At 71.7% G+C, this 922,746-nt stretch carries 696 protein-coding genes, 2 tRNA genes, 12 pseudogenes and 1 riboswitch (2 of these 711 running past the window's edge); of the genes and pseudogenes, 366 read left to right on the forward strand and 344 right to left on the reverse strand.

Features of this window, described 5'->3' with window-relative positions; all coding sequences use genetic code 11:
- On the reverse strand, nt 1-980 hold the beginning of the coding sequence (locus tag WMF43_RS05820) for an AAA family ATPase (RefSeq protein ID WP_437678071.1). Its footprint begins 3,991 nt before the window's first position; the window shows 980 of its 4,971 coding nt (coding positions 1-980); its start codon is at nt 978-980; its stop codon lies off the left edge, out of view.
- Between the two features lie 611 nt (nt 981-1,591).
- Complete coding sequence (locus WMF43_RS05825) at nt 1,592-2,503, reverse strand: LysR family transcriptional regulator (protein ID WP_437678072.1); 912 nt, start codon at nt 2,501-2,503, stop codon at nt 1,592-1,594.
- 132 nt (nt 2,504-2,635) lie between these two features.
- Here WMF43_RS05825 and WMF43_RS05830 point away from each other — a divergent pair, with 132 nt between their 5' ends.
- Entirely contained in the window at nt 2,636-3,331 is a 696-nt protein-coding gene (locus WMF43_RS05830) for an O-methyltransferase (protein WP_437678074.1), read from the forward strand.
- Nucleotides 3,332-3,337: 6 nt separating this feature from the next.
- On the opposite strand, the gene WMF43_RS05835 is transcribed toward WMF43_RS05830, so the two are convergent.
- Nucleotides 3,338-4,537 (reverse strand): kelch repeat-containing protein, encoded by a 1,200-nt coding sequence (locus WMF43_RS05835; RefSeq protein WP_437678075.1) that lies wholly within the window; start codon nt 4,535-4,537, stop codon nt 3,338-3,340.
- Nucleotides 4,530-5,087, reverse strand: coding sequence for a cupin domain-containing protein (locus WMF43_RS05840; RefSeq protein ID WP_437678077.1), 558 nt, complete (start codon nt 5,085-5,087; stop codon nt 4,530-4,532). The genes WMF43_RS05835 and WMF43_RS05840 overlap by 8 nt, the downstream gene beginning before the upstream one ends.
- A gap of 59 nt (nt 5,088-5,146) precedes the next feature.
- On the opposite strand from WMF43_RS05840, the gene WMF43_RS05845 reads away from it, so the two are divergent.
- The 3 genes from WMF43_RS05845 (at nt 5,147) to WMF43_RS05855 (ending at nt 7,575) form a co-directional block, all read left to right on the forward strand.
- Nucleotides 5,147-5,389: a DUF4267 domain-containing protein gene (locus WMF43_RS05845; RefSeq protein WP_437683951.1), complete on the forward strand. Its 243-nt coding sequence runs from the start codon at nt 5,147-5,149 to the stop codon at nt 5,387-5,389.
- A gap of 308 nt (nt 5,390-5,697) precedes the next feature.
- Nucleotides 5,698-6,690 (forward strand): hypothetical protein, encoded by a 993-nt coding sequence (locus WMF43_RS05850; RefSeq protein ID WP_437678079.1) that lies wholly within the window; start codon nt 5,698-5,700, stop codon nt 6,688-6,690.
- A gap of 282 nt (nt 6,691-6,972) precedes the next feature.
- Nucleotides 6,973-7,575, forward strand: coding sequence for a hypothetical protein (locus WMF43_RS05855; protein WP_437678081.1), 603 nt, complete (start codon nt 6,973-6,975; stop codon nt 7,573-7,575).
- A gap of 161 nt (nt 7,576-7,736) precedes the next feature.
- Here WMF43_RS05855 and WMF43_RS05860 read toward each other — a convergent pair whose 3' ends face one another.
- From WMF43_RS05860 to WMF43_RS05875, 4 genes are all read right to left on the reverse strand, one after another.
- Nucleotides 7,737-8,294 carry a hypothetical protein gene (locus tag WMF43_RS05860; protein ID WP_437678083.1) on the reverse strand — a complete coding sequence of 186 codons (558 nt, stop codon included), beginning with the start codon at nt 8,292-8,294 and terminating at the stop codon, nt 7,737-7,739.
- A gap of 190 nt (nt 8,295-8,484) precedes the next feature.
- Complete coding sequence (locus tag WMF43_RS05865; RefSeq protein WP_437678084.1) at nt 8,485-9,660, reverse strand: WD40/YVTN/BNR-like repeat-containing protein; 1,176 nt, start codon at nt 9,658-9,660, stop codon at nt 8,485-8,487.
- Between the two features lies 1 nt (nt 9,661).
- Nucleotides 9,662-9,988 (reverse strand): MoaD/ThiS family protein, encoded by a 327-nt coding sequence (locus WMF43_RS05870; protein WP_437678086.1) that lies wholly within the window; start codon nt 9,986-9,988, stop codon nt 9,662-9,664.
- 176 nt (nt 9,989-10,164) lie between these two features.
- Nucleotides 10,165-11,283 carry a hypothetical protein gene (locus tag WMF43_RS05875; RefSeq protein WP_437678087.1) on the reverse strand — a complete coding sequence of 373 codons (1,119 nt, stop codon included), beginning with the start codon at nt 11,281-11,283 and terminating at the stop codon, nt 10,165-10,167.
- 260 nt (nt 11,284-11,543) lie between these two features.
- Here WMF43_RS05875 and WMF43_RS05880 point away from each other — a divergent pair.
- Nucleotides 11,544-11,768: pseudogene (locus WMF43_RS05880) on the forward strand (RCC1-like domain-containing protein); the annotation flags it as partial.
- Nucleotides 11,769-12,056: 288 nt separating this feature from the next.
- Entirely contained in the window at nt 12,057-13,730 is a 1,674-nt protein-coding gene (locus WMF43_RS05885) for a hypothetical protein (protein WP_437683953.1), read from the forward strand.
- An 18-nt stretch (nt 13,731-13,748) separates the two neighbouring features.
- Here the strand turns inward: WMF43_RS05885 and WMF43_RS05890 are convergent, their stop codons facing one another.
- Complete coding sequence (locus tag WMF43_RS05890) at nt 13,749-14,378, reverse strand: DUF7674 family protein (protein WP_437678089.1); 630 nt, start codon at nt 14,376-14,378, stop codon at nt 13,749-13,751.
- A 584-nt stretch (nt 14,379-14,962) separates the two neighbouring features.
- Nucleotides 14,963-15,877 carry a LysR family transcriptional regulator gene (locus WMF43_RS05895; RefSeq protein WP_437678090.1) on the reverse strand — a complete coding sequence of 305 codons (915 nt, stop codon included), beginning with the start codon at nt 15,875-15,877 and terminating at the stop codon, nt 14,963-14,965.
- A gap of 209 nt (nt 15,878-16,086) precedes the next feature.
- Between WMF43_RS05895 and WMF43_RS05900 the strand changes: the two genes are divergently transcribed.
- From WMF43_RS05900 to WMF43_RS05910, 3 genes are all read left to right on the forward strand, one after another.
- Nucleotides 16,087-16,446, forward strand: a complete 360-nt coding sequence (locus WMF43_RS05900; protein WP_437683954.1) for a DUF1330 domain-containing protein — start codon at nt 16,087-16,089, stop codon at nt 16,444-16,446.
- Between the two features lie 612 nt (nt 16,447-17,058).
- Nucleotides 17,059-17,283, forward strand: a complete 225-nt coding sequence (locus tag WMF43_RS05905; RefSeq protein WP_437678092.1) for a hypothetical protein — start codon at nt 17,059-17,061, stop codon at nt 17,281-17,283.
- A complete protein-coding gene (locus tag WMF43_RS05910; protein WP_437678094.1) occupies nt 17,280-19,598 on the forward strand; it encodes a beta-L-arabinofuranosidase domain-containing protein in 2,319 nt (772 codons plus the stop codon). Before WMF43_RS05905 ends, WMF43_RS05910 begins: the two co-directional genes overlap by 4 nt.
- A 228-nt stretch (nt 19,599-19,826) precedes the next feature.
- Here WMF43_RS05910 and WMF43_RS05915 read toward each other — a convergent pair whose 3' ends face one another.
- Nucleotides 19,827-20,873, reverse strand: a complete 1,047-nt coding sequence (locus tag WMF43_RS05915; RefSeq protein WP_437678095.1) for an MBL fold metallo-hydrolase — start codon at nt 20,871-20,873, stop codon at nt 19,827-19,829.
- Between the two features lie 109 nt (nt 20,874-20,982).
- Between WMF43_RS05915 and WMF43_RS05920 the strand changes: the two genes are divergently transcribed.
- Together WMF43_RS05920 and WMF43_RS05925 are read left to right on the forward strand one after the other, a co-directional pair.
- Nucleotides 20,983-22,206, forward strand: coding sequence for an MFS transporter (locus WMF43_RS05920; RefSeq protein ID WP_437678097.1), 1,224 nt, complete (start codon nt 20,983-20,985; stop codon nt 22,204-22,206).
- Between the two features lie 111 nt (nt 22,207-22,317).
- Nucleotides 22,318-23,226: an N-acetylmuramoyl-L-alanine amidase family protein gene (locus WMF43_RS05925; RefSeq protein ID WP_437678098.1), complete on the forward strand. Its 909-nt coding sequence runs from the start codon at nt 22,318-22,320 to the stop codon at nt 23,224-23,226.
- A gap of 94 nt (nt 23,227-23,320) precedes the next feature.
- Here the strand turns inward: WMF43_RS05925 and lon are convergent, their stop codons facing one another.
- On the reverse strand, nt 23,321-25,732 hold the full coding sequence (gene lon, locus WMF43_RS05930) for an endopeptidase La (protein WP_437678100.1): 2,412 nt from the start codon (nt 25,730-25,732) through the stop codon (nt 23,321-23,323).
- A gap of 121 nt (nt 25,733-25,853) precedes the next feature.
- Here lon and WMF43_RS05935 point away from each other — a divergent pair, with 121 nt between their 5' ends.
- Together WMF43_RS05935 and WMF43_RS05940 are read left to right on the forward strand one after the other, a co-directional pair.
- Nucleotides 25,854-26,843, forward strand: coding sequence for an alpha/beta fold hydrolase (locus WMF43_RS05935; RefSeq protein WP_437678102.1), 990 nt, complete (start codon nt 25,854-25,856; stop codon nt 26,841-26,843).
- A gap of 15 nt (nt 26,844-26,858) precedes the next feature.
- Entirely contained in the window at nt 26,859-27,245 is a 387-nt protein-coding gene (locus tag WMF43_RS05940; RefSeq protein WP_437678104.1) for an NFACT RNA binding domain-containing protein, read from the forward strand.
- A gap of 19 nt (nt 27,246-27,264) precedes the next feature.
- Here WMF43_RS05940 and WMF43_RS05945 read toward each other — a convergent pair whose 3' ends face one another.
- Together WMF43_RS05945 and WMF43_RS05950 are read right to left on the reverse strand one after the other, a co-directional pair.
- The gene (locus WMF43_RS05945; protein ID WP_437678105.1) at nt 27,265-27,708 is read right to left on the reverse strand and encodes a hypothetical protein; all 444 of its coding nucleotides are present in this window, start codon (nt 27,706-27,708) and stop codon (nt 27,265-27,267) included.
- A 377-nt stretch (nt 27,709-28,085) separates the two neighbouring features.
- Nucleotides 28,086-28,475, reverse strand: coding sequence for a hypothetical protein (locus tag WMF43_RS05950; protein WP_437678107.1), 390 nt, complete (start codon nt 28,473-28,475; stop codon nt 28,086-28,088).
- 350 nt (nt 28,476-28,825) lie between these two features.
- On the opposite strand from WMF43_RS05950, the gene WMF43_RS05955 reads away from it, so the two are divergent.
- Entirely contained in the window at nt 28,826-30,388 is a 1,563-nt protein-coding gene (locus tag WMF43_RS05955; protein ID WP_437678109.1) for a CotH kinase family protein, read from the forward strand.
- Nucleotides 30,389-30,412: 24 nt separating this feature from the next.
- Here WMF43_RS05955 and WMF43_RS05960 read toward each other — a convergent pair whose 3' ends face one another.
- Nucleotides 30,413-31,015, reverse strand: coding sequence for a glutathione S-transferase N-terminal domain-containing protein (locus WMF43_RS05960; protein WP_437678111.1), 603 nt, complete (start codon nt 31,013-31,015; stop codon nt 30,413-30,415).
- 494 nt (nt 31,016-31,509) lie between these two features.
- On the opposite strand from WMF43_RS05960, the gene WMF43_RS05965 reads away from it, so the two are divergent.
- Nucleotides 31,510-32,547, forward strand: coding sequence for a pectate lyase (locus WMF43_RS05965; RefSeq protein ID WP_437678113.1), 1,038 nt, complete (start codon nt 31,510-31,512; stop codon nt 32,545-32,547).
- A 169-nt stretch (nt 32,548-32,716) separates the two neighbouring features.
- On the opposite strand, the gene WMF43_RS05970 is transcribed toward WMF43_RS05965, so the two are convergent.
- Nucleotides 32,717-33,310 (reverse strand): hypothetical protein, encoded by a 594-nt coding sequence (locus WMF43_RS05970; RefSeq protein WP_437678115.1) that lies wholly within the window; start codon nt 33,308-33,310, stop codon nt 32,717-32,719.
- Nucleotides 33,311-33,594: 284 nt separating this feature from the next.
- The gene (locus WMF43_RS05975) at nt 33,595-35,139 is read right to left on the reverse strand and encodes a ricin-type beta-trefoil lectin domain protein (protein WP_437678116.1); all 1,545 of its coding nucleotides are present in this window, start codon (nt 35,137-35,139) and stop codon (nt 33,595-33,597) included.
- 254 nt (nt 35,140-35,393) lie between these two features.
- Here WMF43_RS05975 and WMF43_RS05980 point away from each other — a divergent pair, with 254 nt between their 5' ends.
- Nucleotides 35,394-35,750: a hypothetical protein gene (locus WMF43_RS05980; RefSeq protein ID WP_437678117.1), complete on the forward strand. Its 357-nt coding sequence runs from the start codon at nt 35,394-35,396 to the stop codon at nt 35,748-35,750.
- Nucleotides 35,751-35,759: 9 nt separating this feature from the next.
- Here the strand turns inward: WMF43_RS05980 and WMF43_RS05985 are convergent, their stop codons facing one another.
- Nucleotides 35,760-36,374, reverse strand: a complete 615-nt coding sequence (locus tag WMF43_RS05985; protein WP_437678118.1) for a hypothetical protein — start codon at nt 36,372-36,374, stop codon at nt 35,760-35,762.
- 639 nt (nt 36,375-37,013) lie between these two features.
- The gene (locus WMF43_RS05990) at nt 37,014-38,816 is read right to left on the reverse strand and encodes a sigma 54-interacting transcriptional regulator (protein WP_437678119.1); all 1,803 of its coding nucleotides are present in this window, start codon (nt 38,814-38,816) and stop codon (nt 37,014-37,016) included.
- Between the two features lie 129 nt (nt 38,817-38,945).
- Between WMF43_RS05990 and WMF43_RS05995 the strand changes: the two genes are divergently transcribed.
- Nucleotides 38,946-42,884, forward strand: coding sequence for a serine/threonine-protein kinase (locus WMF43_RS05995; RefSeq protein ID WP_437678120.1), 3,939 nt, complete (start codon nt 38,946-38,948; stop codon nt 42,882-42,884).
- Here the strand turns inward: WMF43_RS05995 and WMF43_RS06000 are convergent.
- Nucleotides 42,835-44,514 (reverse strand): protein kinase domain-containing protein, encoded by a 1,680-nt coding sequence (locus WMF43_RS06000; protein ID WP_437678122.1) that lies wholly within the window; start codon nt 44,512-44,514, stop codon nt 42,835-42,837. The genes WMF43_RS05995 and WMF43_RS06000 overlap by 50 nt on opposite strands.
- Nucleotides 44,515-44,870: 356 nt before the next feature.
- On the opposite strand from WMF43_RS06000, the gene WMF43_RS06005 reads away from it, so the two are divergent.
- On the forward strand, nt 44,871-46,667 hold the full coding sequence (locus tag WMF43_RS06005; RefSeq protein WP_437678124.1) for an AMP-dependent synthetase/ligase: 1,797 nt from the start codon (nt 44,871-44,873) through the stop codon (nt 46,665-46,667).
- A gap of 111 nt (nt 46,668-46,778) precedes the next feature.
- Here the strand turns inward: WMF43_RS06005 and WMF43_RS06010 are convergent, their stop codons facing one another.
- Both WMF43_RS06010 and WMF43_RS06015 read right to left on the reverse strand, forming a co-directional pair.
- Entirely contained in the window at nt 46,779-47,501 is a 723-nt protein-coding gene (locus tag WMF43_RS06010; RefSeq protein WP_437678126.1) for a glutathione peroxidase, read from the reverse strand.
- Nucleotides 47,502-47,737: 236 nt separating this feature from the next.
- Nucleotides 47,738-47,974, reverse strand: coding sequence for a hypothetical protein (locus tag WMF43_RS06015; RefSeq protein ID WP_437678128.1), 237 nt, complete (start codon nt 47,972-47,974; stop codon nt 47,738-47,740).
- A gap of 521 nt (nt 47,975-48,495) precedes the next feature.
- Between WMF43_RS06015 and WMF43_RS06020 the strand changes: the two genes are divergently transcribed.
- Nucleotides 48,496-49,653 carry a hypothetical protein gene (locus WMF43_RS06020; RefSeq protein WP_437678130.1) on the forward strand — a complete coding sequence of 386 codons (1,158 nt, stop codon included), beginning with the start codon at nt 48,496-48,498 and terminating at the stop codon, nt 49,651-49,653.
- Nucleotides 49,654-49,673: 20 nt separating this feature from the next.
- Here WMF43_RS06020 and WMF43_RS06025 read toward each other — a convergent pair whose 3' ends face one another.
- The 4 genes from WMF43_RS06025 to WMF43_RS06040 form a co-directional block, all read right to left on the reverse strand.
- Nucleotides 49,674-50,510 (reverse strand): nucleotide-binding enzyme, encoded by an 837-nt coding sequence (locus WMF43_RS06025; protein WP_437678132.1) that lies wholly within the window; start codon nt 50,508-50,510, stop codon nt 49,674-49,676.
- Nucleotides 50,507-50,911: a sigma factor-like helix-turn-helix DNA-binding protein gene (locus tag WMF43_RS06030; RefSeq protein WP_437678134.1), complete on the reverse strand. Its 405-nt coding sequence runs from the start codon at nt 50,909-50,911 to the stop codon at nt 50,507-50,509. Before WMF43_RS06030 ends, WMF43_RS06025 begins: the two co-directional genes overlap by 4 nt.
- Nucleotides 50,883-51,380: an HD domain-containing protein gene (locus tag WMF43_RS06035; RefSeq protein WP_437678135.1), complete on the reverse strand. Its 498-nt coding sequence runs from the start codon at nt 51,378-51,380 to the stop codon at nt 50,883-50,885. The genes WMF43_RS06030 and WMF43_RS06035 overlap by 29 nt, the downstream gene beginning before the upstream one ends.
- A gap of 106 nt (nt 51,381-51,486) precedes the next feature.
- Nucleotides 51,487-51,654: a hypothetical protein gene (locus WMF43_RS06040; protein ID WP_437678137.1), complete on the reverse strand. Its 168-nt coding sequence runs from the start codon at nt 51,652-51,654 to the stop codon at nt 51,487-51,489.
- A gap of 6 nt (nt 51,655-51,660) precedes the next feature.
- Between WMF43_RS06040 and WMF43_RS06045 the strand changes: the two genes are divergently transcribed.
- On the forward strand, nt 51,661-52,263 hold the full coding sequence (locus tag WMF43_RS06045; protein WP_437678139.1) for a hypothetical protein: 603 nt from the start codon (nt 51,661-51,663) through the stop codon (nt 52,261-52,263).
- 250 nt (nt 52,264-52,513) lie between these two features.
- Here the strand turns inward: WMF43_RS06045 and WMF43_RS06050 are convergent, their stop codons facing one another.
- Both WMF43_RS06050 and WMF43_RS06055 read right to left on the reverse strand, forming a co-directional pair.
- Nucleotides 52,514-53,596: a sigma-54 interaction domain-containing protein gene (locus tag WMF43_RS06050; protein WP_437678140.1), complete on the reverse strand. Its 1,083-nt coding sequence runs from the start codon at nt 53,594-53,596 to the stop codon at nt 52,514-52,516.
- Complete coding sequence (locus WMF43_RS06055; RefSeq protein WP_437678142.1) at nt 53,593-54,300, reverse strand: FadR/GntR family transcriptional regulator; 708 nt, start codon at nt 54,298-54,300, stop codon at nt 53,593-53,595. Before WMF43_RS06055 ends, WMF43_RS06050 begins: the two co-directional genes overlap by 4 nt.
- A gap of 728 nt (nt 54,301-55,028) precedes the next feature.
- Here WMF43_RS06055 and WMF43_RS06060 point away from each other — a divergent pair.
- Entirely contained in the window at nt 55,029-56,930 is a 1,902-nt protein-coding gene (locus tag WMF43_RS06060; protein WP_437678144.1) for a protein kinase domain-containing protein, read from the forward strand.
- Between the two features lies 1 nt (nt 56,931).
- Here the strand turns inward: WMF43_RS06060 and WMF43_RS06065 are convergent, their stop codons facing one another.
- From WMF43_RS06065 to WMF43_RS06075, 3 genes are all read right to left on the reverse strand, one after another.
- Nucleotides 56,932-58,287 carry a hypothetical protein gene (locus WMF43_RS06065; RefSeq protein ID WP_437678146.1) on the reverse strand — a complete coding sequence of 452 codons (1,356 nt, stop codon included), beginning with the start codon at nt 58,285-58,287 and terminating at the stop codon, nt 56,932-56,934.
- 230 nt (nt 58,288-58,517) lie between these two features.
- Entirely contained in the window at nt 58,518-59,711 is a 1,194-nt protein-coding gene (locus WMF43_RS06070) for a PAS domain S-box protein (protein WP_437678148.1), read from the reverse strand.
- Between the two features lie 164 nt (nt 59,712-59,875).
- Nucleotides 59,876-61,432, reverse strand: a complete 1,557-nt coding sequence (locus tag WMF43_RS06075; protein WP_437678150.1) for a flavin-containing monooxygenase — start codon at nt 61,430-61,432, stop codon at nt 59,876-59,878.
- Between the two features lie 132 nt (nt 61,433-61,564).
- Between WMF43_RS06075 and WMF43_RS06080 the strand changes: the two genes are divergently transcribed.
- Nucleotides 61,565-62,569: an alpha/beta hydrolase family esterase gene (locus tag WMF43_RS06080; protein ID WP_437678151.1), complete on the forward strand. Its 1,005-nt coding sequence runs from the start codon at nt 61,565-61,567 to the stop codon at nt 62,567-62,569.
- Nucleotides 62,570-62,599: 30 nt separating this feature from the next.
- Here WMF43_RS06080 and WMF43_RS06085 read toward each other — a convergent pair whose 3' ends face one another.
- The 3 genes from WMF43_RS06085 to WMF43_RS06095 form a co-directional block, all read right to left on the reverse strand.
- On the reverse strand, nt 62,600-63,703 hold the full coding sequence (locus WMF43_RS06085; RefSeq protein WP_437678153.1) for a metallophosphoesterase family protein: 1,104 nt from the start codon (nt 63,701-63,703) through the stop codon (nt 62,600-62,602).
- A complete protein-coding gene (locus WMF43_RS06090) occupies nt 63,700-64,719 on the reverse strand; it encodes a hypothetical protein (RefSeq protein WP_437678155.1) in 1,020 nt (339 codons plus the stop codon). The genes WMF43_RS06085 and WMF43_RS06090 overlap by 4 nt, the downstream gene beginning before the upstream one ends.
- A 319-nt stretch (nt 64,720-65,038) precedes the next feature.
- On the reverse strand, nt 65,039-65,878 hold the full coding sequence (locus WMF43_RS06095; protein ID WP_437678157.1) for a haloacid dehalogenase type II: 840 nt from the start codon (nt 65,876-65,878) through the stop codon (nt 65,039-65,041).
- A 312-nt stretch (nt 65,879-66,190) separates the two neighbouring features.
- Here WMF43_RS06095 and WMF43_RS06100 point away from each other — a divergent pair, with 312 nt between their 5' ends.
- Nucleotides 66,191-66,379 carry a hypothetical protein gene (locus tag WMF43_RS06100; RefSeq protein ID WP_437678159.1) on the forward strand — a complete coding sequence of 63 codons (189 nt, stop codon included), beginning with the start codon at nt 66,191-66,193 and terminating at the stop codon, nt 66,377-66,379.
- A gap of 9 nt (nt 66,380-66,388) precedes the next feature.
- Here WMF43_RS06100 and WMF43_RS06105 read toward each other — a convergent pair whose 3' ends face one another.
- Nucleotides 66,389-66,958: a hypothetical protein gene (locus tag WMF43_RS06105; RefSeq protein ID WP_437678161.1), complete on the reverse strand. Its 570-nt coding sequence runs from the start codon at nt 66,956-66,958 to the stop codon at nt 66,389-66,391.
- Nucleotides 66,959-67,012: 54 nt separating this feature from the next.
- Complete coding sequence (typA, locus tag WMF43_RS06110) at nt 67,013-68,851, reverse strand: translational GTPase TypA (protein WP_437678163.1); 1,839 nt, start codon at nt 68,849-68,851, stop codon at nt 67,013-67,015.
- Nucleotides 68,852-69,069: 218 nt separating this feature from the next.
- Here typA and WMF43_RS06115 point away from each other — a divergent pair, with 218 nt between their 5' ends.
- From WMF43_RS06115 to WMF43_RS06130, 4 genes are read left to right on the forward strand one after another with little or no spacing between them, the layout of a single operon-like run.
- The gene (locus WMF43_RS06115; RefSeq protein ID WP_437678164.1) at nt 69,070-70,524 is read left to right on the forward strand and encodes a serine/threonine-protein kinase; all 1,455 of its coding nucleotides are present in this window, start codon (nt 69,070-69,072) and stop codon (nt 70,522-70,524) included.
- A complete protein-coding gene (locus tag WMF43_RS06120; RefSeq protein ID WP_437678166.1) occupies nt 70,505-71,536 on the forward strand; it encodes a hypothetical protein in 1,032 nt (343 codons plus the stop codon). The genes WMF43_RS06115 and WMF43_RS06120 overlap by 20 nt, the downstream gene beginning before the upstream one ends.
- 13 nt (nt 71,537-71,549) lie before the next feature.
- Nucleotides 71,550-71,807 carry a hypothetical protein gene (locus WMF43_RS06125; RefSeq protein WP_437678168.1) on the forward strand — a complete coding sequence of 86 codons (258 nt, stop codon included), beginning with the start codon at nt 71,550-71,552 and terminating at the stop codon, nt 71,805-71,807.
- The gene (locus tag WMF43_RS06130) at nt 71,804-72,964 is read left to right on the forward strand and encodes a hypothetical protein (RefSeq protein WP_437678170.1); all 1,161 of its coding nucleotides are present in this window, start codon (nt 71,804-71,806) and stop codon (nt 72,962-72,964) included. The genes WMF43_RS06125 and WMF43_RS06130 overlap by 4 nt, the downstream gene beginning before the upstream one ends.
- A gap of 116 nt (nt 72,965-73,080) precedes the next feature.
- Here WMF43_RS06130 and WMF43_RS06135 read toward each other — a convergent pair whose 3' ends face one another.
- The 3 genes from WMF43_RS06135 to WMF43_RS06145 all read right to left on the reverse strand — a co-directional run bounded on the left by WMF43_RS06135 (nt 73,081) and on the right by WMF43_RS06145 (nt 79,033).
- Nucleotides 73,081-73,968: a TolB family protein gene (locus WMF43_RS06135; protein WP_437678171.1), complete on the reverse strand. Its 888-nt coding sequence runs from the start codon at nt 73,966-73,968 to the stop codon at nt 73,081-73,083.
- A gap of 263 nt (nt 73,969-74,231) precedes the next feature.
- Nucleotides 74,232-76,409, reverse strand: a complete 2,178-nt coding sequence (locus WMF43_RS06140) for a TonB-dependent receptor (RefSeq protein WP_437678173.1) — start codon at nt 76,407-76,409, stop codon at nt 74,232-74,234.
- A 378-nt stretch (nt 76,410-76,787) separates the two neighbouring features.
- A riboswitch (cobalamin riboswitch) is annotated at nt 76,788-76,996 on the reverse strand.
- 150 nt (nt 76,997-77,146) lie between these two features.
- Nucleotides 77,147-79,033 (reverse strand): hypothetical protein, encoded by a 1,887-nt coding sequence (locus WMF43_RS06145; protein ID WP_437678175.1) that lies wholly within the window; start codon nt 79,031-79,033, stop codon nt 77,147-77,149.
- 517 nt (nt 79,034-79,550) lie between these two features.
- On the opposite strand from WMF43_RS06145, the gene WMF43_RS06150 reads away from it, so the two are divergent.
- The 8 genes from WMF43_RS06150 (at nt 79,551) to WMF43_RS06185 (ending at nt 94,214) form a co-directional block, all read left to right on the forward strand.
- Complete coding sequence (locus tag WMF43_RS06150) at nt 79,551-80,243, forward strand: DNA-directed RNA polymerase (protein WP_437678177.1); 693 nt, start codon at nt 79,551-79,553, stop codon at nt 80,241-80,243.
- A gap of 98 nt (nt 80,244-80,341) precedes the next feature.
- Nucleotides 80,342-82,804, forward strand: a complete 2,463-nt coding sequence (locus WMF43_RS06155; protein WP_437678178.1) for a sensor histidine kinase — start codon at nt 80,342-80,344, stop codon at nt 82,802-82,804.
- 413 nt (nt 82,805-83,217) lie between these two features.
- Complete coding sequence (locus WMF43_RS06160) at nt 83,218-84,957, forward strand: serine/threonine-protein kinase (RefSeq protein WP_159396702.1); 1,740 nt, start codon at nt 83,218-83,220, stop codon at nt 84,955-84,957.
- A gap of 516 nt (nt 84,958-85,473) precedes the next feature.
- Complete coding sequence (locus WMF43_RS06165) at nt 85,474-87,936, forward strand: sodium-translocating pyrophosphatase (RefSeq protein WP_437678180.1); 2,463 nt, start codon at nt 85,474-85,476, stop codon at nt 87,934-87,936.
- Between the two features lie 150 nt (nt 87,937-88,086).
- On the forward strand, nt 88,087-88,287 hold the full coding sequence (locus WMF43_RS06170; RefSeq protein WP_437678182.1) for a hypothetical protein: 201 nt from the start codon (nt 88,087-88,089) through the stop codon (nt 88,285-88,287).
- A gap of 213 nt (nt 88,288-88,500) precedes the next feature.
- Complete coding sequence (locus WMF43_RS06175; protein ID WP_437678184.1) at nt 88,501-90,849, forward strand: alkaline phosphatase PhoX; 2,349 nt, start codon at nt 88,501-88,503, stop codon at nt 90,847-90,849.
- Nucleotides 90,850-90,854: 5 nt separating this feature from the next.
- Nucleotides 90,855-92,522, forward strand: a complete 1,668-nt coding sequence (locus WMF43_RS06180) for a hypothetical protein (RefSeq protein ID WP_437678186.1) — start codon at nt 90,855-90,857, stop codon at nt 92,520-92,522.
- A gap of 231 nt (nt 92,523-92,753) precedes the next feature.
- Complete coding sequence (locus WMF43_RS06185; RefSeq protein ID WP_437678188.1) at nt 92,754-94,214, forward strand: MATE family efflux transporter; 1,461 nt, start codon at nt 92,754-92,756, stop codon at nt 94,212-94,214.
- A gap of 14 nt (nt 94,215-94,228) precedes the next feature.
- Here the strand turns inward: WMF43_RS06185 and panD are convergent, their stop codons facing one another.
- The 5 genes from panD to WMF43_RS06210 form a co-directional block, all read right to left on the reverse strand.
- Nucleotides 94,229-94,618, reverse strand: a complete 390-nt coding sequence (gene panD / locus WMF43_RS06190; protein WP_437678190.1) for an aspartate 1-decarboxylase — start codon at nt 94,616-94,618, stop codon at nt 94,229-94,231.
- A gap of 156 nt (nt 94,619-94,774) precedes the next feature.
- Nucleotides 94,775-95,947 carry a hypothetical protein gene (locus tag WMF43_RS06195; RefSeq protein ID WP_437678191.1) on the reverse strand — a complete coding sequence of 391 codons (1,173 nt, stop codon included), beginning with the start codon at nt 95,945-95,947 and terminating at the stop codon, nt 94,775-94,777.
- Complete coding sequence (locus WMF43_RS06200; protein ID WP_437678193.1) at nt 95,947-96,162, reverse strand: hypothetical protein; 216 nt, start codon at nt 96,160-96,162, stop codon at nt 95,947-95,949. The genes WMF43_RS06195 and WMF43_RS06200 overlap by 1 nt, the downstream gene beginning before the upstream one ends.
- Before the next feature lie 264 nt (nt 96,163-96,426).
- Nucleotides 96,427-97,566 (reverse strand): metallophosphoesterase, encoded by a 1,140-nt coding sequence (locus WMF43_RS06205; protein ID WP_437678194.1) that lies wholly within the window; start codon nt 97,564-97,566, stop codon nt 96,427-96,429.
- A gap of 79 nt (nt 97,567-97,645) precedes the next feature.
- Nucleotides 97,646-98,191, reverse strand: coding sequence for a YkvA family protein (locus tag WMF43_RS06210; RefSeq protein WP_437678196.1), 546 nt, complete (start codon nt 98,189-98,191; stop codon nt 97,646-97,648).
- A 376-nt stretch (nt 98,192-98,567) separates the two neighbouring features.
- Between WMF43_RS06210 and WMF43_RS06215 the strand changes: the two genes are divergently transcribed.
- Nucleotides 98,568-99,251 (forward strand): chaplin, encoded by a 684-nt coding sequence (locus WMF43_RS06215; RefSeq protein WP_437678197.1) that lies wholly within the window; start codon nt 98,568-98,570, stop codon nt 99,249-99,251.
- Nucleotides 99,252-99,287: 36 nt separating this feature from the next.
- Here WMF43_RS06215 and WMF43_RS06220 read toward each other — a convergent pair whose 3' ends face one another.
- From WMF43_RS06220 to WMF43_RS06265, 10 genes are all read right to left on the reverse strand, one after another.
- Entirely contained in the window at nt 99,288-99,974 is a 687-nt protein-coding gene (locus WMF43_RS06220) for a DUF4276 family protein (RefSeq protein ID WP_437678199.1), read from the reverse strand.
- On the reverse strand, nt 99,971-101,074 hold the full coding sequence (locus WMF43_RS06225) for an AAA family ATPase (RefSeq protein ID WP_437678200.1): 1,104 nt from the start codon (nt 101,072-101,074) through the stop codon (nt 99,971-99,973). The genes WMF43_RS06220 and WMF43_RS06225 overlap by 4 nt, the downstream gene beginning before the upstream one ends.
- 340 nt (nt 101,075-101,414) lie before the next feature.
- Entirely contained in the window at nt 101,415-102,512 is a 1,098-nt protein-coding gene (locus tag WMF43_RS06230; protein WP_437678202.1) for a hypothetical protein, read from the reverse strand.
- A 386-nt stretch (nt 102,513-102,898) separates the two neighbouring features.
- Nucleotides 102,899-103,954, reverse strand: coding sequence for a dipeptidase (locus WMF43_RS06235; protein ID WP_437678203.1), 1,056 nt, complete (start codon nt 103,952-103,954; stop codon nt 102,899-102,901).
- A complete protein-coding gene (locus WMF43_RS06240) occupies nt 103,951-105,345 on the reverse strand; it encodes a serine/threonine-protein kinase (RefSeq protein WP_437678205.1) in 1,395 nt (464 codons plus the stop codon). Before WMF43_RS06240 ends, WMF43_RS06235 begins: the two co-directional genes overlap by 4 nt.
- Nucleotides 105,346-105,525: 180 nt before the next feature.
- Nucleotides 105,526-108,249 (reverse strand): transglycosylase SLT domain-containing protein, encoded by a 2,724-nt coding sequence (locus WMF43_RS06245; RefSeq protein WP_437678207.1) that lies wholly within the window; start codon nt 108,247-108,249, stop codon nt 105,526-105,528.
- A gap of 186 nt (nt 108,250-108,435) precedes the next feature.
- The gene (locus WMF43_RS06250) at nt 108,436-108,936 is read right to left on the reverse strand and encodes a hypothetical protein (protein ID WP_437678209.1); all 501 of its coding nucleotides are present in this window, start codon (nt 108,934-108,936) and stop codon (nt 108,436-108,438) included.
- Between the two features lie 314 nt (nt 108,937-109,250).
- A complete protein-coding gene (locus tag WMF43_RS06255; protein ID WP_437678211.1) occupies nt 109,251-109,595 on the reverse strand; it encodes a c-type cytochrome in 345 nt (114 codons plus the stop codon).
- Between the two features lie 568 nt (nt 109,596-110,163).
- On the reverse strand, nt 110,164-110,628 hold the full coding sequence (locus tag WMF43_RS06260) for an SRPBCC family protein (RefSeq protein WP_437678213.1): 465 nt from the start codon (nt 110,626-110,628) through the stop codon (nt 110,164-110,166).
- A 185-nt stretch (nt 110,629-110,813) separates the two neighbouring features.
- On the reverse strand, nt 110,814-112,061 hold the full coding sequence (locus tag WMF43_RS06265; RefSeq protein WP_437678214.1) for a SprT-like domain-containing protein: 1,248 nt from the start codon (nt 112,059-112,061) through the stop codon (nt 110,814-110,816).
- A 155-nt stretch (nt 112,062-112,216) separates the two neighbouring features.
- Between WMF43_RS06265 and WMF43_RS06270 the strand changes: the two genes are divergently transcribed.
- Both WMF43_RS06270 and WMF43_RS06275 read left to right on the forward strand, forming a co-directional pair.
- Nucleotides 112,217-114,277, forward strand: a complete 2,061-nt coding sequence (locus WMF43_RS06270) for a sulfatase-like hydrolase/transferase (RefSeq protein ID WP_437678216.1) — start codon at nt 112,217-112,219, stop codon at nt 114,275-114,277.
- Nucleotides 114,278-114,283: 6 nt separating this feature from the next.
- Nucleotides 114,284-116,299, forward strand: a complete 2,016-nt coding sequence (locus tag WMF43_RS06275) for a sulfatase-like hydrolase/transferase (RefSeq protein WP_437678218.1) — start codon at nt 114,284-114,286, stop codon at nt 116,297-116,299.
- Nucleotides 116,300-116,355: 56 nt separating this feature from the next.
- Here the strand turns inward: WMF43_RS06275 and WMF43_RS06280 are convergent, their stop codons facing one another.
- Nucleotides 116,356-117,234, reverse strand: coding sequence for an SGNH/GDSL hydrolase family protein (locus WMF43_RS06280; protein ID WP_437678219.1), 879 nt, complete (start codon nt 117,232-117,234; stop codon nt 116,356-116,358).
- A 398-nt stretch (nt 117,235-117,632) separates the two neighbouring features.
- Here WMF43_RS06280 and WMF43_RS06285 point away from each other — a divergent pair, with 398 nt between their 5' ends.
- Nucleotides 117,633-118,508, forward strand: coding sequence for a helix-turn-helix domain-containing protein (locus WMF43_RS06285; protein ID WP_437678221.1), 876 nt, complete (start codon nt 117,633-117,635; stop codon nt 118,506-118,508).
- 96 nt (nt 118,509-118,604) lie between these two features.
- Here WMF43_RS06285 and WMF43_RS06290 read toward each other — a convergent pair whose 3' ends face one another.
- Nucleotides 118,605-120,671, reverse strand: coding sequence for a toxin-antitoxin system YwqK family antitoxin (locus tag WMF43_RS06290; protein WP_437678223.1), 2,067 nt, complete (start codon nt 120,669-120,671; stop codon nt 118,605-118,607).
- A 499-nt stretch (nt 120,672-121,170) separates the two neighbouring features.
- Here WMF43_RS06290 and xylA point away from each other — a divergent pair, with 499 nt between their 5' ends.
- The 3 genes from xylA to WMF43_RS06305 all read left to right on the forward strand — a co-directional run bounded on the left by xylA (nt 121,171) and on the right by WMF43_RS06305 (nt 123,842).
- Complete coding sequence (gene xylA / locus WMF43_RS06295) at nt 121,171-122,502, forward strand: xylose isomerase (protein WP_437678225.1); 1,332 nt, start codon at nt 121,171-121,173, stop codon at nt 122,500-122,502.
- Nucleotides 122,503-122,654: 152 nt separating this feature from the next.
- On the forward strand, nt 122,655-123,650 hold the full coding sequence (locus tag WMF43_RS06300; protein WP_437678227.1) for an aldo/keto reductase family protein: 996 nt from the start codon (nt 122,655-122,657) through the stop codon (nt 123,648-123,650).
- Nucleotides 123,651-123,653: 3 nt separating this feature from the next.
- A complete protein-coding gene (locus tag WMF43_RS06305; RefSeq protein ID WP_437678228.1) occupies nt 123,654-123,842 on the forward strand; it encodes a hypothetical protein in 189 nt (62 codons plus the stop codon).
- A gap of 10 nt (nt 123,843-123,852) precedes the next feature.
- On the opposite strand, the gene WMF43_RS06310 is transcribed toward WMF43_RS06305, so the two are convergent.
- Together WMF43_RS06310 and WMF43_RS06315 are read right to left on the reverse strand one after the other, a co-directional pair.
- Nucleotides 123,853-124,365 carry a DUF1993 domain-containing protein gene (locus tag WMF43_RS06310; RefSeq protein WP_437678230.1) on the reverse strand — a complete coding sequence of 171 codons (513 nt, stop codon included), beginning with the start codon at nt 124,363-124,365 and terminating at the stop codon, nt 123,853-123,855.
- Between the two features lie 215 nt (nt 124,366-124,580).
- The gene (locus tag WMF43_RS06315) at nt 124,581-127,709 is read right to left on the reverse strand and encodes a PEP/pyruvate-binding domain-containing protein (protein ID WP_437678232.1); all 3,129 of its coding nucleotides are present in this window, start codon (nt 127,707-127,709) and stop codon (nt 124,581-124,583) included.
- Nucleotides 127,710-127,910: 201 nt separating this feature from the next.
- On the opposite strand from WMF43_RS06315, the gene WMF43_RS06320 reads away from it, so the two are divergent.
- The 8 genes from WMF43_RS06320 (at nt 127,911) to WMF43_RS06355 (ending at nt 144,292) form a co-directional block, all read left to right on the forward strand.
- A complete protein-coding gene (locus WMF43_RS06320; protein ID WP_437683956.1) occupies nt 127,911-129,116 on the forward strand; it encodes a formimidoylglutamate deiminase in 1,206 nt (401 codons plus the stop codon).
- Between the two features lie 91 nt (nt 129,117-129,207).
- Nucleotides 129,208-130,713, forward strand: a complete 1,506-nt coding sequence (locus tag WMF43_RS06325) for a serine/threonine-protein kinase (protein ID WP_437678233.1) — start codon at nt 129,208-129,210, stop codon at nt 130,711-130,713.
- A 33-nt stretch (nt 130,714-130,746) separates the two neighbouring features.
- Nucleotides 130,747-131,772 (forward strand): PEGA domain-containing protein, encoded by a 1,026-nt coding sequence (locus WMF43_RS06330; RefSeq protein WP_437678235.1) that lies wholly within the window; start codon nt 130,747-130,749, stop codon nt 131,770-131,772.
- The gene (locus tag WMF43_RS06335; RefSeq protein ID WP_437678237.1) at nt 131,769-133,640 is read left to right on the forward strand and encodes a hypothetical protein; all 1,872 of its coding nucleotides are present in this window, start codon (nt 131,769-131,771) and stop codon (nt 133,638-133,640) included. The genes WMF43_RS06330 and WMF43_RS06335 overlap by 4 nt, the downstream gene beginning before the upstream one ends.
- Before the next feature lie 68 nt (nt 133,641-133,708).
- Nucleotides 133,709-136,267, forward strand: coding sequence for a kelch repeat-containing protein (locus tag WMF43_RS06340; protein WP_437678239.1), 2,559 nt, complete (start codon nt 133,709-133,711; stop codon nt 136,265-136,267).
- Nucleotides 136,264-141,261, forward strand: coding sequence for a Kelch repeat-containing protein (locus WMF43_RS06345; RefSeq protein ID WP_437678241.1), 4,998 nt, complete (start codon nt 136,264-136,266; stop codon nt 141,259-141,261). The genes WMF43_RS06340 and WMF43_RS06345 overlap by 4 nt, the downstream gene beginning before the upstream one ends.
- 49 nt (nt 141,262-141,310) lie before the next feature.
- Nucleotides 141,311-144,046: a kelch repeat-containing protein gene (locus WMF43_RS06350; protein WP_437678242.1), complete on the forward strand. Its 2,736-nt coding sequence runs from the start codon at nt 141,311-141,313 to the stop codon at nt 144,044-144,046.
- A 15-nt stretch (nt 144,047-144,061) separates the two neighbouring features.
- Nucleotides 144,062-144,292 (forward strand): hypothetical protein, encoded by a 231-nt coding sequence (locus tag WMF43_RS06355; protein WP_437678243.1) that lies wholly within the window; start codon nt 144,062-144,064, stop codon nt 144,290-144,292.
- Nucleotides 144,293-144,353: 61 nt separating this feature from the next.
- Here WMF43_RS06355 and WMF43_RS06360 read toward each other — a convergent pair whose 3' ends face one another.
- The gene (locus tag WMF43_RS06360) at nt 144,354-144,701 is read right to left on the reverse strand and encodes a hypothetical protein (RefSeq protein WP_437678245.1); all 348 of its coding nucleotides are present in this window, start codon (nt 144,699-144,701) and stop codon (nt 144,354-144,356) included.
- A 423-nt stretch (nt 144,702-145,124) separates the two neighbouring features.
- Between WMF43_RS06360 and WMF43_RS06365 the strand changes: the two genes are divergently transcribed.
- The 6 genes from WMF43_RS06365 (at nt 145,125) to WMF43_RS06390 (ending at nt 153,115) form a co-directional block, all read left to right on the forward strand.
- A complete protein-coding gene (locus WMF43_RS06365; protein ID WP_437678246.1) occupies nt 145,125-146,165 on the forward strand; it encodes a MerR family transcriptional regulator in 1,041 nt (346 codons plus the stop codon).
- Nucleotides 146,166-146,190: 25 nt separating this feature from the next.
- Nucleotides 146,191-147,618 carry a carotenoid oxygenase family protein gene (locus tag WMF43_RS06370; RefSeq protein WP_437678248.1) on the forward strand — a complete coding sequence of 476 codons (1,428 nt, stop codon included), beginning with the start codon at nt 146,191-146,193 and terminating at the stop codon, nt 147,616-147,618.
- Nucleotides 147,619-147,751: 133 nt separating this feature from the next.
- A complete protein-coding gene (locus tag WMF43_RS06375) occupies nt 147,752-148,897 on the forward strand; it encodes a hypothetical protein (protein WP_437678250.1) in 1,146 nt (381 codons plus the stop codon).
- An 825-nt stretch (nt 148,898-149,722) separates the two neighbouring features.
- Nucleotides 149,723-150,628 carry a vanadium-dependent haloperoxidase gene (locus WMF43_RS06380; RefSeq protein ID WP_437678252.1) on the forward strand — a complete coding sequence of 302 codons (906 nt, stop codon included), beginning with the start codon at nt 149,723-149,725 and terminating at the stop codon, nt 150,626-150,628.
- A gap of 228 nt (nt 150,629-150,856) precedes the next feature.
- A complete protein-coding gene (locus tag WMF43_RS06385; RefSeq protein WP_437678254.1) occupies nt 150,857-152,161 on the forward strand; it encodes a selenium-binding protein SBP56-related protein in 1,305 nt (434 codons plus the stop codon).
- 39 nt (nt 152,162-152,200) lie between these two features.
- Nucleotides 152,201-153,115 (forward strand): SMP-30/gluconolactonase/LRE family protein, encoded by a 915-nt coding sequence (locus WMF43_RS06390; protein WP_437678256.1) that lies wholly within the window; start codon nt 152,201-152,203, stop codon nt 153,113-153,115.
- Nucleotides 153,116-153,173: 58 nt separating this feature from the next.
- Here the strand turns inward: WMF43_RS06390 and WMF43_RS06395 are convergent, their stop codons facing one another.
- Complete coding sequence (locus WMF43_RS06395; RefSeq protein ID WP_437678257.1) at nt 153,174-153,566, reverse strand: hypothetical protein; 393 nt, start codon at nt 153,564-153,566, stop codon at nt 153,174-153,176.
- Nucleotides 153,567-153,916: 350 nt separating this feature from the next.
- Nucleotides 153,917-154,717: pseudogene (locus tag WMF43_RS06400) on the reverse strand (DUF1552 domain-containing protein); the annotation flags it as partial.
- Between the two features lie 954 nt (nt 154,718-155,671).
- Here WMF43_RS06400 and WMF43_RS06405 point away from each other — a divergent pair.
- Nucleotides 155,672-155,875 (forward strand): annotated as a pseudogene (locus WMF43_RS06405) (transposase domain-containing protein); the annotation flags it as partial.
- A gap of 324 nt (nt 155,876-156,199) precedes the next feature.
- On the opposite strand, the gene WMF43_RS06410 reads toward WMF43_RS06405, so the two are convergent.
- A complete protein-coding gene (locus tag WMF43_RS06410) occupies nt 156,200-157,177 on the reverse strand; it encodes an SGNH/GDSL hydrolase family protein (protein ID WP_437678259.1) in 978 nt (325 codons plus the stop codon).
- Nucleotides 157,178-157,199: 22 nt separating this feature from the next.
- On the opposite strand from WMF43_RS06410, the gene WMF43_RS06415 reads away from it, so the two are divergent.
- On the forward strand, nt 157,200-157,604 hold the full coding sequence (locus WMF43_RS06415) for a hypothetical protein (RefSeq protein WP_437678261.1): 405 nt from the start codon (nt 157,200-157,202) through the stop codon (nt 157,602-157,604).
- 1,089 nt (nt 157,605-158,693) lie between these two features.
- On the opposite strand, the gene WMF43_RS06420 is transcribed toward WMF43_RS06415, so the two are convergent.
- The gene (locus WMF43_RS06420; protein WP_437678263.1) at nt 158,694-159,593 is read right to left on the reverse strand and encodes a hypothetical protein; all 900 of its coding nucleotides are present in this window, start codon (nt 159,591-159,593) and stop codon (nt 158,694-158,696) included.
- A 248-nt stretch (nt 159,594-159,841) separates the two neighbouring features.
- Between WMF43_RS06420 and WMF43_RS06425 the strand changes: the two are divergent.
- The 3 genes and pseudogenes from WMF43_RS06425 to WMF43_RS06435 all read left to right on the forward strand — a co-directional run.
- Nucleotides 159,842-160,057, forward strand: a pseudogene (locus WMF43_RS06425) (sigma factor); the annotation flags it as partial.
- A 93-nt stretch (nt 160,058-160,150) separates the two neighbouring features.
- Nucleotides 160,151-161,056, forward strand: a complete 906-nt coding sequence (locus tag WMF43_RS06430) for an FHA domain-containing protein (RefSeq protein ID WP_437683958.1) — start codon at nt 160,151-160,153, stop codon at nt 161,054-161,056.
- Between the two features lie 222 nt (nt 161,057-161,278).
- Entirely contained in the window at nt 161,279-162,076 is a 798-nt protein-coding gene (locus WMF43_RS06435; RefSeq protein WP_437678265.1) for a hypothetical protein, read from the forward strand.
- Between the two features lie 46 nt (nt 162,077-162,122).
- Here the strand turns inward: WMF43_RS06435 and WMF43_RS06440 are convergent, their stop codons facing one another.
- A complete protein-coding gene (locus WMF43_RS06440) occupies nt 162,123-164,615 on the reverse strand; it encodes a protein kinase domain-containing protein (RefSeq protein ID WP_437678267.1) in 2,493 nt (830 codons plus the stop codon).
- A gap of 133 nt (nt 164,616-164,748) precedes the next feature.
- On the opposite strand from WMF43_RS06440, the gene WMF43_RS06445 reads away from it, so the two are divergent.
- The 5 genes from WMF43_RS06445 (at nt 164,749) to WMF43_RS06465 (ending at nt 169,545) form a co-directional block, all read left to right on the forward strand.
- Entirely contained in the window at nt 164,749-164,886 is a 138-nt protein-coding gene (locus WMF43_RS06445; protein ID WP_437678269.1) for a hypothetical protein, read from the forward strand.
- Nucleotides 164,887-165,065: 179 nt separating this feature from the next.
- Complete coding sequence (locus WMF43_RS06450; RefSeq protein ID WP_437678270.1) at nt 165,066-166,187, forward strand: DUF642 domain-containing protein; 1,122 nt, start codon at nt 165,066-165,068, stop codon at nt 166,185-166,187.
- 1,504 nt (nt 166,188-167,691) lie between these two features.
- The gene (locus WMF43_RS06455) at nt 167,692-168,273 is read left to right on the forward strand and encodes a hypothetical protein (RefSeq protein ID WP_437678271.1); all 582 of its coding nucleotides are present in this window, start codon (nt 167,692-167,694) and stop codon (nt 168,271-168,273) included.
- Between the two features lie 249 nt (nt 168,274-168,522).
- On the forward strand, nt 168,523-168,906 hold the full coding sequence (locus WMF43_RS06460; protein WP_437678272.1) for a DUF1842 domain-containing protein: 384 nt from the start codon (nt 168,523-168,525) through the stop codon (nt 168,904-168,906).
- A 477-nt stretch (nt 168,907-169,383) separates the two neighbouring features.
- Nucleotides 169,384-169,545: a hypothetical protein gene (locus WMF43_RS06465; RefSeq protein ID WP_437684282.1), complete on the forward strand. Its 162-nt coding sequence runs from the start codon at nt 169,384-169,386 to the stop codon at nt 169,543-169,545.
- A gap of 121 nt (nt 169,546-169,666) precedes the next feature.
- Here WMF43_RS06465 and WMF43_RS06470 read toward each other — a convergent pair whose 3' ends face one another.
- The gene (locus WMF43_RS06470) at nt 169,667-169,846 is read right to left on the reverse strand and encodes a hypothetical protein (RefSeq protein WP_437684283.1); all 180 of its coding nucleotides are present in this window, start codon (nt 169,844-169,846) and stop codon (nt 169,667-169,669) included.
- A gap of 217 nt (nt 169,847-170,063) precedes the next feature.
- A pseudogene (locus tag WMF43_RS06475) lies at nt 170,064-170,951 on the reverse strand (serine/threonine-protein kinase); the annotation flags it as partial.
- A gap of 66 nt (nt 170,952-171,017) precedes the next feature.
- On the opposite strand from WMF43_RS06475, the gene WMF43_RS06480 reads away from it, so the two are divergent.
- The 5 genes from WMF43_RS06480 to WMF43_RS06500 all read left to right on the forward strand — a co-directional run bounded on the left by WMF43_RS06480 (nt 171,018) and on the right by WMF43_RS06500 (nt 175,679).
- Nucleotides 171,018-171,158, forward strand: a complete 141-nt coding sequence (locus WMF43_RS06480) for a hypothetical protein (protein WP_437678273.1) — start codon at nt 171,018-171,020, stop codon at nt 171,156-171,158.
- Between the two features lie 125 nt (nt 171,159-171,283).
- Nucleotides 171,284-172,702 carry a hypothetical protein gene (locus tag WMF43_RS06485; protein WP_437678275.1) on the forward strand — a complete coding sequence of 473 codons (1,419 nt, stop codon included), beginning with the start codon at nt 171,284-171,286 and terminating at the stop codon, nt 172,700-172,702.
- Nucleotides 172,703-172,810: 108 nt separating this feature from the next.
- Nucleotides 172,811-173,329: a hypothetical protein gene (locus tag WMF43_RS06490; protein WP_437678277.1), complete on the forward strand. Its 519-nt coding sequence runs from the start codon at nt 172,811-172,813 to the stop codon at nt 173,327-173,329.
- Nucleotides 173,330-173,353: 24 nt separating this feature from the next.
- A complete protein-coding gene (locus WMF43_RS06495) occupies nt 173,354-173,716 on the forward strand; it encodes a hypothetical protein (RefSeq protein ID WP_437678278.1) in 363 nt (120 codons plus the stop codon).
- 85 nt (nt 173,717-173,801) lie between these two features.
- Nucleotides 173,802-175,679, forward strand: coding sequence for a hypothetical protein (locus WMF43_RS06500; protein ID WP_437678280.1), 1,878 nt, complete (start codon nt 173,802-173,804; stop codon nt 175,677-175,679).
- Nucleotides 175,680-176,126: 447 nt separating this feature from the next.
- On the opposite strand, the gene WMF43_RS06505 is transcribed toward WMF43_RS06500, so the two are convergent.
- Both WMF43_RS06505 and WMF43_RS06510 read right to left on the reverse strand, forming a co-directional pair.
- Nucleotides 176,127-176,870, reverse strand: a complete 744-nt coding sequence (locus WMF43_RS06505) for a reverse transcriptase domain-containing protein (protein ID WP_437678281.1) — start codon at nt 176,868-176,870, stop codon at nt 176,127-176,129.
- A pseudogene (locus WMF43_RS06510) lies at nt 176,840-177,985 on the reverse strand (transposase); the annotation flags it as partial. The pseudogene WMF43_RS06510 and the gene WMF43_RS06505, both read right to left, overlap by 31 nt.
- Here WMF43_RS06510 and WMF43_RS06515 point away from each other — a divergent pair.
- Nucleotides 177,949-178,170, forward strand: a complete 222-nt coding sequence (locus WMF43_RS06515) for a hypothetical protein (protein ID WP_437678283.1) — start codon at nt 177,949-177,951, stop codon at nt 178,168-178,170. The pseudogene WMF43_RS06510 and the gene WMF43_RS06515 overlap by 37 nt on opposite strands.
- Before the next feature lie 167 nt (nt 178,171-178,337).
- Here the strand turns inward: WMF43_RS06515 and WMF43_RS06520 are convergent, their stop codons facing one another.
- From WMF43_RS06520 to WMF43_RS06560, 9 genes are all read right to left on the reverse strand, one after another.
- The gene (locus tag WMF43_RS06520; protein ID WP_437678284.1) at nt 178,338-179,153 is read right to left on the reverse strand and encodes a hypothetical protein; all 816 of its coding nucleotides are present in this window, start codon (nt 179,151-179,153) and stop codon (nt 178,338-178,340) included.
- The gene (locus tag WMF43_RS06525) at nt 179,150-180,586 is read right to left on the reverse strand and encodes a DUF5924 family protein (protein ID WP_437678285.1); all 1,437 of its coding nucleotides are present in this window, start codon (nt 180,584-180,586) and stop codon (nt 179,150-179,152) included. The genes WMF43_RS06520 and WMF43_RS06525 overlap by 4 nt, the downstream gene beginning before the upstream one ends.
- Before the next feature lie 366 nt (nt 180,587-180,952).
- On the reverse strand, nt 180,953-182,674 hold the full coding sequence (locus WMF43_RS06530; protein ID WP_437678287.1) for a DNRLRE domain-containing protein: 1,722 nt from the start codon (nt 182,672-182,674) through the stop codon (nt 180,953-180,955).
- Between the two features lie 137 nt (nt 182,675-182,811).
- Entirely contained in the window at nt 182,812-183,495 is a 684-nt protein-coding gene (locus WMF43_RS06535; RefSeq protein ID WP_437678289.1) for a hypothetical protein, read from the reverse strand.
- Between the two features lie 163 nt (nt 183,496-183,658).
- Entirely contained in the window at nt 183,659-185,596 is a 1,938-nt protein-coding gene (locus WMF43_RS06540; protein ID WP_437678290.1) for a leucine-rich repeat domain-containing protein, read from the reverse strand.
- Nucleotides 185,597-185,758: 162 nt separating this feature from the next.
- Complete coding sequence (locus tag WMF43_RS06545) at nt 185,759-187,234, reverse strand: prenyltransferase/squalene oxidase repeat-containing protein (protein ID WP_437678292.1); 1,476 nt, start codon at nt 187,232-187,234, stop codon at nt 185,759-185,761.
- Between the two features lie 144 nt (nt 187,235-187,378).
- Complete coding sequence (locus tag WMF43_RS06550; RefSeq protein ID WP_437678294.1) at nt 187,379-188,131, reverse strand: HAD family hydrolase; 753 nt, start codon at nt 188,129-188,131, stop codon at nt 187,379-187,381.
- A gap of 389 nt (nt 188,132-188,520) precedes the next feature.
- On the reverse strand, nt 188,521-189,468 hold the full coding sequence (locus tag WMF43_RS06555; protein ID WP_437678295.1) for a hypothetical protein: 948 nt from the start codon (nt 189,466-189,468) through the stop codon (nt 188,521-188,523).
- Complete coding sequence (locus WMF43_RS06560; RefSeq protein WP_437678296.1) at nt 189,441-190,352, reverse strand: ferritin-like domain-containing protein; 912 nt, start codon at nt 190,350-190,352, stop codon at nt 189,441-189,443. The genes WMF43_RS06555 and WMF43_RS06560 overlap by 28 nt, the downstream gene beginning before the upstream one ends.
- Before the next feature lie 306 nt (nt 190,353-190,658).
- Here WMF43_RS06560 and WMF43_RS06565 point away from each other — a divergent pair, with 306 nt between their 5' ends.
- The 3 genes from WMF43_RS06565 to WMF43_RS06575 all read left to right on the forward strand — a co-directional run bounded on the left by WMF43_RS06565 (nt 190,659) and on the right by WMF43_RS06575 (nt 193,762).
- On the forward strand, nt 190,659-191,000 hold the full coding sequence (locus WMF43_RS06565; RefSeq protein ID WP_437678298.1) for a DUF2325 domain-containing protein: 342 nt from the start codon (nt 190,659-190,661) through the stop codon (nt 190,998-191,000).
- 298 nt (nt 191,001-191,298) lie between these two features.
- Nucleotides 191,299-192,822 carry a hypothetical protein gene (locus WMF43_RS06570; protein WP_437678300.1) on the forward strand — a complete coding sequence of 508 codons (1,524 nt, stop codon included), beginning with the start codon at nt 191,299-191,301 and terminating at the stop codon, nt 192,820-192,822.
- An 88-nt stretch (nt 192,823-192,910) separates the two neighbouring features.
- Nucleotides 192,911-193,762, forward strand: coding sequence for a ketopantoate reductase family protein (locus WMF43_RS06575; protein ID WP_437678302.1), 852 nt, complete (start codon nt 192,911-192,913; stop codon nt 193,760-193,762).
- Nucleotides 193,763-193,809: 47 nt separating this feature from the next.
- Here WMF43_RS06575 and WMF43_RS06580 read toward each other — a convergent pair whose 3' ends face one another.
- Nucleotides 193,810-194,820, reverse strand: coding sequence for a LysR family transcriptional regulator (locus WMF43_RS06580; RefSeq protein ID WP_437678304.1), 1,011 nt, complete (start codon nt 194,818-194,820; stop codon nt 193,810-193,812).
- A gap of 259 nt (nt 194,821-195,079) precedes the next feature.
- Between WMF43_RS06580 and WMF43_RS06585 the strand changes: the two genes are divergently transcribed.
- Complete coding sequence (locus tag WMF43_RS06585) at nt 195,080-196,093, forward strand: zinc-dependent alcohol dehydrogenase family protein (RefSeq protein ID WP_437678306.1); 1,014 nt, start codon at nt 195,080-195,082, stop codon at nt 196,091-196,093.
- A gap of 37 nt (nt 196,094-196,130) precedes the next feature.
- Here the strand turns inward: WMF43_RS06585 and WMF43_RS06590 are convergent, their stop codons facing one another.
- The 3 genes from WMF43_RS06590 to WMF43_RS06600 form a co-directional block, all read right to left on the reverse strand.
- Nucleotides 196,131-197,303, reverse strand: coding sequence for an aminotransferase class V-fold PLP-dependent enzyme (locus WMF43_RS06590; RefSeq protein WP_437678308.1), 1,173 nt, complete (start codon nt 197,301-197,303; stop codon nt 196,131-196,133).
- A 23-nt stretch (nt 197,304-197,326) separates the two neighbouring features.
- On the reverse strand, nt 197,327-197,545 hold the full coding sequence (locus WMF43_RS06595; RefSeq protein WP_437678310.1) for a hypothetical protein: 219 nt from the start codon (nt 197,543-197,545) through the stop codon (nt 197,327-197,329).
- Nucleotides 197,546-197,676: 131 nt separating this feature from the next.
- The gene (locus tag WMF43_RS06600; protein WP_437678312.1) at nt 197,677-199,152 is read right to left on the reverse strand and encodes a phytoene desaturase family protein; all 1,476 of its coding nucleotides are present in this window, start codon (nt 199,150-199,152) and stop codon (nt 197,677-197,679) included.
- 313 nt (nt 199,153-199,465) lie between these two features.
- Between WMF43_RS06600 and WMF43_RS06605 the strand changes: the two genes are divergently transcribed.
- Genes WMF43_RS06605 through WMF43_RS06615 form a run of 3 tightly spaced genes read left to right on the forward strand, consistent with a single transcriptional unit; the run spans nt 199,466 to nt 203,342 of the window.
- Nucleotides 199,466-201,268, forward strand: coding sequence for a sensor histidine kinase (locus tag WMF43_RS06605; protein WP_437678313.1), 1,803 nt, complete (start codon nt 199,466-199,468; stop codon nt 201,266-201,268).
- The gene (locus WMF43_RS06610) at nt 201,265-201,690 is read left to right on the forward strand and encodes a response regulator (protein ID WP_437678315.1); all 426 of its coding nucleotides are present in this window, start codon (nt 201,265-201,267) and stop codon (nt 201,688-201,690) included. The genes WMF43_RS06605 and WMF43_RS06610 overlap by 4 nt, the downstream gene beginning before the upstream one ends.
- Entirely contained in the window at nt 201,687-203,342 is a 1,656-nt protein-coding gene (locus WMF43_RS06615) for a response regulator (RefSeq protein ID WP_437678317.1), read from the forward strand. Before WMF43_RS06610 ends, WMF43_RS06615 begins: the two co-directional genes overlap by 4 nt.
- 57 nt (nt 203,343-203,399) lie before the next feature.
- Here WMF43_RS06615 and WMF43_RS06620 read toward each other — a convergent pair whose 3' ends face one another.
- The 6 genes from WMF43_RS06620 to WMF43_RS06645 form a co-directional block, all read right to left on the reverse strand.
- A complete protein-coding gene (locus WMF43_RS06620) occupies nt 203,400-203,675 on the reverse strand; it encodes a GIY-YIG nuclease family protein (protein WP_437678319.1) in 276 nt (91 codons plus the stop codon).
- Nucleotides 203,672-206,113, reverse strand: coding sequence for a tetratricopeptide repeat protein (locus WMF43_RS06625; RefSeq protein WP_437678321.1), 2,442 nt, complete (start codon nt 206,111-206,113; stop codon nt 203,672-203,674). Before WMF43_RS06625 ends, WMF43_RS06620 begins: the two co-directional genes overlap by 4 nt.
- An 11-nt stretch (nt 206,114-206,124) precedes the next feature.
- Nucleotides 206,125-206,973 (reverse strand): SDR family oxidoreductase, encoded by an 849-nt coding sequence (locus tag WMF43_RS06630; RefSeq protein ID WP_437678322.1) that lies wholly within the window; start codon nt 206,971-206,973, stop codon nt 206,125-206,127.
- A 271-nt stretch (nt 206,974-207,244) separates the two neighbouring features.
- A complete protein-coding gene (locus tag WMF43_RS06635) occupies nt 207,245-208,189 on the reverse strand; it encodes a hypothetical protein (protein WP_437678324.1) in 945 nt (314 codons plus the stop codon).
- Nucleotides 208,190-208,406: 217 nt separating this feature from the next.
- Nucleotides 208,407-211,343 carry a protein kinase domain-containing protein gene (locus WMF43_RS06640; protein WP_437678326.1) on the reverse strand — a complete coding sequence of 979 codons (2,937 nt, stop codon included), beginning with the start codon at nt 211,341-211,343 and terminating at the stop codon, nt 208,407-208,409.
- Nucleotides 211,344-211,438: 95 nt separating this feature from the next.
- The gene (locus tag WMF43_RS06645; protein WP_437678327.1) at nt 211,439-212,257 is read right to left on the reverse strand and encodes an SDR family NAD(P)-dependent oxidoreductase; all 819 of its coding nucleotides are present in this window, start codon (nt 212,255-212,257) and stop codon (nt 211,439-211,441) included.
- An 83-nt stretch (nt 212,258-212,340) separates the two neighbouring features.
- On the opposite strand from WMF43_RS06645, the gene WMF43_RS06650 reads away from it, so the two are divergent.
- Nucleotides 212,341-213,921 (forward strand): ATP-binding protein, encoded by a 1,581-nt coding sequence (locus WMF43_RS06650; protein ID WP_437678329.1) that lies wholly within the window; start codon nt 212,341-212,343, stop codon nt 213,919-213,921.
- A 192-nt stretch (nt 213,922-214,113) separates the two neighbouring features.
- On the opposite strand, the gene WMF43_RS06655 is transcribed toward WMF43_RS06650, so the two are convergent.
- A complete protein-coding gene (locus WMF43_RS06655; RefSeq protein WP_437678331.1) occupies nt 214,114-214,419 on the reverse strand; it encodes a hypothetical protein in 306 nt (101 codons plus the stop codon).
- A 400-nt stretch (nt 214,420-214,819) separates the two neighbouring features.
- Between WMF43_RS06655 and WMF43_RS06660 the strand changes: the two genes are divergently transcribed.
- The 6 genes from WMF43_RS06660 (at nt 214,820) to WMF43_RS06685 (ending at nt 222,984) form a co-directional block, all read left to right on the forward strand.
- Entirely contained in the window at nt 214,820-217,081 is a 2,262-nt protein-coding gene (locus tag WMF43_RS06660; RefSeq protein WP_437678332.1) for a heparinase II/III domain-containing protein, read from the forward strand.
- 2 nt (nt 217,082-217,083) lie between these two features.
- Entirely contained in the window at nt 217,084-218,313 is a 1,230-nt protein-coding gene (locus tag WMF43_RS06665; RefSeq protein ID WP_437678334.1) for a glycoside hydrolase family 88/105 protein, read from the forward strand.
- A 246-nt stretch (nt 218,314-218,559) separates the two neighbouring features.
- On the forward strand, nt 218,560-219,399 hold the full coding sequence (locus WMF43_RS06670) for an ABC transporter ATP-binding protein (protein ID WP_437678336.1): 840 nt from the start codon (nt 218,560-218,562) through the stop codon (nt 219,397-219,399).
- Complete coding sequence (locus tag WMF43_RS06675) at nt 219,396-220,517, forward strand: efflux RND transporter periplasmic adaptor subunit (protein ID WP_437678337.1); 1,122 nt, start codon at nt 219,396-219,398, stop codon at nt 220,515-220,517. The genes WMF43_RS06670 and WMF43_RS06675 overlap by 4 nt, the downstream gene beginning before the upstream one ends.
- On the forward strand, nt 220,514-221,740 hold the full coding sequence (locus WMF43_RS06680) for an ABC transporter permease (protein WP_437678339.1): 1,227 nt from the start codon (nt 220,514-220,516) through the stop codon (nt 221,738-221,740). Before WMF43_RS06675 ends, WMF43_RS06680 begins: the two co-directional genes overlap by 4 nt.
- The gene (locus tag WMF43_RS06685) at nt 221,737-222,984 is read left to right on the forward strand and encodes an ABC transporter permease (protein ID WP_437678341.1); all 1,248 of its coding nucleotides are present in this window, start codon (nt 221,737-221,739) and stop codon (nt 222,982-222,984) included. Before WMF43_RS06680 ends, WMF43_RS06685 begins: the two co-directional genes overlap by 4 nt.
- 298 nt (nt 222,985-223,282) lie before the next feature.
- On the opposite strand, the gene WMF43_RS06690 is transcribed toward WMF43_RS06685, so the two are convergent.
- From WMF43_RS06690 to WMF43_RS06700, 3 genes are all read right to left on the reverse strand, one after another.
- Nucleotides 223,283-223,678 (reverse strand): PAS domain-containing protein, encoded by a 396-nt coding sequence (locus WMF43_RS06690; RefSeq protein WP_437678343.1) that lies wholly within the window; start codon nt 223,676-223,678, stop codon nt 223,283-223,285.
- 258 nt (nt 223,679-223,936) lie between these two features.
- The gene (locus WMF43_RS06695; protein WP_437678345.1) at nt 223,937-225,172 is read right to left on the reverse strand and encodes a PAS domain S-box protein; all 1,236 of its coding nucleotides are present in this window, start codon (nt 225,170-225,172) and stop codon (nt 223,937-223,939) included.
- Between the two features lie 310 nt (nt 225,173-225,482).
- Nucleotides 225,483-225,953: an N-acetyltransferase family protein gene (locus WMF43_RS06700; protein WP_437678346.1), complete on the reverse strand. Its 471-nt coding sequence runs from the start codon at nt 225,951-225,953 to the stop codon at nt 225,483-225,485.
- A gap of 201 nt (nt 225,954-226,154) precedes the next feature.
- Here WMF43_RS06700 and WMF43_RS06705 point away from each other — a divergent pair, with 201 nt between their 5' ends.
- From WMF43_RS06705 to WMF43_RS06715, 3 genes are all read left to right on the forward strand, one after another.
- Nucleotides 226,155-226,835 (forward strand): YqiA/YcfP family alpha/beta fold hydrolase, encoded by a 681-nt coding sequence (locus WMF43_RS06705; protein ID WP_437678348.1) that lies wholly within the window; start codon nt 226,155-226,157, stop codon nt 226,833-226,835.
- Nucleotides 226,836-227,199: 364 nt separating this feature from the next.
- Complete coding sequence (locus tag WMF43_RS06710; RefSeq protein ID WP_437678350.1) at nt 227,200-230,634, forward strand: hypothetical protein; 3,435 nt, start codon at nt 227,200-227,202, stop codon at nt 230,632-230,634.
- Between the two features lie 87 nt (nt 230,635-230,721).
- Nucleotides 230,722-231,501, forward strand: a complete 780-nt coding sequence (locus tag WMF43_RS06715; RefSeq protein WP_437678351.1) for an alpha/beta fold hydrolase — start codon at nt 230,722-230,724, stop codon at nt 231,499-231,501.
- A gap of 30 nt (nt 231,502-231,531) precedes the next feature.
- On the opposite strand, the gene WMF43_RS06720 is transcribed toward WMF43_RS06715, so the two are convergent.
- Complete coding sequence (locus WMF43_RS06720; RefSeq protein WP_437678353.1) at nt 231,532-232,461, reverse strand: hypothetical protein; 930 nt, start codon at nt 232,459-232,461, stop codon at nt 231,532-231,534.
- The gene (locus WMF43_RS06725) at nt 232,458-233,918 is read right to left on the reverse strand and encodes a vWA domain-containing protein (RefSeq protein WP_437678355.1); all 1,461 of its coding nucleotides are present in this window, start codon (nt 233,916-233,918) and stop codon (nt 232,458-232,460) included. Before WMF43_RS06725 ends, WMF43_RS06720 begins: the two co-directional genes overlap by 4 nt.
- Nucleotides 233,919-234,218: 300 nt before the next feature.
- Here WMF43_RS06725 and WMF43_RS06730 point away from each other — a divergent pair, with 300 nt between their 5' ends.
- A complete protein-coding gene (locus tag WMF43_RS06730) occupies nt 234,219-235,679 on the forward strand; it encodes a serine/threonine-protein kinase (protein ID WP_437678356.1) in 1,461 nt (486 codons plus the stop codon).
- On the opposite strand, the gene WMF43_RS06735 is transcribed toward WMF43_RS06730, so the two are convergent.
- Complete coding sequence (locus WMF43_RS06735; RefSeq protein ID WP_437678357.1) at nt 235,643-237,028, reverse strand: DUF1552 domain-containing protein; 1,386 nt, start codon at nt 237,026-237,028, stop codon at nt 235,643-235,645. The genes WMF43_RS06730 and WMF43_RS06735 overlap by 37 nt on opposite strands.
- Nucleotides 237,028-238,734, reverse strand: coding sequence for a DUF1592 domain-containing protein (locus tag WMF43_RS06740; protein ID WP_437678359.1), 1,707 nt, complete (start codon nt 238,732-238,734; stop codon nt 237,028-237,030). Before WMF43_RS06740 ends, WMF43_RS06735 begins: the two co-directional genes overlap by 1 nt.
- Nucleotides 238,735-239,039: 305 nt before the next feature.
- On the opposite strand from WMF43_RS06740, the gene WMF43_RS06745 reads away from it, so the two are divergent.
- From WMF43_RS06745 to WMF43_RS06755, 3 genes are all read left to right on the forward strand, one after another.
- Complete coding sequence (locus WMF43_RS06745; protein WP_437678361.1) at nt 239,040-239,972, forward strand: hypothetical protein; 933 nt, start codon at nt 239,040-239,042, stop codon at nt 239,970-239,972.
- A complete protein-coding gene (locus WMF43_RS06750; protein ID WP_437678363.1) occupies nt 239,962-241,980 on the forward strand; it encodes a nucleotide-binding protein in 2,019 nt (672 codons plus the stop codon). Before WMF43_RS06745 ends, WMF43_RS06750 begins: the two co-directional genes overlap by 11 nt.
- A gap of 324 nt (nt 241,981-242,304) precedes the next feature.
- Nucleotides 242,305-243,624: a glycosyltransferase family 4 protein gene (locus WMF43_RS06755; RefSeq protein ID WP_437678364.1), complete on the forward strand. Its 1,320-nt coding sequence runs from the start codon at nt 242,305-242,307 to the stop codon at nt 243,622-243,624.
- Between the two features lie 84 nt (nt 243,625-243,708).
- Here the strand turns inward: WMF43_RS06755 and WMF43_RS06760 are convergent, their stop codons facing one another.
- Nucleotides 243,709-245,337, reverse strand: a complete 1,629-nt coding sequence (locus WMF43_RS06760; RefSeq protein ID WP_437678366.1) for a serine/threonine-protein kinase — start codon at nt 245,335-245,337, stop codon at nt 243,709-243,711.
- 87 nt (nt 245,338-245,424) lie between these two features.
- Here WMF43_RS06760 and WMF43_RS06765 point away from each other — a divergent pair, with 87 nt between their 5' ends.
- From WMF43_RS06765 to WMF43_RS06790, 6 genes are all read left to right on the forward strand, one after another.
- Nucleotides 245,425-246,432 (forward strand): glycosyltransferase family protein, encoded by a 1,008-nt coding sequence (locus WMF43_RS06765; protein WP_437678368.1) that lies wholly within the window; start codon nt 245,425-245,427, stop codon nt 246,430-246,432.
- 239 nt (nt 246,433-246,671) lie between these two features.
- Nucleotides 246,672-248,267 (forward strand): glycosyltransferase, encoded by a 1,596-nt coding sequence (locus tag WMF43_RS06770; protein ID WP_437678370.1) that lies wholly within the window; start codon nt 246,672-246,674, stop codon nt 248,265-248,267.
- A 92-nt stretch (nt 248,268-248,359) separates the two neighbouring features.
- On the forward strand, nt 248,360-250,999 hold the full coding sequence (locus tag WMF43_RS06775) for an MMPL family transporter (RefSeq protein WP_437678371.1): 2,640 nt from the start codon (nt 248,360-248,362) through the stop codon (nt 250,997-250,999).
- Entirely contained in the window at nt 250,996-252,207 is a 1,212-nt protein-coding gene (locus WMF43_RS06780) for a glycosyltransferase (protein ID WP_437678373.1), read from the forward strand. The genes WMF43_RS06775 and WMF43_RS06780 overlap by 4 nt, the downstream gene beginning before the upstream one ends.
- Before the next feature lie 8 nt (nt 252,208-252,215).
- Entirely contained in the window at nt 252,216-253,529 is a 1,314-nt protein-coding gene (locus tag WMF43_RS06785; RefSeq protein WP_437678374.1) for a glycosyltransferase, read from the forward strand.
- Nucleotides 253,530-253,590: 61 nt separating this feature from the next.
- Nucleotides 253,591-255,039 carry a GuaB1 family IMP dehydrogenase-related protein gene (locus tag WMF43_RS06790; protein WP_437678376.1) on the forward strand — a complete coding sequence of 483 codons (1,449 nt, stop codon included), beginning with the start codon at nt 253,591-253,593 and terminating at the stop codon, nt 255,037-255,039.
- Nucleotides 255,040-255,183: 144 nt separating this feature from the next.
- Here WMF43_RS06790 and WMF43_RS06795 read toward each other — a convergent pair whose 3' ends face one another.
- Entirely contained in the window at nt 255,184-255,651 is a 468-nt protein-coding gene (locus WMF43_RS06795) for a hypothetical protein (RefSeq protein WP_437678377.1), read from the reverse strand.
- A gap of 487 nt (nt 255,652-256,138) precedes the next feature.
- Here WMF43_RS06795 and WMF43_RS06800 point away from each other — a divergent pair, with 487 nt between their 5' ends.
- The 3 genes from WMF43_RS06800 (at nt 256,139) to WMF43_RS06810 (ending at nt 259,749) form a co-directional block, all read left to right on the forward strand.
- Nucleotides 256,139-256,573 (forward strand): hypothetical protein, encoded by a 435-nt coding sequence (locus WMF43_RS06800; RefSeq protein ID WP_437678379.1) that lies wholly within the window; start codon nt 256,139-256,141, stop codon nt 256,571-256,573.
- Between the two features lie 260 nt (nt 256,574-256,833).
- Nucleotides 256,834-258,891, forward strand: a complete 2,058-nt coding sequence (locus WMF43_RS06805) for a DUF4215 domain-containing protein (RefSeq protein WP_437678381.1) — start codon at nt 256,834-256,836, stop codon at nt 258,889-258,891.
- A gap of 78 nt (nt 258,892-258,969) precedes the next feature.
- Complete coding sequence (locus WMF43_RS06810; RefSeq protein WP_437678382.1) at nt 258,970-259,749, forward strand: ribonuclease HI; 780 nt, start codon at nt 258,970-258,972, stop codon at nt 259,747-259,749.
- Nucleotides 259,750-259,824: 75 nt separating this feature from the next.
- Here WMF43_RS06810 and WMF43_RS06815 read toward each other — a convergent pair whose 3' ends face one another.
- Nucleotides 259,825-262,053, reverse strand: a complete 2,229-nt coding sequence (locus WMF43_RS06815; protein WP_437678384.1) for an NADP-dependent isocitrate dehydrogenase — start codon at nt 262,051-262,053, stop codon at nt 259,825-259,827.
- Nucleotides 262,054-262,405: 352 nt separating this feature from the next.
- Here WMF43_RS06815 and WMF43_RS06820 point away from each other — a divergent pair, with 352 nt between their 5' ends.
- The 7 genes from WMF43_RS06820 (at nt 262,406) to WMF43_RS06850 (ending at nt 268,378) form a co-directional block, all read left to right on the forward strand.
- Nucleotides 262,406-263,422, forward strand: a complete 1,017-nt coding sequence (locus tag WMF43_RS06820) for a SurA N-terminal domain-containing protein (protein ID WP_437678386.1) — start codon at nt 262,406-262,408, stop codon at nt 263,420-263,422.
- Nucleotides 263,374-263,847, forward strand: coding sequence for a YkgJ family cysteine cluster protein (locus WMF43_RS06825; protein ID WP_437678388.1), 474 nt, complete (start codon nt 263,374-263,376; stop codon nt 263,845-263,847). Before WMF43_RS06820 ends, WMF43_RS06825 begins: the two co-directional genes overlap by 49 nt.
- Before the next feature lie 140 nt (nt 263,848-263,987).
- Nucleotides 263,988-264,548 (forward strand): alpha/beta hydrolase, encoded by a 561-nt coding sequence (locus WMF43_RS06830; RefSeq protein ID WP_437678390.1) that lies wholly within the window; start codon nt 263,988-263,990, stop codon nt 264,546-264,548.
- A 233-nt stretch (nt 264,549-264,781) separates the two neighbouring features.
- Entirely contained in the window at nt 264,782-266,065 is a 1,284-nt protein-coding gene (locus tag WMF43_RS06835; protein WP_437678392.1) for a serine hydrolase domain-containing protein, read from the forward strand.
- A 188-nt stretch (nt 266,066-266,253) separates the two neighbouring features.
- Nucleotides 266,254-266,706, forward strand: coding sequence for a hypothetical protein (locus WMF43_RS06840; protein WP_437678394.1), 453 nt, complete (start codon nt 266,254-266,256; stop codon nt 266,704-266,706).
- Nucleotides 266,707-266,846: 140 nt separating this feature from the next.
- Complete coding sequence (locus tag WMF43_RS06845) at nt 266,847-267,362, forward strand: hypothetical protein (protein ID WP_437678395.1); 516 nt, start codon at nt 266,847-266,849, stop codon at nt 267,360-267,362.
- Nucleotides 267,359-268,378, forward strand: coding sequence for an HTTM domain-containing protein (locus WMF43_RS06850; protein WP_437678397.1), 1,020 nt, complete (start codon nt 267,359-267,361; stop codon nt 268,376-268,378). Before WMF43_RS06845 ends, WMF43_RS06850 begins: the two co-directional genes overlap by 4 nt.
- A gap of 110 nt (nt 268,379-268,488) precedes the next feature.
- Here the strand turns inward: WMF43_RS06850 and WMF43_RS06855 are convergent, their stop codons facing one another.
- Complete coding sequence (locus WMF43_RS06855) at nt 268,489-269,919, reverse strand: RICIN domain-containing protein (RefSeq protein WP_437678399.1); 1,431 nt, start codon at nt 269,917-269,919, stop codon at nt 268,489-268,491.
- A gap of 240 nt (nt 269,920-270,159) precedes the next feature.
- Nucleotides 270,160-271,701 (reverse strand): RICIN domain-containing protein, encoded by a 1,542-nt coding sequence (locus tag WMF43_RS06860; protein WP_437678401.1) that lies wholly within the window; start codon nt 271,699-271,701, stop codon nt 270,160-270,162.
- Between the two features lie 1,176 nt (nt 271,702-272,877).
- Between WMF43_RS06860 and WMF43_RS06865 the strand changes: the two genes are divergently transcribed.
- Nucleotides 272,878-274,107, forward strand: a complete 1,230-nt coding sequence (locus WMF43_RS06865; protein ID WP_437683959.1) for a flavin-dependent oxidoreductase — start codon at nt 272,878-272,880, stop codon at nt 274,105-274,107.
- Nucleotides 274,108-274,198: 91 nt separating this feature from the next.
- Here WMF43_RS06865 and WMF43_RS06870 read toward each other — a convergent pair whose 3' ends face one another.
- Nucleotides 274,199-274,507 (reverse strand): GMC oxidoreductase, encoded by a 309-nt coding sequence (locus WMF43_RS06870; RefSeq protein WP_437678402.1) that lies wholly within the window; start codon nt 274,505-274,507, stop codon nt 274,199-274,201.
- An 86-nt stretch (nt 274,508-274,593) separates the two neighbouring features.
- Here WMF43_RS06870 and WMF43_RS06875 point away from each other — a divergent pair, with 86 nt between their 5' ends.
- Entirely contained in the window at nt 274,594-276,024 is a 1,431-nt protein-coding gene (locus WMF43_RS06875) for an RCC1 domain-containing protein (protein WP_437678404.1), read from the forward strand.
- Nucleotides 276,025-276,282: 258 nt separating this feature from the next.
- Here WMF43_RS06875 and WMF43_RS06880 read toward each other — a convergent pair whose 3' ends face one another.
- The gene (locus tag WMF43_RS06880) at nt 276,283-278,154 is read right to left on the reverse strand and encodes a hypothetical protein (RefSeq protein WP_437678406.1); all 1,872 of its coding nucleotides are present in this window, start codon (nt 278,152-278,154) and stop codon (nt 276,283-276,285) included.
- A 364-nt stretch (nt 278,155-278,518) separates the two neighbouring features.
- On the opposite strand from WMF43_RS06880, the gene WMF43_RS06885 reads away from it, so the two are divergent.
- Complete coding sequence (locus WMF43_RS06885) at nt 278,519-279,754, forward strand: alpha/beta hydrolase family protein (RefSeq protein WP_437678408.1); 1,236 nt, start codon at nt 278,519-278,521, stop codon at nt 279,752-279,754.
- An 89-nt stretch (nt 279,755-279,843) separates the two neighbouring features.
- Here the strand turns inward: WMF43_RS06885 and WMF43_RS06890 are convergent, their stop codons facing one another.
- The 3 genes from WMF43_RS06890 to gpmI form a co-directional block, all read right to left on the reverse strand.
- Nucleotides 279,844-280,683, reverse strand: coding sequence for a hypothetical protein (locus tag WMF43_RS06890; RefSeq protein ID WP_437678409.1), 840 nt, complete (start codon nt 280,681-280,683; stop codon nt 279,844-279,846).
- Between the two features lie 179 nt (nt 280,684-280,862).
- Nucleotides 280,863-282,335 (reverse strand): serine/threonine protein kinase, encoded by a 1,473-nt coding sequence (locus tag WMF43_RS06895; protein ID WP_437678411.1) that lies wholly within the window; start codon nt 282,333-282,335, stop codon nt 280,863-280,865.
- Nucleotides 282,336-282,348: 13 nt separating this feature from the next.
- Nucleotides 282,349-283,977 carry a 2,3-bisphosphoglycerate-independent phosphoglycerate mutase gene (gene gpmI, locus WMF43_RS06900; RefSeq protein WP_437678413.1) on the reverse strand — a complete coding sequence of 543 codons (1,629 nt, stop codon included), beginning with the start codon at nt 283,975-283,977 and terminating at the stop codon, nt 282,349-282,351.
- Between the two features lie 207 nt (nt 283,978-284,184).
- Here gpmI and WMF43_RS06905 point away from each other — a divergent pair, with 207 nt between their 5' ends.
- The 4 genes from WMF43_RS06905 (at nt 284,185) to WMF43_RS06920 (ending at nt 290,089) form a co-directional block, all read left to right on the forward strand.
- Nucleotides 284,185-284,751 (forward strand): Uma2 family endonuclease, encoded by a 567-nt coding sequence (locus WMF43_RS06905; RefSeq protein WP_437678415.1) that lies wholly within the window; start codon nt 284,185-284,187, stop codon nt 284,749-284,751.
- 243 nt (nt 284,752-284,994) lie between these two features.
- Complete coding sequence (locus WMF43_RS06910) at nt 284,995-287,346, forward strand: ATP-binding protein (RefSeq protein ID WP_437678417.1); 2,352 nt, start codon at nt 284,995-284,997, stop codon at nt 287,344-287,346.
- Nucleotides 287,339-287,701 (forward strand): response regulator, encoded by a 363-nt coding sequence (locus WMF43_RS06915; protein ID WP_437678419.1) that lies wholly within the window; start codon nt 287,339-287,341, stop codon nt 287,699-287,701. Before WMF43_RS06910 ends, WMF43_RS06915 begins: the two co-directional genes overlap by 8 nt.
- Before the next feature lie 123 nt (nt 287,702-287,824).
- Nucleotides 287,825-290,089, forward strand: a complete 2,265-nt coding sequence (locus tag WMF43_RS06920; RefSeq protein WP_437678421.1) for a DUF2169 domain-containing protein — start codon at nt 287,825-287,827, stop codon at nt 290,087-290,089.
- 9 nt (nt 290,090-290,098) lie between these two features.
- Here the strand turns inward: WMF43_RS06920 and WMF43_RS06925 are convergent, their stop codons facing one another.
- Nucleotides 290,099-290,764 (reverse strand): hypothetical protein, encoded by a 666-nt coding sequence (locus WMF43_RS06925; RefSeq protein ID WP_437678423.1) that lies wholly within the window; start codon nt 290,762-290,764, stop codon nt 290,099-290,101.
- A gap of 137 nt (nt 290,765-290,901) precedes the next feature.
- Here WMF43_RS06925 and WMF43_RS06930 point away from each other — a divergent pair, with 137 nt between their 5' ends.
- Nucleotides 290,902-292,068: a DUF2169 domain-containing protein gene (locus tag WMF43_RS06930; RefSeq protein WP_437678424.1), complete on the forward strand. Its 1,167-nt coding sequence runs from the start codon at nt 290,902-290,904 to the stop codon at nt 292,066-292,068.
- Nucleotides 292,069-292,078: 10 nt separating this feature from the next.
- Here WMF43_RS06930 and WMF43_RS06935 read toward each other — a convergent pair whose 3' ends face one another.
- From WMF43_RS06935 to WMF43_RS06955, 5 genes are all read right to left on the reverse strand, one after another.
- Nucleotides 292,079-292,504: a hypothetical protein gene (locus WMF43_RS06935; RefSeq protein ID WP_437678425.1), complete on the reverse strand. Its 426-nt coding sequence runs from the start codon at nt 292,502-292,504 to the stop codon at nt 292,079-292,081.
- 6 nt (nt 292,505-292,510) lie between these two features.
- On the reverse strand, nt 292,511-296,707 hold the full coding sequence (locus WMF43_RS06940) for a DUF6531 domain-containing protein (RefSeq protein WP_437678427.1): 4,197 nt from the start codon (nt 296,705-296,707) through the stop codon (nt 292,511-292,513).
- Nucleotides 296,708-296,729: 22 nt separating this feature from the next.
- Nucleotides 296,730-297,740, reverse strand: a complete 1,011-nt coding sequence (locus tag WMF43_RS06945) for a DUF2169 domain-containing protein (protein WP_437678429.1) — start codon at nt 297,738-297,740, stop codon at nt 296,730-296,732.
- Nucleotides 297,741-297,759: 19 nt separating this feature from the next.
- Nucleotides 297,760-300,207 carry a type VI secretion system Vgr family protein gene (locus tag WMF43_RS06950; protein ID WP_437678430.1) on the reverse strand — a complete coding sequence of 816 codons (2,448 nt, stop codon included), beginning with the start codon at nt 300,205-300,207 and terminating at the stop codon, nt 297,760-297,762.
- A 236-nt stretch (nt 300,208-300,443) separates the two neighbouring features.
- Complete coding sequence (locus WMF43_RS06955) at nt 300,444-302,798, reverse strand: trypsin-like serine peptidase (protein ID WP_437678432.1); 2,355 nt, start codon at nt 302,796-302,798, stop codon at nt 300,444-300,446.
- 557 nt (nt 302,799-303,355) lie between these two features.
- Between WMF43_RS06955 and WMF43_RS06960 the strand changes: the two genes are divergently transcribed.
- The 3 genes from WMF43_RS06960 (at nt 303,356) to WMF43_RS06970 (ending at nt 304,297) form a co-directional block, all read left to right on the forward strand.
- A complete protein-coding gene (locus WMF43_RS06960) occupies nt 303,356-303,706 on the forward strand; it encodes a nuclear transport factor 2 family protein (RefSeq protein ID WP_437678433.1) in 351 nt (116 codons plus the stop codon).
- A 101-nt stretch (nt 303,707-303,807) separates the two neighbouring features.
- Nucleotides 303,808-303,984: a hypothetical protein gene (locus WMF43_RS06965; protein ID WP_437678435.1), complete on the forward strand. Its 177-nt coding sequence runs from the start codon at nt 303,808-303,810 to the stop codon at nt 303,982-303,984.
- A gap of 49 nt (nt 303,985-304,033) precedes the next feature.
- Nucleotides 304,034-304,297 carry a DUF805 domain-containing protein gene (locus tag WMF43_RS06970; RefSeq protein ID WP_437678437.1) on the forward strand — a complete coding sequence of 88 codons (264 nt, stop codon included), beginning with the start codon at nt 304,034-304,036 and terminating at the stop codon, nt 304,295-304,297.
- Between the two features lie 103 nt (nt 304,298-304,400).
- On the opposite strand, the gene WMF43_RS06975 is transcribed toward WMF43_RS06970, so the two are convergent.
- Nucleotides 304,401-307,355 carry a CHAT domain-containing tetratricopeptide repeat protein gene (locus tag WMF43_RS06975; RefSeq protein WP_437678438.1) on the reverse strand — a complete coding sequence of 985 codons (2,955 nt, stop codon included), beginning with the start codon at nt 307,353-307,355 and terminating at the stop codon, nt 304,401-304,403.
- A 283-nt stretch (nt 307,356-307,638) separates the two neighbouring features.
- On the opposite strand from WMF43_RS06975, the gene WMF43_RS06980 reads away from it, so the two are divergent.
- Complete coding sequence (locus tag WMF43_RS06980) at nt 307,639-308,079, forward strand: hypothetical protein (RefSeq protein ID WP_437678440.1); 441 nt, start codon at nt 307,639-307,641, stop codon at nt 308,077-308,079.
- An 88-nt stretch (nt 308,080-308,167) separates the two neighbouring features.
- Nucleotides 308,168-309,550, forward strand: coding sequence for a sigma 54-interacting transcriptional regulator (locus WMF43_RS06985; RefSeq protein WP_437678442.1), 1,383 nt, complete (start codon nt 308,168-308,170; stop codon nt 309,548-309,550).
- Nucleotides 309,551-309,708: 158 nt separating this feature from the next.
- Here WMF43_RS06985 and WMF43_RS06990 read toward each other — a convergent pair whose 3' ends face one another.
- The gene (locus tag WMF43_RS06990; protein ID WP_437678444.1) at nt 309,709-310,248 is read right to left on the reverse strand and encodes a MarR family winged helix-turn-helix transcriptional regulator; all 540 of its coding nucleotides are present in this window, start codon (nt 310,246-310,248) and stop codon (nt 309,709-309,711) included.
- Nucleotides 310,249-310,344: 96 nt separating this feature from the next.
- Between WMF43_RS06990 and WMF43_RS06995 the strand changes: the two genes are divergently transcribed.
- The gene (locus tag WMF43_RS06995) at nt 310,345-310,740 is read left to right on the forward strand and encodes a nuclear transport factor 2 family protein (RefSeq protein WP_437678446.1); all 396 of its coding nucleotides are present in this window, start codon (nt 310,345-310,347) and stop codon (nt 310,738-310,740) included.
- Between the two features lie 217 nt (nt 310,741-310,957).
- Here the strand turns inward: WMF43_RS06995 and WMF43_RS07000 are convergent, their stop codons facing one another.
- Nucleotides 310,958-311,887, reverse strand: coding sequence for a LysR substrate-binding domain-containing protein (locus tag WMF43_RS07000; RefSeq protein ID WP_437678447.1), 930 nt, complete (start codon nt 311,885-311,887; stop codon nt 310,958-310,960).
- A gap of 242 nt (nt 311,888-312,129) precedes the next feature.
- Here WMF43_RS07000 and WMF43_RS07005 point away from each other — a divergent pair, with 242 nt between their 5' ends.
- From WMF43_RS07005 to WMF43_RS07040, 8 genes are all read left to right on the forward strand, one after another.
- The gene (locus WMF43_RS07005) at nt 312,130-312,504 is read left to right on the forward strand and encodes a VOC family protein (protein ID WP_437678449.1); all 375 of its coding nucleotides are present in this window, start codon (nt 312,130-312,132) and stop codon (nt 312,502-312,504) included.
- A gap of 404 nt (nt 312,505-312,908) precedes the next feature.
- Nucleotides 312,909-313,652, forward strand: a complete 744-nt coding sequence (locus WMF43_RS07010) for a hypothetical protein (RefSeq protein WP_437678451.1) — start codon at nt 312,909-312,911, stop codon at nt 313,650-313,652.
- A gap of 120 nt (nt 313,653-313,772) precedes the next feature.
- Nucleotides 313,773-314,600, forward strand: coding sequence for a ferritin-like domain-containing protein (locus WMF43_RS07015; protein ID WP_437678453.1), 828 nt, complete (start codon nt 313,773-313,775; stop codon nt 314,598-314,600).
- A gap of 112 nt (nt 314,601-314,712) precedes the next feature.
- Nucleotides 314,713-316,170 carry a DNA glycosylase AlkZ-like family protein gene (locus WMF43_RS07020; protein ID WP_437678455.1) on the forward strand — a complete coding sequence of 486 codons (1,458 nt, stop codon included), beginning with the start codon at nt 314,713-314,715 and terminating at the stop codon, nt 316,168-316,170.
- A gap of 59 nt (nt 316,171-316,229) precedes the next feature.
- Complete coding sequence (locus tag WMF43_RS07025) at nt 316,230-317,222, forward strand: sigma-70 family RNA polymerase sigma factor (RefSeq protein WP_437678457.1); 993 nt, start codon at nt 316,230-316,232, stop codon at nt 317,220-317,222.
- A gap of 439 nt (nt 317,223-317,661) precedes the next feature.
- Nucleotides 317,662-318,129 (forward strand): hypothetical protein, encoded by a 468-nt coding sequence (locus WMF43_RS07030; RefSeq protein ID WP_437678459.1) that lies wholly within the window; start codon nt 317,662-317,664, stop codon nt 318,127-318,129.
- Nucleotides 318,126-319,505, forward strand: coding sequence for a hypothetical protein (locus WMF43_RS07035; protein ID WP_437678461.1), 1,380 nt, complete (start codon nt 318,126-318,128; stop codon nt 319,503-319,505). The genes WMF43_RS07030 and WMF43_RS07035 overlap by 4 nt, the downstream gene beginning before the upstream one ends.
- Nucleotides 319,506-319,871: 366 nt before the next feature.
- A complete protein-coding gene (locus WMF43_RS07040; protein ID WP_437678463.1) occupies nt 319,872-323,729 on the forward strand; it encodes a serine/threonine-protein kinase in 3,858 nt (1,285 codons plus the stop codon).
- Here WMF43_RS07040 and WMF43_RS07045 read toward each other — a convergent pair.
- The gene (locus tag WMF43_RS07045; RefSeq protein WP_437678465.1) at nt 323,647-324,042 is read right to left on the reverse strand and encodes a hypothetical protein; all 396 of its coding nucleotides are present in this window, start codon (nt 324,040-324,042) and stop codon (nt 323,647-323,649) included. The genes WMF43_RS07040 and WMF43_RS07045 overlap by 83 nt on opposite strands.
- 210 nt (nt 324,043-324,252) lie before the next feature.
- Here WMF43_RS07045 and WMF43_RS07050 point away from each other — a divergent pair, with 210 nt between their 5' ends.
- Nucleotides 324,253-324,714, forward strand: a complete 462-nt coding sequence (locus WMF43_RS07050; protein ID WP_437678467.1) for an NUDIX hydrolase — start codon at nt 324,253-324,255, stop codon at nt 324,712-324,714.
- A gap of 60 nt (nt 324,715-324,774) precedes the next feature.
- Here the strand turns inward: WMF43_RS07050 and WMF43_RS07055 are convergent, their stop codons facing one another.
- The 3 genes from WMF43_RS07055 to WMF43_RS07065 are packed head-to-tail and all read right to left on the reverse strand — an operon-like array spanning nt 324,775 to nt 326,766.
- A complete protein-coding gene (locus tag WMF43_RS07055; protein WP_437678469.1) occupies nt 324,775-325,290 on the reverse strand; it encodes a hypothetical protein in 516 nt (171 codons plus the stop codon).
- Between the two features lie 57 nt (nt 325,291-325,347).
- Nucleotides 325,348-325,821, reverse strand: coding sequence for a GNAT family N-acetyltransferase (locus WMF43_RS07060; protein WP_437678470.1), 474 nt, complete (start codon nt 325,819-325,821; stop codon nt 325,348-325,350).
- A gap of 33 nt (nt 325,822-325,854) precedes the next feature.
- Nucleotides 325,855-326,766, reverse strand: a complete 912-nt coding sequence (locus tag WMF43_RS07065; protein WP_437678472.1) for a M20/M25/M40 family metallo-hydrolase — start codon at nt 326,764-326,766, stop codon at nt 325,855-325,857.
- 68 nt (nt 326,767-326,834) lie between these two features.
- Here WMF43_RS07065 and WMF43_RS07070 point away from each other — a divergent pair, with 68 nt between their 5' ends.
- Both WMF43_RS07070 and WMF43_RS07075 read left to right on the forward strand, forming a co-directional pair.
- Complete coding sequence (locus WMF43_RS07070; RefSeq protein ID WP_437678474.1) at nt 326,835-327,521, forward strand: TetR/AcrR family transcriptional regulator C-terminal domain-containing protein; 687 nt, start codon at nt 326,835-326,837, stop codon at nt 327,519-327,521.
- A gap of 128 nt (nt 327,522-327,649) precedes the next feature.
- Nucleotides 327,650-328,738 carry a cupin domain-containing protein gene (locus WMF43_RS07075; protein WP_437678476.1) on the forward strand — a complete coding sequence of 363 codons (1,089 nt, stop codon included), beginning with the start codon at nt 327,650-327,652 and terminating at the stop codon, nt 328,736-328,738.
- Nucleotides 328,739-329,053: 315 nt separating this feature from the next.
- Here the strand turns inward: WMF43_RS07075 and mdh are convergent, their stop codons facing one another.
- Nucleotides 329,054-329,995 (reverse strand): malate dehydrogenase, encoded by a 942-nt coding sequence (gene mdh, locus WMF43_RS07080; protein WP_437678478.1) that lies wholly within the window; start codon nt 329,993-329,995, stop codon nt 329,054-329,056.
- A gap of 178 nt (nt 329,996-330,173) precedes the next feature.
- Here mdh and WMF43_RS07085 point away from each other — a divergent pair, with 178 nt between their 5' ends.
- Both WMF43_RS07085 and purS read left to right on the forward strand, forming a co-directional pair.
- Nucleotides 330,174-331,136, forward strand: coding sequence for a phosphoribosylaminoimidazolesuccinocarboxamide synthase (locus tag WMF43_RS07085; RefSeq protein ID WP_437678480.1), 963 nt, complete (start codon nt 330,174-330,176; stop codon nt 331,134-331,136).
- A 53-nt stretch (nt 331,137-331,189) separates the two neighbouring features.
- The gene (gene purS / locus WMF43_RS07090; RefSeq protein ID WP_437678482.1) at nt 331,190-331,438 is read left to right on the forward strand and encodes a phosphoribosylformylglycinamidine synthase subunit PurS; all 249 of its coding nucleotides are present in this window, start codon (nt 331,190-331,192) and stop codon (nt 331,436-331,438) included.
- Between the two features lie 81 nt (nt 331,439-331,519).
- On the opposite strand, the gene WMF43_RS07095 is transcribed toward purS, so the two are convergent.
- Both WMF43_RS07095 and WMF43_RS07100 read right to left on the reverse strand, forming a co-directional pair.
- On the reverse strand, nt 331,520-332,434 hold the full coding sequence (locus WMF43_RS07095; protein ID WP_437678484.1) for a hypothetical protein: 915 nt from the start codon (nt 332,432-332,434) through the stop codon (nt 331,520-331,522).
- A 235-nt stretch (nt 332,435-332,669) separates the two neighbouring features.
- Entirely contained in the window at nt 332,670-333,584 is a 915-nt protein-coding gene (locus tag WMF43_RS07100) for a hypothetical protein (RefSeq protein WP_437678485.1), read from the reverse strand.
- Nucleotides 333,585-333,902: 318 nt separating this feature from the next.
- Here WMF43_RS07100 and WMF43_RS07105 point away from each other — a divergent pair, with 318 nt between their 5' ends.
- The 3 genes from WMF43_RS07105 (at nt 333,903) to WMF43_RS07115 (ending at nt 338,785) form a co-directional block, all read left to right on the forward strand.
- The gene (locus WMF43_RS07105) at nt 333,903-334,967 is read left to right on the forward strand and encodes a hypothetical protein (RefSeq protein WP_437678487.1); all 1,065 of its coding nucleotides are present in this window, start codon (nt 333,903-333,905) and stop codon (nt 334,965-334,967) included.
- Nucleotides 334,968-335,033: 66 nt separating this feature from the next.
- The gene (locus WMF43_RS07110) at nt 335,034-337,637 is read left to right on the forward strand and encodes a HEAT repeat domain-containing protein (protein WP_437678489.1); all 2,604 of its coding nucleotides are present in this window, start codon (nt 335,034-335,036) and stop codon (nt 337,635-337,637) included.
- Between the two features lie 35 nt (nt 337,638-337,672).
- The gene (locus WMF43_RS07115) at nt 337,673-338,785 is read left to right on the forward strand and encodes a lysylphosphatidylglycerol synthase transmembrane domain-containing protein (RefSeq protein WP_437678491.1); all 1,113 of its coding nucleotides are present in this window, start codon (nt 337,673-337,675) and stop codon (nt 338,783-338,785) included.
- Nucleotides 338,786-338,840: 55 nt separating this feature from the next.
- Here the strand turns inward: WMF43_RS07115 and WMF43_RS07120 are convergent, their stop codons facing one another.
- Nucleotides 338,841-339,476 carry a hypothetical protein gene (locus WMF43_RS07120; protein WP_437678492.1) on the reverse strand — a complete coding sequence of 212 codons (636 nt, stop codon included), beginning with the start codon at nt 339,474-339,476 and terminating at the stop codon, nt 338,841-338,843.
- Nucleotides 339,473-340,549, reverse strand: coding sequence for an AAA family ATPase (locus WMF43_RS07125; RefSeq protein WP_437678493.1), 1,077 nt, complete (start codon nt 340,547-340,549; stop codon nt 339,473-339,475). The genes WMF43_RS07120 and WMF43_RS07125 overlap by 4 nt, the downstream gene beginning before the upstream one ends.
- 80 nt (nt 340,550-340,629) lie before the next feature.
- Between WMF43_RS07125 and WMF43_RS07130 the strand changes: the two genes are divergently transcribed.
- Nucleotides 340,630-341,082: a hypothetical protein gene (locus WMF43_RS07130; protein ID WP_437678494.1), complete on the forward strand. Its 453-nt coding sequence runs from the start codon at nt 340,630-340,632 to the stop codon at nt 341,080-341,082.
- A gap of 35 nt (nt 341,083-341,117) precedes the next feature.
- Here the strand turns inward: WMF43_RS07130 and boxB are convergent, their stop codons facing one another.
- Both boxB and boxC read right to left on the reverse strand, forming a co-directional pair.
- Entirely contained in the window at nt 341,118-342,566 is a 1,449-nt protein-coding gene (boxB, locus tag WMF43_RS07135; protein ID WP_437678496.1) for a benzoyl-CoA 2,3-epoxidase subunit BoxB, read from the reverse strand.
- On the reverse strand, nt 342,563-344,305 hold the full coding sequence (boxC, locus tag WMF43_RS07140; RefSeq protein ID WP_437678498.1) for a 2,3-epoxybenzoyl-CoA dihydrolase: 1,743 nt from the start codon (nt 344,303-344,305) through the stop codon (nt 342,563-342,565). The genes boxB and boxC overlap by 4 nt, the downstream gene beginning before the upstream one ends.
- 88 nt (nt 344,306-344,393) lie before the next feature.
- On the opposite strand from boxC, the gene WMF43_RS07145 reads away from it, so the two are divergent.
- Together WMF43_RS07145 and WMF43_RS07150 are read left to right on the forward strand one after the other, a co-directional pair.
- A complete protein-coding gene (locus WMF43_RS07145) occupies nt 344,394-345,389 on the forward strand; it encodes a shikimate kinase (protein ID WP_437678500.1) in 996 nt (331 codons plus the stop codon).
- 29 nt (nt 345,390-345,418) lie between these two features.
- Nucleotides 345,419-347,245, forward strand: a complete 1,827-nt coding sequence (locus tag WMF43_RS07150) for a glycogen synthase (RefSeq protein ID WP_437678501.1) — start codon at nt 345,419-345,421, stop codon at nt 347,243-347,245.
- Between the two features lie 293 nt (nt 347,246-347,538).
- Here WMF43_RS07150 and WMF43_RS07155 read toward each other — a convergent pair whose 3' ends face one another.
- The gene (locus WMF43_RS07155) at nt 347,539-348,807 is read right to left on the reverse strand and encodes a DUF3829 domain-containing protein (protein WP_437678502.1); all 1,269 of its coding nucleotides are present in this window, start codon (nt 348,805-348,807) and stop codon (nt 347,539-347,541) included.
- Nucleotides 348,808-349,003: 196 nt separating this feature from the next.
- Here WMF43_RS07155 and WMF43_RS07160 point away from each other — a divergent pair, with 196 nt between their 5' ends.
- From WMF43_RS07160 to recN, 3 genes are all read left to right on the forward strand, one after another.
- Nucleotides 349,004-349,831, forward strand: coding sequence for a hypothetical protein (locus tag WMF43_RS07160; RefSeq protein WP_437678504.1), 828 nt, complete (start codon nt 349,004-349,006; stop codon nt 349,829-349,831).
- A 183-nt stretch (nt 349,832-350,014) separates the two neighbouring features.
- The gene (locus tag WMF43_RS07165) at nt 350,015-352,624 is read left to right on the forward strand and encodes a hypothetical protein (RefSeq protein ID WP_437678506.1); all 2,610 of its coding nucleotides are present in this window, start codon (nt 350,015-350,017) and stop codon (nt 352,622-352,624) included.
- 34 nt (nt 352,625-352,658) lie between these two features.
- Nucleotides 352,659-354,353, forward strand: coding sequence for a DNA repair protein RecN (recN, locus tag WMF43_RS07170; RefSeq protein WP_437678508.1), 1,695 nt, complete (start codon nt 352,659-352,661; stop codon nt 354,351-354,353).
- Between the two features lie 37 nt (nt 354,354-354,390).
- Here recN and WMF43_RS07175 read toward each other — a convergent pair whose 3' ends face one another.
- The 3 genes from WMF43_RS07175 to WMF43_RS07185 form a co-directional block, all read right to left on the reverse strand.
- Entirely contained in the window at nt 354,391-355,923 is a 1,533-nt protein-coding gene (locus tag WMF43_RS07175) for an FAD-dependent thymidylate synthase (RefSeq protein ID WP_437678510.1), read from the reverse strand.
- 343 nt (nt 355,924-356,266) lie between these two features.
- Complete coding sequence (gene map, locus WMF43_RS07180; RefSeq protein ID WP_437678513.1) at nt 356,267-357,085, reverse strand: type I methionyl aminopeptidase; 819 nt, start codon at nt 357,083-357,085, stop codon at nt 356,267-356,269.
- Nucleotides 357,082-357,675 carry a cobalamin ABC transporter substrate-binding protein gene (locus tag WMF43_RS07185; protein ID WP_437678515.1) on the reverse strand — a complete coding sequence of 198 codons (594 nt, stop codon included), beginning with the start codon at nt 357,673-357,675 and terminating at the stop codon, nt 357,082-357,084. Before WMF43_RS07185 ends, map begins: the two co-directional genes overlap by 4 nt.
- Before the next feature lie 383 nt (nt 357,676-358,058).
- Here WMF43_RS07185 and WMF43_RS07190 point away from each other — a divergent pair, with 383 nt between their 5' ends.
- Nucleotides 358,059-358,916 carry a hypothetical protein gene (locus WMF43_RS07190; RefSeq protein WP_437678517.1) on the forward strand — a complete coding sequence of 286 codons (858 nt, stop codon included), beginning with the start codon at nt 358,059-358,061 and terminating at the stop codon, nt 358,914-358,916.
- A gap of 189 nt (nt 358,917-359,105) precedes the next feature.
- Here the strand turns inward: WMF43_RS07190 and WMF43_RS07195 are convergent, their stop codons facing one another.
- The 6 genes from WMF43_RS07195 to WMF43_RS07220 form a co-directional block, all read right to left on the reverse strand.
- Nucleotides 359,106-359,372, reverse strand: coding sequence for a NifU family protein (locus tag WMF43_RS07195; protein ID WP_104977981.1), 267 nt, complete (start codon nt 359,370-359,372; stop codon nt 359,106-359,108).
- 133 nt (nt 359,373-359,505) lie between these two features.
- Nucleotides 359,506-360,351 (reverse strand): hypothetical protein, encoded by an 846-nt coding sequence (locus tag WMF43_RS07200; RefSeq protein WP_437678519.1) that lies wholly within the window; start codon nt 360,349-360,351, stop codon nt 359,506-359,508.
- 89 nt (nt 360,352-360,440) lie between these two features.
- Nucleotides 360,441-361,748, reverse strand: coding sequence for a hypothetical protein (locus WMF43_RS07205; RefSeq protein WP_437678521.1), 1,308 nt, complete (start codon nt 361,746-361,748; stop codon nt 360,441-360,443).
- On the reverse strand, nt 361,745-362,605 hold the full coding sequence (locus WMF43_RS07210) for a hypothetical protein (protein ID WP_437678523.1): 861 nt from the start codon (nt 362,603-362,605) through the stop codon (nt 361,745-361,747). The genes WMF43_RS07205 and WMF43_RS07210 overlap by 4 nt, the downstream gene beginning before the upstream one ends.
- Before the next feature lie 99 nt (nt 362,606-362,704).
- Nucleotides 362,705-363,187 (reverse strand): serine/threonine protein kinase, encoded by a 483-nt coding sequence (locus WMF43_RS07215; protein ID WP_437678524.1) that lies wholly within the window; start codon nt 363,185-363,187, stop codon nt 362,705-362,707.
- A gap of 14 nt (nt 363,188-363,201) precedes the next feature.
- Complete coding sequence (locus tag WMF43_RS07220) at nt 363,202-363,984, reverse strand: DUF4349 domain-containing protein (protein WP_437678526.1); 783 nt, start codon at nt 363,982-363,984, stop codon at nt 363,202-363,204.
- On the opposite strand from WMF43_RS07220, the gene WMF43_RS07225 reads away from it, so the two are divergent.
- Complete coding sequence (locus WMF43_RS07225) at nt 363,983-364,105, forward strand: hypothetical protein (RefSeq protein ID WP_437678528.1); 123 nt, start codon at nt 363,983-363,985, stop codon at nt 364,103-364,105. The genes WMF43_RS07220 and WMF43_RS07225 overlap by 2 nt on opposite strands.
- A 711-nt stretch (nt 364,106-364,816) precedes the next feature.
- On the opposite strand, the gene WMF43_RS07230 is transcribed toward WMF43_RS07225, so the two are convergent.
- The 8 genes from WMF43_RS07230 to WMF43_RS07265 form a co-directional block, all read right to left on the reverse strand.
- Entirely contained in the window at nt 364,817-365,641 is an 825-nt protein-coding gene (locus WMF43_RS07230) for a hypothetical protein (protein WP_437678529.1), read from the reverse strand.
- Nucleotides 365,642-365,722: 81 nt separating this feature from the next.
- Entirely contained in the window at nt 365,723-365,911 is a 189-nt protein-coding gene (locus WMF43_RS07235) for a hypothetical protein (protein WP_437678531.1), read from the reverse strand.
- 108 nt (nt 365,912-366,019) lie between these two features.
- Nucleotides 366,020-368,470 (reverse strand): S8 family peptidase, encoded by a 2,451-nt coding sequence (locus tag WMF43_RS07240; RefSeq protein WP_437678533.1) that lies wholly within the window; start codon nt 368,468-368,470, stop codon nt 366,020-366,022.
- A 23-nt stretch (nt 368,471-368,493) separates the two neighbouring features.
- The gene (locus WMF43_RS07245) at nt 368,494-369,474 is read right to left on the reverse strand and encodes an AAA family ATPase (protein WP_437678534.1); all 981 of its coding nucleotides are present in this window, start codon (nt 369,472-369,474) and stop codon (nt 368,494-368,496) included.
- A gap of 258 nt (nt 369,475-369,732) precedes the next feature.
- On the reverse strand, nt 369,733-370,308 hold the full coding sequence (locus tag WMF43_RS07250; RefSeq protein ID WP_437678536.1) for a CDP-alcohol phosphatidyltransferase family protein: 576 nt from the start codon (nt 370,306-370,308) through the stop codon (nt 369,733-369,735).
- 121 nt (nt 370,309-370,429) lie between these two features.
- Nucleotides 370,430-370,873 (reverse strand): universal stress protein, encoded by a 444-nt coding sequence (locus WMF43_RS07255; protein WP_437678538.1) that lies wholly within the window; start codon nt 370,871-370,873, stop codon nt 370,430-370,432.
- A 241-nt stretch (nt 370,874-371,114) separates the two neighbouring features.
- Nucleotides 371,115-371,492 carry a DUF4398 domain-containing protein gene (locus WMF43_RS07260; RefSeq protein ID WP_437678540.1) on the reverse strand — a complete coding sequence of 126 codons (378 nt, stop codon included), beginning with the start codon at nt 371,490-371,492 and terminating at the stop codon, nt 371,115-371,117.
- Between the two features lie 8 nt (nt 371,493-371,500).
- Nucleotides 371,501-371,893, reverse strand: coding sequence for a DUF4398 domain-containing protein (locus tag WMF43_RS07265; protein ID WP_437678542.1), 393 nt, complete (start codon nt 371,891-371,893; stop codon nt 371,501-371,503).
- A 221-nt stretch (nt 371,894-372,114) separates the two neighbouring features.
- Here WMF43_RS07265 and WMF43_RS07270 point away from each other — a divergent pair, with 221 nt between their 5' ends.
- From WMF43_RS07270 to WMF43_RS07290, 5 genes are all read left to right on the forward strand, one after another.
- Nucleotides 372,115-372,351 (forward strand): hypothetical protein, encoded by a 237-nt coding sequence (locus tag WMF43_RS07270; RefSeq protein WP_437678544.1) that lies wholly within the window; start codon nt 372,115-372,117, stop codon nt 372,349-372,351.
- A 280-nt stretch (nt 372,352-372,631) separates the two neighbouring features.
- Nucleotides 372,632-374,404, forward strand: coding sequence for a protein kinase domain-containing protein (locus WMF43_RS07275; protein ID WP_437678546.1), 1,773 nt, complete (start codon nt 372,632-372,634; stop codon nt 374,402-374,404).
- A 95-nt stretch (nt 374,405-374,499) separates the two neighbouring features.
- Nucleotides 374,500-375,492, forward strand: a complete 993-nt coding sequence (locus WMF43_RS07280) for a DUF362 domain-containing protein (protein WP_437678548.1) — start codon at nt 374,500-374,502, stop codon at nt 375,490-375,492.
- 5 nt (nt 375,493-375,497) lie between these two features.
- Entirely contained in the window at nt 375,498-377,354 is a 1,857-nt protein-coding gene (locus WMF43_RS07285) for a 4Fe-4S binding protein (RefSeq protein WP_437678550.1), read from the forward strand.
- A gap of 86 nt (nt 377,355-377,440) precedes the next feature.
- Entirely contained in the window at nt 377,441-378,580 is a 1,140-nt protein-coding gene (locus WMF43_RS07290) for a hypothetical protein (RefSeq protein ID WP_437678552.1), read from the forward strand.
- A 267-nt stretch (nt 378,581-378,847) separates the two neighbouring features.
- Here the strand turns inward: WMF43_RS07290 and WMF43_RS07295 are convergent, their stop codons facing one another.
- On the reverse strand, nt 378,848-380,491 hold the full coding sequence (locus tag WMF43_RS07295; protein ID WP_437678554.1) for an ABC transporter permease: 1,644 nt from the start codon (nt 380,489-380,491) through the stop codon (nt 378,848-378,850).
- 204 nt (nt 380,492-380,695) lie between these two features.
- On the opposite strand from WMF43_RS07295, the gene WMF43_RS07300 reads away from it, so the two are divergent.
- From WMF43_RS07300 to WMF43_RS07315, 4 genes are all read left to right on the forward strand, one after another.
- Complete coding sequence (locus WMF43_RS07300) at nt 380,696-382,582, forward strand: serine/threonine-protein kinase (RefSeq protein ID WP_437678556.1); 1,887 nt, start codon at nt 380,696-380,698, stop codon at nt 382,580-382,582.
- An 81-nt stretch (nt 382,583-382,663) separates the two neighbouring features.
- The gene (locus tag WMF43_RS07305) at nt 382,664-384,046 is read left to right on the forward strand and encodes a CCA tRNA nucleotidyltransferase (RefSeq protein WP_437678558.1); all 1,383 of its coding nucleotides are present in this window, start codon (nt 382,664-382,666) and stop codon (nt 384,044-384,046) included.
- 338 nt (nt 384,047-384,384) lie between these two features.
- Nucleotides 384,385-385,722 carry a hypothetical protein gene (locus WMF43_RS07310; RefSeq protein WP_437678560.1) on the forward strand — a complete coding sequence of 446 codons (1,338 nt, stop codon included), beginning with the start codon at nt 384,385-384,387 and terminating at the stop codon, nt 385,720-385,722.
- A gap of 110 nt (nt 385,723-385,832) precedes the next feature.
- Nucleotides 385,833-386,081 (forward strand): hypothetical protein, encoded by a 249-nt coding sequence (locus tag WMF43_RS07315; RefSeq protein WP_437678562.1) that lies wholly within the window; start codon nt 385,833-385,835, stop codon nt 386,079-386,081.
- 103 nt (nt 386,082-386,184) lie between these two features.
- On the opposite strand, the gene WMF43_RS07320 is transcribed toward WMF43_RS07315, so the two are convergent.
- From WMF43_RS07320 to WMF43_RS07335, 4 genes are all read right to left on the reverse strand, one after another.
- Entirely contained in the window at nt 386,185-387,456 is a 1,272-nt protein-coding gene (locus WMF43_RS07320; RefSeq protein WP_437678563.1) for a guanine deaminase, read from the reverse strand.
- Nucleotides 387,453-388,091, reverse strand: coding sequence for an SH3 domain-containing protein (locus tag WMF43_RS07325; protein ID WP_437678565.1), 639 nt, complete (start codon nt 388,089-388,091; stop codon nt 387,453-387,455). The genes WMF43_RS07320 and WMF43_RS07325 overlap by 4 nt, the downstream gene beginning before the upstream one ends.
- A 118-nt stretch (nt 388,092-388,209) precedes the next feature.
- Nucleotides 388,210-389,310 carry a formylglycine-generating enzyme family protein gene (locus WMF43_RS07330; RefSeq protein WP_437678567.1) on the reverse strand — a complete coding sequence of 367 codons (1,101 nt, stop codon included), beginning with the start codon at nt 389,308-389,310 and terminating at the stop codon, nt 388,210-388,212.
- 13 nt (nt 389,311-389,323) lie between these two features.
- Complete coding sequence (locus WMF43_RS07335) at nt 389,324-391,720, reverse strand: sulfatase (protein ID WP_437678569.1); 2,397 nt, start codon at nt 391,718-391,720, stop codon at nt 389,324-389,326.
- A 272-nt stretch (nt 391,721-391,992) separates the two neighbouring features.
- On the opposite strand from WMF43_RS07335, the gene WMF43_RS07340 reads away from it, so the two are divergent.
- Nucleotides 391,993-392,580: a Uma2 family endonuclease gene (locus WMF43_RS07340; RefSeq protein WP_437678571.1), complete on the forward strand. Its 588-nt coding sequence runs from the start codon at nt 391,993-391,995 to the stop codon at nt 392,578-392,580.
- 144 nt (nt 392,581-392,724) lie between these two features.
- Here the strand turns inward: WMF43_RS07340 and WMF43_RS07345 are convergent, their stop codons facing one another.
- A complete protein-coding gene (locus WMF43_RS07345) occupies nt 392,725-392,922 on the reverse strand; it encodes a hypothetical protein (RefSeq protein WP_437678573.1) in 198 nt (65 codons plus the stop codon).
- Nucleotides 392,919-393,890: a GAF domain-containing protein gene (locus WMF43_RS07350; RefSeq protein WP_437678575.1), complete on the reverse strand. Its 972-nt coding sequence runs from the start codon at nt 393,888-393,890 to the stop codon at nt 392,919-392,921. Before WMF43_RS07350 ends, WMF43_RS07345 begins: the two co-directional genes overlap by 4 nt.
- Nucleotides 393,891-394,219: 329 nt before the next feature.
- On the opposite strand from WMF43_RS07350, the gene WMF43_RS07355 reads away from it, so the two are divergent.
- The 6 genes from WMF43_RS07355 (at nt 394,220) to WMF43_RS07380 (ending at nt 401,160) form a co-directional block, all read left to right on the forward strand.
- The gene (locus WMF43_RS07355) at nt 394,220-395,401 is read left to right on the forward strand and encodes a zinc-binding metallopeptidase family protein (RefSeq protein ID WP_437678577.1); all 1,182 of its coding nucleotides are present in this window, start codon (nt 394,220-394,222) and stop codon (nt 395,399-395,401) included.
- A 590-nt stretch (nt 395,402-395,991) separates the two neighbouring features.
- Complete coding sequence (trpD, locus tag WMF43_RS07360) at nt 395,992-397,035, forward strand: anthranilate phosphoribosyltransferase (protein WP_437683961.1); 1,044 nt, start codon at nt 395,992-395,994, stop codon at nt 397,033-397,035.
- Nucleotides 397,028-398,527: a bifunctional indole-3-glycerol-phosphate synthase TrpC/phosphoribosylanthranilate isomerase TrpF gene (gene trpCF / locus WMF43_RS07365; protein ID WP_437678579.1), complete on the forward strand. Its 1,500-nt coding sequence runs from the start codon at nt 397,028-397,030 to the stop codon at nt 398,525-398,527. The genes trpD and trpCF overlap by 8 nt, the downstream gene beginning before the upstream one ends.
- Nucleotides 398,528-398,580: 53 nt before the next feature.
- Nucleotides 398,581-399,774, forward strand: a complete 1,194-nt coding sequence (gene trpB / locus WMF43_RS07370; RefSeq protein WP_437683962.1) for a tryptophan synthase subunit beta — start codon at nt 398,581-398,583, stop codon at nt 399,772-399,774.
- On the forward strand, nt 399,771-400,595 hold the full coding sequence (trpA, locus tag WMF43_RS07375) for a tryptophan synthase subunit alpha (protein WP_437678581.1): 825 nt from the start codon (nt 399,771-399,773) through the stop codon (nt 400,593-400,595). Before trpB ends, trpA begins: the two co-directional genes overlap by 4 nt.
- A 169-nt stretch (nt 400,596-400,764) precedes the next feature.
- Nucleotides 400,765-401,160, forward strand: coding sequence for a hypothetical protein (locus WMF43_RS07380; protein ID WP_437678583.1), 396 nt, complete (start codon nt 400,765-400,767; stop codon nt 401,158-401,160).
- A 108-nt stretch (nt 401,161-401,268) separates the two neighbouring features.
- Here the strand turns inward: WMF43_RS07380 and WMF43_RS07385 are convergent, their stop codons facing one another.
- Nucleotides 401,269-404,673 (reverse strand): POTRA domain-containing protein, encoded by a 3,405-nt coding sequence (locus WMF43_RS07385; protein ID WP_437678584.1) that lies wholly within the window; start codon nt 404,671-404,673, stop codon nt 401,269-401,271.
- A gap of 311 nt (nt 404,674-404,984) precedes the next feature.
- Between WMF43_RS07385 and WMF43_RS07390 the strand changes: the two genes are divergently transcribed.
- On the forward strand, nt 404,985-405,794 hold the full coding sequence (locus WMF43_RS07390) for a phosphate/phosphite/phosphonate ABC transporter substrate-binding protein (protein WP_437678585.1): 810 nt from the start codon (nt 404,985-404,987) through the stop codon (nt 405,792-405,794).
- Between the two features lie 177 nt (nt 405,795-405,971).
- On the opposite strand, the gene WMF43_RS07395 is transcribed toward WMF43_RS07390, so the two are convergent.
- From WMF43_RS07395 to WMF43_RS07420, 6 genes are all read right to left on the reverse strand, one after another.
- Nucleotides 405,972-410,450: a translocation/assembly module TamB domain-containing protein gene (locus WMF43_RS07395; protein WP_437678587.1), complete on the reverse strand. Its 4,479-nt coding sequence runs from the start codon at nt 410,448-410,450 to the stop codon at nt 405,972-405,974.
- A 34-nt stretch (nt 410,451-410,484) separates the two neighbouring features.
- Nucleotides 410,485-411,573: an endonuclease/exonuclease/phosphatase family protein gene (locus WMF43_RS07400; RefSeq protein WP_437678589.1), complete on the reverse strand. Its 1,089-nt coding sequence runs from the start codon at nt 411,571-411,573 to the stop codon at nt 410,485-410,487.
- A gap of 210 nt (nt 411,574-411,783) precedes the next feature.
- A complete protein-coding gene (ettA, locus tag WMF43_RS07405) occupies nt 411,784-413,457 on the reverse strand; it encodes an energy-dependent translational throttle protein EttA (protein WP_437678591.1) in 1,674 nt (557 codons plus the stop codon).
- Between the two features lie 264 nt (nt 413,458-413,721).
- A complete protein-coding gene (locus WMF43_RS07410; protein ID WP_437678593.1) occupies nt 413,722-414,336 on the reverse strand; it encodes a hypothetical protein in 615 nt (204 codons plus the stop codon).
- On the reverse strand, nt 414,333-415,679 hold the full coding sequence (locus tag WMF43_RS07415; protein WP_437678594.1) for an AAA family ATPase: 1,347 nt from the start codon (nt 415,677-415,679) through the stop codon (nt 414,333-414,335). Before WMF43_RS07415 ends, WMF43_RS07410 begins: the two co-directional genes overlap by 4 nt.
- Before the next feature lie 95 nt (nt 415,680-415,774).
- A complete protein-coding gene (locus tag WMF43_RS07420) occupies nt 415,775-417,424 on the reverse strand; it encodes a lipopolysaccharide biosynthesis protein (RefSeq protein ID WP_437678596.1) in 1,650 nt (549 codons plus the stop codon).
- 195 nt (nt 417,425-417,619) lie between these two features.
- On the opposite strand from WMF43_RS07420, the gene WMF43_RS07425 reads away from it, so the two are divergent.
- Nucleotides 417,620-417,695: transfer RNA gene (locus tag WMF43_RS07425), tRNA-Asn, on the forward strand.
- 150 nt (nt 417,696-417,845) lie between these two features.
- Here WMF43_RS07425 and WMF43_RS07430 read toward each other — a convergent pair.
- The 4 genes from WMF43_RS07430 to WMF43_RS07445 all read right to left on the reverse strand — a co-directional run bounded on the left by WMF43_RS07430 (nt 417,846) and on the right by WMF43_RS07445 (nt 420,073).
- Entirely contained in the window at nt 417,846-418,094 is a 249-nt protein-coding gene (locus tag WMF43_RS07430) for a hypothetical protein (RefSeq protein ID WP_437678598.1), read from the reverse strand.
- Nucleotides 418,091-418,708 carry a hypothetical protein gene (locus WMF43_RS07435; protein ID WP_437678599.1) on the reverse strand — a complete coding sequence of 206 codons (618 nt, stop codon included), beginning with the start codon at nt 418,706-418,708 and terminating at the stop codon, nt 418,091-418,093. Before WMF43_RS07435 ends, WMF43_RS07430 begins: the two co-directional genes overlap by 4 nt.
- Complete coding sequence (locus WMF43_RS07440) at nt 418,638-419,540, reverse strand: hypothetical protein (protein WP_437678601.1); 903 nt, start codon at nt 419,538-419,540, stop codon at nt 418,638-418,640. Before WMF43_RS07440 ends, WMF43_RS07435 begins: the two co-directional genes overlap by 71 nt.
- A 263-nt stretch (nt 419,541-419,803) precedes the next feature.
- Nucleotides 419,804-420,073, reverse strand: a complete 270-nt coding sequence (locus WMF43_RS07445; protein ID WP_437678603.1) for a helix-turn-helix domain-containing protein — start codon at nt 420,071-420,073, stop codon at nt 419,804-419,806.
- A gap of 696 nt (nt 420,074-420,769) precedes the next feature.
- On the opposite strand from WMF43_RS07445, the gene WMF43_RS07450 reads away from it, so the two are divergent.
- Both WMF43_RS07450 and WMF43_RS07455 read left to right on the forward strand, forming a co-directional pair.
- On the forward strand, nt 420,770-420,982 hold the full coding sequence (locus WMF43_RS07450; RefSeq protein ID WP_437678605.1) for a hypothetical protein: 213 nt from the start codon (nt 420,770-420,772) through the stop codon (nt 420,980-420,982).
- A 2,370-nt stretch (nt 420,983-423,352) separates the two neighbouring features.
- A complete protein-coding gene (locus WMF43_RS07455) occupies nt 423,353-423,832 on the forward strand; it encodes an SRPBCC domain-containing protein (protein ID WP_437678607.1) in 480 nt (159 codons plus the stop codon).
- An 11-nt stretch (nt 423,833-423,843) separates the two neighbouring features.
- Here the strand turns inward: WMF43_RS07455 and WMF43_RS07460 are convergent, their stop codons facing one another.
- On the reverse strand, nt 423,844-425,043 hold the full coding sequence (locus WMF43_RS07460; RefSeq protein WP_437678609.1) for an FAD-dependent monooxygenase: 1,200 nt from the start codon (nt 425,041-425,043) through the stop codon (nt 423,844-423,846).
- A gap of 84 nt (nt 425,044-425,127) precedes the next feature.
- Here WMF43_RS07460 and WMF43_RS07465 point away from each other — a divergent pair, with 84 nt between their 5' ends.
- The gene (locus WMF43_RS07465) at nt 425,128-426,096 is read left to right on the forward strand and encodes a LysR family transcriptional regulator (protein ID WP_437678611.1); all 969 of its coding nucleotides are present in this window, start codon (nt 425,128-425,130) and stop codon (nt 426,094-426,096) included.
- Nucleotides 426,097-426,159: 63 nt separating this feature from the next.
- On the opposite strand, the gene WMF43_RS07470 is transcribed toward WMF43_RS07465, so the two are convergent.
- A complete protein-coding gene (locus tag WMF43_RS07470) occupies nt 426,160-426,639 on the reverse strand; it encodes a nucleoside deaminase (protein WP_437678613.1) in 480 nt (159 codons plus the stop codon).
- 88 nt (nt 426,640-426,727) lie between these two features.
- Nucleotides 426,728-427,573 (reverse strand): AraC family transcriptional regulator, encoded by an 846-nt coding sequence (locus tag WMF43_RS07475; RefSeq protein WP_437678615.1) that lies wholly within the window; start codon nt 427,571-427,573, stop codon nt 426,728-426,730.
- A gap of 150 nt (nt 427,574-427,723) precedes the next feature.
- Between WMF43_RS07475 and WMF43_RS07480 the strand changes: the two genes are divergently transcribed.
- Nucleotides 427,724-428,422: an O-methyltransferase gene (locus WMF43_RS07480; RefSeq protein WP_437678617.1), complete on the forward strand. Its 699-nt coding sequence runs from the start codon at nt 427,724-427,726 to the stop codon at nt 428,420-428,422.
- A gap of 63 nt (nt 428,423-428,485) precedes the next feature.
- On the opposite strand, the gene WMF43_RS07485 is transcribed toward WMF43_RS07480, so the two are convergent.
- Complete coding sequence (locus tag WMF43_RS07485; RefSeq protein ID WP_437678619.1) at nt 428,486-429,106, reverse strand: TetR/AcrR family transcriptional regulator; 621 nt, start codon at nt 429,104-429,106, stop codon at nt 428,486-428,488.
- 66 nt (nt 429,107-429,172) lie between these two features.
- Between WMF43_RS07485 and WMF43_RS07490 the strand changes: the two genes are divergently transcribed.
- The 3 genes from WMF43_RS07490 to WMF43_RS07500 all read left to right on the forward strand — a co-directional run bounded on the left by WMF43_RS07490 (nt 429,173) and on the right by WMF43_RS07500 (nt 430,505).
- Nucleotides 429,173-429,631 (forward strand): VOC family protein, encoded by a 459-nt coding sequence (locus WMF43_RS07490; protein ID WP_437678621.1) that lies wholly within the window; start codon nt 429,173-429,175, stop codon nt 429,629-429,631.
- 129 nt (nt 429,632-429,760) lie between these two features.
- Entirely contained in the window at nt 429,761-430,015 is a 255-nt protein-coding gene (locus WMF43_RS07495) for a UPF0175 family protein (protein ID WP_437678623.1), read from the forward strand.
- A gap of 331 nt (nt 430,016-430,346) precedes the next feature.
- A complete protein-coding gene (locus WMF43_RS07500; RefSeq protein WP_437678624.1) occupies nt 430,347-430,505 on the forward strand; it encodes a DUF3368 domain-containing protein in 159 nt (52 codons plus the stop codon).
- Between the two features lie 119 nt (nt 430,506-430,624).
- Here WMF43_RS07500 and WMF43_RS07505 read toward each other — a convergent pair whose 3' ends face one another.
- Nucleotides 430,625-431,185 carry a GNAT family N-acetyltransferase gene (locus WMF43_RS07505; RefSeq protein WP_437678626.1) on the reverse strand — a complete coding sequence of 187 codons (561 nt, stop codon included), beginning with the start codon at nt 431,183-431,185 and terminating at the stop codon, nt 430,625-430,627.
- The gene (locus WMF43_RS07510; RefSeq protein ID WP_437678628.1) at nt 431,182-432,495 is read right to left on the reverse strand and encodes a hypothetical protein; all 1,314 of its coding nucleotides are present in this window, start codon (nt 432,493-432,495) and stop codon (nt 431,182-431,184) included. The genes WMF43_RS07505 and WMF43_RS07510 overlap by 4 nt, the downstream gene beginning before the upstream one ends.
- Between WMF43_RS07510 and WMF43_RS07515 the strand changes: the two genes are divergently transcribed.
- Nucleotides 432,494-434,086 carry a PLP-dependent aminotransferase family protein gene (locus WMF43_RS07515; protein ID WP_437678630.1) on the forward strand — a complete coding sequence of 531 codons (1,593 nt, stop codon included), beginning with the start codon at nt 432,494-432,496 and terminating at the stop codon, nt 434,084-434,086. The genes WMF43_RS07510 and WMF43_RS07515 overlap by 2 nt on opposite strands.
- A gap of 205 nt (nt 434,087-434,291) precedes the next feature.
- Here WMF43_RS07515 and WMF43_RS07520 read toward each other — a convergent pair whose 3' ends face one another.
- Nucleotides 434,292-434,957: a glutathione S-transferase family protein gene (locus tag WMF43_RS07520; RefSeq protein ID WP_437678631.1), complete on the reverse strand. Its 666-nt coding sequence runs from the start codon at nt 434,955-434,957 to the stop codon at nt 434,292-434,294.
- Between the two features lie 87 nt (nt 434,958-435,044).
- Entirely contained in the window at nt 435,045-435,791 is a 747-nt protein-coding gene (locus WMF43_RS07525; RefSeq protein ID WP_437678633.1) for an SDR family oxidoreductase, read from the reverse strand.
- Between the two features lie 155 nt (nt 435,792-435,946).
- Between WMF43_RS07525 and WMF43_RS07530 the strand changes: the two genes are divergently transcribed.
- Both WMF43_RS07530 and WMF43_RS07535 read left to right on the forward strand, forming a co-directional pair.
- A complete protein-coding gene (locus tag WMF43_RS07530; RefSeq protein ID WP_437678634.1) occupies nt 435,947-436,723 on the forward strand; it encodes a DUF3943 domain-containing protein in 777 nt (258 codons plus the stop codon).
- 10 nt (nt 436,724-436,733) lie between these two features.
- Complete coding sequence (locus tag WMF43_RS07535; RefSeq protein WP_437678635.1) at nt 436,734-437,276, forward strand: YkgJ family cysteine cluster protein; 543 nt, start codon at nt 436,734-436,736, stop codon at nt 437,274-437,276.
- A gap of 70 nt (nt 437,277-437,346) precedes the next feature.
- Here the strand turns inward: WMF43_RS07535 and WMF43_RS07540 are convergent, their stop codons facing one another.
- Nucleotides 437,347-438,453, reverse strand: coding sequence for an LLM class flavin-dependent oxidoreductase (locus WMF43_RS07540; protein WP_437678637.1), 1,107 nt, complete (start codon nt 438,451-438,453; stop codon nt 437,347-437,349).
- Between the two features lie 316 nt (nt 438,454-438,769).
- The gene (locus tag WMF43_RS07545) at nt 438,770-440,698 is read right to left on the reverse strand and encodes a hypothetical protein (protein WP_437678639.1); all 1,929 of its coding nucleotides are present in this window, start codon (nt 440,696-440,698) and stop codon (nt 438,770-438,772) included.
- Between the two features lie 317 nt (nt 440,699-441,015).
- Between WMF43_RS07545 and WMF43_RS07550 the strand changes: the two genes are divergently transcribed.
- The 4 genes from WMF43_RS07550 (at nt 441,016) to WMF43_RS07565 (ending at nt 444,553) form a co-directional block, all read left to right on the forward strand.
- Entirely contained in the window at nt 441,016-441,363 is a 348-nt protein-coding gene (locus WMF43_RS07550; protein WP_437678641.1) for a polyhydroxyalkanoic acid system family protein, read from the forward strand.
- Between the two features lie 12 nt (nt 441,364-441,375).
- Complete coding sequence (locus tag WMF43_RS07555) at nt 441,376-442,764, forward strand: DNA topoisomerase IB (RefSeq protein WP_437678642.1); 1,389 nt, start codon at nt 441,376-441,378, stop codon at nt 442,762-442,764.
- 232 nt (nt 442,765-442,996) lie between these two features.
- A complete protein-coding gene (locus WMF43_RS07560) occupies nt 442,997-443,521 on the forward strand; it encodes a hypothetical protein (RefSeq protein ID WP_437678644.1) in 525 nt (174 codons plus the stop codon).
- Between the two features lie 417 nt (nt 443,522-443,938).
- Nucleotides 443,939-444,553, forward strand: a complete 615-nt coding sequence (locus WMF43_RS07565) for a DUF2383 domain-containing protein (protein ID WP_437678646.1) — start codon at nt 443,939-443,941, stop codon at nt 444,551-444,553.
- A gap of 42 nt (nt 444,554-444,595) precedes the next feature.
- Here WMF43_RS07565 and WMF43_RS07570 read toward each other — a convergent pair whose 3' ends face one another.
- From WMF43_RS07570 to WMF43_RS07590, 5 genes are all read right to left on the reverse strand, one after another.
- Complete coding sequence (locus WMF43_RS07570; RefSeq protein ID WP_437678647.1) at nt 444,596-445,762, reverse strand: acyl-CoA dehydrogenase; 1,167 nt, start codon at nt 445,760-445,762, stop codon at nt 444,596-444,598.
- 249 nt (nt 445,763-446,011) lie between these two features.
- The gene (locus WMF43_RS07575; RefSeq protein WP_437678649.1) at nt 446,012-447,109 is read right to left on the reverse strand and encodes a class I SAM-dependent methyltransferase; all 1,098 of its coding nucleotides are present in this window, start codon (nt 447,107-447,109) and stop codon (nt 446,012-446,014) included.
- Between the two features lie 88 nt (nt 447,110-447,197).
- The gene (locus WMF43_RS07580; RefSeq protein WP_437678651.1) at nt 447,198-447,401 is read right to left on the reverse strand and encodes a hypothetical protein; all 204 of its coding nucleotides are present in this window, start codon (nt 447,399-447,401) and stop codon (nt 447,198-447,200) included.
- Nucleotides 447,402-447,428: 27 nt separating this feature from the next.
- The gene (locus tag WMF43_RS07585) at nt 447,429-448,607 is read right to left on the reverse strand and encodes an iron-containing alcohol dehydrogenase (RefSeq protein WP_437678653.1); all 1,179 of its coding nucleotides are present in this window, start codon (nt 448,605-448,607) and stop codon (nt 447,429-447,431) included.
- Between the two features lies 1 nt (nt 448,608).
- Entirely contained in the window at nt 448,609-448,926 is a 318-nt protein-coding gene (locus WMF43_RS07590) for a putative quinol monooxygenase (protein ID WP_437678655.1), read from the reverse strand.
- Between the two features lie 283 nt (nt 448,927-449,209).
- Here WMF43_RS07590 and WMF43_RS07595 point away from each other — a divergent pair, with 283 nt between their 5' ends.
- Both WMF43_RS07595 and WMF43_RS07600 read left to right on the forward strand, forming a co-directional pair.
- Nucleotides 449,210-450,409: a hypothetical protein gene (locus WMF43_RS07595; RefSeq protein ID WP_437678657.1), complete on the forward strand. Its 1,200-nt coding sequence runs from the start codon at nt 449,210-449,212 to the stop codon at nt 450,407-450,409.
- Entirely contained in the window at nt 450,406-451,071 is a 666-nt protein-coding gene (locus WMF43_RS07600; RefSeq protein ID WP_437678658.1) for a hypothetical protein, read from the forward strand. The genes WMF43_RS07595 and WMF43_RS07600 overlap by 4 nt, the downstream gene beginning before the upstream one ends.
- Nucleotides 451,072-451,160: 89 nt before the next feature.
- On the opposite strand, the gene WMF43_RS07605 is transcribed toward WMF43_RS07600, so the two are convergent.
- Complete coding sequence (locus WMF43_RS07605; RefSeq protein ID WP_437678659.1) at nt 451,161-454,262, reverse strand: Kelch repeat-containing protein; 3,102 nt, start codon at nt 454,260-454,262, stop codon at nt 451,161-451,163.
- A 305-nt stretch (nt 454,263-454,567) separates the two neighbouring features.
- Between WMF43_RS07605 and WMF43_RS07610 the strand changes: the two genes are divergently transcribed.
- The 6 genes from WMF43_RS07610 (at nt 454,568) to WMF43_RS07635 (ending at nt 462,894) form a co-directional block, all read left to right on the forward strand.
- Nucleotides 454,568-456,700 (forward strand): ATP-binding protein, encoded by a 2,133-nt coding sequence (locus tag WMF43_RS07610; RefSeq protein WP_437678661.1) that lies wholly within the window; start codon nt 454,568-454,570, stop codon nt 456,698-456,700.
- 220 nt (nt 456,701-456,920) lie between these two features.
- On the forward strand, nt 456,921-457,316 hold the full coding sequence (locus WMF43_RS07615; protein WP_437678663.1) for a response regulator: 396 nt from the start codon (nt 456,921-456,923) through the stop codon (nt 457,314-457,316).
- Between the two features lie 306 nt (nt 457,317-457,622).
- Complete coding sequence (locus tag WMF43_RS07620) at nt 457,623-458,903, forward strand: ABC transporter substrate-binding protein (RefSeq protein WP_437678665.1); 1,281 nt, start codon at nt 457,623-457,625, stop codon at nt 458,901-458,903.
- A gap of 136 nt (nt 458,904-459,039) precedes the next feature.
- Nucleotides 459,040-460,170, forward strand: a complete 1,131-nt coding sequence (locus WMF43_RS07625) for a substrate-binding domain-containing protein (RefSeq protein ID WP_437678667.1) — start codon at nt 459,040-459,042, stop codon at nt 460,168-460,170.
- 313 nt (nt 460,171-460,483) lie between these two features.
- Nucleotides 460,484-461,692 (forward strand): ABC transporter substrate-binding protein, encoded by a 1,209-nt coding sequence (locus WMF43_RS07630; RefSeq protein ID WP_437678668.1) that lies wholly within the window; start codon nt 460,484-460,486, stop codon nt 461,690-461,692.
- Nucleotides 461,693-461,763: 71 nt separating this feature from the next.
- On the forward strand, nt 461,764-462,894 hold the full coding sequence (locus tag WMF43_RS07635) for a sugar ABC transporter substrate-binding protein (protein ID WP_437678670.1): 1,131 nt from the start codon (nt 461,764-461,766) through the stop codon (nt 462,892-462,894).
- Here WMF43_RS07635 and WMF43_RS07640 read toward each other — a convergent pair.
- From WMF43_RS07640 to WMF43_RS07675, 8 genes are all read right to left on the reverse strand, one after another.
- Entirely contained in the window at nt 462,888-465,077 is a 2,190-nt protein-coding gene (locus tag WMF43_RS07640) for a TonB-dependent receptor plug domain-containing protein (protein WP_437678672.1), read from the reverse strand. The two genes, WMF43_RS07635 and WMF43_RS07640, sit on opposite strands and share 7 nt — an antisense overlap.
- Nucleotides 465,078-465,127: 50 nt before the next feature.
- On the reverse strand, nt 465,128-467,959 hold the full coding sequence (locus tag WMF43_RS07645) for an ATP-binding protein (protein ID WP_437678674.1): 2,832 nt from the start codon (nt 467,957-467,959) through the stop codon (nt 465,128-465,130).
- 3 nt (nt 467,960-467,962) lie between these two features.
- Nucleotides 467,963-468,406, reverse strand: coding sequence for a response regulator (locus WMF43_RS07650; protein WP_437678676.1), 444 nt, complete (start codon nt 468,404-468,406; stop codon nt 467,963-467,965).
- Between the two features lie 39 nt (nt 468,407-468,445).
- Nucleotides 468,446-469,480 carry a hypothetical protein gene (locus tag WMF43_RS07655; protein ID WP_437678678.1) on the reverse strand — a complete coding sequence of 345 codons (1,035 nt, stop codon included), beginning with the start codon at nt 469,478-469,480 and terminating at the stop codon, nt 468,446-468,448.
- On the reverse strand, nt 469,477-470,199 hold the full coding sequence (locus tag WMF43_RS07660) for a hypothetical protein (protein WP_437678680.1): 723 nt from the start codon (nt 470,197-470,199) through the stop codon (nt 469,477-469,479). Before WMF43_RS07660 ends, WMF43_RS07655 begins: the two co-directional genes overlap by 4 nt.
- Before the next feature lie 649 nt (nt 470,200-470,848).
- Nucleotides 470,849-472,498: a glycerol-3-phosphate dehydrogenase/oxidase gene (locus WMF43_RS07665; protein ID WP_437683964.1), complete on the reverse strand. Its 1,650-nt coding sequence runs from the start codon at nt 472,496-472,498 to the stop codon at nt 470,849-470,851.
- A 157-nt stretch (nt 472,499-472,655) separates the two neighbouring features.
- Nucleotides 472,656-474,716 carry an ABC transporter ATP-binding protein gene (locus tag WMF43_RS07670; protein WP_437678682.1) on the reverse strand — a complete coding sequence of 687 codons (2,061 nt, stop codon included), beginning with the start codon at nt 474,714-474,716 and terminating at the stop codon, nt 472,656-472,658.
- Nucleotides 474,717-474,970: 254 nt separating this feature from the next.
- Complete coding sequence (locus WMF43_RS07675) at nt 474,971-475,555, reverse strand: NAD(P)H-dependent oxidoreductase (protein WP_437678684.1); 585 nt, start codon at nt 475,553-475,555, stop codon at nt 474,971-474,973.
- A 100-nt stretch (nt 475,556-475,655) separates the two neighbouring features.
- On the opposite strand from WMF43_RS07675, the gene WMF43_RS07680 reads away from it, so the two are divergent.
- Complete coding sequence (locus WMF43_RS07680) at nt 475,656-478,118, forward strand: PAS domain-containing sensor histidine kinase (protein ID WP_437678685.1); 2,463 nt, start codon at nt 475,656-475,658, stop codon at nt 478,116-478,118.
- A 46-nt stretch (nt 478,119-478,164) separates the two neighbouring features.
- Here the strand turns inward: WMF43_RS07680 and WMF43_RS07685 are convergent, their stop codons facing one another.
- Together WMF43_RS07685 and tssC are read right to left on the reverse strand one after the other, a co-directional pair.
- Complete coding sequence (locus WMF43_RS07685) at nt 478,165-480,279, reverse strand: M13 family metallopeptidase (protein ID WP_437678686.1); 2,115 nt, start codon at nt 480,277-480,279, stop codon at nt 478,165-478,167.
- Nucleotides 480,280-480,377: 98 nt separating this feature from the next.
- On the reverse strand, nt 480,378-481,853 hold the full coding sequence (tssC, locus tag WMF43_RS07690; protein WP_437678688.1) for a type VI secretion system contractile sheath large subunit: 1,476 nt from the start codon (nt 481,851-481,853) through the stop codon (nt 480,378-480,380).
- A 409-nt stretch (nt 481,854-482,262) separates the two neighbouring features.
- Here tssC and WMF43_RS07695 point away from each other — a divergent pair, with 409 nt between their 5' ends.
- The 4 genes from WMF43_RS07695 (at nt 482,263) to WMF43_RS07710 (ending at nt 486,103) form a co-directional block, all read left to right on the forward strand.
- On the forward strand, nt 482,263-482,481 hold the full coding sequence (locus tag WMF43_RS07695) for a hypothetical protein (RefSeq protein WP_437678689.1): 219 nt from the start codon (nt 482,263-482,265) through the stop codon (nt 482,479-482,481).
- Between the two features lie 82 nt (nt 482,482-482,563).
- Nucleotides 482,564-483,247 carry a hypothetical protein gene (locus WMF43_RS07700; RefSeq protein ID WP_437678690.1) on the forward strand — a complete coding sequence of 228 codons (684 nt, stop codon included), beginning with the start codon at nt 482,564-482,566 and terminating at the stop codon, nt 483,245-483,247.
- A complete protein-coding gene (locus WMF43_RS07705) occupies nt 483,244-485,397 on the forward strand; it encodes a heavy metal translocating P-type ATPase (protein ID WP_437678691.1) in 2,154 nt (717 codons plus the stop codon). The genes WMF43_RS07700 and WMF43_RS07705 overlap by 4 nt, the downstream gene beginning before the upstream one ends.
- Before the next feature lie 133 nt (nt 485,398-485,530).
- On the forward strand, nt 485,531-486,103 hold the full coding sequence (locus WMF43_RS07710; protein ID WP_437678693.1) for a cytochrome C: 573 nt from the start codon (nt 485,531-485,533) through the stop codon (nt 486,101-486,103).
- Nucleotides 486,104-486,136: 33 nt separating this feature from the next.
- Here WMF43_RS07710 and WMF43_RS07715 read toward each other — a convergent pair whose 3' ends face one another.
- Nucleotides 486,137-491,239, reverse strand: coding sequence for a sensor histidine kinase (locus WMF43_RS07715; protein ID WP_437678695.1), 5,103 nt, complete (start codon nt 491,237-491,239; stop codon nt 486,137-486,139).
- 381 nt (nt 491,240-491,620) lie between these two features.
- On the opposite strand from WMF43_RS07715, the gene WMF43_RS07720 reads away from it, so the two are divergent.
- The 4 genes from WMF43_RS07720 (at nt 491,621) to WMF43_RS07735 (ending at nt 498,143) form a co-directional block, all read left to right on the forward strand.
- On the forward strand, nt 491,621-492,964 hold the full coding sequence (locus WMF43_RS07720; protein WP_437678697.1) for a protein kinase domain-containing protein: 1,344 nt from the start codon (nt 491,621-491,623) through the stop codon (nt 492,962-492,964).
- 54 nt (nt 492,965-493,018) lie between these two features.
- The gene (locus WMF43_RS07725; protein ID WP_437678699.1) at nt 493,019-494,128 is read left to right on the forward strand and encodes a prephenate dehydrogenase/arogenate dehydrogenase family protein; all 1,110 of its coding nucleotides are present in this window, start codon (nt 493,019-493,021) and stop codon (nt 494,126-494,128) included.
- Nucleotides 494,129-494,669: 541 nt separating this feature from the next.
- A complete protein-coding gene (locus tag WMF43_RS07730) occupies nt 494,670-496,811 on the forward strand; it encodes a response regulator (protein ID WP_437678701.1) in 2,142 nt (713 codons plus the stop codon).
- A gap of 1,035 nt (nt 496,812-497,846) precedes the next feature.
- Nucleotides 497,847-498,143 carry a hypothetical protein gene (locus WMF43_RS07735; RefSeq protein ID WP_437678703.1) on the forward strand — a complete coding sequence of 99 codons (297 nt, stop codon included), beginning with the start codon at nt 497,847-497,849 and terminating at the stop codon, nt 498,141-498,143.
- A gap of 317 nt (nt 498,144-498,460) precedes the next feature.
- Here the strand turns inward: WMF43_RS07735 and WMF43_RS07740 are convergent, their stop codons facing one another.
- Both WMF43_RS07740 and WMF43_RS07745 read right to left on the reverse strand, forming a co-directional pair.
- On the reverse strand, nt 498,461-501,040 hold the full coding sequence (locus WMF43_RS07740; RefSeq protein ID WP_437678705.1) for an STAS domain-containing protein: 2,580 nt from the start codon (nt 501,038-501,040) through the stop codon (nt 498,461-498,463).
- Between the two features lie 220 nt (nt 501,041-501,260).
- Nucleotides 501,261-502,466 (reverse strand): NAD-dependent epimerase/dehydratase family protein, encoded by a 1,206-nt coding sequence (locus WMF43_RS07745; protein WP_437678707.1) that lies wholly within the window; start codon nt 502,464-502,466, stop codon nt 501,261-501,263.
- Between the two features lie 197 nt (nt 502,467-502,663).
- Between WMF43_RS07745 and WMF43_RS07750 the strand changes: the two genes are divergently transcribed.
- Nucleotides 502,664-504,058: a hypothetical protein gene (locus WMF43_RS07750; protein ID WP_437678708.1), complete on the forward strand. Its 1,395-nt coding sequence runs from the start codon at nt 502,664-502,666 to the stop codon at nt 504,056-504,058.
- Nucleotides 504,059-504,121: 63 nt separating this feature from the next.
- Here the strand turns inward: WMF43_RS07750 and WMF43_RS07755 are convergent, their stop codons facing one another.
- The gene (locus tag WMF43_RS07755; RefSeq protein ID WP_437678710.1) at nt 504,122-504,607 is read right to left on the reverse strand and encodes a gluconokinase; all 486 of its coding nucleotides are present in this window, start codon (nt 504,605-504,607) and stop codon (nt 504,122-504,124) included.
- Between the two features lie 357 nt (nt 504,608-504,964).
- Between WMF43_RS07755 and WMF43_RS07760 the strand changes: the two genes are divergently transcribed.
- Complete coding sequence (locus WMF43_RS07760) at nt 504,965-506,302, forward strand: serpin family protein (RefSeq protein ID WP_437678712.1); 1,338 nt, start codon at nt 504,965-504,967, stop codon at nt 506,300-506,302.
- Between the two features lie 126 nt (nt 506,303-506,428).
- Here WMF43_RS07760 and WMF43_RS07765 read toward each other — a convergent pair whose 3' ends face one another.
- The 4 genes from WMF43_RS07765 to WMF43_RS07780 all read right to left on the reverse strand — a co-directional run bounded on the left by WMF43_RS07765 (nt 506,429) and on the right by WMF43_RS07780 (nt 510,655).
- Complete coding sequence (locus WMF43_RS07765) at nt 506,429-507,091, reverse strand: methyltransferase family protein (RefSeq protein ID WP_437678714.1); 663 nt, start codon at nt 507,089-507,091, stop codon at nt 506,429-506,431.
- 725 nt (nt 507,092-507,816) lie between these two features.
- Nucleotides 507,817-508,329, reverse strand: coding sequence for a hypothetical protein (locus WMF43_RS07770; protein WP_437678716.1), 513 nt, complete (start codon nt 508,327-508,329; stop codon nt 507,817-507,819).
- 303 nt (nt 508,330-508,632) lie between these two features.
- Nucleotides 508,633-508,893 (reverse strand): SemiSWEET transporter, encoded by a 261-nt coding sequence (locus WMF43_RS07775; protein ID WP_437678718.1) that lies wholly within the window; start codon nt 508,891-508,893, stop codon nt 508,633-508,635.
- A 301-nt stretch (nt 508,894-509,194) separates the two neighbouring features.
- Nucleotides 509,195-510,655, reverse strand: coding sequence for a PLP-dependent aminotransferase family protein (locus tag WMF43_RS07780; RefSeq protein ID WP_437678720.1), 1,461 nt, complete (start codon nt 510,653-510,655; stop codon nt 509,195-509,197).
- Between the two features lie 70 nt (nt 510,656-510,725).
- Between WMF43_RS07780 and WMF43_RS07785 the strand changes: the two genes are divergently transcribed.
- Nucleotides 510,726-511,781 carry a GNAT family N-acetyltransferase gene (locus WMF43_RS07785; RefSeq protein WP_437678721.1) on the forward strand — a complete coding sequence of 352 codons (1,056 nt, stop codon included), beginning with the start codon at nt 510,726-510,728 and terminating at the stop codon, nt 511,779-511,781.
- 84 nt (nt 511,782-511,865) lie between these two features.
- Here the strand turns inward: WMF43_RS07785 and WMF43_RS07790 are convergent, their stop codons facing one another.
- The 3 genes from WMF43_RS07790 to WMF43_RS07800 form a co-directional block, all read right to left on the reverse strand.
- Nucleotides 511,866-512,330, reverse strand: a complete 465-nt coding sequence (locus WMF43_RS07790) for a hypothetical protein (protein WP_437678723.1) — start codon at nt 512,328-512,330, stop codon at nt 511,866-511,868.
- A 23-nt stretch (nt 512,331-512,353) separates the two neighbouring features.
- Complete coding sequence (locus tag WMF43_RS07795; RefSeq protein ID WP_437678724.1) at nt 512,354-522,775, reverse strand: SpvB/TcaC N-terminal domain-containing protein; 10,422 nt, start codon at nt 522,773-522,775, stop codon at nt 512,354-512,356.
- Between the two features lie 721 nt (nt 522,776-523,496).
- Nucleotides 523,497-523,570 (reverse strand) — tRNA-Arg (locus WMF43_RS07800).
- A gap of 381 nt (nt 523,571-523,951) precedes the next feature.
- Here WMF43_RS07800 and WMF43_RS07805 point away from each other — a divergent pair.
- The gene (locus tag WMF43_RS07805) at nt 523,952-525,535 is read left to right on the forward strand and encodes a L,D-transpeptidase (RefSeq protein ID WP_437678726.1); all 1,584 of its coding nucleotides are present in this window, start codon (nt 523,952-523,954) and stop codon (nt 525,533-525,535) included.
- 386 nt (nt 525,536-525,921) lie between these two features.
- Here WMF43_RS07805 and fusA read toward each other — a convergent pair whose 3' ends face one another.
- Complete coding sequence (gene fusA / locus WMF43_RS07810; RefSeq protein ID WP_437678727.1) at nt 525,922-528,033, reverse strand: elongation factor G; 2,112 nt, start codon at nt 528,031-528,033, stop codon at nt 525,922-525,924.
- 210 nt (nt 528,034-528,243) lie between these two features.
- Here fusA and WMF43_RS07815 point away from each other — a divergent pair, with 210 nt between their 5' ends.
- The 3 genes from WMF43_RS07815 (at nt 528,244) to WMF43_RS07825 (ending at nt 532,188) form a co-directional block, all read left to right on the forward strand.
- Nucleotides 528,244-528,603 (forward strand): transcriptional regulator, encoded by a 360-nt coding sequence (locus WMF43_RS07815; protein WP_437678729.1) that lies wholly within the window; start codon nt 528,244-528,246, stop codon nt 528,601-528,603.
- 326 nt (nt 528,604-528,929) lie between these two features.
- Nucleotides 528,930-530,906 (forward strand): serine/threonine-protein kinase, encoded by a 1,977-nt coding sequence (locus tag WMF43_RS07820; protein WP_437678731.1) that lies wholly within the window; start codon nt 528,930-528,932, stop codon nt 530,904-530,906.
- Nucleotides 530,907-530,958: 52 nt separating this feature from the next.
- A complete protein-coding gene (locus WMF43_RS07825; RefSeq protein WP_437678732.1) occupies nt 530,959-532,188 on the forward strand; it encodes a glycoside hydrolase family 113 in 1,230 nt (409 codons plus the stop codon).
- A gap of 29 nt (nt 532,189-532,217) precedes the next feature.
- On the opposite strand, the gene WMF43_RS07830 is transcribed toward WMF43_RS07825, so the two are convergent.
- The 5 genes from WMF43_RS07830 to WMF43_RS07850 form a co-directional block, all read right to left on the reverse strand.
- Entirely contained in the window at nt 532,218-533,648 is a 1,431-nt protein-coding gene (locus tag WMF43_RS07830; protein ID WP_437678734.1) for an ATP-binding protein, read from the reverse strand.
- A gap of 212 nt (nt 533,649-533,860) precedes the next feature.
- Entirely contained in the window at nt 533,861-534,613 is a 753-nt protein-coding gene (locus tag WMF43_RS07835; protein WP_437678735.1) for a hypothetical protein, read from the reverse strand.
- Nucleotides 534,613-535,689, reverse strand: a complete 1,077-nt coding sequence (locus WMF43_RS07840) for a nucleotidyltransferase domain-containing protein (protein WP_437678737.1) — start codon at nt 535,687-535,689, stop codon at nt 534,613-534,615. The genes WMF43_RS07835 and WMF43_RS07840 overlap by 1 nt, the downstream gene beginning before the upstream one ends.
- A 48-nt stretch (nt 535,690-535,737) precedes the next feature.
- A complete protein-coding gene (locus WMF43_RS07845; RefSeq protein ID WP_437678738.1) occupies nt 535,738-536,634 on the reverse strand; it encodes a hypothetical protein in 897 nt (298 codons plus the stop codon).
- A 93-nt stretch (nt 536,635-536,727) separates the two neighbouring features.
- Nucleotides 536,728-537,861 carry a hypothetical protein gene (locus WMF43_RS07850; RefSeq protein WP_437678740.1) on the reverse strand — a complete coding sequence of 378 codons (1,134 nt, stop codon included), beginning with the start codon at nt 537,859-537,861 and terminating at the stop codon, nt 536,728-536,730.
- Between the two features lie 500 nt (nt 537,862-538,361).
- Between WMF43_RS07850 and WMF43_RS07855 the strand changes: the two genes are divergently transcribed.
- Together WMF43_RS07855 and glgX are read left to right on the forward strand one after the other, a co-directional pair.
- Nucleotides 538,362-538,616 carry a hypothetical protein gene (locus WMF43_RS07855; RefSeq protein ID WP_437678742.1) on the forward strand — a complete coding sequence of 85 codons (255 nt, stop codon included), beginning with the start codon at nt 538,362-538,364 and terminating at the stop codon, nt 538,614-538,616.
- 84 nt (nt 538,617-538,700) lie between these two features.
- On the forward strand, nt 538,701-540,833 hold the full coding sequence (gene glgX, locus WMF43_RS07860) for a glycogen debranching protein GlgX (RefSeq protein WP_437678744.1): 2,133 nt from the start codon (nt 538,701-538,703) through the stop codon (nt 540,831-540,833).
- 79 nt (nt 540,834-540,912) lie between these two features.
- On the opposite strand, the gene WMF43_RS07865 is transcribed toward glgX, so the two are convergent.
- The 4 genes from WMF43_RS07865 to WMF43_RS07880 form a co-directional block, all read right to left on the reverse strand.
- Nucleotides 540,913-542,232: a GNAT family N-acetyltransferase gene (locus WMF43_RS07865; RefSeq protein ID WP_437678746.1), complete on the reverse strand. Its 1,320-nt coding sequence runs from the start codon at nt 542,230-542,232 to the stop codon at nt 540,913-540,915.
- 5 nt (nt 542,233-542,237) lie between these two features.
- Nucleotides 542,238-543,131: a serine/threonine-protein kinase gene (locus tag WMF43_RS07870; RefSeq protein ID WP_437678748.1), complete on the reverse strand. Its 894-nt coding sequence runs from the start codon at nt 543,129-543,131 to the stop codon at nt 542,238-542,240.
- A gap of 216 nt (nt 543,132-543,347) precedes the next feature.
- Entirely contained in the window at nt 543,348-545,117 is a 1,770-nt protein-coding gene (locus WMF43_RS07875) for a Rieske (2Fe-2S) protein (RefSeq protein WP_437678750.1), read from the reverse strand.
- Between the two features lie 172 nt (nt 545,118-545,289).
- Nucleotides 545,290-546,456: an RtcB family protein gene (locus WMF43_RS07880; RefSeq protein ID WP_437678752.1), complete on the reverse strand. Its 1,167-nt coding sequence runs from the start codon at nt 546,454-546,456 to the stop codon at nt 545,290-545,292.
- A 194-nt stretch (nt 546,457-546,650) separates the two neighbouring features.
- Between WMF43_RS07880 and WMF43_RS07885 the strand changes: the two genes are divergently transcribed.
- The 11 genes from WMF43_RS07885 (at nt 546,651) to WMF43_RS07935 (ending at nt 559,841) form a co-directional block, all read left to right on the forward strand.
- Complete coding sequence (locus WMF43_RS07885) at nt 546,651-548,624, forward strand: beta-L-arabinofuranosidase domain-containing protein (protein ID WP_437678754.1); 1,974 nt, start codon at nt 546,651-546,653, stop codon at nt 548,622-548,624.
- 237 nt (nt 548,625-548,861) lie between these two features.
- Nucleotides 548,862-550,148: an FIST signal transduction protein gene (locus WMF43_RS07890; RefSeq protein ID WP_437678756.1), complete on the forward strand. Its 1,287-nt coding sequence runs from the start codon at nt 548,862-548,864 to the stop codon at nt 550,146-550,148.
- 35 nt (nt 550,149-550,183) lie between these two features.
- Nucleotides 550,184-550,573, forward strand: coding sequence for a tautomerase family protein (locus tag WMF43_RS07895; RefSeq protein ID WP_437678758.1), 390 nt, complete (start codon nt 550,184-550,186; stop codon nt 550,571-550,573).
- A gap of 513 nt (nt 550,574-551,086) precedes the next feature.
- On the forward strand, nt 551,087-551,332 hold the full coding sequence (locus tag WMF43_RS07900) for a hypothetical protein (RefSeq protein WP_437678760.1): 246 nt from the start codon (nt 551,087-551,089) through the stop codon (nt 551,330-551,332).
- Between the two features lie 126 nt (nt 551,333-551,458).
- Complete coding sequence (locus WMF43_RS07905) at nt 551,459-552,988, forward strand: amidohydrolase family protein (protein WP_437678762.1); 1,530 nt, start codon at nt 551,459-551,461, stop codon at nt 552,986-552,988.
- A 428-nt stretch (nt 552,989-553,416) separates the two neighbouring features.
- Nucleotides 553,417-554,721 carry a hypothetical protein gene (locus tag WMF43_RS07910; RefSeq protein ID WP_437678763.1) on the forward strand — a complete coding sequence of 435 codons (1,305 nt, stop codon included), beginning with the start codon at nt 553,417-553,419 and terminating at the stop codon, nt 554,719-554,721.
- 160 nt (nt 554,722-554,881) lie between these two features.
- Nucleotides 554,882-555,961 carry an ABC transporter substrate-binding protein gene (locus tag WMF43_RS07915; RefSeq protein WP_437678765.1) on the forward strand — a complete coding sequence of 360 codons (1,080 nt, stop codon included), beginning with the start codon at nt 554,882-554,884 and terminating at the stop codon, nt 555,959-555,961.
- Between the two features lie 77 nt (nt 555,962-556,038).
- Nucleotides 556,039-556,899: an ABC transporter permease gene (locus WMF43_RS07920; protein ID WP_437678767.1), complete on the forward strand. Its 861-nt coding sequence runs from the start codon at nt 556,039-556,041 to the stop codon at nt 556,897-556,899.
- Between the two features lie 21 nt (nt 556,900-556,920).
- Nucleotides 556,921-557,703, forward strand: coding sequence for an ABC transporter permease (locus WMF43_RS07925; protein WP_437678769.1), 783 nt, complete (start codon nt 556,921-556,923; stop codon nt 557,701-557,703).
- 19 nt (nt 557,704-557,722) lie between these two features.
- The gene (locus tag WMF43_RS07930; RefSeq protein ID WP_437678772.1) at nt 557,723-558,478 is read left to right on the forward strand and encodes an ABC transporter ATP-binding protein; all 756 of its coding nucleotides are present in this window, start codon (nt 557,723-557,725) and stop codon (nt 558,476-558,478) included.
- A 220-nt stretch (nt 558,479-558,698) separates the two neighbouring features.
- Nucleotides 558,699-559,841, forward strand: a complete 1,143-nt coding sequence (locus WMF43_RS07935) for a sigma-54 interaction domain-containing protein (RefSeq protein ID WP_437683965.1) — start codon at nt 558,699-558,701, stop codon at nt 559,839-559,841.
- A 45-nt stretch (nt 559,842-559,886) separates the two neighbouring features.
- Here WMF43_RS07935 and WMF43_RS07940 read toward each other — a convergent pair whose 3' ends face one another.
- On the reverse strand, nt 559,887-560,915 hold the full coding sequence (locus WMF43_RS07940; RefSeq protein WP_437678773.1) for a hypothetical protein: 1,029 nt from the start codon (nt 560,913-560,915) through the stop codon (nt 559,887-559,889).
- A 222-nt stretch (nt 560,916-561,137) separates the two neighbouring features.
- Nucleotides 561,138-561,608 carry a thioredoxin family protein gene (locus WMF43_RS07945; protein WP_437678775.1) on the reverse strand — a complete coding sequence of 157 codons (471 nt, stop codon included), beginning with the start codon at nt 561,606-561,608 and terminating at the stop codon, nt 561,138-561,140.
- A gap of 132 nt (nt 561,609-561,740) precedes the next feature.
- On the opposite strand from WMF43_RS07945, the gene WMF43_RS07950 reads away from it, so the two are divergent.
- The gene (locus WMF43_RS07950) at nt 561,741-561,998 is read left to right on the forward strand and encodes a hypothetical protein (protein ID WP_437678777.1); all 258 of its coding nucleotides are present in this window, start codon (nt 561,741-561,743) and stop codon (nt 561,996-561,998) included.
- A gap of 76 nt (nt 561,999-562,074) precedes the next feature.
- Here WMF43_RS07950 and WMF43_RS07955 read toward each other — a convergent pair whose 3' ends face one another.
- Nucleotides 562,075-562,536, reverse strand: coding sequence for an SRPBCC family protein (locus WMF43_RS07955; RefSeq protein ID WP_437678778.1), 462 nt, complete (start codon nt 562,534-562,536; stop codon nt 562,075-562,077).
- 251 nt (nt 562,537-562,787) lie between these two features.
- On the opposite strand from WMF43_RS07955, the gene WMF43_RS07960 reads away from it, so the two are divergent.
- From WMF43_RS07960 to WMF43_RS07970, 3 genes are all read left to right on the forward strand, one after another.
- Nucleotides 562,788-564,761: a protein kinase domain-containing protein gene (locus WMF43_RS07960; RefSeq protein WP_437678780.1), complete on the forward strand. Its 1,974-nt coding sequence runs from the start codon at nt 562,788-562,790 to the stop codon at nt 564,759-564,761.
- Nucleotides 564,762-564,890: 129 nt separating this feature from the next.
- Nucleotides 564,891-568,973 (forward strand): TOMM system kinase/cyclase fusion protein, encoded by a 4,083-nt coding sequence (locus WMF43_RS07965; protein WP_437678781.1) that lies wholly within the window; start codon nt 564,891-564,893, stop codon nt 568,971-568,973.
- A gap of 43 nt (nt 568,974-569,016) precedes the next feature.
- On the forward strand, nt 569,017-569,454 hold the full coding sequence (locus tag WMF43_RS07970; RefSeq protein WP_437678783.1) for a BMA_0021/BMA_0022 family TOMM bacteriocin: 438 nt from the start codon (nt 569,017-569,019) through the stop codon (nt 569,452-569,454).
- A gap of 8 nt (nt 569,455-569,462) precedes the next feature.
- Here WMF43_RS07970 and WMF43_RS07975 read toward each other — a convergent pair whose 3' ends face one another.
- Complete coding sequence (locus WMF43_RS07975; protein WP_437678784.1) at nt 569,463-571,433, reverse strand: RiPP maturation radical SAM C-methyltransferase; 1,971 nt, start codon at nt 571,431-571,433, stop codon at nt 569,463-569,465.
- 80 nt (nt 571,434-571,513) lie between these two features.
- Here WMF43_RS07975 and WMF43_RS07980 point away from each other — a divergent pair, with 80 nt between their 5' ends.
- Both WMF43_RS07980 and WMF43_RS07985 read left to right on the forward strand, forming a co-directional pair.
- Nucleotides 571,514-573,712, forward strand: a complete 2,199-nt coding sequence (locus tag WMF43_RS07980) for a TOMM precursor leader peptide-binding protein (RefSeq protein ID WP_437678785.1) — start codon at nt 571,514-571,516, stop codon at nt 573,710-573,712.
- Between the two features lie 20 nt (nt 573,713-573,732).
- On the forward strand, nt 573,733-574,911 hold the full coding sequence (locus tag WMF43_RS07985) for an amidohydrolase family protein (RefSeq protein ID WP_437678787.1): 1,179 nt from the start codon (nt 573,733-573,735) through the stop codon (nt 574,909-574,911).
- Between the two features lie 33 nt (nt 574,912-574,944).
- On the opposite strand, the gene WMF43_RS07990 is transcribed toward WMF43_RS07985, so the two are convergent.
- A complete protein-coding gene (locus WMF43_RS07990; RefSeq protein WP_437678789.1) occupies nt 574,945-576,675 on the reverse strand; it encodes an ATP-binding protein in 1,731 nt (576 codons plus the stop codon).
- A gap of 417 nt (nt 576,676-577,092) precedes the next feature.
- Here WMF43_RS07990 and WMF43_RS07995 point away from each other — a divergent pair, with 417 nt between their 5' ends.
- Nucleotides 577,093-578,325, forward strand: coding sequence for a pectate lyase family protein (locus tag WMF43_RS07995; protein WP_437678791.1), 1,233 nt, complete (start codon nt 577,093-577,095; stop codon nt 578,323-578,325).
- Between the two features lie 109 nt (nt 578,326-578,434).
- On the opposite strand, the gene WMF43_RS08000 is transcribed toward WMF43_RS07995, so the two are convergent.
- Nucleotides 578,435-580,813, reverse strand: coding sequence for a hypothetical protein (locus WMF43_RS08000; RefSeq protein WP_437678793.1), 2,379 nt, complete (start codon nt 580,811-580,813; stop codon nt 578,435-578,437).
- Nucleotides 580,814-581,157: 344 nt separating this feature from the next.
- Here WMF43_RS08000 and WMF43_RS08005 point away from each other — a divergent pair, with 344 nt between their 5' ends.
- The 8 genes from WMF43_RS08005 (at nt 581,158) to WMF43_RS08040 (ending at nt 592,518) form a co-directional block, all read left to right on the forward strand.
- Nucleotides 581,158-582,459 carry a glycerophosphodiester phosphodiesterase family protein gene (locus WMF43_RS08005; RefSeq protein WP_437683966.1) on the forward strand — a complete coding sequence of 434 codons (1,302 nt, stop codon included), beginning with the start codon at nt 581,158-581,160 and terminating at the stop codon, nt 582,457-582,459.
- A gap of 313 nt (nt 582,460-582,772) precedes the next feature.
- On the forward strand, nt 582,773-583,633 hold the full coding sequence (locus tag WMF43_RS08010; protein ID WP_437678795.1) for a fumarylacetoacetate hydrolase family protein: 861 nt from the start codon (nt 582,773-582,775) through the stop codon (nt 583,631-583,633).
- Between the two features lie 157 nt (nt 583,634-583,790).
- Nucleotides 583,791-585,296, forward strand: a complete 1,506-nt coding sequence (locus WMF43_RS08015; protein WP_437678796.1) for an aldehyde dehydrogenase (NADP(+)) — start codon at nt 583,791-583,793, stop codon at nt 585,294-585,296.
- On the forward strand, nt 585,293-587,242 hold the full coding sequence (locus WMF43_RS08020; RefSeq protein WP_437678798.1) for a YjhG/YagF family D-xylonate dehydratase: 1,950 nt from the start codon (nt 585,293-585,295) through the stop codon (nt 587,240-587,242). The genes WMF43_RS08015 and WMF43_RS08020 overlap by 4 nt, the downstream gene beginning before the upstream one ends.
- Before the next feature lie 401 nt (nt 587,243-587,643).
- Nucleotides 587,644-588,867, forward strand: a complete 1,224-nt coding sequence (locus tag WMF43_RS08025) for a sugar ABC transporter substrate-binding protein (protein ID WP_437678800.1) — start codon at nt 587,644-587,646, stop codon at nt 588,865-588,867.
- Between the two features lie 56 nt (nt 588,868-588,923).
- Nucleotides 588,924-590,492 carry a sugar ABC transporter ATP-binding protein gene (locus WMF43_RS08030; protein ID WP_437678802.1) on the forward strand — a complete coding sequence of 523 codons (1,569 nt, stop codon included), beginning with the start codon at nt 588,924-588,926 and terminating at the stop codon, nt 590,490-590,492.
- On the forward strand, nt 590,489-591,544 hold the full coding sequence (locus WMF43_RS08035) for an ABC transporter permease (protein ID WP_437678803.1): 1,056 nt from the start codon (nt 590,489-590,491) through the stop codon (nt 591,542-591,544). Before WMF43_RS08030 ends, WMF43_RS08035 begins: the two co-directional genes overlap by 4 nt.
- A 5-nt stretch (nt 591,545-591,549) precedes the next feature.
- Entirely contained in the window at nt 591,550-592,518 is a 969-nt protein-coding gene (locus WMF43_RS08040) for an ABC transporter permease (RefSeq protein WP_437678804.1), read from the forward strand.
- Nucleotides 592,519-592,585: 67 nt separating this feature from the next.
- Here the strand turns inward: WMF43_RS08040 and WMF43_RS08045 are convergent, their stop codons facing one another.
- The 4 genes from WMF43_RS08045 to WMF43_RS08060 form a co-directional block, all read right to left on the reverse strand.
- Nucleotides 592,586-594,016, reverse strand: coding sequence for a DUF1552 domain-containing protein (locus tag WMF43_RS08045; protein ID WP_437678806.1), 1,431 nt, complete (start codon nt 594,014-594,016; stop codon nt 592,586-592,588).
- On the reverse strand, nt 594,013-595,644 hold the full coding sequence (locus WMF43_RS08050) for a DUF1592 domain-containing protein (RefSeq protein ID WP_437678808.1): 1,632 nt from the start codon (nt 595,642-595,644) through the stop codon (nt 594,013-594,015). The genes WMF43_RS08045 and WMF43_RS08050 overlap by 4 nt, the downstream gene beginning before the upstream one ends.
- A 735-nt stretch (nt 595,645-596,379) precedes the next feature.
- Complete coding sequence (locus tag WMF43_RS08055) at nt 596,380-597,300, reverse strand: SMP-30/gluconolactonase/LRE family protein (RefSeq protein ID WP_437678810.1); 921 nt, start codon at nt 597,298-597,300, stop codon at nt 596,380-596,382.
- Nucleotides 597,285-597,449, reverse strand: coding sequence for a hypothetical protein (locus tag WMF43_RS08060; protein WP_437678812.1), 165 nt, complete (start codon nt 597,447-597,449; stop codon nt 597,285-597,287). Before WMF43_RS08060 ends, WMF43_RS08055 begins: the two co-directional genes overlap by 16 nt.
- A gap of 548 nt (nt 597,450-597,997) precedes the next feature.
- Between WMF43_RS08060 and WMF43_RS08065 the strand changes: the two genes are divergently transcribed.
- Together WMF43_RS08065 and WMF43_RS08070 are read left to right on the forward strand one after the other, a co-directional pair.
- Nucleotides 597,998-598,174 (forward strand): hypothetical protein, encoded by a 177-nt coding sequence (locus WMF43_RS08065; protein WP_437678813.1) that lies wholly within the window; start codon nt 597,998-598,000, stop codon nt 598,172-598,174.
- 23 nt (nt 598,175-598,197) lie between these two features.
- Complete coding sequence (locus tag WMF43_RS08070; RefSeq protein ID WP_437678815.1) at nt 598,198-598,908, forward strand: hypothetical protein; 711 nt, start codon at nt 598,198-598,200, stop codon at nt 598,906-598,908.
- A 134-nt stretch (nt 598,909-599,042) separates the two neighbouring features.
- Here WMF43_RS08070 and WMF43_RS08075 read toward each other — a convergent pair whose 3' ends face one another.
- From WMF43_RS08075 to WMF43_RS08095, 5 genes are all read right to left on the reverse strand, one after another.
- Nucleotides 599,043-601,271, reverse strand: a complete 2,229-nt coding sequence (locus tag WMF43_RS08075; protein WP_437683968.1) for an FUSC family protein — start codon at nt 601,269-601,271, stop codon at nt 599,043-599,045.
- Nucleotides 601,272-601,320: 49 nt separating this feature from the next.
- The gene (locus WMF43_RS08080; protein WP_437678817.1) at nt 601,321-602,127 is read right to left on the reverse strand and encodes a phosphatase PAP2 family protein; all 807 of its coding nucleotides are present in this window, start codon (nt 602,125-602,127) and stop codon (nt 601,321-601,323) included.
- Nucleotides 602,124-603,887: a M16 family metallopeptidase gene (locus WMF43_RS08085; RefSeq protein ID WP_437678818.1), complete on the reverse strand. Its 1,764-nt coding sequence runs from the start codon at nt 603,885-603,887 to the stop codon at nt 602,124-602,126. The genes WMF43_RS08080 and WMF43_RS08085 overlap by 4 nt, the downstream gene beginning before the upstream one ends.
- A gap of 3 nt (nt 603,888-603,890) precedes the next feature.
- Nucleotides 603,891-605,753: a M16 family metallopeptidase gene (locus WMF43_RS08090; RefSeq protein ID WP_437678819.1), complete on the reverse strand. Its 1,863-nt coding sequence runs from the start codon at nt 605,751-605,753 to the stop codon at nt 603,891-603,893.
- Nucleotides 605,754-605,861: 108 nt separating this feature from the next.
- Nucleotides 605,862-608,306, reverse strand: coding sequence for a lysyl oxidase family protein (locus WMF43_RS08095; RefSeq protein WP_437678821.1), 2,445 nt, complete (start codon nt 608,304-608,306; stop codon nt 605,862-605,864).
- A gap of 200 nt (nt 608,307-608,506) precedes the next feature.
- Between WMF43_RS08095 and WMF43_RS08100 the strand changes: the two genes are divergently transcribed.
- Nucleotides 608,507-609,292 carry an SDR family NAD(P)-dependent oxidoreductase gene (locus tag WMF43_RS08100; protein WP_437678822.1) on the forward strand — a complete coding sequence of 262 codons (786 nt, stop codon included), beginning with the start codon at nt 608,507-608,509 and terminating at the stop codon, nt 609,290-609,292.
- Nucleotides 609,293-609,407: 115 nt separating this feature from the next.
- On the opposite strand, the gene WMF43_RS08105 is transcribed toward WMF43_RS08100, so the two are convergent.
- The gene (locus WMF43_RS08105; RefSeq protein WP_437678823.1) at nt 609,408-610,976 is read right to left on the reverse strand and encodes a DUF1552 domain-containing protein; all 1,569 of its coding nucleotides are present in this window, start codon (nt 610,974-610,976) and stop codon (nt 609,408-609,410) included.
- A gap of 76 nt (nt 610,977-611,052) precedes the next feature.
- Nucleotides 611,053-612,636 (reverse strand): DUF1592 domain-containing protein, encoded by a 1,584-nt coding sequence (locus tag WMF43_RS08110; RefSeq protein WP_437678825.1) that lies wholly within the window; start codon nt 612,634-612,636, stop codon nt 611,053-611,055.
- A gap of 120 nt (nt 612,637-612,756) precedes the next feature.
- Here WMF43_RS08110 and WMF43_RS08115 point away from each other — a divergent pair, with 120 nt between their 5' ends.
- Entirely contained in the window at nt 612,757-613,608 is an 852-nt protein-coding gene (locus tag WMF43_RS08115) for a LamG domain-containing protein (protein WP_437678826.1), read from the forward strand.
- Nucleotides 613,609-613,611: 3 nt separating this feature from the next.
- On the opposite strand, the gene WMF43_RS08120 is transcribed toward WMF43_RS08115, so the two are convergent.
- From WMF43_RS08120 to WMF43_RS08135, 4 genes are read right to left on the reverse strand one after another with little or no spacing between them, the layout of a single operon-like run.
- On the reverse strand, nt 613,612-614,691 hold the full coding sequence (locus WMF43_RS08120) for a hypothetical protein (protein WP_437678828.1): 1,080 nt from the start codon (nt 614,689-614,691) through the stop codon (nt 613,612-613,614).
- 9 nt (nt 614,692-614,700) lie between these two features.
- Entirely contained in the window at nt 614,701-615,627 is a 927-nt protein-coding gene (locus WMF43_RS08125) for a hypothetical protein (protein WP_437678830.1), read from the reverse strand.
- Complete coding sequence (locus tag WMF43_RS08130) at nt 615,620-616,246, reverse strand: RNA polymerase sigma factor (RefSeq protein ID WP_437678832.1); 627 nt, start codon at nt 616,244-616,246, stop codon at nt 615,620-615,622. The genes WMF43_RS08125 and WMF43_RS08130 overlap by 8 nt, the downstream gene beginning before the upstream one ends.
- Nucleotides 616,243-617,304 carry a glycoside hydrolase family protein gene (locus WMF43_RS08135; RefSeq protein WP_437678834.1) on the reverse strand — a complete coding sequence of 354 codons (1,062 nt, stop codon included), beginning with the start codon at nt 617,302-617,304 and terminating at the stop codon, nt 616,243-616,245. The genes WMF43_RS08130 and WMF43_RS08135 overlap by 4 nt, the downstream gene beginning before the upstream one ends.
- Before the next feature lie 199 nt (nt 617,305-617,503).
- Between WMF43_RS08135 and WMF43_RS08140 the strand changes: the two genes are divergently transcribed.
- On the forward strand, nt 617,504-618,703 hold the full coding sequence (locus WMF43_RS08140) for a hypothetical protein (RefSeq protein ID WP_437678836.1): 1,200 nt from the start codon (nt 617,504-617,506) through the stop codon (nt 618,701-618,703).
- A 64-nt stretch (nt 618,704-618,767) separates the two neighbouring features.
- On the opposite strand, the gene WMF43_RS08145 is transcribed toward WMF43_RS08140, so the two are convergent.
- Nucleotides 618,768-619,379 (reverse strand): Uma2 family endonuclease, encoded by a 612-nt coding sequence (locus tag WMF43_RS08145; protein ID WP_437678838.1) that lies wholly within the window; start codon nt 619,377-619,379, stop codon nt 618,768-618,770.
- A gap of 826 nt (nt 619,380-620,205) precedes the next feature.
- On the opposite strand from WMF43_RS08145, the gene WMF43_RS08150 reads away from it, so the two are divergent.
- From WMF43_RS08150 to WMF43_RS08165, 4 genes are all read left to right on the forward strand, one after another.
- Nucleotides 620,206-620,823, forward strand: a complete 618-nt coding sequence (locus tag WMF43_RS08150) for a helix-turn-helix domain-containing protein (protein WP_437678839.1) — start codon at nt 620,206-620,208, stop codon at nt 620,821-620,823.
- Nucleotides 620,824-621,310: 487 nt separating this feature from the next.
- A complete protein-coding gene (locus WMF43_RS08155; RefSeq protein ID WP_437678840.1) occupies nt 621,311-622,039 on the forward strand; it encodes a hypothetical protein in 729 nt (242 codons plus the stop codon).
- 95 nt (nt 622,040-622,134) lie between these two features.
- Nucleotides 622,135-622,689, forward strand: a complete 555-nt coding sequence (locus WMF43_RS08160) for an HdeD family acid-resistance protein (RefSeq protein WP_437678842.1) — start codon at nt 622,135-622,137, stop codon at nt 622,687-622,689.
- A gap of 479 nt (nt 622,690-623,168) precedes the next feature.
- The gene (locus WMF43_RS08165) at nt 623,169-623,564 is read left to right on the forward strand and encodes a GFA family protein (RefSeq protein WP_437678844.1); all 396 of its coding nucleotides are present in this window, start codon (nt 623,169-623,171) and stop codon (nt 623,562-623,564) included.
- Between the two features lie 206 nt (nt 623,565-623,770).
- Here WMF43_RS08165 and WMF43_RS08170 read toward each other — a convergent pair whose 3' ends face one another.
- Nucleotides 623,771-624,679, reverse strand: coding sequence for a LysR family transcriptional regulator (locus WMF43_RS08170; RefSeq protein ID WP_437678846.1), 909 nt, complete (start codon nt 624,677-624,679; stop codon nt 623,771-623,773).
- Nucleotides 624,680-624,801: 122 nt separating this feature from the next.
- Between WMF43_RS08170 and WMF43_RS08175 the strand changes: the two genes are divergently transcribed.
- Nucleotides 624,802-625,698, forward strand: coding sequence for an SDR family oxidoreductase (locus tag WMF43_RS08175; RefSeq protein ID WP_437678848.1), 897 nt, complete (start codon nt 624,802-624,804; stop codon nt 625,696-625,698).
- 16 nt (nt 625,699-625,714) lie between these two features.
- Nucleotides 625,715-626,722, forward strand: coding sequence for an aldo/keto reductase (locus tag WMF43_RS08180; RefSeq protein WP_437678850.1), 1,008 nt, complete (start codon nt 625,715-625,717; stop codon nt 626,720-626,722).
- A gap of 83 nt (nt 626,723-626,805) precedes the next feature.
- On the opposite strand, the gene WMF43_RS08185 is transcribed toward WMF43_RS08180, so the two are convergent.
- Nucleotides 626,806-628,077, reverse strand: a complete 1,272-nt coding sequence (locus WMF43_RS08185; protein ID WP_437678852.1) for an acyl-CoA dehydrogenase — start codon at nt 628,075-628,077, stop codon at nt 626,806-626,808.
- 372 nt (nt 628,078-628,449) lie between these two features.
- On the opposite strand from WMF43_RS08185, the pseudogene WMF43_RS08190 reads away from it, so the two are divergent.
- Both WMF43_RS08190 and WMF43_RS08195 read left to right on the forward strand, forming a co-directional pair.
- Nucleotides 628,450-628,659: pseudogene (locus WMF43_RS08190) on the forward strand (hypothetical protein); the annotation flags it as partial.
- A gap of 31 nt (nt 628,660-628,690) precedes the next feature.
- Nucleotides 628,691-630,115: an LLM class flavin-dependent oxidoreductase gene (locus WMF43_RS08195; RefSeq protein ID WP_437678854.1), complete on the forward strand. Its 1,425-nt coding sequence runs from the start codon at nt 628,691-628,693 to the stop codon at nt 630,113-630,115.
- Between the two features lie 45 nt (nt 630,116-630,160).
- Here the strand turns inward: WMF43_RS08195 and WMF43_RS08200 are convergent, their stop codons facing one another.
- Nucleotides 630,161-630,994, reverse strand: coding sequence for an RtcB family protein (locus WMF43_RS08200; protein WP_437678855.1), 834 nt, complete (start codon nt 630,992-630,994; stop codon nt 630,161-630,163).
- Between the two features lie 310 nt (nt 630,995-631,304).
- Nucleotides 631,305-631,643 carry a hypothetical protein gene (locus WMF43_RS08205; protein WP_437678857.1) on the reverse strand — a complete coding sequence of 113 codons (339 nt, stop codon included), beginning with the start codon at nt 631,641-631,643 and terminating at the stop codon, nt 631,305-631,307.
- On the opposite strand from WMF43_RS08205, the gene WMF43_RS08210 reads away from it, so the two are divergent.
- Entirely contained in the window at nt 631,636-634,041 is a 2,406-nt protein-coding gene (locus WMF43_RS08210; RefSeq protein WP_437678859.1) for an FG-GAP-like repeat-containing protein, read from the forward strand. The genes WMF43_RS08205 and WMF43_RS08210 overlap by 8 nt on opposite strands.
- Before the next feature lie 399 nt (nt 634,042-634,440).
- Here WMF43_RS08210 and WMF43_RS08215 read toward each other — a convergent pair whose 3' ends face one another.
- Nucleotides 634,441-634,929: a hypothetical protein gene (locus WMF43_RS08215; protein ID WP_437678861.1), complete on the reverse strand. Its 489-nt coding sequence runs from the start codon at nt 634,927-634,929 to the stop codon at nt 634,441-634,443.
- A 56-nt stretch (nt 634,930-634,985) separates the two neighbouring features.
- Here WMF43_RS08215 and WMF43_RS08220 point away from each other — a divergent pair, with 56 nt between their 5' ends.
- Nucleotides 634,986-635,141 (forward strand): hypothetical protein, encoded by a 156-nt coding sequence (locus WMF43_RS08220; protein ID WP_437678862.1) that lies wholly within the window; start codon nt 634,986-634,988, stop codon nt 635,139-635,141.
- Between the two features lie 163 nt (nt 635,142-635,304).
- Here WMF43_RS08220 and WMF43_RS08225 read toward each other — a convergent pair whose 3' ends face one another.
- Nucleotides 635,305-635,922 (reverse strand): hypothetical protein, encoded by a 618-nt coding sequence (locus WMF43_RS08225; protein WP_437678864.1) that lies wholly within the window; start codon nt 635,920-635,922, stop codon nt 635,305-635,307.
- A gap of 1,240 nt (nt 635,923-637,162) precedes the next feature.
- Complete coding sequence (locus WMF43_RS08230; protein WP_437678866.1) at nt 637,163-638,149, reverse strand: LysR family transcriptional regulator; 987 nt, start codon at nt 638,147-638,149, stop codon at nt 637,163-637,165.
- Nucleotides 638,150-638,267: 118 nt separating this feature from the next.
- On the opposite strand from WMF43_RS08230, the gene WMF43_RS08235 reads away from it, so the two are divergent.
- The 5 genes from WMF43_RS08235 (at nt 638,268) to WMF43_RS08255 (ending at nt 643,451) form a co-directional block, all read left to right on the forward strand.
- Nucleotides 638,268-639,056, forward strand: coding sequence for an SDR family oxidoreductase (locus WMF43_RS08235; protein ID WP_437678868.1), 789 nt, complete (start codon nt 638,268-638,270; stop codon nt 639,054-639,056).
- A 185-nt stretch (nt 639,057-639,241) separates the two neighbouring features.
- A complete protein-coding gene (locus WMF43_RS08240) occupies nt 639,242-640,087 on the forward strand; it encodes an alpha/beta fold hydrolase (RefSeq protein WP_437678870.1) in 846 nt (281 codons plus the stop codon).
- 500 nt (nt 640,088-640,587) lie between these two features.
- Nucleotides 640,588-642,279 (forward strand): hypothetical protein, encoded by a 1,692-nt coding sequence (locus tag WMF43_RS08245; protein WP_437678871.1) that lies wholly within the window; start codon nt 640,588-640,590, stop codon nt 642,277-642,279.
- A gap of 431 nt (nt 642,280-642,710) precedes the next feature.
- Nucleotides 642,711-642,926 (forward strand): hypothetical protein, encoded by a 216-nt coding sequence (locus tag WMF43_RS08250; protein WP_437678872.1) that lies wholly within the window; start codon nt 642,711-642,713, stop codon nt 642,924-642,926.
- A gap of 24 nt (nt 642,927-642,950) precedes the next feature.
- Complete coding sequence (locus tag WMF43_RS08255; RefSeq protein ID WP_437678874.1) at nt 642,951-643,451, forward strand: hypothetical protein; 501 nt, start codon at nt 642,951-642,953, stop codon at nt 643,449-643,451.
- 90 nt (nt 643,452-643,541) lie between these two features.
- Here the strand turns inward: WMF43_RS08255 and WMF43_RS08260 are convergent, their stop codons facing one another.
- On the reverse strand, nt 643,542-644,825 hold the full coding sequence (locus WMF43_RS08260) for a hypothetical protein (RefSeq protein ID WP_437678875.1): 1,284 nt from the start codon (nt 644,823-644,825) through the stop codon (nt 643,542-643,544).
- A gap of 416 nt (nt 644,826-645,241) precedes the next feature.
- Here WMF43_RS08260 and WMF43_RS08265 point away from each other — a divergent pair, with 416 nt between their 5' ends.
- The 12 genes from WMF43_RS08265 to WMF43_RS08320 all read left to right on the forward strand — a co-directional run bounded on the left by WMF43_RS08265 (nt 645,242) and on the right by WMF43_RS08320 (nt 656,741).
- Nucleotides 645,242-646,324 carry an FG-GAP repeat domain-containing protein gene (locus tag WMF43_RS08265; RefSeq protein WP_437678877.1) on the forward strand — a complete coding sequence of 361 codons (1,083 nt, stop codon included), beginning with the start codon at nt 645,242-645,244 and terminating at the stop codon, nt 646,322-646,324.
- 70 nt (nt 646,325-646,394) lie between these two features.
- On the forward strand, nt 646,395-647,447 hold the full coding sequence (locus WMF43_RS08270; protein ID WP_437683970.1) for an FG-GAP repeat domain-containing protein: 1,053 nt from the start codon (nt 646,395-646,397) through the stop codon (nt 647,445-647,447).
- Nucleotides 647,448-647,831: 384 nt separating this feature from the next.
- Entirely contained in the window at nt 647,832-648,212 is a 381-nt protein-coding gene (locus tag WMF43_RS08275; RefSeq protein WP_437678878.1) for a sensor histidine kinase, read from the forward strand.
- Between the two features lie 15 nt (nt 648,213-648,227).
- Nucleotides 648,228-648,932, forward strand: a complete 705-nt coding sequence (locus WMF43_RS08280) for a response regulator (protein WP_437683971.1) — start codon at nt 648,228-648,230, stop codon at nt 648,930-648,932.
- Between the two features lie 634 nt (nt 648,933-649,566).
- The gene (locus WMF43_RS08285; RefSeq protein WP_437678880.1) at nt 649,567-650,286 is read left to right on the forward strand and encodes a YcnI family copper-binding membrane protein; all 720 of its coding nucleotides are present in this window, start codon (nt 649,567-649,569) and stop codon (nt 650,284-650,286) included.
- A 537-nt stretch (nt 650,287-650,823) separates the two neighbouring features.
- Entirely contained in the window at nt 650,824-651,882 is a 1,059-nt protein-coding gene (locus WMF43_RS08290) for a hypothetical protein (protein ID WP_437678882.1), read from the forward strand.
- Nucleotides 651,879-652,745: a hypothetical protein gene (locus WMF43_RS08295; RefSeq protein WP_437678883.1), complete on the forward strand. Its 867-nt coding sequence runs from the start codon at nt 651,879-651,881 to the stop codon at nt 652,743-652,745. Before WMF43_RS08290 ends, WMF43_RS08295 begins: the two co-directional genes overlap by 4 nt.
- Nucleotides 652,746-652,782: 37 nt before the next feature.
- Nucleotides 652,783-654,015 (forward strand): DNA polymerase IV, encoded by a 1,233-nt coding sequence (locus WMF43_RS08300; RefSeq protein WP_437678885.1) that lies wholly within the window; start codon nt 652,783-652,785, stop codon nt 654,013-654,015.
- Between the two features lie 358 nt (nt 654,016-654,373).
- Nucleotides 654,374-654,781: a hypothetical protein gene (locus WMF43_RS08305; protein ID WP_437678886.1), complete on the forward strand. Its 408-nt coding sequence runs from the start codon at nt 654,374-654,376 to the stop codon at nt 654,779-654,781.
- A 199-nt stretch (nt 654,782-654,980) separates the two neighbouring features.
- Entirely contained in the window at nt 654,981-655,841 is an 861-nt protein-coding gene (locus WMF43_RS08310) for a HipA family kinase (protein WP_437678887.1), read from the forward strand.
- Nucleotides 655,822-656,295 (forward strand): DUF3037 domain-containing protein, encoded by a 474-nt coding sequence (locus WMF43_RS08315; protein WP_437678889.1) that lies wholly within the window; start codon nt 655,822-655,824, stop codon nt 656,293-656,295. The genes WMF43_RS08310 and WMF43_RS08315 overlap by 20 nt, the downstream gene beginning before the upstream one ends.
- Before the next feature lie 29 nt (nt 656,296-656,324).
- A complete protein-coding gene (locus WMF43_RS08320) occupies nt 656,325-656,741 on the forward strand; it encodes a GFA family protein (protein WP_437678891.1) in 417 nt (138 codons plus the stop codon).
- A 73-nt stretch (nt 656,742-656,814) separates the two neighbouring features.
- On the opposite strand, the gene WMF43_RS08325 is transcribed toward WMF43_RS08320, so the two are convergent.
- The gene (locus WMF43_RS08325; RefSeq protein ID WP_437678893.1) at nt 656,815-657,939 is read right to left on the reverse strand and encodes a glycosyl hydrolase family 18 protein; all 1,125 of its coding nucleotides are present in this window, start codon (nt 657,937-657,939) and stop codon (nt 656,815-656,817) included.
- An 879-nt stretch (nt 657,940-658,818) separates the two neighbouring features.
- On the opposite strand from WMF43_RS08325, the gene WMF43_RS08330 reads away from it, so the two are divergent.
- Both WMF43_RS08330 and WMF43_RS08335 read left to right on the forward strand, forming a co-directional pair.
- Nucleotides 658,819-660,672: a cellulose binding domain-containing protein gene (locus tag WMF43_RS08330; protein WP_437678895.1), complete on the forward strand. Its 1,854-nt coding sequence runs from the start codon at nt 658,819-658,821 to the stop codon at nt 660,670-660,672.
- A gap of 135 nt (nt 660,673-660,807) precedes the next feature.
- Complete coding sequence (locus WMF43_RS08335) at nt 660,808-661,740, forward strand: hypothetical protein (RefSeq protein ID WP_437678897.1); 933 nt, start codon at nt 660,808-660,810, stop codon at nt 661,738-661,740.
- A gap of 60 nt (nt 661,741-661,800) precedes the next feature.
- Here WMF43_RS08335 and ylqF read toward each other — a convergent pair whose 3' ends face one another.
- From ylqF to WMF43_RS08350, 3 genes are all read right to left on the reverse strand, one after another.
- Nucleotides 661,801-662,712 (reverse strand): ribosome biogenesis GTPase YlqF, encoded by a 912-nt coding sequence (ylqF, locus tag WMF43_RS08340; RefSeq protein ID WP_437678898.1) that lies wholly within the window; start codon nt 662,710-662,712, stop codon nt 661,801-661,803.
- A 30-nt stretch (nt 662,713-662,742) separates the two neighbouring features.
- Complete coding sequence (locus tag WMF43_RS08345) at nt 662,743-663,453, reverse strand: DsbA family oxidoreductase (protein ID WP_437678900.1); 711 nt, start codon at nt 663,451-663,453, stop codon at nt 662,743-662,745.
- 84 nt (nt 663,454-663,537) lie between these two features.
- On the reverse strand, nt 663,538-664,356 hold the full coding sequence (locus WMF43_RS08350; protein WP_437678902.1) for an endonuclease/exonuclease/phosphatase family protein: 819 nt from the start codon (nt 664,354-664,356) through the stop codon (nt 663,538-663,540).
- Nucleotides 664,357-664,501: 145 nt separating this feature from the next.
- Between WMF43_RS08350 and WMF43_RS08355 the strand changes: the two genes are divergently transcribed.
- The 3 genes from WMF43_RS08355 (at nt 664,502) to WMF43_RS08365 (ending at nt 666,088) form a co-directional block, all read left to right on the forward strand.
- Nucleotides 664,502-664,630, forward strand: coding sequence for a hypothetical protein (locus WMF43_RS08355; RefSeq protein WP_437678904.1), 129 nt, complete (start codon nt 664,502-664,504; stop codon nt 664,628-664,630).
- Nucleotides 664,630-665,064: a GNAT family N-acetyltransferase gene (locus WMF43_RS08360; protein ID WP_437678906.1), complete on the forward strand. Its 435-nt coding sequence runs from the start codon at nt 664,630-664,632 to the stop codon at nt 665,062-665,064. The genes WMF43_RS08355 and WMF43_RS08360 overlap by 1 nt, the downstream gene beginning before the upstream one ends.
- Nucleotides 665,065-665,191: 127 nt before the next feature.
- Nucleotides 665,192-666,088, forward strand: coding sequence for an SDR family oxidoreductase (locus WMF43_RS08365; protein WP_437678908.1), 897 nt, complete (start codon nt 665,192-665,194; stop codon nt 666,086-666,088).
- A 47-nt stretch (nt 666,089-666,135) separates the two neighbouring features.
- Here WMF43_RS08365 and WMF43_RS08370 read toward each other — a convergent pair whose 3' ends face one another.
- The gene (locus tag WMF43_RS08370; RefSeq protein WP_437678910.1) at nt 666,136-667,410 is read right to left on the reverse strand and encodes a YncE family protein; all 1,275 of its coding nucleotides are present in this window, start codon (nt 667,408-667,410) and stop codon (nt 666,136-666,138) included.
- 295 nt (nt 667,411-667,705) lie between these two features.
- On the opposite strand from WMF43_RS08370, the gene WMF43_RS08375 reads away from it, so the two are divergent.
- Complete coding sequence (locus WMF43_RS08375; protein ID WP_437678912.1) at nt 667,706-667,834, forward strand: hypothetical protein; 129 nt, start codon at nt 667,706-667,708, stop codon at nt 667,832-667,834.
- Nucleotides 667,835-667,894: 60 nt separating this feature from the next.
- Here the strand turns inward: WMF43_RS08375 and WMF43_RS08380 are convergent, their stop codons facing one another.
- The 3 genes from WMF43_RS08380 to WMF43_RS08390 form a co-directional block, all read right to left on the reverse strand.
- Entirely contained in the window at nt 667,895-668,743 is an 849-nt protein-coding gene (locus WMF43_RS08380) for a PPK2 family polyphosphate kinase (RefSeq protein ID WP_437678914.1), read from the reverse strand.
- Nucleotides 668,744-668,838: 95 nt separating this feature from the next.
- Entirely contained in the window at nt 668,839-669,645 is an 807-nt protein-coding gene (otsB, locus tag WMF43_RS08385; RefSeq protein ID WP_437678916.1) for a trehalose-phosphatase, read from the reverse strand.
- A gap of 116 nt (nt 669,646-669,761) precedes the next feature.
- Nucleotides 669,762-670,247: a hypothetical protein gene (locus WMF43_RS08390; RefSeq protein WP_437678918.1), complete on the reverse strand. Its 486-nt coding sequence runs from the start codon at nt 670,245-670,247 to the stop codon at nt 669,762-669,764.
- A gap of 257 nt (nt 670,248-670,504) precedes the next feature.
- Here WMF43_RS08390 and WMF43_RS08395 point away from each other — a divergent pair, with 257 nt between their 5' ends.
- The 3 genes from WMF43_RS08395 (at nt 670,505) to WMF43_RS08405 (ending at nt 674,650) form a co-directional block, all read left to right on the forward strand.
- Entirely contained in the window at nt 670,505-672,034 is a 1,530-nt protein-coding gene (locus WMF43_RS08395; RefSeq protein ID WP_437678919.1) for an MFS transporter, read from the forward strand.
- Between the two features lie 101 nt (nt 672,035-672,135).
- Nucleotides 672,136-673,542, forward strand: a complete 1,407-nt coding sequence (locus tag WMF43_RS08400; RefSeq protein ID WP_437678920.1) for an LLM class flavin-dependent oxidoreductase — start codon at nt 672,136-672,138, stop codon at nt 673,540-673,542.
- 40 nt (nt 673,543-673,582) lie between these two features.
- Entirely contained in the window at nt 673,583-674,650 is a 1,068-nt protein-coding gene (locus WMF43_RS08405; protein ID WP_437678922.1) for an ABC transporter substrate-binding protein, read from the forward strand.
- Nucleotides 674,651-674,705: 55 nt separating this feature from the next.
- Here WMF43_RS08405 and WMF43_RS08410 read toward each other — a convergent pair whose 3' ends face one another.
- The gene (locus WMF43_RS08410; protein WP_437678923.1) at nt 674,706-675,344 is read right to left on the reverse strand and encodes a zinc-binding dehydrogenase; all 639 of its coding nucleotides are present in this window, start codon (nt 675,342-675,344) and stop codon (nt 674,706-674,708) included.
- A gap of 219 nt (nt 675,345-675,563) precedes the next feature.
- Here WMF43_RS08410 and WMF43_RS08415 point away from each other — a divergent pair, with 219 nt between their 5' ends.
- The 5 genes from WMF43_RS08415 (at nt 675,564) to WMF43_RS08435 (ending at nt 683,605) form a co-directional block, all read left to right on the forward strand.
- A complete protein-coding gene (locus WMF43_RS08415; RefSeq protein ID WP_437678924.1) occupies nt 675,564-676,943 on the forward strand; it encodes a hypothetical protein in 1,380 nt (459 codons plus the stop codon).
- A 171-nt stretch (nt 676,944-677,114) separates the two neighbouring features.
- Nucleotides 677,115-678,689, forward strand: coding sequence for a Dyp-type peroxidase (locus tag WMF43_RS08420; protein ID WP_437678926.1), 1,575 nt, complete (start codon nt 677,115-677,117; stop codon nt 678,687-678,689).
- Nucleotides 678,690-678,700: 11 nt separating this feature from the next.
- Nucleotides 678,701-679,750 (forward strand): catalase family protein, encoded by a 1,050-nt coding sequence (locus WMF43_RS08425; RefSeq protein ID WP_437678927.1) that lies wholly within the window; start codon nt 678,701-678,703, stop codon nt 679,748-679,750.
- Nucleotides 679,751-679,975: 225 nt separating this feature from the next.
- Nucleotides 679,976-681,478, forward strand: a complete 1,503-nt coding sequence (locus WMF43_RS08430; RefSeq protein ID WP_437678929.1) for a hypothetical protein — start codon at nt 679,976-679,978, stop codon at nt 681,476-681,478.
- A gap of 210 nt (nt 681,479-681,688) precedes the next feature.
- Nucleotides 681,689-683,605, forward strand: a complete 1,917-nt coding sequence (locus tag WMF43_RS08435; RefSeq protein ID WP_437678931.1) for an adenylate/guanylate cyclase domain-containing protein — start codon at nt 681,689-681,691, stop codon at nt 683,603-683,605.
- A gap of 67 nt (nt 683,606-683,672) precedes the next feature.
- Here the strand turns inward: WMF43_RS08435 and WMF43_RS08440 are convergent, their stop codons facing one another.
- Both WMF43_RS08440 and WMF43_RS08445 read right to left on the reverse strand, forming a co-directional pair.
- Nucleotides 683,673-684,941, reverse strand: coding sequence for a hypothetical protein (locus tag WMF43_RS08440; RefSeq protein WP_437678933.1), 1,269 nt, complete (start codon nt 684,939-684,941; stop codon nt 683,673-683,675).
- Nucleotides 684,942-685,117: 176 nt separating this feature from the next.
- A complete protein-coding gene (locus WMF43_RS08445; protein ID WP_437678935.1) occupies nt 685,118-685,753 on the reverse strand; it encodes a hypothetical protein in 636 nt (211 codons plus the stop codon).
- Between the two features lie 171 nt (nt 685,754-685,924).
- Here WMF43_RS08445 and WMF43_RS08450 point away from each other — a divergent pair, with 171 nt between their 5' ends.
- A complete protein-coding gene (locus WMF43_RS08450) occupies nt 685,925-687,274 on the forward strand; it encodes a hypothetical protein (RefSeq protein ID WP_437678937.1) in 1,350 nt (449 codons plus the stop codon).
- Here WMF43_RS08450 and WMF43_RS08455 read toward each other — a convergent pair.
- The 5 genes from WMF43_RS08455 to WMF43_RS08475 all read right to left on the reverse strand — a co-directional run bounded on the left by WMF43_RS08455 (nt 687,259) and on the right by WMF43_RS08475 (nt 693,274).
- Complete coding sequence (locus tag WMF43_RS08455; RefSeq protein ID WP_437678939.1) at nt 687,259-688,146, reverse strand: phosphotransferase family protein; 888 nt, start codon at nt 688,144-688,146, stop codon at nt 687,259-687,261. The two genes, WMF43_RS08450 and WMF43_RS08455, sit on opposite strands and share 16 nt — an antisense overlap.
- Nucleotides 688,147-688,180: 34 nt before the next feature.
- A complete protein-coding gene (locus tag WMF43_RS08460) occupies nt 688,181-690,067 on the reverse strand; it encodes a chloride channel protein (protein ID WP_437678940.1) in 1,887 nt (628 codons plus the stop codon).
- Nucleotide 690,068: 1 nt separating this feature from the next.
- Nucleotides 690,069-690,650, reverse strand: coding sequence for a MarR family winged helix-turn-helix transcriptional regulator (locus tag WMF43_RS08465; protein WP_437678942.1), 582 nt, complete (start codon nt 690,648-690,650; stop codon nt 690,069-690,071).
- Between the two features lie 118 nt (nt 690,651-690,768).
- Nucleotides 690,769-692,391 (reverse strand): carboxylesterase/lipase family protein, encoded by a 1,623-nt coding sequence (locus tag WMF43_RS08470; RefSeq protein WP_437678944.1) that lies wholly within the window; start codon nt 692,389-692,391, stop codon nt 690,769-690,771.
- 208 nt (nt 692,392-692,599) lie between these two features.
- On the reverse strand, nt 692,600-693,274 hold the full coding sequence (locus WMF43_RS08475; RefSeq protein ID WP_437678946.1) for an O-methyltransferase: 675 nt from the start codon (nt 693,272-693,274) through the stop codon (nt 692,600-692,602).
- Nucleotides 693,275-693,500: 226 nt separating this feature from the next.
- Here WMF43_RS08475 and WMF43_RS08480 point away from each other — a divergent pair, with 226 nt between their 5' ends.
- The gene (locus WMF43_RS08480) at nt 693,501-694,112 is read left to right on the forward strand and encodes a TetR family transcriptional regulator (RefSeq protein WP_437678948.1); all 612 of its coding nucleotides are present in this window, start codon (nt 693,501-693,503) and stop codon (nt 694,110-694,112) included.
- Between the two features lie 87 nt (nt 694,113-694,199).
- Nucleotides 694,200-695,207 (forward strand): Rieske 2Fe-2S domain-containing protein, encoded by a 1,008-nt coding sequence (locus WMF43_RS08485; protein ID WP_437678950.1) that lies wholly within the window; start codon nt 694,200-694,202, stop codon nt 695,205-695,207.
- Nucleotides 695,208-695,335: 128 nt separating this feature from the next.
- Here the strand turns inward: WMF43_RS08485 and WMF43_RS08490 are convergent, their stop codons facing one another.
- The 3 genes from WMF43_RS08490 to WMF43_RS08500 form a co-directional block, all read right to left on the reverse strand.
- Nucleotides 695,336-696,490, reverse strand: coding sequence for an endo-1,4-beta-xylanase (locus tag WMF43_RS08490; protein WP_437678952.1), 1,155 nt, complete (start codon nt 696,488-696,490; stop codon nt 695,336-695,338).
- Between the two features lie 458 nt (nt 696,491-696,948).
- Nucleotides 696,949-699,267 (reverse strand): multiheme c-type cytochrome, encoded by a 2,319-nt coding sequence (locus tag WMF43_RS08495; RefSeq protein ID WP_437678954.1) that lies wholly within the window; start codon nt 699,265-699,267, stop codon nt 696,949-696,951.
- A gap of 83 nt (nt 699,268-699,350) precedes the next feature.
- Nucleotides 699,351-701,261 carry an arylsulfatase gene (locus tag WMF43_RS08500; protein WP_437678956.1) on the reverse strand — a complete coding sequence of 637 codons (1,911 nt, stop codon included), beginning with the start codon at nt 701,259-701,261 and terminating at the stop codon, nt 699,351-699,353.
- Nucleotides 701,262-702,013: 752 nt separating this feature from the next.
- On the opposite strand from WMF43_RS08500, the gene WMF43_RS08505 reads away from it, so the two are divergent.
- Both WMF43_RS08505 and WMF43_RS08510 read left to right on the forward strand, forming a co-directional pair.
- On the forward strand, nt 702,014-702,967 hold the full coding sequence (locus tag WMF43_RS08505; RefSeq protein ID WP_437683972.1) for a pseudouridine-5'-phosphate glycosidase: 954 nt from the start codon (nt 702,014-702,016) through the stop codon (nt 702,965-702,967).
- Nucleotides 702,964-703,854 (forward strand): carbohydrate kinase family protein, encoded by an 891-nt coding sequence (locus tag WMF43_RS08510; protein ID WP_437678958.1) that lies wholly within the window; start codon nt 702,964-702,966, stop codon nt 703,852-703,854. Before WMF43_RS08505 ends, WMF43_RS08510 begins: the two co-directional genes overlap by 4 nt.
- A 224-nt stretch (nt 703,855-704,078) precedes the next feature.
- On the opposite strand, the pseudogene WMF43_RS08515 reads toward WMF43_RS08510, so the two are convergent.
- The 3 genes and pseudogenes from WMF43_RS08515 to WMF43_RS08525 form a co-directional block, all read right to left on the reverse strand.
- Nucleotides 704,079-704,621: pseudogene (locus WMF43_RS08515) on the reverse strand (glycoside hydrolase family 11 protein); the annotation flags it as partial.
- 237 nt (nt 704,622-704,858) lie between these two features.
- A pseudogene (locus tag WMF43_RS08520) lies at nt 704,859-705,269 on the reverse strand (cellulose binding domain-containing protein); the annotation flags it as partial.
- Nucleotides 705,270-705,999: 730 nt separating this feature from the next.
- Nucleotides 706,000-706,170 (reverse strand): DUF1971 domain-containing protein, encoded by a 171-nt coding sequence (locus tag WMF43_RS08525; RefSeq protein WP_437678960.1) that lies wholly within the window; start codon nt 706,168-706,170, stop codon nt 706,000-706,002.
- A 274-nt stretch (nt 706,171-706,444) separates the two neighbouring features.
- Between WMF43_RS08525 and WMF43_RS08530 the strand changes: the two genes are divergently transcribed.
- The 3 genes from WMF43_RS08530 to WMF43_RS08540 all read left to right on the forward strand — a co-directional run bounded on the left by WMF43_RS08530 (nt 706,445) and on the right by WMF43_RS08540 (nt 710,891).
- On the forward strand, nt 706,445-707,323 hold the full coding sequence (locus WMF43_RS08530) for a glycoside hydrolase family 11 protein (protein ID WP_437678962.1): 879 nt from the start codon (nt 706,445-706,447) through the stop codon (nt 707,321-707,323).
- A 512-nt stretch (nt 707,324-707,835) separates the two neighbouring features.
- The gene (locus tag WMF43_RS08535; RefSeq protein WP_437678963.1) at nt 707,836-709,380 is read left to right on the forward strand and encodes a hypothetical protein; all 1,545 of its coding nucleotides are present in this window, start codon (nt 707,836-707,838) and stop codon (nt 709,378-709,380) included.
- Between the two features lie 83 nt (nt 709,381-709,463).
- Entirely contained in the window at nt 709,464-710,891 is a 1,428-nt protein-coding gene (locus tag WMF43_RS08540; RefSeq protein ID WP_437678965.1) for an amidase, read from the forward strand.
- A gap of 164 nt (nt 710,892-711,055) precedes the next feature.
- Here the strand turns inward: WMF43_RS08540 and WMF43_RS08545 are convergent, their stop codons facing one another.
- The 4 genes from WMF43_RS08545 to WMF43_RS08560 all read right to left on the reverse strand — a co-directional run bounded on the left by WMF43_RS08545 (nt 711,056) and on the right by WMF43_RS08560 (nt 715,251).
- A complete protein-coding gene (locus tag WMF43_RS08545) occupies nt 711,056-711,298 on the reverse strand; it encodes an anti-sigma factor family protein (RefSeq protein WP_437678967.1) in 243 nt (80 codons plus the stop codon).
- Between the two features lie 6 nt (nt 711,299-711,304).
- A complete protein-coding gene (locus tag WMF43_RS08550; protein WP_437678968.1) occupies nt 711,305-712,150 on the reverse strand; it encodes an RNA polymerase sigma factor in 846 nt (281 codons plus the stop codon).
- A 110-nt stretch (nt 712,151-712,260) separates the two neighbouring features.
- The gene (locus tag WMF43_RS08555; protein ID WP_437678970.1) at nt 712,261-713,091 is read right to left on the reverse strand and encodes an alpha/beta fold hydrolase; all 831 of its coding nucleotides are present in this window, start codon (nt 713,089-713,091) and stop codon (nt 712,261-712,263) included.
- Nucleotides 713,092-713,304: 213 nt separating this feature from the next.
- The gene (locus tag WMF43_RS08560; RefSeq protein ID WP_437678971.1) at nt 713,305-715,251 is read right to left on the reverse strand and encodes a hypothetical protein; all 1,947 of its coding nucleotides are present in this window, start codon (nt 715,249-715,251) and stop codon (nt 713,305-713,307) included.
- A gap of 260 nt (nt 715,252-715,511) precedes the next feature.
- Here WMF43_RS08560 and WMF43_RS08565 point away from each other — a divergent pair, with 260 nt between their 5' ends.
- Nucleotides 715,512-715,781 (forward strand): hypothetical protein, encoded by a 270-nt coding sequence (locus tag WMF43_RS08565; RefSeq protein WP_437678973.1) that lies wholly within the window; start codon nt 715,512-715,514, stop codon nt 715,779-715,781.
- Between the two features lie 163 nt (nt 715,782-715,944).
- Here WMF43_RS08565 and WMF43_RS08570 read toward each other — a convergent pair whose 3' ends face one another.
- A complete protein-coding gene (locus WMF43_RS08570; RefSeq protein ID WP_104986955.1) occupies nt 715,945-716,175 on the reverse strand; it encodes a VF530 family DNA-binding protein in 231 nt (76 codons plus the stop codon).
- Between the two features lie 475 nt (nt 716,176-716,650).
- Nucleotides 716,651-718,051 carry a hypothetical protein gene (locus WMF43_RS08575; protein ID WP_437678975.1) on the reverse strand — a complete coding sequence of 467 codons (1,401 nt, stop codon included), beginning with the start codon at nt 718,049-718,051 and terminating at the stop codon, nt 716,651-716,653.
- A gap of 813 nt (nt 718,052-718,864) precedes the next feature.
- Here WMF43_RS08575 and WMF43_RS08580 point away from each other — a divergent pair.
- Nucleotides 718,865-720,265 (forward strand): DUF7453 family protein, encoded by a 1,401-nt coding sequence (locus tag WMF43_RS08580; protein WP_437678976.1) that lies wholly within the window; start codon nt 718,865-718,867, stop codon nt 720,263-720,265.
- Between the two features lie 32 nt (nt 720,266-720,297).
- Here WMF43_RS08580 and WMF43_RS08585 read toward each other — a convergent pair whose 3' ends face one another.
- The gene (locus tag WMF43_RS08585) at nt 720,298-720,936 is read right to left on the reverse strand and encodes a transposase (RefSeq protein WP_437678979.1); all 639 of its coding nucleotides are present in this window, start codon (nt 720,934-720,936) and stop codon (nt 720,298-720,300) included.
- Between the two features lie 20 nt (nt 720,937-720,956).
- Complete coding sequence (locus WMF43_RS08590) at nt 720,957-721,883, reverse strand: AraC family transcriptional regulator (RefSeq protein ID WP_437678981.1); 927 nt, start codon at nt 721,881-721,883, stop codon at nt 720,957-720,959.
- A gap of 92 nt (nt 721,884-721,975) precedes the next feature.
- Between WMF43_RS08590 and WMF43_RS08595 the strand changes: the two genes are divergently transcribed.
- The gene (locus WMF43_RS08595; RefSeq protein WP_437678983.1) at nt 721,976-722,857 is read left to right on the forward strand and encodes an NAD-dependent epimerase/dehydratase family protein; all 882 of its coding nucleotides are present in this window, start codon (nt 721,976-721,978) and stop codon (nt 722,855-722,857) included.
- Between the two features lie 139 nt (nt 722,858-722,996).
- Here the strand turns inward: WMF43_RS08595 and WMF43_RS08600 are convergent, their stop codons facing one another.
- The 4 genes from WMF43_RS08600 to WMF43_RS08615 form a co-directional block, all read right to left on the reverse strand.
- Nucleotides 722,997-724,160: a hypothetical protein gene (locus tag WMF43_RS08600; protein ID WP_437678985.1), complete on the reverse strand. Its 1,164-nt coding sequence runs from the start codon at nt 724,158-724,160 to the stop codon at nt 722,997-722,999.
- A 174-nt stretch (nt 724,161-724,334) separates the two neighbouring features.
- The gene (locus WMF43_RS08605; protein ID WP_437678987.1) at nt 724,335-725,594 is read right to left on the reverse strand and encodes a FecR domain-containing protein; all 1,260 of its coding nucleotides are present in this window, start codon (nt 725,592-725,594) and stop codon (nt 724,335-724,337) included.
- Entirely contained in the window at nt 725,591-726,361 is a 771-nt protein-coding gene (locus tag WMF43_RS08610; protein ID WP_437678989.1) for an RNA polymerase sigma factor, read from the reverse strand. Before WMF43_RS08610 ends, WMF43_RS08605 begins: the two co-directional genes overlap by 4 nt.
- Before the next feature lie 48 nt (nt 726,362-726,409).
- Nucleotides 726,410-726,595 carry a hypothetical protein gene (locus tag WMF43_RS08615; RefSeq protein ID WP_437678991.1) on the reverse strand — a complete coding sequence of 62 codons (186 nt, stop codon included), beginning with the start codon at nt 726,593-726,595 and terminating at the stop codon, nt 726,410-726,412.
- Nucleotides 726,596-726,599: 4 nt separating this feature from the next.
- Here WMF43_RS08615 and WMF43_RS08620 point away from each other — a divergent pair, with 4 nt between their 5' ends.
- A complete protein-coding gene (locus WMF43_RS08620; RefSeq protein WP_437678992.1) occupies nt 726,600-727,238 on the forward strand; it encodes a hypothetical protein in 639 nt (212 codons plus the stop codon).
- A 335-nt stretch (nt 727,239-727,573) separates the two neighbouring features.
- Here the strand turns inward: WMF43_RS08620 and WMF43_RS08625 are convergent, their stop codons facing one another.
- On the reverse strand, nt 727,574-727,669 hold the full coding sequence (locus tag WMF43_RS08625) for a serpin family protein (RefSeq protein ID WP_437683974.1): 96 nt from the start codon (nt 727,667-727,669) through the stop codon (nt 727,574-727,576).
- A gap of 669 nt (nt 727,670-728,338) precedes the next feature.
- Between WMF43_RS08625 and WMF43_RS08630 the strand changes: the two genes are divergently transcribed.
- Nucleotides 728,339-728,512, forward strand: a complete 174-nt coding sequence (locus WMF43_RS08630; protein ID WP_437678994.1) for a hypothetical protein — start codon at nt 728,339-728,341, stop codon at nt 728,510-728,512.
- 39 nt (nt 728,513-728,551) lie between these two features.
- On the opposite strand, the gene WMF43_RS08635 is transcribed toward WMF43_RS08630, so the two are convergent.
- Nucleotides 728,552-729,784 carry an Acg family FMN-binding oxidoreductase gene (locus WMF43_RS08635; RefSeq protein WP_437678996.1) on the reverse strand — a complete coding sequence of 411 codons (1,233 nt, stop codon included), beginning with the start codon at nt 729,782-729,784 and terminating at the stop codon, nt 728,552-728,554.
- A gap of 107 nt (nt 729,785-729,891) precedes the next feature.
- Between WMF43_RS08635 and WMF43_RS08640 the strand changes: the two genes are divergently transcribed.
- The 3 genes from WMF43_RS08640 to WMF43_RS08650 all read left to right on the forward strand — a co-directional run bounded on the left by WMF43_RS08640 (nt 729,892) and on the right by WMF43_RS08650 (nt 734,962).
- Nucleotides 729,892-730,851: a LysR family transcriptional regulator gene (locus WMF43_RS08640; RefSeq protein WP_437678998.1), complete on the forward strand. Its 960-nt coding sequence runs from the start codon at nt 729,892-729,894 to the stop codon at nt 730,849-730,851.
- 354 nt (nt 730,852-731,205) lie between these two features.
- Nucleotides 731,206-733,581: an FG-GAP-like repeat-containing protein gene (locus WMF43_RS08645; protein WP_437679000.1), complete on the forward strand. Its 2,376-nt coding sequence runs from the start codon at nt 731,206-731,208 to the stop codon at nt 733,579-733,581.
- 112 nt (nt 733,582-733,693) lie between these two features.
- Nucleotides 733,694-734,962, forward strand: a complete 1,269-nt coding sequence (locus tag WMF43_RS08650; RefSeq protein WP_437679002.1) for a tetratricopeptide repeat protein — start codon at nt 733,694-733,696, stop codon at nt 734,960-734,962.
- Nucleotides 734,963-735,008: 46 nt separating this feature from the next.
- On the opposite strand, the gene WMF43_RS08655 is transcribed toward WMF43_RS08650, so the two are convergent.
- A complete protein-coding gene (locus WMF43_RS08655) occupies nt 735,009-735,458 on the reverse strand; it encodes a DUF4267 domain-containing protein (RefSeq protein ID WP_437679004.1) in 450 nt (149 codons plus the stop codon).
- A 169-nt stretch (nt 735,459-735,627) separates the two neighbouring features.
- Here WMF43_RS08655 and WMF43_RS08660 point away from each other — a divergent pair, with 169 nt between their 5' ends.
- Entirely contained in the window at nt 735,628-736,623 is a 996-nt protein-coding gene (locus tag WMF43_RS08660) for a cupin domain-containing protein (protein WP_437679005.1), read from the forward strand.
- 126 nt (nt 736,624-736,749) lie between these two features.
- Here the strand turns inward: WMF43_RS08660 and WMF43_RS08665 are convergent, their stop codons facing one another.
- Nucleotides 736,750-737,208 carry a YciI family protein gene (locus tag WMF43_RS08665; protein WP_437679006.1) on the reverse strand — a complete coding sequence of 153 codons (459 nt, stop codon included), beginning with the start codon at nt 737,206-737,208 and terminating at the stop codon, nt 736,750-736,752.
- A 479-nt stretch (nt 737,209-737,687) separates the two neighbouring features.
- Between WMF43_RS08665 and WMF43_RS08670 the strand changes: the two genes are divergently transcribed.
- Complete coding sequence (locus WMF43_RS08670) at nt 737,688-738,377, forward strand: hypothetical protein (protein WP_437679007.1); 690 nt, start codon at nt 737,688-737,690, stop codon at nt 738,375-738,377.
- A gap of 333 nt (nt 738,378-738,710) precedes the next feature.
- Nucleotides 738,711-739,244 carry a hypothetical protein gene (locus WMF43_RS08675; protein WP_437679008.1) on the forward strand — a complete coding sequence of 178 codons (534 nt, stop codon included), beginning with the start codon at nt 738,711-738,713 and terminating at the stop codon, nt 739,242-739,244.
- A 251-nt stretch (nt 739,245-739,495) separates the two neighbouring features.
- Here the strand turns inward: WMF43_RS08675 and WMF43_RS08680 are convergent, their stop codons facing one another.
- The 4 genes from WMF43_RS08680 to WMF43_RS08695 form a co-directional block, all read right to left on the reverse strand.
- On the reverse strand, nt 739,496-739,924 hold the full coding sequence (locus WMF43_RS08680; protein ID WP_437679009.1) for a hypothetical protein: 429 nt from the start codon (nt 739,922-739,924) through the stop codon (nt 739,496-739,498).
- A gap of 514 nt (nt 739,925-740,438) precedes the next feature.
- Nucleotides 740,439-740,960, reverse strand: a complete 522-nt coding sequence (locus WMF43_RS08685) for a hypothetical protein (protein WP_437679010.1) — start codon at nt 740,958-740,960, stop codon at nt 740,439-740,441.
- Between the two features lie 13 nt (nt 740,961-740,973).
- On the reverse strand, nt 740,974-741,309 hold the full coding sequence (locus tag WMF43_RS08690) for a hypothetical protein (RefSeq protein ID WP_433926599.1): 336 nt from the start codon (nt 741,307-741,309) through the stop codon (nt 740,974-740,976).
- 215 nt (nt 741,310-741,524) lie between these two features.
- Nucleotides 741,525-741,965: a hypothetical protein gene (locus WMF43_RS08695; protein ID WP_437679011.1), complete on the reverse strand. Its 441-nt coding sequence runs from the start codon at nt 741,963-741,965 to the stop codon at nt 741,525-741,527.
- A 100-nt stretch (nt 741,966-742,065) separates the two neighbouring features.
- On the opposite strand from WMF43_RS08695, the gene WMF43_RS08700 reads away from it, so the two are divergent.
- The gene (locus WMF43_RS08700) at nt 742,066-742,479 is read left to right on the forward strand and encodes an LIC_13387 family protein (RefSeq protein WP_437679012.1); all 414 of its coding nucleotides are present in this window, start codon (nt 742,066-742,068) and stop codon (nt 742,477-742,479) included.
- A gap of 135 nt (nt 742,480-742,614) precedes the next feature.
- Nucleotides 742,615-742,770 carry a hypothetical protein gene (locus tag WMF43_RS08705; protein ID WP_437679013.1) on the forward strand — a complete coding sequence of 52 codons (156 nt, stop codon included), beginning with the start codon at nt 742,615-742,617 and terminating at the stop codon, nt 742,768-742,770.
- Here the strand turns inward: WMF43_RS08705 and WMF43_RS08710 are convergent.
- From WMF43_RS08710 to WMF43_RS08720, 3 genes are all read right to left on the reverse strand, one after another.
- Entirely contained in the window at nt 742,752-743,057 is a 306-nt protein-coding gene (locus WMF43_RS08710) for a type II toxin-antitoxin system RelE/ParE family toxin (protein ID WP_437683975.1), read from the reverse strand. The genes WMF43_RS08705 and WMF43_RS08710 overlap by 19 nt on opposite strands.
- Entirely contained in the window at nt 743,029-743,280 is a 252-nt protein-coding gene (locus WMF43_RS08715) for an addiction module protein (protein ID WP_437679014.1), read from the reverse strand. Before WMF43_RS08715 ends, WMF43_RS08710 begins: the two co-directional genes overlap by 29 nt.
- A 624-nt stretch (nt 743,281-743,904) precedes the next feature.
- Nucleotides 743,905-744,033, reverse strand: coding sequence for a hypothetical protein (locus WMF43_RS08720; RefSeq protein WP_437679015.1), 129 nt, complete (start codon nt 744,031-744,033; stop codon nt 743,905-743,907).
- A 260-nt stretch (nt 744,034-744,293) separates the two neighbouring features.
- Between WMF43_RS08720 and WMF43_RS08725 the strand changes: the two genes are divergently transcribed.
- Together WMF43_RS08725 and WMF43_RS08730 are read left to right on the forward strand one after the other, a co-directional pair.
- Nucleotides 744,294-744,701: a cupin domain-containing protein gene (locus WMF43_RS08725; RefSeq protein ID WP_437679016.1), complete on the forward strand. Its 408-nt coding sequence runs from the start codon at nt 744,294-744,296 to the stop codon at nt 744,699-744,701.
- A gap of 279 nt (nt 744,702-744,980) precedes the next feature.
- The gene (locus WMF43_RS08730) at nt 744,981-745,469 is read left to right on the forward strand and encodes a DinB family protein (protein WP_437679017.1); all 489 of its coding nucleotides are present in this window, start codon (nt 744,981-744,983) and stop codon (nt 745,467-745,469) included.
- On the opposite strand, the gene WMF43_RS08735 is transcribed toward WMF43_RS08730, so the two are convergent.
- The 7 genes from WMF43_RS08735 to WMF43_RS08765 all read right to left on the reverse strand — a co-directional run bounded on the left by WMF43_RS08735 (nt 745,447) and on the right by WMF43_RS08765 (nt 749,695).
- The gene (locus tag WMF43_RS08735) at nt 745,447-746,127 is read right to left on the reverse strand and encodes a helix-turn-helix domain-containing protein (RefSeq protein ID WP_437679018.1); all 681 of its coding nucleotides are present in this window, start codon (nt 746,125-746,127) and stop codon (nt 745,447-745,449) included. The two genes, WMF43_RS08730 and WMF43_RS08735, sit on opposite strands and share 23 nt — an antisense overlap.
- Before the next feature lie 136 nt (nt 746,128-746,263).
- Nucleotides 746,264-747,154, reverse strand: coding sequence for an alpha/beta hydrolase (locus WMF43_RS08740; RefSeq protein ID WP_437679019.1), 891 nt, complete (start codon nt 747,152-747,154; stop codon nt 746,264-746,266).
- Nucleotides 747,155-747,448: 294 nt separating this feature from the next.
- Nucleotides 747,449-747,745, reverse strand: a complete 297-nt coding sequence (locus WMF43_RS08745) for a type II toxin-antitoxin system RelE/ParE family toxin (RefSeq protein ID WP_437679020.1) — start codon at nt 747,743-747,745, stop codon at nt 747,449-747,451.
- Entirely contained in the window at nt 747,732-747,983 is a 252-nt protein-coding gene (locus WMF43_RS08750) for an addiction module protein (RefSeq protein WP_437679021.1), read from the reverse strand. The genes WMF43_RS08745 and WMF43_RS08750 overlap by 14 nt, the downstream gene beginning before the upstream one ends.
- A 211-nt stretch (nt 747,984-748,194) precedes the next feature.
- The gene (locus WMF43_RS08755) at nt 748,195-748,623 is read right to left on the reverse strand and encodes an HNH endonuclease (RefSeq protein ID WP_437679022.1); all 429 of its coding nucleotides are present in this window, start codon (nt 748,621-748,623) and stop codon (nt 748,195-748,197) included.
- Nucleotides 748,599-748,832, reverse strand: coding sequence for a hypothetical protein (locus WMF43_RS08760; protein ID WP_437679023.1), 234 nt, complete (start codon nt 748,830-748,832; stop codon nt 748,599-748,601). The genes WMF43_RS08755 and WMF43_RS08760 overlap by 25 nt, the downstream gene beginning before the upstream one ends.
- A gap of 290 nt (nt 748,833-749,122) precedes the next feature.
- Entirely contained in the window at nt 749,123-749,695 is a 573-nt protein-coding gene (locus WMF43_RS08765; protein WP_437679024.1) for a TetR/AcrR family transcriptional regulator, read from the reverse strand.
- A gap of 210 nt (nt 749,696-749,905) precedes the next feature.
- Here WMF43_RS08765 and WMF43_RS08770 point away from each other — a divergent pair, with 210 nt between their 5' ends.
- The gene (locus tag WMF43_RS08770; RefSeq protein ID WP_437679025.1) at nt 749,906-750,265 is read left to right on the forward strand and encodes an EthD domain-containing protein; all 360 of its coding nucleotides are present in this window, start codon (nt 749,906-749,908) and stop codon (nt 750,263-750,265) included.
- Between the two features lie 458 nt (nt 750,266-750,723).
- On the opposite strand, the gene WMF43_RS08775 is transcribed toward WMF43_RS08770, so the two are convergent.
- The 3 genes from WMF43_RS08775 to WMF43_RS08785 form a co-directional block, all read right to left on the reverse strand.
- Complete coding sequence (locus WMF43_RS08775; protein ID WP_437679026.1) at nt 750,724-750,882, reverse strand: hypothetical protein; 159 nt, start codon at nt 750,880-750,882, stop codon at nt 750,724-750,726.
- A 10-nt stretch (nt 750,883-750,892) separates the two neighbouring features.
- Complete coding sequence (locus WMF43_RS08780; RefSeq protein WP_437679027.1) at nt 750,893-751,555, reverse strand: hypothetical protein; 663 nt, start codon at nt 751,553-751,555, stop codon at nt 750,893-750,895.
- Between the two features lie 473 nt (nt 751,556-752,028).
- The gene (locus tag WMF43_RS08785) at nt 752,029-752,976 is read right to left on the reverse strand and encodes an AraC family transcriptional regulator (RefSeq protein WP_437679028.1); all 948 of its coding nucleotides are present in this window, start codon (nt 752,974-752,976) and stop codon (nt 752,029-752,031) included.
- Nucleotides 752,977-753,070: 94 nt separating this feature from the next.
- On the opposite strand from WMF43_RS08785, the gene WMF43_RS08790 reads away from it, so the two are divergent.
- Entirely contained in the window at nt 753,071-753,442 is a 372-nt protein-coding gene (locus WMF43_RS08790; protein WP_437679029.1) for a hypothetical protein, read from the forward strand.
- 225 nt (nt 753,443-753,667) lie between these two features.
- Here WMF43_RS08790 and WMF43_RS08795 read toward each other — a convergent pair whose 3' ends face one another.
- From WMF43_RS08795 to WMF43_RS08830, 8 genes are all read right to left on the reverse strand, one after another.
- Nucleotides 753,668-754,726 (reverse strand): hypothetical protein, encoded by a 1,059-nt coding sequence (locus WMF43_RS08795; RefSeq protein ID WP_436616892.1) that lies wholly within the window; start codon nt 754,724-754,726, stop codon nt 753,668-753,670.
- 199 nt (nt 754,727-754,925) lie between these two features.
- Nucleotides 754,926-755,381 (reverse strand): HNH endonuclease, encoded by a 456-nt coding sequence (locus WMF43_RS08800; RefSeq protein WP_437679030.1) that lies wholly within the window; start codon nt 755,379-755,381, stop codon nt 754,926-754,928.
- Nucleotides 755,344-755,766: a hypothetical protein gene (locus WMF43_RS08805; RefSeq protein ID WP_129344495.1), complete on the reverse strand. Its 423-nt coding sequence runs from the start codon at nt 755,764-755,766 to the stop codon at nt 755,344-755,346. The genes WMF43_RS08800 and WMF43_RS08805 overlap by 38 nt, the downstream gene beginning before the upstream one ends.
- Nucleotides 755,767-755,946: 180 nt before the next feature.
- Entirely contained in the window at nt 755,947-756,342 is a 396-nt protein-coding gene (locus tag WMF43_RS08810) for a PIN domain-containing protein (RefSeq protein WP_437679031.1), read from the reverse strand.
- Complete coding sequence (locus WMF43_RS08815; protein WP_437679032.1) at nt 756,342-756,827, reverse strand: antitoxin; 486 nt, start codon at nt 756,825-756,827, stop codon at nt 756,342-756,344. The genes WMF43_RS08810 and WMF43_RS08815 overlap by 1 nt, the downstream gene beginning before the upstream one ends.
- Nucleotides 756,828-757,007: 180 nt before the next feature.
- Entirely contained in the window at nt 757,008-757,400 is a 393-nt protein-coding gene (locus WMF43_RS08820; protein ID WP_437679033.1) for a hypothetical protein, read from the reverse strand.
- Between the two features lie 103 nt (nt 757,401-757,503).
- Nucleotides 757,504-757,893, reverse strand: coding sequence for a hypothetical protein (locus tag WMF43_RS08825; protein WP_437679034.1), 390 nt, complete (start codon nt 757,891-757,893; stop codon nt 757,504-757,506).
- 34 nt (nt 757,894-757,927) lie between these two features.
- Nucleotides 757,928-758,323 (reverse strand): hypothetical protein, encoded by a 396-nt coding sequence (locus WMF43_RS08830; RefSeq protein WP_437679035.1) that lies wholly within the window; start codon nt 758,321-758,323, stop codon nt 757,928-757,930.
- Between the two features lie 442 nt (nt 758,324-758,765).
- On the opposite strand from WMF43_RS08830, the gene WMF43_RS08835 reads away from it, so the two are divergent.
- The gene (locus WMF43_RS08835; protein ID WP_437679036.1) at nt 758,766-759,716 is read left to right on the forward strand and encodes an integron integrase; all 951 of its coding nucleotides are present in this window, start codon (nt 758,766-758,768) and stop codon (nt 759,714-759,716) included.
- 360 nt (nt 759,717-760,076) lie between these two features.
- Here WMF43_RS08835 and WMF43_RS08840 read toward each other — a convergent pair whose 3' ends face one another.
- Nucleotides 760,077-760,355 (reverse strand): helix-turn-helix domain-containing protein, encoded by a 279-nt coding sequence (locus WMF43_RS08840; RefSeq protein ID WP_437679037.1) that lies wholly within the window; start codon nt 760,353-760,355, stop codon nt 760,077-760,079.
- A 168-nt stretch (nt 760,356-760,523) separates the two neighbouring features.
- Here WMF43_RS08840 and WMF43_RS08845 point away from each other — a divergent pair, with 168 nt between their 5' ends.
- The 7 genes and pseudogenes from WMF43_RS08845 to WMF43_RS08875 all read left to right on the forward strand — a co-directional run.
- A complete protein-coding gene (locus WMF43_RS08845; RefSeq protein WP_437679038.1) occupies nt 760,524-761,177 on the forward strand; it encodes an RNA polymerase sigma factor in 654 nt (217 codons plus the stop codon).
- A gap of 5 nt (nt 761,178-761,182) precedes the next feature.
- Nucleotides 761,183-761,809, forward strand: a complete 627-nt coding sequence (locus tag WMF43_RS08850) for a JAB domain-containing protein (protein ID WP_437683977.1) — start codon at nt 761,183-761,185, stop codon at nt 761,807-761,809.
- 949 nt (nt 761,810-762,758) lie between these two features.
- Entirely contained in the window at nt 762,759-763,010 is a 252-nt protein-coding gene (locus WMF43_RS08855) for a hypothetical protein (protein WP_437679039.1), read from the forward strand.
- Nucleotides 763,011-763,014: 4 nt separating this feature from the next.
- On the forward strand, nt 763,015-763,620 hold the full coding sequence (locus tag WMF43_RS08860) for a hypothetical protein (RefSeq protein ID WP_437679040.1): 606 nt from the start codon (nt 763,015-763,017) through the stop codon (nt 763,618-763,620).
- 19 nt (nt 763,621-763,639) lie between these two features.
- Nucleotides 763,640-764,095: pseudogene (locus WMF43_RS08865) on the forward strand (JAB domain-containing protein); the annotation flags it as partial.
- Between the two features lie 331 nt (nt 764,096-764,426).
- Nucleotides 764,427-764,735 carry a hypothetical protein gene (locus WMF43_RS08870; RefSeq protein WP_437679041.1) on the forward strand — a complete coding sequence of 103 codons (309 nt, stop codon included), beginning with the start codon at nt 764,427-764,429 and terminating at the stop codon, nt 764,733-764,735.
- 32 nt (nt 764,736-764,767) lie between these two features.
- Nucleotides 764,768-765,025, forward strand: a pseudogene (locus WMF43_RS08875) (HNH endonuclease); the annotation flags it as partial.
- 98 nt (nt 765,026-765,123) lie between these two features.
- Here WMF43_RS08875 and WMF43_RS08880 read toward each other — a convergent pair.
- A complete protein-coding gene (locus tag WMF43_RS08880; RefSeq protein ID WP_437679042.1) occupies nt 765,124-765,699 on the reverse strand; it encodes an exonuclease domain-containing protein in 576 nt (191 codons plus the stop codon).
- A gap of 47 nt (nt 765,700-765,746) precedes the next feature.
- Here WMF43_RS08880 and WMF43_RS08885 point away from each other — a divergent pair, with 47 nt between their 5' ends.
- From WMF43_RS08885 to WMF43_RS08900, 4 genes are all read left to right on the forward strand, one after another.
- On the forward strand, nt 765,747-766,760 hold the full coding sequence (locus tag WMF43_RS08885; protein ID WP_437679043.1) for a hypothetical protein: 1,014 nt from the start codon (nt 765,747-765,749) through the stop codon (nt 766,758-766,760).
- A gap of 126 nt (nt 766,761-766,886) precedes the next feature.
- Nucleotides 766,887-768,938, forward strand: a complete 2,052-nt coding sequence (locus tag WMF43_RS08890; protein ID WP_437679044.1) for a serine hydrolase domain-containing protein — start codon at nt 766,887-766,889, stop codon at nt 768,936-768,938.
- Nucleotides 768,939-769,027: 89 nt separating this feature from the next.
- Nucleotides 769,028-769,297: a hypothetical protein gene (locus WMF43_RS08895; protein WP_437679045.1), complete on the forward strand. Its 270-nt coding sequence runs from the start codon at nt 769,028-769,030 to the stop codon at nt 769,295-769,297.
- A 402-nt stretch (nt 769,298-769,699) separates the two neighbouring features.
- Nucleotides 769,700-771,193, forward strand: coding sequence for a PA4780 family RIO1-like protein kinase (locus WMF43_RS08900; protein ID WP_437679046.1), 1,494 nt, complete (start codon nt 769,700-769,702; stop codon nt 771,191-771,193).
- 98 nt (nt 771,194-771,291) lie between these two features.
- On the opposite strand, the pseudogene WMF43_RS08905 reads toward WMF43_RS08900, so the two are convergent.
- The 3 genes and pseudogenes from WMF43_RS08905 to WMF43_RS08915 all read right to left on the reverse strand — a co-directional run.
- Nucleotides 771,292-772,086 (reverse strand): annotated as a pseudogene (locus tag WMF43_RS08905) (aldo/keto reductase); the annotation flags it as partial.
- 18 nt (nt 772,087-772,104) lie between these two features.
- Nucleotides 772,105-773,079, reverse strand: coding sequence for a hypothetical protein (locus WMF43_RS08910; RefSeq protein WP_437679047.1), 975 nt, complete (start codon nt 773,077-773,079; stop codon nt 772,105-772,107).
- 108 nt (nt 773,080-773,187) lie between these two features.
- Entirely contained in the window at nt 773,188-773,943 is a 756-nt protein-coding gene (locus WMF43_RS08915; protein WP_437679048.1) for a class I SAM-dependent methyltransferase, read from the reverse strand.
- 490 nt (nt 773,944-774,433) lie between these two features.
- On the opposite strand from WMF43_RS08915, the gene WMF43_RS08920 reads away from it, so the two are divergent.
- Nucleotides 774,434-775,714, forward strand: coding sequence for a lipase family protein (locus WMF43_RS08920; RefSeq protein ID WP_437679049.1), 1,281 nt, complete (start codon nt 774,434-774,436; stop codon nt 775,712-775,714).
- On the opposite strand, the gene WMF43_RS08925 is transcribed toward WMF43_RS08920, so the two are convergent.
- From WMF43_RS08925 to WMF43_RS08945, 5 genes are all read right to left on the reverse strand, one after another.
- Nucleotides 775,679-776,920: an FxsB family cyclophane-forming radical SAM/SPASM peptide maturase gene (locus WMF43_RS08925; protein ID WP_437679050.1), complete on the reverse strand. Its 1,242-nt coding sequence runs from the start codon at nt 776,918-776,920 to the stop codon at nt 775,679-775,681. The two genes, WMF43_RS08920 and WMF43_RS08925, sit on opposite strands and share 36 nt — an antisense overlap.
- Nucleotides 776,921-777,001: 81 nt before the next feature.
- A complete protein-coding gene (locus WMF43_RS08930; protein WP_437679051.1) occupies nt 777,002-777,247 on the reverse strand; it encodes a hypothetical protein in 246 nt (81 codons plus the stop codon).
- A gap of 346 nt (nt 777,248-777,593) precedes the next feature.
- Nucleotides 777,594-779,009 carry a hypothetical protein gene (locus WMF43_RS08935; protein WP_437679052.1) on the reverse strand — a complete coding sequence of 472 codons (1,416 nt, stop codon included), beginning with the start codon at nt 779,007-779,009 and terminating at the stop codon, nt 777,594-777,596.
- A 136-nt stretch (nt 779,010-779,145) separates the two neighbouring features.
- Nucleotides 779,146-779,955 (reverse strand): isocitrate lyase/PEP mutase family protein, encoded by an 810-nt coding sequence (locus tag WMF43_RS08940; protein ID WP_437679053.1) that lies wholly within the window; start codon nt 779,953-779,955, stop codon nt 779,146-779,148.
- Nucleotides 779,952-780,428, reverse strand: coding sequence for a carboxymuconolactone decarboxylase family protein (locus WMF43_RS08945; protein WP_437679054.1), 477 nt, complete (start codon nt 780,426-780,428; stop codon nt 779,952-779,954). The genes WMF43_RS08940 and WMF43_RS08945 overlap by 4 nt, the downstream gene beginning before the upstream one ends.
- Nucleotides 780,429-780,496: 68 nt before the next feature.
- Between WMF43_RS08945 and WMF43_RS08950 the strand changes: the two genes are divergently transcribed.
- The 5 genes from WMF43_RS08950 (at nt 780,497) to WMF43_RS08970 (ending at nt 787,434) form a co-directional block, all read left to right on the forward strand.
- A complete protein-coding gene (locus tag WMF43_RS08950; RefSeq protein ID WP_437679055.1) occupies nt 780,497-781,936 on the forward strand; it encodes a PLP-dependent aminotransferase family protein in 1,440 nt (479 codons plus the stop codon).
- A gap of 180 nt (nt 781,937-782,116) precedes the next feature.
- A complete protein-coding gene (locus WMF43_RS08955) occupies nt 782,117-785,143 on the forward strand; it encodes a PEP/pyruvate-binding domain-containing protein (RefSeq protein WP_437679056.1) in 3,027 nt (1,008 codons plus the stop codon).
- Nucleotides 785,144-785,545: 402 nt separating this feature from the next.
- Entirely contained in the window at nt 785,546-785,992 is a 447-nt protein-coding gene (locus WMF43_RS08960; protein WP_437679057.1) for a DUF2147 domain-containing protein, read from the forward strand.
- Between the two features lie 135 nt (nt 785,993-786,127).
- Nucleotides 786,128-786,790, forward strand: coding sequence for a glutathione S-transferase family protein (locus WMF43_RS08965; RefSeq protein WP_437679058.1), 663 nt, complete (start codon nt 786,128-786,130; stop codon nt 786,788-786,790).
- A 200-nt stretch (nt 786,791-786,990) separates the two neighbouring features.
- A complete protein-coding gene (locus WMF43_RS08970) occupies nt 786,991-787,434 on the forward strand; it encodes a hypothetical protein (RefSeq protein ID WP_437679059.1) in 444 nt (147 codons plus the stop codon).
- Between the two features lie 192 nt (nt 787,435-787,626).
- Here the strand turns inward: WMF43_RS08970 and WMF43_RS08975 are convergent, their stop codons facing one another.
- Complete coding sequence (locus tag WMF43_RS08975; protein ID WP_437679060.1) at nt 787,627-788,940, reverse strand: GNAT family N-acetyltransferase; 1,314 nt, start codon at nt 788,938-788,940, stop codon at nt 787,627-787,629.
- Nucleotides 788,941-789,319: 379 nt separating this feature from the next.
- Nucleotides 789,320-789,535 (reverse strand): hypothetical protein, encoded by a 216-nt coding sequence (locus tag WMF43_RS08980; RefSeq protein ID WP_437679061.1) that lies wholly within the window; start codon nt 789,533-789,535, stop codon nt 789,320-789,322.
- Nucleotides 789,536-789,774: 239 nt separating this feature from the next.
- On the opposite strand from WMF43_RS08980, the gene WMF43_RS08985 reads away from it, so the two are divergent.
- From WMF43_RS08985 to WMF43_RS09000, 4 genes are all read left to right on the forward strand, one after another.
- Nucleotides 789,775-793,500 (forward strand): response regulator, encoded by a 3,726-nt coding sequence (locus WMF43_RS08985; RefSeq protein WP_437679062.1) that lies wholly within the window; start codon nt 789,775-789,777, stop codon nt 793,498-793,500.
- Between the two features lie 19 nt (nt 793,501-793,519).
- Nucleotides 793,520-793,894 (forward strand): response regulator, encoded by a 375-nt coding sequence (locus WMF43_RS08990; RefSeq protein WP_437679063.1) that lies wholly within the window; start codon nt 793,520-793,522, stop codon nt 793,892-793,894.
- Between the two features lie 81 nt (nt 793,895-793,975).
- A complete protein-coding gene (locus WMF43_RS08995; protein WP_437679064.1) occupies nt 793,976-794,362 on the forward strand; it encodes a response regulator in 387 nt (128 codons plus the stop codon).
- 985 nt (nt 794,363-795,347) lie between these two features.
- Nucleotides 795,348-796,676 carry a cellulose binding domain-containing protein gene (locus tag WMF43_RS09000; RefSeq protein ID WP_437679065.1) on the forward strand — a complete coding sequence of 443 codons (1,329 nt, stop codon included), beginning with the start codon at nt 795,348-795,350 and terminating at the stop codon, nt 796,674-796,676.
- 366 nt (nt 796,677-797,042) lie between these two features.
- Here WMF43_RS09000 and WMF43_RS09005 read toward each other — a convergent pair whose 3' ends face one another.
- The 6 genes from WMF43_RS09005 to WMF43_RS09030 all read right to left on the reverse strand — a co-directional run bounded on the left by WMF43_RS09005 (nt 797,043) and on the right by WMF43_RS09030 (nt 806,008).
- Nucleotides 797,043-798,407, reverse strand: a complete 1,365-nt coding sequence (locus tag WMF43_RS09005) for a DUF7305 domain-containing protein (RefSeq protein WP_437679066.1) — start codon at nt 798,405-798,407, stop codon at nt 797,043-797,045.
- 84 nt (nt 798,408-798,491) lie between these two features.
- The gene (locus tag WMF43_RS09010; protein WP_437679067.1) at nt 798,492-799,760 is read right to left on the reverse strand and encodes a DUF7305 domain-containing protein; all 1,269 of its coding nucleotides are present in this window, start codon (nt 799,758-799,760) and stop codon (nt 798,492-798,494) included.
- 20 nt (nt 799,761-799,780) lie between these two features.
- On the reverse strand, nt 799,781-801,247 hold the full coding sequence (locus WMF43_RS09015; protein ID WP_437679068.1) for a FecR domain-containing protein: 1,467 nt from the start codon (nt 801,245-801,247) through the stop codon (nt 799,781-799,783).
- Nucleotides 801,244-801,807 (reverse strand): RNA polymerase sigma factor, encoded by a 564-nt coding sequence (locus WMF43_RS09020; protein WP_437679069.1) that lies wholly within the window; start codon nt 801,805-801,807, stop codon nt 801,244-801,246. The genes WMF43_RS09015 and WMF43_RS09020 overlap by 4 nt, the downstream gene beginning before the upstream one ends.
- 59 nt (nt 801,808-801,866) lie before the next feature.
- The gene (locus tag WMF43_RS09025) at nt 801,867-802,946 is read right to left on the reverse strand and encodes a hypothetical protein (protein ID WP_437679070.1); all 1,080 of its coding nucleotides are present in this window, start codon (nt 802,944-802,946) and stop codon (nt 801,867-801,869) included.
- Nucleotides 802,947-803,047: 101 nt separating this feature from the next.
- Nucleotides 803,048-806,008, reverse strand: coding sequence for a UPF0182 family protein (locus WMF43_RS09030; RefSeq protein WP_437679071.1), 2,961 nt, complete (start codon nt 806,006-806,008; stop codon nt 803,048-803,050).
- 222 nt (nt 806,009-806,230) lie between these two features.
- Here WMF43_RS09030 and WMF43_RS09035 point away from each other — a divergent pair, with 222 nt between their 5' ends.
- The 7 genes from WMF43_RS09035 to mnhG are packed head-to-tail and all read left to right on the forward strand — an operon-like array spanning nt 806,231 to nt 812,159.
- Nucleotides 806,231-808,519, forward strand: a complete 2,289-nt coding sequence (locus tag WMF43_RS09035) for a putative monovalent cation/H+ antiporter subunit A (protein ID WP_437679072.1) — start codon at nt 806,231-806,233, stop codon at nt 808,517-808,519.
- Nucleotides 808,520-808,522: 3 nt separating this feature from the next.
- A complete protein-coding gene (locus WMF43_RS09040) occupies nt 808,523-808,942 on the forward strand; it encodes an MnhB domain-containing protein (RefSeq protein WP_437679073.1) in 420 nt (139 codons plus the stop codon).
- A complete protein-coding gene (locus WMF43_RS09045) occupies nt 808,939-809,286 on the forward strand; it encodes a Na+/H+ antiporter subunit C (RefSeq protein ID WP_437679074.1) in 348 nt (115 codons plus the stop codon). The genes WMF43_RS09040 and WMF43_RS09045 overlap by 4 nt, the downstream gene beginning before the upstream one ends.
- A complete protein-coding gene (locus tag WMF43_RS09050; protein ID WP_437679075.1) occupies nt 809,283-810,809 on the forward strand; it encodes a Na+/H+ antiporter subunit D in 1,527 nt (508 codons plus the stop codon). The genes WMF43_RS09045 and WMF43_RS09050 overlap by 4 nt, the downstream gene beginning before the upstream one ends.
- Nucleotides 810,806-811,279 carry a Na+/H+ antiporter subunit E gene (locus WMF43_RS09055; RefSeq protein WP_437679076.1) on the forward strand — a complete coding sequence of 158 codons (474 nt, stop codon included), beginning with the start codon at nt 810,806-810,808 and terminating at the stop codon, nt 811,277-811,279. The genes WMF43_RS09050 and WMF43_RS09055 overlap by 4 nt, the downstream gene beginning before the upstream one ends.
- Nucleotides 811,276-811,542, forward strand: coding sequence for a monovalent cation/H+ antiporter complex subunit F (locus WMF43_RS09060; RefSeq protein ID WP_437679077.1), 267 nt, complete (start codon nt 811,276-811,278; stop codon nt 811,540-811,542). The genes WMF43_RS09055 and WMF43_RS09060 overlap by 4 nt, the downstream gene beginning before the upstream one ends.
- Nucleotides 811,539-812,159, forward strand: a complete 621-nt coding sequence (mnhG, locus tag WMF43_RS09065) for a monovalent cation/H(+) antiporter subunit G (RefSeq protein WP_437679078.1) — start codon at nt 811,539-811,541, stop codon at nt 812,157-812,159. Before WMF43_RS09060 ends, mnhG begins: the two co-directional genes overlap by 4 nt.
- Nucleotides 812,160-812,333: 174 nt before the next feature.
- Here the strand turns inward: mnhG and WMF43_RS09070 are convergent, their stop codons facing one another.
- Complete coding sequence (locus WMF43_RS09070) at nt 812,334-813,215, reverse strand: aldo/keto reductase family oxidoreductase (RefSeq protein ID WP_437679079.1); 882 nt, start codon at nt 813,213-813,215, stop codon at nt 812,334-812,336.
- 95 nt (nt 813,216-813,310) lie between these two features.
- On the opposite strand from WMF43_RS09070, the gene WMF43_RS09075 reads away from it, so the two are divergent.
- From WMF43_RS09075 to WMF43_RS09090, 4 genes are all read left to right on the forward strand, one after another.
- Complete coding sequence (locus WMF43_RS09075) at nt 813,311-814,216, forward strand: LysR family transcriptional regulator (protein WP_437679080.1); 906 nt, start codon at nt 813,311-813,313, stop codon at nt 814,214-814,216.
- Between the two features lie 275 nt (nt 814,217-814,491).
- Nucleotides 814,492-814,986, forward strand: a complete 495-nt coding sequence (locus tag WMF43_RS09080) for a hypothetical protein (protein WP_437679081.1) — start codon at nt 814,492-814,494, stop codon at nt 814,984-814,986.
- Nucleotides 814,987-814,991: 5 nt separating this feature from the next.
- The gene (locus tag WMF43_RS09085; RefSeq protein WP_437679082.1) at nt 814,992-815,624 is read left to right on the forward strand and encodes a hypothetical protein; all 633 of its coding nucleotides are present in this window, start codon (nt 814,992-814,994) and stop codon (nt 815,622-815,624) included.
- Nucleotides 815,625-815,859: 235 nt separating this feature from the next.
- A complete protein-coding gene (locus WMF43_RS09090; RefSeq protein ID WP_437679083.1) occupies nt 815,860-817,020 on the forward strand; it encodes a Kelch repeat-containing protein in 1,161 nt (386 codons plus the stop codon).
- Between the two features lie 76 nt (nt 817,021-817,096).
- On the opposite strand, the gene WMF43_RS09095 is transcribed toward WMF43_RS09090, so the two are convergent.
- The 4 genes from WMF43_RS09095 to WMF43_RS09110 all read right to left on the reverse strand — a co-directional run bounded on the left by WMF43_RS09095 (nt 817,097) and on the right by WMF43_RS09110 (nt 822,455).
- Nucleotides 817,097-820,156 (reverse strand): hypothetical protein, encoded by a 3,060-nt coding sequence (locus WMF43_RS09095; protein WP_437679084.1) that lies wholly within the window; start codon nt 820,154-820,156, stop codon nt 817,097-817,099.
- 543 nt (nt 820,157-820,699) lie between these two features.
- Nucleotides 820,700-821,575, reverse strand: a complete 876-nt coding sequence (locus WMF43_RS09100; RefSeq protein WP_437679085.1) for an alpha/beta fold hydrolase — start codon at nt 821,573-821,575, stop codon at nt 820,700-820,702.
- Between the two features lie 197 nt (nt 821,576-821,772).
- A complete protein-coding gene (locus tag WMF43_RS09105) occupies nt 821,773-822,204 on the reverse strand; it encodes a class I SAM-dependent methyltransferase (protein WP_437679086.1) in 432 nt (143 codons plus the stop codon).
- Between the two features lie 77 nt (nt 822,205-822,281).
- Nucleotides 822,282-822,455: a hypothetical protein gene (locus WMF43_RS09110; RefSeq protein WP_437679087.1), complete on the reverse strand. Its 174-nt coding sequence runs from the start codon at nt 822,453-822,455 to the stop codon at nt 822,282-822,284.
- Nucleotides 822,456-822,646: 191 nt separating this feature from the next.
- Here WMF43_RS09110 and WMF43_RS09115 point away from each other — a divergent pair, with 191 nt between their 5' ends.
- Complete coding sequence (locus tag WMF43_RS09115; RefSeq protein WP_437679088.1) at nt 822,647-824,176, forward strand: non-reducing end alpha-L-arabinofuranosidase family hydrolase; 1,530 nt, start codon at nt 822,647-822,649, stop codon at nt 824,174-824,176.
- Between the two features lie 280 nt (nt 824,177-824,456).
- On the opposite strand, the gene WMF43_RS09120 is transcribed toward WMF43_RS09115, so the two are convergent.
- Together WMF43_RS09120 and WMF43_RS09125 are read right to left on the reverse strand one after the other, a co-directional pair.
- Nucleotides 824,457-827,897, reverse strand: coding sequence for an AgmX/PglI C-terminal domain-containing protein (locus tag WMF43_RS09120; protein ID WP_437679089.1), 3,441 nt, complete (start codon nt 827,895-827,897; stop codon nt 824,457-824,459).
- A gap of 132 nt (nt 827,898-828,029) precedes the next feature.
- The gene (locus tag WMF43_RS09125) at nt 828,030-829,211 is read right to left on the reverse strand and encodes a hypothetical protein (protein WP_437679090.1); all 1,182 of its coding nucleotides are present in this window, start codon (nt 829,209-829,211) and stop codon (nt 828,030-828,032) included.
- A 282-nt stretch (nt 829,212-829,493) separates the two neighbouring features.
- Here WMF43_RS09125 and WMF43_RS09130 point away from each other — a divergent pair, with 282 nt between their 5' ends.
- Together WMF43_RS09130 and WMF43_RS09135 are read left to right on the forward strand one after the other, a co-directional pair.
- Nucleotides 829,494-830,540: a protein-glutamine glutaminase family protein gene (locus WMF43_RS09130; RefSeq protein ID WP_437679091.1), complete on the forward strand. Its 1,047-nt coding sequence runs from the start codon at nt 829,494-829,496 to the stop codon at nt 830,538-830,540.
- A 155-nt stretch (nt 830,541-830,695) separates the two neighbouring features.
- Nucleotides 830,696-831,526: an EI24 domain-containing protein gene (locus tag WMF43_RS09135; RefSeq protein ID WP_437679092.1), complete on the forward strand. Its 831-nt coding sequence runs from the start codon at nt 830,696-830,698 to the stop codon at nt 831,524-831,526.
- A 156-nt stretch (nt 831,527-831,682) separates the two neighbouring features.
- Here WMF43_RS09135 and WMF43_RS09140 read toward each other — a convergent pair whose 3' ends face one another.
- On the reverse strand, nt 831,683-834,403 hold the full coding sequence (locus WMF43_RS09140; RefSeq protein ID WP_437679093.1) for an RICIN domain-containing protein: 2,721 nt from the start codon (nt 834,401-834,403) through the stop codon (nt 831,683-831,685).
- A gap of 1,011 nt (nt 834,404-835,414) precedes the next feature.
- Here WMF43_RS09140 and WMF43_RS09145 point away from each other — a divergent pair.
- The 5 genes from WMF43_RS09145 to WMF43_RS09165 all read left to right on the forward strand — a co-directional run bounded on the left by WMF43_RS09145 (nt 835,415) and on the right by WMF43_RS09165 (nt 864,726).
- Complete coding sequence (locus tag WMF43_RS09145; RefSeq protein WP_437679094.1) at nt 835,415-841,213, forward strand: nSTAND1 domain-containing NTPase; 5,799 nt, start codon at nt 835,415-835,417, stop codon at nt 841,211-841,213.
- Between the two features lie 208 nt (nt 841,214-841,421).
- Nucleotides 841,422-847,199: an nSTAND1 domain-containing NTPase gene (locus WMF43_RS09150; RefSeq protein WP_437679095.1), complete on the forward strand. Its 5,778-nt coding sequence runs from the start codon at nt 841,422-841,424 to the stop codon at nt 847,197-847,199.
- Nucleotides 847,200-847,574: 375 nt separating this feature from the next.
- On the forward strand, nt 847,575-853,259 hold the full coding sequence (locus WMF43_RS09155; RefSeq protein WP_437679096.1) for an nSTAND1 domain-containing NTPase: 5,685 nt from the start codon (nt 847,575-847,577) through the stop codon (nt 853,257-853,259).
- Nucleotides 853,256-858,976 (forward strand): nSTAND1 domain-containing NTPase, encoded by a 5,721-nt coding sequence (locus WMF43_RS09160; protein ID WP_437679097.1) that lies wholly within the window; start codon nt 853,256-853,258, stop codon nt 858,974-858,976. The genes WMF43_RS09155 and WMF43_RS09160 overlap by 4 nt, the downstream gene beginning before the upstream one ends.
- Entirely contained in the window at nt 858,973-864,726 is a 5,754-nt protein-coding gene (locus tag WMF43_RS09165) for an nSTAND1 domain-containing NTPase (protein WP_437679098.1), read from the forward strand. The genes WMF43_RS09160 and WMF43_RS09165 overlap by 4 nt, the downstream gene beginning before the upstream one ends.
- Nucleotides 864,727-864,870: 144 nt before the next feature.
- Here WMF43_RS09165 and WMF43_RS09170 read toward each other — a convergent pair whose 3' ends face one another.
- Nucleotides 864,871-866,154 carry an efflux RND transporter periplasmic adaptor subunit gene (locus WMF43_RS09170; RefSeq protein ID WP_437679099.1) on the reverse strand — a complete coding sequence of 428 codons (1,284 nt, stop codon included), beginning with the start codon at nt 866,152-866,154 and terminating at the stop codon, nt 864,871-864,873.
- Entirely contained in the window at nt 866,151-869,318 is a 3,168-nt protein-coding gene (locus WMF43_RS09175) for an efflux RND transporter permease subunit (protein ID WP_437679100.1), read from the reverse strand. The genes WMF43_RS09170 and WMF43_RS09175 overlap by 4 nt, the downstream gene beginning before the upstream one ends.
- A gap of 132 nt (nt 869,319-869,450) precedes the next feature.
- Between WMF43_RS09175 and WMF43_RS09180 the strand changes: the two genes are divergently transcribed.
- Nucleotides 869,451-870,497, forward strand: a complete 1,047-nt coding sequence (locus WMF43_RS09180; protein WP_437679101.1) for a LysR family transcriptional regulator — start codon at nt 869,451-869,453, stop codon at nt 870,495-870,497.
- Nucleotides 870,498-870,522: 25 nt separating this feature from the next.
- Here the strand turns inward: WMF43_RS09180 and WMF43_RS09185 are convergent, their stop codons facing one another.
- A complete protein-coding gene (locus WMF43_RS09185; RefSeq protein ID WP_437679102.1) occupies nt 870,523-872,964 on the reverse strand; it encodes a PAS domain-containing protein in 2,442 nt (813 codons plus the stop codon).
- A gap of 353 nt (nt 872,965-873,317) precedes the next feature.
- On the opposite strand from WMF43_RS09185, the gene WMF43_RS09190 reads away from it, so the two are divergent.
- From WMF43_RS09190 to WMF43_RS09200, 3 genes are all read left to right on the forward strand, one after another.
- Nucleotides 873,318-874,658 carry a sigma-70 family RNA polymerase sigma factor gene (locus WMF43_RS09190; RefSeq protein ID WP_437679103.1) on the forward strand — a complete coding sequence of 447 codons (1,341 nt, stop codon included), beginning with the start codon at nt 873,318-873,320 and terminating at the stop codon, nt 874,656-874,658.
- 148 nt (nt 874,659-874,806) lie between these two features.
- Nucleotides 874,807-875,199: a hypothetical protein gene (locus tag WMF43_RS09195; protein ID WP_437679104.1), complete on the forward strand. Its 393-nt coding sequence runs from the start codon at nt 874,807-874,809 to the stop codon at nt 875,197-875,199.
- Nucleotides 875,200-875,654: 455 nt separating this feature from the next.
- Nucleotides 875,655-876,575: a transposase gene (locus WMF43_RS09200; protein WP_437679105.1), complete on the forward strand. Its 921-nt coding sequence runs from the start codon at nt 875,655-875,657 to the stop codon at nt 876,573-876,575.
- 371 nt (nt 876,576-876,946) lie between these two features.
- Here the strand turns inward: WMF43_RS09200 and WMF43_RS09205 are convergent, their stop codons facing one another.
- Together WMF43_RS09205 and WMF43_RS09210 are read right to left on the reverse strand one after the other, a co-directional pair.
- Complete coding sequence (locus tag WMF43_RS09205; protein WP_437679106.1) at nt 876,947-879,124, reverse strand: substrate-binding domain-containing protein; 2,178 nt, start codon at nt 879,122-879,124, stop codon at nt 876,947-876,949.
- Between the two features lie 343 nt (nt 879,125-879,467).
- Nucleotides 879,468-880,079, reverse strand: a complete 612-nt coding sequence (locus WMF43_RS09210; RefSeq protein ID WP_437679107.1) for a hypothetical protein — start codon at nt 880,077-880,079, stop codon at nt 879,468-879,470.
- A 523-nt stretch (nt 880,080-880,602) separates the two neighbouring features.
- Between WMF43_RS09210 and WMF43_RS09215 the strand changes: the two genes are divergently transcribed.
- The 4 genes from WMF43_RS09215 to WMF43_RS09230 all read left to right on the forward strand — a co-directional run bounded on the left by WMF43_RS09215 (nt 880,603) and on the right by WMF43_RS09230 (nt 885,228).
- A complete protein-coding gene (locus WMF43_RS09215; RefSeq protein ID WP_437679108.1) occupies nt 880,603-881,304 on the forward strand; it encodes a CBM21 domain-containing protein in 702 nt (233 codons plus the stop codon).
- Between the two features lie 240 nt (nt 881,305-881,544).
- Complete coding sequence (locus WMF43_RS09220) at nt 881,545-882,561, forward strand: sugar-binding protein (protein WP_437679109.1); 1,017 nt, start codon at nt 881,545-881,547, stop codon at nt 882,559-882,561.
- A gap of 61 nt (nt 882,562-882,622) precedes the next feature.
- Complete coding sequence (locus WMF43_RS09225; RefSeq protein WP_437679110.1) at nt 882,623-884,158, forward strand: sugar ABC transporter ATP-binding protein; 1,536 nt, start codon at nt 882,623-882,625, stop codon at nt 884,156-884,158.
- Nucleotides 884,155-885,228, forward strand: coding sequence for an ABC transporter permease (locus WMF43_RS09230; RefSeq protein WP_437679111.1), 1,074 nt, complete (start codon nt 884,155-884,157; stop codon nt 885,226-885,228). The genes WMF43_RS09225 and WMF43_RS09230 overlap by 4 nt, the downstream gene beginning before the upstream one ends.
- Before the next feature lie 7 nt (nt 885,229-885,235).
- Here WMF43_RS09230 and WMF43_RS09235 read toward each other — a convergent pair whose 3' ends face one another.
- Entirely contained in the window at nt 885,236-887,668 is a 2,433-nt protein-coding gene (locus tag WMF43_RS09235) for a substrate-binding domain-containing protein (protein ID WP_437679112.1), read from the reverse strand.
- Nucleotides 887,669-888,153: 485 nt separating this feature from the next.
- On the opposite strand from WMF43_RS09235, the gene WMF43_RS09240 reads away from it, so the two are divergent.
- The 5 genes from WMF43_RS09240 to WMF43_RS09260 all read left to right on the forward strand — a co-directional run bounded on the left by WMF43_RS09240 (nt 888,154) and on the right by WMF43_RS09260 (nt 894,735).
- On the forward strand, nt 888,154-890,265 hold the full coding sequence (locus WMF43_RS09240; RefSeq protein ID WP_437679113.1) for a substrate-binding domain-containing protein: 2,112 nt from the start codon (nt 888,154-888,156) through the stop codon (nt 890,263-890,265).
- Nucleotides 890,266-890,509: 244 nt separating this feature from the next.
- Nucleotides 890,510-891,754 carry an arabinan endo-1,5-alpha-L-arabinosidase gene (locus WMF43_RS09245; RefSeq protein ID WP_437679114.1) on the forward strand — a complete coding sequence of 415 codons (1,245 nt, stop codon included), beginning with the start codon at nt 890,510-890,512 and terminating at the stop codon, nt 891,752-891,754.
- Nucleotides 891,755-891,830: 76 nt separating this feature from the next.
- On the forward strand, nt 891,831-892,469 hold the full coding sequence (locus tag WMF43_RS09250) for an RNA polymerase sigma factor (protein ID WP_437679115.1): 639 nt from the start codon (nt 891,831-891,833) through the stop codon (nt 892,467-892,469).
- Entirely contained in the window at nt 892,466-893,563 is a 1,098-nt protein-coding gene (locus WMF43_RS09255) for a tetratricopeptide repeat protein (RefSeq protein ID WP_437679116.1), read from the forward strand. The genes WMF43_RS09250 and WMF43_RS09255 overlap by 4 nt, the downstream gene beginning before the upstream one ends.
- Nucleotides 893,564-893,760: 197 nt before the next feature.
- Nucleotides 893,761-894,735, forward strand: a complete 975-nt coding sequence (locus tag WMF43_RS09260) for a hypothetical protein (RefSeq protein ID WP_437679117.1) — start codon at nt 893,761-893,763, stop codon at nt 894,733-894,735.
- A 27-nt stretch (nt 894,736-894,762) separates the two neighbouring features.
- Here the strand turns inward: WMF43_RS09260 and WMF43_RS09265 are convergent, their stop codons facing one another.
- Nucleotides 894,763-897,219 carry a cellulose binding domain-containing protein gene (locus WMF43_RS09265; RefSeq protein WP_437679118.1) on the reverse strand — a complete coding sequence of 819 codons (2,457 nt, stop codon included), beginning with the start codon at nt 897,217-897,219 and terminating at the stop codon, nt 894,763-894,765.
- Nucleotides 897,220-897,711: 492 nt separating this feature from the next.
- Between WMF43_RS09265 and WMF43_RS09270 the strand changes: the two genes are divergently transcribed.
- The 4 genes from WMF43_RS09270 (at nt 897,712) to WMF43_RS09285 (ending at nt 903,675) form a co-directional block, all read left to right on the forward strand.
- Complete coding sequence (locus WMF43_RS09270) at nt 897,712-898,845, forward strand: UTP--glucose-1-phosphate uridylyltransferase (protein ID WP_437679119.1); 1,134 nt, start codon at nt 897,712-897,714, stop codon at nt 898,843-898,845.
- 650 nt (nt 898,846-899,495) lie between these two features.
- The gene (locus WMF43_RS09275) at nt 899,496-901,022 is read left to right on the forward strand and encodes a serine/threonine-protein kinase (RefSeq protein ID WP_437679120.1); all 1,527 of its coding nucleotides are present in this window, start codon (nt 899,496-899,498) and stop codon (nt 901,020-901,022) included.
- Between the two features lie 8 nt (nt 901,023-901,030).
- The gene (locus WMF43_RS09280; protein WP_437679121.1) at nt 901,031-902,038 is read left to right on the forward strand and encodes a tetratricopeptide repeat protein; all 1,008 of its coding nucleotides are present in this window, start codon (nt 901,031-901,033) and stop codon (nt 902,036-902,038) included.
- A complete protein-coding gene (locus tag WMF43_RS09285; RefSeq protein WP_437679122.1) occupies nt 902,038-903,675 on the forward strand; it encodes an SBBP repeat-containing protein in 1,638 nt (545 codons plus the stop codon). The genes WMF43_RS09280 and WMF43_RS09285 overlap by 1 nt, the downstream gene beginning before the upstream one ends.
- A 3-nt stretch (nt 903,676-903,678) precedes the next feature.
- Here the strand turns inward: WMF43_RS09285 and WMF43_RS09290 are convergent, their stop codons facing one another.
- The 5 genes from WMF43_RS09290 to WMF43_RS09310 all read right to left on the reverse strand — a co-directional run bounded on the left by WMF43_RS09290 (nt 903,679) and on the right by WMF43_RS09310 (nt 907,361).
- Complete coding sequence (locus tag WMF43_RS09290; protein ID WP_437679123.1) at nt 903,679-904,398, reverse strand: hypothetical protein; 720 nt, start codon at nt 904,396-904,398, stop codon at nt 903,679-903,681.
- Between the two features lie 16 nt (nt 904,399-904,414).
- Nucleotides 904,415-904,891, reverse strand: coding sequence for a MarR family winged helix-turn-helix transcriptional regulator (locus WMF43_RS09295; RefSeq protein ID WP_437679124.1), 477 nt, complete (start codon nt 904,889-904,891; stop codon nt 904,415-904,417).
- 380 nt (nt 904,892-905,271) lie between these two features.
- Nucleotides 905,272-905,577 (reverse strand): hypothetical protein, encoded by a 306-nt coding sequence (locus tag WMF43_RS09300; protein WP_437679125.1) that lies wholly within the window; start codon nt 905,575-905,577, stop codon nt 905,272-905,274.
- 356 nt (nt 905,578-905,933) lie between these two features.
- Nucleotides 905,934-906,620: a uracil-DNA glycosylase family protein gene (locus WMF43_RS09305; RefSeq protein WP_437679126.1), complete on the reverse strand. Its 687-nt coding sequence runs from the start codon at nt 906,618-906,620 to the stop codon at nt 905,934-905,936.
- Between the two features lie 84 nt (nt 906,621-906,704).
- Nucleotides 906,705-907,361, reverse strand: coding sequence for a rhomboid family intramembrane serine protease (locus tag WMF43_RS09310; protein ID WP_437679127.1), 657 nt, complete (start codon nt 907,359-907,361; stop codon nt 906,705-906,707).
- 324 nt (nt 907,362-907,685) lie between these two features.
- On the opposite strand from WMF43_RS09310, the gene WMF43_RS09315 reads away from it, so the two are divergent.
- The 3 genes from WMF43_RS09315 (at nt 907,686) to WMF43_RS09325 (ending at nt 910,773) form a co-directional block, all read left to right on the forward strand.
- Nucleotides 907,686-908,612: a hypothetical protein gene (locus WMF43_RS09315; protein ID WP_437679128.1), complete on the forward strand. Its 927-nt coding sequence runs from the start codon at nt 907,686-907,688 to the stop codon at nt 908,610-908,612.
- Between the two features lie 57 nt (nt 908,613-908,669).
- Nucleotides 908,670-909,566, forward strand: coding sequence for an MBL fold metallo-hydrolase (locus WMF43_RS09320; RefSeq protein ID WP_437679129.1), 897 nt, complete (start codon nt 908,670-908,672; stop codon nt 909,564-909,566).
- Between the two features lie 223 nt (nt 909,567-909,789).
- A complete protein-coding gene (locus WMF43_RS09325; RefSeq protein ID WP_437683979.1) occupies nt 909,790-910,773 on the forward strand; it encodes an AraC family transcriptional regulator ligand-binding domain-containing protein in 984 nt (327 codons plus the stop codon).
- A gap of 107 nt (nt 910,774-910,880) precedes the next feature.
- On the opposite strand, the gene WMF43_RS09330 is transcribed toward WMF43_RS09325, so the two are convergent.
- Both WMF43_RS09330 and WMF43_RS09335 read right to left on the reverse strand, forming a co-directional pair.
- The gene (locus WMF43_RS09330; protein ID WP_437679130.1) at nt 910,881-912,554 is read right to left on the reverse strand and encodes a VWA domain-containing protein; all 1,674 of its coding nucleotides are present in this window, start codon (nt 912,552-912,554) and stop codon (nt 910,881-910,883) included.
- A gap of 117 nt (nt 912,555-912,671) precedes the next feature.
- Nucleotides 912,672-918,377 (reverse strand): DNRLRE domain-containing protein, encoded by a 5,706-nt coding sequence (locus WMF43_RS09335; RefSeq protein ID WP_437679131.1) that lies wholly within the window; start codon nt 918,375-918,377, stop codon nt 912,672-912,674.
- 110 nt (nt 918,378-918,487) lie between these two features.
- Here WMF43_RS09335 and WMF43_RS09340 point away from each other — a divergent pair, with 110 nt between their 5' ends.
- Nucleotides 918,488-918,736, forward strand: coding sequence for a hypothetical protein (locus WMF43_RS09340; RefSeq protein ID WP_437679132.1), 249 nt, complete (start codon nt 918,488-918,490; stop codon nt 918,734-918,736).
- Nucleotides 918,737-918,781: 45 nt separating this feature from the next.
- Here the strand turns inward: WMF43_RS09340 and WMF43_RS09345 are convergent, their stop codons facing one another.
- Complete coding sequence (locus WMF43_RS09345) at nt 918,782-918,979, reverse strand: hypothetical protein (protein ID WP_437679133.1); 198 nt, start codon at nt 918,977-918,979, stop codon at nt 918,782-918,784.
- A gap of 69 nt (nt 918,980-919,048) precedes the next feature.
- Nucleotides 919,049-919,942 (reverse strand): LysR substrate-binding domain-containing protein, encoded by an 894-nt coding sequence (locus WMF43_RS09350; protein ID WP_437679134.1) that lies wholly within the window; start codon nt 919,940-919,942, stop codon nt 919,049-919,051.
- Between the two features lie 285 nt (nt 919,943-920,227).
- On the opposite strand from WMF43_RS09350, the gene WMF43_RS09355 reads away from it, so the two are divergent.
- Both WMF43_RS09355 and WMF43_RS09360 read left to right on the forward strand, forming a co-directional pair.
- Nucleotides 920,228-921,529 (forward strand): MFS transporter, encoded by a 1,302-nt coding sequence (locus tag WMF43_RS09355; protein ID WP_437679135.1) that lies wholly within the window; start codon nt 920,228-920,230, stop codon nt 921,527-921,529.
- A gap of 311 nt (nt 921,530-921,840) precedes the next feature.
- Nucleotides 921,841-922,059 (forward strand): hypothetical protein, encoded by a 219-nt coding sequence (locus tag WMF43_RS09360; RefSeq protein WP_437679136.1) that lies wholly within the window; start codon nt 921,841-921,843, stop codon nt 922,057-922,059.
- Nucleotides 922,060-922,093: 34 nt separating this feature from the next.
- Here the strand turns inward: WMF43_RS09360 and WMF43_RS09365 are convergent, their stop codons facing one another.
- On the reverse strand, nt 922,094-922,746 hold the 3' end of the coding sequence (locus WMF43_RS09365; protein WP_437679137.1) for a GMC oxidoreductase. Its footprint extends 949 nt past the window's final position; 653 of the gene's 1,602 nt are visible here — the last part of the coding sequence; its start codon lies off the right edge, out of view; it ends in the stop codon at nt 922,094-922,096.

The following is a 922,746-nucleotide window of genomic DNA, read 5'->3' on the forward strand; positions in this document are numbered from 1 at the left end:
GACGCCCCCTCCGGCCCGGAGCCGCTGATGTCCCTGAAGGCCCTCATCAGCGCGTCGACCTCCTCCTGCCGTCCATACAGCTTCTGCGAGATCTGCAGCCTGCTCGGCCTGTCCTGCCGCCCCGGCACGAAGCCCGAGGCCGGCGCGCGGCCCTCCAGCAGATCGAGGCAGGTGAGGAGGTCTGCCTTCAGGCCGGACGGGCTCTGGTACCGCTCCTCGGCCGTCTTCGCGAGCAGCTTCATGATGACCCTGGAGAGGGCCTCCGGGACCTCTGGCCTTACCTGATGCGGCGGGAGAGGCGTCTTCGCGATGTGACAGTGCACGAGCTGCACCGGGTCCGTCGTCTCGAAGGGGAGACGCCTCGTCACGAGCTCGTAGAGCGTGACGCCGAGCGAGTAGTAATCCGAGCGGAAGTCGATCGAGCGGTTCATGCGGCCTGTCTGCTCGGGAGACATGTACTGCAGCGTGCCCTCGCCGGCTGACCAGGGGTCGCAGGCCGCCGCCCGCTCCCCCGGCAGCAGAGAGGCGACGGAGAAGTCCGTGATCTTCGATGTGCTCATGCCAGCATCGACGATGATGTGGCCGGGTTTGATGTCCCTGTGAACGATGTTCCGCTCATGGATGGCGCCGAGGGCGTCTGCGAGCCCCACCCCGATCCTGACCGCCGGCACGAGCCCGACGTCGCGCCCATCGTCGAGGATCGCCCGAAGCGAGCGGCCCGCGAAATGCTCCATGATGAGGGCGGCGTAGTCGAGCCGGACCTCGATGTCGTAGACCTTGACGGTCCCGTCAAGGTCGAGCTTCTTCGTGATCTCGTACTGACGTCTGAGCACCGCGACATTGCGGATGCCGTTGACGCCTCTTCGCGCCACCTTGATGACACGCAGCTCCCCCGAGCTCTTGCTTCGACCTAGATAAACGCTGCTCCGAGCTCCGTCGTGCAACGTGTCGATCAGTTCATTATGGATGAGCTCGACCATTCCGATCACCCCTGTAAGGCGATGCTGCTCCAGCAGCGCGACATCGGGCTCGCACGAAGGTGCGTGGTCCTCGGCAAGCGGCTGCCGCTCGGCCGGCGCCGGCAGATATCAGCCCTGCGCGTGAGCGCGTGTATGCGTGCGTGGTCAATTCGACTCACGAAGACGCAAGGGGCCGGTGAGGAGATGTCGCAGATCGCCTCCTCGCGAGTCCTCGCGCGAATCCATGAGGGGACATGGTTCGACCATGTCCTACGGCAGTGAGCGATTGTGCGCTTCTTCGGCTCTGACGAAGGATCCAGAGGTTCGAGACGCTATCACATAGTCCAGCGAGAGCAGAAGAGCGTGTCGCGCATTTTTTTGCCGGCTCGCCTCTCTAACGCGCGCCCTCGCAGGTCACGATGCCCGCGTCAGGAGCGCCGGTGCGGCGAGGGCCTCATAAGGCGGAGCCTACGCGACACTGCCAAAAATGGCACGGCCTGCCAGCGACGTAGGCCACGCCCGTGGGCTTCGCGTGACGCCGGCAGCTCGGGTTCAGGGAGGCTCGTACTCAATAAATACTTCCGGCATGCCCACGCGGGCCAGGAAGTCTCTAATCGCCGGACCGGGCGCGACTACGCCCCGAGCGCCACGATCGACCGGCAGACACGGCGGAGCCGGTCGCGCAGCCACCGGTGCGCGGGGTCGGCGTCGAAGCGGGGGTGCCACGCGTGCGCGATGGTGACGGCCGGCGTGGTCACGGGCAGCGGGAACGTGACGAGATCGAACCGCGGCGCCGCATGCGCGAGCCACGTCGACGGGAACGCGCCGACGAGGTCGGAGCTTTCGAGCATGCACAGCGCCGCGTAATGGCCCGACGCCACGGCCGCGGTGGTCCGGGCGAGCCCCTTCTTCTTGAGGGCGTCATCGATGGGGCCCCACGTCTTCCCCTGCCTGGAGACGCCGAGGTGCGCGTGCTCGACGAACCGCTGCAGCGTCACCTTGCCGGACGCGAGCGGGCTGCCGCGGCGCACCACACCCACGAAGCGGTCTCTGGCGAGCGCCTGCACGCGGATCTCCGGGCCCATGTCGCCGATGACGCCGACGTCGAGATCGATGCGGCCCTCCCGGAGCGCGGCCACGTCCTCGTCGCCCTCGGGCAGGAAGCGGACGGTGACGCGCGGGGCCTCGGCCCTCAGCGCGTCGAGCAGCGGGGCGCCGAGGATCCCGAGCATGCCGTCGCTGATCCGGACCACGAAGCTGCGGGTGAGCGAGGCGACGTCCAGCACGCCCCGCTCGCGGAGGACCGCGCTGGCCGAGGCGACCACCGCGCGCACGCGCGGGCGCAGCTCCGCGGCGCGCGGCGTGGGCACGAGCCGCCGGCCGGCGCGCACGAGGATCGGGTCGCCCACGGCCTCGCGGACGCGCGCGAGCGCGCGGCTCATGGCCGAGGGGCTGAGGTGCATCCGCTTCGCGGCCAGGAGGACGCTCTCCTCCTCGAGGAGCACGTCCAGCGCGACGAGCAGGTTCAGATCCATGGAGTGCATGGGACGCAACGATACCTTACCGTACATGCACTGGAAGTCATGTCTGCTCGGGCGCAGGTTCCGTGTCGAACAGGGCAGCAGCGACGGCAGCAGCGCCGTCGCCGTCGGCCTGCCCGGAGGAGACACGCCATCATGAGCACCACGCTCGATTCGCCGCGCCTTCAAAGGACCCTCGACCGCCTCTTCCAGGACGCCGACAGCGGCGATCCGCGCATCATGGCCCGCGTCCGCGGGGACTGGGAGCGCCGCGGGGCGGACCCCGACCCCGAGAGCCTCGCCGAGCTCTTCGCGGACGCCTACCTGCCGGTCTCCCGCGAGGTCGGGCGGCTGCTCCACCTCCTCGCCTTCGCGGCGAGGGCGCGCACGGTGGTGGAGTTCGGGACGTCGTTCGGGATCTCGACGGTGTTCCTGGCCGCGGCCGTCCGCGATGTCGGCGACGGCGGGCGGGTGATCGGCAGCGAGATGCACCCGGAGAAGGTGCGGCGGGCGCGGCACAACCTCGAGGAGAGCGGGCTCGGTGAGCTCGTCGAGATCCGGGAGGGAGACGCGCTGGTGACGCTGCGGGACGTGGAGGGGCCGATCGATTTCGTGCTGCTCGACGGCTGGAAGAACCTCTATTTGCCGGTGCTCCGGATGCTCGAGCCCCGGCTGCGGAGGGGCGCGCTCGTCGTCGCCGATGACCTCGACATCGCGCCGGATGACCTGCGGCCCTACCTCGACCACGTGCGCGGCGCGGGCAGCGGGTACACGTCGGTGGAGATCCCGCTGGGGGACAAGCTGGAGGTGTCCTGCTGGCACGGCAGAGACGGCCGCGAGGGCGAGGCGTGAGAGAGCTCAGAGCGGGCCGAACAGGTGCGTGTCCGCGGTGGGCTTATCGACGAAATTCTTGCCGCCGAACTGCACGATCCCGTTCGTGCCCGGGTCATGCGCGGCGGCCTGGTCGCTGCGGAACGCGTCTTTCGAGAACCAGTCCGCCCGGTTGTGCCAGGTGTCACCGTCCCACGTCCAGACGGACAAGGCTTCCGGTACGCGGAGCGGGGCCACCAGCTGCGTGGCGGGATAGCTGAATCCGCCGAACAGGACGGCCTGCTGGATCTCGGCGTGCCAGGCGAAGATGGCCTGACGTCGACCCCAGGGCAGCGTGTCGCCTGGCGTGCCGCCCGCATTCGCCTGGTGCCAGCCGCTGTCGTCGAGCATCCATACGTCGTTGGGATACCCGTCGAAACTGGCGGAATACTCGGACGAACCACCGAAGAGCCACATGACGTCGCGAACGGGGTCGTAGACGAGCTGCGAGCCCACGCGGCCGCCGGGGTGCTCCTCGGTGGGGATGTGGTGCCAGAAGTCGTCGATCAGCTCGTAGGAGTCGGCCCGCACGGAGGTGGAGACGTCGTTGAGGGCGGAGCCGATCCCGGAGAACGCAACGAGGTGGCCTCGACCTTTGTGGAAGGCGAGCGCGTGATCGCTCCGGCCAAGGGGGCAACCGAAATTGCAGTAGCCCCTGATCTCCTCCCAGGTGGAGCCGTCCCAGCCCATCATGGGGCCGCCGCCGTTGATGACCACCTGTCCTCGCAGGGGATCGTACGCCATGGCGTGGTGGCTGCGGGGACCAGGCCATACGTCGGCCTTGGCGATCTGCGTCCACGTGGAGCCATTCCACTCCCAGAGATCCTCGAGGTCGTTCTCGATCGTGCAATCGGGGAAGTCCGCGCACTCGTGGCCTCCGAAGAGGACGACCACCTTGCGCTTCTCGTCGTACGCCATCGCGGAGGCGGTCCGGGCGGACGGCCCGACCGTGTCTATCTTCTTCCAGGTGAGATTCTCCGCCGGAGGGGCGCCGCCAGTGCCGTCGCTGCCGCCGCCGGTGTCGCCGGTGTCGCCGGTGCCGCCAGTGCCGCCGGTGCCGCCGGTGCCGCCGGTGCCGCCGGCGCTGGCAGCGCCGCCGCTGGCCTCGGATGGCGTATCCGCCGGGGAGCTACCGCACGCGGCGAGGAGAACCGAGAATACGAGCCAGCGGGAGCGAGCGTTAACCATGAACGCTCGACGGCGCGCGGCGCGCCAGCATGCACGAGCGCACCGTCGGAAACATGCTGGTATTCCCGAACGGCTGGCAAGCGCTGCGGAAGACGCAGCGCTCCCTCCCGCGCCCTGCCCTGGTTCCGCCGGCATGACCTGGAAGGTGCAGCAGCAGCAGCGCAAGCTCGACGCCTTCCAGGAGAAGATCGGGAGTTCGCGCGTGCTCCCGCCCCCCGCAGAGCACCTGCGTCTCCGCGCCCTCTCCGTCGCCGAGGCGCATGCGGCGGTCGACGGTCCCGCGCGCCGCGAGCCACGCCGCGAGCGGTATCCGCCGGCTCCGCGCGTGATCGGCGAGCGCGTGCGCGCTGCCGCGCGGCAGGAGCACCACGTCGCCCCGCCCGAGCGCGACCCGCTGCTCGCCGAGGAAGAGCCAGCACGTGCCGGCCGTGACCAGGTGGAAGCCCGCGTCCGCGGACGCGTCGACGCAGAGCCCCCACGGCGCCCGCGCCGACGTGTGGCAGTAGACCCGGCCGCGCAGGTGCGTCAGCTCCAGCACCCTTCCCAGCACATCGTGCGCCCGCCGGAGACGCCGTCTTTCTCCACATCAAGGCGGGCCGCGATCTCGGGATCGGCCTCATGTTCGTGGGTCTGCTCGCGCTGCGGATGCGCACGGCGCTCGGCGTCGTCACCCTCGCCTCCAGCGTGATGCCGCTCGTCGACTGCCTGGTGACGAGCACGAGCGGTCGTTGCAGCATCCCCTACGCGCTGATGGTCCACGGCTCCGCGGTCGTCTACTGCGTGGTCGCCGCCGTGGTCATGCTGTGGACGCCGCGCCCCGCGCTGGAGCCGCACGCGGCGCTGGAGCGTTGAGCGGCGCGGCGGGCAGCTGCCGCGCCGCGCTCGCAACCTTCATCCGGAGATCCAGCTTCTGGGGCGCGAACCCCTCGGGGTCGATGAAGACCGGGCCGGTCCATGCCGTTGCTCCGCCCGGCGCCGGAAGCTGCGGAGAGGTGGGGCGAAGCGAGCGCGCTCGACCGCCGCTACGCCCGACGCCCACCTCGGCGCGTCGCGATCCTGCCGTGACCACCGCCTCGCGCCTCGCCCGGGCCGACCGGGACCTCGCGGCCGGCGAAGCGGCGGCGGTTTCGAGGTAAGTTTCCGCGATCGGCAGCGTAGCCATGAAGCAGACGCTTTCTTCCTCGCTGAACCTCATGCACACCACGCCTTCTCGTCGGCGCCTCCGCGCCAGGCTCTTCGCTGCCGCCGCCCTGGCGGCGCTCTTCGCGGCTGCGCCCGAGGCGAGCGCGCAGCTCTGCTGGGGCACCAACTGCCCTCCACCCAGGCCCGCGCAGGGCAGCGCCGGGGGCAACGCGGGTGGCAACGCCGGCGCCGGCGCTCAGGGCGGCACGCGGGGCACGGTGGTGTGGGATCCCTGGACGGGCAAATGGATCCCCCAGGTGGTCATCCAGGGCCAGGGCCAGGCCGGCGCCGGCGCCCAGGGCCAGGCCAGCGGCCACGCCCAGGGCCAGATCCCGCCACCGCCCCCCCCGCCGCCGCCGCCCCCGCCCGCGCCGCCTCCCATCCTGACCGCGCCGACCCCGGCCCCGACTCCGCATTACTCCGGCGGCGGCGGCGAAAGCTGGACTTACCGGTTCCGCCCGTACCTCGGCGTGGGCGGGTGCATCGGCTTCCAGCAGGGCATTGCCGATGCGGAGGTCCGCTTCCTCCAGTGCGCGCGTGTGCGCCTCCAGCCCTGGGCCTACGTCGGCTTCGGCGTGGATGGCACCTATACCCTCGGCGCCGACGACGCAAAGAACTCCGGGCAGCCGTTACCGCCGGAGCTCGAGGCGTACCGCCACGAGTTTTACGCGTGGCCCTACCTCTCGATCCACCCGTTCGACTCGCAGATGTCGCCCTACCTGCGCCTCGGCGCGAACATCGGCACCGCGATCATGCTCGGCGAGGGCTGGAGCGAAGACCGCTCGTACCTCGGCGGCCACGCGGGGCTCGGCTTCGACGCGCACATGACGAAGCACGGGATCGTCACCGTGGACATCCTGGGTTTCCGCGTGACGCGCCTCGACGACCTGCCCCGCCCGGACGGCCGCGAGGGCCGCGGCGGCTGGGGGATGCAGATGCGCCTGACGGTCAGCTACGCGCTTCTGCTGTGATCGGCGCTCCCGGTCGCGGGAGCACGAAGGCGCCACGCTTCACGACGTCATCGACCGCCGAACGTGTGCGCGCCGCCGCGCGGCATGACCGCGGGCGGCGGAACGGCGCCTCGGCATGGGTCGACAATAGCGGCCGCCAGCTGCGCATCGACGTGCAGCATCCCGGCTCCGAGTTGTGGCACATCCAGGCTCGCACCACGGTCAACTTGCCGCAGGCGGGGCGCTGCTTGCTGACAATCCGCGCCAAGGCGGACGACCGATCCCCCGGACGAATGCACCACCATGGTCGGCGACGGCGGCAGCGGCGGGAGCGGCAGCACCACCAGGGTCGGCGATCGCCGCAGCGGCGGGAGCGGCAGCACCACCAGGGTCGGCGACGGCGGGAGCGGCGGCGGAGAAGCGGGAGGTCCGAGCGGTCATCAGGCGTGCTTGGATATCTGTGAGGCGCACAAGATGTACGGCTGCGATCCGCCGGATCTGGACTGCGAGCAGAGCTGTGGCGTGATCCTAGAGCTGTCCCGCCCCGCGTGCGAAGACGAGATCGTCGCGTACTATTCGTGCTGGCTGCCCGAAGCCTCCAGCTGTCAGGAGGGGCTGCCCGCCGAATGCCAGGACGAGGAGGACGCGTACCTCGCGTGCCTCGACACCGACGGGTGCCGCGGGCTGGCGTGCGACTACCCGAACGGCCTGGAGGGGAACGAGTGCGCGCGTTCGTCCACGTGCCTCGGCAAGAAGCACGAGGTCGAGTGCGGGCCCTCCGAGGACGGCACGACGATGTGCACGTGCTTCGTCGAGGGCGTCGAGGTCGGGACGTGTGAGGGCGCGCCCAGGGAGGTGTGTCACCTCACGCAGGGCTGTTGCCAGGAGTTCTTCAACATCCCCTGACCGCTCGTCTCCGCTCACCGCTCCTCCCCGCCGCCCGCCTCCGCGTCGTGCCGCGCCCCCGGCGTCCCGTCCCAAGGCGAAGACTCGCGCTGCCAGGCGCAAGGCGTAGCTGCGCTTGGCCATCATCAGCCCATCCGTGAGCAGGTGGTCGATAACCGCCGCTACCGCCGCCGAAACAGGGTCCACCAGCTTCGCTTGGGCTTCGCGGCGGCGCGTGAACCGCCGCCATCACCGCCGCTCCCGGCGCCCTCCCCGTGGAGCGAATAGCCCCGCTCCACGATGGCGCCGCTCACCATCGTCATGAAGAGCATCCGCAGGGACTCCTCCTGTTCGAGCGGCGCGACGAAGCCGAAGCCGAACAGGAGCAGGTCGCCGTAGGCGTCGCAGAGGAGCAGCTCGTACACCGCCCCGGGGGCGAGCTTCGTGCACTCCTCCAATCGGTGCTGCTCGAACGTGATGCCCTGCCAGCTCGTGCTCTCGCGGAGGTGACGCAGCGGTGCCTTGCCCTTCACGAAGCCGTCGACGTGCCGCCGTCGTTCCTCCTCGTCCCGCCCCCGCCCGACGATGACGTAGAAGTCGAAGCTCACCCCCGCGACGGCGACGGCGTTGTACCCAAAGAAGCCGGGCTTCTCGCGGACGTCACCCTCCTCGTACCAGAGCTCGGGCAGCCGAAGGGGGTAGGGTCCGACGTGAACGATCTTCGGCTCAATCATGGTCATGCGCTCCAAGCGGAGCTCGACCGATACCACGGCGGCCGAGCAGGCCACGACGAAGGATCCAGCACGGGCGGCACCGGGGCGCGAGGCCCTGCGAACAGATCACGGCGAGGCGCCAGAGCAGGAAGCCTGGGATGGAGTCATGGACGTGGATGCAGGGACTGCGTGCCGCTTCTCCTGAGCAACCAACCTATCACGCGAAGCGTACTGAATAGATGGGCGGCAGGTTGTTGGCGACCGCCGTCCAACCCTCTCCGCCGTCGTCGCTCACGTAGAGGTTGCCCGTGGTGGTGCCGAAAGCCACGGCGCCGTCCTTGTTGGCGAGCGCGTGGCGGTAGATGACGTCGTAGGCTTGTTCTTGGGGCAAGCCGCGGCGGAGCTGCGCCCATGTCTCACCGCCGTCCGTCGTGCGAGCCACGAAGAGCGCGCCGTCGACGGTCATTCGCTGCATGTCCGACTTGCCGGGCACGACCCACGCCGTGCGTCCGTCCTTCGCGTCTGCGGTGATGGGGAAGCCGAAATGCACGCCTTGCTCCGGGCGGCTCACCTTGCGCCAGCTCTTTGCGCCGTCGCTGCTGTAGTAGATACCAACGTGGTTCTGCTGCCAGATATGGTCGGGATCGCCCTCGCATTGCTCGATGTAATGCGTATCGTGGCCCCACTCGGCGTCTGGCTCGGGCGTGTGATCGAGCCGCATGCCCCTGTTGCGCGGCTGCCAGGTCTCTCCGCCGTCCTCTGTTTCGATGACGCCGGCCGTGGACACGGCCACGAGCACTCGCTTCGGGTCGCGCGGGTCCACCACGATGGAGTGGATGCCCGGGGCGAACTCGCCGCCCTCGGAGGCCGGCGTACCAAACCACTTCGTCTCGCCTTTGACCTCGCCGGTGAAGAGGTCGCCGCCGCGTGATTCGTGGTTCCAGAGCGGCCGGTTGAGCTCGAAGGAGCCGCCGCCGTCGCGGCTGACGAACAAGCCACCAGGGATGGTGCCCACGTAGACCGCGCCGCCGGGGCCGAAGCCGATGATCCAGAGCTTTTGCACCGTGGCCGGGCGCGTGACGATCTTGATGCCGACACCGAAGTCGCTGCCTGCGTCTTCGTACATGTCCTGGCCGATGTAGCGAGCGCCCTCGGGGTACTTGATCTGGGCGGGGTTGTCGTTCCAGGTCTCGCCTTCGTCCGTGGAGACGGACAGCTTGGCTCCCCAGTGGCCGAAGCCGAGCAGCGCCCAGAGCTTGCCCGTGTAGGGATCGCGCGCGACATAGTTGACGCCGCCGCCGGCATGGCCCGCGAGGCGCGGCTTCCACGAGCCGTTCTGTTTCTCGACGATAAACGTGCCTTTGCGCGTGCCCAGCAGGATACGGCTTGCCATCTCAACCTCCGCTCAACGCTTGCAGAATGTGGACCTCGTCGTCGGCAGCGACTGCGTCTGTGAGCCCCTTACGGTCGCGGATCATCTGCTTGCCGACGAAGATGTTGACGTGCGTCCGCAAGCGGCCGCGCTCGTCGCAGATGTAGAAGCCGATGCCGGGCGCGAGCCTCTCCAGGGCCGCTACGACCTCACCTGCCGTCGACGCCTCGACCATGATGGTTTGACCTTCGAGGTGCGGGAAGAAGGTGTAGAGGTGGCGCGTCAGGTGGACAGACGGCATGGTGGGCTTGCCGTACTCCCGACGTCGCCGGGTGTCAACCTCGAGCATCTCGGGCTCCCGAGCGAGGCGCCTGCCATCGCGCGTGCGCGGAGCCCGAGCTGCGAAGCGGCGTGAGCGCCGCAGGCGCAGCCCCCTTTCGCTCGCGACGCCGGCGTCCACGCCGACGTGCGCCCGCGGCGCTGCCCGCGTTGCGGGTTCGGCGCGGCGCCGCCGAGCGCGCGGCCTTACGGCTGGGGGACGACCTCGTTCGTGGGGTTGCCGTCGATGTCGCCGACCACGTTGTTGGACCAATCGGCGTACGTACACGTCGCGCACGACGCCGTGTAACCCCAGTGGCTCGGGCCGAAGACGTTGTTGCGCAGGATCATGTCCTTGCCGTCCTCGGGGTAGAAGTCGTAGGCGCCGAGCGAGATGAAGTTGTCGTGGACATCGTAGTTCTGCAGCGTCGAGCCGTCGACGCTCTGGGTGAAGAGCACGGCGGTGATGGCTTGCCAGTAGTTCGGCACTTCGGCGCCCGCAGCGGCGTCGACGCCCGGCTCGAGTCGGTTGTGGCTGATCTCGAGCGGCCCGCTGCCCCCGTACGGGAAGACACCGCCCGTATGCGCGAGAGAGGGGTCCGCCAGGTGCGCGATGTAGTTGTCGTGCAGCCAGCTCTGCTCGATGATGGTGTTCTGGCTGCAAAGGCACATGCCGCCGGTGTTGGCCACGTCCACCCGGGTCAGGCGGATGGTGCACGTCGCACAGGCGTTCACGGCGTGCTCGGTGAGGGCGGCGTTCGTACCTCCGGGGCTGACCGGCTCGGGGCGAATGGTGGTATCGCTGATGTTCAACGCGAGCGGCGCGGACTCGTCGGCGTTGACCAGAATGGCGCGGTTCGTGGAGCCGGGCGGCGGCGCGATGATCGAGTTGGTGATGTTGACCGTGCCGTGGCAGCCGGTGCCGATGTAGATGAACGCGTGGAAATACATGTGATCCAGGTTGACGGTGCCGTCGCAATCGTACAGATCCCACTCCTTGCTTTCATCGTCGCTGGGCCACACTTCCGTGTACCCGGGCGGCACCGGGAGCTGGGGATCGGATTGGGCGTAGGTGCCCACGCCGGGGGCGCCGACGGTGAAGCGATCGGGGTAGCCCCTGGTGCCTGGCGCGTCGCCGCCTCCTGCTCCACCACCACTTCCGCCGCTCGCGCCTCCGCCGCCGCTGCCGCCGGTGCCTGAAGACATGGATGAGGAGCCGGGCTGCACCTCGCCGTCACCGCACCCTGCGAGGAGGGCGCTCAGCAAGATCACCACCGGCAAGCTCGGTCCGAGGCCTGCTGCAGGACGATTGGCCGCTCTCTTCATGAGATCTCCTTTGCTTTCGGGGACGTCGCGTCGCTCGTGATCGGAGTTGCAGCCCGAGCAGTCCGGGGCCTGTCGCACGCCGTCTTCACCCTCATGGGCCGCTCGTTTTTCAGGGTCGTGGGGGCCGGAGGGCGGACCGAAACGACCGCCGGTGAACGCCCTCCCGGAGAGCCTCTACCATGGGCCGAGGTCGAGGGACCAGGCGCGCGCCTCCTCGGCGCGCTTGACGCCGATCGCGCCCCAACGTTCCATCCGCCGGAATGAGGGCGAACCTCGCGAATCCCGGGCGCTTTTGGGTCACCTTGCTGCTCCTCACGGGCGCCTGGGCGTGCTCTCGGGCGCCGTCCCCCGCAGGCGCGCGCCTGCCACAGGGCAACGAGAGCTCGGCCTCTCCCGCGCCCTCGACCATCGCCGAGGTCACGCTCGGGGACACGCACGGCTGCGTGCTCATGACGGACGGCCGCGTCCGCTGCTGGGGTCGGAACACGCTCGGCCAGCTCGGCACCGGCGATCGGGAGCCTTCCAGCGCGCTCCGCGACGTCGAGGGCCTGCGGGACGTGCGCGAGCTCCGCGCCTTCGGCGACAGCACCTGCGCGGTCAAACGAGACGGCACCGTGTGGTGCTGGGGCCACTGGCCGAACACCCTCTCGTCGGTGCAAGCAGCCCTCGAGACCTGCGGCGAAGAGCCGGCGCGCCCCTGTCACCTCAGGCCCATCGCGCTGTATGGGCTCACGGGCGTCGCATCCCTCGAGATCGAGACGACACGCGCGTGCGTGCGCACCGAGCAGGGGCTCGCCGAGTGCTGGGGTCAGGAGGGTTGGAGCAAGGTGCGAATCCATCGGGAGCGCGAGCAGCCCGGCGCCGCGTCCAAGATCCGTGTCGGAGGCCTCACGCGTTGCCTTCTCACCGAGAGTGGCGCGGCCGACTGCGCCACCTGGGCCCGGGACCGCTCCGACGACCGCTCCGAGCCCTGGCGTTTGCCGCAGGACTGGGGCGCGGTGGACGACATTCGCATGAATTCCGACGGCACCCGGCTCTGCGCGAAGCTCCGGCAAGGCGGCGACTGGCGTTGCGCTATCGTCCGCTACGACGCGCGTCTGGAGTCCGCCGAGTGGCACGAGGGCGCCCTTCGAGGGTCCAAGCTGCTCGCGCTGGTGCACCAGGGCGGGTGCGCGCTCGGCGAGGACGGGCGCGTGCGCTGCTGGGGCCTGAACAGCTGCAACCAGCTCGGTCAACCCTCCCCGCTGGACAGCGGGGTGCGAACGTCCGAGCGAGCGCTCGAGGTTCCTGGGCTCCGCGACGTGGTCTCGCTTTCGGCCGGCCCCCAGCGAGCCTGCGCCGTCACCCGCGATGGCCGGCTCGTCTGCTGGGGCGCTCGGCCGGAGCTGCGCAACTACATGTTGGGCACGATGTCTTCGCCGTGGCGTGGCCAGAGCGCCCAGCCGGTGAAAGGGCTCACGAACATCCGGCAGCTCACGATCAGCGACGATACGAACTGCGCCCTCCGCGACGACGGGGCCGCCTTCTGCTGGGGCGAAAATGTGCTCGGCCAGCTGGGCGACGGGACGGTGGTGGATCGTGCGGTTCCCGTACGGGTGCGTGGCCTCTCGAACGCGCAGGATCTCGCGTGCTCAGCATCGATCTGCTGCGCTGGGCTGGCCGACAAGACGGTCTCCTGCTGGGGACTGCTCGACGGCAGGTCCTATTCGAACGTCATGCCGGAGCCGCGCCCGGTGCCATCCCTCACGAACGTCGTGGATGTCGTGGGTGGCTCCGTGCCGATGTGTTTTCGTCACGGAGACGGCGCGGTTTCTTGCTTTCACGCCTCCAATCTTGCTCCCGTCTCGCCGGATGACCACGTAGTACCCCCACGGACGGCCGCGCGTGACGCGGAGCAACTCGCCGTGGGGACGAGCCACGCGTGTTTGCGTGACCGCGCCGGGCGGGTGCGTTGCTGGGGCTGGAACTACGACGGGGTGATAGGTTTGCCGACCATGGGAGCGTCCTCGTACACGCCGGTCACGATCCCGAACCTCGGCCCACGCGGCACCCTCTTCGCCGGATCGTTTTCGATGTACGACGTGACCCCGGAGGGGACGGTCTTCGGCTGGGGCTCCGCGATATACGACAAAAAGCGCCCGTTCGTTCCCGCCAAGCTCACGAACCTCGGCTCGGATGTCGTCGCCGTCGCGCACGGCAATGGTCGGGTGTGTGTGCTCCGCCGAGACGGCACCGTGGCTTGCGAAGAGCAGTTGAGGGGCGTGGGCGCCGGCAAGGCGATGGAGAATGTTCAAGGGATGACCGACATCGTCGAGATCGAGGTGGGGCAATTCCACCTTTGTGGTCGCACCCGTGCAGGCGGCGTCGTTTGCGCCGGCGGCAACGAGCACGGGCAGAGGGGCGACGGCGCCATGGTGTGCGCGGCGGAGCCGTTCGAAGTCCGCTGACGCGTCATGGGCGCCGGACTACGGCGCCTTGTTCCGCCATGCATCGAGCGTGCGGATCCCCTCTCCCGTCCACCCTTCGATGAGGTCGGCCCACGCCTTGGCGGCGCGTGGGCCGAGCTTGGCTTCGTACTGGTCGCCCGCTCGTCCGGCGCGGTAGGCCTCTCCCTGGACGGCCTCCATCAGGCCCACCAGGACGAGGTCCTGGGCTGCATCGTCTCCGTGGACGAGCACGTGCTCGATCACGTCGAACACCGCTCGCACCCAGGGCGCTTTGCAGCCGCTCGCGAAGGCGTGGAAGTGCCGCTGTCCCATCTCGGCGATGCCTGTGTAATCGAACCACGATCCGTGTTTGCGTTCGGCGTGGAGCCTCTGGCGAAAGCGCGGCCAGGCGGCCGCGAAACACGCGATCGCGGCTGCGGCGCCTTCGGGCTGGGGATCGAGCGCGGGCTTCTCCGGCGGGCGTGGGGGCGCTGCGCGCTCCGCGAGAGGCGCCGGCAAGAGCGCGCGATCGACGTGACCGTTCGCGGCTGCCCAGCGGAGGATCGCGAAGCTCTTGCGCCGCGAGCGCCACCCACGATCGGGGGCGTTGTCTCCGATCGTCGCTTCCACGAGCTCCGCCCGCACCTTCGGATCGAGGCCTGGATGCACGAGCGCACAAGCGAATGCGTCGTGGGCATCGTAGGAGCGTCTCGCGCGTGGACCACGAGGGTCGTCCGCTCGGTAAGCGTGCTGCGCGGCGGCGAGGACCGAGGGAGCCGGGAAGTACCCGCGCGACGACAACAAGAGCCGCGCGAGCTTGGCGGGAGGTCGCGGGAAGAGCCCCGGCCAGACGAGATCACCGGGCGCCCCCTGGGCGGTTCGCGCGAGGAGGGGCAGGTCCCGAGCGCCGTGCGGCGGGAGGGGCGCGCGGGGAGGGAAGGGCGTGGTCGCCAGGAAGGAAGCCAGGGTCATGTGGGCACGGCGGCGAAGACTAGCGGCCGCGAGGGAGAAAGGGCGCCGCGTTCCTCTCGCTCGATCGCCGCGAGCGGCGCGTCGCCTATCGCTCGACCACCGCGCGCGGCGCGTGGCCACGGCGGGCGACGCGGGCGAAGGCGCCGGGCGTGATCCCGAAGGCGCGCCGGAACGTCGCCGTGTTCCTCTGCAGGGGCTCCCGTTTCCGCGAGGGCAAGACTGCCCTTCCCCGCCCGCGTCTACAGCGCGCCGCCGCCGCCTGCCAGAGTCCGGGCGTGGGCTCAGAGCAAGTCGGAGAGGTCCGGGGCGTGCGTGTTCAGGAACGCGAGCAGCTTCGTCAGCCGGCCGGGGGTCAGGCGCCGCTCGCGGCGGAGCAGCGAAATCGGGACGGGCTCGGCGCGGAGCGGCGCGAGCACCTCGACCGCGGCGCCGCTCCGGAGGGAGGCCGCGGCGAGGTAGAGCGGCGTGCAGGTGATGCCGGCGCCGGCGAGCATCGCGCTGAAGCCCGCGTCGCCGTCGTCGAAGGTGAAGCGGGCCTTCGGCTCGTAGCTGCCGTCCCGGTGCGGCCAGGGCAAGACGCGCCCGCTGCCGTTCCGGAAGGCGACGAGGTCGTGCCCGTCGAGATCGCGCAGGGACGCGGGGCGCGCGCGGCCAGCGAGGTAACCCGGCGTCGCGCAGAGCACCCACGGCGCGGCGAACCAGGTCTGGGCGACGTGCCCGGGCAGACCGTCGAACGGGCCGGAGCGGATCGCGAGGTCGATCCCGCCCTCGGCGAGGTCGAGCACCCGGTTCGTGACGCGGATGTCGACCCGGATGTCCGGGTGCGCGCGCGCGAGCTCGCCCACGAGCGGCGCGAGGACGTGCCGGACCATGCCGGTCGCCGCCGTGAGCCGCACGATCCCGCCGTCGCCGCGATCGGACGCGTGCGCGGCCGTCTCGGCGAAGGCCTCCGCCGCGCGCACGGCCTCGCGCGCGGGCTCGAGCAGCGCCTCGCCGGCGTCGGTGAGGGAGAGCGCGTGCGTCGAGCGATGGAGGAGCCTCACGCCGGCGCCGTCCTCGAGCCGCGTGATCGCCTTCGACACGCTCGCGGCGGACATCCCGAGCCGGCGCCCGGCCTCGGCGACCGAGCCCGCGTCCGCGACCGCGAGGAAGCACCGCAGCTGCGGGACGGACACCTCGAAGTCGATCGCGGCCATGCCGCGCGACGATGCGCGCGTTCGCGGCGCGCCGCAATGGCGGGCCTGCTCGCCGCGCTCGCGATCGGCTGCGCCCCGGCGCCCCGTCCGGCGGCGCCGACCGCCTCCGCCGATCCCCGCGTCGCCAACTACGAGACGTACCCGCGGCGTGGCCGCATCAAGAGCACCGTCATGTTCACGACATCCCGAAGGAAAGGCTGAAGAAGATGATCGCGATCACCCCCTCCGACCTCGAGCGCTTTGTCCGCGAGGACGACGGCAAGCCCGTCGTCATGCTGAACCTCCTCCGCTTCCGCCCCGAAGGCGGCCGCGAGCGTTACTTCGAGTACATCGCGCTCGCGCGCCCCGTCCTCGCCCGTCACGGCGGCGAGATCCTCTACGCGGGCGACGGCAAGACGGCGCTCTGCGCCGAGTCCGGCCAGTCCTGGGACTGCGTCGCCCTCGTCCGGTATCCCTCGCGAAGGGCGTTCACGGACATGATCGCCGACCCGGAGTACCACCGCGCCGACCCCGTGCGCCTCTCCGCGCTCAGCGAAGCCGTCCTCCAGCCGACACACCCGCTCGGCTGAAGCGCTCCGCGCTCTCGAAGCGCCTCAGCGCTCCTCGTACTCGCGCCGCTCCTGGATGCGGGACCAGGAGCGCTCGGTGAGACCCTCGGGCATGTAATCGACCGTCCTCGGCTGGAAGTCACCCGCTCGAGGCGGGCGTGGGGCGTCGGAACACGGTGTTCCACGCGGCGCCGCGATGACGACCCCAGTCCTGGGCAGCGCCGAAGGGGGGCCTAAGAGCCGTAATGTGAACGTTCACAAAAGCGATGTCAATTCGAAACGGCCGCCGTCGGCCGCCGTCGCGCCCCGATGGCAGACAGGTCTCCTCCCGGAGCGCCGCGTCAAGAGGGGCGGGCATCGGGCCGGCGATGATCGATCGCGGAAGGCGCCCGCCCCTCTCGCCGCGGCGCTCCGGAGGAGCCCCGCCAGCCTCGTGCTCCCTCGGGATCGAGATACTCACGGGCCTGTCGATTGGAATTGACGGTGGCCATGTGATCGTTCACATTCGGGCCGAGGGCTGTCCTTGGTGCTGCGCCTTGCTCGGGTCGCCGCGCGTACCGAGGCCTTCGTCGTCTGATCGATTTTTTGCATCAACTCTGTTCGCTCGGTCGTCGCGGGAGCGATCGCCGAACGATGGGGATTGACCTCTCGGTCGGCTCCGTCGTCGCGCTCACGACGGTCCTCGTGGGCACGCTGGTAGCCGGTGGTCGCCGCCCGCTGCTGGCGTTCTGTATCGGCCTCGCGATGTCGGTCTCGTTCGGCGCGATGACGGAGGCCTCGTCGCTGCTTGGCGCGGCGTGGTCTCGCTTTGGATTTCCTAGGTGCGACGCGTTCGATGTCTGGAAGGAGCTATCATGAGCAAGAGAATCCTGCAGTACCGGCGCTCGCTCTCGGGCGCCGCCGCGTTGACTGCTTCGCTTCTGTTTGGGGCCCTCACTCCAGGGGTGGCGTCCGCCACGGACTCCGTCGAGAAGCTGCAGGAGTTCGAGCTGGACGAGGTGAGCGTGACCGACGCGTACTACCAGAACGTCTCCTCGAAAGAGCTCGCGTACATCATGAGCCTCGACCCCAACCGACTTCTGGCGGGCTTCAAGGCGGTGTCGGAGGGGAGGGACCCTGGGAACTCGCCGGGCATCAGCCTCTACGGCGGGTGGGAGGGCGGCTGGAGCCTCCTGCGCGGGCACACGATAGGCCACTACATGTCCGCCATGGCGCGGGCGTACAAGCAGCTCAAGAGCTCCGACGCGGAGCAAAGCGCCGCCATCGCGCAGAAGATCGACTACACGATCAGCCAGCTGAAATCGTTCCAGGACGCGAGTCCCAGGGGGTACCTGTTCGCGTCGCCGGAGACGCATTTTGACGTCATCGAGGGGAAGGCCAGCGGCTCCAGCTGGGCGCCGTGGTACACGATGCACAAGATCATCGCAGGCCTCATCGACGTCTACGAGTTCGAAGGAAATCCAACCGCCCTAGCAATCGCGAGCAGGTTGGGGGACTGGACTTACAATCGCAGCTCAACCTGGAATGCGGACCTTCGAAGGAAGGTCCTGGGCGTTGAGTACGGCGGTATGAACGACTGCCTGTACGATCTGTACAGGTTGACGAACAACGCCAATCACCTGGCGGCAGCCCACGTTTTCGACGAGGACTCGCTCTTCACTCCGATTTCCCAAGGCAACAACATCCTGCCAGGCAAGCATGCCAATACGCAAATCCCCAAGTTCATCGGCGCCCTGAACCGCTATCGGACGCTGGGCCAGACGGAGAACTTCTACTACACCGCGGCAGAGCAGTTCTGGACCATCGTGTTGAGGGATCACACCTATGTCACCGGTGGGAACAGCCAGCTCGAACATTTTCACGAGCCCAGGCAGCTGGACGCGCAAAGGGACAACGTGAACAATGAGACGTGCAATGCGTACAACATGCTGAAGCTCACGAGAGGGCTCTTCAAAGCCACGGGGGACGTCAAGTACGCCGACTACTACGAGCAGACCCACATCAACGAAATCATGTCTGCCGTCAATCCGACGAACGGGATGACGACCTACTTCAAGCCGATGGGGACGGGGTATTTCAAGGTGTTCGGCAAGCCGGAGGACACGTTCTGGTGCTGCAACGGCACCGGCATGGAGAACTATACCAAGCTCAATGACAGCTTGTATTTCCACAGCGATACGGATCTGTACGTCAACATGTTTCTCAGCTCGACGTTGACTTGGTCCGCGCGGGGACTGTCGTTGAAGCAGACCTCCAATTTCCCTCTCTCCGACAAGGCGGTTTTCGAGATCGCCGCTGCCCCGGCCGATGCGGTCACGATCAACTTCAGAAAGCCCTCCTGGGTTGCTTCGTGTCAGCCCGTGACGGTTACGGTCAACGGTCAGGCATGTGACGCAACGGAAGCGAACGGCTATCTCACGGTAGCCCGCACCTGGCAGCCCGGAGACAAGGTGGAGCTCACGCTGCCGATGGAGGTGAAGGTGTCGAGGCTTCCCGACAACCCCAATGCGGTGGCGTTCGTCTACGGACCGGTCGTCTTGAGCGCCGGTCTCGGGACGGAGAGGATGCTGTCGGAGCCCCAGTGGGCATCTGAGAAGGCTACCATCCCTCCTGGTGTTGTCATCAAAGACACCATCGGTATCAATAGCGGCATCACGATCAACGAGTGGATCGCCGACATCGAGAACAACTTGGTCCGGACCCCGGATACGGCGGAGTTCACGCTGCGGAACACAGACTCCGATAGCACGTTGACGTTCACTCCGCACTATCAGCGATACGCAGACAGGTACGGCATCTACTTCCGTCTCACTGGGACGGCGGGTGAAAACATCCCGGATGTCGACGAGTGCTCGCCCCCTCCTGGAACTGGCAAGCTGTGCGATGACGTCTCGCCTTCGGAAAGCGGCGGAACGGCTGGCAGCGGAACGGCTGGCAGCGGATCGACTGGCAGCGGATCGGCTGGCGGGGCGTCCGAGGGCAGCTCCGGTGGATCGGGGGGCGCGGATGGTGGCACCACGGACCAGGGCAGCTCGGGTTGTTCCTGCAGCCTCAATCGTGCTTCGTCGGGACGCTGGCAAGTCGCCGCGCTGTTCGGCCTTGGCCTGGTCGCGTGGCGCCGGGGGAGACGTCGTGCGGCGCCGCAGGGGTCGCGGATCTCTGGTGCGCTATGAGCCTCCACATCGGCCTGCCTCTTGCCGCCGGAGGGCCAGCCCCTCCCGACCGGCGCGTCGCGCAGAGCACCCACGGCGCGGCGAACCAGGTCTGGGCGACGTGCCCGGGCAGACGGCTCGGCTGAAGCGCTCCGCGCTCTCGAAGCGCCTCAGCGCTTCTCGTACTCGCGCCGCTCCTGGATGCGCGACCAGAAGCGCGCCGTGAACTTCTCGATCTCGTCCGCCGCCCTAGATCCACACCTCGCCCAGGATCGGCACCACGCCGACCTTCGTGTCGCGCGACGCGCGGCCGAGCCGCTCGGCCAGCCGGGCGCCCTGCATCGCGGGGAGCGCCACGGCGGGTCGATCCAGCGGCAGGAAGAAGTTGTCCCAGTGCGACAGGAGCACCGCGCGGGGCGACATCGCGCGCGCGACGCGCTCGGGGAAGTCGCGCGAGGTGGTCCAGCCGGCCACGCAGAGCAGGAGCAGGTCGGGCTCCTTCCGGTCGAAGCTCGCCTCGACGAGCTCCGCGCTGCCGAGGTGCACGAGGCGGCGGCCGGCGACCCGGATCTCCACGGCGAAGACGGCGCCGCACCGGTAACGCTCGGCCCGGAGCGGGATCTGATCGCAGTCGGCGATGTCGCCGGGGAAGGGGACGCGGCCGAGCATCAGGGGCGAATGGGCGCTCGGGAGGAAACGGAGCTGGAACGGGCCGACCTCGGCGATCACGGGCTCGCCGCCCGGCGCGCGCTCGACGTCGCGGACGCGCTCCGCGGGGACGCCGGAGGCGCGGCAGAGCGCCACCGCGGAGCGGGAGCCGAAGACCGTGGCCCCCGTGCGGAGCGCGATCGCGGGGATGTCGAGCGCGTGATCGAAATGGGTGTGGCCGGCGATGATCGCGTCGGCGCGCGGCGCGTGGCGCGCCACCGCGGCGGCGTCGGGGACGAGCCGCTCGAGCAGGCAACGGCGGAGCGAGGCGCGCGTGACGTAGGGATCGATCAGGACGACCACGCCGGCGTGCTCGATCGCGAACCCCGCGGTGCCCAGCCACCGCACCCGGACGGCGCCGCCCGAGGCGAGCGAGCGCGGAGAGAAGGCGTCGGCGATCATCGGCGTCCGCCCGGCCGGTCGGACGAGGCGGGGATCCCGCGCGGCCTGCTCATCGCTGTCGTCATCACCTCCACCCTCGCCATCGCCCTCGCCGCCACCCTCGCCATCGCCCGCGCCGCCACCCTCGCCATCGCCCTCGCCGCCATCCTCGCCATCGCCCGCGCCGCCATCGTCGAGCGCGAGCACGAGATCGCGCTCGCCTCCTCCGTCGCGCTCGCCATCGCTGTCGCCCTCGCGCGCGAGTCTCCCTGTTTCGGGCGACCGCCGATCGTCCGCTCGGTTACGATTCCGCCTCGTGGTCGATCCCTCGCGCCCCCGCAAGCTGGCCGTCCTTTCGGCGCTGTATTTCTCGCAGGGCCTCCCGTTCGGCTTCCAGGCGACGGCGCTCCCGGTCCTCCTGCGCGAGAGCGGCGCGTCCCTCACCGCCGTGGGCTTCGCGGGCGCGCTCTCGCTTCCCTGGGTGGCGAAGGCGCTCTGGGCGCCGCTCGTCGATCGGTTCGGGTGGGAGCGGTTCGGCCGGCGCCGCTCGTGGATCGTGCCGCTCGGGGTGCTGCTCGCGCTCACGTGCCTCGCGGCCGCGCTCGTGTCGCCGTCGGGTCAGCTCGGCCCCTTGCTCGGGCTGGTGTTCCTGATGAACCTGCTCGCGGCCACCCAGGACATCGCGGTCGACGGGCTCGCGATCGATCTGCTCGGGCGCGGCGAGCTCGGCCTGGCGAACGCCGCGCAGGTGGTCGGCTACAAGGCCGGGATGCTGACGGCCGGCGGGCTGCTCGTCTGGGCGAGCGCCCGGATCGGCTGGAGCGGCCAGTTCGCCGCGATGGCGGCGCTCGTCCTCCTCGCGGTGCTGGCGGCGCTCGCGCTCCGCGAGCCCCCGGCGAGCGCGGCCCTGGCGCGCGAGCGCCGCTCGCTGGCCGAGGTGCTCAAGGCCGTGCTCGGCGCGCTGCGGGAGCCGGGCGCGCTCTGGCTCGTGGCGTTCCTCGGCACCTACAAGCTCGGCGAGGCGATGGTGGACATGATGTTCAAGCCGTTCCTCGTCGACGCGGGCTTCTCGCGGGCCCAGATCGGGCTGTGGGTGGGCACGTACGGCATGGCCGCGTCGCTCGCCGGATCGCTCGCGGGAGGCCTCCTGGCGCAGCGGATCCCGCTGCTCGCCGCCGTGGGGATCACCTCGGCGCTGCGATCGGCCGCGATGGCGGGGGAGTGGTACCTCGCCGCGGCGGGCCACCCCACGGCCGAGGCGGTCATCGCGGTCACCGTGGCCGAGCACCTCTTCGGCGGCGCCCTCACGACCGCGATCTTCGCGTTCATGATGTCGCGGGTGCGGCGATCGGTCGGCGCGACGCACTACACCGTGCTGGCCAGCGTCGAGGTGCTCGGCAAATCCCCCGCGACGTGGGTCTCGGGCGCGCTCGCCCAGCGGCTCGGGTATGCAGGGCTGTTCGCGCTGGGAACGGCGCTCTCGGTCGCCTTTCTCGCGCTGCTCGTTCCGCTGAGGGAGAGGAAGATGGCGGCGACGTAGCGAGAGGGGTGTTCGGCTCGAGCCGGGAGACGAAGAAGGGGAGAGGGCTTACGTGCGCATTTGCCAAGAACCTGACGCGGCACCGCCGCTTTGCTACCACCCCTCCCCGCGGTGATCTCACGCAGGCAGCACGTCCTCGGCCTCCTCGCGCTCCTCGGCGCCAGCGCCGCCGGCGCCGCCGCCCTGTCCCGGACGTTCCCCGCCGTGCGCCCGCGCCGCGCCGCGCCCCGCCGCGCCCTCAAGCTCCCGATCGCGCCGAGCGGCTGGCCCTTTCCCGGCGCCCGCCTCACCGCCCCGGTGGCCGTGTTTCCGCCCGACTTCGGCCTTCGCCGCATCTACCTCGACGCCGGCCACGGCGCGCCGGGCAACACCGGCAACACCTCCTGCTACTGCCTCGAAGAGCAGGACTTCACGCTCGCCGCAGCGCACGCCCTCGCCGTCCGGCTCAACGCGACGGGCCGCTTCGAGGCGCGCGTGGGCAGGACCGGCGAGCGGCCGCTCCCGTACCCGGAGCGCGTCGAGGACGCCGCCCGGTGGGGCGCCGACGCCTTCGTGAGCCTGCACTCGGACGTGCGCGGCAAGCCCGAGGCGTGGGCGCCCGTGCCCGACCTCCAGTGCCCGCTCAGCCTCGCCGCCCCCGGCTTCGCCGTGCTCTGGTCCGACGAGGGCTCTCCCTCCCTCTGCGCCCTCCGGCTCGCGCTCGCGCGCGCCTTCGCCCGGCGCATGGAGGAAGCTGGGCTCCTGGCCTACCGCGGCGCCGCGTACACCGGCCTCTACGAGCCCGACGCCGCGCAGCCGGGCGTGTTCGTCGACCGGCGCCCCCAGGGGCAGCGCATCTTCGTGCTGCGCCGCCCCACCATGCCGTCCATCCTCATCGAGACCCACCACGCGCTCGACGCCCGCGAGGCCACGCGCTGGACCGAGCCCGCCACCCTCGACGCCTTCGCCGCCGCGTCCGCCGCCGCGCTGGCCGACGCGCTCGGCGGCGCCCCCGCGCCGGCCTCGCGGCGGCCGACCTGAGGCCCGCGCCGGCCCCTCCGCCGCCGACCTGAGCCCCGCGCCCCGCACCCCCGCGCCGGCCCCTCCGCCGCCGCGCCCCCCGCCGCCACGCCCCTCAGGACGCCCGCGCGTGTGGCATCGGCCCCGGCTCCTCCAGGCGCAGCGGGCGGTGCCGCAGGCAGAGCGCGATCGCCTCGTCGAGCGTGCTCACCAGGTAGAACTCCAGCGACCGCCGCACGTCGTCCGGCAGATCGTCGAGATCCGCCTCGTTGTCCGCCGGGAGCAAGATCTCGAGGATCCCCGCCCGGTGCGCCCCCAGCACCTTCTCCTTGATGCCCCCGATCGGCAGCACCGTCCCCCGCAGCGTGATCTCCCCGGTCATCGCGATGTCGCTCCGCACCGGCCTGCCCGACAGCGCGCTCACCAGCGCCACCGCCATCGTCACGCCCGCGCTCGGCCCGTCCTTCGGCACCGCGCCCGCCGGCACGTGGATGTGCACGTCACGCCGCTGCAGCCGCTCGGCCGGAACCCCGAGCTCCGCCGCGTGCGCGCGCGCATAACTCAGCGCCGCCCGGCCGCTCTCCTTCATCACGTCGCCGAGCTGCCCCGTCAGGACGAAGTCGCCCTTCCCGGGCATCACGCTCGCCTCGACGTGCATGATGTCGCCGCCCGTCTGCGTGTAATACATGCCGGTCGCCACGCCCGGCTGATCCTGCTGCAGCTTTCGCTCGGGGCGCACCCTCGCGCGACCGAGCAATTCCTTCACGTCGCCTCCGGTGCTCACCACCGCGCGTGCGATCTCCCCGCCCGCGATCCTCCGCGCCGCCTTTCGCGCCAGGGCGCCCAGGGTCCGTTCCAGCTGACGGACACCCGCCTCGCGCGTGTAGCCGCCGATGATCTCGCCGAGCGCCTCCGCGCTCACGCGCAGCTGATCCTCGCGCAGCCCGCACTCCTTTCGCTGCCGCGGGAGCAGGTACGTCCGGGCGATCTCGTGCTTCTCCTGCTCGGTGTAGCCGGCGAACAGCGCCGTCTCCATCCGGTCGAACAGCGGCGCCGGGATCGTCTCCCGGAAGTTCGCCGTGCAGATGAACAGCACCTCGGACAGGTCGAACGGCAGCCCGAGGTAGTGATCGACGAAGCCGTCGTTCTGCGCGGGATCGAGCACCTCGAGCAGCGCCGCGCCCGGATCGCCCTGGAAGGAGGCGCCGAGCTTGTCGACCTCGTCGAGGACGATCACCGGGTTCTTCGTCCCCACCCGCTTGAGCCCCTGGAGGATGCGGCCCGGCATCGCGCCCACGTAGGTGCGCCGGTGGCCGCGGATGTCCGCCTCGTCGCGCGCCCCGCCCAGCGAGACGCGGATCACCTTGCGCCCGAGCGCCCGCGCGATCGACTCCGCGATGGACGTCTTGCCGGTCCCGGGGGGGCCGAGGAAGAGCAGGATCGGGCCGCGCGAGATCGCGCGGCCCCGCTCGCCCTCGCCCCGCGCCTGCTCCATGCGCAGCTTCCGGACCGCGAGGAACTCGAGCATCCGGTCCTTCACGTCGTCGAGGCCGTGGTGATCCTCGTCGAGGATCGCCCGCCCGAGCTCGAGATCGACGTGGTCCTCGGTCCGCTGGGTCCAGGGCAGATCCGCCACCCACTCGAGCCAGGTCATCAGGACCTGCGCCTCGGGCGATGTCTCCCGTCCCATGCGCCGGAGCCGCGCGAGCTCGCGCCGGGTCTCCTGCTGGACCTCCGGCGGGAGGCTCAGCCGCTCCAGCCGGTGCGCGAGGCGCGCCGCGGCGTTCTCCTCGTCCTCCTCGCCGAGCTCCTTCTGGATCGCGCGCAGCTGCTCGCGCAGGTAGAGCTCCCGCTGCCGCTCGCCGAGCTCCTCCTCGACGGTCGTCCGGATCTTCTCCTGCGTCTCTACGATGCCGATCTGCCGGTGGAGGTGCGCGGCGAGCGTGCGCATCCGCTCTTCCGTCGAGAGGGTCTCGAGCAGCGCCTGCTTCTCCGGGGTCGGGAGGTCCAGGTAGAAGGCGATGTGGTTCACGAGCTCGGCCGGGCCGTACGTGCTGCTCACGAACTGCTTGAGCACGTCCTCCAGCGCGCCGCGGTGTCGGCCGTACTCGACGGCACGCTCGCGCACCTCGCGCGACAAGGCCTCCAGGGTGTCGTCCGCGCCGGGACGGAGCGGCAGATCGCCGAGCTCGATCACGGGGGCGAGGATCACGCCGTCCAGCTCGGTGTACCGGGGCGCGGCGGCCCGGCGCTCGCAGTAGAGCACGAGCTGGAGGCCCGAGCCGAACCGCTGCACCTGGGCGATGCGCGCGATGACGCCGACCGAGAAGAGGCCGGCCGGCGTGGGCTCCTCGGCCGCGTCGCGCTGGGCGACCGCAAAGATGCGCTTGTCCTCTCCCTCCATCCGGAGGGCGGCCTCCACCGCGCGGAGCGTCTTGAGCCGTCCGACCGTGATGGGCGTCGCGATCCCAGGGAAGAGGACGGTGTCGCGCAACGACAGCACGGGCATGGATCGGCGCTCGGGCATGGCCGGAGCGTCGTGCGAACCTCATGCCACCGAGGACCGTACCGGAAACTCCTTTCGGCACGGAAGCGCCGAGAAATCATGGTCACGCGCGCGGCGCGATCGATGGTAGGGTCCGCTCCCGATGCCTGCGGACACCTTCACGTTTCAGGCGGACGACGGCCGTGAGCTCTTCGTGTACCGCTGGCTCCCCGACGGGGCGGCGCGCGGCATCTTCCACATCGCGCACGGCATGTCCGAGCACGCGGGCCGCTACGCGCGCGTCGCGCACGCGCTCTGCGGGGCGGGGTGGGCCGTCTACGCGAACGACCACCGCGGCCACGGGAGGACGGCGCGCGACCGCAGTGAGCTCGGCTTCTTCGCGAGCGCGGGGGGCTTCGCGCGCGTGGTCCGCGACCTCGCGCTGCTCGTCGCGCGCGAGCGCGAGGAGCACCCGGGGCTGCCGGTCGTGCTCTTCGGCCACAGCATGGGCTCGTACCTCGTGCAGGAGTTCCTGATCGAGCGCGGCGGCTCGATCGAGGGCGCCGTGCTCTCGGGCAGCTCGGGCAAGCCGAGCGCGCTCGTGGACGCGGGCCGGCTCCTCGCGCGGGCGGAGCGGCGGCGGGTCGGCGAGCGCGGCCAGAGCCAGGTCCTCCAGTCGATGAGCTTCGGCAGCTTCAACAAGGCGTTCGCGCCGGCGCGCACCGCCTTCGACTGGCTCTCGCGCGACGGCGCCGAGGTCGATCGGTACCTGACCGATGCCCAGTGCGGCTTCGCCGCGACGACGTCGCTCTGGATCGACGTGCTCGACGCGATGGTGGAGATCGCGCGGCCCGAGCGGCAGGCGCGGGTCCCGAAGGATCTGCCGCTCTACATCTTCTCCGGCTCGCGCGATCCGCTCGGCGGGCCGCTCAAGGGCGTGAGCCAGCTCGTCGAGGCGTACCGCGCCGCCGGCCTCCGCAACGTGACGCACCGGTTCTACCCGGGCGGGCGCCACGAGATGCTGAACGAGATCAACCGCGAGGAGGTCACGCGGGACCTGCTCGCGTGGCTCGACGCCGAGGTGAAGGCCGTGGCCGTGGCGGGCGAGCGCGCGAGGCCCGCGCCGGCGAGCGCGGGCGCCGCGTCCGGCTGACGGCGGGGGGCGGGCATGGGCAGCAAGGGGCGGCCGTACCGCACGCTGAGGGTGGAGGGGTTCGAGGTGCTCGTCGGCCGCGGCGACGAGGACAACGACGCGCTCACCTTCGATGTCGCGGCGCCGCACGACCTCTGGCTGCACGTCGCCGGCGGCACGCCGGGCAGCCACGTGATCGTGCGCAACCCGGACCGCGTGGAGGTCCCGCGCGAGGTGGTCGAGCGCGCGGCCGCGGCCGCGGCGTGGTACTCGAAGGCGAGGAGCGCCGCCAAGGTGGAGGTCCACGTCTGCCGCGTCGCCGACGTGAGCAAGCCGCGCGGTGCGCCGGCGGGCCTCGTCGAGCTCGCGCGGTGGAAGAGCGTGCGCGTGCGCCCGGAGAACCCCGGGGGCGCGGGCGGTTGACCCCGCGCCGAGCGGCGGATCAGATCTCGTCCGCGATCACGCACCTGCCGGCCTGGCAGGAGGCCGCGAGGCCTTGACACGGCCAGACCAGACAGGCCACCTCGCCCTCGGTACACTTGGGCGCGGGCTCGCCCGAGGGGACAGCATCGCAGTTGCAGCCCCCGCAGTAGTTCGCGACGAGGCTGCAATCGGCGTCGGTCTCGCAGACGGGCGGCGGCGGGGCGGGCACACACGCCGGGATCCCGTTCTGCGCCTCGCACACGAATCCATCGCGGCAGCGGACGGCGGAGCAGGCGTCGCGCTGCTTCACGATTCCGCCCAGCGCCTGTGTCTCCTCGGTGACATACCCCTCCTCGGCCTGTCCGAGGTCCTCCGCGGGCGAGCCGACACACGCGGGCAGGAGCGCCGCGAGCGTCGAGAGCATACCCATCGTCGTCGAGCGCAGCATGGTCTTGTGAAGCATGATGTGTTCTCCCTTTTTCGTGGTGACGTGGCGCGCTGCCGTTCCCGCCCCGCGGGCCTCGGGCACCGCCACGTGTCGATGAGGGTTTACGCGCGGCGCCCGCCGCGGCTGACATCGCGGCGCGCGTGGGCAAGACTCCGTCGGCGCGCAGGGGCGGCGCGCAGGGGCGGCGCGCGGGGGCGGCGCGCGGGGGCGGCGCGCGGGGGCGGCGCGCGGGGGCGGCGCGCGGGGGCGGCGCGCGGGGGCGGCGAGCCGGAGCAGCGCGGTGACGGCCGCGACGGCGCCTTCCGCGCCGGACGGCGCGGCCGGCGGTGCGGCGAGCGCATGGTCCCGGACGGCGCGCGCGGGTCAGCCGCGGAGGCGAATGCGTGCGGCGCTCAATCGCGGATGTACACGCTGAGCCCCTCGAACTTCGCCGAGCCGCTCCTGTCCGCGAGCCTCGCCACCGCCCGGATGGCGTCGCTCCCGCCGGCGGGGACTTCCATCGAGCAGCCGCTGTTCAGGTGCGTGGCGCTCGACCCGCACCCGGCGCTCCCCTCGAGATCGAACCCCTCGCACGTGATGTTCCCGACCGGCGCGCCGCCGCGGAGCAGGGTGATCTCGATCAGCACCTGGTTCACGCCGCTGTACTCGTAGCGCTCGGTGTGCACCGGGAACTCGAGCTGCTTGCCCGCCGGAAACGAGAGCTGCTTCTCGACGGGGGTATCGAGGCCCGGCAGATCGACCTGGCCCGCCGTCGGGCCGAGGCAGCTCAGGAGCAGTCCCACGCCCATCGCCGCGACGGCGGCGCGAGCCCGGCCCCGGTGTCTCGCATTCCTCATGGCCCGAGTAGACACGAGGAGCGCGGAGCTCGCCAGCGGCGCAGCGGCCCGAGCTCTCCACCTCGCGTCGAAGGCGCTGCCCTCCTGCGCCGCGCGAGAAACGGGTGGCGCGGCAGCCCTGTGTGTCCGTAGAATGACGGGATCTTGAACTTTGGATGAGGTTGACAGTGGAAAATACGAACATGGTCAAACGTGTGCGCCGCGCCGGGCCTCACCGTCTCATCTCGCTCGCCGTCTTCGCGCTGTGTGTTGGCTGCGGCCAAGCACCGGACGCAGGTTCGTCGACGACTCCGACCTTGATCGGGGATGTCGCGCTGTCGACGCCGAGCCAGACGTTCAAGGATCAGATCCAGGTCGGGATGAGCACGAGCATCGAGGGGGCGGAGATCCGCTACACGCTGGACGGGCGGCTGCCGACCGCGGAGTCCCCGCTGTACACGGGCGAGCCCGTGACCCTCACGGCCACGACGCAGGTCCGCGCGCAGGCGTTCGCGGGGGGCGTCGCGCGCGGCGCGGTGAGCACGGGCCTTTACATCGCGCGCACGATCGACGCGACCTCCGACATTCCCATCCTGGTCGTGGACGGTTACGGCCAGGGCCAGCCGACCGAGAATGACGTCTACTTCGACGCGGCGGTGATGATCTGGGAGCCGGTCGACGGAGTGGCCTCCATCGCCTCGCTGCCCACGCTGGCGATGCGCGCGGGGTACCACGTGCGGGGGCAGTCGTCGCGGAACTTTCCGCAGACGCCGTACAGGCTCGAGTTGTGGGACAACGAGGACGAGGATCTCGACTATGCGGTGCTGGGCATGCCCGCCGACTCGGACTGGGCGCTGATCCCGACCTACTACGACCGCACGTTGATCCGCAATCCGTTCACCTACACCCTCGGCCGGGACATGGGCCTCGAGGCGCCGCGCGTCGAGTTCGCCGAGGTCTACCTGAACTACGACGCGCGCTCCATCGGCGAGGCGGATTACCAGGGCATCTACTGGGTCTCGGAGACGATCAAGAACAACAAGGCCCGCACCGATCTCGCGCAGCTCGAGGAGTCGGACCGGGAGCTGCCCGCGATCAGCGGCGGCTACATCTTCAAGTTCGACCAGGCGGCCGCCGAGGAGCCGCAGCTCACCTGCACCGGCTCGGATCCCCTCCCGTCGTTCGGCGGGTTCGGCGGCGGCGGGCGCCCCGACGAGGGCGGCACGTGCTGGATCGATCTCGAGGTGGTGGATCCCGACCCCCTGAACGACGAGCAGGAGGCCTGGCTGACGCAGTATATCCAGGAGTTCCACGACAGCCTCCATCAGACGCCCATCGGCGACTACGCGGCGTACATCGACCTGCCGTCGTTCATCGACTACCTGATCATCAGCGAGCTGACGCTCAACGTCGACGCTTACGTGCGGAGCGCCTATTATTTCAAGGAACGCGACGAGAAGCTCAAGGCCGGCCCGCTGTGGGACTACAACTTCGCGCTCGGCGGCGTGGGCGCCCAGAGCGCGACGCCGGAGTCGGGGGGCGACACGGGCTGGCGCTTCGGCGGCCAGAGGAACGTCAACAACTGGTACCAGAAGCTCACCGCAGACCCGAGCTTCATGGCGCAGGTGAGGGCGCGCTACACGGAGCTCCGCGGGACGCTGCTGTCCGAGGCGGCGATCGAGGAGCGCATGAGCAGCCTGAGCGCGCCGCTCTCGCAGGCCGTGGTGCGCGATTACGCCAAGTGGCCGGTGTCCGACGTCATCGAGTCGAGCGAGGGCTTCCTCGGCGGCCCCACCGCGCCCACGTGGGAGGGCCAGCTGGAGGTCATGCGCGACTTCATTCGGGCCCGGCTCGCCTGGATGGACGCCAACTTGCCGTGACGCGGCGCGAGCCGACCGGGGGCATCACGGCGAGTGATGCTGGGTGGCGATCATGGAGGGGCGCTGGCCGGCGACGTCGAACCAGCGCGAAAGGCGGCTCCGGCCGTCCCGCCACGCTCGGTCGGGCCAGCGGAAGTCGAGGTAGCCGAGCGCGCAGGCGACCGAGATCGCGCCGATGTCCGCGAGTCCCGTCGACAACGTCCCGGCGTCGCGCTCCAGCCTGTCGAGGCCGGCGTCGATGGCGGCCGCCTGGCGCTGCATGACGCTGCTCGAGCGCTCGCTCGCGGGGCGGTGTTCGTCGGCGAAGAGGCGCCCGGCGGCCGCGCTGATGCCGTCCGCGACGCCCTGCAGGAGCAGGGCGCTCCACCGCGCCTCTCCTGGCGCCGGATAAAGTCCGCCGGCCGCGAGGTGGTCCAGGTATTCGCAGATGAGCGCGGACTCGAAGAGCACCTGTCCATCCTCCCGGACCAGCGTCGGGACCTTGGCCAGCGGGTTCAGGGATCGCAGCTCCGTGTCCGACCAGGGGTTGACCAGCACGAGGTCGATCCGGTCTCCGAGCTGCAGCTCGTGGGCGGTGACCCGCACCTTGCGGGCAAAGGGGGACGTGGGAGCGTAGAAGAGCTTCATGGAGATCCTGCGCGCCAGGTGATGGGCGGCGCGCTCCTGCCCGGCCGTGCTCGCTGCGTGAGCGTGCTCGCAGCTTGCTTCATCACGCCGCGACGTCAACCCGCGGTTGACGTGGTTGACGACACCGGTGTTGATCACACGGCGGCCAGCTGCTTTCTCCGCGGGAGCTCCGCCGGTGCCTCCACCCGCTCACGCCGGCGCCGGCGCGACACCAGGCCTATCACGCGGTCTATCGCGATCACCTCCGCGGACGGCGTCCCCGCAGCGGCGCGGCCGGGCCCGCATGGCGCCGAGCGGCACACCCGTTGCACGGGTGAGCGGCGGCGGTCTGTTCCGGATGAGGAGGAGAACCTCTCCTCATCCGGAACATGACGCTTCATGCCGCGGGCGAGGACACCACCGGGATCACGAACGTCTGGGTTGATCACCGCCCGTTCATGAGCGGAGCCGACAGCCTGGTTGTACCCGGTCGCATGACAAAGGAGCGAGGTTCCATGTCGACGAGAGCGTTGAATGCTTCTGCCCGGCTCCGCGCCGGTCTCCTGATCCCCGCGTTGTCAGTCCTCTGGGCGTGTTCGGCGCAGTCCGCCGACGTGCCCTCCGATACCGGCGGGAACACCAGCACCGGCAGCCCCGGAGCCACGAGCTCGAGCTCTGCGGGCGCGAGCAGCGGCGGCACCGACTCCGGAAGCACCGGAGCGAGCTCCGGCGGCGTCGGCGGCGAGGGCGGCGCCGGGAGCGGCGTCGGCAGCGGGAGCGGAAGCGGGAGCGGCGGCGGAGGCGTCATCCCCACCGGCGACCCGCTGGACATCCTCAGGGAGTTCACGCCGGCCGACGAAGAGCTGGCCGAGGCCTACGAGGGCTACATCGCCGAGGAGGTCGGCCCGCTGACCTACGCCACCGAAGGGACCGGGACCGCCCGGACGATCTCCCAGACCATCTTCGTTCCTCCTCACGCCGTGTACGACGGCAAGGGCGAGACGCTGACCGCCGACGTCGCCGCCATGAAGTGCGACACCTCGAGCGGGGAGCAGGCCGAGAGCCAGAGGCCGTTCTTTCTGCTAGCGCCGGGCGCCAGCGTCAAGAACGTGACCATCACCTTCCCCGGCTGCGAGGGGATCCACATGATGGGCGACAACGTGCTCGAGAACATCACCTGGGAGGACGTCGGAGAGGACGCGGCCTCGGTCCGCAGCTACTTCCCCGGCGGGGCCATCACGATCAAGGACAGCGAGGGGTTCAAGGCCGCCGACAAGATGTTTCAGTTCAACGCGCCCTGCGACGTCCGGATCGAGAACTTCACCGGCGCCGAGATGGGCAAGCTCTTGCGCCAGAACGGCGGGACGGAGTTCGAGCTGCACGTGGACCTCAACACCGTCACGGTGACGGGCGTCGTCTCCGCGGTGGTGCAGAGCGACAGCCCGCTCTGCTTCGTCCGCCATCACAACCTCACGTACGAGTTCACCGGCTCGGGCGACAAGAGCGACCGCGTGTTCCGCGACGTCCCCCCGGAGAACGTCACCGAGTACTGAGCCCGGCGGCGCGGTGCGGGGGCGAGGAAGACAGCCGGACGGCTGCCCCGCGGCGGATCGCGCCTTCGCAATGCACGGTCGCTTTCTCCTCGCCGAGGTCCGGGCGGCGCTCCCGCGCACACGGCGGTCGAGCCGGCGTGTGGCAGGGAGCGCCCTGAGCCTTCGCGGCTCAGATGCCGCCGGAGGCCGACGCGATGCAGGCGTCGAGCTCGGGGGTGTCCCGCCAGCCGCACTGGCCGGACGCGTCGCGCTCGCAGATGCCGTGATCGCCATAACACGCGTACTCGTCGCGCCACTCGCACGTGGTGAGCACGTGGCTGCTGGCGCAGACCTGCCCGCTGCAGCCGGTCACGACGCACCCCGCGGGCCCGCCGCCCCCCGGCGCGGCGCGCACGGCGGCGGCGGCGCCGCCGCCGGCGTCGAGGCACGCCTCGAGCTCCGGCGTCTGTCGCCAGCCGCACCGGCCGGACGCGTCGCGCTCGCAGATGCCGTGATCGCCATAACACGCGTACTCCTCGCGCCACTCGCACGTGGTGATCACGTGGCTGCTGGCGCAGACCTGCCCGCTACAGCCGGTGACGACGCACCGGCCGGGAAGGACGCGGCCGGCAGCCTCCTCGACGCTGGGCGCCAGGCTCTCGTCGATGGCGGACGCGGGGACAGGGCGGCTACAGCCGTTGTCGTCGGCGCCGGTCAGCGCGGGGACGCAGAGGAGGAGAACCGAGAAAGCGAACCGATGACGTTTGACGAATGAGCTCATCATGAGATCTCCTTGAAAGAGGGCGGCAGTGCCCCGAGAGGGGCGCGTCGCCGCTGTGTACCACACGCGGCCCTTCTGCTCATGCGCTCTGCTCGTCGAGCGATTCGAGCGTCCGGGGGTCGGCAGAGGCACGCCATCTGCGCTGGCCGCCTGATCGCGCGAAGGCGCCAGGCCCTGCTGCTCCGTGTCGAATTCGTGCTCTGATGTCCGATAAGGGGTGAAAAATCGGCGGGTGCTGTAAGCCCGCGGCGCGTCGGCCTCCGCACGTCCAGCGCCGGCTCGCCTCCTCAAGGCCAGTGGAAGTCCCATTCCTGGTTTGCGCCGCCGCGGCACGGGTACACGCCGACCTGCGCGCCGGGGAACGACGCGCCGCCGAGGATGTCGACGCACTGCCCGAGCGAGGAGATCGGGCCGTTCAGGTAGAAGTACTCGTTGTCCAGGCCGTGCTCGCAGCCGTCCCACAGGATGATGGGAGAGCCCGGCACGGGCATGCCGCCGGACACGTTCAAGCAGCGGCCCGCGGTGAAGGTCGGGTGAATCCCGCCGCCTCGGAAGCTGAACCGCTGGTTCGACGCCGACCCGCTGCACGCCTGCAGCGTGGGCGAGAGACCGAGGGTGGTGCCGCTCGGGGTGGTGAGACAGAGGCTCGTGCCGGTCAGCTGCAGCCTGTTTCCCGTCACCATCGTCCAGCGCTCGCGCGCCGGCGGCGCCTCGCCGCAGCGGCGCACCTCGAGCGTCGATCCGGCCGTCGTGCCCGTGGCGGCGACGCACAGGGTGCCCATCGCCCGCAGGCGCATGCCCTCGAGCGAGAACATCTCGTTGGCCGCCCCCTCGACCAGGCCCCACGAGATGAGCGGCGTCGAGGACGTCGGCGAGACCGCGCCACCACCGACGTTCAAGGCGAGCTGCTGCCCATCGATGATGGTCTGGAGGTAGTGCCCGCCGGACGGGAGCCACAGGTGTCCCCAGGTGTCGTGGGGTTGGTTCATGCACTGCCAGGCGATGATGTCGTGGCCCCACTCGCTCGTGCCGTTCGCGATGTTCAAGCATCGTCCGCCGAGCCCCACGATCGATCCGCCGTGCTTGCGGCCATAGACGCTCTGCGCGCCCATGACGTCCCACGGCGAGAGCGCCCGCGTCGTGTCGGCCAGGTTGCCGCAGTACGTGGCCGCCATGATCGAGTCGGTGTCGGCCACCGGCGACACCTCGATGCCCCCCGGCCGGTCGACGCCGCAGTAGCCGCTCGACAAGCAGACCTTGCCGTCGGTGCTCGAGCAGTCGTTGTTGGACGAGCACTTCATGCACTGGCCCGTCCAGTCGTCGCGGTCGAACTCGTGCGAGAACCCGAGCGCGTGCCCGAACTCGTGCATGGCCACGACCTCGACGCGGCTGTCGGTCGTGTTGAGCGTCATGGACCGCTGGTGCGATGCCCCCGGATAACCGAGCTCGCTGAAGCTGCCGCCCGTCGCGGTGAGATTGACGACGAGCCTGCCGCGGGTATCCGAGCCGCAGGGGCCCCAGTCCTCGAACTTGATGTCTGCCACGCGCTGCCACGAGTTGTCGACCGCGTCTCGGACCCGCGCGAAGTAGTCGATGCGCCGCTGCCGCTCGACGCTGGAGACCGGGTCGGAGATGCGGTAGCAGACCGGCACCCAGCCGCCGGGCCAGGGGGTGGCGGCCAGGTAGAGCGCCTCGCGGCTCGACGCGATCGCCGCCTCGTCGGCCGCCGTGTCGGAGCTCGGCTCGATCGGCCCGCAGCCCGCGAGGGCGGCGGAGGCGGCAGCGGAGAGGATGGCCCGGCGAGCGACGCGCGACGTGAATCTGTGGTTCATTGAGTGTCCTACCTCGGCTTGACAGGTGGTGAGGAGGCGCTCTGTCGATCCCGCCCCGCGGGCCTCGGCCGCTCCTCCTGTTGTCGAAGGAGGCTTATGCGCGGCGCCCGCCGCGGCCGACACGGCACGTCGTCCGTTTCCTGCTCGCTCCCCCGGCGCCGCGCGGGATCTACCCTGGAGGACCGCCGCCCGAGGGCGGTAATCCCGGGGCGTTTTTCTGTCGCCGGGCACGCGCGCCGAGCTAGATTGCCGGGATGCAGCTGAGGATCGAAGGGGATCGACTGGCGCTCACCCTCCAGGGCGTCGAGCGGATCTTGGCCCTGAAGCTCGCGCCCATCGTGGTGCCGCGCGAGCACGTCGTGCGGGCGGAGGCGGCGCTGCCGCCGGCCACGTGGAAGCAGCTCCGCTGGCCGGGTACGTCCGTTCCGGGCCTGATCAAGGCGGGGACGTACTATACCGATCGCGGCAAGGAGTTCTGGTACACGGGGCGGGTCCGGAGCGACAATCGGCTGACCATCGAGCTCGAGGGGGAGCCGTACCGGCGGCTCGTCGTCACGGTCGATGACGCTGTCGGCTGGGCAGAGCGGATCAACACCTGGGTGAAAGGCTGAGGGCGCCTCTCAACGGTCGCGCCGGCCGCGCTCGCCGCCGAGCTCCGCGAGCCGCCGCCTGAGCCGGCTGCTCCACGCCTGCACCGCGGAGGTGCTCATGCCTGTCCGCGCGCAGACGGAGGCGATCGGCTCCTCCTCGAGGACGAGCGCCTCCAGCAGCGAGAGCCCGAGCGGGCTGAGCTCGGCGCGGAGCTGGCCGAGGTGGCGCTCCAGCTGGTCGCGGGCGAGCACGGCGGCCTCTGGATCATCCCCCGATCGAGCGCCTTCCTCCGGCGCGTCGTCGAGCGGCAGCGCCGCGGCGTCGAGGTTCCGCCGTCGGCACCGGAAGGCGGCCGCGACCCGCTGGTCGGCGATGAGGCCGACCCAGTTGGCGAGGCTGAGGCCGCGGGCGGGGTCCCAGGCGCGAAGGGCGCGGCTGCCGTCGCGGAAGAGCTCGACGAAGACGTCCTGTACGAGATCGTCCTTGCGGTCGGCGGGGGCGGAGCGGGCGCGGCGGCGGTGGAGCGCGCGGCCGACTCGGGCGTGGATCACGGGGGTTAGGGCGGCGATCATGGTGCGGAGGGACTGGACCTCTCCGGAGAGAGCGGAGGTGAGGAGGGAGGTGGTGAGGGTGATCTCGAACACGCGATTATCCTTGAGGCGTCGGCTCTCGGTGAGCATTTAGAGGGGTGAAGTGAGCTGACCCTGCGGAAGAGGGCCGCCGAGAAATGGATGATGACCGTCAGCAAGCCCGTGGCGCCCGCCATCACCCGTCGTCCGTCTCACGTCTCTCGTCTCACGTCTTTCGTCTTTCGTCTTTCGTGCTCGTCTTCGTGATCGTGATCGTGATCGATTGCTTGCTCGGACTGAAACTCGTGCACGTCTACAAACCGAAAGCGTGCTCCTGAACGTGCACGGGCACGTGGACGACGGAAGCGATCACGATCACGATCACGAGGACGAGCACGAAGACGAGAGACGAGAGACGAAAGACGAGAGACGAAAGACGTGAGACGAGAGACGAAAGACGAAAGACGAGAGACGAAAGACGAGAGACGGCAGACCGACGGCTTCCCTGTCTCTTCCGTCCCTCAATCCACATCCGCGCTCCAAGCCGCAGCCCGGCCCGCAGGACTTGCATCCCCTGTGCCTTCCTCGCCTCCGCGCGCGGAGGCGCCTTTCACGGCCGCGACGCGGCCTCTCGCCGCGGTCGTGCAACTCTTGCACGACCGACCTAGGTAACTCTTACCTAAACCCCGGCAGCTCCTGCGCCCGCCGGCGACCTCACCGCCTGCGCTTCGCCAGCCCGTAGCGGTTCATCTTCAGCACAAAAGTCCGCAGCGGCATGCTCAGCGCCTCCGCCGCCCTCGTCTGAACCCCTCCCACCGCGGCCAGCGCCTCGGCGATGCGCGTGCGCTCGAGCTCCCGCACCTCCTCGGCCAGCGCTCGGAACGTGCGGCCAGGAGCCCCCGCAGGAGGCGCCGAGAGCTCCGCCGGCGCCGGGGCGGACGGCGCGCTCTCGGGGCGAGGAGGAGCCTGCGGCGCGAGCGCCGGGGGCAAATGCCGCCGCTCGATGATGCGCGCGCCGACCGTCGCCGCGACGTACTCGACGACGTTCTTCAGCTCGCGCACGTTGCCCGGCCAACCGTAGCTCGTGAACAGCTCCGTCGCCTCCGTCGACAACGCCATCTCCTCGCGGCCCGCACGCGCGCACGCGTCGGCCAGGAACACCCGCGAGAGCGCGAGGATCTCGCGGGGACGCTCCCGGAGAGGGGGCAAGATCACCGTCGCGGCGCCGAGGCGATAATAGAGATCCTGCCGGAAACGGCCCGCCTTGACCTCCGCCTGGAGATCCTTGTGCGTCGCGGCGACCAGGCGAATGTCGACCTCCCGCTCGCGCACGTCGCCCAGCCGGACGATCCTCTTGACCTCGATCGCGCGCAGGATCTTCGCCTGCGCGCTCGCCGAGAGATCGCCGATCTCGTCGAGGAAGACCGTCCCGCCGCTCCCGTGCTCCAGGAGGCCCGGCTTCGAGGCCACCGCGCCGGAGAACGCGCCGCGCTCGTAGCCGAACAGCTCGCTCTCGACCAGGCTCTCGGGAACCGCGGCGCAGTTGAGCGTCACGAGCGGGCGCTTCGCCCTCGGTGACCACTCGTGCAGCGCGCGCGCCGCGCTCTCCTTGCCGGAGCCCGTCTCGCCGGTCACGAGCACCGGGAGATCCGTCGCCGCGAGGCGCCGGATCAGATCGAAGACGCGCGCCATCGCCGCGTCGGCGAGCACGGTGCGCTGCCCACCGATCTCCAGCGTGGTCACCGCCTCCGCGGCGGTCGCCGCCCGGCCGGGCTGGGCGACCTCCGCCGCGGCGCGGGCCGAGGCGACCAGCGTGTCCGCGTCGCACCCGTCCGCCGGGGCCGTGGCCACGCCGGCCTTCGGCGCCGGGGCGGCGGCGTGCAGCGCATCCATCAGCCGCTGCACGGCGTGCTCCGCCGCCGCGGCGTCCGCCTCGGGCAAGAGCACGAGCAGCCGATCGTCGGCCTCAAACCCGGCGAAATCGGTCACCGCGAGCTCCCGCTCCAGCACGCCGGCGACCGCCTCGCGCGCGGCCGCCGACCCGAGCTGGACGGCGAGCACCGTCGCCGGACGATCGTGGCGCAGCGACCGATCGATCTCCCCCTCGATCCTCCGCCGCAGCTCCGCGAGCTCCAGGACCTGCCGGCTCCTCGCGGGGCGGGCGCACCGCATCACCACGACCGCATCGCCGATGGACACCACGTCGCCCGAGCCGAGCGGCCTCGCGCCGTCCACGCGGACGCCGTTCAGGAGGGTGCCGTTCCGGCTGCCGAGATCCACGAGCTGCGCGCGCCCGTCGAGCACCACGATCTTGGCGTGCTCCCGCGACGCCGAGGTGTTGCGCAGGCGCACGTCGGCCCCGGGCCCGCGGCCGAGGAGCACCACGCCGCTGCGCGGAAGGTGCAGCATCGAGGAGGAGCTGCCCTGCACGACGAGCAGGTACGACCCGCCCTCGTCGACCCCGCGTGGCGCGTCGTCTGTTCGGGTCGGACCGTAGGACGCCGTTGCCTCGCTCATCCCCTCGCGGCCGACTGTCTCATCCGGCCCGAGCGCGCGCAAGGCTCGCGCTCGGCGCGGAAACGCGCCCGCCCAAAGGCAAGGACCTCGACCCACGGCATGGTACGCTCGCCGCACGCAGGCCGCGCAATGCAGGGTGAACGGACGCAGAGGACGCTCTCCAGCACGGCGCGATTCGCGATCGGCCGCCGCCTCGGCGAGGGATCGTTCGGCGCCGTCTATGAGGCCCAGGATGGCGAGCGAGGCGCGCGCGTCGCGCTGAAATCGCTCCACCGCCTCGATCCCATCGCGCTTTACCGGTTCAAGCGCGAGTTCCGGGCCCTGTCCGAGGTCGTCCACCCGAACCTGGTCGCGCTCCACGAGCTGTTCTCCGAGGGCGATCAATGGTTCTTCACGATGGACCTCATCGAGGGCACCGATTTCCTCGCCGCCGTGCGCGGCGCGCCCGGCGCGCGCGGCCCCTCCACGCACGGCCCCGCCCGCGACGGTCCGGATCTCGCGGATCCGGGCGCCTCGTCGACGTTGTCCGCCCCGGATCCGGCCCCCCCGTCGACGTCTCCCCCGGCGGCCGCTCCCCCTGAGGCCGACCGGGGCGCGGCCGCCGCGCCGCCGCCGCCGTCCTGGGGCCCGCTGAGGAGCGCGCTCCTCCAGCTCGCCCAGGGGCTCGACGCGCTCCACGAGGCCGGCAAGCTCCACCGCGATCTGAAGCCGTCGAACGTGCTGGTGACGCGCGAAGGCCGGGTCGTCATCCTCGACTTCGGCCTGGTCACGGAGCTCTCGGCGGGATCGCTCGACCAGAGCGGCAACCACATCGCGGGGACGCCCGCGTACATGGCCCCGGAGCAGGCGACGGGCGAACCGCTGTCGCCCGCCTGCGACTGGTACGCGGTGGGCGTCATGCTGCACGAGGCGCTCACCGGTCGGAGGCCGTTCGAGGGAGGGGCGCTCGAGGTCCTCCTGCAAAAGCAGCGGGAGCAGCCGCCTCCGCCGAGCGCCCTCGCGCGGGGGGTCCCGCCGGACCTCGACGCGCTCTGCGCGGAGCTCCTGCGGCGCGACCCCCGCGAGCGGCCCCCGGCGCCCGAGGTGCTCCGACGCCTGGAGCCGCCGCGCGGCGAGGCCGGCGGCGACGCCGGCGCGCCGCAGCGCCCGGCGGCGCGCAGCGGCGGCAGCAGCGCGTCGACGGGCGGGGCGCCGTTCGTCGGGCGGGAGCTGCACCTCGAGGCGCTGCGCGCCGCCTACGAGCGGGCCAGGGGCGGCAGGGCGACCACCGTGCACCTCCACGGCACCTCGGGCATGGGCAAGACCGCCCTCGTCCGGCGCTTCCTCGACGAGCTCGCGCGCGCGGAGCAGGCGGTGGTCCTCGAGGGGCGGTGTTACGAGCGGGAGTCCGTCCCCTACAAGGCCGTCGACAGCCTGATCGACGCGCTCAGCCGCCACCTCGCGCGCCTCCCCAGGGCGGAGGCCGCCGAGCTCATGCCGCGCGACGTGCACGCGGTCGTGCGCCTCTTCCCCGTGCTCGGCCGGGTCGACGCGATCGCCCGGGCGCCGCGGCGCGAGGTCGAGCCGCCGGACGCCCGGGAGCTCCGCCGGCGCGGGTTCGCCGCGCTCCGCGAGATGCTCGCGCGGATCGCGGATCGACGGCCGCTCGTGCTGTTCATCGACGACCTCCAGTGGGGGGACGCCGACAGCGCCGCGCTGCTCGCCGACCTCCTCCGCGAGCCCGACGCCCCCGCGCTGCTCCTGCTCCTCTGCTACCGGAGCGAGGACGCCGAGCGCAGCGAGCTCGTGGCGCGGCTGCTCCCGCCCGCCCCGCTCGGCGCGGGCGCGGAAGCGGGCGACGTGCGCACGCTCGCGGTCGGCGCGCTCACGCCCGAGGAGGGGCGCGCCCTCGCGCTGGACCTCCTCGGCGGCGGCGCCTCCGCCGCGGCGCAGGCCGGCGCGATCGCGGCGGAGGCGGAGGGGAACCCGTTCTTCGTGCTCGAGCTGTCGCGCGACGTGCAGGGGCGCGCCGGGCCGGACCCGTCGCGCCGCGGCGCGGGCGGCGGCGAGGCAGTCGGCGACGGCGGCGATGGCGGCGACGGCGGCGGCGTCCGGCTGGCGACGGTGCTCGCGAACCGCCTCCTGCGCCTGCCCGAAGGCGCGCGGCGCCTGCTCGAGGTCGTCGCGGTGTCGGGCAAGCCGCTCGACCGCCGCGCGGCCCAGCAGGCCGCCGCGCTCACCCCCGAGGAAGAGCAGGCCGCGATCGCGGCGCTCCGGGCCGGCAACGTGATCCGCTCCCGGGGCCAGCGCGACGAGCAGGAGCTCGAGACGTTCCACGACCGCATCCGCGAGACGGTCCTCGCGCAGCTCGGCGCCGCGGCGCTCGAGGGGTTGCACCTCGGGCTCGCCGCGGTCCTGGAGGCGTCGGGGCGGGTCGAGCCGGACGTGCTCGCCATGCACTTCCGCCGCGGCGGGCGCGTCGACAAGGCGGCCCACTACGCGATCCAGGCGGGCGACCGCGCGGCCGAGGCGCTCGCGTTCGATCGCGCCGCCGAGCACTACGCCGCCGCGCTCGAGGCGGCGCCGGGCGGCGCGGAGGGGGCGCGCATGCTGCGGGTCAAGCTCGGCCACGCCCTGCGCAACGCCGGCCGCGGGGCGGAGGCGGCCCGGGAGTACGCCGCCGCGGCCGAGGGCGCGCCGCCGCACGAGGGCCTCGACCTCCGGCGGTGCGCCGCCGAGCAGCTGCTCCTCAGCGGGCACATGGAGGAGGGCAGGCGCGCGCTCCGGGGCGTGCTCGCCACGGTGGGCATGCGGCTGCTCGAGCGCCAGTGGGTGGTGCTGCTCTCGCTCCTGTTCTGGCGCCTCCTCCTCCGCCTCCGCGGGCTCCGCTTCCGGGAGCGCGACGCGCGCGATCTGCCGGCCGAGACCCTGACGCGCCTCGACATCTGCCGGTCGGCGGCGGTCGGGCTCTCGATGGCCGACGTCCTCCAGGGCGCCGCGTTCCAGGCGAGGTACCTCTTCCTGGCGCTCCGCGCGGGCGAGCCCTACCGCCTCGCCCGCGCCCTCGCGGCCGAGGTCGGGCAGTTCGGCACCGACCAGCGCGCGGGGCGCCGCGCGGCGCACCGGATCCACGGCATGGCGGCGGCGCTCGCGGAGAAGGTCGGCGATCCGTACCTCGTCGCCGTCAACAAGGGCATGCTCGGGGTCGTCGAGAGCCTCTCCGGGCGCTGGGCCGAGGGCCTCGCGCTCTGCCGGGAGGCCGAGGACCTGCTGCGCGCGCGGTGCGCGGGCGTCGCGTGGGAGCTCGGCACGGTCAGCCGGTTCATGATGGTGGCCCACTACCACCGCGGGGAGCTCGACGCGCTGGCCCGCCTGGCGGCGCCGCGCTGCGCCGACGCGGACGCCCGCGGGGACCTCTACGCGGCCAGCTTCTTCCGGGTGGGGCTCACGTACATCGTGCCGCTCGCCGCGGACCGGCCGGACGCCGCGCGCGACGAGGTGCTCGGCGCCATGGCGCGGTGGCCGCGCCGCGCGTTCGACCACCTCGACTGCCTGGAGACCATGGCGCTCGGGCGCATCGACGTCTACGCGGGGGCGCCGCTCGCGGCGTGGCGGCGGATCAACGACCGCTGGCGCAAGATCGCCTGGTCCTTCCTGCCCCGGTTCCAGTACTACCGCGCCCTCATCCACCACCTGCGCGCGTCCGCGGCGCTGGAGGCGGCCGCGCGCGAGGGCGCTGGCGACGCCCGCCTCGCGGAGGCCCTCCGCCGCGCGGCGGAGCGGGACGCGCGGCGGCTCGCGCGCGAGGGCGCGCCGTGGATCGATCCGATGGCGACGTCCCTGCGCGCCGCCATCGCGGCGCAGCGGGGTCAGACCGCCGCGGCGCTCTCGCTGCTCGCCGCGGCCGCGGCCGCGTTCGACGCGCGCGAGATGGCCCTGTTCGCCGCCTGCGTCCGCCGCCGCCGCGGCCAGCTGCTCGGCGGGGAGGAGGGCCGCGCCCTGATCCAGGCCGCGGACGCCTGGATGGCGGGCGAGGGCATCAGGAATCCTGCCCGGATGGCGGCGATCTTCGCGCCGGGGTTCCGGTGAGGTCGAGCTCCACGGCGCGCACCGCGGCCATCGCGGGGGAGGCCCGGAGCGCCGAGAGCAGCGGGCTCGTCCCGGCGTCCTCGGCGCGGCAGGCGACGATCAGCAGGATCGCGGCCGGGTCCGGGGGGGCCATGACCTCCGCGAGCAGCGCCGCGCTGTCCGCGTCGCCCCACTGGGCGTCGTCGATGGCGACGATCACGGGCCGCCGGTCGGAGATCCGCCCGAGCAGGTCGCGCAGCGCGGCCGACGCGCGGGCCCGGAGCCGCGCCTCACCTTCGTCGGCAGCGCCGCGCGCGACTGCGCCGCGCGGCGCCCCGTTCACGGCCGAGACGCGCGCGAGCACGGGGAAGACGCGGGCGAGCGCGGCGGCGCCGCGGGGCATGAGCGCGGCGGCCTCCGGCCGCGGGAGCCGCACGAGGTGGCGGCTGAGCGCGTCGATCGCGCCGTCGAGCGCCTTGAACGGCACCTGCTCGCGCTCGTGGCACCTGCCCGAGAGGACGAGCGCGTCCTCCGCGGCCTTGCTGTCGAGGAACGCGCGCACGAGCGCGCTCTTCCCCGCGCCCGCGGCGCCCTGGACGAGGACCAGGCCGGGCCGCCCCTCCCGCACCAGCGCGAGCGCGCCTGCGAGCGCCGCCCATGGCGCGCCGCGGTCGCCCAGGGCCGCTGCCGGCGGGGCGGACGCCGGCGCGAGGCCGCCCGCCCCGCCGAGCCGCCGGATCACCTCGGGCCCGGCGGGGCGCCGCTCGGGCGACGCGCGCAGGAGGTCTTCGGCCAGGCTGGCGAGGTCGTCAGGCACCCACGGCGCGACGTCGCCCAGCCGCGGGGGCTCGGCGCGCTGCTTCTCGGCAAGGATCTGGAGGGGTGTCCCCGTATAGGGCGGCTTGCCCGCCAGCGCCTCGAAGAGCATCACGCCGAGCGCGTACCAGTCGGCGCTCGGCGCGACGGCGCTCGATCTCACCTGCTCCGGCGCCATGTAGCGCGGCGTCCCGACGATCTGCTCGGCGTCGGTCGCGTGTTGCCCGCTGTGGGAGAGGCGCGAGGCGAGGCCGAAATCGAGCACGACGGCGCGCCCCTCGGGCGTGACGAGCACGTTGGAGGGCTTGAGGTCGCGGTGGATGAGCCGCGCCTCGTGCACCGCCTGGAGCGCCCGGGCGACCTGGACGAGCGAGGACCGCACCCGCTCGAGATCGGCGCGCGCCTCCGGGTCGGCGGCGCGGACATGGATGGCGGCAGGCCAGCGCGCGATCGGCTCTTCGAGCGTTGCGTCGACGTCGACTCCCTCGTCCGGCGGGGCGGTGCTCGTCAGGCTGGGCGGCGTGGCGGCGCCCTCGGCGGTGTCCTGCCGGCGCACGTACGTGAGCCAGTCGACCCCGCGCACGAGCTCCATGGTGAAGAACCACTCGCCTCCGCTGCCGACGAGGTCGTGGAGCCGGACGAGGCTCGGGTGCGCGATGTCCGCGAGCGCCCGGAACTCCTTCTTGAAGCGGTAGAGCGCCGAGGCGTCGACGCGCGCGAGCGTCTTCAGGGCGACCCGCTCGCCGCGCTCGCGGTCGAGCGCCTCGTACACGATCCCGAAGCCGCCTGCCCCGAGCCGCCGGATGATCTGAAAGCGCTCGGGGAATTGCGGCATGACGGGGCTGCGCGGCGGGAGATCCCGTATCGGTATCTTACGGGCCGTCGCACACGCCGGCCACTGCGAACCGGGGCCCAGGGCCGGCATACCAGCCCACGATCCCCCCGGGTCTTACGTGGTTCCGGCGCGCGGGCGCGGACGTCGAGAGCGGAGCGCGGGCCGCTCTCCGCGGCAGCGGGCCGCTCTCCGCGGCAGCGGGCCGCCCCGCGGACTGACCCCCGGGAGCAACAGCGCTGCGCCCCGCGGGGCGGGGCATCCCGGGCTCTTCGAGGTCGATTGACAATGCCCCGGCCGCTCCCGCATCCTGACCCTCCCGCAGCGATCCCCGAGACCCTCGCCCGCAGGAAGATGCCATGAGCACCGTTCTCCACCGTCTGGATCAGTGGGCCCGCGAGTCCCCCGACGCGCCGGCCCAGCGTTACAAGTCGCAGGGCGAATGGAAGACGCTGACCGCGCGCGACCTCCGCGACCGCGTCCACCACCTCGCGCTTTTCCTCGAGTCGAAGGGCTTCGACGCGAGCCAGATCGGGGCGATTCTCTCGTACAACTGTCCGCAGTGGGCGCACGTCGATCTGGCGGCGCTGCTCGTCGGCGGCAAATCGGCGGGGCTTTACCCGAACTCCACCGCGAAAGACATCCAGTACATCCTGACGCACACCGAGGCGACGCTGCTGTCGGTGCAGAACAAGGATTACTTTCAGAAGATCTCCGGGGAGAAGGGCGAGTCTGCGGTCCCTGACAGCGTGCGGTGGATCCTCGTCTTCGACGGCGATACGTCGATCTCGCCGAAGGCGATCGCGTACGAGCAGGCGCTCGCGGAGGGCCGGGCGCTCGCGCAGCAGCCGGGCGCGAAGACCTACGCCGACTACCTCTCGAAGGTCGACCCCAAGGCCGGCGCGTTCCTGATCTACACCTCGGGGACGACCGGCAATCCCAAGGGGGCGATGCTGTCGCACGACAACCTGGCCTACACGTCCGACATGGTCGTGAAGTACTGGGGCCTGCCGTTCGCGCGCGGCTCGATGTTCTCGTTCCTCCCGCTCTGCCACATCGCCGAGAAGCTGCAGAGCGTGGGGGTCGGCATCACCCAGCGTTACACCGTCAATTTCTGCTCGAAGTTCGAGAACGTCTCGATCGAGCTCCCCGAGGTGCAGCCCACGTTGCTGCTCTGCGTGCCGCGGCTCTGGGAGAAGATGATGGAAGGCGTGATGGCGAAGGTGCGCGCCGGCAAGGGAGCCAAGAAGAAGCTCGCCGAGTGGGCGCTCGCGGTCGGCGCGCGCGTGGCGGAGGCGAAGGTTGCGGGGCGCGCGCCGAGCCCGCTCGACGTGCTGCAGCTGAAGCTCGCCGACAAGCTCGTGCTGAACAAGGTGCGCGGGGCGCTCGGCCTGGGCAAGGCCGAGCTGCTCGCCTCGGGCGCGGCGGCGCTCGCGCCGCACATCTCGACGTGGTTCCGCGCGCTCGGCCTGGAGATCCTCGAGGATTTCGGCCAGACCGAGTCGACCGGCGTCATCTGCATGACCGAGCCCGGCGTCGAGAGCGCGGGCACGGTGGGCAAGCCCGTGCCAGGCGTCGAGTTCAAGCTGGCCGAGGACGGCGAGATCCTGACGCGCGGCCGGCACGTGTTCGTGGGCTACTACAGGGACGACGCGGCGACGCAGGCCGTGCTCGAGGACGGCTGGCTGCGCACGGGCGATCTGGGCGAGTGGAACGAGCGCGGGCAGCTCAAGATCCGCGGCCGCAAGAAGGAGATCCTGAAGACGTCGGGCGGCAAGATGATCGCGCCGCTCCCGATCGAGGAGAAGCTCAAGGCGGCCGAGATCATCAGCCAGGTGTGCATGGTGGGCGACGGCCGCAAGTACGTGTCCGCGCTCATCACGTTGACCGAGCCCAAGCTCGCCGAGCTGAAGGACCGGGGTGCCCTGAACGGCGGCGCGGTGATCTCGAGCCCCGAGGTGGTCGGCCAGGTGAAGGCGCACGTCGACGCCCTGAACGCAGGCCTCGCGAGCTTCGAGCAGATCAAGAAGTTCGCGGTCATCGGGCGCGAGTTCTCGATCCAGGACGGCGAGATGACGCCGACCCTCAAGATGAAGCGCAACGTGATCGAGCACCGCTTCCGCGACGTGATCGACGAGCTCTACGCCGCTGAGTGAGCCCCGCTCGGCGATGGGTGGCTGGAACGGCGAGGCGCCGGGAGAAGAGGGTTCTCCCGGCGCCTTTTCGTTTTTTCCTCGCGGAGAGGATGGTCTGTCCGCCGGCGCGGATCAGGCCTTCGCGAGGAAGGCCTCGAGATCGTCGGCGCCGCCGACGTACTGGCCGTCGACGAAGACCTGCGGCGTGGACGACTTGCCGCTCACGGCGCGCAGCCGGCGCGGCGAGGCGGGGACCTCTTCATAGGCCAGCCCGCGCTGCTCGAGGAGCCGCTTCGCCTTGGTGCAGTAGCCACAGCCCGGCTTCGTGAACAGGAGGATGTCGTGCGGCGCCTTCGACTGCGGATCGAGGTGCTTCAGCATGGTGTCGGCGTCCGAGACCTGGAAGGGGTCGCCCTCCACCTCGGGCTCGATGAACATCTTCTTGATGACGCCGTCCTCGACCAGCATCGAGTAGCGCCACGAGCGCTTGCCGAACCCGAGGCTCGCCTTGTCGACGAGCATCCCCATCTTCTCGCTGAACTCGCCGTTTCCGTCGGGCAGGAACAGGATCTTCTCGGCGTGCTGGTTCTTCGCCCACTCGTCCATCACGAACGCGTCGTTCACGGACACGCACGCGATCGTGTCCACGCCGCGGCGCTTGAACTCCTCGGCGAGCTCGTTGTAGCGCGGCACGTGGGCGCTCGAGCAGGTCGGCGTGAAGGCGCCCGGCAGCGCGAACACCACCACCTTCTTCCCCGCGAACACCTCCTTGGTGGTCACGTCCTTCCACTGACCGTCGACGCGCGTGCGAAACGTGATATCGGGAACGCGCTGCCCTTCGAGGTTCTTCAGCATGACTGTCCTGCTCCTCCGGTGCTCTCGTCGTTGCAATCGGGAACGGCAAACTTCGCTGCGATGCTCGCGCGGCGCCCCGGCGGGGCCGCCGCAGCGGGCCAGAACTTAGCCCCGCACCTCCGGGCCGGCCAGCCGTCCCGCGTCGTTCCTGCGCGCGCCGAGGGCGCGCGGGCGCCGGCGCGAGCGGGCTGTACGGGCACCCGGGGCGCGACGGGACGGTCGGGGGCTGGGCGGGCTCAGGAAATCCCCGGTTTGTAGCCTCTGAGAAACGCGAGCGGGAGCAGGACCGTGGGGTGCCGGTCGATCTCGGCCACCTCGGCGGACCCCGCGCCGGTGAGCACCGCGGGGAGGCGGTCCGCGAGGTTGTCGGCGAGGTGCTCGAACCGGCGGAGCACCCGCGCGAACATGCGGCCCGGAGCGCCGCCCGGCGGGACGGAGTCCGCGAGCAGCAGCGCGCCGCCGGGGCGGAGCACGCGCAGGATCTCTTGGGCGGTCCGCCGCTTGTCGTCCAGCGTCGACCGCGTGCACCTCCACGCCGGGGTGGCGCTGCTCCGCGAGCAACGCGAGCGTGCCGGTGCCGCGTCCGACGCGAGGGGAAGCGAAAATTACATCAAGGCTGCATGAAGGCCGCACGGGCGGTGTGCCCCGCTGCAACAGAGCAGCCCTGCTTCCGGTGCAGGCCCTCTGCGTCGCAGGCCCTCTGCATTGCAGGTCCTCTGCGGTATAGGCACCCCTGTGGTGCGCGCTCGTGCGATGGAGCGCCCCCGCGATTGAGACCCTCTGCGATCGGTCGATAAAGCGGCTCCGAATGAGGCAGAACGCTACAGCGCGATGGCCTCGACCTGCGCAGCCCGAAGCGCGCTGCCAGCCCTGGATCTCGATGAGGGTTCGCCCGATACCCGAGTTGGGGAAATGCCGTGTTGTGCTCGCGAAATCGGAGGATCTCGCCGCGCCGCCGTCTTGCTGGGAGCGTGCCTGTCGCTATAGTCGCGGAATGGACGCAATGGAAGCGACGGTCGAAATGCCGCTGGGGTTCGAGGCCCTCACTGAGATCGGCGACGCCTGGTCCATCACGCAGCCCGGGCTGCGCGCCCGCGCCATCCGCGAGCGCGCGCCGCTCTTGCGGGAGCGCCTCGAGGCCACGAGGCCCGTCGTCGCGGTGAGGACCTTCGACACGATGCAGCTCTCCTACCCGACGCGTTATGCGTTCTGGGGAGCGGCGATCGTGCCGTCTCCGTTCGCCATCATGACGCAGCGGGTGTTCCTGGTTCAGTTCGAGCAGGGCGGGAAGCTGAAGAACCTGCTGTTCAACCCCACGGACCCCGAGGGCGCGCTGCGCGCGCCGTACCTCAAGCGGCTGCGCGCGCGCCACCCGATCCTGTCGCGCCTCAGCACCCGCATCTTCGCCCCGCTCACGTCGCAGCTCCGGAAGGTCGGCGTCGCGCCGGAGCAGATCGATTACATCGCCTACGACCACTTCCATCTCCAGGACCTGCGCAAGCACCTGGGCACCCACGGCAGCCCGGAGCCGGTCACGTTCCCGTCGGCGCAGCTCATCGCCCAGAAGCGGGAGTGGGAGGCCTGGGACGCGCTCCACCCGCTCCAGTCGCCGTTCTACGTGCGCGACGGCAAGCGCGGCGTGCTCGAGAACCGGGTGCACCTCATCGACGGCGACGTCCTGCTCGGCGACGGCGTGATGCTGGTCAGGACGCCGGGGCACAGCACCGGCAACCAGACGTTGTTCCTCAAGACGGAGCGAGGCATCGTCGGCGTCAGCGAGAACGGGGTCTCGGCGGACAACTGGTCGCCGCGCGAGAGCAAGATCCCGGGCGTCGCCAAGCGGTGCAGGGACCAGGACCTCGACGTCCTCTTGAACCTCGACACGCCCGAGTCCGGCGCGGATCAGTACACCTCGATGCTCCTGGAGCGGGCCATCGTGGATCCGGTCCCGGAGCGCCCCGAGTTCGTTCAGATGGTGACCGGCTTCGAGGTGACGCGGTCGATGCTGGCGCCCGGGATCTCGCCCACGTACTACTTCGGCGGCTTCAGCGTGGGATCGCTCTGGACCGGCCAGGCGCGCGCGGCGGCGAGCGCGGACGCGCCCCGCGCCGCGGGCTGGGGCGGCGGCGAGCTCGTCGGGGGAGCCGCGTAACGTCGGCCCGCCCACGGCCATCACGCCGCGCCCTCGAAGCCCGGCAGCGGGTCGTAGTCCTGGTCGGGGTCGTCCTCCTCGCCGGGCTCCGGGCACGCTGGCGCCTCGCCGTCCCCGCCGCCGTCCTCGAGCAGGCCGTCGAACGGCCCCGGGGGCGGCTCGTCCTCGTCGGCCTCGAGCAGCACGTCCATCCCCTCGACCTCGCCGGTCTCCAGGTAACGCGCCCATGCCTCGCGGTGGTCGCGGGCGCACAGCGCCTCGACCGCGGCGATGCCCAGCCGCACGATGGGCTTGCCGTCGGTGCTGCTGCGGGGGCGGAGCCGCAGCTCGCGCGGGGCGTACACGGTCAGCTCGATCGGCGCGGCGTCCGCCACGTGAACGTGGACGTACTCCCGGAGCTGGCCGCCCTTCTGGAGGGTGACGAGCTCCCGGTCGAAGGTCCACCCGAGCGCCCGGAGGTGCCGCTCGAGCGCCTCCTCGTGCGCCGGGAACACGTGCAGATCGACGTCGCTGCCGCGGCGGATGTGGCCGGTGGACACCGAGCCGATCAGCCGCGGCGAGAAGGGCGCGAGCGCGCGCATGGCCTCCAGCGCCACGATGCGCAGCGCGAACAGCCGGCGCGTGCGCTGGCTCCCCTCGGCGCGCTCCGCGAAGAGCAGCAGCGCCTCGCGGATCTCCCCGTTCGAGGGCAGGTCCGCGGGCCGGCAGCGCGCCCGCCGGCCCTCGACCGCGCCGAGGATCCGCTTCGCGGCCATGCGCTTGGCCGTGAAGTACTGGTCCACGCCCTCCTCATACATGAGGCGTGCGGCCTCCGCGGCGATGCGGGCCCGCAGCCCGCCGAAGCGCTCGGCGCTCATGGCGACGCCGGCGCCGGCCGCGCGGCGGGCGCGCGCGCCGGCAGCGCCGCGACCGCGGGCTCGAGGGCCCGCCGGAGCCGGAGCATCGCGCCGCCGACCCGCTGGCCGCCCCGCGGCGCCCCGAACAGGCGCTTCTGCACCACCTGCTGCGCCACGCCGAGGCGGCGCGCGATCTCGCCCTGCGAGAGGCCGTCGAAGAAGTAGGCCTCGACGACCTCGCGCTGCTTCGCGGTCAGCGCCGTCGCGACCGCGGCGCGCACCGCCTCGTGGAGCCGCGCGCGCCCGGGCGCCTCGGGCTCGCGGCCCCAGAGGCGGCGGTCGCGGCCCCAGCGGTCAGCGTCGCCGCAGAGGACCTCCCGGCGGGCCTTGCGCTCACGCGAGCCGCTCCTTGCGCAGGTCATCGCCGTAGGCGGGCTCGCCGCCGATCGAGAGCAGGTCCCAGTCCGCGCCGTCGAGCAGGATCGCCACGGCGGCCTCGGGGCTCGTCACCACGGCCGCGGGCGAGCGGCCGCCGACGTCCCAGCGCCGGAGCCGCCCGAGGTCCGCGAGGGCCCTGGTCCCGCGGAGGCGCCGCTTCGTCGGCCCGGGCGCGCGGAGCAGGTGGAGGTGGTGCCGCACGAGCCAGACCACGCGCGGGCAGACGACGTCGGCGAGCGCGTCGGCGCCCTCGTCGGCGTGGTCGGCCACCGCGAACGCCTTGCCCACATCGTGGAGCAGGGCCGCGGCCCAGAGCGCGCGGTCGGCCGTCTCGCGCCGGGCCAGGTCGAAGGCCTGCAGGGAATGGAAGAGGGCGTCGCCCTCGGGGTGCCAGCGCGGGTCCTGCGGCACGCCGTCGAGGGGGAGGAGGAGATCGAGGAGCTCTTGGTGCATCGAGGTGGGGGCGGTTGGGTCGCCCGCGGGCTGCGGGCGAGTGGTGCCCCTTCACCCTTGGGCGCGGCCACACCCACCGGCAGGCCGCCCCCGGGCAGGAGGCAGTCTACCGCGGGGCAGGGGAGGGGTCCTGCGCCCCGAGGGCGTCCGCCCGCTCGCGCCCGCTCGCGCCCGCCGCGCCCGCCGCGCCCGCCGCGCGCTGCGCAGCTGCGCCGCTGCGCACCTCCGGCGGGTGCGCCGGCGCGCTCCGGAGCCGCCCGCGACGCGTTAGCATCGCGCCATGACGAGCCCTTCTCCCCGCGTCTCTTCCATCCCGCGTCTCGCCCGGCCCCGCGGCCGGCGCTCCCTCGGCGCGGCGCTCGCGCGCGTCGCCGGCGTCCTCGGCCTCTGCGCGCTCACGGTGTGCGACTCCCTCGACAACATCGACGTGGAGGTCGGCGGCAAGGCGGTCGTCCCGCCGGGCACCCTCGTCGAGGAGATCCTCGCCTCGCTCGATTTCCCCGCCTTCCAGAGCATCGATCTCTCGGCGGAGTTCGAGAATCAGGGCGTCACGAAGGACGATGTCGACGAGGTCCACATGCTCGAGTTCACGCTGCGCATCGAGAGCCCGGCCGACGGAGATTTCGATTTCCTGAGCTCCGTCTCGTTCTTCGCGGAGACCGAGGGGCAGCCCCGGGTGCTCATCGCCGAGCTCGACGAGGTGCCCCGCGGCGCGCGCGAGCTGTCGATGGAGGTGATCGAGGGGGTGGACCTCAAGCCCTACGTCGTGGCGCCGAGCATGAAGATCACGAGCGAGGCCACCGTGAGCGGCCGCCCCGGCGAGGAGACGACCATCGCCGCCGACGTGGTGCTCGACGTGGACGTCTCCGTGCCCGGCTGCTAGCTGCGTGCCTCACACGTTCGGCCAGGGATCCCGAGAGATTTCAACGCAAAGGCGCAAAGGCGCAAAGCTGAATTTTCTTTGTATTTTTGCGCCTTTGCGCCTTTGCGCCTTTGCGTTGAAATCTCTCTTCTCTCGCCGTGATCCCTGCCAAGACTTCTGACAGGCCGAACCAGCCGGCGCGCCCTCTGGTCACGACAGGCTGTTCTTCTTGCGCCTCGGCTCCGGATTCCCGGCCTTTCGCCGCGCCGGCTCACCCGTCGCGTAAGCCGAGGCCGAACCGAACGACGCGCCGCTTGATCATGACCCGTGTGATCCCGAGCCGCCGCGCCGCCTCGGACAGGTTGCCGCGCGCCGCCTCGAGCGCCTCCCCGATGAGCCGCCGCTCCGTCGCCTCGAGCGCGGCGAACCGCTCCGCGAGGGACAGGCCCTCGCGCGGTCCGGGCCGCTCCCTCGGGCCTTTGCGGATCCGCGAGCTCAGGTTGTCGAGGTCCACGATCGGGAGCTCGGCGTCGATGGCCGCGCTCTCCATCTCGTTGCGGAGCTCCCGGACGTTGCCGGGCCAGTCGTGGGCCTTCAGGGCGGCGAGGGCGCCCGGCGTGAACTCCATGTCTCGCTTGCCCATGCGCGACGCTGCGGCCCTGAGCAGCGCCCGCGCCAGGAGCTCGATGTCATCGCCGCGCTCCCGCAGCGGGGGCACCGAGAGCTCCACCACGCGGAGCCGGTAATACAGATCCTGGCGGAACCGCCTGTTCGCGATCTCCTCGGCGAGGTCCTTGTGGGTGGCCGACACGACCCGCACGCTGACGTGCGCCGCCTCCTCGCAGCCGAGGGGCTGGATCTCCCCCTCCTCGAGGGCGCGGAGGAGCTTGGCCTGCGCCGCGAGGCCGAGGTCGCCGATCTCGTCGAGGAACAAGGTCCCGCCGTGGGCCAGGGCGAACTTGCCGCGCTTCTTCGCGACGGCGCCCGTGAAGGCGCCCTTCTCGTGACCGAAGAGCTCGCTCTCGACCATCGTCTCCGGGATGGCGGCGCAGTTGAGCGTGACGAACGGGCCCGCCGCGCGCGGCGAGACGTTGTGGAGCGTGCGCGCGACGAGCTCCTTGCCGGTCCCGCTCTCGCCCTGGATGAGCACGTTGGCCGGCGAGGCGCCGTATTTCTGGATCTTCCTCTTGAGCCGGCGCATGGGCTCGCTCGCGCCGAGCAGCTCGCGGGCTGACCCCCCGGCCCCGAGCGTCTCGGTGAGGGCCAGGACCCGCCGGTGGCGCTGCGCGCTCTCCCGGATTGCCGAGCCAGCGCGGCGTGTGTTCCACCCGCATCGCCCATCGAGCGCGCTCATGTGCCGTAGAACTCCGAGAGGTGCGCCCGCAGGAGCGTCGCCGCCGACCTCGTGTTGCCGCGCTCGATCGCGCGCAGGAGCGCCCGGTGCTCCTCGACCACGCGCGGGCGGATCGCCGCGAACGAGCGCGCCCGCAGCGCCTCGTCGGGGTGGAGACGGATGCTGTCCTTGACCGCGAGCATCACGAGGGCGAGCGCCTGGTTGCCCGAGGCCGCGACCTGCGCGGCGTGGAACGCGATATCGACGTGGTGAAATTCGGTGGGTGAGATCTGCGGCCGCTCCATCTCCTCGAGCGCCGCGCGCGCCTCGTCGAGGTGAGCGGCGACCGGCGCGACCGCCGAGCGGGTCATCGCGGCGGTCTCGATCGCGACGCGTAGCTCGACGAGGTCCGGGAGCGACACATTCCGGAGCTGTACCAAGTGGGTGAGCGCCTCGCAGAAGCGGTCGACCGCCGCGTTCGGGCCCGCAGCCTGTATCGGCGAGGTCCGGCCGTTCGGGGCGAGCAGCCCTTGCGCCTGGAGGTGGCGAAGCGCCTCGCGGATCGTCGCGCGGCTGACCCCGAACTGCTGGGCCAGCGCGCGCGCCGGCGGCAGGCGCTCGCCCGACGAAAACGAGCGATTGAGGATCACGTCGCGGATCTGGCCCGCGACGTCCACGTAGATCGCCGACCGAGACACGGTCCGGAAGTGGTTCAATCTGGTCATGTTGTCCGTTGGTCAGACCAACGCTACGTCGGGCTGTGCTCGCTGTCAACAAGCGGCCGCGATCCGGGGCTCTCCTCGACGCTTAGGAGGCGTGGCGACGGATCGCAGCCGCTCGGGAGGCATGGGCCGAGCCGACGCCCCCCCGGGCCTAGGGAGCTCTCGCGCGAGGTCCCCGAGCTCCCACGCGCACTCGGGCGAGGCGCGCTGCTCGCGAGCGCGACCGCGATCGGCCCACCTCCGAACGCCTCTGCCGGCGCCTACGACGCCGCCAGCCCGCGCGGCGCGCTCGCGAACAGCGCGTGCGCCCACGTCTCGCCGATGGAGCGGCGCAGCGCTGGCGACAGGGTGTCGAGGGCGAAGCGCCGCTCGTCTCAGGTGACAACGAACCGCTTACGCGGTCCGTCCTCCTTCTGGAAAAGCTGCGCTAGATCAACAGTTTATCCATACATCGAAGAGGCCGCCTTCACTCCACAGCCAGCCCGCGGGCCCCCCCGCCCACGAGCCGTACCTGCCGCGCAGCGCGCTTCCCACCATCGAGGCGCGGCTCGCGTCGAAGAATGCTGAGCGGCGCGTTTCCCGCTACCGAGGCCGGGACCGCACGGACGGCCGTGGAGCGGCGCCGCAAGCTGGCTCCCGCCTTGGGGCGCTACGCGGCAGACATTCTGGTTCCTCGCCCACTGTTCATGTACCCTCGCCTACGTAGGGCTACCAGGAAGTAGGCGCGAAGCATGCACATCGCTCCAGGATCCATCGTCGGGGGAAAGTACTGCATCGAGCGCCCGCTCTCGCAGGGCGGTATGGGATCGGTCTGGGTGGCGCGCCACGTCACGCTTGGCTCTCCCGTCGCGGTGAAGTTCATGGCCCCAGCGTTGGCTGTGGTGCCTCAGTTCGTGGCTCGCTTCGAGCGCGAGGCTCGCATCGCGGCCAACCTCCATAGCCCGCACGTCGTCCACGTCCAGGACTATGGCACCGACGACGGCCATCCGTACCTCGTCATGGAGCTGCTTCGTGGCGAGGACCTGGACGACCGCCTCAAGCGCGTGCGCCGGCTGTCGCTACCCAACGCGACGCGCATCCTGATGCAGGCGGGCAGGGCCCTGGGCCGCGCGCATGACGCCAGCCTCGTCCACCGGGACCTGAAGCCCGGCAACATCTTTCTCGCCCGCGTCGAGGACGAGGAGGTCGTCAAGATCCTCGACTTCGGCATCGCCAAGTACGTCGGCGGGCGACCGATGATGGAGGTGACGCGCACGGGCGAGGTGCTCGGCTCGCCCTACTACATGAGCCCGGAGCAGGTGCAGGGCGAAGGAGACGTCGATCATCGAAGCGACCTGTGGTCGCTGGCGGTCATCCTGTTCCGCGCCATCACGGGCGAGCTCCCTTTCCCGGGCGACGAGCTCGGCTCCGTCCTCTTGAAGATCCTCATGGAGCCACCGCGACGCCCGACGCAGGTTGCGTCTGATCTGCCGCGCGCGATCGATTCCTTCTTCGTTCGCGCGCTCGAGCGTGATCGAACGCGGCGGTTCCAGTCCGTTCACGAGATGCTAGACGAACTCGCCCGGATCACGGGAGTACCGCGGCCGGCTGCGTCGATTCCGGAGATGGAGCAGCCGGCCGTCGGAGGGCGAGCGTCCGGGAGTGGTGTGCTTGGCCTAGATGCCACGGAGCCAGTGTCGCCGGAGGCCGCGCCCGCACTGAGCCAAGGTTGCCCGGAGGAGGCGACGTCACGCCTGGTGCACCCCTCAGACCACACGACGGTCCCCCTCCACCCTAAGGGGAGGGCCGAGCTGAACGACGCGCCCCTCCTGTCCAGCAATCGCGCCTCCGGCGTGCCCGCTTTGCAGGCCACGGACCCCTCCGCGGTGACCGACTCCAGGGCGAGGATCTCTCCCGAGGAGTCGAACCAACGCGCGGTGAGGTCCACGCGGGCCTGGTTCCTCGGCGTCGCGGCCGCTGCGGTGCTGGGAGGTAGCGGGCTCGTGTGGGTCGTGTCGAGGGGCGGCGTGCATGCGCCGGACCCGCGCATGTCGACGGAATCGCAGCCCGCACAGCAGCGTGAGACGAGCGAGACGCCGGCTCTGGAGACCAGCCTCCCGCTGTCAGCAGCGACGAACGCGCAGCCGAGCGCTCCCCCGGACAGGAACATCGGCGAAGAGCGCCAGCCGACGGTGCAGGCGCAGGATGGCCGGAGGGCACCGCAGTCCCGGTCCGTCGAGTCGGGCGTGGCCTCCGATGGGCACAAGGCGACCGCTCCCGAGCCTGCGTCCCGCGTGCCGAGCACACCGGAAGCAGCCTATGAACCTGTGCACCCAAACCCGGACGTACCCGTGTCTAAGGATGGGGCCGGAGCCGCGCCGGCGAGGCCCTTCCACGATCTGTTCGCGCGTCGGGTCCTGGTCGAGGCCGCGGCGAAGGCGAAGAGCTGCGCAGCTGCCACGGGCCCCGTTGGGAGCGGCGTTGTGCAGGTGACGTTCGCGCCGAATGGAAGGGTTGGCTACGCGATCGTCGTTGGTCAGCCGTTCGCAGCCACCGACGTCGCTTCCTGTGTCGCCTCGATCTTCCGAGGCTTGGAGATCCCGCCATTCTCCGGTGGCCCGGTCACCCGGTCACAGTCGTTCGCAATTCCGTAACTCACCGAGCGTCGCAGTACTTCGCGAGGTCGACGGCCGGGACCTCGAAGATCTCCAGCCCAGGATCGACCGCCGACTTCCCGGTGGTCTCATCGATCCGGTACACCCGCGCGCTCGGCCCCAGGCCCACCTGGACCTCCTGGATGGCGGTGAGCCCGACGTACCCCGTGTCGACCTTGCCGTCCGCCGACATGTACTGGAGGACGATCGTCTTCTGCCCTTCCGGCCCCACGCCGCAGGGCGAGCAGTAGTAAGCATAAGGATCCGCGGCCGTCGGCGCGTCTTCCTTGAACACGTCGTCCTCGCCGGGCACCACCTCCTTGAGGAGGAGCTTGCCTTTGCCCATCGACGACCGGGCCGTCACCACGGGCGTGTCCTCCGCGATCGCCAGCACGAGGCGGTTCGGGCCGTCGTCTCCCCAGAGGGCATCCCCCATCCCGCCGGCGCCGAAGAAGCTCGGGCCGAGCCATTGTGTGGTCTGGTGGACCTCGTCCACATACCAGACCATGGTGTCCTTCCCGTGACCACCATAGAAGCGGGAGTCGTGCATGTTGCCGTGGATCACGATGACGTCGTCGCCGTCCGACGGATCGATCGCGTCGGTCCTGCCGTCCTCGCCGTTGCCCGCGTCGATCGCCGCCCGGTCCAGATCGCGCACGAAGATGAGATCGCGCCCCGGCCCCGTATGGATGGTCGTCGTGGTGATGTCCCACGAGTCGTCCGTGTTGCCGTGGCATCCGGCGATGACGATGTCGTTGTCGCGCGACGCGCCCGTGAGCGAGGAGCCCGTGCGGAAGTCCAGCGTCCAGCTCCGGTCGAAGACCAGGACGTCGGGGCCGTCCCCCATGTTGCTGCCGAAGCTGTGGATGCTCCCTTCCGAGCCGAGGTTGAGGATGTCCGTCCCCGAGGACCCATGAAAATAAGCGGCCGGCCCGGCGTAGTCGAGCGAGCCGGGCTGGTTCCCGACGAGCGTCCAGCCGTATTGACGGCCGGCGTCGTCCTTCAGCGGCTCGAAGCGCCCGAGGTTCTTCTCGAAATTCCTCCAGTTGGAGAGGAGGCTGCCCTCCTTCCAGTCCCATTCGCCGGGAGGAAGAATGGGCGAGAGCTCCCCGCCGGGCAGGGCGTGGCCGTCCCAGTACAGATCGTCGAAGAGCCCCGAGAGAGGGAAGTCGCTCGACGCGGGAGACCAGCTTCCATCCCAGGAATAGGCGTTCCCCGAGTAGGTCTCGGGCCCGACGAAGGGGTCGGGGCCCTGACCCTCGTGGGGCTGGGCGTCCGAGCACGCGCCGAGCGCCAGCGCTGAACACGCCACGATGAAGATGCTTGCGAGATTCGACGTCGAGAATGGATTCCTCATGTCAACTTCCTGTGGGAACATCCATTGAATGGAGGCAGGTTGCCTTCCGCCGGCCGTCCAGTGGACCGCACTTCGCACACCCTGTCAACCGGGCTGGTCGCGCGAAAGGGACGGGACATTGCTGATTTTTTTGAGGGGCCGCGCGCGTGGAGGTCCCGGCCGCCGCAATGGTTATGCGCTGCTCCCGCCGGCCCCCCGCCGGCCCCCCGCGGGCGGCGCGCCGGCGCGGGTCAGCGCCGCGCGGCGGGCGCGCCCTGCGTCGACCGCGCGATGCAGTAGCGGAGCCCGGCGCGCAGGTTCCCGAGCGTCGTGATCGCCCCGAGATCCACGCCGAGGCCGACGAGCGTCTGCGCGACGTTCGACCGGATGCCGGTGACGATCCCCTCGGCGCCGAGCAGCCGTATCGCGCGGATCAGATTGATCAGGTAGCTCGCCGTCTGGGTGTCCACCGCCTCGACCCCGGTCAGGTCGAGCACCGCGAAGCGCGCCCCTTCGCGGACCATGGCCTCGAGCAGCGAGTCCATCACCTCCGCCGTCCTCGAGCTGTCGATCACGCCGATCATCGGCAGCGCCAGCACCCCCTCCCAGACCTCGATGATGGGCGTCGCCAGCTGGCGGATGACGCGCTGCTGCCGCTCGAGCTGCGTGACGCGAGCCTCGGCCTCCGCCTGCAGCCGCTGCTGCTCCGTGACGTCGAGCGTGACGCCGAGCACCTCGTCGACGCGTCCACGCTCGCCGTGGATCGGTATCGTCCACGTCCTCCAGGAGCGATCGTGCGCCTCCAGCGCGTACTCCATCGGCGCGCCGCGCGTGAACGTCTCGCCGATGTGCGGCACGGTCTCCTCCGGATAGAACTGATAGACGCTCCGCCCCAGCACCTCATCCCGGGGGAGCCCCACGGAGCGGACGGCCTTGCCCTCCAGGTAGGTGAAGTTGCGAGCGGAATCGACGACCCAGACGAGGATGTCGAGGTTGTCGAGGATGGCCCGGAGGACCACCGAGTCCCGCTCCAGCGCCCGGATCGCCTCGCCCTTCGCCGTGATCTCGCGCCCGAAGCACAGCAGCCCTGCCGCATGGCCGCGCTCGTCCGCGAGCCGCTCGAAGGACCAGATGCACGTGCGCGCCCCGCCATCCTTGCGGATCCCGGTCCAGGTGTGCACTGCGGCCGGCTCCGCCGCGCAGGCCCGCCGGAAGGCCTCCTCGCCGCCGGTGGCCAGGAGGGTGCCCGCGACGCTCCTCCCGATCACCTCGTCCTCCGTGTAGCCGAAGAGGCGTGTCGCGCCTTCATTCCACCTCAGGATGCGCCCCTCGGTCGTACACTCTACCACCGCGAACGACGCCCGGCGCAGCGCGCGCTCGTATTTCCCCTCGGCGTGCGCCGTGTCCTCGGCATCGCCCGCTGCGCGCTCACTGCTCTCCATCATTCCCCCTCTCCGCGGGCAGTCACCGCCCGAAATTCGGCAGGACCTTACCGACGGCTCCAGAGGCGCGCAAGCCTCCTGGAGAGTCCCTTAACGCGAGCGGAGGCCGGCGCTCCTCGCCAGCAACGCGAGGCCGCGAGGCCCACGGGCACAGGGTCGACAGCGGCTCATCCAGGCTGATCCATGGCCGGCGGCGGCGCGTTCGCGACGGGCTCGTCCGCTTGGCCATGGCGCTCGGCCTTCACCACCTCACGGCGCAGCGAGCGGGCTCCCGTGGAGAACCTCATGGCGGCGTCGTCCACCGGGCCGAGCTTCATGGCGAGCAGATCGACCACGTAGTTCTGGGGGACGAGCCACGGCAGCTTCGAGCCCTGCTTCGGCAGGTCACCCGCGGAGCGCTGCACATAACCCGACGTCAGGCCGAGCAGCGGCCTGGGATCGAGCGCGGACGCGTCGGGGTGCGCCAGGCACTGACGGTAGCCGCGGCGATCCATGTAATTGAGCAGCCGGCAGACGTACGTCGAGGAGAGCTCGGCGCGGAGCGTCCATGATGCGTTGGTGTAACCGATGCAGAGCGCGAGGTTCGGGACGTCGCTCAGCATCAACCCCTTGTAAAGGAACGTCCGGCCGAGATCGACGACGTCGCCGTCGACGGTGATCTGGACGCCGCCGCAGACCTGGAGCGTCAGGCCCGTCGCGGTCACGATGATGTCCGCCGGGAGCTCCTTGCCCGACTCGAGCAGGATGCCGCCCTTCGTGAAGGTCCGGATCCGGTCGGTGACCACCGAGGCGCGCCCCGCCTTCATCGCGCGGAAGAGGTCGGCGTCGGGCACGAGGCAGAGGCGCTGATCCCACGGCTCGTAGCGCGGCGTGAAATGGGTGTCGATATCGAACTCCGGCGGCAGCTCCCGCTCGATTCCGCTGCGGAGCAGCCGCTTCGCCAGCCCCGGCGCGCGCCGGCAGAGCTGGAACATGAAGGTGGCGATCGCCACGTTCTTCCAGCGGGCGACCTGGTGGGCGATCCGCTCCGGCAGGAGCTCGCGGATCCGGTTCGCGATGGGGTCCTCCGCCGGGAGCGAGGCGATGTACGTCGGCGAGCGCTGGAGCATCGTCACGTGCGCGGCCTCGGCGGCCATCGCGGGCACGAGCGTCACGGCCGTGGCGCCGCTGCCGATGACCACGACGCGCTTGCCGCGGTAGTCGAGATCCTGCGGCCACAGCTGGGGGTGCACCAGCCGTCCCTGGAAGTCCTCGCGGCCCGGGAAGATGGGTGTATGGCCGCTCTCGTAGCGGTAGTAGCCGCTGCAAACGTAGAGAAAGCTGCAGGTGTAACGGGCGCGCTCCCCGCGCTCGCCGGCGTCCACCTCGAGCGTCCAGCGCGCGTCCTCGGAGGACCACGACGCGGAGCGGACCCGCTGGTGGAACCGGATCTGCCGGTCGATCCCGTGCTCCCGGGCCGTGTCGCGCACGTACTCGCGGATCGACGGCCCGTCCGCGATCGCCTTGGCCTCCTTCCAGGGCCGGAAGGAATAGCCGAGCGTGAACATGTCGGAGTCCGAGCGGATGCCCGGATAACGGAACAGGTCCCAGGTGCCGCCGACGTCGCCGCGCGCCTCGAGGATCACGGTCCGCTTGCCGGGGCAGCGCGTCTTCAGGTGGTAGGCGGCGCCGATGCCGGAGATGCCGGCCCCCACGATCACCACATCGAAGTGCTCGACGGACATGCTTGGCTCCTCGGGTCCCAGCGGACGTCGGTGGGACAGCGCGAAGGATAATCCGCCCCGGCGCTCGCGGCGACGCGCGGCGACGCGCGGAGCACGCCTTCTCACTTCCGCCAGCCCGGTGTAGACGGGCGCATGCGACATCTTCTTCCTGTTCTGCTTCCTCTCACCTTCGTGGCCGCGGTCGGCTGCTCCTCCGGCGAGGATCCGGGCGGCGGCTCCGGTCCGACGGGCGTGGGGACCGGCGGCGCCGGCGGGGGCACCGGCACCGGCGGCGACCTCGGCACCGGCGGCGGCGATGGCGGCGGCGGTGACGGCGGCGGCGGCGGCGGCGGCGGCGGCACCTCGGCGCCGATCGGCGGCGATCGACCGGTCGACCTCTTCGTGCCGTCCAGCTACGAGGAGGGCACGCCGACGCCGCTCGTGATCCTCCTGCACGGCTACACCGCCAGCGGGAGCGTCCAGGAGGCGTACTTCATGCTCCAGCCGCTCGCGGAGGAGCGCGGCTTCCTCTACGCCCACCCGGACGGCACGACCGACACCGACGGCAACACCTTCTGGAACGCGACCGACGCGTGCTGCAATTTCCTCGGCAGCGAGGTCGACGACTCCGCCTACCTCCGGAGCGTCGTCGAGGACATCCAGGCCCGTTACACCGTGGATCCCAAGCGGATCTTCTTCGTGGGCCACTCCAACGGCGGCTTCATGTCCTACCGCATGGCCTGCGATCACGCGGACCTCATCGCCGCCGTCGCCAGCCTCGCCGGCGCGACGTTCGCCGATCCGGCCGACTGCACCCCCTCCGAGCCGGTCGCGGCGCTGCAGATCCACGGCACGGCCGACGAGACGGTCAACTACCTCGGCGCCACCATCGTCGACGCCGCCTACCCGGGCGCGCTCGAGACCGCGCAGCAATGGGCGGAGTTCGGCGGCTGCGACGCGGACCCGACGGAGGGCCCCACGCTGGACCTCGAGAGCGAGCTCGCCGGGGCCGAGACGACCACGCAGGCCTTCACCGGCTGCGATCCGGGCGGGCACGCCGAGCTCTGGACCATCGAGGGCGGGAGCCACATCCCGACGCTCAGCCCGGACTTCGCGCCGGCGGTGATCGACTTCCTGCTCGCCCACCCCAAGCCCTGAGCGCGCGCCGGCGCCGGCGCGCGGCGACGCTCAGTCCACGCGGACGACGGCGACCTGCGCCACCGTGCCGGGGGGCTCGACGTCGACGGTGACGAAGTGGCGCCCGATGCCGTCGAGCCGCTCGGGGATCGCGCCGCCGCCGCCGGAGATGTACGCGGGGATCCCCGCGTTCTCGAACGCATAGAACGAGTGGATGTGGCCGTAGAACGTGAGGTCCACGCGCCCGCCCGCGAGCAGCGTGAGCAGCTTGTTCGCCTCGGCCCGGCTCGCGAAGGCGCCGTTGCGGGTGCCCACCGGATCGAGCGGCGCGAGGTGCATCGTGACCACGTGCAAGAGGTCCTGCCCCTCGGCGAGCCAGCCGGGGAGCCACTCGTAGACGAGCGGATCGAGCGTCGCGCTCGCCGAGTCGAGCATCGTGAACTGCACGCCCCGGAACACGAAGCGGAAGTTCCCGCGGCCGAACCACTCGTGGTAGAGGTCGTCGCGCGTGCCGAGCTCGTGGTTGCCGAGCGTCGCGTAGCAGGGGAACGCGAGCGTCTTCATCTCGCGCTGGAACCGCTCGAGCTGCTCGGGCGAGCCGCGCGAGGTGAGATCGCCGCTGATGAGCGCGAAGCGGATGCCCTCGGTCTCGTTCATCTTCGCGTAGATGTCCTGCACGCGGTCGATGTCCTCCTGGACGTCGGCGTAGACCGCGAACCGCCAGGGCTCGATCCGCGCCGCGTCCGGCGGGCGCACCGAGAGGACGACCTCGGCGCCGGGCGGCGCGGAGAGGCGGAAGGTGCGCTGGGTGGGGAAGGGCGCCTCGACGAGCTCCACGGGCACGCGCTCGTCCCCGGCGCGGGCCGAGAGCTCGGCGTCGGCGAGCAGGTTCTCGATCGTGACCGTCCACGGCCCGCCCGCGGCGTCGGTGAGGCGGATCGAGAGCGCGGGCGCGCTCGCCCAGATCGAGAGCTCGCCCGGCGCGAGGCGGCGGATCGCCGCGAGCCCCTCGTCCACGACGACGCGCGCTTGCCCGGCGGAGCCCTGCCCCACCTCGAGGTCGCGGCGCGCGCGGCCCTCGGCCACGTCGAGGCAGGAGAGGGCGAGCGGGGCGGCGAGGGCGAGCAGCAGCTGGAGAGGGCGCTTCGTGATCATGATCCTCCTCCGGGGCGAACGAGCAGCGAGAGGCGCCCGACGTACGCGGAGCCCGCCTGCACGTCGGCGAGCAGGCCCCAGCGGGGCGCGGCGTAGAGCCGCGTTTGCAGGCCGAGGTGGCCGGGGACGCCGCTGCCGAGGCCGGGCATCTTCGCGCCGGCGGCGTACCCGTCGTGCCGGTGCTCGTAATAGAACTTGGCCTCGCCGCGCGGATACCCCTCGTGGCCGAGGTACATGCCGAAGGCGAAATGGGGGATCAAGAGCTCGTTCCCCTCGAACGGGCGGCGGCCGTAGCGATAGGCCTCGACGCCGATCCCCCAGCCCATCTCCGCGAACGAGCCCCGCAGCGTCGGCCCGATGTGCACGAGATCCAGCCGGCCGTTGAGCGAGACCTCGCCGGTCGTGATCGAGAACTCGTCGGAGGTGTAGCGGTGATGGGTGAACGCGGCCTCGAGCTCGAGGAACGAGCCGTCCGCCGCGTGCGGGCTGTTCGCTGAGCGCGGGCTGTTCGCTGAGCGCGGGCTGTTCGCTGAGCGCGGGCTGTCCGGCGCGCCGGGGCCCAGGAAGCGATAGGCGGCCTCGGCGCGCAGGCGTGTATTGACGTCGTTCAGGGCAAACCAGCCTGAGCCCGATAGCCGGACCGAGCGCAGCCGCAGATCCATGCCTGGCACGAGGAAGGTGCGGTAGGCGAACGTGGGGTCGTAGACGTAGGCCATGCCGAGCTGCGTCTCGACCGAGGGTAACGTGGTGAGCGGGCTTCCGGTGCCGCCCTCGGGGGCGAGCACGCCATAGGCGTCCGCGAGCAGGGAGATGCCGAAGAGGCCGGCGCCCGTCACGGTGGTGAGCACGATCGGGGCGATGACGCGCCGCGAGGCCCCGAAGGCCGCCGCGCTGCCGAGCCCGCCTATCGTGAGGGCCGCCCCCGCGCCCTCGAGCGCCAGGAGGCGCAGGGCCGTGCGCTTCTGGCCAAGGATGAAGTGCCCGGTGCCGTGCACGAGCAGCCCGGGGACCACCACGCCGGTGGCGGCGAGGGCGCGGCGTCCGGGGGAGACCTGAGCCGTCGCAGGCGCCGCGCCCGGTGCGCCTGCCGCGTTCGATGAGGCCGCGATTGCCGCGCCCGGCGCCGCAGCGCTCGGTGGCGCAGCGCTCGGCGCGCCCGGCGCCGCAGCGCTGGCCGGGGAAGCGGGGCTGTCCTTGCCCTCATCGGCCTGGGCCGGCGCGACCACCGCGAGGAGGGCGAGTAGGGCAAAGAGAGGGCCTGTCGTACGCGGGGGCCTCGGCATCGGGATGTTCGCGGCGGACGCGTACCGTGGCACGGCCGCGCGGACTTTGCCATCACGCGCGCGCCCTCACGAACTCGATCAGATCGGACAGGCCCTCGCCGGCGCCGTCAGCGCTCACGCCCAGCGCCTCGGCGGGCAGATTCAAGCGATTGACCCAGAACGTCGGGTAACCAAACCACCTGGCCCCGGCGGCGTCCCAGCCGGCGAACGCGGCGAACAGGATCTCCTCCCGCCCGAGCCGGAGCGCGTCGACCCCGAGCTGGTACGCGCGGGGATCGGGCTTGTAAGTCCTCGCCTCGTCGGTGCTGAGCGCGCGCTCGAGCAGGCCCGCGAGGCCCGCGCTCGCGATGCAGGCCTCGAGCATCCGCGGCGTGAAGTTCGAGAGGAACACGAGCCGGATGCCCGCGTCCCGCAGCGACCTGAGCGCAGGCAGCACGTCCGGCCACGCCTTGAGCTCGAGGTAGGCGCCGAGCAGCCGCTCCCGCTCGCGCTCGCCGAGGTCGAGCTTCAGCATCGCTCCGGCGAACGACAGCGCATCTCCCGTGACCTGCCAGAAATCCACGTACCGCTGCGACGCGGTCCGGAGCCACGTGTACTCGAACTGCCGGGCGCGCCAGGCGTCCATCAGGAGAGCGCCCTTGCCCGGAAACAGCTCCTCCGCGAGCGCGGCGATCGGCCGCGGGTCGAGGATCGGGAACGCATCGAAGGCGATCGCCTTGATCTTCGCCCGCGTGTCCGGCCGGGGCCGCGCCGGCCGGCGCTCCGCGGCGCACGAGGCGGACATTCCCAGCGGGGCCGACGCGAGGAGCCCTGCTCCGGCGGCCCCGGCGACAAGATCGAGAAATCCCCGGCGGCTCGAGAGGACAGGTGGCATGAGGCCTCGCAAGGTCATCAGATCATTGGACGTGCAACGTGACCGAACGCGCAGATGCTCGATCACGCGCGTGTGAGCAAGCGCGTGTGCCCGAATGCGTGTACCCGAGCGCGTGTACCCGAGCGCGTGTGATCCAACGCGTCTAACCGAGCGTGTGTGACTGCGCGTGGGTAACCGCACGCGTGGACCCAACCGCGCAGCCCAGCGCGCCAGCACGACGAGCATGCACGCTTCCCCGTTGCCCGGGCACCCTCCATCTCCGTATACTCCCCATGCGTTTTCGCATGGCGCTCCCCGCGCCGCGACCGCAGCGCCTCGCGCGCCGGAGCCATGCTCGCGGCACGGCAGCCTCAGCTCGCGCCGCCCTCGCCGCCGCCCGAGCGCGCGTTGTGGCTCGGCGTCCACCGGGACACGCGCGCCGTGCCGCGCGTGAAGGCGCTCGTCGCGCACCTCGCCGGCGCCCTCCGGCCGCTCGCGAAGGCCCTGCGCCCCGGCGCGCGGCCGCGGGCGATCAGGTGACGCGCGCGCCTACGGCGGGTCGCTCTCGATCTGGCACCGCCGGTACGCCTCGAAGGACGACGTGCACTGGAACCTGAACGGGGTGTCGCACGCCGACGCGCTGGAGCTCAGGCAGTCGAAGAGCGGCCCGATCCACCGCGCCGCCTGCTCGCAGGTCGTGTTCGGCCCGATGAAGATGTCCGTGGCCAGGCACTCGAAATACGGCCGGGCCAGGGCGTTGCACGGGCGCGGCACGGCGAGCAGGTTGGCGCAGCGCTGGCGGCAGTCGTGCTCGGGGCACCCGGGATCGAAGTGCTCGCAGAAGTCGTGGCACGCCGCGAGCTGCGCCGCGGGGTCCGCGCCCGAGCCCCCGGTCGAGCCGTCGCCGGTCGACCCGTCGCCGGTCGAGCCATCGCCGGTCGAGGTGCTCCCCCGCGAGCCCGTGCTCGACGCCGTGCTCGCGCCGGCGCCGCCGGGGTCCTCGGAGGCGCCGTCGACGACGACGCTCCCGCCGCAGGCGCCCGCGGCGGCGAGCGCGAGGCCCGCCCCCGCGAGCGCGGCGGCCTTTGTCAGGGCTGTCCAACGCAGCGCTGCTCTCATCCCGGGAACCTCCGCGGGCGCGGCGCGTCGCCTGCGAGGCGCGCGCCCCGCCGATCACTCCACCGACTGCGACTGCTCGATCGCGTCCTCGCGGCGCTCCCGCCGGTTGCACGCGAGCACCTTCTTGCGGACGCGCACCGCGTCGGGCGTCACCTCGACGAGCTCGTCGCCGTCGATCCACTCCATCGCCGTCTCGATCGTGAGCAGCCGCGGGCTCGCGAGCAGGACGTTCTCGTCCTTGCCGTGGTTGCGCACGTTCGACAGCTTCTTCTCCTTGATCACGTTGACGTCGGTGTCGTTCGGGCGGTTGTGCTCGCCGATGATCATCCCCTCGTAGACCTCGACCCCGGGGACGATGAAGAACGTCCCGCGCGGCTGCAGGTGGTGCAGCGCGTACGGGGTCGCCACGCCGACGCGGTCCGCGACGATCGCGCCCGTCGGGCGGCGCATCATCGGGCCGCCCCACGGGGCCCAGCCGTCGAACATCGTGTTGAGCAGGCCCGTCCCGCGCGTCGCGGTCAGGAACTCGCCGCGGAAGCCGATGAGCCCGCGCGACGGCACCCGGAACTCGAGGCGCGCGCGCCCGAAGCCGGGGTTCGTCATCTTCACCATCCGGCCGCGCCGGGAGCTCAGGCGCTCGGTCACGATGCCGACGTAGGTGTCGGGCACGTCCACCACCACGAGCTCGATCGGCTCCATCACCTCGCCGTCGATCTCGCGCGTGACCACCTCGGGGTTCGAGAGCTGCATCTCGTAGCCCTCGCGCCGCATCGTCTCGACCAGGATGGCGAGCTGGAGCTCGCCGCGGCCGAGCACCACGAACGTGTCGGGCACCTCGGTCGGCTCCACCCGGATCGCGAGGTTCTTCATCGCCTCGCGCTCGAGCCGCTCCTTCAGGTGGCGGCTCGTCAGGAACTTCGAGCTCTTGCTCTTGCCGGCGAACGTCGACGTGTTCACGCCGATCTTCATCTTGATCGTCGGCTCCTCGACGACGATGCGGGGCAGCGCCTCGGGCTGCGCCGGATCCGCGATGGTGTCGCCGATCGTCACCGAGTCGAGCCCCGCGATCGCGACCACCTCGCCCGCGCCGGCGCTCTCGACGGCGACGCGCTTCAGCCCCTCGTAGGCGTAGAGCATCTTCACGTAGCCGCGCGACTGGCCGCCCTCGCCGAGCAGGGCGACGTCGGCGCCGGAGCGGGCCGTGCCGCGGACCACGCGGCCGACCGCGAGCCGGCCCACGTACTCGTCGTGCGTCGTGTTGCAGACGATGACCTGGAGCGGCCCCTCGGGGTCGCCGGACGGGCCGGGGACGCGCTCCAAGATCGTCTCGAAGAGCGGCTCCAGGTTCGTCGCCTCGTGCTCGAGCTCGCGCTTCGCCTGGCCGAACTTCGCGATCGCGTAGAGCGTCGCGAAGTCCATCTGCGGGTCGCTCGCCTCGAGGTCGCAGAAGAGGTCGAACACCTCGGAGAGCACCTCGTGGGCGCGCGCGTCGCTCCGGTCGATCTTGTTGATGACGACGATGACGGGGAAGCCGCGCTGGAGGCACTTCGAGAGCACGAACCGCGTCTGCGGCAGCGGGCCCTCGGCGGCGTCGACGAGGAGCAGCGCCCCGTCGGCCATCATCAGCGTGCGCTCGACCTCGCCGCCGAAGTCGGAGTGGCCGGGCGTGTCCACGATGTTGATCTTGACACCGCGGTACCGGATGCTCGTGTTCTTCGCGAGGATCGTGATGCCGCGCTCCCGCTCGAGATCGTTCGAGTCCATGACGCGCTCGGCCACCACCTCGTTCTCTCGGAACGCGCCCGACTGGCGGAGCATGTGATCGACGAGCGTCGTCTTCCCGTGGTCGACGTGGGCGACGATGGCGATATTGCGAAGGTCATTGCGGGGCATATACGGCGGCGGCCGTGTAGCACGCGCCCCACAAAGGAGCGAGCCCCACGTTCTCGAGCTCGAGCGCCTGCAGCGGACGCGGCGGCGCGCGGGCAGCGCGCGGCGGCGCCGCGGGGGCTGGCCGCCCGGCCCGAGGCCGCTCGCGCGGCCCGGAGGGTTCCCTTATCCTACGCGGGCCCCGCGCGGCGTGAGGTCCCGCCCGGGCGCCGCAGCTCGCCATGTCGTATCCCGGTCTCCACGTCACCCCGCACATCCGGCTGGTCCGGCCGCTCGGCCGCGGCGGGATGAGCAGCGTCTGGGTCGCGGAGCACCTCGGGCTGAGGACGCAGGTCGTCGTCAAGTTCCTGAGCGACGCGCTCGCGCAGAGCCCGGAGATGGTCGCGCGCTTCCAGCGCGAGGCGGCGCTCGCGTCGCAGGTGAAGAGCCCGCACGTCGTGCAGATGATCGACCACGGGCTCGCGCCGAACGGCGTCCCCTACATCGCCATGGAGCTGCTCGAGGGCCGCGACCTGCGGCAGCTGCTCGCCGCGCGCGGCCCGCTCGCGCCGCACGAGGTCGTGGCGATCCTGTGGCAGGTCGCGAAGGCGCTCGGCCGCGCCCACGAGCGCGGGGTCGTCCACCGGGACATCAAGCCGGACAACATCTTCCTCTGCGACGTCGGGCACGGCGAGCTCTTCGTGAAGGTGCTCGACTTCGGGATCGCGAAGGTCGGCGCGGCGTCCGATCTCGGGGCGACGAAGACCGGGGTCACGCTCGGGACGCCGTACTACATGAGCCCGGAGCAGGTGATGGGCGCGAAGGTCGACGCGCGCGCCGACGTCTGGTCGCTCGGCGTCGTGGCGTACGAGTGCCTGACCGGGCGGCGGCCGTTCGACGAGCCGACGATCGGCGCGCTGTCGATCGCGATCTGCCAGGGCGAGATCGCGCCGCCAACGCGCGCGAACCGCGCGCTGCCGCCGGGGGTGGACGCGTGGTTCCAGCGCGCCTGCGCGCGCGCCCCCGCCGCGCGGTTCGGCACCGCGCGTGAGCTGGTCGACGAGCTCGCGCGCGCGCTGCACGGCGCCTCGTCGGCGACGGGCGTCGGCGCCGCCGCGCCGGCGCAGCCGCCGGTGGACACGTGGCCGCGCGGCGCGCCGGCGGGCGGGTCGGCGCCTCACCTCGCGGCCGCGCGCCCGGCGTCCCAGCCGGCCGCCTCGGCGCCGGCGCTCACGACGCTCGGCGCCAGCGCGACGATGCACCGCGCCTCGGGCGCGGGTCGTGGGTCCGGGCGCGCGCTGCTGGTGCTCCTTCTGGCGGGCGCGCTCGCGGCGCTGGGCTCCGTCGCCTTCGTGCTGGTCGCCCGGAGCGGCGGCGCGGGGGCGGCGAGCTCCGCCTCGGCTGACCCTCCGTCGGGCGCCGCGGCCGCGGCCATGGCGCCGCCGGTGCCCGCGGGCCCGCCGGCCGAGGTGCAGCCCGCGGCGCCGAGCGCGCCGGCCGAGGCGTCGCCGCCGGTGCCCTCGGGCCCTGCGTCCGCGCCGGGCGACACGGGCGCGGCGGCTGCCCCTCCGCCGAGCGCGAGCGTCGCCCCGGGCGCGGCGTCCACCGCGGCGCCGCGGCCGCGCGCGCCCGCAGCCGCGCCGGGCTCGACCTCCAGGCCACCCCAGAAGAAGAAGCGTGACATCGACATCCGCTAGCCGCGCGCGCCGCGCGCGCGGCGTCCTGTTCGCGGGCGCCCTCGCCGCGCTCCCCGCCCGCGCCGGCGCCCAGTCGGCGTCGGACAACGAGACCGCGCGGCAGCTGCTCATCGACGGGCTCGACCTCCGCGACGCCCAGCAGCTCGACGCCGCGCTCGAGCGGCTGAACGCCGCGCACGCGCTCGTGCACACGCCGGTCACGGGGCTGGAGCTCGGTCGCACCTACCTCCTGATGGGCCGCCTCGTCGAGGCGTGCGACACGTTCCGCGAGGTCGTGCGCCTCCCCGAGGACCGCGAGACGCCGCGCACGCGCGCCGCGCGGGCCGAGGCCGCGAAGCTGGTGGAGGAGGTCGCCCCCGAGATCCCGTCGCTGCGCCTCAGGATCAGCGCGCCCCCCGGGAGCGCCCCGCAGGTCGCGGTCGACGGCGAGTCGGTCCCGGCCGCCGCGCTCTCGGTGCCGCGCAAGGTCAACCCCGGCCGCCACGTCGTGATCGGCAAGGCGCCCGGCCACCCGGCGCGGCGGGTCGAGGTGACCGTCGGGCGGCGCGAGGAGGTCGAGGTGGCGCTCGCCCTGGGCGCCCCGCCGCCGGGTCCCGCGGCGCCGGGGGCCACGGCGCCGGGGGCCGCGGCGCCGGGGGCCGCGGCGCCGCCCGCCGCGCCGGGCCCCGGGCCGGGGCCGCGCTCGAGCGTCGGCCCGCTGGTGCTCGTCGGGTTCGGCGTCGCCGGGGCGGGCCTCGCGGTCGGCGGCGTGACGGGCGTGATCACGCTGTCGCGGGCGTCCTCGCTGAAGGAGGACTGCGTGAACAACCACTGTCCGCCGGAGCGGTTCGACGATCTCGACGGCGCGCGCCTGCTTGGTACCGTGTCCACGGTCTCGTTCCTCGTCGCCGGGGTCGGCGCCGCGGCGGGGGTCGCCGGTCTCTTTCTGAGCAGGCCTGAGCCCAGGGCGACCGGCTTTATCGTCTCACCCTTCCTCGCGCCCGGGAGCCTCGGTGTCCGGGGGACCTTCTGAAAGCAGGCACATCATGACACGACGATTGCTCTTGCTCGGCCTTGTCGCCGCATCCCTCGCGCTCGGCTGCAACCTGATCGCCGGGCTGGATGAGCTCGACAAGCAGGGCGCCTCGCCGCCCGCGGCCCCCCGCTTCCAGGGCGGCTTCGTCGCCGGCGCGGCCGAGGGCAGCGCCGGCGACGTCCACCTCCGCGGCGTCCTCTCCTGGCAGGGCGCCGCCCGGGGCCGGAGCGCGGACGGCGCGGTCGCGCTGACCGGGGTGCTCCGATGAGCCGCGGCGCGCCCTCGCCGCCCGCCGCGCCCGCCATGATCCCGCTCCGCCGCGCCGCCTGGATGGCGCTCGCCGCCGGCGGCCTCGTGCTCGCGAGCGTGTGCAGCACGCTCTACGTCGCGCGGGCGACGCCGGGCGGCGCGTCGAGGGACGCGCTCACGTTCGCCGGCGTGCTCACCGGCACGACCGGACCGCAGGGGATCGGCTTCGTCTTCAGGAAGGACGGGGACGAGGCGTGCGCGCCCGAGCCGATCCCCGCGACCCCTGACGCCGAGGGCGCCTTCAGCGTCGAGATCCCCCTCGGCGCGTGCCCGAAATCTCTCTTCGACGGCGGCGACGTGACCTACGACGTGCTCGTGGGCGGCCAGCGCGTGGTCAAGGACGCCGCGGTGAGCCCGGTGCCCTACGCGAAGTACGCCGATCGTGTGGCGCCGGCGCAGCTCGACGCGCTCGGCGCCTCGCTCGCGAAGGCGCGGGTGATGACGCCCTGGAACCGGGCGGACGTGAAGAACGAGGTGACGCTGAGCGACACGGAGACGGACCTCGGCGCTCAGCTGAACGCGCTCCTCGAGACCAGCCGCGACGTCGCGGTCGTCCTGCCGAAAGGCGGCACGTACACCTGGAATACCGCGGTCGAGCTGACCGAGTTCCAGCGCCTCACCGTCACCGGAGAGGGCTACTCGAACGGCGCGGGAGATCTCACGGTCGCCATCCACATGACGCAGAACCGGGTCGACGACTCCTCCGGAACGGCGAGCAAGGCGGTCCAGCGCGTGCAGGCCGCTGCGTTCTCCTACTTCGGCCTGTACGGGGTGAGCCTGAGCGCGGTGACGAACGATCCGCTGCCTTATCCGCCGGACCCGGTGGAGAGCGCCCTGTTCATCCTCGGGGGCGATTACGCCACGATCGAGCTCTCGCAGATCAGGATCCTGACGACCGAGGACGTGGTGAACGCGAGCAGCTACGCCTATGGCCGCGTGAAGCTCGGGTGGACCTTCATCGACAAGGACCCGAGCTTCGTGCCCGACGTGTACGCGATCAAGGCGAATAGCGGCTGGGGCTTCGGGGGCCACGGCGCGGTCGTCGCCCGGTCGCACTCCACGATGGGCCCGGGCGTCCTCTACGAGGCGACGCCGCGCCTCCAGTACCTCGACTGAGCGCGGGCGCGCCGGCCAGCGCCCGTGTCCAGGGAGCGAGGGAGCGGCGTGATCCAGGCAGCGCCGGGCGGGCTTCTGAGCCGCCGGATCCGGCCCCGAGGCCTCCGGGGCGGAGATCAAGGCGCGACGCGGCGCGCTTCGTAGATGTCGGAGCCGCCGCTGCGCTCCGAGGAGAAGAACACGACGGACCCGTCTGGAGACAGATAGGGATCGTTCTCGCGCGCATCCGGCGCGTTCAGCTCCTCGAGCGGCTCCGGCGCCTCGAAGGGCTCGTTGGTCGCCAGCCGTCGAGCCCAGAACAGGTCGTCCCCCGATCGAAACAGGAGCTGCCGCCCGTCGTCGAACAGGAAGGGAGCCAGCTGATCGCCCTCGTCGTTCAGCTCGGCGATCGGGACGAACTCGCCCCATTCGTCCTCGGTGCTGTCGCGGGACGCGATCGCGAGATCCCAGCCCTTGGTCTCGGGCCCGTTCAGGCCGACCACGGCGCGGAGCTCGGGCAGATCGACGTGCGCGTTCATCGCCTGCGTGCCGCCGTCGTGGCCGGGGTTGAGGGCGTCGACGTAGACGGGGGCGCCCCACGGGTCGCCCCGGCTCGCGCGCTCGGACATCCAGATCCCTGTCTGTGGCTCGCTGTTGCGGAAGAACCACAGCCTGAGCCCGTCGTTGGAGATGGCGGGCGTGTCCTCGTTGATGTCGGTGTTGAGCTTCTCCGCGAGCTCGACTGTCGGCGTCTCCCAGGGCGCGTCGAGGTCCGCCCGGCGCGAGATCCAGATATCCTGGCTCGCGCCGCGCTCGGACATGAAGTGGATCTCGAGCAGATCGCCCGTGAGCGTCGGGTCCTCGTCCCTGGCGACGTCATCGCTCAGCGCGGCGATCTTCTCCGGCGCCGAGAACCGCGGCCGCTCCGGCGCGTACACCGGCGGCTCCGGCGGCAGTGTGCCGATCACCACCCGCACGTCCTCACACGCCGCCCCGCCGAGCGCGAGCGCCAGGCCCCAGGACACGCCGAGCCGGCGGGATCGCCTCGCCGGAGAGGTCTCTCCGATCGGAGCGGCGGAGGGGACAGGCAAAGCATAATTTTCTTGAAACATGGAAAGTTCGGAGCCTTCGGCTGAAGCGATTGGGCGCTCCTGAGGAGCCGAGTCGGCCCGTCGCCCGTCATTCTACCCGCCCGGCCGATGGCCACGGGACCGACCGCGCGGCGTCCAGGAGATCTCGGTGGCGGGCACCGGGCTGCTTCCGTGGGGGCGCGTCGACAGGGTGCCTGTCACTTCCAGTACAACGTCGCCCGCGCGATCGCCGTGAACGGCCACCCCGGCGAGTAGTGGATCCCCGTGACCGCGGCCGGCTCGTAGGCCAGCTGCGATTCGCTCGCGAACTGGACCTCGCGCCACCTCGCATTGAAGAGGTTCTGCACGTCCACGGCCACCTCGACGTCGTGAAAGCGCAGCCCGGCGTTGGCGTCGACGACCGTGAACCCCTCGGCGGTCAGCGTCTCGTCCTCGGTCGCGGGCCGCGCGCCGATCGCCTTCACCCGCACCGCCGCGAACGGGGTGAACGCGCCGAACGTCGGGCGGGCGCTGACGCCGGCGGTGAGCGTCCGGGTCGGCGCGAGGGCCACCGCGCTGCCGTTGCCGGCGTTCGCGCGGAAGCGCGCGCGCGTGAAGGTCGCGTCGACGTCGGCGAAGAGCCAGCTCCCGAGCCGGTAGCGCCCACCGATCTCGATCCCGTAGCGCCGCGTCGGGCCCGACGCCTCGGTCTCCCCGGCGTCGCCGCTCCAGACCAGCTCGGAGTCGAGATCGAGGAGGAACCCCGCGGCGCTCAGCGTCAGGCCGCGCAACGGCGCGACCCTGGCGCCGACCTCGTAGCCCGTGGAGGGCGTCATCAACGTCGCCGCCCCGTCGCCCAGCACCACGCCCTGCGCGTCGTTCGAGTGGAAGCCTCGCCCGAGGTGGCCGAAGAGATCGAGCCCGTCCGTGGGCGAGACGATCGCCGTGAACTTCGGGAAGATCTGCATCTCCCCCCGGGCGCCGCTCGACGTGTTCCCCGTCGCGCTCAGGTCCTCGCGCAGGTCGTCCACGTTCACGTCGATCCACTGCCCGCGCGCGCCGACCACGAAGCGGAGCCACCGCAGCAGCCGCGCGTCTTGCTCGACATAGACGCCCATCTGGCCCTCGCTGACGCGCGCCCGGCTCCGCTCCTCGAGCCGCTCGCGCGCCTCGTCGTGATGGAGCGACTTCTCGATGGCGTCGGCGCGGACCTGCGCGCCGAGCGTGGTGGTGAACCTCGCCCCGCGATAAGCGTAACGCTTGCGGAAACGGAGATCGGCGCCCCCGACGACGCGGTCGTCGTTCTGCTCGATCTGGTCGCCGTGGACGGGGTCCTCGCTGAAGAACGTGAAGTTCGAGTACAGCGTGAACCGGTACCGGACGAGGTAGGCCAGCGCGTTGAGCTCGGCGTCGCCCCACGCCGCCGTGTAGGCGAGCGAGGCCGCGTGCCGCTCGGTCGCGCCTCCCTCGGTCGGGTCGATCGATCCGAAACGATCGAGGCACGGCTGCCCGAACGCGGACGGCGGCGGGTTCACGGCGCCTTGCTCGCCCTCGCCGCACACGGCGCGCGCGGGGATCTGGCCGGATCCGTTCCACGTCGACGCGTAGGACATCCAGGTCGCCTGGAGCTTGCCGGCGCGGCCGACGTCGTGGGTCGCCTTCACGTACACGTTGAGCCGCTTGAGCCGCTCCGGGCTGACGAAAGGCCCGTCGTTGCCGTAGAGCTCCGCCGCGATCACCGCGCGGAGGTCGTCGCCGAGCTCCGGCGACGCGATCGCGAGCCCGCGCAGGATCCCGTAGTGTCCCACGCTGAGCTGCGCGTGGCTCTCGTCGAGCTTCTCGGCGAAGCGGAGGTTGACGGCGCCGGCGGTGCCGAAGTCGCCGATGTTCGCGTAATAGGGCCCTTTGTACCCGTCGAGGCCGGTGACGAGCTCCGGGATCAGGAAATAGAGATCCGTGAAGCCGTGGCCGTGGCCGTGGCTGACCATGTTGACGGGCACGCCGTCGGCGAAGAAAGCGACGTCGGTCCCGTGATCCGCGTCGAACCCGCGGAGAAAGTACTGGTTCGCCTTGCCGCCGCCGGCGTGCTGCACGGCGAAGAGCCCGGGGACGGCCTCGATGATGTCGCCCGGCCGCAGCCTCGGCCGCAGCTCGAGCTCCCGGTGCCCGACGGAGACGCGCGACGCGGCCTCGCTGCCGGGCTTCTCCGCCTCCACGGTGACCTCGATCGCGCCGCCGCGATGGTCCTCGCCCTCGCCGCCGGCGGCCGGCGTGCCCGAGGCGAGCTCCGGGGGGGCCTCGCCGCCGGCGGCGCGGGCCGCCTCCGCGGGCGCCGGGGCCGCCTCCGCGGGCGCCGAGGCCGCCTCCGCGGGCGCCGAGGCCGCCGCCGAAGGCACGGGAGCCGCCGCCGGGAGCGCGGGAGCCGCCGCCGGGAGCGCGCCCTCGGCGCTCGCGTGCCGCGCGGCGACGGCGGTGGATAAGGCGGCAAGCAGAGCAAATGGCAGTTGGTGCCCGTGACCCTTCGCGATCGTCCCGCGCGGCATACGCGCCTCCTTCGCTGCAATGGTTCCGAGCGGCCCTTGGCCGCTCGCGCCGGATCCGCGAAGGAGAAAGCCAGTCCATGCGCGACGCGCCGGACCGACCTCTCGCCCCCGCGGGCGACCGAAAGGCCACGCGGGGGGCGGGTCGGAATCCGGGACGTGCGCAGTCGCTGCGGCGGCTCGGACCTAACCGCCTCCCGCGAGGCTCCCAGGTCGAACCGGCGATGGATGTCTCCCCGTCGCCGGGCGCTGGCAGGTCTTCGGGCTTCGCGAGCGCTCCGGCGTGGCCGGCTCCCTACTGTCCACCGCTTCCCAGCCCTCGAGGGGCCAGTGCTCGTCGTGGAGGTCGTTCTCGCTTACCGCTGCGGGGCAGCCCCGGATTCTCACCGGGTTCCCTATTCAGCCTGGGCGAGGGCCCAGGCACCAGCACGGCGCGCACCCTATTGCAGGGCCCGCTCGCATGTCAACCGATCGCTGGACTGGAATGGAGGCCCGCCGGCGCCCGGGGCCGGGCGCGCGGCGGGTGAGGAGGCGAGGAGGCGAGGAGGCGAGACGCGCGCGTCGCCGCGGCGAGGTCGCCGCGGCGCCCGCGGTCAGTTCGTGAACCGGACGTTGTCCACGTAGTACGGCCCCGAGCCGACGTTCACGTTCAGCTCGATCGTCACCGAGACGTCGCTCGGCTTCGGCGTCGAGTTCAGCGCGGTCACGGTGGGCGCGGCGAGCGTGTACGTGACCGTCGAGAAGTCGTTCTGGGTGAGGGAGTTCAGGTTGGTGGTCCCGACGAACTGGTTGTGGATGCCGCGGGACGGGATCGAGATCAGCACCACCACGGTGCCGAGCCAGGAGGGGTTCGGCTGCACGGGCGAGGTGAACAAGTCGACATTGAGCTTGTTGCCCACCGGCGCGAGGCTCGCGGTGCTGAACGCCGCGCTCTTCACCTGGTTCCACGAGTTCGTCGTGGCGATCCGGAGCGACCGGCGGCCCTCGGTCACCCAGCCCGTGGCGAGCGAGAGCGAGGCCTGGGTCGAGGTCCACGCGCCCGTCTTCTCGAAGCCGAGGACCGGATTGCCGTTGAGGAAGTCGGTCATCACCTTCTCGCGGAACGGGAGGAACTTCTCGGTGACGAGGTTCGACAGCCGGAATCGCGTCCTGCTCGGGTCGTCGGGGATCTGCTCCGTCTCCTCGGAGGTGTGGGTGAAGACGAGGTTGTTGAAGGGAATCGGCGAGGAGAGGCCCACCTCGACGTTCCCGTCGTCGGTGCCGGTCTTCGTCAGATGGCACCCCGAGCAGGAGACGGTCTGAGCGCGGGCCAGGAGCTGATCCGGCGTGAGCGGGCTGCCGATGGCGGTCAGCTTCTGCTGGATGTTCGTCCTGAAGGTCGACGCGCCGCTGCCGAGCGCGAGCCGGTAGTTGTTCTGGTCGGTGATCAGCAGGGCCTCGCCGGCGCCGTACGCGGCCGGCACGAGCGACGGATAGTCGAACCGGTTGATGTCCCCCGAGGAGGCGAGCGACTCGACCGCGTTGTTCACGAACCAGGTCCGGAAGCTGGCCGCTCGAGGATCGGTCGACGTGGGGTCGAAGAGCGGCGCGGCCGGGTTGTCGTCGACGTGGTTCGGGATCGCGAGCAGCTGGCACGCTCCGCCGGAGCAGGGGCGCGCGAGCTTGAACTCCCGGAGCGCCCAGTCGTCCTGGATGGCGGGGGGGAACCGGAGGAAGTCGTTGACGCGGATCTGCCCGCTGTTCGCGGCGAAGTGGTTGATGTGGAGGACGGGCGCGAACCCGGGCAGCCCGTCGAAATAGAAGCTCTTCAGCGCGGTCGCCCGATCCTGGACGCTCAGCGCAGGATCCGACAGGTCGCGCCAGAACTCGACGACGGGGCGGCACCCCTCGAGGCCCAGGCTCGGGCTCGGGTTGGGCAGCCGGGACTCGAAGATGATGAAGTTGCGCATGCCCCCGTTGAAGAGCTGGTGGCCCGACGCCCGCGCGAACACGACGCGGTACTCGCCGCAATCGGCGCCTCCCGGGTCCGCGAGGTCGAAGCGGTTCACGAGCGTCGTGGCCATGTACGCCGCGTCGTTCGGCGGCGCCGCGAACGGGTCGTTGTCGGCCTCGTCGCCGACGACCCGGCTGCACAGGACCGGCCAGCCGTTGATGGACCCGTCGCGGGGCTCCTGGACCCCGGGCGTCGACGGAGGAGGGTTGGTGAGCACGACGTCGTCGCAATGCGGGCCGAGGCTGGGGCTCAGCCCTTCGCTCGACTTCCGGTAGGTGTCGAACATCTGCTTGAACAGCTTCGTCGGCGTCAGGCCCGGGACGTTCGCCTGATCCACGAGCTGCTGCAGCACGTCCTCCAGCGCGAACTCGGCGACGATGTCGGTGTCCGTGACGCTGAGCGACTTGCGGGGATCGATGGTGAAGGTGAGCGCCTGGGCGCCCTCGACGACGGCGGACTCCGCGAGGGTGTCCGGCTCGCCGTCCATCGGATCAGCCGACGCGCAGGAGACCGTGGGGAGCGCAAGCGCGACGAGCGCGGCCGCCCGCGTCCACCGCCACGCCCTGGCGGAGCGCGCCCCGCTGCGAGAAAGCGAAGTCAAACTTGGGCAGGACAAGTCAGAGACCATGAAACCTCCTGGAAGCACACGGCGGGAGTGCTCGACTGCATCGACCGCTCGAGTCGACAGCGGGTGGATGCCGTCCTGGTCGAATGTCCTTCGATTTATTTTGAGACCCGTATCGCTTTTTATGACGGGTCGGTACAGCGGAATCTCGCTGCACGGCAATGTGCTCTTGCTGTACCGGTTGACCTGACAGCGCCCCCACACACCCTGGCGCAGGGAGGGTGATGTCCTCGAGACGGCGTGACGTGACCGCTGAGGGAGGCATACCCCCGCCCACCTGCATGCATGCGCTCGATGGCTGTAAGCTCCGCCCGGCCGCCTCGTTCCAGAGACGTGCGCCCCTCGGCCTTCCTGCCGGGGCGCCCCCACGAGGGCTCCCATGCTTTTCCGTGTCCGTCGGCTCCCCGCCGCGGCGCGCCGCCTTGCGCGCGCCGTCTCTCCTCTTGTGCCGCTCGCGCTCGCCGCGCTCCTCCTCCTGGGCTGCGGTCCTCGCCTCGTCCCGTTCACGCACGAGCTCCGGGTGCAGCACAACCTGAGCGACAGGGACGTGAAGAACCTCCAGTTCTACGTCTCGCACCGGGTGGCGCTGCGCCGTGAGCTCGAGTCGGCGAGCTCGCAGATCACGAGCAGCCACAAGCTCCTGCTCGTCTCCGGCAAGATCATCGAGGAGGTCATCGTCGAGGAGCTCACGCCCGGCGTCGCCGTCGCCGCCCGCAGCGGCGCCCTCTCGGTGAGCTTCGAGCCCGGCGCGTCGCTCACGTTCTCCGCCGGGGCCGAGCCCGAGCCGGCCGCGCCCGCGCGGCAGCTCCTCGGCTTCGCCACCCCGCCCGAACCGTTCCCGGGCAACGCCGGGCCGCTGCTCGCGGGCCCGGGCGCGCCGCGCGAAGGCGCCGGCCTCGGCGGCAGCTACTGGCTCTCGACCGGCCCCGGCGGCGAGGTCCGGTACCAGGGCAAGCTGTTCGCGGCGATCGACGACAGCCTCCGGGCGCACCTCCTGATCGACGCCGACTCGCTCGAGGAGATCGTCGAGCGCCGCACCGTCCTCCCGGGCGTGCGCCTCCCCGGCCGCTGACCCGCGCTGCGCGCGACCGCCCGTCGCGGCGCGGCCCGCCCGGCGCGCCGCCGGCCGTTGCGAAGGCGCGTGCCCTGGGCTTCCATGCCGCCCACCCCGTGCCGACGCCCGCGCTCTCCCTGCTCCGCGCCCCGCGCGTCCGCGCGGAGCTCGTCGCGAACGGCTGGGAGCTGTTCTCCGCGCTCCTCTTCCTCTCCGCGGTCGTCCCCGCGGCCCTCGCCACGCCGTGGCCGGCGGTCCTCCTGCTCGCCTCGATGGCCCTCTCGAGCGCGCTCTCGGGCGCGCTCGTCCGCCGCGGCGACCGCGGCTTCGCCCTCGCCGCGGCGATCCGGGCCGTCTCGTGGCCGCTCGCGGTCTCCCCGCTCGCCGCGCGCGGCGCCCCCGCCGCCGCGCCCCCGTCGTGGCCCGGCGCGCTCGGCATCGCCCACGGCGACGCGCCGCCGAGCGGCTCGGGGGAGATCCTCGGCCTGCTCGTCGCCGCCGTCGCCTTCGGCATCATGGCCGGCGGCATGCGCCGCGCGATCTACCGCAGCCTGCTCGGCGGCGCGGACGCGGCGGACGGCGGCGCCTCCGAAGCCGCCTCGGCGCGCGCCCTCGCCGCGGCGCTCCGGCCGCGGCTCGCCGAGTCGGCCATGACCGCCGGCATCGTCGGCGGGCACGTCATGCTGCTCTTCAGCGTCGCGTTCCTCCGCACCCAGAGCCAGGTCGTGTTCCAGGCGTGGTTCGAGGTCGTGCCGCTGCTCGCCCTCGCCGGCACCCTCGGCTTCACCCTCGCGGTGCACCCCGCCACGCGCGCCATCGTCGCCGCGCTCGAGGCCGGCCCCTCCGCCGACCCGGCGCTGCTCGGCCGCGGCCTCGCCCGCGCGGAGCGGCTCCCCGACGTCCTCGCCTCGCTCAACTTCGCCCTGTGGCTCGGCTGCACCGCCATCGGCATCGCCATCGTGCGCCCCGCCGGCGGCCACCCCGCGCCCGCGCCCGCGGGCAGCGTGGGCGGCCCGTTCAACCTCGCCGACGCGCTCATGCAGCTCGGGTTCGGCGCCCTCTTCGCCTTCGGCGTCTCGTTCTACCAGCGCGCGTGGCACAAGGACTCGGTCGCGCGCGCCGTCGACCTCCTGCGCGCGTGGACCGCGGCGCCCGAGCGCGGCGGCGCGCCCCCGATGCCCCTCCGGCGGCGCATGCTCCGCGACTTCGGGCTGCCGCTCCTCTTCACGGGGCTGCTCTCGCTCTTCTCGTCCATCGGCCTCTACCGCGCGCTCGCGACCGGCTCCTCCTTCGACGAGGACGTCGACGCGATCACCGCCCTCTTCGCCTCGTTCTCCCTCCTCGTGCTCGCCGCCCTCGGCGTCGTCGCCCGCGCCGCGCGCGAGCTCTCCCGCCCCATGGCGCAGCTCGCGCGCGCCGCCGACGAGGTCGCGCGCGGCGAGCTCGACGCCGCGGTGCCGCGGCTGTCCGGGCCGAAGGAGGTCGTCGGCCTCGGCGAGAGCGTCGAGCGCATGCGCCAGGCGCTGTCCCGGACGATCGCCGAGCTCGAGCGCGAGCGCGCCGGTCTCGAGGAGAACGTCGCCGCGCGCACCGCGGAGCTCACGCGCGCGCTCTCCGAGCTGCGGCGCACGCAGGCCGCGCTCATCCAGGGCGAGCGGCTCGCCTCCATCGGCGAGCTCGTCGCCGGCGTCGCGCACGAGATCTACAACCCCCTGAACGCCATCGCCGGCGCCGCCCAGCCGATCGAGGAGCGGGCGGCCGAGCTCCGCGCCGTCCTCGACGCCTACCGGGCGGCAGAGCACGAGCTGCCCGAGGGACGCCGCCGCGCGCTCGAGGAGCTCCGCGCGAGGCTCCAGACCGAGGCCGCGCTCGACGACCTCGCCGGCATCTCGACCCTCGTCCACCGCGCCGTCGAGCGCAGCGTCCGGATCGTCACCAACCTGAAGAGCTTCTCGCGCGTCTCGGGCGAGCCGCTGCCGTTCGACCTGCACGCGGGGCTCGAGGAGACGCTGCTCCTGCTCGGCCCGCGCCTCCGGCAAGCGAACATCGAGGTGCTCAGGCATTACGGCGAGCTGCCGCCGGTTGTCTGCCGCAGCGGCGAGATCAACCAGGTGTTCATGAACCTCCTCGTGAACGCCATCCAGGCCGTGGAGGACGCGGTGGAGGAGGCCTTGGAGGCCCCGGCGCCGCCGGTCGCGGGGGGCGCTGAAGAAGGGGAGGCGAGGGGAGGCGCGCCGCGCGCCCCGGGCGGGCGCGCGATCTCCGTCGAGACGTGGATCGACGAGGACATGGCGGCGGTGGCGATCGCCGACACCGGCCCGGGCGTCCCGTCCGACCTGGCGCAGCGCATCTTCGATCCGTTCTTCACCACGAAGCCGCGCGGGCAGGGGACCGGCCTCGGGCTCTCCATCTCGACGGACATCGTCCGGCGGCACGGCGGCACCCTCACCCTCGCCGCGGTCGGCGAGGCGCGCCGCGGCGCGCCGGCCGGGGCGCGCTTCGTGTGCCGCCTGCCCCTGGATCCTCGCCCTGGGGGCGCCCGCCCGCACGCCGACGCGACCCCGCGGCCGCGCTCATGATCGGCGATGGTCTCCCACCCCACCGCCCCGAGTGGTCCGCTCGAGCGGGCGGGTAGGCCGCTCGCGCGGGCGTGTAGACCGCCCGCGCGGGCGCGTAGACCGCCCGCGCGGGCGCGTAGACCGCTCGCGCGGGCGTGTAGACTGCGCGCGCGGGCGTGTAGACTGCTCGCGCGGGCGGGGCCGCACGCGGGCGGGTAGGTAGACCGACCGCTCGCGCGGGCAGGTAGAGGTAGGTAGCCAGGTAGGATAAGAGGAACCGCGCGACGATTCCTCTCCAGCGCATCGCGGCCCCGTAGACCGGCTGTTTCAAAACGGATACCTTCAGCTGGCGATCCGACTCACCGCACAGCGCAACCAGGCCCCGAACACGCATGAACGCTCTTCGGGGAGCGCTGAGGAGAAACGAAGGCACCATGGAGCGCGCGATTCAGCGACCGGCAGGTCCCAAGGCTTCGAGCGCCGATCCGTTGATCGGCAAGGTCGTGGCCGGCCGGTACCGGCTCGAGGCACGGCTTGGCGAAGGCGGCATGGGCGTCGTTTACCGCGCCCGTCACGTGCTGATCGACCGGGTCGTCGCCCTGAAGCTCATCCGTCCCGATCTTCGCGGAGAGACCCACCTCCGCGCGTGGATGCTGCGCGAGGCGCGCGCCGCGAACCGCGTCGATCACGCCCACATCATCGACATCCACGACATCGGCGAGACCGAGGAGGGCGAGCTCTACCTCGTCATGGAGTACCTCGTCGGCACGCCGCTCTCGGCGGAGCTCGCGCGCGGCCCCATGCCGATCGCGCGGTCGGTGGACATCCTCGAGCAGATGTGCGCCGCGCTCGCTCGCGCCCACGACCTCGGCGTCGTGCACCGCGATCTGAAGAGCGACAACATCCTGCTCACCCACCGCGGCGGCCGGAAGGACTTCGTGAAGATCCTCGACTTCGGCCTCGCCGCGATCGCGCGCGACCCGCGCCTCGCCCCGAAGGGCGCGGTCTTCGGGACGCCCGAGTACATGTCGCCCGAGCAGGCCCGCGGCGAGGAGGCCACCGCGCAGTCGGACCTCTACGCGCTCGGCGTGCTCTTCTTCGAGATGCTCACCGGGCAGCTCCCCTTCCGCGCGAACGATCGCGACACGCTGCTCGAGATGCAGCGCACGCACGCGCCGCCGCGCCCCCGCTCGATCCGCCCCGACGCGCACGCGCAGGGCGAGGCGATCGTGCTGCGCCTGCTCGAGAAGGACATCCGCAAGCGCTACCGCGACGCCCACCACCTCCAGGAGGAGCTCAAGGCGCTCCAGCGCGGGCTCCCCGCGCACGCGTGGGAGCTCGAGTCGGGCGACGGCGTGCCGGTGCCGCCGCCGCCGCCGCCGCCGCAGAGCGCGGGCGTCATCGAGTGGGCGAGCCGCGCGGCCCTCTTCTCGCGCATGGTCTCGCGCGCCTACCCGTCCGGGCAGGTGCCGCAGGAGGTCCAGAACGGCCTCGCGCAGGCGTGGGATCTCGCCGCGCGCGCCAACAAGCTCGAGGGCGAGGTCGCGAGCCTCACGCGCAAGCTCGAGGCGCTCGAGCGCCGCGGCCGCGCGCTGCGCGCCGAGATCGGCCGCAAGGTCGAGGAGCTCGCGCACGAGGAGTCGCGCGTCATGCGCGAGGCGATGGCCGACGGCGAGGACGTCGAGAAGGTCCGCGTCGAGCTGGCCGCCGCCGAGAAGCTCGCGCTGTCCGCGCGCCAGCTCGCCGACGGCGCGGCCCGCCAGGGCAACCACGATCCGCTCGTCTACGAGCGCGCCGGCGCCGCCGGCGCGACCGCGCAGGCGAAGCGCGAGCAGCTCGGCCGCTACGAGCACAAGAAGAACGCGCGCGAGGCGAACGCGCGCGATCTGCGCCGCCAGATCGACGAGCTGCGCGCGCAGCTCGCCCGCTACGCCGAGGCCCTCGAGGAGGATCTCGCGCAGGGGCGGGAGCGCGTCGCGGCGCGCACCCGCGAGGGGCTCGCGTACGAGAAGTCGTTCAGCGAGGCGTCGAACCTGCTCCTCAGCCACCTCCGCAGCAAGCCGGAGTGTCGCGACCTCGTCGCGGAGCTCCTCACCTCCCACGCCAGCCCGAACGGCGAGTCGGGCTCGGATCAGCGCCTCTCCGGATCAGACCGGCGGCTCGAGCGCAACTGAACATCGACGGGCGCGGGCGGGCGCGGACCCGCGCGCGCCCGCGTCCCGCCCGCGCCGCGGAGTCGCGGTGAACCGCGCGCGAACACGCGCAAACACCCGCAACGCGGCGAACGCGAGCTAAGCCGATAAGGCGCGACGGCGCACCGCAATGCGCCCTTCCCTTCCACGTTCTGCGCGTTCTCCCTACGCGATCCCCTGACACGTTCAGCGCCGACAGGACCTCTCGTCGCACATGCGCATCGGCCTCTCGACGGCGTCTGCGACGCATGGTAGCTAGCGCGCGCCTCGGCAGTTCTGGTCACGGTGGGGGTTTGCCTGGCAGCTTCTGGTACCCCACCGCCACCGGTCGCCGTGGGACGAGGCTGTGCTGAAGCGTCGGCGTTAGAGCAAGAACCCCTCCGGCAACCGCCGGTCCACTTCCCCTTTACGCAGGCGGCCAACCCCTCGGAACCACGAAGCAGCGGGCCTCGACGGCACTGCCCGTTGCTTCGGATTTTTGATGGAGGCACACCGTCCATGAACGTCATCCGGTCCCCAAGGGCCTGGCTCGCACCGATGCTGGCCGGCCTCGCTGCGCTCGCGCTGCTGCTCTGCGGCGGCGTCGCCAGCGCCAGTGAATCCGATCTCGTCCTTCCCGACCTCGGCTCCCAGTCGTTCGGCGGCGTCGACGGCCACACGCTCCTCCTGGGCGGCATCGGCGTCTGCGCGCTGGGGCTCGTGTTCGGGCTCGTCATCTTCATGCAGCTCAACAAGCTCCCGGTCCACCGCGCGATGCGGGAGATCTCGGAGCTCATCTACGAGACCTGCAAGACGTACCTGGTCACGCAGTTCAAGTTCATCCTCGTCCTCGAGGTCCTGATCGGCGCGGTCATGGTCCTCTACTTCGGCGTCCTCCGTCACATGGACGCCGGGAAGGTCGTGGTCATCCTGCTGAGCAGCCTGGTCGGCATCGCCGGCAGCTGCGGCGTCGCGTGGTTCGGCATGCGCATCAACACGTTCGCGAACTCGCGCGCCGCGTTCGCGAGCCTCAAGGGCAAGCCGTTCCCGACCTACGCCATCCCCCTCAAGGCCGGGATGAGCATCGGCGCCGTCCTCATCAGCACCGAGCTCTTGCTCATGCTGATGATCCTGCTCTTCATCCCCGGCGACTACGCCGGCCCGTGCTTCATCGGCTTCGCCATCGGCGAGTCGCTCGGCGCCTCCGCGCTCCGCATCGCGGGCGGCATCTTCACGAAGATCGCCGACATCGGCTCCGACCTCATGAAGATCGTCTTCAACATCAAGGAAGACGACGCGCGCAACCCGGGCGTCATCGCCGACTGCACCGGCGACAACGCCGGCGACTCGGTCGGCCCGAGCGCCGACGGCTTCGAGACGTACGGCGTCACCGGCGTCGCGCTGATCTCGTTCATCCTCCTCGCCGTGAGCGACCCGGCCGTGCAGGTCCAGCTGCTCGTCTGGATCTTCGTGATGCGCATCGTGATGGTCCTCGCGAGCATCGGCTCGTACCTGCTCAACGAGGCGATCGCGAAGGCCTCCTACGGCGACGCCGACAAGATGAACTTCGAGGCTCCGCTGACGCGCCTCGTCTGGCTGACCTCGATCGTCTCCGTCGCGCTCACCTACGCCGTCTCGGCGTTCATGATCCCGAACCTCGGGGGCGACACGTCCCTCTGGTGGAAGCTGTCGTCGATCATCACCTGCGGCACCCTGGCGGGCGCGATCATCCCGGAGATGATCAAGATCTTCACCTCGACCGAGTCGCGCCACGTCCGCGAGGTCGTGACCGCGTCGCGCGAGGGCGGCGCCTCGCTCAACGTGCTCTCGGGCCTGACCGCGGGCAACTTCAGCGCGTACTGGATGGGCCTCGTGCTCGTCGTGCTGATGGGCATCTCCTACTTCTTCGCCTCCGCCGGCCTCGGGCAGCTCATGATGGCCGAGAGCGTCTTCGCGTTCGGCCTCGTGGCGTTCGGCTTCCTCGGCATGGGCCCGGTGACCATCGCGGTCGACTCCTACGGCCCGGTGACCGACAACGCCCAGTCGGTCTACGAGCTCTCGCTCATCGAGAACGTCCCGAACGTCGAGGGTGAGCTCAAGAAGGACTTCGGCTTCACGCCGAACTTCGAGAAGGCGAAGCACTACCTCGAGGAGAACGACGGCGCGGGCAACACGTTCAAGGCGACGGCGAAGCCGGTGCTCATCGGGACGGCGGTCGTCGGCTCGACGACGCTGATCTTCTCGATCATCGTCGTGCTCACGAACAAGCTGACGGCGAACGTGGACAAGCTCTCGCTGCTCCACCCGCCGTTCCTGCTCGGCCTCGTGACGGGCGGCGCGATCATCTACTGGTTCACCGGCGCGTCGACGCAGGCGGTCTCGACCGGCGCGTACCGCGCGGTCGAGTTCATCAAGGCCAACATCCGCCTCGAGGGCGTGGAGAAGGCCTCGATCACGGACAGCAAGAAGGTGGTCGAGATCTGCACGCAGTACGCGCAGCGGGGGATGTTCAACATCTTCCTCGGGGTCTTCTTCTCGACCCTCGCCTTCGCGTGCCTCGAGCCGTTCTTCTTCATCGGCTACCTCATCAGCATCGCGCTCTTCGGGCTCTACCAGGCGATCTTCATGGCGAACGCCGGCGGCGCCTGGGACAACGCGAAGAAGCTGGTCGAGGTCGAGCTGAAGGAGAAGGGCACGCCGCTCCACGCGGCGACCGTCGTCGGCGACACCGTGGGCGACCCCTTCAAGGACACCTCGTCCGTGGCGATGAACCCCATCATCAAGTTCACGACGCTGTTCGGCCTCCTCGCGGTCGAGCTGGCGATCGAGATCGACCGTCAGACGAGCCTCGCGCTCGCGGCCGTCTTCTTCGTGCTCTCGACGGTGTTCGTGTACCGCTCCTTCTACGGGATGCGCATCAAGTCGGGCGAGACGAGCGCCAGCGCCGGCGCCGCGGGCGTCAAGGCCAAGGTCCCCGCGTAGCCACGCCCCCTCGGAGGAGCGACGGGCCTCGGCCGCCGTGCGCTCCTCCTCGCCACCCCCGCCACAGCCCCGCGCGCAGCCACCTGCCCCGCCGTCCCGCGGCGGGGCAGGGCCTTGCACCCCGCGCGACCGCAAACTAGTGACCCCCTCATGCGAGCGCTCTGCCCTGCCTGCGGCCTGCACCACGAGGTAGTCCGGGTCCTCGACGACGGACACGGCGAGCAGCGGAAGGACGTGTACCAGGTCGCGCCGCTGGTCGGCTGCGATCGCACGTGGATCTCCGATCGCGAGCTGCTCGAGGCGCAGGCGCGCTTCGGCCAGGAGGCGATCGTGCCGGAGGAGGACGAGTAACGCGGCGCCCCGCGCCCGCGAGCTCGCCTCCACACTCTTCGCGATGTCGTCTTCCGCGCGCGTCCCGCGCGTGTGCCGTGCGTGATGCGCATTGCTAGGCGCGCGTAATTACGAAACATTTGTCAAGAAGTCGTCGCGGTCGTCGCACCGCGCCGCCACCGTAGTCGGGCATCGTTTCCGGCCGTCAACCCGGCGGAGAGGATGGAACTGGCGATGAAGCGAACCCTACGGACGGCATTTCTTCTGGTGCTCGCGGGCGGCCTTGCCGCGGTGGGGGGCGCCTGCAGCGGGGAAGACGGGGCGCCGGGGAAGGACGGCGCGCCGGGGCAGAACGGCGTGAATGGCGACCCGGGGAAGGACGGCGCGCCGGGCGAGCTGGGTGAGCCGGGCGAGCCGGGCGAGCCGGGCGAGCCGGGCGAGCCGGGGAACGATGGGCAGCCCGGGCCGCAGGGCGAGCCCGGTCAGGACGCGCCGACGCAGACGCGCGCCGCGAACCTCGCGGAGTACGTGAAGGAGCGCGTGGAGCTGTACGCCGCCGGCGCGTTGCCCGAGGGCGAGCAGTTCCCGCTCCGCGCGGCCGCGACCGACACGATCCGCACGCTCGCCGGCGTGCGCTCCGACGTCGTGGTGACCTGGCTCGATCCGCTGACGTTCAGCACCGCGCCGGACGCGCCCCGGTTCGGCGCGAACAACGATTACATCGCCTTCTTCGGCGAGGGCTGGGACGCCGCGGCGGGCAACGCGCCGCAGTGGAACGGCTCGGGCACCGCGGGCTGGCTCTGGGTCAACCACGAGTACGTCTCGGGGCGGAGCCCGACGCTCACGTCCGCGCCGACCGGGCAACACCTCACGCTGGCCCGGCACCTGAAGAGCCTCGGCGTCCTCACGAACGACGTCGAGGCGAACGTCTGGTCGCAGGAGGACGTCGACACGTACATCCGCTGGGAGAAGCGGCAGGTCGGCGGCTCGTGGCTCCGGGCCGTGCAGGATCCGTCGACCGGCGCGTGGTCGGTCGACCGGAGCGCGAGCGCCGTGCGTTACGACGCGACGAGCCGCACGCTGAGCCGGATGGCGGGGCACGAGCTCCTCGGCCCGGGGACGGACGACGCGACCGGCGCGCCCCTCCCCGAGGGGATCGTGGCCGGCATCATGGGCGACTGCGCCGGCGGGCTGACGCCGTGGGGGACGGTGATCACCGCCGAGGAGAACGTGCAGGACTACTACGGCGACCTCGAGGCGAACTGGTCCGGCGACCAGAAGTTCCTCGCGGACCGGGGCTTCGACCCGGGGGAGCCGGTGAGCCCGGCGGTCGAGGCGAGCACGAGCGCGGAGTTCGGGCGCATCTCCGATCCGAACGGCCGGCAGCCCCGCGACCACTACGGCTACCTCACCGAGATCGACCCCGGCAAGCCCGCGGGCGAGTACGACGGCAAGACGGAGCCGGGCACGGGCCACAAGAAGTTCGGCTTCATGGGCCGCGCCCGCTGGGAGGCCGCGACGTTCGCGGTCGACGGCGACTGGAAGCTCCTGCCGGACCAGCCGATCGTGGTCTACGGCTCCGACGATCGCCGCGGCGGCCGCATCTACAAGTACGTGACCGCCGGCAACTACACGGCGGGCATGGCGCGGGCCCAGATCCGCGCGCTGCTCGACGAGGGCAAGCTCTACGCGGCGCACTTCGCGGGGCTCGACAACACGACCGGCAACACCCTGGTCGCGACCGGCGCGGCCCCGACCGAGGCGGCCCCGGGCGCCGGCCAGTGGGTCGAGCTCTCCGTGGACAGCGCCGACGTCGCGCCGAACGCGGCCGCGCTCGGCGACGCGGCGAAGACGGTCGGCGCCGCGCTGCGCGACGCGAGCTGGAACGGCGTCGGCGGCTTCGAGACGAACCACGACGTCTGGCGCGCGCTGTTCACGGCGAGCAACAAGATCGGGATCCTGGAGCTGAACCGGCCCGAGGACATCGAGTGGAACCCGCGCGACCCGAGCGGCGCGCCGCGGGTCTACGTGACGTTCACGAACCACAACCGGCAGACGGCGCTCGACCAGCAGGGCAAGCTCTACGATCCGGCGACGCACGCGACCGCGTCCCCGAGGCGCGCGGACGACGTGGGCTCGATCTTCGCGCTGGAGGAGGCCGACCCCGCGAAGCCGGGCGCGTCGACCACGTTCCGGTTCTTCGAGGTGTGGCACGGCTCGAAGGGGAAGGGCGACTTCGACGCCTCCTGCCCGGACAACCTGCTCCTCGATCGCGAGGGCGGCGTCTGGTTCGGCACCGACGGCAACTTCGGGGTCGCCTCGCACGCGGACGCGTTCTACTACCTCGACCTCGACCCCGCCCACCGCGAGGGCGAGGACGGCGTGACCACGCCGAGCTTCGGCAAGGCGTTCCGCGTGGTGGCGATGCCGAGCGACGCGGAGGCGACCGGCCCGCAGTTCACCCCCGACATGGGCACGATCTTCATGTCCGTGCAGCACCCCGGCGAGGACGCCTACAGCACCTGGCCGAAGGGCGACGGCGCCCTGTCGAGCGTGCTCGCGTTGACCTTCCTGTCCCAGTGAGCGCCATGCCCGCCCGCCGCGAGCGCCTCCTGTCCGCCTCCCTGGCCCTCGCGGCGACGTCCGCGCTCGTCGCCGCCGCCGCGCGCTGCGGCGGCGGCGACGGGTACGATCCGCTCGCCGTGGCGGCCGCGCGCGCCGCGCTTCCGGGCAACCCCGAGGCGTCGATCCCGCCCGTGTGTTACGCGGCCACGGCCGGCGGCGCGAACGGCTGCTGGACGTGCCACACGACCGGGTTCGGCCCGAACACGCTCGCCGATTTCGATCTCCAGCGGACGTACAGCTTCTCGGACGCGGCGCGGAAGAACCCCTGGACCAACCTGCTCGAGGACCTCTCGGCCGCCGCCGCCCGGACGAGCGACGCGGAGATCCTCGAGTACATCCGGCAGGACAACTACGCGCCGCTGCGGAAGGCGCTGCGGGCGCTGTCGGCGCGGCGGGACTACCCGGGCTACGCGCCGGACCTCGACCTCGCCGCCGGCTTCGACGAGGAGGGCTTCGCGCGCGACGGGAGCGGCTTCCGCGCGGTCCGTTACAAGCCGTTCCCCGGCAGCTTCTGGCCCACGAACGGCGGCGCCGGCGACGTGTTCCTCCGGCTCCCGGCCGCGTTCCGCGAGGACGCCTCGGGCGCGCCGTCGCGCGAGGTCTACAAGCTGAACCTCGCGCTGCTCGAGGCGGCGATCGCGTCCCCGTCGCCCCTGCCCAGGGAGGGCGAGCCCGCGCCCGCGGCGGCGCCCGCCGCCGGCCGGGAGGTCGAGCCGGTGAGCGAGCTGCTCGCCGGGGTCGATCTCGACGGCGACGGCGCGCTCGAGCCCGCGGTGACGCGCGTCGTCCGCCTGCCCGCGCGGTACGCCGGCGGGGCGGCGGGCGTCCCGGTGCGCCCGTGGATCTACCCGCGCGGGGCGGAGCTCCTGCACTCGGTGCGGTACCTCGACCCGGACCAGCCGGCGCTGCTCGCCGCGCGGATGAAGGAGCTGCGCTACGCGCGTAAGGTCGACGAGCCGGACGACTGGGCGATCGCGCGCGCGTACGAGCGCGAGGCCGAGGAGAAGGACGAGGGCCGCCCGCCGTTCCACCCGGGCGGGCCCGAGGTCGGCCTGCGCAACGCGTTCGGCTGGCAGATCCAGGCGTTCATCGAGGACGAGCAGGGCCGGCTGCGGCTGCAGACCGCGGAGGAGCACCGCGCCTGCATGGGCTGCCACGGCGCGGTCGGCGTCACGGTGGACCACACCTTCTCGCTGGCGCGCAAGGTGCCCGGCGCCGCCGGCTGGCGGCACCAGGACCTGCGCGGCATGCCGGACGTGCCGCAGGCCGGCCACGCCGAGCCGGAGGTGCTGACGTACCTCCGCCGCGCCGGCGGCGGCGACGACTACCGCGCCAACGCGGAGATGCTCGCCCGCTTCTTCCCGGGCGGCGCGCTCGACGAGGCGGCGGTGCGGCGCGCCGCGCCCGGCGGCGATCGCGACCTCGTGTACCTCGTCGCGCCGTCGCGCGAGCGGGCCCTCCTGCTCGACAAGGCGTACCGCGCGCTGGTCCTCGCGCAGCGCTTCGAGGCGGGGCGCGACGTCGTGCTCGGGCCCGCGACGGGCATCCTGCGCGTCGTGGAGGGCGAGTCCACAGGCCTCGGCGAGGCCGAGCGCGTGTACCTCGATGGTCGCCTCCACCTCGCCTGGTAGAGCGGCGGTCGCCCGCTTCGGATACGGGCCCATCTCGACGTTTTCGGTGCTCAGCGCACAGGAGTGCGCCTCCGCGCCGAAAACGCCGATCTGGGCCCGTCTCCTGTGCGGGTGACCGCCGCTCTGCGACGGCCGGAACAGGGACGGGGGGGAACCGCTCTCGAGCGAGAAACGCATGGAAGGGTCATTTCTCGGTCGATCGGCGTGATCGGTGTTCTAGGGTGGCGCCCCTTGTCCGGTGAACCCGTGAACGTCGCCCCCGCGCCGCTCGCCGGCGACAGCGCGCGCGCCGAGCTCGCCACGCTCGTGCGGCTCGCGCTGCCCATCGCGCTGGCGCAGGCCGGGCTCATGGCGCTGACGCTCGTCGACGTGGCGATCATCGGGCGCGTCTCGGTCAACGAGCTCGCCGCCTGCGCGATGGGGAGGACGATCGTCCACACGTGCAACGCGCTCGGGATCGGCGTCGCGGCCGCGCTCGATCCGCTCGCGTCCCAGGCGATCGGCGCCGGCCGCCCGGCCGAGGCGTGGGCGGCGCTCTGGTCGACGGTGCGCGCGGGCCTCCTGATCAGCCTCGTCGCGCTCGCGGCCGCGCTCGCGGCGACCGCGGCGCTCGCGCCCATGGGGGTCGACCTCGCGCTCGTCCCCGGCGTGCGGCGGTACATCCTCGGCCACGCGCTCTGGGTCTTTCTGTACCCGGTCTTCCTCGCCGGGAAGGGCTTCCTCCAGGCGCGCGGCGTGACGCGCCCCGCGCTCGTCGCTGTGGCCCTGGCGAACGCCGTCAACCTCGTCGCCTGCAACCTGCTGGTCCGCGGCGACGACGCCCTCCGCTGGGCGGGCCTCCCGCCGCTCGGCCTGCCGCAGCTCGGCGCGCTCGGCGCGGGCCTCGCCGCGAGCCTTGCGGGCGCGGTGCTCTCGTCGGTCGTGTTCTGGTCCGCGCGGCGCGCGTCACCGCGCCCGCAAGCGTCACCGCGCCCGCAAGTGTCACCGCGCCCGCAAGCGGCGCCGCGCCCGCAAGCGGCGCCGCCCGCGGCCCCGGTGCCGCTCGCGACGGTCTACCGGCTCGGCCTCCCGGTCGGTCTCCAGCTCCTCGCCGAGACGAGCGTCTTCGGGCTCACGGCGCTGCTCGCGGGCCGGCTCGGCGCGCCGGTGATCTCGGCGCACCAGGTCGCGATCGGGCTCGCCGCGTTCACGTTCATGGGCGCGCTCGGCGTCGGCAGCGCCACCGCCGTCCGCGTGGGGCACGCCGTCGGCGCGGGCCGGTCGCCCCTGCGCGCCGGCCTGCTCGGCATCCTGCTCGGCGCCGCCCTCATGTGCGTGAGCGCGTCCCTGTACGCCGCGGTTCCCCGCGCCCTGCTCGGCGCGTTCACGCAGGACGCGGAGGTCCTCGCCATCGGCGTCCCGCTGCTCCGCATCGCCGCGCTCTTCCAGCTGTTCGACGGCGTCCAGGCCGTCGCCGCCGGCGCGCTGCGCGGGGCGGGCGACGTGAAGTTCCCCTTCTGGGTCAACCTCGCGGCCCACTGGGCCCTCGGCGTGCCGCTCTCGATGGCCCTCGCGTTCTGGCTCGACCTCGGCGTCCGCGGCCTCTGGCTGGGGCTGACCGCGGGGCTCGTCGCCGTCGCGGCGGTGCTCGCGGCGCGGTTCGTCCGCGTGGCGCGCGCGCCGATCGCGCGGGCCTTGCCGCGCGGCGGGTGACGCCCCGCCGCCGATCAGTTCGGCGGCAGCGGCCCCGGCGTCTCGGGCGGCTGCTCGGCGAGCGGCTTGTTCTTCGCGTCGACGCGGAGCACCCGCGGCGCGTGCCGCCTGGCCTCGGCCTCGTCCATGTCCGCGAACGTCGCGATGATCACGAGGTCCCCGGGCTGGTTGAGGTGCGCCGCGGCGCCGTTGATGCAGACGACGCCGGAGCCGCGCGCCCCCGCGAGCGCGTACGTCGTCAGCCGCGTGCCGCGCGTCACGTTCCAGATGTCGACCGCCTCGTAGGGCAGGATGTCGGCCCCCTCCAGGAGATCGGCGTCGATCGTGACGCTGCCCTCGTAGTGCAGATCCGCGTGGGTGACGGTCGCGCGGTGGATCTTGCTCTTGAACATCCGTCGGTTCATGCGTGGGTCTCTCTGCCGCCCCCGCGCGCGGCGCTCCGCGCGGCAAGGCCCGCGCGCCGGGAGCGTCCGGCGCGCGGGAGATCGCGCCGGGGGTCAGCCGCCGCGCTGCTCGCGCGCCGGGGGAAGGACGGCCTTTCTCATTGGCCCGGGCGGCGCTCAGTCAAGGAACAATCGTTGCCGGACGATCCGGCCGCCCGCGGGGTGGACCGCGCCCTCGTCCACCAGCGCCTCGGCATGGATCGACGGCGATCCAGGCTCGGCGATCACGAAGACGGCCTCCCACGCGCCGGCCGCGACGTCCTGGAAGAGCGCCTCGCGCGTGCCGGAGACGCGCGCGCCGCCGCTGCCGTCCAGGTGGATCGTCACGGGCCAGGGGCGCGCGACGCCGCCCTGCACCAGGAAGGCCTTCACGTCGATCGGCGCGGGCGCGCGCGCGTCGGGCGCCAGCGCGATCGTGAGCCGGGCGCCCCGGCCGACGCGGAGCGGGGCGGCGTCCGGGGTGGGCGGCGCGGCGCGTTGCTCGCGGCCGTCGCCGAGGGAGCTCGCGATCGTGTAGCGGGGGAGCGGGGCGGCGCCCGGCGCGAACGGCGCGGGCCGGAGCGCGAGCAGCGACACGAGCGCCGCGGCCGCGGCCCAGCCGGCCATGGCGGCGGCCGTCCGCGCCCGCGATCGCGCCCGCGGCTGCGACCGCCGCTGCTGGACCAGCTCGGGGCACGGCGGGCCGTCGTCCCCTCCCACGACGGCGGCCTGGGCCCGGTCCGACGTGCGATCGGCGAGCCAGTCCGGCGACGCGCTCGGGCGCGTGTCGCGCGGCGGGTCGACGGCGCCGGGCGGCTCCGACTCGTCGCCGATCGAGCGGCAGACGGGGGCGTCCGTGTCGAGCGGCGCGCTCGTCCCGCTGAGCGAGTCGACGTCGTAGCCGATGGGCAGGTCCGAGGCGTCGCCCGGATCGTCCCCGTCGACGTCCCACTCGTGCGGGCTCCGGACGCGGATGCCGGACTTGCGATCGACCATCATGCGCGCCGGCGACGAGGGCGGGGCCGAGGCGCGGCCGTCGCGGAGCTGGGCCACGAGCAGGTCGGCGAGCCGGGCGCGGGTCTCGTCGTCGAAGGGCGCTGCGGGGGGCGGCACCGCGGGGGGCGCCGCGGGGGGCGGCGCCGAGGGCTCGCGCGCCTCCTGGGGGGCGCGCGGGCTCGCCGCGGGGTCGACCGGGGCGCTCCCGCCGCCTTCCGGGAGCGGCTCCTCCGCGAGCTTGCGCCAGCGCGGATCGCCGGTCGGATCCTGCTTCGCGAGCCGCGTCAGGACGCGCAGCAGCTCGTCGTCGTCCATCAGCCCCTCCTCGTCTCGAGCCGCACGCCGCTGCGCGCGGCGCGCGGCCAGCGCAGCGGCGCGCGCGCGACGTGGTGGTGGGCGGGGAGGGCGCGGCGCAGCGCGCGCGCGACGTGGTGGTGGGCGGGGAGGACGCGGCGCTCGCCAGGCGTCCGGGCGAGCTCCCGGTTGCCTCGATTCGCCTCGTGGATCAGCGCCAGCGGCAGCTCAGGCATCTGATTCCTTCCCGTGTGGAGCGAAGGCCCCAGTTTGCCACTGACGTTATCCGGTCCGCGTCGCGGGCGTCAACGGATCAGGCGCGCCGAGGCGCTGCTCGCGCCTTCCGCACATGTTCCGCATGTGTTCCGTCTGCGCGCGTCCACACGCGTCCTGGCTGCGTTTGCCCTGAACCTGTGCTGTCTCGTCCGCGTGCGCGCGTGTGTGTCCGAGGTTTGCCCACGTGTTGCATCAAGCTCAACGCTTTGCATTACGTGCCCAGTTCATTTTTTCTCTTTGCTTGCGCCGCTCGTGCTGCTGGCGCCGCGTGCGCCGCTCGCCTTGCCCGCGTCGCCCGCGTCGCTCGCGTCGCCCGCGTCGCGCGTGTCGCCCTCGTTCGTCAACGCCCGCACCGTGTCGCCCACGATCTCCAGCGCTGCCGGCTTGCCGCCGTAATACGACGACATGCCGACGTCGATCCGCCAGGCCTTGCCGTCGCACGCCGAGGAGATCCCGTTCTTCTGGACGGTGTGACCCACGACCATGCGCTTCGCGGACATGGCGGCGAGCACCTGCCCCAGCATCTCGCAGGCGGGCGAGCCCTGGGCCGGCGCCGGCTCGCTCGAGTAGACGCGCGCCCACACCGGGCCGTCCGAGGCCGTGATCACGGCCGGCGCGGTGGGGGTCTTCCCATCCATCCACGCGCGCACCTCGCGGTTGAGCTTCGCCACGCCGTAGCGGACGTGCGACGGCAGGACGCCGCCGTGCGTGAACACGGTGTCGCCGACCGCGACGACCACGTCGCGCTGCGCGAGCTTCTTCGCGTAGGGCCCGCCCGGCAGGAACGCCGCGGCGCGGGCCCGGGCGGCGGAGGGCAGCGGCGCGAGCGCGGAGCTCGCTCCGTCGACCCCGGGCGCGTCCTCGAAGTCCTTGAGGCCGCCCTCGGTGACGTAGCGGAAGTCGAGCTGCACGTTCATGATCTCGTGGTTGCCGTTCAGGGCGTGCACGGCGCCGCCGGCCGCGCGCGCCTCGACGGCGAGGCGGTCGAAGAGGTCCACGATCGCCTGCTCGCCGTCGCCGCGGTCGAGCTCATCGCCCGTCTGCACGAGCACGAGCTTGCCGCCGATCCACCGATCCTCGCCGTCGATGGCGCCCGCGATCCGCAGCGCCGCGCGCGTGGCCGCGAGGTCGCCGTGCACGTCGCCGATGGCCACGACGCGCTCGGCCGCGGGGTAGGCGTAGGAGCGATCCGTGTCGACCGGCAGCGCGGGCGAGGCCGCGCCGGCGCCCGGGGCGGGGGACGAGGCGGCGGGGATCGAGGCGGCGGGCGCGGGGCGGGGCGCCGTCGAGGCGGGGCGTTCGGCGTCGCAGCCGGCGAGCAGCAGCGCGGCGAGCAGCGCGGAGGGACGGGGGGCGACGGGCATGGGACGCAGGCCTCCGGGGCAGGGAGCGTGGAGCGGGGACGCGCGCCGCCGCCGCCGGCGGGCGGCGCGCGCCGCGGGATCAGGCCGGGAGCTTGGCGGACAGGAAGGACTTCAGCTTGATGAGGTTCTTCGGGTCGCGGCTGAAGGTCGGGGCGGTGTAGCTCGACGCCCAGCCCGTGATCTCGTGCATGAAGGACGCGCGGACCTGCTCGTCGCTCAGGATGTCGTCGACGGTGCGGCCGCGCGCCGCGCCCTTCTCCAGCGAGCGCACGTAGCTCTGGAGCCGCGCGTAGTCGCCGCCGAGCAGCTCCGCGATGAGCTCCGCGTCGCGCGCGAGCCGCGCGAGGGAGGGCGCCTGCTCGCGCAGGGCCGGGCTCTCCGCCGCCGCGAAGGCGGCGGCGACGCGCAGCACGAAGGCGTCGTCGAGGAAGCCGAGGTCCTCGATGCCGTCGGGGATCAGGTCCAGCGACTTGAAGAGGTAGTTCAGGCCGCCCGCGAGCGAGCGCCGCGCGGGCTCGGGGCTCTCGGGCGAGGCGAGCAGGCCCGCCAGGTCCGAGGCGTCGGAGGCGAGGCTGCGCAGCCACTCGGGGAACGTATCGAGGCAGCGATCGTCGAGCTGGGTCATGGGATCCTCCCGGCGGGCCGGAGGGTAGTCCGAGCGGCGCGGCGGCGTCCATGCCGTCCGTGCAACCGAGGGCGCGGCGGCCAGGGCGGCCCCGGCGCTAGTGACTCGTGCGTGTCGGGCGAGCCGGCTGTGCGCCGGCGGCGTCTCTTCCGGTCCGGGTGCATGGGCGAGCATGCGGCAGTGCCTGCTCGACGCATCACCCCTGATCCTGGAAAATTAGGCTCTTGTCGCCGCGGCTCGTGGTTGGCGCGGGACGAGGCGGCCCAGCTCCGCGGGATTGCGCAGCGTCGGCGATTCCTCGCCGCGGACCGCGTCGTGGCATGGAGCGTGCTGAACCTCGTGCACCGGACTCATCACACCGTCGAGGATTCAGCACATGCATTCACATCGTGTCCCGTTGACCGTGGCGCTCGCGATCGGCGCCGCCCTGCTCCTTGTCTCCAGCAGCTCGGTCGCCCAGGGCGCTCAGGGCGCCGCGGTCAACTCGCCCGGGGTCGTCTCGGGCAACGTCATCCAGGTGCCAGTGCAGGTCCCCATCAACCTGTGCGGCAACAGCATCGACATCATCGCGTTGCTCAACCCCACGTTCGGCAATACCTGCGTCAACGCCCGCCGAACCGCCGAGGCGGCGTGCGGTCTGGACCTCTCGACCGGCGTGGACTGCGAGGTGCTTATCGAGAACTCGATCGACTGCGCTGCGCTGCACCTCGGGGAGTCGGACTATGATGTGTGCGCCGCGATGTGTGACACGAGCGCCGGCGTGAGCTGTCCGACCGCGTGCGGCGCCGCCTGCCTCGACGACTGTCTCGGCGGCTCGACGAACTACCTGCTGGAGCTCTCTTGCAGCGCCGCGTGCGACGCGACCTGCCTGGCCGAGTGCGGCGCGGAGGCCTCCGTCCCGTGCGAGGTCGAGTGCCAGGAAGAGCTGCTCCCCGACCTGCGCGCGTCCTGCGCGGCGGAGATCGACGAGAGCGCCACGCTCTATTGCGAAGGGGCGGAGGTCGAGGGCGTGGACGACATGGCGGCTTGCGTCGACGCGCTGCTCGCGGTCGGGGAGTAACGGAGCGGGAGAGCGGGAGGGATCGCTAAGCGGAGATCACGAGCCAGCTCCCGCAGACAGCGCTTCGAGCTTCGTGATCCAGCCATCGAAGCGGGTGCAACGCGCGCGAAGCTTCGCGAGGCCGGTGCCCTCGATCACGAGCGGGCCGTGCACCGTTTTCCGGTAGCTCGGGATGGCGGCTGCGAGCCGCTTTGACGGGGCCGTGTGCTCTCCGTCGTTCACGTCCTCCGGTGGGACCGTCGTGACGAGCGCCTGGAGCTCGCGGAGCGCCGGGCGTTCATCGACGTCGAGCACCTCCTCCAGCGCGTCGAGCCCGGCGAGCACCAGCGCCTCGAATTCGTGGCGTTGCAGGTAGGGAAGGAGACGCCAGTCGTTGATTTCGGCAGCCATGGCGCCTTCGAGCAGCTCGACCCGTCGCCGGGTATCGGCGACGGCGTCGTGCTCTTTGAGCCCTGGGAAATTCTCTGGAAGGTGGTAGAGGTCGAAGAGGGTCGTGAACCGCACGTCGGAGCCACGTTGCTGCCCCGTGAGTCGTTGAAGGTCACGTCGCCACTTCGCCCAGTCCCCGCCGCCTCGTTCCTTCCTGCCGTACCGATCGCGGCTCGTCGCCACGATGATGGGCTGTATCAACAGCACGCCGCGCGCCTCCAGGTGCGGCTTCAGCACGAGGCGCACGAAGCCCTCTTCGGTCTGGCCTTCGACCAGGACGAAGAGCCGCTTCACGGCCGCCCTCCAAGGATGTTCTTGTCGTAGAGCTCGGACAGCGAGTACTCCTCGAGCCACGACGTCAGGCCCTCCGGATCGAGGCGCCTCAGCTCGGTCGCGCCGTTCTTGCGTTCGGCCACGATGACGTCCTCCGGGGCAACCTCATCGAGCACCGCGGTGGACTGCGTGGACACGATCACCTGCCGGTGCGCGGCGACGCTCTGGATCAGCCCGCAGAGGGTCTTGAGCGCCGCCGGGTGCAGCCCGAGCTCCGGCTCGTCGATGCACGACACGAGCGGCGACAGCTCGGGCGGCTGCGCGAGCGCCGTGAGCAACGCGACGGCGCGCAACGTCCCGTCGGAGAGGTGCGCCGGGCCGAACGTCTCCCCGCGATCATCGAGCCAGTCGAGCCGCACGCCGCGCGTCCCGACGGCCACGGGCTGGAGCTCTCGCACGAAAGGGGCGACGCGGTGAACGAGGCCCTGGATGCGCTTCCACGCCGCGATGTGGTGCTCGTCTTTCGAGTCACGGAGCGCGAGAAGGAACGCCGCCAGGTTGCTGCCGTCGGAGCGGAGATACTGGTCCTGCTCCACGCTGGATAGGGTTCGCAGCGGCGAGTTCGTGGACGTGTCGTGGAAATGGTAGAAATTGATACGGCGGAGCAGCCAGTGCACCGTTCGAGGGGTCTCGTGGTTCGCGCTTTCCTCCTTGAGGCGCGATTCTCGGTGTCCGGCGCCCATGGAGTGCCATTGCCAGGGCTGGCCGTCCCTGCGAAAACCCGCGCGCTCCTCCATGAACAGCAGGCTCTCGTCGGCGCCGTATCCCAGCCTCGCATCGTAGGCATGTTGACCATTGTCCGCCGTGAACTCGAGCGCGAGCTCGATCACAGGCGTCTGTCGCGGGCCATAGTGCATGAGGAACGTGGCGCCACCCCGCCGGCTGACGAACAGCTGCAGCGACTCGAACGCGAGCATCCTCGCCATGGTGAGCGCGCCCAGGAGGTTCGACTTGCCCGCGCCGTTGGGGCCGATGAGGACGGTGACGCGCCCGAGCTCGACCTCTGCATCCCTGATCGAGCGGAACCCTGCCACCCGGACGCGCGTGAGCTGAGGTGTCATTCCTGGGTCTCCTCTTGGCCTGGCGGGAGCAGAGCCTGACCGCTGGGCAGCCACGTTATGTACTAGGGTCTCCCGGCCGCTTCCAGGCCAACCTACCGCGTCGACCGCCGCCTGTCGCCGCGCCGAGCAGCGCGAGCGGCGCCCGAGATCGTCCGGCACGGCGTCTGGGGCGGGATCCCGCTGCAATGTCGGATGCAATCCGTCGAGGAGGCGGAGACGTGCTCGATGAGCGCCGCGTCGCCTGGTGGTCCCGCGGCGCTGGCGAGGGCTCTTCCCGTTGCGCTGGCGTGCGACTCGAGCGAACGGCGCGGTCGCGCGGCGCCCGCGGCCGGCCTGCGCGTTACCCGCTCGTCGCCCCGACCCTTCCTGTGACGCTCGCGCTGGCGCGCACGCTCACCTGGATGCGCACCGACGCGCTCGCCGAGGCCTCGGCCGCCCCGGCGACACACGCGAGCGCGTGGGTCCCTGCGTCGCCCACGATGCGCGGCAGCGCGGCGCCGACCTGGGCCACCACCTGGGCGTCGCCGATCAGCCGGCGCCCGAGGGCGACCTCCGCGTGCAGCAGCGCCGGCAGGTTGGCCTGCAGGGTCGCCGCGAGCCGCGCGGCCATCTCGGCGCCCTGCGACGCGCGCACCTGGACGAGCGCGGGCGTGCAGGCGGCGTACACGTCGGCGTGGGCGCGGCAGCTCGCCTCGCACTCCGCGTCGGCGCTCGGGGGCCGCACCATCCCCGCGCATTGCGGCGCCTGCCAGGTGCCCTCGCAGCGCGCGTGGCAGGCGGCGTCGCAGCCCCCGTCGCACTCGCCGTTGCATTGCCCCACGCAGCGCCCCTGCGCGTCATAGGCGGAGCACTGCCCCCGGCACTGCCCGGTGCAGCGTCCGTCGCACCGCCCGGTGCAGCGGCCCTGGCAGTAGCCGGAGAGCCGCGCGGGCTCGCACTGCGCGACGATCTGCCCCGGATCGAGCGCGACGTCGCACGCGCCGCTGCAGCGCGCCCCGGCCTGCGCGTTCGCCTGGCAGGCCGGCGGCGTGACCCCGACCTGAACCGCGACGCCCTGGCGCAGGATGGCGTCGATCGCGGCGGAGACCGCGCCGCAGGCGCCGCTGGCCGTTCCGCCCGCCTCGTCGCGCGGCGCCATGTGCGCGGGAGGGATGCCCAGGTCCGCGCCGATGCGGCGGCAGGCGTCGGCGACCTGCGACTCGATGGCCGCCGACACGGCGGCCATGTCCTTGGCCGCCTGCACGAACGTCCGGACCTTGGCGTTCGCCCGCGCGTCCGCGGAGAACTGGGCGCCGAGGACGTCGCCCGGCCCGCGCAGCTCGGGGCAGACGGCCTCGCCTACGCCCTCGAGGTGGGCGAGCTCCGAGCAGCTCAGGCCGGCGGCGGACGCGAGGAGCGCGAGGGCGAGGAGTCCGCGGAGGGAGTGGGCGATGGCCATGGAGACGGCATTACCACAGGTGCACGGGCGTTGCTGGGCATGATGCCGTGAATGGCGTCCTGCCGCCTTGTCCTCGACCGCCCCTCCGTCTTTCGTCTCTCGTCTTTCGTCTTTCGTCTTTCGTCCTTCGTCTTTCGTGCTCGTCTTTCGTCCTTCGTCTTTCGTGCTCGTCTTCGTGATCGTGATCGTGATCGTGATCGCTATCTCTCGTCCCTCACTCCTCCGGATCTTCGAGTTTGACCTCGTGCTCAACATGGTCGCGGGCACACGCCCAGTGGTCGTGGATGTGCACGGAATAATCGATCACGATCACGATCACGAAGACGAGCACGAAAGACGAGAGACGAAGGACGAAAGACGAGAGACGAAGGACGAGAGACCTATCTCTACTGCTGTCCCGCGCTCCCCCCCGCCGGCCGCCACCCGAGGATCCGCAGCGCGTTCCGCGAGAAGACCTTCTCCACATCCCCCCGGCTCATCCCCCGCTGCCGCAGCCGCGCCGCCAGCGCCGGCAGCGCCGCGGCGTCGGCGAGCCCCTTCGGCGTCGTGATCCCTCCGTCGAAATCCGAGCCGATCGCGACGTGATCCACGCCCGCCACCCGGACCATGTGGTCGACCTGCGCGACCACATCCTCCACGTCCGCCTCGCTCGTCCCGTTCACGAACGGCGCATGGAAATTGAGCCCCGCGACGCCGCCGCTCCGCCCGATGAGCCGCAGCTGCTCGTCGGTCAGGTTGCGCGGCCGATCCGCCACCGCGCGCGCGTTCGAGTGGGTCGCGACGATCGGCGCGCCGTGCGCCGCCGCGATCGGCACGAGGTCCGCGAACGCGGCGTCCGAGATGTGCGAGACGTCGATGAGCGCGCCCTTCGCGTAGACGCGCTCGCAGAACCGCTTGCCGAGCTCGGTCAGCCCGAACGAGGCCGGCTCGCCCGTCGCCGACGACGAGAGCCGCGTGTTCTTCGCGTGGTTCGGGCTGATGAGCCGCACGCCGCGCTCGATGAAGCGATCGATCTGCGCGATGTCCTCCGCGAACGCGCCCGCCCCCTCGATCGAGAGGAACGTGCTGATCCTCCCCGGCTCGGCCCGCGCCGCGCCGAGCGGGAGGAACACCGGGTTCGCGGCGACGATCGCCTCGACCGTGGCGAGGACCGCGTCCGCGTCCTCGATCCGCGGGCCCTCGGGGCGCGCCCGGTCCGGCAGGTAGATGGGCAGCACGATGCCGAGGTAGTTGCCCGCGACGAGCGTCTCCCGGCGGGCGTGGCCCTCGTCGAGGCGCCGGTCGCGACCCTTGAAGTGCACCTGCCAGGGCACGTCGACGTGCAGATCGACCACCTGCACGGGGGGCTCGGGCGGGTCGCCGCGCGTCGGGCGCGGCGCGCCGAGCGCGCCGGCGGCGCACGCGACGGCCAGCGCGGCCCGGGTGCGGCCGGCGGCGCTCACCCGCTCACCAGCACGCCGAGCGCGAAGCCGACGCCGAGGCAGACGAGGCCGATCACCCCCACGAGCCACCAGGCTGCGCCTCCCCCGGAGAGCTCGCCCTCCGCGGCGAGCGGCACCTCCACGACCTGCACGTCGTAGCGACCGCCCGTGAGCGTGGGCACGCCCGTCGGCCGCTGCGCGCTGATGTGCGTCGGGCTGGCGGCGACCGGGAACGTCGCCGTGGGCGCCACCGAGGAGGTCGGCTGCGCGGGCGGCGCGGTCCTCGGCGGCGGCACCGTGGGCGGCCGCGCCCCGCTCGGGACGCCGGACACCACGCCGCCGTGCATCGGCATCTGCGACAGCTGCTGCGGCGACTGCGCCATCGGCTGCGGCGTCGGCACCTGCGGCGTCGGCACCTGCGGCGCCGGCGGCACCTGCGGCATCTGCGACGTCTGGGGCACCTGCGACATCCGGGGCACCAGCGAGGGTATCGGCGGCGGCGGGGACGACGCATGCGCCCCCGGCACCGCGATGCCCGCGCGGTGGGCGACGGCGGAAAGCGTCTGCGCCATCTCCTCCGCCGTCTGGAAGCGCCCGTTCACGTCCTTGGAGAGGGCGCGCTGGAAGAAGAGGCCCCAGGAGGCGAGGTGCGGGGCGACCTGCTCGATCGGGCGCACCTCCTTGGCGAGCACGGCGGTGAGCCGCGCGAACTCGTTCTCGGCCGGGAACGGCTGCGTCGCCGTCAGCATCTCGTAGAAGATCACGCCGACGCTCCAGAGATCGGTGCGCGCGTCGACCCCCTTCGCGTTCTTGATCTGCTCGGGGCTCATGTAGCCGGGCGTCCCGAGGAGCGTGCCCGCGCGCGTCTTCAGGCCCATGCCGCCGGCCGCGTCCATCACCTTCGCGATGCCGAAATCGAGCACCTTCACGCGGAAGCCGCCGCGCGCGTCGCGCACGAGGAACAGGTTCTCCGGCTTCAGATCGCGGTGGACCACCTTGTGCGCGTGCGCGGCCATCAGCGCCTGGAGCACCTCGTGCAGGATCGGGACGGCCTGCTGCGGCGGGATGGGGTTGCCCTGATCGATGTACGCGGCGAGCGGGACCCCCTGGAGGAGCTCCATCACGAGGTAGGGCGTGCCGTCCTCGGCGCGGGCCGCCTCGAAGACCGAGGCGATGTTCGGGTGGACGAACCCCTTCGTCGCCTCGGCCTCGGCGAAGAAGCGCTGGAGGACCAGCTCGTCCTGCGTGAACTCGGGGTGCAGCACCTTGATCGCGCGTTTGCCCTCGCCGCGCAGCCCCTCCGCCTCGTAGACGGCGCCCATGCCCCCCTCGCCGAGGAGGCGCACGATCCGGAAGCGCCCGTTCAGCACGGCGCCCACGAGCTGGTGGGCAGGGCTCGAAGGGTCGACCACGCGAGGACTGTACCAAAGCTTGCGCGCGGCCCGCTCGCCGAAACTTTGCCGCGCCCGCGAGCGCGGCGGGCTCGCCGAACGCGGCGGGCTTGCCGAACGCGGCGGGCTTGCCGAACGCGGCGGGCTCGCCGAACGCGGCAGGCTCGCCGAACGCGGCGGGCTCGCGACGGGCGCGGCGCCTCAGGGCGCGGCGTTCGCCACGGCCGAGCGGGCCGACGGGCTCGCGGGGAGCGGCGTGCGCAGCGCCTCGCTCGGCTGATCGGGCGCGTAGAGGTGCTCGTAGACGGCGAGGCTCGCCATGACGCGCTTCGTGTAGAGCCGCGTCTCCTCGTACGGGATGCGCTCGACCCAGAGGTCGAAGCTCTGCGACGGGCGCTCGGTGATCCACCGCTTCGGCGCGCCGCCGCCCGCGTTGTACGAGGGGATCGCGAGCAGCGGGTTGTCCGGGAACTGGCCGCGCAGCACCGAGAGGTAGCGGCAGCCGAGCGCGACGTTGATCTCGGGGCGCCTCAGCGCCTCGGCGCTCCACGGCAGGCCGAGCGGCTTGGCCATGCGCTTCGCGGTCGGCACGATGAGCTGCATCAGCCCGAACGCCTCCGCGGGCGAGGCCACCTTCGGGTCGAAGGCCGACTCCTCGCGCATGATCGCGTAGGCGAGCGCCTCCGGGATCCCGCTGCGCTTCGCCTCGGCGGCGACGATGCCCGCGAACGGGCGCGGGTAGGCGAGCTCCCAGGCGCCGCGCCAGCGGCCGACCGGGTAGTGGTCGACCCAGTCGCCCGGGATCTCGACGCCCCCGTCGGCGCCGGCCGCGGCCGCCATCGCCGCGCGCAGGACGCTGTACGACTGCGGCAGCGCGCCCGCGCGCGCGAGCAGGAACGCCGAGGCCCACATCACCTCGCGCGGCGCGGTGCGGGCCCCGACGCCGAGCAGGTCGAGCTCGCGCCGCGCGAGCTTCGCCTCGCCCTGGCGCGCGAGCTCGACGGCGCGCGCGAACGCGGGCTGCGCGAAGGCGGGGCTCCTGAGCTCGGCGTACGGCGCGGCCGCGTCCCGCGCCGCGGCGTCGCTCAGGGCGCGCTGGGCCGCGGCGGGGTCGCCCTCGGCGAGCCGGGCGTGGGCGAGCGCCATGTAGAACGAGAGCGGGTACTCGCGGATCACCTGCTCGAGCAGCGCCTTGCCCTTGTCGGGCGAGCCGGTCTCGATGTGGGCGCGGCCGAGGTAGTAGGGGAGCCTGCCGGCGGCGTGGTACGCGCGCTCGTGCGGGAACCGCTCGAGCGCGCGCGTGAGCGGCCGGACCGCGCCCGCCCAGCTGCCGTGCTCCATCTCGAAGAGCGCGAGCTCGAACAGCCCGTCGGCGACCATGTCGCCCGCGGGGTAGTCGTCGGGCATGGCGGTGAGCAGCTGCGCGAACTGCGCCTGGTCGCCGAGCGCGAGCAGCGCGCGCGCCCCGAGGTACCGCGCGTCGTCCGCGAGCCGGTGCGACGGGTACTCCTTCTCGAGCAGCGCGAAGCGCGCGGCGGCCTCGGCGTGCCGATCCACGCGGAGCGAGGCGCGGCCGGCGTTGTAGAGCGTCTCGGGCCGGCGCGGCGCGGGCGCGGGGGGCGCCGGGGGCGCGGCGGTGGGCTCCGAGGGGGCGCTGGAGAGCGCCGAGGGACCGGCGGGAGAGCCCGCGCCGCCGGGCGCTGCGGAGGCCGTGGCGCCGCCGGGCGCAGCGGCCGCCGTGGCTCCGCCGGCCGCGGCGGCCGTGGCGCTGCCGGCTGCGGCGGCCGTGGCGCCGCCGGCTGCGGCTGCTCCGGCCGGCGCGGCCGCCGCGCACCGCTCGATCGCCGTGCCGTACACGTCGGCCGCCTCGGCCCTGCGCCGGAGCCGCCCGAGCGCCTCGCCGTGCGCGGCGAACGCGTCGCAGGCGAACGCCGAGGGCGCCTGCGCGTCGGGCAGGGCGATCAGCGCGCTGGTGACGGCGAGGGCTTCCTTGTCCTGCCGCGAGGCGAGCAGGGCGCGCGCGCGGGCGAGCAGGTCGGCGGGGCCCGGATCGAGGAACGGCTTGCGCCGCGCGAACGGCAGCGTCGAGAGCGCCTGGTCCTCGAGCTCCTTCGCCTCCCCGGCGCCGGCGCCGCCCGGCGCCTCGTCGCGGATGCGGCGGGCGAGGCGGATCGCCTCCTCGGCGCGGGCCTCGCTCGGGTGGCGGAGCAGCGCGCGCACGAAGCGGAGCGCCTCGGGCACCCACACGGACGCCGGCCAGCTCCGGCCGAGGTAGGCCCGCCACCGCGCGGCCGCGCCCTCGATGTCGCCCTTGTCGGCGAGCGCGCCGGCGACGACGCGATCGATCTCGTCGGCGACCGCGACGTCCGACGCGACGGCGCGCGCGCGCTCCAGCGCCGCGTCGGCCTGCCCCGCCTTGGCGAGGAGCTCGGCCGCCGCGAACCGCGCGTGGTCGGCGAGCGGCCCGCCCGCCGCCGCGGCCGCGTCGTACTCCCTCGCGGCGCCGAGCGGATCCCCCGCGAGCGCGCGCAGCCGCCCGAGCTGGTAGCGCCACGCCGCCGCGTCCGCGGCCGAGGGGGGCGCGGCGAGCGCCTGGGCCAGCGCCGCGGCCGCGCCGGCGTACGCCTCCTGCTCCACGAGCTTCTGCACCGCGGCGAGCCGGGGGTCGCCCAGCACGAGGGTGAGGCGCTCGGGTTCGAACACCGGCGCCTCGCCCGGCGCGCCCGCGACGACGGGCCCCGTCGCCGCCGCGGCGGGCGGGGCCGCCTGCGGTGAGCCGGGCGGGGGGCAGCGCGGGGGGCACGTCGCCTCCCCGCGCTGCGCGGGGGGCGCGCCGGCGCACGAGGCGCCGAGCGCGGCGGTCAGCGCCAGCGCGCCGGTCAAGGCCAGCGCGGCGGCCCCGGAGCGGGCATCCAACCTGAACATGCCTGCACCATACTCCGGATCGCGCGGTCGCACAGGCTTTCAGGGGAGCGGCGCGGGGCCGGCCGACGCGCGGCGATGCGGCGATGCAGGGGGCGGCGACGACCGTGGTCGCCATCCGCGGCGCGGCGCGCCGCGATGCAGGGGCGGCGACGACCGTGGTCGCCATCGCGGCGCGGCGCGCGGCGATCAGGGCGCGGCGACGACCGTGGCGGCGACCGTCGCGAAGCGCAGGAGGTTGCCGGAGCGGGCCACGAGCGTGAGGTCGAAGAACGACCCCTCGGTGAGCTCACCCGAGGCCCCGACCTCCAGGGCGCCGCCGGAGGCGTCCGGCGGGATGGCGAGCGGCATGATGGCGAGCCCGGGCGGAGGTGCATTGGCGATCACCTCGATGGGCTCCTCGAAGCCGTTGAATCGGCGGATCGTGAGGTCGACCGTCGTCGTCCCGCCATAGGGGATCTCGATGGCGGGCTGGACGATGAACAGCGCGAAGTCGGGCTTCATGTCCACGCCCCCCGCGCCTCCGCCGCCCTCTCCTGCGCCGCCCGCGCCCCCTGCGCCGCCCTCTCCTGCGCCGCCATGCCCCGCGGCGCCGCCCGTCGTGCCCGACTGTCCGCCGGCGCCTCCGGTGCCGCCCTCGCCCTCGGACGGGCCGCTGGAGCACCCGAAGGTCGAGAGGGTGATCGCCATTGCCACAACAAAGCTGTAGCTCTGCTGTAAACGCATCGAGTCGTGCCTCGTTGTCGAAGGAAGTCGTTTTGCGTCCGAGGTGGATGCCTCGGGACGCGCCACGGTCACGCTATCGTCGCTCCAGCGCGGGCCGCAAGCGGGTGCCTCGGTTGCGTCGGGGAAAGCCGGGGAGGACCGGCGCGCCACGTCGCGAGGGGCGCCGCGGCTGCATCGGGCAAAGCGGGGGAGGGCCAGCGCGCCACGTCGCGAGGGGGCGCGCCGGCGGTCGGAGGTCGGAGGTGGTGTGAGCGGCGAGGCGGGGAGGGGAGCGGGTGCTACTGCGCTTCGCAGGCGAGGTAGACGCGGATGTCCTCGATCGTGGCGTCGGGCAGCTTGCCGCCGCCTTGCGGCATCGTGCCCTCGACGATCGACTCGTACATCTCTCCCCCTTCGCTCCGGATGGACTCGGGGTCGTCGACGTTGATTTCGGCGGGGATGGTGCCGCGGACCGTGCCGGTGAGGGCCGTGGTGTGACAGACCTGGCAGTGGGTTTCGAGGGCCTGGGCGCCCGCTGCCTGCTGCGCGGCGGAGTCGGCCGGGCACTCCCCGAGGTCGTGCGGGTCGCTGCCGTTGCCCCCGTCGCCGTCGCCGCCGCCGCAACCTTGGAGAGCGCCAATCATGAGGGGCGCAAGGCAGAACAAGAAGACCGTACGAACGCGCATCAAAGCACCTCAACAGCTTGTTAGGGGAAGCGTGGCGAGCCGGATTCGAGCCTCAGCCGTGCAGGCCAGCCGGCCGCCGCGCGCGGATGGTGCCTGGCGGCGCGCATGAGGTCAACAAAGACAGGCGAGCACGGCGCCGGAAGGACGCCGTGGCGAGGGCATATGGCCGCAAAGGGGAGGTGCCCGCGCTGCCGAGCTGCAAGGCGCCGTGGGGAGGGGCCGCGCTCGCCGGCGTGGCGCGGGCGGGCGCGCCGAGCACCGACCAAGGTGCCATAAGGTCCCGGGTGTCTCGGCGCTCCAGGCGCGCCTTGTGTGGCGCGCAACATAACGTCCCAGTTGTCGAGGCCCGAAGGGAGACATGCCGGGCGGTGTTCCCAGCGCAAGCTCCCACGCCCCGGTCTTGCCGGATGGCCAGCGCCCGCCCGCGCCACGCCGGCGAGCGCGGCCCCTCCCCACGGCGCCCGCGTCGCCGCCTCGCGGCCCGCCGCGTCGCGCGGCGCATCGCGCGACGCTCCGCATCCGCAGCCTAGCTCGCGCGCCGCCGCTCCAGGTGGCTCTTCATCGCCTTCAGGTCCCCGTGCACGGCCTTCTTGAAGCTCCCGATGAACAGCCGCCCGAGCGTCTCCATGAACCACCCCATCCCGGCGATCTCGCCATCCATCTTCAGGAGCGTGCCCTCGCCCTGGGGCTCGAAGACGTAACGGAAGCGGTACGCCCCCCGCCCGGTCGTGCCCTTCTGGCCGTCGACGAAGAGATCCAGGACCTTGCCCGGATCCGCCGCCGTGACCTCGAACTGCTCGGTGGACTCCTTGCCGAACATCTTGCGCGTCTCGCGCCACATCGCGCCCTTGCCGACGACGCCGTCCGTGAGCTTCTCCACCCGCACGAAATTGGGCATCCAGTCGCCGAACGAGTCGATGTCCGTCGCGAGCCGGAAGACCTCCTCGGGCGGCGCATCGAATCGCTCTTCAATGGTGAATCGGAGCGGCATCTCGTGGCTCTCCTAGGTTGGCCGGCGCACCGGGCGCATCGTGCCGGAACCGCTCCTCGGCCGTCAACGCCAGCGTCGCGCGCCGCGGACCGGCGCAGACGCCGAGGAAACGCCGTGCTCGCCGGACGCACCTCGGCGCGCCGGCGTGGCCGCGCGCGGGCCTGGCCGCGCGCCGCGCGCGAAGCTCAGCCCTTCTTGCTCGGCGGGAGCAGCCTGCCCCGATCGCCCGTCTCGCCCTGCATCGGGCGGTGCAGGATGATCTTGCGGCCCGCCTCGCGCCCGTGCGCGTGCGCGGCGGTCCGCTGGTTGCCCGCGTGGCGCAGGTGCTGCACGTGCGGGTGGCGCGTGCGGTAGTAGCTGTCCAGGTCGGCGTCCCTCACCCAGACGAGGCCCTGCTCGGCGGACGCCTTGCGCTCCGTGTTCAGCTTCTCGAGGAACCCGAGCATCACGCCGGCCAGGTACGTCCGGCGATCCTTGTTGCCCTTCACGCCGTGGGTCCGCTTGTGCTCGGCCCACAGCTGCTCGGCCGTGTGGTGCAGGAACGCGTGCACGTAGGCCGCCATCTCCAGGTTCGCCGGCGTCCCGCAGACCTCGAGCACGCTGCCGCGCTTGCCCTCGAGCGGCACGTAGACGGGCACCCAGATCGCCTCGACGAAGAAGTGCTTGCCGAGGATGCCCCCGACGATCCGCTCGCTCTCGCCCACGCGCCCGCTCGGCTCGCCCAGGTGCCGGTAGCCGTACTGCCGCGCGGCGCGCGCCTTCGCGACGTCGAGGTTGTACTTCAGCATCAGCCGCTGCGCGGCGCCCATCGCCGCCTGCGCCTCGTTCGCGTTCGGGCTCTCGGCGAGCGCGAGCAGCCGCGCGATCCGGTCGAGGATCCGGGCGTCCGCGGCGTCCGCCGCGGCGCCGGCGGCCGACGCCCCGCCGCCGCCCGCGGCCTGCGCCCCGCCGCCGGCGGCCGGCATCCCGGCCGCGGTCGCGTCGATGCCGAGCCGCGCGCACACGTCCCGGAACGCCGGGCCGTGCGCCGCCTCGTCCGTCACGCCCAGCACCTCGTGCACGTACTGGTGCGCCATCTCGTGCTTCAGCACCTCGATCACGACCGGCCACGGCTGCTCCAGGACGAGCGGCCGCGAGATCTCGATCGCGCGCGCCTCCGAGATCCACCGCCCGAGCCGGCTCGTCGCGTCCGACAGCTCGATGGACGCCGAGCGCAGCTTGCGCCGGAAATGCGTGTAGTTGAGGCTCTGGTACGCGGCCATGAGCTCGCGCACGAGCGCCGCCTCGAGCTCGGCGCTGAGCCGCGCGGCCACCTGGCGCGGCGGCTCGGGCGCCGGCGCGCCGGCGGCGGAGGGAGAATCGACGGGCGGCGCTGCGGTCCCCGGGGGCCGCTCTGCGCCGCGCAACCCGTTCAAGGAGAGCTGCTCCGGCATGCGGACGCCTCTCATGGCACGCCCCGGGCGGCTGTCGACGGGTTTCTCTCCCGGTCCCACCCCCGCAGCCGGCCGGACGCGTCATCAGGACGTCACCGAGGTGCCCCAGAAACGTTCCCGATACGCCACGTCCTCGCTAGACTCGCGCGCCTGCCGTGCTCCGCTCGAAGGTGCTGAACGTTTCCCAGGCGGTCGACGCGAACGCGCCGAGCCGTCGGTCCCGCGATCTCGCCCGCGATCTCGCCCGCGATCCGGCCGCCGCGCGCGCCGCGGCGTACTCCCGGCTGCGCGCGTTCGCCCGCGCCCGGCGCCGCTACGGTCGCCTGTTCCTCTCGGTCCCGCTGCTGCTCGTCGTGCTCGCGGACGTGCACATCCGCGGCGACCGGCTGCTCGCGCTGAGCGGGAAGCACGTGGCGAGCTACCTCGGCGCGATGGTCGAGAGCGCCGCGCTCTGGGGGCTCTTGCTCTTCGCGGCCTCGTCGCGGCGCGGGGCGTGCCGGTGGCTCTCGGCGCTCCTGTTCGTCGTGCTCGCGACGCTGTCGCTCGGCGGCCAGCTCTACTTCCACCGCCAGTACGCGACGTACCTCAACCTCGACGCCACGCTCTTCGGGACCTCGCTCTCGGCGAGCCTCTTCGGCCAGCTCCGGGCCGACGGGGAGCATTTTCTCCGCGCGGTCCTGCCGCCGCTCGCGCTCGCGATCGCGCTCGTGTGGCTCGCCCGGCGGATCGTGCCGCACCGCCGCACGGCGTGGGCGCGCGCCGCCCGCCTCGCGGCGCCCGCGGCCGTGGCGGCCGCCTTCCTGCTGCCGTGCTCCTACCGCACGGTGCAGGCCTCGACGCCGGACGTCATCTACTTCCACGCGATCGGCGGCCTCCTCAAGGAGCTCGCCGGCGTCCAGACCACGGCGCAGGTGCGCCCCGGGCTCCGCACGCCGCCCGCGCTGCCGGCGGTCACGCCGAGGCCGGGCCCGCGGCGCAACGTGCTCTTCATCCTGACCGAGAGCGTGCGCGCCGACGCGACCTGCTCGGCGCCCGCGACGGGCGAGGGCGGCGCGGCCCGCGGCGCGTGCCCGGGCACGCCGCGCATCGACGCGGCGACGCCCCGCCGGCTGCCGCTCGCGCAGATGCGCTCCAACGCCTCGACGACGGCGATCGGGCTCGCCGTGCTCTGGTCCGGCCTCCAGCCGATCGCGACCCGCGAGGAGCTCCACTCGGCCCCGCTGATCTTCGATTACGCGCACGCCGCCGGCTTCGACAGCGCGTACTGGACGAGCCACCACATGATGTTCGCCAACTCGCGCCTCTACGTGCAGGACCTGCCGGTCTCGCACCAGTGCGGCGCGACCGAGCTCGATCCGCTCGCGGACATCGATCTCGGGGCCGACGACCGGCTGCTGTCGGCGCACGTGCGCGCCGAGCTCCCCTCGCTGCGCGAGCCGTTCGTCGCCGTGGCGCACTTCGGGAACACCCACGTCCCGTACCTGGTCGACCCGGCGGACGCGCCGTTCCAGCCGGCCCTCGAGAGCAAGGCGCCCGACGACAACGAGGCGTACCGCAACTTCTACAGGAACGCGGTCTACCGGCAGGACGCGGCGATCGCGGAGCTCATCCGCTTCGTCCGGGGCCTGCCCGCGGGCGAGCGCACGGTGATCGTGTTCACCTCGGACCACGGCGAGGCGTTCCGGGAGCACGGGCAGCTCGGGCACACGGGCTCGATCCTCGAGGAGGAGATCCGGGTGCCGGGCTGGATCGACGCGCCGCCGGGCACGCTGACGCCCGAGGAGGAGCGCGCGATCCGCGCGGCGCGCGACGAGCCCGTCTTCCACACCGACGTGGCGCCGACGCTGCTCGACCTGATGGGCCTGTGGGAGGAGCCGGCGCTCGCGCGGCACCGGGCGGCGATGGTCGGGCACAGCCTGCTGCGGCCGTCGCCGGGGCCGGCGGCGCTGGCGCTCACGAACTGCACCGGGATCTGGGGCTGCGCGTTCAAGAACTGGGGGATGATGCGCGGCACCATGAAGCTCGAGTCGCGCGCCTGGGACACGACCTGGCACTGCTACGACGTGCTCGCCGACCCCGGCGAGCAGCACGACCTCGGACCCGCCGCCTGCGGCGACCTGCCGCGGCTCGCGGACGCCGTCTACGGCGGCCCCGCCGGCAGCGTCGACGTCCCGGTCCACCTCCGCGCCGGCGCGGCGGGGCCTCGCCGCGACTGATCCCGGATGACGTCGACCATCGACCGAGACCGCGGCGCGCCGGCGCCGCGCGACGGCGCGCCCGCGCCCCGCCCCCCTGGTGAACCCGGCCGGCCCGCGCGCGCTGGCCGCCCGCGCGCGGCGCGCCGGGCTGCCCGCCGGCGGCGGCGCCTGCTCGCCTTCGCGCTGCTCGCCTCGCCGGCGCTCTGGTTCCTCGTCGCCGACGTGGCGCGGCGCGGGCGCCACCTGCTCACGTTCGACCGGTTGCACGCGGCGGGGTACGCCGCGACCGTCGTCGCGTCGATGGGGTTCTGGGGCGTCCTGCTCTACGTCGCCTCGGGGCGCCGCGGCGCCCTGCGCGGCATGGCCGCCGGGCTGTTCGCCGCCCTCTTCACGCTCGCGTGCGGCGTCCAGGGGGGCTTCCACGCCCTCTACAACGTCTATTGCTCGATCGACTCCCAGATCCACTCCCAGTCGATCCCCTGGTCGATCGTGGGCACGCTCCCGCTCGGGCACCCGCGCGTGATCGCCCACCTCGCGCTCGCGTTCGGCCTCGCCCTCGCGGCGCTCGCCCTCGGGCGCCGCGTCGTGCGCCCGCGGCGGCGCTGGCGGCGCGTCGCCCAGGCGGCCGTCCCGCTGGCGCTCGCCGGGGCGGCGGTGATCCCGGTGAGTTACCGGGTGATCCAGTCGTCGTCGGCCGACATGATCTATTTCCACGGCGTCGCCGCGGTGGTCAAAGAGCACCTCGGGATCACCGACGACTCGCCCGACCTGCGGGTGCAGCGCCGGCAGACGGCGCCGGTGCCGCGGCTCGCCGCGCGCCCGGCGCGGCCGCGCAACGTGGTGCTCCTCCTGCAGGAGAGCCAGCGCGCGGACGTGACGTGCGTCGAGCACGACCCGGCGTGCGAGCAAGCGACGCCGTTCTCGAACGCCGCCGCGCCGGGCCGGATGCCCCTCTTGCAGATGCGGGCCCACGACTCGACCACGGCGATCTCCATCTCGAACATCTGGTCCGGCGTGTCGCCGACCGAGCGCCGCGAGGTGCTGAGCTCCGCCCCGCTGCTCTGGGACTACGCCCACGCGGCCGGGTGGGACACGGCGTACTGGACGAGCCAGAACCTCATGTTCGGCAACGCCCGGCTCTACGTGCAGGACATCCCGGTCTCGCACCGGGCGGTCGCGACCCAGCTCGATCCCGCCGCCGACCTCGACTACGGCGCGTATGACCGGCTGCTCACCGACCGTGTGATCGAGGAGTGGGGCGAGCTCGTCGAGCCGTTCTTCGCGGTCGTGCACTACTCGAACATCCACTACCCGTACGTCGTCGATCCGGAGCATTCGCCCTTTCAGCCCAGCGAGCTGAACAAGGCGCCCGAGAAGAACGACGAGTTCAAGAACTATTACAGGAACGTCGTGTACCTGTCGGACATGGCGGTCGGCCGGCTCATCGAGTTCATCCGGGGCTCGGCGAGCGGCGAGCGCACGGTCATCGTGTACACCTCGGATCATGGCGAGTCGTTCCGGGAGCACTGGCAGCTAGGCCACACGAGCTCGCTCTGGGACGAGGAGGTCCTCGTCCCCACGTGGATCGACGCGCCGGAGGGGACGCTCGCCCCGGAGGAGCGGGCGAGCATCGCCGGGGCGCGGGAAGAGTTCGTGTGGCACCTCGACCTCGCGCCGACGTTCCTCGATCTGATGGGCCTCTGGGACGAGCCCGCGCTCGCGCCGTTCCGCGCCCGGATGATGGGCCACCCGCTCACGAGGGAGGAGCGCACGGTCGCGCCGGTGCCGCTCACGAACTGCACGTGGCTGTGGGGGTGCGCCTTCCGCAACTGGGGGATGATGCAGGGGCCGATGAAGATCGAGGCGCGCGAGTGGGACGGCGAGTTCCACTGCTTCGATGTGCGGACGGATCCGCTGGAGCTCACCAACCTGGGAGAGCAGGCGTGCGCGCCGCTGCCGGATCTGGCGCGTGCGCTCTTCCACGAGATGCCGAACGTGACGCCGCCCGGGAGGCCGGAGGTCGACTGGCGAGGGGAGTGAGGCGGCGCTTACGGCGGCTCGGTCGTCGCCACGTCATCGCGCTGACCCAGGTCGGCTCACCTCAGGTAATCGTCGATCGCGTCGTACCAGACGCCGGCCATCCGGGCATAACCAGCCTCATTGGGATGGACTCCGTCGCCGAGCTCGGACGTGGGGAAACCCGTGAACTGATCGGCGAAGACGATGTGCGCGCCCGCCGCGGCTCGCTCCTCGACCAGCGCGGGGATGGCGGCGTTGAACGTATCGACCGCGCCCGCGGCCCCCGGAAAAGGAATGATGTTGCTCACGACGATGAGCGCGTCGGGCGCCTCGGCGATCAGCTCGTCCAGGAGAGCGCCGAGGCGCATGGGGGCGCCGTTCGGGGTTTGATACATGTCATTGGTGCCCGCATGGACCAGCACGATGTGCGGCACCTCCCGGAGCGCCGGGGTCGGCACGCGATCGGCGATCTGCTGGATGGTCTGTCCGCTGATCCCCTCGTGATTGCGGGGGAACGGCACGCCGTCGACCATCGTGGGGCCGTTCATCTGCTGCGTGCCCGTGAACGTGATCTCGTGGTCGTCCTCCAGGGCCAGGTGGAAGAGCTCGACCCGGTAGCCGCCGTTGAATCCGAGACCGAAGGTGATCGAGTCCCCGAGGGGCAGGATCTTGCAGGGGCCCGTCTCGGGGCAAGGCTGGAACCCTGCATCGGGAGAACCTCCACCTCCGCCCGAGCCGACGGAAGACGTGCTCCCGGCGGGGCTTCCCCCGGTGCCCTCCCCGCTGCTCCCCGTGGTTCCCCCCGTGGGCGCCTGCCCACCCGAGCCACCGGTTCCCGTCGGCCCGCCCGCCCCGCTCGTGGTCGAGGCCCCTCCCGTCGGAGCGCCCCCGGAAGAAGTCGTTCCGGACCCACCCGAGCCACCGGTCGACCCGCTGGGATCGCTGGAGCAGGCCACGGAGCCGACCAAGAGAAGGCTCGCGAGGGGAATCCCACGGGCGAAGGCGAAGGCGCCACGGCGGACGAGGAGCGAAGAGGTCGAGGGCGACATGAGCAGAGCTCCCGGTCGTAAGCGACCGATAGGGTGAAAATTTATATTTATGGCAGAAGTCTTGCGGGAAATCGGCTCAATGCCAGACCGCCCGCGCGGCCTCTGCGAGGAAGTGGCGGGAAAGGTACGCGGCGCCCGCGCCGACGTCGTTCAAATTCCCGGCGAAGGTTTTCAGGATCTCGACGCGCGGGATCTGAACCGCTCGGCGCAAGCGAGCAGAAGTGCCTGCTCGGGCACGCCTCGTGCACGAAGCGCTTGACCCCTCCGTTCCTCGAAGTCGACGATGTTCCGGGGCGACTCAGAGCATGACCGCGGAGCTTCCAACAAAATACGGATCGGCCCTCACGGGATCGGACTGGGTGGGGCTGCCTCTCCGGATCCAGTACGTGCCCGAAAGCGGCCGGCTCGAGGGGCTCTTCACGGACAAGGATGCGGTCCTGGTGTGGGCAGGAGGCCCCTCGCAGGTCGACATTCGCTTCGCGGACCCGACCTCAGGAGAGACTCGGGAGCACTCCTTCGAGCGGCTCTCGGGCATGATGGACCTCTTGCCGCGGAGGACCAGGCTTCACAGCGTCGAATGGCGGGGGCGGCCGTCCGTGGTCACGGGGGTGAGCTTCCCCGAAGAGTCCATGTTGGCTCTTTGTTCGTCTCCGTCCATCGGCTTGGTTCCGGAGCGGGGCCCACAGTTCGGTCTGGTCGACGCCCACGTCGTCGACCTGGTCCATCGCCTGCGGGCGCAGGCCGAGGGGCAGGAGTACTTTGGAGCCGTCTACGTGCAGTCGCTCTCCTTGGCGCTGGCCTCCTACCTTTCGGCGCGGTACGGAGCGGAAGCCAGGGCGGAGATCACGCTGCGCCACGCGAGCCTCTCGAGCAGCCAGCGCACGCAGATCGAGCGGTTCGTGGACGGCGCGTTGTCCTCGAACTTCGGGCTCGTCGATCTGGCGGGGCTCGTGGGCTACTCGCCGGACCATTTCTCGCGCTTGTTCAAGCATACCTTTCACCAGACTCCCTATCAGTACGTGCTGTCGCGCCGCATCGAGAGGGCCATGACCATGCTCCGGGACGAGCGGCTGTCCATCGCGGAGATCGCGCTGGCGTGCGGCTTCTCCAATCAGGGGCACCTCACGACGGCGTTCAAGCGTCGTACGGGGACGACGCCCGGCGCGTATCGAAAGAAGTGATCGCCCGGCCCGCTTCTCTTTATCGCCCGGCCGGCGCCTCTCTGGGCATGAGGGCCGCGGGCGCTGCGTCGCTGCTCCCGGGGCCGGAGCGCGCCCTCACGCCGCGCGGATGTCGCTCTGGAAGGGGGAGAGGTTCTCCGGAAACAGGAGCCAGGCGAAGAGGCAGCGCACCTCGAAATATTCGTCGGCCGCGATGGCCGCGAGCGTGGGGTCGAGCCCGTCGATGGCGTGCCCTTCCCAGACGAAGCCGGGCACGCCGCGCGCCCGGCTGACGAGCCCGCCGGTCTGCAGCTGGTCGCGCGCGCGGAAGCAACGGGCGAGCGACATGTTGACCGCCGCCGTGAAGCCGGGCCGGTGCGCGATGCGCTCCGGCAACGCGACGTGGTCGAGGCCGGCCGACCAGCAGAGCCAGCAGAGGGCGGCCCACTCGGCGCGGGCCCTTCGCATCAGGAAAGACAGCGGCAGCGCCCCTGTGTCGAGCGTCTCGTCCACGGTGAGCTCGACGGTCTCCACGCCGTTCTCGGTCTCCTCGGTCAAGGTCGCCGCCGTCCGCGCGAGCTCCACCGGCCCGTCCGGCAGCACGTGCGACAGGTCGGGCGGGAGCCACGGACAGGGCTCCGCGCCCGGCAGGCTGCGCTGCGCGGCCTCGCGCAGGCGCAGCAAGCGGGTGGCGTAGACCTGGATCTTCTGCCGAACCTGCTCGATCGGCTGGTCGAGCTCGACCGTCACCGATCCGTCGTCGGGCATCGGATCGATGGCCTGGCGCGCCGGCCAGAAATCAAACTCCGGGAACAGCAGCCGCACGAAGGTCCTGAGGTGCTCGGCCGCGGCGGCGGACTCGGGCTCGATGCGGTCGGCGTCCTCGAGCGCCCCGCGCGTGTCGCCGACCTCGATCCGGAGGAGCGCGCGCGTGACGCAGGTCGAGCGGCGCTCGGGCTCGAGCAGCAGCGCCGCCTCGACGAGCGAGAGCGCGACGCGGCGCGACCCGGGCAAGACGGCGGCGAGCGTGCGGTAGGCCGCGCTCGGCTCGGCGCCGAGCAAGAGCTCGTCGAGGGCGCCGAGCGCGGTCGCGCCGGACGCCTCGAGCAGCGCTCGCCCGCGCCGCTCCGCGACCTCGGGTCTCAGGCGCAGCGCGGCGCCGCGCAGGAACTCGGCGAGCCTCTCGCGCTCGCCCCCGCGGACCGCCGCGCGGGCTGCGGCGCAGCAGGCCTCGCGCGCGCGGCCGCCCTGCAGGAGCTCGCGCGCGAGGGCCCAGGCGCGCTCGGCGTCCCACGCCGCGAGGTCCTCGGCGAGCGCGGGCGACGCGCCGAGGCTGGCCTCGTCGAGGGCCGCGCCGAGCTCGCGCCGGACGACCGTCGCCCCGTCCGCGTCGAGCCCCGTGAACACGCCGACCGGGTGACCGTGCCAGTACTGGCCGCGCTCCTCGCGCAAGCGCGGATCGAGGTAAGGGCTCGCGTCCGGATCGGGAAACCAGCGGACGGAGGGGCCGTGGAAGCGCCCCTCGGGATCGAGGTGCCGCTCCTCGGAAGGGCGGCCCAGCGCGTCGTACCGGAGCTCCCGATAACGCGCTCCAGCGCGCGTCTCGACTTCCTGAGAGGGCTTGCCCTCGCGCGTGAAGTAGCGGTGGATGAGCGACGCCGAGGCTTCGTCCTCCGCGCGCACCAGCCAGCGCTGCGACCCATGCTCGTAGTCCGCCTCTCCGGCGACGCCGGCGGGTCTGTCGGGCCAGCGGGAGCCGTCCGCGGAGATCGGGTGTCCGGCGCGGTCGTAAAACACCTGGCGCACGGCGCGCCCCTGCCGGTACTGCGTTCGCAGCTCCCAGGCGCCGGGCGGCACACAGCACGATCGCAGCTTGAGCTCGGTCGGGGCGTCGCTGCCGTACACCACCACCTCGCCGTCGAGCTGGCCGCCGCGGTAGCGCCCGCGCTGCGCGGGCTCGCCGCTCGGGTGGAACACGGTGAACGGCCCGTCCTTCACCCCGTCCGCGTAGCGGCAGCGCGAGAGCAACGAGCCGTCGCTCGCGCGGTACACGCAGCGCTCGCCGGAAGGACGGCCGCCTTCGTCGGTCTCCACGAGCTCGAACGTCCCGTGCTCGGGGTTGTACCTGGCCGAAGGCGGAACCGACGGAGGTCGCTCCGCGCCGAGGCGTGTCGTCGCGTCCACGCGCCGCAGTCTATCGGGTTCCGCGCCGACACGGCGGCTGTTCACGCTGGTCGCAAAGATCCATGAGGCGCGGGGCCGCCTACTTCGGCTCGAGCGACTGCACCGGGTTGTCGGCGATGCCTCGCCGCGCTCGCCGCCCGCGCCCCCCGACGAACGAGGGCGGCCTGTTCAGATGTGGGAGTTTGTAAGGAGTATTGACATGCACGTGCTGGCCTGGTAAGTGAGCGTAGCGTCCGAAGCTGCGGGTGAGCTCTTGCCTCGCGAGGCGACGGACGCGCAGGGCTTCTTCCCGCCTACACGTCGCCCACGTCGCCCACGTCGACGCCCCGCCACCACCTGACAACAAACGCAACATGCTTGGAAGGCCCGACCTGGACGTGGGGAAGCTGACTTCCCCCTGGCCCCGATGCCAGCGCCCTGGGGCTCCCCTCGCGGACCGTGTTGCCGAAGGCGCCCTCTGATATAAGGGACCCGCAAACCACGAGCTGGAGATCCGTGTATGACCGTTCTGATCGGCGATAAAGAGTACTTCCCCGGTGTCGGCAAGATCCCCTACGAGGGGCCCGAGTCCGACAACCCCCTCGCCTTCAAGTGGTACGATGCCAATCGCGTCGTCGCCGGCAAGGCCATGAAGGATCACTTCAAGTTCGCCGTGTGTTACTGGCACACGTTCTGCGGTCGTGGGCACGATCCGTTCGGTCCGGGGACGATCCACTTCCCCTGGGATGAGGGCAAGGACGCGCTGACCCGCGCTCGCATGAAGATGGACGCGAACTTCGAGTTCATCACCAAGCTGGGCGCGACGCACTACTGTTTTCACGACATCGATCTGGTGGAAGAGGGCGACAGCCGCGCCGAGACGTCGCGCCGCCTCCAGAGCATCGTCGAGTACGCCAAGCAGAAGCAGGGCCAGTCGGGCGTCAAGCTGCTGTGGGGCACGGCGAACCTGTTCTCCAACCCGCGTTACATGAACGGCGCCTCCACGAACCCGGATTTCTCCGTGGTGGCCTACGCCGGCGCTCAGCTCAAGGACGCCCTCGACGCCACCATCGCGCTCGACGGCGAGAACTACGTGTTCTGGGGCGGCCGCGAGGGGTACATGAGCCTGCTGAACACGGACATGAAGCGCGAGAAGGCTCACTTCGCCCGCTTCTTGACCCTGGCGCGCGACTACGCGCGCTCGCGCGGCTTCAAGGGCGTCTTCTTCATCGAGCCGAAGCCCATGGAGCCCTCCAAGCACCAGTACGACTTCGACGCCGAGACCGTGATCGGGTTCCTGCGCGAGCACGGTCTGGACAAGGACTTCAAGCTCAATCTGGAGACGAACCACGCGACGCTCGCCGGCCACACCATGGATCACGAGATGCAGGTGGCCGCCGACGCCGGCATGCTCGGCAGCATCGACGCCAACCGCGGCGACTACCAGAACGCGTGGGACACCGATCAGTTCCCCTACAACATCAACGAGACCGTGGAGATGATGCTCATCCTGCTCCGCAGCGGTGGGTTCCAGGGCGGCGGCGTCAACTTCGACGCCAAGCGCCGCCGCAACTCGACGGATCTGATCGACACCTTCCACGGGCACATCGGCGGCATGGACGTGTTCGCCCGCTCGCTCATCATCGCCGACGAGCTGATCCGCAAGTCGCCGCTCGAGTCGATGCGCAAGGCGCGTTACGCGTCCTTCGACAACGGCAAGGGGGCAGAGTTCGAGAAGGGCAAGCTGACGCTGGAGCAGCTGGCCGAGATCGGCAACGCCGGCGGCGAGCTCAAGCTCACGAGCGGTCAGCAAGAGCTGTACGAGAACATCATCAACCGGTACATCCGCTGAGCTGAGCGGTCGAGGGAGCGACAGCCGGGCGACGCCGTGGCGAGCCCGGCTGTTTTTTGACCTCACGCAGGACACCGGAGGCCCGAGGGGGCCTCTGCCGTCGCGGGGCCGGAGCCGTACGCAGGCAGGGGCGCCATGCTAGAGTGGCCCCCATGAACCATCGACACCTCGGCCAGAGCGGCCTGCTCGTCAGCGAGCTCTCCTATGGCAACTGGATCACCCACGGCTCCCAGGTGGAGAAGGACGCGGCGTTCGCCTGCGTGAAGGCGGCGCTCGACGAGGGCATCACCACGTTCGACACGGCGGACGTCTACGCGAGCACCCGGGCGGAGGAGGTGCTGGGCGAGGCCCTCGCCGGTCAGCGCCGCCAGGGGCTCGAGATCTGCACCAAGGTGTACTGGCCGACCGGCCCTGGGCCGAACGATCGCGGCCTCTCGCGCAAGCACATCATCGAGTCGATCCACGGCAGCCTGCGCCGCCTGCGCACCGATTACGTGGACCTCTACCAGGCGCACCGCTACGACGTCGAGACCCCGCTGGAGGAGACGATGACCGCCTTCGCCGATCTGGTCCGGCAAGGGAAGGTCCTTTACATCGGGGTCTCGGAGTGGACGGCGGAGCAGATCGAGCGCGGCGCGGCGCTGGCGCGCGAGCTGAAGGTGCCCTTCGTCAGCAATCAGCCGCAATACTCGATGTTGTGGCGGGTGATCGAGGCGGAGGTCATCCCCGCCAGCGAGAAGGTCGGCGTGGGGCAGATCGTGTGGTCCCCGATCGCGCAGGGCGTGCTCAGCGGGAAGTACCTCCCCGGCCAGCCGCCGCCGCAGGGCAGCCGCGCCACCCATGAGCTGGGCTCGCGGTTCATGGCGAGCCTCATGACCGACGACGTGCTCACCCGGGTGCAGAAGCTGAAGCCGATCGCGCAGGACGCCGGGCTCTCCATGGCCCAGCTCGCGGTCGCCTGGGTGCTGCAGAACCGCAACGTGTCGTCGGCGATCGTCGGCGCCTCCAGGCCGGAGCAGGTCCGCGACAACGTGAAGGCGGCCGGGGTGAAGCTGGACGGCGCGATCCTGAAGAAGATCGATGAGGTCCTCGGCGAGGTGGTGGTGCGGGATCCGAAGAGGACGGTGAGCCCGGCGAAGCGGCCGTGAACCATGCCGGCGGGCCCGGAGGGCGCCGCGCTCACCCCGCGTCTCCTCCTCGCCGACGTTGAGACGGGCATCGGAGTCGGGTTCACCATGTTCATGGGGAACACCGACATGCACATGTTCAAGATGTACGACGGCGAGGTCTACGGCGTGAGCGCGATCTCGGGCGCCGCCAGCAGCTCGGGCTGGGAGTGAACGAGCGCGCTCACAGATCGCGGAGGTTGAGCGCTCCGATGAAGTCGCCCTTGCCGACGTCGATCCCGTTGTGCCGCAGGATCGAGTACGCGGTGGTGGCGTGGAAGTAGAAGTTGGGGAGCGCGAACTCGAACACGAAGTCCGAGCCCTTGAGCCCCTTTCCCGGCAGGAACGGCAAGGAGATCGCGCGATCCTCCGCGCCCTGGAACTGCTCCGGCCTGAGCGCCCTCACCTGCTCGAGTGTCCTTTCGATGCGCGCGCGAAGGTCCTTGATCGTCTCCTCGCCGGTCTCCAGCTTCGGCGGCTCCGCGCCGACGAGGACCGCGCTCAGCCGCAGAGGCCAGGAGATGACGGCCTGGATCTGGCGCCGCAGGGGCCACTGGTCGGGCGCGAGGCGCGCCGTGAGGAGCTCCTCCGGGTTGAACTTCTTCTGCTCGGCGTACGCCTCGGCCTTGTCGAACCAGACGGGCACCTGCACGAGCATGCGCGCCATCTGCGGAAACGAGCTGTCGTAAAGGCTCATGATCTCCTCCTCGTCGACGGGAACAGCGGGCGCTGCTCTCCTCCCGCCGCGGCCGCGCGTCAACCCCGCCTGCTCACAGATCAGGGGGCGCGCGGTCGCCCAGGATGTCCCGTTTGCCGAGCTCGACGCCCTTGTTCCGCACGATCGAGCAGGGCGTGGTGGCGTGGAGATAAACCCGGCCGGCGGAGGGGCCCGCCGGCCGGGGCGATCGGCGCTCACTCCAGCAGGTGGAACTGCCCCGCGGCGTCGAGCGTCCAGATCTGCGGCTCGAACGCGGTGTCGAGCGCCGCCCGGACGTAGAGCAGCCGGATGTCCTTCGCTTCCAGCTCGGCGAGCAGCGCCGGGTCGATCCCCGGCTCGAGCCGCGGATCGAAGATGAAGTCCTCCGAGAAGTTGTGGTGCTGCGGGCGGTACGTCTGCGCGTGGTAGCTCCTGAGCACGATCGGGCTGCTCGTCAGCCCCTCGATCCGCGTTTCCACCCACTTGTGCAGGGGCGCCGTGTACCCGGCCGTGGGGCCGGTGGGGTACGGCGGCCAGTAGTAGGACGTCGCCACCGTGACGCCGGCCAACGAGACCGTGCGCTCCTGGAGCAGCGCGCCCTCGACCGGCGGGCCGTCCGCCGGGCACTCGCCGAGCCGCACCGCCTCGAGCGACACGGCGAGCGGCGTGCCGTCCCAGTCGAGCGACGGCACGGGCGTCGCGTAGCTGCCGGTGAGCTGCAGCTCGAGGTCGCGGAGCGCGAGCAGCGGGCCCAGCGACGGCGGCAGCAGCTCGGGCACGGGCGAGGCGGAGAGCGCGTAAGTGATCTCCGAAGGCCCTTCGCTGTGCACGAACGAGTCCGTGGCCACCTGCTCGGCGTACGTGTGCGCCGCGCCGGGCCACGCCGCGGGGCTGCCCGTGAGCGTCTCCACCGCGCCGCCGGCGACGTAGGTGAAGGTGGCGTCGGCGAAGAGCGAGCCCGCGAGCACCTCGGGCGTGAGGAACCCGCTGTTCGGCGAGAGGCTCGCGCGCACCTTGAGCCGGTGGTTCGCGAACACGTCGCCGAACTCGCCCTGGAACGTGCAGAGCTCCCGCGGCTCGTCGAGCAGGAACGGCGTGAGGCGCGGGGTCGTGTCCGGGAGCGAGACCTCGCGCACCTGCTTCACCACGAGCTCTCCGGGTCTCATCTTCTTGTACTCGAAGTCGAGAAGGAAGGACGTCTTGCTCGGGTGCACCTCCTGGAACCGCTGCTCGACCAGGCCGAGCAGGGAGGCGAGCTCCCGGTACTCGCCCTCCCACTCCAGCACGTGGCCGCCGAGCGGGAGGAGCGTCGAGCCGGCCAGGCGCGTGAGATAGGTGTCGTCGCCGAAGTCGGTCACGGTCACGACCTCCGGCAGCGTGCCCCCCTCGGGGTTCGTGACGGAGGTCGCCCCGACCTGGCTCACGAGCTTGATCTCGTCCGAGAAAGAGACGCCGTGCGAGAGCGTCGCGACGCCGTTCGCCATCTCGTCCTCGTCAGGATAGGAGTAGTGGACGAGGATCCCCATGCCGACGTCGGCCTCGTCCACGCCGTAGAGGAGCCGGGCGAGGAAGGCGTTGTCGTTGTAGAAGCTCGCGTACACCTTGCGGATCGCGCGGAAGACGCCGCGCTCCTTGTCCTCGTCCGCGTCGCAGACGCTCGGCCCCGCCTCGTCTTCGTCCTGGTCGTCGGCCAGGCAGCCGCTGTAGCTGTCGTAGAGGCCCGCGCCCGTGAACACGGCGCTGTCCTCCACGTTCGTCGAGCTCCGGAACCGGATCTTCCTCGTCGCGTCAAAGCCGGTGAGCGCCGCCTCGACCGCCTGCCGCTGCGCCTCGGTGAAGGTGGTGTCGTCGGTGATCCGGTCGCGGATCGCCGCGAGATCGGCCTTGAGCGCCAGCATGTCGGGCGGGTAGGTGTAGCCCCCGAGGCGCGCCGCGATCTCGGCGCGCAGGGTGCCGCCGCCGGGCACGACCTGGTCGAGGAACTCGTCCCAGAGGTCGAACGACAGCGCGATCGCGGGGTCGGAGCTCTCCGGGATGGCGTCCCGCAGGAGGCCATAATTGGCGGCCTTGCCCCCGAAGTGGACGATGTCCGCGGGGCCGAGATCCTCGGTGGACCCGGCGTAGGCGCCGAGCGGCTCCTTGGGCTGGAGCCCGAGATCGCCGGGCTGCTTCAGATCGAGCAGCTGCGCTCTGTCCGCCGGGGTGATCCCCGCGGCGTCGAACAGCGCGGCGCGGCACACGACGCCCCACTCCAGCGAGGCCCGCAGCGCGATCTGCTCGCCGTCGAGATCCTTCGCGCGCTGCGCGGCGGCCGGGTCGCCGATGTACACGAACGGGATGCCGAACGAGGTGGCGAGCAGCGCGGTGTGCGCGTTCGGCGTCGACGGAGACAGCGAGATGATGCCCGCCACATAAGGCACCTCCGCAGGGACCGAGTCGGTGAGGAGGATGTCCTCGGCCCGGAGATCGCCGCTCGCGTAGGCGGCGTCGATCCTGTCCGGCGGGACGTACCGGAGCCGGCCCACGGCCCAGCCCGTGGAGTAGCAGGCGTCGCCCTGGAGCCACCGCTCGACCGAGCTCACCGGGAACCCGCTCGCCTCGAAGAACGCGCTGTGCTCCGCGGCCGACTCGGCCTGCTCGTAGGTCGGGAAATAGAAGGGCTGCGCCCCGCCTGGGGCGATGACGCTGTCCTTCACGAGCTCGAGGACGACGCGCACCATCTCGGGGTCGTAGGCGTCCTGCCGGACGAGCTGGATGCCGTACTCGGGCTCGGTCTCCGGTCTCGGGGAGATGAGCACGGCGCCGAGGATGGCCTGCTGCCCCTCCTCGTAGAGCGACACCTGGTCGAACTCGTCCGGCGTCATGCCGAAGAACGGGTCGAGCCGCGCGGTGGCGAACTCGCCGTGGAAGGGGAACTCGATGCTGTTCTGGTAATAGACCTTGGTGGGGTCGTGCATCAGGACGGTGAACTTCACCCAGGTGGGATCGTTCGATGTCATGGCCCAGGCGGCGAAGGCCTCGTAGGGGAAATCGATCTGGTTCTTCCAGTCCTCGGACGGGGTGATCTCGATGGGGTAGGTGTCGACGGGCCACTGGTAGCCGTCGCCCCCACCGCCGCCTTCATCACCTCCACCGTGGCCGCCGCCGCCTGAGCCGCCGGTCGCGCCGCCACCGCCGGTCGCGCCGCCGCCGCCGGTCGCGCCGCCACCGCCGGTCGCGCCGCCGCCGCCGGCGCCGGTGCCTCCCGGATCCCCTGGGGCGTCATCCCCGCAGGCGGCGAGGAGCCCTGTGCACGATAACGCGAGTGTGATGCAGGCCAGCCGGCCAAAGTGGAGCGTTCTCATCGGCAGCGACATGGTACAACGACCGTGCCACCGTTGCCGTGAGGGCGTTCCAGCGCCGCGTGGTGGGGGGTGGGGCGTTCACGTCACGCGGATGGCGCAACCGGGCACAGCGAGGCGAGCGTGGACCGCCTGTGCCCGCTCGCTGCGCCCCGTGGCGCACGCCTTTTGCCGGCCCTCCCAACATGGTAGTCGCACCGGGTGATGCGGCTGACCGCGCGAGCCATCGAGCTGCCGGCGCTGGCGAGCGCCCACTCTCACGCGTTCCAGCGCGGGATGCGCGGGGAGGCGCAGCGGCCGGGGCCCTCGGGCACGGACGACTTCTGGTCCTGGCGCAGCGCGATGTACGCGCTGGCCGACTCGCTCACGCCGGAGTCGATCCACGCGATCTCGAAGGTGGCCTATCGCGAGCTCCGCGCCGCGGGCGTCCGCACCGTGGGCGAGTTCCACTACGTGCACCACCAGCCGGGCGGCGCGCCGTACGCGGACCGGACGATCCTCGCGGACGCGGTGATCGAGGCCGCGCGCGAGGAGGGCCTCCGGATCGCGCTGCTCCGGGTCGTCTACGCGCGCGCGGGCGCGGGGCGGCCGCCCGAGGGGGCGCAGCGGCGGTTCTCGGACGTGTCGCTCGACGCGGCGCTCGCGGACGTCGACGCGCTGAGGGCGCGCTACGCGGGGTGCGAGGACGTGCGCGTGGGCGTGGCGCCGCACAGCGTGCGCGCGGTGCCGCCGGCGTGGCTCGGCGAGATCGCGCGGTACGCCGCGGAGCGCGGGGTGATGCTGCACATGCACGTGGCCGAGCAGCCGGCCGAGATCGAGGCGTGTGTCGCCGAGACGGGCCGGCGGCCGGTGGAGCTGCTCGCGGAGCGCGGGGTGCTGGGGGAGCGGTTCGTGGCGGTGCACGCGACGCACCTCGCGCCGCACGAGCCCGCGCTGCTCGGCGCGGCGCGGGCGCTCGTGTGCCTGTGCCCGACCACGGAGCGCGACCTCGGCGACGGGCTGCCCGACGTGGGGGCGCTGCGCGCGGCGGGCGTGCGGCTGTGCGTGGGGATCGACAGCCACGTGATCACCGATCCGTTCGAGGACCTGCGCGGCGTCGAGCTGGGCGAGCGGCTGCGGACCGGGCGGCGCGTGACGCTGCGCGGGGAGGGCGGGGAGAGGGCAGGGGACGCGGGCGGTGGCGGGGGGCGAGGCGGCAGGGGGCAAGGCGGCGCGGAGCAAGGCGGCGCGACGCCGGCCGAGGCGCTCTGGGAGATCGGGTCGCTGCGCGGGGCGGAGGCGTGCGGGTTCGCGGACGCGGGGGGGACCATCACGCTGCACCGGGACGCGCCGGCGCTGGCGCTGGTGCGGGAGGAGCGGCTGCTCGACGCGGTGGTGTTCAGCGGGAGCCCGGCGATGGTGGAAGACTGAAGGCGCGGTCGCCGCCTCGCTGGTCGCCGGGCGGTGGGATGCAGTACGATGCGCCGGCGGGGCCGCCGTCCGGCGGACGCACAACGGCATCATGCAGCCCACGTTGAACGCAGGCGACGTGCTCGCGGGGAAGTACCGCGTCGAGCGGCTCCTCGGCCAGGGAGGCATGGGCCTCGTCGTCGCCGCGCGCCACGCCCACCTCCACCAGCTCGTGGCGATCAAGGTGCTGCTGTCCAGCGCCACGCCGGAGGCCGTCGAGCGCTTCCTGCGCGAGGGGCGCGCCAGCGTCCGGATAAAGAGCGAGCACGCGGCGCGGGTCCACGACGTGGACACCCTGCCGAACGGCGCTCCTTACATGATGATGGAATACCTCGATGGCCGCGATCTCGCAGCGGTGATCGCGGCGGAGGGCCCGCTGCCGATCGCGCGGGCCGTCGGTTATGTCCTCGAGGCCAGCGAGGCCATCGCCGAGGCGCACGCGCACGGGATCGTCCACCGCGACATCAAGCCCGCGAACCTGTTCCTCTCGAAGGCGGCGGACGGATCGGAGATCGTCAAGGTGCTCGATTTCGGCATCTCCAAGGCCCTGACCGACGAGGCAGGCGCGCCGGGGCTGGCGCTCACGCAGAGCTCCGCGCTCCTCGGCTCTCCGCTCTACATGTCCCCCGAGCAGATGCGCGCCTCGCACCGCGTCGACGCGCGCTCCGACATCTGGTCGATGGGCGTGGTCCTCTACAAGCTGCTCACCGCGCGTATCCCGTTTCCGGCGGACACGCTCGGCGAGCTCATCCTCAAGGTGAACAGCGATCCGCCGGACCCGATCGCCCAGGCACGCACCGATGTCCCTCGCGGGCTCGAGGAGGCCATCCTCCGGTGCCTCGAGAAGGACCCCGCGCGCAGGTTCGCGAACATCGCCGAGCTCGCGCGGGCGATCGCGCCCTTCGGACCGCCGCAGCAGGCGTCGATCTCGCTGGAGCGGATCGAACGTGTGCTCGGGGTGCAGGCGACGGCGCCTCCCTACGGCGGGGCGAGGAGCTCGCAGCCGTCGCAACCTTCGCAGCCGTCGCAACCGTCGCAGCCTTCGCCGATGCCGCCGCAGGTGGGCGCCTCCGCGGGCCTCGCGCCGACCCCCGTGACGAGCAGCTCCTGGGCCACGGGCGCGGGGAAGACACAGAGGTCGTCCCGCGCTGCCTGGCTCGGCGCGGGCGTGGCGCTCGCGCTCGCGCTCGCCGTGGGCGGCACCCTCTACGCGCTTCGCCCCTCGGCGGAGACCCAGACGCCCGCGGCGGCCGGCCCGGACGCCTCCGCGCCGAGGGGCGCCGCCAGCGCCGCCCCGCCTGCGACCTCGGTGGCTCCCGCGGACGTGGCGCGGTTCCCCGAGGAGACCGCGCCGGGCCCGCCGCCGGCGTCGGCGCCGCCGGCATCGGCGTCCGCGGCGTCCGCGGCGCCCGCAGCGTCCGCCGCGCCGCCGGAGCCCGCGAAGGGGCCGCGCCCTCCGGCGGTCGTGAAGCCCTCGCGCCCGTCCACCCCGCGCCCGTCGCCCACGCCTGCGCCCGCGCCCACCAGCAAGAACATCCTCGACATGCCCTTGCAGTGACCCCGCCGCCACCGCCCTGACCCGAGGGGATTCGTGCGATCCGACAACCACCTTCCTCGCTTCCGATGCGCCCTGGCCGCCGCGTCGATCCTGCTCTGCGGGCCAGCGCTCGCGCAGCCCCCGCCGGGCCAGCCCGCCCCGCCGGCGAGCCCCTCGCGTGTGCCCCTCGCCCAGGCGCTCACCGGGGCGGCCAAGGCGGAGTACGAGACCGGCAAGCTCCTCTACAGCGACGGCGACTTCAGGGGCGCGCGGATCAAGTTCCAGCGCGCGCACGAGCTCTCCGGCGACCCGCGGCTGCTCTGGAACATCGCTGCCTGCGAGAAGAGCCTGCGCCGCTACGCGAGCGTGCTGCCGCTGCTCGAGCGGTACGAGCGCGAGGCCGGCCCTCTGCTCACGGACGCGGAGCGGCAGGCCACGGCGGCGCTCATCGGCGAGGTGAAGAAGCTCGTCAGCCGCCTGACCGTCACGGTCGACCGGGACGGCGCGGAGATCTTCGTGGACGACGAGAAGATCGGGGCCTCGCCGCTGCCCGGCCCCGTGCTCGTCGACATCGGCGCGCGGAGGATCCGGGTCGTCAAGCCCGGGTTCAAGGAGCACGTGCGCACCGAGCAGATCGCCGGGGCGACGGAGGTCACCGTCGCCGCGTCGCTGGAGGAGATCTCGCTGCGCGGGCAGCTCGTCGTCGAGGCGGGGGACGGCGACGCCATCGCGGTCGACGGGCGCGTGGTCGCCCAGGGCCGGTGGAGCGGGCCGCTGCCGCGCGGGGCTCACGCGGTCCGCGTCACCGCCCCGGGAAAGGTCCCGTACCAGGCCGACGTCTTCATCGAGGAAGAGAAGAAGCGCACGCTGACCGTGGCCCTGAAGCCGCTCGAGCAGCCCGGCGGCTCCAGCGCGACCGGGCTCTGGATCGGCGGCGGCATCGTGTTCGTCGCCACGGGGTTGGCCCTGGGCGGCTACTTCCTGTTCAAGTCCAGGGACCCGTCGACGATACCGGGCATCATGGGGACCGTGACGCTCTCGTCCGATCTCTCGGGCGTCCGCCTCGGGGCGCGCCCGTGAGCGCGGCGGCCAGGCCGCGCCGCGCCGCCGCGCTGCTCCTCGCCGGCTGCGCCGCGGCGTGCTCGTCGGCGGACGCGCCGGGCGAGCTCCTGGTCGTCGTCCAGACGGACATGTCGGTGCCGAAGGACATCGACAGGATCCGCGTCGAGGTGCTGTCCGGCGAGGAGCACCGGTTCGATACGATCTACGAGCTCGGCGATCCGGCGAAGGGGCTCGAGCTGCCCTCGACGCTCGCCCTCGTCGCGGGCAGCGGCGCCGCGAAGCCCGCGACGCTCCGGGTCACGGCGTGGCAGGGCGCGACGCCGCGGGTGCTGCGGGAGGTGGTCACGACGGTGCCCACGGACCGCGCGGCGATGCTGCGGCTCCCGGTGCAGTGGCTCTGCAGCGGATTCGCCGCCGCGGGCGCGGGCGGCGACGACGACGTGACGACCACGTGCCCGCGCGGCGAGACCTGCGTGAACGGCGGGTGCGCGCCGGAGGAGGTCGCGCCGGAGTCCCTGTCCGACTACGAGCCCGGGCGCGTCTTCGGCGGGGGCGAGAGGCCGGAGGAGGGGCGCTGCTTCGACGTCGCGGCGTGCTTCCGGGAGAGCGCGCCGGCGGAGGTCGACCTGGCCTCCTGCGCCGTCGCCGAGGACGCCCCGGTGAACCTGGCGCTCGCGACCGAGACGGACGGGATCTGCGGCCCTTCCGGCTGCTTCGTCGCGCTCGACGCGGAGAGCGCGCTCGGCTGGCAGGCCGCGGACGGCCCCGCGGGGACCCGCCGCCTGCCCAAGGCCGTGTGCAACCGCATCGCGAGCGGGGAGAACCTCGCGGTCGCGGCCGCGCCGGTCACGGACGCGTGCCCCCTCAAGACGGAGTCGCTGCCCGCGTGCGGCAGGTGGTCGTCGGTGGGGTCCGCGGGCGCGGCGCCCGGGACCTCCGAGCCGGTCGCGATCGCGGCGATGCAGCGGCGCCCCGCCGGCCTCGCGCTCGACGGCGAGCGGGTCTACTGGACGAACCTCGGCTCCCTCGCCGAGGCGGACGGCGAGCTCCGCGCGGCGCCGAGGAGCGGCGGATCACGCGCCACGCTGGCCTCCGGGCAAGCGGGCCCGCGGGACGTCGCGCTCGGCGAGGGCGCGATCGTCTGGAGCGAGAGCGGCCTCGGCGCGGACGACGGCCGCGTCCTGCGGCTCGATCTGGGGGCGCCGGAGGCGCCGCCCGCGGTGCTCGCGTCAGCGCAGAGCACCCCCGAGGGCGTCGTGGTGCGCGGGGGCGACATCCACTTCACCTCGTTCGGGGACGGCGTCGTGTACCGCGTCTCGGACGACCCCGGCGCGCCGGCCCTGGTGGCCGCGGAGCAGGAGCATCCGTACCGGATCGCCGCCGACGCGGGGTACGTGTACTGGACCGACGAGGGCGACGGCGGCAGCGCGAACGGCGCGATCATGGTCGCGCCGCGAGGTGCCGCGGAGCCTGCTCCGACGGCGCTCGCGGAGGGGCAGGAGACCCCGCGGCACCTCGCGCTCGACCTCGGCAAGGGCGGCGTCGCGACCGCGATCTACTGGACGAGCTTCGCCTTCGCGGGCGACGTGGTGATGCTCCCCCTCGAGGGCGGGGCGGCGGCGGGCGAGCCGCGGAAGATCGCGACAGGACAGCGTTTTCCGAACGGCATCGCGGTGGACGGGGCGCGCGTGTACTGGACGAACCGCGGCGACGGGACCGTGAAATGGCTGCTCAAGGCCGCCGCCCCGGGCGACGAGCCGACCGTGCTCGCGCGCGGCCAGCACTCGCCGGGGGCGCTCCTCGTCGACGCGCTGAACGTGGTCTGGCTCAACGAAGGAGAGGTCAGCAAGTCGAACGGAGCCGTCCTGCTGATCGCGAAGCCCTGACCCAGGTTGCGCCCGCGGGCCGCCGACAGGCCGCGGCGCCGGCGCTTCGGTGCGCCGGAGGAGATGTGATGAGAAGCGTAAGTACGGCGAGGTGGGGCGCGCGCGGCGCGCCGCACTGCGGTCTTGCTGCGGGTGCCCTGGCGCTGCTGCTGATCGCCGGGTGTGCGGGGGAAGGCGGCTCGGCGCCTGGCCCCGAGCGGCTCGGCGCGCTGTTCCCCGAGCACGCGGCGGTCATCGCCGGGGGCGAGGCGCGCTTCGCGCGCGAGGCGGGCGGCGGCGGGTTCGTGGCGCGCACGCCGGGCGGCTTCGAGGCGTCGCTGCCGGAGCGCGGCGAGCGCGCGATCGCGCTGCGGCTCCCGGACGGGCTCGAGCTGCGGGTGCGGGAGGCTGGGCTCTCCGGCGGCGCTGCGGCGCACGGGCAGGCGGTGGCGTACGCGCGCCCCGGGGGCACGTCGTTCTGGACGGCGCACGGAGCCGGCTACGAGGAGTGGCTGCTGCTGGACGAGGAGACGGCGCGGGGCGGCGGGCCGGTGGCGACGTGGGAGGTGGAGGGCGCCACGCTGCGCGCGCGCGAGGGCGTTGTGGACTGCCTCGACGGCGAGGGCGCGGTCGTGCTGACGGTGAGCGCCGGCGAGGCGTACCAGGAGGACGGCGCGCCGGTGGAGGCGCGGCTCGAGGTCCGCGGGCGATCGATCGCGCTCTGGCTGGGCGAGAGCGCCGGCGCGGTGCTCGTGGATCCGGCGTGGATCCCGGCGGGCAACCTGATCAGGGCGCGCGCCTATCACACGGCCACGCTGCTCCCGAGCGGGCGTGTCCTCCTGACCGGCGGGGACGGCGCGTCCGGCGTGCTCAACTCGGCGGAGCTCTACGACGGCGCCACGAACACCTTCCTGCCGGCGGCCCCGATGGGCCCGGCGCGCACCCGTCACACCGCCACGTTGCTGCCGAGCGGCGAGGTGCTCGTCGTCGCCGGCGGCGGGATGGCGAGCCCCTTGCTCGACTCGTCGGTCCTCTACAACACCGCGACCCACGTGTGGTCGAGCGGCCCGTCGCTGTCGTTGCCGCGCCGCGCCCATACGGCCACCCTGCTCCAGGACGGCCGGGTGCTCGTCACGGGCGGCGAGAGCCTGACCATCGAGCCCACGCCGAGCGCCGTGCTGTACACCGCGGGCGCCGGCTGGTCGGGCGCCGCCGACATGGTCTTTTCCCGCTATCTCCACGCGGCCGCGCTGCTCCAGGACGGCAGCGTGCTCGTCATCGGCGGGGCCGGCTGGACCGCCGAGCGTTACGATCCGGAACGGAACGAGAACGAGTGGACGGCGACGCCGCTGGCGCTCTCGCCTCACTTCCAGCCGACGGCGACGACGTTGCTGAGCCGCAAGGTGCTCGTCGTCGGCGAGGGGACCGTGGCCGAGCTCTACGACCCGGACACGAACGCGTGGGAGGCCGTGCCGCCGATGAGCGCCTCGCGCAGCGGCCATACGGCCACGCTGCTCCCGAGCGGCGAGGTGCTCGTCGTGGGCGGCGGCACGGCGAGCGTCGAGCTCTACCACCCGGAGGCGAACAGCTGGACCGAGCAGCCGCCGCTCGGCGTGGCCCGCGCGTACCACACGGCGACCTTGCTGCTCGACGGCCGCGTGCTCGTCGCGGGGGGGAGGGGGAGCGCGGGGGAGGCGCTCACGAGCGCGGAGATCTACGGCGCCGGCGCCGGCCTCGGCGCGCCGTGCGCGAGCGGCGCCGCGTGCGTGAGCGGCCACTGCGTCGACGGGGTCTGCTGCGACACGGCGTGCGCGGGCGGGTGCGGCGCGTGTGCGGTGGCGCGCGGGGCGGCCGCCGACGGCACGTGCGCGCCGCTGTCCGGCACGCCTTGCGACGACGGCGACGCGTGCACGGCGGGCGACACCTGCGCCGCGGGCACGTGCGCGCCCGGCGCGGCGGTGACCTGCGCTCCGCCGGGCCCGTGCCGCGGGCCCGCGGCGTGTGATCCGGGTGAGGGCTGCGTGTATCCCGCGCTGCCCGACGAGACGCCCTGCGACGACGAGGACGCCTGCACGCCCGTCGACCGATGCCAGGGCGGGGCGTGCGTCGGCGCCGATCCGGTCGCCTGCGAGCCCAGCGCCTGCCGGCCCGACGCGCGGTGCGACCCGGCGCTGGGGGCGTGCACCTTCACGCCAGCGCCCGACGGCGCCGGCTGCGACGACGGCGACGCCTGCACGCAGCGGGACGTGTGCCGCGAGGGCGTGTGCACCGGGGCCGCCGTGCGCTGCCCTGCCGCCGGCCCTTGCCAGCGCGAGAGCACCTGCGACCCGGCCACGGGCCAGTGCTCCGCGCTCCGCTCGCTGCCCGACGGCACGCCGTGTCCGGGCGGCGAGTGCGTCGGCGGGCAGTGCCTTCTTCCTTCCGTGGATCCGAGCGGGAGCACGGGCGCCGGCGCCGGTCCCGGCGAGGATCCGAAAGGGAGCGGCGGGTGCGGCTGCCGGGCTGCGCGAGGCGACGGCCGCGGGGGCGCCGCGGCCGTCCTGGGGGTCCTCGTGATCGCCGCGCGCCGCCGGCGCGCGCGGCGCGAGCGCCGGCGATCACCACATCGAGCCACGGTGGCGACCGAGGGGAGCCTGGAGGAGCCATGAGAAGGCGCAGCGCTGACGTTGTCTTGTTCTCCGCCCTGCTGGTGGGGGCGTCCGGGTGCTCGGCCGGCGATGGGCCTGCGAGCGCGATCGACCCCGGCGCGCTGCGCGCCAGGTTCCCGGCGCACGCGGCGCGCGTGCTCGATGGCGCCGTGGCCTTCCGGGAGTCCGCCGAGGGCTTCGCGCCGCAGGTGGGCCTGGGCGGGAGGGCGCCCGGGGCGCTCGGGGCGACGTTGCCTCGCCGCGCCGGCGTGGAGGCCATCCGGCTGGAGCTGCCGGAGGGGCTGACCGTGCATGTCCGCGAGTCCGGGCTCCGGGGCGAGGGCGCGCGCGAGGGGGCCGCGGTCCGTTATCCGCGCGACGGCGGCGCGTCGTACTGGGTGGCGACGGGGGCGGGGGTGGAGGAGTGGCTGCTCGTCGAGCCGGGGTTCGCGGCGGCCGGGCGTCCGGTCGCCTCGTGGGAGGTGGACGGGGCGTGGCCGCGGCAGCAGGGCGAGTCGATCGTCTGGTCGGATGGGTCCGGGGTGCCGCGGCTGATCATGAGCGCGCCGGAGGCGTTCGGGGCGTCGGGTCGGCCCGTGCGCGTGGCGCTGCGCGCGGCGGGCCGCGCGGTGGAGCTCCTGGTCGACGCGGGCGACGCCGGCGAGGCGAGCGAGGCGGGCGAGGCGCTGCTCATCGACCCGGCGTGGGTGGCGGCGCTGCCGATGAACCAGGCGCGGGAGGGGCACACCGCGACGCTGCTGCAGGATGGCCGCGTCCTGGTCGCCGGCGGCACTGGGGCGTCGTTCCGTGTCCTGTCCAGCGCCGAGCTCTTCCAGCCCGCGACGGGCACGTGGCTGTTGACCGCGCCGATGAGCGCCGCCCGCGAGGGTCATACGGCCACGCTGCTGCCGAGCGGCGACGTGCTCGTGGTGGGCGGGGCGACCGCGGAGCTCTACCACCCGGCCACGAACCTCTGGAGCGCCGCCGCGCCGCCGGGCGCGAGCAGGGCCGCCGCTACGGCGACCTTGCTCGAGGACGGCACGGTCTTCGTGACGGGCGGCACGGTCGGGAGCGCGCCGGCGGCGACCACCGAGCGCTACGACCCGGCCTCGGACAGCTGGGCTCCCCGCACCTCGATGGCGCGCGCGCGGAGCGGCCACGCCGCGGTGCGCCTGCTCGACGGCCGGGTGCTCGTCGTGGGAGGGAGCGACTCGGAGGTCTACGATCCGGCCACGGACAGCTGGGCGCCGCCCGCGATCACGGCGGCGTTCCACGACCGGCACACGGCGACCCTGCTGCCGGACGGCCGGGTGCTGCTCGTCGGCGGCACGCGGGTCGGCGAGGGCGCCGGCGACGCGCGCACCATTCCGGCCGAGGTGTACGATCCCGGAGCGAGCGTGTGGTCGCTGCCGGGGCTGAGCTTCTTCCGGGGCCTCGGAGAGCACACCGCGACGCTGCTGCCCGACGGCAAGGTGCTGCTCGTCGGCGGGTACTACATCGGCCTGAGCAGCGGGGACCCTGGTCCGGCGGGATCGCCGGGGCTGTTCGACCCGGCGACGGGCGACCACACGTCGGGAGTAGGCTCGCTGGATCTAGCGCGCCATACGGCGACGTTGCTCCTCGACCAGCGGGTGCTCGTCGCGGGCGGGTTCAACCCCGGGAGGGACGACGTCGCCGTGGCGACGACGGCGATCTACGGCGTGGCGCTCGGGGCCGCGTGCGCGTCGGGCTCGGACTGCACGGCGGGGCACTGCGTCGACGGCGTGTGCTGCGACGCGGCCTGCGACGGCGGGCCATGCGACGCGTGCTCCGTCGCCGCGGGCGCGTCGCAGGACGGCCGTTGCGAGGCGCTGACCGGCCCGGTCTGCGACGACGGGCAGGCGTGCACACACACCGACGTGTGCCGGGCGGGCGCGTGCGCCGGGACGCCGGTGGCCTGTGCGGCGCCCGACGCGTGCCACGAGGCGGCGTGCGAGGCCGCCACGGGGGAGTGCGTCACCACGCCGCGGCTGGACGGCGCGGCGTGTGACGACGGCGACGGCTGCACCCAGGGCGACACGTGCGAGGCGGGCGCGTGTGTGGCCGGGGCGCCGGTCGCGTGCCCGCCGCCTCCGGCGTGCCACGCGGCGGGCGTGTGCGACCCGGCGACGGGCGCGTGCGCGAGCGCGCCGCTGCCGGACGGGGAGGCGTGCGACGACGGCGACGCGTGCACGCGGGAGGACACGTGCCGCGCCGGCGCGTGCGAGGGCGGCGCCCCGGTCTCGTGCGCCGAGACCGACTGCCGCTACGCGGGCTCGTGTGATCCGGCGACGGGCGCGTGTGACCGCGCCGCCAAGCCGGACGGCACGCCGTGCGGGGGAGGCATCTGCGTGGCGGGCGAGTGCGCGGTCGATACCGGGGGGGCTGGCGGCGAGGCGGGGGCGCCGGGTGGCTCGGCCGGCGCAGGCGGCTCGGATTCCCCCGGCGGCGGCGGGTGCGGGTGCGCCGTCGGCGCGTCGCGCGCTGCGCCGGCGCCGTGGGCCGCGCTGCTCGTGCTGCTCTCGCTGGCGCGGCGCGCGCGCTCGCCGGCGCGCCGGCGGCGCTGGGGTGCCCTGGCCGTGCTGCTGCTCGCCGGGTGCGCGGGGGACGCCGTTTCCCCGCCCGGCCCGGAGCAGCTCGGCGCCCTGTTCCCCGAGCACGCTGCGGCCGTGGTCGGCGGGGATCCGCGCTTCGTGCGCGACGCAGGCGGCGGTGGGTTCGTCGCGCGCGCGCCGAGCGGCTTCGAGGCGTCGCTGCCGGAGCGCGGCGAGCGCGCCGTCGCCCTGCGGCTCCCGGGAGGGATCGCGCTCTCGGTGCGCGAGGGCGGCCTCTCCGGCCCCGCCGCGCTGCACGGACAGGCGGTGGCGTACGCGCGCCCCGGGGGCACCTCGTTCTGGACGGCGAGCGGCGCCGGCTACGAGGAGTGGCTGCTGCTCGACGAGGAGACGGCGCGCGGCGCCGGGCCGGTGGCGAGCTGGGAGGTCGAGGGCGCCGCCCTGCGCGCGCGCGAGGGCGTCGTGGACTGCCTCGACGGCGGCGGCGCGGTCGCGCTGACGGTGAGCGCCGGTGAGGCGTACCAGGAGGACGGCGCGCCGGTGGAGGCGCGGCTCGACGTCCGCGGGCGGTCGATCGCGCTCTGGCTGGGCGAGAGCGCCGGCGCGGTGCTGGTGGATCCGGCCTGGATCCCGGCGGGGAACCTGGTGCGGGCGCGCTCGTCGCACACGGCCACGCTGCTCCCGAGCGGGCTGGTCCTCCTGACCGGCGGCTCCAGCGGGTCCAGCGTGCTCAACTCCGCGGAGCTCTACGACAGCGCCACGAACACCTTCACGCCGGCGGCCTCGATGGGTCCTGCGCGCGTCCAGCACACGGCCACGCTGCTCCCCACCGGCGAGGTGCTCGTCGTCGGAGGCCACGGGGTGGCGAGCGCCCTGGTCGACGCGTCGGTCCTCTACAACCCCACGACGAACAGGTGGTCGAGCGGCCCGTCGCAGTCGCGCCACAGCCATACGGCCACCCTGCTCCAGGACGGCCGGGTGCTCGTCACGGGCGGCGAGAGCTTCGGTTTCCGGGTCACGGCGGACGCCGCCCTGTACACGGCGGGCGCCGGCTGGTCGGGCGCCGGCGAGATGGCGTTCGAACGCGACCGCCACGCGGCCGCGCTGCTCCCGAGCGGCGACGTGCTCGTCATCGGCGCCGTCGGAACGAACGCCGAGCGCTACGACCCGGATTTGAACCGGTGGACAGCGACGCCGCCGGCGCCCTCGCCTCATTACTACCAGCCGACGGCGACGACGCTGCTGAACGGCAAGGTGCTCGTCGTCGGAGCGGCCGAGTCCGAACTCTACAACCCGGACACGGACGTGTGGGAGTCCGCGCCGCCGAGGAGCGCCTTGCGCAGCGGCCATACGGCCACGCTGCTCCCGAGCGGCGAGGTGCTCATCGTGGGTGGCGGCACGGCGAGCGTCGAGCTCTATCGCCCCTCGACGAACAGCTGGACCGAGCTGCCGCCGCTCAGCGCGCCCCGCGCGTACCACACGGCGACCCTGCTGCCCGACGGCCGCGTGCTCATCGCGGGGGGGAGCTCGAGCTCCGGGGAGGCGCTCGCGAGCGCCGAGATCTACGGCGCCGGCGCGGGGCTCGGCGCGCCGTGCGCGAGCGACGCCGCGTGCGTGAGCGGCCACTGCGTCGACGGGGTCTGCTGCAACACGGCGTGCGCGGGCGGGTGCGGCGCGTGCACTGTCGCGCGGGGGGCGGCCGCCGACGGCACCTGCGCGCCGCTGTCCGGCACGCCCTGTGACGACGGCGACGCCTGCACCGAGGACGACACCTGCGCCGCGGGCACGTGCGCGCCCGGCGCGGCCGTGACCTGCCCTGCGCCGGGCCCGTGCCGCGGGCCCGGGGCCTGCGAGCCGAGCGAGGGCTGCGTCTACCCCGCGTTGCCCGACGAGACGCCCTGCGACGACGAGGACGCCTGCACGCCGGTCGACCGCTGCGAGGGCGGCGCGTGTGTCGGCGCCGATCCGGTCGCGTGTGAGCCCAGCACCTGCCAGCCCGACGCGCGGTGCGACCCGGCGCAGGGGGTGTGCGCCTTCACGCCCGCGCCCGACGGCACCGGCTGCGACGACGGCGACGCATGCACCGTGCGGGACGCCTGCCGCGCGGGCGTGTGCACCGGCCCCCGCGTGCGCTGCCCCGCCGCCGGCCCCTGCCAGCGCGAGAGCACCTGCGATCCGGCCACGGGCCAGTGCTCCGCGCTCCGGTCGCTGCCCGACGGCACGCCGTGCCCGGGCGGCGAGTGCGTGGGCGGGCAGTGCCTCCCTCCCTCCGAGGCGTCGGCGAGCAGCGCGGGCGCGGGCGCCGGTCCCGGCGAGGATCCGGAAGGCGGCGGCGGGTGCGGCTGCCGGGCAGCGCGAGGCCACGGCCGCCACGGCGCCGCGGCCGTCCTTGGGGTGGTCCTGATCGCCGCGCGCCGCCGGCGCACGCGACGAGCGGGCTAGCGATCGCCGCGTCGAGGTGGCCGGCGATCGAGGGGAGCGTGGAGGCGTCATGAGAAGACACTGCGTCGAGCTTGTTTTGCTCTCTTCCCTGCTGATGGGCGCTCCCGGGTGCTCGGGGGGCGAGGAGCCTGCGGCCGCGATCGAGCCGGGCGCGCTGCGGCTGCGCTTCCCCGAGCAGGCGGCGCGGGTGGTGGAGGGCGCTCATGGCTTCCGGGAGTCCGCGGAGGGCTTCGCGCCGGGCGGAGGGCTCGCCGGGCGGGCGTCCGGCGCGCTCGGCGCCTTCCTGCCTCGCCGGATCGGCGAGGAGACGATCCGCCTGGAGCTGCCGGAGGGGCTCGCGCTGCACGTCCGCGAGTCCGGGCTGCGAGGCGAGGGCGCGCGCGAGGGGGCCGCGGTCCGCTACCCGCGCGACGGGGGCGCGTCGTTCTGGGCGGCGACGAGCGCGGGCGTCGAGGAGTGGCTGCTGGTCGAGCCGGGGGCGGCGGCGCCGGGGCGGCCGGTGGCCTCGTGGGAGGTCGACGGGGCGTCGCCGCGGCAGGAGGGCGAGTCGATCGTGTGGGACGACGCGTCCGGCGTGCCGCGGCTGATCATGAGCGCGCCGGCGGCGTTCTCCTCGTCGGGCCGGCCCGTGCGCGTCTCGCTGCGCGCGGCGGGGCGGGCCGTGGAGCTCTTCGCCGACGCCGGCGGCGACGGCGAGGCGCTGCTCATCGACCCGGAGTGGGTGGCCGCGCTGCCGATGAACCAGGCGCGAGAGAACCACACCGCGACGCTGCTGCTGGACGGCCGCGTCCTGGTCGCCGGCGGTCGCGGTACGTCCGGCGTCCTGGCCAGCGCCGAGCTCTTCCTTCCCGCGACCGGGACCTGGGTGCTGACGTCGCCGATGAGCGCCGCCCGCGCCGAGCATACGGCCACGTTGCTCCGGAGCGGCGAGGTGCTCGTGGTGGGCGGGGCGACCGCGGAGCTCTACCGCCCGGCCACGAACACCTGGAGCCCCGCCGCGCCGCCGACCGTCGGCAGGACCAGGCACACGGCGACCTTGCTCGAGGACGGCACGGTCTTCGTGACGGGCGGCCGGGTCGGGGGCGCGTCGGCGGCGAGCGCCGAGCGCTACGATCCGGTCTCGAACAGCTGGACCTCCCGTGCCCCGATGGCGCGCGCCCGGAACGATCATGCCGCCGTACGGCTGCTCGACGGGCGGGTGCTCGTCGTGGGAGGAGGGGGGGACTCCGAGGTCTACGATCCGGCGGCGGACGCCTGGTCTGCGCCGGCGCTCATGGCGGTCTCCCACGACAGGAACACGGCGACCCTGATGCCGAATGGCAAGGTGCTGGTCGTCGGCGGCGTGCAGGTGACCGACGTCCTCGGCGGCATGCGCACCTCTCCGGCCGAGGTGTACGACCCCGAGACGGACGGGTGGACGGCGCCGGGCCTGAGCTTCTTCGGCGGGATCGTGGGCCACACCGCGACGCTGCTGCCCGACGGCAAGGTCCTCCTCGCCGGTGGGCACAGCTTCTCCCTGGGCGACGGGATGCCGTTCCCCCTGCGAGAGCCGACGCTGTTCGATCCGGTGACGGGCGACGCCGCGACAGGAAGTGGCTTGACCTCGGATCGAGCGGATCACACGGCGACGCTGCTCCTGGATCAGCGGGTCCTCGTGACCGGCGGGTTCAGCCCCGCGCGGCTCGACGGCGCCATCGCCACGACGTCGATTTATGGCGTGGCGCTCGGGGCGGCGTGCGCCTCCGGATCGGACTGCACGACGGGGCACTGCGTCGACGGCGTGTGCTGCGACGCGGCTTGCGACGGCGGTGGGTGCGACGCGTGCTCGGTCGCCGCGGGCGCCTCGCAGGACGGCCGTTGCGAGGCGCTGACCGGCCCCGTCTGCGACGACGGCCAGGCGTGCACACACACCGACGTGTGCCGGGCGGGCGCGTGCGCCGGGACGCCGGTGGCCTGCGCGGCGCCCGACGTGTGCCACGAGGCGGCGTGCGAGGCCGCCACGGGGGAGTGCGTCACCACCCTGCGGCCGGACGGCGCGGCGTGTGACGACGGCGACGCCTGCACCGAGGGCGAGACGTGTGTGGCCGGCGCGTGTGTGGCCGGGGCGCCGGTCGCGTGCCCGCCGCCCGCGGCGTGCCACGCGCCGGGCGTGTGCGACGCGGCGGCGGGCCGGTGCGTCAGCGCGCCGCAGCCTGACGGGGAGGCGTGCGACGACGGCGACGCGTGCACGCGGGAGGACACGTGCCGCGCCGGCGCGTGCGAGGGCGGCAGCCCGGTCTCCTGCGCCGAGATCGACTGCCGCTATGCGGGGTCGTGTGATCCGGCCACGGGCGCGTGTGATCGCGCCGCCAAGCCGGACGGCACGCCATGCGGGGGAGGCATCTGCGTAGCGGGCGAGTGCGCGGTCGACACCGGCGGGGCAGGCGGCGAGGCGGGATCGTCGAGCGGCTCCGTCGGCGGGGGCGGGTCGACCTCGTCCGGCGGCAGCGGGTGCGGGTGTGTCGTCGGCGCGTCGCGCGCTGCGCGCGCGCCCTGGGCCGCGATGCTGCTGCTGCTCTCGCTCGCGCGGCGCCAGCGCTCGCGGGCAGCACGCCTGCACGGCGCAGCGCTCGCCTCGGTACGAGGTCCCCTCTTCAAGGGCAGGCCCTGCTCGATCGGACGAAACCCTGCTTGCCGGTGGACGAGCCCGATGGAGATGGGTCAACCGTCGATGGATCAACCCGGGTCAGGAGGTGATCCGGGCAGGGTCAGCAGGCCGAGGATGTCGGAGAGGTCTCCCCTCTGAACGCAAGGAGTCCGTATGCCGGGAGATGGTCTATTTTCTGCGGGATGGTGGCTCAGGCTGTTCTTCCGGCTCGCGGCGGTCGGTCTGCTGCTCGTGCTCGTGGGCGGGCTGCTCAAGTGGAGCCTGATGATCTTGATTGGAATAGGGCTCTGCCTGCCGTTCCCACCGGTGCTCTTGCTGGTGATCGTCGCGCGCGGTACGGCTCTGCTGGTGGATAAAATGAGAGACGGCACCGGGAGAGAGTAGGTCGCGGTCGTCCGCCACCTGCCGCGGCCGCCCATCACGATCTGCGCCCCCCCGCGCACCGCTACCGAGTCACGCCGATCGAGTCGAGGAAGGCGCCGTACTCGTCGACCTTGTTCCACGGGACCACGTCGATGCCGACGTTGAGCCGGCTCTCGTCGAACATCCGAGGGGCGAGGATCGCCTTGGTCGCGTCGAGGCCGATGATCTTGATGCCGTAGAGGATGTAGGGCACGAGGTACCCCGCATAATACTGCCGCTGGGTGTGCGTCGCCTTGATGAGCCCCTGGCGCATGTACTCGACGGTCTTCGGTTCGAAGTCGAAGGCGACGACGGGGAGCTCCGTCGCGCCCGCGGCCTCCGTGGCCATCGCGCACCGGTACGAGACGAGGCGATGCGGCGCGGCAAGCATCCGAAGGCACATTTCCCCCCGCGGGGAACGCCATCACATCGAGCTTCGTCTTGTCAAGGCCACATGAGCGCAAGCTCCGAGTCTTGGCGCCGAGACTCACACATCGATGCAATACAGGACACACCGGCCGATGCCGGTTCTCACACATCGCGATGTCTGTCCGTGGATCGCGGCTGTCAGGCCGAGAGGTGAGCGCATGCGCGAGGACGGAGGGACCCCTGAGCGCGGCGAGGAGAGGCGCCGGCGAGGCCAGGTTCGAGGCGAAGCGGCGGGACCGCTACGGCGGAGCTCGACGGGCTCACCAGCGCCTGCTGGCCGGTCTGGTCGTGGGCCTGAACAACAACGAGCGCCGACCCCGGAGAAAACCGCTTGACCCTCTCGTAGCGGCACGGTCTAGGATTCCTTCCACTTGAGAGGGCAGGCATGCTTCTGAAGATTGGCGAACTCGCCCGGCGCACCGGGCTGACCGTGCGCGCCTTGCGACACTACGACGAGATTGCCCTTCTGGTGCCGTCCGGAAGGTCCGTGGGTGGCTACCGCCTGTACGACCGGAAAGACGTCGCCCGGCTGTACCGCATCCAGGCGCTGCGGCGCCTCGACCTGTCGCTGGCTGAAATACAAGACGTGCTCGACAACGCGGCCGGCGGGCTTTCGGAGGTGGTGGCCCGGCAGGTGGCGCAACTCGACCGCGAAATCCTGAAAGCGTCCGCGCTGCGCGCCCACCTGCTCGCCGTGCAGGGTCAACTGCAGGCCAACGAAGAGCCCGGCATCGACGACTGGCTCGTGGCGCTCGAAAGCATGGTCGCGGGCTCGAAGTACTTCAGCGACGACGAACAGCGCACGCTCAAAGCGCAGCGCGACGGCTTCACCAACGCTGTGGCGCCCGAGCGCGCCGGACTGTCGGCGTGGCTGCACAAGCTGGTCGCGGCCGGCGCATCGCCCGAGAGCCCGCAGGCACAGGCTCTTGCGCGACGTTGGATCGAGCTGCTGCTCGAAGAAGCCGGTGGCGACGAAGGCCTGCTGATGAAGCTCTACGCCATGCACTGGAACGAGCCGGCGCTCCACGCGCTGACCGGCGTGGACCGCGCCGGCATCCGGTACATCTCGCATGCGATGGCCTTCGCGCGTCTCCAGCTCTACGCGCCCTACTGCAGCGCCGACGACATGGCCACGCTGCGCCAGCACTACGTTGCGCAGACCGACGCATGGCCGCCGCTCATCGCCGAGCTCCGGCGACAGATGGCGGCGGACGCGCCTGCCGATGGCGCAGCCGTGCGCGCTCTCGCGCTGCGTTGGCAGGCGCTGTCGCTGGCCAAGGCCGGCGGCGACGCCGCACTGGACGCGAAGCTGCAAGCCGCATTCCGCCACGACCCGGCCCTGCGCGCAGGCTCGGGCATCGACGCGGCGCTGGCCGACTATGTGGGGCGAGCCATCGCGCAGCTCGACGCCGCATCGACTCCCTGAATGAATTGGATCCCGAAGGCCTCACGTGAACGCAAAAACGCAGAAGAATCCTCATTTCTTTACCGGTAACTACGCGCCGCTCCGCGAGGAGCACGACATCGCGGCGCTCGAGATCGAGGGCACCCTGCCGCCCGAGCTGGAGGGAAGCCTGTACCGGGTCGGCCCGAACCCGCAGTACACGCCACGCGACGACGACTATCACTGGTTCTCCGGCGACGGCATGGTGCATGCGTTCCACATCGGCGCCGGCAAGGTGTCGTACCGCAACCGCTGGGCGCGCACGCCGAAGTGGCAGCTCGAGCACGAAGCCGGGCGCGCGCTCTTCGGCACCTTCGGAAACCCCGCCACCACCGACCCGCTGGCGCAGGGCCGCAACGGCGGCACGGCCAACACCAACATGCTTTGGCACGGCGATCGGCTGTTCGCGCTCGAAGAGTCGCACCAGCCGTTCGAAGTGGACCCCCGCACGCTGGCTTCCAAGGGGCACCAGAGCTTCGGCGGCCGCGTGACCTCGCGCTTCACCGCGCACCCCAAGATGGACCCCGAGCGCGGCGAGCTGCACTTCTTCGCGTACTCGCCCGACGGTCCTTGCTCGCCGAGCATGCTCTATGGCGTGATGGATACGCGCTGCGAGGTCACGCAGCTTCAGTCGTTCACAGCGCCGTATGCCAGCATGGTGCACGACTTCATGGTGACGCGCGGGCATGTGCTCTTTCCCGTCACGCCGCTGACGCTCAGCGTGGAGCGCGCCAGGCGCGGCAAGCCGCTGCTGGCCTGGGATGCAGGCTTGCAGACCCACGTCGGCGTGATGCAGCGCGGGAAGGCGGCCGACACGCTGCGCTGGTTCAACACCGACGCCTGCCACGTGTTCCATGTGATGAATGCCTGGGACGACGGCGACACCATCGTGGCCTACGTCATGCAGTCGGAGGCTGCGCCCGGCCTGCCCGACGCCGAGGGCCGCCCCGGCGACCCCGAGGCGATGGCCGCGCGCCTGTGCCGCTGGACCTTCCGCCTGGCGGATGGAGGCACCGGGTTCCGGCGTGACTACCTCGACGATCTCGTGGCGGAGTTTCCACGCATCGACGAGCGCTACACGGGGCGGCGCAACCGCTACGGCTTCTACACCTGCCATGCGACCTCGCGCGCGCGGGGCGACTCGGAGAGCGTGCTCTACGACAGCCTCGCCCGGTTCGACTTCGACACCGGCGAACGCAGCATTCACACGCTGCCGCACGGCGACGTGGTGTCCGAACCGGTGTTCGTGCCGCGCGCGGCGGACGCGGCCGAGGGCGACGGCTGGCTGCTCGCCGTGGCCTTTCGTGAACAGGAGAAGCGCAGCGACTTGCTCGTGTTCGATGCCATGGGCCTCGCCGCTGGACCCGTCGCGGTCGCCCGCTTGCCGCACCGCGTGCCGTTCGGGTTCCACGGCACCTGGCGGCCCCGCGTGTAACGCGGTTCGGGACGCCGTTCGCGCAGCGCCTTCCCGCGCGCCGAATCTGCACCTACATCGCCCGCCACAGGGTCTTCCGCTTTTCTGGATCAGGCGCTCGTGCGGGCGGCAGAGCTGCGGATAACGTGGAAGGATGAAGCACCATCCGCAATTCCCTCTGGTGATCGCGCTGCTCCTCGCCGCCTGCGACTCCACGCCGAGCTCCGGCGGCCACGGCGGCCACGGCGGCCACGGCGGCTCCGGGCCGGACGTGCCCTCGCCGCACTCGAGCGGCGGCGGGAGCAGCGATGGCGGCGGGGGCAACGGGGACACATCGCCCCCGCCCGGCACGCTGAGCGAGCGCTACCCGGACGACGTGGGGATCGCCGGTGACCCGGCCGTGCTCTTCCACGACGACTTCGAGCAGGGCTGGGGGCGCTGGGACGGGCCCGCCGCCGACACGCGCTACCTTCACATCGAGGCCGACGAGGCGACTGCCCACGCCGGGCAGGGCTACCTCCGCTCGACCGTGACGACCGCCGATCTCGCGGAGGAGACGTACGTCTCGTCGTCCACGTGGGTCACCCACGAGCGCGTCGACGCGATCTACTGGCGCTTTCACGTTCGGTTCCCCGAGCTCGCCCCGAACCCGCACCACTGGGTGCGCATGGCGGCGGGCACCGAGAGCTGGGACGAGAGCGGCCTCGCGAACACGGTGCCACCCGGAGACGAGGGCTTCTGGTTCGACTTCGACACGAACACCGACGACGTCTTCAACTTCTACGTCTACTGGTACAAGATGCGCTCCGGCCGCTGTAACGACGGCACCGCGACGCCGGGCTGCGCGGGTGATCAAGGCACGACCTACCACTACGGAAACGGCTTCCAGCCGCCGGGGCAAACGCCGTTCCCGCGGGACCGCTGGTTCTGCGTCGAGATGCACGCGCGCGCGAACACGGTCGGCCAGAGCGACGGCGCGCTGGCGTTCTGGATCGACGGCGCGCCGATCGGCGACTACCGCCCCGGCCACCCCGACGGCACCTGGCTCCGCGACCAGTTCCACACCGGAGGGTGCGACTTCAGCGCGTGCACGCCGCCCGCGCCGTTCGGGGGCTTCGACTTCCGCTCGAGCGCTGACGTTCGCTTCAAGAAGCTCGTGCTCGACGCCTATTATGAGCGCGACTCCGACGCGCGCCGCCGGGCGGAGATGGAAGAGCGCGGCATGACGGTCTCCGAAGCGCACACGATCCTCTACGACGACGTCGTCGTCGCGACCGAGCGCATCGGCTGCCGCCGCTGAAGCACGCGTCTCGGCCTCGGCGCGGGGCCGATCCCCAGCGCCGGGCTGAGCGACATCCTCGAGACTCAGCCATAAACTCGTTTCGAAGCACAGCACGAATACAACGCCACGCCGCGCACGTTGAGCGAAGGACGGCTGGGGTCGCCAGCATTCGCCCGGCAACAGGTGAGCGGCGGCGCGATCCTCTCGCGCCGCGACGCCCATCCCCCCGGAGATTCCAGCGGAGCGCCGTCCCCTCGTGGGTCTCTCGTGGAGACGCCAGGGGCACGCGCGCTCGGCACGACACAACAACTAGTAAACGCATCTTATTTACAAACCGTTAACAGAAGGATGTTACATCCGGACCAGTCTGGTTGAGCTCGATGGAGGCGAGTGGCTGAGCGTCCAGCGTGGCATCGCCCCCGCCTCGGGCCCGGCGATCGATCCGACCGAGCCGCCGCGGTACATGATCTCGGGGCGTGACATGGCCCGGTGGGTCCACGTGGACCTCCTGTTCCAGGCCGGCCTCCATGGCGTGCTGATCCTCCTCGGCAAGGGCATCCCGCTGAACCCGGGCAACCCGTACAACGGCGCGCTCAACAAGCAGGAAGGCTTCGCCACGCTGGGCGGGCCGAACTTCCAGGGGCTCGTCGGCGAGGTGGCCCAGCGGGCGCTCCGCGCCGCCTGGTACCAGAAGTGGCTCGTGCACCGCCGCCTCCGCCCCGAGGTCTTCGCGGAGCGCGTGGACCGCGTGCTCAACTGGGGCTTCAGCTATCCTGTCCACCAGGAGATCCTCAACTCGCTCGCCTCGGGCGCTACATCCCCCTGGGCAACGCGCTGCTCCCCATGGCCTTCCCGGAGGGCTCGCCCCTCCATCCGGCCTACCCGTCGGGGCACGCCACCGTGGCGGGGGCGACCATCACCTTGCTCAAGGCGCTGTTCGACACCAACGTGCCGTTCCCGAACCCGGTGATCCCGAATCCGTCGAACACGTCGCTGCTGGGCGGCTACGGGGGTCCGACGCTCACGGTGGAGGGCGAGCTGAACAAGCTCGCTTCCAACATCGCCCTGGGCCGCAACTTCGCCGGCGTGCACTGGCGTTCGGACGCGACGGAAGGGCTCAAGCTGGGCGAGGCGATCGCGATCGAGTACCTCAACGAGATCAAGTTCGTCATCCAGGAGCTCGCCTTCCCGGTGCTGGGCGGGGGGGCCGTCGTGGCGAGCGCGCTCGATCTGCACCCGGCGCTGTCGGTGTTCCCGATCGTGTTCTGGCTGCTCGCCGCGAGGCTCTTCCGCGGGAAGCGCGCGCCGCGGCTGGGCCCGAGCCCCGAGCTCTCGCCGCTCGGCGCGCTGCTCCGCGGCGAGCGCTCCGAGGGCTGGGTCCACGCGCGGGTCGAGCGCGCGGCCGGGGGCGCGCTCCGGCTGCGGCAGGGCGGCGCGCGGGCCGAGCTGCCGGCGACGCCGGAGGCGCTCGGCGCGGCCGGGGCGCTGCTCCCGGAGGGCCGGGGAGCGCGGCTGTTCGTGTACGTGCGGGCCGAGGAGCACGTGGGCGGCGGCGGCAGCGGCTACCGCGACGGTGCCGTCGATGCTGCCTATTCGAGCATGCAGCACTGCCTACTCGAGCATGCAGCACTGCCTACTCGAGCATGCAGGAGATTCCCTACGCGGAGCGCGGTCTTCCTGAAATTCCGATTGATTTCGATGACTTGCCCACCCGAGGACCATCCCCGCACAGCAGCCCTCATCGCCTGAGGGGCGGCAGAAAATGCAACGGCGGACGCAGCAGATATTGACTATGTCCGTTAAAACGGACAAACGTCTGCTCGTCAGCTCTGCGATGCTCCGTCAGCGACGGGGGTGGGCGTCGTGTAACGGACGCGTGATTGCTGCGCGAGAAGCAGCGGCCTTTGGCGGTCGCTGCTTGTCGTTGCGCCATAGCCGAGCAACGGACCGATCAGTCGACAGGAGATACGAGTGAGTATGAAGATAACGTCGGTGTTCAAGTCGTTCTCTGCGCTCGGGTTCGCCGCGGCCAGCGTGTGCGTGACATCGTCCGCGTTCGCCACCCAGGACACGCTCCTGGTCTGGGCGAGCGACGCCAGGCACAAGGCCGCAGACTTCCTCGCCGTGGTGGATTTTGACGCCGGGTCGCCGACCTATGGCAAGGTGCTCAAGACCGTTCCGCTGCCGTTCTCGCTCCCGACCGCGATCCCGCTCAGCACGGGCGCTATCGGAAACGAGCCGCACCACGTCGGCGTCTCTGCGGACGGCAAGACCCTGGCGGCAGGCGGTCTGCTCAGCATCCTGCGCGTCCAGAACCAGAACTTCGTGTTCGACATCCAGGATCCGCGCTCGCCCAAGTTCCTGAAGGCGAACACGCCGCCGGTGACCGCCTCGATCGCGGACGAGTACGTACCGCTCTCGCGCGGCGGCTTCCTGACCACCTTCATGGGCGGCGTCGCCGGCGAGGCCCCCGGCCGCGTGGTCGAGTACGACGGCGCGTACAACGAGGTGGGCCAGTGGCCGCTCGTGCCGCCGCTCGACGACTTCAACCCTCACGGGATCGCGATCGACGAGGCGCACAACCTGCTCCTCACGAGCGATTTCGTTTGCCCGCTGCACACCCTCGACGTGCCGACGGGCAGCAGGGTCGAGTTCCGCGGCGCGGTGCGGGTCTGGGATCTCGCGCGCCGGACCATCACCAAGAAGATCCCCGTCGGGGATCCGAGCGTCCCGGCGGGCACCATCAACGTCGAGCTGATCCCGGGCGATCCGGAGCTCCGGGCCTACGTGACGGGCGTGAACGACGGACGGCTTTACCTCGTCAAGCCGCTGGCGGGCACCGCGCCGCTCGCCATCGACTTCAACTACCTCGCGACGCCCACGGCGCCGAAGCCCTGGCCCCACCTGTTCAAGATCAACCGGGCCGGCACGCGGCTCGCGCTGACCCTGAACTTCCAGGGCAAGGACGGCAAGGTGGTGCTGCTCAACATCGAGAACCGCGAGCACCCCACCGTCCTCAGCGTGGCCGACCTCGGGCCCAACTCGGGCCCGCACTACCTCGCGTTCAGCCCGGACGAGGACAAGGTCGTGGTCGCCGACTACTTCCTGGTGCAGGACCTGTTTCCGACCGGCGTGGTCCAGGTCGACGGCGATCACAAGATCCACGTCTTCAAGACGGCGGGCGACGTGCTGACGCGCGACACGGCGTTCAACCTCGACTTCGACGACGCCATCGGCACCGGCCCGGCTCGCCCCCACGGCATCGCCATCGTGCGCCGCTGAGGATACGCCCACCTACAACGAGACATCTGAGGATAACCCATGACACGATCTTCCATCATCGCGCTCGTTGCGATCAGCGGCGCGCTCTCGGCGTGCAACGTTCAAAGCGACGCGCAAGGCGAGGAGAGCGACGTGCCGTCGCAGGTCTCGCGAACGGCTGCCGTGCGTTACAGCGGCTTCTCGGAGCCCGAGCGCGTCCTGTACGACGCGGCTCGCGATCGCTACCTGGTGTCGAACGTGAACGGCGAGACCGCCGCCAAGGACGGCAACGGGTTCATCTCCGTGCTCTCACCGGACGGCTCGATCTCGGATCTTGAATGGATCAAGGGCGGTGAGGCAGGGGTGACGCTCCACGCGCCCAAGGGGCTCGCGATCGTGGGCGGCGTCCTGTACGTGGCGGACATCGACGCCATCCGCAAGTTCGACGCCGAGACGGGCAAGGCGCTGGGCCAGATCGACGTGCCCGGGTCGACCTTTCTGAACGGGCTCACCGCGGCGGGGGACGGTCGCTTGTACCTGTCGGATTCGGGGCCGCCCCTGGGCTTCCTCGACGGTTATGGCACCGAGGCCGTCTACGTGATCGAGGGCGATGAGGTCCAGCTGCTGGCGGAGGGCCCGCTGGGCCGCCCGACGAGCCTCCAGCCGACGCAGCGTGGCGTGATCGTCGCCTCGTTCGGCGCGAGCGAGGTGTTCGAGCTCGACGAACAGGGGAAGAAGGGCAAGGTATCGCAGCTGCCCGCCGGCGGTCTGGCCGGCATCGTCAAGCACGGCCCCTGGCTGTACGCGACGAGCTGGCAGGCGTCCGCCATCTTCCGCGGCAAGCTCGGCGAGCCGTTCGAGGTCGCGGCCGGAGATCTCGCCGCGCCGAGCGACCTCGGCTACGACAGCAAACGCGGGCGGCTGCTCGTCCCGCGCTTCACGGAGAACACGGTCGACGTGCTGGAGCTCCAGTAGGCGCGCGCGGGAGTGCTGGGTGATGGCCCAGCACTCCCCTCGTCCTCGCCCGGCGCGATCAGCGCGCCGCGCCGCAGCGCAACCAGCCCAGGATGAGCGAAGCCTCCTCGGCCGTGAGCTCGAGGCCCGAGTCCGGCGGCGGCATCGAGCAGCTCAGGATATCCGAGCGAATCTTGTGTTTCCACGCGGTGACTTCTTCGTACGTGGTCAACGGCCACGGCCCGTCCTGGGTCTGGCTGTGGCACCACACGCACTTCTCTTCCAGGACCGGCGCCACGTCGGCGTAGGTCACGTCCGCAGGGCAGGTGATGGGCGAACGAGCAGAGCACGACGCCGGGTCCGTGTCGGCGCCTCCGTGCTGAGGCTCGTCCTCGAACGACTCGAGCTCTCCGCTGCAGCCGCTCACGGCGAGCGCCACGAGCAGCCAGTGGTTTATTCGGTACAACCTCATGAAATGCCATCTATCATGAAAGATAGATAAGGAAAAGCAGAATGGTTGAATGAAAAGACAAACGCATCGGAGACGCTTGCATCGAAGTCGCCGCGCCCGCGAACAGCCTGCGGGTCGCGGCTACATCCCGCTCCTGTGCCGCCTCGCGGCCGCGCTCGGCGAGCCGACCGATGTTCGCCCTGCGCTCGGCGGCGCCGCTGCTGGTGCGCGCGCTCGAGCGGGAGACACGGGGCACCTCCGGCGAGCCGGCGGTCGAGGATGGCTCGCGCCCGCCGCTCGCGCCGGCGGCGAAGCTCGCCTTCAGCCAGGCATCGCGGGACTCGCCTTCAGCCAGGCAGCGCGGGAAATGCCTACGTGAGGTTCGTGAGCGGCCCGGTGCAGTACGCCGGCGCGCCGAACCTGGTCCGGGTGTCGCCGAACAGGTTAAGGATCGAGACGAGCAGGTTGTTGTGCGGGAGGCTCGGGTACCGGACCCAGCGCCCGGTGCGCAGGCCCCCGCCGCCGCCGGCCAGCAGGAACGGCATGTTCGTCTTTCTGTGGGACGCCGGATCCGAGATCTCGGAGCCGAAGAAGACGACGCTCTCGTCGAGCAGCGAGTGCCGGCCCATGTCGACCTTCTCCATCTCCTGCAAGAGATAGAGGTGCTGCTCCGAGTACCAGGTGTAGATGAGCTCGCACTCGGCCGGCTTGTAGCCGCCCATTTCCTGGTAGAAATGGTGGTGCTCGGTCAGGTTCAGCCACGGCAACGTGTACTTCGCCTCGGTGTCGCTCCACTGCAGGGTGCCGACCGCGGTGATGTCGCAGGCGAGCGCCATCACGAGCATGTCCGTCATCAGCTTGCCCACCTTGGGGATCGCCGCGTCGGTCGAGCTGTCCACGATCGAGCCCACGTCGTCCGAGTTGAGCCCCGCGCTCGGGTTGTAGTCGGACGTGTCGACCCTCGTCGGGGGCCGGCAAGCGGCCGTCGTGCTGAGGCTCTGCTCGATCTCGCGGATCTTCGTCAGGTGCTGGTCGATCTTCTGCTTGTCGGCCGCGCCGAGGCGCGCGGAGAGGGCGGCGTAGCGCCGGTCGAGGAAGTCGAGGATCGATTGCTTCCGCGCGAGGCGACGGGCGGCGTCGTCGCTGGCGCCGGGGTCCAGCGTTCCGAAGAGAGCGGACGAGAGCAGATATTGCTGGAGCGAAGTTTTTCTGTCGCGGCGTGAGCCTGCTGCTCCCCGCGACGTGGCATGCCTCCCAGCAGGCGGTATCCTTCTGCGGCGATCCCTGCGGCTGCGGCCCGATGGGGTGACGGCCGCCACCCCATGGCGCCGAGCTTCATCCGCCCCTTGCAAGCTGGGCACTCGAGGACGTCGATCGCAAATGTGCGGCGCAAGAGCTCGGCGCGGTTTGTCGACCGCCCGATAGCCGCCACGCTTGCGTTTCGAAGCGGCGTCTTCGTCCGCCTTCGTAGGCTCTTGTGGCTTCGCAGGGCGCGGTCCGATGCGATTGCGCGCCAACGTGGGCGACTTGCCGAGGCGAGCACGCCCGCGTACTTGACGGTGTGAAAGCGCGGCGGCGGGACGCTGGCTGCGAGGCGGGCTCTGCCGGCGCTCGCGGCATTCACGCGCGCCTTCGTGAGGGTGCGGTCCGCGGAGCTGCGCCCCAGCGGCGCGCAGCTTCCCGAACCCGCCGCGCTGTGCCTGAGCTTGCCGTCGTTGCGCGCTCGCCGCCCTTGTGTCGGCCGCGCCAGCTACTGCTGCCGGACACAGCCGCTAACCGCGCGAAACTGCTCGGGATCGATTCTGCACTTTCGATTTGCACTGCCCGCATATCGGAGAGACATCGCCTGTCTGTGTCACACGGTGACAGAGCGTATGATCGCCATTCTGCAGGATCGTCCACGCGCACATTGGCAGATCCGAGACGACGATGTACTCCGTCGACAACATGCGGGCGTTCACGAAGCACTGCGTCGAGATCCACGCCACCCGGGATCCCTGAAGCGAGCTGCAGATCGCCGAGTTCACGCTATTCGGGGAGCCGGGTACGCCGGTCGCGCCGCCGTCGCCCGTGAGCGCCACCGGCAGGAGACCCTGGCGGGACTCTTCCGCGGGGGCGAAACGACGAAAACGGCTCAGCGCCTGGCCGTGGGCTATACGATCTTCGGCTCGTGTCGGATGCACGAAGTCAACCCGCTCGCGTGGGCGACAGACGTCATCGGCAAGCTGCAGGCGGGCTGGCCGCGCGACCGGCTGGACGAGTTGCTGCCCGACGCATGGGCGAGATCGTCGCGTCCTGCTCCGAGCGCCGGCGACGCCGACGCGGCCTGAACAACGCGAGCTTCGGCCGGCGACGCGGGCGGATGCCGCCTCGCCGGGCTCCCTTGCAAGTCCGCGCGCGCCCGCGCCGGGTCGTGGGCCGACGCCGCCCCGCGCCCAGCATCGTCGACCCCGGCGAGCGCCGCAAGGGGCCGTGCCCATGGCGATGGCCGGGCGCTTACGCCGCGTCGTGGTGCCATTCGTTTTCGATACCAGGCGAGGTGATTGCGCCGGGGCGAACCAATCGCCGGGGTTACGCCGCGAGCTCCTCAATTTCGGCTCGAACGGCGTGCGCCGCGAATCTGCTCGAGCGTTGGTGGCGTTCGCCTCTCGATTTCAGCGGAGGTACGGACTCAACGCCTCGAACCAAACATCGGCCATGCGGTTATACCCTGCCTGGTTCGGGTGGAGATTGTCGCCGAGGAGGGTCTGCCTGTAGTTCGTGTCGCTGGTGAACGCTGTGTACATGTCCACCAGCACGATGTGCTGCCCCATGCTGACGCGCGTCGAAACCAGGTCGGGCATGGCCGCGTTGTAGGCCATGATGGCGTTGTTCGTGGCGTCCGTTCTCGTCGGCACGATCTGCGCGAGCACCACGAGGATGTTCGGATCACGCATGAAAATCGAGTCGAGCAGCTTGCCCAGGCGATTCGGTGCGTCCGCACGGTTGATGTTACCGTTGATGTCGTTCGTTCCGATCATCAACGTAATGATGTTGGGCTGGTAATTCGGAATGCTGGTGCCCACGAGCTGCGCGATGCCGTTGCTGCCCTCGATCGTCCAGCCGCCGTGACCCTCGTGGTTCCTCGGGAACGTCACTCCGTCCACCGTGGGCACGCTGTAATCACTGGCGGAACCGACGAAGGTGATGTCGCGGTCCGCTTCGAGCGCGAGGTGGAACAGCGGGGCGCGGTAGCCGCCGGCGACGTTGAAACCCTGCGTGATTGAATCGCCGAAGGGCATGATCTTACAGGGGCCGCTCGCCGGGCAGGGCTGGAATGCCGGGCCGCCGCCCGCGCCAGCGCTGCCCCCTGCGGCACCTCCGTCGCCCGCGGTACCTCCGACACCGTCGGATCCGCCGCCCATGCCACCCGAGCCCGGTCCGCCGGCGCCCCCGGTGCCGCCGCCGGCCGTGCCTCCTGCACCGGCGTTCTCCGCGCCCCCGCTGGTCGCGCTCGAGCCGGAGCTGGCCGTGCTCGCGGTTCCGCCCGTCGTCGTGCCCGGCGAGTCGGCGCCGTCGCTGCACGCTGCGACGAGCAGCACCACACACGCGAGGACGGCGGAAGAAGAGAATTTTAGTCGGTGTACGTGCATGTGCTACGCATAGCACGATCGCGTGCTCCAGCGCGATTGTGAGGCGCAGCTTATCGAAGTTGCCGTCGTCGTTGAACGATTTCACCGCGAGTGGATGTGCGTCTGGACGGCGGCGCTCTTCGCAGCCACGCGGCGCCCCCGCCTTGGGAACCCATCCACGTGGCAACAGATTGTTGGCGATGATACGCGCCGGATAGGTCGCGAGCGCGAGTATCCGGTGAACAACTTTTGCGATGCCTTGACGCGAAGAAGCCTCAAGATGTGCTGGCAACATAGAGACTGCGCGATCCGCGTGATCGACCGTGACGCGAGGGAGAGGGACGGGGCCGCGCACTCCCAGAACGTGATTCAGCTTATGTCGGTACTGTTCCGGATGTCGAAGTGGTTTCACATGCAGCGGGTACTGCTCGGCAAGCTGGCCAGATAGCACCCGCTCAGTGAACTCGGCGAAGGTGGTGTCCCCGGATGAGCGGGGACGCGCCTCGCCCTTGCACAGCTGGTCGATCGCGAGCCGGACATCGCGGAGCGCGGTCCCCTCGCGCGCGGCAGCCTGCTCCAGCAGCGCCACGCCGACCACGATCTGCCCGGAGGCGAGCAGGCGCCCGGCGAGCTCGGCCAGCACTTGCCGCCGCGCGTTGGCTTCCTGCTCGGTCCGGCACGTCGGCAAGCTGAAGGTGCATCGACCGGCTTCGCCGATGCTGAGGCGTGCTGTCCACGTCTTGCCGCGCAGCCGCACGGAGCCGGAGCCGTTGGCGCGCTTGTCTCCTGATGCGCGGGCGATCAGCTTCGGGCGCTCCGTGCCCGGCGATGCCGCGTCGGGCGCTGCTGCCTCGGTTTGCGGCGAGGGGCGCCCGGCAGAGCGGCTCGGCCGCGTACGCCGGTCAGTCGATTCGGATGCGGGAGTGGACGCTGAAGGGATGGCAGGCGAGCGCTTGGCACGCGCCCGCCGCTGGGGTACGTCGGTCATGGATCGGTCTCCGTTGTCGCGGGGGTCGATCAAGGGCTCGCCCGGCGTTGAAAGTCGCGGTGCTATACTTGGCTCTGCCTATGCCATGCCGTGGCGACAAAATGTACTCCACAGCGGTCGCTTGGGTACGTTCGGATCTGCGCGTGCGCGCCCTCTCAGCCGCTCCCTCAGGAGCGACCACCGGCGGATTGTTGCGCTCGGCGACACTTGGGGGGGACCCTTGATGCGCTCGGCGCGTCCGTACTACCCGGTCCGATGGGTCGCTGGCCGGGGCTGAGCGACGTCGAGCAGCGCGAGCGCCGCTGCCGCGCCGCGTGCGAGGCTCTCCGGCGCGAGGTGCCCTGGACGCTGGCGGCCTGGCGTGCGCTGAAGGCCACGAAACGACCGATTCGGCCGGCACCGCCGAGGCACAGGCTCCGGGCGCTGTCGGTTTCTGTCGCGCCAACGCCGCCGGCATGCACCGAGCCCGAAGCGGCCTGACAAAACCGCTACAACGTTGCTTGCGCAGGCGCACGCGGGCCGCCTTGGCCGATGGGACGAGCCGTTCTCCTACTCAGCAAACCGAAGTGTCTCGAACCCACCCTCACCGCCGTAGCCGCCGCTGGCCCCTTGGCAGGACCACGTGCCGTCGCCGATCGCACCTCCTGGCGCCCCTCGGCCGGGTTTGCCTCCTTGCTCCGGAGGCCCCCCGTCGCCGCCCGGTCCAGCGTCAAAGGTCTCGATCACGGTATCACGCACCGTCAGCTTGGCGTGGAGTGCGACGATGCCGACGCTCGGGTGCCCGTTCTCGCCTCCGCGCCCGCCGCGCCCGCCACAGCCGCCGGCGCCGCCCGAGCCGCCGCCGGCCCCTCCCTTGGTGGCCACGCCGCACACGGCGAGGCCGCCCTTACGGCCGTGATCCTCCGCCGAGGCGTCCGCCGCCACGACACGCACGCCGAAGATCGTCGACGTCGCGGTCTCCTCCTCCTCCTGCTCTTCTGATTCTGAGATGACGCGCAGCGGGATCCCCACCGGCGGCGCGATGGTGGTCCACTGATTCGGCCCGTCGTACAACCCCTCATACGACAAATCGCGACCGTCGCACAGACGCCCGCCCCAGACGTCGACACCAGAGGGCAGCGTGACCGTCTCCTTGAACGTGCCACCGCACGCGTACACGCGTCGGGTTGGCACCTCGCCGTTGTCTCGCCCGTACGCGGCGAGCCCGATCGCGTGCTGCAAGGTCTTCACCGGAGCGTCCTTGGTTCCGGGATGGTTGTCGTCGCCCTGCTCGCTGACGAACACCCCGCATATGTCGAGCGCCGGCGCCGTGGCTGGGTGGCCATCACAAAGAGACTTTGGCGGTGACAGGCAGACGCGTTCGTCAGAGCAGCTATCGCCGTAGTAGCATCCGGAGAGACCGGCAGCGCCGAAGGTGGAGAGGGCCCCCAGCGCCAACAGCAGCCCCATTTATCGAAACATGCAGCCACAGTACTTACGCCGAGCGCGCGACGTCAACCGGGAGAAAACGCCGCAAAGCAGCGCTTCAAGCGAGAATTCACGAGCGGATGCCGGAAAGTGGCCATCCATCCGGTGTATCAGTGATCTTGTCGCCGACCGAAGTGGAATGTGGCACGTTGTACTACAATACCTGACCAAAGTGATCGCGGCCGTGCATTTTGCTGACCCCGAGGGGGTCGCTCAGACGTGCTACCAGCGTGGGCAACCCGTCGAGCCTCTCCAGCAGCTTCGAGCTCTTCCGGCACCTCGCGAGGCGCCTCGGCGTTCCGGCACGTCATGCCGATGACGTGGCGTAAGACGCGCTCCTGCGTGGGTTAGAAGCGGACCAGCGGATCGCCCCGGGCGGAGACCCGGCGGCGTACCTCGTCGCGATCGCGATGAACCAAGCGCGCGACCATGTACGGACCGCGCGCCTCGGCGTCGCTCCGAGCACCCTGCAATCCTCTCGCAGGCGCGGCGCTGGTCATGTTACCGTGAGCCTCATCAAATTGGGCACACTCGAATGCATGGACACCGGGGAGAGGATCGCGCTGCGATCCCGCATGCTTATCGGGCGCTCCGCCGCCTGCGATCTGCGGGTGGAGGATCCGCGCGTGTCGAGCGAGCACGCGGGCCTGGGGTGGACCGGCGCGGGCTGGGAAGTGCGCGATCTCGGGAGCAAGAACGGCACGTTCGTGGGCGAGCGCCGCCTCGCGGTCGGAGAGCGGACCCCGCTCCTGCCGGGCGATCTGCTCACGCTGGGCGCGCCTCGCCCGCCCGCGACCGCGTTCGTGCTCGCCGATGCCGAGGCCCCGGCGGCGAGCGCGCGGCAAGCGCAGACCGGCGTGGTGCGCGCGGCGTCGGCTGGGCTGATCGTGCTCCCGGACGACGAGAACCCCCGCGCGAGCGTCGTCGAGCAGCACGACGGGAGCTGGGCCGTCGAGGCCCAGGGCACCGCGAGGCTCGCGTCGGATCGCGAGACCGTCGTGGTCGACGGCGAGGCGTGGATCCTGGATCTGCCGCAGCGATCGAGCTCGACGGTGGAGGGCGGCGGCGGTGGCGCCCCGACGCTCTCGACGATCGCGCTGCGCTTTGCGGTGAGCCGGAACGAGGAGCGGGTCCACATCACCGTGGTGTGCCCGGACCGGGACATCGAGCTGCCGGCGCGCAGCCACCATTACCTGCTGGTGACGCTGGCGCGCGCGCGGCTGGCCGCTGCGGCGGAGCCGCCGGCGCAGCGTGGGTGGCTCGACCGCGACGAGCTCTGCCGGATGCTGGCGATTGATGAGCTGCGGCTCAACGTGGAAGTGTGTCGGGCGCGCAAGCAGTTCTCGGCGCTGGGGATCCAGGGGGCGGCGAGCATCGTGGATCGGCGGATGGGGACCGGGCGGATCCGGCTCGGGGTGGAGCGGGTCGATGTGCGACAGATGTAGTGGGAGGCCGCGGAGTGGCGGCGGCGGGTGAAATAGGGGCGAAATACCTAACGGGGCAGGAGGGACTCATACTTACCTCGTGCGAAGGCGCCTCGACTGACGAGCACGCTAGAACGACTCCCGCGAGCCGCTCAAGCGTGCCGGAGCCGGGCGGCCGGGAAGCACACATCATTCACGTTCGTGAACCCACTCACAGATGTCATTCGTGATGGAGGAGCTCCTATGGATTCGAAGCAAGTGTTGGGGACGTCGGCAGTGTGTGACTCGCTTGCAGCCAGCGGCGGCGTGGACAGCCAGCGGAAGCCGCCGCTCGTCGGGACCGGGGCGAGGGCGACGACTGGGAAGCCGGACGCGGTGAACCCTCAGCAGGAGCTCCCGTCGGATTGGCGCTTTACCATCTACCTGAACAGCCAGGCCAGTGGCACGATCCTGGCGCAGATGCTCACTCTGGGCGATAGTGCGGCCGATATCATAGTCACGCAGAAAGGCCACCAGGATGCGACCTGGGGTGGCACGCAGGAACTCTGGTACATCAACACCGCCGCGCTCAAATCGCTGTCGTCCCAGACCATGCAGGTCTGCATCACTGCAACGCCGGCGCTGCGGGTGATGAACAAAGTCGTGTCCCTCCCCCTGGACGAAGACACGACGTTCGCCTTCGGTGGTCTGAAGTTGGGGAAGCCCTCCAATCAATTCGGCATTGCCACGTACAACAGCAACGAAACCGCCACCTGGAAAAAATCCGGGCCGGACCCGTACCCTCCTCCTTCTAATACCAGTTACTATTTCATGGGGCCATCTACCAGCAACCGCACCTTGGGGTTGCGGTTCGTGGTGCCCAATAGCGGGTCGACGACCTTGACTGCAGTGCAGTGGTATGAGGTCTTCGCCGACCCCAGCGCCCCCGCGCCGCACAGCATCAACCCCGGCTCGTTGAGCGGAGTCGCGTACACGTTCAGCGCCGTTCCGCCGACGGGAGGCGTCGTCTGGTCCGCGGTATCGAAGCTCATCGCCCAGTGAAGCGAGCGCCTGGGGAGCCAGTCCTCGTCTCGTCATCGAGCGCGGCTCATCTGCCGGGATAGGACCAGGTGACCCGGACCCCGACGACGAGCCAGCGGGTCCCCGGCCGACTCCCGAAGCGGGAAGCGCTGCGGCTGGTGGCGATCGAGCTCCCCCAGGTACCGCCGCGGGTGACGCGGAAATCATCGTCCTCGGGCGGCACGGGATCCAGCCGCAGCCGGCCCTCCTCGACGAGCGGCCCGTCCTTCCTCCACCGGTTCATGCACCAGTTCCGCACGTTCCCGGCGAGCCCGCGGATACCGTAGGGACTCTCGTCGACGGGATACGCGCCTACCGCCACGGGGCCCGGCAGCCCTCGGTGGCTCTCCAGCGCGCAGGCGAAGGTCGCGTCCAGGTGGCTGCCCCAGGGTACGACACGTCCGTCGGCGCCGCGTGCGGCCTTTTCGCGCTCCAGCTCGTTCGGCAGACGCGCCGGGCGAGCGCGCCGTTTCCCGTGCCAATCGGCATAGAGCAACGCGGCGTTCCAGTCCATCAGCACCGCAGGAAGATCCGGCGCGGAGCCGTCCGGCAAGACGAACCTTCCTCCCGCGGACCTCTCGAAGATCGGCAGCGGCTCCTGCTTCTCCGCCGTGCCCGCTCCTCGCCGTGGAGCCACCTTCAGCGCCTCCGCCTCGCCCTGCGTCGCCATCACGTCGTTCACGAAGTCGAGATACTCACCGTCCGTCACCGGAAATCTGCCCATCACGAACCCGTCCACCCAGATCCGCCTCGCGGGCAAGCCGTCCGCCGCCTCCGCGTCGCCCCCGATCGAGCACCACCCGGCCGGCACATACACCTCGTCCGGCCCGAGCTCTCCTTCCCTCGGCAGCGGCACCGCGAAGGCCTCCGTCTCCCCAGGCGGCACGCCGTCCCAGTGCCCACCTCGCTCGACCAGCACCGGATAGCGCACCTCCGCCCGCCCCTCGGCGCGGATCACACACAGATAGCTCCCCTTGGGGATCACCTTCTCCTGGATGGGAGTCGGCCCGATCTCTCCCACCAGCACCGGCACGAGGTGCCTCTTCTCCTCCACATAGCGGTACAGCGCCACGCTCGCCCCCGGCGGATCCGTCACCAGGGTGAGCGCCCCTTCGCCGCGCAACAAGGCTCCATAGGCCCCCCGGTCGTGCGCTCGCAGCAAGGCCTCGAAGCGAATCACGTCCTCTCCGCGCGCCCCCCGCTCCGCCTCCAGCAGCCGCTCCTTGTAGTGCTCCGCCAGCGCCGCGTGCGCCTCCGGGAGATCCGGCTCCACGCTCAGCGCTCCGTGCATCCCTTCGAGCCACTCTGTCTCCAGCAAGGCCGCCTCGCGCCCGAGCCTCGCCGCCTCGTCCTCCCGCTCCCAGGCCGGCGCCTTCCGCTCCACCGCCTCGAAGGGCTTGACGCCCTCGAGCAGGCGCCGCGCTTCGGCCTCCAGCGCCGCCTGGCGCGCCCGCGTCGCGGCGATGCCGAGCCCCTTGGACTGCACGCGCTCCACCAGCGCGAGCGCCTGCTCGCGCCGCCGCGCCCCATCGAGCCACGCCACGACCTCGCGCGCGACCACCTCCGCATCCGGGTAGCGAGCATCGATCTCGCGCGCCATCGCCCTCTCGCAGATCGCCGCGAGCTCCGCCGGCACCGGCTTGCCCTCCGCCGCCGCGACGACCGGCGCGGGCGCTCTATCGAGCACCTGTTGCAATACATGAAGCGCGCCGCTCCCGCGGTACGGCGGGCGGCCGGTGAGCAGGTGATAGAGCACCGCGCCGAGCGCATACACATCGCTCGGCAAACCATGGAGCGCGCGCTGACCGCGCGCCTGCTCGGGCGGCATGTACGCCGGGGTTCCGAGCACGTCGCCGTGGCGCGTGAGCTGCTCGGACGACGCGTCCATCAGGAGCTCCGTGCCGGCGAGGTCTTCGGGCTCGGCCGCGTCGAGGCGGCGGCCGAGGCCCCAGTCCATCACCATCACCTCGCCGAGCTCGCCGGTCATGAGGTTGTCGGGCTTGAGATCGCGGTGAACGACGCCGCGGCGGTGCGCGTAGGCCACCGCCTGACAGACGCGCGCGAAGGCATCGACGAGGCGCCGGAAGGTCCAGCCCGAGGCCGTATCGCGGAAGCCCTCCGGCCCTGCGGCGGCGTGGACCTCGGCGATCACGTCGCCGATCGTGCGGCCGCGGACCTCGCGCATCGTGAACCAGAGGCGCCCGTCGTCGAGCCGGCCGCCGTCGTACACCGCGATGATCCCGGGGTGCTCGAGGCCCGCGGTGAGCTTGGTTTCGGCGAGGAAACGCGCCGCGATCCGCGCCCCGCCCGCGACGTCGGCGCGCAGGATCTTCATCGCCACCACGCGATCGAGCTCGGTGTCGAGCACGCGCCGCACCTCGCCGAAGCTCCCCGCGGCGAGGCGCCCCTGATCGCGGTAACGCGACGGCAAACGAGGCACGCCGAGCGGCGCGGCGTCACCGCTCGACTCCGGCGCCGCGGTCACGGTCGCGCTCCCCGCCGCCGCATCTCGCTCGTTCATCCCCGCTCCTCGCTTCGCGACGCCGTCCCCTTGAAGAGCGCCTCATCCAACATGTTACCATGGGGCAGAGGATCGTGGGCACGCTCGAACGCATGGACACCGGCGAGCGGATCTCGCTGCGATCGCGCGTCCTTTGAACGTCGAGGGGTGTCGGGCGCGCAAGCAGCTCTCGGCGCTGGGGATCGAGGGGGCGGCGAGCATCGTCGATCGGCGGATGGGGACGGGGAGGATCCGGCTCGGGGCGGAGCGGGTCGACGTGCGGCGGATGTAGCGACGGGCCGGCGGCGCGGCGACGGCGGTGGAAATAGGGGGAAATACCCGGCGGTGGTGAGGGGGCTTATACCTATCCTCGTCGAGAAGGCGTCTCGCCCGGGCCTGGCGGCCGGGAAACGCACCTCGATCACCTTCTCGAACCCAATCATGGCCGTCGTTCGTGACGGAGGAGCCCCTATGCACTCGAAGCGCGTGTACTGGTCGTCGGTACTGTGTATCTCGCTCGCAGCCTGCACCGGCGTGGACAGCCAACCCACGGACGAGGAAGCCGTCGACGAGGGCGCCCTCGCGTCGGTAGCCAATCTCATCACCAACGGGAGCTTCGAGCTGCAATACGAGCTGACGGCGGGCATCTACGGCGCCTGGCCGGCCAACGCGGACCTCTGGGCGCCCATCGGATACTACGGGGCGACCAACTCGCTCCCCGGCTGGACGGTGGGCGGTGACGGCGTCGACTGGCACGACTCGAGCTCCGGCCCGCGGGTCGGCGAGCCGTCCGCGGGCGATGGCGCCCGCACGGTCGATCTGAACAGTGCCGTCGGCCTGAATGCGGGCACGATCTCCCAGACGATCGCGACCACGCCCGGAGCCCCGTACGTGATGAAGTTCTCCTATTCGGCGCACCCGTACGGGGGGTGCGGCCCCGGGCCGAGGCCGATGCTGGCCAGCGCCGGCAGCGCGTCTCTCGTCGTCACGCCGGATCCCGTGAGCGAGGGGTACTCCGGCGGTATCAACGTCTGGCACAGCGCCAGTTTGCATTTCACGGCGACCAGCACGTCGACGACGATTTCGTTCGCGAGCCTCGTCGGCAACACCTGCGCAGGTCCCCTCGTGGACAAGGTCGTCGTCGAGGCGCTCCCGATCATCAACGTCGACACGACCGGCTGCAACACCAACGTCGCCATCAACAACGCCATCGGTCAGAGCTTCCGGGTCCCCGCGGCGACCAGCCTCGACCACTTCGACATCTGGATCAAGCCCGAGCTCTACTACACGACGGCGTACAACGTCGAGGTGTACGACAGCGAGGGGACGGGAGGCGTCAAGATCGCCACCTCGGCGTCCGTGTCCATGGGCTCGCAGACGGGCGGAGCGGCGTCCACCTGGTACAGCTTCGCCTTCGGCACGGGCGTCTCGCTTCAGGCGAACCATGCCTATACCTTCAAGCTGGTGAGGCTCTCGCAGTACTCGGGCGCCTTCTCGCATTGCGGGAACGTCTACGCGAGCGGGATCGAGTACTGGCTCGGCTACTCGGCTTCGTCTGGAAACGACATGTCCTTCCGGCTCTACGGGAACTGAATCCGCGAGCAGAATCCTCGACCAACGTATATCGTCGCCTCGCCCATCAACACCCCGTCCATCGCTACATCCGGCACCACCTCGTTCCCGAGCTCCGGCGGGATCGGTTGGTAGCCGGTGTACGTGACCCCGATGTTCTAATCTGCCCCCGGTGCAGTCAGAAGATGCGCGTGCTCGCGACGATCACCGAGCCCCCGGTGCACTTCTTCGTCGGGAGGGCGCAGAAGCGCCCATCCTCCTCGCAGGGGCGAAGCCGGGCCCCTTCGGACGAGCTCCCGCAGACTGTGGCGCGACCCCTTCGATGCGTACCGACACAGCCGCCTCGCTCCGCGTGTCGTAGCCCCTTCGTTCAAGCGTCCGCGGCGCCGAGCGCGCTACGGGGCGCATCGGCGTGCCGTGGGCACACGTGTCCGTCCGGGCTTTGGTCTGGCCCGGGAGGCGCGTCGCGAGACGCTATGCGGCGTCCCCGGGCGCCTTGCGGCGCACAACGGTGCTCTTCCAGTACGGCGGCCGCCGCGTGGACGCTGGGAGAGCGTGCTGGGACGTCGGTCGGCTCGCCGAGCGCGGAGAGGAAGCGGGCGATGTTCCTTGGCTCGGTCACCATGGCGACGAGCTTCATCCGCCCCTTGCAAGCTGGGCACTCGAGGACGTCGATCGCACATGTGCGGCGCAAGAACTCGGCCCACGGTCGATAGCCGCCACGCTTGCGTTTCGGAGCGGCGTCATCGTCCGCCTTCGTAGGCTCTTCTGGCTTCGCAGGGCGCGGTCCGATGCGCTTGCGCGCCAACGTGGGGCGCGCCTCCGCGACAGCCGCACCAGGCCGTCCTGCTGCGGCTCGACGCGCTCCTTTGCGATCGGCGGTCGCAGCACGTAACGCAGCAGCGCCTCCCTCGCCGCGGCATGGTGCGCACCGGCGCGCGTCGCTGCGTGCAAGGTGAAGCCATCGAGCGCAGCGCACAGCGGCTTGTCGTACGCGAGCTCGTCAAGCGCGCGCACGCGCGCAGCCTGGCCCTCACTCCGGAGTCTGCTCACGTCGCGGCCGGGTCCGTACCGGCATGTCGCTTCGGCTTCGCGGGTCACACGACCGAGGATCTGCGACACGTTGGAGGCGTGTCTCTCGCCCGACCCCGGCTCGAAGCGCCGATGAACAGCGCGCGGGTCACCGGAGGCGGGGACAGCTGCTCAACCGCCGGTGGCCTCGGGTAGAACGCACCCGCGCGTAGGTAAAAGAAGCCGGATCGCAGCGCGAAGAAGTGTAGCGCAGCAAACCGAAAGGGTGGGACCGCGAGCGTCGTGATGGCTCGGTCCTGGGTCGAAAGAGCGTGGTCCGGGCGGCGCCGAGCGCGCTGCGGGGGCGCGTCGGCGTGCCGTGGCACACGTGTCCGTCCGGGCGTTGGTCTGGCCCGGGGCTCACGCTCGGCGCGCCCCGCCCACCGGCGCCCGCGTTCGTGCTCGCCGACGGCGCGCCCCGACGGCGAGCGCCCGGCACGCGCGGACCGGCGTGGTGCGCGCGGCATCGGCGGGGCTCATCGTGCTCCCGGACGACGAAAACCCCCGGGCGAGCCTCGTCGAGGAGAGAGACGGGAGCTGGGCTGTCGAAGCCCAGGGCACAGCAAGGCTCGCCTCCGATCGCGAGCCCCTCGTCGTCGACGGCGAGGCGTGGATCCTCGATCTACCGCAGCGAACCAGCTCGACGGCGGAGGGCAGCTCGGACGCCCTCACGCTTTCGGCGATCGCGCTGCGCTTCGCGGTGACCCGGGACGAGGAGCGCGTCGATATCACCGTGGTGTGCCCGGACCGGGAGATCGAATTGCCAGCGCGCAGCCACCATTATTTATTGATGACGCTGGCGCGCGCGCGGCTGGCCGAGGCGGGGGCGCCGCCTGTGGAGCGCGGCTGGCTCGAGCGCAAGGAGCTTTGTCGAATGCTGGCGACCGATGAGCTGCGCATCAATGTGGATGTGTGTCGGGCGCGCAAGCAGTTTGCCGGGCTGGGGATTCAGGACGCGGCGAGCATCGTGGATCGGCGCGTGGGGACGGGGCGGATCCGGCTCGGGGTGGAGCGGGTGGACGTGCGACGGATGTAGGGGGAGGCCGCGTGGGCGGCGGCGGGTGAAATAGGGGCGAAATACCCATCGCGCGATGGTGGGGCCTATATCCATTGGCGGCGCCGATGCCAAACATCGGGGGAGCCGCCGAGCAGCCGCGCGGGATCGAGCCTGTTACCTATCTGTAGGGAACCGAGCGAAAGCTCCGGGGCTCCTATTCGCCAGCAACAGTCTTGGCTCCGCCGCACGCCCGGCACTCAGTCCAGAAGTCAACCAAGGAGAATGATCATGAACGAGAATAAAGGTATCTACCGTGTCACTGGCATTGCGGGGAGCGACATCGCCGGAGCGCCCCGCCTGCACTTCGATCTCCTCGTCGTCACCAGCACCGGCAAGGTGAGCGGCCACGTCGCGATCACGCAGGCGCTCCCGCTCCCCGGCGGGAACATCAGCGTCACCGTGACCGGTCAGGTGCGCGGGGCCGGCCTCGGCCCGATCACGCAGCTCGTGGTCCTCTCGGGCACCTATCTGCAACCGTTCCCTCCGCCGGCGATCGGCGAGGTCACGGAGCAGTTCAACGCCCACTTCGCCGTCGACGCCCACTGGCAAGGGCGCGGCGGCTTCACCTACGGCGGCCACGACGTCGATGACGTCCCGGTGCGCTCGGCGTAGCCCCGCCCTCGCGCCCCCGGAAGCCCCGCGACGGGGCTCGCAGTCACGAGGTCCTTTGACCGTAGCCGTGCCGATGACCGAGGTCACGGCGCCTCCATCCCAACCACTGTAACCTCGTCCACGTCGTGGTGTTCATGTAGCGACGACCCGAGGCACGCGCCTGCGGCGATCACCCGGTGGCCGCGGGCTGACGCGACCTCGCTACCCCCTCCCTGCCTCGAACTCTCTGACACCCCCTCTCGCAACCCCCGCGTCCCCCAGCAGTTCCGCCGTCGTCAGCGCCATCGCCTTGGCCGCCGCCTGCCAGCAACGAGCCGACCCGACCCACGTTGCGCAGGCGACTTCTCCTCGAGTGGTCGGCCGCCTGCTGCCGGTGCGCAGCCACCACTACCTGCTGGTGACGCTGGCGCGCGGTTGGCAGCGGCAGCGGAGCTACCTGCGGATCGCGGCTGGCTCGAGCGGGACGAGCTGTGCCGGATGCTGGCGATCGATGAGCTGCGCCTCAACGTGGAGGAGTGCCGGGCGCGCAAGCAGTTCGTGGCGCTGGGGATCCAGGGGGCGGCGAGCATCGTGGATCGGCGGGTGGGGACCGGGAGGATCCGGCTCGGGGTGGAGCGGGTCGATGTGCGACGGATGTAGCGGCGAGGCGCGCTGGCGGGTGAAATAGGGCGGAAATACCCGACGGGAGAGAGAGGGCTTATACCTGTCCTCGTCGTGAGGACGTCTCGCCCGGGCCGGGCGGCCGGGAAACGCACCTCACTCACCTGAGGTAGGCTTCGAGCTCCTTCTTCGCGTGCTTGGGTATCCGGACGGCGATGGCGCCGTCGTCGATGGCCCCGTACAGTGTCTCCACGTTGTCGCGCACGATGTCGTAGAGCGTCGTCTTCTCGGGGCGACGGCGCTCGTAGACGACGCCCGTGGTGCAAGCCGCGCTGGCCACACGGCGCCGACACCGCACGCCGCACGCCACGCGGTGAGGGCGCGTTTTCGCCGCGAATTTCGACAACGGCCCGCGCCATGATCTCCAGCGCCTGACCCGTTCGACGAGCGCCGTCGAGCCAGGCGGCCACCTCGCGCGCGAGCGCCTCGGCGTCCGGATAACGCGCGCTCATCTCCCGCTGCATCGCCTTGTCGCAGATCGCCGCGAGCTCCGCGGGGACCAGCTTGGCCCTCGCCGCCAGGGCGATCGGCAAAGGGGGCCCGGCGAGCACCTGCCGGAGCACGACCAGAGCGCTTCCGCCCTCGTACGGGGATCGCCCGGTGAGCAGGCAATACAGCACCGCTCCGAGCGCATAGACGTCGCTCGGCAAGCCGTGCAGCTCGCGCTGTCCGCGAGCCTGCTCCGGCGGCATGTACGCCGGCGTTCCCAGCACGTCGCCATGCCGGGTGAGCTGCGAGTTCGCTTCGTCCGCCAAGGGCTCCGCCGTCCCCTCGTCCCGCACGTCGCGCGCACCCACGCGCCGGCCGAGGCCCCAGTCCATCACCAGCGCCTCGCCCAGCTCGCCGACCATGAGGTTGTCGGGCTTGAGATCACGGTGGACGATGCCGCGGCGGTGCGCGTAGGCCACCGCCTGGCAGACGCGCGCGAAGGCGTCGACGAGGCGGCGGAAGGTCCAGCCCGAGGCCGCCTCCCGGAAGCCCTCTGGCCCCGCAGCGGCGTGGACTTCGTCGATGACGTCGCCGAGCGTGCGGCCGCGGACCTCGCGCATCGTGAACCAGAGGCGACCGTCCTCGAGCCGGCCGCCGTCGTGGACCGCGACGATGCCGGGGTGCTCGAGGCCCCCCGTGAGCTTGGTCTCGGCGAGGAAGCGCACCTGGATCTGCTCGGCGTGGGCGACGTCGGCGCGGAGCAGCTTCATCGCCACGACGCGATCGAGCTCGAGGTCGTGGACGCGTCGGATCTCGCCGAAGCCACCCGCGGCGATGCGACCCTCGTCGCGGTAGCGCGCTGGCAGACGCGGCACGCCGAGCGGAGCCGCGTCGACGGACGCCTCGGGGGCCGCGGTCACGGTCTCGCTCCACGCCTCTGTACCGAGATCGATCATCCTGCGTTCCTCCGGTCCCGGTCTGCGGGCGGCGCTCCTGGGGGGCGCAGCGTCGGTCAGGGTAACGTGAGAACAACCAAGTTGGGCACGCTCGATCGCATGCTGGGGTGGATGGACGCGGTCTGGGCGGCGAGCATCGTGGATCGGCGGATGGGGACCGGGAGGATCCGGCTCGGGGTGGAGCGGGTCGACGTGCGACGGATGTAGTGGCGCGGCGGCGGCGCGGCGACTGCGGTTGAAATAGGGGCGAAATACCGGTCGAGCGAGATGGGGCTTATACCTGTTCACGGCTACGGCACAAACGTCGCAGCAGCCCGAAAGGCAACCGCACCATGAACACTCTCGCTGACAAGAAGGTCACCAAGGCCATGATCACCGGCATCAAGGGCTCTTCGGCGACGACGCTGCCCCGGACTTCGTCGAAGGGGAGCGCCGATGCCGGCGTGTTCGACGCCGTGGTCGGCGCCGATGAAGCCGCGTTGAACGCCACGGTGGCCGCGTTCTACGCCACGTGTCGAAGTCTCTTCACCCAGACGTTCACCGTCAACCAAGAGGGCATCACCACCGTGGTGGTGGACTTTCAAGCCGCGCCGACGGTCGCTCTCGCGCCGACGGACAGCTTCGTCGAACACGCGCGCAGCTTCGTCAAGGGACGCATGGGAGACTCGGAGCTGGACCACGCGATCCGCTTCATGACGAACGGTTCGATCACCGCGACCTGCGCCACGGTGGTCTGCACGATCAACGGGGGTGCGGCGCCGGTGATCGTACCGGCGTCGACGGTGTGCGGCGCGGCAGTCAACATTCAACCCGTGGCTGGCCAGAGCGGGTACAGCCTCGGGCTCGCGCTCTCGGGCCTGATGATGTCGGTTCAGGGCGAGCCGATCCTCTCGTCTCTGCTGAACACGCTCATCGCGCCGCTGCTGCTCACGTACCTCAACACGTCGATCCTCGGCAACATCACGATCCCGGCGCTTGCGCTCGAGGGCGTGACCTTCGCCGCGCCCGTGGTCGCGGACGAGACCGCGGGGAGCGAGAACTACCTCGTCGGCTATACGGGCCTCAACCCGGTGGTCGCGCCGGCCTCCGGAACGGCGTGGCCCGCAGGGACGATGTTCGCCGGCGTGGACGCCGCCGCGCTGAACGCGGTGGCGAGCGCGGTCCTGCCGAGCCCCACCGGACAGGGAGGCATCGACGACCCCAACCTTGACTGGAACTATCAGCTCGGATTCACCCCCAGCTTTCAACCGCAGCCGGGAGCGGGCAGCGCCATCACCGCGACGATGGCGATCAACGGCAGCGCGAGCATCACTTGGCACACGCCGAACGGGCTGCCGAACATCAGCTTCGGCGCGACGATCTCCGGCTCGGCGACGGCGACAGCGTCGATCAACGCCGCACAGGACGGAGCCAACCAGAACATCTCGATTACCATCAATAGCGTCGACAACGTCGATCTTCAGCTCGACATCAACGGGCTACCTGACTTCCTGAATTCATTGCTGAGCGTCATCACCGACGCGATCATCGGTCCGGCCGCCTCCCTGGCGGCGAGCGTTCTCAGCGGCTTTCCGATCCACGTGTACACCCTGTCACCCATCTCGTTTCAGTTCGCCAATCTGCCCACCTGCCAGCTCGTGCTGCAAGCTCTCCAGCTCTCGCAGATCACGGGAGCGGATGGGGTGTCGCTGGTGGCGGTGACGGCGACTCCGGCGTTCGAGCTCGCGTCGAGCACGTTGGCGCCCAGATAGCTTCGTGTCGCGCGCCGTCGCTCGCCCGCCGTCCTGCCGAGGGGGACTGCGGAGCGAGGACGCCGCTCCACGGCTTATCGCCCACTCCATAGCGACAAGGCGGTTCTCGTGCAAAAAACAAGCTTCGCCCCCGCGGCGCTGGTGCAACGGTTCAAGCCGCTCTACCGGTTCCACTCCGAGGAGATGTGGTATCCGTGTCATCCAGCCGATCAGCTCCGGTGCGCGAACCTCGTCTCGACCGTCGATGGGTCGATCGTAATTCCCGCGCTGGGGCGGTCCGAGGGCTCGCCCGCCGACCAGTTGCTGTGCACGCAGCTCGGCTTGCAGCAGCTGGCCGCGCGCGGGATCGCTCTGGACCCGGCGACGGTCGCGGCGCTCCAGTGGAGCGGCACGCGCTCTCCCCACTACGGTGCGCTCTGCCCCTCGGCGACCTTCGTCATCCAGCGGGCCGATGACCAGTTCATGCCGCCGTGCGGCTGGATTGACAGCGCGAACTTCCAACCGCCGCTCGCGACATGGTTTCACCGCGGCGCGCCGAACAACCCGCGAAACTGGCTCGGCGGTGACCCGTCCACCTATGCAGCGGAGATGGTCAATCCGCCGCAGGGGGCGTCGCGCGGCGCCTAGCAGGAGCCGATATCGATTGCCTGGGTGCAGCGGCACTCGGTCGCCGGCGTCGACTACGTGGACGTGATCTACACGATCATGCTCGCGTGGAACGGCAGCATCAGCCTGCTGCCCGGACAGGGCGAGCACCCCAACGACGTCGAGACGACTATCGTCCGTTTCAACGCGGCCGACCTCGACCACCCGGTGCGCTACATGTTCCAGCAGCACGGCGGCTTCTCCTGGGGCGCGAAAGGGCATACCCCAGCGTCGACAGAGACCGCACCGAATCCGCGCCGGCCCAATCCACAAGGGAACGCCGACGCGGCGATACCCGCCGATCCCACGTCGAGCGGCGAGCCCAAGCATCACCCCGACGGTGCGCTGGTCAGCGTGCCCCACTCTTGATACGACGCACATACAAACCCCGTCGGAGTATCCAATCCACTCCGGGACGTCGAGTTTGTCGTCAGACAACAAAGGAGTCGCCCCCATGTCAATTATGACAATTAACGGAATCTGCTCTAGCCTGTTTGCAGCCGCCTATGCAATGTCTACCACAGTAGACAACACCACAGGGGCGGGCGATTGGCGTTACTTAGGTCACATTTCGAAGCTTTGTCTCAAGCAGGCAATGCCCGATGACGCGTTGGATTTGTTTATACGATGGGCGGTACAAATCAACCCTAACGAAGATATTGGGCAATGGATTGACCATATTCAAAGTAATTGCAGCCAAGTTCAAGGTAAAACAACTCTGGAAAAATTGAATGGCGTGCTCAAAGGCTTCACGGATCTCGGTGGTGGTGAACATAATTGTGACCAGTGGTCCGTGTTGAGGGATTTTTCGAGTAACCTGTCGAGCGGGACGGCGTCAATGCCACCGGTACCTGTCAATACGCCACCAGATCTGTCTATTTTCAATCTGGACTCCGCGACCGCCGCGATCATGGGATACATCAACTATGTTGCGGGAACGGCCGCGGGCGGCAGTCAAACTGGCGCTGGCGACTGGTCGGCGTTTCAATCGTGCGCAGCGTCCGGATTGGCTCAAAACAGCGCCGACGCATCGCTTGACGCCTTCCTGGCGCAGGTGAAAGGTCTCACGCCCAACGAAGATGCTGGGCAGTGGACTGACCAAATTCAGGCTCATTGTGCGCAAGGCGCAGGCGGAACAACTCAGCAAAAATTTAACGGGATCATGGTAGGGCTAGCGGGATTGGGTACGGGCGCACATAATCTTAGTCAATGGGCTTTGCTACGCAGTTTTGCATCGGCGATACAGCAATTGCATTTTAATGTATTGATGCCTACTGACCGGAACATCGAGATGAATGACGTGGAATCGGCCTTCAGACGGTTGAGCACGGCATATTCGCGTTGCTACTATAGCATTGATACTGGGCCGGTAGCGGTGATCGCAGATGTGGCATCCCATTTCAAGGGAATATCTTCTTATGGAGGCAAGCTGATATTTACCCATAGCAATGTTGGCACAGAGGGGGGCGTTGGCAAACGAATCGTTGCCTATGAACCTATCTTCGCCCAAGATATCGCTGCTGCGGATCCGCAGGACACGGAGCCTAATAACCTCCAGCACCCGTGTTCCTCGCAGGCCTGCGGACAATACATGGCGATGGGGATTCAAACGTCAGAGGGAGACACGACAGACTCGCAAATTCAAATTCAAGATTTGTCTCAGATTGTCTTCAATGGCCTCATTAAAGACATTGGAAGTATTCCCTGGCCAGACGGCATCAATGGTGTCGCATTGACCAAAGAACATGGTCCCGACGGGAAATATATCTTGGCTGGAATTCAAGGCAATACGCTTCAGTTCTATTCGTCCGCGGGTCCTGACATGGTCGATGCGAGTGGGAATCTCACCGTTTTTACAAAAGTCTGGGGAACCTCTGTCTTTGGTGAAAGTGGCTGTGGACTGGCGCTAATTACGCAGGCCGATGGCAAATTATATCTCGTCACAATCGATGGTGACATCGACGGCACGAAAATGAACCATGTCTCACTGTACTGCGTGGAGCGAGATGGCAATCAAATAATAAATGGCGTGAGCGCGATGCTGAGCCGGATCGACCTGAGTGGCTTCGTCGATACGAGTGCGCCTGTTGATGAACTGATGAGCGCAGTTAGTTTGATTCCCGGGGGGGCTGTCCTCGCGCACTTGGGCGCGCCAATCCTGAATACATCATTCAGGTGGGGTAAGGGCCTCGAGGTCACCTCGCCAGACTCTTTCCGAGTGTTTGGCTCCGACCGAAATTCGATTCCATTGTCGCAAATTAGCAGCGGTACGTTCATTGGTTGGACAAAAGATTTTTCTGTATGCGTCTGGGAGTCAAATCTGCCGAGCTAGGCAGAAAACAGGACCGTTCAGTCACGCATGCCGGCGCCGATTCCAACAGCCGTAATTACGCGGATCTGTCGGTGAAATCCGCTGGATGTGGCCTTGCCCTGTCGCAGCAAAACGCATGACTTCCGCATCGATCCGAGCGGCAGCTCGCCATGGGATTGCCAGAAGATCAAGTCGCGCGACAGGATGCCACTCGACCTCGAAGCTCATTCGCCCTGGTCAAGCCGCATCCGCTCGATGGTCGCAGCGATCTCGGCCGGGGGCAGCCCGCGGTGTCCGGCCTGGATGTCCGCCTGGATCGCTTCAAACGCGGCGCGCTCCTCGGCGGTCGGGTAGCCCCGGGTCGTCGCCTTCCCGGGGCCCCCAGTCCCGGTAGGGACGACCCTTTCGGATCGCCCCCCGGACAGAGCCCGGCGTGCAGATTTCCCGCACCGGGCTCCCACCTCCGGTCTACGGGCCAGCGAATCTTCGATCGGGCCAGGGGTGCACGACGCGCGGAGGCGGAAGAGGGTATCGAGCGTCGAGGTGCTTGAACTTGCTGACGGGCCATCGAGAGCGCTGGTCCCGTCGTTGAAGCTGACGGTACCAGCACCGCTGCACCTCTCGATGAAACGAGGCAGGCGCTCGATGGTTGGTGGGCACGCCGTAGTAATTGTCGTGCCCACGGATCACCGAGCAGAGCCACCCATGCTGCTTCTTCAGGGGCTCGTGCATCCGACGTCGCATTTCCTCGCGCAGCGAGATCATCTTCGCTGCGCGTTTCTTCCTGGCAGTGCGGCGCATCAGCATAAAACGCCTCAATCGCGACTCGGTCGCAATGTGGGTGAATCCAAGGAAGTCGAACGTCTCGGGCCGCGTGTGCCCGTCCCGCTCACTGTCCTTGCGGGCATAGCGCCCGAACCGAAGCACCCGGGTCTTCTCCGGGTGTAGCTCCAGACCGAACTTCGCGAGGCGTTCGGCCATGGCCGACTGCATCGCGCGCGCGTCCTGTTCGAACTGAAAGCCCAGCACCACGTCATGGGCGTAGCGCACGACGTAGACTTCACCTCGTGCGTGCCGCTTGCGCCATTGCTGGACCCACAAATCGAGCGCGGCAGCTCGCCTTTCTCCACGACGCCCGCGTGCAGCCACTTCATCAGCAGCCGCACCATGCGTCGGTCCGCGATCTTGTGCTCGAAGAACTTTTGCATCCATCCGTGCTCGATGGTGTCGTAGAACGCACGGATATCCGCATCGAGCACCCAGCTCACCTTTCTACTGATTGCCACCGCGAGAGCATCCAGGGCTCGGTGCTGCGATCGGCCAGGCCGGAAGCCGTACGAGAACCCGAGAAACTCTTGCTCATAGATGGGCTCCAGGATCATCCGTGCCGCTTGCTGGACGATTTTATCCTCCAGTGCAGGGATACCGAGCGGCCGCGTACGACCATCGCCTTTCGGGATGTACACGCGCCGCACCGGTTGCGGATGATAGTTGCCGCGATGAACGCGGTCCTGAAGGTCGCGCAGTCGTGCGTCCAGATTCTCGCCGTACTTGCTCCACGTAACCCCATCGACGCCCGGAGCCGCATTCTTGTTTAGGCGTTCATACGCCCCCTTCAACAGCGGCACCTTGAGGTGGTTCAACAGATTGGTGAACCGCTCCCCTTTTCCTTGCTTCGCTCGCTGTCCGACCCGCTCCATGGCCGTGAGCGCGCCTGCCCGGTCCTGAGCCCGGAGCGCGTTTCGTGGAGCGAGTTTCCCGTTGGCCGCGCGCTTTCCCTCCATGGACTCCTCGGGCGTTACCCAAGAGCTCGGCCCACTGTCGATAGCCGCCACGCTTGCGTTTCGGAGCGGCGTCATCGTCCGCCTTCGTAGGCTCTTCTGGCTTCGCAGGGCGCGGTCCGATGCGATTGCGCGCCAACGTGGGCGACTTGCCGAGGCGAGCACGCCAGCGTACTTGACGGTGTGAAAGCGCGGCGGCGGGACGCTGGCCGCGAGGCGGCACAGGAGCGAGAGCGGATCCATGTCCACCGCGACAGTCCCGTCAGCGAAGGCGCGCCTCCGCGACAGCCGCACCAGGCCGTCCTGCTGCGGCTCGACGCGCTTCTTTGCGATCGGCGGTCGCAGCACGTAACGCAGCAGCGCCTCCCTCGCCGCGGCATGGTGCGCACCGGCGCGCGTCGCTGCGTGCAAGGTGAAGCCATCGAGCGCAGCGCACAGCGGCTTGTCGTACGCGAGCGCGCTCGGAGAAGATGGCGAGTGCCCGCGGAGCCATTGCGGGGCGACGACGTGTGGCGCGGCTCTCGTCCCAAGACGGCGGAGGCACAGAGCGCTGCCTCGGGCTCGTGGTCCTCCTCGACGTCGTGCTCGAGCTCGAGATGCCCGTGCCGCCGGAGGTAACGGAGCATCCGCCCGACGGCGTGCTCCAGGACCTGACCGACCTCGCCCGTTCGCAGGTGACCGAGCTCGTTCCACACGAGCTCGGTGCCGTCTTCGTGATAAGCCCCGTCTAGGAAGGAGCTCCCCGGGCCCAGGGCTCGGCGCTTGGGCCCGGGTTGGGTCCATGCCGTCCGAGGGGGTGCGATCCGTCGTCACGCCCCCCCGAAATCCCGCCGAAAGTAACGGATCGCGACGGTTCGACACCGCACCGGAATCCTGGCGGGATTTCCGACGCGCGGAGTTAGACCAGGAGCTGCGCCGCCCGCGCGACGATCGCCGCGACCGCCCCCACGTCCCACGCGCGCGCGAGCCACCACTGCACCTCGCCGCCGCTGCTCCACGGCGCGACCCACGCCGGCGGCTGCACCAGGTCCGCGCACGCGAGCACCCGCTCGCGCGCCTGCGCCTCGCGGTAGCCGCTGCCGCCGCCGCCCACGTGCTCCTCGGCCCGCACGTACACGAACAGCCGCGCTCCCCGGCCCTCCGGGAGCAGCGCCCCGGCCGCGCCGAGCGCCTCCGGCGTCGCCGGCAGCTCGGCCCGCGCGCCGCCCTGCCGCAGCCGGAGCGCGCCCCCGGCCGCGCGCTCGACCCGTGCGCGGACCCAGCCCTCGGAGCGCTCGCCGCGGAGCAGCGCGCCGAGCGGCGAGAGCTCGGGGCTCGGGCCCAGCCGCGGCGCGCGCTTCCCGCGGAAGAGCCTCGCGGCGAGCAGCCAGAACACGATCGGGAACACCGACAGCGCCGGGTGCAGATCGAGCGCGCTCGCCACGACGGCCCCCCCGCCCAGCACCGGGAAGGCGAGCACGCCCGCGCCGGCGAAGGCGCCGAGCGCGATCGTCGCGCCGAACCCGCCGACCACGCCGATCGCGACGTTGCCGATCGCCACCACGCCGATGGCCACGTTGCCGATCGCGATGAAGCCGCGCGCCACGTTGCCCACCGCGATGACGCCCGTGACGACGTTGCCGAACACCAGGAAGCCGCTCGCCATGTTGCCGGCGTCGATCCAGCGCGCGCGCGGCGCCGCGGCCGCTAGGGCGCCCGGGCGGAGCCCGCTCATTCCGTCACCTCGAACGAGGTGCGGCCGACGAGCTGGCCGTCCTCCGTCTCGACGTCCACCGTCCACTGCCCGGTCAGGCGGCGCGGCAGGCGCCCGCCCACGAGCTGCGACTTCAGCCGCACCGCGCCTTGCGGGCCCGGCACGCGCAGCATCTCCTCCCGCTCGCGGTAGACCTCGCGGCCCTCGTGCCGCCAGACGTGGAGCAGCCGGTCGCCCTCGCCGCCCGGCACCACGACGTCGGTCACCGCGCGGAGCTCCTGGATCACCGAGGCGTGGAGCGACTTGACGCTCATCGCGAGCCGGCCGTCCTGGAGCACGTAGGGGCCCACGGCCGCGGACGAGAGGTGCATCGGCACCGGCGGGATGAGCTCCCGCGTCCCGTAGGCGAGCCCGACCCCGGCGGCCGCCGCGAGGACGAGGAACACCGCGCCCACCCGGCTCCACAGGGCGGAGAACGGCAGGTGCAGCGTGCAGAAGCCGAGCACGGAGACGAGCGCGGCGGAGAGCAGCGTGTAGAGCGTCCGGGTGTCGGGCAAGATCGCCGGGATGACGAGGTTCAGGCACGCGAACAGCGTCACGCCGTAGAACACCGAGGCGAGCGTCTTCCACCGCATGAGCACGCGGTCGAAGACGAGATCGAGCGTGGAGAGCACGGCGCAGGCGCCGAGCAGCAGCACGAACCACCGGTTCGGCGCGTCCAGGCTGGCGCTCTTCCAGTAGAACGGGAGGAGGAAGAACAACATGCCCTGATACAGGTTCTTCAGGACATAGGTCATCACCATGAAGCGCAGCCGCGCGCCGCGCCACGCGGTCGCGTAGTCCTGGCGGGCGCCGGTGCCGAAGAGCCGGAAGAACAGGAGCACGAGCAGCCAGGCGACGCTCACCGAGATGGCGAGGAAGCGGGCGCGCTGGAACCCCTTCTGCGCGAACGCCACCACGAAGGCGCCGAGGCTGAGCGCATAGGCGGTGTGCAGCCACCAGAGCTTCTTGTGGTGCCGCTTGAGGAAGGCGCTGAGCTTCGCCTTGAAGCCCTGCGGCGCGGCCTCCTCCTCGGGGCTCAGCTCGGTGAAGGACGGCTTGGGCTCGGCCTTGACCGTCGGCGCGTCGTCCTCCGCCGACCGCACCTGCCGCTCGGGCATCTTGAGCGTGCGGTCCTCGGGCTCCGCGCCCGCGGCGCGGGGCGGCATGCGCAGGGTGACGTCGTCGGGGCCGCCGCGGTCGCGGTCCCCGGGCAGCGCGACGCCGCCGCGGGGCTCGGGCGCGCCGGCCGGCATGTACAGGATCGTCGGCGCCTCCCCGAGCGACTCGCGCGCGCGCTTCTCGTGGATCTGCGTCGTGGCCGCGCTCGAGGACGGCGGCGACGGCCGCGAGGGCGCGCTCGCGTGGGCCTCGGGGCCGGAGGCGTCAGGGGAACGCGGCGCGGGAGGCTTCATGCGGATGGCGCAGCGTACCCGACCGGCGTGCCGCCTACGAGGGCGCGGCGAGGCGCGCGCGCCGGCCGAGCGCGGCGGCCGGCGGCGGTCGGAGCCGGCCGGGAAGGTGGGGCGGCAGAGAGGAAAATTCAACGATTTCAATAATTTGTATGATTTGAAGGGGGCGGGCCCGCCGGGGCGGAGGTGATCGCCTGGCGCGGGCAGGACCCTCACGACGAGCGCCCCTCGGCGCCGGAAGGCCGGTCCGCGGCCGCGCCGGCGCTCCGGCGGGGCGGGGACAGGGGAGCAGGCCCCGCCGCCGCGGGGCGAGCAGGCCCCGCCGCCGCGGGGCCTGCGCTTGCGAGCGCGCGGCCCGCTGCGTTCGCGTCACTGGACCTGGATCGTGAACTCGTCGGCGAGGCGGCCGTTCACGTCCTTGAAGTAGCCGCGCGCCTTCTTGGGATCTCCGTCGACGTTGAAGCGGATGAACAGGGCGCCGTACGCGGCGGTGCCCGACATCAACGTGTTGTTCTTCACCCACTTGTTGCTGGCGTAGTACGACGCCCACCACGTGTCGTCGTCGTGGCTTACCGCCTCGTAGTCGCGGATATCGACGCCGGCGAGGCCCGACACGAACACGAAGTTGCGGTTCGCCCCGAGCTCCACCAGATCGAAGAGGCCCGTCTTGCCGTGGCCGGTCGACGCGTTGCCGACGTCCGTGAGGGTGCGGGTGCGGGAGTACGAGTGCTCGTGGCCGGTCGAGACGATGGCGCCGGCGCTCATGCACTCCTGGTAGGCGCTCCAGCCGACCTCGTTGCTCTTGCCGCCGACCTGCATGTCGTGCTGGTTCTTGTGCCAGGCGCAGACGGACCAGATCGAGCTGTCCGCGGCGAGCGAGTCGCGGATGAAGTCCACCTGGTCGGTCGCGTTGGCGGCGCAGGTCGAGCGGAGCTCGCCCGTGCCGATGCAGGACTCGACGATGTGCAGCCCGCGGAAGTTGCACGTCGCCTTGACGCCGAGCTCGCCGGTGCAGTTCATCGCCGGCACCCGCGCGTGGCGAGCCTGGATCTTGCTGGCGTACCCGCCGCTGCCGCCCCAGGCCGCGGCGTCGTGGTTGCCGATGACCGCGAAATAGGGGTAGTCGTCGCCGAGGATGTTGTTGATGCGGTTGTCCCAGGCGGTCGGGTTGCTCGCGTAGTCGAAGTCGCCGTTGTGGATGGTGGCGACGGCGCCCTCGTCCTTGATCAGGTTGAGGACCGCGTCGGAGTTGCCGTTCGCGCCCTGATCGCCGATGAACGCGATGAGGAGGTCCGGGTCGGTCGAGGCGCCCGTGCCGGTGCTGCCGTCGTTGTACGTGATCGTGAGCTTCGGCCGGCTCGCGGCGGTCCCGTGCTCCGAGGAGGCGAAGTCGATGCCGTCCGTGTTCGACGAGCTCGCGATGAGAACGCCGTTGTTCGACGTCCCGTCGACCCAGCCCTGCACGAGCGCCACGCCGGCCGCGTTCAGCGTGACCGTCCTCGATCCGGCGGCGCCCGTGACGCTGCCGATCAGGCTGCCGCGATCGGTCGCGCCCTTCGCGCCCGCGGTGGCCCACGCCGTCGTGGAGGTCGCGTTGTTCCAGGTGATCTGGGGCTCGCTCCACGCGCGCTTCACCTCGTAGAGGCTGTAGGTGTGCGAGCTCCCGTCGGTGACCTGGAGGGTGATGGACGCCGACACCACGGCGCTGCCCGCGGGGACGCCGGAGAGCGTCCACTTCAGGAGGCACGACTTGTCGACGCCGGCGCCGTCGTCGCCGTCGGCCTCGCACGTGGTGGCCGCGCCGTAGTTCGTGGTCGCGGCGCCCTCCCGGATCGTCGCGTCGGTCGAGCCGGCGTACGACGAGCTCGGGAGCGCCCCCTGCTGGAAGGAGACGACGACGGTCGCGGCGTGCTGCGCCTCCTCCACCGGCTCGGCGTCGGAGGGCGCGAGGTCCGCGTCTGCCGCCACGCAGGCGTTCAGGATCGCGAGCGCCGGGACGGCGGCGCAGAGGACGCCCTTCGTCAGGAGAGACCAGCTCGTCGTTCGGTGCTTGTGTGCGTGTGCGTCAGCTCGCGTGCGCGGGATCTGCATGGATTCGCTTTCTCCTTCTCGACTCAAGCGGTGAGGTGAGCGAGGCGCGAGCAGGCTAGTGGAGGTGCTATGTCATAAATCGATACAATTTGGTGATGATCGTGTTGCGGCGCGATGCGGCGCCGCCCTGCGGCAGATCAGTAGAGATCTCCGAGGCACCGCAGGGCGAAGTTGCCGGACGCGTCGCGCGCGCAGGTCGGAGCGCTGGAGCAATCGACCTCGGCGTCCTCGTCCGCCGGGTCGACGGCGGCGGTCAGGCAGTCGCAGGTCGGCTCCGCCGCGCAGGCGACGGTGAGCTGCTCGCAGGTGGCCCGCGGCGGCAGCCGGAACGGCTCGGCCCTGGGATCCTCGACGGTCTGGCAATACTCGGCGTCCGCCTTGCAGAAGTAGCTGCCGCAGGCGAAGGTCCCCGGGGGCGCGGCGCCGGCGCACGCCTCCCCGCCGGCGACGCTCACGCCGGCCCGCGCGGCCTCGCAGGCGTTCGCGTAGGCGCGCCCGTCGCAGGCGCAGACCTCCCGCGGCGTGGCGGTGTCGCACGACGTGGGCCGCTGCTGGCAGACGCCGTAATTCCCGGGGACGACGCCGCCCTCTCCGCAGTCGCCCGGCGGGTAGTTGCAGTATTGATCCGCGGCGCAGACCACGCCGCCGCAGGGCCCCGGCGCCGCGCCCTCGGCGCCGCCGTCCTCGCCCCCACACGCCGCGAGGAGCGCGGCGGCCGTCGCGAGCGCCACGAGCCCCGCGCTCGCCGGCGCCCTGCGACCCTGTACCGTCGCGTGGTGCCGCACGACGCGTCGCACCTCCAGCCACGCTGGCAGATTCATCCGCTCCCTCCTCTCACGTGGCCATCGGTCGGACCCGGATGGCCGCGTGGTCATCGGCGGCGGGAACGTAGAGCAAGCGGCCTTCCAGGTGTGCAACAACTCCGTGTCGGGAGAGGCGAGAGCGCGCCCCTGCGTCCGGCGCTCTGGAAGGATCTCCTCCGGCTCAGGGCGAGCAGGTGCCGGTGCCGTTGCGCTCCTCGTACACGACGGGCGGCCAGTCGAGGCGCTCCACGAACGCCTCGATCTCGCAGCGCGGCAAGCTCTCGTTGCCGATGACCGTCATCCAGCCATGCACCGCTCGAACTCCCAGGCCGCGAAGCGTGGCGAGCGAACGGTTCCCCTCGACGATGAGGCTGTCGACCTCCGTCAGGTCCTCGAGCCCGGTCAGATCGAGCAACGCGTTGTTGTTCTGGATGGCGAGCTGGTTGACGCGGACCAGGCCGCGCAGAGCGTCGATATCGACGAGCGCCTCGTTGCCTTCGAGCGTCACCCCCTCGGTCGCGCCGCGGCCCGCGCCGAACGAGCCCAGCCCGTCGAGGCTCGTGAGCGCGCTGTTGCCGGCGATGGTGATCCCGCCTCGCACGTCGCGGAGACCGCTCAGGGCCTCGAGGCTCGTGAGCCGAGGATTGAAGACGATCTCCAGCCGATCGAGCTCCGATAGCCGCTCGAGGCCCGCGAGGCTCACGAGCCCGGGGTTCGAGCCCACGCTGAGGTCCGACAGCTCCGTGACGCCGGCGAAATCGGATAAGTCCGCCAGGGAGCCACACTCGCTGATGGACAGCGCCTCGAGGCGCGTCAACTCGCCGAGATCTATGCTGGCGAGCTTGGGGTTGTCCGCGAGGTAAATCGAGGGCGCGCTGTCCCGATCCGAGCGGACGCGCGCGAAGACGTCGGCGCTCACCAGCTCGGGATTCGATGCGACGATGGCTTGCACGACGCCGCGGAGCGAGGACAGGCCGTCCAGGCTGACCATCGCTGCATTGCCGCCGACGACAAGGGTGTCCACGTCTTCGAGCGCTGCGAGCCCGGTCAGGTCAACGAGCCGCTCGCTCGACGAGATGTCGATCCAGCCAGCGTGAACGAGGCCGTCGAGGCCGCGCAACGAGCTCAGCTGCGGGTTCTCCGACAAAAAGAGGCGCTGGACGGTCGTGAGCCGCTCGATGCCTTCCAGGCTGACGAGCCCTTCGTTCTGGGAGATGACGAGCTCCGTGACGCGCTCGACGGCGCCGAGGCCCTCGAGGCTGCTCAGCGCGTCGTTCTGGGAGATGACGAGCTCCGTGACGCGCTCGACGGCGCCGAGGCCCTCGAGGCTGCTCAGCGCGTCGTTGTTGACCAGGCCGAGCCGCCCCTGCCGCAGGTTGCGCAGCGCGCCCAGCGTCGAGAGCCGGTGATTGTCCTCGATCCAGAGCACCCCCTGCTCGACGGTCTCGAGGCCTGACAAGGACTCGAGCGAATCGTTGTCGACCAGGCGCCACTCGGGTGCGTTTACCGCAAGGTCGGCGAGGCTCTCGAGGAGCGGGTTTTCATGGATCAGGACCGAGCGTTCGACCTCGCGCAGGTTCTGGAGCCCGCTGAGGCTGCGCAGCGAGGCGTTGCCGCTCACGACCAGCCGCTCGCCGATGGAGAAAAGGGAGCCGAGGCCGTCCAAGCTGGATAACCGCCGCGTGTCGTGGATCTCGAGGTCGCCCCTGAGGGTCGTCAGGCACGCAAGCGGGGACAGGTCGGAAACATCGCCGCTGATCTTGAGCGAGAGATCGAGCACGGTCACGCCGCGCAGGGCCTCGAGCTCCTCCTGGCGGGTGATATCCCAGTTGCCTTCGAACACACGCCTCGGAGGGCACCCCTCCACGGCGCCGCCCGCGCCCGCGTCCGGGTCGCCCGGCATACCGCTCGACGCGCTGGTCGAGGCTTGGCCGCCCGAGCCGGAGGTCCCTGGGCCGTCCGAGCTGGGCAACGTGCCGCCGGCGCCGCCGGCTCCCGCCGTCGGTCCGACCTCGCCCTCGTCTGCCGGCGGTCCTTCGAAGTCGATTTCACTCCGGGCCCCACAAGCCGGCGCGAGCGCAATCGAGGCAAACACGCCCATCCACCACGGCGTTCGCATGCGGCGAGGCTGGGCGCGCTCCAATTCCGCGTCAAGACGGGCCAGGTCCGTGCTGGAAGCGCGTTGTCGCAAGGCGGAAATTTTGCAGCTTTGCAGCAGACGCGGAGCGCGTTGCGCCCTCAGATGCGTCCGCGACCTCTGGCTGGTCCCGCGAGCGGTCGACTACGTCGATCTTGCTTGAGCCGCCAGCCCGTGGTTGAGCGCGAGCAGGGCAAAGTTGTCGGCGAGGAGCGGGACGTCGTAGGGGATGGGGCGTGGCCCCACCTGGTCGGGGACCGAGACGAACCCGCCGTGCGCCTGCTGGCGCGAGAGGAGGTGCAAGAGGCCACGCTCCAGCGCCGCTCGGCCGCCGATATGGCTCAGGGCGATCAAGGCGTAGGAAGTGCTGATGACGTCGCTCGTGGCGCCCCGGACATGACCCCATCCGCCGTCGTCGTTCTGGGCGCCTTCGAGGTACTTCCGCGAGCGACTCACGGCGCCGTCGATCCTCTTCGATAACTCGCTCGTCGGCTCGACGCGGAGCCGCTGCATCGCGACCATGGTGCGGTAGATCTCGCTGGCCTCGCTCAGGCTCCAGCTTCGATCGAACGTACCGTCGGGTTTCTGGCGCTCCAGGATATAGTGTGCGCTCCTGTGCAGGATATCCGCCGAGGCCAGGGCGGTGGGCGCCAGCGCCATGATCGCCCCGGCGGTCATGGCGATCTCCGAGTCGGCGCCGCGAGCGAAGGACGGGAAACCACCGTCCTTTCCTTGGATGGCGAGCAGGTAGGCCGCCGCCCGGGCGCTGGGCCCTGCGTATTTCTGTAGTCCCGTGGAGCTCAGGACCTCCAGGCAGTACGACGTGTCGTCGACGTCCGTCTGGTCGACGCCTTCAGCGTAGGCCCAGCCGCCGTCGGGCTGTTGCTGGCCGGCGAGGTAGTCGGCCAAGCACACGAGGGTGGACCGATTCCTGTCAGGGCCGGCGCTGGCCAGCGCCAACCCCGCGGTCGCGGTGCAGAAGATCTCCATGCCCAGGATGCTCGGAAGGCCGCCATCGCCCCTCTGGTGCGCCACGAGCCGCTCGGTGCCGAGGCGGACCGCGCGCTCCTGATCTGGGATCGTCCGGAGGGCGAACAGGGTCAGGAGCTGCCGCAGGACCATCTGACTCCGCGAGGTGCCCTTCATCAGCGCTTCGGCGATCGCGGTGACGTCCTCCTTCTTGATCAACCCATGACGGCCGAGGTTGGTCGCATAGAGGATCTTGAGCGCGACCACCTCGACGCGCACCCAGCTTTGGTACTCGTCCCTGGGGATGAAGTCTGCTTCTTCGAACTCGTCGTCGAACGACGTCCCGCTCATCAGCGCCACGACCGCGCGAAACAACATCCGCTTGCGGCGCGCGGCGAAGTGCCCGGAGCCCGAAAAGCAGCGATCGAGATCCTCGAGCGCCGGAGGATCCGCCGGAGCGGCCAGCGCCGCCCGGGTGAGGGCCGCGTCGAACGGACCCAGCTTCTTCGTTCGGCGCTCGGTCTCCAGGTACTGGACGATGCGCGTCTGAGCTTCGGGGTGAGCCCTCTCGAGCCGGAGGAGGCGGAGCATCAGCGCCGACTCGAGGACGCGGCTGCGTGGCTCGTCGCGCACTGCGCCGTCGGGGCTCACGCGCGCGAGGATGTGGCGCTCGAGGGCCGTCCGCGCTCCTGCGACGCGGCGCCCAAGATCACGATCGACCGAAGGAGCCGAAGGCCCGTCCAACGACAAAGAACACATGGGTTTTAGCCTCTTCGAGCGCGAAGGCGCGGCGCTCTACCCGAGCAGCGCCTGCGCGCTCTCCAGAATACTGTCGCGGTCCGCGACCATCCAGCCATGGTGCAGAGCGAGCGACAACAGCTCAGGATCTGGCTCGAAGGCGATCGGCTTGCCCACGAGGCGAAGCAGCGCTGAATCCGTCAGCGAGTCGCCGATGGCCATGGAGCCGCGCAGGCAAACGTCTTTCCCGCCGGTAATGGCCGAGAGGATGCGCTCTTTTTCTCCGAGCACGCCGGAGGAGAGCTCGACCTCGCCCGTGTAAAGACCGCTCCGCCGGGAGAAGAGCGAGCCGCGGAAGTCGTCGACCCCGAGCTCTTCGGCGACCAAACCGACCATCTCCTGCGGGCTGCCGGAGATCAGCATCGGCTCGCACCCGCGGTCCTTCAGCATGTTCACGAGCTCCGATGCGAACGGGAAAAGCCTGCTTCGCTCGCGCTCCCAGATGTCCCGCGCCGTCCGCTCGACCTCCGAGCACGGGCAATCCCTCAAGGCCGATCCGAACAGCCCGTACGCGGTCACCGACATCGTCGCGAAGTCGATCTCTCTGGCTCGGTAGCGGCGGAGGACGTCGAGGACGGCTTCGCCCTTGTCGCTCCTGCAAAGGCCCCCCTTCATCAGGGCTCGCAAGAGCTCGACGCCGAGCGCGCCTGGGTAAAGCGTGCCGTCTACATCCAGAATAGCCAGCTTGGTGCTGTCTTTTATCACTGCGCTCGCAGGAGAACTGTTGTCTCCATTGCGTTCGGTCGTCAAGAGCAAACGTGGTAAGGATCTGTGTGGCGTAGCTCGAATGGATTTGTCTGGAGTGAGCGCTCCTCACGCGCTCGACCGGACCGCGATTCCGTTCTGGGCTTTCGCCGTAGAGGGGTCGGGGGACGTGCGCGCTTCACCCGGATGTATTTCGGGTGATATGGCGCGCCCTGTTCCGTGAGCGTTTCATGCGCGTCCAGCTCATTGGTCGCTCTTCACATGGCCGCGGTCGGCCCGCTCGAGCGCGGTGAGCGTCTTGTAGGCCGGATCCACCAGCCAGTCGCAGGGAACTCCGGCGTGGAAGCAGGCGTCACGCTTGGGGCCATGATCGCAACGGGCTGTCGAGGACATTGGCGACGTACCTGCCCTCGCGGCTGCGAGAGGGCTTCCCGTCACTCGAGATCCGGCCGCGCGTCGCCCATCCCGATCGCCCACGCCATCGTGTAGCGCGCGTTGATCTCGCACCGGGGGTTCCACCGCAGCCCGCCGCGCTCGTCCTCCCAGCGGAACGCGTCGATGCCGAACGGCCCGAAGTAGCCCGCGCCCGCGAGCGCGTGCCCCGCGGCGAGCGCGGCCTCGACGAGCCGCCGGCGCTCCTCGCCCGCGAGATCGCCCTCGCCGGCGCGGGCGGCCCCGAGGTACGCGCCGTGCGCGTCGCAGCGCTGGACGCAGGGGGCGCCGAGCCGCACCACGCCGCCGGGGGCGACGTGGCCGTGCAGCGAGAAGTCGCCGCGGCGCTCGACCCAGGGCTCGACCTGCAGGCCGCCGCCGGGGCCGCCGGGGTTGCCCACGGACTCGGGGGCGAACGACGCGACGGCCCAGGGCCGCACGTCCGGCGGCAGGGCGCCGCGGGCGACGCGGCGCCGGCCGCGGCCGGCGAAGCCGAACGGGCGCTTGAGCAGCCAGTGGCCGGACGGCGTGGGCTCCGCGACGGCGGCCTCGAGCTCGGCGAGGGTGGTGACGTACCGCGCGCCGGGCAACGTCTGGCCGAGGTCCGCGCAGAACCTCCGGTGGTTGACGCGGCGGAGCACGTCGAGCGGCGGCGCGTCCGCAGGGGTGACGCCGGCGCGGCCGAGCAGGCGGCGCGCGCGGGGCGTGGGGCACCAGGCGCGCCCGATCGACGCAAGGCCGGGCAGCGCGGCCCCGGGCGGGGCCGGCGGCACGAGCGGCGACGGCAGCTCCGGGCTGAGCACGACGTCGCCGGGGCGCAGCAGGGCCGAGACCCGGCCGGCGAGCTCCGGCGCCCGGTCCGCGACGGCGCGGCGAGGGGTGTACCCCGCGGGGCGGGCCAGCTCCTCGTCGGCGTCGAAGTTCAGGATCCAGGCGCTCGCTCGGTCCATGAGGCCAGGGCGTCGAGGAACGGCTCGGAGAGGCCGGAGCGGCTGCGGTCGCGGCGGTTCATCGGGTCGCCGCGCATGAGCAGCGGCGAGAGGGGGGGAGGGATGTGGCGGACCCACACGTCGAAGTCGCTCGACCCGGGCGGCGGGCGCTCGCTCGAGCCGGGCAGCGGCGTCTGCCCGGCGCCCGCGCCGGCCTGCGTGAAGCGGCGGAACCAGCGGACCCCGAAGCGCACGTGCGGGATCTCCTCGGCGCAGACCCGCTCGGTGAGCGCGGCGCCCTCGGCGTCGCCGATCGCGCGGAAGCGCTCGGCGAAGCGCGCCGTGTGGTCGAGGTTGCCCCCCTCGAGGCCCATCCCCATCACCGCGACGAACTGCGCGGGCGACGCGGCGGCGGGCACCCGCGACCAGAACCAGTCGCGCACCGGGAAGTCGCCGAAGTGGTGGCCAATGGCGGCGAGGTAGTCGGCGTAGAGCCGCATGTGGCGCACCTCGTCGAGCGCGATGTGGACGAGGCCCCCGCGGAACGCGCGCGGCGTCTCCGGGAAGGCGAGCAGCGCCCACGCCATGAGCTCCGCGGCCTGGAGCTCGTGGTGCAGGAACGCATGGAAGAGCTGCGCGCGGCGCGCGGGGTTGCGCAGCGCCTCGGGCCCCGGGCTCTTCTGCGCCCGCGCCGAGATCTGCAGCCCGGCAGGCCGCCCAGGGCGCGCGATCCGGCGCGGCGGGGCCGGCGCGGCGTCCGATTCCCAGACGGACGGCACCGGCGGGGGATCGAGCTTGTGCGCGAGATCGACGGAGAGGACGTAGTCCCAGGCCCAGCGCTCGACCGTTCCCGGCGGAGGGGGCGGCGGCGTCGGCTCGCTCGGGGGTGCGGACGGAGACAACATGGCGCGGCCTGACAGGATGGCGCTGCTCCCTACCACAGGTCCGGCGCGCGGGCGCGTGCGCTCGCCGTATTCCCGCGCGTCCGCGCTCGCCCCGCCGCCGCGGGCGCGCCCTGCGCGCCCTGTCGAAGCGCGCGGGCGCTCGCCCCGAGAGCGCCCGCTCGCGCTCGCCATGTCACGTTGACAAAGGCCTCCGCGCGAGGGCGACCGGGGGCGACATTTTGCCGGGGAATAAACCAAAACAGCGAGGTTTGCGCGGGAAATCGCGGTCCGAACAGCGTGGCTTGCCCCTTGCTCAACGGGGATTCCATGAAGACGGAGAAGCGTTCCCAGGCGGTCGACAGGAAGCGCGCCGAGCAGACGGTGCTTGTGATCGGGGGCAGCGGCGGCATGTCCAGCCGCTACCGCGATGTGGTCGAGAAGCACGGCTGGACGATGCGCCACTACGAGAACCGGGTCCCGCCGGGCTCGCGCCACGGCGCGGGCAGGATCGCGCTCATCATCATCATGGTCACCATGGTGTCTCACGCGCTCCGCGACCAGATGCAGGGCCTCGCGGCGGACGGCGCGCCGGTCATCTACCTGCGCAGCGCCTCCGTCTCCGCCCTGAAGGCCGCGCTCGAGCAGCAGGCCGAGCAGAAGGCCGCTTGATGCCGGAGCGAGCTGCCTTTGCCGGAGCGACAGCGCTCGACGCCAGCGCCCCCTTCCAGGAGCGCGGCCATCACCCGCAGGGGAGGCGAGCAGACGAGAGGGAATCACAGAGGCACAGAGGAGAGGCAGGAGAGAGGCTCCGCTCCCTCTGTGTCGCTGTGATTCCCTCTCTCCCAGCCAGGAACGCGCGGGCGGCGCGTGAGAATGTGCTCCGTCAAGCCGGGGCAGCTCGCGCGGTTGGGGATTGACATCTCCGAGGCGTTCGGATCTCATCCTTGCGATGATGTGCCAACAATCCGTGTACGCTGGTAGACCGGGCGCCGGGCGCAAGCTGGGTTCGATTCTAGGGCTCGTCCTCGTCGCGGCCTGCGGGCAGACGGTGCGAAATTTCGATTCGTCGTCGAGCTCCGGAGGTGTGGACAACAACGCGGGCAGCGGCGGCGGCTCTGTCGGCAGCGGCGGCAGCGGCGGAGACGGCGGCGCGACAGGCGGGGACGGGGCAGGCGGCGCCGGGACCGGGGGCGAGGCCGCACCGCCCCACTGGGATGCGCCCGAGCGCGTCGGTCATGACGATCTCGCCAACCAGATCTCGAATTTCCTCCCGCAGGTCGCGGTCGCGTCCAACGGCGACGCGCTGCTCGTGTTCTATGATCAGGGCACCGTCTGGGCGCGTCGTTATATCAAGGAGAGCGACAGCTGGGACTCGCTGCTGCAGATCAACGACTCGGGCTCGCGCGGCGTGAACGCCAGCGTCGCCATCGACGCCGATGGCGACGGGCTGGTCGTGTGGTATTCGAACTCCGTGGGCGGCGCCGTGTTCGCCAGGCGTTTCACCGCGTCGCTCGGGTGGTCCGCCGGGTGGGGCGCGGTCGAGACGGTCGCCGCGGGCACCTCGGGGACCTCGTCACAATCGACGACCGTCGTGATGACCCCCGCCGGCCACGCCGCCGTGGGGATCGACGTGCAGACCGTCGCCACCTCGGCGCGCGAGGGCTACCTGGCCATTTACGAGGTCGGACAGGGCTGGCGAACACCGGTGAAGGTGTCGGGGAGCACCACCAGCTGCAACGGCACGGCCGTCGGCGTCTCGACCGTGGGCACGACGCTGCGCGCGGTGGCAGCATGGTACCAGTCGGACGGAGAGCGCCTCGATGTGCTGGGCAACGTCTATACGTACGATCTGACGACGCACAGCGGCAGCGCGGGCAGCCCGCAGGCGCTGGAGGCTGACGACACGCTCGACCACTTGAGCCCGCGCGTCGTGATGGACGGCAGCGGGAACGCGATGGCTGTCTTCCTCCAGCGCAACTCGACCAGCTCGGTGTCGCACGTGATCGCCAACCGCTACGCAGGGGGCGTGTGGGCCGGCGCGACCGGCGTGGATACCGCCGGCGAGAGGGCGAGCAACTACTCTGTCGCGATGAACTCGGAAGGTGAAGGGGTCGTGGCCTTCCGGCAGTGCGGCGCCGACTGCGCGGTCTGGGCGCGGCGCTTCTCGGCGACGAGCTTCCAGCCGCCCGACAAGCTCTCGACCGACGAAAATAGCGTGGCCGATCCCGAGGTCGCCGTGGATGGAGCCGGACGCGGGCTCGCCGTGTGGGCGCAGGACGCCGCCGCCCGCCAGTCGATCTTCGCCAGCGAGCTGTCGCCCGCGCTCGGATGGACGGCGGCGCACCCGCTGGAGGACGACAACGCGGCCGAACACTGGAAGCCGACGGTGGGCTTCGGCCCGAACGGGACCGGGGTCGCCGCGTGGGTGCACGAGGCGACGACGAACGACCTCATGCGCCGCTCGATCTTCGCCGATATCTATAAGTACTGAGCACGGAGCGCCTCGATGCCCGCCGACGCGGCGAGCTCGCTCGCAGGGCCGATAGGAATGGGCGGTCCGACGCGCTAGGATTCGCTACATGAAGATTGCCATTGTGGGGCCTGGCGGGATCGGGAGCACGTTCGCCTTTCAGCTCTCTCAGGCGGGGCACGAGGTGACGGTGGTCGCCCGAGGAAAGCGGCTCGAGCAGCTGCAGCGCGACGAGGCGATCGTGAGCGCCGCGGGCAAGCGCGCGGCGGTGCGCGTGAGCGCCGCGCTCGATACGGCGACGGCGTGGGACCTCGTGCTCGTGACGGTGCTCGCGCCGCAGGTGGACGTGGTGCTGCCCGCGCTGGCCGAGAGCGCGGCGAGGACGGTGATGTTCATGTTCAACACCTTCGAGCCGCTCGGCCGCCTCCGCGACGCGGTGGGCTCGGCGCGCTTCGCCTTCGGTTTTCCCGCGATCCTGGCGACCCTCGAGGACGGCAAGCTGACGTCGAAGATCGTCACCCGAGGCATGGTCACCCCGGTGACGGACGCGGCCTGGGCGAAGGTCTTCACGGACGCGGGCATCCCCGCCGTCGTACATCCGGACATGGAGAGCTGGCTGCGCACCCATGCGGCGCTCGTCGTGCCCGTGATGGTCGCCACCGTCATGGCCCACGAACGAAAAGCAGGCGTGTCGTGGACGGAGGCGATGGGCCTGGCGCGCGCCATGGAGGAAGGGCTCGGCCTGGTGCGTCGGCTCGGAAACTCCATTACCCCGGAGCCGATGGTGATTCTGAGCCGCTTGCCCACGCCGGCGGTGGCGACCCTCCTGTGGACGCTCAGCAGGCTCCCCAACTTCCGCAAGCTGGGCGCCGCGGGGCCCGTCGAGCCACGCGCGCTGATCGACGCGATGGACGCCGCGGCGCCCGGTCAAACGCCGGCGCTGCTCGCCATCCGACCCTGACATCTCGCCGCCGCCGTCCCCTCCGCGATCGGCGCAGCTCGCCCGACCTACGCCGTCCTCACCCGGCTCGAGCGCGCCCGCCCCGAGGATCGCCCCCGCGATCCCGACCCGCTCCGCCCGTCGTGTTTCCCGGCGCCGTTCGCGCGAGCCGCGGCCTTGCCGTCCCCGGGGGCCCCGCTCCGGAAGATGCTCGCGACGAAGTCCAGGAACACGCGCACCTTCGGGACAGCGTGTTTGTGGTGCGGGTAGAGCGCGTAGATCGGCCTCGGCTCGGGCTCGTGGTCGCAGAGCACCAGCTCCAGCGCGCCGCTCCGCAGGTCGTCCGCGACGAAGTACTCGAACACCTGGATCAGCCCGAGGCCCGCGCGCGCCGCCTGCCGGAGCGTCTGCCCGCAGTTCACGTGCAGCCTCCCGACGGACGTGACGCTCACCGGCCCGGTCCTGCCGCTGAACCGCCACGGCATGGCCGTGCCGCCGGAGAGGTACCCGATGCAGGCGTGTTTCTCCAGGTCGGCGACCTCCCTGGGCCGCCCCCGCCGCGCGAAATAGCTCGGCGCGCCCGCCACCACCAGGCGCACGCTCCCCAGCCGCTTCGAGACGAGCTCGGACTCCCTGAGCTCCGCCATGCGCACGACGACGTCGACGCCCTCGGCGATCGGGTCGATCAGGTGGTCGCGCAGGCTGAGGTCGAGCGAGACGTCGGGGTACGCCTCGAGGAACGAGGGGACCGCCGGGCCGAGCATGAAGTCGCCCAGCACGAGCGGGGCGTCGACGCGCAGGCGCCCCCTCGGCGCGCTGCGCGCGCGCGCCATGGCGAGGTTCGCGTCCTCGAGCTCGGCCAGGATCTTCTGGCACCTCTCGTAATAGGCGGCGCCGTCGTCCGTGAGGCTGATGCTCCGCGTGGTCCGGTTGAGGAGCCGGACGCCGAGCCGCTCCTCCAGGCGCGCGACGACGCGGCTCACGCCCGAGGGCGTCAGGCCGAGCTGCTGGCCGGCGCGCGTGAAGCTGCGCGCGTCGACGACGCGCGTGAAGACGCCGATCTCGCTGAACACATCCATGGCGCGATAACGTCGCCGATTGTTGACGGGGCGTCAAAAGAGCCGTGAGGCATACCCAGTCGCCCCGCGCGCCGGCGACACCCATACTCCCTCCCATCGCGAGGACGCGCGGCGACCGCCGCCGAGCGCTCGTCCGCGCCGCGGCGCTCGGCGCCCGTGGCCCACCGGACCACCGGCGTCGCGCAGGAACAACGTCATGTCCGCCCGGCGGGCGTGGGCGCGAGGCCCTCGCGCGCCGGCCGGAGGAGCAGGAGCCCACATGAAAGCATGGATCGTCGAGGGGAAGTTCGGTATCGCGTCGCTCAAGCTCGCCGAGCGCGAGACCCCGAAACCGCGGGCGGGCGAGGTGCTCGTGCGCGTGCGCGCCGCCTCGATCAACTACCGCGATCTGATGGTGATCGACGGCATATACAACCCCGCGCAGCCGCTGCCGTTCATCCCCGTGTCCGACGGCGCCGGCGAGGTCGTCGCCGTCGGCGAGGGGGTCTCGCGCGTGCGCGTCGGCGACCGGGTCGCCGGGGCGTTCATCCAGGGCTGGCCCGGGGGGCGGGGCGCGCCGGAGGTGATGCTCGGCTCGACGCTCGGCTCGCCGCGCGACGGCGTGCTCGCCGAGTACGCGCTCTTCGACGAGGGGGGCGCCGTCGTCCTGCCGAAACACCTCTCGTTCGAGGAGGCGTCGACCTTGCCCATCGCCGGCGTCACCGCGTGGCGCGCGCTGTTCGTGGACGCGGCGGTGCGCGCGGGCGACACGGTCCTCGTGCAGGGCACGGGCGGCGTCGCCGTGTTCGCGATCCAGCTCGCGCGCGCGGCGGGCGCCCGCGTCATCGTCACGTCGAGCAGCGACGAGAAGCTCGCGCGCGCCAGGGAGCTCGGCGCGCACGACACGATCAACTACAACACGACGCCCGCGTGGGACGAGCGCGCCCGCGAGCTGACCGGCGGGGCCGGCGCCGATCTGGTCATCGACGTGGCGGGGAGCACCCTCCCGCGCTCCGTGAACGCGCTCCGCCCCGGCGGGCAGGTGAGCCTCGTCGGCCTGCTCGCCGGCGCGACCGCCCAGGTGGATATCGTCCCCATGCTCCAGAAGAAGGTGCGTATCCAGGGCATCTACGTGGGCAGCCGCGAGGACTTCGACGACCTGAACCGCGCCCTCGCGCAGCACCGGATCCGCCCCGTCGTGGACCGGACGTACACCTTCGAGGAGGCGCCGGCGGCGATCGCGGCGCTCCGGGGCGGCGCGCACTTCGGCAAGCTCGTCATCCGCGGCGCGTGACAGGCTCGCTCCGGCGCGCGGAGCGGCCGAGGCGGCCTCACGCCGCCGCGAGGGCGCCGAGGAAGCGGTCGATCTCGGCCTCGTCGTTGTAATAGTGCACCGACGCGCGCACCAGATCGGGCAGGCCGCGGGCCTCGAAGTCGAGCCGCGTCCCGCCCACGGTGGAGACGCTCACGTGGATGGCCTGCGCGCCGAGCCGCGCCTTGACCGCGGCGGCGTGCTCGCCGGCCTTGGTGAAGCTGACGATGCCGCACCGCTGCTCGCCGAGGTCGCGCACGGCGACGCCGGGGAGCTCGGCCAGGCCGGCGCGCAGGCGCTCGGCCAGCGCACACACCCGATCGCGGATCGCGGGCAGGCCGAGCTTCAGCGCGTACTCGACGGCCGCGCCGAGCCCGAGCCGGCCGGCGACATAACTCTCCCAGTTCTCGAAGCGCCGGGCGTCGGGGCGCACCGTGTACTGGTCCGGCGCGGTCCAGGTGGCGGCGCGCAGGTCGAGGAACGGCGGCTCCAGCCGGTCGAGCAGCGCGCGCCGCACGTAGAGGAACCCGGTGCCGCGCGGCCCGCGCAGGTACTTGCGGCCCGTCGCCGACAGCATGTCGCAGCCGATCGCCTCCACGTCGACCGGGAGCTGCCCGACCGACTGACAGGCATCCAGGAGGAACGGCACGCCCGCCGCCCTGGCGCGGCGGCCGATCGCCTCGGCCGGGTTCACGAGGCCGCCGTTCGTCGGGACGTGGGTCACCGCGATCAGCTTCACCCGCTCGTCGAGCAGGCGATCGAGCTCGCTCAGCGAGAGGGCGCCGCTCTCGTCGCTCGGGACAGGGACGATCTCGGCGCCGGTGCGGCGCGCGACCTGCAAGAACGCGATGTAGTTCGAGGCGTACTCGGCCCGCGCGGTCAGGATGCGGTCGCCCGGGCGGAAACGGAGGGCGTAGAACGCCATGTCCCAGCCGCGCGTCGCGTTCTCGACCAGGGCGATCTCGTCAGGGTCCGCGTGGATCAGCCGGGCGATCGCGCCGTACACCGCCTCGAGCCGCGCGTGCGCCTCCTCCTCGGCCTCGTAGCCGCCGACGGCCGCCTCGCGGCGCAGGTGCTCGACGACGGTGTCGACCACCACGGCGGGGGGCAGCGAGGCCCCGGCGTTGTTGAAATGCACGAAGCTGGCGCAGGCCGGGGTGTCGCGGCGCAGCGCGGCGATATCCATCGTCATGAAGGCTCCATCTCCGGGGGCCGTCAGCGCACGCCGACGAGGCGCTGCATGATGCGCTGGAACTCGGGGACCGAGATGTTGATGTGCTCGACGACGCGGCCATAGAGCGTGGCCGTGGGCACGTTGCGGCCGCCGAACTCCTTCTCCAGCTCGGCGAGCTTGAAGAGGATGATGCGCTCGGCGCGGGTCAGCCCGTCGCGCACGTCGGGCAGGTCGTCGAACGGGGATCGATTCCAGGGCATGTCGGGCTCCGCTCAGGAGGTCATGTCAGGAGGTCATGGCAGCGGGCCGGGACGCGGGCCCGGCCATCCAGGAGGTGATCTGTGGCACGCGAGGCCTCCCCTGGGCGAGGCCCCCGCGCGAGGCCTCGCGCCTACCCGCCCGGCGGGGGCGGCGCCGCGCGCTCCGCCGTCGCGAGGGCGGGGGCGGGCCGCTGGAACACGCGCCGGAGCGCGGCCGCGGCGGCGTGGTAGCCGCACATGCCGTGGACGCCGCCGCCGGGGGGCGTCGAGCTGGAGCACAGGTAGATCGCCGGGCTCGGCGTGGCGTACGGGTCGAGCTGCGCGACGGGGCGCGTGAAGAGCTGGGTCCAGTCGTTGGCGCCGCCGGAGATGTCGCCGCCCACGTAGTTCGCGTTGTAGCGGGCGAGATCCGCCGGCGCGTGCACGGCGCGCGCGCGCACGAGGTCGCGGAAGCCGGGGGCGAAGCGCTCGATCTGCGCCTCGATGCGCCCGGTCATGTCGACGTCACAGCCGGGCGGCACGTGGCAGTAGATCCAGGCGGTGTGTTTGCCGGGCGGCGCGCGCGTCGCGTCGAACAGGCTCTGCTGCGCGACCAGGCAGAAGGGGCGCTCCGCGGGCGCGTCGCGGCTCACGACCCGCTCGGACTCGGCCACCTCGTCGAGGGTGCCGCCGACGTGCACCGTCGCGGCGAGCGCGGCGCCGGGCGCCTTCCACGGGATGGGGCCGTCGAGCGCGTAGTCGATCTTGAACGCGCCGGGGCCGTGGCGGAAGCGCTCGAGGCGGCGGCGGAAGCCCGCCGGCAGCCGGTCGCCCGCGATGCGCGCCATGGCCGCGGGCGCCGTGTCGAAGAGGTAGGCGCGCGCCGCCGGCAGCTCGTCGAGCGACGCCACGGCGCGGCCGGTCTCGATCGTGCCGCCGCGCGCGCGCAGGATGGCGGCCAGGGCGTCCACGAGCGCCTGCGAGCCGGTGCGCACCATCGGCCAGCCGGCCGCGTGCGCCCCGAGCGCGAGCACCAGGCCGAACGAGGCCGAGAGCAGCGTCTCGAGCGGCAGGAACGCGTGCGCCGCGCAGCCGCCGAACAGCGATCGCGCCGCGTCGCCGCGGAACGTGTCGCGCGCGAGCCCCGCCGCGGATCGGAGCGCGGAGAGGCCGAAGCGCGCGAGCAGCAGCGGGTGGCGCGGCGGCAGGCGCAGCGGCCCGAGCAGCTCGCCGAAGAGCGCGCCCTCGCGGGCGAGCAGCGGCGCGAACAGGCCGCTCCAGGCCGCGGCGTCCTCCTCGCCCAGCGTCTCGGCCATGCGGTCGAGGTCGCGGTGGAGCAGGCCGGCCCGGCCGTCGGGCAGCGGGTGCGCGAGCGCCACCTCCGGGTAGATCCAGGTGACGCCGTGCTCGGCGAGCGGAAGCGTCCGGAAGAAGGGCGAGATCACCGCCGTCGGGTGGATGGCGGCGCAGACGTCGTGCCGGTACCCGGGCCCGGTGAGCTCGGCCGTGCGCGAGCCCCCGCCGAGGGTGTCGCGCGCCTCGACGACGTGCACCTCGAGGCCGGCCCCGGCGAGCGCGACGGCCGCGGCGAGCCCGTTCGGGCCCGCTCCGATCACGATGGCGTCCATGACCCGACGTCCGCGGCAGCCGCCATGAGGACGTGGGTTATCCGATCGCCGCGGGGAGGGGAAACGAAAAAGGCGCGGTGCGGCGGCGTGGCGGCCTCTGCCATCCACCACCCTGCCACGCCTGCTCCGCCATCGTGTCATCCACCTGGTAAGTCGGCCGCGCCGGTCGCCGAGCTCGGCAGGACCAGCGCAGCTCGCTCGATGCCGGCGCTCCGGATCCGGTGCTAGAGAAGAGGGTAGGTGCCTGATGACCCCTGGACGGGCGAGGCCGTCCAGGGGCGGACAACCATGGCGGGAACACCGAAATTCCGTGATGTCTTCCACCACAAGCTCGAACTCCAGGATCCGCTGGCTGCTCCTCGTCGTCCTCACCGCTGCAGTGCTCGTCTCCTCCTCGCTCTATTCCTTCCGCAGCTTCTCTCGCTCGACGGCGCTCGTGCGCCGGACTGCCGTGCTCCAGATCGAGCTCGAGAGGTTTCTCTCCTCGCTGCTCAACGCCGAGACGGGCGAACGCGGCTATCTCTTGACCGGTGAGGAGGAGTTCCTGGAGCCGTATCAACTCGGCATCACCGAGGCGGAGCACCGGATCGACCGCCTCCGCGAGCTCATGGCGCACGACGAGGAGCGGCTGCGGGCGCTCGACGGCCTGGAGACCCTGACCGATCAGTGGCTCGCGCTCCTGGCGAGGCGCGTCGACCTCCGGCGGCTGGGGCAGGTGGAGACGGCGCTCGACCTCGCGAGCAGCCGCCTCGGCAAGCAGACGATGGACACGATCCGCGTCCGCGTCGGCGAGATCGTCGACGCGGAGGAGGCGGAGCTCAGGCGCCGGCGAACGGAGGTCGAGCGGAGCGATCGCGTCACCGTGTTCCTGGTGAGCAGCTCGGGCGGAGCGCTCGCCCTGGCGCTCGCGGTCGGGGCGGTGGCGTGGAAGACGGCGGAGCAGCGGCGCCGCTCGGACGCCGAGCGCGACGAGGTGCTCGCGCAGCTGCCGGTCGGCGTCGCGCTCGCCGAGGCTCCCACCGGGGCCATCGTGTACGCCAACGAGAGCATGCGGCAGCTCGTGGGCGAGCTCGACCTGCTCACCGACGGCGCGCCCGCCGGCGAGCGATCCTGCGCGCTCCGCCGCGCCGACGGCCAGCGCTACGTGTCCGACGAGCTGCCGCTCGTGCGGGCCCTCCGCGGCGAGGTCGTCCCGGACGAGGAGATGGTGACGTCGCGAGGCGCCGGTGAGGTCTGGATGCTGGCGAGCGCCGCGCCCGTCCACGACGCCGGCGGGGGGCTCCGCTTCGGCGTCGTCGTCGCCAAGGACATCACCGAGAAGCGGCAGGCGGAGCGCTCCCTCGCGCAGGCCAACGAGGCGCTCGCGCGCCTCAACGCCGAGCTCGAGCGGCGCGTGGCCGAGCGGACGGCGGCGCTCCAGCAGGCGAACACGGAGCTCGAGGCGTTCAGCTACTCGGTCTCTCACGATCTGCGGGCGCCGCTGCGCGCTGTCGCCGGCTACTGCCGCATCCTCGAGGAGGACTACGCCGCCGCCTTCGACGACGAGGGGCGCGACACCCTCTCGCGCGCCATGGCCGCGGCGACGCGCATGGGGCATCTCATCGACGATCTGCTCGCGCTGTCGCGCCTCACCCGCGCCGAGGTGCGCCGGGAGCGGGTCGACCTCAGCGAGCTCGCGCGCGCCGTGATCGGTGAGCTGCGCGAGCGCCATCCGTCGCGGGAGGTCGACGTGCGGATCGAGGGCGGCCTGGTCGACCAGTGCGATCCGAGGCTCATCCGCGTCGTGCTCGAGAACACGCTCGGAAACGCATGGAAGTTCACCTCGAAGCGCGAGCGCGCGGAGATCGAGCTCGGCGCGGCGCGGCGCGACGAGGGGGATCGCGCCTACTTCGTGCGCGACAACGGCGCCGGCTTCGACATGAAATACGCCGAGATGCTCCTCGCGCCGTTCCAGCGGCTCCACGCCGCCTCGGAGTTCGAGGGGACCGGGATCGGGCTGGCGATCGTGCACCGCGTGATCGCGAAGCACGGCGGCCGGGTGTGGTTCGACGCCGCGGTCGGGCGCGGCGCGACGTTCTATTTCACGCTCGGCACCTCTCCATCAGGTGAAGCATGAACCACGGCGCCATCCTCTTCGTGGAAGACGACCCGGACGACGCGCACCTCACCCAGCGCGCGCTCCGCAAGGCCGGGATCAACAGGCCCATCGTCCACGTGTGGGACGGCGAGGCGGCGCTCGACTACCTGTTTCCGCAGCAAGGTAGCCCCCCGGAGCTGCCGGCCGTCGTCCTGCTCGATCTCAAGCTGCCCAAGGTCGGCGGCGCGGAAGTGCTGCGGCGCATCCGCGCCGACCAGCGCACGCGGCGCCTGCCGGTCGTCGTCCTGACCTCCTCGAAGGAGCGGCGCGACCTGGAGCACTGCTACGACGCCGGGGTGAGCAGCTATGTGTGCAAGCCCATTGGTATGCACGAGTTTCAGGAAGCAGTGCGGAGCCTGGGTCTGTACTGGCTGATGCTCAACGAGGAGCCCCCCGCATGAGCGAGAGCAGGCCCATCCGCGTGCTGATCGTCGAGGACTGCGAGGACGACGCGCGGCTCGTGTGCGCCACGCTGCAGCGCGGCGGCTATACGCTCTCGCGGCTCCGCGCGGTGCAGACGGCGGGCGGGCTCGCCGAGGCGCTCGAGGAGGACTGGGACGTGATCCTCTCCGACTACCGCCTCCCGAGCTTCACCGCGCGGGACGCGCTGGCGATCGTCCAACAGAGCGGCAAGGACATCCCCTTCATCGTCGTCTCCGGCAGCATCGGCGAGGACATCGCGGTCGAGATGATGAAGGCGGGCGCGCACGACTATTTCCGCAAGGAGAACATGGTGCGCCTCGTCCCCGCGATCGAGCGGGAGATCGCCGAGCGGCGGCAGCGCGACGCCCGGCGCGCGCTCGAGCGCGAGCGCGACGCGCTGCTCGAGAACGAGCGCAAGGCGCGCGCCGACGCCGAGGCGGCGAACCGGCTGAAGGACGATTTCCTCGCCACCCTGTCGCACGAGCTGCGGACGCCGCTCAACGCGATCCTGGGCTGGGCGCAGCTCTTGCGCTCGGAGAGCGTCGCGCCCTCGCTCCAGCGGCTGGCGCTCGAGGTGATCGAGCGCAACGCGAAGGCCCAGGCGCAGCTCATCGAGGATCTGCTCGACGTCTCGCGCCTCAGCAGCGGCCAGCTCGCGCTGGCCGTGAGGGACGTGGATCTCGGGCGCGCCGTCCAGGCGGCGGTCGACGCCATCCGCCCCGCCGCCGCGGCGCGGCAGGTCGAGCTCCGCGTCGTCCTGGATCCGCAGGCGGTGCCGGTCGCCGGCGATCCGGAGCGGCTGCAGCAGGTCGCCTGGAACCTGCTCTCGAACGCGGTCCGGTTCACGCCGGCGGGGGGCCGGGTGGAGGTCGCGGTGACGCGCGAGGGCAACACGGCGCGGCTCGAGGTCCGCGACACGGGCGAGGGGATCTCGCCCGGGTTCCTCCCCCACATCTTCGATCGGTTCCGGCAGGAGGACAGCAGCATGACCCGCGCCCACGGCGGCCTGGGGCTCGGGCTGTCGATCGTGCGCCAGCTCGTGGAGCTGCACGGGGGCGCCGTGCGCGCCGAGAGCGACGGCAAGGGCCGGGGGGCGACCTTCACGGTGACGCTGCCCGTCCGCCAGCCGTCGTCGCGCGCGGCGGCGCCGGGGCGGCCGAGGGAGGCCGTGCAGCTCGACGGCGTCCGCGTCCTCGTGGTCGACGACGACGACGACGCGCGCGAGCTCGTGAGCTACGTCCTCGAGGATCGCGGCGCCGAGGTCGTCACCGCGTCGTCCGCCGAGGAGGCGCTGCGCTTGATCCGCGCGCAGCCCCCTCACCTCCTGCTCAGCGACATCGGGATGCCCGGGATGGACGGGTTCGAGCTCATCCGGCGGGTCCGCGCCCTCCCGCCGGAGGAAGGCGGCGTCGTCCCGGCGATCGCGCTGACGGCCTACGCGGGCGTCGAGGACAGCCGGAAGGCCATGCGGGAGGGGTACCAGATGCACCTCCCGAAGCCGGTCTCGGCGTCGCGTCTGCTGCGAATCATCGCGGATCTGGCCAGCTGGCGCGAGGAGGCCGCGGGCGACGAGGGCGCCGCGCCGGGTCTGCGGCGCCCGGGCTCCGCGGTGGAGATCGATCCGGAGTAGCTCTCGTCTCCGGGCTGGTCTCGGTTGCCCGGTCTCGCCGCCAGCTGGCCGCGCGCCTCAGCCTCTCCCGGAGGCGAGCGCCCCTTGGCGGGCCGCGAGCGCTTCCTTCCCCGCGCGCCCCAGCCTGCGGATCGCCGCCTCGCGCCGCAGCGCCTCCCCTTGGTCGGCCGCCGCCTCGACGTGCACCAGCGCGAGCGGCCCCCGGCCGCGCGTGTACCGCGCCCCGCGGCCGGCCGCGTGCTGCGCGAGGCGCGCCTCCACGTCGCGCGCGATCCCCGTGTAGAGCGACCCGTCGCCGCAGCGCAGGATGTACACGTGCCAGCCGGCGGTCACTCCTTCGGCCCCTCGTTGTAGCCGCGCGGCCGGTACTTCGGGTCCACGCCGCCGTGCTTCGCGCCGTTGTCGAGCGTGTCGGTCGCGAGGTACGCGAGCCACGTCCCCGGGTGCTCCTCCGCGAGCCGCCGGAGCTCCTCCTCGTGCGCCGTGAGCCGCTGCTCGTCGTGCAGGCACTGCAGCGCGAGCGCGACCAGGCTGAGCTCGTTCGGGCCGAGCTCCATCCCCCGCACGTAGTGCGGGAAGGCCTCCTCCGCGCGGTGCATGCGGCAGAGCGTGTCGCCGGTGTACACGTGGGCCATCGGCCACGTCGGCGCGAGCTCCAGCGCGACCTGGCTCGACGCGAGCCGGCCCGGCAGGTCGCCGCGGGCGCCCTTCATGACCGAGTAGTTGAGGTGCGCCTTCGCGCTGTTCGGGACCGCCTTCTTCGTCGCCTCCCAGAACGCGAGATCGTTCCGGTAGTCCATCGCGTGCCGGTAGGCCTGCACGCACTGGAAGCCGAGGAACAGCAGGAACAGCGCCGGCGTGACCCAGGCCGTCCACGGCCTCGCGCGGGGGCCGGCCGCCGCGCGCGGCGGGGCCTCGCGGTACGGCGTGAGCGCGCTCGGCGCGGCGGCCGAGGAGGGCGCCGACGGCGCGGGCGCCGTGCCCGCGAGCGCCTCGTGGAGCCACGAGAACGCGACCGCGAGGACCAGCGACGAGCCGATGGCGGGGAAGTACCAGAAGCGCTCGGCGCGCACGGTCGGCAGGACGACCGGGATGTTCGAGTGCGGGAAGTAGCTGACCACGATCCAGGTCAGGCCGATCGCCGCGACGCACAGCCCGGCGTAGCCGCGGCGCAGCGGGACCCAGGCGCTCCGGTCCGCGGTCGCGGGGCAGGGGAGGGGGCGCGCGCCCTCGACGAGCAGCCCGAGGCCGAGCAGCAGCGGCGGCAGGAACGGCAGCGGCCAGAGCACGAGCGGCAGCGCCCGGAGCGGCGCGAGGCGCCCGGCCGGGCGCAGCACGTGCCAGTCGTACGCCGCGAGCCCCGCCGCCGCGAGCGCGAGCAGCGCCCCGACGAGCAGCAGCGACCACCGGCGCGACGTCGCCTGCCCGCCGTCGACGAGGAAGGCGGCGCGCACCGAGCGGCGCTCCCCCCGCTCGCGGTGCTCGCGGCGGAGGGCGGCGATCCAGAGCGCGAGCGAGCCGAGCGGCGGCAGCGCCATCATCGCGGCGCCGGCGACGCTGCCGAAGAAGAACAGCCGCTCGGGCGCCGGCTCCTGCGGGTACGAGTAGTCGCCGCTGAGCGTCCACGGGAACACGATCTGGGTGAGGCCCCGCCAGTAGACGCGCAGCGCGCCCGCGACCCGGTGCGCCGTGTCCGCGACGCTGAGCGGGTTGTTGAGCGGGTCGCGCGGCAGGGGCGCCTGGTGGAACCAGACGAGCACCTCGTGGAGCGCGCGCCGGACGAGCGGCGCCCCGTCCGGGAGCGGCGCGGCCAGCTCGGCCGGCATCGGCGCCGGGAACCAGCGCCGCCGGAGCTCGACGTAGAGCACGAACGCCGCGCCGGCGGCGAGCAGCGCGATCAGCGCCCGCACGACCCGCGCCGGGCGCGTGGGGTGCGTGAGCGGCGCCGCGATGAGCGCGGCGAACGGGATGAGCGGCACGCAGACGAGCGCGCTCTCCTTGGAGAAGAGGCCGAAGAGCACGGCCGCGAACACGCCGAGCGGCATCGCCCACGCGGGCAGCGCGAGGGCGGCGAGGGCGGCGATCGCGCCCATGCCCCCGAGCACGTCGGCGATGCCCACGATGCCGCTCACCGCCTCGGTGAGCACGGCGCAGGCGACGAACACGAGCCCGGCGAGGTAGGCGAGCCCCCGCCGGCGCGTGAGCCAGAACGCGACGCAGGTGAGCAGCGCGCCGTTCGCCGCGTGGAAGAGGACGTTGTAAAAGTGGTGGAAGAACGGCTGCTTGGAGACCACCCAGAGCGCGCGCCAGAGGAAGTTCGGCATCGGGCGGTACGACCCGACGCTCCGGTCGGGCGGCAGCCCCCAGAAATCGCGGTGGATCGCGTCGAGGAAGCGGAGCCCGCCCTTCGCGTTCACGTACGGGTTGGCGAGCAGCGCCTCCTGCTCGTCGAAGATGTAGTTCGTGGCCGGCGAGCGGACGAAGAGGAGGATGGAGATCACCGCGAGCGGCGCGAGCGCGGACCAGAACGTCGGGTCGCGCCCGAGGAAGTAGCCGCGCACGTGCCCGAAGACCCGCCCGAGGAGCGACGGCTCGGTCGGGACGGCGGACGACGGCGGCGCGGAGGACGGCGGCGGCGCGGAGGACGGCGGCGGGAACGGCGGCGCGGACGAGGGGGGCGCCGACGGCGGCGGCGAGGACGACGGCGCGCCCGGGGGAGGACCCGGCGCGTCCGGCGCGCCAGCGGAGGGCGAAGGAGAATAGATAGGCACGCCCGGCTCCTTTAGCCCTTGTCCGTCGGCGGGGCGCCCGGCGCGCCCTCCGGCTCGGGGATCAACCAGAGATCGCCCCAGAGCGGCTGGCCGCCGTCGACGCCGTAGACGGCGCCGGTGATGAAGTCGTTCTGGTCGCTCGCGAGGAAGACGATGAGCCGCGAGACCTCTTCCGGGACGGCGAGGCGCTTCAGCGGGGTCGCGCGCCGGGCGAGCTCGAGCATCGCCTCGCCGTACTGGGATGTCCCGCTCGATCGGATGTTGTTGCCGGGCGCGACGGCGTTGACGCGGATGCCCAGCGCGGCCCACTCGACGGCGAGCGAGCGGGTCAGGTTCTCGACGCCGGCGCGCGCGGCGCCGGTGTGCGCCATGCCCGGGAAGCCGCGGCTGACGCACGCGGTGACGTTCACGATGCGGCCGCGCTGCGCCGGGATCATCGCCCGCCTCGCGACCTCGCGCGTCATGAAGAAGGTGCCGTTCAGGTTGTTGCGGACGACCGCCTCCCAGCCCTTCGGGGTCATGTCCATGGCGGGGCTCGGGAACTGGCCGCCGGCGTTGTTCACGAGCACGTCGATGCGGCCGAAGCGCGAGAGGACCTCGCCGACGAAGGCGGCGATCTGGTCCGGCTCGCGGATGTCGCAGGGCGCGGCGAGCACGTGGCCCTCGGGGACGCCGTCGCCCGCGAGCGCCTTCGCCGCCGCCTCGAGCTTGTCGGCCTTGCGGCCGCAGATCGCGACCTTCGCGCCGAGGTAGGCGAGCTCGCGCGCGCAGGCGAGGCCGATCCCGCTGCCGCCGCCGGTGACGAGGGCGACCTGGTTGTCGAAGAGTCCTCGGGCGAAGATCGAGCGCACCTGGGTCACGCCCCGCGTTTACAACGGGTGAGGGGGCGGCGCCATAAACTGGGGTTGACCGGCGCGGCCGGCGCCCGAGGCAGAACGGCGGAGGCGGCGCCGGGGGGAGGGGCCTGGGGGGAGGGGTCGGGGGCGGAGGGGCGCGGGGCCTCGCCGGCTGTCGACCGGGGGCGCCTCGCCGGCGCTGGCGAGGCGGGATGCGCGGCGCGGCGTGGGATCACGCCCCGCGTCCGGCGCGGCGCGTCGCTCCGCAGGCCGCGTCACGCCGTGAGCGCGGCCCTCACGGGTCGCAGCCGATGCGCTCCGCCCCGAGCGCGAGATCGTCGTACCAGAGGTTCTTGGCGCCGCCGTGGTACTTCTCGAATCCGAGCTTGAAGAGCTTGTAATCGTAAGGGCCCCAGTTCGTGACGTGGAGCGCGTCGACCTCGGCGTCGTCCACGAAGACGCGCACCTCGCTGCCAGGCCCGTTGTAATAGAACTCGAGGCAGTACCAGGTGTTGGCCTCGAGCCTCACGCCGCCTTCGCACTGGTACGTCCCGCCGTTCGAGAGCTTCTCGGCGTCGTCGGTCTTGCGGTTCAGCTCGAGCTGACACTGGTGCTCGCCGATGCGGATGTGCTCGCCGCCGTTGGGATCCCCGTCGCCGGTCGTCGCCGCGACATAGGTGTTGTGGCCGGACTGGATGGCGGTGTCGCTCTTCATGTAGACCCGGCCCCAGAACGTGCTCGGCACGGCGATGCCGAGCATCTGGCTGAAGTCCGTGCCCGACACCTTGATCGAGCGCGTCCCGCTGTGACCCGTGCTGTCCAGCGTGACGAAGGAGCTCGCGCGATCGCGCAGGTACGCGGGGAAGAACTGGAGCTCGGAGGGCAGCGCGTCGCCCTCGAAGTCCGAGCAGAAGATGTTCGCCGCGGCGCACCCGCCGGAGCCGGTCGACGTGCCGCCCGTCCCGGTCCCCGTCGTCGCGCCGCCGCCCTGACCGCCGCCCGTCGTGCTGGTGGAGGTGGAGAGACCGCCGGTGGTGGAGGTGCTGCCGGTGGTGGTGGACGGGCCGCCCGTGGTGGACGCGCCGCCGGTGGTGGACGGGCCGCCCGTGGTGGAGGCGCCGCTGCCGTCGGAGCCTCCGCCGGTCATGGCGGAGCCGCCCTCCGGGTCATCGCCGCACGCGGCCATCGGCGCGAGCGCGAGCACCGCAAGAAAAGCAAAGGAACGCGCAGAGAAAGACATGCAGAAGATCTCCTCACAACAGGGCACTCGAAGGGCCCAAGCGATGCGCGCGATTCTATCACAGTCGACCTCGCCCATGGCAGCGTTGCCGACCGAGTGAAAATGTCCGACTCGGCTGGATATCAGGCCGCGCAGAGGCGGAATGCCGGCGTCTGGAACGATCGGCGCGAGATCGAGGGCGACCCGAGCGGGCGGCGTCCGGACACCCTGGGCCTCTTCAGCGCGGCCCCGAGGGCCGCTTGCCGAGGGCGGCGAGCCGCGCGCGCGCCTCGTCCGCGGTGATCGACCGCGGCCGCGCGCGCCCCCACCGCGCCACGACCGCGCCGTAGGCCTCCGCCGCGCCCGCGGTGTCCCCCGACGCCTCGAGCGCCTGGCCGAGGTAGCGGTGCGCCTGGACCATCGTGAACGGCTCGAACAGCGCCACGCACGACCGCGCCACGCGCCGCAGCGGGGCGATCGCCTCGCCGGCCTTGCCCGACAGCGCGTACACCTTGCCGATCGTGAGATCGAGCGACAGCCACCGCCACCGCTCCGGGGGGAGCGGCTGATCCGCCGGGATGGCGCGGAGGGCCTCGGCCGCCTCCTCGGGCGTCTCCACGGCGGCGGCGTGGGCCTCGGCCCAGAAGGCCCAGCGGGGCTCCGCCTGCTGCGCCTGCGCGCCGGCGCGCCATTTCGACTGCACCCGCGCGATCCAGGCGGCGCGCGCCTCGTCGAACGCCGCCTTGGTCATCGAGGCGGCGTGGTAGCTGTAGGGCAGGAAGGCGATCGTCCAGTCGCCCGTCGTGGCCGGCTCGTGCCAGGCGCTCATGCGGTGGAGGAAGTCGTCGGCGACCCGCCCCGCCTCCCGGGGCATGCCCATCTCCCGGTAGAGCCGCGCGAGCTCCAGGGCGGGGCTCGCGTGCACCTCCTGCTCGGTCCTGCCCGCGACCTCGCGCTGCCAGTCGCGGGCGAGCTGCACGGCCTGCTCGAAATCGCCGTCCAGCGCCGCGATCGCCGCCCGATCGCGCAGCTCCTTCCACCGCCGATCCCTCTCGACCTCGAGCGTCCAGCTCTGCTGCAGCGCGAGGAGCACGCTCTCGCGCGGGGCGCTCCTCGCCTGCAGCGCGAGGGCGAGGTGGCGCGCCGCCGAGGCCGCCCCGGGGTCGATCGACATCCAGCGCCGCGCGTCCTCCTCGACGCCCTTGCAGTCGCCCTGCCGCGCGAGGAGGCGGACGCGGTTCGAGAGGCAGAGCGTCGCGCCCGGCGCCGTCTCGGCGCAGTCGCGGTACGCCTCGAGCTCCGCGGCGACGTCGCCCTTCATCCCGAGCGACTCGCCCTTGTGCACCCAGGCGACCACGTAGCCCCGGTCGGCCGCGATCGCCCGGTCGTAGGCCTCGATCGCCGCGTCGAACCCGAGCCGGGCGTGCCGCGCGTTGCCGAGGTACACGAGGAGCTCCGGGTCGGCCGGGAACCGCGCGATCGCCGCGTCGAGCCGCCGCTCCCAGGCCGCGGCGTCCGACGGCTGGCGCACGTAGGCCTCCGCCGCGTCGAGCAGCGCCGCGTCGCGCGCGTCGAGCGCCGCGCGGTGGCGCAGGGCGAGCTGGAACTCCTCGCGCGCCTCGATCGGCCGCTGCCGGAACCGCCAGAGCGCGAGCCGGAGGTGGCCCGCGCTCAGCGCGCGGTCCGCGGCGACCGCGCGCGCCATGGTGCGGTCGGCGACGTCGGGCGCGCCGTCGCGGAACGCCTGGAGCGCCTCGCGGTAGAGCGTCGCGGCCTCGGGGACGTTCGACACGGGGCGCGGCGCCGCAGGGTCGCCCGTGGGCGCGGCGATCGCCGTCGGCACGGGGGGCGCCGTCGTCGCGGCCTTGTCCCAGCGCCGCAGCGCGATCGCGACGCCCGATCCCACGGCGAGCGCGGCCGCGAGCCCGGCGATCGCGCCCCACGGCAGGGCGCCGGCGGGCCGCGTGGGCCCGGTCGCGGCGGTCGCGGCGGGCGCGGAGGCGGGCGTCGACCCCGGCCCGGAGGACGCCTGCGCCGGTCCGGAGCCCGCGCCGATGGGCCGCGCGGAGTACGCCTGCACGGGGTCGGGGTAGCGCCCCGGCGCGGCGTCGCGGCCGCGCGCCGGCGCATCGACGGGCCCGGGCACGGTCGGCTCCAGGGCGGCGGCGCCCGCGGGGGGCCGAAACGCGGCGGCGCCGCCCTGGTGCTCCGCCGTCGTCGCCGCCGCCTGCGCGCCGGGCGAGACGCCCTCGGCGGCGAGCAGCGCGTCCCAGAACGCGCCCGCGTCGGGGTACCGCTCCCTCGGGGCCACGCCGAGCGCCCGCAGGAGCACCCGCTCGACCGGCTCGGGCGCCGCGGCGCCGCGCCCGCGCAGGGTCGGGCGCCGGTGCGGGTCGACGGCGGCCGAGTAGAGCGCGGCCACGCTGTCGCCCTCGAGCGCCGGGCGCCCGGTGACGAGCTCCACGAAGACGAGCGCCAGCGCGAAGACGTCGGTCCACGGCCCGGTCGCGCCGAAGCGCCTGTCGAACTGCTCCGGGGCGCCGTAGCGGGGCGTCAGCACCGGCGTGCCCGCGGTGGTCGCCGCGAGCGCCTCGGTGGGCGAGAGGGGCTCGAGGAGCACCTTGGCGATGCCGAAGTCGAGCACCTTGAGGGAGCGCCGGCCGCCGGCCTCGGCCAGGAAGAGGTTCTCGGGCTTGATGTCCCGGTGCGCGATCCGCTGCGCGTGGGCGACGGCGAGGGCGCGCGCGGCCGGATCGAGCAGGGCGATCGCCTCGCGCCGGGAGAGCGCCCCGCCGCCGCCGGCGCGCAGGCGCCTGAGGTGGCTGGCCAGGGTGTCCCCGTCGAGCCACTCGAGGACGAGATAAGGCACCTTCGCGCCGCTCGCCGCGGTGAATGCGCCGATGTCGAGCGCCTGGACGATGGCGGACGAGAGGCGCGAGAGCTGGAGGAGCAGCCTCCCCTCGCCCCGGAGCTGCCGCACGAGATCGTCCTGCGCGGCTGGCGAGAGCTCGGCCGGGAGCCTCAGGCACTTGATAGCGATCGCCGCGCCGAAGCCCTCGTGGACTCCCCGGTACACGACGCCGAAGCCGCCCGCGCCGACCACCGAGAGGACGCGGTACTTGCCGTCGATGGTGGTGCCGCAGATCCGAAACGGGTCGTGCTGCGGATCCGACATCGGCCCGAGGATACTCCGGAGCTCGCGCCGGCGAGATCCGATTTCGCGCCGCAATGCGGCCCGGACGCGGAGCGCGGCCCCGTCGGGGGCTGCCCTCAGCCCAGCTTGCCCAGGGTGCGCACCAGCCGGGGCAGGACGGTGTCCTGGAGCATCTCGGGAAAGGCGCGCTTCGCCCGCCAGTACCAGCGCCCATCGCGGTGCGGCACGGCGTAGAGGCGGCCGGCGTCGACCGCCTCGAGAGCGCGCCGCGCCACGAAGTCCGCCTGGAGCCCGACGCGCTTCATGAGCTTCTCGGCCGTCTTTCTCAGGTTCTGGTCGAGGCCGCGGCCGCTCTCGGTGATCTTCGTCTGGAAGAAGGTCGGGCACAGGACGGTGACGCCGGCCCCGTGCGGGGCGAGCTCGAGCCGCAGCGTCTCGGAGAGGGCGATCACGGCGGCCTTCGTGACGCAGTAAGGCGCGATCCCGGGCACGGCGACGAAGCCGGCGGCCGACGCCACGTTGAGGAAATGCCCGCTCTTCTGCTCCTTGAAGCGCGGCGCGAACGCGTGGCAGCCGTGGATGACGCCCCAGAGGTTGACGCCCATGATCCACGCCCAGTCCGCGAGCGAGACCTCGCCCACCTCGCCGCCGACGGCGACGCCCGCGTTGTTCACGACGAGATCCACGCCGCCGAGCGCGCGGTCCGCCTCGCCCACGAGCGCCTCGACGTCCTCGCTCCGGCTCACGTCGCAGCGGACCGTGTGCGCCTCGCCCCCGGCCTCGGCGACGAGGCGCGCGGTCTCCCGGGACCCCTCCTCGTCGATGTCGGCGAGGAGGAGCTTCGCATGGCGGCCTGCGAGCTCGACGGCGAGCGCGCGGCCGAGGCCTGAGGAGGCGCCGGTCACGACGGCGCGGGGGTGCTTGGGGAGGGGCATAAAGGCCGCATACCACGGCGGCTCTCGGCGAGCGGCGACCATCTCGCCTCCCCGGCCACCCCCGCCCGCGGTACATGTCCGTCATGCGCCGCTTCAACATCGCCGGGCCCTGCCATGCCGACCGGCACTACATGATCCCGCCCGAGCGGCGCTTCGGCGAGTGCCCCGCGCTGGTCGACAAGCAGGCGTATTTCGTCGTCCACGCGCCGCGCCAGACCGGCAAGACCACGACGATGAAGGCGCTCGCCGGCGCGCTCACGGCGGCCGGGCGTTACGCCGCGCTCCACTTCTCGTGCGAGCGGGCCCGCGCCTTCCCCGACGACGTCGCCGCCGTGGAGCGCGCCGTGTGGGGTTCCATCGAGGGGGCCGCGCGCTCCGATCTTCCCGCCGCGCTCCATCCGCCAGCCCGCGTGGACGCGGATGCCGGCTTGTTCCTCGGCGCCCAGCTCGCCCGATGGGCCGAGGCCTGCCCCCTCCCGCTGGTGCTCGTCTTCGACGAGATCGACGCGCTCACCGGCAATGGCCTGCTCTCCGTGCTCAGCCAGCTCCGCGCCGGCTACAACGCTCGTCCCGCTCCGTTCCCCTGGTCGGTCGTCCTCTGCGGCATGCGCGACGTGCGCGACTACAAGGCTGCGAGCGGCGGTGAGCCGGTCCGCGCGGGCTCGTCGAGCCCGTTCAACATCAAAGAAGCGTCGCTCCGGCTCGGCAACTTCACGGAGGCCGAGGTGCACGAGCTCTACGGCCAGCACACCGACGACACCGGGCAGGCGTTCACGGACGAAGCGCTGTCTCGCGCCTGGGCGCTCGCCCAGGGCCAGCCCTGGCTCTCGAACGCTCTGGCCCGCGAGATCGTGGAGGAAATGCGCCTTCCCCCGACCGAGCCCATCACCGCGGCGCACGTCGACGAGGCCAAGGAGCGGCTCATCCTCACCCGCGCCACCCACCTCGACTCGCTCCTCGCCCGATTGCGCGAGGAGCCTGTCCGCCGGGTGCTGGAGCCGATCCTCGCCGGCGAGCTCCCCCACCACGACCCGCTGAACGAAGACCATCAGTACGTCACCGATCTCGGCCTGATCGCGCCTGACCCGCCCGTGCGCATCGCCAACCCGATCTACCGGGAGATCATCTTCCGCGTGCTGGCCGGCGACACCGAGCGCGCCGTGCTCGTGGAGCGTCAGGGCTTCATCGGTCCCGACGGCCAGCTCGACATGCCCCGGCTGCTCGACGCCTTCGCGGCCTTCTGGCGCGAGCACGGCGAGGTGCTGGCCGAGAGGACGGAGTACACCGAGGTCGCCGCGCAGCTCGTGTTCATGGCGTTCCTCCACCGGATCGTGAACGGCGGCGGCCTCATCGACCGGGAGATCGGCATCGGCAAGAAGCGCATCGACCTCCTGATCCGCTGGCCCTATACCGGCGAGGGCGGCCAGCGCGCCCTGCAGCGCGTCGCCCTGGAGCTGAAGGTCTGGCGCGATCGCGACAAGAAGGGCGATCCGCTGCCGCAAGGGCTCGCCCAGCTCGACCAGTACCTCGCTCGCCTCGGGCTCGACGAAGGTGTGCTCGTGCTCTTCGACCTGCGCAGCGCGGCGCAGCCCGTCGAGGAGCGGACGCACCTCGAGCAAGCGATCACGCCCTCGGGCCGCCGGGTCACCGTGCTGCGGGGATAGGGAGACCCGAGGCGGGTTATCCGCCAGCGCCAGGACTGCCCCTCTCCACCCGGGACCGCGCCAAAGCACGCTCCGCTCGATCTCCCCTCGACCGGCCGGAAGAGCAACAACAACAAGGCGCCAGGCACGCCAGGGGAACGTGCGGTCCCCCGGCGTACTTGGCGCCTCGGCAGCTCGATCGCTGGAGTCGCCCTAGGCGCTCCCGCGCGTGCCGCCCTGCTGCTGGCGACCGCTGGTCAGCCGCTGCCCGAGCAGCTGCCTCGCCCGATCCGCGCGCCGCAGCTCCTCCTGCCGCACCTCGTTCAAGAACGTGACGAGCTCCTGATCGCCCTGCTGCTGCGCGTCCTGAACGTACTTCGAGTAGGTCTCCGCGCCCTGGAGAGCATGGTAGAGCACGCTGACCAGGTTGTAGTCCTTGTCCGGCAGAACGTTGCTCTCGCTGCCTAGACCGGAGCCCTGCTGTCCCTGCACGCTCGACTGCTTCTGCTCGTTCGCCATTCCAAACCTCCTCAAGTTCCCCCAGCGCGGCCGGGCAATGCAAGTGGGAGGCCGCACAGCGGGACAGCCCCTGTCGTCGCGGATCCGGCAAGAGCAGCGCTGTTGCGCCGTCGTCCGCGTTGCGTTCTGCCACAGCAGGCGAGCGCTCGCGCAGGATTGCACCACGCCCACGGTCGCGCCCGTCACGACCGAGAAACACCGCGGTCGAGGCCGGCGCGCCTCGGCCGGTGCGCCATGGGACACCGGTCATGTTCAGCTCGCTCGATGCATCCTGTTCGCGTCAAGGACGGAGACATGGTGACCGCCCCCACGCTCCAGGGATGTCAAGCCGATCCAGGCGAGCTCGAGCTGATACGCTGCCCCGTGCGCCGGCTCCTCCCGGCCATCCCCGGACCCCTCCATGCGCTCACGGTCTCTCGTCTCGCCTCTCTCGCCCCCGTCTCTCTCCTGGACCCACGCGGCGCTCGCCGCGCTCGCGCTCACGGCCGCGGCGTGCGCCGACGCTCCCGGGCAAGGCCTCCCAAGGGACACCGGCCCCCACCCGCGGCTGCTCGCGCGCCCGGAGCACCGCGCGCTGCTCCTCTCGCGCGTCGATCGCGAGCCTTACGCCTCGATCCTCGCCATCTTGAAGCAACGCGCCGAGCGCGCTTATGCGGAGGAGCCGGATCCGGCCTCGTGGGACTACCGGACGAACGGCGACAACGCGTCGACGGCGCAGGCGAACGCCCTCCTCGCCTGGGCGTTCGAGGACGAGGCGGCAGCCGAGAAGGCGCGCGAGTTCCTGCGCCGCCTCGAGGCCGACTGGGACACGAACACCGTCCTCGACATCAACATCCGCATGCCGAAGGTCTTGATGGGGTACACGAACACGTGGGACCTCCTGAGCGCCACCCCGTGGCTCCCGGCCGATGAGTCCGCCGAGGCGGAGCGCAAGCTCACCGAGATCACCGGCCAGCTCTTCGCCAAGTACCTCGAGCAGAACATCTATCGCGACCTCCTGCTCCGCGCCGCCCAGAACAACCACCCGATCCGGACCGCCGACGCGATCGGCTACGTCGCGCTCGCCTTCCCCGAGCACCCGGCGGCCGAGACCTGGTGGAACTGGTCCCTCTCGGAGCTCGACTACCTCTGGGGCGCGAACGGCCATTACGTGCAGCCCGACGGCGGCGTCTCCGAGGGCCCGTACTACTCCGGCTTCGCCTGGGGGCCGACCGCGGCGTTCTTCATCGCGCTGGACAACGCGCTCGAGGGGCCCGCGGCCTTCGCGCGCGACTGCCGCACCCGCTCCAGCGAGGACCCCTGGGCAGGGTACGGCTGCGTCGACGGCGAGCAGGCCACGTTCGAGCCCCCCCTGCGCGGCGGGCTCTTCACGAAGGCCGCCGATTGGTCGCTCTCGCTGCGTTTGCCCTGGGGCAGCCGCCCCCCGCTCGAGGATGGCGTCTTCACCTCGTTCAACGGGGGCTCGCTGCTCACCTCCTTCGGCGGCGACGGGGTGGCCCGCTGGGACTGGGAACAGAACCGCGACGCCGCCCAGGACATGGAGTTCAGCGCCGACCTCATCGCCCATCACCTGATCTACCTCGACGACGCGGCGCCCCCCGCGGAGCCGCCCTTCCTCACGCGCTTCCTGCCCGACGCGGGCAACGCGGTGTTCCGCTCGGACTGGGGCGAGGAGGCGCGCTGGCTCCTGCTCGTGGCCGAGCACGGCTCGGCGCGCAAGACGCTCCACGACCACGTGGACGGCACGTCCTTCTCACTCGCCGCCTACGGAGAGTACCTGTTGATCGACCCCGGTTATTACAAGCCGGACGCGCTCGACAACGCGAGGACCAGCCAGTCGCCGTCGCACAACGTGGTCCTCATCGACGGCCGATCCGCGCCCGACAAGGGGCTCTTGACCGACTTCGGCGACGCGGACGCCTTCCTCCGGAACACCCACGACGGCGGCGTGATCGACTACGCGGAGGCGCACCAGGACTACCAGGACACCCACGTCGAGCGGTCCGTGGCCTTCGTCGACGGCCGCTACTTCGTCGTCGGCGACCGCCTGGCCACGACGCACCCGGCGGCCCGCGCGCACGCGTTCCGGCTGCACGGCTACGCGGGGCTCACCTCCGGCGGCACCTTCGAGCTCCTCGCCGACGGCGCCCGCTGGGAGCGCACGCGGGCCGGCGTCGAGGCGCGCGTGCTCTCGACCGCGCCGGGCCTCGCCGTCGTGGAGCCGCCGTACACGCCGCTCACCGCGCCCCACGTCCACGAGTTCGAGCGGGACCGGAAGGCCGCCGACCACGCGGTCATCGACGCGACGGTCCAGGCCGAGGCGCCGGGGTTCCTGACGCTGCTCCTGCCGTACAAGGTCGGCGCGGACGCCGGCCCCGACGCGCCCCTCCAGGCGACGCCGCTCGAGGCGGGGCCGGACCTCGCCGCGTGGCAGATCGAGGGCGACGGCTTCACCGACGTCGCGGTCCTCCGGGGCGAGGGCGCCGCGCAGGAGGTGAAGCTGCCCGGCGGGCAGACCCTCGAGACCGACGCGGCGCTCGTGGTGCTGCGGGTCGAGGGCGCGCGGCCGTTCGCGCTCATGGCGCGCGGCACGCAGGTGCTGCTCGACGGGGCCCCCCGGGTCACGGCGGCCGAGGCGACCGGCGTCGCCGTGGAGGAGTGACCGTGCCGATCGCCGACTCGCCGCGCGCGCGCCGCCGACGTGCGCCGCGCCTGCGCGCGCTGCTCGCCGCCGCCGCCGCGGCCGCCGCCGCCGCCGCAGTGGGCGCCGCCGCCGCCGGCTGCTCGGGCGACCCTGATCCCGGGTCGACCTGCACGCCGACCTCGCCGTCGGCGGAGGACACGTTCGCGCGCGAGCGCGCCCCAGGCTCCGAGAGCATCACGCTCGCGCGCGCGGTCGCCGACCGCTGGATCGCCGAGCACCCCGCGGACTCGCTCGCGTGGGACTGGGGCGAGGGCACGGTCATGCTCGCGCTGGTCGACCTCTATCGCGTCACCCAGCACGCCCCCTACCGCGACTACTACCGGAGCTACATCGACCGGCACATCGAGCGCGGCTACGAGATCGCGACCAGCGACCGCTGCCCGCCGGCGGTCGCCGCGCTCGCGCTGCACGAGGAGACGTGCGCGGCGCCCTACCAGAAGGTGGTCGACGACGTGCTCCGCTACCTGTACGAGCAGGCGCGCCGGACCGAGCAGGGCGGCATCAGCCACCTCGGCGTCTCGCCGCTGTTCGAGCCCACGCTCTGGGTCGACTCCCTGTTCATGTTCGGCAACGTGCTCATCCGCTCGGGCGAGCGCGCGGACGACGCGCGTGCGCTCGACGAATTCTCCAATCAATTCCATACCTTCGCCTCGCTCCTCCAGGAGGAGCCTGGGCTCTTCCGGCACGCGTACAACTGGGGGACGCCCCAGGATCCGGGCGTGTACTGGGCGCGCGGCAACGCCTGGGTCACGGCGTCCGGCTACGACTACCTGCACGTCCGCGCGGCGCGCGGCGAGCGCGACGACGCCGTGGCCGGGTCGCTCGCGCGGCAGGTCGAGGCGATCCTGGACACGCAGGACCAGGACACCGGTCTCTGGTGGACGATCATGAACCACCCGGGCGAGATCTACCTGGAGACGAGCGCGACCGCCCTCTTCGCCGTCGGTCTCGCGCGCGGCCTGCGCCACGGCTTCCTGGACGCCTCGGTGCGCCCGGCGATCGACCGCGCCATGGCGGGCGTGCGCTCGCGCATCGAGGAGGACACGTCGGGGCGCCCGGTGGTGACCGGCATCTCCGGCCCCACGAGCGTCGGCCGGCTCGAGCACTACGCGGCGGTCGAGCTTCGCGACGACCTCTCGTACGGGGTCGGGGCCGTGCTCCTGGCGCTCGTCGAGACGTCGGGGCTGTAGCGCCGCGCTCCCGCAGGGAGCCTCCGGCGCGGGGGACCCGGGGCCTCCTGCGCGCGGGGGACCCGGGGTCTCCGGCGCCCGGGGAAGGGGATGGCCCGTTCCCGTGTTCTCGACGCACCCGTGCGCCGCGGTTGATTCGCTTTCGGGGCTCGCTTACGCCTCGGCTGGTCTCCGCGGCGGCGCCACCGGAAGCACCGCAGCCGCGGGCGCCGCGGACAGCGCGCTGGCTACCGGCCGAGGACATCCATGTCTCCCCTCGTGAAGCTCGACGCGATCAGCAAGACCTACTGGATGGGCGAGGTGGAGGTGCAGGCGCTGCGCGGCGTCTCGCTGGAGCTCTCCCGGGGCGAGATGGTGGCGATCATGGGCGCGTCCGGCTCGGGCAAGTCGACGACCCTGAACGTCATCGGCACGCTCGACCGGCCGAGCGGCGGCCGGTACTTCCTCGACGGCGAGCCGGTCGAGGAGCTCGACGAGGTCGAGCTCGCCCGCAGGCGCAACCGGAACATCGGGTTCGTCTTCCAGTCGTTCAACCTGCTGCCGCGCGACAGCGCGCTCGCGAACGTGGAGCTGCCCATGGTCTACGCCGGCGTCCGTCCGTCCGAGCGGCGCGCGCGCGCGGCCCGCGCCCTCGCCCGCGTCGGGCTCGAGGACCGCGCGCACCACCTCCCGAACCAGCTGTCCGGCGGCCAGCAGCAGCGCGTCGCCATCGCCCGCGCGATCGTCAACGAGCCGCCGCTGCTGCTCGCCGACGAGCCGACCGGCGCGCTCGACTCCGCCACCACCCGGCAGGTCATGGAGCTCTTCTGCGCGCTGCACGCCCAGGGCATGACGGTCATCGTCGTCACGCACGACCCCTCGATCGCCGACTACGCCACCCGCGTCATCACCTTCAGGGACGGCGCCATCGTCGAGGACACCGGCCCCCGCGGCCGGCGCGTGGACGTCGCGAGCCCGCCGTCCGCGCCGCCCGCGTCGTCCGCGCCGCCCGCGTCGGCGGCCCCCGCCGCGCCGTCCGCCCCGCCCGCGCCGTCCGCCCCGCCCGCGCCGCCCGCCCCGCCCGCGCCGGCCGGAGGCGCCTCGTGAGCGCCCGGCGCAGGCGGCGGTGGTGGCCCTGGCTCGCCGGGGCGCTCGCCCTCGCCGCGGCCGGCGTGGCCGTCGCCTCGATGCGCGGCGGCGGCCCCGCGCCGATCGACCCCGCGCTCGTCGTGGTGGCCAAGCGCGGCGACCTCAACGTCGAGATCCTCGAGACCGGGCGCATCGAGGCCCGCGAGCAGGTCGAGCTCAAGTCCAAGGTCGCGGGCCAGGTCGCCGAGGTGCTCGCCGACGAGGGCGCCCGGGTCACGAAGGACCAGCTCCTGCTCGTGCTCGACCCGACCGATTACCAGCGCGAGGTCGCCCGCGCCGAGGCCGAGCTCTCCCAGGCCAAGGCCGCGGCGGGCTACGCCAAGCTCGTCCTCGAGCGGCGGACCGCCGGGGTCGAGGCGAACGTCATCCCCGCGCAGGAGCTCGACCTGGCCAAACACGACCTCGCCGCGAAGACGATCGCCATCCGGCTCGCGGAGGTCGCGCTCACCGCCGCCAAGGACCGGCTCCGGTACACGAAGATCTACTCGCCCCTCGACGGCACCGTCATCCAGCGCAACATCGAGCCCGGCGAGGTGGTCACGCCGGGCGTCGAGTCGACGTTCGACGGCAAGGCGCTGCTCACCGTCGCCGACCTCTCCACGCTCGTCGTCAAGGTCGACCTCAACCAGATCGACGTCGCCAAGGTGGCGCTCGGCCAGCCCGCGACCCTGACGCTCGACGCCCTCCCCGGCAAGACGTACACCGCCAAGGTCACGAAGATCGCGCCCGCCTCGGTGAAGCTCACGGGCCGCGAGGTCGACGTCTTCCCGGTCGAGGCCGAGCTCTCGCAGGTCGACAACCTCATCAAGCCCGGCATGACCGCCGACGTGCGCATCCGGCTCGAGAGCAAGCCGGGCGTGGTCTCGCTGCCGATCGAGGCCGTCGCCGAGGACGGCGGCAAGCAGCTCGTCACGCGCGTCGTCGACGGGCCCGACGGCAAGCCGACCACCGAGAAGGTCGAGGTCGCGCTCGGCGCCCGCAACGACCGCGAGGTCGAGATCCTGAGCGGCGTCCCCGACGGGGCCCGCGTGCTCATCAACCCGCCCTCGGCGGACCAGAACGAGACCAAGATGTGAGGTGGCTCGTCTACCTGGGCATCGCCGCGAAGGCCCTCTCGGCGCACAAGCTCCGGTCGCTGCTCACCGTCCTCAGCATCACGATCGGCGCGTTCGCCATCGTGCTCATGACCTCGCTCGCCGAGGGCGGCCTGCTCACGTTGAGCCGCGGCATCGAGGAGCTCGGCGGGGCGCGGCTCATCCTGATCGCCCCGAAGGAGCCGGTGCGCGCCGAGCGCAAGAAGACGATGTACACGACCGGCTTCACGCGCGAGGACCGCGACCGGCTCGCGCTCGGCGTGCCGCACGTGGTCGAGCACGCGCTCTACGCCGGGCTCGGGCCGCGCGACGTCACGTCCGACGAGGGCAAGGAGGACCGCACCCACCTCGTCGCCGCCGACAGCCGCTTCCTCGCCGTCTTCCGGATGCCCGTCGCCCGCGGCCGCGCCTTCTTCGACGAGGAGGACCGCCGCCGCGCCCGGGTCTGCGTCGCCGGGCCCAAGCTCGCCGCGCGGCTCTGGCGCGGCGACCCGATCGGCCGGACCGTCACCGTCGGCGCCCTGCGCTGCCGCGTCATCGGCGTGCTCGCCCAGAGCGACCGCCTCGGCGTCAACTTCGGCTTCGACTGGGTCGACGTGCTCATCGCGCCCATCGACACCGTGGCGGACGTCGACGACGCCGTGGACGACGCGTCGCTCATCGTCGTCAAGACCGACGATCCCCGCAACAACGACCCGGTGAAGCGCATCCTCAACGCGCTCCTCGTCGAGCGCCACCACGGCGTCGACGATTTCACCCTGCTCGACTTCAGCGGCATCATGCAGAAGTTCGAGGCCGTGTTCAGCATGATGAAGGCGATCGTCGGCCTCATCGCGGGCGTCGCGCTGCTCATCGGCGGAGTCGGGGTGATGAACATGATGCTCGTCAGCGTGTCCGAGCGCGTGCGCGAGATCGGCATCCGCAAGGCGCTCGGCGCGGCCCCGGGCGACATCAGCGCCCAGTTCCTGTGCGAGGCGGCGCTGCTCTCCGGCTTCGGCGGCCTGCTCGGCGTGCTCGGCGGCGCGCTCGCGGCCGAGCTCGCCTCGGCGCTGATCCACCGCTTCGTCCCGAGCTGGATCGGCGCCGTCTCCACGGCGGCGGTGGTCGCCGCGCTCGTCGTCTCTTCCGGCGTGGGCGTGGTCTTCGGCTGGCTCCCGGCCCGGCGGGCGGGCCGGCTCGACCCTGTGGCGGCGATGCGGCGATGAGGCTCGGCGATCTCCTCCACTCCGCCCGCGCGGTCGTCGCCGATCGGACCCGCGCCGCGCTCACGCTGCTCGGCGTCGTCATCGGCACCGGCTCGATCGTGCTGTTGGCCTCGCTGCTCGCGGGCGGCGAGGAGGCGCTGCTCCGGGCGAGCCAGCAGGCGGTCGAGGCCGATCTCATCCAGGTCCACCCCGCCGAGGTGAACGTCCGCGACCGCCGCCGCACCCAGCGTGATCTCTCGCGGGACGACGCCCGCGCGCTGGCCGCGTCGCGCTCGCTCGGCGGCGCCGCGGCCCTGAGCGAGTCGGTGCGCCAGGTCGAGGCCCGGGTCGGCCGCAAGAAGAAGCCGATCACCCTGGTCAGCGCGGCGCCCGCGGCCCCGTCGCTCTACGCCCTGGAGCTCGCGGCCGGCCGTTTCCTCACGGGCGCCGATCTCGCGTCGCGCCGGCGCGTGTGTGTCGTCGGCCACGAGGTCTGGTCCGAGCTCTTCGGCGGCCCTCCTGCGCTGAGCGAAGGCGGCCGCGATCTCCGCCTCACGGCCGACGGCCATGTCTGGACGGTCGTCGGCGTGCTGAAGGATCGCCCCATCATGGGCTCCACCGACAGCACGAGCATCTGGAACCGCAAGGTCCTGGTCCCCGAGACGACCTATGACGCCCTGATCTCGCCCGACCACAAGGCCGATCGTCTCTACCTGCGCCAGGACCCGCTCGCCGCCCGGGAGGCCTCGCCCGCCGCGCTGCGCGGCCTCATCGAGGCGACGCTGCTGCGCCGCCACTACGGGGTCAAGAACTTCAGGATCGAGGACAAGGAGAGCCACGGCCAGGAGAAGCTCATCCTCGAGATCATCAAGCTGCTCCTGCTCAGCACGGGAGTCGTCGCGCTGGTCGTGGGCGGCATCAACATCATGAACATCATGCTGGTCACGGTGACCGAGCGGACCCGCGAGATCGGCATTCGCCGCGCGGTCGGCGCCTCGCCCCGCGCGATCCTCCTCCAGTTCCTCTTCGAGGCCGCGGCCGTCTCCCTGCTCGGCGGCGTCCTCGGCGTGCTCTCCGGCGTGGGCATCTCCTGGCTCGCCGGCGCCTTGCTGGAGCAGCTCGTCGGCCGCTGGTCCTTCCGCGTGGAGCCCTGGTCGGTCGCGCTGGGCCTCGGCCTCTCCGCCACCGTCGGCGTCCTCTTCGGCTTCTACCCCGCCTGGCGCGCCTCCCGCCTCTCCCCCATCGACGCCCTCCGCTCCGAGTAGCCCCGGAGGGTCCCCGGCCTTCCCCTCTGGCCAGAGACAGTCCAGTACGCCGAGCGCCGAAGACGTCGAGATGGGCCCATATCCGGAGCGGGTGACCGCCGCTCTAGCGATCCTGGGGGAAGTTGGCCCCGGGTCAGCAGAATGACGCCAAGGGCGCCAAGGACGCCAAGGACGCCAAGAGGAGAGAAGGAAAGAGCGTGCATTCCCTTCTCTCCTCTTCTTTTCTTGGCGTTCTTGGCGTCTTGGCGTTCTTGGCGCCCTCGCCGCTTACATGCCAGCCCGACTTCCCGCAATCAAGCTAGCCGCGGATAAGGACCCAGACGGTGTCTTCTCTGACTTGCGCGGCGCGCTTGTAGAACAGCGAGACGTCGACATTCCGGGTCTTGTGCGGAAAGTGGAACACGAAGCCGAAGGTGGCGTTGAGCTCGCGCTGCTCGATCCCGAGCAGGAAGCGGCCGTAGAACTTCTTCACCCGGCTGCAGGGCGCAATGTCGGTGAAAAAATTCTTTCCCAGCACATCCTGCCGCTTCCTGCGCGCCTGGTTCTCCTCGTACAGGTTGTAGGAGAGCACCGTACCGTTGCGGTCCAGCTGGATGATCCCGAAGGGCTGCGCGTCCAGGCCACGCTCGTCCAGGTTGAACACGCCAATGTCGAACTCGCTCTCGCTGCCCCTGGACTGCTCCTGCGTATTCATCCCGAGAGACCTCCACCCGCGCTGCCCGCGACAGATGCCGTCATCGTAGAGAGCGCCTCCCGGCAAGGCCATCCGGCGGCGCCGCATCGTGATGTCGGGCTGAAGGAATCCTGGTCGAGGCGGCGCACGCGGAGGGCGCGATTTGACGCATCGCCCCGTTTCGGCTGGGTGTCGCGACGGTGCCTGTCGCGATCGCCCGGAGCGCGGGCGCCCCGCGACACGGCGCGTCGGCGGGGGCGCCGGCGCGCGGGCGGCGCGTTATCCCTGGAGCAACCGCGCCTTCTGCAGCGCGAAGGCGAAGCCGTCCTTCAGCGTCGCCTTCGTCACCACGCCGCCGAAGTCGGCGCCGATCTCCACGAAGGCCTGCGCCGCCTTCGGCTTGATCCCGGAGAAGATCACGTCGACCCCGAGCAGCCTCGCCGCCTTCGCGGCGCCGAGCAGCGCCTGGGCGACCCGCTGATCGACGCTCGGGACGCCGGTCACGTCGAGGATGGCCACCCGCGCGGCGTGGGCCATGATGCCGTCGAGGAGCACCGCGCGCATCTGCTCGGCGCGGACCTCGTCGATCGCGCCGATGAGCGGCACGACGACGACGCCGTCGCCGAGGGGGATGAGCGGCGTGGACAGCGCGCGCAGGGCCTCCTCCTGCGCCCGGATCGTCTGCTCCTGCAGCAGGCTGAGCTCGCGCATCTGCTCGGCCTCGTTCCGCTCCGCGATGTCCCGGAACACGAGCTGCACGGCGGGGCCGCCCTCGAAGAGGACGGGCGTGCCCAGGAGCTCCACGGGGACGTGCTCGCCGCCCGGCCGCACGAACGTGGCCTCGAACCGCGCGACCGGCGTCCTGCCCTGCTCCGCGGCGAGCAGGCGGGCTCCGGCGTCGGCGCGCTGGCCGGGCTCGAAGAGCTCGAGCAGCGAGGCGCCCCCGAGCTCGCCCGGCTGCGCGCCTAGCATGCGCGCGCCGGTCGGGTTCACGTAGAGGATCCGGCCTTCCCGGAGCACGGCGACCCCGTCCGGGGATAGCTCGACGAGGCTGCGGTGCCGCTGCTCGCTCTCGGAGAGCGCGGCGTGGCTGGCCTCCAGCTTCTCCGAGTAGAAGCGCATCGTGACCTGGTCGAGCTTCTCGTAGATGGGCTCGGCGAGCAGCAGCCCGTCGAACGCGCCGTCCTGGCCCGTCTCCAGGGCGGGGCGGATGAGGTCCAGGAACGCGCGCCGCAGGGCGGCGGTGAGCTGAACCGCGTCGTCGAACGAGAGCCCGCGCAGGACCCGCCGCTCGAGGTTGGCCCGCGCGAGCGCGAGGATCTGGTCGTAGCTCCGCGACTGAATGGCGTCGATGAAGAGCTCCACGAACCGGTGGGCGCCAGGCAGGACCTGATCTTCGGGCAGCACGCGGTAGATCGGCAGCCGGTCCTGGAGGCCGCGGAACAGCGCCTCTCCGAAGGCGTGCTGGCGCTGGCGGAGGAACGAGATCAGGGGAGGAACGGGCTCGGTTGTCATTCAGCAGGCTCCTTCGACTGGCTCCGTTCCATGCGATCTCCCGTGGAGCGCCGTCCCGTGCAGCGCCGCGGGCCCTCGGCGCGCCCACGCGCGATAAGCCGCGCGGCGTCGGTTTTGTATGTGGATGTCCTACGCTCGCAGAAGCGAGCCAGAGACTACCTCAACAGCCCTCGAAAGGAACACGTGAATGCGCCGGCGCTCCGCGGTCCCGGCCGTTCAGGGATCCACCGACGCGTCGCCAGGGATGGCGCCCGCCGCCGCCCGGGCCGCGGCGCCGCCGCCCGCGCTCCCGGCGTGGGCCGGCCTCGGCTCAGCCGCGCGCGAGCCGCTCGAGCGCGTCGCCGGTGAGGCGGTGGACGGTCCACTCGGCCATGGGCGTCGCGCCGAGGCTCCGGTAGAAGCCGATCGCCGGCTCGTTCCAGTCGAGCACGGACCACTCGAGCCGCCCAGAGCCGCGCTGCACGGCGAGCTGCGCGAGGTGCACGAGCAGGGCTTTGCCGTGGCCGCTGCCGCGGTGCTCGGGGAGCACGAAGAGGTCTTCGAGGTAGATCCCGGGCTTGCCGAGGAACGTGGAGAAGTTCTGGAAGAACAGGGCGAAGCCGACCGCGGCGCCCTCCGCCTCGGCCAGGACGACCTCGGCGGCCGGCCTCGGGCCGAACAGGTGCTTCGCGAGCTCCTCCTCGTCGAAGACGACCTCGTGCGCGAGCCGCTCGTACTCGGCGAGCAGGCGGATGAGGCGGGCGATGGTGGGGATGTCGTCGCGGGTGGCGGGGCGTATCATGGCGTCTCTGCGCCGCCTCATACCGCATCGCCGTGCCGGCGGGAGAAAATGCCGAGCTCGACGGCCGCCAGCGAGGGTGTCCGCCGCGCGGCGCACTCCCTCGCTGGCGGCCTGCCGTCATCGCGGGAGCAGGGACGAGGGGAGACGTCGCGGCGCGGCTTGCCGCTCCGCGCGCCTCCGCCTTAGGCTGCCTGCAACGACATGACGACCCCGCCGACCGCCGCCGGACCGCGCTGGCTTTATTTGCACGGCTTCGCCTCGGGGCCGAGCTCGACGAAGGGGGTCCGGATCGCCGGGCATTTCGGGGGCCGCGGGGTCGAGGTCGAGCGGCTCGACCTGCGGGTCCCGTCGTTCGAGCGGCTGCGCCTCAGCGCGATGATCGACGCGGTGAAGCAGGCTATCGGCGGGGAGCGCGACCGCGCCGTGGTGATGGGATCGAGCCTCGGAGGCCTCACCGCGTGCCGCGTGGCCGAGGAGGACGCGCGGGTGTGCGCGCTCGTGCTGCTCGCGCCGGCGTTCCGGATCATGGAGCGATGGCGGCTGCGGCTCGGCGAGGACGGCTTCCGGGCGTGGCGGGAGCGAGGGTGGCTCGAGGTCGACGACTACGCCGAGAAGCGGCGCGCCCGGGTGGATTTCGGCTTCGCCGCCGACGCGGCGGAGGTGGACGAGCGCTCCGGCGGCTGGCCCGACGTGCGCGTGCCGACGCTCATCCTCCACGGCCGGCACGACGAGGTGGTGGACATCGAGCTGTCGCGGCGGTTCGCGGCGGGGAAGCGGCACGTGCGGCTCATCGAGGTGGACGACGGCCACGAGCTCGTGGCCTCGATTCCGCACATCCTCCGCGAGGCCGAGGCGTTCCTGCGTCCTTGTATCGGCAGCTGAAGCAGGGTTATCCGCAATCGGCCCCTCAATGTGCCTGTGCCAGGGTGAGTCGTCTTGCTCAACAGCGGCGGCACACCGCAGCAGTTACTCGCGGCCACCCACCGGATGGCCACCCTCGGCGCCCGCCTCTCACGATCCTGCGTCTGTCAAGCGCGCAGCATGATTCGGATCTCGCTGGTTCCACGGCCTGGTCCGGTGACGACACAGGGAACATCGCATGGTTTCATCGTGTCTCCCGGTCGACATGAATGGACGAGCGCTGTTACCGTCCCGGCGGCTCATCTCTCATAACGCGGCGTGGGGTGCGTCAGCCGCCATGGCCGTCAGGAGGTGCTTTGTGACGTTGTCTTCCAGTCGAGCTTTGTTGCTATTGGTGGCGGGGTGCGCCTCGGCGTGCAGCGCCCCTTCACCGCAGGCGGTCGGGGAAGGTCCGGCCGAGCGTCCTGCGGAGGGCGCGCTCCGGTCGAGCGGCGCGGCGCCGATCGAGCTCGGGCAGATCGTGAGCAGGGCGCGGGCGCGCTTTCGATCCACGCCGCGAGGGCTCTCCGCCGAGGGCGTCGCCCATCGGATCGACCTCGAGGGCGGCGCGGCGCGGATCCGCGCGAAGCCCTCGGCGGCGGCCGCGCGCCGGGAGCGAGAGGGGCAGCTCAAGGCGCTCCGCGAGGCGCGCTCCGCCGCCGAGGTCGAGGCGAGCCGCGGCGCGCTCCGGCGGACTCTGCTCGACCACGTCGCGCGCGTGTCCGGCGAGCTCCCGCCGGGGGGCGCGCTGACGCTGGCGACGCGGTCGATCGCCCGCGCCGGCTACGAGTGCGTGAACGGCGAGGGCCGCGTGCGCATCGGCGAGGACGGCGGCGCGGAGCGCGCGTTCGAGACGTGCAGCGAGCTGTGGAAGAACCACGAGGCGAACGCCGAGCAGGCGTTCCGGTTCCCCGAGCGGCCCGGCGGGCACGGCGATCTCGTCGTGCGCGTGAGCGCCCGCCTCGGCGCCGCGGATACCGCGCCCTCGATCGCGAGCGTCGCGAGCGACGCGCGCGGCCTCGTCCTCGGCGCGGCGCCCGGGCAGCGGTTCGTGTACGGCCACGGCACGTGGATCGACGCGTCGGGCCGCCGCGTGCCGGTGCCGGCCCGCTGGTCGGACGGCCACATCGAGCTGCGCGTGCCCGCCTCGGTCGTCGAGGAGAGCGGCTATCCGGCGGTGCTCGATCCGGAGGTGGGTCCCGAGATCGGCACGGAGCCGCCCGTGCCCGTCCAGCAGGACGTCGGGTTCGATCCGGAGATCGCGACCGACGGGGCCGGCTATGTCGTCGCCTTCGAGGATCTGTCGCGCATCCGCGCGGTCCGCGTCGACGCGAGCGGAAACGTGCGCGACCTCGACTGGCTGGATCTGGGCGAGGACGGCGCCGGGCAGTTCCTGCCCAGCGTGGCGTACGGCGGCGGCCGTTATTTCTTCACGTGGTCCCAGTACGGCGGCGAGGACGGGCGCACCACCGTCCACGGCCGCATGATGCGGCCCGACGGCACGCTCGAAGGGGCGGCGAGCTTCCAGGTGTCGTCGTCTGGCGACGGCCTGGACCCCTCGGTCGAGTGGAACGGGGAGCGCTTCGTGGCCGCGTGGCGCGCCATCGCCGACGACGGTGTGAGCGACGTCCACGCGACCCTCGTCGATCCGAGCGGCGGCCCCGTTCCCGGCGCCGAGCGCGTCGTCTCCACGAGCGGGGACGCGGGGCGCCCGGTGGTCACCTCCGGAGCGGAGGTCTCCGTCGTGGCCTGGGACGACGCGAACGGCACCGGGCGCGCCATCCGCGCCGCGCGGGTGGCCAGCGACGGGACGGTGATCGATCCCGGCGGCGTCCAGCTCTCGGAGGGCCCGGAGACCGCGCGGCTGGCCGCGCTCGCGTCCAGCGGGGCGAGCTTTCTCGCGACGTGGGTCCGGGACGCCTGGCCGAGCGTGATCCGGGGCGCGGTGCTGAGCGCGGACGGCACGGTCACCGCGCGGGACTTCCCCATTTCGCGGCCGAGCTCGGGCACCGGGGCTCCGACCGCGGCGTTCGACGGCAGCGCCTACCTCGTGGCCTGGGCCGACGAGCGGGACCGTCGCTCGATGTACGGGGCCCGGGTCTCGGTCGAGGGTGTCGTGCAGGGGACCGACGATGTCCGGCTCGCGGACGGGTCGCCGCGCTCCGTCTGGGATTCCGATCGGAACTCGCTCGTGTGGAACGGCTCGCGTTTCCTGCTCGCGTTCCACGGGCAGGGCATCGAGGGCAGCCTGATCGGCCCGGATCTCGCGCTGGACGCGGGCCGGATCGCGCTGAGCCCCATGCCGAACAGGCAATGGAGTCCGCGCGTGGTCTGGACCGGCGAGAGCTACCTCGTGGCCTGGACCCACCAGCCGGGCCCGGACCCGGTGCTGGCGCAGATGAGCGCGCGCGCGGTGCGCGTGAGCGCCGCGGGCGAGGTCCTCGACCCGGCCGGGATCGATCTCTTGAGCCGCGGCTCCATGGTCGATCTGGCCTCGAACGGCGAGGGCACCTCCGTGCTCACGTGGCGCGATCCGAGCGACGAGAGTTACCTGCGGCCGATCGCGAGCGACGGTACGCCCGGGGACGGGGTGGCCGTCTCGTCGCTCACCCTGCCTTGGTCGGCATCGGTCGAGAGCAACGGCGACGGTTATCTGGTGACCTTCGTCGAGAGGAGCGCGGATGAGCCCTACGTGTACACCGCGTCGGGCCGTCTGCTCGACGCCGCCGGGAACGCTGGCCCGGTGTTCCCGATCGTGCCCGCTGCCGGGTCGGAATCGTACGTGTACCCGATCCCTGCCGGGCAGGACTACCTGGTGGTCTACCAGAACAGGGACGCGGGCGTGCGTCTCGTGCCTGTGAGCCGCACGGGAGAGGTCGGGGAGAGCTTCTCCCTGGCGGATCCACCGGTCGCCGTCTCCGCGGCGACGAACGGCACGGACACGCTCGTGGTCTGGACGAAGGGCGAGGAATGGCCGCGGCCCAACGACGGGCTGATCCGCGGTCGAATCTACGCGGCTGGCGGCTGGCGGGGCGAGGCGTTCGTGATCTCGCCGACGAGCGCGGGGTACTCGGCGGCCGTGGCCTGGGGCAGCACGAGCTACCAGGTGGTGTGGGAGGAGGCGGGGACCCACCGGCTCCAGCTCCGCACCGTGGCGCCCGACGGGACGCTGGGCGCGGAGGAGCTGCTCGTGGATGGCGAGTGCAGCTCGCCGTCGCTGGCCCGCGGCGAGGGTGGCCGGCTCCTCCTGACCTATGAAAAGCCCCGCCTTACCGGGTACATCCGGCGCGTCGTGTCGCGTCTGCTCACGCTGGAGCCCTCGTCCGGGAACGGTGCCGGCGGCAGCGGAGGCGCGGAGTCGGGCGCCGGCGGCAGCGGGGGCGCGGAGGCGGGCGCCGGCGGCGGCGGGGGCGCGGAGGCGGGCGCCGGCGGCAGCGGTGACGCAGGAGGCGGAGCGGGGACCGGCGCGGGCAACTCCTCCAACGTCTCTGCCAGCAGCGGCGGCAACGGTGGCACCGACGACACCAGCGATGACACGCAATGCAGCTTCCGCGGCGGTGCCAACCGGTCCGGGCATCTCGGGCTCGCCGTCTCCCTGCTCGGCCTCGCCCTCGTCGCGCGACGCCGCGGCGCGCGTCGAGCTCTTGGACGCTTTTGCTCGCGGCGTCCCTTCAAGCTCCGCTTCCAGCGGCGATCACAGGCGCTGAACGTTTGCTCAGCAGCGCCCGAGCCCCCCGCGGCGCACCCACCCCTGGCCAACCGGGTCGGATATTACACCTGAAAACGGCAGCTATCAACACGAATGAGCCCGGCCTAGAGCTCGTGTGCACCGGCTGCAATGAACTCGCAGCCAGCACAGGAGGATCCCATGCAGACTGCGCCCATCGGTCGCGCCGCCACGGCGTCGGTCAACGGCATCGAGATGCATTACGAGCTCCACGGGGAAGGGGAGCCCCTCGTGCTGCTCCACGGCTTCACCGGGGCGAGCGGCGACTGGGCTCACGTGTTCGATCTCGCGGCGCTCGGGCGCGACCACACGGTCATCGCCCCCGATCTGCGCGGGCACGGCCGGTCGACCAACCCGGGAGGGACGTTGACCATCCGCCAATGTGCTCTGGACGTCTTCGCCCTCCTCGATACGCTCGGCGTGACGACGTTCAAGGCCGTGGGGCTCAGCCTCGGCGCCAAGTCCCTCCTGCACCTCGCCACGCTGCAGCCGGGCCGCGTCGACGCCATGACCCTCGTGTCCGCGACACCGTACTTCCCCGAGCAGGCGCGCGCGATCATGCGCTCCTTCACCGACGAGGGCCGATCGGACGCGGAGTGGGAGGACATGAGGAGCCGCCACAAGCGCGGCGACGATCAGATCCGGGCGCTGTGGCGGCAAGCGAGGCGCTTTGCGGACAGCCACGACGACATGAGCTTCACGCCTCCTCTCCTGTCGACCATCAAAGCGCGGACCCTGATCGTCAGCGGCGACCGCGACCCGCTCTACCCGGTCGAGCTCGCCCTGGAAATGTACCGTGCCATCCCGCGTTCTTGCCTGTGGATCGTGCCGAACGGCGGGCATGGCCCCATCTTCGGCGACTGGAAAGACCACTTCGTCCGCGCGGCGCTCGCCTTCTTGCGCGGAGAGCAAGGCGCATAGCCCACGATCCGAGCGGGACGGCGCGTACGCTCAGACCTCCTCGACGATCGCCTTGCTCACCTGCTCGAGCGACTCGCCCATCGTCTCGACCCGCCGGAGGGCCGCGTCGTCCAGGCTCGTCGCCGCGGCCCTGGCGGCGTCGGCCGCGGTGTAGACCCGCGTCAGCGCGGCGACGTGGTCGGCGATTCGCGCGTCCACCCGGCCGATCACCACCTCGACCGGGGAGGCCGCGGCGGCCACCTTCGCCGGCGGAGGCTCACCCGCGCCCGCCTCGCCCGCGCCCGCCTCGCCCGGGCCGTCCGGCGCCGCGCGGCGCGCCCCGGCGGTCCGCTCGAGCCTCACCCGCGCCCGGGCGAGGCGCATCAGCGACGCCCACGTCTCCCGGGCGTGGCGCGCCGCCTTGCGGTCGGGCATCTCCTGCTCGACCACGGTCCGGCGCAGCGCCGCGCCCTCGCGGAGCGCGGCGCTGGCGGGGCCGGTGACCTCCTCGGCGGCGCCGTCGAGGGCGTGGGCCATGGGGTCGTCGGCCTCGATGAGCAGCGGGAGCGCCATCAGCACGGCGGCCACCGCGACCGAGACGCCGCGGATCGCGAGCGACGAGGCGGCGAACGCGGCGGTGACCGACACGGCGAGGGCGCCGCCGGCGAGCGCCATCCCGGCGTGGGCGAGGCGGGCGCCGCCGCCCTGGACCCGGGTCGAGCGCTCGGCGAAGCAGAGGCCGGCGAGCGCGGCGCCGGCCGCCGCGGGCGAGGCGCCGGCGAGCACCCCGAACGCGAGCGCGCCGAGCGCGCCCCCCGCGACGGCGAGCGAGGCCACCGCGCCGCTCGCCGACAGCGCGAGGAGGACCGCGGTCGCCACGAGCAGGAGCGAGCCGGGCGCGGCCCCGAGCCGGAACGTGAGCGGCGCGACGCCGGCGGCGAGGGCCGCGGCGGCGAAGAAGGCCGTCCTGCGCAGGATCATTGGCGCCGCGCCAGGTTGGAGATGTCGCTCGCGACGGCGCTCTTGGCCGCCGCCTTCCCGGCCATGCTCGAGGGCTTGGTGGACATGAACTCCTTCTTCGTGGACTCGTAGGAGAGCGCCTGCTTCTGGAGCGACGCGGCCGCGGGCTTGGGCGCCTTCGCGGCGACCGCCTTGAGCTCGAGCATGTTCTGGTCGATGAGCGCCTGGGCCCGCCCGACGTCGCCCTGCTGGTACGCCTCCGCGGCCTCGATCTGGCGGCGAGAGGCGATGACGCTCATGGCGTCGGCGAGCACGGCGAGGTCCCTGCCCGCCTCGACCTCGGCGGCGGACGTCGAGCCGGTCAGCGAAAGGCCGGCGATGCGGGCCTGCGCGGCGTCGCCGCCGACGCGGCTCCAGCTCACCTGGCCCTCGACGGCGCGGGCGGCGTCGCTGTCGAGCGAGGCCGCGAGCTCCACGATCACGCGGCGCTCGTCGCCCGCGAAGAGCGAGCCGAGCGCGAGCTCGACCTCGGCGCCGGAGGCGAGGGGCCTGGCCTCGGCCCCGGTGGCCCGGACGAAGCGGACGCCGGCCGGGAGCTTGATCCGCGCCGTGGCGCTCTCGATGGTGGTGGAGGCGGTCTCCTCGAGCTCGCGCTGGAGGAACGTGGCGAGCGTGGACGCGTCCTTGACGAAGGCGAAGTTGCCGCGGCCCGCCTGGGCGACCGCGCCCATGTAGCCCTCGTCGAAATCGAGGCCGATCCCCATGGACGAGGTGGTGATCCCGCGCCCCGCGCTGCCCCGCGCGACCTCCTCGCTCGCGGCGCGGGTGTCGTCGAGCCCGTCGCTCGCCAGGATGACGCGCCGGACCCGGCCCTTGCCGGCCTCCGCGAGCGCGAGCACCCCCTGCGAGAGCGCGGGCGCGATGTTGGTGCCGCCATCCGGCGAGAGGGCCTGTACCCGGGCGATCAGGTCGGACCGGACGCGGCCCGCGCGGGCGAGCGGCTGGATGACCTCGCTGTCGCTCGAGTACCGGACGAAGGCGATCTCGTCGTCGTCCCGGAGATCGCGCAGGAGCTGGATCGCCGACCGCTTCGCCTGATCGAGCTTCTCGCCGGCCATCGAGCCCGACGTGTCCAGCACGATGGCGATCGAGAGCGGCGCGCGCTGCCTGGCCTGCTCCGCCATGGGGTCGGCCTTGAGCACGAGCGAGGCGAACACCTGCTGCTCACCCCCGCGGAGGACCTTGCTGTGGCTGAGGGCGAAGGTGCCGTGAGCGCCGGGCCCCGAGAACGAGGCGCTGTTAACGCCGCCCGGGCTGACCGCGGCGCCGCCCGGGCTGACCTCGGCGACCACGCCCGCGGGGGTCTGATCACCGGCCGCGGAGCGGGCGAGGACGAGGCCGCCGGCGGCGAGGACGACGGCGCCCGCGGCGAGGCCGTGGCGGACGCGGGACGTGCGAAACCAGGTGTGAATGGACATGAGGCTTCCTCCCAGGGCTCCGGACGGACGAAGGCCTCGCGCGCGGGCTACGTGCCGCCCTGGCGCGCCGCTTCGTCGTCGTCGCGTGGAGCCGTCGACGGTCGAGGTCGCCGATGGATCTCGGAGTGTGACGGAGTTTTTCTCTCGTGGTCACGCCCCGCCCGCCACGGGGAACACGCGGCGCCGATCCTGGACCAAGGGGCGCACCTGTGTGATATCATGCGCCGACAGCCTGGCTCGGGTGGCGTCTGCCCCCTCTCGGAGTGCGCGGCGCGGAGCAGTGCGCAGCGCGGAGCTTTCATGATCGCACCTGTCGTCGATGGCGACGTGATCGCCGGCAAATACCGGGTGGACGGCGTGCTGGGCCAGGGCGCCATGGGCATGGTGGTCGCGGCCAGCCACCTCTTTTTGCCGCAGCGCGTCGCGATCAAGCTCCTCGTCAGCGACGGCGAGAACCAGGGGCTCGTGCAGCGCTTCTTCCGCGAGGCGCGCGCGGTGGTCCGCCTGAAGAGCGAGCACGTCGTGCGGGTGCTCGATTTCGGTCAGCTCGACTCGGGCGTCCCGTACATCGTGATGGAGTTCCTCGAGGGCGAGGATCTCTCGCAGCTGCTCCGCGGCCGGCGCCAGCTCGGCGTCGCCGAGGCGGCCGACTACATCCTGCAGGCGTGCGTGGGCATGGCCGAGGCGCACGCCGCGGGCATCGTGCACCGCGACCTCAAGCCGGCGAACCTCTTCCTCGCGACCGGGCCCGGCGGGGCGCAGCTCATCAAGGTGCTCGACTTCGGCATCTCGAAGGAGCTGCCGGGCAGCGAGAGCTCCGGCGTCTCGCTGACGCAGACGCGGGAGCTGCTCGGCTCGCCCATCTACATGCCGCCGGAGCAGATGCGCTCGGCGCGCTCGGTCGACGCCCGCTCCGACATCTGGGCGCTCGGCGCGATCCTCTATCGCCTGCTGACCGGGCGGCCGCCGTTCGAGGGCAACATGCTCCCCGAGCTCGTGCTGCAGGTCGCGAGCACCGATCCGCCGCCGCCCAGCGCCCTGAGGCGCGACATCCCGCCCGGGCTGGAGGCGGCGATCCTCCGCTGCCTGCAGAAGGATCCGGCGCAGCGGCCGCCCACCGTGGCCGACCTGGCGCTCGCGCTCGCGCCCTTCGCGCCGCCGGGCGGCCGGGAGCGCGCGGAGCGCGCCGCGCGGATCCTCGCCGCGTCGCCCGTGTCGTCGTCGCGGTCCACCCTGCCTGCTGCGGCGCCCGCGCACGATCCGGGGGCGAGCGTCGCGCCGGGCCCGGTGGAGAGCCTCCGGCCGACGACGCGGGTGCTCTCGCGGACGCTCGCGCCGTCCGGGCCTCGCCGGGGCGCCAGGGTCGCGTTCGGCGCCGCCGCGACGACCGCGGCCGCGCTCGCGATCTGGGGCGCGCTGGCCCTGCGCCGCGGGTTCGCGGGGCCGCCGGGTGTCCCGCAGGTTGCCGCCGCGCCCGCCCAGGATGACGCGGCGCCCGCCCACGACGGCGCCGCGCCGCTCGCCGCGCACCGGAGCGGATCTGCCAGCGCGGCCGATCCGTGTGTCGCGCCGGAGCCGCCGCCGACCGAGACCCCGCCGTCGTCCGCCGCTCCGGTCACCTCGCCCGCGGCGGCGCGCCTCGATCCGTCGGCGACGCCGCGCCGGCCGGCCCAGGCGGCGCCGGGCGCGGCGGCGCCGGCGCCGCCGAGCGCTCGGCCCGCCCCTCAGCTGGTCAGTCCGGTCAGCGGTCCTGTGCAGTAGTTCGGGTCGCCGAACGACTCGGCGTCGACGCCCATCGCGTGCAAGAGCGACAGGAGCAGGTTGTTGTGCCCGACCTGCCGTGCCTGGGTCACGTATCGCCCCGTCTTGAAGTGGCCGCCCGCGCTGCCGGCGAGCACATAAGGGATGTTCTGGCGCAGGTGATTGCCGTCCGCGTGCTCGTTCGTCCAGAAGATCACCGTGTTGTCGAAGACCGAGCCGTTCCCCTCCGGGATCGACTTGAGCTTCGCGATCAGGTACGCGAGCTGCTTTGCGTAGAAGGCGCTTATCTTCGTGAGCCGCGCGCGGTTCACCGGGTCGACGTAGCCGTTGTGCGCCATCGGGTGGTGCCCCTCGGTGATGTCCGGATCGATGAAGCTCAGCACCTTCGTCGTCGCCGAGTTCGTGAACTGGAGGCTCGCGACGCGGGTCAGATCGCAGGTGAGGGCCATGGCGATGAGGTCCAGCTGGAGCCTCGTGATCTCGGGCATGTTGGCGACCCGGTCCGCGTCGAGGTCCGGCGTGAGCGCCGGCTCGGCGCACGACGGCGAGGTCGACGTCACGCCGCGATCGAGGCGCGCCGCGATCTCCTCCACCGACGCGAGGTGCCCGTCGAGCTTCTCCCGATCCGCCGCGCCGAGGCGCCTCCGCAGCCGATCGTAGTCGGAGGCCACCTTGTCGAGCACCGCCCGGCGCTGCGCCGTCTTCCGCGTCGCGTCCGCCGGCGAGGCGGACAGATCGGAGAAGATCCGGTCGAACGCCGCGTACGGGCTGTTCTCCGGCGGCAGCGGCTGCGCCGGGCCGCGGTACGCGATGCGCGCGCCCACGTTCGCCCCGTAGACGAGCACGCCGAGCTCGATCGACCGGAACTTGTTCTTCGCGCCGATGTGGTTCGCGATCTCCTGATCGACCGAGATCCCGTCGGCCCAGCCGCACGAGAGCCCGGCGTCGCCGGGGAAGTCGCCCTCCTGCATCGCGCGCGCGGTCAGGCATTGCCCCGTCCCCTTCTGGTGCGCGTCGCCCGGCCCCTTCATCGCCGACAGCGCGCTCACGTTGCCGAGGACCAGGAGATCCTCGTTGTGGTCCTTGAGCGGCGCCAGGATCGGCGAGAGCTCCTCGCCGTTCTGGAGCTGCGAGGACGACGGCCAGAAATCCGGCGGCACGGTGCCGTTCGGCGTGTAGAGGACGACGAGCCGCTTCGGGAACTCGGCCCCGAACGCGGCCCGCCCCATCTCCTCCGACGCGGGGGCGGACTGCTTCGAGCAGCCCATCGCCTCGAGGAACGGCAGCGCGAGCGCTGCGCCGCCGAGCCCGCGGAGCACCGCGCGGCGGCTGAGTCGGAACGGCTTCATCACGGCTCTCCTTCTGCGGCGCCCGCGGCGGCGCCCTCTGCGTCGATCTCGCGCCGGTAGCGGAACGCGTCGGTCTGGGTCAGCGCCACGAGCAGCGCCTTGATGTTGTAATGGGACGCCTCGAACGCCTCGGTCGCCTGCGCGAGGCTGCAGCTGTCCTCGCTCTGCTCGGCGCGGCCGTGGCCGAACCGGAACCACTGCTTCACCACGCACGCGCGCACCTGCTCGCTGTCCCCGAGCCGGTGCGCGAGCTCGACCGCGCCGTCGAACGGCCCGTCGACGTCGGTCTGCGTGAGCTCGCCGCTCGCGTCGACCGGGATGCCGTTCTCCTTGTCGCGCCAGCGGCCGAGCGCGTCGTAGTGCTCGAAGCCGAACCCGACCGGATCGAGCAGCGTGTGGCAGCTCTTGCAGCCCGGATCGGACACGTGCTGCGCGAACTGCTCGCGCGTCGTCTTCGTCGTGTCCTTCATCGGCAGCTCGGGGATGTTGTCGGGCGGCGGCGGCGGGATCTGGCACAGCAGGCTCTGGCGCACCCACCGGCCGCGGTGGACCGGCGACGACCGGTCCTTCTTCGCGTAGAGCGAGAGCAGCCCGGCGTGCGTCACGAAGCCGGCGCGCTGCGACGGATCGAGCGAGACCCGCTCGAACGCGTCGCCCTTCGGCCCGCCCTCGACGCCGTAGAACTCGGCGAGCTCCCGGTTCATCATCGAGTACGACGCCGTGAACAGCGTGGTCACGCTGGCGTTCTCCTCGAAGATCGCGTGATCGAGGAACGCCTCGGTCTCGGCCTTGAACAGCGGCAAGAGCGCGTCCGAGTAGTCGGGGTAGAGCTCCAGGTCCTTCCCGTCGGAGACGATGTCGTCGATCTTCGCGAGCCCGAGCCACTGCCGGTGGAAGTTCTTCACCGCCTCGCGCGCCCGCGGGTGATCGAGCAGCCGCCTCGCCTGCGCCGCGACCTCCTCGGCCGTGCCGAGCGCGCCCCGCTCGGCGGCCTCGAAGAGCACGGTGTCGGGCATCGTCCCCCAGAGGAGGTACGAGAGCCGCGAGGCGATCTCGTACGAGGAGAGCGGCACGACGCCCTCGTCCACCGGATCGGGCATCCCGAACTCGACGCGATAGAGGAAGTGCGGCGACTGGAGCATCGCCTGGAGGACGAGCGACAGGCCCGTCCTCGCGTCGTCGGGCGCCTCCCCGAGGGCGAGCCCGGCCTCGAACAACCCCACGAGCTCCGCCGTCTCGTCCGCGGCGAGCGGCCTCCGGAACGCCCGCTTCCCGAACGAGGTGATGAACGCCGCGACCTCGTCCCGGCAGGCCGCGCCCGCCGCGGCGTCGCGGCACGACGGCGCCTCCCCGAGCGCCTTGTCCACCGCGCGCTCCGCGATCGACTCGGCCGCCTGCATGTACTGCTCGGCGAGCAGCGGGCTCACCACGAGCGCCGCCGCCTGGTTGTTGAAGCCGAGCGACTCCTCTTCTGCGACGAAGCTCCTCGCAGGGTGGCTGTCGTCGCCGAGCAGGTCGAAGAGGGTGCTGTCGTACTCCACGCGCGTCATCCGGCGGAGCGGGGACTCGCCGGGCTGGATGGTGGTGCACAGCGGGCTCGTCGCCTCGCCGTCGCCCGCCTGCCCGGGGATGTCGCTGAATTGACCGGTGCAGGCGGCGAGGAGGAGCAAGCCGATGGGCCAGCGGAGAGCTCTTGGTTCAGCCATGATGCCTCGTTGTCGAGTGCGAGCGGTGGGCGGAGAGGAGGGCGGCGCGGGCGGCGCCTAGCGCGCGGCGCAGGCGCCGCCCGCGCCGCGTGGAGCGAGCTCAGCGCGCCTCTTCGCCATCTTCCCAAAAGCCTATTGCAGTCCTCTGCTCCTGGATAGGCGCGCCGCGACGAGCCCGCGAATCAAGTGGGAGCTCGGTGCCGATGTGATCTTCCCGTGCGCGTCCGCCTTACCGCGGACTCCACGCTTCAAGCTCACGTGCGGCGCTCGACCCGGGGAGCAAAGAGCGTCTATGCTCGCGCCCAATGCAAAGGCGAACGCTCGCCTGTCGTCGTGTCCATCCTGGTGTCCATGCTGCGGAGTCGCCGCGCGCCGTGCGGCGCCGCGCGCGCCGCCCCCCGGCGGCGGCGCCGCTCACTGCCGCGCTCGCCGCCCTCACCGCGCTCGCCGCGCCGCCCGCCGCTCATGCCGAGAGCGCCGCGGCGGCCGGCGCGGATCGACCCGCGGAGAGCGAGCCCCCCTCGGTGGGCACCGCGCTCTTCATCGTGGGTGTCGATCTCGAGATCGCCGGCCGCTCGCTCACCTACAGCGACCTGCTCTCCGACAACCTCCGGAGCTACAGCGTGCTCGGGGCGCCGATGCCGGCGATCCGGGGCGAGCTGTTCCCGCTCGCGCGCAGCCGGCTCCCGGTGCTCAGCGACCTCGGCGTCGTCCTCTCGTACGCCCGCGCGCTCGGCCTCGACTCGGAGGGCGACGGCGGCGCGAGCGTGTCGACCTCCTGGAGCCGCCTGCGCGCCGACCTCCGGGGCCGTTATCGCCCCTTGGGCGACGCGGGGCCCATCGCCTTCGCGAGCGCCGGGCTCTCCTGGACTGGCTACGATGTCGAGGCCGAAGGCGACCCGTCGCGAGACGCGGTATCGGTGTCCTACACCGCCCTGCGGCTGGGCCTGGACGGACGTTTGCCGGCCGGCCCCATCGCCGTCGAGGCCGGCGCGGGCTTCCAGGTGCCGCTCTCGATGGGCGAGCTCGCGTCGTATTTCCGCGAGCCGAGCGCCGCCGGCGTCGACCTCCGCGCCGCGGTCGCGGTCCCGTTCGCGCCGCGGCTCGAGGCGCGCGCCGGCGCGTCCTACACACGGTTCTTCTACGACTTCGACTCTGAGCCCGGGGACATGTACGTGGCCGGCGGCGCGCTCGATCAGTTCTTCAGCCTTCATGCAGGGGTGGCTTATGCGTATTGAGGGGCGCGGTCGTCGTGCGGCGGTGGCCGCGTGGAGCCTTCGCCGCGGGGTCCCGGCGGCGGCCGCGCTCGCCGCGTCCGCCTTGCCGCTGCTCGCCGGCTGCCCGGGGACGATCGACGACCCGTGGCGCTTCGAGGGGCGCGGCGGCGGCCCGGACGGCGTCGCGTGCGGCGACGTGCCCGCGGCGTTCGCCGAGCGGTGCGGCAGCGCGAGCTGCCATGGCCCCGGCGAACCCGCGGCCGGCCTCGACCTGGTCACGCTGGGCCTCGACGCCCGCGTCGTCGGCCGCCCGGCCCAGACCTGCGAGGGGGCGCTCGCCGACCCCGCGCGGCCCGAGGAGAGCGTGCTCTACGTGAAGCTCACCGAGGCGCCGGGCTGCGGCGCGCGCATGCCGCTCGGCGCGGCCCCGCTCCTGCCCGACGAGATGGCGTGTGTCAGCGCGTGGATCGCCGGGCTCGCGCCGGCCCCGTGCACCGGCGACACGTGCGCCTGCCCCGGGTGTGTCTGCGAGCCCGGCGCGCAGGAGGCGTGTTACACGGGCCCCGAGGGCACGAGCGGCGTCGGCCCGTGCGCGGCCGGCACGCGCACCTGCAACAGCGAGGGGACGTCGTGGGGCCCCTGCACCGGGGAGGTCCTGCCCGGCTTCGACGCCTGCGCCACCCCCGAGGACGAGGACTGCAACGGCAAGACGCCGGCCTGCGAGGACGTGTGGAGCCGCGGCTTCGGCGATCCCAGCGGCCAGTACGCCCGCGCCGTGGCGGTCGACGCGGAACGCAACGTGATCATCGCCGGCCAGATCGAGGGCGCCGTCGACTTCGGCGGAGGCCCGCTCGAGGCGACGGGCACGGGCAGCGACGCCTACGTGGCGATGTTCGACCGGTTCGGCACGCACCGCTGGAGCAAGCGGTTCCCGGGCGACGGCAACCAGTTCGCGATGGCGGTCGAGATCGCCCCGGACGGCGATATCGTCGTGGCGGGCCGCGCCTTCAGCCGCATCGATCTCGGCGGCGGGGAGCTCGCGTCGCGCGGCCGCGACGACGTCTTCGTCGCGAAGCTCGACCCCGACGGCAACCACCGCTGGAGCAGGATCTTCGGCGGATCCGGCGCCGACCGGTGCGACCGGATCGCCGTGGACCCGGACGGCAACGTGATCGTCGCGGGCGGCTACGAGGGCTCGGTCGACTTCGGCGCCGGCGCGCTCGCGAGCGCGGGGATGCGGGACGCCTTCGTGTTGAAGCTCGACCCGGACGGCGAGACGCTCTTCGCCCTGCGCGCCGGCGGCCCGGGCGACGACTACGCCAACGCGGTCGCCGCGGACGCGCAGGGCAACCTCCTCGTCGCGGGCCACTTCTCCGGCACGGTCGACCTCGGCGGGGGGCCGCTCGAGAGCGCGGGGCTCACCGACGTCTTCCTCGCGAAGCTCGGCCCGGACGGCGCCCACGGCCGGAGCGCCCGCTTCGGCGGGGCGGGCGCCGACGAGGCGCACGACGTCGCGGTCGACCGCGCCACGGGCGACGTGGTCCTCACGGGCACGTTCACGTCCACCATCGACTTCGGCGGCGCGCCGCTCACGAGCGCGGGCGCGCGCGATCTGTTCGTGGCGAAGCTCTCCGGCGCCGGCGCGCACGTCTTCAGCCGGGGCTTCGGCGACACGGAGGACCAGCTGCTCACCGACTTCGAGACGGGCGCGCGCGCGAGCGTCGCGGTGGACCCGGACGGCAACGCCCTGCTCGCAGGCCCGCTGTTCGGGTCAGCGGACTTCGGCGGCAGCGCGCTGACGAGCCGGGGCAAGACCGATGTCTACGTGGTCAAGCTCGGCCCTGGCGGCGCTCACCTGGCCAGCGCGCTGTTCGGAGACTCGCAGACGCAGGTCGGCCTCGACGTGGCCGCGGACGCGGACGCGAACGTCCTGCTCGTCGGCCGCTTCTACGGGGGCCTCAACTTCGGTCAAGGGCAACTCTCGGGCGCAGGCCAGGGCGATGCGTTCGCAGCGAAGCTCTCGCTGTAGGTGATGCCGCACGTGATCACACACTTCGGTCATCAAACTGGCGCGCGGCTGTAAAAGTGCCACATTACTGCACGGTGGCGGGCGTTTTTTGAGCGTTTTTAGGGAAGAGCTCGCTCGTCATGTGCCAAATTGCCTCGCCTGAGGCGCAGGTGCGTCTCGGATGAGGCGAACTTGACTCTGCCGTTCCCATTTCCGGTCCGTTTCCATCTTCTCCGATGGTGGCATGTTCTCTGCTCGACTCGACGCCAGCCGCGCGGCGAGCCCGCGCACCACCTCGGGCAGCCCTGCCAGGCTGAGCGGGCGAACTCCGGAGGAGCAGAGGTAATGCGCATCCTGCTTATCACCAAGATCTTCCCGAATGCGTTGAACCCAGGACAGGCGCCGTTCAACCGGCGACAGTTCGCAGCGCTGTCACGTTATTGTGACATCGACGTCTTCGCGACGATTCCCTGGTTTCCCGGCGCGTCCCGGTTCTCCCGGTGGAATGTCTCGAACGAGGCGCCGCGCGAGGAGGTGATCGACGGTTTGCCGGTGCGCCATCCGAGGTTCCTTTACCTCCCCAAGGTGGCTCCGTTCCTTAACGGCCCGCTCTACGCCGCCTCGATGCTCTTCGAGCTCGTGCGCCACCACCCGGCGCCGGATGTCGTCGTCGGATCGTTCGCGTACCCGGACGGGTTCGCCGCGGTGTGCCTCGCGGAGCTCCTGGGCGTCCCCTCGGTGATCAAGGTGCACGGCTCGGACATCGACGTGCTCTCCCGGCAGCCGGCGGTGAGGTCCGCGCTGCAGTGGGGCCTCAAGCGCGCGAACCGCGTCGTCGCCGTCAGCAAGCAGCTCGCGGACGGGGTGCACGAGCTCGGCGTCCCGCGCGATCGCATCGATGTCGTCATGAACGGCGTCGATCGCAGCGTGTTCCGGCCGCGCGACCGGGGCGAGGCCCGCGCCGCGCTGGGCCGCCCGGCGGATCGGCGGACGCTGCTCTATGTCGGGCACCTGCTCCGCGACAAGGGCGCGCTCGACGCGATCGCCGCGTTCGAGCGGATCGCCCCGGCGCACCCGGATGTCGATCTCGTCCTGGTCGGCCACGGCGCGGACGCGCAGGCGTGCCGGGCGGCGGCGGAGCGGCTCGGCGGCCGCGTCCTCGTGACGGGGCAGCTGCCGCACGCCGAGGTGGCGCGCTGGGTCGCCGCCTGCGACGCGCTGGTCCTGCCGAGCCACCACGAGGGCACGCCCAACGTGGTGCTCGAGGCGCTCGCCTCGGGCCGCCGGGTCGTCGCGACCCGCGTCGGCGGCATCCCGGACGTGCTGACCAGCCCGGAGCTCGGCGAGCTCGTGACGCCCGGCGATCTGCCCGGGCTGGCCGAGGCCATGCGGCGCGCCGCCTACGCGTCGTACGATCCCGAGCAGGTCTCGGAGCTCGCCGGGTGCACGGGGTGGGACGAGAGCGCGCTCGCGCTCTACAACTCGATCCTGGCCGCGCGCGGCGAGCGTCCGGTGCCCGTCGTCGAGAAGGCGCCCATCCTCCGGCACGTGGACGGGCTCCCCCCGCAGCAGGTGGACGGGATGCCCCCGCGATGGGCGCCGCCGCCCGGCTCGTGGCACTTCCCGGACCGCCCCCAGGGCGATCTGAGCCACGCGCGCGCCTGACCCCGAGGCGCCGCGCCTGCGCCTCGGGCCTCGCGCCTCGGGTCTCGGGCGTCGCGCCTCGCGCCTCGCGCGGCGTGCGCCGGCTCAGGCCGCCGGGACGGCCTTGTCCGGCCGGAGGCGCACGGTCGGGCCGGGATCCGGGGGCGGGGGCTCGTTGCGCGGCTGCGCGGCGCGCGCGGCCCAGAAGCTCCTCGCGTCGTCCGGCGTCCACGGCGGCTGCTCGACGCACGCCTCGAGCGCCGCGAGCAGCTCGCGCGCGCTCTGGAAACGCTCGGTGGGCCGCTTGGCCAGGCACCGCATCACCACCTCCTCCAGCTCCGACGAGAGCGGCCCGGGCGCGCGGAGCGACGGCGGGATCGGCGGCAGCGTCAGGTGGGAGTAGACGAGCTTGCCGAAGCTCCGGCCCTCGAACGGCGCCACGCCCGTGAGCAGGTAATAGAGCGTGACCCCCACCGAGTAGATGTCGCTGCGCGCGTCGACCGTGCCGGCCGAGATCACCTCCGGGGACATGTACGTCGGCGTTCCCTTGATCACGCCGACGTCCGTCATGGTCGCGTCGCCCTCCATGGTCGCCTGCTTCGCGATGCCGAAGTCGAGCACCTTGAGCACGTCGTGCTCGTCGCCGACGCGCGTGATGTAGAGGTTGTGGGGCTTGATGTCGCGGTGGATCACGCCCGCGTCGTGCGCCTCCGCCAGCGAGAGGCAGACCTGCCGCGCGAAGTGCACGACGCGGGCGGGGGGCATCGGGCCGTGATCGCGCACGAGCGTCGCGAGATCGGCGCCGGCCAGGTGCTCCATCGCGATGTAGAAGATGCCGTCGCTGCTCGCGCCGAAGTCGAAGATCCGGATCGTGTGCGGCGACGTGAGCCGGCTCGTCGCGCGCGCCTCGCGCTCGAAGCTGCGCACGTCGGCCTCCGACTTGCTCTCGCTGCGGAGCAGCTTCAGCGCGACGTCGCGGCGCAGCGACTCGTCCCAGGCGAGCCACACCTCGTTCTGCCCGCCGCGGCCGACCGGCGCCACGAGCCGGTAACGGCCGAGCTTGCGGGCCTCGTAGACCTGCTGGCGCGCCGACCAGAGGCCGTGGCTCGCCGCCGACACGAGGATCGCGGTGGCGAGCACGAAGATGTAGTTGCAGGCGAAGATCACGAGCGACCGCGGCGACGACCACTGCGCCGCGAGCCCCGGGTCGAGCGACGCCCCCGCGCCCATGATGATCGGGAAGCTGAGCGCCACCGGCAGCGTCATCCGGAGCGAGCGCGAGAAGTGCGTGGGCAGGATCGTCGCGTCGACGAGCATGACGATCGACAGCCCGTGCATGTAATTCCAGGTGAGATCCCCGAACTCCAGGGCCATCACCGAGATCAGGCCCCCCGTGCTCCAGACCGCGAACACGTGCGCCGCGTCGAGCAGCTCGGCCGAGGTCTTCTCGCGCCGGGCGAGGAGGAAGAGCCAGAACAGGATCACCTCGCCGAGCAGCCGGTAGAGCAGCAGCCGGGCGATCGAGGCGGTCGGGAACACCGCCAGCACCACGAACACGTCGAGCGCAGCGAATGTAGGCCAAGTTACAAGCGCGGTGGGGAGCCCGCGGGCCATGGCGCGGCGCTCTTCCCCCGGGTTGGCGCCGCGGAGACCGTGGGTTCCGGTCGGCTGATAGCTGCTGCTCGAGGCGGTCATGTCCGGCGCGGCCGCGCGGCCGCGCTGCCAGGAGCCCATTGGAGCGCTGCGCTCGCGGGGAGTCAAAGCGCACGTCGCCTCGCGGCGGGGAGCCCGTGCGCGCGGCGATCTGCTATGCGCTCGCGCGTGGCGAGGATCGGCTACTACGTCCACGGGCGAGGGCGCGGGCACGCGAGCCGCGCGCTCGCCGTCGCGGGCGCGCTCCGTGAGGCCGGTCACGAGCTCCGGATCTACGGCGGCGGCCAGGCGGCGGACCTGCTCGGCGGCCTGCCGGAGCACCGCGCGGTGCGGCCCATCTACCCGGGCGTCCGCGGCGTGCTCGAGCTCCCGCGCCGCGTCGCGAAGGAGCTCGTCGAGCAGGCGGGCTTCCGGCCCGACGCCATCGTGAGCGACGGGGACGTGCCCTCGCTGCTCGCCGCGCGCGCGCTCGGCATCCCCGCCGTCGCGCTCGGCCACGACCTCGTCTTCGCGCGCTGCCGCCTGCCCGAGGGGCTGCCGCGCCTGCGCGTGCTCGCGTGCCAGCGCACCACCTGGGCGTCCAGCCGGGCGCGTTACGCGGTCGCCGTCCATTTCCTGCCCATCGCGCCGCGCACGCTGGGCACGCTCGTCGCGCGCCCCGAGCGCCGGCAGCTGCCCGTTGGTACCCCGCGCGCGGTGGAGCCCGGCGCGGTCGTCTGTTACCTGAGCGAGTACGACGCGCGCGCCACCCTCGAGCTCGTGGCGCGCGCCAGCCAGGGCCGGCGCGCGGTCGCGTTCGGCGCGCGCGGCGCCGCCGTGCCAGGGGTGGAGGCGCGGCCGTTCGACCCCGGCGCGTTCCTCGCCGAGCTCGAAGCGGCGTCGGCGGTCGTGACCACCGCCGGCAGCAACGTGCTCGCCGAGTGCGTGCTCGCGGGCAAGCCCGCCCTGGTGCTCCACGACGAGCGCCACCACGAGCAGACGCTCAACGCGCTGCTCGCCGAGCGGGCCGGCGTCGCGGTCGCGAGCCCGCTCGGCGCGCTCTCGCGGGGCGTCGTGGAGCGCTTCTTCGATCGCGTCCGCGCCGCCGACTTCGCGCGCGTCGATCTGGAGCGCGCGCTGCCGAGCGCGCCGTCGGCCGTGCGCGCCCTGCTGGACGAGGCGCGCGCGCGCGCCTAAGTGCGACGCCGCATTCGCACCTCGCGCGGTCGCGCCCGGGGGACGGATGCGGCACGCAGTTTGCTAATTCTTGTTACTAAGGCCGATCGGCCGGTGAGGGATCGCCGCGGCGGCGAGCAGCGGGGCGCGGGCGCGGGGTGACACGAATGCCGCAGGGCACGACATCCACGTCACGGAAGCCACGCCGTCGGACCCCTCATCGACTACGGTTCGCGCCGGTCCGGTAAGGAGCAACGAAGATGAGTATCGATGTCATTCAGCCGCTCGGCGAGCACCGGGGCGAGCGCGTGCAGCACGCGGCGGGCGCGCCGGCGCGCCCCGTCCCTCCGACGGGATCCGCTCGCGGGGGGGGCTCGTCCATCAAGGCGCCGGCGCCGGCGGCGGTCCCCGAGAATCCCTTCGCTGCCCTCTCCGGAGCCAACGGGCGGCCGCTCAAGGTCGCCATCCTCAGCGACTTCACGCGCATCCCTTACGCAAACGGTGCGGTCTTCCAGACGCGGGCCCTGTATCGCGCGCTCAACACCTGTGGTCACCAGGCAACACTGATCGGACCGCGGGATCCGGACGCGACCGCCGACGAGATGCCCCCGGGCACCATCGCGCTGCCGAGCCTGCCTCTCCGCACCTACCCGGGGGTGCACCTGCCGATCCCGATGGAGTCCTCCGTCTTCGATCCGATGCGGTGGGACTTCGACATCTGCTTCGCCCAGACCACGACGCTGCTCGTCGAGTTCGGCATCTGGCTGCGCAAGATGCGCGGGATCCCGCTGCTCTGCGTGAACACGACGCACCTCGCGGCCGCGTACGACGTGCTGCTGCCGGAGCGCGTGTCCCGGATCGGCGCGGTCCACACGGTGCTGCACAAGACGCTGCGCGCTCCGATGGAGCGCCTCTTCGTCGACCTCTACAACCAGGGGGACGGGCTCGTCGTGCTGAGCGAGGGCCTGCGCGACTACTGGCGCGAACGGGGGGTGGCGGTGCCCATCCACGTCATCCCGCGGATGGTCCCCGAGGACATCTTCGAGCGCCCGCTCGGCCCCGACCCGTACGCGCCGCTGCTCGAGAAGCGCGGGCTCGACCCGCGCGGCCCGCGCCTCGTGTGCGCCGGGCGCCACACCCGCGAGAAGTCGCAGCACCGGCTGATCCGCATCTTCGCCGAGCACATCGCCCCGCGCGAGCCGAACGCGACGCTCACGCTCGTGGGCGACGGGCCGGACAGCGAGGCGTACGCGGCGCTCGCGCGCGAGCTCGGCGTCGAGCGGCGGGTGATCATGACGGGCGAGGTGCCGTACAGCCGCATGGGGGACTACTACCGGCACGCGAACGTCTTCTTGCATGCGTCGCTGAGCGAGACGTTCGGCAACGTGCTCAGCGAGGCGCTCTGGTGCGGCAGCCCGACGGTCGCGTTCGCGGACGGCATGGGCGTGAGCTCGCAGATCCAGAGCGGCCACAACGGCCTGCTGCTCGATCCGGGCCGCGGCGTGGCCCCGGAGGAGCGGGCGAACGCCGCCTTCGCCGACGCGGTGATCGGGCTCGTGCGTGACCCGGCCGCCGCCGCGCGGCTCGGGGCCGGGGCCGCGCAGCGGGCGCGGGAGCGCTCGTCGCCGCTCGTGGTCCAGCGCATGCTCGCGAACGCGTTCGTGAACGCGCGCGAGCACGCCGCGCAGTCGGGGATCCGCCCGCTCGTCGAGAGGCCGAAGCCGCTCCAGTGGCTGGAGACTTTCCGCCACTTCCGCACGTGGGTCGGCTTCACGGGCGGCCTCTTCGCCTTCGGCCACCTGCGCCCGGCGGCGGCGCCGCGGCCGAAGGGAATCCAGCCGTCGTTCTGCGCCTGAGCGCGGCGCGGGCGTCGTCCCGCGCGCCGCGCGCATGGTAAGACCTGCCCGCGCCGGGCCGCGTGTGGCGCCGGTTTCAAGGTGTTCTTCGCATGATCCTCAGGATGATCGGGGCGCTCGTCGACCTCAGCGGGCGCCGTCCCTGGCACGTGATCGCCGCGGCGGTGGTCGCCATGGCCGGGCTGTGGGGCTACGCGTCGAAGCTCGAGCTCCGCACGGAGCTGCGGGAGCTCCTGCCGAGCGACAGCCCCGCGTTCATGGCGTACGAGCGCCAGGTCAAGCGCGTGGACGGCGGCGCGCAGCTCATCGTGATCGCCGAGTCGCCGGATCGCGGCGCGAACGAGCGGTTCATCGACGCGCTCGCGGAGCAGCTCGGCGAGCCGCTCCGGCGGCAGGAGGCCTGCCTGAAGGCGTGCGCCGACGAGGCGTGCCGGAAGGCGTGCGGGCCGCCGTCGCTCATCCGGTACATGGAGACCGGCACGAAGGAGGTGCGCCGGTTCTTCGACGAGAACAAGTGGCTCTACGCGAGCGTGCGCGAGCTCGAGGCGGCGGACGAGGCGATCGAGCTCGAGCTCGCCCTGCGGGGCGGCCTCATCGAGGATCTCGAGGAGGGCGGCGGGGGCGAGCAGGCCGGCGGGGCGGACGGCGCGGCCGCGCCGGCGGGCGAGCCGGCGAAGAAGGGCCTGTCGCTCGACCAGACGTGGAACGAGCTAGAGCGGCGCCTGAAGAAGATCGACGAGTTCCCGAGCGGCTACTTCGCCACCCCCGACGGGCGCATGGTCGCGCTCCGCATCGTCTCGCGGAGCGCCGGGATGGGCGACCGCAGCGCGGCGCAGCTCCTCGACGACGTGACCGCGCTCGCCGGGCGCCTCGGCCCCGCGTCGTTCCACCCGGAGATGCAGGTCGGGTACGCGGGCGACATCCCGAACGCGATCGCCGAGCAGCGCTCGCTCGTCAGCGAGGCGGTGTGGGCGACCGTGATCGCGCTCGTGCTGATCCTCGGGGGCGTCGTGATCTACTACCGCTCGGCCTGGGCCCTCGTGGTGATCGCCCTGCCCACGGCCCTCGGCGCCAGCGCCGGCTACGCGTTCGCGACGGCGACCTACGGCTACGTCAACACCGTGGGCGCGTTCCTCGGGGCGATCATCGTCGGCAACGGGGTCAACTACCCGATCGTGCTCCTGTCGAGGTACCGCGACTTCCGCGCGCGCGGCATGGCCGCGGGCGAGGCGCGGCGCGAGGCGGTGCTCAACGCGTTCCGCGCCGAGCTCGTCGGGGCCTGCGTGGCGGCGATCGCCTACGGATCGCTCACGATCACGCAGTTCCGCGGGTTCAGCCAGTTCGGCACGATCGGCTTCGTCGGGATGCTCATGGTGTGGATCGCCATCGTGCCGCTCGTGCCCGCGACGCTCGTCGCGATCGAGCGCATCCAGGCGAGGCTGCCGGCGTGGCTGCGCGACCCGCCGCCGCGCGTCTCCGGCGAGGGCGCCGCGGGGCCCGGGGCGCGGTGGCTCGCGCGCGTGACGTTCCGGTGGCGGGTCGCGATCCTCGCGGTCGCGCCGCTCACGCTCGCCTTCGCGGCGTGGAAGCTCCCCGCGTACGTGAAGGACCCGTGGGAGTACAACTTCGCGCGCCTCGGCTCGAAGAGCTCGCAGAACCGGGGCGCCGGGAGCTGGTCGCGCAAGGCGTCCGAGGTCTTCGGCGGCAAGATGAACGTCGCGGGCGCGATGATGCTCGCGGACTACCCGGAGCAGGTGCCCGCCATCAAGGCGCAGATCCTGGCGAACGACGCGAAGGACCCCGAGGGGCAGCTCGTCGCCGACGTCGCGACGATCGCGGACGTCATGCCCGGCACGCCCGAGGAGCAGCGCCGGAAGATCGAGATCCTGGAGCGCATCCGGGACCGGCTGACGCCGCGCGTGCTGAAGTCGCTGAAGCCGGAGGAGCGGGAGAAGGTCCTCCAGATGAAGCCGCCGGAGTCGTTGCGCGTCATCGCGCCGGAGGACCTGCCCGACCTCATCCGGCGAAGGTTCGAGGAGAACAACGGCGTCGTGGGGACGGTGTTCTACGTGAAGTACAAGAACAACGTGTCGTTCTCGAACGGCAGGAACCTCCTGCGGATGGCGGACACGACCGGCAACATCGTCCTGCCCGACGGGACGCACGTGGTCACGGCGAGCAGGCCCACGGTCTTCGCCGAGATGATCCGGTCGATGGAGCGCGACGGGCCGCTGGCGACGGCGGCGTCATTCCTGGCCGTCACCGTCGTGGTGGTGCTCGCGACGGCGAGCCTGACGGGCGCGTTCTCGGTGCTGTCGTCGCTCCTGCTCGGCGTGATCGGGACGGCCGTCGCCATGGCGATGCTCGACGTGAAGATCAACTTCCTGAACTTCATCGCGCTCCCGATCACGTTCGGCATCGGCTGCGAGTACCCGTTCAACGTCTTCGATCGCGCGCGGCTGCTCGGCGGCGACGTGGCGCTCGCGGTCAAGCGCTCGGCGGGGCCGGTGGCGCTCTGCAGCTACACGACGGTGCTGGGGTACGGCTCGCTCATCTTCGCCGACAACCAGGCGCTCAACTCGTTCGGCTGGGTGGCGATGAGCGGCGAGGTGGCGTGCGTGGCGAGCGCGCTCCTGTTCCTCCCGGCGCTGCTCCACGTGATGAACCGGCGCGGGTGGCTCGGGGGCGCGTGGAAGAGCGGCATCCTCTTTCGCGGGAGCAACCACTCGTGAAGATCCTCGACGTCGCGGAGTTCTTCTCGTCCCGCGGGGGCGGCGTGCGCTCGTACCTCGAGGAGCTCGTGCGCCAGGGGAGCCGGCGCGGTCACGAGGTGGTCGTCGTGGCGCCCGGGCCGCGCGACGAGGAGGTGCCGCTCGAGCGGGGGCGCATCGTGCGGGTGGCGGGCCCGCCGATGCCGTACGACCCGACGTACCACGCGCTGCTCCGGCTCGGGGCGGTGCGCGCGATCGTCCGCCGCGAGCGGCCCGACGTGCTGCAGGCGAGCGCGCCGTACACGGCCGCGCTCGCCGTGGCGAGCGACCGCAGCGCCCCCCTCCGCACGTTCGTGTACCACTCGGACCAGATCAGCACCTACGCCGCGCCGCTGCTCGACCGGCTGCGCCCGCGCGCGGTCGCCCGCGTCGTCGAGGGCGCGCTGTTCGCCTGGCCGCGGGCGCTGTCGCGGCGGTTCGACGCGACGATCGCGCCGGGCGGGTTCATCGCCGACCAGCTCCGCCGCCACGGCTGCGAGCGCGTCCACCGCGTGACGTTCGGCGTGCGGCGGGGCGAGTTCGGCCCGTCGCGCGCGGACGCCGAGGTGCGGCGGGGGCTGCTCGGCCGGTTCGCGGACGAGCCCTCGTCCGCGCTGCTGCTCGTCGCGTGCCGGCTCGCCGTCGAGAAGCGGGTCGCGCTCGTGATCGACGCGGCGCGGGAGCTCGCGGCGCGGCGCCCGGTCGCGCTCGCGATCCTGGGCGACGGGCCCGAGCGCGCGCGGCTCGAGCGCCGCGCGGCGGGCCTCCCCGAGGTGAGCTTCCTCGGGTTCGCGAAGGATCGCGCCGCCTACGCGGCGCTGCTCGCGAGCGCCGACGTGTTCGTGCACGGGGGCGCCGCGGAGACGTTCGGCTTCGTGCTCGGCGAGGCGCTCTGCTCGGGGCTGCCGCTCGTCGTCCCCGCGGCCGGCGCGGCGATGGACTTCGTGAGCCCGGGCGCCGCCGAGGTGTACCCGCCGCGCGGCACGCCCGCCGACGTCGCGGCCGCGATCGAGCGGGCGCTCTCGCGCCCCCGGGGCGAGCGCGCCGCGGCGGCCCGCGCCGCGGGGGAGCGGCTGCCCACGAGCGACGAGCACTTCGACGCGCTGTTCGGCCTCTACGCGGACCTGCTCACCCACGGGCGCGACGGCGCGCCGCGCGCGCCGGCCCGCGAGGGCCACGCCGACGCCTGAGGCCCCGCGTGCGCCCGTTCCTGCTGATCTCGCCCGCGTTCGCGCCCCAGACGAGCGTGGGCGCCTTCCGCTGGGTGAAGCTCGCGCGGCACCTGCCGCGGCACGGCTTCCGCCCCGTCGTCCTGTCGGGGACCTTCCCCGGGGATCCGCGCGACGACGGGTTGCTCGCCGCGCTGCCGCCCGAGGTCGAGGTCGCCGACGTGTACCTGGATCCGGCCGTGCTCGCCGCGGCGTCCGCGCTGCGCGCGCTGCGCGTGCGGGCGCCGCGCGCGGCCGGGCTCGCGCCGCGCGCGGGCGGGCGCGCGAAGCCGCTCGTGGGGCTCCGCCCGTTCCAGGCGCTGACCGACCGCTGGATCGCGCACGCGCCGCACGGGGCGCGGGCGGCCGTCGCGCTCGCGCGCCGCGCGGGCGCGCGGGCCGTGGTGGTGAGCGCCGGCCCGTACTCGGCGTGCCCCGTCGGCCTGCACGTGAAGCGGGCGCTCGGCGTCCCGCTCGTGCTCGACCTGCGCGACCCGTACTCGCTGCACGAGACGGGGAGCGGCCCGCCGTCGGGCCTCGCCGAGCGGGCGCGGCGCGCCGTCGTGCCGCGCCTGGAGCGACGCTGGCTCGAGGGCGCCGACCACGTGATCCTCAACACGCGGGGCGCGCTCGAGGCCTACCGCGCGCGGTTCCCGGAGCTAGAGCGCAAGTCCTCGTTCGTGCGCAACCACTACGACCTCTCGCTCTACGCGCCCCCGCCCGCGCCCGAGCCGCCCCGGAGCTTCGTCGTCCTCCACCTCGGCACGCTCCGGGAGGAGGCCTCCGCCGAGCTCGTCGGCGCCGCGCTGCGCCGGCTGATCGACCGCGAGCGGCTCGCCCCCGGCGACGTGGTGCTGCGGCAGATCGGCCGCATGTCCGACCACGACCGCGCCTGCTTCGAGCGGATGGGGCTCGCCCCGTTCGTCGAGGCCCTCCCCGCGGTCCCGCAGCGCGACGTGCTCGGCGAGCTCCGGCGGGCGCACGTGCTGTTCACGATGTTCAGCCCGCACGTGGTGCTCCGCATCTCCGCCAAGACCTACGACTACATCGCGTCGGGGATGCCGATCGTCAGCGCCACGGCGAACCGGGAGGTCGACGAGCTGCTCGCGTACCGGAGCGACAACGCGCGCGTGCACCCCGCGGACGTGGACGGCATCGCCGCCGCGCTCGCGCGCCACCTCGCCCGCTTCCGGGAGACAGGCGCGCTCCCGGCCCCGGCGACGCCGCCGCGCGAGCTCTCGGCCGAGGCGGCCGCGGAGCGGGTGGCGGAGATCCTGGACGGCGTGATGCGCCCCCGGGGCTAGACTCCCGCGCGCGCCCGCGCCGCGCCGGGTCGCGGCGCCCCACCCCTGATCGGAGCTGTGCATGCGTTTCCTCCACCCCGAGCGTGACGAGAGCCTGGAGCTCGCCCTCGAAGACGTGTTCCTGACGCCCGGCTACTTCGCCGGCGGCTCCCGCCTCGAGACCGACCTGCGCCCGACGGACTTCGCCGGCGGCTCGCACCCGATCGTCTCGGCGAACATGAACGCGGTCACCGGCAAGCGGATGGCCGAGACGATGGCCCGCTTCGGCGGGCTCGGCGTGCTCCCGCAGGACATGGACCTCGACACGGTCGAGCGCATCGTGCGCCACATCAAGCGCGCCGATCCGCGCTACGACACGCCGCTCTCGGTGTCCCCGCGGGCGACGCTCCGCGACGTGCACGGCATCATCCGGAAGCGGTCGCACGACATGGTCGTCGTGGTCGACGACGAGCGCCGGCCCATCGGCATCGTCACCCACGCCGACCTGCGCAACCGCGACCAGTACACGCCCGCGTCGGCGCTCATGTCGTCGCGCCTCATCACGATCCCGGTCGGCACGCCGAACCGGGCGGCGTTCCTGCTGATGGAGGAGGCGCGCGTGAAGGCGGTCCCCGTGCTCGACGAGGAGGGGCGGCTCCACGGCGTGCTCACCCGCGACGACGCCGTGCGCCTGGAGCTGCTCCGGCCGACGCTCGACGGCCGCGGCGAGCTGATGGTCGCGGCGGCGATCGGCATCTCCGCGCAGGCGGCCCAGAGCGCCGGCCGCCTGCGCGAGATCGGCGTCTCGGCGATCGTGCTCGACACGGCGCACGGCCACCAGCGCCGCATGATCGAGGCGGTCCGCGCGGTGCGGAAGGTGACGGGCGACGCCACCCCGCTCGTGGCCGGCAACGTCTGCACCGCGGAGGGGACGCGCGACCTCATCGAGGCGGGCGCCGACATCGTGAAGGTGAACGTCGGCCCCGGCGCGATGTGCACGACGCGCATGCAGACCGGCGCCGGCCGGCCGACGTTCTCCTCGGTGCTCGCGTGCGCCCGCGAGGCCGCCCGCCACGGCAAGCGCGTCTGGGCCGACGGCGGCGTCCGCCACCCGCGCGACGTGGCGCTCTACCTGGCCGCCGGCGCCTCGCGCGTCATGGTCGGGACGGCGCTCGCGGGGACCTACGAGAGCCCCGGCGACGTGATGGAGGACCGCGAGGGGCTGCTCTACAAGGAGAACTACGGCATGGCGAGCGCCCGCGCGGTCGGCGAGCGCACCGCCGATCTCGATCCGTTCGAGCGCGCGAAGAAGGCGTTCTTCCGCGAGGGCATCTCGACGTCGCGCATCTACATCCGCGAGGGGCGCGAGAGCGTCGGCGCCATCCTGATCGAGATGATCACGGGCGTGCAGTCGGCGTGCACCTACGCGGGCGCGACGAACCTCGACGAGCTCCACGAGAAGGCCGTCATCGGGGTGCAGACGCCGTCGGGGTACGGCGAGGGCACGCCGCACGGCCTCGAGCGGCGCTGAGCGGGCGGCGCGGCGCCCCCGCCGCGGCGGGGGCGTCGGCGGCCCGCGGCGCGGCGCGGCGCCCGGCGTGCCCGTCAACGCTCGTCAACGCTCGTCAACGCTCGTCAACGCTCGTCAACGCTCGTCAACGCTCGTCAACGCTCGTCAACGCACAGAGGACGGCGCGCGCAGCGACGGCGGGCCGGCCGTGATCCTCGACGTCATGACGCCGGCGAGCGCCCACTCGAACGCCGAGCGATCCGTGTACGTGATGAAGCGGCCGCCCATGGCGAGGTTGGCGACCGTGACGCCCATGGCGACGAGCCCCGGCCGGACGAGGATATGGATCTCCTTCACGTCGTCCGCGTGCCGCTGGTGCCACGCCGTGAGCCGGGTCCGGACGTCGCTGTCGTAGCCGGTGCCGAGCTCGAAATCGTTGAAGAGGAGGGGCTGCACGCCCGACGCGATGAGCGCCTCCAGGTGCCTGAGCGCGGGCTCGATGAGATCGAGCGTCGCGTAGCCCTCGAAGCGCCGCGTGACGACGTCGGACGCGGGCGTGCGGACGTCCAGGATTCCTCGCGAGGTCGACCAGCGATCGCCCCGGGCTCCGAGCCGCGTGTGTGCCAAATCCATCTCGAATTCGAGACTTTAGTCTATGGACGGCGCTTCGCCATGCGATCCGTCGACGCCGCGCGTCGCGCCACCCGTCGCGCACTCCGGTTTCCGGGGACCGGGCCGCGCCGGCGGCGGCCGCGCGAGGACCGACGCGCGCGAGGGCCGGGCCCCTGCTGATCGAGGTGCTCGACGGAGCGCGCCCGGCGGGGGCATGCACACGCGAGGCGACGGGGCGGCCGGAGCGGTGCGCGCGGCGGAGCGGCCGGAGCGGCGCGCGGGGCGGCGGGGCGGCCGGAGCGGCGCGCGAGGCGGCGGGGCGGCCGGAGCGGCGCGCGCGAGGCGGCGGAGCGGCCGGAGCGGCGCGCGCGAGGCGGCGCGTGCCGCGCGCTCCATCGGCGGGGCCGAAAAGGGCTATGATGCCGCGGTTGTTTCGGCCGCCGGCCGGTGCCGGCGGCTCGCGAGGCGTCTTCGCCCGCAGCTGAGGGACGAAGGAGGACTACCAGAGATGAGAGGACATGAATCCAGGATGCTGCGGCTCGCCGTCGTGGCGTTCGCGTGCGCGATGATGGCCGGCTGCGGCGGTCCGCTGCGCTACACGCCGCAGGGCATGGGGAAGGCGCCTGGCGCCGACGCCGTGATCGTGGCCGACGTCAACTTCGACGCGGCCATGACGCGCCTCGACATCAACGTGAAGGATCTCCCGCCTCCCGAGCGCCTCGACAACAGCAAATCCGCCTTCGTCGTCTGGGCGCGCCCGGACAGCGACTCGCCCTGGCAGCGGATCGGCGCGCTCAAGTACGACGTCGACGACCGCACCGGCAAGCTCAAGGACGTGAGCGTGCCCATGACCCGCTTCGAGCTCGTCATCAGCCTCGAGAACACCAGCAACCCCGAATCGCCGTCCTCGGAGCTCGTCATCAAGCAAGATGTCGAGTACTGACGCGGCTCTGTCGCCGCCGGACCGGCGGCCGCGCGGCCCGGCAGACGCCCGGGGCGCCCCCGAACTCCGGATCTCCTCGGCGTCGCCTCGCCGCTGGCGCCCTCTCGATTCCATATCAGGCTAGTGCGCCGATGCGCCGCCGAGGTGTCCGTCAGGCCCGGATCGGGCCTTGATGGGACACCGCCGTTCCCGCGAGAAGCGGAGGAATCGAGGTGTCAGTGCCAGCGGACCTCCTCAGAAGCGCTCCGTTCACGAGGGTCGTGCCGACGCTCGTCGTCGCCGGCGCGGTCGCCGCGTGCGTCGCCGCGTGCGGCGGCGACCGCGACGGGGAGGCTCCGGGCCCCGGGGCCGGCGGCGCGGGGGGCGCCGGCGGCGCGACCGGCGAGGGCGGGGCGGGCGGCGCGGGCGGCGCGCCGCCCTGCGGAGCGGCGGAGGAGTGCCCCGGGGTCGACGGCGAATGCCAGCGCCGCACCTGCGAGGGCGGCCGGTGCGGCGTCGACCACGCGCCGCGGGGGAGGCCGGTGGCGGAGCAGGTCCCGGGCGACTGCGCGGCGCGCGTCTGCGACGGGCAGGGCGCCGTCATCGCGATCGAGGACGCGCAGGACGTCTTCTCGGACGGGGATCCGTGCTCGGCCGACGTCTGCGTCGCCGGCGCGCCGGAGAACCCGCCGGCGCCGCCGACCACGGCGTGCGGCGAGCCCGGCGCGCCCGACGCGCGTTACTGCGACGGGCTCGGCGCCTGCGTCGAGTGCCTCGCCCCGGGCGACTGCCTGAGCAACCGCTGCGTCGCGAACCGGTGCGTGGCGCCGGACTGCGGCGACGGCGTGCTGAACGGCGTGGAGACCGGCGTCGACTGCGGGGGCGGCGCGTGTGTGCCCTGCGCGGATCACGAGGCCTGCCTCGGCGGCGCGGACTGCCAGAGCGGGATCTGCGCGGACGGCACGTGCAGCGCGCCCTCGTGCCTCGACGGCGCGAGGAACGGGGTCGAGACGGACGTCGATTGCGGCGGCCCCGGGTGCCCGCCGTGCGCCACCGGGGAGGCGTGCGCGGTCGACGGCGACTGCCTCGGCGGCCGGTGCTCGGGGACGACGTGCCTCGCGTCGTGCACGGACACCGCCCGGAACGGGGACGAGACGGACATCGACTGCGGCGGCCCGGCCTGCGTCGGGTGCGCGAGCGGCATGCGCTGCGCGGCGGGGAGCGACTGCCTGAGCGGCGTGTGCAGCGCCGCGGGGACCTGCGCCGCGCCCGCGTGCGGCGACGGCGTGGTCAACGCCGCCGGCGAGGCGTGCGACGACGGCAACACGAGCGACACCGACGCCTGCCTCGCGACGTGTGTGGCCGCCTCGTGCGGCGACGGGTTCACGCGCGCCGGCGTCGAGGCGTGCGACGACGGCAATGCGAGCGACGCCGACGCCTGCCCGACGACCTGCGCGCGGGCCGTGTGCGGCGACGGGTTCACGCGCGCCGGCGTCGAGGCGTGCGACGACGGCAACCGGAGCGCGGGCGACGGGTGCACGCCCGGCTGCCTGCGCGAGGGCTGCGGCGACGGCGTGGTCCGGGCCGGCGAGGAGTGCGACGACGGCAACCTCGAGAGCGACGACGGCTGCCCGATCACGTGCCGCGCCGCGCGCTGCGGCGACGGGTTCGTGCGGGCGGGCGCCGAGGGCTGCGACGACGCGAACCGGTCGAACGGCGACGGCTGCAGCTCGAGCTGCGCCGCGGAGCCGGGTTACGCCTGCCGGGGCGCGCCGAGCGTGTGCATCCAGGCCGCCGAGCGCAACTGCAGCGACGCGGCGGACGACGACCTCGACGGCGACGCCGACTGCGCCGACCCGGACTGCGCGCTCGGCTGCGAGCGGCTCGGGAGCGCCTGTGCGCCCGGGCAGGTGCTGTGGGTGCAGTCGTCCGCGGACACGCCCCGGGCCGTCCCGGATCGCGGGACCACGTCGAGCGCGGTCGCCGTCGCCGCGGGCGGCGTGGTCCGGCGCGTGGCGCTGGCGGTCGACGTCGCGCACACGTTCGACGCGGACATCGATATCTCGCTCACCTCCCCGGCGGGATCGACGGTCGATGTCTCCAGCGACAACGGCGGCTCCGGCGACCACTACCGCGGGACCGTGTTCGACATGAGCTGCGCGACGCCGATCGCCGCGGGGGCGCCGCCGTTCCGCGGATGCTTCCGGCCGGAGCAGTCGTTCGGGGCGCTCACGTCCGGCCCGGCGAGCGGCTCGTGGGTGCTCCGGGTCGAGGACGACGCCGGGTCCGACGCCGGCACGTTGACCTCGTGGACGCTCGCGCTCTGCATCGCGCGGTGAGCGCGCCGCCGCCTCGGCCGCGCCCGCCTGGCCTGGTCCCCCGTACCGCCGGCCGCCGATCCATGCCAGGGTGCGCGCGTGCCCTGGGTCCGCGCATCACTTCGAGGTCAAACCATCTACGCGCGCACGGACGCCGCCGGCGCCTTCGCGGTGGAGGACGGCGGCGTCGAGATCCGCTACAAGCCGCACGACGGCCGCAGGTACAAGGCGCGGGCCGAGAACCTGACGGTCGCCGACCCGAAGGTGCTGCCGGACGACACCTGCGGCCCCGCCGAGGCCGTCGCGAAGGCGCGCGCTGGCGAGGCCGAGGGGGCAGGGGGCGCGGGCGCTCCGGCGGCGGCCGGGCCGGCGCGCGCGCAGCGCAAGGGGACGGCGCGGGGGACACCCGCGGAGGCGCCCATCCCGGAGGGGGCCGTCGTCGTCTACGCCGACGGCGCGTGCTCGGGGAACCCGGGGCCCGCCGGGCTCGGCGTCGTGATCCTCGACGGCGGCGGGCGGATCGAGCTCAGCGAGTACCTCGGCACAGGGACCAACAACATCGCGGAGCTGACCGCCATCCTGCGCGCGCTCGAGGAGGCGGCGCCGGGGCGGCCCCTCGTCATCCACACGGACAGCCAGTACTCGATCGGCGTGCTCCAGAAGGGGTGGAAGGCGAAGGCGAACACCGAGCTCGTCGCCAGGGTGCTCGGCGCGCTCAAGGAGCGGCGGCCCGCCGCGCGCCTCGTGTACGTGCCCGGGCACGCGGGCGTGCTGCTCAACGAGCGCGCCGACGCGCTCGCGCGCGAGGCCGTCCGCGATCGCAAGGACCGGCGGGCGGTGTATCCGCCCACGGATCCGGCGAAGCTCGCGCAGGGGTGAGCCGCCGACGCTCGGCGGCCGCCGCCGAGCGCGTCGCCCGTGTGCACGCGCGCGCTCGGCGGGGGCCCGCGCGGCTCAGGAGAAGCCGTCGATGGCCGCGTTCAGCGTGACGCTGGGCCGCATCGCGGCGGACGTCTTCTGATCATCGAAGTGGTAATAGCCGCCGAGGTCGACGGGTTTACCCTGCGCGCCGATCAGCTCGCCGTCGATCTTGGACTCGTTGTCCGTCAGGGTCCTGGCGAGCTCGCCGAACTTGGCCGCCAGCTCCTTGTCCTCGGTCTGCTTGGCGAGGGACTGCGCCCAGTAGAGCGCGAGGTAGAAGTGGCTGCCGCGGTTGTCGATCTCGCCGACCTTGCGCGCCGGGCTCTTGTTGTTCTCGAGGAACAGGCCGATCGCCGTGTCCAGCGCCTTGGCGAGCACCTTGGCCTTTTCGTTGCTGGTCTTGTTGGCGAGGTCCTCGATCGAGACCTGCAGCGCCAGGAACTCACCGAGCGAGTCCCAGCGCAGGTAGTTCTCTTTCTGCAGCTGCTGGACGTGCTTCGGCGCCGAGCCGCCGGCGCCGGTCTCGTAGAGGCCGCCGCCCGCCAGCAGCGGCACGATGGAGAGCATCTTGGCGCTGGTGCCCAGCTCCAGGATCGGGAACAGGTCCGTCAGGTAGTCGCGCAGCACGTTGCCGGTGACGCTGATGGTGTCCTTGCCCTCCTTCATGCGGCCGAGCGTGAACTTCATCGCCTCCACCGGGCTCTTGATCGAGATCTCCAGGCCCTTGGTGTCGTGCTCGGACAGGTAGGCATTGACCTTGGCGATCAGGTTCTTGTCGTGGGCGCGGTTCTCGTCGAGCCAGAACACCGCCGGGGCGCCCGTGGCGCGCGCGCGGGTGACGGCCAGCTTGACCCAATCCTTGATCGCGACGTCCTTCGTCTGGCAAGCGCGGAAGATGTCGCCAGCTTCGACCTTCTGCTCCAGCAGGGCGTTGCCGGAAGCATCGACGACGCGCACCGTGCCGCTCTCGGCGATCTTGAAGGTCTTGTCGTGTGAGCCGTACTCCTCCGCGGCCTGCGCCATGAGCCCCACGTTCGGCGTGCTGCCCATCGTGCGCGGGTCGAACGCGCCGTGCTGCTTGTGGAAATCGATCGTGGCCTGGTAGATGCCGGCGTAGGAGCGATCGGGGATCGTGAACTTGGTGTCGTAGAGCTTGCCGTCCGTGCCGTACATCTTGCCGCTGGAGCGGATGGCCGCCGGCATCGAGGCGTCGATGATCACGTCCGAGGGCACGTGCAGGTTGGTGATGCCGCGGTCGGAGTCGACCATGGCGAGCGTCGGGCGCTGTTCGTAGACGGCCTTGATGTCCGCCTCGATCTTCGCCTTCTCGTCTGCCGGCAAGCTCTGGATCTTGGTGTACAGGTCGCCGATGCCGTTGTTCGGGTCGAAGCCGACCTTGGCCAGCGTGGCCGCGTGTTTGTCGAGCGCCTCGGCGTAAAACACGCTGACGGCGTGCCCGAAGAGGATCGGGTCGCTGACCTTCATCATCGTGGCCTTGAGGTGCAGGGAGAACAGCACACCCTGCTTCTTCGCGTCCGCCACCTGCTCGGCGTAGAACGCGCGCAGCGCCTTGGCGCTCATCACGCTGGCGTCGACGACCTCGCCCGCCTGCACCTTGACGCTCGGCTTGAGCACGGTCGTCTTGCCGCCGGCGACGAGCTCGATCTTCAGCTCCTGCGCCTTGTCCACCACGACCGACTTCTCGCTGCCGTAGAAGTCGCCGCCCGACATGTGCGCGACGTGGCTCTTCGAGTCACGGCTCCACGCGCCCATCGAGTGCGGGTGCTTCTTGGCGTAGGCCTTGACGGCGGGCGAGGCGCGGCGATCGCTGTTGCCCTCGCGCAGGACGGGGTTCACGGCGCTGCCGAGCACCTTGGCGTAACGTGCCTTGATCGCCTTCTCCTCCTCCGTCTTCGCCTCGGAGGGATAGTCCGGCACCGCGTAGCCCTGCTGCTGCAGCTCCTTGATGGCGGCCACGAGCTGCGGGATCGAGGCGCTGATGTTGGGCAGCTTGATGATGTTGGCGTGCGGCGTCTTGGCCAGCTCGCCGAGCTCTGCCAGGTGGTCGCCGAGCTTCTGGCCGTCCGTCAGGCGCTCCGGGAAGTTGGCGAGGATGCGGCCCGCCAGGGAGATGTCGCGCGTCTCGACTCGGACCCCGGCGGCTTTCGTGAACGCCTCGACGATCGGGAGGAGCGAATACGTGGCCAAGGCCGGCGCCTCGTCTGTCTTCGTGTAGATGATGGTAGAATTTTGCGTTTCCACTGTTTCCTCGAGGGTTGAAAGGGCCGGGATTGTGGGAAAGGTTTCGCCCGGCGCCAAGGGCCCGTCTTACCGGCAGAATGCAGGATCAACTCAGAGCACTAGGTGCTTCCGATAGGCCTCCACGGTCCCGTCCGGGAGCCAGTCGCCGAGCTTGCTGAACGCCGTCTCGCCGGAGTACACCCCGTGATCGTCCGGCTCGACCAGCTCGTCATGGCGGCCGCTTACCGCGCCGGGATCGCTGCGGCAACAGGCTGGACAGCCCGCGTCGCCCCGGTACGCGCCGCGTCATCCCGGCGCCGCGCTGGGCCGGAAACGCATGGAAGCAGCTGGACTCACGTGGTAGAGGCGCCGCATGCGCGCACCGCTTCGCCTCGCCCTCGCCGGGCTCGTCGCCGCCGCCGGCCTCTTCGCTCCGCTCGCCGAGGCGGTCGTGAGCGAGCGCATCGTCGCCGTCGTCGGGGACCGGGCCATCCTGCTGTCGGATCTGCGGCAGCGGGCGCGCCCCTTCCTCCTGCAGATCCAGGCGAAGGTCCCGCCGGGCGCGCAGCAGGCGGCGGCCGAGTCGCAGCTCTTCCGCGAGCTCATCCAGAAGATGGTGGACGAGGAGCTCGAGGGCCAGGCCGCCGAGCGGGCGAACATCCGCGTGACGTCGGACGAGATCGAGTCCGCGTTCCGGAACATCGCGGCGGCGGAGCAGACGACGGTCGAGGAGCTGTTCCGGCTCGCGCGGACGAGCTCCGGGCTCACCGAGCAGGAGTACCGCGACGAGATCCGCCGGCAGATCCTCGAGGGCAAGATGCTGCAGCTCCGGGTGCGGGGCCGCATGCGCCTCACCGAGCAGGACGTGCAGTCCACCTTCGCCCGGCTCGTGCGCGAGGAGCGCCGGCGGCGCGACTACCACCCGGCGTGGATCGTCCTCCGCATCCTCCCCGGCTCGAGCGCGGCGGCGGTCGAGGAGCGCCGCGCGCTCGCCGCGGCGCTCGCCGAGCGCGCGCGGCGCGGGGAGGATTTCGCGGCGCTCGCCCGGCAGTTCTCGGACGACACCGCGACCCGCGACGGCGGCGGCGATCTCGGGATCCGCGCGCCCCAGGGGTCGCAGTCCGCGGCGGCCGGCAAGTACGACGTGATGGCCCCGGAGCTCGAGGGCGCGCTGATGGGGATCGAGCCGGGCGACGTGGTCGGGCCGATGCGCGCGGGCGACGCGTTCGTCGTGATGAAGCTCCTGAGCCGTCAGCCCTCCCGCTTCACGACGCTCGAGGCCGCCCGCCCGGAGATCCTCCAGCGCCTTCAGGCGGAGATCCTGCAGAAGGCGAAGCAGAAGTGGCTCGAGGAGCTGAAGCGCGGGACACACGTCGAGGTCCGGCTCTGACGCGCGCGCGCGAGGGCGGCGGCGCGGCCGCGGGCGGCGGCGACGCCGTCCCGGAGTGCACCACGTGCGGCACCTGCTGCTTCTCGACGCTGCCCGAGTACGTCCGCGTCTTCGGGGTCGACCACGACCGCATGGATGACCGCGCGCGGGAGCTCACGCACTTCGTCGGCAACCGCTGCTTCATGCGGATCGAGGACGGCCGCTGCGCCGCGCTGGTGCTCGACGCGGAGCTCGGCCGGTTCCTGTGCTCGATTTACGAGATGCGCCCGGACTGCTGCCGCGCGCTCGAGCGCGGCAGCGGCGCCTGCCTCGGCGAGCTGCACGAGAAGCGGGAGCGGCCGCTGCTCGCGCTCGAGCGGCTGCGGCGACAGGCGCGCGAGGCGGAGGGGCCGCCCGGCGAGGCCGAGGGGCTGCCCGGCGGCTGAGCGACGCCGCTCACGAACACACGAATCCAGGGGGGCGCATTCGGCTTCATGCCGGGCATTGCGGAGGCGGCGTCGCGCGCGGTCGACGAGGGCAAGCACCTGGGCGACTTCGGCAACGTCCGTAGGGCACAGCGGAGGGATTGGCCATATCGTCCAGGCCAGCCGAGGCCCACCCCGAGCGGCTGCGCGGGCTCATCGTGCAGAACGCCAACGCGTACGTCGAAGGCCTGTCCGAGGCGCTGCGGGTGGGCATCCGGCACGCCCACGAGGACCGGTCTCCGGCGAGCGCCGCCGCCGTCGCCCAGCTCGTCAGCGCCGAGGGGGTCAAGCAGGAGCAATACCTCCGGCACGTGCCGGCGGCGCACCGCGAGCGCGTGAGCCCCGACGCCTGGACCCACGACCTCGCGTGGCTGGCCACCCCGCAGGATCGCGCGATCCAGGTCCAGCTCATCCAGGACTACCAGACGAACGTCGATCGCTATCCGTCATGGCGTGTGTTCCTGCGCACCCGGAAGCCGCCGACCCTCATCGTGTGGGGCCGCAACGACGCGGACTTCGTCAGCGCCGGCGCGAAGGCGTATCTCCGCGATCTCCCCGACGCAGAGCTCCACTTGCTCGACGCGGGGCACTTCGCCGTGGAGGAGCGGCCGGTCGAGATCGCCCAGCACATCGCGCGCTTCATGGAGCGGCTGCCTCGCTGACCCTTCCAGGCGTATCCGACGCTGTGACGCGGCCTACCGCGGCGAAGCCGCTCGCGGCTGGCATTGCTGTGATCGTGTCGGGGAGGGCACCCTTGTCGTCCGCGCGCGTTGACACCCTCACACCACCTGCGCGTTGATGCGCGCCCTTCGCAGGGCCGCCCTGAGACGCTCTCGGGAGCAGCACGGCGGAGCACAGCAGTGAATTTCATTGGGGGATCGTGGAGATCGGATCGATGAGCCGTGTTTTTCAGCGGACCGCTTTGTTCGCCTGCGCTGGGGCCGCTCTGCTCGCCGGGTGCGGCAGCTCCTCGCCCGCGTCGCTTCAGCCAGAGGCGAGCTCGCTCGGTGAGGGCGGCGGGGGCGGTGGAATCGGGGGCGGTGACGTAGGGACCGCCGGGGGCGCGGGCGGCGGGACGAGCGTCGATTGCGACGAGGTCTCGGCCGAGCTCCAGGCCGCGCTCGACGCGGCCGTGGAGGAGCAGGGGCTCCCCGGCGCAGCCGCCGCCGTGAGCCTCGGCGCGTGCAGCTGGCGCGGCGCCTCCGGGGTGGCGGACGCAGAGGCGAAGGTCCCCATGCGACCCGATGACCTCTTTCGGGTAGGGAGCATCACCAAGACCTTCATGGCCACGCTGGCGCTGATGCTGCGCGCCGAAGGCCGCCTGTCGCTCGACGATGACGTCTCCAAGTACGTGGAGGGCGTCCCCGACGGCGAGCAGATCTCCGTCCGGCAGATCCTGAACCACACGAGCGGTATCTACGATTTCACGCAGAGCGACGAGTTCTGGTCCGCGGCCCTCTCCGATCCAAAACGCGCGTGGACGCCCCGGGAGCTCATCGAGGTCGCCGCGTCGCATCCGCCGTATTTCGAGCCTGGGCAGGGCTTCGCTTACTCCAACACCAACTACATCATCGCTGGTCTGATCCTCGAAGCCGCGTCGGGAGAGCCCGTCGGCGAGCTGCTCCGCGCCCGGATCCTCGAGCCGGCAGGGCTCGCGCACACCTACCTCGACGGCGCCGAGGCCGCCCTGCCGGGCCTCGTGCGCGGCTACGGGGTTGACCGGGGGAAGCTCGTCGACACGACGTCCGCGGCGGATCCGTCGGCGGCCGGCACCGCGGGCGCCCTGGTCTCGACGGCCGATGACCTCACGCGCTTCTACCGCGGGGTGCTCGACGGCGAGCTGCTCGGCCCAGCCGAGCTCGCGGAGATGACCTCCTGGGTGGACGCGAGGCCGGGCGAGGTCACCGGATACGGGCTCGGGCTGTCCCGCCGTGAATCCCGGCTCGGCACCCAGTACGGGCATGACGGCGGTATCTGGGGATTCGTGTCCTCGTCCTATTACGCGGTCGACAGCGACGCTTCTATCACCGTGCTCGTCAACCTCGAGGTCGGCGACGCCCGCGGGATCGTCGATGACCTGTCGGATGTCCTCATCATCCGCCGAGCCGAGCGGGGCGCGGTCGCCGCGAGTCCGACACGCGCGATCGTGCACGCCGGGGCCTCGAGCGCCGGGCGCTGACCGCCGCCTGCACACTCGAACTTCCGTCGGCCGGGGCGCCCTGCGCGGAACCGGGTTTGTCGGGAGTCGACGCCGCGGCGCGGAGCGCCGGCGGTACGCCGTAAACGGGCCTCACGCTTGCATCGTCAAGGTCGCAGCCTGGATGGGATAACGCCGATCCAGCCGCTCGCATTGAAAAGGAGTCCATGATGAAGCTGGTGAGAGCGCTTTGTGCGCTGCCCCTGTCCGGCATCGCCTTCGGCACGACGCAGCTCGCTGCAGCGGAGACCACAACGCCGATAGAGGAGCTCGTGATCGTCGAGGAGACGGCGAGCCCGGAGCTCGACGAATCCCGGGTCGTCGTGGCCCCATATCGTGCTTACCGGCCGTACGGCCTGTATGGCTACCGGCCATACAGCGCTTACGGCTACCGGCCGTACGGCCTGTATGGCTACCGGCCATACAGCGCTTACGGCTACCGGCCGTACGGCCTGTATGGCTACCGGCCATACAGCGCTTACGGCTACCGGCCGTACGGCTACCGGCCGGGCTTCCGGCCGTACGGGTGGCATCGGCCGTGGCGCTCGCTCTCCTCGGGCGTTGAGGCGGCTCCGGGAGGGGGCATTCCCACGCCGGAGGTGGACGTCCCCGACGATCGATGATGGCGCGCTGCTCGCAGCGTCGAGGCGCCGAGGCCCAGCCGCCGCGCCTCGGCGCCGCGCGGCCGCGCAGGGCCTGAAGGCGCGTGAAGTCGGAAGGGATCCTCATGGGTGGAAGAGCACGAAGCCGTGGGCGCACCGTCTTGATCGTCGCCGCCGCCGCAGCGCACCTCGGCTGCGTCGTCCTCGGGGCGCTCCACGTCGATCCGCAGAAGGCGGGGGCACTCGGCGGGGTGATCGCCTATCATGGTGCGCTCTCCGGCGCCGGCAGCGGCTACAACTTCTTCGCTCCCGCGGTCAGCGCGCTGCCCTGGGCCAGGTTCCAGGTCACGGACGCGAACGGCGTGGTCCACGCCGAGGTGCTGGAGTCCGGAGCCAACCACGAGGCGGATCTCCGCGTCAGGAGCATCCTCTCGCTGTTCTTGCAGGCGGAGGGCGAGGCGCTGCGGCGCTCGCTCGTCGCCTCGTGGGCGGGCAAGATGTTCGCGAGGTACCCCGGGGCCGAGAGCGTGGTCGTCCGGCTGGAGATCTGCGATCTGCCCTCGATGCAGCAGTACCGCGAGGGCCGCCGTCCGGCGTGGGACCTGCTCTATCAGGCGAAGCTCGTCTCGCGGTCCAGGGGTCCGGCCGCCCGGCAGAGAAACGGCGGTGCGCCGTGATCGGGCCGCGCGGGATCTCCTGCAGAGCGGGACTCTCCCGCGTCGCCTCGCTCATCGAGCGTTTCGCGCTCGCCCCTGCGTCCGCAGAGCCCCTCGCGGCGCTCCGCATCGGGCTCGCGACCGTGCTCCTCGTCCAGGCGGCGCTCGTCGCTCCCGCGCTCTTCGAGCTTTACGGTCCAGCAGGCATCCTCCAGGGCCCGCTGCGGGAGGCCTTCGCCGAGATCCATCTGCCGGGAATCGGCTGGCTGGCCGAGCGGCTCGGCCCGCTCGGGATCCGCGAGACATCGCTCCTCGCATGCACCGGCGCCGTCTACGTGCTCTCCCTCGCCTCGCTGCTCTGCGGGTTCCGGACGAGGGCCTCTGCCCTGATCGCGTGGATCACCCACAGGATGCTGATGGTGACGGCGGACGCCACCGTTTACGGAGCGGATCTCTTCGCCAACATCTTTCTCTTCTATCTCGTCTGGATCCCGTCAGGCGCCGCGCTGTCCGTCGATCGATGGATGCGCGGGCCGAGCCGCGCGGCCGCCGAGCCGACGCCGGCCGCGCGGCTCGGGCTGCGCGTCGTCCAGCTGCACCTCTGCATCGCATACCTTGCCAGCGGGCTGGAAAAGGCGTCAGGCCCGTCGTGGTGGAACGGCGAGGCGATCTGGCGCTCGGTCATGCTCCCGGAGTACCGCCAGCTCGATTTCTCCTGGCTGGCCTGGCACCCGTGGATCGCGCAGGCCGCGGGGTGGGCGGTGCTCGGCGTGGAGATCGGGTATGCATTCCTCATCTGGCCCCGGCTCACCCGGCGCGCCGTCATCGTGGCCACGGCCCTCCTGCACCTCGGGATCGCGGCGTTCATGGGGCTCGGCGTGTTCGGCGCCATCATGCCGGTATTCACGCTCGCCGCCTTCGGGGTGCCCGCGGACGCCCGCGCCCCATCGCCGTCGCGGAGGCGCTCGCGCGCGGGCTCGACGTGCCCGTCGCCTTTCACGACGAGCCCCCGCGCGATCACTGGGCCGCGATCATGACCCTCGCCGCCCGCCTCGGCCCGCCCGGCGCCCTCGCCCGCCTTGCGCGTGCGACCCAGCTGCCGTTTCTGCCGAAGAATCTATCGCGTGTTGTGCATGGACACGCGAGGTCAGAATTGCGTGAAGAAGTTCCAGATGGCCGAGCTCGCGAAGCTCGGCGTCTGGTGGTCACCGGGGAACTCGCAGCGGTGCACCGGGTATCCCTCCCGGCACCCTTGATAGGCGACGCACGAGCTGGGGCCCACGGGGGTCGTCTCGGCGCTGCAGCCGTTCTTGCGCACGAAGACGTCGAGCGCCGTCCTTCCGGCCGAGACGGGGACGACGCTGTCGGACAGGCCGTGCGACATCCAGACGGCGACAGGCTGGGTGTTGGATTGGTTGCAGCCGCTGTAGAGGGCGCCGGACATCGGCGCGATGGCGCGGAAGACGTCGGGCATATCACAGCCGAGCGCGTTCGACATCATCCCTCCGAAGCTCCACCCGGTCGAGAAGACGCGGCTCGTGTCGACGCACAGGTTGGCTTTGAGGGTGTCGACCATGGCGCGGGCGAAGGCGATGTCGCGCCCGCCCGAGTTGGCCCAGCCGCTGTCGATGCCGTTCGGCGAGACGAAGATGGCGCTGCCGTTCGCCAGCGCCTTGAGCCCATAGTACCCGTTGTTCACGACGTCGTTGGCCGAACCGCCGCGCCAGTGCCAGCCGAACACCAGCCGATACGCCCTGTTCGGGTCGTAGTTCGCGGGGATGTCGAGCACGTACTGGCGCGTGGTGCCGTTGACGTTGATGGTGCGGTTACCGCTGGCGAGGGAGGTGGGAATACCGCAGCCGGCGCTGCGCGTACCGCCGGAGCCGCCGGAGCCGCCGGAGCCGCCGGAGCCGCCGGAGCCGCCGGAGCCGCCGGAGCCGCCGGAGCCGCCTGAGCCGCCGGAGCCGCCTGAGCCGCCCGTGCCGCCTGAGCCGCCGGTGCCGCCGGTTCCCGAGCTCACGGGTGTGAGTCGGAATTGCTGGTTGGTGCCGCCGTTCGACGCCCATTGAATCACGGCGGTGCCGTCCGCGGTGCCGCGGCCGTAGACGTCCAGGGACTTGCCGCTGTGGCGCGCGGTGAGGCGCACGACGCCGCTGGCGACGTCCGTGAACGACCACTGCTGGTTTTGTCCGGTCCAGCAGGAGTATTGCTGGACGGCGGCGCCGTCGCTGGTGGAGGCGCCCGTGACGTCCATGCAACGGTTGCTGTTGACGTTGCGGATGCGATAGTAGCCGCCGCCCGCCGATTCCATGCGGAACTGTTGCCGCGTTGAGCCGTTGCAGCTGGCGATCTGCATGGCCGCTCCATCCGCGGTGCTGCCTCCAGACACCTGCACGCATTTTCCACTCTGGACGCCGACGATCGTGTAGACCGCGCTCGTGTCGACCGTGATGGCGCCCTCGAGCGAGCCTTTCTCCTCGATGTCGGCGTCGTACGCCTCCTCGGGGCCGATGACGCACGACACGACGAGGATGCCCGTCGCCGCCGCAAACAAGCTCTGCTTGGTTCCGAATCTCATCTTGTCCTCCTCGTCCTGTCGAGTAAGTGGAGCTGCCATCTCTTCACTGCTCAACGCGGCCTTCGTAGGTCGGGGCCGCTCGCCGCGCGCTCGAGGCTCCCGAGCCGGACGCCGCGCCGGCCGTCGCCGCGGCGGATGAACGTCGAGACGCGCGCAGGGTGGATAGGTTCGCTCTGCGCGCGTCAGGGTCGGTCAAACCGCCCTGCTCCTCGGAGCAAGGCGGTTCGAGGGCGAGCCAGCCTAGGGCAGATTGGCAGAAGAGACCTGCCAGGTTCTGTCGGTGCAGAAGCGGCAGCTCGGGCCGACGAGCATGCCCTTGCCGGTGGCCGATTCGTCGCCCTTGAGCCACCAGTTGAGCCACGCCAGGTTGACCTGGGTGAACTCGCCGCCGTTCCGGGCCCACAGATCGCCCCCGTGATCCGCGCCGACCTTCGCGAACATCATGACCGGAATATCACCCAAGGCGGCGATGTTCGCGAAGTCTCTCGCGCCGTTCGCGTTCGCACCCAGGCTGTCCGCGGTGCCGGTGACGATCAATACGGGTGTGTGAATCGAGTTGTAGAAGGCTTGATTCGCCGAGAAAGAACCGCTGCTCGTGTGCCCCCAGGTCGTTATTCTGGGATCCGCGGCGGTCCCCGCCGCCATCAAGCCGCCGCAGGAGAAGCCGTTCGCGGCGACCTTCGTGGTTTCGATATGATGGTAGTAGGCGCTGCAAGGCTTCTCGTTCTGGGCGATCACCCAGTCGACGTAGGCGAGCAGCACGCTGCCTCCGCTCCCGAGGTCGCGGTTGGGCGCGCTGTTTACCGGCGTCCCGTCCGCCACCACGAAGTAGCCATGCGAGGCAATTTCGGCCATGGCCGCTTGATTCGCGAGGCCGTCTCGCGAGCATGCGCCCTCCCCCCAGACGAAGATCGGATACTTGGCGTCTCCGCTGAGATCCGCCGGACGATAGATCGTGCCCTGGTTGATGCCCGGGTCCGAATTCGTCTCGACGACCACCCGGTGAGGGCCGCTCCCCGACACGTTTCGACCCGTCGGTTGTGACGCGGTGCACGTGCCGCCACCGGAGCCGCCGGAGCCACCGGAGCCGCCGGAGCCGCCGGAGCCGCCGGCGCCGCCTGAGCCGCCCGTGCCGCCTGAGCCGCCGGTGCCGCCCGTGCCGCCTGAGCCGCCGGTGCCGCCGGTGCCGCCTGAGCCGCCGGTGCCGCCGGTACCCGAGCTCACGGGCGTGAGTCGGAATTGCTGGTTGGTGCCGCCGTTCGAGGCCCATTGGATCACGGCGGTGCCGTCCGCGGTGCCGCGGCCGTAAACGTCCAGGGACTTGCCGCTGTGGCGCGCGGTGAGGCGCACGACGCCGCTGGCGACGTCCGTGAACGACCACTGCTGGTTTTGTCCGGTCCAGCAGGAGTATTGCTGGACGGCGGCGCCGTCGCTGGTGGAGGCGCCCGTGACGTCCATGCAACGGTTGCTGTTGACGTTGCGGATGCGATAGTAGCCGCCGCCCGCCGATTCCATGCGGAACTGTTGCCGCGTCGAGCCGTTGCAGCTGGCGATCTGCATGGCCGCTCCATCCGCGGTGCTGCCTCCAGCCACCTGCACGCATTTTCCACTCTGGACGCCGACGATCGTGTAGACCGCGCTCGTGTCGACCGCGATGGCGCCCTCGAGCGAGCCTTTCTCCTCGATCTCGGCGTCGTGCGCCTCCTCGGGGCCGATGACGCACGACACGGCGAGGATGCCCGTCGCCGCCGCAAGCAAGCTCTGCTTGGTTCCGAATCTCATCTTGTTCTCCTCGTCATGTTAAGTAAGTGGAGCTGGAATCTTCTCAGTGCATAACGCCGCCCTTGCGTAGGTCGGGGTCGCTCGCCGCGCGCTCAAGGCTCCCGAGCCGGACGCCGCGCCGGTCTTTGCCGCTGCGGAGGATCGTCGGGATGCTCGCAGGGTAGATAAGTTCAATACGCGTGCGCCAGACGACACGATGAGCTCAATCCTGAAAATGTGATGCTGCATCAAAATCATCCATGCATCGAACGGGCCGCCTTCACTCCACAGCGCCTCAGGACCTGCTGCATGACAATGAAGCGCACGAGCAGTAGCGACCCCATCATCGAGCGGCTGGCGTTGCCCTACAACACAACCAGATATTTATGGCGCACACCTCGAGAGGCCTGCTGCTGGGCGCGATACGTCGGGTCGCTTCCGGGGTTCCCTCCGCTGCCGGCTGCACCGGGGTCCCACCGCCGCTGAGATCGTTGCTGCAACCAGGGTCGCCACTGGCCAGGACCGCGATCCCAGCCGCGAGCAACATGACCGATCGCTACTTCATGACTGTCTTCCGGATGCGCATGACGGCCCATCCGGAGCGAAGCAAGAGCATGACTACCGGTCGACAGTGTGAGCGTTCACATGTCCGGTGTCAACTTCGATCGACCAGCCCGCCGCTCGGCCAGCGAGGTGCGCGCTGCTGTGAGCATTCACAAATTCACCCAGCCAGCGCGCTGGCGTGCTGAGCCGCGCCGCGCCGTCCAGCTCGCCCCTGCTTCCGCGCTCAGCGTGGGTCCGGGCCACTCGGCACGACTCCGTGCGAGGGGCTCGACCGTGTTCACCGAGTCCGTGTCGCTCGGCTCTTCCCCTGCCATCGGCGCGAGCAGGCGCGGCACGCGCAACATCATCCCGATCACCGGGGGCGCGGTCACCGGTCGAACGCTGCTCAGCGGCCTGTCGGGCTTTGTAGGAACACCGGCGCCTGGCGCGGTCACAGGCCGTGCGCTATCACGGAATGTGTCCATGCCTTCGGGATACCATGCTGCGGCTCAGCACGGATGATCGACCACGAGGCTGGACATTTCAATGCACAGCGGCCGCGATGAGGACCCTCCGCGGCCGCCGTGCCGGCGAGCGAGAGGGCGGCGGCTTCAACCAGGGGCGGCGTCGAGCCGCATGTCTACGGGAGGACTTATGCAAGTGATCGTCGCGGGCGCCGGGATCGGCGGTCTGGCCGCGGCTCTGGCGCTGCACGCCTCGGGTCATGAGGTGACGGTGTACGAGGCGGCGCCCAGCATCCTGCCGCTCGGGGTCGGCATCAACCTCCTGCCCAACGCCGTCGAGGTGCTGGGCGAGCTGGGCCTGGCCGAGGCCCTGTTGGCAGACGGGGTGGCGACCCGGGAGCTCGTCTATTTCAATCGCTTCGGCCAGCGCATCTGGGGCGAGCCGCGCGGCCGCTTCGCCGGGCATGCCGCGCCGCAGATCTCCTTGCATCGCGGCGCCCTGCAGGGCGTGCTGCTCGACGCCGCCGCGCGGCGGCTGGGCCCTGACCGGGTGATCTGCGATCGGCGCCTCTCGGGCCACGAGCAAGGCGAAGGCCGCGTCGTGGCGCGCTTCCTCGACCGCGCGGGCGCGGCGCGGGAGGTTCCTGCCGACCTCCTGATCTGCGCCGACGGGATCCACTCGGCGGCGCGCGCCGGCCTCTATCCGGACGAGGGGCCGCCGATCTACGGCGGTCACATCCTGTGGCGGGGGACCACCATGGCGGCGCCCTTCCTCACCGGCGCCAGCATGGTCCTTGCTGGGCACCAGGACCAGAAGTTCGTCGTCTATCCGATTTCACCACCGGGGCCGGACGGCCTCCAGAGGATCAACTGGGCCGCCGACCTCGCGGTCGCCAGGAGCATGCGACGGGAGGACTGGAACCGGCCGGGCGACCCCGCCGAGTTCCTGCCCAGGTTCGAGGACTGGCGCTTCGGCTGGCTGGATGTGCCCGGCCTGATCCGGGGCGCCGAGGCGATCTACGAGTTCCCGCTGGTCGACCGCGATCCCCTGCCGCGCTGGAGCCATGGGCGCATGACGCTGCTGGGCGACGCCGCCCATCCCATGTATCCGAACGGCTCCAACGGGGCGAGCCAGGCCATCCTCGACGCCCGCGCCCTGGTCCGCGCGCTCGCCGCCCATGCCGATCCGGTGGAAGCGCTGGCCGCCTACGAGGCCGAGCGCCTGCCCGCCACCGCCGCCATCGTCGCGGCCAATCGCCGCAACGGTCCGGAGCAGTGCCTGCAGATCGCCTACGAGCGCGCGCCCGACGGCTTCGACCGTATCGAGGACGTCTTCGCCCCCGGCGAGCTGGAGGCCATCGCCGCCCGCTACAAGGTGCTGAGCGGCCTGAAACACGCCTCGGAGCCCGTCGTGCGCTGACAGGAGCCCCCGGCGAACGTTCCTGTCGCATCCTCCGTTCTGCTCGCTCATTGCCGGGCTTGCGTCCTGTTTGTGCGGCGCGCTCGCCGCCTCAGAGCTTCCGGCTGATGGCTTCGGCGATCATGATCGTCGTCACGTTCGTCGGCGCCGAGATGATGTCCGGCATGATCGACGCACCGACGACGTGCAGGCCGTCAACGCCGCGGACCGCACCCCCTGCATCGACGACGGCGCCCGGATCGTTCGGTCGAGCTCGTCCGCGCCCGCCTCGCTGGATCGGGTCCAGAGGATCGCGCCGGCGACCGGGGTCATCGACCTGGCTTCGGGCTTCAGCGCGTAGACGTTGTAGCAGCGCCCCGAAGGCGCTCGGGGAAGCGTGGACATCGGTGAGCGGGCACAACTGGACTTCTTGTCCTCCGTGCGGTAAGGCTGCGTAAAGGACGCTGGGGGTGTAGCCGGATGCTCGAGATGAAGAGGAACACCCAGATGCGACCGAACGTCTGCTCCTTTCTCGTCGTCGCCGCCGCCCTCGCTGCGGGGGCAGGATGCTCCGCTCCCGATCGGCATTTCTCGGACAGCGGCACGGGCGGCGGAACGGGCGGCGGTCCGATCGATGCGCAGGGCGACGGAGGCGGCGGCGCGTCGGGCGGGGGCGACGGCGGGGGCGGCGGAGGCGCGTCCGGCGGGGGGGGCGGTGGTGATCCTGGATGCCAGATCCCGCCGGACAGCCCCACGCTCGCCGACGCGATCATGGTGGCTGCGGGCGACAGCCATACGTGCGCGATCCGGCATGGCGGCTCCCTCTACTGCTGGGGGGACAACTCGTTCGGCCAGCTGGGGGTTCCGCAGGCGATGGCGGTCTCCTCGAGCACGCCGGTGAGAGTGCTCTTCCCCGCGTCGCTCGGCACGGCGACGATCACGCAGATCGCGTTGACCGAGCGGTCGACCTTCGCGATCGACAGCCAGCTCCGACTCTGGGCCTGGGGAAACAACGAGACCGGGATCCTCGCGAACGGCTCCAAGGACTCGATGGCCCATGACGTCCCGGCGATCGTCAATGACGGTGCGGCCCCGTTGCTCGTCCGCAAGATCGCGCCGGAGTGGTACTCGGCGTGTGCGCTCACCTCGACCAGCAGCATTTACTGCTGGGGGGCCAACCTGTTCTCGAGCCTCGGGCCGGACGCGAGCGGCGAGGAGAGCCTCGTCCCGGTGAAAGCGTTCAACTTCACCGCGACGGCCGGTCCGAGGGCCGTCCTCGCGCGGGGCATCGGCTCGATAGGCAGCTGCTTCTCGACCGGGGCCGCGGAGGACGGGCTGCGCTGCTGGGGCGCGATCGGCGGCGGTTATATCCTCACGAACACCTCCGCCAGCTCCCAGGGCGGCGTGAACTACAGCGCGCACATGCCGCTCATCGAGGCGGGGGCGACGCTGCCCTTCTCCGAGATCTCCTACGGCACGAACTTCGGCTGCGCGCGCGACGACGTGGGAGGCCTGTTCTGCTGGGGGACGAACAACAGCTCAGGCCAGCACGGCGCCGAGGCTCCCCCGGCCGGGACGGCGGCTGCGATCCCGGGTGTCTGGGGGCCGATGTCCACCGGCTACGTCTTCGTCTGCGCGATCGACGACCAAAGGCGGCTTCGCTGCCGTGGCAGCAACGAGCAAGGGCAGCTCGGTCGCAGCACGCCGATGATGGGCGATAACGCGCGGATGGAACCCGTCGTGCTCGGCGACGGCGCCGAGCTCACCAAGGTCGTCGCGGTGAGCGCCGGCTTCTTCCACACGTGCGCGATCGTCGAGGGGGCGTGCGGCCCCACGGGCCCTGGTCAGGTCCTGTGCTGGGGCAGAGGCACCCTGGGTCAGCTTGGCGACGGCGCCGGGACGAGCTCCGCGGTCCCCGTCGAGGTGAAGGCGCCCTGAGCGCTCTCTCGGACACAGGCCGCGACGCGCCCTGAACGGCCGATGTCGCCGCGCGCGGCGCGAGCAGACCGACTGCTCGCGGCCACGTCCCCCAGATCGAGAATCCCGAGCCCCTGCTCAAGCTCGTCTGGGAGTTCGCCGATGCTCACGCCACGAACGCTCGAGGCCCCGGCGCTCGTGATGAGCGGGGCCGCGCGCGTGAAGGCAAGCCGCCCCGCCCTTGCTGTTGATGCTGATGCTCCAGCTCCAGTCGTCGCCTCAGGCGGTGGTGCCGTCGTTGATGAGGCCGAGGCTCGCGAGCTTGGTCAGCAGATCGGCGAGGGCGGCGTTGTCGCCGCGCGATCCGGTGACCGTGGGGCGCGTGGCCGGCTGCGACGTGGTCCCATAGAAGCCGGGGCCGCCGCCGTGGTTGAGCGTGAACACGATGCCGTTGTTCCGCACGACGACGAGGTACGCGCCGTCGCGGCTCTCGGTGGGCTCGATGATGAGCTGACCGAGATAGGTGCTGAGCCGGGTGCCGAGGACCGCGCCAGATCCATTGTTGTTGTCCTGTAGCTGCAGCTGGCCGTTATGGAATTTCATGCGCGTGCCGGTCGTTAGGTGCTCGCCCATGATCGGCGTGTAGGTGGGCATGGCCGGGCTGCCGTTGGAGTAGAGCGACGTGTACGCGCCCGCGACCGGATTGACGGACGCGTGCGCGCCGTTGAGGTAGCGGCAGCCGATCTCCTGGATGAGCCCAGCGTCGGCATATCCCATGAGCGGCGGTGCCAGATGGACGGCAGGAGCGTTGCTCGTCACCTCACCGTCGAACGTGCACGACACCAGCGTGAGATGGCCATTCTGCTGGAAGTCGAGGATGCGGCGAGGGCTGCCGGTCGAGCGGCGGTAGAGCACGCGCACGCCGAGGAACAACGTCGCCATCGGGCGCAGCAGGGTCGACGTCGTCGGCTCGAAGGCGTAGGTGGTCAGGCACTCCGTCTCGTGCGTGTTGCCGACGAACCTCGCGTATTGCGCCTTGGCAGCGACGTAGACCTCGGCAACGGCGCTGGCGTCGGCGCAGAAGAAGCAGCGAGAGACGGTGATGTCACCCCCGAGGAACCTCGCGCCGTGCTGGAGTTGGCTCGTGAACACGCCATCCTCGAAGACGGTGGAGACCGTCTGATTGCCTTCTTGCTGGACGCCGATCGCTCCGCCGTTCAACCAGAAGCGCTTGAACGTGTTGAACGCGAGATCGTGGTTCACCGACTCGGTCGGGTCGTTGCCGACGTGGACGGCGATGCCTGTCGACGCCAGGTTGCTGATGACGACGTCCTCGAGGAAGTTGCCCTTGGCGGGCGCGTCGGTGGTGCGCAGCCGGAAGCCGACGGTCGCGACGCCGCCGCCGTCGAGCATGAGCCCGACGATGCCGCAGCGCATCGTCGACGCGAAGTCGACCATGGTCCCCGCGCCACCCGACCACAGGAGCTTCGCGGAGCGGTGATCGTAGGCGCCCGCCGAGCCCCAGGTCCCGGCGCCGCCCGGACCGCACAGGACGACGCTATCGTCCTTGGTGATCACGATCGTGCTGCTGACGTGCCACGTGCCTTGCGGGAAGAAGATGCGCCCCCCGTCGACGCCACCGACCGGGGTCGCTACGGCGAGCGCCCTCTGGATCGCGATGTCGTTCTGCGCCGCGTAGGTCGACGAGCCGGCCCTGGCGCCGAACCAGCGCACGTCGAGGTGGCCGCTGTAGATGCGGATCCAGCGCCCGATCACGGTCGCGCCGCACTGGATCGTCGGCACGATCACCGTGCCGCCGTCGTCCCCGCTCGACGTGCTGGGGTCCCATGAGAACACGCCACCCCCGCCGTCGTTGGCGACCGCAAAGCCGCGCGCGATCACCACCTCGGACTCGACGCAACCGAGGCTCTTCCGCAGATCGACCTCGACCGTATCAACCCACTTCACCGGGGTCGTGCCGATCGCAGCCAATGACGTGGACAGCGGCGGAGACTCCTCGATCGCAGGGTCGGCGCAGCCGCCGAGCACCGACGCGCCGACGAGGGAGCCGAGCGACCCAAGGAAGGTCCGCCGCACGCCAAGGTTGAATTCGTCGCCTCGTTCAGGGTTCGATTTGGATTGGTCCTTCATTCGTGGATTGTCAGCGAGGCACGATGGGCAGTCAACAAGGCGCGTCAGCCGAGAGAGGATCGAGAGCGGAGACAGGCCGGAGATGCGGTTACGCGCGAGGTCCGCTTCGCGAGGCGCTCCGCCGACGGCGTGTGCTGACGTGCTCGCAGGTGCTCGACGGAAGAGCATCCGCGGTGGACGGGTGATCGGCGCGGGGCGGAAGGGGACTCACGCAGACACATCGATCTGTCGCAGCGCCATTGCACCTGCCCCGCAGAGTCCATACAGTGCAAAGACGCCATATCCGGCGGAATAGCGGGAACAAGGGGGGCATGGCATGAAGCACCACCGATCGCATCGGGCTCTGGGTCGCAGTCGCACGCTCGTGACGCTCGGTCTCTGGCTGGGCGCCGCCACGGGCGGATGTCTGGAGCCGGCGGCGCCGGGAGACGACGGCTCTTCGCTCAGGGCGGAGCAGGGGGAAGCCGCTTTGCGCAGCGCCGGCACGGGCAAGGAGCAGTGCGCGCCGCCCGGGGCGGGCCAGGAGAGGGCCGCCACGCTGGAGGCGCTCGCGGAGAACGGCCGGTACGGGTTCGCGACGCGAGACTTCGTCTTCGTGGACGCGACGCGCCCGACGCCGGAAAGCGGCACCTTCCCGGGGGCGCCGAGCAGGACGCTGCCGGCGCGGGTGTGGTACCCCGCGCGCCATCTCACGGCCGCGTCTCCGCCTCCGGAAGAACGCGTGCCCGTGGCGTGCGGAGGGCCGTTTCCGCTGCTCGCGTACGCGCACGGGCTCAGCAGCCTGGGTGACAACGCCCGCTTCTTCGCCGAGCACCTGGCCACGCACGGCTACATCACGGTGGAGCCGCTGTTCCCGCTCTCGAACGGGAACGCGCCGGGAGGGCCCACCATCGGGGACGTGCCGAATCAGGCCGCGGACCTCTCGTTCGTGATGCGACGGGTGGCAGAGCTCGACGGCGCCGACGCGGACCTCGGAGAGGCCGTGGATCCCGAGCGCCGGGGCCTCATGGGCCTGTCCGCAGGAGGGCTCACCGTGCTGCTGGCCGCCTATCACCCCGTCCTGAAGATCGGAGACATCCAATCCGTCGTGGCGATGGCGCCCCTGTCGTGCTTCCTGGGAGCGGCGATCTACAGCCGCCCGCTGCCAGCGCTGATCCTCGCGGGGACCTCGGACGAGCTGGTGCCCATCCCGGGGCCGAGGAAGGCCTTCGAGAACGCGCCGGCGCCGGTGACGCTGGTGGAGCTCACGGGCGGAACCCACAGCGGGTTCATGGGCCGGGAGACGCCGTTCGTCGAGAACACAGATACGCTGGAGTGCACGCGGCTGCTGAGCACCGGCCCGGGGAGAGGCGGCGCCGCGCTCGCGGCGGGCATCATCAACGGCGTCGGGCCCGGCGCGTTCGACCCGGCGGGCTGCACGCCGCTCTGCAGCCAGCGTCATCCCCAGGCCATGGGGGCGACGCGGCAGCTCAAGCTGGCCCGCGCGGCGACCCTAGCGCACTTCGAGGAGAGCCTGCGAGGGCACGAAGAGGTGAGTCACCTCCTGCTCCGGGATCTCGCCAACGAGGTGGAGGACGCCCACGTCCTGACGAAGCGTTGAGCTGACGAAGCGTCGAGCGGCAGGCGTCCGCCGACGCGCGGCCTGGACATCCACAGGTGGGCCCGTCTCCGCAGCGGGTGCCCGCCGCTCTAGAACTCGACCAGCAGGCCTATCGCTGGATAGACGATGAAGCTGTCCAGATCGACCGAGGCCGTGCGCTCCCCGAGCACGTCGAGGTCCCCGCTCGCGAAGAGCTCCACCAGCGTCAGCTCGAAGCCGAAGAACACGTGCTTGTAGCCGAGCGCCGCGCCGGCCTGCCCGCCCAGGTAAAGCCCGTTTCCAGAGAACGACGCGATCTCTCGCTCGCCCGGGTAGCCGGTGAACGCGGGCAGGTTCATGACAAGCCTCGTCCCGAACGTCGTCCACATCAGGCGGGGACCACCCCAGACCCGGTACCACGTGCCCGCCTTGCCGACCTGGATCGGCAGATCGATCTGCCAGCGCGTGAAATCCTCGAGCTCGACGATATCGAGGAAGCTCCCGACCGGGAACTCGAGCACGTAGCGGCCCACGCCGGCGCCGACCGTGAGGTCGACCCCGTGTTTGTCGCTCTGAAGGAGCTGGTAGCGGGTGCCCAGCCGGAGCGCGCTGCCGCTGTAGCGGAGGTTGAGCTCCCAGCGGTCGAGGGCGGTGTAGCCGACGCCGAGGTGCGGCGTGACCGAGGGCGGGTTCAGCGCGAGCGCGGCGCCCGCCTCGAAGAGCGTCATCCGCTCGCGCTCGGACAGCTCGCGCGACCCGGCGGCGTCGGCCACCTCGACGCCGGCGTCGACGAGCGCGCCGATCGTGCCGGCCGGGAGTGAGGCGTCCGTCCCGAGCGTGGCCTGCACATGACCTTTCGCTGCGACGTGGGCCGGCGCCAGCGTCGAGAGCGCGGGAGCACACCCGCTCGCGCAGGCGGCCACGAAGAGCGCGAGGGCGCGCGGGATCACGCGCTCACCCCACGACGCGGTCGCTGCCGGATGACCTCTTCTCTCTTCATTCCGCCGCTCCCCTCGCACGGTTTCCTGCCTGCCCTCCACCCTCGTCTCCCTGCGGTCGCCACCCGAGCGGTCCGACCTCCCGCGCCCCCCCGACGACCAGGCCGGCGACGACCGTGCCGGCGCCGAGCCTACGGCGACGCGTCCCTGTCCTCCACCGGCGGGCCCGCGTCCGGCGCGGGCCGCTCGATGCGCATGCTCACGTCGGTCGTGACCGTCTGCCCGGCCGAGACGGTGATCGTGCGCTTCTCCTCGGGCGCGTTCGGGTGCCGGAACGTCACGAAGTGCCGCCCCGCCTGGAGCGGGATCGCCCGGGCCATCGGCGTGACGTCGATGAGCTCCCCGTCGATGATGACCTCCGCCCACGGCCTCGCGAGCACCTTCAGGTAGCCGCGCTCCTCCGAGGCCGCGCCGGGCTCCCGGCCCTCGGCGCTGGGCGGCCCGGCCGCGTCCTGCTGGCGGAAGCCGAGCTCGATGAGCGCGCCGCCCGCGACGATCAGCGCGAAGACGCCGGCCAGCCGGCGCACGTCGGGCCAGAGCGGCGGCGCGTGCCGCGGCGCGAGGGCGGGGCGCGCGGCGGGCACGTCCGCGGGCAGGGGCTCGTCGCCGCCGAGCTTCGCCGCCGCGAGCGCCTTGACGATGAGCGCGCGCGCCGGCGGCTGACCGCGCTCCGAGAGCTCCTCGGCCAGCGCGTCCGCGACCGCGCGGCCGCTCTCGTAGCGCTGCTCCGGCTCCTTCTCGAGGCACCGGAGCACCACCCGCTCGAGGCCGCGCGACACCTCCGGCAAGAGCGCGCGCAGCGGCTGCGGCGGCGCGCTGCGGATGCGGTGCGCCACGGCCCTGCCGTCGGCCCACCGCTCGTCCTCGCGCTCGCGCGGCGCTCGGCTCCCGCCGGCGCCGCCTGCGCCACCCACTCCCCCCGCGCCGCCCGCGCCGTCCGCCCCCTCCGCCCGCGGCGGGTCGAACGGCCGCACGCCCGTGAGCATCTCGAACAACATGACGCCGAGCGCGAACACGTCCGCCTGCGGCCCGGTCTCCGCCCCGAGGATCTGCTCCGGGGCCATGTAATCCGGGCGCGCGAACGTGTCGCTGCCCTCGAACGGCTCGGGCAGCGACGGCAGCCGGCCGTCGAACGCCGCGGCGAACTCCAGGATCTTCACGCCGCCCGATGGCGTCACGACCACGCGCTCGGGGCGCAGCTCGCGGTGCACGACGCCCCGCTCGTGCGCGTGCCCGAGCCCGCGCGCGATCTCCAGCGCGATCGCCGCCGCCGCGTTCTCTTCCAGGCGGCCGGCGCGCGCGCAGAGCGCCGCGAGCGTCGGCCCCGAGAGCGGCTCCAGCACGAGCCAGATCCGGTCCTCGTCGCGCTGGAAGTCGTGGATGTCGACGATGTTCGGGTGCCGGATGCGGGCGAGGATCTTCGCCTCGCGCTCGAGCCCGGCCGCGAACGCGCTCGCGGCCGACACCGTGGGCTTCAGCGTCTTGACCAGCGCCGCACGGCCGAGCTCCGCGTGCTCGGCCCGGTACGTCACCGTGAGCGCCCGCGCCGAGACGGCCTCGCGCAGGATGTACGGGCCGAGCTGCCTCTCCTCGTCTGCGACCACTACCGCGCGACCGCTACTGCTTCACGCGGAGCGAGCGCCCCGTCATCGCCGCGGGCTGCGGGAGCGCGAGGATCTCGAGCATCGTCGGCGCGACGTCGCAGATGCGCCCGCCCGACCGGAGCACCACGCCCGGGTCGTGCTGGTTCACGTAATAGAGCGGCACCGGGTTCAGCGTGTGCGCCGTGTGCGGGTTGCCGTGCTCGTCCTTCATCTGCTCGCAGTTGCCGTGATCCGCCGTGATCATCAGCGCGCCGCCGGCCTCGCGCACCGCGGCCGCGATGTCCCCGAGCCCCTTGTCGACCGCCTCGACCGCGTGGATGGCGGCCTCGAGGATGCCCGTGTGCCCGACCATGTCCGGGTTCGCGAAGTTCACCAGGATGAAGTCGTACTTCCCGCTCTTGATCGCGGCCACCACCTCGCGCGCGACGCCGGCCGCGCTCATCTCGGGCTTCTGGTCGTACGTGGCGACGTCGCGCGGCGACGGCACGAGCTTCCGGTCCTCGCCCGGGAACGTCTCCTCGCGCCCGCCGTTGAAGAAGTACGTGACGTGCGCGTACTTCTCGGTCTCCGCGCACCGGAGCTGCGTCAGCCCGGCGCGGCTGATCACCTCGGGGAACGAGTTCGTCACCTCGTCCTTGGGGAACGCGACCGGCAGCTTCAGCGCCGCGTCGTACTCGGTCATGCAGCTGTAGCAGTGCTCCTGGAAGGCGTAGACCGGCTTGCCGCGGTCCGTGAGCTGCTCCGCGACCTCGGGCGGCAGGTTCCGCCGCGTGAGCATCGCCGAGATCTCGCGCATGCGGTCGGGCCGGAAGTTGACGGAGAGGCCGACCTCCTCGCCCTGCCACTCCCAGACGGGGCTCGGCGACGCGAAGTCGGCGACGAAATCGCCCTTGATGCCCTTGTAGTCGCCGATGCGGACGGGCTCGACGAACTCGTCCGTCTTCCCGGCGGCGTACGACTGCTGGATCGCCTCGTACGCCGTCTCGACGGTCGGGGCCTCGCCGCGCACGATCGCCGTGTAGGCCTTCGTGACGCGCTCCCAGCGCTTGTCGCGGTCCATGGCGTAGTACCGGCCCGAGATGGTGCCGATGACCCCGACGCCCTCGAGCGCCGCCTCGATCTTCTGGACGTAGCCCCACGCGCTCTTCGGCGGGGTGTCGCGGCCGTCGAGGAAGGCGTGCAGGACGACGGGCACCTCGTGGAACTTCGCGAGCTGGAACAGCGCGATGAAGTGGTCGAGCGACGAGTGCACGCCGCCGTCCGAGACCAGCCCGAAGAGGTGCAGGCGACAACCGCGCTCCTTCGCGACGCGGAACGCCCTGTCGATGACCTGGTTCGATCCGAGCTTGTTCTCGGCGATGGCGACGTCGATGCGCGAGATGTCCATCAGCGCGATCCTGCCCGCCCCGAAGTTCAGGTGGCCGACCTCGCTGTTGCCCATCTGCCCGACGGGGAGGCCGACGTCGGGGCCGCTCGTCCCGATCAGCGTCTTCTGTGCCTCGCGCTTGATCGCGTCGAGGTGCGGCGTCGTCGCGAGGGCGATCGCGTTCTGGTCCTTTTCTTCGCGCTCGCCGAATCCATCGAGGATGCAGAGGACGAGCGGGCGGGGACGGGTGCTGGGGGAAGGTGCGGCTTCGCTCATGGGCGCGGAATCTACAACGAAGTTGCGGCGATCGGGGGGTAGAGCTCCGGGAATTTCGACCCGCCGGACGCGCCGCGAGCCCGGGCCGGACGCCTCCGGCGGCGCGGTCGCGGGGCGCGCGGCGCGCGGCGTGGACCCGGGGGGCGCGGCCGGTCCTCCCCGGCCGAGAGAGCCGGTCGACGGCGGCGCGCGTGCTAACCTCGGCCCATGGCCGACTGCGCGCGCCGCGCCACCTACCAGGATGTGCTTGACACGCCCCCGAACCAGGTGGCCGAGATCTTGAACGGCGTCCTCCACGCGACCCCGCGGCCCTCGCTGTCCTGCCGCAACGTCACCTCGGTGCTCGCCGGCGAGCTCTACCTGCCGTTCCGCCGCGGCATCAAGGGGCCCGGGCGGTGGGCGCTGCTCGTCGAGCCCGAGCTGCACCTCGGCACCGATCCGGACATCGTGATGCCCGACATCGCCGCGTGGCGCCGCGACCGGATGCCGCAGATCCCGATGCGGAACGCGGCCATCTTCCTCGCGCCCGACTGGGTCTGCGAGGTGATCTCGCCGTCCACCGAGGCGATCGATCGCGGCGATAAGATGGCCATCTACGCGCGCGAGCTCGTGGCCCACTACTGGCTCATCGATCCGCGGCTGAGATCGCTCGAGGTCTACCGCATCGACGCGGGGCGCTTCGCCCGCATCGGGGCGTGGGAGGGCGACGTCACCGTGCGCGCGGCGCCGTTCGACGCGGTGGAGATCGAGCTCGGCGTGCTCTGGCAGGAATAACGCCGGCGCTGCGCGGGAAGAACGAAACAAGAGCGCCGGGGCGGCGCTTGCGCTCGGCCTGAGGCGCTCCCAAGGATCCCAGGGGGCCGGAGGCCGGCTGTCGCCGGTCGTCTCGCGGGTCCTCGAGGGGAGGTGGCGTGGGCTGACGCCCTCCGACGCGCGGGCGCTCCGGCGCCTCGGGACCCGCCGGGGGCGCGCGGCGGCGCGGCGCGCGCGACCTCCCCGGACGGGAGCGGTCCGCTCATGGACAAGACCAACGTCGACGAGGGAGGGCGCGGCGGCCCCGGCGAGGCGGGAGGGCCCGATCGGCGCGGGGAGCTCGACCTGAGCAGCTGCGCGCGCGAGCCCATCCACATCCCCGGGGCGATCCAGCCGCACGGGGTGCTCTTCGCGCTGAAGGAGCCCGAGCTCACGATCGTCCAGGTGAGCTCTAACACGGCGGATCTCCTCGGGATCCAGCCGCACTCCCTGCTCGGCCAGGCGATCTCCGGCCTGCTCGACCACGCCTCGCTCCATTGCCTCCTGGACGCCGTGGCGGGCGGGGTCGCCCGCGGCAAGATCCCGCTCCCGATGAACGTGGCGGGCGCGCGCTTCGACGGGGTGCTCCACCGCTCCGGCGGGCTCATCGTGCTCGAGATCGAGCCGTCGGAGCCGGACGATGGCTGTTACGACCTGCTCGATCGGACGTTCGCCATCGTCGAGCGGCTCAAAGGCGCGCCGACGGTGGCGGCGCTGTGCCAGCTGGCGACCGAGGAGATCGGCCAGCTGACGTCGTTCGATCGGACCATGATCTACCGGTTCCACGGCGACGACCACGGGGAGGTGATCGCCGAGTCGCGCGCCCCGGAGATGGAGTCCTATCTCCACCTCCACTATCCCGCTTCCGACATCCCCGAGCAGGCGCGCCGGCTCTACGCCGTCAACCGGACGCGGCACATCGTCGACGTCGCGTACCCGCCGGCCGCCATCGTCCCTCCGGACAACCCGCTCACCGGAGAGCCCCTCGATCTCTCGCTCTCCGTGCTGCGCAGCGTGTCCCCGGTCCACCTCCAGTACCTGAGCAACATGGGGGTGCGCGCGTCGATGTCGATCTCCCTCCTGCGAGGCGGCGCGCTCTCCGGTCTCGTCGCGTGCCATCACCGGAGCCCTCACCGCGTCTCCTTCAGGCACCGCATGGCGTGCGAGCTCCTCGGCCAGATCCTCTCGTGGAAGATCGAGACGAGGGAGCAGCGCGAGTGCGCCGAGGCGCGGCTGCGGGCGAGCGCCGTCCGCGCCAGGCTGCTCGAGCAGATGACGTCCCGGAGGGACATCGCCGGCGGCCTCTCGGAGGGGCCAACGACGCTCCTCGACCTGATCGACGCGGGCGGCGCCGCCGTCTGCCAGGAGGGCAGGTGGACGCGCCTCGGCGAGACGCCCGACGTCGCAGACCTCGACGCGCTCGGCCGCTGGCTGGAGACACACGGCGCCGAGGCGACCTACGCCACCGAGTGCCTGTCGGCGGAGCACCCCGAGCTCGAGCGCGTGAAGGGCGTCGCGAGCGGCGTGCTCGCGATCCCGTTCTCCGGCGCGCCGTGCTCCGTCGTGGCGTGGTTCCGGCCCGAGGTCGAGAAGAGCGTCGTCTGGGCCGGCGATCCCGGCGAGGGGTGCCCCCCCGGCGGCGAGCCGCTCCAGCCGAGGGCGTCCTTCGCCGCGTGGCGGCAGCTCGTGCGCCTGCGGTCGTCGCCGTGGCAACCCTGCGACGTCGGCGCGGCGGAGGATCTCCGGGACGCGATCGTGGGCGTCGTGCTGAGCAGGGCGGCCGAGCTCGACCGGCTGAACCGCGAGCTCCAGACCGCCGTGCGGATCCGCGACGACTTCCTGTCGATGGCCTCGCACGAGCTCAGGACGCCCCTCTTCACGCTGGCGCTCCAGATCGACGGGCTGGCCAGGGCCGCGGGCTCGCGCCGGGACGCGCCCGCCCCGGAGCGGCTCCGCTCCCGGATCGAGGTGGCGCAGCGCCAGGTGAAGCGCCTCGAGCAGCTCGTCGGCGGCCTGCTCGACTTCTCGCGCATCAGCGCCGGCAAGCTCGCGCTGGACCTCCAGGAGGTGAACCTCGCGGGCCTGCTCCGCGACGTGGCGGCCCGCTTCTCCGACGACCTGAAGGCGGCCGGCTGCAAGCTCTCCGTGCGGCTCGACGAGGACGGCGACGTCGTCGGCCGGTGGGACCCGATGCGGCTCGACCAGGTCCTCACGAACCTGCTCTCCAACGCGATCAAGTACGGCGCGGGCGCGCCGATCGAGATCGTGGCGGCGAGGCGCGGCGATCGCGCCTGCGTCGCGGTGATCGACCACGGCATCGGCATCGAGCCGGGCGCCCAGGCGCGGATCTTCGAGCGCTTCGAGCGGGCGGTCTGCTCCGGCCACTACAGCGGCTTCGGCCTCGGCCTGTGGATCGTGCACCACATCGTGGAGCGGCTCGGCGGCGCCATCCGGGTGAGCTCGGCGCCGGGGCAGGGGGCCACGTTCACCGTCGAGCTGCCCCTCGCGGGCCCGGGCCCCGGCGCGCCGGCGCCGCCCGAGCCCCCTCGGGCCGGCGGAGGAGCGGACGGTGCCTGAGCGATCGATCCTGATCGTCGACGACGATCGCGACCTCCGGTTCTCGGTGGCCCAGCTCCTCGAGGACGAGGGCTACCGCGTGAACGAGGCCGAGAACGGGCGCCAGGCGCTCCACGTGCTCCGCTCGGCGCCGCTCCCCGATCTCGTCCTGCTCGACCTGATGATGCCGATCATGAGCGGGCAGGAGTTCAGGGCGGAGCAGCTCCGCGATCCGGCGCTCGCCCGGGTGCCGGTCGCGCTCATGACGGCGGGGAGGATCGAGGACCGGCTCTGCGCGCTGACGCCCGCCGCCGTGATCCGCAAGCCGATCGCGGCCGACGAGCTCCTGTCCATCATCGAGGGCATCGTCGCGTGAGCGCCGAGGGCGCCGTCGCCTGATCCGGCGGAACCGGGGAGGCTGCGCGGCGTCCGCGCGGGGTTCCAGGGACGTACGCCGGCGCCGATCTCCACCCGGCCGCGGAGGAGATAAGCTCGTCGCGTGCGCGTCTCCTCGGTCTGTCCGCTCCGCGTCGCGTCCCTCGTCTGGCGACCCCGCCCCGAGGCGTTCGCGCTCACCGTGGTCTGCAAGGCGACCTTCGTGCTCGAGCCGGGCCTCTCGCCGCTCGCGCCCGAGCAGGAGGCCCCGTGGGAGGCCGACGTGCCCTGGGGGGACGACCCCGGGGCGAGCCTCTGGGCCGCGAGCGATCTCGCGCCGTTCAAGCGGCGCGTGGACGTGCTCGCGGTCGGCCACGCCCACGCGGCGCGCGGGGAGCCCGCGGCGTCGCTCGTGGCGCGGCTCGCGGTCGGCGCGGTGGACAAGCGGATCGAGGTGAACGGCCGCCGCGCGCGGACGCCGCCGAGCCCGGCGGAGCCGCTGCCGCTGGTCGGGTTCGGGCCGATCGCCCCGACCCGGCCCGAGCGGGCGGCGAAGCTGCGCCGCCACGCCGCCACGTTCCGCCACGAGGCCTGGGCGGAGCAGCCGCTGCCGGAGGACATCGACGCGGGGTACTTCAACGCGGCGCCGCCGGACCAGCAGCTCGACCAGCTCCCCGCGGGCGAGCCGATCGTGCTCGAGCACCTGCACCCGGCGCACCCGCAGCTCACGACGGCGCTGGAGGTGGTGACCCCGCGCGCGATGCTGCTCCGCGGCGGCTCCGAGCCGCAGGAGATGCGGATGCGGTGCGACACGCTGTGGATCGACGCGGATCGGGGGATCTGCACGCTCACGTGGCGGGGGGCGGTGCCGCTCCGGCACGCCGCCGAGGACGTCACGGTGATCGTCACCGCGGAGCGGCCGCAGGGCGGGGGCGACGTGACGACGACGCTGGTGCCGGCGCGCGCGCGGGTGGGCGCGGCCGGCGCGCCCGCGGCCGGCGCGCTCGCGGCCGGCGCGGCGAACGCGGCGGACGCGGCGAGCACGTTCGTGCTGGGGCTGCGCGCGATCGATCCTGGAGGCGCGCTGCCGTTCACCCCGGCGCCCCAGCCGCTGCCGTTCGCGCCGGCGCCGGCGCCGGCGCCCGATGACGACGTGGACCAGCCGGCGGGCGCCCCGGCTGACGCGGTCGACGACGCGGCCACCACCCTGGTGACGGGCCTCGTGCCCGCAGCGGAGCCGTTGCCGTTCCAGACCGCGCGCCCTCCAGCGGGCCCCGTGCCCGCGCAGGAAGCAGCGCAGCCGCGGCAGGCGCGCGCGGTTTCCGGTTCAGCGCCGCCCGATACGGAGATCGATCGGGACGTGCCGCCGCCGGCGACCGAACCCGCGGCCCGGATCGCGGAGGAGATCGCCGCAGGCGCCACGCTTCCTCCGGCGCTCACGGGAACGCTCCTGCCGGACGCGACGGCCGGGGCGGCCGCGGAGGAGGGGCCCGCGGGGCGGCCCGCCCTCCCTGCATTCCTGGTGGGGACCGTGCCGCTGCCGCCCTTGCCGCCGCCGCTGCCGCCCTTGCCGCCGCCGCCGCCCATGCCGCCGCTGCCGTCCGCGCCCGCCTCGCCGGAGCCCCCCGCCCCTGCTGCCGCGTGGGCTCCGGTTCCGCCTGCGCCTGCGCGCCTGCGCTCCGAAGCGCCGCCCGCGCCGCCCGCGCCCGCGATCCTGCGGTCCGAGCCGCTGCCCGCGCCGCCTGTGCCCGAGGCCCGCTGGTCCGAAGTCCCGCCCGCGCCCCCGGCCCGCTGGTCCGAAGTCCCGCCCGCGCCGGCCGCGCCGCCGATGGCCCTGCAGTCCGAAGCGCCGGCCGCGCCGGCCGCGCCGCCGATGGTCCTGCGTTCCGAAGCGCCGGCCGCGCCGACCGCGCCGACCGCGCCGCCGATGGTCCTGCGGTCCGAAGTCCCGCCCGCGCCGGCCGCGCCGCCCGAGGAGATCCCGGTGGAGCGCTTCGCGGCGATCTCGGCGGAGATCGCCGAGCAGCGCGCGCCGCGCGCGGAGGTGCTGCGCGCGCACGCGCTGAGCGAGCGCGCCTGGGCCGCGGTGGAGCGCCGCTTCCGGGCCCTGCTGGAGAAGGACGCGCGCGCCGCGGGCCGGCTGCGCGCCGCCCACGACGCCGCCTACGTGGCGGCCGTGGAGAGCTTCCGCGGCCCGATCACCCTCCCGGAGTACGCGCGGATCGCGGTGGGGCTGGAGCGGGGCGAGCCCGGCGAGGTCCTCGACGCGCTCGCGATCCAGCGGCCGGCGCTGATGCCGATCGTGCGGGTGTGGACGAAGAAGGCCGCCGGCCACATGGCGCTCTCCGCGGAGCTGATGGCGCTGCTGGAGGCGCTGCGGGCCGAGTGACCGCCGCGCTCACCCCGCGGGCCGCGCAGGGTCGTCCGGGCCGCGCGGGGCCGCCTCCTCGCCGGCGGCCAGCGCCGCGAGCCGCCCCGCGCCGCGCTCGTCGTGCTGGCCGCCCGACAGCGCCTGCCGCGCGCGGAACTCCTCCCAGGTGAGTGGCATCGGCGGGTCCTCGGAGTTGAGCCGCACCCGCTCGCCGACGATGTCGACGTCGTCGTTGGCCCGGATCTGCACGCCGCCGGGCGACGCCTCGACCTTCACCTCGCGGGCCGTCGTGCGCGCGCTCCTCCCGGCCTCGCGGACCACGCTCCCCCGCACCCGCTCGTGCAGGCTCCCGCCCACCTCGACCTCGGCGTCCTGCGCCGCCTGGATCCGCAGCGTGTCGCACGACAGGGCGAGCGTCTTCGCGGCCGCGATCTCGAGCGAGACCCCCGCGAGCGACAGCACCGGCCCCTCGTCGGTCAGCCGGAGCGAGACCAGGAGCTGCCCTGCCGCGGCGCGGATCTGGATCCGCTCCTCGGCGCCGTCCTCGGCGATCTCGAGGGAGCGCCCGGAGGCGAGGGGCACGACCCGCGGCGGCGCCGCGAGCGACGCGCCGGGCAGGGGCGCGAGGGCCTCGGCGTCGGCCGGGGGCGCAAGGTCGTGGGCCGGCAGGGGGCGGTCGCGCGCGTCCGTCATGCGGACAGGATAACGCAGGCCCGGGCGCCGCGGCCGCGCGCCGCGTCCCTCGCGGGAAGCGCGGGAAGGAAGAGCCCTCGCCCTTGCGCGCGCGGGGCATCGGCGATACCGGTCGAGCGACCCTGCGAGGAGCCCCCATGAGCGGAGAGCAGGCCCCCCTGCGCACGACCCAGACGGTGCGCTGCACGAAGAGCCACGACGGCGCGCTCTGGATGGTCTGCGTCGCCAAGCGCACCTACTCCTTCGCCGGCGGCCGGGTGACGCTCGCGGACGAGCAGGCGCCGATCGTCGTCGACCCCGACATCGAGACCGACCAGCACGACCGCTACCGCACGCTGCGCGACGACATGGACCTGTTCCCGCCGAAGCCGGCCACCGACGTGGTGGTGGCGGGCCGGGCGCACGCGCCGGGCAAGGTGCGCGAGCTGATGGTCGGCGTGGCGGTGGGCCGGAGCGCGCGCGTGCTGAAGGTGCTGGGCGAGCGCCGGGCGGAGGTCACGCTCGAGGGGCAGGTGCGCTTCCCGGATCCGGCGCCGTTCGAGAGCGCGCCGCTCTCGTGGGACCTGGCCTACGGCGGCTACGACGCCTACGCGCACGACGAGCTCGACCCGCCCGAGCGCCGCGGCGGGCGCCGGGTCGAGCCCTCGCCGCGCGAGGAGGGGGTGTTCGCGTACCCGAGGAACAAGGTCGGGCGCGGCTATTTCATCGACGTGGACCGGGACCGGGCCGACGGCGAGCTGCTCCCGCAGATCGAGGATCCGGGGGACCCGCTCACGGCGAAGCGCTTCTTCGTGCAGGCGCCGAAGGCCTGGCTGGACGCGCCGGCCTCCGGCGGGCTCGGCTGGGTGCCGCACACCTGGTACCCGCGGATCATGCGGGGCCTCGGCGCGTTCCTCGAGCACGACCCGCCCGCCAAGCCGATCCGGGAGATGGCGTTCGCGGACGGCGAGGACCTCCGCGGGCCGTTCCGCAAGAACGAGGTGCTCCCGCGGTTCGTGCAGGGCGCGGCGCCGGGGCTCGCGATCGAGCGGCTGCGGGGGGACGAGCTGGTCATCCTGAAGTACCTCGTGCAGGGCCAGCCGGAGGTGCAGTTCGCGCTGCCGGGGGAGGCGCCGGGCCTGTCGGTGAGGCCGCCGGGCTCGCCGAAGATCTTCACGCCGGAGGCGGTGCTGCAGACGGTGCGGATCGACGCGGAGAAGCGGACCGTGTCGCTCGTGTGGTGCGGGGCGGTGCGGCTCGTGGCGCCGCTCGCGGAGGAGCAGCTCGCGGAGACGCCGCTCGGGGTGCGGTGGGGGCGGTGGTGAGCGGCGTGGCTCAGCTGGACGGAGGCTGTCCAGATCGGTCGAAGTTGAAGACGTAGCGATTCTCCTGGCGAGCGAACCGCACGTCGATCTCGGGCATGGGGAACCCGAACCTCTTCGCCGCCCACCCGGCCATCGCGCAGCTCAGCCCTTCAGGTTGGTAGTCGGTAGGGACGAACCGGGCGCTGGCGACCCGGATCAAGGAAGGCGCGGTGAAGGCGCTGCTGCTCAGGATCTCGCCAACGACCAGCTGCAGACCGCGCTTCAGGAACTCTTCCTCGGCTGCGTCGAGGTGCGCGTCCTCGTTCACGAACCACAGGCCCGGCGCGATCTCCGTGGCGCTGCCGGCGGCCCCCTCGAGACGAGCGACGTCGGCCGTCAGGTCGATCCGGATGCCCCAGGACGATTTGATCATGCGGTAGCTGAACGTGCTCTCCATGGCGCCTCAGTGCCACCTCAGGAGGTGGTAGACGGATGTGGCGAAGTAGTGCTCTGTCCCCAGGTTGGTGCCCCTCGTGATGTACTCCAGCCCGTGGTCCGGGGTGCCGTCGAACAGCCGACTGTAGCGCGACATCCATGCCTCCGCCGCCTCGTCGCCCAGCGAATCCACGTCGACGTGACGGAAGGACCTGAGGACGTCTTCGGGCACGGAGAAGCTGATGATCTGGGCATTCGGTTGCCTGTTCTGAATCCTCGACAGGTAGCGCTGCGCGTCCTCCAGGCTCCCCCAAGAATAGACGCCTTCTCCGAGGGCCGCGCGGTGGGGCTCGGTCGGCCATGGAACGCCGCCGTTGCGGAGGCGGGCGGCGTCGGAGGGATCTTGAACGGAGTAGAAGACCCTCTCGCACTGTAGGCCCAGCGGATCGACCACGAGGGCCGGGCTCGCGTCGAACTCGAAGAGCTTGCTTCCCCCTGTGATCCCGAGCGGATCCGGGCTGCACCATCTCCCCACCGCCGCGTCGAAATAACGGAACCTCGTGGAGCACAGCCCCGTCTCTTCGTCCTCGTACTGTCCCAGGAGGCGGAACGGCGACGCGATCGCGCGCTCGTGCCCGCCGCCGTGCCCCGGATCGGTGAACGACTGGGTCGTCCTCCCCCAGGCCGAATGGGCGGCTGACCACGCCACCTTCCCTTGGGCATCGATCAGCTCCCTCGGCACTCCGACGTGATCGTTGAGGTAGCTGAACACCTGCCCCTGCTCGGCCTGGAGCAGCGGGACGAACGTCCCCGGCGCGTGGACGAAACAGCGCTCTCCATGCCGGCTGTCGAGGTCCGCGGCGAGCACGTCCCCGTCCCACAGGAAGCGTACGTCGCGCTGCGGGTCGCCGTGCGCGTCGAAGACCTCCTTGAGCACCCGGCGACCGAACGCGTCGTAGGTGATGACGACCCTCTCGCCGGACGGGAGTCGCACCTCGCGCAGGCGGTCCCGGCAATCCCAGGTGTACTCCGTGCGGCTGACCTCCGGCCGCTCGCCTTGCTCGAGCTTCAGGGCCCGCCGCCCCCGCTCGTCATACACATACCCGGCGCGATCGCTGCGAAGGAGCAGGTCCCCCGGCGCGATCTCCCAGGGCGGCTGTCCCGCGTCGTCCTGGCCCTGAGCGAGCCCCTCCAGCATCCTCGTCGTCGAGCCGGCGGGATCGTACTCGAAGACCTCGCGGCGCGATCCGTGCTGCGCCTCGAGGAGCTGTCCGATGGAGTCATGGCGGTACGCCGTCGCCCCCCAGCGACCGTCCTTCACCAGCTTGACCCGGCCCAGGGGGTCGTACTCCCAGGTCCGCTGCACCTCCACCTCGGGCGCGCCCCCGCGAGGCGCGCGGACATCGACATGCTGCTCGACGATCCGATCCATCGCGTCGTACTCGCTCCGGATCGAGAAGCGTCCCCCTGCGTCCCCCCGAGCCCTCTCCCGGCCAAGCGCGTCCCGCTCGATGGTGAGCGAGTGGCCCCCGTGCTCGACGCGCGCGAGGTCGCCCGTCGCGTCGTACGCGTACCGCGTCGTCATCCCGTCGGGCATGACGCGGCTCGCGCGGCGCCCGCGCGCGTCGTATGTGTAACGCAGCGTCCTGCCGTCCTGCGTCTCCGAGACGACCCGCCCGAGCGCGTCCCGCTCCAGCCGCGTCACGATGCGCTGTCCGCCCTGCTCCACCGCGGCGACGAGCAGGCGCCCCAGGGAGTCGCGCTCGAACTGGATCGGCCCGTCCGTCGAGTCCTCTCGGAGGACGTTGCCGAGCGGATCGTGCGAGAACGATCGAAAGCTCCGGTCCGGGTAGTCGATCCGGGCGAGGCGCCCGGCCGCCGAGTAGCGGTAGCCGAGCACGCGCCCATCGAAGGTCCTCTCCTCCGTCACCCTCCCTGCGCTGTCGTACGAGAACTCGTACGCTTCCTCCTTTGGATTGGTGATACGGCGGATCTTCTCCGTGGCGGAGTACTTGAACGACCACACGCGCCCGCCGGGCTGCGTGAGCCTGGCGAGCACGCCCGTCCCGGCGTACTCCATCTCCGTGATCTGCCCGAGCGCATCGACGACGCGGCTCGGGTTGCCGAGCGCGTCGTAAGCCGCCTGCGTCGCGGTCCCGTCCGGCCTCCGCACGACCAGCGGTTTTCCGAGCCGGTCGTACCTCACCGAGGTCACCCGGCCGAGGACATCCGTCCTCGACACGGGGCGTCCCATCCGATCGTAGGCGTAGGCCGTCCTCGCCCCGCGCGCGTCGATCTCCTCGACGACGCGGTGCCGGCCGTCGACGACGAACGACGCGAGCGCCCCTTCTTCGCCCTGGATCGCGCGCAGGTGCCCGCGCTCGTCATAACTCAGCGTGTAACGCAGCTTCGATGGATAGGTGATCCCCGTCAACGAACCACGCGCGTCGTGCTCGTACCTGGTCGCGAGCCCGTCCGCACCGACGCGCAGGACCGGCCGATCGTCGTCGTCGTACTCCCACTGGGTCATATTCCCGGCAGGGTCGATCTCCCGGACCTTGTTTCCCTTCGTATCGTAGTCGTACCTCGTCGCCTCGCCGGCCCCGTTCGCCTCGGCGACGATGTACTGGTCCTCGTCCACCTCGCAGGTCCTGAGGACGATCCCGTCCGGCGTCTCCTCGCGCACGACGATCCCGTCCTCGTTCCAGTGCAGGATCCTCGGCTCCTCGTTGCCGGTCAGCCACGTGATCCGCTTCTCCAGGTCGACCCGGAGCTCGACCGTGTGCAGCCCGCCGTCGCCCCAGGTCTTCTTGCACCAGCCGGTCTCGGGGTCGTAGGCGTAGTGGAAGCTCACGCCGTTCTTCAGCGTGGTCTTCACCATCCGGTGATCCTCGTCGTAACCGTAGTGCTCGGCGTGCCCGAGCGCGTCGGCGACGCTCGCGAGCTCGCCCATCCTGGTATACGCGTGGTCCACCCACTGCTCGAGGATGCCCTCGGTCCACACCTCGAGGCGGGCGATGCGGCCCCCGTGGCTCATCTTCACGCGGATCTCGCGGCCTGCCGTGTCAATGACGCGGTGGAGCCGCTCTCCCGTGTACTCCAGCGCGATCGCGTTGCCGTGGGCGTCCTCGATCGCGCGGAGCAGGGCCCTGCCCTGAGGCGCGGCCGGCGAGAAGCGGCGCGTGAGGCGCGATGCGTGGCTGTAGACCGAGAAGCCGCCGCCCTGCTCGGCGCTCAGCGTCAGCCGGTCCGGCCGGTGGAACGCGCGCTCGCCCGCGCCGAGGCGGGGAAAGTAGATGTCGCGCCCCTGCTCGTCTCGGAGCGTGATCCCCTCCTCGTCCGCCTCGATCCACTGCTCCAGGCTGTGCGCCCACCCGCCGCGCCCCAGCGACGTCCGCTCGAGCGCGCGGGCCGACGAGTAATGACGCTCCCAGACCAGCGGGATCGCGCCCGGCAGCGAGATGTCCACCTTGCTGTCGACGACGGTCCCCGAGGTCGCGTCCACCGGGTGGCCCGTGAAGAAGCACTTCGCCTTTTGCAGCGCCGACGCCCCCTTCTTCCCCGCGCTCCGCAGCCCCCGCGCGATCGCCTTGCCCGCCCGCCCTGTCGCCCGCGTCGCCGCCCGGAGCCCCTTCCCGACGAGGTCCTTCCCCTTCTTGAAGAGCGGCTTCATCAGCTTGCCGCCGAACTTCGCGAGGAGCCCGCCTGCGAGCTTGAACGCTCCCTGGAAGAGCAGGTCGATCACCAGGTCGATCGCCAGCGTCACCGCCCCCATCACGAAATCCCCGAAGGTCGGCGTCGTCTGCACCGTCCCCGGGTTGAGCACCAGCGAGGTCGGCCACTTGCCGATATCCCAGCAGTCCGCGTTCAGGGACACGGGCCCGCCGATCACGCAGCACGTCGCCTTCTCCCCGCAGATCTCCACCGCGCCCCGCGGCAGCCAGCACTTGTGCGAGCCGAACAGGATGTGCAGCGGCGTCAGCGCGTCCAGCGGATCCGGGACGATCCCGAGGTGCGGCCAGAGGAACTTGGGCTCGTGCTGGTGCGCCACCGAGGGCACGCCGTTGAAGAGCACCGTCGGCTTCTGCTTGTCCCCCAGGGTGAACGGGTGCAGCAGCACGAGCTTCAGGAACTTCATCGGCGCCGGGGGGAAGATGTGGAACCCCTGGTGCATCTCGAGGCCGACGATCAGCCAGCCGTTCTCGTCGTGGAAGTTGTGCGCCACGTCCGCTCCTGCCCCCCCGCGCTCACCCGCGCGGGAAATCCTCGGTCGCCTCCAGCCGTGCCCGCCGGTGCTCGAGCTGCACGAGGCCGTAGGTGACGCTCGCCCGCCAGAGCAGCCGCACCTCGGCGGCCTCGGCGTCGATGTCGATCGCGTCGAGCGCCGGCACGAGCCGCTCGGACGCGCCGCCCACGGCGACCGTCACCGCCACGGGCGGCGCCGGCGCCTCGAACACCAGCGCCTCCCCGCCGGGCCGCATCCCGCCGAGCGCGATCCGCGTGCCGGGCGGGATCGCGTCGAACGTCGTGCGCGGCGCCGCCCGGCTCGCGAGCTTGCCGGCGCCGCCCGGATCGAACTGCTGATCGTGCCACACGGACGCGGCGCGCAGCCCGCCCCAGAGCGGGTACGGCGCGAAGCAGACCGGCTCCGGGCGGTCGTCCCAGCGCCGGATGAGCTGCTCCGGGTGCTCCAGCTGCGGCAGCGGCCGATCGAGCGCGCGCGCCGCGTCGGTGGCGAACCCCTTGCCCTCGAAGTTGTGGGGGTAGCCGCCCTCGTGCTCCGGCAGGAACGCCTCGCCGCCCCCGTCTTCCTCGCCGAGCCGCACGACCCGCGCCGGCTCCTGCACGACGCCCCCGTACGCGTTCTGCCAGCTCATCTCGACCCGCTCGAACGCGAGCGGCGCGCTCGGCGCGAGCCCCCCGCCGAGCGCGCGCTGCCACACCCGCGCGCCGTAGGCGACGATCGCCGCGTCGCGGTCGCCCACCCGCAGCACCGCCGTGGCCTCGCGCGCGCGCCCCTCCTTCGGGTAGACGAACCCGGTGGCGCACACCGAGGCGACGCTCTTCTGGAGCATCCCGTCGTGCGGGTACGGCAGCGCCGGATCGAGCAGGAGCGGCCGCTGCGCGGGCGCGAGCGCGAGCCGCCCGCCGGCGACGCGGTAGGTGATCGCGGCCAGGAAGATCGCCGTCACCCGGTCGTCCTGCTCCGCGTTCGGGATCATCGCCGCGGGCAGGGGCGTGTCGTTCGAGAAGCGCATGGCGGCCGTCCGTCGAGCTTCAGTTGAGCTTGATGAGCCCCGCCGTCACCTGGACCATCCCGCCGCCGTCCATCTCGATCGGCGAGCCGTTCACGGTCACCTTCCCGCCCTTGATGGCGATCTCCCCGTCCTCGATGGTCACCTGGCCGCCCTTGATCAGGATCTGGCCGCCCTTCAGCTCCAGGCTCGACCCGTTCACCTGGAACAGCGAGGTGTCGACCGTCACGTTGCTCGACGCGGTCACGGCGAGCGTCGTCGACTTGAGCGCCTGCACCCCGTCGGCCTTGATCTCCTGCGACGGCGCCTCGATCTTCTGGCTCGCCGACGATTTCAGCCCCTGAGGCCCGGTCGCCGCGACGGTCTGCTCCCCGCCGACGTTGACCTTCTGGCTCGCGGCGACGGTCACCTCGTGGGTCGCCAGGTACGCGGTCGTCTGCGCCCCGGTCACGGCGACGTCCTGCGTCCCGGACACGGTGAGTTTGTCGTTGCCGGTGACGCCGGTCGTGCGGTTGCCGGTGACCTGCTCGTCCTGATTGCCGGTGACCGAGGCGGTCTGGTTGCCGGTCACGCTGATCGTCTGGTTCGCCGCCACGGACAGCGTCTGGTTCGCGCCGACGGTCACGTTCTGGTTCGCGCCCACGGTGGTCGACTCGTTGCCTCCGATCATCTCGGCGTTGTTCCCGCCGACCATGGTGCTGCGGTTCGCGCCGGTCGACTCGTTGCGGTTGCTGCCCACGGACGAGCCGCTGTTCGACGCCACCTGCTCGCTCCGGTCGTTGCCGACCTCGCTGTTCCAGTTCATCGGCGTGTGGAGCAGGATCTGCTGGCTGCCCGCGGTGTCGTCGAAGCGCAGCTCGTTGTGGCTGCCGCCGCCCGGGCTGCTCATCGTCTTGAAGGTGCTCACGGTCGGCGCGCCGCCCGGGGGCCGGTTCTGGCCGTTGTAGACGCGCCCCACCACGATCGGCCGGTCCGGGTCGCCCTCCTCGAAGTCGACGATCACCTCCACCCCGACGCGCGGGTGGAACACGGCGCCCTCGCCGACGCCGGCGAACACCTGGTTCACCCGCACCCAGCACGAGGACGGCTCCTTCGCGAGCCGCTCGGCGTCCTTGTCCCAGTGGAACTTGACCCGCACGCAGCCGATCTCGGCGCCGGGCGGCCCGCCCACGTGGATCTCCGCGCCCTTGGCGCTCGGCTCCGCGGTGACGAACGCCGTCTGCGTCCCCTGCACGCGCGGCTTCGGCGTGACGCGCGCCGGCCGGAAGCGCGACTCGGCGACGCTGCCGTTCTTGCCGCGGCGCGCGCACTCGAACCGCGTCGTGAACGGCACGCCCTGGAGCGCGTAGCGCCCCGCGATCTCCGGCGGCAGGGTGCCCGGCTGCTCGCCGCGCGACTCCACCCGGGTGACCAGGTACTCGCCGTCGTACCGCGACGCCTGGTGATCCAGCGCGAACACGCTGCCGGCGCCGAGCAGCCGCGCGGTGCCCTCGCCGACGGCGTAGCTCGCCTCCACGGTGAGCCGATCGAGCTTCGCCTGGGCGAGCGGCTTGCCCTGATCGGGCGTGTCCGGGTAGCGCCCCGGGTACTCGTGGTCGACGAGGTCGTCGCCGCCCGGCTGGCCCGGCGTGGCCACCGCCATGTCGAGCGCGGGCTTCTTCCAGTTGTAGTCGACGAGCGACACCCTCTTGGGCCGGAGGCGCGCCCCGAGCTTCATCGCCGCGACCTCGCGGCCGCGCAGCCCCGGGCCGAGCGGGAGGAACGGGGCGAGGCGCGCGCGGCCGCCGTCGGCGTCGGCGAGCACGAGCAGGCACGCGCCGTCACCGTGCTCGAAGTGGTAGCTGATGCCCTCTTCCTCGAGCAGGCGCGCGACGAACGCGAGGTCGCTCTCGTTGTACTGCACGCAGTACGGCCGCGTGGCCACCTCGTCGATGCGGGCGGGGTCCGTCACCCGCCAGGCGTAGAGCTCCTTGGCCGGCTGGAAGGCGAGCGCGTCGCCCCCGTCGGGCTCCACCGTGGCGCCGTCGTCGCGGTGCAGCGACGGGTCGCCCTGGAGCACCGCGTCGACGATCTGGCGCGTCGTCTTCTCGAGGAAGATCCTGCACCGGGTGCGGTGCATCGACCGCGCGAGCGGCGGCGAGAGCACGACGCGGTAGAGCATGCCGTCGTAGACGGCCCCGAGCTCCTCCGCCTCGGTGATGATCCCGTGCACCGCGCGGTACGCCGGCTCGGAGTGTGTGGCCAGCCGCAGCGTCGCCCGGGTCCCGATGAGCTCTTCCGGGTCCACCGCGGGCGCCGGCTCGTGGGCGACCAGCACGAGCTCGTAGCGGTAGAGGCTCGAGATGGCCTCGGTGCCGCGGAGCTCGACCACCTGGAGGTGCCTCCAGGGGCCGGCCGCCGCGGAGGCGCCTTCCCAGGCAAAGTCGAAGTCGAGATCGTTCACGGTCCCACGCTCCCGGTCAGAGGACATCGACCGTATCCTGTCCGCCGGCCGGCTGGAACCTGCGGCAGGCCGGAGCAGGCCGCGTGCGCTCGGCTGGTGCTACAGCGAGGCCGCCAATTTACATGCCGCGGTGCCGGTGTCCGGTGGTGGATTGACCACGAAGGTCCGGCGCCGCGGCTCGCCGGGCTCAGCGCCTCGCCGCCGAAGGATCGAGGAGGTGCTCCGTCACCGCCCCCCGATCCCCGTGCTCCGCCGGCGGACCATCACTGGCAAAACGCCCAGCCGTCTTCGTCCACCTGGCAGGTCGAGCCCGGCAGGCAAATGTACGTCTGGATGCCGGTGCTCTCGCCGCAGGTCACCTGAGCAGACTGGCCATCGATCACGTCGCACATCCCCGTCTCCGGGATGCCCGTGCAGTCGGGCTTCGTCGAGTTCGGCATGAACCAGCACCGGGGGCGCGCGCCCGGCCCCTCCGTGCACGAGTCGGGCGCCGCGGCCGCCTCCACGTCGGGGCTGAACGTCAGCACCTGCTCGTACGGCGGAATGAGGCCGGGGATGTCGGTGCCACGGAACTTGTGCCCGCAGAGCGCTCCCTGGAAGATGGTGTCCACCCTGCACTGCGCGGGCATGTTCTCGTAATCCGTCACCTGCGCCTCGACTGTGCTGGGCGTGTCCAGGCGGGGGATTGGATTGCTCGCTTCCTCGACGTCCGTGCCGCGCTTCCAGACACCGAAGGCCTCGGCGACCGCGGCGATCCGGTAACACAGGTTTTGTGCGTCGGCGTCCTCCCACGCCGCATCGCAGCGCTCCTTCGCGTAGTCGGTCACGGCGGCGCGGAAGCTGGCGTTCACCTCGCGCTCGGCGGCCCAGAGGCGCGGGAGACATTCCTTGGATGCGAAGTAATCTGCCTGGCCTTCCGCGCTGCTCACCGTCCCGAACTGCCCCGTCGCGAGGCCCTCGACCTGCGCCTGCTGTACAGGCGTACGCTTGAAGGGAAAACCCCCGAGAGCATGGCCGATCTCGTGGCATGCCATGAACGCGGCGATGTCGGGCGGCGTCACGCCCTGCTTGCGGAACGTGACCCCCAGATCGAGCTCCCAGTCGCGATCGGCCTGGATGTCGATCTGGGTGCCGAACTTGGAGCCGTAATTCACGAGGAGACGAGCCCCGTGCTCCTTCGCGTGCCCCTGGTACACGTCCACCGCGCGGTGCGCGAGGTCGAACGCCTGCTCGGTCGTGACGTCGGCCGCGTCCGCCCCTGAGGCCACCTCGCGGACGTTTCGGACCTTCTTCACGATCACCGTGGGGTGATCTTTCGACTGCCATGTCGCGCCGCCGACGTCCCCGGAGCCGGTCAGGATGCACATGGCGTACAGGCCCTCTTCCGCGGGCACCGGCAGCCGGGCGAGCCGGTCGTCCTCGATGCCGATCGGGTCGGAGTAGCCCTCCGCGGAGCGGCAATCGACGCTCTGCGCGGGGCCGACCTTGTAGCGGTAGTGTGTATGAGGCGTCGAGGCGAGGCTCACATCCCAGACGCTCGGCTCGGGGGGATCGCCCTGGGTCGGCGTGACGATGCGCGACGGCGCGTAGTTCACGGGAGCGTCGAGCGCGGGAGCCAGCTTGCAGCCAGCGGTCGCCAGATCGAAGCGCCCCTCGGCGTCGAAGCACGAGGTGAGCGTCGTGGCATCCACGACGTAGCTGGCGCCCTCGACGCCGCGTTCGGGTTCCCCGTCGCCGACCTCGCAGGGGTAGTTCAGATAGCAGGTATCCGGCGGCTTGATGGTCGTGAAATGGGTGTTGAAGACCCCGAAGACCCTCCCGCGCTGGTCGAGCGCCGGACCCCCCGAGGCGCCGGGGCCCATCCCCTGGCACTCGTTCACGTGCATGTCGTGCCAGTACCAGTAGTGCTCCACCACGTCGGGTCTCCGGGCGCCCTCCGCGCACCTGGCACGACGCACGTACCTTCCCGAGTACGCGCCGCCGTCGTGCTCCACCGGCACTCCGGCGAGCTCGATGGGCTCGCCCGGGGCCGGAGCCGCGTCGGCGACCGGGAGCGGCTCGACGCCGAGCGCCTGGAGCTCGCCGATCGTGTGGTCGAGCTCGATCAGCGCCAGGTCCGCTCCCTTCATCGTCACGTACGCGGTCCGGAGCGCACGCGCGCTGACTTGCTCTTGATAGGGGAGATCATTGAAATAGTTGAAGGTGATGTTCAGGCCGCCCTCGGTGAGCTCGTCGACGCTCACGCCGAAGTACATCGAGTCGCTGAAGGGACCCTTGGCGCAGTGGCCTGCGGTGAGCACGTAGGCGGGCGCGTCGGCCTTGTCGCTGGTCTTGATGAGCGAGCCGGTGCAGGTCGAGCCCAGCGTACCGACGGCCCGGAGATAGGCGTTCTTCGGGTCCTGGCCGGAGACGAGCTCCGCCTCCGCCGGCGGCGTCTCCGCCTCGGCCGGGGGCGGCGGCGGCTCCGTCGACGGCAGCGGATCGGAGCCGCCGGAGCCCGGCTGAACATGAGCGGGAGCGTCGGAGCAACCAACGACGGCCAATGTGGCCATGCCGAGGAGCGACGCCGCCGCCATGCTGCGATGTAGAGACTTCCTTGTGCCAAATTGCATGCGCATATTCAGGACCTCATCAGGGATCAGGGTAAGAACAACGTTCGCCTGAGCGCGAAGACACGCACAGACGAGCTCGAATCTCGCGTCGCAGGATCGAACGCACGCGCGACGCGAGCGCAGCGCAACCGAGCTCCAGCCCGCGCTCGTCGAGGATCGTTCCACGGCTGCTCGGCGATCGCCTCGGGCGCGTGCGCCAGGTTGGTCGACGCGAGGACATTGCAAGTCGGGCGCCATCCCGCCCGTGATGAGAAAACGCCGGGGCCACGGTCGCAAAGATGCCCTTCGGCCGTCGGTCGCTCACGAGACGTTGCGCACCGATTGTACAGGTGCGCACCGAACGTCCAATTTCGCGCCGCATGGACGGCGGCTCGGCCCGCGAGGGGCCACGAGCTTGCCGGTCGCGGCGCGCGGGCGCCCTGTCCTCGCCGCGGTCGGCCACGAGCTTGAGCAGCTCTAGGCGCTGCGGTCGGCAGGCGCGGTAACCAGCAGGATTGACCTTGCGGACGCCGCGTTCCTATGATGCCATAACCGTCGCTATGGGAAGCATGGTCGAGGCCGCGGTGAAGACCTACATCGACGCGGCGAGCGAGCGGGATCCAGAAAAGCGGACAGCGATGCTCGAGGCGTGTTTTGCGGCTGACGGGCGCGTCGTTTCACGCAGTCGCGAGATCCGAGGGCGAGCAGCGGTCGCCGATGAAATCGCGAAGCTGCTCGCGGATTCGCTGCTGGTGCGAGTCCGCGTGCTCAGCGTCATCGACACGGGGAACACCACGTTTCGATTCCGTTCGGTCGTCGAGCGTAGTGATGGCAAGAACTTCGAGTTCTTCGACGCGGGTGAGGTCGACGCTACGGGCCGCATCTCGCTTCTGCTGACGTTCGCCGGCCCTCTACAAGAGGCTGCAGACGCCTGACGATGGGTCGGCAGGAGCGCCGCCGGCGGCCTCGTGGGGGGGACCAACGCGCGCTCCGTTCTCGCCGCCATCGCTTCAATGCCAGACGGAGGACATCGCCTATGTCGAACGCCTTCAACCCCTACAAAGCGCCGACCGCAGTCCAGGTGGACAGCGCGTCCGTCTCCAACGAGATGTCATGGAGACAGATCTGGTTCTCCTTCGAGGGGCGGATCTCGCGTTCCACGTTCTGGCTGAAGGGCGTGTTGCCGCTGTACGGCATCGTCATCGCTCTCTAGTATCGTTTATGGCATCCTGTTTGCCATGGTAGAGCAGGCGCAGTAAGCCATGGTGGAGCAGGCGCAGATCGATGCCCTGTCTGGCGCAGCCCTCGTCCTAGGGTCGCTCTCGCTCGTCGTCGGCGCCTTCTTCGTTTTCTGGATACACCTGGCGATCTACGTCAAACGCTGGCATGACCGCGGCAAATCCGGCTGGTGGCAGCTCATTCTATTGATCCCTTACATCGGGAGCCTGTGGGTGTTCATCGAGTGTGGATGTATGGTGGGCAACGCTGGTCCCAACCAGTTCGGGCCTGACCCGCTCGGCGGCTGACGCCTTCCCGGTCGTCGGCGATATCGATGTGCGTCAACGAGCCCGTGACGCGCACGGTGAGCTGCGCCCCGTGGCGCGTGCGCTTTCCAGTCGCTGCGCCGGGTCAGCCAGCGCGGCGCCGGCGGGTCGCCGCGGCGAGGCCTGCGAGGAGCAACGCGAGCGCTTCCCGCGACGCGGCGTCTCCCCCGGCCCCCGGGATGTCGCAGGCGCACCCTCGGCCTCTCGCTCCCGGCGCCACCGGGACGGCGGGCGGCTTCGGGGTCGCTGTCCAAAGCGGGCCGCCGTTGCCGGACACGATGAACGCCGCCCAGTAGAACGGGTGTGTGGTCTCGCGTTGTCCTCGCAGCGAAAGCTGGGCGTCGCGCAGGGCGTCGCTGCGGTTTCGCCCGGACTTCAGCTGATCGTAATAAGCCACCATGAGGTGGCGCGTGGCCTGATCGCCGACCCGCCAGAGGCTCATCACCTGGGTCTCCGCCCCGGCGATGGCCAGCGCGCGGCGGAGCCCTTGCACGCCCTCGCCGTGGCTCGTCTCGCCGACGCCGGTGTCGCACGCGGAGAGCACGACGAGCTGCGTGCCGGAGAGGTCGAGCCCGGAGACCTCGGCCGCCGTCAGCACGCCGTCCTCGCTGCCGCTCTCGCGCCGGTTCGCGCCGGCCAGCGCGAGCCCGGCGCGCAAGAGGGCGTTGTCCGCCTGGGCCACGGACGCGGCCGCCGCCGCCTGGCCGACCGCGTCGAGCCCGTGGCCGCCCGGCGCCCCGGCCCGGGGAGCAGCGTCCGCCGGCAGGAAGAAGCCGTGGGTCGCGATGTGCAGGATCCGCGGCCCGGCGAGGCGCTTCACGGCCTCCTCGGTCGCGCCTTCGCCCGTGAGCACACGCGCGCCCGGGAGCCGCTCGCCGATCGCGGCCGCCTCCTGCGCGGTGCCGGCGAGCGGCAGGAACCTGAGCTTGCTCCGGTCCACCGCGCGCAGCGCGAGGCACGCGTCGCCCTCGCAGGGCGCTTCGCCGACGTGCGGCTCCGGCGCGCCGTCGTCGAACGCCGGATCGGCGATCACGACCGCCTCCTGCCCCGGCGCGGCCGGCGTCGCGAGCCGGACGAGATCGCGGCCGCTCGTCAGGTAGGTGACGGTGAAGCGCTCGATCAGGGCTCGCTGGTCCTCGTCGACGAGCGCGCCGAACGGCAGCAGGCTGAGCGCGCCGTCGGGGCTGATGAGGAGCCTCCTGGCCGGGCCGAGCAGCGGGCGCACCCTGGCCATGATCTGCGCGTCCACGCTGCGGGCGAGGCGCGACGGGTCGCCCGACGGGCTGGAGAGGGCCCGGCGCAGCTCGCCCACGGCCGCGTCGACCGCGCTCGCGTCGCCGAGATCGGCGAACGCGGGCGCGCCGCTGCGCCGGAGCACGTAGGCGACGTAGCGGGGCGCGCCGAGCTGCTCGCGCGGCTTTTCGCGCGGCTGGTGGGGTCGGTAGACGAAGAGCTCGATCAGCGCCGCGTCCTCCGGGATCGCCGCCTGCACCTCCTCGAGCAGCACGGGCCGCTGATCCGCCCGGAAGGCGGCGCTTCGCCGGCTCACCTCGGCCTCGACGCTCTGCCGCTCGTCGGCGAGCGCCTTCAAGCTCCCGGGTTGCCCCGCGGGGTCGCGGTACGCGCGGGCGCTGAGCTCGGCGTCGATCCGGGCGAGCCGGTCGAGGAGCGCCCGATCCTGCGCGGTCATCTTCCTGCGCAGGCCGGCCACGCTGTCCGTCATGGCGTCGAGCACGCGCGCCTTGCGGCGGAGGATGGTCGTGAGCGCGAGCGCCGCCGCCTGGCCGTTCGTCGGCGCGGAGATCGTGTGCAGCGAGATCGTCGCGCTGGTCGAGCGCTCGAGCCTGCCGACGAACGCGCGCTTCTCCCGCTCGGAGCCGCTGGTGAGCAGGCGGGTGAGGTTTCGGTCCTCGGCGGCGACGGCGGCGATCCTCATGGGCAGGGCTTCTCGCAGCTTGCCGCGGCTGAGCGCCAGCCCCTCGAGGGCGCTCAGGCACTCGGCCACGCGCGGGTGCTCCGGCCCGAGGGCCTGCTGCAGGATCGCGAGGGCGCGGCGGTAGAGCGGCTCCGCGCGGCCATACGCCTTCTTCTCCCAGGCGAGCGCCGCGAGGTGGACCAGGGGCTCGGCGATGTCGGGGTGCGTCGGCTTGAGCTCCTTCTCGCGGATCGCGAGCGCCCGCTGGAGGAGCGCCTCGGCGCGGGCGCCGTCTCCCGTGTCCTGATAGAGCAGCGCCTGGTGGATGAGGGCCGTGGCCAGGGACAGCTCCGGCGTGCCTTTCCGCGCCTCCAGGATCTTCACCGCGCGCTCGACGTGCCGCTCGGCCGCGGCGCGGTTTCCCTGGAGCCGGTAGACCTCGGCGAGGTCGTCCAGCGCGACGCCGAGCTCCACGCTGTCGAGCGTCGTGCCTTCGCTCCTCTGCTTCGTGTTCTCCTGCTCGACCCGCGCGAGCTCGCGCTCGTAGATCCGCGCGGCCGCGTCGAGGTCTCCCTGGACCCTCGCCAGGGCAGCGAGGCCGCGGAGCCCCTCGGCGGCGCCGGTGCTCGAGAGCGTCGCGTCGGCGACGATGCGTTTGTACAGCGCCTCGGAGCGCCTGAAATCACCCATGTCGCGGTACGTGAGTGCGAGGGACTCCTGCTGGGGGAAGAGCCACCACCTCGGGATGTCCGACCGCTCCAGGACGGCGAGGGCGCGCTCGAGCAGGGACGCGGCCCGGTGGTAGTCCGCGATTTTGCGGTGATTGATGGCCGCGTGGACGGCCGCGTACAGGGTGTACGGGTGCTCTGGTCCGAGTGTCCGCTCTCGCAGATCGAGGAGCCGCGTGGCGGCGGAGAGCGCCTCGAAGTACCTCCCTTCGATGGTCAGGTTGTAGACTTGGCCGTCCAGCTCGAGGTCCAGCCGCGCGTCGTCCCGCGACATCTGCCCTGGCGCGGGCGGAAGTGCCCAGAGGGGCTGCGCCTCGGCCGCGGCGGGCGCCGCGAGCAGCGCGCAGAGGCCGGCGAGCGCGCCGCAAAGCCAGGTCCTCCATCGCCTTCTGGTCATGTGGCCGGAGGATACTCCTGTCGGTGCGCCGGACCGAGAGGGACGTCGCGCGATCGATCCCGCGCCGTGATGTCTTTGTGACGTCATACGCAAGCGCAGAGGCGCGGCAGCACGGCTGGCGGCGCCGATCCGCGTCTGCTATCGCGCGGCGCTGTGGGCCAGCCGGACCAATTCGCCAAGAAGACGTTCGCCGGGGAGACCGAGCGTATTACCGGCGGAGGGGCCGGCTGGCAGGATCCACCGGAGATCAGGCTGGAACGAGCTGCCCCTGCACGACGACCTGGTGCCGTTCCTGGTCGCCCGCTCCGGTCAGGCGCTCGACGACTTCGCCCGCTGGGTGGCGCCGCGGCGGCCGCTCGCGTGGGTGCTGAGCATGCTAGAGTACCTGGCGATGTCGACGACCGTCCGTGAGGAGCTCCTGTGGGGGTTCGCGCAGACCGAGGATCCCGAGATCCTGGCCCGCAGGCAGCGGATCCTCGAGGTGCTGCTCTCGGTCAGCCCTCAGGTGGAGGAGCGGCTGGTCGAGAAAGGCCGCTCCGAAGGCCTCCTCGAAGGTCGCCTGGCCGAAGCGCGCGCCGCCCTCCGCCGGGTGCTCGCGCGGCGGCAGCTCCCGCTCGGCCCCGAGGACGACGCGCGCATCGAGGCGTGCGACGACTTGGGCGTCGTCGAGCGGTGGCACGATCAAGCCGTCACCGCGGCGAGCACCGCGGAAGCGCTGCGGTAGCCCAGCGCCCGAGGGAGTCCGTTCGCCGTGCTCCGGGCCCTCGGAGACGGTCGCACCCAGGGAGGTGCTCTCCGCCTATACTGGCCGCGTGGCAGAAGAGCTCACCCAGCCCCTCGCGCGCGAGGGCGGCGCGTTCAAGCTCGCCTCGCGCAAGATCCGCGTCGAGGTCGTGGACGGACCGGATCGGGGGCTCGTCGTCGAGCTCCCGGGGCCCGAGGCGCGCGTCGGCCTCGGCCGCGAGTGCGATCTCGTCCTCAAGGATCCCACGGTGAGCCGCCTGCACCTCGTCGTCCGGGTCGAGGGCGAGCGCATCCGCGTCATCGACGCGGGCAGCCGCAACGGCACCGCGGTCGACGGCGTGGAGGTGCACGACGCCTACGCGCGCCCCGACGCGGCGATCGTCGTCGGCGGCACGACGATGCGCCTGCGCATGCTGAGCGACGTCATCGAGCTGCCGCTCTCCGAGCGCGAGCGCTTCGGCGGCATGCTCGGGCGCAGCGTGGCGATGCGCCGCCTGTTCGCGGTGCTGGAGCGGGTCGCGGTGACGGACGCCACGGTGCTCGTCGAGGGCGAGACGGGCACGGGCAAGGAGCTCGTCGCCGAGGCCTTGCACGAGGAGAGCCCGCGCCAGGGCGGTCCGTTCGTGGTCTTCGACTGCTCGGCGGTGAGCGCGACGCTCATCGAGAGCGAGCTGTTCGGCCACGTGCGGGGCGCCTTCACCGGCGCCGTCTCCGAGCGCCCCGGCGCCTTCGAGGCCGCGGACGGCGGCACGCTCTTCCTCGACGAGATCGGCGAGCTGCCGCTCGATCTCCAGCCGAAGCTCCTGCGCGCCCTCGAGCGCCGCGAGGTGCGGCGGGTGGGCGCCAACGTGCCGCGGCGGGTCGACGTGCGCATCGTGGCCGCCACGAACCGGAACCTCGCCCGCGAGGTGGAGCGCGGCAAGTTCCGCGAGGATCTCTACTACCGCCTCGCCGTCATCCAGGTCGCCCTGCCGCCGCTGCGCGAGCGGCAGGGCGACGTCCCGCTGCTCGTCCGCCGCTTCGAGGAGGAGCTGCGCCCCCGGTCCGGCTCACCGCCGCCGCTGTCCGAGGAGGTGGTGGCGGCCCTGGCCGCGCGCTCGTGGCCGGGCAACGTGCGCGAGCTGCGCAACGCGGTGGCGCGCGCCCTCTCGCTGGGCACCGCCGGCGGCGCGGGCGGGCCCCCGGCGGCCGCGGCGGCGCCCGGCGACGGCGCGCCGGGGGCGCCCGCGGTGGACCTGAACGAGCCGCTGCTCGCAGGTCGGGAGCGCGTGGCCGAGGCGTACGAGAAGGCGTACCTCGACGCCGCGCTCAAGCAGACCGGGGGCAACGTGTCGCGCGCGGCGGAGCTCGCGCGGGTGAACCGCAAGTTCATCCAGCGGGCGATGAAGCGCTACGGCCTGCGCGGCGACGGGGAGGGCGGCGAGGGGGAGGGGGGCGGCGAGGGCGGCTGACGAGCCGGCGCGTCAGCCGCCCGCGCCCGCCAGGCGGTCGAGCCACTCGCCGAGCAGGTGCCGCTCGGCCGGGCAAAGGACGAAGCGCTCGCCGTGTCTCTCTGGCCGTCGTCGCCCTGCCCGATCCCGGGCGGCCGGGCGCGCGCGTGGAGAGGCCGTCACCTCCGCGCCGGCGACCGCGGCCTTGGCTTCCTGCCGCCGGCCTGCTGGCGCTCGTCCACGCGCAGCGTCGCGTCGCTGCCCGGCGGGAGGCGCCTCGCCAGCGCGCGCATCACCTCGCGCCAGCGCGCCTCGGCCTCCGGTCCGGCCTCGGCGAAGACCGCCGCCATGGTGGCGCGCTGCGCGCCGCTCAGCGCCTCCTCGAGCGCCGCTCCCTCCCGCGTGAGGGTCACGAGGCGTCGCCGCCGGTCGTCCGGAGCCGGCGTGAGCTCGACGAACCCGCCGCTCAACAGCGGAGCCATCGACTCGTGCAGCGCCTGCCGCGTGACCGACAGCAGCTCGACGAGCTCCTGCACGGATCGCCCCGGCCGGCGCGCGAGGAAGTAGAGGACCCGATGCTGCGCGCGCCCGAGGCCGCGCGAAGCGAGCATCACGTCCGGCCCGTGCACGAGCGCACGAAAGCCGAAGTGCATCAGCTCGAGGGCCTCGTTCAGCGCGTCGACGCGAGAGGGGGCATGGTGAGCCGCTTTTTCAGTCAAGCACCTTGACATATTTCTGGACAGCCCTCATCTTGGCCTCCGTCCTGAATATGTCAAGCTTCTTGATATATTCAGGACGGAGGAGGAGGCGCACACATGGTCGGTATTCCTCTCGACTCGGAGGCGGCGGCGCGCCGCGGCAGGGCGTGGGCGAGCGCCTGGAACGCACGAGACCTCGACGCGGTGCTCGCGCACTTCCGCGACGACGTGACGTTCCAGAGCCCGTTCGCCGCGACGGTGCTTGGCACACCGGTGGTCCGCGGCAAGGAGGCGCTGCGGCGTTACTGGGAGCAGGCGCTCGGGCGCATCGAGCACCTGCGGTTCTCGGTGGAGCGCGTGCTCTGGGACCCGGCGGCGCGTGAGCTGGCCATCCTCTACGTCGCCGAGCTCGATCAGCGGCGGACGCGCGCGTGCGAGCGCCTCCGCCTCGATGAGCACGGACAGGTCATCGAGGGGGAGGCCCTTTACGGATCGCCCGCCTTCGCCCCGTGACATCGTGAATCCACGTCCAGGTCCAGAGGACCCATCGCGAGCCCGCGCGGGGGCCCGTCCCCCGGGAGATCACCGGAGAGCATGACCATCCCGACAACGCGCCTCGGCCGTACGCGCAACGGCGTGGATCAACGTCTCGGAGAGAGGAGCGACCACCGCGGCCCGAGGCGACGGCTCGATGGCCCGAGCGCGGCCGCCGAGGGGATGTCTCGGTCCGCTAGCCCGCCGCAGGGCGGGTCGTCGGTGACCTCCGAGCGCCATGACCACCGCGGCCGAGCACATCACCGAGCGCGTCGAGGAAGACGCGCACGCGCGGGACGGACGCACGACGCGCCGGCGTGAGCGCGTGGAGCGGTGGCCCCTCGGTCGCGAACGGCGCCAGCACCTCCACGAGGACCCCCGCCTCGATCAGCGGCATGGCCATGAAATCGAGGACCTGCGCGATCCCGATCGCGTGCAAAACCGCGTCGATGAGCAGATCGCCCTGGTCGAGCAGGATGCGCGAGGGCGTCACGACGTCGATTGCGTCCTTGCCGGCGCGGAAGCTCCACTCTACGGCTTTGCCGTGCAGCACCATCTTGATGCACTCGTGCCGCGCGAGGTCGGCCGGTGAGGTCGGGGTCCCCCGGCTCGCCAGGTAGGCAGGGGCGGCGACCGTGATCCAGCGCGGCGTCCGCAGGGCGCGCGCGATGCGGGATGAGTCGTCGAGCGGGCCCATGCGCAGCGCGACGTCGATCTCCTCCTCCGCGAGCCGCAAGAGGCGGTTGGTGACAAGCAGCCGGATCGACAGCCGCGGGTAGCGCGCCGACAGCCGCGCGACGAGCGGCAGGATGCTACGACCGAGCACCGGCGGCAGCGTCACGCGCAGCGTGCCGTGCGGCTCCCGCTGTGCGCCGGCGATCTGCTCGCGTCCTGCCTGGAGCTGCGCGATCGCCGCGCGACAGCGCTCGAGAAAAGCCGCGCCTTCGGGCGTGAGCGCGACATGGCGCGATGAGCGCTCGAGGAGCGCGACCCCGAGCTCGGCTTCCAGCTTGGCCACCGATTTGCTCACCGCGGCGGCCGTGATGCCGAGGCGCGCGGCCGCGGCGCGGAACCCCCCCGCCTCCGCCACTTGCACGAACGGTAGTACACCATGGAAGAGGTCCACGGGGGGCGAGGATAGATCGTTAACCTGTGGTTGACAATGCTTTGCCCGCGCACCGGATGGTCGTCTGCGCGTGCACAGGTATCTTGTCCCGCGAGGAACGGAGGACGAGAGATTCCATGTGGTGCAACAGAAGACGGGTCCTCGCGAGGTCGGCGTTCAAGGTCCTGGCGGTCCTGTGGCTGACGTTGCCGTCCAGCTGCGTCTCCTCGCCAAGCCCATCACCGCAAGAAGAGGTCGAGCCCATGAGCACGGTCAGCGTCCGCTACTTGGTCGACGATGTCGACACCGCCATCGATTTCTACACGAAGCACCTCGGCTTCACGCTTGAAACCGACAGCAGCCCCGCGTTCGCCTCCGTCACGCTCGGTAACCTGCGGCTCCTGCTCAGCGGGAAGACCAGCTCCGGCGCGCGGCCCATGCCCGACGGGCGCCAGCCTGTCCCCGGCGGCTGGAACCGCGTTCAAGTGCCGGTGGTCGATCTCAACGCCGAGGCAGCCCGGCTTCGCGCGGCCGGACTGCGGTTCCGCAACGACGTCGTGAAAGGCGTCGGTGGCTCCCAGATCCTGCTGGATGACCCGTCCGGCAACCCCATCGAGCTCTGGCAGCCCGCCCGTTGAGGCGAGCACGGCGAGCGCGTCGACTCAAGAGTGCTGCTTGTCAAGTTGCCCGCAGGCTGTGGAGAGGCGGGCAGCTCCGGCGGCGTCGACCGTGTATCATCGTATAATGGATGGTGCGTCCGCGAGAGCGGGCGGCCCAGCTTCATCGATCCACGAATGGATATGTCTCCTGGGCATCCTCAACAGGCGGGCGCCCTTGCGGCCGCCTCACCCCATCTAGGACATTCATCCAACCTTCACGGTCGGGCGCCGCCATGCAGCCTTCATGGGAGCTCGCTCAGCGCGCGCGTGGCCCTCGCCTGCCGAACGCCCTGGCACCCCGCTTGCTTAGCGCAGCCGCAGAGCGCGCAAGGACAGGACTTGCGCCATGTTGTGCCGCAGAAAGGACTTAACAAGCCATGGCCATGCAGAAGAAGCGAAAGGTGCTCCGGGCTCCCTTCATCGTGACCGTCGCCGCGGCGGCCTCGTTCGCGGGCGCAGTGGCCCTGCCGGGGTGCGACCCCACCGTGCAGGGCGGCAGCTGTCCCGAGGAGATGCCGGAAAGGGGCTCGAACTGCGACGCGGAGGGCCTCTCCTGCGATTACATCGACGGCTGCGACAACCCCATCAGCTACGCGTGTGTGGACGGAGCGTGGCGGGTCGAGGCCGAAATCTCCTGCAACCCGCCGCCGCCGCCGCCGGCGTGCCCCGAGGTGAAGCCGGAGAGCGGGACCCCGTGCGACGGAGAGATCGGGACGTGCGGCTACACCATGATGACCGGCTGCGGCCCGATGCCGATCGACGCGGCGTGCGTCCTGGAAGACGGCGCCTGGCGCTGGCAGGTGTACGAGATCGCCTGCAACCCGCCGCCGCCGGACCTGTGCCTCACGGCGGCCACCGCGGAGGAGTGCGCGGGATTCGGGCCGACCTGTCAGTGGCTTGTGCCAGGCTGTGCCGAGGACACGGGGACTCCGGCCCTGCCCGCGGTGGGCTGCTTCCCGAACCAGCCGTGCGAGACCGACGATGCGTGTCCGGCCGGGACCTTCTGCGAGGAGGTCGTCGTGAATCCCTGCGTCGCGGACTCTCCCGGCGCGGTGACCTGCGCCGCGTGCGGATTGACGAAGAACGTCTGCGTGCCGCCCTCGGCGGCGACCGCCGCGCTGGAGTGAGCTCCTCGGCGGCCGGCGCGCGCTCGCCCGCCGGCCGCCGAGGCGGCGTGTGCCGCTCCGCGGCCGGCGCGCTCCGCCTCTCGTCTTGCCGCCCCCGGATCCTGTGCATAACGTGACCCCATGACGGACGCCCCCGACGAAGAGCAGGACAGCGCCGCGGGCGCGGAGCAGGCGCCGCGCGAGCGGCCATCCCCCGTCGCTCGCGCTCCTCTCCCGCCGGCGAGCGACGCGGTGCGCGCCGAGTGGGGGCGGCGCGTCGAGGCCGAGTACCGCTCGGCGGCGATCACACAGCACCTCACGCTCTGGCTCATCCAGGTGGGCGCGTCGCCGGATCTCATCGACGACGGCCTGCGCATCGTCAAGGACGAGCTCGCGCACGCGCGCCTCAGCCATCGCGTCCACGCCGTCGCGGGCGGCGGGGCCTTGCCGGCGCTGCGTCGCGAGACGCTCGGCCTCAAGAGCAGCGCCGACGAGCCGCTCGAGCTTTCGGTCGCCCGTGCGGGCGTGGAGGTGTTCTGCCTTGGAGAGACGGTCGCGGTCCCGCTCTTCAAGGTGCTCCGCGAGGGGTGCGCCGTCCCGGTCGCGCGCCGGGCGCTCGACCGCATCCTGCGCGACGAGGTGCGGCACCGCGATTTCGGCTGGACGCTGCTCCGCTACCTGCTCGAGCTGCCGTGCGCGCCGGCCGTGCGGCAGCTGGTCGAGCGCGAGCTCCACGCGATGTTCGTGCGGCTGCGCAGGAGCTACATGCCCCCCGGCGGCGCGCAGCGCGCGGCGATCTCGGACGACGACCGCGCCTGGGGCCTGATGCCGGTCGCCCGTTATGGCGAGATCCTCGAGCGCGCCATCGACCGGGATTACGTGCCCCGCTTCGGCGAGCACGGCCTCGATGCGGCCGCCGCCTGGCGCCGCTCGGCGAGCGCGCCCGCCAGGACCGCCGCGCCCACCTGAGCCGGCCGCGCCCGCTTTCGGCGCAGCGGCGCGAGGCCCCGGAGCACACGCCGGCGCGGGCTCGGGACCCGACGTTGGCGCTGCGGGGTTTCGGGTAAGCTCGCCGGACCGCATGCCCACCACGACGCTGACACGAAGAGAGCTGAACCGGGCCACGCTCGCGCGACAGATGCTGCTCGCGCGGGAGCGGACCACGGCCCTCCGCGGGATCGAGCGGCTGGTCGCCCTCCAGGCCCAGCTGGCGCGGCCGCCCTTCATCGGGCTCTGGTCGCGGCTCGAGGGGTTTCGACGCGAGGAGCTGGTCCAGCTGGCCCTGCGCCGCGAGGTCGTCCGCGCGCCGTTCTTGCGCGGCACGCTGCACCTCGTGAGCGCGAAGGACTACCTGGAGATGCAGCCGGCGATCGCGCCGGTGCTCCATGCGGCGGTGCGGTCGATCCTCCGCGCGCGCGCGGAGGCCCTCGACATCGATCGGCTGGTCGCCGAGGCGCGCGAGTACTTCGACGAGGACCCCCGGACCATGGACGAGCTGCGCGATCACCTGGCCGCGCTCCACCCCGAGGGCGACGTGCGGGCCATGGCCCTGGCGGTGCGCATGCACCTGCCGATCGTCCAGGTGCCCACGGAGACGCCGTGGGGTTACCCGGGAACGGCGGATTTCGCCCCGGCGGCGTCGTGGCTGCGCAAACCGTTCCGCGAGGGCGACGGACCTCACGCGCTCGTGCTCCGTTACCTCGCGTCGTTCGGCCCGGCGACCGCGACCGACGTGCAGGCGTGGGCCGGCCTGCCTCGGATGAAGGATGTGCTCCACGCCCTGCGCGGGCAGCTCTGTACGTTCCGCGACGAGCGAGGCCGGGAGCTCTTCGATCTTCCCGACGCGCCGCGCCCGCCCGGGGACACCGCCGCGCCCGTCCGGTTTCTTCCCGATTACGACAACCTCCTGCTCGCGCACGACGACCGCACGCGGGTCATCGCGGACGAGCATCGCGGGCGGATCCTCCTGTCCGCCAACCTGCGTATTCTCCCGACGTTCCTCGTGGACGGCTTCGTGGCCGGCACCTGGACGATCGAGCGGAAAAGGGCCTCGGCCACGCTCGTGGTCGAGCCGTTCGAGGCCCTGTCCAGGGAGGCGCGCGAAGAGCTCGCGGGGGAAGGGGAGGCGCTCCTCCGCTTCGTCGAGGCGGACGCCACCGCGTTCGAGGTGCGCTTCGAGAAGGCTGGACCGGCGAAGGCGCCCGCCGCGCGGGGGAAGGGGAGTGGGGCCGAGAAGGAGGGTGGCGCAGCGAAGGCGCCTGCTGCGCGGGGGAAGGGGAGTGGGGCCGCGAGGGTGGAGGCCGCGCGGGCAAAGGGGAATGAGGCTGCGAAGGTGGAGGCTGCGCGGGCAAAGGGGAATGGGGCCGCAAAGGTGGAGGCCGCACGGGCCAAGGGGAATGGAGCCGCGAAGGCACCTGCTGTGCGGGGGAAGGGGAATGGGGCCGCGAAGGTGGAGGGTGAGCGGGCAAAGGGGAATGGGGCCGCAAAGGCACCAACTGCGCGGGCGAAGGGCGGTGGGGTCGTGAAGGCCAGGGGATGAAGCGCCCGGCATCACGTCGATGCTGTTCCCGGCAACATCCCACGAGGTAATCTACCGCCATGGATATCTCCTCCAGCTCCGCGGCCAGCGCCCCCTCCCCTGAGGTGGATCTGCGCCTGGAACAGCACCGGCGGGAGCTGACCGGCTACTGCTACCGGATGCTCGGCTCCGCGTTCGACGCGGACGACGCCGTGCAGGAGACGATGGTGCGGGCGTGGCGGAGCTTCGATCAGTTCGAGGGCCGCGCGTCGCTGCGATCGTGGCTGCACCGCATCGCCACCAACGTGTGCCTCGACATGCTCGAAGGCCGGGCGCGGCGGGCTCGCCCGATGGATCTCGGGCCGGTGGGGTCGGCCGAGAACCCGGTCCTCGACACGCTGCCGGAGGCGACGTGGATCCTGCCCATCCCCGACGGTCGGGCGCTGGCGGCGTCGTGTGATCCGGCGGAGCTGGTCTCGTCGCGGCAGAGGATCCGGCTCGCGTTCGTCGCCGCGCTGCAGCGGCTCCCGCCCCGGCAGCGCGCGGTGCTGCTGCTGAAGGACGTCCTCTCCTGGGAGGCCGCGGAGATCGCCGAGCTGCTCGGGATGACCGTTGCGTCGGTCAACAGCGCGCTGCAGCGCGCCCGGGCGACGCTGGGCCAGGAGGAGAAGACCGACCTCCATGATCCGTTGAACGAAGCGCAGCAGTCCCTGCTGGCCCGCTACGTCGAGGCCTTCGTGCGGCAGGACATCGACGCCTTGATATCGCTGCTCCGCGAGGACGCGACCTGGTCGATGCCGCCCTACCGGCTCTGGCTGCGGGGGCGCCCCTCGGTGCGCGCGTGGCTCCTCAAGGTGGGCGCGGGGTGCAAGGGCTCGCGGCTGGTCGCGACGGTGGCGAACGGATCACCCGCGCTGGGGCAGTACCGTCCGAGCGGATCGGGCGGTAGCTTCGAGCCGTGGGCGATCCAGGTCATCGAGATGTCCGGCGGGGAGATCGTCGGGGTGTGCTCGTTCCTCGATGCCCAGCAGCTTTTCCCGCTGTTTGGCCTGCCCCTGCGGCCCGAGCCCTAGCCCCGAAGACATCTTCCGGGCGACCGATGAGCCGGGCGCAGTCGCGCCGTCCTAGGGATCGAGCCGGCCGCGCCGCCCCACCATGACGGGGGCGGGTGGACCGGAGCGCGCCCCGAGAACCTCTGCGCCTCCGCATCCCGTTGAACACGTCCGCCTAGAGCACCTGGCGATGTCCTCTCGCGACGAGCTCGGCGAGCTGCCGGCCTCGGCCCGCCGGAGGCGCTCGCGCTCGCCCTCCGCCCCGAGGGTGACGCCGTTCTTGCGCCCCGCCGCAACGCTTGCGAGCGCACGGAACACTTGGAGCACCCGCAGCAGAAGAACGCTCGGTGCGTGATCGTCCAGCCAGCGACGTCGAGCGGCACGCAGGTTGCACAACCGTCCGGGACGACTCGAGTCCGGTGCAGCGGAGTCGTCCCGAGCCTCGCGGAAGCATCAGGGGATGAGCCGACGGAGCCCTGCCCAGAGCTCCACGGGATCGATCAGGCGACACGAAGGAAAGGCGGCGCACATTCATCCGCCGCTGGACGAGGAAGCAATGAAAATCTCTTTCTCTTGGACGAGTGGCCACTCGTCGCTCCACATCCGATATATCCTGGCCGACGGCGCCGGCGTCAAAATCATCGAGTCCGGCCAGGAGAAATCGCCGCCTGCGCAGGTAAAGCGCGGCGACAAGCTTCATGTGTCCGACAGGTATGTGGCGTATGGATCCAGCTCGGCCTGGGCCATTGGCGTCGTGGTGGACGATCCGGCCACCAACACGGCAATGAAGGGTCTCACGATCACGGCGCACTACGATCATGCGCCCGATCCCAGCAAGACAGAAGATCTCTGCAAGAACCTCACGGTCGCGCCGAATGCAGTCGAACCCGTGAGCAAGACCATCACCATCCCCAGGAGGCCGCAATGAAGCATGCCGCCGCGTCGCTGCTGCTGCCCGCCCTCCTCATCGCGGATCCCGCGCTCGCAGACGGCAACGCCGTGCCCGAGCTGCAGGTCGCCGGCGCCGCCACGCCGTCGGTCGGGAGCGATATCCGTGGGATACCTAACCTTTTCGACAGCGAGTTCGCGGCGGCTCGACTGACGTTTGCGCAGCCGAACAAGACGACCGCGACGCTCAGCGTGGCGCCGCTCCTCACCCCCGGGCTGTACGGCCCGTGGTGGTCCGAGACCCGCCTCGGGCTCCTCGTCGAGGACTCCGGTTCCTTCGCGGTCGGAGCGTCGTGGGGCTACAACCTGGCGCGCGCACGGCTCGCGGCCGACAAGCTGCCGGAGGCGACGCCGGAGGAAAAAGCTCCACGAGAGAGCGTGGAGCAGCAAGTTGACGCATCCATACGTCCGTTGGTGAGCGCTCTGTGCGCTCGACTCGATGAGTGCAGCAAGGCGGCCCCGCGCTCGGCGCTGTGCGTCGCCACGGCAGAGACGGACGCTGCATGCAAGGCGATGAGCGCTGGAGCTCTGGGCGCGAAGCCCAAGGAGCTCTACGACAACAGCAAGCTCCCCGACGCGCCGGCCGGCCTCAGCGGGCCGGATCTTGCCCTCTACAGCGAGATCGCGCAGCTCCGCGAGCAGATCCACAAGCTGATCGACGAGCGGAAGTCGCGCGTCGAGGCAGAAGCGCTGAAGGCAGCTCGGTCCGCCGTCGCCAAGTTCCAGCGCGAGCGGCTCGAGCGAGCGTATACCTACAGCTTCGGCTTCCACGTGCTCGGTGCGGTCGGCTTCTTTCCGCGCGTGAGCGCGCCACCCATCGCGGAGACCTCCGGGGGAGAGCCCGAGGACGCCCACGCCCAGGCGATCCGGAACCTCGACGTCGCCCTCGCGGCGCGGCTGAACCTCTCGCGGAGCGTCCTCCTCCAGGCTCGCGGCGGCTACCGGAAGGTGAGGGCTGACGCTTTCGAGAGCACAGAGCTGGCCGGCCAGGGCTACGGCGCGCTGGACGCGGCCTTCTTCGTGCCGTTCGACAGCGCCCCCGACGACAAGGGCTTTCAGGCCGGCTTGGGCTTCGGCCTCAGCTTGACCTACTACGACTGCGCTGCCGCGGGCGGCTGCAGCACCGAGCTCGGCATCTCGGGCTATCCGGCGAAGTTGCCGCTCGACTGGCGCACGCAGGCGACGGGGTTCATCGAGCTGCGGATGATAAAGGAGCTGCAGTTCCGCCTCGGAGTGGAGGGGTTCATCGAGCAGGTGAACGGCACGATCGAGGGCACCGCGCCGGACGTGAGGTCTCCGACGCTCCGCGGAATCCGCCCGACGTTGTCCGTGGGCTCGGCCTTCTGGGGAATCTGAGCCGACGATGACCCCCGGTTCAACTCCTTCCCGGCCCGCCGCTCCGACGGTGAATTCGTCGGCACGCTGAGCCGCATCGTCGAGCGCTGCGCTGCGGGGATCATCGGAACGGCGCTCGGCTATTCGCGGTGCCTTCACCTCGGGGATGCCGGCGTCACGGAGCGCGCGGCGGAGGGCCTGGGCGGCTGGCGGCTCGTGGGGGTTCGCGCGGCCACGCGCGACCTGCGAGACAGGTGAGGCCCCACCTCCGCCGCGCCGCGCGCAGGGCCGACGCCGGCCCGCACCTCCCGCGCGCCGCGCACGCCATGTCAGCGCAAGGAGTACACCCGCGCCGGCCGCGCCGCGGTAGCATCGTCGCCGGCTCGGATGCCGCTCCCCGCTTCCTCCTCCGCGCCCGTGTTCCTCCAGCGCCCCGAGGCGGAGCGCTGGATCGGCCCCTTCCGGCTCGTGCGCCAGCTGGGCCGCGGCGGCTTCGCCCCGGTGTGGCTGGCGGAGGAGATCTACGACGGCCGCAAGCTCCGCGACGCCGCGGTCAAGCTCTTCTTCCTGCCGGACGGCCTCGCCCCGGGCTCGCGGGAGGCCGCAGGCTGGCGCGACGCCATCCTCGACGAGGCGCGCGCCCTCTGCCGGGTCGAGCACCCCAACGTCGTCCGCTTCTACGCCCTCCACCGCGACGACGCCTGGGGCGTGGTCGGCCTCGCCATGGAGCACGTCGCCGGCGAGAGCCTCGACCGCCGCCTGGAGCAGGCCGGCCGCCTCGACCCCCGCGAGGCCGCCGAGGCCGCCCTCGGCGTCGCCTGGGCGCTGTCGGCCGTGCACGCCGCCGGCCTCGTGCACCACGACGTCAAGCCGGGCAACATCGTGGAGCGCGCCCCGGATCCCGGCGAAGCCTCCGGCCGAGGCCCCGCCGCGCGCGCCTACAAGCTCATCGACTTCGGCATCGTCGTCGACGACCCCTCCCGCAGCTCGGCCGGCAGCGCGGGGGATCGGCCCCTCTTCGGATCCCGCGGCTACATGGCGCCGGAGCTGCTCCTCGGCGGCCCCGCCTCCCCTGGGACCGACCTCTACGCCCTCGGCGCCACCCTCTTCCGCCTGTGCACCGGCCAGCTCCCCGTCGACGCGATGGGCGGGATCGAGGCGCTCCTCGCCCGGAAACACCCGCCCCGGCTCGACGCGCTGCTCCCGCCGGACAAGCCCGAGATCGAGCCGCTCGCGCGCCTCACCGCCCTCCTGCTCGATCCGGATCCGGGCGCGCGCCCGCGCCATGCCGAGTGGGTCGCGCGCGAGCTCGAGCGCGCGCTCGGCGTCTCCCTCCGCGACTCGCTGCCGGAGGCGCCGCGCGACCGGCTGCCGGCGACGGCGCGCGACCGGCTGCCGGAGGCGCCGCGCGACCGGCTGCCGGCGACGGCGCGCGAGCGGCTGCCGGAGGCGCCGCGCGAGCGGCTGCCGGAGGCGCCGCGCGACCGGCTGCCGGCGACCGTGCGCGCCGAGCGCGGCTACCCGGACGCCGACCTCGCCCGGCGCGACGTCACCACCGCGCCCGACGCGGACCACGCCGGCGACCAGCGCCCGGCGGCGGTCCCGCCCTGCGCCATCCCGAGCCCCGCCTCGCCCACCGAGACCGTCGACCCGCCCGAGCCGCGCCCGCACGCCCCGCTGGTCGGCCGCGGCGACGCCCTCGCCGCGGTCGCGCGCCTCGCCGCGGAGGCGCGCGACGGCGGCGTCCGCGCCGCCTTGATCACCGGCCCGCTCGGCATCGGCCGCACCCGCCTGCTCGCCGCCGCGATCGACCGCGTGGGCGCCGCCGAGGGCCGCGTCCTCCGCGCCGCCTGCTCCCCGGAGCGGAAGAGCCCCCTCCGGCCGCTGCTCCGCGCGCTGGAGGCGCTCGCGCCCGAGGACGCCGGCGCGCTCGGCCTGCTCCAGGACGCGATCGAGCGGGCGCTGTCGCCGAGCGTGCTCCCCGGCGCGCCGGACGCCGCCGCCGCCCTGGAGGGCGTGGAGGACGCGCTGCTCTGGGCCAGCGCCGAGGCGCGGCTGGTGCTCGCCATCGACGACCTCCAGTGGGCCGACGCCCACACCCTCGCGCTGCTGCGCCTCCTGATCGAGCGCGTCGGCGCCGGCGCCGCGCCGGGCCAGGGCGCCTCGTCGTCCCACGGCGCCGCGCCGTCTTACGGCGCCGCGTCGCGCCACGGCGCCGGGCCGCGCCTCCTCGTCCTCGCGACCGCGCGCGACGAGCCGAGCCCTCCGCCGCCCCTGCGCGCCCTGCTCGGCGAGCTGCGCGGGCGCACCCGCCCCGGCGCCCGGCACCTCGCCCTCGGGCCGCTCGGCGACGACGACGCCGCGCGCCTCGCCCAGGCCACGCTCCCGGTCGCGCCCGCGCTCGAGCGCGCGGTGGTGCGCGGCGCCGGCGGCGTGCCCTTCTTCATCGTGCACGCGCTCGTCGCCTGGCGCGAGACCGGCGCGCTCGTCTACCGGAAGGGCGCGTGGGACGCCGCCGCGCCCGACCTGCTCGACCGCGGCGTCCCCGGCGTCGCCGACCTCGTGACCGCGCGCCTCGCCGGTTACCTCGATCCCGGAAGCGACGCCGGCCGCCTCGCCCTGCGCGCCCTGGCCGCGGCGGCGCTCTACGGCGGCGGCCTCGGCGCGGACGTGCTCGCCGAGGTCGTCGGCGGCGACGACGACGACGAGGCGCTGGAGGTCGCGCTGGTCGCCCTGGTCGACGCGGGCATCCTCGTCGCCTCGAAGGGCGGACAGGAGTACGGCTTCGCCCAGGAGATGGTGCGCCAGGCCGTGCTCAACCTGGTCCGGCCGCGGCCCTGGCTGCGCCGCCTGCACCGCGCGCTGCTCGACACGGTCGCCCGCGGCCCGCAGGCCGCCGCGGACGCCGCGTTCCTCGCGGCGGGCTACGAGCGCCTCGGCGCGGCCGCGGAGGCGCGGCGCTGGCTCCGCCGGGCGACGGAGGCCGCGGTGTCGGCGGGCCTGTTCGCCGAGGCGGTGGAGCTCGGCGACCGCCTCGCCGCCCTCGCCGAGGATCCGGACGAGCGCGCCGCCGCCGAGATCGAGGCGGTGCGCGCCCTCCTGCGCGGCCGCAAGCTCGAGGAGGCGCGGCGGCGGATCGACGCGCTCGACGCGCGCGCCGCGGTGTTCCCCGCGGCCAGCCCGGCGGTCTCGCTGCGGCGCCGGATCTGCCGCCTCGAGGTCGCGCGGGGCATGCGCGAGGAGGGCTACGACGACCCGGTGCTGCTCGCGGACGCCGACGCCCAGCCCGACCTGGCCCTCCGCTGCGAGGCGCGCATGGCGCTCGCCGGGGTCGCCGCCTCGGAGCGCGCCGTGGCGCTCGCGGGCGAGGCGGTCGCGCTCGCGGCGCGCGCGGGCCCCGCGCTGGAGTTCGGGGCGCGCGTGCTGCGCTTCGAGCTGAACTACGCCTCGAACCGCCGCGACCTCGACGTCGCCGAGGAGGACCTCACCCGCGCGCTCGCGATCGCCGCCGCGCTCGGGTCGAGCTGGCACCGGCTGCACATCGAGGCCGACCTGGCGGTGCTCGAGGCCGAGCGCGGCCGGCTCGCCGCGGCGATCGACCGGCTCGGCCGCATCGCGGCCCAGGCCGAGGCGGACGGCATGCGCGGCCAGCTCCGCCTCGTGCTCACGAACCTCGCCGCCTTCCTGCTCCGGGCCGGCCGCGCCGCCGAGGCCGCCGCGACGGCCGGCCGCACGGCCGAGCTCGCGGCCGAGGCGGGGGATCCCGCGCTGCGCGCGAGCGCGCTGTCGCTGCGCGCGGACGCGCTCCGCCGCGTCGGCGACCTCGACGGCGCGCTCGCGGCCGCCGACGAGGCCGAGGCGCTGCAGCGCGCGCACGGCGACCGCCGCCGCGCGCTGACGCTGCTCCGGCGCGCGGAGATCCTGGCCCTGGCCGGGCGCTTCGAGCGCGCGTTCGCCGACGCCCGCGCGGCCGGGGAGCTCGCCGGCGCGCGCGGAGACCGTAACCTGGCGATCGCCGCGCGGCTCTGGGAGCTCCTGCAGCGCGCGCGGCGCGGCGAGATCGGGGCCGAGGTCCTGGAGGAAGCGATCGCCGAGGCGAGCGGCTCGGGCGTGACGTTGCGGCCGCTCACGCTGGGGTTGCTCGCCGATGCGCGCGCGTGGGTTACTTCGTCGGCTTCGGCGTCGGCGTCGGGATCGTCGTCGGCGCCGGTGTCGGGGCCATCGTCGGCGCCGGCGTCGGGTTGACGATCGGATCGCGCACGGGCAGCTCCGGGCGCTCGTCGACGATCACGCCGCGGTCCTGGATGCATTTCTTGTTGGCGCTGTCCCAGAGGCAGCCCGTCGGGCAGGTCGGCGGGTCGCCTGTCGGCTGCTTGTCCGTGCAGGTGTCCACGTCCGCGGCCTCGCGGGTGGCGGGCGCGGTCTCTGTCCCTGCGCCCGCGGGCGCCTCGGCGGAGGCGCCCGCGGGCGCCTCCGCGGGTTGTTGCTGGCTGCTCGGGCAGGCGGCGGTCGCGAGGGCGAGGGACGAGAGGAGCATCAGGATCAGGCTTCGGCGCATGGAATCTCTCCGCAGATAAGCTGGTGGCGGCTGCCCGCGGCCGGCGCTCCGGCGCCGGGCGGTGCGGCCGTTGTGTCGCACTGCGCACGCCCTCTTGGCAATCGGCATTCCAGCGCGCGCGCCGTTCGCGGCGGCCACCCGGCGCGCCTGGCAACGAGAGGGCCGGGGTGGCGGCGCGCGCTTTCGGGTAGGATGTCCGCCGGTTCTACCATGTCTCGCACGGCCGCCATCCCGACCTGGTGCATCGCCGTTGTGCTGGTGAAGCGTGGGGACCGCTTCCTCCTGGTGCATGAGCGCAAGCACGGCCAGCTCTGGTACCTGCCTGCGGGCCGCGTCGAGCCCGGGGAGACGTTCGAGGACGGGGCGCGGCGCGAGGCGCTGGAGGAGACGGGCGTCCCCGTGGAGATCGAGGGCGTCCTGCGCATCGAGCACACGCCGAGCGCGTTCGAGGCGCGCCTGCGGGTGATCTTCCTCGCGCGCCCCTGCGGCGACACGCCGCCGAAGAGCGTGCCCGACGAGCACTCGCTCGAGGCGCGCTGGTTCACGCTGAGGGAGCTCAAGCGCTTGCCGCTGCGCGGCCCCGACGTGGTGGGGTACTGCGAGGGCGTGCTGGCCGGGGCGCCGGTGTTTCCCTTGTCGCTGCTCGGATCCGAGGGGGAGCCGCTCCTCTGAGCGCGCCTTCCGACCGGCGATGGCGCCGGCGTCTTCCGGTGCCGGCGCGCCCGGTCCGCTTCAGATCCGGCCGCTCGCCTTCCAGTGCTCGAAGCAGCGCCTGGTCAGCGCCTCGAGCTCTGCGAGGAGCGCCGTTTCGGGCTGCTTGAAGTTGAAGCAGGACTTGCCCTGCATGCGCTTCTTGAGCTCCGGGCTCAGCCCGTCGAGCAGCTCGGGGTCCGAGTAGACCGGCATCAGGTAAAAGCTCGTGTAGGCCCGGCCCGCCCTCGCCGCCCCGAAGAAGAGCGGCTTCTTGTTCGGGCCCATCGTGCGCGTGTCGAGGTAGTAGTTGTCCGGCGTGTCGTGCACGACGACGAGGTCGCGCGCGTGGCGCTGGAGGATGCTGCGCAGCGCCTCGAAGGTTCCCGCGCTTCCTGCGCCTGTGCTCGCAGGTTTTGTGGGTTTGGCCTTCGTGGCCGTGGCCTTCGTCGCCGCGGCCTTCGTTGTCGTCGCTGACGCCTTCGCCGTCGCCTTCGTTGTCGTCGCTGACGCCTTCGCCGCCGTCGCCTTCGTCGTCGTCTTCTTCGCCGCGGCCACGCTCGACCTCCTGCGCGAGGGTACACAGCGCGCCGCCCGGTGCCCAGCCGGCTGCGCCTACAGCTTCAGCTTCATCCCCTCGTGGCTCGCCACGAAGCCGAGCCGCTCGTAGAACCGGTGCGCGCGCCGCCGGACCTTGTTCGACGTGAGCTGCACCCGGAAGCACCCCCGCCGCCGCGCCTCGTCGATGGCCCAGCGCATCATCGCCTCGCCGAGCCCGCGGCTCCGCATGTTCGGATCGACGATCACGTTCTCGATCTGCGCCACCCGCCCGCCGTGGTTCGCCACGTACTGGATGATGGTCAGGTGGAATGCGCCGGCGACGCGCCCCTCGACCTCCGCGACGAAGAGGCCGTTGTTCGGGTCCTCGGCGATGGCGGCGAGCGCCTCGCGGTACCGCAGGTCGAGCGGCGGGCCGGGGTGGTCCGTCTTGAGGTTCCCCTCGTCGGGGATCGAGAACAGGTGGATGACCGCCGGCAGGTCTGCCTCGACGGCGCGGCGGAGGGTGGGGGTGATCGGCGCCTGGTTCACGGGCGCATTCTGCCCGATCCGCCCCGCGCGTCATCATGCCCCGGCGGGCGCGACGCTCGCGAGCAGGAGCTCGGTCACGCGCCGCATGAACCCGTAATCGAGCGTGCCCGGGAGATCCGTCGCGCGGTGATAGTTCGGGTTGCGGAACTCCGCGGTGTCCGTCCACAGCACGGCCGGGATGCCGGCCTTCCAGAACGGTGAGTGGTCGCTCCGGTGGAGGACCGGGAGCAGCCGATCGACGCCCAGGTACGTCGTGAGCCCCACGACCCGCAGATCCGGCGTCGCCGCCTCCGCCGTGCGGACGAGGGCGGAGACGCTGGCGTTCGACGGCCCGGCGCCGAGCAGGCCGAGGAAGTCGCCCACGTCCGGCACCCCCGGCAGGGGCACCGGCAGCGGCGCGCGCTGCGAGCCGCGGGCGCGCGAGGTGAAGCCGAGCATCTCGAGCACGTGCGCCTCGCGCACGCGGAGCCCGCGCCCGCGCCCGCGCGCGAGGCGCGCGACGAAATCGGCGCTGCCGGCCATCCCGTCCTCCTCGGCGTTGAACGCGACGAACGCGACCGGCGCGTCGGGCGCCGCGCGCGCGAGGGCCCGCGCGCACGCGAGCGCCACCGCCACCCCGCTCGCGTTGTCGTCGGCGCCCGGCGTCCAGGGCACGCTGTCGTAGTGGGCGCAGACGAGCGTGTACGGCGCGTCCGCGGCCCGCGCGGGCACCGCCACCACGTTCCGGAACGGCCCCTCGATCGAGGTCCGGAACCCCAGCGAGGCGAGCTCCTCGGCCAGCCGCTCGCCGACCCGCACGTTCGCCGCGGCCTGCGCCCGGAAGTGCCGCCGGACCGAGAGCCACCCGACGCAGTCCCGCAGCTCCTCCTCGTCCACGCCGAAGCCCGCGCCGAGCCCCGCCCGGGCCGCGCCCGCCCCCGCCGTCCGCGTCCTCTGCACCCACATCGCGTCCTCCCTCGGGCACCCGCCCGAATGCCATGGACTTACGCCGTAAGCTTATGGTGTAAGTCCTTATGCCGTCAAGGAGCGATCCGGGTGTCAAGCACGTCCGCGGCGGGCTCTCTCGCGCGCGCATCCTGGAGGCTGCGCTCTCGATCGTGGATCGCGAGGGGCTCGCGGCGCTCAGCATGCGCCGCCTCGGCGCGGAGCTCGGCGTCGAGGCGATGTCGCTTTACAACCACGTGCCCGGCAAGGCGGCGGTCCTCGACGGCCTGCAGGAGGTGATCCTGGACGGCTTGCCGCTCCTCGGACCATCGCGCGCCGACTGGATCGATGCGCTGCGCTCTGCCGCGCGCTCGTTCCGCGGCGCGCTCGCCGCGCACCCGAACGCGCTCCCGCTCTTCGCGTCTCGTCCGGCGGTGACCCCGGCGGTGCTCCGCCACGTCGACGCGGCGCTCGGCGTCCTGCGCGGCGCGGGCTTCGGTCCTGGCGAGAGTGTCAGCGCGTTTCAGGCCCTCGTCGCGTTCGTCGTCGGCAACGCGCTCTCGTCCTTCGTCCCCATCGCTGCCGGCGAGGTCTCACCCCCTCGTTACGGCGATCTGTCTCCCGAGGAGTTCCCTCATCTCACCGCGGTCGTGCCGGCGCTCGGCCGCCGCAGCGCGGCAGATGACTTCGAGTTCGGTCTCGACGCCCTGCTCGTCGGTCTCCGCGCGAGGGCGGCGTCCTGCGGGCGAGCGCTCCAGGCTGGAGAGGGTCTATGAGAACTTCATGCTTTCTCCCCTCTCCAGCCCTCTGGCTTTCGCCATCTGATGTCGCGTGTCGTCTGGACACAGCCGGTCGAACCGTGCACAGTCGGCGCACCACAAAGTCGACTCAGAGGACGATGTCGATGCGCGTAATCAACACAGCGAACATCCCTGCGATCGAGTCTCTCAAGGCGGATGAGCGCGCCCTGCTGGGCCTGTTCAAGGACTTCCGGAATCACGCAGAGATCTCGGAGTTCATCCCGGAATCATGTCGTTTGTCGCTGCGGTGGGTGCGTCTCCAGGCGTCCCAGACGCTCGAGCCTCAGCAGCTGCCGGTGAGGGGCATGGTCATCGTCACCGACGGCTCCGGCGAGCTCCTTGGCGGCGTCCCGTCGAGGGTTCATGCCGGGGATATCGTGCTGATTCCCCCCGGCGCGCTGCATGGCCTGGTCGGCGGTTCGCCCTCCGGCCTCTCTGCGATCTCCGTCCATTTCGAGGGGGAGGGTGCTCGCTGGGACACGCCGTGTCTGTGCGCTGCCTCCGAGTCGGACGGTCCCCTCCGCGCCTTATCTCCTCTGGATCGCCTCGTCGAGGAGAACGAGGCGCATGCTCGGGAGTTCCTCCAGAACCCTTTGATGCAGCTCGTCCGTTCCGGCGTCGCCTTGAGCGACGACGTGAAGCTGCGGATGCTCGGCGCGCTCCAGATCTGGTCGGACGCGTTCCAGCGGGTCCTGTGTGCCCGGATCGTGTTCGAGTCGCACCCGAGGGCGAAGAAGATCGCCGAGGATCACCTCCTCGACGAGGTCGGCCACAACCGCAGGCTCGCCCGGATGCACGGCTCCTCGCGTCACCCGTCCTGGGATCGCGGCATCGCCGCCGCCTCGTCTTGGTTCGTCGAGAAGATGGGCTCTGCCTCCACGGAGGAGCGCGCGGTCCTGGTCCACTTCGTGATCGAGCGCTGCGCCGATCTTCTCCTCACCGCGTCCCAGCGGGTCTTCCCGGACGCCGATTACTTCTCCATCCACGCGCAGGTCGACGCCGATCATTTCCAGCTAGGCTACGATCTCCTGAAGACCTTCCCCCGCCTCGATCTCCCCTCTCTCCGCGCCGCGCTGACCGAGGGTTGGCAGATGATGAACATGCTTTGCCACCGCATCAGCGACATCGCCGTCGGCGCCCCCCCGCTCCACGCCCCTCCGCCCTCCCCCCGCGCCGGCACCTGGCCATCCTGACCACCGCTGCCCCTCTTCCCCCCATCCCCTTACGCAGTCCGCGCGTAAGCGCCGGCGGGGGGCTCTGCGCAGCAGGCGCGGGTGGGCGCGATCGAGCACCGACCGAGGTGCCATAACCCCTCAGCTGGCTCTTCGTCCCAGGCGCGCCATGTGTGGCGCGCACCATAACGTTTCACCCGGCATGGCCCGAAGGGAGCCATGCCGGGTGGTGTCCAATGCTTTAGCTATCCCGCCCCCGTCTTGGCGAATGGCGAGCGCCCACCCGCGCCTGCTGCGCAGAGCCCCCCGCCGGCGCGTCCCCCCCGGATCTGCCCTTCAGCTCGCCGCCTTGACGACGTCCGTGATCCCCTGGACGCTCTTCGCGCTCTTCGCGAGCATCTCTTTCTCTTCCGCGGTCAGCGGCAGCTCGACGATCTTCTCGACGCCCTTGCCGCCGATGATGACCGGCACCCCCATGTAGAGGTCCTTGTACCCGTACTCCCCGTCCAGGTACACCGCCGCCGGCAGCAGCCGCTTCTGGTCGAGCAGGTAGCTCTCGGCCATCACCACGGCGCTCGACGCCGGCGCGTAGTACGCGCTCGTCCCCATGAGCCCGACGATCTCGCCGCCGCCCTTGCGCGTCCTCGCGACGATCGCCTCGAGCTTGTCCTTGCTGATGAGCTCGGTCGCCCGCACGCCGTTGATGGTGCACGCCGACAGCACGGGCACCATGTCGTCGCCGTGCCCGCCGAGCACCATCGCGCGCACGTCCTTCACCGACACGTTCGCCTCGCGCGCGAGGAACAGCTGGAATCGCGCGCTGTCGAGCACGCCGGCCATGCCGAGCACGCGCTCGCGCGGGAAGCCCGTGCGGCGCTTGAACTCGTACACCATCGCGTCGATCGGGTTCGAGATCACGATGACGAGCGCGTCCGGGCAGTGCTCCTTGGCGCCGTCCGCCACGCTGCGGATGATCGGCAGGTTCGTCGCGACCAGGTCGTCGCGGCTCTGCCCCGGCTTGCGCGGGATGCCGGCCGTGACGATGAGGACGTCGGCCCCGGCACAGTCGGCCCAGCTCGAGGTCCCCTTGATCGAGGCGTCATAGCCGAGCACGGCGCCGTTCTGCTCGAGGTCGAGCGCCTTGCCTTTCGCGAAGTCGGTCTTCTGGGGGATGTCGAAGAGCACGACGTCTCCGAGCTCCTTGCGGGCGACGAGGGCCGCGAGCTCTCCACCGATGTTCCCGGCGCCGATGAGGGCGATCTTCTTGCGGTTTGCCATGGGCGGCCCTTTACCACCCCCCCGGCCGGAGACCAACGGGGCTCCGGCGAGGGCGCGCGGGCTCCCGCGAGGGCGCCGGGCTCCGGCGAGGGCGCGGGGCCGGCGCGGCGGGAGGAACTCGCCCCGCGCCATCGGAAACCTGTCGACTCGGCCCCGGATGCCGGGTAAGCCGCGCCCCATGGTCACCGAGGACGCTCTGCGCGCCGCGCTCGGCACGGTGCTCGACCGCACCTCGCTCGCGGGCCCCTTCGCCCGCTACGAGGGCAAGGTGCGCGACTGCTACACGACGCCGGACGGCCGGCGCCTGCTCGTCGTCACCGACCGCATCAGCGCCTTCGACCGCGTGCTCGGCACGCTGCCGCTGAAGGGGCAGGTGCTGAACCGGCTCTCGGCCTTCTGGTTCGAGCGCACGCGGGACGTCGCGCCGAACCACATGATCTCCGTGCCCGACCCGAACGTGCTCGAGGCGCGCGAGTGCACCCCGCTCCCCGTCGAGATGGTGGTGCGCGCCTACGTGACGGGCGTGACCTCGACGAGCATCTGGACGCACTACGCGCGCGGCGAGCGCGTCTTCTGCGGCCACCGCCTCCCCGACGGCCTCCGCAAGAACGAGCGCCTGCCGCGCCCCATCCTCACGCCGAGCACGAAGGCCCCGAAGGGCGGGCACGACCTCTCGGCCTCCCGCGAGGAGATCCTCGCCCTCGGCACGATCGCGCCGGCGGATTTCGACGCCGCCGCCGAGATGGCGCTCGCCCTCTTCGAGCGCGGCGCCCGGATGTGCGCGGACCAGGGGCTCATCCTGGTCGACACGAAGTACGAGTTCGGCAAGGACCGGAGCGGGAACATCGTGGTCATCGACGAGATCCACACCCCCGACTCGTCCCGCTTCTGGTTCTCCGCCTCGTACGACGAGCGCTTCGCGGCCGGCGAGGACCCGGAGTCGTTCGACAAGGAGTACGTCCGCCGCTGGCTCGCCGCGCGGGGCTTCCAGGGCGAGGGGCCGATCCCGGCCATCCCGGACGAGGTCCGGATCGAGGCGTCCCGCCGCTACATCGGCGCGTTCGAGCAGATCACCGGCACGGCCTTCGTCCCCGACCTCGAGGACCCGGCCGTGCGCATCCCGCGCAACCTCGGCCTGTAGACGGGCGCGGCCGCGCCCGTAGCGTCGCGGAAAGAGCCCTTGGAGCAAAGCCAGTGAAAGCTGTCGTCAACGTCCGATTGAAGAAAGAGGTCCTTGATCCGCAGGGCGACGCCGTGAAGCGCGCCCTCACGTCGCTCGGCTTCCCCGGCGTGAAGGGCGTGCGCGTGGGCAAGCTCATCGAGATCGAGCTCGACCCCTCGCTCGGGAACGCGCCCGACCTGGAGGAGCGGCTGAAGAAGATGGCGGACGAGATGCTGGCCAACACGGTCATCGAGGACTACGAGGTCAAGCTCGCGCCGTAGCCGCCCGCGCGGCACGACGCGCGTGACGGCAGCGGCGGCGATCGGCGCTGCCGCCGCGCCGCTGCCGGAGCTCCGCGCCGCTCAGGCCTCGGGCGCGACGAGCTTCTTCGCCCAGAGGATCGCGTCCTTGCGGGCGCGGCCGACCACGAGGTGGCGCGCCAGCACCGCCGAGCGGCGGAAACCGTTCGCGAGCAGCGCGGCGGACAGCTCCACGTCGTCGGCCGGCGCGAAGGTGAACGTGCTCACGGCGCGCTCCGCGACGAGGCGGTCGCAGAGCGCGCCGATCGCCGCCGTCGTGGCGAGCCGCTCCGCCTCGCTGCGCGGCGACGTGAGCAGCTCCAGGAACGAGTTGCCGAAGCACGACTGCATCTCCCACGCCGCGTGCAGGCTGAAGCCGCCCCGCGCGGACAGCACGTAGCCCGTGCGCACGGCGTCGCGCCCGAACGGCTCGAACCCGGTGAGCGCCCGCCCCGCCCGCTGCGCGACCGCGACGGCCCGCCTGAGCTCGAGTCCGCTCGCGGGCGCGAGCTTCACCGCGGGCAGGGGCCGCTCCTCGCCCTCCCGGAGCAGCCGCCGCGCGCGGGTGATCGTGCGCTCGGCGAGCAGCACCGCGGGGGAGCTCTCCCGGTCCCCGGCGCCCTCGGCGTCGTCCTCCTCGCGCACCCGCGACGCCATCTGCGACACCACCGCCCCGAGGATCCACGCGTCGCTGCGCTTGTAGAAGCCGGGGATCGAGCCCTCCCGGACGAACCCGAGGCGGATCCACGTCGGCACCTCGTCGCGCTCGACCAGGGTGAAGATCTTCTCCACCCCCTCGCGCCTGGCGGTCGCGAGGACGAGGTTGCGCTTCGACGGGGTCGGCCCCGCGCGAAAATCGATGATGCGGAGCGTCCGGTGCCGTCGATTGACCAGCAGGCAGAGCGAGACGGTGTCGTTCCGGAACAGGAGCTCGTCGACACCGCTGCTCGACGTCGGAGACCAGGTTGTCGCTGCCAAGGTTGTCGCTGCCATACCCCTCGTGCTCGGCGCAGGCGTGGTACCTCGGGTCACGCCTCATTGCAGAATTGCAAATTGCAGATCTGCAATGCCCCTACCAGTCGGGGGCGACAGCGTCAACGAGTGTCGGCGGGGGAGGACGCTGTGGAAGCGGCCTGCGGAGAGGCGCTGCGGAAGCGGCCTGCGGAGGGGCGCTGCGGAAGGGGGCTCGGGGAGGGCGCCCGAAAGGGCGCGCTCACGGGGGAGCGGCGAGCCGGCTCGCGTCGGCCGGCTTGACCCCGAGCGCCGTGAGCGCCTCCTTGAGCTTCGAGCGCTGGAGGGAGATGCGGGTCGGCATGCCCCCCGAGATCTTGAAGGCTTCGAGGAAGTTCACCCCGCTGTCGAAGCGGGCGGCGAACGTGATGCTGTCGCCGTCGACGACGACGGAGATCGGCGCCCGCTCCTGGCCGATGAGCAGCAGCAGCGTCTTGTCGTAGGGCCCGCCGCGCTGCGACGCGTCGACGAGGACGAGCCCCGGCTCGACGCGCTCGTAGCGGAGCGCGATGCGGCGCGTCTCGACCTCGAGCGCGGCGAGCTCGGCGCCGGCCTGGTCGATCGGGGCCCAGAGCGACGGGTCGGCGAGGCCGGAGGCGAGGTGCCGGACGATGATCCCGAAGAGGGCCTGGTCGCGGGGGCGGGCGCGCAGGGCGCGGTCCATGCGGGTGGCGATCGGGCCCGGGACGCCGATGCGGGTGTCGATGGCGCGCGCGTCGTCGTCGCAGCCGGGGTAGGGCTCGACGCCCCCGCGCATCCACTTGGCGCCGCTCGCGAGGCCGTCGAAGTCGACGTGGCAGACCAGGGTGTCGACGCGCCCGGCCCGCGCGACGACCTCCGGGGTGATCATCTCGGGGCAGGCGCCGTGCTCGGCCTTCGTCGACAGCACGAAGCGGTGGTCGCCCGCGAAGCGCGCGTGGTGGGCGCTGTCGTGGTGGTCGACCCAGGCGGCGAGCCGCGGCCCGAGCTCCTGGATGAGGGGGAGCGTGACCGTCTCGAAGCTCTTGCCCCCGGCTTCCGAGGCGAAGGCGATGTCGAGCACGGCGACGTTGCCGCGTAGCTCGCGGGCGCGCGGCAGCTTGCGGGGTGAGGCGAACGCGAGGTCGAATCCGTGCATGGCGTAGCTTCCCGGGGGATGCCCGTGCCGTCCAGCCGGGCTGTCCGGCTTGCGTCGTGTCGGGCGCTCCGCCTCAATACACCCGAACGGCCCGGCGCGCTGCGAGGTAGGACCTTTCTCGGGCGGACCCTGAATCATCCGCTAGGATGATCCGACCAACGGCAGGGACAGCTCGGGCGCGCCTGAGGGTCCTTCTTCGAGGTACGCCGCCATGGACGAGTCCGGCGGCTCCGAGGAGACGCGACGAGACTCGACAAGCACGGAGCGTGCGCGTTATCGCCGCGGGCGCGGGGCCGCCGGCCTACGTCGGAGGGATGGATGAGAAGCGAGGTTCTGGGACTTGGTCTTCTGGCTCTTGGGGCGGTGCTCTGCGGCGCAGGCCTCCCGGGTGCGCCCGCCGTCCCCGAGGCGAGGGCGCAGACCGCGCCGCCCGCGCCGGCGCCGCCCGCGCCGGTGGTTTCCGGGCCGAGCTGCAAGCTGAAGGGGACGGCGCCGGTGTTCAAGGGGGCGAAGCTCTACGACGCGCCGAGCGGCGGCCGGACGATCGCGACGTTCACCGGCGCGCTGGTCCCGATGACCCTGAGCGCCATCCCGGCGGACCCGGCGGCCGGCCGGGCCCGGCTGAGCACGTCGGACGGCTCGCCGTCGCTGCGCATCGAGGGGTACGTCGCGCCCTCGGACGTCTCGGTGTTCACGACGCGCGACATCCCGGTCATCGGCGGGCACGTCTGGATCTCGAGCGCCCAGAAGGTGAAGCTCGTCGCGGCGACGGGCGACTCGCTCCGGGCGGAGCTCTTGATCTCCGGGTCCGACGGCCAGACGGCGAAGGCGACGGCCTCGTGCGACGCGTTCACGCTGCAGCGCGGCACCCCCATGAGAATGGAGGTCCCCGGCAGCGCCCGCGGTTACCTGATGAAGACGTCCTCGATCGAGCTCTTCGACCGCGCGAACGGCGACGTGATCTTCACGCTGAAGATGCTGGAAGGGGCGGCGCAGCTCTTCTGGAGCACCGAGGCGAAGTCCGGCTTCGTCCACCTGATGTCGCGCGGCGATCTCACCATCGACGCCTGGGCCCGCCTCAAGGACCTCGAACCCCTGAAAAAGGGCGAGATGATGGACCAGTACATCCCGCCGACGACGGCGGTGGCCGGCGCGCAGCTCGCGCTCGACAAGGCGCCGCCGATCGTCAAGGCGCAGCGGTCGGTGCCGGTGCGGGCGCGGCGCGACGAGAAGGAGAAGCCGGTCGGCGAGATCGAGGCCGGCGCGGAGGTCTACGTGCTGGAGACGGTGGCGGGCTGGACCAACGTGCTCCCGAAGGCGCTCGGCATGACGCCGCCCGACGAGGGCGGCTTCTGGATCCCCGCCGCGGAGACGCCGAAGTGACGCGGAAGTAACTTCCGCCGCGCCGACGCATTGCCTGGAGCGGCGCGGCGGACGACGATGCCGCCCATGACCGGCTCAGAGCTTCACCCCGCGGCGCGCCGCGCTGGATGCGCCGCGCTCCTCCTCGGGGCGCTGTCCTCGACCTCGGCGATCGCCTCCGCGCAGAGCGGCGTCTCCCTCGCGCTCCCCCACGCGGCGGGCCAGCAGGCGCTCGCCGTCCGGATCGACGCCCGCGGGATCACCGCCCGCGCCTGCCCCACGGCCGCCGCGTGCGCGGCCGACGGCGGCGCGGCGGTCGCCGTGCCCGACGACGTCGCGCCGCTGCTCGGCGGCGCGCGCGCGGCGGCGATCACGCTGGCCGACGGCAAGCGCCTCGCGATGATCGAGGCGCCGGCGCCCGGCGCCGCGCCGGCGTCGAGCGAGTCGCGGCGGGCGTCGGCGGTGACCTCGGGCGGGACGTGGGTGATGCTGCTCGCGGCGCCGCTCGCGGGGAAGGGGGCGGCGCCGGTCGTGCTCTGGAGCGGCTGGACCGGCGTCGCGAGCGGGGAGCACGGCGAGGGGCGGAGCGACGTCGTCGTCGTGGAGCCGCTCGCGAGCGGCAGCCGCGTGCTCGTCGGGCACCGGCGCGAGGACGTGACCCTCTGCGGGCGGCCGGCGCTGGTCGGCGCGCAGGAGGTCGACCCGCGGACCATGGCGCTCGTGAAGGGGGCGAGCTTCCAGAACCTGCCGGCCGCGGAGCGGAGCGCGGCGCGCAAGCTGACCGCGGAGCGCCGGGAGACCGACGCCCCTGCGCCCGCGTTCCGGCTGCTGCGCCCGACCGCGGCGTCGAGCGCGATCGGCAAGCGGTTCGCGGAGATCGCCGACGGCGACCCGAAGACCGCGTGGTCCGAGGGCAAGGCGGGCACGGGCCGGGGCGAGTTCGTGTCGTTCTCGTCGGCGGACGAGGTCGGGATCACGGGCCTCGGCCTGCGCATCAAGCCGCCGGACGGCGTGCAGGGCGGCGCCGCCCCGCGCACGTTCTACGTCGCGACGCCGGACCGCCTCTTCGAGGTGAGCCTCCCCGACGACGCGTGGCTCAAGGAGACCGCCGGCTACGAGGTGAAGCTGCCCGAGGAGATCAGGACCTCGTGCCTCGCCGTCGTGCTCGACGAGGCCCACGCGCGCGGCGCGCCGCCCGCGGACGTGCGCGTCACGATCGCCGAGATCACCGCGCGCACCGCGTTCGACGGGCAGGCCCCGGAGGCGCTCGTCGGCGCGCTCGCGGGCGGCGGCGAGCGATCCAGGGCGGCGGCGGCGCTGCTCGCGCGCGGCGGGCCGGAGGCGATCGCGGCGGCGATCGCCGGCTACGACAAGCTCGACCCGGCGGGCAGGCAGCTCGCGGCGGGCGTCATCGACGCCGCGCCGTGCGCGACGCAGATCCCCTTCTTCACCGCGCGGCTCGCGTCCGCCACGGCGTCGGCCCCGCCCCGGCGCGACCGGCGCGCGCCGCCGGCCGATCCCGATCCCGAGCTCCACCACGCGCGCGACCGCATCCGCCGCTGCGGGCGCGCCGCCGCGCCGGCGCTCGCGGCGATCGTGAAGGAGGGCGCCCCCGGCGCGAAGGTCGCGGCGGCCCGCGAGCTCGCGCTCGTGGCGCCCGCCGAGGCGATCCCGGCGCTGCTCGACGCCCTCCCCGGGGCGCGCGGCGCGACGCGGCGGGAGATCCGGGCCGCGCTCGCGCTGGCCGCGCGGAGCGAGCGCGCGGCCCCCGCGGTCGAGGACGAGGTGCAGCTCGACCGGCTCCGCGCCCGCCCGGAGGACGTCCAGCTCGACCTCCTGCGCGCGCTCGGCCCCGCGCTCGGCCGGGTGAAGGGCGGCAGCGCGGCGTTCCAGGCGCTCGCGTCCGCGCCGGGCGCCCCCTTCCAGCGGCGGTACCTGCTCCAGGCGCCGGCCGCGGCGCTCGCCCGCGCGGGCGAGGCGCCGGCGGAGGTGTACCTGCGCGCGTCGCTCCGCAAGGACGCCGACGCGCACGTGCGCCTCCGCGCCGCCGAGGTCGCGGCGGACGTGCCGGCCCTCGCGCCGGACCTGCTCGCGGCGGTCTCCGATCCGGAGGTGCGGGTGCGCGAGGCGGCGATCGTCGCGCTCGCGCGCGCGGCCTCCGCCGGGGCGAGGCTGCCCGCCGGCGCGGCCGAGGCGCTCTCCGCGCGGCTCGCCGGCGACCCGTGGACGTTCGTGCGCGGCGGCGCCGCGCGCGCGCTCGGCGCGATGCCGGCGACGCCGGCGGGCGACCGGGCGCTCGTCGGCGCGCTCGCGGACCGTTCGCCCGAGGTGCGCGGCGACGCGCTCGACGGCCTCGGCGCGCACCGCGCGACGGCGCACATCGAGGCCGTGCGCGATCGCGCGGAGGACAAGGCGGAGGACGTCGAGGTGCGCGCGCGGGCGATCCTCGCGCTCGGCGCGATGTGCGACCGGAGCTCGGTCGACCTGTGGACGCGGCTCGCGCTGCGCGCGAAGGCGCCGCTCGGCGAGCGCGATCAGCGCCTCGGAACGGCGGCGCTCGCGGCGCTCGGGGCGGTGCACCCCGCGGACCTCCCGGCGCGCCTCGAGCCGCTGCTCGACAAGGACACGCCGCACGGCCTGCGGGAGACGGCGAGGGCCGCGCTCTCCGCCGCCCCGCAGTGCCGCCGTTGACGCGGCCCGGCGGCGCCGTGCTACGCCACGCCGCCGTGGGCTCCCAGGACACCACCTCTCCGCCGGCGGACGCGCGGCGCTTCGTCCGTCGCCACGCCCTCCGGATCGCGGTCTCGCTGCTGCTCGGCGCCGGCCTCGCCTGGCTGCTCGCGCACGGCGGCCTGCCGCTCCTGCCCCCGGGCGACGCGCTCGCCGCGGTGCGCCCCTGGACGGTGGTCGCCTACGTGGCCTCGCTGGTCGCGGTCCATTTCTTCCGCGCCGTCCGCTGGCGGCACCTCCTGCGGCCCGTCGGCGAGGTCTCGACCCGCAGCGCGATCGCGGTCTCGTGGATCGCCTTCGCGGCGATCCTCCTCTCCCCGCTGCGCACGGGCGAGGTGGTGCGGCCGTACCTCATCGCGCGGCGCGGCTCCGTCCGCCTCTGGGAGGCGACGGGCACCGTCGCGGCCGAGCGCATCATCGACGGCCTCGTCCTGAGCTTGCTCCTGTTCGCGGCGCTCTCGCTCTCCACGCCGCTCGATCCGCTCCCGGACCACATCGGGGACCTGCGCGTCCCGGCGGCCGCGGTGCCCCGCGCCGCGTACGGCGTGCTCGCGCTCTTCGCGGCGTGCTTCGCGCTGATGGCGCTCTTCTTTTGGCGCCGCGACCTCGCGCGCCGCGCGACGCGCGCCGTGGTGGGCGCCGTCTCGCCGCGCCTCGCCGAGCGCCTCGCGGGCATCGTCGAGCGCGTCGCCGGCGGCCTGAGCTTCCTGCCCGCGGCGCGCTCCACCGGCCCGTTCCTGCTCGAGACGCTCTCGTACTGGGGCATCAACGCGGCGGGCGTCTGGCTGCTCGCGTGGGGGGCGGGCCTCGCGGGCGTGACGTTCGCCGAGGCGTGCGTCGTGGTCGGCTGCATCGGCATCGGCATCCTCGTGCCCGCGGGGCCCGGCTACTTCGGCGCCTTCCAGCTCTCGGCTTACATGGCGCTCGCGATGTTCTTCCCCGAGCCGGTCGTCCGGGGCCCAGGCGCCGTGTTCGTGTTCCTGCTCTATGTCACGCAGGTCGGCTGGCACATCGTCGCCGCGGCGATCGGCGCCGCCATCGACCCGGGGAGCGCCGCGGCGCCCCTCCCCGAGCAGCGGGGGTGGGACAACGCGGCGTGTGGATCGTAGCCGCCGCGCTCCCGGGCCTCGCCTGCTGCGTCGCCGGGCAGCTCGGCGGATCCGCTCATCTCACCCCCCGGCCGGCGCGCCGCGGCAGCACCGCGCGCGCCCGCGCGATCCACTCCGTGAGCGAGGCGGCGTCCTGGGGGACCGCGTCGAGGTCCGCGTCCTCGGCGACGCGCACCATCGCGGCGCCGTCGTCCGGCATCATGCCCTTCGCGGCCAGCATCGCCTGCGCCCTGAGCGGCGAGAGCTCCTCGGTCGCCTTCTCCCCGAGGAGCGCGAGGATCCAGCCCGACAGCGCCGGCACCGCCACCCCGCCGATCACCTCGGGCGGCGCCGGCATGGTCGAGGCCACGCGCCGGATCCCCTCCTCGATCGCCTCGCGGCGCGCCGGATCGCGGTCGATGTCGCGGGAGAACGCGAGCACGTCGCACCCCGCCTCCTTCGCGTCGAGCGCCGCGCCGAGCACGTTGCGCGTGTCCTCGTGGGTCGCCCCGCGCGCCTTGTATTTCCGGATGCTCTTCCACTCGCGGGCGCCGCCGACGACCCACCCGGCGGGCTGGACGCGCGAGAGCAGCGTCCAGAGCACGCCGGGGCGTTTGTCGGACTGGTACGCGGGCGCTCCGGCGCGGCTGCCCAGCTCGTTCTCGCCCTCGCCCACGAGGAAGATCCGGGTCTTCTCCGGGGGCTTCGTCACGGCCGCGGGCCTCCGGCGAGCAGCGGCGCCTCGTCCGCGCCGTTCGCGTAGCTGAGCCAGAGCTCGCCCAGCGCGTACACCCTGGCGCGCTCCTCGAACCCCGGCGTGTTCAGGATGCGCGTGGCCTGCGTCCCCTGCTCGCCGGCGCGGGTGATGATCGTGACCTCCTCGGGCTGGAGCTCGTTCACGACGAGCGGGCTGTGCGTCGCGAGGAGGACCTGGGTCTTCTCGGAGACGATGCGCAGGGCGCGCATCACGTCGGCGATGCGCGCGGGGTGGAGCCCGTGCTCGGGCTCCTCGACGAGGAGGAGCGGCGTGGGATCGAGGTGCGGCAGCGCCGCGAAGGCGAGGTAGTAGAGCATGCCCTCGCTCATCAGCTCCGCCGGCACGACGGTGCCGCCCTCGAGCTTCACGCCGATGGCCTTCGCGGTGGGGCTCGGGTTGGCGAGGTGGATGCTCTTCACGCTGGGGAAGAGGCGCGCGAGCTCCTCGTTCAGGTCGATGTAGGCCGACAGATCGCGGCTGATCACGGCGTCGTAGACGGCCGGCAGGCCGGTGCCGCGCTCGTCGGCGAAGCAGAGCGGCTGCCCGTCGGGGATCAGCGGGTGCGCGCTCCGGAGCGCGTCCGGGTCGAGGCGGAGCGTCTGCGCGCCGCGCAGCGCCTGGACGATCTCGGGCGCGGGGCGCTCGGGGCTCGGCCCGCTCCGCGTGGTCTCGCCGTCGTCGATGTCGTCGAGCAGGGAAGGGGGGCCGAGGTCCCTCGGGAACGAGGTGGAGCGGAACCGCCCTGCCGCGTCGAGCTCCACGCGCCACGCCGCGCTCGCCGACGACACCTCGAACAGCGCGCTGCCCGGGGCCCTGCCCGCCGCGGGACCGCGCCCGAGCGCGTCGGGCGCCGGCTCCACGAGCGCGCGCTCGAGGACGGAGGCGAGGGTCCGGAGCGCGCGCAGCACGGTGCTCTTGCCGCTGTCGTTCGGCCCGATGAGCGCGTGCAGCGGGGTGAGCTCCAGGGTCGCGTCGTGCACGCAGCCATACCCCTGGATGCGGAGCTGCTCGACGTAGGGTCGGTTCATCGGCGTGGATGCCAGCATACCCGCGCGATCTTGGACAGGGAACTTGGCCCACCCTCGCCCGCCCCTGCTACGCCGCGGCCATGCGCCGCCTCCCGCCGATCGCGCTGCTCGCCCTCGCGCTGGCCCTCCCCGCGGCCGTCGGCCTCGGCGGCGGTGATGCCAGCGCCAGCGTCGCGTATGAGTCGCCTTACACCTTCGACCAGACCTTCGGCACGGCGCTGCGCCTCGTGCGCGTCGATCTCGGCTTCACGATCGTCGAGAAGGACGTCGCGAACGGCTACCTGCTCTTCGAGTACCGGAGCCCGGAGAGCGGGGGCAAGGCGACGCAGGGCTCGATCGAGATCGTGAACGGCCGCGCCGGCGTGCGCGTCGCCGTGCAGCTCCCGGCGATGCCGCAGTACCACGAGCAGGTGCTCCTCGACGGGCTCGTGAAGAAGCTCGCGGCCGAGCACGGCGACCCGCCGAAGAAGGCGCCGCCGCCGCCGCCCGCGTCGGGGGCCGCGCCGCCCGACGCGGGTGCGCCGCCAGGGTGACCCACGCGACCGGGCGGCGCCGCGCCTCGGCCGTGTTACCCGCAGCGCCGCACGTACTCGAAGTCGACGGGCTTGCCCTTGAGCCCTCGCGCCGGCGCCGCGATCCAGTTCGCCATCTGCTTCGGATCGAACACCGGCTTCTCCATCAGGCTCCGCACGTAGGCCTCGTCGCTCGCGGTCGGCAGCCAGTCGTCGCGCCGGCGCTCCCACTCCGCCTTCGAGAGCGGGTTGCCCTCGGGGTCGAAGTGGAGCCCCGCGTAGATCCCCGAGCTCCGGTGGAAGCGCCGGCTCGGCAGCTTCAGCCGGAACGAGACGCCGGACTCCTCGATCACCCGGTTCATCTTGTCGAGCCCGCGCTGCGAGTCGCTCACGTACTCGTCGCGCAGCACCTCGTTCATCGCGTTGCGGAGCGGCACCTCCTCGCGCCTCCACCCGGACACCGCGCCGCCGCCCGCCGCGAGCGGCGCGTGCGGTACGTCGATCACGTACACGCCCTCGAGCGCCCGGTGGTCGTCGTAGGAGTCCTCCTTGGCGCGGCCCTTCACGCTCGACGCGAAGAACGACGCGGCGTTCGACGAGATCTCCCCGCCGAAGAGGTCCAGCGACAGCGAGTACCAGAGGTTCACGTACTTCTGCATCGTCGGCAGATCGACGCCGCCCTCGGCGCGCGCGTCCTCGTTCTTGTTCCGCTTCATCAGCTCGCACGTCCGCTGGCAGATGCGGAGCAGGCCCGTCTCGCCGACGAACATGTGGTGCGCCTCCTCGGTCAGCATGAACCGCGTCGTGCGCGAGAGCGGATCGAAGCCGCTCTCCGAGAGCGCGAGCAGCTGGTACTTGCCGTCGCGGTCCGTGAAGTAGGTGAACATGAAGAACGAGAGCCAGTTCGTGCACGGCTCGTTGAAGGCGCCCAGGATCCGCGGCTTGTCCGGATCGCCGCTCCGCCGCTCCAGGAGCGCCTCCGCCTCCTCCCGGCCGTCGCGCCCGAAGTGGCTGTGCAGGAGGTACACCATCGCCCAGAGGTGCCGCCCCTCCTCGACGTTCACCTGGAACAGGTTCCGGAGGTCGTACACGCTCGGGCAGCTCTGCCCGAGCAGCCGCTGCTGCTCCACGCTCGCCGGCTCGGTGTCCCCCTGCGTCACCACGAGCCGGCGCAGCATGTTCCGGAGCTCCCCCGGCACCTCCTGCCACACCGGCTCGCCGAGGTGATCGCCGAAGCCGATCGTCCGGCCGGGCACCGGGTCGGCGAGGAAGATGCCCCAGCGGTAGTCGGGCATCTTCACGTAGTCGAAGTGCGCCCACCCCTCGTGATCGACGCTGATCGCCGTGCGCAGGTAGATGTCGTCCGCCTGGAACCCCTCGGGCCCCGTCTCCCGCCACCAGTCGAGGAACTTCGGCTGCCACGCCTCGAGGGCGCGCTGGAGCTTCCTGTCCGACGCGAGGTCGACGTTGTTCGGGATCCGCTCCGAGTTGATGACCGCGCTCATGTCCGCCTCCAGTCGAACTCGGGGCGCTCCGGGCGCCCGTACATGGTCAGCGCGCCGCGCGGGCCGACCGCGTTCGGGCGCTGGAAGATCCAGTTCTGCCAGGCGGAGAGCCGGGCGAAGATCTTCGTCTCCATCGTCTCCGGCCCGCAGAAGCGCAGGCTCGCCTCCATCCCGGTGAGCGCGTCGGGCGACAGGCTCAGCCGCTCCTCGATCGCGAGCCGCACCTCGTCGTCCCAGTCCATCACGTCCGGCGTGAAGGTGCAGAGGCCCTCCGCGAGCGCCTCCTCGGCGGACAGCAGGTCCTTCCGCCCCTCCAGCGCCGCCGCGCGCTCCGGCGCGCCCAGGAAGCGCGACGCGAGCCGCGACAGGCCGTTCGACATCGCGAGCGGACCGAAGTTCAGCGCGCTCAGGCCGACGAAGGCGGCCTCCCCGCCGTCCGCGCCGCCGTCCAGCATGTAGGACCGGTCCGCCGCGAGCGCGAGCTCGAGCAGGCTCCCCGCGAAGCACGAGCCCGGCTCGATCAGCGCGAACACGCTGCGCGCCGTGAGGTCGAGCCGCTTGAGCACGCGCCGCATGTGGAGCAGCACCTCCCGCGCGAACCAGTCGTCGCGGGCCGCCCAGAGCGCCTCGTCCGCGGCGCGCACCGCGGCCGGGGAGCCCGTCGTCCGCAGGAGGACGAGGCCCACCGCGTCGTGGTTGAAGCGCAGGTCGAGGAGCGCGTCGTCGAGCTCGCGGAACGCGCGGAGCGCCCACAGATCCGACCCGGCCCTGCGCATCGCGGCGGCGTCCGTCGCCCCCTCGCCGTCGGGCCCGAGCACGCGGAGCTCCGCGGTGCGCGCGGCGCGGTCCACCCGCAGCGACACGTAGCGGTAGTCGCTCACGACGACCCGCCCCTGTTCGAGCTCGGCGCGCCGCGCCTCGAGCGGCGCGAGCTTCACCCCCGGCCCCGGCCGGTCCGGCGTCGCCGCCGCGAGCTCGGCGGCGCGCTGGGCCACCGCCTGATCGAAGCGGCTCTTCGGGATCGACCGATCGACGAGGCCCCACTCCTGCGCGCGCTTGCCGCGCACCCCCTCGGCGAGCGTCGAGAAGACGTCCGCGAGGTCGCGCCGCACCTTGCGCTTGTCGACGAGCCGCGTGAGCCCGCCCGTGCCGGGGAGCACCGCGAGCAGCGGCGTCTCCGGGAACGAGACGGCGCTGCTCCCGTCGTCCGCGAGGAGGATCTCCTCGCACGCGAGCGCGAGCTCGTAGCCCCCGCCCGAGGCGACCCCGTTCAGCGCCGCGAGGTAGTGCTGCCCGCTCTCGGCGCACGCCTCCTCGAGCGCGAGCCGCGTCTCGTTCGTGAACTTGCAGAAGTTGACCTTGAAGGAGTGCGTCGACGACCCGAGCATGTAGATGTTCGCGCCCGCGCAGAAGATCCGCGGCTGCGCGCTCGTCACGACCACCGCCTTCACCTCCGGGCGCTCGAAGCGCAGCCGCTGCACGATGTCGGCGAGCTCGATGTCGACCCCGAGGTCGTAGCTGTTCAGCTTCAGCTGATAGCCGGGCCGCATCGGCGCGTCCTCGACCACGTCGAGCGCGACGCGCGCGATCGCCCCCTCGAACGAGAGCTTCCAGTGCCTGTAGCGGCCCGGCTCCGTCTCGAAGCGCACGGGCGGCGGCGCCTCGCCGGGGGAGCCCTCGTCCCGGGCTCTTGTCTGCGGCGCGGTCGCCGCCGGAGGAGGAGAGGAGGTCGCTTCCATCGGGATGAGCCCACCACCCCGGGGCGCTTTCGTCAAGCAGTATAGTGCTTGAACCGTTCGCGTTCAGGAAATATAGTGCATATCCGAGATGCCGCTCCGCGAGCTTCCACGCCGGACATCGCGCCGGACGCCGCGCCGAGAGGGCGCAGGGCGAGACCCGGAGTCCGAGGCTGCCGCAGCCTCGGACGGCGACGCCTCGTCTGCCGCGGGCGCCGCGTCCGCCTCCGCCGGCGACGCCGCGTCCGTTGAAGAGGGCGCGCCGCCGATCCTCGCGCACCTGGCCGATCGGCTGCGGCTACGGCGCAAGGAGCTCGCGCTCACCCTGCGCGAGCTTGCTGAGCTCGCCGGGGTGAGCGAGCGCTTCCTGGTGCTGCTCGAGAGCGGGCGGGCGAACGTGTCGGTGGTGCGGCTCGACGACATCGGCCGCGCGCTGGGCACCTCGGCGGCCGCGCTGCTCTCCGAGGGCGATCTCGCGGCGGCCGGGGAGGCGCCGCGCGCCGGGGCCGCCGGCGAGGGGGGGCGCGGCGCGCGGGGGGACGTCGGGCGCGCCCTGGTCGCGCTGCTCGGCCTGCGAGGGGCGGGCAAGACCACGATCGGCGGCCGCGCCGCGGCGCGGCTTGGGGTGCCCTTCCTCGAGCTCGACGGGCTGGTGGCCGCCCGCGCCGGGATGAGCCTCGCCGCCCTGTTCGAGATCCACGGCAACGCCTACTATCGGCGGCTGGAGCGCGAGGAGCTCGCGCGGCTCGCCGAGGAGCGCGCGCACGGCATCCTCGCCGCGGGCGGCGGCCTCGTGACCGACCCGGCGACGTTCGGGCTGCTGCGGCGCTGCGCCGTGACCGTCTGGCTGCGCGCGAAGCCCGAGGACCACTGGCGCCGCGTCGTCGAGCAGGGGGACGCGCGCCCCATGGCGAACCGGGCCGACGCCATGAAGGAGCTCAGGGCCCTGTTCCAGGCGCGGCGCGCCCTCTACGAGCAGGCCGACTTCGTGGTCGACACGTCGTCGCTCGGTCTCGCGCGCTCTGTCGATCGCGTGGTCAAGATCGCCCGTGAAGCTGATAGAAGGAACGCCACGCGCTCGCCTTAGCCCATGGCGCGCTCCCCCCTCCCATGTCCATGCCGCGCCTGAAAATTCTCTTCGTGGTGTCCGAATGCGTCCCCTTCGCCAAGACGGGCGGCCTCGCCGACGTCGCCGGCGCCCTGCCGATCGCGCTCGCCGCGGCCGGCCACGACGTGCGCGTCGTGATGCCGGCCTACCGCGTCGCCAAGCGCTACCTCGCCCGCCAGGCGGCGCTCGCCGAGCACCCGTCCGGGGGAAGCCAGGCCGTCGCCTCGCCCGCGGTCGTTGCGCAGGCCGCGGGGGCGCCGGTGGTCGCCGCGCAGGCGGCGGCCGAGCACGCCGCGGCCGAGCACGCCGCGGCCGCGCAGGAGGCGGCCGCGAGCGCTGCGGCCGCGGAGGCCGCGGCCGACCCGGCCGCCGCGCCGGCCGCGGACGCGCTGGAGACGGCCGCGGCGGCAGCGGCCGACCCGGCGGGGGGCGCCGCGGCTGCGACCGGCGCGGCCGTCGCCGCGCTGGCGGGCTCGGCGCACGCCGCCGCGGGGCAGGGGGCGGAGGTGGAGCCCACGGCGGAGCGCTTCGCCCCGCGCCGGCTGCCCTCGGCGCTCGGCGTGCCGCTCGGCGCCGGAGGCGAGGTGTGGACCGGCGTCTTGGAGACGCGCCTCGAGCCGTCCACGCCCGGCGCGCCCGCGCCGACCGTGTACCTGCTCGAGCACGACGTGCTGTACGACCGCGACGGCATCTACGGCGACGCGCACGGCGAGTTCGGCGACAACCTCGCGCGCTACGCGGTCCTGTCGCGCGGCGCGCTGCAGCTCTGCCACGCGCTCGGCTTCTGGCCGGACATCGTGCACGTCCACGACTGGCAGTCGGCGCTCGTCCCGCTCTACATCAACGTCCTCGAGCACCGGTCGCCGCTCGCGCGCGCGGCGACGGTGCTGACGATCCACAACCTCGGCTACCAGGGCTGGTTCAACAAGATGCTGCTCCCCACCACGGGGCTCGGCTGGGACCAGTTCCACAGGTTCTGCCTCGAGGCGTACGACAGCCTGAACCTGCTCAAGGCCGGCATCTACAACGCGACCATCGTCTCCACCGTCTCGCCCCGGTATGCGCAGGAGATCCAGACGTGGGAGGGCGGGGAGGGGCTCGACGGCGTGCTCCGGGACCGCGGCACCGACGTGGTCGGGATCCTGAACGGCATCGACGACGCCGTCTGGAACCCGGCGACCGACCCGCACATCGCGGCGACGTACTCCGCCGAGGATCTGAGCGGCAAGCGCCTCTGCAAGGCGGCGCTCCAGCGCGAGATGGGCCTCGACGAGCGCCCCGAGGTCCCGCTCCTCGGGCTCGTCAGCCGCCTGGCGACCCAGAAGGGCATCGACATCCTCGCGGGCGCGCTCGACCACATCCTCTCCCTGGACGTGCAGCTCGTCGTGCTCGGCTCCGGCGAGCGCTGGGCCGAGGATCTCTTCTCGCGGATCGCCGGATCGAGCGACCGCTTCCGCGTCTACATCGGCATGAACGAGGGGCTCGCGCACCGCATCGAGGCGGGCGCCGACCTCTTCCTCATGCCGTCGCGCTACGAGCCCTGCGGGCTGAACCAGCTCTACAGCCAGCGTTACGGGACGCTGCCGGTGGTGCGCGCCGTCGGCGGGCTCGACGACACGGTCGAGAACAACATCACCGGCTTCAAGTTCGAGGAGATGTCGTCCATGGCGCTCGGGAACACCGTCGCCTGGGCGGTGCACCTCTACCGCGCCGATCCGGCGTACTTCCGGACGATGCAGGTGCGGGCGATGAAGAAGAACTTCGGCTGGGCGCACGCGGCGCGGCAGTACGAGGCGCTCTACCGGCTCGCCATCTCCCGCCGCACCGGCCGGTGAGCGGCGGGCACCCGCTTCGGATACGGGCCCATCTCGACGTTTTCGGTGCTCAGCGCACTGGAGTGCGCTTGCGCGCCGAAAACGCCGATCTGGGCCCGTCTCCTGTGCGGGTGACCGCCGCTCTGCGACGCTCGTATCAGAGACGGGTGAACCTCGCTCTCGATCGCGCGCACCGCGTGGATGAGGGCCCGCGGCGTCCCGCGTGGGGAGGCTGGCGTTGAGTGGCGGCGCGTTCCGCGAGGACGCGCTGCGCGGCGGCGCCTCCGCGGGGAGGGCGCCGCCGCGGGGGAGGGTTACTCCTTCTCGGGCTCGGGGGCGGCGGGCTGCGTGGCGGGCTGCGCCGGCTGCCCGGCGGCGCCGGGCAGCTGCGGCTGCGACTTGCCGATCAGCGAGCGGGAGAGGGCGCGGTGCTTCCCCTCGACGAGGCCCACGAAGCTCGTGATGACCGGCAGGTACAGGCTGGGCGAGGAGATCCCCTTGTCGGTCAGCTTGGGATCGGCCTCCTTGACCGCGCCGATGAACTTGTCGAGCGCGGTCGACATGATCTTGACCCACGGGTCGTTCTGGTGCGTCGTGCCGTAGGCCTTGAGCGCCCCGGCGGACGCCTCCACCTTCTGGATCGCGGTCCTCGCCGCCGCGGGGTCGACGTTCTTGCTGGACAGGATCAGCATGAGCGCGCGCGCGTCCTCCAGGGCCGTGATCGCCGCCTTCTGACCCTCCTCGGCCTTCCCGAGATCCGGCAGGTGCGACGAGTGCCACGCGGACACCGCGAGGCCGAGCTTGTCGGAGCTCGCGTCGAGCTTCTCGAAGTCGGCGAGGAGCTTCTTGTGGAGCTCCTTGCCCTTCGCGAAGCCGTCCTTCTTGTACTCCTCGCGCTGGTAGTAGTTGGCCGCCGCGGCGATGTTCTTCGCGAGCTCGGTCGCGTAGGGCGCGTACTCGGCGAGCGCGGCGTCGACGTCCGGCATGGCCGGATCCTTGAGGCTCAGGGCGACGGTGCAGGCGCGCGCGTTGCGCTCGTGCGGGGCGCGCGCGCTGAAGTTGAACGGCCGGCGCTCGTCGATCCTGGGGAGCGACGCGGCCGGCGCGGGCTTGCCCCCGGACGCGGCGGCGGGCGCGGCGGCGCCCGGCGCGGCCGCGCCGTCCTTGGCGGCGGGCGCGGCGGCCGTCTTCGGCGCGGCGGCGGGCGCGGCGGCGCCCGGCGCGAGGGCCTTCCCGGGCGGGGGGGCCTTGGCGTCCCCGGGCTTCATCAGCTCCTCGGCGCCGAAGCTCGGGATCTTCTTCTCGCTGGGCTCGTCCTTGCCGAGGCTCGCGAGGTACGCGTCGCGGGCCTGCTTCAGCGAGAGCGTCCCGAAGTAGCAGACGTCGACGCGGTACTCCTTCATCGACTGCGGATCGACCTTCGCGACCGGCGACACGGGCGCCCGCATGTTCTTGCCCTTGTTGGCCGCCGCGGAGCTTGCCGGCTGCTCCGGCTGGGGAGGAGGCGGGTCCTCTTTGCAGCCGGCAGCACCGCTGGCGACGAGCACGAGCGCGATGGAACAGAGAGACCGTACGGAAATCATTCGGAGTGCCTCCTCGGCTGGCGCAGGAACGGGCGCATCATGCCTAAGCCGGCGGCGCTTGCAACACCGGCCATTGGCGGATACTTGCGGTTTCAGTAGGGCAAAACCCGGCTCCAGCCCTAAACCCTTGACACGACCGGGATCTTCCAGGCCTTCGCTGTGGCTGTCGACACGATGACGGTCTACTGTCCGCACCGTGAAGCTGCGAAGCCTGACGGTGGACGAGCTGACCATCGACGACGAGCGCTCCTTCCGGCACGTCTCGCTCTACGCCGATCTGAAGCAGGTGCTCCAGCGCGACGGGTACCGCTTCCGCGTGCCCGACGTCGAGGCGAGCTGGGATCGGGTCGTCTTCCTGAACCTGACGTTCTGGAACCAGAGCGAGCAGGGCGACCTGATCGCCAGCGAACACATCGCCGCCGACGTCGTCGCGCACGTGGCGTGGCACCACCTCGCCCACCGCGCCCTCGCGCCCACGAGCGCCGGCGCTCCGCCCACCGCGGAAGCGCTCCTGCTCGCCGAAGCGATCGCCAGCGCGTTCGATCTGTACCTGGTGGGGCGCCTCCTCGGGCACGCCCCGAACGCCGAGTTCCTGGCCACGCAGGTGCCCGCGATGGCCGACGCCGCCGAGGCCGCGGGGCTCTCGGACGCCGGCTTCGAGGCGCTGCTCGCGGGCGTGTCCGCGGATCCGGAGCGCGCCTTCGAGGACCTCCGCGCCTTGCTCTTCGACGTGACCACGGCGCTCCGGCCTTGCGACAGCATGGCCCGCGCCGCGGAGATCCTCGCGGGCTTCGACGCGCACCGCTTCGCGCCGCTCCTGCACCACTACGAGCTGTCGAACTGGATCCTGTCGACGCGCGCGTCCGGGAGCTCGCCCGCGCCCGACCCCATCGCCCGCGCTGCGGACGCGGCGCTGCGGAGCGCGCCGGTCGCGCTGGACTTGCTGGAGCAGCGCTGGGTGCGCCCCCCCGCGCCCCTGCCGCTCGGGGCGCGCAATACGGACGCCGCCGCGCCGGAACCGTAAGCCGGACCGGAACCGTAAGCCGGACCGGAACCGTAAGCCGGACCGGAACTGCAAGCCGGACCGGAACCGTAAGCCGGACCGGAACCGTAGCCGGACCGGAACCGTAAGCCGGAACCGTCAAAACTTGGCGAACGGGCCCGTCCAGGAAACGGACGCCCTGGTCGGCAGCAAAGAACATTGCACGTGCTGCCGAGCTGCGCGATCCTCGTCAAGGTGCAACTCGCCTGCTCTCTCTGCAGGACGTACGTGGAGATCGGGGTGGGGCGCGAGATGCGCCCGTCGCTTCCGTTCGTCTGCAAGTCGTGCCGTGCGAAGAGCAAGCAAGGCACGGCCGACCGGGCGAGCGGCGAGCCGCGCTCGTCGCCGTCGATGGTGCCGAGCTCCGCCAGCGGGCGCGATCGGCGGGCGCCGTCGAGCGAGCCCGAGCGCGTTATTTCGTCCTCCGAGCACCCCCCGGAGTGGGAGCCGGTGTCGTCGAGGGACCTGATGATCGACGGCGAGGTGACGCTCCCCGGCGGGTCGGCTCTGCCGGCGCCCGAGCCTGCGAGGGATCCGGAGCGGCGCAGGGCGCCTGGTCCGACAGCGCGCGGGCGAGGGCTCACGCTCGCGGAGCGGATCGCCCAGCAGGAGCTGGAGGACATCGGCCTGTCGCCGGGATCCAGCCAGCGGGCGCACCAGCTGGACGCGCTCGACGTCGCGGCGGAGGCCGCGCTCGAGCTCGCGGTGGTGACGCCGGACGGCGGCTTGCGCCAGCGCGAGCGCGCGGCGCGGCCTCGCACGTTCGCGATCGCGCCGCGGGACGACGCGCGCCGCGCCGCCGGGGCGGCGCCGCCGGCCGTCGGTCGGAGCCCGTCCGCGCTCCCGCCCGCCGACTCCGATCCCGTCTCGATCCAGGATCTCGCGCAGATGTTGTCCCCCGGGGTGGAGCCGCCCTCGCTGTCGCTGGGGTCGGAGGCCGCCGAGGACGATCGCGCGAGCCACCCCGCGCCGGCGCCCGAGCCGGCCGCCCCGCCCCGGAAGAGCGCGCCGGTGCCGGCGCCCGTGCGGCCGCCCGCGCGCCGCGAGCACCGCACCACGTCGGTGACGCCGGCGCTTCGGCAGCGGCCGGCGCACCGCGCGGGCGGGACCTCCCGGCCGATCATGCCGCCGTCGGAGATGCCGCCGGCGCCCCTGTCCGAGATGCCGCCGGCGCCGTCGTCGCTCGACGAGGTCCGGCCGTCGTCGCACCGCTCGTCGCCCGAGCTCCGGCTGAAGGACGTGCAGGCGATGGCGGCGCTCGCGCCGCAGCCCGAGTCCGCGCGCCGCGCCTGGGCCGGCCCCGACGCCGCGCCCGGCGACGCCTCCAGGGCCGACCTCTCCCTGCTGGCGGCGGTCGTCCCGCCGCCGCCTGCGGCCTCGCCGCGCGCTCCGGAGGAGCCGCGGCCCGAACGCGCGAGGCCGAAGGCGGCGCAGGCGCCGGCGACCGCCGGCGAGCCCGGGGCGCAGGCGAGCGGCGCGGACCCCGCGCGCGAGCCGTCGGCGCGCACGAGCAGCGCGCCCAGGGCGACCGCTCGGACGGCGGGCGACCGGACCAGCCAGACCGATCCCGGCGCGCGCGCCGGGCGCAAGGAGGACTCGGGCCTGATCGACCTGCGCAACATGGCGCAGTCGGCCGGCGTGGACGACGGGAGCCGCCGCAGCGGCGACCTCCGCGCCGACGAGGAGATCCTGAGCATCAGCGGCGGGCTGTTCGGCGGGGCCACCGCGGAACGGAGCTCCTCTCCGGAGGTCGCCGGGGTCGCCGAGGGGCTCGTCGAGCCGTCCGGCGAGCCCGACCCGCTGGCGGTCGAGGGGCACACCTCGTCCGGCGAAGACGCGCCGGCGCGCCCCTCGGTCGCGGTGGCCGCCCGGCTGTCCGGGAGCCTGCGCGCCCTCTCGACGCCGGCGTCGCGGCAGAACGCCGCGGTGGTCGGCTGGGTGCTCGTGGTGTTCCTCGCGTTCGGCGCGTCGATGTACTTCGCGCAGATCGGCGGCAAGCCGACCAGCGCCGCGCCGGTGGAGGCCGCGCCTGCGGCGGGCAGCGCCGCGCCCGCGGCGGACAGCGCTGCCTCCGCGGCGACCGCGCCCGCAGAGGCGCCCCCTCCGCCGGCGGCCCCGGCGATGGCAGGTCGCGCCGCCGACAGGGAGCCGTCCCTCGATGACGAGCCGGCGGCGGCCCCGCCCGCCGCAGCCGGCGCTGCGGAGCAGGCGCCCGCCGCTCCGGCCTCTGCCGGCCCGCCCGGGGAGCCCGCTGCGCCGTCGCGGACCGAGCTGGCTCAGGCGGGGTCTGCGCCCGGGGAGGCGCGGGAGGCGAGCGCCCCGCCCGCGGCGAGCGCCGCGCCCGCGGCGAGCGCCGCGCCCGCAGCGAAGGCCACCCCGGAAGCGAGCGACAGGCCCGAGGCGACCCCGAGGACGGCCCAGGCCAGCGCGCCGAGCGCGCCCGAGCGCCCGCGGACGGCCGGGAAGCAGCAGGGGCCCGCGCCGCTCCTCCCGGCGCGGGACGAGCCGGCGCGCTTCGATCAGAGCGCGGCGGCCGGCGCGCTCGCGTCCGCGGCGTCCGCGGCCGCCGGGTGCACGGGCGAGGGCCTCACCGGAACAGCCCGCGTGGCCGTCACCTTCGCGCCCTCGGGCAAGGTGATGTCCTCGCGCGTGGAAGGGGGCGACCTCGTCGGAACCGCGACCGCCGGGTGCATTGCCGGCGCGTTCCGAAATATCTCGGTGCCGCCGTTCGAAGGGATCCCGGTCACCGTCATGAAGCAGGTGAAGATCCGCTGACGACGGGTCGAAAGCTTCCTATCCTCCCGCCGCTGTGCTGGTCGCGCTTCGGGTCAAGAATTTCATTTTGATGGACGCCCTCGAGCTCCGGCTGGAGCCAGGGTTCAACGTGCTCACCGGCGAGACGGGCGCGGGCAAGTCGATCGTCGTGGGCGCGCTCTCGCTGGTCCTCGGCGGCCGCGCGAGCGCGGAGCAGGTCCGCCCCGGCGCCGACGAGGCCGAGATCGAGGCGCTGTTCGACGTGCGGAGCTCCGACCGCGCGATGGCGATGCTCGACGCCGCCGGCGTCGCGAGCGGCGGCGAGCTCGTGATCCGCCGCGTGGTCCAGGCGACCGGCCGCTCGCGCGCCTACCTGAACGGCCGCCTCTGCACCGCGGGCGAGCTCCAGGCGCTCGCCCCGGAGCTCGCCGACGTCGCGTCGCAGCACGAGAGCGTCGCGCTCACCGACCCGGCGACGCACCTCGGCTACCTCGATCGCTTCGGCCGCCTGGTGCCGGCGCGCAGCGAGCTCGCGGCGGACGTCAGCGAGCTCGAGGCGCTCAGCGCGGAGCTCCGCGCCGCCCGCGAGCTGGAGCGCGGCCGCGGCGAGCGTGAGGCGTTCGTCGCCTTCCAGCTCCAGGCCATCGACGCGCTGTCGCCGCGCCCCGGCGAGCTCGCCGAGCTCGCGGCCGAGCGCAACCGGCTGCGCCACGCGGGCCGCCTGCACGACATCACCCGGCGCGCGGCCGCGCGCCTCGAGGGGGACGACGCGCTCTGCGACGAGCTCGCGCGGCTCGCGTCGGAGCTCCGCGCCGCCGCGGAGATCGACCCCGCGCTCGACGACGTCGCCCGCGCGGTCGACGGCTGCTGGACGGAGCTCAGCGACGCGGCCCGGGCGATCGCGCGGTACGCCGAGCGCGCCGAGGCCGACCCGGATCGCCTCTCGGAGATCGAGGATCGCATGTACCGCCTCGAGGGCCTGCTCCGTCAGCACGGCCCGACGATCGAGGACGTGCTCGCGACCCGGGCGCGCCTCGCGGCCGAGCTCTCGCGCCTCTCGGGGGTGGAGAGCCACGTCGCCGACCTCGAGCGCCGGCGCGACGCCCTGCTCGCGGTGGCCGCCGAGCGCGCCCGCAAGCTGTCGGCGAAGCGCCGCAAGGCGGCCGAGAAGCTCGGCGCCGCGATCTCCACGGAGCTCGCCGAGCTCGGCATGGGCGGCGCGCGGGTGGTCGTGGACGTCGCGCTGCACGGCGGCGACCGCGCCGAGCTGGTCGTCGACGGCGCCCGCCTCGGCCAGGACGGCATCGACCGGGTGGAGTTCCTCATCTCGCCCAACAAGGGGATCGAGCCTCGCCCGCTCCGCCGCATCGCCTCGGGCGGCGAGCTGTCGCGCGCGCTGCTCGCCCTGAAGCGCGTGCTCGCCGAGTGCGGCCCGGCCGGGCTCTACGTCTTCGACGAGGTCGACAGCGGCGTCGGCGGCGCCGTCGCCGACAAGATCGGGCGCGCGATCGGCGACGTGGCGCGCCACCACCAGGTCCTCTGCATCACGCACCTGGCCCCCATCGCCGCCTTCGCCAGCGCGCACTTCGTCGTCGCGAAGGAGAACGCCGGCGGCATCGCGAAGAGCTCGGTCTCGCGCGTCGACAAGAAGGACCGCATCGCCGAGGTGGCGCGGATGTTGTCGGGCGCGAAGGTCACCGGCGCGTCCCTCCGGGCCGCGACGGAGCTCATCGAGGCGGCGCGGCTCTAGACCGGCGGTCGTACCAAGGCGGGGGGCGCGGCGCGGGTCAGCTGCGCGCGAGCGCGTAGTCGTTCAGGTCGACGCGGATCAGATCCTTGAGCCAGGGGTGCACGGTGATCGCGGTGCGGTAGAGGCCCTGGGCGATGCGCCGGTAGCTCGTGTGGCCCTGCTTCGCCGAGCGGAGCTCGACGACGTGGAAGAGCTCGCGCAGGTTCAGCGTCCAGAGCGTCCTCACGCGGAAGCCGAGCGGCACGGCGTACTGCGCCTCGAGCGGGTAGCGCCCCTCCATGGCGTGCCAGGCGTCGCGCGCCGCGAGCATCGCGTCCTGGAAGGCCTCGGCGTAGCCGAGCTCCGAGAGCGCCTGCGGCGTCTCGAAGCCGAGCCGGCAGGTGAGCCGCTGCGTCGCGGGCGTCAGCATCCGGTGGCGCTGCAGATCCCGGTACGCGCCGTAGTCGAGCATGAGCTCGAAGGTCATGGTCGACGCCTCGAACGCGCGCGGCGGCGCGTCGTACGGGCCGCGCTTCTCGCACGCCGCCTGCGCGATGGCGATGAGCTCCGGCAGCGTCGCGCGGCGGAGCGCGTCGCCCAGGTTGTAGGCGTGCACGCCCGGATCGCTGCCGTCGTACGCCAGCGCCAGCGCGATGCGCTCGAGGGCGTCCTTGTCGTAGCGCACCAGCCGGACGGGCTGGTTGATCACCATCGTCGCGCTCACGCCCTCCTCCGGCGGCGTGTAGACCCGCTTCATCGCCGCGGCGACGGTGGCCTGCAGCGTCGTCCGGAGCTCGTTCGGCGCGGCGTACTTGACCAGCGTGGGGGTGACGGCGAGCGCCGCCGTGTGCATGTCGCGGGCGACCCTGCGCACCTCCTCGAGCGGGTACGACATCATCTTCGAGAGCAGGATCTCGAGCGCCCTCGCGTTCGCGGTGAGGCCGAGGTTCGTCCGCGTCCCCGCCGGCAAGAGGCCGCGCAGGAGGTCGCACGCCTGCGCGCGCAGCGCCGCCTTGTACGCGGCGTCCGACATCTTCTCCGGCTTCGGTTCGCGCGCGCTCAGCCGCTCGGTCACCTTGGGGACCAGGTCGAGGTAGGTCGCGAAGAGCCGCTCGCTCGAGGCCCGGTACCGCGCGCCGTGCTCGGCGTCGAGCTCCGGGAGGTCGACGAACGAGTGCTGATCGAAGACGACGTAGCGCGTGCTCTTCTCGGTGTACGAGCCGAGCCGCAGGTCCTCGATCACCTTCGAGGCGACGATGCTCACGTTCTCGATCGCGAGGTGCACCACCGCGTGCTCCGCGACCGACGCGTGGCCGTAGCCGACGACCCACTTCTCGTGGAAGCTCCGCGCCTTGTCCGACGCGAACGCGAGCCCCCGGCGCGGCGCGTCGCCGCCCTCCGGCGCCACGTCGAGCTCCTTGTCGTCGAGCAGGCGCGCCAGGTTGGTGCGCAGATCATCGCGGCTGCGCGAGTAGTACGCGAACAGGACGGCGATGACCTCCTCCGGCAGACCCGACAGCGAGAAGACGTCGGCCGTCAGGCTCGACACATACGGCGCGACTCTGGCACGCGACGCTTCGTCCAAGGCCATGCCCCTGCTTCTACCCCCATTCCCCGGCCGACCGGACTACAAAACTCTCTTTCCGACCGACGGCTCCGGGGCGCCTCGAGGCTCCTGGTCGGGGCCGGTCGGCGCGGCGCTCCGCGCGCAGCGTGCAGCGCTCGGGCGCGGGCGGCGCCGCGCGAGGACGCGGGCGGCGCCGCGCGAGGACGCGGGCGGCGCCGCGCGAGGACGCGGGCGGCGCCGCGCGAGGACGCGGGCGGCGCCGCGCGAAGATGCAGGCGGCGCCGCGCGAGGACAGGCGGGGACGCGCGGCTGCGCGCGGGCTCAACGCGCGGCTACGCGCGGGCTCGTCGCGCGGCGCGCCGCCGCGTCAGAGCGCCCGCGCCGTGGAGACGGCGAACGGATCGGCGAAGATCTCGCTGTTCGCGAGCGGCCGGCTGCGTCGGGTCAGCACCTCGCAGCCGCTCTTGGTGACGACGATGGTGTGCTCGAACTGCGCCGACAGCGAGCGATCGGCCGTCAGCGCGGTCCACTTGTCTTCCTGGATCTCGACCTCGTAGGTGCCGAGGTTGATCATCGGCTCGATCGTGAAGCACATCCCGGCGCGGAGCCGGGCGCCGTTGCCGTACTTGCCCACGTGCGACACCTGCGGCGCCTCGTGAAAGCGCCGCCCGATCCCGTGGCCGACGAAGGCCCTCACGACCGAGCACCCCTCGGCCTCGGCGAACTCCTGGATCGCCGCCCCGATGTCGCCGAGCCGCGCCCCGTCCCGGACCTGGGCGATGCCGAGCTGCAGGCTGCGGCGCGACACCTCGGTCACGTGCTTCGCCTCCGGGGAGGGCTTGCCGATGTAGAACGTCGCGGAGGTGTCGCCGTAGAAGCCGTTGTAGATGGTCGTGACGTCGACGTTGATGATGTCGCCCGGCTCGAGCACGCGGTCGCCCGGGATCCCGTGGCAGACCACCTCGTTGATCGAGGTGCAGACGCTCTTCGGGAACCCGTGGTAGTTGAGCGGCGCGGGGTAGCCGCCGCGGCGCAGCGTGTCCTCGTGGACGTAGGTGTTGATGTCCTCGGTGGTGATGCCGGCGCGGATCATCTCGCCGACCCCGAGGAGCGTCTCCGCCGCCATCTGACAGGCGACGCGGAGGGCGTCGACTTCCTTGACCGTCTTGATGCTCACATTGCTCACGGCGCAGCCAGCTCCCCGAGGGCGACGGCCTCTTTGACGGCCGCCGCGACCTCCGCTGTGTCGGGTGAAAGATGCCAGTGGATGTCCGGCTCGCCCGCCTCGCCGGCGAAGCGTCGGATGAAGGCGATGAAGATGAGGCCGCGGAGCCGGGCGTCGATGGCCTTCGCGATCCCGAACGCGCGGCTCGTCGGGCGGATGTGGAGCTCGAACGCCCGGTCCGGAACCCGCGGCGTGGCGAGCGGCGGGTAGCCGACCTGGATCCCGAGGTGATAGCTGCTCTGCTCCCCGATCGAGTCGACCGTCACCGTGTTCACGCGGACCCGCGCGACCACGTCCGCGGTCTGCGCCCTCTCGCGGAGGAACGGATCGGACCGAGGGGAGGAGCCTTCCAGCGAGAACCCCACGGCCGCGGGCTCGATGTTGTCATCGAACACCTCGCGCAGGTGCCCTTCCCAGGCGAGCAGACCGGACTGAGGATCCGCGGGCGTCGCCGGTCGCTCCAGCTCGGCGAGGCAGCCGCCCGCGAGGCCAAGGGCCGCCAGCGCAGCGAGCGCGAGGCGCAGGGGAGCGGCTCCGGCAGTGCAGATCATCCTCGGGGCCCGTGCACCTAGCACGTCGGCAAGCCCTTGTCAGGAGCCGCCCGCGTCCGCCCCGCGCGCTCCTGAGCCGGATTTCCGCGGGTTGCGTCACATCGGGTGGCTCGGCGCTGCCGGCGTGCTGCCCGCGCTTGCTGCCCGCGGCGCCGGCGTCATCCGCTGCGCGTCCGGCGCTGCGCGTCGCGTCTGGCGGTAGAGCTCCATCGATACGGCCAGGCGACCGTCCAACGACGGCGGTCGACGCGCGGTCGGCCCTGGGACCTATTCTCCCGTCGTTTCGCAGGTGCTAGCGTCCCCAGGCTTGCCGAGCGGATCGTCCTGACTTTGCGATTGCAGACCGCGCAGGGATCGGGCCTGCGCCTGCCGGAGGAAGAACAATGAAAGCGAAGAGGCTCCTGGGAGCAGCGTTGGCCGTGGGGCTGGGCCTTGCGGCGGTCGCGAGCACGAACGAGGTGGCTGCCCAGCCGAAGGGGGGGAAGAAGGCGCCGGCTGCGGCCGCCGCGTCCGCCCGGCCAGCCGAGCCGCCCGTGACGAAGAAGACGATCGCGCTGAACCCTCCGGGCATCACGTGGGGGATGAGCACCAAGCAGGTCGCGGCGGTCATCGACAAGATGCTCGATGCGGCCTACGTGCCGCGTTACAAGGCGACGTCGCCCGGCGTCAAGATGAGGGCGCTCGACGCCGAGCTGGCCGAGGAGAAGAGCGCGTTCCGCCGCAGCCGCATCGATTTCGGCAAGCTGCCGACCGGCATCGACGCGACGCCGCTCAAGGGCGAGTACACCTACCTCAACAAGGAGTCGATGATGACGCTGACCCAGGGGGAGGGGAAGCGGCACTTCTTCTTCATCCAGGACAAGCTCTGGAAGATCATCGACGAGCACTCGCTGGGCGAGGGCAATCCTCGCGGCAAGGACTTCCAGGCCGCCGCGATCAAGCTCGCGACCGCGTTCGGCGTGCCCGGCCGCGTGACGCCGCCGGACCCCGACAACGGCCGCTTCATCACCGAGGTCGACTGGAAGGACGCAGCGACGCACTTCCGCGCGATCGATCGGGGCGAGGGCGCCATCGCCTTCGCCTACGAGGACCTGGTGACGCTCGCCAGCCTCGAGTCGCTCCGCCCCAACAAGCCGCAGGACGCCAACGCGATCGACCCTGCCGTCGCGTCCGCCATCCGCAAGGACGAGCCCGCCCCCGCCCCGCCCCCCGCCGACAAGCCCGCCGGCAAGAAGAAGTAGCGCTTGCCCCCCGAGCCGCCCCCCACCGGCGGCTCGCCCCCGTCGCGTCCACCTCTGCCACACCCGCCCCCGAGCTGGGGTCACCCGCACAGGAGACGGGCCCAGATCGGCGTTTTCGGCGCGCAAGCGCACTCCGGTGCGCTGAGCACCGAAAACGTCGAGATGGGCCCGTATCCGAAGCGGGTGACCTCAGCTCACGAGAGATGCGCCTTCGGGGACGCGCATGCCGTTCGTCACCACGACCCGCGCCGACGGAGCGACCGCGAGCACCGCCGGCTCGATCACGGCGCGCGCGGTGAGCATCGCTCCCGGGCAGCCCGAGCACGCGCCGGCCAGATGGAGCGTCAGGTGATCGGGCTCGACGGCCACGATGTAAAGCTCACCGCCGTCGGCCCGGACGAGCGGGGCGATGACCTCACGGCAGACCTTGAGAAGCTGATCGATGGAAGCCGGCATGGGGGGGTGAGCTCGAGAGCGCGAGCCAGTCGCGAGAGCCTAGCACGGGCGCGCTCGATTAGGAGAACACCCGCCGCGGCAAGGCTGAGGCCGCGTCGGCGCGGCGCGGGGCCGGCGGGCGCGGCGCTCGCGCTCAGAGCGTGGAGACGAGCGCGGCGACGCCGGTGTCCGCCGCGAACTCCGGCGCGCGCTGCGCTGCGGCGCCGAACGTGCGACCGGCGATGTCCACCGTGCCGCTCCACGGACCCGCGGCGGTCTTCGCCGGCAGGTCCAGCTTCTCGATGGCCTCGGTGTTGACGTCGGGCGTCACGGGGCCGCCGTACGCCTTCGCGCCCTTCCACGCGAAGACGTAGAGGAGGGGCGTCGACTTCAGCGACTCGCGCTTGGCGATCTCCGTGAGCTCGCGCCGGGCGGCCTCCTGCAGCCGGTAGGCGTAGGCGCGGAACGACCAGCCGGTGACGAAGAGGCCCTTGAGCCCGCCGTCGGGATCCTTGACCGGGTGCGCGACGACCCACTGGAGATCCGGTCCGTTCCTCACGCCGCGCATCTCCTGCATCTCGCCGAAGGCCTCGGTGAGGCCGCTGTCGGGGGCCAGCACCTTCCTGAGCTCGGGGAACGCGGCGAGGACCGACCGGTTGGCGAGCATGTCCGGATCGGCCTCGCTGCGGAGCACGGTGCCGCTCGGATCGGCGAACGAGAAGAAGGTGCTCTTCGCGAACTCGAGCTCCTTCACCGAGGCGCGCGCCCCGGCGATCGCCCGCTGGAGCGCGAGCAGGTTCGCGCCTGGATCGGTGTCGAGCTGCGCCGCGAGCTTCTGCGAGCCCACGGGGAGGCCCGTCCGCACCTGGGCGACGTCCTCGGCGACGACGGCGGCGAGCTTGCCGCAGAGCTCCGCGGCGTGCTTCTGCGAGGCCTTGCCGTCGTCCTCGCACCCGGTCAGCAGGGCGGTGGTCAGGGCGCAGGCCAGCGCGGAAGGCATCCCGGCGCCTCGAGCGAAGGTTGAAGAGCGCATCATCACAAACGACTCTCCAAGGGGAGCGGAGTTCCATCCATCAGGACCGTCGCTCCTCAAAGGGTTTCGGGGGTTACGAACACGACCTCCACCCGGGCGTTGCGGGCGCGCTCGCTGCCGGCCGGGTCGACGACCGGGGCTGCGGACCCCGCGAGGAACGGCTCGATGGGTGGGCTCGGGGGGGAAGCGCCCGGGGCGGGAGCGCTCTGGGCGGGCCGGAGGGCGCGGACCACGGCGTCGGCCCGGGCTGTCCACGCGGGCTCTTCCCTGGCGCTGATGTCCCTGTCCGTATGGACGACGACGGCGACGGGGAACGAGGGGTGCGCGGCGGCGACGAGCGCGAGGTCGCGGAGGCGGGCCTCGCCGGCCTTCGTGAGGGTGTTGCCTGCGAAGAGGCCGCGCAGCGTGATCACGATGCCGCGGTCGTCGCGGGCGGGCGACCAGGTGCCCGCGGCCGAGAGGTCGGCGAGCAGCGCGTCGCCGGCGCCGGGGGCGCGGGTCACCGGCGTGGCGGCGCGGCGGGCGGCGGTCAGCACGGCGAGGCAACCTGCCCGCGCGCGGGAGGCCTGGTCGATGGGCGCGGGGATCGGCCGGGCGGAGCCGCTCGCCTCCGCGAGATCCCCGTCGAGCCTCTTGATCGCGGCGGTCGCCTCGTCGAGCTGCGCCCCGAGCGCGGCGCCGCCGGCCCGCGTCGGCGCGCCGGCAGTCTGCGTCGGCGCGACGGCAGCCTGCGTCGGCGCGCCGGCAGCCTGCACCGGCGCGCCGGCAGCCTGCACCGGCGCGCCGGCAGCCTGCGTCGGCGCGCCGACGGTCGGGGCCGGGGTGATGAGAAGGCGCGCTGCGCCGCAGAGCAGGCGTGCCTGGAGCGCGAGCGAGCGCGCCGTGGCGAGGCGAGCCTTCTCGCGATCCGCGTCGGCCTTGCCGGAAGCGACGACGGGCTGCGCGTCGCGGGCGACCTTGATGCGCATGTCGAGCGCGTCGACCTCGGCCGCGACGCGCGCCTGCTCGGCCTCGAGGCCGGCGAGGGACGCCTCGCCGGCCCCGCGCTGCGCCTTTGCCTCGGCCTCGGCGGTCTCGGCGCGGGCCGCCCGCGAGAGCGCGTGGGCGTGCGCGTGCGCGGCGACGGCCTGCTCCCCGAGGATCTGGGCCCCGGGGCGATCGCCTCGGTCAAGCGCGGCGAGCGCCTCGCCCCGGAGCTTCTCCGCGCGGGCGAACGCGCCCGGCGCGTGGCGCTTCGACTCGGCCGCCGCCGCCCCGGCGCGGACGTGGTCGAGCTCGTCGAGCACCGCGGGCCGCGGGATCGGCGCGCAGGCGCCGAGGAGCACAGCGGCGGCAGCGAGTCCTCCGAGGCGACGTGCGATCACGGCGTACCTGCCTTGCCTGCCGGAGCGGCCGTGTTGCCCGCCGGAGTGGCCGTGTTGCCCGCCGGAGCGGCCGGGCTGCCGACGCTCCCGCTGCCCTGCTGCCCGGCTCCTTGTGCGGCGGCGGGCGGCCTTTCGCGCGCCGGTCTCGGCCCGCCGGTCGCCGCTTTCCTGGCGCTCTCGATCCGCTGTGCTTCCACGCTCGTCGCGGCCCTGGTCGCCTCGCGCGCCTCGGCCTCGATCCGCTCGAGCTCCGCCGCGGCGCGGCCCCGCCGCGCCTGCGTCTCTTCCAGCAGCGCGCGCGCCCGCTCCAGCCTGGTCTCGACCTCGCGCGCCCGCTTCGCGGCGTCCACCGCCGCTGCCTCCGCTGCGGCGGCGCGCAGGAGGGCCCTGGCGGTCTCCGCCCACTCGAGCGCCGTCGCGTCGAGCCGCCGCGCGTTCACCGCGTCGTCGACCGCGCGCGCGCCGTGGGCGCGCTGGAGCGCGCGTTTCGCCTGCGCCACCGGCTCGGCCACGATCTTCGCGGCGTCGCCCGCGGGGCTCTTGGCGTCGCCCGCGGGGGCCTTGGTGTCGCCCGCGGGGGCCTTGGCGGCGGCCGGGTCGACGTGCGGCGCCTCGGCGCCGGTCTTCGCGCTGGCCGCGGTCGAGCGCTGCGGCGCGATGTGCGCCTCGATGTCGCGGAGGATCTCCGCCGCCTTGGCGCCGTCGCCGGCGGGCGGCGCCGGCACCGCGGCGAGCGGCCTCTCGCCCTCGCCGTGCGCCAGGGCGTCGGCGTTGCCGAGCGAGGCCGCTGCGGCGACGAGCAGCGCTGGGATCGACCGGCGCCGCCGCGCGTCGCTGGGCATGGGGCGGGTACGCACGTCCGCCAGGTAGCAAACAGGGCTTCCGCGAGCAAGCGCGGCGGCATGGCGGCCGAGGGCCGCTGCGGCCGCGCCTGGCAGCCGCGGCCGGGCCGCGCGTCACTTCGGCGTGAAGTTCCGGATCGACCAGTCGATCTGCTGCTGCTGCCGCTCGACCAGCTCCTTCCGTCCGCCCGCCTCGTGGAGGAAGACGCGGTCGTCGTTGACGAAGATGGTCAGGTAATAGAGGTGCGCCTCCTTGCCCTCGTCGTGCCCGAAGCGCAGCTGGACGCCCGGCAGCCCGTTCCGGCTCTTCACGTCGCTCTTGCCGAGCAGCGCGTAACCTCCGCCCTCCCGCAGCCGCTTCTCCACCACGCGGGACCAGAACGCGAGGTCGCCCTCCGGGTCGTTCTCGAAGGTGCGGATCCCGAGCACGACCCCCTCGGCGGTGGTCGCGCGGTACTCGTCGTCGCCGTAGCGGTCCCCGAGGTCGACGAAGCCCGGCGGGGTCGCGGGGACGAAGGGCCGGCCGCAGCCGGGCAGCGCCGCCGCGCCGGCGAGCGAGGCGGCCAGGACGAAGGCGTGGCGAAGGGAATGGATCATCGGGAGCGCCCAGGTCACAGGTTGAGGAGCCGGGAGAGGCCGAGCTCGTTGAGCCAGTCGATCGGCAGCCGCGGGCCCGACGGGGTGATCGTCTCGGTCGAGCGCGGCTGGAAGGAGACGGTGAGGGTCGAGAACGCGATCCGGTCGCGAAGGTACTTGAGGCGCCCCTCCAGGCGCTCGAGCTCGCTGGAGACGCGGGCGAGCTCGCGCTCCAGCTGGATCGACTCCTCGACCTTCGCGGCCTTCTCGAGCAGCTTCTCCAGCCGGTCGCGCACGGCCCTCGCGTTCCGGATCCGGACCCCGAGATCGAGGAACTCCTCGGTGACGTCCTCGGCGACGACGTTGCGCTGGAGGATGTCGCCGAGGCCATCAAGGCGCTTGAGCGCCTCGTCGAAGCGGGCGGCAGGGACGCGGATGGTGATCGTCCGGTCGTCGCGGCGGGCGAGGAAGCCGCCGAGCTCCCGGGCGAGCTCCTCGACCTTGCCGAGCGACGCGCCCACCTCGAACACCGCCATCGCGATCTGCGCGGTGTAGACCAGGAGGGGAGCCGGCGCCGCGGTCGCCGCAGCGGTGGTCTGCGGAGAGGGCGCAGGGGCCGCGCCGGAGGGCGCCGCCGGCGCGGCGGGCGGCGAGGTGGGAGGGGGCGGCGCTGGCCCGGCCGCCGCGGGCTGCGGGGACGGGGCAGGTGGTGCTCGCCGCGGGGGCGCCGGGGCAGCGGCGGCCGCAGGGGCGGCCGGCGGCGCAGCCTTGGCGAGCTCCAGCGCGTAGGAGGAGCTCGTCGATACGGATCGATCCATGCCGCTGTCCCCGTCCGCGGAGGCGCTCTCGATGGCGACGCCGGTCGCGGGGTCGGCGGGGTACATCCCTGGCGCCGACACCGTCGACACCGGCGGCGCGTTGGGGGCCGAGGCGGCGTAATCGGAAGCTTTCGATCCCGCGCAGGCGGCAGGGCCTGCGAGCAAGGCAAGGAGAGCCCAGGAGGGCAGAGTTCGTCGCATGGTTCCTCGAAGCGTGGCGCCGGTCGGCAAACGCTGAACGCAACCGCCTCGAGAGACCTTACACCATGACGGGAACGCCTCCCGGCGGCGCCCCGCCGCGGGTCAACTGCCGGCGAGCGCCGCGCGGTGGTACCCCGCCGCGGGTCAACTGCCGGCGAGCGCCGCGCGGCGGCGCCCCGCCGCGGGTCAACTGCCGGCGAGCGCCGCGCGGCGGCACCTCGGCGCAATCGCACTGCCGGCGAGCGCCGCGCGGCGGCACCTCGAAGTAAGTTGTCTTACTCATGATCGCCGCCCGGCGGCGCTCGGCGCAAACCAACTCTCGGCAATCGCCGCCCGGCCGCGGTTTGACGTAAGAAATCTTACGACAAGTCGCCGCCAGGAGGCACTTCGACGTAAGCGCTCTTACCCGTGTTCGCCGCCCGACGGCACTTCGATGTAAGCATTCTTACGCGAAGTGCCACCCGCCACCCGTTTGGCGCAAGTGGACAGCGTCGCAGCCCCGGCAGGCAGCGAAAAAAGGAAGATGCCTTACTTCAGCAGGGGGGAAGGCGGCAGATCGAGCAAGGTGTCTTGCGTTGCGCGCCCGGCACGGGAGGGGTTCCTCGTGGCGAGGAGGCGAGGGGCGTCAGGCTCAGGCGCCGTCGAAGGAATCGTCGTCGTCGATGGAAGCGGCGGGCGGCGCGGCGTCGTCGGCCGGCGCGGGCTCGGCCGCGACCTCGGCGCCGCCCTTGCGCCCGCGCCGGTCGGCCCGGGCGGACTCGCGGCGGAGCCGGCCGAGGAGGCGGTCGGCGATCTCGCCGGTCGCCGCCTTCTCGAGGGCGAGGTTCGTCTCGACCGCCCGGGCCACGCGGATCCAGGCGTTGCGGGCGTTCAGCACCTCGCGCGGCGTCGCCCCGTCCGTGTTCGACGGGGCGCTCAGCGCGAGCTGCTCGCGCTGCGCCTCCACCTTCTCGAGCTCCAGCGCGGCCGCGACCCAGGCGTCCACCACCTGCGCGAGCGGCCCCTCGGGCGTCTTCAGCTTCTTGAGCAGCTTCTCCGACGCCTCGTCGAGCCGCGACCGGAGCAGCTTGGCGTCGCCCGCCTGGTCGCCGTAGCTCCGCGAGATCGCCTTGAGCCCCGCCGGCGCGAGCCGGTCGCGCAGATCGAGGAGCGCCGCCGCGAACTCGGGCTCGTCGGTCATCTCGGCGAGCGCGCCGAGGTAGTTGTACGTCCCGCGGAGCTTGCGGTCGTGCGTCGTGTCGAGCGCGAGCGCCCGCTCCATGAGCGCCTTCATCTGCTGATGCAGGCTGGAGCCGAGCCGCTGCGTGGTCAGGATCCGGTTGTGCGCCTCCTCGACCGCGGGCAGGAGCGGCGCGAGCAGCGGCAGCGACGTGAAGACCTTCCGATCCTGCGCCGGGTCGAGCCACGGCGCCGAGATGTTGACCATCGCCTGGGGGCTGAGACTGCGATAACTCATGAGAGTCCCTCCTTGGTCAGGGGCGCCCCGAGTCTCGGCGCCGGCCGAGCCCGTCGCAACCTTCCGGCACCTCTGCGGCCGTCACCTTCGTGCTCCGCCGCCGGGGATCGCCGCTCGCCCGCGGTCTCCGGCTTCCACCAGGCGGCGGTGCTCCTCCGTGTCCTCGTAGACGGGCTTGCCCGGAGGCACGTAGATGCGATCGGTGTTGTGCACGCCGCGCGGGTAGAATCGGTAGACGACGTCGAGGAGCTCGGAGCGAGTTGTCTTCATGGACTCGTCACCGTGGCACCGAGCCGCTGGTACTTGGACTTGAACGTCGCCCGCGTCTGGGTCGGTGTACACCCGAACCTCGGTCAGAACGCCGGGATCGGCGGTCGCTCAGGTCGGCACCACCGTCGCGACCTGCACCTGGTTCGCCACCGGCTCGTAGATGTCCACACCCGTCTCAGGCGTCCGGATGCTCACGAGGAGCGCGTACCGCGCCGCCCTCTTCCAGCGCCCGAGCTGGTGCCGCTCCCGCCACCAGCCGACGACCGGGTAGACCGCGATGCTCTCGCGGCTTGCGAGATCTGCTGCGGTTCCCGTCCAGGAGTCGTGGTGCAGTGATCCCTTGGCGCGCAGGAGCGGGCCGAGCAGCCACCCCTCGTCGCTGGAGTGGATCTCCTCGTCACCGTCGCGCGCCGCCTTGTTGATGCGCTTTCGCAGATCGTCCGGCTGCTCGTTCGCCTTCTGCACGGCGAACCGCAGGCCGTGCGATGCGTATCGGTGGCGGCGCTCCCAGCCTCGACGTGCAGGGTTCGGCTCGATGAAGTAGGAGAGCGTCACGCGTAGCTCGACCTCCACGCTGCCGAGATCCAGCAGCGCCTGCTTCGGCCAGGGCAGCGTGTGGAGGCGCATCTCGTTGCTCTTGTCGCGCTCGAACGGCCGGAGCTCGTCCTGCACGATAAGCGTCAGCGCGTTGCCTGCGCTCCAGAGGGCGCGCTCCAGGTTTGGGACGCCGAACCCGAAGCAGCGGAGGAGGTGCTCCATGTCGCGGCGCCTCGAACGCGTGCCGTTGATCTCCTCGCGCATCCGAGGTGTCCACTCGGCGGCGTGCACCAGGAGCGCGCGGATCGTCTCCGGCCAGAAGTCCGGGTAATGCGCCCATATTGTCGCGCCGACGCGCGAGGCGCCCGCGCTGGCCGCGCTCGTTTCTCCAGTCACGGTGAACAGTTTGGCGAAGGGCTGGTAGTGCGTCGTGAGCAGCGAGAGTGAGTCGGGGAAGTCGGCTTCCTTGCCGTCGGGGCTCAGCGCCATGTTCCCGCCCTCCATCACGATCTCCGGCTTGATGGGCCACTGCGATTGCCAAATGCACGACGTCGTGCTGCTCGGCGACAGCTCCCCAGGGTGCGCGATGGGAGTCCAGCCGTTGAAAACGGGCTCGGTGATGCGCGTGCGCTCGGTGTAAGCGCCCACCGTGACGGCGTTCCACGCCTGCCCGGGATCGTGGATGCCCTCGCTCTCGTTCCGCGCCCGGTAGTCCATGCCCGGGTCCACACGAATATTCCCGGCAGAGACGACGAGGAGGCGCGGGTTGTCGTCGTCCATCCCCGAGCAGAGCTTGTCGAGCTCGGCAGACCACGACGAGGGCTGACCTCGATCACGGTCGTCCGTTGCCGTGATCGCCATGGAGATCACTCGCTTGCGCTGCGCCGCCGCGATCTCGGCGCGGGCAACGCCCTCGGCCGTGATCGCCCCGTACAGCTCCGGCGGGTTCGCGGTCCCCTTGTGGAGGATCTTCACTGACTCGAGCCGGTGGGTGAGCGCGACCGGCGAGGATGAGAGCAGCGCCTCAGCGAGGTCGCCGTGGAGCGCGATCCCGGCCATCCCCGTGCCGTGGCCATCGTCATCGTGCACGCCCCAGGAAGGATCGTAGGCGTGCAGGTCACCCTTCGACAAGGCGGGCTCGATCAGCGGGTGCCCGGCGTTCACGCCGGTGTCGACGATGCAGACGGCGGGCGCATCCGGCGAGGGCTCGGTGATCCGGTCCTTGAGATCCTTGGCCCAGCCTTCCTGCTCGATCGCGTTCATCCGCACGAAGCTGGTCGGTACCTCCTTGGCGAGTCGAAGCTCTGCGATTACGTCGAGCAGCTCGATGGATCCGGTCATCTGCTCGCGGGTGCCGTAGGCGAGGACGACCAGGCGATCAGGGAACCTGAGCTGCTCGTCCCCGACTTTGAGGTTCACCGTCTGCGCGTACTCGCGGAAGCGCGCCAGCAGCTCGTCGTCCTCGCCACGCAGCCAGACCTCCCAGCAGATCGTCTTTCCGGTGGGAGGAAACAGCGCGGGGTCGTCGGTCCAGAACCCCTCGAGCGCCGCAAGTCGGATCTCCGCGATGCTCTCGACGAGCGGTTTGTTCTTCCGGTTGCCCTTGCGGGTGGTCTCGGTGAGGTACGCCTCGACCTTCTTTTCGAAGTAGCCGAGCTGCCCGCTGGGCACGTACACCGTCGCGTAGGTCACGCTGGTCTGGGTTCGCGTGGCGGCGAGCTCGACGCCTGCGCGTTTGTCCTCAAGGCTCTGCAGGGCCAGGTCAAAGCCGGGAGCGCTGGCGAACTCCAGGTACACGCCCCGTCGCGCCTCCACGGCGACGGCGTCGTGATGCACGTCGCGCCCCTTCAGCTCCTTCCAGGCCCGGTCGAGCTGCTTCTTCAACGCGGTGCCGTGCTTCGCTGGATCGACGGGGGGCAGGCGCGGCTCACCGCCGCCTTGCTGGGGGGATGTGTACGGCTCCGCCGCGGACGTCCCCGTGAGGAGCAGGTGCCTCCGTCGATCGAGCTCCTTGGTCGCCATACCTCCGCGTTGTCACCCGTGCGTCACGCCCAGCCGGAAGGTCGTGCGGCGAGCGCATCAAGGATGTCCTGCGTCGTCACCTTGGCCCGATCGCTCAGCACCGCGTCCTTCGCGGCGTCATCGCACACCCGGACGATCTCCGCGTAGCTCGACCCCCGCGCGGTGCTCACGACCCGCGCCCAGTCGACGCGCTCCGTGTCCAGCAACGCGAGCCGCGAGCGCAGCATCTGCTCGGCCAGCTCGTCGTCGGGCAAGCTGTACTCCAGCACGTCGTCGAACCGGCGGAAGAGGGCGCGGTCGAGGAGCTCGGGGTGGTTCGTCGCGGCGATGATGAGGCTCTCCGACTCGTCCTGCTCTAAGAACTGGAGGAACGAGTTGAGCACGCGGCGGATCTCTCCGACGTCGTTCTGCGATGTCCTGTGGCTGCCGAGCGCGTCGAACTCGTCGAAGAGGTAGACGCCGCGCGTGCGCTGGAGCGCGTCGAAGACGAGCCGGAGCTTCGCGGCTGTCTCGCCCATGAACTTGGTGATGATGCCGTCGAGGAGGATCGCAAAGAGCGGCAGCGAGAGCTCGCCCGCGAGGGCGCGGGCGGTGAGCGTCTTGCCTGTCCCGGGTGGCCCGACGAGGAGGATCTTGCGCCGCGGGGCGAGGCCGTGGGTGAGGAGCTTCTCGCGCTGGCGCTGCTCGAGGAGGATGCGCTCGAGGCGAGCGCGGAACTGCTGCTCTAGGACCATGTCCGAGAGGCGCGTCTTCGGATAGCTGACAGAGAGCAGCCCGGCGAGCTCACCGCGCGGCTGCACAACCGGGACCGGCGCCCGCTCGCCTCGCCGAGATGGTCCCTTCACCTTCGCCGCGTCGATGAGCTCGCGCAGCTCCTGAGCCAGCTTGCCGTGCCCCTGCCGGGCGGCGTGGGCGGCGACTTGCATGGCGGTGGCGAAGAAGCGCTCCTCGTCGCCCTCGCTGTAACTCTTCAGCAGCGCCTTGAGCTGCTCCGCCGTCGCCATGGTCCCGCGTGCTCCTGCATGAACAAGTCTAGCTGGACCGGCGCACGGCAACACGGCCGAGCTGGCTCCGTCAAGTTCCACCGGGACGAAGTGCATCCGGCGCAGGCAAGACGCGGAGAGTCGGGGACCGCTGGATGCTCTCCCGCTCATGATGAGCGGCGGCATCATGCAGCGGCGGACATATTCCTCGACTGAGCGGCCGAGGCGCGGATCGTGGACCGGCCGCCGCCCCCGCGCGGCGCCGCCGGTACCCGCGTGCTAGACGCCCGTCTCCGGCGGGTTCTTCTCTGCACCCGGAAGGCGGCGGAGCTGGCGCGCCCAGTACGAGGCGCCGGCGGCCGCGCCCGCGACCGCGGCTGCGGCGAGCATGGCGGGCAGCGCCTCCGGAAGCGCGATCGCCGTGAAGACCGCCGCGAACTGGACCGCCGTCGCGAGCTTGCCCGGGATGTTCGCGCTCGCGGTGGAGAGGCGCGCGCCGCGGAAGCGGCTGCTGAGCGCGATCCAGAGCGCGAGCGGCAGCTCGAGGAGCTCGCGCGCGAGCAGCGCCGGGATGCCCCACAGGGGGAGCGCTCCGCTGGCGAGCAGCGTGCCGACCACCGCGAGCGCGAACACCTTGTCCGCGATCGGATCGACGATCGCGCCGGTGCGGGTCACCTGACCGGAGCGGCGAGCGAGCCAGCCGTCGAGCACGTCGGTGAGCCCCGCGCAGCAGAGGACGGCGAGGGCGAGCGCGGGACGCGTGGCGACCACCGGGAACAGCGCCGCGAGCGGCAGCCGGGCCAGGCTCATCAGGTTCGGCGGGAGCGCGAGATCGCGCGCAGACAGGGTCGGCATGCGGAGGAGTCCGGTACGTCGCAGGAGCCGGGGAGCTCGCCCACGCGAGCAGCCAAGCCGCGCCCGAGCCCTGGCCCGCCAGCTGCGCAGGCCTGCCCCCCCGGGCAAGGCCCGGAGCGGGTCAGCCGGCCGGGGGCGCGGAGCGCACGGTGAGCACAGGGACGCTGCTCTTCCGGATCACCTGCTCGGCGACGCTGCCGAGGAACAGGTGAGAGAGCCCCCGGCGGCCGTGTGTCCCCATCACGATCAGCGCCGTCCCCGGCTCCTCGGCGGCGGCCAGGATCTCGGCCGCCGGATCCCCTTCGCGCAGCAGCGTCTTCAGCCCCCCGGTCTGCGCCGAGAGCTGCTGGACCGCGCGCGACGCGGCGGCGCTCACCTCGGAGTGGAACCCGGGCATCAGCGCCGGCTCGATCCCGGGGTACGTGTAGACGGGGAGCTGGTAGACGTGCAGCAGCACGACCTCGTGCCCCAGCCTTGCGCCGAGGTCCTTCGCGAGCTCGATCGCCTTCAGCGAGGCCTCCTCGAAGTCGACCGGGACCAGTATCACGCTTGCGCCTTCCTTCATCGCGCTCTCCTCGCACGCGGACCCGGGCGTCCCCGTGTCCCCTTCGATCGTCCGACGTCCGCCGCCCCAGGGCGCTTTCGCCGCCGGCGGAGGCGTTCCGCGCGCATCTTGGATCCAAACCCCGGCCGGTCCCAGAGAAATTGCGCCGGCGAGCTCGGGTGACGCCCGGGGCGTCCGCGGCGCACGCGCGGCGTGGACCGGCGTGGAGGAGCGCGCACGTCACGACGCCGAGGCGCTCACGTCACGGCGCCGCCGCAGCCGCGTCGAGCGCGGCGCCGTGCTGCTCGCGGAGCTGCTGCAAGGCGCGCTGACCTCGCGTGAGCGCCCTCAGGTCCGCCCGTACGAGCGACGAGAGCAGCGAGCACTGCGCCCTGCGCCGCGCGACGTAGGCGGCGTCGCGCGCCGAGGGGGAGCTCGGCCGCGCGCGCGCCTCGCGCTCGGCGATCGCGAGCGCCTGCTCCGCCTGCTTGAGCTCGGCGACCGCGAACGGCGAGAGCGGGTTCTCCTGCGCCTGCACGACGGCGGCCCGCGCCGCGAGGAGCTCGGGCGGCGGCGCGGCCGCGGGCCTCGCACACCCGACGGCCGAGAGGGCGATCGCGAGCGGGACGGCAGCGCGCACGCGGCCCCCTACTCCGCCTGCTGGGTGAGTTGCTCGGCGAGCTGCTCGGCGAGCTGCTCGGCGAGCGTGTTCGCCCGGTCCAGCGTGCGCTGCGCGGCGTCGCGCAGCCCCGCCTCCCTCACGAGGAGCGCCGCGAGCTCCGCGTCGACCTCCGCCCTGCGCAGCAACCAGCGGGCGCCTTCCCGGTCGCCCACCGACAGCCGCCGCATCGCCCGCGCGAGCTCGCTCCTCGCCAGCGCGAGGTGCATGGCCGCGCGCCGGTCCGCGCGCGCCCCCTCCCGCTCTGCCTCGCGGAGCGCCGCGTGGGCGCGGGGGAGCTCAGGCGGCGCCGCCGGGGCGCGCAAGGCCGCACACCCGGCGAGCTCCAGACAGGCGATCACGAGCGCAACTTTGGCGAACATTTGCGTGGATTCCCGATCTCACGGCGGGCCGGTGGAACCGTTGATCCCGGCGGCGCCTTCGGGACACGACCGTGCATCGAACAGGCCAGCACGCTCCCTCGGCCGACGCCTCGGACCCTGCAGAGCCGCTCGGCGGCCTGAGCCCGGGTCTCCTCAGGCCGCCGCGCCACTGGGAAGCCGCGCCGCTTACGGGCCGGGCCGTGGGGTGGTACGCTGCCGGCATGAGCGCGCTGCGAGCCAAGGTACAGGGCGGTCGGCTCGTCCTCGACGAGCCGACGAGCTTCGCCGAAGGGACCGTGATCGACCTCGTGGTGGCCGACAACGACGACCTGGACGAAGAGGAGCGGGCCCGCCTCGACGAGGCGCTGGAGACGTCGCTGGCGAGCGCGCGCGAAGGGACGATCGACGCGGACGACCTCCTCGCCGAGCTCGCGCGCCTCGAGCCGGCGCGCGGATGAAGCGAGCCCGCATCCGGCTCACCAGGGAAGCAGCCCGCCAGGCGAGGGAGGTCGCCGCATGGTGGATCGAGAACCGCCCTGCCTGGAGCGCGCTCCGCGGGCGGCCACCGCGGCCCTCGCTCCGGTGAGCAGCAACGGCTGCCGCCCCGCGCGGCGGCACGCCCCGCCTGCCCTTTGAGCTCAAAGCGCAGAGGCCTCGAATAAATCCCCGGCGCCCGGCGTCTCCGGTCTGCCGTCTTTTTCCTCCGCGCTCGCCGCTTCCGCTACCCTGGCAATCGCTGTGCCGGTCGTCGACCCGAACCTCCGCACCACCATCGTCCACGCGTTCGCCGTGACGGTGGTGGACCAGTCGTCGAGCCAGCGGTCCGACGCGGCGCGTAGCACCGACGATCCGTCGTCGTCCTCCGGGACCCGGGGGCCCTCCATCCTGCCCGACGTCGGCCACGTCGTCGGCGGGCTCTACCGGCTCGGCCGCCTCCTCGGGCAGGGGATGTTCGGCAAGGTCTACGTCGCCCAGCGCGTCGACGTCCCCGAGCACCAGGTCGCGCTCAAGCTCATGCCCCGCTCGCTGTACGCGATGCGCAACGTCGAGCGCGAGCTCGTCATGCTCGCCACCGTCGGCCACCCGCACGTCGTCCAGCTGAAGGACCACGGCATGACCGCCGAGTACGTGTGGCTCACCATGCCCGTCTACGAGGGGGAGACCCTCGCGCAGCGCCTCCAGCGCAGCCCCCTCAGCCTGCGCGAGGCGCACGACATCTTCCTCCCCGTCGCGCGCGGGCTCGAGGCGCTCCACGCGGCCGGGCTCCGGCACCAGGACGTCAAGCCCGACAACATCTTCCTCGCCAGGTTCGCGGGCCGCGTCCACCCCATCCTGCTCGACCTCGGCGTGGCCGCCGAGCGCGAGGCCAGCTTCTGCGCGGGCACGGCGCTCTACGCCTCGCCCGAGCAGCTCCGCGCCCTGAACGGCTTCCCCGGCGTCGTGCCGCTCTCCGAGAAGATGGACACGTACGGGCTCGCCACGACCCTCCTGTACGCGCTCGTGAACCCGCGGGACTTCCCGGGCGAGTCCGCGCAGACCCGCACCGAGCTCGCCGAGGCCCACGACGTGCGCGCCGACAAACCGCTCGTCGACAACGCGCTGCCCCACCTCACCGGGCGCCCGCGCGAGATGTTCCAGGAGGCGCTCCGGCGGTGGCTCGCGATCGACCCGAACGAGCGCCCCTCCATGACCCAGCTCGCCGAGGAGCTCGACGTGCTGCTCGAGCCGGAGCGGGAGGCGGAGCGCGAGGCCGAGCGGCTGCGGATCAAGCAGAAGACCTCGTACCTGCGCGTGCGCATCGCGGCCGGCGCGATGACCCTCGTCGGCTGCGCGGTCGCGCTGCTCGGCGTCTCCAAGCGCGAGACCCTGCGGCTCGCGAACGAGCTCGAGCAGGCGCGCCAGAAGGGCGCCGAGTCGTTCGACAAGCTCGACACCTGCGTCGCCTCGCACCAGATCGCGGAGGCCGAGGTGAACGCGTGCCGCGGCGCGCGCGAGCAGGACCGGGCGGACTTCAACCAGACGCTGGCCACCCTCCAGAAGACCGGCTCGATGACCGAGGCGGAGCACGCGCGCGAGATCCAGGCCCTCCACGCGACACAGGCGGCGCGCCTCAAGGCGTGCGAGGACAGCGCCGCCGCCGCGGAGAAGGCGACCATGGAGGGCCGCGAGCGGCTCGCCGAGGCCGAGAAGGCGCGGGCGGCGCTCGCCACCGAGCGCGACGAGGCGAAGGGGCTCGCCGAGCAGCGCGCCGCCGAGCTCGCCGCCGCGTCGCAGCTGCGGGCCGCGTGCGACGCGGAGCGCGCGAGCTGCATCGCCGAGCGCGACCGCTTGAAGGCCCAGCCGGTCGATCCCGGGAGCGCGCCGGCGTCCCCGGCGCCGGCCGCCGCGAGCGGCGCGCTGCCCCAGCTGCCCTCGCCCGCGGCGAACCCGGGCGCGGCGCCGGCGGAGGGCAACCCGACGGTCCCGGCAGCGCCGACGGCCTCGGCGCCGATCCCAGCCGCGCCGCCGTGAACGATACCGCCGAGAGCGGCGCGTGATGGACGCCGCGCCAGGCCGCCTCGGCTTGTGGCGACCGCCTGGGGAGGCTATCGGTAGAGGCGAGGGCCATGGGTGACATCTCTCGACGTGAAGTGCTGCGTCGGCTCGGCGCGGCGGGCCTCGTCCTCGGGGGCGCGGCCGGGATCGGGGCGGCCCGCTGGGACCGCGGCGGCACCACCGCCGCCTCCACCGAGCGCCCGCAAACACGGGACTACCGGCTCCGCGACGCGCCCGCCGAGGTGCCCCAGCTCGTCGTCGCCCGCGCCGGCGCGGAGGCCCTCGCCGCCGGCGCGCCGGACCCCGCGGCCCTCGTCCGCAAGGCGGTGGACGCGCTCGGCGGGATGCGCCGCTTCATCTCGCGCGGCGACATCGTCGTCGTGAAGCCGAACATCGGCTGGGATCGCACCCCCATCCACGCGGCCAACACCAACCCGAAGGTCGTGGCCGAGGTGGTGCGCCTCGCGTACGACGCCGGCGCCAAGAGCGTCGTCGTGACCGACGCCTCGTGCAACGAGCCGAACCGCTGCTTCCAGCGCTCCGGCATCTGGAAGGCCGCCTACGACGTCGGCGCCGAGGTGGTCATCCCCGCGGAGCACCGCTTCCGCGGCATGCGCCTGAAGGGCGAGGTGCTCGACGACTGGCCGGTTTACACGCCGCTCGTCAACGCGGACAAGGTGATCAACGTCCCCGTCGCGAAGCACCACAACCTGTCCAAGTACACCGCCGCGATGAAGAACTGGTACGGGGCGCTGGGCGGCCGCCGGAACCGGCTCCACCAGAACATCGACGTCTCGATCGCCGATCTCGCGACGTTCATCCAGCCCACCCTCACGATCGTCGACGCGACCCGCGTCCTCATGCGCAACGGGCCGCAAGGCGGCAACGTGGCCGACGCGAAGGACATGCACACCGTGATCGCGACGACCGACCAGGTCGCCGCCGACGCGTACGGCTGCCAGCTCATCGGACGAAAACCCGAAGAAATTCCTTATCTCAAGATGGGCCACGAGCGGGGTCTGGGCACGATGCACTGGCAGAACCTGCGGCTCGCCGAGGTGTAGTACTCATGGCAACTCCCGATTCGACGCCGGCCGCGCCGGCGCCCCGCCCTGCCGCCGCGCCGGCGGCGGCGGCCCCCGGGGCCGCGCGGACGGCCCCCTGGACCGCGCTGCTGCGCAAGGCCGGATCGATCGTCCGGCCCGCGCCGAAGCGCCGGCCCGGCTCGGGGCTGCCGGCGCGCAAGACGATCCAGGTGCTCGTCTGGGTGCGCCGCGCGGTGCAGGCGGGGTGCCTCGGGCTGTTCCTCTACTTCCTGTTCCAGACCGGCTTCCGCGGCTCGTTCACCTCGTCCGAGGCGCGCGTCCGCCTGCCGCTCCCCGTCGAGGGCTTCCTGCTCGCCGACCCGTTCGTCGGCGCGATGACCCTGCTCTCGACGCACACCGTCTACCGCGGCCTGCTCTGGTCGCTCGGGATCCTCGCGCTGACGCTCGTCTTCGGGCGCGTGTTCTGCGGCTGGATCTGCCCCTTCGGCACCCTGCACCACTTCTTCGGGTGGATCTTCCCGTCCCGCTACGGGAAGGGCGGCAAGCGCGTCGAGGCCAACAAGACGTACTCGCGGCAGCGGGTGAAGTACTACCTGATGTACGCCTTCCTCGCGGCCAGCGTCGCCGGCAGCGTGATCGGCGGCCTGTTCGACCCGATCTGCGTGGCGGTCCGGGCGATCGGCCTCGCGGTCATCCCGGCGGCGCAGTACGTCGCCGGCGTGGTGACCGGCACCGCGACCTCCGCCGGGAGCCGGCCGGTGCAGCTCGCCGCGGATCACGCGCAGGATTTCCTGGCCGGGACCGTCTGGCAGACCAAGCAGTTCTATTTCCACCAGACCTGGTTCATCGGGATCCTGTTCGTCGGGATCCTGTTCATGAACCGCTTCATCCCGCGCTTCTGGTGCCGCGTGCTCTGCCCGCTCGGCGCCTTCCTCGGGGTGTTCGCGCGGTTTGCGCTCTTCGGGATGCAGAAGGACCACGCGAAGTGCACCGACTGCAACCTGTGCCTCGTGCACTGCCAGGGCGCCGACTCGCCCCAGGGCGGCGTGAAGTGGCGGCAGGACGAGTGCCACATGTGCCTCAACTGCGAGAACGCCTGCCCCGAGGACGTCATCAAGTTCCGCTTCCTCCCGAACCGGAAGAGCGCCCTCGTGACGCCCGACACGGGCCGCCGCACCGCCCTCGCGACCGCGGCCGCCGGCGCGGTGATCATCCCGACGGCGCGCATCGCCGACGTGCTCGACGCGAACTACGACCACCGCGTCATCCGGCCGCCGGGCTCGGTCGAGGAGCGCGAGTTCCTGGAGCGCTGCATCCGGTGCGCCGAGTGCATGAAGGTCTGCCCGAACAACGCGATCCACCCCGCGTTCTTCGAGGCGGGCATCGAGGGCATCTGGACGCCGATCGTCATCCCGCGCATCGGGTACTGCGAGCACTCCTGCGTCCTCTGCGGCGACGTCTGCCCGACCGGCGCGATCCAGAAGATCACCGAGGAGCAGAAGATGGGCGTCGGCCAGAAGCCCATCTCGATCGGCACCGCGTTCTACGACCAGGGGCGCTGCCTGCCCTGGTCGATGAGCGTGCCGTGCATCGTCTGCGAGGAGTTCTGCCCGACGTCGCCCAAGGCGATCTGGGTCGAGGAGGTCGACATCCCGAAGCGCGAGCCCGTGGCCGCGGAGCACGGCAAGGAGCCGCCGATGAAGATGGTCCACGTGCAGCGCCCGCACGTGGATCCGTCGCTCTGCATCGGCTGCGGCGCGTGCGAGAAGGTCTGCCCGGTCCAGGACAAGCCGGCGGTCTACGTCACCAGCGTCGGCGAGACCCGATCGAAGACGAACGTCATCCTCCTCGAGGACACCGACTATAACAAGCCGTCGTGACCAGGGCGCGCGGCCTCGCCACACCGTCATCCTCATCTTCACCATCGTTCATCCATCCCGCGCGATCACGACAGGAGGCAGCTCGGGTGCGCACGCTCCGCTTCTATGGGACCCTCTCGCTGGCCGCGCTGTGGGCGCATGTGGGCTGCGGTGAGCCGTTCACGGCCGGCCCCGCGGCCGCTACGTCCTCCTCGGGGAGCGGCGGCAGCGAGGGCGGCGCGGGGAGCGAAGGGGGGGCGGGGGGCGCGTCCTCCTCGGCCAGCTCCACCTCCTCCTCGGCGGGAGGGGGGGGCGCGGGCGGCTGCGAGGCCTGCAAGGAGGGGGAGTTCTGCACGGTCACCGAGACGTGTTTGCCGTGCAACGATCGCCGCGGGGTGCTCTCGTTCGGCCCGCTCACGGAGATCGACGTCGAGGGGACGGAGCCGTCGTTCCCGCGCGTGCGCGCGGAGGTCGGTGAGGACGGGGCGACCCAGCGGCTCGTCTACGTGGCCCGGTTCGGCGGCGCGAGCGACACGGACATCGCGACGGCCACGGGGAGGCCCTGGACCGGGGGCGAGGTCCTCCCGAGCGAGCAGATCAACACCGATCGGCCCGAGTCGGGTCCGCTCCTGCTCCCGGTGGACGTGGCCCTGCCGATCGGCGACATGCCGCCGGGCTCGCTGCTGTTCGATCAACGCCTCCCCGGGCCGGGCAGCCTGCCGTCGGTGTTCACCGCGGACTTCCCCGAGGGCGCCCGCGTGGAGCACGTCGATGAGCTCTTCGTGGACGCGGGGAGCCACTCGGTCGCGGTCGCCCACGCCCTGAGCCCGGTTCGGTACTGGTTCATGAGCATCCACCAGGACAGCGGGGGGACCGTGAGCCGGCTCTTCACCAAGCGCGCCGGCGGCCCCGCGGTGCAGCCGGTCGACATCAAGCTGCCGGGCGGCTGTCCGGCGGAGGGCGCCGACCTCGCCCCGTGGGTGACGCCCGACGGCAGGCTGCTCTTCTTCCAGGCGCCCTACAGCGCGCTGGGCGACTGCGCGCAGGCCGTCGTCCTGCGGAGCTTCTACGTGAAGCTCGGGGAGGACGGGCTCCCCGCGAGCGATCTGCCGGCGACGATCCTGCTGCCGAACGAGCCGCCGAGGGTCGCGGTCAAGACGCCGTCGCTCTCGCCGGACGAGTGCACGCTCTTCGTGGCGTCCAACGTCGGCGGGGCGCAGCGGCTCTACTCCGCGGCGCGACGGTAGCAGGTCGTCGGGAAGGCGCTCGGCGGTCGCGCGGGAGGGAGCGCCGAGCTGACCGGCCCCCTGGGAGGGTGGCCGCCGCGCGGCGCTGGGGACGGGCTGAACTCGCCTTGGACGTCGTGTCCCCTCCGTGCTGCGCACTCCGGAGACACGACGTCATCCGGGCTCAGACAACAGCCCGTCCCCAGCGCCGCGCGGCGGCCACCCTCCCAGGGGGCCTACCGCCAATCAAACGGATCCACGGCCCCAAGAGGCGGGCGAGGAGCACGGTCACTGCGAGCGGAAGCCGTCGGCGGGGCGGAGCCACGCGGCGTAGAGGCTCGGCACGATCGTGGCCAGGAGGCAGATCACGATCGCGATCACGCCGGTGAGCACGAACTCGTGCGGGCGGACCTGCACGGGGAGGCGGGAGATGAAATAGACCTTCGGATCGAGCGGGAAACCGTAGACCAGGAGGCCCTTGCAGACCGCGACGCCGAGCAGGAGGCCGAGCGTGGTGCCGGCGACGCCGATGATGCCGCCCTGGTAGAGGAAGATGCGGAGGATGGCGAAGTCCGTCGCGCCCATCGCCTTGAGGACCGCGATCTCCTTCTTCTTGTCGAGCACCACCATGATCAGCGTCGCGATCACCGTGAACGCCGCGACCACGATGATGAGCATCAGCACCAGGCTCATGCCGATCTGCTGGATGCGCAGCGCCGTGAAGAGCCCGTGGTTCAGCTCCTCCCAGTCCATCGTGTAGTAGAGGCCGTTGCTGAGCAGCTTGCTGATGTCGCGCGCGATGTCGCTGGCGTTGTCGATGTCGTCGACCTTCATCTCGACGCCGGTCACCGTGTCGCCGTGGTCGTAGAAGGCCTGCGTCTCGTAGAGATCGGCGTACGCCAGCTTCGTGTCGTACTGCTCGAAGCCGGCCTCGAAGATCGCGATGACTCGGAACCGCTTGGCCACCGGGGGCTTGATGGCGCCGTTCGAGAACGAGAAGCCGATCGTCGGCGAGGTGACGGTGACGCACTGGCCGATGTCGAGGCCCAGGTTCTTCGCCAGCGTCGCGCCGATGACGATGCCCGGCATCTTCGCGATCTTCTCCTTGTCCGCGCAAGGATCCGGATCGACGTCGGCGGGCAGCACGTCGTCGTCCGGGAGCACGCTGCCGTAGCCGCCCTGCGGCTCGATCGAGCCCTGCGGAGCGCCCTCGGCGACCGCGGCCTCCTCGGGCGCAACGTCCGCCGCGCTCCCGTCGCCCTCGGCCGCTTCGACGCCCGCGGCCGCCTCGGCGCCCTTCGCCGCGGCGGCGCGCTCGTCGTCCTGGATGCGCGCCTCGTACGCCCGCAGGAGGTCGAGGTTCCTGCCCTCCTCGTCGCGCTCCGGCTCGAGCGCGCCCCGCGCGCCCGCGTCCTGCTCCAGCTGGGGAACCGGCGGGAGCGCCGGCGGCTCCGCTCGCTCGGCAGGCTTGGCGCCAGGGCGCCGCAGGCCGGCGAGATCACCGCCAGGCAGGATGTGGCGGGGAAGATCGAGCACGGGCGTGAAGGTGTTCCCGGAGCCCACACCGAGGCTCCGGGCCGGGTCAACGCCCTTCACGAGCACGCCAGTCGCCGTGGCGTCGCCGTGCGTCAGCATCATCGGGTTGATGCTGAAGGGCGCCACGCCGACCACCCCCGGGACCTTGGCGACCTGATCCATGACCGATCGATATTCTCGAAAATCGGTGGAATATTTGATCACCAGGACGTGGGCGTTGACGCCGAGGACCTTGTCGCGGAACTCCGCCTGGAAGCCGCCGGTCACGCTCATCACGGTCGCGAGCGCCGCGACCCCGAGCGCGACCCCGAGGATCGCGAACGTGGTGCCGACCGAGATGAACGCCCGCTTCTTGGAGCCGAGATATCGCAGCGCGACCTCGATGGGGTAGCTCATCGCGGTGCCCTCCTAGCAGAACGCGGCGCGCGCGGCACGCGCGGCACGCGCGGAACGCGCGGCACGCCAGCGGCGCGAGGACCGGCGCGACGGACTTTCGCGAGGGGCGCTCGCTGGGTCTCGCTTCCCGGGCAGGACGCCTGCTAGAATCCGCCTCTGCCGTGAAAACGGCGTGTGGCGTGCACCTCTGCCCGCGAGCCTTTCATGAGCGCCACCAAAAACGAGCACCAGACCGCGCGCAGGAGATCCGCCAGCAACGAAGCGGGCGCGCTCGATGAGTCGCCGGCGTCGCGACCCACGCGCCCCACCGGCATGGCCGGCGTGCCGCGCTCGTCCCATGTCGAGGCCGCGCCCCCGCCGCCCGAAGAGCCGGAGAGCTCGGCCGACGACGTCCCAGTGGACGTCGACGTCCGGCCGTCGAGGTCGGGATGGGTCGAGGGGCCGGCGAGCGAGCAGGTGCCCCAGAACCTCGCCGCGCCGCCGCCGCTGCGCCGGAACACCCCGCGGCCCGTGCGGATCAGCGAGCCCGGCGGCGACGAGCACGAAGGGCGCATGACCCCGCCGCCCATCAGCGAAGGGGAGCCCTCGCTGGAGATCCCGCCGCCGGACGAGGTCGAGCCGCGCGAGCGGCGGCCGCCCGGGGCCAAGGATCCGTACATCGGCACGACCTTCGACCACCGCTACAAGATCGAGCGGCTGCTCGGCGAGGGCGGGATGGGGTACGTCTACCTCGCCCGCCACAAGGTCATCGACAAACGCGTCGCCGTGAAGGTGCTCCGCGCGGAGCTCGCGCGGGACCGCGAGATCTTCGAGCGCTTCGTGCAGGAGGCGCGGGCCGCGTCCAGCATCGGCAACCCGCACATCGTCGACATCTCCGACTTCGGCGACCTGCCGGACGGCTCCACGTACTTCGTGATGGAGTACCTGGAGGGCATCAGCCTCGCGCAGATCATCGACTCTCCGAACGAGCTGCCGATGGACAAGGTCTGCCACATCGCGCTGCAGCTGTCGGCGGGCCTCGCCGCGGCGCACGAGGCGGGCATCATCCACCGCGATCTCAAGCCGGACAACGTGTTCGTGGTGTCGCGCGGCAGCGATCCGAGCTTCGTGAAGATCCTCGACTTCGGGATCGCGAAGGTGTCGACCAGCACCACGACCAAGCTGACGCGCGCCGGCGCGGTGTTCGGGACGCCGCACTACATGTCCCCCGAGCAGGCCGCCGGCGCGCCGATCGATCACCGGACCGACATCTACTCGCTCGGCGTGATGCTCTACGAGCTCGTGAGCCGGCAGCTGCCGTTCAACGCCGACAACTTCATGGGGATCCTGACGCAGCACATGTACAAGGCGCCGGTCCCCATCCGCGCGCTCGTCGGCGGGCCCGACTGCCCGCCGGGGCTCGAGGCGGTCATCCTGAAGTGCCTCTCGAAGAAGCCCGAGTCGCGCTACCAGACGATGAGCGATCTCCACGCCGATCTGGAGCGCGTGCGGTCCGGCGGCGTGCCGGGCGCGGTCGCGGAGATGATGGCGCGGTCGGGCGGCTTCAACGTGCCGCACGACTACTTCAAGACGTCGAAGGTGATCGTCCCGGCGACGCCGCCGTCGCCGCCGCGCTCGCCGTGGCCCCGCTACGTGTGGGTCGCGGGCGCGGCGGCCGCGGTGGGGATCGTGACCGCGATCTTCGTCATCGGCGGGAGCTCGAACGGCCACAACCGCGTGCAGCAGCCGCCGCCGCGGCAGACGGCCGAGCCCCCCGCGGAGCGGCCCGTCGCCGAGCCGCCGCCGGTCCAGAAGACGGCGGTCGCGCTCGCGGCCGTGCCGGAGACGGCGGTGGGCTACCGCAACGGCGTGGAGTTCAAGCTGCCCGCGATCATCGACGTCGCCCAGGGGCAGGCGATCACGGTCGACATCCGGGCCGAGGGGTACATCGCGAGCACCGTCGTCCTCGACGGCTCCGAGCCGAGCAAGCTCGTGAAGCTCGAGGCCGAGGAGAAGGGCCAGAAGCCGAGGCAGGGCGGCGTCCGCGCGCCGCCTTCGCCGCGGCCTCCGAAGTCGGACGTCCGGGATCCCTGGGCGGGCCAGAAGAAGTAGCGGGGACCGCGCCGAAGGAGGAGCAGGAGGGCGCGCGCTCTGCGCTCCCCCGCTCCCTTCGCCTCGTGATAAGCCGCGGGGGTGACCCGGATCGATCACCTCATCGACGTCGTCCCCGAGGACGTGCTCGGCATCTGCCGCCGCCTGCGCGAGCGCGGCAAGCGCGGCTGGATCGTGGGCGGCTGCGTGCGCGACCTGCTCCGCGGGCAGCCCGCGAAGGACTGGGACGTGGCGACCGACGCGCGGCCGGAGGAGGTCATGGCCGCGTTCCGCAAGGTGATCCCGACCGGGATCCAGCACGGCACCGTGACCGTGCTCGTACGCGGCGTGCCGTACGAGGTCACGACGCTGCGCGGGGAGGGGGCGTACACCGACGGGCGGCGGCCGGACCGCGTCGAGTTCGTGGACGACATCACGGCCGACCTCGCGCGGCGCGACTTCACGGTGAACGCGATCGCGCTCGACCCGGTGGACGGACACCTCATCGATCCGTTCGGCGGCCAGAGGGACCTCGAGGCGAAGGTCATCCGCGCGGTCGGCGACCCGAACGAGCGCTTCGCCGAGGACGGCCTGCGGGTGATGCGCGCGGCGCGCTTCGTGGCGACGCTGGAGGGCTCGCTGGATCCCGAGACCGAGCGCGCCATGAGCGCCCCGCGGTCGCACCAGACGTTCCGGTGCGTGAGCGCGGAGCGGGTGCGCGACGAGTGGCTCAAGGCGATGCGCGCGCGCCGCCCGAGCGCGGCGTTCGAGATCATGCGCCGCACGGAGCTGCTCGCGATCACCTGCCCGGAGATGATGGAGTCGGTCGGCTGCGAACAGAACCGCTGGCACGCGTACGACGTCTGGGGCCACGCGATGGCCTGCCTCGACGCGTGCAAGCCCGAGCCGATCCTCCGCGTCGCGGCGCTGATGCACGACATCGGCAAGCCGAGGACGCGCGAGTTCTCCGAGAAGACGAGCGATTACACGTTCTACGAGCACGAGCGGGTCGGCGCGGAGATGGCCGATCCGATCCTCGCCAGGCTCCGCTTCTCGAACGAGGAGCGCGCGCGGATCGTGGCGCTCATCCGGCACCACCTCATCTGCTACGACGACAGCTGGACGGACGCGGCGGTGCGGCGCTGGCTGCGCCGGGTGACCCCGGCGCTCGCGCCGGACCTCTACGAGATCGGCGTCGCCGACGCGCTCGGCAAGGGGCGCGAGGTCACGGAGGACATCGCGTCGATAGGTCGGCTCCGGGCGCGCGTGGAGGCGCTGCTCGCCGCGGGCGCGGCGCTCTCCGCCAAGGACCTCGCGGTGAACGGCAACGTGCTGATGAAGGAGCTCGGCGTCCCGCCCGGCAGGCTCATCGGCGAGATCCTCGAGCGGCTCGTCGAGCTCGTGACCGAGGAGCCCGAGGCGAACACGCCCGAGCGGCTGCTCGAGGCGGCGCGCGACATCGTGGTTTCCAAGCGCGCAAATTAGTACGTTGTCGGCCAAGCTCGCGTAAGGGGCGCCGAGGCATCGCCGAGGTGGACGGCCCCCGGCGGCCACCCTCGCCGGGAACCTCACATTTCGTGGGATCTGGGCGTGGATGGGGGGCCGCGTCCGTCCACGCGAGCTCGGCTGACGTATCGCTCCTTGGGGGAGCCTGGCCCAGAGCGCGAGTCGATCGGTCGCGGACAAGGTACCTGGACCGACACGGGTGGTCTGTTGTCTACCTCCGCTCAGACTCCAAATTTTCATTCCAAGGACGTCCACCGGGGCGTGTCTCTGGTAGCATCCTCGCTGCGCATTATCGCGCCCCCCATTGGGAGGTCATTTTGAAGCTCTCGACGAAGACGCTTGTTGCGCTGGTTGGTTCGGGTGTTCTTGCGGCGGCATCCATCGGCGGATGCTCCGGCGGCAATGGTGGAGATACGAGCTCCGGGAGCAACAGCGCTGGCGGCGACGGCGGCAGCGGCGGCGGCGGGACGACCGGGAGCGGCAGCGGGGCGACCGGGAGCGGCGGGAGCGATTTCCCCGACGAGGGCGAGGGAGGGGGGCCGCCGTGCGGCGTTCAAACGGCGGTGGCCGATTACCAGCAGCGGCCGGCCGACATCATCTTCGTCATCGACAACTCGGAGAGCATGACGGAGGAGATCGAGAGCGTTCAGAAGAACATCAATCAGAACTTCGCCTCGATCATCGCGGCGAGCGGGATCGATTACCGCGTGATCATGCTCTCGAAGCACGGGAGCGCCACGGGGGAGCAGTCCGTCTGTATCGAGGCGCCGCTCGGGAGCGGCCCCTGCGATCCGGTCCCGCAGACGCCGAACTCGAACGCGCCGCACTTCTACCAGTTCGACTATGAAATCGGCAGCCTGGACTCGCTCTGCCTCGTCCTCGACACCTTGAAGGGCGGGAAGCAGCCCCGGAACCAGCCCTTGCCGAACGGCTGGTCGGAGTGGCTGCGGCCCGACTCGCTGAAGGTGTTCGTCGAGATCACGGACGACGGCGCGGATTGCGAGACGATGACGCTCGGCGAGAACAACATCGACCTTTACGATCTCGACGACGACCTGCCGGAGAACGAGAACGTCGAGGGGGGCGCCGCCTCGGCGGAGAAATTCGACACGGCCCTGACGCAGTTCGCGCCAGAGCTCTTCGGCACGCAGGCCGCGCGCAACTACATGTTCTTCAGCTTCGTGGGCATCAAGGAGAACACGCCGGCGACGACGCCCTGGCCGCCGGAGGAGCCCGCCACCTGGCAGCAATGCCGCCCCGGCTCGGTCGATCCCGGGACGACGTATCAGACCCTCAGCGTCATGACCGGCGGGCTGCGCTACCCGATCAACCAGTACGACACCTACGATGCCGTCTTCGAGGCCATCGCCGGGAGCGTGATCTCCGGGTCCAAGCTGTCCTGCGAGGTCACGGTGCCGGAGCCGCCGTCCGGACACGCGCTCGATCTCGCGACGATGAAGCTCCAGTTCACGCCGAGCGACGGCGGGGAGGGGGTGATCCTCGAGAAGGTGGACAGCCCCGACGCGTGCTCGGAGAGGGCGTTCTACGTCGAGAACGAGCTGATCAAGCTCTGTCCGGACACGTGCACGTTCGCGCGTCAGGACAACGCCGCGAAGCTCGAGGTCATCTACGCCTGCTCGGCCGAGACCGACTGACGGCCGAGGGGGCTCGAGCGCGCGGCCGGACGAGGACGAGCGGCGGCGCAGGATGACAGACGGCAGGCGCGGGGCCGCCGGGCCCGCGCCTGCTATCCTGCGCAGCTCCCATGCGGATCGAGGTGGCGTGCCGTGCCGGTCACGGCGGAAGCGAGGAGCCCGAGGCGTTCACCCTGGGCGAGCGCCGCGTCCGGGTGACCGAGATCCTCGACCGCTGGCCCGGCGTCGATCATCGCTACTTCAAGGTGCGCGGGGACGACGGCGCCCGTTACATCCTGCGGAGAGACTTCGAGATCCTGGTCTGGGAGCTGGAGGTCTACGAGGCCGCGGACGAGGACGCGCCGCAGCGGCCACGGTAGCCGGTCCGGGCTGCACACGCGCTGGCAGCGCTCCCGCACGCCGCGCGGCTCCCGCATGCCCTGCCGCGAGGGCGCCGCCCCGGGAGGCCGGCGCAGGCGCCGCTCAGAAGGGATACACCGCCTTCCCGCGCACGAAGGCGCGCTGCACCGACACCGCCTCGGACGCGAAGATCAGGTGGTTCAGCGCCTCCTCCTCGCCGGCCACGTGCTCGGGGAAGCGGACCACCAGGAAGTCGGCCTCCTTGCCCGGATCGAGGCTCCCGATCACATGCCCGAGCCCGAGGGCGTCCGCGGCGCCCTGCGTGGCGGCGACGAACAGCTCGGCCGGCGTGAGGCGGTCGCCGAGGCAGAGGGCGTTGTCGAAGGCGCTCGACATGCTGCGCCGCATGTCGAAGCTGCGCCCGGCGCCCACGTCGCTGCCGAGCGCGACGGGGACGCCGCGGGCGCGCGCCTCGGACAGGCGCATGCGCCCGCTGCCCAGGAAGAAGTTCGAGTCGGGGCAGTGGGCGATCGCCGCCCTGGTCTCGGCGAGGCGATCCCACTCGCGCGGCGCGAGGTGGATGCCGTGCGCGAGCACGGCGCGCCCCGAGAGCAGGCCGACGCGGTCGTAGACGTCGACGTAATCGCGCGCCCACGGGTGCTCGCGCAGCGTGGCCTCGCCCTCCGCGGGGCTCTCGGCGACGTGCGTCTGCACGAGCAGCCCGTGGTCCGCGGCGAGCTGCGCGGCCGCCTCCATCAGGCCGCGCGAGCACGTCGGCGCGAAGCGCGGGGTGATCGCGAACTCGAGCAGGCCGCCGCCCGCGCCGTGCCAGCGCTGCACGAGGTCGCGGGCAGCCGCCATGGCCTCGTCGCGGGGGACGCAGAGGGGCTCCGGGCAGTTCTGGTCCATCAGGGTGAGGCCCGCGATGCCGCGGAGCCCGGCGCGCAGCAGCGCGTGGAACAAGAGGTCGGTCGCGGCGGCGTTCGAGCTGGAGAAGGCGACGCAGGTGGTCGTGCCCGACGCGAGCAGGCGGCGCGTGAACTCGGCCGCGACGAGCGCGGCGTAGCCGCCGTCGCGGAAGCGGGCCTCCTCGGGGAAGACGGACCGCTCGAGCCACTCGAGCAGCGCGCCGCTGGCGCTGCCGACGATGCGGGTCTGCGGGAAGTGGACGTGGGCGTCGATGAGGCCCGGGATCAGCACCGCGGGGCGCAGGTTGAGCACCGGCCCGGCGAAGGCGCCCGGGGAGAAGGGCGCGACGTCGGTGATCCGGCCGCCCTCGCCCACGACGAGCAGCGCGTCCTCCAGGAAGCGGACCGCGGGGCCGCCGGCCGCTGCGACGGGGGTGAGCAGGCGGCCGCGGTAGGCGCGGCGCGGGTCGGCGCGCGGCGCGCTCATCGGATCGCGATCTCGCTCCGGCGCGCCCAGCCCATGACGACGTTGTCCCCGTCGTTCTGCGCGACGAGCGCCCACCCGCCCGCCTCGCGCATGATCATCACGAGCTCGCCCGCGGCGATCGCGCCGACCCGGGACCCGTCCGCCCGCGGCTCGTCGAGCAGCGTGATGCCGCGCTCGGCGATGCCCAGCTGAAAGCGCCCGGCCGCGCCCGGCGCCTCGGCCTCCTCGTCGCTGTCGAGCGCCGGGTCCTCGGCGCGCGGCGACGGCAGCGGCTCGGCGTCGTCGCGCTCGTCGAAGCGCGGCCGCGGCTGGCCCGGGGGGCGCGGCGCGAGGAGCCGCGAGAATTTGGCGGCGCTCTGCATGGGTGCTGGCGCGCCGTCCAGGCCGAGCGCGCGCAGCAGGACCGGCGTCGCCGGGAACAGCGCGACGGCGGCGGCCGCGAGGAGCAGGAGACCGGTGAGCCGATCCAGCCGGCGCGCGCGCGGCGCTGCGGCCTGGGCGGCGGGCGCGGCGCCCGCGGCGGATGCAGGCGGCGCCGCCGGGGCGGCGGGGCGCGAGCCGGCGCGCGCGTCGCGGGCGTCGCGGGCGTCGCGGGGGCCGGGGAAGGCGCCCTGTCCGGCGGGGGAGTCGTCCATCAGCGCAGAGGATACGCGCTGTGACGAGCGCGGTCGACCGGACGGCCCCTCGCGCGCGCAGCGCGGCAAAGGCGGGAGCGCGCAGCGCGGCAAAGGCGGGAGCGCGCAGCGGGCGGCGTCAGCGGAGCTCGCGCGGCAGCGGGGCGGAGGCCGGGTCGCCCGAGGCGGCGCGGTCCGCCGACGTGCCGTCCGCGTCGCGCCCGGCGCCGGGGTCGGCGCAGCAGCGGAAGCCCTGCTGGTAGAACATGTGGTTCTCGTCGTGTGATCGAGTCGAGGGGCGGCAGCGCGTGCGCACGGGGCCCCAGTAGCCGCCCTTCAAGATGGAGGGCCGCTCGCCCTCGCGGACGGAGCGGGTCCACTCGTCGACGTTGCCGGTCATGTCGTAGACGCCGAACGGGCTGCGGCAGCGCGGCTGCATGCCGGAGGGTACGCCCTGCCAGAGCCGATCCATCTCGGCCATGGCCGCGGGGCCGCTCCGCGGGCGCAGCGCGGTCTCGATGAACGGGCGCCACGGCTGGTCGACCACACACGCCTCGGGGTCGCGGACGTAGCCGTAGGGGTACGGGCGCGCCTCCTCGCCCTCGCACGCGAAGGTCCACTCGGCCTCGTCGCAGAGGCGCTTGCCCTCCTCGGCGCAGAGCTCGTTCGCCTCGTAGTACGAGACGAGGATGACCGGATAGACGCCCTTCTGGTTGGGGTACTCGTAGCGATCGATGCAGAAATGCATCGGCTTCGTGTCGAGATCCCTCGACATCTCGAGCCACCTGTCGCGATCGAACTCGGCGCACCGCTCCGGGTAGTCGCGGTTGATCCAGTGCTTGCAGGTCGTCCGCTGCATCTCGTCGATGGAGCGCAGGTCGCCCTGGGCCTTCGGCGCGGGGTCGAGCTTCATGAGGCCGGAGACCTCGACCATGCCCCGCGCGCAGGCGCCGCGGTTGCCCTCGATCTGGTCGGTCGCCTCGCGCGTCTCGGCGGGGGACGACGCGATCTGCCAGTGGCGATCGCGCACGAGCCGCCACTCGAACCGGAGGCGCCGCGGCAGCGCCCCCGTGATGGCGCCCGCGGCGAGCGTGAGCGGCACGCGGGGCGCCTCGGCGAGCCGCGCCACGAGCAGCGCGAGCGACGTGATGCCGACCGCGAAGCCGACGCCCGCGGCGACGCGCAGCGCCCTCGCGCGGGGGGGCGTGGGCTTCCGCGTCGGAGGGGCGAACTTGTGCATGCTCCCTCTGACTTTACTGCGCGGGAGACTCGAACGCAGACAACTTTTCGCGGAGGCGCAGGAGCTCGTCGGGGCGCGCCTCGGAGAGGTCGCGGGTCTCCCGGGGGTCGGCGTCGAGATCGAACAGGAGGAGCCGGTCCCGCTTCTTCCGCTTGAGCGCGATCAGCTTGAGCTGGCCGTCGATGATCGCGGCGCGGCGGGCCGTGCGGGCGAACACCGGCCCGCGGGGCGCGGGCTCGTCGCCGGCCGCGATCGCGGCGAGCGAGCCGCCCTCGACGCCCGCGGCCTCGGCGCCGGCGAGGGCGAGCACGGTGGGCGCGATGTCGGCCGTGCTCACCGGGTGCGGGTAGCGGCCGGGCGCGGCGCCCGGGACGGCGAGGACGAGCGGGACGCGGAGCGCCTCCTCGTAGAGCTCCACGCCGTGCCCCGCGGCGCCGTGCTCGCCGAGCCCCTCGCCGTGGGAGCCGTGGACGAGGATCGCGGCGCGGCCGGCGCGGGGGCCCCTCGCCACGGCGTCGAGCAGGGCGCCGAGCTGTCGGTCGACGAAGGCGATCTCGCCGTCGTAGGCGGCCGTCCTGCCGGCGCCGAAGCGGATGCCGGGGTGGCTGCGGTAACGCTCGTGGGCGTCGAAGAGGTGCAGCCAGAGGAAGACCGGCTGGGGGCGCTGGGCGTAGCCGTCGAGGATCTCGATGGCCTTCTTGACCGCGAGGTGCCCCGAGACCTCGCGCTCCGGGTGGGCCTCCCCGTAGACGGTCTCGAAGCGGTCGAACCCCTGATCGAAGCCGCGCTCCTGGCTGATCCACGTGAACGAGCTGACCGCGGCGGTGAGGTAACCCGCGCGCTTCATGCGCTCCGCGACGGTGTCGTTCTCGGGCAGCAGCGTGGGCCACTCGCGGCGGTCGCGCGCCGCGTGGTTCAGGCGGCGGCCGGTGACGAGCGGCGAGATCGACCGCTGGGCCTCGCTCGAGACCGCGTAGGCCCGCTCGAACAGCACGCCGCGGGCGGCGAGCTCGGCGAGCCGCGGGGTGGTGTCGCGGTCGTACCCGTAGGCGGAGGTGTGGTCGGCGCGGACCGTGTCGAGCGTGACGAGGAGGATGTCGGGGCGCTGTGGCGCGGGCGCGGCGGGGGCGGCGGGTGCGGCGGGTGCGGCGGGCGTGGTGGTGGGCGCCGGCGCGGCGGGCATGGGCGTCGGCGCGGGGGCGGGCGCGGCGGCCGCGGGCGTGTCGCCCACGACCAGCGCCGCCGCGACCACCGCGCCGCGCTCGGCCCGCGCCGCGGGCGCGGCGGGCGGCGCTCCTGCGGGCAGGCCCGCAGCCGCCCACGCCGGTCGGACGGCGTCCCCCTGGATCGCGCCGCTGCAGTCCTGATCGAGGCCGTCGCCCGGGATGTCCCGCGCGCCGTGGTACCGCGTGGGGTCGCCCTCGTCGCAATCGAAGCCGCCGAAGTGCGAGCCCATCCCGTCGCCGTCGCGGTCGGTCCACCGCTCGAGGGCGCCGAGGAGCGTGGCCGCGAGCCCGCCGCCGGCGCGCACGGCCTGGCCGAGCGGGGGGAACGACTCGATCCGGGCGGTCGCGGTCATGAGGACCAGGGCCGCGAGCGGGACGCCCGCGAGGCCCGCGGCGCGGCCGACGGCGGCGCTGAGGTCGACGCTGGAGACGAGCGCGGTCGCCACGAGCGCGATCGCGCCGTCGACGATGGCGGCGCGCACGGCGGCGCCGGCGTCGTCCGCCGCGCCGCCCGCGAGGGCGGCGAGGGGCGCGAAGGCGGCGACGAGGGGGAGCACGCCGATGGCGGCGCCGGCGACGGCGAGGATCCACGGCTTCACGCCGCGGGCGGCGAGGCGGTCGCCGAGCGCGACGAGCCGCTGGGTGAAGAGCGCCGCGGCCGCGACGCCGGCGAGGCCGAGGACGCCGAAGGTGGCGCCGGCGAGGCCGCGGTGGTGGGTCGTCGCCTTGAGGAGGGCGGCGAGGGCGGCGAGCACGGGCAAGGCGACGCCGATCCAGAGGGCGACGCGGAGGACGGCGAGCCGCTCGGCGCCCGCGCCGACGATGCCGCGGAAGCCGCGGCCGGCGGCGCGCGCGAGGATGAGCGCGAGCGTGACGAGCGGCAGCAGGATGGCGGTGCCGACGAGCAGCCCGTCGAGGAAGGACGCGCCGGCGCGGGCGGTGCGCAGCGCCGTGGGGACGGCGGAGAGCGACGCGACGCCGAGGCCGAGCACGCAGGCCTCGCCGAGGCGGGTGGTCCAGGCGCTCGGGCGCGGGGCCGGCGGCGCGGAGGGGGGCGGGACGGACCGCGCCGGCGGGGCGCTCGAGCGGGCGGGCGGCGCGCTCGGCCGGCGCGGCGGCGGGGCGCTGTCATGGGGGCCGGCGGCGCTCGGCGGCGGCGGGGGACCTGGTTCGGCGGTGATCATGGGCACGCGGGGAGGAGGGCCGCGCGGCCTCCTCGCGAGGGCCTGTCGTGCCTGCTGCGAGGTCGTGCGCCCTTGGCGACGAGGGGCCTACCATCGGCGTGCGGGGCCGGAAAGTAATCTGCGGGAGCGCGCGGCCGAGGGCGGGCGGGGGGCAGGTGAGCGCGCGGCGGGCCCGCGGTCGTCGTCTGCGGTGGAGCCCGCGCGACGCTCGAGGGGGGCCTGGCGAGGGCGTGCTGGCAGGATTCTGGCAGCCGCGGCATGATGCGAAGGCCGTGTCGCTCCCCGCGCGCAAGCTCGCCACCATGGACGATTTGCTGGCCATCCCCGAGGCGCAGCGCTTCCATGAGATCATCGACGGGGAGCTCGTCCCGAAGGCGATGCCTTCGCCGAAGCACGGCGGCGCCCAGGCGTCGCTCGCCGGGATCGTGTTCCGGCCCTACAACCGCCGTCCGGGAGGTCGCTGGCCCGGGGGGTGGTGGTTCGCCACCGAGGTCGAGGTCCGGTTCGAGGAGCACGAGGTCTACCGTCCCGACGTGGTGGGGTGGCGGCGAGATCGCCTCCCCGAGCTCCCCGAGGAGACGCCGATCTGCGTGCGGCCCGACTGGGTCTGCGAGGTGCTGAGCCCCTCGAACTCGCGCAATGATCTGGTGAAGAAGCTGCGCACGTACCAGCGGTGCCAGGTGCCGCATTACTGGATTGTCGATCCGAGGAACGAGCTGCTCACCGTGCATCGCTGGATGTCGGATGGGTACCTGAACGTGCTCACGGCGGAGCGGGGCGAGCGGGTCAAGGCAGAGCCGTTCGACGCGGTGGAGTGGTCTGTCGGGGTGCTCTTCGGGGACGACCCGGACGAGGAGTAGCGTCCGCGGGAGCGGCCTTATTCATGCGTTTTGCCCGTGCGCGTCGCGTGGGCGCATCGTGTCCTCTCGCTCGAGCAATCCGGACGGGTATCGAGCACATCACACGATTCAGGCACGGAATGTGATCCTCGCTCCCTCCGTGCTCTATTCGCGCGGGAGGATCTCGCTCAGCGCGCTCTCCAGCCGGCGCTCGATCTCGGGGTCGTCGAGCGCGGGCGTGATCTCCTCGGGCACGACGCGCGCCCGCATGATGACGCGCGCGTAGATGAAGGCGCCGCGCGCGCTCGGAGGGTTCCGCTCGCCGAGGCAGGAGCGGAGCAGCTGGTACGCTCTGCCCTTCATGACACCTCTGCCCGCGCGCGCTCGACGCCGGCGATGATCCGGCGCACGGCGGCGGAGGCGGTCTCGTGCGCCTCGAACGCGTCCCGCACCACGAGCGCCGCCCTGGCGGCGGCGCCCTCGTCGAGCGTGCCCTGCAGCACGCCCTCGGCGAGGCGGACGAGCGGCGCCGCCTCGACCAGGTCCCGCGCGAGAGAGCGCGTCGCCAGGGCGATCTCCGCGGCCGCCTCGGCCGGGGAGGTGCGCGCGAGGGCCGCCGCGTCCTCGGTGAGCTCCTCCACGATCGCGACCATGTCGCGGTAGCAGCCGACCGCCGCGCGCAGGTCGTCCGGGCTCAGCGCGGCCGGGGGCGCCTCCGTCAGCGTCGCCGCCGCGCTCTGCGCCCCGGCGAGCACCGAAGCGATGGCCCCCAGCGCGGTCTGCAGCGAGCGCGCGGTCTGCTCGAGCCGGGCGAGGCGCTCCTCCGCGGCGAGGCGCGGCGGCGGCGCGTCGCCCTCGATGGCCTCGATCCGCGCGACGACCTCGGCGGCGAGCTGCGCGAGGCCCTCGACGACGTGCTGGCCGAAATCGCGCGGGGCGCTGTCGATCACGCACAGCGAGCCGACCACGTGCCCGCGCACCCGGAGGGGCACCCCCGCGTAGGCGCGGATGCCATACTGCTCGACGAGCTCCGTGGGCACACGCGCGTCGTGCAGCGCGTCGTTGACGACGAGCGGCGCCTCGTCGCGGACCACGAGCTGACAGAAGGAGTTGCTCCGCGACGTCGCGCAGCTCACGCACAGCTCGGGCGGCAGGCCGCGGTGCGCGCGGAACAGCTGGATGTGCCGGATGACCAGGCTCACCAGCGCGATCGGCGCCCCGGCGAGCTCGGCCGCCCGCGCCACGCAGGCGTCGAGGAGGGCGTCCGCGTCGGCGCGCAAAAGGACGTGGTGCAGCTCGGCGAGGCGGGCGGGATCGTTCAGATCGGCCATGGATGGACGGGTGCCCTTGCCCGGGCGAGGGGAGGAAGGCGAACGCCGAGCGGCGCCGGGGTCCACGCCCGGAGCGGAATAGTACCGCGCGCCTGGCGGTGCGCACCCTCGGCGGCCCACCGGATGGAGAGGAGAGGACGGCTTTTCTGCCACACTGGGACACTCCGCGACATCCGCGCGGACCGCCGTACCGGGCCGGCGCGGCGCTCGAGCTCGCTTCCTGCGCGCGCGGTCGTGCCCCTCGGGTGGACCTCACGCCGGCTGGGTCTGGCATATCGCTTGCGGACGGCGCGGCGAGGAGACCGGCCCCGTCGAGGGCCTCCCACCCTATGCCCACGTTCGAGAACCTGAGCACGCGCCTGCGCAACCTCTGGAAACCGCGCAAACAACCCACCGCCTCGCGCGCCTACCGCTGCCAGTGCGGCAGGCCGGTGTTCTTCCGCAACAGCGAATGCCTGGCCTGCAAGACGCCGCTCGGTTACGAGACCGAGCACGCCAAGGTGCTGCCGCTCCAGCGCGGCCCGGGCGAAGGCACCTTTCAGCTCTGGCAGGACACGCCGGGGCCACGGCAGCTGTACCGGCGCTGCGGCAACTTCGACACGGCGGCCGGCTGCAACTGGCTGATCCCGGTGCAGGAGGGGGAGGCGCCGGCGCTCTGCGCGGCGTGCCGGCTCAACCGCACCATTCCAGACGTCAGCAATCCCGAGCATCAGCGGCTGTGGGCCCGCATCGAGGTGGCCAAGCGACGGCTCGTGTCACAGCTGCTCGCGCTGAACCTGCCGGTCAAGTCCAAGGTCGGCGAGGACCCGGAGCGCGGTCTGTGCTTCGACTTCCTCGCCTCGCTGCCCGACGGCCCCAGGGTGATGACCGGCCACGCCGACGGCGTGATCACCTTGAACATCGAAGAGGCGGACGATCCCACGCGCGAGCGCATCCGCGCGGCGATGCGCGAGCCTTACCGCACGCTGCTCGGGCACTTCCGGCACGAGGTCGGCCACTACTACTGGGACCGGCTCGTGCGCGACTCCGGCTGGCTCGCGCCGTTCCGGGAGCTGTTCGGCGACGAGCAGCAGGACTACGCCGCGGCGCTGAAGGCCAACTACGAGCAGGGCCCGCCGGCCGACTGGCCGCAGCGCTTCGTCAGCGCCTACGCCAGCATGCACCCGTGGGAAGACTGGGCCGAGACCTGGGCCCACTACCTCCACATGGTGGACACGGTGGACACCGCGCTCAGCTTCGGCATCGACGCCGACGAGGTGGAGATCGAGGCCGATCCCTGGACCGCCGACGCGCTGTGGCGGCCGGACCACCCGACGGCCGAGAGCTTCCTCCGCTTCCTCAACGCCTGGGTGGAGCTGACGGCCGTGCTCAATGAGATGTCGCGCAGCATGGGCCAGCATGATTTCTACCCCTTCGTGCTGCCGCGCGTCGCCGTGGCGAAGCTGCAGTTCATCCACCTCGTCGTGAACGGAGCTCCCGTCCCGGCGTCCGCCTCGGACCGGGCCGCCTGACGGGACTCGACGGATCCCCGGTGTTCCTTGCGAGAGGCGAGAATCTGACGCCAGGGCGAAGAGACGCGAGGGACGCGAGGGACGCGAGGGACGCGAGGGACGCGAGGGACGCGAGGGACGCGAGGGACGCGAGGACCTGAATCAAGAGCACGCCGCGCCGCAGACACCCGCGCGCGCACGACCACGACCACCACCACGACAGAGCTGCAGAACCGACGAGGTGCGCGCGGAACCCGCTTGACCCACCTCGCCGCCGCAAGGTATGTTGATCCCATGCCCCGCGCGCTCCCCGCGTCCAGCGCTCGCTCCCGCTCCGAGGCGTCCGCCCTCGGGACGGCGCCGCGCGCTGCGGTGCAGGTGGCGTCGCGCGCGGCCGGGCTTCGCTGGTGGCGCTGGTGGTCTACCGAGGCGGGCCCCGACAACGGGTAACGAGCCTCCCTGGGGGAGGCCGACCTGAAGGAAAAAGGAGGCCCGCCGAACAACGGTGGGCCTCTTCGTTTTTGTCCGCTATGCAGGGCGCCGCAGTCTGGAGTTCGAGCCGCGAGAGGCAGTGTTTCAGGGACGGCCGTGAAGATGAGGAGCGAACCATGATGCATGCAGTGATCGACGCGCTCTGCGCGGGCGTGGATCTCTCGGCGGAGCAGGCCGAGGCCCTGTTCCGCGACGTGGTCGCGGGGGCGCTGACCGAGGTCGAGCTCTCGGCGCTGCTCGTCGCGCTCAAGGCGAAGGGCGAGACGCCCGCCGAGATCGCGGGCGCCGCGCGCGCGCTCAGGGCGGCGTCGGCGCCGTTCGAGCGGCCTACTTACGCCTACGCCGACTGCTGTGGCACCGGCGGCGACGGCCAGGGGACGGTCAACCTGTCGACGGCGGTCGCCTTCGTGACGGCCGAGGCCGGCGTCCCGGTCGCCAAACACGGCAACCGCTCGGTCTCCTCCCAGTGCGGCTCCGCCGACGCGCTCGAGGCGCTCGGCGCCCGGCTCGACGCGCCGGCCGAGGTCTCGCGCCGCGCCCTCGACGAGGTCGGGTTCTGCTTCCTCTTCGCGCCGCAGTACCACTCCGGGCTCCGCCACGCGATGTCGGTGCGCCGCGCGCTCAAGGTGCGGACGATCATGAACCTGCTCGGCCCGCTCGTGAACCCGAGCGCGCCGCCGATCCAGGTGATGGGCATCTACGACCCGGAGCTCGTCGCCCCCGCGGCGCGCACGCTGGGCATGCTCGGGTGCCAGGCGGCGCTCGTGGTGCACGGCGGCGGCCTCGACGAGATCGCCCTGCACGCGCCGACGCGCGCGGCGCGGCTCCGCGACGGGGTCGTCGAGGAGCTCACGATCGAGCCCGCGGACGCGGGCGTCTCGCCGGCGCCGATCGAGGCGCTCCGGGGCGGCGGCCCGGCCGCGAACGCGGCGTGGCTCCGCGGCCTGCTCGACGGGCGCGGCGAGCCCGCGCACCAGGACGCGGTGGCGATCAACGCGGGGGCGCTGCTCTGGATCGCCGGGCGCGCCGGGAGCCTGCGCGAGGGCACGGCGATGGCCCTCGACGCGCTCCGGACCGGGCGCGCCGGCGAGCGGCTCTCGCGGTTCGTTGCGGCGAGCCGCGAAGCTGGCAAAGAGGCGCGGAAGGAGGCGGGCCATGGCTGATCAGGGGAGCGTGCTAGCGCGCATCGTGGAGCGGAAGCGGGCGGACGTGGCGGAGCGGCAGCGGCGGACCCCGCTCGCCGAGCTCCGGGCGAGCGCCGCGCCCACGTCGCGGAGCCTCCGGCGCGCGCTCTCCGCGCCTGGCGCGCGGTTCGTCCTGGAGTGCAAGAAGGCCTCCCCGTCCGAGGGGCTGATCCGGCCGGACTTCGATCCGGGCGCGGTCGCCTCGGCGTACTACGGCGTCGCCGACGCGGTCAGCGTGCTGACCGACGAGCCCTTCTTCCAGGGGAGCTTCGAGATCCTCCGCGCCGTGCGCGCGGTCGTGGACGTGCCGATCCTCTGCAAGGACTTCGTCGTGACGCCCTACCAGGTGGTCGAGGCGCGGGCGCACGGGGCGGACGCGATCCTGCTCATGATGTCGGTGCTCGACGACGGGACCGCGCTCGCCTGCCTGCGCGTCGCCGAGTCGCTCGGCATGGACTGCCTCGTCGAGGTCCACGACGAGGCAGAGCTCGCGCGCGCGCTCCTCCTGCCGGCGCCGGTGCTCGGCATCAACAACCGCGACCTCCGGACGCTCAAGGTCGACCTCGCCGTCTCCGAGCGGCTCGCCCCGCGCGTGCCGGCCGACCGGATCGTCATCGCGGAGTCGGGCGTCGAGTCGCGCGCGCACGTGGAGCGGCTCGCGCCGCTGGTCGACGGGTTCCTCGTGGGCACGTCGCTCATGCGCAGCCCCGACATCGCCGACGCCGCGCGCGGGCTGGTGAACGGCCGCGTGAAGGTCTGCGGCCTGACCCGGCCCGGCGACTCGCGCGAGGCGGAGCGGCTCGGGGCCCGCTTCGGCGGCCTGGTCTTCGCCGAGGCGTCGCCGCGGCGCGTGACCCGCGAGCAGGCCGAGGTCGTCGTCGCGACGGCCGCGGGGCTGCCCTTCGTCGGCGTTTTCGTGAATCAATCCAAGGAGTTCGTGGCCGACACGGCGCGGGCGCTCGGGTTGCGCGCCGTGCAGCTGCACGGCGACGAGGACGCCGCGTTCGTGGCGGGGCTGCGGCGCGAGCTCCCCGAGGGCTGCGAGGTCTGGAAGGCGGTCCCGATGGCGCCCGCGGGCGAGGCGGCCGGCGCGGCCGGCGCGGCAGATCCTGCCGGCGGCGCGGCGGGGGCCGCGGGCGGCGCGCGCGCCGACGTCGACCAGGGCGTCGACCGGCTCGTGTTCGACACGCGCACGGCCGAGGCGCGGGGCGGCACCGGCCGCACCTTCGCGTGGAGCGCGGTCGAGGGCCACCCGGCGCTGCCGCGCGGCCTGCTCGCGGGCGGGCTCAACCCGGGCAACGTCGCCGCGGCGCGCCGGGTGGGGGCCTTCGCGCTCGACGTGAGCTCGGGCGTCGAGCGCGCCCCCGGCGAGAAGTGCGCCGACCTGCTCGTGCAGCTGTTCGACAACGCGCGCGGCCCCTCCCGCCACGGCCCCGAGGCCGCGGCCTCCCCGGGCCGCCCCTCCCCCTGACGGAATCCCCCGAAGCACGCACCCACGCATCACCGACGATCGAGGCAATGACCATGGAGCAAAGCGGCCGCTTTGGCGCCTTCGGAGGCGCCTATGTCCCGGAGATCCTCGTACCCGCGCTCGAGCAGCTCGAGCGCGCGTACCTGGAGGCGCGCGGCGATCCGATGTTCGCGGCGGAGTTCAACGCGCTGCTGACGACCTACGCGGGGCGCCCGACGCCGCTCACCCGGTGCCGCAACCTGAGCGGCGACCCGCGGGTCCGGGTGTACCTCAAGCGCGAGGACCTGCTCCACGGCGGCGCGCACAAGACGAACCAGGCGCTCGGCCAGGGGCTGCTCGCGCGGCGCATGGGCAAGCGGCGGCTCATCGCGGAGACCGGGGCAGGCCAGCACGGCGTCGCGACCGCGATGATCGGGGCCTTGCTCGGGCTGCCGACGCGCATCTACATGGGCGCGAAGGACGTCGAGCGGCAGAAGCTCAACGTCTTCCGGATGCGCCTCATGGGGGCCGAGGTGGTGCCGGTGACCTCGGGCTCGCAGACGCTGAAGGACGCCCTCAACGAGGCGCTGCGCTACTGGACCGAGAGCTACGAGGACACGCACTACCTGATCGGGACCGTGGCGGGGCCCCACCCGTTCCCCACGATCGTGCGGGACTTCCAGTGGGTGATCGGCCGCGAGGCGCGGGCGCAGATCCTCGAGACCGAGGGGCGCCTGCCCGACGCGGTGGTCGCGTGCGTGGGCGGCGGCAGCAACGCGATGGGCATCTTCTCGGAGTTCATCCCGGACAAGGACGTGGCGCTCGTCGGGGTGGAGCCCGCCGGCCACGGGCTCTCGACCGACAAACACGGCGCGACGCTCCTCAAGGGCCGCCCGGGCGTGCTGCACGGGTCGGAGACCTACATCCTGCAGGACGAGCACGGGCAGGTCGCGGAGACACACTCCGTCTCGGCGGGGCTCGACTACCCCGGCGTCGGGCCGGAGCACGCGCACCTGATGACGTCGGGGCGGGCGACGTACGTGGCGGCGACCGACGACGAGGCGCTCGCGGCGTTCCAGGAGCTCGCGCGGAGCGAGGGCATCATCCCGGCGTTCGAGTCGGCGCACGCCGTCGCGCACACGCTGAAGATGGCGGCCGAGGCGGCGAAGGCGGGGCGGGAGACGGTGCTCGTCGTGAACCTGTCCGGCCGCGGAGACAAGGACATGGAGCAGGCGCAGAGGCTGCTCGACCCCGGGAGGACGACATGAATCGGGAGCCGGTGACGACGCGCTACGACGGCGTATTCGAGGGGCTGCGGCGGCGCAACGAGGGGGCGTTCATCCCCTTCCTGATGCTCGGGGACCCCGACCTCGCCACGAGCGCGCGGCTGCTCCGCGCGGCCGTGGAGGGCGGCGCGGACGCGCTCGAGGTCGGGATCCCGTTCTCGGACCCGATCGCGGACGGCCCGACGATCCAGGCGGCCGCCGTGCGGGCGCTCGAGGCGGGCGTCCGGCCGGCCGACTGCCTCGAGCTGTTGACGCGGTTCCGGGCGGAGGTGAAGGACGTCCCGGTCGGCATCCTGACGTACGCGAACCTGGTGAAACACCGCGATCTGAAGGCGTTCTACGCCGGGGTGGCGGCGGCCGGGGTCGACAGCGTGCTCGTCGCCGACGTGCCCGTGCGGGAGTCGGATCCGTACGTGGCGGCGGCGCGCGCCGCGGGCGTGGCGCCGGTGCTGATCGCGCCCCCCAACGCCTCGGAGGCGACGCTGCAGCTGCTCGCGGAGCGGTGCGCCGCGTACACCTACTGCGTCGCGCGCAAGGGCGTGACCGGGGCCGACGAGCAGCTGCGGCTGAGCCACGGGGCGATCTTCGAGACGCTGCGCCGCTTCGGCGCGCCGCCGGCCGTCCTCGGGTTCGGGATCTCCAAGCCCGAGCACGTGCGCGACGCCCTCGGCGCCGGGGCGTCCGGCGTCATCAGCGGGTCCGCGGTCGTCCAGCGGGTCGCGGCGCACCTCGGCGATCCCGAGGGGGCGGCGCGCTCCGTCGCGGGCTTCGTCCGCGAGATGAAGGCGGCGACGGCGCGCTGAGGCGGGGACGGCTCGCCGAGCGGGGGACGGCGCGCTGCACGTGCGGCCCGCCGCCTCCCGGACGGCTCGCCGCGGGGCGGGACGCGCTCGCTGCATCCGCCGCGCGGCTCGCTGCACGCCGCTTCCACCGGGCGGCCCGGCTCTCCAGGATGGCCCCGAGGAGATGCCCATGAGGCGGACCACGATCGCTACAGCGCTGCTCACCGCCGCGGCCCTCGGCGCGGCCGCGGCGGATCTCGCGGGCGCCGGCGGCTCCGGCGAGGCGGACGGCGCCGCCGGCGCGCCGGCGACGGCCTCGCTCCACCTCACCGCCGGCCGCGCGTCGATCGCGCTGCACGCGGCCGCGCTGGGCGGCGGGCGCGAGGGGTGGCCGGCGGGCTTGCCGGCCTTCGCCCACCTGAGCTTCGGCGTGGCGCTGCCCGACCTCGGGCTGCACGCGGTGCACAGCGTGAGCTTCGCCGCGCCGCGGCTCGCGGGCGAGGGCTCAGGCCCGGCGGCCCGCCTCGTGAGGTCGCTCGGCGGCGCGCGCCTCCGCGCCCGGGTGAAGTGGCAGGCGGCGGGCTGAGCTCACGGGCGCCGCCGCCGCGCTGCACACCCCCGATCTTCCCACCGGCGGGGCGGACGATCAGACCACCGGCGGGGCGGACGATCAGACCACCGGCGGGGCGGACGATCAGAAGAGCCCGACGGAGAAGTGGAGGGCGCCGGTGTCCTCCTCGGGGCGCGGGGACATGTTGAAGCCGTAATCGAGCGCCAGCGGGCCGATGGGCGTGTTCACCCGCAGGCCGGCGCCGAGCGCATACCGCAGCTTGAGCGGGTTGAAGTTCTTCGTCTCGTTCCAGAGGTTGCCCGCGTCCAGGAAGACGCCGAGCTGGAAGAGATCGTTCAGCGGGATGCGCAGCTCGACGCGCGGGTTGAGCGCGATCTTCCCGCCGCTCGGGAGCTCGTCGCGGCTCGCGGAGGCGCCGCTCGTCTCGACCACGTCCTCGGGCAGGAGCGAGTCCGCGAGGTGCGAGCGGAGCGAGTCGACGCCGCCGAGGAAGAACAGGCGATCGGGGTACGTCCCGCTCTCCGGATCGAGCGGCAGGATGTAGCCCCCGGACAGGCTCAGCGCGAGCGACAGGCTCGACCGCTCCGCGAGCGGGATGTAGCCCGCCACCCTGCCCGTGAGCCGCAGGAAGTGGCTCTCCCGGAACGAGCGGTTGTCGCTGCCCAGCGGGTAGGCGTCGACGTGCTCGACGCCCGCGGAGACGAGGAATCCATCGGTCGCGGCGAAGGGGTTGTTGCGCGCGTCCCAGGACGCGTCGATCCGCTCCGCCAGCGCGATCGTGCGCCCCTCGGGGATGCGCAGCTCGTTGAGCGCCGCCTGCTTGCGGAAGTCCCCCTTCTGGAGGAAGAACTCGACGAAGTTCAGCTCGGTCGACACGGCGAGCTGCGTCGTCAGGGGGCGCAGCGGCCGGTACGTGAGCGCGGGGATGACCGCCTCGCGCTCGAGCCCGAACTCCCGCTGGTTGTCGCGCATGTCGACGCCCGCCAGGGACAGGCTGACCAGGGGGCCGAGCCCGATGTCCGGCAGCGTGACCGAGATGGTGTTGCGGCGCTCCATGCGCTCGATCGTGGTGAGATCCTCGTCCTCGTAGTTCTGGCGCGCCGTGGGGTCCAGGATCAGGAACGGGAACAGGTAGCCGAGCTGGACGCGCATCGTGAGGCCGATCGCGAGGCCGCCGATGTTGCGGTGCCCGTACTCGAAGGCGAAGCGGACGCCCTCGCCGGTCGAGAAGCCGATCTGCGGGTTGAGGTACTGCGGCAGCTGCTCGACCACCGTGACGATGACCCGCTTGTTCTTCTGCGGGACCTCCGGGTCCTCCAGCGAGATCGACACGCTGGAGAAGGGGCCCAGCGTCGCGATGCGCTCCTCGCTCAGGCGGGCCTGCGCCTGCCGGAACGGCGCGCCCTCGCGGAGCGCCACGCGGCGGAGGATCAGGCGCTCGTCGGTCCGGACCGCCCCCTTCACCACGATGCCCGTGACGGTCACCCGATCGCGCTCCGAGATGATGAACCGCGCGCGGGCGCGCGTCCGATCGGGCGACGGCTCGATCGCGGTGCGGACCTCGGCGAACGCGTAGCCGAGGTCGCGGTACGCATCGAGGACGCGCAGCCGCGCGGCGTCGAGCGCGAGCGTCGAGAGGGGCTCCCCGACCTTCAGATCGGCGATGGCGGCGAGCCAGCGCTCGCTGAACGGCCGGTCCTCCGCGCAGAAGCGGGCGTCCCGCGCGCCCAGCCCGGCCTGGCCGCAGAAGCCCTTGCTGCCCTCGAAGGCGAGGTCGTAGAGCACGGTCTGCGGGCCGGGGTGGACCGGGATGCGGAGCGTCACCTCGGAGGCGCACGAGAGGTGCCGCGCCGCGTCCGGGCGGCAGGTCAGCGCGTCGGGGACGGGCGGCTCGGGGATCGGGAGGCCGAGCGCGTCGGTGCGGCACTGCGCCGTGACGCGCTCGGCGACCGGCTCGGGGATGCACTGGCCCGGCGGCGAGCGGCGCGAGCAGGTGGCGCGCATGACCGAGACCGGGCCGACGACGGCGTTGAGGTACCCCTTGCTGAAGTAGAGGTCGCGCACGTGCTTGAGGGCGCGCTCGTAAGGCTCCCGCGCGTACGTCATCGCCGGGATGAGCTCGACCGTCTGGGCGCGGCCGCCGGCGCCGCGGGTCGGGCCGAAGAGGTCGGAGACGATCCGCGGGTCGGGGATCGAGAAGCCGTCGGCGCCGGGGAGGTCCTCCTCGAGGAAGCTCTCGATCTCGCGGCCGAGGTCGTCGGGGCTGAGCTCGCCGGTGAGGCACGGGAAGACGCGCTTCGTGACGCGCACCTGCGCGTGCTCGCGGATCGTGAAGGTGAGGTACCGGACCGGGTCCTCCGGCTTGCCGCCGAGCGAGGGGGTGATCTCGGCGTCGAGGAAGCCTCGCGCGACGTAGAACGCGCGGAGGCGATCGGTGAGCTCGGCGGGGCTCGTCTCGGTCGTCTCGCCGAGGTCGAGCGCGGCGGCGAGGGCGTCGTCGTCGAAGGCGCGGTTGCCGTCGAAGGCCGGGACGATGCGCGCGCCGGGCTCGAGGTAGACGTAGAGGTAGTTGTTCGGGCCGACCGCGAGCACGCGGTGCGAGACCCTGGCGTCGTGGAAGCCGTTCTGGCGGAGCAGGTCGGCCATCTCGCGGTCCGCGTCGGCGAGCGCGGGCTCGTCGACGCGGGCGCCGACGTCGAGGCGGTACTGCTGCTTGAGCGACCCGAGCTCGCGGTCCGCGCGCGGGTCCACCACGAAGACGCGCTGGGAGACGGTGAGCGCCGGGCCGGCGGTGATGTCGAGGGCGACGACGATGTCGGACGGGTCGTCGAGCTCGACCGTGTGCACGGCGGCCTGCGCCGCGGGGTAGCCGTGCTGCGCGTAGAACGCGCGGACGCGGGCGCCGACCTCGGAGAGCTCCGCCGCGGTGGTCTCGCCCCCCTCGGAGAGGCCGGCGGCCTCCAGGGTGTCCTGGCGATCGAGCGCGCCGCCGGAGATCTGGATGGTCGCGATGCGCCGGCGCGGGACCACGAGGAGCCGGAGCACGACGCCGTCCGGCCGCAGGTACGCCTCGGCCGAGGCGCGGGCGAAGTTGCCGCTGGCGAGCACCTCGCGCATCGCGCGGCGCGCCGCCTCGTGGCTGAGCGGCTCCCCGATCTCGACGCTGAGGACCTGCGGCGGGACCGCCCAGCGGTCGCCCAGGGCGCGGATGTCGATGAGCACGATGGGCTTGCCGACGAGCGCTCCCAGGGCGATCGGCTCGCGGAGCGACGGCACGTCGGTGGCCTCGGTCCTCACGTCGTCCGCGGCGGGGTCCGCGGGCGTCTGTCCCGCGGCCGCCTGCGCCGCGGGCGCCTGGCCCGCGGAGGCCTGGGCCGCAGCCACCTGGGCCGCAGGCACCTGGCCCGCGGTGGCCTGCGCCGCCGCCTGGCCCGCCGGCGACGGGGCTGCGGGCGCCAGCGCGGCAGGCGGCTCTTCGGCGCGCGCGGCGACGGCGGAGGCGCCGAGCGGCAAGAAGCCGAGCAGCACGGGAAGGAGAGCGTGGCGGAAGCGGGCCATCAGGCGCGGAGCGCCGGCGGACGAAAACGAAACGAACCGGCGCCGGGGTGCACGAGGCGCGCAGCGTAGCCCGGTTCGGCGGCGATCGGGCAAGAGCCCGCCCGCCGCGGTTCGCGCGAGCACGGCGTCGACGGCGCGCCCGCGCGATCCGGCGAGGGCCCCGGCCCGCCGCGTGGTCCGGCCGGGGCCCGCCGGCCGCGCGACCGGGGGACGATGTGCGAGACGTGGGGATCTCGGCGGGCGGACCTCGTGCTAGCGTCGCCGCCCGTGCGAGGCACCGGATGAAGGACCTGGCGATGCTGGTCGGCGCCGTGGCGCACGACACCAAGGTGGTCACGCTGTGGGAGAGCCTGCGCGAGCACTTCCGCGAGCATGGAATCCTGATTGATTTCGCGCTGTTCTCCACCTACGAGCGCCAGGTCGACGCGCTGATCCGCGGGCACATCGACGTCGCCTGGAACAGCGCCACGGCGCACGTGCGGGTCAAGCGGCAGACCGAGGGCCGCTCCCGCTCGCTCGCGATGCGCGAGATCGATCGCGACTTCCACAGCAAGCTCCTGGTCCGCCGCGACGCCGGGGTCGGGGCGCTGAGCGACCTCGAGGGCAAGGTGCTCGCGGTGGGGAGCGCCGACTCGGCGCACGCGCGGGTCCTGCCGCTCCACTTCCTCCGGCAGGCCGGGGTGGCCGTGGAGAAGATCCAGCTCCTGCCCTTCGAGGTGGACCTGGGCAAACACGGGGACACCCCGGCGAGCGAGGTCCAGGCGCTCGCGGCGCTGCACGAGGGGAAGGCGCAGGCCGCGGCGGTCGGGGACGCGGTGTGGCTCGCCGAGCAGGCGAACGGCCACATCGACCTGCGCCGCGTCGACGTCCTCTGGACCACGCCGGCCTACGACTTCGCGATGTTCGACGCGCTGCCGGCGCTGCCCGAGGCGAAGGCCGAGGCGTTCCAGCGCGTGCTGCTCGGCATGACCTGGAAGAACCCGAAGCACCGGCGCATCTTCGAGCTCATGGGCCACAAGCAGTGGGTCGCCGGCCGCGACGACCGGTACGGCGCGCTCGACGCGGCGCTCACCGCCCTCGCCGCCACCTGAGCGCTGCGGGCGCCGAGCGGACCGGAGAGAGAGAAGAAAAACCGCCAAGAGCGCCAAGAGCACCAAGAACGCCAAGTGAGAAGAGAGAGGAAAAAATAGTTTCTTCTCTCTTCTCTCTCTTGGCGTCCTTGGCGTCTTGGCGGTTCAAATTCTCTTCTCTTTCCGGCGCTCCGCCCGCTACTCGAACTCCAGCCGCCACCGGAGGTCGGCGCCCACGTTGCCGAGCGGCGAGCTCGCGGCGTCGTTCGCGTTGTCGTAGGAGCCCTGCACGCTCATGCGGTCGCTGAGCTTCACCTCGACGCCCGCGCGCACCTGGCCGCCCTGGGAGAGCCCCGTGGTCACGTTGGCGCGGACCGCGTCGGTGATGCGCTTGCCCACGGTCACCGTCGGCTCCGGGGCGCCGTTCTTCGAGGAGTAGCCGGTGCCGAAGCGGAACTCGTCGATGATCGGGACGATCGTCTTCACCGCCTTGTCGGCGCCCGTCAGCGACGAGAGCGCCTCGAGGCCCATCGTCTCGCCGAGCGACGACACGAGGCCCTGGTTGAGCTCGGCGCGCGTCACGCCGAGCGTGAGCAGGAGGACGATGTCCTCCTGGCTGAGCGGCGGGTCGCTCGTCAGGTTGAGCCGGAGGTTGTCGGCGTCGCCCTGGGCGTGCAGCTTGATGCGCCACAGCCCGCCGGCCGCGGCGGAGGCCGCACCCGCGGCGGCGCTCACGGGCGCCGCGGCGTCGGCGCCGGAGGACGCGTCCTGCGCGCTGCTGGTCGACGTGGCGCGGCGGTACTCGGTCTCGGCGTGCACGTCGACCTTGGGCGCGATGCGGAACGGGTCGTCGAAGCGGACGAAGCCCTCCCGGACGTCGAACTCGGTGCTGCGCAGCCGGAGCTTCGAGTCGGGCAGGAGCCGGAGCATGCCGCGCGCGCCGAAGCGCTGGTTCGTGCCGGAGAGCGTGATCCCGGAGGTCGGGATCTCGAGCCGCATGTCCGCGAGGTCGTTGGAGAAGCGGAGCGGGTTCGGCGAGACGACCGTGACGTTGAACCGGACCACGTCGGCCGCGGGGTCGTACGTCTCCACCGTCGTCCGCTGGCGGCCCGTCAGGTCGCCGAGGTCGACGCTCATGAAGATCGGGCGCGTGTAGCTGAACGAGGTCAGCGTGACCTTGCCCTCGACGTTCGGCAGGTTCTGCTCGCCCGCGTCGTCGTCGCCGACGCCGGGCCGGAAGGTCGCCTGGAGGTTCGCGTTCGCGGTGATGTTCACCCCCTCGGCGACCGGCAGCTTGATGTTGCTCGCGGTGATCGTGGCCGACGCCGTGCCGAGCGAGAGGCCGCGCACCGGCAGGTTCCCCTGGACCTTCACCATGCCCGAGCCGACCCGCGCGGACGCCTGCGCGCGCACCTGGTCGCCGCCGATCGCGATGTCCACGTCGATGTCGTCGAGCGAGAACGGCAGGCCCGCGACGTCGAGCTCCCCCTCCTTGATCTCCGCCGAGCCGGTGTAGCGCAGCGCCGCGAGCGGCCCGCTCACCTGGACCTGGGCCTTCACCTTGCCGTCCGCGTGCCGGATCTGCGGGATGTCGGCGCTGAGCTTCGACAGCTTCGTCTCGTCGACCCGGATGTCGACGTCGAGGTCGGGCGCGGTGAGCACCTTCCGGACCTCGCCGGACGCGAAGAAGTCGGCGGAGAGGCCGGAGGCGGTGCGCGCCTCGAGGTGGAGCTCCGGGACGCTCAGCGCGTTGCCGGCGAGCCGGATCGGCCCGGTCGGGCGCTTCAGGCTCACCCGCCGGCCCTGCCGCTCGAGCTCGAGCTTCGCGATGGCGAGCGTGACCGCGGCCTGCCTGGGATCCGAGACCGGGAGGCGCTCGACGTCGAGCGAGGCGGTCAGCGTACCCTTCGGCGGGGCCGCGGCGAACGCGACGCCGGGGATCAGGTTCGCCAGCGTGCCGAGGTCGAGCGCGTCGAGGCGCACCTTGCCGTCGGCGATCTTGCGCCGCTGCTTCGTGACGCGGAGCCCCTCCAGCGCGACCTGCCCGCCGAAGAGCGAGCCGTTCGTCACGAAGTACCCGTCGGGGAGGTCGCGCTCGTGCTCGGCCAGGTCGAACGGGGCGCCGATGGGGTTGCCGCACGTGGTCCTGCCAAGGACCCGGGGCGGCTTGTCCGAGGGCACGATCCTGAGCTCGACGCGCGAGGGCGGCAGGCTCGCGTGGTGGATGCGGACGCGCGAGACGTGGACGTCCGCGACGCCGGCGAGGCGCGACACCGTGCCGCCCAGGTTGGCGACGAGCGACACCGCGCCGTCGTCGAGCAGCGAGGCCGCCGGCCCGAGAGCGTCGATCCGGCGGAGCGGGATGCCGCTCGCGATGACGTTGCCCTTCAGGGCGCCGCCGTGCTGCACGGACAGGGTGGCGAGCGCGGAGCCCGTGCCCTTGCGCAGCGACGCGGAGCGGACGTCGAGCCGCATGCCGTCGGCGCCGGCGGCCTGGTCGTCCCAGATCAGCTCGACGTCGACCTCGCCCTCGTCGAACCGCTCCTCGAGGAGCTCCACGTCGCTGAGCCGCATGCCCGCGCGCACGGCGAGGTAGCCGCCGCCGCAGCGGTCCTCCGGGCCGCCGATCGCGAAGTGGACCCGCGCCGTGCCGCTCGCGACGGCCTTGTAGTCGGCGAACCGCGGGTCCTTGTCGAGGCGGAGCACCTCGAGCAGGTCGCGGAGCGCGACGTGCGGCGCCTCGCGCGTGTCGACGGACGCGTCGACGACGATGCCCTGCGAGCTGTCGAGGCTGCCCCGGGCCAGGCTGTTCGAGGGGTCGAAGTCGACCTTGAGCGCGGGGAGCCGGACGCGGCTCGCGCCGTGCCGGACCCGGCCGTTCTCGAGCGTGAGGGCGAGCGGCTCGAACGCGACCGCGGAGGGCTCGAGGTCGCCGACGGGGAAGCCCGCGAACACGAACTTCTCGATGCCGACCTCGCCGGTGAGCTTCGGGTGGGCGTAGGGGCCGCGCATCGAGGCCTTGAGGGTGGCGACGCCGGCGAGCTCGAGCGTGCTGAGCGGCGAGAGCTCGGCGAGGTCCACCCGCGAGCCCGGGCCCACGTCGACCCCGAGCTGGTCGTTGAAGCCGAGCGAGACGGTGGTCGTGAGGTGCGAGCTCGGCGTGTCGACCGAGAAGCCCGCGAGCACGACGGCGTTCGGCCGCACCTGGAAGGTGCCCTGCACCCTGGCCTCGCGGACGCCCATCATGCGGGCGCGGGCGGGGTCGTCGGTCGGGCGGTCGAAGATCTCGAAGCCGCGGGTGTGGATCGTGACCGGGCCTTCGAGGGCGAGCGGGGAGAGGGTGCCGCCGAAGCGGTCGAACCGGCCCTCGCGCAGCGTCCAGGCGACGTGCGCGCGGGGGTGCACGGCGAGGTCGCGGAGCAGGCCGGGCAGCTCGACGCCGAGCACGTCGATCGGCCCCGCCTGGAGCGGCAGGCCCTTCTCGAACGGCTTGAGCTCGGCCGTGGAGATCTTCAGCTTGCCGTCGGCCCAGGCGACGTCGGCGTTCTCGAGGCGGACGGCGTCGGGGGTCGTCGAGATCTCGCCCGAGAGCCGCGTCACGAAGACCCTGCCGTCGAGGCCGGGCTGATCGAGCACGAGGGTGCCCTGGGCGCGGGGGAGCGCGAGGCCGAGCGGCGCGGACGCCGCGTCGTAGTCGGCCTCGACGTCGAGCGAGACGGCGCCGGAGGCGGGCGGCAGATCGACGAAGCGGTGCACGATCGGGACGGGCAGGCGCGCCCGCACGCGGCCGCTGATCCGGTGGGGCATGCCGCCGAGGCCGACGGCGTTGAGGGCGCCGAGCTCGAGCTCGACGCGGCGCCAGTCGCCCTCGGGGAGGGCGCAGGGCGCGGCGGTGCCGGGATCCGGGTCGAAGTCGGCGGCGCCCTCGAGGATGAGGCGGCGGACGAGCGCGCGGTCGGGCTCGAGGCGGACGCGCGTGTCGAAGCGGCAGACGACGTCCTCGTCGACGCTGTCCTCCTCGCCCGCGCGGCCGGGCACGGGGTGGGTGTGGACGACCGAGATGAAGCCGGAGCGCATCGCGATCTCGAACGCGTCGGACGGCTCGGCGGAGACGTCGACGTCGACCTCGCGCGCCTCGACGCGGAGGTTGTCGATCGTGAGGTCGAGCCGGGCGTCGGTGATGGCCACCGAGGAGAGCGGGGCGCGGTCGAGGGCGGGCTTGTCGCCGCTGCTCTTCTCGCTGGTGGGCAGCTTGAGGTTCCGGAGCTCCCCGTCCTTGATCACGGCGCGGACGCGGGGGCCGATGATCTCGACGTCGCCGGCGTCGATGTGCCCCGCGAGCAGGGAGAACAGCCGCGGGCGGATGGCGACGCGCTCGAGCTCGAGGAACGGCGCGCCGCCGTCCGAGGAGTCGACGACGAGGCGGTTCAGGCCGACCATGAGCGGCCAGGCCTGGACGCGCACCTCGTAGCGCGCGCTGATGCCGAGCTCGCGGTCCAGCAAGGCGGCCGTCTCGCGCGCGGCCCAGTCCCGCACGAGCGCGGTGCGCACGAGGAGGCCGACCGCGAGCGGGATCGCCCCGATCACGGCGAACAGGAAGCAGAGCGCGCGCACGAAGGTGCGCCCCCAGTCCCTGCGGGCGCTCGGCGGAGCTCCTTTTCTCCTCGTGCCGGGCATCGGGGCGAAGCTTAGCTGAAGCGCGGACGCGCGCTTACGTGGGAGGGGTGATCCTGTACACGGAAAAGATCGGGGCGTGATCGCTGGCGTCGTCGATCTCCGGTCCGTGTGGAATCTGGACCGAGCCCGGGTTGAGCATGCTGCGGAGCGGGGGGTTCACCATCTGGTGATCGATGAGCTCCAGCTGCCCGCGGAAGTCGTACGTCCACCGATCCGCGGGCGGGACGGCGGCGGCGACGTCCTCGAAGGCGACCTGGCCGGCGCCGGCGCCGGCGCCAGCGACGGCCTGGAAGGGCGGCGAGCCGGGCAGGTCGTTGAAGTCGCCGAGGACGGTGATCGCGGCGGTCGGGTGCTCGGCGGCGAGCGCGTCGGCGATGGCCCGGGTGCGCTGCGCCTCGGCGAGGCGGCGGTCGGGGTCGTCCGGGGACGACTTCGCCTCGAAGTGCACGCCGAGGAGGATGACCTTGCGGCCGCCGCGGGTGAGGTGGAGCTCGAGGCAGTCGCGGGTGAACGTATAGACAGGCGTGTTCGTGCCGCGCAGGGTGAAGCGGTCGTCCCGGTGCGAGACGATCTTGTCGAAGGGGATCTTGGAGATCGCGCCCACGTCGATACCGCGCGGGTCGTACGCCTCGACGAGCGCGGCGTGCGGGTAGGCGCCGCCGAGCTCGATGCGGCTGAGGTCCTCGAGCACGTCGAGGTGCTCGACCTCCTGGAGCACGGCGACGTCGGGGTCGAGCTGCGCGAGCACCGCCGCGACGGCCTCGCGTTTGGCGCGGTAACGCGCGGGGCTGAGCACCGTCTCCTCGTCGCCCTCGGTGTCGTCCTGGTCGTTGAAGAAGTCCTTGGTGTTCCAGGTGAGCACCGCGAGCGGCTCGGCCGCCGGCGGCGGGTCGGTGTTGTGGCCGCCGCCGGCGCCGCCGGTGCCCTGGCCGCCGCCGGCCCGGCCGCCCGCGCCCGCGCCTGCGTCGGCGCTGCCGACGGGGCCGCCGGCGCCGCCGCTGCCGTCCGCCGAGGCGACCGGCGCAGGCCAGCCGGTCTGCTCGGCGGGCCGGCAGCCGGCCGCGAGGGACATTGCGAGCGCGCCCGCCGCCGCGAGCAGCGCGCTGTGGGGGCTCCGGAGCATGGAAGAGAAGAGCTACTGCGCGGGGCTGCGTCGCACCAGACAGGAAACGTGCTCCGTGGCGGTACGGCGCGGCGCTAGAGAGTAAGGTGGCTTACTAAAATGGCGCCGAGCGGGGTTGGCTCGACGCACCGTGGTTGTGGCTCGACGCACCGTGGTTGGGCCTGGGCGGGCTCGGTCCGAGCGGTCCGACCGGACCGGGGTTGGGTCGGGTCAGCTCGCGGTGAGCTTGCGGTAGCGGATCCGGTGGGGCTCGGCGGCGTCGGCGCCGAGGCGGCGCTTCAGGTCGGCCTCGTAGTCGGCGTAGTTGCCCTCGAACCAGACGACCTTGCTGTCGCCCTCGAAGGCGAGGATGTGCGTCGCGATGCGGTCGAGGAACCACCGATCGTGGCTGATGACCACGGCGCAGCCGGCGAAGTTGAGCAGCGCCTCCTCGAGCGAGCGGAGCGTGTCGACGTCGAGGTCGTTCGTGGGCTCGTCGAGCAGGAGGACGTTGCCGCCGCGGCGGAGCAGCTTGGCGAGGTGGAGGCGGTTGCGCTCGCCGCCGGACAGGTCGCGGACCTTCTTCTGCTGGTCGCTGCCGGCGAAGTTGAAGCTCGCGACGTAGGCGCGCGAGTTCACCTCGCGCTTGCCGACGAGCAGGCGGTCCTCGCCGCCGGAGATCTCCTGCCAGACGTTGTTGTTCGGGTTGAGCGCGTCGCGCGACTGGTCGACGTACGCGAGCTCCACCGTCTCGCCGATGCGGAGCGCGCCGGTGTCGGGCTGCTCCAGGCCCATGATCATGCGGAAGAGCGTGGTCTTGCCGGCGCCGTTCGGGCCGATGACGCCGACGATGCCGCCGCGCGGGAGCGAGAAGGAGAGGTCGTCGATGAGGATGCGGTCGCCGAAGCCCTTGCGGAGGTGGTCGGCCTCGACGACGACGTTGCCGAGCCGCTTGCCGGCGGGGATGTGGATCTCGTTCTCCTCGACCTTCTTCGACTTGTCCTCGGCGAGCAGCGACTCGTAGGCGGCGAGGCGGGCCTTGCTCTTGGCCTGGCGCGCGCGGGGGGCCAGGCGCACCCACTCGAGCTCGCGCTCGAGGGTGCGCTTGCGGGCGGTCTCCTGCTTCTGCTCGAGCTCGAGGCGCTTCTTCTTCTGCTCGAGCCAGCCGGTGTAGTTGCCCTCGTACGGGATGCCGGCGCCGCGGTCGAGCTCGAGGATCCAGCCGGCGACGTTGTCGAGGAAGTACCGGTCGTGGGTGACGGCGACGACGGTGCCCGGGTACTCGTGGAGGAAGCGCTCGAGCCAGGCGACGCTCTCGGCGTCGAGGTGGTTGGTCGGCTCGTCGAGGAGCAGGATGTCGGGCTTCTCGAGGAGGAGGCGGCAGAGGGCGACGCGGCGGCGCTCGCCGCCGGAGAGCTTGGTGACGTCGGCGTCGGGCGGCGGGAGCCGGAGCGCGTCCATGGCGCGCTCGACCACGCGGTCGATCTCCCAGCCGTTCGCGGCCTCGATCTTGTCCTGGAGGGCGGAGTACTCCTCGAGCAGCGCCTCCATGTCGGGGGGCGACTCGCCGAGCTTGGTGCCGATCTCCTCGAAGCGCTGGACGAGGGAGCGGACCTCGTGCACGGCCATCTCGACGTGCTCCTGCACGGTCTTGCCGGCCTCGAGCTGCGGCTCCTGGGCGAGGTAGCCGATGCGGATGCCGTCGGCGGGCTTGGCCTCGCCGAGGTACTCCTTGTCGACGCCCGCCATGATGCGGAGCAGGGTGCTCTTGCCGGCGCCGTTCGAGCCGAGGACGCCGATCTTCGCGCCCGGGTAGAAGGAGAGCCACAGGCCCTTCAGCACCTCCTTGTTCGGGGGGTGCACCTTCCGGACATCCTGCATCGTGAAGATGAATTGAGGGGCCACGTCTTCGCCTGCCTGTGCGTGCCGGCGCGCCGCGTGGCGCCGCTCGGCCTTCGAGCGGGCGCGGCGCTGGCCGGGCTGGATGGAGAGGCCCCGTATGCGAGATCGCCGGCTGACGGTCAAGGGGGCGCGGAGGCGGCGGCGAGCGGGCGTACGCGAGAGGGACGATCGGGCCTGCGGACGCGCGGGACGGATGAGCTCTACGGCGAGCCGCTCGTGGCGCGCCGCGCGGCTCGATCTGATCGAGGCGCTCCGAGCGGAGCAGGCTCAGCGGCTCGTCACCATCCGGTCGACGAGCGTCTCGGCCAGCACGTGGAGCCCCAGGTACGCGCCCTCCTCGGCATTCTGGAGGAGCCACTCGACGATCTCGTCCGCCGCCGCGGAGGCGTGCCGCTGCAGATCCGCTTTCGCGCGGAGGCCGGAGAGGAGCGCGAGCGTCGTCGCTGTCACCAGCGTCGCCAGCCGCTCCTGGAGCTCGATCGGCAACGCCTCGATCTCCCACTCGACGACCAGCGCGATGCGGTAGCCGACGAAGAGATCGACCAGCGCGGCGGACGCCGGTGCAAGCTCGAGCCCGCAAAGGCATGCCAGCGCGTGCACCCAGCGCGCGCCGACGAGCCGGAGGTTCTCGGCGTCCAGCGCCTCGCGCCCATCCGAGCCGAACACCGCGTGCGCCCGCCCGTGGCCGAAGAGCGCCATGCCTAGCAGCGCGCTGTCGGCGAGCGCAGCCTCCAGCGACTCACGGGTCGCGGCCTCCCGCTCGAGCATGTGCGCCGGCTCGGACGCGAGGCGCACCGTCTGCTGCGCCATCCAGTGACTGTTCCGGAGGGCAGGGTCCTCCTGCCTCCAGGCGTCGAAGATCAGCCAGGAAGCCACGATCACGCGCCCCTGGGCTGCTTGCTCTGGACCCTCACCATCCGCACCGCCGCGCCGTGGACGTCCTGGAGGAAGCTCACCGCGACCGCGTCGTCCTCCTGGAGCATCCTCAACATCTCCTGGGCCGTGACGGGCGAGCCGTCCGCCCGCCGGAAGACGATCTCCTCCGGCGGCGTGTACTCGAGCATGCGCTGGAGCGCGTGCTTGGCGGGCCCCGGCTCGTAGAGGTGCTCGCGATCGATGCGCGTCAGATCCTCGCGCTTGACGACGGTGCAGCCCTCCTCGAGCGATACGTCGAGGTAGCCGGTCGGGTCGAGATCGAAGAGGTTGCTGTGGGTGGCGATGAAGAGCTGGTCGACGTAGTTTTCCTCGACGAGCCGGAGGAGGAGCTGGCGCAGGTGGCGCCCGCTCGTCGGGGCGTGGAGATGCGCCTCCGGCTCCTCGATGCCGATCGCGCGTGCGCCCTGCAGCATCGCCTGGGCGAGGATGCCGTAGATCTGCGCGATCCCGAGGCCGGCGAGCTCGATCGAGAGGTCGCGCCCTTCCGGGTTGGGCTCCGGGAGGCGCTCGCGAAGGTCGACGGCGCCCGTGTGTGGATCCTGGACGGGATCGAACGGCGGCCGGAACAGCGGTGGGCCGGCGAGGAGCGCCCGGAGGGCGCCGAGACGGCGGCGGACCTCATGGCTGGGGCTGACCTGCGCGGCGAGCAGGGCGTTCTTCAGACGGCCGTGGCGGAGCTGCCAGGCGATGACGTCTTCCCCCTGGGGCGGCGGTGAGAGCACCTCGGACCGCAGGGAGCGATCGGCGCTGACGAGGCCATAGGCACGCGCGGGCAACGACTCGATCAGCAGCGCGCGAAGGAGGTCTGCTCTCTGCGCGGCGTCGTCCCCAGGCCGAACCGTGATCTCTCCCCAGAGTTCACCGAGGTCCCCGCCCTCGGAGCGCAGCTGCGAGATGGAAAGCTTGGGCTGCCGCTCCAGCACCCAGTTCAGCGTCACCTCCACGTCGAGGTTCGCCAGCTTGAGGCGGGCAGGCAGGTCGTCGAGACCACTGAAGCTGGCTCCGAGAACGATGACCTGCGAAGGATCGTGAGCACAAAGGTCCTCCCGGCGCACGATTCCTTCACGGATCGCGACCTGTGCGCGCCTCACCTCTCGAACGACGGGATCGCTCTCCTGGCTTGCCTCCGCCGCCACCGCGGCCAGCTGGATCAGCGTGCGGATCGCCGCCAGGATGTTGGACTTGCCCGCGCCGTTCGGTCCGTAGAACACGTTGAACGCCCCGAGTCCCTCGAGGCGCACGTCGCGGAGGCTGCGGTAGCCCTTGGCCCAGAGAGCGTCAATCCTCATCGCGGCGCCACTCTAGCACCGGGGTCCGGCGCCCTGGCTGCCGCCGTGGCTCCTCGGCCGCTGCCGGGATGGCGGTCTGCGTCCCGGATCCCCAGCTAGGCCCGCCGCGCGCCGCGCCCGAACGCCTGCTTGAGCGAGGCGAGGTCGTCGCGGCCGACCTCGCGCGTGACGACGAGCAGGGCGAGGTACACGAGGGCGACGAGGATCGCCTCGCCGAGCACGGCGATCTTGCCGAGCCAGGGCAGCTGCGCGCCGACGGCCATCGCGGCGAGCAGCGCGGCGCCGACGCGGAGCGCCGTGAGGGCGGGAACGAAGCCGCCGGCGGCGCGGTGGAGCAGGGCGCCGCCGACGATCGCGGCCGTGGCGAGCGCGAGCGAGGTGGCCACGGCGGAGCTCACCAGCATGTCGGGGCCGAAGGGGGCGCGCGGGACCGCGATTGAGCAGCCGGTGGCGACGAGGAGGACGGTGGCGGCGGTGAGGGCGGCCGCGATGCGCTCGCGGTGGAGGCTGGTGAGCGCGGCCGAGGCGACGCCAAGCACGGCGAAGGCGCCCATGCCGAGGGAGAGGACGCGGAGCGTGTCGCCGCCGCGGCTCCAGATCTCGACCGGGAAGGCGAAGCGGAGGACGTGCGGGGCGAGGCCGGAGATGGGGGCGCAGAGCAGGCCGGTGAGCAGGAACGAGAGGCGGACGCCGGTCATGGTGTAGCGGCGGACCGCGGCGCGATCGCCCTCGGCGTGGGCGCGGGCGAGCATGGGGAAGAGGATGAAGGTGACCGAGAGGAGCAGCTGGTAGGGGAGGAAGGCGAAGAGCTGCGCGCCGCGGTAGACGCCGATGAGATCGTCGGCGGCCCTGGCGCCGAGCGCGAGGCCGGCCGTGGCCTGGCCGAGGAAGCGGCGCAGGAGGAAGAAGTCGGTCTGGAGCAGGAGGTTGAGGAACGTCTGCGAGACGGCGAGCGGGAGGAGGAAGGCGACGTGCGCGCGGATCGAGGGGCCGGCGCTGCCGGGGCGGCCAAGGCCGGTCTTGAAGGCCGCGAGGGGGAGGATGATGGCGGCCGCGGTGACGAAGCCGGCGATCGCGCCGAGGACGCCGCTCTGGCCGGCGCGCAGGAAGAGGAGGGCGCCGGCGGCGATGCTCGCGGTGCGGAGCGCGCCGTAGGTGATGTCGAAGCCGGCCTGCGCGAGGAAGCGCCGCTGGCCGTTGAGGGCGCCGACGAGCGGGGCGTAGAGGCCGTAGAGCAGGACGACCGCGGCGACGAGCCGCAGCGGGCCGGCGACGTGCGGGGCCTCGGAGAAGTCGGCGATGGCGCCGGCGAGGAGGGCGAAGCCGGCGGAGACGACGATCGCGAGCACGGCGTGCAGGGCGAGCGTCCGGCGGAAGGCCGCGGCGACGTCGGCCTCGGCGACGCTGGAGACGGCGCGGGAGACGCCCTGGATGCCCGTCGCGACGATGACGTTGTTGACGACGCTGACGCCGGCGAGGACGACGGAGACGGCGCCGTAGCCGTCGGTGCCGAGAAGGCGCGGGAGGATGAGCTGCTGGACGAAGCCGAAGACGATGAAGGAGACCTTGGCGCCGGCGATGGCGAGGCCGCCGCGGCCGGCGGAGCGGGCGGCGGAGGGGGAGGGAGAGGGGGCGGCTGGGGGGGCCTGCGCGGGGTCCTGGGGGGGCTGCGCAGGGTCCTGGGGGGCCTGCGAGGGGTCCAGGGCTCCGGGCGGCGGCGGGAGGGGCTCGGCGGCGCGCGGCACGGCGGGGTTGTCGCAGAAGCACGCCGGGCGGGCAATCTCGCGGGAGGGCGAGGGGAAACGGGAAGCGCGGGCAGGAGGAGGAGGAGACGAAGGGGAGCGGGCGAGCTCACGCGCGTGTCACCGAAGTGAAGCGCCGTGCGGATTCGCTTGACGGGAAGAGCCGGCGGACTATTCTCGCGCCCGTCTCCGACGCATTCCAGCTTAGCTCAGTTGGTAGAGCAGGCGGCTGTTAACCGCCGGGTCGCTGGTTCGAGTCCAGCAGCTGGAGCCATTCTTCTCTCGTCGCGAAGTTCAGGCGAGAGCCGGTCAACAGGAGCCCCCGAGGAGAGATCCGAGGGGGCTTTGTCCTTTCTCCCCCGCGGTTTCAAGGGTTCGCGCGTGTGCTCGCCGGACGCGGCGACCGCGGGTGGTGGTCCCTGGTTCACAGGCTACGAGACGCGTCGAGATGGGGAACCCCTTTCAGCGCGAGGGGCTCAGGTCGAATCGACCATTCGATCAACCCGGACCTCTGCGGGTTCTGGGTGTAGGTGAATCGGCCCTGGATGTTCTTCTCGCAGTATCCAGCCGCCGCCAGCTTGATAAGCCGCGTGCGGAACTCGTTGTCCCACTTCCCAGAAGCGAGCTTTCGCGCGTCGCGGTGAGCGCGATAAAGATCCAACCAGGGCTTCACGGCTGCCCCCGATCCTCGAGCAGCATGGCGTCGTGGGCCGTGCGGAAATTGGATGCAGTCTCGGGCAGCTCGCCGGACCTCCACCGCGTGAGCCACGCTTCCGGCGTCACGCCGTGCTGGGCCTCGAACTCAGCGCGCTCCTTGGGCACGTCGATCTCGGCGAGCGCCTCGGGATCAGCATCGCTGCCGCTGATCCAGCTTCGTAGGCTAGGCGCCTCGCTCGCGAGCGCTCGCTCTCCGTCGCCGTCTCTCAGCAGGAACAAAACGATCGGCTGGGAGCGCGCAGGCTCCTGGAGAATACGGTCTCTATTCGCGTCGAGATCGAGCACCGCTTCCCGCTCGTCCTTCGGGATCAGCAGGACCAACCGCGCCGGCGCTGCGAGCGCAGCCTCGACGTCGGACACCCGCAGGACCTGTGCCTCGTCGGGAACGAGGCCCTCCACTTGCTCGACGAGCCAGTCGCGCAGGCCGAAGTCGGGACACCGGACGATGGCGACGCCCCCAGCCTCACGGTCGATGGCGTTGAGCATCGACTGGATGGCGTTACGCATGCGCGCCTTCCGCGTCGAAGGCCGCCCGCGCGAGCGGATGCACATCGAGGACGCGAGCGCCATCGCGCGAGCGTTCGAGGAGGATGCCGTGGGCCATCAGGCGAATCTTGCGGTCCAGGTCGAGCTCGCTGCCGCTGGTCCCCGCCGCACCGCGGATCGCGTTGACGTCTCCCGGCAGCAAGAGCCGACGGAAGCTGTCGACTTGGTCGGCGCACGCGTCGTTCAGGTCCTCGACGATCGGCCACGGGTCGGAGCGTCGGAGCTTCGCGTAGGAGCCTGCATCTGCCAGGAGCTGCAGGAACACGCGAGGCAAGCCTCCGCTCCAACGAATCGCGTCATTCACGAGGTTGCGCTTCGCGGCGACGCGCGCGCGAGCCGCGTCGAGGCTGGCCCCCACCGTGCCGACGACGGCGTTCGGGTCGAACTCCTCCTCCGGCCAGTGCAGGCGCTGGAGCAGGATCTTCCGCAGGACCTCGCGGCCCGGCTCGCCTGCATCACCCTCGACGTCGAGCGCGCGAACCGCGACGAACCGCTCGCCCGTCCGAATCACCGTCTCGGCCTGCGGCCCGAACGCCGCGTGCCACGGGATGACGACGACCAACTCGACCTCGTCGCGAATCGAAGCGAGCGCCTCGAACAGGTCCAGGCTCTCGGGACCTTGCGGAACCTTCTCCAGCCCGTCGATGAGCAGGGTCAAGCGCCCCTGCTTGGAGAGCCGCATGATCTCGGTGAGCGCGACGTTCAGGAGCACGCTCGGCGTGGCTTGGTGCGTGACGCTCTCTCCCTGCAGCTCCGCGTTCACCTTGTCGAGCGCCTTCGTCAGGCTGGCCGACAGCGACAGGTGAAGCACCTCCTGCGCGAGGTGGCCGACCTTCTGGGCGATCCGCAGGCGCATGCGATCGGGCGTGAGGCGGCGCATGTTCTCGAAGCGATCGAGCTGCACCAGACACGCGACGCGGTCCGGCTGAAGTAGCTCGGCGGCGCGCGCGAGCTCGGTGCTCTTGCCCACCCCCGCAGGGCCGCCGACGAGCAGGGGCGAGCGATCGGCCAGGATCCACTGGGCGATCTCGTCGCCCGCCGAGCCCGTCCTCTCGACATACTCGACGGCGCCCGGCGAGAGCGGGACGTGTGGCTTCAGGGCTTTCCAGTCGATGGACGTCATGCTTCGTCTCCCGTGGCCACGTACCGAGCAGGGCGCCCGGAGAGCTTCTCTACCAGCCCGTCGGCAATGAGCTTCTTCAGAGCCTTGGCGACCAGCGCCTTGGTGACACCCACGGCGCTCGCGAGCTCGACGTCCGTCGGTCCCTCAGGGGGCTCGGTTTCCTCGCCGTCGTCGTCCTCCCCCTTCCGGGTCATCGTGTAGACGGTCTTCTCGGTAAACTCCAGCCGTTGTGCGACCTCGGGCAGCGTGAGGATCTCTTCCGTCATCGAGCGAAGCCCCGGCAGCAATCGGCAGGATTTGCCAGCCCCTGCCAGGGGTACACCAGGCATGTGTCGGGTCGCAACGGACGCGAGAGTTCCTCCGGCTGCATCCGTGCGGGCCCGGTCGGCCGGATTGATCAACCGAGGGCTGGCGCGATGCCCAGCCACGCCGCCCGCTGCTCGGTCCACGTCGCGGCGTGGGCCACCGCCCCGGGCGTCCGCTCAGCCAGGGGGTTGCGCCGTCGACGGCCTCGAGCTCAAGGACCCGTGCCTGGAGGTCGGGAGCTCGGAGCAGCAGAGCGAGCAGCTCGCGTGACCCGTGCGCGCCCGCATCTGGACACCCCCCCGGACCCATCTGGACATCCCGCCCGCCCATCTGGACAGGGGGAGGGCTCATCTGGACATCCCGCCCGCCCATCTGGACATCCCGCCCGCCCATCTGGACAGGGGGAGGGCTCATCTGGACATCCCACCCGCCCATCTGGACATCCCGCCCGCCCATCTGGACATCCCACCCCGCCGCCTCACCTCCCGGCTCCCCCCACCCACGTCCAGACCCTGCTCCGTGGTGGACGTCCCCCCGACCGAGCTCCCGAGGCCAGGAAGCTCGCGGAGGACCTGCAACGGCGAGCGCTGGAGGCGGCCCCCGAAGCCGGCGCCTCGGCCGCCGCGACCACGACCCGCAACCAGCTGCTGCACCTGATGGTCGAGCGGGTCGGCGCCATCCGCAAGACCGCGGCCCACGTCTTCCGGCGCCACCCCGAGATCGCCCGCGAGGTGACGAGCGCCTACGAGCGGCGCCGGCGCGCGGCGGCGCGGCGCGAGAAGGTCCGCAAGGCCGCCGAGGCCGGAGAGGCCAGCGGCAAGCTGGCGGCGGCGCCCGCGCCCACGACCGCCGCGCCCACGACCCCTTAGTTCCGCCCGCCCGAAGTTCGACGGCCAGCTCGTTGACCGCCGGGGTGATGCCCTCGCCACGACCGCGGCGCCGAGCGCCTCCAGCAAGAGCGCCGTGGCCCGACCGATGCCGCTCGCTGCGCAGGTGCCGCGGTCAGAGCGGGCAGCACGTCGCGTCAGGCCACGCCGCGAACACCGTCCGCCCCGACGTGGTCGGCTGGCGACCAGACGCGCCCCGGAGCGCCCGCGCGGTATCCCGCATGGTGCACCCCGATCGGATCTGCGAGATCCTCTCGACGAGCCGACGAGCCCGTGGCTGCGCCGCGCTCACGCTCGATAGCTCCCGTCCCGGGCGTCACGATGCGCCGAGCCGGCTCAGGCTCAAGGCCGCGCTGACGTGCGCCTCGACCTCCGCTGGTCCGCGCCGAGCTCGGCCGCGACGATGAGCACCCCGCTGCGCTCAGCTCGAGCTCGGCTTCGGACCGGGGCGAGGTCGACAAGCCGTAGCCGCAGGGACGCAATCCTCGCCCTGAATCCCAGTTGACATCGCCCCTCCGCACACGCATCTGGAAAAACTTGAAGGATGAGCATACGCCACAGGCTGAAATTGAAGGGGATCCCTGTTCTTGTTCCTCTTGGTCTCATGGTCTGGGCGTGCAACTACGACGTGGGCGAGTGCTATCTTAGGGGGACGGAAGGCGCAGGGGCTGGAGGACCCTACCCACCGGGATCAGCAGCTACGGGGGACTGGTACGGAAACGGTGACGACGTGGGAAGCGGCGCCACTGAGCAGATGGCGGGGTGCACGCCCGACAAGACATGCACAGACATGTTCGTCGATTGCCAAGACATCGGCGGCAAGTGCATCACGGGATATCCAGGCTGCGACAAATGGGGTTATACACCGTGTGAGAGTTGCCGCGACGCCTGCCAAGCGGACGCACCATACCCTCCAGCATGCAAATGCAGATCGTGCGGATTCAGATGATGAATGATCCGATACGGGGTGCAATATATATTGCCGTCGGCAGGGTTGCCGGAGCGGCTCTGGCCAAGGTTGCATCCCCGGTCGTGGCCGACGATGACAATCTCCTCCTGGGTCCATCAAGAGTCGATCCGGAACGTCATCGTGCTGCGCGCGTTAGATACTGGGGGGGAGAGCCGTCTGCCGATCTCAATGAAGAGCTTGCGCGTTCTGATGGGCCGCCGGTCTGCGTGGCGCTTCCGCCAACACCAGGCGGCCTGATGAGCCTCTGTCGGATCTGCGCTTCCGCAGTCGAGCGAGGGCGCGCGCTGTTCGTCGTTGATCTCAGCCCAGACGCCGCCGGAGCATTTCCGCAAGGGCCCGGCCCAGGCAGGGTCATATCCCTCAATGTCGCGGATGCTCTGCTACGCAAGCCGCCTGTGGTCCAATGGTCGAAGCTCGAGACAACCCTCGCGGCTACACTCTGGAAATTGTGGTGCCGCCGCTCGCCCGTCGCCTTTTCTAGGTTCTGTGCATCTGGGAGCGTCTTCCACCCGCAGTTGGCCAACCTTGGGCGTTATCATGCCGGACTCTTTCCCCGACGGGCAGGCCATGGGCTCTTACTATCGCGCTTTGACGAGCTCCTCCTGCGACAGCTATCGCGAGAGTGGCTCTCGCCGGTTAAAGTTTTTGTCAACGCGATCAACGCTGGATCTGAGCTCGATGCATGGTTTTCACACACGGGAGATCTGTACGTAGCCAAACGGCTCAATGATTGGTATCGCCATACGCGAGGCCGTATCATCGAACGTCGAAACGCGCATCATCCGAGACCTTCCGAGATGACGAGATGGTGCTTTCGCTGGCGTCCGGGGAACGAGGAGATCCTCGAGGCGCTGCCGAGTATACAAGCAGCCCCGCCTGTGTCTATTGGAGGTGCTACCGCGTATGATCCTCACCACCCATGGGTATGCCAATTCGACGCACGAGGCACACCTTACCTGAGCCGATTTGATACCGCATCATCAGGCGACAGGCTGGAATAGGGCGTATCGGATAGCGCCTGTGACGATGCGAAGTCCTTCGCCAGTGCGTCCGTTGCTGCTGGAGCGCTTCTCCCCTGGCGGTTCGTCAACCACGTGGCTGGCGAACACCACCCGCGCAGAAACCCGCAGCGCCGCGCACGGTTCCTCTTGAGTTGGCCACAGACATCTACCGGGGGAGCCCGAGCTCGGCCAGGTCGACCGCGAGCGCGCCTGCGTTCGTCTCGACCTCCTCACCGCGCCGCGGCAGCTCCGCCGGGCCGCGGCGACGGGGAGCTCAGGCGATGCAGCAGAACGTGGACGGCTCGGCCGGCTGGAGCTCGCGCCGGTCCCAGCCCCTTCTCCGCTGTTCCCGGAGGACCGGCGGCGTGGTAGCTTGCGCGGGTGCGAGATCCAGCCGCCACGGGCCGAACGGACACCGCGTCGCTCGTCGTCGCAGCCCTACCCGACGCGATCTACCGTGCCTTCGCCGAGCCCGGCGCGCTGATGGCGTGGCTCCCGCCCGAGAGCATGACCGGCCGCGTCCTCGACTACGACTTCCGCGAGGGCGGTCGCTACCGCATCGAGCTGACCTACGATGAGGCAGCGCCCGACGACGTCGGCAAGACCACCGGGCGGACCGATGTCAGCGCCGGGCGCTTCCTCTCGCTGGAGCCGGGCAAGCGCATCGTCCAGTCGGTCGAGTTCGAGTCGTCGGACGCTTCGTTCGCGGGCGAGATGGTGATGACGTGGTCGTTCGAACCGCTGCCCGCAGGGACCCGCATCACCATCACCGCGGAGAACGTCCCGCCCGGCATCAGCCAGGCCGACCACGATGCCGGCCTTCGATCGTCCCTGGAGAATCTCGCGCGTTACCTGAGGTGACGCCTGCAGCCTCACCCATCCTGGTACTTCGCGAGATCGAACGGCAGCGTCAGCGCCCCGAAGTCCGGGATGCCGCCGACGGGAGCGGTCCGCCCCTCGCCCGCCGGCTCGTCAGGCTTCGTGTTCTGCTCCAGCGCGATGTCCTGATTGCGAACCACGTAGGCGCGCAGGCCGTCCTCGTACGCGGCGATGCCGCCAGCCAGATCCTCCTTGTGCAGGGCGAGCTCACTGGCCAGAACGTAAGCGCCGACCATCGCGACCGAGGTGGCCTGCCCCGTACCCAGAGAGACCGCGTAGCCAGCATCGCCGGCCAGCACGATCCGCCCATGTGACCAGCTGCTCATGCGGACCTGGCTCAGCGAGTAGAAGTGGAAGTCGGTCGCGCGCAGCATGTGCTCCACGATCTGCGGAATCACCCAGCCTGCGCCTGCGCCTGCGACGCGGGCGGCGAGCAACCGCTTCTGCGCGTCGATGTCGCGGAAGTCGTAGCTGATCCCCTCCGGCGCGTTGAAGCCGAGGTACGTCCTCGCGTCGACGTCCTTCCGCAGGCCCATGACCAGCGCGCCGACGGAGTCCGGCTGCTGGTACATGACCTGCCAGCGCTCGAGACCGAGGAAGTTCGGCATGCCGAACGTCGCGACGTACAGGTCGCCGAAGGCGCGGATGAACTGCTCGTCGGGGCCGAAAGCGATCCGCCGCACCCCCGAGCCCACTCCGTCGGCTCCAACCACCAGCTCGAAGCGGCGAGGCGCAGCAGCGACGAACGTGACGTCGACGCCCGACTCGTCCTGGGTCAGCGACGTGATGGACTCGGCGAAGAGGTACTCGACCCGGGGGCCCACGGCCTCGTGAAGCACCTGACACAGGTCGTCGCGCAAGATCTCGACATCGGGGCTGTCGAGTCGGCCGCCCGTCAAGGTGCTCTCCGTGCTCCGGAAGATCTCCTGACCGGCCGAGTCGACCACAGAGATGCCCAAGAGCCTCGTGCTTCGATCGCGAAGCGCAGCGAGGATGCCCATCCGCTCCGCGACCTCCAGGGCCGGCCCCCGAACGTCGAGCGCGTGCCCGCCCGGGCGCAGATGCGGCGCACGCTCGACCACCGTGACCGCAAAGCCGTGGCGGGCGAGCCAGTAGGCGATGGTCAGACCGGAGATACTGGCGCCGGAGACCAGCACCCGGGAGGCGGGACGCTTCGGGATCGTCGAGCTCATGGGAAGCATGGTAAGTTCCTCGAACCGAGCCGTCGAAGACATTGATCGCACGGATATGATGCCTCCAAGGCAACGGTCGAGGCCATGGAACTCCGACACCTTCGCTACTTCGTCACGATCGCCGAGGAGCAGAGCTTCCGCCGAGCCGCCGCCAGGCTCCACGTCTCGCAGTCTCCATTGAGCCGGCAGATGAAGGACCTCGAGGAGGAGATGGGCGTCGAGCTCTTCGCGCCCGAGGGCCGCGGGATCAAGCTCACGGCCGCCGGGAAGTCCTTCGCGGAGAGGGCCAGGAGCATCCTCGCGAGCGTCGACGCGGCCGTCGACGAAGCCAAGGGGATCGCCGAAGGCAGGCTCGGAACCGTGGTCATCGGCTTCGAGACGGGCACTACCTTCATGGGCTCGTTTCTGTCCCTCGTCGCGGCGTTTCGTCGGCGAACGCCCCGCGTCGGCCTCCAGCTCGTCCCCATGAGCAGCCTGGAGCAGTGGACGGCGCTGCGGCAGGGGACAATCACCTTCGGCTACGGGGCCTACGCGCCCGAGGACGACGCCCTCGCCCACCTCGAGATGACACGCGATCGACTCGGGCTGCTCCTCTCTCCCGAGCATCGACTCGCGCGGCGCAAGAAAGTCCGGCTTCGAGACCTCGAGAGCGAGCGCGTGCTGCTCCAGCCACGTCAGCTGTATCCGAGGCTCCACGCGGACATCATCACGGCGGCGCGCGCACAGGGCGTGACGCTGCGCGTGACGGCGGAGGTGCTCGACCTGGAGGCGCTCATGGCCCTGGTCGTGATCGGCGACGCGGTCACCTTCGTTTCGGAGAGGTTCTGGGAGCTGGCTTCGCAGACCTCGTTGCTGTGGCGGCCCGTCGAGGATCTCCACATCGATCTGAGTGAAGTCGTCACATGGCGCGCGGAGGACGGCGGCGCGCCCGCGGTGCGAGCCCTGATCGAGAGCGCGCGAGAGGTGAGCCCGCTCCTGCAGCACGCCCGAGACCACGCGCGCGTACCCAAGGCCGCCAAGCAAAAGCGAACAGAGCGGGCAACACCTCCGTGACCATTTCCCGGCGCATGTTCTCCCGCTGCGGGCGGCCGTCTCGGACGAGGACAGCCACGCGCGTCAGCGCACGGAATGGCGGCGCCGAAACAGCTCGCGAACCTCTTCCGCGAGGCCCTGGATGGGACCTTCCACGGGCAGCCCCGGAACGACCTCGCGGATCGGCAGGCATCTCACCGGCGGAGCCGGAAGGCCCCACGCGGTGAGCCAGCCGGCCAGTTGTTCCGAAGAACTCGCGTACACGATGCGGCCGAGCTGGACCCAGCCATGGGCAGCGGCGCACATGGGGCAGTGCTCGGTCGAGGTGAAGACCGTCGCCGCAGCCCGCTCGTCGCGGGCGAGGTTCGCAGCCGCCCAGCGCGCCAGCGCGAGCTCCGGATGGCAGGTCGGATCGCCGCCGCCCACGCGGTTGTGATCCTCGGCGAGGACCGTCCCATCCGCCGCGACCAGCACGGAGCCGAACGGCTCGTGGCCGGCCTCCAGCGCCAGCGCAGCGAGCTCGACGCAACGGTGCAGGTGTCTCATCTCGGTAGTGCTCGGCATGGCCGTCTCCTTCGGGGCACGGGGGTGCTGCTTCGTTCGCGCTGGAGGGGCCCTCGCAAGAAAGGGACCGCTCCAGACGTGGTGCACATCAAGCGGGCGCCGCCAGGCGGCCCGCCATGTACCGCGCGGGCGGCGTCCCGAGGGCCTTGCGAAACATGGTCACGAAGCTGCTCGCGCTCTCGTAGCCGAGGTCCAGCGCCACGTTTTGCACGGTCGCGCCGCGGGAGAGCTTCTGGATGGCGAGGATGATGTGGAGCTGCTGGCGCCAGCGGCCGAGGCTCAAGCCGGTCTCCTCGACCAGGAGGCGGTTCAAGGTGCGCTCGCCGACGCCGATCCGCTGCGCCCACGTCTTGGTCGTCGCGCGGTTCGCCGGATCGGCGGTCATCGCGTCCACCAGACGACGGAGCCGCGGATCGGTCGGCATCGGCAGGCGATGCTTCTCGATCGAGACCGTCGTGAGCTCGTCGAGGAGAACGCTCACGAGGCGCGCGTCCGGTCCTTCGAGATCGTAGAGCGCAGGACGCGTCGCCAGGCGCAGCAAGAGCTCGCGGAAGAGCGGCGTCACCGACACCGCGCAGCAATCCTGCGGAAGATTCGGCGCCGCGCCGGGCTCAACGAAGACGCTGCAGCCCTCGAGCGGCGCGCGCGCGCGAATACGATGCATCACTGACGCGGGGATCCACAGCGCCGATTGCGGCGGCACGATCCAGAGGGCGCTCGACGCTTCGCAGATCAGCTCTCCGCGCACCAGGTACACGAGCTGCGATTCGCGGTGCGCGTGAGGCTCGCTCTCGAGCCCGCCGCTCGCCATGCTGAGCCCGATCGCGTTCACCGGCCGCGCGACCGCGGTCTTCCAGCGCCCACGCGCCTCGATCGCGAAACGGCTCGCGAGCGACTCGAACGATGCCGCCGCGTCACGAGGCTCGTTCGCCACCTGGACGTCGCCACGGATCGTCCAGCCCGTCGGATGCGCAATCCGTGTCGCGCTCGAATTCCGCCGCCTCGCTGCCATGGCCGTTTCGCTAAACAATTTGTCCTGATTGCGCAATGCGGTCAAGGCGCCCGTTGCTTATCGTCTCCTCCCATGAAATCCGATCCCTTCGCCGTCCTGCCCGACGGGCGGGTGCGCGCCGTGCTGCGGCGCCTCCACGACGAGGCCGACCTGCAGGTGCCGGGCGTCCTCCTCCACTTCCTGCCGCAGCTGCCGCGGATGCTCCTCGGCCGCCGCGTCGACGCCCCTGGCACGGAGCTCGACTTCGCTGACAAGTACCTCGCGCTCGGGCGCGACCAGGGCGCGTTCTGCTACCTGACGGCGCGGGCGCTCCGCGCCAGGACGATCGTCGAGTTCGGCACGTCCTTTGGCGTCTCGACGCTGTGGCTGGCGGCGGCGGTGCGCGACAACGGCGGCGGCCGCGTCATCGGCACCGAGCTCGTGCCGGAGAAGGCGCGGCGCGCGCAGGCGAACCTGGAGGAGGCGGGGCTCGCGTCCTTCGCCGAGATCCGCGTGGGGGACGCGACGGAGACGCTGCGGGCGGACCTCGGCGAGGTGGACTTCATGCTCAACGACGGGTTTCCCCTGCGGGCCCTCGACGTGCTGAAGCTCGTCGCCCCGGCCCTGCGCCCGGGCGCCGTGGTCGTGACCGACAACGTCGGCGTCTTCAAGGCCGACTACCGCGACTACGTCGCCTATGTGCGCGATCCGCGCCACGGTTTCGCGTCGATGACGGTGCCCTTCCGCTCAGGCACCGAGTACTCGGTTCGGCAGCCGGCGCGCCCGGGCTGACGGACACCTGCCGCATCACGCTGGTTGCGGCGGCGCGCCGAGCGGTCCGGGCGCGCCGCGACGTCACCTCTCCCGACGGACCACCTTCATGCCTCGAAGCGCCTCGTCGAGCACCTGATCCATGAAGCGCTCGTCGAGCGCGGCGTGGCCCATGAGCAAGCGGAAGAAGAGCGGGCCGTAGAGGAGATCGAGCGCCACCTCGACGTCGAGATCGCCGCGGATCTCCTCCTGCTCGATCGCGCGCGCGAGGAGCTCCTTGCCCTCGGCGCGGCGCGCGAGGACGAAGTGGTTGCGGAACGCCTTCGAGAGCTCCGACTCGGCCTCGGACGCCGCGATCATCGAGGCGACGTGGCGGCCCGTGCTCGTCGCGAAGCGCCGCGCGATGGCGCGGAGCTGCTCCCGGAGCGCCGCGACGGCCGAGCGCCGCGTCCCTCCGGCGGCCTGCGCGGCCTCCTCCTCCATCAGCGCGGCCATCGCGACCGCGTGCCGGTCGGGCCACCAACGGTACACCGTGGGCTTGCCGACGCCGGCCCGCGCGGCGACCGCCTCCATCGTCACCGCGCCGGGGCCGCCCTCCGCGAGCAGCACACGCGCAGCCTCGAGGATCGCACGCTTCGCTTCCTGGCTCCGCGGGCGACCCCGCGGCTTCGGTTCGGCAGAAGGCTTCTTGACGGGACGATTCATTTACGTTACGTACTGTAACGTAAATCTTGTCGTTCGCCAAGGCGGACGTGGCGAGGAGGACATTCCATGGCCGTGAAGCCCGTTCCGGAGGAGAGACCGGCGCTGTCGCCTTACCTGGTCGTGCGGGGCGCAGCCCGGGCGATCGCGTTCTATGTCGAGGCGTTCGGCGCGAAGGAGCTGTATCGGCTCTCGGAGCCGAGCGGGAAGGTCGGGCATGCGGAGCTCGAGATCGGCGGCGCTCGCTTCATGCTCGCCGACGAGTACCCGGATTTCGGCGCGGTCGGGCCGCTCACGATCGGCGGCTCCCCGGTGTCGCTGCACCTCTACGTGGAGGACGTGGACAGGACGGTGGAGCGGGCGACGAAGGCCGGCGCCACGCTGCTCCGGCCCGTCAAGGACGAGTTCTTCGGCGACCGGACCGGCATGGTGGCCGACCCATTCGGGCACAAGTGGCATCTCGCGACACACAAGGAGGACGTGTCTCCGGAAGAGATGCAGAAGCGCATGAACGCGGCGTTCGCGTGACGTGACAGCGGAAGTAAAGCGTATTTGTGATGCGGATTACGGTTCTGGTGCGCCGTTCAGGGGGCACCGGGGCGCCTTGTTCTTCGAGCCGTCCTCGACACCGGGGGGCTCAAGGGATACTTGAGAGGTATGACGATCGTCGCCCTGACCGTACCCGACGACCTCTGCACAGCGCTGCACGTACCGGCTGAACGGCTGGCGTCGGAGATCGCCTTCGCTGCCGCAGTCCGGCTCTACGAAGAGGGTCGTGTTTCGCTGGCCAAGGCCGCCGAAATCGCGAGCATGGAGCGCTTTAGCTTCGCCGCCCGGCTGGCGGAGGCTGGCATCGCGACGGCCGCGTTCGACCCGGCTGACGCCGATGCTGCCAAGACGGCGGCCGGATGACGCAGCCGGTCGCGGTGATCAGCGACACGGGGCCGCTGAGCTACCTTCACCGGCTCGGGCGTCTGGACATTCTGCAACAACTCTATCGGAACCTGCTCGTTCCGCCGGCGGTGGTTGCAGAGCTCAACGTAGGGCTTCGCCTGGGAAAGGACCTGCCCGACGTGACCACCCTGCATTGGATCGAGCTGCGATCGCCTCCTGCTCATGCGCTTCAAGGGATTGACGGCCTAGGCGCGGGTGAAACCGAGGGATCGCACTGTCGCGGTCGCTCGCCGGGTCGCTGGTCCTCCTCGACGACGGTCACGCGCGAGATATCGCAGCATCCCTGGGCTTGCGCTTCACGGGAACTGTCGGCGTGCTCCTGGTGGCCAAGGAGCGCGGGCTCGTCGACAAGGTCGGTCCCGAGCTGGATCGCCTGAAGACATTCGGATTTCGTTTGGCCGCGCCTGTCTGGCATGCGGTGCTGAAGCAGGCGGGAGAGACGGATTAACGAAGGCGGAGCGTGTCGCGCCGGCCGATTCGAACGACCGACACCTCCCTCCGTGCGGCGTGCGCTCGCACGAGGTCATCCACTGGTGCCCTGAAACCCGGCGCGGTCGTCCGCCAGCTTCACGCGAGCTCGCGCCGCGACGGCGGCTCGCCGGCCACCGCATCCTCCCGGATGCGGGCATAGAGCAGGGCGTCGGCCAAACGGCCGTCCTTCACGACGTGCCGGCGCATCCGACCCTCGAGCGTATACCCCGCCTTCTCGAGCACACGCGCGGACGCGACGTTCCAGTCGAAGACCGGCGCCTGGATGCGCTCGAGCTCGAGCGACTCGAAGCCGTACCGCGTGAGCGCGACGACCGCCTCGGTCGCCAGGCCGCGGCCCCAGTAGGCCGCGCCGAGCCAGTAGCCGATCTCCGCGGTGTGGCGGTGCACGTCGCCGAAGCGCTCCAGCCCGATCGCGCCGGCCACCTCGCCGGCCACGACGATCGCCAGGTTCTCGCCAGGATCGGGGCGCCCCGCGCAGAAGGCGATCCACCCCTCGGCGTCCGCGCGCGTGTACGGGTGCGGGAAACGATCCCGGAGGTTCGCCCAGATCCGGCGGTCGTTCGCGGACCTCGCGAGCGCGTCGGCGTCGGCCGGGGTCCAGGGGCGGAGCGTGAGAGAGGGCGTCTCAAGGATCATGGGGCAACTTCCTCCGGTCGAGCCTCGCCGGCTCGGGTGGCCTTTCGATCGAAGAGCTTCACGAGCAGCTCGGAGCCGACGCCGGTCGCGATCATGCGCTCGCGGCGGTTCGAGAGCGCCGCGCCGAGCCACGGGACCGCGCCGCCGTCGCCGGCCGGGAGCGCGAGGCCGTCGTCGCGGCGGATGACGAGCTGGATGAACGGGCCGGCGTAGTAGCCGACCCCCTGCAGCCGCGCGAGGTCGTAGACGACCTCGACCTCCGGCCGCGCGGCCGCGAGCGGGCCGCCCACCTCGGCGACCCAGCGCTCGGCCCGCGCCGCGAGCTCCGGACCGAGGGCGAGCGACCGCACGGCGCCCACGAGATCCGCCGCGGCGCGCGGCAGGTCGACGCCCGCCTCGCGCAGGACAGCCTCCGACGAGCCCGGCTCGTGCGCCTTCGCCCGCCGCGCCATCGCGTCCACGTCGAGCCCGCGCGCGCCGAGGCACCCGCGGACCAGGTGCGTGTCGGAGAGCACGACCCGCAGGCCCGCCGCCCCGAACCCGGCGCCCGGGAGCGCGCGCACGAGGTCGGCCCACGCGAGCAGGTGCTCGAGCAAGGCCCCGCGCTCGCGCGCGTCGTCCTCGGCCCGGGACGGCGAGCGGACCGCCGTCAGCAGGGCGAACAGGCGGAAGTGCGGCGTGAAGCCCGGCTGGGTCAGCGGCTGCATGCGCAGGACGCGCTGGCTCGCGCAGAACCGCAGCGCCTCGCCGCCGCGGGACTCGCGCCGGCGCCGCGCCGCGTGCAGAAAGAGGCCCGTCGTCGGATCCGCGGCGACCTCGGCGAAGCGCACCGCCGCGAGCACGTTGTTCGGCTCGATGCCCGCGCACGCCGTGGCGCCGAGCGGCACGATCGGCGCGAGATCCACCGCCTCGAAGCGCGCCGCCGCCGCGAACGCCGCCGCGTCGAAGGCGTGCAGGCGCCGGGCGTCCGCGGTCGAGGCGTGCGTCATCGGCGCCCGCAGCGCGTGATCGAGCACGTCGGCGAAGCCCCGCCGCAGGGCGCGCCGCCGCAGGCAGTGGAGCAGCAGCGTGGTCAGCTCGTTGCCCGGGAGGTCGTCTGCGAGCAGCCGATCGAGCGGCTGCCCCGCGTGCGCCGCGGCCGCGCGCCGCGCGATGCGCGCCGAGAGATCACCCGTCTTGCCGCCGTCCGGCGCGCCGCCATCCGGCGTGCCGCCATCCGGCGCCCGCCCCCCGGGCGCGTCGGAGGGGGGCGGCGCGCCGGAAGGGGCCGGCGCGCCGGGCGGGAACGTGAGGTCTTCCGCGGAAGGCATGAGCTTGCTCCTCGTGGACAACCGTGGACCGGATCTGGCACCCTGGAAAGTGCCAGCCCGGCGGGTCTCGATGGTGCCAGCGTCCTCCGCCACCCACACCTTCCTCCGCCTGCGCCGCGGCGGGCCGGCGACCCTGGCCGCCCAGCTCGTCGAGCAGCTGCGCCGCGCCGTGCTGGAGGGCGTGCTCCAGCCGGAGCGCCCCCTGCCGTCGTCCCGCGAGCTGGCGCGGCAGCTCGGCGTTTCACGCAACACCGCGGTCGCGGCGTACGAGGCGCTGGCCGCGGACGGGACGATCGTGATGCGCCCCCGCCGGGCGCCCGTGGTCGCCCACGTGCCGGCCCGCGGCGGGCCGGGCGGAGGCCGCGCCCAGGCCGCGCCGCCGCCGCCGCCGCGCGCGTCGAAGAGCGCGCGGCGGCTCGCCGCGGTGGTGCCCGCCGACAAGCTCGACGCGCTCCTCGGCAGCCGGGCCCGCTCGCGGCCGTTCGGCGTCGGCCTGCCGGACCTGGAGCTCTTGCCGTGGCGCATCCTCGAGCGGTGCGTGGCGCGCCGATTCCGCTCGATGTCGCCCGCCGACGCGCTCTACGACGATCCACGGGGCGCGCTGCTGCTCCGGCGCGCCGTGCTCCACCACGCGGCGGTGGCGCGCGGCGTGCGCGCGACGGTCGACCAGGTCTTCATCACGGAGGGCTCCCAGGCGGCGCTGGACCTGTGCTGCCGCGCGCTGCTCGACCCGGGCGACGCCGCCTGGGTGGAGGACCCGGGGCCGCTGGCCCTCCGCGCGGCGGTGCACATGGCGGGCGCGCGGCTGGTCCCGATCCCCGTCGACGAGGACGGCCTGCGCGTCCAGGCGGGCGCGCGGCGGGCGCCGCGGGCGAAGGTCGCGTTCGTGTCGCCGGCGTCCGCGTTCCCCACCGGGGCGCGGCTGACGTTGCCGCGGCGGATCGAGCTCATGGCGTGGGCCGGCAAGGCGGGGTCGGTGGTCGTCGAGGTCGACTACGAGGGCGAGCTGCGCTTCGACGGGACGCCGCTGCCGTCGCTGCTGGCGCTCGACATGGAGGGGGTGAAGGACCGGGTGATCCACGTGGGGACCTTCAGCCGCTCGCTGTTCCCCGGGCTCCGGCTGGGGTTCATGATCGTGCCGCCCGCGATGGTGCGCGCCGTGGCCCAGATGCGCGCGGCGTCGACGCGCTCGCCGCCGTACCTGCTCCAGGCGGCGGTGGCCGACTTCATCGACGAGGGGCACTTCGCGCGGCACCTGCGCAAGCTGAAGCAGGCGACGCGGCGCCGGCGGGACGTGCTCCTGGGCGAGCTCGCGGGGCTGCTTCCGGACATGGGGTGGGTGCGGGCGCCGGCGGGCGGGGCGGTGCTGACGCTGGAGCTGCCGGCGGGGGTGGACGACGTCGCGCTGGTGCAGGCGCTCGCGGCGAGAGGGGTGGACGCGCTGGCGCTGTCGCGCAGCACGGCGGCGAGGCGGGGGCCGAGCGCGCCGGGGCTGATCCTGGGGTTCGGGGCGCACTCGGAGGCGGCGCTGCGGGAGGCGGCGCGGACGCTCGCGGGTGCGGTGAGGGAGGCGGTCGGGGGAGGGGGGTAGTCGGGAAAGGGGACGGGGCTGCCATTGCGGCGAGGTCGTCAGGATCCATCACGCCAACGCAAAGGCGCAAGCGCGCAAGGGCGCAAAAATACACAGAGAATTCTGGTTTGCGCCTTTGCGTTGAAATCTCTCGGGATCCCTGGCCAGGCTTGTGGCTCACTGCCGTACGTCCGCGCGGTCATCGACGGCCCTCGCGCCGCAGCGTTTACTTCTTTTGCATCATGGCCATGAACGCCTGGAGCGCCTGGGTGGCCTCGGCCTCGACCCGCTGGACGTGGGGGCGCTGCCGCAGCAGCCCGAAGTAGCTGTGCAGCTCGGGCCAGTCGTCGTACGGGTCCTGGCCGGTGAGCATCTTCAGCACCACGCTCGCCACCGGCATGACCGTGATCGCGGCGAGATCAGCATAGGTCAGCTCGCCGCCGGCGATGTAGGGCTTGAACTTCGCCAGGCGCCGGAGGCTGCTCACGCCGCGCGCGACGGTCTGCTGCGCGCAGGCCACCTGCTCGGGCGCCACCTTCTGTCCCAGGAGCGCCGCGGGCAGCACCGGGCGACACGGGCTGTCGATGCTGAAGTCGATGAGGGACATGACCGAGCGACACTGCGCCGCCTCCCAGGGGTCCTCGGGGAGCAGGCGGTTCTCCTTCGGCCCGATGGCCTCGATGTACTCGACGATCGCCTGGGACTCGATAAGGTAGCCCTCCGCGTCCGATCGCTTGATGAAGGGGACCTTGCCTGTCGGGCTCTTCGCCAGAAACGCCGCGTCCTGGGACGGGCGCGCCATCTCCTCCACGAAGGGGACCCCCTTCTCGAGCAAGGAGAGCTTCACCTTGTTGTAGTAGTTGCTTATCGCGAATCCATACAGCGTGATCATCCGGAGACCTCCTGTCCTTTCAAGGCGGCCCAGCAGACCGGACGTCCCCCCGCGCTGTCAAGGCTCACGGCCGCGGCCCGGCGGCGGTCAGCGCCCTCCTGCCACATCCAGGATGGAGCCTGTGCAGTAGGAGGCCTCCTTCGACGCAAGCCACAGGATGGCCTGCGCGACCTCCTCGGGGCTGCCGGCGCGCCCGAGCGGCAGGCTCGTCTTGAGTCGCTCCACCCGCCCGGGATCGCCGCCGCTCGCGTGGATGTCTGTCTCGATGATCCCGGGCCGCACGGCGTTGACCCGGATGCCCTCCGCGGCGACCTCCTTGGCGAGGCCGACCGTGAGCGCGTCGATCGCGGCCTTCGATGCGGCGTAGTCGATGTATTCTCCCGGAGAGCCGAGCTTCGCTGCGCGCGACGAGACGTTGACGATCGCGCCGCCCCCTCCGCCGCGGAGCGTCGACATGCGCCGGACCGCCTCCCGCGCGCACAGGAAGCTCCCGACGACGTTCGTGGAGAAGATCCGGTGGAGGCGCGCCTCGTCGATGTGCGCCAGGCGCGTCTGGCGCTCGAGCACGCCCGCGTTGTTCACCAGCACCGCGGCCGGCCCCAGCGCGTCGTCCACGGCCTGGAACATCCGCACCACGTCTTCTTCCCGGCCCACGTCCGCCCGCACCGCGATGGCCGTGCCCCCGTGCGCGTGGATCTCGTCAACCACCCTCGTCGCGGCGCCCTCGTCGCGCAGGTAACTCACCGCGACGGCATATCCCCGCTTCGCGGCGAGCAACGCTGTCGCGGCGCCGATTCCACGGCTGCCTCCCGTGATGAGCATGATCTCCGCCATCCCGCGCGAGCATAACCTGCTTCCCTGCATCCAGGAGCCCGCACGTCCATGGTGGGCGCGCGCGAGGATCGTCGTCGAGTGATGCCGTCATCGCGCTAGACTCGCCGCCCGGTCGCCGCTCCGGGACCGCACTCGTCCGCCGTCCCATGCTCCCGATGCGCCCGTGCACCGCCGCTGTCCTCTCCCTGCTGGCAGCTGCGTGCGCCGGCCAATCCACGGCCGCCCCGCCGGCCCTGGCCGCCGCGCCACCTGCCCCGGCCGCCCCGCCGGCCCTGGCCGCCGCGCCACCTGCCCAGGCCGCGCCGCCCGCCCCGGCCGCCGCGCCGCCGGCCCCTGTCGCCCCGCCGCTCCGCGCCTCCCCGGTCCGGGCCCCCGCGGCGCGCCCGCCCGCCGCGGCGCCCGCCCGCCTCGAGCCCTCCTGGACGCCGCCGATCGTGCACTCGCTCGCCGTGTTCACCGTCACCCGCAGCGTGGAAGCGGTGCTGTGGCCCGAGCCCTTCGCCGACCTCCGCCTCGAGCGCTGGGGGCATCACTACGGCGAGGCGCTCACCAAGCCGCCGCTCTTCGATCCGGCTCAGCCTGCCTTCCAGTGGGATCACGACCCCTGGCCCATCAACGTCGTCGGCCACGGCCTGCTCGGGAGCGAGATCTACCTGCGGGCCCGGATCTGCCGGTTCAGCGCCCCGGCCGCGCTCGCCTTCGCCATCGCCGGGACCCACCTCTGGGAGTACGGCTACGAGGCCAACGGCGTCCGCCCCTCGGCGCTCGACCTCGTGTACACGCCGCTCGCCGGGGCCCTGCTCGGCGAGCTTCGATATGCGACCTTTCGCGCGGCGGACGGCATCGCGAGCGCGACCGCGCGCGGGCTCGTGCGCGCGCTCGTCGATCCGCTCGGCGAGATCGAGCGGGGCGCCGGCGTCTTCGGCTGCTAGAACCCGGCGCATGGATCACTCGGCGCGCGAGCGCCTCGGGCAGCTCTTCGCCAAGGTGGACGCGTTCTTCGCCGGCGCGAGCGCGCGCCTCGGCGAGCGGATGGCCTGCCACACGGGCTGCAACGACTGCTGCCACCGGCGCTTCTCCGTCACCGCGATCGAGGCCGACGCCCTGCGCGACGCGCTCGCCGCGCTCCCGGCCGACGACCGCGCGGCGCTCGCCGCGCGCGCGCAGGCGGGCGATCCGGGCGTATGCCCCGCGCTCGACGGCGCGGGGAGGTGCGCCGTCTACGCCGCGCGGCCGCTCATCTGCCGGACACACGGCCTGCCCATCCGCTTCGCGCCGGCCGGCGGGCGTGTGTTGCCCGTCATCGACGCCTGCCCGAAGAACTTCGTGGGCGAGGACCTCGGCGCCCTCCCGGCAGGGTCGATCCTCGACCAGACGACGCTCTCGACGGTGCTCGGCGCCCTCGACATGGCCCACGCCGACGCGACGGGGCGGCCGCGCGGAGAGCGCGTCGCGATCGCCGCGGTGCTCTCCGGCGCGGGGTGACGAGCGCTCCGGGCGCGGCGCGGCCGGCCACGAGGGCGCTCGACGGATCAAAGCGCAGGACGAGACGAGATCATCCGCCGGCAGGCCGACGGACGCCCATGTCGACCAGGCGCGGCATGACCTCGTCCCTGAAGTAAGGGAGCTCGTCCGCGAAGTTCATGAAGCAGAGGCTGAGGCCGCGGACGCCCGCGTCGCGGACGCTCCGGAGGCCCTCGGCCACATCGCTCGGGTCGCCGACGATCGGGTAATGGCCGTGGCTCGCGGCGAACCGGCTCCGGAACATCGCATAGAACTCCGGAGTGAACGAGCGGCAGTCCAGCCCGAGCAACCGCAAGGCGTTGTCGACCGCGGCCTCATCCGCCATCTCCTTCGAGATGTGCTCGTAATACTCCTCCGCTTCCTTCCGGGTCGGGCGGCAGACGACGCACGCCGCGGTGTACACGTCCACGCGGCGATCGGCGCGGGCGGCCGCCTCCTTGACCTTCGCGACCTCGGCCCGGCACGCCTCGAGGGAGACGAGGATGGTGAACAGCTGGTCGCAATGGCCGATCGCGAAGCTCCGTCCAGCGCTCGACGCGCCCGCGCTCATCAGCTTGACCTTGCCGCCCCGCGGCTTCGGGCTCCCGATCACGTCGCGCAGGTTGAAGAACCTGCCCTCGTGGTGAAACGGCCTGTCCTTGGACCAGAGCTTGAGCATCACGTCGAGCCACTCCTTCGTGTACTCGTAACGTTCGTCGTGCTCGCGCTGCTCGATCCCGAACATGGCGGCCTCCTCCCCGTGCCAGCCGCTCACGACGTTCAGACCGACGCGGCCCGGGCCGATCTGGTCCAGCGTGGCCAGGTGCTTGGCGGCGATGATGGGGTGCGTGAAGGGCGCGTGGATGGTGGTGAAGACGGTGATCTTCTTCGTGAGCGCGAGGAGGCTGGCTGCCCAGGCGATCGGATCGAAGGTGATGCCCAGGGGATCGGACTCGCCGCCGTACCCCCTCCAGCGCGCGAACGGGATGTGGAAATCGAGGCCGGCCGCCTCGGCCGCGAGCGCCAGGTCGCGGTTGTTCTCCCAGGTCGGGTACCACCGCTCCGGCACCTTCGACATCGAGGTGCCCGTGCCGTTGGCGCCGAACATCCCGAACTCCAGGTGATCGACCTCACTCGCTGCTCCTGCGATCTGCTTCATAAGGCTCCTCCAAAAGCCCCATCGTCTCACGTCCTCGGGCGCCCGTGGAAGGGGGCACCGCGGCCGGAGCACACATCGCTCGTCGCGAGCACGTTGCCGACGTTCGCGTTCGCGCTCGCGCGCCGTCGAGCGCGCGCGCGCTCTGACCACGACGGGACCACACGCCTCGTGGACAGACACGAGGCGGCGCGCGAATACACATCCGAGATGGAATTCTACCGCGTAGTCGAAGTCCCGAGTCGCGCCTGTCGGCTCAGGTGTGATGGCGGGCGCCGGCGAGGCCGCGCCCGGCCGCGCGCGTGGTGGCCGCGGAGGATCACCGGCCCAGCGCGGCCATCTGCTCGTTCACCCAGTCGTCGCCCACGAGCGGGTGCACGCCGGCGCCGTCCGCGCCGAGGTCGATGCCCACGGAGAGAGGCCCGCTCGTCACGAGGAACGCGCCGAGCGCGTCGCGGCCGTCGGACTTCGTGAGGCGCCCCCGGATCGCGAGGTTGCCGCCCTGCGCCTCGAGCAGCCGGAAGTCCACGTCGTCTCCCTTCCGCTGCACCTTCGCGGACGCGGTGAGCCCGTCCATCGTCAGGAGCCCCGAGGCCCAGCCGGGGATCACGTCCTCGGCGTCGAGCAGCTTCACGGCCGGCCGCGCGTCCTTGCACTCGAGCCGGATCGTCGCCTCCATCAGGCCCTTTCGCACCTTCGCGTCGTCGATGTCGATGCGCGCCCACCAGCCCGGCAGCGCCTCGCCCTCGTGCTCGATCGCGAGGTCCTTGATCTCGATTCGGCTCTTCCGGAGCGTGGCCGAGGGGTTCAGCACGTCGGCCGCGTCGAGCGCGATGCGCGCCGTCGCGTCGGCCTTGAAGCGCGTCTCCTTCCACGCGAGCGCCCCGTGCTTCATCAGCAGGCTGAGCGCGCCCGTCGCCCGCCCCTGCCGGTCGATATCGACGCTCCCGCGCAGGAACGCGGCGCCGCCCGTGAACCTCGGCGCGTCCGGCGCGGCGCCCTCCTGGTTCAGCCAGCGGAGGTCCGGCAGCGCCGCGGCGACGATGTCCACCTTCGACGAGAACGCCGGCGGGAACCTCATGAGGTGCAGCTCCGGCGCCTCGAACACCGCGCTCGCCCGCTCCACCACGATCGGCGGGAGCCCCTTGCCGGGGCGCTCGAGCGTCGCGCGGGGGACGTTCACCGAGAGGAGCGCCTCGCCGCGCTCCCCGACGCGCAGGTCCACGTCCGCCTCGGTGGTGGCGCGGTGCCCCGAGGCGCCGAGCGCGAGGTGGCTCGTCGCGTACGACAGGGCGCTGCCAGGCTCGACGTTCCCCTTGTTCACGACCAGGTTCGCCCGGAGCTCGCCGCTGCCGTCCTCGATCCGCGGCTCGGCGTCCTCGCCCGTGTGGACGTGGACGAAGTCGAGACCCGGCACCTGCGCGTCGAGGCGGAGGCGCACCGCGGCGTTCTCGAAGAGGTTGAGACCGTCGATGTCGCGCGGATCGAACGTCGGCATCGTCACGTCGACGTCGGCGTCGAGCCGCGCGACGATCCGGTCGGCGAGGTGGAGCTCGCCCGACCGGAGCTCCAGCGCGACCGGCCCGACGTCGATGGCGCGGAGCGGCTTCATATGGAACCTCCCCCGCACGCGGCCCGCGCCGGCATATCGGTATTGCTGGATCCAGACCTCCTTGAGCGACGTGTCGACGCCTTCCAGGTGGACTGTCCAGAGGTTGTAGCCCTCGTCCGAGTTCTCGAGATCCCGCTCCGGCGGGAGCTCCGGCTTGAGCGGAGGGTTCGTGAACTCCGGGATGGGGGGCAGCGCCGTGATGTGCGGCGCCTCCAGATCGCGCTCGCTCGTGGGATCCACGAGCAGCCGCATCCGGAACACGAACCCCTCGGCGCGAATGTCCTCGGCGTAGAACTTCTTCGAGAGGAGCTGGGTCAGGTGGATGTCAACGTCCGCCTCGTCGAGCTCCACCGCCCATTGCAGCACGCTGTCGGACCCGCTGAGCCGCAAGTCCTCGACGTGCACGACGCCCGGCCAGAAGCTCCACGCAGTCCCGTAGTGCAGCGACGCGTCCGTGGGGTTGTAGCTGACGAGCCGCGCGACGAGCTTCGTGCTCAGCATGACGTTCACGATCACGACGTAGCCCACCCAGAGCGCGATCGGCAGCAGCAGCAGCACCTTGAGCGCCTTGCCTGCGCGCGGTCCGGCCCACGTCTCGAGGAGAGGCGGCGACTTCAGCGCTCCAGCAGCATGCATGAACGGCGCAGCTCGCACGCGCCGTGCCGCTGGCTCCGCCGGCGCGGGGCGACGACGACCCCGCGCGAGGCGACGCCGGCCCGGGCGCGCGGCGTGGCGATCTGCCCCGGATGTGCCCAGGCTGTGGCGAAGCTCGTCAAACACGCTGCGCGCGCGGCGCGCGCCCCGGCCGGCATCCCCGAGAACACCGCGCGGCGCGCGGGACCTCCTGCCGGACTGGTCGGGCACTGCGCTTGCTTCCGCCGCGTTCTCTGCCGAGCCCGCGCACGCCAGCTCCAGCGGGACCTGGCCCTCGGCATCCACCTGAGGACATCCCTATGAAGCACACGGTCCACCACGACCTGGACGACGCAGCGGCGAAGAGAGCGGTTCAGAGGGCGATCGATCGGTATTGCCGCCACTACGCGGAATACTGCCCCTCCATCAGCTGGAACGACGAGCGGCGCGCGGATCTCGTGTTCTCGGTGAAGGGCTGCAGCCTGGCGGGGCGGATCGAGATCCGGCCGAGGGCCGTGGACCTCGAGCTCGACGTGCCCTTGAAGCTGCGCCTGTTCAAGCGGATGGCGATCTCCGCGATCGACGCGGAGGTGCGGCGCTGCATCGATGAGGCCCACCGGGAGCGGGCGCGGAGCGCGCCGGCGGCGTTCGTGGAGCAGGCCCTCTGAGCCCGTCGCGCCATGCAGACCCGAAGCCTCACCTCCGCCCGATCCAAGCGCCGCTCGCGGCGCTCTCCGCGCCGCGAGCGGCGCGAAACCGCGGCCGTCGTCGTCCGGCGGCGCCGGGTCCACCTGTCGATCGAGTCGGTGGAGTCCGTCGAGATCGCCCGCGAAGCCGGCGCCGCGGCCGCGTCGTCGCCGCTCACGCCCTCGCCGATCGAGTCCGCCAGGTCGGCCGGGCTCAGGTACGTGAACGACGACGAGCCGGGCATCTCCCGGCGCAAGGCGGGCAAGGGGTTCAAGTTCCTCGACCCCGCGGGGCGCGTCATCAAGGACGAGGAGACGCTCGCGCGCATCCGCCGCCTCGCGATCCCGCCCGCGTGGACGCAAGTCTGGATCTGCCAGAACGAACGTGGCCACATCCAGGCCACGGGCCGGGACGCGCGCGGGCGGAAGCAGTACCGGTATCACCCGCGCTGGCGCGAGGTCCGGGACGAGACGAAGTACGACCGCATGCTCGCGTTCGGCGCGGCGCTGCCCGCGATCCGGGCGGCGACCGAGCGCGACCTGGCGCTGCCGGGGCTGCCGCGCGAGAAGGTGCTGGCGACCGTGGTGCGCCTGCTCGACGAGACGTCGATCCGCATCGGGAACGACGAGTACGCGCGCGACAACAACTCGTACGGTCTGACCACGCTCCACGACGAGCACGTCGAGATCCACGGGGACGTGATCCGGTTCCACTTCCGGGGAAAGAGCGGCAAGGAGCACGAGCTGACGGTGAAGGACCGCCGGCTCGCCCGGATCGTGAAGCGGTGCCAGGACGTGCCCGGCCACGAGCTGTTCCAGTACATCGACGGCGACGGCCACCGGCAGCGGATCCACTCGGACGACGTGAACGAGTACCTGCGCGCGCTCGCGGGCCAGGAGTTCACGGCGAAGGACTTCCGCACGTGGACGGGCACGGTGCTGTGCGCCTCGTACTTCTCCGAGATGGAGGTGGCGAGCTCGGTCCGCCACATGAAGAAGTGCGTGACGCAGGTGATCGACATGGTGTCTGCCCGCCTGGGCAACACGCGGGCGGTCTGCCAGCGCTGCTACATCCACCCCGCCGTGATCCGCGCGTTCACGGAGGGCGCCATGAAGGCCCTGCTCGAGGCGGAGGAGGCCGCCGCCGACGCCGCGCTCGCCGCGCTCCGCCCGGAGGAGGCCAAGATGCTCCGGATCGTGCGCGGCTTCAGCGAGCGCGAGGCCGTGCCGCTCGCGGCCCGCCTCAGCGAGAGCGTGCGCGCGGTCAGGGCCGCGCGCCGCGGCGCCAGCCCCGGCGCCGGCAGCGCCGGCAGCGCGGCCCGCGCCGGCCGCACCAAGAAGAGCGCCAAGCCCGCGCGCAAAGAGCGGCGCGCCGCAGCCTGACGCCACGCCCGGATCTTCCCCCACATCCCAGCTCTCCAGCGCGCCGGTCCGGCGCCGCGCCGGTGCCTATCGGCCACGGCCTCTTCGCCCCGCTGTGACATTTCGTCTCAGCGTTGCTGTGGCGATTTCATGAATAATTCCATGATGTTAGCGCATCGATCGTGCCAGGTACGGTTCGTGAGATGCGCTTAAGGCAGCGGCGAGCAGCGCAAGCTCAGTCAAGGAGATCCCCATGGCAGACCGGAAGCTGATCAGCGAGGTGGTGCGGACGCGTGTCGAGGCGGAGGACGCGGTTCGGCGGATCATGGCCTGCGGTCACGACCGGGGAGACATCTGCGTGATCGTGAGCGAGGCGGCCCGCCGGCAGCGTTTCGCGCCGTCGCGTGTGGTAGGGGCCGCGGCGAACGGTCACGCCCTCGGCGCCATCCTCTCCTCGGCCGGCGTGGGCGTGGTGGTCCCCGGGCTGCGCCTCGCGGTGGCCGGGCCGATCGCCGCCCAGCTCGCGGACTCGAGCGCGGCGAGCGAGGCTGGCAACCTGAGCAGCGTGCTCATGGACGCCGGGATCCCGGAGCATCGCGCGCGCGATTACGAGACCGCCCTGAAAGAGGGCGGGATGTTGCTCGGCGTCCACGCCCGCGACGACGCCGACGCCGAGGAGCTCCGGGGGATCCTGCGCGACGCCGCCTCGGCCCGCAGCGTCGCCCAGTACCGCAGCATCCGCCGCGTTCGTCGGCCCATCGACAGCCACGTTCGCTGAGCGCTCGTCAAGCGCCTCTCCTTACAACACGACAACACGACACGTCGACCAGGCGCCGGCGGGTGGGGCCGCGCTCGCCGGCGGGGGGCGGGCGGGCGCTGGCCAATCGGCAAGACTGGGGGAGAAGAGCTTACGCTGGGGACACCACCCGGCATGTCTCACTTCGGGCTCTGCCCTCTGGGACGTTATGTTGCGCGCCACACAAGGCGCGCCTGGGACGCGGAGCCCGCTGGGACGTTATGGAACCTCGTTCGGTGCTCGGCGCGCCCGCCCGCCCCCCGCCGGCGAGCGCGGCCCCACCCGCCGGCGCGCGCTACCGCCCGGGATGATCCTTGAATGGAACGGCCTTTGTAGAATCGGTAGAGATCTCCGCCAGGCCCGTCGCGGAGTGAGGCGAAAATGTACCCCTGAGGCAATATGGTCGAGCGCTTCCGCAAGAAGGGCACGACGTACTGTCAGCACCGTGACCGCAAGCGAGGCACGGTGGCTGGTCTCGGAGGGAAGAAAAGGAGAACAAACGGCAGCCAGAAGACATCTCAGGAGAACCCCATGGAACAGCTCGCATTTACGGACGAGAGCGTCGGTCTGGACGGTTTGATCGACGACGATTCGATCGAGCAGCTCAAGTCGTTTTGTCGCGGCGAGATCGCGGCGGTCGAGACCTACCGCCAGGCCATCGCGGCGACGAACGAGGAGTGGGTGGCCCAGGAGCTTCAGCGCAACCTCGCATCACACGAGGCGCGCGTGACCGTGCTGCGCCGCCGGATCGAGGAGCTCGGAGGCGATGCGCCGGAGAGCTCCGGGCCATGGGGCGCGTTCGCCAAGGTGGTCGAGGGCACCGCGGTTGCGCTCGGCGGGCCCAAGGCGGCCCTGTCGGCCCTCGCCGAAGGAGAGGACCACGGGCTGAATGACTACCGGAACGACCTCGAGGAGCTCGACTCCGAATCCCACGTCCTGGTCCGGGACGTCATCCTACCGCAGCAGGTCTCGACCCTCCGCACCCTCGCGGACCTCAAGCGCCTCGTGGCGTGACCCGGGCGCGCTCGGGTCCCCCGCACGCGACCGATTCCCCGCTCACCCCTTCGCGTCGTACTCCGCCTGGAGCAGCTTCGCGATCGTGGAGAGCTGCATGTTCGACGTACCCTCGTAGATCTTTCCGATCTTCGCGTCGCGGTAGAGCTTCTCGACCGGGTAGTCCTTCGTGAAGCCGACGCCGCCCATGAACTCGATGCTCAGCGACGCCGCCCGCTCGGCCACCTCGGACGCGAACAGCTTCGCCATCGCGGCCTCCTTCACGAACGGCTGGCCAGCGTCCTTGAGCCGGGCGGCGTTGTAGACGAGCAGGCGCGCCGCCTCGATCTCCATCGCCACGCGCGCATACTGGAACTGCACGCCCTGGAAGCTCGCGATCGCCTGGCCGAACTGCTTGCGCTCGCCCATGTAGCGCATCGCATGCTCGAACGCGCCCGCGGCGAGGCCGAGCATCTGCGCGCCGATGCCGATCCGACCCTCGTTCAGCGTCTCGATCGCGATCTTGTAACCCTTGCCGACCTCGCCGAGCACGTTCTCCGCCGGGACCTCGCAGTCCTCCAGGACGAGCTCGCACGTGCTGGACGCGCGGATGCCGAGCTTGTTCTCCTTCTTGCCGACCGAGAAGCCAGGGAAGGAACGCTCGACCAGGAAGGCCGTGATGCCGCGGTAACCCTTCGACGGATCCACGTTCGCGAACACCAGGAAGAGCGAGCTCTCGTTCGCGTTCGTGATCCACAGCTTGCGGCCGTTCAAGACCCAGCGATCGCCGCGGCGCTCGGCGCGCGCCGCGAGCGCGAACGCGTCCGAGCCGGAGCCCGCCTCGCTCAGCGCATACGAGCCGACCCACTCGCGGCTGAGCCGCGGGAGGTAACGCTCCTTCTGCGCGTCGGCACCCCAGCGGAGCAGCGCGTTCGCCACGAGCGTGTTCTGCACGTCGATGAGCACGCTGACGCTCGGATCGACCACCGCGAACGCCTCCACCGCGAGGATCGCGTTGAAGAAGCTCGCGCCAGAGCCCCCGTAGGACTCCGGGATCTCGATGCCCATCAGGCCGAGATCGAACAGCGGCGGGAGCAGCTCGCGGTCGAGCGCGCCCTGTTCATCCATCGCCGCCGCGCGGGGGGCGACGCGCTTCTTCGCGAAATCGAGCACCGAGTCGCGGAAGAGGCGCTCTTCTTCGGAGAGCTGGGTGAGCGGAGGGTGGGACACGGCGGTTTCTCCTTGTGGACCGTTGACGCAGCGCGCGGCGCGCCGTCCGGGTGCCACCCTATGCTACCCGAGGACGCGCGCGAAAGCCCCTCGATCGCTCCCGGCGACACGCCCCCCGCGCGCGGCGGGCCGCCTCATCCGGCACGCGCGCGCGCGCGTGCGTCGCCGGCGCGCGCGTGCCCGCGATCCGCCCGTGAGCGGAGCGACAAGGGGCGACTGCCTGCCAGACCGTCCCGACCGTTACGCCCGTCACGCGCCCTTCGCCGGCGGCGCGTCGCGCCGCCGGCAGCGGAGCAGCGTGTGAGCGAGGCCGAGGTGGTCGATCTCCGCCTCGACGGTGAGCCCGGCCTCGTCGATGCAGCGCTTGAGATCCGCGGCGCTGTACATGCGGCTGTTCCCGTTCGCGAGGCACGTGAAATACACGGAGGAGCCGTGCAGACAGTGGACCGCTACCTCGTTCGTCTGCCGATCCCAGAAGGTGTCGAGGATCCAGAGCACCGTCTCCTCGCCCATGGCGGCCCGCGCCCGCCGGAGGATCTGGACGATGTCCGCCTCGGAGAAGCACACGAGGAACTGGCTCATCCAGATGGCGTCGAAGCCCGTCGGGAACGCCTGGCCGTGATCCAGGAAGTCGATGGGCGTGCCCATCACCCGGCCGAGCAGGCCGTGCCGCTCCACGTTGGCGCGGGCATCCTCGAGCTGGCCCGGCAGATCCAGGATGGTGACGCGCACGTCAGGGTCGTGCGCGCAGCACTGGACCGCCCACCGGCCGGTGTTGCCCCCGATGTCGAGCAGCGTCCGCGGCCGCCGCTCGAACACGATGGGGAGCGCCTTCGGAAAGGCCGAGTCCGAATAGACGTGATCGAAGGCGAACCAGCTCTCCCTCACCTTCGGCGGCAGCTCGGGCAGCGCCTCGTAGATGGTCGGCCACTCGCCGAAGACCTTCAGGCCCGCAGGCTTGCCGCCGTCGATCGCCTCGTCCAGATAACGCATGCCCTCGTAACAGACGTCATGGATGAAATCCATGTTGATACGGGTCATCCTGTCGTTCTCGACGATGAGCCCGACGCGGGTGATCGTGTAACGCTCGCCGCGGCCCTCGGGGCACTCCACGAGGCCGAAGCTCAGGCTCGCCTCCAGCAAGGTCTTCGTTGCGTAGGCGGAGAGGCCCGTGTCCTGGGCCACCTCCGCCGGGGTTCTGCCGCTCTTGCCGGCGCGCTGCAGCGACCTGAGGACGCCGCGGTTGCGCATGACCCGCGCGACCTGGAAGGCGACGGGCGCGAACGCGATGCGCTGGGCGGCGAGCATGGCGTCGAGGGCAGGATTGGGGGCGGGATCGGTCTTCATCGAGCTCCGGTCGTCAGGAGTGGGAGGGCCCGGGGGAGGGCCGGGAAAGGGCCGGGAGAGGGCCGGGGAATGCGACGGGGCGGGGGCGTCAGCGGACGCCCCTGCGCTGGAGGAGCAGCGCCGAGCCGCCGAGGCCCGCGAGCAGGGCGCACTCTGCCCGCGTCTCGCCGGCGAGAGAGCAACCCATGACGGCGCACACGAGGCCGAAGCCGAGCGTCGCCACGCCGATCCGCGCGTCGTCGGGCCGCCGGCCCGGAGGTGAGGGAGGGCTCGTTCGGTAAGGGCTTGCCACCGCGGGATGATACCACCGACGCTGCGATCACAGGGATCGGGCGGCGATTTCCGTGAGCTCCTCGTCGGTGAGCCCGAGGGGGTTCGCCTTCATGCTGCTCGCCGCCCGGGCGCGCTCGACCACCGCGGGGACGTCGGCCTCGGTCATGCCGTAACGCCCGAGCCCCGGGACCGCGAGCGCGCGGCAGAGCTCCCGGACCCAGGTGATCCCGTCCTCGGCGCGGGCGGCGCCCGAGCCGGTGACCAGCGCCGCCACCTCGTCGAAGCGGGGGAGCGCGGGGTGGTCGGGGCGGCGGGCGCGCAGGGCCCGGAGGTTGACCTCGAGGACGGCCGGCAGGAGCGCGGCGCACACGGCGCCGTGGGGGGCGTCGAACATGCCGCCCACGGGCGCGGCGAAGCCGTGGACCGCGCCGAGGCCGGCGTTCGCCAGGCAGAGGCCGCCGAGCAGGCTCGCGAGGGCGAGGTCGTCCCGCTCGGCCGGGCCGGCGCCCTCGAGCACGGCGCGGCGGAGCGAGCGCGCCGAGCGGCGGATGCCCTCGCGCGCGAGGCCGTCCGTGAGCGGGTTCGCGCGGGCGGAGAGGAACGGCTCGATGAGCTGCGAGAGCGCGTCGAGGCCGCTCGAGGCGAGGACCCCGGGCGGCGCGCCCGCGAGCAGGTCCGGGTCGACCACCGCGAGGCGCGGGAGCATGTGCGGGCTGCGCAGGCTCGCCTTCACGCGCGCCTCCTTGGAGGCGAGCACCGCGTTGCGCGTCACCTCCGAGCCGGTGCCCGCGGTCGTGGGGATCGCCACGAACGGCGCCGACGGCCGGGTGAGCGCCTTGCCGCGGCCGACCACCTCCAGGTAGTCGAGCGGGTCGCCGCCGTTCGCGAGCAGCGCGGCGATCGCCTTGCCGGCGTCGAGCGCGCTGCCGCCGCCGAGGGCCACCACGACGTCGCAGCGCTCGGCGGCGGCCCGGCGCGTGCCCTCGGCCGCGAGCTCCACCGTGGGCTCGCCCGCGACCGGGAAGCTCACGGCGTCCACGGACGCCGCCGCGAGCGCGGCGACGAGCGGCGCGGCGCGGTCCGGGCGCTGCCCGGTGACGACGAGCGCCCGCGTCCCGCCGAGGCCCCGCACCGCCGCGGGCACCTCGGAGAGCTTGCCCGCGCCGAAGACGATGCGCGTCGCGGTGGCGAACTCGAAGGCCGCCGCGGGGTCCGGGGCGGCCACGTCAATACCCCGCGTCGTCGGGGAAGACATTGACGTATTTCCGGCTCGTCCGCGGCTCGGCCATCATGTCCGCGACGGTGTCCCGCCACCGCTTGTAATGCGCTGTCTCCTTGTGCGCGGCCGGCGCGTCCTGGGTCCTGTAGATCTCGACGAGCACGAAGCGCGTGGGGTCGTCGAGCTCCTGGACGACGTCGAACCGGGCGATCCCGGGCTCCTTGACGCTCTCGCGCGCGTTCTCGAGCGTCGCCTGCCGGAAGGCGTCGGCGTGCTCGGGTTTGACATGCACATGGACATGCACGACGAACAGGCTGTTGGGCATGGGCGCAACCTAGCTCGGATGGGCGGCGACCGGAACCCGGCTCGTGGGCCGGCGCCGCGGCCGCCGAGGGCGCTGCGCGCCGCGGCAGGAGCGCGAGGGGACCCGCCCGCGCCCGCGCCGCGCGCCGTGTGCCATGTGCCATGTGCCATGTCGAAGACAACGCACCTCCCGGTGCGTCGGCGCCCGACTTGGCCCGGCGGGCGGCGGCACCATGATCCGCGTGAGTCGGCGGGTGGCCCGGCAGGTGCCGAGTCCGTCAGCGCCGTAGACGAGGAAGGTCATTATGGCGGAGCCGGCCAGGGAGAGCCCGCGCCGCGACGATGCGCCTGCGGAGGCGCCGTCGGTCGCGCTGCAATCCATCGAGTTCAGGTCCGATCACGGTCTCCTGAAGGACTGCAAAGGAGAGCACGGCTGGAGGAACGAGGGGAGCCCGTGCCCGCAGCCCGAGTGGACGCCGAAGGGCGCCGCGCCGATCTCGGTCTCGATGGGCAAGCGCCTCGTCATCCGGCTCAAGCTGGCGTCGCGCGGCGGGAGCCCCGCCGCCCTGACGGGCGCGATCCGCGGCGTCGGGCCGGCGGGGATCACGTTCGAGAGCCGGAGCCTCGCGCGCGGCGCCGCGCCGCTCGAGCTGTCGTCCGCGCGGCCGCTCCGGAGGAGGATCCGGAAGCTCAAGCTCGCCGTGGCGTGGGCGGTGGGCGGAGCGCGGGTGTCTCCCGCGAAGACCTCGAACGTCGTGTATGTCACGATGGGCCAGCCCCAGACCGACAAACAGGAAGTCTGGCAGGAAGACGGGGTGACGCTGAAGCGCATGGACCGGGCGGTCGCCTGGATCGGGGCGCTCAGGACCCTCGATCCCCACGCGATCGTGGGCGCGCTCCTCGCGAGGTTCCCGAACTACACGCTCCAGCCGAGCCCCAAGGTGCCCCGGCAGTTCCGCCACCCGACGTACCTGAACGACGAGGGGGGCGCCTGGGCGATGTCCGACTATCCCGAGGAGTCGGGCGAATGCCAGGCGATCGTCCGGCTGATCCGCGGCATGCTGCGCCAGCTCGGGATCCCGGGGAGGGCGCGGGTGATCGTGGTCTGGGGCGATCCCAACGTGGGCGGCGGCCGCGAGGCGCAGTCGGCCGATCTGGAGGAGCAGCCGTGGGCGGGGCTCGACGTGACGAAGGTCGAGAACGGCCGCACGTGGCGCGCGGCGCTCGTCGACGGGCCGGTCGAGGAGGGGAAGACCTACCCCGCGTCCCACACGCGCCTGAGCGACGGGACGCTGAGCCCGGGGCTCAACCGGTACGAGGCGTGCCTGGAGTTCTCGCACGGCGGCGTGACCCGGTACTACGCGGGAGGCGCCGGCGTGTTCGACGACGTGAAGCCGATCCTCGGCGTCTTCTGGGGGCTCATCTGGTTCAGCGCGACGGAGAACGAGGGGTATCGCGTCGAGAAGATCGTGGCGAGGTACGGAGCGGGTGGAGGTGGGCGATGAGCGCGGAAAAGATCCTCGGGAAGGACGTGGAGGCGCGGGTCGCGGCGTGGATCGCGGCGGTGGGGCGCGTGCCGCCGGGCGGCTTCACGCCGGTCGAGCGGGCCGAGGATCTGCCGGCCCAGGCGCGCGCGGACTCGTTCTTCTGGTGCGACACCATCTTCAGGAGCGAGGCGAACCCGCACAACGAGGCGCTGGGCGCGCGGCACGCGCTGCACGCGGCCACGGCCGACACGCCGGATCTCGTCCGCCACGAGTACTCCGCGGGCGGGCTCGAGCTCACCGTCACGGAGGGGCGCAATTTCGTCCTCGTCCAGGTGGACCGGTCGAGCGTCGATATCCTCTCGCTCTGCGGTCCAGACCGCGTCGACGCCGTGCGCCGGGTGGCGGACTCGATCTTCAACCCCGGCGGCGCCTACACGCTGGATCCCGCGGTCCCGGTGGCGTGCCCGCCGCCGGGCGAGACGCCCGTCCTCGACGAGGGGACGGGGTTCTCCAGCAACCCGGCGGTGGATCCGGATCTGCTCGCCTGCTGGAGGGACCGCACCGAGTGCGGCGTCAAGGAGGGACGGCTCTACTTCCTCTGTTACAAGAAGTCCTCGCAGCGCGCCGGCTACGCGAACGCGTCCCAGTGGTTCGACGACGGGAGCTCCAGGATCGCGTGATCGCGCCCTGATCCCGCCCTGTCCCGCCCTGAGATTTCCGCCCTGATTCCGCCCTGATTCCTGCCGAAGGCGCCCGGGGGGCACCCGCGTCACGCGCGTCCCCCGCGGCGCCTGCGCAGCGCCGTGGAGAGGACGGCGAGGACCAGCACACCGAACTCCAGCGGCCCCCGCCCGGCGGGGGCCGCTGCCGGCGTGGCGAGGCGGCAGCCGCCCTTGTCCAGGTAACCGCCGTTCGGCGGCGGCGGCACGCAGTCGCCGGCTTCATCGCAGACAAAGCCGGCTACGCAGTCGTGGACGGACTTGCAGGGGTCTGTGGGCCGACCGGTCTGCGGCGAGCAGGTATAGGGCGCATAGTCGGGGTGCAGCGAGGTGCAGACGCCGTCCGCAGACGCGTCCCGGTGATCCGAGCAGGCTTCGCAGAGATAGATGCTGCAGCGCTGGTCGCAGCAGACGCCGTCCGCGCAAAAGCCGCTCTGGCATTCGACGGCCGACGTGCAGATCCTGCCGTTCGGCATCGGGCGGAACACCTCGGCGTCGGGCGTCGGATCGAAGCCGAAGCCGCCGGCGACGAGCACGCGCCCGTCCGGCAGCGGCGTGGCCGTGTGGTAAGAGCGGGTCGTGAGCATGGGGGCGAGGCGGAGCCACGTGCCGGAGACCGGGTCGAGCACCTCGGCGCTGCCGAGGTAGACGTCCCCGAAAGCGAGCTGGCTCCCCCCGGTGACGAGCACGCGGCCGTCCGGCAGCAGCGCGGCGGCGTGCGAGACGCGGGCGGAGAACATGGGGCCGACGGGCAGCCATGTGCCCAACGCCGGGTCGAACACCTCGGCGCTGGCGATCGGTCGGGCGCGCTCAAGGCCGCCGGTGACGAGCACGCGCCCGTCGGACAGCAGCGTCGCGACGTGGCGCAACCGGGTGGTGGTCATGGGCCCGACGGACAGCCACGTGTTGGAGGCCGGGTCGAACACCTCGGCGCTGGCGAGCGCGCCCGTGGCGCCCGCGCCGCCCGCGACGAGCACGCGCCCGTCCGGCAGCAACGTGGCGCTGTGCTCGTGGCGGACGGCGAGCATGGGCGCGACCGCCTCCCACGTGCCCGAGTCGAACACCTCGACGTGGTTGAGTGCCTCGAAGGAGCCAAGCATCTCCGAGACCGTCCCGCCGGCGACGAGCACGCGGCCGTCCTTCAGGGGCGTCGCCGTGTGCCATGTCCGGGGATTGTGCATGGATCCCGCGGCCGCCCACGTGCCCGAGACGGGGTCAAACACCTCGGCGCCTTGGAATTTTGCCGCAGCGTCGTAACCGCCGACGACCAGCACGCGCCCGTCCTGCAGGCGCGTCGCCGTATGCAGCGTCCGGGCGGTCTGCATGGAGCCGGCGGGGAGCCACGCGTCGGAGGCCGGATCGAACAGCTCCGCGCCGCCGAGGGGCTCATCGCTGTCGGTGCGATGACCGCCGGCGACGAGCACCCGCCCGTCCAAGAGCAGCGTCGCGGTGTGCACCACGCGCGCGGCGCGCATCGGGCCGAGGGGGAGCCACGTGCTGGACTCCGGATCGAAGACGTCGACTTGGTCGAGCAATCCTCCCCCGCTGTCCCCGCCGGTGACGAGCACGCGGCCGTCCGGCAGCGGCGCGGCGGCGTGCGACGCGCGCTCCGCGAGCATGCGATCGACGGCGCGCCACGCGCCCGAATCCGGGTCGAAGACCTCGGCGCTGCTGCTCAATGCCGGATCCACGCCGCCGGCGACGAGCACGCGCCCGTCCGAGAGCCGCGTCGCGGTGTGAGCCGCACGGGAGCTGATCATGGGTCCGACGGGCTGCCACGCCAGCGACGCCGGGTCGAAGACCTCGGCGCTCTCGGGCGCTCCTTGCGCCCGCGTGTTCCCGCCGGCGACGAGCACGCGCCCGTCCAGGAGCAGCGTCGCGGTGTGCTCGGCGCGGTCGATGCGCATCGGCTCGAGAGCGCTCCACGTGCCGGAGGCCGGATCGAACAGCTCGGCGCTGGCGAGCGCCTCGTCATTCTGGGCAAAACCGCCGGCGACGAGCACCCGTCCGTCGTCCAGCAGCGTCGCGGTGTGGTCCATGCGGGCGGTGAGCATGGACCCGAGCTGCGACCACATGCCGGTGGCCGGGTTGAACACCTCGGCGATGGCGAGCTTCTCTCCGCTCCCGACATTGACGCTGTAGTCGGTGCCGCCGGCGAAGAGCACGCGGCCGTCCTTCAGCAGCGTCGCGGTGTGACGAGCGCGGGGGCGGGACATGGCCCCGACCGGCGACCACGCGCCGGAGGCCGGGTCGAGCACCTCGGCGCTGGCGGGGGGCTCACGATGGTCGCTGAAGCCGCCGGCGACGAGCACCCGGCCATCCCCGAGCAGCGTCGCCGTGTGCAGCGCGCGGGGGAGGCTCATCGGCTCGAAGGGCAGCCACGTGCCCGAGGTCGGGTCGAACAGCTCGACGCTGGCGAGATCTGCCTCGTGACCTTGGCCGCCGACGACGAGCACGCGCCCGTCCTGAAGCGGCGTGGCCGTGTGCAGGATGCGGGCGTCGTGCATCGCCCGCTTGAGCTTCCACCGCGGATCCACGAGCACCGTCTCGCCCTCGGCGTCGACCCACAGCGCGACGCGGTCCCCCTCGGCGGCGAGCCGCACGCCGACCGGCCGGCCGTCCGCCCCGTAGGCCTCGGGCGCCGTCACGCGGACCTGCGGCGCGCCGCGCGCGTCCACGACCTCGACGGCGTCGCCCGCCTGGCGCAGCGCCGCGCCGTGGACCTGCCAGGTGGCCACGGGCGCGTCGCGCCGCACCGCGCCCGGCTCGAGCAGCAGCCACTCCTCGTAGCCGTCGTCGAGGGCGGCCCAGAACGAGGCGCCGCCCCGGCGCGGGTAGATCACCGCGCTCTCCGCGGCCTCGGCCTCGCCGAGCGCGCCGAGCTCGCGCACCAGCACCTCCGAGCCGTCGGGCAGCGGGAAGTGGAGGGCGCCGCCGCCGCGCGGGAAGCGGGGGCGCGGCGCGGCCTCGCCAGGCACGTCGGCGGGCGCCTCGGGCGGCCGCTGGGCCTCGAACGAGTCGCCCGCCAGGGTGAAGGCGAACGGCCCGTCCAGGATGGCGGCGGCCTGCTCGGGGAAATGCCGCCGCAGGGCGCGCGCGTCGAGCGGCTCGGCGACCTCGCTGCAGCCGAGCAGCAGGGCGACGATCGCCATCCAGAGGAACGTCAGCAGCCATGGACCGGGAAGGCGCGTCGAACCCGCAGCGGGCATAGGGCCGAGCGCGTACGCGAGGCCGCGCGAGGAAGCCAGACCCGCACCGGCCGCCGGCGCGCCGCGCGGCGTTCAATGCGGACGGCGCCACCTCCTCCGCACAAACCTTCTACAAATCGTCCACGTCGCGCCGGAGCCGCTCGCGCGGCCGCTGCTCAGGCCGTGGAGCGCCGGGCTCGACGAGCTGGAGGACGAAAGAGGGCCCCGCCGGTATTGCGTCAGCGCGCCGCGCGCGGGATTGTGCGCAGGTGGCGGGAGCACTGGAACCGAGGATCCTGATCTTCCCGGGCGGCTCGGCGGGCGCCGTCCTGTCGATCGCGACCGCGCGGGGCTACGCCGCGATCCCCGCGCGGGACGTCGAGGCGGGCCTGGATCTCCTGGCGACCCAGCCGCTCGACGTGGCCGTGCTGGGGGTCGACGGGCCGCTCGGCGACGTGCTCGCGCTCTGCCGCAGGCTGCGCGCCGCCCCCGGGGGCGACCGCGTGGCCGTGGTCGCGGTGTGCCCGAGCGGCTGCGGGGACGCCACCACGGCCCTGCTGGAGGCGGGGGCGACCGTCGTGGCGGCGGCGAGCGAGCAGTCGATCGGCATCCAGCTCGACGCGGCCGTGTGGTGGGTGCGGCGGCCCTCGGCGCAGGCCGCCGTCCGGGCGCCCGCCGAGCGCGCCCTGCTCGAGCGCGCCGCGCGCTCGTTCCGCGCCGCGTCCGCGGAGGTGATCGGGCTGTTCGTGTGGGACGCGACCGGGAGCATCCTCGACGCGAACGACGCGTTCCTCCAGATGTCGGGCTACTCGCGCGAGGAGGTCGAGGCGGGGCGCCTGAGCTGGGTCGCGATCACGCCGCCCGAGCACCGCGCCGCGGACGAGCGCGCGCTCTCCGAGGTCCTGAAGAACGGCATCTGCGCGCCGTTCGAGAAGGAGTTCCTCCACCGGGACGGGCGCCGCGTGCCCATCCTCATCGCCCCCGCCCTGGTCGAGGGCGCCCGCGACCGCGGCGTCTGCTTCGTGTTCGACCGGACGGCGCAGCGGGCCGCCGAGGGCGCGCTGCGCGCGAGCGAGGAGCGGATGCGGCTCGTCGTGCGCGCGACGAGCGACGCCTTCTGGGACTGGGATCTCTCGTCGGGGCGCGTCACCGGCAGCGAGCGCATGCGGAGCTTCTACGGCACCGGCGGCGGCGACATCGAGGAGGACGCGGTGTGGTGGTTCGAGCGGGTGCACCCCGACGACCGCGACCGCGTGATGAACGGCCTCAGGCGCGCGATCGAGGGCGGCGGCAGCACGTTCGAGCTCTGGTACCGGTGCCTGCTCGCGGACGGCAGCTACGCCGACGTGCACGACCGCGGCATCGTCCTGCGCGACGGGGCGGGCAAGGCCTACCGGATGCTCGGCGCCGTCTCGGACGTCACCGAGCGGCGGCAGATGGAGGCGCGGCTCCAGCTCGCGGACCGCATGGCGTCGCTCGGCACGCTCGCCGCCGGGGTGGCGCACGAGATCAACAACCCCCTCGCGTACATGGTCGCGAACCTCGATTTCGCGCGCAAGGAGCTCCGGTCCAAGGGCCCGGCCGCGCGCGTCGACGCGATCCTCTCGGCGCTCGACGAGGCCGCGGAGGGCGGGGCGCGCGTCCGGCACATCGTGGGCAGCCTGAAGACGTTCTCGCGCGCCGACGACGGGGCGCTCGGCCCCGTGGAGGTCGACCGGGTGATCCAGCTCGTCCTCCGCATGGCGCAGCAGCAGATCCGGAGCAAGGCGAGGCTCGTGACGGAGCTCGGCCGGGTGCCGCCGGTGCACGCGAACGAGGCCCAGCTCGGCCAGGTGATCCTGAACCTGCTCGTCAACGCCGCCCAGGCGCTGCCGGAAGGGAAGGAGGCGGAGAACGAGATCCGGATCGCGACCGCCGTGGAGGCGCCTGGCCGCGTGCGCATCGAGGTGCGCGACACCGGGCCGGGGATCGCGCCGGAGCTCCGGAGCCGCATCTTCGACCCGTTCTTCACGACGAAGCCCATCGGGGAGGGGACGGGGCTCGGCCTCGCGATCTGCCACGGCATCGTGACCAGCTTCCGGGGCGAGATCCGGGTCGAGAGCGAGGTCGGCAAGGGCGCGTGCTTCCGCGTGCTCCTGCCCGCCTTCCACGCTGTCGCGCGCGCGGCGGCGCGCGACAGCGCGCGCGACGTGGACCCGCGCGACAGCGCGCGCGACGTGGACCCGCGCGACAGCGCGCGCGACGTGGACCCGCGCGACAGCGCGCGCGACGTGGACCCGCGCGACGGCACGCGCGACGTGGACCCGCGCGACGGCACGCGCGATGTGGACCCGCGCGACGGCACGCGCGATGTGGACCCGGGCGAGGCCCTCGACGAGTGCCCCGAGGACGCCGCGCAGTAGGCGCGCGCTTCACGCGCCGCGCCCGCCCTCGCCAGCCCGCCGCCGCGAGCAGCTCGGCGGTCCGCCGCGCGGCCGGCCGCCCGCCGGGCCGGCCGCTTGCGAGGGCGCCCCTGCGCGCCCAAGCTCCCTCTGGCTGCGCAGCGCTCGATCGATCCGTGGCGCCACGGGGCTGTTCAGCCGCCAGGAGGCGCGCCACGCGGCGCGGTCGTGAGGTCCGAGCATGGTCAACCAAACTGGCCACATCTTGATCGTCGAGGACGACCTGGACATCAGGAGCATCCTGTCGCAGCTGCTCCTGCTCGAGGGCTACGACGTCGAGGAGGCCGCGGACGGCGCCGAGGCGCTCTCGATGCTGCGCAGGCGGATGCCGCCCGCGCTGATCCTGCTCGATCTGATGATGCCCGTCATGGATGGCTGGCAGCTGCGCGCCGAGCTCCAGCGCGACCCGGCGCTCGCCGACATCCCGGTGGTGATCGTCTCCGCCGACGTGCGGGCCGAGCGCGAGGCGCCGCGGCTCGGCGTCGCGGGCCTCCTGAAGAAGCCCCTCCAGGTCGAGCCCCTGCTCGAGCTGGTCCACCGCATCTGCGGCGCGCCGGGGGAACGCCAGAGCGGCTGAGTCGCTCCGTCGCGCCCAGCGGATGACGCAGCGGACTGAGCAGTTCGCTGTTCAAGAGGGTGTACCTCACTACATCACACCGGCGCTGACGACGCGCCGACGTGTGAATTGCATTTTGGATTGCATGGATGAGGTGAATTCCCCCTGAGCCTCCGTTCCAGTCCTTGACAGCTCGATCCTCGGCCTCTTATCTCAAGTGTCAGGATGTTCCTTAGGGTGCCTGCCGCTTTGTATTCCCTGCGTCGAGCCGTCGTGGGGTTGACCCGTCGAGGGCGACGCGCGCGCTGTACGCAGACCGGGTTGCTTGTGGGACTTGCGTCCCTGCTCTCGGCGTCGTGCGCGCCGATCGCGCCCGATCACCCCGAGGACGCGGTCCTCATGGGGGCGCTCCTGCCCTTCTCCGGCAGCGAGTCGGCCATCGGCCGCAACCTCGAGCAAGCGATGTTGCTCGCGATCGAGGACCTGAACGCCGCGGGGGGGCTCGACGGGAGGCCGTTCGACCTCGTGGTCCGCGATAGCCACTCGAGCTCGGTGCGCGGGCTCAACCAGCTGCTCGCGCTCCTGTACAAGGATGAGGTCCGCTACGTGATCGGGCCCGAAGAGAACGATATCTCCCTCGGGATAGCGCAGGACGTGAAGTCGCTCGACGTGTTTCAGATGCTGCCGGGCTACGCCGCGCCCACCGTCGCGCGAAGCGAGGCGAGGGGCGGCCGGATGCGGCTCGCCCCTTCCCCGTTCGCCGTCGGATGCGCGCTGGCGAAATCTGCAGTTCAGGAGGGCATCGGCACCGTGAACAGCCTCGCCGCGCGGGACGACTACAACGCCAGCGTCAGCACCGAGTTCAAGACCAACTTCGCGGCGCTCGAGGGCAGGGTCCTCCCCTCGGTGACGTTCACGTCGGGACAGCCGTCGTACGCGGGCAAGATCGAGTCGGCCTTCGAGGCGCGCGCCGGCCGCACGCTCCTCGCCGCCTACCCCGCCACCGCCTCGACCATCGTGACCGAATGGACCGTCTCCGGGCGCCCGGGCACCTGGCTCCTCGGTCCTGCGCTGCGCGCCGAGGTGCTCCTCGCCAACATCCCTGCGGGCTCTCTCGATGGCTATTTCGGGGTCTCGCCTTCGCTCAGCCTGCGGAGCGAGTGCCATGCCATGGACGGAGCCGAGGAGAAGATCGACTGCACGACCGGGAACGCCGAGGCCTTCACGGGGCACTTCTCGCGCCGGTGGGGCGGGGACGTGCCGCTGCCCGCGGCGCATTTCTACTACGACGGCGTCGTCCTCATCGCGATGGGCCTCGCGTACGCCGAGGCGACGAGCGGGGAGATCCCGACCTCCGGGCACGAGCTGCAGAAGATCATCCGCGGGCTGAGCAGCCCCGACCACGAGGCGGCCTCGTGGCGGGATCTGAAGACGGCGATGAGCGAGCTCCGCGCGGGGATCCCTCTCCGGTACGTCGGGGCGGCCGCCGAGTACGAGTTCGACGAGTACGGGGCGAGCATGCATCATTTCATGCAGAAGTGGACGATCGACGATGGGTCCTTCGTCGATCTCGCCCCCGTCTCCGTCACATGCGAGGCCTGGCAGTGATCTCGCCGCAGGCCTGATTCTCGCGCAGGGGTGCCGCGCGGCCGAGCGATGGCCGCGTGATGGCCGAATGATTGCCGAGTGATTGCCGCATAATTGCCGCACGATCGCCGAACGATCAACAAAGAGGAGGGGTCTCATGACGAGGATTGGACGATGTTGGATGGCGTGCTTCGGGCTCGCGCTGATGACGGCGGCGTGCGGCGAGAGCGGCGCTCCCGGCTCGGGCGACGACGGCGCGCCCATCACACGACCGCAGGCTCCCACCAATGAGTTCACCCCGATGGAGCTCGAGGCGACGATCGATGACCTCGTCGCCGAGATCAACAAGAGCTCGATCACGCCGATGCAGATGGGGATCCTGCTGAAGACCGTCTCCGCCTTCTTCGCCCCGGTCGCCACGGGGGCGAACCGCGCCATGGGGGAGCTCGGGGTCACGGGGGACGTGATCGGGCCCCCTGATCAGACGGGCGATCAGCAGAAGAAGATGGAGCTCCAGAACCGACAGATTGAACAGACGGTGATGGAAGGCGCAGAAGGGATCGGCATCTCGCCCTTCGGCGACGCCAACGCAGCCCTCATCGACGAGGCCGTCGACGCGGGGGTCCACGTGGTGACGCTCGACACCGACCTGGCGACCTCGAGGCGCTCGATCTACGTCGGGACCATCAACAAGGCGGCCGGGGTCAAGGCAGGGGAAACCCTGATGAAGATGCTGCCCCCGGGGCCGGGTACGGTGATCCTCCACGGCAGCGACGACCCGACGTGGGTCGACGGACTGGAGCGGACGCAGGGGGCCCAGGACGTGCTCGAGAAAGCCGGTTACACGGCCGTGGTGCGTCCAGTCATCTTCAACGACGAGGGCGAGGGCGAGGACGTCGAAGCGATGAAAGATCAGATCGCGACCGCGGACCCGCCCGTCGTGGGGTTGATCGGCCTGTTCAGCGTCGCTTACCGGTGCGCGATGGCCACGGAGGCCGCGGAGAGGACGGACATCCCGGTCGTCACCTTCGACTTCGATCCGAGGACCGTCGCCTACATGCGCGAGGGCCTCGTCAAGGCCACGTTGATCCAGCGGCAGTACTACGAAGGGTACCTCGTGCCCTACATCCTCTACGGCATCAAGAACCTCGGCCTCGACGCGACCAAGGCGATCCTCGCGCCGCGGATGGTGGACGACAGCCGCTTCAACCTCGGCCTCGACGTGGTCCCGGGGGACAAGGTCGACGCCTACAACGCCTTCCTCGACTCGATAGGCGCCAATCAGTAGCGGTGCCAACACAGCGTCGCCACGGCGCCGCGTCAGTGCGTGAAGTGCATTTTGGATCGCATTGACGACGTGAATTTCTATCCGGTCTCGATTCCACTCCTTGACGCTCAATCCTGGGTCTCGTATCTCGAGACTCAGGATGTTCCCGAGGGCCGCCGCCGCGCTTGATCACCCCCGTCGGCCCCGCACGGGGTTCGCTCGTCGAGGGCGGCGCACGCGCTGTATCCGGACCGGGCTGCGTGTGGGTCTCGTATCCATGCTCTCGGCGTCCTGCGCGTCGACCGCGCCCGATCATCCGGAGGATGCGGTCGTCATGGGGGCTCTCTTACCGTTCTCCGGCAGCGAGTCGGCCATCGGCCGCAACCTCGAGCAAGCGATGCTGCTCGCGATCGAAGACCTGAACGCCGCGGGCGGGCTCGACGGGAGACCGTTCGACCTCGTGAGCCGAGACAGCCACTCGAGCGCGGTGCGCGGGTTCAATCAGCTGCTCCACCTGCTGTACACGGAGGAGGTCCGCTACCTGATCGGACCCGAGGAGGACGAGCTCGCCATCGACATCGCGCAGGACGTGAGGGAGCTCGACGTGTTCCACATGATGCCGGGTTACGCCGCGCCCACCGTCGCGCGCAGCGAGGCGAAGGGCGGCTGGATGCGGCTCGCCCCCTCCTCGTTCGAGGTCGGCTGCACGCTGGCGCGCATGGCCTTTCGCGAGGGCGTCGACACCGTGAACAGCCTCGCCGCGCGGGATGACTACAACTCCATGGTCAGCAGCGAGTTCACGAGCCATTTCACGTCGCTCGGGGGAAATCTCCTCCCGTCGGTGACGTTCACGTCGGGCGAACCGTCGTATACGCAGAAGATCAAGGACGCCTTCGCGTCGCGCGCCGGCCGCACGCTCCTCGCGGCCTATCCCGCCAGCGGCTCGACCATCGTGACCGAGTGGGCCGTCTCCGGGAGCCCGGGCACCTGGTTCCTCGGTCCGGCGCTGCGCACCGAGGTGCTCCTCGCCAACATCCCTACAGGATCCATCGACGGGTACGTCGGGGTCTCGCCTTCGCTCAGCCTGCGGAGCGAGTGCGATCTCGCGGACGGAGCCGAGGAGACGGTCGACTGCACGACCGGGAACGCCGCCGCCTTCATCGGGCACTTCTCGCGCCGGTGGGACGGCGAGGTGCCGCTCCCCGCAGCGCACTTCTATTACGACGGCGTCGTCCTCATCGCGATGGGCCTCGTGTACGGCCAGGCGAGGAGCGGGGCGATACCTTCCTCGGGATACGAGCTCAAGAAGATCCTCCGCGAGCTCAACGACCCCGGCCACGAGGCGGCCTCGTGGCGGGATCTGAAGGGCGCGATGGACAGGCTCCGCGCGGGGATCCCCCTCCGGTACGTCGGGGCGGCGGCCGAGTACGAGTTCGACGAGTACGGGGCGAGCAAGCACTACGTCATGCAGAGGTGGACCGTCGACGGCGACGCCTTCGTCGACCTTCCCCCCGTTCGAGTGACTTGCGAAGCCTGGAGATGATCTCGCTTGACGTAACATATTGACGCAGGCGCCGCGCGCGATCGCGCGAACCACGGACGAGGAGGGGTGCCATGAAGACGATTGGACGATGCTGGATGCCGGCCTTCGGGCTCACGCTGCTGACGGCGGCGTGCGGATCGGGTGATGCTCCCGGCGCGGGCGATGACGCCGCGCCCATCGAGCGAATACCGGTTCCGCAGAACGAGTTCACCCCGCTCGAGCTCGAGGAGACGATTGACGATCTCGTCGCCGAGATCAACGAGAAACCGGCCGAGCCGATGCAGATGACGGTGATGCTGAAGACCCTCTACGCCTTCTTCGCGCCGATCGCGACGGGGGCGAGCCGCGCCATGGGCGAGCTCGGGGTCACGGGGAACGTGGTCGGGCCCATCGAGCAGTCCGGCGATCAGCAGAAAGACATGGTGCTCCAGAACCAGCAGATCGCAAAGACGGTGGCGGAGGGCGCCGAAGGGATCGGCATCTCGCCGTTCGGCGAAGCCAACGCGGCGGCGCTCGACGAGGCCGTCGCGAGAGGGGTCCACGTGGTGACGCTCGACACCGATCTGGCGACCTCGGACCGCGCGATCTACGTCGGGACGCTCAACCGGTCTGCCGGCGCCAAGGCGGCGGACACGCTGCTCAAGCTGCTGCCCAAGGCGCCCGGTACGGTGGTCATGCACGGCAGCACCGACGAGACCTGGGTCGACGGGACGGATCGAACGCAGGGCGCCCAGGAAGCGCTGGAGGAGGCCGGTTACGACGTCGTGGTGCGCGGAGTCACCTGGACCGACGCGGGCGAAGCCGACGACGTCGCGTGGATGCAAGAGCAGATCGAGACCGCGAAGCCGCCCGTCGTGGGGTTGATCGGCCTGTTCGACCTCTCGTACCGGTGCGCGATGGCCGCGGAGGAGGCGGGCAAGCCGGAGCTCCCCGTCGTCACCTTCGACTTCAACCCGAAGACCGTCGCGCTCATGCGCGAGGGGCGCGTCAAGGCCACCCACATCCAGCGGCAGTACTACGAGGGGTACCTCGTGCCCTACATCCTCTATGGCATCAAGAACCTCGGCCTCGAGGCGACCAAGGCGATCCTCGCGCCGCGGATGGTCGACGAGAGCCGGTTCAACCTCGGCGTCGACGTGGTCCCGGGGGACAAGGTCGACGCCTACAACGCGTTCCTCAACTCGATCGGCGCCAATCAGTAGCGGTGCCGTAGCTCGAGGAAGATCTCGCGCGGCGCGAGCGGATACTCGAAGCCCGAGAACCCCGGATCCGGCCCGGTGGCGCCGAGGATGTTCTTGGCGCGCAGCGCCACGCTCGTCTCGTGACCCGGGATGACCCACAGATCGCGCGCCACCAGGCTGGCGTTCCACCAGAAATACACGGGCAGGTCGAAGCCGCCGCCGTTCTCCAGGATGCTCGCGTCCGCGGCGCGCCGGGGACCGACGAGGTTCCCCTGGGTCGAGAGCTCCAGGGGAATGGAGCTCGGGGACGGCAGCTTCACGTAGGCCCCCGCCCGGGCGATCCAGCTCGGGTAAGCGACCATCGCCGAGCCGACGAGCTCCGCCTGGTACCCCACCTGGCCGGAGTCCCGGGTCGAGTGGACGACCTCGAAGGACCCGTAGCCGCCGAGGGCGTCGCCGCGCCGCACCTCGGCGCGCGTCGCCCAGATCAGGGACGTCTGGCTGGCGACGTTCTGGGCCGTCTGGTTGATGCCCCGCGGGACGAACTCTGCCTTGTCGTTCAGGATGCTGTAGGACACCCCGGTGCTCGCCGAGATCCAGGTCGCGGGCCTCCACGTCACCTCGGTGTCCACGGTGTGGATGAGCTGAGGCTTGAGATCTGCGTTCCCGATCACGTCGCCCGGCACGAGCGGCTCGGCGTACAGCAGGTAGGGGGACGGCGCCTTGAAGGCGCTGCCGTACAGCAGCTTGGCCACGACCGTCTTGCCGAGGTGCGACGTCGCCCCGAAGCGACCGGTCACCTGGCTGCCGTACTTGCTGTGGTTATCGTAACGAACCCCCCCGGTCAGCTTCAGCCACGGATCGAGCACCTTCAGGTTGGCGCTGAGCAGCGCCCCGACGTCGAAGAGCTCGGTCGAGCGCTGATCCCGCTGGGGCGAGCCAAACGATTGACTCGAGTCCTTGCTGACGCGACGGAAGGACGGAAGATCCTCGTTGTCGTAGATGGATTCCAGGTTGAGAATCACGTTGAAGCGGCTCCACGGAACCCACCGGAGCTCGACGTTCGCGTCCACGCCGCGGTAGGCCATGTGCCGTTCGATGTAGTACCAGCCGCCGGCGACATCGATGCGATCGCCCGGAAGCACGCCGCCCTGGAAGTACATCCCCTGCACCGCGAGCGCGAGCTCCGGGGTCAAGCTGACGAGCCCATCGAGGGTCACGCGGCGCTGCTGCAGGCTGACCACGGTGCCCGCTGGACGCCCCCTGTCGTCCGTTCCGCCGGTCAGCTGCGCCCACTGCGCAAAATCACCGCCACGCTGGAATCCTGACCAGAAGGCGCTGACCGCGAGGTGGTGCCCATGGGTCGGGTCGCGCAGCGCGAGGCGTGTTCCGAGGACCGCCGACGTGCGCTCGAGGTTCTGGGCGTCCCAGCGCGCCTCGTTGTACGCCGGCTTGCGGGGGGCCGGAGACTCGCGGGGCATCGAGAGGCCGCTTCGATCGTCGAGCTCCCCCGCGGCGGTCAACATCATCTCGAAATGGTCGGTGAACATCCCCCCGACCACGTCGACGCCGCCGCTCGGGTTGTACCTCGTGAGGCCGGCGTGCACCGTGCCGTCGACGAACGGAATGTCCTCCGCCGACAGGGTGATGATGTTGACGACGCCGAGGAACGCATCCGCGCCGTACAGCGCCGACGCCGGGCCGCGGACCACCTCGATCTGCTTGATGGCCGACAGCGGGATCAGCTCCGTCCCCAGCCAGTTGCCGCTGGTGGTCCGGAACGCCACCGAGCGCCCGTCGATCATCACCTTGATCCCGCCGCTCTCGGACCCCAGCCCGCCCGTCATCCCCTGCACGCCGGCGTTCGGCAGGATGTGGTTGTCGATCAGGTAAAAGCCCACGACGTGCTGGAGCACCTCGCCGACGCTCTTGTACCCCCAGCGCCGGATCTCGTCCGCGGTGATCGCCGTCACGATGGCCGGCGCGTCGTCGAGCGTCTCCAGCGTCTTCGTGGCGGTGGACACCTCGACGTCGAGCAGCCGCAGCAGGTCGACGCCCTCGAGCGCGTCGTTGCGTTGCTCTCCCCCCGCGGCCTTCGGCGCTCCGGGGGCCGTCGCGGTCGTCGGCTGAGCCCATGCGGCGGCTGGCACCGCGGCGATCACCAGGGCGACAATCCACTTCGCTTCGAGCGGGATTGAGGTCATGTGGGTACGGTGGGTCCTCGGCTTTCGACCATGCAACATCGGCGCAATCGTCACGTCGCCTTGGCAGTCGCGGCGAGCTCCTCCCTCAGGGCGACGCTGACGGAGTCGAACTCTTGCCGTATCTGCTCCAGGTCGCCCGCGCGCGGGAGCTCCCCCTGGCCGGCCGCGAGCTGCATCTTCTCCGCCAGCTCCGCGACGCGCGCCGCGCCGATCGAGAGCATGCTGCCCTTCAGCTTGTGCGCGTTGGCCATCACCTCTCGGGCCACGGCCTCCCTGACGGACGTGTCCAGGCAATCGAGCTGCGCCGGGACGTTCCTGAGCACGAGCTCGATCAGCTTCCGCGAGCGCGGGACCTCGGGATCCAGCACGAGCGGGGCCGCCGGTTCCCGGACGGAGCCGGCCGGCGCGGCCTCCGGCTCCGGCTCGTCCCGGTTCAGGACCACGTGCCGCCACAGGGTCTTCTGCAGCGATTGAGGGCGCACCGGCTTGGCCAGGTAGTCATCCATCCCCGCGGCGAGCACCCGGTCCCGCTCGCCCACCAGGGCGTGCGCCGTGAGCGCGATGATCACCGTGTGGCGGTTCCTCCCGCGCTCCCACTCGCGGATCTTCTGCGTGGCGGTGTACCCGTCCATCACGGGCATCTGGCAGTCCATGAGGATGGCGACGTATTGCTTCCTCTTCACCGCCTCGAGCGCCTCAAGGCCGTTGCAGGCGGTCTCGACGCGCAGGCCCAGCTGCTCCACCTGCTCCATGGCCACGTAACGGTTGATCTCGTTGTCGTCGACGACCAGCACGGGGAGCTTGCTCGCGATCTTGCCGTGCTCGACGCCGGGCTTGCTGACCTGCGCGGCCTTGGCGCCGGTGAGCGCGCTCTGCAGCGTGTTGTAGAGCTCGGACACGCGGAGCGGCTTGGGGAGCTGCGTGACCGAGCTGGCGTCGAGGCCGGTCAGCGCCACGCTCGATCCCATCTGGTAAAGCGCCACGATGGGCAGGCTCTGGAGCGCCGGCACCGACTGGATGGTCCGGACGAAGTCCTCGAGGCCGAGATCGTCCATCTGCACGCCGACGACGGCGGCGCTGAAGGGCCGCTTCTCGAGCAGCCCGAGCTCCAGCCGGTTGATGGCGTCCCTCCCGGAGGCCGTGGACTCGGCGTCGAAGCCCCAGGCCACGAGGTGCTCCACGACGACGTCGCGCCAGCTCTTGCTGATCTCCACGACCAGCGCGCGGCGCCCGCTCGCCCACTCGGCGGAGCGGATCTGCTCGCCCTCGGACGTCACGCCGACCCGGATCGTGAACCAGAACCGGCTGCCCTGCCCCGGCGTGCTCTCGAGGCCGATCTCGCCGCCCATCGCCTCCACGAGGCGCTTGCTGATCGCCAGGCCGAGGCCGGTGCCGCCGTGCTTGCGGACCAGCGAGCCGTCCACCTGCGTGAACGCGGAGAAGAGCTTCTTCTGGTCCTCGAGGGCGATGCCGGGGCCGGTGTCGACGACGGCGATCTTCACGAGCGCCGAGCTCTGCTCCTGCTGGGCCGTCGAGGCGTCGATCAGCACCTCGCCGCGCTCGGTGAACTTGATCGCGTTGCCGACCAGGTTGGTGAGCACCTGGCGGAACCGGTCGGGGTCGCCCACGACGCCGCTCGGGACGCGGCGCTCCACGCGGTAGACGAGCTCGAGCCCCTTCTCGTGCGCCTGGCTCGCCATCAGCTCCGCGACCTCCTGGACGACGAGGCGGAGATCGTAGGCGAGGTGCTGCGCCACGTACTTGCCGGCCTCGAGCTTCGAGAAGTCGAGGACGTCGTTGATGATCGCCATGAGCGTGTTCGCGGAGGCGTCGACGGTCTCCACGTAACGCCGCATCTTGCCGCCGAGCGTCTGGCTCTGCATGAGCCGGATGACCCCGAGGATCCCGTTCATGGGCGTCCGGATCTCGTGGCTCATGTTGGCGAGGAACTCGCTCTTCATCCGCGACGCCTCGAGGGCCTGCTCGGTCTTGACGCGGAGCTCCTCGAACGCCTGCTCGTTCGCCTCGACCATGCTGTTGAACGCCGCGCCGAGCAGCTCGAGCTCGTCCCCGCTCGAGATCTGCACGCGCTCCCACTTCCTCCGCTCCACGCCGGTCGACAGGCCCGGCGAGTCCGCGCGGAGCCCGGTGGCGATGGCCCCCGCCGCCGAGCGCAGCGCGAGCAGCGGCTCCGTGATGTGGACCGCGACCCGCTTGACGAGGAAATAGCTCGCCGCGACGCTGCCGAGGATCAGCGCCCCGATCAGCCCGAGCGTGGCCCTGAGCCGGCTCGACGCGAGCTCGCGGGCCTGGACCATCCGGTCGACGACGTTCTTCGTGCTGATGCCGTAGATCACGGTCCCGGCGTGGCTCCCCTCCAGGACGACCGGGGCCGCGACCTCCAGGACGTCGCTCCCGCCCATCGGGTTCTCCCGCCGCCTCAGCACGGGCCGGGGCTGATGCTGCGTGCTGATCCCGAGCGTCTGCAGATCCTTCGCCGTGAGGTTCGGCGCGTCCTTCGCGGCGGCGTTCGGGCCCAGCCCGCTCGCCGCCCAGACCCGGTTCTCCGCGTCGAAGAACAGGCCGTAGGCGATGTCGCTGTTCTCCGAGACGGTCTGGTAAATGAGCGCCTTGACGTCCCCGAACAGGTTGTCGGCCACCAGGCTGCGCAGCGCCAGCGACTGGTTGAAGCCGAGCAGGCGGGCCTTCTCCTCGAGGCCGCCGAGGAGCTCCTGCTCGCGCTTGGCCTGGACCTCGCGATCCGTGGAGTAGAGGAGGGCTCCGCTGGAGAAGAGCGTGGCCCCGCCGAGGAGCAGCAGCGCGCCCAGGATCAGGCGCAGCAGCTTGTTGCGGAGCGATCCGTGGCTGTGACGTGGTTCCATGTCCTACCTGGGGCGCCGCGACGACGGGGGGCCGGAGGACGGGTACGTAATCGACGTCGTCGGCGCGCCGCTCTTCGCGGCGCGCGCGGCCACGGCGCGCTCGATCGCGGGCGCCAGGGCGACGTGGAGCTTGGATTTCGAGACGATGCCGTCGGCGCCGACCTTCGCGCCGAGCGCGCTCAGCTGCTCGACGTCGCAGCCGGAGACGAGCACGATGCCCAGGTTCGAGAGCTGCGCGTTGTCCCGGAGCAGCTTGGCCAGCTTGTCGCCGTTGATGGTCGGCATGTTGATGTCGAGCGCGACCGCGGTGATGCCGTCGCGCTTGATCACCGACGTCGCGCCGATGGGCGTGGCCAGCTCGAAGACATAGAATCCCGCCTTGACCAGGACCGCGCACATCGCCTCGCGAGCAATGTCGTCGTCATCGATCACGAGCACCCGAATCATGAGAACCTCCTCCGGGACCCCATCCCCCTCGACATGCGCTCACCGACCGATGAGATAGTCCACCTGCCCGAACTGATTGGAGTCGAGACCAAAACGCCGCGCGAGCCTGACGTCGACCAGGCGCTTCACGGAGATGGGCAGGCGGACGTCCGACGCCCGGAGCTTCCAGTCGGCGTCCGCGAGCTCGTACAGGAGATCCGCCGCTTGCACCGCGAGCGCCTGCGGGTCGGGGATGGCCGCGAACGTCCCGAACTCCGCGTGCTCGTTCACGAGCGAGCGCACGGCCACGACCACCGGCGCGCCCAGCCGGCTCACGTAGGGGAGCCAGACGTTCGTCAAGAACTTCGGGCTCAGCAGGCCGTTGTCGTTCGGCAGCCAGATCGCGTCGACGCCGGCGCGCTGCAGGTTGACCAGCGCGGCGCGGAGGTCCTGGGCGCGCGGCTTGTTCGAGAGCTCCTGCCTCACGAACGTCAGCTTCTCCAGCTGCATGAGGTCTTCCTGCCGGGCGATGTGCCCGGCGAAGCCCTGGCGGTACACGACGCCGACCCGACGGACGTCGAGGCCCAGCGTGCGCAGCCCGACCATGGCCGTGACCGCCGGCACCTCGTAGGAGATCGCCACCGAGTTGGGGACGGTGCGCTGGAGCTCCTCGGCGAAGGACGCCATCAGGATCAGCGCGACCGGCGGCTCCGGCGCGGTGCGCGCCCAGCTGCGGTAGAGGAGCACGGTCGAGTTGTTCACCAGCACGACGGCCCGCGGGCGATCTCTCGCCACGATCCGCGCCACGAGGTCGGCGCTCGAGTCCTCGACGCGGATCGGGGAGATCGTGACACGATACTCCTCGGACAGCTCGACGCGCAATGACTTCAGCATGTCGTCGAGCTGCGAGTCCGACGGGGCGATGACGGAGATGACGGGCCGCGCGTCCGGAGGCGGCGCCTCGGGCAGCGGAGCTGGAGCCCGGGCGGCGACGTGCGAGTCCGCGCCCGACGAGCAGCTCGATACCAGGAGGAGCCCCGCGAGGGCGGACGCACGCCAGAGCAGGCGCCGATAGCGGGGACGGGTCACCCTCATTTCCATTCGTCCACCCCCAGATCGGCCAGCACGTGTTTGGGGAGCTTCCGGATCGCGTTCTCGATGGATGGCCGCTCGCTCAGGAACGTGACTGCGACCAGCCCCACCTTGGCCGTCGACAGACTCAGGATCGTGAAGGTCATCTTGCTCTTGGACTCGAAATCGGAGCGGAACCGCTCGGGGAGGAGCACCGCGTCCGCCGTCTGAAACTGGAGCAGCTGCAGCAGATCTTCGATCTTCGTGACGCGCTGGACCTCCGGCGCGTCGTTCACTCCGAGGAGCCCAGCGACGAACCTCGGCAGCGATTTTCGCTCGACCAGATCGACCATCCCGTACCTGAGCGACGAGAGCATCTCCTTGGCGAGCGGCCTCGTCGCCACGAGGAGGTACTGCTCCGCGTCGCTCCCCGCCTTGATGCCCTGGAGATCGGCGGTCCGGTTGAGCGAGGCCAGGACGGGCCGCGGCGAGAGCGCCGCGTCGGGCGGATTCGCCTCGAGCGCCGTCTTGAAATCGCTCAGCTTCCCGAACACCGTGACATCGACGCCGGGCATCGACTCCTCGATCTTCTGCTCGAGCGCTCGAGCGCGCAGCGGCGTCACCGCATACACATAGAGCGTCGCGTCGGGGCCGGCCGTGGTGGGCGGGCTGAGCAGCAGGAGGCAGCACCCAAAGAGCAGGGCCGCCGCCAGCAGGACCGATATCCGTTTCACCCCCCTCATGCCCTCCCAATCATTTTGTGTACATAGCGTAACCGACGGTTAACCCTCCTTGTCAAGCACCCCCTCGGAGGCGACCCGGCGATTCCGTCGACCTTGGTGAAAGGTGGGCGTTGGAGAGGGTGGAAACATCGGGCGGACGTCGCCCCTTCTCCGGCGGGACAGCGCGGCCTCGCCGGTGACCCCGCATACGCAAGGCGCAGAGAGGCGCGCTGGACGCGTGCATCGTCCTCAGGGAGCGATGTGTAGCCCGAGGCGCGCGACGCCGGCGTGCGGCGGCGTTGCTGCTCGGCGAGAGCAGGGGACGCCGACCTGGACTCCCGCGACAGGCCCTTCCCTATTGGCCTACATGGTGAGTGATGGTGCACGTAATGGCGAATCTTTTCATCCTATCACGCGCCAGCAACCGAATCTACGGTGCGGTGAGGCTCCGCTTGCGCGAGCGAAGAACGGGGCGTCGATGTGGCCTCGTACCTGGGATGAAGTCCCGTCGCGCACCTTGACCGCAATGAGCACGCCCGGAAGAGCCATGGATGACGCGACCGGCGCATGAGCCGGCTTGAACGTCAATGGCGCTCCGTGAGCCATGGACTGCGCGGCCACGGGCGGGCGCGCGTGGGCCCCGCGCGCGGATCTCGCGCGCGCCGCAGCGTTACCTGAGCGGCAGCGCCGCCAGGGGCGCCTTCTCTGCGGGCGGGCGGGCGCCGTGCTCCTGGAAGTACTCCTCCAGCTCCCGCTCGGCCGCGTCCCCGAAGAGGATCCGGCACGCCTCCCCGAGGCCGGGCGACCTCGAGAGCTCGTCGCGGCGGACGAGCAGCGCGATCTTCGTGCGCCGCCGGAGGAAGTCGTCGAGCTTCGCGATCATCTCGTGCCGCGCGGCGTACGCGACCTCACACCGCAGGTCCTCCGCCCCGTCGATCAGGGCGTCGGCCATCCTGGGGTCGCGCCGGATCTCCTCGAGCAGCCCGATCGCCTGCGCGCCGTACCGGCGCCAGAGGCGCGCGCTGAGCGCCTCGGACGAGCGCCGCGGCGTCCGCGCGTCGAGGTCGAGCAGCCGGGCCTGCTCGAAGAACCCCCGGCGCAGCTCCTCGCCCGGCTCGCCGTACCAGCGCTCCGCCGGGCGGGGCAGCGCCACGCCGAGCGCCCGCACCGCCTCGCAGATCTCCTCGCCCACGTTGAGGCAGTCCGTGAGCTTGCCGCCGAAGATGCTCACGTGCGCCTGCTCCCGGTCCACCTCGACCGCGTGCTTGCGCGAGAGCTGCATCCAGTCGTCGGTGCCGCCGCCGTCCTGAACCGCCAGCGGGCGGACGCCGCAGCGCTCGGCGATGATGTCCGCCTCGGTGAGCGGCCGGGGCAGGTTGAGGCGCTTGTTGATGTTCGAGAGCACGAAGCGCCGGTCCTCGGGCGTCACGTGTGTCTCCGGGACGTCGACGGGGGTGTCGGTCGTGCCGATGCACGTCCGGCTGCCCATCGGGATCACGAAGAACGGCCGGCCGTCGTCCGCGAAGAAGGTCAGCACCCGGCGGCTCGCGGTGAGCCGATCCACGATGAGGTGGATGCCCTTCGAGAAGATGTGGCGGTGGCGCGTCCGCTGGCCCGTGAGCGCGTTGTGCGCGTCGGCGAACGGCCCGCAGGCGTTCACGATCACGCGCGCGCGGATGGAGAGCTCCCGGCCCGACAGGACGTCGCGGGCGCGCGCGACCCACGTGTCCCCCTCGCGCCGCGCGCCCAGCGACTCGACGTAGTTGGCGGCCTGGGCGCCGCGATCGAGCGCGGCGCGGACGAAGCCCCAGACGAAGCGCGCGTCGTTGTCGACGAGGTACGCGTCCGAGTACTCGAACCCGCCGTCGCAGGCGTCCACGTTGATGATCGGCTCCTCCCGCGCGATCGTCCGGCGGGAGAGCAGGCGAGGGAGCTTCGTGAAGAAGCTCCCGATGATCCAGTAAAGCCAGGTGCCGAGGAAGAGCTTGAAGAGGCCGTGGCGAAAGCCCCGCTCGTGCGCGGCGTAGAACCGGATCTCCTGCACCGACGAGGGGTAACTCCGGAGGAGGCGGTTCCTCGACCGGCAGAGCTTGCGCACGAGCCGGAACTCGAGGCTCTCCATGTACTTGATGCCGCCCCAGGCGAGGTTCGAGGACTCCTGGCTCGTGAAGCCCGCGAAGTCGCCCCGGTCGATCAGCGCGACCTTCGCCCCCCGCCCGGCGAGGGCGGCCGCCGCGACGGCGCCGTTGATGCCGCCTCCGAGGACGAGGACGTCAAAGGTCCCGCGGCTCAAGCTGTCGATGTTCGTGGCCCGCAGCATGGTTGGTCCGGCAGGGGGCGCGGCGCGCGCGCGCACCCGGAGCTCTATCACGTCTCCGGCGTCCGCGGGAGGCGGCGCGGCCGGGCCAAATTGACGTGGACGGGCGCTGCTCCGAAGGTGGGTGAGCGGCGACGCCGTCCGCGACCCGAGATCGAGATCAGCCCATCACGGCGTCGTCGCCCCAGAAGGCCTCAGTCGGCGGAAGCGCCGGCATCGGCAGCGCGCGCCGCGCGCTCCTCGGCGCGGTGTGGGCGTGGGGCGCGTGGGGCGCGTGCGGCGCGTGCGGCGCGTGCAGGAGCTGCCAGCGCGCCATCTCGGTGTAGGCGCCGCCCCGGCGCAAGAGCTCGGCGTGCGCGCCGCGCTCGACGACGCGGCCGCGCTCCATCACGAAGATCTGATCGCAGTCGACGACGTTGCTCAGCCGGTGGCTCATGAGGATGATCGTCCGCTGGCCCTTCAGCGCGCGCAGCGCATCGCCGATCGTCCGCTCGTGCTCCGCGTCGAGCCCGTCCGTGGGCTCGTCGATCACCAGGATCGGCGCGTCGGTCAGCAGCGCGCGGGCGATGGCGACGCGCTGCCGCTGGCCGGCGGACAGGTTCAGCCCGCCGTCGACGATCTGCGTCGCGTAGCCGTCCGGCAGCGCCTCGATGAAGCGCGCCGCCCCCGCCAAGGCGGCCGCCCGCCGGATCTCCTCGTCGGTCGCGGAGGGCCGGCCGTAGGCGATGTTCTCGGCGATCGTCGCGGGCAGGAGGATGCTGTCCTGGAGGACGAGCGCGATGTGCCTCCGGAGGTCGGCGATGCGGATCGCGCGCGTGTCGATGCCGTCGAGCCGCAGCGCCCCGTGGGTCGGGTTGTGGAAGCGCGGCAGCAGGCTGAGCAGCGTCGTCTTGCCGGCGCCGGCCGAGCCCACGAACGCGACCATCTCCCCCGGCCGGATGGTCGCGTCGATCCCGCGCAGCACCGGGTGCCCCGGGCGGTACTCGAAGCCGACGCCATCGAGCGCGAGCGCGCGCGGCCCCTGCGGCAAGGCGGCCGCGTCGTGCCCGTCGGCCACCGCTTGATCGCGGTCGAGCACCTCGAACACGCGCTGCGCGCCCGCCACGCCGCCCTGCACCGCGGCGCCCGCGCCGGTCAGCTTGCAGAGCGGGTCGTAGAGCATGCCGAGGTAGCCGAGGAACGCCGTCAGCGCGCCCAGGGTCATGCTCGACGGGCCCGCGCCCGCGCGCGCCTCCACGACGAGGTAGCCGCCGTAGCCGAGCACGAGCGCGCCGCCGAGCCCGAGGATCGAACCCACGGTCAGCGCGTGGCCGAGCTCGTCGTGGTGGAGCCGGAGCCACGCCTTCACGCTGTTGCGCAGGGTCGCGTGGAACCGCGCCTCCTCGTCCGCCTCGCGCCCGAACGCCTGGACGAGCCCGATCGACGCCATCGAGCGCTGCACGGACGTCGTGAGCTCGCTCTCGACCTCCTTCGCCTCGGTGCACTTCCGGCGCAGCGCGCGCCCGAACCGCGCGTTCGTGAGCAGGAGCGGCGGCACCACCGCGAGCGCGAGCAGCGTGAGCGCCGGGCTGCGCGACGCCATGATGCAGATCATCACCGCGAGCGTCAGCGCGCTCCCGATCACCGAGACGGCCACGTTGAGGATCCCGTGGAACCCGGCGGCGTCCTGGTTGAGGCGGTAGAGGGCGTCCCCCTGCGGCTGCGCCCGGTGATAGCCGATGTGGAGCGCCTGGAGCTTCCGGTACACGTCGCACCGCACGCGCGTCAGCCCGCCGTAGCCGATGCGGAAGTTGAGCAGGGCGCGGCCCATGCCCACGAACTCCTGCGCGACGCGGAGGGCGAGCGTCATCGCCGCGAGCCCGACGACGCGGCCGAGCAGGCTGTCCGGCAGCGGCGCCAGCAGGAGGTGATGGACGAAGTCCCCCTCGCGCGGCCCGCTCGAGATGAGGTCCACGATCACGGCGACCGGCCACACCTGGAGCAGGCTGATCGCGATGGAGACGGCGACGAGGACGCAAAGCGCCCCGAGGTGCGCCCACTCCCCCTTGAAGTAGGCGCCGACCCGGAGGAAGAACCGGAGCCTCTCGGCGCTGGCGCGCCTTCCGGGCGCGTCGGGCGCGGCGGTCCCCCGCGCGGTGTCCCCTGGAATGAGCCTTGATATCCCGCCCTCTCGCCGCGGCCGCGGACGGGGGGTGTTCTTGCGCTGCGCCGGTGCGCTCATTGGATCGGTGAGCTCCCCTGTTGTTCAGCAAGGCGGTCGCCGCGGCCCGTGTCGGGCCCTCCCTGACGACCATCGGTTCCAACCAGGTGCGAAGATCGGGCGGAGTTGTATCAGCCCTCCGCGGCCGCGCTTTCCCCATGCGCGCGGGGCAAGGCGAGCTGCTGCTGATTTGCTGCGCGCTTGTCCGGGACTCCAGCGCTCGCCGCCGGGGCGCGGCCACGGCACAGGCTGGCGGAGCGGCGCGCGCTCCGCGTTTACCCGCGAGTCCGCCGCGCGGAGAGCGCGAGCCTCCTGCCGAGCGCGCGCGCCCGGGGCAGGTCGAGCCCGATCGGCGCGCGGAGAGGCCCCTGCGGAGGCTGGCTGTCGGGCCGTGCTGTGCTGTCCATCCGCTCCGTCTCCGCGCGGGCGGGGGCCTGGATCAGCGCCCCGTGGTCGAGGAGGGGCGCGATCATGGAGCGGACGGCGGCGCGCTGCGCGCCCGGGGCGGGGGACGGCGAGCAGAACACGCACGCCACCTTGCCGGCGAGGTCGCCCGAGAGCCCCCGCGCGCCGTCGAGGAAGCGCCCGATCTGCGCGCTCATGGCGCCGTACCGCGCGGGCGAGCCGAGGGCGATCCCGTCCGCCCACACGAGGTCTTCGCCCTGCGCCAGCGGGACGGAGGCGAGGTGTTCCCGGGCGGCGCGTATCCTCTCCTGCTCGCTCCAGCGATCGGCCGGCGCGAGCTCGCCCACCCGCCGGAGTCGCACCGCCGCCCCGGCCTGCCTCGCGCCCTCGGCGACCGCGGTGGCGAGCGCGGCAGTGTCGCCGTAGAGCGAATAGAAGATCACGGCCACGTTCATGGGACCGCAGGGATGCAGCGCTCGTACCGCGGCGCCCGCGCGCCGCGCGCTTGACGTCCCGTGGGGCATTTGCTCGTCTGTCCGCCATGGAGCCCCTGGAATGAGCCGACCGTCGAGCAAGCTGCTCTCTCGCGCCGGGGACGACGTCGCCGCCGGCGGGGCGCGCCGCGCGGCGACCGTCGACAGCGTTTTTCCGGCCGGGGGGGAGCTCGGCGCGCTCTGCCGGGCGAAGGACTGGAGCGCGACGCCGCTCGGCCCCGTCGAGCGCTGGCCGCAGAGCCTGAAGACGGCGGTGAGCATCGTGCTGAGCTCCCGGTTCCCGATGATCGTGCTCTGGGGGCCGGAGCTCATCCAGATCTACAATGACGACTACCGGCTGCTCATGGGGGCCAAGCACCCGGCGGGGCTCGGGCAGGGGAACCGGGAGTGCTGGCCAGAGGTCTGGCACATCAACGAGGGGATCTACCCGCGGATCTTCGGCGGCGAGACGGTCTTCTTCGAGGAGACGATGTACCCGCTCGCGCCGCACGGGCAGGTCGAGGAGCACTACCTGACGCTCTGCTACAACCCCGTCCGCGACGAGTCGGGCGCGGTGGGCGGCATCTTCGTGTCGGTCTTCGACGTGACCCAGGAGGTGCGGGCCCGGATCGAGCGCGACCGCGCGCTGGCGGAGGCCAAGGCCGAGCGCGAGCGCCTCTACGAGGTGTTCATGCAGGTCCCGGCGAGCATCGCCGTGCTGGAGGGGCCGGAGCACACGTTCACCGTGGCCAACCCGCGTTACATCGCGCTCGTCGGGGGGCGCGACGTGCTCGGCAAGCCGCTGCGGGCGGCGTTGCCCGAGGTCGCCGGCCAGGGGTTCGCGGAGGTCCTCGACGCCGTGCGCAGCACCGGCAAGCCGTTCGTGGCCCACGACGCGCTGGTGAAGATCGACCGCGGCGGCGGCGCGCTGGAGGCCGTCTACCTCGATTTCGTCTACCAGCCGCTGACGGACGCGCGCGGGGGCGTCTTCGGCATCATGGCCCACGCGGTGGAGACGACCGAGCAGGTGCTCGCCCGGCAGCGCGTCGAGGCGCTCGCGGCGGAGCGGGCGGCGATGCTCGGGCAGATCGCCGACGCGGTGGTGACCTTCGACAGCGAGGGCAGGGTCAGCTTCCTGAACGAGATGGCCCGCACCCTCCACCCCGGGCTCTGCACCGGGTCGACGCTCGCCGAGCAGCAGGAGACGACCCCGCTGGAGCGGCTGGACGGCACGCCGTACCCGCCCGACGCGATCCCGTCGGCCCGAGCGCGGCGGGGCGAGCGCGTGATCGACGAGGAGTGGATCGTGCGGCCCCCCGGCGCGCCGCCGCGCCGCATCCAGGGGAGCGCGGTGCCGGTCCACGGCGAGGACGGGGGGCAGATCGGCACGGTGCTCACGGCCCGCGACATCACCGATCAGCACCACCTGAAGCGGCAGCTCGAGATCGAGCGCAACCGGCTGAACGAGGTGTTCCTGCAGGCGCCGGCGGCGATCATGGTGGCCCGCGGGCCCACGCACGTCATCGAGGCCGCCAACCCGCTCTACCAGGTCATGGCCGGGAACCGGCCGCTGGTGGGCAAGACGGTGCCGGAGGCGTTCCCGGATCTCGCCGGCCAGGGGCTCTTCGAGCTGTACGATCAGGTGCTCGCGACGCGCGAGGCGTACGTCGGCAACGAGATGCCGGTGCGCGTGGAGCGCTTCGGGCGGACGGAGGAGGGGTATTTCAACTTCGTCTACCAGCCGCTGATCGGGGAGGACGGCGCCGCGTTCGGCGTGATGACCCACGCCATCGAGGTCACGGACATGGTGCGGGCGCGGCAGCAGGCGGAGCAGCGGGCCGCGGAGCTCTCGCGGCTCACGCAGGCGCTGGAGCAGTCGAACCGTGAGCTCGACCGGTTCGCGTACGTGACGTCGCACGACCTGAAGGCGCCGCTGCGCGGGATCGCGAGCCTGGCGCAGTGGATCCAGGAGGACGTCGGCGACCAGCTGTCACCCGCCTCGCACGAGCACGTGAGGCTGCTGCTCGGGCGGGTCCACCGCATGGAGGCGCTGATCGACGGGATCCTCGCCTACTCGCGGGCGGGGCGGGTGCGGGAGGAGGCGGTGCCGGTGGACACGGCGGCGATGGTCAAGGACGTGCTCGATTTGATGGCGCCGCCGCCGCACGTGGTGATCGAGGTGCAGCCGGGGCTGCCCACGGTGAGGGCCGAGCGGGTGCCGCTGCAGCAGGTGTTCATGAACCTGCTCGGCAACGCGATCAAGTTCACGGCGCTGACCCGGGTCGAGCCGCGCGTGCAGCTCAGCTTTCGGGACGTGGGGGACGCCTACGAGTTCGCCGTGGAGGACAACGGGCCGGGGATCGCGCCCGAATACCACGATCGGATCTGGGGGATCTTCCAGACGCTGGAGGCGCGGGACAAGGTCGAGGGGGCCGGGATCGGGCTCTCCGTGGTGAAGAAGATCGTCGAGACGCGGGGCGGGCGGGTGCGGGTCGACTCGATCCTCGACCAGGGGGCCACGTTCCGGTTCACCTGGCCGAAGTAGGGGGGCGCGGAGCCGAGCCGAACGCGCCGTCGGGGCCCGTCCCTCCCTACCAGACCGAGCACATCTTGGCCGGCCTCATCGGCGTCCCCGTCGCGCACTTGAACGCCTCCCCGAACTCCGGGAGGTTCGCGACTGGCCCGTTCACCCGGAACCGCGGCGGGGAGTGCGGGTTCACCTGCACCATCATCCGCAGCGCCTCCTCGCGCATCTTGCCGCACCAGGCCTGCCCGTGCGCCAGGAAGAACTGCTGATCTTCCGTGAACCCGCCCGCCACCGTCTGCTCCGCCGCGCCCTTGCGCATCGCGCGGTATGCGTTGAACGCGAGCTTCAGCCCCCCGAGATCCGCGATGTTCTCGCCCAGCGTCAGCTTGCCGTTCACCTTCAGCCCCGGCAGCGGCTCGTAGGCCGCGTACTGCGCCTCGACGCAGGCCGTCCGCTCCTTGAACGACGCCCCGACGTCCTTCGACCACCAGTCCTCCAGGTTGCCCTTCGCGTCGAACTGCGACCCCTCGTCGTCGAACCCGTGTGTCAGCTCGTGCCCCACCACCATGCCGATGCCGCCCAGGTTCACCGCCACGCTCGACTTCACGCTGTAGAACGGCGGCTGAAGGATGCCGGCAGGGAACACCATGTGGTTGCGCTGCGGATCGTAATAGGCGTTCACCGAGGGCGGGCTCATCTGCCACTCGTCCCGATCGAGCGGCTTGTCGATCTTCCCGAGATCCCACCGCGTGTGGAACGCGCGCGCGGCGAGCGCGCTCTTCGCGTACGATTTCGGATCCACCTCGAAATCGTACGTCCGCCACTTGTCGGGATACCCGATGAGGTACGCCATCGCGCCGAGCTTCGCGAGCGCCCGCTGCTTCGTGCCCTCATCCATCCAGCCGAGCGCCCGGACCTCGCGCGCGAACGCCTCGCTGATCTCGCGCACCATCGACTCGGCCGCCGGCTTGCTCTCGCCCGGGAAGCTCGTCTTGACGAACGGCTGCGCGAGGAGCTCGCCGAGCGCGGCGTCGGTCGCGTCCACGCAGCGCTTCCAGCGCGGGCGCACCTCCTTCTGGCCGGTCAGCGCGGCCTGCATCGTGAACGCCTCGTCGACGAACGCCTTCGGCAGGAGCGGCGCCGTGGAGCGCACCACGTGCCACGCGAGGTAGCTCTGCCACGCCGCCGGCTTCGTCGCCTTGAGCAGCCGCGAGAGCCCCTCGAAGAAGCGGACGGAGGTCACGTTCAGCTCCTTGACGTCCGGCCGCCCGAGCCCCTGGAAGTAGGCGTCCCAGGGGAAGTCCGGCGCGGTCTTCGCGAGCGTCGCCCGGTCCATCTTGTTGTAGAGCCCCTTCGGATCCCGCCGCTCGACCCGCGTCTTCGAGATCTTCGCGAGCTCCGTCTCGACCGCGAGCACGTCCGCCGCCGCCGCCTTCGCCTGGGCCTCCGCCCAGCCCGCGAGCCGCATCATCCGCGCGACGTGCTCCTCGTAGGTTTTGCGGATCGCCTTCGATTTGTCGTCCTCGTTCAGGTAGTAGTCGCGGTCCGGCAGGCCGAGCCCGTTCTGGTCGAGCTGCGCGATCACGCGCGTCGCGTCCTTCATGTCCTGCGCCGCCTCGATGTCGAAGAGCGCCCAGATGCGGCGGCCGTGGAGCTCGGTCACGAGCGCGGCGACGCCCTTCGCGTCCCGCACCCGCCGCGCCTTCGCGAGCAGATCCGCGATCGGCTTCGCGCCGCCGGCCTCGATCGCGGCCTCATCCATGCACGCCCCGTAATACGCCCCGATCTTCGCGGTCACCGGATCCGGCCCGCCGGCCTTCGCGGCCTCCTCGAGGATGCGCCGGAGCTCCGCCTCGTTGCGCTTCTCGATCTCGTTGAAGCTCCGGTACCAGCCCACCTCGTCGCCCGGGATCTCCACCTTCGCGTTCCAGCCGCCGCAGGCGAACTGGTAGAAGTCCTGGCAAGGGTCGGCCGAGCGGTCGATCGCCGACCCGTCGAGCCCGACGTTCTCGAGCGACGTCTCGACGACCGGCAGCCCCTGGGGCGCCGGCTGCGGGGCCGCCGCCGGGGGCGGCGCGGGGGGCGGCGGCTTCGGGCTCGCGGCAGGGCCGCAGGCCGGCAGCGCGCAGAGGGCGAGGGTGATCGCGAGGGGGGCCGTGGGCTGTCGTTGCGTGCGCATGAGGCGCTCTACCACGGGCCGCGGCCGCGCGGATCGGCCGATGAAAGCGGATGTCGGCGGGGACGGGCGCCGCGCGGCGGCCGCGGCCGTCGCCGGGCTCACTCCCGGTCGAGTTTTCCCATCAAGTTCAAGGTGAAATACGCCCCCATGTATTTGAGGTGCGGCCGCACCTCGAGCTGCACCCGGTACCAGCCCGCGCTCCCCTCGACCTCGGTCACCACGGTCCGCGCCCGGCGGAGCGGCCGCTTGGAGCGCACGGCGGGCGACACGACATCCATGTCCGCGACATACTGGCTCAGCCAGCCGTTCAGCTCGCGCTCCAGGTCGTTGCGCTCCTTCCACGTACCGATCTGCTCTCGCTGCATCACCTTGATGTAGTGGGCGAGCCTGCTGACGAGGAACATGTACGGCAACTGCGCGCCGAGGCGGTGGTTGAGCTCGGCGGCGCGCCCCTCCTCGCTCTGGCCGAAATACTTCGGCTTCTGCACCGAGTTCGCCGAGAAGAAGCAGGCGTTGTCGGTGTCCTTGCGGAACGTGAGCCCGATGAAGCCCTCCTCGCTCAGCTCGAACTCGCGGCGCTCGGTCAGCATGATCTCGGTCGGGATCTTCGTCTGGATCGCGCCCATCGCCTCGTACTCGTGGAGCGTGAGCCCCTCGACCGTGCCGCCGGACTGAGGCCCGATGATGTGCAGGCACCACCTATGTCGGGCGAAGCTCTCCGCGAGCCGGGTCGCGAACGCGTAGGTCGGGGCGCCCCAGCAGTAGGCCGCGTGGTCGCCGACCACGTCCTCCTCGTACGAGAACGCCCTGACCGGGACGGTGCCCGGGCCATACGGCAGGCGCAGGAGGAAGCGGGGGAGGAGCAGGCCCACGTAGCGCGCGTCCTCGGTCTCCCGGAACGCGTTGTACTTCACGTACTGCGGCCCCTCGAAGAGCGCCTTGATGTCGCCGAGGTGCGGCACCTTCCGGTAGTCCTTGAGCCCGAAGAACTGCGGGCCCGCGACGGCGAGGAAGGGCGCGTGCGCCATCGCCGCGACGGCCGCGCATCTCTGGAGGAGCACGATGTCCTGGGGCCCAGGGCCGAACTCGTAATTCGAGATGATGGCCCCGAACGGCCTGCCGCCGAAGGTGCCGAACTCCGACGAATAGACGATCTTGTAAAGGCCGCTCCTCACCATCTCGGACGAGTCCTCGAAATCGGCGAGCAGGTCCTCCTTCGAGCAGCTCAGGAGCTCTATCCGGATATTCTCGCGGAAATCGATGTGATCGACCGCGAACTTGAGCCCGCGCCACGCGGCCTCGAGGCGCTGGAACACCGGGTGATGCAGGATCTCGTCGATCTGGCGCGACAGCCGGTGGTCGATCTCGGCGATCCACAGGTCGACCAGGGCGTTGTCGATCGTCGCGCCGCCCTCCGCCCGGCGGGCCACCCGCCCCAGGACGGCCTCCACGCCCTTCTTCACGCCGTGGTACGCCTCGTCGGCGGGGGCGAGCCCCGTGTGCTCCAGGATCTCCGCGACGAGAGAGCCTCCGTCCCGGTTCGTCGGCGCTTCCTCTTGCGGCCCCGCTTCCATGACCGGAGTTTTACCACGGTCGTCGCGGGGCTGGAAGCGACGGACACCCGGGCCTCTCGGCGTGGCGCGCCATCGCGCGCCGTCGCGCGCGGCCTGCCGCGCGGACGCCCGGGCGCTCGGCCCGCGCTGGACTCGCGTCCTCCTCGCCGTCGTCGTCGTCCAGGCGCGCGCGGGCAGGACAGATCGACCCGCCAGCGCGCAAGTCAGGTGTCGAGTGGACATGAAAACCACGTGGCGATCGTGCGACTCGGGTGTTACAAAACGATGGTAGGCACTCGCGGAAGTCGCGATCTCTCCGCACCTTCTGTGCCTCGGCGGCCCGGGATCTCGGTCTCTGGCCGCGTCCGTCGAGTCGTTCATCGTTGTTTGCGGCGCCGGTCGCGCGCGCGTCATGAGGGGAGGAGGGGGGATGGAACGCCTCGGGCTCGGCATCATCATCGGCATCGGACTCGCCAGCTTGACGAGGATCACCCGCCCTGCCGCCAAGAGGGCCCTGAAGCTCGGCTTCGTCGCGGCCCGGGCGGTCAGGCTCGCGCTCGGCGAGCGCAAGGAGCAGCTCGCCGACCTCGTCGCCGAGGTGCGGGAGGAGATGGCGCGGGACGAGCGGGGCGCGGCGGGGCGCCTCTAGTCCGAGCGGCGCCCGGGGCGGCGCGCGAGCTGAAGTGGAGACGGGTCGTGTGTGCCCGGCCTCGCCGGCCGGGAGGTGAGCCATGCCGAGCGATCGAGGGGTCTTCATCATCCACTCCATCCCAGGGCGCGTGCGCCTCGGCGCCGGCGCGCTCCGCGGCGACACGGCCAGGGCGGAGCAGATCGCGGAGCTCGCGCGTGAGCTCCCCTCCGTCGTCGACGCGCGCGTCGACGTGTGGTCCGCCTCCCTCACGGTCGAGTACGAGCCCGACGTCCCGCTCGAGGCCGTCTTGACCGAGCTCGCGCAGATCCCGGAGCTCGCAGCCTGCGCCTGCCTCCCGGCGACCCCGGACGCGCCGCCGCGCTGCGCCGCGCCCGCCGAGCCGCCGAGCCCCGGCCGGACCGCGCGCCTCGCGGTGCGGGCCGCGGCGCGGCTCAACGCGGCGTCGCAGGCCGTCCCGCCGCCGCAGGTCGACCTCAAGCTCCTCGTCCCGGGGCTGCTCGTCGGCTCCGGGCTGCTCCAGGTGCTGACGCGGCGCGCCCCGGCCATGCCCCACTGGATCACGCTCCTCAAGTACGGCCTCGACGCCTTCCTCGTGCTCAACCACGACCGCATCCAGCGTGTCTTCGCGGGCGCGGATCCGGCCGCGGGCGCGGATCCGGCCGCGGGCGCGGATCCGGCCGCGGGCGCGGATCCGGCCGCGGGCGCGGATCCGGCCGCGGGCGAGGCCGCGCCGGCCGCCTCTCCCGGCGGGACGGGCTCATGAGCGCCGCGCTGCCGTCGCGCGGCGCCGAGCCGGTCTCGGTCGTCCACGTCCTCCCCGGCAGGGTGCGCCTGCGGCTCCCGCGCCTGGGTCGCGACGTGGCCTTCGGCCCGCAGCTCGAGGCGGGCCTCGCGGCGGTGCCGGGGGTCCTCGCCGTCCGCATCGCCGAGGGCGCGTCGAGCGCCGTCGTCGAGCACGACCCGCGGCGGGTCGACCTCGCCGCGATCGTGCGCGCCGCCGCCTCGGCCTCCGCCGCCCCCGCCCCGCGCGGCGCCCTGCGCGCCGCCCGGCGCGCCCGCGAGGCCCGGCGCGCGGCCGCCCTCGCGCGCCGCCCGCTCTACCTCTCCAGCGCCGGCATGTTCCTCTCGCTCGGCGGGCTCGTCTCTCCGCTGCTCGCGTACCCGTTCATCGCCGCGACCTCGGTCCCCATCTTCCAGCGGGCGTGGGAGTCGGTGGTCCAGCGGCGCAAGCTGAACGTCGACCTGCTCGACAGCCTCGCGATCGCCACGGCCGTGGCCACCGGCGACGCCATCAACGCGGCCGGCATCATCTGGCTGGTCACGCTCGGCGATCACATCCGCGACCTCACCCAGGCGCGCGCCCGGCGCGCGATCCGCGGCCTGCTCGGCTACCAGCAGGACCTCGCGTGGGTCGTCCGCGGCGACGCCAAGGTGCAGATCCCGGTGGCCGAGCTCGCGGTCGGCGACATCCTCGTCGTCTACACCGGCTCGGTGATCCCCGTCGACGGCACGGTCACGGACGGCGAGGGGCTCGTCGATCAGCAGACGTTGACCGGCGAGTCGATGCCCGCGCTCAAGGGCCCCGGCGACCGCTGCTTCGCCGCGACGGTCATCAAGGAAGGCAAGCTCTACATCCGCGCCGACCGCGTCGGCGGCGACACCACGGCCGCGAGCACGGCGCGGCTCATCGAGAGCGCGCCCGCCCTGGAGACGCGCGCCCAGAACTACGCCGAGGTCGTCGCGAACCGGCTCGTCCCCCCCGCGCTCGCGTGCTCGGCCGTCGTGCTCGCGGCCACGCGGGATCTCGGCCGCGTCTCCGCGATCCTCACGATCGACTTCGGCACCGGGCCGCGCGTCTCCGCGCCGACCACGGTGCTCGCCTCGATGAACGCCGCGGCGCGGCGCGGGATCCTCATCAAGGGCGGCGCCTACCTCGAGAAGCTCGCGAAGGTGTCGACCATCGTGTTCGACAAGACCGGCACGCTCACCTCGGGGACCCCGGAGGTCACGGACGTCCTCGTCCACGGCGACCTGCCCGAGCGCGAGGCGGCCGCGCTCGCCGCCGCCGTCTCCGCGCGGCAGACCCACCCCGTCTCCCAGGCGGTGCTCCGCCTGGCCGAGGCGTGGCGGCTGTCGATCCCGGAGCGCGAGGACTCCCGCTACTTCGTCGGCCGGGGCGTGCAGGCGCGGGTCTCGGGCAAGGTCGTGCAGCTCGGCAGCCCCCGCTTCCTCGACGAGCTCGGCGTCGCGTGCCGCACCGAGCCCGGCGCGCGGCGCTCGCTCGAGGCGCAGGCCAGGTCGCTCCTCTTCCTCGCGGTCGACGGCCGGCACGTGGCCACGCTCGCCTACCGCGACGCGATCCGGCCCGAGAGCCGCGCCACGATCCAGAGCCTGCGCGCGCGCGGGATCGACGACATCGTGATGCTGACGGGCGACAGCCGCGAGGTGGCGCGGCAGGTCTCGCACGAGCTCGGGATCACACGCTTTTTCGCCGAGATGCTGCCCGAGGACAAGGCGGAGATCACCCGGCGGCTCACGCAGGAGGGCCGCACGGTCGCGGTCGTCGGCGACGGCATCAACGACTCCCCGGCGCTCTCGTACGCCGATGTCGGCATCTCTGTGTCCGCGGGGGCGGAGATCGCCCGGGAGGCGGCGGGCGTCATCCTCGTCGAGGACGACCTCTCGAAGCTCGTCGAGGCGATCGACATCTCGCGCGCCGCCATGCGCCTCATCCACCAGAACTTCTCGATGATCCTCGGCGTGAACGCGGTCGCGTACGCGCTCTCGATCCCGGGGCTCCTGAACCCCGTCATGGCGACGCTCATGAACAACGGCTCTGCCGTCCTCGCCTGCGTCAACGGCCTCCGGCCGCTGCTCTCGGCGCCGCGCAGGTCCGACGCCGCCCGCCGATAACGCCCCAGGCGTCCCCCGCCGCGCCCACCTCGCCGGCGGACGTGCTCGCGGCGGCGCCCGGCCGCCCGGCATGGGCGCTGCAGACCACATTCCCTGCGCAAATCGACCCGGATCGCGCCGGAAGGATGGTGGAATGAGCGGAATGGCGATCGAAACGAGAGATGAGTCATCGCCCTCCGCGGCGCGCGCGCGCGCCGCGCGCTGGGCTGTGCGCTGGGTGCCCGGCGCGGTGTTCGCGGTGATCCTCGGCTGTGCGGTCGGCGCTCAGCCCCCCGCCTCGCCCCACGTGAACGCGTCGAGCCCGGAGGAGGCCGGCAGGTACCTGGTCCTCGTGGGCGGCTGCAACGACTGCCACACGCCCGGCTGGGATCGATCAGCCGGCAAGCTCCCGACCTCGGAGTGGCTGACCGGCAGCGACGTCGGCTACCGCGGCCCGTGGGGGACGACCTACGCGGAGAACCTCCGGCTCACCGTCCAGGTCTTCAGCGAGGACGCGTGGGTGGCGCTGTTCCGCGCGGGCGCCGGCCGCCCGCCGATGCCGTGGCCGAACTACACCACGCTGGACGAGCGCGACCTCCGCGCGATGTACCGGTTCATCCGCAGCCTCGGCCCGAAGGGCGAGCGCGCGCCGCGCGCGGCGCCGCCGGGCGAGGAGCCGAAGACGCCGTTCATCCTGTTCGTTCCCCAGCAGCCCGCGGGGATCTGACGCCGCGCGCCGCGCTCGGGCCGCGCGCCGCGCTCAGCGCTGCGCGTCGCCGAGCGACAGGGGCGGCGCCGCCCGGCTCGACGGCGGCGGCGCGCAGGGCAGCTCTATCGTGAGCCGCGTCCCCTCGTCGGGCAGGCTGTCCGCGCGCACCGCGCCGCCGAGCGCCTCCACGATGCTCTTCACCACGTAGAGCCCGAGCCCGAGGCCCCCGTAGTGGCGGTTCGACACCGCGCGCTCGAACCGCTCGAACACGTGGGGGAGCCTGTCGGCCGGGATCCCGATCCCGTGGTCCCGCACCGCGAGCACGGCGGTGCCCTCCCGCCGCGCGACCGAGATCTCGATCGGCTTGCCCGCGCCGAACTTGAGGGCGTTGTCGATCAGGTTCGAGATCACCTGGTCGAGCCGGCTCCGGTCCCACGACCCCACCACGGACGGCTCCGCGCGCACGCTCACGCGCGACCCGGACTGCGCGATGCGCTCCCCGAGCCGCTCCACCACGTCGCCCACGGCCTCCGCGAGATCCACCGGCTCGACGTGCAGCGCGAGCCGGCCCGTGTGGATCTGCGAGACGTCGAGGAGGTCGTCGATCAGCCGGATCAGCCGCTGCACCTGCCGATCCGCGCGCTGGAGGGCGCGGGCGGCGCGCTCGTCGGGCACGCGCCCGCGCTGGTGGATCAGCGCCTGCAGCCCGAGGCGCAGGGAGGTGACCGGCGTCTTCAGCTCGTGCGACGCGACGCTGAGGAACTCGTCGCGGACGCGGATCGCGTCCTGCGCCGCGCGGTACAGGCAGGCGTTCTCGAGGGCGATCGCGATCTGGGCCGACAGGAGCTCCAGCACGTGGACGCGGTCGCGCGTGAAGGCGCGCGTCGCGAGCGTGTTCTCGAGGTAGAGCACCCCGAGCAGCGCGCCCATCCGCTGGAGGGGCAGGAGCAGGGCCGACCCCGCGCCGCCCCCGGCGAAGCGCGGATCCCCGGCGAGATCCCCGTCGCTCGCCGCGTCGTCGACGACGACGATCTCCCGCGCCCTCCGCGCGCGCTCGACGAGCTTCTCCGGGACCTCGCGCGACCCGGCGAGCGGCGCGCGCTCGATGGAGACCGGCCCCGCGGCGCGCCCCGCCGCCCGCACGAACAGCCCGCCGTCCTCCTCGAGCACGAGCGCGCCGCGCTCGGCGCCGGCGGCCTCCAGGCACACGCCGAGCAGCTTCTCGAGCAGCCGATCGAGCACGATCTCCCCCGAGAGGGTCTCGGCCGCCTTGAGCAGGCTGAGCGCGTCCAGCGCGGCCGCCGGATAGCGCTCCTCGTCGGCGCCGGGCTCCTCGCCGCCGTCGCCGATCCGGAGCTCCTCGGCGAGCGCGCGCGCCTTCTCGGAGGCCCCCCAGCTCGCGTAACCCCGCCGCGCGGCGCGCAGGTACATGGCCGCGATGCGGGCCCGCCCGAGCCCGCGGTAGAAGCGCCCGGCCAGCTCGTTGCCGAGCGCCGCGGCCGGCGCGATGCCCGCGCTCGTCGCCGCCTCGATCGCCTCGTCGTACAGCGCGCCGGCCGCCTCGACGTCCCGCGCGACCCGGGCGATCTCCGCGTCGATGAGCAGCCGCGCCGCGCGGAAGTTGTCCGCGCACGTCGACTCCCACCGCCCGAAGCGCCGGCGCACCTCGTCCACCTGCGCGAGCAGCGCGGCCCGCTCCGCGGCGCTCGCCCCGTCGCACCGCCACAGCAGGGTGAGCACGGCGAAGAACGCTCGCTGGCAGCCGGCGATGTAGCCCCCGAGGAACTGCAGGTACGGGATCGTCGCCTCGGACCGCGCGATCGCCTCGGCCTGGTCCCGGAGCAGGTACGACGTCTCGAGCCGCAGGATGTGGTACACGCACACGACCGCGGGCTCTCCTTGCGCCGCCTCGAGGAAGGCGCGCTCGTCGAACCCGCCGTCGTCGAAGCGGTTCCGGCCCCGCGTCTGCCCCTTGAGGCACCGGATCATCTGCCGGTAGGCGCTCTGGTAGAGCAGCATGGCCTTGTTGCCGGTCTGCCGGCTGAACGCGAGCCCCTCGTCGAGATCGAGCAGCACGCGATCGAGCGCCGCCCCCGCGGCGAGCGAGTGCTCCACGATCCCCGTGTACGCGTAGGCGGCGTAGCGCAGCTCGCCGGACGACCGCCCCAGCGCGACGACGTCGCGAAACTGGGCCGCGCACGAGGCGAACGACGCCCCCCACGGGCGGACGAACTCGGTGTAAATATGCAGCGCCACCGTCTCCTGCGCGCGGTCGCCGAGCCTGCGCGCGAGCTCCACGGCGAGGCGGCCGAAGCCCTGGGCGCCGGCGATGTCGCCCTCGGACGCCAGGAACAGCGCGTGCCCCGCATAGGGGAGGATCCCCTCGCTCGAGTTGCCGTGCTCCAGCGCGAAGCGGACGCCGAGCAGCGTGAGCAGCGAGAGCTGCCGCCGCTCCGCGAACCAGGCGGGCGTCAGCATCCCCGAGACGAGCTTCATGTGGGCCCGCTCCTCCGGCCCGGTGATGAGCGGCAGGTCGAGGAGCGACTCGGGCGGACGCCCCCCGAGCCGCGCCTCGACGGCCCGCCGCTGCGCGGCGATCTCCGCCTCGAGGTCCGACGAGGGCAGCTCGACCCCGAAGCAGTCGCGGAGCGCCGCGCGCCCCCACCGGAGCGCGAGCGCGTGCTCGCCGGAGAGCGTCGCGCTGAGGAGCCGGATCCCCTCCAGATCGATCCGCTCGGGGATCGACGCCGCGCGGCCGAGCGCCTCCTCGACGAGCGCGCGCGCCGCGGCGTGCTCCCCGGTGAGCGCGGCGCACTCCGCCGCGTCCCGGCGCAGGGCGAGCCAGAGCGCGCGGCGCGACGCGTGCGCCCCCTCCGGCAAGAGCCCGAGGCCGCGGCGGAAGCACGAGAGCGCCGGCCCGTACGCCGCCGCGCCGCGCGCCTTCAGGCCGGCGCGGTGGTTCAGCGCGGCGAGCTCCTCCCGCTCCTCGACCCCGAGCAGCGCGGCGCCGAGGTCCAGCTGGTTCACCGCGTCGAACAGCGCGTCGTCCGCGCCGGCGCGGCAGGCGGCCGCGAGGAGCCGTCCGATCCGGAGGTGCAGCGCCCGCCGCCGCCCCACCGGCAGGAGCTCGTAGGCGGCCTGCTGGACGCGATCGTGGGCGAACCGCACCGCGAGCCCCGCCCCGGGCTCGCGGTCCGCCGCGAGCAGCCCCTCGCCGAGCGGCTGCCCGAGCGCCGCGGTCGCCTCGTCGACGGACCTGCCCGACGCGGCCGCGAGCAGCCCGACCTCCGCCCGCTTGCCGGCGCACGCCGCGATCTGCACGAGCTCCTGCGCCTCCTCGGGCAGCTGGCGCACGGCCTCGGTCATCAGCTCGACCACGTTGTCGGTGATCCCGACGCGCTCGATCCGGCCGAGATCCCAGGTCCACGTCGTTCGCGCCGCGTCGAAGGCGAGCAGCCCTTGCCGCTGGAGCGCGCGCAGGAGCTGGCGGACGAAGAGCGGGTTGCCCGCGGTCCTCGCGAGGACGAGCTCCGCGAGCGGCCGCGCCCGCTCCGGCTCGCACCGCAGCCAGCCTGCGAGCAGCGCGACGAGCGCCTCGAGGTCCAGCGGGCCGAGCGACACGCGGGTGACCGGGGCGACCTCCGCCTGCCGGATCTCCCGCAGGGCCGCGTGCAGCGGGTGCGTGGGCCCCAGCTCCTTCGGCCGGTAGGCGCCGAGCAGGAGCACGCCGCGGCTGCCCGGGTCCGTCGCCAGCGCGCGCAGGGCGCGGAGCGACGCCGCGTCGGTCCACTGGAGGTCGTCGAGGAAGATCGCGAGCGGCCGGCCCTCGGGCGCCGCGCCCGCGACGGCGCGCACGAACGCCTGGAGCGCGAGGAGCAGGCGGCTCTCCGCGCGCAGCGGATCGACGGCGGGGAGCGGCGGCGCCGCCGCGAAGAGCGCGCCGATCTCCGGGCAGATCTCCGCGAGCGCGCGTCCTTGCTCGCCCGCCGCGCGCAGGAGCGCTGCGCGGGCCATCCCCGCCGGCTCCTCCGCCTCGGCGCGGAGCGCGCCCGCGAGGGCGCGGAGCGCCTCCGCGACGGGCGCGTAGGGCACGTCCGCGGCGCGCTGATCGAGCTTGCCCGACACGAACCGCCCGCCCCGCTCGTCGACCGCGCCCCGCGCGGCCTCTACGAGGGCGGTCTTGCCGACGCCGGCGTCCCCCGTCACGAGGAAGAGCTCCGTCGCGCCGCCGGACGCCCGCTCGGCCGCGGCCCGCAGCGCGGCGAGCTCGCGATCGCGCCCGACCAGGCGCTCGGGCAGCGGGAGCCGCTGCGCGAGCTCGAGGCGGCCGAGCTCGAACGGCGCGATCGCGCCCTCGGCCCGCCACCTCCGCCGCGCCTCCCGCAGGTCCTCGGCGAGCGACGCCGCGCTCTGGTACCTGAGCTCCGGCATCTTCGCGAGCAGCCGCTGCGTCAGCTCGGAGAGCGCCGCCGGGACCGCCGGGTTCACGACGCGCGCGGGCACCGGGCACCTCGCGGCGTGCGAGTGCACGAGCGCGAGCGGATCCGCCTCCTGGAAGGGCGGCGCGCCGGTGAGCATCGCGTAGAGGATCGCCCCCAGCGCGTAGAGGTCCGATCGGCCGTCGACGAACCGGTCCATGCGCCCGAGCTGCTCCGGCGGCTTGAAGGGCAGCGCCTTCAGGTCCTCCAGCGCCGCGGCCCCGGGCACGCTCGTGAGCTCGGCCGCGTCGGTGAAGTGGACGAGCGTGACCTCTCCGCCCGGGCCGAGCAGCACGCGCCGCGGGGCGAGCGCGCGGTGGACGACGCCGCGCTCGTGGAGGCGCGCGCAGGCGTCGGCGAGCGCGATCGCGATCTCGAAGAGCTCGCCCAGCGCGAGCGGCCCTCCGGCGATCCGCCGCTCGAGGTCGTCGGCGCCGGCGTCCTCGAGGACGAGCACCGGCGCGTCCTCGGGGCCGAGCAGCGCGATCACCCGCGCCGCGCCGGGCACGTCGAGCCGCTGCAGGACGGCGGCCTCGCCGCGGAGGAGCGCCGCCGCGCCCGGGCACCGCGGCGTCGCGCGGGCGATCTTCTGCACGACGGTCCTGCCCGCGATCGCCTGCCTGCGCACGAGGAAGCGGCCGCAACGGTGGATCTCAGCCGTCTCCGCCCGAGCCATGAGGCGTCCCCCCTTCCCGAGACGCCCGGGAATGTAGAGCAGGGGGCGGGCTCACGCGAGCCGCGAGGCGCGCTCAACCGAGCCGCGCAGCCGCCGTATGTCGACAGCGGCGTCGCTGCTGGGCTCGCCAGCGCCGCGCTCTGGCCCGCCTACATCGACGCGCTGCTCGCGCCAGCGCGGCGCGCGCGCCGGCGGGCCACGCTGGCTCGATAAGACGCTGAATTCATTGCTCCTATCGCCGCCGCCGTGGCCGCGCGGTTTGCGCTTCGACGGCCGCGCGTGATGGCCGCCAATTCAGCGAACGTGCGTGCTAGGATGTGATCATGCATGTACGGGGGCGGCAAGCTGCCCCCGCGTCTGTGCGCGCTGCGGGGAGCCTTGATGAACGCACCTGTCGTCGCAGGGGACGTGATCGCTGAGAAATACCGGGTCGACCGGGTCCTGGGCGAGGGCGCCATGGCGATGGTGGTCGGCGCCAGCCACCTCTCTCAACCGCAGCAGGTCGCGATCAAGCTCCTGCTCGACGAGCGCCGGCGAGGCGCGGCGGAGCGGCTCCTCGAGGAGGCGCGCGCGGCGGCGCTGCTCAGGGGCGAGCACGTCGTGCGCGTGCTCGACGCCGGCCTGCTCGGCTCGGGCGTCCCTTACGTCGTGATGGAGCACGTCGAGGGGCGGGACCTCGCCGAGGTGCTGCGCGAGCGGCGCACGCTCGATATCCCGGAGGCGCTCGACTACGTGCTGCAGGCCTGCGTGGCGGTGGCCGAGGCGCACGCGGCGGGGATCGTGCACCGCGGCCTCGAGCCGGCGAGCCTGCTGCTCGTCGAGGCGCCCGACGGGTCGACGGTCCTGAAGGTGCGCGACTTCGGCCTCTGGGAAGAGCTCTCCGACGCGCGCGCGGGCGACCCCGGCGCGCCGGGGTCGCCCGGTGAGCTGCCCCGCGCTGCCCTCTACGCGTCGCCGGAGCAGGTGCGCCGGTCGGACGAGGTCTACGCCAGCGCCGATCTCTGGTCGCTCGGCGCGATCCTCTACCACCTGCTGACGGGGCAGCCGCCGTTCGAGGCGACGTCGCTCGCCGATCTCTCGCTGCGCGTCGCGGGCGCGGACCCGGGGCTCCCCAGCGCGATCCGGGGCGACATCCCCCCCGCGGTCGAGCGGATCCTCCTCTGCTGCCTCGAGAAGGATCCGGAGCGGCGCCCCGCGAACGTGGCCGAGCTGGCGATCGCGCTCGCCCCCCTCGCGCCGGTGGCCAGCCAGGGGCACGCGGAGCGCGCCGCGCGCATCCTCGGCGCCACGCTCCCGCCCCGCCCCCGCGCGTCGCTCCCGACGATCGGGCTCGGGCTCAACGCAGGGCCGCTGTCGTCGGGGCCGCGCTCGGCGCCGCAGTCGGGCCCGCGCTCGGGGCCGCGCTCGGCGCCGCTGTCGGGGCCGCGCTCGGGCCCGCGCTCGGCGCCGCCGCCGCCGTCCGGTCCGCGCTCGTACGAGAGCGTCGTGCCGAGCGCGCCGGCGCCCTCGATCGCGGCCGAGCACGCCCCGCCGGACCGGGGCGCCAGGCGGGCGCGCGTCGGGCTGATCGCGGCCATCGCGTCGCTGATCGCGATCCTGGCCATCGTCGCGGCGCGCGCCGCGAGCCCGGGCGAGCGCCGCGACGATGGCCACGATCGCCCGGCGAGCGCCGCGCCGCCGGCCGCTCCGGGCGGCGCCGCGAGCCTGCCCGCCGCGCCGCCCTAGGCGTCCCAAGAAAACGTGGCGTCGGCCCGGACCGCCTGTCGTAGTATCCGCGCCATGCCGCATCCCCTCCCACACCGCGCGGGCGGTCCCCCTCTGCCCGCGCGCATCGGCAACGTCGCCTTCCTCGGGTACGGCCGCTTCGGCGCCGCGCTCGGGTCGCTGCTGCGCGACGCGGGGATCGGGGTGCGCGCGCTCGACCCGGGGGCCGAGGTCCAGGGCGCCGCGCGCGCCGCCTCGCTGCCGGAGCTCGTGGACGGCGCGGACCTCGTCCTCGTCGCGGTCCCGGTCCCGGCGATGCGCGACGCCATCACGTCCCTGCGGCCGCACCTCGCGCCCGGGCAGGTGGTGGCCGACGTGGGCAGCGTGAAGACCGTGCCCGCGCGCGCCATGGCCGAGGTGCTCGGCGTCGACCGCCCGTGGGTCGCGACGCACCCGCTCTTCGGTCCGGCGAGCCTCGCCCGCGGGGAGCGCCCGCTGCGCGCCGTCGTCTGCCCGAACCCGGCGCACCCGGACGCGGTGCGCCGCGTGGTCGCGCTGTTCGAGCGGATCGGGTGCCAGGTGCTCGAGCAGGCCCCGGAGGAGCACGACCGGGTGATGGCCTTCACCCACGCGCTCGCGTTCTTCATGGCGAAGGGCATGATGGACGCGGGCGTGCCCGCCGGCGCGCCGTACGCGCCGCCCTCGTTCCAGGGCATCGCGCGCACCATCGAGACGGTGCGCGCCGACGCCGGCCACCTGTTCGCGGCGCTGCACCGGGAGAACCCCTTCGCGGGCGAGGCGCGCCGCCGGCTCATCGACGCGCTCGTCGCCATCGACCGCAGCCTCGACGTCGCCGCGAAGGACGCCGCGCCCGAGGACGCCGCGCTCGCGATCCCCGATCTCGGCGCGCTCTCCCCCGAGCTCCGCGAGACGCGGGAGCTCATCGACGAGCTCGACCTGGAGCTCGTGGGGCTGCTCGCGCGCCGCTCCGAGCTCGTCCAGCGCGCCGCGCGCGCCAAGGCCACGATCGGCGCCGCCGTCCGCGATCCGCTGCGGGAGGCGCGGCTCATGGAGTCCCGGCGCGGCTGCGCCGCCGAGCTCGGGCTCGACCCCGACGGCGTCGCCGAGGTCTTCGAGGTGATCCTCCGCCACTCGCGCTCGCTCCAGGAGCGGCGCTCCTCCTGAGCCCACGCGCCGAGCGCCCGCGCCGTCGCGAGCGGCGCGCCGGATGGCCCTTTCTCGCCGCCGCCGCTGGGTGTAAGGTGCCTGTGCGGAAAAGATGGATTGGACTCAGGAACAGCCCGAGTCCAGTGCAGGCGGACCCGGGGTCGCACGTGTTACAGCGCCTCGACTACCCTACAGCCTCGTCAGTGCAGCTCAGGGAGGGCTGAATGGATCCATGCTGCGGCCCGGCCAAGGGAGCCCAGAGCTCATCCTGGAGGAGCGCCGTGCGCCGGCGCAGCGGGTCGCCCCCGTAGGGGGCTCGCGGCGCGGCGCCCGCGGCGGTCACCGTCGGTCCGGCGTGACCGACGGCGGGAGCGCCCCCCGGCCCAGGGACACAGCTGCGTCCATGAGGCGACATTGTCCCCCTCAGTCGCCGGTGGAGAGACCTTGACGCCGGTGCGATCAGGCGCCGCCCGAAAGCGGTGGACAGCGATGGGTTCCTGAGGATGCTGCGAAGCTTGTTGCGGGGCCGGCGTCGGGGCGGGGGGAAAGGAGACGGGGGATGCAGGCGGAAGTAGGCAGGGTCAACATCCTGGTCGTCGACGACAGGCCCGAGCAGCTGCTGTCCCTGGAGGCCGTCCTCACCCCGCTCGGCGAGAACATCGTCAAGGCGGCTTCCGGCCGGGAGGCGCTCCGCAACCTCTTTCAGGAGGAGTTCGCGGTCATCCTCCTCGACATCAACATGCCAGAGATAGACGGGTTCGAGACGGCGACCCTCATCCGCAAGCGGAGGAGCACGCGCCACACGCCGATCATCTTCCTGACGGCGCACACCGATCGCGTCTATGTCGAGCGCAGCTATTCGCTCGGGGCCGTCGATTACATCATGACCCCGTTCGCCCCGGAGGTCCTGCGCACCAAGGTGTCTGTCTTTGTCGACCTCTTTCGGAAGACGCAGAAGATCAAGCTCCAGGCCGAGTCGCTGCGCGCGCGCGCCGAGCAGCTCCAGCGGCTCAACCGCGCCGCGCTCAAGATCAACTCGGCCCTGTCGCTCGACGCCATGGTCGCGGCGATCACCGAGGCGGCGCGCGACGTCGCGTGTGCTCATCAGGCCATGACGCTCGTGAAGCTGGAGAGGCCCGGCGAGCGGGCGCGCACCGCGGTGTCGTACTCCGAGCGGTACGCGACGTTTCAGCAGGAGTCGCCCCCGCCCATCGCAGGCAGGCTGTGCGCCTTCGTGTGCGGCAGGAACAGGCCCCTCCGCATGACGCAGCGGGAGCTCTCCCAGCACCCGGAGTGGCTGGACGACGGCGGGCAGCACCCGCCGCCGCGGGGCTACCTCGCCGTGCCGCTCACGGCGGCGGACGGCCGCAACATGGGCGCGATCCAGCTCTCCGACCGGCATGACGGGGAGTTCTCGGACGACGACGAGACCGTCCTCGTGCAGCTCGCGCAGCTCGCCGCGATCGCGATCCAGAACTGCGTGCATGCCGAGGCGCGCGAGGCGAACCGCGTGAAGGACGAGTTCCTCGCGACGCTCTCCCACGAGCTGCGCAGCCCGCTCAACGCGATCATCGGCTGGACCCACCTCCTCCGCGGCGAGCCGTTCGACGAGCAGCGGGTGGCCCACGGCCTCGAGGTGATCGAGCGCAACGCGGCCGCGCAGGCGAAGCTCATCGAGGATCTGCTCGACGTGTCCCGCATCACGGCGGGCAAGCTGCGCGTCAGCGCCGCGCCGATGGCGCTCGCGCCGCTCGTGGAGACCGCCGTCGACGCGATCCGCCCCGCCGCGGAGGCGAGGCGGCTCACGGTCGACGTCGCGCTCGACCCGGCCGTCGAGGTGAACGGCGACGCGGATCGGCTCCAGCAGGTCGTCGCGAACCTCCTCTCCAACGCCCTCAAGTTCACGCGCCCCGGCGGGCACATCCACGTCTCCCTCCGCCGCGCCGGCGCCTCCGCGGAGCTCGCGGTGCGCGACTCCGGGGAGGGGATCGCGCCCGATTTCCTGCCGTTCCTCTTCGAGCGCTTCCGCCAGGCGGACAGCACGAGCCGCCGGAAGCACGCGGGCCTCGGCCTGGGGCTGTCGCTCGTGCGCGACATCGTCGAGGCCCACAGCGGCTCGGTCGTCGCCGAGAGCCCCGGGCTGCAGCAGGGGTCGACGTTCGTGGTCCGGATCCCGCTCCTCGGGGCCGAGCGCCGCCTCGCCGGCCGGCCGCTGCGCGAGGCCCGCTCGCGCCCGCTGGCCGCGTGTGAGCCCGCCTCCGATCTGCGCGGGCTCCACGTGCTGCTCGTCGAGGACGACGCGGACGCCAGGGAGCTCCTCGAGGAGGTGCTCTCGCAGCACCGCGCCGAGGTGACCGCGGTCGCCTCGGTCCGCGAGGCGCTCGCGGCCTTCGGCGCGGCGCGCCCGCACGTGCTCGTGAGCGACATCGCCATGCCGGGCGAGGACGGATACGAGCTCATCCGCGCGATCCGCCAGCACCCGCCGCACGCCGGCGGCGACCTGCCCGCGCTGGCGCTGACGGCGTACGCCCGCAAGGAGGACCAGAAGCGCGCGCTCGACGCCGGCTTCCACATGCACGTCACGAAGCCGATCGAGCCCGCCGCGCTCGTGGCGGCCGTCGCCGACCTCGCGGCCAGAGCCCGCGCCGGCGAGTTCTCCCGCGCGCGGGAGCGAGGCTCGAGCGAGGACGTCGCTCGCTGACGACGGCCGACGTGGGGTGATCCGAGCGGGCGCGACCGGCGTCGCGGCCCGTGCCCGAGCTCGCCGGACCGCGCCTGGGTCCTTGTCCTCGCGCCGCCCGGGCGGCGCGCGGAGCGACCACCTGGCCGTCCCGACTGACCATCACCCGCAATCGCTTTCGTGGTCGCGCGACACCGCGATCATACGTCGCGCCGGCCGAGCGCGGTCGATATCGAGTCTATGGCCGGCGCGCTCCCCCGCGCGGGAGAGCACAAAAGCGCGTGGCGCCGGGGGGCCTGCGCTCCTGGAAGGGCGCCCGCAACCCCCCCTTCGCAGCGCCCTAACCCCACGGCGTAAGCCCCTTCGCGCTCGCTGCTGCCGGCGCTCCGCGCCGATTCGGCGGCTCCGCGGCCCGGTTTTCTTGGCCCGACGCGCCGTATTCTGCGAGCTCATCCGCCGTGGCCGCGCGGCGCTCGCGCGGCTGGCGAGCCGTGGGCCTGGGACTTGCAGGCTCACGGCGCGCAACCAGTCCTCATGATGCCCTCCAGACCGAGCTCAGGACCCAGACGACTGGCACCCGCGCGACAGCGCGGCTCTGGAGGCGCCTCGCCCGGCGCCGGAGGTAGTCCCGAGGTCGAACATACGAGCACGGCACCGGCTCATGAAGACCTCTACTTCGGAGGTGCATCCGTTATCGCGGCCACTTTGTCAAGTCCAGTCGTCATCGTGGCCGCCGCGCGATTACGCGGCCGATGGGCTTGACGCAGCCGGCATTCGCGGCAGGTCGCGCACATGCGACGATGATGCAGCGAGACAAAAAGCTTGCGTAATCCAGTATGGTGGCCTATCATCCAAAATAACGGAATCATCATGCAGTAGACACCGAACCTTTGCGCCCGGCGCGCTCGTGAGGCTCGCGGGCGTCCGTTTCGCGGATTTTTGAGCGCGGAGCGAGCTCGATCGCGGGGTAGCGCAGGGGTCGGAGCCTGGATGTACCGAGTCATTCTTTGGGGGGGGAACAACCCAACGGAGAGAAACGGACATATGAAAGCTTCAATGAGCATGCTGGCAAGCGCGCTGCTGCTTGGCGCGTCCATGATGATGATCGGCGCCGGATGCGGCGACGACGGTGACGGCAACACCACGTCGTCGTCGTCGACGACGACGGGCACGGGCTCGGGCACGGGCACGGGCGGCGCCGGGGCCGAGGGCGGCGGCGGTGCCGGGTCCGAGGGCGGCGGCGGTGCCGGGTCCGAGGGCGGCGGCGGTGCCGGGTCCGAGGGCGGCGGCGGTGCCGGGTCCGAGGGCGGCGGCGGCGCCGGGTCCGAGGGCGGCGGCGGCGCTGGCGCCTGAGTCGCGTTCGCCTGCGGCGCTCCTCCCTCGCTGAGCCCGCGACGCGGGGTCGCGAGGGAGGTGCACCAGCCAGGCTATAGGGATCACGGGAAGGCGGGGGAGCACGGAAGATGCTTTGCGTCTTCCCTCCTTCCTGTGGACTCTGAACACGTCACCTCGGATTCGCGTCGTCGGGCTCTGTCTGACGGACGTCCCGAGCCAAGGGGGAGCGAGCGATGACGACTTCGGTGTTTGGAGTCGCGCTCGACCGACGGAACAGGCCGCGCAGCAGCTCGCCCGACGGAGGCTGGAGCGCTGGTTGACGTTGGCCTGGAGGCTCAGCGCGAAGGTCGGACTTTGCGCTGCCGCACGACGCGACCGCGTTGCCGCGCGACGCGCCGCCGCTGACGTGCGCCGCCTCGGCGCTGCCGCGCGCCCCCGGCGAGCTCGAGCGCGTAGGTGAGCCCGCTCTGGAGCGTCCCGCGCGTGACGACGGCGGAGAGATCGATCCCGAGCTCGCCGAGGGCGCGCTCGGCGTCGGGTCGGATGCCGGTGATGACCACGCGCGCGCCGAGCAGCTGCAGCGCGCCGGCCGCCTGCATCAGCGCGTTCGCCACCCCGGCCTCGACGCGCCGCGCGCCGGTGACGTCGAACAGGACGATCTTCGCGCGGCGCTCCGCGGCGCTCGCCACGGTCGAGTCGAGCACCTCCGCCACGCGCGCGGGGATCATCTCCCCGGCGAGCGGCATCGCGAGGATGCGGTCGGCGATCGGGATCAGCGGCGCGGAGAGCTCCGGCCGCTCGCGCTGGGCTCGGCGGACTTGCTCCTCCAGCGCCGCGCGCTCCTGCTCGGCGCGCTGGCGCGCCGCGAGCTCGGCCGCGAGGCGCTCGTTCACGTCGCGGAGCGCCGCGTCCAGGCGGGCCACCTCCGCCGCGAGCGCATGGCTCGCGCCGTGGGGGACGCCTGCCGCGCCGGAGGAGCCGGCGCACGGCGCCTCCGGGCTCATCGGGCGCTCGCTCTCCGGCGATCGGCCGGGACGGCTGCGCCGCGCGGCCTGCGGGACCAGGTGCGGGTACTTCCGCGACAGCTGCCCCACCTTGGCTGTGGCACCCCACCTCAGGTACCCCTCGTAGGCGTCTGTCATGTAGACGTGCGCGATCTTCTCCCTCCCGCTCGCGAGGTGGAACTTCGCGCAGAGCTCGTTCGCGAGGGCCTCGTCCCGGACGAACCCGTTCGCCTTGGCCGACGCGATCGCCTGGTCGTAGAGCTTCATCGCCGCGAGCTCCTCGCCGGCGGCGCGCGCGGACTCCGCGCGGACCAGGAGGTGTTTGTGGCGGAAGTTGTCGGGGCACCGCTCCGCCCACTCCGCGAGCCGGTCCCGGTAGCTCGAGAGCGAGGCGGTGATCACCTGCCGGCCGCGCGCGAGCGCGGGCGAGAGCAGCGTGAGGCAGGTGTAAAAGTACACCTCGGTCGCGAGGTGATCGCCGACCCCGCCCTTGCCGCTTGCCTCCGCGAGGGAGCCCATCCGCAGCGCGCCCTCGTGGTCCTCGAAGAGAAAGCAGATCTGCTGCCGCAGCGCGTGCTCGATGAAGGCGACGGCGCCGTGGCGCGGCGCCGAGCGCTCCTCGCCGTGGGCCGCGTCCTCGAGGGCGGCGCCGCCCGGCGCCCCCCGCGTCGCGTGTGTCGTGCCCGTCGCCTGCGTCGTGCCCGTCGTGCCGATCAGATCGTCGAGCGCGCGGCGCACGCTGGTCAGCGGCGCGAGGGCGAGCTCCTCCCGCGCGTCCTTCACCAGGGTGAGGAACCTGTCGACCTCGGCCCGCACGCCCTCGCACTCGTCGCCGAGCCCGAAGCGAACGAGCGACGTGTGGACGCACGTCTGCGACACGTGGGTGGGATCGCCGGCGCGCAGCCCGGCCTCGTGCGCCTCGGCGAAGAGATCGAGGCTCGAGAGCAGGTGCTTCGTGAAGACGCTGATGTGCGCCCCGAGCAGGAGGCGCATGCGGCAGGAGAGCTCGTGCTGCCCGGACCTCTCGCAGAGCTCGAGCGCGATCTCTCCGAGCTCGTAGGCCTCGTCGTACCGTCGGAACACCCGCGCCGCGACCCAGGCGTAGGCCATGTAGCCGTACGGGGAGGCGCCGCCGTGCCCGCGCTCCAGCGACAGGTTGACCTGCTTCGCCGCGATGAACGTGCAGAGCGGCGGGCTCACCATCGCGGCGGGCAACGTCAGCGCCATGAGCAGCCGCAGCGCCGCGCGTGTCCTTCCGTCGGCGGTCTCGGGCTCGTCGAGCAGGTCCCTGAGCCGGCGCGCGCCGAGCGCCGCGCGCGCGGCCGCGACCTCGGCGTCCGCGGCGGCCTTCCGCGCCGGCCCCTCGTCGGGCAGCGGCTCGCCGAGCATCGCGAGCGCCGCCGCCCCGAGCCGCAGCGCGTCGTCGAGCCGTCCCTGCGTGACGAGGACGGCGATGCGCAGCTCGTGGGCCCGGGCGCGCTCGAGGTCCGATCGCGCCTCGGCGCCGAGCACGTCGAGCAGCGACTCCGCGCGCTCGATCTGGCCGCCGAGGTACGCGCACTCGGCCGCCTCGGCGTGCAGCGAGAAGGCGAGGTCGTTGCCCAGCTTGAAGCTCCCGTCCGGCAGCGCCGAGATCCCGGCCTCGAAGAAGTCGGCGGCCGCCGGCGGCGCCCCCGAGGCCCTGGCCTTGCGGCCCTCGGCGAGGTTCATCGCGGCGAGCTCCGCCGGCTCGCGCGGCGCGGGCTCACGCGGCGTCGGCTCGAAGGACCGCGGGGCGCCGAACCCCGCGTGGTGCGCTGCGTCGAAGCGCGCCTCGTCCTGGCGCTCACGTCTCGGGCGTTCGTTGAGGTCGGGCTGCGATCCGCGTGCGCTCGGAAAACGTTCGTCTGCCGATTTGCAGAGGAGCTTCATCACGACGACCTCCGGGACGGCCACGGGCGCGCCGGCGGAGCGCTCGTGCGCGTCGCAAGGGCCCGCGCGGTGGCCCCGTCGCTTGCGTCGAGCTCCTTCGTGATCGTGAATGGGTAGGGGATCATGGCGGGGCCGTCTCCCGCGGCTGCGGGACCCTCCGGCGGAACCACCTCCTCCGGATGGGTGCGCAACCATCCTACCTTAACGCGGCACAGCTTCGCTACGGGGGGCCCGCCTTCTTGCCCCGCGCCCGCCACGCCGCGAGGACCTCGGCCTCGCGCTCCGGCGTCAGGCCGGCCCGCAGCTTGGCCTGCCGATCCGCCGGGAGCGTCTTCCACCACGCCAGCGTGTCCTTGACGGTCTCCGACACGGGGCGGAACGTGAGCCCAGCCTTGCGCGCGCGCTCGGCGCTGCGCAGGTGAAAGGCCCTGGTCTCGCCCTCGGCGGGCGCCCAGATCGGGAGGTCGACCGGCTCGCCGCCCAGCTTCTCGATGAACTGCGCGCTCACCCACGTGAAGGTCGCGCGCGCGTTCGACGCGGCGGCGCACGCGTCGAGCAGGCCGCCCATGGTGAGCGGCTCGCCGGGCCCGGCGGCGTTGAAGACGCCCGTCGTCCGGGTCTCGACGACCTGGATGAGCCACGCGGCGAGATCGCGGACATCGATGATCTGGATCGGGTCGGACGGCGCGCCCGGGGCGAGCACGTCCCCACCCCTGTCGACGCGGACGGGCCAGTAGGTGAATCGATCGGTCGGATCCTCGGGCCCCACGATGAACCCCGGGCGCACGTTCGTGACCCGCCCGGGCATCGCGGCCTCGGCGGCCTGCTCGCAGAGCGCCTTGAGAGGGCCATAGTTCTCGTACTCCTTGCCCATCGTCTCGACGGTCGGGTCGGACAACGTCCCGACCGGGGCCGTCTCGTCCGCGGAAGGGGTGGTGTGGCTGGCATAGACTGACAGGCTGGAGATGAACACATACTGCTTGACGTTCGGGGCGAGCAGCTCCGCCGACGCCTTGACGATCCGCGGAACGAACCCGGAATTGTCGATGACGGCGTCCCACGAGCGGCCGGAGAGTGCTTTGAGCCCATCCCCCTTGCTCGGATCCCGATCGCCGTGCAGCTTCTCGATGTCTGGGAAGAGGTGGGGCCGCGTCTTGCCGCGGTTGAAGAGGGTGATGGTGTATCCGCGGGCCTTCGCCGCCTCGACCAGGGCAGGCCCGAGGAAGCTTGTCCCGCCGAGGATGAGCAGCGTCTTGCCGGCCGGCCTGGCCGGCCCGCCCGGCCGGCCGGGATCCGGCGCGCGGGCTCGGCTGCTGCCGGCGCTCGATGGAGCGGACGGGGCGGGCCGTGAAGGGGAGCAGCCGAACGCGGCCAGGGATCCTGCCGCGGCGGTCAACGAGAGGAAGTGGCGGCGTGACGGGGGCATGGGCTGGTTCTATCGCATCGAGCGCCCCGCTCCCAGATCAGCCCGCAGGATCGTAGAAAACAAGGAATTCCGACATTCGAAAGACGTTGGCAAGAGGAGGATCATCGTGGTGGTCCACATCCTGCAGCGTTTCCAGCTGCCCGCGGGCGGCGGGAGAGGAGAAGATCGGTATGCGGTCTGGGTGGCGAGCGGTGGGCGTGTTGAGCGGTGTTGTCGTGCTGGGGGCAGCAGGCTGCTCCCTGGGTTCCGCGGAGGGCGGACCGGAGCGCGACCGCGGCGTGGGGGTGGGGGAGGAGGCGGGGCTCCGCTCGCCTTCGATGTGCGCGGCGGGGTCGGCGGGATGTGACGACACCCTGACCCGCTCGCCCGCCGGCGGGTGGTCCGGGGCGTGCGGGCGGGAGCCGTTCGGGCGTCAATTCCCTGCCGAGAGCGCGGCGTTGCGCGGCTTCGCGGTCGGCGACGCCAGCGAGTCCCTGCTCGCGGGCGCCTTCGAGGGGGCGCTCACGTTCGGCTCCACCACGCTGACGAGCGCGGGGTCGACGGACGTCTTCGTGGCGAAGCTCGACGCGTGCGGCTTCCCGCTCTGGAGCGCGCGGTTCGGCGACGCGGAGGCGCAGGCCGCCCTCGACGTCGCGGCGGACGGGAAAGGCGCGCTCGTGCTCGGCGAGTTCGAGGGCACGGTGGATTTCGGCGCGGTCCGGCTCACGGCGTCGCCGCCCGGGGGCCCGGAGCTCTTCGTCGCGAACCTCAAGGCGAACGGCAGGACGCGCTGGGCGGCGCAGTTCTCCGCGGACGACGACGCCATCCTGAGCGGCACCGCGGTCGCCAGCGACGGCCGCGGCGGCGCGCTCGTGCTCGGCAAGCTGGAGGGCGAGGCGACGGTGGCCGGCCAGCGGATCGAGCGGCGGGCGCTCGGCGTCTTCGTGGTGCGGCTCGACAGGTCGGGCCACTTCAGCTGGGTGAGCCTGCCCCCGAGCGGCTCCGACACCGACGAGATCGGCCTCGAGGTCGACGACGACGGCAACATCTTCATCGCGGCCCAGGACGGGCGGGGCAACGCGACGTTCCTGACGAAGCTGGACGAGGACGGCGCGCTGCTCTGGCACCAGCGGTTCCGGGGCTCGCCGGAGCAGGTCGAGGAGGCGTACGACCTCGCCGTGGATCCGGACGGCTCGGTGCTGCTCGCCGGCAGCGGCGTCTTCGGCGACCCGGCGCTGCCGGGCGGCCCGCGGCCGTTCGTGGCCAAGCTCGACCCGGACGGCAACGTGCTCTGGGTGAAGCGGTTCGACGGCCAGCAGCGCGCGCTCGAGGTCGCGGCGAGCGACGACGCCGTGTTCCTGGCCGGCGATTCGTTCTGCACGCCCGACGTGCCGCCGTCGTGCGGCTCCTGGGCCGCCGAGCTCAGCCCTGGAGGGGACGTGCGGTGGACCGAGAGCCTCGGCCAGGGCGCGCTCGTCTCCGGGCTGGAGCTCGACAAGCGCGACAACCCGATGCTGGCCGGTTCGTTCCAGGGGACGATCGAGGTGGGCGACGACGTGCTCACCAGCGAGGAAGATGCGCTGTTCGTCGGTCGCCTGCTGGCGTCCGACTGACACGCGCGAGGGCGGCTCACCGGCCGAGCGCGCGGCGAGCCCCGCGCGCAGGCCGAGGGCGGCTCACAGGCCGAGCACGCGGCGGATGGCGGCGGCGATCTCGTCCGGGGTCCCGTCGATATCGACGCGGATCGCGTCCTCGGGCGGCTCCAGGGCGGCGAGCTGCGTCTGCAGCAGGCCGGGCGGCATGAAGTGCGCCTTCCGCGCCGCGAGGCGCGCCGCGATCAGCGCGGGGTCGCCGGTCAGGTGCACGACGCGCATCCGCGCGGGGTCGACGAGCAGCTGCGCGCGGTACGCCGCCTTGAGCGCGGAGCAGGCGATCACGGCGTCGCGACCCGCGTCGAGCAGCTGGGCGATGCGCGCCGCGAGCGCGGCGAGCCACGGCGCGCGGTCCTGGTCGTCGAGCGGCTTGCCCGAGCGCATCTTCTCGATGTTGGCGGGTGGGTGGAGGTCGTCGGCGTCGACGAACACCCACCCGAGATCGCGCGCGAGGCGCGCCCCCACCGTCGTCTTCCCGGCGCCGCTCACGCCCATCACGAGCACGATCACGGCCGCCGCGCCTCCCCGAGGGCTGTCTCTCGCGCTCTCTGCATGGCGCTGCCCACCCTACCACGCGCGCCCGGGCCCCCGCGCGTCCCGCAGGTACGGCACCGCCCTTCCGTGATGTGCGCCACAATGCGCCGGCGCCTGCCCCGGCGATCAGGGGCGCTGCGCGGCCCGCGTCGGCGCCGCGTCGGCGTGCCTCGCCGCTCTCCGGCTCGAGTCCGCGTCCCGCGCCCTGGCCTCCGGCCGTTGCGCGGCGCTCCTGCCGCGTCCCCCTGCTCGGCGCCCGGCCGGAGCGCTGCTCGGCGCTCGGCCAGGGCTCCTGCTCGGCGCGCCGGCACGGCCCCTGCTCGGCGCGTCGGCATGCGAACTCGTTCAATCTGCTCATTCCTGTTGCCGTTCTCCCTGATTTTCACGGGTTGCTTCGTCGACCACAACGACCCGGCGCCAGGCCCGGAGCCGGAGCCGCAGGACCCCTCGCCCACCGAGTGCAGCGACCCGGGCGCGGGGGACTGCGTGGCCGCCTCGACCAAGCCGCGGAGCCTCACGCCCTCCGTGCCGGAGGCCGACAGCAAGGAGCTCGCCGTCGGCAACACCACCTTTGCGCTCGATCTTTACCGGCAGCTCGCCGCGGAGCCGGGCAACCTCTTCTATTCTCCGTACAGCGTGTCGAGCGCGCTGGCGATGACGTACGCCGGCGCGCGCGGCGAGACGGCGGAGCAGATGGCGACCGCGCTGCGCTTCACGCTGCCGCAGGAGCGGCTGCACCCGGCGTTCAACGCGCTCGATCTGGCGCTGGCGAGCCGCGGCGAGGGCGCCGAGGGGCAGGACGGGGAGGGGTTCCGGCTCAACGTCGCCAACGCCCTCTGGGGCCAGAAGGACTATTTCTACGTGCCCGAGTTCCTCGACGTGCTCGCGGTGAATTACGGGGCCGGGATGAACCTCGTCGATTTCGTCCAGGCGTCCGAGGAGGCGCGGGAGATCATCAACGGCTGGGTGGCCAAACGCACCGAGGATCGGATCAAGGATCTCCTGCCGGAGGGGGTCCTCACGCCGTCGACCCGGCTGGTGCTGACGAACGCCATCTACTTCAACGCAGCGTGGCAGTTCCCCTTCGAGGAGGAGCGCACGGCCCCCGGTGATTTCACGCTGCCGGACGACTCCACGGTCTCCGTGCCGATGATGGCCGGCGCCGCGCAGGTCCCTTATGGCGAGGGCGACGGTTATCGGGCGCTCGAGATGCCCTATGACGGGCGCGAGCTGTCGATGGTGCTCGTCTTGCCGTCGGACCTTGGCGAGTTCGAGTCGGGCCTGGACCGGGCGCGCCTCGAGGGCGTCCTCGGCTCGCTGGAGGATCGGAGCGTCCAGATCGCGTTGCCGAAATTCGAGTTCGAGTCGACGTTCGATCTCGTCCCGCCGCTCGAGGAGCTCGGGATGCCCATCGCCTTCACCGGCGACGCGGACTTCTCGGGCATCAACGGGCAGGGCGGGCTCTCCATCAGCGACGTGATCCACAAGGCGTTCGTCTCGGTGAACGAGGCGGGCACGGAGGCCGCGGCGGCGACGGCGGTGGTCATCGGCGAGACGTCGGCGCCCGAGCCCGCCGCCATCCGCTTCGATCGTCCGTTCCTCTTCTTCATCCGGGACATCGCGACCAGCGCCGTCCTGTTCGCCGGCCGCGTGACCGACCCGTCCGAGTAAGGCCGACCTTCCGGGGAGCGAGCCCGCCGCCGTTCGCGCCGAGGTGTGTTTCCCTGCGCTTTGGCAGGCGGCGCGGCGCGTGCCCCGTGGCGTGACCGGGCGTGACCGGCCGTGGCGCGGGATGGTTCAGTAGACGCCGGGGACGAGCCGCGCGGCGGTCCGGCGTGCGTAGTCGTCGTAGTCGGGGAAAGTGTCGCGCAGGACGCGTTCCTCGTAGCGCATGCGGACGATCTGCAGGGTGACCTCGACCGTGAACAGGAGGACGGCGGCGAGCGAGGGGTAGAGCAGGAGCAGCCCCGCGGCCTGGATCATGCCGGCGAGGTAGACCGGGTGGCGGACGAACCGGTAGGGCCCGCCCGTGACGAGCCGGCGCGCCTCGGGCATGACGCTGAACGACTTGCCGAGCCAGCCGAGGCTGAGCAGGGCGAGCGCCATGCCCCCGACGATCAGCAGCGTCCCAGCCAGCTGTCGGAAGGGCGTCGGCTCGACCTTGGGCAGCCACGCCAGGCTCGCCGGCAGGAGGCCGGCGGCGAGCGCGGTGACGCGCGGCGCGAGGCCCTTGAGCTTGCGCACCGGGCGGAGCCGCACGAGGGTGAGCGCCGCGACGAGCAGGAGGTAGGCCTCCGTCGCGAGGAGCGCAGCCAGGGACGTCGCGTACGTGAGCCCCGTGGGGCCACGCCAGAGAAAGAGGTGAACGTAGATATCCCTGCCGACGAACAGGGCATTGTAGAACATCAGGAGTGCGAGCGGCAGCCGCATCGCGAGGTCATAGAGCGCCGCGCCATTCATTGTATCCCCCCTTACGGGGGATGGTGAAAGCGGGCGTGGGGGAGGTCAAGTTTGAGCTCCCGGCGAGGGACACGCGATCGTGCGGGTGCTCGGTGTGCATGTGGGCGACGTGTTCCCGGGTTCCGTCTGGCTTCTTGCGCCTTCCGTCCCTCGTCTCCCCCCACCGCCCTCCCTCTCCCGCCTTTCGTCTTTCGTCCCTCGTCTTTCGTCCCTCGTCTTTCGTCCCTCGTCTTTCGTCCCTCGTCTTTCGTCCCTCGTCTTTCGTCCCTCGTCTTTCGTCCCTCGTCTTTCGTCCCTCGTCTTTCGTCCCTCGTCTTTCGTGCACCTCTTTCGTGATCGTGATCGTGATCGTGATCGTGATCGTGATCGTGCGCGTGCGTGAGCCGTGTCGTTACTGTTCGGTTAGGAGGGGGAATTCTTATTCATGTCTGGAACCATGACGATTCGAGATTATGGTTCCTCTGGAATGCATCGATCACGATCACGATCACGAAAGAGGAGCACGAAAGACGAAAGACGAGGGACGAAAGACGGGAGACGAAAGACGGGAGACGAAAGACGAAAGACGGGAGACGAAAGACGAAAGGCGGGAGACGAAAGACGAAAGGCGGGAGACGAAAGGCGGTAGGAGGCGGGGGACGGAATGACAGCAGGGCCCCCCACAACCAGCCAGCCCCCAACTCCCTCAGCCGCTCACGCCCCCTCCGCCGGGCATTCGGCCCTCCTCACTCCGCCAGCGCAGACCTCACCGCCGCGGGCGATCCCGGCGCGACGGCGCCCTCGCACGCGCCCCTCACATACACCGCAACGCCGTTCTTCGCCGCAAAGCAGGCATTCTTGTACAACCGACCGTCACAGCCGCAGACCATCGCGTGCTCCTCCGTGCAGGACGCCGGCCTCTCCGCGCACGTGCCCGAGGCGTCCGCCCAGCCGCATACGTCCTCGGACCGGAAGCTGCAATAAAGCCCCTGCGCGCAGACGGGCGCAGGTCCGATGGTGAACCCTCCACAGCTCTCCCCCTCGCCGGCGACCGGAGGATCCGTCTCGGCCCCGCGTCCCCTGGCCGCGACCCACGCGGCCCCGCCCTCCTCGTCCCCATCGAGGGCCACGGACGCCGGGTCCGCGCCCTCCGGCGCGAGCGCGCCCTCCGCTGCCCCGACGCCGTCAAGCTCCACGGGCGCCGCGCAGCCCGAGGCCGCGAGCGCGAGCAGAACGCCTAGTCCGTTGAATCGTCTCATGAATCACCCTCTCGCGAGCAAAGGAGTTTCACGGACGCGCGGCATCCCCATCCAAAGCCGACCCCCATCCCCGGACATGCAGTGTCCAGCGTGGTCCGCTGAAGGAGCCGCGCCCCGGTTTGCTGCCTCGACGGGCGAGGTACTAGGGCGGGGGAGATGCTCTGTCAAGCAACGCTGCAAAATATTAGCGTTGATGGAACTGGCGGGAGAAGCGTTGGCAGGCTGCCAGCATGGCGGCCGAACGGCGGCTTGCGGCGGCGGTATGGTGAGCGGGCTCGCCGGAGGGGAGGGGAGGACGGCGGCTCAGCCGTATCGGAGCTTGAGGACGAACACGGTGCCCGAGAAGAGGAACGTGATCGCGTTCGCGATGATGATGGGCATGTCCCTGGTGAGCAGACCATAGACGAGCCACAGGCCCACGCCGGCGACGAGCGTCGCGTACATGCCGACGGAGATCGAGCGCGTGTCTCGCGTGCGCAGCGTGCGCAGCACCTGCGGAAGAAAGGAGATCGTGGTGAGGGTCGCCGCGATGAGACCGATCGCGGTCACTGCTTCTAGCTTCATCTGTTCCTTCGTGTCCCTTGAGGGCCCCCCTATCTACTTAGGATAGATTCGCCCGCAGAGGCAGGGGCAAACCGACGTTTCGTCGACGCGCCGGATGCGCTCCGAGGTGGGTGCCGCCCTGCACGCGTGGCCCGGACGCAGGTCCCATCCTGCTGTGTCCGTCATGCGCGCCCCCGCGACCTGCGTCCGTCATGCGCGCCCCCACGGCCGCGCCGGTCGCCGGCGCGGCGCGCGGCAGGCTCCTCTCGGCTCGTCGGCGCGGCGCGCGGCGCGCGGCGCGCGGCGCGCGGCGCGCGCCGGCTCATTCCAGGGCGCCTGTCATCCTCTCCACCGCCTCGCGGATCTCTCGTTCGTCCAGCGCCGCGAACCCGAGCCGCACGAAGGGGCGCCTCTTGCCGTCGAACGCGAACCGCCGCCCCGCCGAGAACGCGACCTTGCGCGCGAGCGAGCGCTCCGCCCACCCGTCGACGTCGATCCGGGCGTCCACCTTCGCCCACAGGGCCATCCCTCCGGCCGGCGCGCGGAACTCGAGCGCGCCGCCGAGGCGCGCGCCGAGCTCCGCGACGAGCGCGTCGCGCCGCGCCTTGTAGATGCGCCGCGCGCGCTGGGCGTGGCGCTGCACCTCGCCGTCCTCGAGCAGCTCGGCCACGGCGCGCTCCACCACGTGATCGCCCTGCCGATCGACGAAGGTGCGGAGAAGAGCGAGCCGCTCGATCAAGGGCTCGGGCGCGACCACGAAGCCGATCCGGAGCCCGGGGGCGAGGATCTTCGAGAGCGTGCCGATGTAGACGACCACGCCGGCGGTGTCCGCGCTGGCGAGCGGCAGCACGGGGCGGCCGTCGTAGTGGAACTCGTGATCGTAGTCGTCCTCGATGACCGCGATCCGGCGGCTCCGGCAGAGCTCGAGCAGGGCGATGCGCCGGCCGGGGGCGAGCACCGCGGTGGTGGGGTACTGGTGGTGGGGGGTGACGTAGACGGCGCGGAGGCGCTCGCGATCGGCGAGCTCGGCGAGGGCGTCGACCGAGACGCCCGCCGCGTCGACCGGCACCGGGAGCAGCCGCGCGCCGGCGAGGCGGAGCGCCTCCCAGGCGGGGCGGTAGCCGTAGGACTCGACCGCGACGGCGTCGCCGGGCGCGATCAGCGCGCGCGCGACGAGGTCGAGCGCCATCTGGCTGCCGCGCGTGACGAGCAGCGCCGCCGGCCCGGCGGCGAGGCCGCGCACGGCCGAGAGCATCGCGGCGAGCGCGGCGCGGAGGCGAGGGTGGCCGCGCGGATCGCCGTAGTCGAGCAGCCGCTCCGGCGCGGCGCGGAGGGCGCGGCGGTAGGCGCGCGCGAGCGCCGCGGTCGGCACGAGGCGCATGTCGGGGAGGCCGCCGGTCATCCGGAGCACGCCGGGCGCGGGGAGCGCGATCTCCCGGAGCGCGGCCGCGCCGAGGTCGAAGCCGAGCCGCGCGGGCACCTCGGCGCGCGCGGCGGCGCGCGGGGCGAAGCGGCGGGGCGGCGGCGCCGGCAGCTCCGCGGAGACGAAGGTGCCGCGCGCGGCGCTGGCCACGATCCAGCCCTCGGCCGCGAGCTCGCGGTACGCGGCGAGCACGGTGTTGCGGTGGACCGACAGCGACCGCGCGAGCGCGCGGCTGCCCGGGAGCTCGGCGCCGGCGCGGAGCCGGCCGCGGCGGATGTCGTCGGAGAGGGCGCGCGCGATCTGCAGGAAGATCGGCTGCGAGCCGGCGGGATCGAGGGAGAGCGAGAGCTCCCAGGCCATGCGGACTGGTCTAGCAGAAATCTCCGGACCGGATCTTTCAGGAGTACCAGCCGCGCGGCATGGTCCGCCCATGCGCAGGGAGATCTTTCGGATGGACCGCGCCGAGGCGGAGGCGCTCCTCGCCGGCGCGCAGGTGGTGCACGTCGCCTCGACGACGGAGGAGGGCGAGCCCGTGCTGCGGGCGGTGCACGGCGTGGTGGTCCGCGGGGCGATCGCGTTCCACGGCGCGCCCGCGGGCGAGAAGACCGAGGTCGTGGGCCGACCCGCGGTGGTGGCGTGCGAGGAGGTCGTGGCGTCGATCCCGAGCTACTTCGTGGATCCGGAGCGCGCGTGCCCGGCGACGACGCTCTACCGGAGCGCGCAGGTGCACGGCGCGATCGAGCGCGTCGACGATCCGGAGCGCAAGGCCGAGGTGCTCGAGGCGCTGATGCGGAAGTACCAGCCCGAGGGCGGGTACACGCCGATCGACGCGGCGCACCCGCTCTACCGGAAGGCGATCGAGGGGATCCTCGTGCTCGCGGTGCCGCTCGAGCGGCTCGACGGCAAGGCGAAGCTGATGCAGCACCGCACGCCGGAGGAGCGCGCGCGGCTGCTCACGAAGCTGTGGGAGCGGGGCGCGCCGGGCGACGCGGCCGCGATCGAGGTGATCCGCAGGGCGAGCCCGGACACGCCGGCGCCCGCGTTCCTGGAGGCGCCGGCGGGCTGCGCGCTCGCGTGCGCGCTCGGCCCGGGCGACGTGGAGGCGGCGGTCGATCTGCTGGAGGGCGCCTACTGGAATGAGGGCGTACCGCGCGCGGCGATCGGGCGGGCGCTGCTCGGCGCGACGGCGTGGGTGGGCGCGCGCGACGCCGCGGGCCGGCTCGTGGCGACGGCGCGCGCGATCAGCGACGGCGCGCGGCGCGCGTGGCTCTTCGACGTGATGGTGGCGCCGGCCCTGCGGGGCGCGCGCCTCGGCGAGGCGCTCGTGCGGATGCTGCTGGATCACCCGGCGGTCCGCGGCGCGACCCACGTGCACCTGGGCACGCAGGACGCGCACGAGTTCTACGCGCGGTTCGGGTTCCGGGACCGCGCAGCGCTCCCGCCGCGGCCGTTCACGTCGACGGAGATGGTGCTCGTGCGGGGGTGACGGCGTGGGTGGGCGCGCGACGCCGCGGGCCAGCGCGCGGCGACGGTGCGCGTGATCTGCGACTGCGGCGCGCCCTGTGGATCCTCACTCTTTCTGAAGCATGGACGCGAGCTCTGGGAACTGGCGCTGCAGGGCCTCGAACTCGGCCGAGGAGAGCAACATGTAAGCCTCCCGCTCATGCGAGATCGTGACGAGCAGCACGCCCCCGTCACGACGGAGGAAGCAGAGATCCTCGGGCGCGTCGGGATGAACCCAGCTGAACAAACCGGCCGCCTGCTGCATCAGCAAGCCCTGAAGGCCCTCGCCAGGAGAGTACCGATAGACCGTCGCCTCGTCGGCATACAGCACTGTCCCTGGCCATTCACTCTCTTTGGCACAATCCACGAGGAATGGGCTCAGGAGGGCGAGCTTGGCCTTGATAGACGCTCCTGGGTCTATCTGCGGATCCCGTACGACCAGGAGCATCGTCGAGGCTATCGAGCAACAGAAATCCATCAGCTCTCCGTATACGGAGCCGCGCGGTTCGTCGGTAAACACGTAGCAGTCCATTGTGCTCGTTTCTTGCATCGCTCTCACTTGACGGGGATGTGGTCTACCGGTCCGACGTGGCCATGCGGCTTCTGTCCGGCTCCGGGCGTGGAGTTCGGCGATCTCAGCGGGTGAACTTCGGGCCCCCGCACGGCGCCGGGGGTCGTGAACCCCTTCGCGCCGGCCTCTGCGTTCAATCGCTTGTAGGCCTCCATGTCGGCCGGCGAGATGCCTCCCGCTGCCTTGTCTTTCTTGGCCATATCGACGAGCGCCTGCTGCTCCGGAGTGAACTTCTTCGCATCGGCTCCCCCACCGGCGGGCTTGGGCGCGGCCGCGGGAGGAGGGCTCGCCGGCGCCGGCGCCGGCGCCGGCGCGGCGGGTGGGCTGCCACCTCCGGGCCCGGACATCGCGGCGCTCCACGCGTCGATGCCGGTCATGATGTTGCCGGCTCCCTGCGTGACCAGCACGGCGCCCATCACGGCGGCCGCCTCGGGCACGCCCGTGAGGAGAGCGGCGCCCCCGGTGCCCACGGTCGCAACGCCCGCTCCGCCGCCCATGATGAATCCCTCGCCCACCTGGACCACGCCGGTGGCGATGCTCGCCACGGCCGCCCCGGCGGCGAAATCGACGTCTCGCGTCGGCGGCGCGATGTCCATGGCGAACCCGCCGGGAGTGAGGGCCTGAAGCGTGCCGTAGGCGACGCCGAGGGCCTGCAATCCTCCGCGCTTCCACCACGGGTCGCCGTGCGCTCGACCGTCCGGATCCACGAGGTTCACCGGGTTATTCAAGGTGTACGTGAAGAGGCCGAGGTTCGCCGGCAGGAACACCCCGCCGTTGACGCGCCCCTTCATGTACTGGGCGAGCATGGGATCCGGGCTCAGCCACGTGTTGATCCGCGGGTCGTAGTACCGAGCGCCGTAGTAGTAGAGCCCCGTCGACTGATCGAGCTCCTTCCCGGTGAACACGTACGATCGCCTCAGCTCGTACCGCGAGTCCGACGCGTCGACCCACAGCTCTCCGGTCGGGAAGTACTCGTCGCGCTGCGTGAGCGTCTGCTCGTTGTTCGACGCGAAGCTCGTGCTGCCGAGATGATCGGGGTGGTAGTAGAGCGTCGGCGGGTCCCGGAACCAGTCCGGGTCCATCTTGCTCGCGATGCGCGTCTGCCCGGCGTAGATGTGCTTGGTGATGAACCGCCCGTCCCGCAGCGTCAGGTGCTGGTCGTGGTAGGCCGTCTCCTCCTCGCCGCTGATGCGGTGGAAGTGCACGCGCCGCTCGCCGCCGCCGTCGTAGAGCATGCGCGACATCTCCTGGCCGTTCTGAATGACCTTGGTGACGCGGTTCTCCTCGTTCCACTCCGTGGTGCGCCTCTGCGAGTTGTCGTAGAGCCAGCCGGTCTGGTTGCCGCTGTCGTCGTAGCTCATGACCCGCGAGATCGTCCGCGACTCCGCCAGGAGGTGCTCGTCGATGCGCGAGGGCGCGTGCGGCTGCGGGCCGGTGTACTTGTACTCCGAGCGGTACGTCTGCTCCCGGATGCCGTGGTCCTCACGCCATTTGACGTTCCCGTGCTCATCGACCCCATCCGGCACGTACCGGTAGCTGGCCTGATCCTTGGTGAGGATGTTGCCAATCTCGTCGTAGTCGAACGACAGCCGGTACTGGAAGTGCCAGTCGCGCCGGTCCTGGTATCTCCCGTGCGCCGAGACCAGCTGGTGCAGGTCATCGTACTCGTAGTCGTGCGTCGTCGGGCCGACCAGCACCGAGGCCGGCATCTCCTGGTCATACGGCGCGTCGTTCCGCACCTGCTCCAGATTTCCAGCGATGTCGTAGTCGTAACGCATCCGCTGGAACGGCCTCGCCGGCCGGCCCCGCTCCACCAGGAACCGGTCGCGGTGGTCGGCGTTGATCTCCTCCAGCCGCCGCGACTTCTCGAAGTACTTGTACGTCGTCGTGATGCCGTTGCCGTGCACCACGCGCACCCGTTGCTCGAACTCGTCGTAGCCGATGTGCCGCAGGTACTGCGTCACCGGCGGCTCGTCCGGGTGCTGCGGGTTGATCTGCGTGTTCGTCCCCACGGCCGACCGGACCAGGCCGCCTCGGTCGTAGCCGTACGTCACGACCTCCGCGCCCGAGCCGGGGAACTTCATCGACAGGAGGCGACCGAACGCGTCGAACTCGTACTCCATGGTCGCGTTGTACGTGCCCAGATGCGGCTCGCGGAGCCGCTTGAACACGTTCGTCAGCTTCTTGACGTTCCCGAGCCGATCGTACTCGAACGTCTTCGTCCCGGCCTCGCTCCGCTCCTCCAGCAGCCGCCCGGCGCGGTTGCCGTTCGCGTCGCCCGCGGCGCCCGGCCCGCCGTAGGAGTACTCCACGTCGGTCGAGTCCGGGTAGTCCACACGATCGAGCCGGTTGTGGGTGTACACGTACCGGATGAGCTTGTTGCCCGGCGGAGCCGCGGCCAGCTTCGCCGTCTGCCGCGCGCCGACGTTGCCCGACAGATCATAACGCCACTCGGCGCGGCCCATGTCCGGGCTCGTGAGCGCGACCATGCGGCCCACGGTGTCGTACTCCGCGGTCGTGGCGTTCCCGCGCGTGTCCGTCACCCGGACGAGCTCGTCGATCGCGTTGTAGCCGTACCGCGTCACGAGCGTCGTCCAGGTGTCCGAGCCGTGCAGCCGGTTGCGCTCCTCGACCGCCACGATCGCGCTGTCCACGTCGCGGTAGGTCTTCCGGACCTTGTCCTTCGGATCGATCTCCGTGGCCACGAACCTCGCCACGCCGTCGAGCTCCTCGATGTCGTAGACCGTCGTGGTCACCGCCTCTTCGGCCTCGTCGTCCGGAGACCGGAGCTCGATGACGCGCGAGAGCACGTCGTACGCGAACACCGTCGGGTTCGTGAGCGGCACGTCCACGAACGCCGTGGCCGGGCCCGTATCGAACGCCGGCTGCCCCCGCTGCGCGACGCGGCCGCGCTCGTCGAAGACGAGCTTCCCGCTCACCGACATGCCCAGGATCGGGTCTGCCGTCGGGCCCTGATCCTTCTCCAGGTCCTTCTTCGTCTGGATCACCCGGTCGAGCCCGTCGACGAACGTCACCGTGTCGATCGGATCCCCCGGGTGCTGCACGTCCTTGTGCCGCGTGCGCGCCCACGCCGGGACGGCGGGGCTCACCCCCGGCTGCAGGGCGTAATCGAACGAGATCGTCGCCTCCGCGGCCGTGATCGGGTCGGTCGGACCGAACACCTCGGCGAGCCGGCCGAACGTGTCATAGCCGTAGTGCATCTCGTGGCCGTTGATGTCCTTGACCGAGCTGACGGCGCCGTAGCGGTAGTCCGGCGTCGACCGCGAGACGTATCCGAACGAGTCCTTCACCTCCTTGAGGTACGTCTCCGCGACATCGTCGTACTCGTATTCGAGCGTGTACCCCCGCGGATCGATCGTCTTCTTCAGGTTGCCGTACGCGTCGGGCGTGAAGGTCCAGGTCGGGTTCGTCGACGCGCTGCCGGTGTACGGCGCGCCCGTCGCGGGGTCCTTCCCGCCGATCACGGTGTTCGTGATCGACTTCACCGCGCCGGTCACCTCGTCGTGGAGCGCCGCGCGCTTGCGCAGCAGCGCGCCGGTGCTGCTCCGCGCCTCGATGCTGTCCGCCCGCACGATGTACGGCCCGTCGTACGTCACGTAGTGGATCGTGTACGTGACGTCGTCGTCCGGCGTGCCGGGCTCCCCGCGCTCGATCATCCCGGTGAGGTTGCCGCGGTCGTCCCAGTCGCGCTCCTCGCTCTTCTGCTTGCCAGGCGCGTTCAGGTCGGTGGTCTTGCCCTCGTACCAGGACGTCGTCCGCGTCTCTTCCTCGGGGAAGAACGAGCCCGTCAGCGTCGGCAGCGCCCCCGGCGCGCGGTAAGCGATCTGCTGCCGGGTGAAGAGCCGCCCCTCGGCGTCCTGCTCGATCACCTCGGCCACGAGCCCGCGACGGTAATAATCCTGGTTGTGGTACCGCGTGACGACCTTGGAGTCGTCCTCGCGTGTCGTCGTGACCTGCGCGAAGCCGTAGTCCTCGCGCTCGGCGCGATCGTAGAACCCGCTCTGGTGGTAATCGAACGTCTGGGTGTAGGCGGGCGTGCCCATCCCGTCGTCCACGGCGACCCGCGACAGCACCCACTTGCTGCTCGGCATATCGACGCTCAGCTCGTCCGGGGTGCTCGCATAGGCGACCTTGTTGCCCTCGCGGGCATAGTCCAGCTGGATGCTGCCGCCAAGCGGCCGGACGACGCGCGCCAGCCGGTTGGTCTTGCCGGTCAGGTTGAGCCGCGCCCTCAGCGCCGCGTCGCTCGGGCGCAGCGCCCCGTCGCTCAGCTTCAGCACGTGATCGACCGCCCCGTCGCCGTCCAGGTCCTGCCATCCGAGCTCGGTGCTGCCGTCGTTCAAGCCGAGCTGCGCCGCGATCTCGAGCACGATGCACACGTAAGGCGTCGCGATCTCGATCGGCACGCCGTACCCTGCGTTGAACGCCGTCGTCTCCGAGAACGCGAGCGCGTCGTTGCTGCCGTTGATCTCCTTCGTGTAATCCTTCTCGAGCTGAACTCCCCACGGCAGGCCGGCGCTGACCGCCGGCGCGCTCCACTTCTCCTCGGGCCCGAAGCCGTCGCCGAAGTTCAGCCGCACCCGGTAGTAGTCCTGTCCGGGCTGCTTGGTCACCCGGTCCGGCAGCCCGTCGCCGTTCAGATCCACGAAATCGGCCAGCGTCCGGCTCACCGTGTGCGCGATGCCGCCGCCGATGCCCGCGTAACCCACCTGCAGGCTGTTCGTCGTGTTGTCCTGAACGCGCACCGAGCTGAGCTGCGCCGCGGACCAGACGCGGCCGAGCGCGGTCAGCGGGTCGCCCTCCACGTCCGGCAAGGGCGCGAACGGATCGTCGCTCGGATCGAGCACCGCCCACTGGCGCTCGTCCGCGAAGTTATAACCGAGGTTCAGGCGCGCATAGAGGACGCCCCCCTCGGACCTCACCTTGTCCGGGAGCCCATCGCCGTTGACGTCCAGGAAGTCACGCGTCGTCTGCGAGGTGCCCCAGCTCTTGCCGAGCGAGGGCAACACGCTGAGCACCGCCTTGGTGTCCCCGCTCGCCTTGATCTTGTCCGCGACCGCCGACGCCGCGGAGCCGAAGCCGAAGCCGAACCGGGCGCTCGCGTTCTCGAGCACACGGAAGTCCCCGGGCCCCTCGAGCGTCAGATCGCCATACTGGCCCGGCTGCTGCCCGTCGCACCGGCCGGCGCCGCACGTCTGGATCTGCACGCCGCCCCGCGTGACCGCGTCCGGCCGCCCGTCGCCGTTGAGGTCGATGAGATCGAGCTTCGACTCGGTGTTCCCGGTCGTCACCTGGAACGAGCCGATGAACGCGACCTGGTTCGAGGCCGAGTAGCTGTGGCTCTTGCGCAGCCCCGGGACGTTGGCGATGTCCTCCGGCTTGACGCCGCCGACGCGCGACGGCTTGAGCTCGCCGGCGGTGATGTACATGTCCGCGCCCGAGCCGCGAAACACAGGGCCGCTGATGCTGCCCACGAGCGGAAAGCCCGCGCTCTCCGGCGACCAGCTGGCGTGGTACCCCTCCCAGTGCGGCTCGACGCGCGTGAAGAAGGGCGGCTTGCCCTCCTCCGGCCGCTTGTCGATCTGCGTCTCGTTGAACGGGTACTCCGTCGTCCATTCGCCGTAGGTGAAGCCTCGGAACCCGCCCACCATGCGGGCGTCCAGCTGCCCGTCGGGGATCATCCGGGCGTTCACGACCGGCACGTCGATCACCGCGCCCGTCTCGTTGACCACGAGCTGCGGCGTCCACGACACCGCCGCCCCGGGCACCGGAGAGTCGATGTCCTCTTCGAGCTCGAAGAACCTGGTGAAGGCGAGCTCGTCGCCCGCCATCACCGAGAACACCACCGGATTGCTCGGGTCTGGCACGCTGCGGGCCGGGGAGATCGCCTCCGGCTCCAGCAGCTGCCGGAACAGCCGCTCGCTCCCGCGATCGACGCGGAGGGTCACCGGCCCCTCGGTCCGCTCCTTGGAGGCCGAGCCCATCAGGGTGATCGTGCCGCTCTCGGGCATGACCAGCCGCGCGAGATCCAGCGGCGTGCCGCCGAGGCCGCTGTCGCTGAGCTGCACGGGGACGAGGATCGACTCCTCGGGGACCGAGACCGCCGCGCCGTCGCCGGGCAGCGCTTCCAGCTCGCATACCCTCCGGCCCGGAGGCGCGCCGGGCTTCGGCGCGCACGCGCCGACCTCTCGGCACTTCCCCGGATCCGCGTCATGGCCGCATACCTCGGTGTACCTGGCGAACGCCTCGTACTGGACGCGCGACGGATCGACCGCGTTGTCGCTGAGCTCGGCATACAGGAACAGGAGATCCCCCTGGAGCACCGCGACGGGCCAGGCGATCTCGGAGCTGGGCTGAGCTCCCGAGACCGTCGTCCGGTGGAGCTCGATCCGCTGCCCCGAGTCGACGTCCTGGCGCACGAGCCGCACGTCGAACGTGTCGTCCGTGTCCGTCCGGAGGAAGCTCGCCTGCACCGTGACCTGCCCGTCGGAGGACGCGACCCAGCCCGGCACGCTGCGGTCGAGCACGACGAAGTCGTCGGCGAAGGTGTAGGTGTAGACCGGGCGACCGAACATGTCGACGGCCTCGAGCTCCGCCGCGGTGAGCGCGGTGCATTCGGCCGCGTCGCACCGGTGCGTGTAACGAATGCGCGGATTCCAGCGCGTGCTGTCGCCCTCGATATCCTCCCTCGGGTCGACGCGGAAATAGATCGCCTCGCCCGGGCGGACATGGAGGCCGAGGCCGTTGCTCCCGCAGTCGTGCTCGCCTTCAGGGATGCACGGCGCGTCGCTCGGGCCGATGTCCCTCTTCCAGAGCAGCTCATGGACGCGCTGCGCCGGGTCGGCCGGCGGCGCTGGGGGCGAGGTCCGCGTGATCGAGGCCGTCACCCCGTCGCCCGCGCCGCCCCCGGCCAGCGACACGCCGCCGTCGATGACGATCAAGCCGTCGACGCTCGGGGTCCAGCGCACGAGCGGGCTGGTTCGGTAGAACGCCTTGCCGAGCTCCTCGACCTGCTCGGCGTCGCTGAAGTCCTCGTCGATCGTGAAGCCAGCGCCGCTGACACCGGCGCCGAGCCGGGCGTTGTTCGGGTTCAGCGTCGCGCCGCCCTCGCCGAAGAGCTCCGGAAAACCATCGCCGTTGATGTCGAGCAGCATGTTCTGCGCGGTCGCCGTGCTCCAGGCGTGGTTCATGCCAGCGCCTCCGAGCTCCTGGAACCAGTGGATCGCTCCCTGCAAGCTGGCCGTGATCTGGTGCGTGCTGCCGACGCTCTCGGGGGAGAACAGGTTCTGGCTCGACCGGTCCGGGAGCGAGTTCAGCCAGACCCCATTGCCTCCCACGAAGTCCGGGAGCCCATCGCCGTTGATGTCGGTGAAGGCGACCTGCTCCTCGTCCACGCCGAACGTGACGCCGACGCCGATGCCGCCGTGTGGATCACACACCGGCGGCCCCGCGCCGACGAACACGTTGAGCCCCCCGTCGATCGAGCTCGTCGATCCGAGCCCGCCGCGCCCTTCCGTCGGCTGGCTCCACGCGGTCGGCGCCGAGAACACCTGGAGCTTGCCGCCCTGCTGCTCCAGGCCGAAGTAATCGAACGTGTGCTCGTAGAGCTGGTCCGCGCCGCCGCTGCCGTAGAGCGCGATGCTCTTCAGGAGCGACTTGTAATAATGCCGCGCGTCGGGCTCATCGTACGTGAAGTGATAGCTCCGGATGATCTCCTCGGATCCGGGCGTCTGCCCCATGGTCACGTCGACGCGGTCGAGCCTCCGCGTCGTGCGCACCTCGAAGCCGGCGCGCGCCGAGCTGAGCACGTCTCTTCGCTGCGCGCCGTCGTCGAGGATGAAGTTTACGTGGTAGTGCGCTGCGGGGGAGTTGCTCCTGTGCGCCGTGTAGTCGATCCGCAGCGGGTAGAGCTGCACCCAGTCAGCGTCCTCGGGCGCGTCCTTGAGGTACGAGATCCGTGTCTGGTTGCCGAAGGTGTCCTCCACCAGCTCGAGGTTCCAGCGGGAGATACCGGCGACGCCGGAGCGATCCTTGAGGCGCGCGTCGTCGCTCGCCCCGTAGGTGTACCGGGTGCCGCTCTTGTCCGTGACGACCCAGTGGTAGCTCTTGGGATCGGCGCCGAGGCGCTCGATCCGAGCGAACTCGCCCTCGACGCGCCGCTCGTACCGGCCCGGCTGGCCGGGCACCGGCCTGAGCATCTGGCCATCCAGCGCGTAGAGCTCGTCGCCGGTGTAGCGCGGGACGCCGAACCGCGTGTCGATCTCGATCGTCGAGAGCTGCAGGTTCCACCCGACGCCGAGCCAGCCATTTCCCAGCTCGCTCTCGTACGTGACGGCGAGCTCGGGCTGCATGCCGTGCCGGCCTGGCGGCACTTCGATCGGGTACGAGAGCCGCGCCGTGCCCATGTTGTTCGAGCCCGGCGGCTCGATGAACGACACGCCGGCCGACGGGCTCGCGAGCTGGATACCCTTCAGCGCGTTGGGATCGAACGACTGCGCCCCCGGTTGATCCGGCATGGCGATCGTCGCGTTGACGAAATCGGTGAAGTGATCCGTCAGGCTCGTGAGCTCGCGGCCCCGGCCCTCGCCGAAGCGCCCGAGCTTGGTCCACTGCCGCGCCGCCTCGTCGAAGTAGAAGCCGAAGATCTCTCGCTGGCTGGCGCCGCTCGGGATCGCCGCCGCGTCGACGGGCATCGTCAGCTTGACCGGCTTCTTGAACTTGAGTCCGTGCGGGCCGAAGCGGAACGCGCGGCCCTCGGGCGTCACGTTGCTCATCGCGCGCCCCATCGGCTGGATCTGGACAGGCACCAGCGGCCGGATGGTGATGCGCGTCGCCTTCTCCAGCGCTCCCGCCGGGATCTCGAGCGTGGCGCCCGCGAACGAGAGCACCGCGTCCTCATCCGGTCTCACCACCGCGCCGTACGGCGCGCCCTCGTCCACGGTCGGCTCGCCCGGGCTGGTGCTCGTCGCGGCGCCCTCGACGCACGGCCCGAGGTTCACCTCCCGGTCGAGGCGCGTTCCGTCCTCGAGCCGCGCCTCGAGGCGCGCCTTCCACGTCCGGTGATTGGCTCCTTTGGGTTCCGACAGTGTGAGCTCGAAGCTGCCATCGTCCTCCAGCTCCACGGCCTTCGCGTCGGCGAACAGCTGCGCTCGCCGCGCTGCTCCGCCGGGTAGATCGAGGAACCCGCGCACGTACGCTCGTCCATCGACGCACTCGCCGTGCAGCGGCGTGCTCAGCGCGAGCCGCCCTGGCGCGGACGGCATGCGGCTCGCCGCCACGGCGACGTCCGACACCTCGATGCGGCTCCCCTTCGCCGGCCGGACCTGCACGGAGGCGGTCTCCGGCCACGTCGACTCGACCGGGAGCTCGAGCCGGTGCCAGCCTGGCAAGAGGTCCTTCAGATCGAAGCGCAGCCCCTTTGCGCCCGCGCCGGGCGTGATCTCGAGCGCGCCTTCGCCCGCGCTGGCCAGCTGGACCAGGAGCGCGTGCGGCGCCACGCGGGCGCCGAAATCGAGGCGCAGCGCGTCGAGCCGACGCGGGCGCTCGCCGCTCGTCGGCGGGGCGGCGGCATGCGCTTCGTGCACACCGGCGTGCGGGATACCGACCACCCGGAGCGCGCTCACGGTGAATCCGTGCTCGAGGTCCGCCTGGGGCCGGAACCGCACGACGTTCTCGCCGCGCTTCAGCCAAGCGGGCGCGATCTCCTCGACCTGCAGCCCGCCCGTGGCCGGCGCTCCTGCCCGGAAGCCGCCGCGCGGCGCTGCGCCGTTGATCTCTCGGTTCACGCTCGACCAGTGCCCGCGCCCCTCGAGCTCGTAGACGAGGAACGCTCGCGCGAGCGCGCGCGGATCGGTGTCCACGTAGAACGGCAGCGACTGCTCGCCTCCCGTGCGCGTCACCGTCGCTCGCTCGGACATCGCCGGGAACTCATGGGCGCCGGCAAGTTTTCCAGCGAGCACACGGTCGGCGAGCTCCACCTCCGCGAGGGTGCGCGCGGGGGCGCCGGCGCTCCAGAACACGATCTCCTGCGGCCCGCGCTCGCCGGAAGGGTGCCACTCGAGGACGACGTGCTGCGCCGTGATCCCCACGGGAAAGCGCGTCCAGCGCTCCCCGGTGTCGTGCAGCGGCGCGCCGACGAGGCCGGGCACCGCCTGGAGTTGACCGCTCTCCTCCGCGTAGACCGTGAGCGCGCCGTCGCTGCGCCCGTACAGCGCGAGCGCCTCGAGCGCCGTGGGCTGAGGAAACGAGATCCGGACCCGCGCCACCTCACCGGTCTCGCTGCGGAGCCCCGTCTCGGCGCGGCCGTCGAACAGCACCCACGGGTCCGATCCGAGGTCCCCGCCGGCCGCGCGGACGTCCGCCGGCAGCGCGGCGACCGGGACCACAGGAGTCCTGTCGGGGGCCTCCGTGGATCCGGCTGGATTCGCGGGCGTGGCAGCACCTACGGCGGGCGGCGCCGCGCGCTCAGCGCCTCCGCGATCTCCATCGAGCCGAGCTCGAGCGGGATCCGCGATCCGGTGCAACTTCATCGCTTGAGCCCACGCGCTGAGCGGCGCGCTCACGGTCGTGAGCATCAGGATGCAGCAGGTGCACCACCGCCATAGCCATTTCACCCGTCCGGATACCATTCATTGCCTCCGCGGAGGCTATGAAAGCAATCTGGTAAACCAATGACAATTACCGTCGGTCACAGCCGGCGTAAGCGAGGCATTGCGTAAGCAAATGGCGATTTCCACCGGTCGCAGCACCCGGGCTTACGCGATTGGAGGGCGCCTGTTCGCAGCACGATTCCCACGCGTCGCGCCGGCGCTCTCCGATCAGGCGCTGCGTCCGGTCGACGCTGGCGACCAGCAACTCCACGGCTGCGCCGCGAGATCGCCGCGGTCCTTCTTGAAGGGAGGAGACCGCGACCGAGAGGGCCCGGCGGGGAGGAGTGCGAGCTTCGCACTCCACCTCCCGTCCCACGCCGCGTCCTCTCCAGGGGCCTCGCAGCCAGCCTGCCTTTCGCAGGCTCGTCGACAGCACGCCCGCGACGAGGTCGCATCGCGACGCCTGCGAAGCGATGCCGAGGCGACCGCGAGGACCTCGCCATCGCCGGAAACCCAGCGCGCCACAGTGGATTCGAACCACTGGCCTTCGGCTCCGGAGGCCGACGCTCTATCCAGCTGAGCTAGTGGCGCATGCTCGCGGGGTTCGCGAGGGCCCCGAACCTACCCGGAGCCGGGCGCTCGCGCAACCCCTTCCAGCAACATTGTGCGCCGCCGCGTCGCCCCCTCCGCTCCTCGTCCGTTTCTGCCCTCTGTTCCCCGCCCGCTCCCCACCCGGCCGCCGCGCCGCCCCGACGGCTCCCCTCCGCTCCCCGCCCGGCCGCCGCGCCGCTCCGCCGGCTCCCCTCCGCTCCCCGCCCGGCCGCCGCGCCGCTCCGCCGCGCGCCGCCGTCCCCCCCCGCGGTCGACCGGGGTTGCCGGCCGGGGGCGGCCAAAACTTGGCCCCGGCTTCGTCTGTCCGGCATCCCCGGGGACATGCACGTCCGACAGCGAAGCTCTGCGCTCCCTTCGGCCATGCCGCGCGCGGCCCTCCCGCTCGCCGTGGCGGTCGCCGCCCTCGCCCTTCCGGCCTGTCAAGGCGGGGAGAGCGCCTCGCCCGAGGGCATCGTCAGCCTGTCCGCGGGCGCGGCTCAGCCGGCAGAGAACGATCCCGCCACCCTCCCGCGCCTCGACGGTCCCCGCATCGGGGCCGTGCAGATGGTCGCGCCGATCTACGAGAAGGCGGATCGCCGCTCGGCCAAGCTCGGCTACCTCCGCGCGGGCGGGACGATCCCGCGCGGGGAGAAGCCCGCCGCGTTCGACGACTGCCAGGCCGGCTACTACCGCGTGCTGCCCGCCGGGTACGTCTGCGCCGACAGCGACGCCACGATCGACATGGAGCACCCGATCCTCCGGGCGCTCACGCGACGGCCCGATCTCTCCAAGCCGATGCCGTACCCGTACGCCTTCGTGCGGGCCATCGCGCCGAACTACTACCGGATGCCGTCCCAGAAGGAGCAGTTCCAGTACGAGATGAGCCTCGAGCGGCACCTCCGCAGCTACAAGAAGCTCAAGAAGAAGTGGGACGAGGTCAAGGTCGGCGCGAACGACGTGCCGCTCGACCCGCAGGGCAACGCCATCGGCGAGCCGCCCGAGCAGCCGCCCGAGCTCGGTGACAGCGAGCTCTTCGGCGGCAACGGCGGCGACGAGATCCCCTGGTTCTTCAAGGGGGGCCGGAAGCTCCCGAACATCTCCTCGTTCAAGGTGCCGGGCTACGCGATCATCACGAACCGGATCGCGCGCAAGGCGGGCCTCGCGCTCATCGATACCTTCATGGGCGACGGTGGGCGGCGCTTCGCGATGACCACCGACGCGCGGCTCGTGCCGACCTCGAAGCTCAAGCCTGCCCGCGGCTCCACCTTCCATGGCGTCGACATGACGAAGGGCTGGGAGCTCCCGCTCGCCTTCGTGCACCGCCAGGACGCGAAGCGTTACGACCTCGACGACGGCGGGATGGAGGAGTCCGGCGAGCTCCCCTGGCACACCGCCGTGCAGCTCACCGGCCGCTCGCGGAAGGTGCGCGGCGCGCGCCTCGTCGAGGTGAAGGACGGCACGTGGGTGCGCGACGCCGACGTCGCGATCGCCGTGAAGCCGTCGGAGCTGCCCGCGTTCGCGCAGGGAAATGTGAAGTGGATCGACATCTCGATCCTCAGCCAGACGCTCATCCTTTACGAGGGCAAGCGCCCCGTCTACGCCACCGCGGCCGCGACCGGCCGCGACGGCCTCGGCGACCCCAAGAAGACCTTCTCCACGGTGCGCGGCACGTTCCGCATCCGCGACAAGCACGTCACGACGACGATGGACGCCCACGAGGTCGACAACAAGTTCGAGCTCCGCGACGTGCCCTGGGTGCAGTACTTCGAGGCGGGCTACGCGATCCACGCGGCCCCGTGGCACGACGACTACGGCAAGCCGCGCAGCCACGGCTGCATCAACCTGTCCCCCATCGACGCCCGCCGCGTCTTCCTCTGGACCGACCCCCCGGTCCCCGACGGCTGGCACGGCGTCAGCGCCGGCCAGGCCACCGGCGAAGGCACGATCGTCCACATCCACCCGTAGCCCGCCCGAGCCGCCCGCTCAGCCCGAGCCGCGTCCCTCGAGCCGCCTCCGTCCCCTGCCAACGCCCCGTTCCCCCCACGGTCGTCGCCCCCCGTCACGCCCCCCGCAAGCGCCGGCGGGAGGGGCCGCGCGGCGGGGGCGGGTGGGCGCGCCGAGCACCGACCTGAGGTGCCATAAGGCTCCAGGTGTCTCCACGTCCCAGGCGCGCCTTGTGTGGCGCGCTCCATAACGTCCCAGTCCTCAAGGCCCGAAGGGAGACATGCCGGGTGGTGTCCCCTGCGCAAGCTCCCCTCGTCCCAGTCTTGCCGATTGGCCAGCGCCCACCCGCCCCCGCCGCGCGGCCCCTCCCGCCGGCGCGTCCGTCTCGGGATCCCCTTCCCGGAGCGTCACTCCTCGTCCGCCTCGACCTTGAACCCGCTCTCTTTGATCACCTTCTCCTGCACCACCGGCGGGCAAATCTCGAGGTGCTCCACGCTCATCGTGAACGTGCCTTTGCCCTGGGTCATGCTCTTCAGCTTCGACTCGTACTCGAGCACCTCCGCGAGCGGCACGAACGCGTTCACGACCGTCTGGTCATCGATGGAGTCCGTCCCCACGATCCTCCCGCGCCGGCTGTTGATGTCGCCGATGACGTCGCCCATCGTCGCGCTCGGCACCGTCACCGACAGCCGCACGATCGGCTCCAGCAGCACCGGCGCGCACTGCGCCGCCGCCGCCTTGAACGCCTTGCTCCCCGCCATCTGGAAGGCCGCGTCCGACGAGTCCACGTCGTGGTACTTGCCGTCGAAGAGCCGCACCTTCACGTCGACCATCGGGAACCCCGCGAGGAAGCCCTTCGACATGGACTTGACGACCCCCTTCTCGACCGAGGGGATGAACTGCCGCGGCACCGCGCCCCCCACGACCGCGTCCTCGAAGACGAAGCCGCCGCCGCGCGGCAAAGGCTCCATGTCGATGTAGCAGACGCCGAACTGACCGTGCCCGCCCGTCTGTTTCTTGTGCTTGCCCTCGACGTTCGTGGCCTTCCTCGTGATCGTCTCCTTGTAGGCGATGTGCGGCGGCCCGAGCCGGCAGTCGACCCCGATGCGCCGGCGGATGCGCTCGACCGTGATCTCGAGGTGCAGCGCCCCGAGCCCCGACACGACGAGCTCGCGGGTCGACGCGTCCTGGTGCACGCTGAGCCCCGGATCCTCCTCGCTGAGCCGGTAGAGCGCGTTGCCGACCTTGTCCTCGCCGCCCTTCGCGTCGAACCGCACGCCGCGCGAGAAGAGGGCCGGCGGCAGCTCCGGCGCGGCGAACCGGAACGGGTGCTTCTCGTCGCAGAGCGTGTGCCCGCTCAGCGTCGCCTTCAGCTTCTGCAGCGCGACGATGTCCCCGGCGCGCGCCTCCTCCACCGGCTTGTGGTCCTTGCCGACCACGACGTGGATCTTGCCGAGGCGCTCCGCGTTCCCCGTGCTCGCGTTGAGCTGGGCGGCGTCGGGCCGGAGCGCGCCCGAGAGCACGCGCGCGAACGACGTGCGGCCGGCGTGGGGATCGATCGACGTCTTGAACACGAACGCCGCGGTCGGCGCGTCCGCCGTCGCCGCCCGCTCCGTCGCCTGCGGCGCCGCCCCGGGCTTCTGGCTGGGGACGACGCCGCTCCACGCCGGGTGCTCGGTCGGCGGCGGCACGAGCTCGACGATGCCGTCGAGCAGCGCCGCGACGCCGCTCGGGCGGACCCCGGAGGCGAAGTAGACCGGCACGAGCGCGCCCTTCCGGACCGCCGCGCGCAGCCCCTGATCGAGCTCCTGCTGCGTGAGATCGCCCTCGGTCAGGTACCTCTCGGTGAGATCGTCGTCGCTGCCGGCCACGTCGTCGACGAGCTTCGCCCGGGCCCTCTCGGCGCCGGCGGCGACGTCGGCCGGCACGGGCGAGCCCGCCGCCGCGGCGGGCGCCTCGGGCTTGTCGAGCCACGCCTTCTTCGTGCGGATCGCGACGACCCCCCGGTACGAGGGCCCCTCGCCGACGTGCTCCTCCATCACCGCGAGGGGCGCCTTGAGCCGCGCGCGGATCTCGGCCACCACCTCGTCGGGGCGCGTGTTCTCGGCGTCGACCTTGCTGACCACGATCATGCACGGCAGCTTCGCCTCTCTCACCCAGCCGAAGACGCGCTCGGTGATGGGCTGCACCCCGTCCTTGCCGCTCACGACGAGGATCGCCGCGTCGACCGCCGCGAGCGCGAGCCGCGTCTCGGCGAGGAAGCTGCCCTCTCCCGGCGTATCAACGACGTTGACCTTCTTCCCGCCCCAGGACAGGTACGCGACGCTCGCCTCGAACGAGCAGCCGTGCTCTTTTTCCTCGGCGGTGTCGTCGAGGACACTCGACCTGTCGTCCACCTTCCCGAGCTTGGCCGTCGCCTTCGCCACGTACAGCATCGCCTCGGCGAGCGATGTCTTCCCAGCCCCCTTGTGTCCGATGATTGCAACGTTCCTGATGTCCCCTGCCTCAGTCGTTGTCATCCCTCGTTCCTATCAATCCCGGCCGGGAACGAGAAGGCCGGCACGCGTTTTTTGCGGCGCTCTCGCCGACGCGGCGCGCGCGTGCGGACAGCCGAGACGGGCGGCGGCGCGCGCGTCGACGCGCTGCCGCAACGCGCCGCGGCGCGCCCCGGAGCGCGACGCACGTCCGTCTCGCTTGGAGAGGATCTCGCGCGCGAGATCGCAGCACGCATGAGCGCCCTTCGCTTCGTGATCCAGATCGTCCTCGGCATTGCGCTGCCGCTCGCGCTCCAGCGCTGGGATCGCCGGCGGCTCACGCCGGAGCAGCAGGCTTCCTGCTGGAACGGAGCGACGTGGGGCGCCGCCCTCTACGCGTTCGGCCCGCTCTCCATGCTCGGGTGGTTCTGGGTCACGCGCGGCGTGCAGCATGGGCGGTCGGGTGTGCTCGGGCGGCGCGCGCGCGCCTGGCGGAAGTTGAAGGCGCTCGGTCTCGGCGCCGCGTCGGCCGCGGCGATGGTCGGGGCGATGGCGGTGCTGGATTCGCTGCTCGCGTCCGCGCTGGGGCTCCCGCCGGATCCGCCTGGCCCGTGACCTGCGCGTCGCCGCGGCGCCCCGCGCGTCTGTCGACGCCGACGCCGACGCCGACGCCGACGCCGACGCCGCCCCGCGCGCCTGTCGACGCCGGCGCCAACGCCGCCCCGCGCGCCCGACCGCGACGCTGCGCCGCGCGCCCGACGTCGGCGCGCTGGCAGGGGACACGGAAGGCGGGCCCGCGACGGGTTGCCGTCGGCGGCCGTCGGTGACCGTCGTCGACCGATTGCGGAACCTTGCGGAAAAAAACGCGGCGCGGCAAATCTGCTATTCACGGGAGAGGGTTTGACGCCGCGACGAAGTTCACGGACACATGGGGCAGTGCGTTGACGTCGCTGAAAGCCAGAGGAGAGGATCGCGCGGCCCCGCGGGAGCGGACCGACGCTGACCGTGCGCCGCGGGCGGCCCAGGGGGACCCCTCCGGTCAGGAGGTCGTCGCCGGCAGGTACGTCGTGGAGGCGCGGATCGGCGTCGGCGGGATCGGCGTCGTCCAGCTCGCGACCGACCGCGAGTCGGGCCGGCGTGTCGCGCTGAAGCGGGTCGACCCCAGGATCGCCGAGAGCAGGCCCGCCGTCGATCGGCTGCTCCGGGGCGCGCGCGCCGCGCGCTCGCTCTCGGGCAGGTACGTGGCGCGGGTCCTCGACGTCGGGAGCGACGGCGCCGCGCCGTTCATCGTCACCGAGTACCTGGAGGGGTGCAACGCCACGAGCTACCTCCAGCGCCGCGGTCCGCTCCGGGCCCGCGAGGCGGTGAAGTACCTCCTGCAGGTCTGCGAGGCCGTCGCCGAGGCGCACGCGAAAGAGCTCCTCCACCGCGACCTCAAGCCCGAGAACGTGTTCCTCAGCTTCGGCGCGGACGGCGCGCCGAGCGTGAAGGTGCTCGACTTCGGCGTCTCGGCCATCGCCTGCGGCGTCGAGAGCGAGGGGCCGGGCGCCGCCGCCGCGGGCGCGATGCGCGGCTCGCTGCTCTACATGGCCCCGGAGCAGATGCGGTCTGCGGGCGGCATCGACGAGCGCGCGGACATCTGGTCGATCGGCGCCATCGGCTACGCGCTCGTCTGCGGCGTGAGCCCGTTCGAGGCGACGAACGAGATCGAGATCTGCTCCCGGGTCCTGAACGAGCCGCCGTCGCCCATCCCCGCGCGCGTCGAGGTCGGCGGGCTCAAGGCGGTGCTGCTCCAGTGCCTCCAGAAGGACCCGGACGCCCGCTTCCCCGACGTCGCGAAGCTCGCCTTCGCCCTCGCGCCCTTCGGCCCCGAAGGCGCCGAGGACGCCGCCGAGCGCGTCTGGGAGGTGCTCCGCGAGGACGAGACCGTCCGCATGGCGAAGCCCGCCCCCGAGCCGTCGATGGAGGACGAGTGGGCGCCCGACACGCTCGCCGACCTGCCGCGGATGTCGCCGGACGATCTCATGCGCGACCTCGAGTCCACGGCGAAGTGGAACGCGCCCGACGGAAACCGCGTCTCCTCGGAGATCACGCTGGTGTCGCACGCCGGCGCCTCGTGGGACGGCGGCGAGGGCCTGCGGCCGAGCCGCGCCTCGGCGGCCGAGGTCGTGACGGTGAACGCGCCGGCGCTCCCCGCGGAGCCGCCCGCGCGGGGGAAGAGCCAGCCGGACGCTGGCGCGTCGTTCCCGATCCCGCTCGACCCCAGGGCGGCGCGCCGCGCCTCGTCGGCGCCGGCCGAGGCGGCCTCGGCCGAGGCGGCGCCGTCGCCCTGGCCTCGCCGGCTGGCGGTCGCCCTCGCGCTGCTCGGCCTGCTCGGCGGGATCGGCGGCGTGTGGATGCTCGTGCAGGGGAGCGCCTCTCCGGCCGGGCGTGCCGCTCCGGCGGCGAAGGGCGTGGCGAGGCGCGCGGCCCGGGCGGCGAGCGCGCTCGCCGGGGCGACGCGGCCGCTCGCGCCTGCCCCGCCGGCGCAGGACGAGCCGCTCGCGGCGCCGCCGCCCGCGACCCCACCGGAACCCGAGCCCGCCGCCGGCCCGGCCGGCGAGCCGCCGCCGGCGGGGCCGTCGCCCGGCGGGTTCCAGGGCGAGGCGCGGCGCCCCGACGCCATCTACGACGAGGTCGAGCGCGAGCGGCGGCGGCGCGAGAAGATCGAGCGCGAGCGGCGGTGGATCGAGGAGACCGAACGCGCGCGGAGGCTGCGCGAAGAGGGCAAGCCGCCGCGGCCGCCGGCGCCGACGCCGCAGGAGCCCGAGCGCGCGTCGCCGGGCGAGGAGGGCGGGCGGACGCAGCCGGCGCAGGAGCCCGAGCGCTCGCAGCCGGCCCAGCCGACCGAGGGCGCGTCGCGCCCGGCGGCCGAGTGACGACCGCGATGCCGCGCGCCGCCTGCCTGGTATAAGGCGGCCCGTGCCATCGATGAGTCGAGAGGGTCGTGCGCTCGCCCGAGCCGCCGGCGGCGCGCTCGTCGCGGCCGCGGCCATCGCCTGCGGGCCGCTGCGCCCGGCGAGCGCCGCGCCGCCGATCGCGCCGGCGCACCTGCCGTACGGCGCCGCCGGGTGGGCCGAGTCGGGCTGGGGCGGCGTGCGCGGCGTGACGATCGGGCCGATCGAGAACCAGCGGCACCCTGGCCGCGGGTACGGCACCGCCGCGAGCGCCCGGGCCATGGACGAGGCGGCGGCCATGGGCGCGACCTGGATCAGCCTGACGCCGTTCGGCCGCGTGTGGGACGGCAAGGGGACCGGCGTCCACCTCGTCTTCGAGGCGCCGTTCGAGGAGAACCGGCGCAACGTGCTGGCCGCCATCGCGCAGGCGCACGCGCGCGGGCTCAAGGTGCTGATCGTCCCCCACCTCTGGGTCGAGAGCGGCGAGTGGCGGGCGCTGATCGACCCGGGCGACGACGCCGGCTGGGCGCGCTGGGCCGAGTCGTACCGCCGCTTCCTGCTCGCGTGGGCCGCGGTCGCGCGCGAGGGCGGCGCCGAGATGCTCAGCGTGGGGGTCGAGCTGCGGAGCTGGGTGACGACGCCGCGGGCGGCGAGCTTCCTGCCGATCATCGAGGCGGTGCGCCGCGTCTACCCGGGGCTGCTCACCTACTCGGCGAACTGGGACGACGTCGAGCACACGGTGATCTTCGACGCGCTGGATCTCATCGGCATCAACGCGTTTTACCCGCTGGCGGAGCGCGAGGGCGCGTCGTTCGAGGAGCTCCTGCGCGGCGGCCGCAAGGTGGCGGCCGGGGTGGACGCGGTGGCGCGCGCGTGGGGCAAGCCGGTGCTGCTCACCGAGATCGGCTACACCACGCGGCGCGACCCCGCGGTGCGCCCCTGGGAGTGGCCCGACCGCATGAAGGGCGTGGTGATCGATCAGCGCTCGCAGGCCGAGGCCTACGCCGCGGTGATGGCGCCGTTCCTCGACGCGCGCACCTGCGCCGGCTTCTTCGTCTGGCGCCTCTACGCCGATCCGGACGACGTCTCGCAGGAGGCCGAGTGGGGCTTCTCCCCGCGGGGCAAGCTGGCCGAGCTCGTGCTGCGCGACGCGTTCACCGCCCGCTGGGCCGCCGATGGCCCCTGGCTGCCCGGCGACGCGCTCGGCAAGCACCGCGCGCGCACGCCCGGCGTCTTCGGGTGGGAGCTGGATCCTGACGAGTGAGCGGGGGACCCCCGCTCTGCTCGGAGCTTTCAGGGGGCACTGCGCGGCGCCGACGGCAGGCGCAGGGTGAAGGTCGAGCCGTTCCCGGGGGCGCTCGTCACCTCGATGCGGCCGCCGTGGGCCTCGGCGATGCGGCGCGCGGCCCACAGGCCGAGGCCGGCGCCGGAGGCCACGCCGCTCGACGACGGCGCGCGGCCGTAGCGCTGGAACAGGTGATCCTGGTCCTCGGCGGCGATGCCGACGCCGCCGTCCGAGACCGCGATGGCGACCTCGGCGCCCTCGCTCGTGACGGAGACCCGCACGGCGCCGCCGTCCGGCGAGTACTTGATCGCGTTCGCGACCAGGTTGTTCAGCACCTGCTCGATCCTCAGCGGATCGCAGCGCAGCGGCACCGGCTCCCCGGGCAGCGACAGGCTGAGCTCGTGCGCGGTTGCGGTGGGGCGGTAAAGCTCCACCACGTCCCTTGCGAGCTCCCGCGCGTCCCGCGCCTCGTAACGCAGCTCGAGCTCCTCGCCCTCGAGCCGCGCGAAGTCCATGAGGTCCGTGAGCATGCGATCGCAGCGCGCGACCTCCTGCCCGACGCGGGCGAGCATCGCCCTGAGCCTCTCTTCGGGCGGGAGGGGCCGGTCCGGCCTCAGCCGGTCCACGGTGAGCTTCAGCGCGGTGAGCGGGTTGCGCAGGTCGTGCGCGACGCTCGCGAGGATCCCGAGCTGCTTCTGGCGCTGCTCCGCCAGCGCGGCGGCCATCTCGTTGAACGCGACGGCGATCTCGCGCAGCTCGTCGAGCCCGCCCTGCGCCGCGCGGACGTCGCGCGAGCCCGCGCCGTAGCGGTCGATCGCGGTGCGGAGCGCGAGGAGCGGACAGTAGACCTGCTTGCCCACCTGCCACAGCGCGACCACGATCCCGACCAGCAGCATCAAGGCCGCCCCGACGCTCATCACGTCCGACAGCCGGTTCACCTCGTCGACGCGGGCGCGGGCGAGCCGCGCCTCCGCGAGCTTGGTCACGAGCAGCCGCTCGAGCGCGGCGTACGTCGCGTCGACCTCGGCCTGCGTCGCCATGTACGCCGCGGCCGGTGGGAGGGCCTGCCCGTCCGCCCGCGCGCGCGCGGCGAAGTAGCCCGCGACCTCGCGCTCCACCGCCTCGAAGTAAGCGGCGTTCTCCGCCGTCACCGGGTTCTCGCGGAGCTCTGCGAGCCAGCGCTCGAGGTCGCCCTTCGCGGCGTCGCGCGCGAGGGCATGCTCGGGGCCCTCGGTCAGCGCGGCGCGGATGCTCTCGCGTTGGTGGACGAGCAGATCGACCTCCAGCTCCGTGATCGACCGCACCTCCCGGACCAGGTTGAAGAGCCGCGCCCCCTCGCGGTTCATGTAGCGGGTGCCGAGCATGAGGCCGCTCGCCGTCAGCAGCGAGATGGAGGCGAGCATCGCGGCGCTCGCGGCCGCCAGCGTCTTCAGCTTCATCGTGGATTCCCTGGTTCCAGAGTGTGCGCGCCGAAGCCGCGAGGATCGTAGCGCCGCGACGGCCCCCGGACCGCCGGGCAGGCGCCGTGTCGGCAGGCGCCGTGTCCTCCAGGGCCATCGCGGCGCGGCGACCTCGCCGCCGCGCCCTCGTGTTGATGCCGGCGCCCCCGCGACGGCGGCGCGCCCGGGTCAACCCGGCGCTGCGGCCGCGCTCAGGCGGGCCGCTTGCCCGCGCCGCCCGCGCCGCCCGCGCCGCCCGCGCCGCCCGCGCCCGCAGACGTCGACAGCGCGGCGCGCGCGATCTCCATCTGCCGCTCCATCTCCTCGAGCGTCGCCGGCGCCTCGAGGATCAGCGCCGCGTCGCCCGGGATGTGGGCGGCGACCCGCTGGAACGCGTGCGCCGCGCTCTGGCTCACGGCGTCGTGGCGGCTCCCCGCGTTCACCTCGCTCACATGGAGCTGCGCGAGCCGCGGCCGGTGCTCCTCGACCAGGAAATAGGCCTCCGTCATCGTGCGGTCGACCTGGTGCGCGTGGCCGATGTCGAAGCAGAACGACGCGTCCGGCAGCGCATCGAAGAACGGCCGGAGCTCCTCCACCGTTCGACCCGTGCGCTTTCGCTTGTCCATGTTCTCGATCGCGAGCATCCCGCCGAGCTGCCGCCAGGCCCCGAGATCGTGCACGGTGTCGGGGTGGAGGATGATCCGGAAGCCCCGCGCGGCCACCTCGGCCATCGCGTCGGCGACGGCGCGCTCCTCGGCCGCGTCGAAGCGGCTCGGGGCGTGGAACGACAGGGCCTGGTACCGCGTGAGGTCCAGCGACCCGAGCAGCCCGAGCAGCGGCCTGAGCTCCGAGAGCCGCAGCGCGGAGAGCTCCACGGCGGTCGCGGAGCTCCCCGCGAGCATCGCGAGCGCGCGCTCGACGTCGCTGAGCGCGAGCGCGCCGGTCGAGTAGCCGATCGGCCGCATCAGAACACCCCGTACATCTGGATGAGCTTGCGCAGGTCCTCGTCCTCCTCGAAGAAGAGCCGGTTGAGCCCGCGCTGGAACTCGCTGCCGAGCTTCCGCACCCGCCCGAAGGTCTCGTCCGTGCCGAGCTCGTCGAGCGGCAGCTGCTTCAGCCGGCCGCGCTCCTCCTCGTTCGACAGGAGCGCGAGGAACGCGTCGTAGTTGTCGAACAGGATCCGCGCCGTCTCGGCGGTGATCGACGGCCGGAGCAGCACCTCGGCCAGGCTCGCGAGGGGCGTCACGCGGATGCGCTCCCTCAGGAAACGCACGAGCGCCGGCGTCGAGACCCGGTCGCCGTCGCCGGTCCACGCCCGGTCCTTGCCGAACAGCTCGAAGCTGAAGCACGTGATGAGGCCGCTCACGAAGATCAGCTTCCGCGACATCCTGAGCTTCGCGTTCCGGAGCGCCCAGCCCGAGCTGCGCTCCCGCTGCTTGTAGACGAAATCGACGGCGACCGTGCGCCAGTACCGGACGATGTCGTTCAGGAGGAACATCGGGATGAGGTGGCGCTTGCTGCCGTAGAGCAGCCCGCGATCGTCCTCCACGTAGCGCGAGAGCACGAGCCGGAGCACGCGCTCGTGGGCGTCCGGCTTCCCGATCGCGAGCGACTCCAGGAGCAGCAGGATGCGCTGGGTCGTGTTCTTGTTCGTGTCCTCCTGCCCGCCGATCTGGTGGAGGATCGGGTGGCTGAACGCCACGTTGCCGAACACCCCCGTCGGGCCCGGCTCGTGGAACTTCTCGTCCTTCAAGATCTTCGTGATGGCCCGGACCTGGCTGAAGTGCCCCTCGTCGGCCTGGCCGTCGATGAGCAGCGTCCAGTCGAGATCGCTGCCGGTCGTGTACTCTCCCCGGGCCAGGGAGCCGAAGACCACCGCGCTCGTGTCGCAGGGGATCTGCTCGCGGAGCAGCGCCGCGAGCCGCGCCCGGGTCGCCGCCGAGTGCCGCGCGGCCGCCTCGATGTTCGGCCACGTCCGGCCCGCCTTCTCCGCGAGCCGCTCGATGGCGCCCCGCGCCGCCTCACCTTGATCACTGGTCATCGATCGTCCCTGGGTGGGCGCCCGCCGCGGCCGCCGGGGAGCCGCGCCTCACGCTCCGCCGTCGCCCTGGAGCGAGATCCCGAACCATTCTTGCACCAGACGATGGCTCTCGGCGAGGCGTTCTCGGTAATGAGGCGTCCCCTCGAGCGCCGCCTGCTCGAAATCGACCCAGTAGAGGGCGCCCGTCTTCTCGCCGATGAGCACGTTGTTGAGCTTCACCTCGATCGGGGCGACGCCGCGCGTGTTCATCGCCCGGACGATCTCCTCGATGCGGCCGCGGTAGGCGTCGCCCCCGCTGCCCGCGAACGCCTCGATCTCGCGCCGGTCGCGCTCCGGATCGTGCAGCTGCCCGAGCGGCGCGAGGTCGATGTCGAGCACCTTCCGCCCGCTCTCGGCGATCTTGTGCTGCAGCGTCTGCCCGCGCACGTAATCCATGAACAGGGTGCGCGTGGCGAGGTGGAGATCGCGAATCCGCGGCACGCTGGGGAGGTCGCGCAGGCGGAGGAGCGCCGTCGCCTCGTTGTAGAAGGACATGCCGACCAGGGTGAGCAGGTGCGCGCCCGCCGGCGCGCCCTTCGGCTGGCCGATGAAGCGCTTGCGCACGCACACGTAGCCGCCGCGCAGCACGATGTGCAGCCGGTAGCGCATGCGCGGCATCTTCTGGTTGCGCCGGTTGAAGAAGGCGACGTCGGCCGGGTGGAGCGCGAAGGCGAAGCCGTCCTGATCGATCTCGGCGAGCACCCTGTCCCCCGGGCCGAGCTCGGCGACCGACGGGATGTCGCCCGGGGTCACCGCGTCGGGCACCGGGAGCGGGTTCTCGTCGAGCCGCCGCGCGAGCAGCGCCCGGACCGTCTCGAGCCGCACGGCGAGCAGCCTCGCCGCCGCGTCCATGCCGGGCACGCGGCCGAGGACCTGGTCGAGGGCGCGCCGGAGTTCAGCGTTCATGCCCGTCTAGTAGCCGTTTCCGCGCCAGATCAAAAGCCGAAGCGGCGGCGCTCCCCGGCGGGAGCGCCGACTCGCGGCCTCGGGTTCATCGCCTCAGCCCGCGCAGGGCGGCGGCGTGAGCCGGTAATCCCGGTAGTCCCCGGGATTGCCTGTCTTCCCCTCCAGCGCCGCGATCGCGATGTTGTACATCTCCCGCGCGGTCACGTAGTGGAGCACCCACTCCTTCCCGTCGTTGTACCGGGTGGTGAGCTCCCGGTGCAGCGTGTGGCTCCCGGCGCCGAGCAGCGACTCCGCCTGATCCTCGGGCGCGCCGTGCGTGTACACCTTGACGAACACCCACTCGGGCCTCCCCTCGATGTGGATGTTCTGATCGACCCACGTCTTCACCCGGTCCGGCGTCGGCGGGTCGACCGCCTGGAGCGCGCCGTACTCCATCCGCACGCGCACCTGGCCCCCGCGGCGCGACAGCGCGAGCGCGAGCGGGCCCTCGATCATCAGGATGCGATCCTCCAGCACCTCGCCCACCTTGGCCCGCGCCCCGACGGTGTGGGCCTTCCGGCGCGCCAGGTTGCCGGTGGGCCAGTAGATCTGGTTCACGATGCCGTGCTGCGACTCGTCGGGGGCGGACGGGAACGTGTAGTCGGCGTAGCAGCCCGTCTCGAAGAGCAGCGGCAGCTCCGCGTCGACTCCGCAGTTGCGCGAGTCGCGCCCGGAGTTCGCGAGGCACCAGTTGCCGTGGATGAACCCATACCGCATGCGCCCGTCGGGGCCGCGCGAGAAGTGCCCGTGTCTCCCCAGCGTCTCCAGGTACCTGAGGAGGTCCGCGCGCAGGTTCTCCTCCGTGTCGTTGTGGTGGTGCAGGTGCAGCTCCACCTCGCCGAAGCCGCCGCGCGTGAGATCCGCCAGCGCGTCGAGCCACCCGGGCGTGTACTGCTCCCCCGGAAAGAAGAAGCTGTGGCGCGGATGGTGGCCGTCGGCGTCGCGGTAGGCGCCCGCCATCTCCGGATACCGCTCCGCCCACGCCTTCACGCGCGCGTCGCCGACCTCGGGTGTGGCATTGCCCCACCCAGGCTCCCAGTGATCGCAGACCGCGAAGAGGAGGTGCCGCGGGCCGCTCGGGCGGGGCGCGCGCGCGTTCTCGAGCCTCTGCCGGGCATAGCCGCCCAGCCAGTTGTGGAGGTTCTTCTTCTTGATCTGCTGGATCTTCGCCTGGAGTGTTCCGATCATGAGCTCTCTTGACCCCGGCGCGTTGAGCGGCGGCCGCCGCGGTCGCGCCGGATACTAACCTGCCCCTCCGGGCGCTGCTACCGCCCCCCTCCTGGGCCGGCGTCGCGGGGGCGAGCCCCCCTTTGGCTCACGTCCCCCTCGCCGGGAGCTGCCCCGGGTTCGCGGCGCCCGTCGCGCGGGCCCGGCGCGAGCCGCGGCGTCGCTACCGTCCAGGACCATCGAAGACCGTCCAGGACCGTCCTGGACATGAAATGCAAACTTTCTGCCGGACGGCGCGCGGTGTGCTTACATTTTTGAAGCCTGGCTTCCCGGCGAGCGCCTGGAGGCGGATGTGGGAGACAAATCGCCCCACCTGTGGCGATTTTGTTGGCCCGGGGATCCATGCCGGCACACCGGCATGGCTTCCCCGGTAGGCGGACTCACCAGTGCCGTCGTGGCACGAGGTTTGTCTACACGGCACGTTGGACCGTAGGCATCCCCGAAATCCCAAGGAGCCAGGCATGATTTCAACCACGATGACGCCGACCGAAGAGCTGATGTCCCTCCCTGCGCGGAGGACTTCCATCGAGTCATCTGCCTCCGTGGCGGAGGCGTGCGAGCTAGCCCGGCGGCTCGCAGACATGATCGAGCGGCTCAGGATGTGCACTCCGGACGGCGGTCAGGCCCAGACCCTTCGCGTCGCGGAGGGGATGGCGCGGAGCGTGGTGGATGCCATGTCCGACGTCCTGCACAGCCGGCGCGCCCACGTCGCCTAGCGCAGCAGCACACCGAATCTCACAGCACACGCCTAGCCCAGCAAGGCCGAACGGGGGGGTACCCGGCCTGGAGACCACCAACACATGATCTACAAGCGCAAGGGATTGCGACCCGGCGACCCGTACCCTCTCGGCGCGACATGGGACGGTTCTGGAACGCAGTTCGCGCTGTACTCGGAGAACGCTGAAGCGGTCGAGCTGTGCCTCGTCGATGACGAGGGCGTCGAGCAGCGCCTCCCCGTCCGTCACCGCACCTCGTACGTCTGGCACGTCTACGTCCCGGAGATCGGACCGGGGCAGAAGTACGGCTACCGCGTCCATGGCCCGTGGGCCCCCGAGCGAGGGCTGCGCTTCAACCCGCGGGTGCGTCTCCTCGATCCCTACGCGAAGGCGCTCGCGTCGCGGGTCCAGTGGAACGCGAACTCGTTCGCCCATTGCACCGGAGAGGAGGACGGAGATCTCCGCATGTCGGAGAACGAGGCGCTGGGCGCCCCGCTCGGCGTCGTCGTCGATCCCTCCTTCGACTGGGGCTCGGACCGGCGCCCGTACGTCCCCTTTCACCGCAGCGTCATCTACGAGGCGCACGTCCGCGGCCTGACGATGCAGCACCCGGAGATCCCGGAGGAGCTCCGCGGGACCTACCTGGGCATCGCCCACCCGGCGATGATCGGCTACCTGCGGTACCTCGGCATCACGGCCATCGAGCTCCTGCCCGTGCACGCCTTCGTGCACGAGAAGTTCCTGCTCGACAAGGGGCTCAGGAACTACTGGGGATACCACACGATCGGCTTCTTCGCCCCCGACGTGGGGTACCGCGCCGGCAACGAGGTCACCTCGGAGATCCGGCAGTTCAAGGAGATGGTGAAGGCGCTCCACGCCGCGGGCATCGAGGTCATCCTCGACGTCGTCTACAACCACACGGCGGAGGGCAACCACCTCGGGCCGACGCTGAGCATGCGCGGCATCGACAACCCGACCTACTACCGGCTCGTCCCGGGCAACGAGCGCTACTACTTCGATTACACCGGCACGGGGAACACCCTCAACGTGCGGCACCCGCAGACGCTGCAGCTCATCATGGACTCGCTGCGGTACTGGGTGCTCGACATGCACGTGGACGGGTTCCGGTTCGACCTGGCGGCGGCGCTGGCGCGAGGCCTCCACGACGTCGATCAGCTGTCGAGCTTCTTCACCATCGTCCACCAGGACCCGGTGCTCAGCCAGGTGAAGCTCATCGCCGAGCCCTGGGACGTCGGCCCGGGCGGGTATCAGGTCGGCAACTTCCCGGTGCGCTGGGCCGAGTGGAACGGCCGTTACCGGGACACCCTGCGCGATTTCTGGCGCGGCGCCGGCGAGACCGCCTCGGACCTCGGCTTCCGGCTCACCGGGAGCAGCGACCTCTACGAGAACAGCGGGCGCAAGCCGTACACGAGCGTCAACTTCATCACGGCCCACGACGGCTTCACCCTCGCCGATCTCGTCTCGTACAACCACAAGCACAACGACGCGAACGGGGAGGGCGGCTGCGACGGCGCGGACGACAACCGATCGTGGAACTGCGGCGCGGAGGGTCCCACGGACGACCCCGAGATCCTCCGCCTGCGGTCGCGGCAGATGCGGAACCTGATGGCGTCGCTCCTGTTCTCGCAGGGCACGCCGATGATCCTCCACGGCGACGAGCGGGGGCGCACGCAGGAGGGGAACAACAACGTGTATTGCCAGGACGGCCCGATCTCGTGGCAGCCGTGGACGTGGGACGAGCCGTCCCGTGCCCTCCTGGAGTTCACGCGCAAGTGCATCCGCATCCGGCACGAGCACCCGGCGCTCCGGCGCTCGACGTTCTTCAAGGGGCGCCCGATCCGCGGCGGCAAGACCTACGATATCCAGTGGTACCGGCCGGACGGGGAGCTGATGACGGACGAGGACTGGGCGAACCCGTGCACGATGTGCCTGGGCGTCTTCCTGTCGGGAGAGGGCCTCGAGGACGTGGACGAGGCCGGCGATCGGCTGGTCGACGACGACTTCGTGCTGCTCCTGAACGCGTCCCACTGCGACCTGAGCTTCCGCCTCCCCTTCGGCGACGACTCCAGGCCGTGGCAGCTCTTCCTGGACACCTCCAACGACGACGCCACCGAGCAGCGCAAGGGAGAGGAAGAGACGCAGCTCATGGCCCGCTCTCTGAAGCTCTTCCTCCGGACCCGGCGCATCACCGCCTGAGCGCGGGGCCTGAGCTTCAGTGCGCTGAGCACCGAAAACGTCGAGATGGGCCCGTATCCGCAGCGGGTGCCCGCCGCTCTCAGAAGGCGTTGAAGGCGCCGAGGAACAAAGGGGGGCCGGCGAACGCCGCGTCGAGGAGCGCCGCCGCCTTGGCGCTGCCCACCACAAAACCCTGGCTCAAGAGATCGCGCGCCGAGGTGGCGCCGAAGTAGATCTGCGTGAGCCGCTCGATGGAGAGCGAGAGCCGGTCTCCGGCGGTGCTGCCGGGCGCCGTCTGGACGCCGCGCGCGGCGAAGGTGACGTCGAAGGCGCGCGGGACGTCCGTGAACACCGGATCCTCGACGTCGAGGCCGATCGTGCCGCGGATGCCGTGCTTCCGCGGCGCGGGGTGGAGCGCGAGCGCGGCGGCGACGTCGACGATGCGGCCCATCGCGCCGGCCGCGGTCAGGCCGAGGACGTTGCGGCGGTGCGCCACGTTCGGGGGCGGACCCAGGGCGGGGTGCCGGGCCGCGGTGTCGTACAGGATCGGGTCGTCGCGGATGCCCGGCTCGTCGAGCAGCGGCGCGCCGTAGCCGCGCGGGAGCACGAGCTCCACGACCTCGTACTGGTCGCCGAGCGCGCCGAGGAAGCCGATGAGACCCCGGTACGCGCCGGACGTCGGCGCGCGGAGCTCGCGGACGAGCAGGTGCTGCACCCCGTAAGCCCCGCCCTCCGGGACGTCGAAGAGCAGGTAGCCCGCGATCGCCTTGGAGCCGGGATCGATGTAGACCGCCCCGCTGGAGGAGCGCTTGAAGACGCGCACGTCCCACCAGTACTCGCTCCGCTTCAGCTGCCCTGTCGTGTCGGCGCGCGCGACGTCGTAGGCCTGCTTGATGAGCGGCTCGTCCCGCGGGCGGGTGAAGGCGCGCACGTGGCGGCGCAGCACCGAGTCCGGGAGCCGGTCCGGCGAGGTGCGCACGACGTCCCGGAGCTCGCAGACGCCGTAACCGAACCTGCGGTAAAACGAGAGCCGGATCGGGTGGAGCAGGGTGAGCGCCTCGCCGCGGCGGCGCATGCGGCGGAGGCTCTCCCGCACGAGCCGATCCGCGATGCCGCGCCGGCGGAACTCCGGGAGCACCGCCACCGACGCGAGGCCCTGGACGGGCACGTCGGCGCCCGCGAAGCTCATCGTCAGGTCGAGCGAGGTGGCGTGCCCGACGATCTGGCCGTCGGTCTCCGCGACCATCACGTTCTCGATGGCGAGGTGCGCGTGCTCGGTGAAATACCGCAGCCAGGCCTCGGGATCGCCGGCCTGGAACGCGCGGTAGGCGACCGTGGCGAGCGTGCCCTCCTCGCCCTTGCGGGCGCTGCGGAACACGAGCTCATGGTTCGAGCGGCTCGGGATGCGGGCGCGCGCCATGAATCCTAGCTCGCCTTGTCGGGCACGCGCGCGCCCGGCGCCCCGGGCAGCTGCCCGGAGGCCCGGCGCAGCGCCTCGGCCATCTCCCCGGCGGAGCCGAAGCGGTCCGCGGGATCCCGGGACAGGGCCTGCACGAACCACGCGTCCACGGCGGGCGTGACGTCGGCGCGGCGCGCGCTCGGGAGCGGAAAGACGCCGACCCGGATGGCGTCGAGCAGCGCCTCGAGCCCGCGCTGCTCGAACGGCGGCGCGCCGGTGAGCGCCTGGTACGCCATCACGGCCACGGACCAGAGATCCGAGCGGCCGTCGACGCCCTTCGGGTTGAAGAACTGCTCCGGGCTCATGTAGACGAGGTTGCCGACGACCGCGCCCGTGGCCGTCAGCGTGGTGCCGTCGGGGTCGAGGTCGCCCCGGGCCACCCCGAAGTCGAGCAGCTTGACGCAGAGCCTCCCGCCGGCGTCGACGAGGAAGACGTTCTCGGGCGTGATGTCGCGGTGGACGATCCCGAGGCCGTGCGCCTCGGCGAGCGCCTCGCAGAGCTCGGTGACGAGGGTGGTCGTCTCCTCGAGCGAGAGGCGGCCGGCGCGGGCGAGCCGGTCGGACAGCTCCTCTCCGCGGAGCAGCTCCATCGCGATGTACGGGAGGCCGTTGTCGGCGACGCCGTGCTCGTACACCTCGGCGACGTGAGGGTTCTTGATCCTCGCCATGAGGGCTCCCTCCCGGTGAAACCGGGCCACGGCGACCGGGTCGATCGCGAGCGAGGCAGAGATGAATTTGACGGCGACTTCCTTGCCGAGGTCGCGGTGGTGCGCCGTCCAGATGCTCCCGACGCCCCCCATGCGGAGGAGGCTCACGAGCCTGAGGTGCGGCGCGACGTGGTACCCTGGCTCAAGCCGCATGGCGCGTCCGTAGCATGAAGGTTCCTCCTGTGGCCAATCCGGGGGACCCAGCGCGGCGGGCAGCCGCGTGCCGCGCGCGTCGCGCACGGAGCGGGAGGCGCGCCGGGCGCGGGAGGCGCGCGGTCCATCGCCGCCCGCGCCGCCCGCGCTCGCGCCCGCGCGCTCCCGCCGCCGAGGGCGGCCGTCCGGGGGGGCCGTCCGTGGGGGGCCCGCAGCTCAATAGAGCCCCTCGGGCGGCCGCCCGTCGCGCATGAACTTCCTCGCCACCGCCGCGATCCGCCGCACGTGGAGCTCCCGCCGCGCCGGGGCGAGGTAGGCGAGCAGCGCCTCCAGGTAGGCGCCGTCCGGCTGCGGATCGGCCGACTCGAGGCGCCTCAACGCCTCGAGCGTCTTCACGGCGTGCGCCGTGAAGATCGGCCTCACGGCGGCGTCGAAGGCGGCGAAGGGGGCGAGGTCGGCGTACGCGCGGAGGCGGCCCCCGGCGTCGAGCTCCCGCGCGATCGCGAGCGCCCCGCCGACGTCGCGCGCCTGCACCGCCTGGAGCAGCGTGCCGGGGGGGCGCGGCGTCGGCGCAGGCGGCGCGGGCGGCGCGGCGGCGTCCGCGTCGCGGAGCCTGCCGACGAAGGCGGCCGCGAGCACGGCGAGCTGCGCGGCCTCGCGCGGGAGCGCCTCGCGGCCGAGCGCGGCCGCGGCCTCCGCGAAGGTGACCGCGTGGGTGACGTCGAGCACGGTGACCTCGGCGTCGAGGCGCTGCTCCCAGGCCGCGTCGAAGCGCGCGAGGCGCACGGCCGCGGCGTGGCCGACGGCCCCGAGCAACACGAGCGGGGCGACGCCGCGCTCGAGCCAGCGGACCGCCGCCTCGGCGGCCGGGCGCTCGCCCGCGAGCACCTCCGCCTCGAAGGCGGCGCGCTCCGCCGGGTCGAGCGGCGCCGGCGCCGCGCCGCCCGAGCCCGCGGGGCCCGGCGAGGACGACTCGGCGAGGCGCGCGAGCGCGGCGCGCGTGGCGGCGAAGGGGGGCAGGCTCGTGTCGGCGGTGGCCCACGCGAGCTGCACCGTGGAGGCCGCGAGGACCTCCTCGGCGGCGGCGGGGAACCGCCCGGTCAGCTCGATCGCCTTGGAGAGGAAAATTGCGCCGTGGCCGTAATCGTAGAGGTGCTGGACGAGGAAGGGCAGGAGGGCCCGGCGCGCGCCGGCGGCGCCGCGGACCTCGACGAGCTCGCGCATCCGCGCCTCGGCCTCCTCGCGCCGCTCCGCCGCGAGCGCCTCGCTGACCTTCGCGGGGTCGTCGTGCTCGAAGTCGGCGAGGCGCGCGAGCGGCGAGCGCGCCCCGGCCTTGCCGGCGCCCTTGCCGCGCGGGCCGAGCCGCGCCGACGCCTCGCCGACCGCGTGGGCGGCGACCACGAAGCCCTCCTCGGGCGGCACCCAGCCGCGCTCGATCCAGGAGCAGAGATCGGCGAGCAGCGCGAGGCCGTGATCGAAGCCGTACTCGGCCCGCTCCGCCCCGTCCTTGGCGAGGACCTCGAAGGCGAGGTGGAGGCTGCCGAGGCCGGTCTCCTCGCGGTGCAGCCCGAGCGCGCCGAGCCGGAGGCCCTCGCGCAGGGCGCGCGCCGGGTCGTCGCGCAGGACGGCGTCGCGCAGGCCGGCGACCAGGCGCCGCACCTCGGCCGCGGTGTCGACGGCGCGGTTGAGCTGCACGCGCCCCCCGTCGACCCGCGTGGCGTAGCGCCGCACCGGCTCGCCGCCGAAGGTGCAGGCGCCCGAGGCGACGTCGAACTTCCAGTTGTGCCACGCGCACGTCAGCACGCCGCCGCGCAGCGCCCCCTGCGAGAGCGGGTACCCCTGGTGGGGGCACCGGTCATCGAGCGCGTGGACCTCGCCGCCCCGGAGGACGCAGGCGAAGCGCCGGCCCTCGCCGTCCTTGCGCAGCACGGGCGTCTCCGCGGGGAATTCGGAGAGGGGGCCGAGATCGATCCAGTCCGGCTTCATGGCGTCTCCACGCAGCGGCGCGCCCCGGCGTGGCGCGCGTCGCGGCCGCCGCGCGATGGTAGCCGAGAGCGGGGCGGGAAGGGACCGCGAACCGGTGCGCGCCGTCGAAATGGCCCCGCCGGGCGGCGCGCCCTCGCGCGGGATCGCGCGGCGGCGCGGGCGCGGCGGGCGCTCACCCCTTCACGCACATCACCTGCCGCAGCTCGGCCACGACCTCGACGAGATCGCGCTGGTCCTCCATGACGCGCTCGATCGGCTTGTAGGCGGAGGGGATCTCGTCGAGCACGCCGCCGTCCTTCCGGCACTCGACGCCGGCCGTCTGCGCGGCCAGGTCCTTGACGGTGAAGCGCCGCTTCGCCTCGCCGCGGCTCATCTTGCGCCCGGCGCCGTGCGACGCGCTCTCGAACGCCTCGGGGTTGCCGAGCCCCCGCACGATGTAGGAGCGCGTGCCCATGGAGCCGGGGATGATGCCGAGCTCGCCCTTGCCGGCGCGGATCGCGCCCTTGCGGGTCACGAGCACCTCCTCGCCGAAATGCACCTCCTCGGCCACGTAGTTGTGGTGGCAATAGATGGCTTCCTGGATCTGGAGATCGGGGAAATGCCGCCGCAGGGCGCCCTCGGCGAGGTGGAACATGGCCTCGCGGTTCGCCCGCGCGTACCGCTGCGCCCAGAAGAGGTCGTGCCGGTAGGCCTTCATCTCCGGCGTGCCCGCGAGGAACACCGCGAGCTCGCGATCGGGCAGATCGCGGTTGTGGGCGAGCTTCTTGGCCGCGGCGATGTGGATCTCGGCGAGCTCCTTGCCGATGTTGCGAGAGCCGGAGTGGAGCATCAGCCACACGCGGCCCTCCGTGTCGAGGCAGAGCTCGATGAAGTGGTTGCCGCCGCCGAGCGTGCCGAGCTGACAGCGCGCCTTCGTGAAGAGGCCCTGCACCTTCGGGGTCAGGCTCTTGAACTCCTCCCAGAGCGGCAGGTCACCGAACCCCTTCGGGGGGGCGTCGTGGGAGGCGAACCCGACGGGGATGGCCCGCTCGACGTCGCTCCGGATGCGCTTCAGGTCGTCCGGCAGGTCCGACGCGGTGAGGTTCGTGCGGAGCGCGCCCATGCCGCAGCCGATGTCCACGCCGACGGCGGCCGGCGAGACGGCGCCGCACATCGCGATGACCGAGCCCACGGTCGCGCCCTTGCCGAAGTGGACGTCGGGCATCGCGGCGACGTGGTGGAACACCCAGGGCAGCGCGCTGATGTTGCGCAGCTGCTCCAGCGCGACCGGCTCGACCTCCTCCGGCCGGGTCCACATCTTGATGTCCACGTTCCTGCCCTTGATCTGCGCGGGTCCCATGCCGGCAGGATAGCGCGCGGCGCCGCGCGCGCAGCGCCGGCCGCGCGCCTGCGGCGCCGATGTGATCCATGGCTGTGCGGCGGCGCGGTCGCGTGTGCTCTTCATTCACCCCGAGATCTCGTGTGACCGGATCGGCCTTGCGGGGCCTCGGGGTTGCTGATACCCGTCGAAGCGCGGATTCCGGGGACTCGTTCATGCCGTCTGCACGCGCTCTCACCCTCGCAACCCTGGCGGCGCTGGCCGCCGTGTCCTCGACGCTCACGATCGGGTGCGAGCGCCCGAAGCCCAGCGAGGACGCCGCGGCGAGCAAGCCGGCCGCGTCGACCGCCGCCGCCGAGGCCGGGAAACCCGAGGCACCGGGCGGCCGGAAGGGCGCCGCGCCCCCGGACGACGGCCGCTTCGCCGCCCAGATCGCGGCGAACCTGCCCCGGGTGCCCGACCCGGGGATCGTGCTCCCCGAGGGGGGCGGCGCCGGCGCCGAGCTCGACAACGGCACCTTCCGCGACCGCGTCATCTCCTTTGTGCGCCAGGTGGCCGCAGGCCCGGACAAGGTGACTTGCGATCTGTCCCTGTCGTCCAAACGCCCCTTTCGCGCCGTCGTGTGGGCCTATCAGGACGGGAGGCAGATCGCCCGCGGCGAGGCGCTCGACGCGGGGCTCTGCGTCGCGCTGAAGGACGCCACGCGCCGCGCCGTCGCCGCGGCGGGCGGCGAGCCCGCGGCGGTGGCCGGCGCGCGCTTCGTCGTCGATCTGCCGGATCACCATCACGCGATGGTCGAGCACCAAGGGAAGGGCCTCGAGCTCACCCACGGCCTCGTGCCGGTGCGCGCGCTCGACAAGGCGCTGCTCGCGCGGCGCATCGAGGACGGCAAAGGATACCTGCTGCGCGTCATCGACGCGCAGCACAAGGGCGTCCACAAGTACTACCACGCTCCCGTCGATCGGTTCGAGCCCGAGCTGCACACGATCTACACCGCGTCCACGGCGCTGACGCTGCTGAAGCTGCACGCCTACAAGGCCGACGAGCGCCTGCTCCGCGCCGCGACGGAGGCGGCCGGCTTCATGATGAACATGCAGAGCCGCGACGTGCGCGACCGCACGGCGGGCGGCTTCTTCTATGCATTCGATCTGGAGCGCAAGCGGCCCGAGCCCCGGCTGGTCGTCGGCACCGCGTCGAAATCGATCTTCACCCTGCTCGAGCTCCACGCCCTGACGAAGGACAAGAAGTACCTGGAGTCCGCGGTGCTGGCCGCCGACTGGCTGGTGGCGATGCAGCGGCCGGACGGCACCGTGCGCTCGGCCCTCAGCGGGAAGGAGGGCGGCGCCTGGAAGGTCCAGGGCAAGGAGTCGACGCTCTACACCGGGCAGGTCCTCTCGGCGCTGTCGCGCGTCTACCGGGCCACGAACAACAAGAAGTACCTCGACGCCGCGGGGCAGACCGCGGACCACCTGCTCCGCAAGATCGCGACGAAGGGCTGTTACCTCGGCGACGATTACCGGAAGCCGAACCCGATCTCGAGCTCGTGGGCGGTCCTGTCGCTGCTCGATTTCGCGAAGGCGACCGGCGACGCGCGCTTCGAGCAGACCGTGTTCCGCTGCGCCGACGATCTGGTCCGGCGGCAGTGGCGCCGGCCCGAGGACGCCTACCGCTACGGGCGATGGAAGCGGGCGATGTCGAGCAGCGGCAACGGGTGGCTCGCGGAGGTGCTGTCGGAGGTGTACCACTTCTGCCGCGAGAAGGGCCGGGACGGCTGCGACAAGTACAAGGACACGGTGGTCGCCGCGATTCGGTTGCTCCTGCAATACACCTACGGACCGGACAACTCGTTCGTGGTCAAGAACCCGCAGGCGGCCGCCGGAGGGGTGTTTTGGAGCGTCCGGGATCGTTACGTGCGCACCGACTCGGTCTGCCACGCGATGAACGCGTACCTCAACGTCATCGGCGAGCTCGGCGACGGCCCGCTGCTGGAGCTGCCAGAGCGGCCCCTCGCCGAGCGGATGGCGCTCGCCGCGGAGACGGCGGGGCCCGAGGAGGTCGCCGGGCTCTCCGAGGAGGAGCGCGAGGAGGTGGCCGCGGAGGGGGCCGAGGCGCTGCCGGGGCCGAGGGTCGAGGACCCGGACGACGACGAGGAGGGCGCCGACAAGGGGCCTGCGTCGCGGCGACCCTGACGAGGGGCCGCAGGGGTCGACGAGGGGCCGTCGGAGGCGACGAGGGGCCGTCGGGGGCGCCGCGCACGGCCTCGAAGGAGGCAGTCGTCGGAGCCGGCCGCGGCTTGCAGAGGGCTTTGTACGACCTGATCCGTTTTTTTGCGTGCCGTTGAATCCGGACGGAGCCGGCGCGGGTTCGTGTATATGGATCGGACGAGATCGTCCCGACCGGGGGAATGACAGGAGGTCAAGAGGCCGATGATCCAAAACGAGGTGAACACCGCAGGCGGCAGCCACGCCGGGACCCGGGAGGCTCCGCAGGCAGACCGCGTGGGCCCGGAAGGCGCGGAGGGCAAGATGCGGATTGCCACCGCGTCCTCCACGGCGGGCGCGGCGGGCGCCGCGTTCGATGAGGCCATGTCCGCGCTGCGGGCGAGCCTCGGCAGGGAGCCCGACCATCTCTTCTTGAGCTACACCGAAGCCTACGACCTCGGCGAGCTCGCGCGCGCCACCGCGGCGCTCCCGGCGTCTGTTCGTGTCCACGGATCGAGCTCGTGCCTCGCGGTGATGACCTCCGCCGGGGTGCACGGCGGGTCGGGTCCAGGCCTGGCCCTGCTCGGGATCGCGGACGCGCAGGGCGCCTCGGGCGAGGCGGCGGAGCCGATCGGCGAGTCGCCGCGGGCGGCCGCGGCCCGCGCGGCGCGCCGGGCGATCGAGGACGCCGGCCGCGCCGGCGAGGCGCCGCGGCTGTTCTGGCTCACCGCGCCCGTCGGCGTGGAGGAGCAGATCCTGCTCGGGATCGAGGACGCGGTCGGGCCCGACGTGCCCGTCTTCGGCGGCTCCTCCGCGGCGAACTCCCTGGGCGGGGTGTCGTCGCAGCTCGAGCGCGGGCTGGCGCACCGCGACGCCGTGCTGCTCTCCGCCCTGTTTCCGTCGGGGGAGGTCTCCTGGGCGTTCAGCTCCGGGTACACGCCCACCGAGCACCGGGGCTGGGTCACCCGCTCGGAAGGGCGGCGTGTGGCCGAGATCGACGGGCTTCCCGCCGCGGAGGTCTACAACCGCTGGACCGGCGGGAGGTTCTCCGCCCAGCTCGGCGGCGGGGACATCGGGGGGCCGAGCGCGTTGTGCCCCCTCGGCCGCCCCTCGGGCTGGTCGGGCAAGGTCCCGCAGTACCTGCTCATCCATCCGAACGCGGTGGAGAAGGACAACGCCCTGACCTTCGGCGTGCACATCAACGAGGGGGACGAGCTCGTGCTCATGACCGGCACGCGGGAGAGCCTCCTCGGCCGCGTGCAGTCGCTGGCGGGCGCCGCGCTGGAGGCAGCGCGTCCCTCGTTCCAACCTCAGGGCGCGCTGGTGATCTTCTGCGCGGGGTGCATGCTCGCCGTCCGCGAGGACCTCGACCGGGTGGTCCAGGGGGTGGCCGCGGCGCTCGGGCCGATTCCGTTCCTCGGGAGGTTCACGTTCGGCGAGCAGGGGTGCTTCGTCCGGGGGAAGAACCGCCACGCGAACCTGTCCATCGCCATCGTCCTGCTCGGTCAGTAGCGCCGCGAGCCGCGCGTGTATCCAGGAGAGTCTCGATGTCTCAAGTGAAGGTCTACGGAATCAAGGAGAAGCTCAATCCGGTCAAGGAGAGGCTGTCGAAGGTGATCCACGCCTGCGTCATGGAAGCGCTGCAGCTCCCGGCGGACAAGCGGGCGCACCGCTTCTTCCCCATGGAGCCGGAGGACATGCTGGCGCCGGGCGGGCGCACGGACGCGTACACCATCATCGAGATATCGATGATGACGGGGCGCAGCGTGGAGACGAAGAAGAAGCTCGTCCGGCTCCTGTTCGACCGGATCCGGGACGAGGTGGGCATCGACCACCAGGACATCGAGATCTGCATCTCGGAGTCGCCGCCGCACGACTGGGGGTTTCGCGGGATGCACGGCGACGAGGTCAAGCTGAACTACAAGGTCAACCTCTAGGGACCTCGCCGGGGGAGGTCGCCCCTGGGGGGTGCCGAGCCTGCGGCTGCACCCGCAGGGGGCCTGTCGTCGTCGCGGAGCCAGGGACGGCGAGGCCGGAGCACGCACCTCGCCGACAGCCAGTCGCCTGCTGCTGGAGCAGCACCCCCGCAGCAGGGGCCTGCTGCGGGGGCAGCAGGGGGACGTCCGGTATAGCGGATCTATGTCTTTCGGGGCGGACATAAGCCTGGCACGCTGCATGCTCTGACGGGCGGGGAGCAACGTTCGTCGATTTGCTCCCCTGATGAGGTGCGCGGCGCCAGCTGCGTTCCGCTGAGCTTCCTTCGCCACCGGGAGGTGTCCGGTCTTCAGGACCTCTCCACCTCTCCCCCGGAACGGCTCTGGAGAGAGCGGGCGCGGCCGCGACGCGGAGCGCACCTGCGAAGCGTTCGTCCGGCCTGCTCTGCTGGTCGCGGCGGAGGCTTGGCGCGTGTAGTGCAACGCGTCAGGGGGATAGCGCACCTGAAGGCAGCCATGAAACACCCAGTGATCGCGATCGCCGCGATTCCACCCGTCTCCGCCAGCACGATCATGAAGAGCGCTCCCGCGGGCGCGCCGGCCGTCGTGCGGTCTCGCGTCGCGGAGGGGGGCACGGGGGTGTGCGGGCGGCATCCTTCGCTCCCCGGGCGCTCCCCGCGCCGGGCGCTCCGCCGGAGCTCCAGCCACCTCGCGCGATGGATCACCTCGCGCTGTCCGAGCGCCGCGGTCGCGGCGCTCTAGCTCGAAGGCCTCTCACGTTCGCAGGACAGAGGCAGCGCGCCTGGTCGAAGCGCGCCGCCTCATGAGCACGGCTCGCGGAGCGCCAGCGTCGCTGGCGGCCGCGCGGCCGCACATGGAGAACTCATCATGAGCGTCACATCCTCTCACCTCTCGCTGAAAGACGGCAAGAAGTCCTCTCGCTCGCGGGCGGTGCGCGAAAAGCTGGACTACCCGGTCATCGACACCGATCTGCACACGATCGAGTTCGCCCCGATCCTCGAGGACTACATCGCGAAGTACGGCGGCGCGAAGTACGTCGACGAGTTCCGCCAGGCGATCAACCGGGGCTTCGGCTACCTGAGCAACGAGTGGTACGAGCTCACGCCCGAGCAGCGCGCGGCGCAGCGCGCGGTCCGCCCGCCGTGGTGGGCGCTGCCGACCAAGAACACCCTCGACCTCGGCACGGTGTCGCTGCCCAGCCTGCTGCACGAGCGGCTCGGCGAGTCGGGGACGGACTACGCCGTCCTGTTCCCGAACGTCTCCACGTTCGCCACCCACGTCGGCAAGGAGGATCTGCGCCGGGTGCTGATCCGCGCCGTGAACGCGTACCACGCCGACGCTTACCGGCCGTACGCCGACCGCCTCACGCCGGTCGCCGCCATCCCGCTGCAGACCCCGGAGGAGGGCGTCGAGGAGCTCGAGTTCGCCGTGCGGGAGCTCGGCCTCAAGGTCGCGCTCATCCCGGGCAACCTCCGCCGGCCCGTCCGGGCGGTCGCCGAGAAGTACCCGTTCCGGCACCACCCGGACGTCGCGAAGCACGCGAACTGGCTCGATACGTTCGGCGTGGACAGCGAATACAACTACGACCCGTTCTGGGCCAAGGCGGTCGAGCTCAAGACCGTGCTCACCACCCACTCGGCGGGGATGGGGTGGACGAGCCGCAGCTCGGTGTCGAATTACATGTACAACCACATCGGCCACTTCGCCTCCGCCTCCGAGGCGCTCGCGAAGTCGCTGTTCTTCAGCGGCGTCACCCGGCGGTTCCCCGACCTCCGCGTCGGCTTCCTCGAGGGCGGGGCGGCGTGGGGCGCGACCCTCTTCGCCGACCTCGTGGGCCACTGGGAGAAGCGGAGCGGCAAGGCCGTCCAGAACTACAACCCCGACCTCATCGACGCGAAGCTGCTCTACGCGCTCTACCAGCAGTACGGGGGGCAGGAGGTCGCGGCGCGGCTCGGCGACATCAACGCCGTGCTCGGCGGGGCGCTCGGCGTGTCGAACAACTCGCGCCGCCAGCCGCAGGACCCGGCCGCGCTGGACGACTTCGGCGCGGCGGGCATCGAGCGCATCGAGGACATCCGCGACCGGTTCGTGCCGAACTTCTACTTCGGCTCGGAGGCGGACGACCCGACCGTCGCGTACGCGTTCAACACGAAGGTCAATCCGCTCGGCGTGCAGCTCAACGCCTTCTGGGCGTCGGACAGCGGACACTGGGACGTCCCGGATCTCACCGAGGTCCTCGCGGATACCTGGAGCCTGGTCGAGCGGGGGGCGCTCACCGAGGCCAACTTCCGCGACCTCGTCTTCACCCATCCTTACAACTTCTTCGCCGGCAAGAACCCCGGCTTCTTCGCGGGGACTGCCGTCGAGCAGAAGCTGCCGAAGAGCAAGGCGGCCTGACCGGACAGGCACCGCACGGGGCCGTCGAGCGCGGCCCCGTGCGGTCGGTGATTCTGAATCTACGAGCCCCCCTGGACCCAAACTTCATGCGTCTGCTTGACCGTTCAAGAACAGCTGTCTCCACGATCCTTGCGACCGCCGTCGCCCTTTGCGTCACCCAGGCGAGCGCGCAGAACCCGCCGGGGCAGCGCCCCGCGCAGGCGCCCGGCGGCGCGGCCCCGGCGCAAGGCGCCGCAGCCCCCGCTCCCGGTGGCGCTGGCGCGGCCCCCGCTCCGGGCGGCGCTGGCGCGGCCCCCGCTCCGGGCGGCGCTGGCGCGGCCCCGGCTCAAGGCGCCGCGGCCCCGGCGCCAGGCGCTGCCGCCCCGGCTCCGGGCGGCGCTGGCGCAGCCCCGGCGCAAGGCGCCTCAGCCCCACCTGGCGCCATCGGCGTGCCCCCGGTGACCACGCCGGGCGCCCCGGGGGTGCCGTCGCCCGCCGGGGACGCGACGGGGGAAACCTTCGTCGAGCCCGACCCCAACATCGCCACCCAGGACGACCTGCAAGGGCTGCGCTCCGACCTCGAGAACTTCAAGTTCCAGTGGCAGCGCGAGCGCGACCTCCACACCGCCATCTCGACCCGCTCTCTCACCATCGGAGGCGTCGTCCAGACGCGCATCGGCTGGACGGATCAGCCGGTCACCACCGCGACCTCCAACGACCGCCATGTGACGTTCGATCTTGGCGCGGCGATCCTGTCGTTCAACGGGATCCTCTACAAGGACTACGAGGAAGGCCGCAACCTGACCTACTCGCTGCGCTTCGGCTCCTCGCCGCAGCAGGCGAGCAACAACAGCTTCCTCAACCTGCTCGACGCGCAGATCGCGTACTCCCTCACCCCCACGCTCGGCCCCGAGGACTGGATCCTGCAAGTCACGCTCGGACAGCAGCTCCTGCCGTTCGGCCTGGAGGTGCCGGCGAACGAGGAGCTCAAGCCGGTCATCACCAACGCGCAGTTCACGACGAAGCTCGGGCTGAACCGGCGCGACCTCGGGCTCATCGTGCGGGGCGATATCCTGCCGCAGGTGGACTACGGGTACAACTACCGGGCGCCGATCCTCGCTTACGCGGTGGGCATCGTCAACGGGAGCGGCCCGAACACGCCCGACGACAACACCGAGAAGGACATCATCGGGCGCCTCGCGTTCACGGTGCCGAGCGATTACAACTCCATCCTGCGGCAGATCACGCTGGGCGGGAGCGTCTATATCGGCTGGCAGAACACCTTCCTCAAGGACGAGAAGAAGACGCTGTCCGGGAAGGGCATCAAGCAAAGGTACGGCGCCGACATCTACTACAACCACTACCCGATCGGCGTCACCTACGAGTTCATCTACGGCCGGGACGACGCGACGCTCGGGACGACGGCGGAAGACCCCCAGAAGACGAGGCAGACGAGCCTGTCGCACGTCGCGACCTTCTTCTACAACTGGGGCGAGCAGTTCCTGCGCGGCTACCGGAACCAGGGTCGTTACGACGACTGGTGGCCGAAGACCTACCAGCCGTTCATCCGCGTCGATCTCTTCGATCCGAGCACCGAGGTGCTGGAGAACCGGGTCGACGTCTACACGCTCGGCTTCAATCTCTTCTTCGCCGAGACGACAAAGTTCCAGCTTAACTTCAATCGCAGGGACGACCGCACGAACAAGGAAGGAGCCCAGCACGAGCTCCTTGCGCAGCTCCAGGGCGGCTTCTAGAGCGATGCTCCCCCGCTTCGGATACGGGCCCACCTCGACGTTTTCGGTGCTCGGCGTCCTTTCGTACGCCCGCGCGCCGAAAACGCCGATCTGAGCCCGTCTCCTGTGCGGTGGAGCGTCGCTCGGACGGCAGGATGCAGAGGATTCAGAGAGGAAATTCATGAAACGAGCAGTATTCATCTTGCAGATCTTGATCGCGGCGCTCCTCACGTTCTCGTCCCACGTGGCGAGGGCGGACGCGCCGGCGACCATCCGTATCGCGTTCGCCGGCGTGGGCATCGGCAACCGTCCCTTCGTCGGCGGCAGCAGCCTCAGCGTGGTGCACGCACGGGGGCTCCTCGAGGAGGAGTTCAAGAAGGACAACATCAAGATTGCGTGGTCCTTCTTCAGGGGCGCTGGCCCCGCCGTGAACGAGGCGTACGCGAACGGACTCATCGATTTCGCCCTTCAGGGAGACCTGCCGTCGAGCATCGGACGCGCAGGGGGGCTGAAGACGAAGCTCCTCGCGGGGGTGTCGACGCGACAGCACACGTACCTGGCGGTCCCCGCCGACTCGTCGATCTCGTCGCTCGCGGACCTCAAGGGGAAGAAGGTCGCCTTCTTCAAGGGGACGAACTCCCAGCTCGCGGTCAACAAGATCCTCGCGGGGGTCGGGCTGTCGGAGCGCGACCTCCGGGTCCTCAACATGGACACCGCGACCGCCAAGGCGGCGCTGGCCACCAAGGACATCGACGCGGCGTTCGGCGGGTCCGACCTGCTCGCGCTCCAGGACCAGGGCGTCGCCAAGATCGTGTACACCACCAAGAACGACTCGCCGGCCTACCTGCGGCACGCCCACCTCATCGTCACCGAGGACTTCGCGAACAAGTACCCGGACGTGACCAGGCGCGTCGTGAAGGTCGTCGTGCAGGCCGCCCACTGGATCGCGGAGAACGAGGCCAACCCGGCGCCCGTCTACCAGCTCTGGTCCAAGTCGGGGGTCCCGTACTCGAACTACAAGGCCGACCTGGTGGGCGACTCGCTCAAGGTGCGCGCGAGCCCGCTGTTCGATGAATACCTGATCTCGCGCTACAAGGCAGCGGTCGCCGACGCCAAGCGGTTCGGCCTCATCCGGAACACCTTCGACGTCGACTCGTGGATCGACCTCCGGTTCCTGAACGCGGCCCTCAAGGAGCTGAACCTCGAGGGCTACTGGCCAGAGTTCGACGCGAACGGGAAGGTCAAACGCCCGGGCAGGTGACGAGGGGCGCGCGCCGCCGCGGCGGCGCGGCGGCGCGCAAGACAACGGCGGTCGTCCGCGAAAGAGAGGTACACGACATGACGCAGCAGTCGATCCAAGAAAGCCACGCCGAGACCGCCTACGAGCTCGCCGCGCCGGAGCCGGAGTTGCCCGCGGGCCACGCCGCGCGGGTCCTGTCGCGGCGGGTGGGCAACGTCGCCGTGGGGCTCATCTTCCCGGCGGCGCTCCTCCTTGCGTGGAGCTTCGCCGCGCAGCGCGAGCTCGTCCCCCCGCAGATCCTGCCCGCCCCGGGGCTCGTCTGGCAGACGTTGACCGAGCTCGCGAGCTCGGGAGATCTGCACACGAACATCCTCATCAGCCTCGAGCGCGTCTTCGGCGGCTTCGCTGCCGGCGGCGCGGCGGGCCTCGTGCTCGGCATCGCCATGGGCCTCTCGCGGCGGATCGAGGACTACCTCCACCCGTTCTTCAGGGCGGTCGCGCAGGTCCCCGTGCTCGGGTGGCTCCCGCTGCTCATGATGCTGGTCGGCATCGGCGAGGCGCTGAAGCTGATCATCATCGCGACGGCCAGCCTGGTCCCCGTGGCGCTGAACACGCTCCAGGGCATCAAGGGCGTCCCGCGGTCGTACATCGAGGTCGCCCGGGTCTTCCGGTTCAGCCATGCGGCGCTGCTCCGGAAGGTCGTGCTCCCCGCCGCGGTCCCGTCCATCGCCGTCGGCATCCGGTACGGCCTCACCCAGGCGTGGCTGTCGCTCGTGACCGTCGAGCTGCTCGCGTCCTCCGAGGGCGTCGGGTTCTTGATCGTGTGGGGGCGCCAGCTCTTCCAGCTCGACGTCGTGCTCGCGGCGATCCTGGTCGTCGGGATCCTCGGGCTCGCGCTCGACAAGGGGCTCGCGCTGATCGAGGCCCGCCTCCTCCGCTGGCGGCGCGCCGCCCTGTAACACCTCGAGAGGGATCGAACGATGAGCGCTCTCACCCATGCTCTTACGGCCCCGCGGCTCCGGCGCGGCCTGGTCCTGCCCGTCTTCCTCCTCTTCGCCTGGATCGTGGTCTGCCGCTACGAGCTCGCCAACACCCACATCCTTGTCCCGCCGCTCAAGGTCTGGGAGACCGCGAAGGCCCAGATCGCGAGCGGCGACCTCTGGAAGCACCTCGAGGCCAGCTTGACGAGGAACCTCCTCGGGCTGTCGCTCGGCACCTTCGCCGGCGTCCTGGTCGGCGGCCTGCTCGCCCTCTCGCGCACCGCCGATAAGCTCTTCTCGCCGAGCTTCCACGCCGCGAAGCAGGTCGCGCTGTTCGCGTGGATCCCGCTCATGTCCGTGTGGCTCGGCGTGGGCGAGCCGGCGAAGATCGCGTTCATCGCGCTCTCGGCCTTCTACCCGGTCGTCGTGAATACCTACGAGGGCGTCCGGAGCGTCAGCGTGGAGCACGTCGAGGTGGCGCGCGTCCTCCGCTTCACGCGGTGGCAGATCCTCCGCAAGGTCCTCCTGCCTTCCGCCACGCCGTCGCTCTTCGCGGGCGTCCACCAGGCGCTCATCTATGCGTGGCTCGGCACCCTCGGGGCCGAGTACCTGCTCGAGCCGGCGCCCGGCATCGGCAGCCTCATGGTCGAGGGCCGCGAGCAGTTCGCCATGGATGTGGTGCTGGTCGGGCTGGTCGTGTCCGGCCTGGTCGGCTTCGGCTTGAACGTGCTGGCCACGGCCGCGGAAGACCGCCTGCTGCGGTGGCGCGTCCGCAACGTCTGAAGGTCTCAAGGAGAAAGTCATGAGCTCGCCCGGAGTCATCAACATTCGTGATGTCAGCAAGAAGTACGTGGTGAAGGACGAGTCGCTGCAGGTCCTCCAGGGGATCGGGCTCACCATCGAGCCTGGCGAGTTCGTCAGCGTCGTGGGCACGAGCGGCTGCGGCAAGTCGACGCTCCTGCGGCTCCTCATCGGGCTCGACAGCGACTACGAGGGCGAGATCCTCGTCGGCGGCAAGCGCGTGGAGGGGACGAGCCTCGACCGGGGCATCGTCTTCCAGGAGCACCGGCTGTTCCCGTGGCTCACGATCGAGGAGAACGTCGCGCTCGGGCTCGAGAACTCGAGGTGGACGGCGCCCGAGCGGAAGAAGACGATCGACGAGCACCTCGAGCTCGTGGGGCTGTCGAGCTTCAAGCGGGCCTATCCGCACCAGCTCTCCGGCGGCATGGCGCAGCGGGCGGCGATCGCGCGCGGGCTGGTCAACCGGCCCGGCATCCTGCTCCTCGACGAGCCGTTCGGCGCGCTCGACGCGCTGACCCGCGCGAAGCTGCAGCAGGAGCTCCAGCGCATCTGGCAGAAGGAGGGGATCACGATGGTCCTCGTGACCCACGACGTCGAGGAGGCCGTGTTCCTGGGCGACCGGGTGGTGGTGCTCGAGCCGCGCCCCGGGAGGATCAAGCGCGTCGTGCCCGTGAACGTGCCGCACCCGAGGTCCCGCACCGATCAGGTGATCAAGGATCTCACCGACGAGGTGCGCGGCTACCTGCTGACGTCGTAGCGAAGGCGAGAAGCCCGGGCGCGTCGGGGAGTCCGAGCTCGCCTGGGGGGTCGCGCTCGCCTGGGGGGCCGAGCTCGCCTGGGGGTCGCGCTCGCCTGGGGTGGAGCGCGCGCCGAGGGCACGTTCAGGCCACGCCTTAGGATCAATCCTGGCGCGCGGCATGGTCATCCGTTATACTGGACGAACCATCTGCTATCATGGTGAGTGAAGCCCGATGACGATGCCGCTGCTGACGCTTCCCAACCCCGGCGCCCTGGCCCTTTCCCTCCGCGCGAAGGCGCTGGTCTTCGAGGATCCCCGGTCGCAGGCCATCCTCGACCGGATCCGGCAGCTCTCGCCCAGCGACGCGACCCTGCTCGTGACCGGGGAGACCGGCACGGGGAAGGAGCTGGTCGCGCGGCACATCCATGCGCTGAGCCACCGCCGCGGCCGGCCCTTCGTAGCGGTGAACTGCGGCGCCTGGTCGGAGTCGCTGGTGGAGAGCGAGCTGTTCGGCCACGAGAAGGGCGCCTTCACGGGGGCGACGACGTCGAAGGCCGGCTGGTTCGAGGCGGCGGACGGCGGGACGTTGTTCCTCGACGAGATCGGGGATCTCTCGCTGCCGCTCCAGGTGAAGCTGCTCCGGGTGCTGCAGGAGCGCGAGGTGGTGCGGCTCGGCTCGCGGCAGCCGATCCCCATCGACGTGCGGCTCATCGCGGCGACGAACGTCGACCTGGAGGAGGCGGTGACCGCGCGGAAGTTCCGCGAGGATCTCTTCTACCGCCTCAACGTCGCGACGCTCTCGCTCCCGCCGCTGCGCGAGCGGCCGGGCGACATCCTCCCGCTCGCGCGCTACTTCATCGATCTCTACGCCCGCCGGCTCGGCGCGGCGCCGGCGGCGCTCACGACGGAGGCGGCGGCGCGGCTCCTGGAGCACCCCTGGCCCGGGAACATCCGGGAGCTCGAGAACGCCATCCATCACGCGCTCCTCGTCTGCAAGGGCAGCCAGATCGTCGCCGCGGACCTGCGCCTCACGGCGCTCCAGCCGAAGTCGGCGTCGTCGAGCCCGCCGCCCTCGGAGCGGGGGACGCCGGTCGCGTCGCAGGTGAGGCCGACGCCGCAGGCGGCGTCGCTGGAGGGCGCGCTGCTCGCGCTGTTCGAGCAGAACCTGCCGAACCTGCACGAGCAGATCGAGGAGACGATCATCCGGACCGCGTACCGCTACTGCGACCGGAACCAGCTCCAGACGGCGCGGCTGCTCGGCATCAGCAGGAACATCGTGCGCGCTCGGCTCGCGCAGTTCGGCGAGCTCGCCCGCTACCGCGCGTCCCGCGGCGTCGCTGCCCGCGCCGCGTTCGGGGCGGGCGACCCTCGCTCGACGTAGCGCGCTCCCCGGCTCAGGGCCGCGGGGGCGCCCGCAGGCCCCGGCTCAGGGCCGCGGCCCGCCTGCTGGCCGCGCGCGCCGTGGCGCCGGGGGGCGGGCCCTCGTGCCCGAGATCTTCGCCCCGAGCGCCTCGCGCACGGTCGTGGCCGTGGCAGCCTGCGCGATCCACCGGTCGAGCTTCGCCGTGTCGGCGCAGGCCCGGATGCGCGCCTCGTCGTCCTGCGAGGGCGAGAGGCCGCGCGCCCGCAGCAGCGTGAGCAGCGCCTCTTGCCGGCCCCTGGCCTCGCCCTCGGCGCGCCCCTTGGCCTCGCCCTCGGCGCGCCCCTTGGCCTCGCCCTCGGCGCGCCCCTTGGCCTCGCCCTCGGCGCGCCCCTTCTTCCGCCCCTGCGATTCGAGGAAGAGGCGCAGCTTCCTCGCAGCCGGCGTTTCGGGGATCTTGTCGGGGTTCATCGAGGCCTCCCTGAGGAGCGCCAGCATGCGCTCGCTGAGCACGGACAAGATCGCACGCTGCTGTGCACCCCGCAACGGGCGCGGCAGCCGCTCGGTCAGCTCGAACGCCCGCTCCACCACGGCGCGCGCCCGGGGCCCATGGCGGTGCTGCATCGCCCACGCCGCGAAGAGCGCGAGCTCCGGGTGGCGCTCGTCGAGGAGCCTCTTGCTCTCGGAGGGGCCGAGGTGAAGCACGACCGGCTTGAGCTGGAGCACGGTCCCGAGCCGCGTGCGCACGCAAGCCACACGCTCGGCCCAGCGGGCGACGGCGCGGCGCGCGGTGATGACCACCACGTCGCCAGGCGCGCCGGTCTGATTGAAGAGCAGGCTGGCCGCGAGCGGCCACCGCCGGCGCTTGGCCGGATCGACGCTGCGCTGCAGCTCGACCAGGACCCAGCGACGCCGGCCGCCCTGAAGCACGAGGTCGAGCCGCAGCTCCGCAGGCTTGACGAAGCGGACCGTGGCGTCGGCCGGCTTGAGGCTCCGCGGCAGCGTCACGCCCGTGAGCTTGGCGACGAGCGCGCCGAGCAACCCCGGCTGCTCGCGCAGCGCGACGATCAGGACCTCGTGCGGTGTGCTCGGCACGAGGCCGTGACTACGCCGGAAGGGAGGGGACCGGCCAAGTTCCGAACGTAGTCTCGAGAGACGTGTTTGCGCCTCCCCTGGACGCGCAGAACCTGAAACGAACGCAGCGCTCTACACGGAATACAGCGCGCTTCTGCCCGGAAACCGAGGACGTGGATCTGTGCCTCTGCAGTCCCGTTCTCGCGTCTATTTCTCCTCGATCCAGGAGGAGCCGGGAGCGGGTCAGCGGCTGGCGCCGGCGCCGCTCGCGTGTGGGGCGGGCTGCGCGGCCCGGGTCGCGATCCAGCGCTCTAGATCGGCGCGGGAGGTCACACCGGCGCGCCGGTCCACCTCTCGCCCCCCGTGGAACAGCACGAAGGCCGGCACCCCCTGGATGCGCCGGCGCCGGGCCTCCTCGGAGTTCGCGTCGACATCGACCTTGAAGACCAGGAGCTTGCCGGCGTTCCTGCGACCCAGCTCCTCGACGGCCGGCGCCACCATCCGGCAGGGACCGCACCAGGTGGCCCAGTAGTCGACCAGGATGGGAATGGGAGAGCCCTCGATGGCCTGCGCGAGCGCGGCGCCGTCCACCGCCTGCGGAGCGCCGGTCGTGTCGAGCTGGGCCTTGCAGCGGCCACAGCGGGGCCCGTCGTTCACCCGCTCGTCCGCCACCCGGTTGATCGAGCTGCAGCCTCCGCATCGGTAGATAGCCATACCCGTTCTCCTTGCGTCGCTTGCGTCACTTGCGTCGCCGCGTGTGCGCGCTGCTCGAGTGATCTTGGATCCGACGCCGATCTTGGCAAGACGAGGGCTTTACAGTCGGCGATCGGGCTCCAGGCTCGAGGAATGGAACCGACGAAACAGCAGGGGAACAAGACCAAGCAGGCTGAGCCGCATGTCGGTGGCGAGCAGCAGGAGCCGGGGGCGCCGACGCGGCAGCTGAACGACGAGACCACCCAGGGCGCGAGCGACGTCGAGGAGATCGCTCGCCAGCAGGGCACGTCGCAGAGGGGATACACGGCGGACGGACCGCACGAAGACCGGCCAGCGCAGTTCGATCCGGCGCACCCGGGCGGCCGGCCGGAGGGTGATCCGCGCCGCTGAAGAAGGGCCGAGGGCAGGGGACGCCGCGCCGCGCTTGCGGGCCTGGACGGCGCGCGGCGCGACGACCGTGCGCCGGCTACGGCGGCGGCGCCCCCTCGCAGGCCCGCCGCGTCACCTCGTGGCGGTAGTCGAACATGCGCTCGAGCTTGCGCCGGACGAAGTGGCTTCCGCCGAGCCGACCGAGGGCGCCGAACGGCAGCTCGTACTCCACGTGATCGGTCAGGTAGCTGCCGCCCGCGCCGTCGGGGTCCACGCGGTGGGTGTGGACCCAGCGCTTGAAGGGACCGCTGCGCTGCGTGTCCTGGAACATCCGGCCCGGCTCGTACTGCGTGTGCTCGGCGACCCAGCGCAGCGGGACGGGGCCCACGCGCACCTCCACCACCACGCGCGCGCCGACCAGGATGCCGCCGGTCTTCTCCACGACCCGCGCCTGCTCCCAGGGGGGCGTGAGCCGCTCGAGGGCGTCAGGCTCCTCGTGAAAGGCGAAGACCCGCTCTGGAGGGGCGGCGATGCGCGTGCGCTTCTCGAAGATGGGCATGAGGCGAGCATGGATCGCGGCTTCGGGTCGCGCCCGTGCGGCCCGGGGCGCGCCCCGCACGTCCGAGAGCGCGAGGGGCAACTCCACGGCAGTCACCGCGCCCCGGAACGCATCGCGCGCCCCGCGCCGCCTCATCGCCGGCAGGATCCACGACGCTGACGCCGCCACCCGAGCGCAGGACGGTGATGTGAGTAGATTTACAAAAACGCACCGTTGACGCTCTCTCCATGCTACATGTAGCGTTGTAAGTCATGGCGGATCCCATCGTCGCCGGCAGGTATATACTGAAAAGACGCATCGGCGAAGGCGGCATGGGTCAGGTATGGGAGGCCGAGGATTCCAGCCTGAAGCGGTGCGTCGCGCTCAAGCTGATGAGCGCTGCGCAGGTGGACTGGACACCGGCCCGCATTCGCTTCGAGCGAGAGGCTACGGCGATCGCACGGCTCCGCGACCCGCATGTCGTCAGCATCTATGATTATGGCATCGATCGCGGCCGCCCCTATATCGCGATGGAGCTCCTCGACGGCGAGGACCTCCAGGCGCGACTCAGCCGGGTCAAGCGGCTCCCGCTCAGCGCGGTAGCGTCCGTCGTGACGCAGGTGGCGCGCGGCCTCGCAGCTGCGCACGCCGCGGGCATCGTGCACCGCGACCTGAAGCCGGCGAACGTGCTCTTCGCGCGGACCGAGGCTGCGGAGACGGTGAAGATCCTCGATTTCGGCGTCGCCGCGATGCTCACGGGCTGCGACTCGGTCGATCTCACCTGCCCTGGGGACCTCGTGGGGACGCCGGCGTACATGAGCCCTGAGCAGGTTCGCGACTCCACGGTGGACCACCGGAGCGACCTGTGGTCGCTGGGGATCATGGCCTATCACGCGCTCACCGGCGAGCTGCCGTTCACAGGGAAAGGGGTAGGCAGCCTCGTCATCAGCATCTGCACGGATCCGTTCCCTCCCCCCTCCGGCCTCTTGCCCGAGCTGTCGCGCGAGGTCGACCGCTTCTTCGTGCGCGCGCTCGCCAAGGACCCGACTCAGCGCTTCCAGTCGGCGCGCGAGCTCGCCGCGGCGTTCGCCTCGCTCGGCGACGAGGCCAGGCTGCGCTCCGCCAAGATCCTGGTCGTCGACGATGAGCCCGACACCGAGTTCCTCGTGAAGCATATTTTTCGTCGGCAGATCCAGGAAGGGATCTACGAGATCTCCTTCGCCGCCGACGGCGAGCGCGCCCTCGACGCGCTTCGCGCCGATCCGGACATCGACGTCATCCTCACCGACATCAACATGCCCCGCATGGACGGGCTCACGTTGCTCTCCCATATCGGCGAGGTGAACCCGTATGCGCGGGCGGTGGTCGTGTCGGCGTACGGGGACATGAAGAACATTCGCGCCGCGATGAACCGCGGCGCTTTCGACTTCGTGACCAAGCCCGTCAATCCCAAGGACCTCCAGCTCACGGTCCACAAGACGTACAGCCAGGTGAACGAGCTGCGCAAGAGCGCTCGATCCATCCAGGAGAACAACACCCTGAGGATGTTCGTGAGCCCGCTCGTCATCGAGCGACTCCGGAGCGCTGATGGACTGGGAGCCTGGGAGAGCGTGAAAGGCTCTGTCATCTTCATCCAGCTCGCCGGCCTCCACGACGCGGCGGGGAAGAAGCTGGACGAGGCGATACGGTCGCTGAACGCGAGCTTCGAGGTCATCGTGCCTGAGCTCACGACGCGAGGCGGAGTGGTCGACAGGTTCGTCAGAGACGCGGTGGTGGTCATCTTCCGCGGTCCGAGCCACCTCGCGAACGCGCTCGACGCGTGCCTGGCTGTCCGCTCGCAGCTCGAGACCCTGAACCACCGCGCAGGGAAGGATTCTCCGCTCGCTCGCGCCCTGTCCATCGGCGTGGCGGCGGGCGAGATCATCCTCGGCGAGGTCGGCTCCAGGTCCTGCGGGCGACTCGACTATGCCGCCATGGGCGAGGCGGCGAGCGTCGCCGCCCAGCTGGCGGCGATGGCCGCGCCCAACGAGATCCTCCTGAGCGGCGACGCCTGCGCGGACGAAGGTTCGCTCTTCCAGAACACGCCGCGCGGGGAGCACGCCTTCGTGGGCGCCAGCGGACCCCGACAGATCGTCGAGATCGTCTCCCGGAGGTCGCACACGGCGCCGGCGATCACCTCCTCCGCTCAGGCCGACCGCGAGACGGTCGCCGTGGGGGAGCCCGTGACCCGGCGGATTCGATCCTGACGGGTTCGCTCGCCATATCGCCAGCTTCCCATATTGCTAAAAAGTGTTGCGCTGCGCACCGAAGTCCAGGTAGGTAGGATGAAGCTGTAGGCAGTATTCCACGCGCAAAGCGAAGGCAGGGGGGGTAGCTTGGACTCTCGGCAGAAGATCGGCGCGGTGCTGGCGGACCGTTACGAGATTCTCGGCGAGCTGGGCGAGGGCGGCTTCGGTACCGTCTACAAGGCGCGGCAACTCGCGACGGGCCAGCTCGTGGCCATCAAGGTGCTGCAGCTCGGGTCGAAGGGCACGGCGCAGGCGCAGGCGCGCGAGAAGCGCGTCGCGCGCTTCCAGCGCGAGATGCAGCTGTGCGGGCAGCTCCACCACCCGAACATCGTTCGCCTCGTCGACTCGGGACGAGCGGACGAGGCGGTCGTCTATTCGGTCTTCTCCTACGTGCCTGGCAAGGATCTCGCCCACGTCATCGCCGAGGAGGGCCCGCTGGATCCGCGCGAGGCGCGGCACTTCATGCTGCAGATCCTCGACGCCCTCGGCTGCGCGCACGCGCAGGGCGTAATTCATCGAGATCTCAAGCCCGCGAACATCGCGGTTATCCCGACCGGCGCACGGCGCAACGTGCTCGTGCTCGATTTCGGCGTCGGCGCGCAGATGGAGGAGGCGGGGCGCGACGAGGAGACGCGGCTCACGCAGACCAACGAGTCTGTGGGCACCCCCGCGTACGCCGCGCCCGAGCAGCTCCGCGGCCAGCCTCCGACGCCGCGCTCCGATCTCTACTCGTGGGGTCTCGTCTTTCTCGAGTGCCTGACCGGCAAGCGCGCGATCGCGGGCGACACGGCGGCCGACGTGATCTATAGCCAGCTCTCCGCCGATCCGGTCCCGATCCCCGCGGCCATCCTCGAGCATCCGCTCGGGGACATCCTCCGGCGCGCGACGGCCAAGGACGCGGCGGCGCGCAACGTCACGACCGAGGGGCTCCTGCGTGAGCTCGAGGAGTGCGACGTGAGCGGGCTGCGGTCGAGGAGCGCGCCCGCGCGGCTCCAGCGAGCCGCGCCGGACATGCGGACGGCGACGGTGGAGCTCGCGAGGGAGCGGAACGACGGAGGGCTCTCCAGGGAGCTGGTGGAGGGGGAGCGGCGCCAGATCACGGCCGTGTGCTGCATCCTGACGGCGTCGAGCACGGCGCGTGGACCTGCGGACACCGAGGGGATCGATCAGCTCCTCGGCCTCCAGCAGGAGGCGTGCACGATGATCGCGCGTCGCTTCAACGGTCACGCCGTCGGCGTGCTGGGCGACAGGGTGCTGTTCTATTTCGGCTACCCGACGGCGCGCGAGGACGCCGCGCGCCGCGCGGCCGAGGCGGCGCGCGAGATGGTGGCGGATCTGCTCGGGCGAAGGGGGGCGCTCGAGGCGGAGCGCAAGGTGCGCATCGACCTCCGCGTCGGGATCCACACGGGGCTCGTGATCGCGCGCGAGCTGCGCGATCCGACGATCGCCGGCATCGGCTACGTCGTGGGGGCGACGCCGAAGCTCGCGGCCCTGCTCAGCGAGGCGGCCGAGCCCGGCAGCGTCCTCGTGAGCGGCGAGACCCAGCGGCTGCTCCGCAAGCACTTCGCGCTGGAGGAGGACGGCTCGCGCCCGCTCGCGGGCTTCGAGGAGCCGGTCGAGGTCTTTCGGCTGCGAGAGGGGAGCGCCTCCGGCGGGCTCCGGGGCGTGCCCCTCGTCGGTCGCGCGCGGGAGCTGGACGTGCTGCTCGAGCGCTGGGGCCGCGTCCGCGGCGGCGCAGGTCAGGCCATCCTCATCACGGGCGAACCGGGCATCGGCAAGTCGCGTCTGGCCCGCGAGCTCGAAGAGAAGATCCGCGACGAGCCGCACACCTGGCTGGAGAGCCGCTGCACGCCGGACAGCGTGAACAGCGCGTTCTACCCCATCGTCGACCTGCTCGACCGCCTGGCCGATCCGCGCCGCGAGGCGACGCCCGAGGACAAGGCGGACCAGCTGGAGGCGATGCTCTCGCTGCACGGGTTCGACCTCGGCGAGGTGATGCCGCTCCTCGCGCCGCTCCTGTCGCTCCCGCTCTCGACGCAGTGGGCGCCGCTCGACGTCTCGCCCCAGAAGCAGCGCGAGCTGACGCGCAACGCCGTGCTCTCGCTGCTCTTCGAGATGGCCGAGAAGAAGCCGATCGCGCTCTTCATCGAGGATCTGCACTGGGCCGATCCGAGCACGCTGGAGCTCCTGGGCCAGCTCGTCGGCGAGGTGGGCTCGGCCCGCGTGCTCGCGATCTTCACTGCGCGGCCGGAGCTCCCGCCGTCGTGGTCGCCGACGGCGGCGCTCCAGATCCAGCTCGAGCGCCTCGGCCCGCCGGAGGTCGAGCAGATGGCCATGACGATCACCGGGGGCCGCGCGCTGCCGGCGGAGGTGCTCGACACGATCGCGGGCCGCACCGACGGCGTGCCGCTCTTCGTGGAGGAGCTGGTGCTGGCGATGATCGAGGCCGGCGCGCTGGTGGAGCAGGAGGGGTGCTACGCGCTGGCGAAGCCGCTGTCGGAGATGGCCATCCCGGGCACGCTGCGCGATTTGCTGGTGGCGCGCCTCGACCGGCTGGGCAGGGCGAAGGAGACGGCGCAGGTGGCGGCGGCGATCGGGCGGGAGTTCACGTTCGAGCTGCTCCGCGCGGTGAGCCTGCGCAGCGAGGCCGAGGTGCAGGGGGATCTGGACAAGCTCGTCGCCGCGGAGCTCGTGCACAGGAAGCGTCGTCTGAGGAGCGCGGCGTACCTGTTCAAGCACGCGCTGGTGCGGGACTCGGCGTACGAGTCGATGCTCAAGCGGTCGCGGCAGCAGGTGCACGCGCGCGTCGCCAAGGCGCTGGAGGAGAGCTTCGCGGAGGTGGTCAGCGAGCGGCCGGATCTGCTCGCCCATCACCACGCGGAGGCGGAGCAGAAGCGGGAGGCGATCGGGTACGCGCAAAAGGCCGCGCTGACCGCGCTGCGCCGCTCGGCGTATGCGGAGGCCCGCGGGCAGGTCAGCCAGGCGCTCCTGTGGATCGAGGCGATCGACGACCCGACGGCGCGGACGGTCGCCGAGCTCGAGCTGAACTCGCTCTTGATGCCCGTGCTGATGGCCACGACCAGCTATGGCTCCACGGCGCTGAAAGCGCTGGGCTCCCGCACGCTCGAGCTCAGCGACGCGCTCGGCACGAGCCCGCATACGTTTCCAACCTTGTACGCCCTCGTCATCTACCACCACATGAAGTCGGAGCGGGCCAAGTCACTCGAGCTCGCGGAGCGATTGGTCAACCTGGCCCGTGAAGCCGGAGACGCGTCGCAAGAGCTAGCAGCCCACGCCGTGCTGGCGCAGTGCTTCGTGATGGCAGGCCGGATCGAGGAGGGCCGCGCGGCCGCGGAGCGGGTGCTCGTCCTGCACGATCCCACGCAGCACCGGGAGATGGTTCTCGTCTACGGCCTCGACCCCAAGGCCTTCGCCCACATCGTACTGGGACTTTCGCTGGCGCTCCTGGGGTATCTGGATCGAGGAAAAGCGGAGCTCGGCCATGCCGTCGCGTGGGCGCGCGAGCTGAACCAGCCGAACATGCTCTCCCTGAGCCTCTTCTTCTCGGCGACCGTGTACCGCCTGCGCGGCGAGCCGGAGCGCGTCCTCGAGGTGACCGGAGAGTCGATCGCCATCGCGGACCGGTATGGTCTGCCGTTCAACAGGGCTTACGCGGGCCTCCTCCGGGGCTGGGCCACGAAGGACGTGGCCGAGGTCTCGCGCATCCTCGATGCCCACAAGGCGACGGGCCAGGTCGCCGCGATGCCCTATTATCTGTCGATCCTCGCCGAGGCCGAGGCCGCGCACGGGATGGTCACGGAAGCCATAGGCCACCTCGACGAGGCGCTTCGATTCTCCGAAGAACACGCTGACAACTGGTTCCGGTCGGGCGTGCTGCGGCTCAAGGGCACGTTCTTGCTGCTAAAAGATCCGGGAGCGGTCGGGCTCGCCGAGGAGTGCCTTCGCCGCGCGATCGACGTTGCGCAGCTCCAGCGCGCCAGGACGGAGGAGCTCGACGCCACAGCGGAGCTCGCCCGTCTCCTCCGGGATCGGGGCAGGCGGCGGGAGGCGCACGAGCTGCTCTCGGCGGTGCGGGGATGGTTCTCGGAAGGCTTCGAGACGAAGACACTGGAGCACGCGCAACGCCTGCTCGACGAGCTCGCCCAGTGAGAGATGTCGGTGTGGATCGCAACAGCAATAAGAGAGGCGAAAAGTGACGATCAACAAGGACGATTACTTCACGATGACCAAGCTTGGCGGCGGGGGTGCCTCGGCTGCTGGCCCGGAGGATCCCCTCCATGGCATCCGTTCCGCATTGAAATGGCAGGACGCCTGGATGATGGCGATCGCCCTCGCATGGTCCGATAAAGATCTGGAGGATGCCTTGATCGGGGATCCCGTCACGTTCTTCGCTGTGCACTGCAATTACCGGGTCCCCGACGGAATCACTCTGACGGTCTCCCGTATGGATGCGGACACCAAGGACGCGATGGGCAGAAAGCCCGGATGGGATCCAGCCAACCACATCTGGTTTCTGAAGAAGAGCGAGTTGACGATGTATCTACCCCCTAAACCCGATCAGAGCCACCAGGCCGTGGCGCTCTCTGCTTACCTGGCCACCGGCAGGACGTATCCGTTCACCAGCCTTTGAGCCGACCTTTACCCTGACCGCACCGAACGCACGCGCCTCACGAGCGCCCGCGGAGCGATGAACGCGTGGTCGTCCGACGAGTGATCAGCTTCATGACCGTACTCCGCTTCGAGCTCTTCGAGCAGCTCGGGCTGCGCTGTCGCCAGAGGGACGTGCCACGCGTCGAGCTGCACGGCGCATCGCGCGGACGCAGCCCACGCGATCTCCGGCGCCAGCTTGCCCGGGGAGGACAGCGGGCGGCCGACGAGGGCCGCCGCGGCGCGGGTTCTTGGGAGCAGTTGGAGGGGAAGCGTCCCTGCAAGGCCACGTGTGTCCCTCATCAGATAAACGTCCGGTGCCATGCGGCAGATCGAGAGCTCGGGAAGCACGCCGTCGCCCGCGCACCAGGCGCTTTCCCAGGCTTCGACCTCGCGCTGGATAGCTTTGACGAGCGTCGGGGCGCGGGTGATCACGCTGTCGAAACGACCCTCGAACGAGTAAGCAATCCGCGAGGCATCGACCCCCTCAGGCAGGATATCGGCGCAGGCCGACGCGGGGCGAAGGTCCTTGATCCCGTAACGCTCTGGCCATTTCCAGTAAGGGCTGAAGCGGAAGATGAGGAGCGGCGCGAAGGACCGAGGCGGCTCCAGGTGCCGAAGGAGGGGCAGGAGCGTTACGTAGTGGGCGTAGTCCTCGGGCTCATCCCCAGGAAAGCCATGAATGAGCGACCAGACGAGGCTCAGATACGTCGAACGCGCGTAGCGGAGCAGCGCGATGTTCTGCCGCGCGAGGATCCCCTTGTCGATTCGCCGCAGCAACGGGGACGAAAGCGCCTCGATGCCTGGCTGGATGCCCGTCACGCCCGCGCGATGGAGCGCCTGAACCTTCTTCAGCGTGAGGTTCGCCTTCTGCGCATAGAACACCTCCAGCCCAGGCAACTCGAGGCCGAGGCGCGGGAGCAACGTCTTGAAGTACGAGTGAGGCATGATGTCGTCCGCGTTGCAGACCCGGCGCGACGGGTGCCTTTCGAGGAGGCGGCCGAGCTCCTCGATGACTCGCTCGGCCGATTTCTCGCGGTACCGCATGACTGCCTCGCCGCAGAACGTGCAGTGGTGCTTCTGTCCCCACCAGCAGCCTCGGCTGCTCTCGTAGGGCAGCAGGATCTGCCCGAGCGCGGCCGGATCTTCTCCCAGATAAGTTCGCCGCTGGGCATAATAATCCGTGTAATCAGGAGTGGGCAGACCCTCGAGGTCCGCGCACGGCTCTCCTTGGACCACGCGCTCAGCCGGCCTCTCACCAGCGAGGACACCAGCGAGGAACGCGGGGAAAGCGCGCTCGCTCTCTCCGGAAAACACATAATCTACAGCGGGCGAGAGCGACGCTATCCCCTCGGCCATGTCGCCAAAGCTGTTGGCGCCGCCGAAGACAGTTACCGTGGACGGGGCGCGCCGCTTTACGCGACGGAGGAGGGCGATCGACGCCGCCGTCTGCTCGAACATCGCCGTACACCCGACGACCGGACAGCCGAGCGATGTGATCGCTTCGGCCATCCGGTCGACCCATCCCTCTGCGTGCGTCGCGAGGCGTCGCAACAAATCATAGTCGATGATACAGCGGGTCGCCCCCCGTCCGATCTCATGGCAGACGAGCTCTTGCCTGAGCCCGGCGAGGGCTTCCTCCGCCCGACGTCCGAGGAGCGGCACCCCGTACGCGGCCCGAGCGAAGATGCGCTCGCCATACATGTGGGGAGAAGTGCTCTCCGCGATCGCGTGATAAAGCTGCTCCCCGATCTCTCGCGCGAGGTGCATCCCGGGGTAGAGCACGGCGACCTCGGAGCCGGCGCGCCTCGCGCAGGCTTGGAGGAGATGCACGCCGAGGTGCGGCAGGTCGAACCGCGCGAAGGGCGGCACCAGCAGCAGCGCACGTGCCCCCTGCGCTCCGGGATGGAGTGACAGCGGGGCACAGCCGACCGACGGCGTAGTTCTCTGGAATGTAGACATCGTCTTCTTCGCTTCCGCATCCGTGATGCGCAGCGTCTGTCCGGTATAGGAGCGGGTTCCGATGGTAGCAGGTTGATGCGATGATGCACAGGGTCCTTCGGTTCAAACAGCATTTGTACTCCTGTCCGCTCGACGCCGAGCGGGTATTCCTGCTCGGCGATCGCGACCCCGTCATGCTCCGAGGCCGCGGGTACGCCCTCGTCGCGCCGCTCATTGATGGCCATCGCACGGTCGCGCAGATCCTGGACGCGCTCGCCGGAGGCGCGCCGCCGCCGGAGATCCTGCTGGCCCTGATCAACCTCGAGCAGCGAGGTTATCTCGTCGAGGCGGCGCGCCCCCTCCCTCCCGGCGCGGCAGCTTTCTGGGAGGCGCAGGGGGTCAGCGCCGACCGTGTCGAAGAGCGCTTCGCCTCGATGCCCGTCGTGGTGCACGGCATGTCCGGGGTAGACCCGAAGCCGACGTCGGACGCGCTCTCTGGCGCTGGCGTGCGGCTCGGGGACGACGCATCGATGCATGTCGTCGTCGTGGACGACTACCTGGACCCCTCGCTCCATCGCTTCAACCGCCGCGCGCTCGATCAAGGCCTCTCCTGGACGCTCGTGAAGCCGGTCGGGATGGAGGTCTGGCTCGGGCCGGTATTCCGCCCCGGCTCCGGTCCGTGCTGGGCTTGCATGGCCCACCGTCTGCGGATCAACCGCCCCGTCGAGGTCTACCTCGAGCGCCACGCGACCCAGCGCCGGTTGCCCCCGCGGACACAACCTGAGGTTCAGTCCAGCGCGCAGGCGGGCGCGAACCTCGCGGCGCTCGCCATCGCGCGCTGGATCGTGAGCGGCGGCGCAGAGCGGCTCGATGACGTGATCACCGTGGATCTACTGCGCCTCTCGACGGAAGCACACGCTCTGGTCCGGTATCCTCAATGTCCAGCATGCGGCGATCCTGAGCTCGCGACGGCGCGCGCGTGCGCGCCGGTGGTCCTCGAGAGCCGCTCCAAGCGCTTCACCGATGACGGCGGCCACCGTTCTGCCGCCCCAGAGGAGACCTGGACGCGGCTCGCGAAGCAGATCAGCCCGGTGACCGGGTTCGTCGCCAGCGTGGGACCTATCCCGGAGCGAGATCATCCGCTCCGACCGGTGTACGGGGCGGCGTATCGCAACTGTCCTGCGCACGCCGCGCCGTCCTTCGACGATTTTCGCCGGATCGCGATGGGCAAGGGCCGCACGCCCGCGCAGGCGCGAGCGAGCGCCTTGTGCGAGGCCATCGAGCGCCACAGCGCGGTGTTCCGGGGCGATGAACCTCGCCGCCGGGCCCGCCTCGGCGATCTTGGCGACGAGGGGATCCACCCCGACGAGCTTCAGGGCTTCAGCACGGCGCAGCTTGGACGACGAGACGAGACGAACGCGCGCGCCTCTGGCGATGGTCGACTCGTGCCATTGCCCTTCGATGCTTCGGTCGCCATGGACTGGTCGCCGGTCTGGTCATTGCGCGACGCGCGTCGACGATGGGCTCCAACCACGTACTGCTACGCGAATGTCCCCGTCCCGCTGGAGGAGCGATTCTGTCAATGGAACTCGAACGGGAGCGCCGCAGGGAACTGTCTGGAGGAGGCGATCCTCCAGGCGTTCTTGGAGCTCGTGGAGCGAGACGCCGCTGCGATCTGGTGGTACAATCGTCTGCGCCGCCCTGGGGTCGATCTGGCGAGCTTTGGTGAGCCATACTTCCTGGACGTCGCGGCTCACTATCGATCTATGGGCTGCCGCGTCTGGGTGCTCGATCTGACCACAGACCTCGGAATCCCTGCTTTCTGTGCGCTTGGCTTGCGCGATGGCGGCGCGCGGTGGTGGATAGGCCTCGGCTGCCACCTGGAGGCGCGGCTCGGCGTGCAAAGAGCCCTGACCGAGCTCAATCAGATCTTCGACCCGTCTCCGGAAGCGCCCGAGCCCTGGGATCCACGGGGCATGGGCGACGTGTCCTTCCTCTTCCCCGACGAGGCAGCCCCCGCGCGCACGCGGGGGCACTTCCCCGCAGCGCAGCGGGACGATCTGCGTGACGACGTGATGGACTGCGTCGCGCGGGCCGCGCGAGCTGGTCTCGAGACGCTGGTCCTCGACCAGACGCGCCTCGACGTCGATCTGTGCGTCGTCAAGGTCATCGTCCCCGGGCTGCGCCATCTCTGGCCGCGCTTCGGGCCGGGACGGCTCTACGACGTCCCCGTTGCGATGAAGCTCCGCGAGCGACCGCTCGACGAAGCCGAGCTCAACCCCGTGCCGCTTTGCCTCTGAACGTTACCCGAGGAATGGCAATGTGCGCTTCTTACAGAGTCCTCGACGCCGACCGGCATGTCATAGAGCCCATCGAGATGTGGAGGCAGTACCTGCCAGCTGAGCTGCGCTCCCGCGCGCCGTACCTCGAAGAGCCGGAGGTCAGCGACACGCCGGAGGAGCGCGTTCGGCTTTATGGAGCCAAGGCGCTCTGGCCTTTGCCCCCGGTTCCCATGCTCGATGGGCAGCCGGTGCTGCGAAACATATCGCCGCGCGCCCAGGTGGAGCTGGCCTGGTCGGCTTATGAGCGGCACGCCGATCTCGCTGCTGCAGCCAGCCCCGCCGGGCAGCTCGACGCCATGGACCGGTGCGGGGTAGAGGCGGCGTTCTTGTATCCGTCCTTCGCTGCTTGCTTTCTGGGGGTCGACACGCTGGACGCGCACCTCGGCACCGCCTTGGCCCGGGCCTACAATGACTGGCTGCGTGACTACTGCAGCCGAGATCCGGTCCGGCTTCGAGGCGTGGGGCTCATGAGCGCGCATGACCCAGCATCGATGGTCGAGGAGGTAGAGCGCGTGGCGAGCTTTGGCTGGACGGCGGTCGTCGTCCGGCCGAACCCCGTGAAGGGCCGGCTGCTCTCGAGCGCAGCTTACGAGCCTTTCTGGTCCACCTGCGAGCGGCTCTCCGTCGGGGTCGGGCTGCACGAGGGCACGCACACACGCTTGTCCACGACCGGCGCCGACAGGTTCGAGAGCCATTTCGCGCAGCACGCCTGCTCGCATCCGATGGAGCAAATGATGGCGCTGCTCGCGCTCATCGAGGGGGGCGTGCTCGAGCGTCACCCGCGGCTGCGCGTGGCGTTCCTCGAGGCCGGTTGCGGATGGCTGCCCTACTGGCTCCATCGCCTCGACGAGATCGAATACGCACACCTCTCCGGGGAGGTGGCGGAGACCGTCAAGCGCAAGCCGTCGGAATACTTCAAGCGACAATGCTTCGTCGCCGTCGAGCCGGGTGAGCCCTACCTGCCCGCGCTCATCGAGCACATCGGGGCGGACAACCTGCTCTTTGGCACGGACTTCCCGCACCTCGATCATGACAACGACATCGTCGACAAGGCGCTCGGGCTCTTGAAGGTGCTGCCCGAGGCGGTGGTCCGGAAGATCCTCTGGGACAACCCTGCGCGCTTTTACGCACTGGAGAGCTCGTCTGTGGGGAGCTAGATCCGCCCGAGCGTGACAGCTGGAAGGCGCGCATCAAGCGCGCGACGGCGGAGCCGTGTCCCCTCGCTTCGGCAGCGTGATCACGAACTCCGTGTACTCCCCCTCCTCGCTCTCCACCCGCATCGTCCCCTGGTGCCCCTGCACCACGATGTCTCGGCTCAAGGACAGGCCGAGGCCCGTTCCTTGCCCGGGCGGCTTCGTCGTGAAGAACGGCTCGAAGATCCGCGCCGCGACCGCATCCGGGATCCCCGTCCCGTTGTCCCGGATGCGTACCTCCACGTGATCGCGCCGTTCCGCGGTGCGGACGCGGAGCTCCGGCGCGTAGCCGGTGCCGCGCTCGCGCTTCTTCTCGCGCATCGCATACAGCGCGTTGTCGACCACGTTCAGGAACACCCGCCCTATGTCGAGCGCCGCCATCTCAACCGGCCCGATCCCCGGATCGTACGCCGCGACGACGCGCACATCGAGCTCGCCGCCCTGCGCCCCGGCGCGCGCGAGCCGCACGCCCTCGTCGACCACCGCGTTCAGGTCGGCCGGCGCGCGCTCGTCCGACGGGCGCCGGGCGTGCTGGAGCATCCTCTTGATGATCGCGTCCGCGCGCCGGCCATGCTCGACGATCCGGGCCGTGGCGTCGCGCAGGCGCGCCAGATCTCCCTCGACCTGCGCGAGCGCGCCTGGGGCCATCCGCGCCTCTTGCGCGCGCAGCCCGCCGGCCAGGTCCTCGGCCACCTCCGCGGCCATGTCCGCGAAATTGTGGATGAAATTCAACGGATTGCGGATCTCGTGAGCGACCCCCGCCACGACGCCGCCGAGCGCCGCGAGCTTCGCGTCCAGCACGAGCTGCATGCGTTCCACCGTCTCGCGCTCGATGCGCTGGTACAGCGAGGCGTTCTGCACGGCCACGGCCGCCTGGCTCGCGAACGCCACGAGGAACTCCAGATCCGGCTCGGTGAAGATGTCCGCCGCGCGGAGGTTGTCCACGTAGAGCACGCCGATCACGTCGTCCTTGGGCCTGAGCGGGACGCACATCGAGGCGCGGATCGACTGGTCGGCGACGGAGCGCGCCGCGTCGAGGCGCGGGTCGAGGACGGCATCGGCGAAGAGCGCCGCCACGTTGTTGCGAAGCACGTAGTCGACGATGTGCTGGCTGAAGATCGGCTCGTCGTCCGGCGGCGGGCGCGCCGTCCTCACCGCGCGCCGCTCGAGCCGGCGCGTCGCCTCGTCGACGAGCAGGATGACGCCGCGGTCCACGTTGAGGATCTGGGAGATCAGATCGAGGATCCTGTGGAGCAGGGTATCGATGTCCTCGGAGACCGGGAGCAGCTTGGCGACCTCGATCAGGATCTGCAGCCTGGCCTCCGCGCTCGGCCTGCCGCCGGTGCCGCCGGGCTTCGTATCCCCCACGAGCTTGCCGATGGAGGTGTGCGTCAGCGGGCGGATCGCCTGCGGCCGGAGCGACGGATCGTACGGGGTAGCGGCGTCTGCCGTGAAGAGCAGGTCCAGATCGCCGAGCGTCACCGTGTCGCCGCTCCGGAGCTCTTTGCGCTGGACGCGCACGCCGTTCACGAACGTACCGTTCTTGCTCTGCAGGTCGACGATGAAGAACCTGCCCTCCGACAGCTCGATGCGCGCCTGGTTGCGCGACAGGCTCTTGTGCGGGATGCAGATCGTCTGATCCTCCGCGCGGCCGATGGTGACCGAGGCGTCTCCGATGACGAAGACCTGCTCCTCAGGGCCGCCGGGGTTGTAGATGAGCGTCGGCACGGCTCGACCTATCGCATGGTGGTGGTCGAGGGTATACCGAGAAGGTGGGAGCTGCGATGGTCGAGGCAGCAGCACGAGAGCGGCGGTCTGGACACGGGAGCTCCTCGCCGCGCCCTGGGGCACCGAGGCTCTGACGACGCCGTCGTGGCGCAGCGGTGCTGGCCCCTGTCCACCGTGTCAACTCCAGGTTGACAGCCCTCTGGCCACGGCGCCGTGTTCGCCGCCGGTAGAGCGCAGCGCTCCGGGGCGATCGTCGCGGGAAACGCCGTACCGCGCGCCCTCACGGCGCGGCCCCGGCTCGCCCTGCGCTGCTGGGCATATCGGTTGCTTTGAGGCTCCCGCGAGCATCTCGCGCGCCGGTCTTTCCGTTCCGCGCAGCGCGAGCTGCTCCGCTCATCAGGGAAAGGCAACTTGCTTATGAGAATCGAATCTCGGGCCGCTCTCGCCGCGCTGTTCACGCTCGGCATCACCGCGCTCTCGGCGACCGGCTGCGGCTCGGAGGGGTCGGACCCAGGCGAAGCGGGCGGCGGCCAGCCGACGGGCAGCGGGAGCGGGAACCCCAGCAGCAGCGTCGGCTCCGGCAGCGGCGCCAGCTCCAGCAGCAGCGCTGGATCCGGCGGGAGCGGTGCGACCAGCGGCGGCGGCGGCGACAACGGCAACTCCGGCGGCGGCGGCAGCGAGCAGCCCGCCGGCACCGCCGGCACCGGCGGCGGCAGCTCCGGCAGCGGCGTCCCGGGCGGCGCCGACTTCAGGCTCTACGGCTACGCCACGACCGGCGACGGCACCACCGGCGGCAAGGGCGGCGAGGTCGTCTCCGTGAGCTCGCTCGACGCCCTGAAGACGGAGGCGGCGCGGTCCGGCGCCCGGATCATCCAGATCACCGGCAAGATCAGCGGCAGCGGCGACGACGTGGACGTCGCCTCCGACAAGACCATCGTGGGCGTCGGGTCGAGCGGAGAGCTGGAGGGCATCGGGCTCAACCTGCGGAGGGCCTCCAACATCATCGTTCGCAACCTGAAGATCCACCACGTGCTGGCCAGCAGCGGCAACGGCGACGCCATCCACATGGATGAGAGCCACAACGTCTGGATCGACCACTGCGAGCTCTGGGCGGACTCTCCCGCCGTGAACTCCGACAAGGACAAGTACGACGGCCTCATCGACACCACCCACGAGTCCTCGGACATCACGATCTCGTGGACTTACCTGCACGATCACTGGAAGGGCATGCTGGTCGGCTCGTCGGACAACGACGACAGCGACCGCCGCATCACCTTCCATCACAACCGCTTCAACAACGTCAACTCCCGCCTCCCGAGCTACCGCGGCGGCAACGGCCACGTCTACAACAACTACTTCGAGAACGTCCCCACGTCGGGGGTGAACTCGCGGGTCGGCGCCTGCCTGCGGGTCGAGGGCAACCACTTCTTCAAGGTCCAGAACCCCATCACCACCCTGGACAGCGCGGCCGGCGGCACGGACCGCATCGACAACGTGTTCGAGGAGGTCACGGGAACCCAGGCATCCGGCGAAGACTGCTCCTGGAGCGCCCCGTACGAGTATCCGCTCGACAGCTCGGCGGCCGTCAAGGCGCTCGTCCTGGAGCACGCGGGGGTCGGCAAGACGGATCCCCTCGAGGACCTGCCCTGATCTCGCTCGTCGCGCCCCCGGCGCCGCGCACAGCGCGCGGCGCCCGGGCGGCGAGCTCCCCAGCCTGAACGCGCCGCCCACCGCCGCGGGGGCGCCGGGATACCGAGCGCTACCGAGGCCCTTCGACCGCGCAGAACCCGTTGATGCAGCGGTTGGTCGGATCGCAGCAGTCGGCGGCCGTCTCGCACCGCTCCTGCGGTTGCGAGCAACGCCCGTCCGGCGGGGCGTTCGAGCAGACCAGCTCGCCGTCGGCGCCGGGCTGGCAGTATCCGCCGCAGCATTGATCGCCCGTATCACACGCCGCGCCCTCGGCCCGGCACGGATCGAGCACCCAGTACCCGCGCGCGTTGCCCGCGAGCAGCTCCTGCGCAGGCAGGTAGAACGCGGGGTGGCTCGGGTCGGCGCCGGGCGCCGCGTTCAAATCGATCGCGGCGACCCAGAGCTTCTTGGTCGTGATGTTCTGGATCAGGTCCACCCCTCGGGGGTCGCTGCAGAACGGCGGGATCGTCGCCGCGTTCCCGTACAGGCGGCGGCTCGTGAACACGACCCAGGCATAGCCGCCCGACGCGACGGGGTTGACCGTCGGCTCGTAGTTCATGTTGACGTCGTCCTTGTGCCTGTTGTCGATGCCGCCCACCGACGTCCCGTCTGCGGTGCAGGTCATCTCGACCGGCGCGCTCAGGCTGGGCAGGTAGAGCCCGCCCGCGGCGTCCCTCCCGTTCAGCTGAGCCAGGGGGACGGGCGCGCCCGAGCCATCGGCGCTCGCCCAGGCGAGGTGGGCCCTGGCGCCCCGGCGCGTCCTCAGATCGCCGAAGTCGTCGCCCTCGTTGCTCGCGGCGGTCTGGTGGTGGAACACGACCGACTTGCTGTCGGGGAGGAACGCCGGCCACCCCGGGCGCGTGCCCTCGGGCTCGCCGGTGTCGTCGACGATCTCCACGGGATCGGTGAAGGCGCCGGTCGCCGCGTCGAACTGCATCACGAACAGCTTCTTGCGGATGTTCGCGTCGGGGCCGTAGTTCGCGTTGAACACGACGAGCGAGCCGTCCGGCGAGAACGCCGGCGTCCCGAGCTCGTACGCCACGTCGTCGAGCCCGGAGGTCGGGCGGTTCGTGGAGCCGGGCAGCGAGAGGAGCCGTCCCGCCTGGGTGAGCGCGAGGGATCCATCCGGAGAGACCGCGGCGAAGGGCGCCGCCTCCGAGAGGTCGTGTTCGACGGCGCCCGAGGGGGTCAGATCGTAGGCGTGGCTCACGCCATAGGAGTTGATCCCGTTCTGGACCACCATCCGCGATCCGTCGGCCGCGACCGAGTGACACACCCGGCACTGGCTGGTGTCGCCGTTCCCCCCGGCGACGAGCCGAGGCGCGGTGTCGCCCGCCTTGATCGAGAGCACGGCCCCGCCGAACCGGCCATTGCCGCCCACGGCCCCGTCGAGGTTCTCCGCCAGCCAGGTGCCGTAGGAGTTGTAGTAGATGACGCCCGACAGCCGGGCCGGGGCGACGGTCCACGTCTGGGAGATCGGCCCGTACGCCTGGCCCTCGCGCGCGACGGTGAGGCTCACGGTGAGCCTGTCCGGCGAGCCGTCGGGCGTCGGTCCTCCGGCGCTGTCGGTGGCCATCGTCCAGACGTCCTGGGGAATCGGGTGCCGGATGAACGGCCCCCCGGTGGTGGCCAGGATCTCGGGCCGCGCGAACGTCCCTTTCCAGGAGAACGAGCCGCTCGTGGTCTTGAGCTCGATCTGGATCGCGTCGGCGTCCTCCGGCGTCCAGCGCCACATCAGGAGCGGCGCGAGCAGGCCTCGAGGCCAGACCGTGCCGTCGTAGGGGTAAAGGAACTCGAGCTTCTCGGCCCGGCCATCGCCGGCCGGGTGCTGCAGGGCGTCGAGGAGGGCCTCGCTCGTGACCGCCGCGCCGAGGCCCTCGCCGCCGACCCCGCCGACGCCGCCGCCGAGCGTGAGCTGCGTCGGGTCGGTGGCGATCTGCTGCGCCTGGGCGGGAACGGTCGCGTCGGCGCCGTTCTGCGCGGCGGTCAGCTGGATCAGGATCTTTCGCTGGACCGTCTCGCCGTTCAGCCCGGCCCGCACGGTGACCAGGCCGCCGGTGGTCCCTTTGGGGGTGAACGTGGCCATGCTCGCGGGCCCTGCGCCGATGGCCCCGAGCTCGCCGCGATCGACCGACCATCCGACGTTGATCGGGGCGTCCATCAACGTCGCCGTGTAGCTCACCGTCGGCGCTGGCTGCCCCACGGCGACGGTGATCGTCTGCAGGTCGCTCGGCTCGACCGTGAAGCCCAGCGGGACCGGGGCGCTGCCCCCGACGCCCGGGTCCGCGGGGTTGAAATCGCCGCTCGAGCTCGAGCCGTTCCCTCCACCCGTGGTGGCGCCGCCGCCGCCGCCGTCTCCGCCGCTGCCCGACGAAGCGGACGTCTCGGTGCGTGCCGTGCCCTGCGCACCACACGCGGCGAGCACGGCTCCCAGGCTGAGCGCCACCACGCACGCACCCCAATATTTAGAGAAATACAACGCCATGAAATAGAGATTACAAGGCCGCCGCGGCCGGCAGCAATCCGGATCGGCGTTCTCCCCGCGCTTCAGAATGACGGCATGCTCGCGCATCGAGGAGGTGCCGCAGGGTGGGCAGACGGGCGCGAAAAAAATTCGCGACCATGTGGGGGCGTGTATTCCGGCGCTCGCAATACTCCCTGAGCTGGCGCGCTCTGGGCTCGGCGGCGCGCGGAGACATGACACGTCCTTGTTTCGCTCGAGACACGTCTCCTTGGGAACGAACGACATAATGTCCCGGCTTCAATGCACCTGTGGAGAAGGAGTGTCTCATGATGAAGAAGCGCGCCAGAACGAGCGCTGCCCTGGCGCTCCTCGCGCTGCCGGTCGCTGCGGTGTGCGCTTGCTCCGGCGGCGAGTCGGTGGAGCCTGCGGCCGCCCCGGCTGCGTCAGAGGAACCCCCGCCGCCCCCGGACGAGGAGAGCGCGTCCTTCAGCGTCCAGCTCGGCCCGCGGCCGTATTACCTCGTCGAGGACATGGATGAGGGAGCGCTGAAGGAGGCGCTCCTCGCGTGCTCCGAGGGGCCGTTCGAGCGCACCGATTTCTCGATCGGCCACCGCGGCGCGTGCATGCAGTTCCCCGAGCACACGAGGGAGTCGTACGAGGCGGCCGCCCGCATGGGCGCCGGCATCCTGGAGTGCGACGTGACGTTCACCAAGGATCGAAGGCTCGTGTGCCGTCATGCGCAGTGTGATCTCCACACCACGACGAACATCCTCGCGATCCCGGAGCTCGCCGCGAAGTGCTCGGAGCCGTTCGTCCCGGCGGACGCCGAGGCCGGCACGCCGGCGTCGGCGAAATGCTGCACGAGCGACATCACGCTCGCCGAGTTCAAGCAGCTCTGCGGCAAGATGGACGCCGCGAACCCGGACGCCGCCACGGTGGAGGAGTACATGGCCGCGACGCCGTCGTTCCGCACGGACCTGTACGCCGCCTGCGGCACGCTGCTCACGCACGCCGAGAGCATCGCGCTCTTCTCGAGCCTGGGCGTCAAGTTCACCCCCGAGCTCAAGGCCCCGGAGGTGGAGATGCCGTACGAGGGCGACTACGATCAAGAGGCCTACGCGCAGCAGATGATCGACGAGTACAAGGACGCCGGCGTCGAGCCGGAGAGCGTGTTCGCGCAGTCCTTCAGCCTCGACGACGTGCTCTACTGGATCGAGAAAGAACCGGAGTTCGGCGCGCAGGCGGTGTACCTCGACGACCGCGTCGACACGCCCGAGGGCTACGAGACGGCGGTCGCCGGGATGCAGGGACTCGCGGACCAGGGCGTGAAGATCGTCGCGCCGCCCCTGTTCGCGCTGGTGACGCTCGACGAGAAGAAGAAGATCGTGCCCTCGGGCTACGCCGAGGCGGCCAAGGCCGCGGGGCTCGAGATCATCACGTGGACGCTCGAGCGCTCGGGGCCGCTCTCGACCGGCGGCGGCTACTATTACCAGTCGGTGGCCGACAGCATCGACAACGACGGCGACACGATGGTGATGCTCGACGTGCTCGCGCGCGACGTGGGCGTCCGCGGCGTCTTCTCGGACTGGCCTGCCACCGTGACGTACTACGCGAGCTGCATGGGGCTGTGAGCGGGGCGGCCGGGGAGGGGCGGCCCCGGCCCCGCGGGGGAGGCGCGGCCGTCTCCGGCGAGACGTTGGGCGCGGGCGGGGCCGGCGCGCACGACGCGCACGACGCGCACGACGCGCACGACGCGCACGACGCGCACGACGCGCACGGCGCGCACGAGAGGAGCAGCGGCGCGAGCGAAAAAGTGACTTTACAGAGCGCGCAAATGGTGGATCATGCGGTCGACGTTAGGCGACTGTGTGAGATTACCTTCGACGCTGCGCCCACGGTGACCCCCGGGCGTTCCCGCGGCGGCGGCGACAGGGAGGCGCGGACATGAAGCTGTTTCGGTTTTCGGGTGGTGGCGGACCGCGCCTCGGGATCGAGGACGAGCGCGGAGCGCGCCACGACCTCACGGCGGCGTCCCCGGAGGCGTTCGCGTCCGTCGCCTCGTGGCTCGCCTTGCCCGATCCCCTCGGCGCGGTGCGCGACGCGCGCGCGCGCGCCGCAGCCCACCCCCTCCCGCCCGACGTCGCGCTGCTCGCCCCGATCGACGGGCAGGAGGTCTGGGCGGCGGGCGTCACCTACGATCGCTCGCGCAGCGCGCGCAAAGAAGAGAGCGCCGGCGGCGGCGACTTCTACGACCGCGTGTACGACGCCGATCGCCCGGAGCTGTTCTTCAAGGCAACGCCCCGCCTGGTGGCCGGCCCGGGCGCGCCGGTGCGCGTCCGGCGCGACTCGAGCTGGAACGTGCCCGAACCGGAGCTCGCGCTCGTCGTGTCCGCGGCGGGCCGCATCGTCGGCTACACGGCCGGCAACGACGTCTCGTCGCGGTCCATCGAGGGCGACAACCCCCTCTACCTGCCGCAGGCGAAGATCTACGACGGCTGCTGCGCGCTCGGCCCCGCCATCGCGCTCGCGGACGAGCCCGGGCTGGATCTGCGCGCGCTCTCCATCCATCTCGCGATCCGGCGCAAGGGCGAGGCGGTGTTCGCGGGGGAGACCTCGACCGCGAGGATGCGGCGCGCGCCCGAGGAGCTCGTCGCCTACCTCACGCGCGAGCTGAGCTTCCCCGCGGGCGTCGTCCTCATGACCGGGACCGGCATCGTGCCACCAGACTCGTTCACCCTGGAGCCTGGCGACGTCGTGGAGATTGCGATCCCCGGCGTCGGCACGCTGGCGAACCCGGTATCTTGAGGTGGACGAGGCACCTCATGAAGCTCACGAAGCTCGAGACGTTCATCCTCGGTTCCGCCCATGCCCCCGGGTACGTTCACGCTCCAGGAGAAGGATGAAGTGCACCTATCGGTCGATCCGGTTTTTGCGCTCGTGAACTTCGCTTCCGCCTGAACCCATGGAATTCTTCGCCCACAACGCCGCCACCGGAGAGAAACTCGGCGCCTTCCGCGACGCCACCGCCGCCGAGATCGACGCCGCCGCCCGCGCCGCCGCCGCGGCAGCGCGGGCCATCGCCGACCTCGCGCCGGAGATGCGCGCCCGCTTCCTGGAGACCGCCGCCGACGAGATCATGGCGCTCGGCGAACCCCTGATCCAGACCGCACACCGGGAAACCGGGCTGCCCGTCGCCCGCCTCGAAGGCGAACGCGGCCGCACCACCGGCCAGCTGCGCCTCTTCGCCGCCGTCGTGCGCGAGGGCTCCTGGGTCGATGCCCGGATCGATCCCGCGCTGCCGGACCGCAAGCCGCTCCCGCGCCCCGATGTGCGCCGCATGCTGCGGCCGATCGGCCCGGTCGCCGTCTTCGGCGCGAGCAATTTCCCCCTCGCGTTCTCCGTCGCCGGCGGCGACACCACCTCCGCCCTCGCCGCGGGCAACCCGGTCGTGGTCAAGGCCCACCCGGCGCATCCCGGGACCTCCGACCTCGTGGCCTCGGCCCTGCGCTCCGCCGTGCAGAAGGCGGGCCTGCCCGCGGGCGTGTTCGGCATGGTGCACGGCGCCTCGCCCGAGGTCTCGCTCGCGCTGGTGCGCCACGAGGCCATCCAGGCCGTGGGCTTCACCGGGTCCACGCGCGCCGGCCGCGCCCTCTGTGACGCCGCCGCCGCCCGCCCGCGGCCGATCCCCGTGTTCGCCGAGATGAGCAGCATCAACCCGCTGGTCGTGCTGCCCGGCGCGTTGCGCGCGCGCGGCGACGTGATCGCCGAAGGGCTGGTCGGCTCGTGCACGCTCGGCGTCGGCCAGTTCTGCACCAAGCCGGGGCTCGTCCTGGGGTTGGCCTCCCCTGAATGGGATGGGTTTGCGCGGTCGGTCGCCAGCCGAGCCCGCGCCATCACGCCCGGGGTGATGCTGCACGCCGGCATCCAGGCGGCGTTCGACCGCTCCGTGCGGGAGCTGGAAGGCGTGGAGTGGCTGACCGACACCGGCGCGCGCGTCGCTCGCGTCTCCGCCGCCGACTTCGCGCGGCAGCCGCACCTCGCGCACGAGATCTTCGGGCCGTACACGCTGCTCGTCACCGCTTCGAACCGCGGAGAGTTGCTTCAGCTCCTCGGCGCGCTCGACGGCCAGCTCACCGCCACGCTGCATGGGACCGACGACGATCTCGCCGCCGCCCAGGACCTGGTCGATGTCCTCGGCCGGGTCGCGGGCCGCCTCATCTTCAACGGCTACCCGACGGGCGTGGAGGTGTCGCACGCCATACACCACGGCGGGCCGTACCCAGCGAGCAGCGACGTGCGCTTCACCTCGGTTGGAACCGCGGCCATCCTCCGCTTCGCGCGTCCCGTTTGTTACCAGTCGTGCCCGCCCGCGCTGCTCCCGCGGGAGCTGCGCGACGAGAACCCGCTCGGGATATCACGTCTCGTCGACGGCCAGGCCACCCGCGACCCCATCCCGCCCGGCGCATGACCCACGACCCGGTGTTCGAGTCCGGCAGCGAGGCGATTTACACCCTGCGTACCACCGCGCCCGGACCTTCGGGGCGCCTCCCGCTCGGGGCCGAGCAGCTGCGCGCCATGTCCAGCGGCGAGCTGTTCGGCTGGACGCAGAATGCCGGGATGGGGTGGGATCCTGCGCGCCTGCACGGGAAGCAGTTCCTCGTGCTCAGCACGCAGGGGGGAATCCGCGCGCCCGACGGCGCGCCGATCGCGCTCGGGTACCACACGGGACATTGGGAGGTGGGGCTGCTGATGGAGGAGGCCGCCCGCACCTTTACGGCCAGCGGGGCCATTCCGTTCGCCGGTTATGTCAGCGATCCGTGCGACGGGCGGACCAATGGCACCGTCGGCATGCTCGACAGCCTCGCTTACCGCAATGACGCGGCCATCGTCTTTCGAAGGCTGATCCGCTCGCTGCCCACCCGCCGAGGGGTGCTCGGCGTCGCCACCTGCGACAAGGGCCTGCCGGCCATGATGATGGCGCTCGCCGGCACCCCCGACCTCGCCACGGTGCTCGTGCCGGGAGGCGTCACGCTGCTCGCGGAGGAGGCGGAGGATACCGCCAAGGTCCAGACCCTCGCGGCGCGTTATGCGCGCGGGGAGGTGAGCCTCGACTACGCCGCCGAGATGGGCTGCCGCGCCTGCGGTTCCCCCGGCGGCGGCTGCCAGTTCATGGGGACGGCCGCGACGAGCCAGGTGGTGGCGGAGGCGCTCGGGCTCGCCCTCCCGCACGGCGCGCTCAGCCCGTCGGGCGCCGAGATCTGGCGCGACCTCGCCCGCCGCTCCGCGCACGCGCTCATGGCCCTCGAGCGACGTGGCGTGACCACGCGGGACATCGTCACCGACGATGCCGTCCACAACGCCATGGTGCTGCATGCCGCCGTCGGCGGGTCGACCAACCTGGTGCTCCATGTGCCGGCGATCGCCCATGCGGCCGGGCTTCGACGCCCCACGGTGGACGACTGGGCGCGCATCAACGCCCTCGTTCCGCGCCTCGTCGACGTGTTGCCCAACGGGCCGCGACACTATGCCACGGTCCAGGTCTTCCTCGCGGGAGGCGTCCCGGAGGTCATGCTCCATCTGCGCGAGCTTGGCCTGCTGCGGCTCGGTGCGCGCACCGTCAGCGGCCGGACCCTGGGCGAGAACCTCGAGTGGTGGGAGCGCAGCGAGCGGCGCCGGCGCCTGCGCGACAAGCTACAGCAGCTGGACCACATCGACCCGGACGACGTGATCATGTCCGCCGGGAAGGCGCGCGAGCGCGGCCTCACCAGCACGGTGACGTTCTTGCGCGGCAACCTCGCGCCCGAGGGAGCGCTCGTGAAGAGCACCGCGATCGCTCCCCAGGTGATCGGACCGGACGGCGTTTACCTGCACGAGGGACCTGCGCGCGTGTTCGGCAGCGAGGACGCGGCGATCGAGGCGATCAAGACGGGCGCCGTGCAGCCGGGTGACGTGATGGTGCTGATCGGCATCGGTCCCGGTATCGGAATGCCGGAGACCTACCAGATCACCTCCGCCCTCAAGCACGTGAAGGACGGGCACCACATCGCCCTGGTCACGGACGGCCGTTTCTCCGGCGTCTCCACCGGGGCGTGCATCGGCCACGTCAGCCCGGAGGCGTGGGCGGGTGGACCCATCGGCCGCGTGCGCGACGGCGATCGCGTCAGGCTCCGGATCGACACGCGCAGGCTGGAGGGGACGGTGGACGTCGTGGGCGTGGATGCCGCCGGTCTTGCCGCCCGTTCGCCCAGTCCGGCCCTTCGACCCGACGGCCGAGTGAACGCGGACACGCGACTCTGGGCTGCGCTTCAGGATGCCAGCGGCGGCAGCTGGGGTGGTTGCGTCTACGATGCGGAACGCATCATCGGGCTCCTCGGCCACGCCATCGCCGCTGAGCGGAGCTCCTCTGGCACATAAGTTTTGATATAGCGTCAAATTTCCAGGAGGAAGACGGATCGCGTAAGGGCTCCTCGTTCAACGAGCGCGTGCAGCGTGGCTGTACGATGGGACGGCCACGACGAGGAGCTTGACTTTCGGATCGCGTTTGGATTTCCTAGCCCCCGAAACCAGAAGATGTCTCGTGGTAGGCGCCACGAGCCTCGCCGAGCACGTCATTGAATTTTGAGGGCGCCCGCGAAGTCCACGTGGTGCCCCGGGAATGACGCGCGACACCGTCGCTCGCCAACCGCGGATCGTCTGTGCCTCCGTGCTGCTTCCGTGAGCAATGCGGCGGCACGCAGGCGAGAACGCGACGACGTGTGATGGGCCGTAGAGGGTTCTCTCCGACCACGTCTCTTTGCTCGAAAGGTAGCCGCACGATGTCGATTGGCCATCTGAAGTCTCGTGGACCGGCGCGGCGCGCAGTGGCGGTGTTGAGCTGCGCGCTCGGGCTCTGGGGCCTGTCTGCCTGCAAAGGTAAGCCCGACAGCACTCAGGCCGCAGCTGGCTCCGCCAGCGCCGCGGCCGAGCAGGCGCCGAGCGGGCGCGGGCCCACGGTCGTGCCAGGGCCCGGCTTCAACCCCGAGTGCTTCGCGCCGTGGAAGCAGGACACCAAGTACTTGCAGTGGACGGCGAGAAAGCCGCCGTTCCGCCTCGCGCTCGTCAACGGCTACGTCGGTAACGGCTGGCGCATCCAGATGGTCAAGACGGCCAAGGCCTTCGCCAAGGACCCGGCCATCGCGCCGCTGATCAAGGAGTTCAAGGTGGTGTCGACCGGCACCGACGTCGCGGCCCAGCTCGGCGCGATCGAGGACTTCATCAACCAGGGCTTCGACGGCATCGTCACGCTCGCCGTCAGCCCCGACGGCTTCGATCGCGTGATCCGCCTCGCCGACAAGAAGGACGTCGTCCTGGTTCCGTTCGACAACGTGCTCGACACGGACAAGGTGATGCAGGTCAACGAGGACCAGCTGGCGATGGGGCGGCAGTGGGGCGAGTTCCTCGACAAGCAGCTCGGTGGGAAGGGCAAGGTGCTCGAGGTCCGCGGCCTGCAGGGCAACTCCGTCGATCGCGACCGCCACGTCGGGTTCCGCGAGGTCATGGAAGCGCCGGGGAAGAGCTACACCATCGTGGAGGTGGTGGGCAGCTGGGACGACGGCAAGGCGCAGAAGGCGGTGGCCGACGCGCTGGCCGTGCACCGCCAGTTCGACGCGCTCTTCGCGCAGGGCGGCTCGACGGGCGCCGTCCGCGCGCTGCTCGACGCCGGCCACAAGCCGATCCCGGTCGCCACGGAGGCCGAGAACGGCGTGCGCAAGCTGATCGCGAAGCACCACGAGCAGGGCATGAAGGGCCTGTCGCTCGGCCAGTCGCCGGGGCTCGCGGCCATCGCGATGAAGGCGGCGCTCGAGGCCCTGCAAGGCAAGGTGCTGCCGCAGATGATCTCGGTGCCGATCCCCGCCGCCGATCACACCACGCTGAAGGACGGCGAGAACTTCTTCTCCCAGCTCTCCGACAACTTCTTCACGCCCAACGAGTTCCCGCCCTGCGGGGTCAACATCTCGGGCGTGAAGATCATGAACGAGTCGGAATCCGACGTAAAATAGACGTGAAATAGAAGTAAAGTAGACGTGAAGCAGCGCCCCGGGGGCGCCCCAGCATCATGACCGAACCGGTGAGCGCTCCGCTTCTCGAGCTCCGGGCCGTCTCCAAGCACTACGGCGGAGTCACCGCCCTGAGCGGCGTCGACTTCGCCTGCGAGGCGGGGAAGGTGCACGCGATCCTCGGCGAGAACGGCGCGGGCAAGAGCACCCTCATCAAGATCATCGGCGGCGTGGTCAAGCCGAGCGCCGGGGAGCTCTTGCTCCACGGCGAGCGGGTCCGGTTCGACCACCCGATCGAGGCGAACGCCGCCGGCATCGTCTGCGTCTTCCAGGAGCTGTCCCTGATGCCGACGCTGACGGTGGCCGAGAACATCGGCATCACCATGCCGACGAGCCGCCTGGGGCTCTTCGACCGCAAGGCGCAGGTCCGCAGGGCCGAGGAGCTCCTGGCGCGCGTCGGCTGCGAGGGCGTGAACCCGAACGCCTGGGTCAGCGACCTGCCGCTCTCGCGCCGCCAGATGGTCGAGATCGCGAAGGCGCTCGGCAAGGACCCGCGGCTGCTGATCCTGGACGAGGCCACCTCCGCGCTGACCAGCAGCGACGTCAAGAAGGTCTACGACCTCCTGGCCGAGCTCAAGGCCCAGGGCGTCGGCATGCTCTACATCTCGCACCGGATGCACGAGATCAAGGAGCTCGCGGACGTGATGTCGGTCTTCCGCAACGGCCGGCACATTGAGACCTTCGCCAGGGGCCAGCGCAGCGACGACCAGATCGTGGAGCTCATGATCGGGCGGGACATGGGTCACGTCTTCCCGCCGAAGCCGGCGGCCCGCAGCTTCCCGGCGACGTTGCTCGAGGTGACCGACCTGAGCTGGGAGCAGCAGCTCGAGAACGTGTCGTTCAAGCTCGGCAAGGGCGAGATCCTCGGCATCGGCGGGCTCGACGGCCAGGGCCAGCGCGAGCTGCTCCTCGGCTTGTTCGGTGTGCTCAAGGATCTGCGCGGCGAGATCAAGATCGACGGCAAGCCGGTCAAGCTGGCGAGCCCGCGACAGGCCAAGGACCGTGCGCACGGCATCGCCCTCGTGCCCGAAGACAGGAAGACTGAAGGCCTGATGTTGCCGATGGCCATCGCCGCGAACCTGTCGCTGGCGTCGCTCGACAAGTTCACGCGCGGCGTGGTGCTCGACCGCCGGCGCGAGGCCGCGCGCATCGACGAGATGGTGCGCCGCATCCAGATCAAGATCGGCTCGCTCGACCACCCGGTGTCGTCGCTGTCCGGGGGCAACCAGCAGAAGGTCGTGCTGGCCAAGTGGCTGATGACGGAGCCGCGGCTGCTGATGCTCAACGATCCCACCCGCGGCATCGACGTCGGTACGAAGCAGGAGATCTACCAGCTGCTCCGCGAGCTGGCGGACGCCGGCACGTCCATCCTCTTCTACACCACGGACTACGACGAGCTGATCGGCTGCTGCGACCGCGTGCTCGTCCTCTACCAGAGACGCGTGCAGGGCGAGCTCGTGGGGCCCGACATCACCGAGAAGAACATCCTGGACCTGGCCCTCGGTCTGCGCGGCGGGCCTGAGCGCGCGAAGCGCGAAGCCGAGCGCGCGCGATCAGAGGTGCGATGAAGGACTGGAAGCTCCGCCTGCGCCAGAACCAGGGCCTGCTCGTGGCCGTCGGTCTGTGCGTCTTCTTCTACGGGCTCTACTCGGTGTCCCATCCCAAGGGCTTCAGCGCGTCGCTCGTGGGGCAGAACGCCAACGAGTCGTTCGTGCTGGTGGCGGCGGCCATGGCCCAGACGATCCCCGTGCTGACCGGCGGCCTGGATCTGTCCGTGGGCGCGGTGATCACGCTCGTCAACTGCCTTGCCTCACACGTCCTTGCCGGCAGCGCGCTCGAGAATCTCCTGGGCATCCTGCTGTGCCTGGCCGTGGGCATGGCGGCGGGCCTGCTCAACGGCTGCCTCGTCGTGTACGGACGCCTGCAACCGATCATCGCCACCCTGGCCTCGGGCACGATCTTCATCGGCGTCGCGCTGTTCCTGAGACCGACGCCCGGCGGCCAGGTCGATGGCGATCTGGCGTTCGCGGCCACGTTCGATCTCAACGAGCTGCTGCAGGCCGCGGGCGCCGCCCCCCTCGACGGCGCGCTCGGCTTCGTCGGCGAGATCCCGTCGCCCGCGATCTGGATGGCGCTGCTCGCGCTGCTCTGGACCTATTACCGCCGCACCCGCTACGGCCTCGGCGCTTACGCGGTCGGCGCGTCGCAGGAGGCAGCGTACATGTCGGGCGTCCGCATCAAGCGCGTCAAGCTGGCCGCGTACACGCTGTCGGGGTTCTTCGCCAGCGTCGGCGGCCTCTACCTCGCGCTGCAGACGACGTCGGGCAACGCCGACATCCCACAGGCCGGCTCCTACACGCTGAACTCGATCGCCAGCGTCGTGATCGGGGGCACCTCGCTGTACGGAGGGATCGGCGGCGCCATAGGCTCTCTCTTCGGCGCGCTGGTGCTCCGCTCCGTCGCCTTCAACTTCCGCGTCTTCGACGAGGGCTCGGCGCTCGGCCTCCTCGCCAACCCGCTCTACCAGCCGCTGTTCGAGGGCCTGATCCTGCTCGCCGCCGTCTGCCTCGGCGCGCTGTGGGTCGTCCGCGTCAAGAACCGGCTGCACGTCTTCAGGTGAGCTCGATGCAACAGCCCCGCTCCCTCAAGAGCCCTTTCGGAGAGATCGACAGGCCGACCTGGTACACGCTGCTGTCGATCGGCGTCGTCCTCGTGATCGGCTCGATCGGCACGCTGATCACCCAGGGCACGCTGAGCTTCCTGAGCCCGCACTACATCCTGCAACAGCTGCAGATCGCCGCCTTCCTGGGCGTGGCCGCCACGGGCATGATGATCGTGATCCTGCTCGGCCACATCGATCTCTCGCTGCCCTGGGTGCTCACCTCGAGCGCCATGCTGGCCGCAGGGGTCGGCGGCTGGGCCGCGTTGCCCTGCGGCCTGGCGGTCGGCGCCGCCGCGGGTCTGGTGAACGGGCTCGGCGTCGCGTACCTGCGCGTGCCCTCGATGATCTTCACGCTGGGCACGAACACCGTGCTTCAGGGGCTGATGGTGCTCTACACCGGCGGCTTCGCTCCGCGCAGCGAGGCGCCGGCGTGGATGGAGGTCCTGGCCGTGGGCAGGACGTTCTCCATCCCGAACGCGCTGTTCGTCTGGATCGTGGTCGGCGGCGTCGGCACCTTCGTGCTGAAGAAGACCGCGCTCGGCCGCTATATCTATGCTGTGGGCAACCAGGAGCAGGCCGTTTATTTATCGGGCGTCAGGACACACCTGGTGCTGATCGGCGCCTTCGTGATGTGCGGCGTGTGTTCCGCCATCACCGGCATGCTGCTGGCGGGCTTTTCGCACAAGGCCTACCAGGCCATGGGCAACGACTACCTCATGCCGGCCATCGCCGCGGTGGTGATCGGCGGGACCAACATCATGGGCGGACGCGGGACGTACCTCGGCACCGTCCTCGGCACGATCTTGATCGTGCTGCTCCAGAGCATGCTCAGCGTGCTGCAGATGCCCGAGGCCGGGCGCCAGATCATCTACGGCGCGGTGATCATCGCCATGCTGCTGGTCTACGGTCGACAACACCAGGAGGGACGGTGATCCGAGCCGGGCGCCGCGCCCCGCGCCGACGCGGTCGGCAGCGAGGCGCACCGTCCGGCGATGGCGCTCAGGCGAGCATGTCGTCGATGGGCCCGGAGCCCTCGCCCTCACCGAAGTTCTCCGTCCACTCGGTCTTGTCCCGGACGGCGGCGGCGATGAGGCCGTTGAAGAGGCGGTTGTTCGTGACGTTCCCGGCGTCGATGTACTCGCCCTGCTTCAGGTAGCCGCCGCCGCTTCCGGCGATGATCGTCGGCACGTTGCGGAAGCTGTGGGACGGGCCGTCCGAGACGTGGTTCGTCCACATGATGATGGACTTGTCGAAGAGGTCGCGCGCCTTGAACTGATCGAGGCCGTGCAGCAGCGTCTGCATGCGGAGCACGTCGATCTCGGCGTGCGCTTGCTCGGCCGTCGGGTTGTTGCCCGTAGCTGCGTCCGATTGCACGCGGTGGCTGATGTGGTGGAAGGGCCAGCCGAGGCTCGCGTTCGACGGCACCGCATACTTCGTCCCATCCGTGCCGTCGCCGTGCTGCAGCGTCGCCACGCGGTTGAAGTTGCAGGCGAATGCCAGCGCCACGAGCTCGAGGTGGAGCTTCGCGACGTCCTCGATCATGCCGTCCATCTTGAACGCGAAGCCGCCCTCGAGCGCCTCGAGCTCCGACGTCGCGAGGCCCGCCTGGCTACAGGCACTGCCCATCTCGCCCATCGCGACCTCGGTGTCGCGGATGGAGTCGAAATGCTGCTGGAGGCGATGTTTGTCGGCGGAGCTCAGCGCCGACATGCGCATCAGGCTGTTCAGCTCCTCGCCCACGAAGTCGTTCACGCTCTTGCGGCTGCGGAGGAGCTCCTCGGCGAGCTGCCCGCCGCTGCCACCACCGCTGCTCGTCAGGCCGACGAGCTTGGAGTAGAGCGTGTACGGGTTGTCGTCCGCCGAGCGCACCTGCCCGGCGCCGCCGCCCTTGAACGAGATGCGCTCGGCGATGTACCCGTTCCTGCGGTTGCCGGCGTAGAGCGTGAGCGGCTCGGCGCCGCCCTCGTTCACGAGCTCTGCGATCACCACGTCCGCGGAGACGCCGGTCGAGGCTGCGGTCCTGCCGCCGCCCTGGGCCGGACGCGCGGTGAGCGCCTGACACAGGCCCTGCGCGTGGCCGCAGTTGGTGGGGCCCCCCATCGGGAAGTTGATCCCGCGGATGAACAGCAGGTTCGCGGCGTGAGGCGCGAGCACGTGCGTCGCCTTCTCCGTCATGCCGGCGAGCCCGCTGGTCGTGAGCGGGCCAGTCTCGTCCGGGAAGAACTTTTTACCCACCACGCCGCACGCCGCCACGATGTAGAGGCTGAACACGGGCGGGTTGTCCGCGGCCCAGGCGGAGCGCGACGGCAGCCCCTCGAGGAACGGAAGGGCGATGGCGACGCCGCCGGCGCGCAGGAACGCGCGCCGATTGATACCGCGCCGGCGCGCTGCGTGCGGATGAGTGAGGTTCGTCACGATCTTGGAGTTCACAGCGGGCCTCCCACGCGAGTCCGGAATGCTTCGTTCTTCACGAGCTCGAGCATCATCTCTTTCACAGAGCCGCTGGCGCCGCGGCTCACCTCGGCGAGCGTCTCGACGAGCGGCAGGTCCGACGGGACGACGTCGCGCTGGAGCGCGAAGCTCGCGAGCTTCTTGGCGTAGCAGAGGTGAGCCTGCTCGCCCTCCGCCATGTGGCGCATCAGCTCGCCGGCGTCCGCGAACGACCTGGCCCCTTCGGAGAACGAGTAGACGCCGCTGCTGTCGATCGGCAGGCCTCCGTTCTCCTCGTCCCGGTATTGCCCCATGCCGTCGAAGTGCTCGAAAGCGAAGCCGACGGGGTTGATGAGATCGTTGTGGCACCTGCCGCCGCAGGCGGCGGTGAGCTTGGTGATGCGCTGACGATTCGTCTGCCCGGGCTGGAGAGGCGGGACCGGCGGGATGTTGGGGGCCGGCGCGCCGAGCGGCGTGCACAACACGTCGAGGTTGATGCTGACGCCGCGGTGGATCGAGTCCGACTCCTCGTTCAGCGCGTTCAGTGTCAGGTAAGGGAGCTGCGAGAAGAAGCCGACGCGATTGGGGCCGAGGTCTCGCTCCTCGAAGCCGCGGCCGCTCGGCGAAAGGCCGTAGAGGCTCGCCATCCCCGGCCCCACGAAGCCCTTGGTGGACGTGAGGATGTCGTTGACGCCGAGGCCCTCTTTGAAGATCTTGTCGAAGAACAGGTACGCGCTCTCCTCGTACTCCGCGTTCAACGACTCGTCGTAGCTCTGCACGCCGAGCTTGCTGATCGTGGTGTAGCGATCGAAGTGGAGCAGCTCGCCATGGAAGTACCGCATGCGCTTCTCCGCGGTGGGCTCCTCCAGCATGGACGCGGCGACCGCGGCGATCGCCTCCGGCGTCGTGAGCGTGGGCGCCTTGTCGAGCAGCTCGTCGTCCGGCGCGGCGTTGCGCAGCCAGAGCGAGAGCTTCGCCGCGATCTCGTAACCGTCGAGCGGCTTGTGATCCTCGCCGAGCTCCGTGCGGTAGAGGAAGTGCGGCGACTGGAGCATCGTCTGGATCACGAGCTGCGCGCCCTTGGCGAAGGTGCTCTTCGTGCCGGACATCGCCGCGCCGGTGTCGAAGAGCTCCATGTACCTGAGGACCTCGGCGTCCGTCAGCGGGCGGCGGTACGCGCGGCGCCCCACGGCTTCGATGAAGCCCTCCGCGTCCGTCCCCGGGTAAACGTCGGCGAGCGCCTCGTCCGAAGCCGTCACCTCCTCGGCGAGCGCCTCCGCTGCCGATTGGTAGTCGTGCCACGAGCGCTGGTTCACGCTCAGCAGGTGCTCGTTGTTCGTGAAGTCCGTCGTGCCGGCGACGGGCTTCTCGAACCCGTCGGACAGCGACGGAGGAGCGGCGAGGTTCAGGACCACCTGCACGCTGCTCGCCCATTGCGAGTTCGTGAGGCGCACGAACCGGTGGTACTGCGGAGCACCCGGCATGTCGATGCCGCGCGCCACGCCGCCGCTGGCGCCCGGCGCAGGGGAGTCGCTCCCCTCCGGATCGCCCAGGGCGCCCGTACACCCCGCGAGCAGGAGCGCCGTGACGCAGAGCCCCGCGCCGAGCACCCGCCTGCGGCGCGGCAAGCTGGTTATCGAAAAAGACGGTGGGGTCATCATTGTCTCCTGACTGACCTCTGGTGGCTGAGCAGTTCCCTTGCTATGAACAGCGATGCAACGACCATCGTGCTCGCTGAAGCGGGGCGCATGGTCCCGGCCGATGGCACGCTCGGAGGAGCTCGCCATCACGGGTGACCGACATCACGCCCCAGGCGCAGTTGTGAGAGAGGGAAGTCCAGACGATTCGGACACATCAATCCCCAGCTGCGGGACCTACCCTCGGTTGACGGAATATTCTTCTATGCGCGAACCGGCCATCCTGGCGAAGAGGCCGCCTTCACTCCACAGCCTGCGGGGTGCCATTCGGACGCTTCGCCGGATGATGAAGAAATCACTCTCGGTAACAAATTCCGGAGATCACGACAGCCGTCGAACAAGCGGGGCCTGTCATGTTCTCTCGCGGAACACCCCTGGCAAGACGCCGAGCACGACCGATCAGCGCTCGCTGCTGCGACGACAGTGCGACCGCAATCGTTCGCTGAAATCGTTCAGTGGACGAAGGTCTCGGTGCGCGCGACGAGACCACCCAATCCAGGGCGAAGCAAAAGGAGACCCTTCTGGCCAAATGTGAACGATCACATTTGGGGTGTCAATTCCAATCGACCGGACCGCGGCTCTCCTCGAGTCCGGGGGAGGACCAGGCTGGCGGAGCTCCTCCGGTGCGCCGCGTCAAGAGGGGCAGGCGCCGGTCATCGTTGCTGGCTAACGCCCTGCGCCGCGTGTGTTCAGGTAGACCGCGTACAGCGAGGTCGTGGCGCAGATGAACAGGCGGTTGCGTTTGGCGCCGCCGAAGCAGACGTTGGACACCGTCTCGGGGATCAGCACCTTGCCGAGCAGCGCGCCGTCGCTCGCGTGGCAGTGCACGCCGTCGCCGGCCGACAGCCACAGGTTGCCGTGCACGTCGACGCGGAAGCCGTCGTACACGCCCACCGGGCAGGTCGCGAACACCTCGCCGCCGCTCAGCCTGCCATTGTCGTCGACGTGGAATTTGCGCACGTGGTGCGGGCCGTCCTTCACGTGCGTCGCGCCGGTGTCGGCGATGTACAGCAGCGACTCGTCCGGCGAGAAGGCGAGGCCGTTGGGCTGCACGAAGTCACTCGCGACGGCCGTCAGCGCACGGCCGGCCGGGTCCATGCGGTAGACGCGCTGCGCGCCCTGCTCGTTCGGCGAGGCGTCGCCCTCGTAGTCGCTGTCGATGCCGTAGCTCGGGTCGGTGAACCAGATGCTGCCGTCGGACTTCACGACCACGTCGTTCGGCGAGTTCAGCCGCTTGCCCTCGTAGTGCGACGCGAGCACCATGCGCGAGCCGTCGTGCTCGGTGCGCGAGACGCAGCGGCCGCGGTGCTCGCAGGAGACGAGGCGGCCCTGCAGGTCGACCGTGTGGCCGTTGGTGTTCATCGCGGGCTGGCGGAACACCGAGACCGAGCCGTCGGTGTCGTCCCACCGCAGCATGCGGTCGTTCGGGATGTCCGACCAGACGAGGTAGCGCCCCGCTGCGAACCACGCCGGCCCCTCCGCCCAGCGGCAGCCGGTGTACAGCTTCTCGACGTGCACGTGCGGGAGCGCGAGCTTGCGGAAGCGCGGGTCGATCACCTCGAAGCTCGGGGTCAGCTCGATGACCATCGGGTTCTCCTCCTTCGATCCAAATGCCTGCGGCCGGGGCCGTAGACCAGCAGCATCGTGATGATCACGACGCCGTGGATGACCTGCCGACCCACCTCCGGGATCTGCATCACCGACAGGATGGGCTGCAGCAGCGTAATCTGGACCACCCCGGAGCATGTCGAGGAGGGCTATCTTACCAGCGCCGCCCTCCACGCCGCCACCCTTCGCCCGCCGCTCACCGCCGTGCGACGGCGCGCGTGCCGAGCACGTCTCGGTTGCCGGCGGGCACCTCCTCGCCGGTGAGCGGCGCGAGCGTCCACGCGTCCGAACCGAGCCGGGCGGGGATGACGCCGCGCTCGCGACCGCGCTCGCGGAGTCTACGAAGGGAGCCGCCGGCCGGCGCGGGTGATCATTCGATCAAGCCGATCGATTCGTTCGATCCATCCCGCCGCGCGCTCCAGCCACCACATCCAGCGTTCGGCTCGGCCGGCAACCCGCTGCCACCCGCGTGATTCCGCGCAGCGCCCGACAGGCTCACGGCGCGAGCCGGCTACTTCCCCGGCCCGCAGCCGAGGAGATCCACCTGCCCGCCAGCGCCACCGCGGTGGCATAGCCGTTGCCATATCAGCGTCTCGTGCCGGCATCGCGGCTGCACCGGAAGGAACGGACCGAGCCATGGGCCGGGAGCGGCCCGCGGTCATCGTGGTCCTGGCCCTTGTTGCCGGGCAACGCCGCAGGCGCGCTCGTCATCAACATATCGTCTACCCGTCCAGGTGAAGACAATGCGCTTCGCGTGCCGCCCACCTCCACCTCAGGCGCGGCGGGCGCTGGAGCCGGCGAACGCGTCCTCGTCGGCGTGCGCGACAAGATCGTCATCGCCGTCACCGGCTGAGGGCTCGGATTGGAGCGAGAACCATGACTATCCTATCGAAGATCCTGTTCACGACGCTGGGGGTGGGAATGTTGGGTTGGGCCTCCGTGGCGCGCGCCGAGGCTCCCTCCGCAGCGCCCGAGGCCACCCCGTCGGATCCCGCTGCGAAGGAGTTCGCCCCGGCCCTGCGCCGCGGGGAATGGCTCTCGTCCCTTGGACTGCACGCGTCACTCGGCCTCGCCTTCGGCGGCGATGAGCTCGCCGAGCTCACGTACACGGACGGCAGCAGCGCCGCCGTCCACGCCGGCGAAGGAGTCTCGTTCTCCGGTGGACTGACCTGGACGCCTCTTTGGTTCGGGGATCGCGTGGGACTCGGTCTCGGGCTGGACGCCGGGTGGAAGTACAAGAGCACCTACGTCCAGTCCGATGGCTCGGTCAAGCTGGAGCGCGTCCCACTGATGGCCTCCCTCCGAAGCATGGTGGCGCTCGGCAGCTCGTGGCACGGCCTCCTGGCCGTGGGCGGGATCCTCGAGCTCAACCCGCACCTCTATGGCGACGGCGTCCTCGGCGTCGTCGACGCTCGGTTCGACGACGCCTTGGGCGGGATGATGGAGCTCGGCATCCTCTGGGGTCGTCCGGAGGCCCTCGGGTTCGAGATCACCGGGCGCTGGTCGATCCTGAGCTACGAGTACATGGGCGAAAGCGTCAACGCCAGCAGCGGGTCCATCAACCTGACGGGCCACTTCTTCCTCTGAGGAGGAGCAGATCGTCACCTGCGCACGGCCGTGCCTTCGCCGAGCGCCGCGTCTTCAAGGTGAGCGTGGAAGAGCGGCGTCGGCTGCTGGAGCTGCCGAGAGGTCCGGAGCAGCCTTGGAGCGGCCCGCTGGTTTCACCCGCCTGACCGCTCCGGCGCGGCCGGCGTGGCCCGCGAGACCGCCGCGTGCAGGACGGTGATCTGCCGCGCGACGCGATCGAGCTGGGCCTGGAACAACGTCCCCAGCGTCGTCGGAGCGGGCTCGATCCCGGCGCCCTCGTCGCCAGGCTCGGGCGCGAACAGGTCAGGCAGCGGCGCGGGCGGGCGCTGCTCGGCCACCGCCTCGGCGAGGTCCTCGAGCGCGCGGCCGGCGCGGCGCTCGAAGCGCGCGAGCTCTTCGCGGCGCGACGGTGACGCGCTCGGCCCGGGTGAGGACGCGAGCGCGACCGCCGAGGCGACGACGCGGCGCGTGTACGTGAGCTCCGTCATGAGCGGCTCGAGCGCCTCCGACGCGCCGCGCGACTCCGAGACGAGCCGCTGGAACGACGCCTCGGCGTTGCTGGTCGCGAGCCCGGCGTCGCGGCGCGCCGCGGCGAGCGCCGCCTCGGCCCCTGCCTGCTCGCTCCCGTACGCGGCGGCCGCCCGCGCGAGGGTCTCGCGCGCCGCGCGCAGGGCCTGCGCCATGTGCTCGGGGAAGCGGTCGCGCTCCGGGCTGGGCCACACGAGGGCGATCGCCGCGAGCGCGATCGCGCCGCCGATCAGCGTGTTGACGACGCGCAGGTGCGTCAGGTGATGGTCGCCGGAGCTGAGCTCGGCGAGGAGCACGAAGGTGGGCGTCAGGAAGGCGGAGAAGGCGCCGTAGTTGACCGGCAAGAGCGCGACCCCCACGGTCGCGAGCACGAAGACGAGCGCGAGCAGGCCGAGCGGGTCGTGCACGACCGCGGCGATCCCTGCGGCGAGCAGGCCCCCGAGCACCGTGCCGGCGATGCGCTGCAGGCCCTTCAGCACCGTCGCGCCGGTGTACGGCTGGAGGATGGAGACGGCGGTGATCGTGATCCAGTAGCCGCGCCGGAGCTCGAAGCCATGGCTCACCGCCAGGCCGACCGCCGCCGCTAGGCCCACGCGGAGCGCGTGCCGGAGCGAGAGCGAGCGCGCGGTGAGGTTCTCGCGGAGCGGCCCGAGGACGCGGTCGCGGAGCTTCGGCTCGGACGGCGTGGCTGCCGCGGGCTCGCGCTGGGGGCCCTCCGCGGGGCTGTCGTCGTTGTCGTCGAGCGTCGGCGCCGTCTCGGCCGCGACGCGCAGGTACTCGCGCAGCAGGGCGAGGAGCGCCGCGGCGTGGAGGAGCCGCGAGCGGGTCATGGCGGCGGCCCTGCCCCCTTCGCGCGCGTCCCGCGCGATCGCCGCGCGGAGCGCCTGCTCGTCCCACGCGCACGGCTGAAGGCGGGGGCCGCCGCCCTCGGTCTCCACGACGCGCGCGACCTCGTGCGCCGAGCGCGCGAACGCCGCGAGCGCGCGCTCGGCCTCGACGCGCGCCTCGGAGCGCCTGCCGGGGGGCCCCGGGTCGCCGGCGGCCTCCAGCGTGTCGGCGAGCGCGACGAGCGTCCCGAAGAGCTGATCGGCGTCCTGGAGCAGGACGAGCAGGCGCTCGCCGCGCCCGCTCTCGCCCTGGCGCCCGCGCCGCACGCCCCCGAGCGCCGCGCGCGCCGCCTCGATGGCCGCGCGGAGGGTCGCGTGCCGCTGCACGAGCGCGTGGTAGCCGGCCTCCTCGCCCCGCCGCGACGCGTCCTCCAGCGCGGCCGCGTGGTCGGCGAGCGCGCGGTAACACGCGGCGACGGCGACGCGCACCGGGCGGTACGGCCGGATGGGCCAGAGCAGGAGGCCGAGCGCCATGGCCCAGAGGCCGCCCGCGAGCACGCCCGCGCCGCGCGCGAGCGCCTCGGCCCCGTCGGCCGGCGCGGCGATGGACGCGGCCATGATGATCGCGACGAGCCCTCCGACGCTGCCCGCCTCGGCCCCGTAGACCCGCGCGAAGCCGGCCGCGGAGACGCCGACGAACAGCGCGATCGTCGCCGTCCACGGCGATCCACCTGCGAGGGCCATGACGACGGCCGCGAGGGCGCCGACGACGGTGAGCGCGCCCATGGTCGCGGCGCGCGCGCGGTACGAGCCGCCCTTGTCGGCGACGGTCGCGAGGAAGCCGCCCAGCGTGGCCCAGGAGGTCGCGTGCACCGGGACGGCCTGCCCGACGAGCACCGGCACGAGGGCCGCGACGGCCGCGCGCAGGCCGCTCTTCAGCGACGGCCTCGCCGGCTCGATGTGCGCTATCGATTTCAGGAGCCTGAGCGTGCGCTCGCGGGAAGGCATGATCACGGCGCTCGTCCCTCCGCGCGGCGCGTGCGCCCCTTCACCAGGCTCAGTACACCCACGTCCACGTGATCATCGTCGGCTGCGCCCCCGGCTCCTCCGGCAGCGCGCCGGCGGCATACGGCGACTTGCTCGGCGCGATCGGGTGGACGGCGGCGACCGCGAAGCCCGTCACGTGGCCCAGGATCATGCCGGCGCCGACGTCCTGCCAGGAGTGCGCGCCGGCGCCGATCCGCAGCGCCATGGTCACGAGGGTCGCCGTCTCGGCGAGGGCGAGCGCGCCGAGGCGCGGCGAGGCGTCGCCGGTCGTGCGCAGCACCAGGTTGAGGCGCGCGCCGGCGAGCGCCGCGACCGGGGTCGTGTGGCCCGAGGGGAACGCGTCGAAATCGAGATCGGTGTCGCCGCACCGGTCCGTCCGCCACGAGCGCGGCCGGCAACGGCCCGACAGGCGCTTGATCAGGCTCGAGAGGCCGGTCGACAGCGCCGCCGCCTCGGCCTCGATGAGCGACGTCCGGAGCGCTCGCGAGAAGGGGTGGGGGACGCCGGCGCCCGCGAGGTAGCTGCCCTCGAGGGCGTACCCGCTGCCGAGGAGCAGCAGCGTGCCCCCGGCTGCGCCGGTGATGTCGCTGATGCCGCCGAGGACCTCGTCGCGCTCCTCGCTGGACGCGGCGCCCCACGCGGAGCGCCGCTGAGGGAGCAGGTAGCTCGCGAGCGAGGCGGCGCTGACCGCGACGACGACCGCCTCGCCGGCCGGAGCGCCGAACGCCCAGTCCGGCGCCGCCGGCCCCACCTGCGCGGCGGCGGGCGTGCTCCACGCCAGCGCCCCCACGCAGGCGAGCGGCGCGGCGTACTTCACGGCTTGTTCGTCGCGGGGGAGGGCGCCTTGGGCTGCGCGGGCGCGGCGGGCTTGGTTGCCCCCTGGGCGGGCGCAGCGGCCGCCGGCTTGGCCGCCTGGGCGGGCGCAGCGGCCGCCGGCTTCACCGCCTGGGCCGGCGCGGCGGTCGCCGGCTTGGCGCCCTGGGCCGCCGCGGGGGCCGCCGGCTTCGCCGCCTCGGGCGCCGCGGCGCCCTTGCCCAGCTTGTCCGCCGCGTCGCCGGACGTCACGCCCGGCGCCTTCTGGACCGTGATCGGCCCGAGCTGCAGCGCCGACAGCTGCTCCCCGATCGCGCCGGCGTCGCCCACCAGGACGACCCGGAGCTGCTCGGGCACGAGGTACTGCTGCGCGACCCGCTGCACGTCCACGGGCGTGATCCGCTGGATCCGCGCCGGCCGCGTCGCGAACTCGTCGAGCGGCAGGCCGTAGATCGCGAGGCTCGCGATCGTCGACGCCGTCGCGCCCGCCGTCTCGAAGCGGGCCGGCAGCTGGCGGATGAGGTTCGCCTTGGCGTCCGCGAGCTCCTCGATCGTGACCGGCTCCCGCCGCATCCGGTCGATCTCCGCGAGGATCTCCCGCACGGCCGGGCCGGTGTTCTCCCGCACGATCGCGCCGCCCGCGGAGAACGGGCCCGGTCCGTGCCGCATGTCGAAGCTGGAGCGCGCCCCGTAGGTGTACGCGTGCTTCTCGCGCAGGTTCAGGTTGAGCCGGCTCGAGAACTGCCCGCCGAGGAGCGTGTTCATCACGAGCAGGGCGTCGTAGTCCTTCGTCGAGCGCGGCACGCCCGGCATCGTCACCACCACGGTCGACTGCGTGAGCCCCGGCCGGTCGACGACGACGACGCGCGGCTCGCCCGCGGCGAGCGCCGGCGGCGTGGGCGGGAGCTCGGCGGTCGGCGGCGCGGGCGGCGCGCCGACCGGCCCCTTCCAGGCGCCGAAGACCCGCTCCGCCTCCTTCACCGCGTCGGCCTTGGTGATGTTCCCGGCCATCGCGATCGTGGTCAGCTCCGGCCGGAACTGCGCGGCGTGGAACTTCGCGAGGGCGCCCTGGGTGATCTTCTTCAGCGCCGCCTCGGTGCCGAGCAGCGGCGCGCTGTACGCGTGGCCCTCGGGGTAGAGCGTCATGCCCTGCGCGATGGAGAGCAGCGACGACGGCCGGTCGTTCATCTCGGCGAGCTGGGTGATGCGGCGCGAGCGCTCCCGCTCGATCTCCGTCCGGTCGAAGGCCGGGCTCATGTACGCGTCGCCGAGCAGCGTCAGCATCTCGCCGAACCGCGGGGTCACGCTCTGCCCCTGCACGCCGCCGCCGTCGAAGTTGACCCAGGACGTGTAGTTCGCGCCGAGCTTGCCGAGCGCGTCGCTGAACGCGAGCGCGTTGCGGGTCTTCGTGCCCTGCGTGAGCATCGCGCCCGCGAACGCGCCGACGCCGGGCTCGGCCTGATCGGCGCCCCGCACGGTGGTCACCTCCACCGCGACGATCGGCAGCTCGTGCCGCTCCACCACGAGGACGCGGATCCCGTTGGCGAGCTTCGCCTCCTCGATCCGCGGCGGCACGAAGACCACCTCCGGCCCTGGAGGCGGCGGCGACTTGCGGAACGCGTCCGCAGGCGCGGGCGGCGGCGCGGCGGGCGGCGGCGCGGGGCGCGCCGCCGTGGTGGCGGCGGGCGGCGCCTTCGGGGTCGGTGCGCAGGCGGCGAGCGCCGCGGCGGCGAGCGAGACGGAGAGGATTCGTTTCATGGTCATGGCTCAACCCCCCTTCGGCGCGGCCGTGCCGGCCGCAGGCTTCTCGATCGCGGGCTTCTGACCGGCCGGCGCCGCGGCGGGCGCCGCCGCGGGCTTCTGGCCCGCGGGCGCCGCGGCGGGCGTGGCCGCCGCGGGCTTCTGACCGGCCGGCGCCGCGGCGGGCGTGGCCGCCGCGGGCTTCTGGCCCGCGGGCGCCGCGGCGGGCGTGGCCGCCGCGGGCTTCTGACCGGCCGGCGCCGCCGCGGTCTGCTTCACGAGGCGCCCGGCCTTCGGGGCGCCCGGCTTCGGCGTGACGAGGGCGATCACGCGCCTGCCCGCGGGCAGAAAATCCGCCGTTGCCTTCTGCAGGTCGGCGGCCGTGGCCTTCTCGTACCTGGCCACGTCCTTCGGGAAGTACCCCGGATCGCCGGCCTGCTGGTTGTAGTTGTTGATGGCGTTCGCGCGGGCCGTCACCTGCTCCATGCTGAAGACGAGATCCGAGAGCAGCTTCGTCCGGGCCCGCTCGTGCTCGTCCTGCGACGGCGGCGCCTTGCGCAGCCGCTCGAGCTCGGCGTCGATGAGCTTCAAGGCCTGCTCGGGCGACTTGCCCTTCTTCAGCGTGGCGGTGATCTGGAACGTGCTCGCGAGCTGGCTCGACTGCTGGCCCGCGAAGACGTCCTGCGCGATCTGGAGATCGTAGACGAGCTTCTTGTAGAGCCGGCTCGTCTTGCCCGACGAGAGGACGTTGGCGACGAGGTCGAGCTCGGCGTCGCCCGGCGCGAAGCTCGGCGGCGTCACCCAGTTGATCGTCACGCGGGGCAGCTCCACGTCGGCCTCGATGTCGAGGCGCTCCTCGGTCGCGAGGTCGCCCGGGTCGGGCTTCGTGGCCACGGGCGGCGGGGCGCCCTTCGGGATCGGGGCGAAGTACTTCTCGACGAGCTCCTTCGTCCTCGCCCTGTCGATGTCGCCGGCGACGACGAGGGTCGCGTTGTTCGGCACGTAGAACGCCTTGAAGAAGGCCCGGACGTCGTCCATCCGCGCGGCGTCGAGGTCCTCGGGGGTGCCGATGGTGAGCAGGTGGTAGGGGTGGCCCTCCGGGAACAGCGCGGCGCGGACGAACTGCGGCACGAGGCCGTACGGCGCGTTCTCGTAGTTCTGGCGGCGCTCGTTCTTCACGACGTCGCGCTGGCTCTTGAACGTCTCGTCGTTCGCGTGGTCGAGCAGCCAGCCCATCCGGTCGCTCTCCAGCCAGAGCACGAGCGCGAGCTCGTTGGCGGGCACGGTCTCGAAGTAGTTCGTGCGGTCGGCGTTCGTCGTGCCGTTGCGCTCGCTCGCGCCGGCCCGCTCCAGGTACTTGAGGAACATGTCCTCGCCGACGTTCTTCGAGCCCTGGAACATGACGTGCTCGAAGAGGTGCGCGAAGCCGTTCTTCCCCTGCGGCTCGTCCTTGGATCCCACGTGGTACCAGACGTTCACGGCCACGACCGGCGTGCGGTGATCCTCGTGCAGGACCACCTCGAGCCCGTTCGCGAGCGTGTACTTTTCCACCGGGATCATCACGCTCACGCTGCCCGTGGCCGGCGCCGCCGTGGGCTGCGCGCCCGCGGCTTGTGCTCCCGCGGGCTGGGCCGCCGCGGCCGGCTTGGCGCCCGGTTGCGCCGCCGCCGCGGGCTGCGCTCCCGCGGGCTGGGCCGGCGCGGCCGGCTTGGCGCCCGGTTGCGCCGCCGCCGCGGGCTGCGCCGGCGCGGCCGGCTTGACGGCGGACTGCGCCGCCGCAGGCGGCGCGCCGTGGACGGACAACGTCAGGCCGAGCGCGGCGACGAGCGCGCTGGACAGGGACGAGAGCGCCCGGCGGCGCCTTCGTTCGGACGGATGGGGGGCTCGCATGGGCGCGGTTTTACCGCAGATCGCCCGGGGTGGAGCGCAAAGTTCGGGCAGCGCTCGCATTTGCGAACGAGCGGTAAGAAGAGCGTCACGCCCGGCGGCGCGCTCGCGTCAGAAGTTCAGGAGGAAGAGCTGGTACGGCCCAAAATCCACCGGCGTGCGCCCACTCACGGTGACGGATCCGAGGCTGCCTCCCGGCTGATCCGTGCCGATCGAGACGCTGGACCCTCCGGCGCCGCCGGCGCAGGTACCGAATGCGCCGGAGCACTGGAACTGGACCGGATTGCAGGCGTCCATCGCTGCCTTGAGCGTCATCGGGAACTCCGTCAGGCCGCAGGAAGACACGAGGACGCCTCGGCCCGGGCAGAGGGGGAGATAGTACCTTTGCTCGGGGCTGCTCGGGCCGCACGCGGACACCGCGGGCACCGACGCGCCGGTGGTGTCGCCGCCGACGAGGCCGCTCTCCCCGAGGACCTCGGCCTCCTCGCCGAGGCACGCGGTGTGCTGGTACTTGAGGCGCACCGTGCCGGAGGTGCCGGCGTACGCGGCCTTGACCACGACCGTGTAGGTCCCCGCGGGGAGCTTGGCCGCGAGGTTCGCGCCCGGCAGGAAGTCGCCGCAGGTGTCGGTCGCGCACCCGACGGGCGCGCCGGCGCAGCCCTCGCCCGGGAGCACCGCGAGCACGGTGTCGAGCTCCGACTCCAGCGTGCTCAGGTACACGACCTCCTCGGACGGCAGCGTGAACCGGAAGAACACCGCGCCGCCCTCGCCGCCGCACGGCAGCGCCACGTCCGACGGGCCCGCCGCGCCGATCACCGCGGCGTAGTTCATCGAGTCGGTGAGCTCCCCCGGGGTCTCGCAGCTCTCCGCGCCCGGGATCGGGGTGCAGCCGTCGTCCGGGATCCCGTTGCAGTCCTCGTCGGCGCCGTTGCTGCAAACCTCCGTCATCGGGAAGATGCACCCCGAGGCGCAGCCGTTGTCCGGGACGTCGTCGCAGTCCTGATCGATGAAGTCCCCGCAGATCTCCGGCTGGGGCTCGCAAGGCTGGACCGCAGGGACGTGCACCGGCACGTCGACCACGTTGTTGTCGGTGGACTGCTCGGGGATCACGCCGGTCGGGTTGACGGCGACGCGGAGGACGTAGTCCCCCTCGGGCACGTCCGTCACGTCGACCCACTGGCACGACGTGCCGACGCCGTAGATGTCGGCCCACCCGGCGCTCAGGAAGTTGCACCCAGCGCTCCCTGCGCCCGGCGAGCCCTGCGGCTGCGGGTTCGCGGGATCGAGCGGATCCATGTCCAGGAGGCAGAACGCCTGCTTGTGCCCCTGCGCGACGACCTCGCCGTCCGCGTCGAGCAGCTGGTAATTGGTGAACTCCTTGAAGTGGTAGTGCCCGTGGCACTGCGCGAACTCGAAGAGCGGATTGTCGAACTCGGAGCCAGGGTTGAGGTGGCCCGGCCCGGCGTTCTCGATGCGCCCCTCGAACTGGAGGAGGCGCCGCCGGCCGGGGCCGCTGATGCACCCCTCCATGATCTCGCAGGAGTCCGCGGCGAACGTCTGGTACGAGAACTGGACCGTGTCGGCGACGCGCTCGGCGTTCGGGCGCAGGTCGGGCACCATGCAGACGCCGGCCGCGCACTCGTGGCCGCTGGGGCAGCACGCGCCGCCGCACATCGTGCCGTCGCAGGCGGGGTAGTCGACCGGGAGGACCACCGCGTTGTTGTCGAAGCGCGCCTCGGCGATCGTGTGGTCCGGGTTCACGGTGATCTCGAGATCGTAGAGCCCGGCCGGCACCCCGGTCACGTCGAGGGCGTTGCACGCGACCGTGCCGGGCTGCGCGACGTGGTCCCCGGGGCCGAGGCCCTGCGCGTCGCAGCTGAACGCTCCGCCGGGCATCGCGACGCAGCGCGCGTCGAGCGCGCCCTCCGCGACCGCGGCGCCGCCCCGCAGGAGGCGCGCGCGGAAGAAGCGCGGCACGACGTAGCTGTCCTCGCAGAAGTTCGGCGCGAACACGTCGCTCTCGGACGGCGCGCCGAGATCGAGCGGCACGTCGCCGGCGTTCCGGAGCGAGACGTTGAACCGCATGAGCGCGCGCCGGCCGCTCCCGCCGACGCAGCCCTGGAGCGCCTCGCACGCGTCCTCGCCCACGTGCGCCATGGCGAACGTGACGGGCTCGTCGCCCAGCGGCTCGAGCACGAGGTCGGCCGCCCTGCAGCCGCCGTCCACGCACGTCGCGCCCCGGCTGCAGCACGCCGCCTCGCCGCAGGCGCGCGTGTCGTCGCACGCGGCCGTGCAGCCCGACGGCTTGCCCTCGGCGTCGATCTGGCAGCGGGCGCCGGCGGGACACACGAGGTCCGAGCCCTCGCAGCGCACCCCGTCCGGCGCGCCGCCGTCGCCGCCGCCGCCGCCCTCTCCGGCGCTGCCGCCGCCGCCGCCCTCTCCGGCGCTGCCGCCCGTTCCCGTGCCCCCGGGCGGCTCGGCCGGCGCGCCGTCGCCGCACGCGGCGACCGCTACGAGCAACGATCCCATCCACAACGTCTCGACGAGCTTCTTCATGTGCACCTGTGGCGAGTGACGGAGGGGCTGCGCGGCGGCCGGCGTGTCGCCGCGGCGCGCGCAGGAGCGAGCCGGAGAGCGTAAAGGCGCGCCCGATCGATCGCAGCACGCTCGCGCGCGCCGCGCAGGATTCCGACCGGCGCCGGGCGCGAGCGGCGTATTTTCCTCAGCTTACCCGAGGGGCGTATACTCTCGCCGACATGGCCCCCGTCGTCGTCGTCACCGGTGCATCCAGCGGGATTGGTCGATCGCTCGCCCTCGCGTGGGCGAGGCGCGGCGCGCGCGTGGTGCTGAGCGCGCGCGGGCAGGAGGCGCTCGATCGCGTCGCCGCCGAGGCCCGCGCGGCGGGCGGCGACGCGCTCGCGGTCGCGGGGGACGTCACGGTCGAGGAGGACCGCAAGGCGCTGTGCGAGCGGGCGCTCGGCGCGTACGGCCGGCTGGACGTGCTGGTGAACAACGCGGGGCGCGGCTACTACGCGCCCTCGCTGGAGGTGGACCCGGCCGAGCTCGAGGCGATCTACCGGCTCAACGTGATCGCCCCGGTGCGCCTTGCCCAGCTCGCGATCGAGCCGCTCTCGGCCGCGAAGGGGACGATCGTCATGGTCTCGTCGGTGGCGGGCGTCGTCGCCTCGCCGCGGATGGGCCCGTACGCCTCGTCGAAGTTCGCGCTCGAGGCGCTCTCGATGTCGCTCCGCGCGGAGCTCGCGTCGCGCGGCGTGCGCGTGCTGGTCGTGCGCCCGGGCCCGGTGGCGACGCCGTTCCGGCAGAACGCGGTGGTGGCCGACGACAACGTCGGCTACCGCCCGCCGGGCCACAACCCGCAGAGCCCGGACGACGTCGCGGAGATGACCGTGCGCGCCGTCGACGCGGGCCGCGAGGTCCTGGAGACGAGCCTGTTCGTGAAGACCGCGAGCGTGGCCGCCCGCGTGGCGCCCGGCCCGATGCGCTGGATCACGCGGCAGATGGCGCGCCGCTCGGGGTTCTGAGCGAGGCGCGCCCCGTCCGCGCGGCCCGGCCAGGTGATCGCTCGTCGACGTGTCCGCGAGCGCCCCTCCTCGACCTCCGGCGTGAGCCCATCCGTCGAGGCCGTGATTCGCCGCGCTACCGCAGGATCTCCTCGAGCAACGCGTTCGGCTCGCCGCGGCGATCTTCGCCGAACGACGAGACGCCGAGGCCGTAGTACTGGTTCATGATGGTGAACCACAGATCGCGGAGCTGGCGATCGCTGCCGAGGGCGCCGTAGGCGACGTGCGCGTCGTTCAGGAAGACGCCGTCGCCGCCGAGGAGCACGATGGGCAGGTCGTACCCGTCGTGATCGTGCGAGCGCATCTCGCTCATGTGCACCATGACGCAGTGATCGAGCACCGTGCCGTCGCCCTCGGGGATCGCGTCGAGCCGCTGCGCGAGCTGCGCGCTCTTCTGGGCGAGCCAGCAGTTGATCGCCGCGTAGTCGAGGTTGCTCTGCTGGACGATCTTGTACTGGCCGTCCTGGGTCGCGCGGTCCATGTTGCCGGGGCCGTGCTGGGAGGAGTGGAAGTGCAGGCTGCTCTCCCTCCTGTACGCGAGCCCCACCTGGGCGCGGACGTCCTCCGGGATGCACCGGTACTCGAACTCGGAGCGCGCGTCGTCGAGCATGTGGGTGATGACGCGCGTCACGTCGCATTGAATGGCCATGACGATGAGGTCGATCATGACCTTCGCGTGATCGTCGTGTTTGTACTGGCCGGCTTCCGTGCTGTCGTTCTCGTTGAGCCCCTCCGCCTGGCCCGGCGGCTCGGGGACCACGCCGGGCTTGCCGATCGGGCTGCAGCCCAGGCCCGCCGGGGGGGTCATCGTCGCCTGCACGCGGGTCGCGTTCTTCTCGATCTCGCGCAGCGAGTCCAGGTACTGCTGGACGATCTTGCGATCCTCGGAGCCGACCCGGTTGATGAGCGAGTTCGCGTCGGCGAGCACGCCGTCGATGACGCTCTTCTCGGTCGCCGCGCGGCGCTCCGCCTCGATCCTGGCCACCTCGTCCGTCTGCCCGGGTACGGGCGACGCGGTCGCCGCGCCCGCGCTGACGAGCGCGTCGAACACCGCCTTCGGGTTGACCGAGCGCTTCAGCGGCTCGCGCGGGCTCTTCCAGGAGATTGCCTGGTTGTACGCGTAGCTGCGCTGGTCGAAGAAGCCGGGCTTGACCCCGAGCCCCGTCTGCAGCGACGGGATGCGGGTCGCCTGCTCCGGGCCTGCCTTCTGGACGATGAGCTGGTCGACCGAGACGCCGTTGCCCACCCACTCGCCGAGGTCCTGGCGCGCCTCCCTCCCCAGCTGATCGGCGTCCACGCAGGTCGAGAGCGCCGCGGTGAGGCGCGAGTGGGAGGGCTCGATGTAGGGGTGCTGCTCCGTGCTCCACGTGTAGTTGCCAAGGCGGCTTATCATGAGCATCTTCGACTTCACCGGCGCGAAGTGCTCGAGCACCCTCGGCAGCTTGAAGTCGGCGCCCTTCAGCGTCTTTCCGAACGCGGGGGCCGTCTCCCACCAGTGATGGGGCGCCCCGTTCGGGAAGGTGCAGAGCAGGAAGCGCTTCGGGGTGCCGGGCTCCCCGGCGCTCGCCCTGCGCGGCGCGAGGCTCTCGAGCCACGGCAGCGCCAGGCAGACGCCCGCGCCGCGCAACAAATTTCTGCGTGTCATCAAGCGTTTCATGTGCACATCGCTCCTTCGTGCCCGGTAGCGTACGGAAACAGCTGCGGAAACAACACGCGCGGACTCACCGCGCCCCGCCCTTCGCTCCGCGGAGGCGGAACGCGTCGCTGGTCACCACCTGCTTCACCAGATCCGCGATCGTCCCGCTCCCCCAGCGCGCGGCGATCGCCTCGAAGGTGGACTTGTCCTCGCCGAGCGGGCGCCGGCGCAGGGCATAGGTGAAGAGCTGCTCGGAGGGGCAGATCCCGAGCTGGGCGTTCTGGAGGAGCTCCGGCAGGAGGCCCGAGATGTCCTGGAACTCCGTGTCGCCGTACTTGCCCGTCGCGTCGATCGCGTCGCCGTTCGGGTACTCGGTCCGGTAGGCGCCGATCGCGTCGAAGTTCTCGAGGCTCAGCCCGATGGGGTCGAGCAGGTCGTGGCAGGTCGCGCAGTCGGGCGACTCGCGGTGCTTCTCGAGCCGCTTGCGGACGTTCTCGATGGGGCCCGAGCCGCCGCCCGCGGCGTCGAGCTCTGGGATATCGACGTTGGCGGGCGGCGCCATGGGCACGCAGAAGAGCTGCGCCATGATCGTCTTCGCGCGGGACGTGGGAGAGGTCCGATCGGCGCGCGACGACAGCGTGAGGAACGCAGGGAGCGTGAGGAACCCCGCGCGTATGCCCTCGGGGTCGCTCGCGTAGAGCGGCTCGAGCAGCGGGCTCTCCGGGTGGGGCGCCGTGAGGAACTCGGACCACCGCCGCTCGCCGGTCGTGAACGCGGCGAAGTAGGCGTTCGCCTGGTCGAGCATCGCGTCCTTCACCTCGTCGTTCCAGCCCGGGAACACGGTCGTGTCGGCGTTGTGGCTGGGGAGCGTGCGTGTGCCGAGCCACTGCCCGAAGAAGTTCTGGAAGAAGGCGGCGCTCTTCGGGTCGGCCAGCATGCGGTCCACCTGCTGCCCGAGCGCGCCCTCGGTGGCCAGCTCGTCGCCCTCCGCCGCGTCGAAGAGCGTCTCGTCCGGCAGCGAGCTCCAGAGCAGGTACGAGAGGCGCGACGCGATCTCGTAGCCGTTGAGGGCGCCCGGCGATCGCTCGGAGTCGGGTCCCACCTCGATCCTCAGGAGGAAATTCGGCGACGTCAGCAGGGTGCGGACGACGTGCTGCACCGCCTCGACGGGAGACATCTCGAGCTTCGTCTGCGCGTCGGCGTACTGCGCCGCGTACCGGTCGACCTCCGCCGCCTCGAGCGGGCGGCGGAAGGCGCGCAGCCCGAAGCGCTCGATGATCTCGCGCGCGCACCCGTCGCCCGCGGCCTCCGCCGGGTCGCACACGAGGATCGCGGCGCGCTGCGCCTCGTTCGAGAAGGCGTCCGCGGCGAGCTCCTTGGCGGCGTCGTAATACCCCTGGACCAGGACCTGCGAGAGGCTCGAGAGCGCGCTGACGCTCGCGTCGAAGCCCTTCGCGCCGGAGGCGGGGAAGCCGTCGGCGGGCCTCAGGCGCGTCCCCAGGAGGTGGGCGACGGTGTTGTTGTACTCCGACGCTGTCATGTGGTGCAGGGGCATCCCGCCTGGAGCGACGGAGGCGTCTTCCTCCGGATCGTCCTGGTTTCCGAGGATGCCAGTGCACGAGATGCCCAGGAGACATCCCCCGGCGGCGAGCCACGGACTCGCGAACACTCGGTCAAGTCTGAACGTCATCGTCGTCTCCCGCGTGTGGATTCGGCAGTGATGCCCTCGTGACCGGAGCGCGCCGATTTCGTGATCAAATCGACGACGCGCCCACGCTAAGATCAGGCCGTGCCCTGCGCGCAGAAAACTACGGTGATGGTGTTGCTCTTCGGGCTGTCCGGGTGCGGGGCGGACGTGGAGATCGCGGTGGGCCGCATGAATCCGGGGTCAGCGGCGAGCGGCAGCGGCGGTGAGGCGGGCAGCGGCGGGGGAGGGGGCGAGGGGGCGAGTCCCTGTGACGCACTGCCGTCGCCGACACATCGGTACACGTTCGACGGCGTGGGAAATTTCGTCGCCGATCTCATCGGAGGTGCTGACGGCGCGATCCTCGGCGGCGCGAGCCTCGATGGTGGAGGGGGGCTCACGCTCGACGGCGAGGACGATTACGTCGATTTGCCGGCGGGGCTCCTGGCGGGATTGCGCGATGTCACCGTCATGGTCTGGGTCGTCCGCGACCGCGGAGGCGCGTACCTGCGCATCGTCGATTTCGGCCTCGCCAGCGGGGGCGAAGATCCCGTCGAAGGCGAGGGGGGGGTGGGAACGTCCTACCTGGTGATCACCCCCTCGACGGGCTTCGACGTGCGGGGGGTCTCCGCGCTCGCGAGCGACAGCGGCGTGACGGGCGAGGTGGCGATCCACGCCGAGCCGACGCTCGAGGACGGCGAGGTCCATCAGGTCGCCGTCGTCTTCGACGGCGCGGCGGCGACCCTGGCCCTCTACCTGGATGGCGCGCTCCTCGAGAGCGCGCCGGTCGGCTTTCCGCTCTCGGGGATCCAGGACGTGAACAACTGGCTCGGGCGGTCCCAGTTCGATGCGGACCCGTACTTCGGAGGGCGCTACGACGAGCTGCGCATCTACGGCGAGGCGCTGGCCGGCTGCGCGGTCGAGGCGGCGTGGAACGCCGGCCCGGATCGGCCGTGAGGCTCAGAAGGCCAGCGCGAGGCCGAGGCGGGCGCTGAGGCCTGCGGCCGGGGGGCGATAGACGGTCCCCTCGAGGTTCTCGACGACGAAGCGGGGGCGCCGCAGCGGGGCGACGGCGTGCAGCGCTCCCTCGATCTTCAGGGGCGCGGCGATGCGCCACTCGAGCAGCGTCCCGAGCCCGGCCGCGAAGATCGGCGCCGTGCGGGTGAAGGCCTCGTCGACCTCGAGCCCCCGGGCGAGGAGCCAGTGCTGGCGGCCGAGCGCGCAGACGTACACGCCGATGGGGCGCCCGAGGGCGCGCGCGCACGCGTCGACCTCGACGAACCAGAGCCGGAACTCGGCGCCTGCAGCCGTCCCGGCGATGCGGCTCGAGCTCGACGGCACCACGCCGGCCGCCGCGTCGGCGCGGAGCCTGCCGACGCGGAGCCCGCCGCCCGCGGCGAGCCCGACGCCGGGCGCCGGCACGAGCGCCTGCTCGACCTGCGCGCTCAGCCAGAGCGCCCCCTCCAGGTCGCGCTCGGCGGCCGCCGGAGGCCGGGCCGCCGCCGCGGGCGGCGGGCGGCGCGGCGCGGGGTCTCGCGCGGGGGGCGGCGGGCGCGGCGCGGGGTCTCGCGCGGGAGGCGGCGGGCGCGGCGCGCCGGCGACGGGGGCGTCGATCGCCCGGGGCTGCGCGGGCGGCGCGGCGGGCTGCGCGGCGGCGTTCCGCGCGACCGCGTCGGGATCGATCGACATCGCGACGATCAGCGCCGCTGCCCGCGACATCGACGCGCAGTCGTCGCCGTGGATCACGCGCTTGCCGGGCGACGGCGCGCGGATGTGCAGATCGAGCCGGAGGCGCGTGTCGCCCTGGCGGGCGATCGCGATCTCGGCCTCGATCGGCTGGAGGCGCTCCGACGCTCCCAGCAGCCGGGCGATCTCGCTCCGGACCTCGTCGGCCGGCGGGCATCCGTCCGGCGCTTTCCAGCGGAGGTCGATGGTGCGGGGCTCGGCGGGCGTCGCGAGCGCGCGCGCGGGCAGGAGCCCCGCCGCGACGATCAGCGCCTGCAGGGCCGACGGGGCCCAGGCCCACCTGGAGACGTGCACCCGCGCACTCTACTCCTCCTGCCCGCACGCGGCGCGCACGCGCGTCGCGAGCGGCGAGCCCGGGCTCTGCGCGAGCAGCTTCGCCGCGATCGCCTTGCCGGACGCCGCGCGGCCGGAGCGGCAGAGCGCGATTGCGCGGGACGCCTCGCGCTCGGTCGACAGCACACCCCTCGGGTACCGGCTCGCGTGCTCGTTCAGCTTCGAGAGGGCCTGCGCGAACTGGCCCGCCTGCAGCGCCTGCTGCGCGTCGCGCAGCAGCGCGATCTCCGCGTCGAGCCCGCCCCCGCCCGGCCTCGCGGCGGCGGCGGCCGCTGCCGGGGCAGGGCGCGAGGCCGGCGCGCGCTTCGAGCTGGCTGCCGCGGGCGTGGCGCTGGGTTCGGCGGGAGCGCTGGCCTCGGCCGCGGGAGGCGCGTCGTCGCTCGATGCGCCGGCGTGCGGCGTTCGGGGCACCGGGGTCGCGATCCGCGCCGCTTCCTGCGCGCGCGGCGCCTCGGGCGCCCCGCCGGACGTCGGGAGGTAGAGCGCTGCGCCCGTCGCGAGCCCCACGACCAGCGTCGCGAGCCCGATCTTCATGGGGGCGCCGAGCAGCGTGAAGGCCGCCCCTTTCGCGACCGCCGTGCTCGCGCTCGCGGCCATGCTCGCGGCCGCGGAGCCGACCGTGGGCGCCGCCGCCGCGGCGCTCGTGGCGCCGGCGACCCCGGCCTCCGCGGCGCTCGTGGCGCCGGCGACCCCGGCCTCCGCGGCGCTCGTGGCGCCGGCGACCCCGGCCTCCGCGGCGCTCGTCGCGCTCGCGGCCACGGCGGTGGCCGCCGTCCCGGCCAGGCCGAGCCTCGCCCACACGGCGGCGCGCATCCGTCGCCGGTCGTCGTCAGTCGGCTCGTCCGCCTCGCGAAGGGCGTCCAGGAGCCTCCGCTCACCAGCCTCCAGCTCATCCATTGCGGCCTCCTCGGATCTTGGCGTGGTGGCGGTTCACCGCGTCGGAAAACGCCTGTCGAGCGGCCCTCAGCCGCGCATACACGGTATTGATGTTCACCCCGATACCCTGCGCGATCTCCGTCACCGGCATCTCTTCCAGCTCGGCGAGGAGGAGCACCACGCGCTTCTCCTCGTCGAGCGACGAAAGGAGGTCGTGCGCGACGCGCGCGGCCTCCGCCCTCGTCATGGCCTCGTAGGGGCTGAGGTCGCTCGGCCCTGCGAGCAGCTCCGGATCCACGGTCTCTCCCGTCCCGCGGTGGGCCGGGCTCTTGCGGCGCAGCGATCTCCGGTGCGCCTGCACGACGTTGACCGCGATCCCGAAGACCCACGTCTTCAGCGACGAGAGGCCCCGGAACTCGGGGAGCCGCCGGTGCACGACGACGAACACCTCCTGGCACACGTCCTCGTGCGCGGAGGTGTCGACGCCGAGGCGGCGCACGGTCCGCCAGACGAAGGGAAAGATCTCCTCGTACACCTCGGCGAAGTCGAGCGGCGCGGCCTTCGGGCCGGCCGCGGGGGCGGCGGAGGCCGCGCCGGCGGGCGGCGGCGAAGGCGGAGCGACCGCCGCGCGGGCGGTCACGGGCTGCACCTCTCCGCGTGGGGCAGCGAGACGTAGAGCTCGCCGAGCGCGGTGAGCTCTCCGCGCGCGCCGAGCAGGTCGACGTTGGGGATCGCCTCGGTCCGCCCGGAGAACCAGGCGTACCGGAAGACGTCGGGGTCCGCTTCGAGGAGGGGCACCGCTTCTCGCATGTAGGCTGCCTGCGCTTCGGGCGATCGATCCGCGCCGTCTCCGCACGAGAACTCGGTCAGCCAGATGGGGCGCCGGTAGCGTTTGAGCTCGCCGAGGTACCACTCGAGCGCAGGCCTGTCGCAAGCGTACCAGTGCGCCGCGATGAAATCGACGCGACAGCCCTCGCAGGCGGCGAAGAAGGCGTCGAGGTAGGCGAACGGATCGGTCTCGTGGCAGCCGCCGCCGCAGAAGTTCACGGCCGGCGAGACGATCTGGAGACCCTTCTCGTCGGCGATCTGCTCGATCTCGGGCCACAGCGCCGCGGCCTCCGCGGCGGAGAGGTCGGCTTGAGCGAAGAAGTTCGGCTCGTTGAACGCGAGCAGGTACTTCGCCCCGCTCGGGATGGCCGCCTTGACCTGGCCGGCGTCGAAGCGGCCGCCCCAGACCATCGGTACGAACTCGACGCCCAGGTCGACGTAAGCGCCTCCCCGGAGCTCCTCGTCGGGGACGTCCGCCCAGTTGTACCACCAGCCGACGCTGGCCGAGAGGGCCGCGAGGTCGGCGACCGCGTGGTGGCCGTACGCGATGCCGCGCTTGCACGGGCGCCCCGCGGCTGCTCCGCCGCCGCCCGCGCCGCCGCCGCCGCCGCCCGCGGCGCTGCCGCCGCTCGCGGCGCTGCCGCCGTCGCCGTCTCCCGTGCCGACGCCATGCCCTGCTTCGCCGCCGGTGCCACCTGGGCTCATGAGGCCTGCCCCCCCATCACCCGCGCCGGTCGTCCCGTGGACATTTCCAGCACCACCGCCTTCGGTGGCGCCTTGGTGGAAATTTTCCTCCACACAGGCGACGGACAGGAAGAGCCCGAGCAGGGGGCTGATGCCGCGGAGAAGGGCTTTGGGGTCTCGACGCATGGATCCGAGGGGGCTGGTGACCGGAGCCGCCCCATTCCGTGACGGAAAGTGAGGGATGGGGATGCGAGGCTCCTTCGGGGTCGCCGGTGGGCTGGCATTCCGCGGCTGGCGGGCGGATCCTCTGCTGCCGCGCACCAAGGCCGACAGCGCGCACCTTTGCGCGCTTGACGGCCGCGAGGAGCGCGTCGAGGAAAAGCGGATGACACCCCTTCGCTGGCTTGCCGCGCTTGCTGCGTTCACCGTTCCGTTTGCGATCTCGGCGACGGCCCTGACCCAGGACGGCTCTCCCCTCCCGCCGCCTCCCCCGGCGCCGCTTCCGTCTGCCTCCGCGCAGCCAGCGCCGGCGCCGACGCCGTCGCCGTCCCCGGCGCCGACGCCGCCGCCGTCGCCGTCGCCGTCGCCGTCGCCGGCCCCGACGCCGGTGCCGCCCGCGCCCGCGCCGCCGCCGGCACCCGCGCCGACGCCGATCCCGTCGCCATCGCCGACGCCGGTGCCGCCCGCGCCCGCGCCGCCGCCGGCACAGCCGCCGCCGGTCGCGCCCGCGCTGCCGCCGGTCGTCGCGCCCGCGCTGCCGCCGCCGGTCCCGCCCGCGCTGCCGCCGCCCGCGCTGCCGCCGCCGGCCGCGCCCGCGCTGCCGGTTGGGCCGGCGCAGCCGGCTGCGCCCGCGCCGCCGCCGTCCTACGCGCCCGCGCCGCCGTCCCCCGTCCCGCCCGCGCCGCCGCGTCCACCCCGGAGCCAGCCGGCGCGGCCGAGCGCTGCGCCGCCCCCGACCGCAGCCCCGGTGACAGCGACGGCGCCCGAGCCGGCGCCGGCCGAGCCGGAGGAGAAGGCGCCCGAGGACAAGGAGCCCGAGGGCAAGGCGCCCGAGGAGGAGGACACGAAGGATGGCGTCCGGCTCCGGTATGGCAGCACCCTCGGCGGCGGGGTCATCAAGTCACCGACGGGCACCGGCGCCGCCTTCGCGTGGACAGGCCGGGTCGGCGTGCAGATCAACCACACGTTCGGCCTGTATTACCAGAACACCCCGATGCTGACGCTCACCCCGGAGAGCACCGCGAACAGCGCCGGGTTCGATGGGGGGTTCATCGACTACAACTCGCTCCTCGCGAGCTTCACCTTCTTCCATGTCCTCGATTTCGGCGCCGGTCCGTCGATCGATTACGTGTCCGTCGCGTCCTGCTCCGCGGAGTACGCGGGGCTCGCGTCGAACGCCGGCTGCGAGAGCACCGCGGCCTGGTACTTCGGCGCGCACGCGCGCGGCGCCCTGATCCTGGGCGGCCTCGACGGCGACGGACCGCGGCGGAACGGCTTCGCGATCGCCGCGGAGCTCCATCCGGCGTTCCTGCCGGACGGCCCGACGTTCACCTTCACGGTGGGGATCGGCGGAGAGTGGTATTGAGCAGCGCCGGCGCGAGCGTCGAGGGGCCGCCGCGGCCGGGGGGGCGCTGCGCGGCGCCCCGGCCTCACCGCAGCGCCGCGCGCAGCGCGCGGACCGCCTGGCTCTGCGTCGGCTGGTCGAGGAAGCCGGCGAGCCAGGCGGGGTCGAGATCGGGGAAGAAGGCGCTGCGGGCGCGCGGCTGGTAGCCCTCGTTCGAGAGCGCGAAGACGCGGAGGCCCTCGTCGCGATCCCACACCCAGACCTCGGCGACGCCGAGGCCGCGGTAGATCTCGAGCTTGTCGAGCCCGCCATGGGTCCAGACGACCTCGATGGCGAGGTCCGGAACCTCCTTGTTCGTGTCTCCGACGATGTAGCACTCGTCGGGCTCGGCCCCGCGCGCCTTCAGCTCGTTGCGGAGCGTCCACGCGCCGTAGCCGCTGAGCTCGATGCCTCGCTCATCGCAGTACGCCTCGAGAAGGCGCGCGATGGTCGTCTTGATCCCTTCGTGATCGCGAGATGGGCTCATCAGCTCGATCGCTCCGTTCAGGTAGTACATGCGCACACCGGCCCGGTCTCCTCGCACGGCGAGGAGGATCTCGTAATCCTTCCATGTCATCCCGTAGAGAAGGATATGCTGGTCGTTCTCTTCGTGGCGGGGCCGCGGTCGCTCGGCCTCGGGGACGACGGATGTCGGCATGGACGCCATACGCCGGAGGATACCCGGTCGCGCGGCCGCCGGCGAGCTTCGCCGTGCGCCGCCGGGGAGCCCGGGAGCGTCTCAACGCGGGCGGCGAGCGATGTGGCTGGGGCGATCGTCCTGGAGCCGGCGCCCAGGTGGCGACGTGGCTGGACGGTCGTGCCGCGGCGGCGCCCACGTCGCGACCCATCCAGGATTTTTTCGGGAACGGCGACGATCGCTGGGCAGATAGAGCTCGAAGACGCGCTCACCACGGATCGCCGGAACAGCGGATCGAGCGCTGAAGAGCAACAACGATGTAGCATTCCGGGTCAACAAGAAGATTGGCGCGGCGGTTGGCGAATTCATGGGAGCTATCGCCATGCGGTCTGGGCTGGTGCACGAGGCCCTCGGTCAGCTACTCGGCCTGCTCTCAGCACCGGAAAGGGGAGCAGACTCGGGCCGACCGTCGGGCCCGATGCCGCCCTGGTAGCCCATGGAGCCCGGAAGCGACTCGACGTCCGCCGACGTCCGCCGGCCCGCCCGGACGCGCGAGGGGTGGGGGAGCAAGCGGCGGAAGGGGGCCACGTGCCCGCCTGCGCCGACACACCCTCCACGGCTTGGCCCAGCCCGAGGTGCGCCTCGCCGAGCCCTGGCTGCTGTGCCGTAACCCCTCGCCCGGGCCTCGCCTGACGCACCTGGTGCATCTCCACCTTGACAGTTGAACAGTACTGCGCAAAAGTTCGACCGGGTAGGCCTGCGCTCGCGCCCCCTTCGAAAAGAGGAGATGACAATGCCCATCATCGGAAGACAGTGCACACGCGATGGCAGAACGGTCTGCCTTCGGATGAGTCAGGCCGATCTGCCGGTAAACCTCGAGGGGCCCGGGCTCACGCTCGTTTACGGGTGGTCGAGCGAGGAGCGCCGCGCGCGAGGGCTCCCGGCTTCGATCCAAGGCGTCGAGTTCCGCACGGACTCGGGCAAGCTCCTCGTGTTCGACCACTGCCCGTTTTGCGGAGAGGAGTTCGCGGGGAGCGCGACGAGCGTCCGAGCGACCGTGGCGCGACGCGCCGCGCCGGAACCCGCCCGCACCGAGCTGCCGCCGGTGGGGGTCGAGCGCCCACGGCGGGACGTGCGCGCGATCGAGGTCGTGCCGCCTCGCCCTGCGAGCGCGCCGGCGCGCGAGCAAGCGGCGAGCGCGCCGGCGCGTGAGCAAGCGGCGAGCGCGCCGGCGCGCGAGCAAGCGGCGACGGGCTCGACATCGCTGAAGGTGCTTCGCGAAAAGCTCGGGCTCTCGCAGGCCGAGCTCGGCGGAAAGCTCGGCCTCGCGCGCAGCTCGGTCGCCAACTACGAAAACGGACGGTCACCGCTCTCGCAGCGGGTCCGCAAGTGGATCGCAAAACACGAAGCGAAGCTCACCGAGGGGGGAAACGGCGCAGCCCGCCGCGGGAGCGCGGCCGCGTAGAAGGCCACCGGGGCCAGGCTCTGTCGGACGAGCCCGCAAAACCTACGTTCAAGAAGAGCTTCCTCAGGAACGTGCCCGAGAGCGCCCGGACGCTCAGGCTCGCGCGGGAGTGGCTCGGGGAGGGCGCGCGGCGGTCGAACGCGATGTCTCCACGAGCGCGCCGAGCCGCCGTGGCTGCACGGGCCCCGGCGCCGTCCTGAGGACGCCTCCGCGTTCCATCCATGTCCGTGCCGATGATCCGCCGCGACAGCGCTCGAGGTGCCGTCGATGAGCTGCCGGACGCGCGCATTCCCCCGGATGCCAGGATCCCGCCCGATGACAGGAGGTGATGGAGCGGAGGGCCTTGACGGGCGTGCGCACTGACGCGGTCGACGTCCGGGCAGAATGCTCACACCGGTGCGCCGGCACACGTGATGCTCGAAGCGGGCGCGGACCCTGGCCACGCCGCGCGGGGGCCCGCCGGCTGATTCAGAGAAGAGGTTACACCATGAGGACGATCGGTATCGCAGCGGGAGCGCTCGTGTGCGCCGCCGCAACGGCAGCCTTCGCGCAGAGCCCGTCGCCCTCGACCGAGAACGCCCCGCCGTCCGAGCCGGGCGAGGCTTCGCGCCAGGCTGGCGATGTGCTGACGGCACCGGTGCGCGCGCCGAACGCGGCGTTCGAGCTGGGCGTCAGGGCGGGCTACACACAGGGGTTCGGCTCCATCACGTCGGACCGCCGCGTGGGCGCCGGCCCCGGCGGTACCGTCGGCGTGAGCCTCGATGACCGGATCAATCCACGCTGGTCCATCGGCGTGAGCGGTCAGTACCAGGCCTACGGCTTCCGCGGGGCACGGACGAACACGGCCACGCTGCGCGGCACGACGGTAGACATCCACGGCACCTACCACATGTCGCCGTATACCCGGTTCGATCCGTACATCACCGTCGGCTCCGGATACCGCCTGTTCGTCGAGTCGCCCCAGGGCCAGGCGCCGGCGAGGCTCACGCACGCCATCGAGCTCGGCAAGATCGAGTTTGGCGCCGACGTGCGCCCGTCGGAGAGCGTGGGCATCTCGCCGGTGATCGGCGCCGATCTGAACCTCTTCCTGTGGCGCGCCGGCGGCAGGGCGGAGTCTGCGTCGCTGAGCAACAAGACCGTGAACACGTTCGTGTTCGCCGGCGTCAATGGACGCTTCGACGTCGGCGGCACGCGCGAGAGCAGCCCGGTTCGGTAGAGGTGGGCGGGCCGGGCCGTCTCGAGGGCGCCGGCCCATCTTCCCCGATGGGGATGTGCCTATGGGTCCGTTCGTTTCAAGCGTTCGAAGGGGGGATGAGCTTCATGCTGGTCGACGTCGACACTGTACGGAATAACCGCGGCTGGTTCGTGATGCTCGGCCTGGCCTTCATGGTGCTCGGGCTCCTCGCGATTCTCCTGCCCTTCGTCGCCTCCCTGGCCACCACGATTGTCATCGGGTGGTTGATGCTGATCGCCGGCCTGATCGAGGGCTATCACGCCCTGCGAGCTCGAGCATGGGTCGGTGCTGGTTGGGAGCTCGTAAGCGCGGCGGTCCACGTGGTGGCCGGCGGCCTCGTGGTGGCGTTCCCGTTGACCGGCAAGCTCGCGCTGACGGCGATCCTGGCCGCGTATTTTGCCGCCGAGGGGGTCCTCAAGATCCTCCGTGCTTCTCAGCACCGCAGGGTGCAAGCCTCGGGTTGGCTCGTGTTCGATGGCCTCCTCTCGTTGGCGCTCGGGATCCTGATCCTCATGCGCTGGCCGAGCGCCGCGGTGTGGGCGATCGGCCTGCTCGTCGGCGTCCAGCTCCTTGTCGGCGGAGCGTCCATGTTGCTGATCGGGCTCAGCACGAGGTCCGAGGCGCGCGTATAAGTCGGGACGACCGCGCCGCGCCACCCCGAACAAAGTTTCTGGCGACCGCTCCTCTCCGTCCGGGATGTGTCCGGCAACGCCCCGATGAGGCAGCCGCGCCGTGTGGCCCGGGCACGACGCGGCGCGACACCTCCGGCTGTGCGTCCGCCGCGCCCCTCCAGGCGCACCCGACCCCCCGGGAAGGCGGCGACTGCCGCCGGAGTTAGACGGGTCCAACCTATGGCGCTGGACAGCATTTGGGTCTTGCGGCGCAGCGCCGATCCGTGAGACTTCCCATGGGGGAGGCCGCAAAAGGAGACGAGCTAGATAGACCTGGTCCGGCGGCTTCGGCTGACCGATCGACTGACAGTCAGGCGCCTACGAAGGGCTTGAGTCCGGAATGGTCGGCCAGCCAATCGTGCGCGAGGCGGCCGGCGCCTCACTACCGCGCGCGCCCGCTGAACCGCGTGTCAGGCGACGTAATCCACCCGAGCACCACCATGAGAAATCGCCTCGCGAGCTGCAGTTGCGGTAAGTTGTCGGCCGAAGTCGAAGGCGAGCCGATTCGCGTGTCCGTCTGTCACTGCCTGGCCTGCCAGCGAAGAACCGGGAGTGTCTTTGGCGCTCAAGCCAGGTTCAGTCGCGAGAGCGTGAAGATAAAGGGGCACGGGAAGGACTTCGTTCGGATCGGAGACGAAGGAACGAAGAGCACCTTCACGTTCTGTCCTGAATGTGGCGCCACCGTCTATTACGCAATGGCCGGGTACGAGGACACGATCGCCATACCGGTGGGAGCCTTTGCGGACCCGGCGTTCCCCGGTCCAGCGTTCTCGGTCTATGAAGAGCGAATGCATAGCTGGGTGGTCATGCCGCAAGACATCGAGCACATGCGCTAGTACTACACCGCGGTTAGGGAGCCCGGGCGCGGGCAATCGGCCGATTGCCCGCGCCCGGGCTCCCTGACCGCGGCTGTAGTACTCGGTGCGGATCTGTCCGGCGTCACGACGCACGGCGACCTGCGCGCCGGGCTCGAGGTCTGCCTCCGCGGACTGAGCGCTCCGCGCTGAGGGGCTCTCGCCGCGCGGCGCCGACGGCCCCGGGGCTACGCGCGCGTCAGCGAGACGACGAACTCCAGGAAGGCGCGGACCTTGGCCGACATGAGCGGCGCGGCGTGATGGTACGCGTAGAGGGGGTACGTCTCGTCGGCCCACTCCGGGAGCACTTGAACGAGCCGCCCGTCCGCCACGAGCTCGCGCGTGTAGAGCTCGAGGAGCTGCGCGATCCCCTGCCCGGCGAGGCACGCCGCGAGGAGCGGACCGACGCCGTTCACCATCAGCTGTCCAGCGGCGTTCACGGGGACGACCTTCTTCCCGCGAACGAACTCCCATCCGAAATGGCTCCCCGTGGTGGGATCCCGCATCAGGATGCACGGATGCTTCTCGACGTCGCTCGGACGGCGCGGCGCCCCGTGGCGCGCGATGTACGCCGGCGAGGCGCAGGTGACGATGCGCGTGCGCATGAGCAGGCGGGACTTCAACGAAGACGGCTCCGGGAGGCCGAACCGGACGGCGACGTCGAAGCCGTCGCGCACCAGATCCCCCATGCGATCGCGCACGGCGATCTCCACGGAGAGGTCGGGGTGCTGCGCGAGGAACGGCCCCAGCCGAGGCGTCAGCACGAATTGCCCGATGCTGCCGTCGACGTTCACGCGCAGGCGGCCGCGAACCTTGGCCCGCGAACCCGCCGCCTCGATCGTCGCATCCTCGATGGCCGAAAGGTGGGGCGCGACGGACTCGAAGAAGCGAAGCCCCTCGTCGGTCAGCGAGATGGACCGGGCGGTGCGACGGAACAGGCGCACGCCCACCCGGTCCTCGACGCGCGCGACCGCGCGGCTGACCGCGGATTGCGTCAGGCCGAGCGCCTCCCCCGCGCGCACGAAGCTCCCGGCCTCCACGACCGCGCGGAGGACGCCGAGGCCGTCCAGCAGATGCCTGTCGAACGGACGAGACATACTTTTGTTCATGCTCAGGCTTCCGAGTATGCACGTGCGGAAGGCTCGACGCAGCCGCAATCTCTTCCGCGTCGAGGCCGCGGCAGCGCGGCAGAACAGCCTTCTGCAAGGAGACCAGAACCATGCGTGTCTTCGTCACCGGCGCCACGGGTTTCATCGGATCTGCCATCGTTCAGGAGCTCCTCGGCGCGGGCCATCGGGTGCTCGGCCTGGCCCGCTCGGAGGCGGCCGAGAGGTCGCTCGCCGCCGCCGGCGCCGCGGTGCATCGGGGGGCGCTCGAGGACGCCGACAGCCTGAGACAGGGTGCGGCTGCATCGGATGGCGTCGTCCACACGGCGTTCGTTCACGACTTCTCGAACATGGCGGCCGCCGGCGAGACCGACAGGCGCGCGATCGAGGCGCTCGGCGCCGCGCTTGCGGGCTCTGGCCGTCCCCTCGTCGTCACCTCCGCGACCGGGCTCCTCGCGCCGGGCCGCGTCGTCACGGAAGAGGATCCGCCCGATCCCGGCTCCGTCGGCGCGCACCGCCGGGCCTCCGAGGGGGGCGCCCTCTCGCTGGCGTCGCGCGGCGTGCGCGTATCGGTGGTGCGCCTCCCGCCGTCGGTGCACGGCGACGGCGATCACGGCTTCGTCCCCGCCCTCATCCGCGTCGCGCGCGACAAGCGGGTCTCGGCGTACGTGGGCGACGGGCGCAACCGGTGGCCTGCGGTGCACCGGCTCGACGCAGCCCACCTCTACCGGCTGGCGCTCGAGAAGGGGCCCCCGGGCGCCACGTTTCACGCGGTCGACGACGACGGTGTGCCGACTCGAGACATCGCGGACCTCATCGGCCGACGCCTGAGCGTGCCGGTCGTCTCGAGATCGCCCGAGGAAGCGGCCGAGCATTTCGCCTGGCTCGCGCGCTTCTTTGCGTTCGACAACCCGGCGTCGAGCGCGCGGACGCGCGAGCGGCTGGGATGGAGTCCGCGGCAGCCCGGGCTCATCGCCGACCTCGAGCAAGGGCATTATTTCGAGACCTGAAACGGGAGGACATCGCATGATCACGACGAGCCAAGTGAGGTTGGGCAAGAGCGGTCCTTCGGTGTTTCCCATCGCCCTCGGGTGCATGGGCATGGGGGCTGGGAGCTGGTACGGGGCAGCGGACGAGGCCGAGAGCATCGCGACCCTTCACGAGGCGCTCGAGCGCGGCGTGAACGTCCTCGATACCGGCGACTTCTACGGCATGGGGAAGAACGAGCTCCTCGTCGGCAAGGCGCTGCGAGGCCGCCGCGACAAGGCGCTCCTCAGCGTCAAGTTCGGAGCGCTCCGCGGGCCGGACGGCGAGATCCTCGGGCACGACGCGCGTCCGGCCACGACGAAGAACGCCCTGGCGCACAGCTTGACGCGCCTCGGGGTCGACCACATCGACATCTACAGGCCGTCGCGCCTCGATCCCAGTGTTCCGATCGAGGAGACGGTGGGCGCCATCGCCGACATGGTGAAGGCGGGCTACGTCCGCTACATCGGCCTGTCCGAGGTCGGTGTGGAGACGATCCGGCGCGCGGCCAAGGTGCATCCGATCTGCGACCTGCAGATCGAGTATGCGCTGGTGAGCCGGAGCGTGGAGGCCAGCATCATCCCGGCGCTTCGCGAGCTCGGGATCGCGATGACGGCGTACGGCGTCCTGTCCCGCGGGCTGCTCACGGGCGCGAAGCCCTCGGGGGAGGCCGACTTCCGCGCGCACATGCCGCGCTTCTCCGCGGGCAACGCCGAGAGGAACCAGCCGCTCGTCGACGCGCTGGCGCGCGTCGCGGCGGAAAAGGGCGTGTCCCCCGCGCAGCTCGCCGTCGCGTGGGTCCGCGCGAAGGGGGCGGCGCAGGGCGTGACCATCGTCCCGACGATGGGTTGCCGCACGCGTAAGCAGCTCGCGGAGGCGCTGTCGAGCCTCGATGTCTCCCTCGACGCGTCGGAGATCGCCGCGCTCGAGGCCGCGGTGCCCGCGAGCCAGGTCGCCGGCACGCGCTACGCGGAGGCCCATATGGCCATGCTCGACAGCGAGAGGTGACACCTCGTCGAAGCCGGCGGTCCGCTCTTCGCCAAGCGCCCGGCCGGGCGCAGCTCGGGAGCATCGCTCGGAGCTCGAACGGCTCAGAAGTAGCCGTTGAGCGGAGGGGCCTTGCCGTTGACGACGAAGTCGCCGATGGCGGTGGCCTTGCCGTGCGTCGGGTTGTGGGTCGATGCGGTGCGAATGTTGCGCCAGTGCCGATCGAGATTGTAGACGGACTGCGTCGCCGAGGCGCCACCGACGTCGAACAAGCGGGCAGCGGTGGCGTAGGAGAAGCGGTCGATGGCCACCTTGGCGAGCGCCGAATGGATCTGGGCGCGCTCGGCGAGCGCCTTGTCGGGCAGGCCATCGTTCACGGACCGAGCCGCCTCGTCGATGACGTCCGCTGCAGCCAGCACGATGGCGTCGGCGGCGAACGAGTCGGCCGCGATCTCGCCGACGACCTGCAGCACCTGCGGATCGGCCGTGGGCTCCTTGGCTTGGGCGTGGGCAAAGTTGCGCTTGCGCCGGCGCACGAGCGCGACGGCGTCGTTCTTCACCGCGCGCAGGATGCCGGCCGCGACCGCCTGCAAGTACAGCTGCAAGAAGGCGTACTGGTAGCTCGGCGCCTGCGGGCCGTCGGGATGACCGTAGACCTCGACCTCGTCGTCGGCCACGAAGACGTTCTCGAGGAGGGTGGTGCCCGTGCCCGTCAGGCGCTGGCCGAAGCCGTCCCAATCGTCCTCGAGCTTGAGGCCTTCACGGCTCACGGGGATGGTGGCCGCCGCGACGTTGCCCTCGGGTGTCGACGCGAAGATCAGCGTGTAGGTCGAGAAGAGGCTGCCCGTCGAGTAGTACTTCTTGCCGTTGAGGCGATAGCCCTTGCCGGACGCGTCTCGGGTGAGCGTGGTCTCGAAGTAGAGGCCGACCGCCTTCGTGCTCTGCTCGCTGAAGCCGTTGCCGAAGATATGGCCGTCGTTGACGAGCTTTATGTTGCGAGCGCGGAGCGGATCGCTGAGCGGCCGCTGCAGCTGCGCCTCCACGAACCAGTAGTGCACGCGGAGGATGTGCACCACGTTGGAGTCGGCCTCGCCGAGCTGGATCAAGAAGTCGAACAGCTGGCGCAGCGTGACGCCCGCGCCGCCCTCGGCGACAGGGATGCGAAGCCGCCCGAGCCCCGCGTCCGCGATCTGCCGGATCTGCTCGTGCGGGGCGATGCGCTTGGCTTCGCGCTCGGAGGCGCCGGCAGCGATCTGCGCCAGCAGCGCCTTCAACTCGGGCGAGCCGAGCTGCAAAATGGCAGAAGGGCCATGGCCGGTGCTGGCCTTGGCGCTCGATTTGTGGGGGGTGTCACTGGTCGCGGCCGACGTCGTCATTTAGATTTCCATCTCTCGTTGCAGCGAGCCATGCCCGCCGTTTGCCAGCGCCCTGCAGCCAGCATGCCAGGCGAGCGCAGCCCGCATGCCAGGCCGGATGGGTCTGCTCGCGTCACAAAAGCCGAGACGGGCGCGCTGTGGCGCGTGGCGCTCGCGGCGTTGCTGCCCGAGCAACAGCGCGAGGGCACGGCTGCGCGCTGGGCAGCAGCCGGCGGGCGGTCACCCGCGTCATGTCACCGCTTCCCCCGCGGTGCTGCGCCCACCCCAGCGCGCGTGTGGCACGAGCGTTGCTCGACCCTCGCACTCGATCGCCGGAGTTCGGCTCGCGCGTTGTCTTCCGCGGAATTCGTCATGGATGTTCGTGAGCGCTACGGCTTCAAGACGCGGCTGATCGGCCCCGCCGAGCTGATCGCAGATCGCATTCGCCAGTACCACGAGGTCGGCGTCGACCTGATCCTCGCTGCCTTCCTGCACTATGAAGACGAGCTGCCACGCTTCGGCGAGACGGTGATCCCGTTGGTGCGCCGAGGGCGCGCAAAGGCCCGCACCGAGCTGTGGAGCAGCAACGGCGTGCTCGCCTGAATCTACCCCCTTCCCCTCCGCGAAGCCTCAAATGTCTAACCAGTCCAAGCGGATTCTTCTCAATGCGTTCCACATGAACTGCGTGGTGCACCAGTCTCCCGGGCTGTGGATCAAGCCGGGCGACACGATGGAGCGCTACACCGAGCTCGACACGTGGGTAGAGCTCGCCAAGGTGCTCGAGCGCGGCAAGTTCGACGCGCTGTTCCTGGCGGACGTGGTCGGCGTCTACGACGTGTTCCGCGGCAACCGCGAGGCGGCCGTCTCGAGCGCTGCGCAAGTGCCCGTGAATGACCCGCTGCCCTTGATCCCGGCGATGGCGCAAGCGACCGAGCACCTCGGCTTCGCCTGGACGAGCTCCGTCCTGCAGAACCATCCCTTCGCGTTCGCTCGCACGGTCTCCACGCTCGACCACCTGACCCGCGGGCGCGTCGCCTGGAACATCGTGACCTCGTACCTGGAGAGCGGCGCCAAGAACTTCGGACAAAAGGGCCTGCCCAAGCACGACGAACGCTACGACATCGCCGACGAGTACCTCGACATCTGCTATCGGCTGTGGGAGTCGAGCTGGGAAGATGGCGCCGTCATCAAGGATCGCCAGCGTGGCCTCTACACCGACCCGTCGAAGGTTCACAGCGTCGACGTGGATGGGAAGTACTTCCAGGTTCACGGTATCCACCTGAGCGAGCCGTCGCCGCAGCGCACCCCGCTGCTCTACCAGGCGGGCAGCTCGCCGCGTGGCCGCCAGTTCGCGGCGCAGCACGCGGAGTGCGTGTTCGTGCTGGGGCCGAACCCGGGCGTCGTCGGCCAGTACGTTGCCGACACGCGCAGTCGAGCGAGCGCGCTCGGCAGGAACCCGGATGATCTGAAGTTCCTCTCCTACGTGAAGGTGATCACCGGCGGCACCGAGGCCGAGGCCAAGCGCAAGTACGACGACTTCCTGGAGAGCATCAGCTACGACGCCAGCATGGCCCTGCTCTCGGGCTGGTCGGGCATCGATTTCGGCGCGTTTACCCCCGATCAGCCGCTCGAGTACATCGAGACCAACGCCATCCGAACGCTGCTTCACGGTTTCACCGAGGCCGACCCGGCCCGCAAGTGGACGCTGCGCGATCTGGCCAAGTACATCGGCATCGGCGGCGCAGGGCCCGTGCTGGTGGGCGCGCCAGAGCAGATCGCCGACCAGCTCGAGCGCTGGGTCGCGGCAGGCGTCGATGGCTTCAACCTCGCGTACGCGATCACGCCGGGCACGTTCGTCGACTTCGTGGACGGCGTCGTGCCGGTGCTACAGCAGCGCGGCCTCACGCAGCGCGAGTATCAGCCAGGCACGCTGCGCGAGAAGATCTACGGCGCCGGCCAGAAGCGGCTGCTCGATCGGCACCCCGCCGCCAAGTACCGCACCAGCTCTTCAGGGCAACGGCGCGAGCCGGCGGCATCCCTCGACGCCGTAGCCGAATAATCAGACTTTGACGCAATCGAGGCCGCTCACCGGCGACAGCTGTCATCATCCCTTGACCGTGACCAACGGCCAGAGTCGCGCCACGCGCCGCGCGATCCCCGCATCCTCGACGGAGCGCACCACCGGCGTGATGGGTTTGTAGGCATACGGCGCCTCCTCCTTCATCCGCTGGTGGTACTTCGCGAGGATGTCGCGCCGCCGCCGCACGCAGGGCGCGTCGGGGTCGAGCGGCGTCACGACATGCAGCTTCTCCACCGCCCGTCGATAGAGGTCCTCGTCCGCGTGCGCAGAGCGGCCGCGGGTGAGGCTGCGGCCCGCGCCGTGGCACGCGCTCGCGAGGAGCTCGGCGTGCCCAGCGCCCGCGAGCACCCAGCTCGCGTCGCCCATCGAGCCGGGGATGATCACCGGGTGACCGGTGTACCCGAACGCGCCGCCGTGTCCATCCGGGCCCCCGGCGGGCGTCGCGCCCTTGCGGTGCAGGTACCGCGGCTCGGCGCCGTCTGGCTCCCAGATGAGGTTGTGCGGCGCGTCGTACACGAGCTTGCTCGCGACCTTCCGGCCAAGGACCTCTTGCATCGCGCGCACCCCCATGAGGCCCAGGAAGAGCCGGTTCGCAAACGCGAAGTTCGCGGCGTTCCTCATCGCATCGAGGTAGACCGAGGCCTCGTGGGCGTGGGGTCCCACCGCCGGCAGCACGTAAAAGCCGTGCGCCGGGTGGGGCACCCCCGCGGGGTACAGGGCGCGGGTGCGCTCGTTGAAATAGCCGCCGACCGCGTGTCCGAGCCCGACCGAGCCCGCGTGGGCCATGATCGTGACGGCGTTCTTCGTCAGCAGCGATCTCGCGCGGATCCGGCGTGCGAGGAGGGTGGCTGCGCGCATGGGCGCAGAGAACAGAGCGGCGCTGACCGTGTCGTCGGCACGGCGCGCGACGCGCGACGCGCGGACCATCGTGTGTGCGGGAGTCGGATTGCTCCAGGTGGAGAGGGCCGGCGAGCTGTGCGCCGCCGTGCGACGGGCCATGGGCAGCAGAAAGCATGATCGCCACGGGCTGCTGCTTCCCAGGGGATCGCTCGCTGGACTAAGGTCGGCCCCGTCCAGCGCTGCGCCGACATGGCCAGACGCATTCCCCGTAGAGGTTTTGCATGAAGAGCGCATCCGCGATCGCCGCAACGTGTGTCTGGCTCGTGGCTCACCTGGCCGGCTGCGGAGGCGGCGGCTCCGAAGGGAACCGCGGGGCGGGTGGAGCGGCCGCGTCGACGTCCTCCTCGGGCAGCGGCGGCGACGGCGGTGCGCCGACGTCCTCCTCGGGCAGCGGCGGCGACGGCGGTGCGTCGACGTCCTCCTCGGGCAGCGGCGGCGACGGCGGTGCGTCGACGTCCTCCTCGGGCAGCGGCGGCGACGGGGGCAGCGGCGCCTCGACATCGTCCGCAGGCGGCGGAGGCAGCGACCCGTCGGCGTCCTCCACAGGCGGCGGCGGGGGCAGCGACCCGTCGGCGTCCTCCGCAGGCGGCGGCGGGGACTTGTGCATCCTGGACGACGACGCGAACCCGTGCACCGACGACCGCTGCGACGGCTTCATGACGGTCCACCCGCCGAGCGCGGCCGGCACCCCGTGCTCGCGGCACGACGGCGAGTGCGACGGCCTGGGCCACTGCATCGAGTGCCGCTCCCCCGCCGACTGCCCGGGCACGGACGACGTTTGCCGGACGCGCAGCTGCGTCGACGGCCAATGCGGCTTCGATATCGCGCCGACGGGCACGCGCTGCGACGACGGCGACGAGTGCACCGCAAGGTCCACGTGCGCGGCCGGCGCCTGCACCGCCTTCGAATGGATCGCTTCCTGCCCATCCGGCACGACCTGCCTCCAGGGCGCGTGCGTCGCGCCCGCGTGCACCGGCGGGCATCCCGTCTTTGATCCACAGGCGATGGTGGTGGCCGATCTGAACGGCGACCGCCTGCCCGATCTCGCGGTCGCCAGCGGCGGCTGGAACGCCGTCGTGGTGCTGTTCGGCCTGAGCGACGGAACCTTCTCCCGCGCGATCGTATACACTGTGCGCATCCGACCCACCTCGGTGGCGGCTGCGGACTTCACCGGCGACGGCCGGCTCGACCTCGCCGTGGCCAACGCCGGCAGCGACAACCTGAGCGTGCTGCTCAACCGAGGCGACGGCTCCTTCTTCGCACCGTACCACTATGGCATGGGGACGTCCCCCGTCTCGGTCGCGGCCGCCGACCTCGACGGCGATGGAAAGATCGACCTCGCCGTGGCCAACGCCGGCAGCAACGACGTGACGGTGCTGCGCGGCAGTATCGGTGGCGGCTTCGACCGGACTTTCACCTTCGCCGCGGGCACATCGCCCGCCTCGGTCGCGGCCGCCGACCTCGACGGCGATGGCCGGCTCGACCTCGCCGTGGCCAACGCCGGCAGCGACGACGTGACCGTGCTGATCAACCTGGGCGACGGCACCTTCGCCGCGCCTGTCAGCTTCGCCGCGGGCACGTCGCCCGCCTCGGTCGCGGCCGCCGACCTCGACGGCGACGGCGCCGTCGACCTCGCCGTGGCCAACGCCGGCAGCGACGATGTGACTGTGCTCTTCAACGAGGGCGCTGGCACGTTCGCCGCGCCTGTCAGCCTCGCCGCGGGCCAGGAGCCCCGAGCGGTCGCGGCCGCCGACCTCGACGGCGACGGCAGGGTGGATCTGCTCGTGGCCGATCGCGGCAACGACGTGGTGAGCGTGCTGCGCAACCGAGGCGACGGCCTCTTCGCCGCCGCCCTCCACCACAGGGTGGAAGCGGCCCCGGTCGCGGTCGCGGCCGCGGACCTGGACCGCGACGGCGACTCCGATATCGCTGTCGCGAGCAACGGCAGCGGCGTCGTGAGCGTCCTCCACCACGAGGGCGACACCTTCGTCGCCCCGGTCCGCTACGCTGCGGGCGCGGAGCCTCGCGGGATCACGTCGGCGGATCTCGACGACGACGGCGACCTCGACCTCGCCGTCGCGAACGCCGACAGCGGGAGCGCGAGCGTGCTGTTCAACCAGGGCAACGGCACCTTCGCCGCCGCCGTCGACCACGTCACGGGGGCCCGCGCCTCCGAGGTGGCCGCGGGGGACCTCGACGGCGATGGCCTGATCGACCTCGCGGTCGCGAATGGCGGCGTCGGCACCGTGAGCGTGCTGCTCAATCGAGGCGGCGGCGCGTTCGCGCCCGCGGTCGACCATGCCGTGGGCTCATCGCCCATGGATCTCGCGATGGCGGACCTCGACGGCGACGGCGACCTCGACCTCGCCGTCGCCGCCTTCAGCGACGACGAGGTGGACGTGCTGCTCAACCGGGGTGACGGCACCTTCGACCCCCGGATCAGCCTTGATGCGGGCCCGGGCCCCTTGGCCCTGGCCGCAGCGGACCTGGATGGAGACGGCCTGCCCGATCTCGCCGTGACGAACCAGAACCCCTCGGGCTTGAGCGTGTTGCTCAACGAGGGAGCGGGCGCCTTCTCGTCCCGCGAGGTCTACGAGACCAACGCGTCTCCGTCGGCCGTCACGGCGGCGGACGTGAACGACGACGGCGCGCCCGACCTCGTGGTCGGGCACAAGGACTATGGCGCCACGAGGGTGCTGCTCAACGACGGCGCCGGGTCCTTCGTCGCCGCGGGGGACTTCAGCTACGGCGCCAACAGGCTGGCGGTGGCGGATATGAACCGCGACGGCAGGCTCGACCTTGCCTACGCGGCCGACCGGGGCGGCGTCTTCGTGCAGCTCAGCCGGGGCGGCGACACGTTCGCACAGCCGATCGGTCACGCCACCGACGAACCTTCCTACGCGCTGGTGGCCGCGGATCTCGACAGCGACGGCAGGCCCGATCTCGCCGTTACGCACCACGGGAGCAACAGCGTGAGCGTGTTCCTCAACGGCTGCCTCCCGTAGAGCCACGCTCCTCCCGCCGGCGGGGAGCGGCAACCTGCGCGGGGAACGCGGCGGTGGTCGCCAGGCCGCATGGCAGCGCATTTTGAGCGCGCGGCGATGGTACGGATCGAGAGCTGGGACGATGAGGGGCTGGAGCGGCTCGTCTTCCTGGCTTTGACTTCGAGCAGACCGTCGAGGTTGTCGTTGAGGTAAAAGAAGCCGGATCGCAGCGCGAAGAAGTGTAGCGCAGCAAACCGAAAGGGTGGGGCGGCGAGCGTCGTGATGGCTCGGTCCTGGGTCGAAAGAGCGTGGTCCGGGCGGCGCCGAGCGCGCCACGGGGCGCATCGGCGTGCCTGGGCACACGTGTCCGTCCAGGCGTTGGTCTGGCCCGGGAGGTGCGTCGCGAGACGTTATGCGGCGTCACCGGGCGCCTTGCGGCGCACAACGGTGCTCTTCCAGTACGGCGGCCGCCGCGTCGGCGCTGGGAGAGCGTGCTGGGACGTCGGTCGGCTCGCCGAGCGCGGAGAGGAAGCGGGCGATGTTCCTTGGCTCGGTCACCATGGCGACGAGCTTCATCCGCCCCTTGCAAGTTGGGCACTCGAGGACGTCGATCGCAAATGTGCGGCGCAAGAGCTCGGCGCGGTTTGTCGATCGCCCGATAGCCGCCACGCTTGCGTTTCGAAGCGGCGTCTTCGTCCGCCTTCGTAGGCTCTTCTGGCTTCGCAGGGCGCGGTCCGATGCGCTTGCGCGCCAACGTGGGCGACTTGCCGAGGCGAGCACGCCCGCGTACTTGACGGTGTGAAAGCGCGGCGGCGGGACGCTGGCCGCGAGGCGGCACAGGAGCGAGAGCGGATCCATGTCCACCGCGACAGTCCCGTCAGCGAAGGCGCGCTTGAGCGAGAGCCGCACCAGGCCGTCCTGCTGAGGCTCTCGGCTTTGTCATCTGCCCAACTTGCAAGGGGCGGATGAAGCTCGTCGCCATGGTCACCGAGCCCCGGAACATCGTCCGCTTCCTCTCCGCGCTCGGCGAGCCGACCGATGTTCCAGCACGCTCTCCCAGCGTCCACGCGGCGACCACCGTACTGGAAAAGCAACGTTGTGCGCCGCAAGGCGCTCGGTGACGCCGTAGAGCGTCTCGCGACGCGCCTCCCGGGCCAGACCAACGCCCGGACGGACACGTGTGCCCACGGCACGCCGATGCGCCCCGTAGCGCGCTCGGCGCCGCCCGGACCACGCTCTTTCGACCCAGGACCGAGTCATTACGGCGCTCGCGGAGACGAGCGGTCAGTTGATGTCGAAGAACTGCTGGCAACAGCCCTGCGTGAGGTGACACACCTCCCTGGGCGCGCCCTCGCACGTCCCGACCTCGACTCCCTCGACGAGACACGAGCACATCGTCGTGCCGTCCTCGGACGGCCCGCACTTGACCTCGTGCTTCTTGCTGAGGCACGCGGCCGAACACGCGCACTCGTTACCCTCCAGGCCGTGCGGGTATTCGCACTCCAGGTCGCGGCACCCGTGAGCGTCGAGGCACGCGTAGTACGCGTCCTTCTCGTCCTGGCAGTCGGCGGGCAACCCCTCCTTACAGGTGGAGGCTTCAGGCAGCCAGCACGAATAGTACGCGAAGACCTCGTCCTCGCACGCGGGGCGGGCCAGCGGGATGACCACCAAGCCACAGCTGTCGGCGCAGTCCAGATCCGGCGGATCGCAGCCGTACAGCTTGTGCGCCTCACAGATGGCCAAGCACGCCTGCATAGCGCTCGGAGCTCCCGCTTCTCCGCCGCCGCTGCCGCCGTCGCCGACCATGGTGGTGCCGGTGCTGCCGCCGCTGCCGCCACCGCTGCTGCTCGGCCCGCCGCCGTTGTCACCGCACGCCCCTAGCAGCGTGGAAAGGGCCATCACCGACAGGAGCCAACCGGTGCGAACGCCACCTTTCATTGCGATCTCCCTACCTTGTCATTCAGTGTGCGAGGCACGCGATCCAGGCGTGCTCAGGAGCCGCCCTCGTCGGGGCCGCGATGTTCACTGGATGCCGCCGTCACGTGGGGTCCTTCGGAAATTCGTCCGGGGGATCGGAATGCTGCGCCAAGGCGTCTCGCGAGCCCTGGTGTTCGAGATGCCTGACGACCGCCGCCGCGGGGGCTGACCTCGACCGAGCAGGTTGGGTCCTCTCGCTCCGCGGACAGCGGCTCCCTGGGCTCGGGGCTGACCTACTCGAAGTAAGCAGCGAACAGGGTTTGCTCCGTCGAGGAGAAAGAACGGGGGCCGTTGCCCAGGCTCGAGGTGTAGATGATGTCGCAGGGGGAGACAGCGCCCACGTACTTGGCCTGTCTCCCTTCCGGACCGAGCCTCACGACCGCCCCCTCCCCCTCGGGAATGGCAGCGAGGGGGCCCCCGGCCACATGGACGAGCACCGTGGGCCCGGTGCTGCACTCGCGCGGATGTGCCGGCGTGTCATCCGGTGGGCTGTCAGGCGTGGTGGGCGGATCCTCCGTGGTGTCCGGCGGGTCGCCCGGTGTGGCGGGGTGCGGGGAACAGGCAGACAGGGCGATAGCAACGGTGCCGGCAACGAGGAGGCGCCTCGACGATCTCCGAGCAAACAGGGAGGTGCACAGGCGGCTACCGACGCCGCCTTGCGCGCGACACAAATGTGGAATTAAGCCCGAGCGATTCGATGGTGTCAAGTCAGCGGTCGGGTCGTCAGCGCGTCGCTCGGCGGCGCGACCGCCTCGAGCGCCGGCGGAAGAACACAGCTTCTGCACTGTTTCCTCGCTTTCACTCCCGAGGCGCTCCCGAGGGCTCGCAGGCGGGACCGTTCGCGTCCCGCTCCCTCTGCCTCCTGGATGCCGCCCGGGCAGGGCGTCCTTCACCAAATCGAGCGCGGTCTTCTGTTCTCCGGGTGAAGCGCCTGTCGCACTCGCGACCACGCGAGCTTCGACCGCTCTCGCCGAACTCTTCCAGCGTCATCCTCGCCGCGTGGGTCGAGCAGCTCGGGGTGCCGAGCTACCGCGGGTGTGAGGTGACGGGGGTTGCCCAGGAGCCGGCGCTGGGCATCCGGCAGGGAGGGTCTACGAGGACTTCCGCTGTCCGGGGGGGGCCTCGGCGGCCGCGGGTCCGGCGTTGAGCAGGATGGGTCGCACCTTCACCGCGTGCGCCTCACCGCGCCGGAGCGGGCGAGCGTCTCTGCGCTCTTCCCCTCCAGCGCTCCGACGACGTTCGCCACGACGCCGCGGACGAATCGCCCCGCCGGATCGTCGTCGGTGGCGCGCAACCACAAGAGCTCGAGCAGCGCGCCCTCGAGAGAGAACGGCACGGGGATCGCTCGCAGATGCGACCGCGCCCGGATGAGGTGATCAGCGAGCAACGACGGCACCGTGGCCACGAGGGAAGAGCCCTCGACGAGGTCCGCGATGTAGCCGAAGGAGTGCACGGAGACGCGGACCGTCCTGGCTTTGCCCAACGCGTCTTCCACGACGCCTCGCGTGTCGCCGGCGTACGAGACGACGATGTGCTCCTGGGCGAAGTAAGCGCGCTCGGTGAGCGGGCGTGGGAGCTTGGTGAAGCGTGCGTCGTACAGGCAAACGAACGCCTTCGGCCCGCGCTCGTGTGCGGTGAGCGGCTGGCGGAGGATGGATCTCGGCAGCTCGTCCGCCACGGTGACGGCGAAGTCGATCTTGCTCGAGAGCAGGCTCTCCTCGACGGTCCGGAACTGCACGGGCAGCACGATGAACTGCATGCGCGGCGCCTCGGCACGGAGCTGGGCTACCAGTCTCGGGAGGATCACGGACTCGAGCCCGTCGGCGAGCCCGAACCGGATCGTGGCGGTCGAGAGCTTCGGGTCGAAGCGCGGCGCCGCCGTCGCGGCGGCGATGAGCGGCCCGAGGTGCGCGCGCGCCGCCGCGAGCAGCTCGGCGCCGCGCGTCGTCAGCGCGACGCCGCGACCTTGACGGGTGATGAGCTCGGCGCCGACGAAGGTCGCGAGCCTCCGCATCGAGGCGCTCACGGCCGGCTGCGTCACGTAGAGGCGCGCCGCCGCGCGCGTGAGGCTCCCTTCCTCCGCGACCACCACGAACACGCGGAGCAGGTTCAGGTCGAGATCGCGGCCATAACCGCCGTTTATGTTCCCCATCACGACTATCCATTAGCATTTCTGTCTGCTCCGCCGTACTCCTTTCCGTGGGTCGCGGCGCCGGCGGAGGCGCCTGACGCGTGAACGCTCCCTCGGAGCTCGAAACAGAGGTCCAGTCATGAAACTCCAAGGCAACACCATCCTCATCACCGGTGGAAGCGGCGGCATCGGCTTCGAGCTCGCGTCGCAGCTCCTCCGCCGCGGCAACACGGTGATCGCGACAGGCCGCGACCAGGACGCGCTCGACGCCGCGCGGCGGAGGCTGCCTGGGCTGCGGACCCTCCGGAGCGACGTGCGAGACCCGCACGCGATCGCGGCCCTCCACGAGCACGTGATGAAGGAGTTCCCCGCGATGAACGTCCTCATCAACAACGCAGGGATCATGCGCAAGGTCAACCTGCAGACCTTCGGCGCCGATCTCCAGGGCATCACGGAGGAGATCGAGATCAACCTGAGCGGCTCGATCCGGATGGTGATGCAGTTTCTCCCGCACCTCAAGGCCCAGGCCCGCGCGGCGATCGTCAACGTGTCGTCGGGGCTCGCCTTCAACCCTTACCCGATCGCCCCGATCTATGGCGCGACGAAGGCGGGGATCCACTCGTTCACGCAGTCGCTGCGCGTCCAGCTCAAGCAGACGAACGTGAAGGTCTTCGAGCTGGCGCCTCCGGCGGTGGACACGCCACTGAACCACACGTTCGCCGACGAGCTCCGGGGCACGCCGCTCATGAGTGTCGCGAAGCTCGTCGATGAGGCCCTGACGGGGCTCGAGAGAGACCGCCCGGAGATCCGCGTCGGCTTCGCGAACGTCTCCAAGCTCATGAGCCGCATCGCGCCCGGCTTCATCCTCAAGCAGCTCAGCAAGCCGGTCGATCAGATGCTCGCGCAGATGAAGCAGCTGAGCGGCTAGAAGCGCATGGATGGATGTTGCACGGGCGCAGGGGAGACGAGGAGCCCTCGCCGGCGCTGCGCAAGCCTGATTCATCGGCCGCCGTGTCATAAAGGGCCGGGAAGGAGCACGCGATGATGACGGAAGCACGAAGCGGTCGAGAGGGCCGCTCTTCGACCTCGAAAGAACCCTACACGGCGGGCGCCGTGACCTCCAGGGACGGCACCACGATCGGCTACCGCCAGATCGGCCGAGGTCCCGGCGTCATCCTGGTGCAAGGAGCGATGGGGACCGCCGCCAACTACGACCAGCTCGCGAGGGCCTTGGCCAACGACTTCACGGTCTACCTCCCTGACCGGCGGGGGCGGGGCATGAGCCCGCGGGCGTACGACGCCGGGCACTCCATCGACAGAGAGGTCGAGGATCTCGACGGCCTCCTCTCGCGAAGCGGCGCCCAGCTCGTGTTCGGGCTCAGCTCGGGAGCGATCATCACGCTCGAAGCTGCGCGCGCCTTGCCCTCCGTCCGCAAGGCGGCCGTCTACGAGCCCCCGTTTTATCTGGAGGGAGTGCCCTTCGATGGGATCGCTCGCTTCAACGACGAGATCCGCCGCGGTCAGCTGGCCTCGGCGCTCGTCACGATGAGCAACATGGTGCGTCTCGCCCCGGGGCTCCTCGCCGCGGTCCCCCGCCCGCTGCTCGCGCTGGCGGCGAGGGGATTTCTCCGCCTGGACGACAGGAGGGGCTCAGGGCAGTACGCGCCGGTGCGCGAGCTGCTCCCGGCGATGCGCTTCGATTTCAAGATGGTCGTCGACAGGGGAGAACGCGTCGCGTCGTTCAAGGCCGTCGAAGCCGAGATCCTCCTGCTCGGAGGCACGAAGAGCCCGAGGTACCTGAAGGACGCCCTCGATGCGCTGGAGACGATCCTGCCCAGGGTCCAGCGGACGGAGCTCGAAGGCGTCGGTCACGAGGCTCCCTGGAACGCCGATCGGGGAGGGAGCCCCGAGCTCGTCGCGCAATCCCTGCGCGAGTTTTTCAGGGAAGACCGCGCCTGAGCTCCGGCGTCCGCCGAGCGGCGCCGGCGATGTGAACCAGAGCAGGCTGCCGCGCGCCCGGAGCCACGGAGCTGCCAGAGTACATCACCGCGCCGGAAGTCGCCGAGCCGACGGTTCACCCCCTCAGCGGAATCCTGGCGGTATTTCTGACATGCGAAGCCGGGCCGGATGGTCTGGTAGGTGGCATGGTAGGAATTTGTTGATGCTACCGTCGTAGGCGTACGCTCTGCCTGCCGTCGCGGTGTGCCAGCGTGAGCGACCGAGCGGAGCTCGACTCGCGATCCTGGAGAGGGCGATCCCGAGCAGCGCGCCCACGTCCCGTGCGCGCGAACCCGCAGCGCTGCGGCGCGCTCCGCCTGCGGCTCTCCTCCTTCGCCGCCTCGAGGCCAGCGTGCTTCTTGCGCTGGAGCAGGTCGCGCAGGGCAGGGTAGCGTTGTCCGCGGCCTCGCGGTCGTTCCACGGTGAAACCTTTGCGAACCGCCCGTGTCCAAGGAAACCTAATGCGCTCGATCCCCCGCTCCGCCTTCACCGCCCTCCTCGCCGCGATGGGGCTCTCCCTCGCCGCCTGCGCCGCCGCCCCGCCGCCCGGGCCGGGCGCCCCTTCCGCCGCGGGCGACGACCGCGCGGCGCCCGCGCCGCCCCCGCCGCTCCCGGAGAACGAGGCGTTCGCCGTCCACGGGACGCTCAAGGACGAGTTGCTCCCGAGCCTGAAGCCGGCGCCCTTCGACCCGCAGACCGCGCTCGTCTACCCGGCGCCGGCCGGAGTGCCCCCCGCGCCGCACATCTGCGAGGCGTTCGTGCGGCGCGCCGCCGTCGCGCCCGCGCAGCCCTGCGACGACGCGCAAGGCGCGCTCGAGGCGCTCGACGGCGCGCTCGCCGAGGACGACGCCGCGACGCGCGACGCGCGGCTCGCGGGCGTCGAGGCGTGCGCGGGCCTGGAGGCGGGCCTCGCGCGCGCGCTCCGGGCCGAGCTCGCGCCGATCGCCTGCGGCGATGTGATCGCCGTGCCGCTCCTGAAGGCGCCGCCCGCTGCGCTCCAGGGAGACCTCTACCAGGTGCTGCGCGGCCTTACGCTCGCCGCCCGGCTCGCGCGCACAGCGACCGATCCGCCCGCGCTGCGGCCGCCCTACGATGTCCAGCGCGTCCTCGCGTTCACCAAGGGGCCGCTCTTCACGTGGGTGACGGAGCAGGACCGGGCGATCGAGGATCTCGGGCAGCTCGGGCTTTGGCTTCCGTTTTACGCGAAGGGCCTCGTCGCCGTGGAGTCCGGGCGGGCCTATATGCGGCTCGTCGAGGTGGTCCGATCCGCGCCGCTGCCTGACGCCATGCGGAAGGACGCGGAGCTCGCCAACGTGTACTACGGCGAGCTCGATCAGTTGCTGGAGCCCTGGAAGGCCAGCGGCCGCGACGCCGCGCTCGTCGGCCTGCGCGAGCTCTCGGAGGTCGGCGTGCTCCGCGACGCCCGCGTGGACGGCGCGCGCGCGATGCTGTCGCGCCTCTACGGCGGCCGGCGCGTCGACGCGCTCGACGCGCTGGAGCTGCCGCCCCTGCCGCCGGCCGCGCCGTCGTCCGTCGAGGAGCGGCTCGCGGGCGCGCTGCCGACGTACTACGCAGGCCGCCTGCTCCCGCCCGACGCGGCCGCGCGGCCGGGCACGCTGCGGATGTTCCTCGAGCGGGGCGTCCCGCTGCCCCAGCGCGCCGCCCTGCGCGCCGCCCAGCTCTCGCCCGAGGCGCGGCTGCTTTACGCCAGGGCGCGGATCGAGCTCGGCCGGCTGTACTGGCGCGCCGTCGACTTCGACCAGGCGACGGCGCTGCTCACGGCGTGGCCGGAGGGCACCCCGCGCCCGCCCGAGGCGACGATGCTGCTCGCGCTCGCCCTCGGCCTGCGCAACGGCCCCGAGGACGCGGCGCTGATGATGCGGCGGGCGCCGCTCGCGGGGCTCGGCCTGGGCGAGCTCGCCGCGCTCGACTGGGTGGCCCGCGCGAAGCCCGCGTCGCCGTACGCCGGCATCGCCGCGTTCGACGCCGCCGTGATCCAGCAGATCGCCGCCCCGCAGGGCGCCGGCGCGGGCTACTGGGACGAGGTGGCCGCCCGCTTCCGCGAGGCGCAGGCGCTCCTGACGGGCCCGCTCGCGCAGCAGGCGGAGGAGCGGGCGCGCGCGGCCGACGAGATCGCGAAGGCGGCGCGCTGACGCGCGGCGAGGTGACCGGGCACGTCGATGGCGGTGGTGATGAGCCTGGAAGGAGGCGGTATCGTGCCGGCTTCGATGGTCCAGATCCTGCCCGCCGAGTCCTCGCCCACGCCGCCGGCCCAGGAGACGGTGCCCTGCGAGGTGCGCCGTGCTTAGGGAGCTGGATCTCGCCGGCGTCGGCCCCGCCGACAAGCTCACCTTCGGTCCCCTCACCGAGCGGCTGAGCCTCATCACCGGCGCCTTCGCGCGGCCACGTCGCCCGAGGCCGAGGCCGCGCTCCGCGACGCGAGCAGCCTGCTCCGGGAGTCGAGCCCCGATCCCGCCGAGATCGCGCGGGTCAACGAGGAGCTGCTCCGCCTGCTGCCGGAGATGGACCCGTTCCTGGTGCGTTGGCGGCTTTACTTGGATCAACACGTCGAGGGGACGCCGGCTTGATCCGCGTCGAGCGCGTGGACGAGCCCGCCGGCTTCGACGCCAGCGTGCGCAAGAAAGGCCAGAGCGCGCTCCTCGAGCTGATTGGCTCGCCCGAGGCTCCCAAGCGACGCGGTAAGAAGCGAGAGAAGCTGGCGGACCGGATCGAGGATCTGCCCGCCGACGCTCTCCCTGCTTACTGGAGAGATGCGCTACCCGACCTGAGGACGGCCTAGCGCGACCTCTGCGCCTACCTCGGCATGTACATCGATCCAGCGACCGGTCTCGCCACCGTCGACCATTTCAAGTCGAAGTCGAAGCATCAGCGGCTCGCCTACGAGTGGAGCAACGTCCGCCTCGCAGCGCATCAGATCAACACCGACAAGGACAACTATGACGACGTCCTCGATCCCTTCGAGATCCAGGACGGCTGGTTCGTCCTCGACCTGCTCACCTTCAAGGTCGACGCCGCGGAGTGGCTCGACGAGGCCACACGCAAGGCCGTACTGGCGACCCGTGATAGGTTGAAATTAAATGAGCCTACATACTGCGCCGCGCGGGCCCGGTACCACGACCTCTACCACGGCCTGAAGACCGAACGTTACGACCCGGACGAGCCGCTCCCCTTGAAGTGGCTCCTCCGCCATTGCCCCTTCGTCGCCCGGGAGCTGCACCGCCAGGGGCGGCTCCGTCCGGGCGACACCATCGTCGATGGCGCCTCGAAACCGATCGCGAAGCAGCGCCCCGATGGTCCACCCTGAAGATGCGCGACGCATCGAGACAGTCGAGTGACGCGAGCACCTCGTCAGAGCCTGCGGACGCCGGCGAGCTGCGTCCTCGGCGATATCGTACTAGCCCCCGGTGCCGCCCGTGCCGCCAGCGCCACTGACATCGCCGCCAGCGCCACTGACATCGCCGCCAGCGCCCCCTGTGCCGCCCATACCACCAGCGCCCCCGGTGTCGCTGGCATCGCCGCCAGCGCCCCCAGCGCCGTCCGCGCCGCCAGCGCCGCCAGCGCCCCCCGCGCCGTCCGCGGCCCCAGCGCCGCTTATGGGATTCAGGATCGGGCCCGGGCTTATCACTCCTCCTCCCATCGAGGCAAAGTCATAGATGCGGTCGGTCGAGAAATAGACACCGATCGGCTTGAGCACGACACCCGAGCCCACGACGACGCTGGTCCCCGATGGGCCGGCTCCCCAGGCAAAACCGCCGACGCTGACGATATCCCAGGTGACCTTCTGGAAGACCGGGTAAGCCGAGACCCGCGCAAACGCAGCCGTCGGGACGAAGTAGGACGTGCTGGCCTGAAGCGTGATGCTCTCGGTCACGCTGAACCCGACCGCATCGGAGATGTCCGAGCTCGAGGGCACGCAACCTCCCGACAGGCTCGAGCCAGGCATGTCCCAGGGGGGCAGGTCGTTCGGGGCCGTGCCATTGCCCGGATTGCCCCAGGGAGGCTGGTCGTTCGGGGCCGTGCCATTGCCCGGCATGCCCCAGGAGGGCGGGTATCCCGGAGCCGCACCGTTGCCCGGCATGCCCCAGGAGGGCGGGTATCCCGGAGCCGCGCCGTCGCCCGGCATGTTCCACCAGGGCTGGCCATCCGTGGGGGCGCGGGAACCCGGCGCGCCCGGCGTGCCTGGGAATACCCCCGAGCCGGGCGTGCCTGGCAGGTTGCCCACGGGGGCCCCTCCGGCGCCAGGCATGCCCAGAAAGCCCGCGCCAGGAAACGACGCGCCAGGATAAAACCCGCCAGGGAAGCCCAACCCCGCACCCGGGAAACCCGCCGTGCCCGAGGAGGGCTGGGAGCTCGGGGGCGTGAAGCTGTTCGTGGCGGTCCCCGTCACGGTCACGGAAGGCTGGACGCTCGTCGACACGGCGACGTCGAGGATACGCGGGCCGAACCCCTCCGATACGCTGAGCAGATGGGCGGGATCTTCCCATCGGTACGTCTCCGGCAGGACGATCACGTTCGCGATCGCCTGGCCGTAACAGAGGGTTCCGCGGGCCTCGCCGACCTCGACGTGGACGCCGCCGCTGTCCGCGATCTCCGGCGCCTCGCGCGGGCCCACGCAGGTGAGGGATGGAACGAGCACCATCGCCGTACCGAGCGTGATCCTTCCGTCAGGTACAAACATCTGCGCTCCCCAGGTTGAAATCAGAGCCGCACATGGCCCGCGCCGCCGAGGCATGGAGAGCGCCCGGGGGCGGATTCCCCCGGGCGTCCCGGCGTCCCGGATGTTTTCCCTCGGAGTGGCCGGCGATCAGGGGCCAGAAGCCATCTCACGAAGCGCGCGAGCTCGCTGCCTCCAGCGCGGAGGCCACAAGCTCGTCGAGCACAACGTGCCGATGCGGCGACCCTGGATGCAAGAAGCGGGGGATGGCCAGGGGAGCTCGCATGTGGGCGCCGCGCGGAGATCAGGCGCAAAGGATGGCTTCGATGGACTGGCGCTTGCCGCCCTCCCCACGCGCGTGAGCGGCGCGCACACGGGGCCGGAGCGGACCTGCCCGAACCGGCAACCGTGCCCGCGCGCGTGGCGCAGGAGAGGCGAGTGTGAAGAGATCTGCGGCCGTGAGGGCCGCGCTGCGCGCGGCGCTCGGGATCCACACGATGGCCGCCTGCGCGTCAGGAAGCGAGCCGCTTCACGAGGATCGGTCCGTCGAGCCGACGGCGTCCTCCCTGGCGGCGGCGACACCGAGGTCGCGCGGATACACGTGGGAGGCCGTGCGCCTGAACGACTTCAACTTCGACGGCATGGGGGACATCCTCTGGAACAACACGGAACAGAGCCTGATGGCGATCTGGCTGATGGAGGGAGACAGGGTCCTTTCGCCGGGGCCGTTCATCCCGGGACCGGTCGGCGAGGGATGGGCGGCGGCGAACGCGGGCGACTTCAACTTCGACAGCATGGCCGATGTGCTCTGGTGGAACGAAGAGCAGAACCTGATCGCGATCTGGCTAATGGATGGAGACAGGCTCCTCGTTCCGGGGCCGGTGATCCCGGGGCCGCTCGGCCAGGGCTGGGAGGTGCACTCGGTGACCGACTTCAATCTCGACGGGATGACGGACGTGCTCTGGAACGACCCCGAAGAGAACCTGATCACGGTCTGGCTGATGGATGGAGACAGGCTCCTCGTTCCGGGGCCGGTGATCCCGGGGCCGGCCGGCGAGGGATGGGTGGCGCCCACCGCGCAGGACGCCAATTTCGACAACATGGGCGACGTGTTCTGGAACAACCCCGAGCAGAACCTGATGGCCGTGTGGCTGATGGAGGGCACGCAGCTCCTCGTCCCGGGGCCGGTGATCCCGGGGCCGCTCGGCAGCGGCTGGCGCATCGTCACCTCGGAAGACACGAGCTTCGACAGCATGGGAGACGTGCTCTGGAACAACCCCGAGCAGAACCTGCTGGCCGTGTGGCTGATGGAGGGCACGCACCTGCTCGCGCCGGGGCCGGCGATCCCGGGGCCGCTCGGCAGCGGCTGGGCAGTGCGCCCCGGCACCGACGTCAACTTCGACGGCATGGGGGACGTGCTCTGGTACGCCGCCGGGACGGACCAGGCGGCGGTCTGGCTGATGGACGGCACGCAGCTGCTCGCGCCAGGGCCGGTGATCCTGGGCCCCCTCGACGGCCTGTGATGGAGCGCGCTGGTCGCGGCGGCGGCCGAGGGCGGCCCGCGGGGCGAGCGTGAGGAGGTCTCTCTTGGCGGTGAAGCGCCTGCGGGTGATCCTCGCGGTACACACGGCGCTCGCCTGCGCGTGCGGCGCCGACCCGTCCGACGAGGGCCGAGCGCCCCCGCCGGCCGCGTCCTCCCTCGAGGGCGCGCAGCGGCTGAGCAGCACGAGCTGGGAGGTCGTCCAGGCGTTCGACTTCAACTTCGACGGCATGGCCGATGTGCTCTGGAACGACGCCGAACGGAGCCTGATGGCCGTCTGGTTCATGGATGGATCCCGGCTGCTCGCGCCGGGTCCGTTCATCTCCGGGCCGGGCGGCGGAGACTGGGTCGCCAGGGCGAACGACTTCAATTTCGACGGCATGGGGGACGTGATCTGGCGCCATGCTGGACAGAACCTGATGGCGGTCTGGCTGATGTACGGAGGCCAGCTGCTCGCCCCGGGCCCGATCCTCCCGGGCCCGAGCGGCGAGGGATGGACGAACAGGGCCACGGATTTCAACGGCGATGGCATGTCGGACGTGATCTGGAACCACGCCGAGCGGAACGTGATCACCGTGTGGCTGATGGAAGGGAGCCGGCTGCTCGCGCCGGGCCCGATCCTCCAGGGGCCGAGCGGCGGCCGCTGGGTGGTCGGCGGCGTGGCCGATCTCGACGGCGATGGCATGTCGGACGTGGTCTGGAACGACGCCGAGCGGAACCTGATGTCGGTGTGGCTGATGGAAGGCGCCCAGCCGCGCGCCAGGGGGCCGTTGATCCCGGGGCCGCCCGGCGAGGGGTGGATTGCCTTGAGAGCGAACGATTTCAATTTCGACGGCAACGCGGATGTGCTCTGGACCAACGAAGAAGAGGGCTTGATGGCCGTGTGGCTGATGAGCGGCACCGCGCTGCTCGCGCCGGGGCCGATCCTCCGGGGTCCGGATGGGGAGGGCTGGTCGGCGCACGCCGCGGGCGACGTCAATTTCGACGGCATGGTCGATGTCGTCTGGCAGCGCGACGGGGCGAGCGAGATGGCGGTGTGGCTGATGGAGGGGAGCCAGCTGCTCGCGCCGGGGCCGGTGATCGCTGGGCCCCGCGACGGCGGCTGACCGCGTCGGCCCGTCGAGCGACTGCCGCACGGCGCTGCCGAGCAGGATGACGGCCGCCGCGAGCCTGACGCCGGCCAACGCGCGGCGCAGCGTCTCGCGCTGACACGCCGGGCGAGCCGGGCGCCCGCCAGGCTGCCTGCGGGACGCGGCGACGATCACGGGCCCGACGACCGCGGTCGGCCGGAGCTGCGGCCCCGCGGCGCGGTCGAGGGGGCCTGGGCGTCGGGATACGCGATCTTGATGCCTGGACGGCACGCCCTGAGGGGTTCTTGACGCGGCGAGAGTTACCTTGCCGGTGTCACCTATCGACCGAACCACCGTCCGCAGCACCTTCAAGGCCGGGAGGTCTCGATCGAGCTGGAGCGGGAGACAGGGCTCGTCCCGATGGATGGGGTGTTGATCGAGCAGGTGCTCATCAACCTGCTCGAGAACGCCCTCAAGTACTCGCCGGCCGGCAGCCCGATCGCGATCTGGGGGTTCACCGAGGAGGACGTGGCGGTGCTCGAGATCCAGGATCGCGGTCCGGGCCTGTCGCCCGGCGACGAGGAGGCGGTCTTCCAGAAGTTTTACCGGGGGCGCGGCCAGGCGCGCCGGGGCGTGGGCCTCGGGCTCACGATCTGCCGCGGGATCGTGACCGCGCACGGCGGGAGGATCACGGCGGAGAATCGGCCTCAGGGGGGCGCGCTCTTCCGCGTGACGTTGCCCATCGAGGGCCGCGCGCCGGAGCTCGCCGGCCCGGAGCTGCCCCGGTCCGCGGGCGCTTGATAACGTGGCGTGACGATGTCGGAGCCGTGCCCCCTCGTGCTGCTGATCGAGGATGAGCCGCAGATGCGCCGGTTCCTGCGGGCGATGCTGGCGGCCCGCGGCTACCGGCTCGTCGAGGCGGAGACGGGCGGCGAGGGGATCGCGCAGGCGACGACGCGCAATCCGGATCTCGTGCTGCTCGATCTGGGGCTCCCTGACATGGATGGCCTGGAGGTGACCCGTCGGCTCCGGGAGTGGAGCGCCGTCCCGATCATCGTGCTGTCGGCGCGGGGTCAGGAGCAGGACAAGATCGACGCGCTCGACGGCGGCGCCGACGATTACCTGACGAAGCCGTTCAGCGCGGGCGAGCTCCTGGCGCGGCTGCGCGTGGCGCTGCGCCACGCGGCGCGCGCGGCGCGCGGGGCGAAGGCGGAGGGATCGAGCTTCAAGGTGCAGGACATCGAGGTCGATCTCGGGCGCCGGGTCGTGCAGCGGGCGGGCGAGGAGATCCACCTCACGCCGATCGAGTACAAGCTGCTGACGACGCTGATCCGGCACGCCGGCAAGGTGCTCACCCATCGCCAGCTGCTCGGCGAGGTGTGGGGCCCGGCGTACGCGGGGCAGACGCATTACCTGCGCGTTTACATGGCGCAGCTCCGGCACAAGCTGGAGCGCGACCCCGCGCGCCCGCAGATCCTGGTCACCGAGCCGGGCGTGGGCTACCGGCTGAAGGGCGCGTGAGGGGGCGAGCGGGTTTGGCGGGGACCGCGTCCGGTGCGGGGAGGGCAGCTGAGCTGCCCTGGGGCGACCGCGTCCGGTGCGGGGAGGGCAGCTGAGCTGCCCTGGGGCGACCGCGTCCGGTGCGGGGAGGGCAGCTGAGCTGCCCTGGGGCGACCGTGTCCGGTGCGGGGAGGGCAGCTGAGCTGCCCTGGGGCGACCGTGTCCGGTGCGGGGAGGGCAGCTGAGCTGCCCTGGGGCGACCGTGTCCGGTGCGGGGAGGGCAGCTGAGCTCTCCAGGCGGACCGTTCGCGGTGCGACCGGGGTAGCTGAGCTTTCCAGGCGGACCGTGTCCGGTGCCGTCGGGGTAGCTGAGCTGCTCCGCGGATGAAGCAGGAGCGCACCTTTCTCTCCGAGATGGACCAGCCGCGCTCCCGACTGGAATTCCGTTCGCGCGGCCGCACTGCGGACCGACGCTTTGCGCGGTCTCGCCGGCGGCGGGCGCGCTCCGGAGCACATGGCGGTCGCTGTGCGCCCTGAGCGCTCGACTGCGGCTCCTCGGGGGCGCGGCGAGCGCGCGCCGCGACAATTGGTCGCATTCCCAGGGGAGGGGGACGCCCGTACGTTGCGCGAGCTTTCGTGAGTGGAGGTGCTTGAGATGAAGACTGCGTTGCAGATGTCCCTGGCCGCTGCGGCCTCGCTGTCCGTGTTCACCGCGACCGCCGCGCACGCGCACGTCTCGGTGTCGGGTCCTGCCTTCGCCGGCGCGACCCACGAGGCCACCTTCGGCGTCGGCCACGGCTGCGACGGCGCGGACACCTACCGCGTGAAGGTCCAGATCCCGGCCGGGGTGACGTCGGTGCGGCCGCTGGACAGCACCTTCGGCAAGGCGGTGTTGGAGAAGAACGCGGAGGGCAACGTCACGGCCGTCGTCTGGACGAAGCCGCTCGCGGACGTGCTCCCCGCCGACACGAACTATTACAAGCTGGCGCTGCGGTTCAAGGTGCCGGACGCGCCGTTCACGACGCTCTATTTCCCGACCACCCAGACCTGCCGCAGCGAGGCAGGCGTCGAGACGACGGTCGCGTGGAGCGACACCTCCGGCGAGCACGGCAGCCACGACGCGGACGCCGGCACGCCGGCCACGAGCCCGGCGCCGTCGCTGTTCATCCTGCCGGCGCGCTCGCCCGGGTGGAACAAGTACACGGTGAACCAGCACGTCCACGACCTCAGCGTCTTCAACGACGCGCTCATCGTCTGGGCGGGGAAGGCGGCGTACAGCGCCAATCCGGCCACCCAGAGCCTGATCACGACGGAGCCGGACACGGAGGTGCTGTCGGAGATCCATCCCGGCACCGAGATCTGGGTCAAGTACTGAGCCGGGGAGGCCGTGACGATGCGCCGCTTTCTCCTCTTGATGGTCGCCTGCGCGTTGTGCGCGTGCTCCGAGGAACTGCGCCCGGTCCCGCAAGATCCCGGCCCGGGAAGCGACGCGGGCGATGGCGCGGGACCGCGTCCGGACGCGGGACCGCCGGACGACGCGGGGCCGCAGGTGGATGCAGGGCCGGACGCGGAGCCGCCGGGCTCGCTGCTCGAACGCCCGGGCGAGCTGCCGCGGCCTCCCGCCGGCAGGCTGCCGGACGATCTGAAGCCGCCGGTCCGGTAAGCCTCAAGTCTCCGTCAGGCGTGCGGGCGAGCGCCGCGCAGAGGTCAGGGCAGTCCACCAGCAGGCGCCCAGGGCCTTCGCTGCTCGGGCGTCCTCGCCGGCGAGGTGCTTCTGGTTGCAGGTGGCGTTGTCGTTCCTCACGGCGAGCTCGCGCCACGTCGATCACCGTTTCCGAGCCTGTCCGGACGGAAAACTACGTCGAGCCCACTTGTGCTATCAGGGGTGGCGCGGTAGCGTCCGGCGACGCTCATGAGGATCAGCCGCGTCGTCATTCAGCGCATGAAGGCGCTCGTCCAGCGCGATGACTCCTTCAGCCTTGACCCTGGAGGTGCCCCGGCGAGCAGCGTCTGCCTGCGCGGTCTGAACGGGAGCGGCAAGACAACCTACCTCGAGGCCATTGCCTCGCTTTGGCGCCTCTTTCGCCGCTGGTCGCAGCGGGGCACGCACGTGCGTCTCGCGAGCAACGATCCGCTGCTGTCTGCGGATCTCGCCGCCCTTCATGTCGTCGGCCTGCCCGGCCCGGCCGGCGAGCTCTGGCTTGTCTATGGTCAACGCGAGCTCTGGGAAGCGGTGCCGAACCGGGGGAACAGCGCCGTGGTGGGCGTGCTCGCGACGGGGAACAAAGGCAACCTCAAGAATCTACACAATCGGGCCTCGCCCATCTACCAGTTCTGGGACGAGCACGCGACGAAGCTGGAGCAGCCGGCGACGCGCAACGGCGTTGAGCCTCTGCCGAACATGGTCTCGATCGGCGCCGAAGATCGCTTCATCCAACCTTTGCGCCGTGATGACCTGTTCGAGCTCGCGCCCGAGGCGTCGTTTCGATTCCTTGCCCGTTATGAGCCGTCGGAGAAAAAACCAGGGCACGTCGAGAACTCGATGGCAGCGTTGCTCGCCATCGATCCCGAGCGATTTCGGGCGATCGCCGACGACCTGAGCCGCGTCCTTCCTCAACTCAGGCTGCTTGGACGGGCCGATCCCAAGACGCGAAGGCCGCTGGTCCGGTTACAGAGCGGGGTCGAGGTGACCCTTGAGCAGCTGTCGGCGGGGGAGAGGGCGGCCGTCATCGCCTTGTTCACCGTGGCGCGCTGGCTGACCCAGGGAGGGGTCGTGATGATCGACGAGCCGGAGCTTCACCAGCACATCTCGCTGATGCGCACCAATCTGGCCGTGATCGAGCGCTTCGCGGTGCAGAACATGGAAGGACAGCTCATCGTCGCCTCCCACGCGCCGGAGGTGTGGGACCACTTCCGCGTCGGTAGGCGCATGATCGACCTTGATCTGCCGAGCGAGGATGCAGCTCGATGAGCTCCAGAGACGTCGACCGGGATATACAGAGGATTCGGGAGGCTCACTGGGACAGGATCCTCGAGTTGTCGATCAAGGCTAGGAAGAGGCTGCTCCTCGTGGAAGGGGACGACGACAAGTCGGTGATAGAGCAGCTGCTCGAATCGGTCGACCAGCTCTGGGTGAGCAGGGTCTATGTTGGGGTCGCCGGCGACCGTGACAAGGTGCTGAGGAAGCTGGAGAAGAACCCGGACTGGTACGGGCTCGTGGATCGAGACGTCTGGGATGATGAGGACATCGCCAGGAAGAGGGCGGCCTTGCCCAACCTCGAGGTAACCGAGGGATGGTGCCTCGAGAACCACTTTTGTGACCCGGGCGCGCTGGAGAGCGCTCTTTCGCTCAGCGCTGGCGCCGTTCAAGCGGTGCTTGACGCGGAGCTCGATGGGTGGCTTGGCTACGGCGCCATCTGGTGGACGCTCCAACGGTTGCGCGAGGGTTTTTCCGCCGTGCTGCCGCCTTCTGACCTGGGTCATCCCCAGAAGGATCCGTGCCTCCCGTGGAGAGATGAAGGGGCGTTCCTGGAACGGCTCAGGCCCTACGGGGATCGCCTTCGGACCATGGATGTGGATAGGGTCGTCAGAGAGATTCGTGCTCGAAAAACCGCCCTTGACGCGCTCGCTGCTGGGGAGAGATTGGCGAAGGGGGTTCACGGCAAGCGGTTTTTTTTGCGAGGTGATCGCGCCTGCGCTCAGCGCGGCGAGCGCGCAGCGATCCGCGGAGGCGTGGCGCCTTCACGTGGCCCGCCACTGGAACGGCAGGTGGCCGGGCTACCTCGTGAGCTTCGCAAAGCGCTTGCTGTGAAGGCTCCCTCTGGCGCCGGTTGATCCCGGCGCGGTTCTCGAGTCCGATCGGCCCCTCGCGATGCGCCAGATCCTCCACATCGACATGGACGCCTTCTTCGCGTCGGTCGAGCAGCTCGACGATCCGTCGCTGCGCGGCCGCCCCGTCCTGGTCGGCGGCGCGTCGCGGCGCGGCGTGGTCGCGGCCGCCTCGTACGAGGCGCGGCCCTACGGCGCGCGCTCGGCGATGCCGATGCACGAGGCCCTCCGCCGCTGCCCGCAGGCGGTCGTCGTGCCGGTGCGGCACGCCCGCTACGCCGAGGTGAGCGCGAAGGTCTTCGCGGTCTTCCGCCGCTTCACGCCGCTCGTCGAGGGGCTGTCGCTCGACGAGGCCTTCCTCGACGTCACCGCGAGCCGCTCGCTCTTCGGCGACGGCGAGGTGATCGCGGCGCGCATCAAGCGGGCGATCCGCGACGAGATCGGGCTCACGGCCTCGGCCGGCGTCGCGCCGTGCAAGTTCGCCGCGAAGATCGCGAGCGACCTCCGGAAGCCCGACGGCCTCGTGGTCGTCCCCGAGGACGTCGCCGCCTTCCTCGCGCCGCTGCCGCTCGAGCGCATGTGGGGCGTGGGCCCGCGCGCGGCCGAGCGCCTCCGCGGCGCCGGGCTCGACACCATCGGCGACCTCGCGCGCTGCCCGGCGCCGCGGCTGCACGAGCTGCTCGGCCCGGCCTGGGGCGAGCACGTCCGGCTGCTCGCGGCGGGGATCGACGAGCGCGAGGTCGTGCCGGGGCGCGCGGCGGAGTCGATCGGCGCGGAGGAGACCGTCGAGCAGGACCTCCGGGGCAGGGAGCCGATCGAGCGCTGGCTGCTCGAGCTGTCGGCCCGCGTCGCGCGGCGGCTGCTCAAGGCGGGTCTGTCGTGCCGCGCGGTGACGGTCAAGCTCAAGTACTCGGACTTCACGCTGCGGACGCGCCAGACGAAGCTCGCCGAGCCGGTGGGAGACACCGATTCCATTTACGAGTGCGCGAAAGGGCTGCTGCCGCGGTTCGACCTGTCGCGGCCCGTGCGGCTCGTGGGCGTCGCCGCGAGCGACCTCACCGACCAGACCGCCGGGCCGACGCTGAGCCTGTTCCCGGTCGCGTCGGAGCGGCGCCGCCGGCTGGAGGGCGTCGTGGCCGAGGTCGCGGAGCGCTTCGGGGGAAAAGGGCTCACGCGCGCGGCGCTGCTGGAGCCGCCGCCGTCGAGCCGCCGCGAGGCGGCCGCGGAGGGGCGCGGGGGCGCGCGCGAGAAGGGCCGGCGGCGCGAGGGCACATGAGGCGCACGCCGAGCGGCGCTACGGCTTCGGCATAAGCGGGTGACACGCCGCAGCGTGTCCGTCTGGAGCAACGTGCTCTACCGTCGCGTGTTGATCTGGGGCGAAATGCGACAGGCGCCCTCCGCGCAGCGGCGCAAAGGGCGCTGGGCTGCGCGCGCTGCGCGCGGGTCGCCGCGGAGAGCGGGCGGCACGGCGTGTGCTCTCTCGATGGAGCGGAGCGGAGAGACACGGTACGTGAAGACGGGCCCAGAGGGGCTCTCGGACAGCGACGGAGACGGCGCGCGCCGGCCCGCAGCGCGGGCGGCGTGCAGCTTCCGCGAAGGTGACCGCCATGCAAAACGCCCAGGTTGATTCTGTGATGACGAATTTCGACGAGCGCCGCGCGGCGGAGCTCGATGGGATGCCCCCGGGCGTGCCGCCGAAGACCTCCATCTTGACGAAGGCGGCCGCAGGCGCCCTCGCTGGGGCCGCGGCGGGCGCGGCGGTGGGCGCGATCGCCGGCCCGCCCGGGGCCGTCGCGGGCACGGTCATCGGCTCGCTCGTGGGGACCGTCGCGGAGGTGATCGTCGCGCGGGAGCAGCGCGAGGCCGCGCAGCGGGACGCGGTCCTGGACGAGGAGATCGGCGTCATCGGCGGGCACCTCGGCGAGGCATCGTCCGAACAGCCGCCCACGCAGCGCGGGGCCTTCTCGGCGGCCGCGGTCGGCGGCGCCGACGGCTGGCTTGACCCGGCCGAAGGCCCGCTGCAGAACGTCGAGCAGCGCTGAGCGTGACGCGGGCGCTGCTTGCGTCGTCATGGCGCGACGGTATCCAGGCCAGGGCGCGTGGTCCACGGGCGGCGCGCTCCGCTCGCTGGCTTGACGCTCTGGACGTGTTCCGTTTACCTCTCCTGCCCCGGCGACGGGGAGGCGCGCACATCCCGCTGTCGCCGCCCGCCTGCACCCAACACGACGATGCAGCCACGGCATGATCCGGACCGTCCATACCACCCGCTACGTCACCCCGCTCCGTGAGGGCGGCTCGCTGCCGGCGATCGTCGAGGCGGACGACGACGGCCTCTATGTGGTGAAGTTCCGCGGCGCCGGCCAGGGGCCGAAGGCGCTGATCGCGGAGCTCGTCGCGGGGGAGATCGGGCGCGCGCTCGGGCTGCCGGTGCCGGAGATCGTGTTCATCGAGCTCGATCCGGAGTTCGGGCGGGCCGAGCCGGACCCCGAGCTCTCCGCCCTCCTCTCGGCGAGCGCCGGCCTGAACCTCGCGCTCGACTACCTGCCCGGCTCGCTCGCGTTCCAGCCGCTCGCCGCCGCGTCGCTCGACCCGGGGCTGGCGGCGGCCGTGGTGTGGTTCGACGCGTTCGTCAGCAACGTGGACCGGACGCCCAAGAACCCGAACCTGCTCTTCTGGCACCGCCGCCTCTGGCTGATCGATCACGGCGCGGCGCTCTACGTCCACCACGCCTGGACCGACACGACGGATCCGCTCGCCGACGCGGCCGATCGCTTCCCGCTCATCAAGAGCCACGTGCTGCTCCCGTTCGCCGGCGACATCGCCGCGGCCGACGCCGCGCTGAGCGCCCGGCTCACGCCCGAGCGCATCGCGGAGATCGTGGCCGCGATCCCCGACGGGTGGCTCCTGGATCAGGAGCCGGCCGGCCGGCTCGGCGCGGAGCGGCGCTCGGCGTTCTCGTCGGGCCCGGCCGAGGAGCGGGAGGCGCCGCCCGCGGCGACGGTGGAGGCGCGGCGCGCGGCCTATGTCGCGTACCTGACGCGCCGGCTCGTGCCCCCGCGGGGCTTCGTCGAGGAGGCGCTCGATGCGCGCGCCCGGCGTTAGCCCTCCCCGCGCGCGGGATGACGGCGGCGGCGACGGCGGCGCCGGCGGCGACGGCGGCGCCCCGCAGCGCGCCGGCGACCCGTTCGATTACGCGCTGCTGCGCGTGGTGCCGCGCGTGGAGCGCGGCGAGCGCGTCAATGTCGGGGTGGTCCTCTTCTGTCGCGCCCGGGGCTTCCTCGACGCGCGCCTCGAGCCGGACGAGCGGCGCCTGCTCGCGCTCTCGCCCGGCCTCGACCTCGAGGCGGTCCGCGGCCACCTCGACTTCGTCCGCCGCGTCTGCGCCGGCGACCGGAGCTGCGGGTTCGTCGCGGAGCTCCCGCAGGCCGAGCGCTTCGGCTGGCTGGTCTCGCCGTCGAGCACCATCGTCCAGCCGTCGCGCGTGCACGCCGGCCTCTGCGCCGACCCGGCCGCGGCGCTCGACCGGCTGCTCGCGACCCTGGTGCGGCTGGGATAGGCACGCTCATGGAAGCCAAGGAGGGATCGATGTCCGAATCCGAGCACACCGGCGGCTGCCTGTGCGGCGCCATCCGTTATCGCGCGCGCGGGGCGCCGGCGAGCACCAACATCTGTTATTGCACCCAGTGCCAGCGCCAGACGGGCGCGGCGGTGCCCGCGTTCGCGACGTACCCGGAGGAGCGGTTCACGCTGCTCTCGGGGCAGCCCGTCACGTACCGATCGTCGCAGCGCGCGGTCCGGCAGTTCTGCGGCGTGTGCGGGTCGGCGCTGTTCTGGCGGCAGGACGGCGCGCCGACGATCGACATCTTCCTCGGCACGATGGACCGGCCCGCGGACCTGCCGCCGCCGACGTTCCAGCAATGGACCGTGCACCGCGCGCCGTGGCTGCTCGACCTGCCGGCCATCCCCTCGCACCGCGAGGAGAGGTCGGCGAGCGGGGGCTGAGCCGCCGGCGCGCGGCGTTCCCGGCGCGGCGCAGGGGTCGGCCCCGGCGCCGCGCTCGGCGGGAGGCCCCGCTTCAGTCCCTGACGAGCGGCCCGATGCGGTCGGCGAACGGCCACCCGAGGAACTCATCGTTGTGGATCTGCCAGTCGAACGCCCCGCGGAGCTTCGGGTGCTCGCTCTCGAGCTGGTTCCACGTGGGGATCGCCTCGTCGATCGACATGTAGTTGGCCGCGTCCCAGATCCCGAACCCGACGACGACGTGCGTCGGACCGAGCAGCGAGACCCAGTCAGCCACGTTGTCCGCGATGTACCACTGCTGATCCAGGTCGGGCCCGTCGTAGTACTGCGGGGCCGCGTAGTCCATGGCGCCCGCGTCCACCATGGCCTTGCAGAACGTCTTGTCGCGGTTGTTCCAGGGCGCCGGAGGCGCGGTGATGATGAAGCCGGGGAAGCGACGCTTCAGCTCCAGGCTGATCCAGATCATCTCGTCGGTGTCGGGATCCTGATCGGCCTCGAAGGTGTTCCAGTCGAGGCCGTCGAACCCGCCCAGGCTGTTGTAGATGCCGACCACGCTGTCGACGAACGTCTGCGATTTTTCGCGGTTCGGGAAGCTCATGCCATTGCCCGCGCCGCCGACGCTGAGGATGATCCTGCGACCCTGGACCGTGCGCGCGTACTGGATGTCTGCGTTGAGGTTCGTCGCCGCGCCCCTGTCGTCGCCCGGCGGCTCCCAGGTGACGGCGCCCGTGGTGCCGGGCGCCCCTCCCACGGGCTTCGCGTGGAAGAGATAGATCAGGTTGTAGTTGCTGTTGATTTCCCGGATGCGGATGGGGTCCGGCGTCCAGTTGGGATAGTAGCCGGCGACGACCTTGTCGGGGAGCGGACCGATCGGACCGGGGTCGGGGGCGTCGCTGCAGGCGGTGTACGGCTCCCAGAAGTAGGTGCTGACCGTCGGGATGTAGCCAGGGTTGTCGTGCTCGGCGATGTAGGCCGACCCCTGGTAGTTCACGATGGCGCCCTCGTTGTACTGCTGCCCCTCTTGCCACTCCGGATAACCTGCGCACGCGGCAGATTCGTCGTGCCCCACATCGACCTCCTCCGGCGATGGGCCGGAGCCGAGGCACCCGAAGCCGCCCGTGGTGAGGGCGACGAGGAGGAGGGACAACCTGGAGGCGGTGGACTTGGGATTGAATAGCATGGTAAATGTTCCTTTGGGACGTAGCGAAGGATGAACGTCGACGGTTGCCTTGCGATGTCGCCCCGCTCCGATAACCCCTCAGCTCCTGCCCTTCCTCTCGTCGGGGACACGCTGCTGCGCGGTGATCAGCGCGCTGACGCGAGAGGGCAGAGGGGCATCCCGACGGTCGCCAGCAGACACGGGAGAAGCGCCTCGACCCGGAGCACACGTGATAACTCACCGCCCGGATCCGGGCAGCTCACACGGCTTCATGCCGCAATGGGGAGCAGCCCTTCAGATTATTTTTGATGTGGCGCCCTCGAGCCGGCCGCTTGTCCGCTTCGTGGTGATATTGCTGCGGAATCGTCGAGATTCGCCGAGGTGCGATAATTGCTGCGGTTATGAAACCGTCGCGGTGCCATGGCGGACCGCCTCAGCCGTCAGTGGTGTGGCGCCCACGAGATTGCGTACACCACACGTACATCGAGCCACATCGCCGGGTGTTACCGATCGTAGCGCGACGTCATCGAGGTGTTACCGATCGTAGCGCTGCGCCGCCGAGCGGGGCCACGCGCGCGCTCCCCCGGTGGTCGAACGGGGTAGTTTCTCGATTCCTCGTAGGGTATTTGAGTTTCCTTGGGGTGTCGCCTCGAAGCGGACCGGCTCTACCGTTTGCCACGATTTATCCATCCTTCGTACATAGGATTTGCCGTGAGCTGCCGTTCGGTCGAGAGGACATTGTGCTCGACGGAGCGCGCCTCGTGATCAGAGGGGCGCCGAGTGGGAATACAGTCAGAGGGCATTAACGTCGCGCGTCTTGCGCGCGGCGCGCTTTGTTACGGTCTCGCTGTCACGACCCGCGGCTCGCCCGGCCGCTTCCTTCCTTGCAGGAGAAACTTCATGCGCCTTACTAGGTACCTGAGCCTCTGCTCGGTCTCGATCGTGTGTTCCCTGGCCGCCTGCATCGGCATGCCCTCGGACGAGGATGAAATCTCGTCGCTCGATGGCGAGCTGAGCAGCGCTGACACGACGATGTCGGCGGAGCTCACGTTGCAGTCGCAGTGGTCGACCGGGTACTGCGCGAACGTGACCGTGACGAACACGGGCACGAGCCAGACCACCACCTGGGGACTGGTGATCGCGCTCAACGGCTCCACGCCGAGCAGCGTATGGAACGCGAGCACCACGCAGTCGGGCGGGCAGCTGACCGCCACCAATGTGACCCACAACGGCACGCTGAGCCCGAGGGCGTCGACGAGCTGGGGCTTCTGCGCGAACGGCACCGGGAGGCCTGCGCTCGTGTCGGTCAACGGCGGCGGGACCCCAACGTCGACCTCCGCGAGCTCCAGCAGCAGCGCTTCTAGCAGCTCCAGCAGCAGCACGTCGGCAAGCTCCGGCGGCGGGGGCTCGGGAGGAGCCGGCGGCGCTGGGGGTGCCGGCGGCTCTGGGGGCGCCGGCGGCTCTGGGGGCGCCGGCGGCTCTGGGGGCGCCGGCGGCTCCGGCGGCGGGGGCACCACGGGCCCCGGCTGGACCTGGACCGGAATCATCGGCACGGGGCAGAGCCTGTCGGTCGGCGCGGAGGGGAACCCGATCCGGGCGACCACCCAGCGCTACAACAACCTCAAGCTCTCGCTGGGCAGCGCGAGCGTGCCCCCCTTCAACCCGAACAGCAGCGCGCTCTCGATGGTGCCGCTGGTCGAGCCCATCCGCCCGCTCGCCACGGGCTACCCGAGCGCGTACCCGCGCAACATCTACGGCGAGACGCACCACACGGCCATGGGCGACCAGATCACGTCGCTCGTGCGGGCAGCGACGGGCGGCGATTACATCAGCGTGCACACGGTCGTCGGCGAGAGCGGACAGGCCATGTCGGTCATCCGGAAGGGCGCCACCGACACCGGCTCCACCGGCCGGGCCTACGCGGCGTCGCTGTTCGAGGCCGCCGCGATCGCGCGCCTCGCCGGCGCGTCGGGCAAGACGTACGGCGTCGGCGCGATCGTGATCACCCACGGTGAGTCCGACGCCGGCAGCGCGAGCTACAAGAACGACCTCATCCGGCTCTGGTCCGACTACAACGCCGATATCCCGCCGCTCACCGGCCAGACCCGGTCGATCCCGATGTTCGTTTCGCAGCATCACTCCTACCCGACCGGCTCGAACCAGCGGTCGGCCTCCACGCTCGCGCAGTGGCAGGTCGGCGTCGACCGCCCCGGCGACATCATCTGCTCCGGGCCGAAGTATCAGTATCCGTACGCGGCCGACAACATCCACATGACGGCGGCGGGGTACGAGCGGCTCGGCGAGAAGCTCGGGCAGATCTACCACGAGAAGGTCGTGCTGGGACGCGACTGGCAGCCGCTGCAGCCGACCCGCGTCGAGCGCAGCGGCCGCGTGATCACGGTGCGCTTCCACGTGCCCGTGCCGCCGCTCGCGTGGGACTCCACGCTCCCGGCGCCCCACCAGAGCGCGCTCACCGAGTGGTCGGCGGGGCGCGGCTTCGAGGTGCGCACGGCGAGCTCCCGGATCCGGATCAGCTCCGTCGAGATCTCCGGCGACTCGGTGCGCATCACCGTCGCCAGCGATCTCCCCTCGTCGGGCGTCTTCGTCGGGTACGCCATGACCAGCGACGGCACGGCGTTCTCCGGGCGGACGTGGCGCTCGGGGCAGCTGCGCGACTCCGATCCCTTCGTCGGCTCGATGACGGGCGTCGCGCAGCCGAACTACGCGGTGGCGTTCGAGCTGCCGGTGCCCTGAGCCTCGCCGGCGCAGCGCGGCCATCCAGATCCCCGATCCTCGCCGCCGAGCGCGATAACATCCAGCGCGCCGGCTAACCCGCGCTCCACCGCATGTGCTCTGGACGCTGGCATGAGCTCGTGTAGCATCGCGAGCATGCGTGGAAGCTACGTGCCGATCGCGGTTCTCGCCTGTGCCCTGGCCGCCTGTTCGGAGTCGCCGCCCGACGACAGCGCGGGCGGCGGGGGCACCGGTCCAGTCGGCAGCGGCGGCTCCGGCAGCACCGCAGAGACCAGCTCGAGCGCGGCGGCAGGCACGACCTCCAGCGCCGCCACGGGCGCAGGAGGCGCAGGAGGCGGCGGAGAACCCGACGGCGCGTGCGCGAGCGTCTCCGAGGTGCCGTCCGAGCTGGGGCTCGACCCTTTCTACAAGAAGTACGTCGACGCCGCGGGGATCCCCGTCATCAGCTCCGAGGAGACGCCGGACGCGGCGCTGCTGCGCGCGTGCTCGGTCGTCGTCCGCATGATCGGCCTGCGCGAGGACGTGCTTCAGGCGATGATCATGAACCACACGCGCGTCGCCGTGATGGCGGAGTCGGAGGTGACGACCGACATCCCCGAGCACAGCGACCTTTACGAGGCGTTCCCGGGAACGGACTGGGACACGCGGGCCCGCGGCCTCGGCGCGACCCCCGCCCGCCCGGCGAGCTCCTGCGCCGAGGAGAACGTCCTGTGTTATCCGAGCGATCCGTACCTGGGCGAGGACATCCTGGTGCACGAGTTCTCGCACGCCATCGCGATCATGGGCATCGCCTTCGTCGAGCCGACCTTCAATCGAGAGCTCGAGGACGTGTTCGAGGGCGCGCTCCAGGCTGGGAAGTGGGAGGACACCTACGCCGCGACGAACAGGGACGAATACTGGGCCGAGGGGGTCCAGGACTGGTTCGACACCAACCTCGAAGCGATCCCGACGAACGGGATCCACAACGAGATCAACACCCGCGCCGAGCTGCGCGAGTACGATCGCCCGCTCCACGATCTCATCGCCAGGTACTTCGCCGACGACGCCTGGCGCCCGAGCTGTCCCTGAGAAGCGGATGACCAGCTCCGGCGACGAGGGGCTCGGTCCGGCACCCCGCGGGCGGAGTGTTCAGGCGCTCTCTTCTATGCCCGAGGGCTGCTCGAGCCCCGGCGGCTCCTCCAGGCTGATGCGCCCCAGGCGCCCGGCCCGGAAGTCGTGGACCAGGATGTCCGACGCCTTGTGGAGGTCCACCGACCCGCCGCTGCGGAGGCAGCCGCGGCGGCGGCCGATCTCCTCGATCAGCGCGGCGGCCGTCTCCGGGAGCTCCTTCAGCTTGTAACGGGCGACGAGGAGCTCCGGATACCGCCGCAGGAAGAGCCCCGCCGCGAACAGGGCGACGCTCTGGTAATCGATGGCGGTGTCGGGGATCGCCCCGCCGACGGCCAGGCGGTACGAGGCCGCCTCGTCGTCGATCTTGGGCCAGAGGATCCCCGGGTTGTCGGAGATCGCCATGCCGCTCTTCAGGGTGACGAGCTGCTGGCTCTTCGTGACCGCGGGCTCGTCGCCGACCTTGGCCACCTTGCGCTCCATGAGCGTGTTGATGAGCGTCGACTTGCCGACGTTGGGAATCCCCACGATCATGGCCCGCACCACCTTGCCGGGGCCGTTCTTCGGGGGGACGAGGCGCTTGCAGAGCTCCGGGATCCGGCGCCGCGCCTCGGCCGACTGCGTCGCGGAGATCGCGATCGCCAGCACCTTGCCGCCGGGCGGCGCCTCACGCGACGCCTCACCGAGAGGCGCCGGGTGCTCCAGCTCGAGGTGGCGGAGCCACGCCTTCGTGACGGCCGGGTCGGCCAGGTCGCTCTTGTTCAGCACCTTGATGCACGGCTTCTGGCCGCGCAGCTCGGCCACGACCGGGTTCTCGCTGGCCCGCGGCATCCGGGCGTCGAGCACCTCGATGATGACGTCCTGCGACGGCATCGACTCGGCGATCGAGCGCCGAGCCTTGGTCATGTGGCCGGGATACCATTGAATCGACATCGGTCGCGTTGCTCTATCACGCAGGGCGGCTCAGGCGCACCCCTCCGGGCCACACGCCGCGCCCTCGGCGAGCGCCTCGCCGGGCTCGTCGGCCGCCTCGTCCCACGCCTGCTGGAGCACGCGGAGGAGCGGCTCCGCCGGTTGCGCGCCGGAGACGCCGTAGCGCCCGGCGAACACGAAGAACGGCACGCCCGTGACGCCGAGCGCGCGCGCCTCGGCCTCGTCGGCCCGCACCTCGCGCGTGTACACGTCGCCCGCGAGCGCGGCGCGCACCTCGGCCGGGTCGAGCCCTGCCTCGCCCGCGAGCCGCACGAGCACCTCCGGCTCGCCGATCGCCTCGCCCTCCGTCATGTAGGCCCGGAGCAGCCGCTCCTTCACCGCGCCCTGCACGCCGCGCTCGGCCGCGAGGTGCAGCACGCGATGGGCGTCGAAGGTGTTGCCGGGGCGGACCTTGTCGAAGCGGAGCGAGAGCCCGTCCGCCGCGCCGACGTCCGTCATGTTGCGGATCATGGCCTCGGCCTTGGCGAGGGGCGCGCCGTACTTCCGCGCGAGCCGCTCGGCGTAGGAGACGTCGGCGTCGAGGACGCGCTTCGCCGAGGGGTCGAGCTCGAACGCGCGCCAGACGACCTCGACCGAGTCGCGGTGCGGGAACCTGGCGAGCGCGGCCTCGAGCCGGCGCTTGCCGACGTAACACCACGGGCACGCGATGTCGGACCAGACATCGACACGGAGCTTCTTCATGACCGTCAAGGTAGGGCGCCGCGCCGCCGCGGGCCAGCGCCGCCGCGGGCCAGCGCCGCCCGGCGCCCTGCGCCGGGGAGCGCGTCAGGCGAGCTCCGCGACGACCGCGTGGTGGTCGGACGCGGCGCCCACGTCGACGACGTAGGCGAGCGCGAGCCGCTCGCGCAGCCGCGGCGAGAGCAGCACGTAGTCGGTCCGCGTCTCCACCGTCACGCCGCGGCCCCGCAGCGCGGTCGCCCAGCGCGAGGAGCGCGGCTTCACCCGCAGGGCGTCGGTCCAGCCGAACGCCTCGAGCGCGTCCATCGTGTCGAACCGCGGCGGGCTGTCGTACTTCGTGATGCCGGCCTCCGCGAGGCGCGCGTCGAGGTCGGCGGGGTAGGGGTCGCGCCGCGACAGCGCGTTGAGGTCGCCGACGAGCGCCCAGAGGCCCGAGGTGAACCGCGCGGGCGGCACGAGGGAGAGCAGCCAGCGGGCCTCGGCCAGCCGGCGGTCCTCGCTGCCGGCGTTGAGGTGCGTGCCGAGCACCACGAGCGGCTCGCCGGCGAGCGAGAGCTCGACCTCGACGAGGCAGTGGGCCAGCACCTCGGGCGCGTGCACGCGGACCTTCGCGAGCGGCGCCCGGCTGACCACGCCCACGTGGTTCCGCCGGCCGCTCGGCCGCAGGTTGGCGTGCCCGAGCACGGCGTGCTGCGGGCCGGCGGGCGCGCCGATCGCCTCGGCGACGGCCCGGAGCCGGGCGCCGTCCTCCCAGCCGACACACTCCTCCAGGACGAGCACGTCCGGACGCTCGGCCGCGGCGATCGCGAGGATCGCGTCGAAGCGATCTTCGCCGCCGAAGAGGATGTTGAAGGTCATGAGCTTCATGGTGAGATCGGGAGGAAGGTCGCCCTTCAGCTTACCCAAGTCCCATGATCCATGGCACGGCGCTGCGCGGAATTTTCGCGCGGCCGCGCGGACAGCGTGGTGGTACGAAGCTCGCCTGATCGTAAGCGTGGGCGCGCGTCGCGCCAAGGCGAGCAACGGAGGGAGCACACCGATGGATCCCGAGATGAGCACGACGCAGCGGGGCGTCCGGATGGCCGGACAGCGCGCCGCCTTCGCGCCCGGCGCCGGGCTGGCCCCCGCGGCGCTGGGGGCCTGCGAGGCCGGAGCCGGCGGCGCGGCGGCGGGGTCGTGATGGCCGGCGAGATCCTCGCGATCCGCGCCGACTCACCCCTTTATGCGGGCGCGTTGCGCCTCCGGCGCGAGGTCTTCGTGGACGAGCAGGCCGTGCCCGCGGACATCGAGGTCGACGAGCTCGACGCCGTGGCGGAGCACTTCGTCGTGCTGGACGGCGCCGAGGTGGTCGCGACGATGCGCCTCGTGCCGTACGGCGACGCGCTCAAGGTCGGCCGCGTCGCGGTCCGGAAGGCGCTCCGCGGCGCCGGCGTCGGCCGCCGGCTGATGGAGGAGGCGCTCCGCGTCGCCGCGGCGCGGGGCGCGCGCGCCCTGGTCCTGAGCTCTCAGCTCTCCGCGGCGCCGTTCTACCGGAAGCTCGGCTTCGTCGAGGAGGGCCCCATCTACGATGAGGCGGGAATTCCACACGTCAGGATGATCAGACCGATCCGCTGACCCGATCCTCTCCTCCGGCCGCGCGCGCGTCTTGACGCACGCGCGCTCGTGCTCGCAAGGTGCTCGCTGCGCGGCGGGTGAGGGGAGGAGCGCCCCGCCTGCCGCGCGCGAAAGGTGTGATGGATCGATGACCGCGACGGCTCACCGCATCCTCCTCGCCGGCGCCACGGGCGCGGTCGGCATCGAGCTCCTGCGTCTGCTCCGCGCGCAGGGCCGCTTCGTGCGCACCCTCTCGCGCACGCGGCAGAACGCCGCGCGCGTCTACGGCCTCGCGTCCGAGGTGGTCGTCGCCGACGCCGTGGAGCCCGGCGCCCTCGCCGGCGTGCTCGAGGGCATCACGACCGTGGTGTCCTGCCTCGGCGCCAGCGTCGCGCTGACGCTGCGCGAGCGCAGGAGTTATCACGACGTCGACGTGGTCGCGAACACGCACCTGCTGGAGGCCTCGAAGCGGGCCGGGGTGAAGCGCTTCGTCTACCTCTCGGCGCACCCCGGACCCGGGTATGCACACACCCGTTATCTCTCCGCCCACCTCGGCGTGGAGGAGCGCATTCGCGCCTCCGGCCTCGCGTTCTCGTTCGTGCGCCCGACGGGCGTCTACACGGCGCTGGGCGACCTCATCGCGATGGCGCGCGTCGGCCTCGGCGCGGTCGCGGGCGACGGCCTTGCGAGGACGAACCCGGTGCACCCCGTCGACGTCGCCGAGGCCCTCGCCGAGGTCATCGACGGCGGCCCCGCGGTGCTGCCTGTGGGCGGCCCCGACGTCATGACCCGCGACGACGTGGCGCGCCTCGCCTTCGAGGCCACGGGCAAGCAGGCGCGCCTCCTGCACGTCCCCCCGGGGGTATTCCGTGTCATGAGCGCGCTGCTCACGGGCATCCATCCTCGCCTGTCGGATCTGCTCGAGTTCGTCGCGGCCGTCATGACGTCCGATTCGGTCGCCCCCGCGCGCGGGACGCGCCCGCTGCGCGCGTGGTTCGCGGAGGTCGCCGGGGAGAGGCCCGGCCTGTTGCGGAGGGCGCGTTAGGCGCTGTTTGACGAACTGCTGCGCGGCCGCGCGACCTGCTCGCGCCGTCATCGCGCCCCCGCCGCGACGCGCGCGAACGCGTCGGGAAAGAGGCCCACCTCGGCCTCGCTGCGCGTCTCCAGCGTCTCGGGATCGAGCCGGAGCACCTTGCCCGGCCTCACGGTCTGGTCGCCCTCGCAGACGATGAAGAGCCCGTGCTCCTCGTCGAGCTCCGCGAGGTGAGGCCTGAAGCATTGCTCGCTGATGTTCCGGGAGACGGCCTCGCGGTTGTCCGCGGTCACGCTGATCCGCGCGATCGCGTCGGGCACCTGCGTCGGCACGTAAACCGCGCTCCCGTCAGGGGTCCATCCGGCGAAGTAGGGCGCGCCGATCGTGAGGATCGTCTTGGATTCATCGAACGTCTCCGACGCGACATCGAAGAAGCGCACGTCCCTGCTGTCCGTGTTGCTCACGGCGATGGTCTTCCCGTCGGGCGACATGACGGCGGCGTAGGGCCCGTAGGACGACGCGTGATCGCCGGACGACAGGGGCGGCCCGACGGGGACGAGCTTCACCTCGGCGTCCGGGTCCGTCAGGTCGACGATCGCGAGCGCATCCTCGCCATAACAGGCGACGTAGGCCCGGGCGCCGTCCGGCCGCGAGAGGGCGATCCCGTGCGCGGCTTTGCAGACCGGGATGAGCCTCGGCTCGGCCGAGCCAGAAGGCAAGACCGCGTCGGGATCCAGGACCGCGAGGGATGAGCGCGCCGCCTCGAGGTCCCCCGGGTTGTCGAGCGCGCGTTTGAGATCGAAATGAGAGACGACCACGCGCCTGCCGTCCTCCGAGATCACGACGTCGCCCGGGTTGGCCTTGACGCGCACCTGCCCGAGGATGCGCAGGTCGTCGAGCGCGAGCTTCTGGACATAGCCGGCCACAGCGCTCCCGCCGTGCACCGCGTGCGGGCCGGTCGCGCCGGCGACGGAGGGGTACGACAGCGCGATGTAGAGCGCGCCGCCCGCGGCGTCCACGGCCACGCGGCGAGGCCCGTCGATCGTCACGGGCTCGCGGCCCACGGGGCGGACGCCGAACCGCTCCCCGGTCTCGAGCGCGATGAGGGAGATCGTATCGGAGAGGCTGTCGGTCACCACGCCCATCCCGCCGTCCGGGATCACGATCTCCGGACGCCGGTTCGGATAGGCGTCGCCCTCGTAAGCACCGTAGCGGTATTCGGTGATGGGATCGGGGTCGCTGCAGCTCGCCACCGTCGCCGCCGCGAGCGCGCAACCCAGGAATCGTGCAATGACCATGGATGACCTCGAGACGAGCGCCGCCAGCCTGGGCACGCGCCGCATCCTAGCAGCCGCCCGCGCAGGATGGGGCTCGTCCTACCACAGATCAGACCACCCGTGCGCTCCGGGCGAGAGAAGAGAGATTTCAACGCAAAGGCGCAAAGGCGCAAAAATACAATGAAATTCTGGTTTGCGCCTTTGCGCCTTTGCGCCTTTGCGTTAAAATCTCTCGGGATCCCTGGTCAGGCTTGTGAGGCACGGAATTAGCTGGCCGTGAACCTGCTGCCAACGCTGCAGGAAGGCCAGCGCGCCATGGCGGGCCAAGCCGGTGGCGGGCGTGTGGAGCGCCGTGGGCACCGTCACGCCCACCGCCGCGGGCTGGAACCCCACCCTTCAAGTGGACACTCAGCCCGCGACCGACAAGGCGATACTCGTCCACATGAACGACCTCGGCATGCTCCACGTCACCGACGAGTAGGCAGCCGCCCGCGCAAGCGCGGCGCCGAAGGCGGCCATCCCGCCGGCGCGTGGCCCGGATTCACTCCTTGGAGCGCCGCGCCCCCTTGAGCTTCCGGTACTCGTCGAGCTCCTCCCGCCCCTGACGCCCGTTCCGCTCGAGCGTCTTGAGCCAGTCGTCGCGGTACTCCCGCATCGTCTCCGCCACGGCCTCGGCCACCACGAGGTTCCGGTACCACTTCGCGTCCGCCGGCACGATGATCCAGGGCGCGTGCCGCGCCGCGCAGCGCCGGAACACGTCCTCGTACGCCTCCGTGTACTCGTCCCAGTGCTCCCGTTCCTTCCAGTCGTTCACGTTGAGCTTCCAGGCCGTCGAGGGGTTCTCCTCGCGCGCCAGGAGCCGCTCTTCCTGCTCCTTCTTGCTGATGTGCAGGAAGAACTTGAGGATGATGGTCCCGTGCTCCGCGAGCAGCTCCTCGAAGTCGTTGATGTGGTCGAACCGCTCGCTCCAGACCGACTTCGGCGCCAGATCGTGCACGCGCACCACGAGCACGTCCTCGTAATGAGAGCGGTTGAAGATGGCGAACTCCCCGGCGCGCGGCGCGAGCCGGTGGATCCGCCACAGGAAGTCGTGCTCCCGCTCCTCGCGCGTCGGCACGCCGAACGAGCTCACGTTGACGCCGCGCGGGTTGAGCGCGCCGACGACGTTCTTGATCGCCCCGTCCTTGCCTGCGGCGTCGCGCCCCTGGAGGACGATCAGGATGCTGTGGGTCCTCGCGCCCCACATGAGCTCCTGCAGCTCGAGCAGCTCCTTGCCGAGCTTGTCGACCCGCTCGGCCGCTTCCTGCTTGGTCTCGTCGCGCGGCGGGTCGGTCGAGACGTCATCCAGGCGAAACTTCGAGTCGGGCTTCGTGAGTCGCGTGATGGCCATGCGCGTCAGCGTACACGATCTCGCCTCCCGCCCTCCTCCGGAGCGCCGCCGCGCAGCCGCGCCCCGCGCCGCCGGCTCAGCCCGGCCGCATGCCCTCACGCCGGGCGGTGCGGCGCGCCCGGGAGCCCGCCGCGCCGCGCCGCGAGCTCGCGGAGCAGCGCGATCCACGCCTCGGGCTCGTCCAGCGTGAGATCCGGCTCGACCCCCACGTCCGGCCGCTCGGCCGAGGCGATGTACACGCCGATGCCGCCCCTCGCGCGGGCGAACGCGATCGCCGGCTCGTCCGTGGTGTCATCGCCGGCGTAGACCACCAGCGTGCCCCGCGGCAACCGCGCCAGCAGGAACTCCAGCGCGCCTCCCTTGTCGTGCGCGGCGTCGCGGGCCTCGTGGATGCTGCGCCCCCGCATCACCACGAACCCCTTCCGCTGCGTCCGCTCCGACCACGCGTCGAGCTCCGCGAACGCCGCCGGCCGATCCTCCGCCGGCACGACCCGCCAGTGGAGCGCGATCGAGCAGCGCTTGCGCTGGACCCAGAGCGCCGGGACCCGCCGCGCCACCTCCTCCGCGTCGCGCTCCACCACGTCGAGCGCCTCGACCGGCGCCTCGGCCTCGTACACGAGCACCCCGCCCGGCGCCGCGATCTCGGCCCCGTGCTCGCCCACGCGCCAGACCGCGTCGAGGGGCGCCGTGCGCGCGGTGACGTCGTAGATCGTCCTGCCCGTGACGACCGCCACGGCCGTGCCCGGCGCGTGCGAGAGCGCTTGGAGCGACTCGAGGGCCAGCGGCGCCGCGCTCGCGCCGCCCGAGACCACCGCGATCTCGGCGATGGTCCCGTCGAAGTCGGTCGCGAGCAGCAACGACGGCGCGGCGGCCACACGTTCGATGAACTGGCTGACGTCCATGCCGCCCGGATGGTACCGTGAGGACGTCCTGAACTGGAGCTGATTCGGAGTCGCGACGCGGTCAGCGGCGCGCGCACATCGGGCGCTGCGGCCGCGGCGGCGCGGCGCGGCGCGTGTCAGAACCGGATGATCAGCTCGTGAACGCGCCGCCCCTCGGTCTTGCCCTCGGTGGCGCCGCCCGCCGCGTCCGCGGGCGCGGCCTCGTCCGCGGGCGCCGACTCGGCGGGCGCCGGCTCGTCCTTCGTACACTCGTACTTCACGCGCCACTCGGTCTTCTGCGTCGTGCTGGTGCTCTGCTGCTTCCGCTTCCGCGGGCCGAAGATGTCCTTCTCGCGGCGCTCCTCCTCGCTCGACGTGGACTCCTCACCAACCACGGCCTCGCCCTCCTCGACGATCTCGAAGCGATCAGGGCCGCCGCAGGTCGTGGCCATCGTGCTGTTGGCCTTCTGCATCGCCACCTCGCGATCGCCGAGGATCGCAAGCTCGCCGCCGACCTTGGTCCTCCTCACGACGCGGACCTCGCCGTACGGCTGGAAGTGGCATGCGGCCGTGGAACAGAGCGCGAACGTGGCAATCAGCGCAGGAACGACATGGTATTTCATGCCCGGCAGCAGTACCACCCTGCAAACGGCGGGGGCAACAACAAAGCGCCGGCAAACCCGCTGCAAAGCACGCATACGGCGCCCGCCTTCGTGGCCGTCGCGGCGGGCTCGCGTCCACGCGTCCACGCGTCCCGCGCGCCCCACGAGTCCACAGGCCCGCGGCGCCACGAGCGCAGTCCCTCGCGACGACTCGCCTCGAGCGCGCTCCGCCTACGGCAGCCTAGGACGACCCGGGATGGGTGTGTAAAATTTCGCTGTTGCTGTACGGTCGGCGGGGGTGCCGCGCCGCCGCCGCGCTCCCGCCGCGCGCCCTGCGCGCCCCGGAGCAGCTTGTCATCAGCGCTTGCTGCTGGGGCAGCAGCGCGCCGTTCGGCGGCCATCACCTCCCGCGCGCGGCGATGCGGCATGGGAGTTGCTCAACGCAGCCGGTCGACACGGCACAAGGAGCCGGCGCGACTTCCGCTCTCCCGGAGCTCGCGCCAGCCCACCCGCGGTCGCCCCGCCGGCTCGGCCGGGCGGGCCGCTCGGGCGCTGCGCTGGAGAACAGCGCGCGCTCCGCGCCGTGCCCCGAGGTCCCACTGCGCACGTTCATCGACAAGAACCGCTTCCTCCTGGTGTTCGCGGCGCTGTCCTCGGTCATGGGCCTCAGCGTCGGCGTGGCCAAGGTGACGACCACGCTGTATGCGCTGGATCTCGGCGCCGACGAGGCGATGCTCGGGCTGATCTCCGGATCGCAGAGCGTCGGGGTGCTGATGATGAGCATCCCTATCGGGCTGCTCGTCGAGCGCTTCGGTCCCTCGCGGCTCTTCGTGCTGGGGAGCCTCGTGGCCGGCGCCATCTATGCCGCGTTGCCGGCGGTCCCGGCGCCGGTGTTCCTGCTCGCCTGCACGACCGCGATCAGCTTCTTCATGCCGATGCGCTTCGTCTCGCTGAGCACCGTGTTCATGCAGCAGCTCGAGACGGTGGGCGAGGGGAAGGCCGGCTGGTACCGCGGAACGCACATGGCCGGCATGTTCCTCATCGGCCCCGTGGTCGCGGCGAGCCTCACCCATTCGCTCGGTTTCTCGGGCACCTACCGGCTCATCGCGCTCACGTTCCTGCTCACGGTCGCCCTCTCGCCGCTCGTCCTCGGCCGCTACGCGGCGCACGTCGCCTCCGCGCGCTCGCTCCGCCTCGCGAACGTCCGGTCCGAGCTCGCCCTGCTCGCGCAGGACGTCGAGCTCCGGAGCGTCTGCGTGATCGAGTTCGCCGCCCAGTCGGTCAACTCGTTCTTCATGTTCTTCATCATCCCGATCGGCATCCACGTCGCCGGCGTGACGGCCGCCGACGCCTCGGGGCTGCTCGCCTGGCAGGGCGTGACCTTCATCTTCGCGCTGTTCACGATGGGCGCCCTGGTGAGCCGGGTGGGGCACGAGCGCGTCTACCTCGGGAGCTTCGCCCTCACCGCCGGCGCGCTCCTGCTCCTCGGCCTCTCGCGCGACCTCTGGCCGCTGCGCGGCGGCGGCCTGCTCCTCGGCCTCGGGCTCGGCCTGCTCCAGATCGCGAACCTCACCCGCATCGCCCGGATCGGCGCGCGCGTGGGGCGGGGGAAGGTGGCCGGCCTGCACGCGCTGGTGGGGCCGTCCGGGGGGCTGTTCGGCAGCACCATGGGCGGCCTCGTGGGGCGGAGCTTCGGGCTCCAGACCATGTTCCTGTTCCTGTCCGCGCTCTTCGGCCTGCTCCTCGTGATGGCGCGCAGGGCGCCCAGCGTGGTGGCGGCGGTGCGCGAGCCCGCGCCCGCCGAGTAGGAAAGCGGGCCCGGCGAGCAGCCAGAGCGCGTCCGCGCAAGTGCGCAAGTGCGCACGTGCGCAAGTCGACGATGTCGACCGTACGTCAGGAGAGCAGATCGATGAGCCAGAACAAGCGGCAGATGAAGCTTGGAGCGTTCCTGATGGCGACGGGCCACCACGTGGCCGCCTGGCGCCACCCGGCGGCGCAGGCCGACGCCGGGCTCAACTTCAAGCATTACAAGCAGATCGTCCAGGCCGCCGAGCGCGCGAAGTTCGACATGATGTTCCTGGCCGACAGCGCGGCCGTGTGGGACCGATCGCTCGAGTCGCTCAGCCGCACGAGCGTCGTGCACTTCGAGCCGATCACCCTCCTGTCGGCGCTCTCCGCCGTCACCGAGCGGATCGGCCTCGTGGCCACGGTCTCGACCACGTACAACGAGCCCTTCCACGTGGCGCGGAAGTTCGCCTCGCTCGACTACCTGAGCGGCGGCCGCGCCGGGTGGAACCTCGTCACCTCCGCGAACCCGGCCGAGGCGCTGAACTTCAGCCGCGACCACCACCTGGAGCACGCGCTGCGCTACCGGCGCGCGCGGGAGTTCGCCCAGGTGGTCACCTCGCTGTGGGACAGCTGGGACGACGACGCGTTCGTGCACGACAAGGAGTCCGGCGTGTTCTTCGTGCCGGACGGGCTGCACGTGCCCGACCACCGGGGCGAGCACTTCGCGGTGCGAGGCCCGCTCAACGTGGCCCGCCCGCCGCAGGGATACCCGGTGATGGTGCAGGCCGGATCGTCCGAGCCCGGCCAGGAGCTCGCGGCCGAGACGGCGGAGGTGATCTTCACCGCGCAGCAGACGCTGGAGGACGCGCAGCAGTTCTACAGGAGCGTGAAGGGCCGCCTGGACCGGTACGGGCGCTCGCCGGATCACCTCAAGATCATGCCGGGCATCTTCCCGGTGGTGGGCCGGACCGAGCAGGAGGCCCAGGACAAGTTCGGCGAGCTCCAGGCGCTGATCCACCCGGCGGTCGGGCTCGCGCTCCTGTCCGGGATGGCGGGCGGGGCCGACCTGTCGCAGTACCCGGTGGACGGGCCGCTCCCGGACCTGCCGGAGAGCAACGGCGGCAAGAGCCGGCAGAAGCTGCTCGTCGACCTGGCGCGGCGGAACAACCTGACGATCCGCGGGCTGTACGAGTGGATCGCCGGGGCGCGCGGGCACCGGCAGCTGGTCGGCACGCCGGAGAGCATCGCCGATCAGCTCGAGCAGTGGTTCGTCGAGGGCGCGGCCGACGGCTTCAACGTCATGCCGCCCCACCTGCCCGGCGGGCTGACCGACTTCATCGATCTGGTGATCCCGGAGCTCCGCCGCCGGGGCCTCTTCCGCGTCGAGTACGAGGGCCGGACCCTGCGTGAGAACCTGGGTCTGCCTCGCCCCGCCAACAAGTTCCGCACCGGCGAGCGGCCGAGGCCCGGCAAGGCCGAGCCGGCCGCCGTTACGTCAGCCCCCTTCCGGCCGGCGGCCTCGGCCTGAGCCCACGGCCGCCGGACGGCGCACACAGAGGCCCTGAACCATGCGCGAGCCCCACAGGACGACTCCCTTCCTCATCCCCCGCCGCCTCTTCGTCGCGGCGCTCTCCGCCGCGCTGTCGCTCGCGGCGTGCTCGAAGACCGACCCGGGCGGCGGCGAGGGGAAGGGCGACAGGGCCGCCGGCGATTACGAGGTGCTGGAGCTGCGGTATCAGGGGTTCGCCGGCGTGGTCTCGGTGCCCGAGCTCGCGGAGGACCTCGGCTACCTCGCGCCGATCAAGCTGAGCTACGTGGGCAACACGATCAGCGGCCCGCAGGACATCCAGACCGTGGTCACGGGCGACACCGACTTCGGGCAGGCGTTCAACGGCGCCGTGATCAAGCTGATCGCCGCGGGGGCGCCGCTCCGGGCGGTGGTGGGCGGCTACGGGGTCGACAAGGAGCGGTGGAGCGGGTTCTACGTGACCGAGGACAGCCCGATCAAGGGACCCCGGGACCTGCTCGGCAAGAAGGTGGCCATGAACACGCTGGGCGCGCACCACGAGTTCATGCTGAAGGAGTACCTGTCGCGGCAGGGGTTCTCGAGCGCCGAGATCGCGCAGGTCACGCTGGTGGTGCTGCCGCCGGTGAGCGCGGAGCAGGCGCTCCGCCAGAAGCAGGTGGACGTCGCGGTGCTCGGCGACATCCTGCGGGACAAGGCGCTCGAGCGCGGCGGCGTCCGGCCGCTGTTCTCGGATTACGAGCTGTTCGGGGAGTTCACCGCCGGCAGCTACGTGCTGACGAAGCGCTTCATCGAAAAGAACCCGAACAGCGCGCGCAAGTTCGTGGAGGGCGCCGCGCGCGCGATCGAGTGGGCCCGGAGCACCCCGCGCGACGAGGTGATCGCGCGCTTCAAGGCCCTCGTCGAGCGGCGCGGGCGCAACGAGGACGTGTCGGTGCTGCAGTACTGGCACAGCATGGGCGTCGCCGGCAAAGGGGGGCTCCTGTCGTCGAAGGAATACCAGATCTGGATCGACTGGCTGGTGAAGGACGGCGAGCTCAAGGAAGGCCGGATCAAGGCCGAGGCGCTCTACACGAACCAGTTCAACCCCTTCGCCCCGCAGGTCCAGTGACGACGCCGCCCGCGCGGGGGCGGCGATCGACGTGCCCTCGCGGGCGGCGCGGCGTTCAAGCCGCGAGCACGGCGCGGAACCGGGCCTTGCCTTGTCGGGTGTGGTCGAGCGCCTTGTTCGCCTCGGACATGGGGAACAGCTCGACGGTGGGCTTGATCGCGTGCCGCGCCGTGAACGCCAGCATCTGCGTCGTCTCGACGATCGACCCCGGGATCCCGCCGGCGACCACCTTCTCGGAGGTGAGCAGGGCGAAGGCGTTGAGCGCGATCGGCTTCTCGGGGACGCCCACGATGCAGAGCTTCCCCTGGGGTCGCAGGGTCGCGAGGTAGTCGTCCCAGGGCAGGTCGGCGGACACGGTGCTCAGGATGAAGTCGAACGACTGGGCCGCCTTCTTCAGCTCGCCTGTGCCCTCGGTCGCGATGAAGCGCGTCGCCCCGAGCCCGCCGAAGGCGACGCGCTGACCCACCCGGAGGCGCGCGGGGTCGACGCTCGACCCGACCGCCGCGACGGTGCCGGCGATCTCGTGCCCCGGGACGAACGGGTACCTCGTGATCCCCCACGCGTTGTCCACCATTTCAGACGCTCGGATCAGATCACTCGGCTCGCTGCCCAGGCGAGCCGCGACCCTGGCGGATCTCGCAACGACGGAACGATCGGTGCCCACACCGTTCACGCATCCCATACACGGGCGCATCCGCGGGCGGTGCGGGCGGAGAACCGAAAGACACAATGTTTACGGAGACATCGGTCTTGGCCCGCCCGTTTCCCGTGTTGCCTGATTGTGCCCCTGTTGAACCAGTCGCCGTAGACTGTGGCGTGCAGGCGGTCCCTTCGATACATGGTATCGCGCGAGCGCCGCTCCTTTTCCTCTTGTGGCGACAGAGAACGTCGTGAGACGCTCCGAGAAGAGCCAGTGAACGACCCCATTCTCTTCTTCCGCTCCGAATCCCAAACCACCGTGAGCGCGGCGCGGCCTGCATCGCCGCCGCTCGAGGTCCGGGCCCTCGCGACGCATCCGGTGAAGCAGAGCGCGCTCAGCGTTCTGGCGCCCATCAGGGCGAGCGAGCTCGCGGACCTGGAAAAGACGCTCGGCGACGTCGGTCGCGCATCGATGAACGACCCGAAGATCGGGTTCACCAACGTGTCGACCCTGCACTTCCTCCGGTGGGTCATCCTGCCGCCCGCCGAGAAAGGGGGCACGTCGACGCTGGCGCTCGAGACGAATTTCGACGGCGAGCTCGACGCCCACCTCGACGAGCTGATGCGCGAGAGCGGCCACGTCTTCAAGGACGTCTACGCCCGGTGCGAGGGCCTCGCCGCGGGCGCGACGCCGCGCGACGTGGCGGACTACCTCCGCAGGCACAGCGTCGAGGTCAACACGTTCTACGTCGGTTATCCCGGCCTCACGGCGAAGGCCATTCAGAACGACATCAAGCTCCGCCGCTGCATCGAGAAGTTCCTCCAGGTCCGGCAAGCCAGCGGCCCGTGGCCGTCGGATCCGCTCGCGCTCCGCGCCGAGATCCAGCGCGAGCTCGCGAAACACCCGCACATCTACACCGGCCACGTCGACCGCGGCCTGCCGACCCGCGGCGATTTCCTCGAGCTCTTGATCCCGGCCGGGCTCGCCGCCCTGGCGCTCGCCCCCGTGCTCGTCCCCGCCGCCGCGATCTGGGCGGTGCTCCTTCGCGCGCACGAGGAGCGCGACCGCAAGGACGCGGAGGCGAACCACTACTGGGAGAACGCGGCCGGGCTCGCGGAGAAGATCAAGTTCCTCGAGCAGAACGAGAGCCTCGGCGTCATCAACGAGCTCACGCACCTCGTCGAGCTCAAGCCCGGCCTGCTCCGGAGGTTCACCCTCTCGAACGTCTTCCGGGTGCTCGCCGTCTTCGCGCATTACATCTACAACAACGGGAACCTCGGCGGCATCCCGTCGATCCACTTCGCGCGGTGGTCCATCATCGAGGATGGAAAACGTCTCCTGTTCTTCAGCAACTTCGACGGGAGCTGGGAGAGCTACCTCGGCGATTTCATCGACAAGGCGCACACGGGCCTGACCGCCGTGTGGAGCAACACGATCCAGTTCCCGCCCGCGCGCTGGCTCATCGAGGAGGGCGCGACGAACGCCGACGCGTTCAAGCGGTGGACCCGCCACCACCAGGTCCGCACGAACGTCTGGTACAGCGCGTATCCCACCGTGACGCTCCAGAACGTCACGAACAACCACCTCATCCGCGAGGGCCTCAACGGGGACATGAGCGCCGCGGATGCGCTGAAGTGGCTATCCCTCCTCTAGAGCGGCGGTCACCCGCTTCGGATACGGGCCCATCTCGACGTTTTCGGTGCTCAGCGCACAGGAGTGCGCTTGCGCGCCGAAAACGCCGATCTGGACCCGTCTCCTGTGCGGGTGACCGTCGCTCTGGGACGCATGGTGCAGGGACGGAGGAAACCCGGTTTCGAGGTGAGCATGAAGCAGACTAAGAAAGATACGGCGGACGCTGTCGAAGTCGACGACGTGCAGGGGATCGTCGTCTATGGGTACGGTCACCTCCCCATCGCGCGCTACGTCTTCGTGCGCTTCACGGAGGCCGCGAAGATCGGCGCGTGGCTCGGCGAGATCGTCGAGCAGACGCCGAGCGCGCAGCGGCGCGAGAAGGGCGCGCCCAGGCCGAGCACGGCGGTGCACATCGCGCTGGCGTCCTCCGGGCTGGAGCAGATCGGCCTGAGCCAGGAGGAGCGCGCGACGTTCTCGTACCACTTCGTCGACGGCATGGCGAACATCGCGACGCAGCGGACCCTCGGCGATTTCGGCGACAACGCGCCCGAGACATGGGACTTCGGCGGGCCCAAGACCCCGCGCATCGACGCGCTCCTGCTCCTCTTCGCGACGACGGAGGAGGGGGTCGAGGCGCTCCTGCAGCGGCACCGGGACCGGATGAGCGAGCTCGGGATCGAGGTGGTCACGGTGGAGGACGGGTACCGGCGCGACGACGGGAAGGAGCACTTCGGCTTCCTGGACGGGGTCTCGCAGCCGCACATCCTGGGCAGCGGGAGAGAGCCCGAGGCGGGCGACGTCGCCCTCCACCCCGGCGAGCTGCTCCTCGGCTACACGGACGAGTACGCCGAGATCTCCGCGACCCCCACGGTACCGGCGAAGGCGGATCCGGAGGCGATCCTCGCGCCTCACCCCGACGACGACACGCAGCGTGATCTCGGCAGGAACGGGAGCTACCTCGTCTACCGCAAATACCAGCAATACACCTCCAAGTTCTGGGGCTTCGTGTGGGACCGCGCCCAGCCTCGCGACGGGGAGGACAAGGACGCCGCGGCCGTGATGCTCGCCTCGAAGATGGTCGGGCGGTGGCCGAGCGGCGCGCCCGTGACGCTCACGCCGGACCGGGACGCCCCCGAGCTCGCCAAGGAGAACGCGTTCGTCTACAAGACGACCGACGCGAAGGGCTACGGCTGCCCGATCGGCTCGCACGTGCGCCGGGCGAACCCGCGCGACACGCTCGATCCGACGCCCGAGGAGTCGCTCGTCGAGACCCGGCGGCACCGGATCCTCCGCCGCGGCCGCCCGTACGGCCCGCCGCCGAGCGAGGCGTTCTCGAGGGTCGACGACGGGGTCGATCGCGGGCTCCAGTTCATCGCCCTGAACGCGGACATCCACCGGCAGTTCGAGTTCATCCAGCAGACGTGGCTCAGCAGCACGAAGATCGCGGGCCTCTACCACGAGGTCGATCCGATCATCGGCACGCTGGCCGTGAGCGGCGAGGGCCTCCGGAGGGGCATGCTCGCGCCCGAGGACACGACGTCCTACGGGGAGGGCGATTTCCACGTGAAGCGGAGCCATTTCTCGCTCCAGGCGCAGCCGGTCCGCTGCGTGGTGGCCGACGTGCCGCCGTTCACGCGCCTCCGGGGCGGAGGGTATTACTTCCTCCCCGGGCTACGCGCCGTTCGTTATCTGGCGTGGCGCGCGTCCAGCCAGCCGAGACTGGAAGCTCCGCGAGCGAAGCCGCAGCCTGCGGCCGAAGCACGGTGAGGGGAGGGGACATGTCGGACAAAGCTCTCGAGATAGGCAAGGAGTACCCGCCTCCCGGCGAGGAGCGGCTGCTCCAGGAGATCGCGGCGCAGACGATCACCTCGCAGCAGACGCTGAACCCGCCGGGCGCGCGCCCCGTGAGGCGCCAGTCGCACGCGAAGGCGCACGGCCTCGTGGAGGCCGAGCTCACCGTCGAGCCGAGCCTGCCCGCGGAGCTCGCCGTGGGCCTCTTTGCGGCGCCGGGGACCTACAAGGCATGGGTCCGCTACTCGTCCTCGTCGGGGACGCCGCAGGCCGACGCGAAGCCGGACGTGCGCGGGATGGCCGTGAAGGTCCTCGGGGTCGAGGGCCACAAGGCGCTCGGCAAACACGCGCCGGACGAGCAGGACTTCCTGATGGTGAACGGCAAGGGCTTCCTCGTCGCGACGGCGAGCGACTACGTGGAGTTCACCCAGGCCATCGCGTCGACCGGCTCGCCGGCCCAGTTCTTCCTGGGGTTCCCGCGCGCCGCGCGCCTGCGCGGCGCGTGGAACCTGGCCGCGATGCTCCTTCAGCGGGTCCGGAACCCGCTCGCCATTCAGTACTGGAGCACGGTGCCCTACCGCTTCGGGGGCACGGCGATGAAGTTCTCGGCGCGGCCGCGCAAGCCCGAGGGCTTCGTGTGGTCGCTCCCGGACGATCCCGATTACCTGCGCAAGGCAATGGCGGCGACGCTCTCGAAGGAGACCGTCGAGCTCGATCTCATGGTGCAGCTCCAGGTGGACCCGGTCGCGATGCCGGTAGAGGACGCGACGGTGCAATGGAGCGAGTGGCGCTCGCCGTTCCGGAAGGTGGCGACGATCCGGATGGCGCCGCAGCAGCCCGACACGGACGAGCGCCTCGCCCTCGCGGAGACGATGGTGTTCTCGCCGTGGCACGCGCTCGAGGTGCACCGCCCGCTGGGGCCGATGAACCGGGCGAGGCGGATCGTGTACGAGGCGGACGTGCGGCTCCGGCACGAGCGGAACGGTGTACACGCCCGGAACGGCGTGGCCGAGGCGGCGCCCGAGGCCGCGGAGTAGCGGCCGGGAAGTAACGAATCCCCGCTGAGCCCGCCTCCACCCGGGCATCCCTCACCATTGCTGCGCTCGCAGCACGATCCGCCCGCATAGAATTTGTTTTCATCTCTCCGGGCGCCGTGCTTTTCCCTGGAGCGCGGCGTCCGGAGGGCGGACACGTGAATGGCACCTTCGCGCCCCGCACCCCACCACCGCGAGCATGATTCTCCAAGGGGAACAGGAGGCACCATGACTTTCACTCGCTCAGCAGGAGTGCGTATCGCGGCCGGCTTCGGGCTCGTCTCGTGCCTTTGGGGCTGCTACGTCACCGTCGGCGATCCGGCGCCCGGCACCACGAGCTCGGGCGCCGGGACAGGGGCGAGCGGCCCGGGACCGACCGGCACCACGTCCAGCGCCGGTGGTGGCGACGGCGGCGACGGCGGGACGGGAGGCGAGGGGGGCGCGGGAGGCGAGGGCGGCGCGGGCGGCGCGGGAGGCGCGGGAGGCGCGGGAGGCGCGCCGACGGAGGGCCCCCGCCTGGACGAGAGCTTCGGCCGAGGCGGGGTCGCGCGGCCCGATCTCGGCGGACCGCGCAGCAGCCTCTCGGTCGTCCGGCTCCAATCCCTGCCCTCGGGGAGGATCGCTGTCGCCGGGCATGATGACTTTCTCTTCTCCGAGGCCTACGACACCGGCGACGCGTTCGTCGCGTTCCTCACCCCCGAGGGGGAGCTCGACCCGTCGTTCGCTCCGGCATTCGACGGCACAGAAGGGTTCCAGAGCGGTCGCGGCGTGCTCACGATCGACCGCGGGATCAGCAGCGACTGGCTCTCGGGGATCCACGTCGACGAGGCGCACGGGGACATCTACGTGCGCACCCGGCACTTCGATCGGGAGAGCGCGACCTCCATCCAGCGGCTCTGGATCGCCCAGGTGCTGCCCTCGGGCTCGACGCTGACCCCGGCCGGAAACGGCGGCAGCAGCGACGTGGTGTTCTCGTTCATCTTTCCGAGCTCCGTCGGCGGCCGGCTGCACCGCGTGATCACCCCCACGATCGTCCTCAACCGGCTCTTCGTCGGCGACGTCAAGCCTGGGACGCGCGAGAGCTTCGTGAACATCAACATCCCCATCGAGGTCTCGGACTGGATACCGGTCGTGGCCGCCGCGCGCGACGGGTTCGTCTACATCGTCGGCGGCACCAGCGTCCTCCGCCTGGTCGAGGGCACCGAGCGGACCGAGGGCGGCGAGGGCGTCTTCGTCGACACCTCCTTCGCCGGAGGCGACGCGTTCGTCACCGTCGACCCGGTCGAGCTCGGGCTGGGCACGTCCCCGAGCCCCTTCGCGATCGGCCTCGATGTCGCGCGCAACATCTACGTCGGGTTCACCTCGGACTCCACCGCGCCGCGGGCCTCGGCCATCGTGAAGTTCAAGGCCGACGGCTCCGGCCTCGACCCTTCCTTCGGCACGTCGGGCATCGTGAAGAGCGACGCGGCGAGCAGCGCCCTGTGGTCGTGCCTCCTCATCGACTCGAGCGGCAACCTGGTCGTCGCGGGCGAGAGGGCCGACGGGGGGGCCGCGCTCCGCTTCTCCGCAGCGGGGGAGCCCGACCCCTCGTTCGGCCCCGCCGGCGTCGCGCTCCCGCTCGTGCCGCAGCGCTGCGCGCTCGACGCCGAGGACCACCTGCTCGTCGCCGGGACCGTCGAGCCCGCCGAGGGGCAGTACGCGCTCGCCGTCGCGCGGCTCCTCACGGAGTGAACACGCGCCGGCTGCGATCCCTCCGTACAGCCTCATTAAAAATGGCGCCGGGATGTAATTTTGTCCACGGCTGAGCGTTCCGCCCTACAGCAAATGCGGGCGAGTCCCGTCGGCCATTGCAGCTGGCGCGCGCGGCCGGGCGCGCCGCGGCGACTACAATGGACGTTCGTGCGGCCTTTCGATCTCGGACCGCCGCACGGGAATCGACGTATGTTCGACCACCCCTGGACGCGCGAGACCCGAGACCTCGGTCCACCGATCGCGTGGCGCTTCTCGTTCGACCTCCAGGCGAGCGCCGAGGAGCTCTGGCCGATCCTCATCGACACGGACCGCCTCGACCGCGCCATGAGGCTCCCGCTCATCGAGTACACGGAGCAGGACGGCGTGCTCCGGGGCGCGTCCAGGCTCTTCGGCTACGCCTTCCGGTGGACGGAGCGGCCCTGGGCGTGGGTCGCCGGGAAGCAGATGAGCACCCTGCGCGTCTACGACAACGGGATCGCGACGCACCTCGTCGTCGCGTTCGTCCTCGAGCCGCGCAGCGCGGGGGGCACCCGGCTCGACGTGCACCTCCTGTGGTACCCGCGGAGCGCCCTGTCCCGTCCGCTGTTTTCCGTGGGCGAGCGCCACGTCCGCGCCGCGTACCGGCGGGCCCTCGAGCGCCTCGACCAGCAGATCGCGGAGGACCGCCCCCGGCATGTGCTGCTCGCGCGGCGGCCGCCGGCGCTCGGCCGGGAGGTCCAGCGGCGCCTCGCCGCCATCCGGGCAGAGCTCCTCCGGGACGGCGTGAAGGCGGGCGTCGCGGACGCCCTCGTGCGCCATGTCGAGGGCGCGGACGACATGGATCTCCGGCGCATCCGCGTCGTGCCGCTCGCCCGGCGGTGGCGCATCGACGAGCGCGAGCTCGTCATCGCCTGCCTGCGCGCGACCCGCGCCGGGCTGCTCCGCCTGTGCTGGGAGCTCATCTGCCCTCATTGCCGCGGCGTCCGGCAGACGGTCAGGGTGCTCGGGGAGGTGCCGCCGAAGGCGTCGTGTGCGCCGTGCGCCGCCGAGTTCTCGACCGACGCGCCGGAGGCGATCGAGGTGACGTTCCAGGTGGACCCCTCGATTCGACGGGTCGACACGCGGGTGCACTGCCTCGCCGAGGCGGCCACGAAGCAGCATATCCACGTCCAGCAGCCGCTCGATCCCGGCGAGCGCCGCTCCCTGGAGACGCGCCTCTCGCCGGGGCGCTACCGCGTCAGGATCGTGGGGGAGCCGCGGCATCGGCTGCTCGACGTCCTCGACTTCCTCGACGTCCTCAACGTCAACGCGCCGCGGTCGCCGGTCCAGGAGGTGATGCTGCGCGAGGGCGACAAGGCCGCGCTCCGGTCGGGGCCCTCGCCGGTGCTCACCCTCGTCAACGAGGGACGGGAGCGGCGCACCTTCGTGGTCGAGGACGTGCGGTGGGTCGACGACGCCCTCCGCCCGGCCGCGCTCTTTGGCCTTCAGGAGTTCCGCGACCTCTTCGCCTTCGAGTTCCTGGCGGCCAAGGTGCAGATCCAGGTGGGAGAGCAGACGATCCTCTTCTCGGACATCGTGGGCTCGACCCGCTTCTACGAGCGCCTCGGGGACGCGCGGGCCTTCGCCGCGGTGAAGCGCCATTTCCACGAGGTCTACACGGCGGTGCGGGCGAACCGCGGGGTGGTGGTGAAGACGATCGGCGACGCGGTGATGGCGGCGTTCCGCGACCCGGGCGACGCCCTGCAGGCGGCCGTCGCGCTCCAGGAGCTGTTCCACGACGACCGAAGCGAGACCGGCCTCCGACTCCGGCTCACGCTCACGATGGGGTCGTGCCTCGCCGTGAACCTGAACAGCGGGATCGACTACTTCGGGCGGACGGTGAACCTCGCCGCGAAGCTCCAGGGCTTCGCGTCCGCCGGGCAGATCGTGTTCCCCGCGTCGCTCCGGGACGACCCGCGGGCGCAGCGCGTCCTCGGGGCGCAGAAGATCCCCGTCCAGGAGCTCACGCTGGATCTGCCGTTTCTGGACGAGCCGCTCGACGTGTGCCGGCTCGACCTGCACCGCAGCGAGGTGGCGCCCCCTGTCCGCGTGCGGCCGTCCCGGCACCGGAGGGCGGGCATGCATTGAGCCGCTGGGCCGCGCGCCCGCGGCGCCTCGCGGGCGAGCGCCCCGACCGGCGGCACGACGGCCGCGGCTACGGGGTGAGCTCGTGCAAGGACTGGGTGCCCAGGAGGGTGACGGAGGTCTGCGCGGCTAGGCCCGCCCCGCCGGCGAACGCCGGCGCGTCCACGCGCACCGAGCAGGTCCCGTCGGCAGCGACCCGCGCGGAGCGCGTCAGCAGATTTCCGCCCGAGACCTCGACGGACTCGCAGAAGCGGCCGTCGACGGCGCAGGTCTCCGGCGTGGAGGAGGTCACCTCGAAGTCCTCGGTCCTCGCCGCGCTGCACAGCGGGTCTCCGGCGGACTCGAGCCTGGAGACCAGGGCGACGACCCGGTTTCCGGTGCGCCCGAAGCCGTCGTACGTCTCGCCCTCCTCGAGGGTGATGCCGCCTCCCCCGAAGCCGGGCAGCGCGAACACCACCTCCATGGCGTCGATGCGGGCCGCCGGGATCACCGAGACCTCGTGCGACGCGCCGCCGTCGGTCGCGGTGATCACGACATTGCCCTCTCCGGTCGCGACGACGTCGGCGGGCGCGCCCCCCTCGGGCACCCGGAGACCCACGCCGGAGCCCGCCACGGTGACCGCCGCGTGCTCGACGTTGGTCGGGTAAAAACTCTGGCCCGCCGCGTCGTACGCCACGGTGGTGATCGGCAGGGGCCGATTCGACTGGATGACGGTGCGCGCGCCGCACTCCGCGGGCGCCTCGATCCGCCAGCGCGGCCGCTCGGCCCGGACGGTCATGCGCAGGGTGACGGGGAGCTCGCGGGTGTCGTCGTACGCGGAGCACCCGTCGAGCCTGCCCTCCGGCACCGCGATCACGCCGGACACCTCGAAGGTCGACGTCCCCTCCTCGCTGACGCTGGCGACGAAGGTCGTGGGCCCGGTCTGCATCACGGTGGCCGCGCCCTCGACGGCGCTGATCCCGTCGATGGTGATCGCGCCCCCGAGCGGCTCGCAGCAGCAGCTCGGCTCGAGGAGCGAGCCCAGCGCGAAGGTCATGGAGGTCGGATACCCGGGGCCGATCGCGAGCGTGGCCCCGCCCTCCGCGACCGCGCGCGTCGGCGTCGAGAGGGTGGAATCCGCGATGTAATGGCCGTCCACCGTCGACCGCGTGCGGGCCGGGATCGAGAGCGTCGCGGCCTCGCCGGTGTCCGGCGCGACCGGATCAGGGCAAAGCGGGTTGGGATTGCTGTACACGTCGTCGCGCGGCGTCTCCCCGCCAGGATCCGGAGCGGGCGGCGCTGGTTGGCACGCGGAGCCAGCGCCGAGGAGCACGATCGACCCGAGGAGACGTGCCTTCATCACAAGACACGTATCCGAGGGGGCAGGCGGTGGCAAGGGCGCGGCCCCGGCGGCCCGCCCGCTCGCCGCGGGCGGGCGGCGGCGGCGCGATTCCAATGCCTTGCACGCAGGGCGGCCGAAGGGCGCGTCGGCGGCGCGAGCTCAATGCCCTGCGCGCGGGACGGCCGAAGGGCGCGTCATTGGATATCGAAGGTCGCGCCGAGCCGCAGCAGCGATATGGTCACGTGCGTGGTCCCGATCTCTCGAATCATGGTCCGCGTCCATGTGTAGTCGCGGAACTTGTACATGACGGTAGGCCGGAGGATGTCCATCTCGTCGGCGACGGCGACGCCGAGCTCGAAGTGCGTGGGGCCCCGCCCGAAGATCCAGCTCGCCCCGCCGCGAACCCCGACGAAGAGCGTCGTGCCTCTCGTCCCGGGATCGAGGCCGTCGGCGTCGTATCCGAAGCGCTCGAAGTGGTGCGTCCCGACGGCGGCGGAGGCCGAGAGTCGAAGCCCGAAAGGCGCGCGCCACGCGACGCCCCCGGTCGCGCCGGCGCCGAAGAAATCGCGGCTGCCGAGCTGATGTCCCCCCTGGGCGAAGCCGCCCAGCTCGAGCAGGCCGGTGCGGAACGTGACCCTCAGATCGGCGTAGGGTCCGAAGCCGTCCAGGGCCGCGACGCCGCCGGCACCGGCGCTCACGTGGAGATCCCTCGGCGGGGTGGCTCCGGGCGCAGACCCGGCGCCGCCGCCCTCCTGCGCGCGCGCCGCCCCGGCGCAAAGGAAGAGCGTCACGGCCGCGAGCGCAGGCAACAGCGGTATGGGTCGGTGCATGTGGACCCCTATACCACCCATCGTTCCAGGGGTGTCGCGCCGCGCGCATGCGGCCGCCGAGCCCTGTCGTGCCGACCTGACGGAGCTGGCACACCCTGGCACGAGGAACCGCGGGGATGCGGCCGGATGTCAATCGCGTGCGTGGCGCATGGTTTGCTCTGCGGCCTCGCCATGCGCACTCTCCTCCTCCGTCTTCTTGCGGCTTCCCAGTGGGGCGCGAGCCTCGCCCTGGCGTCGGGCTGCGGCGCTCACGTCGATTCCGGCACCGGGTCGGACCAGCCTGAGACCGGGACCTCGGCCTCCGGGGGAGGCTCCACGGTCGACCCTCCGGACGGCTCGCCGCCGCTCGAGCCGTATCCGGACCCGGTATGTTTCGGGCCGGAGTTCAACGACGGTTATTACGGCCGGTGCTGCGACGAGGTGCACTGCACGGCGCCCGTCGACGGGGCCTGCCCCGCCGCCGCCTCGGTGCTCCTCTCGGATCTGCCGCCCGGCTCGGGAACATGCCAGTGCGAGGACCCCCGCGGCCCCTACGCGAGCCGTACGCAGGGCGACCCGGAGAGCTGCTGTTACCTCGTGGGGTCGATCAGCTGCGACGGCCGACCTCTCCTGATCCGGGGCGAGCCGCGCCTCGCGCCGCTCGATCGCGCCGGGAGCGCCTGGTCCACGACGGCGTGGCGGCGCTTCGAGCTCGCCCTCGCGGACGCCGACCTCCGCGCCCTCGCGCCGGCCGAGCGCCGGGAGCTCGGCCGGCGCTGGGCGGAGCGCGGCCGGAACGAGCACGCCTCGGTCGCCTCGTTCGGGCGCTTCGCGCTCGGGCTGATGGCGGTCGGCGCTCCGCCGGAGCTCCTCGAGGCCGCGCACCGCGCGGCCGTGGACGAGGTGAGGCACGCGCGCATCGCGCTGTCGATCGCCTCGGCGTACGCCGGAGAGCCGGTGGGCGTGGGCCCGCTGCCCCTCTCTGGAGCGCTCGAGGGCATCGACGGCGCGGGCGGCATCGATCCCCTCGAGGCGCTCACGCTGGCCACGGTGGTGGAGGGTTGCGTGGGGGAGACCCTCTCGGCCGTCGAGGCCGAGGTCGCGGCCCAGGCCGCGGAGGCGCCCGCCGTGCGCATGGCGCTCCAGGCGATCGCGCGGGACGAGACGCGCCACGCCGAGCTCGCGTGGGCGTTCGTCCGCTGGGCGATCGCAGCGTCTGGCCCGGCGCTGCGGGAGCACGTCGCGGCCGCCTTCGCGCGCGCGCTCACGGAGGCGGGCGCCGCCGCGGCGAGCGGCCGAGGCGACGCGCCCGCAGGCGCCGCGGCCCATGGCTTCCTGTCCTCCGGCGAGCTCCATCACCTGCGGCAGCAGGTGATCTCCGACGTGCTCCGCCCCGCCGCGGCGGCGCTCACCGACGCCGCGCCGGCCGGGCGGGCCGACCTCCTCGGGTCGAGCTCCACCCGGGCCCCGTCGGCCGGGCGGACGGGGCGCACGGCGAGCGCCGCGTCACCCGCCGGAGGGGCTCCTCACGCCGGATCGTGATGCCCGAGCAACACCAGGCGACACCACCGGTGGAGGAGCACATCGTCGCGCGCGAACGACCAGCGGGCCGCGATCCAGCGCTCCGCCGGCGCGAACATCGCGTCGAGGCCCCGCTCCTGCAGCCACTCCCGGGCGAGGCCTCGATCGCGGTCCGTGGCGCACCGGGTGATATACGATGTGAGGTAACTCACTGCCGATAGCGGCTCGAGCCGGGCGTCTCCGAGGATGGCCACGCCCCCGAAATCCACGACGGCGCTCACCTCCCGGCCCTCGACCAGCACGTTGCCCGGGTAGAGGTCCAGGTGCACGAAGCTCGGCCGATCCGGCTCCGGCAGCGCGGCCGCGAGCGCCGCCGGGTCGACGCCCGCGAAGGCGCTCCCGGCCCGGGCCAGGCTCTTGCTCGCGCGTCGCTCGAGGTACACGCGGTGAGAGCGCGTCCGGATCGGCGCCGGGTCGCACAGGTCGCCGTACCAGCCGCGGCGCACGCGCAGCGCTTGCAGGCGCGTCGAGCAGTCGAGGAAGCGGGCGACGAGGTGGTCGCGCTCGGCCCCCGCCGCCTCCGCGAGCACCTGCGAGAGGGGCCGCCCCGCGAGGCGCGGCTCGATCGTGACGAGGCGCCCGTGCGCCTCGGTGATCTCGAGGACCCGCGGGATCGCGAACGGCACCTCGCCCGCGCTGCGCTGGAGCTCGTCGAGGAGCTGGGCCCGCCGCTCGACCGACGGCCGCGTGGCCTCGGGGTGGAGGACGCGCACGACCCTGGCCCGATCCAGCGCGAAGACGCAGGCCTCGCCGCCGACGCCGAGCAGCGCGTCCTGGCTCAGGCCGAAGCGGCTCATCACCTGCAGGAGCTGGGTGTCGTCGGCGATGCTCACGGCGCGCGACCTGCCGCGGCCGCCCCTGCGGGCCTCACGGCGCGGGCTCCGCGGCGCGGGCTCCGCGGCGCGCGGCCTTGCTGGTCCTCCGGGCGAGCGCCTGCTCGGGGCGCTCCGCGGCGTCGAGCCGGCTCCGGTGCGCCTCGAGCAGGTCGCTGCGGGTCAACATCCCGAGCACCTTGCGGGGCGCCTGCCTGGACACGACGGGCAGCCTGCCGACGCCCTCGGTCACCATGTGATCGGCGGCTTCCCGGAGCGAGCTGTCCTCGAACACCACCGCGGGCGGCCGCCGGATGAGCTGGCGGAGCAGGAGCCCGTCGGGCTGCGCGGCGAGCACGTCGCGCTTGGTGACCACGCCGACGAGCTCCCCCTGCTCGTCCACGACCGGGAACCCCTGGTGGCGGGAGCCCTCCGCGTGCGATAGCAGGAAGGCGCGGACCGCGTCGACGGTGTCGCCGGCCGAGAGCGCGACCGCGGGGCGGGAGGCGGCGTCGCGCACGGCGACCTGCGCGAGGTGATCGGCCGCGTACTCCGCCATGACGCGCGCGCCGCGGCGGGCGAGCTTCTCCGTCATGATGGAGTGGCGCATGAGCAGGCTCGAGACGAGGAACGCCGCGCTGCAGCCGCCGAGCAGCGGCAGGAGCCCCATCGGCTGCCGGGTCGTCTCGAAGGCGAAGACGACGGACGCGAGCAGCGCCCGGGAGGCGCCCGCGAAGATCGCCGCCATGCCGACGAGCGCGGCGACGCGCGCGTCCGCGCCGAGCCACGGCCAGAGCGCGCTCGCGGCGAGGCCGACGGCCGCGCCGAGCCCGCCGCCGATGGTGAACAGCGGCGCGAGCGTCCCGCCCGAGGTGCCGCTGCCGAGCGCGATCGACCAGGAGACGAACTTCAGCGCGGAGAGCGCCAGCAGCGCGCCGAGCGCGAGCCGGCCGCTCAGCACGTCGTCGATGTTGCTGTAGCCGACGCCCAGCGTCCGCGGCTCGACGTAGCCGACCACGCCGATCGCGAGGGCGCCGATCGCCGGCCACCACATCCAGTGGAGGGGGAGCCGCTCGAACGCCTCCTCGATCGCGTAGACGGCGCGGGTCACGAGCATCGCGGCCACGCCGAGCGCGGCGCCGAGCGCGATGTAGAAGGCGAGCGCGGGGCCGGTCGCGGGCGCGACCGCCGGCATCTCGAACGCCGGCGCGGTCCCGCCCGCGGCGAGGCGCGCCGCCGCCGCCGTCGACGCGGCGAGGGCGACCGGGATCACCGAGCGCGGCCGGTACTCGAAGAGCAGGAGCTCAATCGCGAGCAGCACGGCCGCGACCGGGCTCCCGAACGTGGCCGACATGCCCGCCGCCGCGCCCGCCGCGAGCAGCGTCTTGCGCTCGTCCGCGGTGATCCGGAGCACCTGCCCGAGCAGCGAGCCCAGGGCGCCGCCGGTCGCGATGATCGGCCCCTCCGCGCCGAACGGCCCGCCGGTGCCGATCGCCACCGCGGCGGAGAGCGGCTTGAGCAGCGTCATCCGCGCGGGGATCCGGCTCTGGTTGAAGAGCACCTGCTCCATCGCCTCGGGGATGCCGTGGCCGCGGATCGCCTGCGAGCCGTACCGCGCCATGAGGCCGACGACGAGCGCGCCGACGATCGGCACGACGAGCACGAGCAGGCCGATGTGGCTCTCGGCCGGCGACGCCTCCGCCGCCGAGAGCCGGCCGAAGAACGCGAGGTTCGTGATGAGCGCGATGAGCCTCGTGAGCAGCTCGGCGGCCAGGAACGCCGCCCCGGCGATCGCGACCGCGAGGCCGCACACGACGACGACCCGCCGGTCGACGGCGGCCTTGGCGGCGGGGACGCGGAGGTCCTCGAGCGTCGGGCTCATCGAGGGGGCGACAGGCAGGCTCTCGGGGCTCGTGGGGGGCGCGGTGATCGGGGTCGTCATCTCAGGTCTCCTCGCGTCCGTCAGGGACGCCGGCGCCCGCCTCGGCGGCGGGGCGTGCTTCTTCCCCCTCGAAGAACAGGGGCGGCGCCTCGACGCCGGCGCCGATCGCGCGGGCGAGCGCGGAGAGGCTGCGCGCCAGCGCCCGGCGCTCGGCCGGGGGCATGTGGTCCACCGCGGCGACGAGCTCGGCCTGCACCGTGCGCGGCGCGCGGCGGAGCAGCGCGCGCCCCGCGGGCGTGAGCGCGATCTCCGTCCGGCGCGCGTCCTCCGCCGAGGGGCGGCGGGAGACCAGGCCGCGCTCCGACAGGCGCGTCACCACGACCGAGACCGAGCTCTGGTGCGTGAGCGTGCGGCGCGCGAGCTCGGCCACCGACGCGGCCGCCGCCTGCTCGAGCTGCTGCAGGACGAACAGCTGCGCGCTGCTCAGCCCGAGCTGCCGCTCGCACGTCCGCGACGAGATGCGCAGGCGCTGCACGATCGCGCGGATCGCATCCATGACCCGCTGCGCGTCCGGACCGCCGGGCGCGCGCCGCTCGCCGGGCCGGCGCCGCGCCGCGGCCGCCGGAGATGCATGGGATCCCATACGTCGGGCCGGAAGCTACGCCCACGGACGGCCGTGCGCAAGCAGGCGGCGCGATCCGCCGTCACGCGCGCGCGCGCCGCGGCCGTGCTGCGGCCGTGCTGCGGCGTGCGCGCGCCTTTCAGGGAGCGCCGGCGGCGATCTCGTCCCAGAGGTCGCAGGCGTCCTTCTTCAGCCCGGTCTGCGTGGAGACGGTCGGACCGAGGACGAGGTTCTCGTCGCTCTGCTCGTCGTACCTCGGCCACGCGATCTCGCCTCCGCCGTTCGGGTCGCCGCGCTCCGCGTGGCGCGACCAGTACCCCATGATCACCCGCGACATCCCGAGCTCTTCCTGGGTCAGCGGCGCCGGCAGGATCGCGGTCGGGTTGCCGAACACGAGCTTGATCTCGGCGGAGTGGAACGACCCGAGATCGCCGAACAGCGAGCCGTCGGGCGCATAGGTGAAGTGGTAGAGGTACGTCGCCGCGCCGGCCCTGGCCATCGCGCGCGCGGCCCGCCGCGTCGGGCACACGAAGCGCCCGTCGCCCACGGCGGCGTTCGCCGCCTCCTGCGCCGAGCCGTGGGTCGCCGTCGGGTAATGCGCCACCACGTCCGCGCCGCGGCCGGGGGCGAGCCTCTCGGCGAAGGCCTCGAACGCCGCGTCGTCCGCGATCCTCGTCACGGCGCCCCCGAGCGCGGCGACGAGCGCGCCCTCGTCGGCGTTGCTGCCGAGGATCGTGGGCACCTGCTCGAAGCGCCCGGCCTCGAGCAGCTCGCCCGGCCGATCGGGGAGGTTCCAGCCGTCGACGACCGGGTACCAGCGCGTCCCCTCGTCGAAGAGGGCGTCGGCGCTCGACGGCAGCGCGGCGATGACCTCCTCGGTCGGCTTGTCGCGCAGGCACGCGAGCACGGAGGGCGCGTCCGCGCAGCCCAGGGCCTCGACGAACCGCTCCCCCTGCGCGGTGGCCGTCTCCTCGTCCAGGGCGCTCCCGGCGCTGGCGCACGGCCCGCTCTCGATGATCGCGCGCTGGAACAGGCCTTTGCTCCCCGGCGACACCATCTGCATGCAGACGCCGATGGCGCCGGCGGACTGGCCGAACAGCGTGACCCTGCCCGGATCGCCGCCGAACGCGCCGATGTTGGCCTTGACCCACTCGAGCGCGGCGCGCTGGTCCTCGAGGCCGTACGCGCCCGTCGAGGGGTGAGCGGGATCCTCGGACTTGAGCTCCGGGAGGGCGAGGAACCCGAGCGGGCCGAGCCGGTAATTGAGCGTGACCACCACCGATCCGGTCGTCTCCGAGAGGTGCCTGCCGTCGTAATCGGCCTCCCCGCCGCTCCCGCTCTCGAAGTTGCCGCCGTGAATCCACACGAGGACGGGCAAGGCCGCAGACGCCGGGCGCTCGGGAGCCCAGACGTTCACGGTGAGGCAATCCTCGCTCGAGCTCGGGTTGAGCCCCGGCGGGAGCAGGCTGGTCTGCGAGCAGGGGGGGCCCGCCTGCGTCGCCTTCCGCGCCTCGGTCCACGGCTCGTGGGGCGCGGGCGCCCTCCAGCGCAGCGCCCCGGTCGGCGGCGCGGCGTACGGGATGCCGAGGAACGCGCGCGTCGCGCCGACGAGCCCGCCTTCCACAGGGCCCTTGTCGGTCTCGATGCGCAGCGGCGCCGGCTCCCCGCCGCCCGCGCCGCCGCCGCCTCCTCCTGACCCGGTGTTCGCCGGATCGGGCTCACCCGAGCTGCAGGCCGCGGCGAGCAGGCCAGCCGGGATCATGGGCCATAAGAAACGTCGAACTGGCATGGTGATCTCCGTCGAGCCGATGGACTCGATGTGACGTGTCGTCCTCCTCTCTCGTCCGGTGGGGCGACGCCGGTCAAGACCATGGCCGGTTTCCCGCGGGCCGAGGGGCCGGGTGGCGTCGTCGCCGTCGAGGACGGCGAGCTCCCGGCCTCGGCGGCGATCGTCGTCGAGTGAACGGGGCCTACGGGTCCGCGGTGACGAGCGCGATCGCGAAGCCGTCGTAGCCCTTGCTGCCCACGGTCTGGATCGCCGTCGCGCTCACGCGCGGCTCGGCGGCGAGCGCCTCGTGCAGGCGCCGCGCGCCTTGCACGTTGGGATCGTCGCTCCCGGCGTCGGCCACCGCGCCCCTGCGCACGACGTTGTCGATCACGATCACGCTACCGCGGCGGGAGAGCTTGAGCGCCCACGCGAAGTAGTCAGGGTTGCTGGGCTTGTCGGCGTCGATGAAGATGAAGTCGAACGGCCCGCGGCCCTCGGCGGCGAGCTGGGGCAGGAGGTCGAGCGCCCGCCCGAGGCGCACCTCGACCACCTCGGACAGGCCGGCCCGCGCGATGTTCGCGCGCGCGACCTCGGCGTGCTTCCGGTCCACCTCCAGCGTGATCACGCGGCCGCCGGCGGGCAGCGCCCGCGCGAGCCAGATCGTGCTGTAGCCGCCGAGCGTGCCGATCTCCAGGACGCTGCGCGCCCCCTGGATCCGCGCCAGGAGCTGCAGCAGCTTGCCCTGGTTCGGCGCGACGTTGATCGCCGGCAGCCCCGCCGCCGCGCTGTCCGCGAGCGCCGCCTCCAGCGCGGCGTCGGCCGTCACGAGCTGATCGGCGATGTACTGGTCGACGGCATTCCATTGCTCTTGAGCCACGATTCCTCCTCATTCACAGCGGCCGTCACGACCGCTCCGGTGTCGCTCCGCCGAACCCGAGCGGCGCGGGCGCGACCGACGCCTCGCGCGACCATGCCATGGACGGGCGAGAGGAGCAGCAGACGTTTGTCCGCTATAGCAGACAAACTGGGCGGAGGACCACGGGGGCCGGCCACGGCGCGCCTCGCGGCTTGCAAACATACATTCGTGAATGTATATTGATGGCGTGCGACGGACGAAGGAGGAGGCGGCGGCGACGCGCGAGCAGATTCTCGACGCGGCGTTGCTCGTCTTTGGCCGCAAGGGGTACTCGGCGGCGACGCTGCAGGACGTCGCCGCCGAGGCGGGCCTGACGCGGGGCGCGGTCTACTGGCACTTCAAGGGCAAGGTCGAGCTCTACACGGCCCTGCTCGCCGAGCGCTTCGCCAGGGCGAACCGGGAGGTGTTCGCCGAGGCGCTGTCCCCGAGGTACTCGCCGCTCGAGGCGATCGAGCGCCTGCTCGCGCGGTCGCTCGAGGTGCTGGAGGAGGACGAGGGGTACCGCGCCGTCCTCTCGCTCACCCTGTTCAAGACCGAGCTCACGCCCGAGCTCGAGGCCGGGTTCCAGCAGAAGATCGCGGCCGTGCGCGGCCTCGTCGACGTGGTCGTGGACCTCGTGCGCAAGGGGATCAAGGCCGGCCAGATCGACCGCGCCGTCGACCCGAGGGCCGCGGCGCTCGCGGCCGTCAGCCTCGTGAACGGCGCGACCGCGCTGTACCTGATGGACCCGACGGTTCTGGAGCCGAGGACCACGATGCGGCGCATGGTCGCGACCTACCTGCGCGGCCTCCGGCCCTGAGGCCGCGCCGGGCCGGTCCCGGCGCCGGGGCGCGCTCTTGCCATGTCCATTTACATACATTCATGAATGTATATAGGAGGCGACATCATGTTTCCGAGGAACCACTGGTACATCGCGTGTGCGTCGTCGCAGCTCGGGTCGGCGCCGCGCGCGGTCCGGATACTCGACCAGGATCTCGTCGTGTTCCGCGGCGGCGGCCGCCTGCCGCGCGCGCTCGTGGATCGGTGCTGCCACCGGGGCGTCAAGTTGTCGCTCGGGCGGGTGACCGGCGGGAAGCTCGCGTGTGGTTACCATGGCTGGCAGTTCAGCGGCGGCGGCGCCTGTGTGCAGATCCCGTCGCTCGCCGCGGGCCGGCGCATCCCGGAGAGGTGTGGTGTCCCCGCGTTCCCGTGCGTCGAGCAGGACGGGTATGTGTGGGTCTGGCTCGGCGGCGCCGGCGAGGCCGCGCCGCCGCCCGCGCCGGCGATCGACGGCTTCGCGGCGCACCGCTGGGACCAGGGGTCGGTGGCGCTCGCCTGCTCCGCCGAGAAGGGCCTGGAGAACAACGTCGACTGGTGCCATCCGGTCTTCGCGCACCCGTGGACGCACGGGCAGTTCTACCTGTCGCTGTTCCGCGGCCTGCGCGAGCAGCTCCTCGAGGTGCGGCCGACCCCGGACGGGATGACCCTGCGCGGGCCGCTCCGCGACGCCGAGGAAGGGCCCGCGCTGCGCCCATCGCAGGTCCTGCTCTCGTTCAAGCTCCCGGATCGCGTCGAGGTCCGCGCCGTGGGGGCGCTCGCGCGGCGCATCGTCCTGCACTTCGTCCCGACCGGCCCGGACCGATGCCGCATGGAGTGGCTCATCGCGCGGGCGTTGCCCTTCGGAGCGCGCGTGCGTTTCCGGTCGGAAGAGCCGGAGGTCCTACGGCAGGACCGGATCCTGATGGAGAGCGCGGAGGCCGCCTGCGCGGGCGAGGGCGCGCCCCGGGAGCATCACGTCGAGGCGGACGCTCCCGGGCTGCTCCTGCGCCGGATCCTCGGCTGGGCCGCGCGCGGCGAGTGGGAGCAGAAGCGCGCGACGGTCCCGGAGCGGCGGGTCATCCGGGTGAGATCGTGAGCTGACCGGGAGGGCGCGCGAATTGCTGCGCGAATTGCTGGGAGTGCGAGCGAGGCGTCAGGCTCGACGCGAAAGGACGTGCTCCCGTGGTCGACGGAGCGCGCCGAGATCACCGCATCAGCGCGGCGTCACTCGGCGCGACCCAGGAAGTCCATCAGCCACTGCATGGCCGGCCGCATCCTGCCGTCCTGATTCTGGAGGCCGGTGTTGTCACGCCAGGTGGCGCCGACGATGTAGCCCCACAGGGTGATGCCCGGCACCGAGGGGTGATTCCAGAACATCGTGAACTGCTCCTCCATCACCCGCTTCTGCTGGTTGTCGTCCGCGATGCCGATGTCGTACTCGGTGATGTACACGGGCTTGCCCAGGGAGGCGAGCCTGTCGATGTAGCCCTTCACCGTGGTCGTGTTGATCTTGTACGCGTCGTGGGCCTGCGCGCCGAGGGCGTCGACCGGGGCGCCCGCGTCGATGACCGCCCTCGCGATCCTCATGAAGTTGTTGTGGTCGTTCTCGTATTCGATGTTGTTGTAGTCGTTGAGGATCAGGACGGCGTTCGGGCAGAACTCGTCAGCCCACTTGAACGCGTTGACGATCCAGTCCCAGCCGCTGGCGCCGTCGCCGCCGATGCCGTTCTTGTAGGAGGGCGTGGTGTGGGGCGGCGGCTCGTTGACGACATCGATGTACTTCGTCTCGGGGTAGCGCTCACAGAACGCCTTCATCCAGTCCCTCACGGCCGTCCGCTGCTCGTCCGCCGAGAGGCGCCCGATCCAGTCCGGCTGCTGGGCGCCCCACACGAAGACGTGGTGCTTGAAGATGATGTGGTTGTCCTGCGCGTACTTGTAGATCCTGTCGAGCGCGCTCCAGTCTCGATTCCCGCGGCTCCTCTCGACGGAGCCCCACTTGCCCTCGTTCTCGGGCGTGATCTGGTTCCAGTACCTCGCGAAGCCGTCGCGCACCGCGCCGTTCGTCGTGATGTTGCCGACGAACTTTCCCTCCGGCTCAGGGGTGCCACCCCCGGTGGACGCGCTGCTCGAGGCCGGGCCGCCGCCCTCGTTCGATCCGCCGGAGCTGGCGCTGGAGCTGGAGCTGGCCGTGCTGGAGCTGGAGCTGGAGCTCGCGTTCGTGCTGGAGCTGGCGCTGGTGGTGGGGTTGCCCGCTCCCCCCGAGCCGCCCCCGCCCTCGTTACCCCCGTCGCCTCCGTCGGAGCAGCCAAAGAGCGTCGCGACTCCGAGCGCGACCCAAGCCGTGCTGCAAAGCAATCGAGAAGAGCGGTTCTTGTTCATGTTGGACTTCCCCTTCGATGTTTGGGTAAGCTCTAGAGATAACGTCGCTTTCCAGGGCAGCTGGATCGCATGGATGGTAAGGAACCAGGGGCTCGACCGAGATCCCGCGCACGCGCGAGGCGACGTCGCCGGCCTCCGGGCTCAGGGCCAGCCGGCTCGACGCCTCCATCAACCGTCGCGCGCGTCCGCGACGACCGAACAAAGGGAGTCGGCGCCGAGGTCAATCAGATGACGACGGCGTCGGCGCGCAGGGCGACCACTCCAGGGCGAAGCAAAAGGATATCGGTCCGGCGGATTGTGAGCGTTCACATTGTCGGTGTCAATCCGAATCGACCGGACCTGTGGGAGCGCGGACGATCCCGGTCGACATCCAGGGTTGGTGCTCGAGAGCAGGGCGGAGCGCTGCGGCGCAGGGGGGCAGCGGTGGCCGCGAGCGGCTCAGACGAGCGACCGGGCGCTCATGGCCGCCCGAGAGGAGGCTGGCCCGGAGCAGCCGCGGTGGATGGCCGCAAGGCGGTCAGCGCGGCCTGGTAGACGGTCTGGAAGCGCGCCTGCTCGGGCGCGAGCTCGGCGGCGCGCCTCAGCGGCTCGAGCGCTTGGTCTCGGTGGCCTCGCCGGACCAGGGCGAGGCCCAGCGCGTGGAGCAGCTCGGCCTGCTCGGGAAGGCGGGTGACGCCGCGCCGCAGCAGCGCGACGCCGTCCGCGTCGCGACCGAGCTCGCGATAGAGGTCGGCGAGGTTCACGTACGTGGGGACGTAGCCGGGCTCGACGCGGAGCGCGGCGAGGTAGGCCTGCTCGGCGTCGACCGGCTTGCCCGTGCGGGTGAAGACGAGGCCCAGGTTGTTCTGGGCTTCGGCGCGATCCGCGTGGAGGATTTGCGTGGCGATGTACTCGCGCAACGCGGCGTCCAGATCCTGCGCGGCGCGCTCGGACACGGCGCCGAGGTCGACGCCCGCGAGCACGCGCGCGGCCTCGACGCGCACGCCGCGCACGGGATCGGCGAGGAGCGGCGCGGCGACGGCGGCGATGCGACGGAGGTCGTAGCTCTCCAGCGCGCTGAGCGCAGCGCGCCGGAGCAGCGGGTCGGGATCGGCGAGCGCGGCGCGGAGGACGGCGAGCGACGCGGCCGTCGGGGCGGCGCGCAGCGAGGCGAGCGCGGTGGCGCGCGCGATGGCGGGTAGAGAGCGGTCGGTCGCGAGCTGCTGGAGCTCCGCAGCGACGGCCGGGTCGCCGGGCGCGGCGCGCGCGCGCGCGAAGACCTCGGTGTATGTCTGGTAGCCTTGCGCGGGGCGGCCGAGCCAGGCTTGCACGGCGCCTTCGGCCCAGCCCGCGGGCTTCTGCGCGTGGCAGTCGGTGCAGGTGTTCGGGATCCGGAGGCGGACCGAGAGATCCGGCCGAGGCACGCGGAAGCCGTGATCGTGGCGGACGTCGACGCCCATGTACGTGCGCGCCGGCATGTGGCAGTCGACGCAGCGCGGAGCGGCGGGCGCGCCGGGCGTGGCGCTGGCGCTCGCGCCGGGCGTGGCGGCGGCGTTCGCGGCGGCGGCGTTCGCGGCGTGGTGGTGGTGCGCGGGGACATCGAAGCGCGCCGGTTCGTGGCAGGAGGCGCACAGGCCGTTGCCCTCGGCGCGCAGGCGGCCGGAGTGCGGCTCGTGGCAGTCGCTGCACGTCACGCCGGCGTGCGCCATCTTGCTCTGCTGGAACGAGCCGTAGGTGAAGACCTCGTCGCTCATCACGCCGTCGGGCGTGTAGAAGGGCGCGGTCAGCAGCTCGAGCGCGACGCTGTCGAGCAGCGGGGCGCCGTGCCGGAACGGCTGCGCGAGGGTCTCGCGGCGGCTGTGGCAGGACGCGCACGCGGCGCTCTCGGTGCCGCTCGAGGGGCTCTTGCCGCGCAGCGCGGTGCCGCTGGGCAGCCGTGTCCACGCGGCGTTCCGGCGCTCGTCGAAGCGCACGTCGAGGCCCTTCGAGGGGTCCGGCGTTCGAGCCTTGGCCCAGTCGAGGTGGCGCGCGCCGCCGCCGTGGCAGCCTTCGCAGCCGACGCTGATCTCGGACCAGGTGGTGGTGAAGCGGTCCGCGGCCGCGTCGTACCCTTTCGTGACGTGCGTCGAGTGGCACTCGGCGCACATGTGGTTCCAGTTCTGGCTGGCGGCGGTCCAGTGCAGCACGTCGCCGGCGCGCACGCTCTCGCGCTCGTGCAGGTGATACCAGCGCTGTCCGCCGCGCGCCCGGGGGCGCGAGTCCCACGCGAACGGCAGCGCCTGCAAGCGCCCGCCTGGGCCGGCGACGAGGTACTGCTGGAGCGGTTCGACGCCGAAGGTGTACAGCACCTCGTAGCGGTGCAGCTGGCCATCGGGGCCGTCCGTGGTGACCCAGTATTTCCCGTCCTGGTGATCGAAGTGGTGGACCTGCCCGGCGTAACGCAGGCGCGCGCCCTCGAAGTCCCCGAGCACCGTGGCGGCGCTCGCGTGCTGCATGGCCCGCGCGTGCTGCGATCCCCGCCACGCGGCGTGCTCTCCGGCGTGGCACGGCGCGCAGCGGTCGCTCCCCACGAAGCCGGCCGCTTCGCGCCCTGGCGCGCGCTCCGCTGGGCCTGCCGGCCTCGCGGTAGCCGACGAGGCCTCCGCGGCGCCGCCGTGCGCCCCCGGAGCGCTCGCCGTGGAGGCGTCGGCCGGCGTGAGGGAGGATGCGCCGGTGGGCGCGCGCCACACCACGAGCCCGGCGAGCGCCAGGGTCAGGACGGCGATGGGCCACCAACGAACGAGTCGAGAATCAGCCATGGGCGGAGCGGAGGAGAGCACCGGCGCGAGACGCGGGTCGTGCAGAGAGGACGCCCGCGCCTCGCGTGCGGCGCGGTGGGCGTTTATTCGGTGAGGATGACGCCGCGGTCGGTGGCGTACTGCGTCCACGCGGCGGCGAGCTCGGCCGCCACGTCCGGATGAGCCGCGGACACGTCGTTGATCTCGCCGCGGTCGGTGGCCAGATCGTACAGCGCCCAGGCGCGCGGCGTCGGGCCATAGGGCGCGCCGAGCCACAGGAGCTTCCAGTTGTCGCGGATCACGTAGCGGTGGTTTCCGTGCTCCCAGATCAACGTCTCACCGGGCGCGCGCACGCGGGTCTCCCGGTCCTCGAGCACCGGCAGGATCGAGTGCCCGCTGATCGGCTCGACTTGCCTGCCCTTGTAGGTGCGCCCCGGATTCGGCACACCGGCCAGATCGAGCACGGTCGGCAGAAAATCGACCACGTGTGTGGTCCCGTCGAACTGCGGCTTGGCCTGGTGCTGTCCCGGCAGCCGTGTGATGGCCGGCACGGCGACGCCGCCCTCGGTCGTGTAGCTCTTCCACAGCCGGAACGGCGTGGCGCTCACCTCGGCCCAGCGGGGGCCGACGCCGATGTAGGAACCCGGCCGACCCAGGTTCTCGAGGGTGTTCACCACCGGCCCGGAGCGGCTCGGGTCGTTCTCGGCGAAGCCCTCGCGATTGCCGCCTTCCGCGCCGTTGTCGGACTGGAAGAAGATGAAGGTGTTCTCGTACTCGCCGGTCCGCTTGAGGTACTGGATCAGCCTGCCGATGTTGGCGTCGAGGTTCTCGACCATGGCGGCGTAGATCTCCATGCGCCGCGCTTCGTAGGTCCTCTCCTCCGGCGTCAGCTCTTCCCAGGTCTTCGGGTTGTTGCCGCCGCTCGGCAGGCGGGGGTTCGGCGTGAACGATTCGGGGATGACGCCGCGGCTCTTGAGCCGCGCGAGGCGCTGCTCGCGGACGGCGTCGTAGCCCGCGTCGTAGCGGCCGCGGTACCTGTCGACGTACTCGGGCGGCGCCTGAAGCGGCCAGTGCGGCGTGGTGTACGTGGCGAACGCGAAGAACGGCTTGCCGTCGGCGCGGTTGCTCTCGATGTACTGGATGAGCTTGTCCGTGTAGAACTCGGTCGCATAGAAGTCGCGCGGCGGCTGCGCGTACACGCCGTCCTCGCGGTAGAGCTGCGTCTGCGCGGTCGTCGGCGGGTCGGCGTACTCGTTGAAGAACGCCGCCACGCCGCCGAGCAGGACGTACGATTTCTCGAAGCCGCGCGCCGCCGGGCTCTGATCCTCCGCGTCGCCGAGGTGCCACTTGCCGGCGATGTACGTGTGGTAACCGGCGTCTCTCAGGAGCTCGGCGACGGACAGCGCGTTGTTGGTCAGGTAGCCCTCGTAGCCCGGCTGCCCGGCTTGCGGTCCGGTTCCGCCGCCCATGCGGCCCAGCCCGACGGCGTGGCTGTCGGTGCCGGAGACCAGCATCGCGCGGGTCGGCGCGCACAGCGACCCGGAGCGGTGCCCGGTGAGGATGCGGCCTTCGGCGGCCAGGGTGTCGAGGTTCGGGGTGCTGATCTCGCCGCCGAACGCGCCGAGGTCCGAGAAGCCGAGATCGTCGGCCACGATCGTGACGATGTTGGGCAACTCGGCGCCCGTGCCGTCGCCGCCCCCAGCACCTCCGGCCCCGCCAGCGCCGCCCGAGCCCCCTGCGCCGCCGGCGCCTTCGCCCGACGCGCCGGCTTCGCCCGAGCTGCCGCCGCCGCCGGCGCCGCCCGTCGCGCTGCCGGTGCCGGTGCCGGTGCCGCCCGTCGCGCTGCCGGTGCCGCCGGTGGAGCTGCTCGAGCTGCCGGCCTGACCGCCGCTGCCGCCGCCGCCCGCGTCGTTGTCGTTCCCGCAGCCGATCGGGCCGAGCAGCGTGGCGAGCAACCAGGGCCCGCTCGCGAGCGCCGAACCAATCCACCGATGACGTTCGAAGAACCGCTTCATACCTGTCTCCTCGGGAGTGCTGGAAGCGCCGCATGCCGGAGTCGAACGTCGTCGGAAGGGAGTACCCGCCGCTTTCCTGAAGGGACGCCTCGCTGCGCGCGCCGGCGAAGCTCGGCCGTGCGCGCCACGAGAAGGGCGGACTCTGACGGTGATGAGCCGCATGGCTCGGCCGTCACGACGAACGGCAGCGCGGCGCGTCGCGGTGGACGCGGGGGCGCTGCCTCGCTGTTCTCCTCGCCGCGGCTCGCGCCGCGGCGCATGCGGCTAACTACAGCAAGAACGGCAGTTTCTCGCTCGACTGCGCGCGCCTCGGACCCCCGAGGGAGAACCGAACGTCCGCATGGCAACGAGGGGGATCGACATGGATCCGCTATAACGGAACGCGTGCCGCTATACAAGACGATTTCGCGCCGCGGAGGCGCGCCAGCCGCGCGTCACGGCGCAGCAGTCGAGATGGCGCTGCGTCGCACGACGCGCGAGCGACGCGCTGCGCAAGGACGGCTCCTCGTCCGGATCGAGCGGCGCATCTCCCGGGTCACCTTCCGGAGGCCAGGTGAACAGGTGTGGCGCCATCGTCAAGGCGAGCGCGCAGACGCTTGTCGCGGAATGGGCAGATCGTGGCAGGGGCGTTCTGTGCGCTGCCGCCGGCGGCCACAACAGCCTTGTTCCTCGAGACCGCTTGAGCGTCCTGCTTGACGCTCGCGCCCGACGTCTCTATAGGCGCCAAACCCTCGTCGTCGAAGGAACTCAGCGTGTCGGTCAAGGACCATCTCTCCATCTCGCCCGAGGTCGGGAAAACGCTCGCTGACGGCCGGCCGGTGGTGGCGCTGGAGTCGACCATCATCACGCACGGCATGCCTTATCCGCAGAACCTCGAGATGGTGCGGCGCGTGGAGGCGGTAGTCCGCCGGAACGGGGCGGTGCCGGCGACGATCGCCATCATGGATGGCAAGCTCAAGGTGGGCGTGACGGCGGAAGATCTCGAGCGGCTGGCCAAGGGGGGCGGCAAGGCGGCCAAGGCGTCGCGGCGCGACGTGGCGGCGCTCCTGGTCTCGGGCGAGATGGCCGGAACGACCGTGGCGACCACGATGATGGCGGCGGCCTGGGCCGGACTCCAGGTGTTCGCCACGGGCGGTATCGGCGGCGTGCACCGCGGGGCGGAGACGACCTTCGACATCTCCGCCGACCTCGAGGAGCTGAGGCAGACGCAGGTGGCGGTGGTCTGCGCGGGGGCCAAGTCGATCCTCGACATCCCCAAGACGCTGGAGACGCTGGAGACCAACGGCGTGCCGGTCCTGGGCTACAAGACCGAGGATTTCCCGGCCTTCTGGGCGCGGCAGAGCGGGCAGAAGGTGGACCGCAGGATCGAGAGCGCCGAGGAAGCGGCCAAGGTCATCGCGCTGCAGTTCGAGCTCGGGTTGGGCGGGGTCCTGGTCGCCAACCCGATCCCCGAGAGCCACGCCATGGATGCCAGGGTGATCGAGGCGCGGATCGAGGAGGCGATCAAGGGCGCGGAGGCAGAGGGGGTGAGCCGCAAGGACCTGACGCCGTTCCTCTTGAGGCGCGTCTTCGAGCTCACCGAGGGCAAGAGCCTCGTCGCCAACATCGCTCTGGTCGAGAACAACGCGGCGGTGGCGGCGGAGATCGCGGTGGCGATGAGCAAGCTCGGGGCCGAGCCCAAGGCAAAGCCGAAGGCCAAGGCGTGAGCGCGGCCGGCCGCGTGCTCGTGGTGGGCGACGTGATGACGGACGTGATCGTCCGTCCCGAGGGGCCGCTGGTGCGCGGCTCGGACCGGCGCGCCAAGATCCAGAGCCGGCCCGGGGGTTCGGGGGCGAACCAGGCGGTGTGGCTTGGCTCGATGGGGACGAAGGTGTCGCTCGTCGCCCGGGTGGGGGCCAAAGACAAGCCGCATCTCGAGGCCTATTTCAAGGGCTTCCATGTCGACCCGATCCTCGTCGCCGACCCGCAGCGGCCGTCCGGCGTGCTGGTCATCCTCGTCGACGCCGACGGGGAGCGGAGCTTCCTCACCGACCGGGGGGCGAACCTCGCGCTCGAGCCGTCGGACATGCCGGTGCTGCTCCTGGACGAGACGCGGCTCGTGCTCGTCTCTGGGTATTCGCTCTTTGCCGAGGGTCCCCGGCGGGCAGCGCTGTGGCTCGCCGAGGAGGCGCGGCGCCGCGGCGTCCCGGTCGCCGTCGACGCCGCGTCGGTGGGCTTCCTGCGGGAGGTGGGGGTCGGGACCTTCCTCGAGTGGACGAGAGGGATGTCGACGCTGCTCGCCAACGCCGACGAGGCGGAGGCGCTGTCGGGCGCCGGTGACCTCACCGGGCAGATGATCGCGCTGGGCGCCTATTTCGAGCGGGTGATCCTCAAGCGGGGCGCGCGGGGCGCGGCGGTGGGCGGACGGCAGGGCGTGCGCCTCGACGAGCCGGCGCCGCAGGTGGAGGTGGTGGACACGACCGGGGCCGGCGACGCGTTCGCGGCCGGGTTCATCGCCGCGGAGCTCGAGGGCGCGGGCGAGGCGGAGTGCCTGCGACGCGGGATCGAGGCGGGCGCGAGGGCGGTGAAGCAGCTGGGCGGGCAGCCGGAGTAGACGACCCCGGCGCGTCCGCCCCGAAGACCTTCCCGGTCGACGAGGCGGGCGCCGTGATCGGGCTCCCAGGTTGGGGAGCTCGGCCGATGTGGAGGAGCTGGTTCAGGAGGCGTTCCAGATCGTGAACGCCAAGATCGGGGAGGGAGAAGGGGGCCGAGCGCCGGCGCGCTCGGGACCCCCCTGCCATCAAACGATGCTCGAGGCGGTCATCTCATCGACACATTCACGTCAGCGCTGCCGCTGCTCTGGTATCCCTCCACGACCATCGAAACCTCATACAGGTTCCCCAGGCGCATCCCCAGGCTCTCCCAGGCGTTGAAGTGGTTGGCGACGGTGATGGTGCCGCTCGTGCGCTTCGACGTACGGACGCTCCAGTACTGATAGAAGGTCGTGTTGCCATCGATGGAAGGCTGGTTGACTCGCTGGGTCCGATAGATGTCGTAGGTGCCGCCATCGCTGGTCACGGTGCCCATGCGCCCTTCCCCGCCCGGGGGACGCCAGTTGCCCCAGCTGTCGACGATGTAGTACTCCACGAGCGGGCTCCTCGTCCACCCGTAGACGCCCAGGTAGGAGTTGCCGTTCGGTCGGTAGTCGGCGTCGTAGGTCACGATCTGGTTCTTCGAACCCGGCCTCAGACCCTTACGGCCCAGCAGGTTGTTGATGCCGCTCCACTCCACGCTGAAGCCGTCAGCTGTGTTGGTCTGGCATCCGGTCCCGGTGTCCTTCCAGTACTCAAAGGTGTAGCCGCAGTGGGTGCCGGTCTGATTGCCGCAGACCCTCTGGTCGGGTGACGTGCACGTGCTGCCGCCGCCGCCGGAGCCGCCGGCCCCGCCGCTGCCGCCTGAGCCGCCAGCGCCGCCAGCGCCGCCAGCGCCGCCTGAGCCGCCGGCCCCGCCCGTCCCCGAGCTGCTGCTCGACGACACGCTCGAGCTGCTGCTCGACGACGAGCTCGAGCTGCTGCTCGACGAGGAGGAAGAGCTCGAGCCGCCGCTGGCGGTGACCGACGCGACCGAAGGCCGCCCGCTGCCGGTGCCGCAGAACCCCCACTCCACGGAGCCGTTGAGAGGCACGGCTTTGTTATGGTCCACGTTGCTGGCGATGAACTGCCCGCCCGAGCTCGAGGTGGTCACGTTCCACGAGCTGCCCACCGACGAGCCGTTGAGCGCGAGGGCCACGGTCCAGCCGCTGGTCGCCGGGCTGCGGGTGAGGTTCTTCACCTTCACGTTCGCGCAGTAGCCGCTTCCCCAGTCCGACGTGACCTTGACGTCCGCCGACACCGAGCGGTCCGCGCTCACCACCTCCACGGCGGAGTCCATCGAATCGAGATCCTCTTCCACGATGCTCTCGACGCTGCACGCCAGCAGGCTGCACGCGATCGAAGCGGAGAAGTAGCCAAGTAAGGGAGCGATGCGCATTTAAGGTTTCTCCGTGATCGGACCGGTCGAATCGCAGGCTTCTGCTCGAACTGGAGTTGTGAACCGTCGAGACGCCTGCGAGCCCTCCGACCCGTTGGTTAAAGTTCCAAGTTCACAGCGTGCTTTTGATCCCGGTGGCCCCGGAGATCACAGATGCACAAGCGGGTTTGCGCCGACCACATGCCTGGCGATCATGATGTCTGTCAGACACATACTCACATGCGACTACCCCGTGTGATGGGGCCCGGCGTCAGCTCAGAGAAAGCAAGAACAACTCGGACGCGCAGCCGCAAGAAGCAAGCGACCCCGGCAGCAGCTTCACTCGGAGTCGACCCTTGAACGATCCTGCAACCGACAGCCCCCGGCCGAGAACGGGCCGGACCGCCAAGGGGGATTAGACATTCATACAAACCAGGGGGACAAAGTCAAGTCTCTTTTCTTAGTCGCGACCGTTCGCCGTGAAGCGCCCGTTCTGCGCATGGTTTTGCGTGGGGTTCTGCGTACGGGTCTGTACGTTCTGCGTACAGTCACGTTGCGCGCGTGGGTTCGATACTAGAACTCAGATTCGTTCACTCTCCCGGAAAAGCGACGATATATCGATAATCGACCCATGTATCGAAGGGGCCCTCTTCCGTGCCGCAGCCCACGAGCGCTCGTCCCGCGCGACTCGGTGTCGCCCCTGCGGCGCGGGGCGGCGTTCGGCGCGCCGCCCAAGCCCGGTCGATCGGGGTCATCCGGCCTTGCGGTGAAAGTCCACGAAGAGGCTTACCGGACCGTCGGGATCGACCCGGTGCAGCGCCTCTGGCCCGACGCTCCCGGGGGACTCTGGATCGAGCAGCACCTCTCGACCGCCGAGCCCGTCCGATGCGTGGCGGAGCCGCCCGGAGACCACGTGGAGCACGCCTCACACACTCCCGCAGGCTGTGGAGTGTAAGGCGGTCCCTTCGACGCATGGCGTTGCTGCTGGGGCAGGCGTTCGGGCAGATCGACGCGTGGCGGGGCAGCCCTGGACGACGGCTCGAACGCCCCTCCGGGTCGCTGTGGCCGCCGAAAGTCGGCGCCAGCCGTGATCACAAAGTGGGTTGCCGGGAATAAGGGCGGCTAGCCAAGGAGGAACCGTGCGTCCAACTTCACTTTCACTTCAAACTTTTGCTCTCATCTTAGGAGCCGTTGCCGTGGGCTGCTCGGGGGCGGACGATTCGTCCGGAGAGGCCGGGTCGGGTGGCGGCTCGGCGGGGACCGGCGGCCTGACCACGAGCAGCGTGACCACGGGCAGCGGCGCCAGCGGCACCGGCACCGGCGGTGCGGGCGACCCGAGCGGGTCGACCAGCGCGACCACGGGCGGCACGACCACGGGTGAACCGGCAACGACCGGGACCGGGACCGGGACCGGGGGCTCGGGCGGGGCCGGGGGCTCGGACGGGCCCGCGAGCTCAAGCACGACCGGCGGGGCACCTGCCGCGTGCACGGAAGCCGACCTGAGGGTCTGCAGCGATGAGATCGGCACCCATTGCGGACTCACGTTCGAATACTGGAAGGACCGAGGGGACGGATGCCTGGTCAACAAGGCGGACGGCTTCAGCGTGGAGTGGAGCAACATCAATAACTTGCTGGGCCGGAAAGGCGTGAGGCCGGGGGGGAAGGAGTACGTCGTCACCTACGAGGCCGACTACCGGCCGAGCGGCAACTCCTACCTGGGCGTCTACGGGTGGACGACAAGCCCGCTCATCGAGTACTACATCATCGACAGCTGGGGCAACTGGCGTCCCCCGGGCGGGGAGGGCCTCGTAGGCACCGTGACCAGCGATGGCGGTACCTATGACATCTACCGGACCCAGCGGGTCAACCAGCCTTCCATCGAGGGCACGAAGACCTTCTATCAGTTCTGGAGCGTCCGCAAGGAGAAGCGCACGAGCGGAACCATCACGGTCGCCAACCACTTCGACGCCTGGGAGCGCCAGGGGCTGACCCTGGGGACCTTCTATGAGGTTTCACTGGTGGTGGAAGGATACCAGAGCAACGGGAGCGCTGATGTGAAGCTCTCGATCGAGTGAGCGCTGGGCCTTGAGCATCGTCTCGTCCAGCAGCTAGACTCTGTCTGACGAGCGTCGCGAGCGGCCCGAGCCCAGGGAGGGCGAGCGAGGAATACTGCGGTATTTCGAGCGCGCTCGACCGGCGGATCGGGCCGCTCAGCGGTCCGTCAGACAGACAAGACGTAAGCGTTCGCGGGCAGGGAGGGGCTCTGAATCGCCGGCGCACACGACATACGAACGGCGATTTCCCGGAATGTCAGGCGGCAGGTCGCGGTGTCCGGCGGCGCGTCGCGAGCAGCGGCACGAACGGCGGCGCCGCAGGCCGCGGGTCGTGGAGTGATCGCTTTCCCTTTTTCCTTGGCTCATCAAAAGACGGCGACGACATTTCATAACGAATTTTATACCAGCTTCTCCGCTCGGAAGCCGCGTGATAATGCAATGCAATCAGCTGTTGCTTGATGCCTCGTCTGGCGTCTGGCCCAACGGCTGCGCGGGAGCATGCACCCGGCATCCAGCCGTTACTTAGGAGCACCATGCGAATCAACGATCAGACAGGCCTCTCCACCATGTCATTCGGCAAGATCTCGCAGCGCACGTTCGGCTTGCTCTCGTGCGTTACGGCCTTTCTGCTGGGCGCCTGCAGCAGCGGAGATCCCGACCTCGGGGGCGCCGCTGGAGCCGGGGGCGTGGACACCCCGGGACCAGGGGCGAGCTCTGGCGGAACGGGCGCCGGCGACGCGTCCAACCCCACCGGGACCACGGCCTCCTCGTCCACCGGACCAGCCGTAAGCGGCGGCGGCGGCTCGAGCGGAACGGGCGACACACACCCGAAGGATCATTGTCTGGACGGCTTCGATCCCCATCCCAGCGACGCCACGATCTCGGACGGTCCAACGGAGTTCACCAAGAACGGCCAGACCGATCTCACGGTCCACCCGGAGGTCATCGCCTGGATGGAGGAGAACGAATGGCAAGCCGCCCACTTCGAGTGGCACAGCATCCGGCGCTGTGGCGGCGGTGGGTTCGGGATGAGCAGGGTCGATATCTGCAACTCGTCGGTCCCGGTCCCGTCGGACCAGGAGTGCAAGACCACGGGCGACGGCTTCCAGTTCCTCGCCATGCATCGGCACATGATCCAGTCGCTGAAGCAGCTCTGGCCGAACCACTCGGAGCAGTTCGAGGGGTTCAAGAAATTCCCCACCACGGCGGAGGAGCTGCCCCAGCAGTGGAGGGCGGACTTCAGGCCCTGGAGCGCCACGACGCTCGCCAACGCGAAGATCGCCGACGAGATCGACAAGCCGGAGAACCTGAGCCGCTTCCCGGACGAAGGCGCGTTCGGGATGTGGCTCCAGTGCTTCGCCGGTCAAGCCATCCCCGGTGCAGCAGGCGTGACGGCCAGCGGCCTGCACGGGGATCTCCATTTCAAATGGGTGCGCAGCAACAACACCGACCACGGCCTCGGCAACCAGTTCACCAACATCGACAACTACATGTTCTGGAAGCTGCACGGCTGGATCGACAACGTCTGGGAGAAGTACCGCGTCGCCAAGGGCTTGTCGCCCGACGATCAGGAGCTGAAGGACGCGGTCGCGGCCCAGTGCTACGAGATGGACGCGATCGCCCGGGTCATCAATCCTGATTTGACTCCGGAGCCGGATCCGGAAGATCCCCTCCCCACGGAGGCCGGCGTGTTCCACACGACTGTCCGTCCGATCTTCGAGAGCACGGTCCACAGGTGCAGCGGTTGCCACGCTGCGCCGTCGACCGGGCCACAAGCAGGTCTGTCGCTCGGCGGCGACATCAGCTCGGCGGACATCGTCGCGGGCCTCGTCAACAAGGCGTCGAGGGGCGGCGGGCAGTTCAAGCTCGTGGTGCCCGGAAATCCGGACCAGAGCTGGCTGTACCTCAAGGTCGCGGGAATGGCGGCAAGCGCAGGATGCAGGCCTTCCGGCGGCGCCAGCTGCAACACGGGCGTCATGCCGCAGGCCGCGGACGGCAGGCCAACCGTGTCGAGCGCTGAGCTCGCGACCCTCCGCCAGTGGATCCAGGACGGCGCGCCCGCGCCGACGAGGCCGTAGACCCGCCCCGGTCCGCCTCACCCGCGGCCCGTCCCGCGATACTTCTACCGTAGCGGATGTATGTCCGTTATGGTGGATGGACCATGACTTCCTCGCTGGTGCAGGCGACGGCCCTGGAGCTCCTCGCCCTCTACCGAGCCCGGAGCGCCTCGCCCGTCGAGGTGATCCGGGCCGTGCTCGCCCACGTGGAGCGCCACGGCGCGCCGCTCAACGCGTTCGTGCTGCTCGACGAGGAGCGCGCCCTGGAGGCGGCGCGCGCGTCCGAGGCGCGGTGGGGCCGCGGCGCGCCCGCGGGGCGCCTCGACGGGGTGCCCGTCTCGGTGAAGGACCTCTTGCTCACGCGCGGCTGGCCGACCCGGCGCGGCTCGCGCACGGTGAACGCGAGCGACGCGAGCGACGCGAGCGACGCGAGCGACGCGAGCGGCCCCTGGACCGAGGACGCGCCCGCCGTCGCGCGCCTGCGCGAGCACGGGGCCGTGCTCCTCGGGAAGACGACGACCTCGGAGTTCGGCCTGAAGGGCTCCGGCGACAGCCCGCTGACGGGGATCACCCGCAACGCGTGGGACCCCCGGCACACGCCGGGAGGCAGCAGCGCCGGGGCCGTCACCGCGGTGGCGGCGGGGTTCGGGCCGGTCGCGGTGGGGACCGACGGCGGGGGGTCGATCCGCGTCCCGAGCGCGTTCTCGGGCGTCGTGGGGCTCAAGCCGACCTTCGGCCGCGTGCCGGCCCATCCGGCGAGCGTGGTGGGGGTGCCGCCGCACGTGGGGCCGATCGCGCGCACGGTCGGCGACGCGGCGCTGCTCCTCGCGGTCCTCTCCGGTCCCGACGACCGCGACCCGTTCCGGGCCCCGCCGGCGCCCGGGGACGTGGCGGACGCAATCGGCGGCGCGGCCGGCGCGGGCGCGCTGCGCGGCGTGCGCATCGGCGCGAGCGCCACGCTGGGCTACATCGACCCGACCAGCGAGACGCGGGCGCGCTTCGCCGAGGCCGTGGCGACCCTGCAACAGCTCGGCGCGGAGGTGGAGGAGGTGGAGGCGCCGTTCGCGGACCCCACGAGCGTGCTGCGGACGCTGTTCGCGGCCCGCGCCGCGCACACCATCCGGGCGCTGGGACCGGAGCAGCGCGCCCTGCTCGATCCCGCGGTGCGGAGCGCAGCCGAAGGCGGCGAGGCGCTCGGCGCGGTCGCGTACCTCGAGGCCGAGCGGCAACGCGCGGAGCTCGCCGTGACCGTGGCCGCCCTCCACCGCCGCTTCGACCTCCTCGTGACGCCCACCTCGGCCGGCGCGGCCCCCCTCATCGAGGGCGGCGTGTTCCCGGCGTCCTTCGCCGGCCCCTTCAGCCTGACGCGCCAGCCGGCGATCAGCGTGCCGATGGGGGTGACCGGCGACGGCCTGCCGCTCGGGCTCCAGATCGTCGGGCGCCACTTCGAGGAAGTGGTGGTGCTGCGCGCCGCGCGCGCCTTCGAGGGCACCAGCGTCCCGCTCCGGGCGCCGCCGCTGAAGGGGCGCTGAGCGGCTGCCGCTGAGCGGCGACCCGCCGCTGCCCACCGCTCGCGCGCAGCAGCCCGCTGGCTGCGCCGGTCGGCCGAGCCCGGTCGCACCCGTTGTACGCCCACGCTAGGGCACGTCACCCGCGCATGCCGAGGCGCTTCAGCCGGCCGCCATGCGAGGGCGCCTCAGCCGCCGGCGCCCTGGCGCCGCTGGAAGCGGGCGAGCAGCGCGGCGTGGAGCGCCTCGTGCAGCGGCTCACCCGGGAGCTTCTTGAGCGCGTCGAGCATCAGATCCATCTGCCGGATGTACGTGCGGCAGCGGTCGCACCACGCCAGGTGGCGCGCGATTCCCTCGTCTTGCTCCGGGGAGAGCTTCCCCTCCCTCTGGTCGGTGATCATCTCCGTCAGCTGAAGGCACGTGACGACCATGCGCGTTTACTCCCCCCTCGTCAGGTACCGCTCCATCGCGGTCCTGAGCTTCGCCCTGCCGCGGTGCAAGAGGACCCGCTGGTTCACCTCGCTGATCCCGAGGATGTCGCACACCTCGCCGGACGCACACCCCTCGATGTCGCGCAGGACGATCACCGCGCGTTGCCCGGGCACCAGCTGGTCGAGCTCCCGCACGAGCACGCCCCCGAGCTCCTTGCGCAGCAGGAGGCCTTCCGGGCTCTGCTCGGTCCACGGCGCGGGCGGGGCCGCCCAGTCGCCCGAGCCGTCGAACCGGGCCGGATCGACCGCGGGCTCGCTGCCCGGATCGACGTCCTCCAGCCAGGCGACAGGCACGCTGCGCTTCTCTCGCGCGGCCGACGTCCTGGCGCGGTTGGTCAGGATCCTGAGCACCCAGGTCTTCAGCGAGGAGCGCCCCTCGAAGAGGGCCAGTCCGTCGACGACCGCCGCCCAGGTCTCCTGGACGACCTCCTCGGCGCCTTCAGGGCCGGTGATGGTCCGGGCGAGCCGGAGCATGGGGGTGTGGAGCTGCTCCACGAGCTGCGCAAAGGCCTGCTCGTCGCCCGCGAGCAGCCGGCGGAGGAGCGCGACGTCGCGCTCGCTCGCGCCGCCCGCGGGCGCAGGGGAGGGGGCGGTGCCGGGCGCGCCCGCCGCGGCGCCGGCCGGCGCGCTCGGCGCGGCGGCGTCGGCCGGTGCGCTCGGCGCGGCGGCGTCGGCCGGTGCGCTCGGCGCGGCGGCGTCGGCCGGTGCGCTCGGCGCGGCGGCGTCGGCCGGTGCGCTCGGCGCCTGCGCGGCCACCGTGCCGTCGGCGCGAGCGGAGGGGTGGTGGGCCACGCGGCGCACGGTACCACGCGCGCCAGCGCCGGTTCAACGCCACCCCGGCTCGGGCGGCGCCCCCGCGCGACGCAGCCGTCGGCGAGGGGACAGGGCGGCCGTCGCCCGGATCAAAGCGACTTCAGCGCGTCCGCGAGCTCCTTCGGCTTCGTCAGGAAGGGGGCGTGGCCCGCGTCGAGCGAGATGACCCTCTCGACAGGCAACGCCGTGTACTGCGACTTCTGCTCGGCAGGGCTGATCGCGAGGTCCTGGAGCGCCTCGACGTAGACCCGCGGGACCGTGCCCCACCGCTCCTCGGTGACGTGGATGGGCTCGTCGAACGGCCTCGCGGGCTCCTCGCGCAGGTGGCTCTCGAGCCGCTCGATGTCCTCGGGCGAGCAATCCTGGCAAAAGGCACCCTCGGCCCACCCCTCGTTGAACGACAAGGACGTCCCGTCGCTCGACGGGGCCGCGTACATCTTGATCTTCGCCCCCTCGTCGTCGGCCCACTCCTGGTTCAGCGACTGGCCGTCCTTGAGCAGGAACGCGGTCAGGTAGACGAGCGTCTTCACCTTCTCGGGCCGCTGCTCGGCGGCCTGGCTCACGACGATGCCCCCCATGCTGTGGCCGACGAGGATCACGGGCCGAGAGGCGCTGTCGATCGCCTCGACCACGGCGCTCGCATAGGCCTCGAGGCTGGCGTCCGCGAGGGGCGTCGTGTCGTCGCCGTGCGCGGGGAGGTCGAGCGCGATCACCTCGCTTCCGTCCGCCTCGAGCAGCGGCACCACCTTGTCCCAGGCCCAGGCGCCCACGAAGGCGCCGTGGACCAGGACATAGGTGTTCTTGGCCGGCTCATCGTCCCCCGTGTCCGAGCCGCCGCAGGCGGGCAACGCGGACGACATGAGCGCCCCGGCCGTGATCATGGTGCCAAACCGCAGGACCTTGCGAAGCAGACCGTTCATGGATGTCTCCTCATCGTCGCCAGCTCTCCTCGAGCGCGACGTCGTCGGTGGTTCCAGGCGCAGCGGCCGCGCGCGCCCCGGCGCCCGGGCGTGCACCCGGCGCCGCGGCGGCTCACCTCGCTGCTGCTGGTACTGTCTGGCAGGGGGGCGGAACGTTACGCCGCGCTCGAGAAATCGTACGAGGGGCGGTCCACGCCGCGGCGCCCGCGCGGGTCAGCGCGTCAGGAGGGCGATCACGTCCTGGATCCCGGCGTCGGGCAGCCGCACGCGCGCGCTGACGCGCGAGGCGCCGGAGCCGAGCACCTCGGAGGTGACCTCGAGCGGCATCGCGACCTCGCCGCGCGCGGGCAGCGCCGCGAGCCCGGCGAATTGCTCGGCGGCGTCGCCGAGCGCCTCCGCCGTGTCGCCGCTCGCCGCGAGCATCGCCCAGCCCGCCAGCGAGAAGAGCCCGCCGGCGAGCGCCCCGCGCTGCTGCGCCACCTCCGCGCCCGGGCCCGCGCCGAGCGTGCGCGCGTCGCGCCCCGGCTCCGTCGCGACACGCAGCCGATCCACGATGGCGGCGTCGTCCTCGCTGATCCCGATCCACGTCCGCTGGCCGGCGGTGGGCACGATGTAGAGGTGGGTGGTGTGCGCGGGCGGGGCGTCCTTCGTGAGCGGCCGGGAGCGCAGCTCGACGTGCAGCGTCCCCGCGGGCAACGCGGCGGGCGCGCGGACGATGGTGGGCGTGGTGCGCTCCTTGTCCTCGTCCTTCTTCGCGCCGCCCTTCGGCGCCGCGCCCGGCGCGCCCGAGCCCGGCGCGGTGTTGCCGGCCGCGCTCGCGCCCTCCCGGTGCCTGTCCAGCTCCTCGCCGGTCCGGAGGAGCTCCTTCACTCCCGAGATCCAGGTCTGGGCCGGCTCCTCGACCGCGACGAGGATCCAGCCCTGCAGCGCGCGGCGCGCGGCCTTCTGCGCGCGCGCCGCGTCCTTGCCGCCCTGCGCGTCCTTGCCGCGCTGGTAAGCCGCGAGCGCCTTCTGCGCCGCCGCGCGATCCCCGCCCGCGCCGACGACCAGGGGGCCGCCCGTGAGGACCAGGCCGCCGAGGCGCTCGAGCAGCCGATCGAGCTGCGGCCCGTCGTAGCCGTCGGCGACCATGTCGTCGCGGATCGCCCGGGAGAGCGCCTCGCGCAGCGGGGTGAGCTCCGCGCGCGACGCGCCGTGGGTGTAGAGCGCGATGGCCGCGTCGGCCGGGAGGCGGAGGAAGGCCGGCGGGGGGACGGCGTCCGCTGGCACGGCCGGCGCGAGGGCCGGCATGACGGGCGAGCTCCGGCTCGCGAAGCGCAGGCCGAGGCCGACGTCGATCGCCGCGCGGCCCCACGTGAGGTCGACGCTCACGCTCTCGAGGTCGCGGAGGAACGCCTCGCCGATCTCCTGGCCCAGCTGCGCGGCGTGGCTGTCGTCGCCGTCGTCGTCGTCGGGCTCGTCCTTCATGCCCTCGCGGATCGTCGACCCCAGGATCACGAACTGCGCGTCCGCCGCGAGCGGCTCCCGGCCCACGACCTTCACGAGGTACGGCGCGGCGGCCTCGAGATCCGCCGCGTCCTCGGCGCAGAGCAGGCGCGCGCCGCCCCTGCGCTCACCGGCCTCGAAGGCGCAGGCCGTCGGCGGCGCCTCCGCGTCGGGCTCGGCCTCGCGCGCGCGCTCCACGCGCAGCAGGCCCCGGTGCTCCTTGAGCACGAAGCGGTCGTGCAGCCGCGCCGCCTGCTTCTCGGGGACCGACAGGGAGACCACCGGGCGCGCGCCCGTGGTGCCGAACAACGCGACGTCGATGGGCTCGTTCAGCGCGACCAGGCTGGCGAGCGCCGGGCCGAGGGATCCCTCGAGCATGAGCTCGGGCCCCCTCGGGCCTGCGCTGTAGAGGAGCATGCCGAAGGGCGTGCCCGGCAGGCGCTGCATGACGTTGGCCCAGGACCGCTGCGGATCGGCGATCCGCAGCACCGAGGAGAGCCCCGCCGGCGCGGCCACGGGCTGCACGTCCGCGGGCTGCGGAGACGCAGGGGCGGGCTCGGCGCCGGCCGGGCGCGCCGCCGCGGGCACCGGCGCGGCGGGGCCGCGCTCGGGAGCGGGAGCGCCAGCACACGCGGCGAGGGAGGCGAGCGGGAGGAGGAGGGCGGCGCGCTTCATGGCGCGCCGATCGTCGCGCCCGAGCGGCCCTCGTGGCAAGCGGCCCGACGGGGCCGGGGCAAAGGGAGGCGAGTCCCTGCGCGCGCGGCGCGCCGTCCAATCAACCCGTCCACGGCTCGAGGCGCTCTGCGGCGTCGTCGAGCACGATGCCCTCGTCGTCATCCCCTGGCACTTCCGGAGGCCGTGGTAACCTGCGGCCTCGCGACGTTGGCCGGCCGGGTGAGCGCCCACCCGCTCGGGCAGAAGAAGCGAACGGCATCATGAGCAATCGGACATGGGTGTGCGTCGACTGCGGCAAGTCGTACCGCCGCCATCAAGGCACGGGCGGCGTCTCGTGTTCGATCTGCGGACGGGGCTGCGAGTACGTGCACTGGAAGATCCACATCCCCAGCCCCAAGAGGGCCAAAGCGTGGGCCGAGTTCTGGGAGAAATATCGGCGCGAGAAGCGGCTCATCGAGAGGTTCGAAGCTGACTCCAGCATCAAAGAAATCTTCCTCGAGATTATGAATGAACGGCGGCTTCGGGGTTGACCGCCTGCTCGGCGGCGCACGCGCGCCAGAACGCCCGGACGTCATGCCTCGTGCGCTCGGCCTCCAAGACGAAGATCTGCGGAAGAGCAGCCCCGCGCCTGGTACGTAGAGCAGGCGTTTCGCGGTTACCCGCGCCGCGGAGTCTTCGCGTCGAGCGGGCCGCTCACGGGCCGGGCTTGGCTTTGTCCCGCAGGTAAAGCGCCTCCACCTGCTGCCGGGCCCACGGGGTCCGTCGCAGGAATTGCAGGCTCGATTTGATGCTGGGATCGTACTTGAAGCAGCGAATGTCGATCATGCGCCCGAGCTGCTCCCAACCGTGCTGCGCGACCAGGTGCTCGAGGATCATCTGGAGCGTGACGCCGTGAAGAGGATTGTTGGGCTGGGGCTGGGTCATATCGATGCTCGGGGGGCGCTCGCCCCGGAGGGCCGGCGTGAGCCCGCGGTGTAGCACGTCGCGCGGCGGCCGCCGCACCCACGCCGCCTGCGCGCACGCCGCCCGTGGGCCCACCCTCGCCCGGGCTGGTCCTCCAGGCCGAGCCGGGCTGTGCCAGCGCCGGAGACGGTCGAGCAGGCGCCTTCCCGCATCGAGCAGGTGCTGGCGCAGGGTGTCGTCGTCGATGCCGGCGTACGCGGGATGACAGCACGCGTCGGCTGGTGACGGTGGCGCTCGGGGCCTTCTCTGTCCTGGGGTGCAGCGACGACACGCCGAGCGGCAACCGCGGCGGTGCGGCAGCGGGCGGCCACGGCGGCGGCCCCACGAACCCTTCACCGCGGGCGATGCGGCGGCGCAGGGCACCCCGTGCTGACGAAACCAGCATCCACCTTGGACCGCCAGGGTGACTCCATGGCGTCGTCGACTCGGGGCCTGGTCAGTCCTGCGGAACCTGCGTCTCCGCGGTATCGCCGCCTGCGCTGGCGCCGGAGCAGTCGGCGGCGACGGCCCGGAGCGCCGCGACGCCTCCGCGCGGAACGGCGTAGGTGATCGCGAAGGCCTCGCCCGACCAGGCGATCCGCGCGCGCGCGTCGCTGGCGTCCGGATCGGCCTCGCGCAGGTCGATGTCCTCGCCGACGGTGCGCTGGAGCCACGTCCGCCGGCGGAAGCGCCCGCGCTCGCCGTGTGGCTCGATGTACTCGGCGAAGGGCGGCCGGAGCGCGCCGCGCTCGGCGGCGCCGTCGGGGCGCAGCGCAAGGTGGTCGAGGGCGCCGCCGGCGCCGGCCACGCCGGGAGCGTCGATGGCGTCGAGGACAGCGTACTGGAGCGTATCCATGGAGCTCAGCCAGACCTGTCGCGCGACGTGGATTCTGCCGTCGGGCCCCCAGCGGGCCTGGAGGCGGGCGTCGAGGAGCCGCCCGGAGAGCGCGTCGGTGAAGTTGCCTTGTACCGAGCGCACGCCGCCGGGGCCGACGACACGCAGCGCGCCGCCCTCGTCGAGGAGCAGCAGGGTCGGCGGGCCGGAGCCCCGCACGGGGAGCGCGTAGTCGGCGGCCGGCAGTTCGCTCCTTGTCACCTCGAGAGCGCCGCTGGCCGGCGCGCGCGCGGCCCACGAACGCGCGGCCGGCGCGCGTGTGGCCGGCAGATGGATCGAGATGAAGTCCTTGCCCGTGACGAGCGCGAAGGCGCGGTCCGTCCCGGGGATCACGGCTTCGATGTCGAAGGGGCCGCCCTGGAGAGGCACCCACGCGCCGAGCGCACATCCTGCGGAGTCGGTGCGCTGGGCGACGAGGCCAACCGGCTCGAGCCTGGGGCACGGGCGCAAGCAGGGCCGGTAACAGACGTGCGGTTGCGGCGTGCCGGCCGGCCACGAGGAGCAGGTCGCGTCGACGCAGCGCGACGCGCAGGCGAGCGGGCGCACGACGAGGCGCTGGGCGAGCACGACGAAGCCGCCGGCGACGGGCACCACTTCCCGCGGCGCCGCGTCTTTCGGCAAGGCGAGCGCGACCTCGGCGCCCGCCGGCTCCGTGAAGGCCGTGAGCGGCCTCGCGCGTGCGCCTCCAGGGCCGGCCCACACCGCGAGCCCGCCGCGGTCGCCGAAGCCCACGGCGAAGACGCCACCAGGGGCCAAGGCGCCGAGATCGGATGGGCCGCGGAGCTGGCAGCGCGCCGCGCCGGCGTTGGCGGTGGTCGCCTCGGGCGCAGGGCGGTGAGGGGCGGCGGGGGGAGGATCACTCGCGGCCGCCGGAGCCGGAGCCGGGGCGAGCGTCGGGGCGGGGACGCAACGGGCCGCGGCGAGCGAGGCGAGGACGGCAGCGCAGGTGCGTCGGGAGGGCATGGCTGGGCGACACGCGGGGAGACGAAGGCCTTGGGATGCGCGAGGGAGAGCGAGACGGCGGATCGCCCCCCCTCGGGAGGCACGGGCCCAACCCGGGCCCGACCGCCAAGCCCTGGGCCCGCGGAGATCGCGACGGTCGATCCGTCGCCTCGAGCCGCCGTGGTTGCGTCGCTCGCCAGCACTCTGAGCCGCGCCGTCGCCATGGGGATGAGAAGGCGGCCCGCGTCGTCTACGAGGCGATCGGCCGGCTGCTCGGGCTGCCGGTGGCACCGGAAGCGACAACTTCCCTGACGTATGGGCGTCACCGCGAGCGTCGTGATGGCTCGGTCCTGGGTCGAAAGAGCGTGGTCCGGGCGGCGCCGAGCGCGCTACGGGGCGCATCGGCGTGCCGTGGGCACACGTGTCCGTCCGGGCGTTGGTCTGGCCCGGGAGGCGCGTCGCGAGACGCTATGCGGCGTCACCGGGCGCCTTGCGGCGCAGAACGGTGCTTTTCCAATACGTGGCCCCCGGTTGGGAGAGCGTGCTGGAACATCGGTCGGCTCGCCGAGCGCGGCGCGTCCGCCCGTACAAGCGCGGGCGTTCGGCTGGACCGGACGGTTCAGCGCCATGCGCGCCGCGGCCGACCAGGTCCCAGTTGTGCCTTGACACCGATGTGTCCTATTTCAGACTACACCGCGTCCCCGGGTGCGGACTGCGGAGGTTGATGCGATCGCCGCCATGGCGCGGCGAGATCGGTTGGCGTGGTATTGCACCATCGCGGCACTGCCAAGTCTGATCCCGGGAGTACAGTCGCTTCACAGGGAGGCCCAGCCAATGCATTACTTCCATGGCGCTCGCGCCCGGCACGTGGCCCGCGTGACAACAACTGTCGTCCTCGCGGCGGGGCTCACCGCACGGTCCGGCCTCGCCCACGGTGACCGGCGCGACGGCTACAAATTCTCGGTGGTCGCCACGCTCGGCGACGCGGCGCCGGGCGGCGGCAGCCACGAGGGCGATTTCGAGCCGCAAGACATCAACGCCTGCGGCGCCTCAATCTTTGTATCGGATCTCGGGGACGGGCTCGTCGGTGAGGGGCTGTACTTGCGACGCGGCGGCGTCAGCAAGCTGATCGCACGCTCCGGGTTGAGCGCTCCAGGTACCGATACCACGTACGCCAACATTGCTGGTGTGCTGACCCCGGTGGGCTTGAACGACGCCGGCAACGTAGCATTCGGGTTCATCCTGGATGTGCCTTCCCCCGAGCTCGGCGTCAATGCCGGCGTCTGGCGCTACAATGGCGCAAGCGGCGCCGTCACGCCGGTGCTACTGCCGGGCCAGTCCGCCCCTTCTGGCACGACCTTCCGCGGCAGCGGGTTGCACACCGACATCAACAACCGCGACGAGATCGCCACGGTGGGTATCATCGACACGCTGGACGGGAATTGCGTCGATCCGAAGGCGTCGTGTTTCGGGCTGGGCCGCGGCGTATATGTGTTCGATCGGCACGACGTCCCCACGAAGATCGCCGCGCCGGGCGACCCGGCGCCGGACGGCGCCGGCACCTTCGACGACGCGTGGGACCCGAACCTCAACGACCGCGGCGACGTGGTGTTCGGCGCCCACGTCCACGGCGAAACCTGCGTTGGTGGCGACGCGAGCACCATCGGTTGCTTCGAGAGCCTCTATCTCTATCGTGCCTCCACGGGCATCCTGACCTCTCTGGTGCACCAGGGTGATGCGACGCCGGACGGCGACACGTTCGACGCCGCATTCAACGGCCGGATCAACAACGTGGGCGATGTGAGCTTCATCGGCATCATCGGGGACAGCACGGGCGTATACTTGCGCGACCACAACCGCGGCAACGTGACCGTGGCGGCGCCAGGCGACATCCTGCCGGGCGGGACCATGACCAACTCCACCCTCTTTCAGGGCAGCCATGGCATCAACAACGCCGGCCAGGTTGCCTTCGTGGCCCAGCTTGATACCGATACCAATGGCGATTCGGTCCAGGACACCGGCGTCTACCTGTACGATGATGGTGAGATCCGCACGGTGGTGCGCACGGGGACGGTCATCCCAGGTCTGGGCACCGTAGCGCACGTCAACAATAACAACAATGTCGGCGGCGCCTACCCCTGGCCGCTCGTCCACCTGAACGAGCGCGGCCAGGTGCTGACGCAGGTCATCATGGACACCCATCTGACGTACGTGGTGATAGCGACTCGCGACTGAGCGCCGCGTCTCGGGCCATGGAGCGTCCTTTTTCAAGGAGGGCCGGATCGGGTAGAGGAAGGTTCTGTCACCTGCGACGAGCGGCGCCTCGCCCTTACCGTCGGCGCGTAGGTAAAAGAAGCCGGATCGCAGCGCGAAGAAGCGTAGCGCAGCAAACCGAAAAGGGTGGGGCCACGAGCGTCGTGATGGCTCGGTCCTGGGTCGAAAGAGCGTGGTCCGGGCGGCGCCGAGCGCGCTACGGGGCGCATCGGCGTGCCGTGGGCACACGCGTCGTCCTCCTCGACGTCGTGCTCGATCTCGAGATGCCCGTGCCGCCGGAGGTAACGGAGCATCCGCCCGACGGCGTGCTCTAGGACCTGACCGACCTCGCGCGTTCGCAGGTGACCGAGTTCGTTCCACACGAGCTCGGTGCCGTCTTCGTGATAAGCCCCGTCTAGGAAGACCACGTGCAGATGCGGATTGAGCCGCATGTCGCCGGACGTGCGTTGCACAGCGGTCACCGCGCCGCTCTTGACCGTGCCGCGCGCGCCTCGGCGCACGGCGCGCTCTTCGTAGAACCGTTCCACGCTCTCGACGAAGATGCGGGTCAGCACGCCGAACAACGCCCCGTCCTGGGCGAGCCTGCGCCGCCACGGAAACGGAAACGTCAACACCCACGGACGGTGCGCCACCTCGGGCAGGACGTCCTCGATCAGGTTCGCCGCCGTGGTCGGTAGGCCCCCGGAGGGACCCCCACCTCCCGGCGAAACGCGACGCTGAAGGCGGCCTCGTCCCGGTAGCCCACGGACGAGGCCACCTCGGCGAGCGCGCGCTCGGGATGGACTCGCAGCGTCTCCCTGGCCAGCTCCATGCGCCAGCGCAGCAGGTGCCGGAGAGGGCTCTCGCCCACCTGCTCGCGAAAGGCGTGCGCGAAGCCCGAGCGGCTCATGCCGGCCTCCCGCGCGAGAGAGGCCACCGTCCACGCGCGCTCCGGGGCCCGGTAGAGCGCGTCCAGGGCGCGTGCGATGCGCTCGTCCGCGAGGGCGGCGCGAAAGGAGCCAGGAGGCGCGGGGCGCTCGAGCTCCGCGCGAATCGCCTGCAGCAGGAGCAGCTCCGCGAAACGAGCGGCCATCACCGGCGCGCCCGGACGCCGGCCGCGCACCTCGTCCCGGATGCCGTCGAGGAGCCGGCCGAGGCCGGGCACCGGCTCACCGGCGCCGCCGTCGAGGAGCACCACCGGCGGCAGCGCGCGCAGGAGCAGCGACCGCCCGGCGCCGACAAGGCTCATCGCGGCGCAGAGCACCACCGTCGTCGCGCCGTCGCCGCCCAGCCGGCGCCGCACCGTCTGCGCGCCCGGCGCAGGAGGAGCCAGCCAGCGCTCCTCGTCGTCGACCGGGGCCCCCGGCCGGTGCCGGAGGCAGTGGGGGGCGCCGTGCGGCAGGAGCAGCAGGTCTCCCCGGCTGACATGGATCTCCCGGCCATCCAGCTCCAGCCACATCTCGCCCTCGAGGAGGTGGTGGAGCAACACGAGCTCTCGCCGGCCGACGCGGGCCCCCCACGGGGCGCCGAGCTCGATCCGGCCAAAGAGGCTGGTCTCGATGCGCACGTGGCGAAGCAGCGCGGTGAGGACGTCGGGCATTGGACGGTCACAAAGGAGAGATGGACTCTATCACATGGAGCGCCGGCGGGGCGTTCGTTAGGTTTCGAGCGCCAACACACGAGGAGACAGACATGGATATCTTCATCACCGGCGCGAGCGGCTTCATCGGCTCGGCGATCGCCCGCGCCCTCTCGACCCGCGGGCACCACGTGCGCGGGCTCGCGCGCAGCGACGTGTCGGAAGCGAAGGTGCGCGCCAGCGGAGCGGAGCCGGTCCGGGGCGATCTCTTCCGGCTGGACGTGCTCGCGCGCGAGGCGGCGGCCGGCGACGGCGTGGTGCACACCGCGGCGACGGCGGGAGAAGACCGCGTGGACACGGACGCGGCGGCCGTCACCGCGATGCTCTCGGCCATGAAGGGCGGCGTCTTCGTCGCGACGACCGGGGCGCCGCGGGCGCGATCCTCGCGGGTGCCCGTGCCGGAAGACGACACGGCGAGCCCCGGCGGACCGCTCGACTGGCTGGCGACGGTCGAGTCGCGCGTGCTCGGGGCCACGGGCGTCCGCGGCCTGGTCGTGCGGCCGCCCATCGTCTACGGCGACGGCGCAGGCCCGGTGGCGAGCCTGGTGCAGGGCGCTCGCGCGGCGGGGGTGGCGCGTTATCTCGGCGACGGCGCAAACCGCTGGTCCACCGTTCACGTGCAGGACCTGGCGGCGGCGTATGTGATGCTGCTGGAGTCGGACGCGACGGGCGTCTTCCATGCCGCCGAAGCGTCGCCCGTGCCGATGGCGGTCCTCTTCGCTGCGATCGGCGAGGCCGCCGGGGTGCCCGTGAGCTCGTGGAGCCTGGATGAAGCCCGAGCCGCCCTCGGGCCGATGGCCGGCTTTCTGGCCATGGACGCCGCCCTCGACGCGACCAGGTTGCGCGGCCTGGGCTGGTCGCCGGCGATCGGGGAGGCGCTCGGCGGGATCTGCGGCGCCCTCCGCAACCCCGCCCAGGGGTATGGGGCTCCGTGAAGCGCGCCGCAGCGCTCGGTCCGAGGTGGTCCTCGCGGAGATCCGCGTCCTGGATGCGCGCATCCGACAGCGGGGAGGCGGAGTTGCTTCCCAGCCTGCCCCGGCCTGTCAGACGCTGCTCACCGGGGGAGGACCCTGCTCACCGCGGGACCTCGAACGGCTGGCAGGTGCCGCCCAGGCAAACGTCGCTGTCCGAGCAGCAGTCCGCGTTCACCTGGCACTCCCCGCCCTGATCGTGGCAGGTCGGGTCTTCGCCGGGATCGCCGCCCGGGTCTTCGCCGGGATCGCCGCCCGGATCCGAGCCGCCCTCTCCGGCCGGCGGATCCTCGTCGTCGCACGTCGTCGGAGGACAGGGGCCCGGCGTCACGACGAGCGTGTCCGACGGGTACTTGCTCGGAGACGCGTGGACATAGCTGATCACCGCATCGCCGAAGCCCGCGTCGCCGAAGGCCGAGGCGCTGAGCCAGACGTCGTACACCACGCGATAGTCCCAGTTCGGCGTCTCGTCGTTCGGGGTATAATTCTCGTCGGTCGCCGGAGAGTCGACGATGTACGTCCCGTATCCGCAAGCGTTGAGATCGCGGTCGATCGACGTGGTCGCCGCGACGATGGCGCTCGCGTCGCCGGCGAGCATCTTGCCCTCGCCCCCGAGCACGCCGAGCGAGCCGTAGCCGGAAGGCTTCGTGTCGTCGACCGAGACGTAGTCCACGTAGAAGTCGAGAACGAGGTTCCCCGTCCCGTCCGTGATCTGGAACTGGGCCTTGTCGCTGCCCACGAGATCCTTGAACGTGTGCCCGCCGTGCCCCGGCGGCTTCGGCCCGCCGCCGGGGCCCCCGGGGCCGGGGGCAGGCGCGGGGGCCTGATCCTGGTCGCCGCCCCAGCCGATCGCCGTCTCACCGTAGCTGTTGTCGACGAACGCGGGGTTGAGCGTCAGCCGCACGTGCACGAGCTCGTCGCCCTCGGCGATCTCGACGACGCGCTCGAGGAAGGCCATCGGGGTGGTCTGGTCGCTGTTCGTGTAATAGCAGTCGACCTCGGAGGTGTCCTCCACCACCACGCCGCGGCGGGCGGCACCACACGAGTCCGGATCCAGGTCCGCGGTGATCGGAGCGCCCGCGCCCGACGTGCCGGACCCGGGGAAGCTCGGGGCGGACACGCCGCCGCTCTCCGCCGAGGGGTCGCAGTCTTCCGTGAGGCCCGAGCCGTACCCGCCGCCGGCGTCCTCCGTGGTGCAGGCCAGTCCGACGACCGTGAGGAAGCACAGCCCACCGCACACCATTCCTGTCGAAAGAATAGAACGCATCACCATCCTCCATGTTAAGGCGAGCGCGGCCGAGATCGCGTCCGGCGGCGCGCGACGTGCGCAACGCGAGGTCGATCGCCGGCGCGACGATCCGTCTCGATGAAGGGGAAGTAGCCGGAGGCGAGAAGAGCAGGCAGGAATCTTCAACGATCGACGGCGGGGGTCACGCGGCGCTCACGGCCGGGCGCCGCCGGCGCGGGACGCGGCCGCGGCCTCCTTGCGCCCGAAGCCCTGCGGATAGTCCTTGAGGTAACGCCGCGCCTCCGACGCTGCCCGGTCCTTGTCGCCGAGCATCTCGAGGGCCCGGAGCCGCTCCACCCGGGCGATCTCGGCGAGCGGCGAGCCCGGGTAGCGGCCGAGGAGGCGGTCGAGCCGCTCCAGCGCCTGCCTGGGCTGTCCCCGCCGTCGCGCTTCCATCGCGCTCTGGAGCAGCTCATTCTGCGCGGACAGCGCGGCGCGCGCCGGGGCCCCGGGCGGGTCGCGCGGGGCGCTCGACGCGCCCGCCGCTGCCTCGACGCGATCGGTCTCGCCCTGCTCGGCCGCTCGCGGCTCGGCCTCCGGCGCGGGCGCCTGCGCGTCGCCGGCCTCGCCGCCGGTGGCTCGCTCGTCCCGGCCCTGCTCGTCGCGGGACGACCCCGTCTCGCCCCGGCGCTGCTCGTCGCGGGACGACCACGTCTCGCCCCGGCCGAGGAAGCGCTCGACCTCGCCGTGGCGCACGGCGACCCGCCCTTCCACGACCGAGACGCGGGTCTCCTCCGGCTCGCCCGCCGGCCCGACCCGCCTCTCGACCGAGAAGCGCGTGCCGTGGACCGTGACGACGGTCTCGGGCGTGCGGACCGACAACGTGACGCCCGGCGCGAGCGGCGGCACCTCCACGGACACCCGGCCGCGCTCGAGGGCGACGATGTCGTCGAAGCGGCCCTGTCCGGAGCCCGTCGGCGTGAACCTCACGCGGGCCCTGGGCCCGACCTCGACCGTCGCGCCCGTGGCGAGCGACGCCCTCGCCGTTGCTTGCTCGCCGGTCCGCAGCTCGTCGTCGCTCGCGAGAGGCACCAGGGCGAGGGACGGCGGCGAGCTGGTCGCGCCGTCGGAGGCGATCTCGACCTGGCCTTGAAGGACGGTGACCTGCGCGGCCGCCGGGGCCGGGGAGCGCGCCGGGAACACGGCCGCCGCGCCGAGGGCGACCGCGGCCAGCGCCGCCGCGAGCGCGGCCGCGGCGCCGAGCAGGCGCCTCCGCCGGGCGGCGCGGGCGCGCCCCTCCGCGGCCTGGGCGGCGAGCTGGTCGATGCGGCGGGTGATCCGCTGCTGGAGCTGGTGCGCCTCGGCGCCCGACAAGGGCGGCACCGGCTGCTCGACCAGCGCCCGCAGGGGCGCCTCCACCTCAAGTGCCGCGGCGCGATCCTCCGCGGCGCGGTCAACATCGTCGTGCTTCATCGCAGCTTCTCCGGTCGAGCGGGGTCGGGACGCGCCACCGCGTCGGGCTCGAAACGCGCCTGGAGCTCCCGGCGGCCTCGCGACAGCCGGGACTGGGCCGCGGCCACGGAGGCGCCGGTCAGGGACGCGATCTCCTCGAGCGAGTAGCCCATGGCATGGAGCAGGAGCGCGGTGGCGCGGTCGCGATCCATCGCCGCAAGGTGCCGGCGCAGGGCCTCGAGGTCGCGCTGGGCGCGGAGCTCCCGCTCGGGATCGGCGCTCCTCGCGGGCGGCTCGGGCGCGACCTCAGGCCCCGGGCTCCGGTCGATGACCTTGCGCTCCCGCCGGCGGGCGCGCAGCGCGCTCAGCCCGACATGGCAGGCGATCACGGAAGCCCACCCGGCCAGGCTGCACTCGCCCGCGAAGCGACGCTTGGTGAGCGTGCTCACAATTTGCTCGAATGCGCCCTGCACGAGATCGGCGTGGTCCTGCTCCCGGCACCCCAGGATTCGGTACAGGGTCCGGTCGACCACCGGAAGAAGGTGCTCGTACAGGCGCAGGCCGATGCCCCGCTCGCCCCGGTGGAAGGCGAGCAGGATCTCCTCGTCGGTGGCTGGCGCGGGAGCGGCGGCGGGCGCAGGGCCCGTGGCCGGCGCAGGGCCTGTGGCCGGCGCGGAGGGCTCGGTGTCCGGAGCGCGGACGAGCCTGAGCCGGCGGCTCGCTGGTCGTGGCCCCACGGTTCCCATGTCCGTCTTGTAGCCGGTCGGCCCGAAAGCAGGCTGAGCCACAGATCTTTTTCGGCGGGCGAGACCTCTCGCCAGGCGAAAGGGGCCTCGTCAGGCGAGCAGGCCCCGCCGCGGTCCGCAGCTCGGCTCGATGCCGACGCCGGTCGCGGCGTGGCCGAGCGCGTTCACCACCGACGTGAGCAGCGTGTTCGAGCGCTGCGCGGTGGTGTCGTGGATGTGCTGGCCCCGCGTTCGCGTGACGCGCGCGGCGCCGCTCGACGTATGCTGTCGCAGCATGTACGTGGGGAAGAGATACACCGCGACCGTCCGCAGGGGCTTCGAGATCGCGTACCGCTGCAAGCACTGCGGATTCCAGAGCGACGCCACGGTGACCGGCGTCGGCATTGGCCAAGGCAACAGCCCCTACTTCCTGGACGCGCAGGGGGCGCGCGGGCGCGCCTCCGCGTCGGCGAGCTCGGACGCGCGGAAGAACGCCGATCTCACCCTGCGGCTCTGCCCGTGCCCCAAGTGCGGCAAGCGCGACGCGACCGGTTTCCTGGTGTCGTCCGCGTTCGTGATGGTCGGCTCGGCCGCCTTCCTGTGGGGCATGGGCTGGATGATCACCGCGCTCAAGGGTCGGGTCGAGGGCGTCTTTGTCTGGACCTTCGGCCTGGCGGGCCTGCTCATGCCCATTTTCATCTTCTACACGGCCATCCGGTGGAAGTGGACGACCGCGGCGGAGCGCGTGATCTTCCACGCCATCTCGGGGCCGCCGCGGGACGACGAGGACGAGGACGAGGACGAGGACGAGGACGAGGACGAGGACGAGGACGAGGACGAGGACGAGGACGAGGACGCGGACGAGACAGCGGCGGCGCCGCGCCGGCGCGGACGGCGCCAGAAAGACCGGTCGATGGCGGGCGGTCGCCGGAAACAGTAGCGATTCGATAGCTTCGGCCTGTTTCACCGGCGAGGGCGGCTCCGGTGTGGCCCAACGGGGCGCCCTCCGCCGCCGCGTCGCCTGACGGACCCGCGGCATCACCAGTCCCACCGCACAGCCACGCTGCACGCGCTGGTTGATATAGAAAACACTATGCGATCCGGTCCTCCTGGAAAAACGACGCTAGTTCAATCATTTATCTATGCATCCAAGGGGCCACCTGAACGAAGCAGCCTGCGGGAGCGCTGCCGGCCCCGGAGGAGCTCTCGCGCGCCTTCCAGTCGGCCGCCGCTGCAACGTGAGGCGCGCTCGGGTCCGCCAGGGCGCGCCGGTCCTCAGTGCGCAGTCGGGTCGTTGACGCGTCCCGCGAAGAGGAGCGCCCCCGTCGTCACGTCGCGGACGAAGAAGAAGAACGGGCGGTCCAGGACGATCGCCTCACGTCATCGCACCTCGAATGTGCCATGTGAAGCTCATGAATCAGACCAAGCTGTGCCACACTGAGTCGCAGCGGCAAGGACTCCGACTCCCTCCGAGGAGCTCCATGGCCACGCGCCAGGGGAGGTCAGATCCACAGGGCGTGTCGGCGAGCTGCTCGCCGACGCCGGGGAGATAGGTGCTCTGCAGCCCGATGCGCTCCACACAAGCCGAATTCCGATCCGGCTCCCTCGGAAAAGGTCCTCATGGCCGACCAGCGCGAGTGGAACAAGGCGGGCGATGCGACGTCGATAGGCTTTGTTGAGGCCTGGTCAGATGGGCCAGGTGACGCCCCGCGCTCGGCACGAGCTCGCGGCGATCCGCGCGTCAGGGCGAGGCGCCCTCCTGACAGCGGCCCTCGGTGCACTCGAGCGGGCCGGGATCACCGCACCTCGATCTGCTCCTCGCGAGGCTGCCGGGCCACCGGACGGCCACGCGGTGCCATGACCGGCCACGTCACGCCACGAGCGCGACCGTCGAGACAGGAACACCAGGGCGAGCGCCGCTGCCGGCAGCAGCGATGCCGCGCCGAGCCCGCCGGTGCAGCTGCAGCCTCGGAGCTCAACCTCCCGCAGAGGCCGAGTTCTCAGGAAACTCTCAGGATCTTCTGGCATCCTCGGGGGGCCATGCGCGTGCTGCTGGTGGAAGACGAGGAGCGGCTGGCGGAGGCCATCGCGAGCGGCCTCGCGGCCGAGGCGGCCACGATCGCCGCCGCGGTCGATCACCATGACCAGCGGTTCGGCATCGGGCTCGACTCCTCCGAGAAGGCGGCGCTCGTCGCGTTCCTCTCGGCGCTCTGAGACCCCGCGCCACCACGTGATGCCTTCTCCCCCGGGCGCTCAGCTCGCGCGGATCACGTCCTCCGCTGCGCGGCGGAGCCCGGGCACGCCCGCTCGCTCCGCATGACCCAGCCGGAACGCCATCGTGGGCTGCCAGTCGCCGAGGCGCAGCGCATCGGCGAACGAGCGCTCCATGGCCGGCGCTCGCCCGAGCTGGCGCTCGCGGTCGATGACCTCCGGCACCTGGCTCAGCGGCTGCATGGCGATCCCGCGCGCGGTCGCCCAGAGCTGCATTCGTTGCCACAGGCGCCCCGCGCGGAGCGTCGCGTCGAGGTCGTAGCGATCGCGGGCGGCGATGACGCCGGTGATGGGGTCGCCCGCGAGGTGGACATCGCGCGTGACGCGGAGCCAGTCGTCGTGCATCCGCTCCGGCGACGGCCTGGGCAGCAGCTTGACGGCGGTCGTGAGCAGCGGGCCGAGCCCCATCACGTCGAAGGTCAGCCCGTCCCGGTGGGCCCGCACGGCCTCGGGCGTGAGCCGGAACCACGCGTCGCTGTCCTCGATCATCGACGCGTCGCGCGCGATGATCTCGGTGGCTCGCAGCGTGTGGGCCGCGAAGATCTCCCGCTGATCCGGGCGCTCGAGCCAGACGATTTCGAGCGACGCTCGATCCTCGTTCAGGCTCGACAGCTCCCGGAGCGCCGCGGCGGGCACGCGCTGCGCGCCGTAAAGGCCGCGGTTCGTGTGCCGCTCCGCGATGGCCCGCGCGAGCGGCGACGCCGCCCCACCTGGCTCGAGCCGGACGGTGGCCACCCGGGTCGGCGGCGCCGCCGCGCTCCCGGCGACACGGGCAGGCTGGGCCTCGAAGAGCGGCAGTCGTCCGGCGCCGAGCTCCACACGAGCCGCCCAGCCCATCGAGCCCGCCGCGAGCGCCAGGTTCTCGATCGCGCAGCCGAGCCCGATGTGCATCTCGCGCCCGAACGGGTCCATGTCGCCGAGCGATCGAGACGGATCCGAGAGCACGTCGATCCGGTCCTCGTGGAGCTCGAAGAGCCACGGCTGCGTGTTGTGCGGGCTCGCGGCGAGCACCGCTGCGCGCACGAGCTCGATCAGCCCTCCGCCGCGCTCCCCGCGGAACGCGGCCCACGGCGCGAACGGCGCTCCCCGCCGGTCATCGAACACGCCCCGGCCGGCCGCGTACCAGCCCATGCCGCCGGCGACGGCGAGCGTCGCGACGCCTCCAAGGAGGCGCCGCCGGGAGATCCTGGGTTCCATGTCCGTGATTCGCTTCATGATCCGCTCCATCCCTCCGGAAGACGTCGCGCCGAGCTCCAGGAGCGACGGCCACGCGCACAGGGTGAGGCGGTGCGGATGATTAGGAAAGTGAATGCTCCGAATAGATGGTATTAGAGTCGCTGATGCCCAGCGACCTCCCCGACGACCTGAGTCTCCTGCTCGCGCTCGACGTGCTGCTGCGCGAGCGGCACGTGACGCGCGCGGCGAAGCGGCTGGGCATCACGCAGTCGGCCGCGAGCCAGCGGCTCGCGCGCCTCCGCGAGTTCTTCGGCGATGTGCTGCTCGCTCCGGGGCGGCCGCTGCTCGCGCTGACCCCTCGCGCGCAGGCGCTGGCCGACCCGCTGGCGCAGGCGCTGGCGAGCTTGCGGGCGGCGATCCAGGCCGGCGCTCCGTTCGATCCCTCGACGTCCGAGCGCCGGTTCGTGCTGCTCGGCAACGACCTGCTCGAGGCGGCCGCCTTGCCGCGGCTCATGGCGATCCTGGCGCGCGAAGCCCCGCGCGCCGCGGTGCGGGTGGACCGGGTCGACGCGGATTTCGTGAAGCGGCTCGAGCGGGGCACCGCCGAGTTGGCGTTCGTCCCCGAGTTCCTCGTGCCGCCGTCGTTGCGGCAGCTCCGCTTGCCGGACGAGCCCTTCGTCACCTTGATGCGCGAGGGCCACCCCGCCGCGTCGCGGCGGCTCACGCTGGAGCGCTACCTGGAGCTCGGACACGTGCTGATCGCGCCGCACGGCATGCCAGGCAGCCTGGTCGATCGCGCGCTCGAGGTGGTCGGGCGGCGCCGCCGGGTCGTCGCGCAGGTCCAGCATTTCGTGACGGTGCCTTTCCTCGTCGCGGCTTCCGATCTCGTGGTGACGTGCCCCGCGGCGGTCGCGGCGCTCGCGGCGCCCTTTGGCCTCCGCGCGGCCCGGCCCCCGGTCGAGCTCGGGCTGGATCGCGCTTCTGCCGTATGGCACGAGCGCGTGCACGACGATCCCGGCCATCGCTGGCTGCGCGCTCAGCTCGTCGAGGTCATCGGCGCGCCTCCCGCCTCCCGGCAGGCGTCGCGTCGCCGCCGCCTCGAGTGACGCCGCGGCTCGGCTCAACGTGGGTCGGGTCGCGCATCCGGCGCCGGCGACCTTGAGCTGCGACCCAGCGGAGCATGCTGCCCCCGGCGTGTCGCACTCCGACGCGCCGGAGACGACGGCTGCCGCGCGCCGCCCCTCACCTGTCGCAGCGCGCGCCACGGCGAGCCCCGGCGCGGCGCGGCTTCCGCAGGTGCCGTGGCGAGGTGCGCCCTGGTACGCGCACTGCAATGAGGGCCGGCAGAGGTCGGCGCTGTCGCGGTGAGGTGCGGCGCGCAGATCCCGAGATGCAGTGGCTGGCTCGGCCGCGCGGCGGGGCCTCGAGCGCTCGTGGAGCGCGGTCGACGGAGAATGACCATGAACGAGAATACCCTTCGAAACGATCTTCCCTCTGCCTCCTCGTCGCTTCACCCCGCGTCGCCGACCCCGGCGAGCGCGTCGGCGCGCGCGCCGGGCCGCGCGCGGAGAACCTCGCGGCGCGCGCCGGGGATCCTCACCCGCGCGCTCCTGGCCGGCGCCTCCGTGCTGGTGCTCGGCCAGGCCGCCTGCGTCGCGCCGCCGAGCACCGAGGAGCCAGAGGGTGACGTCGGGGGAGGCTCTGCTGGCGAGGGCGGGGCGCGCGCCGGCGAGCCCTCGACCGACAGCGCATCTGCCGATTCCGACTCACCCGCTCTCGATGCGCCCGCGGCGCACCTCGACGAGCTCGAGCACCCGCCGCTCACGCGCTCGCCGGCCGCTCCGGTTGACGGCGAGGAGCTTGGCCGCGGCGCTGCGCCGGCGTGCGGGGAGGCGCCATGCGCGGCCAAGATCGTGCCCGGAGCCGCCGAGGCGGACGGCCGCTCCGCCATCGCCAGCTCGGGCAGGAAGGGGCGCGGCAGCAACACGCAAAACATGCTGCCGAACAACACCCTCTTGGCGGACATCGACGCTGACGGGGTGAGCGACTTCCTCCAGTTTACCAGCAACAAGCTCTTCGTGAGCAAGACCGATTTCGAGAAGACCGGCGTCCTTCACCTGTATACCCGCCGCCCGATCACGCGCGTGCTGACGGGCGACTTTCACGGCGATCGTTACGATCAGACCTGCTTGATCCTCGATGACGGCTCGCTCGAGTGCTACGGCATCAGCACCGATCGCCGCGAGCTCTGGTGGTGGTTCACGCAGGGGAGCTTCGTCGGCAGCAATGAAGACGCCATCGTGGGCGACTTCGACGGGGACCGCCGCGACGACATCCTGGTCTATAACAGGAGCGGCGGCGCGTACCGGATGTACTCGGTCAAGGGCGACCACTTCTTCGCGTCCACGCCGCTCTTCCATCAGGGCAACCTGTCGGGGATCGCGACATCGGGCGTGACCTTGCGCGCCGGCGACTTCAACGGCGATGGCCGAGATGACATCATGGCCGTGAACGGATGGGGCCAGGTCCTCTATTACGCGTCGGTGTTCGACGGCACGAACCACACCTTCTGGTGGGCGTTCACCACCCGGTCCGGCCTCGTGTCCGCCGACGATCAGGTCCAGGCTGCGCGCATCGACGACAACGCCGCCGACGACGTCGTGCTGCGAAACCGCGTGACGGGGGCGACCCGGTTCTTCCGGATGGAGTACCAGGCGGGCGACCTGCCAGCGCTCCCCGGGGTGGCCCTCGGGCAGATCGACACCGCCGGCGGCTCGCAGCTGTTCTTCGGCTCCCTTCGCGGCGATCTCGCCGAGCCCGGCGGCCATTACCGCGAGGACGCCATCGTCTATCAGCCGAGCTGGAACGGTGTGATCCGCAGCGATGCGCGCTGGGACGGCAGCGGCCTTACGTACTGGTGGGTCTACACGCAGTACGCGCCCGGCAACCACGCCGGCTGGGCGCCGTTCACCGCCAAGCCGTGGCTCGTCCTGAAGTGCAAGTTCCGCGACATCGCGACGGAGCCGCAGGCGCACCCGTTCTTCCGCAACCTGTTCACGGGCGACAGCGCGTTCGGCACGGTGAACTACTTCCGCGACCAGTCGTATGGCTCGTGGGACCTGACAGGCACCCAGATCCCGAGCTCCTGGTACACGATGTCCGTCACCCTGGACCAGTCCCGGTCGCTGAGCCGCTGGGACCGCATCCAGCGCTGCGTCGACGCCTACGGCGGCTCGACCTCCGGGTACGTGAGCGTCGTCGCGCTCATCAACGGCGCGGTCGACTCGGGCGCCGCCGGCAATCGCGTCCTCCTGGATCCCGGCGCGTGGAACGTCACGTTCGCTGCTCACGAGATGGCCCACGGCTTCGGCTGGGGCCACTCGTTCGACGACACGACCCGGCGCGCCGCCTCGTGGTCCGGGCCCGGCGAGTACTGGGATCACTGGGACATCATGAGCGCGATGAACGTGTACACGTTCAACAACCTCGCGGGCTTCCAGGCCGGACCGGAGATGAACGCGCCGCTCCGGGCTCAGAAGAGCTTCCTCCCGGCGCACCGCACGCTGCAGCTCAACCCCGGCAGCGCGCGGCAGACGGCGACGCTCAAGCTCGCCGCGCTCACCCGGCCGGAGGCCGACGGGCCGCTCATGGTGCGCGTGGGCGCCAACAACAACGATCATTACGTCATCGAGTACCGGATGCGGAGCGGCTGGGATCAGGGCATCCCGCGCGACACCGTGCTCCTCCATCGGGTCGTGAACGGCTGCCTTACCTCATCACGGCCGGCGGCACCGAGCGCCTGCCCGGCACGACCTACACGGTCCCTGGGGGCCTGACCCTCACCGTGAACAGCTTCGCCGCGCAGGGATACACGGCCAGCATCACGGTCCAGTACTGACCGAGCTGCCCTGGCGTGTGGTCTCCGGTTATCCTGGGCGACCGATGGGTGTGTGTCGTTCACTGCCGCTCGTTCTGCTCCTCGCCGCGTCCGGGTGCCGCGACTGCGCGCCGGATCCCTCGGCCGCGCTCCAGCCGGCGCCCGAGGCGCTCGCCGGCGCCGCGGCTCCGGCCGCTGCGTCGAGCGACGCGGCCGTCGCCCCGATCGCCTCGGGCGGCGCCGCGGCGCTCGCCCCCGCGCCCAGCGGCTCGGCCGCCGCGCTGCCCGGGTCACCTCGCGTCGAGGCGGCGCCGGTGGATCGCGAGGCGTACCTCGGCGCGCTCGGCCAGGGCCGCGCCGCCGCGCGAAAGGGCCGGTACGCCGAGGCGATCGCCGCCTTCGACCGCGCGCTCGCCGCGATGCCGCACGAGCCGCGCGCCCTCGCGGAGCGCGGCCACGCCCGGATGCGCCTCGGCGCGGACCTCGACGCGGCCGCCGCCGACCTGCAGCGCGCCGAGCAGCTCGGGCCCGACGACAAGCTCGCCGCCCAGATCTGGTACAACCTCGGCCTGGTCGACGAGCTGCGCGGCCAGGCCGAGCTGGCCCGCGCCGCCTTTGCCCGGTCGTTCCTCCTGTCGCCCACGGCCGCGGCCAGGGCCAAGGCGGGCCCCGGCATGCCGTGCGGCGTGCTCGTCGAGCGCCGCGAGGCCCCGTCCCGAGACGACTTCCTCGCGCCGAGGCTCGTCGTCGCGCGGGGCTGGCTCGACGCCTACGAGCAGCTCTACCGGGGCAACGACCCGAAGGTGGAGGAGAAGGAGCCCGCGACGGAGGCCGAGGCGCAGCGCTCGCTCTGCGAGCGCTACGGCGCGGATCGCTGCACGGGCCCTTCGCCGTGGCTGCTGACGCGGTACGTGAACAGCATCCAGGGCGAGATCGAGGATCACGTCCTGTCGCGGCCGGACGGCTCGCTGCTCATTTTCCATGCGGGCATGGTGTTGCGGACGACGGCCCTCACGACGATGAACCAGATCGTGTGTATCCCCGAGGAGCGGCTCGAGGTGCGGTTCGAGCCCGACGTGGTGCACGTGACGGTCGAGGCGGAGCTCCGCGCCTGGAAGAGCGCGGACGAAGCGGCGGCCGACGCGTGTGACCCCGGGCGGCTCGAGACCGAGGATCTCCTCTACGACGCGAAGACGGGCCGGGAGCTCGTGCGGCTGAGCCGCGCGGGGGGCCGGGACGCGGCCAGGGTGAAGCTCGCCGGGCGCACGGTGGAGGTCGCGGCGGGGACCTGCACGACGACCGCGCCGCTCGAAGGCTTCGAGACTTTCGCGTCGGAGTGATGAGCCTCCGCTCGCCGCGCGCGCCCACCGCGGCCCGCCGCGCCGCTCAACGCTCCAGCGCCGCGCGCGGCGCCAGCACGGGGCGCGGCGTCCGCAGCATGACCACGGCGGCGACCACGCAGTAGACGACCGCGGAGCCGTGGACCATCAGCGCGTAGGGGATGCTGCAACGACCGCTCGTGCTCGTCACCAGGCAGTCGACGAGCGGCATCACGCTGGAGGCGAGGGTGACGACGCCGAGCGCCGTGCGCATCCGCAGCGCGAGCAGACCCACGAACATGAGGCCGATCCCGAGATCGCGGCCCGCCTTGATGTGGAGAAAGACGGCGTCTCCGACGTCGAGGAGCGGGAGGCCGAAGCCCTGAGCCGCCGCCACCGGCTGGGCGAAGCCCTGCACCGCGAGGTACAGCATGAACGCTGCGCCCAGCGCGCCGAGGATGAACGACGGCGAGGTGGGCTTCCAGGACGACGATTGCTCCAAAGGTTCACGCTTCACGATCCGCCTCCTCCGATACGGCACCACCACCCTTGCGGTGCGCGAGCCGTTCGATGCGAGAGAAGTTGGCGATCGTCGCCGCCGCGCGCCATCGCTCCGGCTCTCGATGTTTTGTCTGAAGCGCTCACGGCGCGATCGTTCGGGAGAAGGCTGCTACCGTGGCGCTGCCATGAACGAGGGCGCGGCGCACGATGTGCTGGGAAGGGTGCTGGAGCTGACGCACCTGCGCGGCCGGGTCTACTGCCACACGTCGGCGCGGGCGCCGTGGGGGCTCTGCGTCGACGCGTCCGCGGACGCGGGCTTCCACCTGGTCACGGCCGGCACGTGCTGGCTCTTCCTCGGCGAGCAGCGGGTCGCGCTCGGGCCGGGCGACGTGGTGCTCCTGCCGCGCGGCAGCGCGCACGCGCTCGCCGATCACGCGCGGAGCCGGCGGATACCGCTCGCGGCGTGGCTCGCGGCGCGCGGGACCGTCGACCACCACATGCGCCTCGGCGACGGCCAGGGCGCGGAGACGCAGGTGCTCTGCGGGGTGTACACGTTCGACGTCCCCGGCGCACGCCACCCGGCGCTGCGCGTGCTGCCCGAGCTGGTCCACATCCCGGCGAAGAAGACGCGCGGAAGGCCCGAGCTCGCCGAGACCATCGCCGGCCTGACGCGCGAGCACGATCGCGCGGATCTCGGCCGATCCCTGGTGGTGTCGCGGCTCCTCGACGTGCTCTTCGTGCAGCTCCTCCGCGCCTGGGTCGACGATCAGCCCGCCGGCGGCGCCGGCTGGCTGGGCGCGCTGCGCGACTCGCTCGTCGCCGCTGCGCTCTCGCGCCTCCACGAGGACCTCGCCGCGCCCTGGGACGTCGCGACGCTGGCGGCGAAGGTCGGGACCTCGCGGCCCACGCTGGCGCGCCGCTTCGTGGCCGAGGTGGGTCTCTCCCCGCTCGTGTACCTGACCCAGGCACGCATGCACGAGGCCGCGAGGCTGGTGCGCGAGACCGATCGACCGCTCACCGAGATCGCCGAGGCGGTGGGCTACACCTCGGTGTCCGCCTTCAACCGCGCCTTCCACCGCGAGCACGGGGTGCCGCCCGGCGCGTTCCGCAAGCAGGGCGCCGCGCATGACCGGCGTGAGGCCGGCGACGCCACGCCGGCTGCGGCCTCCCTCATCGAGTGAAGGGCGGGAGCACGCTCGACGCGTGCTCCCGCGGCTCTCCTGCTCCCTCACTGCACGGCGTCGCGGGCCCCCGGCGCCAGCGTCGAGCCTCCTGGCCGCAGGGAGCGTGACGTAGGTCGGCTCGGCCTACCGCGTCCTCGAGAAAGACGCGTTCCACGTAGGCGCGACGTCCGCGATGATCTCCCTGAACCGCGGCGGGATGTCGGAGGCATCCGTCATCTGCTGGATCGTGAGCACCTCGGCGGCGCCGAGCCCGACGGGGCATCGCAGCGCCCACGCGATCGCCTCTTCCTTCGAGCTCACCTCGATCAGGTAGAAGCCGCCGACCAGCTCCTTCGTCTCGACGAAGGGCCCATCGAGCACGACGCGCTTGCCCCCGGAGATCCCGACGCGCGCGCGGGCCCCACCGGGGTTGAGGCCCTCGGACGCGATCAGCACGCCGGCCTTCATCAGCTCCTCGTTGTATTTCATGTAGGCGGCGAAGAGCTCCTCGCCCGGTGCCCCCTCCGCCTCGGCGTTCGCGTCGTTGACCCCCGGCGCTGCTGTCTCGCTGGTCCCCGGTGCTGCGGTGATGATGAAGCGCATCGTCGTGTCCCCTTCTCTCGTCGTGCGGGCGCCCGGCCGGTCCCGACCGGCTGGGCCCTTGCCCTACCGTCACGACGAACGAGGGGACACGCGATCGACACGCCGGGCGATCTTTTTTCCTCGCCGCCAAGTATCGGGAATCAAAAGATTTCATGCCGTGCAGCGCCAGGTCCGCCGCAGCGACCGCGACGCGGCGGTCCACGCGCCACCGCCGTGAGACCGGGGCGCCCCGGCTGGAGGATCTCTGCCCGTGCCAGGATGTAGGTGAATGTCGCCGAGCGCGCAACGAGGACGAGCTCCGCCTCCTGCGCGCTCCTGTCTCCTGGGAGCGCACGATGGGCTCCTCGTCGAGCGAGACCGGGGGGCCATCGTCGGCTGTCCCTCGGGTTCCGATCCGCGTAGGATTCGACAGCCGTGATCGGCGCTGGCTGCCTGGTGCGGCCCTGCGCCAGATTGTTTACCGTACGGGAGGAATGCTCATGAAACGCTGGCTCGGACCGCTATCGATATGCTTCGGCCTCTGCGCGTCGGGTTGCGCGGCGGAACCGGCGTGGGAGCCCGGGATCTACGAGAAGGAGAGCCACGGGGAGCTCGCCGAGCTCGGCACGAGCGCCGACGTGTGTGGCACGACCCTCCTCCTCGACGAGGATTTCTCGAACAACGAGGCGGGCTGGACTCTCGGCACGGGATGGGAGATCGGCCCGACCAAGGTGTCGACCTGCCAGCACCCGAGCACCCCCTCCGACCCCGCGTCCGATCACACGCCCACCGACGACAACGGCGTTGCGGGCGTGTACCTCGGCGGCTGCCCGCCCATCGCGGCCTCCACGTTCCCCTATTATTATCTGACCAGCCCGACCCTCAACACCGACGTCGACGGAGCGGTCACCCTGTCGTTCTGGCGATGGCTGAACACGCTCAGCCGCAACCCTGTCGAGATCGAGGTCTTCGACGGGACCAGCTGGGTGGTGATCTACCAGTCAACGCCGGGCGCCGGGAGCCGCGTCCTCGATTCCAGCTGGACGAACGTCACGTACGACCTCACGCCTTACCGGAATCCGAACCTGCAGATCCGGTTCGGCTGGCGGGTCTTCGTTCACTTCGGCGGCGGGTACTCGTCCGGCTGGAATATCGACGACGTGCAGATCACCACGGACGCCTGCCTCTGATAGAGGGTCGACGGCCTCGCGGTCCTCAGGCCGCGCCGGCGACCCTCCGCCCCACCGGCAAGAGGCGCCGCGGCCACGCCGCCTTCAGGGTCCGCGGCGACCGGACCCCCGGCGCACGCTCGGCATCGTCGCGCTGCACGTCAGGGTGACCCTGCGCGACACCGAGATCGAGACGTCCGACGGCGGCCCGGGCAAGCCGCCCTGCGGACCGGTCCGCGCGCCGTCGCGCGCGCCCCGGGGCGCGGCCGTCACGCGTGCCCAGGTGTAAGGTGGACCGGGGGCACCCGCGTTCGATCTCGGAGCTCGCGCGATGTTCGCAGGGGAGATCGAGAAATGCTCGCACGATGGACGCGATTCGTGGTCACGGCGGCGCTGCTCACCGGATGCGGTGCCGTGGGCTGTGGAGGGCAGGGCGCAGCGCCGGTGAGCGGGCTCGACGCCCTGCCGGAGCGGTACAGGTACGAGGGCGAAGTTGCCATCGAGCCCGTCGCGCTCGAGGAGCTGCTGGAACGGTTCGTCCGGCTCGGCTGCCAGCGGCTGCCGGCGAACCCGACGTCGATGGGGGAGCCGGCGCCGTCGCAGCCGACTGATCCCTCGCTTCACTGCGCCGTCGCGCTCCGGGAGGAGTCCCGTCCCCCGCGGAGGCGCCTCATGATCTACCCGGAAGGGACCGCCTGCTTCGGGCCGTGCTCGTTCCACATCGAAGGACACAAGCTCTACGCCTTCAAGGACTTCGAGGGCTCGCGCGACGACGAGGGGTTCAAGAGGATGGTCCGGGCGGATGTGCGCAAGCTCGGCAACCTCGTGAAGATCGTCGAGGGCACCTGGAGCATCCAGGCGCGCGATGCGCGGGGTGTCCTGTACTGATGCGTCCTGCATCCATGACGAGCGATCCACCGCCCGTGCGCCAGGGGCTGGCGGGGACGGCGCTCATCCGCCGCAAGCCCCGCCTGCTGCTGCTCACGCCGCTCGCCGGATACGGTAACCACCCGACCAACGCCATCGTGACCATCCCGCCCGGGCGGCGACGGCGGCGAGCCCCAGCGAGGCGGACGAGGCGCAACCGCCCAGCCAAGGGCATCGTGACCGGCCGCGCGGCGCCGGTTATCTAATTCCCATCAGGGGCCTGGCTGCGGCGCGGCCTGGCACGTGCCGGCCACGCACGCGAGCTGCGGCGGCGGTGGCAGGCACGGGAGGCACTGGACGTGCTGGCACGCGGGGGGGAGACGGGCGTTGAGCTCACGGAGGAAGCCTTGGCTGCCGTCGTCGACCATCAGGTTGGACGCGCTCGCCGCGACCGCCCTCGACGAGATCGTGCCGCAAGCGCAGCAGCGGTCGACCGCGAACACGACCACGCAGTCCGACGCTGCAGCGCAGGTCGCCGGGCCGGGCGGCAGGGGCGACCCCGTCGGCCAGTCGGCGACGGTCGCCGTCGATGCCGCAGGCGGCGTCACGGCGGCAGCGGCCGGCTGCACCGCGCCCCGCGGGGGCCCACTCGGACGGTGTGCGCCGCCGCACGCGGCCAGCAGCGCGGCGATCGCGATCACGAGACGACCAGCTCCTCGGCCCAAGCTCGTATACATCCCGGGCGAACGGTCTAACCTCCTGCCCCCTTACAGTGCTTCCCTGGGCACGTGCGGGAGGGCGGTCCACGGGGCAGCGTGCCGCGGCTCGTGCCCGGGCTCGCTGGCGCCGTGGATGTCGTGGCCGTCCAGGAAGAGACGGCCCTCCGACGAGGCGGCCGGGGCGCACCGGGCGGCGTGCAGGAGGACCGGTCGGCCTGTCCTGCAACGGGGGCCCCGGGGGTGACGGCGGCCCGGGGCGCGGCGGCGACGCGATCGGCATCGCCTACCTCGACGAGGACCGGCTCACGGCCGAGGGCGTCACCTTCACGCTGGGGCCGCCGGGCGCGGGCGGCATCCGCTGGGACGACCAGGGCAAGATGATCTCGGGCGAGGACGGCGTCGCCCTGGAGACGCTCCGGTTTGCTGAATCGCTGGATTGGAGCTCGCCCAGCGAGCCGCGTCGGTGGAAGCCGGCGCGTCCACAGGCCCAGGTGGGTTAGTAGATTCGGATTCGTTCAAAATCGGCGATGGCCATCTCCAAGAGCCGCAGAAACGTCCTACCTCCGGACTCTGTCAGCAGCGTGAGGTTGGGATACGTGAACTCGCACGGCACGACCACACGCCCGTCATCGGACCAAGGGTACTCCGCATTCGCGGGCGAGATATCACGATCGACCGCGGGCGCCAGTTTCTCGATCTCGCGGGCCAGCTTTCGCGCAACCTTCACGGTCTCTCGGAGCAGCTCATCTTTTCCTGCGTAGCGCTGCTTGATCTCGGGCGACCCGAGGTAACTCTGCATGAACCGGGAGAATGCCACGTGTTCGGTGGTGAGCCGACCCTCGTCCGTGTCCGTGTCCCGGAATCGGTACGCCTTCGCAACCTTCTCGCCGGCCATCTGGAGGTAGTGGAGCAGATGACAGATCGGGACACCTGGAATACTCGACAAGAGCCGATAGATTTCGAAATCGCTGCCGCCTTGCTTGATATAGGCAAGCGCCCAGCTCGCCCGGTCGGGCACGGCCGTCGCGCCGTCACGCGGCATCGGCATCGCGAGGCCGGAGGAACTCTCGTGCGGTCTCGAGCGACCACCCTGCAGGCAGCGGGATTTTGCGCTGACGAATGGCGTCCATCTCGGCCGGCGTGACCTCGGCGACCACGCTCGGGTAGGTGATGTCTCCTGCGGCCCCGAACGCGAAGGGCACCACGCGTCCAGTCTCAACACTCGCCGCGTTCACCTCAAGGAGCTTGATCGGCTCGCCGGCTGCGTTCTCATCCGTCGCGATGATCCGGTAGACCGCGCGGAGTTCCGGCTCGATCCTGAAATGCCAGGCGATAAGGCTTGCAGCGACCTCGTCCTTCTCGTGCACGTCGACCTCCTCGCTCGTAGGTGTGCGGGCAGGGTAGCACATCGGGCGGTCGCGAGCTCCGGCGTTTGTGGTCCCTTGTGCGAACCATCTCGCGCCGATGCGGCTCCTCAGCACGAGGTCCGCCGGCCCAACGATGCAGCTCACCCGCGCGGCGCGCTGCCGAGCGGAGCGAGGCTGCGCGCAGCGTCGGGTGCAGCAGCGAGTCAGCCCGCGCCCTACGCTCCACGGCTCGCCAGTCGCGCTGCGTCCTCCGGCTCGACGCGGCCGAACGCCGCTCCCTGCTCGTCGTCCCATGCCGCGACCCGCACGCCGTTCGGAAGCTCGATGGGCCCGATGACGATTCCGCCGCGGCTGCGCACACGGTCGACTGCGACGTCGAGGGACGGGACGGAGAAGAAGAGCCAGTGGGTATGGACTCCGGGGCGCCCCTCGACGTCCGAGATCAGCCCGCTGCTCGACTCGCCGGCGCCGAGCGCGAAGCGTTGGTGGTGGCGGAGCTGGCCCGGATCGACCTTCTCGGTGAAAGACCAGTCGAAGAGGGCCGAATCGTTCATGGCGGCGGTGTCCGGATCGCGCGTAGTGAGCTGATGCCAGACGACGCCCGCGGAGGATTCGGCTGAGCTGTCCGCCACGGTGACAATCGCGCCGGAGATCATCCGGTGCCGTATTGAAATCTCCAGGGCCGTGCTCCAGATCCAAACGGCAGCAAGTGGAGCGCACCCGCCAGGGACCGGCGGCAAAGAAACGAGGGCTGTCATGAGTAGCCGTGCACAGGTGCTGTTTCAGGTGGGCGCGTGGGCGTGGGTCGTCACCGGGATCGGGCACCTCGCGCTCAGCGCGCTGATGCTCGCTCGCGGCGCGACGCCCGCCGCGGGAACCGCGGTCCTCGGCGCGATGCGGGCGCACCGGATGTCCATGATGGGGCTGTCGCGCGACCTGCTCGGCCTCTTCAGGGGGTTCAGCGTGGCCATGGGCCTGGTGCTCGCGCTGCACGGCGCCGTCTGCGTGCTCGCCGCGCCCGCCCTCGCCGCGCTCCCTGCTGTCGTGGCGCTGAACGCGGCGGTGTCGCTGGCGCTGCTGGTCCTCGCCGTCCGGGCGTTTCCGCCGCCGCCGATCGTGACCATGCTGGTCGCGACGGCGTGCTTCGGCGCGGCGCTCGTGGTGCGCTGAGGGGGCGGGCGAAGATAGCCCATAGCCCATCGCAGTCGCCACGAGCGGGCCGTCGGACGAACCGTTGCGGTATCGCTCGTTCAGGTTCCGGCGGACCGCGCCGCCATCGCGAGGCGGCGGCCCGCAGGCTGGGGCGTGAACGTGGTCCCTTCGGCGGGGCGCCTCCGGCTGCCCGTCCGCCGCGCCCCCTCCAACGTCCCCTGCACGCTGGGGCCGCCGGGCAAGGGCGACAGCAGCTGGGACGACGAGGGCAAGAGGATCTCGGGCGAGGATTACCTCTTGCTCCAGTAGCCCGGCCTCTGTTTTGCGTGTGCGATAGCCACGACAAGAAGACGCGTTGGCTCGTCTCGGTACACGACGAGGTAGGGAAACCGTGTCAACCGCACCCGACGCGTCCCGTGTCGGTAAGAGGGCCAGCGGTCCGGCGCCTCCGCAATTCGGGTCAATGCCGCCTCGATCTCGTCGGCGAACCGTGCCGCTACGCGTGGATCCCGTTCCGCGTACCAGGCCGCAGCCTCCTCGGCTTCCGCAAGTGCGGCTGGCAGGACCTCAACGAGCTTCGCGACGGCCGTTTGCAGCCGCCAGGATGCGGCGCCGGGCTTCCGGCCAGGGGACCGGCGTGACGACCCCGGCGTCGACGTCGGCGAGACGTTGCTGGATCTCCTCGGCCCACGCAGCCTCGACCTCCTCGGTCGTCTGCTCGGGCTCGTCGAGGCTCTGGATCAGCGCGGCCGCCACGGCCGCTCGGTCCTCCGCCGACAGACGCAGCGCTGCGACCAGGACATCCTCGACGTCGCTCATGGTGCAGGGAGCTTACCGCAAGTTCGGCCGGGTCACGAGCGGGACCCGCGTCGATGCGGGGCCTGGGCGAGGATCCGTGGCTCGCGGCGGCCCCGGTCCTTGGGCCGCTGCCGGCGACGCCCGGCCTGCAGGCCACGCAAAACGGAGTCTGGCTCTTTCCCGACCAGACGCCGCTCGTACCCGAGCTGGAAGCGTTCCTCGCCGCCGGCGAGCCGCCCGCCTACGTCGGCTTCGGCAGCATGCCTGTGGACCCGCAGACCGGCCGCAGGGTCGTCGAGGCCGTGCGGGCTGCGAGGCGCCGTGTCGCGCTGTTTCAGGGGTGGGCCGAGCTCGGTCGGGTCGACGACGCCGCCGACGCCGACCCCTGGCAACTACGGACGGCGAGGACGCAGGGACGTGGCCGACGTGGGCTGCACGGACGGGAGCTACGGGAGTTACGGCGTGCGAGGCACCGTCGGCGCACCCGGCCAGGGCATCGGGCGCATGAGCGAGGCCGGCTTGGAAGCGGGCTGGGCCGGGGACGGGGGCCGGGGCACGCCGGGCCACGGCGGCGGAGGCGGCGGCCCCAGGGGCGGGCTCGGCGTGTGCGGCGCGGCGTCCAAGGGGGCGCCGGGCATCGCCTCGTCACGAGGCTTTGCGAACGACCGTCACCTCGCGCGGTGGCAGCCGTACGACCTTCCGCCCGCTGTTGGCCTCACGCGCCTTGAGCGCCTCGGCGAGCTTATCAACATCATCGTCGTCGCGGGTTGCCATCGGTCAGCCCCGGGAGCGCGAGGCCTCGCTCACGTCTTGAGGCTGGGCGCTCCGCGCGTCCGTCATGACGCTCACCGCACGGGATGAGCGGCTGCGGGCTCCCGCAGCTGCCAGCTCCGCGCGTGCTGATCCCGCGCGATGACCGGCTGCGGGCTCCCGCAGCTGCTGCAGCCGAGTCCGCCGTTGCGTTCAAGCGTGCAGTCCGTTCGATGCCTACGCTCGGACGTATGAACCGATATCTCCCGGTAACGTCGAATGACATGACCCGACACGACAGCCACGCTTTTCATCTCTCCGAGACCTACGTGCAGCTCCTCGACGGCGGCGCCGCGAAGCTGATTCCCGTGGACGCCGAGTTCTGGGCGAAAATCGGCGAGCGCTCGGAGCTGCACGCCGGCCGCATGGTGGGCCTCTTTCACATGGACGAGAGCCCCGATCACCGCGAGGTCCACCCCCGCGGCGACGAGGTCCTCATCCTGCTCTCCGGCTCGATTGACGTCGTGCTGGAAGACGAGCGCGGCGAGCGCGTGATCGAGCTGCGCGATCAGGGCACGTGCATCGTCCCCCGCGGCGTCTGGCACCGGCAGATCGTGCGCGCGCCGAGCGTGATGATCTTCATCACGCCCGGCGAGGGCACCAGCTCCGCGCGCGCTGAGCCCACGCGATGACCGGCTGCGGGCTCCCGCAGCTCCTGCGGCCGAGCCCGCCGTTGCGTTCAAGCGTGCCGTCCGTTCGCTGCCTACGCTCGGACGTATGAACCGTCATCTCCAGGCAGCGTCGGACGGCGAGACCCTCGCGCCGACGCACTTCGACCCACACGCGCGCCTGCGCCGCACCCCCCACGATGGCCGTCATGCGGCCGTCGCCCAGCACCAAGCCGCCTGCCCTTCGATGGCCGGCGTGACGCCGCGTCGCGGGGACCGCGAACGACCCGAGGGAGCGTGACCATGCAGACACTCCAAACGCTCGTCGCTCACGCCGCGTGGGCCAACCGACAGCTCTTCGCCGCGCTTCGCGACGTCGACTCTTTCGCGTCGCAGAAGGGCGCAGACCTGATCTTGCGCGTCCTCGACCACGTCCACGTGGTCAGCCGCATCTTTCAGGCCCACCTCCAGGGTGTTTCGCACGGTTACGAGTCCACGCAGAGCGCGGTGCTCCCTGCGCTCGAGGAGCTCGATCGCGCATCGGAGGCCATCGACCGCTGGTATGTGGATACCACGGCGTCGCTCCCGCCGGAGGAGCTCGCACGACCTCGCGATGTGCGCTTCACCGACGGGAAGGTGGTGCCGATGACCGCCGGCGCGATGATCCTCCACGTGGTCACACACACGACCCATCATCGCGGAAACGTGGACGCCATCATGTACCAATGCGGGATGCCGCGCCGAAGGGACGGATTCCCCGAGTTCCTCGTCAGTCGAGCGTCCGCCACCTGATCGAGCTCAGCCCCTGCGTCGGCGTCATGCCGAACTGCTCGCGGAAGACGCGGCTCAGGTGGGCGCTGTCCGCGAACCCGGCGGAGGCGGCGGCGGCGCTCAGGCTCGCTCCCCCCTCCACCGCGGCGACGGCGCGGCGCAGGCGCTTCCACCGCATATACACGCGCATCGGGAGCCCGACGTCACGCGCGAAGGCATGACGCATCTGCCGCGGCGAGAGCCCCGCCTCGTGCGAAAGGCGCGCGAGGTCGACCTCGTCGGCGCCATCGAGGTAGGCGCACATCCGACGTGCCGCCGGGTGTCGCGGCTCCGGCGGCTGACGCAGGTCGACGGCGGAGAGGATCGAGGCCATGAGAGCACGTGCCATCTCCGGCGTGGGCTCGCGGGGGACGCTCACGTCGAGCGCGTCGCGGACCCACGTCTCGCACCGGGGCTCGGCGCCACGAGAGAGCCCTCGGCTCGCCATGTCGTCCCCGTCGAGGAACAGGAGCGCAGCGTGCGCGCACGCGCCGTGTCCGTGGGTCAGGCGCGGGGGAATGACGGCGGTGCCGGCGTGAATGCGCCCGCTGGCACCGTCCTCGATGTACAGCCCCTGCGGCGCGATGACGATCTGGGCCGCGTGATGCGCGTGGCGCCTCGTAGCGACGAGGGGGCCCACATAGAGTATCCGCGTCTCCGAAACGAACATCGTACCGGTCAATCGCGCCGGCGTACTCAAGGGTCGCTGGCTCCCTCGGGGGATGTCGGCATTCGCGGATCCATCAGCTCCCATCCCCTCGACCTGCTTGCGTCCGTCATGGGCCTCCTCGCTGCTCGCCGATCCAGGTGCGCAGGACGGCGCGGTAGCGGGCGGGATCGCTGCGCTGCAGGTGTCCGTGATCCGCGCCGGGGAAGCGCTCCAGGCGGACGGGGCCGGGCACCGCCTTCGCGATGTCCTGCGCCTCCGCGAGCGTGGCGTGCGCATCCGCGTCGCCCGCGAGCAGGAGCACGGGCGTAACGTGCGTAGAAGACGGCAGGTCGCGCGCGGCGTCCACCGGCCGCAGCCGTGCCGGGTCGATGGGGAGCGCCACGGACCCCCACGGCCACAGGACGGCGAACGCCGCCGGCGCGAGGGGTCCCAGCCGCATGTCCAGCCGGTTGCGCACGGCCGTCTCGAGGTCGCGGTAGGGCGACTCGAGCAGGTAACCGTCCACGCGCCCGGCGACGTCCTTCGCAGCGTAGAGCGCTGCGGCCGCGCCGAGCGACGTGCCGAAGACGAGGCGGCGACGCTCCGGCAGCTCGCGCTCCAGGAACTTCACGCCCGCGCGCACGTCGTTCGCCGCGCTCCAGCCGAACTCGTTGACGTCCCCGTCCGAGTCGCCGTGCGCGCGCAGGCTCAGCGCGAGGACGCAGGTGCCGTCCTCCGCGAGGACGTCGAGCACGTCGCGCAGGCCCGTCCGGCTCGATCCGTTGCCGTGCAGGGCGAGGACGCACGCGCGTCCCGCGTCGCCGCGGTGCAACCAGCCGCCGAGGCGCAAGCCGTCCTCGGCCGTCAGCGAAACGGCCTCCCAGCCCGCCGGCGGAGGCTCAGGTGAGGGCGGCGCCGCGCGGCGGGTGAGACCGCGCGCCACCAGCGGGCCGCTGGCCCCCCAGACAGGGACGCAGGCGGCCAGGATCAGCAGGGCGCGGCGGATGAAGCGACGCACGGTGACGCCCAGGATAGACCCTCCCGCCCGCGAAGACGAGGAGGGGAGCCGGGCGCCCCGCTCACGAGAGCGCGACGCCGATCAGTCCTCGAATCGGACCTTGGGGTGAGGACGGCATCGCCGTCGAGACGCTGCGCTTCCCTGAGTAGGGTCGACGGAGAGGCTCTGTGAACAGGTACCAGAGCGCGTTGGCGGCGACGCGCCCGGGCTTGCGGGATACCGCACGTGAGCCTGATGTCAGCAAGGTGGGCGGTCGCGCCGAGTTCCGGGAATCTTACTTCAGGCGGGCGAGGATTACCTCTTGCTCCGGTAGCCCGGCCTCTGTTTCGCGTGTGCGATGGCCATGACAAGAATGCGCGTTGGCTCGTCTCGGTACACGACGAGATACGGAAACCGTGTCAATCGCACCCGACGCGTCCCGTATCGGGTAGAGGGCCAGCGGTCCGGCGCCTCCGCAATTCGCGTCAATGCCGCCTCGATCTCGTCCTCGTCGGCGAACCGTGCCGCTACGCGTGGATCCCGTTCCGCGTACCACGCCGCAGCCTCCTCGGCTTCCGCAGGTGCGGCTGGCAGGACCTCAACGAGCTTCACGACGGCCGTTTGCAGCCGCCAGGATGCGGCGCCGGGCTTCCGGCCAGGGGACCGGCGTGACGACCCCGGCGTCGACGTCGGCGAGACGTTGCTGGATCTCCTCGGCCCACGCAGTCCCGACCTCCTCGGTCGTCTGCTCGGGCTCGTCGAGGCTCTGGATCAGCGCGGCCGCCACGGCCGCTCGGTTCTCCGCCGACAGACGCAGCGCTGCGACCAGGACATCCTCGACGTCGCTCATGGTACAGGGAGCTTACCGCAAGGTCGGCCGGGTCACGAGCGGGAGCCGCCTCGATGCGGGTCCGGGGCCGCGGGTCCTGGGTCGCCGGTCCTTGGCGAGGATCCGTGGCTCGCGGCGGCCCCGGTCCTTGGGCCGCTGCCGGCGACGCCGGGCCCGCACAGCCGGTCGATCGGTTGATTGAACCCGCACCGTGTCGAGCCTCGCCGCGACCTCACGGATGCCGGCCTCGGCGCAGCAGGAACGCGCGCAAGCGAACTCGATCCTCGTCGTTCATGTCCAGGAGCTGGACAGTCGCGCGCCCCTCCGCTGTAAGCCCGTTGATGACTCCAGTCGATTCCGTGACGAAGTGCTCTCGCCACGCGTGCCGCCTGGGATGATAGAGCTGTACGACAAGCTTGCTCTCGGGGTCGATCGACGCGATGTTCGGCCCCTTCTTCAAGTTGCAGCGAATGCAGCATAGACACAGGTTGTCGACATCATCCGAACCACGATGTTGCCTTCCGATGATGTGGTCTACCTGGTGGGGCAAGATGGATGCGTCCTGCGGAAGGTGGCAGTACTCACATGCCCCCTGGGCGCGCCGTTGGACCAGCTCCCGCGTGTCGCTCGGCAGCTTCACGAGGCCGCGCGCATGGTCCATACCTCCTCTGCCTGAAGCTTGAGGAGGCTGAGCATGTCGTTCAAACGGACGACCTCCGCATACTCTCTGTGCTCTTCAGGCGTGAGGACGCCGCTTGTGCTCTTCTGAGCGAGCTCCTCGACGCGGGGCGCCAGGTCCTTGCTGACGGCGTCGAGCGCCGCTTCGAGCTGCTCGATGGTTCGCTTCTCCATGAGGTTCTCCGTCTTCAACGCCTCGCGTCAGCATGTCATCGGTCTGCCGTCGGTTCAAGGTCCGCCACGGACCGGCGGGCCGTGCAGCCCAGCCGCTGGGCAGGCCCGCTCGTAACCGAGCTGGGAGCATTCCTCGCCGCCGTCGAGCCGCCCGTCCACGTCGGCTTCGGCAGCATGCCTGCGGACCAGTAGACCGGCCGCGTCGTCATCGCGGCCGTGCGGGCTGCGGGGCGGCGTGTCGTCCTGTCGCAGGGGTGGACCTGCCGTGGGCGGTGGCCGCTGGCGGGCGGGTACGACGAGGCGGCGGCTCAGCGCTTCGGAGGTTGAAGGCCGGCCATGGTGACGGACACGAGCCGGCGGACCGCCGCCAGGGAAGGCATGCTGCTGGCCGCCGAGAGCGCGTGCAGGCAGAAGCTCGCGAGCTCGGCGGGGGGGACGTCATCGCGGAGCCTCCCGCGCTTCGCGCCCTCCGCGATCAGGTCGCGGAGGAACTCGCTGAGCTGTTGATAGCCCCTGGTGACGTGCTCACCGTGGCGCAGCAGGGCGACGAGCTCGGTCCCGTGCTCCTCGTGGGTGATGCGGGCGTAGGTGCCCAGGGCGATCTCGAGCCGGCGTTCTGGATCGCTCGCCTGGTCGCGCGCAGCGAGGAGCTCTGCGAGGTGGCGGCCGACTTGCCGCTCGTGCCACGCGACGAGGATCGCCTGCACGTCGGGGAAGTACTTGTAGAGCGTCGCGCGTCCGATGCCCGTGCGCTCCGCGACCTCCGACATCGTGACCGCGGGCACCCCGCGCTCGGTCGCGATGGCTGCGGCCGCATCGAGGATGGCGTCGCGGACCTCCCGGCGGTGCGACTCGAGGGTGTCGTTCCAGAGCTTCGGCATCGCCCGCATCCTACACCGAGACGGACGGATCGAGGCGAACTGGATTGACTGGATACACTCTGTATCGTAAAACCATCCGGTCGCTCCCGGAGCCGCGCGGCCGGAGGCCTGAGCTGGCCACGTCTTCTCTTCACCTGGCCCCGGGTGCCGATGAGCTCGGCCGGAGAGCCCTCTTCGCCGGGGCTCGATCCGGCGAAGAGGAGGAAAGACATGGTGAAGCTATTCGCCTTTCTCACCAGGAGGGAAGGCATGGATTTGCGCGACTTCGTCGACTACTACGAGAACAAGCACGTGCCGTTCATATGCAGCCTGGCGCCCGTTCCCGCGGTGTACAAACGCAGCTACCTGAAGCGAGGCGACGCGCTGAACATGGAGGATGCTGCGATCGGCTTCGACGTCGTGACGGAGACCGTGTTTCCGGACAGGGCCGCCTTGCAGGCGTGGCTCGGGAAGATCTTCGAGCCAGGCACCCGCGAGCGGGTCGTCGCGGACGAGGAGAAGTTCCTCGATCGGTCGCGGTACTGGGCCTACGTCGTCGAGGAGCGCGTCACGTCCGAGAGCTGTCGATGATCTGGGCAACCCGCGGAATTCGGTGAAGTTCACCGGTGAAATCCGCGTCCGATGCCGGTAAAGACCCGCTGAACGCCGGCGATCACGTGGCCGCGGTCTTCACCGATCCTGCGCGGTACGGGATGATCACCGACAGCGAGGCGCCGTGTCGCGCTGTTTCAGGGGTGGGCCGAGCTCGGTCGGGGCGACGACGCCGCCGACGCTGACCCCGACGCCGAACCCTGGCAACCACGGGCGGCGAGGTCGCGGGGACGTGGTGCGCGGACGGGAGCAACGGGAGCTACGGCGTGCGAGGCACCGCCGGCGCCCCCGGCCAGGGCATCGGGCGCATCAGCGAGGCCGGCTGGGAAGCGGACCGAGGCGGCGACGGCGGCTGGGGCACGCTGGGTGTCCTTCGCCCAAGTTCTTGGTTTTTTCCACATCCATGAAGGCATCATCGACGCGATGGGATGCATGCGTCAAGCGTCACGCGCGGCATGTGAACGCCTGCGCTTGGTGAAGCCGATGAGGCTCCGCTCGCCGACGATAAGCGCGTCCAGGCTCACGATGCCGGCCCAACGATCTGGCGATAAGCGGCGGGCAACGCCCGTCCGTTTCATCGCCTTGTTGGGCTGCATCCTTCAACTGTCAGGAGAACACTTCAGCGGCGGTCTTCGCGCCAAGGACGTTATCGATCCAGTGGTCGAGGGTCGCAACGTCCGTGCATGCCTGAATACGCTCACTCTCGTCCTGAGTGAGCGCGATCCCTGTACGTGCAAGCAGCCGCAGCAGCGTGTCCCTCTTGCCCTTGAGCTCGCCTTCGCGGATGCCCTTGAGCTCTCCCTCGCGGATGCCCTCGCGGATGCCCTCGAGCTTGCCGCGATCGATGAGCTTTTGCACGAACGGGGGGAACGTCGCCTCACCTTCGAACTGTCGTTCCATGACCAACGCCTCCAGAGCCTGCCGCATGGGTTCGCGCAGCCCGTTCCAGATGACCTGAAAGTATACCGCCGCGTGCTCCTGGTCGAGCCGGGCGAGAGCAACGAGGGCCGCCTGGACCACGGCGAGCCCGTTCGGCCCGTTGCCGTGCGCCACCGCCGAGAGCACGGCGAGCTCCGTCTCCTCCTCCGCCTCGGCCGGCTCGGTGATCTCGGGCACGACGGCCGGGCCGAGCACCAGCGGCCTGATGTGGCCGAAGCCGAGGCCGACGTCGATGTTCTGCGCCGCCCAGGCGGCCACGTCGGCGCCCGGTGCGACGACGAGGACGACCGTGCCGCAGCGCTTCCTGGCGCGCACGACCGTGACGTACACCGGCCAGGAGAACTTCTTGTCCGGGTCCTCGTCGCGCTGACCTCGATGATGATCGCCAGCACGAGCGTGCCGTTCGCGTCGCGGAGCTCGAGCACCAGGTCCGCGCGGAGCTCCACCGGGATGAGCTGGTCGAGCGAGGACTCGACCACCGCGACCGAGGCATGCTGAGGCACATCGACGTGGAAGAGGGTCACGAGGAAGTGGGGCGCGAGCTCCGGGGTGTCGCGGAACATCTCGACGAGGGCGTTGTGCTCGAGCGTCGGCATGACGCTGGACCCCTCGCACACCCCATACCGGCGCGAAACCACGGGGAAACGCGAGCAAGGAGCCCTCTCGAGGGGTGGCGGCGCCATGGCGGAGGGGGCGGCCGGCCTCCCGTGCTGAGGGCCCAACGCGTTGGGTTTCAGCTGGCGGCGAAGCCGCTCAGCTGCAAACCCTCGTTCGGCGGCCGCGGAATCGACGCCCATAGGCGCTCATGTCTCGATGTTCTTCGATTGACGACTTGCATCGCGATAGGCGCGCGGCGAGCAGCCGACCTCGCGCCGAAACGCCATACTGAACGCGCTCTCTGACGCATACCCCAGCTCAAATGCCAGCTCTCCGATGGCGCGATTGGTCGTCCGTAACGCGTCTTTCGCGAGCGACATCCTCCACTGGATGGCGTAAGCGAGTGGTGGCTGCCCGACGAGCACTTTGAAGCGCGCAGCGAACGCTGTGCGCGACATGCCCGCCACGCGCGCGAGATCGGCCAGCGGCGTCCCCGTCGCCACGCTGGTGTGGATATGGCGCAGCGCGGCGCCGATGCGCGGATCGGCGAGCGCACGGAGCCAACCTAAGCGAGCGGGGCTGTTGCCCTCGGAATCGAGCCAGCGCAGCGCGTAGATCAGCACCAGCTGCGCGAGCTGGTCGAGCGCGCGCACCCGACCGTGCTCCGCGGCGCGCACCTCGTCGATGAGCAGCCGCGTCACACCGCGCAACGAGCTCGCCTCGTCCGCCGGGATGCGCGCCAACGCTGGCAGCGCCTCGACCAGCAGGTGGGCGTTCGCGGGGTCCAGCGCGAAGCGCCCACCGACTAAATGCACGACCGGCTTCGTTCGCCCGCCGCCGAGTCGGACGACGCGCTTCTGGGTGCTGCGAAAGAGCTCGTTCGCGCTTCGGCTCGGAGTCTCCATGTCGCTGGCAATCATGTACGGCGGCGGGCCGCCAAGCAGGAAGACGTCGCCCGCGCGAAGCCTCTTGGCCGAGCGTCCGCGAATGGCGATCAGGCACTCTCCCTCGACGACGACACCGAACTTCACCCCAGGATAGCCGTCGAACGCGAGGCTCCACCGACCATGGGCGCGCAGCTCCGCGGCGAGTACTGCCTCGGGCCGCAAGAGCGCGAGCATGTCTGCGAGCGGATCGCGAACGTCCGAGGTCACGGTCTGGACGATACATCAAAAAATGAGGCCGATCCATCATGGTAAGCGTGATGGCGTCGCGGTACAGGTAAGCGCCTGTTCCGAGGAGACCGACATGACGTTCAAGGTGATGGCGTTCGTGATGACCTTTGCCGGCTGCCTTCTCGGCCTCCGCTTCCTCTTCGCCGGGGGTTCCGTGCTCCAGGAGTGGGGCATCGAGGTGACCGCTGGCTCGCTGATCGTGGCTCGCCGGATCGGCGCGATCTATCTCGGCCTCGCCCTGATGTTCTTCCTCGGAAGAGCGGCTGCCCCCTCGGAGCTCCGCTCGGCGGTGTGTCTGGTCACGGGGGGAGCGAGCGCGCTGCTCGCGTGCCTCGGGTTCTTCGAGTTCATGAGCCAACGAGTCAGCGCTGGCATCTTCCGCTCGGTCGTCGCAGAGGCGGTGCTCGCGGCAGGCTTCGTCTGGGTCTGGTGGAGCGGACGATGACCGCAGCGGATGCGGACAAGGGGTGCAAACGCTCTCCGATGTCGAGCGTCATCGATGCGACCCCCAGGCGCGAACCTTGCCCGCCGAACGCCTTGCCAATCTGCTGCGGGGCGGGCTGCCGCGCGAAGCGCGGTTGCCCGAACCGTCAGCCGCATTGGCATGTTCGGCGCCCGGTCAGGAAGAACGAATCACGCGACCGCCACCGCAGCTTGCGTTCTCCCGTCGTCATTTTGAAGGGCCGCGCGTCCTTCGTCGGCGCGCGGGCTGCCGCCCCGATGCCGCCCCGAGGCGCTTCTGAATCGCAGCCTGCGTTTGGCGGGGCAGCGTCGCGAGGTACTCCTCCGACAACGCACGAAGCATCGCGTCCGGCAACGCGAGCACCGCCTGCGCCTCGGTGAGCCCTGCGAGGCGCTGCTCGGGCGCGAGCCCCGCGAGGCGCTGCTCGGGCGCGTACGCCTGCAGCACCTGCTCGGGCGCGAGCCCCGCGAGGCGCTGCTCGGGCGGCAGCCGCGCAACGAGGCGTGCCAGCGCCTGCTCGAAGCTCTCGACGACCCGCTTTTCGTCCTTCATGTGCCGCTTCCTCTGCCCCGGGAGGGGGTGTCGAACCTGCTCGACATGCTCCAGGAGCGCCCAGAACACCGCGACCTCCGCCGGGGAGAGCGCCGGGATGCCGCCGGGGTCGGCGACCATCCCAGGGGTCACAGTGTACAGCAGATGCTCGCCCTCGCGAGCGTTGGCGGCCACCGTCTCCACCACCCGCAGCGGGAAGACCCCGAGCCGCCCCTCCTGCGTGCCCGGCCCGGTCGGTGTGAGCGTGCAGCCCAGCGACCTCAGCGCCTCGGTGAAGCGCGGGGTCAGGCGGGGCGCGAGCACGCGGAGGGCGACCGCGCCGGGATCGTCGATCTCGGCAACCACGAGGTACTGGAGCGCGTACGCGAGGAGCATGCGCGCGTCGTCGCGCTCGAGCTCGTCGGTCGGCCCCTTGAAGTGCACCAGCGTGTGCTCGGCCAGCTCGCCCACCACGCTCGTGAGCAGGCGCGGCCTGGGTGGGGCTCCGCGACGGCTGCGACGGAGGATGACGATGTCGACGCGGAGCGGCTCGCGGGCGAGCTGGAACTCCGAGATGCACTGGTACCAGCCCTCGGGGAGCACGTGCTCCAGGAGCGCGACGAGCACCGGGTGCCAGGCGGTGTAGACGCGAACACGCCGCTGTCGCTGCGAGGAGCGAACCTCGCGCGTCGTCGCCATGCGGTTGCCCTTCGCCATCAGGAGCAGCGCTACCACGACCGTCGCCGGCCGGCGACCTCGTGGCGCGGCGCGGTGACATCGGCCACGACGTACTTTGCCCCGCGGCGTTCCCGCCCCGCATCGGACGTCGGGCGACAACAACCGCCGGCTACGCTCTCCGGCGCCGAACGTCCTGCCGGTCTGCCGCGGCGCGAAGCGCCGCCGGCAGCAGCGGCTGGTTGGGCGGCTTCATGGTTCAATCCTCAGGTGGATGCCAACCCGCGATAACCCAACCCCGCCGGGCTTCCACGAGCTCGGCACGATTCAGGCGAACCGCAGCGATCGTAGCTCGGCCAGTTGGCGTCTTGCCGATGATAAGAGATCCCTCCGCGCTCCAGCCGAAATGATCCAACCAGACCTGCTGTCGTGGGTTGAAGAGACGCACGACTTCCCCGGTGTGCGGGTCGGGAGCGGCGATTCGATTGCCCTTGTGATCGTTGCACATCGAGCACGCGAGCCAGAGGTTCTCCCTGGCGGTAGGTCCGCCCAGCGACTCAGGGATAATGTGATCGATCTCCATCGGCGTGCCGATGATACGCGCCGAGGTCAGGCAATAGCCGCAGCGATGGCGCGCCTCACTGGAGACCTGCTCACGCAGCGCCCTCCCGATGTAGCTACGGCTCATGTCCTTGGTGAAGCCACGAGACGTCATGACCTCGCTGTTTGAGCAGGGCGGCAGATCGGGAACGAACCAACATGATCCGCGTGTACTCCTTCATGAGCGTCGCCAGCGCCTCGATGTCCGACGCAGAGAGCCCTTCGCTCTGGCGCTTGATGTGCAGTTCCTCGAGGTCCGCGGCCTTCTCCGGGGCGAGGCTCTGCCTGGCGGCCCGCCATAGATCCTCGTCATCTAGCAAGTGCAGCGCCGCGATGGCCTCCGCCATGTCGACCGGCAGCTCGTCGGGCTCGTCCGGGAGGGAGGTTGCCACCGCATCGACGAGCTCGGCCTCGACGGTTCGTTGCGTCTTCTGCGCGCGGCGAGCCAGGCGCTCGTACAGCGGCTCGGGCAGGTTCACGGTAACGGCTTGAACGGCCATGTCCTAGTTTACGATGGGCCGCCGAGGCAGGCAAGCTCGGCGGCGCACGGCGCCGCCGACGCGCGGCCGGCCGATCTCCTCTGCTGCGCCATGATCGGTACCATCGTCTGCCCAACGATTTGCCCATCTGCTGCCGCGCGAAGCGCGGTCAGCAGCATGGGCTTGTTGGGCGGCCACGTTTCAGACCCAATTGTCTACTCGCAATCCGTCAACCCGGCTAAAATGCTTCGTGTTATTCGTTACGAGGGTCAGGTCGAGCGCGAGCGCATGCGCCGCGATCAGGGCATCGAAATCGCCGATCGGCTTACCTTGATGGACGAGAGTTGCGGCAACCGAGCCGAACTGCGCGGCCACTGCCTCATCGAAAGAGACAACCGTTACACTTGCAGCAAAAGAGTCGATTATGGAGTGCAGCTTACGAGAGCTGCGACGATCGGCGCCATATCGGAGCTCTGCGAGCGTGATCACGCTCATGCAAATCTCCGAAGGCTTGTGCTCAAGAAGTCGTGTAGAGACACCACCGAAGCCGCGGAGCGCGAAGCTAACGGTGTCGGTGTCGAGCATGTACTGGAGCATCACTCGAACGGATCCTCGATGTTGTCGACGGAACCCTGCTTGGGTCGGTCGATCTCATCCGGCCACGCCCCTAGGCAGGCGCGGAAGCTCGCAGGCCACTCGTCCAGCGGTTCCAGGATCACGCGACGCCCTTCGCGTCGTATGAGCACCTCGCCCTCGGGGAACCGATACTCCTTGGGAAGCCTGACCGCCTGACTTCCTCCGTTCTGGAAAATTTTTGCCCGGATCGCTCCCATATCTTGAACGTATATACCGAAGTATATACGCGTGTCAAGCGGATCTTGGCGTAAGACCCTCGCACCCGGCTCCTCGCGCCCACCTACCCGCGCCTGCCTCGCGCCTGGCGTCGAACTCGCTCGCTCATCGGTCCGCCCAACGTGCGCATGAGCTGCAGCCACCATAAGCAAGCAGCGCGGCTGAAGGACGCGCTGCGCCGCGTTGGTGACTGTCAGATCCATGCGCGGGTTGGGCAGCTCTTTCTTCATCGTGATCTCCAGTCCCGATGAGCCCGCGATGATATCACGGCCCCTTCTGGGGACGCCTTGTAGAGCAGATCTGCGCGCGAAACGAGCACTTTGCAGTATCGGTCAGCGAGGCTCGCCGATGAGACCGCGCAATAGAAGGCGGAGAGAGCCTTCCGAAGCCGTGCCGCCGATCGTTCTCAATTAGTCGCGTTCCCAGGTGAAGAGTACCCTATACGGGCGAGGAGTCGGGAATTGCTCCGGCGTATGTTCCTCGACTATGTACATTCCGGTGGGTATGTAAAACGCTTTCGCTTTCACAAACTCGATTTTACTCGTACCAGGAGGCACCTCGATCCAAACCGGCCCATGGTGTTCATCTTGTGTAGAGATGGAACCAAGCTCACTGAAGTCGTCAGCAAGAAGGCGAATTCGCTTGAGCCAGGTGACGTGATGAGCAGATTGCAGCCCGATTGCGCGAAGCCCGTTTCCCGTCCCGAAGTCCTCTTGAAACGCCGTGATCTTATCTTCGCCGCTCTGGACGAATATTGTTGTCTGACCAAATACGGTTTCGGGCCAATTGACTCGATCTGCCATGGGGAGGTTCCTCTGATTCTGGTCCAGCGTCAAAGCGTGAATGGAAGCGCGAGGCAAGGGTCCGGATGGCCCGGCCGTCATGCCACTTTGTGCTCCTTGGTGCTCAATCCTTTTGCCAGTCGAACGTGATCTGTCGCCCGAGAAAAGGTCGGAGTTCTTCTGCGGGCAATTCATACATGCCCGTATGCACGCCGAAGACCTTTGCCTTCACGAAAAGGAGCGTTGTTGCGTGGAGACGACCCGCTGCGATGGTCATGTCGCCAGTCAGAGCGCCCTTTTCCGCTTCAATCTTGGTGACCGCTCCGCCTCCGTGTGCCTCGATCCCCTTGAACCACATCCCGGGAGCTGTCTGGAGACTGATCGACACAAACTGTGGGTCGATCGATCCGTTCCTCTCAATCACGATGATGTCGCCGTCCGCAAGCGGTGTCACAACGCCATTGTGAGGGATCGGCTTGATTGCGAAGTGCGCCAACCTGAGACTGTGTGCCATACTATCCTCCTGAGTGGATGCCGCAAGCGTTTCCTCAGAACTGCACCCTTCGCGCTGTGCCAGCGAGCGGGACGGCGGCGTAGTTCATCAGCGCGTCGCGATCTTGATGATTGATCTCAGCGGTGAGGTCTTTGGTGATAATGGCGAGCGTGCTGAATTCGTAGACCTGTTCACTGCCGCGGAAGCGAGGGAGCAGGACGCTGAATCGGTATTGACGGTTGGCGCGGTCGGATGGCAGGGTGACAACGGTGATAAGAGTGCCAATAGGCAACTCCTGCGTGTCAATCGTCGCGCCGGAATGCGACACGTTGTGACCTTCAATCTTCCCAGTGAGCACCGGCTGACCGCTGATGCTGGTGGTTGAATAGTGAACTTCGACGTTTTCACCTTGGAGGTCGAACTGGTTCGGCTGCACGTCCGTCGTGGTCATCTTGATGATCTCCTCGTTGCACTTTCCGAAAGCTGTCAATTCGTCACGCCTGCCCAACGTCGCAATCATCTGTCCCGCGCGACATATCTTCGCATTTTTGCATGTAGGCTGCGAACCGCGGTGCCCGATCACCGTGTTCTCGCGGATGAGTCGCGGCACCCCGCAGCATATCTAGATATCCCCGCGGATAGGTCGCGATCTTCCGCAGGCTATCTGCGCATCTCCGGAGATAGGCCGCCGCTGCACAACTACGTATCGGCGTTGAGGGGCTTCGGACGGCGACGGTGCGCCGAGAAGCAAAATGCGTGCCTGTAATTGATTGCCTCGAGCGACTGATGTGCGGCCCAAATATCCGCTGGCCGCCGCAACTCGCGCCCGCCCTGCGCCGATAAGGGTCAATGCGGGTCCGACGAACCGGCCCTAACCACTGGGAAGCACCCCCATGACCCTCATCGAAGCCGTGCGCGCCACCATCCGGCGCCTGCATTACTCGCCGCGTACCGAAGAGGCGTATGTCCACTGGATCCGGGCATTTATTCGCTTTCATCACGGCAAGCACCCACGGCAGATGGGCGCGGAAGAGGTCACGGCCTTCCTCAACGATCTTGCGGTCGCGCGCCGCAGCGCGGCGTCCACGCAGAACCAAGCGCTGTGCGCGCTCCTCTTCCTTTACAAACGGGTCCTCGACCTGCAGATACCCCGGCTCGAAGCGCTCGAGCGTGCCCGCCGGCCGGAGCACCTCCCCACGGTCCTCTCGCGACAGGACGCTCTCACCTTGCTCGAGCACCTGATCCCACCTTTTCGGCTCATCGGCGAGCTCCTCTACGGAAGCGGCCTCCGCCTCCTCGAAGCGCTTTCGATTCGCGTCAAAGACGTCGACCTTGATCGACAGCAAATCATGGTGCGCCGCGGGAAAGGACAGCACGATCGACCGGCCTTGCTCCCCGCTCGGGCGCGCGACGAGCTGCAGGCCCAGCTCGACGCCGTGGCGCAACGGCACAAGAAGGAACTCGCGGCTGGCCGCGGCGAGGTCGACCTGCCCCACGCTCTGCGAGCGAAGATGCCAGGAGCAGCCACGAGCCTCCCCTGGCAGTACCTCTTCCCCGCCTCTCGCCCTTGCACCGATCCAGCGACGGGTCGACAGGTCCTCTACCACCTGCACGAATCGGCGGTGCAAAGGGCCGTGAACAATGCCGGACGGGCGTCGGGGCTCACCAAGCGCGCGACATGCCATACCCTCCGCCACAGCTTCGCGACCCACCTGCTCGAGGCGGGCACCGACATCCGGACGATCCAGACATTGCTCGGCCACAAGGATGTGCGGACCACGATGATCTACACCCATATCGTCGACCGCGGCCCTCTCGGCGTGATCAGCCCTCTCGACCGCTGATCGCCACTTCCGCGTGGAGCGCCTTGAACCCCGACCCCATGCCGTCGTGCCACCCCCACGCATCGTGGAAAGATAGCGTATCCGACGGCTGCCCCACCTTGTCAAGGAGGCCAGCGCAGGCGCATGCGGGGTCTCCGCCGGACGAAGGCGCGACCGAGCCCACGACGCCCTGCCGTTCCGAACCGAAGAAGAAGCCCTGGAAAGGTCCGGCCGATCAGCGGCGGGGCTATTCAGTTTGCCGCGGCTTGCGGAGTCATCCATCACGCGGGACGGCGTCCGCTGTCGTAGCGAAGCGCGCGTCAACGCTGAGCCAAGCGCGCGGACGGCCGGGGCTGTCGAGATGCGGCCAGCGGGATGGCGTCAGGTCCCGACGGAACGCTTGCGCGGCCGACCTCGCTTGATCTCCGGCATCTCGGCGCTGCGAAGAAGAACCCCGGGCGACACATCGAGCGCGTTCGCGAGCCTGACGAGCGTGCCGAGGCTCATGCTCTGCCGCCCAACCTCGATCGCCTGCATCGTCCGCAGCTCGATCCCGGCGGCTTCCGCGAGCTGCTCCTGCGTGATGCCGCGCTGCTGGCGTAGACGCCGCAGGTTCGCCGCGATGTAGAGCAGGAGGGTATCGAGCGTGAGCGTTCGCACGCCGTTCGCGTACCCCCGCGCCGGGTTCAGAATAATGATCCAGCAGATCGGATTTCCTTGACCTGCCGGCTGTCGATTCGTAACGTGGCGAGACCACAAAAGTGCCGCCCGCGGGTGCTGGTAACACCCCGGGCGGCGTGGCCGAACCCCGCGCAAACGAGGTCCGACATGGAAACCGTACGTCTACGCCCTGACCAGGGCCAAGAGATCGATCCGCCCTCTCGTAGCCGCCCCCGCCCCGCTGCTCACCGCGGGCTCGCCCGCCCGCCCAAACCCCTTCATCACCAACCCCCGCACCCCGCCGTCTACCTCGACCCCACCGCGCTCCTCGCACAGCGCCCGCTCATCCGCAGCACCCTCCGCGCCCGCGGCGTCCTCCCCGCCGATCTCGACGACCTCACCCAGGATACCCTCCTCGGCGCCTGGCGCAGCCTGCGCGCCGGCCGCTTCCGCCCGTCCCCCGCGCTTCCTCCCGCCGACGCCCTCCGCCGCTGGCTCGCCGGCATCGCCTCGCGGCAGGCCTCGCACTACCGCGACAAGGCCCACCGCCGCCACGAGCTCCCCGCGGTCGACCCTGACCGCCTCTCCGCCTTCGCCGCCCCCTCTCCCGAGGCCCGCCTCGTCGCCCGCGGCCTGCTCCGCGCCTTCCACCGTCTCCGCCCCGAGCTGCGCGAGCTCCTGTCGCTCGCCGCCACCGGCCTTTCCTCGCTCGAGATCGCCGCCTCCCTCTCGCTCCCGCGCCCTACGGTCGCTACCCGCCTGCGCCTCGCGCGCCGCCTCTTCGCCCACGCCCTGACCCGCTCTCGGAGGTGGCCCCGATGAGCCCGATGAGCCGCGCCCCCGTCGACGCCCCCGCCGAGACGGCGGCCGAGCTGCCGACCGCGACCGAGGCCGCCCTCCTCGAGATGGTGCTCGGCCTGCCCGGCGTCGGCCCGCGCCTCCTCGGCACGGCCGCTCTCCCCTCGCTCGGCCGCCTCTCGCCCGCGGCGCTGGCCGAGCGCACCCAGATCGCCCTCTTCGACGCGACCCGGCTCGCCGCCGCCTTCGAGCTCGGCCGCCGCTACCACGCCGCCCGCGCGCGCCGGGGCGCGCTCCTCAACGACGCCGCCCGCGTGGCGCGGTACTTCGGCCCGCGGCTCGCCTCCCTGGTCCACGAGGAGCTCTGGATCGCCGCACTCGACACCCACGGCCGCGTCCGCGAGACGCGCCTGCTCGCCCGCGGCATCGACGACGCCCTCTACGTCGGCCGCGCGACCGTCCTGCGCACGGCGCTGGACATGGCCGCCCACAGCTTCGTGCTGGCCCATAACCACCCGAGCGGCGACCCGACGCCGACCCCCGAGGACGAAGCGATGACCCTGGAGCTGCGCCACCTCTCCGCGGAGCTGCACGTTCCGCTCAAGGCCCACGTCATCGTCACGCCCAGCGGCCGCTACGCCGCCGTCCACGAGTAGGCCTCGCGGGGCGCAGCGCCCCGCCGCCGGCGCGCTGCGCTCCTGCGCATCCAGCCGCCAGCCTCCCGCGCCCCGCCCCGGCCGGGAGCCGGGAGCTCCGTAGCTTCAGGCAGCGGCACGAGGTGCTGGAGCACATGGCGCCACCGCGGGACCCAACCCAGGGCACCGCATCGAGGGTCGACCCGCACCCACGCATCGTCTCCGGCGACCGCCGGCGCGCCCTCGTCCGCACCGGGGCCCCGCATCGTGCGCCCGACGTGCGATCTCCACCCGTATGGCGCGCGAGAAAGGCGCTCGCGAGGCGGGGCGGTGGGAGCCACCAGGCCGCTGCGACGTCCAAGGCGGGAGGACTGCGACGGGCGTACGCGCTCAGGGCGATGAAACCCGGCCGGCCTCGGGAGCCATGCTCGCTCGCTATCGTCGGGGATCACCACCGTGGTACAGTGGGTCAGGAGCCCGAAGCCGATGCGTGACCGCCCAGGCGAACGAACTGCGGCTGAACCGTCCGACGCCGAGAAGAGCTGGGACCAGCGGATACTCGAAAGAGTCCCCTCTGGTATCGATACCTCGCTCATCGCCGAGAACCTGCGCCTGACGCCCACCGAGAGAGTCGAGCGCATGCGGAAGGCACTGGAGTTCATCGAGGAAGCGAAGGCGGCCCATGGTCACCGACTATCGGCGCGTCGTTGAAGCGCTTGTCGGTGACCATGTTGATGTCGTGATCATCCACGGGTCCGCGGGTAATTCAAGGCCGATTTCGAGCGACGCGTGCGCTCCTGCACGGCAGCAGGATGGGAGGTCGGCTCCGCTGGATCTGGTAAGGAGCTCGGATGTCGGCCGGGAGCGAGCGTGGGGCGAGGGAGGACACCCGTCGGAACGACACCCCGCCTCGCGAGGGACCGGCGGCGAGCCCTTCCCGTGCGAGCGGTTTCTGCTAGACTCATGGTGTATGTCGATGGTCGACACCTCGCCGCAAGCGGACGCACGCTACCACGAGCTGCTCCGGCGCATGCCTCCGGAAAAGCGGCTCGAGGCTGCGATGCGGCTGAGCCAGGCGGTCCGTGAGCTCGCCCTCGCGAGCATCCGTGCTCGCCACCCAGCGGCGGACGACCAGGAGCTTCGCGTCCGCCTCACGGTGAGGCTGTACGGCCACGACTGCGCGCGCCGGCTGTTCGGTCACGTGCCGATCGACGCCACGTGACGCCATGAGCAGCTCGACGGATGTCGTCTCCGCGCTCGACGTGGCGTTGCGCGTGGCCGCCGCGCTCGAGAGCCTTGGCTGCGAGTACTTCATCGGCGGCAGCCTCGCGAGCTCCCTCCAAGGTGAGCCGCGCGCGACAAACGATATCCATCTGGTCGTCGCGATGATGCCCCGTCATGTGCGCGCGTTCGCGGAGCTGCTCGGCCCGGACTTCGAGGTGGATCAAGACGTGCTTCGCGACGCCCTGATCCGCGGAAGCTGCGCGAACATCTTCTACCTGCCGATGGTGACGAAGATCGATATCTTTGCTCTCGGGCCGAATCCCTACGATGAGGTCGAGTTCAGTCGCCGGCGAAAAGTCAAGGTCCGCGCCAGCGGAGAGGAGCTGTTTGTCAAGGCTCCGGAAGATACCATCCTCCGGAAGCTGCTCTGGTACCGCGAAGGCGGTGAAGTCTCGTCCAAGCAATGGCGTGACATCGTCGAGGTGCTTCGTGTCAGCGGGGCCGAGATCAACGACCAATATCTCAGCATGTGGGCTGAGAAGCTTCGCGTCGATGACCTCCTCACGCGCGCGCAAGCTGAGGCCGCTGCGAAGCTCGGCTCGCAATAACTTGCTTGAGAGATGAGCTCGCACCCAGATCGCCCTCGTCGACGCGACCCGGCTCGCCGCCGCCTTCGAGCTCGGCCGCCGCTACCACGCCGCCCGCGCGCGCCGGGGCGCGCTCCTCAACGACGCCGCCCGCGTGGCGCGGTACTTCGGCCCGCGGCTCGCCTCCCTGGTCCACGAGGAGCTCTGGATCGCCGCGCTCGACACCCACGGCCGCGTCCGCGAGACGCGCCTGCTCGCCCGCGGTTCCGACGACGCCCTCTACGTCGGCCGCGCGACCGTCCTGCGCACGGCGCTGGAGATGGCCGCCCACAGCTTCGTCCTGGCACATAACCACCCCAGCGGCGACCCGACGCCGACCCGCGACGACGAAGCGATGACCCTGGAGCTGCGCCACCTCTCCGAGGAGCTGCACGTCCCGCTCAAGGCCCACGTCATCGTCACCCCCAGCGGCCGCTACGCCGCCGTCCACGAGTAGGTCTCCTCGCGGGGCGCAGCGCCCCGCCCCGTCGCCGGCGCGCAGCGCCCCTGCGGCGGGCCGTCCAGCCCCTGCGCATCCAGCCGAAAGCCTCCCGCGCACCGCCCCAGCCGGCAGCCCCGCCGCACGTTCGCTCTCGTCATCGCGATCGCGGCTGGCCGGGGAGGAGCCGGGGTGCTCCTCGTGCTAGGCTCGACGGCGAAGCGGGCTTGCCTCCCGCGTCCACCCCAGCGCGATGTCGACCGCCACCGTCACCCTCGCTCTCCCCGAAGCGCTCTACCAGCGACTGAGGGGGACTGCGCTCGCGACCCGACAGCCGCTCGAAGCCGTGATGCTAAGGGCGCTGAGCCTCGGCAGCCCTCCCGCCTGGGACGACGCGCCCCCGGAGTTCCAGGTCGACCTCGCCTGCCTGGACAAGATGGACGACCAGGCGCTCTGGCAGATCGCAAAGAGCCACAGGTCCGAAGCAGAGCTCGCGCGCCATGACGAGCTGCTCGACCGGAACACCCAGGGGCTCCTCACGCCGGTGGAGCGCATCGAGCTCGAGCGTCTTCGCCACGAGAGCGACCTGTTCATGCTCCGCAAGGCGCACGCTGCGGCGCTCCTGCGATGGCGCGGGCACGCGGTCGCTTCTCCGTAGCGCGCCCTCCACGAGAGGGAAGACGGACTGCGGTGTCAACCTACGTCTCCGAGCTGCTCTGTTCTCGTATCGAGGAGGCCGATCGGCGGCGCTGTCAATACTGCCTGACAAGCGAGGCCAATAGCGGAATTCCCCTGACCTACGATCACATCACGCCGGTCTCGAAGGGCGGGCCGACCTCGTTCGAGAATGTATGCCTCGCATGCCGCCCATGCAACGAGTTCAAGGCAGGCGCCACGGAGTCGGTCGACCCGCTGACGGGAGACGTCGTGCCGCTCTTCAATCCGCGCCTCCATCTGCGAGCAACCCCGGGTAGAGCCCCTGGCTGCTCCGGGTCCAGGGGCGGACAGCCCCTGGTCGGGCCTGGGGCGAAGCCCCAGCGAGGCGCTCACCCCGCAGGCCCTGCATCCGCAACCGGCACGCGGCCGATCGCGTATGGCAGGATTCGTGCGATGTTGCGCGCATCGTCGATCCCGCGGTGGTGTGTCCCGTGGAGTGGGAGTCCGAGCCGCTCGAGTGCGCTCGCCATGCCGTAGCGCTGGGTCACCCCGAGCGTCGCGGAGAAGCGCTTCTTGATGTTCATGTGCCCCTGCAGCGGCAGGGGCACACCCCAGCGGGCCGCGTCGATCTCGAACTGCTTGCGGTCGTAGTCGCCCCACGAGCAGAAGAGCGCCTCCCGCTGGCCGACGAAGCGCCCGAGCGCCGCGATGGCTTCGGGGAACGTGGGCGCGGCGTCGACGTCTGCTTGCGTGATCGTGGTGAGCTTCGTGCAGAACTCCGTGAGCTTCGGCCGGATGACCGGGCGCACGAAGGTGGCGAGCTCGCTCACGGGCTCGAGCGTCGCGCCGTCCACGAGGACCGCGCCGATCTCGATGATCTCCATGATGCGCTCGGGGATGCGGCCCTCCTCGTCGCACGTCGCCTCCAGATCGATCACCAGGAAAAATGCAGGTTCCTTTCCCATGTCCGTCCTCCTTTCTGCTGAACCTTGATACGATCCGCGCGAAGAACATGCCCGGACACGAAACCGGACAGGCCGCTCCCGCAGGCTTTTCCTGGGAGGATTACGTCGCCTGGCTCGTCGCGCAGCACGGCTCCCTGACCGCGGTCGCCGAGCGGCTCGCCTCCCTGCGTGGCTACGAGGACGACGTCACCTCGATCGAGCGCGCCCTGCGCCGGCTGCGGACGCGTGGCCAGCGGGACGGCGGGACCTGGGGGGCACGCGCGCTCGCGGCCTTCGGCTTGCCGGACGCGCTCACCGAGCGCGCCCGCTGGATGGGCGCCTATCACTCGCGGTTCACCGACCTGCCCCTGCCCCTCGCCCAGGACCTCTTGCGCCTCTGGGATCGACCGCCGGTGAGCGAGGATCCGACCTCCCACGTCTTCCTCGCCCTCGCCCACGCCACCTGCGTGCTGCGCGGCGACGACCGCGAGGCCGGAAAGACGCACCTCGCCCGCATCCGGCCGCTGCTCGGAAAGGCCCCGCCCGTGGCGCGGGTGGAGGCGCTGCTCACGGAGGCCTTCCTGGCGAGCCGTGATGATGTCGCGCGCGTGGCCGGCCTGCTCGACGAGATCGAGCCGCTCTTCGAGCTGCCGATGCCCGCCAACGACCGAGCCTGCCTGTTCGCCCGGTGGATCGATCAACGCGCCTTCGAGCGGAACCGCTCCTGGGGCGGCAAGCAGCCGGATCCGGCGGCTGCGGAGGCGCTTTACCGGCGCATCCCGGAGGACGGTCCGGCCTTCGCGCGGGCGCGGCGGGCGAACGGGCTAGCGTATGCGCGGTGGAAGCAGGGTTTCCCCGAGGAAGGCGCGGCGCTCGCGCGGGAGGCGTGCCGGCACGCGGGGGACGGCGGGCACATGCGGATGCGCGCGATGGCGCTGAACATGCTGGCGCGCATCGTGGGCGGCGAGGAGGGCGCGGAGGCGAGGCGGCGGGCGATGGCGATCGCGAACGAGCTCGAGGACGAGGTGCTCAGGCTGCGGTTCGAGCGGCGAGCGGGAAACAAGGGCCGAGGTGGTCTTTGAGCCAGCTCGGATCCTTCGGGCTCGAGAAGTTCGTGCGCTCGGGAGCTGGTGACGTCCGCGCGGCTCGAGGCCAGGGTCCACACAACCCGCACCTCGCCGTGAAATGGTGATGGTACGGTGCTCGCCATGCGAGCTCTCACCTGCCTCTTCGCCACGTTTCTCCTCGCCGCCTGTGGCTCGAGCGAGCCAGCCGCGGTCACGCCTGCGTCCATGCCCGCGCCGATCGTCTCCAGCGCGGCGGCGCCGCTCGCCGCGAGCGCGGCGCCGGTCACCCCGGGCCCGACCCTGGAGCGGCTCGCCGCCGACACGCCGAAGACGACCGTCGCCGGGAACATGTTTATTGCGCCCGCCGGGTGGGGGATCACCGTGCGCGAGCCGGCGACGATCCTCGAGCCGCCGGAGGGCGACTCGCATATCGCGATCGTCGACGTGCAGGCGAGCGACGCCGACGCGGCCGTCGCGGCGGCGTGGAAGGCGTACCGGCCCGACGCGAGGTGGCCTCTCAAGGTGGCGAGCGACATGCCCGATAAGGACGGCTGGTCGAAGAGGCGCACGTACGTCTACCAGACGTCGCCGAACGAGCGCCGCGATGTCCTCGCCAACACCATGCTCGCGGGGGGCACGTGGACGGTGGTGATCTACGACATGACCCAGCCTGTCGGCGAGAAGCGGGGCGGCCAGGTCAGGGCGATCTTCGATCGGCTGCTGCCGAAGGGCCGCAAGCGTGAGTCGTTCGCGGGCAAGGCGGCCAACAAGCTCGATCAAGCGCGGATCGCCGCGCTCGGCGCGTTCGTCGAGGCCGCGCAGAAGCAGCTCGGCGTGCCCGGCGTCTCGGTCGGCCTCGTCCAGGACGGCAAGGTCGTGTTCGCCGGCGGCTTCGGCGTGCGCGAGCTCGGCAAGAAGGCGCCTGTGGACGCCGACACGCGCTACATCGTCGCGTCGAACACCAAGGCGCTGACGACCTTGATGCTCGCCAAGCTCGTCGACGAGAAGAAGCTCACGTGGGAGACGCCGGCGACGAACGCGCTCCCGAGCTTCAAGCTCGGCGACGCGGACACGACGAGCCGCGTGCAGGTCAAGCACCTCATCTGCGCGTGCACGGGCATGCCGCGGCAGGATCTGGAGTGGCTCCTGCAGTTCAAGGGGATCAAGCCTGAAGGCGCGATGGCGGTCCTCGGGACGATGCAGCCGACGAGCCAGTTCGGCGAGCTGTTCCAGTACTCCAACCCGCTCGCGGCGGCGGCCGGGTTCATCGGCGGCCACGTCGCCTACCCGAAGATCGAGCTCGGCGCCGCGTACGACCGCGCGATGCAGGCGCTGGTGTTCGATCCGCTCGGGATGAAGGCGACCACGTTCGACTTCGCCCGCGCCCAGCAGGGCAACTCCGCGGTCGCACACGCGCCCGACGTCGACGGCAAGCCGGCGCTCGCGATCAACGCCGTCAACACCTCGATCATCCCGGTGCGCCCGGCGGGCGGCGGGTGGAGCACGGTCAACGACATGCTCAAGTACGTGATGATGGAGCTCGCCGAGGGCAAGCTCCCGAACGGCGCGCAGTACATCTCCAAGGACGCGCTGCTCGCGCGGCGGGCGCCGCAGATCGCGATCGGCGTCGACGCGACGTACGGGATGGGGCTGACGGTCGACCGCACCTACGGCGTGCCCGTCGTGCGCCACGGCGGCGACATGATCGGTTACCACAGCGACATGCTGTGGCTGCCCGAGCACGGCGTCGGCGCGGTCATCTTGACCAACGGCGATCCGGGCTGGCTGATCCGCACGGTGTTTCGCCGCAAGCTGCTCGAGGCGCTGTTCGACGGCGAGCCGGAGGCGGACGCGCAGATCGCGGCGCAGGGCAAGAAGTTCTTCGACGATCTCGCGGCCGAGCGCAAGCTGCTCACGGTGCCGGCCGACCCTGCGCACACCGGAAAGCTCGCGCCGCGCTACGCGAACGCGGCGCTCGGCGAGGTCGCGGTTGCGCGGGCCGGCGCCGCGACGGTGTTCGATTTCGGCGAATGGAAGAGCGAGGTCGGATCGCGCAAGAACCCCGACGGCTCGATCTCGTTCCTGACGATCGTCCCCGGCCTTGTCGGGCTCGAGTTCGTGGTCGGCGCCGGGCCGAAGCGCGCGCTCGTGCTCCGCGACGCGCAGCACGAGTACGTGTTCGAGGAGCGCTGACCGCGATCGTGCGCGCGGAATGCCCCTTGCGGCACGCATCGCCGGCTCCAGCTCTCGCGGAGAGAGAGCGGAGAGCTGGGGGATTTCACATGGAAATGACCGAGGCGGTGGCGACGCGAGAACACCCGGAGTCGCTCGACAGCCCGGCGGCCAGCGGCGATGAGCGCCGGGCGGCCAGGGCCGGCGACGCGGGCGAGCAGGAGCGCGAGCGGCGGACTCCGGAGACACCGGCCGATCGCGGCGGCACGATCCCGCACGATGACGCGCCGGCCTCGACAGAAGAGGCCGTGGACGAGGCGTCGAGACAGTCCTTCCCCGCGAGCGACCCTCCGGCCTGGATCGACATCCAGGCCGCCTGACAGCCCACCTCGACCTCGCCCGCGTCGCGCCGCGAACGGCCAAGCTGGATCGACTTCCGCGTCGCGACGCGCCTCTCGCAGGAGGTCCAGCGGGCCAGGAGCCCCGACGCGCTGGAAGGCACGCTGACCTACATGTCACCGGAGCAGACCTGGCGCATGAACCCAGCGCTCGATCACCGCACCGACCTCTACTCTCTCGGCGTCACCCTCTACGAGATGCTCGCCGGCGCCGCACGCGCCTCGGCGCGCGGCGCGCGGCGCGCCCTTCGTAGAGCCGCTCCACGCGGCGCCCAGAGCGCGACGCAGCCGCCGGCGCGTGCGATACGGTTGCAGCGCACCATCTTTTGCGGCAAGAGGACGCCGAGGGATTCTTCCTCCGACGGAACGAAGACACACGAGAACATGCAAATTCCGAGCAACCTCACGTCGCTGGTCGACGAAGGGCTCATCGACGAGATTGTACGACCGCTGATGAGCGGAAAGGAAGCGGTGGTCTTCCTCGTCCGGTCGGGCGGCGAGCTGCGCGTCGCGAAGGTCTACAAAGAAGCGCACAACCGCAGCTTCAAGAACCGCGCGGCGTACACCGAGGGCCGCAGCGTGCGCAACAGCCGCGACCAGCGCGCGATGGACAAACGCTCGCGCCACGGCCGGGCTCAGGACGAGGCCGCCTGGCGCTCGACCGAGGTGGACATGATCTACCGCCTGCGCGACGCAGGCGTCCGCGTGCCGACGCCGTACCTCGCGATCGACGGCGTGCTCGTGATGGAGATGGTCGCCGACGCCGACGGCTACCCCGCGCCTCGCCTCGCCGAGACGAGCCTCGACCGAGATCAGGCCACGTGGGTCTACCAGCGCCTGATCGGCGAGGTCGTGCGGATGTTGTGCGCCGGCGTCGTACACGGCGATCTGTCGGACTACAATGTGCTCATGAGCGCCGACGGGCCGGTGATCATCGACTTCCCCCAATCGGTGGACGCCGCGAAGAACCAGAACGCCAGGAAGCTCCTGCTCCGTGACGTCGACAATCTCCATCGCTTCCTCGCGCGCTTCGTGCCCGAGCAACGGCGACTCGCCTATGGCGAGGAGATGTGGGAGCTCTACGAAAGCAGCGCGCTCACCCCTGAGACCCGATTGACCGGCCGCCATCGGGTCTCCGCGCGGAGGGTGGATACCCGCGCCGTGCTCGACCTCATCGGCGAAGCGAACCACGACGAGCGCAAGCGCCGCGAGCGTCAGGGCATCAGCATGCGGGGAGCGCCGAAGACCGCCCAACCGCCCGCGCCCGCCCCCGAGGCGCCCAGGACCGAGGGGCGAACGACCGAGGGACAACCGTCGGTGCAGTACGAGGCGAGGCAGCGACCGCAGCAGCATGGACCGAACCATCGGCCGGCCCAGCATGCGACGGCGCAACGGCCCGCGCAGCACCAGGCCGCGCAAAGGCCGCAGCACCACGAGGCGCCGCAGAGGCCGCAGCACCACCAGGCGCCGCAGAGGCGGCAGCACCACGAGGCGCCGCAAAGGCCGCAGCACCACCAGGCGCCGCAGGGGCGGCAGCACCACGAGGCGCCGCAAAGGCCGCAGCACCACGAGGCGCCGCAGAGGCGGCAGCACCACGAGGCGCCGCAGAGGCGGCAGCACCACGAGGCGCCGCAGGGGCGGCAGCACCACGAGGCGCCGCAGAGGCGGCAGCACCACGAGGCGCCGCACAGGCCTCAACAGCACCAGGCGACGCAAGGGCCGCCGCAGCACCAGGCGACGCAAGGGCCGCCGCAGCACCAGGCGACGCAAGGGCCGCCGCAGCAAGGGGAGCCGCTGGCGGCGTCGCGGCCACGCCGCCGTGTCGTCATCTCGGTGAGCACCAGCGATCGGCGTTCGGGCACGCGCCGGAACTCCTGAGGTGCTTTCCAGTACGGTGGCCGCCGCGTGGACGCTGGGAGAGCGTGCTGGAACATCGGTCGGCTGGCGGCGGGACGCTGGCCGCGAGCGGGCTCACCTCAGGATCGCCGGGCGGCGATCTTCACGTCGCCGAAGAGGACGCCTCGGACTATCGGCCGCGCCAGGAAATCGTGCGGGAAGCCGAGCGAGACGGCGCTGGCCCTCTCGAGCCGGGCGCGCTGGTCGTCGGTCAGCCGCACGTCGAGGGCGCCCAGGTTGTCCTCGAGCTGCTTCAGGGTCCGCGCGCCCAGGATCGGGGCGGTCACGGCCGGGTTGAGCAGCGTCCAGGCGATCGCGATCTGCGACGGCGTCCTGCCGCTCTCGGCCGCGACCGCCTTCACCACCTCGGCGATCTCGAGACCCCGCTCGGTCAACGCGCCGTTCGCGGCAGCGAGGTTCTTGCGCGTGCCGGCCGGACTCGCCGCGCCGTCGCCGATGTCCAGATCGGCCCTCGTGTACTTCCCGGTCAGCACGCCGCTCCCCAGCGGCGACCACGGGATGACCCCGAGGCCCATCTCCTGCGCCATGGGGATGAGATCCCGCTCCACCGTGCGCTCGATCAGGCTGTACTCGATCTGAAGCGCGACGAGCGGCGCCCACCCGCGCAGGTCCGCGATGGCCTGCATGCGCGAGACCTGCCACGCGGGCGCGTCGGAGATGCCGACATAGAGCACCTTCCCCGAACGGACGAGATCGTCCATCGCGCGCAGGACCTCCTCCACGGGCGTGGTGCCGTCCCAGGCGTGCAGGTAGAGGAGATCGATGTAATCGGTCCTCAGCCGCTCGAGGCTCGCCTCGACCGAGCGCACCATGCTCTTGCGATGGTTGCCGCCCGAGTTGGGATCGCCGGGCCGCACGAACGACCCTAGTCCCTAGTGAAGGCGCAGCTGGACTCCCAGCGTGCCGGTGAAGCCGCCCGTCGGCAGCTTCGGGTCAGGCTTGAGGTGCAGCCGGAGGGGGGTCCCGTGGATCCGCAGGGCCGCCTCGGCGCCCACGACGAGGGCCACGGGGGCGTCCGCCGGCCACACGAGGTCGACGGCCGCGCGTGTCCCGATACCCAACACCTGCCCGGACGTCTTCGGGTCGGTCGGCTCGGCCGGATCCATGGGCATGTCCGGGCCGGCCGGCTTGGCCGGGTCGCTGGCAGAGACCCTCGTCCAGTCGAAGGCCACTTCGACCCGCGTTCGCACGAGCACGTCGATCGGCTCGATCGGCGCGGCGATGCCGCCTCCCCCGCCGAGCGTGAGCCACTGCACCCACAACCCCGGCGCCGGGTCACGCGCGGCCGCGGCGGCATAGGACGCCGACAGCGTCCCGAAGAACCCGGAGCGCTGGTCGTGCACCGCCGCCATGATCCAGCCGCCGATCCGGGCGGGACCACCCTCGAGCCCGCTGCCGGCGAGCCCGCCGACGCCGGCGAACCAGCCCACCGGCCGCGGCGTCGCCGGGCCGGCGGTTCCCGGCGTCGCCGGCCCGGCGGTTCGTCTGGGCTCGGCGCCGGCAGGGGGGGCCGGGGGGCCGGCGCGCGCCGCCGCCATCGCCGCGACCGTCAGCCCCGCGGTGCGGTAACGATCGGGCAGCGGATCCTCCTCGCGGAACTCGAGCTCGCGCGAGTGCAGCGCGCCGTCGGGCGAGCCGACCGAGGCGACGTCGACCCGGAGGTGGCGATGGTCCGGGCCGTCCAGCCAGACCACGGCGAACGCCTTGATCGGGGCCCCGGTGCGCTTCGGGTCGCCGAGCACACACCCGCCGCCCCCGGCCGCACGAGAGCACGCCTCCACGAGGATCTCCGCGAGCTCGCCGCTCACGGCGGGGCCCGACGCGATGTCGACAACGATCGGGGCCACCACGGAATATTGTACCCGAGGCCGACGCTACCGGATGGGGGGGAGCGGATGCAACTTCCCTCGGGCCTTCAGCCGATCGTGACCTTCACATGAGCGCCGCGCGGGCGCTCACGCCCGGCGGAGGAGGATCGTGTCGTCTTCCTGGCGCAGGCGGTACGTCCCGTCCTCGGTCAGGCAGCGCGCGGCGTGCCCGCGGATCTTGTCGTCGAGCGCGCGCGCCTCGGGCTCCGTCAGCGCGGCGAGCTGCTCGGCGGAGTAGCAGTCCGCGAGCACGAAGAAGCGGCACAGGGTGACCATCTCCTCCAGGGTCGCCGCCGTGTACGCGTTGTGGCTCCCGACCACGTCGAACGCGAGCTGCTTGTCCCGCAGGGTCTTGAGGAGCACCGAGCTGTCGATGACCATCGAGGTGAAATCGAGGTGCAGCTCGTAGTTCTGGCCGCGCGGGGCGCCGAGCACGATGGCGCAGTGTCCCCCCGGGCGCACGAACGCGAGCAGCCTGTCGATGAAGCCGCCCCACTCCGCGAGGGGCACGTGATAGAGCACGTGGGAGCACAGGACGAGGTCGTACCGCCTGGGCGACTCGAACCGCTCGAACACGTCGCGGACGATCTCCGCGCCGGCCGGCGCGGACGAGCCGAGCTGCGCATCGTTCGGCTCGATCAGGGTCATCGTGTCGAAATAGGGGGCGAGCCGCGCGGCGATGGCGCCCGGGCCGGCGCCGACGTCCAGCAGCGACGGCTTCTCGGGCAAGTCGGGGACGACGCGCTGCCGGATGGCCTCCGCGACGTTCTCCGGGTGCCTGGAGGTCTCGGAGAGGAGGCGGAACGCCGTGGCGTAGTCCTGGGGCGACATCGTGATGCGCATGGGGCGTCTCCTGTTCGTGAGCCTCTCTCATACCCGAAATCCGCGCGGCTCATGGCTCCGTTCTGGGCGCTGAGCGCGTTCGCCTGCGCACCGCCGGGTCGGCCCGGGACCGGAACGGACGGCCTTTGCCGCATCTCGCGAGCACGGGTGGCCTTCTGGCAGGGGCGTCCACGTCTCCTCTCTTCTCTTCCCGAGACCGGCACGTCCCTCGCTGGCCGCCGCCATGCCCAAGCGGTTGCAGAGGAGGGAGGCGATGGTAGGTTGAGGTGTGGGGTTGAACGCTCCGGCGCCGGCTGGCGCGGGTATGTAGTGGGCGCGAAAGGTCGCGTGTGCGCGTCGAACCAGCGCGCGATGCGCGCTGGTGATGGGAGGTGCGGCTCACGCGAGCGGGTCTCCGGACGGCGGCACGTCGTCCCCCGGCGGGGTTGCGCGCTCGTCGCGGATCTCGCAGCGAGCTCCACTCGAAGGGAGACGAGGGGTGAGGTGAGCGATGAAGAACGAGCGTTTGTGGTCCAGCGATGGCGTGCTGAATCACGTCGTCGACGACCGCGTGGCGGATACATTTCAGCGTGCGATCTCCAGCTTCCCGGCGGAGTGGGCGGCTGCAGCGGCGCGTGTGAAGAACGACGACGTTGTCAAACGCCTCGTGAGCGTGAGCCCAGGCGCGTACAGCCACAACGCCACATCCATCCTCGCCTCCGTGGCAGCGTGGTCGTACTCGCCGGAGAACGAGGACATCGTCAATATCATGGAGCTCCGCGGGCTGCCGTGCATCTGTGTCTCCAAATCATTCCAGAACCAGGGGCTCCTCATGGATTCACTCGTGCATATCCTCCAGAGCAGGGATGGGCGGGTGGTCATCCTGGCCTTCCGAGGATCGCAGCTGGAGCCCATCACCAACTGGCTGGCAAACATCAACATCAAACCGGATCCGTTCTTCGCCGCGGGACGTGTTCACGGCAGCTTTTATCGGGGCATCCTGTCGGTGTGGCCAAGCGTAAGAGAGCACCTCTTGACCGCCAAGAATGGCGAATCCATATGTAGAGTATGGCAGCGCACCACGCGAAGCAAGGTCTGCGCTCCGTCCATGGGGGACGATTCTTCCGCGGCCTGCGGCGAGGTGCCGAGCTTGCGGGAGCAGGACCCCCGCTGCGTCCACCGGGCGAGGCTACGGACCGTGATGGGGGCGCTGGAGGAAGCGCTCCGGTCCAAGCTGGAGGCGCTCTACATCACCGGCCATAGCCTGGGCGGGGCGCTGGCCGTCCTCGCGGCCGCCATGATCTACTCGGAAGAGGAGCTCCGCGACCTGCGGCCGCTGCTGCGCGGGATCTACACGTTCGGCCAACCGATGGTCGGTGATCGGGCGTTTGCCAGGAACTTCCAGAAACATTTCGGGCACATGCTCTTCCGGCACATCTACGACAAGGACGTGGTCCCACACCTGCCGCCGCGTACGGCAGGGGACTTTGAACACTTCGGCCAGGAGTACAAGCGGGAGCGCGGGGGCTGGGTCAGCAGCGACGGGGCGAGCGCGCGTCAGGCGCGCTTCGGAGCGCTCGCCCTGGCCGGCAGCCTTGCGTCGTGGCTCGCGGAGCAGTTTCCCATCGATCCCCTGTTCCCCGACGTCGGGCGCATGGCCTGGGTCAAGAGGAACCTCATGCCCCCGATCCTGCATAAGCGATGGTGGTTGCGTTATTCTATGGCCGACCACATGCCCATCAACTACCTGCGGACTTCACGGGAGGTCCCGCCCGGCAGCGAGTTCTTGTGAGCGCGGGGGGCGGCCCCCGTCTCGACGGACCGCCGCGATCAGCTCGGGGGGCAGCGACTCGACGACGCGCTGTCGGATATGGCGGATGAGCTTCTGCAGGTCCTCGCAGTACACGGAGGGGTTGTCGAACCGCCGCTCCCGGCTGAAGCGATGCGGCATGTAGCCGCCGCCGCACACGTCCCGCAGATCACAGGCGTGGCACGTCGCGCAGAGCGCCGTGGCGCCTTCCTGCATCGCGCGGATGATCGGCGAGCGGCGCGCGTCGTCGAGCTCGTTGCGCAGCACGTTGAGGCCCAGCTTGGTGAGCCCGTGCTCGCAACACTTGAACGCGTCGGTCGGCTCGATGCCGCCGTCGGTCTCGACGATGATCGCCCCCGAAGGTCTCCCGCCGATGTTGTCGGTGCTCATCGGATGCCCGAACAGGAGGCGCAGGATGTTCTCGAAGAACCGCACGTGCCGATCGGGCCGGTTCTGCTCGAACCAGAGGTCGAAGACCTCGACCATCCAGTCGCCGTACGACATCGCCCCCGCCGGCGGCCGGTGTTCATGGTTCGCGTGGGGAAGGAGGAAATCCATGCCCGGCACGTCGAGGAGCTGCCACAGCGCGAACATCTCCCGAGGCGGGATGTCCGTGTTGATCACGGCGAGCACGTTCGCGAAGATCCTGGGCCCCCGAGGGTGCGCCTTGAGGCGCTGGATGGCCGCGACGACGTCGTCGAACGACCCTCCGCCCTGGTGGTCCACCCGGTGGCGATCGTGAAAGCGCTTCGGGCCGTCGATGCTGAGGCCCACGTTCACGGAGAGGTCGGCCAGCAGATCGATCCACGCGTCGTCGATCAGCACGCCGTTCGACTGAACGCTGAAGTAGACGAGGACGCCGCCCTCCTCCAGCGCGCCCCTGACCTGCTCCACCCACGCGCGGAAGCGGCGCCTGCCGAGCAGGAGCGGCTCTCCGCCGTGCAGGATGACGTGGACGCTCGGAATGTCGTGCCGCGCCGCGTGCGCCGCGATGCGCCTCGACAGCGCCGCCGTGACGTCCTCGCGCATCACCGCGGGCTGGGATTCGTACGTCCGATCCGCCAGATTGTACATGTAGCAATAGCTGCAATTGAGGTTGCAGCGGCTCACCACCTTCACCACGTAGGTCGAGATGGGCACGACGTGAGATTGTTCGGTCGCGACGGATAACCTCACGGTGGGTGCCATGTCGGGTGCATCCTCGATAGGGGTGGCCGCGGGAAAGAGCTCCGGGCGATCGCGCGTTTTCCTCGCCGTGCCGTGCCGCCGTCAGCCTTCAGGCAACACGCCCGGTCTCGGCGCAGAGTTGAAGTCATCCCACTCGCCGAAGGCAAGCGCGTGGTGGCGCCCCCGGCCCTCTCGCAGATCCGCGACCGACAGCATGGCCGACTTCACCGCCTCTTTCTGGATCTTCCGGATGTGCTCCGGATCGGCGTTCAGCGTGGCAAGGTCGAGCTCGCGGGGTTCTTCGCCGTGCGGCGCCGTTGCGGCGTCCAAGGGTGCATCCGTATCCATGTTCGTCCTCAACTCCCAGTTCCGGCGCGCCCAGCACGTCCATCCGTCCTGGGGCGTCTCACGGTAAATTTGCGTTGTCGGTGCCCGCCCGCAACCGGGTCCCAGCCGGAACAGGCCCGGGTGTCGAGGAGCACGGGGGGCCGCAGGCTCTGGGGCGCAGGTGGGCTCTTCGGTGGATGTACCGATGGTTCTCCTCGCGCGCCCGGCACGGCCACCGTCAGGGCCGGAGGCTGACGGTTCAGCGGATCAGCCCCGCGGACGGCCGAACGTGTCGCCGTCGATGGGCACGCCGGGGTCGCAAGGGTCCAGTGGGATCCCACGAAGAACCCCGCGGACAGCTGACGTATCACCCCCACACCACGCGGTCGAAATCCGGGTCGATCCCCGGTCGTACCGCGTCGCTCCACGCGCGAAGGGTGTCGATCTCGTGCGCGAGGAAATCAGCGATGCTGGCCTCCTGGACCTCCTCCCATCCGTAGCCCGGGCCCTCCGTCACCCGCAGGACGTGGGTCTGCGTCCAGCGCTTCACCGCCGCGCGCGCCTCCTCCGCGCCCATCCACGAGAGCGCGGCCCGCACCGCGGCCGAGGCCTCGAACGTGGTCGCGTCGTCCAGCGCGAGGAGGAGCTCTCGGAGGCACCACGGCTGGTCGAGCACCGCGAGCGCGGCGGCGACTTTCTTCCGGACCGCGGGGGTGTTCGACCGCAGCCCTCGGCGGAGCGCGGCGAGCGCGTGCGGAGGTGCGTACTCGAGGAGCAGCAGGGCAAGCTCGCCGAGGAACGGGTTGCCCCGGTAGCCCGCAACGACCTCGACGCGCGCGAACGCCAGCGCCCCGCGGACGGCGCGATCGCGCTCGATCCCGCGGCGCAGCAGGTACCGGGCGGCGGCGTGCACCGCGTAGGGATGATCCTGCGCCGGATCCGCGCGGGCGAGGAGCCGACTCACCGCCGGGCAGACCGGGTAGTCCGGGCGCGCGTCGAGCCGCTCGATCGCGTGCCCCGCGGTCGCGCCCACCGGAGCGTCGATCAACCCCGCGCATGCATGGACGAACTCCGCCGGCGTGAGCACCGCCTCGAGGGGATCGACGAACGCGCGCGCCGTCGCTTCGCACGCGAGCCCCGCGAGCAGGTACCGCTTGTACGCCTCGCGCTGGATCGCGGCTCGCTCCTGGGCGGCCGCCGAGGGCCTCTCGCGGGCGAGCAGCTCGTGATCGCCGAGGTGTTCCGCCCAGCGCGCGCGGCGCGCCGCGTCGGAGAAGTCGATCGAGGCGAACGCTTCGGCGTTCGCCTCGAGCTCGGGGAGGACGCGGAAGACGTGTCCGTGCTCGCCGGGGACGAGCAGGCCCTCCCGGGTGAGCTCACGAATCGCGGCGACCATGACGTCGGCGGTGGGGAGGAACGCGCGCAGGCGCCGCTCGGGGAGCCTGGGGTGAGCCATGGTCAGGATACGGTGGGCGAAGAAGTAAGGATCGATCGTGAGGCCGCCGTCGCCGTGGTCGTCGACGTCGATCGCCTCGCCATCGGGCGCGGTCAGGCAGAGGCCGCGGCCGTGGAAGAGGAACCTCCAACCCGGCATGCCCGGCACGTTGCCTTCGTCGGAGTCGGGAAGGAGGCGCTCGTGTTGAACCCGCACCAACCAGCGCTGCCGATCGACCTGCCGCGCGAGCGTCACGAGGAGCCACGCATGCCACGGGTCGGGGGGCGAGCTGGAGGCGACCGGGGCCGCCGCGAGGGCGGCGCGAACAGCGACGAGGAGGGGGGACACGGCGGTGTGGTGGCGTGGCTGGGCACGCGCGGCAAGGCGGACGCGCGGCAAGGCGGCAGCGCGTGGTCTACCGGACCGGCAGCCTGCCGCGCGACCGAGGGCTTGTGTTCCAGCAAGGCGCCGCTCCGCGAGGCGCTCACGCGAACCAGGCGTTGACCTCGGCGTACGTCAGCGGCGCCCCGTGGGACGGCGGCGCCCACCGGCCTAGAAGGACCTGCTCGGCGTCCTGCCTCGCGGCCGAGAGCGCCGTGAGCGCGAGGCGCGGACCGACGCTCACCCGGCGCACGCCGAGGGATCGGAGCTGCTCGAGCGAGGGCAGCGCCGGTGAGGCCCACACGTTGAGCGGGGCGGGGACCTCCGCGACGACGCGCGCCAGCGCCTCGGCCGCCGAGAGGCCCGGCACGAAGAAGCCGTCGCAGCCCGCGTCGAGATACCACCTCCCGCGGCGCACCACCTCGTCGAGCGCCGCGTCGCCGGAGAGCGCGCGGCGCAGGAACACGTCCGTGCGCGCGTTCAGGAACAGGTCCAGCCCCGCGCGCCCGAGCGCCCCCCGCGCCGCGAGCAGCTTCGCGGCCAGCGCCTCGGGCGGCTCGGCCCCGTCCTCGAGGTTGACGCCCGCGACGCCCGCCTCCGCGAGGCGGCACACGGCGTCGGCCACGCCCGCGGCGCTCGCGGCGTAACCCCGCTCGAGATCGACGCTCACCGGGACGCGCACGGCGGCGAGGATGTCGCGCGTCGCGGCGAGCAACCGGTCGAACGGCAGGCGCTCTCCGTCGGCCGCGCCGTGCGCCCAGGCCATCGCCGCGCTGCTCGTCGCGACCGCGGCGCCCCCGGCGGCCTCGGCGAGCCGGGCGCTCGCGGCGTCCCAGGCGTTGAGCAGGACGAGGAGCTGCCCCGGCGCGTGCAGCGCCCGCAGCCGCGCCGCGCTGGCGTTGGGCCCGCTCATGCGCCGCCCTCCTCGCCGGGCGCCGCCGGGAACCGGTACGCCATGGCGATGCGGTTCCAGGCGTTGATCGTCGCCACGACCGACGTGAGCGCCGCCAGGTCGGCGCCGGAGAACGCGGCCGACACCTCGCGGTGCACCTCGTCCGGCACGTCGCCGTCCGGGAGCTCGGTCAGCGCGTCGGTCCAGGCGAGCGCCGCGCGCTCGCGCGGCGCGAAGTGCGGCGACTCGCGCCAGCGGGCGAGCGCCTCGAGCCGCTCGCCCGAGATGCCCAGCCTCCGCGCCTCGCGCCGGTGCAGCGCGACGCAGAAGGGGCAGCGGTTCACCAGGGAGGCGCGCAGCTTGACGAGCTCGATGAGCTCCGCGCCGAGGGCGCTCTGCTTCGTGGTCGCCGAGATCGCGCGCAGCGCGCGGGCGGTCTCGGGGGCGAGATGTTCAAAGCCCGCCAGGTCGAGCCGGGAATTTTCAGTTGCCATGGCCCGGCAGGATACGTTCATGATGGCCCAGCGACAGTGCCAAGGTCCGCAAAACCGAGTAGGCCATCGTGAGCGCCCGCGGCGCCGGGCTCCACCGCCTGGATCGGCGGCAGCGGGGCGCGCGGCCGCTGCACGCGCAGCTGTACGACCGGATCCGGGAGGCCGTGCTCTCCGGCGCGCTCTCCCCGGGCGCCCGGCTCCCCTCGGCGCGCGCCATGGCGCTCGAGGCGGGCGTCTCCCGCGGGACGGTGGACGTCGCGTACGCGCGGCTCTCCGTGGAGGGGTTCCTCGCGACGCGCGGCGCGGCCGGCACGTTCGTCACGAGCCCGCTGCCCATCGCCCCGCGCGGCGCGCCGGCGGCGGCGCCCGAGCCGCCGCGCGTCGGGCCGCACGCCCGCGCGGCGCTCCGCCCGTTCCAGGTGGGCGTCCCCGCGGTCGACGTGTTCCCGGTCGCGACCTGGTCGCGGCTGCTCGGGCGGCACGCGCGGCGCGCCCGGGCCGTGGACCTCGCGCGCTCCGACCCGTGCGGCGACGGCGCCCTGCGCGAGGCCATCGCCGCGCACCTCGCGGTCTCGCGCGGCGTCGTCGCGCGCGCGGAGCAGGTGATGATCACCGGGGGCTACCACGGCGCGCTCGGCCTGCTCGCGCGGGCGCTCGCGCGGCCGGGAGACCGGGCGTGGATCGAGGACCCCGGCTACCAGAGGGCGCGGGCCGCGCTGGAGCTCGCGGGGCTCGGGCTCGCGCCCGTGCCCGTGGACGCCGAGGGGCTCGACGTCGCCCGCGGCGCCGCCCTCGCCCCGCGCGCGAGGTTCGCCTTCGTGACGCCGAGCCACCAGATGCCGCTCGGCATGGCGCTCTCGCTGCCGCGCAGGCTCGCCCTGCTGGCCTGGGCGCGCGGCGCGGGCGCGTGGGTCGTCGAGGACGACTACGACGGGGAGTTCCAGCGCGCGTCCGCGCCGCTGCCCGCCCTCAAGAGCCTCGACGATGGGGGGCGGGTGATCTACGCGGGGACCTTCAGCAAGTCGATGTTCCCCGCGCTGCGCCTCGGCTTCCTCGTCGTTCCGGACGGCGCGCACGACGCGCTCGCCCGCGCGGCCGACCTGCTGCACCCCGCCCCGCCGCTCGCCGTGCAGCGGGCCGCCGCCGACTTCCTCGGAGAGGGGCACTTCGCGCGGCACGTCCGGCGCATGCGCGCGCTCTATGCGGAGCGGCACGGCGCGCTCTCCCGCGCGCTGGAGGAGCTCGCGTCGCCGCACCTCCAGGTCGAGCGCGGGACGGGCGGGCTGCACGTCGTCACCCGCCTGACCGGCGCTCTCGATCGCGAGGTGGTCGAGCGCGCAGGCCTCCTGGGCCTCGCGCCGGCAGCGCTGTCGAGTTATCAGATCCGCGCGGCGAAAGGGCGGATCGAGGGGCTGCTGCTCGGGTTCGCCGCGCTGCCCGCCGCGCGCGCGCGCAAGGCCGTGTCCCGCCTGGCGCAGGCCATCGAGCAGGCGCGCCGGCGGCCCTGACGGCGGCGGCGCGGGCGCTGGCACAGCTCGGCGCACGGCACACGGCGCCAGGAGGCCGATCGACTCGATTCCATGGGCGTTCCGCGCCGCGCCGGGCTCCGGGCGGGTGGCATGCTGCGTGCTGCCGGAGTCGGCATGACGGGGAGCTCATCCCGCAACTGCCACTCTCACCGTTCTTGTGTGACGCGCGCGGCGCGCGTGGGCGCCGGCCTCTTGTCGCTCGCCGTCGGCGTCGGCTGTTCGGGCGAGAGCCCGCCGCCTCCGCCGGAGCCCTCGGCGTGCGACTTCGTGGTTCCTGCGGCCGGCGCGCCCGCGCCGAGCGGCGATCTCCGCATCAACGAGGTGATGACCGGCAACGACGGCGCCTGGGTCGATGAGCTCGGCGAGACGGACGATTTCATCGAGCTGGTCAACATGGGCCAGGGTCCGCTGAAGCTCGGGGAGTACTACCTGGGCGACGAGTCCGGCAAGGCGACGCGGCTGCCGGCGCTGACGCTCGGGCCGGGTCGAACGGCGCTGTTCTGGGCCGACGACACGCCGGGCCAGGGGCCGCTGCACCTGCCGTTCAAGCTCTCGAGCTCGGGCGCGCGCGTGATGTTGTGGTCGGCGTCGTGCGGGCTCGCCGATCTGGTCGAGGTGCCGGAGCTGCCGCGCTCCGAGAGCTACGCGCGTTTGCCCGACGGCACGGGCGAGCTGTCGATCTGCCGGTATGCCACGCCCGAGCGCGCGAACGGCGAGACGTGTGATCCGCCGGACCCGCCGAACCTCGACGACAACGTCCGCTTCGCGCCGTTCCAGTGGCCCGCTCCGTTCCCGCCCATCGCCGGGCCGCTGGTCATCTCCGAGCTGGCCTTGCGGCCGGCGGGGTTCGTCGAGGTGCTGAACGTGGGCGACGCGCCCGTGGCGCTCGACGGCTTCGCGCTGCGCCTCTCGGCGCTCTCGCCGGGGCAGGCGCCCCCCGGCGCCGACGCGGGCGTGCTGCTCGCGTGGCCGGAGCCGGCCGCCACGCTGGGGCCCGGGGAGCGCGTGAACGTCCCGGTGGGCGCGGGCGATACGGCCGAGCTCGAGGCCTCGCCCGATTTCGAGGGCGCGGCGACGTTGTGGCAGGCGGGCCAGCCCGCGCCGAGCGATCGCGTCGAGTTCATGGCGTGGCCGGAGGGCGCGTCGCTGGCCCGCGTGCCCGACGCGATCGGGCCGCCGCGCTTCTGCGAGGCGGCGAGCCCCGGCGCGGCGAACGGGGGCTGCGAGCCGCTGGCGGAGCGCGCGCTCCCGAGCGGCCGCGCGCGCCGGCTGGAGACGGCCGCCGACTTCGCCGAGCTGGCCAAGGGCGGCACCGAGGTCGGCGAGGCCGGCGTCAAGTTCGTGGTCGACATGGCCGCGGGCGACGCCGTGCACCTCCTGAGCACGCGCGCGTGGGCGCTCCACTACACGTGGATCCGCGAGCACATCGAGAAGCAGCCGCACCTCGACCGCTGCGATCCAGAGCAGGACGCGGAGTTCGACGTCGGCTGGGGGCTGTTCAGCCAGAGCGAGTATTACCGCGTCGAGGGCCGCCGCTACCTCCTGGGCACGCTGGTGGAGCACGCGAACGGCACCAAGACCGTCGAGTTCTCGCCCGGCGACCAGATCATCGGCGCCCAGATGCGGCGCGCGTTCTTCGCCGCGATGAGGGCGGTGCCCGACCCGCAGGCGTGGGCGATAAGGCCCACCGCGGGGCGCCAGGTCGCCGAGCTGCGCGCCGTCGAGGGGACCGCGCCCATCGTCGGGCCGAACGCGCCGTACGTCGGGCTCACCTACCAGCCGCTCAACCCGGCCGTGGGCTTCGGCACGCTCACGTTCGTCCCGGCGCGCGAGCTGGAGACGGCCGAGCTCGGGCCGAACGTGATCGTGGTGACGGACGACGTGCCGAACGAGACGGCGTTCATGGGCGGCCTCATCACCGAGGCGTTCCAGACGCCGCTGGCGCACGTGAACGTGCTGGCGCGCGGCCGGGCGACGCCGAACATGGCCCTGCGCGGCGCGCGCGACCACGACCGCCTGAGGGGCCTGTTCGGCAAGCTGGTGCGGCTCGAGGTGCGCGCCACGGACTTCGACCTCCGCGAGGCGACCGCGGAGGAGGCGGACGCCTACTGGGAGGCGCGCAAGCCCAAGGGCGAGCGGCTCTCGCCGGCGCTCGACCTCTCCGTGCGCGGGATCGTCCCGCTCGACGCCGCGGCGTACTCCTCGGGCGACAGCATCGGCTCCAAGGCGGCGGGCATGGCCGAGCTGTACCGCGTGAGCGAGGTGGGGCGGTACTGCCAGCCCAGCCTGGTGCCGCTGTTCGTGCCGCCCGCCGCCTTCGCGATCCCGTTCGCGCACTACATGGATCACTTCGAGGCGAGCGGCGCGGCGGCGCTCCTGGCCGAGCTGGAGCAGGACGCCAGGTTCCGCGCCGATCCACATGAGCGGGCCGAGGGCCTCTCGCGGGTGCGGGAGCGGATGATGAGGCACCCGGTGGACGCCGAGATCCTGGGCGAGATCACGGGCGCGATCGCGGAGCGCTTCGGCGAGCGCCGCGTGCGCCTGCGCAGCAGCAGCAACACCGAGGATCTGGCCACCTTCAACGGCGCGGGCCTGCACACGTCGACGAGCGGCGAGCTGGACGTGTCGTCGAGCTCCATCGAGGACGCGCTGCGCACGGTCTGGTCGAGCCTCTGGAACATGCGCGCCTACGACGAGCGCGAGTTCGGCCACGTGGATCAGACGCGCGCGGCGATGGCCGTGCTGGTGCACCAGGCGTGGCAGTCGGAGCGCGCGCAGGGCGTGGGCATCAGCCGCAACGCGCTCGACGCCATCCGCGACAGCCAGTACTACATCAACGCGCAGATCGGGGAAGCGTCGGTCACCAACCCCGCGCCCGGCGTGACCAGCGACGAGATCGTGTACACGCCGCCGCCTCGCGCGACGAAGGTGGACTACCAGGCGCGCTCGAGCCTGTCGCGCGGGCGCGACGTGCTGTCTTTCCAGGAGATCCAGCAGATCGGCTGCGCGCTCGAGGCCATCCACGACCACTACCGGCCGCTCGTGGACCCGGAGGGGGAGAACCGGCTGTATGCGATGCAGATCGAGTGGAAGCTGATCGGCCCGGAGCGCCGGCTGCTGGTCAAGCAGGCGCGGCCTTACAGCTTCGGCGCGCTTGAAGCGCCCGGCGACTGCCGCGAGTTCTAGCTTCGACGGACCCGCGCGGCCGAGGCGCGGGCCAAGGGCAGCTTGGCCACGGCGGGATCCAGCCCCGTAGAATCAACCGTTCGCTGGCCACCCAACGTCCCGGCGCCCCACTGCACGGCGCCGTTGCGCTCCACGAGCCCGCTCGGTACCCTCGGGGGCAAAATGACGTCCACCGCGCCGCAGGGCTGCTGCGAGAGGAGCCATGTCCACCGTTCGGCTCCCCCTCTCACCAGAGCCCTGCCTCCGCCGCCGCTCCCTCCGTCCCCATGAACAAACGGCGCGGCGCCCAGTCCTCCCTCCAAGGCATGTTGCACACAGCGGCGCACACCGACGCGCGAATCAAGCACCACGCCAGGGCCGAACGCCGTGGCTTCGCAGACCGATGAAAGGAGTTCTGACGAAATGAAGACGTTCTTGGCTCTTTTTGCCGCCCTGGGTTGCTCCCTCGCCACTTCGCTCGCGCTCGCGGATCCTCTCCCTGTAACCGGCCAGTGGCGGACGATTGATGAGCAGGGGGTCGAGCAGTCGGTGGTAGAGATTTACGAGAAGGGGGGGAAGATCTTCGGCAAGATCGTGAGCCTGAAGCACCCGCTCGACGAGAAGGGGAAGCCGAAGGTCTGCACCGCCTGTGAGGGCGCCGACAAGAACAAGCCCCTCGTGGGGCTCGTCATCATCAAGAACATGGCCCGCGATGACGACGAGTACGATGACGGTACGATCCTGGACCCGAACAACGGCGAGACCTATAGCTGCAAGCTCGAGGCGATCGAGGGCGGGAAGAAGCTAAAGGTGCGCGGCTTCTTGGGCATCTCCCTCCTCGGCAGGACCCAGACCTGGCTGAAGAAGTAAAATCTTCTCATACACCAGTCGTGGTGCACCTCGGATGAGAGGCGGGGCTTCGGAACCGCCAGGAGCGGCCGCGGCGTGGCCCCGTGCTATTTCTGAGCCAGTGCATTCACTCGATGATGGGATGAGGTCAGCTTCATGAGAGTATACGTCTTCAAGTCGTTGCCGCCGTTTCTCTGGGGTTACACGCGCGACCTTCGTGCGATGTGGGCGCTGGAAGAGTGTGGAGTCGCCTACGAGGCCGTCGGGCTCGATTGCGGGCCGAACGGTCTTCAAGATGAAGTCGAGTTCGGAGCGGTGTCGCCATTCAAACAAGTTCCGGCGATCGATGATGACGGGTATGTCTTGACGGAGTCGGGCGCGATTCTGCTTTATATTGCGGAGAAATCCGGAAAATTGATTCCTTCTGATCTGAAGGGTCGCGCGCAGGTCTATCGCTGGACGATCACGTCATTGAACAACATCGAGCCTTTTTCGCTGCCGATTCTATTTGCCGATTTTCAAGGCGACTCAAATCCCCATTTGAAGGCGTTGCGTCCTTGGCATGTCGAGATACTCGATCGCTTCTTGCCGAAGATCGACCAGATGCTGCAGGCTCAGCCGTTCATCACGGGGGCTGACTTCACGGTTGCCGACATTATTCTCACGTGCGTGCTGCGCGAGCTTCGTAAGACGGAGATCCTCGCCAAGTATCCGAGCGTCGAAGACTACCGCCGTCGCTGCGAAGAGCGGCCCGCGTTCGTGAAGGTCCTAAACGCCTACGAAGACCGCCTCGGCATTCCCCGCGGGAGCGCGCGATAAGCGACCCTACTAGACTCGATTGGGGTGCGCGCGCTCGAGCGAGGACTCCGCACGAGCTCGGCGCGCACCGATGGTAAGCGCGGGTGCACCGCCGAAAGAGCACCTCGCCGACAGCCGGGCGCTCGCACGGCGCCGGTGCTGCACACCGTCCTTTTCATCGAGCGAACGTGCGGATAGATTCCCTGGGTCCCGTCGAGGTCATGACGGTCAATGTCCGCGGGTTACCGCCCAACACCGAGTTCGACTTCTTCGTGATCCAGGTCCCCAACGCGCCGTTCGGCCTCTCCTGGTACCAGGGCGACATCGAGACGGACGGCCGAGGCCGGGGCACAGGGGTGTTCGTCGGGCGCTTCAATATCGAGACGTTCATCGTGGCGCCGAACACCGCGCCAGCGCCGGTCGTGCACGATGAGCCGCCGTTCCCGGACGCCTCCTCGAACCCGCCGACCGCCCCGGTCCACACCTTCCACCTCGGGCTCTGGTTCAACTCGCCGGCGGACGCCCAGGCCGCGGGCTGTCCCAACACGACGACGCCGTTCAACGGAGATCACACCGCAGGCGTGCAGGTGCTCAGCACCCGCAACTTCCCGGATGACCACGGGCCTCTGCGGGACGCACCTCGCGGTCCGGTGGCGCGTAGGTAGAAGAAGTCGGATCGCAGCGCGATGAAGTGTGGCGTAGCAAACCGAAGCGGTTTCACCTGGATGGTCTGATCGGATCTCTGGCTCATGGATCCCTCGCAGCGTTCCCCGCGGCGGATGCGGCGGGCAGCGGCGAGGGCATATGCGCGGGGCGTGCCAGGGCGCCCACGGCGCGGTCGCTGCCCTGCGCGGGGCTCACGGCCCCGGCGCGCGCGCCACCTCCTGGGCTGCGCGGGGCGCCGCCTCGGCGTTGACCTCGCACATGGCTTCCGGCGCGACCTCGGCCGCCTCGCCCGGCGCGCCTCGGGCTTCGAGCTGCATCTCCGGAGCGTTTGCTCCCCGCAGGAGCCGGCGAACCTTCTCCCTCAGCGCGAAATGGTCGAGGCCCTTTCGGACCATCGCAGAGCCGGCGAAGCAGGCGGTGTTCGTCACGTACGGCACGAGCGTGGCGGCCGACTTGCGGACCAGGCGGATGCTCACCTCATCGTAGGTCCGCGTCGAAAACATGCGCTTGTACTCGTTGTCCCCGGAGCCGAAATCGACCGTCTTCGGCGCCCCGTCCGCGCATAGATCCTCGAGGATCATGTAGAGCAGCACGTTCCCGGGGTGATATGCGGCCCACGCGGGATCGTACCCTGCGCGCTCATAGTAAAAGGTCCCTTCGCCCAGGAGCCCGAGCACGAAGGCGACCGGGGTGTCGCCGTTCTGCAAGACGTAGCTGCGCAGCCAGCCGTGTGTGGCCGTCGTCTTCAGCTTGCGCAGGTAGGCCTCGGGGGTGATGGAGTGCCCGAGGTTCCTGCCTTGCCAGCTCAGCGCCGAGACGCGCTGCGCCAGCTTGATGAAGCTCGGCACGTCGTCCTCGTGCGTGAAGCGCCGGAGCACCATGCCGTGGCGCATCGCGCCCGCGAGGCGCTTCGCCTTGTATTTCAGCGTCCGGCGCGTCCGGCCGCTGAATTTCTCGAGGTACGCGTCGAGGCTCCCTCTCAGATCGACGAGGCGGCGCGGCGTCGCGCCGGCCAGCGTGTCGACCCAGAACTCGCGGCCGACCTGCGGGGATCGTCGGAGGAGACGCAGGAGATCGGACTCGGCCGGCAACCCCTCGATAAAGAGCACCTGATAAGGCACCTTCGCGTGGAGGACGGCCTCGAGGAGCGCCTCCTGCGCCGCCGGGGTGTCCGGCCCGAGCCAGTCCGTCCCGCACAGCACCGCCCGCCGAACCGGGAAGCTGCCCACGGAGGCATACCCGAGACGGCAGCGCCAGGTCCAGTCTTGCAGCAGGAACGGCGCCGCGCCGATCAGGGTCTCACCCTCGTAGAGGGCGGCGACCATGAGGCCATCCTCCCCGGTCCACCCCGAGGGGCGCATCGGCATCTCCTCCGCCTCGAGGGCGATGTGCTCGAGCCGATGCTGCAACTGACGTTGCGGACGAGCGCGATAGAGGCGCTCCCACTCGGACGAGAGCCCGGCGAGATCCGCCTTCCGACATACGATGCGCGATTGATAGGACATGAGGCACCCCCCCCTTTGCAGCTTCGTTCGCTCGCGAACGAAGGCGGTCCATGTGATGGAACACACGACGTGTCCGCCGGACTCCGCGTCCGCTTTCCTGTCGTTGACCCGGAGTTGCCCATGAGCGTCTCCAGATCACGAGCCAGGGTGACATTGCGCCCCGTGCGCCCAGGCGCGCGGTCACCGGCTCATCTAGATGAGCAGCCCCAGGGATGCGAAGACCTCTCCGCTGGCGAGACAGCGGCGCCCCCGGCGGAAAGCCGGTATGGGGACCGTTGCTGCGCACACCGAGCCGGGGGCTCGGAGGGCGGCCTGCGGGAGCTCGTGATGCGGAGTGACCAGGGTAGCTGGGGTTTCCAGCGAGTCAATCCTCAAGGGTTCATGGGAATCTGCAATGGGTCGATTCTCGCCGTGTATTGTCGTCACGGACGCTGCGGCGGACGAGCGACTCGACCGCCTCCGACACACCGCTGCGTCCGCGCAGAACCAGGCGCGCTGCGCGCTCGTCGCCATGGGGCTCCTCCCCGGCGCGGAGGGCGATCACGATGACCGCGCGGCGCGCGACGCGGCGCTCGCTGACGAGCAGCATCTCCATGGTGACTCTCCGCCGGGCGGTACCGTACGGAGGGCCGCTGCATGTGAGCAAGAATCCTACAGCGGCAGCGTCGCTGCGCTGGTGCGCCGGAGGGGGGAGGGGCGGGCGCGTGGTGGGGAAGAACGGTGCTCTTCCAGTACGGCGGCCGCCGCGTCGGCGCTCCACGCTGGCGCCGGCCTCAAGCGTGGTTGTGTTCTCCAGTTTACCCCATCCGGTAATTCATGTAGATGTAAAATTCCATGGGGGGGGAATCGAGCGAGGGCAAGCGCCGTCTTGCGCCCAGCCTGTCGTTATGGGTGGCGGGCACGCTGATCGTCGCGTTGCTCGCCTTGGTGGGCCCGGGGCTCTGGCTCACTGCGCAGCTCATCGAGAGCGCGGTGATGAGCGAGGAGATGCGCGTCCTCGGGCAGGCCCACGACAGCTGGACCCAGCGAATCAATGACCGACTGACCGAGACCGAAGCGAGCGCCGCCCGGTACGGCCGCATCCTGAGCATGGCGCTCCAGGATGACCCTGTGGGCTCCCCGGAGAGGTTCGACGCCATCGTCGGGCCCGCGCCCGACGGCGGTATGGTGTCGCGCAAGGCGGGCTTCGCTCCCGGCCGAGACGCCGTCGTCTGGCTGCCCGCAGGCTACCCGCTCGACGACGAGGAGAAGCTCTTCCTCCTGGAGGCGAAGCGCGTAACCGAGCTGTATTCGGCGGGAGCTCCAGGTGAGCCCATCAGCACCTGGATCATTCCCCGTCGGAACGGGCTCGTGATGTACTGGCCCAGCTACACGAGTTACATCGACCAGGTCGATACAACCGTGGACTTTGCCAGCTCGGAATGGATGGCGCTCGTGCTCCCGGCGAACAACCCTGAGGGGAAGCCGCGCTGGACGCCGACGAGCTACGATCCGGCGGCGCGCGAGTGGATGGTGAGCGTCGTGGCGCCGTTCTTCCGCGGCGGGGTCTTCGCGGGCAGCAGCGGGCACGATGTCACCGTCAACGCGGTGATGACGAGCTTCCGGGAGCTCACGGCATACCAGGGGGCGCTGCATCTCCTCGTGCAGCGCGATGGAACGCTGCTCATCTCGAGCGCGCATCAGGACAGGATCCACGAGAGCAAGGGGACACTGAAGCTCGCTGGCCTGGGGGATGCCGGGCTCTCACGCACGTTCGACGAGGCGAAGCAGAGCTCCGGCGGCGCGGCGCGCACGGTCATCGACGGGGAGAAGCAGCGCGTGCTCGTGGCGGCGCACATCCCGGGGCCCGACTGGTACCTGATCACCGAGGTTCCTCAAGGGTCGCTCGCGAGCGTCGTGAAGGGGTCGTACCGGCGGCACTGGCTGGCCGGGGCGGCGGTGATCCTGGCGGTCGTGATGCTCCCGGTGCTCGTGGTCATGCGCGTGACCCTGCCCTCCGTACGGCGGCTCGTCGCCGCGGCGGGGCGGTTCCAGGCGGGTGACGTCGAGCAGCGCTTCGGGGCCTCGGCCGTTCGAGAGCTCGTTCAGATCGGCGAAGCGCTCAACGCAATGGCCGAAAAGGCGGCGGAGGACCAGCGGCGGCTCGCGGACCAGGGCAGGCAGATCCGCCTCCTGCTCGACTCGACGGCCGAGGCGATCGTGGGGCTCGACCGGGAAGGGCGATGTACGTTCGTCAACCAGGCGGGCCTCTCGCTCTTCGGCCTCACGGAGCCCGAGCTCCTCTCGAAGCCTATCGGGCTCCTCGAGCAACCCTCCTCGCCGGGCGAGACGGCGCCCCAGCGCGGGAGCACCTTCATCCACGACAGCCTCGCGCGCGGCGCCGCCGCGCACGCGGAGGAGCTGATCCTGCGGCGAAACGACGGGACGAGGGTCGTGGTCGAGTGCTGGTCTCACCCCATTCGCCAGGACGACGGGGTGATCGGGACCGTGGTGACGGCGGTCGACATCAGCGCGCGCAGGGCGGCGCAGCACGCGCTGCGGACGAGCGAAGAGCGGCTGAAGCTCGTGATCGAGGGGAGCAACGACGGCTTCTGGGACTGGGACCTCGCGACCGAGGTCCTCGAGCTGAGCGGGCGGTGGGCGGAGATGCTGGGCGAGCGCGTGGAGGATCTCGAGCCGCACGCCCGCACCTGGGAGGAGCGCATGCACCCGGAGGACCAGGCGGCGTCCCGGGCCTTGCTGGACGAGCACCTCGCGGGCCTCACGCCCCATTTCGAGGTGGAGCAGCGGATGCGCTGCAAGAGCGGCGAATGGAAGTGGATGCTGACGCGCGGCAAGGTCGTGGCGCGCGACGAGGCGGGCAAGCCGCTCCGGATGGCCGGAACGCAGACGGACATCAGCGAGCGCAAGCGCAGCGAGGCGCTCCGGAAGAAGACGGAGGAGCTCGAGGCGCTCAGCCTGCAGATCCAGGAGGCGAACCGGCTGAAGAGCGAGTTTCTCGCGAACATGTCTCACGAGCTCCGGACGCCGCTGAACGCCATCATCGGGTTCGCCGAGCTCATGTACGACGGCAAGGTGGGTCCCCTGTCGGAAGAGCACAAGGAGTACATGGGGGATATCCTGAGCAGCGGTCAGCACCTGCTCCAGCTCATCAACGACATCCTGGATCTCGCCAAGATCGAGGCCGGCAAGACGGATCTCAGGCCCGAGCCGGTGGATCCGGGCGCGGTGGTCCTGGAGATACGGGACGTGCTCCGCGACATGGCGGCGCGGAGGGGGATACGCATCGAGACCGACGTCGACACGGCGCTCGGCCGGGTGGTCGTCGACGTCCCCAAGCTGAAGCAGATCCTCTACAACTACCTGTCGAACGGGCTGAAGTTCGCGCGCGAGGGCGGCCGCGTGGCGGTGCGGGTGCGCGGCGAAGGCCCCGACATGTTTCGCATCGAGGTCGAGGACGAGGGGATGGGCATCCGGCCCGAGGATCTCGAGCAGCTGTTCGTCGCGTTCCAGCAGCTCGACGCGAGCGCGTCGAAGAGGCACCAGGGGAGCGGCCTCGGGCTCGCCCTCACGAAGCGCATCGTCGAGGCCCACGGCGGCCGCGTGGGCGTGGTGAGCAGCGTCGGCCAGGGGAGCACGTTCTTCGCCGTGCTCCCGAGGGTCACCGAGAAGACGAGCGAGCCCGAGGTCCGGCACCGGACGACGCCGGCCGAGGCCGCGCCCCCTGGCGCGCCGGCGGTGCTGGTGATCGAGGACGACGAGCAAGAGCGGTCGTGGTTATGCCGGACGCTCGCGGAGGCAGGCTACGCGGTCGAGCTCGTCGCGACCGGCGCCGAGGCCCTGGCCCTCTGTCAGAAGCGCGCCTTCGCCGCCATCACCCTGGACCTCCTGCTGGACGGGGAGAGCGGCCTCGATCTGCTGAGGAAGATCCGGGCGGAGGGCCCGAACGCGACGACGCCGGTCATCGCGGTCACGCTCACGGCCGAGCAGGGGCTCGCGAGCGGCTTCGCCATCCACGAGGTCCTGATCAAGCCGCTCCAGCCGGACGCGCTGCTCGCGTCGTTGAGGCGAGCGGGCGTGTCTCCCGATCCGGGGTGCAAGATCCTCGTGATCGACGACGACCCGCGCGCCTGCAAGATCATGGCGGCGACGCTCACCCAGCTCGGGTACCAGGCCATTTGCAGCCATGACGGGGCGCACGGCCTCGGCGTGCTCGTGGAGGAGCGCCCCGCGGCCGTGGTGCTCGACCTGCTGATGCCCGGGATGGATGGATTCGAGTTCCTGGAGCGCTTTCGTGAGCTGGGCGGCGGCCCCCGTGTCCCCGTCTTCGTGTGGACGGTCAAGGACCTGACGGCCGAAGAGAGGACGAGGCTCCGCGCGTCGGCCCACGCGATCTTCCAGAAGGGCCGCCAGGGCGTCAACGTCCTCCTGGAGGAGATCCGGCGCGTGTGCGCGCCTCATCGCGCGGCGGACGCGGAGAGCGCGCGCCCGGACCGGCCGGCGCCGGGGCACCGGCCTGGCGGCGGGCCCCCGGGGCGAGCGCAGGAAGAGACCACGTAGAGCTCGATGGAGATGGGCCATGGCTGGTGAACCGATCCTGGTGGTCGACGACAACGCGACGAACATGAAGCTCCTGCGCGTCCTGCTGAAGACGGAGGGGTACGAGGTCCGCACCGCGATGGGCGCGCAGGAGGCCCTCGAGGTCATGAAGCACTTCCGGCCTCGCCTCATCCTGATGGACCTGCAGCTCCCGGGCATGAGCGGGCTCGAGCTGACGAGCCTGCTGAAGGCCGACGCCGGGACCCGCGACATCATCGTCCTGGCCATCACGGCCTATGCGATGAAGGGAGACGACGAGAAGGCGCGCGCGGCCGGCTGCGACGGCTACATCTCCAAGCCGATCGACACGCGCGCCCTCGCCAGCCTGATCGCGCAGCGACTTTCCGCACGTTGACACCGCCGGTCCGGCCGGCTGCTCGCCCCTCGGACACGGGGCGACGAACGGCCGCTCTGGCGCCCCCCGGGGAGAGGAACGATGGCACGCATTCTTGTCATTGACGACGACGAAGTCTCCAGCAAGTTGACCAAGGTCAGGCTGACCGGCGCGGGGTTCGACGTGACCTGCCACCACGGGCCGTTCGGCAGCCTCAACGCCATCCGCAGAGGCGAGTACGACCTCATCCTCCTCGACGTCCGCATGCCGGCCCTGGACGGGTCGGGCATCATGCAGCTCATCCGCTCGACGCCCGGGCTCGAGAGGACCAAGATCTTGCTCTACAGCAGCGTGGATCCGGAGGATCTCGCCCGGCTCGCCCAGGACCATGGCGCCCAGGGCTACCTCTCGAAGTCGTGCGGCGGTGACGCGCTGGTGGCCAGGATCTCGGACGTGATCAGGGGCCCTGACAGGTCGTCCCAGAAGTGACGGTCTCGGCACGATGGCCTCGGGCGCGCGCTCGCTCGGGCCGGGCGCGGCAGGCCGCGGTGCCTTCCTCGCTCCCCGCGCGACCCTCTTCGTGAACGGGGCTCATCCCGGTTGCCCGTGAGGGAGGCCCATCGATGGCCGCCTCTCGCATGATGTAAGAGAGCCGGTCGGCGATCGCTTTCCACCACGAGCGGAGTCTTACCGCGAGGGCTCGTCGTGGTCAGTCCGAGGCTCGCCCCTCGATTCCCCTGGTGTGGCGTCCCTCACCGCGCCTCGCGACCGCGCTGTGTTCACCCGATACGAGCCAGTGGTCGAGGCGAAAAAAGATCCGCCCGTTCCTCGAGGTGCTCGCCACAGAAGGGTCGAGGCGCTCGCAAGCGCCGCCACCACGACCGGAGGGAGACAAACGTCACGAGGCTCATTCGAACCGCGGCGCTCTGCGGCGTCCATTCACGCTTGAATTTTATACGGGCATCCCGCGCCGACCCACGTCGGCGGAGAGGCGACCTGCGATGACGCCCAGAGCACGCCCGTGCGCTCGACGAGCGATCGTCCACGCAGCGGTGATGCTGCCAGTCAGCGCGGGAGTCTTGCGTGCCGCGTGCGTGCGCGTGAGCACCAGCACAAGCCGCGTGAGCTTGAAGTGCATATCCCACAATTGTGTTTCCGAAGAATGATTTTGTCGTGAACGACTCGATAAATGATATATTCTGACGGTCACGGCGCTTCGCTTAGCTTGCTTGATACAGAATCCGTGGTTGGGCCTCGGCGTGCGCGAGCCGGTCGGGCCACGCGATCTCGCTCGTCGTGCCAACTGAGGTGAATTCCACGCGCCGTGGATCCCTGGGCGGAGCTGTCGTCGCAGCGCCGTCCACCGGCGTCGTGAGCCAGCTGTCTACAGGACAGCGCGCGCAAGTGAGTCACTCTCGCCTGTCGCTCGGCGCACAGCAAAGCGTCCGATTCGATCAAGGCACTGGAGGTCCCGATGAAGTCAGTCATGCGGATCGGTTTTGTTGCGTCGTCCTTGCTCATCAATGCGTGCTCCGTGGAGAGCGTCGGCAGCGAAGAAGGCAACGATGATACGATCGGCGACGTCGAGTCTTCTTTGCAGGGGACCGACGGCATGGAGGCGGCCCTGTCGGTCACCAAGGCTTATTTCGGCGGCTACTGCGCACGCGTGACGGTATCCAACCGTGGCAGCGCGGCGACGTCCTCGTGGACCACGACCATGGACATGGGCGGAAAGCGCTTGACCTGGTCGGCGGACGGGGAGTTTGCAGCGGCCGGCGACGCGGTGACCGTCAAGTCGACATCGTCCAACGCGGTCATCCAGGCGGGCGGCTCGACTCAGTACCGGTTCTGCGCCTCGGGTTCTCATCGCACCCCCGCCACCCTCACCGCGGTGTCCGCGATCTTCGAGAGCGGCGCTGGCAGCGGCGGGAGCTCGGGCGGCACGGGCGGCGCGGGCGGCGCGGGCGGCACGGGCGGCGCGGGCGGCGCGGGCGGCACGGGCGGCGCGGGCGGCGCGGGCGGGAACTCGGGAGGATCCACCGGCGAGCAGCCGCGGCTGCCGGAGATCACCGGCGCGTGCCCGACGTTCACGACGGGCACCAAGACGGTCGGCGGTCTGAGCGGGATCTCGATGCAGGTCGGCCCGAAGCGGGAGGGCACCGGGTCGCTCATCTTCTACTGGCACGGGACGGGCTCGTCCGCGAGTGAGGTCAACAGCATGGTCCCTTCCGCGGTGAGGCAGGAGATCCTCGATCAGGGCGGCATCATCGTGTCCTTCCAGGGCTCGCTCAGTACCGGGGGTGATTGTTCCGGCACGTCCACGTTCAGCAAGGACGACTTCAAGATCGCTGACCAGATCGCGGCGTGCGCCGTGAGGGACCACGGCATCGATCCTCGCCGGATCTACACCACGGGTTGCAGCGCCGGTGGGCTGCAGGCAGGCTGCATGGGGGCCCTGCGCTCGAGCTACGTCGCGGCCGTGGTCCCGAACTCGGGCGGGCTGGTCTCTCGGCAGCCCATCCAGGATCAGGGCCATGTGCCGGCGGTCATGACGATGCACGGCGGCTCGTCGGACCGGGTCGTCGTGTCGTTCGCGCAGACGAGCGCGACGTACGACGAGCAGATGAGCAACGCGGGCAGTTTCGTGGTGAACTGCAATCATGGCGGCGGACACTGCCGAGCGCCCGCCGCCCTGTATACCGCCGCCTGGGAGTTCATGAAGGCACACCCGTTCGGCGTCGAGCCCGAGCCCTACGCGTCGGGGCTGCCGGCGAGCTTCCCGAGCTACTGTGAAGAGTATTGAGCCGAAGCTCTCCGATCGATCGCTGCCGGGGCGCTCCTGAGCGCCGCGATCCTGAGGACGCCCAGGCGGGGCCGCGTTCTCGCGGCTCCGCCTGGATCGCGACCACGAGATCGGTTCCAGCTTGTCCTCCCCGTGGTTCGGGCTGTCAGAAGCCTTGGCGGGGATCACGGCGAGAGAAGAGAGAATTTAACGCAAAGGCGCAAAGGCGCAAAGACGCAAAAATACAGAGAAAAACTCTGGTTTGCGCCTTTGCGCCTTTGCGCCTTTGCGCCTTTGCGTTAAATTCTCTCGGGACCCCTGGCCAGCCTTGTGAGGCACGGAACTGGCCCGGGCGGCGCTCGCCGCACCGCCCGGGCGGCGCTCGCTTCACCGCAGATCGTCGCTGGTCACGAGCACGGTGCACTCGCCGTCCTGGCAAACGAGCGGCGCGGCGCAGTCGGAGTCCTGCGTGCATTCCCCGCAGCTCCCCTCGGTGCACACCTGCCCGCCCGCGCACTCGATGCTCTCGTCGCAGCCGCCGTCGGTCGACGGCTCGTCGCAGTCGTCGCCGCTCTCCAGGATCGACTCGTCGTAGTGGGCGATGAGCGCGCCGGGGGCGACGATGTTCTTCCCGAACAGCGAACCGTAGATCACGCCCACCCCCCCGATGGCAATGTTCGCCTCGGGGGCGTAGAGGTTGCCCGCGAACGCATTGTAGCCCGCGAGCGCGATGTCCCCGGTCCCGCCTGCATAGATCCTCATCGCGGCAGGGCGCGACTCGTCGCCGAATTTCGCCGCGCCCGCGATCACCAGGTTGTCCCGGATGAAGAGGTCCAGCTCCGCGCCGGGATCGAGCTCGACGCGGAACAGGCCGGATGCCCACAGGTCGTCGCCGACGAAGAGCGCCACGCGGCCCTTCACCCGGAGCGTGATCGCGCCGAGCCCGCCGATCTGATGGACATAATAACGCCCGTCCGGCAAGGCGATGTCCACGCCGAGGCCGGCGACCACGTTGAGCGCGTCCGGATCGAGGCCGACCGCGGCGTTGTCGTTGTGGAGGCGCCCGTCGTCGACCATGGCGCTGACATCGAGGATCTGGTCCGCGCCGCAGGGGCAAGGCGGCGCGATCTCGACCGCCTCCACGTGCTCCGTCCCGCCGACGTTGACGAGCGGCACGCCCCGGAAACCCTTGCCGGCCGGCATGTGCAGGTCGCGCTCGATGTCGACCACGCCGATGGCGAACGCCGTGTCGCCGAGCCAGGCGTCGCGGCCGACCTTCGTCACGCCGGCGACATCGAAGGACGGTGCAAACTTCAGGTCGCCACCCACCTTGAGCACACCGCCGAACAGCACGTCGCGCGAGCCCGCGACCGTGAAGGTGCCGCCCACGTCTGCATAACCGGCCGTGCTGTAGTCGCGGTTCACGCCGACGGCGCCGCCGCGCCTCGACTCGGGGCCCCTGCTCGATCGAAAGCTGTCCGTCTCCAGGTAGCCCGCGACGCGCGTGTCCTCGCAGCTGCACAGCGCCCACCCGAACGTGTGCTCGGCGAGCGTGCCCGTACAGGTCTCGTGCGTCGTCGTGCCGTCCTGCACGACAGGCACGCTCGGACCACCGTCGTCACCGAGGTCGCCAGGACCCTCGGCGCCGCCAGGAGCGCCGCCCGCCTCCCCGCCCGAGGAGGTCGTGCAGGCTGCCCAGGAAAATGAAGTGATGATGCACGTCGCGACAAGATAGGATGAAGGAAGTCTCATGGCGCTTGTCTCCCAGCAGGAGTGACGGCGCTTGCGTGCGCCTCGTCCCCCTCAGTGGCGGGCGCCTCCGGAAACGGGCGGAAATTATCTCGTCTCGATCGTCGGCTCGCAGCCGGCGAGGACCGCGCGATCGTGGTGCACGACCAGCGACGTCGCGCGCACCGATCGCGCAAAGAGCGCGCCTTGAACCGTCCACAGCGCGGCGTCGCTCGAGATCTCCGCCCGTGGCGCATAGAGGTTCACGGTGAGGTCGCCCCCCTCGAGCTTCACGACATCCCCTCCGACGAACACGCGTGTGCCGCCCGGGCGAGCGGGGTCCGCGATCCGCGCGCCCTCGTGGATCGTCAGGTCGCCGCTCACGAACAGGTCGAGCTCTGCGCCGGCGTCCATCGCGATCTGGAGCGCGGCGTCGATCTCGAGGTCCCCCTCCACCATGAGGGCGGCCCGGCCGGCCACGCGGATCGCTCCGCCGAGCGCGCCGGCGGGGGCCGGCACGAAATAGCGGCCGCAGCCCAGGGTCCAGTCGACCGGGCCCTCCGGCGGCGAGGGATCGAGCCCGGCCGCGGCGTTGTCGTTCGACTGCCTCGCCTCGCCCACGATCGCCGCGACGTCCAGGAGCTCGGGCTCGGCGCATGGACAGGGGGGCTCGATCGACACCTCGGTGTGCTGCGTGACCCCGTCGACGGCGACCGCGCCGACCAGCGACGCCGACTCGGCGAGATAGAGGTCCCGCAGCACCGAGCCCGTCGCGGTCACGACCGTGTCCGCGAGCCAGGCGTCCCGCCCGACCTCCAGGCGCCCGGTGATGGACGAGCGGCCGTTCAGCCGGAGATCGGCGCGCGTGGACAGCGACAGGACGAACGACGAGGGCGACGAGCCCGCCACGACGAGGTGCTCCCCGATCGCCGCCGAGGTCGCGAGCCCCGCGTAGTCTCCGTTCACCCCGACGGACCCGCCGGGCTCGCCTTCCACCAGGACGCCCACGCGCGAGTCGAAGCCGTCCGTCACCAGCTTCACGATGTCCGTGTCCTCGCAGGCGCAGAGCGCATTCTGGAACAGCGGCGGCGCGAGCGCCGCAGTGCAGAGCGTGTGCGCGGAGCTCGACGACACGGTCACCTGGGGCGCGGCGCACGCCGCGCCGTCAGGGCCGCCGGCCCCGTCCGCCCCGTCCGCCCCGCCGCCCCCGCCCGCCCCGCCGCCCCCGCCGGGCACGGCGCTGCTCCACTCGGCGACCACGGTGTCCAGCGGGGCGCATCCTGCGCCGGGCGCGGCGAGCGCGGCGCCGATCAGGAGCAACGGGGCGCCCGGGAGAGGTCTGCCGGCCCGGGTGGCGCGGCTCCTCGGCTCGCTCATGGCCCGCCTCGCTCGCGGCTTCAGGGGGCCTGCCCCGCGAGCCGGCGCCGCAGCGCCGCGGTGTGCGGGCTCGACGGGTACAGCGCCACGAACTCCTCGGCCGCGCGGCGCTCCTCTGCGGCCCGACCGAGGGCGCGGAGCGCGCGGATGCGGCCGTAGCGCGCCTCCTGGCTCAGCGCGCCGCCCCGGCGGAGGTACTGATCGAAGTGCTGGAGCGCCGCCGCGGGCTGGCCGAGCTCCCGGAGCTCGAGCTCGCCGAGCGACACGAGCGAGGCCAGCGCCTCGCTGCTCGCCGGGAACGCGCGCTGCAGCGCTCGGTACTGCTCCGCCGCGCCCGCCGCGTCCCCGCGGCTGCGGAGCCGTCGCGCCTCGGCGAGGCGATCGGCCGCGGAGGGCTGCGAGGCGCCTTTCGCGCCCGCCGCGCCCGAGGCGGCGGCGCTCGCCGGCGGTCGGGGCGCCGCGGCGGCGGTCGAACCGGGCGTCGCGGGGGGCGCTTTGACCGGCGCCGGCGCCGCGGAGGGCGCTTCGACCGGCGCCGGCGCCGCGGAGGGCGCTTCGACCGGCGCCGGCGCCGCGGAGGGCGCTTCGATCGGCGCCGGCGCCGCCGCCTCGGGTGACGGCGGCGGTGCAGGGGAGGACCCGGTGGCGGGCGGCGCCTCGACGAGGGACAGGTCGGCGCGCAGCTCGTCCCCGGACAGCGGCTCGACCGAGCCGGAGGCGACGTCCATCACCTGACCGGCGGCCAGCGGCCGGGCCGGCCCCTGCGCCCCCCGCACCTCGACCGCGCCGCGCTGCACGCGCGCGATGGGCTGGCCCTGCTCGGCGAGGTGCACCGAGAACACCGTCCCGATCGCGGTCACCCGCCCGCCCGGCGCCGTGACGGAGAAGCTCACGCCGGGCGGCTGCTTCTCCAGGGAGGCGACGACCCGGCCGCGCTCGAGCGCCACGCGGCGCTCGGCGCCCGCGATGTCGGTGAGCACCACCTCGCTGTGCGGGTGAAGGCAGAGCAGCACCCGGTCCGGCAGGTCGACGCACGCCGCGCGCTCGCCGACACGCACACGCGCGCCCTGCGCGAGCGCCTCGCCCGGGGCGCGCGCGTCGTCGCCCACCTGGACGCTGCCCCGCGCGACGACGCCCGCCGCCGTCGGTTCACCGCTGGCCGGAGGGCGCGACCGGAGCGGCCCGGCGGCGAGCGCCACGGCGGCGGCCGCGGCCAGGAGCCCGCCCGCGATCGCGGCGCGGGTCGCGCGCCGCCTCGGGCGCGCCGCGACGTCGGGGAGAGGCGCCGCGGGCGCGGGGCGCTCCGGCGTGTCGAGCGTCTCCTGCAGCTTCGCCCTGAGCGCATTCCAGGCGCCGGCCTCCCGCGCGCACGCGGCGCACCAGGCCTCGTGCAGCGCGCAGAACTCGAGCTCCGCCGGCGTCACCGGCTCCTCCACGGTCTCGCGATCGCGGATGTCCATCCACCGCTCGCACTCGGCCCTGGTCATCTGTCGCCTCCTCGTACCGGCCGGTCCGGCAGCTCCTCGCGCCGGATCAAGCGGCGGAGCGCTTGCTTGGCGCGCAGCAGGCGGTCTTTCACGGTGTTGACGGGCACGTCGGTCAGATCGGCGATCTCCTCGACCGAGTACTCGTGCGCGTACTTCAGCACCAGCACGGTCCGGAGCGGGGGCGGCAGCTCCTGCAGGTGCTGCAGGAGCGACTGGGCGTCCTGGCTGGCCGGGGTCGGGATCTCGTCCGGCGTCAGGCCGCCGTCGATCGGCGCCGCCAACGAGCGCCGCTTCGCCAGGGCGCGCATGCTCGTCCGCACGACGATGCGATCGGCCCAGTGCTCCAGGGAGCTCTCGCCGCGGTAGGTGGTCGCTGATCGGAAAATTTCCATCATGCTGGATTGGCTCGCGTCCGTCGCGTCGGCTTCGTTGCGCAGGAGGGAGCGCGCGATGCGGAAGGAGCGCGCGCGGAGGCGGGTATCGAGCGCGCGCGCCGCGCGGGGGTCGGCTGCCGCGACGAGCGCCATCAGGGAGAGGTCCTGCGCAGGGTCGGTCTTCACGGGCGGGTTCGAGCTGCTCCTGTGTGGCGGCGGCACGGGGGAAATGGGCGGATCTTTTTTCACCACAAGGGCACGGAGAGCCGGAGCTCGGCGCGCCCGCGCCACGGGGCCGCCTCGGTGACCCGCTCCGCGCCGGGCGCGTTCACGACGTAGCGGGCCCGCGCGACGAGGTAGTCGGCGCCGGCGAGCGCAGCCAGCGACAGCGCGGTGCCGGCGGGCTGCCACGCGGCGCCCGTCCGGGCGGTCAGCCCGGCTTCCCAGCGATCGGCGGGGCTGGCCGCGCGGAAGCCCGGCGCGGCCTCGACGCGCGTGGCCACGAGCACGTCGAGCAGCCCGCCCGCCTCTGCCAGCCACGCGAGCGCCGGCCCTCCGGCCGTGTAACCCGCGGCGAGCTCGATGGGGTGGCGTCGGAGCGTGAGCGCGGCGTGCTCCGTGCGGATGGTCGTGTCGGCCGAGAGCACCGAGGCCGCGCCGACGTACAGGTGGTGACCGAGCCGCGCGGAGATGCCGAGCCGGACCCCTGACCACCACGGCACCTCGGGCGAGAGGCTGGTCCCGTCGTAGCCGATCATGAGCCGGAGCCAGGGCGCGCGCTCCTCGCGGGGCGGCGCGGCGGGCGCGCGCGCCTGCGCGGGGGGGCTCACGCCGATCTCACCGCCTTCGAGCAGGGCGGCCAGGTGCGAGGCGACGATGACGCTCGTCTCCTCCACGACGGTGCTCGCCCCCGCCCCGGCGTCGACGCGGCGCACGATGGATCGAGCGCGCCCCACGTCGGTGACGACCAGCAGGACCGCGCCGTCGGCGTCGCCGACCACGCGCACGGCCGCGAACGCCTGGTGAGCGCTGGCCGCCGCGCGGTCGCGCGCGAGCCCGTCCTCCAGCGAGCCGCCCGCGCCCGTGGTCGGCTCGGCGACCACGTCCACCCCGACGGAGGCCGCCTGGACCTCGAGCGCCTGCCGGAGCTCCACGCCGAGGTGCGCGGCCGAGGGCGCGACGAGCACGACGGCGCGCGGGCGGCGGGCCGGCCCCCCCTGCGCGAGGGCCTCGGTGGCCGGCGCTGTCGCCGCGAGCACGATCAGCGCGAGACGACCCAGCGCGCGCCACGTGAACGCACGGGCGCGTGGTCTCCGAGCACTCATCAACGCGGGAGTATCTCACCGCCGGAGCGCGGCGGAGAAGAGCATCCTGCGTCGCTCGGGCCGCCGGGCCGGCTCTTCGTCCCCGCCCCGGCGCCGTCCCGCTACCGCCCGTCGAGCAAGGCGGACGGGCCCTCCAGCTCCGCGAGCGTCCGGCTCAGCGTCTCGAGCGCTGCGGCGGCCTCGTGGAAGCGACGCTCGCCGAGCAGGCGCAGGTAGCTCGCGAACGCGTCGTTGGCCCGCTGCGCCAGCGCGTCGGTCACGCCGCGCGCGCCGGGGGCGGCCTCCGGCACGCCGGGCAGGCCCGCCGCGGCCGGCTCCGGGGGCGGCCCGGCCTCGATGAGCCCGCGCAGCGCCCCGTCGAGCGAGCTCGCGTAGCTCATCCGGTCGCCGTGCATCACCACCACGACGCGGAGCTCCGGATACGCCGCCGTGTCCGCCTGGAGGAAGATGGGCTCGACGTAGAGGAGCGTGTCCTCGACAGGGATGACCAGCGCGTTGCCGCGGATCACCTTCTGACCGCGCTGGCTCCACAGGGAGAGCTGCGCCGACAGCACCGGATCCTGATCGATCTTCGTGTCCATCTGCTGGGTGCCGAGCACGCGCGTGTCCTTCGGGAACTTGTACGCGAGCATGCGCCCGTAGCTGTCGCCGTCGGACATGCCGGCGATCCAGCCGATGAGCACCTGCCGGTCCTTCGGCGTGAACGGCAGGATCAGGGTGAACTCGGGCCGCCCCTCGCCCGGCGGCCTCCACATCACATAATAGGGCTCCACCGGCTGCACCTCGTCGTAGTACTTCTCGGTCGCGCGCGCCCAGAGGTCCTCCTGGTTGTAGAACACCTCGGGATCCCTCATGTGGTATTTCGCGTAAACGAGGCCCTGCGCGAGGAGGAAATCCTCCGGATAACGCACGTGCGCTCGGAGCTCCGCCGGCATCTGCTCGCGCGGCAGGAGCAGGCCGGGGAAGATGCGGCTGTAGACCTGGACGATCGGATCCTCCGGCTCGAAGACGTAGAGCCGCACCGAGCCGTCGTAGGCGTCGACCACCGCCTTGACCGAGTTGCGCACGTAGTTCGCGCGGCGGAGGTGGTGCGTGAACCCCGCCCGCCCGTCCGCGTCGCCCGGCGCGCGCGCCCCGCTCATCCCGGCGCCCTCGGCGGAGAAGAAGCTCTCGCTGTAGGGGTAGTAGCTCGACGTGGTGTACGCATCGAGGATCCAGCGGAGCCGCCCGCCGGCGACGACGAGGTACGGGTCGCGGTCGAGGGCCAGGAACGGGGCGATCGCCCCCACGCGCGCGCGGACCTCGCGGCGGAACATCACCCGGCTGTCGTCCGTGGGGATGCCGGACACGAGCAGGCTCGTGCCGCCGAGCTTCCACCCGAAGAGGAGCCTGTGGAAGAAGCCGTCGAGCGCGATCCCCCCGGCGCCCGCGTAGCGCGTGTAGACGTTCTCCGAGCCGCTCGGATAGTCGAACTCCGGCTCCCTGGAGTTGACCACCACATAGCCGTGGGTGGTCTCTCCGTAATAGATCTCCGGCCGCTCGATCGCGAGCTCGGGCGAGGCGGAGACGGGCGGGATGTCCTTCACGAGCAGGTTCGGCTGCCCGTCGTGCGTGAAGTCGTGCGCCGAGGCCATCGCGACGCCGTAGCCGTGCGTGTACTTGAAGCGACGGTTGACGAAGGTCTGGTGCTCGCGCGGCAGGTTCTCGGCGTCGAGCTCGCGCGGGGCGAGCATGACCTGCCGGTAGCGGTCGCCCACGGCGTAACGATCGATGTCGATGCCAGGCATCTCGTAATAGAGGCGGATCGCCTGGAACTGATGGATCACGGCGTCGAGCGCGCGCGCGTCCCAGAGGCGCACCTCGGACAGGAGATCCCGGTTGTTCGCCAGGGTCTCGCGGGTGAGCCGGTCGGAGACGGGGAACTCGGTGACCTCGACGTCGTGGAGGCGGAACCCCGCGCGGGTGAACGCGATGTTGTGGGCGAGGTAGGGGCGCTCGAGCGCGAGCTCGTTGGGCACCACCTTGAGCCACTGGACGAGCGCCGGGAGCACGTACAGGCCGAGCGCCCACGGCGCCGCCACGAGGAGCACCGGCAGCGCGGCGAGCCTCGCCAGGGCGCGCCGGCCCGCGCGGCGCTCGCCGGCGGCGGCGGAGCGGCAGAGGGCGCGCTGCACGGGCGGGAGGAAGAGCGCGATGCCCACGAGCGCGGCGATGACGGCGACGACGCGGGTGGCGGGCAGGCGCACGTGGACGTCGGTCCAGCCCGGGCCCACGACCACGCCCGACGACGAGTACATGAGGTGATAGGCCGCGAGCCACCGCCCCCAGGCGACGACGAGCGCGAGCGCCCCGAGGGAGAAGAAGAACGCGCGGTGCCGCGCGGCGTTGGCAGGCGCGGCGTCCGCGGCGGGAGCCGCGATGTCCGGCGCTGCGACGCGCTCCGCGGGGAGGTCCGCAGGGGGCGCCGCGACGTGCTCCGCAGGAGGCGCCGCGACGTGCTCCGCGGCGGGATGGCGGGCCGTCCGCCGCGCCGACGTGAGGTCCGCGTCGACCGCCGCCCCGGCGAGCGCGAAGAGCGCGAGGGCCCACAGCAGGAAGTAAACCGCATCATAGAACGGCAGCGAGAACAGGTAGAACGAGGTCCTCCGGCCGAGGATGGGGTCGCGCAGCTCCGTGGGCACCTGCGCGAGGAAGCGAAGGATCACCTGCCAGCCGAAGAAGCCCCAGAGGGCGCCGAGCGCCGCGCCGAGCAGCGTCGGGACGCGGCGCGCGCCGAGCGACCGCGCAGGGAGGGTCAGCAGGAAGACGAGGAGCCCGCCGAGCGAAGCGGCCACGAGCGCCGAGATCAACCGGGCCAGCGTCGCCGTCCAGAAGCGCGCGGCGTAACCGAGCTCGGCGAACCAGAGGTACTCGCCCCAGAAGCTCAGGAACCCGAAGAACGCGAGCGTGCCTACCCCGAGCAGCGCTCCCGCGGCGACGGGCAGGCGCCTGCGCATCCACATCCCCCACGCGATCAGGGCTGCTCCGGCGCCGAGCAGCACCAGGATGAAAAGAATGTACATTCGATGCCTCCGTTGGCGGGGCCCCACGCGGGGCGCGACGTGTGCGCCCTCAGGGCGCAAGGACCGCGCCCGGTCCAGCGCTGCGAACGCGTGTCAGCGACGCACGGGCAGGCGAGCTGACAGCGCGGCGGAATGAGAGCAAACAGCGCGTCGAGCTCGCTCGGTAGGCCGTGATCTCGAAAGCGTCGGCCCCTCGCCGGCATCGAACGGGAACGTGCGGCGATGCTGTGGGCTGTCCTGAGCGTGTTCGTCGGAGCGCTGCTGGCGCCGGCCGTCTATCGCTGGCTCGGGCGCCCGGCCGGCTGGCTCTTCGCGGCGCTCCCGCTCGGCGTGCTCGTGTTCGCGGTGCAGCTCGTCCCGAGCTCCCTCGCCGAGGGGGAGGCCCATCACGCGTCGCTGCCGTGGATCCCGTCGCTCGGCGTGGAGCTCGCGGTGCGGCTGGATGGGCTCTCGCTCGTGTTCCTCGGGCTCATCTGCGGCATCGGGGCGCTGATCCTCGTGTACGCGAGCGAATACCTGCGCTCGCACCCGCGGCTCGGGCGGTTTTACGCCTACCTGCTCCTGTTCACGGGATCCATGGCGGGCCTCGTGCTCGCCGACGACATCATTCTCCTCTTCGTGTGCTGGGAGCTCACGAGCGTGAGCTCGTATCTCCTCATCGGGTGGGACCACGAGCGGCCGGAGGCGCGCAAAGCCGCCTTGACGGCGCTGCTCGTGACGGGCGGCGGCGGGCTCGCCATGCTCGCGGGCCTCGTCCTCCTCGCCGTGGTCACCGGAGAGACGCAGATTTCACGATTCTCGGGGGACGTCGTCCGCGAAAGCCCCCTCTACCTGCCGATCCTGCTCCTCGTCCTCGCGGGAGCCTTCACGAAATCGGCGCAGGTGCCCTTTCATTTCTGGCTCCCTCGGGCGATGGAGGCGCCCACGCCGGTGAGCGCCTACCTGCACTCGGCCACGATGGTGAAGGCCGGCGTCTACCTGCTCGCGCGCCTGCATCCGACGCTGGGCGCGACGCGCGAATGGTACCTCGTCGTGACGGGCTTCGGCGCCGCCACGATGGTGACGGGCGCGGCGCTCGCGGTCGCGCAGAAGGATCTCAAGCGGATCCTCGCCTACTCGACCGTGAGCGTGCTCGGCCTCCTCACGATGCTCCTCGGCGTCGGGACCCGGGCGGCCGTCTCCGCGGCGGTGGTCTATCTGGTCGCGCACTCGCTGTACAAGGGCGCGCTCTTCATGACCGCGGGGACCCTGGACCACGAGACCGGGACCCGCGACGTCACCCGTCTGCGGGGCCTCGCGCGGCGGATGCCGATCACCGCGACGGCGGCCGTGCTGGCGGCGATCTCGAGCGCGGGGGCGCCGCCCCTCCTCGGCTTCCTGTCGAAAGAGCTCTTCTACGAGGCCGTCCTCGCGCCGCCCTCGATGACGACGGTCCTCGCCGGGGCCGCGGTCCTGTCGAGCGCCCTCCTGGTCGTGGTGAGCCTGGTCGTCGCCCATCGTCCCTTCTTCGGGGGGTCCCCGGCGGCGCCCACGCTCCCCCACGAAGCGCCGCTGTCCTTGTGGCTCGGGCCTGCCACGCTCGCGGCGGCGAGCCTCGTCCTCGGGGTGGCGCCGCGACTCCTCGGCGACCTCCCGGGCGCGGCGGCGACCGCCATCCTCGGCCGCCCCACGCCGCTCGAGCTGCACCTGTGGCACGGCCTGACCCCCGTGCTCGGGCTCAGCGTCGCAACCCTCCTCGCCGGCCTCGGGCTCTTCCGCGTCCTCTCCGGCCGGGAAGGGCCCCTGCGCGACGCCGCCACGCGCCTCGGGGCGTGGGGCCCTGCGCGCGTGTACGACGCCGCCCTCGCGGGGCTCCTCCGGTCCGCGGAGTGGCTGACCGGGCGGCTTCAGACGGGGCACTTGCGCCATTACCTGCTCGTCACGGCCCTGACGACGGTCGTGCTCGTCGGGACACCGCTGCTCCGGAGCCTCCCTTTCACGATCCCGTCGCTCAGCGTGGAGCCCCCGGAGCTCGTGCTCGCGGGCGTGATCCTCGCGTCCGCGGCCATGGCGACGCGCACCCAATCGCGCCTCGCCGTCGTCGCCGCGCTCGGCGCGATCGGCATCTGCGTCATGCTCGTCTACGTGATCTTCAGCGCGCTCGATCTCGCGCTGACGCAGATCATGGTCGAGGTGCTGACGGTCGTCATCTTCGTCCTCGTCCTGCACCACCTGCCGCGCTTCGTGCGCCGATCCCCCGCGCGCGTGTGGATCCCGGACGCGATCGTCTCCGTGATCTTCGGGGGCACGGTGACCCTGTTGATCCTCATGTCGTCGACGCTCTCCCCGGCGCCGATCCTGAGCGAGTTCTTCGTGGAGAAGGTGCACACCGAGGCCCACGGGCGGAACATCGTCAACGTGATCCTCGTGGATTTCCGGGCGATGGACACGCTGGGGGAGTCCACGGTCCTCTGCGCGGCCGGGATCGGGGTGGTTGCGCTGCTCGCGGCCCGTGCGCGGAAGGGAGCCTGAGCCATGCCCTCCGTGATCCTGCGCGCCGCCACGCCGGTCTTGATGGTGCTCCTGATCATCGTCTCGATTTACGCGCTCCTCCGCGGTCACCTCGAGCCCGGGGGCGGGTTCGTCGGCGGGCTCATCATCGCATCGGCGTTCTCGCTCCACATTCTCGCGTACGACGTCCCCTCGACGCGGGTGCTGCTCCGCGTCGCGCCCCAGACGCTCATGGGGCTCGGCCTCTCGACGATCCTGCTCTCGGGCGTCATCGGGCTCGTGGCCGGCGGATCCTTCCTGCAAGGCGTGTGGGCGACCGTCCCCGCGCCGGGGCTCGGCGACGTCGCGGTGGGGACGCCGGTGCTGTTCGACGTCGGCGTGTATGCCGTCGTGATGGGCATGGTGCTCATGATCCTCCTCATGGCCGCGGAGATGGATTCATGACCGTCCTCCTCGCGATCGTCGTCGGCGGGCTCTATGCGTCGGGGCTGTTCCTCATGCTCCGGCGCAGCATCGTGAAGCTCGCCTTCGGCCTCGTGCTGCTCGGGCACGGGACGAACCTCCTCATCCTCACGGCGGGCGGCGTCGTCCGCGGCCGTCCCCCGCTGATCCCCAAGGGGGGAGGGGACTTCCGCGCCCCGCCGGCCGATCCCGTGGCCCAGGCGCTGATCCTGACGGCGATCGTCATCAGCTTCGCGGTCGTCGCGTTCGCCGTCGTCCTCCTCCACCGCGTTCATCGGACGATGGGCAGCGACGATATCGACTCTCTCGAATCGACCCGCCCATGAAGGTGCTCCTCGTCCTGCCCGTCCTCGTCCCCCTGACCACGGCGGCCCTCTCGCTCCTTTTCTTCCGCCGCGCGGACAGGCATCGCGCGCTCGGCCTCGTCGGGAGCGTCGTTCAGCTCGTGGTCGGCGCCGCCTTGCTCCGCGCCGTGCGCCAGGGGGGCATTCAATCGACCCAGCTCGGAGGCTGGCCCGCGCCGTACGGCATCACCTTCGTGGTCGACCTCTTCTCGGCGCTGATGGTCCTGCTCTCGGGCGTCATCGCGGTCGTCACGTCGATCTACTCCCTGTCGGACATCGACCGGGAACGGCGGGCGCACGGGTTCTACCCGCTCATGCACGTGCTCCTCATGGGGACGAACGGGGCCTTCGTCACCGGCGATCTCTTCAATCTGTACGTCTGGTTCGAGGTGACGCTGATCGCGTCCTTCGTGCTCCTCGTGCTCGGCAACGAGCGGCCGCAGATGCAGGGCGCAATCAAGTACGTCGCGATGAACCTGATCGCGAGCGCCCTCTTCCTCACCGGCCTCGGCATCCTTTACGGATCCGTGCACGCCCTCAACATGGCCGACCTCTCGCTCAAGCTGCCGAGCCTCGCGCCGCCGATCCGGATCACGCTCGCGATGATCTTCCTCGTCGCGTTCGGCATCAAGGCCGCTGTCTTCCCCCTCTTTTTCTGGCTGCCGGACTCGTATCACACGCCCCCCGTGACGGTCACCGCGCTGTTCGCGGGGCTCTTGACGAAGGTGGGCGTCTACGCCCTCGTGCGCATCTTCACCCTCGTCTTCGCGGGCGACGAGGACGCCACCCACGCGCTCCTCCTCGGGATCGCGGCCTTCACCATGGCCGTCGGCGTGCTCGGCGCGGTGTCCCGCCGCGAGGTCCGGCGGATCCTCGCGTTTCACAGCGTGAGCCAGGTCGGCTACATGGTCATGGGCCTCGGGCTGTTCACGTCGTCGTCCCTCGCGGGCGCGATCTTCTTCGTCCTGCACCACGCCATCATCAAGTCGAACCTCTTCCTCATCAGCGGGATCATGCAATCGGACGGGAGAGACGGGAGAGACGTCGGCCTCGACCTTCAGGGCGGGCTGCTCGCGCGGAGCCCCGGGCTCTCCGCCTGCTTCCTCGTCACGGCCCTCTCCCTCGCCGGCATGCCGCCCTTGTCGGGGTTCTGGGCCAAGCTCATGCTGGTGCGGTCGGGGCTCGAGGTCGGCTCGCGAGGGGCCGCGGCCGTCGTCGCCACGAGCCTCGCCGTCGGCCTCGTCACCCTCATTTCGATGACGAAGATATGGAACGAGGCCTTCTGGAAGCCCGCGCCCGCGCCCGTCGACGCCGACCTCGCCGCGCGCGAGGGCGAGACGCGGCCTCGCGCGCTCCTGTATGTGCCGGTCGTCCTTTTGACCGCGCTGGGCTTCACGCTCGGGCTGGCGCCCGAGCCGCTCCTCGACGTCGTCCGGCGGGCCGCCGCGCAGCTCGCCGAGCCGACCGACTACGTGCGCGCCGTGCTGGGGGAGGGGCGCCCATGAGGGCCTTCGTCCTCAATCTGTTCCTGGCGATCGTCTGGGTGAGCCTGACCGGCCGTGTCACCGCAGGGGGCCTCGTCTTCGGCTTCCTCCTCGGGTACCTCCTGCTCCTCGGGCTCCGGCGCCTGCTCGGCCCCACGACCTATTTCGAGAAGCTGCCGGGCATGCTGTCGTTCATGCTCTTTTATGCGAAAGAAATGGTGCGGGCGAACCTCAGGGTCGCCCGCGACGTCATGTCGATCAGGCGAAGGAGCCGCCCCGGCATCGTCGCGGTCCCCCTGGATCTGACGACCGATCTCGAGATCACGGTGCTGACCGTCCTCCTCGCCCTGACGCCCGGCACCTTTGGCCTCGACGTCTCGAGCGACCGCACGGTCCTGTTCGTCCATGCGATGTTCGTGGACAGCGCCGACGCGCTGCGCGCGACCATCAAGAACGACCTCGAGCGCCGCGTGAAGGAGCTCTTCCGATGACCCCGCTCTTGCTCGTCGCGATCGCCGTGGTCACGGCGGCGTTCCTCGTCGCGTTCATCCGCCTCTTGCTCGGGCCGAGCCTCCCCGACCGCGTGGTCGCCATGGACCTCATGGCGACGGTCGGCAGCGGGGGCATCGCCCTCTACGCGATGGTGACCGACCACGGCGTCCTCCTCGATGCGGTGATGGTGCTGTCGCTCATCTTCTTCCTCGGCACCATCGCGTTCGCGTATTACCTCGAGCGACAGGGGGAGACGCCGTGATCCTCGAGCTCGTCGAGGGCGCGCTCCTCGTCATCGGATGCATCTTCATGCTGATCGCGGCCGTGGGGATCCTGCGCATGCCGGACCTGTACACGCGCCTCCAGGTGACGTCGAAGGCCTCGGTGTTCGGGATGACGTGCATCATCTCGGCTTCCGCCCTTCATTTCAAAGACCCGGCCGTCACCACCCGGGCCATCGTCATCATCGCGTTCGTGGTGCTGACGATGCCCGTGGCGACGCACTTGCTCGCTCGCGCCGGTTACACGACGAGCACGCCCCTCTCGCCCGAGACCGTGGTGAACGAGCTCGCGGGGCATTACGATCCGACGACCCACACCCTCGCCGGCGCAGCGCCGAGGACCCGCATGTTCGAGCTTAAACCCGGGGCCGCGGTCGTCGGCAAACATATCGCCGAGCTCGGCCTGCCTGCCGGGGTGCTCATTCGCGCCATTCACCGGGAGGGCGGGACCGTCGTGCCCAGGGGCCAGACGATCCTCGTGGTCGGCGATCGGCTCGACGTGCTCGCGGAGCCGGCGGAGCTCGGCCGCGTGCGTGAAATCTTCCAGGCGGAGGCCGCGACGACAGCGACGGATGAGCCGGACGGCAAGCCGTCATAAGCAACGTTGCCCAGCACATGGGGGCGCGCGGGGGGAGACGCGCGGCTCGGAGCCAGCCCGGATGGCGTACGCCGCAGCCCCGAGCTCACGGGCGGCTCCATGCGCCACGGCCACCGCCCGACCCGCCGAGAGGGCGGCGAACCGGGCGGCGGGGGGCGCGTCGCCCGGCGGGCTTCAGGCCGGGGCCGCGCTCGCGCCCACGCCGTCCAGGGCCGCCATCGCCTCGTCCGGCAGCGCGAGCTCGGCGGCGGCGAGGTTCTCGCGCAGGTGAGCCACCGACGAGGTGCCGGGGATCAGCAGGATGTTGGGCGCGCGCCGCAGCAGCCACGCGAGGGCGACCTGCATGGGCGTGGCGCCCAGGCCGCGGGCCACGTCGGAGAGGATGGACGACTGCAGCGGCGAGAAGCCGCCGAGCGGGAAGAAGGGGACGTAGGCGATGCCCTCCTTGGCGAGGTCGTCGATCAGGGCGTCGTCGGCCCGGTGCGCCAGGTTGTACTGGTTCTGCACGCAGACGATGTCGCAGATCCGCCGCCCCTCCGCGACCTGGGCGGGCGTGACGTTGCTGAGCCCGATGTGGCGCACGAGCCCCTGGCGCTGAAGCTCGGCCAGGGCGCTGAGCGGCGCCTCGATCGAGCCCTCGGCGGGGCCGTGCACGCTGAACATGACGCGCAGGTTCACGACCTCCAGCGCCTCGAGCCCGAGGTTGCGCAGGTTGTCGTGCACCGCGCTGGTCAGCGCTTCGGGCGAGGAGGCCGGGAGCCAGGCGCCCGCCTCGTCGCGGCGGGCGCCGATCTTGGTGACGATGACCAGATCGTCCGGATAAGGCGCCAGGGCCTCGCGGATGAGCTGGTTGGTGACGTGCGGGCCGTAGAAGTCGCTGGTGTCGATGTGGTCGACCCCCGCGGCGACCGCCTCGCGCAGCACCGCGAGCGCGCCGTCGCGGTCCTTCGGGGGGCCGAACACGCCGGGCCCGGCGAGCTGCATCGCGCCGTAACCGAGGCGCTTCACGTGGCGGCGGCCGAGCTTCGCGGTCCCGGCGGTGTCGATCTTGGACATGTCCTGGTCTCCTTGGTTGGCCCGGCCAAGGTAGGCCCTGGCGAGCTGCGCGATAACGGCGCACAATCCGCACGGGCTGTGCGGAATTCCGAACAATGAACCTGGACCTCGGCGACCTCGACACCTTTGTCGCGGTCGCTCGCGCCAAGAGCTTCCGGGACGCGGCGCGGGCGACGGGCCGCAGCGCCTCGGCGGTCAGCGAGGCGGTGCGCCGCCTCGAGGCGCAGCTCGGCGTCCGGCTGCTCCACCGCACGACGCGCAGCGTCGCGCCCACGGAAGCCGGGGCGCGGCTGCTCGACCGCCTGGTGCCGGCGCTGGGTGAAGTGGCCGCCGCGGTGGACGTGGTGAACGGCTTCCGCGACCGGCCGGCGGGCACGCTGCGGCTGAACGTGCCGGTCAGCGCCGCCCGCCTGGTGCTGCCGGACATCCTCCCGGCGTTCCTCGCCGCCTACCCGGAGATCCAGCTGGAGGTGATCGCGGAGGACGCCTTCATCGACGTGCTGGCGGCCGGTTGCGACGCCGGCATCCGCTACGACGAGCGGCTGGAGCAGGACATGATCGCCGTCCCCATCGGCCCGCGCGTCCAGCGCTACGCGACCGCCGCGGCGCCCGCCTACCTGGATCGGCGCGGCCGCCCGGAACACCCGCGCGATCTGCTGCAGCACGCCTGCATGCGCGGCCGCTTCAGCAGCGGTCAGATGATCACCTGGGAGTTCGAGCGCGACGGCGAGGTGGTGCGGGTCGACCCGGCGGGGCCGCTGCTGGTCAGCGCGGGCGCCGCCGTCGACCTGGCGGTGGACGCGGCGGTCGCCGGCGTCGGCGTCATCCAGCTGTTCGAGGACTGGCTGCGCCCGCACCTGGACAGCGGCGCGCTGGAGCCGGTGCTCGAGCCCTGGTGGCAGAGCTTCTCGGGGCCGTTCCTCTACTATCCGGGAAGCCGGCTCGTCCCCGCGCCGCTGCGCGCCTTCATCGATTTCGTGAGGACCTCCGCGAAGCGGTGAGCGCGGCGCCCCCCGCGTCGTTGAACGCTGGCACGCGGCACGGTGGCACGGTGGCACCGTGGCGCGGTGCCTTCTCCGCAGCCGGCCTGCTGGCGCGACAAACAGCTGTGCGCCCGGATACCTGCGCCTCCTCACCAAGGCGACCCAATCTCAGAGAACCGGCTGGCACGCACGTTGCGATGCTGCGATGCGCCGAGTTCGCCTCGCCGTCAGAGCCGACGGCGGCGTAGCGTGAGCCGAGAAACGCACACAATGATGAGATCCATGAGGTTATCATGAAAGCAACCCAGATCATCAGCCTTGCCGTTATGGCCACCGGCATCACGGTGGCCGCCTCCACGCACGCAGACAACCAGTTCGTCGCCGGCATGAACTGCCGGAACCAGACAGACACCATAGGATCCTATGAGGTTAGCTCCAGCGGCTACGCTTTGAGTGGAGGCAGATTCCCAGTGGCGCTCGTCTGTCCCATCGATCGCACTGCCTTCGGCTCGGCTGGCAGCATGGCTGTGAGGGTGTTCGTTCACGACAAAAATCCAACTCCCGATGAAGATGTCTGCTGCTTCGCCGCCCACAGGAACGCGGGGGGGCCGTCGGTCGTCACGAGCGGCACCTCGTGCACGTCGTCGACCGGCGAGTACCAGTCCTTCGACATCACGATCCCCAGCTACGTGGGCACGTGGGACTACGCCTACGTCCATTGCTCGCTCCCCCCCGCATACAACACCAACAGGTCGGCGATAATCGCCTATCGCGGCGTCGAGCAATGATGGCCGTGCGAGTTACCCAGGCATGTATTGCCGCTGCCGGCACGCTGGCCGCGCTCGCGGTGGGGTGGGGTCTCCATCGCGCTCCGGGCGAGGTCGCCTCCCGCGCGATCGAGCGAGCGCAGCAGGATTCACTGGAGTCCGATTCGCTTCCCCAGAGGATCGCTGACGTCGGTACGAAAGAGCGAAGCCGGGCGCACAAGAGCCCACGACCCAAGTCCGATCAGGCATCTGCGCGAGAGCCCGGAGATGCTGGATTGCGCGCGGACCCACGGGCAAGCTCGAGCGCCAACGATCTGAGCCCAGCGGAGCAAGACGCCGAGGCTGCCGCGACGCTGGATGCTGCCGTTCGCTCCGAAGGCGTGGATCGCGATTGGTCGAGCGCGATGGAGAGTCGCATCGGCAAATTCTTCAACACGGACAAGGCGACAGGCTCATCGGCGCGCCGCGTCGACTGCAGAAGCACGCTGTGCCGGGTCGAGATCGCCCACGAGAGTATCGGTGCGCGCGAGCACTTCGTCGAACGCATGCCCTACATGATCTCTCCACGGTCCATGATCTTCGCTTACATTGAGGATGAGGACGATCGCGAGATCGTCGTCTATATCACCCGCGAAGGTCACCCGCTTCCCCTGGGTTGACAGGGGACAGCCATCCTGAGCAGCGTCGCGGTAGGGCTGCCCCGGACGGCGCGACCACCTGCTCGAGGACGCGATCACCCCCGGCGCCCGCCGGCGCATACGCGCACGACGTCCGAGGTCGCGACCTGGATCGTGATCCAGATCCCTGAAGTGCAGGCTCTCGTGGTAACGTCAAGATCCGCCGGCGACCGGCTCCAGCGAGCCCGCCGTTGCCTGGAACAAGGAGGTCGCCCGGATGACAAGCAGGCTTCAGCTTCGGATCGTTCTCATCGCTTCTTTCTCTCTCTTGCTCTCGTTCGCCGGTATCCGCCCGAGCGCGGCCCAGTCGAGCTTGCCCTACTGGACCGAGATTCCGCAGGGCGGCGACGTCCCCGACGCCGTCTGGGACGGCGCGAGCGCCTATCACGAGGGCCTCTTCTACATCTTCGGCGGGTTGAACGGCACCTACCCCGATGACGAGCCCGTGGCCACTTTCAGCGCCTTCGACGTCGACACGCTGACCTGGTACGACCTCGGCCAGTACCCGGGCGGGCCGTCCGCCAGGGCCGAGTCGATGATGTGGTGCGTCGCCGAGGAGGACGCGCTGATCGTCTCCGGCGGGAGAGGTCCTTTCCGGCGCGGGCTCGACCTCACGCACCAGGACACGTTCCGGTTCGACCCGGCGCACGGGTGGACGCAGATCTCGCAGAGCGCGGCCGAGATCGGGCGCGCCAACCGCTCCACGGAGGCGGTCGCCGTGCGAAAGAAAGGGAAGCACAAGACCGTCGCGTACGCCTTCTCGGGCTCGTCGTCGACGCTGCCGGCCTTCATCAACCGTCCGGACGGCCTCCAGCACGACCTGGTCCGCTACAAGAACGGCTGGAGGCAGGTCGCGACCGGCTCGCCCGCCCCGCGCGCTCGAGCCCATCATCCGCTCGTCTACTCCGAGGGCTGGAACGCCCTGCTCGTCTACGGCGGATACACGAACGACGCCGTGAACGGGACCGGCCTGTTCACGCCGGAGAACTACCTCGGCGACCTCTGGATGTTCGACGTCGACAGCGAGACCTGGGATCAGCTCACCTTCGACGAGGCCGGCGGACCGGGCCACCGCGACAACGCGAAGCTGATCGCCGATGAGCACAACGACCGCATCTGGCTCTTCGGGGGCAGCCAGTTCGACGGTACCACCCTGTCCGATCTCTGGTATTTCGATCTCCACACAGGGACCTGGACGCGCGTGGACACCGCGATGACGGGGCCGGCGCCGGCGCCGAGGTTCGGCCAGTTCTACTTCTCTCGCAAGACCGCCGCGGCCTACGAGCTCTACATCTTCGGGGGAGCGACCGCGGAGTTCGCGCCGGTGCTGCTCAACGACATGTGGAGATTGACGATCCCCCTCGGCTGCGGCGGCTGATCAAGAAGACGCCATCCGACACAATCGCGTGGTGGTGTAAATTTGAATTGAGGCCATCGCCGAATCTCTGAAGGACCTACTCGAGGACGCTCAGCAGCGCGCGCCCTAGCGCCTCCTTCTCCTCCGGATCGACGTCATCACGCGCCCGGATGCCGAGCACCGCGTCGACCGTCGACGTGATCGTCGCGGGCGACACGCCTTCCGAGCCGATGTACGAGAGGCCGCGGCGCAGGGTGAAGCGGCCGAGCGCGAGGCGATTCCACGCGATCTGCAGCGCCGCGGCGGGCGGCATGCGCGGATCGCGCGTGATCGAGCCGAAGGTCGAGCTCCTCGCGATGAACTTGCGATCTCCGCTGGCGCTGCCGAGCCCGAAGACGTGGACCGCATCCGCGCGCGCGATGAACGCCAGATCGGGCTCGGTGGTGCGCGCCTCGATGATCGGGCCCGCGGACCAGCGCCCGAGCGTCCCCCAGAAGCGCTCGGCCTCCATCCCGAACTCGAGCATCCCCTGGCGGAACGAGCTCGACACCCGGGCGCCGGCGACGACCTGCGACGACAGCGCGAGCGCCGAGTCGAGCATCCCGAAGTCGTGCCCCGCCGCGCCGAGGATCGCCTCGAGCGCCGCCTCCTCGCCGAGCGTGCGCGCGGCGTCGCCGAGATCCCACCGCAGGTCGACCGCGTCGCGGAAGCGGGCGGCGAGCGCGTCGTAGGCCGTGCCGTACATCGCCTCGAGCGCGAAGGCGTACTGATCGCGTGCGCGCGCCGTGGTCCCGCGCTGCGCGAGGTGCGCGTGGACGGCGTCGATCTGCTCGCGCGGCAGGCTGCGCAGGTCGCGCGCGAACGCGAGGCGGTGCGCGGCGTCGTACAGCGTCGCCTCGCCGTCGGTGACGCCGAGGACCTCCTGCGCGAGCTCGGCCGCGGGCCTCTCCCACTTCGCGCGATCGGGGTGGTCCGCGGCGATGTAGGCGCTCCTCCACGCGGGCCGCAGGGCGAAGACCGCCGCCGCGTCGGCGCCGTCCGGCAGCTCCTCTGTGTGCTGCGAGGCCGCGCGCACCGCGGCCGCGCGCTGGGCGACGACGACGTGCGGATCGAGCTCCAGGGCGGCCGGCTCGATGATGTAGGGCAGGAGCATGAAGCTGAGCGCGTCGCGCGTCGTCGCCGGGTCGGCGCGGCCCCGCCAGCACGTGCTCGCGCCGACGACGACGCGCGGGCGCACGACCGCGGCGATCGCCCTCATGCTCGGCCCGCCGCTCGGCGCGTCGATGAGCAGGAACCAGCGGGGCGCCGCGCCCGCGGGCGCGAGGATCTCCTGCCAGGCCTGCGCGCGCTCGTCGTCGCTCACGCGCGCGTCGTCGAGCAGCGAGAGGAGCCCGGCGATCTCCGCCGGCACCTGGCTCGCCCAGTACCCGTCGACCGCTCCGGCGTAGCGCGCCACCGCCTGCGCCGCCTCCGCGCCGCTCAGGTCGAGGCTCGCGGCGGCGCGGGTATACGCTCGCAGCATGTCCGCGCCGAGGCGCATGCGCTGCGCCTGCGCGAGCGCCTGGATGCGCGCGAGCACGGCGCGGGGATCCATCCCGGCCTCGAGCGCCGCCAGGGGGACGAGCCAGCCCGCGAACGACGGCGTGACGTCGCTCAGGAGCTGCGCCTTCTGCGCTGCGCTGACGTCGGTGAGCCCGATGAGCCCCGCCGCGAGCCCCGAGTTGACCTCGTCGAGCGGCCTGCCCGCGAGCTTCACGAGCGCGTCGATGCGCTCGGCGCGCGACCCGCTCGCGAGCGCGGCCCGGAGCGCCGGCCAGTCGTTGGTCTGCCTGCGCTGCCACGCGAGGGCCTGGTCGAGCTTCGCCGCGACGTCCGCGTCCGAGGCCGCGCCGTCGGCGAGGAGCGGCACGAGCGCCTTGAACAGCGCGCCGCGCGGGCGGGGATTGACGTCGCGCCAGCTCGCGACGTCGGCGGCGTGGTACAAGGACAGCAGCGCGCTCTGCCGCGCCGCCGCGGAGAGCACGGTGGAGCGCCCGATGGCCGCGATCGCGTCCTCGATCAGGTTCGTCACGTCGGCCGTCTCCGCGACCTCCGCGAGGAACCCGGAGATGTCCACGTCCGGAGGCGCGGACGCGAGCGCCTCGCCGAGGAACTGCCCCCGCGCCTCCGCCTGGCGCGCGGCGATCCCGTCGGGCAGGCTCGACCAGCTCCCGCTCTCCTCCTCGCGGACGCCGTAGTCCTCGCGGAGCGTGTCCGCGCGCATTTCGCTCAGCGCCGCGGCGGAGGCGAACCCCTGCGTGAGCTCCCGCTGCCGCGCGGGGCCGACGTCCGAGCCTCTCCAGAACAGCCGTCCCGCCGCGCGACGTACGCGGTAGCTCGGATCGGCGAGCATGGCGTCGGCCTGCGCCGCGCTCAGGGTGCCGGCGCTCCCGTACCACGCGGCGGCCGCCTCGCGGACCGAGCGCGAGGCCGACTCCCGCAGCGTCACGAGCAGCGCGTCGACGCTCGGCGGATGCTCGAGGTCCGGCGTGCGCAGCGCTCCGGTCGCGCCGCGGAAGCGCTTGGTCTGGAGGAGATCCGCGACGAACGCGACGAGCGCGCGACGTTCGTCTTCCGTCGTTCCGGGGTTGTTCGAGAGCGACGCGGCCGCCTCGAACAGGAGCGCCGGGCTCTCCGTGCTCGCGAGGATGCGGAAGACGCGCGCGAGATCGCCCGGGCGCACAGGCGCGTTTCGCAGCAGGTCGGTCTGGAGCGGTCCCTCGGTCACCGCCTCGAGCGCGAGCAGGTCGGCGACGGCGACCACGCCGAGGCGCGCGAGGTGTGCGGCTTCACCGTTCCAGTACAGCCGCTCCGACTGGCCGCGGCAGTCGCTCACCGGGTACGGCTCGACGCCGAAGCCGCCGACCTGATTGACCGCGCGATCGAGCGCGAGGCGGACAGTCGATGAGGGGTCCTGCCCGAGCTGCGCGACCACCTGCTCGAGGACGCGATCACCCGACAGAAAGGGCGCATCGCTGATCGCGCTCTCGGTCGTGTCGACGCCCTCGGTCGTGTCGACGCTCTCGGTCGTGTCGACGCTCTCGGTCGTGTCGACGCAGCCGGCTGCGAGGAGAGCCCATGTGATGCAAATCGACGAGAACAGGTGTGTCTTGCGCATGCTCACAGAGAAACTCCATGCCAAGGTTGAACGGCTTCATCGCGGCCCGCCGCCGGAGCCGGACGCTGCGGCGGGAGAGCCGGGGGATCGGCCGCCGCCGCAACATAGAAAGATCCGGCTGCTCATGTGCCCTCCGAGCACGATTTTGCTCATGGAAATGGGTTGTTATCGGACCGTGGCCGTCCAGTCGCGTTCGGGTCCACCCGCGTGCGCGGGGACGACACGAGCGGCCGAGGAGAACGCGCAGCCTCCTTCGAGTTCGGCCGAGCTGGCACGCCGAGCTGCGAGGCGCATCGCGCTCCTCGTGATCACCCCCGGCGCCCGCCGGCACGTACGCGCACGACGACGGGACGGTCTCGCGCGAAAGAGCTCGCCTCGCTAGCTCGGGCTGTCAGGAGTCTTGGCAGGGATCACGGCGGGAGAAGAGAGATTTCAACGCAAAGGCGCAAAGGCGCAAAGGCGCAAAAATACAGAGAAAATTCTGGTTTGCGCCTTTGCGTTTAAATCGCTCGGGATCCCTGGCCAGACTCGTGAGGCACGGAACTAGAACGTCGGCGGCGATGGATTCAGGTCAGAATCCAGGAACTCGGTGATCATGGGCACCAACCAGTTCATCCGTTGCATCAGGCCGATGTGCGTGGTGCCCGGGATGATGGCGAGACGAGACTTCGGCAAGCCGTGGATGTCTCCCATCTTTCCACCGCCCAGGGCCCGGAAGAGCTCCAGGGCATGCTCGTACCGTACGCCGTCGGCATCACCAAGGACGATGAACAGGGGCGCCTTGATGCCTTTCACCTCGCTGGACCAGTCGTAAGGCTTCAGGTCCACGCCGATGACCTTCTTGATGAACTCAGGGAAGCGCGCCAGGTCGTTCCCGAACTTGAGATACTGCTCCTCTATGGGAGTTCCTTTGAACATGTCCGCGGTCATCGTGGCGAAGCTGGCCTCCACATCCGGCCACCACCCGTCGTGCGCATAAGCGCCCGACAAGATGACGACCCTGCGAACCTGCTCGGGATGGCGTATCGCTGCCTGAAAGGCCACGCCTCCCCCCATGCTGTACCCCAGCACATCAGCGCTCGCGATCCTCAGGTGCTCGAGCAGCCCGGACACATCATCGGCCATGCCTTCGTAGCTGAACTCCCGAGGCACGTCTCGCGTCCGGCCATGGCCTTGCATCTCGGCCACGATCACCTGCCGGCTTCTTGCCAACGAAGGGATGACGTGAGCCCAGTTCATGGGTATGTTCATGAACGAGCCATGCAGCAGCACAAGGGGCTTACCCTTCCCATGCACCTCATAATACATCTTCAGCCCGTTCACATCCGCATAGCCGCTCTCAGCCGGCTCCGTGCTTTGGCTGGCCGTCGCATCGTTCGGCGCAGTCGAGGCGCTCTGGTTCTCGTTTGTACACGACATCCGACACACCCTTGCTTCTCAGCCAGTGGAAGACGACCTGGGGCCAGACACGGGGAACCGCGAAGAGCTCGTTGGCGGAGGCCAGGAAACCTAAACGCGAATCGGAAGTCAAGCTGCTCGCCGCGGCCGTCCCGCCGTACAGCCACGCTGTACGCGCTGGTTCCTGCGGGGGGAAGAGAAAAAACGATGCGGTGACGTCAATGGTCGAGGGAGACCTCACGAAGCGGATCGCCTCCATCGATGTAAAGGCGGCCACCCTCGACCAAGGCGCGGCGAATCCGCTGCCTGGCGATGCGCCCAGCCTCCGGGTGACGGCCGTCGAGCGCGCCGACCCGAATGGCAAATGCAATGTCGTACGGCGTTTCCCCCTTCTCCAGCTCGAAGTCCTCAATTGCCACACGGCGAAAGCTCAAGCGGCCAGAGGCCAGCTCAGCCTCTGAACCCGCCATGGCCTGCGCGATTGCCTTGGCTGAGCGGTCGATCGCCAGAACGTGCCCCTCGCCGATTTGCCTGGCAACAGCGCGCGCCGCAACACCAGGGCCGCAACCGATCTCCAGGACACGAAGCCCCGGCCTCAACGGTAGAGCTTCCACGAACGCTGCTAGTCTGGGCGATAGATCACGGGGCATTCGGTCTGCCTTCGAGTAAGTCGCGGGAGGCTTGATGAGTTGCCTGACTCTTTGTTGGCCGGCCTCGAGATCAACGCTCAGCCGGACGGCTCCGGCCTGCTGCGGAGGACCTCGCGGTCTACCGGCTCGCCATCGGGGATGAAGCAGCGGAGCTCGCCATCAAGACCATCGATGTAGAGCCGGCCGCGAATCGTGGACCCGCAGTGGCAATAGATCTTCACCCGCAGGCCCTCCACGGCCAGGAGTCTCACGGATCGGCTCTGCGCCGCAAGGCATCGTCGTCGCCCCGGCGTCGACGCGCGCCTTGACGTACCGAGTGTGAACGTTCACAATGGCGGGCTCGATCCGAGCGAGCGGCGGGCTCACCGGCGCTCCTCGTGGTTTGCTTATCCATTCCAGGAAGAAACTTGCGGTTCGGCCGAACCGGCCATGGAGAAACTTCATGAGCATCATTCGCTTGCTTGGCTGCAGCTCCGCCTCCCTCGCATGTTTTCTGCTCGCCTGCAGCTCCGGGCTTTCTGACCATGAAGACAGCGATTCGCTGGAGTCCGAGTTGAACAGCCCGGACGGCACGGTGGCGGCTGACCTCGCGCTGCGATCGCAGTGGGGAAGCGGGTACTGCGCGGACGTGACGGTCAGGAACCTGAGCCGCACCACGGCCACGGCGTCCTGGGGCATGGTCGTCGACCTCGGCGGCACGACGGTGACCAGCCTGTGGGGCGCGCGCTCCACGCCGTCGGGCGGGCGGCTGAACATCACGAGCGAGAGCTACAACGGGGTGATCGCGGCGGAGGGGACGACGTCGTGGGGGTTCTGCGCGAACGGCACCGGGAGGCCTGCGCTCGTCTCGGTCAGCGGCAGCGGAGGCTCGGGCGCCAGCTCGAGCGCCTCCTCGAGCAGCAGCTCGAGCTCGTCCGCGAGCTCCTCGTCGAGCAGCGGCGCCGGGTCGGGGGGCGGCGCGGGCGGCGGCGGCGGCGCTGGGTCGGGCGGCTCCACGAGCGCCGGCGCGGGCGGCGGCGGCGGCGCCGGCGGCAGCACGGGCTCTGGCTGCGGCGTGCCCACGAGCTTCGAATGGACGTCGTCGCCCGCGCTGATCACGCCGCCGAGCGGCTCCGTGTCGATCAAGGATCCGACCGTCCTTTTCCATGACGGCAAGTGGCACGTGTACGCGACGCACTACTCCAGCGGCTACAACATGACGTACCTGAACTTCACCGACTGGGATCAGGCCGCGGCGGCCCCGAAGACGCTCTTGAGCACGAACCCCAACCTGACCGGCTACAAGTGTGCCCCGCAGCTCTTCTATTTCGCGCCGCAGAACCTGTGGTACCTCGTCTATCAGACGCAGCCCCCTGCCTACTCGACCAGCACGAATCCAAGCGACGTCAGGTCCTGGTCGCCACGCCGGTACTTCATCGCCAGCGAGCCCGAGATCGTCACCCGGAACAAGGGGTCGGGGCCGGGGTGGATCGACTTCTGGGTGATCTGCGACGACGCGGACTGCTACCTGTTCTTCTCGGACGACAACGGGCACCTCTATCGAAGCAAGACCAGCAAGGCCAGCTTCCCGAACGGCTTCGGCACGCCGGTCATCGCCCTGAGCGACAGCAAGTACGCGCTGTTCGAGGCGGCCAACATTTACAAGATGAAGGGCACCAACAAGTACCTGCTGATCCACGAGGCCATCGGTGATGGCCGGTATTTCCGTTCCTGGACAGCGGACAGGCTCGACGGAGCCTGGACGCCGCTCGCGGCCACGCAGGCCAACCCCTTCGCGTCGAAGAACAACGTCACGGGCGCCGGCTGGTCGAACGACGGGATCAGCCACGGCGAGATGCTCCGCGACAACCCCGACGAGACCATGACGATCGACACCTGCAACATGCGGTATCTCTTCCAGGGCCGGACCAGGGCCGGGAGCTCCTACGACCTGAACCAGTACAGCCTCGGGTTGCTCACGGCGGTGCCGTGAGGGAGGCCGGCCGGCGACCCGGCCCAGGTCGGGGTAAAAGGCGCAAAGGCGCAAAAATACAAAGAAAATTCTGGTTTGCGTCTTTGCGCCTTTGCGTTGAAATCTCTCTTCTCTCTCCATGATCCCTGCCAAGACTCCTGACAGGCCGAACCAGGACCATCATCTGCCAGCTCGGTAACACCCGAGGGGGCGCTGGCCTCGCCGCGCGCGACCTGCGAACGCGATCCGGTTCGGCCAAGACGACGGTGGCGCGCGGCGACGCCCCCGGCGCGCCGGCGCGTCACCGCGTGACTGCGCCGAGATCCACGAACGCCCCGTCGGTCATGACCACGAAGGGCCGCTCCTCGAAGCTCAGGCCGCCCTTGCCGTCGTGATCGACGATCTGCAGCTTGCCCATGCCGTAACCCATCGGGCCGCGCGAATAATAATGCGCTTGCAGGGTGTACCGGCTGGCCCGCTGCTCCCGGGGGGCGCGGATGGTGAAGCACTCGGGGCCGTAACCGGTGGTGACGTCGGCGTAGAGGCGCCCGCCGCCGGGCAGCGTCGGGCGCCCGTAATAGGCGTGGCCGCCGCGGTCGTCCCGGATGTGGAAATCGACGTCGTTGGCGTCCGTTTCCCAGCTCAGCACGAAGCGGAGCGAGGGCGCGCGCTCGAGCGCGGCGCCGGACTTCGCGAGCCGGGCCAGGACGTCCGCCCGGCGCGCTGGATCCACCTTGAGCCACGCCGCGGCGACGAGGCCGAGGTCCTCGCGCAGGACGCCCTCCACGCCGGCAAAACGCCCGGGCGGGTAGCGGCGCTCGAGGCCCGCGGCGAGCGCGTCGAAGGCGGCGGCGTGCTCGCCCCGCTTGAGGCGCGCGAACGCGAGCAGACGGTGGCTGGAGGGGTGGTCGGGGCGCTGCGCGCGCGCCTTCTCGTACGTGTCGACCGCCAGATCGAGGCCCGCGCCGGCCGCGAGGCGCTCGAGGCGCGCGCCGGCGAAGCGACGCAGGTCCGCGCGCGCCGGGAACAGGTCGACGAGCGAGCCGTACGCGCGGGCGGCGCCCGGCGCGTCGCCCGCGGCCTCGAGCGCCTCGCCGAGCGCGACGAGCGCGAGCACGTCGCCCGGGGCCTCGGCGCGCCAGGCCCAGGCGTCGCGCAGGGCCGCCGGCGCGTCGCCCCGGGCGAGGGTGTCGTGGATCTGCTTGAAGCGGCCGGTGTACGGCTCGATCGGCGGCGGGGGCTCCGGCCGCGCAGCGGCGTCGGGGGCGGCCGGCGTGGCGCCGGGGGCCGGCGGCGCGAACCGGATCGGGAACAGCACGGTGACGCTGCCGCGCTCGGGCGCGGGGAAGCTCAGGCCGTGGAAGGCGCGGACCACGCAGGAGACCACGGCGCCGTCGGGCAGATCGGAGCCGCCGTCGATCGCGCTCGTCACCGCGCCGCTCGGGTCGATGGTGAAGCGCACGGCGACGACGCCCTGCAAGCCGGCGTTCCGCTGGAGCCCGCGCTCGTAGCAGAGGCGGAAGCGGCCGAAGCTCTGGCGGACGACGCGCGGGATCACCTCCGCCGGGATGCGGCCGCTCACCTGGGCGGCGCCCGCGCGGAGCGAGGGCGCCGCGGCCCGGTGGGAGCCGCCGAGGCGGCCGTGCCCGCTGCCGAAGCCCTGGCCGTCACCCGCGGCCGGCGCGGCGCTCGGCGCGGCCGCGCTGCCGTGGCCGATGGTGCCGATCTCGCCGAGGCCGATGCCCTCGGCGCGGCCGCCGCCGCCCTCGCCGATGCCCGTCAGCCCGAGCCCGCCCGCGCCAAAGGATTCTTCGGCGCGCGCGCCCGCCGGAGCTTCCGGCGGCGCGGGCGGAGGGCGCAGGGCCGCGCCCGCGCCCGCGGGAGCCTCGGCGGCCGGGCCGTCGGGCGGCGCGGCGCCCCACGGCTTCTCGGCCGGCGGCCACGAGCGCTTCCGCACGGCGACGCGGCCGCCCTCCACGGTGAGGATGTCGGAGAGGCCGCGCCGGGCGATGTCGAAGCGCGCGTAGTCACGCTCGGTCTCCAGCACGAGCAGCGCGGTGTAGGGGCTCAACACGCGGTGCGCGATCGAGAGATCGACGATCTGCCTGCGCAGGGCGTCCTGGTCGCCCCCTGCGGCCTCTCGGGCGAGCAGGCCCTCGATCTTCGCCCGGGCGGCGGCGCGCTCGAGCAGGGGGCGCTCCACGCCGCGCAGCGCGGGCGTGTCGGTGCGGCCGTCCACCGTGATCCGGACCGGCAACTCGGCGGGCACCTCGGCGTAGACGAGCGCCTCGTCGCCGGGCTGCACGCCGTCGAGCGACGTGGGCCAGACCCAGCGCGCGCCCTCGATGCCCACCGCGATCCCCGAGCGGGTGGCCGAGGCGAGGCGCCGCTCGACCTCGGCGGCGCCGCGCGCGCCGTCGATCACGGCGCCGTCGCGCGGCAGGCCCGCCGTGACGAGCTGCCGGAGCGCGGCGTCGTCGCGGATGCCGCCGAGGGCGATCGCGTCGAGCCGCTCGATCCCCGCGCCCCGCAGCGCCGCCGCGGCGCCGCGCAGCGCGCCCTCCGCGACCTCGCCCGCGGTGGCGATGCCGTCGGAGAGGAGCACCACGCGCCGCTGCCCGCGGGCGCGCGCGTGCTCGCCGGCCCAGCGGAGCGCGCGCCCGAGATCCGAGGCGCCGAGCGCCTGCCGCTCGCGGATGTGCTGGAGCTCCGCCTCGCCGAACGCCGAGGCCGCGCCGTCGAAGAGGGGGGTGACGGTCTGGTCGTAGCAGGCGACGGTGAGCGGCGCGCCCGGGCCGCCCGCCCGCGCGACCGCCCGCGCGACGGCCGCGAGCAGGCCGAGCTGCTCCTCGAGGCCGAGCGCGCGCGAGGCGCTGGTGTCCACGAGGATCACCGCGGAGGCGAGCGGATCGGGCGGCGCGTGGCCGTCGCCGTCGCCGCCGAAGCGCGCGCGCACGCGGGCGAGCACGAGCTCGCCGCTGCGCAGGCCGCCCCGCGCCCCGGTCAACCCGAGCCGCGCGGGATCCACGACGAAATCGGCCTCGGGCGCCGCGTCCGTCCGGTGGAGCGCGTGGACCGGCGCGGCGGCGCCCGCGACGGTGGCCTCGAGGTCGAGGCGGCCCACCACGGGCAGGCCGCGCAAGGGGACGGTGAAGGGCGCGTCCGGGCCGAGCTCCTGGGAGTACGAGAGCACGATCTCCTTCACCCCGCGCGCCGGGATGGGGAAGACCCGCGCGCTCACCTCGTTGCCCGCCGCCCGCTCGAGCAGCGCTGGATCCTGCTTGCGGTGGAGGAAGTCCTCGTACGCCTCGCGCGCGCGCTGGCGCTCGACCACCTCGCCCTCCTGCCAGCGATCGCCGATCCTCATGGCGAGGCGGCCGAGGCTCGCGCCGGGCGGCAGGGTGACGCTGAAGGTGCCCTCGAGCGTCCGGTCCTCGGGGTTCTCGAAGGTGAGGTGCAGCTCGGTGAGCGCGAGCGGCGCCTCGATCACCGCGCGGCCGGTGAGCGCGACGAGGCGCAGCCCCGTGCCGTCCGCCGCCGTGAGCCGGAGCGGCGCGGCCTCGGGGCGGCGCGCCGCGAGGGCCGGCGCGGCGGGCAGGGGGCGCAGCGCGGCGGGGGTGGGCCCGCGCGAGAGCGCGCCGGGCGTGGCGGGCGAGCGGCTGTCGGCGCAGCTCGAGAGCGCAGGGACAAAGGCGGCGATCGCGGCGAGCGCAGCGCGGCCGCGGAGGAAGGCTCTTCGCACGGGGGGCCTCCGGTCGTGGTGCGGCCGGACGAGCCTGAACGAAGGCCCGCCGGCCGTGGGGTAGGGCGATCGACACGCGGGCGGGCCGGAGGTTCCCGCGCGGCGCGGGCAGCGGCTCGCCGGCGACGCGGGTCAGTCTCCCCAGCGCTCGGCGTGGTCGTCCTTCTCGCCGAGCTCCCAGCGGTGGACCACGCCGAGCGTGATCTGCTGCTGATCGAAGCCGCCGTCGAGGATGGGCGCCATGGTCCCCGGATCGTCCTTGTCGCCCCGATCGAGCACGGTGAACCGCACGTAGACGTCCCAGTCGTCCACGTACGAGTAGGCGCCGCCCACATAGAAGTTGAGGCGCGTCCTGGGCTCCAGGAAGCCCGGCGCGCCGGGGCCCTCGTCGCCGGGGTCGTGCACCAGGGGAAAGCGCATGTCGGCGCCGACCCACGACGAGAACGCCCGCCGCGGCGTGCGCAGGACGACCTCGGCGTCGACGACGAGCTCGCCGAGCCAGGAGCGCGGCGCGGCGCCGTCCGCGAAGTCGAGGTGCGTGAAGGCGCCGCCGATCGCTCCCCGGAAGTCGAGCGTCTCGTGCACGTCGCGCTTCGCTTCCAGGGCGAGCTCCGCGCCCTCCCAGAGGCCCAGATCGCCGAGGAGCGGCCCGCCCGCGAGGCGGAGGCCCAGCGCCTGGCCCTCGCCCAGCGCCGCGCGCGCGGTCAGCGATCCGTTCTGGGGCACGAGCTCGTCCGCGTAGCTCGGCTGCTTGACCAGCAGCGCCATGGCGGCCGCGAGCTCGACCGGACCGAAGGAATAGCGGCCGTTCAGCGTCAGGAGCCCGACGTCGGTGAACGCGAGCCCCTCGCCCGGGCGGCCGCCGCCGAGCGGGAGCTCGCTCGTGACGAAGGTCATCTCCCCGCCGATCTCGAGATCTCCTGCAGGGAGGAGCAGCAAGTTCGTCGCGGTGGCGCGCACGCTGCCGCCGTGGAGCGTCGCGTGGGCGCGCACGCTGCCGCCGTGGAGCGTCGCGCTCTCTGCTGTCAGCTCGTACCCGTGTGTGGGGACCGGATCCGGCGCCGTGGTCACGACCGACGGCCCCGGCTGCGGCTCGGCCGTCCCCGGCTGCGGCCCTGCGGTTCCCGGCTGCGGCTCGGGAGCCGCGCCCTCCGCCGGGGGTGGCTCGGCCGGCGCAGCAGCCGGGGGCGGCGCGGCAGGCGGCGCCGGCACGGGCGGGACCTCGGCCCGAGCCAGGTCGAGAGAGAGGCCGGTGCCGAGCAGTGAAGAGAGGCCGATGCCGAGCAGTGAACCGAACGCCGCCGCGAGCCGCATGCGCGCGAGCATAGGCCGGGCCGAAGCGCACGGGCTCGACCATCACCGTCGAGCAGCAGAAAAACGACGGTGGGGTGCGTTTCGCGCGAAGGACGACCGAGGACGCCGACATCCACCAAGGGCCAGGGGCAGCCGAGCGGCGACGCGGGATCCAGCGAGCCTCGACGGGTCGAGGCCGCCGGGGGCTGTTCCCCTCGAGACGCTGCGTGTCTCGCACGCAAGGAGAGCAAAGTGATGAGACAGTCGTATCTGGCTCTGACGAGAGCGCTTTGTGCCGCGGCAGTGGCCCTCGCCACCTCCGCCTGCGGCAGCGACGAGGGCCCCGATTCCGGTCCGGATCCCGACATCGAGCGCTCCGACGCGGAAGCGCTGCAGGGGGCCTGCCAGCTGCCCGACGGCCCGCGCACGTTCGATCAGCAGAAGGGCCCGCCCGAGGCGCTGGACGGCGATTGTGTCCCCACCTGGACCGAGGCGCAGCTGAGCGCCGGGTTCGCGGCGATCCGCGACGAGCGGCTGCTCACCTCGTCGATGCAACCCGGGTTCCTGCGGCGGATTCCCTGGCTCGCGGTCGACAACGGCTGCGAGGAGCGGGCCCAGGCGGCGAGTTACTTCCTGGACCAGTGGGGTTATCCGGCCACCTACTATGCCAGGGTCGCGTCAAGACCGGGCAAGTCGCTCTCGCTGGACACGGTCCACGAGCCGGACGGAAACGTCGTGTGGAGCCACCACGTCGCGCCCGTGGTCCAAGTCAGTGGACAGCTCGTGGTCTTGGACCCCGCCATCGATCCGGAGCGGCCCCTCCCGATCGCGGAGTGGCGCTCCCGGTTCAGCGTCCCCGGCGACATCGACGTGGCGTTGTGCCGTGACCACGCCGTGGGGGCGGGGTGCTTCGACGCCGTGCCCGCGGAGCCGTCGCTGCCCAGCACGGCGCCCGGCAGCCTCCTGCACCTCCGGCTGGTGACCGAATGGCGAGTTCAGGAGCTCCTCGGACGTGATCCGTACCGAGTCCTCGGCCCCTGCCCGCCGTGGGAGGACGACTGCGAGCCCGAGCCCACGCCCGATCCGAACCTTCCCCCTGTCCTCCGACGGTTCGCGTCCGACCAGTACGACAGCCCCGTCTGGGCTCCGATCTACGTCATCGGAGACAACTTCGTCGAAGGCGTGACGACCGTGCGCATCACCGGAGACGGCGTGGACGAGCTCGCCGTCATTGCTGACATCAACCTGCGCAGGATCGTGATCAACACGATCTATCCGTTCGGCGACTACGTGGTGACCGCGTACAACGGGGCGCTCGCCAGCCAGACGATGGCCCTGACGATCGAGTGAGCCGGAGGGCCACGCACGTGCACCTGCGGAAGGTGCACGTGCGGCGTCCGGGGTTGCTCCCCCTCCCGTACACCCGCAGCCCCCTGCACGACCGCCGTGCCAGCGCGCGGAAGGCGTTGACCGGATGCCCGGCCGCTGAGACGTTCGTAGCCCGGATGATCACCCCCGATGCTCCCCCCGGCTCACCCATCGCGCCCGCGAAGCGCCCGCCCGCGGGGCTCGTGCCGCTCGAACGCCCCGGCTTCGGCGCGGGCCTCAAGGCCATGCTGGGCGGCTACGGTTACCTCTTTCGCACGCCGGACCTCTGGCCGCTCGCGCTCGTCCCCACGGGCATCGCGCTCGTGCTCACGGTCGCGCTCGCCATCGCCGGCGTGAAGCTCGCGCCTTCGCTCGTCGAGCTGATCGTGAAGGAGCCGGGGACGGGGGGGCTCTGGACCGTGCTCATGGCCGTGCTGCGGATCCTCTCGCTCGCGGTGGTGCTCGTGGCCGCCCTCGCCCTCTCGTTCGGGCTCGCGAAGCCGCTCTCGGGGCCCGCGCTGGAGCGGATGGTGCGCAGGGCCGAGGCCGATCTCGGGGTGCCCGCGTGGCCGGAGGTCGGCTTCCTCGCGGACATGTGGCGCGCGCTGCAATCGTCGCTCGTGGCGCTCGCCTTCACGCTCCCGATCCTCATCGTCCTCGGCGTCGTGGGTCTCCTCTTCGCGCCGGCGAGCGTCGTCATCGTCCCGCTGCAGCTCGCGGTGACAGCGCTCGCTGGGGCCTGGGACCTCTGCGACTGCCCGCTGTCGATCCGCGGCGTGCCCGTGGCGGCGCGGATCGATCTCGTGCGCCGGAACCTCGCCGCGGTGACGGGCTTCGCCTTCGGCCTCGCGCTGCTCTCGTTCTTGCCTTGCGCGCTGCTCCTCGTGCTCCCGGCCGGCCTCCTCGGGGCGACTCGGCTCGTCGTCACGCTGGAGCGGTGGGAGGCCACGAAGCGAGCGCCGCGCTGAGCTCGGGCCACGATCGGGCGATGCGGCGGGAGGTCTCGCCGAGCTGCTCGGCGACCGGGGGAGGGGGCGCGGCGCGCGGGACGCGACGCGCTCGCCGGGGACAGCGAGCCTCCGGCGCGCTGGGCACGCCGGAGGCCGGGCCGCGGGATGGGCTCGTTAGTTCGAGCGGCTCGCCGGATACCGGTAGAAGTTCTGGGCCCACTCGATGGTCCAGATCGTCGGCTCCACGTACACGTTCTTGTCCGGGCCCAGGATCATGCCCTGCTTGATCCTCGCCATCGCTGCCAGGAAGACGCGGCGGTCGTCCTCCATGCGCGGCCGCATCACGGTCGACGGCGGGTACAGCTCCTTGACCTGCGCGACGGCCGCCGTGTCGTTGATCCACCGGTCGACGCCGTGCGCGCCCTTCGGGAGGCGCTCGCCGCCGGCGTCCAGCCAGTCGCGGATGTCGTTGTTGCCGCGGTTCATGCCGTCCGCGTGGCAGCCGATGCACGAGCTGCCGACGTTCAGGCGGCGATCCGGGCTGGCGAAGCCCACGAGGCTGTTGATCTGCTGGTCCGTGGCGGTCCGGGCGATGCGCGGATCACGCACGATGTTCACGAAGGCGTCGACGCGGCGCTGGTTGAAGCCGCCCCACAGCGAGTACCCCTGCAGGCCATTCGGCAGATCCCAGATGACCTCCTCGGCCGACTGCTGGAGCCCGTCGGTCCCGGTGTAGTAACGGCAGTTCAGGAAGCCGCTGCCGCCGTAGCTCGGCTGCCCCTCGCACCCCGCCGGCTCCGTGCCGTTCGGCTGCGCCAGCGTCGCGATGAAGCTGTAGGAGCTCGCCGTCACGCCGCCGCCGGTCCCGTTGATGAACTTCGGGATCGGGTACGCCCAGAAGGGGAACCGGATCTGGCCCTGCTCGTACGCCTCCTCGATCGTGCGCACGTCGCCGTCGAGCTGCCCGGTGAAGACGTCCCAGGTCTTCCAGTAGTACCCGCCGCTCCTCGTCCTGGCCCGCCAGTACATGCGCGAGTCGACGGTGATGGCCTGCTTCGTGACCATGTACTCGAACGACTTCATCCCCGCGTCCTTGATGACCCCGAGCTCGTTCTCGAGGTCGTTCGCGTACCAGGGGATCGCCATGATGGAGTTGTACACGTCCGGGCGCGTCAGCGTGTAAACGAGCTGGCTCGCCTCGATGTACTCCGGCTTGAAGCCGTTGACGTTGGGCGGCAGCACCGCGCTGTCCGTGGCGCCCTCGACGTTGCCGGCGACGACGCGCCCCCAGACGAGCTTCGCGAAGTTCGGGTCCCTGGAGACCGACGACGCGTACCGGTACCTCTCCCGGAAGGTGACGTCGGAGCCGACCGGCTCGCCCAGGTAGTTGACGGTGGTCCTGCCGAAGAAGACGTCGTCGTCCGATCCGCCGAAGTGGAGCTTCGTGACGCCCTTGTTGTAGCCCCAGTAATCGCGGGTATCGAAGCGGTAGACGATGCCCTTGCCGTTGATGTCCACCGGGTTGACGATCACGGGAGCCCAGCGCGCGGTCGAGTTGAGGGCCTTGGAGAGCCCCACGCGGGCCACGTTGAGCTCCTCCGCGGTGGCGCCCCGGTTGTGGAGCTCGTGGAGGGAGGCGTACTTGATGAACTCCGCGTCGGCCGCGGGGACGGTCGCCTTGTTCGTCGCGATCCACGACTTGACCTGGTCCTCGGTGACGGTCTCGCCGGCCGGGACGGGGCGCGGGGTCGCCGGCAGGGTGGGCGCGACGGCGGCGGCCCACCTCTCGACGGCGGCGAGCATCTGCGTGTTGGCGTCCCTGCAGTCGCGCCCGAAGCAGTTGTGCCGGTCGATGCCCATGCGCACGACGAGCTTGGAGTCCGCCGGCTTCTTGAAGTTCACGCGCGTGAGCGCGTACTCGTGGGCGAGCTCCGCGTTGGCGTCGGCGTGGATGGGCGCCTGGCCCTTGCCCGACGTGCTGTGGCAGCCCGAGCAGTTGTCTTGCAGGATCGGGTAGACCGTCGTCTTGAAGGCCTCCAGCGACCTCGCCATGTCGAAGCGCACCTCCGTCGGAATGCAGACGGCCTCGACGTTGTAACCGCCCCTGCCGTTCGGGAGCTGGCTATAGCCGAGCCCGCACCCCGCCGCCGGGGCGACCCCCACGGTGCCGTCGGCCGGGGTAGAGCCGCCGGAGCCGCCGGCCCCGCCGGAGCCGCCGGAGCCGCCCGCGCCGCCCGTGCCGCCCGCGCCGCCCGCGCCGCCCGTCCCGCTGGAGGTGGAGGTCGAGGTGGAGGTGGAGGTGGAGCTGGAGCTGGAGCTGGTAGAGCCCGTCCCGGTGCCTGACACGACCCTGAACGAGAACTTCTGGTTGTCCGTATTCGACCAGCTGTACTGCTGGAGAGCGGTGCCGTCCGCCGTCGCCCGCCCCGTGACGTCCAGCGCCTTGCCGCTGCTGCGGATCGTGACCCGCTGCGTGCCGCCGGGGAGGTCGACGAATGAAAATTGCTGGCTCCGGGAGCTGTCGCAGCTGGCCTGGACGATGGCCGTGCCGTTCGCGGTCGCTCCGCCGCTGGCCCCGAGGCAGAGGTTGCTGTTCACGTTGCGCAGCCGGAAGTACCCGCTGCCCGCGGACTCCACGCGGAACTGCTGCCGTGTCGTGCCGTTGCACGCGGCGATCTGCGCGGCCGTCGAGGCCGCCGTGCTCCCGCCCCGGATCTCCACGCACTTGTTGCTCTGCACGCCGACGATCGTATAGACCGCGCTCGGGTCGATCGTGAGGCCTTCCTCGAGCGCGTCGCCCTCCTCGCTGTCGGACCCCTCTGGGATGGTGACGCACGAGACGGCGAGAAGGCCCGTCGCGGCGAGGTGCAAGGCACGCCTGGATGCGAATCTCATGTGGTCCTCCTCGTTCTGCTAAGTTAGAAAAAAACGATCCGACTTCAGCTCGACGCTGCCCTGGCGATGAACGAGGGCGCTCGCCGCGCGATGAGGCCTCCCGAGGGACGGCCGCGGGGGACTTCGTCCTGCCGGAGAGCCTCAACCACGAGGTGCGCGGGGGGCGGTTCGTGCGCGGTCAAACACCGCGAAGAACGTAGTTATTGTTCCATGTCGGCTTGGCAGTCAAGGCGATTATGCATTTTGTGAATCGGTCTCGTTGTTTGTCTCGCTGTCGCCTCGCTGTCGCCTCACTATTGCGCACTATTGCGCACGATTACGAACTCACGACAACGGCAGTCGTGAGGTGACGGCCGGTGGCGCAATTCCCGACATGATCCGGAGCCTCGCCGGGCCGCGACACACGCGGTGGAGAACCGGTTAAGTCCCGCCTGGACTTAAGCTGTCTCGTCACCCGCTGGATCCGCCGAGGACCAGCTAAACCACCGTGTTGCTGCTGGATCAACCGTCGACCAGTGGCGCCTCCGCGCTACCCTGGATCGTCCGGTAACCAGGTCTGCACGTGGGCGGATTCCTTCAGAAATCCAGGCTGATCGACCCTCTCGGGCGGTGCCGAGTCGGGAATGGTAGGAGCCGCGCCGACGCACCGGGGCGAGGAGGACATCAGGAGAAAAATTCAACGCCGAGGGCCGGTATAAGGCTGAGGCCGCCGGGAGGCAAGGATTCCAGGTATCCCTCGGTGTTCTTGGCTTCCTTGGTTTCTTGGCGCCCTTGGCGGGTTCTCGTGATCTGGACATCCGAGCTGACCGGGGCTCGCTCTGGATCCGGGGGTCGCTCTAGATAGCGATGGGCAGCCAGGTTGCTGCCTGGGCGCTGGACCGGTCGCGCTGTCGAGCTCACCCGGTCGTCACCGGCGGGACTCGACCGTTGGGATTGCCGCGTCGAGCCCGCGGCGGGGGCCGTTCGCCCGAAGCTGCCGCGGGGGGGGGCGGCGGCCATGGAGAGGCTGTGATGAACCAGGAGATCTTCGCTCCGAGGACGGTGTTCCAGAGCCGCTACGAGATCCTCTCTTTGCTCCGGGAAACCAGCCTCGCGGCGACCTACGAAGGGCGGCAGATCGCGAGCGGGCAGCCGATCGTCCTCAAGGTCGTGCGCTTCGCCCAGGACGGCGGCTCCGCGGACGTGGCGCGACGCTGTCGTGGGCGTTTTCTGCGGCATGTGCGCCTCTGCACGCGGCTCCGCCATCCCAACATCGTCCGCCTCATCGACTCGGGGGAGACGGAAGAGGAGCAGCTCTATGCGGTCTTCGAGCTCGTGCCCGGGATGAGCCTGGCCGAGCTGCTGTCGGCGCAGGGCGCGCTCGATCCGCGGGAGGCGTGTGACCTCATGCGGCAGGTCCTCTGCGCGCTGAGCTACGCGCACCAGCAGGGCATCGTCCATGGCGACCTCAGGCCGGCTCACGTGAGGATCGGGCGCTCGGACCCGGGAGAGCGGCGAAGGGCGCTCGTGTGCGACTTCGGCTTCGGCGCGATCGCCGCGGACGTGCGGCGGGGCCAGGGCGGAGCGCGCGACTCCCACGTCGAGCTCGTCGGCTCGCAGGGGTATCTGGCGCCCGAACAGCGCCGGGGATTCCCGGCGACGGCGCGCTCGGACCTGTACGCGTGGGGGCTCGTATCACTCGAGTGCCTCACGGGCAGGCGCGCGGGCGGCGAGGCGTCAACGGAGGGAGGAGCCCTCCCGCCGGACGGCTCGGAGCCGGTGCGGATGCCTCCGGCGCTCCTCGGGCACCCGCTCGGCGCCGTCCTGCGGCGGGCGACGGTCGAGGACGTCGCGGCGCGGGCCGTCACGGCGGACGGCCTCCTGCGCGAGCTCGACGCCTGCGAGGTGGACGGGCTAGGCAGGGAAGACCTGCTCAAGCCATGCGCGCCGGCCTTCGCCGGGACGACGGGCGGAGAGGCCGCCGGGCGCCCCCCGACGGCCTCGTCGGGAGGCGCAGACGCAGAGGTCGAGCGCGACACGCCACCGGGCTCGTCCGACACATCGGACGAGGCGTCCGCCCCTGGGCTAACGCTCGCCACGCCCCCGTCCCATCCGCCATGCAGCGAGCGCGCGCGTGGTGCCGCGCCGCTCCAGGCCGACGCCGCGGGGGCCCCGGACGAGCCCGTCGAAGCTCCCATGCCGGTGCGTGCCGGCGGCGCCATCAACCATTACGAGATCATCCGCAAGCTGGGCCAGGGCGGCATGGGAATGGTGTTCCTGGCGCGCGACACGAAGCTCGGTCGCCTCGTCGCGATCAAGCTCCTGCTCAGGTACAGCGGGCATGGGATCGAGCGATTCCTGGCCGAGGCGCGGGCGACGGCGCGCTGCCGGCACGAGAACATCGTGGTGATCTACGAGGCGGACGAGATCGACGGCTATCCGTACCTCGTGCTGGAGTACATCAAGGGCCGCTCGCTGCGCAGCTGGATGGCGACGCGCGAGCAGCCGAGCGCGCCCGAGTCGCCCGCGGCCCACGCGCCTTCGGATCCGACGTCGCCCGGCGTGGTGATCGAGCTGATGATCCCCGTGGCGCGCGCGCTGATCTGCGCGCACGAGCACGGGATCGTGCACCGCGATCTGAAGCCGGAGAACATCCTGCTCGACGACGCCGGATGCATCAAGGTGCTCGATTTCGGCGTCGCGAAGCAGATCGAGGTCACGAGGGCCGCGGCGATCACGGGCGCGCCGGCGGCGCTCGCCGCAAGTGCCGGCCATGGACGGCAGAGCGCGGCGCTCGGGACGCCGCGGTACATGTCACCCGAGCAACTCCTGGGCAGGGACGTCGATCACCGCGCCGACCTCTGGGCCGTGGGCATCATGCTGTACGAGCTGCTCACGGGGAAACATCCGCTGGAACCGTTCTCCGTCGCCCCGCGCTCGGACGTCCTGGCCCTCGATGTCCCGATGCCGAGCCTCGGCGAGCGGCGCCCGGACGTCGGCGCGCTCGGGGACCTCGTCGACCGCTGCCTGAGGAAGCGCAAGGCCGAGCGCATCGGCTCGGCCCGGGAGCTGCTCGCCGGGCTCGAGGCGCTCGTGCCCGGCCGGAGGGCGCTCCAGCTGGGTGAGGACGAGAGCCCGTTCGCCGGGCTGTCGTCGTTTCAGGAGGCGGACGCCGCGCGCTTCTTCGGGCGGGATCGGGAGGTCTCCGCCGTGGTGACGCGGCTGCGCAACCAGCAGCTGCTGGTCGTGGCCGGGCCCTCCGGGGCGGGCAAGTCGTCGTTCGTGCGCGCGGGCGTGATCCCGGCCTTGAAGCGCTCGGGGGACCGCTGGGAAGCGTTCGTCCTGCGCCCCGGCCGCTCTCCGCTGTCGGCGCTCGCGGACGTGCTCCAGGAGGTCGGCGAGGCGGATTCCACGACGGGCCCGACGACAGGCTCGCCCGAGCGCTCCGACCACGATCGGCTGGTCGCCACCCTGCGCGCGCAGCCGGGATACGTGGGCGCGCGGCTGCGCGCGCGGTGTCGCCGCGAGGGGAAGAGGCGCCGCGTTCTGCTCTTCGTCGACCAGTTCGAGGAGCTCTACACGCTCGGCGCCTCTCCCGACGAGCGGGCGGCGTTCGTCGCCTGCCTGGAAGGCGCGGCGGACGACGCGTCGTCGCCCCTGCGCGTCGTGCTCGCCGTCCGCTCGGACTTTCTCGAGCGCATGGCCGACGATCGCGGGTTCATCCGAGACGTGACCCGCGGGCTGTCGTTCTTGCCGCCGATGGGGGGCGAGGGCCTGCGCGAGGCCCTGACAAGGCCGCTGGAGGCGACCGGGTATCACTTCGAGACCGCGGAGATGGTCGAGCACATGCTCGGCTCGCTCGAGCGCACGCGGAGCCCGTTGCCGCTCCTGCAGTTCACGGCCGCGAAGCTGTGGGAGGCGCGGGACCGCGAGCGCCGGCTGCTGACGCGGGGCAGCTACGAGCAGCTCGGCGGCGTCGCCGGCGCCCTGTCCGCCCACGCGGACGCGGTGCTGTCGACGCTGCCGCCGAGCGAGCAGCGGCTGGCGCGGGCGGTGCTCTTGCGCCTGGTCACGCCGGAGCGCACGCGCGTGGTGGTGAGCCTGGACGAGCTGCGCGATCTCGCGCCGGACCGCGGCGGCGACGCCGGCGACGCGGTCGCGCAGGTGGTCCAGCACCTGGCCGGCGCGCGGCTCCTGCTCATCGAGATCGGCGGCGAGCAGGCTGGCGGCCAGCGGGACGGCACGACGGTGGAGCTGGTCCACGAGTCGTTGATCGAGCGGTGGCCGAAGCTCAGGCAGTGGCTCGCCGAGAGCGAGCAGGACGCGCAGTTCCTGGCCCGGCTCCGCGCCGCAGCCCAGCAGTGGGAGGCGAGCGGCCAGGCCGAGGGCTTGCTCTGGCGCGATCGCGCGGCGGAGGACGCCCGCGCATGGCACGAGCGCCGTCGGGCCGAGCAGGGTACGGCCTCTCGCGTCGGGCTGAGCAAGCGCGAGGAGCGCTACCTTCTGGCCGTCGTGGCCCTCTGCGATCGCGCGCGCCGTCTGCGCCGGCGGCTCGCCAAGGGCGTGGCCGCCACGCTGGGCGCGATCGCGCTCATCGTGTCGTATCTGGCGATCCACGCGAGCCAGCAGGCCACGCTGGCCAGCCAGCAAGCCGCGCTCGCCAGCCGGCAAGCCGCGCGCGCCGACCAGGAAGCGGCGCGCACGCAGGTCGAGGCTCGAGACGCGCGCAACGCCACCCGCATGGCCACGGCCCGCGAGCTGCAAGCCGATCCCACGACCGCGCTGGCGATCTTGCGCGAGGTCGAGCCGCCTGATGTGCCGCGAGGCTGGTCCGTCCTCGCGCGCTCGGTGCTGCATGGCGTGATCGCCCGCGTGGTGTTGAGCCATCCAGATCTCGTCACGCATGTGGCCTATGGCCCCCACGGCGAGCGCATCGCCACCGCCAGCTCGGACAGGATGGTTCGGGTGTGGAACGCCGATGGCACGGGCGAGCCCCTGGTCCTTCGCGGTCACGTGGCACCGGTCAACTCGGCGGCGTTCAGCCCCGACGGGGGGCGCATCGTCACCGCGTCCGATGACAAGACCGCGCGGATCTGGAACGCCGACGGCGCGGGCGAGCCCGTGGTCCTCGATGGCCACGGGGCTCGGGTCAATTCAGCGGCGTTCAGCCCCGACGGCAAGCGCATTGTCACTGCGTCGCACGACGGGACGGCGCGGGTGTGGAACGCCGACGGCACGGGCGAGCCCTTGGTCCTGCGTGGCGACGGGGTCCGGGTCAATTCGGCGGCGTTCAGCCCCGACGGCAAGCGCATCGTCACCGCGTTCGATGACAAGACCGCGCGGGTGTGGAACGCCGACGGCACGGGCGAGCCCCTGGTCCTGCGTGGTCACGAGGATCACGTCAAATCCGCGGCGTTCAGCCCCGACGGCAAGCGGATCGTCACCGGGTCCTACGACAAGACGGCGCGGATCTGGAACGCCGACGGCACGGGCGGGTCCGTGGTCCTCCGCGGCCACGAGGGCGGGGTCGGCTGGGTGGCGTTCAGCCCCGACGGGAGGCGCATCGCCACCGCGTCATGGGACAAGACCGTGCGGATCTGGAGCGCCGACGGCAAGGGCGAGCCCGCGGTCCTTCGCGGTCACGCCGATGGAGTCTCCTCGGTGGCATTCAGCCCTGACGGCGAGCGCATCGTCACCGCGTCATCGGACAAGACCGCGCGGGTCTGGAGCGCTGACGTCACGAACCACCTCGAGATCCTCCGCGGCCACGAGGATGAGGTGTACGCGGCGGCGTTCAGCCTCGACGGGAGGCGCATCGTCACCGCGTCGCAGGACAAGACCGCACGGGTGTGGAACGCCGATGGCGCGGGCGATCCCTTGGTCCTCCGCGGTCACAAGGAGGAGGTCAACTCGGCGGCGTTCAGCCCCGACGGGAGGCGCATCGTCACCGCGTCGCACGACAAGACGGCGCGGGTGTGGAACGCCGACGGCACGGGCGAGCCCCTGGTCCTGCGTGGTCACGGTGGCCGGGTCTGCTCCGCGGCGTTCAGCCCCGACGGCAGGCGCATCGCCACCGGATCATGGGACAGGACGGTGCGGGTGTGGAACGCCGACGGCACGGGCGAGCCCCTGGTTCTTCGTGGTCACGAGGATGCGGTCTGGTCGGTGGTGTTCAGTCCTGACGGGAGGCGCATCGTCACCGGGTCGCACGACGAGACGGCGCGGGTGTGGAACGCCGACGGCACGGGCGAGCCCCTGGTTCTTCGTGGTCACGAGGGTTGGGTCTGGTCGGCGGCGTTCAGCCCCGACGGCAAGCGTATCGTCACGGCGTCCGCGGACAAGACCGCGCGGGTATGGAACGCCGACGGCACGGGCGAGCCCCTGGTCCTCCGTGGCCACAAGCTCCAGCTTTTCACGGCGGAGTTCAGCCCTGACGGCGAGCGCATCGTCACCGCGTCGCATGACGGGACCGTGCGCGTGTGGGACGCCGGCGACGGGGACGAGCTCCTCGCGCTCCTTGGCTCCGACGCCGGCGTCAATAGCGCGGTGTTCAGCCCGGATGGCAAGCGCATCGTCGCCACGTCCGACGACAAGCTCGTGCGCGTGTGGACCGACCTCGAGCCGCTCGGCAGCGTCGACGATCCGCGGCTGTGGACCGCGACCAGCTACTGCATGCCCATCGAGCGGAGGATAGAGCTCCTCCGCGTGCCTGAGGCCATGGCCCGCGCGACCCGAGAAGCCTGCCTGCGCCGCGTCGAGCGGGCCCGCGCGACGGCTCCTGCGCCCGAGCCAGGCTCGGCTGGCCAGCCGAGCGCCGCTGCCGGGCGCTGACGCGCTTGCGCCCCACCGCGCAGCTCGCGCCGCCGGGCTCGGCGCCGCCCCGAGCAGGTAGACCTCCCCGACCGCGCTCGCCCGCTCGCCCGGCACGGCGCGCCGCGTGGTGCTCCCGGCAGCGCGTCGGCGCCGGACGAGGAGCAGAGACGACTCTATAGAGCCGAGGGGCAGCGAGATGGGCTGCTCGAGCGCCGGAGAGGCTGCGATGCACCGGGAGAATCTCGCACCAGGAACGGTGTTGCAGGGCCGCTACGAGGTCCTTTCCTTGCTCCGGGAGGGCAGCATCGCTGACGTGTACGCAGGGCGGCAAATCGAGACGGGGCAGCCGATCGCCCTCAAGGTCGTGCGCCTGGCCTCGACGGCAGACCCCACGGCGCGGGCGCGGCGCTACAGCGTACGTTGTCTGCGGGGGATGCGCGTCTGCGCGCGTCTCCAGCACCCCGGCATCGTCCGGCTCATCGATGCGGGGCAGGCGGACGGAGGGAAGCTGTATGCCGTCTTCCAGCTCGTCCCGGGGCAGAGCTTGGCCAAGCTGCTGGCCGAGCAGGGCGCGCTCGATCCGCCGGAGGCGCGGCATCTGATGCGGCAGGTCCTGGACGCGCTGGGCTGCGCGCACGGGCAGGGCATCGTCCACGGGGACCTCAGGCCGACCCACGTGATGGTGGTACCTGCGGGCGCGCTGCGGAATGCGATGGTGCTCGACTTCGGCTTCGGCGGGGTCGCCGCGGCGGCGCGCGCGGAGCAGGAGGCGGCGCTCGCCGGCGGCGGCGAGGCGCTCCCGGGCTTCTATGCTTATGCAGCGCCGGAGCAGCTCCGGGGGTTTCCGCCGACGGCGCGCTCGGACCTGTACGCCTGGGGGCTCGTGTTTCTCGAGTGCCTCACGGGCAGGCGAATGGGCTGCGGTGGCTCGCCGGAGGGAAGCGGTGTTCCGCGGATGAGCCGGCAGCCGGCGCGGATACCTGCCGCGCTGCTCGAGCACCCGCTCGGCGCGATCTTGCGGCGCGCGACGATCGAGGATCTCGCGACGCGGGTCGTCACGGCCGACGGCCTCCTGCGCGAGCTCGATACGTGCGATCTGGAGAGGCTCCGGCGGGAGGACCTCGTCGAGGCAGACGCGCCACGCGACGCCGAGGTAACAGGGGAGGAGGGGTGGGAGGCGCGGGACGAGGGAGACCCGGGCGCTGGGCCTCCGGCGTCGCGAAAGCGGGCGAGCCCGAGCTCACCCGGAGCTTCAGCCGTAGAGCCCACGCGCACGCTCACGCTGGCCCCCACGCCTCTCTCGGGAGCCGCTGCCCGCCGGGCGCCCGGCGAAGAGGCGCATGGGGCCGTGCCTTCCCCGGCGGAGGCCGCGAAGACGCCGGGGGGACCGAACGCGCACCGCATGTCCCCGGGGATCGGCGGCACGATCAAGCATTACGAGATCATCCGCGAGCTGGGCCAGGGCGGCATGGGAATGGTGTTCCTGGCCCGCGATACGAAGCTCGGCCGGCTGGTCGCGATCAAGCTCCTGCTCAGGTACAGCGGGCATGGGATCGAGCGCTTCCTGGCCGAAGCGCGGGCGACGGCGCGCTGCAGGCACGAGAACATCGTGGTGATCCACGAGGTGGACGAGATCGACGGCTATCCGTACCTCGTGCTGGAGTACATCAAGGGCCGCTCGCTGCGCAGCTGGATGGCGACGCGCGAGCAGCCGAGCGCGCCCGAGTCGCCCGCGGCCCATCCGCCTTCGGACCCGACGTCGCCCAGCGTGGTGATCGAGCTGATGATCCCCGTGGCGCGCGCGCTGATCTGCGCGCATGAGCACGGGATCGTGCACCGCGATCTGAAGCCGGAGAACATCCTGCTCGACGACGCCGGATGCATCAAGGTGCTCGATTTCGGCGTCGCGAAGCGGATCGAGCCCACGACAGCCGCGGCGATCACGGGCGCGCCGGCGGCGCTCGTGCGTTCTGCCGGAGCCGGCCGGCAGAGCGCGGCGCTCGGGACGCCGCGGTACATGTCACCCGAGCAACTCCTGGGCAGGGACGTCGATCACCGCGCCGACCTCTGGGCCATGGGCATCATGCTGTACGAGCTGCTCACGGGGAGACACCCGCTGGAGCCGTTCTCGATGGCGCGGCTGTCGGACGTCCTGGCCCTCGATGTCCCGATGCCGAGCCTCTGCGAGCGGCGGCCGGACGTGGGCGCGCTCGGCGCCCTCGTCGATCATTGCCTGAAGAAGAACAAGGCCGAGCGCATCGGCTCGGCCCGGGAGCTGCTCGCCGGGCTGGAGGCGCTCGTGCCCGGCCGGAGGGCGCTCCAGCTGGGCGAGGACGAGAGCCCGTTCGCCGGGCTGTCGTCGTTTCAGGAGGCGGACGCCGCGCGGTTCTTCGGGCGGGATCGGGAGGTCTCCGCCGTGGTGACGCGGCTGCGCAACCAGCAGCTGCTGGTCGTGGCCGGGCCCTCCGGGGCGGGCAAGTCGTCGTTCGTGCGCGCGGGCGTGATCCCGGCCTTGAAGCGCTCCGGGGAGCGCTGGGAGGCGTTCCTCCTGCGTCCTGGCCGCTCCCCGCTGTCCGCGCTCGCAGACGTGCTCTTGCAGGTCGGCGAGGCGGAGCCCACGACGGGCTCACCCGAGCTGCCCGACCACGAGCGGCTCGTCGCCACGTTGGGTACACAGCCGGGTTATCTAGGCTCGCGGCTGCGCGCGCGGTGTCGCCGCGAGGGAAAGGGGCGCCGCGTTCTGCTCTTCGTCGACCAGTTCGAGGAGCTCTATACGCTCGGCGCCTCTCCCGACGAGCGGGCGGCGTTCGTCGCTTGCCTGGAAGGCGCGGCCGACGACGCGTCGTCGCCCTTGCGCCTCGTGCTCGCCGTCCGCTCGGACTTCCTCGAGCGCATGTCCGACGACCGCGGGTTCATCCGAGACGTGACCCGCGGGCTCTCGTTCTTGCCGCCGATGGGGCGCGACAGCCTGCGAGAAGCCTTGACGAGGCCGCTCGAGGCGGCCGGGTATCACTTCGAGACCGCGGAGATGGTCGAGCAGATGCTCCGCTCGCTCGCGGGCACGCGGAGCCCGTTGCCGCTCTTGCAATTCACGGCCGCGAAGCTGTGGGAGGCGCGGGACCGGGAGCGCCGGCTGCTGACGCGGGACAGCTATGAGCAGCTCGGCGGCGTCGCCGGCGCCCTGTCCGCCCACGCGGACGCGGTGCTGTCGGCGCTGCCGCTCTGCGAGCAGCGGCTGGCCCGGACGGTGCTGCTCCGCCTGGTCACGCCCGAGCGCACGCGCGCGGTGGTGAGCCTGGGCGAGCTCTGCGAGCTCGCGGAGGGCGGCGAGGGCCAGCGCGGCGAGGCGATCGCGCGGGTGGTCCAGCACCTGGCCGGCGCGCGGCTCCTGCTCATCGAGACCGGCGGCGAGCAGACCGGGGGCGAGCGGGACGGCACGACGGTGGAGCTGGTCCATGAGTCCTTGATCGAGCGGTGGCCGAAGCTCAGGCAGTGGGTCGCCGAGAGCGAGCAGGACGCCCAGTTCCTGTCCCGGCTGCGCGCCGCAGCCCAGCAGTGGGAAGCGAGCGGTGAGGCCGAGGGGCTGCTCTGGCGCGACCGCGCGGCCGAGGAGGCCCGAGCGTGGCACGAGCGCCGTCGCGCCGAGCAGGGGACGGCCTCTCGCGCCGGGCTGAGCAAGCGCGAGGAGCGGTATCTGGCGGCGGTCGTGGCCCTCTGCGAGCGCGCGCGCCGGCTTCGCCGGAAGCTCGCCACGGGCGTGGCCGCCGCGCTGGGCGCGATCGCGATCGTCGTGTCGTATCTGGCGATCCGCGCGGGCCAGCAGGCCACGCTGGCCAACCAGCAGGCCACACGCGCCGACCAGGAAGCGGCGCGCGCGCTGGTCGAAGCCCGGGAGGCGCGCAACGCCACGCGCATGGCCATGGCCCGTGAAATGCAAAATGATCCCACGACGGTGCTCGCGGTCTTGCGCGAGATCGAGCCGCCCGGCGTGCCGCGAGGGTGGGATGTCCTCGCGCGCTGGGCGCTGCATAGCAGGATTGCTCGCGCGGTGCTCGATCATCCGGATTGGGTCACGCGTGCCGCCTACAGCCGCGACGGCAAGCGGATCGTCACCGCGTGCATGGACAGGACCGCTCGCGTGTGGAATGCCGACGGCTCGGGTGATCCCCTGGTCCTTCGCGGTCACGGCGAAGGCGTCTGGTCGGCGGCGTTCAGCCCCGATGGCAAGCGCATCGTCACGTCGTCGTGGGACAGGACCGCTCGGGTATGGAACGCCGACGGCTCGGGCGAGCCGATCGTCCTCCGGGGGCACGCGGGCGCGGTCTTCTCGGCGGCGTTCAGCCCCGACGGCAAGCGCATCGTCACGTCGTCGTGGGACAAGACCGCTCGCGTGTGGAACGCCGACGGTTCGGGCGAGCCGATCGTCCTTCGGGGGCACGAGGACGCGGTGTTCCCGGCGGCGTTCAGCCCCGACGGCAAGCACATCGTCACGTCGTCGTGGGACAGGACCGCTCGCGTGTGGAACGCCGACGGCTCGGGGGCACCCCTGGTCTTTCGCGGTCACCAGGCCGAGGTCTGGTGGGCGGCGTTCAGCCCTGACGGGAGGCGCATCGTCACAGCGTCGTTCGACAAGACCGCGCGTGTATGGAACGCCGACGGCTCGGGCGAGCCCATCGTCCTTCAAGGGCACGAGGACGGGGTCTACGCTGCGGCGTTCAGCCCCGATGGCGAGCGCATCGCCACGTCGTCCTGGGACAAGACCGCGCGGGTGTGGAACGCCGATGGCTCGGGCGAGCCCCTGGTCCTCCGGGGTCATTCGGCTCAGGTCGCTTCGGTCGAGTTCAGCCCCGACGGCGAGCGCATCGTCACGTCGTCCTGGGACAGGACGGCGCGGGTGTGGAACATCGATGGTACGGGCGCTCCCTCGGTGCTTCGGGGGCACGAGGGCGGGGTCTGGTCGGTGGCGTTCAGCGCCGATGGCAAGCGCCTTGTCACCGCATCCTTGGACAAGACCGCTCGCGTGTGGAACGCCGATGGCTCGGGTGCCCCCCTGGTCCTCCGGGGGCACGCGGCTCGGGTCACTTCGGCGGCGTTCAGCCCCGACGGGAGGCGCATCCTCACGTCGTCCTGGGACAGGACCGCTCGCGTGTGGAACGCCGATGGCTCGGGGCAGCCCTTGATCCTCCGGGGTCATGAACACGGGGTCTGGTGGGCGGCGTTCAGCCCCGACGGGAGGCGCATCGTCACGGCGTCGTGGGACAAGACCGCGCGCGTGTGGAACGCCGACGGCTCGGGTGAGCCGGTGATCCTCCGGGGGCACGAGCACTGGGTCTCCGGGGCGGGCTTCAGCCCCGACGGCAAGCGCATCGTCACGGCATCCCAGGACACGACGGTGCGGGTATGGAATGCCGACGGCACGGGCGAGCCCCTGGTCCTCCGGGGTCACGAGGCTCCGGTGTACTCGGCGGCGTTCAGCCCCGACGGGAAGCACGTCGTCTCGACGTCGTGGGATAAGACCGCGCGCGTGTGGAACGCCGACGGCTCGGGTGAGCCGGTGATCCTCCGGGGGCACGAGCACTGGGTCTGGCGGGCGGCGTTCAGCCCCGACGGCGAGCGCATTGTCACGGCATCCCAGGACACGACGGTGCGGGTATGGAATGCCGATGGGACGGGCGAGATCCTGGTCCTTCGCGCCACCGATTCCCCGGTCAACGGCGCGGTGTTCAGCCCGGATGGCAAGCGCATCGTGACCGCGTCCGACGACAGGACCGTGCGGATATGGACCGATCTCACGCCGCTGCGCGGCGTCGACGACCCGAGGTTATGGGCGGCGACCACCTACTGCATGCCCATCGAGCGGAGGATAGAGCTCCTGCGCGTGTCCGACTCCATGGCCCGAGCCAGCCACGAGACCTGCCTGCGCCGCGTCGAGCAGGCGCGCGCGGCGGCCCTTGAGCCCCAGCCGGGCCCGGCGGCCTCCCCGGGCGGCTCCGCCGGCCGGTAACGCGCGCCCGATGCGCTCGTCCGCGTACCCCATGAACCCATGCGGGCGAGGAAGCGATCGGTCCAGCGGAGCTGGCGGGCCATCGAGGTGACCGGCGGCCGCGGCGGGCTGCCCGCGGCCGCTCGTGAGCTCGCAGCCCGAGCCGCCATGCTCATCCGGCAACGTGGTCTGCTGGCGGCGCGACGGCGCCGGACGCTGAGCGGTGGCCGCTCTATAGAAGAGCGATGTGGGAGTCCCAGCGCTGGACTGGCCACATCATTTTGCGCTCCCGACGGCGGCCGGCCGGCTCGACCTTAGGGATCGCCGCGTCGAACCCGTACTGCGGGCCGTTCGCCGAAGCTGCCGCGTGGTGCGGCGGCGACCGGAGGGGCTGTGATGAACCAGGAGACCTTCGCTCCGACGACGGTATTCCAGAGCCGCTACGAGATCCTCTCATTGCTCCGGGAAACCAGCCTCGCTGCGACTTACAAGGGGCGGCAGCTCGCGACCGGGCAGCCGATCGTCCTCAAGGTCGTGCGCCTCGCCGAGGACAGGGGCTCTGCGGACATCACGCGGCGCTGCCGCGCGCGGTTTCTGCGGAACGTGCGCCAGTGCGCGCGGCTCCGCCACCCGAACATCGTCCGCCTCATCGACTCGGGGGAAACGGAAGACCGCCAGCTCTACGTGGCCTTCGAGTTCGTGCCCGGGCGGAGCCTGGCCGAGCTGCTGTCGGAGCAGGGCGCGCTCGATCCGCAGGAGGCGCGCGACCTCATGCTGCAGGTCCTCGGCGCGCTGGACTACGCGCACCAGCAGGGCATCGTTCACGGGGATCTCAGGCCGGCCCACGTGATGATCGTGCCCTCGGGGGCGCGGCGAAAGGCGCTCGTGTGCGACTTCGGCTTCGGCGCGGTCGTCGCGGACTTGCGCGCCGGCCAGCAGGGAGCGCGCGGCTCCGGCGTCGACCTCGTCGGCTCGCAGGTGTACCTGGCGCCCGAGCAGCGCCGAGGATTCCCGCCGACGGCGCGCTCGGACCTGTACACGTGGGGGCTCGTTGCCCTCGAGTGCTTCACGGGCAGGCGCGTCGGCTGCGAGGTCTCCTCGAACGGAGGAGCCCTCCAGGCGGAGAGCCGCGAGCCGACGGGCATGCCCGCCGCGCTCCTCGGGCACCCGCTCGGCGCCCTCTTGCGGCGGGTGACGGTCGAGGACGTCGCGGCGCGGGCCGTCACGGCGGACGGCCTCCTGCGCGAGCTCGACGCCTGCGAGGTGAGCGGGCTCCGCAGGGAAGATCTGCTCAAACCGGGCGCGCCGGTCAGCGTCGAGGCGAAGGGGAGGGAGGCCGCCGGACACGCCCGGACCACCTCGTCGGGAGGAGCCCACGCGGAGCGGGATCCGGGCAGCGCACAGACCTTGCCCCAACCCTCCTCCGAAGAGCCCGCGTGGTCCCTCTCGCTCGCCACGACGCCGGCACGTCCGGTGTCCAGCGAGCGCGCGCCTCGCAAGGCCCGGGCGGTGAGGGCGCGGGACGAGCTCCTCGGGGACGACATGCCCGTGCGCGTCGGCGGCACCATCAAACATTACGAGATCATCCGCAAGCTCGGTCAGGGCGGGATGGGGGTGGTGTTCCTGGCGCGCGACACGAAGCTCGGGCGCCTGGTCGCGATCAAGCTCCTCCTCAGGTACAGCGGGCAAGGAATCGAGCGCTTCCTGGAGGAGGCGCGGGCGACGGCGCGCTGCCGGCACGAGAGCATCGTGGTGATCTACGAGGTGGACGAGATCGACGGTTATCCGTACCTCGTGCTGGAGTACATCAAGGGTCGCTCGCTGCGCAGCTGGATGGCCACGCGCGAGCACCCGAGCGCGCCCGAGTCGCCCGCGGCCCACCCGCCTTCGGACCCGACGTCGCCCAGCGTGGTGATCGTGCTGATGATCCCCGTGGCGCGCGCGCTGATCTGCGCGCACGAGCACGGGATCGTGCACCGCGATCTGAAGCCGGAGAACGTCCTGCTGGACGACGCCGGGGGCACCAAGGTGCTCGATTTCGGCATCGCCAAGCGGATCGAGCCCACGACAGCCGCGGCGATCACCGGCGCCCCGGCGGCGGTCGCCGGGGGCGCCGGCCACGGCCGGCAGAGCGCGGCGCTCGGGACGCCGCGGTACATGTCACCCGAGCAACTCCTGGGCAGGGACGTCGATCATCGCAGCGACCTCTGGGCCATGGGCATCATGCTGTACGAGCTGCTCACGGGGAGACACCCGCTGGAGCCGTTCTCGATAGCGCGGCTGTCGGAGATCCTGGCCCTCGATGTCCCGATGCCGAGCCTCGGCGAGCGGCGCCCGGACGTCGGCGCGCTCGGCGCCCTCGTCGACCGTTGCCTGAAGAAGCGCAAGGCCGAGCGCATCGGCTCGGCCCGGGAGCTGCTCGCCGGGCTCGAGGCGCTGCTGCCCGGCCGAAGGGCGCTCCAGCTGGGCGAGGACGAGAGCCCGTTCGCCGGGCTGTCGTCGTTCCAGGAGGCGGACGCCGCGCGGTTCTTCGGGCGGGATCGGGAGGTCTCCGCCATGGTGACGCGGCTGCGCAACCACCCGCTCCTGGTCGTGGCCGGGCCCTCCGGGGCGGGCAAGTCGTCGTTCGTGCGCGCGGGCCTGATCCCATCCTGGAGGCGCGCCGGGGATCGCTGGGAGGCGTTCCTCCTGCACCCGGGACGCCACCCGCTGTCCGCGCTCGCCGATGTGCTCGTGCACGCCGCCGGCCTGGATTCCACGGCATCCGGCGCAACGACGGGTGAGCCCGAGCTCCCCGACCACGATCGGCTGGTCGCCACCCTGCGCGCGCAGCCGGGATACGTGGGCGCGCGGCTGCGCGCGCGCTGCCGCCGTGAGGGACCGAGGCGCCGCGTCCTGCTCTTCATCGATCAGTTCGAGGAGCTCTACACGCTCGGCGCGCCGCCGGACGTGCGGGCGGCGTTCATCGCCTGCCTGGAGGGCGCGGCGGACGACGCCTCGTCGCCCCTGCGCGTCGTGCTCGCCATCCGCTCGGATTTCCTCGATCGATTCGCCGATGACAACGACTTCATGATCAACGCGACGCGCGGCCTCTGGTTGCTGCCGCCCATGGGGCGCGACGGCCTGCGCGAGGCCTTGACGCGGCCGCTCGAGGCGGCCGGATACCGCTTCGAGACCGCGGAGATGGTCGAGGACATGCTCGGCACCCTGGCGAGCACGCGGAGCCCCTTGCCGCTCCTCCAGTTCACGGCCGCGAAGCTGTGGGAGGCGCGGGATCGCGAGCGCCGGCTGCTGACGCGGGACAGCTACGAGCAGCTCGGCGGCATCGCCGGCGCGTTGTCCGCCCACGCGGACGCGGTGCTCTCGGCGCTGCCGCTGGGCGAGCAGCGGCTGGCCCGGACGGTGCTGCTCCGCCTGGTCACGCCCGAGCGCACCCGCGCCGTGGTGAGCCTGGACGAGCTCTGCGAGCTCGCGGAGGGCGGCGAGGGCCAGCGTGGCGAGGCGATCGCGCGGGTGATCCAGCACCTGGCCGGCGCGCGGCTCCTGCTCATCGAGACCGGCGACGAGCGCGAGGGCACGACGGTGACGCTGGTCCACGAATCCTTGATCGAACGGTGGGCCAAGCTCCGGCAGTGGCTCGCCGAGAGCGAGCGCGACGCGCAGTTCTTGGCCCGCGTGCGCGCGGCAGCCCAGCAGTGGGAGGCGAGCGGCGAGGCCGAGGGGCTGGTCTGGCGAGGCCGCGCGGCGGAGGACGCCCGCGCGTGGCACAAGCGCCGCCGCGCCGCCGACGGAGCCGACGCCCGCGTCGGGCTCGGCAGGCGCGAGGAGCGTTACCTGTCGGCCGTCGTGGCGCTCGCCGAGCGGGCGCAGCGCCTGCGCCGGCGGCTCACCCTGGGCGTGACCGCCGCGCTCGGCGCGCTCGCGCTCGTCGTGTCGTACCTGGCGATCGACGCGAGCCAGCAGGCCAGGCGAGCCGACCAGGCGGCGTCTCGCGCGCAGGCCGACGCCCTGCAAGCGCGCAACGCGACCCGCATGGCCGCGGCGCGCGAGCTGCAGGCCGATCCCACGACCGTGCTCGCGCTCCTGCGCGAGATCGAGCCGCCCGACGTGCCGCGAGGGTGGGCCGTGCTCGCGCGCTGGGCGCTGCACAGCTGGGTCGCGCGCACGGTGCTCAGCCATCCGGATGCGCTCCACTCGGCGGCGTTCAGCCCCGACGGGAGGCGCATTGTCACCGCATCGTTGGACAAGACGGCGCGGGTGTGGAACGCCGACGGCACGGGCGAGCCCCTGGTGCTCCGGGGCCACGAGGAGGAGGTCTATTCGGCGGCGTTCAGCCCCGATGGCAAGCGCATCGTCACGGCGTCATGGGACAAGACCGCTCGCGTGTGGAACGCCGATGGCACGGGCGAGCCCCTGGTGCTCCGGGGCCACGAGGGGCGGGTCTACGCTGCGGCGTTCAGCCCCGACGGCAAGCGCATTGTCACAGCGTCCCAGGACAAGACGGTGCGGGTGTGGAACGCCGACGGCACGGGCAAGCCCCTGGTCCTCCGGGGTCATGAGGGTCCGCTCAACTGGGCAGCGTTCAGCCCCGACGGGAGGCGCATCGTCTCTGCGTCCCACGACAAGACGGCGCGGGTGTGGAACGCCGACGGCACGGGCAAGCCCATCGTCCTCCGGGGCCACAAGCATTTGGTCCATTCGGCGGCGTTCAGCCCTGACGGGAGGCGCATCGTCACAGCGTCTCTCGACAAGACCGCGCGTGTATGGAACGCCGACGGCACGGGCGAGCCCATCGTCCTTCGAGGGCACGAGGATGGGGTCTACTCCGCGGAGTTCAGCCCCGACGGGAGGCGCATCGTCACCGCGGCGTGGGACAAGACGGCGCGGGTGTGGAACGCCGACGGCAAGGGCGAGCCCAGGGTCCTTCGAGGTCACGAGGATACGGTCAGCTTTGCGGCGTTCAGCCCTGACGGCACGCGCATCGTCACGGCGTCATGGGACCGGACCGCGCGGGTGTGGAACGCCAGTGGCGCGGGTGAGCCCCTGGTCTTATGGGGGCACGACGATGCGGTCTACTCGGCGGCGTTCAGCCCTGATGGGAGGCGCATCGTCACGGCGTCCTACGACAAGACCGTGCGGGTGTGGAACGCCGACGGTACGGGTGAGCCCTTGATCCAGCGTGGCAAGGTTCCGATCTATTCGGCGGCGTTCAGCCCTGACAGCAAACGCATCGTCACCGCGTCGTATGACACAATCGCGCGGGTGTGGAGCGCCGAGGCCGCCGGTGAGCCCCTGGTCTTTCGCGGTCATGAGGACTGGCTCAAATCGGCGGCGTTCAGCCCGGATGGCAGGCGCATCGTCACCGCGTCCGTGGACAAGACGGCGCGGGTATGGAACGTCGACGGCAAGGGCAAGCCCCTGATCCTCCGGGGGCATGAGGGGGAGGTCTATTCGGCGGCGTTCAGCCCGGATGGCAAGCGCATCGTGACCGCGTCCCAGGACAAGACGGTGCGGGTATGGAACGCTGACGGCGCGGGCGAGCCTCTGATCCTCCGGGGGCACGACGGGCCGATCTACTCGGCGGAGTTCAGCCCCGATGGCAAGCGCATCGTCACCGCGTCATGGGACAAGACCGCTCGGGTGTGGAACGCCGACGGCACGGGCGAGCCATTGGTCCTGCGAGGTCACGAGCACTGGGTCTGGAGTGCGGCGTTCAGCCCTGACGGCAAGCGCATCGTGACCGCGTCGCAGGACAAGACGGTGCGGCTATGGAACGCCGACGGCACGGGCGAGCCCCTGGTCCTGCGCGGCTCCGATTCCCCGGTCAACTCGGTTGCGTTCAGCCCCGACGGCGAGCGGATCGTCGCCGCGTCCGACGACAAGCTCGTGCGGGTCTGGGCCGATCTCGCGCCGCTCCGCGGCGTGGACGACCCGAAGCTGTGGGCGGCGACCACGTACTGCATGCCTGTCGAGCGGCGGATAGAGCTCCTGCGCGTCCCCGAGACCATGGCCCGCGCGAACCGGGAGGCCTGCCTGCGCCGCGTCGCGCAGGCCTGGCAGCGGCCGGAGGGGCTGAGATGAACCAGGAGACCTTCGCTCCGAGGACGGTGTTCCAGAGCCGCTACGAGATCCTCTCGTTGCTCCAGGAGACCAGCCGCGCGGCCACCTACAAAGGGCGGCAGATCGCGACCGGGAAGCCGATCGTCCTCAAGGTGGTGCGCCTCGCCGAGGACGCGGGCTCCGCGAACGCGGCGCGGCGCTGCCGGGCGCGTTTCCTTCGGAGCGTGCGCCAGTGCGCGCGGCTCCACCACCCCAACATCGTCCGGCTCCTCGACGGGGGAGAGACGGACGACAAAGAGCTCTATGCCGCCTTCGAGCTCGTGCCCGGGCAGAGCCTGGCCGAGCTGCTGTCGGAGCGGGGCGCGCTGGAGCCGCAGGAGGCGCGCCGGCTCATGCTGCAGGTCCTCAATGCGCTGGACTACGCGCACCAGCAGGGCATCGTCCACGGGGACCTCCGGCCGGCGCACGTGATGATCGTGCCCTCGGGGGAGCGGCGAAGCGCGCTGGTGTGTGACTTCGGCGCCGGCGCGATCGCCGCGGACGTGCGCGCCGGGCAGGACGGAGCGCGCGACTCCAGCACCGAGCTCGTCGGCTCGCAGGCGTATCTGGCGCCCGAGCAACGCCGGGGATTCCCGGCGACGGCGCGCTCGGATCTGTACGCGTGGGGGCTCGTGTACCTCGAGTGCCTCACGGGCAGGCGCACGGGCTGCGCGGCGTCATCGGACGGAGGGGTCTACCTGCACGAGAGCCGCGAGCCAGCGCGGATGCCTCCCGCGCTGCTCGAGCACCCGCTCGGCGCCCTCTTGCGGCGCGCGACGGTCGAGGACGTCGCGGCGCGGGACGTCACGGCCGACGGCCTCTTGCGCGCGCTCGACGCGTGCGAGGTGGGCGGGCTTCACAGGGAAGATCTGCTCAAGCCAGGCGTGCCGGGCAGCGCCGAGGTGCGGCGGAAGGACGCCGAACGCAGCGCGCTGACCGCTTCGCCGGGAGGAGGACCCGCGGAGGTCGATCCCGGTGATCTGCCGGGCCCGCCCGACGCGGCCGGCGAAGCGACCGCCCGCGGGCTCACGCTCGTCACGACCCCGTCCGGCCCGATGGGCGACGCGCCCGCGCCTGCTTCGGTCGAGGCTGCGGAGGCGTCGGAGGAGCCCACCGGAGCGCGCATGCCGGCGCGCATCGGCGGCACCATCAGCCATTACGAGATCATCCGCAAGCTGGGCCAGGGCGGCATGGGCGTGGTGTTCCTGGCGCGCGACACGAAGCTCGGTCGCCTCGTCGCGCTCAAGCTCCTCCTCAGGTACAGCGGGCATGGGATCGAGCGATTCCTGGAGGAGGCGCGGGCGACGGCGCGCTGCCGGCACGAGAACATCGTGGTGATCTACGAGGTGGACGAGATCGATGGCTATCCGTACCTCGTGCTGGAGTACATCAAGGGCCGCTCGCTGCGCAGCTGGATGGCCCAGCGCGAGCAGCCGAGCGCGCCCGAGCCGTCCGCGGCCCACGCGCCTTCCGACCCGACGTCGCCCAGCGTGGTGATCGAGCTGATGATCCCCGTGGCACGCGCGCTGGTCTGCGCGCACGAGCTCGGGATCGTGCACCGCGATCTCAAGCCGGAGAACATCCGCCTGGACGACGCCGGATGCGTCAAAGTGCTCGATTTCGGCATCGCCAAGCGGATGGAAGCCACGAGGGCCGCGACGATCACCGGCGCGCCGGCGGCGGTCGCCGGGGGCGTCGGCCATGGCCGGCAGAGCGCGGCGCTCGGGACGCCGCGGTACATGTCGCCCGAGCAACTCCTGGGCAGGGACGTCGATCATCGCAGCGACCTCTGGGCCATGGGCATCATGCTGTACGAGCTGCTCACGGGGAGACACCCGCTGGAGCCGTTCTCGCAGGCTCGGCTGTCGGACATCCTGGCCCTCGATGTCCCGATGCCGAGCCTCTGCGAGCGGCGGCCGGACGTGGGCGCGCTCGGCGCCCTCGTCGACCGCTGCCTGAAGAAGCGCAAGGCCGAGCGCATCGGCTCGGCCCGGGAGCTGCTCGCCGGGCTCGAGGCGCTGCTGCCCGGCCGGAGGGCGCTCCAGCTGGGCGAGGACGAGAGCCCCTATGCTGGCCTGTCGTCGTTCCAGGAGGCGGACGCCGCGCGGTTCTTCGGGCGCGATCGCGAGGTCTCCGCCATGGTGACGCGGCTGCGCAATCAGCAGCTGCTGGCCGTGGCCGGGCCCTCCGGGGCGGGCAAGTCGTCGTTCGTGCGCGCGGGCGTGATCCCGGCCTGGAAGCGGTCCGTGGACTGCTGGGAAGCGTTCATCCTGCGCCCCGGCCGCGCCCCGCTGTCCGCGCTCGCGGACGTGCTCGTGCAGGTCGCCGAGGCGGAGTCCACGACCGGCCCGCCGACGGGCTTGCCCCAGCTGTCCGACCACGATCGGCTGGTCGCCACGCTGCGCGCGCAGCCGGGCTACCTGGGCGCGCGGCTGCGCGCGTGCTGTCGCCGTGAGGGGAAGAGGCGCCGCATCCTGCTCTTCGTCGACCAGTTCGAGGAGCTCTATACGCTCGGCGCCGCCCGCGAGGAACGGGCGGCGTTCGTCGCCTGCCTGGAAGGCGCGGCGGACGACGCCTCGTCGCCCCTGCGCGTCGTGCTCGCCGTGCGCTCGGACTTCCTCGAGCGCCTGGCGGACGACGGCGGATTCATCCGAGACGTCACCCGCGGGCTGTCGTTTCTGCCGTCCATGGGGCGAGAGCGCCTGCGGGAAGCGCTGACGAGACCTCTCGAGGCGGCCGGGTATCGCTTCGAGACCACGGAGATGATCGAGCACATGCTCTGCTCGCTCGAGGGCACACGAAGCCCCCTGCCGCTCCTGCAGTTCACGGCCACGAAGCTGTGGGAGGCGCGGGACCGCGAGCGGCGGCTCTTGACGCGGGACAGCTATGAACAGCTCGGCGGGGTCGCCGGTGCGCTGTCCGCCCACGCGGACGCGGTGCTGTCGACGCTGCCGCCGAGCGAGCATCGGCTGGCGCGGGCGGTGCTCTTGCGCCTGGTCACGCCGGAGCACACGCGCGCGGTGGTGAGGCTGGACGAGCTCCGCGATCTGGTCCATGACGGCGAGGGGGACGCTGGCGGTGCGGTCGCGCAGGTGGTCCAGCACCTGGCCTGCGCGCGGCTCCTGCTCATCGAGACGGGCGGCGAGCAGACCGGGGGCGAGCGGGCTGGAGCGACCGTGGAGCTGGTCCACGAATCCTTGATCGAGCGGTGGCCGAAGCTCGGGCAGTGGCTCGCCGAGAGCGAGCAGGACGCGCAGTTTCTGGCCCGGCTGCGCGCCGCAGCCCAGCCGTGGGAGGCGAGCGGCCAGGCCGAGGGGCTGCTCTGGCGCGATCGCACGGCGGAGGAGGCCCAGGCGTGGTACACGCGCCGTCGCGCCGAGCAAGGAGCGGAGTGGCGCGCTGGGTTGAGCAAGCGCGAGGAGCGTTATCTCCTGGCCGTCGTGTCCCTCTGCGAGCGCGCGCGCCGGCTGCGCCGGCGGCTCGCGACGGGCATGATCGCCACGCTCACCGCGATCGCGGTCATGGTCTCGTTCCTGGCGGTCCGCGCGAGCCAGCAGGCCACGCGCGCGAGCCAGCAGGCGACGCGCGCCGACCAGGAAGCGGCGCGCGTGCATGTCGAGGCCCGCGAAGCGCGCAACGCCACCCGGATGGCAACGGCCCGCGAGATGCACGACGATCCCACGACCGTGCTCGCGATCTTGCGCGAGGTCGAGCCGCCCGACGTGCCGCGAGGGTGGGCCCTCCTCGCGCGCTCGGCGCTGTACGGCAGGCCCGCTTCCGGGGTGCTCATCCACCCGGATTCAGTCCAGTTTGCGAGTTATAGCCCCGACGGCCATCACATCGTCACGGCGTCCTGGGACGGCACCGCGCGGGTGTGGAGCGCCGATGGAACGGGCGCGCCCCTGGTCCTCCGCTGCCACGACGACCGGCTCCGATCGGCGGCGTTCAGCCCCGACGGCGATCGCATCGTCACGGCGTCCTGGGACGGCACCGCGCGGGTGTGGAACGCCGATGGAACGGGCGCGCCCCTGGTCCTCCGCGGTCACGAGGGCATGGTCCACTCGGCGGCGTTCAGCCCTGACGGGAGGCGCATCGTCACCGCGGCGCAAGACAAGACCGCGCGGGTGTGGAACGCCGACGGCACGGGCGAGCCGCTGGTCTTTCGCGGCCACGAGGGAGCGGTCTTTTCGGCGGCGTTCAGCCCCGACGGGAGGCGCATCGTCACCGCGTCGCAGGACAAGACCGCGCGGGTGTGGAACGCCGACGGCACGGGCGCGGCCCGCGTCCTCCGCGGCCACGAGGGCGTGGTCTTCTCGGCGGCGTTCGGCCCCGACGAGAGGCGCATCGTCACTGCGTCGCAGGACAAGACCGTGCGGGTGTGGAACGCCGACGGCACAGGCGAGCCCCTCGTCCTTCGCGGTCACGAGGATGGGGTCAACTGGGCGGCGTTCAGCCCCGACGGGAGGCGCATCACCTCCGCGTCGTATGACAAGACGGTGCGGGTGTGGAGCACCGACGGTACAGGCGAGCCCCTCGTCCTTCAGGGCCACGAGGAGGCGGTCGCGTCGTCCTCGTTCAGCCCCGATGGCGAGCGCGTCGTCTCCACGTCGTATGACAGGACAGCGCGGGTGTGGAATGTCGGTGGCACGAGCGAGCCCCTCGTCCTTCATGGCCACGGGGCCGGCGTCCTGGGAGCGGCGTTCAGCCCTGACGGGAGGCGCATCGTCACCGCGTCGCACGACAAGACCGCGCGGGTGTGGAACGCCGACGGCACGGGCTTGCCCGTGGTCCTTCGCGGTCACGAGGATCGGGTCGTCTCGGCGGCGTTCAGCCTCGATGGCAGGCGCGTCGTCACCGGGTCGTACGATGGGACCGCGCGGGTGTGGAGCGCCGACGGCAAGGGCGCGCCCCTCGTCCTCCGTGGCCACAGGGAGCCGGTCCTTTCGGCGGCGTTCAGCCCCGACGGCAGGCGCGTCGTCACCGCGTCCTGGGACAACACGGTGAGGGTGTGGAACGCCGACGGGACGGGCGAGCCCGTCGTGCTTCGTGGTCACGAGGATAGGGTCTATTCGGCGGCGTTCAGCCCCGATGGCAAGCGCATCGTCTCCGGGTCAAAGGACAAGACCGCGCGGGTGTGGAACGCCGACGGGACGGGCGAGCCCCTGGTCCTCCGCGGTCACGAGCAGAGCCTCTACGCGGTGGCGTTCAGCCCCGATGGCAAGCGCATCGGCACCACGTCGTATGACAGGACCGCGCGGGTGTGGAGCGCCGACGGGACGGGCACGCCGCTGGTCCTTCGCGGTCACGAGCACTGGGTCCTCGGGGTGGCGTTCAGCCCGGATGGCAAGCGCATCGCCACCGCGTCGCAGGACAAGACCGTGCGGGTGTGGAACGCCGACGGGACGGGCGAGCCCCTGGTCCTCCGCGTCCCCGCTTCTGCGGCCAACAGCGTCGCGTTCAGCCGGGATGGCAAGCGCATCGTCGCTGCGTCCGACGACAAGCTCGTGCGGGTGTGGGCCGACCTCGAGCCGCTCCGGGGCGTCGATGACCCCAGGCTGTGGGCGGCCACCACCTACTGCATGCCCATCGAGCGGCGGATCGAGCTCCTGCGCGTCCCCGAGGCCATGGCCCGCGCGAACCGGGAGGCCTGCCTGCGCCATGTCGCGCAGGCCTGGCAGCGGCCGGAGGGGCTGAGATGAACCAGGAGACCTTCGCTCCGAGGACGGTGTTTCAGAGCCGCTACGAGATCCTCTCGTTGCTCCAGGAGACCAGCCATGCGGCCACCTACAAAGGGCGGCAGATCGCGACCGGGCAGCCGATCGTCCTCAAGGTGGTGCGCCTCGCCGAGGACGGGGGCTCCGCGAGCGCGGCGGCGGCGCGGCGCTGCCGGGCGCGTTTCCTTCGGAGCGTGCGCCAGTGCGCGCGGCTCCACCACCCCAACATCGTCCGGCTCCTCGACGCGGGCGAGACGGAAGACAAGCAGCTCTATGCGGCCTTCGAGCTCGTGCCCGGGCAGAGCCTGGCCGAGCTGCTGTCGGAGCGGGGCGCGCTGGAGCCGCAGGAGGCGCGCCGGCTCATGCTGCAGGTCCTCAGCGCGCTGGACTACGCGCACCGGCAGGGCATCGTCCACGGGGACCTCCGGCCGGCGCACGTGATGATCGTGCCCTCGGGGGAGCGGCGAAGCGCGCTGGTGTGTGACTTCGGCGCCGGCGCGGTCGCCGCGGACGTGCGCGCGGGGCAGGACGGAGCGCGCGACTCCAGCGCCGAGCTCGCCGGCTCGCAGGCGTACATGGCGCCTGAGCAACGCCGGGGATTCCCGGCGACGGCGCGCTCGGATCTGTACGCGTGGGGGCTCGTGTACCTCGAGTGCCTCACGGGCAGGCGCGCGGGCTGCGCGGTGTCATCGGACGGAGGGGTCTACCCGCACGAGAGCCGCGAGCCAGCGCGGATGCCTCCCGCGCTGCTCGAGCACCCGCTCGGCGCCCTCTTGCGGCGCGCGACGGTCGAGGACGTCGCGGCGCGGGACGTCACGGCCGACGGCCTCTTGCGCGCGCTCGACGCGTGCGAGGTGGACGGGCTTCACAGGGAAGATCTGCTCAAGCCAGGCGTGCCGGGCAGCGCCGAGGTGCAGCGGAAGGATGCCGAACGCAGCGCGCTGACCGCTTCGCCGGGAGCAGGACCCGCGGAGGTCGATCCCGGTGAACCACCGGGCCCGCCCGACGCGACCGGCGGAGCGACCGCCCGCGGGCTCACGCTCGTCACAACCCCGTCCGGTCCGATGTGCGACGCGCCCGAGCCTCCTTCGGTCGAGGCTGCGGAGGCGTCGGAGGAGCCCACCGGAGCGCGCATGCCGGTGCGCATCGGCGGCACCATCAACCATTACGAGATCATCCGCAAGCTGGGCCAGGGCGGCATGGGCGTGGTGTTCCTGGCCCGCGACACCAAGCTCGGTCGCCTGGTCGCGATCAAGCTCCTGCTCAGGTACAGCGGGCAAGGAATCGAGCGCTTCCTGGAGGAGGCGCGGGCGACGGCGCGCTGCCGGCACGAGAACATCGTGGTGATCTACGAGGTGGACGAGATCGATGGCTATCCGTACCTCGTGCTGGAGTACATCAAGGGTCGCTCGCTGCGCAGCTGGATGGCCCAGCGCGAGCACCCGAGCGCGCCCGAGTCGCCCGCCGCCCACGCGCCTTCGGACCCGACGTCGCCCAGCGTGGTGATCGAGCTGATGATCCCCGTGGCACGCGCGCTGGTCTGCGCGCACGAGCTCGGGATCGTGCACCGCGATCTGAAGCCGGAGAACATCCGCCTGGACGACGCCGGATGCGTCAAAGTGCTCGATTTCGGCATCGCCAAGCGGATGGAAGCCACGAGGGCCGCGGCGATCACCGGCGCGCCGGCGGCGCTCGCCGGGGGCGCCGGCCACGGCCGCCAGAGCGCGGCGATCGGCACGCCCCGGTACATGTCGCCCGAGCAACTCCTGGGCAGGGACGTCGACCACCGCGCCGACCTCTGGGCCGTGGGCATCATGCTGCACGAGCTGCTGACGGGGAGACACCCGCTGGAGCCGTTCTCGCTGGCGCGGCTGTCGGAGATCCTGGCCCTCGATGTCGCGATGCCCAGCCTGCTCGCGCGGCGCCCGGACGCGGGCGCGCTCGGCGCCCTCGTCGACCGTTGCCTGAAGAAGAGAAAGGCCGAGCGCATCGGCTCGGCCCGGGAGCTGCTCGCGGAGCTGGAGGCGCTCGTGCCCGGCCGGAGGCCGCTCCAGCTGGGCGAGGACGAGAGTCCATATGCCGGCCTGTCGTCGTTCCAGGAGGCGGACGCGGCGCGGTTCTTCGGCCGCGATCGAGAAGTGTGCGCCACGACGGCGCGGCTGCGCAACGAGCAGCTGCTGGTCGTGGCCGGGCCCTCCGGGGCAGGCAAGTCGTCGTTCGTGCGCGCGGGCGTGATCCCGGCCCTGAAGCGGTCGGGGGACCGCTGGGAAGCGTTCATCCTGCGCCCCGGCCGCGCCCCGCTCTCGGCGCTCGCGGACGTGCTGCTGCAGGTCGCCGAGGCGGAGTCCACGACCGGCCCGCCGACGGGCTGGCCCGAGCTGCCCGACCACGATCGGCTCGTCGCCACCTTGCGGGCGCAGCCGGGTTATCTCGGGGCGCGGCTGCGCGCGCGCTGCCGCCGTGAGGGGAAGCGGCGCCGCATCCTGCTCTTCGTCGACCAGTTCGAGGAGCTCTACACGCTCGGCGCTGGCTCCGAGGAGCGGGCCGCGTTCGTCGCCTGCCTGGAGGGCGCGGCGGACGACGCCTCGTCACCCCTGCGCGTCCTGCTGGCCATCCGCTCGGACTTCCTCGAGCGCATGGCCGACGACCGCGGGTTCATCCGAGACGTGACGCGCGGGCTGCTGTTCTTGCCGCCGATGGGGCGCGACGGCCTGCGCGAGGCCTTGACGCGGCCGCTCGAGGCGACCGGTCATCGCTTCGAGACCATGGAGATGGTCGAGCACATGCTCGGCTCGCTCGAGGGCACACGGAGCCCGTTGCCGCTGCTGCAGTTCACGGCCACGAAGCTGTGGGAAGCGCGGGACCGCGAGCGGCGGCTCTTGACGCGGGACAGCTACGAGCAGCTCGGCGGCGTCGCTGGCGCGCTGTCCGCCCACGCGGACGCGGTGCTGTCGTCGCTGCCCCTGCGCGAGCAGCGGCTGGCGCGGGCGGTGCTCTTGCGCCTGGTCACGCCGGAGCGCACGCGCGCGGTGGTGAGCCTCGACGAGCTCCGCGATCTGGCGCAGGACAGCGGGGGCAGCGCCGGCGACGCGGTCGTGCAGGTGGTCCAGCACCTGGCCGGCGCGCGGCTGCTGCTCATCGAGACGGGCGGCGAGCAGGCCGGGGGCGAGCGGGACGGCGCGACGGTGGAGCTGGTGCACGAGTCGCTGATCGAGCGGTGGCCGAAGCTCGGGCAGTGGCTCGCCGAGAGCGAGCAGGACGCGCAGTTCCTGTCACGGCTGCGCGCGGCGGCGCAGCCGTGGGAGGCGAGCGGCCAGGCCGAGGGGCTGCTCTGGCGCGACCGCGCGGCGGAGGACGCGCGAGGGTGGTACGAGCGGCGCCGCGCCGCGCAGGGCGACGAGTGGCGGGCCGGGCTCGGCGGCCGCGAGGAGCGCTACCTGCTGGCCGTCGTGGCCCTCGGCGAGCGCGCGCGCCGCCTGCGCCGGCAGCTCACGACGGGCATGGTCGCCGCGCTCACGGCGATCGCGGTCATGGTCTCGTTCCTGGCGGTCCGCGCGAGCCAGCAGGCCGCGCGCGCCAACCAGCAAGCCGCCCGCGCCGACCAGGAAGCCGCCCGCGCGTACGTCGAGGCCCGGAAAGGGCGCAACGCCATCCGCATGGAAGCGGCCCGCGAGATGCACGGCGATCCCACCACCGTGCTCGCGAGCTTGCGCGACGTCGAGCCGCCCGGCGTGCCGAGAGGGTGGTCCACCCTCGTGCGCTCGGCGCTGTATGACGGGGTCGCTCGCGCGGTGCTCAGCCATCCGGATTTCGTCTCGCGTGCGATCTATAGCCCCGACGGCAAGCACATCCTCACGGTCTGCGCGGACAGGGCCGTCCGTGTGTGGAATGCCGATGGCACGGGCGGGCGCGTGATCCTTCGTGAACACGAGGCACCGATCAACTCGGCGGCGTTCAGCCCCGACGGCAGGCGCATCGTCACCGCGTCGTATGACGGGACCGTTCGGGTGTGGAACGCCGATGGCACGGGTGAGCCCATCGTCCTTCGCGGTCACGCGGAGGCGGTCAACTCGGCGGCGTTCAGCCCCGATGGCGAGCGCGTTGTCAGTGCGTCCCAGGACAGGACCGTTCGGGTGTGGAACGCCGATGGCACGGGTGAGCCCATCGTCCTTCGCGGTCACGCGGAGGCGGTCAACTCGGCGGCGTTCAGCCCCGACGGGAGGCGCATCGTCTCCGCGTCGTATGACAAGACCGCGCGGGTGTGGAACGCCGATGGCTCGGGCCGGCCCATCGTCCTTCGCGGCCACCAGAATGGGCTCAGCTCGGCGGAGTTCAGCCCCGACGGGAGGCGCATCGTCACCGCATCACAAGGCAAGACCGCGCGGGTGTGGAACGCCGACGGCACGGGCGAGCCCGTCGTCCTTCGTGGTCACGAGAGTGGAGTCAATTGGGCGACGTTCAGCCCCGACGGCAAGCGCATCCTCACTGCGTCGTATGACGGGACCGCGCGGGTGTGGAACGCCGACGGCACCGGCGAGCTCAAGATCCTCCGCGGTCACGCGGAGGCGGTCCACTCGGCGGCGTTCAGCCCCGACGGCAGGCGCATCGTCACCGCATCGTATGACGAGACCGCGCGGGTGTGGAAAGCCGACGGCACGAACGAGCTGAAGATCCTCCGCGGTCACGAGGCGGAAGTCACCATGGCGACGTTCAGCCCCGACGGCGGGCGCATCGTCAGCGCGTCAGCGGACCGGACCGTACGGGTGTGGAACGCCGATGGCACAGGAAGGCCCCTGGTCCTGCGTGGACACCAGGCCGATGTCTGCTCGGCGGAGTTCAGCCCCGACGGCAGGCGCATTGTCAGCGCGTCAACGGACCGGACCGCGCGGGTGTGGAACGCCGACGGCACAGGGAAGCCCATCGTCCTTCGTGGTCATGAGGCTCGGGTCTATTCGGCGGAGTTCAGCCCCGATGGGAGGCGCGTCGTCACCACGTCGGACGACAAGACCGCGCGGGTGTGGAACGCCGACGGCACAGGGAAGCCCACCGTCCTTCGTGGTCACGAGGTGGGGGTCGGGTGGGCGTCGTTCAGCCCCGACGGGAGGCGCATCGTCACCGCGTCCCAGGACAAGACCGTGCGGGTGTGGAACGCCGACGGCACCGGAGAGCCCCTCATCCTTCGCGGGCACGAGGGTCAGATCTGGTCGGCGTTGTTCAGCCCTGACGGACGGCGCATCGTCACCGCGTCCGCGGACCGGACCGCGCGGGTATGGAACGCCGACGGCACCGGAGAGCCCCTGATTCTCCGTGGCCACGAGTTCCAGGTCTTCTGGGCGGAGTTCAGTCCTGATGGCAAGCGCATCGCCACGGCGTCTGCGGACAAGACCGTGCGGATATGGAACGCCGACGGCACCGGGGAGCCCTTGATTCTGCGGGCCTCCGACTCCGGGGTCAACTCGGCGTCCTTCAGCCCTGACGGCAGGCATCTCGTCACGGCCTCCGACGACTACTCCGTGCGGGTATGGACCGATATCGAGCCGCTCAGCGGCGTCGACGACCCGAAGCTGTGGGCGGCGACCACCTACTGTATGCCCATCGAGCGGAGCATCGATCTCCTCCGCCTGCCAGAAGCCGTAGCCCGCGCGAACCGGGAGACCTGCCTGCGCCGCGTCGAGGCGGTCCGGGGAGAGCAGCCGATCTCGGCGGTCCCCCCGAGCGGCTCCGCCGGACCGTGACGTGCACCCTCCACGTTGCACGGGTACTGCTGAATGAGCGCGTCGTCCGCCGTGCTCGCCCACGGCACGTCGATGCACGTCGGGCCGCACGCGTCGGTCGTCGTGAGCTCCCCCGCCGGCGGCCGCGCCCGCCGCAGGGCGGCCTTACGGCACGACCTCCACGGTCATCCCCTCGGCCAGCTCCGCGCTGGCGAGCTTCACGACGCGCTCGCTCCCGTCGAGCCCGGTCGCGACCTGGATCGTCGCCCCCGTGTCGCGCTCGACCACGATCGGCGCAAACCGCAGCTTGTTCCCCGGATCCACGACCGCCACGCGCAGCCCCTTCGCGTCGTTGTAGAGCGCCGTCGCCGGCACCTCGAGCACGCGGTGCGGCGTGGGCAACGTCAGCGCGACCTCGGCGTACATGCCCGCGAGCAGCTTGCCCTCGGGGTTCGGCACCCGCACCTCGGTGTTCATCGTCCGGGTCGCCGCGTCGAGCGCGCCGGCCGCGCGCGCCACCTTGCCCTCGAACGGCTGCCCCGGGAACTCCCGCACCGTGACCTTGGCGGGCGCGTCCACCTTCACGCTCGGCGCCACGCCCTGCGGGATGCCCACGAAGACGCGCGCCGGATCGGTCGCCGCGATCTTGAAGAGCGGCGTCCCGTTGCCGGCCGTCACGAGCGCCCCGCGCTCGATCGTCCGCGACGTCACCGTGCCCGCGAACGGGGCCGCGATCTGCGCGAACTTCTTCAGGTCGAGCAGCCGCTGGATGCTCGCCTGCTGCGCCGTGATCGCGGCCTCGGCCACGACGACGCTCGCCTCGGCGACGTGCGCCTGCCCCTGCCGCTCCTCGAGCTCCTCCTTCGCCGCCACGCCCGCGGGCACGAGCTGCTCGTACCGCGACAGGCTCGACCTCGACAGGTCGCGGGTCGCCTTCGCCTGCTCGAGGCCGGCCTTCGCCTGCACGAGCTGCGCGCGGGCCTGCGCGAGCTCCTGGTCGAGCTCGGGCGTGTCGATCTCGGCGAGGATCTGCCCCTCCGCGACCTTGTCGCCGATGTCGGCGAGCCACCTCCGCACGTAGCCGCTCACGCGCGGGTAGACGACCGTCTCCTCGAGCGGCTGCACGCTCCCCGGCAGCACGAGCGCCCGGTCGCTCGACACCGCCTGCGGCGCGACGACCACGACCCGCGGCGCGGCGCCCTCGGAGGACCTCACGCCCTCCTCGAGCGCCGCGCGGGCGCTCCGTCGCGGCAGGTACGCCGCCGCGAACGCCGCGCCCAGCACGACGACGAGGCCCACGCCGAGCGCGACGCCGCGCGTCCTCGTGAGCCGGACGGGCGGGGGCAGATCGAACCCGAGATCGTCGGCCGGCTGCCCGGCGGGCGGCGCGGCGGAGTGGGCCCGCGGGGGCGGGAGCGGGGACGGAGAGAGGGAGGGCGGGGGGCTCATAGGTCCTCTGCGAGCGGGTCTGCCGCCTGGGCTTTGCGGCGGAGGAGGCTGTACATCACGGGGACGAAGAAGAGCGTGCTCACCGTGGCGAGCAGCAGGCCGCCGATGACCGCGCGGCCGAGCGGGGCGTTCTGCTCGCCGCCCTCGCCCAGGCCGAGCGACATCGGCATCATGCCGATGATCATCGCGAGCGCGGTCATCAGCACCGGGCGGAGGCGCGTCATCCCGGCGGCGAGCGCGGCGGTCCGGGCGTCCTTGCCCGTCTTGCGCTGATCGTTCGCGAACGTCACGACGAGGATGCTGTTCGCCGTGGCGACGCCCACGCACATGATCGACCCCATGAGCGCGGGCACGCTCAGCGTCGTGTGCGTCACGAAGAGCATCCACGCGATCCCCGCGACGGCGCCCGGGAGCGCCATCAGGATGATCAGCGGGTCGAGCCACGACTGGAAGTTCACGACCATGAGCAGGTAGACGAGCACGACCGCGAAGAGCAGCCCGTAGCCGAGCCCCCGGAACGAGGACTCCATGCTCTCGACCTGCCCGGTGACCGTCACCTTGGTCCCGCGCGGCAGCTCGGGCTTCATCTCGTCGACCACGCGCGAGATGGCGCCCGCGACCGTGCCGAGGTCGGTCCCGTCGACGTTCGCCTGCACGTCGAACGTCCGCGCGACGTTGTAGTGGGTGATGTTGGCCGGCCCGGTCGTGCGCGACATCGCCGCCACGTTGGAGAGCAGCTGGGGCCTGCCGTCGCCCGTCGACAGCGGCGTCGCGTTCACGTCGTCGAGCGACGCGATCGCGTACTGCGGCGTCTGCACCGCGACGAGGTACTGCACGCCGCGCTTGTCGAGCCAGTAGGTCGGCGAGGTCTGCCCGCTCGACGAGAGCGACACGAGGACGTCGCTCGCCACGTCGCGCTGGCTGAGGCCCATCTGGTCGGCCATGGTGCGGTCGACGTCGATGCGCAGCTGCGGCCTCGCCTCGACCTGCGCCAGGTGGACGTCCACCGCGCCCGGGATCTTCTCCATGCGGCCGGCGATCTTCCGCGCCACCGCGTAGGTCTCGTCCTCCTTGCCGATCGGGCCGACGACGCGGACGTTGATGGGCGCCGCGAGGCCGAAGTTCAGCACCTGCGTCGAGATGTCGGGCGCGAGGAAGAAGAACGTCGTGTCCGGGTAGGTCGCGTTCAGCTTCGCGCGGAGCTTCCGGACGTAGTCGGCCGTCGGCTTATGGTGCTCCGCGAGCGCGATGAAGATCTGCCCGTCGGCCGACGAGATCTGCGCGCCCTCGCTCAGCGACAGGTTGATGCCGCTCGCCGGGATCCCGATGGTGTCGAGCATCGTGCGGATCTCGTCCGGCGGGATCACCTCCCGGATGGTCTGCTCGATCCGGGCGAAGCGCCGCTCGCTCTCCTCGAGGCGGGTCCCCGGCGCGCCGCGCACGTGGAGCTTGATGAGCCCCGCGTCGACGGTCGGGAAGAAGTCGCTGCCGAGGAGCGGGATCAGCGCGGTCGAGGCGGCCACGAACGCGAGGAACGCCCCGACGAACCCGGCCCGGTGCGCGAGCGCCCACGCGAGCCACCCGCCGTAGGCCGCCCGCAGCCGGTCGAAGCCCCGGTTGAACGCCGCGAAGACGCGCCCGAACAGGCTCTTTTTCTCGGCGTGGCCGTGCGCGTGCGCCTCCGCCTCGCGCGCGAGCAGGAGGCGCACGAGCGTCGGCACGAGCGTCCGCGACAGGAAATAGGACATGAGCATGGCGAAGACGACCGCCATCGCCATCGGCACGAAGAGCGACTTCGCGGCGCCGGTGATGAAGACCACCGGCACGAACACGATGCAGATGCAGAGCGTCGAGACGAGCGCCGGCACGGCGATCTCCTGCGCCCCGTCGACGATGGCGCGGATGAACGGCTTCCGCTGCCCCATGTTGCGGTGGATGTTCTCGATGGCCACCGTCGCGTCGTCGACGAGGATGCCGACCGCGAGCGCCATCCCGCCGAGCGTCATCACGTTGAGCGTGTGGCCGAGGGCGTCGAGGGCGATGATCGACACGAGGATCGAGAGCGGGATGCTCGTGATCACGATGAGCGTGCTGCGCCAGCTCCCGAGGAACAGCAGGATCATGAGCGCCGTGAGCCCCGCGGCGATGACCGCCTCGTGCACCACGCCGTCGACCGCGGCGCGGACGAAGAGCGACTGATCGAAGAGCAGCGAGACCTTGAGCTCCTTCGGCAGCCGCTCGAGCGTGGTCGGCAGCATCGCGTGGATGCGCGAGGTGACGTCGAGCGTGCTCGCGCTCCCGGTCTTCAGGATGCTCATGAGCACGCTGCGCTTGCCCTCGACGTGCACCATGTTCGTCTGCGGCGCGCTGCCGTCGCGCACGTGCGCGACGTCGCCGAGCGTGACGGTCTTGCCGCCGACGCTCTTGATCGGCAGCCTGGCGAGGTCCTCGAGGGCCGCGGGGCTGCTGTTCATGATGACGGGGTACTCGTTCTCCCCCATCTTCGCGGTGCCGGAGGGCAGGATGACGTTCTGCAGCCCGATGGCGGCGTTCACGTCGCGCGGCGACAGCCCCCACGCGAAGAGGCGCTGAGGGTCGATGTCGACCATGACCTGGCGCTGCTTGCCGCCGTAGGGGAACGGGATCTGCGCGCCCCGTACCGTGGCGATGTCGGCGCGGATGAAGTTGACCGCGTAATCGAAGAGCTGCTGCTCGCTCAGCGACTCGCTCTCGAGCGCGGCCTGAAGGATGGGCACGCTCGAGGCGCTGTACCGGATGACGAGCGGCGGGGCCATGCCGGGCGGCATCTGGCGGATCGCCGTCTGCGACACCGCCGTGACCTGCGCCGTGGCCGCCTCGATGCTGGCCCCGGGCTGGAGGAAGATCTTGATGATCGCGATGCCCGTGAGCGACTGGCTCTCGACGTGGTCGATGTCGTTGACTGTCGTCGTGAGGAAGCGCTCGTAGTTGTTGACGACGCGCTTCTCCATCTCCTCGGGGGGGAGACCGCCGTAGTTGAAGATGACGGACAGGACCGGGATGTCGATGTCGGGGAAGATGTCCGTCGGCATCCGGGTGATGGTGAACACGCCCAGGATGACGATCAGCATCGACATCACGATGAACGTGTAGGTGCGCTTCAGCGCGATTCGGACGAGCCACATGGGCCATTTCCCGGCCCCGTCCGGGCGCGTCCCGTCGGGGGGCGACGCTCAGGGCAAGGGCAGGCCCAGCATTTAGGGTGCCCCTGACGTTCGTCCAATCTATTCTTGCGTATCACAGGATACCTTAAAGGTATGGATCTGCGCCACCTCCGGTATTTTGCGGCCGTGGCCGAGGAGCGGCATTTCGGCCGCGCGGCGCAGCGGCTGGGCATCGCGCAGCCCCCGCTGAGCCGGCAGATCCAGGATCTCGAGTCGGCGCTCGGCTTCTCGCTCTTCGACCGCTCGCGGCGGCGGGTCGAGCTGACGCCCGCGGGCGAGGTCTTCCTCGCCCACGTCCGGCGCGTGTTCGAGGCGCTGGAGCTCGCCGTGCACGAGGCCCGGCGCGCGAGCGTCGGCGAGACCGGGCGCCTCGTGGTCGGGTACCTGTCGTCGCTCGCCTACAGCGGCATCACGGAGCTGGTCCGCGCCTTTCGCACGGAGTTCCCCGCGGTGGAGCTCGTCCTCCGGGAGATGGCGCCCCAGGAGCAGGTCGACGCCCTCAAGGACGGTCGCATCGACGTCGGCTTCGTGAGGGCGCCGCTCCACGACGCGCGGCTCGACGCGGAGCGCGTCCGGCGCGAGCCGCTCGTGGTCGCGCTGCCGGCCGACCACCCGCTCGCCGGGCGCAAGCGCATCCCGCTCGAGCTGCTCTCGCGCGAGCCGTTCGTCGTCTTCCCGCGCCAGCGCGGGCCCGCCTTCTTCGACCAGGTGATGGCGCTCTGCCGCGCCGCGGGCTTCTCCCCGCGCATCGTGCAGGAGGCGCTGCACCTCGACATCCTGAGCCTGGTCGCGGCGGGCTTCGGCGTCTCCATCCTGCCGGAGTCCATCAAGATCATCCGGCGCAGGGGCCTCGCGCTGCGGCCGATCGTGGGCGCGCCGTCGACGGATCTGCTCCTCGCGTGGCGCGCCGGCGACACGTCGCCCACGCTCCAGCAGTTCCTCTCCTTCGTGCGGCGGGTGGGCTTGCAGAAGCCGCGCGCCGCGCGCCGCGGGCAGGCGGCGGGCGGCCAGCGCGACGAGGAGGTCCAGCGCGACGAGGAGGTCCAGCGCGACGACGGGGGCCAGCGCGACGACGGGGGCCAGCGCGCGCCGACCCGCCGCGCCCGAGCGCGGGCCCGGGCCGTCGCCGCGGAGGAGTAGCGGGCGGTCCGGCGGGGCTCGCCCGTTACGCCTTGGGCCAGGTGAACGAGAAGGCCGCCCCGCGCCCGACGTCGGAGTCGAGCGCGATCGTGCCCCCGCTGCTCTCGATGATCTTCTTCACGAGCGCGAGCCCGATGCCCGTGCCCTCCACCTTCTCGCGCCCCTGGAGCGTCTGGAAGATGACGAACACCTTCTCGTGGAAGCGCGGCGCGATGCCGGGGCCGTTGTCGGCGACGGTGAACCGGACGTGGGCGCCGGCGTCCTCCGCGGAGACGACGACGCGGCCGCGGGGCTTGTCGTGGTGGTGCTTGATGGCGTTGCTGATGAGGTTCATGAAGACCTGCTGGAGCAGCGTGCGCTCCGCCACGACGCTGGGCAGGGGGCCGGCGATCTCGACGCGGAAGCCGTCCGGCGGCGACAGCAGGTCGACGACCTCCTCGACGAGCGGCCCCACCGCGACGACCTCGCTGGGCGTCCGGACGCGCCCGGCGCGCGAGTACTGGAGGATCGCGTCGATGAGCGAGTCCATGCGGCCGACGCGGCTCCGCAGGAGCTCCAGGTTCCGCTTCGACTCGTCGCTGAGGTGCTCGCCCGCGTCCTCCTCGATCCACTGCGAGAGGTGCGCGATGCCCCGCAGCGGCGCCTTGAGATCGTGCGACGTGATGTAGGCGAACTGGTCGAGCTCGCGGTTCATGCGCTGGAGCGCGTCCGTGAGCCTGGCCAGCTCGTCCGCGCGCCTCTGCAGCGCGGCCTCCGCGTTCATGCGCACCGTGACGTCGGTGCACGCGCCGGTCATGTAGAGCGGCCTGCCGCCTTCGTCGCGGATCATCCGGCCGCGATCGAGGAGCCAGTGCACGCTGCCGTCGGGCCACACCACGCGGAACTCGAGATCGAAGTCGGCGCCCTCGCGCACGCAGCGCTCCAGCGCGGCGAAGACGCGCTCCCGGTCCTCGGGGTGGACGAGGGCCGTGAACTCGTCGATGTGGTGCGCGGTCCTGCCCGGCGGCAGGCCGAAGAGCCGGTCGAGGTTCTCGTCCCACTCGAGGGAGCTCGTGACCGGATCCCAGCGGAACGTGCCGGTCGCCGAGGCGTCGAGCGCCGCGCGCAGGCGCTCTTCCTTCTCCTTTAGCGCGCGCTCCGCCCGGTGGCGCTCGATCGCGACGGCGGCGAGGCGCGTGGCCACGCGGACGACCTCCTCGTCCGCGGGGGTCGGCCCGCCGGGCTCCAGCGCGTACACGGCCCAGGTGCCCAGCACCTCGCCCGTGGAGGAGACGATGGGCGTGGACCAGCAGGCGCGCAGCCCGATCGGGAGGGCGAGGTGGCGGAAGTCCTCCCAGAGCGGGTCGGTCGCGATGTCCTTCACGACGACCTGGGCGCGGCGGTGGGCGGCGGTGCCGCACGAGCCCGCGCGCGGGCCGATGAGGAGCCCGTGCACGGCCTTGTTGTAAGGAGCCGGCAGGCTCGGCGCGGCGCCGTGGAGGAGGCGTCGGCCGTCGTCGCTCGCGAGCAGGACGCTGAAGCGGCGGCTGGGCAGCTGCTCCTCGGCGTCGCGGCAGAGGGCGTCGAGCGTCTCCTCGAGGCCCCCGCGGAGGGCGATCTTCTCGAGCACCTTGCGCTGCCACCCGAGGAGGATCTGCTGGCGGCGCGGCTCGGTGGCGTCCATCATCGAGCCGAGCATGCGGACGGCCTTGCCGCCCTGGTCGCGCAGCACGCAGCCGCGGTCGTAGATGTACGCGTACTCGCCGTCGGCGCGGCGGAAGCGGTACTCGTCGCTCCACGTCGCGGCGGCGCCGTCGATGGCGTCGTGGATGCTGCGGGAGACGCGCTCGACGTCGTCCGGGTGGATGCGCTGCGTCCAGCTCTCGGGGCCCGGCTCGATCTCCGCGAGCCGGTAGCCGAACGTGCGCTCGAAGTTCTCGTTCCACCAGACCGTGCCGGCGGCGAAGTCCCAGTCCCAGAGGGTGTCGTTCGTGGCCTTGGCGAGGAGGTGGAAGCGCTGGTCGCTGAGGCGCATCATCTCCTGCGCCTTGCGGCGCGGCGTCACGTCCTCCAGCGCGCCCTCGTAGCGCACGACGCGCCCGCTCGCGTCGCGGACGGCGCGCGCGCTGATGCTGACCCACACGCGCGCCCCGTCGAGGCGCACGAACTCGATCTCGTGGCCGTGGACGGCGCCCTCGCGGTCGAGGAGGTCCATGATCTCCCGCCGCTTCCGCGGGTCGGCGTAGAAGCTCGGGACGGGCATGTCGAGGAACGTCGTGTGGTCGGCGTAGCCGAGGAGGCGCGCGAACGCGCGGTTCGCGTCGACGAAGCGCCCCTCGGGCGTGGTCGTGAAGAGCGCGACCGGGCAATCTGCGTAGAAGGAGGCGAGGCGCTCCTCGGTCGCGCGCAGGGCGAGCTCCGCCGCTGCGCGCGCTCTCTCCGTGGAGGGGCCGGTGTCGGTCGGGGTCGTGCGCACAGGTTCGGTCATCCGGGGGGGCTTCTCGCGGCGGGGCAGGGAAGAGCACCTTCCTTGGAGGCGGAGGCCCGCGGCGGCAAGCGTGATGGGGCCGCGCTCCGGTCGAGCGCTCCACGGGAGCGTCCTTATGCGCCGAGCTCGCCCGGCGCGCTGCGCCCCCGCCTCCACGCCGGCGCGTCGAGGTGGCGCCGCGTTCAGGCGGTAGCAAAACGGCGGAACATGCTGTAGAAGTACCGGAGCCGGCGAGTCCTTCGTTTTCCTATTTACGTCCACGGTGGATAGGGTATCGAGGCGCCCTGATGATCGTGCTTCCCTGCACTCTCCGGGGTCGGGCACGACGCAGCCGCAACACTGGAGCGCACTGAATGAGGTTTCGTTCCTCGCTCTCGGCGAGCGAGCCCGAATCGAGGCATCCCGATTCCATCGAATCCCCGGGTGAGCAGGAGGGCGAGCGCGCTCCGGCGCGCCGCGCGAGGTCTGCGGGCGGGAACGCGGCGGTCGGCGCGACGGAGCTCTACTTCCGGGCGCTCGCCGGCAGCCAGCCGCTGACGCGCGAGGGCGAGGCGGCGATCGGCCGCCGCATCGAGGCGGGCGCGCTGGCGCGGGTCGAGGCGTGGGTCCGCTCGCCGATTGCCTTGCGCGAGCTCGCCTTGACGGCGGAGGACGTCCATGTCGGGGCGCTCAGCCTGCGGGATCTCCTGTGCGAGCTCGACGCGGCTGATCCGGAGGCGGAGGTCTGCTCGAAGCGGCTCGCGGGGCTGCTCGATCTTGCCCGCGCGCTCTTCGAGCGGCGGCCTTCCGAGGGCGACGCGGAGATCGCGCTCGCGGGCCTCGCCGCGGGGCTCGCCGAGCTGCGCCTGGATCCGGCCTTCGAGGGGCGGATCGAGCGGAGCCTGCGCGCGGCGGCGGCCGAGGCGGAGGGGGCGGAGCGCGCGTCGATCGAGGCGACGCTCACGGCGATCGCGCGGGCGCGCCGCGCGGTCGCCCAGGCGAAGTCCGAGCTGGTGCAGGCGAACCTGCGCCTCGCGGTCGCCATCGCGCGGGAGCACCAGCGCTTCGGCGTGCCGCTGCTCGACCTCGTGCAGGAGGGGAACCTCGGGCTCATCCGCGCCGCCGACAAGTTCGAGTACCGCCGGGGCCACCGCTTCGGGACATACGCGGCGTGGTGGATCCGGCAGGCGATCAAGCGGGCGATCCTGAACCAGGGCAAGCCCGTGCGCATGCCGGTGCACCTCACCGCGATCCGGAGCCAGGTGGTGCGCGCCCGGCGCGAGCTGGTGCAGGAGCGCGGGCGCGATCCTTCGCTCGAGGAGGTGGCCGAGCGCAGCGGCCTCTCGGTGGAGAAGGTGCGCATGATCGGCGAGCTCGCGCTCGAGCCGCTCAGCCTCGACGCCCCGGTCGGCGAGGAGGGGGACACGCGGTACGGCGATCTCCTGGCCGGCGAGGAGCCGACGCCCGCCGACATGCTGACGCGGCGCCGGTTGATCGAGCAGACGCGCGAGCTGCTCGACTCGCTGCAGCCGCGCGAGCGGGAGCTCCTGCGGCGCCGCTTCGGCCTCGACGGCAACGAGGACGAGACGCTCGAGGAGATCGGGAACTCGTTCTCGCTGACGCGGGAGCGCATCCGCCAGATCGAGGCGAAGGTGCTCGAGAAGCTCCGGACGCGCTCGCGGCAACGGGAGCTCGGCACGTACCTCGAGGGGTGACGGGGCGCGCCGGGCTCCTCGCGGAGCTCCGGGGCGCCTCTGTCGGGCGCGGGCGCTGTCGAGCGCGCGGGGGAGCGCCGGGCGTCCGGCGCGGGGGGCGCTTGCGATCGGACCTTCCGGGCACCAGACGGCCGCGGAGGGAATGATCATGACGAGACACCAGGCCGAGACCCCGAACAAGCACCCGGCGGAGTACGAGAGCGACCTGAACCCCAACGCAATGGCGGGTCAGAACATCGGCGTGCCCTCGCCGGCGGACGACACCATGTCCGCCTTCGATCTGAAAGAGGTCCACGTCATCCTCCCCGAGCTCACGTCCGACGAGCTCAGGGCCCTGCGCGTCGTCCGGCCGGGGCGGCGGTTGGAGCAGAACGCGACGTACCTCGATCTGAACGACCGCGAGCGGGGCGAGTTCACCGTCACCGGGGAGAAGGTGACCAAGCCGGACGACCTGATCGCGCCCAAGAAGCACACGGATTACGAGCTCTGGAACCGGCTCCGCGGGTTGCACGGCGCGAGGCGCACCGGCAGCGAGCGGTGAAGCCGAGCTGAGCGACGGACGCATCGACGGGCTGGGCCGAACCAGCCAACCCAGCCAACCCAGCCAACCCGACCCAGCCAACCCGACCCAGGTTGGGGCCGAGCCAACCCGACCCAGGTTGGGGTCATCGACCCCGCGTCGAACCGGCCGAGCCAACCCGACCCAGGTTGGGGTCATTACCCGACTCAGGTTGGGGTCACCACCGCCGAGCCAACCCGACCCAGGTTGGGGTCATTGGTTACCGGTTACCCGACTCAGGTTGGGGTCACCAACCCAGGTTGGGGGTCACCACCACAGCCTGGTTGGGGCCACAGCACGACCCAGGTTGGGGTCACAGGGTCACAGCAGCAGCTCAGGGTGGCGGACCGCCTGGCGGCCGCCACCTACAGAGCTTGGCAAATACCTGAAATCATTCACCACAATGTCGGCACAGTCTTTGTTTATGCACTCTGGCCATGAGCCAGCCCCGCCATATCGCTCCCGGTGCCACCTACCTCATCACCCGTCGCGTCCTGCGTCGGCATCTGCTCTTCCGCCCAGATGCGGCCATCACTCAGTTTCTGGTCTACGCCCTCGCGGTTTCGAGCCGCCGCTACGGCATCGAGGTCCATGCGCTGTGCGCGATGTCATCGCATCTGCACCTCGTCGTCACCGATGCAAAAGGTTCGCTGCCCCGCTTCTTGCAATATTTTCATCGCATCGTCGCGCTCGGCACGAAGGTGCTCCGGAAGTGGGAAGGACCGGTATGGGACCACGAGGCCACGAGCGTGGTGCGGCTGCTGACGCGCACGGCGGTGGTGGAGAAGATCGCCTACGTGCTCGCGAATCCTGTGGCCGCCGGTCTCGTCCGGCATGCTCATGAGTGGCCGGGCGCCAAGGTAGATGCGGCCGAGATCGGTCGCGGCGCGCTGCGCGCGGGGCGGCCCTCGGCGTATCTCAACCCGAAAAATCCACAGTGGGTCGAGGTAGCAACGCTCCCGCTCACGCTTCCGCCAGCCGTCGACGAAGACGCTGCGGAGAGCTTTCGAAGTGAGCTAGCGGCCGAGATCGAGCGACAGGAAGCGCTGGCCCATGCGGAGGTGCAGGGGCAAGGGCTCCGCTACTTGGGTCCGGAGCGAGCCAGCATGGTCTCTCCCTATAAGCGGGCCACGAGCTTCGAGGTGTTACGCGCTTGCAATCCGACGTTTGCGGTGGGCCGTGAGCAGGGGGACGCCGTGCGCATCGCTGCTGTTGCTGTGCGTACCTTCCGCGCGGCATATCGTGCTGCGCTCGAAAAATGGCGCATCGGTTTGCGCGACGTTGTATTCCCGACGGGGACGTGGTGGATGCGCACATTTCACGGCGCCAGCGTAACCGATATGGTGTTCACGGTGTAGTCACCGGGGGCGACCCGACTCAGGTTGAGCGTGGACGGCGTGACCCGTGACCCGACACAGGGGCGCGCGCGACCCAGGTTGGCGAGCGCGACGGCATGACCCGCGTGTAGACCGGGATGCGCGATAGCGACCGACCCTGGTCGGTGTGCGACCGTCCGGTACCGGTCGACGGACCTAATGACGGAGCAGCCCGATTAGATGACCGATCCGGTCGGAGCTCTGGTCACGATGGGGCAACCCGGACCGCGTGGCGGTGAACGGGGTAGGTCGGGAGCTCAACCTGGGGCTGTCCGCCCGAGCTCAACCTGGGTCGGATCTTTGATCTTTGAACCTGTCAACCTGGGTCGGGTCTGTCGGTCTGTCCGGGTCTGTCAACCTGGGTCGGGTCTGTCGGGGTCGGGTCTGTCCCGCCTCCTGCGCAGCGCGGCCAGCGCATTGCCGAGCGTCGCGTAGAGCGTCATCCCCTCGAGGCCGACGCCGAGCTCGGTGAAGCCCTGCGCGACCTGCGGCCGCATCCCCACGACGATGACCTCCGCGCCGAGCAGGAGGGCGGCGCGGGCCGTCTTCTGGAGCGACTGCGCGACGTGCACATCCGCGGAGGGCACGCCGGTGATGTCCATCAGCAGCACCTCGGCGCCCTGCCGGTCGATCTCGGCGAGCACCACCTCGAGCACCTGGCTCGCGCGCTCCGGGTCGATGGCGCCGATGAGCGGCACGAGCAGCTGCCCCTGCTCCAGCGGGATGACCGGGCACCCGAGCCGGCGCACGGCGTCGGCGAGGGCGCGCTCGCGCTCGTAGGCGGCGCGCGTCCGCTGCTCCTGCTCGATCAGCGACCCGATCAGCGACTCGCGCTCGAACGCCGCGGTGAGCATCGCCACCCACATGTCCATGTCCCGGTGATCCAGGCCGAGCGGACTGCTCACCGGCGCGCAGACGGCGAGCAGCCCGCGATCCCGGTCCTGGCTGCGGAGCGGGATCAGCCGGATGACGTGGTCGCCGCCGGCGCGCACCGCGGCCGGCAGCCAGCCTGCCGGCGGGAACTCCGAGGCTGGGACGCACGTGCCGGCCGCCGGCGAGGCCGCCGCCTCGCCGGGGCAGGCGCTCTCGACGACCCGCAGCGCCGCGCCCGCGCCCGCGCCCGCGACCGAGCTCGGGAGCTCCTCCCACACGGCGAGGCAGCCCCAGCTCATCTGCACCGCGGACAGCCAGCTCAGCTTGTTCGTGCTGCCGCGCCCGCTCTCCGCGCTCTCCAGCAGCGTCTCCCGGACAACGAGGTTGATGTCGAGCAGCCCGTTCAGGTAATCGGCGCGCGCCGTCTCGGCCGCCACCCGGCCTGCCATGACGTCGCGCCGGGCCCCTCGGACGTACGCCGCGACGTGCTCCTCGGCGCCCGCGGCGGCGCCACCGTCGCGCCGGAGGAGCGCCTGCCCGGCCTGTTCCAGCCGATCCAGCATCATCAGGAGCACGTCGACGTCGGGCGCCTGCTCCACGGCGTGCCGCCACGCGCGCTGGAGCGCCGCGCCGCCGGGGCCTGGGCGGCCCTGGGCGGCCGCCTCGAGCCCCGCGATCACGTCGGCGACCCCGGGCCAAACCTGCTCCGGCGGCGCGCTCCGGTCGATCGCCGCCGAGAAGCCCACGAGGTCGACCAGCTCCCGCGCGAGCGCGAGCTCCCGCGCGAGCGCGTCCGCCGACGCCCCGGCGCGCTCCGGCGGCGCGGCCGGGTCGCGCCACGGCGGCGCCGGCGCGCAGCCGCAGGATCGCCGCAGGACGACGGCGGTCGGCACGATGTGCCCCGCGCTGGCCACCTCCCGCCCCGCGAGCTGGTCGAGGAGCAGCTGCGCGGCCTTCCTGCCGACCGCGCCGACCTGCTGGCGGACCGTCGTCAGCGGCGGCGTGGTGTACCTCGCCCCCTCGATGTCGTCGAACCCGGCCACGGCCATGTCCTCGGGGATGCGGCGCCCCGCCTCGCGCAGGAAATCCATGGCGCCGAGCGCCCCCTGATCGGTGGCCACGAACATCGCGCTGCAGGGGACGCCGGACTCGACGATGCGCCGCGCGGCGGCCCGTCCGGCGGCCCGCTCGTTGTCCGGGACCTCGACCAAGAGGTCGGGATCGAGCGGGATCCCTCGCTCCGCGAGCGCGTCCCGGTAGGCCTGGAAGCGGTGCCGGATGTCCTCATGGGTCATGTTGCCCACGAAGGCGATCCGCGTGTGGCCGTGCTCGATCAGGTGGCGGACGACCGCCACGGCGCCACCGTGGTTGTCCGGGAGGACATAGGGGAACGGCGTGCCCTCGCCGTGGACGCTGAGGGTCACGACGGGGCGGCCGCCGACGAAGCGATCGATACCGGTCGTGTCGACCATGCAGATCCACCCGTCGACGTGGCCTTGCGCGAGCTTCATCGCGTGGACGTCCCGCGGTGAGGCCTTGATGGCGATCACCCGATATCCAGCGCGCCGGGCGACCGCGTGGATGCCGCCGACCACCTCGCAGAAGTAGCTCCCCCAGATGTCGGGGCACATGATGCCGATGGCTTTGTCGAGCGGCATGGTGGCAAGGTCCTCGGTCGTCCTCAGCTCCGGCGCGGCGCGGCGCCGCCTCCCCGCGAGGCGCGGGGTCCCCGGGGCGCACGCGCCGCCGCGCCGACGACGCGCGCGCGCCGACGACGCGCGCGCGCCATTGTCTCGCTCGATCGGGTGTGCGGCACGATAGCGAGAGTATCTGGCAGGCGGCGTTGTTTGTCAGCAGCGTTTCTCCCGACGTCCGACCGAGGCCATGCCGGAAGAGGAGAGGGGTATAAAAATTTCCCCACCCCCGAGGGTTTCTGTGAACTGCCTCTCCTTCAGGCCAGGAGGGGATTCGGAGGCGGCGGCGGGGAGGCGGCGCGCTCGTTCACGCGCTGCGCGTGGACCGCTGCTCGGGATCGCTCGTGAAGGGGAACGCCTGCTGTTCGAGCGGCACCCGCCCTTTGCGCTTCGGCCGGCGCAGCGTCCCGTCCTCTCCGGGCGCAGGCGCCGCCGCCGCCGCCGCTGCCGCTGCCGGTGTGGACGTCGGAGCCCCCTCGGCCTGAGCGGCGCAGCGCGGGCAGACGGCCGCCGGCGGCGGCTCGGGCGGCGGCGCCACCTCGGGCGGCGGCGGCTCCTCGGGCGCCTCCTCCGCCGCGGTCTCGATGTCGGCGCGGCCGCGCGCGTGCTCGGCGAGCGCCAGCGCGCGGAGGGCGCGCGCGGCCGCCCGGTGCTCGGCGGCGGCCCGGCGCAGGCGCGCGACCAGCTCGTGCGCGGATCGCGACGGCGCGTGGAAGCGGGCGCGCTCGCGGTGCGCGCAGCCGTCGTACGCCCCGCCGAGGCTGCCGCAGTCGACGCAGATCCGCTCGGCCGAGAGCGGCGCTCCGGCGAAGGAGACCGCCTCGTCCGCCGCGATGTCGTCGGGCGGGCTCACATCGACGGCGTCCTCGGAGGGCGGCAGCTCTTCCACGACGACGGCGGCGACCTTGCGGGGACGCATGCCTACGGGGCTAGCAGAGGATTGAACGGATGTACAGGTCCAGTCGTCGACCCGGGTTCCGCCCGCGCCGCGGCGAATCCGCCCGCGCCGCGGCGGACCTGCCCGCAGCGCGGCGGACCTTGCCCGCGCCGCGGCGGCCCCCTCCGCAGCCGGCGGGCCCGTGCCCGTCCGCGCGGGCGGCGAACCCAGCGGCGCGATCGCCGAGCGCCCGCGCGGCGGGTCTGACGGCCGCTCCTCGGCTGGCCCTCCTCACCGCGGCACCGGCGCGACGACGACCTCCTGACGACCTCCTGATCGGCTGCGCGTTCGCGCCGCTGGGCCCGCACACCTCACGTGTGCGTCGACATGAGGTCCGGCGTCGGGCTTTGCAGCAAGGGACCGACATGCGAAGCTCGCCCCCGGTGGTTCGCGAAGGAGGCTACATGACCCGGCAGCTCAGGGCAGCCCACGGCCTGAGCGCGCGCGGCGCTCAGGCCGTCTCCGCGACCCTGCGACAAGCCGCCGACAACGAGGGAGAGCAGACATGAGTGTTCGGCTGATCTATGCAAAGGCGAAGCGGCTCAGCGACCGCTACCGGGTCTACGGCCGCATCGAGGTCGCCAGCCTGGGGTACCACAAGGAGGTCGCCTGCCGTCACGACGCCTTCGGGCGCTGGGCCGACACGCTGGCGGGCTATGTCATGTCGCTGCCTGGAGGCAAGGAAGAGTGGTCGTTCCAGGTCGAGAAGGGGCTCAGCGGCTCGTCCGAGCGGACGCGCTTCGCGCTCCGGTACGTGAGCCAGGACCAGACCACCTACTGGGACAACGACCACGGGGCGGACTACGCCGTGGGCACGCACGGCAGGGGCACGGGGTGGGACTTCCCGACGCTCGCCATCGGATCCGAGGTGCTGTGTTACAGAGCGTCCCTCGACTCGGGCCAGCTCTCCGGCAAGGTCGCGGTCAAGAACATCGCTTACGACAAATCAGTCCTGGTACGCTACTCGATCGACGACTGGGCCACGTACCACGAGGTCCCGGCGAGGTACGTGGCGTCCGACTGGAACAACCAGGAGGACCTCCCGACGGTCTACGAGGGCGAGCTGTGGGAGTTCTCCGTCGGGATCAGCCGCCCGGTAGGGGCCGTGAAGTTCGCCATCCGCTACGCCGTCGCCGGCGCGGAGTACTGGGACAACAACATCAGCCGCAACTACACCGTCACCCCGCAGGCCGGGTTGGTCCGGTAGACCTCCTGTTCAACACATGTGGTGACGTGGGGGTGGATATCGCGCCTCCTCCTGCGCCCCTGTCGCGTCTGGCCGCCTGCGCGCCGCCCCGCAGAATTCCACCTCGGTAGTCCAGACGAAGCGCGACATCGTCGAGGCGAGTCGCTAGCATCGCTTCGGGGCATCGGCGGTGTCGCGGATCCGCGACGTCGCATCGGCGCACGCTTTCGCGAACGGACGCGAACAACGAGGAGAACCGCCGTGAAACAAGAGAAGAGTCTCTGGAAGCTCGCGTGTGCAGCGGTCGTCACGCTGTCGATGGCATGGACCGCCGGCTGCGATCAGGGGGCCGGGGGCGAGGCCAGCAGCGACAAGAGCAAGGCAGAACCCGCGGCCAAGGTGACGAAGATCGCCTTCGTGACGAACGGCAGCAGCGACTTCTGGAAGATCGCGATCGCCGGAGTCCACAAGTACGAGCAAGAGGCGAAGATTCAAGTTGACATCAAGATCCCGCCCAACAGCACGCCCGAGGAGCAGAACCAGATCCTCGAGAGCCTCGCCAGCCAGGGCTACGACGCCGTCGGCCTGTCCGTCCTCGCGCCGAACGATCAGGTGCCCGTCCTCAACAAGGTCGCCGAGAAGGTCAAGCTGATCACGTTCGACTCGGATGCCCCGAAGTCGAACCGGCTGCTCTACATCGGCACCAACAACTACGAGGCCGGCAAGGTGCTCGGCAACGAGCTCGTGAAGATCCTGCCGAACGGCGGGAAGATGGCCGTCTTCGTCGGCATGTTCGCGGTCGACAACGCGGCGCAGCGCTTCAAGGGCATCGAGGACGTCGTCACCAAGCACAACATCCAGATCGTCGACAAGCGCGAGGACAACGGCGATCGCGCCAAGGCGCGCGCGAACGTCGAAGACATCATCAACGCCCACCCGGACGTCGACGTGGCGACGGGCCTCTGGTCGTACAACGGGCCGGCCATCATCGCCGCCGTCGAGTCGCTCGGCAAGAAGGGCAAGGTCATCCCCGCCGTGTTCGACGAGGAGGACGCGACGCTGAGCGGCATCGAGAACGGCACGGTCGCGTGCACCGTCGTGCAGAAGCCGTTCCAGTTCGGCTATCTGGCCAGCAAATGGATGCACGAGCTCGCGACGAAGGGCGACGCGGCCATCGCCGCGATCCCCGCGAACAAGATGATCGACACCGGCGTCGACGTGATCACCAAGGAGAACGTCGCGGAGTTCAAGGCCAAGCTCGCCGAGCTGAAGAAGTAGCCCTGCTCCCCGGGGGCGCGGCCCGAGGATCACCCCTCGATCGCGCCCCCGACCCCGACGAATGGCACCCACGCCCGATCGTCCACCCCTCCTCGAGATGCGCGGGATCGTCAAGCGGTTCCCGGGCGTCACCGCGCTCTCGGGGGTGTCGCTCTCGCTCCGCGCCGGCGAGGTGCTCGCGCTCGTCGGAGAGAACGGCGCGGGCAAGAGCACGCTCATGAAGATCCTCGGCGGGGCCGCCGTGCCCGACGAGGGGCAGATCCTCATCGACGGCGCGCCCGCCGCGCTGCGCGGCGTGGGCGACGCGAGGCGCCGCGGCGTCGCGCTGCTCCACCAGGAGCTGATGCTCGCGCCGAACCTCGACATCGCCGCGAACGTCTTCCTCGGCAACGAGGGGTCGGAGGGCCGCCTCCTCACCCCGCTCAGGCGCAGGGAGATGAACGAGAGGGCGGCGGCGCTCATGGCGCGCGTCGGCCTCGCGCTGCCGCCGACCACGCCCGTCTCCGCGCTCACCGCGGGCCAGATGCAGATGGTCGAGCTCGCCAAGGCGCTCTCGGTCGACGCGCGCATCCTCGTCATGGACGAGCCGACGTCGTCGCTCACCGCCGCCGAGTCGAGGGAGCTCTTCGCCATCGTCCGCGCGCTCCGCGCGCAGGGGATCGGCGTCATCTACATCTCTCACCGCATGGACGACCTGATGATCCTCGCCGACCGGATCGCCGTGCTGCGCGACGGCCGGCACGTCGGCGAGCTCCCGCGCGCCGAGGCCACGCCCGACAAGATCGTCGCCATGATGGTCGGGCGGGAGCTCAGCGGCCATTACTTCCCGCCGAAGACCGAGCGCCCGGCGCCCGAGCCGGTGCTCGTGGTGCGCGATCTCGTCGTGCCCGGCGCGCCCGCGGGCGTGAGCTTCACGGCGCACCGCGGGGAGATCCTCGGGTTCGCGGGGCTGGTCGGCGCCGGCCGCACCGAGCTGATGCAGACGATCTTCGGGGCGACCCGGGCGCTCGGCGGCGCGATGACGCTCGCGGGCGAGCCCTACCTGCCGCGGACGGCGCGCGAGGCCATCGACCGCGGCGTGTGCCTCGCGCCGGAGGACCGCAAGCGGCACGGCCTCGTGCTCCCGATGACCGTCGTCGAGAACACGTCGCTGCCGGACCTCCCGCGCTACAGCCGCTTCGGGTGGCTCGATCGCGACGCCGAGCGCCGCGCCGCGCGCGGCGAGGTGGACCGGCTCCGCATCAAGACGCCCTCGCTCGACCAGCGGGCGGTGAACCTGTCCGGCGGCAATCAGCAGAAGATCGTCCTCGGAAAATGGCTGTCGATGAGCCCCCGCGTCCTCATCCTGGACGAGCCGACGCGCGGCATCGACGTGGGCGCCAAGGCCGAGATCTACCGGCACATGGCCGCGCTGGCCGGCGAGGGGCTCACCTTGCTCATGGTCAGCTCCGACATGGAGGAGATCCTCGGGATGAGCGATCGCGTCATCGTCATGCACGAGCGGCGGATCACGGGCGTGCTCTCGCGCGAAGGGTTGACGCAGGAGCGCCTCGCCACGCTGATGACCGGCAGAGGAGAGGGGGAGGTGACGGCATGAGACGTGAGCTGGGGATGAGCCTCGTGCTCGTCGTGATGTGCGCGGGGCTCTGGATCTCCAACCCCGATTTTCTCGGGCAGTCGAACGTCGTCAACACCACGCGTCAGATCTCGATGCTCGGCATCTACGCGCTCGGCATGGGGCTCGTGATCATCACCGGCGGGATCGACCTGTCGATCGGCTCGGTCATCGGCCTCACGGGCGTCCTCATCGCCAAGCTCTCGTCGTCCGGCATGGGGTGCCTCGGCTACCCGCTCTGGTTCGGCATCCCGGTGGCGCTCGCCGCGGCGGTGCTGGTGGGGCTCCTGCAAGGGCTCTTGATCACCCGGCTCAAGCTGCAGCCGTTCGTCGTCACGCTCGGCGGCATGCTGCTGATCCGCGGCGTCTCGCAGGCGGTGGCGGAGGGCGGCACGCTGAGCTTCGGCGACTCGCCGTTCCTCGGCCTCGCGAACGGCGGGCTCCTGCGCGTCGGCCGAGACGCGGTGATCCCGTACCCCCTCGTCATCTTCCTCGCGGTCCTCGCCGTCGGCGCGTACGTGCTGCACTTCACCGTGCTCGGGCGCTACATGTACGCGCTCGGCGGGAACCGCGACGCCGCCGAGTACTCGGGCATCGACGTGACCCGGGTGGAGGTCGCGACGTACGTCCTCTCGTCGACGTTGGCCGGCATCGCCGGCGTCTGCTACGCGTCGTACATCGGGCAGATGTCGCAGCAGGTCGGCATCGGTTACGAGCTCTACGCCATCGCCGCGGCCGTGCTCGGGGGCTGCTCGCTGCGCGGCGGCGAGGGCAGCGTGGTCGGGATCGTCGTCGGCTCCGCGATCATGCGGGTCATCGACAACGGCATCAACATGTTCCAGGTGCGCTACAGCGACGGCGGCATCGCGCGCATCTGGCGCCTCAACCCGAACTGGACGTTCATCATCATCGGCGCGGTCATCCTCGCGGCGGTCGTGTTCGACCAGGTGGTGCACGTGGTCCAGGAGAAGCGGCGAACGCGGCGCGCGGGCGCCCCGGCGCCCCCGGATCCACGCCCCGTCGAGGCCCCGCCCGCCGCCGGAGCGGGGTGACGCCGCGTCAGCGCCGCGCCGCGCGCCGGCGCACCCTGCCGAGCGCGTAGCGGAAGCCGTGCGCCAGGTTCCTGTGCGTCGCCATCGCGCCGACGTCCAGGCCCTGAGCGACCATCATCTGCGCGGCGCCCGGCGTCATGCCCACGAGCACCGCCTCGGCGCCGAGCAGCGCGGCCGCCCGCGCCGCGTCGGCGAGCTGGGACGCCGCCGTCGCGTCGACGATGGCCATGCCGGTGACGTCGATCAGCACGATCTGCGCCTTTTGCGCCTCGATTTCCCGGAGCATCGACGCGAGGAAATGGCTGGAGCGCTGGGCATCCATGACGCCGATCACGGGCATGACCAGGATGCCGTCCGCGATCGGCACGACCGGGCTCGAGAGCTCGCGGATGGTCTCCAGCATGGCCGACTGCTGCGCGTTGGCGCGCTCGAGCGCCGCGCTGCGCTCCGTGGTCCGGCGGAAGAGCCGGGCGTTCTCGACGCCGACCGCCACGGTGCCGGCGACGCGGACGAGGAACGAGACGTCGCCTTCCCCGCACGCGTCGCCGCGGTCGGTGCTGAGGACGAGGGCGCCGAGCACGCCCTCCCGGGCCTGCAGCGGCAACGCGACGGCCGTGCGCGCGCCCGCGTGGGCGGCGGGCAGCGCGGCGTGCGCGCGCCATTCGCCCTCGGACGGGTCGACCACGAGCGGCCTGCCCGCCTCGATCGCGCGCCCCACGAGCGAGCCCGCCGGGATGAGGACCTGGTCCTCGACGACCGCGTGCGAGGGGGGAGGGAGCCCGATCAGCATCACCTCGGTCCGATCCGCGGCCGACGACCTCCCGTCGCCGCTCCCGTTCGCGGCGCGGCGGACCGCGTCGAGGGCGAGGTAATCGCTGAGCGTCGTGGACCACGGCGTCCGCTCGAGGGTGACGTAATCGACGCCGGTGTGGACGACGCGCGAGGGCGGCAGCTCGGCGAGCGTCGGCTCGAGCCCCCGCGTCAGCATCCGGTGGAGCGTCTCGACGGCGCGAAAGCCCATGTCGTACTCGCGCTGGACGAGCGTCGCGTGGATCGCGCCCTGCCGCAGCAGGGCGACCGTGCCGGCCATGAGATCGAACCCGACGATCTTGAGGTCTCCGCTCCTGCCGAGGCTCCTCGCGGTCACACCCCAGGACGGCCCGTTGTCGGCGGCGGCCCCGAAGGCGCCGACGATGTCCGGCCGCGCCGCGAGCGCCGCCGTGGCGAGCCTCGCCCCGGCCTCCATGTCCCAGTCGCACTCGATGGTCGGCAGCACCGTGATGTTCGACCCGAGCACGGCGGCGCGGAAGCCCTCGACGCGCTCGCGGACGTTCATGGCGAGCCCCGTGGCCCCGAGGGCCGCGACGACGCCGCCGTCCGGCAGCAGCCGCTTCATCATCTCGGCCGCCATCCTGCCCGCCGCCACGTTGTCCGTCCCGATGTAGAGCGGCGCCCGGCTGCCCGGGATCGGCGGCGTGTCGATCACGATCACCGGGATGTTCGCCTCCGCCGCCCGCCGGAACCACGGCTCCGCCGTCTCGGGGTTGCTGGGCCCGATGACGACGCCGGACACGCGCCGGCGGATCGCCTCCTCGAGCAGCGCGCTCTGCGAGCCCTCGCCCTCGCCGCCGTGGCCGGTCCGGAACTCGACATCGACCCCGACGGGGCGCCCGGCGCTGACGGCGCCGGCGCGGATGTTCTCCCAGTAGGTCGTCGGCTCCGTCCGCGGGGCGCGGTACACCCGGGCGCGCAGCCCGCCCCCGGCAGTCGCGGCGCCGCCCTCGACGCTGTCCTCCTCGAGCAGCCAGAGCTCCACCGCCTTCCAGTCCGGCGCGATCTGCACGCTCTTGATCCCGTGCGCGATGGTCTCGATGAGGTGATGGAGCGCGGCCGTCGTGCCCACCGCGCTCAGCAGGCGCTCGAAGAGCCTGATCTCCTGCGCCGACCCCGCCTTCTCTTCATAGAGCCTGTGGCGCTCCAGCGCGTCTCCGGCGGCGTCCGCGAGGATCTCGAAGAGGGCGCGGCGATCCTCGCCGGGAGGCTCCATCGTCGCCTGTTCGACGGCGAGACAGCCGACCAGCTCGCCGCGCACGTGGATGGGCGCGACCAGCACGCCGGCGCCCTCGGGGACGGCGCCCGCGGCCTCGAGCGCGAAGGGCAGGTATGTCCGGTACCACGTGTGTGCGGCGACGACGCCTGGCACGGGCGCCGCTCCGGGCGCCGCCTCGGGGACCAGCCGGGCCCTCTCGCCGCCGAGCTCCGCCGTCGCGGCCCTGTACAACGAGCGCCGCCCTGGTGTATCAAAGCCGACAAGCGCCCGCGCAACGATGTCACGACCCTCGCGGAGGAGCAGGCCGCCGCGCGGCGCGTGCGGGGGGATCGCCATGGCCCTTCGCACGATCTGCTGCAACGCGGCGAAGAGGTCGGGCACCTTGTGCATGCGGGTCGTTCCGAGCGGCCGCGCGAGGCGCGGCGCGCGCGTACAGGAAGCGCGCAAGCCGCTTCTCTGTCAAGTTTGCTCTCGTCGCGGCGACAGCGTTGCAGCGACGAGCCCTGTCGACGTTACAGCGAGACATCACGCGGGCGTCGATCGGCCGCCAGCCGCGCTCATGCGCGGCGCAACGAGCGATTCTGATCGGCGAGCCTGTCAAGACAATTCGGCGCCTGCCGCGCGGCTCCTCGGGCTGTGGCCAGGTGTTCGCCTGTGGGGCGACATGCCGGTAGCGCCCAGGAGGCGACGCCGAAGTTCGTGGGTCTTTTCGCCTGACCAGGTGATACGATGTCCGGCCCGACGCGGGCTCCGTCCTGTCGGTGAGGCCGCTCGCCAAGCGGCCTGACGTCGACATGCCTCGACGACGAGGCACGGCCGCTCATGGCATCTCTCGGCTCACCCCATGTCATCCGTTGCTCGAGGACACGACCGGCATGAAGACAGGCCATGTCGCCCAGCATGCTCCGAAGGTGATCGGCGTCGCGGCTACGTACCTGGACAACGTCTTCAACGTGGCCGCGTTCGACGGCATGCGCCGCGCCGCGCGGGAGAGCGGTTATCAGCTCCTCCTGCTGTACGGCCTGCCTCGGGCCCTCGCGCGGAGCAAGGTGGCGCTCGATCACGTCGCCGGCTGGATCGTGATGTACAACGTCGACGGCATCGAGGAGCTGGCGCCCGAGGGGACGCCCGCCGTCGTCTTCTGCGGGCCGCCGGTCGCCCCGCGCTACCCGGCGGTCCGGGCTGAGAACCGCGAGTCGATTCACCGGCTCGTCGAGCACCTCGTCGATCTCGGCCACCGCCGCATCGCCTACATCGGCAAGGCGGGATCGCCGGATTTCATCGAGCGGGCCGCGTCGTACGAGGAGGCGCTGCGCGCGCGCGGGCTCGACGCCGACCTCAACCTCCTCGACGAGTTCGAGGAATGCGAGTCGGCGTATGCCGAGCAGCGCTTCCGGGCGCTGCTCGAGCGCGACGGGAGGTTCTGCTCCGCGGTCCTGGCGGGCAATGACGAGATGGCGCTCGGGGCCATCAACGCCATCCGGGCGCACGGCTACCGGGTGCCCGAGGACATCGCCGTGGTGGGGTTCGACGACGTGAGCTCCGCCCAGTACTGCGAGCCTCCGCTCACCACGATGCGCCAGAGCCCCGAGCTGCTCGCGAGCACGGCCGTGCGGCGGCTCGTCGACATGATCGACGGCCGCCCGTTCGAGCAGCTCGTCACCCGCGTCCCCGCCGAGCTCGTGGTGCGGCGCTCCTGCGGCGCCGGCGCCGGGTGGGCCGCCGAGCTGCCGGTGCTGGAGCTCGACGACGAGGGGGGCGACTGGCAGGGCGAGCTGCTCCGGGCGTTGAACCTGCTCATCGCCGCGCCGGCGCCGCCGCGCGAGGACGAGCGCGCGCCGCCCCTCTGGCCCGAGGCCGAGGTGCTCGTGCGGGGCCTCGCCGCGGCGCTCTCCGGGGCGGCGCTGCTGGAGGTGGACGCCCTCCAGGAGGCCTTCCTCGCCGGGATGGAGCGCAACGACAAGATCGAGATCCTCCTCTCGGTGGTGAAGCAGGTGGAGCGCGCCGCCGCGCGGCGGCTCGCCGGCGCGCCGGGCGCCGCGGCTCGGACCGAGGTCTTCATCGACCGGGTGCGCCTCGGGCAGCAGCGGGCGGTCGCGATCGCGGCGCGCCGCGGCCTGAAGAGCCTCGAGCGGCTGGTCCACGCCAACCTGGACATGGGCATGCTCCTCGCGTCCAAGCAGGGCTGGATCGAGGATCGCCTGGGGTGGTTGCGCCACACCACCTTGCGCGTGGCGTGCCTCGCGCTGTGGGCCGCCGAGCCGGGCCCGGGCGGGCCCGAGCTCGTCGTCGACAGCCTGAGCGCCCGCGATCCTGGCCTGAGCGCCCTGCTCGGATCCCGGTGGCCGGCGGGCGCCTTTCCGCCGCCGGCCCTGCTCGAGGCCGCCTCGCCGGACGAGCAGAGCGGCTACCTCGTGTTGATCCCGATCGCGAGCGGGCCGCGCGACCGGGGGATCCTCGCGCTCGGCGGGCTGCACACCGAGAGCTTCGCGGACAACCTCAGGCCGGTGTCGACGTGGGTGTCGCTCCTGACGACGGCGTTCGAGCGCTACGAGCTGGAGGCGGCGCTCGACGCCGAGCGCGACATGCTGGCGGCCGCCTACGAGCGCGAGCGCGCGCTGGCGAGCACGGTGCGCGAGCTCGGCTGCCCCGTCATCCCGCTCCTGCCCGGGGTGCTGCTCGTCTCCCTGATCGGCGCGATCGACGCCGCGAGGGCGCGGCAGATCCTGGAGGCGGTGCTCTCCGGCGTGGCGCGCGAGCGCGCCCGGCGGGTGCTGCTCGATCTGACCGGCGTGCCGCACGTCGACGCCGACATCGCCGCGTCGCTGGTGCAGACCGCGCAGGCGACGCGGCTGCTCGGGGCGCGCGTGAGCCTCGTCGGGGTGGGGCCGGCGATGGCGCAGCGCATGGTCACCCTCGGGATCGAGCTGCGCGGGATCTCCGTGTTCCAGTCGCTGGCCGCCGCCATCAAGGCGCTGATGCGGTGAGCGCCTGCGCCTGCTGCGATCCGCGCGGCCGCCCTTTGCGCGCTCGCCGCCGCGCGCATTGATTGTATTTTTCGCGTCGGACGCGAACGCGCTGGCCCCGCCGCAAGAAATCCGAGCGACCGGTGATTGATCGCGGGCGCCCCGGTCCACGTGGGAAATGCGGGACGCCATGTCCCCGAGGCCGCGTTGACGTCTACGGACAGCACCTCGCTCGAGTCCAGCCGAGAGAGCTTCAGGAGTTCCAATGGCCCTTGTGCTTCGCCCGCAGTTGCCGTCAAGAGCGCATGTCCACGCGTGGATCCTCCTGATCGGCGTCGCCGCGTCGCTCGTGAATTGCTCCTCGGAAGGCCCGGCGCCGGGCGGGGGCTCAGGGGGGCAGGACAGCGGCGCCGCCGGCACCACCGGCGCGACCAGCGCCGCCGGCGCCACGACGACCACCTCTGCCAGCACGACGACCAGCGGCGGCGCGGGAGGGGGGGAGGCCGGCGCGGCGGCGGGCACGGGCGGCGCTGGCGGCGCGGGAGGGGGTGACGGCGCCGGCGGGGCCGGCGACAGGTGCGCCGACGCGGTCCACGACCCGTCGAGCCCCCCCGAGGCGCTGCGCCTGTCCGGGCACCTCGGGACCCACGATCCGTCGGCGATCCGCGCAGGCGACCGCTATTACCTCTTCCAGACGGGGGACGGGCTCCCGATCAAGACCTCCTCGGACCTCCTCGACTGGCGGGACGCCGGCCGGGTGTTCGGCGCGAACCCCGCCTGGCTCGCGGCGCAGGTGCCGGGCGTGACCAACCTCTGGGCGCCCGACATCTCGCGCTTCGGCGATACCTACCATCTCTACTACTCCGCCTCCACGTTCGGCAGCAACAGGTCGTGTATCGGACACGCGACCAAGGCCTCGCTCGACGCGGCGGACCCCTGGACGGACCGCGGCCCCGCCATCTGCTCGAACACCGGCGGATCGCGGGACGACTGGAATGCCATCGACCCCAACGTCGCGGTGGACGAAGCGGGCACGCCGTGGCTCGTGTTCGGGAGCTTCTGGAGCGGTATCAAGATGGTGAAGCTCACCCCGTCGGGCGAGCGCGCCGGTACGGAGCTCCACGCCCTCGCCGCCCGCCCCGACGCCGGCGGGGCTCTCGAGGCGCCCTTCATCGTCCGGCGCTGCGGCTTCTATTACCTGTTCGTCTCCTTCGACTCGTGCTGCCGCGGCAACGACAGCACCTACAAGATCGCCGTCGGTCGCTCGGCGGACATCACCGGTCCGTATGTCGACAAGGAGGGCACGGCGATGACGTCGGGCGGCGGCACCCTCCTCGTCGTGGGGGACTCCCGGTGGCGGGGGCCAGGGCACAACGCCGTCCTGTTCGCCGACGACAGGGCCTACAACATCTATCATGCCTACAACGTGGAAGCGAACGGCGCCCCCACGCTGCGGATCTCGGAGCTCGTATGGGACAGCGACGGTTGGCCGGTCTCGGGAGGGCCGTAGCGGCGCGGCCGCCGGCGGTGAAACCCGCCGACATGCGCCTTGACCCCGACTTCGGGCCTCGTGCATCGTGGTTTCCGTGCGAAAGCCCGCCACCGACCTCCCCGCTCCGGCGGAGGGGGCGCCGCCGAGGGCGGACGACCTGCTCGGGCTCGCTCGGGCCGCGGCGGCGCGTGATCCCGCGGCGATCCGCACGCTCATCACCGAGCTCGGCGGATCCATGCTGCGGACGGTGAGGAAGGTGCTCGGCCCCCACCACGCCGACGTCGAGGACGTGACCCAGGAGGCCGTGCTCGCGCTGCTCCAGGCGCTGCCGTCCTTCCGCGCGGAGTGCACCGTGCTCCATTTCGCGAACCGCATCGCCGTGATGACCGCGCTCGGCGCGCGCCGGCGCTCCCGCCAGCGCGCGCGCTTCGACCAGCCGGCCGAGCTGGCCGAGGCGGCCCCGGACGAGCGCGGCCCGTCGCCTTTCGCCCAGGCGGTCTCGACGCGGCGGCGCGAGATGGTGCTCGACGTGCTCGACCGCATGCCGGAGTCGACCGCGGAGGCGCTCGCGCTCCACTTCGTGCTCGGCTACACGGTCGACGAGATCGCGGGCCTCGCGGGCGTGTCGCCGAACACCGTCTGGAGCCGGCTCCGGCTCGGCAAGGAGGCGCTGCGGCGCGCGCTCGCCAACAACACGAAGCTCGCCGAGCTCTTCCGGGGGAGGGAGTCATGAACGTGGACTGCCGGAGCGAGCTCCTCACGCGGGTGCGCCGCGGCGTCGCGACCGAACCGGACCGGCTCGCCTTCGATGCCCACCTCGGCTCCTGCGAGTCGTGCCGGATCACCTGGGAGCTCGCGCAGGATTTCGACGCCGTGGGCGCGGCGGAGCCCGGGGACGCGGCGCTCCTCGCGCGCGTCGCGAGCGTCGCGATCGGCGCGGTCGCGGTCGACCTCGGGCGCGACGGCGCGCCGCTGCCGCCCCTGCGACCCGACAACGACGTCCGGCGGGGAGAGGACGTCGCGCCGCCCTGGAACGCGCTCGCAGGGCGGCGCGGGGCCGGCTTTCGGCGGAGCGTGTGGCTCTACGCCGCGGCGGCCGTCCTCGCCGGCGGGGTAGCCGTCGCGGCGACGGCGCTCGTCCAGCGGCGCCCGGCGCCGAGCCCGAGCGCCCGCCTGTTCGAGGCTCCGCTGCGCGCTGCGGTATCCCGTGCGCGCGAGGCCGCGCTCCCCGAGGCGGCGCCTCCGTCCGGCGAGGCCGCGCCGGCGGGCGAGGCCGCGCCGGCGGGCGAGGCCGCGCCGGCGGGCCAGGCCGCGCCGGACGGCGCGCTGCCCTCGCTCCCGGGCGCTCCGGCGTTCGCCGAGGCGACGCCGACGGAGCCCGCGACGCCTGCTTCGAGGCCGCGCGAGGCCCTGCGCGGGCGGAGCGCGGCCGCGCCCTCGCCCGCCGCCTCGACGGCGGCGCAGCTGTTCCGCGAGGCCAACGACGCGCGGCGCGCCGGCGACTCCCGGCGCGCCATCGAGCTCTACCGCTCGCTCCAGAAGGGCTACGCGGCGTCGCCGGAGGCCACGCTCTCCCTCGTGTCGCTGGGCAGCCTCCTGCTCACGACCGGGGCGCCCGCCGCGGCGCTCGCGCAGTTCGATCGGTACCTCGGCACGGCCGGCGGGCGCCCCCTTTCGGCCGAGGCGCTCTACGGCCGCGGGCGCGCGCTGCGGGCGCTCGGGCGCTCGGCCGACGAGGCGCAGACCTGGCGGCGCCTGCTCCGCGAGCACCCGAGCTCGCCGTACGCCGAGCACGCGCGCCGCCGGCTCGCCGAGCTCGGAGGCTGATCACGAAGCGGACGTCGTTCTGCCTCGGCCTCGCGGCGGCCGCCGCGCTCTCCGCGGCGCAGGCTCGAGCGGGGGAGGGCCCGGCCGGTTCGACCGCGCCGGCCGATCCGACCGCGCCGAGCGCGCCGGCCGCGCCGACCGAACCGCCCGCGCCGGCCGAACCGCCCGCGTCGCGCCGCGCGCCGGTCGTCGAGATCGTGCTCACCGGCGACCCCGGCGACCTCGCGTCGATCCGGGCGGCGCTCGGATCCCATGCGCTCTCCGCCTTCGCCGTCCGCTTCCGGACCGCGCCCCGCTTCGACGCGAAGGAGCTCTTCGCGGCGCGCGCCTCCTCCGAGGCGGCCCTCTCGTGCTGGATCGACCTGAGCCGCCCGCGCCTCGCCGAGCTCTATTTCACCGATCCCGTGGCCGATCGCTTCCTGGTGCGCTCGCTCGAGCTCTCGGGCCGGCTCGACGAGCTCGATCGCGAGTCCGTCGCGCAGGTCGTCGAGCTCTCGTTGCGATCGCTGCGCGAGGACGCGGGCGTCTCGCTCGATCGCGAGCAGGCGCGCGCGCTCCTCCTCCGCCGCGAAGCGGCGCCCCGGGAGGCGCCCGCGGCCGCCCCGGACCCGGCGCCGGAGCGGCGCGCCGCGCTGGAGCTCGGGGTCTTTTACGGCGTCGCGGCGCACTCGGCCGGCGTCGGCGTGACGCACGGCCCCGGCGTGCGGGTCGCGCTCGGCGGCGGCTGGGGGCGGCAGCGTCTCGCGATCGGCGCGCGCTTCCAGTACCAGTTCGAGCGCCGCTACGAGGAGCCGCGCATCGGCCTCGCGCTCAGCACGGCCGCCCTCCGCGCGGACGCCTCCTGGCTTTACGCCCTCGGCCCGCGCGCGATGTCGCTCGAGCTGGGCGCGCGGCTCGGCGCCGGGCTCGACCACGTGGACGTGACCCCGCGGCCGGGCACCGGGAGCGCGGAGTTCGTCCCCGCCGAGCCGAGCGCCACGAGCTCGTTCGTGCTCGCCGCCGGCGCCGTGGCCAAGCTGCCGCTCGGCCGGGGCGCCCGCGCGTTCACCGAGCTCTTCATCGAGCTCGACCCCGTGCGCGTCCGTTACGATCTGGAGCTCTCGCAGGGGACCGAGACCGTCCTCGCGCGTTACCGGCTCCGGCCGGGCGTGCTCCTCGGGGTCGAGCTCTGACCTCGATTCAAGCTCCCCTGCTCGCCGCTACCGAACGTGGATGTCCGGCCTGGGCGGCGCGGCCATGCCGCCGCCGATGTGGAAGCTCGGGTGGGGCGGCTGGTTGTACGCGGTCTGCTCGGACGTGATCTGCATGCGGTACTGCGGATCGTGCATCAGGGTGTAGATCCGCCGCGTCGTCACGTCGGTCGTGGTGTACAGCCGCAGCGCCGAGCTGTCGGACTCGCGCCACACGATCTCCTCCCGCCAGTCCCCGAGCAGATCGGCCGTGAGCGTCGGCGTGGATTTCGTCCCGTTGTTCGAGGCGCACGCGCTGCAGCCGAGCAGCGTGCCCCCGGCGTACTTGGTGATCGAGGTGTTGTTTTGCAGCTCGCGCAGCTCGTCCGCGTCCCACCAGATCAGGAAGTTGGCGGACGCGGGCTGAGACCCGACGTTCGACCCGGTGGTGGCGGACAGGAGGCCTCCTGTGGAGTTGGTCCACATCTCGGCGCCGGGGTTGCTCGCGAGCACGTCGGCGGCCACGCCGCGCCCGGTGTCGGCGCCCGTGACGGGCCCCTGCTTGAGCACGGCGCAGGTGTTCGCGTCGTGGATGTCGTAGGTCGGCTTGCTGCCGTCCTCGTGCGGCATGAACACCTCGAGCCCCGGGCGTGAGAGGACGAAGTCGCTCACGTGGAGCGCGTCCCCGTGCCCGAGCGCCGTCGAGCACTTCCGGGTGCCGTTGCTGTCGATCGTGGACGCCCCGTAGATCACCTCCTGCGCGCCGTCGTTGTCGACGTCGGCCACGACCATCGAGTGGGCGCCCTGGCCCGTGTACGCCGTGTTCGTGTTGCTGTCCGCCTTCCAGATCTGGGTGAGGCTGCCGCCCCGGAAGCTCCAGGCGGTGATGGTGGCGCGCGTGTAGTACCCGCGGGCCATCAGGATCGCCGGCCTGCCGCTCGCGCCCTGGCCTGTCCCGAGGTCGCTCACGAACGCCGCGCTCGCGAGGAACCGATCGACGCGGTTGCCATAGTTGTCCCCCCAGGAGGAGACCGTCCCGCGGGGCACGTCGAAGGCGACGGTCGCGAGCTCCGCGCCGGTCGCGCCGCCGAACACGGTCAGGTACTCCGGCCCGCTGAGCACGTACCCTGCGGCGTTCCTGTGGTCCGCGGCGTCGTCGTCCGAGGCGGCGGGCCCTCGGCGCAGGTACGCGCCCGTCCCGTCGCGCGTGCCCGGCGCGGTCTTCACCGCGACCTCGGCGCTCCCGTCGCCGTCGAAGTCGTACACGACGAACTGCGTGTAATGCGCGCCCGCGCGGATGTTCCTCCCGAGGTCGACGCGCCAGAGCCGCCGCCCGTCGAGCTTGTACGCGTCGAGGTAGACGGGCCCCGTGCAGCCGGCCTGGGAGTTGTCCTTCGCGTTCGAAGGATCCCACTTGAGGAGGATCTCGTACGTCCCGTCGCCGTCCACGTCACCGGTGCTCGCGTCGTTCGCCGAGTACGAGTAGCTCTCCCCTGCGTTGTCGCACCGCGATGGCGTCGTCCCGGAGGCGGGCTTCTCGATGGGGATGCGCAGGTAGTTCTGGCCCCAGGTGGCGACGGCGGGCGAGCTCGCCTGAGCGACGCCGCCCACGACCGCCTTGACCGAGTACGTCGACGTGGCCGAGCCGTCGCGATCGAGGTAGTTGGTGCTGTTCGTGACGTTGGCGATCCGCGTGCCGTTCCGGAACACATCGTACGAGATGGCGCTCGGGTTCGTCGCGTCGTATTCGTAACCGAACATTCTCCATCCGACGTAAACGCCGTTGGACACCCTGACGGCGACCACGCCGCGGTCGAGGTCCTCCATCTGGTAATGGCCGCTCGGCGCGGAGCCGCCGGAACCTCCCGTCCCCCCTCCAGTGCCCGTGGAGCCGCCGCTGCCGCCGGCACCGCCGGAGCCGCCGCTGCCGCCGGCACCACCGGAGCCGCCAGCGCCGCCGCTGCCGCCCCCGCCCGAACTGCTGCTGCTGGCGCTGCTGCTGCTGGCGCTGCTGCTGCTGGCGCTGCTGCTGCTGCTGGCGCTGCTGCTGCTCGATCCGCCGGCCGTCACGCTGGCGAGGGTTGGACGCTGCGTCGAGCCGCTCGCCGACGCGCAGAACCCGAAGCCCGCCGATGCGCCGGGGGCCAGGGTCGCGTTGTGGGCCCCGGCGACCGCGATCAGCTGCGACCCGATCACGCTCGTGGTCGCGTTCCAGGAGTTCGACATGGAGGAGCCGTTCAGGTTGGTGACGACCCGCCAGCTCGTGGTCGTCGCCGTCCCGGCATTCCGGATGGCGACCTCGGCGCAGTACCCGGTTCCCCAGTCCGAGGTGACCGCCAGCGTGGCGTCCAGCCCGTCGCCCGAGAGCGGCTGCTCCCAGCCTTCCTGGGATTCGAGCTCTCCCTGGAGCTCGGAGGCGTCCTCGATGACACACGCTCCGAGGAGCACGAGCGCGGCAGCCGTGGCGGCGGATAAGCGAGTTCGCATGGTAAGTCCTTTCAAGCGGCGCGGCGCGCGACGGCGAGCCGCGGGCAAAGCCTCGCCCTCGACGCCGGTGGCCCAGCCGCCGGCCGTGCTCGAGGTGCGAGGAGCATTTTCATAGGCCCTCCCATGGTTGCGCGAGCGGCTCGAACCCAATCACCAGCAGCGCGGAGATCGTGCGTTTTCCCGGGTGACTGCAGGTTTCGCGGCACACGGGAGTCGGCGCGCCTCGACCTCGCGCAGCGCCGCTGTCGTCGGCGCGCGCGGCGCGTTCGTCCTGACTCCCCCTGATCTCGACCTCACCGCGAGCTCACCGCGAGCCCGGAAGGCGAGCTGAGCTGTTTGCGCGGAGGAGCGTGCCAGATGGCGGACTGGGCCGTTGCCGGGCGCTCCCCGCGTCGACTGGCGTGGTTCGCTCCCTCGGCGCTCGGCGGGAGCCGCTGCTCGCCCCGCGAACGGCGGTTGCCGCGCCGGTCGCCGCGTGCTTTCACGGAGCTCGTGACAGCCCTTCACGAGCAGATCGCCGCACTCCCCACCTCCCTCCTCGAGCGCCTCCGGGCGCGCGGCTTCGATCCCGACCGCGTCGCCCGGTGGGCCGCCTCCATCGGCAAGGACCGGGACGCCCGGAACCGCCTCCCGGGCACGGTCCTGCCCCCGGCGCCCGGCGACGTCGTCGACATGCCCGCCGAGGGCACGCCCGAGCACGCGCGTTGCCGCGAGGCCGGCCTGGCCGCGCTCCAGCGCGGGGAGGTCGCCCTCTGCGTGCTCGCCGGCGGCATGGCCACGCGTATGGGCGGCGTGGTCAAGGCGCTCGTCGAGGTGCTGCCCGGCCGGACGTTCCTCGACCTCCGCCTCGCCGAGAGCGATCACCTCCGGCGCGCGCTGGGCGCCCCGGTGCCGCTGTGGCTCATGACCAGCGAGGCGACGAACGGCCCGATCCGCGAGGCGCTCGGCGCGCGCCTCCAGGGCGGTGACGATCGTTGCACCACCTTCGAGCAGCACGTCTCGCTGCGCCTGACCCCCGAAGGCGGGCTGTTCCTGGACGAGGGCGGCGAGCCGAGCGTCTACGCGACCGGTCACGGCGACTTACCGGACGCGCTCCGGGAGAGCGGCCTGCTCGGCCGCTTCATCGCCCGCGGCGGCAAGACCGTCTGGATCGCCAACCTCGACAACCTCGGCGCGACCGTGGATCCGGCCATCCTCGGCTGGCACCTCGGCCACGGCGGCCCGCTCACGGTCGAGGTGGTCGACAAGGGCGGCGACAAGGGCGGCGGCCCGATGCGGTGGAACGGCCGCCCTGTCATCGCGGAGGATTTCCGGCTGCCGATCGGCTTCGATCCGAAGGTCGTCCCCGTCTTCAACACGAACACGTTCCTGGCCAGCGCCGAGGCGCTCGACGCGCTCCAGATGGAGTGGGTCTACGTCGAGGTCGAGAAGAAGGTGGGCGAGCGCAAGGCGATCCAGTTCGAGCGCATCCTGAACGAGATCACGTTCGGCCTCCCGGCGCGGTTCCTGCGCGTGCCGCGCGAGGGCCTCGGCGCCCGGTTCCTCCCCGTCAAGGACGTCGAGGAGCTCGAGCGGCGCAGGCCCTCGATCGAGGCGATCGCCCGGGCGCGAGGCATCCTCGGCTGAGCCGCGCTGCGGCGGCAGGGGCGCTCGCGGGCGCGCGCCCCTGTTCACGGGCGGGCTTTTCGCGCTCTCCGGCGTTGTCTCGCTGAAATCAAAAGGGTGATCCCGGCCATAACCCGCCGGCGGACGACTGGCCCGCTGACCGACGACCTGCAGACCACCGCTGTCGTTCAATGTGCCGCGTTGTGCTGGCGGGTACTCCAGCGAGGGATGCAGTTTGGTCTTGACATCCGGAGTTGCTCAGGAATTTCCTTCGTAACAGCAGGGCGCTCCGTAGACGGCCGTGATCGGGCGTGGCGCGCCGCGCAGCGCGGCGCCGCTCTGCGGCGCGCAGGGGAAGCGCGAAGCGCGGCGGCGGCGGCGAGGGCGAGGAGGCGAGGAGAACGGCGTGAAGCCCGCGAGCGAACGGCGGCCGCACAGAGCTTTTGTTGTTGTCCCCTCTGTGCCTCTGTGGTTCAAACACATCTCGCTTGCGCGGCGTTTCTACCTGTCCGGTGCTCCAGCGCAGCCTGCGAGCCCGAGGCGCGTGCGGCACGATTGACGCTTCGTGCCAGGCCCCGTAGACTTTCAGTCTATTCCGTTGCTCCTGTTAACCGGTATTGTACAATTACCAGCGTAGGGGAAGCCACGCGCGCACCACAGGTCACGCGACAATGACGACGAACGCGTTGGGGCTGAAGGGGCAGGTGCTGGCTGGCCGTTACCGGCTGGTCCGCTCGCTCAGCTCGGGCAGCATGGGCACCGTCTGGCGCGCGGACGACCTCACGCTCGGCTCGCCGGTGGCGATCAAGATGCTCGGCCCGCTCTACGCGAAGGACGAGGCGGTGCGCGCGCGCTTCTACCAGGAGGCGCAGGCGGCGGCGGCGCTCCGCAGCCCGAACGTCGTGCACACCCTCGATTACGGCGTCGATAATGAAGACGTCCCGTTCATCGCGATGGAGCTCCTCGAAGGTGAGGATCTCGCGCACCGGATCGAGCGCGTCGGCGCGCTCCCCCCGGCCGATACGGCGCGCATCTTCGCGGACGTCGCGCGCGCGGTCCGCAAGGCCCACGAGGCCGGCATCATCCACCGCGACCTCAAGCCCGACAACATCTTCCTCGCCCGCGACGACGACCGCGAGGTCGCCAAGGTCCTCGATTTCGGCGTCGCGAAGACGTCGCTGTTCGGCGGCGAGGGCATGGGGACGCAGGCCGGGGTGCTGATCGGGACCCTGCCGTACATGAGCCCGGAGCAGGCGAAGGGCGAGTCGGTCGATTCCCGGGCGGACCTGTGGGCGCTCGGGATCATCGCCTTCGAGTGCGTGTGCGGCCGCACGGTGATGACGGCCGAGACCCCCGGCGCGATGATCCTCGAGATCTGCACGTCGCCGCTGCCCGTCCCCTCGCAGGTCGCGTCCGGCCCCGTGCCGCCCGGCTTCGACGAGTGGTTCATGCAGGCGTGCAACCGCGACCCGAACCAGCGGTTCTCCTCGGCGACCGCGATGGCCGACGCGCTGCGCGCCGTGCTCCTGCCGGCCGGCGAGGCGCAGGAGGCCGGGAGGGCCTCGCTGGTGTCCGTGCCGGGCATGGCGAGCGCGGCGAGCGCGGCGGACGACGCGCCGAGCGCCGCCGCGCCGGACGAGCCTCCGGGGCCGCCGTCGGCCGCGGCGGCCGTCGCGCTGCGGCCGCCCGTCGTGAGCGACGAGGAGATCCTCGCCTGGAAGCCTCGCCGCAGCGCCGCGAGGACCGCGGCCGTGGTCGGCCTCGCGGCCGCGATCCTGGTCGCCGGGCTCTTCCTGGGCTCGCGCCCGCTGCGCAGCGACCCGACCCCGCCCGAGCCGCCCTCCCACGCGGCGCTTTCGCCCGCGATCGAGGCGGCGCCGCCGGCTCCGGCGGACGGCGCGGCGGACGGCGCCCCCGCGGCGGAGGCCGCGCTGGCCAAGGCAGCGCCCGAGATCGCTCCCTCCAAGGACGTGGTGGCCGCGGCGACGGCGGCGCCTCTGGACCCGGGAGGCCCCGCGCGGCCGGCCAGGACCCCGGCGGCGACCGCGGCCGGGGCGCCGCACGCGCGGACCGCGACGGCGCCCGCTCGACCGAGCAAGGCCGAGCCTTCCGCCCAGCGGACCAGGGCCTCGTCCACGGCCGCGCCCTCCTCCGCCGGCGCGAAGCGGCCTGCCACGGACCCTCGCATCGGCTTCTGAGAACGCGCATGAACGCACGATCGAGGGCCCTTCGGACCGCAGCGCTCGCGCTCGCGCTCGCGCTCGCGGGCGCCGCGCCGGCGCGGGCGGCAGACGTCGATCCAGCCACCGTGAGCGCCGCCCGCGCGCTCGCGGAGGAGGGCCTCGACCTCTTCGACAAGGGCCAGTACGCGGCGGCGCTCGACCGGTTCGAGCGCGCCGAGGCGCTGTTCAAGGCGCCCACGCTCGGGCTGCACGCGGCGCGTTGCCTCGAGCAGCTCGGGCAGCTCGTCGAGGCCTCCGAGCGCTACCTGCAGGTGAGCCGCATGCCGCTCGACGCCTCGGCCAGCGACGCCTTCAAGGCGGCGGTCGCCGACGCCGCGAGGGCGTACGAGGAGCTCCGGCCGCGCGTGCCCAGGCTCGCCGTCGCGGTGCGCGGCGCCCCGGAGCGCGAGGTGCAGGTCTCCATCGACCAGAAGCCCGTGCCGGCTGCGCTCGTGGGGGTCCTCCGGCCGATCAACCCCGGGGCCCACGTCGTCGACGGCGCGTGGGCGGGCCGCGGCGTCCGGCGGGAGGTCACGCTGTCGGAGCGCCAGGAGGCGACCGTCGTGCTCGACTTTCCCGCCCCGCGGCCCGGTCCCGGCGGCCCCGGCCCCGGGCCTGGGCGCGGACCTGACGCGGGCCCCGCGCCGGCCCTCCTGCACCGCACGCTCGGCTGGGCCGCGGTCGGCACCGGCGCGGCGGGGCTCGTCCTCGGGGGCATCACGTTCGGCGTCACCAGCGGGCTGCGCAGCGATCTCATCGACCTCGGGTGCAACGAGGACGTCGAGTGCCCGGACACGCCGGAGGCGCGCGACAAGCTGGGATCGTACAACGCGGTTCGGCTCGTCCCCGCGCCGGCCTTCATCGTCGGCGGCGCGCTCGTCGCGGGCGGGGTCGCGCTGCTGCTCACCGCGCCGTCCGCGCCGGCGCCCAGGGGCGCGGCGCTCCGCCCGTGGATAACGCCCTGGGGCGCGGGGATCGCAGGGGTCTTTTGATGCAACGCAGCGGCTTGCTTTTCTGGGGCAGCGCGCTCGCCGTGGTCTGTGCGCTGGGCGGGTGCTTCGACAAGGGCGTGATCTTGCCGGGCGTCGTCAGCGGCGCGGGCGGCGGAGGCAGCGACGGCGGCAACGACGGCGGCGGCGGCGCGGGCGGCTCGGCGACGACGTCCGCCTCCAGCGGCGTCGAGCCGCCCTGCGAGCCTTGTTATTTCGGCCCCCCCGGGACGAAGGACGTCGGCGCGTGCAAGGGCGGCTGTCTGCGAGACGGCGATTGCGACGGCGACGTGCGCCCCGCCGCCGAGAGCTGCGAGACGGAGGCCATCGACGAGACCTGCGACGGCGGTGCCCCCCTGTGTATCGGAGAGCTCGTGGAGAGCACCGAGCTCGGGGATGGCGGCGACGAGGAGGGGCACGACGTCACCTTCGACGGCAAGGGAAACGTGCTGGTCGCGGGGGGCTTCACCGGGCGGATGGGCACCGCCGGCAGCATGGGAGCCACGGACGCCTTCTTCCTCAGGCGCCCCCTCGACGGGACGACCGAGCCGATGATCAAGGTCTTCGGCGCCTCGGGCACGGACCACGGAAGGCTCGTGGCGAGCCGCCCGGACGGCACCGTGATCATCGCCGGGACCTTCCAGAACAACGTCTCGTTCGACGGCAATCAGCTCAACAGCGTGGGCGGCAGCACGGACATCTTCGTGGCGAAGCTCGACAGCGACGGCAACCTGCTCTGGCTGGGGCACATCGGCGGCATGGGCGTCGACGCCGTCCACGGGCTCTCCGTGGATCGAGACGGCGGCGTCTTCATCGCGGGCACGATCGTCAACCGGGTCACCATCTTCGACGAGACGCTGGGCGCCGGCGGCGGCGAGGACATCTTCGTGGCGAAGATCAGCCCCGATGGGCGTCTCCTCTGGAGCAGGGCCTACGGCGATACGAGCACCCAGCGCGCTCAGGACGTCGCGGCCACGCCGGACGGCGGCGCGGTCGTGGTCGGCAGCTTCTCGGGCACGGTGAATTTCGGAAGAGGGTCGCGCCTGTCCTCCAGCCAGGACGCGTTCATGGTGAAGCTCGACGCGGAGGGCAACACGTCGTGGGACAGGGTCTACGGCGACACCCTGGATCAGGAGTTCACGGCGGTCGCGGCGGGCGACGACGGGAAAATCTATGTCGCGGGGGGCGCCGCCGGGACGATCGGCCTCGGCGGAGAGCCCTTGTCGAGCGCCGACGACACCGATGTGGTCGTCGCCGCGTTCGGCGCCGACGCCACGACCCTCTGGCGCGACATGTATCCCGGCGAGGGCCCTCAGAAGGCCCTGGGGGTTGCGGTCGACGGGGCGGGCAACGTGCTCGTGACCGGCCAGTTCCGGGGGGACATCACCATCGGAGGGACTCGCCTGGTCGCCGCCGGCGGCGAGGACGCGTTCCTGGTGAAGCTCAAGCCGTCGGGAAAGTCGGCCTGGGTGAAGCACTTCGGCGGCACGATGGACCAGATCCCCGAGGCCGTCGCGGTCGATGCGCTCGGGAACATCGCGCTGACAGGCACGTTCGCGGGCACCATGACGTTCGGGCAAGACGTGTTGATGACGAGCGTCGGCGGCCGCGGCGCGTTCCTCATCACGCTGCAGCCCTGACGTTCACCTCGCGCCGGGGCGCCCTTCGCCGCCCGGCGTGAGCGCGTCGATGGCGCCCAGGTCGCGCTGGATCTGCGCGCGCTCCTCGCCGGAGAGCGGCACCTCGTCGAGCTCGGCGCGCAGGGACCGGGCGCGCTCTGGATCCCCCAGCACGACCGCGAGCTCGGCCCGGGCCGCCAGGGCGCGGGCGCGCTCGATCGGGGCGGCCGGCTCGTCCCGGGCGAGCGCCACGTCGAGGACCTTGGCCGCCGCGGCGTCGTCGTTCTTGAAGTCGCGCAGGCGCGCCGCCGCGCGCAGCGCCCGGCCGAGCCGGGTCTCCGAGCGCGAGCCGGGGTCCCCCTCGTCGTAGTCGTCCGGCGCGCCCTGCCGGATGAAGATCACCGAGTTGCCGGCGACGTCGACCACCGTGAAGCGACTCTGCCCCTTCTTCATCCGCGAGATCCGGGGCTGTCCCGCGAGCGGCACTTTGCCGTACGCCTTTCGCAGGCCCTCCGCGAACGTCTCGTGCAGGCGCTCGACCTCCGGGACGATCACCAGGCACGTGCTGTAGGACTCCGCTGGATTCAGCCGCTTGAGGCCCATGAAGTGCAGGTGGACATCGCCCCGGCGCGTCGCTGCGTACACGTTCGGCGACGTCTGCTCGTGGGTGACCTCGAAGCCGAGGGCCCGGTAGAACGCCAGCGTCTCGGGCATCGAGGCGCACGGAAGCACGGGAATCGTCATCGCTTGGCCCATCGGCTCACCCCTCTCGCCCCCGTCGCGCGGGCGACGAGGCGTCCTGTTCGAGGACCTCCCGGGCCTTCCGGAGCGCGTCCACGGCCGCGCGCAGGCTCGGGAGGTCGATCTGCTTGCCCAGGCGGTCCGCCCACGCGGCCTGGCGCGCCTCGACCTGCCGCAGGGCCTCGCGCCCCGCCGCCGTGATCGCGATGAGCTTGGCGGTGCGGTGGTGCGGGTTCTCGGCGTACTCGACGAACCCGTCGCGCTGGAGCACGTCCGCGACCTGCTGCACGCTCTGGCGCGAGAGCCCCATCACCCGCGCGACGTTGGAGACCGGCGCCGGGCCGTGGTCCACGACGCCGAGCACCTGCCAGCGCGCGCTGGTGAGCCCCGCCGGCTTCGCCAGGCGGTCCCCGGCCTCGAGCGCCAGGCCGTTCAGGCGGAACACCTCGATCACGAGCTCGCTGAACGCGGCCGCCGCCGCCGTGAGCCGGGCCATATGCAAGATATTGTCATGTTGACAGGTTGCTGTCAAACGGCGCGTCGGGCGGCGTGTTCGCGCTGCCGCGAAACGTCGGGCTGGGACGCGAGCCGCCAGGACGCCACGGGCGCCAAGAAACCAGGGAGATCGAAGAAGGAAATGCCAGAACGGCCCTTTCCTCTCGTCTTGGCGTCCTTGGCGCCTTGGCGCCTTGGCGTTTTCTCTCCTGATCCGGGGCGAATTCCCGCAGCGGTGTCGGCGGCGGCGCCGAGGTCCTCTGTCAGGGAGACCGGTCGGCGCGCCGGCGCGCGGGCGTGGCGGAGGGCGCGGCGCTCAGGCCGCGGCGGGAGATGGCGGACGGTGCGGCGCTCGGGGCGCCGCGGAGGGCGCCTCCGCGATCAGCGGATGGCGGCGCTCTCGCGGCGGTTCGCGACGCGCATCTGCGCGAACGTCTTCTTCGCGCCGGCGGTGTCGGCCGCGGCTTCGGGCGCGCTCGAGTCCGCGTCGCCCTCCGCCTCCTGCGTCGTCTCCTCGGCGCTGGCCTCGGCCCCGCCGTGCGGCGGAAAGACCGCCTTCGCGGTCGACACGAGCGCCACGCTCGTCAGCGCGACCACGGTCGCCGAGCCGGCGACGAACACCCCGATGTGCAGCAACGTGCGCTGGAGGAGGCTGCCTTCATTCAACTTCCGGATGCTCTGCAACATGGTGCTACCTGCCTTTGATTCCAGCGCTTGTTCGCCGCGTGCGTCCGGTGATGTCCGGCGCCGCCACCTCGGTCGACGGTTGTCGCCTCGGGTCTATTCCACGTTCGTCCACGCTCTTCCTGCGAGAATGCGAGCCGTATGCCAGCAAGCCGTCGCCCGCGGCGCCGCCTGGATCACGCGCTGTCGGGGGGCCATCCTGCCAATTTGGACACGCCGAGCCCGCGCGCAACGGCTCACCCTGCCACAATGTCAATCCGACTTGGCGGGAGCAAACCGACAGCGCGGCGAACGTGGCGACAGCGCGGGTGACCGTCGGTGGGCGCCCGAGCGGCCACCCGAAGGAGGCCGGAGCCGCGTCAGCGTGGCAGCGGAGGCCCGGGAGGCGCCGCGGGGGAGGCGCCGGCGAACGCCCGCGCGATCTCCGGGTGCTCCGCGAGGAGGCGGAGCGCGCGGCCCAGCAGCGAGATCCCCGGCTCCGTCCTGTGCCAGGTCGACGCGCCGCTCGGGTGCGGCAGGCAGAGGACGTCGGCGTCGACGCCGTGGTAACGCGCCCGGCGCACCTCGCCGATCACGGCCGCGAGCGGCCCTCGATGGCCGAGCACCTGCTCCACGGCCAGGGCGCCGACCGGCAGGATCAGCCGCGGCTCGAGGATCTCGACCTCGCGCTCGAGGTGGGTCCGGCAGCGCAGGATCTCCTCGGGATCCGGCTTGCGATCGCCGCCGCCCCGGGCCTTGCCGGGGAAGCAGCGGGCGACGGCCGACATGTAGACGCGCCGCCGGAACTCGTCCTCGCCGACGCCGAGCGCCGCCTCGAACCAGCGGAACAGGGTGCGCCCCGCCGTCCACGCGAACGGGCGGCCGAGCCGGCCCTCGCGCGGGCCGGGCGCCTGGCCGATGAGCAGGATCCGGCTCGGAACGGCCGGGCCGTGGACGACCGGCCCGAGCATCTTCGGGCAGGCACGGCACGCCTCGAGCTCGCGATGCAGCGCGGCGAGCCGCGCCTCCACGCCGATGACAGAAAGACGGACCGCCGGACCTCGCATCCTGTGCGCATCAGAAGATCACCGGGGCGCGGCTTGCAAGCGCCCTCGCGGCGCGGCGCGACCCGGCGGCGCAGCGGGCGCTCCTCAGCGCGCCCGGCGGCCCGCGAGCGCGCCTCGGGGCGTCCGGTCGCCCGAGAGCGCGCGGGACGCCTCGGCGCGCCCGCGCAGGCGGCCCGCGACGAGGCGCGCCGCGAGCACGCCGCCGAGAAAGCCGAACAGGTGGCCTTCCCAGGAGATTCCCAGCCGCGTCGGGAGAACGCCCCAGATCATGCCGCCGTAGAGGAGGCCGACGACCGCGGAGAGCGCGATCGAGAGGGCGCTCCGCTCGAACCAGCCGCGGAGGAGCAGGAAGCCGAAGTAGCCGAAGATGACGCCGCTCGCGCCGATATGCACCGAGGTGGCCGACCCGGTGAGCCACACGCCGAGGCCGCCCACGAGGGCCGCGACGAAGGTCACGAGGAAGAGGTCGCTCGTCTTGCGGAGCAGGATGAGCCAGCCGAGGGCGAGGAACGGGACCGTGTTCGCGATGAGGTGCGCGAAGCCGCCGTGGAGCAGCGGCGCCAGCGCGATGCCGACGAGGCCCGGGACCGTGCGGGGGCGGATCCCGAGCCGGTCCAGCGACCCGTGGAAGACCACGAAATCCACGATCTCGATCGCCCACAGGAGCGCGATGAAGCCTCCGAGCAGCGCCGCATGGACCTTGAGCTCACGGGTGATCGACTTGCCTTGAGGGGTGCTCATCGTGATGCCTCGCCGGCTCCGAGGAGAGGAGCCCAGACCTCAACCCTAGCGCCTCGAAGGACCTCGCGCGCGTCCTCGAGGCGCCGCCGTCGGACAACGTGAGCCGGCGCCCGCCAGCGAGGTCGATGCCGGCGCGCGGCAGGAGGTCGGCGCGGCAGGTCGGCGTGGAAACGTGGACGTGGACGCCGGATCAGCCGGCATGCGGGCTCATCCGCCATCGGCGCCGTGGGGGGCGTCGGCGGTAGTAGACTGCCTGACGAGATGGCGGAGCACGGCCGCAGCGGGGACGAACGGCGCAGGGCGCGGTAAACAGAGCGCCTCCTGATGGAACGGGAACCGCAGAGCGAGGCGAACGACACGCGCGGGATGATCGAGCGTTACCTGCCCACGATCGAGCGCGCCCGCGCCGCCGGGGTCTCGCTGCGCACGCGCCTCTGGCACAAGCCGGGATCGGCGGTCGACCTGCTCGCGGTGGAGCCCGTCGAGCAGCGCCGCCTGGCCGCCGTGACGCTCGACGCGCGCGCCCTCGGCCGCACGATGTGGGAGAAGAACGTCGAGCTGAGCGAGGAGCGCTTCGCCGCGTTCCCGACCGGGATCCCGCCCGAGCCGGCGCGCATGGTCGCCGCGAGCCACCACGTCCTCGTCGCCGCGCGCGGCGAGGGGCCGGCGGCCTGCTCGATGTGCCCGGCGCGCCCCGGCCGCGAGATCTGCGCGCGCTGCAACGGCGGGGGGAAGATCCACCTCGACCACGACTACCGGGAGGTCGAGCCCTGCCCGAGCTGCGGCGGCGCGGCGTTCGTGCGCTGCTCGGTGTGTGAGGGGTCGGCGCGGACGCGGCGCGCGCGCGTCCGCTTCGTCGAGGATCGGGTCGACACGCTGCGCTACACGTACGTCCCCTCGATGACGATCGCGCTCGAGAGCGCGCTCGACGAGGCGCTCGCGCCCGGCGAGACCGGCGCGCTCCCCGACTGCCTGCGCTTCGATCCACGCCCGAGGGCGACGGGCGGCCCCTACCGCGGCGGGCCGGCGGCGGAGCCGACGTTCCACGGCCACCGCTTCGGCGACGCGCTCCGGCGCGCGACGAGCGCCGCCGCGGGGCTCGGGGGGGAAGGGCAGATCCTCCGGCAGGAGATCGCGACCTACGCGCGGCCGATCCTCTGGCTGCGCTACAAGATCCGGGGCGCCCGGCGCGAGGTGGTCCTCTCCGCCCGCGCGAGCGGAGAGCCGTTCGCGTTCGTGGCGCCGCGGTGAGGGAGCCATGGGCCATGGGGTGCGATCAGGGCGTGTCGATCGCGGAGCGGGGCGGAGATGCTCGTCAAGGACCTGAATGACCACCTGATCCTCTTCTTCGACGGCCGGAACCCGGACGGCGAGCGGCTCACGCCGGCGTGGAACTGGCGGGACGACGCCGCGATGAAGCTCGGGATCGCCACGTACGCGATCCACCGGGGCGACGAGGCCCTCGTCTACGACACGTTCACGTCCCCGGACCAGGCCCGGCCGGCGCGGGACCATCTGGAGGGGCGCGGCGTCAAGCGCTTCACCGTGGTGAACAGCCACTGGCACCTGGATCACGTCGGCGGGAACGCGGCCTATCAGGACGCGACGATCGTCGCGTGCGCCCTCACGCGAGACCAGCTCGCGACGCAGCGGGCGGCGATCGAGGCCGGGACGTTGTGGGGCCCGCCCTCGATCCGGCCGCTCGCGCTGCCGATGAAGACGTTCGAGGGCAGGATGGACCTCGACGTCGGGGGCATCCGGGTCGAGCTGCACCAGGTCAACATCCACAGCAAGGACAGCACCGTCCTCTACCTGCCGGCGGACAAGGCCCTGCTCGCGGGGGACACACTCGAGGATACGCTCACGTACATGGTCGAGATCGAGGGCCTGCCCGACCACGTGGCGAACCTGCGGGAGCTCCGCGAGGTGGACATCGAGGCCATCTTCCCGAACCACGGGGATCCGTCGGTCATCCAGGGCGGCGGTTACGGCAAGACCCTGATCGACGCGACCATCGACTACATCACCAGGATGGTGCGCCGCGCCCACGACCCGGGCTATCTGAACGGCACGATGGAGGAGTACGTGCAGGAGCTCGCCGCGAAGGCCTGGGTCCACCCCTTCGCGCCGTACCGGGACGTGCACCAGCAGAACCTCAAGCTCGTCCACGACCACTACAAGAACAGGCCGCTGCCCGAGCTCTGATCACGCGCCACGCGGCCCGCGCGATCCGCCCGAGCCGCGGCGGGCGAGCGGCGCGTGCCCATCGTGCAGCACGAGCGTGAATTTTCGAGGTCGCTGTCGCCGTCCACCACCGCGCGACCGCGGCCTCTCGGTATTCCGGAGCACGGACCTGCCGCACGAGACGGTTGTCCGGGGTTGTCTCCCTGTCTAGGGTGCAACCTGATTGAGCTCTCCCGTGCTGAGCATGCCAGCCGCCTCCGCCTTCTCGGACTTCGTCTTGCTCCTGGTCTCCGCGGCGCCGAAGCTCGGGCTGCCCATCGACGTGGTCCTGCGGGACGCCGCCTTGCCGCCGGCCGCGCTCCGGCAGCGCGGGCTGCCGATCTCCCTGAGCGCGGCGCGGCAGATCTGGTCCGCTGCCGAGCGGGTGAGCGGCGACCCCCTGCTCGGGCTGCACACCGCGGAGACGCTCGACGTCGGCGCGCTCGACCTGCTCGACTACCTCACCCGCAACAGCACGCGCTTCGGCGACGCGGTGGGCCGGTCGATCCGGTTCGCGCCGCTGCTCGCCAGCGCCGGCGTGCTGAGCTTGAAGGTGGTCGGGCATCGCGCCCACTTCCGGCATTTCTCGCAGGACGGCGTGCCCGCCGTGTCGGACCTCATCGCCGGCCTGACGGTGCTCCGGGCGAGGACGTTCTCCGGCGAGGACATCCGCCCGCTGGCCGTGCGCTTCCGGCACCGCCGCGAGCGCGCCCTCGGCGAGTACGAGCGGATCTTCGGCGCGCCGGTCGAGTTCGAGGCCCCCTTCGACGAGCTGGTCTTCGATCGGGAGCTCCTCGACGTGCCGTTCCGCTCCGCGGACCCGCGCCTCTGCGAGCTGCTCGAGGAGTGCGCGCAGGCCCGGCTGGAGGCGGCGGTCGGCGCGGCCGGCGCCGCGCCGGCCGCCGCCCTGCCGGGGTTCCTCGACGAGGTCCGCCAGGCCCTCCGGAACTGCATCGCCGACGGCAACCCGAACCTCGACCGCGTCGCCGAGCACCTCGGCATGAGCTCGCGCACGGTGCAGCGGCAGCTGCGGGAGCACGGGACGTCGCACCGCGCCTTGCTCACGGAGGCGCGGGCCGAGATCGCGAGCCGCTACCTGGCCTCCCAGAACCCCACGCACCGCGCGCTCGCCTCGCGGCTCGGTTATGCGAGCCCGCGCTCCGTGTCCCGCGCGCTGCGGCGCCCGTGAGCTGAACCTCACCGGCGCCGCGTTGGCGGGCGACCGTCGGCGCGGCCGCCGGCGCGCGCGAGCCTCTCCACGGGAGAGGGCGCGCGCCGGAGCCGCCCCGGGTCACCTCACGGATACCACTGGATCCGGAGCTGCCTCGCGCCGGTCGTGTTCACCTGGTAGATGACGTCGTTCGCCCTGCCCGGGAACGGGATCGTGGTCAGCGCGGACCAGCTGTTCGCCGGGGCGTTCTGGGGCGCCCCGCCGTTGACGGACACGCTCACGCCGTTCAGCGGGACGCCGTCCGTCGGGCTCATCTGCAGCGTCAGGTTCGCCGGGTTCCAGGCCGTCGGCAGGTTGGCCTTGTCGATCCGGAAGCAGGCCGAGCCGCTCACGGACGTGACGATCGCCGTGCTCATCAGGCCGAGGTCCTGGCACGGCGGCGCCGGGTCCTTGTAGATCCCGAACGTGTGCTGGCGCGTGAACATCGGGACGGACGCGCTGCCGGCGTAGTCCGCGAACACCGTGATCTCGTGGCTCCCCGACTCCGTGAACTGGTTGAACTTCACCGAGTAGACGCCGTCGTTCGCCGCCGTGTCGCCGTGCGCGGCCGATCCGTCGTCGTGGAACGACAGCGGCGTGACCGCGCCGCTCGGCGCGGTCATCTCCGCCGTGACGGCGGCGCCCGTCAGCGGCGCGCCGAGGTGGGTCACCTCGGCCTCGACGACGAGCGGCGCCTGCCCGACGTGCAGCGTGTTCGGCGTCACGTCGAGCGAGATGGTGTCGGCCAGGGTCGACACGGCGGAGTAGAGGTAGATCGTCTGATCCGAGTTGTTGGTGGCGCAGTACCACCAGGTCCCGTCCTCGTAGCTCTGCGTCATGTTGAGCGAGAAGCGCTTGAAGTTCTCGGCCGCGAAGAACGTCAGATCAGAGCCCGATTGCGCGAAGTTCGTCTCCGTGATCATCGCCGTCGGGTGCAGCGACGGCGGCAAGAGGTGCACGTCGGGGGCGGTGTCCCCGACGTAGATCATCGTGAAATCCACGATCTCGGCCGCCGAGACCAGCGTGTCCACGCACGCTGTCGAGTGCGGCAGGGCCTGGGTCAAGATGCGGTCGATCATCCCGCCGTCACGGCAATCGTTCGCCATGCGGCTGAACGCGCCGATGAGCTCGAGCTGGTCGAGCGCCGTGTCGCTGTCCGCGCGCAGGTAGAGCCCGGGCGAGTACCCGTAGTTCGCGGCGATGTCGCTCATCATGGCCTCGTCCGCGCCCGCCCCGAGCGCGATCGAGTGGACCTCGTCGACGCGGCTGAAGTAGTCCGCGTAGAAGTCGCTCGGCGCGGGCGGCGTGTTGTGCTGCCCGTCGGACAGCAGGATGACGCACTCGCGCGGTCCCTTGTTCGGGTTCTCCGCGACCAGCATGTCGAGCGCCTGCCCCAGGCCGGCCCCGATCGAGGTCGACCCGTCCGCGACGAGCGCGTCGACCGCCGCGTCGAGGCCCGACGCCGGGGTCGCCGTGAGCGGGTACGTGATCGAGGCATAATCGGAGTAGCTCGCGATGCCGAGCATCTCCTCGAACGAGTGCGACGGGGGCACGTTGGTGGACACGAGCGTGTTCCAGTAGATCTTGGCCGCGCGCTTCGCGAGATCGATGCCGGTGCCGGCCATGCTCCCGGACCGGTCGATGATGACCACGTGGTTCGTGTCCAGGGGGGCGATCTGGGCCAGCGCGGTGGGCAGCGCCGCGATGCTCATGGCGAGGCCGCCGGCGACGCCTGCAAAGAATCGAAATGCGTGTCTCATGGTCTCTCTCTTCCTCTACCGTCTACGTCTCGAACAGGAACTCTGGGGAGACGCGCCCCGGCGCCGGCCGCGCAGCTGACGGCGGAGGGCGGCCGGAGCCAGGGCGCGGACCGTCCGTCACGGCCTGCGGAACACCACCTCGAGCTTGGGGCGCAGCGAGGCGTGCGCGTAATCGCTCGACGTGAAGTTGACCTCCCGGTACCGGATCACCTCGTTCTCGAGCCGCATCATGAAGCCGTGATTGCTCCCGGGCGCGCTCAGCATGTCCCTCACGAGCTGGGTCACGTCCGTGTGCTCGTAGTCCTGGTTCGGCGCCGTGCTCATCGGCAGCAGCACCTGGTTCGTCGTCGTCACGGAGGGCTGGTTGGCCCACGTCACGGTGTTCTCCTGCCAGGCCGAGGTGATGCGCTGGAGCAGGAACGCGTTGGAGCCGCCGAACGTCGAGTGCCCGAGGCGCGTGTCGGGATCGGCGTACAGGCTGAGGCGCGCCCGCTCGATCGTGGACCCCGCCGGGATGGGCGAGAGATCGAAGCGGAGGAGGCTCCGGGTCAGGTAGTCGACGTTGCTGACGGTCCACGCCCCCGCGGTCAGGTGCTCGGCGCTGCCGTAGTTCGTCCCGGTGTTCCCGCTGCGGTTGTTGATGCTCGCGTCGACGCCCTCGCTCCCGGGCTGGAGCGTCAGCCGCTCCGGCGGGGTCTGGCAATGACCGTTGACGGTGAACACGCCGTTCACGTCCGCGCACTGCCCCTGGGTCACCGGCGCGTGGCAGGTCCCGTCGGTCTCCACGCAGGTGCCGATGGGCTCGGTCCCGCACGCGTCGATCTCGGCGCAGCTATGGCCGCTCACGAAGTAGCCGCCGGCGCTGTGGCAGCTCGCGGCGGACGTGATGCCGCCCTGGCCGAGGTCGGTGCAGGAGAGGGACTGGCAGCACGCCCCCTTCGTCTCCGGCTTGCAGGTCGACGAGCAGCCGTCCCCGCTCTGGGTGTTGCCGTCGTCGCACTGCTCGGAGGCCTGCTGCACGCCGTCGCCGCAGCAGCGCTCGACGGTCACGCCCGTGTTCTCCACCACGGAGCACTGGGCGACGTCGCCCTCGGGGCCCTGGCACGTGCCGTCAACGCAGGTCAGCCCCGGTCCCGTCGTGCAATCGGTGTCGTATTCGCACGCGCAGGGGATGGTGTCCTCGGAGTGCTCGTCGAAGCAGGCCTCGACCTCGGCGAGCCACGTCTCGGCGAGGGCGCTCCGGTGCACCAGGTTCGTCGCCTCGAACCCGTCGGCAGGGTTGTGCAGCAGGCGCGCGGGATCGAACGTGGGCGTCGGGGTGTTGATGACCGCGCCGCTGAACGCGCCCATGCGCAGCAGGGTGGAGGTGGCGGTGCGCTGCGTGTCGAGGCAGCCCCAGTGCTTGAGCAGGTGGAGGTGCGCGTCCTGGCACGGGAAGTCGAGGCTGCCGCGCGACCCGGGCGAGCCGCTCTGCGGTCCGACGTAGGTGCAGGTCCCGGACGCGAAGGTCTCGGCCAGCGCGTCCTGGTCCTGGAGCCAGTCCATCATGGGCCGGCCCGCGATGCAGAGGTTCTCCTCGGTGGAGACCTGCTCTCCCATGTTGAAGCCGAAGTCGAAGATGTCCTCCACGCTCTTGATGATGTCGTTCACGCTGGGCGGCAGCGGGTCGTCCCAGTAGAGCGGCATCTCGTCCTTGCACCACTGGATGAAGTCCGCGGTGTCCGACGTGACGGACGTGCTCGGCGACGCGTAGCGGGTCACCTCGTCAGGCTGGTAGTTCGTCACCTCGCCGAACGACGCGCTGTCCCACTGGTAGGTGGCCTCGAGCCCGGGCTGGAACTTGGCCTTTCCGACCGAGCCGATGTCGAAGGAGCGGCTCCACTTCCAGAGCGTGAACTTCTTCGGCTTCTTGAACAGCTTGACCTCGAGGCCGACGTTGATGCCCGCGTTGAGCGCGGCGATCAGCTGGATCTCGGTCATGCCGTAGCTGGCGATCGCGTGGACGGGCTCCTCCTGGTTCTTCATGCCCCAGATGACCTGCTCCGCGTACTGGACGCCGGCCCTCGGCGCGCACACGCCGTCGGTCGTGCAGACCTGGTCCAGGCCGCAGACGATGTTCGCGTTCACCGGGTTGTAATTGCAGCGGCGGGTGCACGCCCCGTCGACGCACGTGCGCCCCGGCTCGCTCGCGCACGTCGGGTCCGGGTTCGCGCTGCAGAGGCAGTCGACGGGCGTCCCGTTCACCGCGCACACCTTCTTGTCCGTGTCGCACGTCTCGCCGCTCGCGCAGTCGGAGTCCGACGAGCAGCCGCACGCCGACAGGAAGCCTTCCTGGAGCGGGTGGCACCCGGGACCGACCCAGTCGGTCACGTGGGCGGTGGTCTCGCTGAGGCAGGTGTACGCGCCGAAGCTGCCGGGGCACTCGGCCTCGGTGGCGTCGTACGTGACGGCCCCCGGGATGGAGGACTCGCAGTCGGCGCCGAGCTTGCGGACCGTCGAGGGGAGCACGTCGCTCACGTAGATGTCCCCGCTCGGGAGCACCGCGAGGCCCCCGGGCAGCTCGAAGACGGCGTCGTCGGCGAGGCCGTCCTGCCACACGGTGCCAGGGGCGCCGGCGATCGTGCTCGTCGAGCCGCTGGCCGCATCGAAGATCCGGACGCGACCGGGCCTGTTGCCCTCAGCGATGAACACGTTCCCGGAGCCGTCGGTCGCGAGCGCCAGCGGAGAGGTGAGCAGAGCGGCCGTCCCCACGCCGTCCGCCGAGCCCTGGGTGCCGTTGCCGGCCACGGTGGTGACCGTCGCGCTCGCGATCTCGACCTTGCGGAGCCGGTGATTGAAGACGTCGGCGACGTACAGGTTGCCGCGCCCGTCGGCGATGATGCCGGCCGGCTCCGCGAACCGGGCGGCAGAGCCCACCCCGTCGGCGCTCCCCGACGCCGACGTCTGGCCGGCGATGGTGGTGGCCGCGAGGGTCGTCATGTCGAGGCGGATCAGCGTGCGGAGGCTGCTGTCGGTGACGTACAGGGCGCCGCCGTACACGACGAGGTCGCGGGGCGAGCTGAACACGGTGCGGCCGACGAGCGTCGTGACCTGGTTGTTGTTCAGCGTGAGCCTGCGGACCGCGCGGGCGCCGCGATCCGCGATGTAGAGCGCTCCATTGAAGTAGGTGATGCCCGAGATCGTGCTGAACCGCGCGGCGGTGCCCACGCCGTCGGTGGCGCCCGGGGCGGTCGATCCCGCGATGGTGGTCACGGCGCCGGTCGCGAGATCGATGCGGCGGATGGCGGTCCGGTCCGCGACGTACAGCAGGCGGTTCACGGGATCATGGGCCAGGTCGCCGGCCTGGATGAAGCGCGCCTGCGCGTACGTGCCGTTCACGAGGCCGCTCACGCCGGGCTGGCCGAATTGCGACGCCACCGTGGGGAGGCAGCACACGCCGTGCTTCTCGCAGCCGGCGAGGTCGGGGATGTCCTCGCTGCGCACGTTCGTCGTGCAGATGCCCTCGCTGTTGCACTGGGCGCACGTCTTGTTCGCGTTCCACTGGGCGGAGAAGCCCTGCTCGAAGGCGCTCTTCAGCTGCTTGGCCGTCTTCTCCTTGAGGAAGCCCGAGAACTCCTCGTACGAGAGGTTGCTCGGGTTGCACTGCTCCTCGGTGATCCCCGTCCAGTCGTCGATGCAGGCGCGGCCGCCCACGTTGAAGGTGATGCAGCAGGAGTGCTTCGTGTCGCTCGGGCTGCAGCCGAGCTTCAGCCCGGACTGGTCGATGAGCGCGTTCGAGCAGGAGCTCCGCTCCGTGTAGCCGAAGACGGGCTTGCACACGAGGTCCTCGCCGGGGTTGCTGTTCACGAGCGCGCGCTCGAGCGAGGTGTTCAGATCGACCACGCCGCCGGAGCCGCCCGGCTTGAGCTCCACGGAGAAGCCGATGTTCGCCTCGACGCCGATCTTCAGGCGCTTGCCCAGCGGCACGCCGAGGAAGAGCTTCGCGCCCACCTCGGGCTTCACCGAGACCTGCGTGCCCGCCTCGCCCGTCACGTCCGGCGCCTGGAACGGGTGCATGTCGCGATCGAAGTCGACGTTCTCGATCTTGTGCTGCGTGTGCTTGTTGAGCGCCTCCTGCAGGCGCTTGCGCATGTAATAGGCCTCGTCGTACCACTTGACCCCGGCGCCGAGCCGGAAGTACGGGATGAGGAACGCGCCGGGGACCGGAGGAATGGGGATCTGCTGGAGCTCCTTCTCCAGCGGCTTCATCTGCAGATCGAGGTTGAGGGCCGCGGCCATCACCGCGGCGGACCGCCCCTCCCAGTCCACGTGCGGCTCCGCCTGATCCCTGGGCCACGTGGCCGGGCTCGGGCCGCCGGGCGGCGTGTAGTCCGCCGTGTAGTTGAACGGCATGTAGGTCCCGATGAGGAACTCCTGTGGAGATACCCGGCCGTCCTCGTCGGTGTCGAGTGAGCCCATCTGATCTTCGTCCGTGAGGTAGAAGACCCCGAGCTTCTTCGCGGCGTCGAGGCTGACGCCGCCGCCGCCGGAGTGGCCGAACGCCTCGACGCCGAGGGGCGCCTCGCGGTTGAACCACTTGTACCCGTCGAGCTGCATGTTGAACTCCATCCCCGGGAGGATGCTCAGCGTCTCGCCGAACGCGGTCACGGCGAAGCCGCCGGTGCGCATCTGGGCGCGCCGCTCCTTGCTCAGGTTGTGCGAGGTGTAGCGGCCGCCGATCCCCCACCTGCCGTCGCCGCTCTCCGCCAGCGCGGCGTACGCGCCGTGCCCGGCCCAGGGGATGCACATGTGAAGATCCGGCCGCTGCTCGGAGTAGGCGCCGAGGTGGTAGCCCTCGGTGTACAGGTCGATGTAACACTGGATCTTCGCGAGCAGCTCCGTGGCGTTCGAGAGCTCGCCGCCGATCTGGCTCAGGAGGTCGGCGAAGCCGCCGTCGGCGACCTTGCCCGCCACCTCATCGAGCCACTTGATGGTGCTGAGGGCCCACTTGGCCTTGCCCGCCTGGGTCTGCTGGATGTCGTTGGGCAGCCAGACGAGGACCCCGGTGCTGCAGGAGTCCGCCGTGGCCGAGCTCGGATCGCAGTAGTCGACGCACTGCTCGTAGGTCGTCGCGTCCTCTTGGATCACGTGCAGGCACTCGGGGGCCACGCGCTGGCTGCAGATGCACTTGCCCTTGTCGGGATCCGAGCTCGAGCTCGATCCGCCCACATCCATCTTGTCGATCGCCTCGGTCGTCTTGTTGAGGATCGACGAGAGGAGCTGCATCGACTGCAGGACGTGGAAGTTCGTGGTGATGTTCTGGAGGTCGGCGCCCTTCGGGTTGGGGTTCTCCGGCATCTTGCCGAGCAGGTTCGGGTCGCACGCCTTGACCTTGAACTGCACGTTGTTGCCCCCGCCTCCCGTGCCGCTCGAGGCGCTGCTGGAGCTCGCGCCGGTCGAGGCGCTGCTGGAGCTCGCGCCGGTCGAGGCGCTGCTCGAGGAGCTGCTGGAGCTCGAGCTGCTGGAGGAGCTGCTGGAGCTCGAGCTGCTCGAGGAGCTCGTGCCCTCGAAGTCCTGGAACTCGGGGTCAGGCCGATCGGGCTGCTGCGACCATTTCGGCCAGCTCGGGGCGCCGAACTGGCAACCCACGTCGTCCGCGTGGCAGAGCGCCTGTTGCGTGGAGTCGATCGGCTCGCCCGGGTCCTTGGCGTCGCCCTCGCAACCGGCGGCGAGCGCGCCGAGGCACAGGAGAAGTGTCAGCCGCCCCGACCGTCGTAACGGATCGAGGGCGGCGCCTGGTTGGAACAGCTGCTGACGCAGCAGCACGGACCTGCGTAGTGTCATGGGTTGAACCTCAGCGGCCTTGCTGGCCAGGGGTGGCGGAGCGCGGTGACCGTCCGCCGGGCCGCATCCCGGAGCGGCTAACGGTCTCCCGTCATGAGCTGAGGTAGCCAGTGGTCGGCCCGACGTGGAGACGACAAATCGCGCCAGCCGAGGACAAAGCGCGCCACGCCCCGCGCCCGCCCGCGCCGTGGGGACGCGGGCGGGCCAGGGAGCCCGCGGGCGCCGGCACGCGGCTCGCCTTCACCGAGCAGGGCGCCTTCCTCGACGGCCATGACGCGCCGGCGACGCGCGAGCACGGGACCGGGTTCGGGCTGGACAAGCTGGGCGAGGCGCTGCTGCGCGAGCGAGCGAGCGCCTGACCGGCGTTGCCGATCGGCTGCTCGATCCCTGGTCGCGGAGGGCCTTCAGCGCTGGCCGAGCGTCTGCCGGAGCTGCTCCACCAGCGCGACGGCTGCCCGCTCCTCGAGCGGCGAGGCATCGAGCTTCCGCAGCGCAGCGATGAGCTGGCCTTTCGCGAAGACCTCGTATCGGCCGCTGAGCGGGTTCAGCGCCGGTGCATCCATGCCCGCGATGACCCCACGTACGAAGGTCGAATCCGTCACCACGCAGTGAACGCTCGGTATGCGGAAAAACGAGTGTGGAGCGTCGCCGCCGCGCCTGGGCCAGCCGCCTCAGCGCTCCCGCTCCGGCCGGCGCGCGAGATCCGCCTCGATGAGCGCCCGGAACGCCGCGAGCGCCGGGCTCGTCTGATCGCGGCGCCACACCGCGCCGACGCGCCAGAGCGCCTCCGCCGCGGGCAGCCGCAGCTGCGCGACCCGCGTCGAGCGCCCCTTCACCGCCGTCGCCGGCACCAGGGAGACGCCGACGCCCGCCTCCACGAGCGCGAGCACCGTCGAGAAGTCGCGCGCCTCCTGCGTCATGCGCGGCCGGAAGCCGAGGTGCGCACAGACGCGCAGGACGTGGTCGTTGAAGCTCAGCGACACGGCGCGGGGGATCAGCACGAACGGCTCGTCGGCGAGCGCCCGCAGGCCGGCGGCCTCGAGCGCCGCGGCGCGCCCGCGCGGCACCACGGCCACGAGCCGGTCGCGCACGACCGCGAGCGAGGCGAGGTCGGGCGGCGCGGGCAGCCGTACGAAGCCGAGGTCGAGCGCGCCGGAGCGCAGCGCCTCGAGCTGGGCGGGCGTCGACATGTCCTGGAGCTCGATGTGCACGTCCGGCGCCCGCTGGCGGAAGCGCACGACGACGCGCGCGACGAGCGCGGCCGTGGCGACGCCGAAGCCGAGCCGCAGCACCCCGCCCTCGCCGCGCGCGATCCGCCGCGCGCGCGCGAGCGCCTGGTCGGCGTCGCGCAGGATCGCGCGCGCGTCGTCCGCGAACTGCCGGCCGAGCGCGGTCGGCGCGACGCCGCTCCGGCCGCGCACGAAGAGCGCCCCGCCGAGCTCGTCCTCGATCTGCTTCAGCTGCTTGCTCAGCGCGGGCTGGCTGATGTGCAGCGCCCGCGCGGCGCGCCCGAAGTGCAGCTGCTCGGCCAGCGCCGCGACGGCGCGGAGGTGGTGAAGGTCCATCGGGTCTCCGTTCGCGCTCCGGCTGAGCTCCGTTCGCTCTCCGGTTGGTCTCCGCTCGCGCTCCGGCCGAGCGCCGTCCGCTCTCGTTCGATTGTCACCGATCGTCGCGGATCGTCGTCGATCGTCGTTCGCTTCTGTTCGATTCTTCCAGGTTATCGATCCGGTCGCGACATGTCATTGGACGCATCGAACGGGCGACCCCACCTTCCGGGCAGACCGAGTTCCCGGGGCCCCCAGGGCGCGGCGTCGTCGTCGCGCGGGGGCCTCCTACCCCGAGGAAGACCCATGGATCCAGCAGTTGCGTTCGACACGGAGAACATGCACGCGCCCACCTCCCGCGGCCCCAGCCGCGGCCGCGCTGCGCCGCGCCACCTCGACGAGGCGCCGTCGCCGGCGCCGACGCCCCTCGCGGCGCGGCCTGCGCCGCCGAACCTGCGCGCGGCCCGGCTCGGCGTCGCGGCGGCGTTCTTCTCGTACGGCGCGGCGTTCGCGAGCTGGATCGTGCGTATCCCTTCGATCCGCGAGCATATCGGGCTGAGCCCGGCCGCGCTCGGCGGCGCGCTGTTCGGCGCCTCCCTGGGCGCGCTCGTGGCGATGCCGGTGGCGGGCTGGCTGGCCGGGCGCGTCGGCAGCCGGCCGCTCATCCGCGTCGCGCCGCTCGCGCTCGGGGCGGCGCTCGTGCTCCCCGCGCTCGCGTCCAGCCTGCTCACGCTGACGCTCGCGCTGGTCGCGATGGGCCTCGCGGGCGGGACGCTGAACCTCGCCGTCAACGCGCAGGGGGCCGCGGTCGAGCGCGCGTACGGGCGCCCGATCTTCGCGTCGTTTCACGGGATCTACAGCCTCGGCGGCCTCGCCGGCGCGGCGCTCGGCGGCGCGTTCATCCAGTGGGGTGTCCCGACCCTGGTCCACCTCGCGGCGGTCGGGGTGGGGATCAGCGCGCTCGCGTGGTGGGCGACGCGGCACACGTTGTCCGTGACGAAGCCCCCGGCGGCCGCCCCGACGACCGACGCCGGCAGCCGGCCTGGGCTCCTCGCGCTCGCCCCCCTCGGCGCCATCGCGTTCTGCGTGCTCGTCGGCGAGGGCGCGATCGCCGACTGGAGCGCCGTGTACCTGCGCGACGTCGTCGGCGCCTCGCCGGCCGCGGCGGCGGCGGGGTATGCCGCGTTCTCGATCGCGATGACGGGCGGCCGCTTCGTGAGCGACCGGATCGGCGCCGCGCTCGGGCCGCGCCGGCTCGTGTACCTCGGCGGCCTCGCGTCGGCGCTCGGGCTCGGACTCGCGCTCGTGGTCCCGGGCTTCTGGACGGTGATCATCGGCTTCGCCGGCGTCGGCGCGGGGTCGTCGGTCGTGTTCCCGATCGCGCTGCGCGCCGCCAGCGGCGACGGCGGCCCCGGGTCCGAGGCGGCCATCGCGGCGGTCTCGACCGCGGGCTTCCTCGGCTTCCTCGTGGGCCCTCCGCTCATCGGCTTGACCGCCTCGTACGTGTCGCTGCGCGGCGCGCTCGTGTGGGTCGTGCTCGCGAGCGCCGTGGTCGCCGTCCTCTCGGCCGCCGTCCAGCGGCGGCCCGGCGCGCGCGCCGCCGCGTGAAGCGCGGCAGCGCCGCCCCGGCCGCGCTCTCCGCCGCTGCGCCGGCCTTCGCCTTCATGCACGAGGACGAGCCCGGGCACGCCTGACGGACGGCGGCAAGAGAGGGAGTTGCCAACGGCGGGTCACCACCCCACCAGCGCGAGGGGGCTCGATCCCTGGCAGCGTAGCGAGCACAGCCGCGGGGCGGCCGCGCGGCCCACGCCCGGAGCTGCGGGAGGTGGGCCGTAGCCCTGCCGGGCGAAACCTGCTACGCGTGGTCGACGGGCTGCGCTGGGAGTCGCGGCACGGCGACCTTGAAAGGCGTACAACCGATGGCGAGCAAGGCCCTCTTGGAGAAGGTCGCAGCGGCAAAGCGGGACATCACCGAGGCAGAGAACGACCTCGAGAGGGTCCTCCGGGACATACAAGTCGCCCCGCGCGCAGACAAGACGACGATCAGCAAGGTCGTCGAGGACGCGTTCACCAAGCTGAGGGCCGTGAAGGCGAACCTGATCGAGCTGGAGGCCCTGGTCACGACCGAGGACACGTGAGCCGCGCGTGCCTCCGGCGTCAGGCCGCGCGCTCCTAGCGTGGCGCGCCGGAGAAAGCCGGGTTATCCCGCCTGGGGGGCATCCTGCTCATCGCGCGCTCGGCCATCGCGGTGATGGTCAGCGAAGGATTCACGCCCAGGTTCGAGGGCACCATCGAGCCGTCGACCACATACAGGTTCTCGTAACCGAACACCTGATTCCCCTCATCGATCACACCCTGCTCCGCGTCCGCGGCGATCGCGCACCCGCCGAGGATGTGCGCCGTGGTCGGCACGTTGAGCACCGCCTCGTTGACGGCGTTCCGCGGCGTCCCGTTCATCAGCACCCCGAGCCGTTTGCCCACCTCGTTCGCGATGGGGATATACGCCGGCGGCTTCGGCTGGTCGGGCGGCCGATGGGTGGTCATGCCCCCGCGCCGCCACACGAGCTGCATGTAGTTGTCCACCGTCTGCATCACGAGCAGGATCGTCGAGCGCCTCGCGAACTTGAAGGGCAGGAGCCCGAAGACCATGTCGATGGGATGGAGGAGCCGCCTCCCCAGCCAGCGCAGCCAGCGCGGAAGACCCGGCTTGTCGTCGGTGAGCACCGTGCCCAGCGCGCCCATCACGTCGGAGCCGGCCGGGTACCGCACCGGCTCGATGTGCGTGCGCGCGTCCGGGTAGATCCCGCTCGTGATGGCGATACCCC

It is taken from the genome of Sorangium sp. So ce131, assembly GCF_051519095.1.
Lineage (GTDB): Bacteria > Myxococcota_A > Polyangia > Polyangiales > Polyangiaceae > Sorangium.

Bases quoted from the DNA above. Each gene is read 5' to 3' on its own strand.
- WMF43_RS06390 (WP_437678256.1), top strand. From the start codon at position 152,201: ATGACACGATCTTCCATCATCGCGCTCGTTGCGATCAGCGGCGCGCTC.
- WMF43_RS05970 (WP_437678115.1), bottom strand. From the start codon at position 33,310: ATGATGAGCTCATTCGTCAAACGTCATCGGTTCGCTTTCTCGGTTCTC.
- WMF43_RS06465 (WP_437684282.1), top strand. From the start codon at position 169,384: ATGCTGGCGATCGATGAGCTGCGCCTCAACGTGGAGGAGTGCCGGGCG.
- WMF43_RS05905 (WP_437678092.1), top strand. From the start codon at position 17,059: ATGGGGATTGACCTCTCGGTCGGCTCCGTCGTCGCGCTCACGACGGTC.
- WMF43_RS07050 (WP_437678467.1), top strand. From the start codon at position 324,253: ATGTCTCGCACGGCCGCCATCCCGACCTGGTGCATCGCCGTTGTGCTG.
- WMF43_RS07675 (WP_437678684.1), bottom strand. From the start codon at position 475,555: ATGAACGTGGCCGTGATCTTCTATTCGCTCTACGGCGACACTGCCGCG.
- WMF43_RS06340 (WP_437678239.1), top strand. From the start codon at position 133,709: ATGAGAAGCGTAAGTACGGCGAGGTGGGGCGCGCGCGGCGCGCCGCAC.
- WMF43_RS09350 (WP_437679134.1), bottom strand. From the start codon at position 919,942: ATGGACCTTCACCACCTCCGCGCCGTCGCGGCGCTGGCCGAGCAGCTG.
- WMF43_RS06105 (WP_437678161.1), bottom strand. From the start codon at position 66,958: ATGAGAGCAGCGCTGCGTTGGACAGCCCTGACAAAGGCCGCCGCGCTC.
- WMF43_RS07010 (WP_437678451.1), top strand. From the start codon at position 312,909: ATGCAGAAGAAGCGAAAGGTGCTCCGGGCTCCCTTCATCGTGACCGTC.
- WMF43_RS06395 (WP_437678257.1), bottom strand. From the start codon at position 153,566: ATGAGGTTGTACCGAATAAACCACTGGCTGCTCGTGGCGCTCGCCGTG.
- WMF43_RS08630 (WP_437678994.1), top strand. From the start codon at position 728,339: ATGCGCGTGCTGCTGGTGGAAGACGAGGAGCGGCTGGCGGAGGCCATC.
- WMF43_RS05940 (WP_437678104.1), top strand. From the start codon at position 26,859: ATGGGCAGCAAGGGGCGGCCGTACCGCACGCTGAGGGTGGAGGGGTTC.
- WMF43_RS07880 (WP_437678752.1), bottom strand. From the start codon at position 546,456: ATGGGACCCGCGCAGATCAAGGGCAGGAACGTGGACATCAAGATGTGG.
- WMF43_RS08560 (WP_437678971.1), bottom strand. From the start codon at position 715,251: ATGAAGCGCGCCGCCCTCCTCCTCCCGCTCGCCTCCCTCGCCGCGTGT.
- WMF43_RS06565 (WP_437678298.1), top strand. From the start codon at position 190,659: ATGAAGACGGAGAAGCGTTCCCAGGCGGTCGACAGGAAGCGCGCCGAG.
- WMF43_RS06770 (WP_437678370.1), top strand. From the start codon at position 246,672: ATGAGTATCGATGTCATTCAGCCGCTCGGCGAGCACCGGGGCGAGCGC.
- WMF43_RS06350 (WP_437678242.1), top strand. From the start codon at position 141,311: ATGAGAAGACACTGCGTCGAGCTTGTTTTGCTCTCTTCCCTGCTGATG.
- WMF43_RS07625 (WP_437678667.1), top strand. From the start codon at position 459,040: ATGACGAGGATTGGACGATGTTGGATGGCGTGCTTCGGGCTCGCGCTG.
- WMF43_RS08040 (WP_437678804.1), top strand. From the start codon at position 591,550: ATGCAACAGCCCCGCTCCCTCAAGAGCCCTTTCGGAGAGATCGACAGG.
- WMF43_RS07660 (WP_437678680.1), bottom strand. From the start codon at position 470,199: ATGAGGGGGGTGAAACGGATATCGGTCCTGCTGGCGGCGGCCCTGCTC.
- WMF43_RS06875 (WP_437678404.1), top strand. From the start codon at position 274,594: ATGCGACCGAACGTCTGCTCCTTTCTCGTCGTCGCCGCCGCCCTCGCT.
- WMF43_RS08960 (WP_437679057.1), top strand. From the start codon at position 785,546: ATGAAGACGTTCTTGGCTCTTTTTGCCGCCCTGGGTTGCTCCCTCGCC.
- WMF43_RS07105 (WP_437678487.1), top strand. From the start codon at position 333,903: ATGAGAAGCGAGGTTCTGGGACTTGGTCTTCTGGCTCTTGGGGCGGTG.
- WMF43_RS07175 (WP_437678510.1), bottom strand. From the start codon at position 355,923: ATGGCCTTGGACGAAGCGTCGCGTGCCAGAGTCGCGCCGTATGTGTCG.
- WMF43_RS07020 (WP_437678455.1), top strand. From the start codon at position 314,713: ATGCCCACCACGACGCTGACACGAAGAGAGCTGAACCGGGCCACGCTC.
- WMF43_RS09045 (WP_437679074.1), top strand. From the start codon at position 808,939: ATGACCGTCCTCCTCGCGATCGTCGTCGGCGGGCTCTATGCGTCGGGG.
- WMF43_RS09235 (WP_437679112.1), bottom strand. From the start codon at position 887,668: ATGCACAAGGTGCCCGACCTCTTCGCCGCGTTGCAGCAGATCGTGCGA.
- WMF43_RS07630 (WP_437678668.1), top strand. From the start codon at position 460,484: ATGGGGGCTCTCTTACCGTTCTCCGGCAGCGAGTCGGCCATCGGCCGC.
- WMF43_RS08030 (WP_437678802.1), top strand. From the start codon at position 588,924: ATGACCGAACCGGTGAGCGCTCCGCTTCTCGAGCTCCGGGCCGTCTCC.
- WMF43_RS06170 (WP_437678182.1), top strand. From the start codon at position 88,087: ATGCGAGCGCTCTGCCCTGCCTGCGGCCTGCACCACGAGGTAGTCCGG.
- WMF43_RS09320 (WP_437679129.1), top strand. From the start codon at position 908,670: ATGCTCGTCAAGGACCTGAATGACCACCTGATCCTCTTCTTCGACGGC.
- WMF43_RS07130 (WP_437678494.1), top strand. From the start codon at position 340,630: ATGCGCCGCCTCCCGCCGATCGCGCTGCTCGCCCTCGCGCTGGCCCTC.
- WMF43_RS06255 (WP_437678211.1), bottom strand. From the start codon at position 109,595: ATGATTGGCGCTCTCCAAGGTTGCGGCGGCGGCGACGGCGACGGGGGC.
- WMF43_RS08325 (WP_437678893.1), bottom strand. From the start codon at position 657,939: ATGCTATTCAATCCCAAGTCCACCGCCTCCAGGTTGTCCCTCCTCCTC.
- WMF43_RS08920 (WP_437679049.1), top strand. From the start codon at position 774,434: ATGAAGAACGAGCGTTTGTGGTCCAGCGATGGCGTGCTGAATCACGTC.
- WMF43_RS05870 (WP_437678086.1), bottom strand. From the start codon at position 9,988: ATGCTCGAGGTTGACACCCGGCGACGTCGGGAGTACGGCAAGCCCACC.
- WMF43_RS07915 (WP_437678765.1), top strand. From the start codon at position 554,882: ATGAAACGAGCAGTATTCATCTTGCAGATCTTGATCGCGGCGCTCCTC.
- WMF43_RS06585 (WP_437678306.1), top strand. From the start codon at position 195,080: ATGAAAGCATGGATCGTCGAGGGGAAGTTCGGTATCGCGTCGCTCAAG.
- WMF43_RS09205 (WP_437679106.1), bottom strand. From the start codon at position 879,124: ATGCCGCTCGACAAAGCCATCGGCATCATGTGCCCCGACATCTGGGGG.
- WMF43_RS08435 (WP_437678931.1), top strand. From the start codon at position 681,689: ATGTTCGACCACCCCTGGACGCGCGAGACCCGAGACCTCGGTCCACCG.
- WMF43_RS09280 (WP_437679121.1), top strand. From the start codon at position 901,031: ATGAACGCACGATCGAGGGCCCTTCGGACCGCAGCGCTCGCGCTCGCG.
- WMF43_RS06925 (WP_437678423.1), bottom strand. From the start codon at position 290,764: ATGACGGACGCGCGCGACCGCCCCCTGCCGGCCCACGACCTTGCGCCC.
- WMF43_RS08540 (WP_437678965.1), top strand. From the start codon at position 709,464: ATGACTTCCTCGCTGGTGCAGGCGACGGCCCTGGAGCTCCTCGCCCTC.
- WMF43_RS07650 (WP_437678676.1), bottom strand. From the start codon at position 468,406: ATGATTCGGGTGCTCGTGATCGATGACGACGACATTGCTCGCGAGGCG.
- WMF43_RS06130 (WP_437678170.1), top strand. From the start codon at position 71,804: ATGAGCCGCGGCGCGCCCTCGCCGCCCGCCGCGCCCGCCATGATCCCG.
- WMF43_RS08845 (WP_437679038.1), top strand. From the start codon at position 760,524: ATGGAAACCGTACGTCTACGCCCTGACCAGGGCCAAGAGATCGATCCG.
- WMF43_RS07480 (WP_437678617.1), top strand. From the start codon at position 427,724: ATGAAATCCGATCCCTTCGCCGTCCTGCCCGACGGGCGGGTGCGCGCC.
- WMF43_RS09210 (WP_437679107.1), bottom strand. From the start codon at position 880,079: ATGCGTCCCCGCAAGGTCGCCGCCGTCGTCGTGGAAGAGCTGCCGCCC.
- WMF43_RS06695 (WP_437678345.1), bottom strand. From the start codon at position 225,172: ATGACAACCGAGCCCGTTCCTCCCCTGATCTCGTTCCTCCGCCAGCGC.
- WMF43_RS07530 (WP_437678634.1), top strand. From the start codon at position 435,947: ATGCGCCCGTGCACCGCCGCTGTCCTCTCCCTGCTGGCAGCTGCGTGC.
- WMF43_RS06005 (WP_437678124.1), top strand. From the start codon at position 44,871: ATGAGCACCGTTCTCCACCGTCTGGATCAGTGGGCCCGCGAGTCCCCC.
- WMF43_RS07200 (WP_437678519.1), bottom strand. From the start codon at position 360,351: ATGCCTTCCGCGCTGGCCTGCGCCCTGACCACCGCCCTGCTGACCGGG.
- WMF43_RS07435 (WP_437678599.1), bottom strand. From the start codon at position 418,708: ATGGCGCTCGCGTCCTCGATGTGCATCCGCTCGCGCGGGCGGCCTTCG.
- WMF43_RS06300 (WP_437678227.1), top strand. From the start codon at position 122,655: ATGAACCATCGACACCTCGGCCAGAGCGGCCTGCTCGTCAGCGAGCTC.
- WMF43_RS09225 (WP_437679110.1), top strand. From the start codon at position 882,623: ATGGCACCCACGCCCGATCGTCCACCCCTCCTCGAGATGCGCGGGATC.
- WMF43_RS06730 (WP_437678356.1), top strand. From the start codon at position 234,219: ATGATCGCACCTGTCGTCGATGGCGACGTGATCGCCGGCAAATACCGG.
- WMF43_RS09195 (WP_437679104.1), top strand. From the start codon at position 874,807: ATGACGAGACACCAGGCCGAGACCCCGAACAAGCACCCGGCGGAGTAC.
- WMF43_RS08155 (WP_437678840.1), top strand. From the start codon at position 621,311: ATGAGGACGATCGGTATCGCAGCGGGAGCGCTCGTGTGCGCCGCCGCA.
- WMF43_RS06025 (WP_437678132.1), bottom strand. From the start codon at position 50,510: ATGAGCGCCGAGCGCTTCGGCGGGCTGCGGGCCCGCATCGCCGCGGAG.
- WMF43_RS06690 (WP_437678343.1), bottom strand. From the start codon at position 223,678: ATGAATACGCAGGAGCAGTCCAGGGGCAGCGAGAGCGAGTTCGACATT.
- WMF43_RS06975 (WP_437678438.1), bottom strand. From the start codon at position 307,355: ATGACCAGAAGGCGATGGAGGACCTGGCTTTGCGGCGCGCTCGCCGGC.
- WMF43_RS07445 (WP_437678603.1), bottom strand. From the start codon at position 420,073: ATGACGGAAGAGATCCTCACGCTGCCCGAGGTCGCACAACGGCTGGAG.
- WMF43_RS07070 (WP_437678474.1), top strand. From the start codon at position 326,835: ATGCCGTCAAGGAGCGATCCGGGTGTCAAGCACGTCCGCGGCGGGCTC.
- WMF43_RS09295 (WP_437679124.1), bottom strand. From the start codon at position 904,891: ATGGCCCGGCTCACGGCGGCGGCGGCCGCGTTCAGCGAGCTCGTGATC.
- WMF43_RS08305 (WP_437678886.1), top strand. From the start codon at position 654,374: ATGACGAATTTCGACGAGCGCCGCGCGGCGGAGCTCGATGGGATGCCC.
- WMF43_RS06670 (WP_437678336.1), top strand. From the start codon at position 218,560: ATGTCTCCCCTCGTGAAGCTCGACGCGATCAGCAAGACCTACTGGATG.
- WMF43_RS08750 (WP_437679021.1), bottom strand. From the start codon at position 747,983: ATGAGCGACGTCGAGGATGTCCTGGTCGCAGCGCTGCGTCTGTCGGCG.
- WMF43_RS09125 (WP_437679090.1), bottom strand. From the start codon at position 829,211: ATGCGGCTCGCGGCGGCGTTCGGTTCACTGCTCGGCATCGGCCTCTCT.
- WMF43_RS06055 (WP_437678142.1), bottom strand. From the start codon at position 54,300: ATGACCAGATTGAACCACTTCCGGACCGTGTCTCGGTCGGCGATCTAC.
- WMF43_RS07710 (WP_437678693.1), top strand. From the start codon at position 485,531: ATGAGCGGAATGGCGATCGAAACGAGAGATGAGTCATCGCCCTCCGCG.
- WMF43_RS07535 (WP_437678635.1), top strand. From the start codon at position 436,734: ATGGATCACTCGGCGCGCGAGCGCCTCGGGCAGCTCTTCGCCAAGGTG.
- WMF43_RS06420 (WP_437678263.1), bottom strand. From the start codon at position 159,593: ATGGGGCTGCTGTTGGCGCTGGGGGCCCTCTCCACCTTCGGCGCTGCC.
- WMF43_RS09035 (WP_437679072.1), top strand. From the start codon at position 806,231: ATGCTGTGGGCTGTCCTGAGCGTGTTCGTCGGAGCGCTGCTGGCGCCG.
- WMF43_RS08315 (WP_437678889.1), top strand. From the start codon at position 655,822: ATGCGCGCGCCCGGCGTTAGCCCTCCCCGCGCGCGGGATGACGGCGGC.
- WMF43_RS09165 (WP_437679098.1), top strand. From the start codon at position 858,973: ATGAACCAGGAGACCTTCGCTCCGAGGACGGTGTTTCAGAGCCGCTAC.
- WMF43_RS06685 (WP_437678341.1), top strand. From the start codon at position 221,737: ATGAGGCTCGGCGATCTCCTCCACTCCGCCCGCGCGGTCGTCGCCGAT.
- WMF43_RS07760 (WP_437678712.1), top strand. From the start codon at position 504,965: ATGCGAACTCGTTCAATCTGCTCATTCCTGTTGCCGTTCTCCCTGATT.
- WMF43_RS09315 (WP_437679128.1), top strand. From the start codon at position 907,686: ATGGAACGGGAACCGCAGAGCGAGGCGAACGACACGCGCGGGATGATC.
- WMF43_RS06435 (WP_437678265.1), top strand. From the start codon at position 161,279: ATGGATTCGAAGCAAGTGTTGGGGACGTCGGCAGTGTGTGACTCGCTT.
- WMF43_RS07265 (WP_437678542.1), bottom strand. From the start codon at position 371,893: ATGTTCGCCAAAGTTGCGCTCGTGATCGCCTGTCTGGAGCTCGCCGGG.
- WMF43_RS08245 (WP_437678871.1), top strand. From the start codon at position 640,588: ATGCGCTCGATCCCCCGCTCCGCCTTCACCGCCCTCCTCGCCGCGATG.
- WMF43_RS09230 (WP_437679111.1), top strand. From the start codon at position 884,155: ATGAGACGTGAGCTGGGGATGAGCCTCGTGCTCGTCGTGATGTGCGCG.
- WMF43_RS09190 (WP_437679103.1), top strand. From the start codon at position 873,318: ATGAGGTTTCGTTCCTCGCTCTCGGCGAGCGAGCCCGAATCGAGGCAT.
- WMF43_RS06150 (WP_437678177.1), top strand. From the start codon at position 79,551: ATGCTTTTCCGTGTCCGTCGGCTCCCCGCCGCGGCGCGCCGCCTTGCG.
- WMF43_RS07395 (WP_437678587.1), bottom strand. From the start codon at position 410,450: ATGCCCGGCACGAGGAGAAAAGGAGCTCCGCCGAGCGCCCGCAGGGAC.
- WMF43_RS08890 (WP_437679044.1), top strand. From the start codon at position 766,887: ATGCGAGCTCTCACCTGCCTCTTCGCCACGTTTCTCCTCGCCGCCTGT.
- WMF43_RS06600 (WP_437678312.1), bottom strand. From the start codon at position 199,152: ATGGACGCCATCGTGATCGGAGCGGGCCCGAACGGGCTCGCCGCGGCC.
- WMF43_RS08105 (WP_437678823.1), bottom strand. From the start codon at position 610,976: ATGACACGCAGAAATTTGTTGCGCGGCGCGGGCGTCTGCCTGGCGCTG.
- WMF43_RS08800 (WP_437679030.1), bottom strand. From the start codon at position 755,381: ATGACGTCTCGTGGCTTCACCAAGGACATGAGCCGTAGCTACATCGGG.
- WMF43_RS08965 (WP_437679058.1), top strand. From the start codon at position 786,128: ATGAGAGTATACGTCTTCAAGTCGTTGCCGCCGTTTCTCTGGGGTTAC.
- WMF43_RS06560 (WP_437678296.1), bottom strand. From the start codon at position 190,352: ATGTTGTCTCCGTCCGCACCCCCGAGCGAGCCGACGCCGCCGCCCCCT.
- WMF43_RS06095 (WP_437678157.1), bottom strand. From the start codon at position 65,878: ATGACCTTGCGAGGCCTCATGCCACCTGTCCTCTCGAGCCGCCGGGGA.
- WMF43_RS07125 (WP_437678493.1), bottom strand. From the start codon at position 340,549: ATGAACCGACCCTACGTCGAGCAGCTCCGCATCCAGGGGTATGGCTGC.
- WMF43_RS08425 (WP_437678927.1), top strand. From the start codon at position 678,701: ATGTCGGACAAAGCTCTCGAGATAGGCAAGGAGTACCCGCCTCCCGGC.
- WMF43_RS08405 (WP_437678922.1), top strand. From the start codon at position 673,583: ATGCGCGAGCCCCACAGGACGACTCCCTTCCTCATCCCCCGCCGCCTC.
- WMF43_RS07865 (WP_437678746.1), bottom strand. From the start codon at position 542,232: ATGGCGCGCGCCCGCATCCCGAGCCGCTCGAACCATGAGCTCGTGTTC.
- WMF43_RS08615 (WP_437678991.1), bottom strand. From the start codon at position 726,595: ATGCTGCGACAGCATACGTCGAGCGGCGCCGCGCGCGTCACGCGAACG.
- WMF43_RS06930 (WP_437678424.1), top strand. From the start codon at position 290,902: ATGAGCGGAGAGCAGGCCCCCCTGCGCACGACCCAGACGGTGCGCTGC.
- WMF43_RS08330 (WP_437678895.1), top strand. From the start codon at position 658,819: ATGCGCCTTACTAGGTACCTGAGCCTCTGCTCGGTCTCGATCGTGTGT.
- WMF43_RS07015 (WP_437678453.1), top strand. From the start codon at position 313,773: ATGACGGACGCCCCCGACGAAGAGCAGGACAGCGCCGCGGGCGCGGAG.
- WMF43_RS07345 (WP_437678573.1), bottom strand. From the start codon at position 392,922: ATGAAGGGCAGAGCGTACCAGCTGCTCCGCTCCTGCCTCGGCGAGCGG.
- WMF43_RS06640 (WP_437678326.1), bottom strand. From the start codon at position 211,343: ATGTCGGATCCGCAGCACGACCCGTTTCGGATCTGCGGCACCACCATC.
- WMF43_RS07885 (WP_437678754.1), top strand. From the start codon at position 546,651: ATGCCGTCTGCACGCGCTCTCACCCTCGCAACCCTGGCGGCGCTGGCC.
- WMF43_RS06165 (WP_437678180.1), top strand. From the start codon at position 85,474: ATGAACGTCATCCGGTCCCCAAGGGCCTGGCTCGCACCGATGCTGGCC.
- tssC (WP_437678688.1), bottom strand. From the start codon at position 481,853: ATGGAAGCGGGGCCGCAAGAGGAAGCGCCGACGAACCGGGACGGAGGC.
- WMF43_RS07320 (WP_437678563.1), bottom strand. From the start codon at position 387,456: ATGAGCGCGCCGCGCGCCGACCCGCGCCGCGCCTACCGCGGCCGCCTG.
- WMF43_RS06360 (WP_437678245.1), bottom strand. From the start codon at position 144,701: ATGCTTGCCGCGCCGCATCGCCTCGTCTCGTACCGGTGCGCGATGGCC.
- WMF43_RS07775 (WP_437678718.1), bottom strand. From the start codon at position 508,893: ATGAAGCTAGAAGCAGTGACCGCGATCGGTCTCATCGCGGCGACCCTC.
- WMF43_RS06970 (WP_437678437.1), top strand. From the start codon at position 304,034: ATGGTGGAGCAGGCGCAGATCGATGCCCTGTCTGGCGCAGCCCTCGTC.
- WMF43_RS09170 (WP_437679099.1), bottom strand. From the start codon at position 866,154: ATGAGCCCCCCGCCCTCCCTCTCTCCGTCCCCGCTCCCGCCCCCGCGG.
- WMF43_RS09010 (WP_437679067.1), bottom strand. From the start codon at position 799,760: ATGAGCGAGCCGAGGAGCCGCGCCACCCGGGCCGGCAGACCTCTCCCG.
- WMF43_RS08470 (WP_437678944.1), bottom strand. From the start codon at position 692,391: ATGATCCCGGCTGGCCTGCTCGCCGCGGCCTGCAGCTCGGGTGAGCCC.
- WMF43_RS08940 (WP_437679053.1), bottom strand. From the start codon at position 779,955: ATGAGCGGGCCCAACGCCAGCGCGGCGCGGCTGCGGGCGCTGCACGCG.
- WMF43_RS06225 (WP_437678200.1), bottom strand. From the start codon at position 101,074: ATGACACCTCAGCTCACGCGCGTCCGGGTGGCAGGGTTCCGCTCGATC.
- WMF43_RS06580 (WP_437678304.1), bottom strand. From the start codon at position 194,820: ATGGATGTGTTCAGCGAGATCGGCGTCTTCACGCGCGTCGTCGACGCG.
- WMF43_RS09305 (WP_437679126.1), bottom strand. From the start codon at position 906,620: ATGCGAGGTCCGGCGGTCCGTCTTTCTGTCATCGGCGTGGAGGCGCGG.
- WMF43_RS07190 (WP_437678517.1), top strand. From the start codon at position 358,059: ATGAAAGCGAAGAGGCTCCTGGGAGCAGCGTTGGCCGTGGGGCTGGGC.
- WMF43_RS06050 (WP_437678140.1), bottom strand. From the start codon at position 53,596: ATGAGCGCGCTCGATGGGCGATGCGGGTGGAACACACGCCGCGCTGGC.
- WMF43_RS08205 (WP_437678857.1), bottom strand. From the start codon at position 631,643: ATGCACAAGTCCCCGCCGCCGCCTGCGGAGGACGCCGACGGGTCGCTG.
- WMF43_RS08095 (WP_437678821.1), bottom strand. From the start codon at position 608,306: ATGAAGAAGCTCGTCGAGACGTTGTGGATGGGATCGTTGCTCGTAGCG.
- WMF43_RS07400 (WP_437678589.1), bottom strand. From the start codon at position 411,573: ATGCTCCGGAGCCCCCACAGCGCGCTGCTCGCGGCGGCGGGCGCGCTC.
- WMF43_RS06575 (WP_437678302.1), top strand. From the start codon at position 192,911: ATGAAGATTGCCATTGTGGGGCCTGGCGGGATCGGGAGCACGTTCGCC.
- WMF43_RS07870 (WP_437678748.1), bottom strand. From the start codon at position 543,131: ATGCGGCTTGAGCCAGGGTACCACGTCGCGCCGCACCTCAGGCTCGTG.
- WMF43_RS07830 (WP_437678734.1), bottom strand. From the start codon at position 533,648: ATGAAGCTGAAGACGCTGGCGGCCGCGAGCGCCGCGATGCTCGCCTCC.
- WMF43_RS07905 (WP_437678762.1), top strand. From the start codon at position 551,459: ATGAGCGTCACATCCTCTCACCTCTCGCTGAAAGACGGCAAGAAGTCC.
- boxB (WP_437678496.1), bottom strand. From the start codon at position 342,566: ATGAGCGCGGTCATCAACTCGGAGCGGATCCCGAACAACGTCGACCTC.
- WMF43_RS07490 (WP_437678621.1), top strand. From the start codon at position 429,173: ATGGCCGTGAAGCCCGTTCCGGAGGAGAGACCGGCGCTGTCGCCTTAC.
- WMF43_RS08490 (WP_437678952.1), bottom strand. From the start codon at position 696,490: ATGAACAAGAACCGCTCTTCTCGATTGCTTTGCAGCACGGCTTGGGTC.
- WMF43_RS08220 (WP_437678862.1), top strand. From the start codon at position 634,986: ATGAAGCTCGTCGCCATGGTCACCGAGCCCCGGAACATCGTCCGCTTC.
- WMF43_RS06485 (WP_437678275.1), top strand. From the start codon at position 171,284: ATGAACACTCTCGCTGACAAGAAGGTCACCAAGGCCATGATCACCGGC.
- WMF43_RS06655 (WP_437678331.1), bottom strand. From the start codon at position 214,419: ATGGCGAACGAGCAGAAGCAGTCGAGCGTGCAGGGACAGCAGGGCTCC.
- WMF43_RS09155 (WP_437679096.1), top strand. From the start codon at position 847,575: ATGAACCAGGAGACCTTCGCTCCGACGACGGTATTCCAGAGCCGCTAC.
- WMF43_RS09360 (WP_437679136.1), top strand. From the start codon at position 921,841: ATGGCGAGCAAGGCCCTCTTGGAGAAGGTCGCAGCGGCAAAGCGGGAC.
- WMF43_RS06795 (WP_437678377.1), bottom strand. From the start codon at position 255,651: ATGGATTTGGCACACACGCGGCTCGGAGCCCGGGGCGATCGCTGGTCG.
- WMF43_RS08765 (WP_437679024.1), bottom strand. From the start codon at position 749,695: ATGCCGAAGCTCTGGAACGACACCCTCGAGTCGCACCGCCGGGAGGTC.
- WMF43_RS08855 (WP_437679039.1), top strand. From the start codon at position 762,759: ATGTCGATGGTCGACACCTCGCCGCAAGCGGACGCACGCTACCACGAG.
- ylqF (WP_437678898.1), bottom strand. From the start codon at position 662,712: ATGTCGATTCAATGGTATCCCGGCCACATGACCAAGGCTCGGCGCTCG.
- WMF43_RS07785 (WP_437678721.1), top strand. From the start codon at position 510,726: ATGCGCAGGGAGATCTTTCGGATGGACCGCGCCGAGGCGGAGGCGCTC.
- WMF43_RS08175 (WP_437678848.1), top strand. From the start codon at position 624,802: ATGCGTGTCTTCGTCACCGGCGCCACGGGTTTCATCGGATCTGCCATC.
- boxC (WP_437678498.1), bottom strand. From the start codon at position 344,305: ATGGAAGCGACCTCCTCTCCTCCTCCGGCGGCGACCGCGCCGCAGACA.
- WMF43_RS07040 (WP_437678463.1), top strand. From the start codon at position 319,872: ATGCCGCTCCCCGCTTCCTCCTCCGCGCCCGTGTTCCTCCAGCGCCCC.
- WMF43_RS06945 (WP_437678429.1), bottom strand. From the start codon at position 297,740: ATGCGCTTCTCGAACGACACGCCCCTGCCCGCGGCGATGATCCCGAAC.
- WMF43_RS06065 (WP_437678146.1), bottom strand. From the start codon at position 58,287: ATGAGGAATCCATTCTCGACGTCGAATCTCGCAAGCATCTTCATCGTG.
- WMF43_RS06010 (WP_437678126.1), bottom strand. From the start codon at position 47,501: ATGCTGAAGAACCTCGAAGGGCAGCGCGTTCCCGATATCACGTTTCGC.
- WMF43_RS08075 (WP_437683968.1), bottom strand. From the start codon at position 601,271: ATGCCTTCCCGCGAGCGCACGCTCAGGCTCCTGAAATCGATAGCGCAC.
- WMF43_RS07815 (WP_437678729.1), top strand. From the start codon at position 528,244: ATGAGCGCCCTTCGCTTCGTGATCCAGATCGTCCTCGGCATTGCGCTG.
- WMF43_RS06720 (WP_437678353.1), bottom strand. From the start codon at position 232,461: ATGATCCTGCGCAGGACGGCCTTCTTCGCCGCCGCGGCCCTCGCCGCC.
- WMF43_RS08020 (WP_437678798.1), top strand. From the start codon at position 585,293: ATGACCCACGACCCGGTGTTCGAGTCCGGCAGCGAGGCGATTTACACC.
- WMF43_RS06215 (WP_437678197.1), top strand. From the start codon at position 98,568: ATGCATTCACATCGTGTCCCGTTGACCGTGGCGCTCGCGATCGGCGCC.
- WMF43_RS09215 (WP_437679108.1), top strand. From the start codon at position 880,603: ATGAGTGTTCGGCTGATCTATGCAAAGGCGAAGCGGCTCAGCGACCGC.
- WMF43_RS08485 (WP_437678950.1), top strand. From the start codon at position 694,200: ATGTTTCCGAGGAACCACTGGTACATCGCGTGTGCGTCGTCGCAGCTC.
- WMF43_RS08870 (WP_437679041.1), top strand. From the start codon at position 764,427: ATGCTAAGGGCGCTGAGCCTCGGCAGCCCTCCCGCCTGGGACGACGCG.
- WMF43_RS07280 (WP_437678548.1), top strand. From the start codon at position 374,500: ATGGGTGACATCTCTCGACGTGAAGTGCTGCGTCGGCTCGGCGCGGCG.
- WMF43_RS08930 (WP_437679051.1), bottom strand. From the start codon at position 777,247: ATGGATACGGATGCACCCTTGGACGCCGCAACGGCGCCGCACGGCGAA.
- WMF43_RS09075 (WP_437679080.1), top strand. From the start codon at position 813,311: ATGAACCTGGACCTCGGCGACCTCGACACCTTTGTCGCGGTCGCTCGC.
- WMF43_RS07605 (WP_437678659.1), bottom strand. From the start codon at position 454,262: ATGGCGATCGTCGCCCTGCTGCTCGGCTGCAGCGAGGTCGCCGAGCCG.
- WMF43_RS09290 (WP_437679123.1), bottom strand. From the start codon at position 904,398: ATGACGATTCCCGTGCTTCCGTGCGCCTCGATGCCCGAGACGCTGGCG.
- WMF43_RS07245 (WP_437678534.1), bottom strand. From the start codon at position 369,474: ATGGCGACGGCGGAGCAGCTCAAGGCGCTGCTGAAGAGTTACAGCGAG.
- WMF43_RS06995 (WP_437678446.1), top strand. From the start codon at position 310,345: ATGGTCGGTATTCCTCTCGACTCGGAGGCGGCGGCGCGCCGCGGCAGG.
- WMF43_RS08945 (WP_437679054.1), bottom strand. From the start codon at position 780,428: ATGGCAACTGAAAATTCCCGGCTCGACCTGGCGGGCTTTGAACATCTC.
- WMF43_RS08605 (WP_437678987.1), bottom strand. From the start codon at position 725,594: ATGAAGCACGACGATGTTGACCGCGCCGCGGAGGATCGCGCCGCGGCA.
- WMF43_RS07145 (WP_437678500.1), top strand. From the start codon at position 344,394: ATGCCGCTCCGCGAGCTTCCACGCCGGACATCGCGCCGGACGCCGCGC.
- WMF43_RS06250 (WP_437678209.1), bottom strand. From the start codon at position 108,936: ATGGCGATCACCCTCTCGACCTTCGGGTGCTCCAGCGGCCCGTCCGAG.
- WMF43_RS06440 (WP_437678267.1), bottom strand. From the start codon at position 164,615: ATGAACGAGCGAGATGCGGCGGCGGGGAGCGCGACCGTGACCGCGGCG.
- WMF43_RS07525 (WP_437678633.1), bottom strand. From the start codon at position 435,791: ATGGCGGAGATCATGCTCATCACGGGAGGCAGCCGTGGAATCGGCGCC.
- WMF43_RS08600 (WP_437678985.1), bottom strand. From the start codon at position 724,160: ATGCGTTCTATTCTTTCGACAGGAATGGTGTGCGGTGGGCTGTGCTTC.
- WMF43_RS08990 (WP_437679063.1), top strand. From the start codon at position 793,520: ATGGCTGGTGAACCGATCCTGGTGGTCGACGACAACGCGACGAACATG.
- WMF43_RS08300 (WP_437678885.1), top strand. From the start codon at position 652,783: ATGCGCCAGATCCTCCACATCGACATGGACGCCTTCTTCGCGTCGGTC.
- WMF43_RS06835 (WP_437678392.1), top strand. From the start codon at position 264,782: ATGAGCCGTGTTTTTCAGCGGACCGCTTTGTTCGCCTGCGCTGGGGCC.
- WMF43_RS09050 (WP_437679075.1), top strand. From the start codon at position 809,283: ATGAAGGTGCTCCTCGTCCTGCCCGTCCTCGTCCCCCTGACCACGGCG.
- WMF43_RS06755 (WP_437678364.1), top strand. From the start codon at position 242,305: ATGCGCATCCTGCTTATCACCAAGATCTTCCCGAATGCGTTGAACCCA.
- WMF43_RS08180 (WP_437678850.1), top strand. From the start codon at position 625,715: ATGATCACGACGAGCCAAGTGAGGTTGGGCAAGAGCGGTCCTTCGGTG.
- WMF43_RS06375 (WP_437678250.1), top strand. From the start codon at position 147,752: ATGAAGCACCATCCGCAATTCCCTCTGGTGATCGCGCTGCTCCTCGCC.
- WMF43_RS09060 (WP_437679077.1), top strand. From the start codon at position 811,276: ATGACCCCGCTCTTGCTCGTCGCGATCGCCGTGGTCACGGCGGCGTTC.
- WMF43_RS05850 (WP_437678079.1), top strand. From the start codon at position 5,698: ATGAAGCAGACGCTTTCTTCCTCGCTGAACCTCATGCACACCACGCCT.
- WMF43_RS08815 (WP_437679032.1), bottom strand. From the start codon at position 756,827: ATGAAGAAAGAGCTGCCCAACCCGCGCATGGATCTGACAGTCACCAAC.
- WMF43_RS06530 (WP_437678287.1), bottom strand. From the start codon at position 182,674: ATGCAGATCCCGCGCACGCGAGCTGACGCACACGCACACAAGCACCGA.
- WMF43_RS07725 (WP_437678699.1), top strand. From the start codon at position 493,019: ATGCCGCATCCCCTCCCACACCGCGCGGGCGGTCCCCCTCTGCCCGCG.
- WMF43_RS07185 (WP_437678515.1), bottom strand. From the start codon at position 357,675: ATGATCTGCACTGCCGGAGCCGCTCCCCTGCGCCTCGCGCTCGCTGCG.
- WMF43_RS09070 (WP_437679079.1), bottom strand. From the start codon at position 813,215: ATGTCCAAGATCGACACCGCCGGGACCGCGAAGCTCGGCCGCCGCCAC.
- WMF43_RS08665 (WP_437679006.1), bottom strand. From the start codon at position 737,208: ATGCGCTTCATCATCACCGCAGCACCGGGGACCAGCGAGACAGCAGCG.
- WMF43_RS08055 (WP_437678810.1), bottom strand. From the start codon at position 597,300: ATGGTCATCGAGCTGACCCCGAGCTTCGAGGTGATCGACCCGCGCTTC.
- WMF43_RS06820 (WP_437678386.1), top strand. From the start codon at position 262,406: ATGCGCGCACCGCTTCGCCTCGCCCTCGCCGGGCTCGTCGCCGCCGCC.
- WMF43_RS08720 (WP_437679015.1), bottom strand. From the start codon at position 744,033: ATGGCAACCCGCGACGACGATGATGTTGATAAGCTCGCCGAGGCGCTC.
- WMF43_RS07720 (WP_437678697.1), top strand. From the start codon at position 491,621: ATGAACGCACCTGTCGTCGCAGGGGACGTGATCGCTGAGAAATACCGG.
- WMF43_RS09285 (WP_437679122.1), top strand. From the start codon at position 902,038: ATGCAACGCAGCGGCTTGCTTTTCTGGGGCAGCGCGCTCGCCGTGGTC.
- WMF43_RS08275 (WP_437678878.1), top strand. From the start codon at position 647,832: ATGGATGGGGTGTTGATCGAGCAGGTGCTCATCAACCTGCTCGAGAAC.
- WMF43_RS07315 (WP_437678562.1), top strand. From the start codon at position 385,833: ATGCGGATCGAGGTGGCGTGCCGTGCCGGTCACGGCGGAAGCGAGGAG.
- WMF43_RS06880 (WP_437678406.1), bottom strand. From the start codon at position 278,154: ATGAAGGACCAATCCAAATCGAACCCTGAACGAGGCGACGAATTCAAC.
- WMF43_RS07745 (WP_437678707.1), bottom strand. From the start codon at position 502,466: ATGCCCCCGTCACGCCGCCACTTCCTCTCGTTGACCGCCGCGGCAGGA.
- WMF43_RS07985 (WP_437678787.1), top strand. From the start codon at position 573,733: ATGTGCGCTTCTTACAGAGTCCTCGACGCCGACCGGCATGTCATAGAG.
- WMF43_RS08850 (WP_437683977.1), top strand. From the start codon at position 761,183: ATGAGCCGCGCCCCCGTCGACGCCCCCGCCGAGACGGCGGCCGAGCTG.
- panD (WP_437678190.1), bottom strand. From the start codon at position 94,618: ATGAACCGACGGATGTTCAAGAGCAAGATCCACCGCGCGACCGTCACC.
- WMF43_RS06725 (WP_437678355.1), bottom strand. From the start codon at position 233,918: ATGTCCATTCACACCTGGTTTCGCACGTCCCGCGTCCGCCACGGCCTC.
- WMF43_RS08460 (WP_437678940.1), bottom strand. From the start codon at position 690,067: ATGACGACCCCGATCACCGCGCCCCCCACGAGCCCCGAGAGCCTGCCT.
- WMF43_RS06955 (WP_437678432.1), bottom strand. From the start codon at position 302,798: ATGCGCATGCAATTTGGCACAAGGAAGTCTCTACATCGCAGCATGGCG.
- WMF43_RS06205 (WP_437678194.1), bottom strand. From the start codon at position 97,566: ATGCCCGTCGCCCCCCGTCCCTCCGCGCTGCTCGCCGCGCTGCTGCTC.
- WMF43_RS07065 (WP_437678472.1), bottom strand. From the start codon at position 326,766: ATGTGGGTGCAGAGGACGCGGACGGCGGGGGCGGGCGCGGCCCGGGCG.
- WMF43_RS07875 (WP_437678750.1), bottom strand. From the start codon at position 545,117: ATGAAGCCGGACTGGATCGATCTCGGCCCCCTCTCCGAATTCCCCGCG.
- WMF43_RS08125 (WP_437678830.1), bottom strand. From the start codon at position 615,627: ATGGATGAGCTGGAGGCTGGTGAGCGGAGGCTCCTGGACGCCCTTCGC.
- WMF43_RS07380 (WP_437678583.1), top strand. From the start codon at position 400,765: ATGAGGCGGACCACGATCGCTACAGCGCTGCTCACCGCCGCGGCCCTC.
- WMF43_RS05980 (WP_437678117.1), top strand. From the start codon at position 35,394: ATGCAGCTGAGGATCGAAGGGGATCGACTGGCGCTCACCCTCCAGGGC.
- WMF43_RS05960 (WP_437678111.1), bottom strand. From the start codon at position 31,015: ATGAAGCTCTTCTACGCTCCCACGTCCCCCTTTGCCCGCAAGGTGCGG.
- WMF43_RS06520 (WP_437678284.1), bottom strand. From the start codon at position 179,153: ATGAGCGGGCTCCGCCCGGGCGCCCTAGCGGCCGCGGCGCCGCGCGCG.
- WMF43_RS07930 (WP_437678772.1), top strand. From the start codon at position 557,723: ATGAGCTCGCCCGGAGTCATCAACATTCGTGATGTCAGCAAGAAGTAC.
- WMF43_RS08820 (WP_437679033.1), bottom strand. From the start codon at position 757,400: ATGGCAGATCGAGTCAATTGGCCCGAAACCGTATTTGGTCAGACAACA.
- WMF43_RS06910 (WP_437678417.1), top strand. From the start codon at position 284,995: ATGGACAAGACCAACGTCGACGAGGGAGGGCGCGGCGGCCCCGGCGAG.
- WMF43_RS05865 (WP_437678084.1), bottom strand. From the start codon at position 9,660: ATGGCAAGCCGTATCCTGCTGGGCACGCGCAAAGGCACGTTTATCGTC.
- WMF43_RS08595 (WP_437678983.1), top strand. From the start codon at position 721,976: ATGGATATCTTCATCACCGGCGCGAGCGGCTTCATCGGCTCGGCGATC.
- WMF43_RS08185 (WP_437678852.1), bottom strand. From the start codon at position 628,077: ATGACGACGTCGGCCGCGACCAGTGACACCCCCCACAAATCGAGCGCC.
- WMF43_RS06020 (WP_437678130.1), top strand. From the start codon at position 48,496: ATGGACGCAATGGAAGCGACGGTCGAAATGCCGCTGGGGTTCGAGGCC.
- WMF43_RS06525 (WP_437678285.1), bottom strand. From the start codon at position 180,586: ATGAAGCCTCCCGCGCCGCGTTCCCCTGACGCCTCCGGCCCCGAGGCC.
- WMF43_RS07520 (WP_437678631.1), bottom strand. From the start codon at position 434,957: ATGATCACGCTGTATGGATTCGCGATAAGCAACTACTACAACAAGGTG.
- WMF43_RS08670 (WP_437679007.1), top strand. From the start codon at position 737,688: ATGAAACGCTGGCTCGGACCGCTATCGATATGCTTCGGCCTCTGCGCG.
- WMF43_RS09275 (WP_437679120.1), top strand. From the start codon at position 899,496: ATGACGACGAACGCGTTGGGGCTGAAGGGGCAGGTGCTGGCTGGCCGT.
- WMF43_RS07035 (WP_437678461.1), top strand. From the start codon at position 318,126: ATGAAGCATGCCGCCGCGTCGCTGCTGCTGCCCGCCCTCCTCATCGCG.
- WMF43_RS06180 (WP_437678186.1), top strand. From the start codon at position 90,855: ATGCCCGCCCGCCGCGAGCGCCTCCTGTCCGCCTCCCTGGCCCTCGCG.
- WMF43_RS09025 (WP_437679070.1), bottom strand. From the start codon at position 802,946: ATGAGTGCTCGGAGACCACGCGCCCGTGCGTTCACGTGGCGCGCGCTG.
- WMF43_RS08310 (WP_437678887.1), top strand. From the start codon at position 654,981: ATGATCCGGACCGTCCATACCACCCGCTACGTCACCCCGCTCCGTGAG.
- WMF43_RS05990 (WP_437678119.1), bottom strand. From the start codon at position 38,816: ATGAGCGAGGCAACGGCGTCCTACGGTCCGACCCGAACAGACGACGCG.
- WMF43_RS07890 (WP_437678756.1), top strand. From the start codon at position 548,862: ATGATCCAAAACGAGGTGAACACCGCAGGCGGCAGCCACGCCGGGACC.
- WMF43_RS06030 (WP_437678134.1), bottom strand. From the start codon at position 50,911: ATGACCTGCGCAAGGAGCGGCTCGCGTGAGCGCAAGGCCCGCCGGGAG.
- WMF43_RS07465 (WP_437678611.1), top strand. From the start codon at position 425,128: ATGGAACTCCGACACCTTCGCTACTTCGTCACGATCGCCGAGGAGCAG.
- WMF43_RS08170 (WP_437678846.1), bottom strand. From the start codon at position 624,679: ATGTCTCGTCCGTTCGACAGGCATCTGCTGGACGGCCTCGGCGTCCTC.
- WMF43_RS07700 (WP_437678690.1), top strand. From the start codon at position 482,564: ATGCCGAGCGATCGAGGGGTCTTCATCATCCACTCCATCCCAGGGCGC.
- WMF43_RS09245 (WP_437679114.1), top strand. From the start codon at position 890,510: ATGGCCCTTGTGCTTCGCCCGCAGTTGCCGTCAAGAGCGCATGTCCAC.
- WMF43_RS07895 (WP_437678758.1), top strand. From the start codon at position 550,184: ATGTCTCAAGTGAAGGTCTACGGAATCAAGGAGAAGCTCAATCCGGTC.
- WMF43_RS09185 (WP_437679102.1), bottom strand. From the start codon at position 872,964: ATGACCGAACCTGTGCGCACGACCCCGACCGACACCGGCCCCTCCACG.
- WMF43_RS07085 (WP_437678480.1), top strand. From the start codon at position 330,174: ATGGTCACCGAGGACGCTCTGCGCGCCGCGCTCGGCACGGTGCTCGAC.
- WMF43_RS08355 (WP_437678904.1), top strand. From the start codon at position 664,502: ATGAGCACGACGCAGCGGGGCGTCCGGATGGCCGGACAGCGCGCCGCC.
- WMF43_RS06285 (WP_437678221.1), top strand. From the start codon at position 117,633: ATGACCGCGGAGCTTCCAACAAAATACGGATCGGCCCTCACGGGATCG.
- WMF43_RS06195 (WP_437678191.1), bottom strand. From the start codon at position 95,947: ATGGACGACGACGAGCTGCTGCGCGTCCTGACGCGGCTCGCGAAGCAG.
- WMF43_RS07390 (WP_437678585.1), top strand. From the start codon at position 404,985: ATGAAGGACCTGGCGATGCTGGTCGGCGCCGTGGCGCACGACACCAAG.
- WMF43_RS06305 (WP_437678228.1), top strand. From the start codon at position 123,654: ATGCCGGCGGGCCCGGAGGGCGCCGCGCTCACCCCGCGTCTCCTCCTC.
- WMF43_RS06125 (WP_437678168.1), top strand. From the start codon at position 71,550: ATGACACGACGATTGCTCTTGCTCGGCCTTGTCGCCGCATCCCTCGCG.
- WMF43_RS06760 (WP_437678366.1), bottom strand. From the start codon at position 245,337: ATGGGCTCCTGGCAGCGCGGCCGCGCGGCCGCGCCGGACATGACCGCC.
- WMF43_RS06500 (WP_437678280.1), top strand. From the start codon at position 173,802: ATGTCAATTATGACAATTAACGGAATCTGCTCTAGCCTGTTTGCAGCC.
- WMF43_RS07735 (WP_437678703.1), top strand. From the start codon at position 497,847: ATGAGCATGCTGGCAAGCGCGCTGCTGCTTGGCGCGTCCATGATGATG.
- WMF43_RS06410 (WP_437678259.1), bottom strand. From the start codon at position 157,177: ATGCACGTACACCGACTAAAATTCTCTTCTTCCGCCGTCCTCGCGTGT.
- WMF43_RS08005 (WP_437683966.1), top strand. From the start codon at position 581,158: ATGAAGAAGCGCGCCAGAACGAGCGCTGCCCTGGCGCTCCTCGCGCTG.
- WMF43_RS06555 (WP_437678295.1), bottom strand. From the start codon at position 189,468: ATGGACCGAGCGAGCGCCTGGATCCTGAACTTCGACGCCGACGAGGAG.
- WMF43_RS08825 (WP_437679034.1), bottom strand. From the start codon at position 757,893: ATGGCACACAGTCTCAGGTTGGCGCACTTCGCAATCAAGCCGATCCCT.
- WMF43_RS08235 (WP_437678868.1), top strand. From the start codon at position 638,268: ATGAAACTCCAAGGCAACACCATCCTCATCACCGGTGGAAGCGGCGGC.
- WMF43_RS07645 (WP_437678674.1), bottom strand. From the start codon at position 467,959: ATGGAACCACGTCACAGCCACGGATCGCTCCGCAACAAGCTGCTGCGC.
- WMF43_RS06315 (WP_437678232.1), bottom strand. From the start codon at position 127,709: ATGAGAACGCTCCACTTTGGCCGGCTGGCCTGCATCACACTCGCGTTA.
- WMF43_RS06210 (WP_437678196.1), bottom strand. From the start codon at position 98,191: ATGACCCAGCTCGACGATCGCTGCCTCGATACGTTCCCCGAGTGGCTG.
- WMF43_RS06325 (WP_437678233.1), top strand. From the start codon at position 129,208: ATGCAGCCCACGTTGAACGCAGGCGACGTGCTCGCGGGGAAGTACCGC.
- WMF43_RS08580 (WP_437678976.1), top strand. From the start codon at position 718,865: ATGCATTACTTCCATGGCGCTCGCGCCCGGCACGTGGCCCGCGTGACA.
- WMF43_RS05945 (WP_437678105.1), bottom strand. From the start codon at position 27,708: ATGCTTCACAAGACCATGCTGCGCTCGACGACGATGGGTATGCTCTCG.
- WMF43_RS09095 (WP_437679084.1), bottom strand. From the start codon at position 820,156: ATGCGCAAGACACACCTGTTCTCGTCGATTTGCATCACATGGGCTCTC.
- WMF43_RS08070 (WP_437678815.1), top strand. From the start codon at position 598,198: ATGACTATCCTATCGAAGATCCTGTTCACGACGCTGGGGGTGGGAATG.
- WMF43_RS08915 (WP_437679048.1), bottom strand. From the start codon at position 773,943: ATGCGCATCACGATGTCGCCCCAGGACTACGCCACGGCGTTCCGCCTC.
- WMF43_RS07935 (WP_437683965.1), top strand. From the start codon at position 558,699: ATGCCGCTGCTGACGCTTCCCAACCCCGGCGCCCTGGCCCTTTCCCTC.
- WMF43_RS07215 (WP_437678524.1), bottom strand. From the start codon at position 363,187: ATGATCCATTCCCTTCGCCACGCCTTCGTCCTGGCCGCCTCGCTCGCC.
- WMF43_RS09100 (WP_437679085.1), bottom strand. From the start codon at position 821,575: ATGTCGTGTACAAACGAGAACCAGAGCGCCTCGACTGCGCCGAACGAT.
- WMF43_RS08410 (WP_437678923.1), bottom strand. From the start codon at position 675,344: ATGCGCCCGTGTATGGGATGCGTGAACGGTGTGGGCACCGATCGTTCC.
- WMF43_RS08015 (WP_437678796.1), top strand. From the start codon at position 583,791: ATGGAATTCTTCGCCCACAACGCCGCCACCGGAGAGAAACTCGGCGCC.
- WMF43_RS07295 (WP_437678554.1), bottom strand. From the start codon at position 380,491: ATGAGCTACCCCATCGAGGTCGCGCTGCGATATCTCGGCTCCAAGAAG.
- fusA (WP_437678727.1), bottom strand. From the start codon at position 528,033: ATGACAACGACTGAGGCAGGGGACATCAGGAACGTTGCAATCATCGGA.
- WMF43_RS09150 (WP_437679095.1), top strand. From the start codon at position 841,422: ATGCACCGGGAGAATCTCGCACCAGGAACGGTGTTGCAGGGCCGCTAC.
- WMF43_RS09265 (WP_437679118.1), bottom strand. From the start codon at position 897,219: ATGCGAACTCGCTTATCCGCCGCCACGGCTGCCGCGCTCGTGCTCCTC.
- WMF43_RS06650 (WP_437678329.1), top strand. From the start codon at position 212,341: ATGCGCCGCTTCAACATCGCCGGGCCCTGCCATGCCGACCGGCACTAC.
- WMF43_RS05965 (WP_437678113.1), top strand. From the start codon at position 31,510: ATGTCGACGAGAGCGTTGAATGCTTCTGCCCGGCTCCGCGCCGGTCTC.
- WMF43_RS08880 (WP_437679042.1), bottom strand. From the start codon at position 765,699: ATGGGAAAGGAACCTGCATTTTTCCTGGTGATCGATCTGGAGGCGACG.
- WMF43_RS08465 (WP_437678942.1), bottom strand. From the start codon at position 690,650: ATGGGATCCCATGCATCTCCGGCGGCCGCGGCGCGGCGCCGGCCCGGC.
- WMF43_RS09135 (WP_437679092.1), top strand. From the start codon at position 830,696: ATGATCACCCCCGATGCTCCCCCCGGCTCACCCATCGCGCCCGCGAAG.
- WMF43_RS08360 (WP_437678906.1), top strand. From the start codon at position 664,630: ATGGCCGGCGAGATCCTCGCGATCCGCGCCGACTCACCCCTTTATGCG.
- WMF43_RS08200 (WP_437678855.1), bottom strand. From the start codon at position 630,994: ATGCGCGCAGCCACCCTCCTCGCACGCCGGATCCGCGCGAGATCGCTG.
- WMF43_RS07330 (WP_437678567.1), bottom strand. From the start codon at position 389,310: ATGCACAAGTTCGCCCCTCCGACGCGGAAGCCCACGCCCCCCCGCGCG.
- WMF43_RS07695 (WP_437678689.1), top strand. From the start codon at position 482,263: ATGGAACGCCTCGGGCTCGGCATCATCATCGGCATCGGACTCGCCAGC.
- WMF43_RS06000 (WP_437678122.1), bottom strand. From the start codon at position 44,514: ATGCCGCAATTCCCCGAGCGCTTTCAGATCATCCGGCGGCTCGGGGCA.
- WMF43_RS08980 (WP_437679061.1), bottom strand. From the start codon at position 789,535: ATGGAGATGCTGCTCGTCAGCGAGCGCCGCGTCGCGCGCCGCGCGGTC.
- WMF43_RS09145 (WP_437679094.1), top strand. From the start codon at position 835,415: ATGAACCAGGAGATCTTCGCTCCGAGGACGGTGTTCCAGAGCCGCTAC.
- WMF43_RS06040 (WP_437678137.1), bottom strand. From the start codon at position 51,654: ATGCTAACGCGTCGCGGGCGGCTCCGGAGCGCGCCGGCGCACCCGCCG.
- WMF43_RS08260 (WP_437678875.1), bottom strand. From the start codon at position 644,825: ATGTTTGTACCTGACGGAAGGATCACGCTCGGTACGGCGATGGTGCTC.
- WMF43_RS07765 (WP_437678714.1), bottom strand. From the start codon at position 507,091: ATGAATGGCGCGGCGCTCTATGACCTCGCGATGCGGCTGCCGCTCGCA.
- WMF43_RS07845 (WP_437678738.1), bottom strand. From the start codon at position 536,634: ATGAACGCTGAACTCCGGCGCGCCCTCGACCAGGTCCTCGGCCGCGTG.
- WMF43_RS07505 (WP_437678626.1), bottom strand. From the start codon at position 431,185: ATGATCCTTGAGACGCCCTCTCTCACGCTCCGCCCCTGGACCCCGGCC.
- WMF43_RS08495 (WP_437678954.1), bottom strand. From the start codon at position 699,267: ATGGCTGATTCTCGACTCGTTCGTTGGTGGCCCATCGCCGTCCTGACC.
- WMF43_RS07780 (WP_437678720.1), bottom strand. From the start codon at position 510,655: ATGGCCTGGGAGCTCTCGCTCTCCCTCGATCCCGCCGGCTCGCAGCCG.
- WMF43_RS09055 (WP_437679076.1), top strand. From the start codon at position 810,806: ATGAGGGCCTTCGTCCTCAATCTGTTCCTGGCGATCGTCTGGGTGAGC.
- WMF43_RS06965 (WP_437678435.1), top strand. From the start codon at position 303,808: ATGTCGAACGCCTTCAACCCCTACAAAGCGCCGACCGCAGTCCAGGTG.
- WMF43_RS05830 (WP_437678074.1), top strand. From the start codon at position 2,636: ATGAGCACCACGCTCGATTCGCCGCGCCTTCAAAGGACCCTCGACCGC.
- WMF43_RS08335 (WP_437678897.1), top strand. From the start codon at position 660,808: ATGCGTGGAAGCTACGTGCCGATCGCGGTTCTCGCCTGTGCCCTGGCC.
- WMF43_RS06735 (WP_437678357.1), bottom strand. From the start codon at position 237,028: ATGAAGCCGTTCCGACTCAGCCGCCGCGCGGTGCTCCGCGGGCTCGGC.
- WMF43_RS07615 (WP_437678663.1), top strand. From the start codon at position 456,921: ATGGTCAACCAAACTGGCCACATCTTGATCGTCGAGGACGACCTGGAC.
- WMF43_RS07545 (WP_437678639.1), bottom strand. From the start codon at position 440,698: ATGCATGCTGCTGGAGCGCTGAAGTCGCCGCCTCTCCTCGAGACGTGG.
- WMF43_RS07045 (WP_437678465.1), bottom strand. From the start codon at position 324,042: ATGCGCCGAAGCCTGATCCTGATGCTCCTCTCGTCCCTCGCCCTCGCG.
- WMF43_RS08895 (WP_437679045.1), top strand. From the start codon at position 769,028: ATGGAAATGACCGAGGCGGTGGCGACGCGAGAACACCCGGAGTCGCTC.
- WMF43_RS06745 (WP_437678361.1), top strand. From the start codon at position 239,040: ATGCAAAGGCGAACGCTCGCCTGTCGTCGTGTCCATCCTGGTGTCCAT.
- WMF43_RS09335 (WP_437679131.1), bottom strand. From the start codon at position 918,377: ATGACACTACGCAGGTCCGTGCTGCTGCGTCAGCAGCTGTTCCAACCA.
- WMF43_RS09330 (WP_437679130.1), bottom strand. From the start codon at position 912,554: ATGAGACACGCATTTCGATTCTTTGCAGGCGTCGCCGGCGGCCTCGCC.
- WMF43_RS07685 (WP_437678686.1), bottom strand. From the start codon at position 480,279: ATGCGCACGCAACGACAGCCCACGGCCCCCCTCGCGATCACCCTCGCC.
- WMF43_RS06615 (WP_437678317.1), top strand. From the start codon at position 201,687: ATGAGCGAGAGCAGGCCCATCCGCGTGCTGATCGTCGAGGACTGCGAG.
- WMF43_RS09325 (WP_437683979.1), top strand. From the start codon at position 909,790: ATGCCAGCCGCCTCCGCCTTCTCGGACTTCGTCTTGCTCCTGGTCTCC.
- WMF43_RS07300 (WP_437678556.1), top strand. From the start codon at position 380,696: ATGAGCGCCACCAAAAACGAGCACCAGACCGCGCGCAGGAGATCCGCC.
- WMF43_RS06595 (WP_437678310.1), bottom strand. From the start codon at position 197,545: ATGCCCTGGAATCGATCCCCGTTCGACGACCTGCCCGACGTGCGCGAC.
- WMF43_RS07850 (WP_437678740.1), bottom strand. From the start codon at position 537,861: ATGATCGGAACACTCCAGGCGAAGATCCAGCAGATCAAGAAGAAGAAC.
- WMF43_RS08565 (WP_437678973.1), top strand. From the start codon at position 715,512: ATGAGCAATCGGACATGGGTGTGCGTCGACTGCGGCAAGTCGTACCGC.
- WMF43_RS07555 (WP_437678642.1), top strand. From the start codon at position 441,376: ATGCAGACCCGAAGCCTCACCTCCGCCCGATCCAAGCGCCGCTCGCGG.
- WMF43_RS06115 (WP_437678164.1), top strand. From the start codon at position 69,070: ATGTCGTATCCCGGTCTCCACGTCACCCCGCACATCCGGCTGGTCCGG.
- WMF43_RS07590 (WP_437678655.1), bottom strand. From the start codon at position 448,926: ATGCCCAACAGCCTGTTCGTCGTGCATGTCCATGTGCATGTCAAACCC.
- WMF43_RS07470 (WP_437678613.1), bottom strand. From the start codon at position 426,639: ATGCCGAGCACTACCGAGATGAGACACCTGCACCGTTGCGTCGAGCTC.
- WMF43_RS06380 (WP_437678252.1), top strand. From the start codon at position 149,723: ATGGCCTTCCCGGAGGGCTCGCCCCTCCATCCGGCCTACCCGTCGGGG.
- WMF43_RS06535 (WP_437678289.1), bottom strand. From the start codon at position 183,495: ATGAATCTGCCAGCGTGGCTGGAGGTGCGACGCGTCGTGCGGCACCAC.
- WMF43_RS07550 (WP_437678641.1), top strand. From the start codon at position 441,016: ATGAAGCACACGGTCCACCACGACCTGGACGACGCAGCGGCGAAGAGA.
- WMF43_RS07495 (WP_437678623.1), top strand. From the start codon at position 429,761: ATGACGATCGTCGCCCTGACCGTACCCGACGACCTCTGCACAGCGCTG.
- WMF43_RS08810 (WP_437679031.1), bottom strand. From the start codon at position 756,342: ATGCTCCAGTACATGCTCGACACCGACACCGTTAGCTTCGCGCTCCGC.
- WMF43_RS09005 (WP_437679066.1), bottom strand. From the start codon at position 798,407: ATGAGACTTCCTTCATCCTATCTTGTCGCGACGTGCATCATCACTTCA.
- WMF43_RS08085 (WP_437678818.1), bottom strand. From the start codon at position 603,887: ATGACCATGAAACGAATCCTCTCCGTCTCGCTCGCCGCCGCGGCGCTC.
- WMF43_RS06430 (WP_437683958.1), top strand. From the start codon at position 160,151: ATGGACACCGGGGAGAGGATCGCGCTGCGATCCCGCATGCTTATCGGG.
- WMF43_RS07100 (WP_437678485.1), bottom strand. From the start codon at position 333,584: ATGCACGGATTCGACCTCGCGTTCGCCTCACCCCGCAAGCTGCCGCGC.
- trpD (WP_437683961.1), top strand. From the start codon at position 395,992: ATGCATGCAGTGATCGACGCGCTCTGCGCGGGCGTGGATCTCTCGGCG.
- WMF43_RS05895 (WP_437678090.1), bottom strand. From the start codon at position 15,877: ATGGCCGCGATCGACTTCGAGGTGTCCGTCCCGCAGCTGCGGTGCTTC.
- WMF43_RS08445 (WP_437678935.1), bottom strand. From the start codon at position 685,753: ATGCACCGACCCATACCGCTGTTGCCTGCGCTCGCGGCCGTGACGCTC.
- WMF43_RS07945 (WP_437678775.1), bottom strand. From the start codon at position 561,608: ATGGCTATCTACCGATGCGGAGGCTGCAGCTCGATCAACCGGGTGGCG.
- WMF43_RS06865 (WP_437683959.1), top strand. From the start codon at position 272,878: ATGCAAGTGATCGTCGCGGGCGCCGGGATCGGCGGTCTGGCCGCGGCT.
- WMF43_RS08160 (WP_437678842.1), top strand. From the start codon at position 622,135: ATGAGCTTCATGCTGGTCGACGTCGACACTGTACGGAATAACCGCGGC.
- WMF43_RS08830 (WP_437679035.1), bottom strand. From the start codon at position 758,323: ATGACCACGACGGACGTGCAGCCGAACCAGTTCGACCTCCAAGGTGAA.
- WMF43_RS07220 (WP_437678526.1), bottom strand. From the start codon at position 363,984: ATGGATCGATCCGTATCGACGAGCTCCTCCTACGCGCTGGAGCTCGCC.
- WMF43_RS08345 (WP_437678900.1), bottom strand. From the start codon at position 663,453: ATGAAGAAGCTCCGTGTCGATGTCTGGTCCGACATCGCGTGCCCGTGG.
- WMF43_RS08695 (WP_437679011.1), bottom strand. From the start codon at position 741,965: ATGATCTCCGGCGCGATTGTCACCGTGGCGGACAGCTCAGCCGAATCC.
- WMF43_RS07840 (WP_437678737.1), bottom strand. From the start codon at position 535,689: ATGACCAGTGATCAAGGTGAGGCGGCGCGGGGCGCCATCGAGCGGCTC.
- WMF43_RS07075 (WP_437678476.1), top strand. From the start codon at position 327,650: ATGCGCGTAATCAACACAGCGAACATCCCTGCGATCGAGTCTCTCAAG.
- WMF43_RS07980 (WP_437678785.1), top strand. From the start codon at position 571,514: ATGATGCACAGGGTCCTTCGGTTCAAACAGCATTTGTACTCCTGTCCG.
- WMF43_RS06505 (WP_437678281.1), bottom strand. From the start codon at position 176,870: ATGGATGCAAAAGTTCTTCGAGCACAAGATCGCGGACCGACGCATGGT.
- WMF43_RS09040 (WP_437679073.1), top strand. From the start codon at position 808,523: ATGCCCTCCGTGATCCTGCGCGCCGCCACGCCGGTCTTGATGGTGCTC.
- WMF43_RS08835 (WP_437679036.1), top strand. From the start codon at position 758,766: ATGACCCTCATCGAAGCCGTGCGCGCCACCATCCGGCGCCTGCATTAC.
- WMF43_RS08285 (WP_437678880.1), top strand. From the start codon at position 649,567: ATGAAGACTGCGTTGCAGATGTCCCTGGCCGCTGCGGCCTCGCTGTCC.
- WMF43_RS08570 (WP_104986955.1), bottom strand. From the start codon at position 716,175: ATGACCCAGCCCCAGCCCAACAATCCTCTTCACGGCGTCACGCTCCAG.
- WMF43_RS09090 (WP_437679083.1), top strand. From the start codon at position 815,860: ATGACAAGCAGGCTTCAGCTTCGGATCGTTCTCATCGCTTCTTTCTCT.
- WMF43_RS08420 (WP_437678926.1), top strand. From the start codon at position 677,115: ATGAAGCAGACTAAGAAAGATACGGCGGACGCTGTCGAAGTCGACGAC.
- WMF43_RS08675 (WP_437679008.1), top strand. From the start codon at position 738,711: ATGCTCGCACGATGGACGCGATTCGTGGTCACGGCGGCGCTGCTCACC.
- WMF43_RS09355 (WP_437679135.1), top strand. From the start codon at position 920,228: ATGGATCCAGCAGTTGCGTTCGACACGGAGAACATGCACGCGCCCACC.
- WMF43_RS08775 (WP_437679026.1), bottom strand. From the start codon at position 750,882: ATGCAGCCCAACAAGGCGATGAAACGGACGGGCGTTGCCCGCCGCTTA.
- WMF43_RS09240 (WP_437679113.1), top strand. From the start codon at position 888,154: ATGAAGACAGGCCATGTCGCCCAGCATGCTCCGAAGGTGATCGGCGTC.
- WMF43_RS08770 (WP_437679025.1), top strand. From the start codon at position 749,906: ATGGTGAAGCTATTCGCCTTTCTCACCAGGAGGGAAGGCATGGATTTG.
- WMF43_RS07995 (WP_437678791.1), top strand. From the start codon at position 577,093: ATGAGAATCGAATCTCGGGCCGCTCTCGCCGCGCTGTTCACGCTCGGC.
- WMF43_RS06540 (WP_437678290.1), bottom strand. From the start codon at position 185,596: ATGCGAACGCCGTGGTGGATGGGCGTGTTTGCCTCGATTGCGCTCGCG.
- WMF43_RS07835 (WP_437678735.1), bottom strand. From the start codon at position 534,613: ATGCGGCCGATCGGCTACTCGACCGGCGCGCTCGCGCTCAGCGACGTC.
- glgX (WP_437678744.1), top strand. From the start codon at position 538,701: ATGATCTACAAGCGCAAGGGATTGCGACCCGGCGACCCGTACCCTCTC.
- WMF43_RS08380 (WP_437678914.1), bottom strand. From the start codon at position 668,743: ATGGCCATCACGCGACTCACGAAGCCCGACTCGAAGTTTCGCCTGGAT.
- WMF43_RS08970 (WP_437679059.1), top strand. From the start codon at position 786,991: ATGACGGTCAATGTCCGCGGGTTACCGCCCAACACCGAGTTCGACTTC.
- WMF43_RS08100 (WP_437678822.1), top strand. From the start codon at position 608,507: ATGGCCCCCGTCGTCGTCGTCACCGGTGCATCCAGCGGGATTGGTCGA.
- WMF43_RS07110 (WP_437678489.1), top strand. From the start codon at position 335,034: ATGACCGGCTCAGAGCTTCACCCCGCGGCGCGCCGCGCTGGATGCGCC.
- WMF43_RS07925 (WP_437678769.1), top strand. From the start codon at position 556,921: ATGAGCGCTCTCACCCATGCTCTTACGGCCCCGCGGCTCCGGCGCGGC.
- WMF43_RS09105 (WP_437679086.1), bottom strand. From the start codon at position 822,204: ATGCCCCGTGATCTATCGCCCAGACTAGCAGCGTTCGTGGAAGCTCTA.
- WMF43_RS08755 (WP_437679022.1), bottom strand. From the start codon at position 748,623: ATGGACCATGCGCGCGGCCTCGTGAAGCTGCCGAGCGACACGCGGGAG.
- WMF43_RS07825 (WP_437678732.1), top strand. From the start codon at position 530,959: ATGAGTCGAGAGGGTCGTGCGCTCGCCCGAGCCGCCGGCGGCGCGCTC.
- WMF43_RS06060 (WP_437678144.1), top strand. From the start codon at position 55,029: ATGCACATCGCTCCAGGATCCATCGTCGGGGGAAAGTACTGCATCGAG.
- WMF43_RS08400 (WP_437678920.1), top strand. From the start codon at position 672,136: ATGAGCCAGAACAAGCGGCAGATGAAGCTTGGAGCGTTCCTGATGGCG.
- WMF43_RS06385 (WP_437678254.1), top strand. From the start codon at position 150,857: ATGAAGATAACGTCGGTGTTCAAGTCGTTCTCTGCGCTCGGGTTCGCC.
- WMF43_RS07240 (WP_437678533.1), bottom strand. From the start codon at position 368,470: ATGGCGACCAAGGAGCTCGATCGACGGAGGCACCTGCTCCTCACGGGG.
- WMF43_RS09080 (WP_437679081.1), top strand. From the start codon at position 814,492: ATGAAAGCAACCCAGATCATCAGCCTTGCCGTTATGGCCACCGGCATC.
- WMF43_RS07255 (WP_437678538.1), bottom strand. From the start codon at position 370,873: ATGAAGGAAGGCGCAAGCGTGATACTGGTCCCGGTCGACTTCGAGGAG.
- WMF43_RS06230 (WP_437678202.1), bottom strand. From the start codon at position 102,512: ATGGCCATCGCCCACTCCCTCCGCGGACTCCTCGCCCTCGCGCTCCTC.
- trpA (WP_437678581.1), top strand. From the start codon at position 399,771: ATGAATCGGGAGCCGGTGACGACGCGCTACGACGGCGTATTCGAGGGG.
- gpmI (WP_437678413.1), bottom strand. From the start codon at position 283,977: ATGAGCGAAGCCGCACCTTCCCCCAGCACCCGTCCCCGCCCGCTCGTC.
- WMF43_RS07950 (WP_437678777.1), top strand. From the start codon at position 561,741: ATGGAACCGACGAAACAGCAGGGGAACAAGACCAAGCAGGCTGAGCCG.
- WMF43_RS06715 (WP_437678351.1), top strand. From the start codon at position 230,722: ATGCAGACTGCGCCCATCGGTCGCGCCGCCACGGCGTCGGTCAACGGC.
- WMF43_RS09255 (WP_437679116.1), top strand. From the start codon at position 892,466: ATGAACGTGGACTGCCGGAGCGAGCTCCTCACGCGGGTGCGCCGCGGC.
- WMF43_RS06840 (WP_437678394.1), top strand. From the start codon at position 266,254: ATGAAGCTGGTGAGAGCGCTTTGTGCGCTGCCCCTGTCCGGCATCGCC.
- WMF43_RS07740 (WP_437678705.1), bottom strand. From the start codon at position 501,040: ATGAAGCTCCTCTGCAAATCGGCAGACGAACGTTTTCCGAGCGCACGC.
- WMF43_RS07975 (WP_437678784.1), bottom strand. From the start codon at position 571,433: ATGTCTACATTCCAGAGAACTACGCCGTCGGTCGGCTGTGCCCCGCTG.
- WMF43_RS08925 (WP_437679050.1), bottom strand. From the start codon at position 776,920: ATGGCACCCACCGTGAGGTTATCCGTCGCGACCGAACAATCTCACGTC.
- WMF43_RS06075 (WP_437678150.1), bottom strand. From the start codon at position 61,432: ATGTCCGTCGAGCACTTCGATGTGGTGATCGTGGGGGCCGGCATCTCC.
- WMF43_RS05875 (WP_437678087.1), bottom strand. From the start codon at position 11,283: ATGAAGAGAGCGGCCAATCGTCCTGCAGCAGGCCTCGGACCGAGCTTG.
- WMF43_RS08660 (WP_437679005.1), top strand. From the start codon at position 735,628: ATGAACGAGGGCGCGGCGCACGATGTGCTGGGAAGGGTGCTGGAGCTG.
- WMF43_RS08365 (WP_437678908.1), top strand. From the start codon at position 665,192: ATGACCGCGACGGCTCACCGCATCCTCCTCGCCGGCGCCACGGGCGCG.
- WMF43_RS06855 (WP_437678399.1), bottom strand. From the start codon at position 269,919: ATGAGATTCGGAACCAAGCAGAGCTTGTTTGCGGCGGCGACGGGCATC.
- WMF43_RS07705 (WP_437678691.1), top strand. From the start codon at position 483,244: ATGAGCGCCGCGCTGCCGTCGCGCGGCGCCGAGCCGGTCTCGGTCGTC.
- WMF43_RS07515 (WP_437678630.1), top strand. From the start codon at position 432,494: ATGAGCTTGCTCCTCGTGGACAACCGTGGACCGGATCTGGCACCCTGG.
- trpB (WP_437683962.1), top strand. From the start codon at position 398,581: ATGGAGCAAAGCGGCCGCTTTGGCGCCTTCGGAGGCGCCTATGTCCCG.
- WMF43_RS06635 (WP_437678324.1), bottom strand. From the start codon at position 208,189: ATGTCTTTCTCTGCGCGTTCCTTTGCTTTTCTTGCGGTGCTCGCGCTC.
- WMF43_RS07270 (WP_437678544.1), top strand. From the start codon at position 372,115: ATGAGCGCGCTGCGAGCCAAGGTACAGGGCGGTCGGCTCGTCCTCGAC.
- WMF43_RS06045 (WP_437678139.1), top strand. From the start codon at position 51,661: ATGACGAGCCCTTCTCCCCGCGTCTCTTCCATCCCGCGTCTCGCCCGG.
- WMF43_RS07595 (WP_437678657.1), top strand. From the start codon at position 449,210: ATGGCGGAGCCGGCCAGGGAGAGCCCGCGCCGCGACGATGCGCCTGCG.
- WMF43_RS06660 (WP_437678332.1), top strand. From the start codon at position 214,820: ATGCGCTCACGGTCTCTCGTCTCGCCTCTCTCGCCCCCGTCTCTCTCC.
- WMF43_RS06320 (WP_437683956.1), top strand. From the start codon at position 127,911: ATGCGGCTGACCGCGCGAGCCATCGAGCTGCCGGCGCTGGCGAGCGCC.
- WMF43_RS07855 (WP_437678742.1), top strand. From the start codon at position 538,362: ATGATTTCAACCACGATGACGCCGACCGAAGAGCTGATGTCCCTCCCT.
- WMF43_RS08715 (WP_437679014.1), bottom strand. From the start codon at position 743,280: ATGAGCGACGTCGAGGATGTCCTGGTCGCAGCGCTGCGTCTGTCGGCG.
- WMF43_RS08645 (WP_437679000.1), top strand. From the start codon at position 731,206: ATGAACGAGAATACCCTTCGAAACGATCTTCCCTCTGCCTCCTCGTCG.
- WMF43_RS08545 (WP_437678967.1), bottom strand. From the start codon at position 711,298: ATGGTCGTCACGTGCCTTCAGCTGACGGAGATGATCACCGACCAGAGG.
- WMF43_RS08985 (WP_437679062.1), top strand. From the start codon at position 789,775: ATGGGGGGGGAATCGAGCGAGGGCAAGCGCCGTCTTGCGCCCAGCCTG.
- WMF43_RS07510 (WP_437678628.1), bottom strand. From the start codon at position 432,495: ATGCCTTCCGCGGAAGACCTCACGTTCCCGCCCGGCGCGCCGGCCCCT.
- WMF43_RS08575 (WP_437678975.1), bottom strand. From the start codon at position 718,051: ATGCCCTCCCGACGCACCTGCGCTGCCGTCCTCGCCTCGCTCGCCGCG.
- otsB (WP_437678916.1), bottom strand. From the start codon at position 669,645: ATGGACGTCAGCCAGTTCATCGAACGTGTGGCCGCCGCGCCGTCGTTG.
- WMF43_RS08255 (WP_437678874.1), top strand. From the start codon at position 642,951: ATGTACATCGATCCAGCGACCGGTCTCGCCACCGTCGACCATTTCAAG.
- typA (WP_437678163.1), bottom strand. From the start codon at position 68,851: ATGCCCCGCAATGACCTTCGCAATATCGCCATCGTCGCCCACGTCGAC.
- WMF43_RS07680 (WP_437678685.1), top strand. From the start codon at position 475,656: ATGAGCCGACCGTCGAGCAAGCTGCTCTCTCGCGCCGGGGACGACGTC.
- WMF43_RS07030 (WP_437678459.1), top strand. From the start codon at position 317,662: ATGAGCCGACGGAGCCCTGCCCAGAGCTCCACGGGATCGATCAGGCGA.
- WMF43_RS08790 (WP_437679029.1), top strand. From the start codon at position 753,071: ATGACGTTCAAGGTGATGGCGTTCGTGATGACCTTTGCCGGCTGCCTT.
- WMF43_RS07565 (WP_437678646.1), top strand. From the start codon at position 443,939: ATGGTCGAGCGCTTCCGCAAGAAGGGCACGACGTACTGTCAGCACCGT.
- WMF43_RS08090 (WP_437678819.1), bottom strand. From the start codon at position 605,753: ATGCGAGCCCCCCATCCGTCCGAACGAAGGCGCCGCCGGGCGCTCTCG.
- WMF43_RS08900 (WP_437679046.1), top strand. From the start codon at position 769,700: ATGCAAATTCCGAGCAACCTCACGTCGCTGGTCGACGAAGGGCTCATC.
- WMF43_RS08280 (WP_437683971.1), top strand. From the start codon at position 648,228: ATGTCGGAGCCGTGCCCCCTCGTGCTGCTGATCGAGGATGAGCCGCAG.
- WMF43_RS07230 (WP_437678529.1), bottom strand. From the start codon at position 365,641: ATGAGTTATCGCAGTCTCAGCCCCCAGGCGATGGTCAACATCTCGGCG.
- WMF43_RS06070 (WP_437678148.1), bottom strand. From the start codon at position 59,711: ATGATGGAGAGCAGTGAGCGCGCAGCGGGCGATGCCGAGGACACGGCG.
- WMF43_RS07665 (WP_437683964.1), bottom strand. From the start codon at position 472,498: ATGCTGCGGGCCACGAACATCGACAGCTTGAGCCGCGGGACCTTTGAC.
- WMF43_RS06260 (WP_437678213.1), bottom strand. From the start codon at position 110,628: ATGCCGCTCCGATTCACCATTGAAGAGCGATTCGATGCGCCGCCCGAG.
- WMF43_RS07640 (WP_437678672.1), bottom strand. From the start codon at position 465,077: ATGACCTCAATCCCGCTCGAAGCGAAGTGGATTGTCGCCCTGGTGATC.
- WMF43_RS05855 (WP_437678081.1), top strand. From the start codon at position 6,973: ATGGTCGGCGACGGCGGCAGCGGCGGGAGCGGCAGCACCACCAGGGTC.
- WMF43_RS07600 (WP_437678658.1), top strand. From the start codon at position 450,406: ATGAGCGCGGAAAAGATCCTCGGGAAGGACGTGGAGGCGCGGGTCGCG.
- WMF43_RS06750 (WP_437678363.1), top strand. From the start codon at position 239,962: ATGCGTATTGAGGGGCGCGGTCGTCGTGCGGCGGTGGCCGCGTGGAGC.
- WMF43_RS07805 (WP_437678726.1), top strand. From the start codon at position 523,952: ATGCCGCGCGCGGCCCTCCCGCTCGCCGTGGCGGTCGCCGCCCTCGCC.
- WMF43_RS06100 (WP_437678159.1), top strand. From the start codon at position 66,191: ATGCTCGCGGCACGGCAGCCTCAGCTCGCGCCGCCCTCGCCGCCGCCC.
- WMF43_RS06345 (WP_437678241.1), top strand. From the start codon at position 136,264: ATGAGAAGGCGCAGCGCTGACGTTGTCTTGTTCTCCGCCCTGCTGGTG.
- WMF43_RS06860 (WP_437678401.1), bottom strand. From the start codon at position 271,701: ATGAGATTCGGAACCAAGCAGAGCTTGCTTGCGGCGGCGACGGGCATC.
- WMF43_RS07770 (WP_437678716.1), bottom strand. From the start codon at position 508,329: ATGAGACGATTCAACGGACTAGGCGTTCTGCTCGCGCTCGCGGCCTCG.
- WMF43_RS06800 (WP_437678379.1), top strand. From the start codon at position 256,139: ATGAGAGGACATGAATCCAGGATGCTGCGGCTCGCCGTCGTGGCGTTC.
- WMF43_RS09030 (WP_437679071.1), bottom strand. From the start codon at position 806,008: ATGTACATTCTTTTCATCCTGGTGCTGCTCGGCGCCGGAGCAGCCCTG.
- WMF43_RS08555 (WP_437678970.1), bottom strand. From the start codon at position 713,091: ATGAACGGTCTGCTTCGCAAGGTCCTGCGGTTTGGCACCATGATCACG.
- WMF43_RS06950 (WP_437678430.1), bottom strand. From the start codon at position 300,207: ATGTCCTCTGACCGGGAGCGTGGGACCGTGAACGATCTCGACTTCGAC.
- WMF43_RS06145 (WP_437678175.1), bottom strand. From the start codon at position 79,033: ATGGACGGCGAGCCGGACACCCTCGCGGAGTCCGCCGTCGTCGAGGGC.
- WMF43_RS07225 (WP_437678528.1), top strand. From the start codon at position 363,983: ATGCCGCTGTCCCCGTCCGCGGAGGCGCTCTCGATGGCGACGCCGGTC.
- WMF43_RS07635 (WP_437678670.1), top strand. From the start codon at position 461,764: ATGAAGACGATTGGACGATGCTGGATGCCGGCCTTCGGGCTCACGCTG.
- WMF43_RS06355 (WP_437678243.1), top strand. From the start codon at position 144,062: ATGCCGGGAGATGGTCTATTTTCTGCGGGATGGTGGCTCAGGCTGTTC.
- WMF43_RS07415 (WP_437678594.1), bottom strand. From the start codon at position 415,679: ATGAGGATTGACGCTCTCTGGGCCAAGGGCTACCGCAGCCTCCGCGAC.
- trpCF (WP_437678579.1), top strand. From the start codon at position 397,028: ATGGCTGATCAGGGGAGCGTGCTAGCGCGCATCGTGGAGCGGAAGCGG.
- WMF43_RS08150 (WP_437678839.1), top strand. From the start codon at position 620,206: ATGAGTCAGGCCGATCTGCCGGTAAACCTCGAGGGGCCCGGGCTCACG.
- WMF43_RS06740 (WP_437678359.1), bottom strand. From the start codon at position 238,734: ATGGCTGAACCAAGAGCTCTCCGCTGGCCCATCGGCTTGCTCCTCCTC.
- WMF43_RS07025 (WP_437678457.1), top strand. From the start codon at position 316,230: ATGGATATCTCCTCCAGCTCCGCGGCCAGCGCCCCCTCCCCTGAGGTG.
- WMF43_RS08430 (WP_437678929.1), top strand. From the start codon at position 679,976: ATGACTTTCACTCGCTCAGCAGGAGTGCGTATCGCGGCCGGCTTCGGG.
- WMF43_RS07250 (WP_437678536.1), bottom strand. From the start codon at position 370,308: ATGCCGACCCTGTCTGCGCGCGATCTCGCGCTCCCGCCGAACCTGATG.
- WMF43_RS08440 (WP_437678933.1), bottom strand. From the start codon at position 684,941: ATGAAGGCACGTCTCCTCGGGTCGATCGTGCTCCTCGGCGCTGGCTCC.
- WMF43_RS08725 (WP_437679016.1), top strand. From the start codon at position 744,294: ATGACCCGACACGACAGCCACGCTTTTCATCTCTCCGAGACCTACGTG.
- WMF43_RS08135 (WP_437678834.1), bottom strand. From the start codon at position 617,304: ATGCGTCGAGACCCCAAAGCCCTTCTCCGCGGCATCAGCCCCCTGCTC.
- WMF43_RS05860 (WP_437678083.1), bottom strand. From the start codon at position 8,294: ATGACCATGATTGAGCCGAAGATCGTTCACGTCGGACCCTACCCCCTT.
- WMF43_RS07335 (WP_437678569.1), bottom strand. From the start codon at position 391,720: ATGATCACCGCCGAACCAGGTCCCCCGCCGCCGCCGAGCGCCGCCGGC.
- WMF43_RS06450 (WP_437678270.1), top strand. From the start codon at position 165,066: ATGCACTCGAAGCGCGTGTACTGGTCGTCGGTACTGTGTATCTCGCTC.
- WMF43_RS07155 (WP_437678502.1), bottom strand. From the start codon at position 348,807: ATGATTTCCGTACGGTCTCTCTGTTCCATCGCGCTCGTGCTCGTCGCC.
- WMF43_RS05975 (WP_437678116.1), bottom strand. From the start codon at position 35,139: ATGAACCACAGATTCACGTCGCGCGTCGCTCGCCGGGCCATCCTCTCC.
- WMF43_RS07440 (WP_437678601.1), bottom strand. From the start codon at position 419,540: ATGCGCCTGCGGATCGCCCAGAAGGTCGGCCACCTCGCGCAGGAGGTG.
- WMF43_RS06265 (WP_437678214.1), bottom strand. From the start codon at position 112,061: ATGCCGGAGCAGCTCTCCTTGAACGGGTTGCGCGGCGCAGAGCGGCCC.
- WMF43_RS08145 (WP_437678838.1), bottom strand. From the start codon at position 619,379: ATGCCGACATCCGTCGTCCCCGAGGCCGAGCGACCGCGGCCCCGCCAC.
- WMF43_RS08500 (WP_437678956.1), bottom strand. From the start codon at position 701,261: ATGAAGCGGTTCTTCGAACGTCATCGGTGGATTGGTTCGGCGCTCGCG.
- WMF43_RS07285 (WP_437678550.1), top strand. From the start codon at position 375,498: ATGGCAACTCCCGATTCGACGCCGGCCGCGCCGGCGCCCCGCCCTGCC.
- WMF43_RS08975 (WP_437679060.1), bottom strand. From the start codon at position 788,940: ATGTCCTATCAATCGCGCATCGTATGTCGGAAGGCGGATCTCGCCGGG.
- WMF43_RS08635 (WP_437678996.1), bottom strand. From the start codon at position 729,784: ATGAAGCGAATCACGGACATGGAACCCAGGATCTCCCGGCGGCGCCTC.
- xylA (WP_437678225.1), top strand. From the start codon at position 121,171: ATGACCGTTCTGATCGGCGATAAAGAGTACTTCCCCGGTGTCGGCAAG.
- WMF43_RS08885 (WP_437679043.1), top strand. From the start codon at position 765,747: ATGCCCGGACACGAAACCGGACAGGCCGCTCCCGCAGGCTTTTCCTGG.
- WMF43_RS07195 (WP_104977981.1), bottom strand. From the start codon at position 359,372: ATGCCGGCTTCCATCGATCAGCTTCTCAAGGTCTGCCGTGAGGTCATC.
- WMF43_RS08995 (WP_437679064.1), top strand. From the start codon at position 793,976: ATGGCACGCATTCTTGTCATTGACGACGACGAAGTCTCCAGCAAGTTG.
- WMF43_RS07575 (WP_437678649.1), bottom strand. From the start codon at position 447,109: ATGAAGACCGATCCCGCCCCCAATCCTGCCCTCGACGCCATGCTCGCC.
- WMF43_RS06080 (WP_437678151.1), top strand. From the start codon at position 61,565: ATGCGACATCTTCTTCCTGTTCTGCTTCCTCTCACCTTCGTGGCCGCG.
- WMF43_RS06200 (WP_437678193.1), bottom strand. From the start codon at position 96,162: ATGCCTGAGCTGCCGCTGGCGCTGATCCACGAGGCGAATCGAGGCAAC.
- WMF43_RS09115 (WP_437679088.1), top strand. From the start codon at position 822,647: ATGAGCATCATTCGCTTGCTTGGCTGCAGCTCCGCCTCCCTCGCATGT.
- WMF43_RS08295 (WP_437678883.1), top strand. From the start codon at position 651,879: ATGAGCTCCAGAGACGTCGACCGGGATATACAGAGGATTCGGGAGGCT.
- WMF43_RS08535 (WP_437678963.1), top strand. From the start codon at position 707,836: ATGCGAATCAACGATCAGACAGGCCTCTCCACCATGTCATTCGGCAAG.
- WMF43_RS07325 (WP_437678565.1), bottom strand. From the start codon at position 388,091: ATGGACGACTCCCCCGCCGGACAGGGCGCCTTCCCCGGCCCCCGCGAC.
- WMF43_RS07790 (WP_437678723.1), bottom strand. From the start codon at position 512,330: ATGGACTGCTACGTGTTTACCGACGAACCGCGCGGCTCCGTATACGGA.
- WMF43_RS06245 (WP_437678207.1), bottom strand. From the start codon at position 108,249: ATGTTCAGGTTGGATGCCCGCTCCGGGGCCGCCGCGCTGGCCTTGACC.
- WMF43_RS06175 (WP_437678184.1), top strand. From the start codon at position 88,501: ATGAAGCGAACCCTACGGACGGCATTTCTTCTGGTGCTCGCGGGCGGC.
- WMF43_RS08640 (WP_437678998.1), top strand. From the start codon at position 729,892: ATGGTATTAGAGTCGCTGATGCCCAGCGACCTCCCCGACGACCTGAGT.
- WMF43_RS08290 (WP_437678882.1), top strand. From the start codon at position 650,824: ATGAGGATCAGCCGCGTCGTCATTCAGCGCATGAAGGCGCTCGTCCAG.
- WMF43_RS05935 (WP_437678102.1), top strand. From the start codon at position 25,854: ATGCCTGCGGACACCTTCACGTTTCAGGCGGACGACGGCCGTGAGCTC.
- WMF43_RS06460 (WP_437678272.1), top strand. From the start codon at position 168,523: ATGAACGAGAATAAAGGTATCTACCGTGTCACTGGCATTGCGGGGAGC.
- WMF43_RS07450 (WP_437678605.1), top strand. From the start codon at position 420,770: ATGGTCGAGCGGGTCGGCGCCATCCGCAAGACCGCGGCCCACGTCTTC.
- WMF43_RS08140 (WP_437678836.1), top strand. From the start codon at position 617,504: ATGACACCCCTTCGCTGGCTTGCCGCGCTTGCTGCGTTCACCGTTCCG.
- WMF43_RS06790 (WP_437678376.1), top strand. From the start codon at position 253,591: ATGCGTTTCCTCCACCCCGAGCGTGACGAGAGCCTGGAGCTCGCCCTC.
- WMF43_RS06935 (WP_437678425.1), bottom strand. From the start codon at position 292,504: ATGGAGAGCACGTTCAGCTACCGCATGATCAAATCGTCCTGGGGCATC.
- WMF43_RS07670 (WP_437678682.1), bottom strand. From the start codon at position 474,716: ATGAGCGCACCGGCGCAGCGCAAGAACACCCCCCGTCCGCGGCCGCGG.
- WMF43_RS06775 (WP_437678371.1), top strand. From the start codon at position 248,360: ATGATCCTCAGGATGATCGGGGCGCTCGTCGACCTCAGCGGGCGCCGT.
- WMF43_RS07715 (WP_437678695.1), bottom strand. From the start codon at position 491,239: ATGGCTCGGGCGGAGACGGCTGAGATCCACCGTTGCGGCCGCTTCCTC.
- WMF43_RS06705 (WP_437678348.1), top strand. From the start codon at position 226,155: ATGACGACCCCGCCGACCGCCGCCGGACCGCGCTGGCTTTATTTGCAC.
- WMF43_RS08860 (WP_437679040.1), top strand. From the start codon at position 763,015: ATGAGCAGCTCGACGGATGTCGTCTCCGCGCTCGACGTGGCGTTGCGC.
- WMF43_RS08320 (WP_437678891.1), top strand. From the start codon at position 656,325: ATGTCCGAATCCGAGCACACCGGCGGCTGCCTGTGCGGCGCCATCCGT.
- WMF43_RS07350 (WP_437678575.1), bottom strand. From the start codon at position 393,890: ATGGCCGATCTGAACGATCCCGCCCGCCTCGCCGAGCTGCACCACGTC.
- WMF43_RS05910 (WP_437678094.1), top strand. From the start codon at position 17,280: ATGAGCAAGAGAATCCTGCAGTACCGGCGCTCGCTCTCGGGCGCCGCC.
- WMF43_RS07150 (WP_437678501.1), top strand. From the start codon at position 345,419: ATGCCGCGCCTGAAAATTCTCTTCGTGGTGTCCGAATGCGTCCCCTTC.
- mdh (WP_437678478.1), bottom strand. From the start codon at position 329,995: ATGGCAAACCGCAAGAAGATCGCCCTCATCGGCGCCGGGAACATCGGT.
- WMF43_RS07920 (WP_437678767.1), top strand. From the start codon at position 556,039: ATGACGCAGCAGTCGATCCAAGAAAGCCACGCCGAGACCGCCTACGAG.
- WMF43_RS08450 (WP_437678937.1), top strand. From the start codon at position 685,925: ATGCGCACTCTCCTCCTCCGTCTTCTTGCGGCTTCCCAGTGGGGCGCG.
- WMF43_RS06085 (WP_437678153.1), bottom strand. From the start codon at position 63,703: ATGATCACGAAGCGCCCTCTCCAGCTGCTGCTCGCCCTCGCCGCCCCG.
- WMF43_RS06590 (WP_437678308.1), bottom strand. From the start codon at position 197,303: ATGACGATGGATATCGCCGCGCTGCGCCGCGACACCCCGGCCTGCGCC.
- WMF43_RS06605 (WP_437678313.1), top strand. From the start codon at position 199,466: ATGTCTTCCACCACAAGCTCGAACTCCAGGATCCGCTGGCTGCTCCTC.
- WMF43_RS06700 (WP_437678346.1), bottom strand. From the start codon at position 225,953: ATGATACGCCCCGCCACCCGCGACGACATCCCCACCATCGCCCGCCTC.
- WMF43_RS09015 (WP_437679068.1), bottom strand. From the start codon at position 801,247: ATGACCAGGGCCGAGTGCGAGCGGTGGATGGACATCCGCGATCGCGAG.
- WMF43_RS06160 (WP_159396702.1), top strand. From the start codon at position 83,218: ATGGAGCGCGCGATTCAGCGACCGGCAGGTCCCAAGGCTTCGAGCGCC.
- WMF43_RS08025 (WP_437678800.1), top strand. From the start codon at position 587,644: ATGTCGATTGGCCATCTGAAGTCTCGTGGACCGGCGCGGCGCGCAGTG.
- WMF43_RS08590 (WP_437678981.1), bottom strand. From the start codon at position 721,883: ATGCCCGACGTCCTCACCGCGCTGCTTCGCCACGTGCGCATCGAGACC.
- WMF43_RS06310 (WP_437678230.1), bottom strand. From the start codon at position 124,365: ATGAGCCTTTACGACAGCTCGTTTCCGCAGATGGCGCGCATGCTCGTG.
- WMF43_RS05835 (WP_437678075.1), bottom strand. From the start codon at position 4,537: ATGGTTAACGCTCGCTCCCGCTGGCTCGTATTCTCGGTTCTCCTCGCC.
- WMF43_RS07460 (WP_437678609.1), bottom strand. From the start codon at position 425,043: ATGAGCTCGACGATCCCGAAGCGTCCCGCCTCCCGGGTGCTGGTCTCC.
- lon (WP_437678100.1), bottom strand. From the start codon at position 25,732: ATGCCCGAGCGCCGATCCATGCCCGTGCTGTCGTTGCGCGACACCGTC.
- WMF43_RS08230 (WP_437678866.1), bottom strand. From the start codon at position 638,149: ATGGGGAACATAAACGGCGGTTATGGCCGCGATCTCGACCTGAACCTG.
- WMF43_RS08390 (WP_437678918.1), bottom strand. From the start codon at position 670,247: ATGAAATACCATGTCGTTCCTGCGCTGATTGCCACGTTCGCGCTCTGT.
- WMF43_RS07655 (WP_437678678.1), bottom strand. From the start codon at position 469,480: ATGAGGGTGACCCGTCCCCGCTATCGGCGCCTGCTCTGGCGTGCGTCC.
- WMF43_RS06610 (WP_437678315.1), top strand. From the start codon at position 201,265: ATGAACCACGGCGCCATCCTCTTCGTGGAAGACGACCCGGACGACGCG.
- WMF43_RS07560 (WP_437678644.1), top strand. From the start codon at position 442,997: ATGGCAGACCGGAAGCTGATCAGCGAGGTGGTGCGGACGCGTGTCGAG.
- WMF43_RS08010 (WP_437678795.1), top strand. From the start codon at position 582,773: ATGAAGCTGTTTCGGTTTTCGGGTGGTGGCGGACCGCGCCTCGGGATC.
- WMF43_RS07900 (WP_437678760.1), top strand. From the start codon at position 551,087: ATGAAACACCCAGTGATCGCGATCGCCGCGATTCCACCCGTCTCCGCC.
- WMF43_RS06275 (WP_437678218.1), top strand. From the start codon at position 114,284: ATGACGTCGACCATCGACCGAGACCGCGGCGCGCCGGCGCCGCGCGAC.
- WMF43_RS08165 (WP_437678844.1), top strand. From the start codon at position 623,169: ATGAGAAATCGCCTCGCGAGCTGCAGTTGCGGTAAGTTGTCGGCCGAA.
- WMF43_RS07005 (WP_437678449.1), top strand. From the start codon at position 312,130: ATGAGCACGGTCAGCGTCCGCTACTTGGTCGACGATGTCGACACCGCC.
- WMF43_RS09140 (WP_437679093.1), bottom strand. From the start codon at position 834,403: ATGAGATTCGCATCCAGGCGTGCCTTGCACCTCGCCGCGACGGGCCTT.
- WMF43_RS07235 (WP_437678531.1), bottom strand. From the start codon at position 365,911: ATGAAGACAACTCGCTCCGAGCTCCTCGACGTCGTCTACCGATTCTAC.
- WMF43_RS09200 (WP_437679105.1), top strand. From the start codon at position 875,655: ATGAGCCAGCCCCGCCATATCGCTCCCGGTGCCACCTACCTCATCACC.
- WMF43_RS09300 (WP_437679125.1), bottom strand. From the start codon at position 905,577: ATGTTGCAGAGCATCCGGAAGTTGAATGAAGGCAGCCTCCTCCAGCGC.
- WMF43_RS07955 (WP_437678778.1), bottom strand. From the start codon at position 562,536: ATGCCCATCTTCGAGAAGCGCACGCGCATCGCCGCCCCTCCAGAGCGG.
- WMF43_RS05825 (WP_437678072.1), bottom strand. From the start codon at position 2,503: ATGCACTCCATGGATCTGAACCTGCTCGTCGCGCTGGACGTGCTCCTC.
- WMF43_RS09160 (WP_437679097.1), top strand. From the start codon at position 853,256: ATGAACCAGGAGACCTTCGCTCCGAGGACGGTGTTCCAGAGCCGCTAC.
- WMF43_RS09310 (WP_437679127.1), bottom strand. From the start codon at position 907,361: ATGAGCACCCCTCAAGGCAAGTCGATCACCCGTGAGCTCAAGGTCCAT.
- WMF43_RS09000 (WP_437679065.1), top strand. From the start codon at position 795,348: ATGAAGTCAGTCATGCGGATCGGTTTTGTTGCGTCGTCCTTGCTCATC.
- WMF43_RS09180 (WP_437679101.1), top strand. From the start codon at position 869,451: ATGGATCTGCGCCACCTCCGGTATTTTGCGGCCGTGGCCGAGGAGCGG.
- WMF43_RS07960 (WP_437678780.1), top strand. From the start codon at position 562,788: ATGGCGGATCCCATCGTCGCCGGCAGGTATATACTGAAAAGACGCATC.
- WMF43_RS06645 (WP_437678327.1), bottom strand. From the start codon at position 212,257: ATGCCCCTCCCCAAGCACCCCCGCGCCGTCGTGACCGGCGCCTCCTCA.
- WMF43_RS08700 (WP_437679012.1), top strand. From the start codon at position 742,066: ATGAGTAGCCGTGCACAGGTGCTGTTTCAGGTGGGCGCGTGGGCGTGG.
- WMF43_RS07730 (WP_437678701.1), top strand. From the start codon at position 494,670: ATGCAGGCGGAAGTAGGCAGGGTCAACATCCTGGTCGTCGACGACAGG.
- WMF43_RS06905 (WP_437678415.1), top strand. From the start codon at position 284,185: ATGGCCGACTGCGCGCGCCGCGCCACCTACCAGGATGTGCTTGACACG.
- WMF43_RS07485 (WP_437678619.1), bottom strand. From the start codon at position 429,106: ATGAATCGTCCCGTCAAGAAGCCTTCTGCCGAACCGAAGCCGCGGGGT.
- WMF43_RS08195 (WP_437678854.1), top strand. From the start codon at position 628,691: ATGTCTAACCAGTCCAAGCGGATTCTTCTCAATGCGTTCCACATGAAC.
- WMF43_RS08805 (WP_129344495.1), bottom strand. From the start codon at position 755,766: ATGGCCGTTCAAGCCGTTACCGTGAACCTGCCCGAGCCGCTGTACGAG.
- WMF43_RS06365 (WP_437678246.1), top strand. From the start codon at position 145,125: ATGCTTCTGAAGATTGGCGAACTCGCCCGGCGCACCGGGCTGACCGTG.
- WMF43_RS05995 (WP_437678120.1), top strand. From the start codon at position 38,946: ATGCAGGGTGAACGGACGCAGAGGACGCTCTCCAGCACGGCGCGATTC.
- WMF43_RS08035 (WP_437678803.1), top strand. From the start codon at position 590,489: ATGAAGGACTGGAAGCTCCGCCTGCGCCAGAACCAGGGCCTGCTCGTG.
- WMF43_RS06035 (WP_437678135.1), bottom strand. From the start codon at position 51,380: ATGCACCAAGAGCTCCTCGATCTCCTCCTCCCCCTCGACGGCGTGCCG.
- WMF43_RS07540 (WP_437678637.1), bottom strand. From the start codon at position 438,453: ATGAAGCAGATCGCAGGAGCAGCGAGTGAGGTCGATCACCTGGAGTTC.
- WMF43_RS07355 (WP_437678577.1), top strand. From the start codon at position 394,220: ATGCCCACGTTCGAGAACCTGAGCACGCGCCTGCGCAACCTCTGGAAA.
- WMF43_RS09175 (WP_437679100.1), bottom strand. From the start codon at position 869,318: ATGTGGCTCGTCCGAATCGCGCTGAAGCGCACCTACACGTTCATCGTG.
- WMF43_RS08730 (WP_437679017.1), top strand. From the start codon at position 744,981: ATGCAGACACTCCAAACGCTCGTCGCTCACGCCGCGTGGGCCAACCGA.